Here is a 908,220-nt window from a genome sequence, read left to right on the forward strand (position 1 = left end):
CCGCCGAGCGCGAGGAGGTCGAGTACGAGCAGAAGGCACTCGACCTGCTCTACGAGAAGTCCGGCGGCTATCCCTATTTCGTCCAGGCGTACGGCAAGGCGACCTGGGATCACGCCCCGCGCTCGCCGATCACCGCCGCCGACGTACGGGTCGCCGCGCCCGAGGCGGAGGCCGAGCTGGCGGTCGGGTTCTTCGGCTCCCGGTTCGAACGGGCCACCCCCGCCGAACGCGAGTACATGCGGGCGATGGCCACGATGTCCGCGGTCGAGGGCGAGTCCGGAGCGGTGGTCCGCGACGACATGGATGCGGCAGTGCCCACCGCCGAGATCGCCCGGGCCCTCGGTCGCAAGCCCGCCAGCCTCTCGCCGGCGCGGGACGCGCTGATCAAGAAGGGGCTCATCTACTCCGGTGAGCGGGGCACTGTCGCCTTCACGGTGCCGCACTTCGGCAGGTACCTGCGCACCCAACCGGCCTGACCGCCGACCGGGACGACGGGGTCAGACCTTCGACCAGGGCGTCGGAAAGAGCACCTCGCCGCGGGGCGGGGGGCCCTCCTCGCTGGTGGACGGCGGCAGCACCAACGCCTGCCAGGGCTCACCGAGACCAGCCCACGGGCCCGTCAGGCCCAGCTCCGTTGCCGGGCTGAAGCCGAACCGGCGGTAGAAGGCCGGGTCACCGAGGACCACGACCAGCCGCTCGCCCAGCTCGGTGGAGGCGTCCAGTGCGGCCTGCACGACCGCTGTGCCGTGCCCGACGCGCTGCCGGTGCGGTGCGACCGCCACCGGGCCGAGGGCCAGCACGGGCACGTCCGAGCCTCGCTCGGGCCGCACACGCACCCGGGTGAGCAGCGCGTACCCGACCACCTCGCCGCCGTACTCGGCGACCATGGCCAGCTGCGGCAGCCAGGCGGGGGTGCCGCGCAACTCGTCGACCAGGATCACCTCCGGCGGCGTTGCCACGTCGGGGCGGGCGAAGGCGGCGGCCAGCACGCGGCGTACCGGGCCGGCGTCGGCCGGGTCCTCGGGGCGTAGCCGCAGCGTGGTCACCCGCGCGACGTTACCCTCCGCAGCCGGTCCATCCGTGACGGTCGCTCGAATCGGCGTGGCGCACGTGTACGAGCACCGATCCGATCCGGCCGTTGGCGGGGTAGCAAACGTCGCGAAGGGGTATGACTGATCCATGACGCCCGTACGCTCCCTCGCCCGAGTCATGCTGAGCGGCATTTTTGTGGTCAGCGGTTACCGCAACCTCCGTTCCCCGGAGCGGCTGGCCAAGAAGGCCGCGCCAGTGACCGACCGGGTTGCCCCGACACTGCAGAAGTTGAACCCCCGCATCCCCACCGACACCGTGCAGCTGATCCGGCTCAACTCGGCGGTGCAGCTCGGCGCCGGGCTGATGCTCGCCACCGGACGGCTCACCCGGCCCGCCGCACTGGTCCTCGCCGGCACGATTGTGCCGACGACCATCGCCGGGCATCCCTTCTGGAACGACGACGACCCGGTCACCCGTGACACGAACAAGGTCCACTTCCTGAAGAACCTCGGTCTCCTCGGGGGTCTGCTGCTGGCCGCGGCCGACACCGAGGGCAAGCCGGGTCTGCGTTGGCGCACCGGCCACCGCATCGGCCATTCTCGACGTTCCATGCAGCGCGCCGTCCGTACGGCCCGGCGCGAGGCCCGGATCGCCGTCCGATCCGCCTCCACCGCACGTCGCCTCCCCGGCTGACCTGCGTCGATCCGTCTCCGTGCCACCCCCACCCCCGCTAAGGCCGCGAATTACCTGAACCACCCGGTAGGCGTTAACGCGGTGGAAATGTCAAAAACATGTGTGGGATCGGACACGGTCGCATAACGCGGGAGGCACTGACGTGAGGCGCCGTTCTAGGCTCCGTGCAGGACCTGGACGGGTAGGACGACCTTGGTATGGGGGTGGCCACGCCATGCCGACGGCTGTCGGTAGACGGGCGGACCGCCTCGCCCCAATCCAACGCGTGACGCGTGGGATCGATCGCAGGAACGTCGTACGGGGTGCAATCGTGGCCGCCGTCGCCTACGCCGCATGGCTTGCCATCGGCACCTTCGGGCGGCCGTACAACTTCTTCGACATGAAGATCTATCACGGTGCCGTGGTGTGGTGGGCGAGCGGTCATGAGCTCTATGAGTTCATCGCGCCCGGAACCACACTCGGTTTCACCTACCCGCCCTTCGCCGGCCTGGTCATGCTGCCGATGGCGCAGCTCCCGATCGGCATTGCCGGCATGGTCAACGCCGCCGCCAGCATCGCCGCGTTGGCGCTGGTGCTGGCCGGGTTGCTCCGCCCCATCGTGGATCGGCTGGCGTGGCCACTGTGGTTCGTCGTGGCCCTGGCGGTGCCGCTCGCGGTCGCCATCGAGCCGGCCCGGGAGACCCTCGGCTACGGCCAGGTCAACATCCTGCTGTTCGCGTTGATCATGGCGGACCTGATCGGCCTGCGCTGGCGCTCCCGCCGGGGCACCCACTACGCCGCGACCGACGGTCCCCTGCTGCGCTTCCTCTACGGCGGCGCCTGGGCTGGCGCGGGCATCGGCCTGGCCACCGCGGTCAAGCTCACCCCGGCACTGTTCATCGCCTACCTGCTGATCACCCGCCAGTGGCGGGTGGCAGCCACCGCCATCGGCACCACGATCGGCGTGACGGTGGCGAGCTTCGCGATCGTTGGCGACGAGTCGCGGGCGTACTTCGGCAGTGTGCTCTGGCAGACCGAACGGGTCGGCGCGGCGGACATGACACCCAACCAGTCCCTCGCCGGTCTGCTCGCCCGGCTGTACGACTCGATCGAAACCCCCGGGCTGCTCTGGTTCGCCTTCTCGGTGCTGATCCTGGCGCTGGGCCTGTCCCGGGCGGCGAGTTCCCGTGCCGACGGTGACGAGCTGACCGCGTTCACGCTGGTCGGCCTGACCGCGAACGTGATCAGCCCGATCTCCTGGACCCACCACCTGGTCTGGGTGATCCCGGCGATCATCGTGCTGGCCGACGCCGCCGTGCGCCGCCGGGAGGCCAGTCGGGGGATGCCACAGCGCACCGGCCAGGGGACGGTGTTCGGCGGGCTGCCCGGGGTCAACGGGCTCCGCCCACCGATCTGGTATCCCACTCTGACCGGGCTCCGTCACGGGGTCGCCGCGATCGGGCTCTATCTGCTCTTCCTGATCTCCCCGATCTGGCCGTACGAGCACCAGCTACCGGAGATGTCGCACTACCAGGACGGTCTCTTCGGAGCGCTGATGGAAAACTCGCTCGCGGTCGCGCTGATCGTGCTCGTCGCCGCGCTGCCCTGGCGGCCCGGTGCGGAGCCGGCGTTCTACGGCGACCGGATCACCAGGGCCGCGCTGGTCAACGGCCGCCGCTGAACGGTCAGGGGCAGTTGACCCATTCATCGGTGCCATCGGTGAAGACCTGCCGCTTCCAGATCGGCAGGCGCGCCTTGACCTCGTCGACCAGCCGGGCGCAGGCCGCGAAGGCCGCCGCCCGGTGGGCGGTGCTCACCGCGGCGACCAGTGCCACGTCACCGATCGCCAGCGGGCCGACCCGGTGCGAGACCGCCACCGCGTAGACGTCGGGCTCCGCGGCGATCTCGGCGGCCACCTCGCGCAACACCTGCGCGGCGCTCGGGTGCCCCTCGTACTCCAGGCTCGTGACCTGACGCCCATGGTCGTGGTCGCGGACCACGCCCTGGAAGGAGACCACGGCTCCGGCCCGACGGTCGGCGACCGCCGCCTCGTGGGTGGCCAGGTCGAGCGGCTGGTCGGTGACCTCGCCGAAGGTGATCGCCGGTGCGGTCATGAAACACGCTCCCCAGGAAGCAACGGCAGTGGCACGATGGGCACCCGGTCACCCGGCTCGCCGCTGGTGCCGGGCCTGATGACGGCGAACCCGTCCGCGCCGGCCAGGCCACGCAGCATCGCCGAACCGACGTGTCGCACCGGAGTCGCGGTGCCGGCGGCCCGATTCAGTCGGACCAGCGCCAGGTGGGTGTGGTCACCGCGACCGGGCACCGCCTCGGCCAGGGTGACCTGCGGCAACACCGGCATCGAACGGCCCTGCAGACCGGCGAGCAGCGGCGCCACCAGCGACACCAGCGCGACGATGGCGGACTGCGGGTTGCCCGGCAGCCCCGCCACGAAGCGGATCCGCCCGTCGTGCCCGGCCAGCCGGGCCAGGAGCATCGGGAAACCCGGCCGGACCGCGACCGTGTTGACCACGTAATCGGCGCCCAGCGCCTCCAGGGTCGGGTGCAGGTGGTCGACCGGGCCGTTCATCGTGCCCCCGGTGGTGCACACCAGGTCGGCGCCGGCCAACGCCGAGCGCAGGGCCGCCACGTGCGCGGGCAGCGTGTCCGCCACCGGGCCGACCACGTCGGACGGGCGGATCTGGCAGCCGTACCGCCGCAGCCACCCGGGCACCGCCGGGCCCAGCGCGTCCCGGACACGACCGGCTGCCGGCGGGCCTGCGGTCAGCAGCTCGTCACCGAAGACGAGCAGCGCGGCGCGCGGCGCTCGTCGGACCCGCAGTGTGTCGTGCCCACAGGAGGCCGCCAGGCCGATCACCGCCGGGTCGACCGGCGTGCCGACCGGCAACAGCTCCTCGTCGGCGTACGCCTCCTCGCCGGGTTGCCGCCACTCGGGCGTCTCCCGGGGAGTGCCGCGGACCAGACCGTCGACGGTCGTGGACTCCTCCACGCGCAGCACGGCGCTGGCACCCTCGGGCACCATGGCGCCGGTAGCGATCTCGACGGTCGTGCCGTCCTCGGTGAGCGGCGCGGGGGTGCTGCCCGCCAGCACCCGGCCGACGACCCGCCACGGGCCGGTGCCGCGCACCGCCCAGCCGTCCACGCTGGAGGTCGGGAAGGCGGGCAGGTCGGTGCGGGTGGTCAACGGCTCAGCAAGGGTGGACCCGTCGATGTCGGCCAACGGTCGGGCGACGGCGGGCAGCGCGGCGGCCAGACCGACCGCGTAGACCCGCGACCGCGCTTCCTCCCAGCCGGCTGGTGGAGGTGCGACGACCCGATCCGCGGTGGGTGCGGTTTCCGTGCTCACCAACCGAGCCTATCGGCACGGACCGACACCCGTCGGGGCCTGGCGTGGACCGGTCGGTGGGCGCAGCCGCGAACCTCAGTGGTCGCCGCCGCGCAACTGGTCGACGGTGTGCCCGAGGATCGGCCCGAGCACGGCCAGGCCGTCCCGGGCGCCGCCGGTCGAGCCGGGCAGGTTGACCACGAGCATCCGACCAGCCACCCCCGCCAGACCCCGGGACAGCACCGACGTGGGCACCCGGTCGCGGCTGTGCGCGCGGATCGCCTCGGCGATGCCGGGGATCTCGTAGTCGAGTAGACCCCGGGTCACATCCGGTGTGCGATCCGACGGGGTCACCCCGGTGCCACCACTGGTCACCACCACGTCGACACCGTCGGCGCGGGCGGCCTGCAAGGCGGCACCAACCGGCTCACCGTCGGGCACCACCACCGGCTCGTCGACCTCGCACCCCAGCTCGCGCAGGCCGGCGACGAGCAGTGGACCGCTGGTGTCGGCGTAGACACCGGCCGCGGCCCGGTTGGACGCGACGATCACCCGCGCCCGGATCACGGCCGGTCCTCCGGCCGGACCCACTCGCCGGTCTTGCCGCCCTCCTTGCGCAGCACCCGAACAGCCTCCACCGAGGCCGCCGGGTCGACCGCCTTGACCATGTCGATCAGAGCGAGGCCGGCGACGGCAACCGCCGTCAGCGCCTCCATCTCCACCCCCGTGCGGTCCGCCGTGCGGGCGGTGGCCGTGATCTCCACGGTGTCGGCTGTCAACCGCAGGTCGACAGTGACGCCGTGCAGGGCGATCGGGTGGCACAGCGGGATCAGATCGGGAGTGCGTTTCGCCCCCATGATCCCGGCCAGCCGACCGACCGCCAACGCGTCACCCTTGGGCAACCCGTCACGATGCAGCAGGTCGATGACCTCAGGCGTGGTCCGCAGACGGCCGGCGGCCACGGCCAGCCGGCCCGTAACCGCCTTGGCGGAGACATCGACCATGCGGGCCGCGCCAGCACGATCGACGTGGCTGAGCTGTGCGGGTTCGGTCACGGTCGTGAGCCTATCGGTGCGGTACGACGGCGTTCGGAAGGCGAGGACGGGCCCGGCGGGACGCGGCGAGCATCGGACCCCGCCACCGAACCAGGGCGCGCTCCAGCAGCTCGCGAGTACGGTCCGGGCGACCGGCCACCAGTGCTTCCCGACCCGCTTCCGTTCCAGCTCGAAGCAAAAGACATCGACCCGTTCCGGGTCCACAACGAGTCGATAGCCGTTGCGTTGGCGTTCGATGGCGTTCGATGGCACCGTAACCGTCCGGGACAGCCTCGAAAGTCCGGCGCAGATTGGCCGCATTGGTCCGCACATTAGCCATAGCTGATTGCGGTGGGCAATCGACCCATAACTCGTCGACGAGGTCGTCCAATGTCACCAGCCGACCGGGTTGCACTGCGAGTATCGCGAAGATGCCTGCTGTTTGGGCGTACCGAGGCGCACCATGCAGGTAGAGAGTTGCACCGAAAGACCGCCCAGAACCTGAATCTCCACCGGCGCCCCGTTCGAGCCGTGCCGAGTATTCAGTCGATCACGCAGCGAAGTCTGCGCCCTCGCTTCGGTGACGTGCTGCTCACGGGGCGAAGCAGGATGGCCGTCGGTGACCTCGGGATTACCGCGAGGAAGGTCAGTCCATTGCCTTCCGCAACCGCACCATGTCGGCAGCAAGTTGCATCGGCACCAACCGTTCCACGTCGCCGCCCTCGATCCCCTCGAAGGCTGACGCCTTTACCCCTCCTGCCTGGAACCTCGGACGCGTCAACTCTGCCCGAGTCGCGTTGATGCCTCTCCAAACTCCGGATGAGGCAACTCCTGGGGTGCCGCAGACTTAGCGAATAACGCGACCATTACCTCGTCGGATACCGTCTGCAGTTGCCAGCCGTCTCACGAATCCAGCAAGGGCGAGTTCGACCGCACTCCGTTCAGCAGCCATGGACAGAACGTCACAAACAACCGCCAACTTGGCTAATGTTGCGCATACCGACATTTAATTCTTCTAACCTGCCGATCCTTCTCTTAAGCTGCCATTCCAAGGAAGACCTCCACTTTGGGTAGGTCCTCGAATTGGCTCAGCGAGAAGGGGGCAACGCGATGCGCGGCACCGACTGGAACTGACAAGTTCGACACAGGACTTCTGAGGGCCCGGGCAGTAGGCTGCGAGAACGCGCAGGCAGTCCTTCGGGAGCGGCATGACCCTTCCTCAGCGACGAGAGATTGAGACCGATCGGCGGCTGTTGCTGCTCGTCGGTCTCGTCGTCGTTGTTGCCGCGGTCATCGTCGCCACGTCACTTCCGACCGCATGGCGTTCGGCGAAGCTGGAGAAGGTGAGCGACGCCGCAGTCCTGGTCATGCTCACGCTCATGATCGCGTTGGGCACGCTGGTCAAGGCTCGCGTGCGGATCCGGTCGACGACTCAGTCGATCAGCTGGAACGAGACAGCGATCATCGTCGGTGCGGCCATCGCTCCGACTTCGGTGATCGTGCTCTGCACCGCGGTCGGGATCGCCCTCGCCTCGCTTCGCCTCACACCGATGAAGCTGGCCTTCGGTATCGGCAAGAACGTCATCGTTGCCTGGGGCGCTGGCACGGCACTCGCGATGACGACCTGGACCTGGCCGCCCACGGGTATGGCCCCCCTGATGCTGCTGGGGCCGTTGGCGCTCGCCTACCTGGTCGCGGCGCTCTTGGACGATCTGCTCGCCATTCCGGTCATCGCGCTCGCCTCCCAGACCAGGATCGCGAAGCACTTCCGCAGCAATCTCGACCTTCGGCTCGCTGGCTTCGCCGTGCGGTTCGCCGTTGCGGCCTGCACGCTGCTGATCATCCGGATGGACCCCCGGCTACTGCTCGCCGTCCCACCCCTGGTCCTGAGCCTGCACCTCGCCTACTCCGCACGCATTCGAGGCCGCACCGAACAGCAGGCGTGGCAGCGACTCGCCCGCACCACCGACGCGCTCAACGTGGTCGACCTGGACACCGTCCTCACCACCGCCGTCACCCAGGCCGCCGAGTTGTTCTCCGCCGACGAGGTCGAGATCGAGCTGCGCAACGGCGGCCGCACCGTCCGCGGTGGCACCGGCGGCATCACCTTCGACGGCCCGATCGGCACGCCCGCCGACGTGGACGGCACCATCGTCCCCGCACCGCTGGAAGGACACGACCGCACCGTCGACGTAGGCATACTTCGACTGCGCTTCCGCGGCCCGGTGCAACTCTCTGAGCGGGAGCAGTACACCCTGCACACCTTCGCCTCCGCGCTCTGCACCGCCGTTCGCAACGCCCAGGCGTACGCCGAGCTGGCCAGGGTGGCCGACGAACACGCGTACGCCGCCGCGCACGACGCGCTGACCGGCCTGGCCAACCGCCGACACCTCCTCGACGAGGGCACCGAGCAGTTGAGCACCCGGCACGCCGACGGCGTGACCGCGCTGGTGCTGATCGACCTCAACCACTTCAAGGAGGTCAACGACACGCTGGGGCACGCCGCCGGCGACCAGGTGCTGGTGCAGGTCGCCGACCGGTTGCGCGGTGCGGCCCAGGCGAGTGACCTGGTGGCCCGCCTCGGCGGCGACGAGTTCGCCGTACTCCTGCGCGGGCTGCCGGCCCCGGCGGTCGCCGCACACCGGGCCGAGTCCCTGCTCGCCGCCCTGCACGAGCCGTTCGAGCTGGACGGCATGCGCATCAGCGTCGAGGCCAGCGGCGGAATCTCCGTCGCCCCGTCCAGCGGTGGCATGGCCGAGCTGCTGCGCCGCGCCGACGTCGCCATGTACCAGGCCAAGCGGGCCGGGCAGCGGATCGCCACGTACGCACCGACCCGGGACACCGCCGACCTTGGCCGCCTCACCCTCGGTGGCGACCTGCCCCGGGCGGTCGCCGACCACGAATTCGTCGTCAACTTCCAACCGATCGTCGACTTGGGCACCGGCGAGGTGACCAGCGCCGAAGCGCTGGCCCGCTGGCACCACCCCACCCACGGCATGATCGACCCACTACGATTCCTGGAGGCCGTGGAGCGTTCGGGCCTGCTGCCGGCCTTCGCCGAGGCGATCCTCGACCAGGCGCTGATCGCGGCGGCCAACTGGCGCGACGCCGGCTTCGACGTCCCCGTCGCGGTCAACGTGTCCCCGCGCAGCCTGCTCGACGCGCGGTTCCCGGGCTCGGTGCTGGCCCGCCTGCGCGCCCACGACCTGGCACCGGACCGGCTGGTGCTGGAGCTGACCGAGACGCTGACCCTCAGCCAGCTCGACGTCGTCGACCGGGTGCTCAGCCGGCTCCGCGACGAGGGTGTCCGGCTGGCGCTGGACGACTTCGGCACCGGCTACTCGTCACTCTCGCTGCTCTCCCGCATCCCCGTGCACGAGCTGAAGATCGACCGGAGCTTCGTGACGACGATGGAGAGCTCGGCGGAGGCCGCCGCCGTCATCCGCTCCACCCTCGACCTGGGCCGCAGCCTCAACCTGGACGTCGTAGCCGAGGGCGTGGAGAGCGAACCGCAGCGGCGGGCCCTGTGGGAGTTGGGCTGCGTCGCCGGCCAGGGCCACCTGTTCGCCCGGCCGATGCCGGCCGGCACCCTGCTCGCGGCGATGCAGCGCGGTTCGGGCGGCCGACCCGGCACCCTGGCCGCGCCACTGCACGACGCCGGCGCGGTGATCCGGCTGAGCCAGAACCGCCGCCAGGCCGGCCGTTCCCGCCCCGACCGCCTCCCGCACCTGCCCGCCTGACCCAGCATCGGCCAGGTGCCGACGCAGGCCGGTCTGCCAGACTGGCGCCGTGATCGCCGACGACCCGACCGCCCGCCGCCGTCGCTGGCACTGGCGAACGCTCGACGCCGCTGGCGGCGGACTCGCCCTCGACCTGGGCCTCTACGCCGCCTCGGCCGCCTTCGCCGCGATCACCGCGGTCACGTCGACCCTGCTGCCGCACCGGGCGTGGGGCGCCGTCGCCGCCGTCGGATACCTGGTCGCAACGCTGGTGGCGCTCGTCCAGCTCCTGCTGCGTCGGCGCTCCCCAACCTCACCCCTGGTCGGGCTGCCGGCCCGCTGGGCGGTCACCGGTCTCGCCTGGGCGGGCACCGCACTGCTGCCCCTGCTCTGGCAGAGCATCGACCGGGCCGGCGGACGCACCGACCGGGCCCAGGAGGAGGTGCTGGTCGTGGAACAGGCCGGCACCCGCCTCCTGGAGCACGGCACGCCGTATCTCGGGCCCGACGCGATAGCCGCCCTGCCACCCGGCGAACAACTCATGGGCTACACCCCGTACCAGCCCGGCATGGCGATGTTCGGCCTGCCCAGAGCCCTGGCCGACACCTGGTGGACCGACTCCCGGGTCTGGTTCGCGGTGGGCACCGCACTCGCGCTCGCCCTGGCCGTGGCCGCCCTGCGCAGAACACCGACCGCCACCCACCAGGTCGACACACGCCACCGCCGGGACGCCGCGTTGCTGCGCGGCGTGCAGGCCGCCACCGTACTGCCGATCTGCGCCCTCACCCTCGCCACCGGCGGCGACGACCTGCCCGTACTCGCGCTCTGCCTGCTGGCCCTCGCACTCGCCGCCACCGACCGACCCGGCCGGGCCGGCCTCGCGGTCGGCCTGGCCGGCGCACTGAAGCTGTTCGCCTGGCCGGTCGCCCTGGTCCTGATCGTCTGGGGTCTGACCCGGCGCGCCGGCACCCGGGTCGCCGCCGGCGCGATCGGCCTGCCCGTCGCCGCCCTCCTGCCCGCCATGCTGGTCGACCGGGACGCGCTGACCGAGAACGTGCTGCGCTTCCCCCTCGGCCACGGCCTGGTCACCAGCCCCGCACAGTCCCCGTTCCCCGGCTACCTGATCGCCACCGCACTGCCCGCCGGCCGGCTGATCGCCGCCGCACTGCTGGTCGCGGCGGGAGTGGCCATCGCCGTCCGACTCGCCCGCCGCCCGCCCCGCACCGCCGTCGCCGCCGCGCTCATCTGCGGGTACGGGCTGCTCGTCGCCATCGCCCTGATGCCCTCGACCCGCTTCGGCTACCTGCTCTACCCGCTCGCCCTGCTCACCTGGGCACCTGCCCTGCACCGCCCGGTCGACACACCGCCGACCCCGGTCCCCGACCACCTGCCCGGTCGGGCCACTTCCGCGTAACTGGCGGGCGGAACGACGCGTCAGGGCGTAGACCTGAAGACATGACGACGTACCGCGACCGGGCCGACGCCGGCCGGGTGCTCTCCGACCGGCTCACCGCGCTCATCGGCGAACCCGACGTCGTCGTCCTCGGCCTCGTCCGCGGCGGCGTGCCCGTCGCCCGGGTCGTCGCCGAACGACTCGGCGCACCACTGGACGTGCTGGTCGTCCGCAAGCTCGGCATGCCGTGGGCCCGGGAGGTCGCCTTCGGCGCACTCGGGCCGGGAGGCGTCCAGGTGCTCAACGACGCGGTCGCCAGCCGACTCAGCAGCGACGACATCGCCGAGGTCAGCCGTCGAGAACAGGCCGAACTCGAACGCCGGGAACGCCTCTACCGGGGCGGTCGCGCGCAATTGGACCTCACCGGGCGTACCGCGGTGATCGTCGACGACGGCCTGGCCACCGGCGCGACCGCCCGCGCCGCCGTGGAGGTCGTCCGCCAACTCGGGGCACACCGCGTCGTGGTCGCGGTCCCGGTCGGCGCGCAGGAAGCCTACGAACTACTCGCCGCCGAGGCAGACCAGGTCATCTGCGCCCAACGCCCAGCGGATTTCGGCGCGGTGAGCGTCTACTACGACGACTTCCACGAGGTGTCCGACGAGGAAGTCATCGAGGCGCTCACAGCAACTGCCTACGTCCACCAGGTACCGTCGGGCGATGAGTAGTCTCACCTGTCCCAAGTGTCACGGAGAAATGCGCCAATACGAGCGCAGCGGTGTCGTCATCGACCAGTGCGGGGAGTGCCGAGGCATCTTCCTGGACCGCGGCGAGCTGGAGAAGCTGTTCGAGGCGGAGGCCAACTGGAGCCGCCAACAGAGCGCCGGTGCGCCGCCGCAGCCTGCCCAGCAGCCGGCCGGCTACCCGCCCCCGCCGCCCCCGCCCGGTTACGGTGCCGTGCCGCCGCCCCCGCCCGCCCACGGCTATCCGCCGCAGCCGGCGTACGGCCACCAGCAGCAACAGCACCACGGCTACCACGGGCACTACCGGCAGAAGAAGCGCAAGGGCTTCCTCGACGACATGTTCGGCTGAGCCCAGAGCCGACATTCCGCCCGGGTCGATCGACGTGTCGGCCCGGGCACACCGCCCACCCCATCGATGGTTGGCGGGGCGCGATCGTCCATGCCAGGGTGATTCGCATGACGGTGATCCGACCGGACGAGGCGCTGGCCCAGGCGTACGACGGGATCACCGCTGCCGTCGACGGCCTGGACGACGCCGGCCTGCAACGAACCACCCGCTGCCAGGGTTGGCTCATCGCCGACCTGCTGCTGCACGTGCTCGGCGACGCCCAACGGGCACTGGTCGCACTGGCCAGCCCCGTCGACGGCCCCGCCGACGTCGACGACGTGAGCTACTGGCGCGACTTTCCCGGCGGTGATGACAACGCCACCCGGCACGCCTGGTGGGTCCGCCGATCGGCCGCCGCCTTCGACCGTCCCACCGGGATCGTCCGGCTCTGGCAGGAGACCGCCCCGGCGGCGGTCCGCGCCGCCGCGTCAGCCGACCCCGAGGGGTACGTGACCACGCAGGGGCATGTGCTGCGCGTACCGGATTTCCTCGCGACCCTGACCACCGAGGCCGTCGTGCATCACCTGGACCTGACCGTGGACCTGCCCGGCGCGCCCTCGCCCGGCCCACTGGCGGTACGAGTCGCGGTGGCGACCATGGACGGTCTGCTCAGTGACGACACCGTCCGCCCCACCGCCTGGGACGACCACGACTTCCTGCTGAAGGCCACCGGGCGCGTGCCCCTCACCGAACGGGACCGGCTGGAGTTGGGCGAGTCGGCGGGCTGGTTTCCGCTGCTCGGCTGACCGACGATGTGACAACTTCCGCCTGCTTGTGAAGGTCGGTCGACCGACTTGTCCGAGATGCTGCGAGGGATCAGTCGGACGGACCGCTGCTCAGAATTTTCTCTGCGGTTTTCGCCTTGCGCGACAATGCAACTGGCGCTTCCGCGTACAGCAAGCTGATTATTTTCTCGGCAGGTCCACATGTCGTTCCGATCGTGTAGATCGATTTGTGGGGCCGAACGGAAAGACCGCAAATGCCGTGATTTCTGAGGAAGGCAGCGAACGCGCCCAAGAGGCGTTGACTTCTCACCAACCTGAATTGCGCGAATTCCGACAGCCGAGGACCCGGCCGGCGATAAGTTCCAAGCGAACCGTCTCCATCGACGACACCACGCCAGAAGTCACGCGACTCGTCCAGTCGTTCGCCGAGCGGGCCTTCGTATCTCCCGAGAGCGATCATGCGCTCGGCCAAGCGGGTCGAGCGCACCGAGAACCGGCACGACCCCTGTGTGGGGTTAGGTGCTGAGATGCTGCTGCTCGAACCTAGGAACGTACGAAGCAAGACCAGGTGGTCGCGGTCCCGTTGGGCGAGCCCAACGGAGATCTGCGGGAGATGACCCGCGCGGTACGTGACGCACCCGTCCGCGAAGAGAAACCCGAGCCAGTAGCACGCTTCCGGCGTCAACAGGTCAAACGCGTCGTGCCGAAGCGTGTGTACGACCCTCCGAATCACTACACCGCGCCGTACCAACAAACCCCGCATCCCCGGAGCCGTGAGTCCGAAATTCTTGGCGACCTCCGTCAGCGACAGGCCCTCGTTATAGAGCCTGACCGCCTCCACGCACTCCGAGTCGGTCAGCTTGGAAACTGACCGTGCCGGCACCCCTCGCCGGCGCAATAGACCACGGATCGCCTGCCGGCTGACGCCGTACGAGTATGCGATTCGAGTGAGGCTCTCGCCCTTTGCCGCACGCTGCACGGCCTCCTCGATTTGCGAGGGCGTAAGACGAAAACCCGTGCTTCTCATCCGATGGCCATGTCCACGAACCGCGACAGGTGCAACTGCGCAGCGACGGTTACCGTGTCGGTTGGCCCATTTCGATGCTTGGCAATTATGAAATCCGCCTCGCCCGCTCGCGGCGACTCCTTGTCGTAGTAGTCGTCACGGTGCAAAAGGATTACAACGTCGGCATCCTGCTCGATCGAGCCACTTTCCCGCAAATCGGACAGCTGAGGTCGCTTGTCCGTGCGCTGCTCGGGGCCACGGTTCAGCTGACTGACCGCGATGACCGGGCACTCGACCTCCTTGGCCAACAGCTTCAGGCCACGGGAGAGATCCGCGACCTCCTGCTGGCGACTCTCGGTGCGCTTCGGCGACGTCATCAGCTGGAGATAGTCGACCACGATCATCTTGAGGTCGTGCCGCTGCTTGAGCCGCCGAGCCTTGGCCCGGATCTCCATCAGGTTCATGCTCGGCGTGTCGTCGACGAAGAGCGGCGCCTCGCTGATCTCACCCATGCATCGGGCCAGCTTGGTCCAGTCGTCGTCGGAGAGCTGCCCGCTGCGCAACACGTGCAGCGGCACCCGCGCCTCGGCGGAGAGCAGTCGCATGACGATCTCGACCTTGCTCATTTCCAGCGAGAAGATCGCGGCGGCCTGGTTGGCACGAATCGCGGCATTTCGGGCAAAGTCCATACTAGCGGTCGATTTGCCCAAACCCGGCCTGCCTGCCACGATGATCAATTGGCCGGCGTGCAGGCCGTTGAGCAGTCGATCCAGGTCGCTGAAGCCGGTCGGCACGCCGGTCATCATGCCGCCGGTCGCCCCCACCGCCTCGATCTCGTCCAGCGTGGGCTGCAACATGTCGGCCAGGATCGCGAAGTCCTCGCTGACCCGGCGTTCGGTGACGTCGTAGACGGCCTGCTGGGCGAGGTCCACGACGTCGTCCACGTCGCGGCTGCCGCCGCTGGCGGTGCCGTAGCCCAACTGCACGATCTTGGTGCCGGCCTCGACCAGGCGGCGCAGCACCGCCCGTTCGCTGACGATCCGCGCGTAGTAGGCCGCGTTCGCGGCGGTCGGCACGCTGGCGATGAGGGTGTGCAGGTAGGGCGCGCCACCGATGCGGACGAGATCGCCGGAGTCGGCGAGCGCCGCCGCGACGGTGATCGAGTCGGCCGGCTCACCCCGGCCGTAGATGTCCAGGATGATGTCGAAGATGGTGGCGTGCACCGGCCGGTAGAAGTCGTTGGTCTTGAGGATCTCGACGACGTCGGCGATGGCGTCCTTGGAGAGCAGCATGCCGCCGAGGACGCACTGCTCGGCGGCAACGTCCTGGGGCGGAGTCTTGTCGAAATGGCCGTCCCGCGGCGCAGGTGGCTGGCCTCCGCCGGAGCGTGACTCTGCCCGCATGTCGTCGGTGACCGACACGGGTCCCCCCTCCACTGCGCCGGATCTGATTCCAGCTCTACCGCTGGGGTGCGACACTTCCGTCCGACCGGGCCGGTCGATCGGGGGCCATCGCGCCGGCGGTCGAGGGCCAACCATACGGACCCCGAGGTCAGAGACTCAACAACGCCGGTGGACGAGCCTTGGGACAACCTGTGGATGCCGGGGGACAGCATGTGCGCGGCGTGTGCACAGCCTGTGGAAAACTGTTGGGGAATTCTTCGCCATAACTCGTTGACCTGCGGAAACGTGCTCCCCAGCCTGTGGAGGAAGATATTTCGGTCGGGCCTGTGACACGATCGTCCCGTACTATCTCCAGCGAACGGCTACACCTGGACAGCGGATTCCGCTTTCGGTTCAGAAGGGTCACACTCCGGCCGTGAGTTACCGGGACTGGGGACGCGGGGATGGCAGCCCGCGCGAGCGCCAGCCGACCGCCTCGTGGGGCGAACGCGCGGCGTCCGTTCCGGTCGACCCGTACGACGAGGATGGGCGATACCGCACCTCCAGTCGGCGGCGTGCACTGGACCGGGGCCAGGACGAGCCCGTCGACGCCTACCTGCCTCGGTGGGCGTTGGAGTCGGGTGTCCGGCACGCTGACGGCGGCGGGCGTCACGCGGCACCGGACGAGGACGAACGCGAGCGGCCCACCTCCGGTCCTGGCCGACGCTCTGCCGAGGCGCCGAGCGGCCGAGGTCGGCGCAGCGAGGCGGGTTGGCGCGAACAGGCGGCGATCGGTGCCGGCCCGGACTCCGACCACACGCGGGAATGGACGCTCGACCGCCCGCAGGACCAGGGGTACGCCGGCCGTCGACGCGCCGACGCCGGGGAGGACGAGCCGGTCTCCGGTGCGATCCAGGACCGTCGCCCCCGCCGCGCCCCCGCCGGCCATCCTCAGGTGATCTGGTCGGGCGGGGATCTGGAGTCCGCCCCGAGCGAGCCCGCGCCTGAACCGGACGTGAGCCGCCCCACCCGGCGTAGCCGCCGTGCGGCGGAGGAGTCCTGGTCCCGTCCGGCGGCCGACCCGTGGGTGCGCGGATCCGACCGGGTGGCTGAGCCCGAGCCGTCGTACCCGCCCGCTGTGGATCCATGGGATGCCTCGGGTGTGCACGCGTGGCCGCCGGCCGCCGGGGCGGACGGGACGGATCTGAGCGGGCAGTGGTCGGCCGTGGAGAGCGTCGGTGGCTGGGAGCGGTCCGACCGCACCGGCCAGTGGGAGCGGTCCGCGATCGAGGACGACCAGTGGGACCGTACGCTGCCGCCGCGCTCGGACCGGTCCGTGGCCGCGGAGGGTTGGCCGGCACGGGATGACGGGTTCTGGCCCGGCACGCGGCTGGCCGATGACGACCCCCGGTGGATGGATCCGGCGACGTCGGCGCCCAGGTCGCCTGTGGTGGGTTACACCGCTCCGCGACCGCGCAGTGCGCCGGTGCCGCGTGGCGGAGCGCCACGGCGTCGGCCGGACCGGCCTGCGGTCGGGGCGGCGTCGGTGCGTCAGCGGGTCGAGTCGGCGGCCAGCGGTGCCTTCTCGCGGCGCCTGGAGGACGATCTGCTCGACCCTGATCCGGGCGGGCCCTTCCGGCCATTGCTGTTAACTGCGGCTTGTTACCTGGTGCCGGCGATGCTGATCTTCGGTTGGTTGTTGACGTTGGACAGCCAGGCGCCGGCTGGTTGTGTGACCGACATCAGCGGGGGTGGCTGCGAATCGGCCCGGTCGCGCGCGTTGGAGTCGCTGCTCGCGGGCTCGCCGCGCTTCGGTCTGGCGCTGTTGAGCAGTCTGGTGGTGGCAGCGCTGCTGCGTCGGGTGGGTACGACGTGGCGCTCGGCGACCATCGCGCTCGCCGCGGCGGTGGTGGGTGGCGGCCTCTCCACGGTGTTGATCAGCGCGGTGACCGGCCAGCCGATCGGGTGACCTGCCCTGCGAGGGAGGGCGGCACCGACCGGGCGTCCGCCCGACCTGCCCGGCAGGTCAGGGGGCACCGACCGGGGCCTGGTCGGGTTCAGATGACGTACGCACGAAGGCCCGCACCGATCGCTCGGTGCGGGCCTTCGTGGTGGTGTTTCGGACGTCAGCCCTGAACGACGTTCAGGTTGAACGACGCGGTCACCTCGGGGTGCAGCTTGATCTTCACCGGGTAGGTGCCGGTCGACTTGATGTGACCGGGCACCTCCAGCCGACGCCGGTCGAGGACCGGGCCGCTGGCCGCCTTGACGGCGTCGACGATCTCGGCCGGAGTGACCGAGCCGAAGAGCCGTCCGCCGTCGCCGGCGCGGACCTTCATGTTGACCTTGAGACCCTCGAGCTGAGCCTTGACCTCGTTGGCGTGGTCGAGGTCGCGGATCTCGCGGGCCCCACGGGCCCGCTTGATGACCGTGACCTGCTTTTCCGCGCCCTTGGTCCAGGCGATCGCGAAGCCCTGCGGCAGCAGGTAGTTACGGCCGAAGCCGTCCTTGACCTCGACGATGTCGCCCGGGGCACCGAGGCCGGACACTTCCTGAGTCAGGATGATCTTCATATCGGTGCCTCCTCTCAGCGGGTGGTGGCCGTGTATGGCAGGAGCGCCATCTCACGGGCGTTCTTGACCGCACGGGCGATCTGCCGCTGCTGCTGCGAGGTCACGCCGGTCACCCGACGAGCGCGGATCTTGCCGCGATCGGAGATGAACTTGCGCAGCAGCGCGGTGTCCTTGTAATCGATGTAGGCGATCCCGTCCTTGTCGAGCGGGTTCACCTTCTTCTTGGGCTTGCGCAGTGCCGCAGCCTTGGCCGTTGCACGTGCTCCTGGTTTGCGATCGCGAGCGCTAGGCGCCATTAGAACGGTGGCTCCTCGTCAAAATTGGTGCCCGAACCGGCACGCGCGGGAGAGGGAGAGGGAGCAGCCGAAGCCCAGGGGTCGTCGAAGTTGCCTCCGCCGCCACCCTGGTTGCCACCGCCACCGCCACCGCCGCCACCGAAGCCGCCGCCACCGCCGCCGGAGCGGGACATCTTCTGCACCTTCGCCGTGGCGTAGCGCAGCGACGGGCCGATCTCGTCGACCTCAAGCTCGATGACAGTGCGCTTCTCACCCTCGCGGGTCTCGTACGACCGCTGACGCAGCCGGCCCGACACGATCACCCGAGCGCCGCGCTGCAGCGACTCGGCGACGTGCTCGGCGGCCTGCCGCCAGACGGTGCATGCGAGGAACAGCGGCTCGCCGTCCTTCCACTCGTTCGACGCCTTGTCCATGAAACGGGGCGTCGAAGCGACTCGGAACTTGGCGACCGCAGCCCCGGAGGGGGTGAACCGCAACTCGGGGTCATCGGTCAGATTGCCGATGACCGTGATGGTGGTGTCTCCTGCCATGACCATCTCCTCGCGCACTCAGCGTCTCGTCGTACAGGCTCGCAGAGCCGTACGACAGAGTCGCGGAGGCTGATCCGGACGAACCGGGGTTGGATGCTCTAGCGCATTTCCGGTCGGATGACCTTGGTGCGCAGCACGGACTCGTTGAGCCGGAGCTGACGGTCCAGCTCGGCCACCGCAGCAGGCGTGGCCTGCAGGTCGATGACGGCGTAGATGCCTTCGGCCTTTTTGTTGATCTCGTACGCGAGGCGCCGGCGGCCCCACACGTCGGTCTTCTCAACCGAGCCACCCGCGGTCCGAATCACGTTCAGGTACGTGTCGAGCGACGGTGCGACGGTGCGCTCCTCGAGGCTGGAGTCGAGGATGACCATTAGTTCGTAGTGACGCAAGACGTGCTCACCTCCTGTGGGCTAAGCGGCCACGGTCCTTCCGTGGCAGGAGGTCTTGTGTCGCTGCCCGCACATGCCAGGGGAACCCGACCGGACGCGGACAACCTGACCAGGATACCCGGTCCGAACGATCATGCCCGGGGTGGTCGGGTCAGCGCCCGGACAGGCCGACGGGGGCCCCCATTCGACCGTCATCCGGCCGATGGTGGACCCCCGTCTACGAGGCCGCGGGGCGTCTGGTCCGCATTCCTTGGGTGGGACCTGGGGAGGAACGACCACACCGATGAGGTTGGACCGAAGACGCCCCGCGGAGCTTTATCGTGTTGTTACCTGACGATACAACGGCACTCGTACCTTGTCGGAGGAAAAAGCACAAATTTCCGAGATTCTTCATCGGTGGGCGATCGCTGTGCGAGGGGTCCCCTCCGCCACGCCGGGCCGCACGGCGGAGGTGACCTCGCTGTCGGCCGTCGACCTCCGGTCGCCATCCGCGGGCTTGCGTCGCTGGCGGCACCGGGTGCTGGTCGCCGGTTCAATTCCATCAACGATCGTCGGTCCGTCCGGTGACGCGACCGCACGCGACACCGCCCCGGCCGTCACCCCGCCAGTCGGGGTCGCGACGTAGGCTCGCTCGCATGCGTATCGGAGCCCACGTCGATTCGACCGACCCGCTGGCGGAGGCGGCCGCCCGGTCCGCCGACACCGTGCAGTTCTTCCTCGCCGACCCACAGGGATGGAAGGCACCCAAGCCCCGGGAGGACGCCGAGCAGCTGCGCACGGCCGAGGTTGACCTGTACGTGCACGCGCCGTACGTCATCAACGTGGCCACCCTCAACAACCGCATCCGGATTCCCAGCCGAAAGCTGCTGCTCGGGCACGCCAACGCGGCCACCGCCATCGGCGCCAAGGGTCTGATCGTCCACGGTGGACACGTCAACGCCGGGGACGATCTGGCCGTCGGCTTCGACAACTGGCGCAAGACCTTCGCGTACGCGGCCGACTCCGGCGGCTTCGGCGTGCCGGTCCTGATCGAGAACACGGCCGGCGGCGACAACGCGTGCGCCCGGCGACTCGACGCGCTCGCCCGACTCTGGGACGCCATCGGCGACTACGAGGTCGGCTTCTGCCTGGACACCTGCCACGCGTACGCGGGCGGCGAGGATCTGCTCGGCCTCGTCGACCGGGTCAAGGCGATCACCGGAAGGATCGACCTGGTGCACGCCAACAACTCCAAGGGCGCGTTCAACTCGGGTCAGGACCGCCACGACAACCTGGGCGGGGGCACGATCGACCCGGAGCTGGTCGTCGCGGTGATCCGGGCCGCCGGGGCCCCGGTGGTCGTCGAGACACCGGGCGGCGTGGAGGGCCAGACAGCGGACATCGGTTTCCTCCGCCAGCAGCTCGGGACGGCGAGCCCGGCAGCATGACGACCGGACAGCCCGGGACCGGGAAGGCCCAGCCCACCCCCACCGGCACGGACGCCGAGACCCGATCCGCCTCCGCCTCGGGCACCCCGGCACAGCCGGATCGCACCTCCGACGCCGTCTCCGGCAAGACTTCCGCGCCGACCGCCGAGACCCCTGCGCCGAACGCGGGGGCCGTCACCGACCAGCCGCGGTCGAGCGACGGCGGCACGACCGGAGCCACCACGAGCGGCGACCCGCAGCCCTCGAAGGGTGGCGGCGCCAAGGAGGAACCCGCTGGGGACGCCGCCACCGGTGAGGGCGACGGCCGGAAGGGCAGCGCGGCCACGGGCGGCACCGAGGGTGGCACCGCAACCAGCGACAGCACCGCCAAGGACGGCGCCGCCAAGGCCGACAGCGCGACCAACGCGGGCAAGGACGGCGCCCCGGCCAAGGACGGCACGGACGGCGGCTCGGAAGACGTCCCGGTCAAGGGCACAGGAGCGGGCAAGGGCAGGTGGTGGAGCAGGGGCAGGCGAGCGGGCAGGACCGACGGTCAGGCAAAGCCCGACGGTGACACCAAGACCGATGAGGCCAAGCCGGACGACCCCGATCGTTGGGAGGCGTTCGCCTCCGCTCCGGAGCCGCGGCCCTCCATCGTCACCCGGGCGGGCGGAGCCGTCGGCCGGTTCCTGATCCACGAGTGGACCCTGGCCACCCTCGGCGCGTTGGCACTGGCTGTGCTGATGACGTGGCCGACGTTGCGCTATCCCCGCTACACGCTCCCGCAGGACTACTGGGACCCGAGCCTGCAGGCCTGGCAGATGGCCTGGTCCGGGCACATCCTGCTGGCTGAACCGGCGCGCCTGTGGCAGTCCAACACGTTCTTCCCCGAGCTGTGGAGCTTCGCGTTCTCCGACACCCTGCTCGGGTACGCCCCCGCCGGGATGCTCGGCAGCGGCCCCGAGGACGCGGTGCTGCGCTACAACATCATGTTCGTGCTGGCGCACGCGCTCGCCACGCTCGGGGCGTACGCGCTGGCCCGGCAGCTCGGGGCTGGCCGAATCGGCGCCGCCGTCGCCGGCGTCAGTTACGCGTACGCCCCGTGGCTGCTGGCCCAGGCCGGGCACCTGCACGTGCTCTCCAACGGCGGGATCCCGTTGGCGCTGGCGATGTTGGCGCGCGGGCACGGCTGGTCACTGCGGCACGGTTACCGGCCCGAGCGCCGACACGACGGATGGGTCTACGCCGGTTGGCTGGTGGCGGCCTGGCAGCTGAGCCTCGGTTTCGGTATCGGGTTGCCGTTCGCGTACTTCCTGGCCTGCGCGGTCATCGTCACCGCCGTCCTCTACTACGCGCGGCGGCTGCGCACCGGCCAGGCCGTGCCCTTCGGTCGCCGGTTGTTCCTCGCGGACCTGCTCGGCGGGTTGTTCTTCGCCGGTGTGGGTCTGCTGATGGCGTTCCCTTTCTTCAAGGTGACCGAGCTGCACCCGTACGCTGAGCGGACCATCGACGACATCAGCATCTTCTCGCCGCCGGCGTCGGGTTTCGTGACGGCACCGGCCGAGTCGCGGATCTGGGGTGGGTTGCACGAGGGGGCACGCGCAGCGCTGCCGTGGCACCCGGAGATGACCCTGCTGCCCGGGTTCGTGCTCTACGCGCTGGCCGCGGGTGGGCTGTTCTTCTCGGTCTGGCGGCTGCGGCACCGACTGCTGCTGCTCGCCGGAGTGCTGGTGACGATGGCCTTCGCGATGGGCACCCGCTTCTTCGACGGCACCTTCACCTACGTGCCGCTCTTCGAGCACCTGCCGGGCTGGAACGGACTGCGTACCCCCGGTCGGTTGATGTTGTGGACCACGCTGCTGCTGGGTCTGCTCGCGGCGGGCGCGGTCACCGCGCTCACCGACCGGGTCCGTGAGTTGACCGCGCAGCGGATCCCGTCGTGGCCGGGGCCGTGGCTGCGGACGGCCACCCTGCTGCCGCTGCTGCTGGTCGCCGTCGAGGGCCTGAACACCACGCCGCATCCGGTGGTGCCGACCCAACCGGCAGCGATGCGTTCCACCGAGGGGCCCCTGCTGGTGCTGCCGAGCAACCAGAGCCTGGACCAGCACGTGATGCTGTGGTCGACGAGCGGTTTCCCCGACGTGGTCAATGGCGGCAGCGGCTTCACTCCGCGCCAGCTCGATGACGTCCGTCGGGTGAGCCAGTCGTTCCCCGACCAGACCAGCGTCGACTACCTGCGCACGCTCGGGGTCCGCTCCGTGGTGTTGCTGCGCGGGCAGGTGGTGGGCACTCCGTGGGAGATCACCATCGACGCGCCGGTGGAATCGCTGGGCATCAGCCGGCAGGACGTGGGCGACGCTGTCGTCTACCGCCTGTGAAGGTCTAGGGCGGTTTGCGGGGGAGCCCACCCGGCTCCGGGCGGTCAGGCTTGATCCCTGCGCCGGGCGGGCTCCCCCGCAAACCCTGACGTGGCCCGGGCCGCGTTCGCGCTGGTGTCAGGTGGCGGCGATGGGTTCGGGGTGGGGTTCGCTGGTCTCTTTGCGGCGCCAGCGGTCTACCCAGGGGGCATCTCGTGCGCCGTCGAGCACGCCACCGTCCGGGTCGTCCGGATAGGTCGCCCGGACCGCGTCCCGCTCGGGGTGCAGGATCTCCTTGACGACCAGCACGCAGAGCACCACCACGGTGGTCAGCCGGAACGTCGAGGCCAGCACGAACACCCCCTCCGGGAAGACGGGACGGCTGGTCGCCGCCCCGAGCAGCTCTCCGTAGAAGGCGACGAAGTAGCAGACCTCGGCGATCTGCCAGGCCAGGAAGGCGCCCCACTTGGGTCGGGCCAGCACCACCAGCGGCAGCAGCCACAGCACGAACTGCTGAGACCAGACCTTGCTGAAGATGAGGAACGCGGCGACCACCAGGAAAGCGACCTGCGCCAGCCGCGGGCGACGCGGTGCCCGCAGCGTCAGCGCGGCCACGCCGAGACAGGCCAACCCGAACAGCGCGTACGAGATGGTGTTGAGGGCGGGGATGTTGGCGTTCAGCCACTCGAACGGCCCGAGTTGGGCGGGGTCGTTGCCGACCTTGCCGTCCAGGTAGCGGCCGATGTACCAGAGCGTGCCCCAGTCGATGGGCCGGGTGGTGTTCAGCTCGAAGAACCGGTCCCAGTTCTCCGGGTATGCCCGGGCGGCCGGCAGGTTCACCAGCACCAACGCGGCGATCGCCGTGCCGGTGGCGATGAGCGCGGCGCGGATCCGGTCGGCCCGCAGCGCCAGGACGAGGAGCGGCCCGAGCAGGAACAGCGGCCACAGCTTCGCCGCACCGGCGAGCCCGAGCAGCACGCCGGCCACCGCTGGTCGTTTCCGAGCCCAGGCCAGCAGACCGAAGGCGGCCAGCCCGATGGCGAGCAGGTCCCAGTTGACGGTGGCCGTGAGCAGCAGCGCCGGGGCCAGCGCGAACAACGCGGCGTCCCAGGGTCGTCGGCGGCGCAGGGCCAGGATCACCGCCACGGTGGCCACCGCGAGGGCGCCCAGCACCAACGCGTTGAGGTTGTAGAACCACTGGGCCTGGTTGATGCTCGGGTCGCCCTCGCCGATGGCGTGTACCGGCAGGCCCAGCGCCCCCATGAAGTAGCCGGTCAGCACCGGGTACTCGACCGGGTGGTCACGGTAGGGCACCTTGCCCTCGTTGAGCCCCTCGGCGTAGTAGAGGGCGAGGACGTCGGTGTAGCAGAACCGGGTGTACTGGACGTTGTTCTGCCAGGCGCCGTCCTGGCAGGGGGACTTCTGCACCCAGTGCAGCGCGAGCGTGAGACACGCCAGCGCCAGCACGATCCGGACCGCGGTCCAGAAGCGACGTTCCTGGCCTGCCGGCCGGTCCAGTGCGGTCGCGTGGTCGCCCAGCGGGCCGCCGATCGCGCTGGACATGCCGCGGACGAACCCGTCGGAGCGGGACGGGTGGTCGGTGGTACCGGCGTCGTCGATGCCGGGCGTCGACTGGGTGCTCATGAAGAGGCATCCTGCCGTACGACGGGGGTGTCCGTCCCGTCCCGGCGCGGAGATCCGGGTATGAAAACGCCGCCGCCGGCCGGGACAGGTCGTCCGGCCGGCGGCGGCGTCATGAAGCGGTGCGGGTCAGTTTCGCTCGGGTGGTAGGCCGGGCAGCAGTCCGCCACCGCCGCCTCCGCCGCCTCCGCCGCCTCCGGGGTTGCCGCCCGGGTTGCCTCCGGGGTTGCCGCCCGGGTTACCCCCGGGGTTGCCGCCCGGGGTGCCGCCGACACGCGGGCAGAACGGGTCGGTCAGCGGATCACAGGTCGGGCCGCCCGGCAGAGCCGGGATGGTCGGCGGCGGCGGCTCCTTGCCGTTGCCCTTGGTGACGTCACCCTCGCCGGTGACGCTGGGCAGGGGGATCTCCTCCAGGCCCTTTAGTGCGACGTTCATGAACTTCTCCCAGATCGGGCCGGGGAGCGTCGAACCACCAATGTCCTTGCCGCCGGTGAGCCGGATCTCCGGCTTCCTCGGGTCCCGACTGCCCACCCACACCGCTGTGGCGTTCTGCGGGGTGTAGCCGACCGTCCAGGCGTGCGAGTTGTCGTCCTTGTCGTACTCCCAGGTGCCGGTCTTGGCGGCAGCCTGGCGGCCGTTTTCCAGCGAGATGTTGTTGGGGCGCGGGATCTGCTTCAGAACAGCGGTCACTTCGTCAGCGACCTTCTTGGGAATCCGCTGCTCCGGCTTGATCCGCTCGCTGCCGACGACCTTCCACTTGCCGCTGTCCTTGTCCTGCTGCTCCACCTTCACGACGAAGTGGGCCTTGATGTACTTGCCGTCGTTGGCGAAGGTTGCCAGGGCGTTGGCGTGGTCGAACACGGTGATCGGGTACTTGCCGAAACCGGTGTAGTTGTCGAACGGGTTCGGCCCCTTCTTCGACAGGTCGAAGGCCTGCGGCGGGTCGACGCCCCACATGGTGGTCACGCCGGCCTTCCGGGCCATGTCGACCACCTTGGCGGCGCCGAGCTCCTTGGTGACCCAGTAGAAGGGCACGTTGTACGACTGGATCGTCGACTCTTCGAGGGTGCAGTATTTGCCGCACTTGAGGTTGGTACGGCCGGCGTTGCCGATCGCCACATCGGAGCCCTCGGGCTTGTACGGCGTGGGGTCCCAGTGCGACTTGACCGAGATGCCCGCCTCGATCGCGGCGGCCAGGGTGTAGACCTTCATCGACGAGCCCGGCTGGTGTCCACCAGTCAGGTCACCGTTCTTGTCGGTGTTCTTGCCGGCGTAGTCGAAGTCGGCGCCGCTGTCACCGCCGTAGTAGGCGAGCACACGACCCTTCGACGGGTCGATCGACACCACCGCCGCCATGAGGTTCTTCGGCTGGTCGTTGAGCTCGGAACCCTTCTTGGACTGCATGGCGGTGTTCTCGGCGGCGGTCTGCAGCTTCGGGTCGATGGTGGTGGTGATCCGGTAGCCGCCGTCGCGCAGCGCGTCCACGCAGCTCGTCTTGCCCTCCGCGCCGTTGTCGGAGCAGAGGCCCATCGCGTCCATCTCCTGGCGGACGTAGTTGATGACGTTGCCTTTCGGGCTGTCGACACCGAACCCGTTCCCGCCCTTCTTCGGCGGCGGCACCTTCGGATACTCGGTGGGCGAAGCGGGCTGCCCGGGCGCGTCCACCCAGCCTTCCTTCTTCATGCCGGCGATCACGTAGTCCCACCGTGACCTGGCGTCGGTCGGGTTGACCGCAGGGTCGAACCCCTGGTGGGTCTCGCTCGGCACCGGCTGCTTGATGACCGCCGCGAGCACCGCACCCTCGCCCACGGACAGGTCCTTCGCCGCCTTGTTGAAGTACGTCTGCGCCGCGGCCTCGATGCCATAGGCACCGCGCCCGAAGTAGATCACGTTGAGGTAGTGCTGCATGATCTCCGGCTTGTCGTACTGCTCGCTCAGCTTGGAGGCGAGGATTGCCTCCTTCACCTTGCGGCCGTACGAGTCGTCCTGGAGGTTCTCGAACGCGTTGCGCGCGTACTGCTGGGTGATCGTCGAGGCGCCCTGCTTGTCACCGCCGGAGACGTTGTTCCACGCGGCTCGGACGATGCCCTTGTAGTCGACGCCGGAGTGCCGGTAGAAGTTGCGGTCCTCGGCTGCCGCCACCGCGTGCTGCACGTGCAACGGGATCTGGTTGATGGTGACGAAGCTGCGGTTCTCGCTGCCCAGCTTGGCCAACTGGGTCCTGCCGTCCTTGGCGTACACAGTGGTGGACAGCGGCAGCGGCAACTCGTTGGGCATGACCACGTTGGTCGAGTAGTAGGTGAACCCGACCACGCCGACACCCGCGAGCATGATGAAGACCGCGACACCGGCGATCAGCAGGTTCATCCGCTTGCGCTTCTTCGCCCGTCGGGCGGCGCCCGGGTCACCCGCACCACGGCCGCCCCGGCCCGGCCCGTTCGGTCCACCTGGACCACCGGGACCGCCCGGCCCACCGGAGACCGGCGAGACGCTCGCCCGGGCGACGGCGGCGCGGCCACCCACCGACGCGGAGCCGACACTGGCCCGGCCCGCCGGGGCGGCACCGACGGCGGCGGCGCCGACCACGGCTCGGCCTGCCGGTGCGCCCGGCGCCGGGGACACGGGCACCGAGGCCCGGCCCGCACCGGCGCGTCCGGCGGCCACACCCGGTGCCGGCGACACCGGCACCGACGCCCGCCCTGCGCGGCCGGGGGTTGCCGAGCCCACCGAGGCGGAACCGGCCGCAGCAGCGCCGCGCGGCGGCACCGAGGCCGATCCGCCCACCGTGGCCCGCCCACCGGCGGCCCGTGGGGTCACCGAAGCGCGGCCCGGGGTCGCCGTGCCAGCCTCCGGAGCCGACCAGCCATTCCCGCGGGAGTCACCGCCGGGGCGGCGGTATGCGTCGTCCGCGACCGGCCCGGGGTCGCCCTCGGGGCCCGAGTGCTGGGCCCGTCCACGCGCAGAACTGGGATCGCCGTACGAGTTCATTCCTCACACCCTGCCGGTCGCGGTGGGGCGCGACTGCGCCGCCACCGGGTTGCCGTGAGTTGCTTCACCCGGGAGACCGGCACGGGGGTGCCGTTTCACCGGGGGACTTGCCGTATTAATAGGGCTAATCGGACCAACGAGCGGTTGACCGTCCCGGGTTTCGTCTACGGCCCCGGGGCCGGTCCAACCAGCTGTGATCACCGTTGCGCCTCTCGCCTCCGCCGACCCGCACCTTCGGCGGCCGCCACGTCCTGCTCGCCGGTGCCGTCACTGTCGCCGGCCAGACCGTCCCGACCGAGCAGGTACTGCTCGACCAGATGGTTCCAGTCACAACCGAGGCACACCTCCACCACGAAGACCTGGAACTCACGCAGCGTCATCGCCAGGACAGGCAACTCGGTCAGTGTCCGGGCCTGCCCGGCGGACTGCTTGAGCTCGTCGCCATAAATGTAGTGGACGAGAGTCAAGTTCTCGCTGCGACAGATCGGGCAGCGTCGGTCGGTCGGCTCACCGTGGAACCGGGCGGCGTTCTTCAGGTACGGCGATGCGTCGCACACGTCGTACGTGCCGACCCGGCCGGCCAGGAGCTCACGCAGCACTGCTCGCTTCTGAAGCGAGTAGTCGACGACCTGGCGCTGCGTACGCATGCGAAGAAGGGTACGCGGTCCGGCCCGAGCAGGCGACCACGCTCACAATCCGTGACGGCACCGTCTCGGAACGGGGGTTTGCCCTGGCACGCGCGACCCGCTAACGTGCGATGTATCGGTCCGATACATCGCGGCGGTTACCGCTCCACGCCGGAGGGTAAAGAGAGGGTGGCCAGTGCTTGAGTTCGCCATCCTCGGCCTCCTGCAGGAGTCTCCGATGCACGGCTATGAGCTGCGCAAGGAGCTGACCGCCAAACTCGGCGCGATCCGGGCGGCGATCAGCTACGGCTCGCTCTATCCCACGCTACGCAGGCTGCAGGCGGCGGGATGGATCACCGAAGCTGATGAGACGCCTGCCACTGCCGAGGAGGTCCCCGCGCTGACCAGCCGACGAGGTCGGGTGGTCTACAAAATCACCGCGGAGGGCAAGGAACGCTTCGCCCAGCTGATCGCACAGGCCGGGCCCGAGACGTACGACGACACGGGCTTCGGGGTGCACTTCGCGTTCTTCGCCCGGACCGACCAGGCGACCCGCCTGCGCATTCTGGAGGGTCGCCGCCGCAAGATCGAGGAGCGTCGCGAAGGGCTTCGCGACGTGCTGGGCCGGGCGGCCGAGCGCCTCGACGCTTACACGCTGGAACTGCAGCGCCACGGCCTTGATGCCTGTGAGCGCGAGGTCCGCTGGCTGGAGGAGCTCATCGCCAACGAGCGCTCCGGCCGAGCCCCGACGGTCCCGAACATCGGGACAGCCGGCGGCCGACGAGAAGACAACAGCCCGCCTCCGCCTGGAGAGACCAGGAATGAGCGGCCGTGACAGAAAAGAAGGAGGCAGACGCTATGGGCTCCGTCCGCGTCGCCATCGTCGGTGTGGGTAACTGCGCCTCGTCCCTGGTTCAGGGCGTCGAGTACTACCGGAACGCCAACCCGAACGACCGCGTCCCGGGTCTCATGCACGTCGCCTTCGGCGACTACCACGTCAACTCCGTGGAGTTCGTCGCGGCGTTCGACGTGGACGCCAAGAAGGTGGGCATGGACCTCGCGGAGGCGATCGTCGCCAGCGAGAACAACACCATCAAGCTCTGCGACGTGCCGCCGACCGGCGTCAGCGTGCAGCGCGGTCCGACCTTCGACGGTCTGGGCGAGTACTACCGCGAGATCGTCGAGGAGTCCGACGCCGCCCCCGTCGACGTGGCGCAGGCGCTGCGTGACGCGCAGGTCGACGTCGTCGTCTGCTACCTCCCGGTCGGCTCCGAGCAGGCCGCCAAGTTCTACGCCCAGGCCGCGATCGACGCCGGCTGCGCGTTCGTCAACGCCCTGCCGGTCTTCATCGCCTCCGACCCGGAGTGGGCCCAGAAGTTCACCGACGCTGGCCTGCCGATCGTCGGTGACGACATCAAGAGCCAGGTCGGCGCCACCATCGTGCACCGCGCACTCGCGAAGCTCTTCGAGGACCGCGGCGTCGAGCTGCTGCGCACGTACCAGCTCAACTTCGGCGGCAACATGGACTTCATGAACATGCTGGAGCGCAAGCGGCTGGTCTCGAAGAAGATCTCGAAGACCCAGTCGGTCACCTCGCAGATCCCGCACGAGATGAGCAAGAGCGACGTGCACATCGGCCCGTCGGACCACGTGCCGTGGCTGGACGACCGCAAGTGGGCGTACATCCGCCTGGAGGGTCGCTCGTTCGGTGACACCCCGCTCAACGCCGAGCTCAAGCTCGAGGTGTGGGACTCTCCGAACTCGGCCGGCGTCATCATCGACGCCGTCCGGGCCGCGAAGATCGCGCTGGACCGGAAGATCGGCGGCCCGATCCTGTCGGCCTCGTCGTACTTCATGAAGTCCCCGCCGGTGCAGTACGCCGACCACGACGCCCACCAGGCCGTCGAGGAGTTCATCGCCGGCGAGGTCGCGCGCTGACCCGCTGAAACAGCAAGCACCGGCGAGGGCCGGGTCCGAAACGGACCCGGCCCTCGCCGCGTTCAGCTCGACATCTCCAGGTACGGCGACAGCCGCAGCGCCAACTCGTCAACCGAGTCGACCTCGCCGCTGACCAGCGCGTCGGTCAACGCCATCCGCTCCTTCGCGGGCCTGTCGAGAACGAAGCCGGCCCGGGCCAGGAACACCCGCATCGCCGCCCAGCCAAGTCCGGCGTTCCAGACGTCGAGTGGTCGCCACATCATCAGGCCATGCAGGAGCGCTGCCGACTTGTCGAGCACGGTCGGATAGACCTGGCGATCCAGGTAGGCCTGAATCGCCACCTCCACGGTCTTGTGCATCGACCGCTGCTCAGCCTCGGCAAGCTCCTTGAGGCGCTGTTCGACTTCGGGCTTGAGGGTCAGGGTGAAGGCCATACCGAAGTTGTATAACTGGTTGACCGGCGTCAACCTCCCGACCATGTGTGTCGTAGGGCGACACCGGCCTCCAGCTCCAGCAGCTTGACCTTGCGAGGCAGGCCCCCGCCAAAACCGACCAGCTTGCCGCCCGCGCCGACGATCCGGTGACACGGCACGATCACCGGGACCGGGTTGCGGTTGCAGGCCACTCCCACCGCCCGTGCCGCTCCGGGATCGCCGACCAGACGCGCCACATCGCCGTACGTCAGCGTCTCCCCGTACGGGATGCGTGTCATCTCCCGCCACACGGCCCGTTCGAAGTCGGAGCCGCGCGGCATCGACACCGGCACGGTGAACGCGGTCAGCTCGCCGGCGAAGTACGCCCGCAGCTCGGCGACGGCCTGCCGGGACACCTCGTGGTCAGGATCGTCCGCCGCCGCCTCGACCCGCCCGAAATGGGCGCCGCAGACGCTCGTGCCGTCGGTGGCGACGGAGAACTCGCCGATCGGTGAGTCGAGCACGGTCCAGCGCATCCACCCATTCTCCCTGTCTCGGACTTCCTGGCCCGCCCGGCTACCAGCGGCGGGCCGAACGCCACTCCTCGGCAGCCCGGATCGCCTCCGCCAGCGGCCCGTTCGGCGCGGGTCCGATCGCGGTCCCGGAAGCCCAGGTAGAGCTTGCGACCGGCGAAGAACGGGAGAAGCAGAGCCGCGTAGAAGACCGTGATGTGTCCGCCGCCGCCGGTGCTCAGCGGGAAGTAGGCGTAGTTAGCTCACCAAGATCCGTCAGCACTGCCCCTGTTTGGTCAGCACCGACGACCCACCTCGGTAGATCATCTTGTGTCCGCAGGGCTGTCAGAGCTTGCGCGGCATCGATACCGTGCAGGTCGTGGCAATGGGGACGCTCATCTTTCTGATCATCGGCGGGGCGGGCATCGGTGTGCTCGCGCTCGCCCTGCTCGGCACCGAGCTGTTCCAGTTCGGGCACGCAGACGTCGACGGGCCGATCTCGGTCGAGACGGTCGCCGGCTTCGCCGGCGCGTTCGGCTTCGGCGCGGCCATCGTCAACGAACTGCTCGGTGCGCGTACCCCTGGCATGGTCGTCGGCGCGGCGGTCGGCGGCGTGCTCGCGGCCGTGCCCACCGCCTGGTTGGCGTCCCGACTCAGCCGGGCGGCGCGGAACATGCGCACCGACGCCACCCCCACCCGCGACGACCTGGTCGGTGCGCTCGGCCTGGTCGTCACCCCGGTGCCGGTTGACGGCTACGGCGAGGTACGGATTCGTCTCGCCGGTCAACCGGTCAAGCTCAGCGCCCGTGCTGACCAGCCGATACCGGTCGGCGCCCAGGTCTTCGTGGTGCAGGCGCTCAGCGAGACCAGCGTGCAGGTCGAAACCTACTGACTTCCCCTCGTAGACAGGACTCCTTTATATGGCCCTGCTAATCGCCATCGGTGGCGCGGTCCTCCTCGTGCTCATCCTGGTGCTCTTCGTGCTCTCCCGGATCAAGGTGGCCGGACCGAACGAGGCGTTCATCGTCACCGGCCGCAAGGGTCGCACCACCCAGACCGCCGACGGCGGGCGCTCGACCGACAACTCCGGGCAGAAGGTCGTGCTCGGTGCCTCGGTCTTCGTGCTGCCGGTGGTGCAGAAGCTCCAGTCGCTCGACCTGTCCAGCCGACGGATCGACGTCGGCATCCGGGGGGCGGTGAGCAAGCAGGGCATCCGCGCCGACCTGCACGGCGTGGCGATCGTCAAGGTCGGCGGCACCGAGGACGCGATCCGGGCCGCTGCCCAGCGGTTCCTGCACCAACAGGACGAGATCGACAACTTCACCCGGGAGGTGCTCGCCGGAGCGCTGCGCTCGATCGTCGGCCGGCTCACCGTCGAGGAGGTCATCCGGGACCGGGCGGCGTTCGCCAGCGCGGTGGCCGAGGAGGCCGAGCACTCGATGACCAACCAGGGTCTCGTGCTGGACACCTTCCAACTCCAGGACATCCTCGCCGAAGGGTCCTACCTGCAGGACCTGGGCCGGCCCGAGGCCGCCCGGGTGCTCAAGGACGCGGCCATCGCCGAGGCACGGGCCCGGCAGCAGGCCGAGCAGGAGCGGCTGCTCGCCGAAGAGGCCATCGCGGAGGCGAACCGGAACCTGTCTCTCAAGCAGGCCGGCATCCAGGCCGAGATCGACGCGGCGAAGGCGAAGTCCGCCGCCGCCGGGCCGCTGGCCCAGGCCGAACGGGACCAGGCGATCCTCTCCGAACAGCAGAAGGTCGCCGAGCGCAACGCCGAACTCAAGCAGCGCCAACTGGACACCGAGGTGCGCAAGCCCGCCGACGCGGCCCGGTACAAGGTGGAGCAGGAGGCCGAGGCGTCCCGCGCCGCGGCGGTGCTGCACGCGGACGCACAGCGGCAGTCGGTCATCGCGGCCGCGCAGGCCTCCGCCGAACAGGCGCGGCTCACCGGTGAGGGCGAGCGGGCCCGGCGTGCCGCGCTCGCCGAGGCGAACGCGATCGAGGGCGCCAAGGAAGGTGAGGCCGAGCAGCGTCGGCGCTCCGCCATCGCCGAGGCGGTGGAGCGGGAGGGTCAGGCCGAGGCCGCGGCCATCCTGGCCAAGGGTGAGGCCGAGGCGGACGCGATGGCGCGCAAGGCCGAGGCGTTCGCCGCCTACGGCGAGGCGGCGGTGCTGGACCTGCTGGTCAAGGTGCTGCCGCAGGTGGTCGAGGCGGCGAGCGCGCCGATCGGGGCGATCGACAAGATGACCGTCATCTCCACCGACGGCGCGTCGTCGCTGACGAAGTCTGTGGCCGGCAACGTGGCCCAGGGGCTCCAGCTCGGCAGCGACCTGACCGGGATCGACCTGGCCGGTCTGCTGTCCCGGCTCGGCTCAGCGTCCGCGGCCGGCAACGGCACCCCCACCGGCAAGAGCGCCCCGGCCGTGGACGGGACCGCCGTCGAGACCCGCTGACGACGTACGCAGACGGGCGCCGCTCCCGGTTCGGGGCGGCGCCCGTCAGTTCCACTCGGGTTCGGTGCGAGGGCTACTCGACGAGGCCCTCGGCGCGGGCCCAGCGCAGCAGCTCGACCTCCGCGGCGTCACGGTCCAGAGGGCCGTGCTCAAGGCGCTGTTCCTTGAGGTGCTTCCAGGCCCGCCCGACCACCGGCCCCGGCGGTACGCCGAGCAACTCCATGATCGCGTTGCCGTCCAGGTCGGGACGGACCCGGGCCAGGTCCTCCTCGGCCGCGATCCGGGCGATCCGATCCTCCAGCGCGTCGTAGTCGGCGGCGAGCTGGGCCGCCTTGCGCCGGTTGCGAGTCGTGCAGTCCGAGCGGGTCAGCTTGTGCAGCCGGGGCAGCAGGTCACCGGCGTCGGCGACATACCGGCGCACCGCCGAGTCCGTCCACTCGCCCCGCCCGTACCCGTAGAAGCGCAGGTGCAGCGCGACCAGCGCGGTCACCTTGGCGATGACCTCCTTCGGGTAGCGCATCGCCTTCATCCGGGCCTTGGTCAGCCGTGCGCCGACCACCTCGTGATGGTGGAAGCTGACCCGACCGTCGGGGGCCGCAGCCTTCGTCGCCGGCTTGCCCACGTCATGCATGAGGGCGGCCATCCGCAGGATGAAGTCGCAGCCCTCCTCCTCGTAGGAGACCGCGTTCTCGACGACCGTCAGGGTGTGCTCGTAGACGTCCTTGTGCTGCGCGTGCTCGTCGATCTCCAGCTTCAACCCGGTCAGCTCCGGCAGGAACCGTTCGGCCAGCCCGGTGTCGACCAGCAGCCGCAGCCCGGTGATCGGGTCAGCACCGCAGAGCAGCTTCGTGAACTCGTCGCGGATCCGCTCGGCGGTGATCCGGTCCAGGTCGGCGGACATCTCGCTCATCGCCCGGTGCACGTCCGGGTGCACGGCGAAACGCAACTGGGCGGCGAACCGGGCGGCCCGCAGCATCCGCAACGGGTCGTCGCCGAACGACTCCCCGGGGGTGCTCGGGGTACGGATCATCCTGGCCGAGATGTCGTCCAACCCGCCGTGCGGGTCGGTGAACCGGTGCTCCGGCAGGCTGACCGCCATCGCGTTGATGGTGAAGTCGCGCCGCTTCAGGTCCTCGTCGAGGCTGGTGCCGTAGACCACCACCGGGTTGCGGCTGACCTGGTCGTACGACTCCGCGCGGAACGTGGTGATCTCCAGCCGGAGGCCGTCGCGCTGGGCGCCGATGGTGCCGAACTCCCGACCGGTCTCCCAGATCGACTCGGCCCAGCCCTTGAGGACCCGCAGCGTCTCGTCGGGGTGCGCGTCGGTGCAGAAGTCGAGGTCGTCCCCGAGTCGGCCGAGCAGGGCATCCCGCACCGAACCACCCACCAGGTGCAACTCGTGACCGGCGCGGACGAAGCGGCGGCCCAACTCGTCGGCGACCGGGGAAACCCGGAGCAGTTCGGCGACGGCGTTGCGCTGCGCGGCGGTGAGTTCGCGGCGGTCGGCGGCGTGAGGAGCGGAAGCTTCGGACATGGGATCGCCAGCTTATCGGGCCAGGGTGTGATCCGATCCGCCGGGCGCGGGTAACGGGTGGGGGTTGACTATGGTCTGTGGCGTGCGGGTCGGTGTCCGGCTCGACGTACCCCTGGGAGGCTGGAGATGAGCGGCGGGCTCTACCGCAGCGCCAACGCCACGCCGGACGGTAACGTGCCGCCGGCTGACGGGGCGATCTTCATCTCCGCGGAGCCGCTGAACCAGCCCGGGGTGGAGGCTACGGCGCCCCCACCCGAGGTCGTCGGCGAAACCAGCGCCGCCGCCAACAGCGCGGTCATGGCGGTCGGCAGCCTCGTCAGCCGGGGCACCGGCTTCATCCGGAACCTGATGATCGGTGCCGCCCTCGGCAACCTGATCGGCAACGCCTACACGACCGCAATCTTCCTCCCCAATCAGGTGTACGAGTTCCTGCTCGGCGGGGTGCTGACCAGCGTGCTCATCCCGGTGCTGGTCCGTCGACGCAAGAGCGACGCGGACCGGGGCGAGGCGTACGCCCAACGGCTGCTCAGCCTCGCGGTGCTGGCGCTGGCCGCGGCGGCCCTGATCGCCGTGGTGTCGGCGCCGGTGCTGACCACCATCTACGCCAGCGGCAAGGACAAGGCCTACACCGAGCTGATCACGCACCTGTCGTGGCTGATCCTGCCGATGCTGTTCTTCACCGGCGTCAGCGCGCTGATCGCCGCGGTGCTGAACACCCGGGGCCACTTCGCCGCGCCCATGTGGGCGCCCATCCTCAACAACCTGGTGGTGATCGGCGTCTTCGGTCTCTACATCCTGGTGTACGGGGCGAAGGGGCTACAGCCGTCGGAGATGGACGCCGGCCGGGTCCTGCTGGTCGGTGGCGGCACCCTGCTCGGCGTGGCGGTACAGACCGCCGGGCTGTTGCCGGCGCTGCGCAAGGTCGGCTTCCGCTGGAAGTGGCGGTTCGACTTCCGCGAGCTGGGGCTGCGTGAACTGGCCCGGCTCGGGGCCTGGATGTTCTGTTACGTGGCCGTCAACCAGCTCGGCCTCTTCGTGGTGGTCAATCTCCTCACCCGAGCGGCGGGCGAGGACCAGGCCGGCATCCTCATCTACAACAACGTCTTCCTGCTGCTGATGATGGCGCACGGCATCATCGCCGTCTCGATCATCACCGCGCTGATGCCCCGGATGGCAGCCGCCGCAGCTGACGGGCGGTTCCACGACGTCACCGCCGACCTCTCCCGTGGTGTCCGGATGGTCACGGCGGTGCTCGCGCCGATCGCGGTCTGCTACGCCGTGCTGTCCACCCCCATCTCGGTGGTGGTTTTCAGGTATGGCGCGTTCAGCGCGGAGAACGCGACGGCCACGTCCACCGTGCTGCTGGCCGCCGCAATCGCCCTGGTGCCGTTCGCCATCAGCCAGCTCTTCACCTTTGCCTTCTACGCGCTGCCGGACACCCGCACCCCGGCTCTGATCAACATCCCGGTGGTGGCGCTGCGGGTCGGCGTACAGATCGTGCTGTTCGCCGCGTTCGCCGCACACTTCGCGGCGGCCGGGATGATGATCGGCAACGCGGTCTCCTACCTGGCGGCGGCGGTGGCCTCCGCCTGGTTGCTCCGGCCCCGGGTCGGCCGGATCGGTCTGGGTGCCATCATGCGAACCATCGGCCGGGTCGTGGTCGCCGCGCTCGGCGCGGCGCTGATCGGATGGTTGGTGATCGCCGTTCTCCCCGGCAACGACACACCCAGTTGGACCGAGGCGGCGATCCAGTTGGTGGTTGGTGGGGCGGTCATCGGCGGGACCTACCTGGGTCTGGCCATGCTGCTGCGGATCAGTGAGATCACCGAGGTGGTCGGCATGGTCCGCCGTCGCCTGGGTCGCTGACCGTCAGCACCCGATCACAAAAAGTTTCTGCACACACGGACCGTGACCGCGGATCACCAGGCTGGGGACGCACCTGTGGATAACTCCGCGATTCGCCGGTCAACCACCGCATCGGCCTGTGGATAACCAACCGTACGGCTGAGCGTGCCGGGCCAATCGGTGGGAAGATGCCAGTTGTAGGGAGGGGTCGCGTCAGCCCAGCCCCGGCGTCGGGCACTTGCGGTGAAGCCGTAGATTAGCTAGTACATGTGCCAGCAACGTGGCTGACAACGGTCGTAACCGGACGAGCTCTTCGACTGCCGGGAACCCGCCGGGTACGGCGGGAAGATGACATGTCGGGGAGACGGGCAACCCAGGTAAGGTCGCTCTCGACGGGTACGGCAGGGGCCGACGCTGCGCGTCGACACCGGTCGGCCGGTTCCTTCAACGGCAGAGCGGGAAGCCACATGCCCAGCAGTGCGGGTCCATCGATCGACACGATCACCGAGGGAGGACGGGTGACCCAGGTCGGCGAGGGTCAGGAGGCGGACGAAAGCGCTCCTCCGGTCATGACCTTCGGTGCTCCCACGGCCGGTGAAGTCCTCGCCGAGCGGTACGAGCTGGTTGAGCACATCAACAACGACAGCGCGGGTCGGCTGGTCTGGCGCGGGGTCGACGTCATCCTGCGTCGTCCCGTCGCGGTGGTGCTGCGCTACCCGGGCGGCGACTCCGCCACCGAAATGCTTCAGGCGGCCGTCGCGGCCAGCCGGGTCATCCATCCCAACCTGGTCGGCGTCTACGACGCGATCGACGAGGCCGACCGCGCGTACGTGGTGCGCGAGTGGGTCGACGGGCAGTCCCTGCGGGACCTTGCGGCCGACGGTCCACTGGACCCGGCCCGGGCCACCGCGATCGGCAACGCCGTCGCGAGCGCTCTCGCCGCAGTGCACGCTACCGGCATGGTGCACGGCAACGTCCACCCTGGCACCGTCATGATCAGTGACGAGGGCCGCGTGGTCCTGGCGGACGCCCGCACCGATGGCGACGACAGCCAGGAGAACGACATCCGGGCGGTCGGCGGTGTCCTCTACTTTGCCCTGACCGGTTACTGGCCGCACGCCGAGGCACCGCTGCGTGGCGCCACCGCCGGCCACGGCCGGGCCGCCATCCCGGACGCCGTTCGCGACGCCGGGGGCGCCATCGCGGCACCTCGCCAGGTCCGGGCGGGTGTTCCCGCGTACCTGGACGACCTGACCATGGATCTGCTCGACGCCGAGATCGCGCCGCCGTCGTCCGATGTGCTCGCCGCCGAGCTTGCCCGACTGGACGTGCCGGCCGAGGAGGAGCACTACCTCGACAACAGTGGGCCGCTGCGGTTCGCCGCCGACACCGAGGAAGAGCCGTCGCCACTGGCCGCTGCCGGTGGTCGCAAGGTCGCCGTGGGCATCGCCGGCCTGCTGGCCGTCGCCCTGGTCGGTCTGCTGATCGGGATCAGCACGCTGGGCGACGGCGACAAGGACCCGCAGGCCAACCAGCCTCCCGCTCCCACCTCCAGCGCCCCGGCCGGCGATGCCACCCCGGCCGCCACCGCGGTCCGCAAGCTGGCCGTCAAGGGCGTCCGGATCATCGACCCGTACAGCAAGAACCGTAGTGAGGTCGACGGCGCCGAGAAGGTCATCGACGGTGACGAGGACGAGGGCTGGGAGACCGAGACCTACCGGGACCGGCCCAACTTCGGCAACCTGAAGAAGGGCATGGGCGTCTGGATCGACCTCGGCGAGCCGCACACCGTCAAGTCGGTGCAGGCAATCCTGTCGGCCACCGGCGCGTCCGCCCAACTCCTCGCCGGCACGACCAACCCGCCGTCCAGCTCCAGCGGTGACAAGCAGTTGGAGCTGGACTACAAGACCGCCATCGGCCAGCCGTTCGAGGACCACGACGGCACCACCATGACGTTCAACGGCTTCGACGCCGACCAGAAATACCAGTACCTGTTGTTCTGGATCACCGAGTTGGCTCCGGCCGAGGGTGGCTTCAAGCTTGGGGTGCAGGAGATTACGGTCCAGGGGTCGTGAGCCGGGCGCCACGATCCGGGCATCGCATTCGCTGGACGCGGTGATGGGCGGGCGTGTCGCCGCAACGGACCTGGAGCTGCTGCGCGCGCACGTCGCCGGGGACCGGGACGCCTTCGCCGAACTGTTCCGCCGGCACCGCGACCGGTTGTGGGCGGTGGCGCTGCGGACGCTCGGCGACCGCGAGGAGGCAGCCGACGCACTCCAGGACGCCCTGCTGTCGGCGCATCGGGCGGCGGGCCGGTTCCGCGGCGACTCCGCCGTCACCACCTGGCTGCACCGGATCGTGGTCAACGCCTGCCTGGACCGGATCAGACGCCGACAGGCGCACCCCACAGTGCCGCTGCCGGACGGCAACCGGGCCGAGGACGGCACCGGCGGGCTGGAGCCGGCGGCACCGGCCACGGACCACGACACGGTGCTGGTGGTCCGCGAGGCACTCGCCGCGCTGCCCCTTGAGCAACGCGCCGCCCTGGTGCTGGTCGACGTACAGGGCTATCCGGTCGCCGAGGTCGCCCGCATCCTCGGCGTCGCCGAGGGCACTGTGAAGAGTCGGTGCGCCCGGGGCCGGGCCCGTCTGGCGGTGCTGCTCGGGCATCTCCGCCCTGCCGTGGCCGCAACGCCCTCGGCACGATCGGACCCAGCCAAGATGGTCGGTGACGTGCCCGGCGTCACGCCGGGGAACCCAGGCCCGGCCGAGGGCGTCGGATCGGGGTCGAGCCGATACCGGCGGGACGCCAACCAGGAGGACACGTGACGACCGAGGGGTTCCGGGAGGTCGACGACGACCTCCTCGCTGACTACCTCGGCGGGGCGTTGGACGGCACCCCGCAGCAGGAGGAGGTCGCCCAGCTGGTGTCCGCGGACCCGGCCTGGGCCGAGGCGTACGCACTGCTGGCTCCCGCGTTGACGGAGGTCAGTTCGAGCCTGACCCGCTTGGCTGAGCCGTCACCGGAGATGCCGCAGGCGATCGTCGACCGCCTCTCCGCCGCGCTGGCCGCCGCGGAGCCGACGTCGGACGACCCCTCCGCCGAGCAGACCGCGCCCGGGGTCGACCCGGCCGCCGACACCGGGTCGCCGCTGGTCGTACCGGTGCAGGGCGGGGCCGGTCGCCGGCCCACCACCCCCGCCTCGTCCAGGTCGGGACGCCGGGCATCCACCGTCCCTGGTCGCCGCTGGCGTGAATGGGCCCGCCGTGGCGCACCGGTGGCCGCCGCCACGGTCGCCGTCGTCGCAGTCGCGCTGGGCCTCAACCAGTTGGCGACGGGCGTCTCGGACGACACCAGTGCCACCAGCGCCCAGGACCGGCCGGCCAGAGCACCCGCGGACGCCGCGGCGGCCGGCGCGGTCCGCACCACAGGGCCCGCACTGCGCAGCGGTACGGACTACACCCCGCAGAGCCTCGGCAACGAGCCGGATGTCGGCACGCTGAGCACAGCGACTCCCAGCCGAGTGACCGGCAACACCCCCGGCACCCAGCCGGAGGTGGACGACGAGGAAGGCCGGCGTCCCGCCGGCGACGGGCTGACCCAGTTGGCCCGGCTGACCGACGAGGCCGCGCTGGCGACCTGCCTGGCTGACGTGGCGGCCGAGCACGGCAACGCTCCACTGACGGTCGAGGTGCTCGACTACGCGCGGTTCCAGGGCGAGCAGGCCCTGGTCATCCGCTTCACCGACGCGACCGGAGCTCGTTGGGCCTGGGTGAGCGGCCCGGAGTGCGGAGTGCCCGGGTCCGCCTCGGACAGCCGGTATTCGGCGCGGGTAGGGTGAATCCACGGTCAACGGCACAAAGACCGGCCACGTGACCTGACCCACCGGATGCCCGGCTCGGGAATCCCCGGTTCGTACGATGACGTTCTGGAAGTCAGCTGCCGGCCCCACCCAGGCGTCGGCAACTCGGATCGGCATCGGTGCTCGCGCCGACGCCGAACACACACAACTCGGGAGACGGCAGTGGACGAGGTCCGCAACCTGATCATCATCGGCTCCGGGCCGGCCGGCTACACGGCGGCGGTCTACGCCGCCCGCGCCAACCTGAAGCCGCTGATCATTGAGGGCGTGCAGTCGGGTGGTGCGCTGATGACCACGACCGAGGTGGAAAACTTCCCCGGCTTCGCTGACGGCATCCTCGGCCCCGAGCTGATGGACAACATGCGCAAGCAGGCCGAGCGGTTCGGCGCCGAGTTCCTCACCGACGACGTGACCCGTGTCGAGCTGGTGGACACCGGCGACGCCGGCTCCGGCGCGGTGAGCACCGTCTGGGTCGGCGAGACCGCCTACCGGGCCCGCTCCATCATCCTCTCCACCGGTTCGGCGTGGCGGCCGCTGGGCGTGCCCGGCGAGCAGGAATACCTGGGCCACGGCGTCTCCTCCTGTGCCACCTGCGACGGCTTCTTCTTCCGCAACCAGCACATCGTGGTCGTCGGCGGCGGCGACTCGGCGATGGAGGAGGCCAGCTTCCTCACCCGCTTCGCCGAGTCGGTCACCATCATCCACCGGCGTGACTCGTTCCGGGCCAGCAAGATCATGGCCGACCGGGCGCTGAGCAACGAGAAGATCAAGGTCGAGTGGAACAGCACCGTCGAGGAGATCCTCGGCGACGACGGCAAGGTCACCGGCGTACGGGTCCGCAACGTGCACACCGGCGAGACCAAGGTGCTGGACGTGACCGGCGTGTTCGTGGCCATCGGCCACGACCCCCGCAGCGAGCTCTTCCGTGGTCAGGTCGAGATGGACGACGAGGGCTACGTCAAGGTCCAGGCCCCCGGCACCCGCACCAACGTGCCGGGTGTCTTCGCCGCCGGCGACCTCGTCGACCACACCTACCGCCAGGCGATCACCGCGGCCGGCACCGGCTGTGCCGCCGCGCTCGACGCCGAGCGGTTCATCGCGACGCTCAGCTGAAGCAACCGAACACATCTGAGGAGGGGCCATAGTGGGAAAGACCAAGGCGGTCACGGACGCCAGTTTCGTCGCCGACGTGCTGCAGGCTGACAAGCCGGTTCTGGTGGACTTCTGGGCCGAGTGGTGCGGCCCCTGCCGCAAGGTTTCGCCGCTGCTCGAGGAGATCGCCGGCGAGATGGGTGACCAGGTCACCATCGTCAAGCTCAACATCGACGAGAACCCGGAGACCGCGCGGGCCTACCGCGTGATGTCGGTGCCGACGCTCACCGTCTTCAAGAACGGCCAGCCGGTGCAGTCGATCGCGGGCGCCAAGCCGAAGGGTGAGCTGGTCAAGCTCATCGAATCGGCCCTCTGACCAGCAGGAACACCAACCGGACCCCGTACCCGCTCGCCGGGTGCGGGGTTTCGTTGTCTCCCGGGCCGCACCGGCGACGTTTTTCCTGGCCCCAGCCACCTCACCGCCCCGGAACGCATAGCCTCAAGCCTGGGCCGCCCGGCCAGCCAGCGTCGTGCAGAGGGGGTCGTGCGTGCGTCCGATCCGACCCGGTGACCGGGGACCCGCGGTCACGGAGATTCGTACCATCCTGATCGGCCTCGACCTGCTCGCCGCAGCCGGGCCGCACGCCGACGAGTTCGACCTGGACACCGAGCGGGCCGTCCGGGCGTTCCAGCAGTCCCGAGGGCTCAGCGTGGACGGCCGGGTCGGGGCGGAGACCTGGCGCGCCCTGGACGCCGCCCGCTGGCGGCTCGGCGCCCGCACCCTCTACCACGCGGTCCCCGAGGCGCTCACCGGCGAGGACGTCCGGTCACTGCAGGAGCGACTGCTGGAGATGGGGTACGACGTGGGCCGCGCGGACGCCATCTACGGCGTCCGGACGTCCCGCGCTGTGGCCCAGTTCCAGCGCGAGGTCGGTCTCACCCCCGACGGCTCCTGCGGCCCACACACCATGAACGCGCTGCGCCGGATCGGCCGCAAGGTGGTCGGTGGCCGCCCGCAGTGGCTACGCGAGTCTGACGCGATCCGGCAGTCCGGGCCGGCGCTGGTCGGCAAGACGGTGGTCATCGACCCGGGTCACGGTGGCACCGACCCCGGGATGGTGGTGCCCGACGGGCCGCTGCGCTGGACGGAGGCCGACCTGGTGCACGACCTCGCCAGCCGGTTGGAGGGGCGGCTCGCCGCGTCCGGGGTGCGGGTGCAGCTCACCCGGGGGCCGTCGCCCGACCGTTGTCTGCCGGACACCGACCGGGCCGAGCTGGCCAATTCACTCGGCGCCGACGTGTTCATCTCGCTGCACCTGGACGGCCACGCCAACCCGGATGCGGAGGGCGTCGCGACCTACCACTACGGCACCGACAACGGGGTGACCTCGGCGACCGGTGAGCGTCTGGCCGGGCTCGTGCAGCGGGAGATCGTCGCCCGGGCCGGCCTGCGGGACTGCCGCACCCACGCCAAGACGTGGGACCTGCTGCGACTGACCCGGATGCCCGCCGTCCGGGTCGAGGTCGGCTACCTCACCTCGCCCACGGACCGCGCCCAACTGGTCGACCCCCGGTTCCGGGACCGTGTGGTGGAGGCGATCGTGGCTGCCGTGCAGCGGATGTACTACCCGATCGAACGGGACGTTCCGACCGGCTCGCTGGACGTCAGCGAACTGCGGGCCGTCGTGGCCGCCGGCACCGTGGTCGACTGACCCTCCGCCTGAGTGCGGTCGCCGCGCGCGAGCCCGGCGGTCAACCGTTGGTGGAACGGGTGGCCGGGGCGGGACGGACCGGGCGGAGCAACGTCTCCGGGCTCATCGAGCCGAGCAACTTCTCCAGCGCGTACTCGACGTCGGACTTCCAGCTCAGCGCCGTACGCAGCTCAAGGCGCAGCCGGGGGAAACGCGGATGCGGACGTACGGTCTTGAACCCCACCGAGAGGAAGAAGTCGACCGGCGCCACGCAGCCACCCGAGGGGTCGTCCGCGTCGCCGAACTTGGCGTCGCCGAACGCCTCGATTGCCTTGATCCCCCGCTTGGTCAGGTCCCGGGCGACGCCCTGCACCAACATCCGGCCCAGGCCGCCACCGGCGAACGCGGCGACCACGTTGGCCGTCATCAGCAGTGCCGCGTCGGCGGAGACCGGCGAGGTCGGGAACGCCATCGAGCGGGGCACGTAGGCGGGTGGGGCGTACATCACGAAGCCGGCCGGCATGCCGTCGACGTACGCGAGCTTGCCGCAGGAGCCCCACTCCAGCAGCGTCTGGGAGACCCACGCCTCCTTCTCCAGGCCCGGATCGCCAGCGGCGCAGGCGCGCTCCGCGGAGACCGGATCGAGCTCCCAGTAGACGCACTGCCGGCACGGGCGCGGGAGGTCTTCCAACGTGTCGAGGGTCAGGCTGACCAGACGTCGCGACATATGGAGCATCCCCACAATAGGCTCGGTGGTGAGACCGGCATGGAACGACAGCGCCGCCTTCCTGCCCCCGACGAGCGATCGTACGCCGACGATCGGAGATGCGGGAGGGGACGCGCAGATGCCCACCCCACCGGGGACGCCGGACACGGTCCGCCATGTGGTCGATCCGTCTCGGCACGGTCGCGGGGCGGCTTCGGCGGACTAGGATCGACAATCGGTGTCCCGCCGCCATGGTCAGCGGCTTGTGGGGTACCCGGGGCGGGAGCCACCCGAGCAGCGATCGAGGTGAGGTCATGACCGGCACGACACTCGACGACTACACCGACCGGTACGCCCGGCGGGTACGCGGGATGACCGCCTCGGAGATCCGAGCACTGTTCGCGGTCGCCAGCCGTCCGGAGGTCGTCTCGCTCGCTGGTGGCGCACCGTACATCGCCGCCCTTCCGCTGGACGCTGTCGGTGAGATGCTCGGCCGGCTCGGCTCGGAGCACGGCGTGACCACCCTCCAGTACGGCATCGGCCAGGGCACCCTTGAGCTGCGCGAGCGCATCTGCGAGGTGATGTCGCTCTCCGGGATCGACGCCGCGTGCGGCGCCTCTCCCGAGGACGTCGTCGTCACCGTGGGCGGGCAGCAGGCCCTGGACCTGGTGGCCCGGCTCTTCCTCGACCCCGGTGACGTGGTGCTGGCCGAGGGTCCGACGTACGTCGGTGCGCTCGGCGTCTTCCAGGCCGCCCAGGCGCAGGTCGTGCACGTACCGATGGATGAGGACGGGCTCGTCCCGGAGGCGCTGGAGGCGGCCATCGCCGACCTCGCCCGTGCCGGGCGTCGGGTGAAGTTCCTCTACACGATCCCCACCTACCAGAACCCGACCGGTGTGACACTCAGCGAGGAACGCCGGGAACGGGTCCTCGACATCTGTGAGCGCGCCGGCCTGCTCGTCGTCGAGGACGACCCGTACGGTCAGTTGGGTTTCGAGGGTGAGGCCCCCGCGCCCCTGCGGGCCCGCCGCCGGGACGGGGTCTTCTACCTCAGCACCTTCTCCAAGACCTTCGCGCCCGGGCTGCGGGTCGGTTGGATCCTGGCACCGCACGCGGTCCGCGACAAGCTGGTCATCGCCAGCGAGGCCCAGATCCTCTGCCCCAGCGGTTTCGCCCAGGCCGCCGTCTCCACCTACCTGGGTACGATGCCCTGGCGGCAGCAGCTCAAGGTCTACCGCGAGGTCTACCGGGAGCGCCGGGACGCCCTGCTCGACGCGATGACCGACCTGATGCCCGAGGGCACCAGCTGGACCACGCCGGCCGGCGGTCTCTTCGTGTGGGCCACCCTGCCCGAGGGGCTCGACTCCAAGGCCATGATGCCGCGAGCGGTCGCCGCCCGGGTCGCCTACGTGCCCGGCACCGGCTTCTACGCCGACGGCACCGGCACCGGCGCGATGCGGCTCAACTTCAGCTTCCCGCCGCCGGAACGGATCCGCGAGGGCGTCCGCCGGCTGTCCGGTGTGATGGAGCAGGAGATCGCGATGCGCCGCGTCTTCGGTGCCGTGGGCGGTGCCGCCGGCCGACGCGGCCAGGCCGGCTCCGACGTGCCAGGGCCCGACTTGGCATGATGCCGGCATGGGTACGACCGCCGTTGAGCGCCTCCTCGTGACCGATTCCGTCGCCTCGCCCGACCTACGCGTCGTGGTGCTCGCGGGTGGGCTCTCCTACGAGCGGGACGTGTCACTGCGCTCCGGTCGCCGGGTGCTCGACGCGCTGCGCGCCGTGGGGGTGGAGGCCGAGCTGCGCGACGCCGACGTTGCGCTGCTCCCGGCGCTGGCCGCCGACCCACCGGACGCGGTGGTGATCGCACTGCACGGCGCCACCGGCGAGGACGGCTCGCTGCGCGGGGTACTGGACCTGTGCGACATCCCGTACGTCGGCTGCGATGCCCGCGCCTCCCGGGTCGCCTGGGACAAGCCCTCGGCCAAGGCCGTGCTTCGCGAGGCCGGCATTCCCACCCCGGACTGGGTGGCCCTGCCGCACGACCGCTTCTCCGAGCTGGGCGCGGTCGCCGTACTGGACCGGATCGTCGACCGGCTGGGCCTGCCCCTGATGGTCAAGCCCGCCCAGGGCGGGTCGGGGCTGGGTGGCGCGGTGGTCCGCGACGCGGCGGCGCTGCCCGCGGCGATGGTCGGCTGCTTCGCGTACGACTCCACGGCGCTCGTCGAGCGGTACGTGCCCGGCATGGACGTGGCGGTCTCCGTTGTCGACCTCGGCGACGGACCGCAGGCGTTGCCGCCGGTGGAGATCGTGCCGCGCAACGGCGTCTACGACTACGCCGCCCGCTACACGGCCGGCCGGACCACCTGGCACGCGCCGGCCCGGCTGGACCCGGAGGTGGCCGCCACGGTCGCCGACGTGGCCCTCGCCGCGCACACCGCACTCGGCCTGCGGGACCTCTCCCGCGTCGACGTGATCGTGGACGCCTCGGGCCAGCCGCACGTGCTGGAGGTCAACGTCTCGCCGGGGATGACCGAGACGTCACTGCTGCCGCTCGCCGTGCAGGCGGCGGGGTTGGACTTCGGCCGACTCCTCGGCACGCTGGTCACCCGGGCAGCGGCTCGCCTCACCACTTCCTGATCTGCTCACCTCAGGCACCCCCTGTCGAGGCGTTCGCGTGGGTCATCGAATCGCCTGGCCGACGCGGGGTGCGATGAACCGCCGCAGCGGCAGGGCGATGAGCAGTGCGACCGTAACCAGGAGGCCGCTGACCCACGCCGGGCCAAGGTCGTTGGCGTTGGCCCCGAGCGTCGCTGCGGCAACGGCAGGGCCGCCAGCGGCACCGATGTTGAGCGCCGCGGTCGCATACGAACCACCCATGGTGGGAGCGCCTGCTGCCTCATAGAGGACCCTGGCGATCAGGGTGCTGCCCAACGCGAAGGAAAGCGTGCCCTGCACGAACACGAGGAGCAGAAGCGCCACCGGCTGGGCAGCCAGGGTCGCCAACGCGAACCAGCCGAGCAACAGCAACGGGCCACCGACTGCGATCACGAGGCCGGGACGCTGATCGGAGAGCCGTCCCGCGAGGGTGACGCCGAGGAAGGACCCAACACCAAAGAGCACCAGCACGACCGAGACCCACAGCTCGCCCAAGCCGGCCGTGTCAGTCACGATCGGTGCCAGGAAGGTGAATGTGGCGAAGGTGGCCGCGTTGACGAGGGCACCGAGCAACATGACCAGGACCAGCCTGGGCATCGCGAGCTGGGCGATCTCGTTCCAAAGAGACGAGCCAGCCGGAGTGTCCCGAGAGGTCTTTCCGACACGGGCCGGGATGCCCTTCATGACACCGAAGGCAGCGGGAAGGCAGAGCAGTGCGATCGCCCAGAAGGTTGCCCGCCAGCTGAGCACCGTGCCGAGGATTGCGCCGCCGGGAACTCCAGCGATGGTGGCCACCGTCGTACCCGAGAGCAGCACCGCCAGCGCACGCCCTTTCTGGTCAGATGCGACGAGCGTGGCCGCCGCGCTCAGTGCCACAGCAAGGAAGCCCGCGTTGGCCAGGGCGGCGATCACCCGGGTGATCAGCAGAACCGCGAAGCTCGTCGTGAGAGCGCCTACGACGTGGGCGACGGCAAAAACCAGCACGAAGCACAGCAGGCTGGCCCGGACAGGCCACCACCGCGCAAGCGCCGCCATCAGTGGCGCGCCGAAGATCATCCCGAGAGCGAACGCCGAAGTCAGAAGCCCGGCAGCCCCGACCGACACGTCGAGGCTTGCGGCGATGTCCGGCACCAGGCCGGCAAGCATGAACTCCGAGGTGCCCATGGCGAAGACCGCCACGGCAAGCAGGTACAGCGGCAGAGGCATCAAGAACTCCGAGGTGAGAGAGAACGAGGAGACGTCTCGTCACCGCGGCCAGCGCCCAAGGGTGCGCGCAAATCCCCATGCAGCGAAGGCTGCTGGGAAGCGGACTATGAACTCAGTGGTTCAGGGGGCTGACGGCGTGACCGAAAACCCCCACCTTGGATGCCTCAGGGCTCGACATGGCGCAAACACTACTCAAAACCGCCGGTCACCAAGCAACCGGTTTCCGCCCGGCGCGCGTGTCGTCAACCTTGCGCCCCGGGGCACCGACGCTCTAGGCGTCGCTGTTCGGAGCGGCCCTGCGGGGTGCCTCATCCAGCGCGCCGGCGGTGGCCTTGTCAGCAGCCTCGCCCTCCGGATCGTTCCGGACCGCGGCTCCCCGGAGAATCGCGGGTCCGTTGGCGGGCACCGCGCCGGCGACGCCGGACGTTAGTGTGCCGGACTCCGAGACGCCAGATGGTGTCGTGCCGGACGTTGAGGCGCCGGACGATGTCGTGCCGGCGGGCGCGCTGCTCGCCGCGTTGCCGGCTCGTGCCGGGCTGGCGGTTTCGCTCGTCTGAGCGGTGTCGGCGACCGTGGACCCGGCGTCGGCGTCCCCGTCCACAGGATCCGCTGAGGGTGCCGTGTCGCCGTCGGTCGGATCGACGCCGGAAGTGGAGCCCGCTGGTTCGGGGATCTCCTCCGCCGCCTCGATGACCGAGGCAGCAGCAGCCGCCGCTGCGGCATCGGCGGCAGCGGCATCCGCAGCTTCGGACTGAGCCAGGAGGCTGGACGGTGCCTGCCACTGGATGCGGGGCGGCTCGGCGAGTGGGCGACCGCCAAACTCGGCGAGCCAGGCGGCGACGAGCGCCAGGTTCTCCCGCCACTGCGCCTCGGAGATCGGCGGCAGGATCGAGTCCCACAGTGACAGGAAGGTGCCCCGCAGCTGGAGGCGACCGTACGGCCGAGCGAGGAACCACATGTGCAGGTGGGCCGAGCCGTCGCCCCACCGGTTGACGTGGACTCGCGCCACCCCGTCGAGGGACCGGATTGCCCGCTCCAGACGAACGGTCATCACGCCCAGCTCGGCGGCGAGCAGGTTCGGCAGATCGCCGAGGTCGAGGTGTGTCCGCGATTCCAGGATGAGCACCATGGGCAGCCCGGTGGGCCGGTCCATGGCGCGTACCCGCCAGCGCTCTCCCACCCAGATGTAGGCATCGTCGGGTGCGTTGCAGGCGGTGCATTCCCGGAGACCCTCGCCCTTCCGGGGCGGTTCGACCGGGACCGGATCATCGAGTTGCTTCACGTGGAGATCGCCCTCGAAGGGGAACGACGGCCACTGGGTGAAGTCCGGGACTGAGGGAGGGGTGTCGTGCACGACGCTGACCCTAACCGAGTCTGGCACCGCTGTCCCTACCTGAATGATCGGTCCGGGCCTGCGGAATCAGTGCCTGTCGTCGACCGGGTACACGGTGTCACCGCTGCGCCGTGAAGCGATATCCACAGGCTGCCGAGATCCTCAACACAGGCCGTCATCCACAGGCTCGCACCCGCTCCCACGCGCTGTTTCACGTGAAACAGGGGGTGCCTGTGGACAAAGGGTGTGGATAACTTTTCGGGCCGTCGGTCGTTGTCCGCGAACTGCCTGCGGGGGCGTTGGCGAGGGTTCGCAGACGCATCGGGGCGTTGCCGTTCGACTCGGTTGCGCTGGAGCTTCGGATTCCGTTCCCAACGGGAGAAGGTCGCCCTGCCGGGGTGCCGAAGCGGTCCTGGATCGAACCGCTGCCTCAGCCGCGTGGAGTTCCACCGGGCTCAGCCCCTGAGAGGTTTCCCCAGGGGCACTGCCTCCCACTCCGGGCCGAGCGACGCCGTCCACCCCGCTCAAGGCGCAGCCAGGTGACGTGCACCGTGGGACGAGAACAGGCGGCGGAAGGCCGCCTGTCGAGGTGCCAGCCGAGCGGGACGGTCGCACCGCAAGGCCCCCAACGGTGCAGGGTCGACGGACAACGCGAGGGCGGGCAGCACGACGAGGGCGCGGGCAACGACGAGGGCGGACAGCGCGACGAGGGGCGCGGTCAGCACGACCAAGGGCGGGGCGTTGCGAGGTGGCCAGGCCGGGACAGGCGCAGACCGAGGCCGCGATACGAGGGGCGACGGGCGACGGCAGGCGGGTGGGCTGCCGCTTTTGCTGCGGGCTCCCGCCATCGCTGCCGGCCGGTGCGGACAGGTCGTAACGCACCGCCGCCGACCACCGCCTCCTGATGCTCACGTGCCCTGAGAAGAGCGTCCGGCGCTCCGGTCGATCACAACCACCCTCTGCGGCACACGACGCGGCAGCGAGCAACTGAGCGGCGCGCAGGGCACTCCATGAGCATCTACTAGCGGGCCGGGTGAGGACTGGCGTCCAATTCCGCATCACCCTGCATCTCGGCGGCCGAGCCGCGCTCGCAATGGATCAGGTGCAGTCGGGGCGTCAACCATCTGCGGCCCCCTCCGTTTCACGTGAAACAGAGCCTCAAGCCTTCGCCCACCGACCGACGTCGACTGGCGCAGGGGTTCGGTGGTGCGCCGCCGCGCCGCTCGGGCTGAGCGAGCCGTAGGCGATCGAGTCGCGCTGGCGGGGGCCGCCAATCGGTAGGGCGTGAAACGGCAGCCGTTTCACGTGAAACGTGGCGAGCGGGATACGGAACGGCCGCACACCCCTGAGGGGTAGCGCGGCCGTTGACGCGGAGGGAGGACTCAGCCCTCGCTCTCCTCCTGCTGCACTCCGATGATCCCGACGATCCGCTCCAGGTCGTCCACGGTCGCGAACTCGATCGTGATCTTGCCCTTGCTCCGCCCGATGTCGACCTTCACCCGGGTGTCGAACCGGTCGGACAGTCGGTCGGCGAGATCGGTCAGGGCCGGCGCGTGCGCCTTCGGTCGGCGCTTCGCGGCCTGCCCCTTCGCCGGCCCGTCGTTCAGCGTGAGGGCCACGATCTCCTCGGTCGCCCTGACCGACAGGCCCTCGGCCACGATCCGCAACGCCAACTGTTCCTGTGCCTCTGCACCGTCGAGGCTCAGCAGGGCACGGGCGTGACCGGCCGACAGGATCCCTGCGGCCACTCGGCGCTGCACCTGCGCCGGCAGGTTCAACAGTCGGATCGTGTTGGAGATCTGCGGACGACTCCGGCCGATCCGGCGTGCCAGCTCCTCGTGGGTGGCACCGAACTCCTCCAGCAGTTGCTGGTAGGCGGCGGCCTCTTCCAGAGGGTTCAGGTTGGCCCGGTGGATGTTCTCCAGCAGGGCGTCGCGGAGCATGGCGTCGTCTCGGGTGTCCCGGACAATTGCCGGGATGTTCTCCCGCCCGACTGCCTGAGCGGCGCGCCAGCGTCGCTCGCCCATGACCAGCTCGTACTTTTCGTCGTCGAGCTGCCGGACGACGATCGGCTGGAGGAAGCCGACCTCCAGGATCGAGGTCTTGAGCTCCTCCAGAGCCTCCTCGTCGAAGACCTGGCGGGGCTGCTTCGGGTTGGGCAGGATCGCGTCGACCGGGATCTCGGCGAACCGTGCGCCCGGCACCGGACTGAGCACGGGCTCCGGCTCTCGGACCGGCGCCCCGACGGGCGCCGTGGCGACGGCCTCGGTGCCCGTGTCGTCCACGTACTCGTTCTCCGGTTCGGCCGTCGCGGTGCCAGCGGCAGCCGGCGCCGGCCCGGTCGGGATCAGTGCCCCCAGGCCCCTACCCAGACCGCCCCGAGGACGGTTCTTCATGCCACGCCTCCCAGCGACTCATCCGCACTACGCATTCCGGCCCACCGGCTCCTTGACGCCTCGTTCCGCGATCTCCTGGGCGGCTTCGAAGTAGCTCGTCGCTCCCCGCGAACCGGGATCGTAGGTCATCACCGACTGGCCGTAGCTCGGTGCCTCCGAGACGCGGACGTTGCGGGGGATGACCGCCTGGAGGACCTTGTCGCCGAAGTGGTTCCGTACGTCCTGCTCGACGGCGTCGGCCAGCCGGGTACGGCGGTCGTACATGGTCAGCAGGATGGTCGAGACGTCGAGTTTCGGGTTGAGGTGCTGGCGTACCAGGTTGATGTTGTTGATCAGCTGGTTGAGCCCTTCCAGTGCGTAGTACTCGCACTGGATCGGAATCAGCACCTCCTGCGCGGCCACCAGAGCATTGACCGTCAGCAGACCGAGCGAGGGCGGGCAGTCGATGAAGACGTAGTCGAACTCGCCCGGGTAGGCGGCGATCGCGCGGTCCAGCCGCGACTCCCGAGCGACCACGGAGACCAGCTCGATCTCCGCGCCGGCAAGGTCGATGGTCGCGGGGACGCACCAGAGGTTGGGGATGCCCTCGACCGCCTGCGCCACCTCGGCCAGCGGAACGCTGTTGATCAGGCAGTCGTAGACGTCCGGGATGCCGGTGTGGTGCGGGACGTTGAGCCCGGTCGAGGCATTGCCCTGCGGGTCGAGGTCCACCACGAGCACCCGGTTGCCGTGCAGGGCGAGCGCCACCGCAAGGTTGACGGTGGTGGTGGTCTTACCCACACCGCCCTTCTGGTTGGCGACGCACATGACCCGGGTCCGGTCCGGTCGAGGCATGGTCACCTCGCCACTGGGATTCAGGATCTGCACGGCGCGCATCGCCTCCATAGCCAACGGTGGGTCATCCTCTTCGGGCGTCGGGGTTTCACGTGAAACGTACGTGGGGTCGGCCGCCACGGCGGCCAACGACTCGGTCGAAGCCACCGGTGCTTCGGCAACCGCAGGTGCGGCATCCCGAACGACTGCGGCGGTGGGCTGGTGCGGAACCGCGGGCTCGAAACGAACCGCCGCGGCGGTGTTGCGGCGACCCGAGGTCGACCGCACCTCAGCGGCGTTGACCGGTCGGCTCAACCCCTCCGGCGTACGACGAACACTCGCCGGATCCGGGACGGCCGCGCCCTCCGGTTGCCCCGAGCCCGGGGGCTGCTCGGATGCTGCCGGCGCATCGCCGTCCGCTGGACCGGTCGGTGACCCGGTCGCGCCGGGCGACCAGCTCGGGTAGTCGGTTTCACGTGAAACGGGATCGCTGGTTGACCCGGTCACGCGTGGATCGTCGTACCTGCCGTCGTCATGCACCTGTCATCCCTGCCCGCTTCGGATGGTCGGTCCGCGCCCCGGTCAACTTTGGCCACACCACGCTCGCATCCCGGAGCGTACGGCCCTCGGGAGCGATCGGAGACCCGCGACGTCCACCGCTCGCTCCACACTATCGACGCGCGGTCAGCCTACGGCGGACGGGCGCGACCGGTCCACGTCGGGTTGTCATCTCCTCGTCCATCCGTACCGGTACAACGAGGCAACCCGCCAGCCGGAAGCCCGATGGCGCGAAGTGTCAGCGTCGGCGGGAGCGACCGGCCCGCGAGCGCTTGCTGGCCGCCGGGCGAGCCGGGCCGACCATTCGCTCGCGCACGATCTCCACCACGGTGGTCGGCGGATCGATGACCCCGACGCCGCACAGCTGCACGGTCGGCTCTCCACCACCGAGTCGCGCCACCACCTCGGCGTGCTCTTCGATCTCCGCTGCGGCGGACGACCCCTTGAGCGCCAACAGTCGGCCGCCCCGAACCGCCAGGGGAAGGCTCCAGCCCGCCAGCCGGTCCAGTGGCGCGACCGCGCGGGCGGTCACCACGTCCCCGCTGATCGGGTCCCGCCCACTCGATCCGCTGGCCGCCTCGTCCGCCCGACCCCGGAAGACCCGCACCGACTTCGCCAGGCCGAGTCGCTCGACGACCTCGATCAGGAACGAGGTACGTCGGGCGAGCGGTTCGATCAGGGTGACAGTGAGGTCGGGACGGGCGATGGCGAGGACCAGACCCGGCAGGCCGGCGCCGGAGCCCACGTCGAGCACTGTCGCGCCGGACGGGATCCGCTCGGCGACCGCCGCGCAGTTGAGCATGTGCCGATCCCAGATCCGGGGCGCCTCCCGGGGGCCGATCAGACCGCGGACGACGCCGTCGGTGGCCAACAGTTCGGCGTACGCGGCGGCCAGGTCGAGACGGTCCCCGAAGAGGGTCAGTGCGGCCGGTGCCAGCTCGGGCGGCAGAGCCGCGTCCGCTGGCGACGGGGCGGTGTCGGGTCGGGTCGATTCAGCGTCTGCGGGCTGGACAGCGGACGGCCCGGGCGGCGTGCCGCCCGGGCCGGTCACGGTGTCGGCCGTGATGTCGTCGTGGGTCACCCGTTCAGTCCGCCGGCCGTACGACGATGCGCCGGTTCGGCTCCACACCCTCGGACTCGCTCGCCACGCCGGACATGGCGTTGACCACGTCGTGCACGCACTTGCGCTCGAACGCGGACATCGCGTCCAGCCGGACCGGCTCGCCGTACTCCTTGACCTTCTCGACGGCGTTCTTGGCGACCGCGGCGAGTTCCTTGCGACGGTTCGCCCGGTAGCCGCCGACGTCGAGCAGCAGGCGGCTCGGCGTCCCGGTCTGCCGGAAGACGGCGAGGCGGGTGAGCTCCTGGAGGGCCTCCAGGGTCGCCCCGCGCTGGCCGACCAGATTTTGCAGCCGCTCGCCCACCACCTCGACCATGGGGCGGCCCGCAGCGACCAACTCGTCGATGTCGCCGTCGTAGTCGAGGATGTCGAGCAGCCCCTCGACGTAGTCGGCGGCGATCTCGCTCTGCCGGAACAGGTCGCCCTCGCCGACGGCCTTCTTGGTCCGACCGCCGGTGGCGGCGGTGTCGGTGTCGTCGTCCGCCTCGGTCTCGTCGTCCTCGGTGTCGTCGTCCTCGGTGTCGTCGCCGTTCACCGCGAGCGTTGCGGTCTCCTCCTCGTCCAGGGACTGCTCGGCGCGGGGGATGCTGGTCTCGGTCACGGTCTCATCTCCGTACTCGCTCGGCCGGACCGTCGGGTCCGACTGGTTTCCCGGGGCCGGCGGGAGGTCGCCGGTGCCCACAGGCACGTCTGTACGGGCAGTGTCGCCCGTGGCCGCGCGGTGCGCGGTCGGTTCCGCCCGGCGCCGGCCTCACGGCGGCTGCACAGTGCGGAACGGGCCGCCACCAGTCACCTGGCGGCGGCCCGCAGAGGTCAGCCCTGCCGCTTGGCGGGGCGGTTCTTCTTCGGGTTGTTCGTCGGCTTGGCACCCGGCTTCGGCCCGGCCACCTTGGGCGCGGTGGCCTTGACCGGCGCCGGCGGAGCCGACTTGCCACGGCCGAACAGGCCGCCGGTCTTGGCGGGCTGCACCGGGTTACGGCTGGCAGCGGGGGCCACGGCCTTCTTGGCGGTCACCGGCGGCGGGAACTTCCGCAGCACCCACTGCTGCTGGCCGAGGGTGAAGAGGTTGTTGGTGACCCAGTAGATGATCACGCCGATCGGGAAGATCGCGCCGGAGATCAGCAGTGACGCGGGGATGCCGTAGAGCATCAGGCGCTGGATCATCCGCTGCTGCGGGTCCTCAGCCCAGCCGGTCTTGAGGATCATCTGACGGCTGGTCAGGTAGGTGGTCGCGATCATGACCAGGACCAGGACACCAGCAATGATCTTCACGGTGGTGCCGTTGGCGCCGAGGCTGGCCAGCTCGTCCGCGCTGGAGCCGAACTTGCCGGCGATCGGGGCGGTGAAGAGCTTCGCCTCCGAGGCGCTCTGGAACTGGTCGACGGTCCAGCCGTAGAGGGTCTTGCTCTGCTTGTCCGGGTCGAGGCGGCGCAGCACGTGGAAGAGGCCGAGGAAGACCGGGATCTGAAGGAACATCGGAAGGCAACCCATCAGCGGGTTGGCCTTCTCCTTCTTGTACAGCTCCATCATTTCTTTCTGGAGCGTCTCCCGGTCACCCTTGTGCTTCTCCTGAAGCTCCTTGACCTTGGGCTGGAGCGCCTGCATCGCCCGCTGCGACTTGATCTGCTTGACGAAGACGGGGAACAGGATCACCCGGACGGTGACCACCAGGAAGACGATGGACAGGATCCAGGCGAAGTTGGTGCCGATGACCGCGCCGACCGGCACCCCGATGGCGTCCCAGGCAGAGTGCCAGGTCAGCAGGATCCACGAAATCGCATAGTAGATCCAGTCAAGACTGAACAATTCTCAGGCTCCAGTCACATCGGCGCGGCGGCGACCGCCCGGCTCCGGCACCGGGTCATGTCCACCAGGGTGGAAGGGGTGGCAGCGCAACAGCCGCCGGACCGCGAGCGCGGCTCCCCGGAGGGCACCGTGCCGGGCCACCGCCTCCTGGGCGTACGCACTGCACGACGGGTAGAACCGACAGCGGGCCGGCAGTGCCGGACTTATCCACCGACGGTACGCGATGATGGGTGCGATCAGCACCCTGGCACCGGTTGACGTGGGGCGCGGGGTGGTCGGGTCGGCACTCATCGGGACCGCCGCTCTCGGGACGACCGGGCAACCGCGAGGGCGGCGTCCAGGTCGGTGGCGAGTCGGGGGTACGACGCCTCGGCCGCGGCGGGCAACGCTCGGACGACCAGGGTGCTGCCCTCGGGCAGAGCGGCGAGCCGCTCTCGGACCAGCTCCCGTAGTCGGCGCTGGACCTTGTTGCGGGTCACCGCGTTGCCGACGGCCTTGGACACGACGAAGCCGGCGCGGGACGGCGCGGAGGGCTGCTCCGCACTGTTGTCCCGCACCGGCTGCGACGAGGTCGGTGTGCTCGGGTCGGCGCTCACCGGCATGGTCAGGTGGACCACGACGGCGCCACGTCCGGCGCGCCGGCCACCACGGACCGCTGCGGCGAAGTCAGTGCTGCGCCGCAGTCGCTGCGCGGCGGCCAGCACGACTGCCCACGTTCCCTGGACCGGCCCGGTCGGCTCAGGCCGACAGGGTGGTGCGACCCTTGGCGCGACGGCTCGAGAGGATGGCACGGCCGGCACGGGTGCGCATGCGCAGCCGGAAGCCGTGGGTCTTCGCGCGCCGGCGGTTGTTCGGCTGGTAGGTGCGCTTGCTCACGTCAGGCTCTCCGTTTTCGTACGCGCCCCGTGCGACGGGATCGCCGGGGTCGTGTGGTGGTCCAGGCCACCTCGACGGTGGCCCACGATCGGTGCTGTCCGGCGGAGCGGAACCTCGGCGGTGCGGGGATGCGACCGCGGACAGCAAGCACCCATCACCCTAGCAGAGGGCGAGAAAGCAACCGTTCCAGCCTACGCAGGGGTGCAATGACCGTCAAACACCCCGAGGAGCGGCCAACGGGACGCGCCCGGGCCGAAGGGCGGTTTTCGCTGATGCCGAGAAGGGTGTCGCCGCGTCGCCGGTTGATGGCGCAGGGACAACGCTGTTACCGTGCCCGATTGCGGTGAGCGTCGGAAGCTCCGGTCGTCGCACAGGCAAGACCGGACAAGGCAGTGAATCGTTCGGCACGGTGAACCCGCTTCAGCGCCCGTTCAGGCAGGGGCAGGTCCCACCCGCGTCCGGCGGGCGGCCACAATCGGTCGGTACACAGGCTGTGGATAACTTGTGGATGACCACCGGTCGACCGTCAGGTGGGTGTTGTTCCACCCGCGAACGCGGCGGGCCCGGGACGGCCGGCTGGCAGACAGCGGCGGCCGGGAGCAGAGGCGAGGGGGTGGCACGACGGTGGCCGGTACGACCGACCTTGCCGCAGTGTGGTTAGCGGCGACCGACGAGCTGGCCGACGAGATCATCTCCGCGCAGCAGCGTGCCTATCTCCGGCTGACCCGGCTGCGGGCGATCGTCGAGGACACCGCGCTGCTCTCCGTCCCGGACGCGTTCACCCGCGACGTGATCGAGTCCCGGCTGCGCCCGGCGATCACCGAGGCGCTGACCCGCCGGCTCGGCCGGCCGATCCAGGTGGCGGTCACCGTTCGGGTCGCGGAGGACGCCACGGGCCGACCCGCCGGCACTGTCTACCGCAGCGCTCCGGAAGCCAGCCCGTTCGACGTCGAGGGTCAGGCTGCCGCATCCTTCGACGACGACCAGGGCGCTCGGACGCATGCCGATGCCCTGATCCCTGAGCAGTCACACGCGCCGCGTACGCCCGAGCCGGCCGCGCCACCCGCGCCCGCGGGTCCGCCGCTCGCGCCGAGCGTCGAGGCGCATCGTCCCGGGATGATCCCCGCCAGCAGGGACGGGCAGGAGGCGCTGTTCAGTGCCTCCTTCGCGGAGCCGATGCGGTCGCCCCGACCTGGAGCGGACCGGCGCGGCTACGACGAGCAGACCGGTCGCCTGGATCAGCCGGGCCCGGACACCCGGCCCTACGAGCCCCGCTACCGGGAAGACTCCGCGTCGCCGCGCGACCAGCACGTGATCCGCGCGCTGCCTCGGGACAGCGGAACGGACAGCGGCCCGGGCCGCAGCGGTGTGGACCATCGCGCGGGTGGCCGAGACGACCGCCGGCTGCCCGGCGCCGACACCGGCGGCAACCGGCTCAACCCGAAGTACATGTTCGAGACGTTCGTCATCGGCTCGTCCAACCGGTTCGCGCACGCGGCGAGCGTGGCGGTGGCGGAGTCGCCTGCGAAGGCGTACAACCCGCTGTTCATCTACGGTCACTCCGGCCTGGGCAAGACCCACCTGCTGCATGCCATCGGGCACTACGCCACGACGCTCGGCAACGCCCGCTCGGTCCGGTACGTCTCGACCGAGGAGTTCACCAACGACTTCATCAACTCGCTCCGGGACGACAAGACCAGTGCGTTCCAGCGGCGCTACCGCGACGTCGACATCCTGCTGATCGACGACATCCAGTTCCTGGAGAACCGCGAGCGCACCCAGGAGGAGTTCTTCCACACCTTCAACACCCTGCACAACGCCAACAAGCAGATCGTGATCACCTCCGACCGGTCGCCGCGGCAGCTCGCCACCCTCGAGGACCGGATGCGAACCCGGTTCGAGTGGGGTCTGCTGGCCGACATCCAGCCGCCGGACCTGGAGACGCGGATCGCGATCCTGCAGAAGAAGGCGGCGCAGGAGCGGATGTACGCCCCGCCGGACGTGTTGGAGTTCATCGCGTCCCGGGTGTCGAACTCGATCCGGGAACTGGAGGGGGCGCTGATCCGGGTGACGGCGTTCGCCAGCCTGACCCGGTCGACCGTCGAGCTGTCCCTGGCCGAGGAGGTGCTTCGGGACTTCATGCCCGACGGCGCCGGGCCGGAGATCAACGCCGACCAGATCATGGCCTCGACCGCTGACTACTTCGGGGTGAGCCTGGAGGACCTGCGCGGTCAGTCCCGGTCGCGGGTGCTCGTCAACGCCCGCCAGGTGGCCATGTACCTGTGTCGGGAGCTGACCGAGCTGTCACTGCCCCGGATCGGGCAGGCCTTCGGTGGCCGGGACCACACCACTGTCATGCACGCCGACCGGAAGATCCGTCAGCAGATGGCGGAGCGCCGCTCGCTCTACAACCAGATCGCCGAGCTGACCAACCGCATCAAGCAGAACAGCTGAGGCGTACGCCAGCCGTCGCGACGGCACTCAGTTCGGGACACGCCCGGCCGGAATCTCCGGCCGGGCGGTCTTTTTTTCGTCCTCGGCTGGACTCTCGACATGGTGGAGACCACAGCATCGAGGCCGTGACCGCCTCGATGCCCACTCGTTGTCCACAGCTCGTCATCCACCGTCGGTGGATAACTACGGTCCGTCTTTCGCCGGTTACCCACAGGCTGTGGAGAAACCCTGTGTACGGAGCTGTGGACGCCTGGGGACAACGGTCACGTTATCCACCGATGACGGTCCATCTGTGCATGAGCTGTTGAAGGTTCTGGGGATGAAGGCAATGGTGATCTTCACCGTGATCCACAGGCTTGGGGAGAAAGTCGGTGGATTACCGGTGGACAACCGGTGGACAACGGTGGACAACCGGCCGGCCGGAGCGGGCTGTGGACACGCGAGCCAGTTGTACCCCCGGTTCTCCACAGCTAAATCACCTGTGGATACCCTCTCTGAGCTGCGCAGACCCGGGTTGTCCACAGTTTGCACAGGTGCGATGAAGACGATGAGTTATCTCTTCTAAGAGAACAAAAACCAATCATCACCGTTGGGCTTTCTGTGGATCGGGCCGAACGCTGCCGGATCAGCCGGTCAGCACCGACACGATCCATGGGGTCGGGCGCACAGCCGATGCCTACGCGCCCTAAGGTGCGATGGGTACCCGCACGGTTGGGCGGGACGGTAGGCAGCGGTCGGCATGAGAGAGTTGTCGCTGACGTCGACGCGGAGGCATTGATGAAGTTCCGAGTAGAGCGTGACGCGCTCGCTGAGGCCGTGGCCTGGACCGCGAAGAGCCTGCCCAACCGGCCATCCGTACCGGTGCTGGCCGGGGTGATGCTCCGCGTCACCGACGGCAACCTGCGGGTCTCCGGGTTCGACTACGAGGTTTCCAGCCAGGTCACCGTCGAGGTGCAGGGTGACGCCGACGGCGCCGCTCTCGTCTCCGGTCGCCTGCTCGCCGAGATCACCAAGGCGCTGCCGGCCAAGCCGGTCGACATCGCCGCGGTCGGCGCCCACCTCGAGCTGGTCTGCGGCAGCGCCCGGTTCACCCTGCCCACCATGCCGGTGGAGGACTACCCCGCGCTGCCCGAGATGCCGCAGAGCGCCGGCACTGTCGACGCCGCCGCGTTCGCCACGGCGGTCTCCCAGGTGGCCATCGCGGCCGGCCGGGACGAGACCCTGCCGATGATGACCGGCGTCCGCGTCGAGCTGTCCGGCAACACGCTGTCGATGCTCGCCACCGACCGTTACCGGCTGGCGCTGCGCGAGATCCAGTGGCGGCCGGACGACCCCGACGTGAGCATCAACGCCCTGGTGCCCGCCCGCACCCTGAACGACACCGCCAAGGCTCTCGGCCCGCTGGGCGGCGAGGTCACCCTTGCCCTCGCCCAGGGCGCTGCCGGCGAGGGCATGGTCGGTCTGGCCGGCGGCACCCGACGCACCACCAGCCGCCTGCTCGACGGCGCCAACTACCCGCCGGTGCGTTCGCTCTTCCCGGCCACCCACAACGCCGCGGCCCGGGTGCCGGTCAGCACCCTGATCGAGGTCGTCAAGCGGGTCGCGCTTGTTGCCGAGCGCACGACCCCGGTGCTGCTCAGCTTCAGCGCCGACGGCCTGGTGGTCGAAGCCGGCGGTTCCGAAGAGGCCCGGGCCAGCGAGGCGATGGAGGCCACCTTCACCGGTGACGCGCTGACCATCGGGTTCAACCCGCAGTACCTCATCGACGGCCTGGCCAACCTGGGCTCCCAGACCGCCGTTCTCTCGTTCGTCGACGCCTTCAAGCCCGCGGTGATCTCTCCCGCCGACGAGGATGGCGAGGTAATTCCGGGGTACCGGTACCTCATCATGCCGATCCGCGTCTCCCGCTGATCGCGCCCAGCAACACCCAGATCCACGGAGGTAGAAACACATGCAGCTCGGCCTTGTAGGACTCGGCCGTATGGGCGGCAACATGCGGGAGCGGCTGCGCGCCGCTGGTCACGACGTTGTCGGTTTCGACCACAACGCGCAGATCAGCGACGTGACGACCCTCGCGGGCCTGGCAGAGAAGCTTGAGTCGCCCCGCGCGGTCTGGGTCATGGTGCCCGCCGGTGTCACCGACGCGACGATCGACGAACTGGCCGAGGTGCTTGGCGAGGGCGACATCATCATCGACGGCGGCAACTCGCGGTTCAGCGACGACGCGCCCCGGGCAGAGCGGCTCAACGAGCGGGGCATCGGCTACCTCGACGTCGGCGTCTCCGGCGGCGTCTGGGGCCGGCAGAACGGCTACGGGCTGATGGTCGGCGGCGCCCAGGAGCACGTCGACCGGCTGATGCCGATCTTCGGCGCTCTCAAGCCGGAGGGCGAGTTCGGCTTCGTGCATGCCGGCCCCGTCGGTGCCGGGCACTACTCGAAGATGGTGCACAACGGCATCGAGTACGGCCTGATGCACGCCTACGCCGAGGGCTACGAGCTGATGGCCGCCTCCGAGCTGGTGACCAACGTGCCGGGCGTGATCAAGTCCTGGCGGGAGGGCACCGTCGTCCGTTCCTGGCTGCTCGACCTGCTGGACCGGGCACTGGACGAGGACCCGGAGCTGGCCGAGTTGAGCGGCTACACCGAGGACACCGGCGAGGGTCGGTGGACGGTCGACGAGGCGGTCCGGCTGGCCGTGCCGCTGAACGTCATCACCGCTTCGCTCTTCGCCCGGTTCGCGTCGCGGCAGGACGACTCGCCCGCCATGAAGGCCGTCTCCGCGCTGCGTCAGCAGTTCGGTGGCCACGCCGTCCACAAGCGCTGAGCGGTATCCACACCCTGTGTACGTCCAACGGTTGGAACTGGTCGACTTTCGCTCGTACGAGCGGGTGGCCGTCGACCTCCAGCCGGGGGCGAACGTCCTGATCGGCGCCAACGGCGTCGGCAAGACCAATCTCGTCGAGGCGCTGGGCTACGTGGCGACCCTGGATTCACACCGGGTCGCCACCGACGCGCCGCTGGTCCGGATGGGCGCCGCGTCGGCGGTGATCCGCTGCGCGGTGGTCCACGACGGGCGGGAACTCCTGGTCGAGTTGGAGATCGTGCCCGGCAAGGCCAACCGGGCCCGGCTGGGCCGGTCACCGGCACGGCGGGCCCGGGACGTGCTCGGCGCGCTGCGACTCGTGCTCTTCGCCCCGGAGGACCTTGAGCTGGTCCGGGGTGACCCGTCCGAGCGCCGCCGTTACCTGGACGACCTGCTGGTCAATCGCCAACCCAGGTACGCGGGCGTGCGGGCCGACTACGAGCGGGTGGTCAAGCAGCGCAACGCCCTGCTGCGCACCGCGTACCTGGCTCGCAAGACCGGTGGGTCCCGGGGCGGTGACCTCGGCACCCTCGCCGTCTGGGACACGCACCTTGCCCAGCACGGCGCGGAGCTGCTCGCCGGTCGGCTGGAGCTCGTCGCCGCGCTCACCCCGCACGTCGCCAAGGCGTACGACGCGGTGGCCGCCGGTCGGGGCGCGGCGAGCATCGCCTACCGGCCCTCGATCGAGCTGGCCGAGCCGACCACCGACCGGGCCGCGTTGGCGGAGGCACTGACCGCCGCCCTGGCCGCGTCCCGCTCCGCCGAGATCGAACGGGGCACCACCCTGGTCGGCCCGCACCGCGACGAACTGGCGCTGACGCTGGGGCCACTGCCCGCCAAGGGGTACGCCAGCCACGGCGAGTCGTGGTCGTTCGCGCTCGCGCTGCGGCTGGCCGGCTACGACCTGCTGCGCGCCGACGGCATCGAGCCGGTGCTGGTGCTCGACGACGTGTTCGCCGAGTTGGACACCGGCCGCCGGGAGCGGCTGGCAGAGCTGGTCGGTGGGGCGAGTCAGCTGCTCGTCACCTGCGCGGTGGACGACGACGTGCCGGCCGCTCTGCGGGGCACCCGCTATCAGGTTGGCGAAGGGGCGGTACGCCGTGTCGGATGAGCCACGCACCAACAGTCCCGAGGCCGGAAAGGGCGAGGCTGCGCGTACCCCCGGGGGAAAGTCGACGGGCGGTGAGCCGGCGGCGGCCGCCAGCGGGCCGGAGCTGGCCCGGGCGGTGCTCGACGCTGCGCTGTCCCGGCGGCAGCAGGCGGCGCGCGCCCGACGTGCCCCCGGCGGCGGCGGCGACGCTGCCGGCAGCTCGGGGCGGCGGTTGCGGGGCTACTCCGGCCCGGGCCCCGACCCGCGCGATCCCCAGCCGCTCAGCGCGGTGCTGAACCGGTTGGTGAAGGCGCGTGGTTGGCAGCAGCCGGCGGCCGAGGCCACAGTGTTCGGCGCCTGGGAGCGGGTCGTCGGCGCGGAGGTCGCCCAGAACAGTCGCCCGGTCAAGCTGGAGAACGGTGAGCTGACAGTGGAGGCGCGCTCGACGGCCTGGGCCACCCAGCTGCGGCTGCTCGCCGGCTCGTTGCTCAAGCAGATCGCCAGCGAGGTCGGCCACAACGTGGTGCGCAAGCTGCACATCCACGGCCCGGCCGCGCCCTCCTGGGCGAAGGGGCCGCGCCGGGTACGCGGGCGGGGCCCACGCGACACGTACGGCTGAGGGCGCCTCAGCTCCGCCGCTGGGCCTCGCGGTCGGCCCGCTTGCGTTCGCGCTGTTCCCGGGTGAAGCGCTTGCGCTCGGCCAGGTCGCGCTTCCACGCGTCGCGGGCCTCGGCCGAGCCGCCCTGCACCGCGCCCTTCACACCCTCGGCGGGGCCGGCGAGGTGCCGGAAGGCCCAGCTCAGGAGTCGGCCGCCCTCGCCCGGGGCCTTGGTGACCGCGCCGTCCTCGCTCATCTGCCGCACTCTCCCGCGTCGTGGTCCCGCAATTGTTGGCCTACCAATGGTTGGTACACCAATGATTGGTACGATAGCTATCGTGCATCAGGAGGGCAACCGATGAGCGAGAGACCGGAAGGCGTCGACCCGCTGGCGCTGGAGCAGCAGGTCTGTTTCGCCCTCTCGGTGGCCGCGCGCAGTGTGGTGGCGGTCTACCGCCCACTCCTGGAGCCGATGGGGCTGACCCACCCGCAATACCTGGTCATGTTGGCGCTCTGGCAGCACGCACCGTTGTCCGGCCGCGACCTCAGCCGCCTGTTGCAGCTCGATCCGGGCACCCTGTCACCCCTGCTCAAGCGGCTCGAAGCAGCCGGCTACCTGCGCCGGGAGCGCGACCCCAGCGACGAGCGCAGCCTCGCCGTCACCCTCACCGACAGCGGCGCCGCACTGCGAAGCCGGGCCGAGCTGATCCCGGCCGCGATCGTGCAGCGACTCGGGCTGCCCGTCGAGGACCTGCAACACCTGCACGCGGTGCTCACGCAGGTGATCGCGGCGGCCAACCGACCGGGCGGCGACCCGACCTCGCCGGGGGCCGGCGCGGCGGTTCAGGCGTCGGCGTAGACGGCGAAACCGCGTTCGGCGCAGCGCCGGTAGAACGCGGCCAGCACGCCCAGCTCCGCGCAGGTGAAGTTCCACTGCGGCGGGTCGCCGCGCTCGTCGCGCAGCGCGTCGAGCCGGGTCTCCAACCACCGCAGCTGCTGCTCGGCCAGCCTGCCGTCGCCGAGCAGAGAACGCAGCACCGTGCTCACCGACTCGAAGGTGACCACCTCACCGTAGGGACGGTGCCCGGCCACGAATCTCTCGATGCCGCTGGCGATCCAGGAGCAGCCGTCCGGATCGATCACCGGGTCCTCGTCCTCGGCGGCGGCGTCTGTGGCGTACAACACACCTTCCAGGCCGAGGAGCAGATCCACCAGTTCGGTGTACGCGGTCGCCCGGATGGTGCCGGTCTTGGCGATCAGCTCGGCCAGGGCGGCCGTCGGCGCGGAGATTCGCGGCAGGTCGACGATCTCGCCGAAGTCGACGAACTCGGCCGGTGCGACCGGATCGTAGAAGCGGCCGGTCCGCGGCCAGTGCACCGCGACGTTGTCCAGCCCCATCTGTCACCTCTTAAAGAGCACGTGTCGGGTCGATCGGGTCGATCGTCCCGGTTCCGGCCGGTAAAGATCAAGGCTGGTTCCGGGGCGCCGCAAACGTACGGCACGGATGCTTCGGCCGCGACCCCCGACCCGCCCGGGCGCGGGTCAACCCGTTCGGGGACGGCGCGTGCGATCGGACCCTGGCGTGTGGGGGGAGTCGCGGGCAGCGGGGTTCTGCCGGCTACGGACATCTCAGCCGCCTCTCTGAGGGTGCCGAGTGGTGGTTCTGTCCCCCGCGCACAGTAGGATTGACAGCGAGACGAAGACCCGGAGTGGGAGAGGGACGGGGCCGGTGGCCCCAGATTCATTCTCCACGTCGGGTCGAGCCGATCGCGATCCGCGGGCAACCGCGGCGACCGGCGCGTTCGACCCGCTGTCCGGAGGTCTCCGGCACCGGTCCGCGCGCCGACGTCGCGTCCTGTCCGCCGAACCCGCGCCCGACGCGCCCTACCGGCGTGGCTGACGCGAGAAAGTGGCCGAGGGTGGCAGCGCAGGACAAGCAGGAGTACGGCGCAGAGTCGATCACCGTTCTTGAGGGTCTGGAGGCGGTCCGCAAGCGGCCCGGTATGTACATCGGGTCCACCGGCGAGCGCGGTCTGCACCACCTCGTCTGGGAGGTTGTGGACAACGCTGTCGACGAGGCGCTCGCCGGATACTGCGACACCATCGACGTGGTGCTGCTCGCCGACGGCGGCGTGCGGGTCACCGACAACGGCCGTGGTTTCCCGGTCGACCTCCACCCGAAGCTCAAGAAGCCGGGTGTCGAGGTCGCGCTGACGATCCTGCACGCGGGTGGCAAGTTCGACGGCAAGGCGTACGCGGTCTCCGGCGGTCTGCACGGCGTCGGTGTCTCCGTGGTGAACGCGCTCTCCACCAAGATGTTCGTCGAGATCCACAAGTCCGGCGCCGTGTGGCGGCAGCACTACACCCACTCCAAGCCGGGCCCGCTGGAGAAGGGCGAGGCCACCGACCGCACCGGCTCGGCGGTCTCCTTCTGGCCGGACCCCGACGTGTTCGAGACCGTCGACTTCGACTTCCAGACCATCTACCGACGCCTTCAGGAGATGGCCTTCCTCAACCGCGCCCTGCGCATCCACCTGCTCGACGAGCGGGTGGCCGAGGAGGAGGACGGCCGGCAGCGCGAGGTGACCTTCTACTACGAGGGTGGCATCGCCGACTTCGTCCGACACCTCAACGCCTCGAAGAGCCCGATCCACAAGACCGTGGTCGAGTTCGAGGCCGAGGAGGAGGGCATGTCACTCGAGATCGCCATGCAGTGGAACGAGTCGTACGGCGAGTCGGTCTACACCTTCGCCAACACGATCAACACGCACGAGGGCGGCACCCACGAGGAGGGCTTCCGGTCCGCGCTGACGAGCGTGGTCAACCGGTACGGCACCGACAAGAAGCTGCTCAAGGGCGACGAGAAGCTCTCCGGCGAGGACATCCGCGAAGGGCTCGCGGCGATCATCTCGGTCAAGCTGGCCAACCCGCAGTTCGAGGGTCAGACCAAGACCAAGCTGGGCAACACCCCGGTGAAGAGCTTCGTGCAGCGGGTCTGCAACGACCGGCTGGTCGACTGGTTCGACCGCAACCCGGCCGAGGCCAAGATGATCATCACGAAGGCCTCCCAGGCGGCGCGGGCCCGGATCGCCGCACAGCAGGCGCGCAAGCTGGCCCGGCGCAAGTCGCTGCTGGAGTCCGGCTCGATGCCGGGCAAGCTGGCCGACTGCCAGTCCACCGACCCGCGCGAGTCCGAGGTGTTCATCGTCGAGGGCGACTCGGCCGGTGGCTCCGCCAAGCAGGGCCGCGACCCGCGGACGCAGGCGATCCTGCCGATCCGCGGCAAGATCCTCAACGTGGAGAAGGCCCGGATCGACCGGGTGCTCAAGAACAACGAGGTCCAGGCGCTGATCACCGCGCTGGGCACCGGCATCCACGACGACTTCGACATGGAAAAGCTGCGGTACCACAAGGTGGTGCTGATGGCCGACGCGGACGTCGACGGCCAGCACATCCAGACGCTGCTGCTCACCCTGCTGTTCCGTTTCATGCGTCCGCTGGTGGAGATGGGCAACGTCTACCTGGCCGCCCCGCCGCTCTACAAGATCAAGTGGAACAAGAAGGGCGACGACGCCCAGTACGCGTACTCCGACCGCGAGCGGGACGGTCTGATCGCGCTGCGCCAGCAGAAGAAGCCGAACGCCAAGCCGGACGACATCCAGCGCTTCAAGGGCCTCGGCGAGATGAACTATCCCGAGCTGTGGGAAACCACGATGAACCCGGCGACGCGTACCCTGCGTCAGGTCACTCTCGACGACGCGGCGACCGCCGACGAGTTGTTCAGTGTGCTGATGGGTGAGGACGTCGAGGCGCGCCGGTCGTTCATCCAGCGCAACGCCAAGGACGTGCGGTTCCTGGACATCTGACGGATCGCGGTGGATCGGCCGGGTGCTGCCCGGTCGATCCACCGATCCACAGAGTTATCCACAGCTTGGCCGCTATCCACAGCGGTTATCCACAGCACGAAAACGACTCTGAGTCTGATAAGGGTATACAGTGACCGATTCTCCCGAGTCCACACCGAACGAGCCCGAGGTCCCCGCCGAGGCCATCGCCGCGGTGGTCGCGCACGACCGGATCGAACCGGTCGGGCTCGAGGTGGAGATGCAGCGCTCCTACCTCGACTACGCGATGAGCGTCATCGTCGGTCGCGCGCTGCCGGACGTCCGGGACGGCCTCAAGCCGGTCCACCGCAAGATCCTCTACGCGATGTTCGACTCCGGCTACCGCCCCGACCGCGGCTACGTGAAGTGCTCCCGCGTCGTCGGTGACGTGATGGGTCAGTTCCACCCGCACGGCGACTCGGCGATCTACGACGCGCTGGTCCGGATGGCGCAGTCCTGGTCGCTGCGCTACCCGCTGGTCGACGGCAACGGCAACTTCGGCTCGCCGGGTAATGATCCGGCTGCGGCCATGCGATACACCGAGTGCAAGCTCGACCCCCTTGCCATGGAGATGCTGCGGGACATCGACGAGGACACCGTCGACCTGCAGGACAACTACGACGGCCGGGCCAAGGAGCCCACCATCCTGCCGTCGCGGATCCCCAACCTCCTGGTGAACGGTTCCGAGGGCATCGCGGTCGGCATGGCCACCAAGATCCCGCCGCACAACCTGCGGGAGATCGGCGCGGCGGTGCAGTGGTGCCTGGAGCACCCGGAGGAGGACGAGGAGACCACCCTCGAAGCCCTGCTCGGCATCGTCAAGGGTCCGGACTTCCCGACCCACGGCCTGATCGTCGGCACCACCGCGATCCAGGACGCCTACCGCACCGGTCGCGGCTCGATCCGGATGCGCGCCGTGGTGGAGGTCGAGGAGGACAAGCGGGGCCGCCCCTGCCTGGTCGTCAGCGAGCTGCCCTACCAGGTCAACCCGGACAACCTCGCCGAGCGGATCGCCGAGCTGATCAAGGAGGGCAAGCTCGCCGGGATCGCCGACATCCGCGACGAGTCCTCCGGTCGTACCGGTATGCGGATCGTCCTGGTGCTCAAGCGCGACGCGGTCGCGAAGGTCGTGCTGAACAACCTCTACAAGCACACCCAGCTCCAGGAGACCTTCGGCGCCAACATGCTGGCACTGGTCGACGGGGTGCCGCGCACGCTCAACCTGGCCCAGTTCCTCCGCTACTACGTCGAGCACCAGATCGACGTGATCCGCCGGCGGACCGCGTTCCGGCTGCGCAAGGCCGAGGAGCGGGCACACATCCTGCGCGGCCTGGGCAAGGCGCTGGACGCACTGGACGAGGTGATCGCCCTCATCCGGCGCTCTCCGACCGTGGACGACGCCCGGCAGGGCCTGATCCGGCTGCTGGAGATCGACGAGATCCAGGCGACCGCGATCCTGGACATGCAGCTGCGCCGGCTCGCCGCCCTGGAGCGGCAGCGGATCGTGGACGACCTGGCCAAGCTCGAGATCGAGATCGCCGACCTCAAGGACATCCTCGCCAAGCCGGAGCGGCAGCGGAAGATCGTCTCGGAGGAGCTGGGCGAGATCGTCGCCAAGTGGGGCGACGAGCGGCGGACGAAGATCATCCCGTTCGACGGCGAGGTCTCGATGGAGGACCTCATCGCCCGCGAGGATGTGGTCGTCACGATCACCCGCACCGGCTACGCCAAGCGCACCAAGGTCGATCTCTACCGCTCGCAGCGGCGCGGCGGTAAGGGCGTCAGCGGCGCCACGCTGCGGCAGGACGACATCGTCAGCCACTTCTTCGTCTGTTCGACCCACGACTGGATCCTGTTCCTGACGAACAAGGGACGCGTATACCGGGCCAAGGCATACGAGTTGCCGGAGGCCAGTAGGGTAGCCAAGGGCCAACACGTGGCCAACCTGCTCGCCTTCCTACCCGACGAGCAGATAGCGCAGATCATTGAGATCCCGAACTACCAGGTAGCCCCCTATCTGGTACTGGCCACGAAGAACGGCCTGGTGAAGAAGACGCGGCTCGAGGAGTTCGACTCCAACCGTTCCGGCGGCATCATCGCGATCAACCTGCGCGATGAGGACGAGCTGGTCGGTGCTGCTCTGGTTGCGCCGGAGAACGACCTGCTGCTGGTCTCCAAGAAGGCACAGGCGATCCGGTTCAACGCCTCCGACGAGGCGTTGCGGCCGATGGGCCGGGCCACCTCGGGTGTGATCGGCATGCGCTTCACGGACGACGATGTCCTGCTCGCCATGGAGGTCGTCCGGGACGGCCTGGACGTTCTGGTGGCCACGAACGGGGGATACGCGAAGCGGACCCCGATCGAGGAATACCCGGTGCAGGGCCGGGGAGGTAAGGGCGTGTTGACTGCGAAGATCACCGAGCGGCGCGGTGGTCTGGTCGGCGCGGTGGTGATCGATCCGGACGACGAGCTGTTCGCGATCACCAGCAATGGTGGTGTCATTCGGACTCCGGTGAAGCCTGTACGCCGTACGCGTGACCGGAACACAATGGGGGTCAAGCTGATGGACCTCCCGGACGGCGTGACTATCGTGGCGATTGCTCGCAATGCCGACGAGCCTGACGAACAGGACTAGTTGAATGACGGAGACACAGGCGAAGTCGGGGAACACGGGGACCTCGGCCAACCCGGTCGACGAGGAGGCCGCCAAGGGCGGCACACCAGCGACCGGCCGCGCGGCCGTGGGCCGGGCTACGGTCCCCGCCGATGCGCCTGCCCCGAAATTCACGAGGGCTCCGGGCATGACACCCCCGCCGGAGCCGGCCGGTGAGGACGCTGGGGCCGCCGACAGGACCGAGAAGACGTCCGGTGCCGAGGCACCGACGTCGGCAGCCGCCACACCTTCGGGTGCGGCGGCGCCACCCTCGGCCCGTCCGGCGACCACCCAGCCGATCAACGTCCGGCCCGGCCAGGCGGCGTCTGCCGGGTCCACCGGCACCCAGCCGCGGATCACACCGGGCATGACCCAGCCGCAGTCGGACGGGTCGCGCACGGCCGCTGCTGGCCGTCCGGCCAGCGGCGGTGGCCTGCCGCCCGGCATCGGCAACGCGTCCGCCGTCGGGGCAGCCCGCGTTGGCGATGCGGTACGCGCGGCGCGTACCTCGGTCAGCTCGGCCGCTTCCCGCGGACCGCGCCGGGCCCGGCTGAACCTGAAGCGGATCGACCCGTGGTCGGTGATGAAGTTCGCGTTCGCCGTCTCGGTGGTGCTCTTCATCGTCGTGGTGGTCGCCACCTCGGTGCTGTACCTGGCGTTGGACGCGATGGGTGTGTTCCAGAGCGTCAACGACAGCCTGAGTGACCTGGTCAACGCCGGTGGTGGAGAGAGCACCAGCGGGTTCCAGATCACCGCCAAGGGCGTGATCCTCAGCTCGGCGCTCATCGGCCTGGTCAACGTGGTGCTGTTCACCGCGCTGGCCACGCTGGGGGCGTTCGTCTACAACGTCTGCGCCGACCTGGTCGGCGGGATCGAGCTGACCCTCGCCGAGCGCGACTGAGTGACCGGGACGCCGGGGCACCGCGGAATGCGGTCGCTCCGGCGTCCCGTACTCGGGTAGGTTTTGCAGGCGACGGCGGCCCGGCTCGCAGGGTCGGACCCCGATTTGGGGCCGGCAGAGTGGATGGGTTAATCTTGCTCGTCGCAACGCGGGGCTATAGCTCAGTCGGTTAGAGCGCAGAGCTGATAACTCTGAGGTCGATGGTTCGATTCCATCTAGCCCCACCGCATTGTCGTCCGACGCTAGTCGAGCGCGAGGGGTCGCCCCATGTTCAAGAAGCTGCTGATCCTGGCCGGCGTCGTCGGCGTGGCTGCCGTCGTCTTCAACAAGGTCAAGGCCGCCAACGACGAGCGTGCCCTGTGGCACGAGGCGACCACCGCACCCGACCTGCGCTGACGTCCGGCCCGGCGACGAGCGATCGACGCCACGGCCACTCACGGGGCCCTAGCTCAACTGGCAGAGCACTGCCTTTGCAAGGCAGGGGTTAGGGGTTCGAGTCCCCTGGGCTCCACCAGCACTTTCCCCGGTTGATCTCCTTCCGAGTCAGCCATTCGTACGGCCAAGTCCTCACGCTGTCCCCTCCTCGCCCTGGTCCGGCAGGAACGTGGCGAAGGCAGTCCGGTTGCCAGCGTCAGGACGAACAGCGATTCCAGCCGGTCCGGGTCAGCACCGACAGCAGCGTCTTGGCTTCCTCCAGAGTCAGAGCACACCGCTCGGTTCTGCCGAGGGCCGGAGGCTTGGCCGTCTTGGCGACGTTGCGCGGCACCAGGTCCATCCGCTCAGCATCGGCCAGGGGCGACGCGCAGCGCGGCGTGCACCTTGATGATGCTGGCCGGCGCGAGCTACAGCGCAGGAGCGGATCGAAGCGCGAGCAACCCGGCGACACCAGCGACCGAATCCGGGCACGGGACGAGACGCCACTGCTACCCGGCGCGGACCTGTCAATCGACACCGCAGAGATCGCACCTGCCGAAGCGGCTCGTCTGATCCGAGAGCGGCTAGCGCGCGTTGGGGCGCGTGTCTCGTCCCACCAGATGCCTGACACATTCGTCCCCCAGCTGATGCACGACGGTTGACCTAGGTTCTATGGGCGGGTGGGGGCATGGTCGTTGGGTTCGGAGGGCACGGGAGGCGGGGCGATGGACTATCGGGAGCTGTTCGACAAGCTCCATCGGCGGCCGGGCATGTTCGGGCTAGACGGCTCGTTTGGGCAGTTCACAGCGTTCCTGCAGGGCTACTGGATGGCTGACGCTCCACTGTTAGACGGGTGGCGCGAGTGGCTGGTCATCCAGTTCGACGCCGGTAACAACCTGATGTGGCAGGCACTCGCCAGACGGCTCGCTACTCCCGAGGAGTACTCACCGCTCCTGCCGCTCGATCACGTTCAGAACCGTGCCGCAAGCGACGCCCTGTTCAGACTGTTGGATCGCTTCCTGACGGAGCGCGAAAGCAGCGGAGGAGCTTCGGCGATCAAGGCCGCTCACCAGGCGTGGATGGAGTGTTAGAGCTGGTACCGGCCCGAGGGGCTGCCCACCTCCACCGTGAGTCCGGGCTAGCGTTCCACGATGGGCGCACTCACGGCGGAGATGGGCTTTGAGGCAGAGGAGCGGTACGTGCCAGACGTGGTGTTCCCCAGCGATCTTTCCGGCCACTTCTGGGCAACAGTGGAACGCCGGCCGGAAATCGATCGATGGCGCTTCGAGATCCTCGACTATCAGAACAACGTCCTGCTCAGCGGCTTGGCCTGTAGCGAGCGGCAGGCCGCAGCCATTGTCAACGCGTGGGACCAGGTGATCACAACGTCGCCCGACGAAGAGGACCCCAGCATAGATTGAGTCGATGACTCGGAATGACGGGTAGACCACCGCCCCAGGAACGCGCGGTCCCTAAAGCATCGCGATCTGGCCGGGCAGTTCGGGCGGACCGGACAGCACTGCGCGGAGCTTGTTGATCTGCGGGAACTCGCTCGCTCCCGCCTCGCCCCATAGGCTCCGCCACTCCGAGTCGTCACCGAGGACCCGGTCAAGTGCTTCAACCGCCAGCTGTGGCAGGTCGTCGTCCAAGTCAAGGGACTCACCAGCAAGCAGGAAGTCCGGCGCGTACGGCGAGGCTATCGGGTCTCCGCCGGGCATCTGAGACGCCACGATGGCCGCTGCGGCGATGGCCGAGGCGGCGTCGTCATGGTCGAGGTACCCGGTGTTGAGTGCTGCCGTTGTCAGAGCAGCACGAACCATTGCCGGCCGGGCAGGCGGATCGGCATCGTGGAGGTCACCGCACCAGTCGGCGGCGCTGTCGTTGTCGAACGGGCCGTCATCCCAAGTGCCCATGTACTCCTCCTTCACGTTCCCGGTGAGCGGATCATGAAGCCAAGCGGGGACGGACGCAAGGCGCGAGAGCGCTTGGCGGTACAGCCATCGGTACAGCCAAGCTGGCCGACGGACGTGGGTCACGAGCGGCGGCAGCCGGCAAGCCGAGCAGGTCAGCTACGGTCACCGACGCCGGCCGACAGCAGTTTTGATCTTTGCAAGGCAGGAGTTAGGGGTTCGAGTCCCCTGGGCTCCACCAGCACTTTCCTTGGTGATCTCGGGTCCGAGTGCAGCCAAGCGGTCATGCCTTCCCTCCTCGCCCAGCAAACGATCGATGGCTGAGGCAGCCTGACGAGCCCGTGCCGGTAGGCCATGGCCGTAGGTATCGGCCGTCATCCGGATCGTGGAGTGCCGGCTGAGCGCGCTCTTCCAAACTGACGGTGCTCTAGGGTTCGGCCATGCCTGAGGACCACAAGGACGCCCAGCTCTGGCAGCTTCGTCACGGTGGGGAGGTGGTCGCCCAGATTCGCGTGCACGGTGCCGATCAGCCATGGTTCGCAGGGCAGTTTGAGCCAGAACCGAGCTTTGTTGAGCTAGCGCCGCTTTTTCAGCGCGAGGTCGAGTTGGTGGATTCGGCCGGCGATCTCGACGGTGATGCGTGGGAGGCGGTGCAGTCTCAGATCTGCCAGACGGTTGCTCTGGTCAAGCCGGACGGCCAGGAGGTTGCCGACTTCGTCCTTCACATTCGTGGCGGTGAGGCGTCGTTCCGGTGGAGTGGTGAACCGCTCGACGAGTAGGACCCCGCTGATGGCTGTACACGCTGCGATGGCAGAGGCAGCCCGACGACGGTGACCCGTTCGATCGGCTAGGTCGCGGCGACGATCTCTTCCCCCTCGCCACGTGGCTCCTCCGAGACGGCTGCGATCCAATCCAGCGTTTCAGGCGTGATGATGCCGGACGCGGCATCGTCATTTCGGATGGCGAGGCGCCGCCTCAGTTCGGCCTGATCGACGCGGAAGTGCAGCAGACGCCAGCCAGCACCGAGTGATTCGACAAGCTGCTTGTAGTCGTCGCGCTCGCGGCGTTGCCCGAGGCCGTGATCGAGAACGACCGAGCGGCCGCTCCGGATCAGTTCGATGAGCTGCCTCCGCACATCTTCGACGACAGGACCCAGCAGGGAGACGTGGCGTTCGGCTGGGTAGTCCTTCCCAAGTCGACCGTGTCGTGCCTGCAGAACGTCATCGACCGACAGTCGAACCACCCCGGTGAGTTCCAGCGCCCGGGCGTAGGTCGATTTCCCTGAGCCCGGTAGCCCCACGAGGAGAAACACCACCGGTCTTGACTGGTCCACGTGGGCACCCTATCGATGCGTTGACAGGCCACAAGCCGAGGTCACCAGAGGTTGCTCAGGTGGTTGGGTCGATGTGATGGTCGAGCTTGTCGCGTAGCGTGCCGGCGAATTCCTCGGCCATGGCGAGTTGGTCATGAAGTGCGGTCACCCGCGTGGTGGCGGCGTGGTGGAACATGCCGAGCCGGTCCAGCAGCTCGGCCCGTTCGGCCCCGGTGGCGGTGTCGAGTGCGTCGAGGACGGCGAGGAGGTCCCGCATCTCGTCGAGGGTGAACCCGAGGGGCTTCATCCGTTTGACCACGGCGAGGCGGTCGAGGTCGGGCTCTGTGTAGAGGCGGAAGCCGCCCTCGCTGCGGGCGGAGGGGACGATCAGGCCGGCTTCCTCGTAGTGGCGGATGGTGCGGATACTCAGCCCGACCCGCTCGGCGGCCTCTCCGATCTGCATCAAGCGCTCTGGGGGCGGGCCGGAATCGTGTCCCGACCCAGCACCGCGGCTGGCGGCGGCGGTCATCAGTGGCCGACGCCGAGCTGGCCGGCGAGGGTGTCGTGGATGCGGGCGCTGGGCTTGTTCAGCTCGATGATCTCGACGTTCTTTCCCCGGGTGGCGTACTTGGTGGTGATGGCGTCCAGGGCGGCGACTGACGAGGCGTCCCAGACGTGCGCGTGGGTCATGTCGATCACCACGTTCTCGGGGTCGTTCGCGTAGTCGAACTGACCGACGAGATCGTTGCTGGAGGCGAAGAACAGCTCACCATGCACGGAGTAGATCCGGGTGGTGCCGTCCGGGTCAAGCACGCTGGTGACCTCGACCAGGCGGGCGACCCGGCGAGCGAAGATCACCATGGCGGTGAGCACGCCGACGACTACGCCGATGGCCAGGTTGTGGGTGGCCAGGGTGGTGGCGACGGTGGCGAGCATGACGATCGTTTCCCCGTACGGCATCCGCTTGAGCGTCTTCGGCGCCACGGAGTGCCAGTCGAATGTCGACACGGCCACGATGATCATCACGGCGACCAGGGCGGCCATCGGGATGACTGCGACCACGTCACCGAGCGCGACGACCAGGATGAGCAGGAACACGCCGGACAGGAAGGTCGACAGTCGGGTACGAGCACCCGATGCCTTTACGTTGATCATCGTCTGACCGATCATCGCGCAGCCGCCCATGCCACCGAAGAAACCGGTGACGATGTTGGCGACGCCTTGCCCCCAGGACTCGCGGGTCTTGTTGGAGTGGGTGTCGGTGATGTCGTCGACGAGCTTGGCGGTCATCAGCGACTCCATCAGCCCGACCAACGCCACGCCGAGGGCGTAGGGGGCGAGCACGGCGAGAGTGTCGAGAGTCCAGGGGATCTGCGGCAGACCGAGGGTGGGCAGGCTGTCCGGCAGCGCGCCCTCGTCGCCGACGGTTGGCACAGCCACGCTGGCGACCACCGTGACGACGGTCAGCACGACGATCGCGACCAGCGGCGCGGGGATCGCCCGGGTGAGCCGGGGCATTCCGACCATGATCGCCAGGGCGGCGGCCACCAACGGGTAGACCAGCCACGGCACGCCGATCAGATGAGGAATCTGTGCTGCGAAGATCAGGATGGCGAGGGCGTTGACGAAGCCGACCATGACACTGCGGGGAATGAACCGCATCAGCTTCGCCACGCCGAGCACCGCGAGCAGGACCTGGATCGCGCCGCCGAGGATCACTGCCGCGATGAGGTAGTCCAGGCCGTGTGCCTTCACCAGGGGCGCGACGACCAGGGCGATCGCTCCGGTCGCGGCGGAGATCATCGCCGGTCGACCGCCGCAGAATGCGATCACCACGGCCATGGTGAACGAGGCGAACAGGCCGACGCGGGGATCGACGCCGGCCAGGATGGAGAAGGAAATCGCCTCGGGAATCAACGCGAGCGCGACCACCAGGCCGGCGAGAACCTCGGTGCGGAACACCTTCGGCGACAGCCAGGACGGGCGGGACAGACGCGGTCGGAGCGTCGCGGACAGCACGGAAGACATACGGCCATTTCCAGTCAGGCGCACCCGGGGTAGGCGCACAGCAGCAGCCGTCCCTCGTGGGGGACGGACGGTTCAAGAACGGTCGGGCGTGGCTCCAGAGCTCAGGGCGCTCTGCCCACGAGGTGAGAGGGCTGCCGCCACACCTCGATGCCCCTCACAGAACCTACCCTTCCGTCAGGGGAGAGTTGGGGAAGCGTGGTGACCATCACCGGGGGTCCAATCTGAGACCTCCCAGCTCACGCGAAAGCCGGACGAGCGGCCAGAGCGGAGCGGACAGATCACGCGAAATTCTTCTGGCAAAGTGTCGAATCCGAGGCGAGTCGTTCGTAGAGCAGACGAGAGGTGGCCGGAGGAGGCCGCCTGGACAAGGGGGTCATGAGGATGACGCAGTACCTGATCTCGTTCAATGACGGCGCGATGGACCACATCCCCGCCGAAGAGATGCCCGACGTGGGCAAGGCCTCGCACACGGTGGTCCAGGAGGCCGTGAACGCCGGCGTGTGGGTGTACGGCGGCGGACTCGAAAGGCAGCGGGCGAGCGTCGTGGCCACCGACGGGACGGTCACCGATGGCCCCTACCCGGAGACCAGGGAGGTCATCGGAGGGTTCTCGGTCGTCGACGTGGCCACGCGCGAGGAGGCGCTGGCGTGGGCTGCGAAGATGGCCGCCGCCTGCCGCTGCGCCCAGGACGTCCGGGAGCTCATGCCCGACCCCGAGACGGACGCCATGATCCGTGAGGCCGCGATTCGGGGGTGACTCCCGACGAGGTCTGCTCGAAGGGACCTGCCACTTTCGAGCCGCCCTTGTCATGATCGGTGGGTGCGGCCGACATCGACTGGTCCACAGAGGAGGACGACCTGGAGGCGGCGGTCGAGGAGCTTCGATCGGACCTCGCCGCCTCCGTGTCGGACCTGGTGGACATCAGCCACCTTGTCGAAGGGATCCCGGGGGTGGAGTTTCGCGGTGGCCTCTGCTGGACCGAGCAGGGCCGGGCTCGGGACCCGTCCCGCTCGGACGAGCAGTGAGGGCTGGGACGCGCGGTGACGGCGCGGGCACGTGGTGACAAAAGGTGGGCGGCATGGCCGTGCCCGACCGGGGTAGGAGAAACGGCAACAACCCCCCGGAAGCGAGGTGTCTTACCAATGCCTACGGCACGCGAGATCATGACGAACGACGTGACCTGTGTCCGCGAGCAGGACGACCTGAAGTCGGCCGCGAAGCAGATGGCGGAGCTGGGGGTCGGTTCACTGCCGATCTGCGGTGACGACAACCGGCTCAAGGGCATGCTGACCGACCGCGACATCGTGGTGAAGGTGCTGGCCGAGGGCCGCGACCCGGCCAACGTGACGGCCGGGGAACTGGCCCAGGGCGAGGTGGTGACCATCGGCGCGGACGACGACGCGGCCGAGATCCTGCGGACCATGGGCCAGCACAAGGTACGCCGGCTGCCGGTGATCGACGGGCATGAGCTGGTCGGCATCGTGGCTGTCGCCGACGTGGCCCGTTCCCTGCCGGAGCGCCCGGTGGGCGACCTCATCGAGGCCATCTCCGAGCGCAGCTGACCGTCGCACCCTTCCTCGATCGCCGCCCCGGGTGGGCGGCGATCGCCGTGTCGGGGCTCTGCCCGAACGGCGGTCAGGAGGACGAGCCCGAACGGCGGTCGGGAGGACCGGAGCGACGGAGGCGGTCAGGAGGGCGGGGTGAGCGGGGCGGTCTCGCCGCGGGCGATGGTGCGTACCTGCTTCACCCAGCCGCGGCGGCGGGCCTCGTCGACGAAGTGCGCCAGCGGCGAGCGGAACACCGGGTAGTCGTCGTAGTGGATCGGCACGGTCAGCTTCGGGCGGACCAGTTCCACCAGGTCGGCGCCCTGCCGGGCGTCCATGGTGAGCAGGATCCCGGCGACCTTGGTGCCGCCGAGATGGATGAGCATCGCGTCGATGTCCGGGTAGCGCTCGGGGATGGCGGTGAGCAGCGGCCGGTTGAGCGTGTCGCCGGTGACGTAGAGCCGGAACTCGCGCCGCCCGGAGCGCTCCACGTCGATCATCGTGCCCATGACGTCGGGCATCAGCCGGTCCAGAGCACCCGGTCCGTGCTGTCCGGGCATCGAGGTCAGCCGCAGCGTCGTACCGTCGCGGTGCAGTTCCCGGGACGACCAGGTCGGCAGGCCCTGGGCGGCCTGGAAGCCCCAGCGACGCAGCCTGCGTTCCGCCGCCGGCGTCGTGACGATGGGCAGGTCGCGGTCCAGTTCCCGGCGGGCCACCCGGTCGAAGTGGTCGCCGTGCAGGTGGGAGAGGACCACCGCGTCCAGCTCCGGGAGCTGGGCGATGCGCAGCGCCGGGTCCGTGCGTCGGCGCGACCACAAACCCTTGCCCAGGTACGCCCGTTGACCCCGGTGCAGAAAGTTCGGGTCGGTCAACAGGGTGAACCCGCCGATCCGCAGCACCGTCGTCGCGGTACCGATGAACGTCACCTGTGGTTGCTCCGCCATCCTGCCCACCTCCTCCGGCTGCGGTACCCCGGCGAGCCCTGAGCATGCGGGTTGGTTCGGTGCTCAGCCTTTGGAGCCGCTGGCGCCGTTCCTGTCCGGTCGGGCCTGCGGCACGTGTTCCATCAGCTTGGTGAGCGCGCCGTTGGCGAAGGTGGCGCCGAGCGCCGACCCGGCCCCGATGGTCCAGCCGACCGGGCCGAGCGGGGTGCAGCCGAAGAACTGGCTCACCCCCGGCGTCTGCACCACGACGACAAGCACGCCCAGCGACGCCGCCGTGGACGCCAGCACGGCCGGGCTGGTGCCGCCGGCCAGGATGGTCTGGCCGAGCTGGGTGCCGACCAGGGAGACCAGGGCGACCGTTCCGGCTCGCTGACGGCGCCCGGTGTAGCGGGCCAACGTCCAGCCGGCGGTCGCGCCCAGCGTGGTGGCTGCCGCCCGCAGGCCGATCTCCCGGGTCAGGCTCTCGCCGAGCGCCGTGTCCGGGCCCTCCCGCAGCAGCGCGTCGGTGCGGTCCGACGCTGGTGGCCGGACGGCGATGGCCAGAGCGGGCGCCAGATCGGTGAGCAGGTTGACCAGCAGCAGTTGTCGTCCGGTGAGCGCGGAGCGGCCGGTCGCCGCGGCGGTGAGCACACTGAACGCGATCTCGCCGAGGTTGCCGCCGACCAGGATGCTGAGGGCGTGCCGCACCGACGACCACATCGCACGTCCCTCGATCAGGGTCGCGATGATGGTCTCCAACCGGTCGTCGGTGACCACCAGGTCCGCTGCGGCGCGAGCAGCCGGGGTGCCCCGTTGGCCAAGGGCGATGCCGACGTCGGCCAGCCGGATCGCCGGGGCGTCGTTGGCGCCGTCGCCCGTCATCGCCACGGTCCGCCCGCACTTCTGCAACGCCTGGATGATCCGCACCTTGTGTGCCGGGGTGCAGCGGGCCACCACGTCGGTGTTGGCCAACCGCTCGGCGAGCGCGTCGTCGTCCAGTTGGTCGAGTTCGCCGGCGGTGACGACCCGCTGTTCGTCGTGCTCGCTGATGGTGGCGGCGATCGCCTCGGCGGTGGCGGGGTGATCGCCGGTGATCATGATGGTGTGCACGCCGGCCTGCCGGATCCGGCGTACCGCCGGGGCGGCACTCTCCCGAACCCCGTCCGCGAGGGCCAGGAAACCCACGAAGGTCAGCCCGCGAACACTGGCGTCGGTCACCTTCGGGTCGTCGACGGTGCACTCGGCGACGGCCAGGATCCGGTTGCCCGCCCCGGCCCGGTCGGCGAGCATCCGCTCCAACTCCGCGCGGCCGGCATCGTCCAGCGGCTCCTGAGTGCCGTCCGTGCGCCGCGCCGAACAGCGCGGCAGCACTGTCTCCGGAGCACCCTTGACGCTCAACAACAGGCGGCCGCCGGTCTTCCCGACGCTCGCGTGGTAGCCGCGGGACGGCTCGAACGGCAGCCCACCGGCGGCCTGCCAACCGGGGGCACCGGTCTGCTCCACCACCCCAGCCTCGCCGGCACCCCGCCAGACGGCCCGGTCGGTCTGCAACGCCAACTCCTCCGGCTTCGTCGCGGCGGGAGTGGCCCGCAGCGCCGCAGCCAGCGTCAACTGGAGGCGGTCGTCCAGTCGGTCCACTGGCGCGTACCGGTCACCGGTGCTGTCGCCGACCCCGGCGAGCAGCAACTGGCCCTCGGTGAGGGTGCCGGTCTTGTCGAAGCAGAGCACGTCCACCCGGCCCAGCGCCTCGATGGTGCGCGGGTTGCGAACCAGGGCGCCGTGCTCGGCCAGCCGCCGGGCGGCGGCCAACTGCGCCGCGCTGACCAGGAACGGCAACCCCTCCGGCACGGACGCCACGGCGAGGTTCGCGGCGGTCGCCGCCGTCTCGGCCAGGGGTACGCCCCGAAGCAGGCCCGCGCCGGCCACCGCCACCGCCGAACCGGCGGCCAACGGGATGGCAGCCCGGGTCAACGAGCCGAGCCGGGCTTCCACCCCACTGGCGGGCGGGGCCTGCTTGACCAGGGCCAGGCTGCGCCCGGATTCGGTGTCCGGCCCGGTCGCCACCACCACGGCAGTGCCATGCCCGGCGGCGACGGTGGTGCCCTCGTACAACATGGAGTGCCGGTCGGCGATCGCGGCGGCCACCACCGGTCGGTTGGACTTGGCGACCGGCAACGACTCACCGGTCAATGACGATTCGTCCGCCTCCAGACCCACGGCCTCCAGGACGCGACAGTCGGCGGGCACCGAGTCACCCGGCTCAAGGGCGATGACGTCTCCGAGGACCAGGTCCTCGGCGGCGAGAACCTGCTCGGTGCCGTCGCGGCGGACCCGCGCGGTCACCGCCGAACGGGACAGGAGTTCGGCCAGTGACCGTTCGGTGTTGCGTTCGTGCACCGCGCCGATCAGGGCGGACCCACCGACGACGCTGCCCACCAGCGCGGCGTCGACCAGCGACCCGAACGAAGCGGAGAGCACCGCCCCGGCCACCAGCACCGGGGTGAGCGGGTTGGACAACTCATCCACGAAGGCGCGCAGCAGACCTCCGCTGCCCGGTCCGGTATCGCCGTTTCCGCCAGCGCCGTGGTGGCGGCGCTGCGCCTCCACGCCGGCCAGACCGTCCGGCGTGGTGTGCAGGTGGTTGAGCACGGTGCCGACGGGCATCAGGTGCCAGGGAGTCGTGACCGGCGCCGGCGTGTCCGACTGGTCGTGCAACCGGCGGGCCTGCCAGATCCCGTTCGCGAAGGCCAGCCCGGCCGCGCCGTTCACCGCGACGAGTGACCGGCCGGGCAGGTCGGTCGGCGGTGCCGTGAACGCGCCCAGCGCCCCGAGGCCGGTGCCGGCCATGGCCAGCCGGATGTTCTGCTGGGCCGTACGCCGGGCCACCCCGGTAGCCTCGATCACCAGGGCCACCACCCGCAGGTCGGCACCGACCAGCAGGTGCGCGCCCCACGGCGGCAGGTCCTCCGGCGGTGCGAACCCGAGACCGCAGTCGGACGCGCCGAGCGCCCTGCGGTCAGCGGAAACCAGCATCACCATCGCGCCGTCGCGCTGCAACGCGCGTACCGACTCGGCCAGCTGGTCCCCGCCGGGCAGCATCGCATCGGCGAAGCCGTACCGCTGCTCGTCACCGCCCGCCACGACGAGCCGCAGGCCGGCGTGCCGGGCGGCGGCCGGCAGCCCGTCGACGCCGGGTGCGGGTTCCGGCTCGACCCGCAACAGGGCGGCGAGTCGGTCACCGTGGGCGAGGCCGAGCAGTTGGCCGCCGGCCGAGCGCAGCCGATCGCCGTCCGGGACGTTGCCGGGGTCGTGAGCGGGCATCTGGTCCAGCGGCCCGAGCCGCCAGCCGTCCGCCGTCCGGGAGGCGGCCGGATCGTCGGGGTCGAACAGCGCGAAGGCCCGCTCCGCCACCTGGTCGACGTCCGCACCGGGCACGGGCGCCAGATCGGCCAGTACGCCCCGGTCCGAGCCGAGCACCGCGGCGTCCAGCACGAGCGTGTCGATCCGGTCCAACTCCCGCAGCACACTGCGGTCCATCGCGATCACCCCGCGCCGGGCCAGCATCCGGCCGAGCTGGGCGCCGTATCCCTCGCGTCCGCTGCCGGGCGCCTTCGGCAGAGCGGACAGGCCCAGCGCGGCGGCCCGTTTGCGCCCGGCGAAGGGCACCGCCGCCGCGCCGGCCGCCGTACCGGCGGCGAGGGCCCGATTGATGTACCGCTCGACCGGGCCGTGCGGCTTGGGTCGGGGACGGTCGCCTATCGGCCACCGCGCGACGGCACGCTCGGGGTCGCCGGTCAACCGCGGTTCGGCGCTCTCCCAGGCGGAGAACTGGGCCCGGTCCTCGCCCCACTCCACGAGCCGTTGGGCGCTGTCGACGACGATGCCGGTCCAGCGGCCGGTCAGGCCCTGCACGACGGCCTCGGCCAGGGGAAAGAGGATCTCCCCGCGCGGGTCGGAGCGCAACGCCCTGCCGAGGAACGCGTGCAGCTTCGGTTGCAGGTCGACAGCCGACAGCACGCCGGCCACCTCACCGGGCAACGGTGCGAACGGCAGGATCCGGGTGGCCGCCCAGAGGGTCAGACCCAGCGCGTCCGAGGCGAGCGCGCCGAGGGTGCGCGGGTTGTGTGGGCCCTCCTCCGGCGGGTGGGGGGGCGGAATCTCCGGGTCCGGCTCGTGGTCGCAGGTCCGCTCGACCCGGCTGATCGTGGCGATGAGGTCACCCAGAGCCGGTTCGGGGGCCTGCACGGCCACCACCACCCGCCCGGATGGTGCGTTCACCCTGGCCCACGCCACCCCGGGCATCCGCTCCAGCGCGCCCTCCACCTGCCGGGCGAGCTGGTCGCCGCCCTCCTGGCACACGCCGTGCACCTCGATGTGGTGGCGACCGGGACGGGACCAGACCCGACGCCGGGCGAGCCCGACCGACCGGGCCAGCCGGGTCGCGGCCGACCCGACGGTCCGGGACGCCTCGCCGACCAGGTGCGGCACGCCGAAGGACGGCAGGATGCGGCCGGCAGCGCGGCCTACCGCCGTCATCGAGGCGTACGGCTGGACGGGCGCCGGCCCGACTCCCTGTTGCTGCTGGTCCTGACCTTGGCCATCTCGTCCTCCCACCGCCTCACGTCCGGCGGCCTGGCTTCCCGACCTGCCGTCCGTTATGCCCTTCGAGTGGTGGAACTTTCCGCCCTCGCCGAAGCATGGACGGGTTGGGCGGTGGAATCCGACGACCATCACCGGACACGGGGAGGCCGGAATGAGCATGCTGACGCGACACCTCAACGGTTCGCAGGAGAACGTGCAGATGTACAGCCGGCGGATGGACCTACCGATGCTGGGCGAGGTGGCCCTGCCGCCACCCGACAAGGTCATCTACTACGCCGGGATCGGCGTGCTCGCCGCGCTGCAGGTCATCGAGTGGCCGATCGCTCTGGTGGTCACCGCCGGTCACCTGCTGGCAGACCAGCATTTTTCCGGACTGGCGCGCGGGGTCGGGAGGGCACTGCAGGACGCCTGACGAGAGCCGGGTCACCGGCGATTGACATGAATCCGGGTTGAGGTCCCATGCTCGGTCCATGCCGAGCACAGTCGCCCCCGCCATACCCGCCGCAGCGGGACTGTTCGCACCCCGGCTGCGAGCGATGACGGTGGGCAGCGTCGCGTTGATCTCGTTGCTCGCCTTCGAGGCGCTGGCGGTCGGTACCGCGATGCCGACCGTCGCCCGCAGCCTGGACGGGCTCGCGCTGTACGGGATCGCGTTCGGTGGCCCGTTCGCCACGGGTGTGCTGGCCATGGTGGTTTCGGGCATCTGGTGCGACGCCCGAGGGCCTCGGGGACCGATGTGGCACGGCGTCGCGTGGTTCGTCGTCGGGCTGCTGATCGCCGGGACCGCGCCCGTGATGAGTGCGCTGGTCGTCGGGCGGGCGGTGCAGGGTTTCGGCTCAGGGTTGCTCTCGGTGGCGCTCTACGTGATCGTCGGGCAGGCGTACCCGCAGGATCTGCACCGGCGGATCTTCGCGGCGTTCGCGGCGGCGTGGGTCGTACCGTCGCTGGTCGGGCCGGCGATCGCTGGTCTGATCGTGCAGTACCTGGGCTGGCGTTGGGTCTTCCTGGCGGTCCCGGCGGTGGCCGTGCCGGCGGTGTTGCTGATCCATCCGGGCCTGCGATCGCTGGGCCGGAGTGTGGCGAGCAGCCCGGCGGCCGGTGCGGCGGCACGGATCGGTTGGGCGTGCGGGGCGGCGGTGAGCGCCGCACTGCTGCACATCGGGGGTCAGCAGCGTGGCGTCACCGCCCTGGTGCTGATCGCGGTCGCCGTGGTCGGCCTGCTGGTCTGCGCTCCCCGCCTGCTGCCGGCCGGATTCCTCCGGGCGGCCCGAGGGCTGCCCACCGTCGTCGGGCTGCGCGGGCTGGCGTCGGCGGCGTTCGTCGGCGCCGAGGTCGTCATCCCGTTGATGCTCTCCCGGGAGCGGGGCCTCTCGCCGACCGCGGCCGGGCTGGTCCTGACGGTCGGCGCACTGGCGTGGTCGGTGGGCTCCTGGTTGCAGGGCCGGATCCCGGTGCCGGCCTCCCGGGCCAGCCTGCCGCGTGCCGGGCTGACCTGCATCACGGTCGGCACCGCCACGGTGGCGCTGGCCGTCCTACCCGAGTTGCCGATCATGGTCGCCGTGCTCGGCTGGGCGGTCGCCGGCCTTGGCATGGGGCTGCTCTACCCGTCGTTGTCGGTGCTCACCCTGGAGCTGTCCGCCCCCGGTGAGCAGGGCCGCAACAGCTCGTCGCTGCAACTGGGCGACAACCTCTTCGCGGCGACCGTGCTGGCGCTCACCGGGGCGGTGCTGGCGGCGGGAAGCGCACCTGGCCCGGCCAGTTACACGCTGACCCTGGTGGTGGCCTCCGGCCTGGGGCTGCTCGGGGCGCTGCTGGCCGGCCGTGTCGTGACGGGCGGGAGCGTACGGCCGGTCGGGTGATCGGGATTCCGCAGCATCCGAGCCGGTTGGCCGGGGAGGATGGCGGCGATGAACTTCCTGACCGTCCTGCCGCTCGCCGTGGTGATGGTCGCCGGGACCCAACTGGTCGTTGCGGTCTTCCTCGCCTCGTCGGACCGGCCCCGGGCGGCGTCGCTGGGCTTCCTCTCCGGTGCCGGGCTGGTGGTCGCGGCCGGAGTGACAGTGGGCTGGCTGCTGACCCGTTGGGTGGGCGGACTGGTCGCCGACGCCAGTGCCGTGGCCGGCAGGGTCGATCGCGGTCCCGTCATTGATCTGGTGGTCCTGGCCCTGCTGGTCAGTCTGGCCGTGCTGGTGTGGGTACGGCGGAACCGGGCCGGGCCACCGAGATGGCTGGGGAGCATCGAGCGTGCCGACCCGCGTCGGGCCCTGCGGCTGGGCGCGTTGCTCTTCGTGGTGACGCCCACCGACGACCTCACCATGGCCGCCGTCGGGGCGAGCGTGGCCCGGCACGACCTGCCGTGGTGGCATCTGGTGCCGTTCGTGCTGCTCACCGTGCTTCTGCTCGCCCTGCCCCTGCTGGCGTTGCTGCTGCTCGGGGACAAGGCGGCGCGGGCGCTGACCCGGATGCGCGAATGGGCCGAGCGGCACGCCTGGATCGTCAACGAGATCGTGATCGCGTTCTTCGCGCTGCTGACCGTGCTGGACCTGATCCGTTCGGGATGAGTCACAACCCGTCATCAATCGCCGTCCAGCACCGGCCGACCACCTCTCTGACACGTACGGGGGAACCCGGCGGAGATGAGAGCAACAACGGTTCACGTTCGTCTTACGGTGACGCCATGTTCGCTGTCGTCACCACGGTGATCCTCTACGTCTTCGGCTTCGTCTTCCTCTACGGCGTGATCCGGCTGGGTGTCCGCCACGCGTTGGAGGACCTGGAGTTGCAACGGGCCAAGGCCCACCGCGAGGAGGAGTTGGCGGCCGCTCGCGACCGCTCCTTCATGCGCGACAACGCCTTCCTCTCCGGCAGTTGAGCACCGGTTCGGTCCGGCCCAGGCCGGCGGTGTCCCGGGACGGCCCGGGAGCCGTCGGGCGGTTCGGCATGCCGGATGCGAGGATCGCACCCGTGATGGGAACGCTGAAGACCGAACCGGCCCGCGCCCGCCTCGACCTGCTCGCCCCGCCGGTGGCGGAGGCCATCGCGCAGTGGCCCGCCGACGCGCCCGTGGACGTCAACGATGTGCTGGTCGCGCCGATCGACGCCGAACTCGCCGACACCGCAGCGTTCTGCGCGGCGTACGAGGTGGGGTTGGACGTGTCGGCCAACTGCGTCGTGGTGGCTGGCAAGCGTGAGGGTGTGGTGCGCTACGCGGCCTGCATCGTCCTGGCGACCACCCGGGCCGACGTCAACGGGGTGGTCCGCCGCACGTTGGACGTGCGCAAGGCGAGCTTCGCACCGATGGACGACGCGGTCGAGCTGACCGGCATGGAGTACGGCGGCATAACCCCGATCGGGCTGCCGGCGCAGTGGCCCATTCTGGTGGACGCGCGGGTGATCGCCACGCCGCATGTGATCATCGGGTCCGGCGTACGGCACAGCAAGATCGCACTGCCGGGGCCGGCGTTGGGTGCACTGCCCGGTGCGCAGGTGGTGGAAGGGCTGGCCAGGCCGGCCTGAGCAGGCATCGGCATCGATGTTGTTGCACGTGAAACATCGTGATCATCAATACCGGGTGCCCTGGTGGCTCAGTGTGCCGCGGCCTCGCGCTGCTCGACCTCGCTGAGCGCGGCGAGCAGTGTCTGCACGTCCTGCGCGCCGGAGACCGCGTACTTCCCGGCCAGGACGAAGGTCGGCACGCTGGTGATGCCGAGGTCCTGAGCTGCGGCCAACTCGGCGGCGATGTCGGTGACGCGCTCGTCGGAGTCGAGGAAGCGGCGGACGTCGGCCGCGTCCAGGCCGATCCCACCGGCCACCGCGGCCAGCGCCTCCCGGGAGCCGACGTCGACACCCTCGTTGAAGTGCGCCTGGTAGAGCGCCTCCACCATCTCGGCCGCCCGACCGTGGTCGGTGGCGTAGGAGACCAGCCGGTGCGCGTCGAAGGTGTTGGCGATCACCGCGCGGTCGTAGTCCAGCCGGAGCCCGTCAGCCGCAGCGACCTGGGTCACGTGCGCGACCATCTGCCGGGCGCGCTCCGGGCCGCCGAACTTGCCGGCCAGCGCCTGCACCAGCGGGAGCGGCTGGGGCACCGGTGACGGGTCGAGCTGGAACGGTCGGTAACGGACCGTCACCTCGCCCTCGTAACGGGCGAGGGCCTCATCCAGGCGGCGCTTGCCGATGTAGCACCACGGGCAGATGACGTCCGCGTAGATCTCGATCTCCATGATCGGTGGCAACCTCGCGGTCAGCCGAGTTGTTCCCGCACCTGACGCTTGAGTCGGCTCAGGATCGCCGTGCCGCCGCGGATCCGCAGCGGGCTGATCGCCTGCGCCAGGCCCATCCGCTGGTAGAGGTCGTCCGGCACGTCCAGCACCTGCTCGGCGCTCGCGCCCGCCAGCCCTTCGGCGAGGATCCCCGCGAACGCCCGGGTGGTCGGCGCCTCCGGCGGGCAGTCGAAGACCGTCTCCACGGTGCCCTCCGGGGTCACCCTGGCGCGCAGGAAGAACGACGTCTGACACTCCGGCACCTGCTCCATGCCCTCGCGTGCGGCGGCGCCCTCCGGCAGCACCGGAATGACGTCGGCGTACTCCAGGAGCATCTCCAGAACCAGGTCGCGCGGCGCGGCAGCGAACTCGTCGACGATCTCGGCCAGTCGGGCCGGCATGTCAGCCATGCGTCGAGGCTACCGCCGGTCAGTTGCGAACAGGCCGGCGGCGCATTGCTGCGCCTGGCCGGCCTGTTCGTCACACCGTTGGGGACTGCTCGCTGATCTCGCTGAGAGCGCTGGTGGGGTCGAGTTGCATGGCCAGGTCGCCGAGCGAGACGATCCCGACCAGCTTGCGATCACTGTCACAGACCAGCACGCGCCGAATGCCCCGGTCGCGCATGAGCGCGGCCGCCTCACCCGCCGTGCAGTGCTGCTCGATCATGACCACCTCGCGGGTGACGATCGAGCCGATGGTGGTGGCCGCAGGGGAGCTGTTCTCCGCCACTGCCCGCACCACGATGTCCCGGTCGGTGAGCATGCCGGCGAGGCTGGCGCCATCGGTGACCACCACGTCGCCGATGTCCGCCTCCTTCATCACCCTGGCTGCTTCGTCCAGTGTGGTTTCGGCCGGCAGGTACACGACCTGTCTGGTCATCACGTCACTGACCCGGTAACCGGTCATGAGAGCCCTCCGAAGACGTATCCACCCGATCCGACTGCACTACCCCGTGACGCGACAGCTACACCAGGCTCGCACGTTCCTGGCGTACCTCGTGGACGAGCTGCTCCACCAGACCGCCCAGCGGCAGCTCGGTGCGCCCGTCGCCGGCCCGCTCGCGCAGCTCGACGTACCCGTCGGCGAGTCGGCGACCGACCACGACGGCCCGGGGGATGCCGATCAGCTCGGCGTCGGTGAACTTCACCCCGGCCGAGACGTGCGTGCGGTCGTCGACCAGCACCCGCAGGCCGGCTGCGGCGAGGCGCTCGCCGAGCGCCAGCGCCGCGTCGAGCTGAGGGCCCTTGCCCGCAACCACCAGGTGTACGTCGCACGGCGCGATCGCCGCCGGCCAGACCAGCCCTCGGTCGTCGTGGTGCTGCTCGGCGATCGCCGCGACCGCCCGGGAGACCCCGATGCCGTAGCAGCCCATGGTCGGCCGGACCGGTTTGCCGGCCGGACCGAGCACGTCGACCGCGAAGGCGTCGGTGAAGCGGCGGCCGAGCTGGAAGATGTGCCCGATCTCGATGCCCCGCCGGATGGTCAGCTCGCCCGCCTCGCACTCCGGGCAGGGGTCGCCGGCGCGGACGTCGGCCGCCTCGATGGTGCCGTCGGGGGTGAAGTCCCGACCGCACACCACGTCGGTCGCGTGTCGGCCCGGCTCGTTCGCCCCGGTCAGCCAGGCAGACCCGGTCACCACCCGAGGGTCGACCAGGTAGCGGATGCCCAGCTTGTCGAGCAGTTGCGGCCCGATGTATCCGCGTACCAGCTCGGGATGGTCGGCCCACTCCTCGAAGACGGCCACCTGTGCCGGGTGCAGGGCGGCACCGACCCGCTTGAGGTCGACCTCCCGGTCACCCGGCAACCCGATCACCAGAGGTTCGGAGCGCTCTGCGCCCGGCTGGCGGACGGAGAGCACGACGTTCTTCAGTGTGTCGGCGGCGATCCAGTCGTCCCGACCGCCCAACCTGCGGGTGTTGGCCAGCTCCACGAGGCTGGCGATCGTCGGGGTCTCCGGCGTGTCGTGTACCTCGACGGCCGGCCGCGCGCCCGGGTCGCCGGTGGCCGGTGCCCGGGTCACCACCGCCTCGGTGTTGGCCGCGTAGTCGCAGGCGGTGCAACCGACGTAGGTGTCCTCGCCGACCGGCGTCGCCGCCAGGAACTCCTCCGACGCGGAGCCGCCCATCGCCCCGGACATCGCGTGCACCACCGTGTAGTCCAGGCCCAACCGGTCGAAGATCCGCCGGTACGCCGCGCGATGCCGTCCGTACGCCTCCCGCAGCCCCGCATCGTCCAGGTCGAAGGAGTACGCGTCCTTCATCAGGAACTCCCGGCCGCGCAACAGACCGGCCCGGGGCCGGGCCTCGTCGCGGAACTTCGTCTGCACCTGGAAAAGCGTCACCGGGAAGTCCCGGTACGAGGTGAACAGGTCCTTGACCAGCAGCGCCGCCATCTCCTCGTGGGTGGGCGCCAACAGGTGCTCGGCACCGCGCCGGTCGGCGAGGGTGAAGATGTCGTCGCCGTACTCCGCCCAGCGGCCGCTCGTCCGATAGGGATCGGCCGGCAGCAACGCCGGGAAGTGCACCTCCTGGTCGCCGATCGCGAACAACTCGCCACGCACCACGTCGGTGATCCGATCCAGCACCAGCTTGCCCAACGGCAGCCAGGTGTAGCCGCCCGGTGCGGCGCGACGGATGTAACCGGCGCGCAGGAGGAGCCGGTGGCTCGGCACCTCCGCGTCGGCCGGATCCTCGCGCAGGGTCCGCAGCAACAGGGTCGACATGCGTAGCAGCATGCGCGCAGCGTAGAGCCGTGCCGAGCGCCCGAGCGACCCAATTCGTCCGGTGCGCCGCAGGCCCACGACCCAAAGGAGCGGCCCGTGGACCCTCTGCTGAGTCTCGGGTCAGACCGCAGGGATTGGCCGACGGAGGTGTCGCGTTGCTGTCCATGACCTCCGCCACGTCGCCCGTTCGGGGCACTTGCCGCCGCGCCTCCGGTGACAGACTGGTCGCCGCAGGCAACGAACGGCGTAAGGGGAACGCGGGTGGGCTGGCGCAGTTTTGTCGCGGTCGGGGACAGCTTCACCGAGGGTATGGACGACGCGTACCCGGACGGCACCTACCGGGGTTGGGCGGACCTGGTGGCGACCCGGCTCGCCGCCGACGCGGGGCCCGACTTCCGGTACGCGAACCTGGCCATCCGTGGCCGGCTCTTCCCCAGCGTGGTCGCCGAGCAGGTCCCCTCAGCGGTGGCGATGAAGCCGGATCTGATCAGCTTCGCGGCCGGCGGCAACGACGTGCTGCGCCGCAGCTTCGACCCGCACACGCTGGTGGCCCGCTTCGACGAGGTGGTCCGGCAACTGCGTTCCGGCGGCGCGGACGTGCTGCTCTTCCGGTTCGCCGACGTGATGGCCCGACTGCCCGGCCAGCGCCTCGTCGCCCCCCGGGTGCAGTTGCTCAACCAGGCGGTCGGCGAGACCGCCGAGCGGCACGGCGCGATCATGGTCGACCTGTACGCCGACGACACCTTCCTCAACCCGATGCTCTGGAGCACCGACCGGTTGCACCTCTCCCCGGCCGGCCACCGGCGAGTCGCCGGGCAGGTGTTGAACGCGCTCGGGGTCGGTTGCGACGAGGAGTGGCTGATGGTCCCGCCGCACCCGGCCCCGTCGCCGTGGCTGGCAGCCCGCGCCGCCGACCTGCGGTGGGCCGGACGGCACCTCGCCCCCTGGGTGAAGCGGCGGTTGACCGGTCGGTCGTCCGGTGACACGGTGACGGCGAAGCGCCCGCTGCTCGGGCCGATCGTCGACTGAGCGTGCTCACCCTTCACACCGCGCCGCTGCTGTGGCGCGACCGGGTCGGTGAGGCGGAGCCGGAGCACGCGGTCCTGGTGGGCGGCGACCGGATCGAGGCCGTCGGACCGTTGGCCGAGTTGAGTGGGGCGTACCCGGGTGTTCGGGTCCGCCGATGGCCCGGCACCCTGGGGCCGGGTCTGCTGCACGACGGCCCGCTGCCGGCGGCACCCACCCCACGCGAGCGGGTGCACGCGCTGCTGCGCAACGGAGTGACGGCGGTGTTGGCCGAGCACCTGACCGACCCGCTGCTGCGGGCTGCCGTCGACAGGAGTGACCTGCTGGTGCTGCCCGCCGCGGTGTCGGCGGTGCTGCTTCCGGGCGGACGCGCCGACCTTGCGGTCCACGGTGTAGACGGTGTCTGCCTGGTGACCGTGGTCGCCGGGCGAATCGTCCACCGCCGCGCCTGAACGGCACTGTCAACGTTCCCCGCACCACATCTGTGCCCCCCGATCCTCGATGGCGGGCCGTCCGGTCGTGTCGCGGCGTAGTTTGGGGATCATGTCTGTGCCGAGCGATCCTGATCCCCGCCTCCAGTCGTACGCGGACCCGCAACGGCTGGTCACCACCGAGTGGCTGGCCGAGCACCTGGACGACGAGGGCCTCGTCGTTGTCGAGTCCGACGAGGACGTGCTGCTCTACGAATCCGGCCACATCCCCGGTGCCGTGAAGGTCGACTGGCACCTGGAGCTGAACGACCAGGTGACCCGGGACTACCTGGACGCGAAGAGCTTCGCCGAGCTGTGCGCCGCGAAGGGCATCGGCCGGGGCGACACCGTCGTCTTCTACGGCGACAACTTCAACTGGTGGGCCGCGTACGCCCTCTGGGTGTTCTCGCTCTTCGGCCACGCCGACGTGCGACTGCTCGACGGCGGCCGGCAGAAGTGGATCGCCGAGGGCCGCGACGTGACCCGCGACAAGCCGGCGCGCCCCCGCGCCGACTACCCGGTGCCGCAGCGGGACGACGCGCCGCTTCGCGCCTACCGTGAGCAGGTCATGGCGCACATCGCCGCCGGCCGGCCGCTGGTTGACGTCCGGTCGCCGAGTGAATACACCGGCGAGACGCTGCACATGCCGGACTACCCGCAGGAGGGCGCGCTGCGTGGCGGGCACATCCCGGGTGCGGTCAGCAAGCCGTGGAAGTCCGCCGCCAACGAGGACGGCACCTTCAAGTCCGCCGACGAGCTGCGGGCGATCTACGCGGACCAGCTCGGGCTCAGCCCCGACGACGACGTGATCGCGTACTGCCGGATCGGTGAGCGGTCCAGCCACACCTGGTTCGTCCTGCGGCACCTCCTGGGCTATCCGCAGGTGCGCAACTACGACGGCTCGTGGACCGAGTGGGGCAACCTGGTCCGGGCGCCTGTCGTCAAGGGCGATCAGCCCGGCGGCCTCGCCGCCTGACCAAGCTGGCCAGCCCTGTCCCCGCGCGACCACCCGGCCGCGCGGGGATGAGGGCTCAGCCGGCCAGTGCCACCATGCCGGTCAGGTCGCGGACCACGCCGGTGACCTCGCCGGTCTCCGGGTGCCAGCGCACCAGGCCGCCCGGTTGCAAACGGAGCAGGACGGCACCCCGGTTGTCCCAGCCCAACACCTCGCAGCAACCCTTCCACCGGTCGCGGCCGAGGTCGAGCACGTGGGCCACCGCACCGGTCCGGGCATCCAGCACGGCCACCCCCTCGGCACCGTCGATCTCGCTGTTGGTGATCCACGCCGAGCGCGCCAGGCGTTCGCCGTGCAGCCAGCCCCGGCCGTAGAACTCGTTGACCTGGTACGGCACCGGTAGCGGGCCGCCGGTGACCTTCTGTTCGGAACGAACCGTGCCCTCACGGGCGGTACGGCTGCGCAGGGTCAGGTTGTCCCGCATGCCGCTCACCTCGACGAGCGCCGCCTCGCGACCGGCCGCCGGGTCGGGCGCGACCAGGTCCCAGAGCGAGACGTCGAGCTGGCTGGCCGCGCCGGAGGCCCGGTCCACCGCGTACGTCCGGCCGTCGCCGCCGACCAGCACCCGGTCGCCCGCCCAGACCACCATTTCCAGGTAGCCCTCGAGGGGGATGCGGCGCACGGTCGCCGCGGTGAGGTCGACCATGATCAGCTCATTGGTCTGCGCGAACGCGGCCGACCGGCCGTCCGGCGAGAGCACTCCCGCCTTCAGGGCGGGTGCCTGGTTGCCGCCCGAGTCCCGGGTGGGGGCCGGGGTCACCACGTCGAGACTGCGCACCACACCGTCGTCCCCGAGCACCCGGACGGGACCGTCCGCACGGTATTCCTCGCTGTCCAACGGCTGGAACAGCGCCAGCGCCCGCTGGACCGGTCGGGCGGAGAGGGGCACTGTCGCCGGGTCACCGAGTCGGGCCAGCGGATCAGGCGGGAAGGTCAGCTCGGCGGGGGCGCGCACCACCGGCCCGGCGTGGTTGGGCGCGACGGTCGGCGCCACCGAGTGGTCCGGCGGTGGGTTGGCGGGCGGTCGCAGGGCAGCGACAGTGCCGCCACCGATCAGCACCACGGCCACTGCCACCGCGCCGACGGCCCGGCGGGTACGCCGAGTGCGCCGGGCCCGTTCCCAGCCGGTGACCGCGGGGTGGCTGGGCCGGACGTCCTCGACGCTGACGGTCAGCAGTTGACGCAGGTCCTGCTCGTTCACGGGTTCACCTCCAGGCCGTTGGCCAGGTCGGCGGGGCGCTGGCTCGGTCGGGCATCCCGGGCCAGGTCCGGAGCGACCTCGCGGAGTCGGCGCAGCGCCGCGTGACACTGGCTCTTCACCGTGCCGACGGTCACCCCGAGCGCTTCGGCGGTGGCGACCTCGGTCAGATCCTCGTAGTAGCGCAGCACCAGCACGGCCCGCTGCCGTGGTGGCAGCAGGCCCAACGCGTCGTGCAGCGTCAGCCGCAACGCGCCGTCCCGGTCGTGGGCCACCTGCTCGGGAGGTGTGGCGCTGAGCCATTCCCGCCGTCGGCGACGCCACCACGACACCGCGTCCCGGTAGAGGATGGCCCGCACGTACGCGGAGGGGTCGCCGTCACGGACCGAGGACCAGCGCAGCGCGAGCTTCAGCAGGGCGTCCTGGAGCAGGTCTTCGGCCTGGTGCCGGTTGCCGCAGATCAGGTAGGCCGCGCGCAGCAGCCGGTGTTGGTGGCTCTCCACGAAGGCGAGGTAGCCGTCGCGTCCGTCGCTTCTCGTGGCTGCCATCCGCCCCCCTTCCGGCCGTCGCGATGCGCGTCACCTGGCAGACGCACGGGAAGGGGGAAAAGGTTGGGTCAGCTCTCCGGCGTTCCGGTCAGATAGCGCTGGAGGGTCGGCGCGACCCAGGAGACCAGGTCCTGCGGTGTCGTGTCCACCATGGGCGGCAGGCGGACGACGTACCGGGTGTAGGCGAGGCCGAGGATCTGACTGGCCACCAGGCCGGCGCGCCGGGCGGTAGTGGTCGGGTCGGTGCCGAACGTGGCCACGGCCGCGGTGAGCTGGTCGGCGAAGATGCCGCGCATCCGTTCGGCGGCACCGGGGTTGGTGCTGGCGGCCCGCAGCAGCGCCACGAGCGTCTCGTCGCCTTCCCAGCGGGTGAGGAAGTGCCGGACCAGCGTCTCACCGAGCTGCTCGGGTGGCACCGCAGCCAGGTCGGGCAGTCGGAGGTCGAACTCGGCCGCCGCGGCGAAGAGCCCCTCCTTGCTGCCGTAGTAGCGCATGACCATCGACGGGTCGATCTGGGCGTCGGCGGCGATGGCCCTGATCGTGGCCCGCTCGTAGCCGTCCGCCGCGAACCGTTCCCGGGCCGCGCGCAGGATCGCCGCCCGGGTGGCGTCCGAGCGGCGGGGAGAGGTCGGTTGGGCCGGCGCTGTCATGTCAACGACCGTAGGCCAACACCTGTTGACATGCAATCGACTGGCCTCTAGCGTCGCCAACAAGTGTTTGCCAACAGATGTTGGCAACGGTCTTCTGGAGGTGGCCATGCTGCCCACGAGCACCGACGTCCTGGTGGTGGGCGCAGGGCCCACCGGCCTCGCCGCCGCGCTGACGCTGGCCCGGCGCGGGATCGAGGTGACAGTGCTGGACCAACTGGCCGAACCGCCGATCACCTCCCGCGCGGCCGTCGTGCACGCGTACACCCTGGAGGTGCTGGACCGGATCGGCGCTGCGGCGCCGCTGGACGCCCAGGGGGTGCGGACGCCGCGCTTCACAGTGCGCGACCGGGACCGCGTGCTGCTGTCGGTGCCGTTCCACAAGCTGCCGTCCCGGTTCCCCTACGCGCTGCTGGTCTCCCAGTCGGTCACCGAGGCGGTGCTCGCCGGGCAGTTGGCCGAACTCGGCGTCCAGGTGCGACGGCCCTGCCGGCTGACCGGGTTGACCACCACCGGTGACGGGGTGCTCGCGCAGGTCGACGGAAAGACGCTGCGCGCCCGGTTCGTCGTCGGCGCGGACGGCTTGCACAGCACCGTCCGGCAGTTGGTCGGCATCGGCTTCACCGGCCCCAGCGACGAGGAGTCCTTCGTGCTCGCCGACGTACGGGTCCGAAGCGTTCTGCCCCGAGACGAGGCGGCGCTCTTCCTCGCCCGCTCCGGGCCGCTGATCTGGGCCCCGCTCCCGGACGGGGTGGTCCGACTGGTCGCCGCCGTGGCGACGGCCCCGGCCGAGCCGGACGAGGCGTACCTCCAGGCGCTGCTGGACGAGCGTGGTCCGGCGCGACGACCCGACCGGGTGACCGAGGTGCTCTGGGGCTCCCGGTTCCGGGTGCATCACCGGATCGCCGACACGTTCCGAGCCGGGCCGGTGCTGTTGGCCGGAGACGCCGGACACGTGCACAGCCCGGCCGGCGGGCAGGGCATGAACCTCGGCATCTGCGACGCGGTCGCCCTCGGCACCGCGCTGGCGGACGTGCTCGACGGTGGTCCGGACGCGCTGCTCGACGACTACACCGCCCGGCAGCGGCCGATGGCCGAGGACGTGCTGAGCTTCGCCGCCGGGCTGACCCGGCTGGCCACCGTCTCCCCGGCCCGCCGGCCGGCCCGTGACGTGCTGCTGCGGCTGCTCGGTGCCGTGCCACCGTGGCGCCGACGGATCGCGCTGCGACTGTCCGGGCTGTCCCACCGGGAACGCACGCCAGGCTAGGAGATCAGGTCTCGCGCGACCGGCACCGGCTGGGCACCCGCGGGCGGGTCGACCGGCCGCAGTGTCCGCCACGCGGCCAGTGTGACCAGTGCGAAGATGCCGGCCGCCGCACCCGCCACCGGCGCCGTCCCGTACGCGGCGGCGGCCAGCCCGGCGAGCGCCGCACCGATCGGCGCGGTGAGCAGGCCGACCATCCGCTGGGCCGATCCGACCCGGCCGAGCAGCCCGGCCGGCACGTTCCGCTGCCCGTACGACGCCCACAGGCTATTCCACACCACGGTGCCGGCGGCGAAGACGGCCAACGCGAAGCCGCCCGGCACCGGATGCCGGGCCAGGGCAAACCCGGTCAGCGCCACGGTCTCCGCGGCGAGCACCACGCACAGCGCCGGCACCGTGCCGAGCCGGGCGGCGAGCCGACCGGACCCGAGCGCCCCCGCCAGGCCCCCGACGATCGCGGCGGCGGCGAACAACCCGTAGCCGGCTGGCGGCACCCGCAGCACGTCCAGCGCATAGAGCACCAGCACCGCCATGATCCCGCTGATCGCCAGGTTGCTCGCGGCGGTGAGCAGAGTGACCCGCCACAGGGTCCGGTGCGCACGCAGCCAGCGCAAACCTTCGACGATCTCGCCCCACACCGACCCGCGCCGAGTGCCGGGCCGCGCTGGCACGCTCGCGACGGGAGTGGGGGCGAGGGCCAGCACGAGCAGCGCCGCCGCGGCGAAGGTGACGGCGTCGAGGGCGAAGGGGAGGGCCGGGGCGACGGCGAAGAGGACACCGGCGGCCGGCGCCCCGAGGAAACCGCCGGCAACCGCCGACCCCGCCTGGAGTCGACCGTTCGCCCGGGGCAGCGCGTCCGGTGGCACCAGCGCGGGGAGCAGCGCGAACGAGGCCGAGTCGAAGAGCGTCCCCAGTGTGGCGAGCAGGAACGCCGCGACCAGCAGCACCAGGACACCGACGCGGTCGAGTGCGACCGTCACGGCCAGTGCCGCCACCACGACGGCACGGATACCGTCGACCAGGGCCATCGTCCGACGACGGTCCCAGCGGTCCGCGTACACGCCGCCGAGCAGACCGAAGATCAACGGCGGCAACTGACCGGCCACGGTGACCGCCGCGATGACCCGCGGGTCGCGGGTCACTGTCGCCGCCAGCAGGGCCAGTGCCGGCGTACGCAGCGCGTCCCCGAACCGCGACGAGACGGCGGCGGACCAGAGCAGCCGGAAGTCCCGGCCCAGAGCTGAGGAGGTCATCCGGTGACCGTGCGGGTTCGACCGGGTCGAGGGTCAAGCCGCCGGGCGAAAGGGGGACGCGCGTGTCGGTGATCATCGGTACGGTGGGCGCCGGCATTTCGGGACCGGGGGAGAAGACACGCGTGGACCACACCTTCCAGGTCGACCTTCGTGGCGTGGTCGACCTGCTCAGCCATCACCTCTACGGCAGCCCGCGGGTCTACGTCCGAGAGCTGCTGCAGAACGCGGTGGACGCGATCACCGCGCGACGCTCGACCGAGCCGGACGCGCCAGCCCTGGTCCGCATCGAAACTCCCGAGATCACCGGCGACGGCACGCTGCGGGTGCACGACACCGGGATCGGCCTGACCGAGGCGCAGGTGCATGAGCTGCTGGCCACCATCGGTCGCAGCTCCAAGAGGGACGATCTCGGCTTCTCCCGGCACGAGTTCCTCGGCCAGTTCGGCATCGGCCTGCTCTCCTGCTTCCTGGTCGCCGACGAGATCCAGGTGCTCACCCGCAACGGCGAACACCCCACGGTCCGCTGGACCGGCTACGCCGACGGCCGGTACGCGGTGAGCCTGGCACCACCGGAGGCCGCCCGCGCCGAACCAGGCACCACCGTCACGCTGGTGCCCCGCCGCGACGCCGACCAGTGGTTCACCACACCGACCGTCACCGACCTGGCCCGCCTCTTCGGTTCGCTGCTGCCGGTCACCGTCCGGGTCGGCGACGTGGTCACCACCACCGGTGAGCCGCCCTGGCCGACCGCGCCGGGCGCGCCGGTCGACCGGGCGGCGCTGATCGCGTACGCCCGGGAGACGCTCGGCGTCGACCCGTTCGACGTGCTGCCGTTGACCGTGCCGGAAGCCGGGTTGACCGGTGTCGCCGTCATCCTGCCCACCCCGGTGAACCCGGCGGCCCGTGCGGGGCACCGGGTCTACCTCAAGCGGATGCTGCTCACCGAGCACGCCGACGGGTTGCTGCCGGACTGGGCGTTCTTCGCGCACTGCGTCGTGGACGCCACCGAGCTGCGCCCGACCGCCAGCCGGGAAGCCCTCTACGAGGACACCCTGCTGACCGCGACCCGGGAGGCGCTCGGCGACCAGATACGCGGCTGGCTGGTCCGGCTGGCGCGGCACGACCCGCACCGGCTGGCCGAGTTCCTCCAGGTGCACCACCTGGGTGTGAAGGCGCTGGCGCTGCACGACGACGAGATGCTCCAGCTGGTCGACCGGTGGTGGCCGATGGACACCAACGTCGGCACGCTCACCCTCGCCGAGTTCCGGGAGCGCTACGGCGTGCTCCGCTACGCGGCGAGCCTGGACGAGTTCCGCCAGCTCGCCGCGGTGGCTGCCGCACAGGATCTGGCGGTGGTCAACGGCGGCTACACGTACGACACCGAGCTGATCGAGCGGCTGCCGGCGGTGGACCGCTCGGTGCTGATCGAGCGTCTGGAACCGAGCGATCTCACGACCCGCTTCGACAGCCTCGACCCGCACGTGGAGCTGGCGCTGCGGCCGTTCCTCACCGCCGCGCAGCGGGCCGTCGAACGTTCCGGCTGCGAGGTGGTGATCCGGGCGTACGACCCGGTGTCGCTGCCCGCGCTCTACCTGGTCAGCAGGTCGGCGGCGTTCAACGACCAGCTCGCGGCCAGCCGGGACCGGGCCGACGAACTGTGGGGCGGGGTCCTCGACGCGCTCGCCTCCACCGCACCACCGGACCGCCCGCAGTTGGTGCTCAACCACCGCAACCCTCTGGTCCGCCGCGTCACCGCGCTGGCCGACCCGGAGCTGGTGGGGCTCGCCGTCGAGGCGCTCTACGGGCAGGCGCTGCTGCTCGGGCACCATCCGATCCGCGCGGCCGACGTGGCCCTGCTGAACGATTCCTTCCTCGGCCTGCTCGGCCGGGCCGTGCCGGGACAGGAGTGAACGTGAGCGACGAGGATCTGTGGCGGGTGCTGCGCGGCATCGCCGACATGCCGTACGGGGCGGGGCAGATCGCCGCGCTGGAGCAGCTGTTGCGTCGGGTCGACGCAACCGACGACCGACACCTTGCCTTCGTCACCCGGATGCAGGCCACCACCGGCTACATCTACGGCGGCGAGCCGGCGAAGTCCTTCGTGACCTTCTCCTGGTGCCTGTCCGAGTTCGACCAGGATCCGCAGCCCTACCACCAGCGGCACCTGCACAACCTGCTCTGGCACTTCAAGTACATGGTCAACGGGCTGCTGAACTTCCCAGAGGTGCCACTCGACCGCACGTACGCCGTGCTGGACGACATGGAACGCCGCTACCGGGCCGGTGGGCACAGCCTGCAGACCGTCCACAAGCATCGGTTCCGGGTCGCCAACCACGTGGGCGACGCCGAGGCGGCCGCGCACTGGTACCGGCTCTGGCAGACCACCCCACGCGACGCCCTCTCCGACTGCGCCGGCTGTGACCCGACGAGCCAGGTGAACTACCTCGCCGACACCGGGCGGGACGCGGAGGCGGTGGCGTTGTCCGAGCCGGTGCTCGCCGGCCGGCTCACGTGCAACGAGCAGCCGCAGGCGATCCTCACCGCGCTGCTCCTGCCGTACCTGCGGACCGGGCGGGCCGAGTCGGCGCGGGACGCGCACCGGGAGGCGTACCGCCGGTTGCGCGGCAACCTCGCCGACCTGTGGGACATCGGCGACCACGTCGAGTTCTGCACGTTGACCGGGAACGAGGCGCGGGCGGTGGAGTTGGTCGAACGGCACCTGGACTGGCTGGACCGGGCACCGTCGCCGGCCGCCGCGATGCACTTCGCTGCGACGGCCGCCGCAGCGCTGCGCCAGGCCGGTCAGAGCGGTGAGGCGACCCTGTACCGACGGGCTGCCGAGGGCCGACCGGCCGGCGAGGTGTCGGCGTTGGTGCTCGCCGACGAGCTGACACGGACCGCGACCGGGCTGGCGGAGCGCTTCGACGCCCGCAACGGAACCACCCACCAGTCGGAGTGGATCGCCCGCCGGCTCGCTGTGCGGCCGCGCGGCGAGCACCTGCCGCTGTCCGCGAGCGTCCGCCGTCGCCCGCCACGCCCGACCGAGGGCGAGCCGACCACTCCCACGAGCAGGGCCTCTGCGGCGACCGACGACGTGGTGCGCTCCGGAATGGCCGTGCCGGCCGCCGTGCCGGTGCCCGCCGACGCCGGGCCGGATGAGCTGCTGAACCTCGCCGAGCAGAGCTGGGGTCGGCACGACCCGGCCACGTTCCGAGCGGTGCTGGCCGCCTACGACGAGCGGTTCGGTTCGGCCGACCTGCCCCCGCGTACGCTCGCCCACCGGTTGGCGTTGCGGGCGGCCGAGCGCGGCGACGAGGACGACATCCCGGGCGCGATCGAGATGAGCCGAGCGGCACTGGAGGCGTACCGGACGGCGGGCGAGGAGTTGTCCGCCCAGGTGATCGCCGGGCGGCTCGGCGTGCTGCTGACCCGGTCCGACGACGACGCCGACGAGGGGTTGGCGTTGGTCCAGAAGGCAGCCGAGGTGCTGGACCGGGACGGCGACGCCCGGCAGCGGGCCGCCGCCCACGACCGGGTGGCGTTGGCGCTGCTGCACCGGGAACGCTGGGCCGACGCGCTCGCGGCGCTGGACCGGGTGCCGCCCGACGCGGGTGGCGATCCATACCTGGCGGCCCGGGTCGCACTGCACCGGGCGCACCTGCTGGAGCAGGCGGACCGTGTCGAGGAGGCACGCGCCGCCGCCGACGAGTCCCGTCGGATCGGCCGTGAACTGGGCGTCGGTGAGCTGGTCACGGCGGCCTGCCTGGCGTACGCCCGAACGGTGGACGACCCGGCCGAGGCGGTGGCCGCCTGCGACGAGGCACTGCCGCTTGCACCTGCGGACGCGGAGTTGCCGGTTCGCGTCGCCCGCGCCCGCGCGTTGCTCGCCGCAGGCCGGGCCGCCGACGCGGTGGACGACCTCGTCGAGGCGGTGACGCTCTGCGTGGAGCGGGGCGCCGAGGGAGACGCGTTCCTGCGGTGGGAGCTGGCGAACGCGTACCGGATGGTGGGGCGGCTCGGCGAGGCGGCCGAGGTCGCCGAGGAGGCCGTCCTCGGTCTCGACCGGCTTGGCGCCCAGGCCGAGGCGGACCGTTGCCGGCACCTGCTGGCCGGCGTGTACGCCGGTCTCGGCGAGATCGATCCGGCGCTGACCCTGCTGGAGCAGTTGGCCGACAACCTGAATGGTCCCGACAACCTCCCGTATCGGGCGCAGGTGCTGGAGGAGGCCGGCGACATCCTCTACGACGCGGACCGGGACGCGGCCGGCGCAGAGCGGTTCGCCTCAGCCGCCACGGCGTACCGGCTCGGCGGCATGCCGCTGGACGAGCTGCGGGCGCGTCGGCGCGAGGCGTACGCCTGGTTCTGGGCCGACGACCGGCCGGCGGCGATCCGTGCCGTCGAGCAGGTGGACGCGTTGGCGGCGACGCTGGCCGGACAGGCCGAGCCACCGGTGACGTACGAGCTGGCGATGGCGGCCGAGGCCGGGGCGCGGGTGCTGACGGCCGACGGCCGGCTGGACGAGGCGCTGGCGCGACTCACCGGGGTGCCCGACCAGCTGCGGTCGATCGAGGCATTCGGTGAGGCCGCCCAGGTGGAGGGTCTCACCGGCGAGTTGCTGCTTCGACTGGATCGGCCGGCCGAGGCGGAGCCGCTGCTGCGGCGTGTCCTCGGTGGGCTGCCGGCCGACTCGCGGCCGGTCCGCCAGACTGCCTGGCTGCTGGCCCGTGCCCTGGATCTGCTGGACCGGCCCGCCGAGGCCGCCGCGCTGCGGACGGAGCACGACCTCGATCCGGACGATGACTGAGCGCGCCGAGGTGTGCCCAATCGCTGGGTAACCAGCGGCCCCCCGTGGTCAGGTCGCGGTCTACGCTTGCCCGGTGACGGTGGAGCAGCAGGCACGGGGTGCGGCGGGCGCGGGCCGGCGCAGGTCCCGCAAGGACGAGATCCTGGAGATCGCGGTCGGTCTGTTCGCCGCCCGTGGCTACCACGGTGTGTCGATGGACGACATCGGTGCGGCGGCGGGGGTCACGGGTCCGGCGCTCTACCACCACTTCGCCGGCAAGGAGGCCATGCTGGCCGCCGCGCTGATCCCGGTCAGCGACGGGTTGCTGGCCGGTGGGCGGGAACGTGCCGCCGGCCGCCCGGACGACCCGCGCGTTGTGCTGGAGTCGCTGATCGACTTCCACGTCGAGTTCGCGCTGGCCAACCCGGCGGTGATCGCGTTGCACCTGCACGAGTTGGATCGCCTGCCGGAGGAGCCGCGACGGCAGATCCGTCGCCTGCAACGGCTCTACGTCGAGGAGTGGGTGACAGTGCTCACCGCGCTGCACCCGGGCATGCCCGACGGTGAGGCTCGGGTGCTCGCGCACGCCGCGTTCGGTCTGATGAACTCGACCCCGTTCCTCGGTGGCGAGGTGGACCGCCGACGCCGTGCCGAGCTGCTGCGCGGCGCGACCCTGGCCGCACTGCTCGCCTGAGGCCGACTCGCTCGCCTGAACCCGACTCGTCAGAAGCCCGTCGGTCATGATTCCCTGACTACCGTCCCACCATCCGGACGCCGGGAGGAAACATGATCGAGTCACTGCTGGTCGCCAATCGGGGCGAGATCGCCCGCCGGATCATCCGGACCGCCAAGCGGCTCGGCATCCGCGCGATCGCTGTGTACTCGGAGGCCGATGCCGACCTCCCGTTCGTGGCCGAGGCGGACGAGGCCGTTCTCATCGGCCCGCCGAACCCGGCGCAGAGCTACCGCAACGCCGAGGCGATCCTCGCCGCCGCGAAGGCGACAGGTGCGCAGGCCATCCACCCCGGTTACGGCTTCCTGTCGGAGAACGCCGAGTTCGCCCGTACCGTCGAGTCGAGCGGCCTGATCTGGGTCGGGCCCGACGCGGACGCGATCACCGCGATGGGCGACAAGATCAATGCCCGGAACCTGATGGCGGCCGCCGGCGTTCCGGTCGCGCCCGGCACCACCGACCCGGCCGCCGACCTGGACGCGGCGGTGACCGCCGCCGCCGGGATCGGCTACCCGGTGATGGTCAAGGCCGCGGCCGGTGGCGGCGGCATGGGCATGGGCGTCGCCGTCGACGAGGCCGCGCTGCGCACCGAGTACGACAAGGTGCGCGCGTTCGCCGAGCGGATGTTCGGCGACGGCTCGGTGCTGATCGAGCGGTACTTCCCCCGGGTGCGGCACGTCGAGGTGCAGATTCTCGGCCTGGCCGACGGCCGGGTGGTGGCGCTCGGCGAGCGGGAGTGCTCGGTGCAGCGACGCAACCAGAAGCTGGTCGAGGAGTCGCCGTCCCCGGCGGTGTCGCCGGAACTGCGATCCCGGCTGCTGGCGGCGGCGGTGCGTGCGGGTGAGGCGGTCAGCTACCGCAACGCGGGCACCGTGGAGTGTTTGCTCGATCCGGAGACGAACGAGTTCTTCTTCCTGGAGATGAACACGCGCCTTCAGGTGGAGCACCCGGTGACCGAGTACGTCTACGGCGTCGACCTGGTCGAGGAGCAGTTGCGGGTGGCGTCCGGGCTGGCGCCGACCTTCGACCCGGACGCGTTGGCGCCGAGCGGTCACGCCATCGAGCTGCGGATCAACGCCGAGGACCCGAAGCGCTTCCTGCCCGGCCCCGGCGTGATCAGGACCTGGGTGGAGCCCACCGGCGAGGGTGTGCGGGTCGACTCCGGTTACACCGAGGGCAACACGGTCACGCCGTTCTACGACAGCCTGCTGGCCAAGCTCATCATCAGCGGCGCCACCCGTGACGAGGTGCTGGAGCGGGCGAAGACCGCGGTCGCCGCCTTCCAGATCGAGGGCCCGAAGAACAACGTCCCCTTCTTCGCCGAGCTCCTGACCAACGAAGAGTTCCTCTCCGGCGCCTACGACACGGGCATCGTCTCCCGAATGCGCTGACCGGCCAGGCCGTCGCCCCTGCGGGGAGGCAGGACTGGTTCGTTCGCCCTTTGCTCTGCTTACCTATAGGCGACAGCGGTTGTCCTGATGACGGACAGTAGCCGTCGCACATAGGGCAGCAGAGCAAAGGGGCCGACATGCTGTCCCGATCCGACGTCACAGCGAGGTGACCGATGAGTCAACTACCAGATTCCGTCTCCATCCGTGAGGTCGGGCCGCGGGACGGGTTGCAGAACGAGGACCCGATCCCGACCGACGCCAAGGTGCGGCTTCTCGACGCCCTCTCCGGCACCGGCGTACGCCGGATCGAGGCGGTGTCGTTCGTGCACCCCAGGGCGATCCCGCAGATGGCCGACGCCGACGAGGTGTGGCAGCGGGCGGTCAAGGCAGACGGGGTGCGGTACTCGGCGCTGGTGCCGAACACCCGGGGCGCCCAGCGGGCCCTCGCCGCCGGCTTCACCGAGATCGAAGTGGTGGTCTCCGCCAGCGACACGCACAACCGGCGCAACGTCAACCGGTCGACCGACGAGTCGCTGGACGACATCGCCGAGCTGATCGACCTGCTGCACGGCGCGTCCGCGCAGGTCGAGGTGATTGTGGCGACCAGCTTCGGCTGCCCGTACGAGGGTGACATCGACCCGGCGCGGGTGGCCGGCATCGTCGACCGGGTGGTCCGCGACGGCGCGGACCGGGTCGCGTTCGGCGACACCACCGGCATGGGCACCCCACGCCGGGTCCGCGAGCTGCTGACCGCGGTACGCGACCGCAACGCGCACGTGCCGGTGCTGCTGCACTTCCACAACACCCGGGGTACGGCGCTGGCCAACCTGTTGACCGCGCTGGAGCTGGGGGTGACCGAGTTCGACGCCAGCGTCGGTGGCCTGGGCGGCTGCCCGTACGCGCCGGGAGCAAGCGGCAACCTGGCCACCGAGGAGGCCGTGCACATGCTGCACGACATGGGCATCGACACGGGCATCGACCTGGCGGCCCTGATCGAGGCGGCGGAGCTGGCCGAGGAGTTGCTCGGCAAGAAGCTCCCGTCCGGCGTGCTGCGGGCGGGCCCGCGTACCCGCCTGACGCCGATGCCGAGCTGAGCGGTTCGGACGCGACGAAGGGGCCGGCGCACGCGCGCCGGCCCCTTCCACGTGCCAGGTCGATCAGCTCACGGAGGTGAGCGCGCTCGGCCAGCTGTCGCGGAAGATGTCCGCGCTGCGGTCGGTGGCGCTGAACGTGCCGGCGAAGAGGTTGCTCACCCGGCTCGCCTCGGCGGAGCTGGGGTAGGCGTTGGTGCAGCTGGTGCCGGCGCTGCCGCCGGACATCAGCAGCGCGCAGTTCCCGTTGTAGTTGTCCGGCAGGCCGAGGATGTGCCCGATCTCGTGGGTCATGATCCGCAGCACGCTGTACTGGGCGGCCTGCTGGGTGTCGATGTAGACCCGGCCGTTGCCGAGGCTGGTCCGCTGAGCGTACGAGCCGCCGCCGGTGATCCGGTAGATCCGGAGGTTGGAGCCGCAGTTCGCCGAGAGGGTCAGGTTCACTGTGGCGTTGTTCCAGATCGATGCGGCCTGGTTGGCGACGCTGGCGTAGCTGCCCGCCTGGCTGGTGTTGTAGCAGATGGTCATGGCGGCGGACGCGGGCGACGGGTTGGCGACCGTGACGCCGAGGGTGGCGAGTGCCGTCGCGAGGAACGCGACCGCGAGCCGATTGAGTCGTGAGGTCATCGCTGACTCCGATCTGGGAGGGGGGTGTCAGGAGCCTAGCGATAAGCATTCATCTTTTTCAATGTCTTGCGTCAAGCTTCGCCGTCTGATTCGCCCGTGGGTCGCCGACGGTCGTGCCGATGCGCTAGCCTAACGATCGTTCAGGTCGTTATGGCGAGGGAGTCGGCGTGACGCTCGACGGTGAGGCACTGGAGCAGCTGCGCAAGCGGGCCCGGTCCGGCGGCGCGGACAAGTACCACGCGGCCAACGCGGCCAAGGGCAAGCTGTTCGCGCGAGAGCGGGTCGCGCTCCTGGTCGACGAGGGCTCCTTCGTCGAGGACGGCCTCTATGCCAACACGATGGCCGAGGGGCTGCCCGCCGACGGGGTGGTCACCGGCACCGCCACGATCGACGGCCGACAGGTCTGCCTGATGGCCAACGACTCCACCGTCAAGGCCGGCAGCTGGGGCGCCCGCACCGTCGAGAAGATCATTCGGATCATCGAGCGGGCGTACGGCGCCGGTGTGCCGATGGTCTACCTGGTCGACTCGGCCGGCGCCCGGATCACCGACCAGGTCGACCTGTTCCCCGGCCGCCGTGGCGCCGGCAAGATCTTCTGGAACCAGGTGCGCGCCTCCGGCTCGATCCCGCAGGTGTGCGCGCTGTTCGGCCCGAGCGCTGCCGGAGGGGCGTACATTCCGGCGTTCTGCGACGTGGTCGCCCTGGTCGACGGCAACGCGAGCATGTATCTGGGCTCGGACCGGATGGTCGAGATGGTCACCGGCGAGAAGACCACCCTGGAGGCGATGGGCGGGGCCAAGGTGCACACCGCCGAATCCGGCGTCGGGCACTTCCTCTGCAAGACCGAGGCCGACGCGCTCGACGTGGTGAAGACCTACCTGTCGTACCTCCCGGCGAACTGGACGCAGGCGCCGCCGACCGCCCCGGCCGTCGCCGCCCCGGCCAAGGCCGACCTGGCCGCGCTCGTGCCGGCCAGCGAGCGGCAGGCGTTCGACATGCGGCGCTACGTCAAGGGTCTGCTCGACGAGGGTTCCTTCTTCGAGATCCAGGCCCTCTGGGCCAAGGAGCTGACCATCGGCTTCGGCCGACTCGACGGCCAGGTCGTCGGTGTCATCGGCAACAACTCGATGTTCAAGGGCGGCGTGCTCTTCGTCGACTCGGCCGACAAGGCGACCCGGTTCGTGCAGCTCTGCGACGCGTTCAACGTGCCGCTGCTGTTCCTCAGCGACGTACCCGGCTTCATGGTCGGCAGCGTGGTGGAGAAGCAGGGCATCATCCGGCACGGCGCGAAGATGATCACCGCGATCTCCGAGGCGACGGTGCCGAAGATCTGCGTGGTGGTCCGCAAGGCGTACGGCGCCGGCCTCTACGCGATGGCCGGTCCCGGGTTCGAGCCGGACGCCACGATCGCACTGCCGACCGCGAAGATCGCGGTGATGGGGGCCGAGGCCGCTGTGAACGCGGTCTACGCCAACAAGATCGCCGCCATCGCGGACGAGAACGAGCGGGCCGCCTTCGTCGCCGCGAAGCGGGCCGAGTACGAGCAGGACATCGACGTCGTCCGCCTCGCCAGTGAGCTGGTGGTGGACGCCATCGTCGAGCCGCAGGACCTGCGCACCGAGCTGGTCCGTCGGTTCGCGGCGGCGCGTACGAAGGACCGGCACTTCTCCCGCCGTCGGCACGGCGTCACCCCGGTCTGATCCTCGATCCGGGCCCCCCACAGCGACCCGCCCCGGCGTCACGAGCGCCGGGTGGGACCGTCCTTACAGGAGGATGAGATGGACTTCCGGCTCACCGACGAACAAACGGCGCTGCGGGACAGCGTGCGGGACTTCGCGCGCGAGGTGGTCGCCCCGGTCATCGCCGAGCACTACGAGCAGCACACCTTCCCGTACGAGGTGATCCGGCAGATGGGCAAGATGGGCCTGTTCGGCCTGCCCTTCGGCGAGGAGCACGGCGGCATGGGCGGCGACTACTTCGCCCTCTGCCTGGCCCTGGAGGAGATCGCCCGGGTCGACTCCAGCGTGGCCATCACGCTGGAGGCGGCGGTGTCGTTGGGCGCGATGCCGATCTACCGCTTCGGCACCGAGGAGCAGAAGGCGACCTGGCTGCCCAAGCTGCTCAGCGGCGAGGCGCTGGCCGGTTTCGGTCTCACCGAGCCGGGCACCGGCTCCGACGCCGCCGGCACGCAGACGCGGGCGGTGCTGGACGGCGACGAGTGGGTGATCAACGGCTCGAAGGCGTTCATCACCAACTCGGGCACCGACATCACGGCCATGGTGACAGTCACCGCGGTGACCGGCACGAACCCGGACGGTTCCAAGGAACTGTCGACCATCATCGTGCCGACCGGCACGCCCGGGTTCACAGTGGCGCCGGGCTACTCCAAGGTGGGATGGACCGCCTCGGACACCCACGAGCTGACCTTCGACGACTGTCGCGTGCCGGCCGCCAACCTGCTCGGTGCACGTGGCCGGGGTTTCGCCCAGTTCCTGCGCATCCTCGACGAGGGCCGGATCGCCATCGCCGCGCTGGCCGTCGGCCTCGCCCAGGGCTGCGTCGACGAGTCGATCAAGTACGCGAAGGAGCGGCACGCCTTCGGCCGGCCGATCGGCGCCAACCAGGCGATCCAGTTCAAGATCGCCGACATGGAGCTGAAGGCGCACACCGCCCGGCTGGCCTACTACGACGCCGCCGCCCGGATGCTGGCTGGCGAGCCGTTCAAGCGGCAGGCCGCCATCGCCAAGCTGCACGCCAGCACGATCGCCGTGGACAACGCCCGGGAGGCCACCCAGATCCATGGCGGGTACGGCTTCATGAACGAGTACCCGGTGGCCCGGTTCTGGCGGGACTCCAAGATCCTGGAGATCGGCGAGGGCACCAGTGAGGTGCAGCGCATGATCATCGCTCGCGATCTGGGCCTCTGAGAGATCCAGTCGGACACCCGCACCGGGTGGACCGCCAGTACGGCTGTCGGGTTTCGGCGGGTGGGCGTCAATAGCCCGACGTTCGACTGCCGAGCGTCGGAGTCGATCCGTACTCTTCGTGCCCATGACTCCGGATCATGATCGGTCGCGGAGCCCGGCTGGTCGTACCGCCCTGTCGGAGCTGCTTCGCGAGCATCGACGCGCCGCCGGCCTGACCCAGGCCGAGCTGGCGTCCCGGGCCGGGGTGGGTGTGCGGACGGTGCGTGACCTGGAGCGCGGTCGGGCGGTCCGGCCGCAGCGCACCACAGTGGACCTGCTGGCCACGGCGCTGGCGTTGACCGACACCGGCCGGGCGGCGTTCCTGGCCGCGGCCCGCGGCTCCGCCGGTGAGCTGGTCCGCCCGGCCACCACCTCTCCGGCGCTCGCGGTCAGCGGCAGAGCCACGTCCGCCGACCGGCCGGTCAACCTCCCACCACCGGTGACGCTGATCGGCCGGGACCGCGACATCACCGAGCTGACCGGAATGCTGACGGCGGAGCGCGGGCCCCGGCTGGTGAGCCTGGTCGGGTTGGCCGGGGTCGGCAAGACCGCCCTGGCGACGTCGATGGCGCACGTGGTGGCCTCGGCCCATCCGGCCGGCGTGACCGGGGTGCTGATCGGCGAGGGCTCGGACGGGCCGGACGTGCTCGCCGCCTCGATGTCGGTGCTCGGCGCGGCACGGCTGCCGGACCTGGTGGCCCGGCTCGCCGGGCAGCCGGCGCTGCTGGTGATGGACGCGGTGGAACGCGCCCCGGGGCCGGTGGCCGCGACGCTGCACCGGCTGCTCGCGGCCCTGCCCTCGCTGCGGGTGCTGGTCACCGGACGGCACCCGGTTGGCCTACCCGGCGAGCGGGTCTGGCCGGTCTCCCCGCTCGACGTGCCGCCACCGGACGCCGAACGCTCCGGGCTGGCCACGCTCGAATCGTGGCCGGCGGTCGCGTTGTTCACCGCCCGGCTCGCTCAGGTCCGCCGGGAGACACCCACACCCGACGAGCTGCCAGCCCTTGCCGCGCTGGTTCGTCGCCTGGGCGGGCTGCCGCTGGCCATCGAGCTGATGGCCGCCCGGGGCCGGCTCCTCGACCTCACCGAGCTCCTCGACCGGTACGGCGACCGGGTGCTCGACCTCGCCACTCCCGCCGATCCCCCCGTCCACCCCGGTTGGGACGCGTTGGACGCGTTCACGGCGGGGTCGAGCCGCCCGGAGACCACCCCGGCGGTGGCCACGGTCACCCTGCGCGACGCGGTGGCGAGGAGCTACCGACTGCTGGCGCCGGACGAGCGGGCGGCGCTGCGGCAGCTCGCCGTGTTCGGCAACCGCTGGTCGGTGGAGTTGGCCGAGGAGATGCTCGCCGACGAGGCCGACCGGGACGGCACGGTGGCGATCGATCCTGTTCCGCTGTTGGACCGGCTCGTCGAGCTGGGGCTGCTGGGCGTACGCGGCACCGGGTCGTTCCGGTTCCGGCTGCTCGACGCTGTCCGTGACTATGCCGTGGAGCAGGCGGCCGGCGAGGGTGAGCTGACCTGCATCCGGCGGCGGCACGCGGAGGTGATCGCGCGGTTGGTGGCACGGACCGCGATCGACCTGATCGGCCCGCGAATGTCCGACGCGGTGCACCGGCTGGACGAGATGAGCAGTGACATCAGCTCGTCGCTGTCCCACGCGGCCACCGACGACCCGTTGACCGCGCTGCGGCTGGCGGCCTGTCTGACCCGCTGGTGGCGATTCCGTGGGCGCGACGTCGTCGGACGACAGTGGCTGCACCGGCTGCTGGCCGACCCGCGTACCGCCGACGTCGATCCGGTCCTGCGTGGCTGGGCCGCGCTCGGGGTTGCCCGGCTCGCGGCCGAGCACGGCGCGAGCGCCGAGGAACTGCCGACGGCGCGCGCGGCGTTGGACACCTTCCTGGAGGCCGGCGACGTCACCGGGGAGTTGGAGGCGCGCACCGTGCTCGGCAACCTGTTGATCTCCGTCGGCCGGCACGACGAGTCTCGCGAGCAGGCCGAGGTGGTGCTGCGGCTGGCCGCCCGCAATGGGCGGACCCGCGACCTGGCGGTGGCCCAGAACAGCCTGGCCTGGCACGAGATCCGGGTCGGTGACCTGCCTGCGGCCCGACGGCGGCTCGCCGCGGTGGACCGGCTCGCCGGCGAGAGTGGGGAACAGCGGCTGCGGGTGCTGGCCTGGGCCAATCGCGCCGAGGTCGCCCGCCTGGAGGGCTGGTACGCGGACGCCGTCGACCATGGTCGGCGGGCGATGGCGGGGTTCTCCGAGCTGGGCGATCCCGGGCACCGCCGCCGGGTGCTGGGAACGGTCGGGTTGGCGCTCGCCCAGGACGGGCGTGCTGCCGAGGCGACCGAGGTGCTCACCGAGCTGCGTACCGGGGTGACCGAGGCTGCGGCGGCCGGGTCGGGTCGGGTCCTGCCGCGACCGCGCTCCGGTGACGCGGCACTGCCCTGGGGTGGACCGGACGCCGGGCTCTGCGCGCTGATCGAGGGGAATCTCGCGCTGCACCGGGGTGACCGGGAGTTGGCTGCCGAGTGGTTCGCCGCCGCCGCCGACGAGGCGGGCCAGGATCGCCGGGACGTGGTGGAAGCGCTGGTGGGGCTGGCCGCGAGCACTGCCGATCCGGCAGTGCTCGACCGGCTCGCCCGAACCTGCCAGGAGAGCGGCATCCAGCTGCTGCCGCAGGAGACCGGACTGCTCTACGCGTTGACCACCGCCCGGGAAGGGCCGGCGGCCCGGTAACCCGGACCGTGTCGGCCGCCTCGGGCGCGGCCGAGGACGACCGGGGGCGAGAGAGTGGCGCGGGCGAAGAGCCCCCTTGGTGCTACCCCTCGCTGATCGCCCGCGCCGTCACCCCCCGGTGATCCCCGGTGCACGAAGCCTGCCACCGCTGCGACGGCAGAAAGCCGGCTTCGCCCGGATCATCCAGCTTGGCTCAGCCAGTTCTGCCGGTCTTTCTGCCGGTGCTGTCACCCCGCCCACCCTCGGGTGTGCTCAGGACCGGGCGGCGTCGGTCTGCTGCTCGAAGCTGGTGTCGTCGCTGCCGGCGGTGGCGCACGGATGCGCGGCGTCGCGGACCCGGCGCAGCCCGTCGAGAAGGGCCGCCAGTGCCTCGGGGTCGAGTTGGCCGGTGAACCACTGCTCGATCATCTGCAGGTGCCCGGGCAGCGTCTCGTTCAGTCGCTGCATGCCGGCGGCGGTGACCACCGCGTACGAGCTGCGCCGGTCGCTCGGACAGGCGCGTCGGGTGAGCAACCCGTCACGTTCCATCCGGTCCACCACACGGGTCACTCCGCTGGTCGACAGGGAGGTCTGCGCGGCGAGGTCGGTCATGCGTAGCTGGTTGCCCGGTGAGCGGGCCAGACGGGTGATGACCTCGAACTCGACCGCGGAGAGGCCGTGCTCTTCGAGTTGGGCGTTGAACCGGGCTGAGAGCCCGGCGTGTGCCTCGAAGAGCAGGCCGACGGCGGTGATCCGGGGATCGTCGAAGACGTTGGTCACCGGTTCATCGTAGCAGTACTTGACACGGGGAATATTGCAGTGGTTATAGTTGCTCAGGCAGTCGTTGGGCTACTAAACAATCTCCTGGAGGACAGCAGCATGACCAGCAGCATCGATGCGGTTACCCGCGACTGGGACGGCCTCACCATCCCGGCGGCCGGCACCTACGCGCTGGACGTGGCGCACAAGCGGGTTGGCTTCGTTGCCCGGCACATGATGGTGAGCAAGGTTCGCGGTGAGTTCAACGAGGCGACCGCCACCATCACCATCGCCGAGGACCCGCTGCAGTCGTCGGTCGTCGCGACCATTCAGGCGGCCAGCATCGACACCACGCAGGCCGACCGGGACGCACACCTGCGCAGCCCCGAGTTCCTGGACTCCGAGAAGTTCCCGACGCTCGAGTTCCGCAGCACCGGGGTCAAGTCCCGTCGTGGCAACGAGTTCGTGCTCACCGGTGAGCTGAGCATCAAGGACGTCACCCGCCCGGTCGAGCTGGAGGTGGAGTTCGAGGGTGTCGGCCGCAGCCCCTTCGGCCAGGACATCTTCGGTTTCTCGGCGAGCACCGAGATCGACCGCGAGGAGTTCGGCCTGACCTGGAACGTCGCCCTGGAGACCGGGGGCGTGCTGGTCAGCCGCAAGATCAAGATTGAGATCGAGGGCGAGGCCGTCCGTCAGGCCTGATCCCCTCCGGATCAACCACGCAGGGCCCGCGCCGCACGTCGGCGCGGGCCCTGCGTCGTCTCTGACATCCGATGCCGAGGTCGTGGTAATTGTCACGAGTTGTTCTCACCGCCATCGGGTCCTGACGGCTGGCGGCGGGGTACAGATGGCGCCACGAGCAGCGTCCGCTCGGGTCGATGTCGGATCACCGCCATTGGCCTCTGGCCCCGGTCAGGTGGGCGCTCTTACCGTGATGGTTCACAATGCGCTTCCGGGACGGCAGGATCCCGACCGCGCCGGTTGTCGGGAGGACACCACATGGGCAGGGACGTCTCGCAGGGCGCCTTCACCCGGGATGATCGCGTCCGGTACCGGCAGAAGGTGCGGCGGTGCCTCGACGTCTTCGCCCTGATGCTGGACGACTTCGGGTTCGACGCCGACCGACCGATGACCGGCCTGGAGATCGAACTCAACCTGGTCGACTCGGCGGCCGAGCCGGCGATGCGCAACGAGGAGATCCTCGCCGACATCGCCGACCCGCTCTTCCAGACCGAGCTGGGGCAGTTCAACCTCGAACTCAACGCCGAGCCCCGGCTGATCGAGGGCGCCGGTTTCGCCGAATACGAGCACGACCTGCGCGGCAGCCTCTCCCGGGCCGACGAGCGAGCGGCCAGGTCCGACGCCAAGATCGTCCTGGTCGGCATCCTGCCCACCCTCACCGAGGGGCACCTGGTCGAGGACAATCTCTCCACCAACGAGCGCTACCGGGTGCTCAACGACCAGATCGTCGGCGCTCGGGGCGAGGACATCGAGCTGGACATCCGTGGCGTCGAACAGCTCCGCACGCACACCGACTCGATCGCCCCCGAGGCCGCCTGCACCAGCCTCCAGTTCCACCTCCAGGTGGCACCGGACAGCTTCGCCGACTACTGGAACGCGTCCCAGGCCATCGCCGGTGTGCAGGTGGCGGTCGGCGCGAACAGCCCCTTCCTGTACGGCCGCCAACTCTGGGCCGAGACCCGGATCGCCCTTTTCCAGCAGGCCACCGACACTCGTCCGGATGAACTGAAGGCCCAGGGCGTACGGCCCAGGGTGTGGTTCGGCGAGCGGTGGATCACCTCGATCTTCGACCTGTTCGAGGAGAACGTCCGGTATTTCCCGCCGCTGCTGCCGATCTGCGAGGACGAGGACCCGGTGGAGGTGCTGCACGCCGGCGGTGTGCCGCAGCTCGGGGAGTTGAGGTTGCACAACGGCACGGTCTACCGGTGGAACCGCCCGGTCTACGACATCATGAACGGCCGTCCGCACCTGCGGGTGGAGAACCGGGTGCTCCCGGCCGGTCCGACGGTGGTGGACATGCTCGCCAACGCGGCCTTCTACTTCGGGCTGGCCCGCGGTCTGGCCGAGTCGGACCGCCCCATCTGGAGTCAGCTCACCTTCAGCTCCGCCGAGGAGAACTTCCACGCCGCCGCCCGGCGTGGCCTCGACGCCGTGCTGCACTGGCCCGGGCTCGGTGAAGTGCCGGTCACCAAGCTGGTGCTGGAGCAGTTGCTGCCCACCGCCGCCGTCGGCCTGGACGGGTTCGGTGTCGCCCCGGCCGAGCGGGACCGGCTGCTCGGCATCATCGAGCAGCGCTGCCGGACCGGCCGCAACGGGGCTGTCTGGCAGACCGAGGCGGTCTGGGCGGCGGAGCGGCAGCTCGGCATGGACCGGAAGGACGCGCTGCACCACATGGTCCAGCGCTACCTGGAACTCCAGCGCACCAACAACCCCGTCCACACCTGGCCAGTCCCCTAACCCCACACCCGCGCCCCACCCCCACCCGCGTCGATCATGAAGTTGTTGCCACGACACGCGCGTGGGATGGCAACAACTTCATGGTCAACAGAGCAGGGCAGTCCTCAGTCCGTCGTGGGGCGGGTGGCGCGGCGGGTTGAGCGGGTGCGCTGGGCGCTTGACGTCGGATCCTCGGTGGTGGATGGGGCGACAACCGGGACGTCCGGGTTCACGCGTGGTGCGGGCACCCTGGGTGTCGGACCCTCGTTCGGCGGGGAGGCCGCCTCAGTTGCCTGCGGTGCGGTGTCGGCCCTGCTGCGCCGACCTGTGGTGCGGGTCGACGAGTCGGGGGCCGGTGGCGCGGGATCGGCTTCGGCGACCGCAGTGGGCGTGACCCGGGCGGTCGGAGTCGGCCCGCCGTCGGTAGCCGGGGTCAGTTCGGGCTCAACGGTCGAGGTCGGGCCGCTGGTCGTACCCGGCGAGGCCGCGCCGCGGTGCGCCGCCCGGTGCCGGTCGGCCCGCTCGGCGAGGACGGCGGCCAGCACCGAGCCGCCGACCCCGGCGATCACCGCGTACGGGGCGATCAGTTGGGTGGACAACTGTGCGGGGCCCAGCGTCGACCAGTGCGGCAGTGTGGTCAGGTAGGCGAGCGCGACGAGCACCGGGCCGGCAGCGCCGGAGGCTGCCGCGCCGACGCGGTGCCCGGCCGGGCGGGCGGCCCGCCGGGCCGCCAGCAGACCGATCAGCAGCGCGGGTACGAGTGCCAGCAGCGCGCCGGGCCAGTAGAGCTGGTCACCGATCCAGTACCGCGAGTGGTCCGGGTCGAGCTGCCAGGTGCCCAGTTGAGCACCGGTCAGCCCTCGCCCGACGCGTACCCCGTCAATGACCGAGACCACCGCGAGCAGCCAGAGCCAGGCGGCCGTCGCGGTCACGTTGACCGCGGCTGCCCGGGAGCGGAGCGCCCAGATCGCGACGAGCACGCCCAGCAGGATGCCGAGCGTCGCCTGGACGGCGGCGGTCCGTTGCGGTGCGCCGGTGTCCGCGCCGGTCGCGACCCGCGCGGGCACGGCGATCAGCAGCACCGTCACCAGGCCGCCGATCCCGGCGCCGAGCGCGAGGGCGACCCGGCGCAGCAGACCGCCACGGTCGTCGGGCGCGGCCACCTTGCTCGCCTGGTGGTCGGCGGCACCGGCGGCAGGTGGAACTCCGCCACTCTGGGACGCCTGATCCAGCACGGTGGCGCGCTCGGTCACCTGCGGCTCGGCCGTTGTCGGTGTGGTGCGTTGGTGCAGTCGCTGCGCGCAGACCGCGCCGAGGACCGTTGAGCTGGCAGCGAGCCAGGTCGCCCAGGCGAGGCCATCCGCCCAGGCGGTGTCGGTGGCTCCGGCATCGGTGGGCGTCCAGGTGATGACGCCCAACCCGTAGCCGAAGCCCAGTTGGGCGGCGCCCGCGCCGGCAGCGACCCCGATCGCCGTGGCGATCGACACTCCCCAGCCCTGTCTGGCCATGCCGGGCAGCGTAACGTCCCGTCGTCGGCGCGGCGAGTCGCACGACCCGCCGGTATGAACGGCCCGGCGCAACAGGTTGGGCGACGGGCGGTACGGTCGCCGGTGATGAGGCGGTGGGCGGTATGACGGACACGAACACGGGCCGACAGGATGCCGTCGGTGGTCAGGACGGCGGCGGCGCCGGCCGGGCCAGCGTGCTGCTGGGCGGTGGGCTGGCCGCTGTGCTGCTCGCCGCGGTCGGCGCGACGGGCGGTTGGCTGCTGGCCGGCGAGGACGGCGCATCCTCGGGGGATCCGTTGGCTGTCGCGACGACCGGTTCGCCGACCAGCCGGGCCACCGCTTCACGGCCGAGCACCGGCCGGGCCACACCGTCGACCGTCCGGACCTCCGCCACCGCGACCAAGGGCGCGGGTCTGACCGTGCCACCGGTGATCGGCACCGACTTCGTGCAGGCCCGGGACGCGTTGCGCAAGCAGCGGCTGGGCTGGCGGTTGGTCTTCGGAGGCGGCACCGGCCGTACGGTCGAGAGCACCTCACCCGCCGTGGGCACCGCGGTCACCCGGGGTACGACTGTGCAACTTCAGGTGTCCGGGCCGGCGCCAGCGGCCGAGGTGCCGGACGTGATCGGGGACAACTGCGACAAGGCCGTCAACGAGTTGATCGACGAGGGCCTCTACCCGCGTTACGTCAGTGGACGCAGCGGAAAGGTCACCCGGCAGGAGCCGGCCGAGGATGGCCCTGCCCGCTGGAACGACGAGGTCAGCATCTGGTGTGGGGCGGACGCCCCCGAACAGCCGACCACGAAACCCACGCCCTGACCTCGGTGGGAGCTGATTCTCGGCGGCGGCTTGCGCGGCCCCGCCGCGGATCGGTAGGCCGCGACCGGCGCGACTCGACACGCTGATCCCCACCGAGGGCGCTACGGCCAGCTAGGTTGACGGTCCGAGGGCCATGACGCCCGTCCGGTCCGGGAAGGGACGAGCGATGAGCGACGACCGCCAGGAGCCTCCCGCCGGCGAGCACGACGACGACCGGACCCGCCCTCTGCCACCGGCCGACCGGCCGGAACCACCGCAACCGGCTCGACCTGCCCCCGCGCCGGATGAGACCGCACCGGTCACTCGGCCCGCGGCTCCGGATGAGACCACGCCGATCGACCGCACCGAGCCGGCTGGACCCGCCCTGTCGCCGGACCAGACCATGCCGATCGACCGTTCCGCCGGTACGCCGTCGGGCCCGCCGAGCGACCAGACTAGGCGGATCCCCGCCGAGCCGCCGAGCCCGCCGCCGACCCCGCCGTCGTGGTCTGGACGGGCCGAGGTGCGGCCGCCCCGGTCGGCGGAACCCACCGGGGAGTGGTACGTGGAGGAACAGGGCGGTCGGCGATGGTGGCTGCCGATCCTCTGGGGTGTGCTCGCGTTGCTGCTCGTCGCCCTGCTCGGGGGCGCCCTCTGGCTGGTGCTCTCCAGCCGGGAGAACGATCGGGACGACCCGGGGTCCACCCCGTCGCTCCCGTCCGCCAGCGCGACCAGCGCCGCGCCGACCAGCGCGTCCCCGACCTCGGCGGCGCCGACCAGCGAGACGCCGAGCAGTTCGGCGACCACCACGGCACCGGAGGAGGTGCCGGTGCCGCCACTCACCGGCCTGCCGCAGGCCACCGCCGAGGGGTTGCTGGACCGGCTCGGCCTGGCCCACCGGGTGGTGTACCGGCCGTCGGAACTGCCGCCGGGGATCGTGGTGGGCACCGAGCCGGAGGCGGGCACGTCGGTGTCGACCGACGACGAGGTGTTGTTGGTGATCTCCCAGGCCCGACCCTCGACCGGGGCGAGCCCGACCACGGCGCGCCCCACGGTGACGAACACGCCGTGACCGGTGGTCACCACATCCGACGGCGGGTGCCGACCAGGCCGAGGCCGGCCAGCGAGATGGTGAGGCCGAAGATCCCGGACCAGAACAGGGAGCGGCGGACGTCCGTCGCGGTGTGCCCGGCCGGGGCTGCTTCGGTGAGTTCCTGACGCCCGTCGGACTGGCCGCCGGCACCGTGGCCGGCCGCCGGGGTGGTCGGGTCGGCAACTCCGGCGTGGCTGCTCCGAGCGTCGGCGCCGATCCAGCCGGGGTCGTCGCCCACCGATGGATCTGCGTCGGACGGAGGGTCGACGTCGACCACGGTGATCTCCGGTGCGGGCACCGGCGCGGTCAGCCGGGTGGACGACATCGCTGGGTCGCGGACGAGGACCAGCAGTGTGGCCATCGCCCCGAGGAGGGCGAGTAGTCTGAATGCGTAGGCGATACGGGAGCGGTGGTGCCGCCGCAGGGCGGGCTGATTGACCATGACCATCCCAGGGTCAGGGTCCTGGACGTACGGGTGGAACGGTGCCGGGGTGGGCGTACCGATTCTATGGCGACGGCACGCCCACCGGCGGCGGATCGGGTCGGTCAGCCCACCCGGAGTGGGGTACGGGCGACCGGCCGCCGGGCCCGCACGGTGTGCGGACGGGGCTCGGGGGCGGCCTGCAGTTGCTCCAGCCCGGCCCGCTGGACGAAGATCGAGCGTCGGTTGACCGCGTCGCCCGCGGCGTTCAACTCGTAGCCGTCGAGCCAGAGCCAGCCGTCATAGGTGGGCCAGTCGAGCACCCGGATCACCCGGAACTTGATAGGCCTGAGGAACTGGACACTCGCCGCGCGAGTCACGTGCAGTACGTCACCGGTGCGGGGAAGCACATGGGCTCCTGGGGAGGATCGGCCGGCCGTGGTGCCGGCGGTGCCTGAACGGGGGACGTCTCGGCCGGCGACGGGGTCGTGCCTCGTGAACCGGTGGTGCGGATGGTGGTGGTCGGGCCGTACTCCGCTGGTGACGTGCCGCCACCCGACCACCACCCGACTGCTTCCGGGAACCGCGCCCGCCGCCGCAGCTTGCCGGCTTGCAGCGGCGGGGTCATCACCCCGGAGCAGGTCTGGGTATCGTCGGCCGGGTCCGCGTCGTGTCCGGCTTCCCCGGCTCGGTGGGGTCACCACTCCGAGGGACCGGACGGAGACGCTGAGTGATCCGTGCCATACGGACAGACTGCATCAGGGACGTGCTTCATGCAAGTTGCACGTCGACTTTTGCCGATACGTGAGCGTGTCGCGCGAATGGCCTATTGAAGCCATCCGCGTCCGGACGGCACACTGAGGGCCGGTATCGCCCGTCGCGGCCGGCCGAGGACCGGCACCACCCCCTTCGTCGCGAACGCTCGCCGGTCGACGGTCGCGCCCCCGGCGGGTGTCACCCAGTGGCGCGTGACCGGAGGTAGCCCGAGTGGGGTCGAGCAGCCAGCGGCGGGGACCAGTGGCGCACGGGTTGCGCCATGAGTGAGAGGCGCAGTCCCACCATCAGACGGCGACGGCTCGGTGCCGAGCTACGCCGCCAGCGGGAGTCCGCCGGAATCACCATCGAGGTGGTCGCCGAGCAGTTGGAGTGCTCCGCCTCGAAGGTCTCCCGGATCGAGACCGGCCACACCACGGCCACCCCTCGCGACGTGCGGGACATGCTGCGGATCTACGGGGTGGTCGGCGCCGAGAGCGACGAACTCGTGCAGATCGCCCGGGAGGCGCGCCAGAAGGGTTGGTGGCACCCGTACAGCACGGTGCTCGTCGGCGCGTACGTCGGGCTGGAGGCGGCGGCGAGTTCGATCCGGGCATACGAGCAGCAGGTCGTGCCGGGTCTGCTGGAGACCGAGGAGTACGCCAGCGCCATGATCCGCGCCGCTCGGCCGGACTTCACCCCCGACCAGGTGCACCAGAGAGTGCGTGTCCGTCTGGGCCGTCAGTCGTTATTGACCCAGGACGATCCGGTCGATCTGTGGGTGGTGCTCGATGAGGCGGTGGTAAGTCGGCCGGTGGGTGGGGACGAGGTGATGCGCGGCCAGCTCAAGCGGTTGGTCGAGGTGGCCGAGTTGCCGAACGTGACGCTGCAGATCCTGCCGTTCGAGGTTGGTGCGCATGCCGGCATGGACGGCACTTTCACGATCCTCAGCTTCCCTGAGCCCGGTGATCCGGATGTTGTGTACGCGGAGAACGCCACGGGTGGGCTTTTCCTCGAGAAGAGCGACGAACTACAGAAGTACAGCTTCATCTTCGATCACATCCGCGCTGCGGCCATACGTCCGGAGGAGTCCGTCGCACACATCGCAAAACTGGCAGAGGAGCCGTTGTGGAAATGGCGACCAAGGGGTTCCCCGTGAACCTGGCGCAGGCAGCATGGTTCAAGAGCTCGAAGAGCGGGCCGAACTGTGACAACTGCGTGGAGGTGGCATACGTGACGGGGGCGGTCGGAGTGCGGGACTCGAAGGACAAGGCGGGCCCAGCCCTGGTCTTCGCGCCGGGTGACTGGCACGCCTTCGTCGCCGGCACCCGGGGCGGTGCGTTCGGCGTGGCCTGACCGAGTGGTCAACAAAGTCCCCGTCCGGTCCTCCGGACGGGGACTTTGCCACGGCCGGGGAAAAGCCCTGGTGGGAGGCCGGTTCGTGACGGTGGTGGGTGAGGTTCCGTGGGCGATCCCGTCGCCACAACGCGCCCGTCTCGTTGAACCGGTCGGTACGGCGATGGCCAACGGTCTGCCGCACCGACCCGCAACCGAGCGAGTAGGCGAGACGGATGACGACGATCGGTTCAGACAATCTCACCAACGGTCCGGCCAAGCCGGAACGATTCGGTGGCAAGTACCGCGGCGCCCGTCGGGACACCGTTCTGACCGAGGTGGTTTCGACGGACCAGGAGTTGAGCGGGCGGGAGGGCTCCTCCGAGTCGACGGACTCGCCGCTCTCGCTGCCCTCGCTGGACCCGAATCCGCTGATCGAGCCGTCGTTTCCGCCGACTGGCTGGCCGATGGAGTCCACCGAGTCCCTTGCCGACCATCCGTTGCTGCGTGGCCTCCTGATGGAGTTGCCGCCGAAGGGCAGTGCGCCGCCGCAGGAGTGGCTGGACCGTTGGTTCGAAGCGACCAGGGCAATCCTGGAGCTGCTATACGTGCAGGGGGTTGGTCGCCCGCGTTGACCGTGGCACGTCGGGCTGGGCCCGCTCGGCGAGACGGCTGTGGCGTAGCGCGTGCCGGACCGCGATGGCGGCCACCGCGAGCGCGCCCACGGTGATCGCCGGCCCGGTGACACTCGGATCGGCGCCGAGGTCGGTGCCGGTCGCCGCGATCACCGCAGGCACCGTGGCCAGGGCGGTCACCTGCAGTGGCAGCCCGAGCAGCGGGTGGGCCGCGGCGGCGCGCAGCCCGTGCGGCGCAGGTGTCGCGGGCGCGCTGGCGAAGGCGCCCGCGCCGGCCCACAGCCGGCGGACCCGGCGTACCGACCAGAGCGCGGCCACGAGCGCCGGCCCGGCCGCCAGGCCGAGCCCGGCGGCGGCCCGGTCGACCGGCGTGGTGCCGGCGCTGAGCAGGCCGCCGCCGAGCACGGCCGCGGTGAGCGCCACCCCGGTGAGGGTCAACACCAGCAACCATCCGGTACGCCGGCGCAGCACGCGGGTGTTGTGCAGCCGAGGGAGGCCGTCGGCAACGACGCCGGCGGCCAACCAGAGGGCGGCGACCGGAAGCAGGATGGTGAGCTGACTCTCCATGTTCGAGAGTCTTTCCCGGATCGACGCGAGGCGAATCCGGGCCGGTCCCCCGTTCGTCCCGGACGTCGTGCCCGTAGGGGGGCATCCTCCTGGAGTTATGGACGTTTCGACATATCCAACCGCCGGTGCCCTGATCTACCCTCAGCTGGATCGGCAATGGTCGATTGATTCAGGGGACCGGCGGTCGCGTTCCGCCGCCGGTCGGAGGGAGGTAGGAAATGGGTCTTCCACGAAGGTCCGTGCTGGTCGGGGTGGCCGCAGCGACCATGCTGGCCGTCGGCGCCCCAGCGCTGGCAGCCGAACCCACCGGGGCGGTCCGGGCCGCGGGCGGTGCCACCGCCGTGCCGGACAGCTACATCGTCGTACTCAAGGACAGCGCGGTGGCCCGGGACCGGGTCGGTGACACCGCGAAGCGGCTCTCCGGCCGCCACGGTGGCACGGTGGCCCGCACCTACGGCGCGGCGCTGCGCGGCTTCGAGGTCAAGGTCAGCGCGAGCGCGGCGGCGCGGATCGCGGCCGACCCGGCGGTGGCGTACGTCGAGCAGAACCACACCGTGTCGATCTCCGGAACGCAGGCCAACCCGCCCTCCTGGGGCCTGGACCGGATCGATCAGCGCAACCTGCCGCTGGACAGGTCCTACACCTACCCGAACACGGCGAGCAACGTGCACGCCTACATCATCGACACCGGCATCAAGTTCTCCCACAACGACTTCGGTGGCCGGGCGACCTCCGGCTACGACGCGGTGGACGGCGGCTCGGCCGACGACTGCAACGGGCACGGCACGCACGTCGCCGGCACCGTCGGCGGTTCCTCGTACGGGGTGGCCAAGGCCGTCCAGCTCGTCGGCGTACGAGTGCTGAACTGCTCCGGCAGCGGCACCAACGCCGGGGTGATCGGCGGCGTCGACTGGGTCACCGCGAACGCGATCAAGCCGGCCGTGGCCAACATGAGCCTCGGCGGCGGCGCGAACACCTCACTGGACAACGCCGTTCGCAACTCCATCGCCTCGGGTGTGACGTACGGCCTGGCGGCCGGCAACGACAGCGGTGCGAACGCCTGCAACACCTCGCCGGCGCGCACCACGGAAGCCATCACGGTCGGCTCGACGACCAACACGGACGCCCGGTCGTCGTTCTCCAACATCGGTACCTGCCTGGACATCTTCGCGCCCGGCTCGTCGATCACCTCGGCCTGGTACACGAGCAACACCGCCACCAACACGATCAGCGGCACCTCGATGGCCACGCCCCACGTGGTCGGAGCGGCGGCCCTGGTGGCCAGCGCCAACCCGGGCTGGACCCCGGCGCAGGTCCGCAACCAACTGGTGGCCAACGCGACCCCCAACGTGGTCTCCAACCCCGGCTCGGGTTCGCCGAACCTGTTGCTCAACGTGGGCACCGGCACCACCCCGCCGCCGCCCACCGGCTGCACCGGCACCAACGGCTCCGACGTGTCGATCCCGGACGCCGGCGCCGCGGTCACCAGCTCGATCACCATCTCCGGCTGTGGACGCAACGCCTCGTCGACCTCCACCGTCGCGGTGAACATCGTGCACACCTACCGCGGTGACCTGGTCATGGACCTGCTCGCGCCGGACGGCAGCGCGTACCGGTTGAAGAACAGCAGCACCTCGGACAGCGCCGACAACGTGAACGCCACGTACACGGTCAACGTGTCCGGTGAGGCCGCCGACGGCATCTGGCGGCTCCAGGTGCGGGACACCTACTCGGCCGACACCGGCTACATCAACACCTGGACCCTGACCGTCTGACCGGTCTCCCACGGCCGAGGCCCCACCGGAAGACCGGTGGGGCCTCGTGCCGTACGGATCGGGTCAGACCGAGAAGGTGGCCGGCATTTCGGTGGCCGGCGCCGGCGGGCGGGCCTTCCACAGGCCGGTCTTCTGGGCGGCGAGCCGGCTCAGGTAGGCCGGGTTGAGGATGACGTAGCGGCGCCAGAGCCTCTTCGGCTCCAGACCCAGACGCCAGAACCACTCCAGGCCGACGCGCTGCATCCATGACGGGGGCTGGCGGAGCAGCCCGGCGTGGTAGTCGAAGGCCGCGCCGACCGCCATCAGCGGCATGTCGAGCAGCGGTCGCATGGCGTACGCGAAGACCTCCTGGCGCGGGCAGCCGAGCCCCACCAGGACCAGCCGGGCACCGCTGGAACGGATCCGGTCGGCGATCTCGGCATCCTCACCGGGCTGGGCGGCACGGAACTTCGACGGCTCCACCCCGGCGATCTTCAGCGCCGGGAACATCCGCTCCAGGGCCGGGATCAACCTGGCGAGGGTCTCTTCGGTCGAGCCGTACAGGTAGACCGGAAGGCCCTCGTCGGCGAAGCGCGACAGCACGTGCAGCGTCAGCGTCGGCCCGTAGACCCGGTCGGTGAGCCCGGCGTGGTGCAGCAGGTTGAGCGCCCAGCGCACCGGCTGCCCGTCCGGAGTGACCACGTCGAAGGAGTTGAGCCGTGCGTTGTGCGCCGGGTCCAGCACTCCGGTCATCACGCCGTGCACGGCCAGCGCGGTCAGCGCGAGCGGGCGCCGCTCGTGCGCCGCGGTCACCACCGCATCGGTCGCCGTGGCGTAGTCGGTGGCATCGACCAGGACACCGAGGACGTTGCGCTTGGTCCGTGGCGTGGTCATGACTGGGGCACCCATTTGCCGACGTTGGCCTCGTAGATCTCGCGCAGGATCATCGGCACGTCGTATGTGATCTTCCAGTCCGGGTACTGCTCCTCGAACCGGGCCATGCTGCTGACGTACCACTGGTGGTCACCGGTGCGGTTCTGCTCGACGTAGTTGATCCGTGCCTCGCGGCCGGTGATCTCCTCGGCGATCCGGAACGCCTCGATGTGGGAGGTGTTGGAGTGCCGGCCGCCGCCGAGGTTGTAGACCTCGGCGGAGCGCGGAGCCCGGAAGAACGCCTCGAACGCGGTCAGCACGTCACGCGAGTGGATCGCGTCGCGGACCATCTTGCCCTTGTAGCCGTACAGGTTGTATGTGCGGCCCTCCATGACGCAGCGCATCAGGTAGGCCAGGAACCCGTGCAGCTCGGCCGCGGAGTGGGCCGGGCCGGTCAGCGTGCCGCCCCGGAAGCAGGCGGTCTTCATGTCGAAGTAGCGCCCGTACTCCTGGACCATCACGTCCGCGGCGACCTTGGAGGCGCCGAAGACCGAGTGCAGCGAGTGGTCGATCGACATCTCTTCGGTGATGCCCTGGTGCCAGCGGTGGTCCTCGGGCAGCTCGTACCGTGTCTCCAGCTCGACCAGCGGCAGGCTGTTGGGCCGGTCGCCATAGACCTTGTTGGTCGAGCAGTGGATGAACGGCGCGTCGATCGCGTGCTGCCGGGTGTTCTCCAGGATGTTGAGCGTGCCGCCGGCGTTCACGTCGAAGTCCGTGTACGGCTCCTTGGCGGCCCAGTCGTGGCTCGGCTGCGCGGCGCTGTGAATCACCACTGCGATGTCCGAGCCGTACTTCTTGAAGACCTGCCCCAGGCCGTCCCGGTCCCGGATGTCCACCGCGAAATGGGTGTACGAGCTGCCCAGGTCACGGCCGAGCCGCTCCAGGCTCCACGAGGTGGAGCCGTCCTCGCCGAAGAAATACCGGCGCATGTCGTTGTCGATGCCGACGACGTCCAGGCCGAGGCCGGCGAAGTGCCGGACCGCCTCGGAGCCGATCAGGCCACCCGACCCTGTCACCAACGCGACACTCACACGCCACTCCTGGTCCATCGGAGGCAGAATCCAACGCAGCATAGCGTGACGCCCGGCATGCCCCGATATGACGGAAGGGCCCCGCATCAAGCGGAGCCCTCGTCGGTGGTGGGGATGGGGGGAGTTGAACCCCCACGCCCTTTCGGGCACACGGACCTGAACCGTGCGCGTCTGCCATTCCGCCACATCCCCGTGGCACGACCCGGAACACTGTAGCCGCCCCGGTCCCCCTGTCTCCAGTGGGCCTCGGGAATACTACGCTGTCCCTGGCGCTCGCCACGAGCGGTTACCGTTCGTGGCGGACGAAAGATTAGCACGACAGTCCCGGCCCTTCCGAACGGGTCGAGAGCAGCCGGCCGAGCGGCGTGTGAGCTGCGCGCGCGCCGGCCGGATACCATCATGTCCTCGGGACCCGAGGAGGAGCCGGTGAGCGTGCTGCAACGCTTCGAGAAGCGTCTGGAAGGCCTGGTCGAAGGGGCCTTTGCCAAGGTCTTCAAAGGGGTGGTCCACCCCGTGGAGATCCTCAACGCCATGCAGCGGGAGGCCGAGGCGCACAAGGCGATCCTGGCCGGTGGGCGCACGTTGGTGCCCAACCGCTACGTGATCGATCTCTCGCCGTTCGACCACAGTCGGCTGGCGCCGTACGCCGCTGCGCTGGCCCAGGAACTGGCCCAGTCGCAGGCGGAGTTCATCGGCGAGCAGGCCTGGACTGTCTACGGCGACGTGATCGTCGAGATCGAGCGAGGCGAGGGCCTGGACACGGGCATGTTCCGTGTCACGGCCGAGGTCTACACCGGCGGCGAGGTCGCCCCGGTGTCGGCACCCGGCTACGACGCCGGCCCGCCCGCCTACCCCGCGTACGACCAGGGCGGTGGCTACGGCCCCCCGCCTGGGCACGGTGGCGGTCGCAACGTGCGGCTGGTCTCCGGCGACGGTCGCACCTACCCCCTCCAGATGGGGTCGACGGTGATCGGTCGCGGCGACCAGGCCAACCTGCGCCTGCCCGACGTCGGCATCTCCCGGCGACACGCCCGGCTGGATTTCGACGGGGGCCAGGTCGTGCTGACCGATCTGGGGTCGACCAACGGCACCATGGTCAACGGGCAGCGGGTCTCCGCCGTCGCTCTGAACCCCGGTGACATGGTCCAGCTCGGCACCACGACGCTGACCTTCCGCGTGGACGGCTGACCCGCCTTGCCGGAACTGGTCATCACGGTTGCCCGGTTCGGGTTCCTGATCCTGCTGTGGATCTTCGTGTTCACGGTGGTCGGCGTGATCCGGCGGGATCTCTTCGCGGGCGCCCGGTCCGGTCGTCTGGTCGCCGCACCACGCGCGGTGGGAGCCTCGACCGGGCAGGGGGCGAAGCCGGCGAAGGTGAAACGGGGCAGGGCGGCGCACCAGATGGTGGTGACGGCCGGGCAACTGGCCGGCACCAGGATCACTCTGGGTGAAGCGCAGATCACCATTGGTCGGGCCGAGGACTCCACCCTGGTCATCACCGACGACTACGCCTCCGCGCGACACGCCCGGCTCGTGCCACGTGACGGGCAGTGGTACGTCGAGGACCTTGGCTCGACTAACGGCACGTACCTCGATCGCGCTAAGGTCACCGGACCAACCCCCGTCCCCCTCGGCGTGCCGATCCGGATCGGCCGCACTTCCCTCGAATTACGGCCATGACTCTGACCCTGCGCTATGCGGCCCACAGCGACCGCGGTCTGATCCGAGACGGCAATCAAGACTCCGTCTACGCCGGGCCGCGGCTACTCGCCGTTGCCGACGGCATGGGCGGTATGGCCGCCGGTGACGTCGCCAGCAACATCGTCATCGGTGCCATGGCGCCGCTCGACGAGGACGTCCCGGGGGACGCCCTCGTCGATGCGTTGCGTTCGGCCGTCGGCACCGCCAACCAACAACTCCGCGACACGGTGGACGCCAACCCGCAGTTGGAGGGGATGGGCACCACACTGACGGCGACCCTCTTCACCGGCAGCAAGCTGGGAATGGTCCACATCGGTGACTCGCGGGCCTACCTGCTGCGTAACGGCGAGTTCGCGCAGATCACCAAGGACGACACCTACGTCCAGATGCTCGTCGACGAAGGCCGGATCAGCGCCGAGGAGGCGAGCAGCCACCCACAGCGGTCGCTGCTCACCCGAGCGCTGGACGGCCGGGACATCGACCCGGAGTACTCGGTGCGCCAGGTTCTGCCCGGCGACCGGTACCTGATCTGCTCCGACGGCCTCTCGGGTGTGGTCAGCGCCGAAACCATCGGCGAGACCCTGCGGGAATACGTCGACCCGCAGAAGTGCGTCGAGCGGCTGGTGCAGCTCGCGCTGCGCGGCGGCGGTCCGGACAACATCACGGTGATCATCGCCGACGCGACGGATCAGGACATCGTGGAGGCGACCCCCATCGTCGGCGGCGCCGCCGCCCGCGACCGGGGAATGGCGACCTCCGCGGACGACTCGACCCCGGCGGCACGGGCATCGGCGCTCTCCGCGCCGCGCCCGCCCGCGCCGGAGGAGCCGGCAGCATCGGACGACGAATCGGACCGGCCGAAGCGACGCCCGGTGCGGACCGCAGCCATGGCCCTGGCCCTGCTGATCATCGTGGGCGGAGCAGCCTTCGGCGGCTGGACGTACACCCAGCGGCAGTACTACGTGGGAGCCACCGACGAGGGCCAGGTCGCCGTCTTCCGTGGCGTCCAGGGTCAGATCGCCGGGATGGACCTCTCCACCGTGCACCAGCGCAGCGGCACCCGACTGGACGACCTCACGGTCGCCGCGCAGGACACCGTCAAGGTCGGCATCCGGGCCAAGAACGAGCCGGACGCCGAGCGTCAGCTCGCCGAGCTGACCAGCGACACCCCGAGCAACCCCAACCTGAAGCCGCTCTGTCCCCTCGACCCGACCGGCACGGTGGGCGGCACTCCGACGCCCCCGCCGACCGGCACGACGCCGACCCCGAACGGCAGCCCGAGCGCCGATGCGTCGGTGACCCCCAACGGGGTTGTCAGCGCAAGCCCGACCGTCGGTGCCACCGACGCCGTCGGTGCGACCGGCCCGACCACCACACCCGACGTCACGCCCTCCGATTCGGCCACACCGGCGCTCGACCCGGCCGGTTGCCGGTCTCCTGAGTGAGCGTCGGCTGAGATCCAGAGGACTCCACCCGTGACCGTAGCGGCCACACCGGCACCCTCGCCCGCCACCGCGGGCGAGCAGTCCGGCGTACGCCTGGCGCGGTCGCGCCGCAACGCCGAGCTGTCCCTGCTGCTGCTCGCGATGGTGCTGGTGGCCGCGTACGGGGCGACCGTCGAAGCGAACCTGCTGGACACGGTCACCCCGGATTTCTGGATGCCCGCAGCCGCGCTCGGTGCGGTCTTCCTCGGGTTGCACCTGGTCATCCGGTTCCTCGCCCCGTTCGCCGACCCGGCCCTGCTGCCGGCGGTGGCCCTGCTCAACGGGCTCGGGGTGGGCTTCCTGCGTCGGATCGACCTCGGCGACGCCCCCGTGCCCGAGCGCGAGAGCCTGGCCATCTTCGCCGGGATCGGGGGCCGGCAGCTCGCCTGGACGCTCGCCTCGGTGATCCTCGCCGCCGGGCTGCTCGCCCTGATGCGCGACCACCGGTCGATCTCCCGGTACGCGTACACCCTGGGGTTGGCCGGCATCGTGCTGGTGATGCTCCCGGCGGTGCTGCCGTCGAGCATCTCCGAGATCAACGGTGCGAAGCTGTGGGTCCGGGTGGGCGGTTTCTCCATCCAGCCGGGTGAGTTCGCCAAGCTGGCGCTGCTGGTGTTCTTCGCCTACTACCTGGTCCGCAAGCGCGAGGTGCTCTCGCTGGCCAGTCGACGCTTCCTCGGCATCGACTTCCCCCGTGGACGCGACCTCGGCCCGGTGGTCGGCGTCTGGTTGGTCAGCCTCCTCGTCCTGATCTTCGAGAAGGACCTGGGCACCTCGCTGCTCTACTTCGGCATGTTCGTGGTGACGCTCTACATCGCCACCGAACGGGTCAGCTGGCTGCTGATCGGCCTGGTCCTCTTCTTCGGCGGCGCCTATCTCGCCTACGTCCTCGGTTCGACGGTCGGCGGGCCGTTCGCCAACTTCTACGTGCGTGCCGAGATCTGGCTGGACCCGTTCGCCGACCCGACCGACAAGGGCTACCAACTCGTCCAGGGGCTGCTCGCCCTTGGTACGGGCGGGCTCTTCGGTACGGGGCCGGGCGGCGGTCAGCCGGAGATCCTGCCCGAGGTGCAGAACGACTTCATCTTCGCCGGCCTCGGCGAGGAACTCGGGCTCTTCGGTCTCTCCGCGCTGCTGGTCGTCTACCTGCTGATCGTGGAGCGAGGGCTGCGTGCCGCGCTCGCGGTCCGGGACTCGTTCGGCAAGCTGCTCGCCGGCGGTCTGGCGTTCACCCTCGGCCTCCAGGTCTTCGTGATCGTCGGTGGGATCAGCAAGCTCATCCCGCTGACCGGTCAGACCACCCCGTTCCTGTCCGCCGGTGGCTCGTCGTTGATGGCCAACTGGTTGCTCATCGCGGTGCTGCTACGGGTCTCCGACGGAGCCCGCCGGCCGGTGGGCGGGAGCACCAGCAAGGCTGCCCGACCCGCCGGTGGCCCGCCCGAGCAGCTGCACGGTGCTCCCACGGAGGTGATCAAGCCGTGAACGCACCACTGCGCCGCGTCGGCGTTGTCGTCATGGTCCTGTTCGGCCTGCTCTTCGCGAACCTCAACTGGGTTCAGTTCCAGAAGGCCGACGAATACCGCACCAGCGACTACAACGGTCGGGTCCAGGTCGCCGACTACAAGAGCAAGCGCGGCAACATCGAGGCTGGTGGCACCGCGCTGGCCACCAGCAAGGAGACCACCGGCAAGCTGAAGTTCCAGCGCACCTACCCGGGCGGCGCAAAGTACGCACACGTGCTCGGCTACAAGCCGGTCAACCTCGCCGAAACCGGCATCGAGCGCGTGGAGAACGACTTCCTGGCGGGCACCAGCGACAATTTGATCGGCGACCGGTTCAAGGACATGTTCACCGGCGACGACACCGGTGGCGGCAACGTGCTGCTCACGCTCTCCAAGCGGGCTCAGGACGTGGCGTACGACCAGCTGGGCAACAACCAGGTGGGGGCGAAGAAGGGCGCGGTGATCGCCATCGACCCGCGTACCGGCGCCGTTCAGGCGCTGGTTTCCATGCCCAGCTTCGACCCGAACCCGCTGGCCAGCCACGACGGTGCCGAGGCAACTGCGGCGTTCAACAAGCTGGAAAAGGACCCGGACGGCCCGCTGAAGAACCGCGCGCTCTCCGAGACGCTGCCGCCGGGTTCCACCTTCAAGATCGTGGTCGCCGCGGCGGCGCTGGAGAACGGGATCAGCAAGACGACCCAGATCCCGGCCGGCTCCAGCTGGACCCCGCCCACCTCGGGCAGCCCGATCCGCAACGCCGCTGCGTCGATCTGCCCGGAGCCGAAGGTGACCCTGATGGAGGCGGTCACCGAGTCGTGCAACACCGGCTTCGCCCAGCTCGGTGTGCGGCTCGGTGCCGAGACCCTCAAGGAGAAGGCCCGGCAGTTCGGTTTCGAGCAGGAGGACCTCACCGTCGGTCAGCTCGGCGAGGGAGGCCTGCGTACGGAGGCCAGCCGGACCGGGGACATGCAGAACCCCGACGGCAGCACCGACCCGGCCGCGCTGGCCCAGTCCTCGATCGGCCAGAACAACGTCCGGATGACCCCGCTCGAAGGCGCCATGATCGCCGGTGCGGTCGCCAACAACGGCAGTCAGATGCGGCCGTACCTGGTGCGGCAGTTGCTCGCTCCGGACCGGACCACCAGCTACTACACCGCCAAGGCCCGTGAGCTGCGCCAGCCGGTCGACGCGCAGGTCGCTACCGACCTGCGCGAGATGATGGTCAGCGTGGTCGAGAACGGCACCGGGCGGAAGGCCGCGATCAACGGCTACACGGTCGGTGGCAAGACCGGCACCGCGCAGTCCGCTCCGGACCGGCCCGACCACGGTTGGTTCATCGGCTTCGCGCTGGACAAGAACGGCACGCCGGTCTCCGCGGTCTGCGTGATGTTGGAGCAGGCCGGCTCCGGCGGCAGCGCCGAGGCGGCCCGGATCGCCGGGCAGGTCATGAAGGCTGCCATCGCCGACCCCGGGGGTCGCTGATGCTGAGCCCCGGCGTTCAGCTCGGCAACCGCTACCGTCTCGACGAGCGGATCGCCAGCGGCGGCATGGGCGACGTCTGGCGCGGCACCGACCAGGTGCTCGGCCGGACGGTCGCGGTCAAGAGCCTGCTGCCCGCGCTGCTCGACGACCCGGACTTCGCCGAGCGGTTCCGCGGTGAGGCCCGCACCATGGCCACCATCAACCACCCCGGCGTGGTCGACGTCTACGACTTCGGCAACGACCAGCAGATCGCGTTCCTGGTCATGGAGTACGTCGAGGGCGACGCCCTGTCGTCCACGCTGAGCCGGGTCGGCCGGCTCACTCCGGCCCGGACGATGGCCCTCGTCGCGCAGGCCGCGGACGCGTTGCACGCGGCGCACGAGAAGGGCATCGTGCACCGCGACGTGAAGCCGGGCAACCTGCTGGTTCGGCCGAACGGCACGCTGGTGCTGACCGACTTCGGCATCGCCCGCTCCGACATGGTCGGCCAGCTCACCGCCGCCGGTTCGGTGCTCGGCACCGCCTCGTACATCTCGCCTGAGCAGGCCACCGGCGGCGTGGCGACTCCGGCATCCGATGTGTACGCGCTCGGGGTTGTCGCCTACCAGTGCCTGGCCGGTCGGCGCCCGTTCGAGGGTGACAACCCGCTCGACATCGCGATGCAGCACGTGCGGGAGAAGCCCCGGCCGTTGCCCGCCGACATCCCGCCGCAGGTGCGCCAGGTGGTGGAACGGGCGCTGGCCAAGGACCCGGCCGCCCGGTGGCCGAGCGCCGCCGCACTCGCCGGGGTCGCCCGCCAGCTCAAGGTCACGCTCTCCCAGCAGGCCAGAGCCGGTGGCAACTCGGGGCCGGTCTCCGTGGCGCCGTCTTCGCCCGCCGCGCCCGGCCGGGCCCAGGTGCCGCAGGCACACCAGATGCGCCCGCCAAGCGCCCGCCCACCGGCCGCCGGGCCGAGGCCGACAGCGGTCGCGCCAGCCCAGCAGCAGCCGCGCCCCACCGCCGTCGCGCCGGCAGTCCAGCCCGCCCGGCCGCCGATGGCACCGAACGGGTATCCGCGCGGCGCCGCCTCGGTGCCGTCGGCACCGCCCCGCCAGGAACACCCACCGGCGTACGTCCGGCAGGCCGGCCCGTCGGTGCCGTCGCCCGGTCCCCGCCGGTCCCGGCCCGGGATGGTCCTTCTGGCCATCCTGCTGGCCGTGCTGGTCCTACTCTGCTCCGGCGTGATTTCCTACAACCTGCGGAAGCAGTCGCAGGCCGGTGAACACGCCGGGATGACTCCACGTGCCGTTACGTCCGGCGCGCTACGACTCGACGGGCGCGACGATCCGACCCGAACGTCGTACCGTCGGGAGGTACGACTCCAGCCGGGCAACGGCGGGACGACGACGAGCGAAGGACGACAGACGCGATGACAGCGCAGGCCCGCCTGCTCGGTGGCAGGTACCAGGTCGGCGAGCTGCTCGGCTACGGCGGCATGGCCGAGGTGCACCGCGGTCGCGACCTCCGGCTCGGTCGGGACGTCGCGATCAAGATGCTCCGTACCGACCTGGCCCGGGACGCGACGTTCCAGATGCGATTCCGTCGGGAGGCGCAGAACGCCGCCTCGCTCAACCACCCGGCGATCGTGGCGGTCTACGACACCGGCGAGGAGACCGCGCCGACCGGCGAGACACTGCCGTTCATCGTGATGGAGTTCGTCAACGGGCGGACCTTGAAGGAGGTCCTCGGCGCTGAGGGGCGGTTGCAGCCGCGCCGGGCGTTGGAGATCTGCGCCGACATGTGCGCGGCCCTGGAGTTCAGCCACCGGCACGGCATCATCCACCGCGACATCAAGCCGGGCAACGTGATGCTCACCCAGACCGGCCAGGTCAAGGTGATGGACTTCGGCATCGCCCGCGCGCTCGCCAGCGGTGCGACCACCATGACGCAGACCAGCGCGGTGATCGGCACGGCGCAGTACCTGTCCCCGGAGCAGGCGCGCGGCGAGGCCGTCGACGCCCGCTCCGACGTGTACGCGGCCGGCTGTGTGCTCTTCGAGCTGGTCTGCGGGCACCCGCCGTTCGTCGGGGACAGCCCGGTCAGCGTCGCCTACCAGCACGTACGGGAGACGCCGCCGACGCCGAGCGACATCAACCCGGATGTCACCCCGGCCATCGACGCGATCGTCCTGAAGGCGCTGTCGAAGAACCCGCTCAACCGCTACCAGAGTGCTGGCGAGATGCGGGCCGACCTGCTCCGTGCCGCCGCCGGCCGGCCCGTGCTGGCCACCCCGGTCATGACCGAGGCGGAGACGGTGGCGATGGCGCCGGCCGCGGGCCGGGGCGGCTACCCGGCTCCCGCCGGTGGGCCGCAGACCGGGCAGATGGCCCGGGTGGGCGATCCGCGCCAGCGCAAGGCGTCCTCCTGGCTGATCGCGACGTTCAGCGCGGTCGGCGTGCTGGCGGTGATCGCTCTGGTCGCGGCCCTGCTCTGGAGTCAGCAGCAGGACAAGGCCAACAAGTCGGTGCCGACCCTGGTCGGCAAGGACCAGGCCGCAGCGGTCGCCGCGATCAGCGGCGCCGACCTCCAACCGCGGGTGGGCGAGTCGGTCTTCACCAACGACTGCACGAAGAACACCGTCGCCAAGCAGGACCCTCCGCCGGGCACTCGGCTGAAGCAGGCCAGCACGGTGACCATCCAGCTCTGCGGTGGCAAGCCCGACGTGAAGATTCCCCCTGGTCTGATCAACTCCCAGTACGAGAACATCAAGCCTCAACTTGAGGACCAAGGGCTGGTGGTCCAGGACAAGCAGGTGGACAACCCCGCCGCCAAGGGCACCGTCCTCAAGGTGACCCCTCCGTCGGGGACCACCGTCGCGCAGGGCAGCACGGTGACCGTCGAGGTTTCCAGGGGCAACGTCAACAAGGTTCCCAACGTGGTCAACTCCACCCGGGACGAGGCCGCCCAGGAACTTCGCGAGGCGGGCTACAAGGTCGAGTTCCGGGACGGCGACGAGGTGCCGGCCAGCCAGGCCGGCCGGGTGCAGAAGCAGAGCCCCAACGCCGGCACGTCGCTGGCGAAGGACAGGACCGTGACCATCGAGATCGGCATCCCGGAGAAGGTCGTCGACCCGACGCCTACCGTGACGCCGTCCGGTACGCCGTCTGCCACGCCGACCACTCCCGGCAACGGGGGCGGCATAGGTCTGCCGTTCCCGTCCCCGCCGACCCGGCTCCCCGAGGACTAGCCCGACGCCCTCGGGCTCGGCCATCGGTATGACGGACGTCGAAGCCTCCGGGCCGGTGAGCGGGCGGTTTCGTCGCCTCCGCCGGGTGGTCGTCCTGGGCATCGCCGTGCTGATCCTCATCAGCCTTCCGTGGCTGTGGACGACCTTTGCCGCGCGCGGCCACGTGCACGACGAAGCGGATGCGCCGTCCGCCGACGTGGTGATCGTCCTCGGCACGGCGGTGTCGGCCGATCGGCAGCGACCAGGTGATCGGCTCGCCGGTCGCCTGGATACCGCCGCAGCACTGGTGACCAGCGGACGGGCCACTGTCGTCCTCGTCTCGGGCGACGGTGGCGGCACATCGGGTGACGAGCCGGCCGTGATGACGTCGTACCTCACCGAGCGAGGTGTCGACCCGCGACGCGTCGTGGCCGACCCGTTCGGTCTGGACACCTACGACAGTTGCGCCCGCGCGCGTGAGGTGTACGGCGTCGAGCGGGCACTGATCGTGACCCAGTCCTACCACCTGTCCCGGGCGGTGACGCTGTGTCGCCATCTTGGCCTCGACGTCGACGGAGTGGTCGCCCGGTGCGACGGTTGCGGCCCCGCCCTGCTGGCCGAGAAGTCGGTCCGGGACTACTTCGCCAGTGGCAAGGCGGCGTGGGATGCGCTCCGGGGACGAGCTCCGGCGGTCCGCTCGCCCGCTGACCCGGCGGTCCAGAACGCGCTACGGAGCTGACCCGGGCCCGGGTGGCGGAGCCTCAGCTGGTGGCGAATGCGGCCAGTCGGCGGGCGTCGACCTCGGCGGCGAGCGCGGGTGCCCGCTCCAGCGCCTCCTGGTGACCGCAACCGGCCAGCCAGTTGGCCAGCATCAGGTGGCCGCCCTCGGTGAGCACCGACTCCGGGTGGAACTGGACGCCCTCGATGGGCAGCGTGCGGTGCCGCATCGCCATCACCACGCCGGAGCCGGTCCAGCCGGTCACCTCCAGCTCGTCGGGGAGCGTCTCGGGGAGCACGGCGAGTGAGTGGTACCGGGTGGCGGTGAACGGGTCGGGCAGGCCGGCGAGGACACCCACCGAGTTGTGCCGGACCTCGGAGGTCTTGCCGTGCAGCAGCTCGGGGGCGCGGGTCACGGTCGCCCCGAACGCCTCACCGATCGCCTGGTGGCCGAGGCAGACGCCGAAGATCGGCAGCTCGCCCGCGTACTCCCGGATGACGTCCAGGCAGATGCCGGCGCGGTCGGGGCTGCCCGGCCCCGGTGAGAGCAGGATGCCGTCCGCGCCCACCCTGCCCACCTCCGCGACGTCGATCTCGTCGTTGCGGCGGACCTCGCAGTCCACGCCGAGCTGGCCCAGGTATTGCACGAGGTTGAAGACGAACGAGTCGTAGTTGTCGATCACCAGAACCCGCATGGTCACCTGCTCGGGGAGGACGGAACGGGATTGTTCTGGTCGGTGTCGTACGGCAGCTCGTGCTCGTCGCCAGCCGGGGTGTCACCGGTCACCGGGGCGTTGTCGCCCGACTCCGCAGGAACGCCGGACTCGACCTGGACGTCGTCGAAGGGCAGCAGGGGCTCGGCCCAAGGGAAGGCGACATACCAGAGCAGGGCCACTGTGGCGGCCACCAGGAGCACCGAGCCGGTCAGCTTTCCGACCAGGCCGAAGGGCAGCTTGCGCCAGATGAACGCGTACATCGGATCAGCCTCCCAGCTCCGCCGGGCGGCCCGCTGACTTGGGTTGGGTACGGTCCAGTTCGGCGTGGATGATCAGGCGCTGGTAGTTGTCGAACTTCGGGTTGCACGTGGTCAGGGTGAGCATCCGCTTGGTCGGCTTCTTGTCCGGATCGCCGGGCACCGGTGCCACCACTTCCACCTGTGTCGGTCGGACGATCCGCGACTGCGACACCCGGTAGACGTACCAGTCGGTCTTGCTCTCGACGACGATCGCGTCGCCGTCGTTGAGCTCGTCCAGTCGCCAGAAGGTGGCCCGGTTGCGGTGGCCGGCGACGGAGAAGTTGCCCACCTGGCCGGGTAGCGCACTGGCCGGGTAGTGGCCCGGGGCGTAGCGGATGTCCTGTTGGGTGACGCCCTCGACGACGACCCAGTTCTTGTCGAGCTTGGGGATGTAGAGGCCCGCGAGCGGCTTGCCGCGTACCGGTGGCGACGGCTTGACGCTCGGGCCGACCGATGGAGCCACTGTCGGGTCGTCGGTCGGGCCCCACTCCTGCGCGAGTTGGCTGTTGAGGTCGTTCTGGTGGGCGTCGACGATGGCCGACTTGCCCCAGACCTCGTAGCCGGCGAAGAGCAGCACGACCAGCCCGAAGGTGATCAGGACCTCGCCGGTGACGCGGATGCCGGTGCGGATCCGGGAGCCGAGCGACGGCCGGGTCAGCTCGGAGTAGACGCTCTTGTAGCCCTCGCCGGTCTGGTGTGGCCGGAGTTGGATGACCCGTTCACCGCGCCGGGGTCGAGGAGGCTCGGCGGGGTTGTCGCCGCCACCGGTCTGATCGTCGGGGACCGAGGCGCGGGGCACGGCACCCATCAGCGCCGTCGAGTCCATGGCTGGCGGCCGGGCTGCGGGGGTGGCGGGCACGGTCGGAATCAACGCCGTGGCACCAGGGTCGACGGCGCGATCGGGCGCGGCCGGAGGGACCCGACCCGGCGCGGCCGGAGGGACACGGCCCGGGCCGGCCGGAGGGACCCGACCCGGCGCGGCCGGAGGGACACGGCCCGGGCCGGCCGGGAAGAAGTTGCCCTGCCCGGCTGCCGACACGCGGTCGGGGGCGGCCGGTGAGATCGGCGCGGCCGGGGAGCCGGTGGGGCGTGCGGGTCGGGCGGGGACCTGGGGTATGAACGCGGTCGGCGAGTCGGCAACCGGCGGGGTCGAGGGGCCGGACGGGGCAGGCCGGCCCGGCGTGCCCGAGGTCGGGTGGGTCGGCATCCCGCCGGCAGCGCCCGGGCTGGTCGGGACCGCACCCGGCCGGTCGCCGGTCGCCGGTGGCGGAGTCGAGGCGGCTCCGGCCGGTCGCGTGGACGAGGCACTGGGCCAGGAAGGTCGGGGCGGGACGTTGCCAGGGGCAGCTGGTCGAACGGGGCCCTGGTTGGTCGGGGTCGGCGGTGGGCCGGGGGGCACCGAAGGGGGCAGGCCGGCTGCACCGTGCGGGCTCGGCCTGTGCGCCGTGTTGCCCGGCCAGGGCGGAGGCGCTTCGACACCTGGGCGACCCGGGGCCGGGTCGGGTCGGCTGGCGCCCGGTCGTCCCGGATGGTCGACACGTCCGGGATTGTCGGTGCGGCCAGGCGGGGGCACAGCAGGCCGGTCGTCCCGAGGAGGCTCGGCGGCGCGCAGCGGCTCCGGGGTGCGGGGAGGCTCTGGAGTGCGGGGAGGTTCGGTGACGCGGGGAGGTTCGGTGACGCGGGGTGGCTCGGTGGCGCGGGGAGCGTCGGGGTTGGTCAGCGGGCGCGGCGCAGCGGGTCTGCTCGGCAGCACCGGCTCGGGCCAGTTGCCGGCCGAGGTCGGCCGGGGTGCCGGCTCGGGACGGTCGACCTTGGGAAGGAAATCGGTCGGCTCGTCGGTCTGATTCCGGTGTCGCCCGTCGCGACGCTCGTCCGGCCCACTCATTTGGGCACCGTAGCCGAGCGCAGGGCGGTTGAGTCCTCAAATGCCGGGACCCGCACCGTGGAGGTCGTTTCCTTGTAACCGAGCTGGTAGTCGTCGACCGCGCCCTTGAACAACCGGACTCCCTCAGAGCTGGCGAGGGCCTGCTGGAGGGCAGCGGGATCGCCGATCGCCACGATCTTGAACGGTGGGGAGTACACCCGGCCATGGAGCAGCAGGGTGTTACCGACGCAGCGTACCGCGCTGGTCGTGAGCACGCGGACATTCATGATTGACATGGCCTCCGCTCCGCCGGCCCAGAGCGCGTTGACCACCGCCTGTACGTCAGACTGGTGCACCACCAGGTCGTCGTTGCTGGCGTCCGACTGGGTCTGGTCGAGCTGCGGCGCGTCGTTCAGCTCCACTGTCACCCCGGTGCCGGCGAGGGCGGTGAACCCGGCGGCCTGGAGGCTGCCCTGGGCGCGATTCTGCTGACCCTTGATCGGGGTGTCCGAGCCGGCGAGCGTGTTGGTGCGTTGCTCGACCTCGCCGCGCAGGGTGGCGGCCCGTCGCTCGCTTGCCGCCACCTGCTCGCGCCGCTCCTCGATGAGCTGGTTGAGCTGGGGTCGCCGGTCCTCGCGCAGGGCGGTGCCGTCGGCTGTGGTCGCGGAAGTGGTGAAGAGCAGCCCCGCCGCGGCGGCGATCAGGGGCACCCCGATCGACCAGCCCGGACGCCGTTGACGCGGTCGCCGGGGCAGCAGCCCGGCGGCGGCCCGGCGCAGGACCTTCTGCCAGGAGGTTGCGCCGGATGTGTACTCCACCGAGCGTTCCTTCCGCGTATCAGGGATCGGTCCGCTCCGGCCGGGCCGGTGATGCGAACAGTCCCGCCTCTTTCGGTCACTCCGTGCACCGGCCTGACCCCATTCGTGGTCCGGGCGGGCAATCGGGACTACGCTAGCTCTCGAACATTATTGGCCATGGACCGTCGCCCCGGCGCCCGGTTGTCAGGCCGGACGAGGTCGTCACCCCTCTGGAGAGCGCCGTGCCCAAGTCTCAGGTCCGTAAGAAGAAGGTGTACACCCCGCCGACGGACGTCCGTCCGACGACGACGGCGTCGTCGCGCAAGCCTAGCCCGGTGTGGTTGCCGGTCACCGCGGTCGCCTTGATCGTCGCCGGGATCGGCTGGCTGGTCGTCTACTACCTGTCTGAGCAGGAGTACCCGGTCATGGCGTGGGGTTACTGGAACCTCGCGGTCGGCTTCGGCGCGATGGTCGCCTCGCTGGCGCTGCTCTCCCGCTGGCGCTGAGCCGGCTCGGCGTCGCCGCACCGGCGGTTTCGCATCACCTCATCGAGCCCCTGCCCGGCAGGATCGGGTGGGGCACCCTATGGTGTCCGCAGGCAGCGTGGCCTACTGCGAGATGACTCACGTTACTGCTGGGTAACCTTCGCGTAGGCTGCACTGCATGACCGAGCGCAGCGAGGTCATCAGGTAGCAGACCGGGGAGGCCAACTCGATGGGCAGCGTCCAGATCGTCACTACGATCCTCGCGGCCGCCATCACCGCTGTGGCGGTGTGGCTTGCGGTGCGTGCGGTCCTGAAGATGACGGCAGTCATCCGGCTCGGGCAGCCCGCGCCGGAGCGGTTCACGGACAAGGGCGCCCGCACGAAGACGATGCTGGTGGAGACCGCCGGCCACACGCGGATGCTCAAGTGGGGCGTGGTGGGTGCCGCCCACTGGTTCGTGATGGTCGGCTTCATCGTGCTGTCGCTGCTGGTGCTCGAGGCGTACTTCGAGGTGGTCACCCCGACCGGCGGGCTGCCGATCATCGGGCACTGGACGATCTTCGGCCTGGCCACCGAGGTCATCACCGTGCTGGGCCTGGTCGGCATCCTGGTGCTGATGGCGATCCGGCTGCGCAACCGGCCGAACCGGCCGGGCGGTCGCTCCCGGTTCACCGGCTCGACGATGTGGCAGGGCTACTTCGTCGAGTGGATCGTGCTGCTGGTCCTGATCTTCGGCTTGCTGATCCGCGGTTTCAAGGTCGCCACCGACCACTTCGAGTACCCGTTCTGGGCCACTCCGGTCAGCCACGCCGTCGGCGCGGTGCTGCCCGACTGGCAGGACGGTACGAGCGTCGCCGCTGTCATCAAGATCATTATCTCGATGACCTGGCTGATCGTCATCTCGCTGAACGTCACCATGGGTGTCGCCTGGCACCGTTTCCTGGCGTTCCCCAACATCTTCTTCAAGCGCGAGCCGGCCCGGCCGGCCGGCTCCGGCCTCGGGGCGCTGCGCCCGATGACGAGCCAGGGCAAGCCGCTCGACTTCGAGGAGGCAGACCCCGAGAAGGACCAGTTCGGCGTCGCCCACGTCGAGCAGTTCAGCTGGAAGGGTCTGCTGGACTTCAGCACCTGCACCGAGTGCGGTCGATGCCAGTCGCAGTGCCCGGCCTGGAACACCGGCAAGCCCCTGTCGCCCAAGCTGCTCGTGCTGAGCCTGCGCGACCACGCCTACGCCAAGGCGCCCTACCTGCTGGCCGGTGGCGGCAAGGACCTGACCGGCGAGGAGAAGGCCACCCAGGCGCAGCTCGCGCACCTGGACGTGCTGGCCCTGGCCGAGGCCGACAAGCCGTTGATCGGCACCGCCGAGGAGGGCGGTGTCATCGATCCGGACGTCCTCTGGTCCTGCACCACCTGCGGCGCCTGCGTCGAGCAGTGCCCGGTGGACATCGAGCACGTCGACCACATCGTCGACATGCGCCGTTACCAGGTGCTGATCGAGTCGAGCTTCCCATCCGAGGCCGGCGTGATGCTGCGCAACCTGGAGAACAAGGGCAACCCGTGGGGCGCCCCGCAGAACACCCGCGAGGACTGGACCAAGGGCCTGGACTTCGAGGTGCCCCGGGTCGGCGAGGTGGACGACTTCGAGTACCTGTTCTGGGTCGGCTGCGCCGGCGCGTTCGAGGACCGGGCCAAGAAGACCACCCGGGCCGTGGCCACCCTGCTCAACGAGGCGGGGGTGAAGTTCGCGATCCTGGGCGAGGGCGAGACCTGCTCCGGTGACCCGGCGCGGCGGATCGGCAACGAGTTCGTCTTCCAGATGCTCGCCCAGCAGAACGTCGAGACGCTGAACGAGGCGTTCGAGGGTCGGGAGAAGGCCAAGCGCAAGATCGTGGCGACCTGCCCGCACTGCTTCAACACCCTGGGCAACGAGTACGGCCAGCTCGGCGGCGAGTTCGAGGTGGTCCACCACACCCAGTTGCTGGCCCACCTGGTGTCCACCGGCAAGCTCACCCCGGTGCAGCCGGTCGACGGTGGGGTCACCTACCACGACCCCTGCTATCTGGGCCGGCACAACCGGGTCTTCGCGGCCCCCCGCGAGGTGCTCGGAGACGCCATCGAGGGCGACCTCACCGAGATGCCGCGCAACAGCGAGCGTTCCTTCTGCTGCGGCGCCGGCGGTGCCCGGATGTGGATGGAAGAGAAGATCGGCAAGCGGATCAACGTGGACCGGGTCGAGGAGGCCATGGCCACCGGCGCGAAGACGGTCGCCGTCGGCTGCCCGTTCTGCTCGACGATGCTCAACGACGGCGTCAACGGCAAGGGCGCCGGCGAGCAGGTCGAGGTGATCGACGTGGCGAGCGTGCTGCTCCGCTCGGTCAAGCCGGAGCAGCCGCAGGGCGGCAAGGAGACGGCGCCGGTCGGCTGAGGCGCGTACATCTGGGATCTGAACATCGACGGCGGCGGCCCCCCGAGGGGCCGCCGTTGTCGTGCAAGAATCTCGCCGAGGTGAGGCGACATCGACGGCCTACTCTTGACGACGCTGCTGCCCCTGGTCGGGTTCGTTGCCCTGACCGCGGGCAACGCGTTCTTCGTCGCGGCCGAGTTCGCCCTGGTCACGGTCGACCGCGCGGAGATCGACCGGCGGGCCGCCGCGGGCGACCAGGCCGCCCTGACGGTACGCGCTGCGCTGCGTGAACTCTCCTTTCAGCTCTCCGGCGCACAGCTCGGCATCACCATCACCGCGCTGCTCACCGGCTACCTGGCCGAACCGGCCCTGGCCCGGCTCTTCACCCCCCTGCTGCGCCCGCTGGTCGGGGAGAACACCGGGCGCTACACCCCGTTCCTCGCGTTGGCCCTGGCGACGCTGATCTCCATGCTCTTCGGTGAGTTGGTGCCGAAGAACGCGGCGCTGGCCCGACCCATGCCGGCGGCGCTGGCCACGGCCGGGCCGATGCACACCTTCTCCCGGACGTTCGGCTGGCTGATCCGGGGGCTGAACGGCTCGGCGAACGGACTGGTCCGGGCGCTCGGTGTCGAGCCGCAGGAGGAGCTGGCCAGCGCCCGCTCACCGGAGGAGCTGGGCCTGCTGGCGGCCATCTCGGCCCGGGCCGGCGCGTTGCCGACGGACACCGCCATGCTGCTGCGCCGCACGATCCGGTTCGGCGACAAGCGGGCCGCCGAGGCGATGACCCCCCGGGTGGACGTGGTCGCGCTGCGCGTCACGGCCACCGTGGCCGAGCTGCTTGAGGAGTCCCGGCGGACCGGACGGACCCGCTTCCCGGTGTACGAGGAGACGCTGGACCTGGTGACCGGCGTAGCCGGGGTGCCCGACGCGCTGGGCGTGCCGCTGGCCGCGCGTGCGTCGACCATGGTCGGGTCGGTGGCCCGCGAGCCGGTGTACGTGCCGGAGAGCCTCGACCTGGACGGTGTCCTGGCCGCGTTGAAGGCGGCAGGCGCCGATCTGGCCATCGTGGTCGACGAGTACGGCGGGACGGACGGCGTGGTGACGATCGAGGACCTCGTCGAGGAGTTGGTCGGGGAGATCGCCGACGAGTTCGACCCGGCCAGCGTGGACGACGCTGACGCGGGCGAGCTGACCGTGCCCGGCGGTGAGCGCACCGTGCTGGTCGACGGGGTGCTCCGCTCCGACGAGGTGGCCGAGCAGACCGGCTTCCGGCTGCCCGAGGGCCCGTACGAGACGTTGGCCGGGTTCCTGATGGCTCGGCTCGGGCACATCCCGCTGGCCGGCGAGACGGTCGAGGCGGACGGCTGGGAGTTCACAGTGGTGGAGGTGGAGCGGCACCGGATCGAGCAGGTCCGGGTGTTGCGCCCGGCGGAGCCGGACGACGATGACTGAGCTGTTGGTGACAGTGCTGCTGCTGCTCGGCAACGGGTTCTTCGTGGGCAGTGAGTTCGCGCTCATCGCGTCCCGCCGGACGGTGATCGAGCCGCTGGCCGCCGGATCGAAACGGGCCCGCTGGGCGTTGTCCGCGATGAATCAGATCCCGCTGATGATCGCGGGCGCGCAGCTCGGCATCACGGTCTGCTCGCTGGGTCTGGGCGCGATCGCCGAGCCGGCGCTGGCCCACCTGCTGGAGCCTCCGTTCCACGCGGCCGGGCTGCCCGAGCGGGCGGTGCACCCGGTGGCGTTCGTGCTGGCACTGGGCGTGGTGGTCTTCCTGCACACCGTCGTCGGCGAGATGGTGCCGAAGAACATCACGCTGGCCGGTCCGGAGGTCTCGGCACTGTGGCTCGGCCCGGCGATGCTGGCGTTCTGTGTGGCCACCAAGCCGCTGCTGCTCGCGATGAAGTGGGCGGCCCGCCGCGTCCTCGCGTTCTGGCGCATCGAGGCGTCCGAGGCGGTGAAGACGGTGTTCACCGCCGAGGAACTGGCCGGGCTCGTCTCCCAGGCGCGTACGGAGGGCCTGCTCGACGAGGAGCAGCACGCCCGGATCACCGGCGCCCTGGCCCTGCACAGCCGCACTGCGGCGGACGCGCTGCAGCCGTGGTCGACGGTGGTCACGGTGGCCGAGGACGTCTCACCGGCGTCGCTGGAGGTGTTGGCGACCCGGACCGGCCGGTCCCGGTTCCCGGTGGTGCAGCGGTCGACCCGTCGGGTGCTCGGCTTCGTGCACGTCAAGGACGTGCTCGGGTACGCCGGGCAGGGTCGCCGGTCGCCGGTGCCCGCCCGGGTCTACCGACCGCTGGCGGTGGTGCCGCCGGAGCGTACGCTGGCCGATCTGCTGCTGGCCATGCGCCGCGAGCGGCGGCACATGGTGCTGGTCAGCGACGGCCGGCGCCCTCTCGGTGTGGTCACACTCGACGATGTATTGACCGCAATCGTTGGGTAATCGGCGAATACCCTTGGTGTGCAAGCGGTTGCACGACAGTGATGGTTACTGCGCTCACCTTGATAACCGCTCCGAGCTTCCCTAATGTGAGGCACCGACCGCTGTGGGTCGTCTGCCTCGGCCCTTCCCTCACGCGAGGCGCCCGGCGGTCGGTTGCAAAGGAGTCGATGCCGGTGGCAACCATGCCCCCTCATCGTCACGGCCTGAACACGTCTGCTCGGCCAGGTGGCCTGCGCCGCGGCGTCCACCGTCTGCTCGTCCTGGTCGCCGCCGCCGCAGTTGGCGCCGGTCTGCTCGCCGCACCGGCTCACGCCGATCCGACGGTCGACGAGATCGAGGCGCAGATCGACAAGAAGTGGGAGCAGCTGGAGCCCACCATCGAGCAGTACAACAAGGTCCGGGCGCAGCTGAAGGTCAATCGACAGAAGTCGGCGGGCCTGCAGAAGAAGATCGAGCCGCTGGCGCTCCAGAGCGAGCTGGCGCTCAACCGGGTCGGCGACCTCGCCTCCCGCTACTACATCTCCGGGCCGTCGCACGACATCGGCTCGCTGCTGGTCAGCGTCAAGCCGGACACGCTCGCCGAGCAGCTCACCGTGCTCGATCGGCTGGCCGCGCAGGAGCGCAAGGAGGTCGAGGGCGTGCTGGCCGTGCGGGCCAAGTACGACGGCGAGAAGCAGAAGCTGGACGAGCTGATCGTCACCCAGACCAAGCAGCAGAACGACCTGGCGGCCAAGAAGAAGCAGATCGACGCCGAGATCAAGCAGCTCGAGGCGTCGATGCCCAAGACCACGGTAAAGACCGCGGCCTGCCCGACCATCAACGGAGTGGTCAGCGAGGCCGCCCGCACCGCGATCAAGACCGCCTGCGGCAAGGTCGGCAAGCCGTACGTCTGGGGTGCCACCGGCCCGAACTCGTTCGACTGCTCGGGGCTGACCCAGTACGCCTACAAGGCGGCCGGGATCTCCCTGACCCACCACACCGGTGACCAGTGGAACGAGGGCAAGGCCGTTGCGCGAGCTGATGCTCGCCCCGGTGACCTGGTCTTCTTCTTCTCCGGGCTGAGTCACGTCGGGCTCTATCTGGGTAACAACCAGATGGTGCACGCGCCACGTGCCGGCAAACCGGTGCAGGTGTCCAGCATCAACACCATGCCGGTCGCCGGGTTCCGCAGACCTGGCTGATCCAGATCACGCACACTGACGGCCCCCGGTCACCGACCGGGGGCCGTCGTGGTTCGTCAGCGGGGCGCGCCCACCGGGGAGGGCAGCAACTGCACGTCAGCGAGATCGACGTACATGATGCGGTGGCCGAACTGGATCTGCGCGTAGCGGTTCTTGCCGCGGATCACCGTCCAGTCGCCCGGCGACGAGCCGTCGAACGTGCTGGCCCGGTAGTACTCGCCGGCCAGCACCGCGCCGACTGCGTACCGCTGTCCGGCGGCCAGGGTGTACTGCAACGGCGAGATCGTCTGGTAGGGCACCCCGTCCGGGTACGCCGCCTCCTCCGGGTACGCCCGTCCGTACACGGGGATGGTCGTCCGACCGGGCTTCGGCGTGGCCACGACGCCGACGGTCCAACTGGCGGTCGGCGCGGACGCCGGGTTGTGGAACCAGGCCCGCTGCCCGAGGTACCAGATGGCGGTCCAGTCGCCCTGCCGTCCGGCGAGCGCGTACGTCTGCCCGGCGGATGCCCGGGCCCCGTGGTCCGACACGGCCATCGTGTTCGGGGTGCCGTCCGGTCGGAGCGCGATGTCGTTGACCAGCGGCGCGTCTGCGGACGGTGCGCTCCGCAGCACCACCGACGAGGAGCCGCGCGGCGCGCACGGGACGCCCACGGTGACGCAACCGGTGAACGCCGGCTGGTTGGTGGCGTAGTCCGGGTCGATCCGGACCAGCCCGGTGGCCGGGGTGCCGGTGTCCAGCCGAGGCGCGTGCAGCAGGTCGAAGTAGTGCGTCCAGTCCCAGTACGGGCCCGGATCCCAGTGCATCCCCCGCACGGTCGACGCGATGGTGCCGGGCACGTTGTCGTGGCCGATGATGTGCTGGCGGTCCAGCGGGATGCCCAACCGCAGCGCCAGGTGCCGCACCAGTTTCGCCGAGGTCCGGTACATCGCCTCCGTGTACCAGGTGCCCTGCGCGGCGAAGCCCTCGTGTTCGAGACCGATCGACTTGGCGTTGACGTACCAGTTGCCCGCGTGCCAGCCGACGTCCTTGGTCTTCACGTGCTGGGCGATGTGCCCGTCCACCGAGCGCAGCGAGTAGTGCCAGCTCACGTACGTCGGGTCCTGGACGAGTTTCAGGGTCGTTGCCCAGCTCGCCTCGGTGTCGTGGATGACGATGTACTCGATCTTCTGCCGGGCGGGCCGGTCGGAGAGGTCGTGGTTGCCGTAGTCCCCGTCGCCGAACGCCTCGTAGGGCGCCGGGATCCACTCGCAGGAGATGGTGCGCGGGCACTCCAGCCCGTCCGGGCGGGCCAACCGGCGCAGGCCCAGCCGGTCCAACCAGGAGCGCTCGGGCTGTACCGCGCGCGCCGGCAGGGTGATCCGCTGGCCGTCGTCGGTCATCCGGGACTCGCCCGCGGCGATGGTGGTGAAGACCTCGTCGGCGAAGGCCGCAGCGGCGTCGGCGCTGTCCGCACCGGCGTAGCGGGCCACCGCCCCGTACCAGGCCGCCGGGTCGGTGTCCGCTCCGACCGGCGCACCCAACTCCCGCTGGTACGCGCTGAGCAACGCGGCCCCACCCCGGATGTTGACCGCCGCGTCGGTGCGCAGCGCCTCGGGGGTGGCACCGGTCAGTGCGGCCGCCGCGTCCACGGTCTGCAACGCGGCGGCGGTCGGCGCGGGGGCCTCGACGGGTCGGGGCGCGGGCACCCGGGAGGGCCGGGAGTCGTCACCGCGTGGGTCCTCGGCGCCGGCGTCGTGGTGGCCGCGCCCGGGTAGAGCGGCAACGTGGCGGGCATCGGTCAGGTGCATCGGGCCGTAGCCGCCGCTCGTGCTCGGTGTGCCGGCGTTGCTGTCCCAGCGGGACTCCAGATAGGAGACACCGAGCAGCACGCCCGTCGGCACGCTGTACTCGGTCGCCGCGGCGGCGTACTGCTGCTGGCGATCGGCGGTGGGTGCGGCGGTGGCGGCCGTGGAGAGTGGCACCGCGCTCGCGGCGGCGACGACGGTCGTGGCGAGCAGCGCGCGCCAGCCGGCCGACACTGTTGGATGGTGCATCGAACCCCCTAAATTCTCGCGGGTAGAGGTCAGGTCACCATCGCGCCGCTGGAGAGTCCGCGTCAATACCTTTCCATCTATCGACATGTCGAGAAAGAATTCTTCACACACGATCGGTGACCCCCACCCGATCGGTACGGAGTGTCACGGCCGTACGGGTTGCGGATCGGTAACGGGCGTCTCTACTCTGGTCATTTGTCGGCCCGACAGCAGCTCCGCCCATCCCGGGCGGTAACGGACCGACACCGCCGAGTCGTTTCCGAGCGAACCGGGGACCCACGTCCCTCGGGGTGAATCCGCAGCCACTGCGGTAGGGCGCCGACTTCCCGCCCGAACCCGTCAGCTAACCCGGTAGGCGGTCAGGAAGAAGGAGTACGGAACCCCGGTGGCACTCCATGCCCCGCGGCCGTCGTCCGAGCGGTCGGCATTCGCCGTCCCGACGTCGATCGTGCCGCGCCCACGCTGGTCCCGCTTCACCACCGCTCTCGCCGCACTGGTCGGCGTCGCCGTCGTCCTGACGGGCAGCGCCACGGCCGCCCACGCCGACCCGTCCGTCGCCGAGATCGAGCGCCAGATCGACGCCGACTGGAACACACTCGAACCGATCATCGAACGGCACAACGCCACCCGGGCCGACCTCGCCGTCAAGCGCAAGCAGGCGGACGCGTTGGCCGCCCGCATCGCCCCGCTCGAGCGGCAGGTCGACGCCGCGATGGACAAGGTCAGCGCGCTGGCCGTGCGCGCGTACAAGGGCGAGACCGTCTCGACCGTCAACGCGATGCTCGGCAGCCGGTCACCCAGCGAGGTGGTCAGCCAGCTCGAAATGCTCGACCGGTTCGCGCACAACCAGCAGCAGGACGTACGCGAGGTCGCCGACCTGCGCGACGAGCTGGCCGCGCAGAAGGCGCCGCTGGACGAGATGGTGGCCCAGCTGGCCCGCACCGAGGCCCAGTTGGCGGCCAAGAAGAAGCAGATCAACGAGGAGATCGACCGGCTGCAGAAGCTGCGCCTCAAGGTGTACGGCAACGGGGGCGGCGGTCCGCTGCGTCCGGCGCCCTGCCCCGGCAGCTATCCCGGCGGCGCTGCGGGCACGGCGGTCAAGTTCGCCTGCGCGCAGATCGGCAAGCCCTACGTGTGGGGTGCCGAGGGCCCGAACTCGTACGACTGCTCGGGGCTGATGCTGGCCGCATGGGCGAAGGCCGGGGTGTCGTTGCCGCACAACGCCGCTCAGCAGAGCCGCGTCACCAAGGACGTCAGCAAGGCCGACCTGCGCCCCGGCGACCTGGTCTTCTACTACAGCGACATCCACCACGTCGGCATGTACGTCGGCAACGGCTGGGTGGTGCACGCCTCGCAGGCCGGCCAACCGGTCAAGATGAAGAAGGTCGACGACGGCCCGATCCACAGCTACGGTCGCCCAGGCTGATCCTGGGTGACCAGGAGGGCCCGTCGCGATCGGTCGCGGCGGGCCCTCGTCGTCTGACCGTGGTGCCTCAGCCCGTCAACGGGTGGGCCAGGTGCGCCAGTGCTGCCAGGCGCGGCTGGGCGTCGGACCCCGCTGGCCCTGGTAGCGCGAGCCGTAGACCGCCGAGCCGTACGGGTGCTCGGCCGGCGAGGAGAGCCGGAAGATGCAGAGCTGCCCGATCTTCATGCCCGGCCAGAGGGTGATCGGCAGGTTCGCCACGTTGGAGAGCTCCAGCGTCACGTGACCGGAGAACCCCGGGTCGATGAAGCCGGCGGTGGAGTGCGTGAGCAGCCCGAGCCGGCCCAGGGAGCTCTTGCCCTCCAGTCGGCCGGCGAGCTGGTCGCCCAGCGAGATGACCTCCAGCGTCGAGGCCAGCACGAACTCGCCCGGGTGCAGCACGAACGGCTCCCCGTCGGGGACCTCGACCGAAGAGGTCAGGTCGTCCTGCTGCATCGCCGGATCGATGTGCGTGTAGAGGTGGTTGTTGAAGACCCTGAACAGCCGGTCGAGTCGGACGTCGATGCTGGAGGGTTGGACCAGGGTGGGCTCGAACGGCTCCAGGCCCAGCGTGCCGGCCTTGATCTCGGAGACCAGGTCGCGGTCGGAGAGCAGCATCGGACCACCATAGCCGCGTTGTCGAAACTGCCAGGATTCGGTGCCGATGACCAGCGCGTCGAGGTCGCTGCTCGTACATTTGTTCGATAGAATGCCCACATGGCTTCCTGGTCCGAATTCGCCGCCGACGAGCCCCGACTCGCCGACGGGATCCGCGTTCTCCTCCAGCAGTACGGGCCAGGCTTCGGCTACCTGGCCACGGTCCGCGCCGACGGCGGGCCCCGGGTCCATCCGGTCTCCCCGGTCATCACCGACGAGGGCTTGTTCTGCTTCATCGTCGACTCTCCGAAGCGCCGCGATCTCGAACGCGACGGCCGTTACGCGCTGCACTCGTTTCCGCCGGAGGAGAGCGACGACGAGGCGTACGTGGCGGGTCGCGCCCGTCCGGTGACCGATCCGCTCCGGGTCGCACGGTTGGCGCAGGGCGCCCGGGCGGAGCCACAGGTCGACTGGCGGTTGTTCGAGTTCACCGTCGACGTGGCGATGTTGGCCCGCCGGGAGCAGCACGGCCTCGGTGTCGCCGTCGGCGGGCCGGAGGTGCAGGTGTGGCTCGACCCACTGGCCCCGGCCGCACCTTCAGCCGTACCGCAGGCTCGCCCGGCCCGCCGCAGCCGCAACGTCCAGTGTTCGGCCGCCTGACCTGGTCCTGGGGAGAAACACCCCGGTGCCGGCCCCGTCGTGACGGGGCCGGCACCGGTCGTACGCAGGGAAGTTATGCCGCCCGGTACGCGTTCCACGCGGTCAGCATCCGGCTGGCCTGCCCGGGGGTGAACTGGTACATGCACGAGTCGTAGGTGTAGTCCATGAAGTTGGTGATCGGGTCCAGCCCGGTCGCCGAGCAGGTGTTGCGCCCGGTCGGGCACTGGTAGGCCGGCGACGCCTCGGCCGGGGTGTCGCTGACGCTGTCACCCGAGCCGCCACACCCGCCCTGGAAGGTGTGGTAGAGGTTCAGCCAGTGGCCCACCTCGTGGGTGCCCGTGTCGCCCTGGTTGTAGTTGGTGGCGGTGCCGCCCGGCAGCGACTCGCTCAGCGCGACCACGCCGTCCATGCTGCTCAATTTGCGCTGCGGGAAGGTCGCCCAGCCCAGCAGGTCGTTGCTCAGCTCACCGAGGTAGATGTTGAGGGTGTTCTTGCCGCCCACCCGCAACGAGGACTTCATCGACCGCTCCGCCGACGAGCCCTGCACGATCGGGTACCACGACGGGTTCGTCACCCGGTTGATCTTGTCGAGTCGGAAGGCGAACGCGGTGACCGCTCCGCCGGTCGCACCGGCGTAGGCCTGGTTGAGCACGGTGATCTGCGAGGTGATCATCGAGTCGGGGATGTTGCCGCCGGCCCGGGTGCTGTTCTCCTGGATCACGTGCACCACCACCGGGATGGTGACCGTGGCCAGTGCCGTCGCGCCGGCGCCGGTGCGGAAGTTGGCGCGCTCGCGCAACGCAGCGGCCAGGTCCGCGTCCCGCTCGCGGACCTGCTGCGCGGTCAGCTCGTTCGGGTCGTGCTTGGCCGCCGCACCGGGCTTGATCCGGGCGTTGGAGTGGCCGTCGGCTGGCTCCACGCAGGCGCCGCCGGGCGCCGCGGAGAAGGCCGAAGCGGCCGGAACGACGCCCACCGCAGCGGTGCTGAGCAGCAGCGCGAGGGTCGTCGACGCGACACCGGCGGCACGCCGGGTCAGCAGGTTGGGACGGGGTCCCATGGGCCCACCTCTTTCTGGCGGCGCGGCAGGGGGTGTGTCACGCCGTGGCTGGCAACGTTTGGCAGACGTTACAACGCATCGACGCATTTGAGAACGGCCATATGTTGCCGTCCGGAAACTTCTTCCTGGGTGCCTGGGGTGGCGGGCTCGCGGGGGTGCCTGGGTGCACCGGATCGACCACTCGGGTACAGTGGTGCCGCCTGCGGGTGTAGTTCAATGGCAGAACATCAGCTTCCCAAGCTGACAGTGCGGGTTCGATTCCCGTCACCCGCTCCACTGCGAAGGCCCTGGCCAGGACGACAGTCCCGGTCAGGGCCTTCGATGTTCCGAGGTCAGCCGTCATGCCGTGTGCCATTAGCGTGCCATTAGCCACGGTCATCCCCGGCCCCGTCCCGGTCCGCTGACCCCTTCTTACCCTTCTTGCTGCCGGACTTCTTGCCCGGCTTGCCTTGGTCTTGCTCGCGCTGCCTACCGGCTTACCGGGCCCATTCCGGTCCACCCGCAACGCCTGGTGCAGCGCCTGGGCAATGGCACGGTCCGCTTCGGCCGTGGCGTGCTGATAGATCAACGCGGCCTGCGATGAGTCATGCCCCATCCGGGCCATCAGGTCACGGGTGCTCGCCCCGGTCTGAGCGGCGAGGGTGTTCCCGCTGTGCCGGAGGTCGTGGAAGTAACGGCCCGGATGCCCACCACAGCCCGCCGGCGGGCCGCGTTCGCCGCGCCGCCTCGGCGAAAACGCTCTACACCACCAAAACCAGCGCCCCGCCGTCCCAAAAGGTCACATGATCATGTCGCCCTTGTCGCCATCTGAGGATGCCCGGTCGATCGGCGGAGCGGGGTGGAATCCCGTCGGAGGGGGCGGCCATGCTCCCTCCCGGCGCGGCGAGGTGTCGCGCCAGACGGGGAGTACCCATGCTTCACAGCTCACCATCCGCCCGTACCCGAGCCGCACTGCCGCGCCGGATCGCCGGCGCGACCGCCACGGCGGCCCTGGCCGCCGCCGCTGCGGTCGGCGTCGCGGCACCGGCCGCCGCCGCGGACACCAGCACCCTCCTGGAGGGCGTCACCAGCGCCCGCGACGTCGCCGCGGGCGACGGCCGGGTCTTCGTCGCCGCGGTCGACCGGGTCGTCGTCGCCGACGCCACCGGCGCGGTGACCGACACCCTGGAGGGGATGGCCGGCGCGGTCGGCCTCGCCATCGACACCGATCGCGACCGCCTCTACGTCGCGCTGAGCGACAGCGGTGAACTGGCCGAGGTCGACACCGCCACCCTGCAGGTCGTCCGGAAGATTTCCCTGGAGGGGTACCGCTGCCCGACGAACCTCGCCCTGTCCGGAAGCCGGGTCTGGGTCGGCTACGGCTGCGGGTTCGAGTCGACCGGCGGCGTGCTGACGCTCGACGTCGCGGCGGCCGATCCCACGGTCGTCGGCATCACCAACTACATGTACCAGGCGCCACGGGTCGCGGTGGCCGGCAACGTGCTGGCCACCGGCTCTCCCGGCCTCAGCCCCGCGATGGTCGAGGTCTACTCCGTGGACGGCGCGCAGGCGACGCGGCGCGGCACGATCATGAACAGCATCGTGGCCAACCTTCGCGAGCTGGTCGTCACCCCGGACGGCAGCCAGGTGATCGGGGCCTACGGCAGCTCGGCCACCCACATCGGCTACGACACCACCACCCTGGCCGAGGTACGCCACTACGGCGCCGGCCCCGGCCGGCCGGACGCGGTCACGATCAGCCCCGACGGCCGCTACCTCGCCGGCGGGCGCGACGGCAGTCCGGAGCTGATCGTGCACACCCTCGCCAGTGGCGCACCGGTCAACCAGGCCGACAGCCTGGACGGTGCGGTGGTGGAGGGCAGCCTGGCATTCCTCGGCACCGACGTCTTCGGCCTGGTGTACGACCGGGACAGCGAGCGCTACCACCTCTGGCGGGCGGTCGACGTGACCCTGCCCAAGTCGGCGATCTCGCTGACCGGGCCGGAGTCCGCCACCGCCCTCGACCCGATGACCGTCACCGGCCGGCTCGCCCTGGCCGACGGAGCGGCCCCGGGCGTGCAGCGGCTCGACGTCACCCGGATCCTGCCGGACGACAGCCGCACCGCGCTCTCGGCCACCACCGCGGCGGACGGCACCTTCACGATCACCGACACCCCGCCGGTCAGCGGGGAGATCCGCTACGAGGTCTCCTGGGCCCGGACCCCGAACTACCAGGGCAGCGACGCCTCGCTGACAGTGCCGGTGGCCGGGCGCGCCCCGACGCTCACCCTCACCGGCGCGGCGGCCGGCGAGGACGGCAAGCGCCTGCAGCTCTCCGGCACGCTGGGCTTCGACGGCAAGGTGCCCACAGATCCCCAGCAGATCGGAGTTACCAGGACCATCTGGAACAACCGCGTGGACGGGGTGACCGAGCAGCTTCCGACCGTCACCACCGACAGCGCTGGCGGCTTCGCGATCCTCGACACGCCGGCGCAGGGCGGCCGGTACGTCTACACGGTCAGCTGGGACGCCGGCTCGCCGGTGTACGCGCCGGCGTCGGCCACCCGGGAGGTCACCGTCTCGTCCAAGGACTCCCAGATCAGCGGCACGGTGGCGGACCCGGCGTACGTCGGGGAGAAGTTCCGGGTCACCGGAGCGATCTCCCAGGACGTTGGGGCCTGCCAGGGCCCGGCCACGGTCCACGTGAGCCGGAGCGTCAACGGCGGTAACGAGAAGAAGCTGCCGGACCTGACCACCGACGCGTCGTGCGCCTTCGGCTTCGACGACAGCGTCACGGTCACGGGGCAGGTCACCTACAAGCTGGCCTGGGACGGCAACTCGACCCACCGGCGGTCGTCCGGCACCGTCGACGTGACCGTGCAGAAGCAGCCGTCGTCCATCGAGGTCACGTCCCCGGACCGCACCCTGGTCAACGGCCAGCAGGCGGTCATCGACGGCAAGGTCACCGGCACCCGTACCGGGTCGATCGGCGCAAGCGTGACGCTGACCGTCAACCGGGTCGGCCCGGACGGCACCTCGGTCCCGCTCCCGAACGTCACCACCGCGGCGGACGGCGCCTTCTCGCTGCGGGACTCGCTGCCGACCGTGGACGCCAAGACCTACCCGCAGTTCCTGTACGAGTTCTCCTGGTCCGGCAACGCCGGGTACGAGGGCAGCAACACCAACATCGCCTTCTACGTCGTCCCGCCCGACTGCACCTGCTGACGCGGTCGTGATCGCCGCCCGTCCGGGTCACCGGGCGGGCGGCGTCGTTTTCCGCCTTCGGATGCCGCCTGCTTCGGTAGCCGGTCGCGCAGACTACCGGCCCTGAACTGGCCGTGAGCTGTACCCAGCCGACCGGATCCGGGTCGGACGCTGGCGACAGCCCGCGGCCGACTAAGGGACGCCTGACGCTATTGGGGATCGACGAGGACGTCCCTTAGGACCACGACTTCAAGGAGCGGCTCAGTCCGCAGGCGACGGCCGAGCTCGGCGGATCACGGCCTGGTCGAGTCGTCAGGGTCGGTTGTGCACGAACCACGCCTCACCGGCGGGCAAGGCAACAGCGACCTCCCACCGGCTCAGGTCGAGGTTCGGTGCCAGCGCCTTGAGCTGGCCGGCCGCGGTCCACGCCTCGTCACCCGGTGCCGGGCGACGACCCACCTGGAACTGCAGCATGGTGCCACCCCAAGACGCGACCAGGCAGGCGTCCCACCGGTGACGCCACTGCGTCAACGCCTCGGCCAGCATCCACCGGTACCCCCGGGCGGGCGCACCGAAGAAGTCGACCCAGTACCCCGAGCTGCGGACATCGCTGGTGGGCAGCAACATGAGCAGGACGCTGTTAGGCGTGAACCAGTAATCGGTCTGCGTCACGAACCGCACCCTGCCAAGCACCCGGGCGTACAGGTCGGCGTCGGCGAGCAGCCGATCGTACAGCGCCCGCTCCAGCTCCTGGAGCGGAGTCGGCAGCGCCACATCCGACACCAGGGCCGTCAGGTCCAGGTCTGCGCCAACCCTGCCACGCGTGTAGTACTCGACCTCGCCCTCGTCGACGTCGTCGTCCGCGCGGTAGTGGCGGTAGACCAGCCAGGGGTCGGAAGATTCGGCCGCCTCGGCGAATGCGCGCAGCTCCGACTCCGACGGACCGGGCTCGGGCTCGGGCCGGATCCTCGGCGTGTCGCCGAAGTCGTCGGTGACCATGACGGGCAGGCGTCCGGTGACCGACACCAGTGCGTCGGCAACCTGCCAAGCCTCTTGCATGCGATTGGGGTCGATGTCGGCGACGAGGATAGTGCCCGACGGGCCGTGCCCGATCGGCAGGCCGGCCAGTGGCGTGCCGACGAACGCCGCTTCGATCTGGTCGAGGTCGTTTCGCACGGTAAAAGTGTCTCCGATCATCGACGCGACCTGCCCATCCTGTGCATCGCGAGCCATCCCGCCGCAAGAGAAAGCACCACCGCTCCCTGTTGGGGCGCGATCAGCCAGAACCACTCTTCGTCGCGGTAGAACAGGGCCAGGTGCGCCGTCGACAGCAGAGCAAGGCCGGCAGCGCCGAAGTAGCCAGCGAAGACAGTTCGGGGCAGGTTGGCCGCCCGCCCCCATGCCCGTTCGCTGGCGCGTTGGCCTTTCACCCCGACCAGGATCACGGCGTAGGCGAAGACAAACGCCCCCGCGCACCCGATGGCGGTGATGACGGCCCCGAGGATTGCTCTAACCAGCACTCGGCGAGACTCCCACGGCCGTCAAGTGACCCCAGGCGGCGCCCCATTCGTTCCGGTCGATTCTCGCCTTCGCGCGCCGATCACCCCGGAAGACGACTGCAACAGGTTCGGCCCGACCGGCGATAGTCAGGTGTGACGAGCCAGATACAACCGTCCGACCAAGATCTGTGGTCGGCCATCGCAGCCAGTGACGAGGTCGCGTTCGGCCGGCTCTTCGACCGGTACGCCCGGGCGGTCTACAACCACGCGTTCCGGCTCACCGGCTCGTGGACGCTCGCCGAGGACGTGACGCAGTCGACCTTCCTGGTCGCGTGGCGCAGGCGTGGCGAAGCGGCGGTCCTGGTCGACGGGTTGGCGTTGCCATGGCTGCTGGTGGTAGCCACCAACACGACCCGCACCGAGTGGCGCTCGGCCCGGCGGTGGTTGGCAGCCCTGCGGAGGTTGCCGCCGGGACGTGGGGTGGAGGCGGACCCGGCGGACGACGTAGTCGCTCGGCTCGATGACGAACGGCAGATGGCCGACGTCCTGGCGGTCGTACGCCGATTACCTCGCGCCGAGCGCGAGGCGGTTGCCCTGTGTCTCTGGTCGGGCGTGCCGTACGCCGAGGCGGCTGCGGTTCTCGGCATCAACGAAGGTGCGCTCCGATCACGTGTCAGTCGCGCACGGGCCCGACTGGCACGGATGGTCGTCGACGGAACCAAGCAGGAGGATGAGCGATGAAGGGCATTTTCGAAACGCCTGTCGAGCGGGATCTGCCGCCCGGCGCGGCGGCGCGGATGCGTTCGGATCTGATGGCCTCTGTCCATCGTCCGCGATCCCGCCGGGCGCTACGGCTCGGAGTGGCCACCTTGGCGACGGCTGCGGCCATGGTCGCCGGTGTGGCGATGGTGCCGAGTGGCGACGATGTGCGGCATCTGGCGATGGGTCCGAGCGAACTGTCACCGACGCTGCGCCGATCAATGGAGCAGTGCCTGTCGTGGAACGAGGAGATGGAGCGGCTTCCGGTGTCGATGGACCAGTTGGCCGTGGCCGCCGAGCAGGACCACCGGGCCGTGGCACTTTTCATATCGGAGACCGGGTACTTCACCTGTGAAGTCTCCACGGCGCCACATCAGGAGATCAGCGGGGCCGCCAGCAGTGAACGGGACTGGCCACAACGGAACTGGTTGCCCGGCCCGGTCCAGCGACTCCTGCTCGTGTCCAGCAGAGTCAACGGCGGCGACGTCGCGGCGACTGGCCGGGTCAGCGCTCGGGTGCACCGGCTGGTGCTCGAACACGGGGATGGGCAGACGACCACCGCGCGGTTGGCCAACGGTGTGTTCGGCCTGATCACCGAGGATGCCAACGCCAACGAGGGCGCCGAGTTGGTCAGTTACGACGACACCGGTGCCGAAATCGACCGCCGTCCACTCTTTCGTCCGTCGGACGAGTTCGACCACTGCTATGGGGACCCGTCGGGCACTGTCGTCTACGGCTCGCCCGGCACCAACTGCCTACCCGCGGAGCGTTGGAGCCGGTAGGCAGCGCGGTGGTGCCAGCGACCGAAGGGCTTCCGCGTCGGACGCGCCGCTTTGGTGCTGTCAGTTCTCAGGCCTGATGCCTGCTCGCTGAATTGCGCACCGGCGTTCCTCGATGCAGTCCCATAGGCTGCGGATGTGAACCGCCCTCGCCGCTACGGTCCTGCTGCCGGTGTCGTGCTTGTGGGCGCAGGCCTGATTCTGGCGACCATCGCCTGGAGGTGGGGTCACCTCACCTACGGAATCGGCGTCACCGCCGTGGTGGTCGGTGTCGTCTGGGTCATCGCACTGCTGACGCGTGGCACCGCGTGGAGGATCGTGCTGAGTGCAGCGGCGGTCCTCGTCATCGTCGCAAGCGCTGTCGCAGCCGTCACCGGCTTCCCACAGTCGCCGCCACGCTGGAACATCCCCAGCGGTGCACAGCTGCCGAACGAATGGTCAGCCCGGGCGGGCGATCTGATCATCATGGGCGGAACCGCCCGGGCCATTGAGACCGGGAAGATTGCCTGGGCGCACGCAGGACCTGATGCGACGCCGATGCTCGTCGATGACGGTCTGGTCGTCATCGACATGGGTGACAGCTCGATTGGCGTCGATCCATCAACGGGTCGTGAGATCTGGCGATCAACGGTGACCGGCCGTGGCATCGTGCATGACGGGAAGACTCTGGTCGTCGCGGACACCCGGGACGGAACCGAGGCCGTGGCCCTCAACCTCGCCACGGGAGCGACACTCTGGCGGCAGAACGGCCGGCCTGTGATGGAGTGCGACTACGGCCCCACCGACCGCTTCTCGCCGGCACGTGAGCAGTCGTACGTGCTTCTCGTTCGGAATGAAGGGCGCAAAGGGGGCGCTGAGCTGCTCGGCCTGACCGAGGGGCGCACGACCGTCGGCGACGTGGACTGCTCCGTGATGGCTCGGATCGTCGGTGACGTGCTGCTGCAGGCGGACGGTAGGACGCTCGCCGGACGCTCGCCAACCGACGGTCAGCGTTTGTGGTCGACGCCGGCAGAGCAACCCTGGGATGTCTACGGCAGCGGCTCGATGGTCTTCACTCCTACTGCCGATCGCCGCGATCTCATCGGTATCGACGTCACGACAGGGCGGAGCAGCCGGCTCGCACCTCCTCCAGGCACGCGGAAGGTGCAGCTGGCCAGCGCCGAGCAACGGACACCCGAAGTGTGGGCACTGCTCGAGCGCGCCTCTGGAGCCTTGCTGTGGAATCCCGGAACCGGTCAGATCGCCGAGATCCCCGACGCCGTCACGATCCGTGTCGAAGGCGTCGACGTGTCCTCCGGCTGGATACGACTCGAGGGCACGACGCGCGACCTCACCGGCGCGAAGACCGACCAGTGTTGGGCATTCTCCCCGGAGGGACGGCTGTCCGACCCGTTCCCAGGCCGGAATTGCTTGGTCGACGACGGGCTACTCAAGATCCAGGATGACGTGCACCCCATCCTCTAGATCCTCCAGAGGGAGCTCGCGGCGGCCATCGTCCCAGCAACGGCCTTCCAATTTCCGGGGAGGATCAGGAGCGGGGCCTTGCGTTGCGCAGCCTGATGCCACTGAAGCCGACCGAGCTGTTGGTCACTACGTCCCAGAAGGACCAGAGGTTGTTCAGCACGCGAAGCTGGATGCCCGCCTCGGCGTGACACCGCAGCAGATCGCCCACCGGCTCGGGAGGACCGAGGGGTGTGACGGGCTCGATTGCCACGAGCGCGTGTGGTTCGGGAGTGCCGAAGAGTTGGAAGCGATCAGCTGGTAGCCGGTACACGAACAGTCGCACCCTCTGCATCGCCTCCAGCCAGCCGTACTCGATCGCATGGACTCGCTCGCCGCAGCCCGCTCCGACGACGCGATCACGATCCGCCCGAGAGGTGGTCGGCAGCACCCAGGCCATCGCCCGGGGGCACTGGCGCGGGAACCAGTAATCGGGAGCCCGATCCTGGTCGACGGCCCACACGTATGCGTCCGGTTGCTGAGCTGTCGCGGCGACATGCGGAACGAACCGCGTGATCGTCGGGTCTTCCGAGAAATGCAGCACCTGCCCAGGCTCTGGTCGCATTTGGTCGTTCCTACCTGGGAGAGGTGCTCAGCTCAACTACATTCGGGCAGCCTCCGGTCGCGCTCCTAACTCAGCGGCCACCGGAATGCCGGCACTCGAACAACCGCTCTTCGACGGGGGTGCATCCCAAACGGTTGCTCCCGATCACACAGGGCGTCCGTTAGTGTCCGCTCTGGAGGTGGTCTGTGTTCACCGAAGCTTTTCCGATCGTGACGACACCTGACCTGCCACGACTGATCGGGTTCTACCGGGATGTGGTCGGCTTCGAGCTGACCTACCGGTTCCCGGACGAGGGTGTTCCGGAGTTCGTCGCACTCCGACTGGGCAACAGCGAGCTGGGCCTGGCCGCCAATCCGGAGGCCGGCGGGCCGGCCGAGTCGCACCGCTGGGAACTGTGCGTCTACGCCGACGACTGCGACGCCGCCGTGCACGCCCTGCGCTCGGGCGGTGCCACGGTCACCGAGGAACCGGTCGACCAGCCGTGGGGGGAGCGGTCCGCCAGGGTCACGGATCCCGACGGCAACCGCATGCTGGTGCTGTCCCGCCTCGCTTAGGCCTGCACAGATCTTGGACAGTTTCCGTTCAGGCGTAACGGAAACTGTCCAAGATCGCGGGTCAGCGTCGCCAGAACAGGAGATGGGTGACTCCGCTGGCGCTGGGCACCGACTCCAGGTGGAAGCGGTCGAGAAGTTCGTCGGGGCTGTCCCACAGGCGCTCACCCCGGTCGAGGTCGACGGGCGCGACGGCGATGTGCATCGTGTCGACCAGGTCGGCATCGAGGAACTCGCGGATGGTGGCGACCCCGCCGCCGAGGCGTACGTCCCGACCGTCGGCCGCCTGCTTCGCCCGCGCCAGCGCCTCGGCCGGGCTGGCGTCGAGGAAGTGGAACGTGGTGTCGGACAGCGTGAACGACGGGCGTTCGTGGTGGGTGAGCACGAAGACCGGCGTGTGGAACGGCGGGTTGTCCCCCCACCAGCCCTGCCAGTCGTGGTTCTCCCAGGGCCCGCGCTGAGGGCCGAACTTGTTGCGACCCATGATCTCCGCGCCGATGTTGCACTCGGCGTCGCGGGTCAGATAGTCGTCGAGGCCGCGACTACCGCCGGGCTCGGTGCGATACACGAAGCTGGCGGTGGCGGCCCGCCAGGAGAACAGCGGGGCGGGGTCCGCGTGGCCGAAGGGCCGTTCCAGGCTCTGCCCCTCGCCGGTGCCGAACCCGTCGCGCGACACGTTGAAGCACTGCACCCGCAGCAGTTGCGGCATGGCATCTCCTCTTGAGGTGGCGGGTCGGGTGACTCAGTTCGTGGTCGTCGTCGGGCCGCCGCCCCTGCCCCGATCGTCGAGCACGAGTGGGGCGCGACCGTTCACGTCGTACCGGATGTGGGTGACCTGCGGGGTGTGCAGGACGCGGGTCGGCGTCAGTTCGATCGCCTCCTTGTCGCCGAGGTCGAGATCCGCGTCGAACAGTCGCAGGCCGGTGCCGAGCACGACCGGTACGACGTGCAGCTCCAACTCGTCGAGCAGCCCCGCCTTGATGACCTGCCGCACCAGGCTGCCGCCTCCGGCCACGGCGACGTTCTTGCCGCCGGCCACGGCGCCCGCCTGCTCGACGGCGCTGGCCACACCATCGGTGACGTAGGTGAAGCTGGTGCCTCCGCCCCGCAGGAGAGTCTGGCGGGGGCGGTGCGTGACGACGAAGACCGGCGCGCGGAACGGCGGCTCCTCGCCCCAGGGCGCCTCACCGCCGTCGGCCATCCGGCGCCCCATCACGTACGCGCCGGCGGCCCCGAACGACTCGGCGATGACCTCGGAGTTGGTGTCCTGCTCACCACCGGCGAAGCCCTGTCGTTCACGCCACGCAGACGCCTCCGTCGCCCAGCGGGTGACCCGGAAGAACCCGGCGCTCTCCGCCGAGTCCATCCAGTTGCCGTCGCCCTCGAACCGTGGGCCGGCGTAGAAGCCGTCCACCGACACCGACAGCTGTGCGGTCACCTTGGTCATCGCGCTGGTCCTCTCCTCGGTCACACCCCGGGACGGGGTGCGGCTCGCCAAGGGGTCGGAGCCGAACGGGAGACCCCTACCCGAGAGCAGTGTGACGTGCGTCACTCGAAGGCTCGGTCAGGTACCAGGTTCCGGCGTGTTCCGGGTCGCGGGACCAGCGCATCCGGGGCAACTCCTCGGGGCGGGGCCGCCAGTCCCGGTAGGGCGCGAGGGCCACCCGCCGAGCGATCACCGCGAAGACGTAGATGCCCGGGCCCGCCAGCCAGAGCAGGGCGTCACGTCGCCGATAGGAGGCGTACGGCGCCAGCCACGCGGTCGCCGCCATCGGAAGTGCGATCGCACTGAGGTCGGCCATCGGCCCGCGACCTAACCGGGACTCGATCAGCTCGCGGAGGAGGAAGGACGGGACAACCACCGCGAGCGTCATGGTCACCGTGCGGATCGTGCGCCAGCGGCGATCCCGGCGTACGCGGGCAGCAGACGCTTCGGCGGGCATGCCCGGAGGGTACGGGCCGATCGCAACGCGGATCGACAACCGGCGGCGGTGCTGTCCCCGGCTAGGCTGGCGATCATGCGGATTGGCATCGTCATCCTGCCCGACCAGCGGTGGGCGGAGGCACAGCGTCGGTGGCGGCAGGTGGACGAGTGGGGCTTCGACCACGCCTGGACCTACGACCACCTGGGTTGGCGTGACCTGGTCGACGGCCCGTGGTTCGACTCGATGGCCACGCTGACCGCCGCCGCGACGGTGACCTCCCGGATCCGGCTGGGCACCCTGGTGGCGTCGCCGAACTTCCGGCACCCGGCGGCGTTCGCCCGGCAGATCACCACCGTGGACGACGTCTCGGACGGTCGGCTGCTGCTCGGCCTGGGCGCGGGCGGCATCGGTTTCGACTCGGCCGTGCTGGGCGGTGAGACCCTGCCGCCGCGTCAGCGGGTGGACCGGTTCGCCGAGTTCACCGAGCTGCTGGATCTCGTTCTGCGCGAGGACGGCACCACCTGGCGTGGTGAGTGGTTCGCCGCGGTGGACGCCCGCAACAACCCCGGCTGCGTGCAGCAGCCCCGGGTTCCCTTCGTGGTGGCCGCCAACGGGCCGCGATCGATGCGGCTGGTGGCCCGGTTCGGCCAGGGCTGGGTGACCACCGGCACCGATGCCGACGACGTGTCGGGCTGGTGGGACACCGTGTCGGCGCTGTCCGCGCGGATGGATCGCACGCTGGAGGAGGCCGGCCGCGATCCGGCCACTCTGGACCGTTACCTCTCGCTGGACGCGGCGCCGGTGTTCTCGCTCAGCAGCGCGCAGTTCTTCGCCGACCAGGTCGGCCGGGCCGCGGACCTGGGCTTCACCGACGTGGTGACGCACTGGCCGCGCGCCAGCAGCTGGTACGCCGGCGACGAGGCCATCCTCGCGGACGTGGCGACGCGGTTGCTGCCCGAGCTGCGCGGCTGACGTGGCCGCGTCAGGTGCCGAGGTCGCCGCTGGCCACTCCGCCCTCGCCGCCGGAGACCAGTCGCAGGCGTAGGCAGACGATCGAGGTGTCGCCGTCGACCGGGGTGCCGAGGCCCGACCAGTAGGCCGCGTGCCCGGCCCGCCACTCCTCGATCGAGCGGTCCCCCTCACCCTCGGCGCGGGCGAAGTCCCATGGCACGTCCGCGAAGCGGACCACCTCGACTCCGGTGATCTCCACGACGCCGGCCAGCGCGTCGTCGTCGTCGACCAGGGCCAGCCGTTCCCCGACCTGCTCCAGTTCCTCGCCCTCTTCCGCGTACTCGGCGAGCCGGCCGGCCGTCGCGGTCTTCACGCCGGCCAGCACGAGGGTGTTGAGGGTCGCCCGCAGCTCGCCGGGGGTGCCGAGGGCAAGGGTGCGCAGTTCACCGATCCGAGGCCACATCCTGCCGAGGCTAGGCCAGCGCGAGCCGTACCGCCGCCGCATTGCGCCGGGGCCTGCTCAGATCAGTTGACCGGCGTAGCCGGCGGCGGTGAGCAGCCGGTCGTCGCCAGTGGCCGCGTGCGCGTCGAGCACCGCGTCGGCGAGCTTGACCACGTGCTCGTCGCCGTGCCGAGCCGCCCGGGCGAAGACCTCCGCCGGGGTCACGGCGGTCACGGTCGGTGGCGCGATGCCGTCGGCTGGGGCGTACACCGAGGTCAGGGCCGCCGTCGCGGCCCAGGCCGCGGCGAGGCTCGGCGCCCACAGCGCCCGGTCCAGGGCCGGCAGGGTACGCAGCACCGCGGTCGGCGCGGTGACCGCGTGCACCAGCATGACCGGCGCGGCGTGGCCGAAGCGCAGGTAGTCCAGGCCGGCGCGGTGCACCAACGTGGTGAGCCCGCGCTTCGCCTCGTCCGGGCTCCGCGCGGGGCTCAGCGCCGCGAGCGCCGGCTCCCACCGGGGTACGCCCGGCAGTTGGCCCAACCGATCCCGGACGCCGCCGGTCTGGTCGTCGATCCGGGGCAGCCCGGCCAGCGCGGCGTCCACGTCCAGCTGCTCGCGGCCGGCCCGGTGGCCGTCGAGAACACGGTCGGTGCCGGGGACCGGCTGCCAGCGGGCCGCCCAGTAGCCGAGGGCCTGGGCCAGTTCGGTGAGCCGAGGTGGGTTCACGTCGTCCGTTTCGAGGACGCGTACGGCGTGCCCGACCCGGATCACGCCGTGGGTGGCGCCGGCGGCGATGCCCGGCAGCAGGCGGGGCCACCAGGTGCCGAGCACGTCACGCCACGGGTGGTCGCGCAGTTGCCGGTCGAAGTACGCCAGCCAGTCACCGGCCCGCTTCGGATCGCCCAGCGCCGCTCGCCAGTCGTCGATCGGGTGCAACCCCCGGGGCAGTTCGTCGAGTCGGCCGAGGTAGTCGTCGAGCCAACGGTGCACCTGTCCCTGGTGCCCGTGTCGGGCCAGTGCCTCGACGGCCATCGGTCCGTGGTTGGAGAGCCACCCCTCGTATTCGGGGCCGGTGCGATGCAGTCGTTCGTACGCCTCGTCGAGAATGCCGTCACTCATGCATCGATCGTCGGACGTGAACCGAGGTTCAGGTCAAGCGTGCAGATCGGCGGCGTCGATCAGGCCGGTGATCCGCAGGTCGGCCGCGACCTCGGGCGGGCAGTCGACGGCCACCACGGCGGTGCCCAGCACCTCGGCGCCACGCGCCGCGCAGATGTCGTAGAGGGCGTGGAGCTGCGCGCCCGTACGCACCCAGTCGTCCACCACCAGCACCCGGTCGTCGGGGCCGAGGTGCCGGTCGCGTACCGCCAGGTCGACCCGTCGTCCCCGGTAGTCCGGTGGGCTCTGCGCCCAGGTGAGCGGCCCGGCCGGCAGCCGGCCGTCGGCGGGTTTGTGTGCGGCCACGAAGCCGACCCCGAGGGCGGTGGCGGCAAGCGGTCCGAGCAGCAGCCCGGTGACCGCCGGGGCGAGCACCACCGTCGGTCGGGCGGCCCGGTACGGCGCCACCAGGGCCGGTCCCAGTTCGGCCAGGACCGTCGGGTCGCGCCACCAACCGGAGATGTCGCTGACCAGGTGACTGGTGCCCGGACCGGGGTCGATCCAATGGAACAGGGCGGCCAGGCGTTCGGTCAGCTCAGCGGGCATCCGCTCATCCTGCGCCACGGCCGGTCGACGTGCCGACACCCGGGCCGGCCGGCCCACTCCGCCTCGGATGATCGGCTACACGTACCAGTGCAAATGCGGGCATACCACTATGATCACGTTGACTTCGGAAGTGCTTCTCTCGTTACGGTCCGACCCGGTTTGTTCAGTCGACGAAAGGACCGGGCCGGTGGCAGGTAAGCACTCCCGTACCCGCATCTTCTCCTCCCCGGCGGGCATCGTGGCCACCGCGGCGGTCGGCGTCGCCCTCGCCGTCGGGGGCACGTTCGGTGCCGTGCAGCTGACCTCCGGCTCCGCTCAGTCGGGCCAGACGACTCTCGACCTCACCCCGACCACCGCCGCCAGCAGCCTCGCCCCCAGCTCCCCGGCCGCCTCCGCGTCCCCGAGTGCCAGCGTCTCCCCGAGCGCGTCCGCCAGCCCCTCGGCCACCCGGTCGCAGCAGGCCGCCTCGCGAGGCAAGGAGCGCACCGCGTCGCCGAAGCCGAAGCCGACCGCCAAGAAGACCACCGCCGCCCCGAAGGTGCTGGACAGCGGCTCGTGCGGCGCCTCGTTCTACTCCGACGGGCAGCTCACCGCCAACGGTGAGTCGTTCAACCCGAGTGCGCTGACCGCCGCACACAAGACGCTGCCGTTCAACACCAAGGTCCGGGTGACCAACCCGGCCAACGGAAAGTCGGTAGTGGTGCGGATCAACGATCGCGGCCCGTTCATCGACGGCCGCTGCCTGGACCTCTCCCGCGCCGCGTTCGCCACCATCGCCTCGGTCGACGTGGGCGCGCTCACCGTCCGCTACGAGGTACTCGGCTGAGCGGGGCAAGCGACGTCGATTCGGCCGGTCGATCGGACCGGCCGGTCAGAACCTCCTCGGACGACGGGTCAGGTTCATTCACCGTTTCACGCGGATCAGGCAAACTGTCTCTCGTACCCACGCGACTCCTTCAGCCGGTCCGTCGCCCGCTGAGCCCCGGATCCCGCGCCGGCCTCGGCGCGGCCCTCGTTCTGCTCGCGATCGTGTCGGCGGTGGAGGCGGCGGACGGGCGTTCGGCGAACTACATCGCACTGTTGGCTGGCGCACCGATCCTGGCCGCCGCACTGGCGGCCTGGCCGGTGGTGCTGGGGGTGGGTGTCGCCGCGACAGTGATCGGGGTCGCCTTCGCGCTGCTCGATCCGGAGATGTTACTGGTCACCTCGGTCAACGTGGTCTGGGTCGCGCTCGCCACCGGGCTGGCCGTGGCGGTGACGTCGGTCCGCCAGAAGCAGGCGGACCGGATCGTCGAGTTGACCAAGCTCGCCTCGGTGGCCCAGCAGGCTGTGCTGCGCCCACTCGGCCCGCAGGTCGGCACGCTCTCGGTCGCCGGTCGCTACATCTCCTCCACCGCCACGGCCGAGATCGGCGGTGACCTGTACGAGGCGATCGACACGCCCTACGGCGTACGCATGATCATCGGTGATGTGCGCGGCAAGGGCCTGGACGCGGTCCGGCTGGCGAGCATCGTCCTCGGTTCCTATCGCCACGTGGCCTACGAGCGGGCCGACCTGCGGGCCGTCGTCGCCGACCTGGACCGCGCGGTCGCCCGCAACGTGGGCGACGAGGACTTCGTCACCGCGGCACTGGTTGAGGAGCGCGGCGGCACGCTCACGATCGTCAACTGCGGACATCCGCCGCCGCTGCTGCTGCGTCGGGGCGCGGTGATCCCGCTGGAGCCGCCGGCGCCGGCCCCTCCGCTCGGGTTCATGCCGGTGGTCCGCCCCCGGGTCGAACGCCTGGAGCCCGGCGACCGGCTGCTGCTGTTCACCGACGGGCTCGGCGAGGCGCGGCGTGACGGGGAGTTCTTCCCGACCGCCGACCGGGCCTGGCGACTGCTCGGCCACGGCACGGTCGCCAACGGGCTGGCCTCACTGGAGACGGCGCTGATCGAGTGGGTCCATGGTCGTCTCGACGACGACATCGCTCTGGTCCTCATGGAGTACGTCGGTGCCCGCACCGCCGTGACCGCAGCGGTCCCGAGCTGGGAGGTCGGCGCCGCCGAGAGCTGATTCGGTCAGCGCGGCCCGGAGGTGTGTAATCGCCGTCACTTGGGTGATCCGCTTGTCGCTGGCTACCCGCGAGTAATACAGTGTGGGTTACTGATCGGTAACACCTGTCCGGAAGCGGGGCCAGCGAGCATGACCCACTACAAGAGCAACCTGCGGGACCTTGAGTTCAACCTGTTCGAGGTCTTCGGGGCGGACCAGGCGTTCGGCCAGGAGCCCTATTCGGAACTCGACGTCGACACCGCCCGCACGTTCCTCGCCGAGCTCGACCGCCTCGCCCGCGGCGATCTGGCCGCCAGCTACACGGACAGCGACCGCAACCCGCCGGTGTTTGACCCGGCCACGCACACCGCGCCGCTGCCGGCGTCGTTCAAGAAGTCGTACCAGGCGTTCATGGACTCCGAGTTCTGGCGCCTGGACCTGCCGCCGCACCTGGGCGGCACCAACGCGCCGCGCGCCCTCTGGTGGGCCCTCGCCGAACTGGTCCTCGGCTCGAACGCCCCCATCTGGATGTACGCCTCCGGCCCCTCCTTCGCGCACGTCCTGGAGGTCGAGGGCAACGAGCAGCAGAAGCGGTGGGCCAAGCTCTTCATCGACAAGCAGTGGGGCTCCACGATGGTGCTCACCGAGCCGGACGCCGGCTCGGACGTCGGTGCCGGCCGTGCCCGCGCGATCCAGCAGCCCGACGGTTCCTGGCACATCGAGGGCGTGAAGCGCTTCATCACCTCGGGTGAGCACGACCTGAGCGACAACATCGTGCACTACGTGCTGGCCCGCCCGGTCGGCGTCGAGGGCGTCGGTGGCCCCGGCACCAAGGGCCTGTCGCTCTTCGTGGTGCCGAAGTTCCACTTCGACGAGACCACCGGCGAGCTGGGTGAGCGCAACGGCGTCTACACCACGAACGTCGAGCACAAGATGGGCCTGAAGGTATCCAACACCTGCGAGCTGACCTTCGGCGAGCACGGCGTACCGGCCAAGGGCTGGCTGCTCGGCGACAAGCACGACGGCATCCGGCAGATGTTCATGATCATCGAGTACGCCCGGATGCTGGTCGGCACCAAGGCCATCGCCACCCTCTCCACCGGCTACCTCAACGCCTTGGAATACGCGAAGAGCCGGGTGCAGGGTGCCGACCTGATCCAGCAGGCCGACAAGACCGCCCCGCGGGTCACCATCACCCACCACCCGGATGTGCGTCGCTCGCTGCTGCTGCAGAAGTCGTACGCCGAGGGTCTTCGTGCCCTGGTTCTCTACACCGCCTCCTGGCAGGACAAGGTCGCCATCGCCGAGGCCGCCGGCGACGAGAAGGCCACCAAGCTGGCCAAGCGGGTCAACGACCTGCTGCTGCCGCTGGTCAAGGGCGTCGGGTCGGAGCGGGCCTACGAGATGCTCGGGCACGAGTCCCTGCAGACCTTCGGTGGTTCCGGGTTCCTCCAGGACTACCCGCTGGAGCAGTACGTCCGCGACGCGAAGATCGACACCCTGTACGAGGGCACCACCGCCATCCAGAGCCTGGACCTGATCTTCCGCAAGATCGTCCGGGACAACGGCAAGGCGCTGATGGCGGTCGCCGGCGAGATCCAGGAGTTCATCTCCTCCGAGGCGGGCAACGGCCAGCTCAAGGAGGAGCGGCAGGCGCTCGGCAAGGCGCTGGCCGAGGTGCAGAACATCCTCGGCGTGATGACCGGCTGGCTGGGCGAGGCGCAGGGTGGAGAAACCCGCGCGCTCTACAAGGTCGGGCTGAGCAGCCGGCGGTTCCTGCTGGCGATCGGCGACCTGGTTGTTGCCTGGCTGCTCCAGCGGCAGGCCGAGGTGGCGCTGAAGGCACTGACCGGCGAGGTCTCCGCCAGCGACAAGGCGTTCTACACCGGCAAGGTGGCCGCTGCCCGCTTCTTCGCCCGCGAGGTGCTGCCCCGCATCGGTGCCGACCGGCGGATCATCGAGAACACCGACCTCGACATCATGGACCTCCCGGAGGAGGCCTTCTGACCGTGCCACGGCACGGTTGACCGGTCCCGGGTCGCACCACCTGGGACCGACACCGACGGCCGGTGGGGCAGCTGCCCCACCGGCCGTTGCCGCGTCCGAGGGGTCAGCGACGCCTCTGCTTCCGGCCCCGACGTCCCAATCCGCAGCAAGGAACACCGGTCGGTCCCTCCTCGGGCCGGGTATTGGGCGAGCCTGGCCGGGTATGCCGGCGGCGTGGCGGGTAACCGTCGCGTGACCTCGAAAGGGAACGCCCAGAGCCACCGCACGGGGGAGTGCAGCGCATATGGGTGTCGGAAGCGGCATTTTTCTCATCGCGATCGGCGCGATCCTGACCTTCGCGCTGAGAGCCAACGTCTGGTGGATCGACGTACGGGCGGTCGGCTGGGTCTTCATCCTGGCCGGGCTGGCCGTACTGCTGACCACGCTCTGGTTCTGGCAGGACCGGCGCAAGCGGGCCCGGACCCTCATCGTGGAGGAGAACCGGCTCTCTCATCCGACCGCGATGATGCCGCCGCCGCCGGACCCGCCGCCACCAACCGCGCCGCCGTCCTGAGCCGGACCTGGGCGCGTACCTCTGAGCCACCCGTCGAGAAGCGGCGGGTGGCTCAGTCGCGTGCGGTGTGCCGCTCGATGATCGGAGCGCTCGACCGACCCAGTTCCGCCCAGCCAAGTGGGCCACGGTGCACCGCCAGTTCCGCGGTGCGTAACCCTTCGTCGGCCGCGCCCTCCGGGTCGAGGAGCGCGGAGAGCAGTGAGACGCCCGGATTGTGGGCGATCAGCAGCGCCGTGCGAGCCGTGGGGTCGATCGTGCGGACCAGCGCCAGCAACTCCTCGGGGTGCGCGTCGTACGCGCCGGGCTCGTAACGGACGGTCGGCCGTGGCCCGGTCGGGCCACCCTCCGGCGGCGAACCGGTCATCCCCATCGCCACCCCGTGCCAGGTCTGGCGGGTGCGTCTGGCCGTCGAGCAGATCACCACGTCGGGTAGCAACCCGTGGCGCGCCAGCCAGGCGCCGGCCGCTGCGGCGTCTGCGGTCCCGCGTGCGCTGAGAGGCCGTTCGGCGTCGTCCGCCGCGTCGCTACCCTGCTCGGCCTTCGCGTGCCGCAACAACACCAGCGTCCGGGTCTCGGGGTCGGCGTCCGTCATGCTCCCAGCTTGCCCGATTGGCGATCTCCGTGCCTGGGTAAGTCGATGGATGCCGCACCCCTACCGACGGCCGCGGCGCGTCGTACGCCAGGTTTTGAGCCGAGGAGCGAGACATGGGCATTGGTGGCAGCATCTTCTTGATCGCGCTCGGCGCGATCCTCGCATTCGCCGTGGAGGCCGACCTGGGCTGGCTGGACCTGTCCGTGGTCGGCTGGGTGCTGATGCTGGCCGGGGTCGCCGGCCTGATCACGACCCTCTACTTCTGGAACAGCCGCCGCCGCACTGTGGTCGCCGCGCCGGTGCGCGAGCAGCGCGTCGTGGCGGACCGGGTGGTGCCGGTCCAGGACGACCAGGTCGTCCAGGAATACCGCGAGGTGCGTCGGCCGGGCCGACCGGTCTGAACCTCGCTCGCGAAACTCCGGGGTCCCGCAGCGTCGCGGGGCCCCGGCTCGCGTCTCTACCCGGAGGGACCACCACCCCGGCCACCCCTGGCAAGATCCGCGCACTTTCCGGGAACCTGCTGCCTGAAAGCCCGTGGAGGCAGCAGTTTCCCCGAAGTTGCGCGGATCTTGCGGTGCGGGCGCGCCTGCGTCCTCGCCTCGGTGCTCAGGCGAACAGTGCGAAGTAGATCGCGATGTGGTGGCAGAGCGCCGCCAGCAGCGTGCAGGCGTGGAAGAACTCGTGGTGACCGAAGACGGTCGGCCACGGATTGGGCCGCCGCAAGGCGTAGAAGACAGCGCCGACGCTGTAGATCGCGCCGCCGACGACCAGCAGCACCAGTGCGGTGACGCCGCCGCCGTTCAGGATCTCCGGCAACATGGCCACCGCCACCCAGCCCAGCGCCAGGTAGAGCGGCGCGGACACCCAGCGCGGCGCGTGCGGCCAGACCACCTTGAGCGCCACGCCGGCCAGTGCGCCACCCCAGACCAGGGACAGCATCACGGTGGCCGGGCGGGGTGCGAGCAGCATCACGCAGAGCGGCGTGTACGTGCCGGCGATGAACACGAAGATCATCGAGTGGTCCATCCGGCGCATCAGCTGGTAGCCGCGCTCCGACCACACCCGACGGTGGTAGAGCGCGCTCGTGCCGAAGAGCCCACAGACCGTCAGGCTGTAGATGAGGCAGCTGACCAGGGGCGCCCAGCCGGGTCGGGTGGCGGCGATCGAGCAGAGCACGATGCCGCACACCACCGCGACGAAGAAGGCGTACGTGTGCAGCCAGCCGCGCATCCGGGGCTTACCGATGTCGACCGGCTTCAGGCGAAGCGGGGCGGAGGTGGTCACCTCCTCAGGTTACGGCACCGTAGGTTACTTGCAAGTAGTCACGGCGGTGACACCCGGCACCGTCGCCGTGAACACCGCGACCGCCGGCCATCGGCGAAGATGAGCCGATGCGGATCCGACCCGTCGGGGCGCACGCCCTGCTCCTCGACTGCACCAACCCCGACGGCGTGCCCGAGGTCGACCTGGTCGACGCATGGCGAGCCGAGCTGTGGCGGCGTCGGGAGCAGGGTGACCTGGCCGCCGCCGAGATCGTGCCGGCGGCCAGCACCGTCCTGCTCGACGGCCTGCCGGACGCGGCTGCCACGGCCGAGCAGTTGACCCGGTGGGCGCCGGCCATTGTGACCGCCGCCACCGCCCGTCGCGGCGCGGACGAGCACGACGACGGCACGGAGACCGTCGTTCCGGTCGACTTTGACGGACCCGACCTGCCGGCGGTGGCCGAGCACTGGGGCGTCGACGTGCCCGCCGTGCTGTCCCGGCTGACCGGCACCCGGTTCCGGGTCGCGTTCTGCGGCTTCGCCCCCGGCTTCCCGTACCTGACCGGGCTGCCTGCCGAGCTGGCGCTGCCCAGGCTGGCCACGCCCCGCCCCCGGGTGCCACCCGGTTCGGTCGCCCTGGCCGGCCCGTACGCCGGCATCTACCCGGGCGCGTCACCCGGCGGCTGGCAGCTGGTCGGCCGCACCGACCTGGTCCTCTTCGACGTCCACGCCGACCCGCCGGCCCGACTCGGCCCGGGCACCCCGGTCCGGATGGCCGCGGCATGACCCGCCCGCCCGCCATCGAGGTGCTCCGCGCCGGTGCGCTCACCACCGTGCAGGACCTGGGTCGGCCCGGCTGGGCGCACCTGGGGGTTCCCCGGTCCGGTGCCCTCGACCCGGCGGCCCTGCGGCTGGCCAACCGCCTGGTCGGCAACCCGGAGCACACCGCCGGCCTGGAGATCACCCTGACCGGCTGCACGGTGCGGCTGACCCGGGCCACCACGGTGGCGGTCACCGGCGCCGAGGTGACCGTCCACGCGGGCGATCGGCCCGGCGACACCGGGCGCCCGCTCACCGTGCCGGCCGGGACGGTGCTGCGGATCGGCCCAGCCCGTCGGGGCGTACGGAGTTGGCTGGCGGTGGCGGGCGGCATCGACGTGTCGCCGGTGCTCGGCAGCCGGGCCACCGACACCCTCTCCGGGCTCGGTCCGCCTCGGCTGGGCGACGGCGACCGGCTGCCGCTCGGCGAGCCGCTCGACGCACCCGCGCCGGTGGACCTGACCGTCTGCTCCGCGCCCCCACCGGAGCTGCACCTGATGCTCAGCCTCGGCCCTCGCGACGACTGGTTCACACCAGCCGCACTCGACCTGCTGTTCGGCACCGCGTACACCGTCAGCCCGGTGAGCAACCGGGTCGGCGCGCGACTCGCCGGCGCGCCGCTGCCCCGCGCGGTCGCCGGCGAGCTGCCCAGCGAGGGCATCGTGCTCGGCGCGGTGCAGGTGCCGGCCGACGGACAACCCCTGATCTTCCTGGCCGACCACCCGACCACCGGCGGATACCCCGTCATCGGGGTGGTCACCGACGTGACCCCGCTCGCGCAGGCCCGCCCAGGGACTACCGTCAGATTCCATGGACCTCAACGCTGACCTGGGCGAGGGCTTCGGCATCTGGCGACTCGGCGACGACGAGGCGCTGCTGGGCCTCGTCACCTCCGCCAACGTCGCCTGCGGCTTCCACGGCGGCGACCCGTCCACCATGCGGCGGGTCTGCGAGGGCGCCGCACGGCGCGGGGTCGCGGTGGGCGCGCAGGTCGGCTACCGGGACCTGGCCGGCTTCGGTCGACGGCACATCGCGTACGACTTCGCCGAGCTGCGCGACGAGGTGACCTACCAGCTCGGGGCGCTGAACGCGTTCTGCCGGCTGTTCGGCACCCGGGTCCGTTACCTCAAGCCGCACGGCGCGCTCTACCACGCGGCGAGCACCGACGAGTCCCAGGCGGCGGCGGTGGTCGCGGCGGTCACCGGGTACGACCCCGAGCTGCCCGTGCTCTGCCTACCCGGCTCGACGCTCGCTCAGCTCGCCGTCGGCGCGGGCCTGCCGGTCGTCGCCGAGGCCTTCGCCGACCGTGCCTACCTGCCCAACGGGGCGTTGATGCCGCGCGGCACCCCCGGCGCGGTGATCACCGACCCGGAGCAGGTGGCCGAACGGGCGGTGCGCATGGCCGTCGAGCGGAGCGTGGTGGCGGTGGACGGCACCGTCATCCCCTGCTCGGTCGACTCGATCTGCCTGCACGGCGACACCCCGGGCGCGGTCTCCGCCGCCGAGCTGGTCCGCGCCACCCTGATCGACGCCGACATCCCGCTGGCCCCGTTCGCCTGACCGGAGGGGCCCGAAGGCCCCTCCGGAACGTCAGGCGTCCAGGCCGCGGAGCACCAGAGGCAGCCGGGTCACGGCACCGTCGACCACCCGGACCGGTACGCCCCAGTCCTGCCGGGTCAGGTGGCACGCCGCGTGTTCGACGTCCGCGTCGCAGGTCGCCGCCTGGGCGGTCACCTGCAACACCCCGGCGGTGACCTCGCCGTTGAGCACCAGCCGACGGGACAGCTCGGTGCCCGTGCCGGCACCGTCCACCAGCAGCTCCGGCGGAGACGCGGAGACCACCAACCGGGTCGACGGCCCGTACGTCTCGTCCAGCTTCTGCCCCGGCGCCGGGGTGAAGACGATGTCCAGGGTGACCTCACCGGCCGCGACGTCGGTCGGCTTGCGCTCGGTGCGGTGCCGGGGCCCGTCCACCGTGCTGGCACCCGCCGCCGACAGGGCACCCGGGGCGAGCCGGGTCAACCGGTGCGCGGCGGACTCCACCACCAGCACCTCACCGGCCGGGGTGAGCACCAGATCGCTCGGCTCCGCCAACCCGTCGGCGACAGTGGAGACCTGGTTGCTGGCCGGGTCGAAGCGGCGCACCGCGCCGTTGTACGTGTCAGCGATCAGCACCGAGCCGTCCGGCAGCGCGCACACGCCCAGCGGGTGCTGGAGCAGCGCCGTCTCCGCCGGGCCGTCCACGTGCCCGAAGTCGAACAGGCCCTGCCCGACGGCGGTGCCCAGCACGCCGTTCTCCACGTACCGGATGGCGCTGGTCTCGCTGTCGGCGACCCAGAGCCGAGTGCCGTCGGCCGAGACCGAGAGCCCCGACGGCTGCGCCATCCACGCCTCGGCCAACGGGCCGTCGCGCAGCGCCTCGACGGTGGTGCCGGCGTACATGCCCGTGGTCCGCTTGATCGGGTCGAACCACCAGAGCTGGTGGATGCCGGCCATCGCGATGATCAGCTTGTCGTCGTACCAGGCCAGGTCCCACGGGGAGGAAAGGTCGACGGCGAACGCGTCGTGGGCGTGGTCGTCGACCGAGGCGCGCCACTGCCGCCCACTGCCGGCGACTGTGACCACCTCGCCGGACTCCAGCCGTACGCCGCGCAGCAGGTGGTTGACCGTGTCGGCCACCACCAGGTCGTAGCCGGCGACCTCGGCGACATGCGTGGGCAGCAGGCACACGCCCTGCGGCTCGGAGAATGTCGCCGCGGCGGCCCGCCCGTCGGCCCGGCCCCGCTCGCCCGAGCCGATCCGGCGCACCGGCGTCTCGCCGTCCGGGGCAACCTCGACCAGGGAGTGCCGGGCCGAGTCTGAGACCAGCAGGTTGCCGTTCGGCAGCTGCACAGCCTTACCGGGGAAACGCAGCGCGGTCTCCGGCGCCGGCGGCGGGACGTACGGACCGTCGCCCCGGTGCAGGGTGCCCTTGGCCTCGTGGGTGGCGATCAGCTCGTCGATCAGCCGGGCCAGCCCTTCGGCGTGCCCCTCGCCGGCCATGGTGGCCACCACGTACCCCTCGGGGTCGATCACCGACAGGGTCGGCCAGGCCCGCGCGGCGTACTGCTGCCACATCTCCATCTCAGGATCGTCGAGCACGGGGTGGTGCACCCCGTACCGCTCGACGGCGGCGGCGAGCGCGTCGGCGTCCTTCTCGTGCTCGAACTTCGGCGAGTGCACACCGATCACGACGAGCACGTCACCGTACTTCTCCTCCAACGGGCGCAGCTCGTCGAGAACGTGCAGGCAGTTGATACAGCAGAACGTCCAGAAATCCGCCAAAACGATCTTGCCGCGAAGGTCGGCGAGCTTGAGATCGCGTCCACCGGTGTTCAGCCAACCCCGGCCGTGCAGCTCTGGAGCCCGTACTCGTGCAGTCGTTCCCATGCTGTCAGCCTGCCACGGCGAGGCTTCTCCGTATCGGTCGTCGTGACCCGGACGACAGTCAACATTTCGATCGGCGGCAGCTCAGCAGTGGCGGCAGCTCAGCAGTGCGTTGCTCGGCGTGTCGAGTTGCTCAGCTGCCAACGATCAACGGGACGAGGCAGGAAGGCCCAGGGGGTACGACGGCGGCGGGGTCACGGTCGCCCGTGAACCCCGCCGCCGGTCGAGCTACTTCGTGGCCGGTTTGAGGCAGAGCACCCGGTTGGTGCCGTCACCGGGCAGCACCACGTGCGGCTGCGTCGTGTCGGTGCACTTCTCCTTGACGTCCACCTTCGAGACGATCGTGAAAGCGTCCGCCTCGCCGCAGTCCGCCGCCGTGGCGCCACCCTGACCGGACTGCTTCACGCAGGTGCCGACCGCCGGGTCGAACGACGGACCGTCGTCGCCGCCGAACTTGCCGAGCAGCATCAGCAGGCCGAGCGGCACCGCCAGGATCAACACCGCAGCGATCAGCACCGCGGCCAGCACCCGGCCGTTGCGGACCTTCGGCGTGGGCGGCTCCGCCTTCGGCTCGTCGGCGTCCGGCTTGAACGCGTCGAACCGGCCCTGGTCCGACTGGCCGGCCTCCTGGCCCCAGGACGACGTGGGCTGCTGCGCGGGCGGGAACGACGGCGGGAAGTTTCCGCCCGGCACCGGCTCGGTTGCCGGCCCGGCACCGAAGCCCGACCCGCCGGACCCTGGCCCACCGAAGTTCGACCCTCCGAAGGCCGACGCCCCGTTCACCGCGGCGGCGCCGGAGGCAGGTGACCCGGGGCCGCCGAACTGGTCGGCCGGTCGTTCGGCACCGGCGTGCGGCCGGGTGCCGTTCATCGGCCGGTTGTTGCCGGGCGTGTCGACGAAGGACGGCACACCGGGCGGGAACGCCGGCGGCGCCGACGGGGCCTCACCGAACGCGTTCGGTGCGGGCTGCCGGTCGTCGAAGCGGGGATCGGCCGCCGACTCGCCGCCCCAACCGGGACCGGCCTGGCGCTGCGACTCGTTTGGCCACTCGGGTGCGGCCTGGCGCTGCGACTCGTTCGGCCATTCCGGTGCGGCCTGGCGGTGGGAGTCGTTCTGCCATTCCGGGGCGGCCTGCCGGTCGGCTCCCGGGTCGCCCTGGAACGCCTCCGGCTCCGGCTCGTTCTCCGGCTCGGGTCGAGCCGGGCGGCCGTACACCCGGGGTTGTGGTGTCGCCGTGCCGGTCGGCCGGATGGCCTGGTCGGTCGGTGGCATCACCCGGCTGGCCAGCGGCACCGAAGCGCTCGCAGTGGCGCGGGCGGCTGCGCCGTCCGCCGAGTCGGCCTCCGACGCCGGCACGACCGCGCGGCCCGCTCCTGACTCCGGAGAGGTACGCGGGGCAGGCACCATGGCGCCGCCGCTCGCGGGAGCGTCGCCGGCGCGGCCCCAACCGGCCGGCTCCGCTTCGTACTGCCCGGCGGCGTCCGGGGCCTCCCGCTCGGCGTACGCGGGCTGCTCGGGGATCGGGGCGAACTGGGCCTGGGGCGGCGCGTAGTCGGCCGGCGGGGCGGCGGCCAGGCTGGCGCCCGGCACACGCTGCTCCTGTGGGGGCAGCGGCACCGCGTTCGCGGGCGAGATGCCCGGCGCGGGCCCGGGCTGGTAGGCAGGTGCCTCGTCGCCCCGGTCCGCCTCCCAGCCACCGCGGGACTGGGCGGAGGCCTCCGCTTCGGCGCGTCCCCACACCTCACCGGGTGCCCACGGCTCGACCGCCGGCACACTGGGGCTGGCCTGTGCGGCGTTGTCCTGGTTGGCGGCCCAGCCGGGCACGCCGTCGTTGCTGGGCACACTGACGCTGGCACGCGCGGGCGGGCCACTCTGCTCCGGCGGATTCCACACTGCCGGCTCCGGCCGTTCGGCCGGCTGGTCCTGGGGTGCGAGCACCCAGTCGGGCTGCTGCGGACGGCTCTCGGCCCCGCCCCAGGCAGCCGGCTGCTCGGCCTGGTCCTGCCGCGCGTCGCCGCCGTCATTCCAGGCTGCGGGTTGTGCCTGCTGCTGTGCGGCCCATCCACCGGAGTGGGCCGGGTCGTCCTGGCTGGGCCAGTTCGCCGCCGGTGCCGGCACCTGGGCCGCGCCACGGGCGGCGCCGGGCTGGGCGGCCTGTCCCCACTCAGGGGCGGGCTGCTCGGTCGGTTCGGCAGGTTGGCCCCAGGCCGGCGGCGACTGCTCAGCCGGCGTCCACACCGGCTGGTCGTCGCGCGCGGCGGCGTTGCTGGCGGGCCAACCGCCGTTGCCGGCCGCGTCGTCCTGCTGAGCGCCGCCGGACCAACCACCGGCCTGCGGCATCTCGGGCTGCTGCGACTCGGCGCCGTGCCAGTCACCGGCGGGCGGGTTGGGTTGCTGCGCCCCACCCCAGCCTCCGGCTCGGGCCGGGTCTTCCTGGGCAGGCCAGGCAGCGGTGGCCGGAGGCACCTGCGCGGCGCCTCGCGCGGCCGGCTGGGCCTGCACCCACTCGGGCTGCTCAGCGGCGTTCGGAGTCCAGTTTGGTGCGGGTGCGCTCTGCTCGGCCGGCGTCCAGCCCTGCTGCTGCGCCGCCCAGGGGGCAGGCTGCGCGGGGGCCGGCGTGCCGTCGTTGCCGGGCCAGGTGCCGGGCTGCTGCGGCGGCTCGCTCGTGCCGCCGGCCGCCCAGGCAGGCTGCGCCGGATCGCTGGGCTGCGGGGCAGCGGCGGCACCCCAGGCAGGGGCCGGTGGCTGCTCGGACTGGGTCGCCCATGCTGGCGTCGACGGGTTGGGCCGCGTCGGCGGCGGGGGCGCCCAGCCCAGGTCGGGGCCGGCGGCGTTGTGGCTGTTGTCCGGCTGCGCCGGGCGGTCGCCGTACGGCGCCGGTCCGCCGGCGCCCGGTGACACCTCGTCCGGCTCTTGGCCGGGGCGGTGCGGGCCCTCGGACGTCATGGGTGCGCCTCCTCCATCACATGTCGGCTCGCCGGTGCCGATCGGTCTCCTCGGCATGGCTGCCGGCGTCACCGGCGTACCGCTGTGCCGGCTCCCCGCACGGTATCGGGTGGTGGCACGGCCCGTCCAAGGAGCACCGGTCGTCACTTTGCGTGGCCGGTCGGTGTCGAGCAGCTTCTGTCAGCTCGGCCCCTGCCGGGTCGGCGGGCGGCGACCGAAGCCCACCGTACCGGGCGCTGCGGCAGGGCGGAATCCCGGTGGCCGATGGCCGGAGACGCCGATGGCCCACCCGGCGGACCGGGTGGGCCATCGATCTGGAGGAGGTGGGAATGTCGAGGAGCGTCAGCTCATGTGACGCTGGGCGATGACGAGGATTTCCTCGCGAACCGCCGGCGAGTTCGCCGAGCGCAGCGCGTGCTCGATGGCACGGGCGCGGCGGGTCGCGTCGCGGTGGTTGCGGATTCGCTCGATCATGCTCATTGGTGGGTCCCCCTAGCTATTCGGTTGTCAGCCCCTGATGGGTCTATTTAACCGCAGAACCCGGCCAACTTCCATCGATTGTTAGGTGAGCTGAGACACCTGCCTAACAATCAAAGGTCAACAGTCGATCTGGCTGACGTTTCCGTCGCCCAAACGACACGGCCGGTGTGCCGGGCGTTAACCCGTGGCACACCGGCCGTGGCTGGCGTCGCGAACGATCAGGTCCAGGCGAGCAGCGCCGCCTCCGGATCGGTGAGGAAGTCGCCGATGTCGCGCAGGAACTTCGAACCCAGCTCACCGTCGATGATCCGGTGGTCGAAGCTCAGCCCCAGCGTGGTGACCTGACGCGCCTTGACCTTGCCCTTGTGCACCCAGGGCATCTCCCGCACGGCACCGAAGGCCAGGATCGCGGACTCGCCCGGCGGCAGGATCGGCGTGCCGGTGTCCACTCCGAACACCCCGACGTTGGTGATGGTCAGGGTGCCACCGGACATGTCGGCTGGCGAGGTACGGCCGGACTTGGCCGTCTGCACCAGGCCGTTCAGTGCGTCCGCCAACTCCCGCAGCGAGAGCCGGCCGGCGTCCTTGACGTTCGGCACGATCAGGCCACGCTCGGTGGCCGCCGCGATACCGAGGTTGACGTAGTCCTTGACCATGATCTCGTCGCCGGCCCAGGTCGAGTTGACCATCGGGTGACGCTGCACCGCCAGCAGCACGGCCTTCGCCACCAGCAGCAGCGGCGAGACCCGTACGTCGCGCCACTCCCGTCGACCGCGCAGTCGGTCCAGAGCCTTCATCGCCCGGGTTACGTCGACGGTCAGGAACTCCGTCACGTGCGGGGCGGTGAACGCCGAGCGGGACATGTTCTCGGCGGTGAGCTTGCGAACCCCCTTGACCGGGATGCGCTGCTCGCGGTCCGTGCCGAAGCTCGCGGCGCTCGTCGTCACCGACGGGGTCGCGATCGGCTCGGCCACGGCACCGCTCGCCGCCTGCTGCACGTCCTCCCGGGTGATCGAACCCAACGGGCCCGACCCGGTCACCGTGCCGAGGTCGACCCCGAGGTCCTTGGCGAGCTTGCGCACCGGAGGCTTGGCCAGAACCAGCCCTCCCGCCTGCGCCCCAACCCCGCTCGCGAGGCCCGTCCCGCCCTCGCGGTTGCGTCGATCATGGACTTGTGGTGCCGGAATCGTGGGGGTTGTGGCTGGTTTGTCAACCACCACAACTCCATGATCGACCCCGGCGGGGGTGGCACCCTTGCGCGGGCGACGCTTCGCGGCCGTCGTACGCGGGCCGTAACCGACCAGCACCGCCGTCCGCCCACCCGGGGCCGCCCCGCCGATCAGGCCGGGCTCGATCATGCCCTCGGCCGGCGCCACCTCCACCGCCGCCAGCGAGGCCGCCGACGGGGTGGGCAGGTCACTGCTGGGCGTGGCCGTGGTCGACGGCGCCTCCAACGGGCCGGCACCCGGATCGGTGTCGATCGCGATGATCGGCGTACCGACCTCGACGGTGGTGCCCTCCGGGTGGTGGATCGCCTGCACCTGCCCGGCCCACTTCGCCGGGATCTCCACCGCCGCCTTGGCGGTCTCGACCTCGACGATCGGCTGGTTCAGCTCGATGGTGTCGCCGACCTTGACCAGCCAGGCCAGGATCTCGCCCTCGGTCAGCCCCTCGCCCAGGTCGGGCAGGTTGAACGTCTTGATCCGGGACATGTCGATCACCAGCCGAAGGTGCGGTCGACGGCGTCGAGCACCCGGTCGAGGTCGGGCAGGTATTCCTCTTCCACCCGGGAGGCCGGGTAGGGGGTGTCGAAGCCGGTGACCCGCAGCACGGGCGACTCCAGGGAGTAGAAGCACTCCTCGGTGATCCGGGCGGCCAACTCGGCGCCGAGACCGATGTTGGACGGTGCCTCGTGCACCACGACCGCGCGGCCGGTGCGCTTCACCGACTCGTACGCGGCGCCCAGGTCCAGCGGGGAGAGCGAGCGCAGGTCGATGACCTCCAGCTCCCGGCCGTCCTCCGCGGCGGCGGTCGCCGCCTCGAGGCAGGTCCGCACCATCGGCCCATAGGCCAGCACCGTGACGTCGGTGCCGGGCCGCACGACCCGGGCCGAGTGCAGGGGGTACGCCTCGGACAGCGGCGCGTCCAGGTCGACCTGACCCTTCTCCCAGTAGCGCCGCTTGGGCTCCAGGAAGACGATCGGGTCATCCGAGGCGATGGCCTGCTGGATCATCACGTACGCGTCCTGCGGGTTGGAGCAGGTCACGACCTTCAGACCGGCGGTGTGCGCGAAGTACGCCTCCGGCGACTCGGAGTGGTGCTCGACGGCGCCGATGCCACCGCCGAACGGAATCCGGATCACCATGGGGATGCTGAGCTTGCCGCCCGAGCGGTAGTGCATCTTCGCCACCTGCGACACGATCTGGTCGTACGCGGGGTAGACGAAACCGTCGAACTGGATCTCGCAGATCGGCCGGTAGCCGCGGATGGCCAGACCGACCGCCGTGCCGATGATGCCGGACTCGGCCAGCGGGGTGTCGATGACCCGTTGGTCGCCGAAGTCCTTCTGGAGCCCGTCGGTGATCCGGAAGACGCCGCCGAGCTTGCCGACGTCCTCGCCCATGATGATGACCTTGGGGTCGGTCTCCAGGGCGCGGCGCAGGCCGGTGTTGAGGGCCTTGCCGAGGGTGAGCGTCTCCGTGGCCATCAGTGGGCGCTCCCTTCGAAGGACTCCATGTAGCGGTTGAACTTCGCGCGCTGCTCGTCGAGCAGCGGAGAGCCGTTGGGGTAGACGTGGTCGAACATCGTCACCGGCTCCGGGTTGGGCATGTTGAGCACCCGCTCGCGCAGGTGCACCGACTCGCGGCGGGCCTGCTCGTCGACCTCGGCGAAGAAGGTCGCGTCGGCGATCTGCTGCTTCTCCAGGAAGGCCTTGACCCGGATGATCGGGTCCTTGGCCTGCCACGACTCGACCTCGCTGGCGATCCGGTAGCGGGTCGGGTCGTCGGAGGTGGTGTGCGCGCCCATCCGGTAGGTGTACGCCTCGATCAGGCTCGGGCCCTGCCCGTGCCGGGCGTTGTCCAGCGCCGTGCGGGTCACCGCGTACGAGGCCAGCACGTCGTTGCCGTCCACCCGTACGCCGGGGAAGCCGAAGCCGGCGGCCCGCTGGTAGAGCGGGACCCGGGTCTGGCGCTCCAGCGGCTCGGAGATCGCGTACTGGTTGTTCTGGCAGAAGAAGACCAGCGGCGCGTTGAAGACACTGGCCCAGACGAACGCCTCGTTCACGTCGCCCTGGCTGGTGGCCCCGTCGCCGAAGTAGGCGATCGCGGCCTCGCCGTCGTCGTTGCCGATCTTGCCGTCCATGGTGATGCCCATGGCGTAGCCGGTGGCGTGCAGGGTCTGCGCACCGATGACGATCGTGTACATGTTGAACTTGAACTCGTTCGGGTCCCAGCCGCCCTGGTCGACACCGCGGAACAGGCCCAGCGGCATGATCGGGTCGATGCCCCGGCAGTAGAGGACGCCGTGCTCCCGGTAGGTCGGGAATGCCATGTCCTGCGATCGCAGCGCCCGCCCGGAGCCGACCTGGGCGGCCTCCTGGCCGAGCAGGCTGGCCCAGAGGCCCAGCTCGCCCTGGCGCTGGAGGGCGGTCGCCTCGGCATCCAGCTTGCGGACCATCACCAGATCGCGGTAGAGCCCGCGGTATTCCTCGTCGGTGAAGTCCACGCGGTACACGGTGCCGTCCGGCCCGGTGGCGCTGTCGATGCGCTCGCCGTCGGGGGTGAGCAGCTGCACCAGCTCCGGATTACCGGCCGCGCCCTTCTTGGAGCGGGGTGCAGGCCGCCTGCTGCGGGTGGTGCCCCCGGGGTCGCCCTTTGCCATCGGTCTCTCCCTGTCGTGTCTGCGTCGGCACCGGGGGGTCACCCGGCCGCGCAACTCGTGCGCCTGCCCGGCTGCTGCCGGGCCGGTTCCTGGCGGCCGCGCCTAGCCCCGGTGGGGGTTGCCGCACGGCGTGATCCGGGTTCTGGCCGAACCCGGATCGGGAGTGCCGGCGCTCAACCGCGCCTGCCGCGAGGGTGCGCGGAGGTCACGGCTGCGTTGCCGTCGTGCTCCATATTCGCAGAGCAGGTGAGCGCGCCCACAGTACGCCTGCCCCGCATTCCGACCGCCCATGCTTTGCCATCGTTTGTCGCCATCATGCTGGCCTGCGTTTCGAGGGCGATCCGGCGATGATTCGTCACCGTTCGGTCAGCACCGCGTGTCGACACGCGGTGGGGGTTGGACGACGGAGCGTGACTACGTAAGGCTGATTACCGCAGGATCGCGCCTATCGAGTTATTTGCCGGCTTCAGCGCCGGCGGCGTCCATCCATGTCCTCCGACGGCCGACGACAAGGGGTGTGCGGTGCACGAGCCAGGTGATGGTCCCGGCACACCAGCCCTCGGCCGGCACCGGTCCGCAGGCGGTTACCGCAGGGTGGTCGGCGTGCACCGTGCTCCCGGCGCGGGCGGCCCCACCCGGGGTTACCTGCTCACCGTCGCGCTGCTGGCCGGCACCGCGTCGATGCCGATCCTCGCCGCGATCAGCGCCGGCTCGGCCACCCCGGGCAGCACCGCGCTGCCGGACAGCAGCATCCCGTTCATCCCGACCCCGTCGGTCGGGCCGGTGCTGATTCCGCTGCCGATGACCAGCCAGCCGTCAGTCCCACCGCCCGGCTCACCCAGCGTCGGCCCCACCAGCGGCTGGCTGCCTGCCGCTCCCCGGCGTACCCGGGAAGGGCCTGGGCCGGGGCCCACAGTGACCGACCTGGGGCCCGCCCCGCGGGCGCCGCACCCGCCGGTGGCGCCGAAGCCGCCCCGGGGCACCTCACCGGCCGTCCCCCCGTCGTCGCCGACCGGTTCGCCGACCGACCCCGGTCCGACCGACCCGGACCCGACCGACTCGCCGGGCCCCGATCCGACGCCGACTCCCAGCCCGACTCCGACTCCGACCCCGACCCCGACGTTGACGCTGGACCCGACGCCCACGCTGACTCCGACCTCCACGCTGGAGCCAACCCCCACGCCGACGGACGCCTCGACCGCCACCGCCGTCCCGACCTGCACCCGGTCGGTGCCCGCCACCAGGCCCGCGCCGACCAGCACCCGGTCCGTGCCGGCCACCAGGCCCGCGCCGCCCGTCACCCCCGCCGTGCCGACCAGCCGGCCCAGCCCGTCGGTCGCGTCGTCTCCGACAGATCTCCCGACGTTCGCGGCCGGCCTGGCATCGCTGGCCGGACCGCCGCACCCGACGGTGTCCCCGGCGGTACGGTGACGAACAGGCGCGGCCCATCCGGTGCCGGCGGTGGTCGGCGGTAGGCGCATACCGGAGGGGGTGACGTGGGCGGCGGTACCGAACTCCGCCCGGTCACCAGCCGACCCGGCCCGGGGCGGCGGATCGCCCGGCTGGTCACCGAGGTGACCGCACCGGCCGTCCTCGTGTCTTTGCTGATCATCACGGTGAGCTGGCACAGCGCGCGCCGTCCGGGTCAGGGCCTCGTCTGGGGTCTGCTCGCCACGATCTTCGTCACCGGCATCCCGTTCGCCTACATCGTCGGCGGCGTACGCCGTGGCCGGCTCACCGACCACCACATCGGCCGTCGGGAGCAGCGCCGGGTGCCACTGCTGGTCGGCCTGGGTTCGGTCGCGGGAGGGCTCGCCCTGCTCGCCGTGCTCGGCGCGCCCCGCCCGTTGCTGGCGCTGGCGGTGGCCGGGCTCGTCGGCCTCGTGGTCGCCGTGTCGGTCAGCCACTGGTGGAAGATGTCGATCCACTCGGCGGTGTCCGCCGGCACCCTGGTCATCCTGGCCCTGACGTTCGGAACGCGCGTGCTCGTCGCCGCCCCGCTGCTGGCGGTGGTGGGCTGGTCCAGGGTGCGACTGAGGGACCACACGGTGCCGCAGGTGCTCGCCGGTGGTGTGCTCGGCGCGCTGATCGCCGCGGCGGTCTTCGGCCCACTGCGCTGAGACCCGCCGCAGGCACCGGCCGGGCCGAGGCGGGCGGCGCTATATGCCGCCCGGCCTCGGGTGTCGTCAGGCCCCGTCGTCGGCCAGGCGGTGCCGGTTCGCCTCGATCCAGGCGTCCAGGGCGGCCGGGTCGTCCGGGTCCACACCGTCGGCCATCAGCTGTGCCACCGCGGCGGTGGCGGCGCTGCGTCGTTCACCAGTGGAGTACAGGCGCGCGAACTCCGGCACCATCTCCTCGATCGCCTCGTCGGTGCGCGTGGTCGCCGCCTCGGGCAGACCGCGCTGCCGGGACGCGTACCGCGCCCAGGCACGCAGCACCCGGGGCAGCATCGCGGCGTCGTCCATGTCCAGCACGGCACGGCGGTGCACCCAGTCGAGCAGGAAGAGCCCGGACACCGCCGGGCTCCAGCGCATCGGGTCGGCGTCCGGGAAGGTCGCCGAGTGGTCCAGCAGCAGGCTCAGGCAGAAGTGCAGCGAGGCCAGCTCCGGGCCGTCGACGGAATCCAGCCCGAAGCGGGTGGCCTCCGGCGCGGCGAGGAACCGCCGGACCAGGTCGGTGCGCTCGGCGGCGGAGAGTGGCTCGACCTCCGCCGGGCCGGTCGGGTCGGCCGCGGTGGGCAGCAGCGCCAGCCGGGCACCGACCAGCGCCCGGTCGGTGGCGAGGGAACCCTCGCCGGGCAACTCGCTCAGCTCGTCGGTCACCGCGAGATGGCGGGCCACCTCGCCACGGAGCTGGGCCGGATTCTCGGTGCGGAACCAGGTCAGCTCGTCGTCCGCGCACATCTGGCGGACCTGGTCCAGGATCCGTTCCGCCGGCCCGCCGACGAAGATGTCCTTGGTGATCCCGATGTTGTGGTCCACCAGGGCCACCAGCGCGTGCTCCGAGCCGCCGGACGCGTCGTCGTAGGCGAAGGTGGCGAGGTAGGACGTCTGGTCGCCGTAGACGTCGCCGTACGCCCACGTGCCGGTGAGGTGCACCCGGCCGAGCTGACCGGCCCAGGTGGGTGCCTGGCTGCCCGGACGCACCCGATCGGTGCCCTCGGCGTCCGGGACGAGCGTGGCGAAGACCTGCCGGATGGTGGTCGCGGCCGCGACCCGGCGACGGGCGGTGGCGGCGAGAAACCCGGTGACGAACTCCCGTACGGCGGTGTCGCGGTCGGTCTCCGCGATCGCGTAGACACTGCCCAGCAGCGCGCTGCCGAGCATCTCGGCGTCGAGGGCGGACTCCAGCTTGGTCACGTCGCGTGCGGCGTGCAGCACCGCGTCGTAGGGGGTCTGAGGCGTGGCCATGCTCCGACCCTACGCCGCCCGGGGCGTACGCAGAGCGGTAGCGAGCCGTGCGGAGCGTCAGCGGCGGGCGGCGTCCCTCAGCGCGTCGCGTGCCTGTGCGTACGAGCCGAGCACGACCCGCACGGGTGTGAGCACGTACTCCTCGCCCACCCGGGCCACCTTCGCGGTCAGGCGTTGCTCGGCGCGGGCCCGGGCACGCCGCGCGGCCCAGCGCACCACGGGTCGGGTCAGCGCCGCGAGCAGCAGCCCGGCCAGCAGACCGCCGAGCAGCAGCAGGGTCGGCAGTGGCACCTGCCCGACCATCGGGTTGTCCAGCGCGGGCAGGCCGAGTGCCCGCAGCGCGTAGCCGAGCACCAGCCAGCCCAGACCGACCACGGCGGCCAGGGTGACCAGCCACTGCAAACCGCCGACGACCCGCCACCACAGCGGTCGACGGCCGAGGCCGAGGTCGGTGCCGGCGATCGTGCGGTCCAGCGCGTCCGGCAGGTCGCCGAGGCGGGACCGGGCGGCGGCGGTGACCGCGCCGGGCCAGGCGGCGGGCAGGTCGGCGGCGGCCCGGTCGGCCACCGCGCGGATCGCCAGACCCAGTGCGGAGCGTTGGGCGGCCGTCGGATCCGGCACGGAGGTGGCCGCGACCAGGCTCTCCGCCGCGTCGGCCCCCGCGTCGGCCGGGCCGGGCAGGTGCAGCCGGCGCAGCGGGTCGGGTCGCAACCGGCGCCAGCCGCGGACCAGGGGCCAGCCGGTGGCCGCGACGGCCCGGTGCCGGTACGCCTGCTGCACCGCCTCGGTCACCGCGGGCACGCCGGCAGCTCCGGCCAGCGCCCGGTTCAAGCCGTCGACTGTCGAGTCGTCCGGCCCACCGGCCGGTCGGGCCGAGCCGACCAGCTCGTCCAGCCCGGCGACGACCGTGTCGACGTCACCGGCGAGCCGGCGCAGCGCGGCCTGCCGCTCGGCGACGGTCCGCTCCAGGGCACCGCGCAGCCCGACCATCCCGGCCGGGTCGATGGCGGTGGTGGACAGCAGCGGCACACCGGTCAGCCCGTCCGTGTCGAGCAGTCGGCGCAGGTCGTCCAGGACCCGGGGCACCTCCGCCGGGGGCAGCCGGTCGGCCTGGTTGAGCACGACCAGTGTGACGTCGCGGTGCCGGTGGAACTCGCGCAGGTAGCTGTCGTGGATGACCCGGTCGGCGTACTTCTGTGGGTCGACCACCCAGACCACCTGGTCGACCAGGCCGAGCAGTCGGTCCACCTCGAGCCGGTGGGACCGCTGGACCGAGTCGAAGTCGGGCAGGTCGAGCAGGATCAGCCCGTGCAGCGCCGTCTCGTCGTCCGCGTCCAGGGCGCTCTCCCGGACGAAACGGTGTCGGGGCAGCACGCCGATCCAGTCGAGCAGCCGGTTGGCGCCCTCCAGTGGGCCCCACACGCAGGCGTGGGTGACGCCGGTGGTCGGCCGACGGACCCCGACCGGCGACAGCTCCAGCTGGGCCAGCGCGTTGAAGAGGCTGGACTTGCCGCTGCCCGTGGCACCGGCCAGGGCAACCACGGTGTGGTCCCGGGAGAGCGCAAGTCGGGTGCCGGCCCGCTCGACCAGGGTGTGCGCGGGCACCAGCTCCGCGTCCGGCAGCAGGCCGTCGACCGCGGTCAGGAACCGGCGTACCGCGTCCAGTCGGGCGATCAGCACGTCGGCGTCGACCCGCTGGTCTCCGCGGAACGCCTCGCGTACCCGGCCGGTGATGTTCGTCACCGGAAACCCTCCTCGTCGGCGGCCGGCTGCGTGTTGCCGGCGGCGGACAGGCCGCTGCGGTGCCGGGCCAGCTCGACCCGGCCCGCGGCCCGGCGCAGGCCGTCGCCGGCGTCCGCGGCGGGGCGGGCGTCCGCGGTGCGGCGCAGGAACCGGTCGGCCTCCGCGTCGAGCAGCGTCCGCACCCGCTCCAGCAGGTCGGTGCGGGCCTTGGCGGCGAGGGTACGCACCGCCTGGTCGCCGAAGATCGCCTGGAGTACGGCCTGCGCGGCGACGGTGGTGCCAGCCCCGGTGGCCAGCTCCAGCCCGGTCGGGATGAACGCGGTGGAGGCGAACACGGCGATCATCACGGCCAGCCCGGTGGCGTTGACGGCGTACGCGGCGGTGCGGGCCACGAACCGCTTGTCCCCGCCCTCGACCCGGACCAGCTCCAGCACCCCGCGCTGCCAGTCCCGGACCATCCGTTCGGCGCGTTCGGGCAGGTCGGCGCTCGGGTGGGCGAGCGCCGGTTCGAGCAGGTCGGCGCCCGCAGGGTGTGCCTTCCAGCCGGTGTACGCGGATTCTGCGGCCTCCGAGGCCACCCCGCGCAGCAGTGTCACCAGCTGCGACTCGATGGCGTTGCGGAGTTCGACGGAGGGCGCCGGCCGGCCGGTGACGGCGGCCACCACCCGGTCCCGCAGGCGGCCGATCCGTGCCTCCAGGGTGCGGAACAGCTCGCCGGTGCCGACGAACTCCTGCCAGCGGGCGAGCACCTCGCCCCGGAGCAGCCGACCGTCCTGGAGCCCTTGCTCGACGGTGCGCTCGGCACCCCGGTACGCGGCCCGGACCCGTTCGTCCAGCCCGTCGGCGGCGGCGAGCTGCTCGTCGGCGGCGTCGGCCAGCTCCTCGACGGCGGGGTGCAGGGCGGCCAGCGCCCCGTCCAGCGTCTGACGGACCACCGCCGCCCGGGCGTCCGCGTCGCCGGCCAGCCGGGCGAACCAGTCGGCCAGCGATGCGGTGACCCCCTCGGGCAGCAACCCCTGCCCGTCGACCCAGGTCTCCGGCAGCACGAACAGCGGTGCCCGGCCGAGGTCCTGTTCGGCGAGCATCTCGCTCAGGTGCGCGGCGATCTCGTCGGTGGCCTCGGCGGGCACCCGGTCCAGCACCATGGCGATCACCGCGCCTCGCGACCGGGCGCTGCGCAGCAGCTCCCAGGGCACCGCGTCGGCGTACCGCGCGGCGGTGGTGACGAAGAGCCAGAGATCGGCGGCGGCGAGCAGTTGGGTGGCGAGCGCCCGGTTGGCGTCCACCACCGAGTCGATGTCGGGCGCGTCGAGGAAGGCCAGCCCGGCGGGCAGGGCCGGCGCGGTGACGAGGTGCAGCGCGCGCGGATCTTCGCTCGGCTCGGTGGTGCGGGTCAGCCCGGGCAGCAGGTCACCCTGCCGGAACCAGGCTGCGTCGGACGGGTTGCAGACCAGCACCGGCGAGCGGGTGGTCGGCCGGAGCACGCCGGCGGCGCTGACCCGGGCCTTGACCAGGCTGTTGACCAGGGTCGACTTGCCCGCGCCGGTGGAGCCGCCGACCACCACGAGCAGTGGGGCGTCCAGCCGGGCGAGCCGGGGCAGCAGATAGTCGTCGAGCTGGTCGGTGAGGGCGGTGGCGTTGTGCCGGGCGGACCCGGCGGTGGGCAGCGCGAGGGGGTACCGGGTCGCACCGATCGCCTCCCGGAGGCCCGACAGTGCGCCGGGGAGGCTGTCGTCCCCGGTGGTGGCGGGCGGCTCCTCCGCGGCGTCCGGCGGGCCGGTGCGGGATGCGACGGCGGGCGCGCCGGAACGGGTGGCGGAATCGCCGTGCGTCGTCACCGCTAAAGCGTGCCCGACCGATGCAAGAGAAGACAACCGGACGGTAATAACGGGTGGGTTGCGTCGGGTTGACTCAACTCAACTTGACGATTCGCCAACGCGTGGCACTATTGAGTCAAGTTCACTCAACTTGTGGTGGGGCCCGCTGCGGGCGGTGCTCGCCAGGCAGCCGCGGGCAGTGCCCGTCACCTGCACAACCTTACGAAGCGAGGAAGCGAACATGGCACGTGCGGTCGGTATCGACCTCGGCACGACGAACTCCTGCGTCAGCGTTCTCGAGGGCGGTGAGCCCACCGTCATCGCCAACGCTGAGGGGTCGCGGACGACTCCGTCGATCGTCGCGTTCGCCCGCAACGGCGAGGTGCTCGTCGGCGAGGTCGCCAAGCGTCAGGCAGTGACCAACCCGGATCGGACGATCCGGTCGGTCAAGCGCGAGGTCGGCACGAACTGGTCCGTCGACATCGACGGCAAGAAGTACACCCCGCAGGAGATCTCGGCCCGGACGCTGATGAAGCTCAAGCGGGACGCCGAGGCGTACCTGGGTGAGCAGATCACCGACGCGGTGATCACCGTTCCGGCCTACTTCAACGACAGCCAGCGCCAGGCCACCAAGGAGGCCGGTGAGATCGCTGGCTTCAACGTGCTGCGGATCGTCAACGAGCCGACCGCGGCCGCCCTGGCGTACGGGCTGGACAAGGGTTCCAAGGAGCAGACCGTCCTGGTCTTCGACCTCGGCGGCGGCACGTTCGACGTGTCGCTGCTGGAGCTGGCCGAGGGTGTCGTGGAGGTCAAGTCGACCAGCGGTGACAACCAGCTCGGTGGCGACGACTGGGACCAGCGGATCATCGACCACCTGGTCAAGACGTTCCGTGGTGAGCACGGCATCGACCTCGGTCAGGACAAGATGGCCCTCCAGCGCCTCCGTGAGGCTGCCGAGAAGGCCAAGATCGAGCTGTCCGCCGCCACCACGACCAACATCAACCTGCCGTACATCACCGCCGGCGCGGCCGGCCCGCTGCACCTCGACGTGACGCTGAGCCGCGCCGAGTTCCAGCGGATGACGCAGGACCTGCTGGACCGTTGCAAGGGCCCGTTCGAGCAGGCCGTGAAGGACGCCGGGATCAAGATCTCCGACGTCGAGCACGTCATCCTGGTCGGCGGTTCGACCCGGATGCCCGCCGTGACCGACCTGGTCAAGCAGCTCACCGGTCGCGACCCCAACAAGGGCGTCAACCCGGACGAGGTCGTCGCCGTCGGCGCCGCCCTCCAGGCCGGTGTGCTCAAGGGTGAGGTCAAGGACGTCCTGCTGCTCGACGTGACCCCGCTGAGCCTGGGCATCGAGACCAAGGGCGGCATCTTCACCAAGCTGATCGAGCGCAACACCACCATCCCGACCAAACGCTCCGAGGTCTTCACCACGGCGGACGACAACCAGCCGTCGGTGCTGATCCAGGTCTTCCAGGGTGAGCGTGAGATCGCGGCCTACAACAAGAAGCTCGGCACCTTCGAGCTGACCGGCCTCCCGCCGGCGCCGCGCGGCGTGCCGCAGATCGAGGTCGCCTTCGACATCGACGCCAACGGCATCGTCAACGTGCACGCCAAGGACCTGGGCACCGGCAAGGAACAGAAGATGACGATCACCGGCGGCTCCTCGCTGCCGAAGGACGACATCGAGCGGATGCGCCGGGACGCCGAGGAGCACGCGGAGGAGGACAAGCGCCGCCGCGACGACGCCGAGACCCGCAACGTGGCCGAGGCGCTCCAGTGGCAGACCGAGAAGTTCCTCGCCGAGAGCGGCGACAAGCTGCCCACCGAAAACCGGGAGCAGCTCAACGAGGCGCTCGGCGAGCTGCGTGGTGCCCTCGGCGGCCAGGACATCGAGAAGATCAAGTCCGCGCACGAGCGGCTGGCGCAGGTCTCCCAGCAGGCCGGTTCGCTGCTCTACTCGCAGCAGGCCGAGCAGGGCCAGCAGCCGGGCGGCGAGCCCGGCCCGGGTGCGGCCGGCGCGACCGGTGCGACCGGCACGACCGGTGCGCAGGCCGGTGGGGCCGACGACGTGGTCGACGCGGAGATCGTGGACGAGGACGGCAAGAAGTGACCACCGGCCTCGGACGCGCATCCACGGCGAAGGGGATGAGGTAGCCGCATGACGCAGAAGCCACGAGCCGCCGACCCGGCCGACACCGGGTCGACGCCGGGTGGCTCCGCGCCCACGGAGCCGACCACCGGCGACAAGGAGCGGGTCGTCATCCGCAACAACCGCAAGCTCATCGACACGTCGGAGCCTGAGGGCACCGCGGCCGACGCCGAGACCGGCGTACCGGCCGAGGGCCTGGTCGAGGACGCCGAGGTGGTGGTCGACGAGATCGAGGTCGAGGTCAACGCCACCGACGGTCCGGAACCATCCGGCCCGGCGGTGGTGGACGCCCCGGCGCAGCCGGTCGACGGCGGCGGCACGGGCACCTCGCTCGGCGCCGAGCTGGAGGCGCTCCGGGCCGAGCTGGACGAGCGCACCAGGGATCTGCAGCGGGTGTCGGCGGAGTACGCCAACTACCGCAAGCGGGTCGACCGGGACCGCAGCCTGGTGCAGGAGCAGGCGACCGGCTCGGTTCTGGCCGCGCTGTTGCCGATCCTGGACGACCTGGACCGGGCCCGGGAACACGGCGACCTGGTCGGGCCGTTCGGCACGGTGGCGGAACAGCTCACCACCGCGTTGGGCAAGTTCGGCCTGAACGCCTTCGGCGAGCAGGGCGACCCGTTCGACCCGACCCGGCACGAGGCGGTCGCGCACCAGACCTCGGCCGACGTCAGCGAGCCGACCTGCGTCCAGGTCATGCGGCGCGGCTACCAGCTCGGTGAGCGGCTGCTGCGCCCCGCGCTGGTCGCGGTCGCGGATCCGGAATAGTGCGAGACAGTGACCGGGCCGTCCCGCCCACCGCGCAGCGGTGGGCGGGACGGCCGGGCCGCGAGGGTCGAGAGGGGGTGGACCGGTGAGTTCGAAGGACTGGATCGAGAAGGACTTCTACGCCGTGCTCGGCGTGGACAAGGCCGCCTCCGCGGATGACATCAAGAAGGCGTACCGCAAGGTGGCCCGGGAGTCGCACCCGGACCACAACCCGGGCGACCCGAAGGCCGAGGAGCGGTTCAAGGCCGCGTCCGAGGCCTACAACGTCCTGTCGGACACGGGTCGCCGTCGCGAGTACGACGAGATGCGCTCGCTGTTCGGCTCGGGGGCGTTCCGGCGCAGCGCCCGGGGCGGAGGCCAGCCGGGCGGCATGCCGTTCGACGTCTCCGACATGTTCGGCGGCGGTGGAGGCGGCGACCGTCGCTTCGGCGGAGCCGGCTTCCAGGACCTGTTCAGTTCGATCTTCACCGGTGGCCAGGCCGGTGGGCAGGCCGCACCGCGCGGTCCGGCCCGTGGTCGGGACGTCGAGACCGAGGTGGCACTGGACTTCGGTGACGCGGTACGCGGGGTGACGCTGCCCCTGACGCTGCGGGCCCCCGGAGTCTGCGAGACCTGCCACGGCAACGGGGCCAAGCCCGGCACCCAGCCGCGTACCTGCACGGTCTGCCACGGCGCCGGGGTGACGACCCGCGACCAGGGTGCGTTCAGCTTCTCCGAGCCGTGCCGCAACTGCCAGGGCGTCGGCACCGTGGTCGAGGAGAAGTGCCCGGAGTGCCAGGGCAGCGGCGGGGTCACCAAGACCCGCACCATGAACGTGCGGTTCCCGGCCGGGGTGGCCGACGGTCAGCGCATCCGGCTCGCCGGGCGCGGTGAGGCAGGCGAGCGCGGCGGCCCCGCTGGTGACCTCTTCGTGCAGGTCAAGGTTCGGCCGGACGAGCTGTTCGGGCGTACCGGCGACGACCTGACGCTGTCCGTGCCGGTCACCTTCGCGGAGGCCGTGCTCGGCACGGACCTGCGGGTGCCCACGCTCGACGGCGCGGTGACCCTGCGGGTTCCGCCGGGGACGCCGAGCGGGCGGGTGCTGCGGGCCCGCGGCAAGGGTGTGGTCCGCCGCGACGGGCAGGCCGGTGACCTGCTGGTCACGTTGGACGTGGTGGTCCCGGCCCGACTGTCGGACGAGGCGCGCACGGCACTGGAGGCGTTCGCCGAGCAGAGCCCGCCGGCGGCCCGGGAACATCTCGACGCTCGGGTGCGTCGGGTCAGTTAGTCCGATGGAGTGGACGCGGAGGTGAGCGGCATGTCGGGCGGATTCCTCGGTTCGGGTGACCCTGCCTACGAGGCCAAGGTTCTGATGATCTCGGTTGCGGCCCGGATGGCGGGCATGCACCCACAGACCCTGCGCCAGTACGACCGGCTGGGGCTGGTGCAGCCCGGCCGGGCCGCTGGTGGCGGACGTCGGTACAGCGTGCGCGACGTTGTGCTGCTGCGCGAGGTCCAGCGGCTCAGTCAGGACGACGGGATCAACCTGGCCGGCGTCAAGCGGATCATCGGGCTGGAGCGGCTGCTGGAGCAGGCGCAGCAGCGGGTGGCCCGGCTGGAGGCGGAGCTGGACGCCGCGTACCGCCGGGTGGCCGAGCTGGAGTCGCTGGCCCGCTTCCCGGGTCGGGACCTGGTGCCGACCAACCGCACGTCCACCGCGCTGGTCGTCTGGCGACCCCGCCGCATGCCCGATCGCTGACCAACCGCTCACCCGGCGCTGTCTTTCGGCCCGGACCGTACCGGATTTCCCGGCGCGGTCCGGGCCGCTTCGGTTAGCCTGTCGATACGGTCCAATCGGCTCAATACGGACCTACCGGCATGGCGAGGGGGAGCGATGGCGGAGCCGGCGAAGAAGGTCGCCCAGCAGGCGGAAGACCGGTTGGAAGAACTGGCCGAGACCGTCCGCAAGAAGTTCGACAAGGTGACCGAGGGAACCTACCGGGACCGGGTCGTCGGAGGTCGGTTCGCCGGCCGGGACGACCACGGCGGCGAGAAGAACCGAGCCGAGACGGAACGGCAGCAGGACTGACCGGTGACCGACGTGCGGGCCGGGACCCACGGGGGGTCCCGGCCCGTTCGCTGTCGCTGAGTGCGGGCCGGGACGCAGGCGATGCCAGGGCGGGGGTCCCGGCCCGTTCGCCGTTATCGACTGCGGACCGGTGAGGCCGCCTCCTGGCGGCAGGCCGACGCGCAGGCCCTTTCGAGCTGAATCGTTTACGACATCACGTCACACCGCTGCTTCGACCGACCTCGACCGATCCTGGCCGGGCGGACCGATCCTGGCCCGGCCGGGCGTGAATCGTTTGCGACATCAGCTCCAAAGGGCCGCGAACAGCAACGCCCTCGCAGCCGCTGGCGAGGGAGCCGGCTGAACCGACCTCAGCCGAGGCGGCGGTTCTCGCGGACCAGGCCGCCCTCGCACCAGTCCCGGTAGACGAAGAGATCCGGTCGGGCCAGCAGCACCCGGCCGTTGTGCGCCCAGATCTTCATCAGCTCGTCGCCCTCACGCTCGGCCTGTTCGACGAGCTTGCGGAAGCGACGCTTCGGGTGGGCACGGAAGTTCGTCCGGATGCCGTCGGCCGCGTAGATGTAGAGGCAGTGCAACGCGAACCGCCGCGCCGGGCAGGACGGGTCCATCGCCAGCTCGAAGAGCGTCAACACCAGTCGATCGCCGGAGACCAGCAGGTCCCAGTCGGGCGGCATCGAAGCCAACGGCACAGAATCCGGCTGGTACGCCCAAGCTCGCAACTCCGCCGGACTCGGATCGACGGGGTTGGCGAAGCCGTGGAACGTCGATTCCTGCACGCTCACCGGCCAACCTCCCGCTCTCGCCCGCGTTTGGCTGCGCTGCCTGCGGACCCTGGCTGCTGGGGCGAAACGGTAACCTGCCGTCGAGTGCTGCGGTAGTCCCCGTGGGGAGCAATTCGGCAACCGTTGGGGTCGGGGCTGCGCGGTCAGTCGTGGATCGGGACCGGTGCCGCCCGCTGGGCCGCCGCGCGGGTGCGCAGCCACCGCTTGAACCACGGGAAGTCCGGCAGTCGGGCGAGGATCGGCCCGGTCACCACGGTGATCAGGACGTACGTCGCGGCCAGCGCCGCCAACTGCGGCTCGACGCTCCCGGCGGCCACCGCGAGCCCGGCGATGACGATGGAGAACTCACCTCGGGGTACGAGTGCGAGGCCGGCCCGCCATCGGCCGGGTTCCGCGATGCCCACCCGACGCGCCGCGAGGTAGCCGGTGAGCGTCTTCGTCGCCATGGTGACCACGGCCAACGCGAGCGCCGGCAACAGCACCGGCGGGATGTCCCGTGGGTCGGTGACCAGGCCGAAGAAGACGAAGAACACAGCGGCGAACAGGTCCCGCAGGGGGGAGAGCAACTCGGTCGCGTGGTGCGCCACCGGGCCGGAGAGCGCGATGCCGACGAGGAACGCGCCGACCGCCGCCGACACCTGCAGCTTCGCCGCGAGCCCGGCGATCAGCAGGGTCAGACCGAGTACGCCGAGCAGCAGCGCCTCCGGGTCCTTCGCGGACAGGGCGGACGAGATGAGGTGGCCGTACCGGATGGCGACCACCAGTACCAGCAGCACCGTGCCCACGGCGACGGCGAGTGCGATGCCGCCGCCGAGCAGACCGGTGCCCGCCAGTACGGCGGTGACCAGCGGCAGGTAGAGCGCCATCGCCAGGTCCTCGATCACCAGGACCGAGAGGATCACCGGGGTTTCCCGGTTACCGAGTCGTCCCAGGTCGGCGAGGACCTTGGCGATCACGCCGGAAGAGGAGACCCAGGTGATGCCGCCGAGCACCAGGGCGGCCACCCAGTCCCAACCGAGCAGCAGGGCGAACGCCGCGCCGGGCAGTGCGTTGAAGACGCCGTCTATCAGCCCGGCCGGGGCCGCCGATCGGAGGTTGCCGACCAGCTCGTTGGCCGAATATTCCAGGCCGAGCATCACCAGCAGCAGGATGACGCCGATCTCGGCGCCGACCGCGAAGAACTCCTCGCTGGCGGCGAGCGGAAGCAGCCCGCCGTGCCCGAACGCCAGCCCGGCGAACAGGTATAGAGGGATGGGGGACAGGCCTACCCGGCGGCTGAGCCGACCGAGGACGCCAAGCAGCAGCAGCAGCGCGCCGACTTCGACGAGCAGAGTGGTGGAATCGTGCATCCGCCTCAGCCGTCCGGGTCACTGTCGGCGAGGATGGCGGACACGCCGTCGAGACCCCGTCGGGTCCCGACAACGACCACCACGTCGCCGGCCGCGAAGCGGAAGGAGGGAAGTGGCGAGACGATGACTTCGCCTTCGCGAAGCACCGCCACGATGGAGGCGCTCGTGCGGGTACGCGCCTTGGTGTCGCCGAGCTTCCGGTTGACGTACGGCGATCCGGCCGTGATGGCGATCTGCTCGGTGAGCAGACCGGCGGCCTGCTCGCGGAGCCCGGAGAGTTGACCGAGCATCAGCGACGCGCCGAGGATGTCGGCCAGGGCCTCAGCCTCGTCGTCGGTCAGCGGAATGTCCGATTGGCAGGCGTCGGGATCGTCGGGGTCGTAGAGAACGAGATCACGGCGGCCATTGCGGTGGGAGACGACGCCCAAACGGCGTCCTGACTCCGTCACCAGATCGTGGCGTACCCCGATCCCGGGTAAGGCGGTCTGCTCGACACGTACTCGCACCCACCAAGGCTACCGCTTCGTGAACAGAACGCAGATCTTGGAAGCCCTCGGCCCTCCGAGCAGCCCCGGCATGTCCAGCAGCCATGATCGACTCGGGTTTCATGAAGTAGCGGTGTCCTGGCGGTCCGGATGCCCCGACTTCCTGAAAGCCGAGTGGATCAACCGAGCCGGGGCGGGACGCGGCGGTGCCCGCCCCCCGGTGGAGCGGGCGCGGGCACCGGGTTCGTCGTGGTCAGCGGAGGCTGGCGAAGAACTCGCGGATGTCGGCGACCAGAACCTCGGTGGCCTGGTGGGCGGCGTAGTGACCGCCGACGTCACCGCGGCCGTCGACGTCGTTGTCGTACGCGGTCCACCGGACGATGTTCGCGTGGTCCCGATCGGCGAAGCGGCGGATGGACTGGAAGTCGCCGGGGAACATGGCCAGCGCGGTCGGCGCGGTGGTCGGCCCGGTCGGTGACTCCTCGGCGTGCGCGTCCTCCCAGTAGAACCGGATCGCCGACGCGGCCGTGCCGGTGAACCAGTAGAGCGCCACGTTGGCCAGGATGAAGTCCGCGTCCAGGCTCTCGTCGAAGAGTTGCGCGTTCCAGGCGAGCAGCCCGACCGGGGAGTCGGCCAGCGCGAACGCCAGGGTCTGTGGCTGCTGGCTGTGCACCTGGTTGAAGGAGAACTTGTTCTCGTAGAACCACTGGAGGTGCTGGAGCGCCGCCTGATCCGCCTCGGACAGCCCGGCGAACTCGGCCGGGTCGCCGGAGGGGAACGAGAAGAGCTGGGTGACGTGGACGCCGAGCACGTGGTCCCGGTCGATCCGGCCCAGCTCCGGCGCGACCATCGAGCCGGCGTCGTTGCCGACCGCGCCGTAGCTGGCGTACCCCAGGCGGTTCATCAGCTCGGCCCAGGCGCGGGCCGTGCGGTGCCGGTTCCACCCGGTGCTGCGGGTCGGGCCGGAGAGGCCGAAGCCGGGCAGCGATGGGATGACCACGTGGAAGGCCGGCGCGTCCGGGTCGGTCGGCTCGGTGAGCGGGGCGATCACGTCGAGGTATTCCAGCACCGAGCCTGGCCAGCCGTGGGTGAGCACCAGCGGGGTGGCGTCCGGCCGGGCCGACCGGACGTGCAGGAAGTGGATCTGCTCGCCGTCGATCTCGGTGACGAACTGCGGGTGGGCGTTCAGGTGGGCCTCGACGGCGCGCCAGTCGAAGCCGTCCCGCCACCGGTCGGCGAGGGCGCGGACCCGGTCGCTGCTCATCCCGTACGAGTCGCCGGTGCCGGGCAGGTCGGCGGGCCAGATGGTGCGGCCCAGCCGGTCGGCCAGGTCGTCGAGGGCGGTCTGCGGGATCTCGACGCGGAACGGGCGGATCGCGGTGCCGGTCATCTGAAGCTCCTTCGGAACGGAATGTTTCGTTCTGCAATCAGAGTAGCAGACCGGAATGATCCGTTCCACTGATAGTCTGAGGTCATGCCGAATCCCCCCGGAAAGACGCTGGCCGGCCGGCGCGCCCAGGCCGCCCGCAACGACGAGGTCATCCTCGATGCCGCCCGCGCGGTCTTCCTGGACGACCCGAAGGCACCGATCGCCGCCGTCGCCGAACGCGCGGGGGTCGGCATCAGTGCCCTCTACCGGAGGTACGCGGGCAAGGAGGACCTGCTGCGCCAGCTCTGCCACGACGGGTTGCGCCGGTACGTCGCCGCGGCCGAGGCCGCCCTCGCCGAGCCGGACGACTGGACCGCGTTCAGCGCCTTCCTGACCCAGGTGGTCGACGCCGACGTGCACTCGCTCACCGTCCACCTGGCGGGCATGTTCACTCCGACCGAGGAGATGGGTCGGGACGCGATGCGCGCCAACGAGTTGGCCACCGCCCTGTTCGAGCGGGCCCGCGCCAGCGGGCGGCTGCGGCCGGACGCGGTCGTGCAGGATCTGGGGTTGCTGCTGGAGGCCTGCGCCGCGGTGCGCGTACCCGATTCGGAGCGCACCGGGCAGTTGCGCCGACGCCAACTCGCGGTGCTGCTGGCGGGTCTGTCCACCGGGCCGGCCACAGACCCGCTCCCCGGCCCGGCGCCCGCCGCGGGAGAGTTCGACTGGCGGTGGCGGGGACGGGAGTGATGGGCGTCACGCGCTAAGGTTGAGCGGAATACGCTCAACTCTGGTTGTGTCCAACTCAGTGGACAACGCCGATCCGGGGGAGCCCATGAACACCGAAAAACTCACCACCAAGAGCCGCGAAACCATCACGGGCGCCGTCGCGCTGGCCAACCAGCGTGGCCACGCCACAGTGGAGCCCTGGCACCTGCTGCTGGCACTGCTGGACACCGACGGCTCGACCGCCACCGGTCTGCTGCGCGCCGTCGGGGCCGACCCGACCGAGCTGCGCCGGGCCGCCCAGCGCGCGGTCGACGGCCTTCCCGCCGCCCGCGGCTCCAGCATCGCCGAGCCGACCCTGGCTCGGGAGTTCGTCAACGCCATCGGCGCCGCCGAGCAGATCGCCCGACCGTTGGGCGACGAGTACACCTCCACCGAGCACCTGCTCGCCGGGCTGGCCCGGGTGGGCGGCGCGGTGTCGGGTGCGCTGAAGACGGCCGGTGCCACCGAGGAAGCCCTGGTCGCGGCCTTCCCGACCGTGCGGGGTGGCGACCGACGGGTCACCACCGCTGACCCGGAGCAGACCTATCAGGCCCTGACCAAGTACGGCGTCGACCTCACCGCCAGCGCCCGGGACGGCAAGATCGATCCGGTCATCGGCCGTGACTCCGAGATCCGCCGGGTCATCCAGGTGCTCTCCCGGCGTACGAAGAACAACCCGGTGCTGATCGGTGAGCCCGGCGTCGGCAAGACCGCGATCGTCGAGGGGCTGGCCCAGCGGATCGTCACCGGTGACGTGCCCGAGTCGCTGCGCGACAAGAAGCTGATCTCGCTCGACCTTGGCGCGATGGTCGCCGGTGCGCAGTACCGGGGGCAGTTCGAGGAGCGGCTCAAGTCCGTCCTGGAGGAGATCAAGAACTCCAACGGGCAGGTCATCACCTTCCTCGACGAGCTGCACACCGTGGTCGGCGCCGGCAAGGGCGAGGGCTCGATGGACGCCGGCAACATGCTCAAGCCGATGCTGGCCCGTGGTGAGCTGCGGATGGTGGGCGCCACCACGCTGGACGAGTACCGCGAGCACGTCGAGAAGGACCCGGCTCTGGAGCGCCGTTTCCAGCCGGTGCTGGTCGGCGAGCCGACGATCGAGGACACCATCGGCATCCTGCGGGGGCTCAAGGAGCGCTACGAGGTGCACCACGGCGTACGGATCACCGACGCCGCGCTGGTCGCCGCCGCGACACTGTCGGACCGCTACATCACCGACCGGTTCCTGCCGGACAAGGCGATCGACCTGGTCGACGAGTCCGCGTCCCGGCTCCGGATGGAGATCGACTCCCGGCCGGTCGAGGTGGACGAGATCGAGCGGGCGGTCCGCCGGTTGGAGATCGAGGAGATGGCGCTGGCCAAGGAGCCGGACGCCGCCTCCGCCGAGCGGCTGGAGCGGCTGCGCAAGGAGCTGGCCGACAAGCGCGAGCAGCTCACGGTGCTCTCCGAGCGCTGGCAGACGGAGAAGAGCCACATCACCAAGCTCTCCACCGCGAAGGAGGAGCTGGAGCGCCTCGGCGGTGAGGCCGAGCGGGCCGAGCGCGACGGCGAGCTGGAGCGCGCCGCCGAGCTGCGCTACGGCCGCATCCCCGCCCTCAAGGTCGAGCTGAAGCAGGCCGCGGAGGAGCTGGCCCAGCTCCAGGCCGACGGCGCCATGCTCAAGGAGGAGGTCGGCGCGGACGACATCGCCGCGGTGGTCGCCTCCTGGACCGGCATCCCCGCCGGCCGCCTGCTCGAAGGCGAGACGGCCAAGCTGCTGCGGATGGAGGAGTCACTGGGCGGCCGGGTGGTCGGCCAGGCCGAGGCGGTCGGCGCGGTCTCCGACGCGGTACGCCGTGCCCGGGCCGGAATCGCCGACCCGGATCGCCCAACCGGCAGCTTCCTCTTCCTCGGCCCCACGGGTGTCGGCAAGACGGAGCTGGCCAAGGCCCTCGCCGAGTTCCTCTTCGACGACGAGCGGGCGATGGTCCGCATCGACATGAGCGAGTACGGCGAGAAGCACTCGGTCGCCCGCCTGGTGGGCGCCCCGCCCGGCTACGTCGGCTACACCGAGGGCGGCCAGCTCACCGAGGCGGTGCGCCGCAGGCCGTACTCGGTGATCCTGCTGGACGAGGTGGAGAAGGCCCACCCGGACGTCTTCGACGTGCTGCTCCAGGTGCTCGACGACGGTCGGCTCACCGACGGCCAGGGCCGCACTGTGGACTTCCGCAACGCCATCCTCGTCCTCACGTCCAACCTCGGGTCGTCGGTGATCAGCGACCTGACCCTGGCCGAGGAGCAGCGCCGGGAGGGTGTCCTCGCCGTGGTGCGGTCGCACTTCAAACCGGAGTTCCTCAACCGGCTGGACGACATCGTGGTCTTCGCCTCGCTGCTGGGTGACGATCTGCGTTCGATTGTCGACATCCAGTTGGACCGGATGCGGCGGCGGTTGGCCGACCGCAGGCTCGGCCTGGAGATCACCGATGCCGCTCGGGACTGGCTCGCCGAGCACGGCTACGACCCGATCTATGGCGCTCGCCCGCTGCGTCGCCTGATCCAGACGGCAATCGGCGACCAGCTTGCCAAGGCGCTCCTGTCCGGCCAGATCCGCGACGGCGAAACGGTGAAGGTGGACCGCGCCACCGAAACCAACACCCTCTCCGTAACCGCCGCCTGATCCGTCGCACCCGGGCCGATCCCGCCTCCGAAGGCGGGGTCGGCCCGACACGTTCTCCGCCCCCACCCACACTCCACCGGGACCCTGAGTAGCTACCGCATCACCAGAAGATGATTTGTTTCTCCAGGTGCGCGGGGTTGTTACCGTTCCCGCCGACGCACTTGGGGAGGTGGTCGGCATGAATGGTCCTGTGGCGTACCTGGTGACGACGCTGGGGTGTCTGATCGGAGTCGCCGGGGTCGTGGTGGCGGTGGTGGCGGTACGCAAGGGCCGTAAGGCCGCCCGGCCGGCGGCACCCGCCGACCCGTTCCGGGACACCGACAGCGACGCGCTCCGCGGCGACCCGCGCAGGCTCAAGCCCGGCGACATCGTCGAGATCCGCCGGGTGTCGTACGCGGTCCGGGGCTCGGTGCATGTGAATGAGGGTGGCTGGAGCTGGGCCGAGCACCTGCTGGACACCGTCGAGGGCGACAAGCGCTGGCTCTCCGTGGAGGAGGACCCGGACCTGGAGCTGGTGCTCTGGACCGCCGAGCCGGCCGCCACGATCACCCCGGGTGCATCCACCCTCGACTTTGCCGGCCGCCGCTACGCCTCGGAGGAGTCCGGTCAGGCCCGCTTCACGGCCACCGGCAGCACCGGCCTCGACCCCAGTGGCACCCTTCGATACCACGACTATCGGGCCCAGGGCGGCGAACGGCTTTCCTTCGAGGCGTACGGCCAGGCCGGCTGGGAGGTGGCCCGGGGCGAGCAGTTGCACCGCGCCGACGTGATGGTGTACCCGCAGGCCGGACCGGAGGCCAGCTGACGTGTTGGTGAGCCTCCACACCCCGTACGTCGACACCTGCGCCGCCGACTTGAGCCTGGCACGCGGTGGGCCGGAGCGGCCCGCGTTGCACGTCCACGACCTCACGCTGCCCGGGGAGGTCCGGCTGCGGCTGCGCCTGCTCGGCGCGTCCCACCAGGTCGTACTGGCCGAACCCGGTGGTGCGGCCGGACTCACCGAGACGGTCGCCTGCCTGCCTGGTCAGCCGCCGCACCTGCCCGGCGCCCTGCATGACGAGGCGGGCGGCTACCGCTTCACCGCCAGCGTGCTGCGCCCGGCCGACGGCGAGTTGCACACCCGGATCGCCGGGCTCCGCGCCGACCTGGCCGACGACCCGTACGCCCTGGTCGGAGTCTTTCCCGGTGACCCGGACGCGGTCACCGCGCTGGCCGTACGCACCGACCTGCCGCACGGGTCGGTCGGCTGGCGTACCTGGCACGCGTACCCCCAGACCAATGAGCTGGTCCTGACCGAGACGGTGGTGGCACTGCGATGACGTACCGACGCTGGTTCGTGGTGGGCGCGGCGGTGGCCGTGGCCGGCGTGCTGGTCGCGGCCTTCGCGCTCGTCAACGGCACCTTCTCCCCGCGCGCCTACGTGCAGGACAGGTACTCGCGAACGGCCAGCCGGGACATCGGCCGGGAAGCAACCGCGTACACCTCGTCCAAGTCACCGACCACTGTCGCCAAGGAACTGACCGACGCGTGGAAGCCGTCCGACCGGTACGCCGACAGCAGCGGCGTCTACCTGCGCTACGACGACGACTCGGTGGTGATCCTGCCGATCGCCGCCGGCTCGGTGATCCTGCTCGAGGACATGGACACCGCTCACTCCCGCTACCACTCGACCGTCGGGTCGTACTGGGGCTGGGGACGCGGCAGCAGCGTTCGGGGCGGCGGCCCCGGCACCGGCAAGTAGCCCGACACCCGACCCCTTCACCTGGAGCCCCTCCGTGCAGAACCTCGTCACCGATCTGCTGGCCACCCTCGCCTTCGGCGCGGTCGGCGTCGTCCTCATGGGCGTCGGCTACGCGCTGGTCGACCTGACCACTCCTGGGAAGCTCCACGAACTGATCTGGACCGAGCGCAACCGCAACGCGGCGCTGCTGCTCGCGTCCAACCTGCTCGGCGTCGGCACCATCGTGGTCGCGGCGATCGTCGCCAGCGACGACGACTTCGCCCTGGGGCTGGTCGGCGCGGCGGCGTACGGGATCGTCGGCCTGGTCATCATGGCCGCCGCGTTCCTGCTGCTCGACGCGGTGACCCCCGGCCGGCTCGGCGAGCTGCTGGTCGACCCGGAGCCGCACCCCGCCGTGTGGGTGTCGGCCGTGGTGCACCTGGCCACCGGCGCGATCATCGCCGCCGCGATCCTCTGATGGCCGGGGGTCCGCGACCGGGCGGTGCCGGCCGGCCGTACCCGGGGCGGTCATGAGCACCGGGGCACCGCCGGTGGTCGACGGCGGCACCGAGGCTCGACCGCACTGGCGGCTGGCCCGCGCGGCGGTGCTGCTCGCGGTCTTCGTCTGCGCCGCCTGCGGGCTGGTCTACGAGCTGGCCCTGGTCGCGCTCGGCAGCTACCTGATCGGCGACACCGTCGGGCAGGCGTCGATCGTGCTCGGCGTGATGGTCTTCGCGATGGGGGTCGGCGCGCTGGTCGCGAAGCCGTTGCAACCCCGGGCCGCCGCCGCGTTCGCGGTGATCGAACTGACGCTGGCCCTGCTCGGTGGTCTGTCCGTGCTCGGCCTCTACGCCGCCTTCGCCTGGCTCGACCTGTACGGCCCGGCGCTGGTCGGCACCGCCTTCGTGCTGGGTCTGCTGATCGGCGCGGAGATTCCACTGCTGATGGTGATGCTGCAGCGCATCCGCGAGCAGGCCGCCGGCAGTGCGGTGGCCGACCTGTTCGCCGCCGACTACGTCGGCGCGCTGCTCGGCGGGCTCGCCTTCCCGTTCCTGTTGATCCCCGTCTTCGGCCAGCTCAAGGGTGCCCTGGTGGTCGGCGCGGTGAACGCGGTGGCCGGTCTCGCCCTGGTCTGCACGGTGTTCCGGAGGGAGCTGAGCCGCCGGGCCCGGCTCGTCCTCGGCGCCGGCTCTGTCGTGGTCGCGCTCTGCCTGGGGTACGCCTGGGTGACCGCCGCCGACTTCGAGGTGACCGCCCGGCAGCAGCTCTACCGGGACCCCGTGGTGTACGCCGAACGCTCCCGTTACCAGGAGATCGTGCTGACCCGGTCGGTGCGGGAGGTTGGCCACGCCGACACCGACCTGCGGTTGTTCCTCAACGGTGATCTCCAGTTCAGCTCGGTCGACGAGTACCGCTACCACGAGGCGCTGGTGCATCCGGCGATGCGCGGCCCGCGCGGTGACGTCCTGGTTCTCGGTGCTGGCGACGGCCTCGCCGTCCGGGAGATCCTGCGGTACCCGGACGTCCGCCGGGTGACAGTGGTCGACCTCGACCCGGCGGTGGTGGCCCTGGCCAGCACCGTGCCGCAGCTGCGGGCGCTCAACGGCGGCTCGCTCGACGACCCCCGCGTACGGGTGCTGAACACTGACGCGTTCGGCTGGCTGCGTACCGCCGCCGAGCGCTTCGACGTGGTGGTCGCCGACCTGCCCGACCCGGACGAGACGGCCACCGCCAAGCTCTACACCGTCGAGTTCTACGAGTTGATCAGGTCGGTGCTCGCCGAGCAGGGACGGCTGGTGGTGCAGTCCGGCTCGCCATACTTCGCGCCCCGCTCATACTGGTCGATCGATGCGTCGGTGCGGGAAGCCGGCTTCGCCACCGCGCCGTACCACGTCGACGTGCCGTCCTTCGGCGACTGGGGGTTCCTGCTGGCCACGGCGGGAACCGTCCCGCCGGTGCTGGAACTGCCGGCCGACGCGCTCCGGCTGCGTTTCCTCGACCCGGGCGTGCTGCGGGCGGCGGCGGTCTTTCCCGCCGACCGCGCTCGCCTGAACGTGCCCCCCAGCACCCTCCTCCAACCGAGGGTCCTCGAATACGCCCGCACGGAGTGGCGCGGCTACTGACCCCATCATCTGGCGCCTGAACACGGTGGCTGTGTCAGGAGAGAGTCCGCTCATGGCGCAAACCTCTTGACTAACGGGGTGGAGTGGGTGCGAACGGGGAAAGGGTGGAGGCATGTTTGGGATGCGCAAGGCTTGGGAGCGCGAATTGGGCGCGGCCGTCAACGAGTTGGTGGCGGCTGACACGCTCGCCTTCGGTGGGGTGGGAATCGCGGGCAAGCTGTTGCCGGTGACCGAGGCGTACCACCGGGTAGAGGCCGCCATCGACGACCACCCCGAGGAGGTACGCCGGCAGCTCGACCGCGTGCTCGCCGACGGCACACCCGCCGGCCGGGCGTACGCGGCGACGCTGCTGGAGCGGATCGACCCGGCGGCGGCCCGAGCGGCCTGGACGTCGCTGCGCGACGACCCGAGCGAGTTCACCACATTCGTCGGCTGCGTGATGGACCGCGAAACCATCGGGAACTACGCCACCCAGCGCCTCGCTGCGGCGTGAGTCATCCGCCATCAACGTGCGAGGGTGCACACCGGGCGACACCACGGGTGCCGTCGGTAGCTGAGCTGTCCGTCACGGTACGGGTCCGGATCGTGCCTGCGGTTGTTACCGTCTGCGCCGACGTACCTGGGGAGGTGGTCGGGTGAGCGGGTCAGCGGTGTACCTGGTGGTGGCCCTTGCCGTACTCGTGGCGGTCGTGGTTGTGATCATCCTGCGGGCCCGGCTGCGAGCCGCGGCCCGGCCCGACGGCACGCTGCCACCCGGCCGTGCGGCGGGGACGCCGGACGACGGACCGCTCCGCCTGACCCTGGGCGACCGGGTGCGGATCCAGGACCGGGAGTACGTGGTGAGTGGCACGGTCCGCCTGGTCGAGGGGGACTGGAGCTGGGTGCAGCACCTGCTCGACGACGACTCCGGCACCCGGCACCGGCTCTCCGTGGAGGACGGCCCGGAACTGGAGCTGGTGCTCTGGACGGCCGAGCCGGGCGCGACAGTCACCCCGGGGGCCCCGACCATCGACCTCGGCGGCCGGCGCTACACGTGGGCCGAGACAGGGCAGGCCCGCTACACCGCCACCGCGGAGACCGGGCTGTCGTCGGCCGGGACGATGCGCTACCACGACTACCAGTCGGGTGGCGCCGCGCGGCTCTCCTTCGAGGCGTACGGCGAAGAGGGTTGGCGGGTCGCCCGAGGTGACCTCCTCGACCCCGCCGACCTGACGATCCATCCCACGTCCGAGGAGCACTGAGTTGAACCGGGCGGGACGCGCGGGGTCGACACGGCATGCCGAACTGGCTTGTTGTCGATACGGTGTGGGCGCGATCTTAGGGAAGGAGAATCGTGGTCGATTCCCAGAGCACGCCGGCCCGTCAGCGGCCATCCATTGTGTCGATTTCCAGCTACCTGCTCTTCCTGTTCCTGGCGTGCCAGGTGATCAGTCTGATCATCACGCTCAGCACCATCGGTAAGACGCGCGACGCCCTTCGTGACGCGTACGCGGGCAGCAACGTCGAGAACGCCGATCAGGTGGGTGACGTCTTCTACGCCATCGGCCTCGGCAGCGCCATTCTGGTGCTGTTGCTCGCGGTCGTGCTGGGCGTTCTGGCCCTCTTCAACAACCAGGGCCGCAACGGTGCCCGGATCACCACCTGGATCGTCGGCGGCATCATGGTCTGCTGCGTGGGTGGTGGCCTGCTCAGCAACGCGGCCGGTGGTTTCACCGCCGGTGGAGAGACCGGCGCCAACGGGCCGAGCAGTGAAGAGGTCCAGCGCCGGTTGGAGGAGGCCCTGCCCTCCTGGGCCACCGCGGTGAGCCTGCTGCTCGGCGTGATCAGCCTGATCTCGCTGCTCGCGGCGCTGATCCTGCTGGCGATGCCGAAGGCGAACGCGTTCTTCCGCAAGCCGACCGCGGCGTGGGAGCCGCCGACCCCGGGCGCCAGCTACCCGCAGGCCCCGGGTCAGCCCGGTTACCCGCAGGCCCCGGGTCAGCCCGGTTACCCGCAGTCGTCCGGTGAGCCGGGCTACCCGCAGTCGAGTGGGGAGCCGAGCTACCCGCCGCCGCCGGGCACGAACCGGCCGGACGACACTCCGCCCGCGGACCGTCCGGGGTCAACCCCGCCGTCGACGAGTTGATCGACAGATAAGCACGACGCCGACGATCCCTCCGAGTAGGTTGCAACCCGACGCCTACCGGAGGGATTCGTCGTGTCGTACCCGGAATCGGCACCCGCCCGCCGGCCCGCCGTCGTCCTGATGGCTGCGGGCGTGCTGCTGGTGATGGCGGTCGCCGCGCTCGCGTACGCCGTGGTCGACCTGGTGGTGCTGGGCGGGACGGTCGACGCGTTCCGCACCGCCGCCCGGGACACCTCGGCCAGCCCGGAGCAGATCGACGACGTGGTGACCCTGCTCCGCGCGTCCGCGGTGCTGTCTGCGGTGGTGGCCGCCCTCTCCGCGCCGGTGCTCGCCGGCCTGGCCCTGGGGCTGCTGGCCGGTCGCAACGGCGTACGGGTTGCCACCTGGGTGGTCAGTGGGCTTGGCCTGCTCGCCGGCTGTTGCAGCGTGGCGGTGCTGATCGGCGAACGAGCCGCACCACTGCAACTCGGCTCCGGTGAGCAGGCTGTCGCCGAGTTGCTGGGGTTGATCGGCGACGCGTACCCGTCGTGGTGGATTCCGCTCAACGCCGGGCTTTCCGTCGCGCAGGGCCTCGGTTACCTTGTAGTAGCTACGCTGCTGGCCCTGCCGGCGGCGAACGCCTGGTTCGGTCGCCACCGCTCGACCGCGCCGACCGTCCCAGCCGCACCACCGGCGTTTCCGCACGCCCCGCACCAGCCGCCGCCCGCACCCCCGTACCCGCCCAGGTGAGGACCACCCCGTGACGCTCGACCCCACGACTGCCGAGCGCCGGGCCCTGATCACGGGGGCCACCGCAGGCATCGGCGCGGCGTTCACCCGGCGGCTGGCCGCCGACGGCTGGCATCTGGTGCTGGTCGCCCGTGACGCGGCCCGGCTGACCGAGCTGGCCACCGAGTTGGGTAACACCTACGGCCGCCCCGTGGAGACGATCCCGGCGGATCTGTCCACCGACGACGGCTGCGCGGTCGTGGAGCGGCGAATCGCCGACGGCAGCCCCGTGCACCTGCTCGTCAACAACGCCGGCATCAGCCTCAACAAACCGTTCCTGCGCTCCACGGCAGAGGACGAGGCGCGGCTGTTGCGGCTCAACGTGCACGCGGTCATGCGGCTGACCCTGTCGGCGTTGCGACCGATGACCGAACGGCGGAATGGGGCAGTGATAAATGTCTCTTCGGTCGCCGGTTTCGGCACGGCGATGCCCGGCTCGACCTACTCGGCCAGCAAGGCGTGGGTCACCAACTTCAGCGAGTCCGTAGGCCTTTCGGCGCGCCCGTTCGGCGTCCGGGTGATGGCCCTCTGCCCCGGCTACACCCGCACCGAGTTCCACCAACGAGCCGGCATCAACATGTCCAAGACGCCCGAGTGGCTGTGGCTCCGCGCCGAGGATGTGGTCGACGAAGCCCTGCGTGACCTGCGCAAAGGCAAGATGGTCAGCGTCCCGGCATGGAAATACAAGATGGTCGTCGCCGGTATGCGGCACGCCCCCCGCCGACTGCTCCAGGCCGTCGCGCGGGACACCCGCGGCCGGATCGGTCGCGACGAGCACTGAGCCTCGACCGGCGCACCAGGCCCCGTAGGTCGTTGGGGCGGTGCTGGCGCGCCGCTATCGGGCCGGTTGCTGAGCGTAGTCGAACATCGCCAACCATCGGTTCCCCGCCGGGCTGATCAGGGTGGACCCCACACACGGCGTTCAGACTTGCGCAGTAACCTCTATCGCCATGGGGGACCACGACGACCTGCGTAAATTCATTACCGACCTGGCTGTGGTCCACGGACGGGTCGTGCTCTCCTCGGGGCGCGAGGCAGACTGGTACGTGGATCTGCGGCGCGTCACGCTCCATCACCAGGCCGCTCCTCTGGTCGGCCGGGTGTTGCTCGACCTCACCGCCGACTGGGAGTACGACGCCGTTGGCGGCCTCACTCTGGGCGCGGATCCTGTCGCGCTCTCGATGCTGCATGCCGCCGCTCCGACCGGTCGGGCCCTGGACGCCTTTGTGGTGCGCAAGGCGGGCAAGGCCCACGGTCTGCAACGGCGGATCGAAGGACCGGAGGTGGCCGGCCGTCGGGTGTTGGCGGTGGAGGATACGTCCACGACAGGCGGAAGTGTGTTGACCGCTGTCGAGGCACTTCGTGAGGCCGGGGCGGAAGTTGTAGGCGTGGCGGTTATTGTTGATCGAGGCGCCGGCGACGCGGTGCGAGCCGCCGGATTGCCATACCGGGCGGCCTATACGTTGGCTGACCTCGGCCTTGTGGCGTAAAAGTTTGCCGATTCGGATCTGCTGATATGCAGGCGGATCGATGCTGCTGGTGGAAGGATGGAATACGTGGGAACTGCGTTGGCCGAAATGACTATGCCTCAGATCTCGCCGCTTAACGGCGAGCCGATCGAACGTGCCGATGCCGAGCGTCTTGCCGGGGTCCTCAAGGCCCTTGCTGATCCTGCTCGGTTGCGGCTGCTCAGCCTGATCCAGTCGGCCCCCGAGGGCGAGGCGTGCGTCTGTGACCTGACGGCGCCGCTCGGCCTCTCTCAGCCGACGGTCAGTCATCACCTGCGCATCCTCACCGAGGCTGGCTTGCTGCAGCGGGAGAAGCGCGGTGTCTGGGCGTACTACAGCCTGGTCCCGAGTGCGATCGCGACGATCGCCGACCTGCTGACCCCGCCGCGTAAGCGGGCCACCAAGAAGGCCCGCTGACGTAGGCACTGCACGCCGTCCCGCGCCGGGACGGCGTCCGGTGGCGAGCCAGGGGTGGCGCCATCGGTGAGTAACACCTGCTCGTCCCCGGCCGCACCGCCGGAGGCCGGGCCCGACATGCCGACGGCCGACCCCCGCACCAGGGGGCCGGCCGTCGTCGTCGTACCGATCGTCCGGTGCCATCCCCCACCGGGGACGGCACCGGCCGGCCGGGCCGGCCACGACAGGTCAGTACTTGCCGTAGTTCTCGCGAGTCTCCCGAATGGCTTCCTCTGCTGCGGCGCGCTCCGCCGCGGTGGTGCCGCGCTTGGCCGCCATGCGGGCCCGGAGCAACTCGACCGCGATCGGCACCACCGAGATCGCCACGATCGCGATCAGAATCAGCTCGATGTTCGCCTTGACGAACGGGAGTTGGCCGAGGAAATAGCCGAGCACCGTCACGCCGGTGCCCCAGAGCACCCCGCCGATGATGTTGTAGGTCACGAAGGTGCGGTAGTTCATCCGGCTGACGCCGGCCACGATCGGCGTGAACGTCCGCACGATCGGCACGAAGCGGGCCAGCACGATGGAGCGCGCGCCGTACTTCTCGAAGAACTCGTGCGCCTTGATCACGTTCTCCTGCTTGAACAGCCGGGAGTTCGGACGGCGGAACAACGACGGGCCGACCTTCCGGCCGAACGCGTATCCCACCTGGTCCCCGGCGATCGCCGCGAGCGTGATCAGCAGGCAGACCAGCCAGAGTGGGTAGGTGATGTACTTCCCGTCGGCGGTCAGCAGACCGGCTGTGAAGAGCAGCGAGTCGCCCGGCAGGAAGAAGCCGATCAGCAGGCCGGACTCGGCGAAGACGATGACCAGAATGCCGAGTAGCCCGAACGACGAGATCAACACCTCCGGATCGAGCCAGTCCGGGCCCAGGGCCAGGGTGGTGATGGGCGTCGACACGAGGCGACCTCCGAAGTGTCTACCGGGTGGGGTGTGGTTAGTCGCCCTTGGCGACGGCACGACCGTAGTCTAGGTGTCCCGCCGATCCGCCCGGTGCTTGACGTCACGGTACGGGCGGGCCCGGAGCCGCCATTGGCAGCCAAGGTTCCGATAGGACGGCGCCCCGCCAACCAGGAGGTTGACGGGGCACCGGTGGTGCGGGGTGGGTCAGGCGACGAAGCGGGTCCGGCGGCGCTTGGCCACCGGGTAGCCGCCGACGCCCATGGCGAGCAGCAGCGCGCCGAGGCCGGCGATCAGGCCGGTGGACTGACCGGTGACCGGCAGACCGCCACCGTCGCCGTCACCGTTACCTTCACCGCTGCCTTGGCCACCGCCACCGCCCCTGATTTCGACAGCGGCGACAGCCGGGGTGGCGGAGGCGGCGACCAACGCGCCTGCGGCGCCGAGCCCTGCCAGGAAGCGGAGCGAATGCTTGAGCACGCAGGTCTGACGCAACGGGCAGCCGACCCTGCGACGAGGTCAGCGGTAGTCGTCCTCGTCAGCGGTGACCACCCGGGCCTGCTCCATCGCGTCCCAGTCGTCGACCTCGAGGCCGCGCTGGGGCTCGCCGTCGGCGTCGGCGGGGCCGACCACCGTGGCCTGCTCGACCGCGTCGGCCGAATCGGCCTCGGGGTCGCGCTCATCCGGGGCGAGGTGGTCGCCGGGAATGAAGTCCTCGTCGGGCTGACCCATCGTCCCTCCCGGGGTTTCGGGGCACGGTTCCCACCCACCGTACGGGTTGCGTCGGCGCCGCGCCCGGAAGCGGAGTAGGCGGAATCAGCCCTCGACGACGCGACCCGATGCCAGGATGGTGCCGTGGGCTTCCTCATTCGACTGGCGATCACCGCGGTCGCTCTGTGGATAACCACCCTGATCGTGCCCGGTGTCGACGTGCACGGTCGTTCGGGTGGCAACACCGCGCTCACCCTGATCGTGGTGGCGCTGATCTTCGGCGTGATCAACGCCGTGCTGAAGCCGTTGATCAAGGTCGTCGGCTGCGTGTTCTACCTGCTGACCCTGGGCCTGTTCGCGCTCGTGGTCAACGCCCTGCTGTTCCTGCTCACCGACCGGATCGCCCGCGGGCTCGACCTGCCGTTCCAGGTGGACGGTTTCTGGGCCGCGTTCTGGGGAGCCATCGTGATGACAGTGGTCACCTGGCTGATCAGCGTCATCGTGCCGGACAACCTGGACCGCCGGTGAACGGCTGACACCCGGGTCGGTTGTTCCGGCGCACCTCACCTACGGGATACTGCCGGGCGGAGGACAGCGCGGTCCGGCGCACAAATGAACAACAGCGGCCAGCACGGCCGAGAGTGGTAAGTAAGGAGCGTCAACATGCCCATCGCTTCCCCCGAGGCTTACGCGGAGATGCTGGACCGCGCCAAGGCTGGCCGGTACGCGTACCCCGCGATCAACGTGACCTCCTCCCAGACGCTGAACGCAGCGCTCAAGGGCTTCGCCGACGCGGAGAGCGACGGCATCATCCAGGTCTCCACCGGTGGCGCCGAATACCTCTCCGGCCCGTCGATCAAGGACATGGTCACCGGCGCGGTGGCGTTCGCCGCGTACGCGCACGAGGTCGCCAAGAAGTACTCGGTGAACATCGCCCTGCACACCGACCACTGCCCGAAGGACAAGCTGGACGGGTTCGTGCGTCCGCTGATGGGCATCTCGCAGGAGCGGGTGAAGCGCGGCGAGGAGCCGCTGTACCAGTCGCACATGTGGGACGGTTCGGCCGTGCCGGTCGCGGAGAACCTGGAGATCGCCGCCCAGCTCCTCGACGAGGCCGCCAAGGCCAAGATCGTCCTTGAGATCGAGGTCGGTGTCGTCGGTGGCGAGGAGGATGGCGTCGAGAACGCCATCAACGACAAGCTCTACACCACCACCGATGACGGCCTGGCCATGGTCGAGGCGCTCGGCCTGGGCGAGAAGGGCCGCTACATGGCGGCGCTGACCTTCGGCAACGTGCACGGCGTCTACAAGCCGGGCAACGTCAAGCTGCGTCCGGAGATCCTCAAGCAGATCCAGGACGCCGTCGGCGCCAAGTACGGCAAGGACAAGCCGCTCAGCCTGGTCTTCCACGGCGGCTCGGGGTCCCTGCTGAGCGAGATCCGCGAGGCCCTGGACTACGGCGTGGTGAAGATGAACATCGACACCGACACCCAGTACGCCTTCACCCGGCCCGTCGTGGACCACATGCTGCGCAACTACGACGGCGTGCTGAAGATCGACGGCGAGGTCGGCAACAAGAAGCAGTACGACCCGCGTGCCTGGGGCAAGGCCGCCGAGGCTGGCCTGGCCGCCCGGGTCGTCGAGGCGTGCGAGCACCTTCGCTCCACCGGCACCACGATGACCAGGTAACGACGTACCACCGACGGCCGGCTCCCCCTCGCGGGGAGCCGGCCGTCGTCGTTCAGGCGGTGAGCAGGCGGACGGCCTCGCGGACGTCGTCGGTGAGGTGGATTGTCGCCGACAGGTCACCGAACGGGGACGCGGCCAGCAGCGGACGCAACAGCGCCTCCACCGGCAACTCCACTGTCCAGTACGCGCGGTCAAGGAAGATGTACGCGCCGCTGGCCCCGTCGGTGCCGTAGTAGGTCTTGGTGGCCGCCTGGAACACCTCCTGCACCGTGCCCGCCCGCCCCGGCGCGAAGACGATGCCGCCCCGGGCAAGTCGCAGGATGGTGTCCTCTCGGATCGCGTTGGAGAAGTACTTGGCGATCCGCCCGGCGAACAGGTTCGCCGGCTCGTGCCCGTACAGCCAGGTCGGGATGGCCAGTCCACCGGCTCGCGCCCAGCCCAGGTCGTCGCCACGCTGACGGGGAACGCCCCCGTACCGCTGCCGGACCGTCAAAGCGGTGGCCGTGTACAGGTGGTGGTCGGTGAAGTCCGGTGCGGTGGCCAGCAGGTCGATCGCCGCCGTCACGTCGGTCGCCGGCCGGTCCGCCAGGTAGGCGCCGAGGTTCGCCGCCTCCATCACCCCGGGACCGCCGCCGGTCACCACCAGGCGGTCGGCCCGCGCCAGCTCCCAACCCAGCACTGCCGCCATCCGGTACGCGGGACTGCCGCGCCGCACCGCGTGCCCACCCATGATGCCCACCACCGACTGCGGCCCGTGCCCGACCAGCCAGGCGCGGGTGGCGTCGGCCAACGCGTTGTCCACGCCGTGGTCGTGCAGCCGCTGACCCAGCGCCTCCTTGACGTCCGGCAGCGCGCCGCCGTGCGCCCGGTAGTGGTCGTACACCCGGGTGTCGTACATCCCGGTGAATCCACCCTCGGCGAACCCCTCGGCCAGTTCCTCCGGGGTGTAGAGGTGTGTCGGCTGGGTCGGGTACGGCAGCCCCGAGAACGGCGGCACCACGTTGGCGCCGCGTCGGACCAGGTCGGCGCCGACATCCCGGGACGCGAAGCGGCAGCCCACGAAGAGGGTGCCGGCGACGTCGACGCCGGTCAGGTCGGGCACCGGTGCGAGGTCGAGACGCAGGCCCTGCACGGTCAGCCCGCTCAGTCGGCCGGCGGCCAGTTGGCGGTCGAACTCGTCCCGGGTCTGGATCTCGCCCGCGTGCAGGTGCGGCTCGATGACGTCCGCAGGAGGTGGGGTCGGCACCCGGCCATCCTGCCCCTGCGGCGGGTGCGGCCAAACCTCGGGCTCGGGGTGAAACGACAGGAGCCCGGTGGTCGTGGCCACCGGGCTCCTGCGTTACCGGTTCCTGGGGAGGCTCCGGACCATTAGTTGTAGTGGAAAACACCTGACAGCGGCATAGGCCGCAGGCGTGACCAACTCCTCAGCCGTTCAGCGGGACGTGTCGGCCGACCCGCTCGCGTGTCGCCCTGTCCAGCGGGTTGAATGGGGCGATGCAGAACCTTTTGCCAGAGCCACCGGCCACCCGCCTGCCCGCGAACAACGAGGCCGACGCCGCCCTGGCTGCCGCCGAGGAGGCCGGCACCGATGAGGCGTTCGCCAGCGTGGCGGCCGGCTTTCCCACCTACAGCGCGGCCTGGGCGGAGCTCGCGGCCCGGTCCTTCGCGCAGGGCCAGGTCGTGACCGCGTACGCCTACGCGCGCACCGGCTACCACCGGGGCCTCGACCAGCTGCGCCGCAGCGGGTGGAAGGGGCACGGCCCGGTGCCGTGGTCGAACGAGCCCAACCGGGGCTTCCTCCGCTGCCTCTACGTGCTGTCCCGAGCTGCGGACGAGATCGGCGAGGCCGACGAGGCAGCCCGCTGCGCCCAGTTCCTGCGTGACTGCGACCCGGCGGCGGCGGACGCGCTCGCGAGCAACTGACCCTGATCCGACGGCCGGCCCGACATCGGGCCGGCCGTTGGAGGCTCACAGCCCTTCGGCAACCGCGGCGGCGATCTTCAGCCAGGCGTCCCGGGTGGCCGAGGAGAGCCCGCCGTACCGGATCGGCTCACCCGTGTCGATGAGCCGCTCGTACGGGGCCAGCAGCACCGCCCGGGTGCGGGCCGCGAAGTGCTCCTGGATGGCCGGCAGGTCGATCTCCTTGCGGGACGGCGGCATCGACACCACAGTCACCGCCTGGCGGACCAGCCGTTGCCGGCCGCTCTGCTCCAGGTGGTCGAGCATCCGGGCGGCAGTCTCCGCCGAGTCGTTACGGGCCGACATGGTGACCACCAACTGGTCGGTGGCGTCCATCGAGGCCTGCCAGTTCTGCGCCCGCACGTTGTTGCCGGTGTCCACGAAGATCAGTTTGTAGAACCGGCTGACCACCTCGCGGATCTCGGCGAACGCGGCCGCGGTCAACATCTCGCCGCCCGTGGCCGACTCGTCCGAGGCCAGGACGTCGAACATCCCCTCGCCCTGCGAGCGCACGTACTGCGACAGGTCGCCGACCCGCCCGTGCGCGCCCTGGAACTGACCGAGGTCACGCAGCATGTCCCGCACAGTGCGGGAGTGGAAGTCCTGCTGGGCGCGCATCCCCAGGGTGCCCTGGGTCTCGTTGTTGTCCCACGCCAGCACGTAGCCACCGCGCTTTTGACCGAACGTCATCGCGAGCAGCAGGATGGCCACCGTCTTACCGGCGCCGCCCTTCGGGTTGACCACGGTCACCTGCCGCAGCCCGCCGAAGTTGCGGCGCACCATCTCGATGTCCCGCTTGAGCTCCTGCTCGTGCCGCCCGGGAGAGAGCCGGAGCAGCCCCATCTTGTTGACCACCGCGCGTACGCCCATGGTCGCCACCGGGTCGGCGGGCCGGACCTGTCGACGCTTGCTGAAGTCCTCGGCGGTCGGCACCGCCGTGGACTCCGGCGTCCAGCTCGCGTCCGGGTATCCGGTGGTCGGCACCTGGGCCACCCCCTCGGCCTCCTGGTAAGGCTGACCAGGAGGTACGCCGGGCGGGCCCTGCTGCCACGGCGGGGGGTACCAGCCAGGGGACGGCGGGAACGGCCCGGGCGGTGCGGCCTGCTGGGGAACCTGCGGCGGCAGGTTGCTGAACTGCGTCAGGTCGGGTGGAGGCGGGATCGGCGTCGGGCCGGCCTGACCGGGAATCGCCGGGTCGAACGCCTGGCCGACCTGACCGGACTGACCGGCCTGCCCTGGGCCGGCCTGCGGGACGCCGGAGTGCGGCTGCGGCGGGGCCGGGATCGGGGGCGTCGCGGTGGGGCCCTCGTCGTGGGTCGGTGCGGCTGCGCCGGCCGGCCGTTGCGGCGGATACGCCCACGGCGACTCGCTGGCCGGCCGTGCCGCTCCACCAGCGGGCCCGTCCTCGCCGGTCCCGCCAGCCTGCGGCGCTGGTCCGGCCGTCGCGGACTCCGGCGTCGCAGGAGCTGCCGGGGCGGGGCCCGCAGCAGTGGGCTCTGCCGCGGCGGTGCGGCCGGTGGGCTCTGGCACGGTGGGCCCTGGCACGGTGGCGCGGCCGGTGGGCGGGGCACCTGCGGTGGGGTTGTCCAGGGTGAACGGCAGGTCCAGGTCGACACCGCCCGGGTTGACCGGCGGGGCGGGGACGGCGGCCGTACCGCGGTCACCTGGCTGCGCCTGCGTCGCGCCGGCTGCGGTGCTCGCCCTCTCGGCTCGGCTGTCCGTCGTCCCGAAGGCTGTGTTCGGTGCCGGAGGAACCCCGGTGCCGCCCGGGACGCCGTTGCTCGCCGGAGCGTTGCCCACCGGCGGCGTGCCCGTTGCCGGTGGCGTGCCCGTCGCCGGTGGCGTGCCCGTCGCCGGTGGACCGGGCGGCGTCGTCGCGGCGGTCGGAGCGGCCGCTGGTGGCCAACTCGGCTGCGGCGGCCCCCAGCCCGACCCTCCGCCGGCCGGGCCGCCAGCGCCCCAACCCCCGGGTGCCGGAACGGCACCGCTCAGCGACGGGTAGTCGGACGGCGAGGGTGGCGGCAGCGGGGCAGCTCCGGGCTGTCCGGGGACCGGCGGCCGGTTGATCGGCGGGGCCGCCACCGGCGGCGTAACCGGCCCGGGGGCGGCCGACGACGGCGCGCCCCGCTGCTCGGCGACCGCCGCCCAGGGCGGTACGACGGTCCCCGCGCCCCGGTCGGTCGGATCCGGTGGCCAGAGTGGTTCGATGTCCCGCTCCGGCACCGGCTGCTGGCCGTGCACCTGCGCCCGGTCGGCGTTCTCGTCCATTAGGGCCCTCCCCAGTCCTCCTGCGAGGATAGGCGCATCCGCCCCCGAGGGGCGGGCGGCGCAGCCGAGGTCGGTCGCTTCGCGCCGTCGAGGTCAGATCGACCAGACCGCCCAGGCGCCCGGCTCGACCCACCAGGAACGCTTCCGGGTCAGCTCGCCCTCGACACCATCGTCGAGGTACGGCACCTTCCCCTCCCTGGGCAGCACCGAAACCGCCCGGCCACGGGCCCGCCGAACTTCGAGACGTACCCGTTTGCGGCCGAACGCCGAGCGGACGACCACCGGCACGGCAACCGCGACCTCGACCTGGCCGTCGGCCGGGTCCGGTGCGGTCAGCAGCGTGACGTCGTCGAGCGTCGCGTAGCCGCCGGCGTTGGCGACCGCGCAGGCCAGCAGGGGCTCGTCACCGTCGGTGAGGATGGCGTCGTCGACCTCCACCCGAGCCCGCCAGTGCAGCGGCCGCCCGGCGTCGTCGGCGGCACCGAGCAACGCACCGTCCAGCGTCACCGAACCACCGTCGTTGCGCAGCAGGTCCAGTCGGCGCGGCGTGCCGTCCAACACCGCGGCGGCCACCACCGCCGGGTCACGGGGCAGCCCGAGCTGCGCGGCCAGGTCGCGGTGGGTGCCGCCACGGGCCGGGTCGAGCGGGAGTACGCCCACCGGCGGCAGGTCGGGCAGAGTCCGGTTGCCGGGCAGATCCGCGGGGCGCTTGCTCGGCGCCGGGGCGTACCGCCGGACCAGCCGGCGCAGCACGGCGCGCAACTGCCCGTCGTTGGCCGTCGCGACGACCAGCCGGGTCTTGCCGTCCGGGTCCGGCCAGGTGAGCCCGTCCGGGCGGACCGGCCCGTCGAGCCGCGCCAGCACCGCGTCGATCTCCGCGTCCGAGCGGGCGGTGACCATCTCCACCCGGGCGCCTCGGGCGTTCAGGGCGTCGGCGCAGGCCAGCACCGGCACCCGTGGCCGCTCGGTGGCGCACCGCTCGGTGTCACCGCCGGCCTCAGCCCGGGGTGCCTGACTGGCGTCGGCCTGGTTGGTGTCGGCCTGGCCGGTCTCGGTCTGGCTCGTCGAGCTGGTGTCGGTCTGGCCGTTGTCGGTCTGGCTCGTCGGGTCGGTGGCGGTCTCGGCCGCACCGCCGCAGCAGGCCCCGCCGCTGCCACAGCCCCCGGGAGCGTCCCGCTCCGAACCGAGGGTGAGCAGCACCACGTCGTACACGGAAGGAGCCTCCTGCCTCTCGACGCGACCCCTGCCGGCCGCGCCGTCATTACTTGTTAACCTGACACCCCGGGCTCGCCAACCGGTCGCCACCTGGCACCCGAGCCTTCTGGAGGCGGAAAAGATGCCAGCGATCGTGCTCCTCGGCGCTCAGTGGGGCGACGAGGGCAAGGGCAAGGTTACCGACCTGCTGGGTGAGCGGGTCGACTACGTCGTGCGCTACTCCGGCGGCAACAACGCCGGCCACACGGTGATCACCCCGGACGGCCAGAAGTACGCGCTGCACCTGATGCCGTCCGGAGCGCTCTCGCCGAACGCGATGATCGTCATCGGCAACGGTGTGGTGGTCGACCCGAAGGTGCTGCTCGCCGAGATCGACGGCCTGGCCGAGCGCGGCGTCGACGTGTCCCGACTGCGGATCTCCGGTGACGCGCACCTGATCATGCCGCACCACCGGGCGCTGGACCGGGTGATCGAGCGCTACCTCGGCTCGTCCCGGATCGGCACCACAGGCCGGGGCATCGGCCCGGCGTACGGCGACAAGGTCGCCCGGATCGGCATCCGCCTGCAGGACCTGCTCGACCCGGGCATCCTGCGCAAGAAGCTGGAACTCGCGCTGCGCGAGAAGAACCAGATCCTGTTCAAGGTCTACAACCGCAAGGCGATCGACCTTGAGGCGACCGTCGAGGAGTACCTGGCGTACGCGGAGCGGCTCAAGCCGTACATCGCGGAGACCCGGGCGATGCTCTGGGACGCGCTGGACCGGGACGAGACGGTCCTGCTGGAGGGTGCCCAGGCCACCATGCTCGACATGGACCACGGCACGTACCCCTTCGTGACCTCGTCGAACCCGACCGCCGGTGGTGCCTGCGTGGGTGCCGGCATCCCGCCGACCGCGATCAGCAAGGTCATCGCGGTGAGCAAGGCGTACACCACCCGGGTCGGCGCGGGGCCGTTCCCGACCGAGTTGTTCGACGCCAACGGTGACCACCTGCGCAAGATCGGCGCGGAGTACGGCACGACCACCGGGCGGGAGCGCCGGTGCGGGTGGTTCGACGCGGTCGTCGCCCGGTATGCCTGCCGCCTCAACGGTGTCACCGACCTGGTCATCACCAAGCTGGACGTGCTCACCGGCATGCCCAAGGTGCCGATCTGCGTCGGCTACGAGATCAACGGCGTCCGGGTCGACGACATGCCGATGAGCCAGACGGACTTCCACCACGCCAAGCCCGTCTACGAGGAGCTCGACGGCTGGTGGGAAGACATCACCAAGGCGCGGACGGCCGCCGATCTGCCGGAGAATGCCCGCCGCTACATCGCCCGGGTAGAGGAACTCTGCAACGCCAAGGTGAGCGTCGTAGGCGTAGGCCCAGGCCGAGACGAAAACGTGGTCCTCCACCCCCTCCTCCCCTAACCGCGGACCCTGCTTCGCACCCCTCGACCCCGGTGATCAAGAAGTTTGCGTCAGGAATCCGTGTGAAATTGACGGAAACCTCTTGATCACCTGGGCTGATCGAGGGTTATCCACAGGAGTGCGAGGGTTATCCACAAGGGCTTCGGTCGGATGGGGTGGGTGGGCAGGGTGTGGGGGTGGGACCACACCAGCTTCTTCGTCATATCGCGGCCAGGCAGGACGGGATGATCACCCTGGGCCAGGCGTTGCGCGCCGGCCTTACCAGGGACCAGGTCCGACAGCTGCACCGTTCCGGCAGGTGGCGACGGATTCTGCGCGGCTGCTTCGTGCCGGACGCCGAGCTGAGTGAATCGACACGGCGTAGCGCGCGGATCCGCGCCGCAGTCGTCAGCCTCGGCCCAGGTGCCTTCGCTGTTCTGGACACTGCGCTGGAGTTGCACGGGATCGCAGGCCTCTGGCGGGCCCCGCAGGTCCACGTCTCGGTGCCGGCCGGCCGGCACCGGCCCCAGCGCGCTCTGGCGCCATGGCTGAACGTGCATCAAATGACCGTCGGTCCTGACGACATCGGTGAGGTTGCTGGCATCCGGGCGACATCTCCACTCCGCACCGTCTCGGATGTCGTTCTGCGGGTTGGTCGGTATCCCGCGGTCTCGGTCCTCGATTCGGCGCTGAACCAGCGTCGTATCGATCCAGCGGAACTGGCGGCGGTCCAGAGACTCATCCGGGGGCGGCGAGGTGCGGTTGCGGCCCGCTCCTACCTGACCGAAGCGGACGGACGTGCGCAGTCGCCGCTGGAGACGCGTAGCCGACTCCGATGCATTGACGGGCGCGTTCCGCCAGACACCCTCCAGCTGGAAGTACGCGACGAAGACGGATACCTGCTCGGCATTGGCGATCTGGGTTGGCGCGGCCCCAGAGTGATCGCCGAAGCGGATGGTCGCGACGCGCACGGCACTTTGGCGGCGGCCTTTGCCGATCGTCGTCGCCAGAATCGCCTGGTCAATGCTGGCTGGACCATCCTCCGCTTCACCTGGCAGGACACCCTGCACCCCACCTACATACCCCATACGGTCCGCCAAGCGATTGCCGCCGGCGGTGGGGGGTGGCGGTGGTGGGGTGGGGCGCATGACGGCGGTCGACCGGGGTTCGGGTGGGGGACAGTAGGATCTCGGTCGTGCGGGTTCTGTTGGTTGGTGGTGGTGGGCGGGAGCATGCGCTCGCCCTCGGGTTGGTGGCGGATCCGGCTGTTTCCGCGGTTGTTGCCGCGCCTGGTAATCCCGGGATCGCCTCGGTGGCTGAGCTGCGGACGGTGAACGCTTCCGATCCGGACGCCGTGGCGGCGCTGGCCGTGGAGACTGCCGCTGACCTGGTGGTGATCGGGCCGGAGGCGCCGCTGGTCGCCGGGGTTGCCGATGCTGTCCGCGCCAAGGGGATCGCCGTCTTCGGTCCATCCGGTGCTGCCGCGCAGCTGGAGGGCTCCAAGGCGTTCGCCAAGGACGTGATGACCGCTGCCGGCGTACCGACCGCTCAGGCGTACGTCTGCACGGACGAGGAGAGCACCGCTCGGGCGCTGGACGAGTTCGGTGCCCCGTACGTGGTGAAGGACGACGGACTCGCCGCAGGCAAGGGCGTGGTGGTGACCGACGACCGGTCCGCCGCGCTGGCCCACGCGAACGAGTGTGGACGGGTCGTGGTCGAGGAGTTCCTCGACGGCCCGGAGGTCAGCCTCTTCGTGGTGACCGACGGTGAGGCGGCGCTGCCGCTGCTGCCGGCTCAGGACTTCAAGCGCCTCGGCGACGGCGACACGGGGCCGAACACCGGTGGCATGGGGGCGTACGCGCCGCTGGCATGGGCACCTCCCGGCCTGGTCGACGACGTCATGCGCGACGTGGTCCACCCGACGCTCGCGGAGATGCGCCGCCGGGGCACCCCGTTCGCTGGTCTGCTCTACGTCGGGCTCGCGATCACCGCCGCCGGCCCCCGGGTGATCGAGTTCAACGCGCGCTTCGGTGACCCCGAGACCCAGGTGGTGCTCGCGTTGCTGGGGACCCCGCTGGGCGGGCTGCTGCACGCGTCGGCCACCGGCACGCTGGCCGAGCATCCGCCGCTGCGATGGCGGGACGGCAGCGCTGTCACCGTGGTGCTCGCCTCCGCTGGCTATCCGGCCTCGCCGCGTACCGGCGACGTCATCACCGGCGCGGACCGGCCGGGCATCATCCACGCGGGCACCGCCCGCCGGGCCGGCGACGGCGCGTTGCTCTCCGCCGGCGGCAGGGTCCTCTGCGGTACGGCCACCGGCTCCGACCTGGCCGCCGCGCGGGACGCCGCGTACGCGCTGGTGGACGGGGTGGAGTTGGCCGGCTCGCAGCACCGCACCGACATCGCCGCCGCCGCCATCGACGGCCGGATCACGATTCCGGGCTGAGCAGCCGCCGGGCCGACGGCTGGGCGGCACCTCAGCCGAAGTAGCGGCGCAGTTCGCGGGTGAGCACCTTGCCGGTGGCGTTTCGGGGCAGGTATTTCACGAAGATCACGTCCCGGGGGACGCTGAAGCGCGCGAGATAGCGCCGGACGTACTCGCGTACCGCATCGGGATCGAGCGTCTCGTCGGGGTGCAGGGCGAGGAACGCGGACAGGCGCTGGCCGTACTCGGGGTCGGGTACGCCGATCACGGCCACTTCGCGGACCTGCGGCAGTTGGGCGAGCAGATCCTCCACTTCGGAGGGGAAGACGTTCTCACCACCGGAGACGATCATGTCGTCGGCCCGTCCGTCGACGAAGAGCAGCCCGTCGGCGTTGAGCCGGCCGAGGTCGCCGGTGTCGAGCAGACCGTCGCGGGTTTCCCGGCTGGTACCGGAGGTGTAGCCCTCGAAGAGCATCTCGTTGCCGACGAAGATCCGCCCGACCCGTCCGGTCGGCACCGGCCGGCCGTCGTCGTCGAGCATTTCCAGCCGGGTGCCGTGCGGCGGCCGACCGGCGGTGGTGGGTGCCTGGCGCAGGTCCTGCGGGCCGGCGATGGACGCCCAGGAGACCTCGGTGGAGCCGTAGAGGTTGTACAGGACGTCGCCATAGGCATCCATGAACTTCGGCGCCAGCCCGCCGGGCAGGGCGGAGCCGCTGACGGCGACGACCTTGAGCGGGGGGCGCGGGTCCGGCGGGGGCACCTCCATCAGTCGCTGCACCATCACGGGCACGGCGAACAGCGCGTCGCAGCGGTTGGCGGTCAGGGCGGCGAGTGTGGCGGCCGGGTCGAAGCGTCGGTGCAGCACGATGGTGGCCCGCAGGGCCAGGCAGACCTGGAGGGCGGCGAATCCCCAGGTGTGGAAGATCGGTGCGGCGATCATCACCCGGGTCCTGGTGTGCAGCGGGATGCGGCCGATGATGGAGACCAGTGGGCCGAAGCCTTTCGGCGTGCGACGACGGGCGCCCTTGGGCGTACCGGTGGTGCCGGATGTGAGCACGATGATCCGGCCGTCCTGCTCCGGCGGGCGCAGGTCGCCCGGCAGCGCGCCGGCCACCAGCTCCTCGCGGGCGCGTTCGTCGAGCCGGGGCAGCTCGGCGGGGAGTCCGAGGACCCGCTCGGCGAACTCGTCGTCGTGCACCAGCAGCCGCAGCTGTTGCTCCTCGGCGATGGTGCCGAGCTGGGCCGCGGAGAGCCCGGTGTTGACCAGCACCGCGTCGACGCCGAGCAGGGTGGCGGCGACGATCGTCTCGATCAGCCCGTGGTGGTTGCGGCAGAGCACGCCGATCCGGTCGCCGGCCTGCACGCCGTGCCCGGCCCGCATCGACCTGGCCATCCGTTCGGCCCGGTCGAGCAGGTCGTGGTAGGTCAGCTCGACGCCGTCCTCGTCGATGACCGCCGTCCGGCCGGGATCCCGGGCGGCCGCCTGGCGCAATTCGCCAGCCAGGCTCCACCCCCAGGTACGCAGGGCGTTGAGTTGCGCGGCGACTCGGACCGGGTTGCCGGGGGTGAGCAGTCCGCGACGGGTCAGGGTGGCGACGGTGAACGGCAGGTCCATGCCGCAGACCTCCTAGGGGTGGTGCGCGGACGGGGCAGTGGCCTGCCCGTCCATCAGGGCTTCTTCCTTGATCATGCACTGGGGGCGGCTGAAGGCCCAGTTGGCGTCGGCGCGGGGTGACGAAGACGGCACAGATCGTGGAGTCCGGGCCACCGTCGGCCCGACCCCCCTTGAAGAGGCGCCGGGCCGGCGGCGGTCAGCGGATCTGCATCCCGGAGATGGCTCGGGAGATCACCAGTCGTTGGATTTCCGAGGTGCCCTCGAAGATGGTGTAGATCTTGGCGTCCCGGTACCAGCGCTCGACCGGGTGGTCGCGCAGGAAGCCGGCCCCGCCGAGCAACTGCACCGCCTTCTCGGTGACCGACACCGCCACCTCGCCGGCCTTGAGCTTGGACATCGAGCCCTCGCCCGCGGTGAACGGGCGGTTGTTGCGGCCCATCCACGAGGCGCGCCAGACGAGCAGCCGTGCCGCGTCGATTTCCATCCGCATGTCGGCCAGCGCGAACGCGACCGCCTGGTTCTCGATGATGGGCCGTCCGAACTGGACCCGGTCCTTCGCGTAGTCCAGGGCGTACTCGTAGGCGGCCCGGGCCACGCCGAGCGCCTGCGCGCCCACCGTGGGTCGCGACAGCTCGAACGTCCGCATCGCGGCCTGTCCGCTGGCCCGCTGCCCGGAGCGGGCCCGGTCGAGGCGTTCCAGCAGGGCGTCCCGCCCACCGAGCAGGCAGCGGCCGGGCACGCGTACGTCGTCGAGGAAGACGTCGGCGGTGTGTGACGCGCGGAGGCCGAGTTTGCGCAGCTTGCGGGTGGCGGCCAGGCCGGGGGTGCCCGGCGGTACGACGAACGCCGCCTGGCCTCGGGAGCCGAGGGTGGGGTCGACGGAGGCGGTGACCACGTGCACGCCGGCGATCCCGCCGTTGGTGGCGTACGCCTTCTGGCCGTTGAGCACCCACTCGTCGGTGGCCTCGTCGTAGACGGCCCGGGTGCGCATCGCGCCGACGTCGGAGCCGGCCTCGGGTTCGCTGGTGCAGAACGCGGCGACGGCCGGTGAGTCGACGTCGCCGAAGCACTGTGGCACCCACTCGACCATCTGGTCGGGGGTGCCGGCGCCGTAGATGGCGGCGACGGCGAGTGAGGTGCCGAAGATGGAGAGGCCGATGCCGGCGTCACCCCAGAAGAGTTCCTCGCTGGCGATCGGCAGGGAGAGCCCGGTCGGGTCGGCCCAGCAGGTGGCGAGGAACTCGAAGCCGTAGAGGCCGACCTTGGCGGCTTCCTGGATCACCGGCCACGGGGTGTCCTCGCGCTCGTCCCACTCGGCGGCGGCCGGGCGCACGACCTCGGCGGCGAAGCCGTGCACCCAGTCGCGTAGATCCCGCTGTTCCTCATTCAGGTCAAGCGAGAACTCAGCCATGTCAGGCCTTGGGGATGTCGAACAGGTTGGCGATGTTGGCGGCGAGGCCGAGGTCGCCCTTCGCCTTCAGCTTGCCGGTCATGAACATCATCACCGGGTTGGCGCCACCGGAGACGATCTTCAGGAACTCGACCGGCCCCATGGTGAGGCTCAGCTTCGGGTCGTGCTGCGGAGTCTCGTTCACGACGCACGCGCCGTCGGCGATGACCACCTCGTAGGTGTCGCTGCCGCCGTCGGGGCGACCGGTGATGACCCAGTGGATGACCGCGTTGGTCGAGCCGGCCCGGTCCGCGCGGAACAGCGACGGCATGCGGCCGAACACCTCGCCCAGGACCTTGTCGCGCATGTCACCGGACATCACCTGAGCGATCTTGTCGTCCGGGGTGGACTTGACCAGCTGGGCGAACTCCTTGGGGCCGACGTTGGCGAAGGTGGCCGGGTCGAAGTCAGTCATCAGGTGTGCCTTCCGGAAGATTTGGCTACTCGTGCGTAACCCTACGCACGAGTAGGTATGCTCGCAAGGTGTCCACCGTCCCCGCCTTCAAGCGCCTGCCACGCGCCGTCCGCGAGCAGCAGATGCTCGACGCGGCCGTGAAGGTCTTCTCCCGTCGCGGGTTCCACGCCGCCAGCATGGACGAGATCGCGGAGGACGCCGGCATCTCCAAGCCCATGGTGTACGCGTACCTCGGCACCAAGGAGGAGCTCTTCGTCGCCTGCCTGCACCGGGAGGGCACCCGGATGATGCAGGCCATCGCGGGAGCCGCCGCCCCCGACCTGCCGGCCGACGAGCGGCTCTGGCGTGGGTTACGGGCGTTCTTCGGCTTCGTGGGCGCATACCGGGACGGCTGGGCGGTGCTCTACCGGCAGGCCCGGGGCGAGCAGCCGTTCGCCGGGGAGCTGGCCGCGATGCGGGCTCGGCTCGTCGAGGTGGTCGCCGGGATGCTCGACCACGCGCTGCGAGCCGAGGGCCGTGAGATCACCGCCGTCGACCTGGAAGTCGTCGCGTACGCCCTGGTCGGCGCGACCGAGTCGCTGGCCGACTGGCTCGCGGACCACCCGGACGCCGACCCGGAGAAGACGGCCACCCGGATGATGAACGTGGCCTGGCTCGGCGCCGCCCAGCTCCTGCACGGAGCGACCTGGCGCCCACCGGTCGACTGACCGGTCACCGCACCGGGGTCCGACCCAGCGGCGCGGTCACCGGTGCCGGCCGCGCGGATCGGCGGCGGTTGCGCAGCCAACGGACCACCTCGACGATCAGCGTCACCGTCAGTGCGAGGCCCAGGCCGAGCAGGAGTCCGCGCAACGGGTCCTGTTCGAAGGCCAGCCCGCCCACGTAGCCGACCAGCGCCGAGTAGAGCCCCCACGAGCCGGCGGCCAGCGCGTCGAAGGCCAGGAAGCGTCGGCGGGGATAGTGCACCGCCCCCATGGTGAGGGTGACAGCGGTCCGGCCGCCCGGCACATAGCGGGCCACGGTGAGGATCAGCCCGCCGCGCGTCGCGATTCCCCGCCGGGCCCAGTCGATGGCGGCCCGGCGTCGACCGTCGGGCGGCAGCCGGTCGAGCAGCCGCGCGCCACCGCCCCGCCCGATGGCGTACGAGACGTGGTCACCCACCAGCGCTCCGGCGGCAGCCACCAGGATCACGGCCGGCAGGTACGGCGCGCCGGAGGCTGCGAAGACTCCAGCGGTGATCACCGCCGTCTCGCTCGGCACCACCGGGAAGAAGCCGTCGAGCACCGCGATCGCGAAGATCGCCAGGTACACCCAGGGCGAGGACATCGTCTCGTGCAGCAGGTCGAGTAGATCCATGATCCTGATGCTGGTGTGGGCGGCGGCTCCCGCCATCGGCCAGTGGTCAGACGGGCACCACTACTTAGGTCGCATCCGGCCCCGACGGCGGCTAGGGGTCATCCCTCACCCCACCCCGGTCTGGCTGCGCGGAACGGCTCGGGCCGTCCGCTGAGCCCTAAGCTCGCTGCGTGGCCTCCAGCGCCGTCGCCGTCCGGCGGGCCGTCCAGCGGTACGCCTCCGTGCTGCTCGCCGTCACCGTCGCGGCAGCCGTCTGGGCCAGCTCGACCGGTGACATCGGCGTCCGTTCGCCGCTGCCGGGCGTTGTCGCGCTGTTCCTCGCGGTGGCCTCGGGGTGGGCCGCCGGGACGATCCGCACGCGCCGTTGGCCGTTGTTCCTGGCTGCGGCGGTGGGCTGGCTGGTGCTCGCCGCCGCGGCGGCCGGGGTGGTCGCCTCGTACCAGGCGGGTCTGCGACTGCGTGGTCGACGGCTCGCCGGCTTCCTCGCCGGCGCGGCCCTGGTGCTCGCCGGTGGGGTGCTGGTCGGGCTGGAAGTGGGCGGCACACGCCGGATCACCACCGCCAGCACCGGCAACGTGCTGCTTCTCGCCGCCTGTCTGATCGGCCTCCCGTTGGTCTTCGGCCTCTGGGTGCGGGCGCGCCGGGACACTCTCGCCGCACTGCGGGACCGGGCCGAGCGACTGGAACGCGAGCAGGAGGCCCGCGCCGACCGGGCCCGTGCCGAGGAACGGACCAGGATCGCCCGGGAGATGCACGACGTGGTGGCGCACCGGGTCTCGTTGATGGTCGTGCATGCCGGGGCGCTGGAGGTGACCGCTGCGGACCCGGCGACCGTCGAGGCTGCCGCGCTGATCCGGACGACCGGTCGGCAGGCGCTCACCGACCTGCGCGAGGTGCTGGGCGTGCTGCGACAGGCTGACCCGGCCGTGGTGCCGGAGCGCGGGATCGACGCGCTGGACGAGCTGATCGGGGAGTCCCGCGCCGCCGGGCTACGGGTGTCCCGGCGAGACGAGGGCGTGCCGACGGCACTACCGGCGACCCTGGGGCGCACCGCGTACCGGGTGGTCCGGGAGGCGTTGACGAACGTGCGCAAGCACGCCGCCGACGCCGAGACGGTCGTCGGCCTGCACTACCTGCCCGACGGGCTTGAGGTGATGGTCCGCAACGGTCCGTCCGAGGGCGGGGCGGCGCTGCCCGGCGCCGGCCAGGGGTTGCTCGGGCTGCGCGAGCGGGTGGAGCTGGTCGGCGGCCGACTGGAGGCCAGGCCGGTGGACGGCGGGTTTCTGGTCCGGGCCCTGATCCCGGTGGCGGGCGCGGCGTGATCCGGGTGGTGGTGGTCGACGACGAGCAACTGGTTCGCGCCGGTCTGCGGCTGATCCTGGAGGCGGCGGAGGACATCACTGTCGTCGGTGAGGCGGCGGACGGTGCCGGCGCGCTGGAGCAGGCCCACCGGTTACGTCCCGACGTGGTGCTGCTCGACGTGCGGATGCCGGGCGTCGACGGGCTGACCGTCGCGCCCGAGGTCGTCTCCGCCGGACCGAAGGTGATCATGTTGACCACCTTCGACCTCGACGAGTACGTGCACCGGGCGCTCCGGGCCGGGGCGGTGGGATTCCTGCTCAAGGACACTCCGCCCCGCGAGCTGGCCGCCGCCGTCCGTACGGTGGCCGCCGGGAACGCGATGCTCGCCCCGACGGTGACCCGACGCCTGATCAGCTCGTTCGCCGAGCGTGGTCCGGCCCGTCGGGACGCGGCGCGGCAACGGCTCGCCCCACTCACCGCGCGCGAGCTGGAGATCGTCCGGGAGGTGGCGCGCGGGTTCGGCAACGCGGAGATCGCCCGACGGTTGACGATGAGCGAGGCCACCGTGAAGGCACACGTCAGTCGGGCGCTGGCGAAACTCCAGGCGGGCAACCGGGTGCAGCTGGCCATCCTGGTGCACGACGCTGACCTGCTGTGACGGGTGGCAGGCCGGTTTGACCCGGTCAGTGGCGGGCGGCCGCGCGGCGGTGCGCCCGGCGCCGCAGCCACCGGACGCCCTCGATGCCCAGCGTGACGATCACCGAGAGGCCGATCCCAGCGAGGACGCCCTTGACGGGGTGGCGTTCGAAGGCCAGCCCACCGAAGTAGCCGAGCAGCCCGCAGTACAGGGCCCAGGTGACCGTAGCGATCGCGTCGTAGAGAAGGAACGACCGGCGGGGATACCGCACCGCGCCCATGGTGAGGGTGACCGCGGTCCGGCCGCCCGGCAGGTAGCGGGAGGTGGTCAGGATCAGCCCGCCGCGCCGGTTCAGCGCGCGCCGGGCCCACTCGGAGCTGGCCTGTCGGCGGCTGCCGTCGGGAAACCCGGCGAGCCGGTTCGCGCCACCACCACGCCCGATGGCGTACGACACGTGGTCGCCGACGCACGCGCCCACGGCGGCGGCGACGATCACCGGCGCCAGGTTGGGGTTGCCGCTGGTGGAGAGCACGGCGGCGGTGATGACGGCCGCCTCGCCGGGTACGGCCGGGAAGAACGCGTCGACCGCCGTGAGCCCGAAGATCAGCAGGTACACCCATGGTGAGGTGACCAGCTGTCGGAGCAGGTCGAGCGCGGAGTCCATGCCCCCATGCTCGCCGGGTGCGACCGGCCCGGTGGCCGAGTCGGCGGATCACCTCCTCCGGTCCCGCGCGTCAGGCCGCGCCCACCAGGGCGGGCGGGGCGAGCAGCGGACCGCGCGGGGTCTTGTCGTCGGCGGTGGGGCCGTGCGAGGTCAGCGCCACCGGTGCGTCCAGCTCCGCGGACACCGCCTCCGTCCAGTCCGCTGGCGGGTCGTCGTAGAGCGGGCGGGAGCGCAGCAGGCGGGCGGTGAGCGCGGCCTGCCGGTCCAGGTCACCGGGTGGGCCCGGGGTGAGCCGGTCGGTGGTGTCGTAGCGGCGGCAGATCCGCAGCTCGGGGCCGGCGAGGTCGAGGTGGGTCAGGGCCAGGCCGTCAACCCCACCGGCAACGGCGAGGGCGTACCGGTGGGCGACCGCGTCGAAGTGGCCGAACCGGAACCGGCCCTGCCACGGGTTCGTCGGGTTGTGTGGATCGGCCAGCGGCAGGGTCGGGTCCTCGGTCACCAGCGGGCCCGCCCCGTGCCGGGTGGTGACCAGCCGGAGCACGCCGATCCGGGTCGCGCGGGGCTGGCCCGCCTCGGTGAGCAGGCCGTCGGCGTTGGCGAACGTGGTGGTGCTCCACGTCGTGTACGGGTGGAAGCCGTGCCACTCGTCGAGCAGCACCCCCTGCGCGCCCTCGAAGACGCAGGTCCCCGAGCGCAACGCCCCGGTGAGCCAGCTCCCGTCGACGATCGCGACCCGCCCGGCGAACCCGGTGAACGCGGGCAGGCAGTCCTCGACCGGTGGCGCGTCCAGTGGGCCGAGCTCGGCGGTCAGCCGCTCCCGCAGGGCGGTCAACCGGCGACGCAGCAGCGTTGGGCTGCGGCAGTCGGCGACCCGGGGCGCGTCGTCCGGGTGGGCGAGACCGTACGCGACGGTCTCGCCCACCCCCAGCCCGCAGGAGCCGTGCCGGTCGGCTCCCCGGGCGATCTCCCGGGCCTGGTTGGCGGCCCGGTGGTACGGGGTGGCGAGCAGCGCGTCGGAGTCGACGGTGAGTCGGTCGAGCGCGTCGGTCACCCCGACCGTGGCGAGATGGTCGGCCTCGGCGGCCAGCGCCAGCGGATCCACCACGACGTGCCGCGACAGGTGCGTGCGGACACCGGGATGGAACGTGCCGGCGCCGAACTGCGCGAACGTGTGGTGCCGCCCGTCGCGCAGCACGACGTTGTGCGCCGCCTGCGCGCCCCCGTTGAAGCGGACCACCGTGTGCACGGGCCGGGTGGCGCAGAGCCAGTCCACCACCGTGCCCTTGCCGGCGTCCCCGTAGCCGAGGTCGACCACCGCCACGTGCCTCACAGCCGGGTCACCCCACCGGTGGTGTCGGTGAACGCGGGCAGCGTCGACACCTCGGCCCGCCGTCCCCGGCCGAGGCGGGCCAGTGCCTTCGAGACGGTGCCGGTGGCGCTGGAACCGGCGTGGTCCAGGTGGCGCAGGCCCTCGTCCAGGTCGATGGCCTGCTCGCCGAGGCCGATGGTGAGCGCGATGGCCTCGCAGACGGCGTCGAGGTCGTCGAGCACCACGGCGTTCTGCCCGAGCAGGCTCCGCCAGAAGTCGAGCACCTTGGCGTTGCCGGCGTAGTGGCTGCCGGCGGGGAGCAGGAAGTAGGTGTCCCAGCGGCGGGTCACCTCGTCGAAGATCTGCCGCAGCGGCACGTCCTCGGTCAGGTCGTCGCCCATCAGACGGGCCACCTCCCGGGCCTTCACCTGCGGGTACGCCAGCTCGTCGCCGATGATGAACAGGTAGCCGCGCCGACCGCGCTTCTCCCAGTTGTCGGTGGCGGTGCGCCGGGCCATGAAGTACATGGCCAGCTCGTACGACTCGCTCATCTGCCCGCCGCCCCCGCCCTCGAGGACGATCCGGCCGAGGTCGTCGTCCATCCGGTTGTCCGACTCGAACTGGCCCACCTGCAACGGCACCCGGTCGCAGGTGGCGTCACCGATCGCGCCGAACATGATCTGCGGGTCGCTGGCGTACCCCTGCCGTTGCAGCAGCCCGAGCAGCTGCGGCAGCTTGGTCTGCAGGACACGCGGCACCTTGAGCATCGAGCCGGTCACGTCGAAGAGCACGGCGACCGGCGTCGACCGGGGGTGCTCGTCGGAGTCGCGGCTCTCGCGCATCCCGTCGCGGGGGTCGAGCGCGGTGTGCACCGTGCGCGCCCCGCTGTCGCTGTAGGAGAAGGCGCTCTTGCCGGTGGACCGGCGGTAGCGGTCGGCGGCGTCGTACACGTCGGTGGACCAGATTCCACTGCCCATGACAGCTCTCCTTAGGGGGTGAGGGTGAAGGGTCGGAAGGTGCGTGGCCCGTAGAGCCGGTCCAGCACCTGGTCGAATTCGCGCAGCAGGCGCCAGGCGTCGTCGGGCCGGTCGGAGAGGAAGCGGTGCCGGCAGCCCTGGGCGAAGGTGAGCAGCTCGCGCGGCGCGTGGCGGTTCAGCAGCGAGGTCATGCAGCGGGTGGCCATCCAGATGTCGCTGCCCGGCCCGCAGGGCCTCTTCCGGAAGACCTCGGGCGGATACCAGTCCTCCTGGCCGGGCACCATCGCCGGGATCGTGCCGCCGATCGGGGCGGAGAAGCACCAGTCGATGAGCACCACGCCGTGGGCGGCCGGCTCGATCAGCACGTGTCGCGGCAGAACCGCGCCGTGCACGATGCCGGCGCTGTGGGCCAGGCCGAGCGCCACCAGCAGCCGCCGCCACATCCAGGCCACGTCCCGGGCGTCCAACCCGTCCGGGTACGCGCGCCGCACCTCGTCGAGGTCGTGCAGGCCGGGCGCGGTGGCGAGCACGTTGATCCGCCGTTCGGCGCCGGTCGCGGGGTCGCGGTGCGGGAACTCGTCGACGAGCCGGGGCACGTACGGCAGGTAGCGCGGGTCGCCGCGCTCGGCGATGGTGTGCAGGGCGTGTGCCTCACGGGCCATCAGGTCGTTGTCGGCGGGCCGCCGGGGGAGCTTGAGCAGCCGATCGTCACCGACGTCGTAGAGGTCGGCCAGGTCACCCGAGTGGGCCGGCGCGCGGAGCCGGTAGTCGCCGAGGACGGTGACCTGCCGGGCCTGCCACCGGGTGGTGACGTGGATGAACGCGTCGACTGCCTCGGCGCGTACCACCGGGTCGGCCGGCAGGCGGTCGGGGTGCAGGGCCGCGACCAGCTCGCGGTAACGCCGGGCCGGCTGGTCCGTGCCGAACAGGTCGGCGTCGGTGCGGGCCGCCGCGACCAGGTCGATGGCCGCCGCCGTCCTCATCGCACCGTCTCCTCGCGGGCGGGGCGCAGCAGAGCCGGGTGCAGCAGTCGGGCGTCGCCGGCGCGGTAGAGCCGGGCGCGGGGGCCGCCGCGGGCGCCACCGCGCTCGGTGCTGGCGCCGGTGCTCTCCACGAAGCCCGGCACGGACAGAACCTTGCGGTGGAAGTTGCCGGCGTGCAGCGGGTGACCCCAGACCGTCTCGTAGACGGCGCGCAGCTCGCTGATCGTGAACTCGGCGGCGAGGAAGCGGGTGGCGAGCGGCGTGTATTCCAGCTTGGACCGGGCCCGTTCCAGCGCGTCGTCGATGATCCGGCCGTGGTCGAAGGCGAGCTGCCGGCTGGTCAGCGCGGTCACCGGCAGCCAGATCGCCTCGTCGGCGTCGGTGCCGGCGGCCGGGTCCGGCAGGTCGGGGGCGAACGCGAGGTGGGCGATCGAGACGATGCGCATCCGCGGGTCGCGGTCGGGAGCGCCGTAGCTGCCCAACTGCTCCAGGTGTACGCGGCGCAGCCCCTCGCCGCCGAGCCCGGTCTCCTCGGCCAGCTCGCGTCGGGCGCCAGCGGTCAGGTCCTCGTCGGGTTGGACGAACCCACCGGGCAGCGCCCAGTGCCCCTCGAAGGGTGCCTGGCCGCGCCGGATCAGCAGCAGGTGCAGCGCGTCGTCGCGGATGGTCAGCGCCACCACGTCGACGGTCACCGCGACCGACGGATAGGCCCGGGGGTCGTACGCGGCCAGGAACTCCTGCTCGTTCATCGCGTCTCTCTCATTCTGAGAACATCTCGCTGTGAGAACAACCTAGCGCATGCGAGCGCCCCTGCCAAGAGGGGTGCCCGTCAGCGCACCAGACCTGCGAGGTGCGGTCGGCCGCGCGAGTCGTGCAGGGCGAACCCGCCGTCCGGCAGGAGGGCGAAACTCACAGTGCTCGGAAGCGGGACGGGAAGCTTGAAGGCGACCTCGACGGTGTAGGCGTCCGGCAGCCGGTTCTCCAGTGCGGCCAGGCAGCGCGCCTTGCTCCACATGCCGTGCGCGATCGGCCGGTGGAAGCCGAAGAGCCGCGCCCCGAGCCGGGACGTGTGGATCGGGTTGTGGTCCCCGGACACCCGCGCGTACTCCGTGCCGACCCGGGGCTCCACCCGCCAGCGGGACGTGCCGGCCGGCGGCTCGGTGCGTCCACTCCGGTCGCCCCCGCCAGGCTTGCGCTCCCGACCCAGGTACGTCGAGACACCCTCCCAGACCTTCTCGCCGGCGACCGAGCCGACCAGCACCACGTCCACCTGCCGCCCCCGGTCGTGCGGGCGCAGGTTCTCCGCGTACGTCGTGAAGTCGAGGGTCTCGTCGGCGGTGATCGGGCGGTGCACGGTGATCCGGTTGCCGACGTGCACCAGGCCGATCAGTGGAAAGGGAAACTCCGTCGCGGTCATCAGCCGCAGGGTCAGCGGGAAGCCCATGACGTGCGGAAACGTGCCCGGCAGGCGATCGGTGAGCCGGAACCCGCAGACCCGGTCGTAGGCGGCCAGGTGCGCCCGGTCGACGCTCACCCCGCCCGCTGCCAACTCGACGCCCGGCACGCCGGGGCCGCGCCGCCCGCCGCCCAGGCCGGGCAGCGCGCCGAGCAACGCCCGACGGTAGAGCGCTCCGGCCGCCGGCATCCGAGGCAGTTCGACCCGGTCACGGCCGGCGGGCTCCGGCCGGAGTGCCGCGGCCCGCATCTCCGCCGACAGTGTCTCCGTCGGGCCGTCGATCAGCTCGTGCAGGGAGAGGTCGTCGTCCGGCTGCCTCCGAGTGCCCATCACGCCCCCAGCAGGCTCTGGCCGCAGACCCGGACCACGTTTCCGCTGACCGCACCGCTGGCCGGCCAGGCCAACCAGCCGATCGTCTCCGCCACGTCCACCGGAAGCCCGCCCTGGGCCAGGCTGTTCATCCGCCGGCCCGCCTCGCGGACCACCAGCGGGATACGCGCGGTCAGCCGGGTCTCGATGAAGCCCGGGGCCACCGCGTTGACGCTGATCCCCCGCTCCCGCAGAGCCGGGGCGAGCGAGTCGACCAGGCCGATCACGCCGGCCTTGCTGGTGGCGTAGTTGGTCTGCCCCCGGTTGCCGGCGATCCCGGCGATCGACGAGACCGAGACGAGCCGCCCGCCGGTCGGGATGAGCCCCCGCTCCAACAGCACGTCATTGATGCGCTCCTGGCTGGAGAGGTTGACGTCGATGACCTGATCCCACCGGTCGGCGTCCATCCGGCCGAGCGTCTTGTCCCGGGTGATGCCGGCGTTGTGCACCACCACGTCGACCCGGCCGTGTCGGCCGGCCAGGTGATCGGCGAGCCGGGTCGGTGCGTCCGGTGCGGTCAGGTCGAGTTGCACCGCCGTACCGCCGATGTCGTTCGCCACCGCGGCCAGCGCGTCACCGGCGGCCGGGATGTCCAGTGCCACCACCTGTGCGCCGTCGCGGGCGAGCACCCGGGCCAGCGCCGCGCCGATGCCCCGGGCGGCGCCGGTGACCAGCACGACCTGCCCGTCCAGTGGGCGGTCCCAGTCGGCCGGGGCGGTCGCCTCGCCGGCACCGACCCGGATCACCTGACCCGAGACGTACGCGGACCGCCCGGACAGCAGGAACCGGAGCGTCGACTCGAGGCTGGTGAGGACGCCGTTCTCGGCGCGGGTCACGTAGACGAGTTGGGCGGTGGTGCCCCGGCCGAACTCCTTGCCGATGCTGCGCACCAGACCTTCCAGGGCGCGCTGGGCGGTCGCCTCGCGGGGCGTCGGGCACTCCTGCGGTGGTGTGCCCAGCACGATCACCCGGCCGCCGGGCAGCACGGCCCGGGCCTGTGGGTGGAAGAAGTCGTAGAGCTGGCGCAGCTCGGTCGAATCGGTGATCCCGGTGGCGTCGAAGAGCAGTGCGCCGTACCGCCGCGGGTTGTCGCCGGGGGCGGTGTCGGCGGCCGGGTCGGCCACCTCGACCCCGGCGGCGGTCAGGATCCTGCCGACCGGCTCGGCGAGCCGGCCGCCGGTGGCCGCGCCGAGCAGGGCCGGCCCGGGCAGCAGCGGGTCGCCGGGAGAGTGCCGGCGCAGTCGGGGCGGGTCGGGCAGCCCGAGGCGCTTGACCAGCGTGCGGCCGGCAGCCGATTGGACGAAGCTCGCGTACCTGTCGGTCATGGGCGTAGCCTACTGGCGAGTAGGGTTCGAGCAACACATGTCGAGGAGGCGGATCGTGCAGAGCATCCGGAGGGTCGCGGTCATCGGGGGCAACCGCATCCCCTTCGCCCGTTCCAACTCGCGCTACGCGGACGCGTCGAACGCCGACCTGCTCGGCGCCGCGCTGGACGGACTGATCGCCCGGTACGGGCTGGCCGGGCAGCGCGTCGGTGAGGTGGTGACCGGCGCGGTGCTCAAGCACTCCCGCGACTTCAACCTCACCCGCGAAGTGGTCCTCGGCTCCCGACTCGACCCGCACACCCCGGCGTACGACATCCAGCAGGCCTGCGGCACCGGCCTGGAGGCGGCGATCCTCGTCGCCAACAAGATCGCCCTCGGTCAACTCGACGTGGGCATCGCCGGCGGCGTCGACACCACCTCCGACGCGCCGCTCGCGGTCAACGAGGAGATGCGCCGCACGCTGCTCAAGCTCAACTCGGCCCGCACGCTGGGCGAACGGCTCAAGGTCGCGGCGAAGCTGCGCCCAATCCAGCCGTTCAAGCCGGAGATCCCGCGCAACGCCGAACCCCGCACCGGCCTGTCCATGGGCGACCACGCTGCCCGCACCGCGGTGCGCTGGCAGATCGACAGGCGATCCCAGGACGAGCTGGCCCTGCGCTCGCACCAGCGGCTCGCCGCCGCGTACGACAGGGGTTTCTTCGACGACCTGATGACGCCGTACCTGGGGCTGACCCGCGACGCGAACCTGCGCCCGGACACCAGCGTGGAGAAGCTCGGCTCGCTCAAGCCGGTCTTCGGCACCCGCGGCCCGGACGCCGAGCAGGCCACCATGACCGCCGGCAACTCGTCACCGCTCACTGACGGGGCATCCACCGTGCTGCTCGCCAGCGAGGAGTGGGCGGCCGCGCACAACCTGCCGGTGCTGGCCTGGTTCAGCTGGTCGGAGACGGCCGCGGTGGACTTCGTGCACGGTGACGAGGGGCTGTTGATGGCCCCCGCGTACGCGGTGCCCCGGATGCTGGCCCGCGCCGGCCTGACGTTGCAGGATTTCGACTACTACGAGATCCACGAGGCGTTCGCGTCCCAGGTGCTGGCCACCCTCGCCGCCTGGGAGTCGCCGGAGTTCTGCAAGGACCGGCTCGGCCTCGACGCGCCGCTGGGCGCGATCGACACCGACCGGCTCAACGTCAACGGCTCGTCGCTGGCCGCCGGACACCCGTTCGCCGCCACCGGCGGGCGGATCGTGGCGACCCTGGCCAAGCTGCTGGCCGAGCGGGGCAGCGGACGCGGGCTGATCTCCATCTGCGCAGCCGGTGGTCAGGGTGTGACCGCCATCCTGGAGCGTTGAGGGCGGCAGCCCCGGACAGCCCGGCCCGGTCCAGGTGTCGACCGGTGGGTGCGGGACAATGAGGTACGTGACGACGATCCCCAACGTGCTGGCCAACCGGTACGCCTCGCCCGAATTGGTCGCCCTCTGGTCTCCGGAGGAGAAGGTCCGGATGGAGCGGCGGCTCTGGCTCGCCGTGCTGCGCGCCCAGCGGGATCTGGGCGTCGCCGTGCCGGACGGTGTGGTCGAGGCGTACGAGCGGGTGCTCGACCAGGTCGACCTCGCCTCGATCGCGGAGCGGGAGCGGGTCACCCGGCATGACGTGAAGGCCCGGATCGAGGAGTTCAGCGCGCTCGCCGGGCACGAGCACGTGCACAAGGGCATGACCTCGCGGGATCTCACCGAGAACGTCGAGCAGCTCCAGGTGCGCGCCTCGCTGGAGCTGATCCGGGACCGCGTCGTGGCCACCCTGGCCCGGCTCGCCTTCCTCGCGTACGAGCACACCGACCTGGTCATGACCGGCCGTTCCCACAACGTGGCCGCGCAGGCCACCACGCTGGGCAAGCGCTTCGCGTCGGCGGCGGAGGAGCTGCTGATCGCGTACGAGCGGCTGGAGGACCTGATCGCCCGCTACCCGCTGCGGGGGATCAAGGGCCCGGTCGGCACGGCCGCCGACCAGCTGGACCTCTTCGACGGCGACGCCGACAAGGTGGCCGAGCTGGAGCGGCGCGTCGCCGAGCACCTGGGCTTCTCCCGCGTACTGAACAGCGTCGGGCAGGTCTACCCGCGCTCACTGGACTTCGACGTGCTGGCCGCGCTGGCCCAGACCGCCGCAGCGCCGTCGTCGCTGGCCACCACGATCCGGCTGATGGTCGGTCAGGAGCTGGCGACCGAGGGCTTCAAGCCGGGCCAGGTCGGCTCCAGCGCGATGCCGCACAAGATGAACACCCGCTCGTCGGAGCGGGTGAACGGCTTCGCGGTGATCATCCGGGGTTACCTGTCGATGGTCGGCGAGCTGGCCGGCGACCAGTGGAACGAGGGCGACGTGTCGTGCTCGGTGGTCCGCCGGGTGGCCCTGCCGGACGCGTTCTTCGCCGCCGACGGGCTGTTCCAGACGTTCCTCACAGTGCTCGACGAGTTCGGTGCGTACCCGGCGGTGATCAACCGGGAACTGGAGCGGTTCCTGCCGTTCCTGGCCACCACGAAGATCCTGGTGGCGGCGGTCCGGCGTGGCGTCGGCCGCGAGGTCGCGCACGAGGTGATCAAGGAGCACGCGGTCGCTGTGGCCCTGGCGATGCGTGAGAAGGGCTCGCCGGAGAACGACCTGTTCGACCGCCTGGCGGCGGACGGCCGACTCGGCCTGTCCCGCGCCGACATCGACACCCTGGTCGCCGACCGCTCCGCCTTCGTCGGCGCCGCCGCCGCCCAGGTGGCAGCGGTAACCAGCCGCATCACCAAGGTGGTCGAGACCCACCCGGAAGCCGCCACCTACAGCCCGCCCCCCATCCTCTAACCCCCACCCCACCCCACCCCCCAACCCCACCCAGCCCCGGTGATCAAGAGGTTTGCGTCAACTTTGATCTCCTACTTGACGGAAATCTCTTGATCAACCGCATGGGGTGCGTGGGCGGCGTGGGTGGGGCCTGGGGTGGGGTTATTCGCCGGTTGGGGTTTCGGCGGCGGTTCTGAGGTTGGGTGCGCTGGCCGGTTCGGCGATGCCGCCGGGCGACCCCGTGAAGCCCGCGGGTTCGGCGGTCTCCGCGGCGACCACCGGCTGGTCGGCCGGCATGACCTCGGGCATCTTGGGCACGACGACCACGGCCGTCCCGTACGCGCAGATCTCCATCCACATCTCACCGCAGTCCCGGCTGTCGAACCGCATGCCGATCACCGCGTTCGCGCCGAGCCGCAGGGCCTCCTCGCCGAGCCGGGCCACCGAGTCGGTGCGCCACCGGGTCAGGTTGTCCGGAGCCATCGGGTCGTACGCGCCACCGCGCAGGTTCTTGACCCCCTCGCGGTACGGGTTGCGCGTCCTGGCCATCGATGACACCACCTCACCGAGAATCTGGCGGATCTCGTAGCCGGGCAGTTGCTCTGTCGTCACGACCAGCACGTTTCCGATGCTGTCAGGAGTGGCGTGACCCGATCGGGTGCATTGTTCACCTGATCGGATGCTGCAAAACGACGCAGCGCGGACGGCCGGCACGCCGCCGACCATCCGCACCGCACCGGGCGGCAACCGTCAGACACCGGCCACCGAGGTGATCCAGGCCCGGTTGTACGCAACGCTGCCGTAGTTCTGGATGCTCTGCCCGTCGGCGGTGGAGGCGACGCCGACCTGCCGGCCGTTGTAGAACTGCGGGCCACCCGAGTCGCCCCGCCACGCGTTGCCGCTGATCTCGGTGCTCCGGATCGCCTGCCCGCCGTACGCGTCGGTGACGCTGTTGCTGGTCACCCGCACGGTGGCGGTCTTCAGCTGGCTCGACGCGGAGCAGCCGCTGTAGCAGGTCATGCCCCAGCCGTAGATCGAGTTCGTCGAGTTGAGGGGCGGGTTGCTGCTGGCCAGGCTGACCGTCGAGGTGCTGACGGTGCTGGAGAGTCGCATGAGGGCGAGGTCGTTGCGGGTGTAGGTGGCGCTGACCGTACGGGTGACGCCGCCGGAGGAGCGGTACACGCTGCCGACCCGGACGGACATGGTGCCGCTGATGCAGTGCCGGGCGGTGAGCACCCATTGCGGGGAGATCACGCTGCCGGAGCAGGTGAACGAGCCGTTGCTCATGACCGCCGCCGCCCAGGGTGCGGACGAGACGGTGGTGCCGCCGATGATGGGTTGCGGGCCGGGCGGGGCGGCGGACGCGCCGGACGCGGTGCCGAGGGCGCCGACCAGCGCGATACTGAGTACGGCGAGCAGGGGGCGGATGTGCATCGGGTGGACTCCTTGGGCGGGGCGGACCCGGGGTCGCCGGGTGTGGATGGGCGACAGCGGGAGGTCCCCCCTGCCGCCTGAATCGACTTACGTCGATGTACAGTAGGGCCCGGACCGGCCGTTATCAAGGGCCTGATCGAGGATCGCCGATGTAACGATTCGGCGTCCCGTTGCGCCGTGTATGCCCTGCTGAGGCCACCTGCCCCGCCTGTGGAGCCGCTCAGAGCGCCAGTAATGTTGATCACTGCTTGAACTGCAGGCGGCCGGTGCGTCCGTGGCCGTATCTGCCAGGTACGCTGGCTGCGCTCGCCCGTTGTGGGTCGGCACCCAACTGCGTACACAGTCAGGAGTGCCCAGTGCCTCGCGTCGTCGTCGACGTCATGCTCAAGCCCGAGATCCTCGATCCGCAGGGCCAGGCCGTCGCAAACGCGCTGCCCCGGCTCGGCGTCGGTGACGTCGCCTCGGTTCGGATCGGCAGGCGGATCGAGATCGAGTTCACCGGTGAACCGGACCTGGACCGCGCTCGGGAGATTGCCGACAAGCTGCTCGCCAACCCGGTCATCGAGGACTTCACCGTCCGCCTGGTCGAGGCCGACGAGACCGCGGACGCCCGCTCGTGACCGCCCGGGTCGGTGTGGTCACCTTCCCCGGCTCGCTCGACGACGGGGATGCGGCCCGAGCGGTCCGGATCGCCGGCGCTGAGCCGGTCCGGCTCTGGCACGGCGACCCGCAGCTGCACGGCGTCGACGCGGTCGTTCTGCCCGGTGGCTTCTCCTACGGTGACTACCTGCGCTGCGGCGCCATCGCCCGGTTCGCCCCGGTGATGGAGACGATCGTGGACGCCGCTCAGGGCGGTCTACCGGTGCTCGGCATCTGCAACGGCTTCCAGATCCTGTGCGAGGCGCACCTGCTGCCCGGCGCGCTCACCCGTAACCAGCACCTGCACTTCCGTAACCGGGACCAGGTCCTGCGCATCGAGTCGGCCGGCACCGCGTGGACCAACGCGTTCCAGCCCGGCCAGGAGGTGCTCATCCCGGTCAAGAACGGCGAGGGCTGCTACGTCGCGGACACCGCGACGCTGGACCAGCTCGAAGCCGAGGGTCGGGTGGTTGCCCGTTACGTCGGCGGCAACCCCAACGGGTCGATGCGCGACATCGCCGCGATCACCAACGCCGCCGGCAACGTGGTGGGCATCATGCCGCACCCCGAGCACGCGGTGGAGGCGCTCACCGGTCCTTCGCTGGACGGCCTCGGGTTCTTCACGTCGGTCCTCAAGCACCTGGTGGGGGCGCCAGCGTGAGCGCGAGGAGTGAGCCGGGTCTGCGAGCCCCGCAGTCGCGAACGAAGACGGGGGCGGTGACCGGCGACACGATCATCGGTCTGCTCAACCGCCGGTCTGGCGGGCACGAGCGCAGCGAGGAGAGGTCATGACCACCCATCCGGACCCGGTACGCGACACACCGGAGGCGTACTCCGCTCCGTCGCAGCCGGCGGAGCCCAGCCTGGCGCAGCCCGTGGCACCGGCCACCGCCCCCGCCCAGCCGGCTCCCGCCGTCTGGACCGAGGGCGTGGACACCGTTCCGCGCGCCGATGGCACCCCGGGCGAGCTTCAGCCGTACACCGAGCTTGGTCTGCGCGACGACGAGTACGACCGGATCCGGCAGATCCTCGGCCGCCGGCCAACGCAGTCCGAGCTCGCGATGTACTCGATCATGTGGAGCGAGCACTGCTCCTACAAGTCGAGCAAGGTGCACCTGCGCCAGTTCGGCGAGAAGGCCCCGCCCAGCGACCGGATGCTCGCCGGCATCGGTGAGAACGCCGGTGTCGTGCAGATCTCCGACGAGCTGGCGGTGACCTTCAAGGTCGAGTCGCACAACCACCCCAGCTTCGTCGAGCCGTACCAGGGTGCGGCCACCGGCGTCGGCGGCATCGTCCGGGACATCCTCGCCATGGGCGCCCGCCCGATCGCGGTGATGGACCCGCTGCGCTTCGGTGCCGCGGACCACCCGGACACCGCCCGCGTGCTCACCGGTGTGGTTGCCGGCGTCGGCGGCTACGGCAACTGCCTCGGTCTGCCCAACATCGGTGGTGAGCTGGTCTTCGACCCCTCCTACCAGGGCAACCCGCTGCTCAACGCGCTCTGCCTGGGCGTGTTGCCGGTCGAGCGGCTGCAGAACAAGGCCGCCGCCGGCCCGGGCAACGTTGTCGTTCTGATGGGCGCCAAGACCGGCCGGGACGGCATCGGTGGCGTGTCGGTGCTGGCCAGCGCGACCTTCGACGAGGGCAGCGAGGCACGTCGACCCGCCGTGCAGGTCGGCGACCCGTTCATCGAGAAGCTGCTGATCGAGGCGTGCCTCGAGCTGTACGACGGCCAACTGGTCGTCGGCATTCAGGACCTCGGGGGCGCCGGCCTGACCTGCGCGCTCACCGAGACCGCCGCCGCGGCCGGCACCGGCATGCGGGTCTGGCTGGAGCGGGTGCCGCTGCGCGAGCCCTCGATGGACCCGCACGAGATCCTGGCCAGCGAGTCGCAGGAGCGGATGCTGCTGGTCGTCGAGCCGGAGAAGCTCGACGCGGTGCTCAAGACCTGCGAAAAGTGGGGCGTTCTCGCCACCGCGATCGGTGAGGTCACCGCACCAGAGCCGGACGGCAGCCCGGGTCGACTGCTGATCACCTGGCAGGACCACCTGGTCGTCGACGTGCCGCCGGGTTCGCTGGTCGACGACGGTCCGGTCTACGCCCGGCCGATGCGTGAGCCGGCCGACCTGATCCTGCTCCAGGCCGACCGGGCCGAGACGCTGCCCCGCCCGGCCGACCCGGAGGCGCTGCGGGAAACCGTTCTGCGCATGATCGCGTCGCCGAACCTCGCCGACAAGACCTGGGTCACCGAGCAGTACGACCGCTACGTGCTGGGCAACACCGTGCTCGCCCAGCCGGAGGACGGCGGCGTGATCCGGATCGACGAGCGGACCGGGTTGGGTGTGGCCCTGTCGGTTGACGGCAACGGCCGGTACGCCAGGCTCGACCCGTACAACGGCACCAAGCTGGCCCTGGCCGAGGCGTACCGGAACGTGGCGGTGACCGGCGCGAAGCCGATCGCCGTCACCGACTGCCTCAACTTCGGCTCCCCGGAGGACCCGGGCGTCATGTGGCAGTTCGCCGAGGCCGTCCGCGGCCTCGCGGACGGCTGCCTGGAGCTGGGCATCCCGGTGACCGGCGGCAACGTCAGCTTCTACAACCAGACCGGCGCGGCGGCCATCCACCCGACCCCGGTGGTCGGTGTCCTGGGCGTGCTGGACAACGTCGCCGACCGGGTGCCGATGGGCTTCGTGCCGCGCGCCGGTGGCGACCACGACCAGCTCTACCTGCTCGGCGAGACGAACGTGGAGCTGTCCGGCTCGGAGTGGGCCTGGGTGACGCACGAGCACCTCGGTGGCATCCCGCCGCAGGTCAACCTCGCCCGGGAGAAGGCGCTCGCCGAGCTGCTGGCCGAGGCGGCACGGGTCGGTCACCTGGCCTCCGCGCACGACCTCTCCGACGGTGGTCTCGCCCAGAGCCTGGTCGAGTCCTGCCTGCGGCGCGGCGTCGGTGCCCGGGTCGCGGTGCCGGAGCAGTTCACCGAGGGCTCGATGCCGTTCGTCTACCTGTTCAGTGAGTCCGCCACCCGGGCGCTGGTCTCGGTGCCACGCGGCCACGACAAGGCGTTCGCGGCGCTCTGCGCCGAGCGGGGTGTGCCGTTCGAGCTGATCGGCGTCACCGACCCGTCCGGTGGGGCGCTTGAGGTGCACGGCCAGTTCCGGATCGGCCTGGACGAGCTGCGCACCGCGCACACCGAGACGTTGCCGCGCCTCTTCGGGGGTGCCGCCGCCGTCGAGGTGCCCGCGCCGGCCGCCGACGTGGCGGGTGCGGTCGAGGGCGTCCCGCTGCCGGTCGCGGAGGCCGAGCCGGTCGATCCCGCGGAGGTGGTATCCGAGCCGATCGCCTCGTTCGGGCCGGTCCCGCAGACCGGTGCCGTCGAGCCGATCGAGTCGGAGCAGCCGGGCACCGCCGCCGAGTCTGACCCCGGTGTCGCCGAGCCGTCGCCTGACGAGCGCTGAGGCGTTGGCGGCCGCCGTCCACGGCCAACCTGGTTCCGGTGCCCGGTTCGACTGGGGGCTGACCGGGGCGGCCGAGCTCGGACGGGTCTGCGCCGCACTGGTGGTGGTGGACGTTCTGTCGTTCACCACCTCGGTGGAGGTGGCGGTCGCCCGTGGCATGCGGGTGCACCCGTTCCCCTGGGGTGAACAGGCCGCGGACTACGCGGTGCGGGTCGGCGCGACCGCTGCGGTGGGGCGGCGGCAGGTGAGCGCGGAGCATCCGTGGTCGCTGTCGCCCGCCGCACTGAGCACCGCGCCGGTGGTGGCGGACCTCGTGCTGCCCTCCCCGAACGGCTCGGCCATCAGCGCCGCCGCCAGCGCCACCGGTCTGCCGGTGGTCGCGGCGTGCCTGCGCAACGCTCGCGCCGTCGGGCATTGGCTGCGCCGCCGGGGGTACGGAACGCTGGACGCCCCGATCGGCGTGATCGCCTCAGGGGAGCGGTGGCCGGACGGGTCGCTGCGACCGTCGGTGGAGGACCAACTCGGCGCCGCCTCGGTGCTGGACGCCCTCTCCGGCGTGCCGGGTGGGCTGTCCGTGGAGGCGGCCATGGCGCTCGCCGCGCTGGCCAGCACTCCGGACGTGCCCGCCGCGGTACGCGGCAGCGTCTCCGGACGCGAGCTGACCGAGAGTGGTTTCGCCGAGGACGTGGACGTCGCCGTCCAGGTGGGTGTGTCGGCGGTGGTCCCGGTGCTGCGCCAGGGCGTCTTCTCCGCCGCCTGAGCGAGGCCCGCGATCGGCGGTGTCGACTCGGCGCTGGCGAGCACTCCGGATCTGCCCGCCGCGGTGCGCGGCAGCGTCTCCGGTCGGGAGTTGACCGAGAACGGCTTCGCCGCGGACGTCGACGTCGCCGTCCGCATCGGCGTGTCGGACGTCGTCCCCGTGCTCCACCAGGGCGTCTTCTCCGCCGCCTGACCGCGCCGGCCCGCGCCTGACCGCGCCGGCCCGCGCCTGACCGCGCCGGCCCGCGCCTGACCGCGCCGGCCCGCGCCTGACCGCGCCGGCCCGCGCCTTGTGATCAACTCGGTTTTCAGGAAGTCGCGGTGTCCAGGTCTTCGGGATGGCCCGACTTCACTGACCGCGAGTGGGTCTTGCAGCGAAACGGCCACCCGGATCTCCGGGTGGCCGTTTCCATGTGCTGTGGTGGGGTCAGTCGTCCAGCCAGTCGAGGCGGCGACCGCCGCGCTCGGTCGGCGCCGGGGTGTCCGGTCGGTTCCGCCCGGCGGGCTGGCCGTAGCCGCCCTGGTCGTAGCCCCGCTCGTCGTAGCCGCCGCGCTGCTGCTGGGGGGGCTCCTGGCCGTAGTTGCCGCCCTGGTCGTATCCGCCGCTGGCGGGCTGGCCGTAGCCGCCCTGGTCGTAACCCCGGTCGTCGTAGCCGCCGCGCTGCTGCTGCGGGGGCTCCTGGCCGTAGTTGCCGCCCTGGTTGTATCCGCCGGCCGGTTGACCGTAGCCACCCTGGTCGTACCCGCCAGCCTCCGGAGCGCCGTATCCCGCGGTCGGCTCGGCGGCGCGACCGCCGTACGGGGCGGCGTCGGGCTGGCCGTACCCCTGCCCCTGCTCCGGCTGGTAGACGCCGGTTGCGTACGGGTCGGCCGGAGCCGGGTACTGGGTGCTGTCGCCGGTGTACCGGCCGGTCGGCTCGTCGAACCGCTCGCCGTAGGCCGCTCCGCCAGCGGGAGCCGGCGGGTAGGCGGCGGTGCCGCCCGGGGCGTCGTAATCACGACCGCCGTAGCCGCCACCGGAGGCCGGAGCGTTCCCGTAGCCGGCACCGGAGGCCGGAGCATTGCCGTAACCGGCACCGGGCGCGGCACCGTAACCGTCACCGGCCGCACCGGTGCCGTACCCGCCCTCCGGGCCGGCCGGAGTGCCGTAGCCGCCACCGGAAGCGGGGGCGTTGCCGTAGCCGCCGGCACCGTACCCGGCGGACGCTGGCTCCTCGCCGTAGCCGGCGCCGCCCCAACCCTGCTGACCCGCGCCGCCGTACGCCTGGGCAGGCGCGCCGTACGGGTCTGGCGGAACGTCGTCGACCACCGGTCGGTGCATCATCGTCGGCGCCTCGCTCAGCGCCGCGCCGCCGACCATGGTCGGGTCCGCTCCACCGCCGGGACGACCGCCGACCACCCGGGTCTGGTCGTCGGGACCGTGGAACCCGCCGCGCGATGGCGGCACCACTCCGCCGCCGCCGGCAGCTGCCGGAGCGTCGTCGTCGTCGCCGTTCTCCCTGCGCTTCATCCAGAGCAGCACGATCGTGCCGACACCGGCGGCGACCAGGAGACCACCGAGCAGGATGATCAGGTACGAGCTGAAGCCGCCGCCGTCCTCGTTGTTGGCGGCATTCGCCGGAGCACCCTGGCTGGCCTCCTCGGTGGGCTCCTCCGCGGTGCCCTCCTCGGTCGCCTCGTCGGTGGGGGTGGCCTCGGGGGTGGCGGACGGGGTGGCGCTGGGCGTCGTCTCGGCCTTGAGCGCGAGGCTGAGCCGCTGCCCGGTGACCGCCTGCCCGGCGTTGGCGTTCAAAACCTTGAACGCCTTGATGTTGTCGAACGACGCGCCCAGGTCGATCCGTCCGGGCGCGATCGGGTTCTGGGTCGTACCGGTGAACCGGAAGTTGCCGCTGCCGTCGCTCGTGGCGTCGTAACGGTGACCGGCGGTGTCCTGGAGGACCACGAACGCGTTCGGCACGGCCTTGCCGTCGGCCTGCGAGACCACCTTGCCGGCGACCGACCGCACGGTCTGGTTCTGCGGCGGCGGCGGAGCGGCGGCTGCCTTGACGGTGACGCGGAGAGTACGGGAGTTGGAGTCTCCCGTTACGGTGATCCTCGCCTGAGTGCCGTTGGCTGCGGGCGCGTTGGCCGCTGCGGACAGGGTAAGGGTCAGGTTCTTCGGCGCGAGTGGTTGGTCGAAGGTGATCGGGCCGCACCCGCCGCAGGTGACGCCGTCAGGAAGACCATTCACGTCGATGTCTGCGGACTCTTCGCCGACGTCGGGTCTAACAACCACGCTGACTGTGCTGCTCTTGCCAGCATCAATCGTGACGGAGTTGTCAGCTGTGCTGATCTTCGCGGCCAGGGCTGGTGTGGCGGGGACGGCGAGCAGAGCGCCGGCAACCAGCGCTACGACCACACCGGCCCGCTGCTTCCAGGCACGTCGGTGTGTTGACACGTCCACCGCCTTCCGGGCTGACTTCCCTCTGACCGGCGGGGCGCCGGGCCGGGGATCATCACGGTTCAGATACGCCGTCGGCAACTATGCCTTGTCCGACCGGATCGGCGCGACCCAGGGCCAGCGTCAGGTAGTTGGCCTGCGGGTCGTATCGTCCCGTCGTGTCCTCTCCGCACAGTAAGTCCGCTGCCGTGACGGCGGCGTTGTTGGCGCTTGACGAGGGGCGTACGCCCGAACGGCCGGTGTTCCGAGAGGCGGTCCGGTCGTTGTTGGCCGTCCTCGCGGAGCGCGCCCCCGGCCGATCGGTGGAGGTGCGCGTCCCACCATACGGGGCGATCCAGTGCGTACCCGGACCTCGACACACCAGGGGAAACCCACCAAACGTCGTCGAGATGGCCCCCGACACCTGGTTGCGGTTGGCGACCGGGAGGATCGGCTGGGTCGAGGCGGTCGCCGAAGGTCGCGTCCAGATGAGTGGTGTCCGTGCGGATCTCTCGGCGTATCTGCCCCTCTAATTATCTCCGAGTCCCACTCACGGTGACAACCTGCGCAGGAATCGTGACTATCTGTATTGACGGCGATTCGCGTACACTGTCAGGCGAAGACAGTGGTCCCGGCAGAGAAGTGTGGATCCGCCCGTGATCCCGCCCGGCCGGTCCAGACCAGCATGAGGGAGCGGTAGGTGCCCCGAGGCGACGGCCGGCTGAGCCACGACCTTGACCCCCAACGACCTGGCCCCCAGGATGCCTGTGGCGTCTTCGGCGTCTGGGCCCCCGGCGAAGAGGTTGCCAATCTGACCTACTTCGGCCTCTACGCCCTGCAGCACCGCGGCCAGGAGGCGGCGGGCATCGCGGTGAGCGATGGCTCCGGCGTGGTGGTCTACAAGGACCTCGGGCTGGTGGCCCAGGTCTTCGACGAGCCCACCCTGGCGAGCCTGCGCGGCCATCTGGCCATCGGGCACGCCCGCTACTCCACCACCGGCGCGTCGAACTGGGAGAACGCCCAGCCGACGATCCGGTCGACCACCTCCGGCACGACCATCGCGCTGGCTCACAACGGCAACCTGGTCAACACCGCCGAGCTGGAGAAGGAGGTCGCCGAGCGCGGCCTCGTCGCGGACGGTTCGACCAACGACACCTCCCTGGTGACGATGCTGCTCGCCAGCCGACCGGATCTGTCGGTCGAGGCGGCCGCACTGGAGGTGCTGCCGCAGTTGCGTGGCGCGTTCAGCTTCGTCTTCATGGACGAGTCGACCCTCTACGCGGCCCGCGATCCGCACGGCGTCCGCCCGCTGGTGCTCGGCCGCCTGGAGCGCGGCTGGGTGGTGGCCAGTGAGACCGCCGCACTGGACATCGTCGGTGCCAGCGTGGTGCGCGAGGTCGAGCCGGGCGAGCTGATCGCGATCGACGAGAACGGCCTGCGCTCCACGCGGTTCGCCGCGCCGGAGCCGAAGGGCTGTCTCTTCGAGTACGTCTACATCGCCCGCCCGGACGCCACGATCGCCGGGCGCAACGTCCACTCGGCGCGGGTGCAGATCGGCCGGCAGTTGGCCAAGGAGCACCCGGTCGAGGCCGACCTGGTGATCCCGGTACCCGAGTCGGGCACCCCGGCCGCGATCGGCTACGCGGAGGCGTCCGGCATCACCTACGGCGCCGGCCTGATGAAGAACCCGTACGTGGGGCGCACCTTCATCCAGCCGTCGCAGACCCTGCGTCAGCTCGGCATCCGGCTCAAGCTCAACCCGCTGCGGGAGAACGTCCGGGGCAAGCGGCTGGTGGTCGTGGACGACTCGATCGTGCGCGGCAACACCCAGCGCGCCATCGTGCGGATGTTGCGTGAGGCGGGGGCACTGGAGGTGCACGTCCGGATCTCCTCGCCGCCGGTCAGCTGGCCGTGTTTCTACGGCATCGACTTCGCCACCCGGGCGGAACTGCTGGCCAACGGGTTGGACAACGACGGCATCCGGCGCTCCATCGGCGCCGACACGCTGGGTTACGTCTCGCTTCCTGGCCTGATCGCCGCGACCGAGCAGCCGAAGACCAGGCTGTGTCGGGCGTGTTTCGATGGGGAGTACCCGATCGAGCTGCCGGCCGGCAACCTGATCGGCAAGCACGTGCTCGAAGGGGTGGGCCGACGGGTCGCCAACTCGGCGCCGGAAGCCCCGCACACCAACGGCTCGTTCGTCGCCACTCCGGGTGGCGTTACCGCAAACCGCCCGTAGCACCAACCGGCGCGGCCCGGCCACCGCCGGCGCGGCACCGAGAACCAAAGGGGAGAACCGTGACGCACGTGTCCGAGCGCAACGGCGCAGGAAGCAGCCCGACCGGCGCCGGCGGCGACCGTCAGCCCTGGACGGGGGGCGCTGGCCGTCAGGCGCGCAAACGCTCGGTCTCGTACGCCGATGCCGGGGTCTCGATCGACGCGGGCGACCGCGCGGTGGAGTTGCTCAAGTCGAAGGTGCGCCAGACCCGCCGACCCGAGGTGATGGGTGACCTGGGCGGGTTCGCTGGTCTGTTCCGGCTGGACACGAAGAAGTACAAGAGCCCGATCCTGGCGTCCTCCACCGACGGGGTGGGCACCAAGCTGGTGATCGCTCAGCAGATGGACATCCACGACACGGTCGGCATCGACCTGGTGGCCATGGTCGTGGACGACCTGGTGGCCTGCGGCGCCGAGCCGCTGTTCCTGCTCGACTACATCGCCACCGGCGAGGTCGTTCCGGACAAGGTCGCCGAGATCGGGGCGGGCATCGCCGACGGTTGCCGTTACGCCGGCTGCGCGTTGCTGGGCGGGGAGACCGCCGAGCACCCCGGTGTGCTGCGCCCGGACGAGTACGACATCTCCGCGACCGGTGTCGGCGTGGTCGAGGAGGCGGACATCCTCAGCCCGGACCGGGTCGAGGTGGGCGACGTGGTGATCGCCATGCGCTCCTCCGGTCTACATTCCAACGGCTACTCGCTGGTCCGGCACGTGCTGCTCGGCGCGGCCCGGATGCGCCTGGACATCGTGATCGACGACTTCGGTCGGCAGCGGACCCTCGGTGAGGAGCTGCTCACCCCGACCAAGATCTACGCCAAGGACTGCCTCAAGCTGATCGCCGAGGCGGAGGTGCGGGCGCTGTCCCACATCACCGGTGGCGGCATCCCCGGCAACCTGGTCCGGGTGCTGCCCGAGCACGTCGACGCTGTGGTCAACCGCTCCACCTGGAAGCCGCAGCCGATCTTCGACCTGATCCAGTCGAAGGGTCGGATCGACGACCAGGACATGGAGTCGACCTTCAACATGGGCGTCGGCATGTTCGCGATCGTGTCGGCCGAGGACGCCGACCGGGCGCTGGCCACGCTGACCGGCCGTGGGGTCGAGGCCTGGCAGGCCGGCGAGATCATCGAGGGCACCGGCAACGTTCAGATGGTTGGTCAGCACACCCGAGGATGATCACGTTCCGGTGATCGTACGGGCACCTGATCAGGGCTTCACCCGAGTGGCCTATGCCGCCTAGCCTGAAGGGCTCAGGCTTGGCGGAGGAGGGCGATGGCTGCTCGGGGACAGTCGTTCAGCGGGATGCGGGGTCTTTCCACCGTCCCGTCGTACGTCGTCATGCAGCCCACCACCCTCTGCAACCTCGACTGCGCGTACTGCTACCTGCCGTTTCGTGCCACCGACCAGCGGATGTCGGTGGCGGTGGCCGAGGCGGTGGCGGCGGCGGTCAACCCGTGGGCGGCGGCCGGCCGGTTCTCCGTGGTGTGGCACGGCGGCGAGCCGTTGGCGGCCGGCCGGGAGCACCTGGCCGACCTGATGGCGCCGTTCGACCCCGAGGTCGAGCATCACGTGCAGACCAACGCCACGCTGATCGACGACGACTGGTGTGACTTCTTCGCCCGGCACGAGATGCGGGTGAGCGTGAGCGTGGACGGCCCGCGGGCCCGCAATGGCGACCGGGTCAACCGGGGCGGCCAGCCGGCTTACGACCGCATCCTGCGCGGCGTCGCGGCGCTGCGCCGTCATGGTCTGCCCTTCTCCGCCCTGGCTGTGGTGTCCCAGCCGGGCCCGGGGCTCGCCACCGAGCTGTACGACTACTTCCTCGAGCTGGGCTGCGATGTGCTGGGCATCAACATCGAGGAGACCGAGGGGGTCAACACCCGGGACAACCGCCACGACTCCTCGGCGGTGACCGCGTTCTGGGCGGAGCTGGTCGCGGCGTGGCGCCGTGACCCCCGGATCCACCTCCGCGAGGTCGAGTGGACGTTGCGCTACGCCGCGGCGGTGCTCGACAACTCGGCTGACGGGGTGCTGCCCCGCCAACTGGACCCGATCCCGACCATCGGTCACGACGGCTCGGTGACCGTGCTGTCCCCGGAGTTGGCGGGCTTCACCGACCCGCGCTACGGCGATTTCAGCAGCGGCAACGTCCTGCACGCTCCGCTGGCGGAGATTCTCGGCGGAGCGGCGGCGACCCCGTGGGTGGGGGAGTTCCTGGCCGGGGTGGAGGCCTGTCGGGTGTCCTGCCCCTACTTCGGCTTCTGTGGCGGTGGCCACGCGGCCAACCGCTACTTCGAGCTGGGGCGTTTTGACGGTACGGAGACCGAGCACTGCCGAAACAGCAAGATCCGCCTATTGGATGGAGTGTTGGAGCATGCCCGAGAGCACCAGTAACCGGCGGCCTGAGCGCGAGGCGGATGACGGAGTCAACGAGCGGGTGCGGGAGGCGGCCCCTGCGCTCGTCGCGCTGCTACAGGAGGCTGAGGACGCCAGGCGGCTGCGCTCGGAGGTGTCGGGCGGCGATGGTGCCAGCGCGGTCTGCGCCTGGAACCACTTCGAGAACATCCCGACCTTCTACAACTGGAACAACCGCCCGCGCTGACGAGAGCCGTGAACAGGGGCCTGTCGAGCGGCCGGAATACTCCGGTCGGGTCAGGCCCCTGATCGTCGGCAGCTGAACCTGCACGGGACGTGCGTGAGCACGCGGGTATCACCGCGTGCTCAGCTGCGTCGAGAGGTCAGCGGGCCGGACGGACCCAGGGATCCGGATCGTCGTCCGCGTGATCCTCATCATCGTCGTCGACGAACTCTTTAGAGTCGTCGTCGAAGTGGTGCTCAGACTTACCAGCACCCGCCAGTTCGCGCTGCAAGGCGGTGAGGTCGGTGTTCGGGGAGTGGTACTTCAACTCCCGGGCCACCTTTGTCTGCTTGGCCTTAGCACGGCCGCGCCCCATGGCTCGACCCCCTCGCACAGAATGCGGGGCAGCCCGAAGGCGGGCCCCGATGACGTCAGGCATCTCTCGTGGCTCTTACGGTACATGGGGATGCCACCGTTCGGCACCTCGGGTTACCGTCAGCCGGCTCTGCGCGTCGCGTCGATCCGGCCGTCACCCAGTGTACCGGGTAAGGAGCGGAACGGTTAGCGCCCGTGACACCGGACAAACCGCATCAAAATCGATCCGGCCCTCAGCCTACCGAGCCGCGCCGGCACAGGGGGCCCGGAGGCGGATCCCGTCGATCCGCCTCCGGGGAATGCTCAGCGCAGGTGGATCGACCGCAGGCGGCCGACCTCCGCCATCCGGCGCTCGGCCAGCCGATCCGCGGCGACCGCTGGCGGCACGCCCTCGGCGTCGGCCAGGCCCAGGATCTCGCGGGTGGTGTCGTAGATCCGGGTTGCCCGCAGCTTCGCCCGGTCGAAGTTGAAGCCCTCGATCTCGTCGGCGACCTGGATCACACCGCCGGCGTTGACCACGTAGTCCGGCGTGTAGAGGATGCCCCGGTCGGCCAGCAGCTTCTCGATGCCCGGGTGGGCGAGCTGGTTGTTCGCCGCACCGGTCACCACCTTGGCGCGCAGCGCCGGCACGGTGTCGTCGTTCAGCGCGCCGCCCAGCGCGCACGGCGCGTACACGTCGATGTCCGCGGCGACCAGCGCGCTGGCGTCGTCCATCAGGGTGACCTGCGGGTGGTTGCTGCGAACCCAGGCCAGCGCCTTCGGGTTGACGTCGGTGGCGACCACCTCGGCGCCGTCCTCCAGCAGGTGGCCGGTGAGGTATTTGCCGACCTTGCCCAGGCCGGCGACGCCGACCCGGCGGCCACGCAGGCTCGGAGTGCCCCAGACGTGCTCGGAGGCGGCCCGCATGCCCTGGAAGACACCCCAGGCGGTGAGGATCGACGAGTCGCCGGCGCCGCCGTGCTCCACGCTGCGCCCGGTCACGTAGCGGGTCTCCCGTGCCACGACGTCCATGTCCGCCACGTAGGTGCCGACGTCGCACGCGGTGTAGTAGCGACCGCCCAGCGACTCCACGAAGCGACCGTACGCGCGCAGCAGCGCCTCGCTCTTGATCTGCTCGGGGTCACCCCAGATGACGGCCTTGCCACCGCCCAGGTCCAGCCCGGCGAGCGCGTTCTTGTACGCCATCCCACGGGACAGGTCGAGCACATCGGCGAGCGCGTCGTCCTCGCTGGCGTACGGGTAGAAGCGGGTGCCGCCGAGCGCCGGCCCCAGCGCGGTGGAGTAGATCCCGATGATCGCCTTCAGGCCGCTCTGCTTGTCCTGGCAGAAGACGACCTGTTCGTGACCGGTCGATACCGGATCGTCGGTGCTCGCGAATACGCCCATGGTTGGCTCCTGGAGTGGTGTGCGTCCTTGTGGGACGCGGACCTGGTGGACCCCGGCGGGGATGCTGCCGGTGAGATCGAGCCTAGTATCGGCCGCCCTGGGGACGCTCGACGCGCCGCCGCCGTCCCACGTTGCGGCGCGCGTGGTCCGGCCGCTGACCTCATACGGCTGTGGTTCGTGGGAGGATCGCGCCGTGCCGTCGCTCTTCGCTTCTTACCTGCGCGTGTACGAACCGTTGACCGCCTTCGACCGGGACCGGCAGAGCTACTGGCGCCGCTACGTGTCCGAGGGGCGGGCGGTGGCCCCGGTCGAGGGGCCCGGCCGACAGCGGACGGCGGTGATCGAGGCGCTGGGCGCGGGCTGGACCCGGCTGCCGGACCTGCCGGAGGAGGCGTACGTCCTGGAGACGGACGACAGCCTGCTGGTCTGCCCATGGAACCTGCGGATCCGGGTCGCTGAGGCGGCGCTCAGCGCTCGGGACGGGGTGCCCTCGGTGCTCGCCGACGCCTTCGTGCCGCCGGTGCTCGCTGGCCAGGCCAGGGCGGTCGTCGACGACTGGCGCAGCGGCGCCCGGGTGTTGGAGCACGGGGTGCCCCGGGTGCACGAGCAGATCGCCACCTGGGGGGTGCCTCTGCGGTGGTTCGTGCTCTTCGAGCCGGCCGAGCGGGACCTGGTCACCCAGCCGGGCCTGCGGGCGCTGCGCTACCGGACCGAGATCTCCAAGGCCCGTCGCCGGTCCTCACGGGCGCTGTCGGTGCTGCGCAAGTCGGTGGGCGAGGCGCCGATCACCGAGGCGGTGGAGGAGGCGGCGCGCTGGCTGGAGGAGTTCCATCCGCGCTCGGTGGTCGAGTTGGACTACGGCGGCCTGGTCGACCTGCTCTCCGACGAGACCCTCACCGCGGACGACTCGCCAGAGTTGGTCGCCACCGGCCTCGCGGGGCTGTCGCGCGGTGAGGCCGAGGAGGCGTCCGCCGCGTACGACACGTTGGTGGCTCGGTGGCGTGCCGTGCAGCTGCTGGAGCGGTGCAACTAGGGGCATATCGCCCGAGGAGCGCTCCCAAGGTGAGGTGTGCTCGTAGTTGACGCATCACGAACCGTGATCATGAGTCCGAATAAGGTACTTTCTGCCGTGTAAAAGTCGTAAAAATCGGGCATGGTTCATCCGTCCGTCTAGGGACCTTCATCCGTTCGGCCCATGTCGGACATCGGGGACTAGCCGGACCATGGGAGACGCGTCGGCCGGCGGGACCCCGGCCGATGTCTATACATGTGGAGGAGTGACCGATGGCATCGCGAACGCACGAACCAGAGCCGCTACTCACACCGGCCGAGGTGGCGTCGATGTTCCGTGTCGACCCGAAGACGGTGACCCGGTGGGCAAAGGCTGGCAAGCTCAGTGCCATCCGCACCCTGGGTGGCCACCGTCGATACCGCGAGTCGGAGGTCAGGGCGCTGTTGCAGGGTCAGATCCCGCAGCAGCGGCAGGGCGACTGAAGCGGCAATAGTTTTCCGGTCAGGGGCGGTGGATCTCGATCCGCCGCCCCTTTCCATGTCCTGAGTGGCCGCCGTCGCTGCGTCTCAGCGCCGCGTCTCGGCCAGCGTCACCCGGATGCCGACCGTGCCGCCCTCGCCGCGCCGCAGCCGGCTGCCGAGCAGGCTGAGTCGACCGATCAGGCGGTACTTGTGCTTGAGTAGGTCCCGTACCCGACCGGTGTCGCCGTTGCCGTAGATCGTCGCGTGGGCCGGCACCTCCGCCCCGTGTGGCCGCCCCCGCACGTCGCACGGGGCCACAGTCACCTCACCGTTGTGGCGGATCCGCTTCACCTTGCCCGAGTCGGCCCGGGTCCAGACCGCCAACGCCTCACCATCTCGTACCGCCCAGACGGGGGTCGGCACCGCCCGACCGTCCTTGCGGAAGGTCGTGAGCAGGATGTACTTCTCGGCCGACAGCCGGTCCAGCATGGTCACGCCGCCAGGATACGGCCGCTACCGGCCGCTGAGTGGACAGATAGCGTGAACGTCGTGACGGTTGAGCCTCGAATCGGTGACGTGGTCGGCGAACTGCTGCGGGACACGTTCGCGGTGGCCAGCGGGGTGGGCCCTCGACCCCTGGTCGGTGGGCGCCTGCCCCGGCCGGTCATCGAGATCATCGAGCGGGATGACGGTCTGATCAACGGCGCGCCGGCGGCCCACTATCTGGACGGTCCACAGGACTGGCAGCCGTACGACCACCGCGCGGTGGACCGGGCCCGCGGCGAAACGCTGGACGTCGGCACCGGCGCCGGCCGGATCGCCCTGCTGCTCCAGGAGCGCGGCGTACCGGTCACCGGGCTGGACACCTCCGCGGGCGCGCTGGCCGTGAGTCGACGCCGCGGTGTCCGGCAGCTGGTGCACGGCACCGTCGACACGCACGTCGCGGACGGGCAGCGTTACGACACATTCCTGCTGCTCGGCAACAACCTCGGGCTGTTCGAGGGGCGGGAGCGTGCCCCCGTGTTCCTGGCCGCGCTCGCCGCGCTGGCCCGACCGGGGGCGCAGATCATCGCGCACGGCACCGACCCGTACGGCACCCGTGACCCGGTGCACACGAGTTACCACGAGCGCAACCGCAGTCGGGGTCGGCTCGGCGGTCAGCTCCGGCTCCGGTTGCGCTACCGGGAGCTGAGCACCGAATGGTTCGACTATCTGGTCTGCTCGGCGGAGGAGTTCGCCTCGCTGGTGCACGGCACCGGCTGGCGGTTGACCGATGTGGACGACCGCGACAAGCCGTACTACCTGGCCACCCTGCGGCTCGCCGACCGAGCGACGGCCCCCGCGCTCCGCATCGCGGAGGACAGGGGCCGTCGTACGGCTCAGACCTGGACGGTCGGGGGCAGCTGCTCGGGCGGCAGACCGCCGTCGCCGTCGACCACCTCGTCCGGCTGCCCGTCCTCGTCGATGTCGACCATGGTGATGTCCACCTTGCCGTCACCGTTGGTGTCGAACTGGAACAGGTCGGCCTTGCCGTCGCCGTCGGTGTCCACCACCCACACGTCGGTCTTGCCGTCGTTGTTGGTGTCGGCGCGCAGCAGCTCGACCCGCTCGTCGCCCCGGGTCTCCACGATCTGCCCGTCGGTGACGCTCTCCGGTGCCTGGCTCATCTCGGTGGTCCTTCCCTCGGTTGACGGGCCGTCAGTACCCGATCCCGCGCTCCCCCACGCATGAGCCGGGTCGTCGGGCTGTCTAGGGTCGCACCATGAGCGAGCGGAGCGGGCGGAACACCCCGGTCGGCGTGGCGGGGACCCCGTGCGCCGACGGGCGGGACAGGGAGGCGTGATGAGCGATCGTTTCGTGGTCGTCGGTGCCGGCACGATGGGGCTCGGCATCGCGTACGTGGCGGCCGGGGCCGGTCACGCCGTGGAGTTGGTCGAGGTGGATCCCGAGCGGGGCGCCTCCGCGCTGAACCGGCTCGCCGACCTGTGGGAGCGGGCGGTGCAGCGAGGGAAGCTGAGCGCCGACGAGGCCGCCGCGAACCGGCAACGGGTCACGCTGCGTCCCACGCTCGCCGACGTTGCTCCCGCCCCTGAGGTGATCGTGGAGGCGGTGCCGGAGCGGCTCGACCTGAAGCGGGCAGTGCTGCGGGACGCCGCCGCGCTGGACCCCGCGCTGCTGGGCAGCAACACCTCCAGCATCGCCATCGGTGAGCTGGCCGCCGGGCTGGACGCCCCCGAGCGTTTCCTCGGCCTGCACTTCTTCAACCCGGTCTGGGCGATGGCCCTGCTGGAGATCGTGGTCGGCCCGGCCACCGCCGAGGAGACCACGGCCGCGGCCGTCGCGCTCGCCGGCCGGTTGGGCAAGGACCCCGTCGTCGTACGCGACCTGCCCGGCTTCGCCACCTCACGGCTCGGGGTCACCCTCGGGCTGGAGGCGATCCGGATGGTCGCCGACGGGGTGGCCAGCCCTGCCGACATCGACAAGGCGATGGTGCTGGGCTACCGGCACCCGATCGGGCCGTTGGAACTCACCGACCTGGTCGGCCTCGACGTGCGGCTGGACATCGCCCGCACCCTCCAGGCCGCGTACGGCGACCGCTTCGCACCGCCGCCCCTGCTCGTGGAGATGGTGGCCGACGGGCGGCTGGGCAAGAAGTCGGGGCAGGGCTTCTACCAGTGGAAAGCCGGGGTCAAGCAGTGAGCGCGAGGAGTGAGCTTGCGAGCCCCGCAGTCGCGAACGGAAGGTGGGCGCAGTGAGCGCGGTGGGCGCAGTGAGCGGGCTGCGGATCGAGGAGCGACCGGACCGGCTGGTGGTCACCCTGGATCGGCCGGAGAAGCGCAACGCCATCGACGCTGAGCTGATCGCCGAGCTGCACCAGGTCTGCGCCGAGCTGGAAGCCCGTCCCAGACTGCTGCTGCTCACCGGTGGCGCGGCGGGCATCTTCGCCGGTGGCGCCGACATCGGCCAACTGCGTGAACGGGGCCGCACCGATGCCCTCGCCGCGATCAACTCCGCTGCCTTCGCCCGGATCAGGGCGTTGCCGATGCCCACCGTCGCCGCCGTCGACGGCCCGGCGTTGGGCGGTGGCGCGGAGCTGGCGTACGCCTGCGATCTGCGGGTGTGCACGGCGCGGGCGGTCTTCGGTCAGCCGGAGGTGCGGTTGGGCATCCTGGCCGGCGCTGGCGCGACCCACCGGCTGCCCGCGTTGGTCGGTGAGGGCCGGGCCAAGGAGCTGCTCTTCACTGGCCGGCGGGTGGACGCCGCGGAGGCGCTGCGGATCGGCCTGGTGAACCGGGTGGTGGACGAGCCCGACGAGTTGCTGACGGTGGCGCACGCGCTGCTGGACGAGATCGCCCTGGGTTCGCCGCTGGCGCTGCGGCTGACCAAGCTTGCGGTCGATGCGCCCGCCGCCGCGCATCCGCAGCTCGACCTGGTCAGTCAGGCGGTGCTCTTCGAGGACGAGGAGAAGCACCGGCGGATGACCGAGTTCCTGGAGCGCCGCCGGCCGCGGTGACTCCTGGAGACGAAACGGCCGCACCGGCGAGCGCCGGTGCGGCCTTCGTGTGCCTGTGGTCGTGCTACTGCCGGATCTGCACCTCGGCGTCGGCCAGGCCGCGGATCACCTGGGCGGACTCGCCGAAGCCGATGATCAGCACGGCGTCCGCGCCGAAGTCCTTGATCTCCTTCGCACCCCGGCTGAAGTCGACGGGTGCCGCCTTGGCGTCGGCCGGCGGCTCGTACGTCAGCAGCTTGAGTCGATCGGCAGCGATACCGGCCTTCTCCAGCTCCTCACGGACGGTGCCCTGGAGGCCCTCACCGTAGGAGTCCTTGCGAGCCACGATGACGATCTTCTGCGAACCGTCGCGGAGGATGACGTCGGCCAACGCCCGGCCCTGGAGGCTGTCCGGTGGGGCGGTGCGGAAGTAGAGGCCCTGGTCGTCCACGTCGGTCAGGCTGCTGTCGGTGTTCGACGGAGAGAAGAGGATCTTCCCGGCCTGCACCACGTTCGGCAGCACGGCCCGGGAGATGCCCGAACCACCAGCGCCGATGATCACGCTGACGCCAGCCGTCGCGTGCCGGGCCACCGTCGCCTTGGCCACCTCCGGGTTGGTGCCGTCGTCGCCGTCCAGCCACGTCACCGGCTTGCCCAGTGCGCCGCCAGCGGCGTTGATCTCCTTGATCGCCAGCGCGGCGCCAGCGGCCATCGGCGGGTAGGCGATCGACAGGTCACCGGTCTTCGGCAGCAGACCGCCCAGGATCAACGGTTCCTGCTCGGGGTCGCCGCCCGGGCGCTGCTTCTTCGGCTTCGGCGGCGTCTTGGTGCTCGCCGCCGACTCGACGCCCGCGCCGACGAACTCGGTCTTGCCGTCGTTGATCTGCTGCCCGTCGAAGGTCAGCGTGGCGTAGCTCGCGGTGGCCGGCTCACCCTTGTCGGTGAAGCCCGCCCGGGTCAGCGAGACCCCGCGGTACTCGATGTCCTGCCCGTTGCGGGCCAGCGTGAGGCAGCTGCCCGGGTCCTCGCAGCGCTGCCCGTCGTTGGTCACCGCGACGATCTGCTTCGCGATGGCAGCCGGGTCGGTGCTTCCGGCCAGCTGCGCGGCGAGCACGGCGATCACCACCGCGTCGTACGTCTCGGCCGAGTACACGTAGTCCGTCAGCGCCGGATTGACGGCCCGTAGCCGGCCCTTGAAGTCCTCGGGTAGCGGAACGAGTGGCGTGGTGCCCTTCATCCCATCCACGAGACCTGCGCGTTCTTTCAACTCCGCGGGGTAGGTGTTGAGCATGTTGCCGTCCGTGCCGTAGAGGCGCACCTGTTGGGCGCTGGTCTCCTTGGCCTTGTCATCCCCGCAAGCGCTTGTGGCGAGCAGGATCGTCGCGCAGGCAGCCAGTGAGGCTACCCGCGAGCGGCGTGATACGAGCATGGTCGTCCTTCCTCCGGCGAAGGTCCGCTGCGCACATTAGCGTGCCGAGGCCGGCGGCGGGACCGTGGAGGTGGCGTAAAGCGCAGGTAGCTCGCCTTGAACACGGACAGTGACGGTTGTCGGGAGCCTTGACGACGCGTCCTACTGTGCGCTGGGTGACGGACCTACCACAGCAGACGTTCGACGACGCGGCCGCCGTGCTCCACTCGGCGCTGACCGGGGATGGAGAAGCGGTGGTGGGAGCGTTCGACGCGGTCGTCGACCGGGCCGGCCTGAGCGGCGCGTACGGGGTCGCGTGGTGCCTGGCCGCGACGATGCTCGGTGACGCTCCGGCGGCCAGCGGTGCGGCCCTGGACTTCCCGGGAATCGACCAGGCTGAGTACGACACCCGATGGGTGGCCCGCTTCGTCAGCGCGTACGCCAACCGGGACGAGCCGACCGGGGAGGCGCTGTTCGGTGCGGCGGCAGCCGACGGGCTGCTGCCCGACTGCCTGCTCACGCTCGCCGGCTCGACGATCGCCACCCTGCGCAGCCGTGCCGGGTGACCGGCCGCCGGTCGCGGCGTCCGTCGGGGGGCGGACGCCGCGACCGCGCGGACCACTCAGAACGCGTGGTACGCGATCAGCGGCTCGTACTCGTAGCGCAGGTTCTCGAAGCGGACCCGGAAGTTGACCCCGTCCCGGACGTCGGTCGCCACCGTGATCCAGCCCGAGTTGGCCGGCAGGTAGGTCCAGTAGTTGCAGGCACTCGTCTTGTCCACGAAGATCACGCACGCCTCGGTGGCGTACACGCTCGCGTTGCGGACGTTGATGTCGCGACAGCGGGTCGTGGTGCGGTACTGGCCGGCCGATCCGCCGTAGCGGCCCGTCTCGAAGTACGACCGGACCGCCCCGCCGTAACAGGTGGCGAGCGGGGCGAACGCGTTCGCCCCGGAGCTGACCGGTGCGGTCGGTGTTGTCGGCTCCGCCTGCGCGGGTGTGCCGGCGAAGAGCAGGGTGGTGGCCGTGGCGACGGCGAGCAGGCGAGCGGTCGGGGATGACATGCGTGCCTCCGAAAGGGGGTAACTGACCGTCCGTATTGGACTGATCATCCGACCGTGACGATGATACGTATCGATCAATGGCGGCGTGACCCCGTGATGTCCGGCCCGTGTGGTAGCTCTGTAGGCATGTCCGAGGCGATGCTCAGCAAGGTGCGCAAGCTGCTGGCCCAGGCCGAGGATCCGGCCTGTACGCCCGCCGAGGCCGCCGCGTTCACCGCCAAGGCGACCGAGTTGATCGCCCGCTACGGGGTGGACCGGGCGCTGCTCGCCGTCCGCGACCCGACCACCGACCCCGTCGGCGACCGGGTGCTGGACATCGTCGCCCCGTACGCCCGCGACAAGGTCGGCCTGCTCGCCGCGGTCGCCGAGCCACTGCGCTGCCGCTGCGTACGCCGCCGGCAGGGCAACGGCTTCGCGCTGCACCTCTTCGGCTTCGCCAGCGACCTGGAACGGGTCGACCTGCTCTTCACCTCACTGCTCGTGCAGGCGGCGCACGGCCTGGCCGCCACCGCCGTGCCGGCCGACGACCACCCCGCCGCGTTCCGCCGCTCCTGGCTCGCCGGTTTCGCGGAAGTGATCGGCGGTCGGCTCTGGGCGGCCGAGACGGCGGCGGCCAGCGAGTCGGGCACGCCGTCGGTGGCGCTGGTGCTGGCCGACCGGTCCGACCGGGTGCAGCGACGGCTCACCGAGGAATACCCGCGGCTGCGCACCGCACCGCCGCGCCGGCTCGGCGGCACCGGCTTCGGTTCGGGGGCGGAGGCCGGCCAACGCGCCAACCTGGGTGGTCGGGACCTCGGCGTCCGCTCCGCTGGCGACCGGCAGCTCGGTCGGTGACTCCGTGCGCCCGTCAGGCGGAAGTGCCGGGGCCGCGTGACACAGTGGCGACGTAGCGGGTGAGCAGCTCGTGCCAGCCGGCGGTGAGCGCCTTGCGATATCCCTCGGCGGCCTCGCCGTGCCGGTCGAAGTGCCGGTGCTCCAGCTCGACCCGGGTGCGCTCCGGCCCTTCGGGAAGGAACAGCACCTCGACCTCGCTGGCCCGGGCCGGGTCCGGCACCGGCGCCCGGTCGGGGCCGATCTGCCAGACGAAGACCAGCCGCCGCGGTGGATCCCAGGTGAGGACCCGACCCCAGTCGGCGCGGAAACCGTACGGGCCGATCTCGTAGAGCATCCCGCCGGCGCGCGGCTCCATGCCCAGCTCCGCGAGAGCGTCCGGGCCGGACCAGGTGTATTCGGTGACCCACCAGTCAGTCAGCTTGTCGGTGAACACCGCGAACGCGTGCTCGGCGGCGCCCGGGACGAGGAGACTGCACCGTAGGGAGAACCGGTCGACGTCCTGCCGGATGTCGGCCGGATCAGTCATTTCCTGTCCCATAGGCCCGGACCATACCGGCTGATGCCCGCGTGTGCAGCTTCGCGCGGTGCCCGGTTCCAGACAGAGGGTCGCCGACTCGTCACGGACGGGATGCCCCGCCGGAAAGCGGGTAAGCGCGCCGAACGCCCGGACGACCGGGACGGTGTGCAGGCGGGGCGGGAGATCATGAGCGAGAGCGCGCAACAGCGAGGGCCGGACCGGAACGTCGAGAGCGCGGACCCCGACGTCCTGCTCGACATCCCGAAGGTCTCCGTCGACTCGATCCGACTGGCCGTCGACGGCCTGGACGCCGACCTGTCGCTGCGGGCCCGGGTGGCCAACCTGCTCCAGGTCGACGCCGGCGTACGGGTGCACCTGAACGGCGGCGAGCTGGACGTCAACGGGGTGCACGCCGAGGCGCAGTTGCGGGTGCGGTTGGAGCAGCTGACCAGGATCCTGGGCCGGGCGCTCGACACACTCGACGCCAACCCGGAGATCATCGAGGCGCTCGCCCGGACGGCCGTCACCACCGTCGACGACGTGAACCGCAGCGCGCAGCAGCTGGCCCCGGGGTCGATGGGGGCCGCTGAGGTGCGGGGGTCGGCGCGGCGCTCCAACGGCGTACTCCAGGAGTTTGGTCAGCAGGTCGGTGCGGTCGGGGCCGTCGCCGACCGTGCCCAGCAAGGCCCCGGTCGGCCGGGGCCGGGTGCGGGTCAGCCGGGTGGGGGCCGGCCGGGTCCGGGTCAGCCGGGTCCGGGTGGGCCAGGGGCGGGGCCGGGTGGGCCAGGTTCGGGTGGGCCCGGGGCTGGTCCGGGTCGGCCTGGGGCGGGGCCCGGCGGCGCGGGGAAGGGTCCTGGGGGCCCTGGGCCCCATGCCGGAGGTCCGGGACCCAGTGCGGGCGGACCCGGGTCTCAAGCGGGTGGCCCCAGGCCGGGCCAGAAGTCGCAGCCGGAGTCCGGTGGGCCGCAGGGCGGCCGGGCCCCGGCAGGCCAGCCGCACGAGGAGCCACGCCACCCTGAGGGGCAGCCGCACGAGGAGCCACGCCACCCCGAGGGGCAGCGGGACGGGGAGCGGCACCACCCCGAGGGTCAGCGGGCCGCGGGCCCGGGTGACGGGAAACGGCCGGCCGGCGCGGACCGGGGCGCTGAGGGTCCGGCGGGGTCGTCTACCGGAGAGCGTGGGAACCGACCGGGCCAGTCGGCAGGCCCCGGGCCAAGCCCATCCGGCGATCGTGACGGCGGTGGTGGGTTGCTGGGCGGGGCGCAGAGCGCAGCGCAGCTCGCCGAACAGGCGGGGGAGACCCTGCGGCAGGCCGGGCGCAGCGTGTGGGAGGCGATCCAGAGCGGCGTGGCGCAGCACCGCCAGCAGGGGCGCCGAGACGAGTGACGCCGGGCAAGGCGGACCAGCGACGCCGCGCGACCGATCCGCGCAGCCGGTCCGCGCAGCCGGTCCGCGCAGCCGGTCCGCGCGACCGATCCGCTCGACCCAGGCATGATCGACTCGCTTTTCAGGAAAGCGCGGTATTGGGCACCTTCCGATGCCCCGATTTCCGGGAGGTCGAGTGGATCACACCCGTGGCGGGCCGGTCCGCAGCCGTAAACAGCAAGATCCCCACCTGCGTTTCCGCTGGTGGGGACCTCTGTAGCCCGGCGAAAGGCTATGTGGCCAGGGGCGGGGTCGAACCGCCGACCTTCCGATTTTCAGTCGGACGCTCGTACCAACTGAGCTACCTGGCCGTATCGCTGCTCGGCTCATGCTACCCGGCAACCGGACGAACCGGTGGCAGGGCGACCTGCTCCGATACGCAGAACGCCGCGCGAGGCGCGGCGTCAGCGCTGCGGTCCTGACGGGACTTGAACCCGCGACCTCCGCCTTGACAGGGCGGCGAGCACTCCAACTGCTCCACAGGACCTAGCTTGTGTTGCTCCGACTTGCGCCGGTCGTGCCCCCAACGGGATTCGAACCCGTGCTACCGCCTTGAAAGGGCGGCGTCCTGGGCCGCTAGACGATGAGGGCGGCCCCGCCATCATTGCACACTCGCAACTTCAAGCGGACTTGCTCCCATCCGGCCCCGCCGGAGGCTTGGAAAGCATACGTGATGCCCGGTCGGTCGACAAAATCGGTATCCGCAAGGGCTTCGGAAGAGACATAACCGCAGGTCAAAGCCGGTCTAGCGGAGTTTGGTGATGCCGAAGCGCTTCTTCAGGTCGGCGATCAGGTGGGGGCAGGCGGCGAGCGTCGCGGCCCGATCGCCACCCCCGTCGTGCAGCAGCACGATGGCGCCGGGGCGGGCGGCGGTGTGGATGCGCTTGCCGATCGTGGCGGCGTTCGGCTTGTCCCAGTCCTGTGGGTCGACCGACCAGTGCAGCGGGCGCATGCCGAGACCCTTCGCCACCGCCAGCACCTCCGGCGTCCACCGGCCGCCCGGCTGCCGATAGAAGGACACCTTGGCGCCGGGCGCCGCTGCCTGGATGGCCCTGTTCGTGCGTTTCAGGTCGGCCTTTATCTCGTTGACGGGCCGTCGGGCCAGGTCGAGGTCGTGCCGCCAGCTGTGGTTGCAGAGCTGATGCCCCTCGTGGACGATCCGCCGGACCAGCTCCGGATGGCGCTGCACCTCGCGACCGACCACGCAGAACGTGGCGGTCACCTTGGCTGCCCGCAGTTGGTCGAGAACCTTGGGAGTCCAGGTCGGGTTGGGCCCGTCGTCGAAGGTCAGGACCACCGGGCGTACGCCGCTGTTGCGCCGCAGGCCGGCCGGGAGCTTGGCCGGCAGCGGCCGCAGCGGAGGCTTGGGTGGCTTGGCGACCGTGGGATGCGGTGACGGCGTGGCAGTGGTGGACTCCACCGGCTGCGGCGCGCCGGCGGGCGCGATGGTCTTGTCCGGCCCCGCACAGCCGGACAGGACCAGCGCCACGGCGAGGACGGACGCCAGAAAGGCGCGGGCTCGCATCTGCTCGCTCCCGGAGGGTCGGGGTAGGCGGACCCGCCCGACGGTAGTTCACCCGATCACCGGGCAACAGTGCGATCAGTCACGCCTCGACTGGTCCAGGGAGTCACGGACCGCGACGGCGAGCGAGACCGCCTCGGCCAGGTCGACCGGCCGCACCACCCCGGCGGGCAGCGTGTCGGCGCGCCAGCCGGGGCCGGCGGCGAGCGCCAACAACGGGCGGCGGGGTGCGGCGAGCAACGCGCTGAGCTGGGACGGATCGGCGGTGGCCCGGGTGTGCGACCAGAGCACCACGGCGGCCGGACCGGTCCGGTTGACCGCCTCCACGAGAGCGGCCACCGGCACCCGGGCGCCGAGCATCCGGTAACTGACCCCGGCCTCCGCGAGCGCGGCGGCCAACGCCTCCAGTGGCAGCGTGTGCTGCTCCTCGTCGGCACAGGAGAGCAGGATCCGGGCCGGCCCGGTGGGAACCTTGGCCCGACTGGCCGCCGCGAGCGCCTCCGAGACGCAGCGGGACACCAGGTGTTCCACCTCGATCAGGCCGGTGGTGGCGGCGTGGCGTTCGCCGATGCCGGCTAGCACCGGGCGCAGCAGACCCTCCCAGGTGGCGACGACCCCGACGGTGGCGAGGGCGTGCGCGATCGTCTCGCTGATCGCCGCCGCGTCCAGCCGCATGGCGGCGCGGGCCAGACCACGGGCTGCCGGGCCGGCGCGGCCGACCGGGATGGTGCCACCGCCGTCGCGGCCGGACGGGGGGATCCGGACGGGGGTGACGGTGCCGTTGGGTGTCGGATCCGGTGCCTGGCGAGCCCAGCGAGCCGCCTCGGCGGGGCTCACCCCCTCGGCGGTGAGCCGTCGCATGATTTCGAGACGGGCCAGGTCGGTCGGGGTGTACCGGCGGTGGTGACCGGGGATGTGCTCACTGGGCCCGAGCCCGTAGCGCTGGTGCCACGTGCGGAGGGTCGTCACCGCGACCCCCAACCTGCGTGCGACCGCGCCCGCGCTCAGCGCCTCATCGACCACCCGACCGCTCCGCCGAGTCATCCGCCGACAGAGCAGGCGGGGTCACGACCAGGCCGGGTGCGCCGGACGTGGGGCCCGAGGGGTGCAGCAGCCGGTTCACCACCCCGCCCAGCCAGGGCGCGTACGACCGGGGGTCGAGATCCAGCTCGGCTTCCAGCGCGGTCGGATCGGCCCACCGCAGCTCGGCGACCTCGTCCGGGTCCGGCAGGAGCGGGGCCCCGGGCAGGAAATCGCCCCGCAGCACGTGGTCGTACTCGAATTCGACCCGACCGGTCGCCGGGTCCTCGGCGTAGTAGACGTAGACGCCGACCTCGGTCAGCTCGACCGGGCCCGCGCCCAACTCCTCGCGTAGCCGCCGGTTGGCCGCCTCGGCGAGGGACTCGCCGGGCTGGGGGTGGCCACAGCAGGCGTTGGCCCAGCGCAGCGGGAACCGGGTCTTGACGGCGGCGCGGCGCTGGAGCAGCACCTGGCCGTCCGAGTCGACCAGCAGCACCGAGAAGGCCCGGTGCAACTGCCCCGGAGTCTGGTGCGCGGCCGCGACGGTCGTCTCGCCGTGGGCCTCGCCGTTTTCGTCGACCAGCTCGACGAGGTGGTCCTCGCGGTTGCTCATCGGCCTTCCCCGGTGATCCGGCCGGCGGCCAGCTTGCCGGAGATGAGCACCATCGGTACGCCGACGCCGGGCTGGGTCCCGGAGCCGACGAAGACCACGTTCGACAGTTTGCGGTGCAGGTTCGACGGGCGGAACGGGCCGGTCTGGAAGAGGGTGTGGGCGGCGGCGAACGGCGTGCCCGCGGCCATGCCCTGGTCCTCCCACTCGGCCGGGGTGATCGCCCGCAGCACCTCGACGCCGGCACCGAAGCCGACGTAGCCGCGCTCCTCCAGGGTGCCGATCAGCTGGTCGCTGTAGCGCCGGGTCAGGTCGCCGCGCCACTCGAACGGGGCCCGGTGCAGGTTGGGCACGGGAGCCAGCACGTAGTAGGTGTGCCGATCGGGTGGGGCCACCGACGGGTCGGTCCGGCTCGGGTTGGTCACCAGCAGCGACGGGTCGGTCATCAGCTCACCCCGCCGGATGACCTCATCGAAGGTGCCCTTCCACGCTCGTCCGAAGTGGATGTTGTGATGGGCGATCTTTTCATATCCCTGTCGGGAGCCGACGTGCAGAACGACGCAGGACGGTGAGTAGGTGAGCCGGCGTTGCGGGGCGGCGGGGAGCAGGTCCCGGTAGGCGACCGGCAGGTCGGGGTTGAGCACCACCACGTCCGCCGGCACCAGTTCGCCGTCGGCGGTGATCACACCGGTGGCGCGGCCGTTCGCGGTCTCGACCCGGGTCACCGTGGTGCCGTACCGGATCTGCACGCCGTGCTTCTCGGCCGCGCCGGCCATCGCCTTGGAGACCGCGTGGATGCCGCCGCGCGGGAAGTAGACCCCGGCCACCGAGTCCAGGTACGCGATGACCGTGTAGATGGCCAGCGCGTCGTGCGGGGCGAGGCCCGCGTACATCGCCTGGAAGGAGAAGATCCGCTGGGTACGCGGGTCCCGGAAGAATTGGTTGATCTTCGTCTGGAGGCGCCGGAAGGCCCCGCTGGCAAGCAGCTTGAGGAGGTTGCCGGTGATCAGGTCGGTCGGCGCGTCCAGGTTGCGCTCGATGAAGTCGGCGCGCTCCAGGCGCCACAGCTCCCGCGCGTAGTCGACGAAACGCAGGTAGCCGTCGGCCTCGCGCGGCCCACAGACCCGGGAGATCTCCGCCGCCATCCTCGTGGTGTCGGTGAGCACGTCGAGGGTGGAACCGTCCGGGTAGTACGCCCGGTAGGCCGGGTCGACCGGGGTCAGGTCGAGCCAGTCGTCCAGCTCCTCACCGACCGCGCCGAGCGCCTCGGCGATCAGGTCGGGCATGGTGAGCACGGTCGGGCCGGTGTCGAACTCGTAGCCGTCGACCCCGAGACGGCCGGCTCGCCCACCCGGCACCGGCTCGCGTTCCAGCACTGTCACCTGCCGGCCGCTGCCGGCCAGGTGCAGCGCGCAGGCGAGCCCGCCCAACCCGGCCCCGACGACCACCACACGGTCCGTCCGTCCTGTCACCGTCCGCACGTGACCACCTCTTCCAGAAAGTCGCTCATCAGGCCCGCCGGCTGGTGGCGGCGGTGGCCAACCCGGTCAGCGCGGTCCGCGCCGTCCGGTCCACTGGTGCGGCGTCGAGCGCGGCCAGTGCGTCACTCACCCGCTCGGCGATCATCCGCTCCACCCGGGCCACCGCGCCGGTCTCGTCGACCAGCTCGGCGAGCCGGTCGACCGGCCCGTCGCCGGCCCGATCCATCGCCCGGAGCTGGGCCGGCGTGGCCAGCTCCCGGGCCAGCATGAGCAGCGTGGTCGGCTTGCCGGTGCGGAGGTCGTCGCCGGCCGGCTTGCCGGTGTCGGCGGGATCGCCGTAGACGCCGAGCAGGTCGTCGCGGAGCTGGAACGCCTCGCCGACGGCAAGGCCATAGCGGGTGTACGCGGAGACCAGCGCGTCGTCGACGGGCACCCCGGCCAGGCAGGCCCCGAAGAGCAGTGGTCGCTGGACGGTGTAGCTGGCGGTCTTGTAGCGGGCCACTCGCAGCGCCCGGTCGACCGACCAGCTCGCCGGGTCGTTCTCGCCGAGCACGTCGAGATATTGCCCGGCGACCGTCTCCACCCGCATCTGGTCATAGCAGCGCCGCACTTCGAACAGCCGGGCCGACGGCACTGTGGCCTGGGCCAGCAACCGGTCGGCCCAGACCATGCACAGGTCACCGATGAGCACGGCGACGGCTTCGCCGAATCGGCCGGGATCACCCCGGTGGCCTGCGGCGATGTGCTGTTCGGCGATCGCGACGTGTGCGGTTGGCCGGCCCCGGCGGGTGGTGGACGCGTCCATCACGTCGTCGTGCACCAGGGCGAAGGTGTGCAGCAGCTCCAGCGCGGCCAGCGCGGGCAGGACGGGTGGTAGCGCCTCGGTGCCGCCGACCGCCCCGCGCCACCCCCAGTAGGCGAACGTGGAGCGGATCCGCTTGCCGCCCACGAGGACTGCTTCCCTCGCGGTGGCGGCGAAGCGGCCCATCGAGATGTCGATCTCGGTGAGGGAGTCGACCTCGGCGGTGAGGAAGGTAGCCAGGGTCTCGTCGACCGCGGTGATCAGGTCATGGGTGTACGCGGCCAGAACGGCGCGGACCGGATCGTCACCGTCCCCCGGCCCCCGCTGCGCCACACGGGTCGCATTGCCCGCAACTGCGTCGTTGGCCATGCGACTGAGCGTACCCTAGGCTACGAGTTGCGTCGATTGGTGCGTCGATAAATTAAGGAGGGCCGGTGGACACTGATCTCACCGCTGCCTATGACCGGTGTCGTGAGCTGCACAAACGCCACGGCCGCACCTACTATCTCGCCACCCGGCTGCTCCCCGCTTGGAAACGACGACATGTCCATGCCCTCTATGGGTTCACGCGGTACGCCGACGAGATCGTCGACCGCACCGAGGACCTACCGCAGGTCGAGCGTGCCGCCCGCCTCGACGACTGGGCCAGCCGATTCGTGTCCGGCCTGCACGGTGCGTCGGTCGACGACCCGCTGCTGCCGGCCGTGCTGCACACCATCGCCGTCTTCGACCTCGACCGGGACGACTTTGCGTCGTTTCTGAAGAGCATGGCGATGGACCTGACCGTCACCTCGTACCCGACCTACGACCACCTGCTCGACTACATGGAGGGCTCGGCGGCGGTCATCGGCACCATGATGCTGCCGATCCTGGGCACCTCCGACCCGGTGGCGGCACGGGAGCCGGCACGGCAGCTCGGCTTCGCGTTCCAACTCACCAACTTCATCCGGGACGTCGCCGAGGACCTCGACCGGGGCCGCACCTACCTGCCGGACGAGGACCTGGCGAAGTTCGGCGTCACCCGCGAGGAGCTGGCCGAGGCCTGCGCCCGGGGGCGCGGCACGCCCCGGACCCGCGAGCTGATCGAGTACGAGGTGACCCGCGCCCAGGCGCACTACGCCGCCGCCGCGCCGGGCATCACCATGCTCGCGCCAGCCTCGCAGGCCTGCATGCGCACCGCGTACGCGTTGTATGGCGGCATCCTCGACGAGGTGGCCGCGCAGGACTACGACGTCTTCACCCGGCGGGCCCTGGTGCCGCAGCGGCGACGGATGGCGGTGGCCGCACGGGCTCTGCTCACCTCGACCGGTACGCCGGTCACCATCCCCGGGCCGACGGTCCACCCGCAGACCCGGTGACCGCAAGCACCGCGATCGTGCTCCTCACCCGCGACCTGCGGGTGCACGACCACCCGGCGCTGGCCACCACCTGCGCGGCCTTCGACCGGGTGGTTCCGCTGTACGTGCTCGACCCGGCGCTGGCCGGCCTGTCGGCCAACCGCACCCGGTTTCTGCACCAGGCGCTCGCCGAACTGCGGGCCGAGCTGCGCGAGCGCGGTGGTGACCTAAGGTTACGCCACGGCGACCCGGTGGCCGAGACGATCCGGTTGGCCGGCGAGGTCGACGCCAGCGCCGTCGCGCTCTCCGCCGACGTCAGCAACTACGCGCGGCGCCGCGAGCGACGACTGCGCGCGGAGTGTGAGCGGCACCGGCTGCACCTGCGACTGTTTCCCGGGCTGACAGTGGTCGAGCCGGGCGCGTTGCGGCCCGGTGGCGGGGGCGACCACTACCGGGTGTTCAGCCCCTACCACCGGGCCTGGGCGGCCAGTCAGTGGCGTGCGGAGTTGGCCGCGCCGCACCGGGTGGAGCTGCCGGGCGGGGTGAGCGTGGGCAGCCTGCCGAAGCCGCCGGCCGGGGACTCACCGGACGCGGCGGTCGGCGGCGAGCGGGTTGCCCGGCAGCGGCTCACCGACTGGCTGCCCGACCTGGACCGCTACGACGATCAGCACGACGACATGGCCGGCGACGACACGTCCCGGCTCAGTCCGTACCTGCGGTTCGGCTGCGTGTCCCCACTGGCGGTGGCCAACCGGGCCGGGGATCGGTCCGGGCCGTTCGTCCGGCAGATCTGCTGGCGGGACTTCTACTACCAGGTCACCGCCGCCTTCCCGGAGATCTCGACGTCGGCGTACCGGCGGGGCGCCACCGAACAGTGGCGCTACGACGACGACGCGTTGGCGGCCTGGGCCGAGGGTCGCACCGGCATGCCCATCGTCGACGCCGGGATGCGGCAGATGCGTACGCAGGGCTGGATGCACAACCGGGCACGGCTGATCACCGCCGGCTACCTGACCAAGCACCTCGGGCAGGACTGGCGGCCCGGGGTGGCCGTCTTCTTCCGCTGGCTGCTCGACGGGGACGTGGCCAACAACTCCGGCAACTGGCAGTGGGTCGCCGGCACCGGCAACGACACCAAGCCGTACCGGGGGTTCAACCCGGTCCGGCAGGCCGAACGGTACGACCCGGACGGCGACTACGTGCGCCGGTGGGTGCCGGAGCTGGCGAAGGTGCAGGGCAAGGCCGTGCACCAACCGTGGAAGCTGCCCGACGCGCTGCGCCGGACCCTCGACTATCCGCCGCCGCTCTCGGTGCCGGGCACCGACCCCGTCTGGCTGCGCTGATCAGAGGCAGGAGTGCAACACCTCGACCAACTCGTCCACCCGGTCGTGCTCGGCGAGGTGCGCCGTGGCGTACCCGAAGGTGTAACCGCGCTCCGGGTCGGCCCACGCGCTGCTGCCGCCGATGCCGCCCATGCCCCAACTGCCGTCCGGCTCCCACTGCATGCCCAGCGTCCAGTAGGCCGCGCGGTTCAGCACCAGGTCGGGCCCGTCGTACTGGACCCGGGTCGCCTCGGCCACCAGCTCCGAGCTGAACAGCCGAACCCCGTCCAGGACGCCGCCGGCCAGCAGGCCGGTATAGAGCCGGCCCAGGCCGCGTGCGGTGGCGTGCAGGTTGACCGCGGGCACCTCCGCAGCACGCCAGAGCGGGCTGTTCAGCACGGCCAGGTCCTGCCCACCGGCCGGGTTGCCCATCGCGCGCGCCCGCAGTGAGCCTGGCTCACCAAGCGCCCGGATTGGCCACCCGAGGTCGCCGTAGCGCAGGTCGGCGCAGCGCCGCTGATCCGCGTCGGCCAGCCCGAAGCCGAGGTCGAGCTGCCACCGGTCGGCGATCTCCTCGGCCAGGAACCGGCCCACCGACCGCCCGTCGACCCGACGCACCACCTCGCCCACCAGGTGCCCGTACGTCCAGGCGTGCTCCGCGGCCACCGAGCCCGGTGACCATTCGGGGTCGGCGGCGGCCAGGTCGCTGGTGAGGAGCGTCCAGTCGGCGATCGCGGTGGCCGGTCGGGGTACCGGAAAGGCCGGCAGCCCGGCGGTGTGCGACAACACCTGGCGCACGGTGGCGGGTGTGCGGAACTCCGGCCAGTACCGGTCGACGGGTGCGTCGAGGTCCACCTGCCCCCGGTCGACGAGCATCAGCAGGCAGAGCGCGGCCACTGGCTTGCCGACCGAGTAGACGTTGACGAGCGTGTCCGGCCGCCACGGCTCGCCGTCCGACCCGGCAGCGGTCCGGGTTCCGCCGATCAGGTCGACGACGGGCTGACCGTCGTACCAGATGACCAGGCTGGCACCGGTCTCCCGGCCGGAGGTGAGCAGGTCGTGGAAGCAGTCCCGGACCGGTGCGAAGCGTGCGTGCATCCCGCCACGGTAGGCGTCCCGGACCGGTGAGGGTGCCGACTTTTCTCCGACCCTGGTGGTCGGGCTGGTGTCGCTGGGGGATGCTGTCGGGGTGGCAGAGCCGGAGCTGGTGGATGTTGTCGTGGTCGGGCTCGGGGTCGGCGGCGAGGAGGTGGCCGAGCGGCTCGCCGAGGCCGGCCTGAGCGTCGTCGGCATCGAACGGGATCTGGTCGGCGGGGAGTGCCCCTACTGGGGCTGCATCCCGAGCAAGATGATGATCAGGGCGGCCAACGCCCTGGCCGAGGCGCGCCGGGTCGACGGGCTGGCCGGGACGGCGCAGGTCCAACCGGACTGGGCGCCGGTGGCCAAGCGCATCCGCGAGGAGGCCACCGACACCTGGGACGACACGGTTGCCGCCGACCGGTTCACGGGCCTGGGCGGCCGGCTCGTCAGGGGAAGTGGCCGCCTCGACGGCCCTGGCCGGGTCCGCGTCGGCGACCAGGTGTTCCAGGCTCGGCACGGGGTCGTGCTGGGCACCGGGACCCGTCCGTCGGTGCCACCGATCGACGGCCTGGCCGACACTCCGTACTGGACCAACCACCAGGCGATCGAGGTCGAGGAGCTGCCGGAGTCGCTGCTGGTGCTCGGCGGCGGCGCGATCGGTCTGGAACTGGCACAGGTCTTCGCCCGCTTCGGGGTCCGGGTCACGGTGGTGGAGGCGCTCGACCGGGTGCTGGCCGTCGAGGAACCGGAGGCGTCCGAGGTCGCCGCCGCGGCGCTGCGCGCCGACGGCGTGGAGATCCACACCGGGGTACGCGCCGAGCGGGTCGAGCACGACGGCACCCGGTTCACACTGCGCGGCAGCGGCGGTTCGGCGTTCACCGCCGACCGTCTGCTGGTGGTGACCGGGCGCAAGGCCCACCTGACCGAGCTGGGATTGGACACGATCGGCCTGGACGCCAGCCAGCGTTACCTGCCGGTCGACGACCGGTTGCACGTCACCGACCAGGTCTGGGCGGTCGGTGACATCACCGGCGAGGGCGCCTTCACGCACATCGCCATGTACCAGGCCGGGATCGTGATCGCCGACATCCTGGCCCGCGCCCGGCAGGCGAGTGCGGGTGCGGACGCCAGCGGGACCTCCAGCGTGGTCGGCGGTGCGATGGGCGCGTCCAGCTCGCTGGCCGCCAGCGGGTCGAGTGGGTCGGCCGGCACCGTCCCGCGAGCCGACTACCGTGCACTGCCCCGGGTGACCTTCACCGATCCCGAGGTCGGAGCGGTCGGGCTCACCGAGCAGCAGGCCCGCGAGCGTGGCATCAACGTGCAGGTCGGTTTCACCAAGCTGGGCAGCTCGACCCGGGGCTGGATCCACCGGGTCGGTGACGACGGCTTCATCAAGCTCGTCGCGGACGCCGACCAGGGCGTGCTGATTGGCGCGACCTCGGTCGGCCCGGCCGGTGGCGAGGTGCTCTCCGCACTGGTCGTGGCGGTGCACGCGGCAGTGCCACTGAGCCAGCTCCGGCACATGATCTACGCGTACCCGACCTTCCACCGGGCCATCGAGTCCGCGTTGCGCGACCTGTCCTGACGCCCGCCCCGGTGGTCGATGTCGGAAGAATCCGGCAGCAAGCCAGCAAACGACGGGCACATTGCTGTTCATTTCTTTCATCCTGGTGACGTACGATTGCGACCGTGACCAAGCGGTTGACTGAAGTTGCCAAGAAGGCGGGCGTCAGCGAGGCCACCGTCAGCCGGGTGCTCAACGGCCGCGACGGGGTTTCCGAGACGACCCGCACCGCCGTGCTGACCGCGCTGGACGTGCTCGGTTACGAGCGGCCGACCAAACTGCGCGGCGAGCGCGCCCGATTGGTCGGGCTGGTGCTGCCCGAGTTGCAGAACCCGATCTTCCCGGCGCTGGCCGAGGTCGTCACCGGGACACTCGCGCAGCGCGGCTACACCCCCGCCCTCTGTGCCCGCACCATCGGCGGTGTCTCCGAGATGGACTACGTGGAGATGCTGCTCGACCACCAGGTCTCCGGCGTGATCTTCGCGGGTGGTTCGTACGCGCTCGCCGACGCCCGACACGACCACTACCGTCGGCTGACCGATCGGGGTCTCCCGGTCGTTCTGGTCAACGCAGGCGTGGCCGAGCTGGGCTTCCCCCGGGTCTCCACTGACGACGCCGTGGCGGTGGAGCAGGCGTACGGGCACCTGCGCTCGCTCGGGCACGAACGGATCGGGATGGTGCTCGGCCCGGAGGGGCATGTGCCGTCCCGACGCAAACTGGACGCGATGATCCGGGCCGCCGGCTGGGACGAGGGTGACGCCGAGTGCGTCGAGCGTTCCAGCTTCTCCATGGAGGGCGCGCGGGTCGCCGCGACGAAACTGGTCGAGCGTGGCGTTACCGGCATCATCTGCGCCAGCGACGTGCTCGCGTTGGGCACGATCCGTGCGGCCCGGCGGCTGGGTCGCTCGGTGCCGGCCGACGTGTCGGTGGTGGGCTACGACGACTCCGCGTTCATGACCTGCACCGACCCGCCGTTGACCACGGTCCGGCAGCCGATCGAGACGATGGGGCAGGCCGCGGTGGATCTGCTGGTCACCCAGATCGAAGGCGCCGGCGTCCTGCACGACGAGTTGCTGTTCGAGCCCGAGCTGGTGGTGCGGGGTTCCACCGCGCCCGCCCCGGGTCGCTAGGCACCGCTCCAGACGACGCTCCGGCCGTCGACCGCTCCATGCGGTCGGCGGCCGTTTTCGTCGTTGCCCATCCGGAGCGGCATCGATCTCGCCGAATGGCCCGCCATAAGGGATCAAAAGCCTGCAAATCTGGCTGCTTTCAAGCGCTTGCCAACATCTGCCGTAATAACGTCGTGTCCTTTCGGAACAGGGTCGATACCTTGCCGAAATGAGTCCCCCTCGCTACAGTGACTCCACTCACACCTGGCTCCGACGCAGCTACTGGGCGTCAGGTCGCATCACCGCAGATCAGCGAAGGTCATTGGAGACACCCGTTCCCGAAGGGATGGACAGATGTCCGTACCGCAATACCGAAAGGCTGCGGCGGTTGCGCTCGTGGCCGGCCTGGGGCTCAGCCTCACGGCATGCTCCACGAAGAGTGACGACAAGGACGCGACCGCAGGCGGCAAGGTCACCATCACTGTCGACTGCCAGCCGGTCGGTGCGCAGAAAGAGCTGCTGAAGAACTGGAACGACGACGTCGCCGAGTTCCAGAAGCAGAACCCGGACATCGTCATCAAGAGCGTCAGCGTCGGTGAGCAGTGCAACAACCCGCCGGACTTCACCGCCCGCCTCGCCGGCGGCACCGTCACTGACGTGTTCTACGGATACATGACCGATCTCCAGCAGGTGCTCGACTCCGGTCAGGCCATGGACATCACCTCCCAGGTCAGCAAGGACACGATCCCCACCTGGGACAGCGTCGACCCGGCACTCAAGGGCGTCTTCACCGACGGCGGCAAGCTCTACGCCGTTCCGGTGAAGAACTACTCGATGGGTCTGGTCTACAACAAGGTCCTGTTCCAGCAGGCCGGGCTCGACGTCAACAACCCGCCGAAGACCTGGGCCGACGTCCGGGCCGCCGCCAAGAAGATCTCCGCACTCGGCAACGGCATCGCGGGCTACTCGGAGTACAGCGCCGGCAACACCGGCGGCTGGCACTTCACCTCCCTGCTCTACTCGCAGGGCGGCCAGGTGCTGACCCCGGACGGCAAGAAGGCCGACTTCAACAACGCCATGGGTAAGCAGGTCCTGCAGAACATCAAGGACATGCGGTACGGCGACAACAGCATGGGCGCCCGTCAGCTGCTCCAGTGGGGCGACCTGCTGACCAACGCCGGCGCGGGCAAGGTCGGCATGTTCATCGGCGCGCCGGACGCCACCCAGGCGATCGTCAGCCAGTTCCAGGGCAAGTTCCAGGACTGGGCGATGGCCCCGCTGCCCGGCCAGGACGGCAAGGCGTTGGGGACGCTCGGTGGCGGCGAGGGCTACTTCTTCAAGAAGGACCTCACCCCCGAGCAGGTCAAGGCCGGCCTGAAGTGGATCGCGTACCAGAAGCTCACCCCGGGCAAGGGTCAGTTCGACTACGTCCGGGCCAAGCCGCAGAACTACCCGGTGGGTCTGCCCCAGCCGCTGCTCTTCGCCAACGGCAGCGACGCGCAGAAGCAGGAGCTCGAGCTGCGCAAGGCGAACGCGAACGTCGACACCACCAACTTCGCTCTCTTCGAGGCGACCCCGGTGCCGATCAAGGGTGAGCCGCGCAACGCACAGGCGATCTACGCGGTGCTCGACGCCGCGATGTCCGGTGTGCTGACCAACCCGAACTCGAACATCGACGCCCTGCTCAAGACCGCCGAGGAGAAGGTCAACCAGCTCCTCACCGCGGAGAGCTGACCTGAGCGTGTGGGGGCCGGTACGCCGACCCGGCCCCCACACCACCCGCGCCGCATCGTCGACGTCACCGACTCACCCAGGAGTTGCCTTGGCGATCACCACCGTCCCGGAGACCCCCAGGAAACCGGGCCGCCCGCCGTCGCCGTACTCGGCGAGGCCGCAGCGTACGAGCCTCGGCCGCAAGGTACGGGACAACCTCACCGGGCACGCGTTCCTGATCGGCGCGGTGCTCTGCTTCGTCGTCTTCTCCTGGTACCCGATGGTCCGCGGCATCGTCATGAGCTTCCAGCGGACCCGGCGCGGCGAGACCACCTGGGTGGGTTGGGACAACTACTCCCGCATCATCGCCGACCCCAGCTTCTGGACGGCCTGGCAGAACACCTTCTACTTCACGGTGCTCGCGCTCGTCCTCGGGTACGCGGTGCCGTTCTTCGTGGCGATCCTGCTCAACGAGTTCCGCCACGCCAAGGGCTACCTGCGGATCCTGGTCTACCTGCCGGTGATGCTGCCGCCGGCCTCGGCGCTGTTCCTCTTCAAGTTCTACGCGTACGACCCCAGCGAGGCCGGGCTCTTCAACGCGATCCTCAAGGCGCTGCACCTGCCCACCTCGCAGTGGATGCAGTCGCCCGAGATGACGATGCCGGCGATGGTGGTCGCATCGACCTGGATGAACATGGGCGGCGCCGTGCTGATCTACCTGGCGTCGTTGCAGAACATCCCCGGCGAGTTGTACGAGGCGGCGGAGCTCGACGGCGCCGGGATCTGGCGCCGGATCCGGCACGTGACGATCCCGCAGACCCGGCTGATCCTCGCGCTCCTGGCGATGTTGCAGATCGTCGCCACGATGCAGCTCTTCATCGAGCCCCTGATCCTGGCCAACGGCGCGGGCGCGGAGGACTCGGCGACCTCGGTGGCGTACCTCATCTACCAGCACGGGTTCTTCCAGAACGACCTCAACGGCGCCGCCGCCCTGGGCGTGATCATGCTCGTGGTGCTGGCCGGCTTCTCCGCCGTGTACGTGCGGCTGACTGCGAAACAGGACTAGGACGGCGAGGAATGGCACAGGATTCCGGAACCCGGACCCTCATCTCCCACTCCCAGCTCAGCCGGGGGCGCGGCAAGGTCATCTACTGGACGCTGCTGATCGTCGTCGTGGCGGGGTTCACGCTCGTCTTCCTCGGGCCGCTCTACTGGATGGTCACCGGCGCGCTCAAGTCCGGCCAGGAGATCGCGCAGACCCCACCCTCGCTGTTCCCGAAGGATCCCCAGCCGCAGAACTACATCGACGCGTGGAACAACCTGGCCCTCGCCAAGCTGCTGTTCAACACGTTCTACTACGCCATCGGCGCGGTGCTGTTCCAACTGGTCTTCGACAGCGCGGCAGCGTACTCGCTGTCCAAGCTCCGACCGATCTTCGGCAACACGATCCTCGCCCTGATGCTGGGGACTCTGATGATCCCGGCGATGGTCCTCATCGTCCCGCAGTACGTGACAGTGCTGGACCTGCCGATCCTGCACATCAACCTGCTGGACTCACCGTTCGCGATCTGGCTGCCGATGGTCGCCAACGCGTTCAACATCTTCCTGCTGAAGCGGTTCTTCGACTCGATTCCCGAGGAGCTGATGGCGGCGGCCCTCATGGACGGGGCGTCGTCGCTGCGCACGCTCTGGTCGATCATCCTGCCGCTGTCACGCCCCATCCTCGGCGTCGTGTCGATCTTCGCGGTGACGGCGGTGTGGAAGGACTTCCTCTGGCCGAAGCTGGTCATGCCCTCGCCCGAGACCCGGACGGTCAGTGTCGGCATCTACACCTTCGCCGGCGGCACACCGATGAACGTGGTGATCGCCGCGTCGGTCATCGCCGCGATCCCGACTGTCATCATCTTCCTGATCTTCCAACGGAACATCATGTCCGGTCTGACCACGGGCAGCATCAAGGGATAGCCACCAGCGCAGCCTCCCGCGCGGCGAACAACGACCGTTCGCCCGACACATATCTAGGTCCGGCGAACACGCCGACGTACTGACGCAGAAAGCAGGTGCTCGTGTCCACAGCTGACAGAAGTCCGTGGTGGCGTGGAGCCGTGATCTACCAGGTGTATCCCCGGAGCTTCGCCGACGGTAGCGGCGACGGCATCGGTGACATCGCCGGCATCCGATCCCGGCTGAACCACCTGTCCGCGCTCGGCGTCGACGCGATCTGGTTCAGTCCCTGGTATCCCTCGCCGATGGCCGACGCCGGCTATGACGTGTCCGACTACCGCGACATCGACCCGGTCTTCGGCAGCCTGGCCGAGGCGGAGGCGCTGATCGCCGAAGCACACGCGCTGGGCATCCGGACCATCGTCGACGTGGTGCCGAACCACTGCTCCGACGCGCACCCCTGGTTCCAGGCGGCGCTCGCCGGCGGGCCCGGCGCGCCCGAGCGGGACCTGTTCTGGTTCCGGCCGGGCCGGGGCCCGAACGGCGACCAGCGGCCCACCGACTGGATCGGCGAGTTCGGCGGCGAGACCTGGACCCGCACCACCAACCCGGACGGCACCCCCGGTGACTGGTACCTGCACCTGTTCGCCCCGCAGCAGCCGGACTTCAACTGGGACCACCCCCGGGTACGCGCGGAATTCGAGGACATCCTGCGGTTCTGGTTCGACCGGGGCGTGGACGGCATCCGGATCGACTCGGCCGGGCTCCTGGTCAAGGACGGGGAGCTGCCCGAGGTCCGACCGGACCACCCGCACCCCTTCCACGACCTCGACGGGGTGCACGACATCTACCGGGGCTGGCGGCGGGTCGCCGACTCCTACCCCGGCGAGCGGGCCCTGATCGGTGAGGTGTGGCTGCCGGACCGGCAGCGGTTCGCCAACTACCTGCGCCCGGACGAGCTGCACGCCGCGTTCAACTTCGACTTCCTCGGCTGCGCCTGGGACGCCTCGGCGCTGCGGGAGAGCATCGATGGGACGCTGAGCGCGCACGCGCCGGTCGGCGCGCCGGCCACGTGGGTGCTCTCGAACCACGACGTCACCCGACACGTCACCCGCTACGGTCGGGCGGACACCCGGTTCAGCTTCGCCGCCAAGCGCGAGGGCACCCCCACCGACCTTGAGCTGGGCACCCGCCGGGCCCGCGCCGCCGCGCTGCTCTCGCTGTCGCTGCCCGGCGCCGCCTACGTCTACCAGGGCGAGGAACTGGGCCTCTACGAGGTCGAGGACATCCCGTACGCGTTGCGTCAGGACCCGATGTGGGAACGGTCCGGCCGGGTCGACCCGGGTCGGGACGGCTGCCGCGTGCCGCTGCCGTGGGCCGGGGACGAGCCGCCCTTCGAGTTCAGCCCCGCCGGTGCCGCAGCGCCCTGGCTGCCCCAACCGGCCGACTGGAAGGACCGGACGGCCAGCGCGCAGACCGGCGACTCCGCCTCGATGCTGGAGCTGTACCGGGCGGCGATCCAGGCTCGAAAGGCCGACCCGGCGCTCGGTGACGGTGAGCTGACCTGGCTGCCCGCCCCGGACGGCGTGCTCGCCTTCAGCCGTGGCGGTGGCTTCACCTGCCTCGTCAACCTGTCCGACACGCCGGTTCCGATGCCGGCCCAGGGGCGGTTGCTGCTGGCCAGCGGGCCACTCGACGACGGGTTGCTGCCGTCCGACACAGCCGTGTGGCTGCGTACCACCGAATCCACCGACGGGCCGCGCGGGGCGGACGGCCCGGCCTGACCTGACTCTGCTCGCCGTGGTGCCGGCGGCCCGTCCCGGCCGCCGGCACCACGCCACCAAAGGAAAGGAGAAACGAGGGGGAGACGCGCCACGCCGCACCGACACGGGGGGATCTGGCCTGCCTGACGAAAGGGAGAGCGCAGCTCATGGCCAACCACACCACCGGCACCCCGCACCACCGACACCCGACCCGGGCAGGGCTGGCCGCCATTGCCGCCACAGTGCTCGCCGCCACAACGGTGACCGCTCTCGCGGTCACCGGCACCGCAACGCCGGCCTCGGCAGCCGGACTGTCCCCCTTCGACATCCCCAATCGAGGCGCCACCGTCCCGTTCATCGAGCAGGAGGCGGAGGAGGCCGCCCACAACGGCTCGAAGATCGGCCCGGACCGGCGCTACGGAACGCTGCCGTCCGAGGCGTCCGGCCGGGAGGCGGTCACCCTCGACGCCGTCGGTGAGTACGTCGAGTTCACCCTCACCGCGCCGGCCAACGCGGTCACCTTCCGGTACAGCCTGCCCGACAGCCCGTCCGGCACCGGCAGGGACGCCACCATCGACCTGCGGGCCAACGGGTCGCTGCTGAAGTCGGTCCCGGTGACGTCGAGGTACGGCTGGTACTACGGCGGATACCCGTTCAACAACAACCCGGGTGACACCAACCCGCACCACTTCTACGACGAGACCCGGGCGATGTTCGGCAGCACCCAGCCGGCCGGCACGAAGATCCGCTTCCAGGTCTCCTCGACCGCCCAGTCGCCCACGTTCACCATCGACCTGGCCGACTTCGAGCTGGTCGCCCCCGCGATCACGAAGCCCGCCGGTGTGCTCGACGTGGTCACCGACTTCGGCGCCGACCCGAGCGGCGCGACCGACTCGACCGCCAGGTTCCAGGCGGCGGTCGACGCCGGCAAGGCCCAGGGCAGGGCCGTCTGGATCCCGACCGGGACCTTCACCCTCTGGGATCACGTGGTGGTCGACGGGGTGACACTGCGCGGCGCCGGGCCCTGGTATTCGGTGCTCGGTGGCCGGCACCCCACCGACCGGAACAGGTCCGTCGGCATCTACGGCAAGTACGTGCCCGGTGGCGGCTACACGGGACCGGTCCGCGCGCACGAGGCGAACGGGCCGAGCCGCAACGTCACGCTGCGGGACTTCGCCATCATCGGCGACATCCGCGAGCGGATCGACGACGACCAGGTCAACGCCCTGGGCGGGGCGATGACCAACTCGGTGGTCGACAACCTCTGGCTGGAGAACACCAAGGTCGGGGCGTGGATGGACGGCCCGATGGACAACTTCACTATCCGCAACAGCCGGATCCTGGACCAGACCGCGGACGGGGTGAACTTCCACACCGGCGTGACCAACTCGACGGTGACCAACACGTTCGTCCGCAACACCGGCGACGACGCGTTGGCGATGTGGGCGCAGAGCGTGCCGAACGTCAACAACTCCTTCACCCACAACACCATCGGTGTGACCCTGCTGGCGAACCACCTGGTCAGCTACGGCGGTCGGGACATCAAGATCACCGACAACGTGACGGCCGACTCGCTGACCAACGGCGGCGGCATCCACGTGGCCAACCGCTACCCGGGTGTGCAGGGCGACACCGCGGTCCGGGGCACCTGGACTATCGCCCGGAACACGTTGATCCGTAACGGCAACTCGGACTACAACTGGAACTTCGGCGTCGGGGCGATCTGGTTCTCCGCACTCAACGAGGCGTTCCAGCAGGCCACCATCAACATCACCGACACCGACATCCTGGACAGCTCGTACGCCGCGCTGCACTGGATCGAGGGCCAGACCAGCGGCATCAACCTGAGCAACGTGCGGATCGACGGCGCCGGCACGTACGCGCTCCAGGTGCAGGCACCCAGTCAGGTGTCGTTCACGAACGTGCGCGCCACCAACATCGCGCAGAGCAACCCGATGCACAACTGCGTGGGCGGTGGCTTCCAGATCACCCAGGGCAGCGGCAACTCCGGCTGGTACACGCCCACCCCGTACTGCGGTCCATGGCCGAACCCGCAGTGGGGCGGTGGACCCACCACCCCGCCCCCGACGACCCCGCCCCCGACCACCCCGCCTCCCACCAGCGGAAACCTCGCCCTGAACCGGCCGGCGACCGCGACCAGCACCAACCAGAGCTACACGGCGGGCAACGCGCTGGACGGCAACGCGGCCAGCTACTGGGAGAGCGCCAACAACGCGTTCCCACAGTCGGTCACCGTCGACCTGGGCTCGGCCCGATCCGTCGACCGGGTGGTGCTCAAGCTGCCCGCCGGCTGGGAACGCCGTGCCCAGACGGTGTCGGTCCTCGGCTCCACCGACGGATCGTCGTACGCCACGCTGGCGTCGTCGGCCGGTCGGGTCTTCGACCCGGGCACCGGCAACGCCGTGTCGATCGGGCTGCCCTCCGGCGACCGCCGCTACATCCGGCTGACCGTCACCGGCAACACCGGCTGGCCGGCCGCGCAACTCTCCGAGGTCGAGGTGTACGGCGGCACCCCCACCACGCCGCCGCCCACCACACCGCCCCCGACCACGCCACCCCCGACCACCCCGCCGCCCAGCGGCAACCTGGCGGCCGGGCGGCCGGTGACCGAGACCAGCCACTCCGACGTGTACGCCGCCGCCAACACTGTGGACGGCAACCCGAACACCTACTGGGAGAGCGCCAACAACGCCTTCCCGCAGTCGCTGACCGTGGACCTCGGCACCAACCGGACGGTGTCCCGGGTCGTGCTCAAGCTCCCACCGTCATCGGCCTGGCAGACGCGCACCCAGACACTGGCGGTGCTCGGCTCCACCAACGGCTCGACGTTCGCCACAGTGAAGGCGTCCGCCGGCTACACCTTCAACCCGGGCAGCGGCAACACGGTCACCGTGACCTTCACGGCGACCAGCCAGCGGTACCTGCGGCTGACCGTCACCGGCAACACCGGTTGGCCAGCAGGTCAGCTCAGCGAGTTCGAGGTCTATTCCAGCTAGGTCGGGTGCCCCCGCCCGCCCAGGGCGGGGCACCCGGTCCGGGCGGTCCGGCGCAACGCAGCGCCGGCCGCCCACCCCGTCCCCCAATCCGCACCGTCCCCCACCTGTCGCGGAACGACGGGCGTACCCCTGCACCCGTCGCCGGGCAACGCACCCACACCCACCCCCGAAAGAGGTGTAGCGACCCCATGTCCAGAAACGGCACCAGACGAGGCACGCCGCCGACCGGCGCGCCCACTCCCGTCCCCGGCACCACCCGCTCCGGCCGTCGGCGGCTGCTCTCCAGCGTGCTCGCCGGGATGCTCCTCGTCACCGCACCGGTCGTCACCCCCGCGGCGGCCAGCGCGGCACCAGTTTCCGACCCGGTCGCGGCCGCCGCCCGCGTCGCCATGCTCGCCGGGCTCTCCGCCACCATGACCGCCAGCAGCTACAACCAGAACTACGTGGCGAGCAACGCCAACGACGGCAACGCGTCGACCTACTGGGAGAGCGCCAACAACGCGTTCCCGCAGTGGATCCAGGCCGACCTGGGCGCCACGGTAAGCGTGGACCGGGTGGTGCTCAAGCTGCCGCCCGCGTCGGACTGGCAGACCCGCACCCAGACGCTCTCGGTGCTCGGCTCCACCAACGGCTCGTCCTTCACCACCCTGAAGGCGTCCGCCGGCTACACCTTCAACCCGGCCAGCGGCAACACCGCGACGGTCAGCTTCACCGCCGCCAGCACCCGCTACGTACGGGTGCAGGTCACCGGCAACACCGGATGGCCGGCCGCCCAGCTCTCCGAGGTCGAGGTCTACGGCGCTGCCGGCAACACCGACACCCAGGCGCCGAGCGTCCCCGGCAACCTGGCGTACACCCAACCGGCCAGTGGACAGATCCGGCTCACCTGGTCGGCGTCGACCGACAACGTCGGGGTGACCGGGTACGACGTCTACGCCAACGGCGCGTTGCGCGGCAGCGTCAACGGCTCGACGCTCACGTACACCGACAGCCAGTCGGCCAGCACCACGGTCTCGTACCACGTGCGGGCCAAGGACGCGGCCGGCAACCAGTCGGCGAACAGCAACACCGTGACCCGGACCGGCACCGGCAACCCACCGACCGGTTCCAACCTGGCGATCGGCAAGCCGATCACCGCCTCCGGGTACGTGCACACGTTCGTGGCCACCAACGCCAACGACAACAACGTGGCCACCTACTGGGAGGGCAACGGCAACCCGAGCACGCTGACCGTGCAGCTCGGCGCGAACGCCAGCCTCAGCCAGGTCGTGGTGAAGCTCAACCCGGACTCGGCGTGGGGTGCGCGTACGCAGAACATCACAGTGCTCGGCCGGGACCAGGGCTCGTCGAGCTTCACCACCCTCGTGGGCGCGGCGAACTACACCTTCAATCCGGGCAGCGGCAACACGGTGACCATCCCGGTCTCCGGTGCGGCGGCCGACGTACGGCTCTCGATCGCCTCGAACACCGGCGCCCCGGCCGGGCAGGTGGCCGAGTTCCAGGTCTTCGGCACCCCCGCGCCGAACCCGGACCTGACCGTGACAGGCATGTCCTTCAGCCCGTCCGCACCCGTGGAGACCAGCACCATCACGCTCTCCGCGACAGTGCGTAACGCGGGCTCGGCGGCCTCCGGCGCGACGAACGTCAACTTCTACCTGGGTGCCACCCGGGTCGGCACCGCGTCGGTCGGCGGCCTGGCGGCCGGCGCCTCGACCACGGTCAGCGCCAGCATCGGCACCCGTGACTCGGGCAGCTACCCGCTCAGCGCGAAGGTGGACGAGTCGAACACCGTCGTCGAGTCCGATGACACCAACAACAGCTACTCCAACCCCAGCCCGCTGGTGGTCAGCCCGGTCGCCACGTCGGACCTGGTCGCCTCGTCGGTGGCCTGGTCGCCGGGCAACCCGTCAGCCGGCAACACGGTCACCTTCTCGGTGTCGGTGCGCAACGCCGGCAGTGTGGCGTCCGCGTCCGGCGCGCACGGCATCACGCTCACCGTGCTCAACGAGTCCGGCACCGTGGTCCGTACGCTGACCGGCTCGTACTCCGGCGTGATCAACGCCGGTGCCACGGTCGGCCCGATCAACCTGGGCACCTGGACCGCCGCGAACGGTAAGTACACCGTCCGGGTGGTGCTCGCCGCCGACGGCAACGAGCTGCCGGTCAAGCAGGCCAACAACACCAGTGACCGCCCGCTCTTCGTCGGTCGCGGCGCCAACATGCCGTACGACATGTACGAGGCCGAGGACGGCGCGGTCGGCGGCGGCGCCAGCGTCGTCGGGCCGAACCGGGAGGTCGGAGACCTGGCCGGCGAGGCGTCCGGTCGGCGGGCGGTGACCCTCAACTCGACCGGCAGCTACGTCGAGTTCACCACCCGGGCCAGCACCAACACGCTGGTCACCCGCTTCTCCATCCCGGACGCCCCGGGCGGCGGGGGGATCAACTCCACGCTGAACGTCTACGTCAACGGCACGTTCCACAAGGCCATCGACCTGACGTCCCGGTACGCCTGGCTCTACGGCAACGAGACCAGCCCGGGCAACTCCCCGAGCGCCGGCGGGCCGCGGCACATCTACGACGAAGCCAACGTCATGCTCAACTCCACCGTCCCGGCCGGCAGCAAGATCCGCCTCCAGAAGGACCCGGCCAACACCACCACGTACGCCATCGACTTCATCAACACCGAGCAGGTGGCGCCGATCGCCAACCCGGACCCGGCGCGCTACACCACGCCGACCGGCTTCACCCACCAGGAGGTGCAGAACGCCCTGGACCGGGTGCGGATGGACACCACCGGCAACCTGATCGGGGTGTACCTGCCGGCCGGCAACTACTCCACCTCGTCGAAGTTCCAGGTGTACGGCAAGGCGGTGCAGGTGACCGGCGCCGGCCCCTGGTACACCCGGTTCAACGCTCCGTCGGGCCAGGACAACACCGACATCGGCTTCCGGGCCGAGAGCTCGGCGGCGAACTCGTCCTTCAAGAACTTCGCCTACTTCGGCAACTACACCTCGCGGATCGACGGTCCGGGCAAGGTGTTCGACTTCTCCAACGTGTCGAACATCGTGATCGACAACATCTGGAACGAGCACATGGTGTGCCTCTACTGGGGCGCGAACACCGACTACATGACGATCAAGAACTCCCGGATCCGCAACATGTTCGCCGACGGCATCAACATGACCAACGGCAGCACCAACAACCTGGTCAGCAACAACGACGCCCGGGCCACCGGCGACGACAGCTTCGCGCTGTTCTCGGCGATCGACGCGGGCGGCGCCGACATGAAGGACAACATCTACGAGAACCTGACCTCGACCCTGACCTGGCGGGCCGCCGGTGTGGCCGTCTACGGCGGCTACGGCAACACGTTCCGCAACATCTACATCGCGGACACCCTGGTCTACTCGGGCATCACCATCAGCTCGCTCGACTTCGGCTACCCGATGAACGGATTCGGTGCGAGCCCACCGACCCGGTTCGAGAACATCTCGATCGTGCGGGCCGGTGGGCACTTCTGGGGCTCGCAGACCTTCCCGGCGATCTGGGTCTTCTCCGCCTCGAAGGTGTTCCAGGGCATCCGGGTCAGCGACGTCGACATCGTCGATCCGACCTACAGCGGCATCATGTTCCAGACCAACTACGTCGGCGGGCAGCCGCAGAACCCGATCACCGACACGGTCTTCACGAACATCTCGATCAGCGGGGCCCGTAAGAGCGGTGACGCCTACGACGCGAAGTCCGGCTTCGCCATCTGGGCCAACCCGATGCCGGAGGCCGGGCAGGGGCCGGCCGTCGGGTCCGTCACCTTCAACAACCTGCGGCTGAGCAACAACGCCGTGGACATCCAGAACCCCACGTCAACCTTCACCATCAACCGCAACTGATTCAGCTCGCACCGGGTGCCGCCGGGAGGGGTCCCTCTCCCGGCGGCATCGTGCCGTGTCGGCCAGCGCCGGCCGCGAACCGGGCCGCGCCGGTCGCCGCGTCCGTGGCCAGCGAGTCCATCCCGTACGCCAACTCGATCGCCAGCGCCTCCGGCTCTCCTCGCCCGCTGCCGGCCAGCAGCGCGGCCCGGTCGTTGCGCAGACAGGTCTGCGGGTGCCGGGCGATCGCCGCCGCCAACTCCTCGGCTGCGGCCCGCGCCTGGCCGGGTGGCACCAACCGATTTACCAACCCCATCGCGTACGCCTCGTCGGCCGGCACCGGGCGGCCGGTGAGGACCAGGTCCATCGCCCGGCTCTCGCCGATCAACCGGGGCAGCCGGACCGTTCCGCCGTCGATCAGCGGCACGCCCCAGCGGCGGCAGAACACCCCGAGCGTCGCGTCGGACTCGGCGACACGCAGGTCGCACCAGAGCGCCAACTCCAGGCCGCCCGCCACCGCGTACCCGGAGATCGCCGCGATCACCGGTTTGCTGAGCGTCATCCGGGTCGGGCCCATCGGCCCGTCCCCTTCCGGCTCGACCCGATTGCCGCTCGGCGTGCCGATCGCCTTGAGGTCCGCGCCGGCGCAGAACGTGCCACCGGCGCCCCAGAGCACTGCCACCGCCGCGTCGGGGTCGGCCTCGAAGGCTCGGAAGGCGTCGGCCAGCGCCCGAGCCGTCGGCCCGTCGACGGCGTTGCGAGCCGCCACCCGATCCAGCACGACTGTCGTCACCGGCCCGGCATGCTCCACCCGTACACCCATCGACTCAGCATGCCCGTGCCGTCCCGCACCCACAATCCCTGTCGATCTTGCGGCCCGGCGGCCTGGTTCGGCCAGGTGTGGGCGGTTTCCCGGGGCAGCAACCGCAAGATCGCGCTCAGTGACGAATTTGTCGCCCGAGACCGGTTTGCGACCCCCTTCGCCGGGAAGTCGGTACGGGTGCGAGCACTTTTGACGAAAGTTGAGCAGGCATCCAGCCTCGACCGGACGGGTGACCGGTTGCAGCGAGTGGTCCTGAGCACGCTGCGTCCGCGGCGGCTGCGGGACCTGCTGCACGGGGTGACCCTCGGGCATCCACTGCACCCGGCGATGGTGCAGGTGCCGGTCGGCGCCTGGATCAGCGCCGCGGTGCTGGACCTGATGCCCGGGCAGCGCCGGCCCGCCACCGTGCTGGTCGGCCTGGGCACCGTCAGCGCGGTGCCGGCGGCGATCGCCGGGTTGAACGACTGGGCCGCCCTCGCCCGTGACCAGCGCCGGGTCGGCCTGGTGCACGCCGCGGCCAACACCGTCGGCTTGACGCTGTACGCCGGGTCACTGGCCGCGCGGCTGTCCGGCCGGCACGGCGTCGGCCGCGCTCTCGGTTTCCTCGGGCTCTCCACCGTCAGCCTGGGGGCTTACATCGGGGGCCACCTCGCGTACAAGCAGGGGGCGCAGGTCAACCAGAGCATCTCCGAGTTGCACCGGATGACCGACGGCTGGCACTCGCTGGCCGACATGGCGACGCTGCCGCAGCGCACCCTGATCACCCGAGAGGTGGACGACGACATCTCGGTGATCCTCTACCGGCACGGTGACGAGGTGACCGTGATGTTGGAGCGCTGCCCGCACCAGAGCGGCCCTCTCGGCGAGGGTGAGGTGCAGGAGATCGACGGCCACGCCTGCGTGGTCTGCCCGTGGCACGGCAGCGCGTTCCGGCTCAACGGCGGCGAGGTCGTGCAGGGGCCGTCCGGCAACGACCAGCAGATCCTGCCCACCCGGATCCAGGACGGCGTGCTCCAGACCCGCCTGCCCTGACCCAGCGGCACGGTGGCCGCGGTTCCCCGACCGCCACCAGCTCCGTGGGGTGTTACTCGGAGCCAATGCTCGCGTCGTCAAGCGGCGCCGCTTTGGATGCTGAAGTTCGCGCGGTCAAGGCGGTGCCGCTTCCGACACTGATGCCTGTGAGTCATCAAGATGACTCACAGGCATCACGCATTCTGGAGACCTGGTCCTCGGCGAGGAACGCTACCGACCAGACCCGCCTGCTGGCTGCTGTGGCCAGCCGGGCTGTGGCCAGCCGAGTTGTGGTCGGGCGAGTCGTAGCCGGGCCGTGCGAGTCGGTGCCAGCGAGCGGCCGGGCGGGCGAAGAGCCGCTCACGCCCGCCCGTGCGGATCAGGTGCGTCGGTGGCGGCCGACCGGAGGTCCGTCCGGTACGGAGTCCAAGCCGTGCCCGCCCCCGAACAACCCACCCTCAGCGCCATCGCCGGCCCAACTGTCGTCACCACCCCAGCCCGATGCGCCGGCCCCCGCCCCGCCGCCGGTACCTGTCGCACCACCGGAGAGAGCCATCCCACCACCCGGGAACGCCGTGCTACCGGGAGGAGCCATCCCACTGCCGGCGGGCCACACCCCGCCGTCGCGAGGTGTCGTCCCATCGCCGGTAGGTGTCATCCCGCCGCCGGTGGACGTCATCCCACCTCCGCGCGGTGTCATCCCGTCGCGGGGTGCGAAGACGTCGCCGCTGGGTGCCGTGCCGTTGGTCCGTGTTGCCGGGGCTTCGATGGCCGCGGCCGCTCGGCTGGCGGCCCATGCGGCACCGCTTCCGACCGCTCCTCCGCCAGTCCGCCGGTCCGCGCTGCTGGTTCGGTCCGCGCCGCTGGTCCGGCCCGCTCCGCTGGTTCGGCCCGCGCCACCGCTGCTTCGGGCCGCGCCTCCACGGGGCTTGCGGGAGGACGCGGCCAACCGGGGAGCCGCCCCGGCGGTCGCCGGGCGTCGGCGCAGGCCCAGCACCGCACCGATCTGCGCTCCGACGATGCTCGCCACGGCCAGGACGGCGGAGACCGCCAGCGGTCGATTCACCCGGTCGGCCGTGCCCGCTCGGGCTGCACCGACGGTCATGGCGGGTGGCTGGCCTGCTGACTGCGTACCGCTGGGGGGTGCCGGGTCCACCCGCTCCGGTGCGGCACGTTCGGGCGCCGGCAGGGGCGCGGGCGGTTTGGGCGCCGCCGGCCGGCCGACCAGGCGGCCGCTGGCGTGCTGCCGGGCCCCCTGGTCGGCGGCCTCGGTGGGGAGTCGGAGCAGTTGGCCGGGGCGGATCCGGTCCGGGTCGTCGAGCTTGTTCAGCTTGGCGAGCTGTCGGTAGTCGCCGAACTCGTCCAGGTAACGCTCGGCCACCTCACCGAGGTAGTCGCCCCGCGCCACCCGGTACACCGGCGCGGCCCCGTTGTTCGTCGCAGAGCCGCCGAATGCGGCCCGCTCTGTCCCGGCCAACCCGAGTGGCCCGCTGCGGGCCAGTGGAGCCGCCGTGTCGGGTGTCGCAGCCGCGCGGGCAGGAGCGGCCAGGGCACTGGCGCCTTGTGCGCCGGTGTACGCCGGCGCGCCGTAGACCGCGGCGGCGCTGGCGGCGGCCGGGCTGGCGACGAGGATCAGCGCGACCGAGCCGACCAGCGCAGCGGCGGCCTTCTGCTGGCGGCCCATCCCGGGCAACTTCGGCGCCGGTCGGCGCAGGCTCTGTGCCCCCAACTCGACGAGGACGGAGAAGGCGAACGTGGCCCAGCCGAACCAGCCGGCCACAGCCAGGGCGCGCAGGAAGAGTTGGCCGTCGTCCCGGCTGGTCAGCGCGGTGCCCACCTCGCTGATCGTGGGGAGGTGATCGGGCAGCGGGTTTCCGGCGAAGGCCAGCAGCGCGATCGGCGCGCCGACCAGCAGAGCGCACAGCACGGCCAGGGCGCCGATGCCGGTGAGGATCCGTCCGGTCCGTCGTACGACGGACCCACCCGATACGGGCATGGCTGCCTTCCTTCCTACGGTGTTGCGGTGATGGCTCGCGCGGTCGCCTCGCCGGTGACGGTGACGGTCTTCTCGGGAACGAACAGCCCGAGCATCGTGCGGTGATAGGTGATCGGGACGGTCACCCGGATCAGGGTCTCCCCGCCGACCACGGGGAAGCTCACGGTGTGGCCGGAGACGCCAGCGGCAGCCAGGTACCTGTCGACCGCCACGCGGGCCTCGGACTCCTTGATCCGCTTCGGTCCGCCCTCGATGGCGACGGCCCGGTCGATGGCCTGACCGCCGGTCCGGGCCGCCTCGGCAGCCAGGTTCTCGGCAGTCTGCAGGGTGCGTAGCTGCCCGGCGCCGTCGTAGGTGAGGCCGATGATGGCCAGTACGCCGATCATCGTCACCGCGAGGAAGATGCTCACCCGGCCGTGCTCACCGTGCGAGTCTGCCCGGGCCCGCTGCCCTGACCCGCCCAGAGTCCTGTCGGCGTTCATCAGGCGCCACCCGCACTCGCGTCCGGCGCGGAATCCACGCCCACCGCCCCGGGCCCGAGAGCCCTGCCGCGGTAACGGTCCAGCGGCGAGGTGAATTTCGACTTGATCTGCTTCCCGGATGTCATGCCGGGCAGGATGTCGAGCGAGATGTCCTTGAAGGACACCTCGCAGATGATCTCGACCGTCACGGTGGCGTTCTGACCGACCGCGCTTCTGAAGGCGACGTCGAAGGTGGTGGTCTCGCCGCCCACCGTGCCGCTGAACGTGGGTGCCAGCTCGTTGGTGCAGGCCAGGCCGTGCCAGTCCAGCTGCTGCCGGGCGGCTTCGAGCGCGGCGGTCTCGGCGGTGCTCGAGCTTCGCGAGATCGAGGCGGCGCGCGCGGCGTCGTGCGCGGCGGCATCGATGGCCTCCGCAGCCAGCGCGGTGCGCCCGACCACGCCGGCCAGCACCATCAGCGCGATGAAGGCGGGCGCGAGCACCGCCACCTCGATGGAGACCGAGCCACGCTCGGCGTTGCGGTTCATGGTGTGGTCACCCTCTCCACCGTCCCGTGGGCGGTCTGCTGCACGGCGAAGTCCACGCCCGGCACCACCGACAGGGATCGGCCACGCACCGTGCAGGTCACCTCGGTGTCGTCGTTGAGGACGACGCAGTTCGGGCCGGTCTTGTCCCAACCCACCAGCCAGCCGCCGGCGGCCTTCAGGAAGCGGGTGGCGCTGTCCACCCCGGCGCCGTCCCTGGCCTGGTACGTCCGCTGGGCGTTGACGCCGCTCTGCGCGGCGTTCAACGCTGTGGAGCGGGCGAGGAAGACGGCCGCGATCTGGATCGAGGCGAAGAGCAGCACCAGGATCAGCGGCATCATCACGGCCAGCTCCACCGGGTTGGCACCTCGCTCCCGGTCGCCGGCCGCGAGGTGGCGCCGGACGGCGGTGACCGCCCGGTGCCACCTCGGGAACGCGGCTCGGCGCATGCCGGTTACTGCGGGTTCTTGTTGTTCGGGATGGCGTTCATCCAGTTGTTGGCCTTGGCCAGGGCCAGGCCGGTGACGACCGTCGCAATGAAGACCAGACCGAAGATGATCACGGCGGTGGGGACCGGGCTGTCGCCGCGCTCGCCGTCGCGGCGCAGCTCGGCCAGGCGCGTCGTCAGCGCGACGTGCAGATAGCTGAGGATGGACATGGCGTTCTCCTTCAGGGGATGGGGTCAGACACGGGCGATGAACGGATAGACGACGAAGCCGAGCAGCACGAAGACGAGCAGTGCGCCCGGAATGTCGAGTTTGCTGGTCACTCCCTCGGCGCGAGCGAGGTTGTCGGTGCGGATCTGGTCGCGCAGCGAGTCGGCCCGGCTGCGCAGGGTCTCGTGCACCTGTGCGCCCTCGCTGCCAGAGGAGCGCATGATCGCGCCGACGTCCCCCAGCTCCGGAATGCCGATCTTGTCGGCAAGGTCGCGCAGCTCGTCCCAGGGCGCGTGCATCTGCATCTGGGCGATCCGCAGCGACTCCTGGAGGCGATCGAAGACCCAGCCGTCGCACACCGCCGCCGCGCGCTCCAGCGACTGCACCGGGCCGTGTGCGGCGGAGAGCTGCAACGCCACCAGATCGAGGTACGTGCAGACCGCCTGGCGGAACTCGTCCCGGGCGGCGTCGGCCTTGGTCACCACGGCACGGTGCGCCAGCAGCGCGCCCAGCAGTGTCAGGCCGAGACTGCCGAGCACCGGTATGACGATTGGGAACGAGACGCCGAGCACCAGCAGTGCCACCCCGAGCAGGGTCGGCGTGGCCAGCCCGATCAGCGCGGAGAGCAGCACCGACAGGGCGTACTGCTCGGGGGTCTGCCCGATCAGGGCGAGCTGCCGATGCGGCGGACGCAGCCAACGGGACAACCCGGTCAGCGAGTCCAGCCGGCGGGAGGCGGGAGTGGCGACCAGACCGCTGCCCGGCGGCTGGTGCAGTCGACGCAGCGCCGGCCCCAGCGCCGGGGTCGCCGGCACCAGCTCCCGGACCACCAGGAACACGCCCAGCCCGACCCCGGCGCCACCGCAAACCGCGATGGCCAACTGCCAGTTCACGATCACGGGACCCGCCCTTCGTTCGCGACTGCGGGGCTCCGCTGCGCTGCACTCCTCGCGCTCACGCAATCACCTCGCTCGGGTCGGGCGCCGGGAGGAACCGGGCCGGCCGCTGCGGCTGACTCATCGACCGCACCCAGGCCAGCAGGGCGATGAAGGCGGCACCGAGGACCGCCATCACCACCTGGCCGACCGGAGTGCCGTACGGCTTGATGTACTCGGTGTTGATCAGCCCGTACGCGAGGGTCGCCAGGGTCATTCCGGTGAGGAAGCGGACCGCGAACCGGGGCTGGGTGCGCTTGGCCTCGATCTCCCGGCGGGTGGCGACCTCGGCGGACGCCGCGCCGGCGATCGAACCGAGCACGTCACCCAGCCGTTCACCCCGGTCGGACAGGTGCAGGATCAGCGCCGCGACCACCTGGTCGCAGACCGGGTCGGCGATCTCGTCGGCGAACGCCAGCAGCGCCGTGCGGGCCACCCAGCCGGCCTGCAGACGGGCGGCGAGCAGTCGCACCTCGTCCTCGACGCCGGGTGGCACGCTGCCGATCGTGCCGATGATCGACTGCTGGAGACCCTGCCCGGTGTTGGACACGTCCTTGAGGCGTCGGGTCCACTCGCCGACCGCCTCGATCCGGGCGATCGCCCGCTGTTCGGCCTTACCCACCCCGAACAGCCACGGGGTGCCGGGCACCGCCACCGCCACCAGCAGACCCACCACCGGCAGCCCGGTCAGCAGGAACGCCAACGCGCCCGCGACCAGCGCGGCGATCAGCAGCGCCTGGTAGGACCGCTGCTCGGAGGGCGTGCTGCCGGGCCCACGCCACAGCCGATCGAGACCCGAACCGCCACCGGGGCGGGACCCGGGAGGCCGTCGGGTGCCGACCAGCGCCACCACGGCCAGCAGCAGTCCGGCCACGCAGGCGGCCCCGGAGACCACCGCGATCAACTCCAGGCTCAGCATCAGGTCACCGCCGGGCCAGTCGGGTCTGCCGGGGTCGCCGCCAGGCGCCGGCGCCGGCCTCGATCCACCGGGTCAGCAGCCGTACGTCGTAACCCACCCGCAGCAACTGGTCGCGCACCCGCTCCGGCAGGTGCCGGGGGACCGCACGACCGTCCGGCCCGGGCCCGAAGACCGTGGTGGTGGTGATCCGGCCGCCCTCGCCGGCGCCGATCACCTCCTCCACGTGGGAGACGAACCGGTGTTTACGCCCGCCGATCGCGGTCTCGTCCTCGACAGTGACGTAGACGATCAGGTCGAGGGCGTTGCCGGCCATCCGGCGGGCCTGGTCGACTGTCATCTCGCGGCCGTGCGCCAACGCCAGCTCGACGATCCGTTCACCCACGCCCGCCGCGGTGCGGGCGTGGATGGTGCACATCGAGCCCCGGCTGGTGGTCATCGCCTGGAGCATCGGCACGATCTCCCGGGACCGCACCTCACCCACGATGATCCGCAGTACGCCCATCCGCAGCGACAACGGGATCAGGTCGGCGATGGTCACCTCACCGGCCGGGCGGCCGTCGAAGCCGCGCTCCCCATGGCCCTCCCGGGCCTCGAAGCTCATCACCGCCCGGTGCCGTTCCCGACGGCGGGCCGGCAACAGCTCCCGGCTCTCCTCCAGCAGCACGTACGGCTCGTCCTGCGGGATCTCGTTCATCAACGCCCGGATGATCGTGGTCTTCCCGGCGCCGGCCAACCCGGCGACCATGATGTTCAGCCCGGCGCGCATGGCCGCGCGGAGGAAGTCGCGCAGGAGCGGGTCGATCATCTCGTCCAGGTCGCCCCGGGCGCCGGCCACGTCGTCAAGGCTCACGTCCAGGGTGTTGTGCTTGCGGATCACCGCGTACGGGCGGTGGCTGACCAGGAACACGGCGGCCAGCCGGCTGCCGTCGGGCAGTTGCAGGTCGAGGGTGGGCTTCACTGTGGACAGGGACCGCTCGGTCGCGCCCGCCCGGCGGGCCGCCGCCTGGAGGATCTCCACCAGCTCGGCGTCGCTGTCGGCGATCGGCTCGGCCCAGTCCACCCCGCCGCCGTGCCGGGTGATGCGCACCTGGTCGCAGCCGAGGATGTGCACCTCCTCGATGGTCTCGTCGACCAGCAGGGTCTGTAGCCGGCCGAGCCCGACCAACTCGGCGGTCACCTGGTCGAGCAGCAGGCGTTCCTCACCGGCGGCCATCGGCGTGCCGGCCCTGCGCACGGAGTCGGCGTACGCGGCGACCACCCCGACGGCGAGCCGCGCCCGTTCGGTGTCCTCCTCGTCGACGGTGAACTCCCGGCCGCGCTGCCACAGGGTGAGCCGTTCGGTGAGTTCCCGGCGCAGCTCCCGGACCACCTGGAAGTCCATTCGGGGCCGGGGTGCCGCCTCCGGCTGCGCCGTGGCCGTGGGCGGTGCCTGCGGCATCGGCCCGGCCTGCTGGTGTCGCCCGTTCGACGGGGTCAGTGGCGGCACGGTGGAGGTGACGCCCGGCGGCTGCTGACGCGGGTCGGTGGAGACCGGCTCAAACCGCATCCGGCACCCCCTGCTGCACGGGCCACGCGAGCCGGGCCCGTCGCCGTTCCAGCAACGCGCCGATCGGCACCTCCAGCGCGGCCGCCGCGCGCATCAGCGGCCGTCCGGCGCGGACGGTGCCGCCCAGGGCGAGCACCCCGGCGGTACGCGGGTCGTGCGGCAGCCGTGCGATCACCGGCAGTTTCAGGGCGCGGCTGATCTCGGTGCGCCCGTGCCCGTCGCCGACCAGCAGCAGCCGCAGGGTGCCTGGTGGCACCCGGTGCTCGGCGAAGTCCCGTTCGAGAGCGGTGACCACCGCCCGGGTGCCGGAGAGGTCCGGCAGCTGCGCCCCGGTCACCAGCAGCACCACCGACGCGGCCCGCAGCACCGGCCACGGTGGCCCGGTGACGTGCAGCCGGCCGCAGTCGACCAGGACGTCGTAGCCGGGGGTGCCACGGTCCAGCGCGTCGAAGTAGTCGGCGAAGCGCTGCCAGAGCGGGGTGACGCTGCCACCCTGGGCCGGGTCGACGAGCCCGGGCAGCAGCAGCCGTTCCCGCCGGGGCGCGTCCAGGTCGACGAGCTGGGACCAGAACGCGGTTTCCAGGTTGCCGTCGCGTAGCTCCCCGACGGCCAGCTCCCCGATGCCGCGCGGGCCGTCCAGCTGACCGCCGAGGTAGCCGGCGAGGATGGAGCCGCCGGCCGGATCGCATTCGGCGAGCACCAGTCGCCGGTGCCAGGCCAGCGCGCAGGCCAGCGCCGAGGTCGTGACGCCGGGCGAACCCTTCGCGGACACCAGCGCGATGATCGCCATGCTCAGGCCGCTTCGGTCAGCACGACGGCGAGCCGTTCCTGTGCGGCGAGCGCCACCACGGCCGGGACATCGCGGGTGAGCAGCGCCAGGTACAGGACCTTGTCGTCGTTCGCCGGGCTGACCATGTCGATCACGGTGGCCGTGAACCGGGTGCTCGCTGCGGCCGCGTCCCCGGTGGCGTTGCTGTCCGGCGTGCTGACCAGCAGGACCTTGTCACCGGGGTGCAGTTCGCGGGCCGGCACCTGGGCGGTCTTCAGACCGAGCGCGATCTGCTGTTGGCCGGGGCCGAGCAGCGGGTCGTCGGTGACCTGCCCCAGCGTGAGCAGGGTGCCCGGGACCAGCGCCACCGCGGCCCGTTTGCCGATCACCTCGTCGAGCCGGCCGGCCGGCACCGGGCGCAACCCCTGACCGCCGGCGACCTGCACGCTGACCAGGTCAGCGGCGCTGATCTCGCGGCCCACCTCCACCGGCCGGGCCACCGCGAGGTAGCTACCGGTGGCCCGGACCGAGGTGACCGCGAACGCCGCGCCCAACCCACCAAGGGCGATCAGGAGTACGGCGAGACCGAGCAACCCCGGGCGGACCCGGCGCTGCCGGACCACAGTCGGTGGGGTGACCGGCGCGTCGACCGACCCGGTTCCGTTGCGCGTCGCGAGGCTCACTGCGTCATCTCCGTTCGCGGGGCTCGCACACTGGGCTCACTCACCGGGTCACCACCTGAAGCTCGTTGATCTGGATCTGCACGACGCCGCTGCGGCGGGTCACCAGGATTTCTCCGGTCTGGCCACCGCCGCGCCAAGTCACCTTCCAGTGCGTGGTGGCGCTGATCCGGTACGTGCCGGCCTTCTGGTAGCCGTTGTCGTAGCCGCAGGTCGGGGAGGTGCCGCCCGCACGCTCGCCATCGCGCTTGTACTCGGTGCCCGCGCTGTAGCAGGTGACCGTCTCCTTGTTGCCCATGTCCCACACGGTCCGGTCGACCTTCGCGGTGATCTCGACGGTCACGTCCCGGTCGGTCGCCTTGGCGGTCAACGGGCCGAAGTAGTTCTCGCCCGGGTCCGCCCACATCCAGACCGGCAGACCGACCAGGCCGGGGCCGATGCCCTTGCGAGGTGCGACCTTCAGCGGTGCCGGCAGCAGCTTGATCGACGCAAGGGCGCGACGGGCGAGTTCCTCCGGGTTGGGCGGCGCGCCGTAACCGGGTGGCGGCTCGGCCCGCAGAACCATGTTCCGATTGCCCACGTCGGCGCCGCCGTTGCAGGTCTGCACGTACCACTGCTGGCCCTCGGGTGCCTCGTTCTGCGGCGAGGCCAGCTTGTAGTAGCAGCCGTCGCCGCTGTTGAACCAGCCTTTGAACTCGTCGTAGCAGGGGATGGTCCGCCCGTCCCACCGGCAGACGCCGCCGCCACCGCCCCCGCCGCCGTCGTCCTCACCGTCGTCACCGCCGCCGCCCGGGTCACCCGGGTTGCCGGGTTCGTCGTCCCACACGCTGCAGTCGGGCTGGTCGGGTGGGCAGCCGGCTCCCGGGTCGGCGCGGCCAGCGGCGGCGGCCGGTGGGGTCGCGCCGGCCACCAGCAGGAGCGCGAGGCCGATCCCGGCGAGCGCGCGCCAGGTGGCGCCAGTCCGACGCGTACGGGCCGGAGCGCCTCGTTCCTGCCACGTCAGCACGGCTGATCCCGGTGCGTCGCGCCGTAGTTGATCAGCCAGCGGCCGTCGGGATACCGGGTCGCGGTGGCGGTGGAGAGGTGCTTGCCGCCCCCGCTGCCCGGGACCACGCGCTTGTCCTTCGCGTAGACCAGTCGGTAGCCGGTCGTGTCCAGGCAGTCCTGGATCTCCACGGTCGCCGGCTTCGCGTCGAGGCTGACCGCTGTCACGGTCGGGTCGGACTTCACCGTCCCGGTACGCATAGCGCCGTGCTCCTTAGCGTCGCGAATGGACAATTGGACCCGACTGAGAAGTGGGTCGGCGAGATACCGGGCGAGTTCCGGCGCGCGTGGGTCACTGCGCCCACTCGCCGTTCGCGAGGCCGCGAGATAACCGGAGTACGCGTCGAGGGCCGCCTTTTCGGCAGCTCTCCGTTCTGCGTCGGGATCGGCCCGTTGTCCGTCTTCACGGGCTGCCGCCGGTCGTCCGACCGACTCCTGTCCGCTGGCGCAGGCGGTGACCGGCACCGCCGCTACGACCGCCAGCAGGCAGATTGCCGCTCGTCTGAGCTGCCGTCCGCGCACCGTCGAGCCTCCTCGTGGTCGCCCCGCGCGGTGTCGGTCCACCGCCGCCGGGCATGCGGAAGCGCGCCCGGATCAGCACATCCGGAGCCGTTCATTGCGCTTCTGCATTCACCGTTACGGATCTTCTACAAATGCAAGGTCCTGTGTCTTCCGGTTGTCGAGGTGAGGCTTGCGTCACACCCAAGGGGCGAGCATAGGCTGACGTTCGCCGATGCAACAGAGGTAATTCAAGTGAACACTCTCAGTGATGACAGGTGGTGGTGGCGGGTGTCCGCACTGCGCCCGAGGCAGTGGCCGAGCAAGGGTTCGTCGAAGATCGGGCGTCGTCGGGACGGACGGCGTCCGGTACGTCCCGTCGCCGGTCCCGGGAGTAGGACATCGCGCCCTCATCCCGGCATCCCAGCGGAGTTGCCGACCCGTCCGGGGGTCACCTCGTCCGACGGGATGCCCACTCGGAGGCCGGTCGAGAGCGCCGTCCGACCGTCGCTCGGCAAGGTCGCTTTCTGCGCCATTCGCTACACCACAGCGATCGTTCCGTCACGATGCGTGTTCACCCTCGCGGGGGACCACCCGGGCGTCACGGACGCGGCATGGCGCTGACCGGCCCCCCGGCAGCCGTTCCGGGGCGGGAAAACCCACCCGATCGGAGCCCGGCCTCCCCACCGACCGGCGACACGACGAACCCCGCTGACCGGGAAGCGACCCCTCCGGATCGTCGACCAGACGCGGAGCGCGTTCCTGCTGTGGCCCGCACCCGACTCGCGACAGTGCTCGCGATCCTCGCCATCGGTCCACTAATGCGGATGGCCGCGCTGCGCTACGCCGTACCCCCGGGCATGCCCAGCCGCACCGGCTGCGACGCGTGCGGCGCGCCGCTCGGCCTGACCCGGCCCTGGCCGGCGCTCGGCCCGGCGGCCCGGTGCGATCGCTGCCGGGCCCGGGTCGGGCCGCCACCGGGCACTGTCGAGTTGGCCCTGCTCGCCGCTGTGGTGCTGCTGGCCCTGGTCGGTCCCTCGGGCGGCGCGCTCCCGGCGCTGGCCTGGTGGCTCGGCTGGACGATCCCGGCGGTCTTCGTCGACCTGGCCGTGCACCGGCTGCCGGACCGGCTCACCCTGCCGGCGGCTGCCGGGACCTGGCTCCTGCTCGGCGTCGCCGCGCTCGACGCCGAGCCGGGGCACTGGCTGAGAGCCGTCATCGGCGGCGCGGGACTGGCGCTGTTCTTCGCCAGCACCACCTTGCTGCTCGGCCGTCGCGGCTTCGGGCTGGGCGACGCCAAGCTGGCGCTCAGTGTGGGAGCACTGCTCGGATGGTACGGCTGGCCGGTGCTGCTCCTCGGGTTGCTGCTCGCCTTCGGGCTGTCCGCCCTGGTGAGTCTGGCTCTGCTGGCCACGCGGCGTGCCCGCTGGAGCACGCACCTGCCGTTCGGCCCGTTCCTGCTCCTCGGCACGGTAGGTGCCCTCGCACTGGCACTCTGACCGGGTCAGGGGCGGGAGCGGCTCGCCAGTTTGGGGACCGGGCTGTCGGCGCGGTCGGCCCGGCGGCGCAGCACCTCGGCGGTGGGTCGGGCCAGCAGCGGGGTTGCCACCACGGCGACCAGGGCGCCGAACAGCACGCCCGCGACCACGTCGTGCGGGTAGTGCACTCCCACGAAGACCCGGGAGAAGGCGCCGAGCGCGGCCAGCGGCAGCGCGATCAGACCGAGCCGGCGGGAGAGCAGCAGCGTGGTGACCGCCAGCGCGCCGGCGACGGTGGCGTGGTTGCTGGGAAACGACCAGTCACCCGGGGGTGGGCAGGCGCCCGCGATGATTGCCCGCCCGATCGTCCGGCAGGGGCGGTCCTCGTCCACCACGGTCTTGAACCACTCGCTGCCCACGTATGCCAGGAGGGCCGGCACCGGCGCGATCAGCGCGAGTGCCCGGTCGTGCGGGCCGCCGCCGCGGCGGCTCAGCGCGGCCATCAGCAGCAGCACGCCGAGCAGCAGGATCACCCCCTCGGTGGCGTGTCCGACGAACCACTGCACCGGTTCTGGGCTGCGGGCGGCGGCGTCGACGACGTCGTCGTACCACTCAGCGCTGATCTCCGGAACGTCCATGCTGCCGTTGTGGACCATGCATCACCTCACTCCACGTTCATACCTTGTTCACCTGGGGGACACCCTAGGAACCGGCAGAGGGCATGGCAGCCGTCGAAGGTCAGGTCGGCTTCACGACCTTCGTCCAGGATTCGTTCAGCCGGCTCTGCTTGGCTGGTCAAGGACGTCGGCATCCACAGGAGGCTTCGTGCACACCAGTTCGGCCACCGACCAACCGCCGCCCGCTACCGGGGCGGTGGACGACCAGACCTGGCAGATTCGGCGTACGGAGGCCGATCTGGACCGGCTCGGCGAGACCGAATCGATCTTCGCGTTGGGTAATGGGTGGGTCGGTTGGCGTGGTGTGCTCGACGAGGGCGCGCCCTGCGGGATGCCGGGCAGTTACGTCAACGGCCTGCACGAGCGGCGGGAGCTGATCTACCCCGAGGAGGGGTACGCGTTTCCGCAGGCCAGCGACACAGTCATCAGTGCGCCGAACGCCGCGCTGATCCGGCTCTGGGTCGGCGACGAGCCGCTGGACATACGGACCGGGACGCTGCGCCGCCACGAACGGGTGCTCGACCTGCGCAACGGTGTGCTGCGCCGGGAAACCGAGTGGATCTCCCCGGCGGGGCGGGCGGTCCGCATCCGCAGCACCCGACTGGTGTCCCTGCCGCGCCGCCCGGCGGCCGCCGTCCGGTACGAGGTCGAACCACTGGGCGCCCCCGTCGAGCTGCGGGTCTGCTCGGACCTGCTGGCCAACGAGACGGTGCCGGAGCGTTCCGACGACCCTCGGGCCGCCTCGGTGCCCACCGACCCGCTGACCGCCGAGTCGTACAGCGCGACCGGCCTCGACGGGATGCTGGTGCACCGCACCGAGCGCAGCGGCCAGCGCGTCGCTGTCGCCGTCAGTCACCTGCTGGACGGTCCGGACACCGTCACCACCACCGGTGACTGCACCCCGGACCGGGTCCGGCTGACCGTGACGGGTCGCCTGCACCCGGGGGAGCGCCTGCGGCTGACGAAGTTCGCCGCGTACGAGTGGGCATCGGTCGACGGGACACCGGCCGACGAGTTGGCGGCCCTGGTCGTCGCCGAGGCGGACGCGGCCCGGGCGGACGGCTTCGACGCCCTGCTCACCGACCAGCGTGCCGCTCTGGACGCGGCCTGGCAGGTCGCCGACGTGCAGCTCGACGGCGACCAGGATCTCCAGCAGGCGGTCCGCTTCGGGATGTTCCACCTGATCCAGGCCGGCCGCCCGGACTCGGGCCGGACCATCTCGGCGAAGGGGTTGACCGGCAACGGCTACGACGGGCACGTCCTCTGGGACACCGAGAGCTACGTCCTGCCGGTGCTCACCTACCTGGCCCCGGCGGTGGCCCGCTCGGCGCTGACCTGGCGGCACGCCCACCTGCCGGAGGCTCGGGAACGGGCCCGCGAGCTGCGGCTGACCGGCGCAACCTTCCCGTGGCGCACCATCGGCGGCCGGGAATCATCCGGCTACTGGCCGGCGGGCACCGCGGCGCTGCACGTCAACGCCGACATCGCCGACGCGGTGCTGCGCTACCTGGCGGCCACCGACGACCAGCGGTTCCTCGCCGAGGCGGGGCTGGAGTTGCTGGTGGAGACCGCCCGGCTCTGGCACGGCTTCGGGCACTGGTCGGACGAGGGTGACTTCCACCTGCATGGCGTGACCGGCCCGGACGAGTACGCCGCGCTGGTCAACGACAACGTCTTCACCAACCTGATGGCCAAGCGCAACCTGCTGGGAGCGGCGGACGCCGCCGAGCGTCACCCCGACGTGGCCGGTCGGCTCGGCGTGGACCACGACGAGGTGACCGGCTGGCGGGCCGCCGCCGACGCCATGTTCATCCCGTACGACCACGAGCGCGGGGTGCACCAGCAGGCCGCCGGCTTCACTCAGCAGCCCGAGTGGGACTTCGCGAACACGAGCGAGGACGACTACCCGCTGCTGCTGCACTTCCCGTACCTGGAGTTGTACCGCAAGCAGGTGGTCAAGCAGGCCGATCTGGTGCTGGCCATGCAGCTCTGCCCCGGTGAGTTCACCGCCGCCGAGAAGGCCCGCAACCTGGCCTACTACGAGGCCCGCACGGTCCGCGACTCGTCGCTGTCGGCCGCCCCGCAGGCGGTGCTGGCCGCCGAGGTCGGGCACCTGGATCTGGCGTACGACCTGTTCGCCGAGTCGGTCCTGCAGGACCTGGCGGATCTGGGGGACAAGACCGCCGACGGGCTGCACCTGGCCTCGCTGGCCGGTGCGTGGCTGGCACTCGTGCAGGGTTTCGGCGGGCTGCGCGACGACCGGGCGGTGCTCTCCTTCGACCCCCGGCTGCCGCGTCGGATCGACCGGTTGGCCTTCAGCCTGCGTTGGCGCGGCCACCGGCTGCGGGTCACGCTGACCCCCACCGAGGCCCGCTACGAACTGCCCGACGCCGCCGCCGACACCGAGGTCGAGCTGTGGCACCACGGTGAGTCGGTGCGGGTCACCGGGGCGGAGCCGGTCACCCGGCCGATGCCCCCGGTGCCCGACCCGGGGCCGGAGCCGCCCTCCCCGCCCGGCCGCCGTCCCACCCGTCGCTCGGCCGGCTGAGCCGCCTCGACCGACTCCCGCATCAGCTCGGGACCGGCGGCCCGGGTCAGGTCGGCGGGAGGCCGCCGGCCATCCGTTCGCGGACGGCCTCCAACTCCTCGAAGGCGTACGCCCAGTTGTGGCACTTGAAGCTGCGCAGGCCGTCGATCGCGGTGTGGCAGTCGGCGCAGCGCACGCCGGCGATGGCGTCCGGGATCTCGGTGTTGACGTACTTGCGCTCGCCGAGGATGACGGTGGCGATCATGGCCTTGTCGTGCAGGCCGGAGAGCGCCGACGACACGATGTCGTACCAGGTGACCCGTCGGCCGCACTTCGGGCAGTCCGGTTCGTCGCCGCTGACCCAGAGCGGGGCGCCGATGCTGCGCGCCGGCATGCCGAGCAGCTTCTCCAGCCGCCGGACGTCCGACTCCGGGGTGGTCCAGCGGTGTCGGCCGGGCAGTGATGCGGGTGAGTCGTACACGGCGCGGAACAGGTCGTGATCGACCTGCACGGTCTCCCGCTGAGCGGTCATCGGCGTCCCTCCTCGTTGAGTCGGTGCCCCCACCGTGGTCAGCGACGACCATGGGCGCTGCCGGATCAACGACACGAGGGGTCAGCGGGTCGTCGCCAGGGGTGCTGAACATCGAGATCCGCCGGCGAGCAGGAGACCGTGGATTCCCACGGTCGGCGTCCGCCGCTGACCCGTTTCCACCTCCGGTGGCCACCTCGGGTGGTACGACGGACGCGGGGCGTGCGTGCCACCGGGGAGGAGCGCCGATGGCGAGCAGGCCCGAACGGCTGCTGCGGGGCAGTGACTCCCCGCTGAGCGCCTCGTTCCTGGAGCTCTTCTTCGACCTGGCGTTCGTGCTCGCCCTCAGTCAACTGGCGGGGCACCTGCTGCACGACCTCACCCTGGCCGGCGCGCTGCGTACCGCAGTGTTGTTGGCCGGGGTGTGGTGGATCTGGGTGACCACCACGTGGTTCGCCGACTGGTACGACCCGGAGAGCCCGTTGGTCCGGTGGCTGCTGGTCGTCGCCGCGCTGGGCAGCCTGCTGGCCGGGGTGGCGATCCCGCAGGCGTTGGACGGGCGCGGCCTGCTCTTCGCCGGCGCGTACGTCGCGGTCCACATCGCCCGGGGCACGGTGACCGCGTTCGCACTGCGCGGTCACCCCCGCCAGAAGAGGGCGGTGCGGATCCTCTGCTGGTTCGGTGTCTCTGCCGTACCGTGGCTGGTCGGTGGGTTCCTGCCGGAGTGGCGGGTGCCGCTCTGGGTGCTCGCCCTCGCCCTCGACTTCACCGGCCCACGAATCGGCTGGCCCACCCCATGGCTAGGACGGACGAGCGGGCAGGAGTTGCGCCTCGCCGGCGAGCACTTCGCCGAGCGGTACCAGCAGATCATGATCATTGCGCTGGGCGAACTCGTCCTGGTCGCCGGGCTCTCGTACGCCGGCACCCACCTCGAGCTCCCGCAGACCGCCGCCTTCCTGCTGGTCTTCGCCACCGCCGTGCTGACCGGTCTGCTCTACGTGACGCCCGCCGGCCAGCGGCTGGCGCCGGCCATCGATGACGCCGACCCGTCCCGGCTCGGCGTCATCACCGGATACCTGCACCTCGTGATGATCGCCGGGCTGGTGGTCACCGCCGTCGGGGCGGAGTTGAGCATCGCCCACCCCACCAGGGCAGCCGACATGACCGCGGCGGTCGTCATCCTGGGCGGTCCGATGCTGTTCCTCGTCGGGCGGATCCTCTTCTCGCTGTCGATCCACCGACGGCTCTCCTGGCCGCGGGTGGTGGCCCTGCTCGTGCTGGCTGTGGGCGCGGCCGTCCTGCGACTGCCGCTGCTGGCGGTCACCGCGGTCGCCACCGCGGTGGTGCTCACCGTGGTCGTCCTGGACCACGCCGGCATCCTCTCCTACCACCGCATCCGGAATCCTGACTAAAGTCAGGCTTATGGACTCCGCGCTCATCGCCGCCGTACGGCGGTTCAACCGGACGGTCACCCAACGGGTGGGTGCGCTCGACGACGAGTACATGGCCCAGGGGCGACCCCTCGGGCAGGCCCGCCTGCTCTGGGAGATCGGCCCCGCCGGCGCCGAGGTCGCCGCGCTGCGCGCCCGGCTCGGCCTGGACTCCGGATACCTCAGCCGGCTCCTGCGCGTCCTGGAGAACGACGGCCTGATCACCGTCGGGCCGGCCGACCAGGCCGGAGGCGACGGCCGGGTCCGCACCGCCGCGCTCACCGACGCCGGCCGTACGGCATGGACCGACCTCGACGAGCGGTCGGACAACCTCGCCGCCTCGATCCTCGAACCACTCAGCGAGCACCGCCGCGAACGACTCGTCGCCGCCATGGCCGAGGTCGAACGCCTCCTCGTCGGGTCGATGGTCGTCATCGAGCCGTGCCCACCGAGCGACCCGCGGGCCCGCGCCTGCCTGCGCGCGTACGCCCGGGACATCGCCAGTCGATTCGACGACGGGTTCGACCCGGCGCTGAGCAACCCCGTCCACGACGAGGCACTCGTCCCGCCCGCCGGCGTGCTCCTGCTCGCCACCCTCAACACCGAACCGATCGGCTGCGGCGCGGTCAAACTCCACCCCGACGCGCCCGCCGAGATCAAGCGCGTGTGGGTGGCCGACACCGTACGCGGGCTCGGCGTCGGGCGGCGGCTGCTGGGCGAGCTGGAACGGTACGCCGCCGAGCGCGGCGCGACGGCCGTCCGGCTGGACACCAACCGCAACCTCACCGAGGCGATCGCCATGTACCGGGCGGCGGGTTACCGGGAGATCGAGGCGTACAACACCGAGCGCTACGCCCACCACTGGTTCGAAAAACAGTTCGGGGAGTGAGGGCGTGCTGAGTCTCGACCAGGCATCGGAGCTTAAAGGAATTCGTTGGATTCACTCGACGCAGGCTGAGCTGGTGCGCTAACGCGCTCGCTCGCTGAGGTCGATCCCTTGACGGCTCATAGCCTGTGTCGCACATCCGACAACAAGGTGCGACAACCTGCAGCGTCGGCTCATCGTACTGCAAGGCGAGGGTGAATTGCGGCGAGGCGGAGGGTGTTGATCGAATGTGAAGCGCCCGACCACGTTTCCCTTAGCTATTGATCAACGACAGGCTGCGTCTGCCAAGCGAGTAACCTTTGTGAATCTTGCAACAGTCGCTATGCTGCCCCCCATGCCCCGAGAGACCGATCGCGACAACCTGCGGATCGAGCAGGCTGCGGTACGTGCCCGGCAAGCCGATCTCCGGGCTGATAAGGCTGAGCTGAGGACGAAAGAGATCAGCCTTGAGCTCGAGAAGCTCCGCGACAGGCACCTCCGCCGACGAGAGTACGAGAGGTTCCAGCTATGGAGCCGTGTGATCCAAGGGGCTACTTGGGCGTTGATCGTGGCAGCAACGTACTTTCCGCTCAGGGCGGTCGAGCAGATGTTAACGCATTTCGAGAAGGACGCGCCGGAACTCACTAATGCACTGCAGATATCGATATCATCCTCCTTTGCTTTACTCTTGGTCTTGGCGATCACCGGCGCGCAGAGCAGGCTGCGCAAGAGAAAGATCAAGGGGCAGCGCGTTCGCCTTAAAGCCCTAGAGCAGGAGTTGAAGAGCTACACCGAAGAGCAGGAGGGTGCTACGTCATGAGCGCAGGATCCACTCCATTTTTCTTCATGCTCCTCTTTCTTGCGCTTTCACCGTTCCTTATCGTATTTCAAGTGACGCACTTGGCCCATAGTTCGTACCGGAATAAGCTTTGGCAATTGCGTGATCGATTGATTGACGAGCTCCGCAGAGGCAGCATCTCCAAGAGTGCTGCGGCTCGCACCATGCAGATGTTGCTTGAGCAGCAAATTGAGGTCGCAGGTCGTCATACACTGAAGGACACCATACTGGCGATCTCAATATATAAGGTAGACGGGGATACCTCGGTCTTTGAAGAGATCCTCCGTAAGGGAACCCCTCCTGGCGACAGGGAACGGCTTTCGATGTATTTGAGAGAGCTGAGAGAGGCGACTATCCAGCACCTTACTTGGGGTTCTGTCGTCGGTTGGTTCGTAATACCCTTATTCAAGGTTGTCAACCGAATGCTTTTGGCCTTGCCTTCAGGTGCCCGTAGCAACGCTTCGGCAGCGGCAGGCACGGAGTCTCGTGTCCGTGCAAGGCAGCGCCAGGACGGCATAAAGCATGGCCAGGAAAGCAAGCGCCCTCGCATTTCTGCGACGGGTGGTGTTAACGTCCACCATCCTTTGCAGGAGAGGACGCTCGAACGGGCTGAAGAGATGAAGCAAAAGGTTGAGCGTGCCGAAGTGCAGATAATGCCCGAAGCGGCGCCCAACCGACGTGTGCGGCACGCAAAAGAGTTGCAGATGGCAGATCTCCATCGCGCCTAGCCTTCAACTTTCTATAGCCTGCTTCATCGCGATAACTGCAATGTTCTTTCGTCGTACTATTTCGTCGCCTTCTTCGCTCAAGCCGTCCCTTAGTATCGCCATCAGATAGCTCTCGGCGGTTTCGGCAACGTCAGTTGGGCCGAGTATGGTAATTTCTGCTATGGCCGCCATGGCTTCAGATCGCGCATCCCTCATGGCGACCACGCTCTCTTTGTCGCTCGTCACCTGGTTTGCAACGATTCTCGTCGCACAGTCTTCCATTTGGTGTGTTGCTTTCAGGAACTTTCCGTAGGCCGCTCGCCGGTCGGCCTTGAGTGCTCTGCCCTCCTGGAGCGCAAACTGCTTGTGCGCTAACCAAATCGTTGCAGATATGGTGACTGTGCCAACGATGCCGGTTACGGATGGTGCGACCCATTCCCATGCCATGGTTCAATTATGCGAATTAGTCGTGGGTTGTAAAGGCCGGGGAGCGCATGCCGTATCCATCTCGCTCGGCCGTCGTCTAGTTCCGAGGCACAGACGACCACCTTGAACGCCTTCGCGGAAAGGATCTTGACGGCAGGCTATTCGACGGAGTTGGGGTGACGCGCGCCGAACGATCGAACGAATGGGCGTCTCGTTGCCGATAGGGCTGATCACTCTCCCGTCGAGCCGGCGGGAGAGTCTGGCTATCCAGGTGGCGATGGCACCTCGGATGGACGTCCTCTCGCGCGGGCGGCGTCCGAGATGGCGACGCCGGCCAGGACCGCGGCGGCGGCGAGGGCGGCCACGATCGGCGGTACGAGGAACATCAACGGCGTCAGGGCGGCCAGGGCGAGCAGCCCGATCGGCCGATCCCGGGACACCCGGCTGAAGACCACGTACTCGAAGCGGGAGCGCCCGGCCAGGAACAGCGCCGGTCCGCCGAGGATGATCGCGATCCAGGCAGGTTCAGGATGCCCGGACGGATGGGCGATGACGAGTTCGGCGCCGACCGCCGCGACGACGACACCGGCCACCATGACCAGGTGGGCGTAGAACGCCGACAGTCCGAGGCGGGCCGGATCGCGGGAGCCGGCGATGGCTGACGCCGACAACTCCCCGGCACGGTAGATGTAGATGCGCCAGAGCAGGACCGTGGCGGCGATCGACACCAGGAACGCCGTGGTCCGGTCGGGTGCGAAGCCGCTGCCGCCCAGGGTCGACGCGGAGACCAGGATCATCTCGCCCAACGCGATGATGAAGAACTGTCGGTGGCGCTCGGCCAGGTGTTCGGCCGCGCTCGGCAACTCCGAGGGCGGCGAGCGGCCCAGGCCGGGTGTCAGGTAGCGGAGTTTTCCGGCCAGATAGTCGATGGCCACCGCCAGCACCCACAGTGCCTCCCGGACGGTGCCGTGCACCAGTGCCCCCGCGATCCACGGCACGGCGGACACGCAGAACCAGATGACCACCCGTAGGGCGCCGCGCTGCAGCTCGTGGCCCCGCAGGGCGATGAGAAGGCCGATGCTGCGACCGACCTGGACGGCGACGTACGCGCCCGCGAAGACCAGGCCCTGCGCTCCGAAGGCCTCCGGTAGCGCGACAGCCATCAGCAGACTGCCGACCAGGGTCGCGATGACCAGCAGTTGTATCGTCGGCCGCTGCGGGTCGAACCGGTCTGGCACCGTCGCCGTGCTGCACCAGACCCACCACACCGCCAGCAGCAGCACCAGCGTGTGGAAGGCCTTACGCCAGGTGAGGTTCTGGCTGAGCACCTGCCCGAGCTGGACGAGCACGTAGACGAACGCCAGATCGAAGAAGAGCTCCAGGAAGGTGGCCCGCTGCGGATCCCCGGGCTTCCGCAGCAGCTTGCCCGCCCTGCTCGTCGTCATCGGCTCGCCCGTTCTGTGGGTTATGCGCGCTCTGCGGCATTCGTACCACGTGGCAGGGGTGAGCCAGCCGGGCTACTCGATGGAGGTGAGGTGGCGTGCGGCGCTGGCGAACGACCGGATGAGTTCGGTCTCGTTGCCGGTACGCCAGATCAGCCCCCATTGGCCCGGCGGAGCGTCGTGGATGGGCACGTAGGCGAGGTCCGGCCGTGCGTAGTAGCGGGCGGCCTGCGCGTGGACCGGTGAGACGGCTTCGCCCGTGACGAGGATCGGGATCATCTCCTGGAAGTTGGAGACGGACGGGCCGATCGGGATCAACCGTCCGCTGGGTGTGCGTACGGGCACCAGGATCTCCCGCCAGTAGTCCGGCCGGGCCCCGCCCATGACCGTCTCGTCCGCCAGGTCCTCGTAGGAGACCGACTCGCGGCCGGCCAGTCGGTGGGTCGCCCCGACGGCCAGCACGATGGGTTCGGTGTAGATGACCGGGCCGACGGTGAGGTCCGGTTCCTTGACGGGCAGCCACACGATCTGCACGTCGATGTCGCCGGCGCGCAGTTGACCGAACGGGTCGCCGAAGTCGACATGCCGGAGTTGCACCTCGCACTCCGGGTGGTCCTTCGCGAACCCGTCGAACAGCTCGCGGAAATCGTGGAGGTTGACGGCGATCGACCCGACCCGCAGCACCCCGGTCCTGCCGCGGGCGGCGAGCCTGGCCCGGTCCATGCCCTCGTGCAGCCCTCGGTACATGGGCTGGATGTCGTCGAAGAGCCGTTGACCGATCGGTGTGAGTGCCACCTGCCGGTTGTTCCGCTCGAACAGCGCCGCGCCGATCCGACGTTCCTGCTTCCTGATCGCCTGGCTGACCCGGGCCTGGGTCACGTGCAGCCGCTCGGCGGTGCGGGTGAAGTGCAGTTCCTCCGCCAGGGTCAGAAAGATCTCGATGTCGCGGAGTTCCATCACTGTCCCCGATCCACTCATTAGCGAAGGGTTATGGCACGTTGCCAGATGTGATCTTGTAGCCCGGGGCCTCGCCGGGCAGGCTGAGGGACGTCGGAGCGGAACAGCATCAGGCACCTTAACGAGGAGATCGTCGTGCGCAAGCTCGTGTATTACATCGCCGCCACCCTGGACGGTTTCATCGCCGGTCCCGACGGCGCCGACCCCACCGGCCCCGACGGCTTCTGGCCCATCCCGGACGACTACCTGCGCCACCTCGTCGGCGAATATCCGGAGACCCTGCCCGGTCCGGCCCGGCAGGCGTTCGGCATCACCGACCAGGGCAGCCGGTTCGACACCGTGCTGGAAGGGCGCCACTCCTACGAGGTGGGCTTGAAGGCCGGGGTGACCGACGCGTACCCGCATCTGCGCCACCTGGTGTTCTCCCGCACGCTGGGCACCAGCCCGGACCCGGCCGTCGAGGTCATCGCCGAGGACCCCATTGCCACCGTACGAGAGCTGAAGCGCCACGACGGCAGGGACGTCTGGGTGATCGGCGGCGGCGCCCTGGCCGGTGCCCTCTACCCCGAGATCGACCAGCTGATCATCAAGCTTGCCCCGTTGACCATCGGCGCCGGCATCCCGCTGTTCGGTCGCGACGCCGTCTTCGCGCCAACCACCTGGCGCCTGACCGACCACACCGTTCTGGACAGTGGCGCTCTCTTCCTCACCTACACGCGCACACAGACCGGGAACGAGCCCGCATGAGCACACCCCCCCAGCGGCGTCACCATCCGTCCGATCACCGGGCCGGACGAGATCGCCCTGTTCAACCGCCTGCCGTACACCATCAACCACGACCTCGACGACGACCTCGCCGACAAGCGCCGCCGACCGGAGTGGATGTGGGTGGCCCTGCGCGGCGACCGCCTGCTCGCCAGGGTCGCCTGGTGGGGTCGCGGCGACGACAGCGCTCCGCTGCTGCTGGACATCCTCGACGTCGACGACGGTGCCGAAGACCTCACCGAGGTGGCGCAGGCGTTGTACGAGACCGCCGCGAAGCAGGTTCTGGCACCCGGCGCGGTCCCTCCCGAATACGGCCGCTTCCTCCCCGCCGACTGGCGCGAGGACCCGGACACGTACCGGGCGGTGCGGACCAGGATGGGCGTTCTCGAGAGCACCGGCGCACGCCTGACTGTCGAACGGCTACGCCTGGAGTGGCGCCCCGCGGCCGGCCTGCCCACGCCGGACCAGCGACTGGCCTTCCGCCCGGCCCTGGACACCGACGAGCTGGTCGCGCTGATGACCCGCGCCCTGGACGGGACCCTGGACGCACACAGCCGTACCGACCTTGCGCAGATGTCGCCCCACGAGGCCGCGCTCAAGCACTACGAGCAGGAACTCGCCACGTACTCCAGTCCTCGTGAGTGGTGGCGCATCGGCACGTTGGGCGAGAACGGCGACCCGGTCGGGTTCGTCATTCCGGCGCGCAACGCCTACCACCCGGTGATCGCCTATCTCGGCGTCGTCCCCGAGCACCGGGGCCACGGGTACGTAGACGGCCTCCTCGCCGAAGGCACCCGAACCCTCGCCGCCGAGGACGTCCCACGCATCCGCGCGGCCACCGACCTGGGCAACGTACCCATGGCAAAGGCCTTCGCCCGCGCCGGTTACGTCAACTTCGAGCGGGCCATCAACATGGCCTGGCACTGACCAGCGACCGCCGCGGTGAAGCCCATTTGCCGCGGTCACGGCCGGCCCGCGGCGGCTACAGCCGTTCGAAGCTCTCCATGCCGGCGAGTTTCAGCACCTCGGTCCGGGTTGCCGGGCATTCCTGTCGGGTCTGGTCGTCGATCTGCCGGCCGGTCGGCACGGGGCCCTGCTTCTCGTACCAGGAATAGAGGTTCACGGTGAGGTTGGCCATGACGCCCGTCTCGGACCCGATTCCCTTCAGGGTCGGCAACTGGCCGTCCAGGTAGGCGCACACCTCCTTCGCCGACACCTGCGTGGAGCCGCCGTCCGGAGTGGATCCGGCCGCGCTGGACGCGGCGGCGGTTGTGGTGGGGCTGTCCGGCGCCGCAGCCCCGGGCTCGGGCGCGTCGGTGCACGCCGTCGCAGCCAGCACGAGGCAGACGGCCGGCGCGAGCAGACGGATCGTTCTCATCGGGTTTCGTCCTGACGTGGTTGTTGGTGGGTGGCGGACGGGTTGTCAGCCCCGACGGAGGTTGCGGCGACGAGCCAGAGGCCGGTGGGCAGCCGGTAGCCGACGCCAGGCTCACGGAACCGGCCGAGCAGCCGGGCGACTCCCGCCCCGGGCCGAAGCCTGCCCAGCCGGCGGAGCCGCCCGGTACGCGGCACCGGCCGGGCCGACCTCGATAAGCCACTCGGCCACCGTGTCGGCGTCGTCCGGAGTCTCCACTGCGACATCGCACGGCGTGATCGTGACGGCGGTGAAGCCGGCGCTGGTGAGGATCCGGACGAGCCGGGCCGGATCGGCGAACGCGAACGGACCGGGCTCGTCACCGACCGGGAGCGGTGGTAGCGGTCCGAGGTGCGGTGCGGCACCGAGCATCGCCGCGGACAGCCACGGGTTGACGCCGCTGTCGCGAAAGACGGTCGCGGCGAGGCGCCCTCCCGGGCGCAGTGATCGCCGGATCGTGCGGCAGCCGGCAACCGGGTCCGCCAACAGCATCAGGGTCATTCGGGAGTACGCCGCGTCGAACGGGCCACCCGGCACGACATCGAGAGTCTCGATGTCGGCCACGTGGAACTGGATGCCCGGGTGCCCGTCGGTGGGGAACCGGCGCCGAGCGGCGGTCACCATCGCCTCGTCGAGGTCGACACCGATCGCCGCGCCGGTCTCGCCGACCGCGGCGGCGATCTCGGCCGTGGTGCCGCCGCAGCCGCAGCCCACATCGAGGACGCGTTCGGCGGGTCGTGCGGCCAGTCGATCCATGGCCGCTGCGCCCAGCGGTCGGCCGGTTCCGTCCTGCCGATCGGCGTGGCGAATCCAGCCAGCTGCCGCTCCCGCCCAGAAAGCGGCGCTGCGGGTCCGCAGGCTGGCGGTGTCGGCCATCAGAACGGCATCTCGGTGCCGTCGACGCTCATCGAGCGGAAGTGAGCCGCCTTCGTCGGGTCGAAGCCGTCCTCCTGTGCCGCCAGGCCAGCGGCCCGGACCAGCCGTTCGGACTGGAACCGGCGGAATGCCGCTTCGTCCTGCCAGATGTTTGATGATCCGCCAGCCGTCCTCTGTCGGCCCGGCGACATGGGCGAGGAGGCCCGGGGGCCGGTCCGGCCCGAGGTGTCGTTCCACCTGCCGGTATTCCGCCTCGCTGACGCCGGGCATCTCCTGCAACACACCGAACGGCATGGCCGCCGCCTCTCGATAGAGTGACACTCTATCCAATAGAGCACTACACTTGAGAGGTGGTTGTCAAGAGACGTTATGACTCTTCGCGCCGACAAGAGCAGGCCCGACAGACCCGGCGAGCGATCCTCGAAGCGGCTGGCCGGCTGTTCGTCGACCCTGGCTACGCGGCTACACCGCTGACCGCTGTCGCGGTGGAAGCCGGCGTCGCGGTCCAGACCCTGTACGCGGTGTTCGGCAGCAAGCGGCAACTGCTCTCCGAACTGGTCGACGTCACCCTGGCCGGCGACGACGAACCGGTGGCCCTGCCGGACCGGCCCTTCGTCGCGGAGATCCGCGCACTCGCCGATCCCCGCGCCAAGCTCACCCGCTACGCCCGCCATCTGGCCGAGGTCAACGCACGACAGGCTCAGGTGATGCTCGCGCTGGCCGGGGCTGCCACGGCCGATCCGGACGCCGCCGAGATCTGGCGCAAGAACGTCGACGACCGCCGCCGCGGCATGGCCATGTTCGCCGCGGAACTCGTCGGCACCGGGGGCCTCCGCCCCGACCTGGACGTCGAACAGGTGGCCGACATCCTCTGGTTGGCCCAGGACGTCCGCAACTTCGACTGGCTCGTCCGGCAACGCGGCTGGCGGCCGGAGCAGTACCAGCGCTGGTATGTGGACACCGTGAGCGGCGCCCTGGCCGTCAGCGCCGACTAGCGGACAGGCCCGGCCCACCACCGCATCTCGACCGAGCGGCACTGGTCGAGATGCGGTGGCGGCGGCGAACGCTCGGACGGGTCCGTCTCGTTGCCGGTGCGACCCTCGTTGGGGTCAGCCCTTCACCGCGCCCGCGGTGAGCCCTTCGGTCAGGAAGCGCTGCCCGAAGGCGTACATGACGACCACGGGGATGCTGACGAGCAGCGACGCCGCGGCGAGTTGTCCCTGGGGCACGACGTCTCCGGCGATCATCGACTGCATCCCCACCGGCAGCGTCTTGTACTCGTCCTTCGTGATGAACACGAAGGCGAAGAGGAACTCGTTCCAGGCGTTGGTCAGGGTGAAGAGCGCGACCGCCAGCAGCCCTGGCTTGGCGAGTGGCAGCACCACCTTCCCGAACGCCTGGACGCGGCTGCAGCCGTCGACCAGCGCGGCCTCCTCCAACTCGACGGGGATCGACGAGAAATACCCCACCAGCAGCCACGTGGCGAACGGAAGCGTGAAGGTCGGGTACGTCACCACCAGGGACCACAACGAGTCGGTGAGCCGTGCGCCGATGAGCATCTGGTACAGCGGGATGAACAGCAGCGCACCCGGCATCACGTAGGTGAGCAGCACCGTGACGGTGAAGCCCTGCGCACCGCGGAACCGCAGCCGGGCCAGCGCGTAACCGGCCAGGGCGGCGCAGACCAGTGCCACCGCCGTGGACGCCGCGGACACCAGCAGGGTGTTGAGGTACCAGCGGCCGAAGGGCTGGTTGTCGAACAGGGCACCGAACTGGTCCAGAGTCCACGGCGTCGGCCACAGGTCGTCGGTGCGCATGACCACCTGGCCCTCGGACTTGAAGGCCGTGACGAAGATCCAGTACAGCGGGCCCAGCACGAAGAAGAGCAACCCGGCCAGCGCGACCCAGGACCCCAGACCCGACACCGCTGACGACGACCGGCGACCGCCCCGGGACTGGAGGGTCGAGACCACCCGGCCGACCGCCACCGCGATCAGCAGAATCACTCCGAGGACCACCGCCGCCTTCCAGAAGATCTCTGGCGATGCCCAGAAGAGCAGACCGGTGACCACTGCGGTGACGAACCACGGCAGCGCTCTGCGCGCCGTCCCAGCCCACCGCCGCGCCCCGATCCGCCACGCCGCCTGGCGTCGCCGGGGCAGTCTGATGTTGGTGTCCTGACGCAACAACCGGACCAGGACGAACACCAGCCCACCGATGACCGGCAGCATGACGAGCGTGACCGCCGCCCCCGCGCCGTACTGCAACTGCAGGATCGCCTTCGAGTACGCGACGAGCACGTACGGCGCGGTCACGTCGCCCGGGCCGCCCTGGGTCAGCAACCAGACGAGGTCGAAGTTGTTGAACGTCCAGATCGACGACAGGGTCACCGTCACGGTGAGCACGTGGCGCAGCCCGGGCAGCGTCACGTTGGTGAACCGCTGCAACGACGAAGCGCCGTCGATTGTCGCCGCCTCGTAGAGGTCCGCCGGGATGGCCTTCAACCCGGCGAGGAAACACACGGTGAAGAACGGCACCCCCTTCCAGACGTTGACCAGGATCACCGACGGCATGGCCAGTGACGGGTCGGACAGCCAGCCCGCGGGCCAGCTGTCGACCAGGTGCGCGCTGGCCAGCAGCGGCCCGATTCCGGTAGCGGTGAGCAGCGTGTTGACGCTGCCGAAGATCGGGTCGAGTAGCGCGCGCCAGCTGAACGCCGTCACCACCGTCGGCACCACCCACGGCACGAGCAGCAACCCGGTCAGCAGGGCCCGGCCGCGACGCCGATGATGCAGTAGCAGGGCCGCGGACAACCCCAGCACAACCTTGAAGATCTCGGCGTACGCGGTGAAGACGAACGAGTTCACGACGCCGGTGTGGAACTGCTCGTCGCCGACGAGCGCGAGGTAGTTGTCCAGGCCGACGAACACGGTGTCCTGCCCGTGCCGTTCGGTGGTGCTGGTGACGATCGACCGGGCGATCGGCACGAGGACGAGACTGCCGACCAGCACGGCCATGGGCGCCAGGAACAGTGCCCCCAGCCGCCAGTCACGACCCAGCCGCCGCTGGGTTGCCGTGAGAGAGCCGGGTCCCGGCGGCGGGGACTTCCTCGCCGCCGGGACCCGCGCAGGACGGACCGAGCTCACTGCGGCAGCCCCTGCTGGTTGAAGATCTGCACCATCTTCGCGTGGGCGCTCGTCACGGCCTGCGCCGGCGCCGTGCCCTGCACGACCTGCTGCATCATGTCGGTGAGGACGTAGGCCGACCCGACCGCCTGCTGGCCCGCGCTGGCCTTCTGCGGGAAGGCCAGGCCGTTCTTCGTGTTCAGCGGCAGCTTCAGTTCAGTGATCTTGCGCAGCATGGGGAACGCCGGGTCGCCGCTGGTGAAGAACGGGTCGGCGTCCCAGACCTTCTCCCAGGCGGGCATCACCAGGCCGGGTGCTTCCTTCGCGACCCCGAGCAGCGCGGGCGCGCTGACCAGGTACTGGGCCAGGAGCTTGGCGAGCGCGGGGTTCTTAGCACCCTTGAAGACGACGAAGCCCTGCGACTGGCCGAGCAGCAGGGGGTTGTTGGTCGCGGGCCCGATGCAGTCGGAGAACACGTGGGTGTTCTCGTGCACCGGGTTCTTCTTCGTCCTGGAGTCGGCGTAGACGCTGAACTGGTTGCGGGTGTAGCCGAGGACCCCGGCGAGCCAGTTCTCGTTGTTGCTGGTGTCGGTCCAGCTCGCCACCCCGGGCGGCAGCATCGGCTTGTACCTGGGATTGGTGTAGATGTCGCCCAGGAAGGTCACCGCCTGCACCGTCTCCGGGGAGTTGAACGTGACCTTCCGGCCGTCGTTGGAGGCGATCGACCCGCCGTAGGCGTTGATCAGGGCCTCGATCATGCCGTTGCCGTCACCGGACCGGTTCACCGTCATGCCCCAGCCGAATCGGCGCTTGGCGGGATCGGAGATCTCCAGGCACAGATCCCGCAACTCCTCCCAGCTGTAGATGTCCTTGGGGGAGATGCCCTTGTCCTTCATCCAGTCCTTGCGCAGGAACGACCCGATACCGATGAAGTGGTACGGGATCGCGAACCACTTGCCGTCGAAGACGCAGAAGTTCTTGGCCTCAGCGCAGGGCTCGCCGTACTTGGCGGTCAGCGCCTGGACGACGTCCGTCACGTCCTCCAGGTCGCCCAGCGCCTGGAACTGCGCGACGAACCGTGAGTCGGTCATGAACGCCAGATCGCGCGCCACCCCGCCCTTGACCTCGGCGTCGATCTTGGCCACCACGTCACCCGCGTCGGCCTGGACCAGACTGTTCTCGATCTTCGTGCCGGTGGTGTCGGCGAACTTCTTGATCGAGCTGTCGAGGGCGTCGTTCGCGGCCGTCGAGTACAACTTTTGCGACAGCATCCCCATCGAGGAGCCCTTCATCGCCGCCGCGGCGTCGATCAGCTCCTGCGGAACCTCCGCCTGCACCTTGGAGGGCGAGTCGGATTCGCCGCCACAGGCGGCCAGGCTGGCTGCGCCGAGAACCCCCACCCCCATCCCCAGAAAGCCGCGCCGTGACCAGGCTGGATTGTTGTCCATGGACTTTCGCCTCCTTCAAGTCCCCGCAGCACAGCACGCCGAGGGCGTAGCTCGTGCTTCAGGTGTGTCTTCATGACGGCGACCACGGACGAGTCGCCCGCATCGATCAGTGCGTTGAGGCGATCGGGGGCCGGGCCGAGAAAGCAGCGTTGACGTACCAGTTCGGTCGGGCCACGGGACCACCACCGTTCGAGATTTCGAACTGAGTTCGAGATACCGTATCGAGTGGTCGCGACGCTAGAGCAGCGCTCTGAGCGATGTCAATGTTTCGATGAGGTTTCGAGCCGAAAGCGGGAAGTCGGCTATCGAGACAGAGCCCGGTAGCCCATCCGGGCCGACAGCGCCGCAGCGCCCTCGCGAACCAATCCGGTCCACTCCACGTGCGCCTCGGGGGTCCAGCGAATGATCGGCGCGGACAGGCTCATGGCGGCGATGGTGGTGCCCGAGTGGTCTCGGATCGACGCGGCGACGCAACGCATGGCGCTGTCAGACTCACCAATGTCGACAGCGACGTCGTCAGCCCGGACACGGTCGAGATGCTCGCGGAGCCGGTCCGGGTCCGTGATGCTGTCCGGCGTCATGCCCGGCAGGTCGCCCTTCGTCAGGACGTCGTCCAGGCTCGCCTCATCAAGGGCGGACAACAGGATCTTGCCGACCGCCGTGCAGTGAGCCGGCAGCCGCCGCCCGACCGCGGAGACCATCCGAACCGGATGCGTGCTGTCGAACTTCACCAGGTAGATGACATCGGCACCGTCGAGCACGGCCACGTGGACCGCCTCGTCGCAGGCGGCGGCCACGTCCCGCGCGACGCACTGCGCCTCGCGGACCAGGTCGAGCCGGCCGGCGAACGCCGCGCCAAGCTGGAACAGCGGCATGCCCAGCCGATACTGCACCGGCTGACCCGGAACGGAGATCAGGTACGAGCGAGCCTCGAGCGTGACAAGCAGTTCGTGGACGGTGGTACGGGGCAGGTCGAGCCGCTCCATCACCTGACGGGCCGACAGTTGGGGGCAGTCCAGGAACAGTTCGAGGACGTCGAGTGCGCGGATGACCGCCGGTACCACACGGGGCATGTCGATAGTCCCTTCGCAGTGCCGGACCCCGTGTCAACGATCTCCACGGGCCAGCACCTGAAGAGGATAACTGCGTCAGCCCTCGACGCCAGGTTCCGGACTCGTCATCGATTGGAGCGGTATCGATTCGGTCAGATCGTGCCGAGCTGGGCAATCTTCGGACACTTGCGATCCGGCCGCCGGTCAGACGTGGAGGGCGCACGGCTTGGCATCCGCTGCGGCACGTGTCGGGGTGCTTGCTGTGGTGGGCCGCCAGGGACTCGAACCCTGAACCTATGGATTAAAAGTCCACAGCTCTGCCATTGAGCTAGCGGCCCGCGCGCTCAGGTTACCCGACGGTGAGCGGCGGCGACTCTCGGCTTCCGGCCGACCGTCGATGCCTGCCGTCAGCCGGCGCTCGCCGTGCCTGATTGTCCCCGGGTCACCGACAGGCCCGGCGCGGTGAGGTTGATCAGGCGACGGCGGGGAACCGGGATGGGCATGAGGGCGAGCAGCATCCCGGCCGTGGCGGCCTCGGGCGAGGAGATCGGGCCGGACGGCGTACGGCAGCCGGGTGGCGAGGTGCATGCCTGGCGGCCCGGTCAGAACCAGACCGTGTGCGGCCTCGCTCTGAGCCGGACCCGGTTGCGTCGTTTCCCGCATGTGCGTTTCGACTACTCGGGCACCGACGTGCTCACGGAGGCTGACGCGGTGGGCTGGATCTGCCCACGTTGCCTGGCCGCTACCACCGGCCGGCGGGGGACGGAGAAGCACGGCTGGGTCCGCGACTCTCCTCGCCCTTGATCGACTCGGGTTTCCGAAAGTCGGGCTGTCGTGCCCGCCGGGATACCGCGACTTTCAGGAAGCCGAGTGGATCAAGCCCGCCACGCACGCCACGCACGCCACGCACGCCGGGCACGCCGGGCACGCCACCCGCGTGGGCGGGCGGTTGAGCTGCTGCTGGGCGGGTACGGGGTCGGGCATGCGGATCGTGGTGGTGGGGGCGAGCGGCAACGTCGGTACGGCGCTGCTGCGGCGGCTGCGCCGGGAGCGGGGCGTGGAGCTGGCCGGGGTCGTTCGACGGTTGCCCGGCCCTGATGCGGGCGAGCCGTACGACCAGGTGGAGTGGCACTCGTGCGACATCGGTGCGCCGGGCGCGGCGGGGCAGCTCGCCGAGGTGTTCGCCGGTGCGGACGCGGTGGTGCACCTGGCCTGGCAGATCCAGCCCAGCCACGACCAGCGGGTGCTGCGGAGGACCAACGTCGACGGCAGTTGGGCGGTGATCGACGCGGTGGTCCGGGCCGGTGTGCCGGCTTTGGTGTACGCGTCGTCGGTCGGCGTCTACGCGTCCGGCCCGAAGGACCACCCGATCAGCGAGCGGTGGCCGGCCACCGGTGTGCCCGGCTCGTCGTACAGCGAGCACAAGGCCGAGGTGGAGGCGCTGCTGGACGGGGTGGAGCGCGAACACCCGGCGTTGCGGGTGGTGCGGATGCGACCCGGGTTGATCTTCCAACGGGCCGCGGGCACGGAGATCACCCGCTACTTTCTCGGCCCGTTGGCGCCGGTGCGGCTACTGCGCTTCGGCCGGATCCCGCTGGTGCCGACGAACCGCCGGTTGCGGATGCAGGCGGTGCACGCCGATGACGTGGCCGATGCGTACGCCCGGGCGGTGTTGGGTGATGCGCGCGGCGCCTTCAACCTCGCCGCGGACCCGGTGCTGACCCCGGAGCTGGTGGCCCGGCACTTCCACGGTTGGACGGTGCCGGTCGCCGCGCCCGTGCTACGGGTGGCGGCGGCGCTGACCTGGCGCGCGCGGCTGCAGCCGGTCGACGCGGGCTGGGTGGAGCTGGGTCTGAACGCCCCGCTGATGTCCAGCGAGCGGGCGGAGACCGAGCTGGGCTGGCAGCCCACGATCAGCGCGCTCACGGCGCTCAAGGAACTCTTCGCGGGAATGGCCGACGGTGCCCACACGGGAAGCCCGCCGATGTCCGGCGCACGGGACCTGCCGGGCCGCCCCGCAGCCCTGCTCGAAGCCCGCCCCCCAGGCCAGGGAAACCCCTACTGACCCCAACCCGCCCGGCAGGCCCGGGTGATCAAGAGGTTTCGGTCAGGAAACGCGGCTCCGGTGACCGAAACCTCTTGATCACCGGGGCGGGCGCGGAGGCAGGCGCGCAGGCGCCGGATCCGCAGGCGCTGGGCTGCGGGCTGGGTCAGCTCAGTTTGGATGCCGTTACCGTGGGGTTCTGGGCACCCAGGAAGAAGATGCCGGGGAAGCCGCGGGTCTCGAACTTGCCGCTCGGGTTGCGGCGCAGGGTCGAATTTTCGATCTTCATGGTGCCGGTGCGGTTGTTGCTCACGAAGAAGACCGCACCACCGCCCTCGTTGGCCTTGTTGTTCTCGATGATCGTGCCGGCGATCCGTACGGTGAACTCGTTGCCGTCGCAGTAGATCGCGCCACCGCTGCCGCCACCCGGCGTGCCGGACTTGGCCGGGTTGGCGCCGCTGCCGATCGCCTCGTTGTGGCTGAGCACGCTGTTGAGCACCACCCAGGAAACGCCGATGCTGCTCAGCGCGCCCCCGTTGGAGCAGGAGCCGCCCTGGCCGGCGGTGCCGCCGAAGGTGCTGCCCACCACGTACACCGGCTTGTTCTCATGCTGGCTGAGCACCCGGATGGCCGCGCCGCCCAGGTCGGGGCCGGTGCGATCGCAGCGGTTGCGGACGAAGCGCGAGTTGACCACCTTGAACCGCCCACCGCGGACGAAGATCGCCCCACCGCCGCCGCCCTCGGCCTTGTCACCGGTGGAGTTGCCGTCGGCGAACGTCAGGTTCTGCACGGTGAGCTGCGGGTGGTCCTGGTTCTGGCAGTGCGAGGTGGTGAAGCCCTGGGCCTCGTCGCAGGTGTTCATGTAGAGGATGCGGCGCTGGCCCTGGCCGCTCAGCGTGACAGTGCCGCCGCCGTCCAGCACGACCTTCGGCCCGTTGGCGTTGCGGACCTTCGCGGTGGCGGTCATCTTGATCGTCACCGGGGCCGGCCCGCAGTTGAACGTGATGACACCGCCGGCCGCGACGGCCTTCACGACCGCGGCGGAGGTGCAGCTCGCCGGGGTGCCGGTGCCGACGGTCCGGGTCGGCTTCGAGGTGTCCACTGCCCGGGCCTCCGCCGGCACGCTGGCCCTGCCGTTCGGGTTGCCGGCCGCGAGGACCTTCTCGGCGGGCTTCGGGCTCGCGCTGGCCCCTGGGCCACCGAGGCCGTCGCGGGCGACCGGCGCTTCGCCCTGGCCGGCGGTCGGCAGGGCTGTCGGCGAAGCGGACGAGCCGGCCTCGAAGGCGGGGGCCGGATCGTTGGGCGCGCAGGCGGGCAGGGTCGCGGTGGCGACACCGAGGACGACCAGAGCGGCGAGCGACGTCATGCGCACCCCGTGATGCTAGGGCCTGTGTCCCGACGATCCGCAGTGCCGGTCTGATGGGCTGGCCTCAGAAGTCGGCGAAGAGATACGGCACCCGGCGGGGGAAGATGCCGCGCAGCTCCGCGGCGGCGTCCACCGGCACCTCACCCAGACCGCGCAACGGCAGCTCGGCCGGGTCCAGCACCCCGTACGCGAGGGCGGAGAGCCCGGCCGCGGTGAGGGTGGCGGTCGGCGTGCGGTCGGCGGTGTCACCGACCAGCTCCAGCGCGCCGGTCGTGCCGTCCAGCAGGTGCGTGCCGGCGAGCCATCGGTCCCCGGTCAGCTCGACGCGTACCCGGCCGGGGCCGGCGGGCAGCCCACGCAACGCGTCCAGCGACAGCAGGCGGGCCATCGGAGCCGACGCACCCGGCACTGCCGTCCGCGCCTCGACGTGCACGTCCAGGTCGGTCAGCCACAGCTCCGGCAACTCGTCGGGCGGGACCTGGACGGTGATCCGGTCGATCTGGTCGACGTGCCGGGCGAAGAACTGCAACAGCAGCGCCCGCGCGAGCGGGTCGGCGACCAGCAGCTCGTTGCCGTGCAGCGTGCCGCCGTGCTCGTCGATCCGGTACGTCACCGCGCCGGTGACCTCGCCGGCCACCCGGGCGGTGATCAGCCAGTATTCGTCCCGGTCGCGCATCCCGACCGCCCGGTAGTCCGGGAAGATCGAGAAGCCGTGTCGTTCCTGGAGGTTGCGCTCGGTGAAGGCCCGCCACGCCGGATAGCCGGCGGCGATGCGTTCCCAACTCACCTCGCCGGGCAGGTCCACCCGGAGCAGTGACCCCAGGTTGGCCGGGGTGAAGGTGACCCGGCGCGGCTTGGGCAGCCCCGTGTAGCCGAACCGGGCGTAGAAGCTGGGACGGAACGGGTAGAGCGCACTGAGCGAGTGCCCCTCGTCGCGCATCTCGTCGAGGAGTTGGTGCAGCAGCGTCCGGACGTGCCCCTGCCGGCGGGCCAGCGGGTGGGTCGCCACCCCGGCGACACCGGCCATCGGCAGCACCACCCCGCGCAGGTTCTGCCGCATCGGAATGGCCGACGCGGCGGCCAGCGTTGCGCCGCTCTCCTCGGCGATCAGCGTCCGGTTGCCCTCCTGGTAGGTCAGGTAGTCGCGGAACTCGTCGATCCGGGCCGCACTGAGCGGCGAGGACTCGAAGGCGTACGCGGCCAGCGGGAAGCTGGTGGTGAGACGGTCGTCGGCGGTCACCCGGCGGATGGTCATTCGCCCATCTCAGCCTGCCGTACAGGTCGCAGCAACCCGATTGGCGGGATCCGTGCCACGGGCACGGCGCTCGACGCCGGCCGGCACACCGGTCATCCGACCGGCAGGTGCCGCAGGTGCCGGCGGCGGCGCAGGCGGACGCTGACCACGGCGGCCACACCGATGACCAGCAGGACGGTCACGGCGAGCCCGTGCAGCACGCCACGCGACAGGTAGCCCTGGTCGGTGTGGTCCACCGCCCAGGTGGCGATCTCCCGGGTCGACCAGAACGGCGTCAACTTCGCCCCGGAACCGGCCGGGTCGATCAACATCTGCACCGTGACCACGGTGAGCAGCAGCAGCGTCCCCTCCATCTCGCGGGGCAGCAGCGCGCCGATCAGCATCCCGAACGGCGCCGCCACCGCGACGGAGCAGAGCAGCGCGGCGGCCAGGCCGCCGTACCGCAGGTCCGCGCCGTCGATCATGGGGAGCAGGAAGAACGGTACGGAGATGACCAGCCCCACCGTCCACAGGCCCAGCACCCGACCGAGGTAGAGGTGATGTGGACGGTAACCGGCCAGCCGCAGCCTCGGCTCCAACTCCCGAGCCGCTGTGGTGGCGAACAGCGCGGCGGTGCTCACCGCCCAACCCACGCCGAGGAGCAGCGACCGGACCGACTGCCCGAGGTAGGCGTCCCGCCGGATCAGGTAGAAGGTCAACGGCATCAACAACAACAGCAGGAGTACGCCCCGACGCCGCAGCAGCTCCCGCAGTGTCATCTCGGCGACGGTCAGGAGCCGGTTCACGGGTGGCCTCCCTGGACGCCGGGGGCGTGCCACCCGGCTTCCTGTTCAGGTGTCAGGTCGAGCACGATGTCCACCCGGTCGAGCTGGTTGAGCAGGTGGGTCACCACGACGATCGCCGCGCCGCCGTCGCGCAGTCGGCTGAGCTGGTCCCAGAAGTTGACGTAGGTGCCCTGGTCGAAGCCCTGGTACGGCTCGTCGAGCAGCAGCACGTCCGGGGCGCTGAGCGTGGACATGGTCAGGTTGAGTTTCTGCCGGGTGCCGCCGGACAGGTGGCGGGCCTGCACGTCCCCGCCCCCCTCCCAACCGAGCTGGCGTGCTGCCGACCGACCGGCCCGGCGGGCGGGACCCCGCGCCACGCCCTGACCGGCGCCGACCAGCACGAAGTGCTCGTCGGGGAGCAGGAAGTCGGCGGTGCCGCCGGACTGTGGGCAGTAGCCGAGCCGCCCGGAGACGGTCACCTCACCGGCGTCGGGTGAGATCAGTCCGGCGCAGATCCGCAGGAAGGTGCTCTTGCCACAGCCGTTCGCGCCGATGACGGCGGCGATCTGTCCGGCCCGGACGGTCAGCGTGGCGTCGTGCAGCACCGTTCGCCGCCCGTACCGCTTGGTGATGCCCGCCGCGTGCAGCCGCACCGGCCCGGGGCGCGGTCCGGGCGCGGTGCCGATGCTCTCCACGACGGCGCCCGCGTACTGCTGGGGTGGGCCGAAGACGACCCAGGGGTCGCCACCACCCTCGCGCAGGTGGGTGGCCGCCTCGGCGACCACGTGCCGGGCGGCGTCCGCCGCGACGCGGCGTTGGTGCAGCTCGGCCGTGAGCGTTCGCAGCCAATCGTCGGCGTTCACCGGGTGACCCCCTTCGTGACGATGTCGTTCACCGGCTGGACGAAGGTGAGCCAGGCGCTGCCGCCCGCGCGGAGTGCCGCGTACCCGTCGTCGGTGAGCCGGTAGTACTTACGGGCCGGCCCGGCGCTGCCCTCCCGCCACTGCGCGGTCACCAGGCCGGTCTTCTGTAGGCGCAGCAGCACGGGATAGAGCGTGCCGCCCTGGATGGGCCCGACGCCCGCGGCGTCGAGCGCCTGGGCGAGCTGGTAGCCGTAGGACTCGCCCTCGGACAGCAGGGCCAGCACGCAGATGTCGAGCACCCCCCGCAGCCACTGCCCGCGCCGGTCGGAATCCACGCGTCGGACAGTAGCGGCGCAACCTAGATGGCACAACTACCTACTGGGTCGACCGGATCCGGTCCGGCCGGTTCCGCGAAACCGTCGAACAGGGTCCGGCGAGGTCAGCGGGCGACGACGTCGGAGACGACGACTGTCACGTTGTCCGGTGCGCCGGCGTGGTGCGCGAGCTTCACCAGCTGCTCACCGCACTGCTGGCGGTCGGCGTACATGCCCAGCGCCGCCGCGATGGCCTCGTCCTCGACGTAGTCGGAGAGCCCGTCGCTGCACAGCAGCAGTCGGTCACCGGGGACCACGGTGAGCACCCCGATCGCCGGTGGGGTGTCGGCACCCTGCACGGCCCGGGTCACCAGGGACCGCTGCGGGTGGTGGCGGGCCTGGTCGGGGGAGAGCGTGCCCTGGTCGACCAGCGCCTGCACGAACGTGTCGTCCCGGGTGAGCTGGGTCAGCTCCGCGTCGCGCAGCAGGTAGCAGCGGGAGTCGCCGACCTGGGCCAGCACCAGCGTCTCCCCGGCCAGCAGTGCCGCGGTGAGCGTCGTGCCCATCCCGTCACGGGTCGGGTCGACGGTGATGGCGGCGTGGATGCGCTGGTTGGCGGTGCTGACCACGGCACGCAGGGCGTCGGCGGCGGCGTCGGGCTCGGTGGGCGGTGCCAGCTCGTCCAGGATCCGGATCACGATCTCGCTCGCCACCTCGCCCGCGGGCAGCCCGCCCATGCCGTCGGCGACGGCGATCAGGCGGTCACCGGCGAGGGCGGAGTCCTCGTTGTTGGTGCGCACCAAGCCGATGTCGTTGAGGATGACCGAGCGGAGGATCAGCGTCATGGGGTCAAGCTTGCCAAGAAGACCCTGCCTTCGTCTCTACGCACTACTGCGTAGGGTTGAGAAATGATGCCGGTGTCCATGGTCGGACGCGCCGGCGAGCTTGCCGAGCTCGACCGCGCGTGGTCCGTCGTGTCGGCGGCCGGCCGCTCGGCGCCGACCGTCGCGGTGATCACCGGCGCGGCGGGAGTGGGCAAGAGTCTGCTGGTCGCCGCCGCTGTGGACGCCCTCACGCCTCGTCCCGCGATGATCCTCTCCGGGGCCGCCCGGGTGCACGGCCCGGCCCCGTACGACTGGTTGGCCGCCGTGCTCACCGGGCGCGACACCGGTCGACTCGCCCTGCCGTCGGACGCGCTGGCGTGGTTGGCCCAGCAGCCCACCGCACCCCGGGAGCGGTACGCGCCCGGCACCCTGCTGCGACTCGCCGTGCGTACCGTCCAGTTGTTGGTCGGCGCCGGCCCGGCCGTTCTCGTGGTGGAGGACCTGCACGCGCTCGACCCGGCCAGCGTCAACCTGATCGGCGAGCTGGCCACCGTGGCCGAGCTGCCCGCCCTGCTGGTGGTGGCCAGCCGGCCGGCCGCCGACGCGGTGGCGCCGGAGCTGACCCGTCGTGCGCTCGCCCGGCTCAGTGGGGTCCGGGGAGCCGTCCGTCAGCACCTCGGCCCGCTGCGCCAGGCCGAGGTCGCCGAGATCCTCACCCAGGTGTATGAGGGCTGCGACCCGTCCGACCGGCTGGTCGCCTCGCTGTGGCGGTGCACCGGCGGCAACCCGTACGCGCTGACCGAGTTGCTGGCCGCACACGCCGGAGACGGGCCGGAGGCGTTGCTCCGGCGACTGCCCGAGCCGCGCTCACCGGTCGAACCGATGGCGGCGGTCGAACCGATGGCGGCGGTCGACCCGGAGTTGACCGCCCGGGAGGTCGAGGTGCTGGGCTGCCTGGTCGACGGGATGTCGAACAAGCAGGTCGCGAAGGCGCTCGGCATCTCGGTGCGCACGGTCACCGTGCACGTGTCGACCCTGCTGCGCAAGACCGGCTCGGCGTCGCGGACCGAGGTCGCGCTCTGGGCGGTACGCCGCCGGCCGCCGGTGCCCGCCCCTGTGGACTGAGGCGGTCAGCGGCGCGGATAGCGCAGCAGCAGGCTGGCGGCGACCTCCTCGTCACCCACCGCCGCGTACGTGTGTGGCACGTCCGACACCCAGCGGAGGTGACCGCCGGCCGAGGCGGTCAGCGGCGCGTCGGCCGGGCCTGCGCGCAACACCCCGGCGAAGACGGTGACGTGTTCGGTGACGCCCGCCTGGTGGGCGGGGGAGAGCTGCCCGGGCCCGGGTGCGACCCGCATCCGGTACAGCTCGTAGGTCGCGTCGGTGTCGGTGAAGACCTCCAGCAGCGTGGCGCTGACCGCGGTGCCGTGCACCGTGGGCTCGTCGGACGGCTCGGCCAGCACACCGGTCAGCGGTACGCCGAGTTGCACGGTGACCGCCCAGAGCGTCTCCAGGGTCGGGTTGCGGGTGCCGTGCTCCAGGCCGGAGAGGGTGGCCTTCCCGACGCCGGCGAGTCGGGCGAGTGCGGACAGCGAGATCCCCCGCTCCTCGCGCAGCGCGCGGACCCGGCGACCGACGACGGCGGGGTCGACATCGAGGTTCGGGCGGCGGGCTGGTGGTGGGTGCGGCACCCGGCTATCGTCCTACACGCTGTCGTTCCGTAAACGGAACGGCCGGGGGAGGGTGGGGATGGCCGGACGTGTGCAACCGGTGCTGGCCGGCGTGGTCACCGCGCTGGTCGGCTTCGCCAGCTCGTTCACCGTCGTGCTGGCCGGGCTCCGTGCGGCCGGCGCGTCGGACGCGCAGGCCGCCTCCGGGCTGCTGGCCCTCTGCGTGGCGTGCGGGCTCGCCGCCGCCTGGCTGGGCTGGCGACACCGGATACCGATGAGCGTGGCCTGGTCCACGCCGGGTGCCGCGCTGCTGGTCGCGACCGGGCCGCCCCCGGGCGGATGGCCGGTCGCGGTGGGCGCCTTCCTCGTCTCCGGTGCGCTGATCGTCGCGGCCGGGCTGTTCCCACCACTCGGCCGCGCGGTGGCCGCCATTCCCAAGCCGGTGGCCGGCGCGATGCTCGCCGGGGTGCTGTTGCCGCTGTGCACCGCCCCGGTCCGCGCGCTGGTCGAGCTGCCCCTGGTGGCCGGGCCGGTGGTGGTCGGCTGGCTGCTCCTGCACCGGTTCGCCCGCCGCTGGGCGGTGCCCGGCGCGCTGGTCGTGGCGGTGGCGGCGATCGCGCTGACCACCCCGCCGGCCGGTCTGACCGGTGCCGCGCTGGTCCCGTCGGTCACGCTGACCGCGCCGGCCTGGAACGTGTCCGCGCTGGTCGGGCTGGCCCTCCCGCTGTTCCTGGTCACCATGGCCGCGCAGAACGTACCCGGCATGGCCGTGCTGGTCGGCTACGGCTACCGGCCGCCTTTCGGCGCCGCGCTGCGGGCCACCGGCCTGGCCAGCCTGCTCGCCGCCCCGGCCGGTGGGCACGCCGTGAACCTCGCGGCGATCACCGCCGCGCTCGCCGCCGGCCCCGACGCGCACCCCGACCCGGAGCGCCGGTGGGTCGCCTCGGTCACCGCCGGCGTCGGGTTGGCCCTGCTCGGGTTGGGTGCCGGCGTGGCCACCGCGCTGGTCGCGGTCGCCCCACCCATCCTCATCGAGGCGGTCGCCGGGCTGGCCCTGCTGGGCGCCCTCGCGACCGCGCTCGCCTCGGCGGTGACCGACCCGGAGACCAGGGAGGCCGCAGTGGTCACCTTCGTGGTGACCGCCTCCGGGGTGACGCTGATCGGTGTGGGCGGCGCGTTCTGGGGCCTGGTCGCGGGCTGCCTGATGCTGCTGCTCTTCCGCCGCCGCCCGCCCGCCGCCGCCGGGCCGGAGCAGCCCGCCCCCGCTGCGCCGGACCAGCCCGCGCTCGCCGTGCCGGACCAGCCCGCGCTCGCCGTGCCGGAAAGATCCACTCGGGGTTCATGAAATCGGGGTGTCCTAAGGCTCCGGACGCCCCGATTTCCTTGAACCCGAGTCGATCAGGGTGGTGCGGCTACTCCTCTGGCGGCAGGTCGGCCACACCCACGGCGAGGAGGACCCGGCCGTCGGCCACCGACCCGATCCGGTCGGCCGGCACGTAGACCGCGCCCGTGCGGGTCAACTCGGTCGAGACCTTCAGGTAGCCGCTGTGCAGCAGCCGCGCCGCCAGGTCGGCCGGGACGTCCGGCTCCTCGACGGCGGTCGCCTCGATCAGCTCGTCCAGGCTGCTGCCCGGGTCCGCGGTCGATGTCTGGACGGTCACCGCGTTGGGGTCGCCCCGCTGGACGAGGTCCACGGTCCCGACCTCGGTGCCGGCTGAGTCGATCACCGGCATCCCGGTGGTGATCCGCGAGATGGTCGCCTGCTGCTCGTCCTGCTGGTCCATCCCACCGCGGTTCCCAGGGCGATACGCCGCTAAACGCCGTCACCGCCCGACCCGCCGCCCGGGCAGCGGAGGTCGCGGGCGGCGCATGAGGGTGATGGGCATGATCGCCACCGACCTGCGGGTGCCGGCGCGGCCCACCCTGGAGAGCGTGATGACTCTGCGGCATGAATATGCCTGTGAGTCATCACCGTCGAAAGCGGCACCGCCGCCAGGTCCTGCGGCGGTGGCGGGGGACGACGGACCGCGGCCGGTTGCTCAGCTGTTCGGGAGGGTCCAACTGCCCGGCGGGCGTGGAGACAGCTCCCGCCAGGTGTCCGGGCCGTCGAGAAGCGCTCGGACGGTGTCCTCGGCCTCGTCCGCACTGCCGTACTCGTAGAACCGGGAGATGCCCTCCGCGCCGCCGGCCCGCTGCTCGACGTGCCACCGGTCGGCGTCCACCCGCAGGAAGACGTCCCGCCGGGCCAGCCGCCCCCACTTCCCGTTCCACCAGTGCTTTCGCTGCTCCATGGCGGGACTCTATCGAACACACGTACGAGAAGATGCGGCCCCTGCGGGAATCCCGCAGGGGCCGATGTGCATCTCGTTCGGGTCAGCGCGGCGCCGGCGGTTCGGTCCGGCGGCCCAGCACGTCGTCGAGTGCCCCACGCTGCTGGCCCGGGGTGCTGTGACCGGCGGAGACCAGCGCGTCCCGGATCTCGGTGAGCAGCTTGACCTCCTCGCTCGGCGCCGCCGGCGGCGGCTCCTCGCCCCGCTGCCGACGCTCGGCCAGCTTGTTCATGGGGAACACCACGAAGAAGTAGAGCACTGCGGCGGTGAGCACGAACGTGATCAGGGCGTTGATGAAGGCCGCCCAGTCGAAGACCTGGTCGTTGAGCTTCCACGTCCCGGCCGACAGGCCGGTGCCCCCGCCGATCGCCTTGATCAGTGGTTCGAGGAACGACTTGGTGAGCTGGGTGACCACGCCCGTGAACGCGGCGCCGATGACGATGCCGACCGCCAGGTCGACGACGTTGCCGCGCATGATGAAGTCTTTGAAGCCCTTGAGCATTCGTACTCCTGAGGTGTCCGCTTTTCTGTCCGGCACAACCTATGCCCGTTCGGCGGGTTCCAGAAAAGCGCCGGCTTCGAGCGCGGCCCGGCTGGGATCGCCGGCCCGGATCGCCTCGACCAGTCGGGTGTGGTCGACGTAGCGCTCGGGGGTGAGCGCGCCTCCCATCGCCTCGGCGACCGTGCTGCGCAGGGCGGTGCCGACCGAGGCGTACAGCTCGGCGAGCATGGCGTTGTGCGCGGCGGCGACCACCGCCGTGTGCAGCGCCGCGTCGGCCTCGACGAACGCGTCGACCCGGCCACCGTGCCAGGCGGCCTCGCGCTCGGCGAGCGCGCCGTCGAGCGCCGCCAGGTCCTCCGGTGTACGCCTCAGCGCGGCGAGCCGAGCGGCCTCCACCTCGAAGGCCCGGCGCACCTCGATGACCTCGGTCATCCGGTCGTCGCCGAGGCGGCGGGCCACCACGGGTGCCAGCTCGTCGGTGGACACCACGTACGTGCCGGAGCCCTGCCGGCACTCCAGCACCCCGGCGTGCACCAGGGCTCGGACCGCCTCGCGGACCGTGTTGCGCCCCACGCCCAGCGCGGCGACGAGCTGCGGCTCGGTGGGGATGCGCCCGCCGACCGGCCACTCACCGCCCAGGATCCGGGCGCGGAGCTGCTCGGTCGTCTGCCGGACGCGGTGGCCGCGAGGCGGCACGGCGGGCTGGCCGGGCGGCACCGGCGGGGCGGAGGGGAAATCAACCGACGGTGGCACTGGTTACATCACCGGTCCCAAATTCATCCCATGATTGTAGGTTAGAGGCCATGACCCCGCCACCGACCGCCGCTCCGGCGCCGCCCGCTCCCGTCGCCGTCGATCCCCGCCCGACGCGGGACCCCGACACGGGTCGACGGACGCACCCGGCGACCGGTGGCGCGCTCGTGCTGGTCGGGATGCTGCTGGTCGCGCTCAACCTGCGGGCCGTGGTGACGAGCCTCGGCGCGCTGCTCGACGAGGTCCGCGACGGGCTGGGCCTCTCCGGCGCCACCGCCGGTCTGGTCACCACTCTGCCGACCATCGCGTTCGCCGGCCTCGGCGCGCTCACCCCGTGGCTGGTCCGCCGGGTGGCGCCGGCCCGGGTGCTGGTGGTCGCCATGCTCGCCCTCGCCGTCGGTCAGGTGCTCCGGGTCATCACCGACTCGACCTTGGTGTTCGTGCTCACCAGCGCGCTCGCGCTGTCCGGCATCGCGGTCGCCAACATCCTGCTGCCGATGCTCGTCAAGCAGCACTTCCCGCACCGCACCGGCCTGGTCACCGGCGCGTACACGATGGCGTTGACAGTGGGCACGACGGTGGCCGCCGCCTCCGCGGTGCCGATCGCGCACGCCTTCGGGTCGTGGCGGGCCGGGCTCGGCGTCTGGGCCGCGATGGCCGCGGTGGCCGTACTCCCGTGGGTGCCGCTGGCGCTGCGGACCCGGGCGGGCGCGCGGCGGGCGACCCCGACGGCGGTCGCCGCAGCGCCGGTGCGGGTTCGGCCGGCGCGCACCCGGCTCGGCTGGGCGATGGCCGTCTACTTCGGGGCACAGTCGCTCAGTGGGTACGCGATCATGGGCTGGCTGGCCCAGTTGTTCCGCGACGCGGGCTACCAGCCGGAGTCGGCTGGGCTGCTGCTCGCCGGGGTGACCGCGCTCGGCGTGCCGATCGCGCTGCTGATGCCCACCCTGGCCGGCCGGCTGGGGAGCCTGCGCCCGCTGGTGCTCGGGCTGACCACCGCGTCGACGCTGGCCTACCTGGGTCTGGCCCTCGCGCCGAACCGCGCCGCGCTGCTCTGGGTCGCCCTGCTGGCGATCGGGCAGGGCGCGTTCCCGATGATCCTGACCGCCATCGGTCTACGTGCCCGCACCGCCGAGGGCACCGTCGCGCTCTCCGCGTTCGCGCAGAGCACCGGGTACGTGATCGCCGCTCTCGGCCCGCTGATGGTCGGCATCCTCTACGAGGTGACCGGAGGCTGGACCGCGCCGATCGGGTTCCTGCTGGGCGCACTCGCCGTGCAGACCATGGCGGGCCTGGCGATCGCTCGTCCCCGCTATGTCGAGGACGAGTGAAACCGCAACGGTCAGGAGGAAGCCGACGTCGGTTCGCCGGCGACTGCCTCATCCACCGTGGGGTAGGTGTGCAGCACCTCGACCAGCCCGCTCACCTCGAGGATGCGCAGCACCCCGCGCTGTGGTGCGGCCAGCCGGACCACGCCGCCAGCCTCGTCGCAGCTGTTCTTGGCGCGGACGAAGACCGACAACCCGGTCGAGTCGCAGAACGAGACGTCCGCCAGGTCGAACACCAGCCGGCTACGGCCCTTGTCGAGCAGGTCGGTGATCTGGTCCTGAAGCTGCGGTGCGGTGGCCATGTCCAGCTCGCCCGCCACCGACACGACGACCACGTCGCCGCGCTGTTCCGTGTGCACCGTCAAGGACATTCGCCAGACCTCCTGTTATCGGGGGAACGGTATCCCACGACCGGGGTCGTACGCAGAACGGGAGGCAGGATCCGGTGGCCGTCGTCATTCCGTTGCTACGGGGCAAGTAGTTGATCAGGCCCCGGTGATAGAGTCCGCCCGGTCCAGGTCAAGGGGGTTCGAAATGGCGTTGAGCACCGAAGAAAGTGGTCGGCTCGCCGCGCTGCTCAGCGGGCAGTCCGAACGGGTCACGACTCGGTGGACCGAGATCGTCACCAGTTCGTTGCGAGGCCGGCTGAGCCAGGCCGAGTTGCGCCGTCAGGTCGAGGACCTGCACCGTGCTGTCGTCGCCACCGGTCGGCAGGGTGACATCGATCTGGCCAGCGAAAACGCGGCCGAGTTGCGGGCTGCGCTCTCCGAGCTGTCCCGTGGTCGGGCCCGTCAGGGCTTCTCGGCCACCGAGACCACGATCAGCATCTTCGCGCTCAAGGACGTGCTGGCCGAGCTGGTGCAGGAGGCCGGCGGGGCAACCGCGCTGCACGACTTCGTCGCCTTCTCCAAGCTGGTCGACGAGATGGGCCTGTTCACCTTCGAGAGCTTCGTCCGCACCCGGGAGAGCCTGATCGCCGACCAGGCCGAGCAGCTGCTCGAGCTCTCCACGCCGGTGGTCAAGCTCTGGGAAGGCGTGGTCGCCGTCCCGCTGGTCGGCACCCTGGACTCGGCCCGGGCCCAGGTGGTGATGGAGCGGCTGCTCCAGACCCTGGTCGACACCGGCTCCCCGTACGCGATCATCGACATCACCGGCGTCCCGGCGGTGGACACCCAGGTCGCCCAGCACATCCTGAAGACCGTTGTGGCCGCCCGGCTGATGGGTGCCGACTGCATCATCTCCGGCATCCGCCCGCAGATCGCGCAGACCATCGTCGCGCTCGGCATCGAGTTCGGCGACATCGCCACCAAGGCGAGCCTCGCCGACGCGCTGCGTCACGTGCTGCGGCTCAGCGGGGTGGAAACCGCCCGTCGCCAGCCGCGTCGGGGCGTCTGATGGAGCGCGTTCCGATCCTCAAGATCGGCGACATCCTGCTCGTCTCGATCCAACTGGACATGTCCGACCAGACGGCCGTCCAGCTCCAGGAGGATCTCGCCGAGCGGATCGTGGACACCGGCTGCCACGGCGTCATCATCGACATCACCGCGCTGGACATCGTCGACTCCTTCGTCGGGCGCATGCTCTCCACCATCGCCTCGATCTCCAAGGTGCTCGACGCGGAGACGGTGGTGGTCGGGATGCGCCCAGCCGTCGCCATCACCCTTGTCGAACTGGGGCTGTCGCTGAACGGCATCCGTACCGCGCTGAACGTCGAGCGCGGCATGGAACTGATCGCGGCCGCCCACTCCGACGAGCTCGATGACCAGCTCGACGACGATCCGGACGCCGAGACGGCTACGACGTGACCGCGGACATCGACCTGGGCCACCCGCAGGCGCAGGTGATCCAGAGCGATGAGGACGTGGTGCGCGTCCGGCAGTTGGTTCGCGCCGTTGCGGTGGCCGTCAAGCTGTCCCTCGTCGACCAGACCAAGGTGGTCACCGCGGCGAGCGAGTTGGCCCGCAACACCCTGGTGTACGGCGGTGGCGGCTCGGTCGAGGTGACGACCGTGGACAACGGCCGACGCAAGGGCGTCCGGATCGTCTTCGCCGACTCCGGGCCCGGCATCGCCGACCTGAATCTGGCCATGACCGACGGCTACACCAGCGGCGGAGGGCTCGGCCTCGGGCTGAGCGGGTCCCGCCGGCTGGTCGACGAGTTCGAGATCGAGACCTCTCCGGAAACCGGCACGCGGATCACGGTCACCAAGTGGTCCCGGTGAACGCCGAGGCGGTTACCGACAGTGGCATCTGGTTCCGGGTGGAGGCCAGCAGCGCGGCGAGCGCCGTCCGGCGCGCCGCCGAGCGCCTCGGTGCGCAGGTCGAAATGGGGGCGGCGCGCATCGCCGACCTGGCCATCGTCGCCGCCGAGCTGACCAGCAACCTGGTCAAGCACGCCGACGAGGGTGTCCTGCTGCTCCGGCCGGTGCGCCGTGCCGGGCAGGCCGGCGTGGAACTGATCGCCATCGACTCCGGGCCCGGCATGGCCGACCTGACCGTCTCGTCCCAGGACGGGCACTCCACCACCGGCACCCTCGGCATCGGCCTGGGTGCCATCGTGCGGCAGGCCAGCTGGTTCGACGGATATTCGCTGCCCGGCAAGGGCACCGTCCTCGCCGTGCAGGTCTGGCCGGCGGAGCCGGCCCGGCCGTCCTGGGCCGGCGCCCTCACCCGACCGCTGACCGGTGAGACGGTCAGCGGCGACGGGTACGCCGTCCGGATCGCCGACGGACGGCACCAGGTGCTGGTCAGCGACGGGTTGGGGCACGGCCCGCTGGCCGCTGCCGCCACCGAGGCGGCACTGGCCGCGTTCCGGGACGCCCCGGCCGGCCCACCGGCGGTGGTGGTCGGTCACCTGCACCGGAGCATGTCGCACACCCGTGGCGCGGCGCTCGCGGTCGCCGAGCTGGCACCGGCTGCCGGCGTGCTGCACTACGCCGGCCTGGGCAACATCGCCGGCGCGGTCGTCGAGGGCGACGGTCACCGGCGAGGGCTGGTGTCGCTGCCCGGCATCGCCGGTCACCAGCGGCCCACGATCCGGGAGTACGACTACCCACTCGCTCCGGGCGCCCGGCTGGTGATGCACAGCGACGGGGTGGTCGACCGTTGGCGGTTGGCCGACTACCCGGGCCTGGCGGAGCGATCCCCGCTGGTCATGGCGGCGGCCCTCCTGCGCGACGCGGGTGTGCGACGTGACGACGCCTGCGTACTGGTCGCGAGGTCCTGGACATGACCGGCGAGCCGGCTGCGCTGCCGCTGTTGCAGATGGCGCTGCGGGTCGAGCAGGACATCTTCGTGATCCGCCAGCGGGGCCGCGAGGTGGCCGCGGTGGTCGGTCTGGAACACCAGGACCAGGTTCGGATCGCCACCGCGCTCAGCGAGGTCGCCCGGGACCTGTTGCGGACGACCGGCGGTGCGGACATCTCCTTCCACATCGACGCGGGCATCGACGGCCGGTTCCACCTGCGCGCCGACCTGGCTCCGGTGGCTCCGCTCCCGGACGGCCGCTACCAGCCGCAGTCCGGCGCGGTGTCCCGACTGGTCGACACGTTGAGCGTGTCGACCGTCGGTGGGGTTACGGTCGTCAGGATGTCCCGACGAGTTCCGGCCAGCGCGCCGACGCCGACCCCGGAGCGGCTCGCCGAGTTCCGCGCCGAACTCGGTCGTACCGCGCCGGCCAGCGCGCTGGACGAGTTGACAGTGCAGAACGGGCAGCTCATCGCCGCCCTCGACGAGGTGCGCAGCCAGCGCGACGAGCTGGCCGTCCTCAACGAGGAGCTTGCCGAGACCAACCGGGGCGTGCTGGCGCTCTACAACCAGCTCACCGAGGAGTTGGAGGAGACCAACCGCGGTGTCGTCGCCCTCTACGCCGAACTGGACGAGAAGTCGGCCCAGCTCCGTGCGGCGAGCGAGTCGAAGAGCCGGTTCCTCGCCAACGTGAGCCACGAGCTGCGCGCCCCGGTCACCGCGATCATCGGGTTGGGGCGGCTGCTCACCGACTCCGCCTCCGACCCGCTCACCGACGAGCAGGGCCGCCAGATCGACCTGATCCGCTCGTCGGCGGCGGATCTGCTCAATCTGGTCAACGAGTTGCTGGATCTGGCCAAGGCGGAGTCCGGCCGGATCGAACCGGACCTGACGGACGTCGACCTGCGGTCGGTTCTCGGTCAACTGCGCGGCACGATGCGCGCGCTGGCCACCCGTCCGGAGGTCGCGCTGGTGGTGGAGGAGCCGACCGCGCCCACTCTGCTGCGCACCGACGAGGTGCTGCTCGGCCAGGTCCTGCGCAACCTGCTGCACAACGGGTTGAAGTTCACCCAGCGCGGTGAGGTGCGGCTGCGGGCCCGCCAGCACGGCGACCGGTGGACCTTCGAGGTCACCGACACCGGGCCCGGCATCGCTGCCGAGCTGCACGACCGGATCTTCGAGGAGTTCTACCAGGTGCCGGGCGCCACCCGGGTCGGCGGCACCGGCCTCGGCCTGCCGTACGCCCGGCGGTTGGTGACACTGCTCGGCGGGTCGCTGGAGCTGACCAGCGAGCCGGGCCGGGGCAGCACATTCACCGTCTCCCTGCCCACCGGCGGGGCGTGACAGCATGGACGGCATGCCGGCAACCATCCTGGTCGTCGACGACAGTCGTACCAAGCGTTACCTGCTGGTCAGCTGGCTGACCAGGGCCGGGTTCACAGTGCTGGAGGCGGAGAACGGCGCCGAGGCGCTGGCTCGGGTCGAGGTGGACCGGATCGACCTGGTCGTCCTCGACGTCCGATTGCCGGACCTGAGCGGGTTCGAGGTCTGCGAACAGATCAAGATCCGGCATCCGGCGATGCCGGTGATCCACGTGTCGGCGCACGCCGTGGACGTGGCCGACCGTGCCCAGGGGCTGACCCGGGGTGCCGACGCGTACCTGACCGAGCCGATCGAGCCGGAAGAGCTGATCGCCACCACCCGGGCGGTCCTGCGCTACTACCAGGCCCGGCAGCGCGCCGAGCTGCTCGCCGAGCGGCTGCTCGGGCTGGCCGACACGACAGTGGCGGTGCACGCCGCACCCACCTTCGCGCGTCTGCTGGAGGCCGCCGCCGAGGGCGCCGCGCAGATCTTCAAGAGCCCGGCGGCGGTGATTGCCGAGACCTTCGACGGTGACTGCCTCGCGGGGATCTGCACCGGCCCCGGCGCGGTGGCCACGGTGGTGCCGTGGGTCGTCGACGACACCGGGGTGCCGACCGGCGCCACGGTGCGGGTGCAGACCCCGGAGAGCTGGGCGCTGGTCGAGTGGCCGACGGACGACACGGTGACAGTCGCCGCTGCCCGGCTGCGCGAGGACCGGGCCCCGCTGTACGTGGTGGTCCCGACCGCCACCCAGACCGCTCGGACCCCGGTGCTCAAGCAGCTCGCTCAGGCGGTGGCGGCGGCCGTGGAGGGGCAGCGCTCGTTCGACGAGGAGCACCGGATCGCGGTCACCCTCCAACGCAGCCTGCTCCCGCGCGGGCTGCCCACCGTCGCCGGCCTGGACCTCGCGGTGCGCTACGAGCCGGCCAGCGCACGGACCGAGGTGGGCGGTGACTTCTACGAACTGGTGATGCTCGACGGGCACCTGCTGCTGGCGATCGGGGACGTGGCCGGCCACTCGTTGCACGCGGCGACTGTGATGGCCGAGCTACGGCACGCGGTGCGGGCGTACGCGGTCGAGGGGCACCAGCCCGGCGAGATCCTGCACCGGGTCAACGAGCTGATGCGGACCCTGCTGCCCAACGAGATCGCCACACTCTGCGTGCTGCTGCTGCACCCACCGACCGGACGGGTCCGGCTGGCCAGCGCCGGGCATCTTCCGCCGGTGCTCAGCATGGACGGCAAGGTCGAGTTCGTGCAGCACTCCGCGCCGCTGCTCGGCGTCCGCGCACCTCGCCCGGACGACCTGGAGTTCGTGGTGCCGGCCGGGGCCACGCTGGTGTTCTACACCGACGGGCTGATCGAGCGGCGGGACGCCACCATCGACGAGGGGCTGGCAGCGCTCGCCGGGGTCTGCGCCACCGTCGACGACGACCTGGACCGCTTCTGCGCCCGGCTGCTGGTGGAGTTGGCCCCACCGGAGATCCAGGACGACGTCGCCGTGGTCGTCCTGCGCCGCCGCTGAGCCGGTGCGGCCTCAGTGCACCGAGCGGGCGTACGCGGCGGGTGACACCCCGGCCACTGCGGTGAAGTCGCGAACCAGGTGGGCCTGGTCGCTGTAACCGAGGTCGGCGGCGAGGGCCGCCCATTTCAGTGGGCCACCGGCGGCCTGCTCGACAGCCTCCTGGAGCCGGTAGCGGCGGATCACCCACTTCGGCCCGACCCCCACGTACTCCAGGAAGAGTCGCTGCAACCGGCGGACCGGAAGGTCGTGCCGTGCCGCGAAGTCGTCGACCCGCAGCACCGTCCGGTCGGTGCGGATCGCCTCGGCCAGCCGGATGGCCTCGTCGGCCATCGGATCCGGCGTTGGGTCCCACGCGGTGAGCAGGGCGTCGAGGGCGCGGCAACGCTCGTCGTCGGATGCCGCGCACACCGGGAAGCCGGGGCGTGCCAACCGGCCCGTGGGAAGTGGCACCCGGCGGCCGGTCAGCTCGCTGATCGGCTGGCGCCAGAACGCGTGGAAGCCACCGGGACGGAACTGCACCCCGCCCACCCGGCCGGTGCCGGTCAGCGTGATCCGGAACAGGTCGCGGCCCACCCCGGCCACCTCGCCGGACTCGGGTCCGTCGCCGTCCCGCCGGAACACCACGTTCACCGCCGGGTGCGGCACGACCCGCTGCTCGAACGGTGTGCTCAACTCCCAGTCGATCAACCAGTAGTGCTCGACCCACCCGCGTAGCGGCTCCGCCGGCAGGTGCCGACGGAAGCGCACCTCGCGCAGCATCCGTCCGGGGTCGAGAATCCCCCGGCTGTCGCCACGCGGTCGCTGTCGCATTTATTCAAGACCACCCTCATACGCTGGCCCTATGACCACTCAGACTAGCGACCTGCTGGCGGCTGCCGCGCCGCGAACCGTCGACGTGGTGCGTGGCATCGCCGATGACCAGTTCGATCTGCCCACCCCGTGCCGCGACTACGTGGTCCGTGATCTGCTCAACCACCTCTTCGAGGTGGTGGTCAACTTTCAGGAGTTGGCAGTGAAGCGGTCGGTGGAGTGGGCCGAGAAGCCCGACCACCTGGGCGACGGCTGGCGGGACCGGTTCGAGGCGGAGACGGGTCGGCTCGTCGCCGCCTGGTCGGACCCGTCCACCCTGGAGGGTGTGTCACCGGGCATGGGCATGCCGCAGACCGTCATCGGCGGCATGGCCCTGCTGGACCTGACCGTGCACGGCTGGGACCTCGCCGTCGCCACCGGCCAGCCCTACCAGCCGGCCCCGGAGGCAGTCGCCGAGCTGCACGGGTTGGTCGAGCAGTTGGGCCCCACCGCCCGCAAGATGGGCGTGTTCGCCGACCCACTGCCCACCCCAACTCCCACCCCCGACCTGGCCCCGACGCCCGACCTGGCCCACCTCCTGACCCAGACCGGCCGCACCCCCACCTGGCCCCAAACCCCCTAACCAACCAACCGCCCACCCACCCCACCCCACCCACCCCACCCACCCCACCCCACCCCCCACCCCGCACCCCGCACCCCGCACCCCGCACCCCGCACCCCGCACCCCGCACCCCGCACCCCGCACCCCGCACCGCGCACCGCGCACCGCACCGCGTGCCCGCACCTCCGCTCTCGGTGATCAAGAGGTTCGCGTCAGATTTCGAGGCTCTGGTGACGCAAACCTCTTGATCAACGAGGTGGGGTGGGGTGGGCCGGGTGGGAGGGGGCGGGGTGGGTTGTTGACTTGGGTATTCGCTCGGTGAATAGTTGCGGGCGTGTCCACGTCGCATGTTCTGCTCGGGTTGTTGGCTACTGGCAGCCGGCACGGCTATGAGCTGAAGCGTGCGCACGACGAGCGGCTGCCCAGGGCTCGACCGCTGGCCTTCGGGCAGGTCTACGCCACCCTTGGCCGACTGGAACGTGACGGCCTGGTGGTCACCGCCGGGCAGGACCGCGCGGCCGGGCCGGATCGCACGGCGTACGCGCTGACCGATCAGGGGCGGGCCGCGCTCGACCAGTGGCTGACCACAGTGGAACCACCCATGCCGTACGTGGCCAGCGCACTCTTCGCCAAGGTCGTGGTGGCGCTCCTGGTCGCCGACGTCGACCGGGCCCGGTCGTACCTGATCGCCCAGCGCGCCGCGCACACCGCACGGCTGCGCGAGCTGACCGCGGTCAAGGCCGACCCGGCCGCCACCCTCAGCGACGTGGTCGCGGCCGACTTCGCGATCGCCCACCTCGACGCGGACCTGCGGTGGCTGCACGCCACTCTGGGCCGGGTCGCCGACTGGCACCGGGAGGTGCATCCGTGACGCAACTCCAGGCTCGCGGCGTGGTTCGGGCGTACGGCCCGACACCCGCGCTGCGCGGCGTGACACTCGACGTGGCCGAGGGTGAGATCGTCGCCGTCACCGGCCCGAGCGGCTGCGGCAAGTCGACCCTGCTGCACTGTCTGGCCGGGATCCTCCGGCCGGACGCCGGCGAGGTCACCTGGCGGGGGCAGCGCATCGACACCTGGTCGGAGGCGGCCAGATCCCGGTTGCGACGCACCGAGTTCGGGGTGCTGTTCCAGTTCGGCCAACTGGTCGCCGAGTTGACCGCGGCGGAGAACGTCGCACTGCCCCTGCTCCTCGCCGGCACGGGGCGGCGAGAGGCACGGACGGCGGCGCTCACCTGGCTGGACCGGTTCGGTGTGGGGGAGCTGGCCGACCTCCGACCGGGTGAGATGTCCGGTGGTCAGCAGCAGCGGTGCGCCACCGCGCGGGCGTTGGTGACCGAGCCGCGGGTGCTCTTCGCCGACGAGCCGACCGGTTCGCTGGACACGCTCGCGGGCGAGCAGGTGCTGACCCATCTGGTCCGGCTCGCCCGTGAGCAGCGCACCGCCGTCGTGCTGATCACCCACGAGCCGCGGATCGCCGCGTACGCCGATCGGGAGATCGTGTTGCGCGACGGCCTGGTGGATCACACGGGCCTGGGGCTCGACGTGCCGCTGGCCGGTGGCGCCCGGTGAGACCGGCGACGCTGGTCCGGCTCGCGCTCGCCGGCAGCCGCACCGACACCGCCCGGGTGGTGCTCACCGCGCTCAGCGCCCTGCTGGCGACCCTGGCGGGGCTCGCGGCGCTGACCGTGTTGGCCATCGAGAAGCCCGCAGGCGACGCCTGGGTGGAGTCCGAGCAGTACCGGAACGCGTTGCTGCGTGAGCCCGGGTTGCGCGGTGGGACGGCGTTCGCGCTGCTCATGCTGATGATTCCGGTGCTGGCGCTGGCCGGCCAGTGCGCGCGGCTCGGCGCGCCCGCACGGGATCGCCGGCTGGCGGCGATCCGGCTCGCTGGCGCCACCCCCGGCCAGGTCATCCGGTTGGCCGTGCTGGAGACCGGCATGGCCGCTCTGCTCGGCACGTTGGTCGGGCTGGGTGCCTACCTGGTCGGCCGCGAGGTGCTGCACCGACCGGACGCGCAAGGTCGACTGGCCCTGCCGACCGATGTGCTGCCGTCGTCCGCAGCGGTGGCCGCGGTGGTGCTCGGCCTGCCGGTCGTCGCGGCACTGGCCACCGCCCTGATGCTGCGTACGGTCACCATGAGCCCGCTCGGGGTGAGCCGCAAGGCCGCCCGCGAGCGCGGTCCGGGCCCGTGGGCCGGGCTCCTGATCGGGCTGGGTCTGGCTTCGTTCCTCGCGGTCCGTCCGGCCACCGACCAGCTCAAGGGCAGGGATGAGCTGCTCGGCTGGCTGGTGCCGCTGCTGTTCGCGGTGGGTGCGCTCGCGGCGATGATCGGGGTGGTGATCGGCACCGGCTGGATCTCGTACCACTGTGGGCGGTTGTTGCGTCGGCACGCCCGCCGGCCCGCGGCGCTGCTCGCGGCGGGCCGGCTGATGGCGGACCCGTGGGCGGGCAGCCGCACGTTCGCGGCGCTGCTCGCCGCCCTGATCTTCGGCGGGGGTGCGGCCGCCCAGCGCGCCTACTTCGCCACCGAGGACCAGCTCGACCGGGAGCAGAACCGGCTCGTCGGGGTGGACGCCGGCGCTGACCCCTTCTATCTGTCCACCATGGATCTGGTCGATGCCGCGGTCGCGGTGGCCGTCCTGATCGCGACGGGTGGGCTGATCGTCGCGCTGGTCGAGGGGATCGTCGCCCGCCGACGCGCCTACGCGGCGTTGGTCGCCACCGGGGTGCCCCGAGCGACGCTGAGCCGTTCGGTGGCCTGGCAGGCGCTGGCCCCGGCGGTGCCGGCGATCCTGCTCGCGCTCACCGTCGGCACGTTGCTCGGCCGGGGGCTCTTCCGGGAGGTGTCGACGGGCGTCTCGTCGACGGAGATCTGCGATGCCACGGCGGCGCTGTGTGACGACCCGGCCACCCGCGAGCAGTACACCCGGACCGTGTACACCCCCGAGATCCAGCGAGCCGTTGCCGTACCCCTGGAGCACCTGGCCTGGCTCGGTGCCGGCGCTCTGGCGGCAGTGCTGGTGACGGTCGGTGTCGGCCTGCTCTTCCTGCGCGCCAGCACGGCCCTGGACGAGCTGCGCATGACCTGAGCCACCGCGCGTGCAGCCCGGTCAGGCGGTGAGCAGCCCGGAGGAGAGTGCCACCAGCGTGCCGACCACCGCCGAGCAGCAGCAGACCAGGAGGCCGGCGACCACCGCGAGGATCAACCAGACCCGACGATCCCGCGCCACCGCCGCGACGCTCGGCCGGCGCACGTCCTCGGCGGCCCCGCCGTCACCATCCGTGGTCCCGGTCACCCCGGAAGTCTAGGCCCCGACATCGGCCCCGGACCGGGAACGCCGGACCACGCGAGCCACTCATGATCGCGCCCGATCGTGGAAGTGGCGGCCTCCCCGAGCCGCCGAGGGACCACTCCCACCATCGAGCGCGATCATGCCAACCCGACGGGTCAGGCGCGGCCGATCCGGTCCAGGATCCAGGCGTTGATGAACGCCTCCTCGCGCCACGCGTCATAGCGACCGCTCGGACCGCCGTGCCCGGCACCCATCTCGGTCTTGAGCAGGTAGTCGCCGCCTGGGGCGACCGCCCGCAGCCGAGCGATCCACTTCGCCGGCTCCGAGTAGAGCACCCGGGTGTCGTTGAGGCTGGTCACCGCGAGGATCGCCGGGTAGTCCACAGCGGTCACGTTCTCATACGGCGTGTAGGACTTCATGTACGCGTACACCTCGGGGTCCTCCAGTGGGTTGCCCCACTCCTCCCACTCGGTGACGGTCAGCGGCAGCGACGGGTCGAGGATCGAGGTGAGCGCGTCCACGAACGGCACCTGCGCGACGATCCCGGTGAAGGCGTCCGGCGCGAGGTTGGCGACCGCGCCCATCAGCAGGCCGCCGGCCGAGGCGCCCCGCGCGACCAGCCGGTCGCTGGCGGTCCAGCCGGCCTTGACCAGATGCCGGGCGCAGGCGACGAAGTCGGTGAAGGTGTTCTTCTTGGCCAGCATCTTGCCCTGGTCGTACCAGCGCCGGCCCAGCTCACCGCCGCCCCGGGTGTGCGCCACGGCGAAGACCACACCCCGGTCCAGCAGGGACAGTCGGGCCACCGAGAACCACGGGTCCATGCTGGCCTCGTACGAGCCGTAGCCGTACAGCTCGCAGGGCGCCGAGCCGTCCCGGGGTGTGCCCACGCGGCAGACCAGCGAGATCGGCACCCGGGTGCCGTCGTCGGCGAGTGCCCAGTCACGGTGCTGCTCGTACTCGGCCGGGTCGTACGGCCGCCCGTCCGGCCCGGGCAGCACCGGCTTCTGTTTGCGCAGCACCATCTGCCGCGTGACCAGGTCGTAGTCGTACACCGAGTCGGGGGTGACCAGCGACGAGTACCGCAGGCGGACCTGGCCGGTGCGGTATTCCGGGTTGGCGTCCAGACCGACGCTGTACAGCGGCTCGGGGAAGTCGATGTCGTACGAGTCGTCGCTGCCCACCGGCAACACCCGCAGCCCGGTGAGCCCGTCGGTGCGCAGCGACACGACCAGGTGGTTGGCGAAGGCGTCCACGGCCTCCAGCCGGGTGCCGGGGGTGTGCTCGATGACCGGCACCCAGTCGCCCGGCGCGTCCGCGGAGGTGAACGCGAGCGCGAAGTCCTCCGCACCGTCGTTGTGCAGAATCAGGAAACGGTGGCCGTGGTGCTCCACCGCGTATTCGACGCCCTGGCGGCGGGGTGCGATCACGGCCGGGGCGCCGGTCGGGTTGCCAGCGGGGATGACCAGGACCTCGCTGGTCACCTTGCTGTGGATGTCGATCAGGATGAACTTCTCCGACCGGGTCAGCTCCACGCCGACCCAGAACCGCTCGTCGTCTTCCTGGTGGACCACCACGTCGTCGGCAGCGGCCGAGCCGACGGTGTGCCGCCAGACCCGGTTCGGCCGCCAGGCGTCGTCCACTGTCACGTAGAACAGCACCGAGGCGTCGGTTGACCAGGCGGTGCCGTAGAAGGTGTCGGGCACCTCGTCGGGCAGCAACTCGCCGGTGGTCAGGTCCTTCACGCGCAGGGTGAACCGCTCGTCGCCGGAGAAGTCGGTGGAGTAGGCCAGCCAGCGACCGTCCGGGCTGACGTCGAACGCGCCCAGCGAGAAGAAGTCGTGCCCCTCGGCCAGGAGGTTGCCGTCGAGCAGCACCTCCTCGCCGTCGAGCGGGGCGCCGTCCGCGCTGACCGGCGGCTCGATCTCCCCGTCGCGGACCGCGCGGCGGCAGTGCACCCCGTACTGCTGGCCCTCGACCGTCCGGGTGTAGTACCAGTGCCCGCCCTTGCGGGTCGGCACGGACAGGTCGGTCTCCCTGGTGCGCTGGCGGGTCTCCTCGAACAGCGTCGTGCGCAGCTCGGCCAGGTGCGCCGTACGCGTGTCGGTGTACGCGTTCTCGGCGGTCAGGTAGGCGATCGTCTCCGGGTCGTCCTTGGCGGCGAGCCAGGCGTACTCGTCGACGACGGTGTCGCCGTGGTGGGTGCGCTCGCTGGGCACCCGCTTCGCCGCGGGCGGGGCAGTCTCGGTGGTCACGGCGGCCACGTTACCGGCCGGCACCCGCTGTACGCCGGACCAGCGGCATCCCGATAGCCCCTACCACGGCTTTCGAACACATGTACGATGAGCGCCATGGCGGCAGCAGCGAGTTCCCTCGGCCGGTCCGGAGCCCTCGAAATCACCCGGCGGTTGGCGGCGATCTGTGGCCCGCCGTTCTCCCGGCCGGGTGGGCCGGCCGACGAGGTGGCGGGGCGGCCGGCGCGGTGGGTGGCGGTGCCGGGCGGCCCGCACGCCGCTGCCGAGGTGCTGCGGCTGGCTGCCGCGCACGACCTGGCGGTCGTGCCCAGAGGCGCCGGCACGAAGATCGACTGGGGTGCCACGCCGGTGCAGGTCGACATCATGCTCGACACCGGCCGGCTGGCCGGCATCGGCCACGAGCCGGTCGGCGCGATGGTGGCCGAGGTGGGCGCCGGCACCCCACTGCGGGCGGTGCAGGCCACGCTGGAGCGCACCGGGCAGCGACTGGCGATGGATGCCCCTTCACCCGGCGCGACTCTCGGTGGGGTGCTCGCCGCGGGCGAGGCTGGCCCGCTGCGCCACCGTCACGGCAGCCCGTGCGACCAACTGCTCGGTGTCCGCTACCTCGCCGCCGACGGTGAGCTGGTGAGCGCCGGGGGTGGGGCGCCCGGGCTCGACCTGGCCCGGCTGCTCTGTGGCTCCCAGGGCGCGCTCGGTGTGCTGGTCTCGGCGACCCTGCGGGTGCAGCCGTTGCCGGCCAGCCGACTCTGGGTGTCCCGCCCGGTGTGGACACCGCTGGAGGTCCACGACCTGGTCCGGACGATCCTCGCCGCCCGGCTGGAGCCGTCGGCCATCGAGCTGGACCTGCCCGGAGGCACGCCACGGCCGCGCACCCCGTACCCGCCCGGTCACCCGGCGGCCACCGCCCGGGAGCGCCACCCGTCGATGTCCGGCCGGGCCGGTGCGCCGTCCCGGGCGGGCAGCCTGGTGGTGCTGTTGGAGGGCGGCCCCGCCGACGTCACCGAACGCGCCGAGCGCCTGGTCGGCCTGCTGCACGGGGAGGCGACGATCGCCCACTCCGCGCCGACGTGGTGGCGTCGCTACCCGTTCGCGCCCGGCGACACGGCGCTGCGCCTGGAGGTGCCGATCGGCGACCTGCACGCCGCCGTCTACGCGCTGCGTGACGCGGCCGGCGCACCGGTGCCGGTGCGTGGGTCCGCCGGGCTGGGCGTGGTGCACGCGGCACTGCCCGGCGCAATGGCCCCCGATCGGGTGGCGTCCATCCTGGCCGCCGTCCGAGGGGTGTTGTTGGCCCGGCAGGGTCGTTGCGTGGTGGTCTCCGCGCCGACGGCTGTCCGGAGGTCCGTCGACCTGTGGGGCGAGCTGGCCGGCCTGGCCCAACTGCGGGCCGCCAAGGAGCACCTCGATCCGGAACACCGCCTCGCCCCCGGCCGCCTCCCCGGCGGTCTGTGACAACGCCGCAGACGGCGGTCAGGTCGCGTCGTTGCGGAGCACCAGGATGGCGATGTCGTCCCGAGGTGGCTCGACCGAGAAGTTGATCGCGGCGGAGCGCAGCCGGGCGGCCACCACGTCGGCTGAATATCCGGCCAGGGGCGCGGCCGCGTCCCGCAGGCGGTCGGTGCCGAACAGCTCCCGGCCCCGCCGGCGCTCGGTGACGCCATCGGTGTAGAAGATCAGCGAGTCGCCCGGTGCGAGAGCGATCTTCGCGGTCGGCGAGGTGATCGTGTCGAGCAGGCCGAGTGCGGTGCCGCCGGTGCCGACGAACCCCGCGCCGCCCGCGCCGGCCAGCAGCACCGGCCGGTCATGTCCGGCCAGGTGCAGCGACACGTCCAGCTGGTCGCCCTCGCCCGGGCCGACCGCCGCCAGCGCCAACGTGCAGTACCGGCCGCCACCCCGCTCGACCAGCGTCTCGTTGAGCCGCGCCAATGCCTCCGGCAGCGGTTTGCCGTCGCCGACGAGGACCCGGATCACGTCCCGGACCAGTCCGGTCACCGCAGCGGCCTGGACACCCTTGCCCGAGACGTCGCCGATCACCACCAGCCAACGCCCGTCGGGCAGCGGCACCACGTCGTAGAAGTCGCCGCCGACCTCGGCGTCGTCGCCGGTCGGGACGTACTCGGCCGCGAAGCCGATCCCGTCCACCAGCGGCAGCACCGGTGGCAGCAGGGACTGCTGAAGCGTCTGCGCCACGCGGCGGCGCTCGGCGTGGATCCGGGCGTTCTCGATCGCCAGCGCGGCCCGGCGGGCCACGTCCTCCAACACGGCGACCTCGTCCGGGTCGTGCCGGTGTCGCTGGTGCCGCCCCACGGCCAGGGTGCCGAGCCGCTGCCCGCGGGCGATCAGCGGCACCGCGAAACCCTCCATCGGGCCGCCCAGGGGGATCTGCGCCGCGCTGCGGGACGCCTCGCGCAGGCGAGCCTGGATCGAGTCCGGCCCGGTCTCCGCCAGCACCTTGTGCAGTTGCGGAAGCATCGACTCGTCGGCGTGGCTGGCCGCTGCCAGCCGCAGCCGGCCCCACTCGTCGGTGGTGTGCACCGCACACCACTGGCCGAGCCGCGGCACCACCAACTGCGGCACCAGCGCCATGGTCAGGTCGACATCCAGCGACTGGGCGAGCAGCTCACTGGCCTCGGCCAGGAACGTCAGCCACACCTGCCGGCGGATGTCGGTCCTGCGCAGCCGGTCGTTCTCCAGGTGCAGCGACAGCCGCTCGGCGGTCAGCACCGCCAACGGCCGGGCGTACGCCGACGGCGCCGCGTCCAGCTCCAGCTCCCCGGCGTACGGGCGGTGCACCGTCAACGGCACCCGGAGCAGGTCGCTGCCGGGGCGGGGCGGCCGACCGAAGCGGGCCAACACCTGACGGCCCTGCCCGTCGCCCCGGTCGAGGCGGATCGAGCCCCCGGCCGCGCCCACCATCTCGGCGACGCGGCTGAGCAGGTTGGTGGCGAAGTCGGGCAGCGGGTCGTCCGCGTACAGGTCGGGGGCGGTCTGCATGAGTTCGCTCATCGCGCTGGCGCTCGGCGTGGACCCGTCCGCGCTGGTGGCAGGCCCGGCGCTGGCCGGGGTCGACCCGCCGGCCGCGGTGCCCTCGGCCGGCGGCTCGGTGCCGGGACGGTCCAGCCGGAACCAGACGCCCTTCCCGGTGGGCAGGTACGTCGTGCCCCAGCGGCTGGCGAAGTGGTCGACCAGCAGCAGGCCCCGGCCCCGCTCGGAGACCTCGTTGATCTCGGTGGAGTCGTTGCGGGCACCGACGGTCAGCTCGTCACCGGAGCCGGGCGCGAAGTCGGAGACGGTGACGGTCAGCCCGATCTCGTCGGCGACGACCTCGATGTCCAACTCGGTGCGCGCGTGCTCCACGGCGTTGGTGGTCAGCTCGGTGGTGAGCAGCAGGGCCTCGTTGGCCAGCTCGTCGAGGTGTGACTCGGTCAACACCGAGCGGACCACGGCGCGGGCGGCGGCCGGCGTACGACGGTCTGCGGGCAGGCGGACACGCCGGACCGCCCCGTCCCGGGCCCCGGCCGTCGCGGGCCCCGCCTCGGCTGACACCCCCGTATCCTCCACCGTCCCCCTGCCGGGTGCCAAGCTGATCACCTTGTCGCGCCTCCCTCCCTGGCGGAGGAAGCGCACGCACCGTATCAACGCTTCCAGTAGAGCAGGGGCCCCTTCCGGCCAGCGCACCCTTCACCGGTATGCGTCGGTCGGGCGGGTTCGGCACCGCTGCGAGGTCTGCGGCGGGCTGTGCCGGATCGGCCTCCGTCGAGCCGGTCCGGATGGCGATCCCGGCCACCTGGCGGGTCGCGCACCCTGGCACTACGGCTCCCGCGGGCACAATATGGGGTGCCGGTGTGTCCGCACGGACCGGCGCCCCCGAGTTGAGCGAGGAATGATGACCACGGCGAAGCAGTCGGTGGCGGATCCGTCCGCGCCCGACCACGAGGCGCTCCTCGGTGAGTTGACCGAGGCACTGCGACGGATCGGTCGCGGCGACCTGAAGGTCCGGCTTCCCCGCCGCGCCGGCAAGGCGGGTGAGGTGGCGGACGCCTTCAACGAGGTGGTCTCGCTCCAGGAGCGTCATCATCTGGACCTGCGGCGGATCAGCCGGATCGTCGGTCGCGACGGCCGGCTCACCGAGCGGCTGGACGACGAGGGGCTGGACGGCTCCTGGGCCGAGGGGCAGCGGGCGATCAACTCGCTGATCGACGACCTGGGCCGACCGACCACCGAGATCGCCCGGGTCATCGTGGCGGTAGCGGACGGCGACCTGTCCCAGCACATGGCGTTGGAGATCGACGGCCGGCCGCTGCGCGGTGAGTACCTGCGCATCGGGCGCACCGTGAACACGATGGTCGACCAGTTGTCCTCGTTCTCGAACGAGGTGACCCGGGTGGCCCGTGAGGTCGGCACCGAGGGCAAGTTGGGGGGCCAGGCCGACGTTCGGGGCGTCGCCGGCACCTGGAAGGACCTCACCGACTCGGTGAACACCATGGCGTCGAACCTCACCGGCCAGGTGCGGTCGATCTCGCAGGTGGCGACGGCGGTGGCCAAGGGCGACCTGTCGCAGAAGATCACGGTGGGCGCGCGCGGTGAGGTCGCCGAGTTGGCGGCCACGATGAACTACCTCACCGACACGCTGCGGCTCTTCGCCGAGCAGGTGACCCGGGTGGCCCGCGAGGTGGGCACCGAGGGCAAGCTGGGCGGCCAGGCCGAGGTGCCGAACGTGGCCGGCACGTGGAAGGACCTGACCGACAGCGTCAACTCGATGGCGTCGAACCTGACCGCCCAGGTCCGCAACATCGCCCAGGTGTCGACGGCGGTGGCGCGCGGTGACCTGTCGCAGAAGATCACGGTGGCGGCGCAGGGCGAGATCCTGGAGCTGAAGGACACCGTCAACACGATGGTGGACCAGTTGTCGTCGTTCGCCGACGAGGTGACCCGGGTGGCCCGTGAGGTGGGCATCGAGGGCAAGTTGGGCGGTCAGGCCCAGGTGCGGGGCGTCTCCGGCACCTGGCGGGACCTCACCGAGAACGTCAACCAGCTCGCCGGCAACCTGACCAGCCAGGTCCGCAACATCTCCCAGGTCTCCACCGCCGTGGCGAAGGGCGACCTGTCGCAGAAGATCACTGTCGACGCCCAGGGCGAGATTCTGGAGCTGAAGAACACGGTCAACACGATGGTCGACCAGTTGTCGTCGTTCGCCGACGAGGTGACCCGGGTGGCCCGTGAGGTGGGCACCGAGGGCAACCTGGGTGGTCAGGCGCAGGTGAAGGGCGTCAGTGGTACGTGGCGCGACCTCACGGACAACGTGAACTCGATGGCGTCGAACCTGACCAGCCAGGTCCGCAACATCGCCTCGGTGACCACCGCCGTGGCGAAGGGTGACCTGTCGCAGAAGATCACGGTGGACGCGCGGGGCGAGATCCTGGAGCTGAAGTCGACTGTCAACACGATGGTGGACCAGTTGTCGTCGTTCGCCGACGAGGTGACCCGGGTGGCCCGTGAGGTGGGCACCGAGGGCAAGCTCGGCGGCCAGGCCCAGGTGCGTGGCGTCGCCGGCACCTGGCGGGACCTGACCGACAACGTGAACTCGATGGCGTCGAACCTGACCGCCCAGGTCCGCAACATCGCCCAGGTCTCCACGGCGGTGGCGAAGGGTGACCTGTCGCAGAAGATCACGGTGGACGCGCGGGGCGAGATCTTGGAGCTGAAGTCGACTGTCAACACGATGGTGGACCAGTTGTCGTCGTTCGCCGACGAGGTGACCCGGGTGGCCCGTGAGGTGGGCACCGAGGGCAAGCTGGGCGGTCAGGCGCAGGTCAAGGGTGTCAGTGGCACCTGGCGGGACCTGACCGACAACGTGAACTCGATGGCCTCGAACCTGACCAGCCAGGTCCGCAACATCGCCTCGGTGACCACCGCCGTGGCAAAGGGCGACCTGTCGCAGAAGATCACCGTGGACGCCCAGGGCGAGATCCTGGAACTCAAGTCGACTGTCAACACGATGGTCGACCAGCTGTCGTCGTTCGCCGACGAGGTGACCCGGGTCGCCCGCGAGGTCGGCATCGAGGGCAAGCTGGGCGGTCAGGCGCAGGTGAAGGGTGTTTCCGGCACCTGGCGGGACCTCACCGAAAACGTCAACCAGCTCGCCTCGACGCTGACCACGCAGTTGCGGGCCATCGCCCAGGTGTCCACGTCGGTGACCAGGGGCGACCTGACCCAGCGGATCGCCGTCAAGGCGCAGGGCGAGGTCGCCGAGCTGAAGGACAACATCAACCAGATGATCGTCACCCTCCGGGAGACGACCAAGAAGAACGCCGAGCAGGGCTGGTTGGACTCCAACCTGGCCCGCATCGGCGGCCTCTTGCAGGGCCAGCGCGACCTCGGCGAGGTCTGCCGCATGATCATGACGGAGGTGACCCCGCTGGTCGAAGCCCAGCTTGGTGCCTTCTTCCTGGCCGACGACACCGACGGCAGCATGCGACTGCGGCTCACCTCCTCGTACGGGTACGTGGCGAGGGGCAACGACGTCACCTTCGGGCCGGGCGAGGGGCTGGTCGGGCAGACCGCGCTGTCCCGCCGCACGATCCGGGTCAGCGCCTCCCCGGACAGCCGGCTCACCCTGCGTTCGGGTCTGGCCGAAACGCCCCCGTCCGACCTGGTGGTGCTCCCCGTGCTCTTCGAGGGCGAGCTGCTCGGCGTGATCGAGTTCGCCAGCGTGTCGGCCTTCTCCGACCTGCACCTCGCGTTCCTGGAGCGGCTGGTGCTCACCATCGGCATCGCGGTGAACACCATCCAGGCCAACCGGCGTACGGAGGAGCTGCTGGCCCAGTCGCAGCGGCTGGCGCACGAGATGCAGGAACAGTCGGCGGAGTTGCAGCGCACCAACGCCGAGCTGGAGGAGAAGGCCACTCTGCTCTCCGAGCAGAAGGGCAACATCGAGACGAAGAACCGGGAGATCGAGCTGGCCCGGCTGGGCCTGGAGGAGAAGGCGCAGCAGTTGACCCGCGCCTCGGCCTACAAGTCCGAGTTCCTGGCGAACATGAGCCACGAGCTGCGTACGCCGCTCAACTCGTTGCTGCTGTTGGCCCGCCTGCTGGCGGAGAACTCGGAGCAGAACCTCAGCCCGAAGCAGATCGAGTTCGCCCGGACCATCCACGGGTCCGGCTCGGACCTGCTGCGCCTGATCGACGACATCCTCGACCTGTCCAAGATCGAGGCGGGCCGGATGGACGTCGAGCCGACCGAGATCCGCTTCGCCGAGCTGCGTGGCTACGTCGAGCAGGCGTTCGCGCCGCAGGCCGAGGAGAAGAACCTGGACTTCCAGGTACGCGTCAGCAAGGATCTGCCGCCGGCGTTGGTGACCGACGCGCAGCGGTTGCAGCAGATCCTGCGCAACCTGCTCTCCAACGCGGTGAAGTTCACCGACAACGGTGCGGTGACGCTGCGGATCGCCCCGGCGGCGGAGAACGCGGTCTTCGACGTGCCGGCGCTGACCAACGCCCAGCAGGTCATCGCGTTCACCGTGATCGACACCGGGATCGGCATCTCCGACGACAAGTTGTCGATCATCTTCGAGGCGTTCCAGCAGGCGGACGGCACGACCAGCCGCCGCTACGGCGGCACCGGCCTGGGCCTGTCGATCAGTCGCGACCTGGCCCGCCTGATCGGCGGCACCATCACCGTGTCGTCCGCGCCCGGTCAGGGTTCGACGTTCACCCTGTTCGTGCCGCAGGTGCTGGCTCCGGACGCGGTGGTCGCGCCCCAGGCTCCGTCTCCGCAGCGCGCCGGTCTGCCGTCGTCGCTGCTGATGCCGCCGCTGGACCTGTTGTCGGAGCGGCCGGAGGCACCGGCCACCCGCCAACTGGACGGCGCCACCGTGCTGATCGTGGATGACGACGTCCGCAACGTCTTCGCCTTGACCAGCGCGTTGGAACTGCACGGGATGACCGTGCTGTACTCGGACAACGGAGCGGACGGTGTCCGTCTGCTGGCCGAGCATCCGGAGGTGGACATCGTGCTGATGGACGCCATGATGCCCGACCAGGACGGTTACGAGACGACCCGCCAGATCCGCCGCAACCACCGCTTCGCCGACCTGCCGGTGGTGTTCCTGACCGCGAAGGCGATGCCGGGTGACCGGGAGTCGGCGCTCGCTGCCGGGGGCAGCGACTACATCACCAAGCCGGTCGACCTGGACGACCTGATCGAGTTGATGTCGTCCTGGATCAACGGCAGCCGGACCGAGGAGACTTCGTGACCCAGATGGCCAAGGCGCTGCTCGTGGACGACCGGCGGCAGAATCTGACGGCCCTGGAGGCGATCCTCCAGGGCCTGCCGGTCCAGTCCGTGGCGGTGGAGAGCGGTGAGGCGGCCCTCAAGCAGCTGTTGGTGGACGACTTCGCGGTGATCCTGCTGGACGCGCAGATGCCGGACATGGACGGCTTCGAGACGGCGAGCCACATCAAGCGCCGCGAGCGGACCAGGCACGTGCCGATCATCTTCCTGACGGCCGCCGACCGGGACGCCCAGCTCGCTCTCCGGGGCTACCAGGTGGGCGCGGTGGACTACCTGACGAAGCCGTTCGACCCGTGGGTGCTGCGCGCCAAGGTGTCGGTCTTCGTCGAGCTGTGGGTGAAGACCCGGCAGCTGGCCGCCCAGTCCGACCTGGTCCGGGAGCGCGACACGCAGTGGCGCAGGCTCACCGACGCGGTCGACGAGGCGACCACCCTGCTGCGGTCCGACGACGGAGAGGCCCGTGACCGGGCGGTGAGCATGTTGGAGCAGGCCCGCTGGGGCAACACCGCCTGACGCGGCAGGGCGGGTCAGCCGGTGGGCTGGTCGTTGCGGATCATCAGGGCGGTGCGGAGGCCCGTGATGTCCAGGACGCGGATGAGGAAGTCACCCACGTGGGTCAGCATCAGCAGGCTCTGCGCGTGGCTGGCCTTGCGGCTGAGCACGACCAGGGTGCCCAGGCCCTGCGAGTCGCAGAAGGTGACGCCGCCGAGGTCGAGGACGATCTTCGGCGGCGGGTCGGCCAGCACCTCGTTGACCACTGTCGAGAGCTGCGCGGCCGTGAGCATGTCGATCTCACCGGCCAGGCGAAGCACAGCTTCGTCACCCGTCCGGTGTAGCGTGATGGACAGCTCGGCACGATCCACCCGGTCAGCCTAGCGCGATCCAACCGGTCCGGCCTGTTGAGGCCGCGAGCCGTCGCCGTCCAGGCCGAGCCTCCCGCATGTCGACGCTGCTGGCGGGTGCCGGCTACAGGTGAGCCTGGTAACCCCACCGCGGGGTGGCTGCTGGTGGGCCGTTCGCCGCTGACACAATGGCGGCATCGTGACCGACATATTTCCAGCCGGATCAGGCCGCTACCCGGCCGAGGCGCCGGCCTCCGAGGCCCTGTTCGACCGCGCCCGCGCCATCGTGCCGGGCGGGGTGAACTCCCCCGTGCGCGCCTTCCAGGCGGTCGGCGGCACGCCGCGTTTCATGGTCCGTGGCGAGGGCCCGTGGCTGTACGACGCCGACGGCCGCCGCTACGTCGACCTGGTCTGCTCCTGGGGTCCGCTGATCCTCGGGCACGCCCACCCGGAGGTGGTGGAGGCCGTGCAGGCTGCCGCTGCCCGGGGCACCAGCTTCGGCACTCCCACCCCGGGTGAGGTGGAGCTGGCCGCCGAGCTGGTCGACCGCACCCCGATGGAGCAGGTTCGCCTGGTCAACTCGGGCACCGAGGCCACCATGTCGGCGATCCGGCTGGCTCGTGGCTTCACCGGTCGCTCCAAAATCATCAAGTTCGCTGGTTGCTACCACGGGCATGTCGACGCCCTGCTCGCCGCCGCCGGATCCGGCGTGGCCACCCTGGGCCTGCCCGACTCACCCGGCGTGACCGGTGCGGCGGCCAGCGAGACCATCGTGCTGCCCTACAACGACATCCGGGCCGTCGAGGAGGCGTTCGCCGCCGAGGGCCCGCACATCGCAGCGGTGATCACCGAGGCGGCAGCCGGCAACATGGGTGTGGTCGCCCCCCGCGACGGCTTCAACCAGCAGCTCGCCCGGATCGCGCACGCGCACGGCGCCCTGCTCGTGGTGGACGAGGTGATGACCGGGTTCCGGGTGTCCCGCGCCGGGTGGCACGGCCTCGACGCCTCCGACGCCGACCTGTGGACGTACGGCAAGGTCATGGGTGGCGGCCTGCCCGCCGCCGCCTTCGGCGGGCGTGCGGACATCATGGCGCGACTCGCCCCGGCCGGCCCGGTCTACCAGGCCGGCACGCTCTCCGGTAACCCGCTGGCCTGCGCCGCCGGCCTGGCCACGCTGCGACTCGCCGACGAGTCGCTCTACCGCAAGCTCGACGACACGGCCGCCGTCGTGGGCAAGCTGGCGTCCGACGCGCTGGGCGCCGCCGGGGTCCCACACCGACTGTCGTACGCGGGCAGCATGTTCTCGATCTTCTTCACGGACGCCGACGTGATCGACTACGACAGCGCCCGCACCCAGCAGGTGCCGGCGTTCAAGGCGTTCTTCCACGCGATGCTCGCCGCCGGCGTCTACCTGCCGCCGAGCGCGTTCGAGTCATGGTTCGTGTCGGCGGCGATCGACGACGTCGCTCTGGAGCACATCGCGGACGCGCTGCCGACGGCGGCGAACGCGGCGGCAGCGGCTGGCCACGGGGGGTAGTGAGCGGTGAGCAAGACGGTGGTCCACGTGCTCCGGCACGGCGAGGTGTACAACCCCGACCAGATTCTCTACGGTCGGCTGCCCGGTTTCCGCCTCTCTGAGCTGGGCGTGCAGATGGCCAAGGCCGCCGCGGAGGGCCTGGCCGAGCGAGAGATCGTGCACGTGGTGGCCAGTCCGCTGGAACGCGCGCAGCAGACCGCCGAGCCGATCGCGGCCCAGTTCGGGCTCCCGGTCGGGGTGGACGAGCGGCTGATCGAGAGCGCCAACTGGTTCGAGGGCAAGAAGGTGTCGCCGGGCGACGGGTCGTTCCGTGACCCGCGCAACTGGTGGGTGCTGCGCGACCCGATGACCCCGTCCTGGGGCGAGGCGTACCGGGTGATCGCCGAGCGGATGTTCGCCGCCGTGCAGGCCGCCCGGGTCGCCGCCGAGGGGCGCGAGGCGGTGCTGGTGTCGCACCAACTCCCCATCTGGACACTGCGCCGCTACGTCGAGCGCAAGCGGCTCTGGCACGACCCGCGCAAGCGGCAGTGTGGGCTGGCGAGCCTCACCTCGTTCCACTTCGACGACGCGAAGGTGGTGGGCATCGGCTACAGCGAGCCGGCCGCGCACCTGATCGCTCTCTCCGCGACCGCCCGGACGGCCAAGGGGGCCTGATGAACGCCCGGAGGTGGACCGCCGGTCTGCTCGCCGCCGTCGCCGCGGTGGCGCTGGTCGGCTGCACGTCGAAGGGGCAGGAGAAGACCTGCACGACCACCACCGACGGGATCTTCGAGTGCGCACCGGACCAGCGCTCCGCACCCCCGAAGGTCGCCGGTGAGCTGCTGCTCGGCGGCACCTACGACGTCAGCCAGGCTCGCGGGCAGGTGGTCGTGGTCAACTTCTGGGGTTCCTGGTGCGCGCCGTGCCGTGCCGAGGCGGACGACCTGGAAGCCGTCTACCAGGCCACCAAGGGTTCCGGGGTGAGCTTCCTCGGCATCAACGTCCAGGATTCGCGGGACAAGGCCAAGGCGTTCGAGAAAGGCCGGGTCACCTATCCGAGCCTGTTCGACCCGTCGAGCAAGACGGCACTCGCGCTGGACATTCCGCCGAACAGCGTGCCGGCGACGGTGGTGCTCGACCGGGACGGTCGGATCGCCGCGGTGATCCGGGCCGCCGTCAAGCAGGAGGGCCTGCAACCGATCGTCGAGCGGATCGCGGCTGAGAAACCGGCGCCCAACTGATGGGCGAGACCTTCCGGGAGCTGGCCCTGAGCGGGCCGCTGCTGCTCGCCATCGGCGCGGCGGCGCTCGCCGGCCTGGTCAGCTTCCTCTCCCCGTGCGTGCTCCCACTCGTTCCCGGCTACCTCTCCTACGTCACCGGCCTGGCCGGTTCCGACCTCGAAGGCCGTGCGCGCAACTCGATGCCGCTGGCAGCGGAAGCTGCCGAGGCCGGCGGAGGCGTCGCGGTCCGGGAGCGGATCGCGCGGGCCGGTGCCGTCAAGGGCCGGGTGCTCGCGGGCACGCTGCTCTTCATCGCCGGCTTCACCGCCGTCTTCGTCGCCACGGCGATCCTGTTCGCCGGCATCGGCCAGGTCTTCTTCGAGTACGAGCGGCAGCTCGAAATCGTCGTCGGCGCGTTGATCATCGTGCTCGGGTTCGGCTATCTCGGGATGATCCCCGCCCTGCAACGGGAGTTCCGGATCTCCCGACTGCCGTCGGCCGGGCTGCTCGGCGCACCTGTCTTCGGCGCGGTCTTCGCACTCAGCTGGGTGCCCTGCACGGGCCCCACCCTCGGCGCCGTGATGGGCATGGCCACCGCCTCCGGGCAGAGCGACCGTGCCGTGGTGCTCGCCGTGGCGTACTGCCTCGGGTTGGGGATACCGTTCATCGTCTTCGGGCTGGGCTTCCAACGCCTGCTCGGGGTCTTCCGCGCCGTTCGGCGCAACAGCCGCTGGGTCACCCGGGTCGGCGGCGCCCTGCTCATCCTGATCGGCCTCGCGCTGGTCACCGGCGGATGGCAGAGCTTCGTGATCTGGTTGCAGACCACCGTCGGGGTGGGCGAGGTGAGCATCTGATGACGGTCGTCGACGACCGGCCGGAGACCGTGGCGCCAGCGCCACGCCGTCGGCCGAACCGCCTCCTGGCGCTGCTGCGCAACTCGTGGCGGCAGTTGACCAGCATGCGTACGGCGCTGATCCTGCTCTTCCTGCTCGCGATCGCGGCCATCCCCGGCTCGGTGCTGCCGCAGCGCGGGATCAGCCCGGAGAAGGTCAACGAGTACTTCGTCGACCACCCGGACTGGGCCCCCCGACTGGACCGGATCGGCGCGTTCGAGGTCTTCGGCTCGGTCTGGTTCTCCGCGATCTACCTGCTGCTGTTCACCTCCCTGATCGGCTGCATCACGCCCCGACTGCGGGACCACATCCGGGCGTTGCGGTCCCGCCCGCCGGCCGCGCCGAAGCGGATGGCGCGGCTGCCGCAGCACACCGTGCTGCCCGCCCCGCCCGGCGGCGCGGCGGCGATCGCCGAGGTGCTGCGCAAGCGCCGCTGGCGGGTGGAGGTCCGTGGCGACGAGGTCTCCGCCGAGAAGGGCTACCTCAAGGAGACCGGCAACCTGCTGTTCCACACGTCGTTGATCGCGGTGCTGATCAGCGTCGCCCTCGGCTCGTGGTACGGCTGGAGCGGCAACCGACTGCTGGTGGCGGGCGCGGACAACGCGTTCTGCAACACCCGGCAGCAGTACGCCGAAGCGAAGCTCGGCCCCCAGGTGGACAGCGCCGACCTGCCCCGCTTCTGCCTGCGGCTGGACGACTTCGAGGCCCGCTTCCTGCCGTCCGGTCAGCCGGAGTTCTTCAATGCCACGGTCACCGTCGACGGCCCGGACGAGCCGACCCGCAGCGCCGACTTCTCGGTGAACTCGCCGCTGCGCCTCGCCGACGCGAGCGTCTACCTGCTCGGCCACGGGTACGCCCCGGTGATCCGTTACACCGACCGGTTCGGCAACAGTCAGATCAGCGACGAGCCGTTCCTCACCACCGGCGACATGGGGCTGACGAGTGAGGGGCTGGCCGCCTTCCCGGACGCGAACGTCGACCCGTCCACCGGCCAGCGCGCACCGGACGAGCAGATGGCGTTCACCGGCATCTACCTGCCCACCGCACCCGAGCAGGCGCCGTTCGTCCGCTCGGAATACCCGACCGAGCGCAACCCGGCGCTGAACCTGGTCGCCTACCGGGGCAACCTCGGCCTGGACGCCGGCATCCCCAGCTCGGTCTACCAACTCGACCAGCGGCAGGTGCGGACCGGCAAGGTCCAGGAGGTCGGCACCAAGCTGCTCCGCAAGGGCGAGACCTGGAAGCTGGACGACGGCACCACTGTCGAGTTCCTGGGCACCGAGCGGTACGTCACCCTCTCCATCCGACACGACCCCGGCGCGACGCCACTGCTGATCAGCTGCGGCTTCCTGCTGGTCGGCCTGATGGGCTCGCTGTTCGGGCGACGCCGCCGGGTGTTCTTCCGGGTGGTGCCGGCCGACCCGGCGGAAGGATCTCCGACGGGCGGTAGTAGCTTGATGGAGGCCGGTGGGTTGCCGCGCACCGACTATCCAGGGTTCGCCGACGAGTTCGCCCAGCTCATCGCCGAGGTCAACGGCGACGAACGGGCGGCTGAGCGGGCCAGCACGGGTGCTGACTCCAGTGACCGGGCCGGTGCGCGAGAAGGAGCCGAGTGATGTCCGCACTCTCCGACAATCTGGTGACCTTCGCCATCCTGGCGTACCTGATCGCGATGATCGGTCACGCCGTGGAGTACGCGTTGGGCAACGCGCGTACCCGGGTCGCCGCTGCGGCTCCGGCGCGTGAGCTGGTGGGTGCCGGCGGCGGCATCGTGCCGACGCCGCCCGCGCCCGTACCGTCGCAGCCCGGGGCCGACCGCTCCGCGCGGCGGGCCCGCCTCGCCGGCCTGATCGGGGTGGGCGCCACCGCGGTCGCCGCCGTGCTGCACCTGGCGGCGCTGGTCACCCGTGGCCTCGCGGCCGACCGGATGCCGTGGGGCAACATGTACGAGTTCGTGCTCACTGTGACGTTCATCGGGGTCGCGGCCTGGCTGGTGGTGCTCTGGAAGCGGCCGTCGCTGCGCAAGCTCGGGCTGTTCCTCACGCTGGTGATGGTGCTGCTGGTCGCTACCGCCGAGCTGGTGTTGTACGTGCCGATCGTGCCGCTGGTGCCGGCACTGAACTCGTACTGGTTCATCATCCACGTCTCGACCATCGTGTTCGCGTCCGGCATCTTCCTGCTCGGTGCGGTGCCGGCGGTCGGCTTCCTGATGCGCAGCGGGTACGAGAACGGCAAGCGGAGCTTCCCGTACACCCTGGCCAAGCGGCTGCCCGCCGCGGTCGGGCTGGAGCGGTTGACCTTCACGCTGCACGCCTTCGCCTTCCCGATCTTCACCTTCGCGGTGATCGCAGGTGCCATCTGGGCCGAGGCGGCCTGGGGTCGGCCCTGGGGCTGGGACCCGAAGGAGACCTGGGCGTTCATCTCCTGGGTGGTGTACGCCGGTTACCTGCACGCCCGGGCCACGCCCAGCGTCAAGCGCAACGTGGCCACCTGGCTCGCGGTGCTCGGCTTCCTCACCATGCTGATGAACCTGTTCGGCGTGAACATCTTCTTCACCGGCCTGCACTCGTACGGCGGGTTGGACTGACCTGGACAACGGTGTGCGGGCCGGTCACGGATTCGTCCGTGACCGGCCCGCGTCGTTGCGGTGTGCTGGGTCAGCTCACCGTGACCGGGGCGATGTCGTTGCCCGGGTTGTCGTCCACCCGCGGGTAGCGGCTCGCCGGCTGGACCTCCCCGGCGGACCCGCCGAGGCTGTCGATCCGTAGGTCGAAGGTGGCCGTCGTGCTGGTCCCGGCGGGGAACACGGCTCCAGGGCCGTTGCAGCGCCAGAACTTCGGGGTCGCTACGCCGTCCTCCTCCTCGCCGCCATACGACGCGCAGCCCGGCGGGTCGGCCAGCACGGTGACCCCGGCGGGTGGGGTGAAGTAGAACGCACCGACGGTGTCACCGGAGTTCGTGCCGTCCGGCACGCCCGGCCCCTCGTTACGGATGCCCACGGTGACCTGGACGGTCTCGCCGGCGGCACCGGTCACGGTCGCGCCCTGGGCGACGATGTCGAAGGCGCTCCGGACCTCCCACAGATAGGTCTGACCGCCGGCGCCGTTCACCTCGACCGGAATCACGCCGAGCGGCGACCCGACCGCCCGCAGCCGCAGCGCCTGGTCGGCGTCACGGCTCTTGAGCTTCACATCGGTCGGGAGCGGACCGGCGCTGGCCAGCGGCTCCACGAACTGGGTGATCCGCTTGTCCCCGAGAGTTGCCGGGCCGACATTGGTGGGAAACCCGCCCCGCAGCTCGTGTCGCTGGCCGGGCGCGAACGTGCCCCGCATGGTGCAGACGACAACGGTGGCGAGCACCTGGTCGGTGCCGTACCGGCAGTTGCGGTAGCTGGCCGGCACGAGGCCCACCGAGAAGCGCATGGTGAGCCGCAGGTCCACGGCCGGCTGGCCGCCGGCATTAACCACGGCCACCTTGAGGGGGAGCGTGTCGCCCACCTCGACACCGGAGACGTATTCGTCGACCATGTCGAGCAGGTCGGGCCCGGACCGCACGGTGACCGTCGCCTGCTGGGTGTACGCCTCGGTCTGCTCGCCGAACGCCGTGTAGTCGAAAGTGCCCGTCGCGCCGTCCACCGCGCCGGGAGCGGCCCGGAACACCACAGGCACGGTGCCGGTGAGCGTGCCGAACTCGTCGATGGCCGTCGGCGGCATCGGGCAGGTCACCGAAGTGCCCTGGTTGACGCAGAAGTCGGGGAAGCTGGCGGTGGCCACGCCAGCGAGGCTGGTCAGGTCGATGGTCACCCGAGGCTGGGTGGCTCCGGTGCTGGTCAGGGTCAACGGCACCGTGCGGCCGGGAGCGCCGGCCGCGCCGAGCGTCACGTCGCCCAGCCAGCCATTGACCCAACCCGGGTCGTCCTCGGCCGAGGCGGGCGTTGCCGCCGCGCCGATCATCGCCGTCGCGAGGACCAGCGTGGCCAGCCCGTGCACAAGCCTGCCACGCGTAACGCGCACAGATCTCATCGATCTCCTTGGTGGGGGATGAGCCGACCGGAAGAAGCCAGGTTTGCGGCACCCCGACCCGATCGGCATCCATGATCTTAGAGATCACCTGTGACAGTTCTCGATCGGTCGACCAGGTCACGATCTTCGTCGAAACCGGATTCGGTCGGTGCCCGCCGCGCCGGTCGCCAGGTCCGCAACGTCCGCTCGACCTGGACGGTGACCTGGTAGGACACCTCCGGTAGGTCGGCCAGCTCGATCCGGTCGCCGCGCATCGCCAGTTGGGCGTGCAGCTCCCGGGCGACAGCGTCACGAAGCTCGACCAGCAGGGGCGACAACCCGTCCGGGTCGCCGACGACATAGGCGTCCGACACGCCCACCACCCTGCACCCGGCTCCCGCCGTTCCGCCACCGTGACCGCCTCGTTGATCCACTCGGTTTCCGTGAAATCGGGCTGTCCCAGCGGCGGGAGGCCCCGACTTCCTGAAAGTCGAGTGGATCTAGGCCGCTCCGCCAAACCAGCCCGGCATGTCGAGGCGGAACCAGTTTGCCGAGGCCATCGTGCGGAGGTCGTCTTCCATGGCGGTGACCCGGTCCGGGCCGAGGGTTTCGGACCACTGTGCGCGCAGCCGGTCGAAGATCTGGGCCGAGCGGCGTAGCCCGTCGGCGCCGTGCGGTGTCACCCGGACCAGTCGGCGTCGGGCGTCGGAGGGATCGTCGGCCCGCTCCAGGTAGCCGACGGCGACCAGCCGGTCGATCGTCTTGCCGGCGGCCTGTTTGGAGATGCCCAGTCGCTGGCCCAGCTCCGTGGCGGTGGTGCCGTCCGCGCCGACGGCCTGGAGCACGAACCCGTGCAGCGGCCGCAGCTCCGGATGCCCCTCCCGGGCCAGTTCGGCGTGCAGGTCGTCGATCAGCGTCCGGAAGCCCGCCAGCAGCAGCAGTGGCAGGTGGAACCCGGGGCGCGCGGGATCAGCGGTTGCCATGTTCGACAACCACGTTTACTATTTCGTCAACCACGTTGACTATCCTACGGGATGCGGCACCGACCCTCCCGACCGACGCTGCCGAAAGCAGGTAACCATGCCCGTCTTCACCGCTCACACCGCCGAGACCGCACCCGCTGCCGCCCGCCGAGCCATCGAGGGCGTACGCGGCCGGTTCGGCTGGCTGCCCACCCCGGTGGCGCTGATGGCCGACTCGCCACAGTTGCTCACCGGCTTCCTTGCCACCAGCGCGGGCTTCGAGCAGACCGACCTCGCCCCGCTGGAGCGGGAGGTGGTCATCCTGACGGTCTCCACCACCAACGAGTGCCACTTCTGCGTCGCCCTGCACACCGGCAAGCTCATCCAGCTCGGAGCGACCACCGAGCTGATCACCGCACTGCGCGCCGGCTCGGCGCTGCCCGAGCCGCGGCTGGAGGCGCTGCGCCGGTTCACGCTGGCCGTGCTCGACCACCGGGGCGCGGTGCCCGACAACGAGTTGCACGAGTTCCTGACCGCTGGCTACCAGCCCCGGCACGCGCTGGACGTGGTGCTCGGCGTCGGCGCGTACACGATGTCCACCTTCGCCAACCGGCTCACCCAGGCACCGCTCGACCCACCGCTGGCCGCCCACGCCTGGACGCCCGCCGCCTGACCGGGGGCGCCTGCCAACCGCTGCTCAGGCCGCCCCGAGGAAGTCCCGCAGCAGGGCGAGCATCTCGTCCGGGCGCTCCTCGTAGAGCCAGTGCCCGCAGTCCTCGATCACCTCGCCGCGAACCGTGTCGGCGTACCGGCGAACCTGCTCGGCGACCTGCCCGCCGAGGCTGGCCGCCGCGCCGACGGCCAGCACCGGCATCGTCAGCTTCGTGTCCCGGTACGCCGCATTGTCGGCGATGTCCTGATCGAACGCCCGGAAGTAGGCGAAGCTGGCCCGCAGATGCGCCGGGTCGCGCAGGTGGCTCGCGAACTCCTCGATGTCGGGGGCGGCGATGCTGCCCTTGCGCACCATCAGGGCGTCGGTGAACCGGTCCACCCAGAGCGACTCCCGCCCACGCACCAACTCCTCCGGGAGCCCGTTGCCGATCGAGAAGTAGCCGAAGTTCCACACTCCCGGGCCGGCCGAGGTGAGCGCCGGGAACGTGTAGATGCTCTCGTCGGGGATCGGTGCCTCGGTGAGCACCAGTCGGCTCACCCGCTGCGGATGGGCGGCGGCGTACGCGTACGCCACCATGGTCCCCAGGTCGTGCCCGACCAACCGGAGGTCACTGACCAGGCCGAGCTGGTCGAGCAGCCCGTGCAGGTCGGCGGCGACGGTCTTCTTGTCGTACCCGCCGGCCGGGGCGTCGCTGCCCCCGAAGCCGCGCAGGTCAGGTGCGACCACGTCGAAGGATCGGCTCAACTCGGGCAGCAGGTTCCGCCACATGTGCCAACACTGCGGATACCCGTGCAGCAGGACCAGTGGCGGGCCACTGCCGCCACGGACGTAGTTCATGGAGATCTGGCCGACCCGCGCCCGTTGCTCGGTGAACCCCGCCGGAACCCGCTCCGCGCCCATCGCCGCCTCCGTCCGCCGGCTGTCCGCCGCCGGCTGCCCGGCTACCCGCTCGACCGCCCACCATGCCTGCGAGTTCTGCGCCCTGACCGTTGATCCACTCGCGTTTCAGGAAGTCGGGCCATCCCGGGCCAGTGGACACCCCGACTTCCGGAAACCGAGTGGATCAAGATGCGGGCCGAGCCTCCTGACCGGCAGCCGACCGGGTCATCGCGAGTGTCACAGCACCCGGCCTGGGCCGTTCGGCACCCCGTGCGGGAGACTGGCGACATGGCGGCTCGTGGCTTCCCGTACACCGATCTCAAGGACTTCCTCGCGGCGCTGGAGCGCGCGGGGGAGCTGCGCCGGGTCGACGTCCCGGTCGACCCCACCCTGGAGATCAGCGAGGTGGTCACCCGCACGGTGCGGGCCGGCGGCCCCGCGCTGCTCTTCGAGCGCCCGACCCGGGGCGACATGCCGGTGGCGATCAACCTGTTCGGCACCGAGAAGCGCATGGCGATGGCCCTCGGGGTGGAGAACCTCGACGAGATCGGCGCGCGCATCGGCGAGCTGCTCAAGCCGGAGCTGCCGCAGGGCTTCTCGGGCATGATGGGCGGGCTCGGCAAGGTCATGCAGCTCAAGTCGATGCCGCCGAAGAAGGTCAAGACGGCCCCCTGCCAGCAGGTGGTCTACCGCGGCGACGACGTCGACCTCAACCGGTTGCCGGGGCTGCAGATCTGGCCGGGTGACGGCGGCATCTTCCACAACTTCGGGCTGACCCACACCAAGCACCCGGAGACCGGTAAGCGCAACCTCGGGCTCTACCGGCTGCAACAGCACTCGCGCAACACCATCGGCATGCACTGGCAGATCCACAAGAACTCCACTGCACACCACGCGGTCGCTGAGCGGCTCGGGCAGCGCCTGCCGGTGGCGATCGCCATCGGCGCCGACCCCGCCGTCGCATACTCGGCCAGCGCGCCACTGCCGGCCGACATCGACGAATACCTGTTCGCCGGGTTCCTGAGCGGCGAGCGCGTCGAGATGGTCGACTGCCTGACCGTGCCGCTGCAGGTGCCGGCGCACGCACAGATCGTCCTCGAGGGCTACATCGAGCCGGGCGAGCGGCTGCCGGAGGGCCCGTTCGGCGACCACACCGGCTTCTACACCCCGGTGGAGCCGTTCCCGGTGATGCACATCGAGTGCATGACCATGCAGCGCGACCCGGTCTACCACTCGATCGTCACGTCGCAGCCGCCCCAGGAGGACCACGGTCTCGGCAAGGCCACCGAGCGGATCTTCGCGCCGCTGCTGCGCTTCCTGATCCCGGACATCGTCGACTACGACCTGCCCGCCGCCGGGGTGTTCCACAACTGCGCGATCGTGTCGATCCGCAAGCGGTACCCGAAGCACGCCCAGAAGGTGATGAACGCGATCTGGGGCGCGCACATGATGTCGCTGACCAAGCTCATCGTGATCGTCGACGAGGACTGCGACGTGCACGACTACAACGAGGTCGCCTTCCGCGCCTTCGGCAACGTCGACTACGGCCGCGACCTGCTGCTCACCGAAGGGCCCGTCGACCACCTCGACCACGCTTCGTACCAGCAGTTCTGGGGTGGCAAGGCCGGCGTCGACGCCACCCGCAAGCTGCCCACCGAGGGCTACACCCGCGGTTGGCCGGAGGAGATGCGGATGAGTCCGGAAGTCACCGCCCTGGTCGACAAGCGCTGGAAGGAGTACGGGCTCTGATGGCCGTCCTCGACGCACCGGCCGAGAAGCCGGGCCGGGTCAAGTCCTTCCTCAAGCTCGTCGCGATCGAGCACTCGGTGTTCGCGCTGCCCTTCGCGTATCTGTCGGCGCTGAGCGCCATGCAGGTCAACGGCGGACGGGTGCGCTGGTGGGACCTGCTGCTGATCACCGTGGCGATGGTCGGAGCGCGGACGTTCGCCATGGCCGCCAACCGGATCCTCGACCGGCGGATCGACGCGCGGAACCCGCGTACCGCCGGCCGGGAACTGGTCACCGGGGCCGTGAGCGTGCGGACGGCCTGGACCGGCGCGGCCGTCGCGCTGGTGGTCTTCCTCGCCGCCGCCGCCCTGCTCAACCCGCTCTGCCTGGTGCTCGCGCCGCTGGCCGTGGTGCCGCTGGTCGTCTATCCCTACGCCAAGCGGTTCACCAACTGGCCGCACGCCATCCTCGGGATCGCCCAGGCGGTCGGCCCGGTCGGCGCCTGGCTGGCCGTCACCGGCACCCTGGACGGCTCCTGGCCGGCCTGGCTGCTCGGCGTGGGGGTCGGGCTGTGGATCGGCGGCTTCGACCTGATCTACGCCTGCCAGGACTCCGAAATCGATCAGGAGATCGGCGTGCACAGCGTGCCGGCCCGTTACGGTCGGCGCTTCGCCCTGCACGCCTCCACTGTCGCGCACGTGGTGACCTTCGGGTTGTTCGTCTGGTTCGGCGCGCTGATCGGCTTCGGCTGGCTCTGGTGGATCGGGCTCGTGCTGACCGCTGTGGCGTTCGGCTACCAGCACCTGGTGGTCACGCCGACCGACCTGAGCAAGGTCAATCGGGCGTTCTTCACCGCCAACGGGTTCGTCGGCATCGCGCTGTTCGTGTTCGCCCTGCTCGATCTTGTGGTGCGGCTGGGGCTGCGCGCCTAGGGCCTGTGTCGTCATCGGCGGACCCTCTGACCCGGTAGCCCTCGGGGTCAGCTCCGGGATGCCGAATACCGGGCGCTCTCCATCGACCAGTCGATCGTCCCCCGCACCGAGCGGGCGACTCCCTCGACGTGCGCGGCCACCGCCCGGTCCAGCTCCGGGCCGAAGGACGGGACAGTGGCCCGCAGCTCCATGAATCGGCCCATCGTCGTGCGCCAGCGGGCCACCGCCGCCTCCACGGCCCGCTCGTCCGGCAGGCGCTGCTCCCGTGCGATGGCCAGCACCAGGTTGTGCCCGCCCGAGGTGGCCCTGTCCTTCTCCAACGACACCAGGTCGTTGAACCAGGAGAGCAGGTCGTTGCCGGTTGCCGCGAGCGCCCGTAGCGCCGGGTGGTGGTAGACGGGGTCTGGCAGCGCGTGACCGGTGACGAACTCGATCATGGTGTACGACACGTACGCCGCCGAGGTCGCCCGGCGCAGCTCAACGTATTCGGAGACGGCGGGGACGTGGCCCCTGGTCTTGTTCTCCGCCTCCGTCCGGTCGCCCGCCAGGTGGTGGGCGACCGCGTCAGCGAAGCGCTGCTGCCAGGGCGGGGGCATCCGGGCACGCGGCGCCTGCCACGCGTCCGCGAGCATCTGGCGCAGCGGTCCCCGGAACCCTGCCGTGCGGGCGCCGGGGCCGTGGCGCAGCACGTGGAGCACGCCGTCCCGCAAGGCAGCGACGTCCGCGCCGCTCGCACCGTGCGGTCCGTCGCAGGCGTCGTCGAGCAGGAAGAACCAGGTCCAGAGGGCGGCGACCGTATGCAGGTCGGCGGCGCTGGCGTCAGGGTAGAGCCGACCCGCGTACCAGGCGATGCGACCGGCATCCAGCCGACACAGCTCGTCGTCGTCCAGCGGCAGGTCGAAGCGGCGCACCCAGCCCGCCAGCCACTCCTGGGTCGCCTCGGCATGCGGCGAGCACCGCGAGGGAAGGGGACACTCGGCACGTAGTGCGCGGGCTGCCGCCACCGTCATCGGTCGTACCGTCCCTCCGGTTGCCGCACAGAGGTTTTCCCCCCCATCCGAGCATGTCAGAAATCGGCTGTCGATGATGTCCGTCGCGGTCCGGGAGGACGGCGGACGGGCGAGGGCGGGGGGCCACGGCACGGCGCCCGGCCGGACCAGGCAGGCTGGGGGCATGCGCGAACCATGGGTGGTCGGAGTCTCCGGCGCTTCCGGTACGCCGTACGCGGCGGCCGTCATCGGCGGACTTCTCGACGCGGGCGAGCCCGTGGACCTGATCGTGTCCCGCGCGGCACGACTCACCGTGCTCGACGAGACCGGCCGATCGTTCCGCGACGGGCACTGGGCCGAGGACCTCTCGGCCTGGCTCGACCGGGACCTGACCGGGGCGGATGTGCGGCACTGGCCGGCCGGCGACCTGGCCGCCGGGCCGAGCAGCGGCTCATACCGGGTACGCGGGATGGCCGTGGTCCCGGCCAGCACGGCAGCCTGCGCCGGGATCGCGATCGGGCTCTCCAAGGACCTGTTGCAGCGTGCCGCCGAGGTCAACCTCAAGGAACGCCGCCCGGTGGTGGTGGTCCCCCGGGAGACACCGGTGACCCGCAGCCACCTGGAGCACCTCGTCGCGCTGCACGACGCGGGCGCGGTGGTGCTGCCGGCCAGCCCTGGCTTCTACGGGGCTGGCGCGGCCGCCACCGCCCAGCAGTTGGTCGACTTCGTGGCCGGCAAGGTGCTCGACGCGCTCGGCGTCCCACACACCCTGTTCCGTCGGTGGTCCGGGCAGCTCGGCGCGACCCGGACCTGAGCCGGCCTGATCCTCAGTCCGCGCCGCCGTGCCGCCCGGCGGTCGTCGGTCGTAGCGGGACGCGGACCGGACTGGTGCCCGGTCCGCGTAGCGTTGTCCGCACCAGTTCAGTACATGCCAGCGTTGGCCGGACCCGGCCCCGTGGATGCGGCCGGCCCCACATTGCGTGGCTTTCCGACCTCATCCACCTCGTCCAGCATGCCCTCCCCCTCAAGCAGGGCTCGCACCTCGGATTCCCGAAACCGGCGATGCCCGCCTGGAGTCCGGATGCTTCCTATCCGGCCGGCCGCCGCCCATCTCGTCACAGTTTTCGGGTCTACCCGAAACAGCGCGGCGACCTCACCCGGTGTCAGCAGGCGATCTCCAGTGTCCACAGCCCCCTCCTCGCGTCGACGAAGCCCCCGGCTGAACACACTGCCCCCGGCTGGTGCGTAGCCCAGAGCCGTCATGAGGGACGTATGGCAATTACAGCACCAGGGACATGGCCTGTCCGCCCAAACGCGAAAAATGCACTGAGTGGGGAGTTAGTAATGGTACTGGTGCTACCTCTGCCTTGACCGGCGGTTTGCGAACAGTGACTCACCGCTCAGTCCAACGGATGCCGAACGCCTCGCGTTATGCCTCAGCGGTTAGGGTCACTCTCTGTGGACGCCATCGACCTGAACCTCGTCGACCTGCTTCGCGGCAACGCTCGCCTCTCGTACGCCGAGTTGGCCCGACAGGTGGGCCTCTCGGCCCCGGCCGTGCACGAACGGGTCGGCAAGCTGGAGAGCAGCGGCGTGGTCCGGGGCTACCGGGCGGACGTGGCCCCGGAGTCGATCGGGCTGGGCGTCACCGCGCTGATCGGCATCGTCGAGGACTCCGGCGCCGACAGCGACGACATGCTCGAGTCGCTGCGGGTGCTGCCCGAGATCGAGTCCTGCTACTTCATGGCCGGCGTGGAGTCCTTCCTGCTCAAGGCGCGGGTCGGCACGATCGCCGAGTTGGAGCAGTTGATCGTGCGGCTGAACCGCACCCCCGGGGTCGCCTCCACCCGCACCGCCATCGCCCTCTCCACGAAGTGGGAGAACCGCCCGCAGCCAGTCGGCCCGCCCACGCCCTGACCGCCGCGTACCCCTGGTGTCGCCCGGCCTGCCGGCGGTAGCGTGCGCCGATGACCCCGCCGGTACGTCCTGTGGCCGTGGTGACCGGCGCTGCCGGGGGCCTCGGCCGGGCCATCGCCACCGCGCTGCACGCCGACGGCTGGTCGGTGCTGCTCACCGACCTCGACCCGGCGGCGGTCGCCGCCGCCGCGGCACCCCTCGGCGGCTGGTCGGCGGCCCTGGACGTCCGGGACGAGGACGCCTGCGCCGCTGTCGCCGCGACCGCGGCGGGCCGGGGCGAGCTCGCACTCTGGGTCAACAACGCCGGAATCCTGGTCACCGGGCCGTCGTGGGAGCACGACGGCCCGACCCGTCAGCGGGTGTTCGACGTCAACGCCCTCGGCGCCATGAACGGCACCCTCGCCGCGCTGGCCGTGATGCGCGGGCAAGGTCACGGCCACGTGCTCAACGTCGTCTCGCTGGCCGGGCTGATCGCCGCGCCCGGCGAGACGGTGTACGCGGCCAGCAAGCACGCCCTGCTGGCGTTCAGCCTCGGCACCCTGTCCGACCTGCGGGTGGCCGGATACCGGCAGGTGCACGTCTCCTGCCTCTGCCCGGACGGCATCTGGACCCCGATGCTGCACGACCGGCTGGACGACCCGGGGGCGGTGGCCTCGTTCACCGGGTCGATGCTGACCGCGCAACGGGTGGCCGCCCGGGCGGTCCGGTTGGCCCGCCGACCCCGCCCTGTGGTCAGCCTGCCCCGCTGGCGGGGAGCGCAGGTGCGCCTGCTGGACGTCCTACCGGGGCTGGCCGTCGCACTGACCCCGATCGTCCAGGCCGCCGGCCGCGCAGGTCAGCGCCGCCAACACCGTCGGAGCACGCCGCCGGACCGGCGCTGACCACCGCTGGCCTGCTTGCTACGTTTCCGAGCGTGACTCATCTCGACCGCTGCGACGATGCCAGCCGGACCTGGGTGACGGAGGCGATCGCCGCCGTCGAGGCGGACGCGAACCGCTCGGCCGACACCCACCTGTTGCCGTTCCCGCTGCCCCGCGCCTGGGGGGTCGATCTCTACCTCAAGGACGAGTCGTCCCACCCCACCGGCTCGCTGAAGCACCGGTTGGCCCGCTCACTGTTCCTCTACGGCCTCTGCAACGGTTGGATCGGGCCGCAGACCACGATCGTCGAAGCGTCCTCGGGCTCCACGGCGGTCTCCGAGGCGTACTTCGCCCGGATGCTCGGGCTGCCGTTCATCGCGGTGATGCCGGCCTCCACCTCGCCCGAGAAGATCGCGCAGATCGAGTTCCAGGGCGGCCGGTGCCATCTGGTGGACGACCCCGCGAGCGTGGTGGTCGAGGCTCGGTGGCTGGCCGAGGACTCCGGCGGGCACTTCATGGACCAGTTCACCTACGCCGAGCGGGCGACCGACTGGCGGGGAAACAACAACATCGCCGAGTCGATCTACGCCCAGTTGGAGTTGGAGCGGCACCCGATCCCCACCTGGGTCGTGGTGGGCGCCGGCACCGGGGGCACCAGCGCGACCATCGGCCGGTACGCCCGGTACCGCCGGCTCGCCACCAAGCTCTGCGTGGTCGATCCGGAGAACTCGGCGTTCTACCCGGCCTGGTTGGCCGCCGACTGGTCGGTGCGCACCGGGAAGGGCTCCCGGATCGAGGGGATCGGCCGTCCCGCCGTGGAGGCGTCGTTCCTGCCCTCGGTGGTGGACCGGATGGTCCAGGTGCCGGACGCGGCGTCACTGGCAGCCATGCGGGCCGGCTCGGCGGTGCTGGGGCGCCGGGTGGGCGGCTCCACCGGCACCAACCTGTGGGGTGCCTTCGGCCTGATCGCCGCGATGCTCGCCGAGGGCCGGACCGGCTCGGTGGTCACCCTGATCTGCGACCCGGGCGACCGCTACGCCGACACGTACTACGCCGACGACTGGGTGGCCGCCCAGGGCCTCGACCTGACGCCGCACCTGGCCACGATCGAACGCTTCCTGACCAGCGGCACCTGGCCCGTCTGAGTCACGCGGGCGCGGTCAGCGCGGGTCGATCCGCTCGGCGAGCCCGGGGTAGCGCACCACGAAGCCGCTGTCGTCCAGATCGATGTCGGCGGTGAAGGTGCCGCTGGCGAAGCGCACCCGGCCCGGCCCGAGCCCGCTGTAGATCTGCTCCGCCGCCACCACCTCCAGACCGGGCAGCAGCACCCAGGCGACGGTGATCCGGTGTGCCAGGTCGGCCGGCTCGGCGGCCAACCCCAGCCGGTGGACCGGCAGGGAGTTGAACAGCGGTGAGCCGCTCAGGTCGACGTCGAGCGCGTCGGCCAGCCGGTCCGGGTCGTCGGTGCCCGGCAGGCCGGCCCGGTGGTGACCGGCCGCGACCAGTGCCGCGTCCAGGTCGCCCTGCTCGGCGGTGGTCACCCGCCACCGGTCCGCGGCTCGCTCCAGCTTCACCCTGCGCAGCCAGCCCAGCCCTTCGGCCTCGACCTCGACCCGGGTGGTGGTCCAGTCCGGCGCGGTGGTCAGCTGGTAACGGGCGGTCCAGGGGATCGGGTCCACGGCGAGCAGGGTGCCCCGAGCCGTCAACCCGCGACCGTCGTCAAGCAGCACCTGCTCGCTGCCGGCGGTGTCCGTCCGGGACCAGAAGATCGTCTTCGGCATGGTCGGCATGAGCCGGACGTTACGCGACCAGGAGGACATCGGCAGGGGGCATGCGCGAACGCCGCCGCGAAGCCTGGGCTCCGCGACGGCGTTCGGTGGATCAGTGAATCAGTGGGTACGCGCTGGCGGTCGCCCGCCGAACCCGCGCCGGTCGTCACGCGGACGGTCCTCACGGGGCCGGTCGTCGCGGGGACGGTCGTCGCGGGGACGGTCGTCCCGAACACGGCTCTCCGGGCGGAAACCACCCCGAGTGTCGCGGTCGCCGAAGCGCCGGTCACCGGTCGGCCGGTCGCCCCGGCCGTCCCGGTCGCCGAACTGCGGGCGGTCACCGAACCGGCGCTCACCCTGCGGCCGGTCGCCGTAACCCCGGGTGTCCCGGTCGGCGTAACGCCGCTCGCCGGTCGGCCGGTCGCCGAAGCCCCGCTCGCCGGTGGGCCGGTCGCCGTAACGTCGCTCGCCCTGGGGCCGGTCGCCGTACTGGCGGTCACCCTGCGGCCGGTCGCTGTAGCGACGCTCACCGGTCGGGCGGTCGCCGTACTGGCGGTCACCCTGCGGCCGGTCGCTGTAGCGACGCTCACCGGTCGGGCGGTCGCCCTGGGGCCGGTCGCCGTAGCGACGCTCGCCGGTGGGCCGATCGCCGTAGCGGCGCTCGCCGCCCGTGCGGTCACCGAACCGACGCGGACCGCCGGAACGGTCGTCGAACCGACGCGAGCCGCCGGAGCGATCGCCGTAGCCCCGGGGCTCCGCCTCGAGGCGAACCGGGACGCCGCTGGGCTCCCGGGCGCCGACCAGCTCGGCCAACGCCTGGTCGCCGACCCGGACCCGGGTCTCGGCCGGCGCGACGCCGGCCTTCTCCATCATCGCCAGGGTGGTGCGGCGCTGCTTGGGCAGCACCAACGTGGCGACCGCGCCGGACTCGCCGGCCCGCGCGGTGCGCCCTGCGCGGTGCAGGTAGTCCTTGGGGTCCTTCGGCGGGTCGACGTGCAGCACCAGGGTGACACCGTCGACGTGGATGCCCCGAGCCGCCACGTCCGTGGCGACCAGCACGTTCATCCGGCCCTCACGGAACTCGGCCAGCGTCTTGGTGCGCATCCGCTGGGTCTTGCCGCCGTGCAGCCCACCGGCGCGTACGCCGACCGCCGCGAGCTGCTCGACCAGCCGGTCCACGCCGAGCTGGGTGCGGGCGAAGACCATGGTCCGACCGTCCCGAGCGGCGATCGAGGCCGCCACCGGGAACTTCTCGTGCGGCGGGATCAACAGCATGTGGTGGTCCATGGTGGACACCGAGGCGGTCGACGGCGCGGTGGAGTGGGTCACCGGGTCGGTCATGAACCGCCGGACCAACGCGTCGACGTCGCCGTCCAGGGTCGCCGAGAAGAGCAGCCGTTGACCGTTCGCGGGCGTCTTCGCCAGCAGCTGGGTCACCTCGGGCAGGAAGCCCATGTCGGCCATCTGGTCGGCCTCGTCGAGCACCGTGACCTCGACGTCGTCGAGCTGGCAGATGCCCCGCTCGATCAGGTCGCCGAGCCGGCCGGGGGTGGCCACGATGATCTCCACGCCGCGCCGCAGCGCGTCGATCTGACGGTCGTACGGAACACCGCCGACAGCGGTCTTGAGGAAGATGCCGACGGCCTTGCCCAGCGGCAACAGAGCGTCGTTGACCTGCATGGCCAACTCCCGGGTCGGAACCAGGATGAGCGCGCGGGGGCGCATCGGCCGGGCCCGGTTGCGGGTGGCCAGCCGGGCGATCAGCGGCAGACCGAAGGCGAGCGTCTTGCCCGAACCGGTCTGCCCACGGCCCAGCACGTCACGGCCGGCGAGCGCGTCCGGCACGGTGGCCCGCTGGATCTCGAACGGGCTGGTGATGCCCTGCTGTGCCAGCGCGCGGACCAGCGGCTCGGGCAGGCCGAGGGAGGCGAAGTCGACCGGTGCGGCGGACTCGGCCGGCGCGGACTTGGCCGGCTGTGCGGCGGTCGCCTCCGCGGTGCCGGCCTCGCTCAGAGCGGCGTCGAGCGGCTCCGAGGCGGGGTCGGTCGCCGGGGTTGAGTGGAAAACGGACGTAACGGTGCTGGGGTCAGCAGAGGTGGTCAACAAATGCCTTTCGAGCGGGGCGCATCTTCGCGATGGCCTGCCGCGGCTGTGCCGCCGGATCGCCCGCAAGACCGCCCATGGGCGCACACCACGCGCGCCGGGTCAGTGATCTATGCCAGTGTACGGCGGTCCGACGAAGCCGCCAGTCGGTTGTCCGGCGGTAGTGGGCGGACTCACCATCACGCCCGCCCGATGACTCATCCGTTGAGCGCGCCGCCGACCAGACCGTCCAGGGCGTCGCCGGCAAGCAGAACGATCATGACACTGATCGCGACCAACAGCCCCAGAGCGGCGGCCAGGACGATCATGACCTTGGCGTTGCTGCGCCGCTCGGACGGCGTGTCGGCCCAGCCCTGGGCCAGGATGTGCCCGGTCAGCGAGCCAGAATTCTCCACCGCGTTGGCGGGCATCGCGATCGTGGTGAAACCCGGCCCGTCGCCGCTGCCGTAGACGGTTCCGGCCAGGTCGGTGCCGCCGCTGTGTCGCCCACCACGAGCACCGGTCGTGCCCTGTCCGGAGCTGAACGAAGGGCCGGCGGTCCCTCCGGTGAACCGGGAGTTTCTGCCGACGCTGCCCGTGGACGGGGGAGTGCCGACGCTGGACGGCGGCCAGCTCGGCAGCGCTGGCGCGGGCACCACCGGCGGTGCGGAGACGGGTGCCTCGGCCCAGCCGCCGCCCGCTGCGGGGCGGGCCGCCTGGGCGGTGGACTGCCATCCGGCCGGCGGTGCGGAAACCGATGCGCTCGCTCGTACGCCGGGCGTGTCGGTCATCGCCGGCGGAGGCGGAAACGGCGGTGCCGGCATCGGGCCCGGCGGACCCGGTGGCGCGGGCACCGGCGGACCGGGCGGCGGCACGGGCGGGCCCGGGATGGGCGGCGAGGGCGGGCCCGGCATGGGCGGCACCGGCGAGGGCGGCGGCACGGGTGGACCCGGGACGGGCGGAACCGGACCGGGCGGCGGCGTGGGTCGGGGCCCTGGCGTCGGCATGGGGCCGGGCGGGTACGGCCCCGGATCCGGCGCGGGCTCCGGCTCGGGCGGTGACGGCTGGGTCGGCCCGGGGCCGGGTGGGGTGGGTGACGGCTCCGGTTCCGGAGTCAATGGCTCCGGTGGCTGGGCCGGCTCCGGTGGCTGCGCCGGCTCGGGCGGCTCGGGGTTCACCGGCCCGGCTCCGTAGACGGTGGGCGTGCTCCCCCGGGAGGCCAGGGTGCCGATGGCACCGGCCGCCACCCGGCTGCTGCCGGGAACCGTGGCGCTGGCCCGGGCCGGTGCGGTCGAGTCGTTCCGCTGCCCGGGCAACGAGACGTCAGCCGGACTGGCCGAGCCGGTCGCACGGTAGGTGGTGGCGGTGACCGGGGCGCTGACCGGCAGGTCACTGCGGAGAGCCCCGGCGGTGGCGACGCTGGCGCTGGCCCGTACCGGCGCGGCGGGTTGGTCCGGGCGGGCGTCTGCGGGCGCCACCTGCCCGGGGCCGACGACGGGATCGTCCGTGTCGACGCCGCTGCCGACGGAAGCGGCGTCGGCCCCGTCGGCGTCGGCGGGCGTGGTGTCGGCCGCGTCGGCGTCGGCTGAGTCGTCACGGGGGGACGGGGTGTCGTCAGTGGCGGCCGAGGCCGTGCCGGTGGCGGCCCGCGCTGTGTCGCTGGCGGCCGAAGCTGTGCCGGTGGCGGCCGGGGCCGTGTCGCTGGCAGCCGGGTCAGCGGGAGGGCCGACCGGGGCGGCCTCGGTGGGAGACACCGGGTCGCCGGTGCCGAGCCCTGGCGGGTCGGCTTGGTCGACCACAGGGTCGACAGTCTCCGCCGGATCTTTCTGCTCGGCCATCTCCGCCCTCCGCGCCATGCTCGCACCCGGACTCGTGACGTCGAGTCGGATGTGCCTGGTTGTCACGGTGCCACAGATCGCCCCGACCGGACAGCCGGAGCCGGTCGTGGCGGATCAACCAGCGGTGCTGGGGCTGCCCGACGGGCTGTCGCCGCCCGACGCGCTCGTGGTGGCCTTCGGGGTCGCCGGTGATGAGCTGCTCGGGGCGTTGGTCGGTGGCGGGGGCAGGGTCGTCGGCGTGTTGCTCGGGGTGGCTGGCGAGCTCGGCGAGGTGGTCCCGGTCGGCGTGGGCGTCGGCGTCGCGCTGCCGGTCGGCTTCGGCGTGGCCGAACCCGTCGGCGTCGGGGTGGCCGACTTCGTCGGGGTCGGGGTGGCCGACTTCGTCGGGGTGGGCGTCGGCTTCACGGGCGGCTTGCTGGGTGTCGTGACCGGCGGGGTCGGGATCGACACGATCGGTCCCGGCACCGCGCCGATGACCCGGGTCGCCGCGTACAGGCGGGACCAGCTGACGACCGAGATCTTGACGACGTCGCCGGTGGTGGGCGCCTGCACCATCTTGCCGTTGCCGATGTACATGCCGACGTGGTGGATCGTCGTCCAACTGCTGCCGGAGGCGAAGAAGAGCAGGTCGCCGGGGAGCAGCGCGCTCTGCGGCACCGTCCGGGCCCGGGTGGCGGCGTACTGGTCGCGGGAGACCCGGGGCAGGTCGAAGTAGTCGGCGCCGGGAGACCGGTACGCCGCCCACATCAGACCCGAGCAGTCGAACTGGTTCGGCCCCTCCTCGGACCACTTGTACGGGTCGCCGAGCTGGGCGAGCGCGTACCGGACCGCGGCAAGTGCCCGCGGGTGGGCGGCCATGCCGCTGATGTTCTGGTTGGAGACGTAGCCGGCGCCGATCTGCTGCTCGGCGGCCTCCTGCTGACGCTCGATCTCGATCAGCTGGGTCGCGTTGTCGCGGCGCAACTTGAGCAGGCTCGCCTCGGCCGTGCGGAGCGACGCCTCGCCGGCGGTGAACTCCGCCTCGACGGAGTCGACGCGGGCCTTGGCGGCGGCGTGCGCCTGGTAGGCGAGCTGCTCGTTGCTGCGGGCCCGGGACAGCTCCCCGGCCACGCCGGTGGTGCCGCCGTCGACCTTCTGGCCCCGGGTGATCTGCTGGAGGCGGTTCAGCTCGCGGATGTCCTGGGCGAGGTCGCTGTCCGGCAGCGCGGCAGCTGCCTTTACGGCGTCGGCGGCGGCCGCGTCGGCCGCCTGCTGGGCCCGGAGCAGGGCGTCCTGCGCGGTTGCCAGTGTCTTGCCGGCCGCGTCGAGCTGCGCCTTGGCGTCGACGCGTTTCTGCTTGGTCAGCAACAGCGTCTCGCCGAGCGCGCCGACCTGGGCCTCGCCGGCGGAGATGGCGGCGGCCAGCGGACCCGTGCCCACGTTGACCACCGGCGGGACCGGGACACCGGCGACGGGAGCGCCACCGGGCAGTTGAAGCGCACCGGTCACCGCGGGGCGGGAACCGGTGTCCGGCACGGTGGTCGGCAATCCGGGCTCGGCGTACGCGGGGGTGGACAGCACGGCCGCGGCGATCGCGCCGAGCAGGGCGGCCCAGAGCTTCGGACGCAGCACCGGCGAGATCACCGGGCTCCGTCGTCGCTGCCGTCGCCCGCGCCCGCTGTCGACCATTCCGCTCCCCGTCCCGCAGTCCGTCACCGCGCTTGGTGGGCGCGGCGGTCGGGACGGTACCAGTGTGTGGTTCCGCCCCGTTCTGTCTTACCGCACGACGGCAGTGATGTCGATGCATCTCCGGGTTACAGGAGGCTGAGAGTCTGGTGAAGTGGATCGCTGCCGGCGACCGTGCCGCCGTGGCTGTCGGCGTCCCGACGTACGCTCGACGAGGACCGCAGGTGGAAGGGACGTGCCATGGACGCCGGACTCAAGCGTGAGCTCGAAGCGAAGGTGTACGCCGGTGAGCGGCTGACCCGGGAGGACGGGGTCGCCCTCTACGACAGCGACGACCTGACGTGGCTGGGCCGGTTGGCGCACCACAAGCGCACCGAGCTCAACGGTGACCGGGTGATGTTCAACGTCAACCGGCACCTCAACCTGACCAACGTCTGCTCGGCGTCCTGTGCGTACTGCTCGTTCCAGCGCAAGCCGGGCGAGAAGGACGCATACACGATGCGCATCGACGAGGCGGTCCGCAAGGCCAAGGAGATGGAGGATGAGCAGCTCACCGAGCTGCACATCGTCAACGGCCTGCACCCGACCCTGCCCTGGCGCTACTACCCCAAGGTGTTGCGCGAGCTGAAGGCGGCGCTGCCGAACGTCAAGCTCAAGTGCTTCACGGCGACCGAGGTGCAGTGGTTCGAGAAGATCAGCGGTCTGAGCGCCGACGAGATCCTCGACGAGCTGATGGACGCCGGCCTGGAGTCGCTGACCGGCGGTGGCGCGGAGATCTTCGACTGGGAGGTCCGGCAGCACATCGTCGACCACGCCTGCCACTGGGAAGACTGGTCGCGCATCCACGCCCTGGCGCACCGCAAGGGCATGAAGACCCCGGCGACGATGTTGTACGGCCACATCGAGGAGCCCCGGCACCGGGTGGACCACGTGCTGCGGCTGCGTGAGCTTCAGGACGAGACCGGGGGCTTCGCGGTCTTCATTCCGCTGCGCTACCAGCACGACTTCGTGGACTCGGCGGACGGCAAGATCCGTAACCGGATCCAGGCGCGCACCACGATGGCCTCGCCGGCCGAGTCGCTGAAGACGTTCGCGGTCTCCCGGCTGCTCTTCGACAACGTGCCGCACGTCAAGAACTTCTGGGTGATGCACGGGCTGTCGGTGGCCCAACTCTCGCTGAACTTCGGCGTGGACGACCTGGACGGCTCCGTCGTCGAATACAAGATCACGCACGATGCCGACTCGTACGGCACCCCGAACACGATGCACCGCGAGGACCTGCTGCACCTGATCTGGGACGCCGGGTTCCAGCCGGTCGAGCGGGACACCCGCTACAACGTGGTCCGGGAGTACGACAAGGCCCCGTCGCTGGCCGAGCGGCGCGCCGAGCCGCAACAGGTCTGGGCCTGAGCCACCACGTACCCTCGCAGTCGATGACCGAGCAACGCGAACCTGAGCAGCAGAGTGGGTTTCCCCGCCGGGACGCCGAGGGGCGCATCCGTACCCTCGGCGATCTGCTCGGGGTGTGCCTGGCCGGCCTGGTCATCGGCGTGCTTGCGTTGGTGTTGTTCGACTGGGCGTTCGCCTTGATCGGCGCCGGTGATTTCGGGCACACCAACGGCTGGCTGGCGGTGATCCTGCCGGCGTGGCTGTTCTGGGACGACTTCCGGGCCTGGGAGTTCGGCGCGGCCCGGGTGGTGGCGGCGCTGGTCGCCGCCGCCGTCGGGGTGTTCGTCGGGCTGCTGATCGCCGGTCTGGGCTCCGGGTTGCCACCGTTGCTCTCCGGCGCGTTGGCGGCGGCGGCGTTCACCGTGGCGTACGCGGCCCTCTGGTTCCCGGGCGTCCGCTGGCTGGCCCGCCGAACCGGCTGACCGCGACCGCCCGCCGGGCGGATCGACCCTCCCGCCGACATCGGCGGGCGACGGAGAGAACGGAGTGGTACGGGTGAGCGCCGCGCTCAAGTACACGCTGGGCCGGATCGGGCTGTTCGTCGCCGTGCTGGCGGGCCTCTGGCTGATCGACATGAACGTGTTCCTGAAGCTGATGTTGGCGCTGGCCTTCTCCGCCGCGCTCTCCTTCTTCCTGCTGCGCGGTTGGCGGGACGAGATGGCCGAGGAGATGGGCACCGCCGCCGAGCGCAGGCGCACCGAGAAGGAGCGCCTCCGCACCGCCCTGGCCGGCGAAGACAACCCGAACCCCAACCCCACCCGCCCGGCCGAAGGCCCGGACGCTCCGCGTTGACCATGAAGTTATTGCCCGATCGCTCGGCGTGTCGGAGCAATAACTTCATGATCAACGGCGCGCCCCTGGCCCTGGGTGAGTTGGGTGGGGTGGTGGGGTGGGTTACCAGTTGGTGGAGCCGGGGACCTTGGGCCAGGGCTTCGAGGTGGGCTTGATCAGGTACGCGATGCCGCCGGAGCCGCCGGAGACGCCGCCGCTGGCGTTGGTGCGCTTGGTCCGCAGCCAGATCTGCTCGAACTGCGCGCGCTTGTAGACGTTGCGCACCACGTCGTTGCTGGATGAGGCGGGGTCGTTGACGATCACGTCGCCGTCGGCGGTGAAGCCGACCACCACGAACAGGTGCCCGGAGGTGCCGTAGTTCGCCCCGTCCAGCTCACTGGCGAGGAAGGACTGGCTGGTCACGACGGGGATGCCGGCGGCGATGAAACGCTCCAGCTCGTCCAGCGAGTGCAGTCGGGTCACCCGACCCTCCAGGCCCGGGAAGCTGGCCGCGTACGCGGTGTTGAACGGCCAGTTGCCGGCGCCGTCGTACGCGTAGTCGTAGGTCATCCGGGCCGCGTGGTTGACCGTCGGGTCGGGGTAGGTCGGGTCCACCCAGGAGGTGTCGGCCTCCGATGGCTTGCGACCCCAGTACTCGACCACCATCTCGGTGGAGGTGGGTGAGCACCAGGCCTCGCCGCCGCCGTCGTACTCGGGGTAGTGCCCGGAGTGCACGTTCTGCGAGTAGCGCGGCACCGGCAGCTCGACGCCCCAGGCGATGTGCCCGGCGCTCGGGGTCACGGTGAACCGGTCCGGCACTGTGGAACTCATCGCGCCGAGCATCCGCACCACCGGTGCGGCGGTCTGCCCGGGTGCCCGGTAGAGGGTCAGCCGCAGCTGGTACGACCGCAGCAGCACCCCGGCGGTGGCGTCGTCGATGCTGAAGGTGTCGGTCCAGATCGTCGACCAGGGGTCACCCTGCCGGTTGACGCTGGTCCGCTTGATGTCGGTGTCGCCGGAGGCCCAGCGACCCATGACGTACCACGGGGTCTGGTCGCCGCTGGTGTAGCTGCCCTGCATCTCCACCTGGATCCAGGTGCCGGCGGGGGTTTCCGCGTTCCAGGAGGCGATCAGCTCGCTGGCGTCGAACCCGACCCGGGTCACCGGTGAGGTCCAGGTGCCGTACTCCCAGGTGCGGGTGGTGCCGGTGTGCGGGTCGGCATACTCGGTGGTGCCGGCCGGACGGGCCAGGGTGAGGCCCGCTCGGGCGCCGGGCACCACGCGGGTGCCGGACCGGCTGCCCCGGTGCCAGTCGGCGGGCCCGGACCAGTCCTGGAAGGTGATCTGCTCGTCGTGGGTGGCGGCGGGCGGGCGGGCCGCCGTCGCTGGCGCGCTGGTGGCGAGCAGGGTGAGCGCGGTGACGCCGGCGAGGGCGGCCGCGTGCAGGCGGGATCTGGCCATGGGTGCTCCGCGGTGTCGAGAGGGGCATCGTCGCTGGTCAGTTTCCCGCTTGGAGGGAAGTTTCGCCAGATGTTCCCGAGTGGAAAATCATTGCCGCCGGGATGATCGGCTCGGGATGGACAAGGCAGCGAAGGATATTGATATGACCATGTGACAGGTGGTGAAGTGTGCTTCACCGAGCGGGATCTCCCGCCCATCAAGGAGGTAGTTGATGGCCCTCCGCACGCCCATCCCTCTCCGCCGCGTCCTGGTGCTCGCCGTCGTCACCGGGCTGGGCATCGTGACCGTCGCCGCCGGTCCGGTCGCCGCCCGACCCGCACCGGACCGGTCCACCGAGCCGGCCGCCGCCAGCTACCGGGTGCTCGGCCCCCGGACCCTCGCCGACCGCAACGCGGTGGCCCGCACCGGAGCCGCCATCGACTACTCCGAACACGGAGTCCTGCACATCTCGGCGACCGCGGGTGAGGCCGCAGAGATCGGCAAGCTCGGCTTCCGGCTGGAACCGCTGGCCCCGCCGCCCAACGCCGAGCGCGGCGCCGGCGAGATCGGCACGATGGCCTTCCCGCCCGCCGACTCCAACTACCACGACTACGCGGAACTGACCGCCGTCGTGAACCAGGTCGTCGCCGACCATCCGGCGATCGCCCGCAAGATCAGCATCGGTTCGTCGTACGAGGGCCGCGACCTCATGGCGGTGAAGATCTCCGACAACGTCGGCACCGACGAGAACGAGCCCGAGATCCTGTTCAACTCCCAACAGCACGCCCGTGAGCACCTGACCGTCGAGATGGCGATCTACCTGCTCAACCTGTTCACCGACAGCTACGGCTCCGACTCCCGGATCACCAACATCGTCAACGGCCGGGAGATCTGGATCGTGCCGACGGTCAACCCGGACGGCAGCGAGTACGACATCGCCACCGGGTCGTACCGGTCCTGGCGCAAGAACCGGCAGCCCAACAGTGGTTCGTCCAACGTCGGCACCGACCTGAACCGCAACTGGTCCTACAACTGGGGTTGCTGCGGCGGCTCGTCCGGCACCACCTCCTCGGAGACCTACCGGGGGCCGTCGGCGTTCTCCGCACCCGAGACGCAGGCGCTGCGCAACTTCGTCAACGGTCGGGTGGTCGGTGGCGTGCAGCAGATCAAGGCCAACATCGACTTCCACACGTACTCGCAGCTGGTGCTCTGGCCCTACGGCTACACCACTGCGAACACGGCGACGGGCATGAACGCGGACCAGTACAACACCTTCGCCACCATCGGCCAGCAGATGGCGGCCACCAACAACTACACCCCGGAACAGTCCAGCGACCTCTACATCACCGACGGGGACAGCATCGACTGGATGTGGGCCACCCACAACATCTGGGCGTACACCTTCGAGATGTACCCGGGCTCCTCCTCCGGCGGCGGCTTCTACCCGCCCGACGAGGTCATTCCAGCGCAGACCTCGCGCAACCGGGAGGCGGTGCTGCTGCTCAGCGAGTACGCCGACTGCCCGTACCGGGCCATCGGCAAGCAGGCGCAGTACTGCGGCAGCGGCGGTGGCGGCACCACGGTCTGGTCGGACACGTTCGAGACCGCCACCGGCTGGACCATCAACCCGTCCGGCACCGACACCGCCACCCTCGGCGCGTTCGAGCGGGGCGCCGCCCAGGCGACCACGTCCTCCGGCGCCAAGCAGCTCACCCCGTACGCCGGATCCAACGACCTGGTGACCGGCCGGCTCGCCGGCTCGGCAGCCGGTGACTACGACGTCGACGGCGGCGTGACCAGTGCCCGGTCCCCGGCGGTGACCCTGCCGTCGTCCGGCACGCTGACCCTCTCGCTGGCCTGGTATCTGGCGCACGGCTCGAACGCCTCGTCGGCGGACTACCTGCGGGTGAGCGTGGTGCACAACGGCGGCACCACCGCGCTGCTCACCCAGGCCGGCGCGGCGACCAACCGCAACGGGAGTTGGGCGGTGGCCAACCTCAACCTCACCCCGTACGCCGGGCAGTCGGTCCGCATCCTCGTTGAGGCGGCGGACGCCTCCGGCGCCAGCCTGGTAGAGGCGGCTGTGGACAACGTCACCATCACGTCCTCCTGATCAGGTGGGGCCCCGCTCCGCCCCGCGGGGCCCCACCACCCTCTTCCGAACACCACCAACTCGGACATACGCCCTCCGACGGTCACCGTGTGACGGTTCCGGGGGATCGACTCGCGGCGATCGGCGCGTGATCGATCCGGCACGTCCCGGCGGTGCGCTACCGTCTTACCGACCAGTCCGCAGCGAAGCCGGTGCGAAACCCGGCGCTGTCCCGCAACTGTGATGCCCCACCCGACGGTGGGGACGAGCCAGGTCGCCTGCGGATCGGTCGCGAAACGCGCTCTCGAGGAAGGGCGCCTCGTGGGCGGGCGTACGAAAGTCCTGTCGGCGAAGCACCACACTCCTCGACCGACAGGAGGCCCCATGTTCAGACGTACCCCTCGGCTCTTCGCCGCGACCCTCGCGGTCGCCGCGCTGGCCCTCGGCGCCTGCGCCGAGAAGGCCGACGACAAGCCGACCACCGGCACCGCGGCCGCCGCGTACCCGGTCACGGTCGGCACGCTCACCCTCGACAAGCGCCCCGAGAAGATCGTCGCGCTGTCGCCGACCGCCACCGAGATGCTCTTCGCGATCGGTGCCGGCCCGCAGGTGACCGCCGTCGACGACCAGTCCAACTACCCGGCCGACGCGCCCAAGAGCGACATCTCCGCCTTCCAGCCGAACGCCGAGGCGATCGCCGGCAAGAACCCCGACCTGGTGGTGCTCTCCGACGACCGCAACAAGATCGTCGAGCAGCTCGGCAAGCTGAAGATCCCGGTGTACCAGACCCCGGCGGCCACCACGCTCGACGACACGTACCGCCAGATCACCGAGCTGGGCACGCTGACCGGGCACGCCGACCAGGCCACCGACGTCGCCAGCCGGATGAAGGACGACATCGCCAAGCTGGTCAAGGACGTGCCGCAGCGCGCAGAGAAGCTCACCTACTACCACGAGCTGGGCCCCGAGCTGTACAGCGCGACCAGCAAGACCTTCATCGGCACGCTCTACAGCCAGATCGGTCTGACCAACATCGCCGACCCCGCCGACGCGGACGGTAAGAGCGCCGGCTACCCGCAGCTGTCCCAGGAGTTCATCGTCAAGGCCAACCCGGACTTCGTCTTCCTGGCCGACTCCAAGTGCTGCCAGCAGAACGCCGACTCGGTCAAGGCGCGCAGCGGCTGGTCCGGGCTCACCGCGGTGAAGAACAATCAGGTGGTCGCACTGGACGACGACGTCGCCTCCCGCTGGGGGCCGCGGGTCGTGGACCTGCTCCGGGTCATCATCGACGCGGTCGCCAAGGTGCCCGCGTGACCGTCGTCCGTCGGTGACCGGGCCGCTTCCCGCGGCCCGGTCCGCCGGACCGCCGTCCGCACCGCGCCCCGCCGGGCTGCCGTCAAGGGCCCGGCCCGCCGGGCTGCGCAAGCGGTGGCTGGTCGCCGGGGTGTTCGCGGTGCTCGTCGCGCTCGTCGCCGGGGTGTCGCTCGGCCCGGTCAGCCTGCCCGCAGGCAGCGTCGCGGCCGAGCTGCTCAACCTGATCCCGGGGGTGCACCTCGACAGCGGTCTCTCCGAGCGGGAGATCGCGATCGTCACCGAGCTGCGGTTGCCCCGGGTGGTGCTGGGCCTCCTGGTCGGCGGGCTGCTCGCCCTCGCCGGCGGCTGCTACCAGGGCGTCTTCCGCAACCCGCTCGCCGACCCGTACCTCCTGGGCGTGGCCGCCGGCGCAGGCCTCGCGGTCACCGCGGCGATCGCCCTCGGCGGCGCCGGGCGGCAAGGCGCTATCTCCGGGCTGCCGATGACCATCCCGTTGGCAGCCTTCGCCGGGTCACTGCTCGCCGTCACGATGACCTACGTGCTCGGCGCGGCCGGCGGGCGCGGCGGCTCACCGGCGATGCTGATCCTGGCCGGAGTGGCGGTCTCCGCGTTCCTCTCCGCCGGGCAGACCTACCTGCTGCAACGACACTCCGACAGCATCCAACCGGTCTACTCCTGGCTGCTCGGCCGGCTGGCCACCGCCGGCTGGCACGACGTGCTGCTGGTGCTGCCGTACGCCGCTCTGACCACTGTGGTGGTGCTGCTGCACCGCCGCGAGCTGGACGTCCTCGCGGTCGGTGACGACGAGGCGAGGAGTCTGGGCCTGCACCCGCAGCGCACCCGCTACCTGTTGATCGCCGCAGCCTCCCTGGGCACCGCTGCGGCGGTCTCCGCGACCGGCCTGATCGGCTTCGTCGGCATCATCGTGCCGCACACCGTCCGGCTGCTCGCCGGGTCGAGCTACCGGGCGATCCTGCCGCTGTCACTGCTGTTCGGCGGTGCGTTCCTGGCACTGACCGACGTGGTGGCCCGCACTGTCGCCGCTCCGTCCGAGGTGCCGATCGGGGTGGTGACCGCCCTGCTGGGCGGCCCGTTCTTCGTGATCGTGCTGCGGACCGCCCGACGGGTGCTCACGTGAGCCGCGATCCCACCGCCGGCCCGCCTGGCGGTCGCCCGCCTGGCAGCCTTCCGTCCGGCGGTCCTTCGTCCGGGGGTCTTTCGTCCGGGGGTCTTTCGTCCGGGGGTGGTGACGGCGGTGTGCCGGCCGTCGAGGTGCGCGGGCTGCACGTCGACCTTGGCGGCACACCGATCCTGACCGGCGTCGACCTCACCGTCGCCGTCGGCGAGTGGGTCACGGTGATCGGCCCGAACGGCGCCGGCAAGTCCACCCTGTTGCGCGCCGTCGGCGGCCTGCTGCCCGCGCCGGGGGCGATCACCCTGTTCGGTACGGCGAGCACCGCGCTGCGCCGCCGGGACCGCGCCCGGGTGGTGGCCACCGTGGCACAGTCGCCGGTGGTGCCGCCCGGCATGTCGGTGCTGGACTACGTGCTGCTCGGCCGCACCCCGTACATCCCCACGCTGGGCCGGGAGTCGACCGCCGACCTCGACGCCGTGCACGAGGTGCTCGGCCGGTTGGACCTCACCGGCTTCCACCGCCGTGAGCTGGCCACCCTCTCCGGAGGCGAACGGCAGCGGGTGTTCCTCGCCCGGGCGCTCGCCCAGGGCGCGACGCTGCTGCTGCTCGACGAGCCGACCAGCGCACTGGACATCGGGCACCAGCAGGAGGTGCTGGAACTGGTCGACCAGTTGCGCCGCGAGCACGGCCTGACCGTCCTCGCCACGATGCACGACCTCTCCCTGGCCGGCGAGTACGCCGACCGGATGGTGATGCTCGCCAGCGGTCAGGTGGTGGCCGCCGGAACCCCGTCCGAGGTGCTGACCGAGCACCTGCTGGCGACCCACTACCGGGCCAGCGTCCGGGTCGTCCCCGGCACCCACGGCCCACTGGTGGTCCCGGTCCGCCCCCGCGCACGTTCCGGGTCAGGGGCCGAGGTCGATGACGGAGAAGAGGGCGCCCTGGGGGTCGCGTAGGGCTGCGAACCGGCCCGCCGGGATGTCCCGGGGCGGGACCAGGATCGTTCCGCCCAGCTCGGCGGCGCGGGCCGCGGCGGCGTCCGCGTCGGTCACCGCGAAGTACACCGTCCAGTACGCGGGCAGGTCGGCCGGGAAGTCGTCGGCCAGCGGCGGCATCATCCCGGCGACGATCTGCGTCCCGAGCCGCCAGCCGGTGTACGTCATGGGACCCACCGCCTGGTCGTCCGGCTGCCAGCCGAACACCAGCTCGTAGAAGACCTTCGCGCCCTCGGGGTCGGGGGTGACCAGTTCGTTCCAGCTCATCGCGCCCGGCACGTTGAACACTTCGGCCCCGGCCATGGCCAGTGGCTGCCAGACGCTGAACGTGGCGCCGGCCGGGTCGGCGAAGACCGCCATCCAGCCCCGGTCGAAGACCTCGAACGGCGGCACGACGACCTGGCCGCCGGCCCGCTCGACCCGGCCGGCGACCAGTTCCGCGTCGTCGGTGGCCAGGTACGTCGACCAGATCGGCACCTGCTCCGGGATCGCCGGTGGTCCGGCCCCGGCCACCGGCCTGCCGTCGAGCAGGAAGACCGTGTAGCCGCCCGCCTCGGGCTCCGGTGTCACCCGGCCGGTCCAGCCGAACAACTCCGGGTAGAAGCGCCGCGCCTCGGTCAGGTCCGGGGTGGCCAGGTCGGCCCAGCAGGGCGTACCCGGCGGGACGGTGCTCACGTCAAGACCCCTCTCGGCCCGGGCGGTCACGGCGACCCCCTGCCGGAATCCTGGCACCGTCCCGCGGCGGCCCGGGGCGGAAACGGACGAATCGTCAGCTGAACCGGCGACCCTCGTCCCGTCGGTACGCCCAACCGGCGAGGGCCGCGAGCAGCACCACCCAGACGCCGAGCATGATCATCGCCAGCGGCTCGACGCGGTATTCGCCGACCGCCGACCACATCAGCTCGGCCGCGCCCCGGGTGGGCAGGTACGGCGCGATCGTCTCGATGAACCCGGGTGCCTCACCCGGCGCGGAGAGCAGGCCGCCGCCGAACGCGAGTGGCAGGAAGACGACCTGCGCCACGACGATCGCCGCCTTGCTGGGCAGCGAGTAGCCGATCGCGAGGCCCATCAGCGTGAACGGCACCGAGATGACGGCCACGGTGCCGATGGTCAGCAGTAGGGCCGCGGGGGTGATCTGGGCCGCGGTCAGCGTCGCGCCGATCACCACGACCGGGATCAGCGAGAGGTACGTGAGCGCCAGGCCGGCCAGCACCCGGCCCGCGAACCTGGGTGCGGGCCCGGCCGGCAAGGTCCGGGTGTACGGGTTCCAGGGCTGGTCGCGGTCCTCGGCGACGCCGACGCCGTACTGGAAGATGTTGGCGCTCATCACCGAGAAGGTGACCATCGAGGCGGTGGCGAAGGTGGCACCGGCCGCGTCGTCACCAGCGAACGGCACCACGAAGAAGATCATGGCGGCGGCCGGAAAGAAGGCGCTGCCGACGACGGCCACCGGAATCCGGATGATCTCCAGGAGTTGGTAGCGAGCGTGAACCAGGGCGAGCTGCACGGTGGCCTCCTCAGACTGTGGTGGGTTGGCCGCCAGCAGCGGCGGTGGTGGCTCGGCCTTCGGTGGCCGGCTGGTCCCCGGCGGGCGCGTCTCCGCTGGTGATGGCGAGGAACGCCTCCTCCAGCGAGGTCGGTCGTACCTCCAGGTCGGTGAAGGCCGTTCCGGCCGTGACCAGCGCTCGGACCAGTTCGTCGGCGTCGGTGGTGAGCAGGTGCAGCCGGCCGTCGACCCGTTCGATGCGGACGACGCCGGGCAGGTCGGGCAGTTGGTCGGCGACGAGGCTGACCCGGCGTACGCCGACGATGCCGCGCACGGCGTCCACCGTGTCGTCGGCGAGCACCCGGCCCTGCCCGATCACCACCACCCGGTGCGCCAGCGCCTCCACCTCCTCCAGATAGTGGCTGCTCAACAGCACGGTGCCGCCGTCGGCGTGGAACGCGCGGATCGCCTCCCACAGGGTGTGCCGGGCGGCGACGTCCAGACCGGTGGTCGGTTCGTCGAGCAGCACCAGCCGGGGTCGGCCGACGAATGCCAACGCCACCGCCAACCGGCGACGCTGCCCACCGGAGAGGCCTCCGGTCTGCCGTCGGGCGAGGTCGCCCAGGCCGAACTGGTCGAGCAACTCACCGCAGGGCACCGGGTCCGGGTAGTGCGCGGAGACGAAGTCGACGACCTCACCGACGCGCAGTGTGCCCGGCAGGCCGGTCTCCTGCGGGGTGACCCCGATCTGCCGCCGGTTCGCCGGGTCGCGGGGGTCGCCGCCGAACAGCTCGACCCGTCCCGAGCTGGGCCGGCGCAGGCCGACCAGCAGGTTCATCAGTGTGCTCTTGCCGGCGCCGTTCGGGCCGAGCAGGCCGACCAGCTCACCGGCCCGGACTTCCAGGTCCACACGGTCGAGGGCGAGGACGTCGCCGTACCGGCGACTGGCCTGGTCGGCGCGGGCGAGGGTCATGACTGCTCCTTCGACGGGGTGGGATCGAGCAGGGTGCGGATGGCTTCGGTGTACTCCTCGAACGCCAGCCGGCCCCGCCGGCTGAGCCGGACCAGGGTTGCCGGGGTGCGTCCACGGTGGGTCTTGCTGATCTCCACGTAGCCGGCCTCCTCGAGCTTGCGCAGGTGCACGGAGAGGTTGCCGGCGGTCATCGCGAGCAGTTCCTGCAACCGGGGGAAGGCGATCAGGTCGCCGTCGCCGAGAGCGGAGAGGCTGGCGACCACCCGGAGCCGAGCCTGCGCGTGGATGACCGGGTCCAGTTCGCGCATCGGCGGTGTCACTGTCGCCGTCGGGCGATCGCGCCAGCGACCAGGATCCCGCCGCCGCCGGCCACCGCAATGACCAGCGCGTGCCAGCCGGGCCCGGCGATCACACCGGCCAGATTGATCACGCTGATCCAGACGCCCAGCCGGAAAAGGTCCCGATCCAACCAGATCGCTCCACCGGCCATGTGCAGCGCGCCGGTCAGCCCGACGGCGGTCGCCGACCAGACCAGGCCCGCCAGATCGTCCGGTAGGTACTCGGAGATCCGGCCGAGCCCCGCGTAGATGCTCACGGAGCCGAGGGCCCACGTGCACCCATACCAACGCCCACGCTGGGCGGAGTCACCGATCACCTGGCCGTAGGCCCGTGTGCTGACCACTGCCTGGATCACTCCGGCTGCCACGAGCAGCGCGAAGAGAACAGTCAGCGGCAGCCAGCTCGGCAGCCGGAGCAGCTCCCGGCCGTCGGGGGAGAACCGCAGGAAGAACAGCCCGAAGCCGACCAGCCAGGCGACTCCCCAGGGCCAGTAGACCAGGCGGGCGTCGGGGTCGAGACGCCGTGCCGTCGCGGACCGCTGGTCCTGGATCAGCCGGAGCGCCGCTGCCGCGTCGGCGGGTGGAAGGTCATCGTCTAGGTCCACGCAAACTACTTTACGGGACAAAGTCGAGGCATGGTGACCCCGAGGTCGCGGGCGGGCCACCGATTGCGGCGGGCAGTGCTTATGGTGGGGAACCGTGGCGGCTGACCGGTCGCACAGGACACAGGGGAGGGTCAGTGTCGAGCCCGAGCAGAGACCTGGAGGTCCAGCCGGAGGCGCTGGCGGCGTTCGCCAAGACGTCCAACGACCGGGCGGCGCGCTTCCGCGAGCTGCACCGTTCATTTGGCGACGGGCACGTGCCCCGGCACGCGTTCGGTGTGATGCCGGCGTCGTTCGGCCTCGCCGCCGCGTACGCCGAGCAGTTCGAGGCGTGCCTCCAGGGGCTCGCCGACGGCGCCGAAATGATGGCGGACATCGCGGAGGGGGTCAGCGACACCGCCGGTGCCTACACCGGCACCGACGTGGCCAACACCGACATGTTCGTGCCCGGCCGCCCGCCAGCTCCCGACCTCATCGCTCCCGGCCCCTGGTCGGGTGGCACCGGCGCTCCGAGCGGGCCGGTGCCCGCGTGAGCACGGAGGCGTTGCACCGCAACAAGACCTACTTCGAGCAGATCGTGTCGGGCACTCCGGAGCCCTTCAAGCCGCTCTCCAACGCGGTGCTCTGGCCGTTCGAGCAACTGCTGGAACTGGTCGCCGGTGAACCGGACGACCTGATGCGGGCGGCGCAGGTCTGCCTGGACACCGGCGCGGCGGTCCGGGAGATCGCAGGCGACCAGATCGCCGACCGGGCCCGCTTGCGCGGCAACTGGAAGGGCGACGCCGCAGAGAGCTTCCATGCCTCGATGGAGTCGGTGGAAAAGGCGATCGAGGAGCTGGCCCGAGGGCTCGACGGCACCAAGGACGTGCTGGTCGAGGCGGCCAACGCGGCGGTCGACGCGTTCAACCTGCTGGTCGAGCTGATCCTCGAGTTCCTGCTCTGGTTCCTCACCGAGGTGATCATCGCGGCGGTGGCCGCGGCGTTGAGCGCCGGCGTCTCGCTGGCCGCCACTGTGGTCCGGGTGCTGGCCCGGCTGGCCACCACCGTGGGTCGGATGGTCAAGATCGTCGCCCGGTTCGCCGAAGTGCTCACCCGCCTCGCCAATCGGTTGGGCAAAGTCGCCGGGCAACTGCGCGAGTACGCCAACACCGTCATGGAGCTCAAGAAGCGGAAAAAGCAGTACAAGCTGCTTACCAAGGGTGGCTGGACGCCGGAGGGGCGTGCCTTCCAGATCGAGAAGTTCAAGACCCTCTTTCCCGGCAAGTTCGTCATCAACCAGGTCTCGCCGGTCAACATCCCCGGCTTCGGCGGCGCACTGCTGGACACCGGTATGGGCCTGCACGACATCTCCGACGGGCAGAAGGACCGCAATTACCTCGTGGACGGCACGTACAGCGATGACCTGGGCCCATACACCAAGAGTGTGCAGAATGTCTTCGACTCCATCGTGAACTGAGAGGCAGCCATGACCTTCCCCGCCCTGGACCGCATCGAGGCGCTGGCCCGCAACCTGGACGGTTGGCAGCGGCAGCTCGCCGACCGGATGGCGGAGCTGGAGCAGACCAGCGCCGAGGGGGTGAGCGACTCCGGCCTGGTGCGCGTCACCGCCGCCGCCGACGGGAAGATCGTTTCTGCGGAGCTGAACGCGCGGGCGATGCGACTGGACTCCTACAGCCTGGCCGAGGAGTTCACCGCAGCCGCCAACCGGGCGCAGGAGGCCGCTGCGGCCCAGGTCCGGGAGTTGGTCGGTGAGGTCATCGGCGAGCCAGGTGCCGGCCCGCGCCGGCCCGGCGACCACGAGGAGCGCCGATGACGGTCGACGGCAGTCAGGCGCGGTACGTCGAGGGAATCACCCGGCTGCTAGCGGCCGGAGAGCAGGTGCGTGCGGTGGCCCGGGTCCGAGCGGGGGGAGGGCTGACCCCGGCGGCGCCCCCGCAGCCGTCGGCGCCACCCGCCCCGGGTGGGCCGGGCTTCCTGGGTGCCCTGCTCAACGTGCTGTCGCCGAACATCACCTTCGGTCGGGCGGACGACGCCGTCGACTGGCTCTTCTTCGGCGTCGGAGGTCGAGGCGAACCAGGTTCGCAGGCTTCCCTGCTGCACCACGCCCTGACCGTGACGGCGAAGGGTTCCGGCGTCCGCGACATCGTGCTGGGGGTCACCGACCAGCGGTTGCTGGTCGGCGCGACAGCACCGGTCGGGTTGCTCTCCAGCTCAGCGGCGGACGAACGGGCGCAGGCCGACATCGAGCTGCTCGGGTCGGTGCCGCGCACGGCCGTGACCGCCCGGGTCGGCCGGTACCGGTTGAACTGGAAGCGGCTGCGGATCGACTTTGCCGACGGGTCGTGGTTGTCGTTCCACGTGCCACTGGCTGACTCCGGCCGCCCCCTGCGGGAGATCGCGGCGGCCCTGTCAGCCGGCTGACCCGCCGACGAGCGGCGCGGGCAGCGGCTCCTGGTGCAGCACCGCCAGCCGGGACACCGCTCGGGTGAGCACCACGTACAACCGGTGCAGCCCGCGCGGTTCGGCCGCGACGATCGCGGCCGGCTCGACCACCACCACATGGTCGTACTCCAGGCCCTTGACCAGTGTCGCGGGCACCAGGGTGACCCGCTCCGCGGCCGCCACGTCGTCGGCGGTCGCGGTCGCGACACCGGCGTCGGCCAGTGCGGCGCGCAACCCGTCGACCGCGTCGTCCGCGGCGATCACACCGACCGAGCCGTCGTGCGCGAGCGCCGAGCGCACCTCCGCCACCGTCGCCGAGGTCAGGTCGGTCACCGTACGCACGTCCAGGCCGCCGTCGTGCCGCAGCGACTCGGCCAGCGGTACGTCCACCGCGAGCGCCGGTAGGAGCAGGTTCGCGAACGCGACCACCGCGGCGGGCACCCGGAAACCGATCGTCAGCGGGACCACCACGGCGTCCGGCTTGCCCAGGTGGGCGAGGGACTCCTTCCAGTCCGTGGCCGCCCACGGCGCGGTGCCCTGGGCCAGATCACCGAGGAGGGTGATCGAGCCGTGCTCGCTGCGCCGGGCGATGGCCCGACACTGCATCGGGGAGAGGTCCTGCGCCTCGTCCACCACCACGTGCCCGAACCCGGAGGGTCGTTCCAGCAGCCCGGTCGCCTCGTCGATCAGCACCGCGTCGGCGGCGGTCCAGCGGGTCGCCTTGGGGGTGCGAGCCGGCTTCGCCCAGACGAGCAACGCCTGCTCCGCGTCGCTGAGCAGGCCGTCCGCCGCCGCGGCCAGCCGATCCGGGTCGGAGAGCAGGCTGTGCACCAGCCCTTCCGGGGTGAGTGCCGGCCAGACCGCGTCCAGGAAGTCGACCACCGGGCGGCAGCGGCTCATCCGACGCAGCCAGGCATCACCGGGCGACTCGGCCCGGCGGGCCTCGGCCTGCCGTTGAAGCAGGCTCACCACCCGCGCCCGGACACGCTCCCGGCCGGTGCCGTACGGCAGACCTTCCCGACGGGTCTCCTCGACGATCCGGTGCAACGGCTCCAGCCCGATCCGCCACCGGAACGAACCGTCCGACACGGTGATCGACTCGGTGGGCGCGTCGATCTGTGCCTGCACCGCGCGTTGCAGCACGCTCGCCATGCGTACGTCGTGCTTGAGCGTGGCGACCGTGGGCGCCTCGACCGCCCGAACCGGCACCCTGGAGATCAACTCCTCCACCGTGGCCTGCTCGACCTCGACCTCGCCGAGCGCCGGAAGCACCGCCGCGATGTACGACAGGAACGCCCGGTTGGGTCCGACGATCAGCACACCGGCCCGTCGCAGACGCTCCCGATGCAGGTACAGCAGGTACGCGGCCCGGTGCAGGCCGACAGCCGTCTTGCCGGTCCCCGGTGCTCCCTGCACACAGATCGAGTCGGCCAGGTCGGCCCGGACCAGCTCGTCCTGCTCCGGCTGAATGGTCGCGACGATGTCCCGCATCGGCCCGACGCGCGGTCGTTCGATCTCGGAGGTGAGGATCCGGCTGCTCGTACCGAGTTCCTCGCCCCGATCCAACCGCTCATCCTCGAAGCTGGTCAGCACGCCGTTGCTGAACCCGAACCGCCGCCGGACGGCCACCCCCTGCGGATCCCGCGCGCTGGCCCGGTAGAACGACCGGGAGACCGGTGCCCGCCAGTCCAGCACCAACGGCTCGCCAAGCTCGTCAGTGACGTGCCGCCGCCCCACGTGGTACCGCCGGCCTTCATGATCACCGCTGCCGCTGCCGCTGCCGCTGCCGCTGCCGCTGCCGCTGCCGCTGCCGCCCTGCGCCGGGCGGCCGTCGGTAGATCCGCTGCTGGTGGCCTTGCTGGCCGCGGTCGCGTTGTCGGTGGTTTCGTGGTCCGTGGTTCCGGTGAAGTCGAGGCGACCGAAGAAGAGCGGCGTGGTCGGGTCGTCCGCCAGCTCGGCCACCCGGCGGGCCAGGGTGCGACCCAGCGTCTCGGCCGCGTAGGCGTCGCCGGCAACCTGGTCGCCGGTCGAGAAGAGGGCTTCGGCCCGCTCCCGCATCCGGCGTAGCGCTGCCCGTGAGTTTGCGAGGTGCGTGCGTTCGGCGGCCAGATCCGTGTCGAGGTGGGTGTCGAGGTCAAGTGCGGGCATGCTGACGTCCCATCGTTCACATCTGCTGCGCGCTCGCGTGTCCGGGGGCGGATGGCCGGCCGCCCGGCGCGAAGACGTCCGTTCCGGTGCAGATCACCTCGGCCGTCAAGCGGGCTGCAACCCTACGCTCCCCAGCCTGTCCGTTCCACCGAATTACCCACGCGACCATCCGTACGAGAGGGCGTGTCGTCGGGCGCGGCGCACGAAAGTGGGCGTGTCGTCGGGTGGCAACACGCTGCCCCGACGTCAGCGGTCGGCCCGGGTGGTTGATCCCTGTCTCGGGTGGCGACGGCACGTCTGCCGGGTGTCAGCAGCGCCGGTGGTAGAGGTTGCGTCGTGGTGCGCGTAGCGGGTCGAGCCAGCTGGGCGGGAGGAATTCCGGCCGGCTGTCGGGCGCGATGCGGACCAGCCAGTCGCCGCGGTGGATGAGCCGGTGGTGGTGGCCGCAGAGCAGCACGGCATTGCCCAGCGCGGTGGCTCCGCCGTCTGCCCAGTGCCGAACGTGGTGACCGTCGCACCATCGGGATGGCCGATCACAACCAGGAAAGGCGCAACCGCCGTCGCGCAGCACGAGTGCTCGGCGCAGCGGGCCGTTGAAGAGCCGGCGCTGGCGCCCGACGTCCAGAACCTGACTGTCGCCGCCCAGCACCGCCGGCAGCACACCCGCATCGCAGGCGAGACGGCGGATCGCGCCCGGCGTGAGGGGTGGCCCGGTTTCCAGGGTGCCGGCGCGTACGCCGTTGACCAGCTCGTCCAGCGACACGGTCACGACGAGCTGCGGCCGGTCGCCGCCGTTGTCGGGCAGCTGGCCGGTGCGCAGCGCCAAACGACAGACCTCGCCCAGCGCGTCCGCTCGGCGCTGACCAGGACTGCGGTCGTCGTGCTCACCGGCCGGGGCGCAGAGCCTGTCGATCGCCTCCCGGTAGCAGGCTCGCGGTTTCGGTGTCGAGGTTGCCGCTGAGGCGTACCTGCCCGTCCTGCTGCTCGGAGAGCGTGACGTGCCGACGGGCCACGGCCCGCTCGGTGGCTTTTTCGAGGGCGGCCAGCTCGACCTGGTCGGCCAGATCCGGTGCGACGTGCGTGAGGACGCGTTCCCCGAGCCGGCTGAGGATGGTCGGATCGAAGCGGTCGGCCCAGGTGACCAGCAGTTGAGTGGCTTTGTCCGCCACGTCAGGGCCGGCCTCGGGCGGCAGGGCCGCGATCGTCTCTGCCACCACCCGACCCTGCTCGACGGTCATCGCGCCGCTGAGCGGTGCGTCACGCACCGCCTGCGGTGCGGCGTCGACGGTGGCGGCGGGCTGGACCAACTGGCGGGCGGAGCGACTGGAGAGCCTCAGCCGTTCCCGCAGCCAGACGGACGTGGACGAGGCACCCTGGGCGACCGCGAGGCCGCGAGAGTCGACCTCGCGCACCAGGCCGAGCTGGACGGCAGCCAACCGCTGCGCCAGCACGTGGGTCGCGTCGAGACACGCGAGCAGGTCGTCGTCGGAGAGCGCCCACAGCGAGGTGCCGGCACAGTCGTCGACGGCACCGCCCGCCTGCGCCAACGCCCTCAACATAGACAGAGACTAGAACAGGTGTACGACACTTTCGGTCCGTGTTGATCGACGCGGAAACCCCAATCCACCCGACATTGCCGGCTCGCTGACCCGAGCTGAGTCGGTCACCGAAGTGGCAGGCGTGGTCGGGGAGAGCGGGGGTGATGGCGGGTCGGGGAACCGCCCGGGATCATGGGCTCATGACCGAGGCCAGCCCCGATTCGCGTCGGATGACGATCAGTGACCCGCAGGTGATGCGGGCGATGGCTCATCCGGCCCGGATCGCGATCATGGAATACCTGAGTAGCCGGGAGAGCGGTGGGACCGCCACCGAGTGCGCGGAGATCGTCGGGCTGTCGCCGAGCGCGACCAGTTACCACCTGCGCGCGCTGGCGAAGTTCGGCCTGGTCGAGCAGGCGCCGAGTCGCGGGGACGCGCGCGAGCGGCTGTGGCGAGTGCCGAGTGTGAGTGTGTGGGTCGAGGCGGGTCGCGATGCCGGGCCCGAGGCGCGCGCGGCCGAGCAGGCGCTGGTGGAGGCGCATGCCGTTCGGGCCATGGAGCGGACCCGGGACTGGCTGCGGCGCGCCGGGGACGAGCCCGCCGAGTGGTACGACGCCGCGCTCTTCAACGACACGTTGTTGCTGCTCACCGCCGAGGAGTTGGCCGAGGTGAACCAGGCGGTGCTGACCATGCTGCAGCCGTACCGGGCTCGCCTGCGCCAGGCCGATCCTCCGGCGGGGGCGCGCACGGTCGCCGTGCAGTACCGGGCTGTGCCGCTGGCCTGACTGGATGGTCGCGGTCGCGGTGCGCCGAGCCGCACGCGGGTTGATCGCCGACCGGCCATTCGCCGTCGTGGCGGCGGCAGGGGGTTGTGCTGATCAGTTGTGAAGGATTATTTTCGAAGTATGTCCTTCACAACTGAGCCGTCGCGCTGGCCGGACGTCTGGCTCGCCGCCACCGCCCGTGGCACCACGATCTGCGGCGACTTTCTGGCCGCCACCGCGCTCGCGCTGGCGCTCCAGGGCTCCGGCGCCGGAGGGCTTGCCGTGTCGGGGCTGCTGCTCGCGGCCACCCTGCCCCTGGTGGTGCTCGCCCCGCTCACCGGACGGCTCGCCGACCGGGTGGACAGCCGCACACTGCTGGTCACCGTCGGTCTGGCGCAGGCTGTCATCTGCACGCTGCTCGCCGTCGCCGAGCACCCGGTCCTGGTCGTGGGCCTCGTCGCCCTGCTCGCCTGCGGGCTCGCGGTGACCCAGCCCTGCCTGGCGGCGCTGCTGCCGGCGATGGTCCGCCCGGCCGACCTGCCCCGTGCCAGCGCGATCAGTCAGAACGCCGTCTCCCTCGGCGCGCTCGGCGGGCCGGTGCTGGCCGGCCTGCTGGTGGGGCAGTTCGGCACTCGCGTACCCCTGCTTCTCGATGCCGTGACCTACCTGGCGCTGGTGGTCGCGGGCCTGCTGCTGCGGACCCGGCGGGGCGGCCGACGGCCCGCCACCGCCGCGGCCGGGCCGGCCGGCGGGGGAAGCCCTGCGAACCAGGCCGACCCGAGCGGTACGGGGATGGGCTGGCGGCTGCGCCGCGACCCGCTGATGCTGGTCATGGTGGCCAGCACCGCGGTGGTGATCGCGGCGATCGGCGGCATCAACGTGATCGAGGTCTTCTTCATCCGGGAGACGCTGCACGGTTCGGCGACCACGTACGGCCTGGTGGGAGCGGCATGGATGGCCGGCATGCTGCCCGGCAGTTGGATTGCCGCCCGACTGGCCCGCCGGTTCGACCACGACAGGGCGCTCATCCGTGGGGTGCTGGTGACGCTGGCCATGTGCAGCCTGCTGGTGCTGCTGGCCGCGACGGTGCCGACGGCCGGCCTGCTCGTGCCGCTCTGGCTGGTGGCCGGCGCGGCGAACGGCGGCGAGAACGTCTTCGCCAACCTGCTCACCAGCCGCCGGGTGCCGGAGGCGATGCGCGGCCGGGCGTACGCCAGCTACGGCGCTGCGGTGCAGGGTGGCTCGATGGCCGGCTATCTGATCGGCGGGGCGCTGCTCACGGTCGTCCCGCCCCGACCACTGATCGCCGCAGCGGGCGTGGCCGGACTCGTGGTGGTGTTGGCGTTCGTGCCGGTCGTCGCCCGGGCGGTACGACGGCCGGTGCCGGACGAGGCCCACCGACATCCCCAGGCCGCTGGCACGGATGCGGGGTTGGCCACTTCGGGCCGGCCCGCCGAGCCGGAGCCGGAGGCCGGGGATACGGTCGGGTCATGGCTGAGCGCATCGCACGCCCGCGGGTCGGGCACATCCAGTTCCTGAACTGCCTGCCGATCTACTGGGGTCTGATGCGCTCCGGCGCCCTGCTCGACGTCGACCTGCACAAGGATTCACCGGACCGGTTGAGCGCTGCACTGGTCGCCGGCGACCTCGACATCGGCCCGATCACCCTGTTGGAGTACCTGAAGCACGCCGACGAGCTTCTGCTCCTGCCGGACCTGGCGGTGGGCAGCGACGGGCCGGTGCTCTCGGTCAACATGGTCTCCACCCGACCCCTCGCCGAGCTGGACGGCGCCCGGGTGGCGCTCGGCTCGACGTCGCGGACCGGGGTCATGCTGGCTCAACTGCTGCTCACCGAGCAGTACAACGTGCGGCCCGACTACTTCCGTTGCCCGCCGGACCTGACCCAGATGCTGCTCGAGGCCGACGCCGCGGTGCTGATCGGTGACGTGGCGCTGCGGGCGTACTACGAAGCGCCCCAGCGGGGCCTGACCGTCACCGATCTCGGGCAGGCGTGGCGGGAGTGGACCGGCCTGCCGATGGTCTTCGCCGTCTGGGCGGTCCGCCGCGACTTCGCCGCCGCCCATCCGGGCATGGTCAAGGAGGTGCACGAGGCGTTCCTGCGCTCGCGGGACCTCTGCCTGGCCGAGTTGGACCAGGTCGCCGAGGCGGCGGCCCGGTGGGAGACGTTCGACGCGGAGACGCTGGCCACGTACTTCCGGACCCTGGACTTCTCCCTCGGCGACCGTCAGGTCGCCGGGCTGCGCGAGTGGGCCCGGCGGGCTACCGCCATCGGCGAGGCCCCGGCTCTGCCGGACGGCGGCCCGGAGTTCTTCGCGGGCTGAGCGGCGGGCACGGCCCCTGCCAGCCAGCCTGCGCGGGCCAGCTGAGCAGCCGGCCGGGGCCGGCGGGGCTCAGGCACCGGGGCGGAGCAGCGCCTCGGTGATCTTCTCGCAGTTCTTCATGCCGTAGTCGTAGCCCTTGTTGATCGGGTACTTCACCATCACGCCCATCGTCCAGGTGTCGCCGATGGCCAGGCAGTTGATGTGCATCTCCTGCTCCCTGGTCCGGTCGATCCACCCGTTCTTGATGGCGATCTGCTTCTGCTCGGCGGCCGGGAAGGCCTTGCGGATGCCGAAGTCACCGGCGCCGCGCACGAGCTTCATCTCGTTGAGCAGCCACTTGGTCCACTTTGGCCCGGCAGCGGTGCCGGTGGCGATGCAGTTGCCCAGGCGGGCGGTGTCCCGGGGGGAGAGAGCCGTGCGGCTCCAACCGCGGTCGGGGGCGACGCTGCTGTCGGTCAACTTGCACATCGAGATCAGCCGCTTGATCGAGGCGTCCCGGCCGACCTGGTTGTAGAACTGTTCGGCCCGGGTGTTGTCGCTGTCCCGGATGATCCGCGTCGCGTCGGCGAGCTTCGCGTCGCTCGGGGTCTGACCGGCGTCGGCTGCGCGACGCAGGTAGTCGGCGACGATCCACGACTTGATCATTGAGGCGGTGGTGCTGGTCTCGCCCATGTTCCTGGAGCCGATGATCTGCCCGGTCCGACGGTCCAGCACGCTCCAGGAATACCAGCCCTCGATGTCCAGGTCGAGGTCCTTGGCCGCGAACGGCAGCGGTGCCAGCGAGGGGCTGGGGCTTGGCGACGGCGGGGCCGGCTGGCGGGCGCTGCGGTCGGTGGGTTTGCCGGTGGACCGGTCGCTGGTCGTCGTGCCGGCGTTGCCCCACTTGGCGGCGGCGGACGACTCGAACGGCGACCCGGGCAGCAGCCGCAGCGACACCAGCACCAGGCCGATCAGGATGACCGCGATCGCGACCAGCCGCAGGGGGGACGCGTCAGCGCCCTCGCGCCGGGCGGCCCGACGGTTGCCGGCCATCAGAGTTTCCCGACCGGTTGCTGCGGCACCTTGAGCGCGGCACCCGGCTGCGGGGTGACCAGCTGGGTGGCCACGCTGGCACAGACCTTCGCGCCGTAGTCCAGACCGCTCCTCTGCGGGTAGCGCAGCATCACCGCGAGACTCCACTTGTCGTTGACGGCGAGGCAGTTGACGTGCCAGTTGCCGTCGTAGTTGATCGGGGTCCAGCCGTTCTTGATGCTGACCGGGCCCTGCGCGGTGATCGATTTGGGCAGACCATCGATGATCCCCCAGCGTCCACCGCCCGAGGTGGCCCTCTGGTCCTTCTTGGCGGTGGTGCCCGTGACCTTGCTCATCTGATCCAGCACCCATTTGGTCCACTTGGGGCCGGCGGCCTTGCCGTCGGCTATGCAGTCACCGAGCCGGACCGCGTCGCGAGGGGACATCCGGGTGAAGCTCCAGTAACCGGTGTACGGCTTGACGTTGCCGCGCTTGGTGTCGGTCAGCCCGCAGATCGTGATCGCCCGTTGGATCACCGCGTCGGGCGTGCTGCTGTTGGAGGGCTTGTACGAGCCGCCAGCAGCGGCGTGCACCTTGTTGGCAGCCCCGTCGTTGCTGTCGACGATGGCGACTCGAGCCATCTCCTTCATCGCTGCGGACGGCTCCTTGTTCTTGAGCTGCCGCAGATAGTCGGAGACGATCCACGCCTTGATCATCGACTCGGTGGAGCTGGTCGCGGTCATGTTCGGCGATCCGGAGATCGTGCCCGTCTGGCGGTCCAGCAGCGCCCACGAGAAGAACTCACCCTGGAAGCTCACCGACACGGGTCCGGCCGCCAACGTGGGCGGCGGCGGCGGGGTGGGCGCGGGCGCGGCGACGGTCGAGGCGGCACCGCCGCCTCCGCCTCCGCTGCTGTCGCCGTCGGAGAGGCGGGCGTACGCGGCGGGGACCAGTAGGACGCCGCCGAGCAGGACCGCCGTGATGGCGAGCACCATGGTCACGCGAGATCGCATGAGTGGGTGAGCTCCAGGTGTCAGGGCCGGGGGGACCGGCTTGTTGTCCGGACAAACCGGCTGATCGCCAAGGCCGGGGGAGGTGGCCTCTGTCGTACGGCGATCGTTTGAAGCCGATCGGTGTGACGGCGGAAAGTCTACGTCCGGTTGCCGGACCCGCCAGAGTCCGACACCAGGCACGCCGCCATAAAGACGCGATATGGGACCGGTATGCGGTTCTTGCGGGGATTCACCTTTGTTTCGTGGCCCAAGTCACTGCGACGTCCGGCGATCCAGGTGACGCAAAGCGCTCATTCCGTTACGGATGGGATCCTCGGATTCCTGTTACACCCCCTGGTGCAACGTGGCGCAAGCTGTAACACTTAGCGTCATGTATGGCAACGACTTCTCCGCCCCGAACGGCGCCCCGGACGACGCCCCCGGCAGCGGCCTGCTGGGTGAGGTCGAGGCCGCCGAGGCCGAGCTTCGCGCGGCGGCAGCGCGCGGACGGCGTGGCGGCCCAGCCCCGGACGAGGACCTGGCGGCGTACTTCGCCGAGGTCGTCGACGCCGAGCAGAAGATCGAGCCACGCGACTGGATGCCCGACGCATACCGCCGGACGTTGATCCGGCAGATCGCCCAGCACGCCCACTCCGAGATCATCGGCATGCAGCCGGAAGGCAACTGGATCAGCCGGGCGCCGTCACTCAAGCGCAAGGCGATCCTGCTGGCCAAGGTGCAGGACGAGGCGGGCCACGGCCTCTACCTCTACGCCGCCGCCGAGACCCTCGGCATCAGCCGCGACGAGCTGGTCCGGCTGCTGCTCGACGGGCGACAGAAATACAGCTCGATCTTCAACTACCCCACCCTGAGCTGGGCCGACGTGGGCGCGATCGGTTGGCTGGTGGACGGCGCGGCGATCGTCAACCAGGTGCCGCTGTGCCGCTGCTCCTACGGCCCGTACGCCCGGGCGATGATCCGGGTCTGCAAGGAGGAGTCGTTCCACCAGCGGCAGGGCTACGAGATCCTGCACACTCTGGCGCACGGCACCCCGGGGCAGCAGGCGATGGCTCAGGACGCGGTGGACCGCTGGTGGTACCCGTCGCTGGCCATGTTCGGCCCGCCGGACGGCGACTCCACGCACTCCGGTCAGTCGATGGCCTGGAAGATCAAGCGCTTCTCGAACGACGACCTGCGGCAGCGTTTCGTCGACATGTGCGTCCAGCAGGCCGAGATCCTCGGGCTGCGCATCCCGGATCCGGACCTGCGCTGGAACGAGGAACGGCAGGCTCACGACTACACCCAGCCGGACTACGACGAGCTGATGCGGGTCATCTCCGGCGACGGGCCGTGCAACCGGGAACGGATCGCCCACCGCCGGGCCGCACACGCCGACGGCGCATGGGTACGGGAGGCCGCCACGGCGTACGCCGCGAAGCGGGCAGAACAGCGGGAGAAGGTAGCGGCATGACGGATCACTCGCCTCTGTGGGAGGTCTTCGTGCGGGCGCGGCGCGGGCTGTCGCACACCCACGTCGGCAGCCTGCACGCCCCCGACGCCGAGCTGGCCCTGCGCAACGCCCGGGACCTCTACACCCGTCGCCAGGAGGGCGTGTCGATCTGGGTGGTGCCGGCCGGCGCGATCACCGCGTCCAGCCCGGACGAGAAGGACGCCTTCTTCGACCCGGCCGCCGACAAGGTCTACCGCCATCCCACGTTCTACGAGGTGCCGGACGGGGTGGCCCACCTGTGAACGGGCCCTTCGACTTCGCCCTCGGCCTCGGCGACGACGCGTTGATCGCCGCGCAGCGTCTGGCCGAGTGGACCACCCGCGCGCCGGAGATGGAAGAGGACGTGGCGCTGGCCAACATCGCCCTCGACCAGCTCGGCGCGGCCCGCCTGCTGCTGTCGTACGCGGGCGAGCTGGAGAGCGCGGGCCGGGACGAGGACGCGTTGGCGTACCTGCGCGACGACCGCGAGTTCCGTAACGCGCTACTGGTCGAGCTGCCCAACGGCGACTTCGCGGTGACGATGGCGAAGCTGTTCTTCCTGGCGGCGTACCAGTTGCCGCTGTACACGGCACTGGCCGGCTGTGCGGACGAGCGGTTGGCCGCGATCGGCGCGAAGGCGCGCAAGGAGTCGGCGTACCACCTCGACCACGGCGCGCTGTGGGTGAAGCGGCTCGGCGACGGCACCGAGGAGTCGCACCGCCGCATGCAGGCCGCCGTCGACCAGGTGTGGCCGTACACCCATGAGCTGTTCGCCGCGGACCCGGCGGCGCCGGTCGACCCGGCCACCCTGCGGCCGGCGTTCGACGAGACCGTCGGCGCGGTGCTGACCGAGGCGACGCTCACCCTGCCGGGAAGCGGCTGGGCGCCGGCCGGTGGACGAACCGGCGTGCACACCGAGCACCTGGCCTACCTGCTCGCCGAGATGCAGGTGCTGCACCGCGCCCACCCCGGAGCGCAGTGGTGAACCCCAGGGAGGCGGCCGCGTCGGTGGTGGACCCGGAGATCCGGGTGATCACCATCGACGAGCTGGGCATCCTGCGGGCGGTGGAGGAGGATCCGGCCAGTGGTCGGGTCACCGTCACCATCACCCCGACCTACACCGGCTGCCCGGCGATGGACGTGATCCGGGCCGACATCCGCCGCGCGCTCGCGGTCGCGGGCCACGCCGACGCCGAGGTGCGCACGGTCTTCAGCCCACCGTGGAGCACCGACTGGATCTCCGACGGTGGGCGGGCCAAGCTCGCCGCCGCCGGGATCGCACCGCCGGCCCCGGTGCCGGCCGCCGGCGTGGTGTCGTTGACCCTCGCGGTCCGCTGCCCGCAGTGCGGTTCGCCGGAGACCGAGCAGGTCAGCCGGTTCGGCTCCACCGCGTGCAAGGCGCTGTGGCGTTGCCGTTCCTGCTCCGAACCCTTCGACCACCTGAAGGCGCTGTGACTGTCACCATCACCCGCCCGGTCCGTCGCCGGCCGGCCTTCCACCCGTTGTCGGTCGCGGCCGTCGACAGGCTCACCGACGACTCCGTGGCTGTCACGTTCGCCGTACCGGAGGAGTTGCGGGACACGTTCGCGTTCCGGGCGGGTCAGCACCTCACGGTGCGGCGGGTGGCTGAGGACGGCTCGGACGTGCGCCGGTCGTACTCGATCTGCTCCACTCCCGACGACCTGACCCGGCACGGCCGGTTGCGGATCGGGGTGCGGGAGATCCCCGGCGGCGCGTTCTCGGCGTTCGCCTGCGGGGCGCTGCGCGGCGGCGACACGGTAGAGGTGCTGCCGCCGCTGGGCACCTTCACGACGGCCTTCGCGCCGGACCGGGTGCGCCACTACGGCGCGGTCGTCGCCGGCTCCGGCATCACACCGGTGCTCGGGCTGGTCGCGACCGCCCTGGCCGTCGAGCCGGCCAGCACGTTCACCCTGGTGTACGGCAACCGCACGGCGAACACTGTGATGTTCGCCGAGGAGCTGGCCGACCTGAAGGACCGCTATCCCACCCGGCTGCACCTGGTGCACGTCCTCTCCCGGGAGCAGGGCGAGTCACCACTGCTCTCCGGACGCATCGACGCCGAGAGGCTGGGCCGGTTGCTGGGCAGCATCGTGCCGGGCGACCTGGTCGAGGAATGGTTCCTCTGCGGTCCGTACGGCATGGTCGTCGACGTCCGGGACGTGCTGACCGCGCGCGGGCTTCCCGAGTCGGCGGTGCGTACCGAACTGTTCCACGTCGACGCGCCTCCGGAGCCGGTCCGCCGGCCCACCGACCAGGTGGGCGCCGGGGCCGAGGTGACCATCGTGCTGGACGGCCGCTCGTCGAACTTCACGATGGGTCGCGAGGAGCGGGTGCTGGACGCCGCGCTGAAGGTGCGCGGCGAGCTGCCGTACGCCTGCAAGGGTGGTGTCTGCTCGACCTGCAAGGCGAAGGTCGTGGACGGTGCCGTCACGATGGCCCGCAACTACGCCCTGGAGCCCGACGAGCTGGCCGCCGGCTACGTCCTGACCTGCCAGTCCAGCCCGACGACCGACAAGCTCACTGTCGACTACGACGCATGACGACGCCGAACGACCGGGAGTTCGTCGAGCGGTTTGCCGAGGTCACCGGGGGACGGCGACCGACCGGCTACGTGGAGGGGTGGGAGCAGCTCGTCGAGTTCTGTGAGGAGGGTTATCACGACAACCTCGACGAGTACTGGGGCGACCTCAGCATCCGGGACGCCATCGAGAGTGTGCTGACCGACGAACGGTTGTCGGGCTTTCCGCAGATGGGGTGGGTCCGGGAGCGGATCGAGGCGGCGGACGAGCGGTTCCGGGCGGTGCTCTCCGAGCAGGCGATGCCGGGGCACTCCGAGCGGTCGTGGTGGCAGGCGTACGTGCCGGCGTGGGCGGGGCCGGAGTTCGCGGCGGAGCTGCGGGACACCTACGGCGTACATGTCGAGGTACGCGAGAGCTGACTGCAGCTGTGGGACGTGCCGCACCCCGCCGGGGTCCGGCGGTCGAGTCGGGTGGGCCGACGTAGGCTCGGGGTGTGACGGTGAGCCGGGAGATCGACGACATCCTGCAGCGTGGCGCGGACGGCGGGCGGATCACGCCCGAGGAGGCGCTGCTGCTCTACACCGAGGCGCCCTTCCACGCGTTGGGCGAGGCGGCGGACGCGGTGCGCCGGCGGCGCTACCCCGACAACGTCGTCACGTACCTGATCGACCGCAACATCAACTACACGAACGTCTGCGTGACGGCGTGCAAGTTCTGCGCGTTCTACCGCGCTCCCAAGCACAAGGAAGGGTGGACCCACCCGACCGAGGAGATCCTGCGCCGGTGCGGCGAAGCGGTCGAGCTGGGTGCGACCCAGGTGATGCTCCAGGGCGGGCACCACCCGGACTATGGCGTGGAGTACTACGAGGAGCTGTTCTCCTCGGTCAAGCAGGCGTACCCGCAGCTGGTCATCCACTCGATCGGCCCCAGCGAGATCCTGCACATGGCGAAGGTCTCCGGTGTGAGCCTGGACGAGGCGATCGCCCGGATCAAGACCGCCGGTCTGGACTCGATCGCCGGTGCCGGCGCCGAGATGCTGCCGGAGCGGCCGCGGAAGGCCATCGCGCCGCTCAAGGAGTCGGGTGAGCGCTGGCTGGAGGTCATGGAGCTGGCCCACCGGCAGGGCATCGAGTCGACCGCCACCATGATGATGGGCACCGGTGAGACGCACGCCGAGCGGATCGAGCACCTGCGCATGATCCGGGACGTGCAGGACCGCACCGGCGGTTTCCGGTCCTTCATTCCGTGGACGTACCAGCCGGAGAACAACCACCTCAAGGGCCGCACCCAGGCGACCACGCTGGAATACCTGCGGCTGGTCGCGGTGGCCCGGCTCTTCTTCGAGACCGTGCCGCACCTCCAGGCGTCCTGGCTGACCACGGGCAAGGACGTCGGGCAGCTCTCGCTGCACATGGGCGTGGACGACCTCGGCTCGATCATGCTGGAGGAGAACGTCATCTCCTCCGCCGGTGCCCGGCACCGCTCCAACCTGCACGAGCTGATCGGCATGATCCGCTCGGCGGACCGGATCCCCGCGCAGCGGGACACCCTCTACAACCGGCTCGCCGTGCACCACACGCCGGCCGACGACCCGACCGACGAGCGGGTGGTCTCACACTTCTCCTCGATCGCGCTGCCCGGTGGCGGGGCGGGCAGATCCCTGCCGCTGGTCGAGGTCAACTGACGCGGCTCGACGTCCGGCCGTTCGGCTGACCGAGGCTCATGCTCCTGCCGGGTCGTGCCGGCGGTACGGGTGGTCCCCGTCGCCGCAGCGTCAGGCTGCCCGGTCAAGGGCTGGTGGAGATGATCGTCGACGGCTAGCGTCGCGCCTCGTATCCGTTGCCACAGTCGGTTGCCGAGAACGGGGCGACCGTGCTGGTGGCGGATGGTCTGATGGCCGTGGGCTGTCCTCCATCGGCCCGCTGAGGGTCGTTCATATAACGCACGGCGGTACGGGCGGGATGGGTGACCATCCCGCCCGTACCGTCTGCCCAGCTCGGGCCGGACGGATGAAAACACCCCCGCCCGCTGGCGTACGAGATCGACCTTCGATAGCGTCCGCTCCGTTCCGCAACCATTCTTCTTCCCTACCCCCGGGGGACTGATGACAGCGTTCCACCGCTCGACCCTGGCGCGCGCTGGCGTTGTGGCTCTGCTCGCGGCCGGTGGCCTGGCCACCGTGGCCGTCCCGGCGCAGGCCGCCGACCAGGCTGACCTGGCACTGGTGCCGCTCAGCTACGAGCTGGCCAAGGGCGTCAAGGCGGCCAAGGCCAAGCCGTTCAAGTTCCTGGTCGACAACACCCGGAGCACGGTCGCCGCCAAGGGCGTCAGCTACACCGTGGACACCAGCAACCTGCGCAAGGGCCGGGTCGGCGTCTTGGTGCCCGACGGTTGCCAGGTGAAGGGCAGGACCTTCACCTGCCAGCTCGGCGACGTGGCCGCCGGCACCAGCGAAGACTTCGGCATCCCGCTCTTCTCCACCGGTGGTCGCGGTGAGGCCGGCACGCTGGTGGTCACCATCAAATCGGCCACCGCCGACCCCAACCGCGAGGACAACACGGTCGAGCACGACATCACCGTCGCGAAGCCCGGCTACGACCTGACCAGCTGGGTGCAGGACGTCAACGCGAACGTGGTGGTGAACGGCGTCCAGGGCGACGACCCCGACCTCAGGCCGGTCCGGCGCGGCGAGACGGTGCCACTGGACTGGGCGGTCTACAACGACGGCAGCCGCAAGGCCACCGGCCTGTCCTACGTGCTCACGCTCCCGGCCGGGGTCACCTTCACCACCCTGCCGGACACCTGCGTCGCGCAGACCTTCGGCGGCGTCGCCCAGGCGCTCTGCCAGGACGACGGCGCGGTGATCAAGCCCGGTGAGTACTACACGGCGGACATCAAGGTGACGGTCGGCACGAACGTCACCGAGCCGGTGCTGCGCGTTGGTGAGCTGGTCGCGCATGGTCTGGACGCGGCGACGGGTCAGCCCGAGGAGGAGCCGGAGCCGGCGACCAGCGCCCAGCGGAAGGCCTTCACCGAGGTCGACGAGGGTGACAACCAGGCGATCTTCGACGTCTTCGTCGACCTGACCACTCAGCCGTCCCCGACCCCCACGCCGACGCCCACCGCGACCCCGACGCCCACCGCCACTCCGACGCCGGACGGCACGCCGAGCCCGAGCGGCACGACGACGCCCGGCACGACCACGTCGCCGGGTGCCGGTGGCGGTGGCTCCGACGGTGGTGGGTTGCCGGTGACCGGTGTGCAGGTCGGCCTGATCGGCGGCATCGGCGCGATCATCCTGCTCGTGGGCGGGGCGCTGCTGGTGCTCTCCCGTCGGCGCAAGGTCGTCCTGGTCGCTCCGGGCGACGAGAAGTCGACCGACTGATGACACCGCGCCGCTGACCCGAGGCGCTTCGACAGGAGGCGCAACGGCGGCGGATCTGGCACGACGCGAGGGCGGGGTGGGCGACCACCCCGCCCTTTCGCGTACCCGTGCGACGGCACCGCACCCAGCTGGCGGCGCTCGTCGGCCGGCTGGCAGAGTGGAGGGGTGAGCCGTACCCCGCAGGGCCAGCGAGCCAGTCTGGACAAGCAGCCGCACGAGGTCGCCGCGATGTTCGACGGCGTGGCGGAGCGTTACGACCTGACCAACACGGTGATCTCGCTGGGTCAGGATCGCTCGTGGCGTCGCTCCACCCGTGCGGCACTGGGGCTGCGGCCGGGTGAGCGGGTGCTGGACGTGGGCGCGGGCACCGGCGTCTCGACGCGGGAGCTGGCGCAGTCCGGGGCGTACGCGGTGGGCGCCGACCTGTCGTTGGGCATGCTGTACGCCGGCAAGCGGGCCCGCCCCGAGGTGCCGCTGCTGGCCGGCGACGCGCTGCGGTTGCCGTTCGCCGACGCCAGCTTCGACGCGGTGACCATCTCCTTCGCGCTGCGCAACGTCAACGAAACCGATGCGGCCCTGCGTGAGCTGGCCCGGGTCACCCGGCCGGGCGGGCGACTGGTGGTCTGCGAGTTCAGCACCCCGGTCAACCCGGCCTTCCGGACGGTCTACCTGTCGTACCTGATGCGGTCGCTGCCGGTGGTCGCCCGAGCGGTGTCGAGCAACCCCGAGGCGTACGTCTATCTCGCCGAGTCGGTCCGGGCCTGGCCGCCGCAGGCCGCGCTTGCCGGGCGGATCGCCGCGGCCGGGTGGGGACGAGTGGCGTGGCGCAACCTGACCGGTGGTGTGGTTGCCCTGCATCGGGGCATCCGCGAGTAGTCCGCGATCGACACGGGACGGCACGGACATTATTCAGGTTTCGTGAATATCGGTCTTTAGTCCACTTTGCCCCGTACGCTCGATCGCATGACCGGAGCAGACCCGGCGGACCCGGTGGCCGCCACCGACGACGACGCGGCCGAACTCATCGCGCAGTTGCGCGCGTTGGCCGGAGCCGACCCGGTGGAGGTTCGGCTGGTGGTCGCCGAGGTGTTGGCGGCACTGGACCGGGCGGCGGGTGGCGCGCTCCGTGAGCATCTGCCGGAGACAATCCGGGTCGATGCGGGGCTGGACGCCTCCAGCTCGGCCTGACACCTGACTGCTTTGGACGGTCAGGGACTGTCACATCGGCGAGTTAGGTACCCCTGATCCTGCGCTGGTATGACGCCGGTCATAGACTCGTCCCGTCTGGCTTGTGAAGCATTTCACGAGCGTGCGGGAGGAGGCGCGAATGACCCCGGTGGAACACGACGCCGACGTCATTGTCGTGGGCGCCGGTCCCGGTGGATCAGCTACTGCGTACCACCTGGCCCGGCACGGCGTACGGGTGCTGTTGTTGGAGAAGACCGAGTTCCCGCGGGAGAAGGTCTGCGGCGACGGGTTGACCCCGCGCGCCGTCCGTCAGCTCATCCGGATGGGTGTGGACACCTCGCCCGAGGCGGGCTGGCTGCACAACCGCGGCCTGCGCGTCATCGGTGGCGGGGTGCGCCTGGAACTGGACTGGCCGGAGCTGGCGAGCTTCCCCAACTACGGCCTGGTGCGTACGAGACTGGACTTCGACGACCTGCTCGCACGGCAGGCGGTGGCCGCCGGTGCCAAGCTGCGGACCAACGTCAACGTGCTGGGCCCGGTGCTCGACGGCGACGGCCGGGTCACCGGCGTCGAGGCGGAGGTCGGGCCGGGCAAGGAGCCGACCACCTTCCACGCCCCGCTGGTCGTCGCGGCGGACGGGGTCTCCGGCCGCTTCCCGCTCGCGCTCGGGCTGGCCAAGCGGGAGGACCGGCCGATCGGCGTGGCCGTCCGCCGCTACTACCGCTCGCCGGCCAAGCACGACGACAACTACCTGGAGTCCTGGCTGGAGTTGCGCAGCAAGGACAGCGGCGACAACCTGCTGCCCGGGTACGGCTGGATCTTCGGCCTGGGTGACGGTCGGGTCAACGTTGGTCTCGGCGTGCTCAACTCGTCCTCGGCGTTCGGCAAGACCAACTACCGCCGGCTGCTCACCGACTGGCTCGCCAACACCCCCGAGGACTGGGGGATGACCGACGAGACCAACGCCGACGGCCCGATCCTCGGCGCCGCGCTGCCGATGGGCTTCAACCGGGTGCCGCACTACACCCGTGGCGTGCTGCTGGTCGGTGACTCGGGCGGCATGGTCAACCCGTTCAACGGCGAAGGCATCGCGTACGCGATGGAGTCCGGCGAACTGGCCGCGGAGGCCATCGTCCAGGCCCTGGCCCGGCCGGCCGGCCCGGAGCGGGAGCGGGCGCTGATGGCGTACCCGAACGAGCTGAAGGCCCGACTCGGCGGTTACTACCGGTTGGGCGGCATCTTCGTGAAACTGATCGGCCGCCCGGAGATCATGCGGATCGCCACCAAACACGGCATGCCGCACCCGACGCTGATGCGTTTCGTCCTCAAGCTGTTGGCCAACCTGACCGACCCGCGTGGCGGGGATGCGATGGACCGGGTCATCAACGCGATGACGAAGGCAGCTCCAGCCGTATAAGTAGGACGGCGTCGGTGCTGGTCACAGCCCCGACGCCGACAAAGATCGACCCCCGCCGACTGCCACTGCGAGGGACGTGAATAGTGTGATTTTCGTCAAGCACCGAGGGCAGGGAAGGACGAGCAGGAGAAAACGATGTCGCTCTCGCCTTACGCACCGATCATCGGGCTGTTCGCCCTCGCCGCGGCGTTCTCGCTGTTTTCCGTCGGCGCCGCCCGCTTCGCGGGTCCCCGTCGCTACAACAAGGCCAAACTCGAGGCTTACGAGTGCGGCATCGAGCCCAGCCCGCAGCCGGTAGGCGGCGGCCGGTTCCCGATCAAGTTCTACCTGACGGCGATGCTCTTCATCGTCTTCGACATCGAGATCATCTTCCTCTACCCCTGGGCGGTCTCGTTCGACGCTCTGCCGATCTTCGGCTTCGTGGAGATGGTCCTGTTCATCGTCGCGGTCTTCGTTGCGTACGCCTACGTGTGGCGGCGCGGCGGCCTGGACTGGGACTGAGGAAGGAACGTCAGATGGGCATCGAGGAGAAGCTTCCCGCCGGCGTCCTGCTCACCTCGGTGGAGAAGCTGGTCAACTGGTCCCGGAAGTCGTCCGTGTGGGGCGCTACCTTCGGCCTGGCCTGCTGCGCCATCGAGATGATGGCAGCCGGTGGTCCCCACTACGACATGGGCCGCTGGGGCATGGAGGTCTTCCGGGCGTCGCCCCGGCAGGCCGACCTGATGATCGTGGCCGGCCGGGTGAGTCAGAAGATGGCCCCGGTTCTGCGCCAGATCTACGACCAGATGGCCGAGCCCCGCTGGGTGCTCTCGATGGGCGTCTGCGCCAGCAGCGGCGGCATGTTCAACAACTACGCGATCGTGCAGGGCGTCGACCACGTGGTGCCGGTCGACATGTACCTGCCGGGCTGCCCGCCCCGGCCGGAGATGCTCATCGACGCGATCCTCAAGCTCCGCGAGAAGATCATGTATGAGCCGCTGGGCCCGAACGGCCGCAAGATGCTGGCTGCCCGCCAGGAGCGCGGCGACGTTCCGGTCGTGCCCTACGGCTCCATGCCCTCCTCGTACCGCAGCGACAAGGCCCGGCGTGCCGAGTGGACCCGGGCGGTCCGCGAGGGCCGCGAGGAGCAGTTGCGGATCGAGAACTGGATGAACGCTCAGAACCACCTCCACCCGCAGGCAGGCCCCAAATGACCTCACCCACGGACAAGCCCAACGACGGCGGCGTACCGCTGCCGGTGGTGCCGGCCGGCGCCACCAGTGGTGCCCCCGCCGAGTTCCCGCCGGCCAGCCCGGCCGGGCGCGGGATGTTCGGCAACCAGGGCACCGGCGACGTGTCCGGCTACGGCGGCCTGGTCCGCCAGCGCCAGCCCATCGAGGAGGCGTCCCGTCCGTACGGGAGCTACTTCGACGAGGTCCGCGACGCGTTGGAGGAGGCGTACCCGGCCTTCGGCGACGCGATCGAGAAGGTCGTGGTCGACCGGGGTGAGCTGACGCTGCACATCCGCCCGGAACGGATCGCCGAGGTCTGCCAGGTGATGCGCGACGACCTGGCGCTGCGGTTCGAGCTGTGCTCGTCGGTGTCCGGCGCGGACTACCTGGGCGCCGACGAGCGACGGCTGCACGTGGTCTACCTGCTCACCTCGATGACGTACCGCCGGCGGGTCCGGCTGGAGGCCGCGGTCTCCGTCGAGGCCCCGCACCTGCCCAGCGTGACCGCCATCTACCCGACGGCGGACTGGCAGGAGCGCGAGGCGTACGACATGTTCGGCATCGTCTTCGACGGCCACCCCAACCTGACCAGGATCCTCATGCCGGACGACTGGGAGGGCCACCCGCAGCGCAAGGACTACCCGCTCGGCGGTGTGCCCGTCGAGTACAAGGGCGCGGAGATCCAGCCGCCGAACGAGCGGAGGTCGTACCAGTGACGACGTCGAACTACGCCAGCGAGCGCGAGACCGACGAGGGTCGGGTCTTCACCGTCACCGGTGGGGACTGGGACACCATCGTCTCGGGCACCGACCCGATCAACGACGAGCGGATCGTCGTCAACATGGGTCCGCAGCACCCGTCCACGCACGGGGTGCTGCGGCTGATCCTGGAGCTGGAGGGTGAGACGGTCCGCGAGGCCCGTTCCGTCGTCGGCTACCTGCACACGGGCATCGAGAAGAACCTCGAATACCGCAACTGGGTTCAGGGCTCGACGTTCGTGACCCGGATGGACTACCTCGCCCCGATCTTCAACGAGACGGCGTACGCCCTCGCCGTCGAGAAGCTGCTCGGCATCACCGACGACATCACCGAGCGGGCCACCACCATCCGCGTGCTGATGATGGAGCTCAACCGGATCTCGTCGCACCTGGTCTGGCTGGCCACCACCGGCATGGAGCTGGGCGCGATCTCGATCATGCTGTACGGCTTCCGCGAGCGGGAGTACATCCTCGACATCTTCGAGACCATCACCGGTCTGCGGATGAACCACGCGTACGTCCGGCCGGGCGGTGTGGCGCAGGACGTGCCGGACGAGGCGATCGTCAAGATCCGCGAGTTCCTCAAGATGATGCCGAAGAAGCTCAAGGAGTACGAGGACCTGCTCTCCGGCCAGCCGATCTGGACCGAGCGGACGAAGAACGTCGCGGTGCTGGACGTGACCGGCTGCGTGGCCCTCGGCATCACCGGGCCGGTGCTGCGCTCCGCCGGTCTCGCCTGGGACCTGCGCAAGACCATGCCGTACTGCGGTTACGAGAACTACGAGTTCGACGTGCCGACCCACCCCGACGGTGACGTGTGGGGCCGCTACCAGGTGCGGCTCGCCGAGATCCGGGAGTCGATGAAGCTGGTCGAGCAGGCCCTGGACCGGCTCCGCCCGGGCCCGGTGATGGTCGCCGACCGCAAGATCGCCTGGCCGGCGCAGCTGGCCATCGGCGTGGACGGCATGGGCAACTCGCTGGAGCACGTCGCGAAGATCATGGGTCAGTCGATGGAGTCGCTGATCCACCACTTCAAGCTGGTGACCGAGGGCTTCCGGGTTCCGCCGGGCCAGGTGTACGTCGCCATCGAGTCTCCCCGGGGCGAGTTGGGCGTGCACGCGGTCTCCGACGGTGGCACCCGGCCGTACCGGGTGCACTACCGCGAGCCCAGCTTCGTCAACCTCCAGGCCCTCCCGGCGATGGCCGAGGGCGGTCTGATCGCCGACGTGATCGCCGGCGGCGCCTCGTTGGACCCGGTGATGGGTGGTTGTGACCGATGAGTGTTTTCACTGACGAGACCCGGGAGCGGGCGCGCGAGATCATCGCCCGCTACCCGGCGGACCGGTCCCGCTCGGCGTTGCTGCCGCTGCTGCACCTGGTGCAGGCCGAGGAGGGGTACGTCTCCCCGGCCGGGGTCACGTTCTGCGCCGAGGTCCTGGGGCTGAACAAGGCCCAGGTCGGCGCGGTGGCGACCTTCTACACGATGTACAAGCGCAAGCCGACCGGTGACTTCCTGGTCAGCGTCTGCACCAACACCATGTGCAACGTGCTCGGTGGCCAGGAGGTCTACGACACCCTGTCCGAGCACCTGGGCGTCGGGCACGACGAGACGACCGCCGACGGCACGATCACGCTGGAGCACGCCGAGTGCCTGGCGGCGTGCGACTACGGCCCGGTGATGACTGTCAACTACGACTTCTTCGACGGCGTGGACGCGTCCACAGCGGTCGGTGTCGTCGACGAGCTGCGGGCGGGCGGGCGGCCGATGCCGACCCGCGGTGCCCGGCTCTGCACCCTGAAGGAAATGGCGGTGCAGCTCGCCGGTTTCGCCGACGAACGCGAGGGCGCGGTCGCCGACGGTGGGCCGGGTGAGCCCACGCTGCGCGGGCTGCGGCTGGCGCAGGAGCACGGCGTCTCGGTGCCGGGCTTCGACCCGAACACCCCGATCCGCAGCAAGGCCGAGGCCGACAAGGCCGCCGCTGAGGCGAAGGCGAAGGCGGAGGCCGCCAAGCCGGCGCCCGTCGAGGCCAGCGCGGCACCGGTCAAGGGCGGCGACGGGGCGTCCGCCCCGACGGGGGCGGCCGGGGTCGGCGAGCCGGCGAAGCCGGCAGACGCCACCGGGCCGGCGAAGCCGGCGGAGGCCACCGGGCCGGCGAAGCCGGCAGACGCCAGTGGCAGCACCACGCGGGACGTCAAGGCACCGGACGACAAGTCGCCGCAGGTGCGTACCGCCGAGACCCGGCAGCCGGACGCAGGCACGGCGGCGCCGGACGCCCCTGGCACCAAGGTCCCGACTGACGACACCGGCACCGCGCCCGAGGCTGGCGACGCACGGTCGGCCGAGGCCGCAGGTGTGGCGGCCAACGCGCCGGCCGGTGACGGCAAGCCCGCCGGCGACGAGGCCGGGGCGCAGGAGCGCAACCTCACCGAAGCGAAGGCTGGCACGGACGCCGACGGCGCCGGACCGGCGGACGCGAACGAAACGGGGGCCCAGAAGTGACCACTCCCCGCCCGGAGACCGTGGCCAAGCTGACGCCGGTGCTGACCAAGCGCTGGCTGTCGCCGGACGCCTGGCGTATCGGCACGTACGAGCAACTGGACGGCTACGCCGCACTGCGCAAGGCGCTCAAGGCCCACCCGGACGACCTGATCCAGCTGATCAAGGACTCGGGGCTGCGCGGTCGGGGTGGCGCCGGCTTCCCCACCGGTCTCAAGTGGGGCTTCATCCCGCAGGGCGACGGCAAGCCGCACTACCTGGTGGTCAACGCCGACGAGGGCGAGCCGGGCACCTGCAAGGACCTGCCGCTGATGACCCACGACCCGCACGCGCTGGTCGAGGGCGTGATCATCGCGTCGTACGCGATCCGGGCCAACCGCGCCTACATCTACATCCGGGGCGAGGCGGTGCACGCCGCGCGTCGGCTGCGCAACGCGGTCCAGGAGGCGTACGACAAGGGCTACCTCGGCCGGAACATCCTGCGCAGCGGCTACGACCTGGAGCTGGTGGTGCACTCCGGCGCCGGAGCGTACATCTGCGGCGAGGAGACGGCGCTGCTGGACTCGCTGGAAGGCTTCCGGGGGCAGCCCCGGCTGCGCCCGCCGTTCCCGGCCACCCACGGCCTGTACGCGAGCCCGACGGTGGTGAACAACGTCGGCACCATCGCCAGCGTGCCGCCGATCGTGCTCGGTGGGGCCGACTGGTGGAAGAGCATGGGCACCGAGAAGTCCTCCGGGCCGATGATCTACTCGCTGTCCGGTCGGATCGTCAACCCGGGCCAGTACGAGTGCTCGATGGGTGTCACGCTGCGCGAGCTGCTGGAGCTGGCCGGTGGCATGCAGCCCGGGCACAACCTGCGGTTCTGGACCCCGGGCGGCTCGTCCACCCCGCTGCTCGCCGCCGAGCACCTGGACGTGCCACTGGACTTCGAGGGGGTGGCGGCGGCCGGCTCGATCCTGGGCACCACGGCCACCCAGATCTTCTCCGACCAGGACTGCCCGGTCTACGCGACGTACCGGTGGCTGGAGTTCTACCACCACGAGTCGTGCGGCAAGTGCACCCCGTGCCGCGAGGGCAACTACTGGATGGTTCGGGTCTACCGGCGGATCCTCGCCGGTCAGGGCACCCACGAAGACCTGGACACCCTGCTGGACACCTGCGACAACATCCTCGGCCGCTCGTTCTGCGGCCTGGGTGACGGCGCGACCAGCTCGGTGACCTCGTCACTGAAGTACTTCAAGCAGGACTACCTCGACTACATCGAGGGACGTACCGCGCCGAAGCTGTCGGACAAGCAGCTAGTTGGAGCTCACTGATGCGAGCGCGAGGAGTGAGCGGAGCGAGCCCCGCAGTCGCGAGCGAAAGGCAAGCACTGTGACCGACGTAGCAAAGCAGACCGAGACCGTCACGCTCACCATCGACGGCGTCGAGGTCACCGCTCCCAAGGGGACGTTGCTGATCCGGGTCGCCGAGCAGATGGGCACCGAGATCCCCCGGTTCTGCGACCACCCGCTGCTGGCCCCGGCCGGCGCGTGCCGGCAGTGTCTGGTCGAGGTGGAGGGCCAGCGCAAGCCGGTGGCCTCCTGCACCCAGACCGTCGCCGACGGCATGGTCGTGCGTACGCAGATCACCTCCCCGGTGGCCAAGAAGGCGCAGGAGGGGGTGATGGAGCTGCTGCTGCTCAACCACCCGCTGGACTGCCCGATGTGTGACAAGGGCGGTGAGTGCCCGCTCCAGAACCAGGCGATGTCCACCGGCCGCACCGACTCGCGCTTCCACGAGCACAAGCGGGAGTACGAGAAGCCGATGGCGATCAGCAGCCAGGTGCTGCTGGACCGCGAGCGGTGCGTGCTCTGTCAGCGGTGCACCCGGTTCTCCGAGGAGATCGCCGGCGACAAGTTCATCGACCTGATGGGCCGGTCGTCCGCCGAGGAGATCAACATCTACCGGGACGACGCGTACGGCGAAGAGGGCGACGCCGGTGACGTCCCGTTCAACTCCTACTTCTCCGGCAACACCGTGCAGATCTGCCCGGTGGGCGCGCTGACCGGTGCGCAGTACCGCTTCCGGGCCCGCCCGTTCGACCTGGTGTCCAGCCCGAGCGTCTGCGAGCACTGCTCGGCCGGCTGCGGGCAGCGCACCGACTGGCGGCGCGGCAAGGTGCTGCGCCGGCTGGCCGGCGACGAGCCGCAGGTCAACGAGGAGTGGAACTGCGACAAGGGCCGGTGGGGTTTCCAGTACACCCGGGCCGCCGACCGGTTGACCACCCCGCTGGTCCGCGACGAGCACACCGGTGAGCTGCGCGAGGCGTCCTGGAGCGAGGCGCTCACCGTGGCCGCCGAGGGCCTGCACACTGCTCGGGAGAGCGGGCAGGGCACGGCGGTGCTCACCGGCGGCCGGCTGACCGTCGAGGACGCGTACGCGTACGCGAAGTTCGCCCGGGTCGCCCTGAACACCAACGACATCGACTTCCGGGCCCGGCCGGTCTCCCGCGAGGAGGCCGACTTCCTGGCCAGCTCGGTCGCCGGGGTCACCGACGTCACCTACACCGACGTGGAGAACGCGCCGGCGGTGGTGCTGGTCGGCCTGGAGCCGGAGGAGGAGTGCCCGATCCTCTTCCTGCGGCTGCGCAAGGCGTACCTGAAGAAGACCCTGACGGTGTACGCGTTGGCGCCGTTCGCCACCCGCGGCCTGGAGAAGCTCGGTGCCAAGCTGGCCCGGGTCGTGCCGGGCGAGGAGGCCAGCGTGCTCGCCGAGCACGCCACGGTCGCCGAGGCGCTGAGCGCACCGGGCGCGATCCTGATCGTCGGCGAGCGACTGGCCACTGTGCCGGGCGGGCTCTCCGCAGCGGCGGACGTGGCGCGGCGTACCGGCGCGAAGCTGGTGTGGGTGCCGCGGCGCGCGGGTGACCGCGGCGCTGTCGACGCGGGCTGCCTGCCCAACCTGCTCCCCGGTGGACGCCTGGTCACCGAGCCGGCCGCCCGGGCGGAACTGGGTGAGGCGTGGGACATCCCGGCCGGGGTGATCCCGAGCCAGGCCGGCCGGGACACCGACGGCATCCTGACCGCGGCGGCCAACGGGCAGCTCGGCGCGCTTGTCGTCGGCGGCGTCGACCCGGCCGATCTGGCCGACCCGCGACTGGCCGAGTCCGCCCTGGACGCGGTGCCGTTCCTGGTCAGCCTCGAGCTGCGCGCCAGCGCGGTGACCCGGCGGGCGAACGTGGTCCTGCCGGTCGCCCCGGTGGCCGAGAAGGCCGGCAGCTTCCTGGACTGGGAGGGTCGGCTGCGCCCGTTCGAGGCGGTGCTGAACACCGCCGCGATGACCGACGGCCGGGTGCTCGACGCGCTGGCCGCGCTCCTCGACGTGCGGCTCGGCACGGCGGATGTGCCGAGCGTGCGTCGTGAGCTGGGCACGCTGCCGGCGACGCGTACGTCCCGGCCGTCCGCACCGTCGGTGGCGCCGGGCCGGGTGCCGCACCCGGCTGCCGGGGAGGCCGTGCTGGCCACCTGGCACCAACTGGTGGACCTCGGCAGCCTGACCGAAGGCGACGAGAACCTCGCGGGCACCGCCCGCCCGCCGGTGGTCCGGCTGGGTAAGGGCACCGCCGAGGCGCTCGGTGTCGCCGACGGCGACGCGGTCACGGTCGGCACCGACCGGGGGGCACTGACCCTGCCGGCGGAGCTCACCGAAATGCCGGACGGCGTGGTCTGGTTGCCGACCAACTCACCCGGCTCGACCGTGCGACGCAGCCTCGGGGCGACGTCCGGCACTGTCGTCCGGATCTCCGTTCCCGCACCGAGCACGGCCATCCCGGCCGGGCGCGTGGCGGCCGACGAGACCGGGCTCCCGGGTCCGCTCCTCAACTCCGGGGGTAACCAGTGACTTCGTCAATCCTGGCCCAGGATCCGACGCTTGCCGACTTCGGCCGGGATCCGTGGTGGCTGGTTCTCGGCAAGATCGTCTTCGCGTTCGCCTTCGGTCTGCTGGCCACCCTGCTCGGTGTCTGGTTCGAGCGGCGCGTGGTCGGTTACATGCAGGTGCGGCCCGGCCCCAACCAGGTCGGCCCGTTCGGCCTGCTGCAGACCCTCGCCGACGGCCTGAAGATGGCCTTCAAGGAGGACATCCTGCCGAAGGCGGCCGACAAGGTCGTCTACTTCTTCGCCCCGACCATCTCGGTGATCTGTGCGGTCACCGCGCTGTCGGTGGTGCCCTTCGGCCCGATGGTGAGCATCTTCGGCCACCACACGCCGTTGCAGGTCACCGACGTGCCGGTGGCGGTGCTGCTGCTGCTCGCCTGCTCGTCGATGGGCGTCTACGGCATCGTGCTGGGTGGTTGGGCCTCCGGCTCGACGTACCCGCTCCTCGGTGGTCTGCGGTCGACCGCCCAGATGATCTCCTACGAGGTCGCCATGGGCCTGAGCATCGTGGCGGTCTTCATGACCGCCGGCACGATGAGCACCAGCGGGATCGTCGCCGCTCAGGGCGACGCCACGCGGCTGACCATCTTCGGCACCGAGATCCCGGCGCCGGGCTGGTACGCGATCCTGCTGCTGCCCAGCTTCATCATCTTCTTCATCGCCACGGTGGGTGAGACCAACCGGGCGCCGTTCGACCTGCCCGAGGCCGAGTCCGAGCTGGTCGCCGGCTTCATGACGGAATACAGCTCGCTGAAGTTCGCGCTCTTCATGCTCAGCGAGTACGTCGCGATGGTGACCATGTCCGCGGTCACCACCACGCTGTTCCTGGGCGGTTGGCGGGCACCGTGGCCGATCACCATCTGGGAGGGCGCCAACTCCGGTTGGTGGCCGATGCTCTGGTTCTTCGGCAAGGTGATCGCGCTGGTCTTCGTCTTCGTCTGGCTGCGCGGCACGCTGCCCCGGCTGCGCTACGACCAGTTCATGCGCCTCGGTTGGAAGGTGCTGCTGCCGATCAACCTGGTCTGGATCCTGGTCCTGTCGGGCCTGCGTTCCATCGAGGACTGGGACACCCGCGGCAAGGTCATCGCGGTCGGCATCCCCGCCGGCCTGCTGCTGATCGCCACGCTGTTCTGGCCCAGCCGCCGGCCGCAGCCGAAGCCGACAACTCAGGAACAGGTCGACAACCGGCCGTACGGGAGCTTCCCGCTGCCACCGATGGATCTTCAGGTACCACCGAGCCCGCGCATCACGCGCGTGGTCGCCGAGCGGGAGCCGGCCAACATCGTTGCCGGCTCGGACTCCAGGGAGGTGTGACGTGGGCGCGATCACCGGAACGTTCAAGGGATTCGGTGTCACCTTCTCGCACATGTTCAGGAAGGTCGTCACGACCGACTACCCGTTCAAGCCGCCGGTGTCGGCGCCGCGCTACCACGGGCGGCACATCCTCAACCGGCACCCGGACGGCCTGGAAAAGTGCATCGGCTGCGAGCTGTGCGCCTGGGCCTGCCCGGCGGACGCGATCTACGTCGAGGGTGGCGACAACACCGACGAGCAGCGCTTCTCGCCGGGTGAGCGGTACGCCAGCGTCTACCAGATCAACTACGCCCGCTGCATCTTCTGCGGGCTGTGCATCGAGGCCTGCCCGACCCGTTCGCTCACCATGAGCAACGAGTACGAGCTGGCCCGGGACAACCGGCAGGACCTCATCTTCACCAAGGAGCAGTTGCTCGCGCCGTTGCTGGAGGGCATGGAGCAGCCTCCGCACCCGATGCGGCTGGGTGACAGCGAGAAGGACTACTACGTCGGCGCGCTGGACAACCCGGGCACCTCCGCCGGTGCGGAGACGTCCCCGATGGGTCCCGGCCGCTACCAGGTCGAGGAGCACCCCGGCGTGACGTTCCCGGGCGCCGAGCAGGCCGCCCAGCGTGCGGCTGCCGGCAAGGGAGAGGAAGCATGACCACGTCTACGGTGCTCGCCGCGGCGGGTTCGGTCTCCACCGGCGAGGCGGTCACCTTCTGGATCCTCGCCCCGCTCGCGCTGCTCGGCGGGATCGGGATGGTGGCCGCGCGCAACGCCGTGCACTCGGCGCTGTGGCTGGTGCTGACCATGCTCTGTCTGGGCGTGTTCTACGTCCTCCAGGCCGGTCCGTTCATCGGCATGGTGCAGATCATCGTCTACACCGGCGCGATCATGATGCTGTTCCTCTTCGTGCTGATGCTGGTCGGTCGGGACTCCACGGACTCCCTGATCGAGACGCTTCGCGGCCAGCGCGTCGCCGCGATCGTGCTCGGCCTGGGCTTCGCCGGCCTGGTCGGCACCGGCCTTTACCAGGCACTGGACCAGACCAACACGGTCGGCTTGGAGCAGGTCAACGCCGAGGGGAACGTGCAGGGCATCGCCCGGCTGCTGTTCACCAAGTACGTCTTCGCGTTCGAGCTGACCTCGGCGCTGCTGATCACCGCGGCGGTCGGTGCCATGGTGCTGGCTCACGTCGAGCGGCGTAAGCAGGACAAGGTCGACCAGGTGTCGACCATGAAGGCACGCTTCGCCCCGGGCAACTACCCCGGGCCGAAGCCGGGCCCCGGCGTCTTCGCGACCTCGTCCTCGGTGGCCACCCCGGCCCGGCTGCCCGACGGCCGCCTGACCGACCGCAGCACCCCGGCGATCCTTCCGCAGCGCGAGCTGACCGCCGAGGAGACCTCGCTGAAGGGGACGGACCGGTGAGCGCGAGGAGTGCAGCGGAGCGGAGCCCCGCAGTCGCGAACGGAAGGCAAACCAAGTAATGGGAACGTTCTTCTCGGTCGAGCCGACCTACTACCTCGTCCTCGCCGCAGTGCTCTTCACCATCGGCGCCGCCGGGGTGCTGATCCGGCGCAACGCGATCGTGCTGTTCATGTGCGTGGAGCTGATGCTCAACGCCGCCAACCTGACGCTGGTCACCTTCAGCCGGATCAACGGTGACCTCAACGGCCAGATCATGGCGTTCTTTGTGATGGTGGTGGCGGCGGCCGAGGTCGTGGTCGGGCTCGCGATCATCATGTCCATCTTCCGGACGCGACGCTCGGCGAGTGTCGACGACGCCAACCTGCTCAAGTACTAGAGGGGTCCACCGGTGGAAGAGACTGTGGAATACGCCCAGGCCACGGGGCTGCTCGGGGGCGTCTGGCTGCTGGTGGCGATCCCGCTGCTCAGCGCGGCCATCCTGCTGCTGCTCGGCCGGCGGGCCGACCGCTGGGGGCACTGGTTGGGTGTTGCCGCCATCGGCGCCGCCTTCGTGCTCGGCCTGTCCTTCTTCTTCCAGCTGCGTGGCCTGGAGAACAAGTCGGTCGAGCTGAGCCTCTGGGACTTCATCGCGGTCGGTGACCTGCGCGTCGACTTCGGCCTGCTGTTCGACCCGCTGGCCGCGGTCTTCGTGCTGCTGATCACCGGGGTGGGCTTCCTGATCCACCTGTACGCGGTCGAGTACATGGCGCACGACGCGGGTCGTCGGCGGTTCTTCGCGTACTTCAACCTGTTCGTCGCGGCGATGCTGCTGCTGGTGCTCGGCAACAACTACGTGATGCTCTACTTCGGCTGGGAGGGCGTCGGTCTGGCGTCGTACCTGCTGATCTCCTTCTGGACCGAGCGGCCGAGCGCGGCCACCGCCGGCAAGAAGGCGTTCCTGATGAACCGGGTCGGCGACGCCGGCCTGGCCATCGGCATCTTCATCATGTTCGCCACCCTGGGCACCACCCAGTACGACGAGGTGTTCAACGGCGTCGGCGCGCTGACCGGCACCACAGTGCTGGTCCTCGGCCTGTTGCTGCTGCTCGGTGCGGCCGGCAAGTCCGGTCAGTTCCCGCTGCAGGCGTGGTTGCCGGACGCGATGGAGGGCCCGACCCCGGTGTCGGCGCTCATCCACGCGGCCACCATGGTCACCGCGGGCGTCTACCTGATCGCCCGGTCCAACCCGATCTTCTCCGCCAACTCGACCCTCCAGCTCGTGGTGGTCAGCGTCGGCGCGCTCACGCTGCTGATCGGCTGCATCATCGGCGCGGCCAAGGACGACATCAAGCGGGTGCTCGCCTGGTCGACGGTGAGCCAGATCGGCTACATGTTCCTCGGCGTCGGCCTGGGCGGTGGCGCGTACGCGCTGGCCATCGTGCACCTGCTGGCGCACGGCTTCTTCAAGGCCAACATGTTCCTGGGCGCCGGCTCGGTGATGCACGGCATGAAGGACCAGGTCGACATCCGCCGCTTCGGTGGCCTCTCGAAGCACATGAAGATCACCTGGCTGACCTTCATGATGGGTTGGCTGGCCATCATTGGCATGTTCCCGTTCTCCGGCTTCTTCTCCAAGGAGCCGATCATCGTGGCCGCCTTCGAGCGGGAGGACTGGACCGCCTGGCTCTTCGGCGGTGCGGCGCTGCTCGGTGCCGGACTGACCGCGTTCTACATGACCCGGCTGTTCGTGCTCACGTTCCACGGGCCGCAGCGGTGGACCGAGGACATCCAGCACCCGCACGAGTCGCCGAAGCTGATGACGATCCCGCTGATCCTGCTGGCGGTCGGCTCGGTCGGTGCCGGCTTCCTGCTCTCCACGTCCGTTCCGGACTGGCTGACGGCCACCGCCGGCCTGGGCGGCGAGCACGGGGAGCACGAGGCGGTCCTCTCGCACGCCGTCATCACCACCCTGTCGCTGCTGGTCACCGTGCTCGGTGCCGGGCTCGCCTGGTTCCTGTTCCGGGCCGGCACGGCCACCGCGCCACAACCGGCCGGGGTGCTGGTCACCGCCGCCAGGCGCAACCTCTACACCGACGCGGTCAACGAGGCCGTCTTCGAGAAGCCGGGCATCTTCCTCACCCGGGCGCTGGTGTACCTCGACAACCGGGGCATCGACGGGCTGGTCAACGGGCTTGCCGCCGCGGTCGGCGGTGGCTCGGGTCGGCTCCGGCGGATGCAGACCGGCTTCGTCCGCTCGTACGCCACCTCGATCCTGGCCGGTGCGCTGCTGGTGATGGCGGCGTTCCTGGCGGTGCAGGCCGGGTGGTTGGCGTGATCGACCTGTTTCCGGCCGCCCCCGCCGGCGGACCACGCAGTGACGACGGAGGTAAGGCCGCATAATGTCCAACTTCCCGTTCCTCTCGGTGCTCACCGTGGCGCCGCTGGTGGGCGCCCTGGTGGTGGCCTTCCTGCCGCGCCACCGCCCGGAGCTGGCCAAGCAGGTGGCGTTCGCCTGGTCGCTGCTCGTGCTGGTGCTCTCGGTGGTGATGTGGGTCAGCTTCAACGCAGGCGGTGACCGGTTCCAGTTCCGCGAGTCGTACTCGTGGATCCCGAACTGGGGCGTCAGCTTCACCTTCGCCGCCGACGGCATCGCGTTGGTGATGCTGATGCTGATCGCGGTGCTGGTGCCGTTGGTGATCCTGGCCTCCTGGCACGACGCGGAGTCGTCGAAGCGGTCGGTGCCCGTCTACTTCGCGCTGCTGCTGGTCCTCGAGTGCACGATGATCGGTGTCTTCGCGGCCGCCGACGTCTTCCTGTTCTACGTGTTCTTCGAGGTCATGCTGGTCCCGATGTACTTCCTGATCGGCAGCTACGGCGGCCACCAGCGGCAGTACGCGGCGGTGAAGTTCTTCCTCTACTCGCTGGTCGGCGGTCTGTTCATGCTGGCCGCAGTGATCGGCCTGTGGGTGGTCGGCGGCAAGACCTTCGACTGGCAGGCGCTGTCCCAGGTCGACATCAGCACCGGCACCGAGCGGTGGCTGTTCCTCGGCTTCTTCCTCGCGTTCGCCATCAAGGCGCCGTTCTTCCCGTTCCACACCTGGCTGCCCGACGCCGGTGGTGCGGCCCCGGCGGGAGCGGCGGCCCTGCTGGTCGGTGTGCTGGACAAGGTCGGCACGTTCGGCATCCTGCGCTACTGCCTGCCGCTGTTCCCGGAGGCGTCGAAGTGGTTCGCGCCGTGGGCGCTGGCGCTGGGCGTGATCGGCATCGTCTACGCCGCGCTGCTGGCGGTCGGTCAGAACGACCTCAAGCGGCTGGTGTCGTACACCTCGATCGCGCACTTCGGCTTCATCGGGGTGGGCATCTTCGCCTTCACCACCCAGGCCGGCACCGGCGCGGTGCTCTACATGCTCAACCACGGGCTGGCCACCGGTCTGCTCTTCCTGGTGGTGGGCATGCTGATCAGCCGGCGTGGCTCGGCGTTGATCAGCGACTTCGGCGGCGCCGGCAAGCTGGTCCCGGTGCTCGCCGGTGTGCTCTTCTTCGCCGGTCTCGCCTCGCTCGCACTGCCCGGCACGGCACCGTTCATCTCGGAGTTCCTGGTGCTGATCGGCACCTTCACGGTGAACAAGCCGGTGGCGATCATCGCCACGCTCGGCATCATCCTGGCCGCCGCGTACGTGCTGTGGATGGTGCAGCGCACCACCCAGGGCACGCTCAACCCGGCTCTCACCGAGGTCGACGGGATGCGCAAGGACCTCAACCTGCGCGAGAAGGTCGTGGTCGCCCCACTGATCGCGCTGATCGTGCTGCTCGGCTTCTTCCCCAAGCCGGTCACTGACGTGATCAACCCGGCCGTCCAGGCGACCATGGACGACATCGGCAGAACCGACCCGGCGCCGTCCGTGGGCGGCACCGTCCAGGAGGCGGCAAAGTGACCGAGCTGAAACTGCCGTCGATCGACTACGCGGCGATCTCCCCGATCCTGATCATGCTGGGCACGGCGTTGCTCGGCGTGCTCGTCGAGGCGCTGGTGCCTCGTCGTTGGCGGCACGTGGTGCAGTTGACGCTGGCGCTGCTCGCGGTGCTCGCGGCGCTGACCATGGTGGTCCTCAGCGCTGATGAGCGGATCATCACCGCCGGCCAGGCGCTCGCGATCGACGGGCCGACGCTGTTCCTCCAGGGCGCGATCCTGGTGCTGGCCGCGATGGCGCTGCTGCTGATCGGCGACCGCTCGGTCGAGCGGGGCGGGGCGTTCGTCGCCCAGGCCGCGGTGACCGCCGAGTCGGCCGACGACCGGCGGCAGGCCGAGGGGCGCAACGGCCTCACCGAGGTCTACCCGCTCACCACGTTCGCGATCGGCGGCATGCTGATCTTCGTGGCGGCGAACGACCTGCTGACCATGTTCATCGCGCTGGAGGTCTTCTCCCTTCCGCTCTACCTGCTCTGCGCGCTGGCCCGTCGCCGGCGTCTGCTGAGCCAGGAAGCGGCGATGAAGTACTTCCTGCTCGGCGCGTACGCCTCCGCGTTCTTCCTGTTCGGCGTGGCCCTGATCTACGGCTTCACCTCGGGCATCCCTGGCCGGACGGCCGGCGTCGACTTCGCCACCATCCACGCGGCGGTGAGCGAGTCCCCGGCCAGCAAGGTGCTGCTCTTCGCCGGCATGGCACTGCTCTCGATCGGTCTGCTCTTCAAGGCCGCGGCGGCGCCGTTCCATGTCTGGACCCCGGACGTGTACCAGGGCGCGCCGACCCCGGTCACCGGCTTCATGGCGGCCTGCACCAAGGTCGCCGCGTTCGGTGCCCTGCTGCGGGTCTTCCACGTCGCGTTCACCGACGCCTCCTGGGACTTCACCCCGGTCCTCGGCGCGGTGGCGGTGCTGACCATGCTGATCGGTGCCGTGCTCGCGGTCACCCAGACCGACATCAAGCGGCTGCTCGCGTACTCCTCGATCGCCAACGCCGGCTACCTGCTGGTCGGCGTGCTGGCACCGAGCCGCGACGGGCTTTCCGGCACGATGTTCTACCTGGTCGCGTACGGCTTCTCGGTGCTGGCCGCGTTCGCGGTGGTGACCCTGGTGCGGGACGCCGACGGGGAGGCCACCCACCTGTCCCGCTGGGCCGGGCTGGGTCGGCGGTCGCCGTTCTTCGCCGGGCTGTTCACCTTCATCCTGCTGGCCTTCGCCGGTATTCCGCTGACCAGCGGCTTCACCAGCAAGTTCGCCATCTTCGGGCCGGCCCTGGAGGGTGGTCAGGCCTGGCTGGTGATCGCCGGTGTGCTGACCAGCATGGTGCTGGCGTTCCCGTACCTGCGGGTCGTGGTGATGATGTGGCTCTCCGAGCCGGGCGAGTCCACCCCGACCGTCATGGTGCCCGGCGGGCTCACCTCCGCCGCCCTGATGATCGGCGTGCTGGCCACGCTGGTGCTGGGCATCGCCCCGGCGCCGCTGCTCGATCTGGCCACCGGAGCTGCCGAATTCGTGCGATGACCGAAGGATCGACCACCGGGGGCCGGCGCGTGTTCACGTGCCGGCCCCCGGTGCGTATCCCCGACCCGGAGCAGGTCGAACGGGTGTGGCATGGTTGATGGTGTGGTGAATCCGGCGGGCGAGCGTTCAGGTGCCTCCGGCTCCGGCGGTCGGCGGGGTCGGGCGAGCACGAGTCAGTTCGGCGCGCTCGGCCTCAATCTCGCCGATCCCCGCGTCGAGGCGTCCGTGCTGGGTCTGCTGGAGACGGTCGAGGTCGAGCTGCGGGCCAGTGTGTCCAGCGCTGACCCGTTCGTCACCGAGGCCGCCCGGCACCTCCTGGAGGCCGGCGGCAAGCGTTTCCGGCCGCTGCTGGTGGCGCTCGGTGCCCAGTTCGGTGATCCCACCGGCGCGCAGGTGGTTCCGGCCGCCGTGGTGATGGAGCTCACTCACCTCGCCACCCTCTACCACGACGACGTGATGGACGAGGCCGCCGTTCGCCGGGGCGCGCCCAGCGCGAACTCCCGCTGGACCAACTCGGTCGCGATCCTGGTCGGCGACTATCTCTTCGCCCGTGCGGCGGACATCGCCGCCGACCTGGGCCCCGAGGCGGTCCGGTTGCAGGCGCGCACCTTCGCCCGGCTGGTGCACGGTCAGATCGCGGAGACGGTCGGGCCGCGCGCCGACGACGACCCGGTGACCCACTATCTCAACGTGATCGCCGACAAGACCGGCTCGCTGATCGCCACGTCGGCACGCTTCGGCGGCATGTTCGGTGGCGCAGCGGCCGAGCACGTGGAGGCCCTCGCCGGATATGGCGAGACGATCGGCGTCGCCTTCCAACTCTCCGACGACCTGCTCGACATCGCCTCCGAGTCGGTGCAGTCGGGCAAGACGCCCGGCACGGACCTGCGCGAGGGCGTCCCGACCCTGCCGGTGCTCTACGCCCGCGCGGCGGACGACTCCGACGCGTCCTCGGTGCGACTGCGGGAGATCCTGGCGACCGGCCCGCTGACCGACGACGCGCTGCACGCCGAGGCGTTGGGTCTGCTGCGCGAGAGCCCCGCGCTCAAGCGCGCCCGGGAGACCGTGCGCAGTTACGCCGAGGACGCCCGTGCGCGCCTCTCCCCGCTGCCCGAGGGCCCGTCCCGGCACGCCCTCGAATCGCTCTGCGACTACATCGCCGACCGCACCAGCTGATCGTCGCCCCGGCTCGCCGCACTGGCGACGCGGGTCAACAGGCGGCCACCGCAGAGCATGAGGACGGCCGCGAGCAGCATGGACACCGCCGAGGCGGTCCACATGGCCGGATAGCCGAGGTGGGCAGCCAGTGGGCCGAGGGTCAACGGGCCGAGGCAGCCGCCCGCGTACACCCCGGTCTGGGTGATTGAGGTGGCGGCGGCCGGTGACTGCGGGTGGAGTCGAACCACCGCGAACGTCATCAGGCCGGGCCAGGCCCAACCTAGGCCGAAGCCGAGCACCACGCCGGCCACCAGCGGCACCGGGCCGGTCAACGCGAGCAGGCCCAGCCCGGCCGCACCGACGACCAGCATCGCGGCGATGACGGCGACGTGACCGGTGACGCGGCGGTCGGCCAGCCAGCCGGCACCCACCCGCGCGGTCACGCAGATCGCACTGCCCAGCGTCAGGGTGAGGCCGGCGAGGCCCGGCGACATGCCCCGGGCCGCCGCGGAGTCCACCAGGAAGGTGCCCAGCGCGTTCGCTGCGGCCGCGGCCAACGTCGCCGCCGCACCGACCACCACCAACGCCGCAGTGGCCCGGCCAGCGCGCGTCGCGCCGGCCCGCCGCGCCCGCAGGGGCACCTGCCGGGGTACGGCGGCCAGCGTCATCGTCGCGACCACGGCCGCCGCCACGAACGCCCAGCGCCAGCCGACGGTCAGCGCGATGGTGGGCACCGCCGCCCCGGCCAGCAGTGTGGAGACCGGGATGGCGGCCTGCTTGACGCCGAACGACAGACCCTGCCGTCGGGCCGGCACGTGCTGGGCCAGCGCGGCGTTGCTGGCCAACTGGCCGAGCGCGTTCGCGGCGGCGCTGAGCGCCAGCAACCCGACCAGCACCGGGTACGAGCGGGCGAAGGCCGCCACGGCCAGCATCGACCCGGCGGCCAGCACGATGCCGCAGCGGGCCACCAGGGCCGCTCCGTACCGCTCGACGAGGCGGCCGGAGGGCACCGAGGCCAGCGCGCTGACCCCGAAGTAGACGGACACGGCCAGGCCGAGGCCGGCCGGGGAGAAGTCGAGGTCCCTGCCCATCTGCACGGCGAGACCACCGAGCAGAAAGACGGGGAGTACGCAGGCCACGGTAGTGGCCACTGCGCCGGCGCTCGCCCTGATCGGGTGGGAGGGGGCGACGGTCGGGTCGGGGGTGATGGCGTTGTTGGTCATCGTCCGGCAAACCTACGTGAGACTCGCTCAGGCCACTCCTGGTGACGGTCGGGGCACAACGAGTGGATGACGATCTGGCATCCTCGACCCGAACAGGCATTTCGCACCGGGCCTGTTTTTCATATGGTGTAAGTCCCCGGCGGCGGAGGTGGTTGTGCGCGACCCCTTGGCAGAACCTTCGGACCTGATCCGCAGCGTGTCCCGAGCGCTGCGGGTGCTGGAGTCGGTCGGTCGCGCCCCGAAAGGCCTGACCGTCAAGCAGATCGCTCGACGGTGCGAGCTGACCGTGGCCACGACCTACCACCTGGTCCGCACCCTGGCCTACGAGGGCTACGTGATCCGTCGCGAGGACGGCACGTACATCGTGGGGTTGGAGGTGGCCGACCGGTACCGGGAGCTGGTGACCGCGTTCCGGGGCCCGCCAGCGGTCGGTGAGACGCTGCGGCGGGCCGCACTGGACACCGGCTACAGCCACTACCTGGGTCGCTTCGTCGGCGGTCAGGTGGCCCTCACGGCGGTCGCCGAGGGGCACCGGTCGCCCTACCTGGAGGACCTGGTCCCCGGCTTCGACGAGGGGGCGCACGCGACGGCCCTGGGCAAGTCGCTGCTCGCCACCCTCACTGTCGACCAGCGCAACCGCTACCTGCGCGAATACGGCATGCGCCCGTTCACCACGGCCACGCTGACCACCACCGAGACGTTCGAGGCCGACCTCGCCGCCGGCGACCGGCGTGGCATGCAGTTGGAGATGGGCCAGTTCCGTCAGGGGGTGGCCTGCGCGGCGGTGCTCGTCGCGCCGGACAAGGACATGGAACGCCGCGTCGTGCTGGCCTGCGCGTTGCCCGCCAGCGAGATGATGACCTCCGCCCGGGTGGTACGGGCCAAGCTGCTCACCGTGGCCCGCAGCGTCGCCGACGGCATCGCCTCCGACAACTGACGCACCCACGCATGAGAGGCCCTCTCCCGGGCTGGGAGAGGGCCTCTCGCGGCGGTCCAGCGCCGGACCGCCTGAGCAACGTCAGCTGCCCACCGGGCCGCCGTCGAGACGCCAGGTGACCACCACGCCCGGCTTGGTTCCGCAGCGGTACAGACAGATCATGGCGTGGCGGGTGCCATGGCGGGTGCCGGTCCACAGGGGGAGCAGCCGGGGAGGTCGCTCATGGGAGAAGCCTCCATGAACACCTTCGCGGGCGGCAACCGGCACACAACCGGTCTGACCTCGCGCTGAACCGATCGGCGTGACGGCACGTATTCCCGAGCGAACGCACCGCCGGACGCGCGCCGGAAGCGAGGAGACCGCCATCAGCGACCACGACGCCCAACTGCTGCGCGCGCTGCACGACGAGCACGCGGAGGCGCTGTACGCCCATGCCCTGCGGCTGGTCAACGGGGACCGGCAGCGCGCCGAGGACCTGGTGCAGGAGACGCTGCTGCGGGCCTGGCGACATCCGGAATCCCTCGACCCGCAGCGCGGTTCGGTGCGGTCCTGGTTGTTCACCACCGCCCGTAACCTGGCCATCGACGCCTGGCGGCGGCGGTCCACCCGGGTCGGCGAGGTGTTCACCGACGATCTGCCCGAACCGCCGGGCGTGATCGACGAGGCCGAGCGGGCGGTGGAGGCGTGGACCGTCGCCGAGGCGCTGAACCGGCTCAGCCCGACCCACCGCGAGGTGCTGGTCGAGTGCTTCTACCAGGGGCGGTCGGTGGCCGAGGCGGCATCCCGGCTGGGCGTACCGCCGGGGACCGTGAAGTCCCGCACCCACTACGCGCTGCGGTCTCTACGGTTGGTGCTGGCCGAGATGGGGGTGACGGGATGACGCAGTGCGAGTTCGCGTACGACGATGGCGCGTACGTGCTGGGCGCCTTGGCCCCCGCCGAGCGGGCGGCCTACGAGCGGCACCTCTCCGGCTGTGCCTCCTGCCGGGAGGCGGTCGCCGAGATCGCCGTCCTGCCCGGGTTGCTGGGGCGTCTCGACCCGGCGGGGTTGGAGCAGATCCTGCCGCCGCCGGCCCCGCCCCGGGTGCCCGCGCTGATCGAGGAGGCTCGGCGTCGCCGCAGGAGGGACCGCTCCGCGGACCGCCGACGGTACGCGCTGACCACACTGGCCGCCGCCGGGCTGGCCCTGATGGTCGGTGTGGGCACTGCCGTGGTGCTGCCCCGACCCACCGGCCCGTCCGGACCTCCCGTGGCGCAGACCAGCGCCCCGGCCACGCAGGTGTCGATGGTCGCCATGCGACCGGTGGCCACCGCCGGGCCGGTGCACGCCGACATCGGGCTGTCCGGCACCAAGTGGGGCACGGCGGTGACCATGCGGTGCGGGTACGACGCGCGGACGAGCTATGGCAAGGCGTACCCGTTCCGGCTGGTGGCGCACGGCCCGAACGGCGCCAGTGAGCAGATCGGCTCCTGGCTGGCGGCCCCCGGCGACGCCCTCCAGTTCACCGGCGCCACCAGGTTCACCGACGCCGAACTGGTCAGCGTGGAGCTGCAACGAGCCGACGGCACACCACTGCTCACCTACGCGGTGCCCTGACCGGCCGTCTGGGCATGGGCGGTCAGGGGGTGGGAACGGGTTCCAGGATCCGGGCCTGGGCCCGGGTGCGGCGGGAGTTGCGGACGGCGTCGGCGGTGAAGACGATCAGGGCGAGCCAGACCAGCGCGAAGCCGGCGAGGCGGGCCGGTGGCATCGGCTCGTGGAAGATCAGCACGCCGCAGCCGAGCTGGAGGATCGGTGCCAGGTACTGGATCATGCCGAGGCTGCTCAGCGGCAGCCGGTTGGCCGCCCCGGCGAACATCAGCAGCGGGATCGCCGTGGCCGCACCGGCCAGCACCAGCAGCGCGGTGTGCCCGGCCGAGACGTGCCCAAACGTCGAGTCGGCTCTCGCCATCAGCCAGCCGAGATAACCCAGCGCCGGCAGCGCCAGCACCGCCGACTCGACGAAGAGCCCCTCCGCGGGCGGCAGCCCCAGCCGCTTCTTGACCAGGCCGTAGCCGGCGAAGCTGAACGCCAGGGTCAACGCCAGCCACGGCAACCGGCCGTAGTCCACGGCGAGCACCGCGACCGCCGACGCGCCGATCCCCAGCGCCACCCACTGCGCCGGGCGTAGCCGCTCCCGCAGCACCGTCACGCCGAGCAGCACCACGACCAGCGGGTTGATGAAGTAGCCGAGCGCCGTCTCCACCACCCGGTCGGAATTGACGCCGTAGATGTAGGTGCCCCAGTTGACAGCGATCAGCGCGGCGGCGGCGACCATCCCGGCCATCGCCCAGGGGCGACGCAGCAGCGCCCGCAGGAAGCCGATGTTGCGCAGAGCGGCCAGCAGCAGGGCCACGAACACCACCGACCAGACGATCCGGTGGGCCAGGATCTCCAGTGGGCCGGCCGGCCGCAGCAGCTTGAGGTAGAGCGGGAAGAAACCCCAGAGCAGGTACGCGCCGAGGCCGTAGAGGTATCCCAGGCGGAGAGGCGTCACGCCTCCACCGTAAGGGGCGTACCGTCGCTTTGTTCCTTTCCGGTGACCGGGGTCACCGGGATCCGCCGGTCGAGGTTCATCCACCGCTCCGGCACGTCGAGCGGCGTGAAGCCCACCCGCGCGTACACCTGGTGTGCGTCGTTCGTGGCCAGCAGGATCCGGCGTACGCCCAGCTCGTCCAGGTGGTCGCGGGCCGCGCTGGCCAACCACCCGCCCAAACCGCGACCACGGGCGGCGCGGTCGACGTACACGTCGCAGAGCCAGGCGAAGGTCGCCCGGTCGGTGACCACCCGGGCCACCGCGACCTGGCGGCCGTCCTCAGGCCGGTAGACGCCGAACGGCAGGGAACCGGCGAACGCCCGGTCGACGGTGGCCCGGTCACGTCCGAGTGCCCAGTACGCGTCGGTGGACAACCAGTGGTGCACCAGGCCCAGGTCGAGCAGAGCCGGGTCGGTGCTGAGCAGATAGCCGTCGTTGCGGGTCAGCGTGAACACGATGCGACGCTAACCGCCCAGGTGGGGACTCGTGCCGGCCAATTCCCGAACTCTGGTCACCGGCCTGCCCGGGCCCCGGCCGGAGCCCGGGGCGGGCCGGTGCGGTCGGCGGTCAGTCCCGGTCGAGGACGGCGCCCAGGATCCAGGTCACGATGCTCACGAAGAGGGCACCGAGCACGGCGGCCGGCCAGAAACCGTCCACGGTGAACGGCAGCCCGGCCTGGTCGGCGATCCAGCTGGTGAGCAGGAACAGCAGCCCGTTCACCACCAGCGCGATGAGACCGAGGGTCAGCAGGTAGAAGCCGCAGCCGACCGTCTTGATGAGCGGCTGGAGAACCGCGTTGACCACGCCGAAGATCACCGCCACCAGGAGCAGCGTGGTCACCGTCTCGCCAGCGGAGTTCGACTCCAGAGAGATGCCCGGAATGAGGAGTGTGGCCAGCCAGAACGCCAGCGCTGTGCTGGCCAGCCGAATCAGCAGACCTTTCAGAAAACCCATGGCGGGGATCGTGCCACGGACCACGCACCGACGTAACCCGCCAGTTGACGACCACGGTGGATCAGCCGCGAGCCGGACGCCCGATCAGTTGCGACTCGATGGGCGTGGGGGAGAGCAGTGCCCAGCGCAGCGCCCGTCGGTTGACCACGGCCACCATGTCGTCCCGGATCCGGGTCAACCACTCGGCCGACCCACCCAGCCCCAGCGCGGTGCCGGCCAGCGCGGCCTCGGTGACGCTCAGCGGTTGCAGCAGCGCCAGGTCGGCCCGGCTCAACGCGTCCACGTCCGCCGGGGTCAGCTCGTCGCGTACCACCAGAGTGGCGCGCCACGGCGGGCCCGGCTCGGCGTCGGCCGGCACCGGCCCGGCGTCGACGACCAGCAGCAACGGGCGCAGCGCGCTGCCCACCCCGTCGGCCACCGGTCGACCGGGTGGGATCAACGGGATCGTCCCACCCGGTGCGCCCACTCCCCGGACGAACGGCTCCCAGACGCGCGGTCGGGAGGTCTGCACGACCACCAGGGCGCCGAGCGCCAGGGCGCGCAGGGCCACCAACTGGGCGGCGCGCACCCCGCCGACCAGCAGCACCCGGGTGCTCTCCGGCCGGAACAGTCGGACGGTGACCGCCCCGCCGTGCCGGTTCGTGCCGACCATCATTCCGGCATCGCCCAGAGTGAGATCCCAGTCGTTCAGTGCGGGGCGGGGCTGAGCTTCCCGGGTGGTCAGCGCCAACGGCAGCGTGGCGGCAAGCCCGCCCAGGTGTGCGCCGTCGAGCCGCCGCAGCTCCCCGCCCAGGTCGTTCACCAGGCGCTCCAGGGCCTCGGTGGCCGCGGTCAGCTCGGTCGCCGTCTGAGCGGCCAGGCGCACGGTCAGCTCGGTCGGCACCCCGGCGGCGGAGGTGACCGGTGCCGGCCCTGCGGAGATCGACACCGTCGTCGCGGTTGCCGGGAGCGCGAGCAGCCGGGGCACCAGCCGCCGTGCACCTGTGCCTTCCGGCCACCGGATCAGCCGGAAGGTGGCCTGGACCAGGGTGCCGGACCGGAGCGCCGGCCAGGACTCCCGGACCCGGTCGCCGTCGTGATGGGCCAGCTCGCCCAGGACGCGCAGCGCTGCCGGCACGCCGAGTGGCCGCGCGGTCAGCGACCCGAGCCGGCGGACGATCCGGCGTACGGTGCCGGCGAGCACCCGGCGAAGGTCCTCCTCGGACCAACCGTCGACGCGCAGCACTCGCACCGCCAGCACCGCTCGTTCCCGCCCGGCGAGCCGCCCGTCGGTGAGTTGCCGGTACGACGTCCCGACGGTGCCACCCGCGGCCGGCACCGGCGCCGGTGCTCCACTGAACAGCAGTTGCACCCGCAGCGAGGGCGCGTCCGGCCCGGTCTGGGGCAGCAACGCGGAAGGCGCCGGGATGGCCCGGGACGCGTCGCCGAGCAGATCGCCCGGGTCCCCGAGTTCCAGGAGCACCACCACGCCCTCGGTGTCCTCCAGCACTGCCGCAGGCCCGCCGGTCAGCTCGGTCGAGTGGACGACGGTGCCCGGCGCGACGAGATCGAGCAGGTCGGCCGCTCCGGCCGGCGCGGTCAGCTCCCGACGACGGGTCAGATGCCCGGCGGCGGTGCCCAGCCACTCGAAGAGCCACCGGCCCCGGACCCGGAGCACGGCGACGGCCACCAGCAGCACGGCGACCAGTGCGGCGGCCGCGGTGACCGGTGCGGGTCGGCCCGGGGCGGTGAGGACGAGCGCCGCCGCGACCTGCGCGGCGACAAGTTGACCGGCCCGCACCCCTGTGCCGGTGCCCGGAGTGGGCGACGCCCAGCGGCCGAACGGCGAGCGGCGACGCGGTGCGCGCTGATCGGCCGGGCCCGGGCTGCGGTAGGCGGGTTGGCCCGACCCGATCGCCCGGGGGACGGCGCCCGGCCCCGGCCCGACCGGTGTCGCCGGGTGCGGCCCTCCGGTGGTGATCGCCGGCACCGCGCCTCCTCGACCAGTCGGGACCGCGTCGGGCGGTCGGCCGCCCTCGGACGGTCCGTCACGCGCCGCGACGTGGTTGCAGCACATCGTAAGTGACCGATGGCTGCCGTGGTTGTCCACAGGGGAGAGGCGGGGGGTAGCAGAACTGCTACGGGATCGCTACCGTCAGCCACGAAGTTCGTCGCTGACCCGTGTCTCAGTGCTCGATGACCGGGCCAAGCGAACGACGCGCCCCCAGGGCGGGCGCGTTCGAGGGCCACGCGCGATCAGAGAGACGAGGTGACATCGGGGTGTCCCAGACGCAGGCAGAAGCCGCGGTGATGCAGCAGACCGCCGCGAAGTTCGAGCAGGTGGACCAGTCGTTGCAGTCCATGCTGACCGGCCTGCTGGCCGAGCTGGAGGTGTTGCAGCAGGCCTGGCGTGGCGCAGGCGGCCGATCGTTCGAGCAGGTCAAGCAGCAGTGGTCACAGGACCAGGCAGCATTGCACCGGGCGCTGCGGGAGACCGCCGGCGCGATCCGCACCGCCGGCCGGCAGTACGACGCCTCCGACGACGAGGTGGCCAGCCGGGTAGCCGGCACCAACCGCGGCGGCATCCAGCTGCCGCTCTGATCCCGCCCGGGAAGGAAATCCGATGGACCATGGTGTGCTGGTCGTCAACTTCGCCGCGCTTCAGCAGGCCGGCGCCGACATCCACAAGGCCCTGAACAGGCTCGACTCGCAACTCGGCCAGCTTGAGCGGGATGCCGCTCCGCTGGTGGCGAGCTGGACGGGCGAGGCCCGCGAGGCCTACGAGCAGCGGCAGGCGCGGTGGCGCTCCGCCTCTCAGGACCTCCAGGCGATGCTGCGTGACATCAAGCTGGCGGTGGGCGACTCCGCCAACGACTATCTGGACACCGAGAAGAAGAACACCGGGCTGTTCCAGTGAGCGCGGTGGGCCGGGAGCGCTGACCATGTCCAGGTCGGTGCCCCGGCCGCCGCCGCGCTGCGGCCAGGGCGGTGGGCTGACCGGGTCAGGCCTGGCCGGCCGGGCGCCAGCGTCGGCGGGCACCACGGGGCAGCACCAGGGCGAGCAGCACCACGGTGGCCGCCGTCGTGCCGACCACCGCACCGACCAGCAGGGCCCGGTCCCGTGCCGTCGCCCGTCGGGCCCGGTGGGCCAGGACCGCCGGGTCGGGCCGGTCGTCGGCGAGCGCGGTGACCGGTCGAGGGTCGCCCGCACGGCTGGCGCTGGTCTCGGTGACCGCCCGGTACGGGTTCAGCACGCCGGCGCCGTACCCGCCGCCGTGGCCCGCGCCGGGAGCCGGATCGGCGGTGGCGATGATCCGCTCCGCCACCTGGGCCGCGGTCAGCTCCGGTCGATACTGGCGCAGCAACGCGGCGGTGGCGGCCACGAAGGGTGCCGCGTAGCTGGTGCCCTCGACCTGATGGTGGCCCGCGCCGGGGGCGGCGGTCAGCACCTCGCTGCCCGGCGCGACCAGGTCGACGTACGCGCCGGTCTGCGAGAACGTCGCCCGTCCACCGTCCGCCCCGATCGCCCCCACGCCGAGCACCCCGTCGTAGCCGGCAGGGAACGGTTGGGGGTCACCGCTGTCGTGCAGGTTGCCGGCTGCGGCCACCAGCACCACGTCCCGGTCGACCGCGTACCGCACGGCCGAGCGGACCTCCGGGTCGTCCGCATACAGCACCACGGACAGGTTCACCACGTCGGCGTCGTGGTCGACGGCCCAGCGGATGGCCTGCGCGAACTCGCCAGCGCTGACCGTTCGCCCCGATTCCCGCCCCTGCACCACCTGCTGCTCACTCACCCGCACCGGCAGGATCCGGGCATCCGGCGCGAGACCCTGGAAGGCGACCCCTGCGCGGGGTGTCGCCGCGATGATGCTCGCCACGCCGGTGCCGTGCCCGGCGCAGTCCCGACTGCCGTCCCCGCCGGGGTCGAGCAGGTCGGTGCCGGCCAGCACGCGGTCGGCCAGTTGGGGGTGCGCCCGGTCCACCCCGGAGTCGACCACCGCGACGGTCACCCCGGCGCCGGTGGCCAGGGGCGCGAGCCGGGCGGGGTCGTACCGTTGCTGTGGCCAGGGCGCGGCCGTGACCGGCCGGGCCGGGGCGAGCGGGGTCGCACAGGCCGGTGCCGCACGGAGCCCGGCGGTGGCGGGGACGGACGGGAGGGCCGGTACGGTCAACAGGCCGGCGGCCAGACCTGCGAGGACCGGGCGCGCGATCGATCGGGACATCGACAGCCTCCGTATCGTGTCGGCTCCGGAACGGGATGTTATCGCCTCATCCGCGCCCCGGCAGGCCGCCGACGGCCAGCCATCGTGATCTTGATACCACCTTGTAGGTTGTACGCGATACCTGTGGCCTGTTCTCGGAAGGGGAGGTGGCCGTGACCGCATGGGAGCCGGCCACGGAGGCCGAGGTGGCGATGCGCGACGCGCTGCGCGCCAATGACCAGGAGCTTTACTTCCGACTCCTGTCCCGCACCGATCTGCTGTTGCCGGTCGCCGCCCCGACGCAACCCGGCCAGCCAGCCCCAGGCTGGGGCACCTGGACCACCGGCGGCCGGACCCACGTCCTGGCCTTCACCTCCGCGGCCGCACTGCGGGCCTGCCTCGGCGATCACCCCGGCAGCAACCGACGTGTCCCCTTCACCGACCTCGCTGTCGGCTGGCCAAACCACGAGTGGTGGCTCGCCGTCAACCCCGGTCTGCCGGTCGAGGGCTACCTGCCGGCCTGGTTCGTGGCTCAACTCTCCCGGGGCGACGTGCGACTGCCCGGCCGCGCCATGGGTGCCCGCGCCCGCCTGGAGCGGGTCGAAACCCTCGCCCGCACCCGGACCGGCCCGCCCGGCCGGGACACCGCGCCAGCCGCTGGTCGGCCCTCCGGGGCGGGTACGTCGTCGCCCGGGTCCGAGCCGGTCCCGCCGGCCCCGGCCCCAGGTCGGCCTGCCCCGGTTCCACCTGCGCCGAGCCCGCTCGCCCCGAGCCCGCTCGCCGCCGTGCCGCCCGCTGCGGTCCCCTCTGCTTCGGTCTCCCCTCGGCGGCCCTCGCAGGGTGTGTCGCCTCGGGTCGCCGCCCCGGCGTCCGGGACGCCCGGCACCGCTGATCCGTCCCGCCGACCCGGCGAGGAGGACCTGCCGGCCGCCGGTCAGCGCCACCCGACCGAGCCGCCGCGACCCGGCCTGCCGGGCACCGGTGCCCTTCCCCGCTCCGCTCGGCCGTCCCGGTTCGCACCGTTGACGCCCGTCGAACGTCCCACCACCGACCAGTCGAGGTTCGGCGCGGGCTGGCCGGCGGCGGACCGGCCGGGCGACGACGGCCTGACCGGGGGCAACGGCAACGGCGGTCCCCAGGCCGCTCGACGTTCCTTCTTCGAACCGACCCCCGTCCGGGACCGGGCAGCCGACCCGAACGCGAGTGGGGGCCGCCCCGGGGACCGGGCGGCACCACCGACGCGCTTCGGGCTCGGCAGCCAGCCGTTCCCACGCCGCCGTCCGGCCGACGGGCCCGCCGACGAGACCGCGACCCGCGCCTTCCCGATGGCGGATCCGGACGCCAGCCGGCCACTTCGGCAGCCGGCGGGCGACCTCGGCACGTCCCGAGGGGTACGCGCACCGGCACCCGGTGAGGAAGTCACGCAGCCGCTGCCTCCCCGCCGGCCCGACCCGGCGGCGGAGGAGGTCACCCGCGCCTTCCGGACGACCGGTGAGTCCCCGCCGACCCGGTCATCGGCGCGGCCGAGCCCGCCGGCGGACGAGACCCAGGCGATCCCACGCGACCTGCCGAACCGGTTCGCCCCGGTGGAGGAGGTGTCGGCCGCGGAACCGGTCTCCGGTCCGCCCGCACCACGCCGCGGATTCACGCCCATCGTCATCGAGGGCACGATCATCGAGTCCCGCGACCTCACCGACCCGGTCGAGACCAGCGGCCCGGCCGCCCCTCCCCGCGGGCCCCGCCCCACCGAGACCGCCCCGCCACCGTTCGGCGCGACGCACGCCGGGCCGGGTCTGTTCGAGCCGTCGTCAGCCGGTCCCCACCCGTCCGGTCCGGCGTCGTTCGTCCCCGTGCAGCCCGCCACGAGCCCGTCCACCCCGCGCCCCACAGGTCCGGCGGAGGCCGGCGACGTGAGCGGTGTCCACGCCGACGCCCGCGCCGGCGATCCGGCCGGTGCCGAGCACGCCGACACCGACAGCCCGTCGGTCGGCGTGACCAGCGCGGATCCGACCAGCGAGAGCGCCACCACCGGCGACGGGCAGCGCCCGCCGGCCGACGAACCGGCGGTGGTCGAGTTCGACCCGGCCAACACGGTCGAGGAGGACCTGCTCGGCGCCGCCGGCTCCGGCAGCACCGACACGTTCCTTTCCACCCTGCTGCTGGCCCGGGTCCTACTGCCGGCGGCACCCGAATCGCTGCGGGGAAGCCGCCCCGGCGATGCGGGCTTCGTCTGGCGTACGGCACAACTCGACGGCGAGACGTACGTGGTGGTCTACACGTCGCCGGAGCGCCTCGCCGACCACTTCGAGGGCGACGTCGACACGGTCCGGGTGAAGTTCGCCCAACTGATCCGGCGCTGGCCGGACGAAGACTGGTCGTTCGCCGTCAACCCGGGCACCCCGGTCGGTGCCAAGTTGCCCGGGGAGCAGATCATCGCGTTGGCCAACTGGGCTGCCGAGGTCGGGCTCGGTGACGACCTGGAGGTGGACCAGGAGGAAGCGCCGGCCGTGGCGGAGCCCACCGCCCGCCCCCGGTACGCTCCGGCGGCCGTCGACCCGACCCGACCGACGGTCATGCAGAAGGCGATCGCGCCCAGCCAGCTCGCCTACTACCTGGATCGGGGCTACGACCGGGTCTCCGGCTTCGTGCACCGGGCCGGTGAGCTGGCGCACCTGACCACGCCGGCTCAGGTGCACGACGCGCTCGGCCTCAGCTACCCCGGATCCCCGTTCTCCCGGGACGCCGAGGAGATCTACGTGCTGCGCTGGCCGGCGCACCGGCCGAGCCTCTACCGGATTCCGTACGGCGGTCAGAACGAGGCGGCGATGCGGGCCATGGAGGGCTGGGTCATCGAGCGCCCGCCGTTCCGGGGCAACGGCTTCGCCCCGGGTGAGAGCAGCGACGTGGTGGCCGAGTTCAAGGTGGACAGCGCGCGCCTCCCGCACGGCGCGCAGCTGTGGCGGGTCGCTGCGGACGGCACCGAGCGGGTCATCGCAGAGCTCGACACCGACGCGGTGGTCTGGCGACGGGTCGGGGAGGCGTGATGCGCGACGGTTACGTGGCCCGTTGGCAGGGTCGGGAATACCAGGCCAGCCCGGACGGCGACAACATCCGCCTCTACCAGCCCGAGCCGGGCGAGGGCTTCGAGGAGGTCCGCGCGGGCCGGTACGTCCGGGTGCTGGCGGCGAGCGAGATCGAGGATCTGGCGTACGTGCGCACCACCTGCACGTGGCAGGGGCAGCCGTTCATCGTGCTCGGGGAGCACGACGCCTGGCTGCGGGTCGAATACACCGGTGGCCGCTGGCCGGTGGCGGAGGCCATGCGGCTGGAGGTCTTCGACTTCGGCGTCTACCAGGGCTGGGCGCCGGCCGCCGAGGTCACCGACCTGCGGGAGCAGCGGGTCTGACCGGTCAGGTCTTGGCCCAGCGCAGGATTTCGCCGAGCACCAGCTCCGGTGCCTCCAGGTGCGGGAAGTGCCCCACCCCGTCGAGCAGCCGCCACTCGTACGGGGCGACGACGTAGCGGCCGGAGCCCAGGGCGGTGCGCGGCAGGGAGGCGACGTCCAGCGCGCCGTGCAGTTGCAGGGTCGGAGTGGACAGCGGCTTCTGCATGAGGCGGACGAACCGGTAGCCGTGCAGCCGCAGCAGCGAGCGGAACGCCCAGCGGTACCCCTCCAGGGCACAGAACGCGGCCTGCGGGATGCACATCGCCTCCCGACACCGCTCGGCGTACGCCTCGAACTCCGACCCGGCCACCCAGCGCGGCCCGCCCCAGCGCTGCAGGATCTCCCCGATGGCCGCAGCGCCGTCCCGGGTCAGCACGTGCTCGTAGCGGGGTAGCTGGAACTTCAGCGCCAGGGTGGAGGCGGCGAACTGCCCGCGCGGGTCGGCGAAGGTGGCGGTGCGCAGCCGCAGCGGGTGCGGTGCCCCCAGCACCACGAGCCGGCGGACCAGGGACGGGTGGAACGAGGCCACCGTCCAGGCCACCATGCCGCCGAGGCCGCTGCCGACGATCGTCGCCGACCGTTCACCGAGCGCCCGGATCAATCCGGCGATGTCGGCGGCGAGGGTGTACCCGTCGTACCCCCGGGGTGGTTTGTCGCTGGCGCCGTAACCGCGCAGGTCGACGGCGACCGCCCGGAAGCCGGCGTCGGCGATCGCCGGGAGCATCTGGTGCCACGCCCACCAGTGCTCCGGAAAGCCGTGCAGGAAGAGCACCATCGGGCCGGTGCCGGCCTCGACCACATGGAACCGGCTGCCGTTGGCGCCGACGAAGCGGTGCGTCCACGGCCCCTCGGTGAGGACACAGGACTCGTCGACGGCTCCGCCGCGCTGGTCGGTCATGGCAGACAGCCTAGGACCCGGTTGCCGCTGACGGCCCCGGTGGTCGCGTTGAACAGGGAGAAGCCCGGGTTGTCCCCTACCGGCGGTAGGTGCCGGGTCGCTGTGTCACGGCGCGACGATGCTGACGCGGATGCCCGGGCCGCAGTCGATGTCGGACGACCGGGAGACGATGCGGAGGGTGACGAAGCTGCCCTCGGTCAGGTTGCCGGCACCCGGGCCGTGCAGGGCGTACGCGCGGCCGTCCTCGGCGACGAGCCCGTAGCAGGGCCCGCCGCCTCCCCGGGTGATGTGGCCCGTGATCAGGCCGTTGTCCCGTAGATCGGTCGGCGGTGTCGGCTTTGGTGGCTTTGGCGGAATGCCGATGGGCGGCCGGAGTGTGCGCGACAGCGGCGGTGTGAAGGCCGGTGAGGGCGTCGCTGCGGGTTGGGCGGGCCTGAATGGGCGCGAGGTGGGCGCGTCCGGCGTCGGGGTGTCGGAGGCCGAGGGAGCAGCCAGGGGGCCGGCACCCTCCGGGTCGGCGCACGCGGTCAGGGGCAGCAGGAGGAGCACGGCGAGGAGGGTCACGCGTGAGGCGAGGTGCACGGTGATGGGACGTTCCAGCAGGTCGCCGGGTTCCACCTGTCGGTGGGACAAGAGGCGGTGGGACAAAGGGCGGCGCCCGGGCAGATGATCCGCCCGGGCGCCGCTGGGTGTTGCTGAATCAGTGGTCAGCTGATCCGGATCTTCATCGAGGTGCCATTCTGCTCCTTGACCTCGATCTTGACACCGGCTGCGGGGAGCTTGACGCCGTGGTTCGGCAGCTCCTCGTAGAAGTACTTCTTGGTGTCGTTGAACACGGGCTCAGCGGCCTGACCGCGGATGTACTGCGGCTGGCTGTTGAGGTGCAGCGTGAACGAGTCAGCCTTCTTGAGGCTGAACGGTGCGTCGTACACCTGGACGCGGGCGCGCCACGGAGCACCGGTCAGGTTGTAGATCGGGCGCGGGTGCGCGTCGATGTACAGGTTGCGACCCTCGCCCGGGTGACCACCCGGGTTGGTGGGCGAAACCGGAGCGGTGTTGTTGTCGGAGAACCGCGTGTTCCAGTACGAGATGAGCAGACCCTCCTGGTACGCGTAGTGGTCCACCCAGTCTGGGCGAGTGTTCGCGTAGCCGAAGAAGTACGGGCCCGTCTTCAGGTACTTGTCGTACGAGACGTACGACCGGTTGCCGGCGATGTAGTAGTTGTCGAACAGCCGGGTGTAGGTCGCCCCGACCACCTCGAACTTCTCCAGTGCCCAACCCGCGTCGGTCTCGGCACCGTCGCTGAGCACGGTCTGACCGTCGGCGGTCACGGTGATCGCGTCACCGAAGAAGCCGCCCTCGGAGACACCACCGTCGGTGACGTAGTGCAGGCGAACCTGAGCGACCTTCCCGGCGACCGAGGTCAGCGGGATGTTGATGTCAGCCCAGGCACCGTTGCTGCTGCCGGCGAGGGCCGGGCGACCCGCACCGTCGACGCCGATCGGCTTGCCGCCGACAGTGCCGTCCAGGTCGGTCCAGGTCTGACCGCCGTCGGTCGACGCCTCGAAGTAGAGGTAGTCGTAGCCGGCCTCGATGCTGTACTTGCCCTTGAGCGACATCGCCGCTGCGGACTTGCCGGTGAGGTCGAACGTCCTCGTCATCTTGCTGTCGAGGTCGTCCTCGTTACCGGAGAAGTACTGCTTGGCGCCCTCGAACGGCGCGCCGTAGTTGAACGTGTATTCCCGCTGGGGAAGCACCACCACGGCGGCCTGTGCCTTCTCCGAGTTGTACTCCTGCGGGCCGAGGTCCAGCGTGCGCTTCTGCCCCGCCACGACCACCTCGTAGTCGAGCCAGCCGAGCTGGAGCTTGTTCCATGCGCCGAGGTCGCCGCCACGGTCACCGATGGCCGGGTCGTTCTTCGCACCGAGCCGGCTCTGGGCCATCAGGGTCCAGTGCTCGTTGCTGTTGTCCGCCGGGCCGTAGTCGTCCGGCAGGCCCAGGTCGTGGCCGTACTCGTGGTAGAAGACGCTACGGCCGCCGTTTTCCGGCTGGATCGTGTAGTCGCGGATCCAGACGCCGGTGTTGCCGATCTGGGTGCCACCGATCGGGAAGTTCGGCGGGCCCACGGGCGAGCTGTTGAACGCCGACCAACGGTGGCTCCAGATGGCGTCCTCACCCTGCTGCGGGTCACCGTCGGCCTGGTCGCCGCCGGAGTGGACGATCTGGAAGTGGTCGATGTAGCCGTCCGACTCGTTGAAGTCGCCGTCACCGTCGAAGTCGAAGCGGTCCCACTGGTCGAAGGACTTCATCTCCTCGGCGATCTGCGCGTCCGTCCGGCCCTTGGCCTTCTGGTCGGCGACCCACTGGTTCGCGGCGTCGCGGATCAGGGCCCAGGTGTTCGAGCAGACGTTGTCGCCGCAGACGGCGGGGTCGCCGGTCGGGTCGTCGTCGGCCTTCGGGTCGTCGGAACGACCGTAGCGGGCCTCGTTGTACCGGACCTTGACCCAGTCGGTCACCTCACCCTCGACGGTGTAGCGACCCGAGGACTGAGCCTCGTAGTACTGCTTGAGCGACTCGTCGCCCGGGTTGGTGCCGAAGTAGACCTGGCGGAAGTGCTCCGGGCTGAAGTCCGGCTGCCAGATGGTGGAGTTGTCGACCGCCCGGTTCGGCTCCGGGATCTTGTTGTGCAGCGGACCCTCGAACGTCGCCGGTCCGGCGATGTTCGGGTCCATGTCCTTGTCCGGGTAGGACGGGTGCCGCTCGTCACCGAACTCGGCCAGGATCACGAAGATCTTGTCGGTCCGCTCCCGCTGGAGCTCGACGTACTGATCCTGGGTCGGCTGGGCGCCGGCTGCGGAGCGGGCGTTGGCGTTGGTGCCCGTCTTGCCGACCTGACCGACCTTGACGACAGTGCTTCCGTTGCGCTGAATCGGCTTGCTGCGACCGCTCAGTACGTCGCTGAGACCCTGCTGACGCAATGCGCGGCGCTTGTCCTCGAGCTTGTCGGGGAGTTCGTCCTGCAACGCCTGCGGTTCGGCAGCGGCTGGTGCTGCTACCGGCAGTTTGGGCTGAGGCGCCGCCGAGGCGGACGGGCCGAAAGCCAGGCCTGTCGCCGTCAGTGAGAGCCCGAGCAGACCCACTGCGACTTTGCGCACGTGGTACCTCCGGTGTGAGGGAACCGGCCCAACGGGGGTACAGGCCGGTGGGAGATCGATCCCACAAGTGGGACCAATGGTGAACATAGACACTGCTGCGACGGGTGGGAAGACGCACGCGTCGATTTGTTGCAAGATTTTGTTGGGAATGCTTTTCACCGTCACATACCGGGGCTTCATCAGCCACGCTGACCAGCGAGGACGGCGCGCGACGCCAAATATAGCGACTCCTTTCGATCAACATGATCGATGTACGACAGTGGGGCCGACGGCGTCTCCGCCACCGGCCCCACTGTCAGTTGTTGATCCGCGAAACCGTTACTTCCTCGCCGGGGTGACGAAGATCGTGGCGGACGAGTTGTCCCGTGCCGCCTTCTTGATGGTGAGCGAGACGCCGTAGTTCACGCCCTGGTCGCCGGGGTTACCGGTGCCCAGCACGATCGCGCCACCGCCGAGGGTCGTGCCGTAGAACTCCGGTGCCGGGCTGCCGTCCGGGTGGGTGACCCGGGTGGTGTACGGCGCGTTGTTCCGCGACGGCACCACCACCGAGGCGTCGTTGTCCCGCGCGTACGCAGCCCCGTCGCGCATCTCGATGCCCGGGTACCAGGTCTTGGCGTCCGTGAAGCCCTTCACCGGCGCCTGCGCCTTGAACTTCGTGCAGTACGCGCTGTACGGCTCGTCCGCCGCCTCCAGGCACTCCGTGAAGGGGTACGTCTTGTTCAGCGAGAAGGCCGCGTTGGCCGACTGCGGACGGCTGGGCAGGTTGTCCGTCACCGACGGGTCCTTCACCGCCGCCTCACCGGTACGCCGGTACGGGTCGAAGTGCGAGTCGACGATGAGCAACCCACCCTTCGCGCCGTAGCTGGGCAGTGCGGTCATCTGCCCGGTGACGTGGTTGACGTCGCCGAGAGCGCTGTCCCGGTACCAGACCAGCATGCCCGGCGCGTTGTAGGAGATCCGGTCGACCTTCCACGCGTCGTGCGAGTAGATGGTGTCGTAGGCGTACTTCAGGCCCTTGTCGAAGCCGTCGAAGTTGCGCCACTCCGCCAGGTAGAACTGGGCGTGGACCTCGGTGCCGCTGGAGACCTTCCAGCCCCCGCCGGTGGTGTCCACGAAGGTGCCGCCGGTGGCCGTCCAGCCGTTGGCGCCGCCCTCGACGTCGTCACTCCACGTGGTGGCGCCGCCGCCGGTGACCGAGAAGTCGTCGACGAACCAGTTGCGCTCCTCGAACGCCTCGTCGGTGGCCTGGCGCAACCGCAGCTGCACCGTCGTGCCCGCGTACGCCGACAGGTCGACGTAGTCGTGGCGCCAGCCGTTCGTGCTGCCCGTCAGGCCGTACTTCTTGCCGCCGAAGTCGTTCATCCGGCCGTTCGGGTCCGGGTAGCCGTCCGGCGTGGTGACCACCGTGCCGCCCTCGTCGTACACCTTCTGTTCGGTCCAGGTCGTACCGCCGTCCGTCGAGAGCTCGACGAAGCCGTAGTCCCAGTCCTCCTCGATGATGTAGTTGTTCCACATCCAGAACTTCGAGTCCGCTGCCGCCGGCACGTCGACCGAGCGGCTGAGTTTGACGTCGGCCCACTCCTGGTCGTTGTTGCTGTGCCACATCTTGGTGCCGCTGTGCGGCGTGGCCAGCGTCGTCACCTTGTCCGGCAGGTCGACCTTGATGCCGTCCTCGGAGTCGATCGGGGTACGCGAGGTCTGGCCGAGCTTCACCTCGCGCGGGTTCGACCCGGGGCGGATGGTCAGCGGGTCGGCCCAGCCGAGCACCCACTTGTCCCAGATGCCCATGTGCGTGGGCAGCGCCTGGAAGATCTCACCGGAGTGCGAGCCCGAGGCCATCAGGTCCCAGAAGTCCACGTCGGAGTCGGCGTTGCCGGACGTGTCGTAGAGGTCCGGCAGGCCCAGGTCGTGGCCGAACTCGTGGGCGAAGACGCCGACACCGGCGTCCTCGGGCTGCACGATGTAGTTCGACGCCTTGAGGTTGGTGCCCGGGATGGTGTAACCACCGGCGACAGTGGAGGAGTGCGCCCACACGGCGTACACGCCCTCGGCGCCGCCGCCGCGCGACTTGCCCTGACCGGCGTGCACCAGCACGAGGTGGTCGATCACGCCGTCCGGCTCGTAGACGTTGCCGTCACCGTCGCGGTCGGCCTGGTCCTCGATGTCGTAGTCGGCCCACGGGAAGCTCGGGTCCTTCGCGACGAGCGCGTCGATCGCGTCCGTCGCCAGGCGGCCCGCGCCGGCCGGGTTGTCCGGGTGGCCGTTCATCGACTGCTCACGGCCGGGGACCCAGGCGCCGGTCTCGTCCTGGAAGCAGCGGTTGGCGGCGTACCAGCCCTCCGAGTGCGGCACGGTGATCCACGGGCTGGCCTGCCCGTCCACCGTGTACGCGTTCTTGGACATCTCCAGGTACATGTTGTGCATGGTGCGGCCGGAGAGGTCGACACCCTTCCTGCCGTCCGGGCCCCGCAGGTCGGTGCGGACCCGCTCGGTGATGCCCTTCTTGCTGTAGAGCATCTTGTTGTAGTGCGACGGCGAGAAGTCCGGCACCCACATCGAGTTGTTGTCCTCGTGGGGCAGGGTCGCCGGGTTCGGGATGTTGTTGTGCTTCGGGCCGTTCTGCACGGTGCCGGGGACACAGGTCCGGTCCTCGAACACCGTCTTCGGGACCATCACGCCGGTGAAGTCGTCGTTGGCCTTGTCGTTGAACTCCACCAGCAACGTGAGCAGCTTCGCCGTCTGGGTGGTCGGCGACTTCTTGAACTGCCGGGGGTTCTTGCCCGTCTTGAGCGACCGGGCTTCGTCCTTGGCGAGCTGCCGCGCGGTCACCGGGTTGCCCCGGGCGTGCTTCTGGTCGAACTCGCGCGCGGACTCCACGGCCGGGGTGTAGACGCCACCCTTGCCCTTGACCTCACGGCCGGTGGTGTCCGGCTGCACCTCGGGCTCGGCGTAGTTGATGTAGTGCTCGTCGGCCCCGATCACCGCCCGGGGGGTGGGGGAGGACGACTGGGCCGCCGCACTGCCGGTCACGGTCAGTGACGTGGCCGCGAGGGCGATGGCGGGTAGCGCGCCGAGTAGTCGTCGGCGCGCCCCGGACTGCGGTTTGTGGTTCATGCCGCTCCATTTCTCGGGCATGGGGAGGAGGACGTTGGCGTGGCCGACCATCGATGTGATGTGCGTCGAACTCTGCCAACCTGCGTGAACCTAAGTCACAACCGGCCGAAAGGACAGGGGTGGTCCGCCTCGTGTGTCCGTTCAGCTCTCCCGGATCCACCGACCGACCGATGTGACACTGGTCAGGCCGTGTGTGCCGTACCCGTAAGAAAATGACGGAGGGTGGCGGTCCGCACGGACCGCCACCCTCCGATGTGTACGCCTGCCGTCAGTCCTCGTCGGACTTGGTGCCGCTCATCCCCGAGGAGATCAGGTCCATCACCGACGAGTCCTGCAGGGTGGTGACGTCGCCCAGCGACCGGTTCTCCGCCACGTCCCGCAGCAACCGGCGCATGATCTTGCCGGAGCGGGTCTTCGGCAGCTCCGCCACCAGCATGATCTGCCGGGGCTTGGCGATCGGGCCGAGCGTCTTCGACACGTGGTTGCGCAGGTCGGCGATGAGCTGCTCACCCGCCTCGCCGGCGATGTCCGTGCTGCCGCGCGGGATGGCGAACGCGACGATCGCCTGGCCGGTCGTCGGGTCGGTCGCTCCGACCACCGCCGCCTCGGCCACCGACGGGTGCGACACCAACGCCGACTCCACCTCGGTGGTCGAGATGTTGTGCCCGGACACCAGCATCACGTCGTCGACCCGGCCGAGCAGCCAGATGTGCCCGTCGTCGTCCTTCTTGGCCCCGTCACCGGCGAAGTACATGCCCTGGAACCGCGACCAGTACGTGTCGATGAACCGGTCGTCATCACCCCAGATGGTGCGCAGCATCGACGGCCACGGCTCGCGCAGCACCAGGTAGCCGCCGCCACCGTTCGGCACCGACTGGCCCTGGTCGTCCACCACGTCGGCCACGATGCCCGGCAGCGGGGTCATCGCCGAACCCGGCTTGGCAGCGGTCACACCCGGCAGCGGGGAGATCATCATGGCGCCGGTCTCGGTCTGCCACCAGGTGTCCACCACGGGCAGCTCGCCCCGGCCGACGAACTGCCTGTACCACATCCAGGCCTCGGGGTTGATCGGCTCACCGACGCTGCCCAGCAGGCGCAGCGAGGACAGGTCGAAGCCGGCGGGGATGTCCTCGCCCCACTTCATCATCGTGCGGATCAGGGTGGGCGCGGTGTACAGGATGCTCACCCGGTACTTGTCGACGATCTCCCAGAACCGACCCTTGTGCGGGGTGTCCGGGGTGCCCTCGTACATGACCTGGGTGGCGCCGTTGGAGAGCGGCCCGTACACGATGTAGGAGTGCCCGGTGACCCAGCCGATGTCCGCCGTGCACCAGTAGACGTCCGTCTCCGGCTTCAGGTCGAAGACCGCGTGCGTCGTGTACGACGCCTGGGTGAGGTAGCCGCCGGTGGTGTGCAGGATGCCCTTCGGCCGAGCCGTGGTGCCGCTGGTGTAGAGGATGAACAGCGGGTGCTCGGAGTCGAACGGCTGAGCGGTGTGCTCGGGCGACGCGGTCTCCACCGTCTCGTGCCACCAGTGGTCCTTCTCCGTCCACGCAACGTCCTCGCCGGTGCGGCGGACCACCAGCACGTGCTCCACCGACGGGCTGTTGGCTACCGCCTCGTCCACTGTGGGCTTCAGCGCCGACGGCTTGCCCCGCCGGTAACCACCATCCGCGGTGATCACCACCTTGGCGCTGGCGTCCTGGATGCGGTTGCTCAGCGAGTCGGCCGAGAAGCCGCCGAAGACCACGCTGTGCGCCGCGCCGACCCGGGCGCACGCCAACATGGCCACCGCCGCCTCCGGGATCATCGGCAGGTAGATCGCCACCCGGTCGCCGGCGGTCACCCCCAGGTCGGTGAGCGCGTTGGCCGCCCGGCAGGTCAGCTCGTGCAGATCGGCGTACGTGAGGGTGCGGGTGTCGCCCGGCTCGCCCTCCCAGTGGATCGCGACCTTGTCGCCGAGCCCCGCCTCGACGTGCCGGTCGAGGCAGTTGTACGCCACGTTGAGCTGCCCGCCCACGAACCACTTGGCGAACGGCGGGTTCGACCAGTCGAGCACCTCGTCCCACTTCTTCGACCAGGCCAGACGGTCGGCCTGCTTCGCCCAGAAGGCGAGCCGGTCGGTCTCGGCCTCGGCGTACGCGTCGACGGTGACGTTGGCGTGCGCGGCGAGTTCGGCCGGCGGGGGGAACTGGCGCGTCTCGTTCAGCAGATTTGCCAATGCCTCGCTCATGCCGTGACTCCTCGTCCTCGGGGTGACCTGGTCCTCGGGGTGACCTGCGTTGGCACGAGGGTAGTCGCGGGACCCTCGACGGGCGACCGCTGCCCGCCACGTCGCGCCGAGCGGCCGTCACCACGCGCCCGACGGCCCGCCCCGGTGTGCGGGCTCGGTGTGCTGGCTCGGTGTGCGGGCTCGGTTGGCGGGAGTCGGTAGGTCGGCCTTGATCAACACGGGTTCATTGAAATCGCGGTGTCGGAGCCGATGGGATGCCCCGAATTCACCAAACTCGTGTTGATCAAGCGAGACGTCCGGCTCGGGTGGGGGTCAGGGCTGGGCGCCAGGGCTGGGCGCCGGGTCGGGTGGGCGCCCGGGTTGGGTGGTCCGGGTCGCGTTGCGGCCGGGTGCGGCCCGACCGACCGGGCCCGGTCGCTAGCGTGACGGGGGTGACCACCGATCCGCTCGCCCCGCTGCTCGCGCTCGCCGACATCGCCACTGCCGTCGAGCAGGCCCGCGAACGGTTCGACCAGGCGCTCGGGCACCGCGCGCTGCGCCGGCACGGTGGCCAGGTCGCGGCCGAGGTCAGCCTGCGCTCCGCAGTGGCCAGCGCCGCCCTCGAAGGGGCCGTGCACGAACGCGAGGCGGTCCGCGCCGGCACGGTCACCGACCCGCTGCTCCAGGGGGCGCTGCGGGTCGCCGGGGCGCTGCCCGGCCTGAGTGAACTCTGGCCGAAGGCCCCCCGGCAGGCTCTCGCGAAGCTGCACGTCCTCGCCGCCCGGGAGCTGGTGCCGGAATCCGAGCTGGGCCGCCCGGTGGCCGACCCCGTGGTCGCCACGCGGCTGGACGGGCTGGCCGGGCTGGTCGCCGGTGGCACGAAGGTGTCGCCACTGGTGCTGGCTGCCGTCGTACACGGGGAGTTGTTGAACCTGCGTCCGTTCGCCGGGCCGTCCGGCGTGGTGGCCCGGGGGGCCGCCCGGCTGGTGCTGCTCGCCAGTGGCCTCGACCCGCGCGGGCTGCTCGCCGTCGACGTCGGGCACCGGGAGCGGGAGCCGGAGTATGTCGGCTCGGCCGGCGCCTTCGCCACCGGCACCCCGGACGGGCTGCGTTCCTGGTTGCGCCACTACATGGCAGCCGTCGAGGTCGGCGCCGACCAGCTCACCGTCATCGGCGACGAGATCCTCGCCGCCGCCTGAGCCGCAATCAGTCCCGTCGGGTCGCCCGGTTGACCTTGGCCTGGAGCGCCCGGCGGGCGATCGGGCCGAGGTCGTCGACGATCTCCATGAGGAGCGCGAGCTGGTCGAGCGCGGCCATCGCCTGGTCGGCGCCCGCCGGGTCCACCCCGTCGTAGAGTTCCAGCCCGATGAACGCGGCCGAGACCGCGCGGGCCAGGCCGGGCACGTCGGCGACCTCGGCGAACGGGGACCCGGCGAGCAGCCTCCGCAGCACGGCCTCGATCTCGTCCACCCACAGTTGGAGCGCCCCGGCGGTGGGGGCCGCCATCCGTTGGTCCGCCTGCGCACCCGCCAACATCTGGGCCAGGAAGGTGACGTTGCCGAGCTGGCGTTCCTCCTCGTGCAACGCCCGCCCGACGGCGAGCAGTTCGCGCAGCGAACCGGCCGAGGCCAGCCGCGCGGACCAGTGCTCGACCCGCTCGGCCGTGCTGACCCGGCAGGCCGCCGAGAGCAGGTCGTCGACAGTGCCGAAGTGGTAGAAGACGAGCGCCTGGTTCACCCCGGCGGCGGCACCGATGGTGCGGGCCGAGACGCCGGCGATGCCGTGCTCGCGGATGGCGGCGATGGCGCCGTCGAGGAGACGCTGCTTGGTGTCGGACATGGCTCTCCTTCCGGACGGGCCGGGTGCGGCGCTGCGATCATCGCATCGGTGACCAGTTGGGCGAGCCAGGTGGCCCCGGGCAGTCGCAGGGTCCAGCCGACCAACGCCCAGCCGAGGTGGACATGTTCGAGCCCGCGGGCGACGGCGGCCACCCCCCGTTCCGTGTGACCGTCGCCGCCCACGTACTCCGCCCGCCACAGCACCTGCTCGTGTTGGCGGGCGGGTCGGATCCGCAGCCCCACCGGATGCCGCCGGGCCAACATCCGCCAGGTGGCCGCGCAGGGCCCGCAGTCGTCGTCCAGCCAGAGCACCGCTGGTGGCCCGGAGGAGTACGGCCGCCATCGAGGCCACCAGTCGCGCACCTGCCGCCGGTAGGACCGCCAGGAGACGCCGTAGCGCACCCGTAGGTCGTGCTGCTCGTGCGGCCCGGCCACCGCTGCTCCGAACGCACACGCCGACACCGCGGCGAGGACCAGGGCGACGCTCCGGGTGACCGCCGCAGTGAACAGCAGCAACACCACGGCGGAGACCTGCATCGGGTTGGCCAGATAGGCGTAGGGGCCGGTGGTGACCAGACGACGCGGCGGGTCCCACGGGTACGGGGTGCCGCCGCCCCGGACGGCGAACTCCGCGACGGCAGCCAGCGCAGGCGTGGCCACCAGCAGGGCGAGCTGCGCGACGACCAGCATCCCGGTGCGGTCCAACTCGGTCAGTTCCGCCCACGACCCGTCGCCGAACTCGAAGGCCAGCGTGGGGACGAACCAGAGCAGCAGGGCGCTGAAGACGCCCACCTGCAGGAACGTACGCGCGCCGAGGTGCCGGCCGTCGGCGCAGAACCGACCGAGCAGTTGGGCGGGCAGAGCCACCGTGAGCAGCCCGACCACCTCCCCGACGAGCCAGTGTGGGCCGAGGCTGACCAGCGGGTGCAGTGCCGGCATGGCCACCGCGTCGACCCAGAGCAGCAGACCCAGCGCGACCGGCAGCGGCAGCACCCGGCGCAGCAGCACCGGCAGCGGACCCCAGAGGGCGGCCCAGCCGATCCACAGGTCCACAGGCATCCCCCGGTACGACCCGTCGACCGGCGCGAAGGCGTACCAGTCGGCCAGGGCGGCGACCTCGTGCAGCGCGGCGATGCCGATCCCGGCGGTCAGGAACGCCAGCAGCGCCGCAGCGCGGACGGCCCGGTCCCGTTCCCGGGCGCCGACGGCGAGCACGGCGAGAAGCGGCAGCGCCAGGCTCAGCCAGCGGGCGACCGTCACCGCAGAGCCAACATGTCGAGCAGGTGCCGCATGCCGGCGCCGAGCAGCACCTGCTGCACCGGGCCGAAATACCAGGAGGGGTCCAGTCCCCGCGTGTAGTCGACCCGGACATGGACCTCGGTGTGCCCCGGGTCGAGCGCCCGCCAGGTCAGCTCCGCGTGCTGCCAGGTGAACCAGCGTGCGGTGATGGAGGTGTCCTCGACGAAGCGGAAGCCCACCCGCCCCGGCGCGACGGTCTCCACCTCGGCGAGCAGGTGGCCGCCCGGGCCGTGCGCGCTGCCGTGGTAGCCGAACATCCACCGGTCGCCGACCTCGAGCCCGTCGCCACTGACCTGCCCGGGCGTGGGCACTCCCAGGAGTCGCAGCGGCGCGGACCGGACGGCGGTCGGGCGGGGGCCGGTGGAGAGCCGCTCGGCCACCCGGTCGACCGAGAGCTCGACGACCCGGGCCACCTCGACCGTCTGCTCCGGGTCGACCCGGGGAGCGATGCCGCTGCCCTCCAGGCCGGGCAGGAGCAGCAGCGGAACGGCGATGATCGCGTACGGCCGGTTGGCCTCCCGCAGGGCGCGAATCAGCGCTGTGGTGCCGTGTGCCACCCCGTAGACCAGTGGGGCGGCCAGGATGACGCAGACCGCTCCCTCGTGCAGTGCCACCGCCGCCAGCAGCAGGGTCACCGTGGTGGCCGCGAAGACCTGGCCGTGGGCCGTCCGGCGGGGGGTGAGCGCGAGCCCGGCCGCCAGGAGCACCGGCAACGCCACGAAGAGCACAGCGCTGTCGGCGCGTCCCTGGCGCACCACCCCGACGAAGAGGACCAGCCCGAAGAGCGCGATCAGGCCGGCCAGGATCCAGTGCGCACTCGTCCGCTGCGGTGTCGACTCATCGTCATTCTCCATCCGAAACCCCCCGTGTTGAGCACTCGCTTAAACGGAGGGTACGGCTATTTGAGCGACCGCTCAATCCCGCACTCAGGCGGTAGCGAGGACGCTGGTGGCGATGTGGTTCTGGGCGGCCCGGGCTTCGAGTGCTGCTGCCGGCCTGGTCGGGCTCAGGCGGTGGTGGCGGCGGCGCGGGTGCGACGGTGCCGGCCGTACCAGGCGATGCCGATGGCCACACCGACCCCGACGCCGAGCGCGGCCGCGGCCACCGGGACGGCGGGTCGCTCCCGCAGACGACGGCCCAGCGGGATCGGGTGCCGGAACTCCAGCACCGGCCACGCGTTCTCCGAGGCCAGCTTGCGCAGCTGCCGGTCCGGGTTGACCACGCTCGGGTGGCCGACGCACTCCAGCAGCGGGCGATCGCTGTACGAGTCGGAGTAGGCGTACGAGTCGGCCAGGTCGTAGTCGCGGGCGGCGGCCAACTCGTTGACCGCCTCGACCTTGCTCGGGCCAGCCGCGTAGAACTCGACCTCGCCGCTGTACCGACCGTCGCGCACCGTCATCCGGGTGGCGATCACGTCGGTCACCCCGAGCAGCTCGCCGATCGGCCGGACCATCTCCTCGCCCGACGCCGACACCAGGACCACGTCCCGCCCCGCCGCCTGGTGCTCCGCGATCAGGACGGCGGCTTCGGCGTACACATAAGGGTTGATCAGCTCGTGCAGTGTCTCCGCGACGATCTGGCGGACCTGCTCCACCTGCCAGCCCTTGCAGAGCGCGGCCAGGTAGTCCCGTGTTCGGGCCATGGTCTGCTCGTCGGTGCCGCCCAGCCGGAACATCAGCTGCGCGTACGCCGACTTGACCACGTCACGTCGAGTGATCAGCCCGTCCCGGTAGAACGGCCGACCGAACGCCAGGGCGCTCGACTTGGCGATGACGGTCTTGTCCAGATCGAAGAAAGCGGCACTTCGGCCCACGGCGCGAAAGTCTAGCCGGATGGTCTATCGTCGGCGGGTGCCCGGGGTCAGGCCACCCCTCAGACCTGCGGGCAGGCACCACCACCTCCGCTCCGCGTGACCGTGCTCACACTCTGCGAGGAGATTTTCGCACTGAGTGGAGGCGGCACCACTCGACGTGACGGGCCCGCTCAGGCAGACTTGTCCGTACGACGAGTTTTCACATCTTCGAAAACAGACAAGACCCTCAGCGGTTGCACCCCCCGTGACCGCTGAGTGGTTCGGCTCGACCCCCCCGGAGCCGAACCTTTCGACGACCCCCGTCTCCCCCCGACGGGGGTCGTCCCTTTCTGCTGGAAACGCTCCACCGCTGGTCGCAGGCCGTCCCCGGCCGGTCCGGGCGTTTGCGGACGGCGTTTCTGCGGTTGGAAAGCAGCACCGAGGCAGCGAAGTCAGCGGGTGCCTACGGGATGCGGCGGCGGTCGTTCAGGTGTCGCTCAGCTGTGCGCCGAGACGGTCGATGAGCAGACCCGAGACTGGATCTGCTCATCGACCGGTGCACCTGACCCGACTTCACCACGGATGCGCCGGCTCCTGGACCGTTGTGACCACCGGTCCGCCAGGGGCCGGGTCCCGGGCGGGGAATGGATCAGGGCCGCCGAAGCTACAAGTTCGACCGGGACGTGCGTGGCGGCCGGTCGGTGTGACTACGCGCCACCTACGCCCGTGACCCGGGAGTGCGACACGGGATCGCCGCGCCGGACCTGGCCACCGGCAAGCTGTACCACCGCACTCGCGACCGTGGACGGCGGGGCGGTTTTCTCATTGCGAAGCGCTAGCAGGAACCGTGCCAATTTACCTTGGTCACGATTACCTGAAGGTAGAAGATGTTGCCGCGCGGGGTGGCGCAGTGCGTGATGACCGTGGAGTCGTCCTGCCACGTGTGGTGGTATTCCAATTCGACGTTCGCGGTCGTGTAGTTGTAGAAGGTTTTCGTCGGGGCGCTGCCGGTCCACGGGCCGGTGGTCACCAGGGACGGGGTCTCCGTGGGGCCGGAATTCACGGGAGCCCAGTTCGGCCAGGCGCAGAAAGTGCCCTGCTGACAGTTGCCGGGCGGCCACGGCTCCTCGTTCGGCCACGGGCCGTCGGCTGACGCCGGCGCGGCGGGGATGGCGGCCAGCAGGCCTGCGGTGGACAGGGCGATGGCGAGGGATTTCAGTCGCACGTTTCTCTCTTTCCCAGAGGAATCGGTCGATGAAAGTTACCACCGGGAAAGTTGAGAGCGCAAGCATCTAATTTATTGCCGTCAAAGCTTGGAACTTTCTGTGACCTCCCTGAAATTGCTGGCCAGTGGCGGTTTCCGTGATTGCCTTTCGGCGTTGTGGCTGGTCAGGCGGTTCTGGTGAGAGAGCCTGTTGGGCGTCTCAGTGGGTCCACCAAAGAAGCGGGACGAGGACTGGTTCACCAGCCGGTACGCCGCCGAGTACGCGCACACTTGCGGGATCGCTTCTTCCGGGAGCGGCCCCGCTGTTTTCCGGGCAGCGGCCGGAGCTGCGGAGTTGCCCGCACCCGTAGCAGATCAACTGTCTCGACGGGCGTTGTCCACAGCCCACGAAGTTGTCCACAGGCGACGCGGTCAGGGCGGCTCGCGGAGCGGTTTCCGAGCAGGGTCGGCGGCATACCAGAGCCCGACCGCTGGAGGCCGCGATGCCACCCCGTACCTCCGTTCCGCCGATCCGTCGGCTTCCGCTGGTCGTCACCGGCGACGACGATCTGCTCGATGATGTGCTCCGGCTCGCCGCAGCAGGCGGGACGGAGGTGGACCTCGCCCGCGATCCGGCGGCCGCCCGCACCCGGTGGCTTCCTGCGCCGCTGGTGTTGCTCGGCGCCGATCAGGCGCAGTCGTGTCTGCGCGCCCGGTTGCCGCAGCGCTCCCGGCTGGTGCTGGTCGGCCGGGCCGGTCAGCTCGATCCGGGCTGGCAGATCGCTGAGCTGATCGGGGCCGAACACGTCGCGATGCTGCCCGACGCGGAGCCGTGGCTGGTGGACCGGTTCGCCGAGCAGGGACCCGGCCGTCCGGACGGTGTCGGTGCTCGAATCGTCGCGGTCTTCGGCGGTCGGGGCGGTGCCGGCGCGAGTGTGCTGGCCGGTGGTCTCGCCGTGACCGCAGCCCGGGCCCGGCTGCGCACTCTGCTGGTCGACGCTGATCCGCTCGGTGGTGGCCTCGACCTCGTGCTGGGCTGGGAGCAGTTGGAAGGGCTGCGGTGGCCGTCCCTCACCGGTGCCGACGGGCGGGTGGATGCCCCGGCGCTCGTGCAGGCTCTGCCCAGCCGAGGTGACCTGGTGGTGCTCTCCTGGGACCGCGGCGAAATGCTGCCGCTGCCGGTGGCAGCGATGGCGGCGACCGTGGATGCCGCCCGTCGTGGGCGGGACTTTGTGGTGGTCGACCTGCCCCGACAGTTGGACGACGCGGCCGTGGTGGCGTTGCAGGCGGCCGACCAGGCGTTCGTTGTCGTCCCGGCCGAGCTGCGCGCCACCGCTGCGGCCGCTCGGGTCGTTGCCGCCGCCGCCCCGCACTGCGCCGCGCTCTCGGTGGTGGTGCGCGGTCCCGCCCCGGGCCGGCTGCGCGCGACCGAGGTGGCACGGGCTCTTGGGCTCCCACTGGCTGGCACGCTGCGCCCCGAACCGGGGCTCTGCCGCGGGCTGGAACGGGGCGAGGCACCAGCCGCCGCAGGCAAGGGCCCATTGGCCGTGCTCTGCCAACGGATCGTCGCCGACCTCACCGGTGCGCCGGCGACGGGTGCGGCATGACCGGCCGGCCGGAGGACAGCGGCATCGCCGCCCGGGTGCGCCAGCGCATCGCCTCCGCCACCACCCCGGTCACACCGGCGGCGATCGTCTCGGCGGTACGGGCCGAACCGACCGCCGCGGTGCTCGGCGACACCGCCGTGCTGCGGATCGCCGACCGGGTGCATGACGACCTCGTCGGCGCGGGGCCGCTGGCCCCGCTGCTCGCCGACCCCGAAGTGACCGACGTCCTGGTCAACGGGACCCGAGTGTGGGTCGACCGTGGTTCGGGGCTGCAACAGGTCGCGGTCCCGGTGGGCTCGGTGGAGGATGTCCGCCGGTTGGCGCAGCGAATGATCTCCAGCGCCGGTCGGCGGCTTGACGACGGGTCCCCGTACGCGGATGCCCGACTCCCCGACGGCACTCGACTGCACGCCGTGCTGCCACCGGTGGCGACCGAGGGTCCCTACCTGTCCCTGCGGACCTTCCGGCACCGGCCGTTCACGCTCGACGAGCTGGTGCGCCAGGGCACCGTGCCGCGACCGGTGGCACCGCTGCTCGCCGCCGTCGTCGCGGCCAGGCTGGCGTACCTGGTGACCGGCGGAACCGGGTCAGGCAAGACCACACTGCTCAACACGTTGCTGGGGATGGTGCCGGCCACCGAGCGGATCGTGCTGGTGGAGGACGCCGCCGAGCTGCGTCCGGGGCATCCGCACGTGGTGGGGCTTCAGGCGCGTACCGCCAATGTGGAGGGATCGGGGGTCGTCAGCCTCGGAGACCTGGTCCGGCAGGCGCTGCGGATGCGCCCGGACCGGCTGGTGGTCGGGGAGTGCCGGGGCGGTGAGGTGGTCGACCTGCTGGCCGCGCTCAACACCGGCCACGACGGGGGCGCTGGCACGCTGCACGCCAACACCCCGTCCGACGTGCCGGCCCGACTGGAGGCGCTGGGCATGCTGGGAGGGCTACCCCGCGCCGCGCTGCACGCCCAGGTCGCCGCCGCGTTGCAGGTGCTGTTCCAGGTGCGACGAGGCGACCAGGGGCGCGTCCTGGAGTCGGTCTGCCTGCTGCTGCCCGAGGGGCCCGATCGGTTGGTGACAGTGGTGCCCGCCTGGGTGCGCGGCGGCGGGCTCGGGCTGGCCGCCCGTGCACTCGGAGCGCTGCTGCGGGCGCGCGGGGTGGCGGTGCCGCCGATTCTGAGCGAGCCGTGGCCCGGATCGGCAGGCCCGGCATGACCGGCGGGGCGCTGCTGGTGGCAGCGCTGCTCCTTGCCGCCGCCGCCCTGGTGGCGTGGCCCGTGCAGACCATCCGGTCCCGCCGGCGTCGCGTGTTGACGCCCGGACAGGGGAGCGCCGGTCCCGATCCGGACGACGCACTGGTGGAGTGGATCCGGGAACTCGGTCGTACGTTGGACGGGCCGGTCGACGAGGCCGGCGACTCGCTGACCTCGGGTCGTCCGGTCGGCATGGCGTACCAGCCGCAACCCGGCGGGGGTTCCGGCGCGAGACGGACGGCGCTCGGCTGGCCCGCCCGGGACATCACCGGGAGACCGAGCTGGCCCGGAGCGTCGGGCGGGTCGGTGGGGTCGAAGGGTCCGGCGGGCCCGACGCGTCCGCCGATCCGTCGGGATCCTCGGCGTCCGTCCGGCACCGCAGTGCCGGAGGTCACGACCACCGACGCGGGACGTGGGGGCGGCACGTCGGTGGCCGCGATCGCGATCGATGGCGTAGGGGCGGCAGCGGACCGGTGGGTCGACGCCCCACGCGCTGCGGCGATCGGTGATCGCACCAAAGGCGAGGCGGACAGTCGAGGCGACGTGTTCGGCGCCGAGGGGCGCGGCGACGTCGACCGCCGTGACCATGGCGACCCGGCGGAGGTGACGGTCGCCGACCTGGCCGACATGACGGCCGTTGGCCCGATTGCCGTCGCGGCGGCGCCTGCCGTGCGATCGAGGGCACGCGTGTTACCGCTGGTCAGCCTCCTGGGAGGCGGTGTCGGTGCGGTGGTCGGCGGTCCGGTGGCCGCGGTCGCGTTGGCCAGCTACGGCACGCTGGCCGTACGGGGTGTGTTGCGCTGGCGGGCGAACCGGCGCACCGAGCGCGTCCGACGACGTGGGCTGGACCAACTCTGTGGTCTCGCGGCGGATCTTCGGGCCGGCCTGCCCGTCCCGCACACGCTTGAGGCCGCCGCCGGTGGTCCCGGGCAGTCGGACCGGCTGCGCCAGCTGACCTCAGCTGCGGTGCGACTGGCGGACCGGACCGGCGCGCCGCTCGCCGAACTCGTGGAGCGGATCGAGGCGGACGCCCGGGCGACCGACCGAGGTCTGGCCGCCGCAGCGGCACAGGCGGCCGGTGCCCGGGCCACGGCCTGGTTGCTGGCGGCGCTGCCGATCGGCGGGATCGCCCTCGGGTACGGGATAGGTGTCGACCCGGTGGCAGTGCTCCTGCACAGCAGGGTCGGCGGAGCCTGTGCCGTTCTCGCGGTCGCACTCCAGGTCGGGGGTCTCCTCTGGGCGGAACGGCTCGGCTCGGCACCGGGACGGGCCGGATGACCTCCCGGGTCCCGGCGACTCGACGCGGCCCGGTCAGCGGCCGACGGCCGGACGCCGTCCGGCTCGCCGCGGCGCTGTGCGGGCTCGCCGTAGCCGTGGTCGTCGGGGGGTGGCTGGGGCTGCTCGGTGCGGTCCCGACCGCATTCCTGCTGGACTTTCTCCTACGCCGGATCGAGCCGCCGGCTGTGCGCAAGCGGCGGGTCCAGGAGGCCGGCGACCTGCCGCTGGCCGCTGATCTGCTGGCTGCGGCGATGCGGGCGGGGGCCCCGGTGGATCGCTCGGTGCTGGCCGTCGCCGAGGCGCTCGACGGACCGCTCGCCGGCCGGTTGGCCCGGGTCGGCCGCACGCTGCTGCTCGGCGGTGGCCCGCCGGAGGCGTGGTCGGCGTTGGACGGGATCCCTGGCGCGGAGCGGCTGACCGCGGCGGCCCTGCGCTCAGCCAACAGTGGTGCCGCCCTGGCCGGCGCGTTGACCCGGCTCGCCGACGACCTGCGCGCCGACCGTGCCACCGCCGCCGAGGCGTCGGCACGCCGGGCCGGCGTGCTCATCGTCCTGCCGCTGGGGCTCTGCTTCCTGCCGGCGTTCATTCTCGCCGGCCTGGTGCCGGTGATCGTCGCCGTTCTCGGCGACGTGCTCTGACCCCATCGAGAAAGGGAACAGTCATGCGCAAACTGATCGCCCGCCTGCGCGGCGACGCCGGGATGAACACGGCCGAGTACGCGGTCGGCACGCTTGCGGCGGTCGCCTTCGCCGGAATCCTGTTGAAGGTGCTGACCTCCGGCAACGTCCAGTCGGCGTTGACCGCCGTCATCGACCGGGCACTGAAGTGACCGGGCGCCGGCAGGCCGGTCGCGGTCCAAGGTTGGGCACCCCAGGGCGGGCAGGTGAGGGCGAGCGGAGAGCCCGCTTCGTCGAACACGCCGCTGGTGGGGACCGTGGGTCGTTCACCGCCGAACTGGCGGCCGGCCTGCCGGCGCTGCTCCTGCTCCTGTTGGCTGGCCTGACCGCGGTCAACGCCGTCACCGCGCAGGCTGGCTGCCTGCACGCGGCCCGGGAGGCGGCGCTGGCCGCCGCCCGTGGCGGGGACGGGAGCGCGGCGGCCGGACGTGCGGCACCGCCGGGGGCGTCGGTGACGGTGTCCGTCGACGGCAACCGGGTGCAGGCGACGGTACGTGCGCCCGTCCGCGCGCTGGGCGGCCGGCTACCACGGGTCACCGTGGTCGCGACCGCCGTCGCAGCCGTGGAACCAGGCGCCGCCGAGGGAGTTTGGTGATGGGTTGTCGAACCCGCCTCGGCCACGGACCGGACGCTGAGCGACTCGATGACGGGCTGCCGGACGCGCAGCGCGGTGGTGCAACAGTCCTGCTGCTGGCGATCGGGCTGGTCTTCGTGCTGTTCGGGATGTCCGGCGCTGCCATCGCCGCCGCCGGCATGGCCGGTCAACGGGCGGCGGTGGCGGCCGATCTGGGCGCGCTGGCCGGAGCTGCCCAGGCGCTCGACGGCGACGCGGTGGCCTGCGCATCGGCCGCCGACATCGTCGGCCGCAACGCTGGTCGGCTGGTCGGCTGTCGCATCGACGGACTCGACGTGCTGGTGACCGTCGAGGTGGCCTTCACGCCACTTCCCGGGCTGACTCGCGCCGTCACCTCGACGGCCCGCGCCGGCCCAGCGCGCGGTTGACGGGATGAGGCTGGGCGGTGCGTCGACAAGCGTGTGGAGCTGACGGTTCACGACATCTGCCGACGACCTGCTGGCCGGGATCGGGGCTGAGAGCCGCGTCCCGGCCAGCGGCCGAGGAATGGGTGGCCGGGCGGGCCGGGTGGGTCAGCGGGCCTGGAGCGCGTCGAGGGCGACGGCCATCGCGATGACCAGGCGACGGTCGATCTGCGGGTGCTGCACCTCGACGATGTACTTGTCGCGCAGGCCCCACTTCTTGACCACGGTGAAGACCGGCTGGCCGCCCGCGGTGAAGTCGAAGTGGTACGGCAACCAGGACAGCGAGTCGACGAACCGGCGCAGCAGCGCCACCGGCATGCTGCGCTCCTGGCCCGTCACCTGCGGCAGGCCGTTCTGCTCGACGTGCCAGGTGGAGCGCAGCAGCGACTGGGCGAAGTCCTTGCGGAACAGGCCGATCGGGTTCCCGGCCGCGTCCGTGACGTCGTACGTGGCGCCGAGGTCGATGCGCTGGCGGGCCTTGAAGCCGAGCAGAGGCTGCTGCTTCGAGTCGTCCGTGTAGATCGTCACCTGCTCCTTGAAGGCGAGCCGCTTCTGCTGCGCGAACGCCAGCAGTTCGCCTTCGGTGCCGTCCGGGGAGACTGCCCGGACCTCGTACTGGTTGACCATCATGCGCAGTCGCTGGCGGATGTGGAACTGGTGCTGACCTTGCAAGTTGTCAAGCTGCATCTGATCTCCTCAGGGGGTTCGTGCGCCGGAGTCTCGCACAGCCCGACAACCGCCGCGTTCCCCGCCATCGAGGTTCACAGGATGCGGGGCGGCCAGGCGACCGCCCCGCATCCCCGTGCCCGTGCCGACCGGGAATGGAGGATCAGCGGCCGTCGCCGGTGGTCGCGGCGCGCAGCGCCCACGTGTTGAGCACCTGGTGGATCACGCGCAGCCGTTCGTTGATCTGCTCCAGCCGTTCCGCCTGAGCCAGGGCGGCCAGCGCGGTTCCGAGCGCGATCTGCTGGTCGAGAGTGAGTTTGTCCTGGTCGATGGTGTAGAGCAGGTCGACGGTCTCAGCGATGGTGTCGGCCACGGCTTCTCCTCGGGCACGGGGGGCGATCAGCAACAAAGGCATCGATGGAAGCGCTCCCACACATTGTGCCCCGCGTCGAGTCGATTCATGCAACCTGCTCACTCGGGCAGGTGCGCCAACACCACGTCGAGCACCCGGATGGCGTCCGGCTTGGAGAGCGGGTTGTTGCCGTTGCCGCACTTCGGCGACTGCACGCAGGACGGGCAGCCGCTCTCGCAGCCGCACTCCGCGATCGCGTCCCGGGTGGCCCGCAGCCATGCCGACGCCGTCCCGTACGCCCGCTCGGCGAACCCGGCGCCACCCGGGTGCCCGTCGTAGACGAAGACGGTCGGCGCCTCGGTGTCCTGGTGCACGGCGGTGGAAAGCCCGCCAATGTCCCACCTGTCGCAGGTGGCCATCAGCGGCAGCAGGCCGATCGCGGCGTGTTCGGCGGCGTGTAACGCACCGGGCACGTCGGCTGGCTGGACCCCGGCAAGAGTCAACGACTGCGGCGACAGGGTGAACCACACCGCCACCGTGCGCAGCTCCCGGGCGGGCAGGTCCAGCGGCCGGGTGTCGATCACCTCGCCGGTGGCGATCCGCCGCCGCTGGTACGACACGACCTGACTGGTCACGTCCACCTCGCCGAGGAACATGCCGACCGGCCCGGCGTCCACGTAGGAGCGCACCGACACCACGGACAGGTCGGTGACGTCCCGGGCGTGGGTGGACCAGTCCGGCTCCTCGGCGTGCACCAGCGCACAACCGTCGACGAGGTCGAGATCGTCGACCACGTACGAGACGCCCTGGTGCAGATAGACCGCACCGGAGTGCAGGAGGAAGTGTGAGGAACCACCGTCGACCGTGCCGAGCAGCCGGCCGGTCGACGACTCCACCACGCAGGCCGGGGCGCCGCCCTCCCCGCGCAGGTCCACCTCGGGCCGCTCCCGATGCCGCCAGTACCAGCCGGTGGGCCGCTGCCGCAGCGCCCCGGCAGCCACCAGTTGGTCGACGGCCTCCTTCGCCCCGTCACCGAAGAGCGCCAGGTCAGCCGGGGTGAGCGGAGCCTCGAACGCGGCGCAGGCTAGCTGCGGTGCCAGCACGTACGGGTTGGCCGGGTCGAGCACCGTCGCCTCCACCGGCGCGCCGAAGATCGCCTCCGGGTGGTGCACCAGGTAGGTGTCCAGTGGGTCGTCCCGGGCCACCAGCACGGCGAGGGCCTCCTGGCCGGAACGCCCGGCGCGGCCCGCCTGCTGCCACAGTGACGCCCGGGTGCCCGGGTAGCCGCAGATCAGCACCGCGTCGAGCCCGATCAGGTCCACGCCCAGCTCCAGCGCGTTGGTCGAGGCCAGGCCGAGCAGGTCGCCGTGCAGCAGCGCCCGTTCCAGTTCGCGCCGCTCCTCGCGCAGGTAACCGCCCCGGTAGGCGGCGACCCGGTCGCCGAGCCCCGGGACCGCGTCGTCCAGCGCCCGGCGCGCGTTGGCCGCCACCACCTCGGCGCCCTTGCGGGAACGGACGAACGCGAGTGTGCGTACCCCCTCGGCGACCGTGTCGGCGAGCAGGTCCGCGGTTTCGCGCAGCGCCGACCGGCGGATCTGTTGAAGGTCGTCGTGGTCGCCGGTCGACTGCGGTGGCACCGGGGTGGAGGGGCCCGAGTCGGGTGGCAGCAGCGGCGGCTCCCAGAGCGCGAAGGTCACCCCGCCGCGCGGCGACGCGTCCTCGGTGACCGCCGTCACCGGCAGGCCGGTCAGCCGTCCGGCCGCGGTCGACGGGTCACCGGAGGTCGCCGAGGCGAGGACGAAGACCGGGGTGGACCCGAACCGGGCGCACTGCCGCCGCAGCCGACGCAGCACGTGCGCCACGTGCGAGCCGAATACCCCCCGGTAGGTGTGGCACTCGTCGATCACCACGTACGCGAGCCGGCGCAGGAAACCGGACCACTGGGCGTGCCCGGGCAGGACGCCGTGGTGCAGCATGTCGGGGTTGGTCAGCACGAACCGGGAGTGCCGGCGGATCCACTCCCGCTCGGCGCGCGGAGTGTCCCCGTCGTAGCAGGCGGGGCGTACCCCCTCCAGTTCCAGCGCGGCGACGGCCCGCAGCTGGTCGGCGGCGAGCGCCTTGGTCGGCGCGAGGTAGAGCACGGTGGCCCGGGGGTCGGCGAGCAGGGTGGCCAGCGCCGGGAGCTGGTACGCCAGCGACTTGCCGGACGCGGTGCCGGTGGCGACCACGACGTGTTCACCCTCGTACGCCAGGGTGGCTGCCTGGGCCTGGTGCTGCCAGGGCGCGACCACGCCGCGCCGGGCGAACGCGGCGCGCAGCTCCGGCGGGGCCCACGACGGCCACGGCGCGGGCACCCCGGGGCGGGCCGGGACCCGTTCGACGTGGGTGACCGGGTCGGCGGCACCCCGGGCCCGGAGCCGGCGCAGCAGGTCGGCCGGCGTTGGCCCGGGGCTGGGACCAGCGGATACGGTGGCCGCGGACGACGACTCCAGCTCAGGGCGCGACGCGGGATGCGCCGTGCTGAAGTCGTTGGAGGTCACGCCCTGCACTCTCGCACTGGTGTTCGGAGATGAAAAGTCGGACACCGGGGTAAGGGGAAGCCTCCACTGGCGTCCGCAGGCCGCGCAGGCGGTAGTGGTTAGATGCCCACGAGAGTTTACGGCTCTGGCGAGGAGGACCGATGGAGCTGTCGCTGGCGACGCACACCGTGGGCGAGCACACGGTGCTTGAGGTCGGTGGTGAGGTGGACGTCTACACCGCGCCCCGGCTCCGCGAACGACTCCTCGAACTGATCGACGGTGGCGCCCGTCACGTGGTGGTCGACCTCGGTCGGGTGGACTTCCTCGACTCCACCGGGTTGGGCGTGCTGGTCGGCGCGCTCAAGCGGCTGCGCTCGGCCGGCGGTTCGTTCGCCCTGGTCTGCGACAAGGAGCCACTGCTCAAGATCTTCCGCATCACCGCGCTGGACCAGGTCTTCCCGCTGCACCCGACGGTCGACGCGGCGATCAGCGCCGACTCGGCGGGCGCCGGCGCGTGATGGCGACAGTCAAGCTCTCGTTCTCGCCCGCCCCGGTGCACGTGCGCACCGCTCGCCTGGTCGGCGTCGCCGTGGCCCGCCGTGCCGGAGTCCGGGAGGACCTGCTCGACGAGGTGCGCCTGGCCATCGGCGAGGCGTGCACCCGGGCGGTGGCCCTGCACCGGCAGTACGGCCTGGCCGACCCGGTGCTGGTGGAGATGTCCGACGGCGGCTCGTACGCGGTGCGGGTGGTGGACCGGGCGCCGATCGAGGCTGGCATCGGTCTGACCGCGCTGCCGCCGGACGAGCTGGCCAACGAGTCGCTCACCGACGAGGCGCTGACCACCGGCGTGGGCTTTGCGCTGCTCGCCGGCTTCGTGGAGGACCTGCAGGTGCGCCCGGTCGACGAGGGCATCGGCACCGAGGTGCGGATGGTGTGGCCGGTCGGCCACTGACCCGTTCCCGTTCGTAGGCCGCATCCCCAGCAGGGGGTGCGGCCTTCTTGCATGGACCGGGCCCTATATCAGATTTCGTTTCATAACACAGCGACGAAGATCATCGCGACACTGTGGCACCTGCGTGTGACCTCCAACACTGTGGAGGGCTACAGTACCCGGGTTGTCAGCAAGTGACCTATCCCGCAGCCAGCGGCTATGGGTGTTCATCGCTGGTCCGCTGGTGGGTTGGCGCGCGCTTGCGAGTCCGCAATCAGGCGTCGGTCAGTGCGTCTCCACTCACCGGCGCGAGTGTTCGGTAACAGGAGGACACAGATGTCCGAGACCTTGGCCGCCGACGGCGGCGGGCTTTCCCTTACCGGAAGCAATGTCACCTACGTCGTCATCGCCGCGGTAGTCGCGCTGGTGGCGCTCGGTTTCGCTGCCGCCCTGACAAAAACGGTGCTGGCCGCCGGCAAGGGCACCGAGAAGATGCAGGAGATCTCGGGGGCCGTCCAGGAGGGCGCCTCCGCCTACCTGCTCCGCCAGTTCCGCACCCTGGCGATCTTCGTTGTCGTCGCCGTGGTGCTGCTCTTCCTGCTGCCGGTGCACGACACCGACGGCAGCGAGCTGGCGGTGAAGATCGGTCGTTCGGTCTTCTTCGTGGTGGGTGCCCTGTTCAGCGCATTCATCGGTGGCGCCGGCATGTGGCTGGCCACCCGCGCCAACCTGCGCGTGGCCGCGGCCGCCAGAGAGCGGGAAGGTGGCCGCGAAGCGGCCATGAAGATCGCCTTCCGGACCGGTGGTGTCGTCGGCTTCCTCACCGTCGGCCTCGGCCTCTTCGGTGCCGCGCTGGTCGTGATCGTCTACCGGGGTGACGCGCCGACCGTGCTGGAGGGCTTCGGCTTCGGTGCCGCGCTGCTCGCGATGTTCATGCGGGTCGGCGGCGGCATCTTCACCAAGGCCGCCGACGTCGGCGCCGACCTGGTCGGCAAGGTCGAGCAGGGCATCCCCGAGGATGACCCGCGCAACGCCGCCACCATCGCCGACAACGTGGGCGACAACGTCGGTGACTGCGCCGGCATGGCCGCCGACCTGTTCGAGTCGTACGCGGTGACGCTGGTCGCCGCGCTGATCCTCGGCCGCGCCGCGTTCGGCGAGGAGGGCCTGGTCTTTCCGCTGATCATCTCCACCATCGGCGTGCTGGTCGCGATCTTCGGAGTCTTCATCACCCGGCTGCGCGCGTCCGACCGCAACGCTCTGACCGCGATCAACCGAGCCTTCTACATCTCGGCGGTGCTCTCCGCGGTGCTGGTGGCGATCGCCGCGTACGCGTACCTGCCGGCGACCTTCGGCGAGTTCGACGACGGCCTCACCGACGCCACCGGCAACCCGCGGCTCGTGGCCATCGGCGCGGTGGTGATCGGTATCGTGCTGGCCGCCGCGATCCAGGCGCTGACCGGCTACTTCACCGAAACCAACCGGCGCCCGGTGCAGGACATCGGCAAGAGCTCGCAGACCGGTGCGGCCACCGTCATCCTGGCCGGCATCAGCATCGGCCTGGAGTCGGCGGTCTACTCGGCGCTGCTGATCGGCGCCGGTGTCTTCGGCGCGTTCCTGCTCGGCGGCAGCTCCATCACGCTGTCGCTGTTCGCGGTGGCACTGGCCGGCACCGGCCTGCTCACGACGGTCGGCGTGATCGTCGCGATGGACACCTTCGGCCCGATCTCCGACAACGCCCAGGGCATCGCCGAGATGTCCGGTGACATCGACGAGCACGGCGCCAAGACGCTCACCGAGTTGGACGCGGTCGGCAACACCACCAAGGCGATCACCAAGGGCATCGCGATCGCCACTGCGGTGCTCGCCGCGACCGCGCTGTTCGGCTCGTACACCGACTCGCTCACCAGCGCCTACGCGACGGCTGGCGTGAACGACGTCGGCAACGAGATCCTCAACGCGCTGAACGTGGCGAACCCGCGCAACCTGGTCGGCCTGATCATCGGGGCGGCGGTGGTCTTCCTCTTCTCCGGGCTGGCCATCAACGCGGTGTCCCGCTCGGCCGGCGCCGTGGTCATGGAGGTCCGCCGGCAGTTCCGTGAACTGCCCGGCATCATGGACGGCACCCAGCGCCCGGAGTACGGCAAGGTCGTCGACATCTGCACCCGGGACGCGCAGCGTGAGCTGCTGACCCCCGGCCTGCTCGCCATCCTGGCGCCGATCGCGGTCGGCTTCGGCCTCGGGCCCGGCGCGCTCGCGGCGTACCTGGCCGGTGCGATCGGTGCCGGCACCCTGATGGCGGTGTTCCTGTCCAACTCCGGTGGGGCCTGGGACAACGCCAAGAAGCTGGTCGAGGACGGCGCGTACGGCGGCAAGGGCTCCGAGTCGCACGCCGCCACGGTCATCGGCGACACCGTCGGTGACCCGTTCAAGGACACCGCCGGTCCGGCGATCAACCCGCTGATCAAGGTGATGAACCTGGTCTCGCTGCTGATCGCTCCCGCCGTGGTGGCGTGGAGCGTCGGCGATGAGCGCAACGTCGGCCTGCGGGTCGGCATCGCCCTGGTCGCGACGCTGATCATCGTGGCGTCGGTGGTGTTCAGCAAGCGCAAGGGCGTTGCGATGTCCGACTCCGACGCCGACGGCAACACCGGCGCCGGCAGCACCGACCACCGCCCGGAGACGGTCAACGCCTGACCCGTCAACGGCCCAGGGTCCCCGGTCGACGTCCGCGTCGGCCGGGGACCCCGGCCGTCCGGACCGGTGCCACACCTGGCCAAAGGCCGTACGCTGCAACGCATGCGTACGTGCCGGGCGTCTGCCGCCGGAAAGCTCACGGTGGTCCTGGCCACGATCGTCGTCGTGCTCGCCGGTTGCGGCGGGGGTCCCAGCCCGCGGGCCTGGGCGGCCTCGGTCTGCGGCGCGCTCACCCCGTGGCGTTCCGAGATCAGCAAGTTGACCAGCAGCACCGACGAGCAGATGACCGCGCAGACCACGCCGGCGCAGGCCAAGGAGAACCTGGTGCGGCTCTTCGGTGGGGCCGAGAAGGCCAGCGAGACCGCCCGCCGCAAGGTCGAGCAGGCGGGCGTCCCGGAGACCGACAACGGCGAGGCGATCTCCGCCGGTTTCCGCAGCTCACTGGGGAAGATGCGGGACGCCTACGGCCGTGCCCGGGACACCATCGACGGGTTGGGCACCGGCGAGCCGACCGCCTTCTACGACGGAGTGCGGGCCGCGGTGGAGACCCTCAACAAGGAGTACGACGCCAGCGCGCTGGACACCAGCAAGCTCAACTCCGAGGAGTTGAAACAAGCCTTCGACGAGGTGCCGGAGTGTCGCTGAGCGGGCTCGGTGACACCGGGAAGGCAGAGCCGCCCCCGGCGCTGTTTCCCGCGCCCGAGTCGGACGCGCCCGCACCCGCGCGGCGGCGCGGCGGCCAGCCCCAGAACGGTCCACCCCGCAACGGCTCGGTTCAGGGTGACGACGCGGGGCGGCAACTTGTCTTCTTCGGCGCGGAGGCGGCCGAGCCGACGGTCGCCGACCTGGCCGGGTTGCTCGCCGGACCGGGCGAGGTGGTCCGGATGGGGGGCACCGCCCGTCTCTCGGTGCAGGTGGACGCCGCGTGGCGGGTGCACGTGCTCGTCGCCGAACTGGCGGCGCGCGGGCTCGCGGCGAGTTGGGAGCCGACCGAGGGCGAGCGACACGCCGTCCGTACGTCGTACACCCGGGTGTTGAAACCGCTCGCGGCTGCGTGGCTGCACAGTTCGGCGAAACGCCCGCCGGCCACCTTCCATCTGACCGGCCGGCGGCTGCGGCTGTGGCTCGCCGCCGCCGGGACGCCGGAGCCTCCGGATGCCTGTCTGCTGCGGCTCGGCGCGAACGACCAGGAGTGCTGGGAGCCGATCGGGGTGGCGCTCGCCGCCGCCGGGCTCGCCGGCACGCTCCTGAGCCCGAACGAGGGTGGCCCCGCCTACCGGATCACCGGCCGCCGCCGGCTCGCCCGGCTGGCCGAGCTGGTCGGCGAGCCCCCCAAAGCGGCACCGCCAGAAGCCTGGCCGTCCTAACCCCGTCCAGCCTCGATCTCGACCCGCCCCACCCCACCCCGTCGATCTTGGGGTTGTGGTGGTGGACGTACTTCTCGTCCGGGGTTAAAACGCCCAGCACAAGTCCATGATCGACGGGGGCGGGGTGTGCACTTCCGGTGTCCGGTCCCGGACAGCTGGCGGGTTGATCCAGGCGGAAAACGGGCGGGTCGGACCTCCGCCGTCAGTCCGCCATCGTCACAGTGACCCGCTTCGAGCCCTACCCACGGTGTACGGTGGCGCCGTCCGGCAGTGCCGAACGCGGCGAGGCGGCGTCCACCGCCGCGTTGAAGCGGATTGCGGCCCGCGAAACCCGAAACGCGGGCGGCGCGTTACGTTGGACATCCGGACCGCCGGTGCGACGGCGGGGGTCGAAAGCGGTCGCTGTCCGGGCGCCGGAAGGCCACGAGCAGGAGTGAGGTCGGGGAGAGACGTGCCAAGCGAAGCTGGAACCACCCGTCTGGTCATCGTCGAGTCACCGGCGAAGGCCAAGACGATCTCGGGCTACCTTGGCCCGGGGTACGTCGTGGAGGCCAGCTTCGGTCACGTCCGCGACCTGCCGCGCAACGCCGCCGATGTGCCGGCCAAATACAAGAAGGAGCCCTGGGCCCGTCTCGGGGTGGACGTGGACAACGGCTTCCAGGCGCTCTACGTCGTCTCCGCCGACCGCAGGCAGCAGATCAGCAAGCTGGTGAAGCTGGCCAAGGAAGTCGACGAGATCTTCCTGGCGACGGATGAGGACCGCGAGGGCGAGGCGATCGCCTGGCACCTGGTGGAGACGCTCAAGCCCAAGGTCCCGGTCAAGCGGATGGTCTTCCACGAGATCACCAAGCCGGCGATCCAGGCGGCCGTGGCCAACCCCCGGGAGATCGACCGCGACCTGGTCGACGCCCAGGAGGCCCGGCGGATCCTCGACCGGCTCTACGGCTACGAGGTCTCCCCGGTGCTGTGGAAGAAGGTCATGCCGAGGCTCTCGGCCGGCCGGGTGCAGTCCGTGGCGACCCGCATCGTGGTCGAGCGGGAGCGGCAGCGGATGGCTTTCCGCACCGCCGAATACTGGGACATCCTGGCCACCCTCGCCGTGGCCAACGCCGGCGAGGGCCCGCGCGCCTTCAACGCCACCCTGATCGCGTTGAACGGCGACCGGATCGCCACCGGTAAGGACTTCGAGCCGACCACCGGTCGGGTCCGGGCCGGCGCCGGGGTGGTCCACCTCGACGAGAGTGGTGCCCGGGGTCTCGCGGCCCGACTCGACGGACGGCCGTTCACCGTCACCCGGGTCGAGGAGAAGCCCTACCGTCGCCGCCCGTACGCGCCGTTCATCACCTCGACCCTCCAGCAGGAGGCGGCCCGCAAGCTGCGCCTGTCCTCGCAGCAGACGATGCGCACCGCGCAGCGGCTGTACGAGAACGGCTACATCACCTATATGCGTACCGACTCGGTGAACCTGTCGGAGACCGCCATCTCGGCGGCCCGCCGGCAGATCGTCGAGCTGTACGGCGAGCGCAGTGTGCCGCCGGAGCCGCGTCGCTACACCGGCAAGGTGAAGAACGCGCAGGAGGCACACGAGGCGATCCGCCCGGCGGGGGACAACTTCCGCACCCCGGGTGAGGTGGCCAAGGAGCTGTCGACCGAGGAGTTCAAGCTCTACGAGCTGATCTGGCGGCGGACGATCGCCTCGCAGATGACCGACGCGGTCGGCTCCAGCGTCTCGGTGCGGATCCGGGCGGTCTCCACCTCCCAGGAGGAAGCCGACTTCGGCGCGACCGGCAAGACGATCACGGACCCGGGCTTCCTGCGCGCGTACGTCGAGTCCAGCGACGACGAGAACGCCGAGGCCGAGGACGCCGAGCGCCGGCTGCCGACCCTGGTCAAGGACCAGCCGCTGACCGCCGACGAGCTGGCCGCGCAGGGCCACCACACCCAGCCGCCGTCGCGCTACACCGAAGCGTCGCTGGTCAAGGCCCTGGAAGAGCTGGGCATCGGCCGCCCGTCGACCTACGCGTCGATCATGCAGACGATCCAGGACCGGGGGTACGTCACCAAGCGCGGCCAGGCGATGATCCCGACCTTCCTGGCCTTCGCGGTGATCGGGCTGATGGAGCGGCACTACCCCCGCCTCATCGACTACGACTTCACCGCCACCATGGAAAACGAGCTGGACGAGATCGCCGGCGGTGACCACGCCGCTGTCGACTTCCTCACCGCGTTCTACTTCGGCAGCTCCAACGGTGCCGGCGACCAGGACATCGCCCGCTCCGGTGGGCTCAAGAAGCTGGTCACCGAGAACCTCAGCGACATCGACGCCCGCAGCGTCAACTCCATCCCGCTCTTCACCGACGACGACGGCCGCGAGGTCGTGGTGCGCGTCGGCCGGTACGGGCCGTACCTGCAACGGGAACTGCCCGGCGGCGAGCAGCCGGCACCGGCTGCCGAGGGCGAGGAGGGCGGCTCCCAGGGTGACCGGGCGCCGATCCCGGAGGGCCTGGCCCCGGACGAGCTGACGCCGGAGAAGGTGCACGAGCTGTTCCTCGGCGGCAGTGGGGAGCGCAAGCTCGGCGACGACCCGGCGACCGGCGAGCCGATCGTGCTCAAGTCCGGCCGGTTCGGCCCGTACGTGTCCAGCGGTGAGCGGAAGTCGTCGCTCCTGCGGACGCAGACGCCGGACTCGCTGACCCTGGAGGAGGCGCTCAAGCTGCTCAGCCTTCCCCGGCTGATCGGTGTCGCGCCGGACGGCGTCGAGGTCTTCGCCAACAACGGCCGCTACGGCCCGTACGTCAAGCAGGGTGAGGAGTTCCGTTCGCTGGACTCCGAGGACAAGATGTTCACCGTCACGCTGGACGAGGCGCTGGCTCTGCTGGCCGCCCCGAAGGCACGTGGACGGCGGGCGGCGGCACCGCCACTGCGCGAGATGGGCGTGGACCCGGCGACCGAGAAGCCGATGGTGATCAAGGACGGTCGGTTCGGCCCGTACGTCACCGACGGGGAGTTCAACGCGTCGCTGCGGCGCGGGCAGACTCCCGAGGCGCTGACCATCGAGGAAGCATCCGAGATGCTGGCCGAGAAGCGGGCGAAGGGCCCGGCGCCGAAGAAGAAGGCGGCGGCGAAGAAGGCCCCCGCCAAGAAGGCCACGGCGACGAAGAAGACGGCCGCTGCCAGCAAGTCCACGGCCGCGAAGAAGACCACGACGGCCAAGGCGACGACCACCAAGGCGGCGGCCAAGAAGGCTCCGGCGAAGAAGGCCGCCCCGCGCAAGGCGACCACCAGCACGGAGTGACCCCGCGCCACGAGATCGGGTGAAACGGCTCCCCGGGAGGGGGGCCGTTTTCCTTTTCCGCTCGACGCCGACGGCCGCCGGGGCAGCCCTGCCCGGTGATCGTCACGGTTTCCGGGAGTATCCCGCCCTCGCTGACAGCCCCGGTTGCAGGGATCTGGAGTTGACCTCCAACCCCGACCGGCGCGGTGCTTCGCATCACAAGCCGAGGTCGCGGCTACTCATTGAACCGGTACCGTCGTACCGTACAACCATGCCGATCACCCGCAGGAGGCGCGCGGGCGGAGAGAAACGGACCGCCGTTCTCGACGCCGTGGCAGCCGTGCTCGCTGCCCGTGGATACGAGAACACGCGGTTCGCGGACGTGTCGGCGGCCGGCGGGGTCGCGATCAGCACCCTTCAGACCTACTTCGGTTCCCGCGAGGACATGGTCATCGAGGCCATGCAGGTGTTCACCGACCGGGAGGTGGATGCCCTGCAGGCGGTGTCCGACGCCGAAGCCGACCCGTGGCGACGGCTGGTCGCGCTGGTGGACCGGAGTCTGCACAACTCGGAGAGCACCAGACAGGTTCTGGTCGAATTCTGGCGATCCGCGATGCGCGACGACGAACTCCGCGCCTACAGCGCCGAAGTGCAGGCGCGTTACCGGGCGCCTTTCCTTGCCGCCGTGCGCGAGGGCGCCGAGCGGGGTGCGTTCACGCTGACCCACGATGCCGAGGCGGTGACGGATCTCCTGCTATCGGCGCTGGCCGGTCTGATCATCTTTCGCGTCCAGCGTGATCCCACGCCGCCACCCGCGGAATTCCGCGACGTCCTGCTGACCCAGCTCGGGCTGATGCTGGGCGTCCAGGCCTCCACAGAGCCCCACAGTCGAACGGATTGAGGAACGATGACCACCGTCGAGATCACCCGCTTCCGGGCGCCCGCTGAGCGCGCCGACGCGCTGCTGGCCGCGCGGCCGGCGATGCTGCGCGACTTCGAGACCGACCGTGCCGGCTTCCTCGGCGCGCGACTGATCCGGCTGACGAACGACGAGTGGCTGGACATCGTCTTCTGGGCATCGCCCGAAGACTTCGCCGAGTCCCGGCGTCGTGGTGGGGACCGGCCCGGCATCCAGGCGTTCTTCGCGCTGATCGACGCGGTGATCAGCACCGAGGAGGGCACCACGACCGACGCGGTGGGCGGGTGATGCAACGGTGCGAGCGGTGGATGGAACGACCATGATCTGGACAGCCGGCTTCCGTACCGCGGTGATCAGCCCTCACGAACAGCTCCAGTTCAGCGAACCCCGTGGCTTCGCCGACCAGACCGTTCGTCAGGTGCTGCACCTGGCCGGCGGCGGAGCAGCGGTCCGCGTACGGCTGACGAACCGCTTCGGTCACACCCCGATGACGGTCGGAGCGGCGGCGGTGGCCGTCGGTCACCGGCAGGCCGCGCTCACCTTCGGCGGCGCCGAGCGCTGCGTCATCCCCGCGGGCGAAGAGGTCGCCTCGGACCCGGTCGACCTCCCCGTCACGGCCGGCGCGGATCTGGTCCTGAGCCTCTACTTCCCCGAGAAGACCGGGCTGGTCACCCACTCCCACAAACCAGCGGAAGTCGCTCGCATCGCCGACGGCAACCGGGTCACCTCTACCGGGCTCGCCTGGACCGGGCAGGTCGAGGCCAGGTTCGCGGTCACCGGTGTCGACGTGCTCACCGCACCGGACACCACTGTCGCGGTGGCCTTCGGCGACTCCTGGTTCGAGGGGGTCGGCACCACGACCAGCGCCAACCATCGCTCTGTCGACTTTCTCAACCGGCGGCTCAAGCGCGGCTGGGTCGTCAACCAGGGCATCGCCGGGAACCGCCTGCTGCGTGACGGTGTGGGCGAACACGCGCTGGCACGCTTCGACCGGGACGTCCTCTCGATACCGGCGCTGACCCACGTCCTGGTCCACTTCGGAATCAACGACCTGGGTCTTCCCGGCATGTTGGGCGAACCTCCCGTCATCGCCGACGACCTGGTCGAGGGCTTCCGCGCTCTGGCCGACCGTGCCCACAGCGCCGGCCTGAGGATTCTCGCCGCCACCATCGGTCCGTTCGCGGGTGCCGGCCCCGAGATCAGCACGCCGCAGGGTCTCGCCGTCCGACGCGAGGTGAACGAGTGGATCCGCACGACGGGCACCTTCGACGCCGTCTTCGACGTGGCGCGTGCCGTCGCGGACCCGGACGCCCCCGACCACATCCACCCCGCACTGGACAGCGGCGACGGCATGCACCTGAACGACAAGGGCGCCGAGGCCATGGCCGCTGCCGTCAACCTGGACGACCTCGCGCTCTAGCGTCCACCGGGTCCGTCAGACTCCGAGGACGTGGGTCAGGTGCGGGTTGGTGAAGACCCGGTGCGGGTCCAGCCGGTCGCGGACGGCCTGGAAGTCCGCGAAGCGGGGGTACGCGTCGGCCAGCGAGGCGGCGTCGCGGTAGTGCAGCTTGCCCCAGTGCGGACGACCGCCCAGCTCGGCGGCCACCTTCTCGAAGGCCTGGAAGTACGGCTCGTACGGCATGCCGACGTACTGGTGCACGGCGATGTAGGCGTTGTCCCGCCCGTAGCCGTGGGAGAGCCAGATGTCGTCGGCGGCGGTGAATCGCACCTCCACCGGGAAGAGCACCTTGAACGGCAGCCCGTCCACGATCCGCCGGAGGGCGGCGAGCGCCTCGGGCAGCGCCTCGCGGGGCAGGCCGTACTCCATCTCCACGAAGCGGACCCGGCGCGGGGTGCAGAACACCCGGTCGGAGCGGCCGGTGTAGTGGCGTTCGGTGAGCGCGCGGGCGGAGACCGCGCTGATTCCCGGTGCCAGCGCGGGCACGGCCCGGCCGAGTCGGCAGGCGCCCGCGAAGACGGTGTTGGACAGGAAGTCGTCGTCCAACCAGCCGCGCCAGCGGGGCAGTGGCCGGTCGTTGGCGGGGACCCGGTTGTTGGTCTTGACCTGCACCCGGGAGGTGTAGGGGAACCAGTAGAACTCGACGTGGTCGTGCCCGCCGATCAGGGTGGGCAGGTCGCCGAGCACGTCGGCCATCTCGGCCGGGCGTTCGTGGGCGTGCAGGACGAAGGCGTCCACGCAGCGCAGGGTGACCTCGACCAGGACGCCGAGCGCGCCGAGTGACACCCGTGCGGCGGCGAGGACGTCGGGGTTCTCGTCGGCGGAGCAGCGCAGCACCTCGCCGGTGCCGGTGACCAGGGTGATCGCCTCGACGAAGGTGGACAGGCACCCGTAGTCGGCGCCGGTGCCGTGGGTGCCCGTGGAGATCGCCCCGGCGACGGTCTGGGCGTCGATGTCCCCGAGGTTGGGCAGCGCGAGGCCGTGCCGAGCGAGCAGGCCGTTGAGCGCGTGCAGAGTCATTCCGGCCGGTACGGTGACCAGTCGGTGGGCGACGTCGACGCTGACGGTGCTGTCCAGCTCGGACAGTTCCATCCGGCGGTCGTCGGCGAGCGCCACCGCGGTGAAGGAGTGGCCGCTGCCGGTGACCCGGATCCGACCGCCGTCGGCCGCGACCGATCGGACAGCTTCCGCGACCTCCGTCGGCGAGCCGGGGCGCAGGATGGCGGTGGCGCTGCCACGCTGGTTGCCGGCCCAGTTGGACCATTTGGCGGTGAGCGGTGCGGTGCCTACCATGCGCGCTCCTCATTCATGAATATGAACTGACTTCATATCAGGAACGTTCTAGCTGGTAAATACCGCAATTGCGATCCGCTCGTTGTACCGGTAGTCACGGACTCGTGACGTGGAGATATGTTCATCCGTCGAAGGGGGGTGGCGCCGAGTGTCCACACCAGCCGCCACGACCGGGCCGCTGCGCCGCGTACCGGTGCAGGGTCGAAGTGTCGCGCGGGTACAGCGCATGTTGGATGCCTGCGCCGAACTCGTCGACGAGGTGGGGTACGAGGGGCTGACCACGACCCTGCTCGCCGAACGAGCCGAAGTGGCGATCGGGTCGGTTTACCAGTTCTTTCCGGACAAACGGGCGATCGTGCAGGCGTTGACCCTGCGCACCATGGAGTCCTACCTCCAGCGCCTCGACGAGCGGTTCGCCTCCGACGAGATGACCCACTGGTGGGACGGCGTCGACGCGGGGATCGACGAGTACATCACGATGCACCGCACCGTGCCCGGCTTCCGTACCCTGCACTTCGGCGACGTGGTCGACCTGCACCTGCTCGACGAGCAGCGGGACAACAACGGCGTGATCGCCGACCAGTTGGCCCGGGTGCTCACCGAACGTTTCGGGCTCACCGACGTACCGAAGCTGCGCTTCGTCCTGGAGATCGCGGTCGAGGCGGCGGACGCCCTGATCAAGCTCGCGTTCCGGCGCAGGTCCGACGGCGACGAGCGGGTGCTGCTCGAGGCGAAGGCCCTGATCCGGGAGTACCTGCATCGCCAGGTCGACGGCCCGGACAGCGGTCGGGTCGCCGTCGAGCAACCGGTCGAGGTGGCCCAGCCCGCCTGACCCGTGTCGGCCGGCCCGGGGCGGGCGGCAGGTCAGAGGAACGCCTGCCCCTCACCCCGGTAGGTCGGGACGGTCGCCACCACCGCGTCCCCCTCGACCAGGTGCAGCTCGTTGACCCGTTCACACAGCTCACCAGCCTTGGCGTGCCGGAACCACACCCGGTCGCCGACCTGGAGGGTGGCCGCGGCCGCACCGGACAACGGGGTCTGCACCTCGCCGGCGCCCTCGCTGCCGACCAGCTTGAGCCCGGCCGGCAGCCACGGTCGGGGCAACCGGCTGTCGGCGGCCGGGCCGGAGGCGATCCAGCCGCCGCCGAGCACCGTCGCCAACTCCGGCGTCGGCCGGCGGACCACCGCGCAGGCGAAGAACGCCGCCGGGGTGGGCCGCCAGGCGCGGTACGCGTCGAACAGCGTCGGCCCGTACAGGCCCGATCCCGCGGTGACCTCGGTGACCGCGGGATCGGCGCTGGTCGCCGCCACGCTGCCGGTGCCGCCGCCGTTGACGAACTCCAGGTCGGCGTGCTCGCGTACCGCGGCCACCGCCGCACCCCGGCGGGCCAGCAACTCGCGGTACGACCCGCGCTGGGCCAGCCTGATCGCGCCCGCCAGCAGCGTCTGCCCCGGTGGCGCGTCACCCAGGCCGGCGATCTGCGCCTCGTACGACATGAGCCCGACCAGCCGGAAGCCCGGCCGCCCGGCGACGGTGGCGGCGAGCGCGGCGGCAGCCCGCGCGCTGTGCACCGGTGAGCGGCGGACGCCGACGTGCACCCGCCCGCGCATCGGCCGCCAGGAGGCGTCCAGATCCAGGCAGAGCCGCAGCTCGGCGCGCTGCCCGGGGGCGCGCACGTCGTCGATCAGGTCGAGCTGCCCGGTGCCGTCGATCATCAGGGTGATCGCGGCGGCCAGAGCCGGGTCGGCGGCCAGCTCGGCGAGTGCCGCGCGGTCCACGCTCGGGTATGCGACCAGCACGTCGTCGCTGACACCGGCACGGACCAGCCAGATCGCCTCGGGCAGGGTGAACGCCATCACTCCCCGCCAGCCGGGCCGGGCGAGCGCCCGGTTGATCAGCTCCCGGGAGCGGACCGACTTGCTCGCCAGCCGGACCGGTTTGCCGGCGGCGCGGTCGGCCAGGGCGGCCGAGTTGGCGTCGAAGGCAGTGAGATCGACCACCGCGTACGGCGGGTCGAGGTGTGCGGTCGCCCGATCCAGGCGCTCGCGAAGTTTGTCGCTTTCGATGGCCACGTATGCACGCTAACTGTCCGACGGAGAATGCGAAATACCCTCGCGTACGTCCGGGCTGCGGCCGGTAGCTCCGGCGGCCTAGGCTCAGCGAGCAGGAGAATGTCGCCCGTGGGGTGGCCCCCCACCGGGTCTAGAGTGTTCCACCGGAGGTGCCCAGCGATGGGCCGGCACGTGGAGGTACGGCCATCGAAAGCCAGAACAGCGGCGAGTCGCCCGGCGTGTCGCGCTCGGGCGAGCAGTCGGGCAACGCCGCCAAGCAGCCCAACGGCGGTCAGGTTGATCCGTCCGGTTATGCCGCGATCCGCTCCGTGCTGCGCATCCGGCCGTTCCGGCGGCTCTGGATCGTGCTCGGCGCGGCCTCCTTCGGTGACTGGCTCGGCCTGCTGGCCACCGCCCTCTTCGCCGCCTCGCAGGTGCAGGGCAGCACCGCCCAGGGCGCCGCGTTCGGCGGGGTCACCGCGATCCGGCTGCTGCCCGCGCTGGTGCTCGGCCCGGTGGCCGGCGTCTTCGCCGACCGGTTCGACCGGCGCTGGACGATGGTCATCTGTGACCTGCTGCGCTTCGTGCTCTTCGCCTCCATTCCGCTCTACGCCCTCTCCGGTGCCGCAGGCGGCCTGGTGGTCGGCTGGGCGCTGATCGCCACCTTCCTGATCGAGTCGCTCACCCTGCTCTGGATTCCGGCCAAGGAGGCCGCGGTCCCCAACCTGATCCCGCGGGCCCGGCTGGAGGCGGCCAACCAGCTCACCCTGATCACCACGTACGGCCTCACCCCGATCGCCGCCGCCGTCGGCCTGGCTGTGCTCGACCGTGGCGTTCGTGGTGCCGTCGGCGGCGACCTGCCCTCCTGGGCCGAGCCGGCACAGCTCGCGCTCTGGATCAACTCCTTCTCCCGGCTCGCCACCGCACTGGTGGTGGCGTTCGGGATCAAGGAGATCAGCGAGGCCCAGCGCGGTGAGGCCGAGCGTGCCGAGCAGAGCATGTTCCGGCAGTTCTCCGAGGGCTGGAAGTACATCGGCGAGACCCCGCTCGTCCGTGGCCTGGTGCTGGGCATCTTCGGCGCGTTCGCCGGTGGCGGCATCGTGGTTGGCACTGCCAAGTTCTTCGCCAACTCGCTGGGCGCCGGCGACGCCGCGTTCTCGCTGCTCTTCGGCGCTATCTTCTTCGGTCTGGCGCTCGGCATCGGGCTCGGCCCGATGGTCGTCAAGGAGATGTCCCGGCGCCGCTGGTTCGGCATGAGCATCGTGCTGGCCAGCGCCGCGGTGATGACCCTCGCCTTCGCCATCCACCTGTCCATGGCGATCGTCGGCGCGGTGCTGGTCGGCGCCGGCGCCGGCATGGCCTTCCTGGCCGGCACCACGCTGCTGGGCGGCGAGGTGGCCGACGAGGTGCGCGGCCGGGTCTTCGCGGTGGTGCAGATCGGCACCCGGCTGGTGCTGATCCTGGCCATCGGGTTGAGCAGCGTGCTGGTCGGCGTCGGCGGCTCCCGCAAGCTGACCATCGCCGACCTCGGCATCTCCGTGTCCTCCACCCGACTGCTGCTGCTCGCCGCCGGTGCCGCCGGCATCTTCGCCGGGATCAGCGCATTCGGCCAGATGGACGACAAGAAGGGCGTGCCGGTCCTCGCCGACCTCTGGGGATCCATCCGGGGCCGTCCGCTGATGCCGGCCGAGCCGTTCGTCTCCGCCGGGCTCTTCGTGGTCTTCGAGGGTGGCGAGGGCGCGGGCAAGTCCACCCAGCTCACCGCGCTCGCCGAGCGGCTGCGCGGCCACGGACGCGAGGTCGTGGTCACCCGCGAGCCGGGTGCGACCGGCGTCGGCCGACGGATCCGGTCTCTCGTGCTGGACACCTCCGGCGACGACGCGCCGTCACCGCGCGCCGAGGCGCTGCTCTACGCCGCCGACCGGGCGCACCACGTTGCCACCGTCGTCCGGCCCGCGCTGGTCCGGGGCGGCGTGGTGATCAGCGACCGGTACGTCGACTCGTCCCTGGCGTACCAGGGCGCGGGGCGGACACTCCCGGTCGACGAGGTGTCCTGGCTGTCCTCGTGGGCCACCGGCGGGCTCAAGCCCGACCTGGTGGTTCTGCTCGACGTCGAGCCGAAGACCGGCCTGTCCCGGGTGGCCTCACGCAACACCGGCACCGACCGGCTGGAGGCCGAGTCGGTCGCCTTCCACGAGCGGGTCCGGTACGCGTTCCTGGACCTCGCCGCCGCCGACCCGAAGCGTTATCTGGTGCTCGACGCGTCCCGGTCGGTCGAGGAGATCAACCGGCAGGTGGTCCGCCGTGTCGAGGAGATGCTCGGCAAGCCGGGCGGCATCGTGCACCCCCGGCCGGCGCAGGGCCCGGACACGTCGGTGCAGCCTGAGTTATCCGACGCGGAGCTGGTGACGATGGAGCACAAGACCTGATGCCGGACGTTTTCGCCGACCTGGTTGGCCAGGACGAGGCGGTCACCGAGCTGCGCCGGGCCGCCGCCGCGGCGGCCGCCGTGCTGCGCGCGGGTGCGGTCGACCGGGCACCGGCGCTGGTCGCCGCAGGCCCGGCCAGCGCTGCCGAGCCCGCGAGCGCGCCCGCCGGGGTGGACCCGTCCACCGGGATGACGCATGCCTGGATCTTCACCGGCCCGCCCGGCTCCGGTCGCTCGGTCGCCGCGCGGGCGTTCGCCGCCGCACTCCAGTGTGTGCACGGCACCGGCTGCGGCGAGTGCCCCGGCTGCCGCACCACGATGGGCGGCACGCACGCCGACGTCCGACTGGTGGTGCCGGAGGGGCTCTCCATCGGCGTCGGTGAGATGCGCGCGCTGGTGCTCCGCGCGGCCAGCACCCCGTCCGGCGGGCGCTGGCAGGTGGTGGTCATCGAGGACGCCGACCGGCTCACCGAGGCCGCCGGCAACGCGCTGCTCAAGGCGATCGAGGAGCCTCCGCCGCGTACGGTCTTCCTGCTCTGCGCCCCGTCCACCCACCCGGACGACATCTCGGTGACCATCCGGTCGCGCTGTCGGGTCGTACCCCTGCGGCAGCCGCCGGCCACCGCGGTGGCCGAGGTGCTGGTCCGTCGGGACGGCATCGCGCCCGACGTGGCGCAGTGGGCGGCGGCGGCCGCGCAGGGGCACGTGGGCCGGGCCCGCCGCCTGGCCCGCGACCCGGAGGCCCGCAAGCGGCGCGAGGCGGTGCTCGCGGTGCCGCGCCGGCTGACCGGTGTCGGCGCGGCGTTCGACGCGGCGTCCGCGCTGATCGAGGCGGCAGAGGCGGAGGCCGAGGCGTCGGTCACCGAATCCGACACGACCGAGCGGGCGGCGCTGGAGACCGCGCTCGGCGCGGGCGGCACCGGGCGGGGCGCGTCCGGCGCGATCCGGGGCGCCGCCGGCCAGCTCAAGGAGCTGGAGAAGCGGCAGAAGTCGCGGGCCACCCGGGCCCAGCGGGACGCCCTGGACCGGGCGCTGGTCGACCTGGCGGGCTTCTACCGGGACGCGCTCACCATGGCGCTGCGCGCGCCCGTCGCCCCGGTGCACACCGACACCGCCGCGCTGGCCGGCGCTGGCGCTCAGAAGTGGGACGCCGAGGGGTCGCTGCGGCGGTTGGAGGCCGTGCTCGCCTGCCGAGCGGCGATCGAGGCGAACGTCAAACCGCGGATCGCGGTCGAGGCGATGATGCTCGCCCTCTGGAAGGGCTGACCCGCACCCTCGGAGGCCCTGGTCCCGCTCGCCGGACTGGTCATCCACAGGCATCGACACACGCAATTGCTGTGCGGTACGGTCCGGTGTGCCGTGGTGACGGTGGCAGCACGCTGAGTGAGGGATCACCGGGAGGAGTCGGCCGATGCCGCGGGGGGAGATCGACGAAGCCTGGATCGAGGAGGCGGTGCGGCGCTACCGCCGGATCGAGTCGCTCCAGGCCGAGTTCGACCAGGCGGTGTCCACCGTCGAGGTGACCGTCCGGTCGCCGGACGGTCTGGTCGAGGTGGTGGTCACCGCTGGTGGGCGGATCACCGACGTCCGCTTCCTCGGGCCGCTGCACACCCGCAGCCCTCGGGATGTGGCCGGCTCCGTGCAGGCCGCGGTCACCGCGGCGGCCGATGCCGCCGAGTGGGCCCGGGAAAAGCTGCACAACGAGACGTTCGCCGCCTACCGACCGCTCGCGGGAGCCTGAGATGGACACACTGCGCGCGCTCTCCGCCCGGCTGGACGAGGCGAGCGCCACGCTCACCGCTGTTTCGCACACCGTCACCGCCACCGACCCGGCCCAGGCCGCGTTCGGCACCGACGCCCCGGGTCGCCCCGGCGAGATCGGTCGTGCGCTGCACCGGCAGTGGACCACCGCCACCGACGACCGGGCCCGCGAGGCCCGCGCCGCCGCCGGTCGACTGTCCGCCGCCGCCGCGGCGGTGCGGGAGGCCGCCGACCGCTATGCCGAAGTCGACCGGGCGGCCCGCCGCCGGCTCGTCGGGGAGCCCTGATGGACGCGCTGGACCGGCTCGCCGAGCCCGGCCTCGACCTGCTGCGCCGGGTGGACGCGCTGATCGCCGCGGGTGTCCCCGAGGGGCACCGGGTCTGGCCGCTGCTGCGCCGGATGCAGGTGCTGCCGGGCGACGCCGTCCGCGGCTTCCTCGACCTTCACCCCGCGCCGCTCGCCGGCGCCGGGCACGCGGTGCGCCGGCTGATCCGGGGGTACGACGACGTCTCCGCCGCGCTCACCGACGGGCTGCTCTGGTCCGGTCCGGCCGCCACCGCGTACGGGCAGCAGCGGGCGGCACTGCTGCGTCACCTCGACGAGGGGCCGGACAGCCTGGTCGGGCGACTCGAGTCCACGGCCGGCTACGCCGACGCGCTAGCCGACTGGGTGGAGGGCAGCCGTCTCGCGCTGGCCCGGACGCTGGCCGACGTGCTCCGCTCGGCCGAGGCGGTCGCCGTGGTCTCCGCCACCGCCGCCGGTGTGTCGACGCGCCCCGGGCCGATCGGGCCCGGTGTGGCCGACGCTGCCGAGATCGGCGCGCGGGTGCTGGCGGTGCTGTGCGTCGCGTACGACGGTGCGGAGACGCTGCTGCGTCAGTGGGCGCCGAGCCTCGCCGAGGCGGCGTGGCGACCGCCGGTGGACGGGCGACCCCGTTACGACCAGCCCACCCGGGTCGGCTGGTAGCCAGATCCCCCGGACGGGGCCACCGGGTCCCGGACAGGCCACGGCGTCGCTCGCGGGCGCCTGACCTGAGCCGGCCCCACGGCGACGCCGTGGTCTTCCCCCTGCACCCCCCGCAGGTATGCCTCCACTCAACGCCTCCGGGGTGCGTCTTGTCTCGTGCCCGGGCCCGGAATCAACCGTCCGGTCGAGGAGCAACGGCACGACGGGCCGCCCGGCAATAGGTCAAGTCGACGGTCGTGAATGGCAGCGGGGCGTAGTCGTCCGGCGACGGCCGACGTGCCCCTCGGCCCGGGACCGTCGTAGGGTGGGGGTATGGGCATGCTCTGCGCGGTCAGCTTCAACCGGTACGGGCGCCTCTACTACCTCGACCCGGGCGAGTTGCGCCCACAGGTGGGCGACAAGGTGCTGGTGCCCACCGACGATGGGCCCGAGGTGGCGGAGTGCGTGTGGGCCGCCCAGTGGGTCACCGAGGAGACCGACGGCTTCCCCCGCCTGGTGGGCCTGGCCGTCGACGACGACCTGCGCCGGGACGAGGCGCTGCGTCGCCGCAAGGCCGAGGCCAAGGTCGCCGCGAAACGGCTGATCCGCTCGCACGGCCTGCCGATGAAGGTGGTGGCCGTCGACCACGTGCTCGGCTCCGCCGAGGGTGGCGGCGAGCGCAGCACCGTCTACTTCACCGCGCCGCACCGGGTGGACTTCCGCTCCCTGGTCCGTGACCTCGGCGCCACCCTGCACTGTCGGGTCGAGCTGCGTCAGCTCTCCGCCCGCGACTCGGCGCGGGTGCAGGGCGGCATCGGCTCCTGCGGTCGGGACCTGTGCTGCGCCACGTTCCTCACCGACTTCGAGCCGGTGACCATCCGGATGGCGAAGGACCAGGACCTGCCGCTGAACCCGCTGCGCATCTCCGGGGCGTGCGGCCGGTTGATGTGCTGCCTGAAGTACGAACATCCGCTGTATGCCAGATTTGCCGAGTCTGCGCCGGCCATCGGCGCCCGCGTTGCCACGCCGGAAGGAGAGGGCCGTGTGGTCGGCCACAGCGTCCCGAGAGACGCGGTGACCGTCCGCCTGGACGCTGACGGCTCGCGTTCGATGTGCTCCCGCGCGGACGTCTGCGGTTCCCGCCGCGCCTACGAAAGCAGTGACCAGTTGGGCCCGGAGGGTGCGGCGCGATGATCGGGGTTCCTCCTCGCTCACGGTCGCAAATCCTTGCGATGACCGAGCGGCCAGGAGGGACAGCATTCGTCTCACCTCGCTGGTTGGCATCCGGCGATGGGCCTGAGGAACTACCTGATCGAAGGCGTCTCCGGCACCGGCAAGACCTCGGTCTGCAAAGAACTGCAGCGGCGCGGCTACGACGCCGTCAATGGTGACCGAGAACTGGCTTACCAAGGCGACCCGGAGACTGTGAGCCGCTGGACGGGCGCGGGCACGAGCACCACATCTGGCGCGTGGACGACGTAAGGGCTCTGATCGCCAACCACGACGAGCCAGCGAACCTTCTTCTGCGGGGGTTCCCGGAACTTCCCGACGTTCGTCGACTTGTTCGATGGAGTCTTCATCCTTGAAGTCGACTGGGACATCGTGAATCGGCGGCTTGACGGGCGACCGGAAGACGAGTGGGGCGGAAGACCGGCCGAACGCGAGCTCATCAGGCATTGCATCGAACCAGGGAAGGCATCCCGAAAAGCGGCACCATAATCGACGCCGCCGGGCCTCGCGCGAGCGTCGTCGACACAATCCTTCGTCAGGTAATGCTGTCTCCGGCCAAGTGAGAGCTTCCCCTATATCAGACTTTTCAGGCATCTGCTCCGGCTGTCGGCTCCCGGGTGACGACACCTGAGGGGGATAGCCGAGTGGTCGCGCACAGCGTTCCCAAGGATTCCGTGGTTGTCCGCCTGGACGCCGACGGCTCCCGGTGCTCCTGCTCGCGCGCTTCGGTTTGCGGGCCGAGGCAGGCGCACGACGAGCGATACACCGAGAGCTGATTTGAACACGCGACACGGGGCGGGGTGCGTTACCGCAACCCGCCCCGCGCCAGATCAGAGTTCCCGGTAAAAGACGGCTACTGGCAGTGCGGTGCAACCGAGCGTTTTGTAGAGAGCTCGGGCGGGCGCGTGGAATCCGTCGCCACCCGTGCCGATCGTGACTACCTCAGCCCCGAGTCCGCGCATCGCGCTGAACGCGTGTTCGCACAGCCTGGTACCCGCCCCCTGCTGGCGGTGCCTTGCGGACACGGCGAGGATCGTGATGCTGGCATTTCTCCGCAACGGCTCCACCGACCAGGCCACGTAGCCGGCGATGGTGTCGTCGAACTCAGCGACCGCGATGTATCGGTGCTGATCGGGGTCGTGCAGCTTGGCGACTTGCTGGACATAGTCCTCGCGCCAGGAACCGTGCTGGTTGGCGAAGACCAACTCGCCGACAAGAGGTCGGAAAGAGTCTTCGTAAAACGGCCCGAACGTCTCGATGGTCAATTCGGTGAGCTGGGCAAGGTCATGCTGAAGAAATGAGCGGATACGCATATCTGAGGTGCCTCTCAAGCTGAAGTGCTGAAGCCGACAAATCGGGCATCAGGCGGGTCAGCTGGCGGCCGGGAACGGCGGCGAGCCGACCCTCAGCGGCGGGTGCGCCAAGCAGCAAAGCAACTCATGGGCAGAATCCTAACGGGCACCGCAACCGCATTTGTTTGTGCAGTGCGGCGGGATGGCAGGGTTAGTAATGCTTCCCGCGAAGTGAGAGCATCCGCTCTACCAGCGCTTCCAGGAGACCGCTCCGGCAGTCGGCAGCCGGGTCTCCACACCCGAGGGCGACGGCCGGGTGGTCGGCCACAGCGTTCCCCGCGACGCGGTGACGGTCAGGCTCGACGCCGACGGCTCCCGCTGCTCCTGCTCCCGCGCCTCCGTCTGCGCCCCCCGCCAGGCCCACGACCAGCACTACACCCCCTGACCCTGTCTCCACCCACCCCTGTCCCCGTTGATCATGAAGTTATTGCCAACCAGACCGGCGTGTCGGGGCAACAACTTCATGGTCAACGGAAGGAGAGGGGAGGGGTGCGGTGGGGTTAGTGCAGGACTGTGGGGGGTTCCGGTAGGCGGGGGATCAGGCGGGTTTTCGGGGTCAGCCAGCTCTGGGTGGGGGACTGGTCGGGGTTCACCTGCCAGTCACGGGAGACCCGGTCCACCGCGATCGGATAGATCGTCAGCGTGCCGTCCGGGTCGATGCGCATCCGCAGGAACACCTTGGAGTCCTCGATGCCCTGCCCGGCGAAGAGTTCGTTGACGTTCACCCCGAACGACCCAGCCACCAACAGGTACGCCGCCACCAGCTGACTGGCCACCAGGCCGATCACCGGGCCGTAGAGAACTGCCGCGGCGACCGCCGGCAGCGGCCACGGCCAGTCGTAGAACGGCAGCGCCAACCACGCCCAGGTGCCGGCCGCCGCCAGGGCCACATGCGCCACGCCGTGGCTGACGCCGAGGATGCCGTGCCGTGCGTGGCGTTTGCCGCTCGCGCTGGGCGGCTTGGCGAACAGAATCGCCGCCAGCACCGTCACGAGCACCATCAACACCAGCGGAACGCTGAACAGCCGCTGATTGGTGCTGTCGGCCCAGTTCGCGGTGGCACCCGCCATGGCCAGCATGAGCAGAGTGTGCAAGGTCCCGAGCAGAGTGGTGAAGCCGGGATTGCGGAACGGCAGCCGGGTGAAGATGCCCCAGCCGTAGCGCCGGGAGCGGGCCGCGTCCGGGTAGCGGGCCACCAGGTCGTACGGCTGGGCAGAGCTGGCCCGGCGGGCCAGCGTGTCCCGCGGTGGGACCTCGATGCGCTCGGGCAGCTTGTGCGTGGGGTAGAGATACGCCCCGCCGCCGCCGCACGTGATCAGTTGCCGGTCCGGCCCGGAATAGCGGGCGTAGTGGTGCAGGTCGCCGGAGAGCAGCAGCCGCACCCGTGCCCCGGTCGGGTCGATGATCGTCCGGATGAAGTAGTCGATCGAATCGTACGCCGTGGGGTTGTCGGCCGCCTTGACCCAGGTCGGCGCCGGCGCCGCGATGATCACCTTCGACTCCGGGCCGAGCTGCCTGGCGACCTCGTCGAAGTAGGCCAACTGCGGGTCGTCGAGGTACGAGCCGGACTGGTCGTCCACGCCGAGAAGCCACCAGCCGGCGGGCAACTCCACCGCGAAGTACGACCGTGACTGCCCGGTGCGCCACCCGGCGAAGTTCCGGTCCCGGGAGCGCACGAACAGCCGCAGGAACGCGGTCAGTCCGTCGTACCAGTCGTGGTTGCCCGGCACCGCGAAGAGCGTGGGCTTCTCGGGCGGTGCCACCGGCAGTGCGGCCTGGTACGGGCCCTTGCACCGGTCCTCGTACGAGGCGTAGGCGGCCGACGGGTACACCTGGTCGCCACCCATCACCAGGGTCTGCGCCCGGGCCAGCCGGTGCCCGTCCACCGTCAGCTCCGGCTGCGCCAGCAGGTACGCCACCGAGTACGTGGCGTTGAAGCCGTCGCCCAGGTCGGCCACATAGTCCAGCCACAGCCCGCCGTCCGGCCCGACCTGGCGGAAGACGTCGTCGCCGAACGCGTTCTGCAACTCGCGTTTGTCCAGGTACGCCCCGAAGAGCACGGCCAGCAGCGTACGGATGCCGGTGCTGATCAGCAGGAACGGCGCCAGCCACGGCACCGGTTTGCGCGGTGTGAAGCCCAGCTCCAGCGGGTCGGTGCTACGCGGACGGTGGGCGGCGCGTTCGCCACCCGGGGGGCGGGCAGGACGCTCCTGGTGGGGGGAATCGTCGCGTTCGTCGCTCACCCGCCGCAGCGTAGTCCCGCATTCGATCACTCGCTGTCCGGTAAACGGCTAGATGGCGGCCGATGTCCGGTTGGCGACGGCGGGACTGCCAGGGGTATCCCGTTCGAGCGGAGGGCGGGTGGTGCCGTACACTTGCTGATCGTTGCCGCCTTAGCTCAGTCGGCTAGAGCGACGCACTCGTAATGCGTAGGTCGACGGTTCGATTCCGTCAGGCGGCTCGGTACAGAAGCCCAGGTCATTGGCCTGGGCTTCGCCGTTTTCCGAGGTCTGTCACGCCGCCGTCTGTGGTGCCGGTCCGCAGGTGGTCCTTCTCCGCAGGGACCGCCTCGTCCGGGCGGTTGGTGACAGCGTCCAGGTCGTGTGGATCTCTTTCCAGCCGTCGGGCCAAGGTGGTCTTGCCACTGCCCTGGATATCTCACGTGAGGTAGAGAGCGGAGAGCATTATCAGACGATTTCGTCTGCTCGCCGGCTCTCCGTTGCGAGTATCTGCAGAAGGGTCAGGTCGGCGCGGTCGATGTCGCGTGGCTCGTACCCGCTGTGGAACAGCAGTTGCTGCTCCACCGAGATGCAGTTGACCGGGCGGCCGGCGATGGTTCCGGTGGTGAAGCACTCCTTCGGCCAGCGGAAGTTACCGCCATCGAGGCTGGCCTGGTGGCCGTGGCCGGCCTCGTCGAACTTGAGCGGGTGAACGTCTACTCGGCCTCGTCCTTCGGCCACGACCTCAACGCGTACCGGGCGCCAGTCAGTCTCGATGACATAGCCCAGCCGGCCGAGAGCCAGCAGGGCCGCTGCTTCGTGCTCTGCGGCGATTGCCAGGTCCAAGTCGTGGTGCGGACGAGTCTGCTTTCCGAACAACGCGTCCACACCCCACCCGCCGCTGATCCATGCGTTGCAGCCGGCGGCAGCGAGAGTGTCCAGAACCGTCTGGACCTCGCCGGCATTCATGTCAGCAGTGTCGATCATGTCCATCTTTCCAACGCGGCTGGCAAGCCAGGGTCAGCCGAGAAGATCTTCCGCAATGCAGGTCACGATGCCTTCAACGGCACGGATTGCCGCCGGCTCGTCGGACATGCATTGCGGCTTGCTCCCGAAGCTGGCACACGCCTTCGGGCCGGACAAACCTCTTCAGAACAGCGCCGATGGCGCCCGGCCCGATGAAGCATCGAGCCGGGCGCCATCGGGTGGTTATGCCACGAAGCTGGAACGGCGTCGGCGTCCGATCAGGTAGCCCGCGCCGCCGAGGAGCAGAAGCGCACCGCCAATGCCGGCCACGGTCGCGGTGTTGGCACCGGTCACGGGCAGCCCACCGCCCTCACCGTTCTCGCCGCCGGGAGCGCCCAGGCTGGCGGAGGAAGTGGGGGTCGGTGCGACGGTCGTCGTGGCGCTGGGGGAGGCGCTCGGCGTGGCACTGGCGCTCGGCGTCGGTGTGGGCGTAGACGCGCAGTCAAGCGCACGTGCGACGTACACGCCGTCGTTCAGGTAAGCCAGGTAGGCGTCGACGGCCGCCTCGTCGAGCACCTTCTGCGCGGCGGCGTCCACGTTGTCACCAGCGTCCACCATCGTCCGGCCCACCGAGACTCGCAGATCCGTCAGCCAGGCCTTCTGCACGTCCGCCTTGAGGTAGGCGCGGAGCTCGTCCGGGGTGCCCGCCAGCCACTTCTTTAGAGCATCAGGCAGGACGGGAAACTTGTTGGCTTGCGCCTCGTCGAGGATCCGGTAGGCCACCAGCCGCAACTGCCCATCATCGGCGGTGTCCAGGTCGGAGGTGAGCTTGCGGATGTCCTGGTACACGTCGCGCTTGACCGTTTGGCAGGCTGCGTTCAGCCCGGTCGATGGGGTCTGAGCCATCGCCGGCGCGGCCGGAATCAGAAAGGCCAGCGCTATGAGGGCGCCAGCCGGGGTCTTCCATCGCATGTGGTCTTCCTCCCCGTTACACGTCAGAACACGGGGATATTACCGTCAGTGGACGGATAGGCAAGAAGAGATCGACGGCCTGAACCGCGCAACGAGCAACCCGCTGCGTAAGAATCGCCGCCCGAACCCCTCCACAACGGATGGAAAAGCCATTACTGAGATCATTCTGTTCAGAAGTTCCCAGCGAGCTGGGCGGACTTGGATGGGTCGAGGCACCGCGTGGCTCGCTCTGCCCTGGTCGGGCGGGCGGGCGTCGAGTCACCGGACCACAGCGCCCCTTCCAGCCGTGCCGCAGCTTCCCGCGTGGCCTCGTGGGCCACGTGTGCGTAGATGTTGAGAGTGACGCTGATCTGAGAGTGACCGAGGATCTCCATCACCACACGGTCGGGTACGCCCTGGGTGAGAAGGACGCTGGCCGCCGTGTGCCGCAGGTCGTGAAGACGAACCTGCCGTAGGCCGGCACCAACTGAGTGACGATCGGTACGCGCGCAGACGGACGGACTCGGACGAGGGCGGGTTGGCGCAGCAGGTCGGCAGGGGGCAGAGGCAGCTCGCCGCCCGCCGGTCATTCGTTCACACCGAACGAGTCATCCGGCGAGTTCTCGCAGGAGGCTTGTTCCGTCGTCGCTCCACAGTTCGATCGAGTAGCGCAGGCCCAAACCCGCGAGGACGGCACCGAGTTCGTCGACGCGGGACGGATCAACGACGTCGCTGAAAAGGCGTTCATCAGGTGACGGCTCGACCAGTTCGATGCACACCCACTCGTGCTCGACCTCATACGCGGTCCACGAGCTTGCACGGGCACGCCAGCCTGCACGCACGAACATCTCGGCCAAGACTTTCACCCTTGGGGCATGGGGGAGACGGCCATAGACGTTGTTGCCGCGAACGGCTAGACGGTCGGCAAGACGCGGCCCGGGGTGCCGCCAGAAGTGATTTCCATGTTCCCTCCCAACGTTCTTCGTGCCCGTTCCTTTGCCCGACGCAACGGTCAACACCAGGTATCAGCAGTAGCCGCGCTGCACGCGGTATCAACGCTCTGCGCTGTCCCCCGTTGATGTCGGTCGCTGTCCGTGGAGATCAACCTGATTTCCAAGCTGAGGTTAGGCACCTGGGCTTCCTGCGGTAGCTCGGAGAACGATCTGCACGGCGGCTTGCGCGGGAGTCAGGTGCGTGGTGTCGACGACCTCGGCCTCGGCATGCAGCCACGTGCGGGCCGCCTCGGCGTAGGGCTCGAGGTACTTGAGGCGGAACGGCGACGGGACGGGGTGTTCCCCCTCGATACGCCTGCGGAGGGTGTCTTCGTCAGCGTGGAGGACGAAGTGCCTTACTGGGATCGCATGTTCGCCGAGACCCGTACTGATTTCGCGCCAGTACTGCTCGACCAGGACAGTCATGGGCATCACCAGAGTGCCGCCGGTGTAGTCGAGCACGTGGCGGGCGGTATCGACGACGAGCTGCCGCCACGGCGGCCAGTGCTGGAAGTTGTCAGTCTCGGGCAGCCCCGGCGTGATGTCCATGAGCGTCTCGCCGACCTTCTCGGCGTCGAATACCCGTGAATCGGGAATCAGTTGCTGCACGAGCGCGCTGGTCGTCGTCTTGCCCGCGCCGTGGGTGCCGTTGAGCCATACGATCACGGGACACATTAACGCGCGTGGGCATCCGGACGACCTGTACAGGACTTGTAAGCGAGGCGTCAGGGCACCGCCGAGCAGCCAAACCGGCGAGCATGAGCGGACGATCGCGGAGGAGCTGCGGCAGCGCGGTTGTCAAGCGTTGCCACCAGACCCGAGTAGCAAGCTGACCTGAGCCAACGTGCCTGGCGACATAACCCCAGGGCGCCGGAACGCGTGCCTGGTCTCGCTGATCCGCCCGTCCGGGGTCAGAGTCCAGTGCTGCGGACCCCAGCAGCCCTGCTCGTCAAGGAGTATGCGGGCCAGCGCCCCGGTCTCTCCAATGGCGCCGCAGGCGGTCAACATCGTAGCGAGGACGTCGTCCGCGTCTGAGGGGAGTTCCGCGTCGCTCATGATCGGCAGCAGCAGGAGGAAGGTGTTGGGGTCAAGGCGCGGAGCCGATCCGGCTTCGGCCGCCGTATGCGCGACAGCGAGCAACTCCGGCCAGCACAGCCCAGGTCCTCTGAAGCAACCTTCGACAGTTGCCAAGGGCACCGTCGCCTTCCATGCAGGATGGTGCAGCAGGTAGTCGAACCCGTGTTCTCCGGGAAGGTTGCGGTAGACGACATGGAGCAGGTGCCCTGCCGAGAGTGGGACTGACAGCACTGGCCACTGGCGCTCATCGCTGACCCGTTCAAAAAGCTGCAACAGGTCGGCCTCGCTGACCCCGAATCCCGCACACAACGGCTCTTCGACGCCGTTGGTGCATTGCAACAGGTGGCTCGCCCAGAACAGTGGCTCGTCTACCAGGTACGCCCCATTTACCAGCGGGTCGTCCTCATAGCCTGGGATCTTGGGCATCGGCCGATTCTGGCAGAGATCTCCAACCCCAGCGTGACCCCAGCACGACACCAACAAGCCGTCATCAAATGAGCGCCCGCCACGAGCTGGTAGGGAGGCGAGCCGGGTGTGGGCGGGTGCGGGAGCTCCTACGCCTTCGGGTCGGATGAACCTCGCCGGAACAGCGCGATCGCGCCCGGCCCGATGGAAGTATCGAACCGGGCGCGAACGGGTGGTTATGCCACGAAGCTGGAACGGCGTCGGCGTCCGATCAGGTAGCTCGCGCCGCCGAGGAGCAGAAGCGCACCGCCAATGCCGGCCACAGTCGCGGTGTTGGCACCGGTCACGGGCAGCCCGTCGCCCTCACCGTTCTCGCCGCCCGGGGCGCCCATGCCTTTGCGATCAACGGTGTTGCTCTGGGTGTACTAAGCCGAAGGTCCGTCATCCTCAGCGGCATCGCGGCCTTCGTCGCCCATCAGCAGCAGGCCCATCCGGTCCGTGGCCTCGCGAGAGCTGTGCAGTGCGCCGACGGCCGTCAGCCCCGTCCCGGCGAGCGGGATCATCGTCTCCACGCCCGACGACACCTGGAGGGAGTCTTCCGCCGCTGTGCTCACCGCCATTCCCAATTCCAGGAAGGCGTCCTGGTCAGGATTGGCCATCTCCCACCAGCCCGACCATGTCCCGGCGAGATCCGAGTGCGCGTTGGCTGCTCCGAGTGACAGGAGGAACAGCCCCACCGGTAGCAGCCAACGCCGGTCGGCCCGCCACCCGGACAGCGCGAGTGCCCCCATGGCCACCAGGGCAGCGAGCAGCGTGGGCCACACCGTCGGAAGCAGGTCCGACAGCGGATAGTGGACGAATTCCCGGGTGGAGGCCAGCCCGAAACAGGCGAGCAGCAGCAGCGCGAGGGCTGTCGTCGCCGCACCCCGCCGCCTGCCGCGGGACGGTAGTGCCAACACGCCCGCCACGAGACAGGCAACGCCGAGTGCCAGACCCAGCGCGGCGAGCTGTTGCCGGTCGATCGAGTCCCGCCATGGCCCCAATATGGACGCCTCCGCTGCCGGTCCGTACGACACCCAGCCCACTTCGACGACCTGCTCCTGATACCAGAACAGTCTCATCGCCGCCACCATGGCAAGGAGTCCGATGCCGCCGGCGACGGCCCACCGTACGCGGCGCGCACTGCGATCCAGCAGGACGTAGGCGAGCAGTGCAAGCAGCATGACCAGGCCGAACTGCATCGACGCGCCTGGCATGGCGAGCACCGCCGCCGCAGCCGAGAGCAGACCGCCCGCGACGGACGCGACGAGGAGGCCGATCGGAAGACGCATGGCGGAGATCGTGACACGTGAGTCGGAAGTGCGTAGCCCTAGCATCGGCTACTGACCCGGCCCGGCCTACGAGTTGCTGGCGATCTGTGCTCCCACGACGGCGCCGGAACTCGTGCCGATGAGCACTGCCTCCGGGGTCACGGTCACGTCCTCGTCCGCGAGTCCGGTGAGGACGCCCACCTCCCAGGCGATGCCGGTCACTCCGCCGCCATCGAGCACCCAGACGGGCCGCGTGTCGTCCGTCATCAGTTCCTCATTCAGGCCAGCAAAACCGCTAACAGCGTTAGCAGTTCCAGGCTAACGGGGGTCCCGGAGGGCTGACAACGATGATCAGGGCTCTCGTCGTCCGAAGATGATGCCGCCGAGCCTGCTCTCCGGTGAGGTGAGAGTCGTCTGCGACTCGACCCGGAATCCGCTGTCGTGCAGCCAGGCCGCCACCTGGGCCGGCTGGCGGCGATGGACGTGCACCTTCATCGGGTGGCCGCCGTACCCCTCCGTCTTGAGCGTCGTCTCGTCGCCCACGTGGAAGCCGAGCAGCAGCGGACCGCCGGGACGCACCACCCGCCGGAAGTGCGCGAACACCGCGCCGAGCTGGTCGTCGGGGATGTGGATGAGCGAGTACCAGGCGATCAGGCCGGCGACCGCCCCGTCGGCCAGGTCGAGATCCGTCATCGAGCCCACCTCGAACCTCAGGCCGGGATGATCGCGGCGGGCCACGGCGATCATCCCGGGTGAGAGGTCGATCCCGAAGGCGTCGACGCCGAGCGTGTGCAGGTGGGCGGCGATGCGCCCCGTCCCGCAGCCCACATCCGCGACCGGCCCGCCACCGAAGGCGTCCACGAGCTCGGCGAACAGCCTCAGCGCCGCCCGTTCGTGCGGTGCCTCCGCCAGCAGGCCGCTCACCAGGTGTGCGTAGCTGACCGCGACGGTGTCGTAGGAGGTGCGGGTGTCTGCCAACCAACCGTCAACGTCCACCTCGGAGACGCTAGATCAGAGGGGAAAGTCGCGACGCTTGAGCTTCGCCATCCGGCCATCCGGGTGATGCCAGACGACACCCTCCCAGTCCGGGTGAGCCAGGAGCCATGCGCGCAGCCCGTCGTGGTCCAGCGGTGCCTTCTCCAACTCGTCGTCGTCGCCAGACGTGCAGAAGCCGTGGCGGATGAGCTGGTGGCCCGCGACCTGCTCCGGATTGCCGTTCACCTTTGGCCCGACCAGCTCGTAGGTCGCGCCGAGCTGTGGGCCGGCGAACCGATCCGCATCGACGATCGCGTCCAGAGCCTCGGCGTGGAACGTGGCGAAGGACGACTGCTCGACCGGCTCCCAGCCGACGGTCTTGCCGGTCACCTCATCTGTCATGACCGGCTGGTACCCCGCTGGTGTGGCCCTGCCCGGCTTCACCTCGCGCCGGGCCCACCAGCGCTCGCCGTCGTACATCACGCAGGTGCCGTCGTACTTCCGGGTGGCGGTCCCCTCGCCGTCGAGCACCCACTGGCAGTCCGGGTGGACATCCGACGTCACCTGGCGCATGTCGTCCGGGTCGCGGAGGAACAGGGTCGGGATCTTGCGCACGCTCGGCGTCCTCTCCTGTCCGGCAGTCGTTGCTCGCCGGCTCCGCACAGCATGAAGGAGCGGCGATATCGGCCGCCACGTCTTATCGTGACCTCGCGAACCGGGTCCGGAGCGGTCATGCTGCGACGGTGCCCGTCCGAGGAATCTGGAGGCGTCCGCCCATGACCTTCGTACCGATGACCGTCAGCCTGCCCATCGCCGACCGCGCCACCTCGTACCACTTCTATCGCGACGGTCTCGGCCTCGACGCCGTCGGCGAGCTGGCCGACGACGGCCTCCCGGAGCCGTTGCAGTTCGTGGTCAACGACGGTCTGCGGCTGATGCTGGTCCCGACCGGGGGCTTCGGATGGGTGATCGGCCGGCACGAGGTCGCCGCGCGGGGGCAGAGCGAGTGCGTGCTCAGCCTCGGCGTCGCCTCGTCCTCCGAGGCGGACGCGATCGTCGAGCGGGCGCGCTCCGCCGGCGGCGAGGTGGTCACCGAGCCGCAAGCCCAACCCTGGGGGTACGCGGCTGTGTTCGCCGATCCGGACGGTCACCTGTGGATGGTGTCGACCGCCCCGGAGTGAGCATGCCGCCAGGCGACCGGAAGTGTCGGTGGTGGTCGATACGGTCCGGCGGTGACCGTGACCACCGATGCCCCGCCGACCATGCCCACCTCCGCCGACGAGGCCCGACTGTGGGCGCTCATCGAGTCGGCGTGGGCCGAGCTGGGCCCCGAGCCCCTGGCGCTGCGGCGGGCCCTCATCGAGCGCGACCCCGCCGACGATGACGGCGACGACGGCCCGTCCTACGCGATCGGCGACTGGCTGGACCGGTTCCTGGACCGGCTCGGCCACCTGAGTGCCGAGCTGACCGGGCCGGAGTTGACGGACCTCGACCGGGTGGTGGAGCGCAAGCTGCACGACATCGATCGGGAGGACGTCCACGAGGTGACCGACGGGTCAGACGATGGCTTCCTCTACAGCCGGGGCTTCATCGTCGCGCTCGGCCGGGGGTTCTACGAGGCGGTTCGCGCCGATCCCGCCATGGCCCTGCCGGACGCCGAGTGCGAGAGCTTGTGTTACTTCTTCGCCCATCTGCACAACGACCGGTTCGGTTCATGGCCGGAGACCGGCTCTGGCATCTCCCGGGAGTCGTTCGGCAACCCCGCCGGTTGGTCGGCCTGATCTGGCCCGCGATCAGACGTAGATCTTGGTGGCGTACTCCGGGCCGTAGTGCCGTTCCAGGTCTTCGAGGCTCTCCACCGGCGCCTCGACCTCCTTGATCAGGCGTGCTCGGGACGGCAGCGCGTCGGGCTGCCAGGTCTCCGGCTTCCACAGCGCGGACCGCAGGAACGCCTTCGCGCAGTGGTAGAAGATCTGCTCGATCTCCACCACCACGGCGAGCACCGGCCGGTGCCCCTTGACCACCATGTCGTCGAACCAGGGCGCGTCGCTCACCAGGCGGGCGCGCCCGTTGATCCGCAGGGTGTCGGTCCGCCCCGGGATGAGGAAGAGCAACCCGACGTGCGGGTTGTCGAGGATGTTGCGGTAGCCGTCGGCCCGCTTGTTGCCCGGTCGCTCGGGCAACGCGACGGTCGTGTCGTCCAGCACCAGGGCGAACCCGGCCGGGTCGCCCTTGGGGGAGACGTCGCAACTGCCGTCCGCGCCGGCCGTGGCCACCAGGCAGAACGGCGAGGCGGCGAGCCATTCGCGGTCCCGCTCGTGCAGGCGGCTGCGTTCCTTGTTGGCGGCCCGCGCGGTCGGCACACCGAGCAGCTCGCGTAACTCCTCGTGCGAAGTGATCTCCACCGTCACGTTGATCCTCCCTCAGGCGTTGACCCGTTGGCGGGCACCACCATTTGTCAGCCTAGGCCGCCGTGACCAGCGCGAGGTTTGTGCCCGGTTGCCGGGGGTACGGCCTCATCCGACGCGCCCGCCGCAACGAGACCGTTCGCAGGACGCCGACCAGTGGAGGCCGGGAGATGGAGAGCCGACTCAAGGTGCTGGGGCACCCAGTCCACCCGATGCTGGTCATGTTCCCGGTCGCGCTGCTGGCCACGGCGGTGCTGTTCGACGTGGTGGACACCGTCGGCGGGCCGGACCTGCTCGGCGAGGTCGCGTACTGGAACATCACTGTCGGCCTGATCGGCGGCCTGCTGGCCGCGGTTGCCGGTTCATTCGACCTGCTGGCCATCCCGACGGGCACCCGCGCCAAGCGGGTGGGCCTGCTGCACGCCGGGGCCAACCTCGCGGTGATCCTGCTCTTCGCCGCGATCTGGGTGGTCCGGCTCAACGCCGACTCCCGCGCCGCTGGCGGCGCGTTGCTCGTCGTCGAGATTGTCGCGCTGGCCATCCTCGGCATCAGCGCCTGGCTCGGCGGCGAGCTGGTCGACCGGCTCGGTGTGGGCGTCGACCGCGATGCCGGCCTGGACGCGCCCAGCTCCCTACGGCCGCCCGCGGCCGCTCAGCGGATCGGAGATATGTGATGAGCGAGCAGCAGTCCGGGGGCTTCGGCCGGGGTTGGCGGGGCGGGCGGCAGCAGGGCTGGGACCCGATGGGTGAGCTGCAGTCACTGCGCTCCGAGCTGAGTCGCCTGGTCGGCGGCCGGGCCGGCGCGTCCGACGTCGAGTTGACCGAGACCGCCGACGGCTGGGAGGTCGTCGTCCGGCTGCCCGGGGTGGCACCGGAGGAGGTGGCGGTCGAGTTGGACGACCTCGAATTGTGCGTGCGCGCCCGCTCCGAGGCGGAGGTCAACGCCGACCAGGGCATCCCCGGCGGGTTCGAGACCCGGGGCTTCGAATACCGCATCAACCTGCCGTCGCGGGTCGACCCGGACGCCATCGACGCGGTCATGGACCATGGCCTGCTCCGGGTCCGCCTGCCCCGGGCGACCCGGCCCGCGCCGCGCACCATCACCGTCGGTCGCACCGGGCCGCGCTCCAGCGACTTCTCCACTGGTACGCCGATGCCCGCCGATCCCGCAGCGGACCGGGAGTTGCACCGCCCGGACACCGAGATCGACCGGCCGTAGCGGCCTGCGTGGTCACCCCGGCGCTGCTCGGCCCGACCGCCGAGCGCCTTCCCGACGTGCGGCGGATCGCCGTGCTGCGCGCCAACGCACTTGGCGACTTCGTGTTCGCGTTGCCGGCGCTGGAGGCGTTGCGTGCCGCGTACCCGTCGGCGGAGATCGTGCTGCTCGGCGCGCCGTGGCACGCGAAGCTCTGGCGCGACCGGCCCGGCCCGGTGGACCGCGTGCTGGTCGTGCCGCCGGCACCCGGCATCCGTGCGCCCGACCCGGGCGAGGCGGAGTCGTCGATGGACGACTTCCTGGCCGCTGCGACGGGTGAGGGTTTCGACCTGGCGGTGCAGATCCACGGTGGCGGCGCGAACTCCAACCCGATGATGGGTCGCCTCGGCGCCCGGCTGACGGTCGGTCTGCGCGCCGACGACGCGCCGCCGCTGGACCGGTGGCTGCGTTACGTCTACTACCAGCACGAGGTGATCCGCTACCTGGAGGTGGTGGCGCTGGTGGGAGCACCGGCGAACACCATCGTGCCGACGTTGGCGGTGACCGACGCCGACCGGGCCGAGGCGGCCCAGGTGCTCGGCCCGAAGAGCCGACCCCGGGTGGCGCTGCACCCGGGGGCAAGCGACACCCGCCGACGCTGGCCCGCCGAACGCTTCGCCGAGGTGGCCCGTGAGCTGCACGGCGACGGCTACGAGGTGCTGGTCACCGGCACACCCTCCGAGCAGGAGGTGGTGGACCGCGTCGTCGCCGCGGCCGGGGTGCCGGTGCGGCCGCAGGTGGGCACGCTCAGCCTCGGCGGGCTGCTGGGTTGCTACGCCGACTGCGCGTTGGTCGTCTCCAACGACACCGGCCCGCTGCACGTGGCCGCCGCGGTGGGCGCGCCCACGGTGGGCATCTTCTGGGTCGGCAACCTGATCAACACGGCGAATCCGTTGCGCGGCCGGCACAGGTCGATCTGCTCCTGGATGGTGCACTGCCCGGTCTGCGGGGTGGACTGCACACCCGGCATCTACCCGCACCGGCCCGGCGACGGCGAGTGCCCACACCAGGATTCCTTCGTGGCGGACGTCCCGGTGATCGAGGTGCTGGAAGCTGCCCGGGAGCTGCTCAACCCGTAGTTCAGGCCGGCTGCGGGCTGTCCTCGTCGGCCAGGACGACCTCCCATGCCTCCACGTCCCGGTCGGTGACAGTGGTGGGGGACTCCAGGTGGTACGCGCCGCTGGGCAGGATGCCCGCCCCGCCGTACCGGGCCAGCACCGAGAGCTGCGCGGCCACGTCCTCACCCTGGTGCTTCTCCTGCACCCGACGCCAGAAGTCGAAGCCACCGGCGTCAACGAGCTTGGCCCGGTCGTAGAGCACGCACCCGCCGATCCAGGAGACCTTGTACGCCCGCCACGCCCCCGGCGGCAGCGCCAGGTGCTGGGTGATGTGCAGCAGGTTGGCCGCCGAGTGGATCCGGGCGCGGTTCCACTCCGGGGTGTCCGGGCGGATCCGCTCCGGCGTCGGGGGGCCGATCCACTCCTCGTAGTGCCCGTGCGACTCCGGCCGCACGTCGTCGGCGTACGAGAGCCCGTGCACGCCGTTGCCCACGAACCCGCAGCCCAGCTCGCCGATCGCCGTCACCAGCCGGTGCACCGCCCCCGGTTCCAACCAGATGTCGTCGTCGAGGCTGAGGACGTAACGGGCGGCCGAGGCGGCGAGCAGGTACGCCCGGTGTTCGGCCAACCCCCGTCGGGGCAGCCGACGGGTCAGCAGCACCGGGTGACCCCGGTGACGCAGCGCCCGGACCATGGTGGCGGCGGCGGGATGCGCGTACGCCGGATCTCCGTCGGACTGGTCGCTGACCACCACCCCGAAACCGGGTACGCCGTCCTGGGCGGCGAGCCCGCCCAGGGTGACCGCCAGCTCGGCGGGTCGGTTCCGGGTCGGAATCAGCACGTCGAGCAGCCGGTCGGCGCGGAACTCCTCCGGCGTGCCGAGGACGAGGGGGCGGTTCACGACGCCTGGGTGCGGGTGCTCAGCGACGGGCCGGGTTCCCGGTCGACGGGGTGTGCCGACGGGTCCTGGCTGTGTGACCGGATCCGCTCGATGATCGCGGAGGTGGACCGGTCCGGCACGTACCCCAGGGTGCGCACCTGGCCGCCCAGCCGGCGCACCAGCGGTGCCTCCGGCACCAGTTCCGGTGGGTAGTCCCCGCCCTTGACGTACACGTCCGGCCGGACCGCCTCGATCAGCGTGGCGGGCGAGTCCTCCTCAAAGACCACGACGTGGTCCACGCAGGCGAGCGCGGCGAGCAGGGCAGCCCGGTCCTCGACCGGGTTCACCGGACGGTCGGCGCCCTTCAGCCGTCGTACGCTGCCGTCCGAGTTGACCGCCACGATGAGCAGGTCGCCCAGCGCGCGGGCCTGCTCCAGGTAGCGCACGTGCCCTCGGTGCAGCACGTCGAAGCAGCCGTTGGTGAACACCACCGACCGTCCCGCCTCGCGGTACTCGGCGACGATCGCGTCCAACTCGTCGGTGTCGACGAGCGCGGCATGGCCCGTGGTCTCGGTCGGCTGGTCGAGCGCGGTGAGCAGGTCCTCCCGCCGGCACACGCAGGTGCCGGTGTCGGAGACGGTGATGGTGGCCGCCAACTGGGCGAGCTGGGCGGCGGTGGGCAGCGGCGCGTCGGCGGCCAGCGCCAACGTCATCGCCGCCAGGTACGCGTCGCCGGCGCCCACGGCGTGGCTCGCCGGGACCGGCGTGCTGTGGCTGCGTCGCGGCGCCCCGTCGGCGCCACCGACCACCGCGCCCTCGGTGTCCAGGGTCACCGCGACCACGTCGGCACCGGTGTGCGCGCGCAACTCGGCCAGCCGCGACTCGGCCAGGACGGCCCGGTCGACGCCCTCCCCTGCCTGGGTGTTCACGGTGACGCCGGTGCCGGTGACGCTGAGCCCGTCGCCGGTGAGGGCCACCCGACCCTCACCTGGGACGGGCTCACCGACTGGCCCGGGGCGATCGGGCGGCGACGGCTCCGGGGTCGGGTCGGCGGTGCTGTCGTCGGCGCGTACCCCACCGGGTGCGGCGCCGACGGTCAGTTCGGACGGTCCGTCGGCCGGGTCGCCGTCGGGGTGTTCCAGGTGCAGTTCGGTTCCCGTGGTCGTCCGGCTGGTGCCGCCGGCCCGAGCCAGCAGCCGGGTCGCCTCGGCGAAGCTGGGGGTGACGACGGTCGGCGCGAGCCCCCGCCAGTCGGCGAGGTCGTGGGCGTCCAGCGCGACAGTGGCGTACCGCTCGCGTTGCTCGACCAGCCACGCGCGGACCTGCGCGGGCAGCGCACCCAGACCGTAGTCGCAGACCACCAGGGTCGGCGCCTCCCCACCGGCGGCGGCGCGCAACTCCTCGGTGGCGCAGCTCAGGGCGGTGAGCAGCCGGGTCACGCCCTCCGGGTCGAGTGCGTCGTCCGGGTCGCCGGAGTCCTCGCGCAGCAGGATCTGGTTGCCAGCGAGCATCCGCCGCTTCACGGGGGTGGGCCGTCCCGGCTGGTTGACCGTCCGGTCCCAGACGCCCGCGCGGTCCAGGCAGTCGTGCAGTTCGTCGCCGGCCACGTCGGCGCCGACCGGTGCCACCAGCACCGCCCGGCCACCCAGGGCGGCGACGTTGACCGCGGTGTTCGCGGCGCCACCGGCGGCGGAGATCCGCCTGCGCAGGGTGAGGACCGGAGCTGGTGCCTCTCGGCAGAGCCGGTCGGAGTCGGCGAAGCGCCATTCGTCCAACATGGCGTCACCGACGATCAGGACTGGGCGCCCGAGCCAGCTCTCCACGACGGTGGCGAGCCGGCGCTGTTCCGCTGCTGCTCCTGCCATGCCTCCCCGGGTCCCCACCGCCCTCCGGGCCAAACCTGACCCGCGCCTGACCTGCGGGTCATGTCACCACCGTGCCCTTACCGCCCGGCTGGGCCGTTTCGGACGTCCGGAGGCGGGAAGGGAACTGAGGTAACCCCGGAAAGGAGATGTACCGAGATGGCAGCGCAACTGCAGGGCAAGCGGATCGCCTTCCTGGCCGCCGACGGCGTCGAGGAGGTCGAGTACGTCCAGCCGCGCGAGGCGGTCGAGAACGCCGGCGCGACGGTCGAGCTGGTCTCGCTCAAGCCCGGCTCCATCCAGTCCTTCAACCATCTGGACCAGTCGAAGACGTACGACGTTGACGTGACAGCGGACAAGGCGGACGCCGCCGGCTACGACGCTCTGGTGCTGCCCGGTGGGGTGGCGAACCCGGACTTCCTGCGTGGCGACCCGGACGCGGTGCGGTTCGTGAAGGCGTTCTTCGACGCGGGCAAGCCCGTCGGGGTGATCTGCCACGGCCCGTGGACGCTGATCGAGGCGGACGTGGTGCGGGGCCGACGGATCACTTCCTGGCCCACCCTGCGTACCGACCTGACCAACGCCGGCGCGACCTGGGTCGACGAGGAGTGCGTAACCGACGGCAACCTGACCAGCAGCCGGAAGCCCGACGACCTCCCGGCCTTCTGCCAGAAGATCACCGAAGTCTTCGCCGCCTAACCACCCACCCCAACCCGTCCCGTCCGCGTTGATCATGAAGTTAGCGTCCTCAGGCTCGGCGTGTCGTGGCGATAACTTCATGATCAACGGTCCGGATCGGGTCCGGGTGGGGTGGGTTTTTTGTGGCTGGGCGCATGTTCCGTGCTGTCCGGGATAGAAGGCCACATGACCACCGAAGCCTCCGGCGCGCCGGTGCTGAATCGTCAGCAGATTCGGCTGCTCATGTTCGGTCTGATGACCGGCATGCTGTTGGCCGCGCTCGACCAGACCATCGTGGGTACGGCCCTGCCGACCATCGTCGGCGAGCTGGGCGGGATCAACCACTACTCGTGGGTGGTCACCGCGTACCTGCTCGCCTCGACCGCGTCCACGCCGCTGTACGGCAAGATGGCCGACCTGTACGGGCGCAGACCGGTCTTCCTCTTCTCGATCGGCACGTTCCTGGTCGGGTCGCTGCTGGCCGGGCTGTCCCAGAACATGACCCAGCTGATCGTCACGCGGGGCATCCAGGGTCTCGGAGCCGGTGGTCTGCTGACCCTCGCGTTCACCATCATCTCGGACGTGGTGTCACCCCGGGAGCGTGGTCGCTACCAGGGTCTTTTCGGCGCCGTCTTCGGGATCTCGTCGGTGGCGGGGCCACTGGTCGGTGGTTACTTCGCGGAGACCGACTGGCGGTGGATCTTCTACATCAACGTGCCGCTGGCGATCCTGGCCATCGTGGTCTGTTACCACGTGATGCGGTTGATCCCCTTCGAACGCCGGGACCACTCGATCGACTGGCTCGGCGCCGGCCTGCTGGTCGCCGGGGTGAGTTCGCTGCTGCTCGCGCTGAGTTGGGGCGGCAACGAGTACGCCTGGGGCTCCGGCGTGATCATCGGGCTCTTCGTCGTCGGTGCGGTGCTGGGGGTGCTCTTCGTCCTCCAGGAGGCCCGGGTCGCCGAGCCGATCCTGCCGCTGCGGCTGTTCCGGAGCGCCACCTTCGCGCTGGGCAACTCGGCACTGCTCATCATCGGTCTGGTGATGTTCGGTTCGATCATCTTCATCCCGCTGTACCTGCAGATCGTCAAGGGCGCCTCGCCGACCCGCAGCGGTCTGCTGATGCTGCCGATGATGGCCGGCATCATCATCACCTCGATCCTGACCGGCCGGGCGATGACCCGGATCGGCCGGTACAAGTGGTTCCCGGTGGCCGGCTCGGTGACCCTGCTGGTCGGCATGTTCCTGTTCACCCAACTGGAGGTGGCCACCTCCCTCTGGGTGGCGTTCGGGTTCATGGTGGTGATCGGGGTCGGGCTGGGTCTGTGTATGCAGTCGCTGATCCTGGCGGTGCAGAACGCGGTCTCCGTACGCGACCTGGGGGCCGGCACCTCCTCGGCGACCTTCTTCCGGTCACTGGGCGGTTCGTTCGGGGTGGCGATCCTCGGCACGGTGCTGTCGTCCCGGCTGGCCAGCGGGCTGTCCGACCGGCTGCCGGGTGCCATCGCGCAGCTTCCGCCGCAGGAGCAGGCCGCGGTGGCGGCGAGTGGTGGCACCAACATCTCGATCAACGACCCGGCGACCATCCTGGCCCTGCCGGGGCCGGTCCGCGCGGCCATCCAGGGTGCCTTCGTCGACGCACTGGACATGGTCTTCCTGACCGCCGGTCTGATCGCCATCGTGGCGGTGGTGGTCACCCTGACGCTGCCCAACACGCAACTGCGGGGCGCCGGCCCGCAGGGCGCGACCGGCGGCGCGGACCCGCTCGGCGGTGAGGCCCCGGCACCGGGCGGCAAGCCGCTGACCCGCGAGTCCAAGGAAGAGGCCGCCGCCGACATGGAGGCCAAGTCCCAGACGATGATCTGAGCGAGGTCGGTGTCGGTCCGGGCGGTCAGGCGGGGCGGCGGTAGACGCCGTACCACCAGGTCGCGGCCAACTCTCTCGCAGCTGACGCGTCGGTGTCGGGGTCGGCCGAGGTGGCGCTGACGTGATCGGCGAGGAAGCGGTCGCCGCCGATCACGATCAGCCGGCTCGCGGTCACCGGGTCGATGCCCGCGGGGGTGCGCCCGGCCTCCTGTTCGGCGCGGAGCACCTGCACGGTGCGCGCCACGAACTGTTCCAGGCCTGCGGCCCAGTACTCCCGGACCACCTCGTCGTACGCGGCGACCTCGCTGACCGCCGCAAGCACCGGGGCGTACGTCCGGTATATCCGGATCACGTCGGCGAAGATCTCGGTCAGCGACGCGAGCGGATCGCCCGGCCCGGCGGGGTTCCACTCGCCGGTGCGGCCGAAGGAGCTCTCCCGCATGGTGCCGGCGAGACGCATGAGCAGTTCGCTCTTGTCCCGGAAGTGGGTGTAGAAGGTCGACCGCGCCACCCCGGCCTCGGCGGCGATGCGCTGCACGCCGAGGTCGGTGAAGCGAATCCCCTCCTGGAGGAGTCGCTCGGTGGCCGCCAGCACCCGCGCTTCGACGGCGGCCCGCCCATCGGGGTTGCGTGGGCGACGGCGGGTGATCGAAGGCATAGCCGGAATCCTAGGTGGGCGGGTGCGGGGTGGGCGACGTACGCTCGTTGCCGGACACACTGTCCGACACTATGACCAGGGAGCGCCCGACCGTGGCCTCCGACCCCCGCACCGCGAGGAGCGACACGTGAAGTACCGACTGTTGGGCACCACCGGGGTGTACGTCTCGGAGATCTCGCTCGGCGCGATGACCTTCGGTGGCAGCGGACACCCCCTCTGGGGCACCCTCGGCGGGCTGGCGCTGCCCGACGTCCAGCGGATGGTGGACACCGCGCTGGACGCCGGGGTCAACTTCATCGACACCGCAGACGGCTACAGCGACGGCGAGAGCGAGGAGCTGCTCGGCCAGGCGCTCGGCAAGCGGCGCCGCGACGTGGTGCTGGCCACCAAGGTGCACTCCCGGACCGGGCCCGGCCCGAACGACGTCGGCACCTCCCGGCTGCACATCATGCAGAACCTGGAGGACAGCCTGCGCCGGCTGGGCACCGATCACATCGACCTGTACCAGATCCACAACTTCGACCAGGTCACCCCGATGGAGGAGATGCTGCGGGCGCTGGACGACGCGGTCCGGCAGGGCAAGGTCCGCTACATCGGCGCCGCCAACTTCGCCGCCTGGCAGATGTCCAAGGCGCTGGGCATCTCCGCCCGGGAGAAGCTGGCCGGCTTCGTCTCGGTGCAGGAGTACTACTCCCTGCTGGGCCGCGACGTGGAGCGCGACGTGGTGCCGATGGCGCTCGACGCGGGCGTCGGGCTGACCGTGTGGAGCCCGCTCGCCGGTGGTTTCCTCTCCGGCAAGATCAGCCGGGACGGTGCCGTCGCGGACAGCGGCGCGCGCAGCGCCCAGCCCGGTTACGCCAGCTTCACCCCGTTCGACCCGGAGCACGCCTTCGCCGTGGTCGACGTGCTCAAGGGTGTCGCCGAGCGGCACGAGGTGAGCCCGGCCCGGGTGGCGGTCGCCTGGCTGTTGTCCCGACCGGCCGTGACCAGCGTGATCGTCGGTGCGCGCAAGCAGGAGCAGTTGGTGGACAACATCGCCGCCTCGGATCTCACCCTGACCGAGCAGGACCTCACCGAGCTGGACGAGGCCACCAAGCTGCCGGTCGCGTACCCGAACTGGATCCAGGAGGGGTTCTTCGCGGGGCTCCGCCACCCGCAGTGAGGCCACGGCCCCGGGGTCGGTGGCTCCGGGGCCGCCCTACTTCAGGATGAGCCGGTTGGTCTGCTCGAAGACGTCCAGATCTGCCAGCGTCTCGGTGACCGAGGCGGAGAGCGGGGCGGGGAACCGGTCCCGGGGGAAGAAGCCGGCGTCGGTGGTCTCGTCGGTGACCCGGGCGAGCTGCCCGTCCCACTCCTCCACCTTGAACGCCGTCGTGAAGACCTGGTACGTGTGCCCGTACATGTTGGTGCTCGTCCGGTCCGGGCCGGTGTAGAGGGCGAACGCGCAGACCCGCAGCGCGCGCAACCCGGTCTCCTCGCGGACCTCGCGGACCGCGCAGTCGGCGATCGACTCGCCCAACTCCATCGCACCGGCCGGCATGGCCCACTGCCCGTTGTCCGAGCGCTGGATCAGCAGGATCCGCCCGGCGTTGTCGCTGACCACGGCACGGGCGCCGACGAACATCAGCGTCCGGTCCCCGGCGATCGCGCGTAACTGCCCTACGTATGAGTCGGCCCAGGAGATGCTCACCTGCGACAACTTACGGGGGTTCCCAACGTGTGACCGCCGACACTAGCTTGTTACCCATGCGTAGCACGATGATGGACGCCCCCCTTCAGGTCTCCCGGATCCTCGACCACGGCGCTGGCGTACACGGCACGGCCGAGGTGGTGACCTGGACCGGCGCCGAGCCCCGCCGAATGACGTACGCCGAGGTGGGTCGCACCGCGGCCCGGCTGGCACACGCGCTGCGCGACGAGTGCGGGGTGACCGGTGACGAGCGGGTCGCCACCTTCATGTGGAACAACAACGAGCACCTGGTCGCCTACTTCGCGGTGCCGAGCATGGGTGCGGTGCTGCACACGCTCAACATCCGGCTCTTTCCCGACCAGGTCGTCTACATCGCCAACCACGCCGAGGACCGGGTGGTGCTGGTCGACAGCACGCTCATCCCGCTGCTGGCCCGGGTGATCGGCGAGTTGGGCACTGTGCGGCACGTGGTGGTGGTCGGCGGTGGCGACCCGGCGCCCCTGGTGGCGGCGGCCGGGGACCGGATCACCGTGCACCACTGGGACGCGCTGCTCGCCGACCGGCCCGAGGCGTACGACTGGCCCGAGGTGGACGAGCGTGACGCCGCGGCCCTCTGCTACACCTCGGGCACCACCGGCAACCCGAAGGGCGTGGCCTACTCGCACCGGTCCATCTACCTGCACTCGTTGCAGGTCTGCATGCCGGAGGGCTTCGGTCTCGGGCCGACCGACCGGGAGCTGGCCATCGTGCCGATGTTCCACGCGATGTCCTGGGGCCTGCCGTACGCGGCCTTCCTCTCCGGCGCGTCGCTGATCATGCCGGACCGGTTCCTCCAGGCCGCGCCGATCGCCGAGATGATCGCGGCCGAGCGGCCCACCCTGGCCGGGGCGGTGCCGACCATCTGGACCGATCTGCTCGCCTACCTGGACAGCCATGACGTCGACACGTCCTCGATCACCGAGGTGATCGTCGGTGGCTCGGCCTGCCCGCCGGCGCTGATGCACGCGTTCGACGAGCGCTTCGGAATCGACGTGATCCACGCCTGGGGGATGACCGAGATGTCCCCGCTGGGGTCGGTCTCACGCCCGCCCGCCGGTGCGACCGGGGAGCAGGCGTGGCGTTACCGCTACACCCAGGGGCGGGTGCCGGCGGGTGTGCAGGCGCGGATCGTCGGCCCGTCGGCCGAGCCGTTGCCCGCCGACGGCAGGGCCGTGGGCGAGTTGGAGGTCCGTGGGCCGTGGGTGACCGCCCGGTACGTCGGTGACGACGCCCCGGACGAGGAGAAGTTCCGCGACGGCTGGCTACGCACCGGCGACGTGGGCACCCTCTCGCCGGACGGCTACATCACGCTGACCGACCGCGCCAAGGACGTGATCAAGTCCGGCGGTGAGTGGATTTCCTCGGTCGAGCTGGAAAACGCGCTGATGGGCCACCCGGCGGTGCTGGAGGCATGCGTCGTGGGTGTGCCGGACGAGCGGTGGGACGAACGACCGCTGGCCACCGTGGTGGTCCGGGAGGGCGCCTCGGTGACCGCCGAGGAGCTGCGGGACTTCCTGGCCGGCTCAGTGGCGCGCTGGCAGCTGCCCGAGCGCTGGGCGTTCATCGACGCAGTGCCGAAGACCAGCGTGGGCAAGTTCGACAAGAAGGTCGTCCGTTCGCAGTACGCCGGGGGTGAGCTGACTGTCCGGGAGCTGACAGCCCCGTAACGTTTTCCCAGGCACTGTCGCCTGTTGGGGCAGGGGTAACTCCTGGAAGATCCCTCCCCAGGGGGCGGCCCCGGCGTTCGCACCGCGCCGGGGCCGCCCGTTCCACGCGGGGTTACCCCCGCACCGTCATTGTTGCGAAACTTGTTCGCCTCTGTCCTGATGACGGGGAAATCGGGTGGTCAGCGACCCGATCAGGCGTCGCTGGTGGTGATGAGCACCTTGCCCACCGCCGAGTCCTCCACCGCCTGGTGCGCCGCAGCCGTCTCGGCCAGGGCGTAGGAGTGCAGAGGCAGACCGGCGTCCGCACCGACCCGGATTCCACCCTGGCTGGCCGCCGCCGCCACGTCCTTCACGCCCTGCGCCTTGGCCGCCTTCGGCTCCGTGTAGACCAGCACGAACTGCCACCGGGCGTTCGGCACCATCATCGCCCGGATCGGGATGCTCACCTCGTCGCCACCGTTGTCGGCGTACATGCAGACCGCGCCGCCGTGCCGCAGTACCTGCACGTCGACCGAGGCGTTGCGGGCGGGGGAGACCTCCACGATCGTGTGGACCCCGTCGGGGGCGATCTTGTGGACCTCCTCGACCACGTCCTGTTCCCGGTAGTTGATGACATAGGAGGCGCCGGCCGCCGCCGCGAGCTGCGCCTTCTCCGCGCTGCTCACCGTGGCGATCACCGTGGCGTCGGCCCAACGGGCCAGCTGGATCGCGGCGTTGCCCACCGCGCCGGCCCCGCCCTGCACCAGCACGGTGTGGTCCGCCAGCGCACCGGCGCGCAGCGTGTCCGGCATGAACTCGCCGGCCGTCAGACAGCGGTGCGCGGTGAGGAACGGAATGCCCAGGGCAGCTCCCAGCTCGAACGGGGCGTCACCGAGGCGTACCGCCTGCCGGACCGGCACCAGCGTGTATTCCGCCGACGTGCCCCACGGCCGCTGCCAGGCGGCCTCCCAGATCCAGACGCGCTCACCGATCAGGTCCGGGTCGACCCCCTCGCCGACCGCCTCCACCACTCCCGCGCCGTCCTGCCCGGGAATCTGCCAACCGTTCGGCGGGGAGCTGCGGCGGGACTTCCAGTCCGTCGGGTTCACCCCCGCGACCGCCATCCGCACCAGAACCTCGCCCGCAGTCGGCTCCGGCACCGGCCGGTCGACCAGCTCCAGCACCGAAGGGTCGCCGGTGCGCTCGTACACGATGGCTTTCATCCGTGATCTCCTCACCATGCGCGGCATCCGCGCCGAGCACCGCCGGCTGCGGTACCCCGCTCAGCCTCGATCAACCCAGGTCGTCCACCAGCTCCGGGGTCAGCTCACCGATCGCTCCCAGCGTCACCACGGCCAGCCGGGCGGCGTCCGGGTCGAGCGGGTACGAACCGTGCGGCACCGCCACCACCCGCATACCCGCCGCGGCCGCTGAGCGCACCCCGTTGGACGAGTCCTCCACCGCGACGCAGCGGGCCGGGTCGACGCCGAGGCGCTGCGCGACGCTCAGATACACGTCCGGTGCGGGCTTGCCCCGCTCGGTCTGCTCGGTGGAGAGGGTCGCGCCGAACGCGTCGGTCAGACCGGTGGCCGCCAGCGCCGCCTCGATCAGCCGGGTCGGCGACGAGCTGGCCAGCCCCAGCGGCCAGCGCGCGGCGAGCCGACGCACGACCTGATCGGCGCCGTCGATGAGGGGTACGTGGTCCCGGTAGCGCCGGGTCATCTCCTCGACGACCTCGCTGGCGACCTGCTCGGCCGTGCGGTCGACGCCCAACTCGCCGCTGAGGTAGTGGGCCCACTCGCCGGTGCTCATCCCCATCAGGCGATGTTGCGTGTCCGGTTGCCACGTCCCGCCGTGCGCCGCCACGTACGCCCGGCGGACCTCCTCCCACACCGGCTCGGAATCCACGATCACGCCGTCCAGGTCGAAGACCACCGCATCAGCCACGGCCCCATCCTGCCCGACGGGCGGGCGCCCGGTCAGCCGGGCAGTGCGGGCAGCCCGATCGGGCTGCCGGCCGGGATCAACGCATGGCAGGACCGGGCCGTCGGCTCCAGCAGCTCCCGGAGCCGGTCCGTGTCGTCTCGGCCCAGTGCCTGCCACGGGTGCGCGGCGGCCCGGTCGGTGGCGTCCTCGACCGCCTGGAACTCGGCCCGGCCGTGGTCGGTGGCCGTGCCGTCCCCGGTCAGCCAGCCCCGCTGCGCCAACCGCTCGCGGGCGGCGTGCCACTGCTCCTCGGACCAGCCCCGGCCCAGGAGATTCAGCGGCGACGAGCCGTCCATCGCGATCCGCCACGCCAGCGTCTCCACCGGGTCCAGCCCGGCGGCCACCAGCGCCGCCACGTGCCCGTCGCCGCGGTGCTCCCGCAGCGTGGTGGCGGCCTGCCAGAGCCGGGCCAGCGGGTACTCCCCGACCGGCAGCGCGGCGTTGACCGCGCCGAGCACCCGGCCGGCGGTCTGCGACGCCGAGGCGGCCCGCTCCAGCAGGTCGGCGGCCTCCGCCAGGTGTGTCTCCGGCAGCTCGTACGTCAGCTCGGCGAGGGCCTGCACCGCACCGGTCAGCCGGGCACGCAGCGCCTCCTGCGGGGTGGCCAACCGCCACACCGCCGGCAGCGCCCGGGCAACCATCGGTGGTGCGAAGCTGAAGAACGCGGCGATCACCGGGGCCGCCTCGGTGGCGCCCAGCGGCGCGGCCCGGCCGGCGAAGTAACCCCGCCAGTAGCCGCGTAGCCCGACCGCCTCGTACGCGGCACGAGCCCGGGGGTGGAAGTAGGTGACCGCGTGCACCGGCTCGAAGTGCGTCCACATCAACCGAGCGGTCCGTCCAGGATCGTCCAGCGCTGTCACGTGCACCTCCGCGTCCCGGTCCCCGATGCTCACCCCGGGCGGCGAACCGCCCGGGGTGACGCCGAACCTACTGCCGTTGGGTAACGGGTCGGAAGCCCCATGTGAACAACTCCATCGCGACCGGGGGACAACCGGGGCGATTCGGGCAGGTCACTGAGCGGCGAGCACGTCCACCACGAAGCGCAGCGGGCCGGTCGGGCGTCCACCTGCGGCAGCCTCGTCGTTGCCGTACGCCAGCTCGCCCGGAATGTCGAGCTGCACCCGGCTGCCCACTGTCACGCCGACCAGGCCCTGGTCCCAGCCGGGGATGACCTGGCCGACGCCGATCGGGAAGGTGGCCGGCTGCCCGGCCTTCCAGGAGGAGTCGAACTCCTTGCCGTCCTTGAAGAACACCCCCACGTAGTTGGTGGTGATCGTCTGACCCTTCTGCACGGCAGCGCCCTTGCCCTTGATCAGCGGGGTGACGGCGAGCTTCTTGAGGTCGCCAGTGCCCTTTGCCACCGTCGGCTTGCTGCCCAGCGCCGGGTCGGAGCCCTCGGGCAGCTGCGGCGCGGGAGGTGCGGCGGCATCGGGGGCCGGGGCCGAGGCGGACGGGGTCGCGCCGGCCTGGTTGGCGGGCTTGTCGTCGCTCCGGTTCCGGTCGATCCACACGAAACCGCCGATCAGCAGCGCCATCACTGCGACGCCGGCGAGCCCGCCCGCCCACGCCTGGCGGCGGCGCTTCGCGTCGGCAGCCTTCTTCGCCGCCAGCTGGGCCGCCAGCCGGCGGCCCGACTTGGTCGCCGGGCTCTGGTCGCCCGCCGACCGGTTCTGCTGCGTCCGCTCGCTCACGTCGTCGACTCCCTGCTGCGAAGGTGTGGCCGGCACCCAGTGCCGGGGGGAAAGCCGACGCACACGGTACCCGCATCGCGGCCCACCGTGCCCGCCGCGGACGCCTCGGATCGCCCAGCGAGGCAGTTGCGGGGCCTTCGCGGGCGGTTATTCCGGGACGACCATGAAGTCGGTCACGAACGATGTCACGCGGCCATCGGCGGCGCGACCGATCCAGGTGCCGTAGCAACCGTCTCCCCAACCGGTGGCCACGGTGACGACGTTGGCGCCGGTGGCCTCGTCCAGAACGGCGGTGACCAGCCCCGGGACCGGCGACGCGGGCAGCTCGGTCGGGATGAAGACCTCCTCGACCCGGTCCTCGTCCCACTCCTCCAGAACGGCCAGCGCCGTCGGGTCGGCGAGGGTGCCGGCGCCGGCGTCGACCCCGTACCCGAAGTAGTCGTCCGCGCCGAGCGTCGCGACGTCCTGGTCGCCCGCGACGGCCAGTTCCCAACGGGTGGTCGGCTCGTCCGAGACGACCAGCTCCAGGGCGGCCACCCGCCGGTCCACCTCGGCGTCCTCCCGCAGCACCACCGCCACCCAGGCGCGGGCGGGATGCCGACCGGGCGGCACGGTCACCGTGAACGGCTCGGCCTCCGGGCAGACCAGCGGGTCACACCCGACCACCTGACCCGTCGGCAACACGACGTCGCCCACCGGGTGGACCTCGATCAGGTATCCGCCGTGCTGGTCGGTGAAGCGGGCACCGGGCGTCAGCAACCGGTCCAGATCAGGGGTGTACGGCATGGGGGCTCCTCCGGTGGCCAGCGGCCGGCGGAGCGTACCCGGCCCGGCGGACACCGCCGCCGCTGCCGTACGGTCAGGCGCTCTTGCGGGGTGCGGTCTTCTTGGCGGTGGTCTTCTTCGCCGGCTCCGCCTTCTTCGCGGCGGTCTTCTTGGCGGCGGTCTTCTTCGCCGGCTCGGCCGCCTTCTTCTCGGCGGTCTTCTTCGCTGTGGTCTTCTTCGCCGGTGCCTTGGCCGCCTTCTTCTCGGCCGCCTTCTGCGCAGACCGGGCCGACGAGATGGGCGTCGGCTCACCGCCGCCGCCACCGCCACGCGCGGGTTGCTCGCCGCGAGCGGCCTTGGCCCGTTCCACGGACGCCTTCAGTGCGGCCATCAGGTCCACCGCGGCGGCCGGCGCCTCCTCGACCTCCTCCGGCTGCACGACCTCCCGACCCTCCACCTTGGCGTCGATGACCTCCTGCAACGCCGCCCGGTAGTCGTCGGTGAAGACGTCCGGCTCGAACTCACCGGTCATCGAGTCGATCAGGGAACTGGCCATCGCCAGCTCCGGCGGGCGCACCTTGAGGTCCTCGTCGAGGAAACCGAAATCCGGGGTACGGATCTCGTCCGGCCAGAGCATGGTGTTGAGCAGCAGCACACCCTCACGGACCCGCAGCGTGGCGAGCTGCTCCCGCTGACGCAGCGCCACCTTGACGATGGCCACCCGTTCCGAGTCGATCAGCGCGTCGCGCAGCAGCACGTACGGCTTGGTCGCCGCGCCTTCCGGCTCCAGAAAGTACGCCTTGTTGTAGAGGATCGGGTCGACCTGCTCCGCCGGCACGAACTCCAGCACGTCGATGGCCCTTGAGCTGGTCAGCGGCAGGTCGGCGAAGTCCTCGTCGGTGAGGATCACCATCTCGCCACCACCGATGTCGTAGCCCTTGGCGATGTCGTCGTAGGTGACTTCCTCGCCGCAGACCGAGCAGGTGCGCTTGTAGCGGATCCGACCGCCATCCTCGCGGTGCACCTGGTGGAACCGAATGTCCTTCTCCTCGGTCGCGGAGTAGAGCCTCACCCCGATCGAGACGAGCCCGAACGACACGGCTCCCTTCCAGATGGCACGCATCCTGCGCTCCCTTCCCCGGTATTGACCATGCTCGCATCCGAAAGAACCGGACGCGAGCTGTTCGGCCTGCTACTACAGTCGGGTCGTGCCTGGCGCGCCGCTCAAGCCGATGCTCGCGATGACCGGGCCGCTCCCGGCCGGTGACGGCTGGGCGTACGAGTTCAAGTGGGACGGGGTCCGCGCGCTCGCCGACATCTCCGGTGGTGGTCAGCACCTGTATGCCCGCTCCGGCGTGGAGATCACCGCCGCGTACCCGGAATTGGCCACCCTGCCCGAGCAGGTCGACGACGCGCTGCTCGACGGCGAGGTGGTGCTGCTCGGCGAGAGCGGGCAACCGTCGTTCACCGCGCTGGCCGAGCGGATGCACGTGCGGGACCGGAACAAGGCGGCCCGGTTGGCGGCGGTCATGCCGGTGACGTACATGATCTTCGACCTGCTCCGGTGGAACGGCGACGACCTGACCGGCTGGCCCTACGAGCGCCGCCGGGAGGCCCTGGAGGCCCTCGCGCTCGGAGGCGCCCGGTGGGCGGTGCCCCCAACGTTCGCCGACGGGCCGGCCACCTACGAGGCGGCCGGTGAGCACGGTCTGGAGGGGGTGATGGCCAAGCGGATCGGTGCCGTCTACCGCCCGGGGGTGCGCTCAGCGGACTGGGTGAAGGTCAAGCTTGAGGTGACCGGCGACTTCGTCATCGGTGGCTGGCGGCCGGGCGCGCGCCGGATCGGCGGGCTGCTGGTCGGGGTGCCCGGCCCGGACGGTCGGCTGATCTACCGGGGCCGGGTCGGCGGTGGGATCGGCGCCGCCATCGAACGGCAGCTCCTCGCCGAGTTGGAACCGCTGCGGTCCGGCGCGTCACCGTTCGCGCCGGGTGTGCCGCGCGAGGATGCCCGAGGGGCCATCTGGGTAGAACCCCGGGTGGTGGTGGAGGTGAAGTACGGCCAGCGCACCCCGGACGGTCGACTGCGCTTCCCCCGGGTGCTGCGGTTGCGCCCGGACAAACCCGCGGAGGAGGTCGACGATGCCGGCTGATCGGCTACGGGTGGACGTCGAGGGCCGCGCGCTGGAATTGTCCAACCTGGACAAGGTGCTCTACCCGGCGGCCGGCTTCACCAAGGGTGAGGTGATCGACTACTACACCCGGATCTCCCCGGTGCTGCTGCCGCACCTGCGGGACCGACCGGTCACCCGGATCCGCTATCCCAACGGGGTGGACGACAAGTCGTTCTTCGAGAAGAACACGCCGGCCGCGACCCCGGACTGGGTGCGGGTGGAGAACCTCCCGGCGCCCGGCTCGACGAAGGGCCGGGAGACCATCGACTACGTGGTCGCCGACGACCTGCCCACCCTCGTGTGGCTGGCCAACCTGGCCGCGTTGGAGCTGCACACGCCGCAGTGGAAGGTCGGCGAGCACCCGGACATGATGGTCGTCGACCTGGACCCTGGGCCGCCGGCCGGGCTCGCCGAGTGTTGTCCGGTGGCGGTGCTGATGCGCGACCGGCTCGCCGAGGACGGGATCGAGTCTTACCCGAAGACCTCCGGCAAGAAGGGCATGCAGCTCTGCTGCCCGATCGCGGGCACCCAGTCGTCGGATCTCGTCTCCGACTACGCCCGACGGATCGCTCAGGAGTTGGAGAAGGCCCACCCGAAGCTGATCGTGTCGAAGATGGCGAAGAACCTTCGCCCGGGCAAGGTCTTCATCGACTGGAGTCAGAACAACGCGGCGAAGACGACCGTCGCGCCGTACTCGCTGCGGGCCCAGTCGGTGCCGTCGGTGTCGACGCCGCTGACCTGGGACGAGGTCGAGGCTGGCGCACGCGGCCGCAAGCCGGCCGTCCGCCAGTTCACCGCCGCCGAGGTCCTGGCGCGGGTCGAGGAGTACGACGACCTGCTCGCCCCCCTGCTCGACGGCGGCCCGGAACTGCCCCTCTGAGCTGATGGCGCGGCGGGCTGCCCGTGACTGAGCGCGACAAGCGCCAGTGCCTAACCCAGCCCCCTCAACCCCCTTTGCTTTGCCTACCTATACGCAACACCACGATGAGCTGCGGATTTCTTTCTGGTCTCCGATGGTGCGGCCGAACCTGTGCTCGCAGAGCGTTAGCGTTGCGTATAGGTATGCAGAGCAAAGGGCCTGGGGTGGGGGTGGTGGCTGCGCCTGGCATCACCTTGTGTCACCGGCCCTGCGTCCATGTGCGGTGACTGCCGGGCCGGGAGGTAGGCGGCCTTGGTGACGCTGTAGAGCTGGTCCCGCATCAGGTTGCGGCGACGCGAACAGCGGGCGAAGCACGCAGCCGCCACCAGGCGCCACCGATCAGGGCGAGCGTGACGACGGTGACCGCGACGTCGCCGGCCAGGGCCGCCGCCGGGGAGGCCGGAGAGTACGGCGGCACCAGGTACGCGAACGCGGCGGCGGTGAGCAGGCTCGCCGAGCCGGCGGCGAGCACGTGCCGCTGTCCCCAACCGTTGCGCGACGACCAGCACACGATCAGCGCTCCGACGGCGGCGGCGAGCGCCAGCGCGATGACCACCCCCGCCCAGCCGGGCGTGAGGTCGGTGCCGAAGCGGACCAGGACGACCAGCAGGCCCACCCAGAGTGGGTGCGGCACCCGACGGACCCGACGCGGACGCGGGCGGCGCCAGCGCGGCAGCAGCGCCGTCGCGACGAGGGCGAGGACCAGCACCGTGGCGAAGGTCAGCTGGAGCGGACTGGCCAGGAAGTCCTTCCGGCCGCTGCTGTCCGAGAAGATCAGCAGACTGCCGAGCAGGTAGATCACACCGACCACGACGAGCCCGGGCCGGCCCAGCCACGGCCGCAGCCGGCGGTCCGCCCCGAGGAACGACTCGATGAGCACGATCGGCGCGCAGATGGTCAGCACGATGTGGTTGCCCACGTAGTCGAAGGCCTGCCGGAGGCTGAACTCCATCCCGGGCACCAGCGTCGCCTCCGCGGCGGCACGGGTGTCGGCGTACTGGGTGTCGTCGAGGAAGTCGGGGTTGAACAGCGACTGGTCGACCAGGCCCGCCTGGAGTACGCCGAACGCGGCGGCGAGCAGCACGATCGTCGGCCAACCCGCGCCGAGATGCCGGGCGGTCTCCCGGACCAGGATCGCCGCCCCGCCGTACATCGGGCCCAGGAAGACCAGCACCGGAAGGAAGTCGTCGATCGCGAAGCCACCCCACGAGCACTCGGCCGCCCAGGGCGCGAGCAGCAGCAACGCGACCACCGGCAGCAGCCGCCGACGCAGCGGAAGACGCCCGACCGTGGCGGGGCCGTCAGTGGCGGTGGGGTGGGGCTCGGCCGTCATGGGCGCTCCTCGGCGGCGGTGGGGTGTCACCCCGTACCGTGCTCGGGCCACCCGACCAGCCGCTACGGCCATCGGCCGACGACGGGCGCGACGAAAGTCGTTGAGTAGGGTGGTGCCGACGTCGACCCGGGGAGCGTGGAGATGCAGCCAACCGTCACGGCCGACCTGACGGCCCGACCCGCCGACGCCGAACACCCGCTGCTCAGCTACCGCGACGAGGCGACCGGCGAGCGCGTCGACCTGACCGCACAGCAGGTCGGCACCTGGGCGGCGCGCAGCGCGAGCCTCCTGCGCGACGGCTGCGGGCTCGGCCCCGGCAGCCGCGTAGCGGTCCTGCTGCCGCCGCACTGGCGTACCGCCGCGGTGTTGCTGGGCGCCTGGGCCTCCGGCCTGGCGGTGTCGTTCCGACCGCGCGCCACGGCGGGCCTGCCGGTCCTTGAGCCCGGCGGTGACCGGCCGTTCGACGCGGTCTTCGTGACGCCGGAGCGGCAGGACGACTGGCTGGAGGAGGTGCCGGACGCGGCGCACCGCTATCTCGTCGGCACCGGGCCGGGGCGGCTGGACGACGTGCCGTTGGGCTGGTTGGACTGGTCCGCAGAGGTGCTTCGGTACGGCGACGGCGCGCCCGACCACACCGCCATCCACCCGTCGGATCCGGCCACAGCGGACGGCACCACCTACGGCCAGTGGGGTGCGCTCGCCCAGGAGTTCGCCACGATGCTGGACCTGCGCGCCGGCGACCGACTGCTGGTCGACGCCGCCGAGACCGAGCAGCCGCTGAAGTGGTTGCTCGCGCCGCTCTCGGCCGGCGCGTCAGTGGTGATCAGCGCCAACCTCGACCCGGCGCGGCGGGACGCGATCGTCGCCGCCGAGCGGGTGACCCGGGTCCTCTGATCGGGCCGCACCGGCCCAAACAGCGCCGGCCGGCCCTGTTCCGTTACATCGGCATCTGCCCTGCTCAGAGGGTCTTTTGTCGATGCCGTTGGCATGTTCTCATACCGGAACAACGACGTCATCGACCACGCACCGCCTCCCTCACTGAAAGGTGCACCGATGCGCAGAAGATCGACCTTCCGACTGGCAGTCCTCACCGCCACCGCCGCGACGTTCCTGGCGTCCGGCGGCGCCTCCGGGGCGCTGGCCACGGCCGGCCCCGCGACCGCCTCCCCAGGTGTCGTGGCTTGCGACCCGGGCACCGAGGCGCACAGCGCAGCCCGGGTCGCCCAGGGCGCCACCGCCCAGGAGCCGGAGCTGCATTCCAAGAACGAGGCGAACGCCTACGGCGTGATCAAGGACGCGCCACGTCTGCCCAACGGCAGTGTCACGGTGCCGACCGTCTTCCACATGGTCTCCGACCACCCCCTCAGCGCCGCCGAGACGACCAGGTGGAACACCCTGATCGCCGCGCAGATGACGGTGCTCAACGACTCGTTCGCGGGCCGTACGGCGGGAGACGCCTCCAACACCCCGTTCCGGTTCTCGCTCGTGGACACGACGTGGACGGTGAACAGCGCCTGGTACACGGTCGTGCCAGGCAAGAACGAGCGGGACATGAAGAAGGCCCTCCACACCGGTGACTCCCGCACCCTGAACGTGTACGCGGCCAACATCGGCGGTGGGCTGCTCGGCTGGGCGTACTTCCCGAAGGGCTACAACAACGGCCGCGACTACATCGACGGCGTGGTGATGCTCGACGAGTCGATGCCGGGCGGCACGGCCGGCAAGTACGCCCTGGGTGACACGCTGACGCACGAGGTCGGGCACTGGCTGATGCTGGAGCACACCTTCGCGCACGGCTGCTCGGCGGCCGGCGACTTCGTCGCGGACACCCCGCGCGAGGCGGCCCCGCAGTTCGACTGCCCGGTGGGTGCGGACACCTGCACCGCGCCCGGGTTGGACCCGATCCACAACTTCATGGACTACACGCAGGACTCCTGCATGAACATGTTCACGCCGGGTCAGGCCGACCGGATGAGCGACGCCTGGGTGGCGTTCCGCGCCGGCGGCGCCGGGTAGCCCTCTGGAAGTCGGTGCCGGCGGGTCTCTCTGCGGCGACCCGCCGGCCCGTCTGCTTCACCCTTCCGGTGGAGCCCGGCCCTTCCCTCGATCCTCACGTTGCCCACCCCCGACGTCGTGGCCGGTCAGCCCGGAACGGGTCGGCCCGACGATCTGTGCGCGGGTCAGCTGGCGAACAGCAGGGCGGGATCAAGGAGGACGACGAGGGCGGTGGGGAAGTGGTTGCCGAACGCGACGGCTCTCGTCCCGCCGTTGCGCAGCACGACGACTGTGTCGCCAAGCGGGTTGAGCGCGACGATCAACATGAACCAGGCCACGGCATCGGCGGTGGCGAAGGCGATCAGGCCAGGCCGATCAGCCCGTAGCTGAGATCGCGCAGGCCCTTGACCGTCAGGTAGGCGGGCTCCCCGTCCGGCCGGGCCGGCACCCCGTACCCGGCTGCCGCCGCCCGGGCTGCCAGCCGAACCGCGCGCCGATGAAGGCGCGACCCACCTGGCCCGGGGATTCGTCGAACTGGCCGAGACGGTGCGCTCGGTCGCTGGGGACGACGACCTCGAGACGTTGACCGAGACCTTCTGGGCTGGCCTGCACGGGCTGGTCACACTGATGCGCAGCGGCCGGCTCCGCCGCGCCGACCACGAGCGGCGGCTCGCGGTCCTGGTGGACCGCTTCTCGCGGTAAGAACCGCCGGTTAGGACTGTCGCGGCCGTCCCGCGCGCCGTCAGCCGACCGAGAGCAGGGTCCATGCCCGTGGATCTGAACCGGCACGCCGGTCGGCCAGGGGGTCTGACACACCACCGTGCGGAAGCAATGCCCGTCGGGAGACCTGCCGTGAGTGGGCGATTTCTAGGGTTTCGAGTGCAAAGTTACATTTGCCCTTTATTGGCTGCTACCGCCGATACTGTGACTTTTGCGCGTCGTGGGAGGGGCTCGCGATGTGTCGACCCGTTCCGTGGAGGGGACATGAGGGAAAAGACGGAACGTAAGCCGCTGGCGAGTCCCAGGCACGTCAAGGCCGCGTCGGGTTTGGGCTCCGTGCTGATCATTGCCGGGATGACCACCGGCGTCACCCCCGCTCAGGCGGCCGAGGTGGTCCACAAGGCCCGCGCCGAGCGTAGCTACCAGGGCACGCCCGGACCGTTCGGGCAGGCGCAGGCGTGGCAGCCCGGCGCAACTCTCGTGCGGGACGGCGGCCCCGACGGATGGTCCGATCCGCAGGGTTGGCAGTGGCAGGACCAAGGGCCGGGTCGGCGCCGCCATGATGGCGGCAAGGTGGGTCCGCAGGGTCCGCAGGGCGAACGCGGCCCGCGTGGCCCACGTGGCTTCCAGGGTGCTACCGGCGCGCAGGGTTTCCAGGGTGCGCAGGGCGAGGTCGGTCCGCAGGGTCCGCAGGGCGCGCAGGGCGGGGCCGGTCCGCAGGGCGAGGCCGGTCCGCAGGGTGCGCAGGGTGCGCAGGGCGGGGCCGGTCCGCAGGGTGCGCAGGGTTTCCAGGGTGCGCAGGGCGAGGTCGGTCCGCAGGGCTCGCAGGGCGAGGCCGGTCCGCAGGGTGCGCAGGGCGCGCAGGGTTTCCAGGGTGCGCAGGGCGGGGCCGGTCCGCAGGGTGCCCAGGGTGCGCCGGGTGCGCAGGGTTTCCAGGGTGCGCAGGGCGAGGCCGGTCCGCAGGGCGCGCAGGGCGAGGCCGGTCCGCAGGGCGAGGCCGGTCCGCAGGGCGCGCAGGGCGCGCAGGGCGGGGCCGGTCCGCAGGGCGAGGCCGGTCCGCAAGGTGCGCAGGGCGAGCCGGGTGCGCAGGGCGCGCAGGGTTTCCAGGGTGCGCAGGGCGAGGCCGGTCCGCAAGGTGCGCAGGGTTTCCAGGGTGCCCACGGTGCGGAGGGCGAGGCCGGTCCGCAGGGTGCGCAGGGCGCGCAGGGCTCGCAGGGCGAGGCCGGTCCGCAAGGTGCCCAGGGTGCGCAGGGCGAGCCGGGTGCGCAGGGTTTCCAGGGTGCGCAGGGTGCGCAGGGCGAGGCCGGTCCGCAGGGTGCGCAGGGCGCGCAGGGCTCGCAGGGCGAGGCCGGTCCGCAAGGTGCCCAGGGTGCGCAGGGCGAGCCGGGTGCGCAGGGTTTCCAGGGTGCGCAGGGTGCGCAGGGCGAGGCCGGTCCGCAAGGTGCGCAGGGTTTCCAGGGTGCGCAGGGCGAGCCGGGTGCGCAGGGCGCGCAGGGTTTCCAGGGTGCGCAGGGCGAGGCCGGTCCGCAAGGTGCGCAGGGTTTCCAGGGTGCGCAGGGTGCGCAGGGTGCGCAGGGCGAGCCGGGTGCGCAGGGCGCGCAGGGTTTCCAGGGTGCGCAGGGCGAGGCCGGTCCGCAAGGTGCGCAGGGTTTCCAGGGTGCGCAGGGTGCGCAGGGTGCGCAGGGCGAGGCCGGTCCGCAGGGCGAGGCCGGTCCGCAGGGCTCGCAGGGTTTCCAGGGCCCACAAGGCGCCCAGGGTGTCCTGGCGGGCGTTCATGTCGAATCTTCTGATCTGGCTACCGGCCTCATAACCGTCCGCTGCCCCACCGGCGAAGTGGCGTCGGGCGGCGGCTACACCAGCAACGGAATCGTGACCGTGAATAGCCCGATCGTAGAAGGAGAGACTCCGGTCGGATGGCAGGCCAGCATCCTGGGGGGAGAAATCGGCCAGGTCTACGTCATCTGCGCGCCCGGCACATCCTGATCGGCACCCAGAATGATCGGCAGGAAGAGGAAGACAGTGAGAATGCGACAGGTATTCGGCACGCTTGCCTGCGGCTCTGTGCTACTGGCTGGAGCGGGTGCGTGCAGTGACGACAAGACACCCGTGGCGAAGGAATCCGGCGGGACCGTCGCTCCAGGGGCCGGGCAGGGGGACCCGAAGGTCCTGCTCCAGCAGGGTATCGAGCAGGGTCAGGCCGGCAAGTCCGACGAGGCGAAGGCAACCTTTGAGAAGGTGGTCGCGCTTCAGGGGGGCAACAAGTTCGCCTGGTTCAACCTCGGCTACCTCGCCCAGTCGCGTAACGCAACCGACGAAGCGGTGGCGGCCTACGACAAAGCGCTGCAGATCGACGACTCCTACCGGCCCGCCCTCTACAACAAGGCAATGCTGTTGGAGGAGGCGAAGCCGGACGAGGCGGTCGCGCTGTATCGCAAGATCGTCGATGCCGATGAGGGCGCTTCCACGGCGTACCTGCGGCTGGGGTTGATGCTCGTCAGGCAGCACGACCAGACGGGCGCCCGGGCGGCGTTCGCGTCGGCGATCGATGCAGACCCGAAGCTGGCGTCGGCGGTCCCCGAGGACTTCCGCCCGCAGAAGACAAAGAAGTGATCGCGTGGTGAAGGCACCACACGTCACGGTTTTCACGGGTAGCAACCGAACCCGCTTCCTGGACGATTGTCTGCAGTCCCTGCTGGCGCAGACGTACGCGGACTGGGAATGGGTGGTGATTCTCAACCAGGGCACCCGGTGGCGCCCCGAGGCGAACGATCCACGGATCCGCCTCCTGGTGCGGGACGGGCTGTCCGGTGTCGGTGCTGTGAAGCGACAGGCCTGCGCCGAGGCGTACGGGGACATCCTCGTCGAACTCGACGACGACGACCTGCTCAGCAGCGACTGCCTGGCGGAGGTCGTGGCCGCCTTCGGCGCGAACCCCGGGGCGGGCTTCGTCTACAGCGACACGGCCCAGATCAGCGAGGACGACGGCCGGGACGACTCGCGGTTCGCCGCCGCGCACGGGTGGCGCTACCGCGACGAGCGGGTCGACGGGCGTGAGGTGTTGGCCTGCTACTCGCTGGAGCCGACGCCGCACAACGTCAGCTACATCTGGTACGCCCCGAACCACGTCCGGGCGTTCCGACGGGATCTGTACGAGAAGGTGGGCGGCTACAACGAGGAACTCGACGTGGCCGACGACCTCGACCTGATGTGCCGGCTGTACCAGGCGGCCGAGTTCCACCAGATCCCCAAGTGCCTTTACCTGCAACGGATGCACACCCGAAACACTCAGCGCGACCCTGAGGTCAACGCGCGCATCCAGCGGCGGTCCGTGGAGATCTACGACCGCAACATCCAGTTCAACGCGTTGGCCTGGGCGAAACGGCGGGACCTGCTGGCCCTGGATATGGGAGCGGCATACAACAAGCCGGAGGGGTTCCTCGGGCTGGATCGCCGTGCCGGGGACGGCGTGGACATCGTCTGTGACGTCACGAAGGGGATCGACCTGCCGGACAACAGCGTCGGGGTGATCCGGGCGGTCGACTTCCTGGAGCACATCCCGGACAAGATCGGGATCTTCAACGAGTTGTACCGGGTCCTCGCCCCGAACGGGTTGCTGCTGTCCCTGACGCCCAGTTCGGACGGACGGGGCGCGTACCAGGACCCGACGCACGTCGCGTTCTACAACGAGAACTCGTTCTGGTATTTCACCAACGACCAGTACGCACGCTTCGTGCCGGAAATCCGCTGCCGATTCCAGGTGTCTCGCCTGGGCACGTACTTCCCGAGCGATTTCCACCAGGCGAACAACATCCCGTACGTAGTGGCGAACCTGATCGCGGTGAAGGACGAGACCCGCAACGGAGGTCTGTTGACGATCTGAGCCGACGGCCGTGACACGGACCTGCGGCCTCCGGCTAGGGCAGGAGGCCCCAGGGCAAGAGGAACGATGCGCAACGGCCGGCTCCGCCGCGCCGACCACGACCGGCGGCTCGCGGTCCTGGTCGACCGCTTCTGCCGGGGAGCGCCGCCGGTCAGGGCCTACGGGGTCGTCGCGCGCACGGCGCGACGTGGTCGACCGGCAGGGCACACCGCGCGCCGCCAGGCAGAGGCCGGTCACAGAAGACCCAATGACGTACGCCCTGCTGGTCCTCCGCCGAGACGGTCACCCCGCCCGGCTCGACCCGCGCGCTGAGCCGGACCAGCACCCGAGCGGCGGTACGCGCGAAGAAGCGCTGACGCTTGCTGACTGCCTGAGGGGTCTGGAGCGCGGTGCACGAGGCGTGACTGCCCGGCGTTGCCCGCGGCCGAGGTCCACGCCGGACGGCTGATTCGTCTACGACATCAGCTCGATAGCGAGCGTGAGAGACACGCCGTCTCCGCCCCGCACCCGCGCCCACCGCGCTGATCGACTCGGGTTTCAGGAAACCGGGGCATCAGAGCGCCCCGGACACCGCGACTTCCTGAAAACCGAGTCGATCAAGGCTGGAAAACCGAGTCGATCAAGGCCGTGCGGGTCAGTCGACGGTCGGCAACTTCGGGCCGAGGACGTCGTCGGCATCCACGATCGTGTACGCGTACCCCTGCTCAGCGAGGAAGCGTTGCCGGTGTGCGGCGTACTCGGTGTCGATCGTGTCCCGGGACACCACCGTGTAGAAGTGCGCCTGCCGGCCGTCGGCCTTCGGCCGAAGCACCCGACCCAGCCGCTGCGCCTCCTCCTGGCGCGACCCGAACGTGCCCGACACCTGGATCGCCACCGCCGCCTCGGGCAGGTCGATCGAGAAGTTGCCGACCTTCGAGATCACCAGCGTGCGGATCTCACCGGTGCGGAACGCGTCGAACAGCCGCTCCCGCTCCTTGTTCGTGGTCGAACCCTGGATGATCGGCGCGTCGAGATATTCGCCAAGCTGGTGCAGCTGGTCGATGTACGCGCCGATCACCAGCACCTGGTCGTCCGGGTGCCGGTCCACCAGTGCCTTGACCACCGGCAGCTTCGTGCGGGCGGTCGCCGCCATCCGGTACCGCTCCTCGGCCTCCGCCGTCGCGTACGACATGCGCTCCGCGTCGGTCAGGGTCACCCGGACCTCGGTGCACTCGGCCGGGGCGATCCAGCCCTGCGACTCGATGTCCTTCCACGGCGCGTCGTACCGCTTCGGGCCGATCAGGCTGAACACGTCACCCTCGCGGCCGTCCTCGCGTACCAGAGTCGCGGTGAGGCCCAGCCGACGGCGGGCCTGGAGGTCCGCGGTGAACCGGAAGATCGGCGCGGGCAGCAGGTGCACCTCGTCGTAGACGACCAGGCCCCAGTCGCGGGCCCCGAACAGGTCCAGGTGGGTGAACGCGCCGCCGCGCCGCGAGGTGAGCACCTGGTACGTGGCGATGGTGACCGGGCGGATCTCCTTGCGCTCGCCCGAGTACTCGCCGATCTCCTCCTCGGTCAGCGACGTGCGGGCGATCAGCTCCCGCTTCCACTGCCGGCCGGCGACCGTGTTGGTGACCAGGATCAGAGTGGTCGCCTTCGCCTCGGCCATCGCCGCCGCGCCGACCAGGGTCTTGCCGGCGCCGCAGGGCAGCACCACCACACCCGACCCGCCGGCCCAGAACGCCTCGACGGCCTCCCGCTGGTACGACCGCAGCGTCCACGGCTTGCGCCCGTCCTTGCCGGCCTCGGCCAGCTCGATGGGGTGCGCCTCACCGTCGACGTACCCGGCCAGGTCCTCCGCGGGCCAGCCCAGCTTGAGCAGCGCCTGCTTGAGCCGGCCACGCTCGGACGGGTGCACCCGGATGGTGTCGTCGTCGATCTTGTCGCCGAGCATCCCGGCGAGCTTCTTGCTCTTGGCCACCTCGATCAGCACCAGGCGGTCCAGCGCGCGCAGCACCAGCCCGTACGCCGGGTCGTTGGCGAGCTGGAGTCGGCCGTAGCGGTCCATCGTGTCGGCCACGTCGACCAGCAGCGCGTGCGGCACCGGGTAGCGGGAGTACTTGAGCAGCGAGTCGACCACACCCTCCGCGTCGTGCCCAGCGGCCCGGGCGTTCCACAGGCCCAGCGGGGTCAGCCGGTAGGTGTGCACGTGCTCCGGCGAGCGCTCCAACTCGGCGAACGGTGCGATCGCCATCCGGCACGCCTGCGCGTCGGGGTGGTCGATCTCCAGCAGCAGGGTCTTGTCCGACTGCACGATCAGTGGTCCACCGCTCACGCGAGCGTCCTCTCCTCGGTTGGCCGTCCGGCCCGGGCGGGTCGCATACCCGCTGCTGGCCGACCATCCAGTGTTGCACGGTGCCTGCTGTCGGAAGAAAGATGCTCACCAGGTGCAACCGGGACGGCACTGACGAACGTCTAGCAAAGGGACGACTGTCAGGGGGAGCTGCCATGAAGCATGTTCGGAGCACCTCCCGGCTGGTCGCCCTGCTGATGGTCGTGCTGGTCGGTGCTGGTGCGTGCACGTTCGATCCGCAGTCCGGTGGGAGTGGTGGCGGGGGAGCCGCCCCAGCCGGTGCGGCGGACCAGGCAACGGGGGCGAGCGACACGCCCGGCCCGGACCAGCGCGGCCGGCCCACGCCGGCCGCGCCCAGCCCCACGTCGAAGGCAACCCGGTCCTCGACGCCGAAACCCACACGCAGCGCAACGCCGAAGCCGAAACCCAGCACCGGCACGCCGACCGTCGCCGGCTGCCCGCAGGGCCAGCACCAGCGCGAGGTGGAGACCTACCTGGCCCGGTTGGGCGGGTTCGGGTCGGTGACCGTGGACGGCCGGCAGTCCGCCGCCGACTGCGCGGCGATCAAGAAGTTCCAGAAGAGGTACGGCATTCGCCCCGTCGAGGGTCGCGCCGGACCGACCACGTACGACGTGGCCCAACGCCTCGCCACCACCGACCCGGCCGATTGCAAGGCCGGCACGGGCACCACGTTCTGCGTGGACCTGACCCGGCAGACCGTCTGGGCGATGCGCGGCGGCAAGGTGATCATGGAGCCGACGGTGACCCGCACCGGCATGTCCGGCTACCGAACCCCGGCCGGCACGTTCACCGTCAACTACCGCAACCCCAGGGAGTGGTCCGACCCGTACGAGGTGTGGCTGCCCTACTGGCAGCACTTCACCCAGGGCATGGGCTTCCACGAGACCACCACCTACCTGCACGACAAGCCGATCGGCTCGCACGGTTGCGTCAACCTCCTGCACGCCGACGCGGTCCGGATGTGGGAGATGGGGAAGGTCGGCACCCGGGTGGTGCTGATCGGCCGCCGCCCCGGCACCTGAGCGACACGCGGCGAATCGCGGGGGATAACCCCCTGTCCGACCGGTCCAACGAGTGTCACGCTGGGAGTCCAGGGCCGGACCGGGCGGGGAGGCTTGGCATGACGGTCGACCGTGACGTGATCGCGGAGCATGAGCAGGCGGCACCGCCCGACGAGGTGTCACGCGCGACCGTGATCGCGTACGCCGTCGCGGCGACGCTCCTTGTCGGGTGGTTCCTCTTCGGCTGGCTGGTGCTGCGACAGGGCTTCATTGACTCGGTCGGGGAGTCCGCAGGCGCCGGTTTCGCGCTGCTCCTGATCATCTCGGTGGTTGGCACGGTTCGCCGCAGCCGCCGCTGACCGTCAGCGCCCGCGTCGGTGCCGTCGGCCGACCCGACCCGGTCAGTCCGCCAGCACCGCCGCGGTGACCCGGTGCAGCGCGAACGTGTGCAGCATCTCGGTCCGTTCGTCCTCGGCGCGCAGATAGCCAGCACCGATCGAGACCGGCTTGACCAGGCGGGACGCGGTCGCCCCGTGCGCGTCGACGTAACCGACCCAGACCAGCGCCTTGTCCCGTACCGCCTGCTGGAGCACCGCCAGGGCTTCGCTGTGCGTGTGCGCCGGCACCGGGCCACCGCCCAGCCCTGCCGCACCGCCACGCACCACCGCCGGCGCTCGTCGGGCCGCCCGCGCCGCCGCGTCACCGCGCCGGATGTGCTCCACCACCCCGAGCAGCCGGGGCATGGGCAGCTTCGGGGCGGCCAACGGATCGAGTGTCCGGGTGGTCACCGAGACCCGAGGCGGGGCCCGTCGGATTCGTGGCCGGGTCAGCACGGTGCTGCCGGTGCCGTCCTCCTGCACCGGGGCGTACCCGGCGTCGCGCAGCGCACCCAGCAGGCGACCGACCTGGTACTGCGTGCACAGCACCGTCGGCGCGAGCCGGCGCAGCGCCAACGACTCCAGCCGCCGGTCCGCCAGCACCTCGCTGATCAGCGTCTCGTCGTCGCTGCGCAGGTACGCCCCGGCCAGGCCGACCCGCAGCCCACCGTGCTTACGGGCCACGTCGTCCACCAGGTAGGTGAGGCCCTGCGGAATCGGAGTACGCGATCGTCGCCGGAACACGTCGTGCAGGTCGTCGGCCGTGTAGCCGGAGTCGAGTGCTCGCCGGACGCTGGCCGTGGTGACCCGGTGGACGCTGGCCCCACCGGCCGACTCAAGCTCGGTCATCGCCTCCAACTCGACGCCGAGCGCCGGCTCGGGCGGGCCGGGCACCACCACTGTCAGGTCGGCCTGCACCAGGAAGTGGTCGACCGGGGCGGGCAGCAGTGCGTCCAACGCCCGGGCGGCAGCGGACGGGTCACCGCTCTCGACGTCCGCGTGCACGCCCAGCGGGTCGCCTCCCCGCTCGTCGGTCGACGTCAGGTCACCCAGCAGCAGCCGACCGTACGAGGTGAGCGCCCCCAGCCCGGTGACGCCCAACTGTGCGGCCTCGGCCAGCACCTCCCGGTGGGCGGCATCCCGGCCCCGGCTGCGGCGCGGAGCCCGCCAGTCCAGCAGGTCCTGCACCTCCTCGGGTGTGGGCGCGGTCGCCGGTTCCAGATCGGCGAGCACGCCGAGCACCGCCCGCCGGGTGGCCGGCACACCCGCCCGTTCGGCCTCCGCGGAGAGGGCGGTGATCGGGCGGTCCCGGTCGTCCCGGCGGCCGACCAACCCCACCTGCCGGGTCATGCTCAGCCAGGCTCGGGCCAACTGCTCCCACCGTTGGGCCAGCGAGGCTGCCCGCCACACCTCGTACCCGCCGGTCGGCAGCACCTGCTGATCCGCCCCGTACCGGCTGGTGGTCGCACCCGGCATCTCCAACTCGCCGGCGAGCCCCGCCGCGTACGCCACCTCCAGCAGCAGCGCGGTCGTCGGCTCGTCCAGCCCGGCGGTACGCGCCAGCCTCCGCAGGTCGCGTACGCCGATGCCACCGGAGCGCAGCACCGGCGCCGGCTCGTCGGCGAGTTGCTCCAGCAGCCCTTCGGTGTGCCGGACCACCTCCATCGTCTGCCCGGCGCCAGCCGAGTCGACCGCCTTCGGCTCGCGGGGGGCGGCAGCCACCGGCGGTGGGCTCGTGCGCAGCGGCCCGAGGGGGCCGCTGTCCCGGCGCAGCAGCAGACCGACCTCGCGGGGCAGCTCCACAGTGCCGGCGGCCGTCGACGACCCGGTCGTCACGGGGACCAGCAGCCGGTTGTCGACGAGCCACCGCACCGGGGAGCCGGCCGGGGCGCCACCGTTGGTCGGGTCGGAGAGCACCGGGTCCTCCGCGCCCAGCGGCGGTGCCTGCAACGCGCCCGGGGGCACGCTGCCCACCGGCGGGCCGGCCGCCAACCGATCCAGGATCGCCCGAGCCGAGGGCGGGGCGGCGAGCAGCGTTCGCCGCAGCTTCGCCGGGTCCGCGCAGAGCTCGGCCGTGCGCGGGTCCAGCTCCGCGGCCGGTCGACCGAGCCCGGCGGGGTACGGGGCGACTTCGTCGACGGCTGGCAGCACCTGCAGTGCGTGCTCCGGGCCGTACAGCAGGAACAGCGCGCGTAGCCGGCCCACGGCGGCCCGGACAGCGGTCGGGGCCGGCGGTTGCGGCCCTGCGGTCGCCATGGCGAGCACGGTGTCGGTGGTGGTGGTGCCGTCGTCCGGGTTCCGGGTGAGGCGGGCGGCGTCGAGGATCTGGAGGGTGAACTGGTCCAGCCCGTCCAGCGCACGAGCGACCGAGACCCGGGACTGGGCCCGGATGGCCAGGGCGGAGACGTCGGCCGGCACGGGCACGACGAGGTCCGGCCGCAGCTGGAGGAGCGCGGCCAGTGACTCGTCGGGCAGCGACCGCAGGTGGTCGGCGAGTGAGGTGGTCATCGTCTTTCCACGCTAGCCCGGCACCGGGCTTCCGCGCCCCTCGGACGTTCGGCTGGGCAGGTGTCGCCGGGTACGTTTCTCGGCATGCCCGCACTGACCGTCGGTTTCGATCTCGACATGACCCTGGTCGACTCCCGCCCCGGCATCGCCGCGACCTTCGAGGCGCTGACCGCGCGGACGGGCGTGCCGGTGGACGCCGACCTGGCGGTGTCCCGGCTCGGGCCGCCGCTGCGCAGCGAGCTGGCGTACTGGTTCCCGCCGGGAGAGGTCGAGTCGGCCGTTCGCGCGTACCGCGAGCTGTACCCGGCGTATGCGATCACCCCGACGGTCCCGCTGCCGGGCGCGCGGGAGGCCATCGACGCCATCCGGGCCCGGGGCGGCCGTGTGCTGGTCGTCACAGCGAAGATGGGCCGGCTGGCCCGGCTGCACCTGGACCACCTCGGTCTCACCGTCGACGAGTTGGCCGGTGATCTGTTCGCCGAGCAGAAGGCGACCGCCCTGCGGGAGCACGACGCGACCCACTACGTCGGCGACCATGTGGCGGACATGGTGGCGGCGGGGGCGGCCGGGGTGCCGGGGATCGCCGTGGCGACCGGCCCGTGCTCTCCGGACGAGCTGCGCGCGGCAGGCGCGGAAGTCGTGTTGAACGACCTCACCCAATTCCCGGCGGCGCTCGACGACATGATCCAGCTAGCCTTGGAGCAGTAGCGGCTCAAGTGAAGCAGGGGTTTTCAGGTGCCTACGGGTCGAGTGAAGTGGTACGACACGGCCAAGGGATACGGCTTCGTCACGAGTGACGAGGGCGGCGACGTGTTCCTGTCCAAGGCGGCGCTGCCGGCGGGTGTCACCGACCTCAAGGGTGGCCAGCGGGTCGACTTCAGCGTGGTGGACAGCCGCCGGGGCGCACAGGCCATGGGCGTCAAACTGCTGGACGCGCCGCCGTCGATGGCCGAGTTGCGCCGTCGACCGGCCGAGGAACTGCACGGCCTCGTCGAGGACATGATCAAGCTTCTGGAGGCGAAGGTCCAGCCGGACCTGCGTCGGGGCCGGTACCCGGACAAGAAGACCGCGCAGAAGATCGCTCAGCTGGTCCACGCGGTGGCGAACGAGCTGGAGGTCTGAGGCACCAGCCCGGCGGTGGCGGCCCGGTCGAGCAGTGCCGCCACCGCGGCGAAACCGGCCTCGCCCAGGTCTGCGGTGAACTCGTTGACATAGAGGCCGATGTGCCGGTCCACCACGTCGAGTTCCATCTCCTGGGCGTGCGCCAGCACGTACTCCCGGCTGGCCGCCGGGTCCGCCCAGGCCTGCCGGACGGACTCGCGGACCCAGCCGGCCGCGGCCTCCGGGTCCACCGCGCCGCGGCGGGCGAGAATCGCGCCGAGCGGAATGGGCAGGCCGGTGTCGGCCTCCCACCACTCGCCGAGGTCGACCAGCGCGCTGAGGCCGTGCCGGTGGTAGGTGAACCGGGCCTCGTGGATGACCAGCCCAGCGTCGTAGCGGCCGGCCGCGACGCCCGGCATGATCTCGTGGAACGGAACCACCTCGATCCGGGCCGGAGGTCGTCCGGCCGACCAGAGCCGGAACAGCAGGTACGCGGTCGTCCGGTCACCCGGCACCGCCACCGTGGCGCCGGTCAGGTCGGTGCGGTCCGGCCCGCCGTCGCGGTCGCCCCGGGTGAGCACCAGCGGGCCGCAGCCACGACCGAGCGCGCCACCGCAGGGCAGCAGGTGGTAGTCGTCGAGCAGCCAGGGCAGCGCCGCGAAGCTCACCTTCACCAGGTCGAAGGCGCCCTGCTCGGCCGCCGTGTTGGTGACGTCCACGTCGGCGTACGTCACCTCGACCGGCGGCGCGCCGGGCACCCGCCCGTGCACGAGCGCGTGGAAGACGAACGTGTCGTTGGGGCAGGGCGAGATCGCCAGAGAGAGCGCCACGCCCTTCACGTTAGCCCCGCCCCTGCCACACCGTCCGCGCCCACCCCGCCCACTGTGATCCGCACCGTCAGCGAGCAGCATTGAACTGCGGCGGGCGCTCGCAGGCACATGCTCGGTGGCGTGGGTGATGGCCATGTCTGGCGGACCGGGCATCTACTTGTCACTCCCTTTGGAGCTGATGTCGCAAACGAGTCAGGCTCAGCCCCGGGCCGTGCTTTCGCAGGGCTGGGCTGGTTCAGACCGGAACGATGTCGCAAACGATTCAGCTCCAAAGGGCCTGCGGAGTGGGTCATCCACCGGCCGGAGTGGTTGTCCACAGGGTTATCCACAGCCCTCGGTGGGGGTGTTGATAGCTCCCTGACCGGCGGGGAGCATCGGCCTGTGACCGAGGCGACCGACCGCACCGACGCCACTGGTGCCGCTGCCGCCGCTGATCTTGGCGGCGTGCTCCGCGCTCTGCGTCGTCAGGCCGACCTGAGCCAGCGAGAGTTGGCCGAGAGAGCCGGAGTGCCGCAGCCCACGCTGGCCCGGATCGAGTCGGGGCGAGCGGCCGATCCCCGGTTCCGGACGGTGGAGCGGCTCGTGCGGGCTGCGGGCGGGGAGGTTGGCATAGGCGTGCCCGAGGCGGCTCCCACCAGCCCCACACCGCCGCCGGTTCCGCACGACGACATGCGGGACGAGGCAGGGCGCCGGTACCCGGCTCACCTGGACGTCTGGCCGGTCCATGAGCCTCGGGACTGGCCGGGCGCCTGGTGGGCGGAGTGGTACCGGTTGCCGCCCGAGCGTTATCCGCTTCCACTGCCACCAGCGGCGTACGAGCTGAATCGGCGGTACCGGGACAACCGGCGCTGGGCCGCGGAGGTGCGCCGGACGGCCCGGGTGCGACGGTTCACCACGGGTGGCCTGCCGGACACCTGCTGGCGGTTCGTCGCCGAGCTCCCGGACGGTGAGCTGGTCGGTGAGCTGCGCGCGCATGAGCGGAGTCCGCACCTGGAGTATGGGGGGTGGTACGCGGGCATGCCGGAGCGGGAGATGGTGCTCGACGGAGTGCTCGTCGCTGCCCCGTATCGACGACTGGGGCTTGGTCGTCGGCTAGTGACGGCGTTGATCACCGAGATGCGGGCGGCGGGAATCGACGGCGCGGCTGCGCTCGCCGAAGGTTTCGGGATCGAGCTGCTGCTCGCCTGCGGCTTCGAGATCGAGGCCAGCCGGCCCGCTGCGCTACGGCTGAATCCCCCGCGGCGGCGCTACGGCTGAGCCACAGGGCTGCGGCTGAGGCTGGGTGGTCAGCGCTGGGGCCGCAGCGGTCAGGGCGGTGAGGGCCTCGCGCAGTCGCCAGGCGTCCCGGTCGCGGGGGCCGATCGGGTTCGAGATGGTGCGCAGCTCGGCGAAGGGCACCCCGGCCTGGGCGGCGGCGACCGCCACCCCGTACCCCTCCATGGCCTCGGCGACCGCCTCCGGATGCCTCCGGCGCAGCTCCTCGGTGCTGGCGGTGGTGCCGGTGACCGTGCTGACGGTGAGCACCGGCCCGGTCGTGGCCGCTGGGAGGGCGGCCCGCAGTGCCGCCAGCAGACCCGGGTCGGTCGGCACCACGCCGCCGACACCCAGCATCGCGAGCGGCATGCCCAACTCGTCGACGGGGATGAAACCGTCCGGTGATTCGGCGCCCAGGTCGGCGGCGATGCTGGCGGTGCCGAGCACGGTGTCGCCGACCTCGGCCCGCCCGATGAAGCCGCCGGCGACGCCGGCGCTGACCACGGCACGGTACGGGCGGCCGGCGGCCTCGGCCAGCGCCAGCAGCCGGGCGGTGGCGGCACCGGCGACGGCCGGGCCCACGCCAACCGGGGTGACGGTCACGGTGGGATCGGGCAGACCGGCGCGGACGGCTTCCGCCTCGGCTGGTACCGCGGTCACCACCAGCAGACCGCTCACGAGACTGAGCCGGGGGACTCACGGCGGGTCTCGTCGTCCGCTCCGCCGCCCGGGCCGCCAACCGCTGAGGACGGGCGGTAGATGTGGTAGCCGGGAGGGGCCAGGCTGGGATCGTCGTACTGCGGGGAGCTGGCCTGGGCCGGTGCCGGCGAGGTGGGCGCGGCGTCTCCAGGCTCGTCGGCCGGCTCGTCCTCGGTCAGCTCGTCGTCGCCGAGCGGCCGGCCGGCCAGCTTCTCGCCGCGCAGCCGGGCGGCGACCAGCACACCCCGGATCGCGGCCAGGACGCCCACCCCGGCGGCCACGGCGATGCCCATCCGGCCGTCGAACGGGACCAGCCCCAACCCTCCACCGGCGACGAAGGCGAGCATCAGCACCGTCTCCGAATGGGCGAAGGAACTCGCGCGCAGCCGCTCCGGGATGCGCTCCTGGATCGAGGCGTCCACGGCCAGCTTCGATATCCCGCTGACCAGCGCGGCGACCAGGCAGAGCAGGGCGACCATCACCAGCGAGAACTGGATGACGGCGAGCACCGCCACCCCGGCCACGATGATCATGCTGCTGGACTGGATGGCGGTCGGCCGGTGGATGCGCAGTCGGGTGCCGATGGCGGTGGCCAGGAAGGTGCCGACCGCGAGCGCCCCGCCGACCAGACCCAACGCCCACTCGGCGCCCAGATCCCGGCCGAACGCGACAGTGGTCAGGTCGCCCTTCTTGATCGCGAATGCGAGGAAGAGCAGCAGGAAGCCGTACACCGCGCGGAGCGTCGCGGCGCCGATCAGCGACGCGATCACCAGGCGGCCGGCGGGTCGGCCTCGGCCCAGCGGCCGATCGCCACGGCGGCGGCCCAACGCGCGCAGTGGCCGGGGGACCCGCTCCGGTGGCTCCGAATCGGCCTTCGGTGGCAGACGCAGGGAGATCACCATGCCGACCAGGAAGATCACCGACGCGACGCGCAGCGGCCACTGCGGCCCGAACCAGAACGCGGCCAACCCGATCGGCGCGACCAGCGCACCCGCGACCGTGCCGTAGACGCTGGCCCGGGCGCCCACCTGGGACAGGCCGAGTCCTTCCGGCAACAACCGGGGCACGGCCGCGGACCGGGCCACGCCGTACGCCCGGGACAGCGCGAGCACCCCGAACGCGGCCGGATAGAGCCCGAAGCCGTGGATGTAGTCGGAGATCAACCAGGCCAGGAAGGCACGGCCCAGCATCGTCGCGGCCAGCGCGTACCGCCGGCCGTGCCGGAAGTGGTCCAGCAGTGGGCCCACCACGGGGGCGAGCATGGCGAACGGCACCATGGTCACCAGCAGGTAGAGGGCGACCTTGCTGCGGGCCTCGCCCAGCGGCACGTTGAAGAAGATCGTGCCGGCCAGGCCGATGGCGATCAGGGTGTCACCGGCGCAGGAGAGCGCGTGCAGGTCGAACAGGCGGACCATGCCGACCTCGCCACCGGCGCCCCGGGCCCGGGCGCTGCCGGCCCGACGGGTCACCCAGCGGCCGCTGCCCAGCGAACCACGCAGCAGCAGACGAACGGCGCGAATGCCGGTGCCGACGGTCCGCCCGAGGACGGATCGCTCGGAGCGGGAGTACGACGGCATGTCCACCATCCTCGCCCATCTGATCCGGGTACGCCGCACCACTGCGGGGAAAGGTTCCCCGGGAGTCCCTGTCACCCCTGCGAGGCGCATAGGGAACAATGGTTAGGTGACCAGGCCTGTCTCCACCCGCGCCGCCCGTCTCGACCAGGTCTGCGCCGCCGCCGTCGAGGTGGCCCGCGCTGGCATCACCGAGGTCGACGCCGACGATGTCGGCGATCACCTGCAGGTTGTGGCCGAGGGTGAACGGCTGGTCACCCACTACTTCGAATGCCTCCTCGCCGGCTACCGCGGTTGGCGGTGGGCGGTCACCGTCACCCGGGTGTCGCGCAGCAAGACCGTGACCATCTGCGAGACGGTGCTGCTGCCCGGTTCCGACGCGCTGCTCGCGCCCGGCTGGCTGCCCTGGCAGGAGCGGCTCAAGCCGGGCGACCTGGGTCCGGGCGATCTGCTGCCGACCTCACCGGATGACGACCGGCTGGTCCCCGGCTACCTGCTCTCCGACGACCCGGCGGTCGAGGAGACGGCATGGGAGCTGGGCCTCGGGCGGGCGCGCGTGCTCTCCCTCGAGGGCCGCATGGAGGCGGCGCAGCGCTGGTATGACGGCGACCACGGCCCCGCCGCGCCCATCTCCGCTGCCGCGCCGGCCGCCGCCCGCTGTGGCACCTGCGGTTTCTACCTGCCGCTGGCCGGTGCGATGCGGCAGGCGTTCGGGGCGTGCGGCAACTTCTACGCCCCCGACGACGGCCGGGTGGTGAGCGCCGACCACGGTTGCGGTGCCCACTCCGAGACGCTGATCGAGGCGGCCGAGACCGCGGTCGAAGAGCTACCCACGGTGTACGACGACAGCGCGGTGGAGGCCATGTCGGTCAGCCGCGCCCCGGGCTCGGTGGAAGCCGCCGAGCCGGCGGAGCCGTACGGGCACTCCTGATCGTTCGCACCGGGGGTGGCCCGGTGCGTGGCCGGGTCAGCGCGCGCGGCGACGTCGTCGGTTGGCGTCGTGCCGCATCATCACGGCGAGGCCCGGGAAGCCCCACAGGAACCCGGCGAGGCAGGTCCAGAGCCAGTTCTGGTGACCGTGGTCGGTCAGCCAACCCCGAAAGAAGATCAGCAGGACCAGCCCGGCAATCGCCCAGGCGGCCAGCCCGGCGAGGGCGAACGGCACCATCGGCGGGTCCAGTGGTGCGGGCCGCGGTGGCTGCTCGTTCGGCATTCGGCAAGCGTACGCGACCTACTTCCCCTGCCCGTCGGTGATCTGGGACGATGCGCGCGACAACCGGAAGATCACCTGCGAGGACCTGATGGCAGTAGCGCCGCCCGAGAACGGCACCCCTCCCAACCCCGCTCACCCGCGTAACGGATTCGACCGGTTCTTCGAGATTTCCGCCCGGGGCTCGACGATGAGCCGCGAGGTACGCGGTGGCCTGGCGACCTTCTTCACGATGGCGTACATCGTGGTGCTCAACCCGCTGATCCTGGGTGGTGCCGTCGACGGTGACGGCAAGACCCTCCCCATTCCCGCGCTGGCGGCCGGGACCGCGCTGGTCGCCGGCCTGATGACCATCCTGATGGGCGTGGTGGGTCGGTTCCCACTGGCGCTCGCCGCCGGTCTGGGTGTCAACGCGCTGGTGGCGTACGAGATCGCCCCCGAGATGACCTGGGCCGACGCGATGGGCCTGGTGGTGATCGAGGGTGTGATCATCGCTGTGCTGGTGTTGACCGGTCTGCGGACCGCTGTGTTCCGCGCGGTGCCGACCCAGATGAAGACCGCGATCGGGGTCGGGATCGGTCTGTTCCTGACCATCATCGGTCTGGTGGACGCCGGTTTCGTCCGACGGATCCCGGACGACGCCAACACCACAGTCCCGGTCGGTCTGGGCATCGGTGGCAAGCTGGTGAGCTGGCCGATGCTGGTCTTCGTGGTGGGCCTCCTGATCACCCTCGTGCTGGTGGTCCGCCGGGTACGGGGTGCGATCCTGATCGGCATCCTCGCCTCGACCGTGCTGGCGGTGATCGTGGAGGCGATCGGCAACATCGGCCCGTCGTTCGTCAACGGTCAGCCCAACCCCAAGGGTTGGTCGCTGAACGTGCCGGAGCTGCCGAAGACGGTGGTGGACCTGCCGGACCTGTCGCTGCTCGGCAAGTTCAACGTGCTCGACTCGTGGGGTCGGGCCGGTTGGCTGGTCGTGCTGATGTTCGTCTTCACGCTGCTGATCACGGACTTCTTCGACACCATGGGCACGATGGTGGCGGTCGGCCAGGAGGGCGACCTGCTCGATGAGCAGGGCACCCCGCCACGGGCCAAGGAGATCCTGCTGGTCGACTCGATCGCCGCGGCGGCCGGTGGTGCGGCCAGCACCTCCAGCAACACGTCGTACATCGAGAGTGCCGCCGGTGTCGGGGAGGGTGCCCGGACCGGCGTGGCCAGCCTGGTCACCGGCGTGCTCTTCCTGCTGGCGATGTTCCTGGCGCCGCTGGTGGTGATCGTGCCGTTCGAGGCGGCCTCGACGGCCCTGGTGGTGGTCGGTTTCCTGATGATGACAGCGGTGCGGACGATCGACTGGTCCGACTACGAGATCGCCATCCCGGCGTTCCTCACGATCGTGCTGATGCCGTTCACCTATTCGATCTCGAACGGGATCGGCGCTGGCCTGATCACCTTCGTGGTGGTGAAGCTGGCCCGGGGTAAGGCCCGGGAGGTCCACCCGTTGCTGTACGGGGTGGCCGTGCTGTTCGTGCTGTACTTCCTGCGCGGGCCGATCGAGTCCCTGGTGCTCTGACGTACGTTCCGGGCGGGGAATCGAACGGGATTCCCCGCCCGGAACAGCACCAACGTCCTCGTGAGCCTGGTCATAACGGATGTCGTTAGCCAGGCTCATTAGTTAAGCTAACTAACGTGATGGAGCGGACGGTGACGGCGGAACGCGTGCCACCGGCGCAACTGGCTCCCCAGTTGCGTGATGCGATCACCCGACTCAACCGGCGGGTCCGCCAGGCCCGACCGGTCGGCGACCTCACGGTCACCCAGGTTTCCGCGCTCACCAGCCTGCGGCTGGCCGGCGCGCTGACGCCCAGGGAGCTGGCCGACGTGGAGCGGGTGCAGCCGCCGACGATGACCAAGATCATCGGGAAGTTGGAGGACCGCGGCCTCGTGCGGCGGACACCCCACCCGACCGACGGCCGGCAGGTCATCCTCGCGGCGACCGAAGGAGGGCAGGCCGTGCTCGACCAGTTCGAGCGAGCCCGCGACGAGTGGCTGGCCCACCGGCTGGCCGCACTCGACGAGGACGAACGGGAGACCCTGCAGAGGGCTGCCCAGATTCTTCAGCAGCTCGCTCGCGCCTGAGCCGCGCCCGCGCCACCGGGTCCGTGCCGTCACCTGTCGATGACGCGTACGTTCTTAAGGAGGCGCACGAAGAGTGCAGGCCAAGTTGAGCACGATGTTCCAGTCCCTGCAGGTCCGTAACTACCGCCTCTTCGCATCCGGGCAGCTGATCAAGTTGATCGGCGTCTGGATGATGTTCATCGCCCAGGACTGGCTCGTCCTTGAGCTCTCCAACAACTCGGCCACCGCGCTCGGCGTGGTCACCGCCTGCCAGTTCACGCCGGTGCTCCTGCTCACCCTGCTCTCCGGCCGACTTGCCGACCGGTACGACAAGCGGGTGCTGCTCTTCGTCGCCAACGCCTTCTGGACCGTGCTGGCGCTCGGCATGTCGGTGCTGGTCCTCACCGACCTGGTGCAGCTGTGGCACGTCTTCGCCTTCGCCGCGCTGCTCGGCACGGCCAACGCCGTGGAGACCCCGGTCCGTCAGGCGTTCGTCTCCGAACTCGTCGGCACTCCGCTGCTGCCCAACGCCTTGTCGCTGAACGCCGCCGTGTTCAACTCGGCGCGGATCGTCGGCCCGGCCGTCGCCGGCCTGGCGATCGCCGCCTTCGACGTCGGCCCGGTCTTCCTCTTCACCGCCCTCAGCTCCGTCGCGCCCCTGGTCAACGTGGTCCGGATGCGTACGGCCGACCTGCACCGCGACGCCCTGCTGCCGCGCGACGAGCGGGCGTCCGCACGGGTCATCGACGGGCTGCGGTACGTGTCGCGCCGCCCCGACCTGCTGCTGCCGATGGCGGTCATGTCGGTGATCGGCATGTCGCTGTTCAACTTCCAGCTGACCCTGGCCGCGCTGGCGAAGACGGTCTTCCACACCGGTGCCGCCTCCTTCGGCCTGTTCAGCACGGCGCTGGCCGTGGGCGCGCTCGGCGGTGCGCTCAGCGGCACCGGTCGGCGGAGCCGGCCGTCGGTCTGGCTGGTGCTCGGCGCGGCGATCGCCTGCGCCAGCTTCGGCACCCTGGTCGGTCTCGCCTCGACGTACTGGCTGGTCGTGGCACTGCTGGTGCCGACCGGCTTCTTCATGGTCTTCTTCGCCCAGGCCGCCAACCAGCGGGTCCAGTTGGGCGTGGACGCGGCCTTCCGGGGCCGGGTGATGGCGCTGTGGGTGTTGGTCTTCCTGGGTACCAACCCGGTCGGCGCGCCACTGATCGGCTGGGTCGCGGAGCGCTTCGGTGCCGGTGCCAGCATCTGGATGGGCGGGCTGATCTCGCTGGCCGCCGCGTTGATCGCCCTCACCTGGCAGCTGCGGCACTCCGGCGCCCGGCTGCGCTTCCGGGTGCTGCCGATGCCCCGCTTCTACGTCACGTCCACCGACTGCTGAGCTGTCCGGAAGGGCCCCCTCGTCATCGGACTTCGCATGACAAGGGGCCCTTCCGGGCACTGCCGCATCCGCGGTCCGATCCGCACGCGCCGTCTTGAGCGGATGACGCGGATGCGGGCAAACCGCTGGCGGGGCGGCACGATGGGGCTTAGCGTCGATACGTGGGAGTCGGACGCGCGCTGATGCTGGCCCTGGCGTTCCTCGCCGTGGCCAGTCTTCCGGCGGCACTCGCTCTGCTCTTCTGCTATGACGAGATCCTCGACCGGGTGGTCTGCGGCTGGTCCGAGTGGCGTGATCGCCGACGGGCGAAACGGACGATCGCGCGTCTCGACCGGGCCATCGAGGCAGACGCGCTGACCAGGGACATCGACCTCAGCGAGTTCGACCGCACCGACCGTCGGCCCCTGGAGCAACTCGCCGCCGACCTGCGCCGCCTCGGCGGTCAGCGGCTCGGCGGCACCGGCCGGTCGATGGTCTGGCACGGCGCGCTGCTCCAGGCGTACGACGATCGGCTTCGCCTCGCCTGCCGCGCCCTCGGCATCACCGAGCACCTTGGTGAGTTGGAGGGCGTCGACCAGGAGATCGAGCGGGTCCGGGTGGAGGGTGTGCTGCACGCCGCCGGGCTGACCCTGCCAGCGGCTCGGGCCGGCCACCGGCAACGGCACCGCTGAGCGACGGTTGCGGCTCTTCGTCGCGGTCTACCCGCCCCCCGAATCGGTCGGCCACCTCGGCGCGCAGGTCGCGCGACTACGGGTCGGCGCAGCGGCTGCCGGCGGCACCAACGTCCGGCTCGCCGATCCGGCCCATCTGCACGTCACCCTGGCCTTCCTCGGCGACGTCGAGGCGGCCCGGCTGGTCGAGGTGGAGAGCGCGCTCGGGCTGGCCGCCGAGGGGTTCCACGACGGCCGGAACGCCCCGCCCCGGTTCAGCCTCGGTGGCGGTGGTCGGTTCGGTCAGGGCCGGTCCACTGTGCTCTGGGTGGGCCTGCGAGGTGAGGTCGAGACACTGCACGTGCTCGCCGGGCTGGTCCGGTCCCGGTTGCGGCAGGCCCGGCTGCCGTGCGACGACGCCAGGCCGTTCCGCCCGCACCTGACCGTGGCCCGGCCGGGCGAACGGATGGACCTGGCCGACATCGAGGCGGACCAGGCCGACCTGGACGACTACCAGGGCCCGGAGTGGCCGGCGACCGAGCTGCTGCTGATCCGCAGCCACTTCGACTCCCGACGATCGCGCTACGACCGGCTCGCCGCCTGGCCACTCTGACCCGGCACCCTCGTCAGGGCGACCCCCGGCTGATCCTGGTCCGGACTCGGCTGGGCAGTGGCCGCCTCCGGTCTGCTGCGGAGGACCTCGCGGGCCTGTTCGGCGAAGACCGTCGATGAGGCTCACGTGTTTCGCGTTGACGGGTGGCGAACCACCACCCGTCAACGCGAAGCGTCAGGAGGACTCGCGTGCGGCCGGGCCGCTGCCGAAGAGGACGTCGTCCCAGCTCGGCAGCCGCTTGCGCGGCTTGCCGTTGGCATCGGTGGACTCGCCGCCAGCGGCTGCCGCAGCACCCGTCCGGCGAGGGCGCAGCACCGCCAGCGACGGCACGGCCGGCACCTCCTTGGGCGCGTCCGAGTCGTCGTCGAAGGCCGACCCCTGGCCGCCGCCGAGCAACGCGGCGGCACCCCCGCCGACCGGCCGCTGCCGGGGCGCGTCCGAGCCGGCGAGAGCAGCCGGGGTACGCGGTTCCAGACCACGGCCCGACGAGGCGCCGAGTGGGCGGTCCAATGAGGCGAGCAACGCATCGCGGCCAGCGCGGATCGGATCCCGACCGGGACGCGGGTGCTCGGACGCCGCCGGCAACCCGTGCCCACCTCGGCTCGGCTCACCGCGCGACGGACCCGGCAGGGCATGCCCGCCCCGCTCCGGTGCGGGCTCCTGGCCGAGGATCGGCGTGGGCCGCTCGGCGCACAGATACTGCGCCATGTCGTCGTGCGGGGCGACCGACTGCCGGGTCTTGTCGAGATCCCAGATGGCCTGTGCGGTGGCCTTGCCGGACGGCCAGGTGGCGATGATCCGCCAGGTGCCGTCATCACGCCGGTATGCGTCCCAGGAAATCTTCTCGGTGTCGATGCCGTGCTGGCTCAGCCGACCGTTGACCACCTCGGCGAGCGGGGTGGGCTTCTCCGCTCCCTTGAGGCGGGTGCGGCGGGCATGCTGCGCGAGCATCGCCCGCTCCTGGAGGACCGGGCCGGCATAGCGCAGCACCCGGTCGACCGGCACACCGGCGATCCGGGCGACATCCTCGGCGGACTCACCGGAGCGGATGCGGGCCTGGATGTCCCGCGGGGACAGTGAGGGAATCGGATCGGCTGCGGTCGGCGCTGCCGCGAGCGGCGGCGAACCGGGCTCCGCGTGCAGCGCACCGGAGATCCGTTCGTCGATCGGCAGGGCGAGCAACCGCCCGACCTCGTCGGCGAGAACCAGAGCATGGCCGTCCTCGGAGAGGGCGACGAAGCGTACTGGGCGCATAGCGTTGCCTCCGTCCCGCTTCGCTGGCCGCACGCCACGAGTCGGCCACCCAGGCGTCTCGGACCACCGTACGCGCATCTGTCTCGGGGTGGGGGAAGCGACACCCCGCATGTCGTGACTGAGCTGCGGCAATGATCACGGTCGGTGTCGGTGGAGGCCTCCACCGACACCGACCGTGACGAACGTCAGAGTCGCTCGACCACGTAGTCGATGGACGCGGTCAGCGCCTCGACATCGGCCGGCTCGATGGCCGGGAACAGCGCCATCCGGAGCTGGTTGCGGCCGAGCTTGCGGTACGGCTCGGTGTCCACGATGCCGTTGGCGCGCAGCGCCTTGGCGATCGCGGTGGCGTCCACCTCGTCGGCAAAGTCGATCGTGGCGACCACGTTCGAGCGCAGTGCCGGGTCGCCGACGAACGGGGAGGCCACGCTGGAACGCTCCGCCCAGCCGTACACCGTGGCGGCGCTCTCGGCGGTGCGCTTGGCCGCCCAGGCCAGGCCACCCTGCGCGTTCATCCAGTCGGTCTGCTCGGCGGCCAGGAAGATGGTGGCCAGCGCCGGAGTGTTGTAGGTCTGCTCCAGCCGCGAGTTGTCGATCGCGGTGACCAGGTCGAGGAAGGCGGGGATGTAGCGCCCGGACGCCTTGATCTCGGCGGCCCGGTCCAGCGCGGCCGGTGACATCAGGGCCAGCCAGAGGCCGCCGTCGGAGCCGAAGCACTTCTGCGGGGCGAAGTAGTAGACGTCGGTCTCGCCGACGTTGACCTCCAGGCCACCCGCGCCGGAGGTCGCGTCGACCAGCAGCAACGCGCCCTCGTCCGCGCCGGCCACCCGGCTGATCGGGACCGCCACACCGGTCGAGGTCTCGTTCTGCGGCGTCGCGTACGCGTCCACGCCGGACTCGGCGACCAGCGTCGGCGCGCTGCCCGCATCGGCCTTGCGGACGGTCGGCTCGCCCAGGAACGGCGCGTCCTTGACCGACTTGGCGAACTTGGCGCCGAACTCGCCGAAGCTGGCGAACTGGGCGCGGTCGCGAATCAGGCCGAAGGTGGCGACCTCCCAGAACGCGGTGGTGCCACCGTTGCCGATCACGACCTCGTAGCCCTCAGGCAGCGAGAAGAACTCGGCGATGCCGGAGCGCAGTCGCGCCACCTGGTCGCGGACCGTCTTCTGCCGGTGCGAGGTGCCCAGGTAGCTCGTCGCGACCTCGGCAAGTGCGGACACCGCCGCTGGGCGGACCTTGGACGGGCCACAGCCGAAACGTCCGTCGGCAGGCTTGATGTCATCGGGAATCCGGATGGTCGGTGCGTCAGCCACGGTCTTGAAGATCCTTCCGCAAGGGCGAGGGCGGGCCCGGCGACACTGCCGGCCCTCATCCTCGCACCCGGACCCATCGGTGGAAGCCGGGCCCCCGAGGACAGGTCTGAGGCCTTCGCCACACCCGGCGTCCTCAGCGCGCCCAGAGGTACGAAAGGGGCCCCTCCTCGACGGCAGGCGTCGAGAAGGCGCCCCTTTCGTGTCAAATCAGACGCCGTGCGGGATGGCGGCCCAGCCCTCGACGTCGGACGGCTTGCGGGTCTCCGGGCCGACGTAGCGGGCGGACGGGCGCACCAGCCGCTGAAGGCGCTTCTGCTCCAGGATGTGCGCGCTCCAGCCACCCATCCGTGCGCAGGTGAACATCGAGGTGAACATGTGCGCCGGCACCTCGGCGAAGTCCAGCACCACGGCCGACCAGAACTCGACGTTGGTGGCCAGCACCCGGTCCGGGCGGCGGGCCTGCAACTCGGCGAGGGCAGCCTTCTCCAGTGCCTCGGCGATCTCGAAGCGCGGCGCGCCCAGCTCCTTGGCCGTGCGCCGCAGCACGCGGGCGCGCGGGTCCTCGGCCCGGTAGACGCGGTGGCCGAAGCCCATCAACCGCTCACCGCGATCTAGGACGCCCTTGACGTAACCCTCGGCGTCGCCGCTGCGCTCCACCGCCTCCAGCATGCTGAGAACGCGGGACGGCGCGCCGCCGTGCAGCGGGCCGGAGAGGGCGCCGATGCCCGACGAGATGCAGGCCGCCGCGTCCGCCCCGGTGGAGGCGACGATGCGGGCGGTGAAGGTGGACGCGTTCAGGCCGTGCTCGGCGGCCGAGATGAAGTACGCGTCGACGGCCTTGACGTGCCGCGGGTCGGGTTCGCCGCGCCAACGCTTCATGAACCGCTCGACGATGGTCTGCGCCTTGTCGATCTCCTTCTGCGGCACCGCCGGCAGGCCGAGGCCCCGGGCGGACTGGGCGACGAAGGAGAGCGCGGTCACCGACACCCGGGCGAGGTCTTCGCGGGCCTGCTCGTCGGAGATGTCCAGCAGTTGGTTGAGCCCCCAGTACGGGGCCAGCATGGCGACCGCGGACTGCACGTCGACGCGGATGTCGCCGGAGTGCACCGGCACCGGGAACGGCTCCGCCGGCGGCAGGCCCGGCCCGAAGCGGCCGTCCACCAGCAGCGCCCAGACGTTTCCGAACGACACCTGCCCGATCAGATCCTCGATGTCGACCCCGCGATAGCGCAGCGCGCCGCCCTCACGGTCAGGTTCGGCGATCTCGGTCTCGAAGGCGACGACGCCCTCCAGCCCGGGTTTGAAATCAGCCATGTCGCTCTCCTGGATCTGGTCGGTGCGCCCGAACAGCTCATCCGGCCCGGTCGGCCGGGCGCCTTAGGCGACCCTCAGGGATGTGTTCGCAACATCTTGCCTGCTGAGTAAGGGATACGCGACCCGCTGCGACTGTGCTGCACGCGACATCCCCGGGCGCGCAATCTCCGCTGGACTCGGTGAGACTGGGCAGTGCGTGCTGGCCAGCGCGGGAGGGCGTTGGCGGGGCCGCCGAGAAGGAGTGGGCACGTGACGGGTGACACACCCGCCCCGGCTGCGATGCGTAACGAGTACGCCGCGGACCTGGGCCTGACCGAGGCTGACCTGGCCGCCGACTGGCACACCCAGTTCGGCAGCTGGTTCGCCGACGCGGTGGCCTTCGGGCTACCCGAACCGAACGCGATGGTGGTGGGCACCGCGGACCCGGCCGGTCGGCCGAGCGGTCGGACGGTGCTGCTGAAGGGGTACGACCCCGAGGGGTTCGTCTTCTTCACCAACCACCTGTCGCGCAAGGGCGTCGAGGCGACCGCCAACCCGTACGCCAGCCTGGTCTTTCCGTGGTTTCCCATGCAGCGTCAGGTGGTGGTCGCCGGGCGGGTCGCGCCGGTCGACCGCGCGACGAGCGAGGCGTACTTCACCAGCCGGCCGCGCGGCTCCCAGCTGGGCGCCTGGGCCAGCCCGCAGTCGCAGGTGGTGTCGGGCCGGGCCGAGCTGGAGGAGAGCTACCGGGAGGTGGCCGAGCGGTTCGCCGACGAGGACGTGATCCCGACGCCGTCGCACTGGGGCGGGTTGCGGGTCCACCCCGAGTCGGTGGAGTTCTGGCAGGGTCGGGCCGGCCGGTTGCACGATCGGCTCCGCTTCCGTCGTCTCGACGAGGGCGGTTGGATCGTCGAGCGGTTGGCGCCGTGACAGGTGTGCAGGAGGCTCGGCCGCGCGGAGCGCGCCGCTGGGCCCTCGACGTACGCCCGCTGCGCGTGCCCGCGTACCGACGGCTCTGGCTCGGCAACACCGTGGCGATGTTCGGCTTCCAGTTCACGGCCGTCGCGGTGCCGGTGGAGATGTACGCCCTGACCAGGGACTCCCTCTGGGTCGGCTTGCTGGGCGTGGCGGCCTTCGTACCGTTGCTGGTCTTCGGGCTCTGGGGCGGCGCGATCGCCGACGCCCGCGACCGCCGTGCGGTGCTGCTCGGCGGCTCATTGTTGCTCTGGGCATCCACCCTCGGGCTGCTGGTCCAGGCGCTGCTGAACGTGGGCAGCCCGGTGCTCCTGTTGGCGCTGATGGCGTTGCAGTCGGTGGCGTTCGCGATCAGCTCGCCGGCCCGCAGTGCCATGCTGCCCCGACTGGTCCCGGACGACCTCGTCCCAGCCGCCGCCACCCTGAACTACACGACCTTCACCGCCGCCTCGGTGGCCGGCCCGCTGGCCGCGGGCCTAATCCTCGCCGCGTCGCCGGACACCGCTGTGGTCCTGCCGATCGCGTACGGGGTGGACGCGCTGCTGTTCACCGCGATGCTCTGGGCGGCGCTGCGCCTGCCCTCGCTGCCGCCCGAGCCGAACGCCGACGGTCAGGTCCGACGAGCCGGCCTGGCCAGTGTCATCGACGGATTCCGCTACCTGGCCACCACACCCGTACTCCTGCTGTCCTTCGGGGTGGACCTGATCGCGATGATCCTCGCCATGCCGCGGGCGCTCTTCCCGGAGATCGCCCACGAACGGTTCGGCGGTGGTGGGTCCGTCGGCCTGCTCTACAGCGCCATCGCGATCGGCTCGATGATCGGTGGGCTGACCTCCGGCTGGATCGGCCGGCTCCGCCGGCAGGGGCTCGGCCTGGTGCTCGCGGTGGTGGGCTGGGGCCTGGCGATCGCCGCGGCCGGGTTGGCCCAGCAGCTCTGGCTGATGGTCGCGCTGCTCGCCGTTGCCGGGGCCGCCGACCTGATCAGCGCGGTGCTGCGCCAGTCGATGCTGCTGGTCTACGCACCGGACCGGATGCGCGGCCGGCTCCAGGGCGTCAACACGGTCGTGGTGGCGGGTGGCCCACGCCTGGGCGACCTCCGGGCCGGCACCATGGCCGCCGGGTTCGGCGGCGGGGTGGCCTGGGTGGCCGGCGGGCTCGCCTCGGCGGTGCTCGTGGTCGTGCTCGCGGTGGCGTTCCCGGCACTGCTGCGCTACCGGGCCACTACCGCGTCGAGCAACGACCGGGCCTGACCGGTTAGGGTCGCCGGCATGGAAAGCCCCGATCAGCGCCCCTTCTCCGGCGCCCAGTGGACCATCTCCGCCGCCGGTCACGAGGCCGTCATCGTGGAGGTGGGCGGTGGGCTCCGGACGTACCGGCACGACGGTGTCGACCTGGTCGACGGCTACCAGACCGACGAGGTGTGCCCCGGCTGCGCCGGGCAGGTGCTGGCACCCTGGCCGAACCGGATCCGCGATGGCCGCTACGCGTTCGGGGAGCGGGCGCTGCAGCTCCCGCTGACCGAGCCGGAGCGGCACGTGGCCATCCACGGGCTGGTCAACTGGGTGCCGTGGCGTCTGCTGGAGCAGTCGGAGGCCGCGGTGACCCTCGGCTACGACCTGCCGCCGCAGCCCGGCTACCCGTGGCCGTTGCGGCTGCTCAGCCGGTGGAGCGTCGGCGCGGACGGGCTGCGCGCCGAGCACGAGGTGACCAACATCGGCGGGGAGGCCGCGCCGTTCGGCTTCTCCGTGCACCCCTACCTGCAGCTGCCGGGCGTCGCGGTCGACGACCTGGTCATGCGGCTCCCGACCCGTACCCGGTTGTTGGTGGACGGTCGGCTGCTGCCGGTCGGCGCGACCCCGGTGGCCGGGACCGAGTACGACTGGACCAGCCCGCGCCGGATCGGCGCCGTCGAACTGGATCTCTGCTTCGGCGAGGTGATCCGCGACGCTGACGGCGGCTCGTCGGTGAGCCTGTCCGCGCCGGACGGTTCGGCGGGGGTGAGCATCTGGGCGGACGCGGAGTTCGGCTGGTGGCAGGTGTTCACCGGGGACGCGCTCACCGGTGACCGGCACCGCCGCTCGGTGGCGATCGAGCCGATGACCTGCCCGCCGGACGCGTTCCGCTCGGGCCGGGACGTGCTCACGCTCAAGCCTGCTACGACCTGGCGGGGTGCCTGGGGCATCCGGCCCGGGGCCTGATGGAGTTCGCCGAGGTCGTCCGGCGTCGGCGGATGGTGCGCAACTACGACCCGGACCGCCCCGTCCCGCCCGACGTGGTGGACCGGCTGCTCGACCACGCGGTCCGCGCACCGTCGGCCGGGTTCGCTCAGGGCTGGGGTTTCCTGGTCCTGGAGGAGCCGGCCGACCGGGAGCGGTTCTGGGCGGCCACCACACCGGACGGCGGTGGGCGGGAGCGCTGGCTGGCCGGGATGCGCCGGGCACCCCTGATCGTGGTGCCGCACGCCAACGAGTCGGCCTACCTGCGGCGGTACGCGGAGCCGGACAAGGGGTGGACGGACCGGTCCACCGACCGCTGGCCGGTGCCGTACTGGCACGTGGACACCGGCTTCGCGGCCCTGCTGATGTTGCTCACCGCCGTGGACGAAGGGCTGGGGGCCTGTTTCTTCGGCATTCCGCCGCAGCAACTCGCCCCCTACCGCGACGCGTTCGGCGTGCCGGAGGAATACCAGCCCGTCGGTGCCGTCACAATCGGTTACCGAGCGGCAGACCATCGGTCACCGTCGCTGCGCCGGGGGCGTCGTCCGATGGACGAGGTGGTGCGGCGCGGTCGGTGGAGTTGAGCAACCCGTCCCGTTTGTCCGCTTGAGGATCGGACGACCGGTAGCGAAACTGACATCAGGGAGCGAAACGCGTCGTGCGCTGGGCGGCTAGGCTGGCACGGTCATCGGTGCCGCGCCGCGCGGTGCCCGCCGCGGCCCGGCTCGGCGCCGTCGGTCGGCCCGGCCACGGGGAGGGGAGCGTGCCGTCGTGATCTTCAGAGCGGTCCGGGACGGGCGTCCCTATCCGGAACACAATCTGACGCTCAAGCAGTGGGCGGAGATTCCGCCCCGGCCACTGCGCCTGGACCAGATGATCACCACCAAGCGTGAGCTGGCGCTCGACAAGCTGCTCGCCGAGGACTCCACCTTCTACGGTGACCTCTTCCCGCACGTCGTGCAGTGGAACGGTGGGCTCTACCTCGAGGACGGGCTGCACCGCGCGTTGCGGGCCGCCCTGCAGCAGCGCAACCAGATCCACGCCCGGGTGCTGGTGCTCTCCGAGCCGATCGAGTGACGAGCCCTTCTGTCGCTCGCTGAACCTTCGTTAGGGTGGCGTCCATGACCGCTGCGCTGGACCTGCTCGATCTGGACCCGTCGCTCACCGACGAAGAGCGACAGATCCGCGACGTCGTCCGCCAACTCGTCGACGACCGGGTGCGCCCGCACGTCGCCGACTGGTACGAACAGGGCCAGGTGCCGGCCCGCGAGCTGGCCCGGGAGTTCGGCAAGCTCGGCCTGCTCGGCATGCACCTCACCGGCTACGGCTGCGCTGGCGCCTCCGCCGTCGCGTACGGCCTGGCCTGCCAGGAGCTGGAGGCCGGCGACTCCGGCCTCCGATCCCTGGTCTCGGTGCAGGGCTCGCTCGCCATGTACGCCATCTGGCGCTACGGCAGCGAGGAGCAGAAACAACGCTGGCTGCCGTCGATGGCCACCGGCGAGGCGATCGGCTGCTTCGGCCTGACCGAGCCGGACCACGGCTCCGACCCCGCCTCGATGACCACCCGCGCCCGCCGGGACGGCGACGACTGGGTGCTCACCGGCGCCAAGATGTGGATCACCAACGCGCCGATCGCCGACGCCGCGGTGATCTGGGCGCGCACCGACGAGGGCGTGCGGGGTTTCCTCGTACCCATGGACACGCCCGGTGTCACGGCCCGGGAGATCCGCCGCAAGATGTCGCTGCGCGCGTCGGTGACCGGCGAGATCGCGCTCGACGACGTCCGGCTCCCGGCGGACGCCCAACTGCCCGAGGCGATCGGGCTCAAGGCGCCGCTGAGCTGCCTCACCGAGGCCCGGTACGGCATCGTCTGGGGCGCGGTGGGCGCTGCCCGTGACTGCCTGGAAACCACCCTCGCGTACGCCACCACCCGCACCCAGTTCGGTCGCCCGCTGGCCGGCTTTCAGCTCACCCAGGCGAAACTCGCCGACATGGCCGTCGAGCTGGTGAAGGGGCAACTGCTCGCGCTGCACCTGGGCCGGCTCGCCGACGCCCACCGGCTGCGACCCGAACAGGTCAGCGTGGGCAAGCTGAACAACGTGCGGGAGGCCCTGGCCATCGCCCGGCAGTGCCGCACCATCCTCGGCGCCAACGGTGTCTCCGGCGAATACCCGATCATGCGGCACGCCAACAACCTGGAGAGCGTGCTGACGTACGAGGGCACCTCCGAAATCCACCAGCTGGTCGTCGGGCAGCGACTCACCGGGATCTCCGCGTTCGCATGACGCGCGCGTGACCTGCCCGGGTTGACCTGCCCGGGTTGACCTGCCCGGGTTGACCTGCCCGCGTGCTGACCTGCGCGCGCGTGACCTGCCCGCGCGTGACCTACCCGTTTGTGCTTTTCGGCCGCTCGACGCGCGGCTGTCGTACGGGGGCCGTACCGTCATTGACAGACGACGTGTCTGACGAGGACGGTGAGCGTGATGGCCCGCGACGCTGGCATCAACGAGCCCACGAGGGAGTTTCCCGGTTACCCGACCGGTGACGATCTCAAGGAGCGGTCGGCCGCGACACCCGAGCCGACCATGGACACACCGGGTGGCCCCGGTGGCCCGACGGGCGGCCCCGGTGGCCCGATGGGTGGCCCCGGTGGCCCGATGGGTGGCAGCGGTGGCCCGACGGGTGGTGGTGGCGCGGCCCGTGGCCTGCTCCTGCTGCTCGGCGCCGCCGCGCTGGCCGTGGTCGTGCTGCTCGGCATCCAGGCGACCGGCATCCTGCCGGATTTCCGCAACCCGTTCGCCAAGGAGCAGACCGACCGCAGCCAGCCACCACTGCTGAAGTCGATCCAGGACCTCAGCCGCTACGTGGCGGCCGAAGGCAACTTCCAGGTCGTGGTCGACACCCAGAACGACCGGCGCAACGTTCCCGACTTCCTGCTCAACGAGCGCACCCTGTTCGTCGGTGCCGGCAGCATCGAGGCGTACGTCGACTTCACCAAGATCGGTGAGGGTGCTGTCGTCCAGTCCGCCGACGGCAAGTCCGTCGAGATCAAACTGCCCGCCCCGCAGCTCGGCGAGACCAACCTCGACATGGAGAAGAGCTACGTCTTCGCGGAGCAGCGCGGTCTGCTCAACCGGCTCGGTGACCTGGTCGGCAACGACCCCAACCGGCAGCAGCAGGTCTACCAGCTCGCCGAGGAGCGGATCACCGCCGCCGCCCGCGACAGCGGTCTCTCCGCCCGAGCCGAGGAGAACACCCGCAAGATGCTGGAGGGGCTGCTGCGTTCCCTCGGCTACCAACAGATCACGGTCACCTACACGGCTCCCTGACCGGCGACAACCCAACCGCGGAAGCGCCCGCCCCGACGTCCGTCGGAGCGGGCGCTTCTCCATCGGGACCGCTGGCATTCGCGGCTGGTAGCCCGCGCTCTGCCGAGCGGCGTGTGCGCTCCTTGATCCACTCGGGTATCGCCGGCACCTGGACACCGCGGAATCAGCAAACCCGAGTGGATCAACGGCGAGGTGGGCAGCAACTTCGGGGAAGTTGGTGCCTCGGGCGCTGCTGAGGCAGCAACATCGGTGAAGTTGCTGCCCGGGCTGAGGCGGGGGCGGGGGGTGGGGGCGGGGCGGGGTGGGGTGGGGCTTTGGTTCGAGCGGCGGTTTCGGATGGAGTTGGCGAGGGCTTCTGCCCGCAAGTTCCTGGAAATGGGGGCCCTGGACGTGCGGGAGGCCACTACAACAGGGTTGTAGTGGCCTCCCGGACGCGATGTCGCCTCGACGTCGGCGCCGCTGGCACGGCGCGCTTGAGGGGTGGGGGTCAGTGCTGGGTGGAGGCCAGGTAGCGATCCTCGTTCGGCATGAGAACCCAGAGGACCAGGTAGACGATCACCTGGGTGCCGGGCAGCAGCAGGGACAGCAGGAACAGCAGCCGGACCATCCCGGCGGACATGCCGAACCGCCGACCGAGGCCGGCGCAGACACCGGCGAGCATGCGCCCCTCGCGGGGCCGGACCAGTTTGCGACTCATCGTCGTACTCCCACTCTGCGGCAGTGCGCCGCGTCTGCAATCCACGGTAGAAGGGGGTGGCCACCTCGCCCTCGGTCCCGAGGATGAGCGGTGACCCGTGGACCCGTAGGTGCTTTACCCGGGCAGCCCCTCGCTGATGCCTCCCCGCGACCCGCCCAAGCCCGAGCGGGCCCGAACCCGAGCCACCCGCGCCCGCGCTCTCGTGATCTTGCAATGGCCGCGAGACGGCGGTCAGGTGCTCGCCTCCCGGTGGCCGGGTGGGCTTTGAGCTGGGCCGGGTAGGCTGGCAGATCGGCCACCCACACCCCGGGTGACCGGCACCCATACCCCGGGCGGTCACGAGCGGGGCCGTCAGACCGGCGGTCACGACCCGGCCGGGTCCCGTACGCCGGGACGACGGCGAGGAAGCGCGGCCATGATCAGTGTTTTCGACCTCTTCAGCGTTGGTATCGGGCCGTCCAGCTCGCACACCGTGGGGCCGATGCGGGCCGCGCGTACGTTCGTTGGCGGGCTCAAGGCCGACGGGCTGCTCAGCGACGTCGCACGGGTGCAGGCTGAGCTGTTCGGCTCGCTGGGTGCCACGGGGCACGGGCACGGCAGTGGCCCGGCGGTGCTGCTGGGGTTGTCCGGTGAGTCGCCGGAGACTGTCGACACGGACACCGTCGGCCCTCGGGTCGAACGGATCCGGGGCGAGCGGCGGATCAACATTCTGGCCGCCCACGAGATCGACTTTGACCCGGACCGGGATCTGACGCTGCACCGTCGCCGATCGCTGCCGTACCACCCGAACGGGATGACCTTCGCGGCGTACGACGGGGCCGGTGCCGAGCTGCGCAGTCGCACCTACTACTCCGTCGGTGGTGGGTTCGTGGTGGACGAGGCCGCGGCCGGCGCGGACCGGATCAAGCCGGACAGCACAGTGGTGCGGTACCCGTTCCTGACCGGGGCGCAACTGTTGGAGGTCACCACCCGCACCGGGCTGTCGATCAGCGAGGTGATGCTGGCCAACGAGCGTTCCTGGCGCAGCGAGGCGGACATCCGGGCGGGCCTGCTGGAGATCTGGCGGGTGATGCGGGAGTGCGTGGAGCGCGGCTGTGAGCGCGACGGCGTACTCCCTGGGGGGTTGAAGGTCCGGCGGCGCGCGGCGGAGCTGCGGCGCGGCCTGGAGGCGGACGCCGGGACGCCCGACCCGCTGCACGCGATGGACTGGGTGACGCTGTTCGCCCTGGCGGTCAACGAGGAGAACGCCGCCGGTGGCCGGGTGGTCACCGCGCCGACCAACGGGGCGGCCGGGATCATTCCGGCGGTGCTGCACTACTACGCCCGGTTCGTGCCGGGGGCGTCCGACGACGGTGTGGTGCGGTTCCTGCTGACGGCCGGCGCGATCGGGGTGTTGTTCAAGGAGAATGCCTCGATCTCCGGTGCGGAGGTGGGCTGCCAGGGTGAGGTCGGTTCGGCGTGCTCGATGGCGGCGGCGGGGCTGGCCGAGGTGCTCGGTGGCACCCCGGAGCAGGTGGAGAACGCGGCCGAGATCGGGATGGAGCACAACCTCGGGTTGACCTGCGACCCGGTGGGTGGCCTGGTGCAGATCCCCTGCATCGAGCGGAACGCGGTGGCTAGCATCAAGGCGATCACGGCCGCCCGGCTGGCGCTGCGCGGCGACGGTGTGCACAAGGTGTCGCTGGACAAGGTCATCAAGACCATGCGGGAGACGGGCGCCGACATGAAGGTCAAGTACAAGGAGACGGCGCGTGGCGGTCTGGCCGTCAATGTGATCGAGTGCTGAGTCCGGTCGATTCGGGGCATTCGTTCACCGACTGCTAACCTGTCGTCCGTTTCAGGAGGCGGGAGGCTCGCGGTGACCTCTGGCGTCGCGGCGTTGTGGTCGCACCGCAACTCGCTGCGCATCCTGGTCAGGCGGGACCTGGCGGTCAAGTACCAGCAGTCGGTGCTGGGCTACTTCTGGTCGTTGATCGAGCCGCTCGGCATGGGCGCCATCTACTGGTTCGTGTTCGGGGTGCTCTACTCCCGCGACACCGGCCGGCATCTCGGCGAGGCGGCGGGGTCGTACCCGTTGTTCCTGATCACCGGCATCTTCGCCTGGATGTGGGCCAGCTCGGCCCTGAGCGAGGCCACGAACGCGCTGACCGGCCAGTCCCGGTTGATCACCACGATGAACGTGCCGCGTCAGATCTTCCCGATCGGCCGGGTCACCGGCCGGTTCGCCGAGTACGCGGCCGGCCTGCCGATCCTGATCGCCATCGCGGTGATCTACGCGGTGCACGGTCGGATCCACCCCGGCTGGTCGCTGCTCTCCCTGCCGCTCGCGGTGGCCGTCCAGGCCGTCCTGTTGACCGGGCTCGCCCTGCTGCTGTCCGCCTGGAACGTGCTGATGCGCGACGTGGAACGCTTGATGCGGCTGATCATCCGGGTGCTCTTCTACGCCACGCCGATCATCTATCCGCTCAGCCTGGTCCGCGAGTCCGGCCTGCCCGGCTGGCTGAAGGTGGTGTACGAGCTGAACCCCCTGGTCGGGATCTTCCAGATGCATCACGCGATCTGGTACCCGGACGAGTTCCCGGACGCCCGGCTGCTCGCCACCACCGTCGTCGGCAGCCTGCTGGTGCTGGCCGCCGGCTGGTGGTCGTTCCGCCGGTTGGAACCCGCAGTGCTCAAGGAACTCTGACGTGGCCACCCCGATCATCGAGGCCGACGGCCTGGGCATCCGGTTCGTGCGGAACCGTCGCCGTCAGCTGCGCCTGCGGGAGCTGTTCATCCACCGGGGTGCACGCGGTGCCCTGCCCGGCCAGTTCTGGCCGTTGCGGGACGTGTCGTTCACCATCGAACCCGGCGAGACGGTCGGCGTGATCGGCCGCAACGGCACCGGCAAGAGCACCCTGCTGCGGCTGATCGCCGGGGTGCTCATCCCCGACGAGGGCGACATCCGGGTGCACGGCGCGGTGGCACCGCTGCTGGAGTTGTCCGCCGGTTTCTCCAACGACCTGACCGGGCGGGAGAACCTGCACCTGGTCGGTGGCCTGCACGGGCTGTCGACGGGCTACCTGAAGCGGCACTTCGACGAGATCGTCGAGTTCGCCGGTGAGCAGGTGGAGCGGGCCATCGACACGTCGGTCCGGCACTACTCGTCGGGTATGAAGGTGCGACTCGGCTTCGCGATCATCTCGCACCTGCCGCACCCGATCCTGCTGATGGACGAGGTGACCGCGGTCGGGGACGCGGAGTTCCGTAAGAAGTGTTACGCGACGATTGATCGTCTGCTCGGGGAGGGGCGCACGCTGGTGTTGGTGTCACACAACGAAAAGGACCTGACCCGGTTCTGTCGTCGGGGGTTGCACCTCGACGCGGGCCGGTTGACGCTCGATGGCACGATCGCCGAGGCGCTCGACGCGTACCACGCCGCGGTCCCGCGGTGACGCTCGCGATCGTGCTCGCCGCCGGGTCGCCGGCAGCGGGCCTGACCACCGCGACCGGTGAGCCGCTGGCCGACCGCCTGGCCGCCCAGTTGCGCCGGGCCGGTGCCGACGAGGTGCGCTTCGCCGCCACCCTCGACGAGTTGACCGCGCTGGTCGCCACCGCCACCGCCCCCGTGCTGGTAACCGGCACCGACCTGGTGGCGCACACCGCCGTGCTGCGGCACCTGGCCACCAGCCCGGTGGGGCCCACGGTGGCGCTGGTGCTGGGCGACCCGCCGGTGCCCGGGCGCACTGCCGTGCGGGAGGAACGCGGCCAGGTGGTCGACGCTGGCGCCCTGGACGCCCTCGACGGGGCCGCCACCGGCGTGTTCGGCGGCGCGCTGCGGGTCGGCGTGGACGACCTGCCGACCCTCGCCGCAGCCGCCCGCGCCGCTGCGGGTGGCGCCGGGTCCGCCGTGGACCGGCTCTTCGCGGGTCTCGCGGCGCTCGGCACGCTGATCTTCGCTCAGCGGGTACGCCTGCTCGTCGCCCGCCGGGTCGAGGACGAGGACGAGCTGACCGCTGCCGAGGCGGCGGTGACCGCTGTCGACGAGGACCGGGCCGAGTTGCGGCTGTCGGTGAAGGAGAAGGACGACTTCTTCTCCACCTACTTCGTCAGCACCTGGTCCCCGTACGTGGTCCGGTGGGCGGCCCGGCTGCGGCTCACCCCGACCGGGGTGACGGCGATCTCGGTGCTGTTCGCGCTGGCTGCGGCGGTGCTGTTCGGGGTCGGTGGGCGACCCGCGCTGGTCGGCGGCGCGGTGCTGCTCTACCTCGGCTTCGTGCTCGACTGCGTGGACGGCCAGTTGGCCCGCTACACCCGGCACTTCAGCGCCTGGGGTGGCTGGCTGGACACAATGGCGGACCGGGCGAAGGAATACCTGGTCTACGCCGGGCTGGGCTTCGGGGTGAGCCACGCCGGGCTGGGCAACGGCTGGGCGCTCGCGATCGCCGCGATGACGTTGCAGACCGTCCGGCACATGACCGACACCTGGTACGGGGTGCTGCACGACGAGGCGGCCCGTCGACCGAGAGCTGCGGCGGGTGCCAGCGGCGGGATCGGTGACCGGCTCAACGCGGCGTCGACCCGTGTGCAGGCGGACACCGGTTCGCTGTCGTACTGGCTGAAGCGGACCGTCGTCTTCCCCATCGGCGAGCGGTGGGCGCTGATCGCGCTGACCGTTGCGCTGTTCAACCCGCTGGTCAGCCTGATCGCGGTGCTGGTCTGGGGTGTGCTGGCGTTCGCGTACACCGGGGCGCTGCGGACGTTGCGGGCCCGCTGGATGCGGGTGCCGGTGCTGGACACGGTCGACGCCACCCTGCACCGCGACGACGGCCCGCTGGCCCGCTGGCTGCCGGTGGTCCGCCCGATGGGGCCGCTGACCCTGGCGGTGATCGCCGCGCTCGGCCCGGCGGTGCTGCTGGTCGCGGCGCTGTGGGGCGACTCGCCGGACGGGCTGCGCTGGGCGGTGCCGGTGGCGCTGCTGGTGCTGCTGGTCGGCGGCCTGGGCGCGGGGGCCGCGCACAACGGTCCGCTGGACTGGCTGGTGCCCGCGGCGTTGCGCGCCGCCGAGTACCTGTTCGCCATCGCGGTCGGGGTGGTCGGTGAGGCGCCGGGTTGGCTGATCTTCGGGTACGTCTTCGTGCTCACCGTGCACCACTACGACCTGACGGCCCGGCTGGAGAAGCGGCAGGCGGCACCGCCGCTGCACGCGTTCACGCTGGGCTGGGAGGGGCGCTCGGCGCTGCTGGCCCTCGCGGCGATTGCCGGCATCGTGGGTATCGGGCTGGCTACACTCGGTGCGTACCTTCTCGTGGTTTTCGTGGTGAGCGTCGTCCTGGCCTGGTTCGTGCGACCGGCCCGTAGCGCGCGGGCGTCGGTGGCGCCGGTGGGCGCTGGAGGTGCCGCGCCGCACTGACGGAGGGACGGCCGGATGACCCTGATCAGCTTCGTGGTGCCGGCCTTCCGTGTGCAGGGATACCTGCGTGAATGTCTGGATTCCGTTCTCGGTCAGCCGGAGACCGACATCGAGGTGATCGCCGTCGACGACTGCTCGCCGGACGCCAGCGGCGAGATCATCGACGAGTACGCGGCCCGCGACCAGCGGGTCCGCTCGGTTCGGCTGTCGGAGAACGTCGGCCTCGGTCCAGCCCGCAACATCGGGTTGGACCGGGCCGTCGGCGAGTACGTGTGGTTCCTCGACGGCGACGACTGGCTGGCGCCGGAGTGCCTGACCGAGGTCGCCGAGCGGTTGCGGGCGACCCGCCCCGACGTGCTGCTGGTCGACCACGTCCGCACCCACTGGAACGACACAGCGACCCGCAGCGCGATGGCCGAGGTGTTCCCGGAGTCGCCCGGCGCGGACACCTTCCGCTTGCGGGACCGGCCGGAGGCGATGCACCTGCTGCACACCGCGTGGAACCGGCTGGTCCGCCGGGAGTTCCTGGCCGGCCTGGGGCTGCGCTTCGCGCCGGGCTGGTACGAGGACGTCTCGTTCAGCTATCCGGTGCTGATGGCGGCGCAGCGGATCGGCGTACTCGATCGGGTGTGCGTCAACTACCGGCAACGCCGCGCCGGCGCGATCACCCGGACCCGGGGTGACCGGCACTTCGAGGTCTTCCCACAGTGGCACCGGGTCTTCCACCTGATGGACGCGTGGGGCTCGGCGACGGACGCCCTGCGGCCGGCGGTCTTCGAGCGGATGATCTGGCACTACCTGACGGTGCTGGGCAACGGCCAGCGGATCGCCCCGGAGCTGCGACCGGCGTTCTTCGCGCAGATCACCGCCGACTACGAGCGCTGGCTGCCGGCCGGCGGTTATCCGGTGCCGGACGGGGTGGAGGGGATCAAACACCGGCTCGTCGCGTCCGGCCGCTGGCGCACCTTCAGCGCGTTGCGGGCCGCCAGCCGGGCCCGCGACGCCGCCCGTCGGCAGACCCGCACCGCCCGGCGTCGGGTCGGCCCGGTGGCGCGCCGCGGTGCCCGGCTGACCCGCGACGGGTTGCTGCGCGAGTACTACCGGGCCGAGTTGCGTCGGCCGGTCGACCCGACGCTCGCGGTGTACGCCGCCTACTGGTTCCGGGGCTACTCCTGCAACCCGGCGGCGATCTACGAGGCTGCCCGGACGTTGGCGCCGGGGGTGCGCGGGGTGTGGATCGTGCGCCGGGACCGGGTGGACAGCGTGCCGGCCGGGGTGGAATACGTGGTCGCCGGCACGCCGGCGTACTACCGGGTCCTCGCCCGCGCCCGGTGGCTGGTCAACAACGTCAACTTTCCGGACTTCGTCCGCAAGCGGCCGGAGCAGGTGCACCTGCAGACCCACCACGGCACCCCGGTCAAGGTGATGGGGCTGGACCAGCAGCGCTACCCGATCGGCGCGGGTCGGATGGACTTCGCCGGGCTGCTGCGCCGGGTGGACCGTTGGGACTACAGCGTCAGCGCGAACAGCTTCTCCACCCAGATGTGGGACCGGGCGTACCCGGCCACGTACACGACTCTGGAGGTGGGTTACCCGCGCAACGACCGCCTGGTGACGGCCGGTCCGGACGAGGTGCGTCGGCTGCGCGCGGAGTTCGGCGTCGGCCCCGACGAGCAGGTCGTGCTGTACGCCCCGACACACCGGGAGCACCTTCCCGGCTACCGGCCACCGTTCGACCCGGACCGGTTCCTGCGGGTGCTGGGTGACTCGGGCCGGCTGCTGATGCGCAGCCACTATTTCCACGACCGTGACCGTCGCCCCGGTCGGCCGGCGGACTGGGAACGGGTTCGCGATGTGAGTGGCCACCAACGGGTGGAGGATCTCTACCTGATCGCCGACGTGTTGATCACCGACTATTCGTCGGCGATGTTCGACTATGCGGTGCTGGACCGGCCGATCGTGCTCTATACCCCGGACTGGGAGGCGTACCGGCTGGCCCGAGGGGTCTACTTCGACGTCACGGCCGAACCGCCGGGCGCGGTGGCCACCACCTTCGCCGACCTGGTCGACCTGTTCCGCTCCGACGCGGTGCGCTCCGACGCGGCGACCAAGGCCCGTGAGCATTTTCGGGGCCGGTTCTGCACATTGGACGACGGGCACGCGGCGGAACGGGTGGTGCGTGAGGTTTTCCTGGGGGAGCCCAGCGGGCGATCTTCGCGCTGCTGACCGCGCTGTCCGTCTCTTTGTCGTGTAATTGCGGCGTCATCCGTCGAACATGAGACGTTTACCCGATGTGCGGATCCAATGATCCTGGTCACAGTCTTGTGGGGTTCGGCAGACGAGCTGGGGGGGACGACGGTGAGCACCGTCACGCTCAAGGACGTGAGCAAGGTCTTCAGGGACGGCACGCTGGCAGTCGACAGCATCAATCTTGATGTGAACGACGGCGAGTTCATGGTGCTTCTGGGGCCGTCCGGCTGCGGCAAGTCGACGGTGCTGCGGATGATCGCCGGGTTGGAGGATCCGACCCAGGGCGCGGTGCTGCTCGACGGGGAGTTGGCGAACGACCTGCCTCCGCGCGACCGCAAGATCGCAATGGTCTTCCAGGACTTCGCGCTCTACCCGCACATGAGCGTCGGCGACAACATCGCCTTTCCACTGCGCCTCGCGGGAATCGAGCAGGAGCCGCGGGACGAGCGGGTCAGCGACGTGGCCAGCGCGCTGGGCATCGGCGACGTGCTGGCCCGTAAGCCGGGCCAGCTCTCCGGCGGCCAGCGGCAGCGGGTGGCGATGGGTCGGGCGATCGTCCGGCGGCCCGGCCTGTTCCTGATGGACGAGCCGCTCTCGAATCTGGACAGCGGCCTGCGCGCCGAGCTGCGCGCGGAGATCTCCGGCCTGACCCGGGAGCTGGGGGTCACCACCGTCTACGTCACCCACGACCAGGCCGAGGCGCTCACCATGGCCGACCGGGTCGCCATCATGCGCCGCGGCGTGCTCCAGGACGTCGGCACACCCACCCAGGTGTACGGCCGGCCGGCGACGCTCTACGTGGCCGCCTTCCTGGGCAGCCCACGGATGAACCTGCTGGAGGCGTCGGTCTACGTCCACCTCGACCGGTACGTCACGCTGAACCTCGGTGACCAGTCGCTCTACCTGCCCTGGAACGACATTCGCAGTCGGGCGGTGGCGCACTACCACGGTGAGCGGATCGTGGTCGGCATGCGGGCCGAGGCACTCACCCCGGTCGCCCCGGACAGCCCCGGCGACGTGCTGCGGGGGCGGATCCGCTACCTGGAGCACCACGGGCACGAGTCGCTGGCGTTCCTCGACATCGGTGCGACAGCGGTCGTGGTCGACGAGATGGGTGCGCCGGTCGAATCGCCGCCGGTCGGTCAGCGCGGCCTGCGTCGGTTCGGCTCGGTGATGCAGCGCCTCACCGGCAAGCCGGTGGAGCCGCAGGAGGCCTCGAGTGGCGGCGGCACCCAGACCAGCGTGCTTCCCGACCCGGGCCGGCACCACCGCCGCCCGGCGGAGCTGGCGGTGCGGCTGGCGCCGTACCCGGCGGTCAGCGCCGGTCATCCGCTCGCCGTCTCGGTCCGGATGGACGCGCTGCACTTCTTCGACGAGCGTGGCGCCCGGATCGACGTGGGTTGGCGCTGACGACTCGCCGGAGCGGGGTGGCGGGCCCACCGTCCGGTGTCCTACCGTCTGCGCACCCAGTCCACAGTGAAAGACCTCCGAGAGGGGTGCACCCGTGTCGGGTGACCGTCCCAGCCCGCTCGTCATCGAGCGCATCCTGCGCGATCGCGGGAGCATCTGGCAGCAGATCGTGGCCGAGCGTGACCTCAACGCGCTGACCGTTCGCATGCTGAGCAGTTCCGCCATCGCGTTGGCCTGTTACGGCGCGGTGCTGGGCGCCTTCCACAGCCCGCTGATGGCGCTGACCTCCGCGTTGAAGCTGCCGCTGCTGTTCCTGGTCACGCTGGCCATCTGCCTGCCCACGCTCTACCTGTTCAACCTGGTCTTCGGTGCCCGGCTGTCGGTGCGTCAGTCGTTGGCGCTGGTGATGGTGGCGATCACGGTCACCTCGATGCTCGCCGTGGCGTTCGCGCCGATCAGCCTCTTCTTCCTGATCACCGCGCCCGACTACGGGTTCTTCAAGCTGCTCAACGTGGCGATCCTGACCCTGTCGGCAGTGGTCGGGTTGCGCTTCCTGACCGGTGGGATGCAGGTGCTCAACGACCACGGCCTGCTTGCGCCGGAGGCCGCCAACGCCCAGGCGAACGCGCCGGTCGCGGTCCAGGCCGCCCCGGCCCCGGTCCAGGCTGTGCCGGCCGCCGTGCCCGCCGGAGCGACCCCGGCCGCCGGTCAGGGCGCCGAGCCGGTGGCCGTGCCGGTCGGGGCCGCGGTTGCCGAGTCGACGTCGAACGGCGCCGCGACCGCCGCGCCGGTTCCGGCGCACGTGCCGGCTCAGTGGGCCGGCCAGCCGGCGGGCGTCTCGTTCCCTCCGGGCGCCCCGGTGGCGCAACGCCCGTGGGGCAGCCCGCCCGTCCGGCGCGGCGACCCGTCGCAGCGGCCGGCCAGCATGACCCTGCTCTACATCTGGATCCTGCTCTTCGGTTTCGTCGGCACCCAGTTGGCGTGGACGCTGCGCCCGTTCTTCGGTGACCCGGGCCAGGATTTCGCCTTCTTCCGCAGCATCGACGGCAACTTCTACGCGGAGATCCTGCGGACGATCGCCAACCTCTGAGCACCGGTCGAGTGGGGAAAGACCCTGGTTGCCGGCCTGGTTACCGGCTAGTAACGTCAGGACATGACCATCGACTCCCGCCAAGTGGCGGCCGGCATCCTGGAAGCGGTGCCCTTCGCTCGTACGCTCGGCATCGAATTCGTCGAGGTGGCACCCGAGGCAAAGGGCGGGGTGCGGGCGGTCGTCCGGCTGCCCGACTCGCCGGCCACCCACAACCACATCGGCGGCCCGCACGCCGGTGCCATGTTCACCCTCGGCGAGACGGCCTCCGGCGCGGTCGTGCTGGCCGCCTTCGGGCAGCTGTTCGACCGGGCCGTGCCGCTCGCCGTCCGGGCCGACATCGCCTACCGCAAGCTCGCCATGGGCCCGATGCTGGCCACCGCGCGGCTCGGGCGGCCGGCGCTCGAGGTGATCGAGGAGCTGGAGTCCGGTCAGCGGCCGGAGTTCCCGGTCGAGGTGGAGATCGCGACCGAGGAGGGCAAGCCGACCTCGGCGATGACCGTGATCTGGACGCTGCGGCCGAACTGAGGCGCGCCGGGGCGGCGGAAACGGGTTTGCGGGCCCAGTGGGGTGGATAGATTCGTACCGTGCTGGGCCTACCTGCTCATGTGACCGCCTGTCTCTTCGACCTGGACGGTGTGCTGACGCAGACCGCCCGCGTGCACAACGCTGCCTGGAAGCAGACCTTCGACGAGTTCCTCCGGCAGCGAGCCACCGTCTCCGGCGAGCCCTTCCAACCGTTCGACCCGGGCCCGGACTACAACCGCTACGTCGACGGGCGACCCCGCGCCGACGGCGTCCGCTCGTTCCTCGCCTCCCGCGGCATAGTCCTCCCCGAGGGCATCCCGGACGACCCGCCGGACGCCGACACCGTCAACGGCGTGGGCAACCGCAAGAACGTCCTGCTGCTGGAACGCCTCCGCACCGCCGGCGTCGAGGTCTACCCGGGCTCGGTGCACTACCTGGAGGCGGCGAGGGCCGCCGGGCTGCGCCGGGCCGTGGTGACGGCCAGCGCCAACGGTGGCGAGGTGGTCGCCGCCGCCGGGCTGGAACCGCTGCTGGAGGCCCGGGTCGACGGCCTGGTCGCCCGCGCCCAGGGGCTGCGTGGCAAACCGCACCCCGACACCTTCCTCGCCGGGGCCACACTGCTCGGCGTCGACCCGACACGGGCCGCCGTCTTCGAGGACGCGCTCTCCGGGGTGGCCGCCGGCCGTGCCGGTGGCTTCGGCTACGTGGTCGGCGTCGACCGGGTCGGGCAGGCCGACGAGTTGCTCGCGCACGGCGCCGACATCGTGGTGCAGGACCTCGCCGAGCTGCTCGCCGTCGCCGACCCGCCGGCGCCGGGCCGTGCCGCCACCGCCCACCCCGCCGATAGACGAGGCTCCGCGTGATCCGGGAGCGGGCCTATCCGGTCGAGCCGTGGCACGTCCGGGAGACCCGGCTCGACATGGACGTCCTGGCCCAGTCGGAGTCGGTCTTCGCGCTCTCCAACGGACACGTCGGCCTGCGCGGCAACCTCGACGAGGGTGAGCCGCACGGCCTGCCCGGCACCTACCTCAACTCGTTCTACGAGCTGCGACCACTGCCGTACGCGGAGGCGGGCTACGGCTTCCCCGAGTCCGGGCAGACCATCGTCAACGTCACCAACGGCAAACTGATCCGACTGCTCGTCGACGACGAGCCGCTCGACGTGCGCTACGGGGAACTGCTGGCCCACGAGCGGATCCTCGACCTGCGAGCCGGCACCCTGCACCGGGAGCTGCACTGGCGCTCGCCGGCCGGCCGGGAGGTCAAGGTCCGCAGCACCCGACTGGTCTCCTTCACCCAGCGGTCGGTCGCCGCCATCAGCTACGAGGTGGAGGCCGTCGACGGTCCGCTGCGGCTGATCGTGCAGTCCGAGTTGGTGGCCAACGAGTCGCTGCCCGCGCAGAGCAAGGACCCCCGGGTGGCGGCGGTGCTGGAGTCACCCCTGCAGGCCGAGGAGGAGCTGACCACCCCGGACGGTGGGCAGCTGATCCACCGCACCAAGGTCTCCGGGCTGCGGGTCGCCGCCGCCATGGAGCACGAGGTCCACGGCCCGGACCACACCACCATCGAGTCCGAGGGCTACCAGGACTGGGTCCGTACCACCATCGCCTGCGTGCTCAAGCCCGGCGAGAAGCTGCGGGTGGTCAAGTACCTGACGTACAGCTGGTCGAGCCGGCGGTCGCTGCCCGCACTGCGCGACCAGGTCGGCGCGGCGCTGGCCGGGGCCCGGCTGGACGGCTGGGACGGCCTGCACCGCGAGCAGCGCAACTACCTCGACGCGTTCTGGGACGCGTCCGACGTGCTGGTCGAGGGCGACCCGGAGGTGCAGCAGGCGGTCCGGTTCGGTCTCTTCCACGTGCTCCAGGCCGGCGCCCGCGCCGAGCAGCGGCCGATCTCGGCGAAGGGGCTGACCGGCCCCGGTTACGACGGGCACGCGTTCTGGGACACGGAGATGTTCGTCCTGCCGGTGCTCACGTACACCCAGCCCAGCGCGGTGCGTAGCGCTCTCCAGTGGCGGCACAGCACGTTGGATTCGGCGAGGGAGCGTGCCGAGACGCTCAACCTCAGGGGTGCCGCCTTCCCCTGGCGGACCATTGAGGGGCCGGAATCGTCGGGGTACTGGCCGGCCGGCACGGCGGCCTTCCACATCGCCGCCGACATCGCCGATGCCATGCGCCGCTACGTGATGGTCACCGGTGACACCCAGATGGAACGGGAGATCGGGCTGGAACTCCTGGTCGAGACCGCCCGGTTGTGGCGCTCGATCGGCCACCACGACCGGCACGGGCAGTTCCACATCGACGGCGTCACCGGCCCGGACGAATACACGGCAGTGAAGAACGACAACGTCTACACCAACCTGATGGCGCAGCGGAACCTGCTCGCCGCCGCCGAGGTGGTGATGCGCTACCGGGACGACGCGTTCCACCTCGGAGTCACCGACGAGGAGGCCGCCAGCTGGCGGGACGCGGCCACCTCGATGCACGTCCCGTATGACGAGGAGCTTGGGGTCCACCAGCAGGTGGAGGGCTTCACCCGGCTCCAGGAATGGGACTTCACCCACACGCCGGCGGAGAAATATCCGCTGCTGTTGCACTACCCGTACTTCGAGCTGTACCGAAAGCAGGTGATCAAGCAGGCCGACCTGGTCCTCGCGATGCACTGGCGGGGGGACGCGTTCACCCCCGAGCAGAAGGTACGCAACTTCCTCTACTGCGAGCGCCGCACCGTACGCGACTCGTCGTTGTCGGCCTGCACCCAGGCGGTGCTCGCCGCCGAGGTGGGCCACCCGGAGCTGGCGCACACCTACCTGCGCGAAGCCGCGTTGATGGACCTGCACGACCTCAACGAGAACACCCGCGACGGCGTACACATGGCGTCGCTGGCCGGCGCGTGGCTCGCCCTGGTCAGCGGGTTCGGCGGCCTGCGCGACCACCACGGCGAGCTGTCCTTCGCCCCCCGGCTCTCCAGCCGACTCAGCCGGTTGGAATTCTCCCTGCAGTGGCGAGGGCTGTCGCTGCGGGTGGATGTCCGACCACACCAGACGACCTACTCGCTCCGCCACGGCGGCCCGGATGACGTTGTGGAACTACGCCACCACGACCAGGTGCTACGGGTCACCTGCGACGAGCCGGTGACGGTGCCGGTGCCCCCGGCGGAGCCGTCCGGCCCCGCGCCCGAGCAGCCACCGGGCCGGTCACCGCTGCTGCGGCTGCCCGAGCGCGAGCAGTGACGGTCGGGGCGGGAGTCGCTCCCGCCCCGACCGCCTCGCACCAGTAGTCAGACCGGCTCGCCGGTCAGCACCTGCGTCAGACCGGCTCGCCGGTTGACGGGCGTCCGATCGCGTCCCGGGGCGCAGCCGCCTTGGGATCGTCGGGCAGCCGGGCCGAAGCGGCCTGGTCCCCGAAGTCCTGGTTGCGCTCGGCGTCCTGTTCACGCTGGGCCCGCTCGGTCATCTGCTGCTGCTCGGAAATCTGCTGCTTGGCCATGGCGATCCTCGCGATCCGTCGGGGCGCGGCTGCGCCGACACGGTCTGCGGTCACTCGTCGCGTACCCGGCGCCCCTTTGGGCAAACGCGGCCCGCCGGCGCGGCCGTCGGCGTGCGTGCGGCGCGGCCGGCGGGGTACCCGGCCCGTAGGCGAACTCACGGAGGTGGGGCATGGACGAGCAACGCAGCACGGTGGCCATTCCGGTTGGCGACGCCCAACTCCCCGCTGACCTGATGCTGCCCGCTCAACCCGTCGGTGTCGTGCTGTTCGCGCACGGCAGCGGCAGCTCCCGGCACAGCCCGCGCAACGTGGCGGTGGCCCGTGCGCTGAACGGTCGGGGGCTCGGCACGGTCCTGGTGGACCTGCTCACGCCGACCGAGGACGAGGTGGACGCGCGCACCGCCGAACTCCGGTTCGACATCGGGCTGCTGGCCAGTCGACTGGCCGGGATCGTCGACTGGTTGGCGGTGCAACGCCCCGCCGGTGACGTGCCGATCGGGCTGTTCGGCGCCAGCACCGGGGCCGCCGCCGCACTCGTCGCGGCGTCGTCCCGGGCGGATCGGGTGGGTGCCGTGGTCAGCCGGGGCGGCCGGCCGGACCTGGCCGAGGAAGCACTGGCGCAGGTGCGTACGCCCACGTTGCTCCTGGTCGGCGGCCTGGACGAGGAAGTGATCACGCTCAACGAGCGGGCGCTGGCCGAGTTGGGGGAGGTCGGCGAGCTGCGGGTGATCCCCGGTGCCACCCACCTCTTCGAGGAGCCCGGCACCCTGGAACAGGTCGCCGACCAGGCTGGCACCTGGTTCACCACACATCTCAGCCGGTGATCACTCCGCCGGCACGAGAGCCGAGGTCGCGCGGCGCTGTTGGACGGTGTCGATGACGCGCCAGAGGACGGCGGTGATCGGAACACTGACGAAGGCGCCCGCGATCCCGGCGATCAGCGTGCCGGCCGTGACCGCCACCAGGATCACCGCCGGGTGCAGCCGTACCTGCCGTTTCATCACCAGCGGCTCCAGCAGGTTGCCCTCGATCTGCTGCACCGCGATCACCGCGGCGAGGGTGAGCAGAGCGGTGGTGGGGCCGTTCGCGGCCAGCGCCACCAGCACCGCCACCGCACCGGCCACCGTCGCCCCGATGATCGGCACGAACCCGCCGAGGAAGGTGATCAGCGCCAGCGGCAGGGCCAGCGGCACCCGCAGCACCACCAGAGCCAGCCCGATGCCGAGCGCGTCGATCGCGGCGATCAACATGGTGCCCCGGCTGTACGCACCAAGGGTCTGCCACCCGGCCCGGCCGGCCTCGGCCATCACGGGCTGGGTCGCGCCGGACATCCGGGACACCAGCCAGTGCCACATCGACCGGCCATCCTTGAGCAGGAAGAAGAGCAGCACCAGGGCGAGCAGTGCGGAACCGAACACTTCGGTGGCCGTCCGGGCGCCCGCCACCGGGTCCGGCGAGCTGCCGCTGAGCCCCTGCCGGGCCTGGTCCACCAGCCGGTCCAGCTGCGCCTCGGTCACCGGCAGCGTCGACGTCACGAAGTCCCGACTGCGCTCGACGCCCTGCGTCAACTCCTGACTGAGCTGGTCGAACTGACTGGCGGTCAGGTTCCACACCAACGCGCCGACGCCGACCAGGATGCCGAGCAGCAGAAGTACGGTGCACAGCGCGGCCAGTGCCGCCGGAAGACGCAGCCGACGCAGCAGGAGCAGCACCGGGTCGAGCAACGCGGTGAGGAAGATGGTGGCGGCCAGCGCGATGGCCAGCGGCGCCAGCAGGACGGCAATCTTGCCCAGCAGGTAGAGCCCGGCGACGATCACCACCAGGCAGGCGCTCCACAACACCGCGGTTCGGACCAGCCAGGGCAGCGCCGCCCACGACTGGCGCGGTCCGGCGCCGCTCGTTGTCGCTCCGGGATCCGTTGTCGCTCCGGGATCCTCTGCCGCCATGTCGGCCTCCTCGATCTCGGCGAGTCGGTACCCAGCCGGTCCTTCGCCGACACCCGTATCGCTCCAACTGCGCGCTGGCCGCTGCCCGCGCGGATCGTACGCCGCTCGGGGCGCCCCGGGTGGATGTTCGCCAACCGCGTCCGGGACGACGGCGTTTGCGCTGTCCGCCCAAGGGAACGCAATCAGGAGCAACCGGACCGGAGGAGGAGCACCGTGGGTGATTTCATGGACAAGGCCAAGGACTTCGCGGACAAGCACGACAAGCAGGTCGACCAGGGCATGGAGAAGGCCGGCGACATGGCCGACAAGCGCACCGGCGGCAAGTACGACGACAAGATCGACAAGGGTGTCGACCAGGCCCAGGCGCGCACCGGTGAGGGCGACCAGGTCCGTTGATTCGCCAGACGCCTCCCGGGTTGCCGCGCCGTCGGCGACCCGGGAGTGTTCTGTGTGGATGCTCCGGTCAGCGCTGCTGCTCCTCGCGTAACTCGTCCGTCGAGGTGGGCCGGCCACTCAACGCGTCGCGCAGCCGGTCCACCAGACCGATGCCCGGTGCGAGCAGCTTGTTCGCTGGCGGGTGGTGCGGCTTTCCCGGGTGCGGGCGGGTCGGGCCGATCTCCTTGACCGCCGTCACCTTGTCGGCGACCTCGATCAGCTCCTCCCGGGCGGTCGCCGCGCGCAGCCGGGGAAAGAGTTCGTTCTCCTCCTCGCGTACGTGGTCGCGGATTGTGCTCACCAGGTGGGCGAGCAACTCGTCGAAGCGCGGGTCGGACGGGTCGACGGACTCCAGCTCCTTCATGGTCCGTTCGGCGTCGGTGTGCTCCGCTATCTCGCGGTCGGCGATCTCATTGCCGTCGGGCAGCGCCTTACGGGCGATCGGATAGACGTACGCCTCCTCGGCGACCGAGTGGCGGACGAGTTCGGCGATCACGACGTCGACGAGTTGGCGGCGGTGTTCGAGGGTGCCCTGTCCGGTCTCCAACTCGACGAAGAGGGCCTCGACCTCACGATGGTCGGCGACCAGGATGTCGACGACGTCATGGTCGTCGTCGTTCTGCGGGTTGCTCATGTCACGGCCCCTTACCGGTTGCGGATCGGTGGGAGGTGTGAGGCCCAGGTACCCCCACGGGGCTGCACAAACCCATGGACGACGATGCGTTGCATGATCCAGGTGGGGCCTGTGGTGGGGGTGATGCCGGATCGGCACGACTGCCCCGCCGTGGCCGGGGTAAGCGCCGCCATGGCCGACGACCGCCCACCCGCCGACCGCGCCCGGTCGCGGTTCGACGAGGCTGCCGAGCGGAGCGGTCAGGCCGTCCAGCGGGCACGACACCGGGGTGGACAGGCCAGCAGGATCCGCGCCCGCCAGTGGGAGGTCACCCTGGTGATCTCCATCCAGGCGGGGCTGGCCGCAGCGATCGCCGCCCTGCTCGCCCAGAAGCTGCTCGGGCAGGGATCGCACGTCTTCGCACCCGCAGCCGCCGTCGGTACGATCGCCACCGCCATCGGCCAGCGGGCCCGACGCACGTTCGAGCTGCTGGGTGGCGTGGCCCTGGGCATCATCATCGGCGACACGCTGCGTTTCCTGCTCGGCAACGGTCCGTGGCAGACCGGTGTGGTGGTCGCCCTGGCCATCGCCGTCGCGTTGCTGGTGGCCGGGAGGGGCGGTCCGCTGGTGGGTCAGGCCGGCGGTACCGCCGTGCTGATCGCCACGCTGGCCCCGATGGAACGTGGCCTGGAGCTACCCCGGATCTTCGACGCGCTCGTCGGCGGGGCGGTCGGGCTGGTGGTGGTCGCGCTGTTGCTGCCGGTGAACCCGATGCGGGTCCTGGACCGCGCCGCAGCGCCGATCTTCGCGGTTCTCTGCGAGCAGCTCGCCGAGCTGGCGCAGGGGTTGCGGGACCGCGACGGGGACCGGACGCTGCGCGTCCTCGATCGGCTGCGGGGCACCGAGGACGACGTCAGCAGGCTGCACGACGCGTTGAGCGGGGCGGAGGAGGTGGTGACGCTCGCCCCGGTCCGCTGGCACCGCCGCGAGCAGTACCACCGGTACGCCCGCAGCGCGGATCACCTCGAACGGCTGCTGCTGGACACCCGCGCCCTGGCCCGCTGGTCGTCGACCGCCCTCCAGTACGACGAGCCGATCCCGCCGCAGCTGCCGGACGCGATGACCCGGTTGGGTCAGGCGGTGGCGGAGATGCGTACGGAGTGCCGGGTCGGCGACGACCCACGACGCACTCTCCGGTTGATCGAGGAGTGTGCCGAGTTGGCCGGGCACGCTGCTGCGAGCGGGGTCAAGTCGTTCGGCGAGTCCCTGGTCACCGGGCTGCGTACCGCGGCCAGCGACCTGCTCCGGGCGTGCGGTTGTGAACCCGACGACGCCAACCGGATCGTGCGGCGGGCCGCCGGCGCCGGTGAGGCGGCAGTGCACCCGCTGGTCCGGCGACAACTGCACCGCGTCCGGCCGACGCGGGCCCTGCGAGCTCGTCGGCGCGCGCACCTGGCCGCCCGGATGCGGATGGCGAACGGGCCGGCCTCCCCGCAGGGGAGACCGGCCCGGTGACACCGTCAGATCAGGAGGAGTAACCGCGCTCGGCGATCCAGTTGGCGACCTTCGGCAGGCTCATCCAGTACTCGCCCAGCGTCGGGTCGGCCGGGTCGGCGACCCGGATGCTGTCCCCACCGTCGCGGTAGCCGACGAGCGTCAGGTAGTGGCCACCCTCGTACGAGTGCGGGTTGCCGTCGGTGTCGACGGTCGTGCCCTTGATGTTGGCCACCACCGGCCGGCCGGCGTCCACCGCGGCCAGTACGTCCCGGCGCAACTGCTCGACCTGGTCGGGCCGGGCCACGGAGTCACGAATCTCGGTGGTCCGGTACTTGCCACCGGTCAGTTCGTTCAGCACCCGGGTGGTGTCCAGGGCCGAGGGGGTGCCGGCCTCGGTGGTGCCGAGCAGCTTGGCCACCTCGTCCTGGGAGAGCGCCTTGCCCTGCGCGGACAACGCGATCCGGGTCGCGGCCGGGCCGCAGTAGTAGAAGTTGGGCTGGGCCTGGTAGTCGATGCCGAGGACCCGCTCGGCGGAGCGCTGCGTCTGGCTCGACGAGGTCGACGCGGAAGGCGCCGGGGCGGCCTGGGCGGCTACCGCGGGGCCGAGGGCGCAACCGCCGGCGACGAGCAGGCCGACGACGGACAGACCGCTCTTCTGGACGATCGGGTTCATGGTCGAGTCTCCGTTCGGGGGTTGACGCCTCCGACAGGCGGAGGGCGCAGCACCGGGAATGGCGCTCGGCTCATCACGGGGGCGACGACCAGCGGCGGTCTGGGCCACTGGCGTACCGGGGACGTAACAGCCCTGCTCCGGCCGGCATTCCGCCGACCGCGGCTGCGGGCGTCGCGATCAGGTGCAACGGCTGCCGGCCGGGAGGGATTCCGGCGAATCGGGCTGCGCTGACCGTGACCCGTCCGGACGACCCGTCACACGGTCGGGGTCAGAGGCTCCCCAGGAGCCGGGTCACGGTGATCTCGATGACGACCCGCTCCGGATTCGGACGGGGGGTCCGATACCGCTCGGCATAGCGACGCTCAGCCTCCGCCACGGAGGCGGGATCCGACCGCAGGACCGCGCGGCCCTCGATGGTCAGCCAGCGGCGGCCATCCACGTGGCACACGGCCACTGCCGCGCCCGCCGGGCCCGCAGCGGCCACCTGACGGGCCTTGTGGGACGCGCCGGAGGTGATCACCCGGGCCAGCCCGGCCGCCGGGTCGAGGGTGACCCCTACCGGTACGACGTGCGGGGTGCCGTCGGCGCGCAGGGTGGTCAGCGTCGCGAGGTGCCGTTCCGCGCAGAAGGCGACAACCCGCTCATCGCGCACATCCAGTCGATGATCGCCCGCCATGCCCGTCCCCTGTCCGCCGAACCGACCCCGATCATGGCACGCGACGGTGGGCGTGGTCCCGATCCGGCAGGGCGTCCGGCTGACCGGGCAGTTGTCGACCGGCCGCCCGTCGTTGGTGCACCAGCCGGGTGAGGTAGATCAGCGCGGCGGCCAGGACACCCATGTCATCCAGGTAGATCGGGTCCGGGAGCACGTCGACCGGGAAGATCGTGTAGATCAGCGCCCCGTAGAAGGCGAACTTGCCGCCCGCGCCGAGCCCGGTCAACATTCGTCGCGTACGCACCACCCGCACCGCCAGCACCACGGCACCGACCAGTGTGGCGATCGCCAGGATGCCGGCGACCACCACGAGCACCCACGCCTGTCGGGACATGCCGTCACGCTAACCCACCCGACGCCGTACGGCTCAGAACGCGGGCACCGTCGCACGACCGCGAGCGATCACCTTGTTTTCCCGGGTCTGGTCGACTGCCGGCCGGACAACTTCGCTGAGCGGCAACACCGACGCCGACTCCGCGACCCGCCGTCCGGTCGCGGCGTGGGCCTCCTCGCGCAGACTGCGGGCCGCCGCCACTGCCAACTCGGCCGCCCGCCAGGCAACCTGCTCCTGCTCACGGGCGGCGGCGTGCCGGGCCGCCAGGTTGTCGCGGATCGCCCGTTGCAGCACCAGCTCCTGCTCGACCGGGTGCAACCGCGGGTCCCAGCCGTCCCGGTGCGCGAAGACCTCACTGAGCTGCTCCACCGACAACTCCCGCCGCCAGTACGCATCGAGGGCGGCACGGTGCAGGTAGCGCTCACGGTCCACGTACTCCGCCGGGGTCCGGGCGGTGTGCGGCAGCGGCATCGCGGCCGCGGCGGCGAGCCGTCGCACGGCTGCCTCGGCCGCCTCGTACGTCTGCCAGGCTCCCTCCACCGCCTCCTGCGCGGCCACCCACTCCGCCCGGCGGCGCTGCGCGGTGGTGGTGGCCCGCTCCGCGGCCACCGCGACCTCCTGCGCGTAGCGGCTCTGCTCCCGTTCCTCCTGCGCGTGTTCGAGTTGGCTCGGCATGGCCGCGCGACGGATCCGGGCGACCGGGTCGAGGCGAAGTCGACCGGGCCGCAGCAGGAGAGCGGCGACAGCGACAGCGACCACCCCGAGCAGGCTCAGCCAGATGACGGCGGCTCGGGACAGGTCGGGCAGGACGGCGGAAAGGACGGTTTGCATGATCAGCACCTCGCGCTCGAAGGCGGGTATCGACGGGTGTCAGGAGGAGCCAGACGGCGCCGGTCGGCCGGGAGGTGGGATCGTGCCGTCAGCGGCGACTCAGGTGCCGCGACGGATCACCCGCAACCGGGCCCCGGGGACAGCCGGGCCTGGATCAGCGGGTGGGTGGACCGCGCCGCGCCGGGGTGCCACGGCCGGGATCGATGGCCGGCGCGTGCCCCGGGACCGCAGTGACCGGACCGGGTGCAGCGATGGTGTCGACCGCGCCGGCGGGCGGGGCGGCGGGCTGGCCCGCGCGCTCGGCGGCCGGCACGGCATCGGGGCGGACGGTGGCCACCCGGCTGCTCACGGCACTCGGCCGCGCAGACGTCGGGGCGGGCGGTGAGGTCGCAGCGAGAGCGCCACCGAGGCCGACCGCGAGCACCAGCGTGGTGATCGCCAGTCGGGTCATCTCGCGCAGTGACCGCAGCACAGCCCACTGGGCTGGGCGGACAAAGGCTGCGGACGACACCCGACCAACCTATCGCCCGACCCGGCGCGCCGCAGCACGGCGAGCGCCGGTTCTGCCGTGACCGCCACCACCATGCGCACTGTGGACGCCGAATATCAAGACCCGGGGAAGGCGGCGCCCCCGGCCGGAGCTGGTCCGGTCGGGGGCACCCTGTGTCGTTCGTCCGGCAGCGCCGGGGGCGCCTGCTCGCCAGTGGCGGATAACGGTCAGTCGCTGGCGCCGAGCACGGGCGGCGCTGCGTTGTCGCCGTCGCGCCACACCATCTCGTCCTCGGTCAACCAGGTCAGCCGCTCATCGGAGTCGTCCTCCTGAGGCCGACCCCGTCCTCCGAGCACGCCGGAACCGCTGCCGCCTGCCCCGCGGCCGCTGCCGGTCGCGCCTGCACGACCGCCCCGCTGGCCGTCGATGCTGCGCCCGATCCCGCTGGCGGAGCGACTGTCAGCCGGCGCGGCCGCACCGGTCGGACGAGCCGACGTGGTGGGCGTGCTGCCCGAACTGGCGAGCGTGGCGGTGCGGAGGACCCCACCGGCCGGTGCCCCACCCTGTCCGCCGTAGAGCAGACCTGGGCCGGTGCCGGCACCAGCGGTCACCGTGGTCGGCCCGGACAGGCCAGCCAGCCCGGCGGCACCACCAGCGACCAACGCGCCGCCGACCAGCGGGTCCGCCCCGGCGAGTGAGGTGCTGCGGACATCGACATCGCTGCCGACGCCGATCGTGCCGCTGCCGATGGTCGGCGCCCCACCGGTGCCGGGGACGCTCTGCTCGGGGAACGAGCCACCGCCGGTGACCGGCGGCGCGGCGACGCGGTCGGGCCTCGCGATGGTCGCGTCGCCGGTGCGCGCGGTCATGTTGGTGCTGCTGGGCCCGGCGGTCGCCGTGGCGATGCTCGGAACGCCCCGCGGGGACGTCGGGTCCTTGCTGACCGTGTCGGGAGTGTCCGGTTTCGGCAGGGGCGGGTCGACCACGCGGTCGTAGGCGGAGATCTCGTAACCGTCGGCCAGTTTGGCCACGAGGTTCACCATCCGCTGGTGGGCCTTCTCCTGCTCTTCCTTGTCCTGCTGGTGACCCGCGAGGCCCATGACCACGGCACCCGGCAGACCGAAGGTGATGGCACCCTTGGCCGCACCGGACAACGCCTTGTCGTTGTCGTCGGTCTCCTCCGGGCTCTCGGCCTGCTTGCGGGCCGTGCGCAGATGGTCGGCCATCATGGTCAGCCCCTGCTTGACGCCGGACATCCCGTCGCTCAGCGCGTCGGAGTGGGCGACGATCAGGCTGAGTCGCCGGTGGAACTCACGACCGGCCGAGCCCGTCCAGGTGTTGCCGAGCTTCTCCAGGTCGCCGCTCAGCTCCCGGCTGAGACCGTCCAGGATTCCCTTGAGCTCGGCCCACTGGGCGGCCACACCCTCGATCTGCTCCGGCTGGCCGGCCATCACGCCGTCATAGAGCTCCTGGTGGCTGCTGCCCTCGTAGCGGTGGGTGGAGTCAGACACGCCCGTCCTCCTTCGGCTGCAACGCCTGGTCGACCCCGGTCAGCGCGGCGGTGACATCGGTGGCGTTGGCCGCGTTTCGTGCCTCGGCGGTGCGGTAGTTGCTCAGGATCGTGCTCGTCGCCTGCTGTGCCGCCAGCACCGCCCGCCGTACGCGCTCAGCCTGGTCGACATAGGACTGGTGAACCTCGCTGTAGCGGCGCGCCTTGTCGGTGGCGTCGAAGAACGAACCCAACGCGGGTGGGCGGCACTGCATCTCGGTGTTGAGCTTGCGCAGCACCGACTCCACCTGACTCAACCGCGATGCCAGATGCAGGTGGAAGTCCTCAAGGGACAGCAGGTCGACTTCCGTACGCCCGGTCATGGCAAACATCCCCGTCGTTCTGGTTGACAACCGTCAGCGACACTCAGGTTAGTCCACCACTGCGACACGGGGCGACCCGTCACGGCTGCTCAGCCGTCGGCTCCCGTCGATCCCGAGGCCGTCGGCGTCGCGCCGACCGCCCCACCGGTCGGCGACGCAGTGCTCTTTGTCGGAGGAGACGGCGCCGGTCCGGCCGGAGATGCCGCCGCCGACCCGTCGGGCGAGAAGACCGAGAGCGCGTCCTCACGCTTCAGGGTGGGCCCGGTCGGGATCAGCGCGAGCAGCGAACCGGGCACCGCGAGCGGAGTGACCCCGCCGTAACCGAGCACCCCCAGCGTCGCCGCCGAGCCGAGCGGGTATCGGATGCCCTGCGGGCTGATCAGGTAGATCGTCGAACCGGCGGCACCGGAACCGCTGGTCCCGGCACCCGGCGAGGCCTGCGCGATGACGCCCTTGCCGCCGGGCAGCAGGACCGCCTCGGCGGTGCGTACGGCGTCCCGTCTGGTCTGTGGCACCGGCACCGCGCCCGGATCGGTCGCGGTCAGCTCGTTCGGCACCCGGTCGAAGACCTCCAGGGTCGTGGTGGGAGGGCCGCCGGAACTGCTCGCCCGGTACGTCGCGCAGAGGGCGGTCCGACCCGACGTGGCCGGGTGGAAGGCGGGCATCGTCTCCGGCAGCCCCTCCTCCTCGACCCGCTGCTCGACATACAGCTCGCCCGCCTGATTGGGGGTGATGTCGGTGATCTGACCGCCGCCGCCGACCATCAGCAGGGCGGTGATCTCACTGATCGACGCGAGGCCCTCCCGGGTGAGCACGTAGTGCCGCCCGGCCGCGCTGAACACCTGACCGATCTTGGCCGGTCGGCCGGCCACCGTCCGGGTGCTGGACTCGCCCTCGCCGGCCAGCGACGGCTTGCGCAGCGGTGGCCCGGCCGGTACGGCGTTGAGCAGTTGCTGCCCGACCCGCAACTGCGCGGCGCCGGGCAACTTCAACGCCGTGATCGTCCGGTCACCGCCGAGCACCTGGAATCGGATGTTGTTGGTGACCAGGTACTTCTGATCATCCACCACGACCAGCACCGCCCGGTCGCCCAGCGGCACACCGCCGGGCAGCGCCCGGTCGATCACCACCCGGGTGCGGGAGCGCTGCGGGTCGACCGGATCGGGCACGTCGCAGACCGACCAGGGCAGACCGGTCAGCGACTTGCGGTCCGGCAGAGCGTCCGGCGCCCCGACGATGCCGAGGGTCAACCCCCGTGGACGATCCCGCAGTGCCGCCTGGGACATCGTCCGCACCTCGGCGTCGGGCTTGTCGAGGATCAGGCGGGCCGACGCGTAGTTGAGCGTCGGATGCAGCTGCCCGCTCATGAAGACGTACGTCGCGCCGGTTTCCCGTTCGATGACCAGGGTCTGGTCGTTCAGCGGCGCGGTGTTCCCGGTCAGCTGACCGTAGGCGCCGACGCCACCGAGCACGACGGCCGCGGTGATGACACTGCCGAAGACGGCCATCCCGAGCCGCCGCATCGGCAGGTTGGTGGTCTCCGGATCGCCCGACAGCAACGCGGAGACGATCCGGCGGGTGACGAAGCGGTACGCCTGCACCTGATCGCGGCGGGTCCGCATGACTTACCTCCGGCGGGGTGGATCCGCGACGATCAGGTCGGGGTGCCGTCGCGGGCTTCCCTACGATAAGGGGCCGACCGGGGTTCCTCGGGACCACCGTTCGTGGCCGGCACCGGACCGACCCGGCGCAGAGTCGTACGTGCAGGAGGGACAGTCAGCGATGACGCAGGTTCAGGCACGACCCGCCCGAGCGGCCACGGACCCGTCCACCGTTGCGACGCGGTCGACGCCGCCGACCGACCGGCCCGGCCGTGGACGGGTCGGCCCGGTGCTGGTCGGGCAGCTCGTGTTGTTGGAGTTGTGCGTGGTCGGCGTCTGGGCCGCGTCGGCCGGGCCCGGTTGGGTGCTCCCCGTGGCGGGCGGCGCGGCGGTGCTGGTCGTCCTGGCGACCTTCGCACGCAGGGGTGGCCGCTGGTGGTTCGAGGACCTGCTGCTGCGCCGGCGGATGCGACGTCGCGGTGAGCGCGCGTCGGCGACGCTGGCCGGCGGCACGGCCACCGACCCGCGGTTGGTCGCCCTCGCCCCAGAGTTGAGTTTCATCGAGTTGACCGACCGGGGCACCCGGCTCGGCATCGGGCAGGACGCTCAGGGGTGGTTCGCCGCTGTCGCCTTGCAGTCGGCCAGCGGTACGACGGTCGGCTCGGCACACGCCTCCACAGTGGATCGGGCTTTGGGCGTGCTCACGGACTTCAGTGCCCCCGTGTCCCGGGCCCAGGTCGTCGCACACACCCTGGTCTGGTACCCGGCGCCCGGTGCGCCGCCAGCGGCTCACCGGACCGTCTGGGTGGCGCTGCGGCTCACCGTCAGCGACGCGCGGGTCGAGGCGGTGAGCAGGGGTGGCGGGCTGCCCGGCGTACACCGGACCGTGGCCGCCGGGATCGGTCGGCTCGGCAAGGCGCTGACCAGCGCGGGTCTGGCGCATCGGCCGCTGGGTCGCGAGGAGCTGCGCGCGGCCGTCGTCTCGGCCGCCGGTCTGGATCTGGGCCCGGAGGCGCCGACGGAGACCTGGCGAGGGCTGCGCGGCGGCGGTTGGACCCACCGGTGCATGACCCTGGGTCGTTCGGACGCGCCACTCGGTCCGCTCGTCGACGCGATCACCGCGACCTCGGCGCCGTCGCACACGGTTGCCGCGACGGTGTCGGTGGACGGCCGGGTGGCGGCGCCGCTGCTGCGGGTCGCCGCGATGGACAACCACGTCGAGGCGCTGGTCAAGGTGGTACGTGACGTCGCCCATCGGACGGGCATGTCCGCCCGACCCCTGGACGGTCAGCACGGTCCGGGCGTCTACGCCACCGCGCCGGCCGCGTCCGCGCTGGGGGTCTCCACCCGCCCGCAAGCGTAGGGACCGGCGCGGGCGGTCAGGGCCGGAGGTTGACGATCCAGCCGTAGAAGCCGCACACCCAGAAGGCGAGCGGGACCAGCGCGATGATCAGCAGGATCTCGGCGATGTCGAGGAGGCGGCCCCAGACCGGCGAGATGCGCTTGCCGGCGACGCTCAGACCGTAGATCAGGCTGACCACGGCGGCCAGCACCAGCCCGCCGAGGATCAGACCGAGCCGGACCGACAGCGACCCGTCGGCGAAGGTGGCCACAGCGGCCAGACCCAGCCCGACGGTGCCCGCCAGCAGCACCGGGGTGCGCTGCGCGCGGCCCAGGAGCGGTCGGGCCCGCAGCAGCGACAGCAGGGCCAGCACCAGGCACAGCAGCACCGCCGGCAGGCGTCCGTCGAGGGCCAGCACGAACTGAGCGCCCAGCACCAGCAGCGACACCGTCCACAGCAGACCGGTCATGAACTGGTCGGCGCGTTCGCTGCGCTGCAGCACCTGCCGGCCGTCCACCGACTCGGTGTCGGTCTTCAGGTCCTCCGGGCCGGTCGGGATCGACGGCACCGGCAGTCTCGCCAGCCGGTAGGCCATCATCGGCAGCGCCGGCACGACGCCGAACGCCACAGCGGCCACCACCGCCGCGGCCGCCGGCGTGTCCAGGCCGAAGACCAGGCAGAGCAGTGCGCCCAGGCCGGTCGCGGCCCCCACCCCGATCGCGGCGAAGAAGAGGGGGTACCGGTCACCGACCGCCATCACGGCCACCGCCCCGGCGACCACCGCGGCGGTCGCCGCCAGCAGCACGTGCGGGCTGGCCAGCTCGGTCAGCGGCCGATCACCGGCGAGCAGCAGCAGACCGCCGGTGGCGGCGTGCACCAGGCCGACGATGGCCAGAACCGCGCCGGTCTGACTGTCGCCGACGGCCCTGGACAGCACCGCCGCACCCACCAGCAACGCCACCGCGACCAGCAGGGCGGCCACCGCGCCGGGCAGGTGCGGCGGGCCGGCGAAGAGCGCGGCCAACGCGCCGGCGCCGAGCGCCGCCGCGGCGAAGACCACCGCGAAGGATCGGGTCGCACCGACCTGCCAGGCGCCGGGGCGCTGGTTGGTCGCGGTGGCGACCGCATCCACCACGTCGTCGAAGACGATCTCCGGAGCGGCCGCGGACCGCGGATTGAAGTAGAGCACCTCACCGTCACGGACACTGAGCTGCGCAGCCGTACGCCCACCGTCCAGCGGCGCACCGCCCAGTCTGGACAGTGCCCAGCCACCGTGCCGCGCGCCCTCGTCGGCCATGTCCTCACCCGCGTAGCGCAGCAGGGTGGGAAGCAGGTCCGCCATCGGGACGTCTGACGGCAGCGCCAGGTCCATCCGGGTACGCGGAGCCACGATGGTGATCCGGCTCAGACCACCGGTCGCCGTGTTCGTCGCCACAGTGGCCTCCAGGTGTGCGTCTGTGATCGGCTGGCCGCGATGCTGCGTCCGGGTCCACCGCGCCCACGGCAGATTACCTACGATGGCGGGCACGTACGATGCCCACCCGCGGGCTCCGGTCCGCGGCGGCACGTCATCAGGGCCGCTTCTGGGGAGGAGACAGCCGTGAGCACTGTCGTGTTCCGCAGGCTCCCGCGTCAGCCGGGGCCCGCCCTACCGCGCGGCGAGGTGCTGCTGGAGTCGCCTCCCGAGCTGCCGGAGCCGACGCCCCGCGGCATGGGGCAGCTGCTCATGATCCTGCCGATGTTCTGCGGGGTCGGTGCGATGGCCTTCCTCTACGCCGGCAAGGGCGGCGGCATGATGACGTACGTCGCCGGTGGTCTCTTCGGCGTCTCGATGCTTGGCATGGCGATCGGTTCACTCGCCAACAGCGGTGGCAAGGACAAGGCCGAGTTGAACGCCGACCGCCGCGACTACATGCGTTACCTGGCCCAGATGCGCAAGCGCACCCGGCGGGCCGCTGAGCAGCAGCGGGCCGCGATGGCCTGGCGGCACCCGGAGCCCGACGCGCTCTGGTCGATCGCGGCGTCCCGCCGCCTCTGGGAGCGGCGGATCACCGAGGACGACTTCGGCGAGACGCGCATCGCCCTCGGCCCGCAGCGGCTGGCCGTGGAGATCGTCCCGCCGGAGACGAAGCCGGTGGAGGACCTGGAGCCGATGAGCGCCATCGCGCTCCGCCGGTTCGTCCGCGCGCACTCCACAGTGCCCGAGCTGCCGACCGCCCTGTCGGTGCGCGCGTTCAGTCGAGTGGCGCTGCGTGGCGACCGCGAGCCCGTGCTCAACCTGACCCGGGCGGCTCTCGGGCAGCTGGCCACCTTCCACGCACCGGACGACCTGGTGGTCGCGGTGGTCGCCGCTCCGGACCGACAGTCGTCCTGGGGCTGGGTCAAATGGCTGCCACACGCCCACCACAGCGCTCGTACGGACGCCGCCGGCGCGCGCCGGTTGGTCTTCGCCAGCCTGGCCGAGGCCGAGGCCGCGCTCGCCGGTGAGCTGGCGGGGCGACCCCGGTTCGCCCCCGAGGCCAAGCCGCTGACCACCGCCGCGCACCTGGTCGTGGTCATCGACGGCGGGGAGGTCTCACCGACCTGCCAACTGGTGGGGCCAGGGTTGCTCGGCACCACCGTGATCGACCTTTCCGGGACGGTGCCGCGCGACGCGGGCCGCTGGCTGCTCTGCCTCGACGTGGCTGACGGAAGCTCGCTCGACCTGGTCCGGGGCAGCTCGTCGTCGCCGCTGGGTCGACCTGACCAGCTCAGCGCCGAGGCCGCCGAGGGGCTGGCCCGGCAGATCGCCCCGTACCGGCTCTCCCAGCAGCAGACCAGCAGCGACGAGCCGCTGGCCCGCAGCATGGAGCTGCCGGACCTGCTCGGCGTGGGTGACGCCGCGACGGTGGACGTCCAGAACACCTGGCGACCGCGGGGTCACCGGGACCGGCTGCGCATCCCGCTCGGTGTCGGCCCGGACGGCAACGTGGTCGAGCTGGACTTCAAGGAGTCGGCGCACGAGGGCATGGGCCCGCACGGTCTGGTGATCGGTGCGACCGGGTCGGGCAAGAGCGAGCTGCTCCGGACGGTGGTGGCCGCGTTGGCGGTGACCCACTCGTCGGAGGAGCTGAACTTCGTCCTGGTGGACTTCAAGGGCGGCGCGACGTTCGCCTCGTTGGAGGCGCTGCCGCACACCAGCGCGGTCATCACCAACCTGGCCGACGAGCTGCCGCTGGTCGACCGGATGCGCGACGCGCTCGCCGGTGAGATGGTGCGACGGCAGGAGCTGCTGCGGGCGGCCGGCAACTACGTCTCCCGCTTCGAGTACGAGAAGGCCCGCTCGGCCGGCGAGCCGCTCGCCCCGATGCCCAGCCTGTTGATCATCTGTGACGAGTTCAGCGAGCTGCTCGCCGCCAAGCCCGACTTCATCGACCTGTTCGTGATGATCGGCCGACTGGGCCGGTCGCTCGGCGTGCATCTGCTGCTGGCCAGCCAGCGGCTCGAAGAGGGCAAGCTCCGCGGTCTGGACACACACCTGTCGTACCGGATCGGTCTGCGTACCTTCTCCGCTGTGGAGAGCCGGATCGTGCTCGGTGTCCCGGACGCGTACGAGCTGCCGAACGCGCCCGGTCACGGTTACCTGAAGACCGACACCAGCACGATGCTGCGGTTCCGGGCCGCGTACGTGTCGGGGGCGTACCGGGCGCCGGGGCAGCAGGCCTCCGCGTCGCAGGCGTTGGTGCAGCGGCGGATCGTGCCGTACGGCCTCGACTTCGTTCCGGCCCAGGTCCCGCAGGTGCCGGTGGCCACCACGCCCGAGCCGGAGCAACCGGCCGACGGCAAGGCCGTGGCGATGCTCGACGTGCTGATCGACCAGCTCAAGGGTCGAGGGCGTCCTGCCCATCAGGTGTGGCTGCCGCCGCTGGCCGATCCGCCGGGCCTCGGCGAGCTGCTCGGCGCGCTGGCTGTCGACCCGACCTACGGGCTGTGCACGGCGTCCTGGCCCGGGCGGGGGCGGCTGACCGTACCGGTCGGGGTGGTGGACCGCCCGTACGAGCAGCGCCGTGACCCGATGATGGTCGAGCTGGCCGGCGCCGGCGGCAACGTGGTCATCGTCGGCCGCTCGCTGAGTGGCAAGAGCACCATGCTGCGTACGCTGCTCGCCTCGTTGGCACTCACCCACACGCCGCGTGAGGTGCAGTTCTTCTGCCTGGACTTCGGTGGGGGCGCGCTGCGCAGTCTCGACCGGTTGCCGCACATGGCGGGGGTGGCCGGTCGTCGGGACGTCGAGGCGGTCCGCCGGACGGTGGCCGAGGTGGTGGCCGTCCTGGACGACCGGGAGACGCGTTTCGCCCAGCACGGCATCGACTCGGTGGCCAGCTACCGTCGTCGCCGGGCCGCCGGTGAGTTCGCGGACGACCCGTTCGGCGATGTGTTCCTGGTGGTGGACGGCTGGAACACGCTGCGCCAGGAGTACGAGGAGCTGGAGCAGACGATCACCACGCTGGCCAACCGGGGGCTCGGTTTCGGCGTTCACGTGGTGCTCACGGCGGTGCGTTGGGCTGAGATCCGGATCAACATGCGGGATCTGCTCGGCACCAAGTTGGAGCTGCGCCTCGGTGACGCGTCGGAGTCCGAGATCGATCGTCGGGCGGCGACGAACGTGCCGGAGAAGTCGCCCGGTCGCGGTCTGACGCGCGACAAGCTGCACTTCCTCACGGCCATCTCGCGCATCGACGGTCGTCGGGACATCGACGACCTGAGTGAGGCGTCGCTGTCCCTGGCGGGGCACGTGGCGGCCAACTGGCCGGGGCGTCCGGCGCCGAAGGTGCGGCTGCTGCCGCGCAGGCTTCCGGTGACCGAGCTGGCCCGGCTCATCGACCGGTCGGCACCCGGCCTGCCGATCGGTGTCAACGAGTCGGCGCTTGCGCCGGTCTACCTGGACCTGGTCAACGAGCCGCACCTGACGGTCTTCGGCGACGCGGAGTGCGGCAAGACCAACCTGCTGCGGTTGATCGCCCGGGGCATCACCGAGCGGTACACGCCGGCGCAGGCCCGCCTGGTGATCGCCGACTACCGGCGTGGTCTGCTGGGTGCGGTCGAGGGTGATCACCTGCTGGACTACGCCCCGTCGAACCAGGCGTTCGCGCAGGGTCTCGGCTCGATCCGCAGCGCGTTGTCCAACCGGCTGCCCGGCCCGGACGTGACCACCGCCCAGCTGCGCGACCGCAGTTGGTGGAAGGGCCCCGACCTGTACATCCTGGTGGACGACTACGACCTGGTCGCCTCCGGTGGCAGCAATCCGCTCAGCGCCCTGCAGGAGCTGCTGCCGCAGGCACGCGACATCGGTCTGCACCTGGTCATCACGCGTCGGGTCGGCGGGGTGTCCCGGGCGCTCTACGAGCCGGTGCTGCAACGGTTGCGCGAACTGGACTCACCGGGCCTGCTGATGTCCGGCAACCGGGAGGAGGGCGCGGTCTTCGGGACGTTGCGGCCGAGCCCGCAGCCGCCTGGTCGCGGCACCCTCGTCCGACGGCGTGATGGTCAGCAGCTGATCCAGACCGCCTGGGCGGAGCCGTCCTGACCGGTGTCCGCCGTCCGGTGCGAGGTGATCGGCCGCTCAGGTCCGATTCACCACCATCCATCGGACGTCGCCGGTCAGGGCTGCGAGGGCTGGTCCGCTTCCGCTACGGTCTTCACTGGAGTGTCCGTCGGTGGGGTGTTGCTGCCTTGCCGCGGGGGAGGGGTGCGGCGAATCCGCCACCACAACATGACGGAAGGGTGTGAGGCATGGCGTTCGAGGTCGAAGCAGCGACTCTGCATACCGCCGCGAGTGACGTGCGGTCCACGCGCAGCGAGGTTGACGGCGAGCTGAAGAAGCTCTGGAACGTGGTCGACGACCTGGCGATGGCATGGAAGGGCCAGGCGTCCACGGGCTTCCAGTCGCTGATGACGCGCTGGAGCGAAGACACGAGCAAGCTGCTGACGGCGATGGACAACATCGCCGATCTGCTCGACAAGTCGGGTACGACGCACCAGGTCAACGACGAAGAGCAGCAGCAGATGCTGGACAAGTTCCACTCTGCTCTCAACCCGTGATCCGCAGCCAGCAGAGGAGGAAATCGTGACGATCAAAGTTGACTATGCGGTCCTCGAGAGCAGCAACCAGCAGATGCAGGCCATCTCGAAGACCCTCGAGGAAAAGCTCGACACGCTGCGGTCGATGCTGACCAAGCTCCACTGGGACGGCGAGGACCGGGTTGCCTACGAGCAGCACCAGGCCAAGTGGGACGCGGCGGTCCAGGACATCAACCGCATCCTGAACGAGATCGGCGGCGCCGTCGGCATCGCCCGGGAAAACTACCTCACCACCGAGATGAGCAACTCGAAGGTGTGGGGCTGAGGCATTCGGCGGGGTGGCTCCGGTCCGGTTGATCCGGGCCGGAGCCGCACTGTGTCTGGCCTTGGTGCGGCGGCGCCCGGTCAGCCGGCAGCCGCTGAGTCGGTGCGCCGGCCCGGGCGCCAGCCCCGTCGGCGACCACGGGTGACGATCGGTCGCGCGATCAGCAGCAGCACGGTGAGCAGGCCACCGACCGCCGCCGCCCAGATCGCGGCGGGGCGTTGCCAGCCCAGCGGGTCGTCCTGCGCCGGGGGCATCGGGAGGGCGCCGGCGGGCGGGTTCGTCCGGGTGCCCAGCAGGCTCGACACCGCACGGTATGGATTCACCATGCCGTAGCCGATGTCGGCGTTGTGGCCTTCCGGTGGGTTGTCGGCCGTGCGTTCCAGCCGTTCGGCGATCTGTTGTGGACTGAGGTCCGGGTAGGCGGCCCGGACCAGCGCGGCCGCCCCCGAGACGTACGCGGCGGCGTAGCTGGTGCCGCCGTTCGGCTCGCCGCGGTAGCCGGCTCCCTGCGGTGCCGGCCCGATGATGTTCAACCCCGGTGCGGCGATGTCGACGTAGTCGCCGCTGATCGAGCTGCCCACGTGACCGCCCTGCTCGTCGACCCCACCGACGGCGATCACCCCGGGGTACGCGGCCGGGTAACCCGGTCTGTCCTGCTGGCCCTCCTGCCGGTTGCCGGCGGCGGCGACCAGCACCACCCGCTTGGCCAGGGCGCGCTCGACGGCGGCTGTCAGCTCCGGGCCGGGAACGGTGGTCAGGGACAGGTTGATGACGTCGGCGCCCTGCTCGACCGCCCAGTCGATGGCCGCGGCGATCTGCCCGGGGAGGTCGGGGTCGTTGGTGTCCTTGAGGTCCGGCAGGACCCGGACGGGGAGGATGCGGGCAGCCGGGGCGATGCCGCTGAACGGGACGCCCGTGCCCTCCCGGCCGGCGATGATGCCGGCGATCATCGTGCCGTGCCCGACCAGGTCGCACTGGCCCTGGTTGGCCGGCAGATCATTGAAGTCGCGGCCTTCGAGCACCTGACCATTGAGCAGCGGATGGGTCGCGGAGACCCCGGAGTCGATCACCGCCACCGTGACGCCGGCGCCCCGGGACAGTGGCCACGCCGAGGACGGCTCAAGTCGGCGCAACGCCCATGGCGTCTCCGTCAGGCTCTCCTCGCTGGCTGGGCCGCAGGAGGGCGCTGCCGCGGCTGCCGGGGTGGGTGCCACCAGGCCGGCGCCGAGCAGAGCCGCCAGCGCTCCACTGAGGACCACTGTGACGGGACGACGGGACAGGGTGGTCGCGCTCAACGGCGGGCATTCGCGCACCCGCAGAGATTACCGCTGTGCCCGGTCGTGCAGCGGCCCGGCGACCGATGCTCAGGCCTGGGGGCCGACCTCCGCGGTGGACGGATCGGCGAACAGCGCGAGCAGGGCACCGACCTGGCGGTCGGCCTCGGCGGGATGACGGAACCGACCGGACGGGTTGAGGGTGTACTCATTGCGCCGCCCGACGCGGGTGCGGTGCAGGTATCCGCCCGCCTCCAGGTCGGCGACGATCGCCTGCGCGGCACGTTCGGTCACGCCGACCTCGGCGGCGACATCCCGCAGCCGGGCGGTGGGGTCGCGGGCGATGGCCAGCAGAACGTGCCCGTGGTTGGTGAGGAACGTCCAGTTCCGCCCACCACCGGTGTCGCCCGCCGCCGTCTTCGTCATCGTGTGACCGCCTCTCCGGATGCCGACCCTGCCCTCGAGGAGTCTCGTCGGCCCTGCCCGAGGTGCGTTACCCAGGGGCGAGCTGAGGTCAACGTATGAAATCCATATCACGTATACCTTGACGCATCTTACGGTGCGTGTGACCGTAAAAGCCGAGCCAGCGCCCGCCGCCGGCCCGGCTCAAGAGCCGGTTGACCAGGTCAGATGCGTCGAGACGAGGTGCGGGGATGAGTCATTCCGGAACGCCCGGCGGACAGCCGGGCCCGCAGCGGACCACCGACCGCGCCCCGGCGCTGAGCGAGCCGGCCCGCGCGTACGCCGAGTTGGTCGCCGGCAACCGGCGCTTCGTCGGCGGCGCCCCCCGCCACCCCAACCAGGACGCCGGGCACCGGGCCGCTGTGGCCGACGGGCAGCACCCGTTCGCGGTGATCGTGGGCTGCTCCGACTCCCGCCTGGCCGCTGAGATCATCTTCGACCGCGGGCTGGGCGACCTGTTCGTGGTCCGCACCGCCGGCCACACCGCCGGCCCCGAGGTGCTCGGCAGCGTGGAGTACGCGGTGACCGTGCTGGGCACCCCGCTGGTGGTGGTGCTCGGGCACGACTCGTGCGGTGCGGTGCAGGCGGCCCGGGAGGTCGCCACGACCGGCACCCAACCTCAGGGGCACCTGCGGGCGGTGGTCGACGCGGTGCTGCCCAGCCTGCGCCGGGCCGAGACCGAGGGTGTGCAGGACATCGACGGCATCGTCGACATCCACATCGCACAGACCGTCGAGACGCTGCTCGGACAGTCGCCGGTGCTGGCCGACGAGGTGGCGCAGGGGCGGTGCGCGGTGGTCGGTGTGTCGTACCGGCTCGCCGCCGGAGCGGTCCGCCCGGTGGCCGCCGTGCCGGCCGGCTTCGCGACGCTCGGCGAGGAGGCCGGGCCCCTCGACCCGGCCGCGCCCGCCGCCGCCTGACGCGACGAGGGCCGCTCCGCGCGACGCGGAACGGCCCTCGGCGAGGGTTCAGCGGGTCAGAGCAGCGACATGTGGACGTGGTCGGTGTGGTTCGACGGCCCGCTGTACGAACTCCAGCCGGTCGCCGGGAACCAGATCTGCCGGTTCCAGATCACGTAGTAGATGCCCAGCCGGTCGGCGTTACGGATGAGGAAGGCGGCGACGTTGTTGCCGTACCTCCGGGTGTCATCGTTGTGCCACGGGGCGAAGCCACTCTTCTGCAGCGACCAGTCGCAGGCACGGCCCTTCGGGTGCTCCCACGGCCCACCGGAGCGGTAGCAGCCGACGAACCGGTTGTAGCCGGCCGCCTTGACCTCCTTGTACGCGTGCAGGGTGCGGGGCGTGACGCAACCGGACGTGGTCGGGTCATTCTCGCTGCACGACTGCGGCTTCCAGTCACCGTCGGCGGTGCGACCCGGGCCGATCTTGGCCACCTTCGAGGTGGCGTCCACCAGGCCGCCGGTGAAGCCCTTGCCGCCGACGAGGGAGAGCGCCTTGTCCGCCTCGCTCTTCCGCTTCGCCATCAGGGCGGTCTGCTTCTGCTGCTCGCGGACCTCCGCGTCGAGGGCCAGCTTGGCCTGCTCGGCGCGGGCCTTCACCGTGTTGACCTCGGCGAGCTTCTTCTCATTGACCATGTTCATCTCGTCGAGCACCGCGGCGCGCTGGACGAAGGCGTCGGGAGCCTTGCTCTCCAGCAGCATCGCGAGCGCGCCGATCCGGCCGGTCCGGTACGACTGGGCGGCGATCAGCCCGACCTGTGGGGTCAACGCGTCCAGGTCGGCCTTGGCCCGGTCGACCTCCCGGGCCAGCTCCAACTGCCGCTTCTTGGATTTGTCCAGTTGGGACTTGGCGGCGGAGTAGTCGCGGTTGGCCTGCTCGATGACGTCGGTGAGCAGTTTCGGCTCGCCGTCCTCCTCGTGCCCGGACGGTGTGGGGGTCGTCGGGGCGGCGTGGGCCGGGAGGGGCCCGGCGAGCACGGTCAATGCGGCGATCACGGCCACCACGGGTGTCAACCAGCGGCGTAGGGGTGCCGTCACAATGTTCCCTTCCGTCGACCGCCGACCGGGTTAGCTGACGGGTTCGGGGCGGAAGTGGCCCCTACCGCTGACGCGGATTCACCCCACGTACCTGGGTCCCCGATTCGCCGGTTGGCGATTGGGCGGTGGCACCGCAGGCGCCGCTTCGCGCCTTCATCGGTAACCGGCAGCGAGGTTACCCGAGAGTCGGCCGGGTGAGCTACGCCTGGATGCCGACCAAAAGCGTCATTTCGCCATAGCGTTGAGTGACCAGTGACGTGGTTCTCAGGGTGGACGCCCGATCTGGTCACGCTGAGGAGTGTCACCATGCCGTATCCGTGCTCCTGTTCGGCTCCGGCCACCCGTCGGTGGCGGTGGATGGGGGTGGGGTCCGCGTCGGTTCCGGGTCGTCGGGGCGACCCGCTCGCGGTGAGATGAGTGCGGCCAGTGCCTCCGACCGGTCCGGCTGAGGTCGCGGGGCGGAAGCGTCGGTGGACGGTGTGGCGTCCGCACGCCCGGCCGCGGTCACCACTGCGGCCAGCCCGGTGGTCAGTGGCACGGCGGCGATCAGGCCGAGGGTGGCGACCGCGCTGCGGACGATCTCCTGCGCGAGGAACTCGCTGGTGAGGATCTGCCCGATCGGCCGCGCGTCGGCGGTGAGCAGGAGCAGCAGGGGCAGCGACGCGCCCGCGTATGCCAGCACGATGGTGTTGACAGTGGAGGCGATGTGCGCGCGGCCGACCCGGGTCGCGGCCCGGTAGAGCTGCAACCGGGTCAGGCCGGGGTTGGCGTGCGCCAACTCGGTGACGGTGGCCGCCTGGGTGACCGTCACGTCGTCGAGCACCCCGAGCGAGCCGATGATGATCCCGGCGAGCAGCAGACCGTGCAGGTCCACGTCGCCCTGGAACATCGACAGCGTGGTGGCATCCTCGCTGCCGAAGCCGGTGAGGTGGGTTGCCGCCGTCGCGATCGTGGCGAGCACGCCGGTCAGCACCAGGCTGCCCAGGGTGCCGAGCACCGCGACCGAGGTCTGTGCGGTGACCCCGTGCGTCAGGTAGAGCACCACGAACATGATCAGGGCGGCACCCACCACCGCCATCAGCAGGGGTGACTTGCCGGCGCCGATGCCCGGCAGCACGAAGGTGAGCAGGATGGCGAAGCTGGCCGCCAACCCGGCGAGCGCGGCCAGACCCCGCCACCTACCGAACGCGACGATCGCCGCGGCGAAGACCACCGCCAACCACAGCATCGGGGTGCCACGCTGGTGCTCGGAGATGTTCCAGTTGCTGGTGGTGGGATCGGTGGGATCGGTCAGCTCGACCAGGATGACCTCGTCGCCGACCGCGACCCGGGGTGCGCCGGGCCCGTCGGGCACCGGTGTCTGCACCTGCTGGCCGGCGGACGGCCCGTCGTCCACCCGGACGTCGACAGTGCCGCACGGCCCGCCGCCGACGCGTGGTGTGCCCTCCGGGCTCGACGGCGTCGGCGGGCATGGTTCGGTCACCACCCGGGTCACCGTGCCGGGGAAGCGCGGCACATCCGCCCCGCCGTCGGTCTCCGGTGCCCCACCGCGCGGCCAGAGCAGCAGTGCTGCGAGCACGGTGGCGACGAAGAGGGGCACCACCGTCATGATGAGGATCCGCCGGACCCGGGGCGGGGCGGACGGAGCGGGGCGGGTGTGGTCGGAACCCAAGGCGAGACTCCCAACGATCCGGTGCGGGGTACGTGTCAGTGGACCGGTCGGTTCATCCGCACTGCGGAATCGCGGCGGGAGACGCGGCGGATCGCTGACCGGCGACCACCCGATCACGGATGGTCAGTGCCCGGCCCGGGCGGCCAGGAGCGACGCCACCGGGTGGCGGCGCCGGTGCCCGTTCGTGCAGCGGCATGCGGGGGGTCATCGTGGGGAATGCTAACCAGCCCGGCCCGGGGACGCAGGTCGTGACGGAGTGTCGCCGCCGAACCGCTCGCGTGCCGGTCCCCGGCCAGGCATGTTGGACACATGCCCGCTCAATTACCGCCCGATCCCGGCCATGAGCGGCACGCCACCCCGGCCAGGCCGCCGGAGAGAGCCGGGCACGACAAGCACGCCGGGCGCGACAAGCACGCCGGGCACGACAAGCACGCCGGGCACGACAAGCACGCCGGGCACGATCCGGCGATGTTCCGTCGTCGCTTCTGGGTCTGCCTGGCGCTCACCATCCCGGTGGTCCTGGCCAGCCACCTGGTCTGGGACCAGCTGGGTCTGAGCTGGGACGTTCCCGGCCGCTCCTGGGTGGGTCCGGTGCTCGGCTCGGCGGTGTTCTGGTGGGGCGGCTGGCCGTTCCTGGTCGGTGCGGTCCGGGAGGTGCGGGACCGGGCGCCCGGGATGATGCTGCTGGTCGCGATGGCGATCACCGTGGCGTACACCGCGTCCCTGGCGACCAGCGTGGGCGTCTTCGACCTGGACTTCTGGTGGGAGTTGGCCGCGCTGGTCACCATCATGCTGCTCGGGCACTGGCAGGAGATGAAGGCCATCGGGCAGGCCCGGGGAGCGCTCGTGGCGCTGGCCGCGCTGCTACCGGACGAGGCCGAGCGGGTGGCGGCGGATGGCCGGGTCGAGGCGGTGCCGGTGACCGGTCTGCGGGTCGGTGACGTGGTGCTGGTCCGCCCGGGCGGGCGGGTGCCGGCCGACGGGCGGATCATCGATGGCGGCGCCGAACTGGATGAGTCGATGATCACCGGGGAGTCGCGGCCGGTCGCCCGGTCGACGGGTGATCGGGTGGTGGCCGGCACCGTCGCCACCGACTCGGCGATCCGGGTCGGTGTGGAGGCGCTGGGTGAGCAGACCGCACTCGCCGGCATCCAGCGCATGGTCGCGCAGGCCCAGGCTTCCGGTGGGCGGACCCAACTGCTGGCCGACCGTTTCGCCGCGGCGCTGTTCTACGTGGCCACCGGCACCGCCGTGCTGACCGTGCTGGTCTGGACCGCGCTCGGTCAGCCCGACGAGGCGGTGGTGCGTGCGGTCACCGTCCTGGTGATCGCCTGCCCGCACGCGCTGGGTCTGGCCATCCCCCTGGTCGTCGCGCTCTCCACCGCGTTGGCCGCGCGGTCCGGAATCCTGGTCAAGGACCGGTTGGCGTTGGAGCGGATGCGGACGGTCGGCGCGGTTCTCTTCGACAAGACCGGCACGCTGACCCGGGGCGAGCACGCGGTCACCGACGTGGTGACGGTGCCGGGCATCGGGCGGGACGAGGTGCTGCGGATCGCGGCGGGTGTCGAGTCGGACAGTGAACATCCGTTGGCCCGGGCGATCGTGGCGGCGGCCGGACACGCAGGCCCGGCCCCGGCCGCCGGTTTCCGGTCGCTGCCGGGCCGCGGTGTGCAGGCGACGATCGACGGTACGGAGTACGCGGTGGGCGGGCCGGCGCTGCTGCGGGAACTGGGCCTGTCGCTCCCGACGGAACTGGTGACGGCGAACGAGCGGTGGTCGGCGCGGGGTGCGGCGGTGCTGCATCTGGTGCGGCTGCCGGACACCGTGCTCGGCGCGTTCGCGTTGACCGACGAGGTGCGTCCGGAGGCCCGGCGGGCCGTCGACGAGCTGCGTGCCGAGGGCGTCCGAACCATCGCCATGATCACGGGTGACGCCCGCCCGGTCGCCGAGGCGGTCGCGGCCGAGGTCGGTTTCCGGCCCGGTGTCGACGAGGTCTTCGCCGAGGTGCTGCCGGGGGAGAAGGACGACCGGGTGGCGGAGCTCCAGCGGCGAGGGTTGATCGTGGCGATGGTCGGTGACGGGGTGAACGACGCTCCGGCGTTGGCCCGAGCGGACGTCGGTATCGCGATCGGCGCGGGCACCGATGTGGCGATCGAGTCCGCCGGGGTGGTGCTGGCGTCCTCGGACCCGCGCGGGGTGGGTGCCGTGGTCCGGTTGTCCCGGGGCTCGTACCGGAAAATGCGACAGAATCTGGCCTGGGCGGCGGGCTACAACGTGGTGGCGCTGCCGCTGGCGGCGGGTGTGCTGGCCTGGGCCGGCGTGGCGTTGAGCCCGGCGGTGGCAGCGGTGCTGATGTCCGCTTCCACCATCGTGGTGGCGCTCAACGCGCAGTTGCTGCGCCGCGTCCGTCTCGACCCGGCGCCGGACTGAGGGGCGTCAGCCGCGCTTCATCAGCCGGCCGACCGCCGCCATCATCTCGGTGGCCATCTCGTCGGCCCGGCCCTCGGCCGCCCCCTCGTGCATGCAGTGCCGGGCATGCCCGTCGAGCAGCCCCAGCGCCACCTTGTCGAGTGCGGCCTGGATGGCGGAGATCTGGGTGAGCACGTCGATGCAGTAGCGGTCGTCGTCGACCATCTTCTCGATGCCGCGGACCTGCCCCTCGACGCGGCGGAGCCGCGTGAGCAGCTGGTCCTTGCTGGCGGTGTACCCGCGGATCGGGGTGGGTGTGGTCATGCGAACCAGGATAGCGTACCCCTGGGGGGTATGGTACGGTCGTCTTCGGGTGGGATACCCCCACCGGGTACGGGTAATCCGTTCAGGGAGGCGTTCCAATGGTCAACACGACGTACCAGGTGCAGGGCATGACCTGTGGGCACTGCGTCAGCGCGGTGAGCGCCGAGGTCGGCGCGATCCCAGGCGTGCAGGACGTCCAGGTCGACCTCGCGGCCGGCCGGGTCACCGTCAGCAGTGACCAGCCCCTCGACCCGGCAGTTGTCCGGGCTGCCGTCGACGAGGCCGGCTACGACCTCGTCGACGCGTGATCGGAGGACGGGCATGCGCACCGTGACGAGACTGGCCGGGTTCGCCGTGGGCCTCGCGGCGGTCTTCGGCACGACGTACGGGATCGGCCGGGTCGTCGACCGCGCCCCGGTGGTCGAGGGCCGGCACGACGGCGACGGCGCCCATGCGACGGGCGAGCACGACGACACGACCGACCGGCTCCCCGGCGGCCTGCTCGTCTCCGACCGGGGCTACACCCTCGAACCGGTCGACACCCAGGCGGACGAGTTCGCCTTCCGGATCGCCGGGCCGGACGGTCAACCGGTGACCCGGTACGACGTGGCGCACGACAAGCAGATGCACCTGATCGTCGCCCGGCGGGACCTCTCCGGCTTCCGTCACGTGCACCCCGAGCTGGCAGCGGACGGCACCTGGCGGGTTGACACCCCGCTGGCCGGTGCCGGGCTTTGGCGGGCGTTCGCCGACTTCACCCCGACCGGAGGCGAGGCGCTGACCCTCGGGGTGGACGTGACCGTCCCCGGTGAGCTGACCGAACGGCCGCTGCCCGCCCCCTCGACCAGCACCACCGTCGACGGCTACACCGTCACCCTGGCCGGCTCGCCGCAGCCTGGCCGCACCTCACCGCTGACCCTGACGGTGAGTCGGGGCGGGCAGCCGGTCGCCGACCTGGAGCCCTACCTGGGCGCGTACGGGCACCTGGTGGCTCTGCGCCGGGGTGACCTGGCGTACCTGCACGTGCACCCGGACGGGACTCCCGGCGACGGGCGGACCCGGCCCGGCCCCGCGGTCACCTTCCTCGCCGAGGTGCCGTCGGCTGGCAGCTACCGGCTCTACCTCGACTTCCGGCACGGCGGGGCGGTGCACACCGCCGAGTTCACCGTCGTCGCCGGCACCCCAGCGGCCGGCACTCCAGCGGCCGACGCCCCATCCACCGGGGGCGACCCGAGCGGACCCGCACCGACCGGGGGCGCCGACCACGGCACCCCCGGGCACGGGCACAACTGACGGGACCAGACGATGACCACCACCAGCAGCAGACCACTGCCCGAGGCGCCGAACCGGATCGAGTTGGCGATCGGCGGGATGACGTGCGCAGCCTGCGCCGCCCGGATCGAGAAGAAGCTCAACCGGATGGACGGCGTGAGTGCCACAGTCAACTACGCCACCGAGAAGGCGACCGTCCGGTACGCCGACGCCGTCACACCGGACGACCTGATCGAGACCGTGCAGAAGACCGGCTACACGGCCGCACTGCCCAGCGCGCCGACGGAAGAGCAGTCGGTGGACCCGCTGAAGGGCCCGCGTACCCGGCTCTGGGTGTCGGTGGCGCTGAGCGTGCCGGTGGTCCTGCTGGCGATGGTCCCGGCCTGGCAGTTCGACTACTGGCAGTGGCTGTCGTTGACCCTGGCCGCCCCGGTGGTGGTCTGGGGTGGGCTGCCGTTCCACCGGGCCGCCTGGACCAATCTGCGGCACGGCGCGGCGACCATGGACACGCTGGTGTCGCTTGGCACCCTGGCGGCGTTCGGCTGGTCGCTCTGGGCGCTCTTCCTCGGCGACGCCGGCATGCCGGGGATGACGCACCCGTTCCGCTTCGACATCACCCGCACCGACGGTGCCGGCAACATCTACCTGGAGGCGGCCGCCGGGGTGACGGTGTTCATCCTGGCCGGTCGCTATTTCGAGGCCCGTTCCAAGCGGACCGCCGGTGCCGCCCTGCGCGCCCTGCTCGAACTCGGGGCCAGGGAGGTGGCGGTGCTGCGGGACGGGGTGGAGACCCTGATTCCGGTGGACCGGCTCGTCGTCGGTGACCGGTTCGTGGTCCGTCCCGGGGAGAAGATCGCCACCGACGGGGTGGTCGACGAGGGCACCTCCGCCGTGGACGCCAGCATGCTCACCGGTGAGTCGGTGCCGGTCGAGGTCGGCCCCGGCGACGGCGTGGTCGGCGCCACCATCAACGCGGGCGGCCGACTGGTGGTCACCGCGACCCGGGTCGGCGCGGACACCCAGCTCGCCCGGATGGCCGATCTGGTCGAGCAGGCGCAGAGCGGCAAGGCGGCCGTGCAGCGGCTGGCGGACCGGATCTCCGGCGTCTTCGTGCCGATCGTCATCACGCTGGCCGTCGGCACTCTCGGCTGGTGGCTCGGCACCGGAGCCGGCCCGACCGCAGCGTTCACCGCCGCCGTGGCCGTCCTGATCATCGCCTGCCCGTGCGCGCTGGGCCTGGCCACGCCGACCGCGCTGCTGGTCGGCACCGGCCGGGGCGCGCAGCTCGGTGTGCTCATCAAGGGGCCGGAGGTCCTGGAGTCGACCCGCCGGGTGGACACCGTGGTGCTGGACAAGACGGGCACCGTCACGACCGGCCGGATGACGCTGGTGGACGTGGTGCCGGCGAGCGGGGAGGACCGCGCCGAGCTGCTCCGGCTCGCCGGCGCGGTGGAGGCCGCCTCGGAGCACCCGATCGCCCGTGCCGTCGCCGCGGGTGCCGCCGAGGCCGGCGCACTGCCCCCGGTGACCGGCTTCCGCAACCTCGAAGGGCTGGGCGTGACCGGCACTGTCGACGGAACTGTCGTGCTGGTCGGTCGGGCCCGGCTGCTGCGGGAGCACGACATCGACGTACCGCCGGAGGTCGAGTGGGCCGTGCGTGACGCGGAGGCCGCCGGTCGTACGGCGATCGTCGCCGGCTGGGACGGGCAGGCCCGGGGCGTGCTCGCGGTCGCCGACGTGGTGCGGCCGACCAGTCGGGCGGCGGTGGCCCGGTTGCGCGCGCTGGGGCTCACTCCGGTCCTGCTGACCGGGGACAACACCACAGTGGCCCGGGCGGTCGCCGCCGAGGTGGGCATCGACGAGGTGATCGCCGAGGTGCTGCCGGCCGGGAAGGTCGACGTGGTCAAGCGGCTCCAGGCCGAGGGGCGGTCGGTGGCGATGGTCGGCGACGGGGTCAACGACGCCCCGGCGCTGGCCCAGGCCGACCTCGGGCTGGCCATGGGCACCGGCACCGACGTGGCGATCGAGGCGTCCGACCTCACTCTCGTCCGGGGTGACCTGGACGCCGCGGTGGACGCCATCCGGTTGTCCCGACGCACGCTCGGCATCATCCGGGGCAACCTGTTCTGGGCCTTCGGCTACAACGTGGCGGCCCTGCCGTTGGCCGCCGCCGGGCTGCTCAACCCGATGATCGCCGGTGCCACGATGGCGCTGTCCTCGGTCTTCGTGGTGGCCAACAGTCTGCGGCTGCGACGGTTCCGCTCGGCCACCGCCGATCGCGGACTGTGACGAGGGGAATGGTTGGACCCGTGATGACCGGGGTATTGCTGGTGTTGTAGCGACGCTTGCAATGGAGGTTGGCAATGGGTATGGATGACAAGATCAACAATGCCACCGAGGACGCGACCGGCAAGCTGAAGGAAGGCGCCGGTCGGGCCACCGACAACGAGCAGCTCGAGGCCGAGGGTCGTACTGACCAGTCGACGGCCAAGCTCAAGCAGGCCGGCGAGAAGATCAAGGACGCCTTCAAGAGCTGACGTACGACGCACATTGCACGCCGGGCCGGTGATCATCACCGGCCCGGCGTTCTGTCTGTCCGGCGCTTTCCGTGACCCTGAGATCCCCCTGATTCCGCTTCCGGCACCCACAGCCGCACGCCTCTACCTGCTAACTTCCATTGGCACGTGCGAGGGAAGGTTATGAGCAGCTGGCGGCGGCCGGTTTGGTCACCGCCAACCTGGAGTTGTCGAGGGACGGGAAGGCCATGAACTACTACGAGGTGAAGCCGTTCGCGTTCACACTCACCCCCGAGGTCATCGCGGCGGCGGTCGAGACGCTGACCGTGCCCCGCTCGGCCGAGCAGCCGGGAGCGGGCCGATGAGCGAGCACGACTGGACCGAGGTGGTCGGCGCGATCGGCATCTTCGCCCTGATCATCAGCGTGTTCACGGTGACCGTCGTCCAGTTGGCCAAGACCCGCCGGGCCCGGCTCGAACTGGCCCGCGCGGACGACTACCGCCGGCTGGCCGAGACGGCAGCCCAGGCCCAGGCCGAGAACGCCCGACTGCTCGCGGCGATGGACGGGCGGCTGGGCGGGATGGAAACCCGGATGACCACGCTCGAGCGCGTCCTGCTCGAGGTCGAGTGACCCGCTGAGAGCAGGAGGCCCCGGGCCGTCGAGCGGCTACTCGACGGCCCGGGTGGAAGCAGCATCACCTCGCCCAGTGGGCGAGCTTCACCGGTAACGCTCCTTCGAGGAGAGGACAGCACCTCATGCTGCGCGTACGCAAATCCGCCGTGGGCTGGGCGGTCGCACTGGCCCTCACGGCCACCGGCCTGACCCCAGCGAGCCCCGCCGCCGCTCGACCACAGCCCGGTCCGACGATCGACTGGCGGCCCTGCGCCACCGACCCGGATGCCGAGTGCGGCACCCTGTCGCTGCCGGTGGACTGGAACCAGCCCCGAGGCGAGCGCTTCGACCTGGCGTTGGCTCGCCGGACCGCCGACAAGACCACCCGCAAGGGTGCGCTGGTCTTCGGCCCCGGTGGGCCGGGCGACAGCGGGGTCGACCGGGTGGTGAACGGCAGCTCCCGGTTCAGTGCCGACCTGCGCCGCCGGTTCGACATCGTCAGCTTCGACCCGCGCGGCACCGGCGGCAGCCACCCGGTGATCTGCGCACGGGACCTGCTCGCCCGGCAGCCGCAGCTGATCGCCGACCAGGCCCAGTTCGACGCGACAGTGGCCAACAACGCGCTGCTGCGCGCCGACTGCCGGGCCCGCACCGGGGCGCTCTACGACCACGTCGACACGACCAGCGCCGCCCGGGACCTGGACGCGGTCCGCGCCGCGCTCGGTGAGCGTCAGCTGACCTTCCACGGCAGCTCGTACGGCACGCTGCTCGGGCAGCGGTACGCGGAGCTGTACCCGAACCGGGTCCGGGCCGTCGTGCTGGAGGCCGCGATGGACCACAGCCTCGGCACCCGCGCCTTCCTCGACAGCCAGGCGGTCACCGCGGAGAACGCGTTCGACGAGTTCGTCGCCTGGTGTGACCGGTCCACCGCCTGTGGGCTCAACGGACGGGACGTACGGGCGATCTGGGCGGGGCTGCGCGCCCGGGCCGAGAGCGGCACGCTGACCGACCCGGACCGGGCCGGCGTGGTGCTGACCCCGTTCGAGTTGGCCCGGCTCACCCACAAGAGGTTCTACGACACGTGGCGGTGGTCCGGGCTGGCCGACTGGCTCGGCAGGATGGACGCGGCCGCCTCGCCGACCACCGCGCCCCCGGCCGACGCCACGACGACGGTCGACGCCGTCGCGCCGTACCCCTTCGCGGTCTTCTGCCAGGACTGGAGCCTGCCCGTCCGCGACTACCGTGAGTACGACGCACACGTGCGCCGGGCGGCCCTGCTGGCACCGGACCTGCGGTATCCGCCGGCCCTGTTTGCGCTGGTCACCTGCCTGGGCACTCCGTCGCCGGTCGCCAACCCGCAGCACCGCCTGCGGGTCCGCACCGACGTGCCACTGCTGCTCGCCGCCACGGTGCACGACCCGGCGAGCGGGTACGACTGGGCCCGCACTGTGGCCCGGCAGTTGGGCAAGCATGGCGCTCTGCTGACCTACCAGGGGTGGGGGCACGGCAGTTACAGCAGCAGCCCCTGCGTGCAACGAGCCGTCGACGCCTATCTGATCGATCAGGTGGTGCCCGCCCGTGGTGCCAGCTGCCCGGCCGTCGACCCCGACGTGTGAGCGTGCCGCCGGCCGTCGGGTGGTCAGGTTCGCCCGACGGCCGGCAGCGGCGGGTTCAGTGGCGTCGGGTGGCGCGGACGACCACGTCGTGCAGCGGGACTTCCCGGCCGGGCATCGAGCGGCGGTGCTCCTCGGCGGTGACCACCTCCCAGGTGGCGCTGTCCAGGCCGGCGGTGATGTCCGCGAGGGTGACCGATGCCTCCTCGGGTGGGTGGTGGCCGTGCCCGGTGGCTTCCGAGGTGTGCAGGTGCCCGACGATCAGCAGGCTGCCACCCGGCGCCACCCACCCGGCGATGCGGTCGTAGAAGGCCAGGTGCGACATCGCCGGGTGCGCGTAGTGCGTCGTCACCAGATCGAACTGCGTCCCCGGCTCCCAGGTCGTCAGGTCCGCCTCCACCCACCGCACGCGCTCGGGCACCCCGGCGTCCGCCGCGCGTCCGGCGGCGAGAGCGAGGGCGGCGGATGCGATGTCGACAGCGGTGACCTGCCAGCCGTGCGAAGCGAGCCAGATCGCCTCCGTGCCGGTGCCGCAGCCGGCGTCCAACACCGTGCCGGGCGTCAGGCCGGCGGTCTCACGGGCCAGGTACGGGTGCGGGGGAGCCGCGCCGACGACACCCGGATGATCATGGTGCACCTGGTGCCAGTGTCGATCCCAGTAGCCCTTGTCGAACTCGTGCTGCTCGGTCATCTACCTGCTCCTTCGCGTCTCGGTAGCGACTGTGACCGGCTCACCCACCGATCCGCAAAACTTCTTGCCGAATGGCAAAATTGGCGACATGGACGAGCCGGACCGCACCCTGGACGCTGTCGGAGGAAGACTGAAGCACCTTCGGCTCCGCCGCGACATCACGCTCACCGACCTCGCCGCGGAGACCGGCATCTCCGCCAGCACCCTGTCCAGGCTCGAAGCCGGCCTGCGTCGCCCCACGCTTGAGCAACTCCTCCCGCTCGCCCGCGTCCACGGCGTGACGCTCGACGAGCTCGTCGGCGCGCCTCCGACCGGCGATCCCCGCATCAACCTGCGCCCCATCACGTGCAGCGACGGATCGGTCATCCTGCCGCTGACCCGGCGACCCGGGGGCATCCAGGCCTACAAGTACGTGCTCCCGGCCAGCGCCGACGACCGCGAACCCGACCTGCGCACCCACGAGGGACACGACTGGGTCTACGTCCTCAACGGCACGCTGCGACTGGTCCTCGGCGAGCACAATCTCGTCCTCACGCCCGGGGAGGCCGCCGAGTTCGACACCCGCACCCCGCACTGGTTCGGGGCCACCAGCTCCGGCCCCGTCGAGTTCCTCAGCCTGATCGGGAAACAGGGCGAACGCGCGCACGTACGCGCCGCCCCGAAGCCCGATTGACCCAGGTCATCGCTGCCCAGTCAGTCGGCTGGCCTTCAGCTCCAGATACCGCTGCTCGGGCAGGCTCGTGGTGCCGCGTGCCGCGGCCAGGTACGCCACCCGCGCCGCCTCGGCGTCCCCGGCCATCTCCAACAGGTGCGCCCGGACAGCGGCGAGCCGGTGGTGCCCGGCCGTGCGCTCGTCGGCGATCAGCGGTGTGAGCAGCGCGAGCCCGGCCCCTGGCCCGTCCACCATCGCCACCGCCACCGACTGGTTGAGGGTGATCATCGGGTTCGGCGCGATCCGGGCCAGCAGTCGGTAGAGCGCGACGATCTGCCGCCAGTCCGTCTCCGCCGCCGTCGACGCCTCGGCGTGCACGGCGGCGATCGCCGCCTGGAGCTGGTACGGGCCTGGCGGCGACCAGGTCAACGCCTCGGTGATCAGCGCGATCCCCTCCGCGATGGCGGCCGAGTCCCACCGGGTGCGGTCCTGCTCGGCGAGGGGCACCAGTTCCCCGTCCGGGCCGAGCCGGGCCGCCCGGTGCGCGTCGGTGAGCAGCATGAGCGCCAGCAGCCCGGCCACCTCGCCGTCGTCGGGCAGCAGCCCGCGCAGGATGCGGGCCAGCCGGATCGCCTCGCCGGTCAGCTCGGCCCGGTGCAGGTCCGGGCCACTCGACGCGGTGTACCCCTCGTTGAAGATCAGATAGAGCACCCGGAGCACCGACCGCAACCGCTCGTCCCGCTCGGCCGGCTCAGGCATCGTGAACCGGGCCCCGGCGGCCTCGATCCGCTGCTTGGCCCGGCGGATCCGTTGACTCATCGTCGCCTCCGGCACCAGGTGCGCCCGGGCGATCTGGGCGGTGCTGAGACCGCCGACCGCGCGCAGGGTGAGCGTCACCTGCGCCGATCCGGTCAGCGCCGGGTGGCAGCAGAGGAACAGCAGCGTCAGGGTGTCGTCCGCGGCCGGGGCCGCCGGCTCCGCGTCGGCCGCCGGCGCCACCTGGGCGTACGCCGGCTCGCGCAGCGCCACCGCCACCTCGCGGTCCCGGCGAGCGCTCTCGCTGCGCCACTCGTCGGTGAGCCGGCGGGTGGCCACGGTGAGCAGCCAGGCGCGGGGACTGTCCGGTACGCCCTGCCCGGGCCACTGTGTCGCGGCGGCCAGCAGCGCCTCCTGGACCGCGTCCTCGCACCGGTCGAACTGGCCGTGCCGGCGGACCAGCAGGCCGAGGACCTGCGGCGCGAGGGTGCGCAGCAGGTCCTCGACCGTCCGGTCCTCGGTCACATCTCCGTCCCGGCCTGCTCCATCACCGGGCGGACCTCCATCGCGCCGCCGTAACGGACGTCCGGCCAGCGGGCCGCGATCTCGGCGGCCCGCTGCGGGCTGTCGCACTCGACGGTCAGGTAACCGGCGAACTGCTCCTTGCTCTCCATGAACGGCCCGTCGACGATCTCGGTGCTGCCGTCGACCTGCCGGACCGTCAGCGTCTGCGACGGGTTGGCGAGCGCCTGGCCGTCGACCAGCTCGCCGGTCTCGGTCAGCTCCTTCATGATCTCGTCGACCTCGCCGAAGAGAGTGGTGCGGTCCTGCTCGGTCAGCTCCTCGGTGAAGCCGGGCCGGTTCCAGATCAGCAGCATGTACTTCACGGCGGTGCTCCTCAGCTCTGGTCGCACCCCCGGTCGGGGCGCGGCTCACCGGAGGGTCGGAGCCGACAACCCGTTCCCTACGGCGTACCGAAGAAAATCGCAGATAACTACGCCGGTGGTGGTCCCACGCCGGTCGGGTCAGCGGCGATCGGGCCGGCCGGGCACCTGTCGGGGCTGCTTGCGCCCGCCACCGACGTCCAAGGAGGCGCGGTCGGCGGCCGACGTGCCGGAGGACCAGCCCTCGGCGTCCCGGACGCTGAGCCGGTGCCGGGTCACGCCGGGGAAGAGGGTGTCCAGTCGTTCCCGGACGGCCTCGCCCCGGGCAGCGAGAACCGGCAACAGTCGCTCCGCCCCGGCCGTCTCGGCCGACGCCTGGTCCGCCGCTTCGGTCGCCGCCTCGGTGGCCGTACGCAGCCGCTCGCCGATCCGCAGCGCGAACGCGTTGAGGAAGGACTCGTCCCACACCTTCGTGCGCCGCCCCGACCCCGACCGGCGCTCAGCGCGCCCGCGCAGCATCGCGGCCGTGGCCTGGACCAGCAGCGACGTGTAGAGCAGCTCCACCGCCACCAGATCGGCCGGCCAGCCCAGCACGGTGGCGAAGCCGAGATCGTCGGACCAGACCGCCTCGCACCTGTTCGCCGCCGCCACCTCCTGCACCAGCAGCGCCTTCGCGCCCGCGTACGGAGTGTCGGTGCTCAGGCGCACCCCGCCGGGCAGGTCGCCGCGCTCCGACCCGGCCGCCAGCAGCGCCTCGTCGATGCTGTGCCGGGCGATCAGCTCCTGCGCCTTACCGGTCAACGCCTCCGCCTCGGCCGGGAAGGTGGTCGACTCGGCCTTCGCCAGCAGCGCCCGGACCCGGTCCAGCATCGGCGACCCGCTGCGCGTCGTGCCCGCCGACCGGGAGGTGAGCGCACCGGTGGTGCCCGGCGGTGGGCGCAGCACCGCGATCGGCGGCAGGCTCTCCACCAGCGCGAGAGTGTCCACGGCCGCGCGGAGCGCGTCCGCCCGGTCCAGCCCCTCCGCGGCGGTCCAGGCAGCCAGCACGTCATGGCCGTCGTCCCGGACGTCGGCGGTCAACTCGCGTAGCTGGTCGTCCCACCAGGCCGGGATCGGTTCGGCCTGCTCACGCCGTTGGGCGGCCATCGCCTCGCGGACCAGCCGCGCCGAGCGGGGGTCGAGCCGCCGGCTGGTGATCCGGTCCACGTCGACCGGCTGCCAGCCACGCGGCCAGAGCCGGCCCAGCGCGCGGACCAGGCGACGCAGCAGGGCCGCGTCCACCGCCGTGGTGCCGTCCGCCGCGCCGGTGCCGACCATCAGTTGGTCCAGCTGCCGTTCGGCCTGCCGTACGTCGGTGCCGCGCACCGCCGCGAGTGCGTTGGCGACGAGTTCGTCCGCGTCCGGCACGGGCACCTCCTTCTCGGGCTCTGGTTGCTCGGCTCGGTGTTCGCTGCCCCTTCAGGCTGCATGATCATGCCGCTAGTGGTGTGCGAGTCGTGAAACGGGGATGGCCTGCGGCGGCGCTGACTGGGCATGTTTCGACATGTTCGGGGTAGTTTCCGACCTGACCCCCGAGGTGGATGCGAGGTGTGTGGTGTCCGATTCGAGCCTGCCGAGTGCACGCACCGCCGACGTACGTTCCTCCACGCTCGTCGGCGTCCTGATCGGCATCGCCATCATGGCTGCGGTGGACGAGATCGTCTTCCACCAGTTGCTGGCGTGGCACCACTTCTACGACCGGTCCACCCCGTCGGTGGCGCTGCTCTCCGACGGGCTGCTGCACGCCGCCGAGGTGATCATCCTGGTCGGTGGGTTCTTCTGGTTCGCCGACCTGCGTCGACGACGTGCCCTGTCGACCCGGCTGGCCTGGGGCGGATTCCTGCTCGGCGCCGGAGGGTTCCAGGTCTTCGACGGGGTGGTCGACCACAAGGTGCTCCGGCTGCACCAGATCCGCTACGGCGTACACCTGCTGCCGTACGACGTGGTGTGGATCGCGTCCGGTGCTGTGCTGCTGCTGGCCGGCGTCGCCGTGGTCTGGTGGGCCCGGTCCCGGCGGCCGGGCGACGGCCGTCGGGGACGGTGACCGTGCCGCCCGCGTTCGCGCACGGCGGGCACGTGGCGGAGGGCCCGAGCTGGTTCCCGCTGCTCCCGGTCGTGCTGCTGGCCGTCGGCTACCTGCTGGCGGCCGTACGCGACCCGCGGGGTTGGGACCACCGCCGCACCGCCGCCTGGCTGGTCGGCTGCGCACTGCTGGCGGTCGCCGTCGGGCCGATTGCCCCGCTCCCCGACGACCCGCGCGGGCACATGGCGCAGCACCTGCTGCTCGGCATGCTGGCCCCGCTCGGGCTGGTGCTCGGCGCCCCGGTGACGTTGCTGCTGCGGGTCGCCCCGCCGCCCGTACGCCGGGTGGTGGGCCGGCTGCTGCGCGCCCGTCCGCTGCACCTGATCGCGCACCCGGTCACCGCCGCGCTGCTCAGCACGGGTGGGCTGGCGCTGGTGCTGCTCACCCCGCTGTACGCGGCGGCCGAACGTCACTCTGCGCTGCACCACGCCCTGCACCTGCACTATGTCGCCGCCGGCTATCTCTTCGCCTGGTCCCTGGCCGGCCCGGACCCGGCGCCGCGTCGACCCGGCCTGGCGGTACGGGTGGGCGCGCTGCTGGGGGCGGCGGCCGGTCACGCCGTGCTGGCCAAGTACCTGTACGCGAACGCCGAGACCCTGCCACCCGGCCTCAGCGACCGGGACCCGGCGGCGTTCCAGTCGGCCGCCCAACTCATGTACTACGGCGGCGACCTGGCGGAGCTGCTCCTGGCGGTGGCCCTCTTCGCTACCTGGTACAACCGCCCCGACCGTCTGCGCCCACCCCGCTCAACCCGGTTGATCAAGAAGTTTGCGTCACCAGGGAACGGTTCCCTGACGAAAACCTCTTGATCAACTAGGCGGGGCGGGTGCCGCCAGCGCGGTCACTGCCACCCGGTGAGGATCTCCTCTACCGGCAGGACGTCCCGTTCCGGGTCCGGCGCGGGGGCCGGTCGGTCAGCCGGCGTCCGGTCGAAGCGTGGCGCTGGAGCCGGCTGGATCTCGCCGCCAACCTCGACGAACGTGCCCCGGGCGGCGTTGTGCGGATGCTGGTGCGCCTCACCGGGGGCGAGCACGGGCGCGACGCAGGCATCCCGGTCGGCGAAGACCGCCGTCCACTCGTCCCGGGTCCGCTCGGCGAACCGCTCGGTGAACCGTCGCCGCAGCTCGTCCCAGCCGCTCGGGTCGTACTGCGGGGGCAGGTCCGGGTCGTCGGCGAGGTCGAGGCCCGCGAGCAGTACGGCGTAGAAGGCCGGTTCCATCGCGCCGACGGCCATGAAACCACCGTCCGAGGTGACGTACGTGTCGTAGAACGGCGCACCGCCGTCGAACATGTTGCGCCCGCGCGGCGAAGCCCACAGGCCGGTGCCGAGCAGCCCGTGCAGGAACGACGTGAGCAGAGCCGAACCGTCCACCATCGCCGCGTCGACCACCTGGCCGGCACCGGAGCGTTCCCGTTCCAGCAGCGCGGCCAGCACGCCAATGGCTAGCAGCATGCCGCCGCCGCCGAAGTCGCCGAGCAGGTTCATCGGCGCGTACGGGCGCTCGCCGGCCCGGCCCAACGGCTCCAACGCCCCGGCGACAGCGATGTAGTCGATGTCGTGCCCGGCGCGGGCCGCCAGCGGGCCGTCCTGACCCCAGCCGGTCATCCGCGCGTACACCAGTCTGGGGTTGCGGGCCTGGCACACCTCCGGGCCGAAGCCGAGCCGCTCAGCGACCCCCGGCCGGTACGCCTCGACCAGCACGTCCGCCCGTTCGGTCAGGCGCAGCAGGTCCGCCACGCCGGCCGGGGACTTCAGGTCCAGCGTGGTGACCCGCCGGCCGCGCTGCAACGGCCCGCCGGTCGGCGCGGCCAGACGCCCCGCACCCGGAGCGCCCGGCCGGTCCACCCGCACCACGTCCGCGCCGAGGTCCGCGAGCACCATGCACCCGAATGGCGCCGGGGCGAGGCTCGCGAGTTCGACCACCCGCACCCCGGCGAGCGGCCCGCCCCGCGCCGCCGTCACGCGACGCCGGCCGTTTCGGCGGGACGGGCGGCCAGCCGGTCGACCAGGTCGGCGGGGGGTGTGAACCGGTCTCCGTAGCGGTCGGCCAGTTCGGTGGCGCGGGCCGCGAAGCCGGCCGGGCCGCCCGCGTACTGCCGGACGTAGCGGATCACCCCTCCGGTCCAGGCCGGGAAGCCGATGCCGAAGATCGAGCCGATGTTGGCGTCGGTCTCGGTACGCAGCACGCCCTCGTCGAGGCAGCGCAGCGCGTCCAGCGCCTCGGCGAAGAGCATCCGCTCCTGGAGGTCGGTGAACGGCACCGCCCGACCAGCGTCGGTGGCCAGGTCGGCAAGGCCGGGCCAGAGCCGGCCGCGGGTGCCCTCGTCGTACGAGTAGAAGCCGCGCCCGGCGGCACGCCCCGGCCGGTCGTACGCGTCGACCAGCTCGTCGACGAGCCGGTGCGCCGGCAGCGGCAGGAACTCCTCGCTGGCCGCCTCGAACTGGCGGCGAATCCGCTGGATCAGCGTGAGGCTGACCTCGTCGGCCAGCGCGAGCGGCCCGGTCGGATAGCCGGCCTGAAGGGCGGCCTGCTCCACCGAGGCGGCGGGAACACCCTCGGCGACCATGCCGACCGCCTCGTCGATGAACCGGCCGATCACCCGGCTGGTGAAGAAACCCCGGCCGTCGTTGACCACGATCGGGGTCTTGCCGATCCGCCGACCCAGGTCGAACGCCCGCGCCAGCGCGGCGTCACCGGTCCGTTCGCCGACCACGATCTCCAGCAGGGGCATCCGGTCCACCGGGGAGAAGAAGTGCATGCCGATGAAGTCGGCCGGGCGGTCCACCCCGGCGGCGAGCCCGGTGATCGGCAGAGTGGAGGTGTTGGAGGCGATCAGCGCGTCGGGCGCCAGCACCGGCAGCACCTCGGCGAACACGGCCTGCTTCAGCGCCGGGTCCTCGAAGACCGCCTCGATGACCGCGTCGCATCCAGCGAGGGCGTCCACCTGGTCGGTGGTGGTGATCCGGTCCAGCACCGCGCGGGCCTCCGCCTCCGTGGCGCGGCCCTTACGGACCTTGCGGGCCAGCAGCCGTTCGGCGTGCTCCCGGGCCCGCCCGGCGGCCTCGGGCGAGACGTCCCTGACCACGACGTCCAGGCCGGCGCTGGCGCAGACGTACGCGATGCCCGCGCCCATCATGCCGGCGCCGAGCACCGCCACCCGCCGCACCGGCGGAACGTCGACGGACGGTCGGGCGGCACCACCGTTGACGGCCTTCAGATCGAAGAAGAAGGCCCCGATCATGTTCTTGGCGACCTGCCCGGTGAGCAGACCGATCAGGTGCCGGGTCTCCACGGTCAGGGCGGTCTCCAGGTCGACCTGTGCGCCTTCGACGGCGGTGGCCAGGATCGCCTCGGGTGCGGGCAGCCGGGCACCCTTGAGCTGTTTGCGCAGGGTGGCCGGGAAGGCTGGCAGCTGGGCGGCCAGCGAACGGCTGGCCGGGGTGCCACCGGGCATCCGGTAGTCCGGTCGGTCCCACGGCTGTTTGGGATGTGGGTTCGCGGCGATCCAGGCCCGCGCGCGGTCCAGTAGCTCCGCCTCGGTGGCGACCACCTCGTCCACGATGCCGGCGGCCAGGGCATCGGACGGGCGCATCCGCCGGCCGGTGAGCAGCACAGTGGTCAGCGCACCCGCCAGGCCGAGCATCCGTACCGTCCGGGTGACACCGCCGGCCCCGGGCAGCAGGCCCAGGGTCACCTCGGGCAGCCCGAGCCGGCTGTCCGGCGCGTCCAGCGCGACCCGGTGGTGGCAGGCGAGCGCGATCTCCAGCCCGCCGCCGAGCGCGGAGCCGTTGACGGCCGCGACCACCGGCCGGCCCAGTGTCTCCAGGCGGCGCAGGTCCCGTTTGATGGTGCCGAGCAGCTCCGCCAGCGCGGGCGCGTCCTCGCGGGTGGCCCGGATCATCTCAGGCAGGTCACCGCCAGCGAAGAACGTCGACTTCGCGCTGGTCACGATGACACCGGTCACGTCGTCGCGTTCGGCCTCCAGCCGGTCGAGGATCGCGCTCATCGAGGCGGCGTACGCCCGGTTCATGGTGTTGGCGGACTGGTCGGGGTCGTCCAGGGTGAGCGTGACGATGCCGTCGGCGCCGCGGTCGTACCGGATGGTGGTGGTCATGGTCGTCCTCCGGGTCAGCAGCGCTCGAGAACGGTGGCGACGCCCATGCCGCCACCGATGCAGAGGGTCACCACGGCGCGGCGCAGGTCGCGGCGCTCCAACTCGTCCAACGCGGTGCCGAGCAGCATCGCTCCGGTCGCGCCGAGCGGATGGCCGAGAGCGATCGCGCCGCCGTTGACGTTCACCCGGTCCGGGTCGAGGCCCAGGTCGCGGACGTACTTGAGCACCACCGCGGCGAACGCCTCGTTGATCTCGAACAGGTCGATGTCGTCGAGGGTGAGTCCGGCGACGGCGAGCGCCTTGTGGGTGGCCGGGATCGGGCCGGTCAACATCAGCGTCGGGTCCGCGCCGGTGACCGCCGCGCCGGCGATCCGGGCGCGCGGGGTGAGGCCGAGATCCCGACCCAGCTGCTCCGAACCGATCAGCACCAGCGCCGCGCCGTCCACGATGCCGGACGAGTTGCCGGCGTGGTGGACGTGCTCGATGGCCTCCAGCCAGTGGAACTTCTGCAACGCGACCGCGTCGAAGCCCGCCGCCTCACCCATCGTCGCGAAGGACGGGGTGAGCCGGGCCAGCGCCTCCCGGGTGGTCTCCGGGCGCGGGTGCTCGTCGACGGTGAGGATGTCCAGCCCGTTGCCGTCACGGACCGGCACCACCGAGCGGGCGAAGTACCCGCCGGCCATCGCCTTGGCGGCCCGCTCCTGCGACCGCAGCGCGTAGCCGTCCACGTCGTCGCGGGTGAAGCCCTCCAAGGTCGCGATCAGGTCGGCGCTGACGCCCTGCGGCACGAACGACGTGGCCAGGGCGGTCTGCGGGTCGGTGGCCCAGGCCGCGCCGTCGGAGCCCATCGGCACCCGGGACATCGACTCCACCCCGCCGGCGAGCAGCAGGTGCTCCCAGCCTGAGCGGATCCGCGCGGCGGCGGAGTTGACCGCCTCCAACCCGGAGGCGCAGAACCGGTTGAGCTGCACCCCAGCAACCTCGTCGGGCAGCCCGGCCAGCAGCGCGGCGGCCCGTGCCAGGTCGCCACCCTGCTCGCCGACCGGAGTCACGATGCCCAGCAGCAGATCCTCCAGCCGACCGACGTCCAGGCCGGGATTGCGCTCACGCAACGCGTCGATCAGGCCGACCACCAGGGAGATCGGCTTGACCCCGTGCAGCGCGCCGGTGTCCCGGCCGCGTCCGCGCGGGGTGCGGACCGCGTCATAGACGTACGCCTCAGAGGGCACGGGCGATCAGCTCCTTCATGATCTCGTTGGTGCCGCCGTAGATCTTCTGGACGCGGGCGTCGGCGTACATCCGGGCGATCGGGTATGCCGTCGTGTAGCCGTAGCCGCCGAACAGTTGCAGGCACCGGTCGATGACCTCGCACTGCCCGTCGGTGAGCCACGACTTCGCCATCGCCGCGGTCGCCACGTCCAGGTCGCCGCGGCTGTGCCGGACGATGCAGTCGTCCAGGAAGACCCGGCTGACCCGGGTACGCGTCGCGCACTCGGCGAGCACCATCCGGGTGTTCTGGTGGCCCATCAGGGTCTTACCGAAGGCGGTGCGCTCCTTGGCGTACGCGACGGTCAGCGCGACGGCCCGTTCCATGGCCGCGACCGCGCCGACGCCGATCACCAGCCGTTCCTGCGGGAGCTGCTGCATGAGCTGGATGAAGCCCAGCCCTTCGGCGCCGCCGAGCAGGTTGGCCGCCGGCACCCGGAACTCGTCGAAGAACAGCTCTGCGGTGTCGTTGGCGTGCAGCCCGATCTTGGACAGCAGTCGGCCGCGGCGGAAGCCCTCCGGGTCGCCGCCCACCTCGCAGATCAGCAGCGAGACGCCGGCCGCCCGCTGCTCGGGGTCGGTCTTCACGGCCACGATGATCAGATCGGCCAGACCGCCGTTGGTGATGAACGTCTTCGCGCCGGTGACCAGATAGTCGTCGCCGTCACGGACCGCCCTGGTCCGCATCGCCTGAAGATCGGAGCCGCCGTCCGGCTCGGTCATCGCGATCGCGCCGACCAGCTCGCCGCTGCACAGGCCGGGCAGCCAGCGTCGCTTCTGCTCCTCGCTGCCGTACGCGACCAGGTAACCGGTGACGATGCCACTGTGGACGGCCAGCCCGAGGCTGCTCTCCCCGGTGTACGCCTGCTCGTGCAGCATCACGGCCTCGTGGGTGAACCCACCGCCCCCGCCGCCGTACTCCTCCGGGACGGACAGGCCGAGCAACCCCAGCTCACCGGCGCGCCGGTAGTGCTCACGGTCCGGGTGGCCCTGCTCCTGAAGGCGGTCGGCGTGCGGCAGGACCTCCTTGGTGAAGAAGGTGCGGGCCAGGTCGGCCAGGTCGTCGTGCTCCGGCTCGCGCCAGGGCGAGAGGGGACCGTCGAGTGAGGGCGTCGGCATGTGCACCACCCTCGCGCGCTGTTGGCGGCATGTCAATAAGTCGAGATCCACGGGCGGGTGCGGGTTTCTGGGTCGTCTGCGGAGGGCGGGCGACCACGCGGCCTGGCGGCGGTGGGCCGACTGCCGGGTCCTGTAGAGCTGCCCCGCGAGTGGGGCGACGTCGGCGGGTTCCCGTCAACCCGGTCCCGCTCGAGCCTGGTCGCAACCCGCTCGGGCCTGGCTCAGCGTTGATCGACTCCGTTTCCTGGAAGTCGGGGTGTCCCCTGGCGCGGGACACCCCGAGTTCAAGGAAACGGAGTCGATCAAGCGGCTGACCTGTGAGCTGCCGATAGGGTCGGGCAGATGAGTGTCGAGACGGCTCCGCGCCGCCGCCGTTTGGAGCCGGACGCCCGGCGGGGGCAGATCCTGGCGTGTGCGGTCCGGCTGTTCGGCGAACGCCCGTACGCGGACGTGTCGACCACCGACATCGCCCGGGAGGCCGGTGTCGCTCGCGGCCTGGTCAACCACTACTTCGGTGCCAAGAAGGGCCTCTACCTCGAGGTCGTCCGGGTCATGGTGACCATCCCGGAGGTCGCCGTGGAGCGCCTGCCCAAGGGGGACCTGCGGACCCGGGTCGACGCCAGCGTCACCTGGTTCCTCGACGTGGTGTCCCGGCACAGCACCTCCTGGCTCGCCGCCGTCACCGCCCGGGGGATGGGCGGCGACGCCGACGTCGAGCGGGTGCTCGCCGAGGCCGAGGAGGTCGCCGCGGACCGGATGCTCGTCGCCGTCGGTCTGGCTGGCCAGGCCGCGCACCACGAGGAGCTTCGCGGCATGGTGCGGGCGTACTGCGGGTTGGCGACGTCGACCGCCCGGGAGTGGCTGCAGCGTGGCGCGCTGACCCGCGCACAGGTGCACCTGCTGCTCACCACCACCCTGCTGACCATCGTCGAACAGGTCATCCCGCAGGTCATCGCCGATGACGGTCCGACCCGGTCGGCGGTGCCTTCCGGCTAGGACCTGACCCGGGTGGGTGACGCAGGCCATGGAAGCAATGGCGCGGGTGAAATAGGCATACGAGCTATGGTTATTTCACTGACCCAGGGGTACGCCAGTGCTTGCGGCACCTGGTTCGTCACATCACCGAGGGGGACGCATGAACCCATCCGCCCTGTCCTACGAGGTTTTCGTCTCGGATGGTCCGATTCGAGCGGGTGACCAGCGCATGCCGGACGGCTCGCGGATCCACTGGAACCCGATCTCGTCCACGCTGATCTTCGGGACCGAGGAGGCGCTCCTCGTGGATCCCCCGTTCACTCACCAGCAGATCGCGACGGTGGGTGACTGGATCGCACAGTCGGGTAAACGGCTGACCTACATCTATGCCACTCACGGGCACGGCGACCACTGGTTCGGCGCCGGTGAGCTGGTCAAGCGTTTCCCCGGGGCCGTCACCTACGCGACGCCCGGCACCATCGACGTCATGCGCCAGCAGGCCACCGTCGGGCGGAGCCAGCTGTTCGACCAGGTCTTCCCCGGCCTGATTCCGGAAACACCGGTGGACGCCGTGCCCGTGCCTGCCGAAGGATTCCTGCTCGAGGGCAACCTCATCCAGCCGGTCGAGACCGGGCACACCGACACTGACCAGACGACAGTCCTGCACGTCCCGTCGATCGGCCTCGTGGTGGCCGGTGACGTCGTCTACAACGGGGTTCACCAGTACATCGTGGAGACAGTCGACGGTGGCCTGCGGGAATGGCTCAAGGCTCTCGACCGCGTCGAGGCGCTCGCGCCCCGCGCGGTCGTCGCCGGCCACAAGAACCGGGACCGCCCGGACGACCCGGCCAGCATCGATCAGACCCGGAACTACCTGCTGAACGTGGAGCGGCTGCTGGCCGAGAAGCCGACCGCCCGAGAGTTCTTCGACGAGATGGTGCGGCTCTACCCAGACTGGGTGAATCCGGGACCGGCGTGGTACGGGGCACTCGCCCTGCTCGGTGAGTGAGCTGATGGTGCCCTCGGTTCCCGAGCGCGCGGCAGGTGTGGTGGTCGCGGCGTGGATCGCCACCGCCAGATACGACCTGGACCAGGCCCCAGGCGGCCTCGGGCTCGTCCAGGATCTGCTCAACACGATCTCGGCCGGCGTGCCACGGCAGGCCGATCTCCTTGACGACCTGACCAGTGCTACCGAGTGGGCACAGCAGGCCGTCGTCCAGTGGTCGACGGCCAGCGGGCGGCCGGCACCCGACGTCACGCTTGACGCTGCGGGACTCCGGGCGCTGCGGATCTTCCGCGAGGAACTGCGGGACGAGATCGACGCCAGACTCCACGTCCCGGCGGAACCCGGGCAACCCGGCACCGGGGCGTCCGACCGTGCCCCGACCGGGTCTCGGACCAGCGGCGCCACCCTTCGGCTCGATCGGAACGGATCCGTCCACCTCGACCCCGCCGGGGTCGGAGCCGATCTGCTGATCTCGCTCGTTCTCGCCGCGCTGTTCGAGGCGCAACTCGCCGACGTCGGGCGGCGCGTCAAGACCTGCCGCAACCCCCGCTGCCGGGTGGCGTTCTACGACCGCTCGCGCAACAACAGCGGGGTGTGGCACTCCGTGCGTGTCTGCGGGCACCCGACCAACCTGCGCGCCCACCGCGCACGCCAGCGGCAAGCGGATTGACCTGGCCGGTCAGGCGGCGCGGCGTTCGTCGGCCTGGCCGCTGCGCGCGGGTCGGCCGGCACGCGCTGCCGGGGCGGCGTAACGGTCGGCGGCCTGCGCCGGGTACGACTCGGCGCGCACCACCCGCAGCGGCCGGTCCACCTCGTCGGCGCCGAACCGCCAGCGCGACGGCGTCGGTTGCCGCTGCGGCGCGGGCCCACCGGGGCGCAGACCGGGCCGGGACAACAGCACGGTGATCAGATAGCCGACCACCAGGAAGCCGTGGCTGACCAGCCGCTCACCGCCCACCGAGCCGGTGGCCAGGTCGTTGACCGAGAGCAGCAGCAAGGTGCCGACGAACGCGCTGAGCATCGGCAGCAGCCCGGCCGGCGGGCTGCGACGCGCCGCCACGAAGAGGAAGCCAGCGCCCACCGCGACGTTCCAGGCGGCTGACTCGTGCCACAGGTGCTGACCGGTGGGGTGCAGGTGATCGGCGGTGGCGCCCCGGCCCACCTGGGCCAGCCCGAGCACCAACTGCACCGCGCCGAGCAGCCCGAGCGCCGCGCGCAGCCCGGCGACCAGCTTGCCGCGCCCGAGCGCCGCGCGCAGCCCGCTGACCGGCCGACCGCCCGCGACCAACCCGCCTCGCCGCCACCACGGCCGGCGGGCCGGTTCCGCCGCGATGGCGGCCAGAATCGCCTCGGTCCGGTCGGGCACGTCGGTGACCAGACGGGTACGAACCCGACGGGTCACCGCAGCCGCCGCCGTGAACCAGGCCCGACAATCGGCACACCCGTCGAGGTGCCCCTGCACCGCCGTCAGTTCGGCGGCGGTCTCCTCCCCGTCCAACTGCGCGGACAGGACCTCCCGCCACTGCTCACACCCCATGTACCGGTAGTCGCTCCGGGGGCCGCTCCGGTTCCCGGCGACCGGGGCCTGTTGTGGAATACTCGCCCGATCATGACGCGTTACGGCCTGCTGATCCTGCCCGCCACCAACCGGGTGTACGCCCGCTCCGCCATCGACCTCACCCGGGCCGAGCTGGAGATCTTCGGTCTCTCGGCCCTCGACGGCCAGATCGGCGAGTTGGACACCGAGGTGGTCGGTGGGGCCTCCTACGTCACCTTCACCGGTGACGGGTTGACCGAGCGGGACCTGACCGTCCTGGGCAATCTCTCCGCCGGGTACGCGCTGTTCGAGATCGTCGGTGAGCTGCTGCGCCCGATCGAGTGGAGCCGGCTGGACCGCTACGACGACGACCTGCTCACCATCCAGAAGTACCCGGGCAAGACCAACGAGCAGTTCACCAAGCTGCTGCTCAACGTCACCCTGCTCGCCTCGGACTGGGCCACCGAGATGACCAGCCGGCGGTTCCGGGTGCTCGACCCGCTCTGCGGCCGAGGCACCACACTCAACCAGGCGCTGATGTACGGCTTCGACGCCGCCGGGATCGAGCGCGACCAGAAGGACGTCGAGGCGTACCGGGCGTTCATCACCACCTGGCTGAAGCAGAAGCGGGTCAAGCACCGGGTGCTGGAGTCCGGTCCGGTGCGGCGGGAGCGCAAGGTGGTCGGCCGGCGGGTGCGGATCGAGCTGGCTCCGACCCGCGAGGAGCACAAGGCCGGTCAGACCCAACTGCTGGACGTGGTCAACGCCGACACCGCCCGCTCGGCGGAGTTCTTCCGCCCGGAGACCGTCGACCTGGTCGTCGCCGACGCGCCCTACGGCGTGCAGCACGGCAGCCGTACGGCCGAGAAGGGCCTGACCCGTGATCCGCTGGCGTTGCTCGCGGACGCCGCGCCGGTCTGGGCGCGGTTGCTGCGTCCCGGCGGTGCGCTCGGAATCTCCTGGAACACCCACGTCGCCAGCCGCGAGGACGCGGCGGCGGCGTTGGCCGATGCCGGGCTGACCGTGGTCGACGCCGAGCCCTACCGCGCGCTGCGGCACCGGGTCGACCAGTCGATCATGCGCGACGTGCTGGTGGCCCGCCGCCCGGCCTGACCCGGCCCACTGCCCGCGCCACCCATCCGGGTCGCGCGTGGTCTCTCTCGTTTGTCCTTTGCTCTGCACCCGCGGAGGCGACACTCACGCTCTGTTGCTGGTGCCTCCGCAGGTGCAGAGCAAAGGGGGCGGACAACAGGCCTTGACCTCGCGGACGGTCCAGGGCCTGTGCCGCATTTCACCTGTTCAGTGCACGGGTGTGAAAACCACGTCAAGAAAAGGTTCGGCTCCGTCATGGTCGCGTTATGACCCCTGCCGACCGGTGGGTGGTGGGGCTTTGATTGCCCGGCGCGACCGGAAGGCGGTCGCGACGAACCTTTCCGGTATGAGGAGTCAGCGTGTCTGACGTGGTGTTCGTGGTCCTGACGGTGGTGCTGTTCGCAGTGCTCGCCCTGGTGGTCCGGGCGGTGGAGAAGCTGTGAACGCGGTCAACGCCGTCGGTCTGGTGCTCGCGATCGTCCTGGGCGCGTTCCTGGTGTTCGCCCTGCTGTTTCCGGAGCGCTTCTGATGACCATGACAACAGCGGGCGTCATCTTCATCGTGACGCTGGTGGCGGCCCTCGTCGCCGTCTACAAGCCGTTCGGTGACTACATGTTCCGGGCGGTCGCCGGGACGAAGCAGTCGCGGGTCGAGCGGAGCATCTTCCGGTTGGTCGGGGTCAACCCCGCCGCCGAGCAGACCTGGGGGGTGTACGCCCGCAGCGTGCTGGCGTTCTCCGCGGTCTCGATCCTGTTCCTGTACCTGTTCCAGCGGGTGCAGAACCACCTGTGGCTGTCCCTGGGCTTCGATCCGGTGGTGCCGCACGGCGCGTGGAACACAGCCGTGTCGTTCGTGACCAACACGAACTGGCAGTCGTACTCGGGTGAGTCGACCATGGGTCACCTGGTGCAGATGGCCGGCCTGGCGGTGCAGAACTTCACCTCCGCGGCGGTCGGTGTCGCGGTGGCGGTCGCCCTGGTACGCGGCTTCGCCCGTAGCCGGACCGGGCAGCTCGGCAACTTCTGGGTCGACCTGACCCGGATCGTGCTGCGGATCCTGCTGCCTATCGCCGTGCTCGGCGCCATCGCGCTGATGATCGGCGGCGTGGTGCAGAACCTCTCCGGCGGCACCGACGTGAGCACGCTGACCGGCGGCACCCAGACCATCACCGGTGGCCCGGTCGCCAGCCAGGAAGTGATCAAGGAGCTGGGCACCAACGGCGGTGGCTTCTACAACGTCAACAGCGCCCACCCGTTCGAGAACCCCACCAGTTGGACGAACTGGCTGGAGATCTTCCTGATCTTCCTGATCCCGTTCAGCCTGCCCCGGGTCTTCGGCCGGATGGTCGGGCAGAACCGGCAGGGCTACGCCATCGCCGCGGTGATGGGCATCCTGGCGGTCGCCAGCGTCGCCATCACCAACATCTTCGAGCTGACCGGCCACGGCACGGTGCCGCAGGCGGTCGGCGCTGCCCTGGAGGGCAAGGAGGTGCGGTTCGACGTCTCGAACTCGGCCACCTTCGCCGCCGCCACGACGCTGACCTCGACCGGTGCGGTCAACTCGTTCCACGACTCGTTCACCTCACTCGGCGGCATGATGACCATGGTCAACATGATGCTCGGCGAAGTTGCGCCAGGTGGTACCGGTTCCGGCCTGTACGGTCTGCTCATCCTCGCGGTGATCACGGTCTTCGTGGCTGGCCTGATGGTGGGTCGCACCCCGGAGTACCTGGGTAAGAAGATCGGGTCGCGGGAGATCAAGTTCGCCTCGCTCTACTTCCTGATCACGCCGATCCTGGTGTTGACCGGTACGGCGGCCGCGTTCGCCACCGGCAACAACTCCACGGCGCTCAACGTCGGCCCGCACGGCCTCTCCGAGGTGCTGTACGCGTTCACCTCGGCCAGCAACAACAACGGCTCAGCCTTCGGCGGCATCACTGTCAACACCACCTGGTGGGACACCGCGCTCGGGTTGTGCATGCTGCTGGGCCGGTTCCTGCCGATCATCTTCGTGCTCGCGTTGGCCGGCTCGCTGGCCCGCCAGGCACCCACCCCCGCGTCCGAGGGCACCCTGCCGACCCACCGACCGCTGTTCATCGGCATGGTCGTCGGCGTCACCGTGGTCCTCGTCGCGCTGACCTTCCTGCCCGCGCTGGCGCTCGGCCCGCTGGCAGAGGGGCTCTGACCATCATGAGGAACGAGGACATGTCCGTCACGTCCGCCCCAACAGAGCAACTCCCCGGCACGCCCGCCACGCAGGGCAACCGAATCGGCGGGGGCCTGCTCGACCCCAAGCAGCTCGTCCGGTCCCTCCCGGACGCGGTACGCAAGCTCAACCCGACCACGCTGTGGCGCAACCCGGTGATGCTGATCGTGGAGGTCGGCGCAGCCTTCACCACGGTCCTGGCGGTGATCGACCCGTCGGTGTTCGCCTGGGCGATCACCATCTGGCTCTGGCTGACCGTGGTGTTCGCCAACCTCGCCGAGGCGGTCGCCGAGGGCCGGGGCAAGGCCCAGGCCGCCGCGCTGCGGCAGGCCAAGCAGGACACCATCGCCACCCGGTTGATCGACTGGAAGCCCGGCGCGCGGGCCAACACCTACCGCGACGAGGCGGTGCCCGCGCCCGCGCTGCGTCAGGGCGACATCGTGCTCATCGAGGCGGGCGGCATCATCCCCGGCGACGGCGACATCGTCGAGGGCATCGCCAGCGTCGACGAGTCGGCAATCACCGGCGAGTCGGCCCCGGTCATCCGGGAGTCCGGTGGTGACCGCAGCGCGGTCACCGGTGGCACCAAGGTGCTCTCCGACCAGATCATCGTGAAGATCACCCAGAAGCCGGGGGAGAGCTTCATCGACCGGATGATCGCCCTGGTCGAGGGCGCCAACCGGCAGAAGACGCCGAACGAGATCGCGCTGAACATCCTGCTCGCCGCGCTCACGGTCATCTTCCTGCTGGCCGTTGTCACCCTCCAGCCGCTGGCGATCTTCTCCAAGGCGTACCAGGCGGCCGCGCCGGACAGCGGGGCGATCACCGGTTCCGGTGTCACCGGTGTCGTGCTGGTCTCGCTGCTGGTCTGCCTGATCCCGACCACCATCGGCGCCCTGCTCTCCGCCATCGGCATCGCCGGCATGGACCGGCTGGTGCAGCGCAACGTCCTCGCCATGAGCGGCCGGGCCGTCGAGGCGGCCGGTGACGTCAACACACTGCTGCTGGACAAGACCGGCACCATCACGCTGGGCAACCGGCAGGCCGCCGAGTTCGTACCAGTCGAGGACATCACGGCCGCGACCGTGGCCGACGCCGCGCAGCTGTCAAGCCTGGCCGACGAGACCCCGGAGGGGCGCTCGGTGGTCGTACTGGCGAAGAACGAGTTCGGGCTGCGCGAACGGGAGCCCGGCGTGATGCCGCACGCCACGTTCGTACCGTTCACCGCGCAGACCCGGATGAGCGGCGTCGACCTCACCCCGGACGCCAGCGTGGAGGGCGGCGCGGTGGGCACGGCCCGCCGGGTCCGCAAGGGTGCCGCCGCCGCCGTGATGAAGTGGGTACGGGAGAACGGCGGTCACCCGACCGAACAGGTCGGCGAGATCGTGGACGCGATCAGCGGCACCGGCGGCACCCCACTGGTGGTCGCCGAGCACATCGACGGTGAACCCGCCCGCGCCCTGGGCGTCATCCACCTCAAGGACGTCGTCAAGTCCGGCATGCGCGAGCGGTTCGACGAGATGCGCCGGATGGGCATCCGGACGGTGATGATCACCGGTGACAACCCGCGCACCGCGAAGGCCATCGCCGACGAGGCCGGGGTGGACGACTTCCTGGCCGAGGCGACGCCGGAGGACAAGCTCGCGCTGATCAAGCGGGAGCAGGAGGGCGGCCGGCTGGTCGCGATGACCGGTGACGGCACCAACGACGCGCCGGCGCTCGCCCAGGCCGACGTCGGGGTGGCCATGAACACCGGTACGTCGGCCGCCAAGGAGGCCGGCAACATGGTCGACCTCGACTCCGACCCGACCAAACTGATCGAGATCGTGGAGATCGGCAAGCAGTTGCTGATCACCCGTGGCGCGCTGACCACGTTCAGCATCGCCAACGACATCGCGAAGTACTTCGCGATCATCCCGGCCATGTTCGCCGGCCTCTACCCGAGCCTGGACGCGCTGAACATCATGCGGCTGTCCAGCCCGGAGTCGGCGATCCTGTCCGCGGTCATCTTCAACGCCCTGGTGATCATCGCGCTGATCCCACTCGCCCTGCGGGGCGTGCGGTACCGGCCGGCGGCCGCGTCGAAGCTGCTCAGCCGCAACCTGCTGGTCTACGGGCTGGGCGGCATCATCGTGCCGTTCATCGGGATCAAACTCATTGACCTGCTCATCCAGTTCATCCCGGGGATTTCGTGATGCGCCTACCGACCTGGATCGCCCAACACCTCGCCGCGCTGCGCGCCGTACTCGTCTTCACGGTGCTGCTCGGCCTGGTCTACCCGCTGGCCCTGGTGGCGCTCGGTCAGCTGCCCGGCCTCAACCACAAGGCCGACGGCTCGCTGATCACCGTGGGCGGGGACACCGTCGGCAGCGCGCTGATCGGCCAGTCCTTCACCGACGCGGACGGCAACCCCGTCGCCCGCTACTTCCAGTCCCGCCCGTCCGCCGCTGGCGACGGCTACGACCCGACCTCCACCTCGGCCAGCAACCTGGGGCCGGAGAGCGTGGTCGACACCATCGCCACCGACCCGGAGGAGTCCAGCGAGAGCCTGCTCACCCAGGTGTGCGGGCGCAGCAAGTCCGTCGGTGAACTCAACGGCGTCGACGGCCGGCGCCCCTACTGCACCGACGACGGGGTGGGCGCCGTGCTCGCGGTCTTCCGCGCCGACGGTCTGACCGGCCCGGTCACCCGGGTGGTCAGCGTCAACCAGGCCGCCCCGGCCACTCCGTTCGTCACCGAGTACGAGGGTGTCCTTGTGGAGCCGGCCCAGCCCGGCGAGGACTACGTGGCGGCCGGCGGGGTGGTCACCCCGATCCGCGGCGACGCGCCCGCCGAGCCTGCAGTGCCCGCCGACGCGGTCACCGCCAGCGGCAGCGGTCTCGACCCGCAGATCAGCCCGGCGTACGCCGAGTTGCAGGTGAACCGGGTCGCGCGCGAGCGCGGCGCGGACCCGGCGGCGGTCCGCAAGCTGGTCAAGGAGCACACCCACGGGCGCGGGCTCGGCTTCATGGGCGAGCCCGGGGTCAACGTGTTGGAGCTCAACATCGCCCTCGACAAGCAGTTCGCCGCACGCTGAGCACACTCTGGGCGGGGCCGTGCCAACCGGGCACGGCCCCGCACGCCGATCTGACCAGGGAGGATGATCCCCGTGCCACGCGGAGAACTGCGCATCTATCTCGGGGCCGCCCCCGGCGTCGGTAAGACGTACGCCATGTTGGAGGAAGCCCAGCGGCGGGCCGCGCGCGGCACCGACGTGGTGATCGGCTTCGTGGAAACCCACGGTCGCCAGCACACCGCCGCGATGCTCGCCGACCTGGAGCAGATGCCCCGCCGCACGATGGAGTACCGGGGCGTCGAGTTCACCGAGATGGACCTCGACGCGGTGCTGGCCCGCCGACCGGAGATCGCGGTGGTCGACGAGTTGGCGCACAGCAACGTGCCCGGTTCCCGGCACGACAAGCGCTGGCAGGACATCCAGGAGCTGCTCGACGCGGGGATCGACGTGCTGTCCACGGTCAACGTGCAGCACCTGGAGTCGGTCAACGACGTCGTCGCGCAGATCACCGGCACCACCCAGCGGGAGACCGTGCCGGACGAGATCGTCCGCGCCGCCGAACAGGTCGAGCTGGTCGACATGACCCCCGAGGCGCTGCGCCGGCGGATGGCGCACGGCAACATCTACCGACCCGACAAGATCGACGCCGCGCTGGGCAACTACTTCCGGGTCGGCAACCTCACCGCGTTGCGCGAACTGGCGCTGATCTGGCTGGCCGACAAGGTCGACGAGCAGCTCGACCGCTACCGCAGCCAACAGGGCATCGCCGCCACCTGGGAGGCCCGGGAACGGGTCGTGGTGGCACTGACCGGTGGCCCGGAGGGTGAGACGCTGATCCGGCGGGCGGCCCGGGTCGCGGCCCGCAGCAAGGGCGCCGACCTGCTAGCCGTGCATGTGGCCCGCAGCGACGGCCTGGCCGGCGCCGACCCGGCCCAACTGGCCCGTCAGCGGGTGCTCGTGGAGAGCCTGGGTGGCACCTACCACCAGGTGCTCGGCACCGACGTGCCGGCCGCTCTGCTGGACTTCGCCCAGGGCGTGAACGCCACCCAGTTGGTGCTCGGCGCCAGCCGACGGGGTCGCCTCGCGCAGATCTTCGCCCGGGGCGTCGGGGTGACCACCACAGCGCTCTCCGGATCGATCGACGTGCACCTGGTCACCCACAAGCAGGCCGGCAAGGGCCGTCGAGCCATGGCCGTGCCGGCGGCGCTGTCCCGGCGTCGACGGCTGCTCGGCTTCGGTCTGGCCGCGCTGGGGATGCCGCTGCTCACCCTGCTGCTGAGGACACTGCCCGACCTGACGCTGACCAACGACATCCTGCTGTTCCTCGCCGGGGTCGTCGGTGTCGCGCTGGTCGGTGGGGTGTGGCCGGCCCTGGTCGCCGCGCTCGGCGGCTCGCTGCTGCTCAACTGGTTCTTCACACCGCCCTACCGCACGTTGACCATCGCCGAGGCCGACAACCTGCTCGCCCTGGCCGTCTTCGTCGCCGTGGCGCTGGCGGTGAGCTGGGTCGTCGACGTGGCCGCCCGACGGACCCGGGAGGCCGCCCGCGCCGCCGCCGACGCGCAGACCCTCGCCGCCCTCGCCGGTGGCGTGCTGCGCGGCGAACGCCCACTTCCCGCACTGCTGGAACAGCTCCGGGAGACCTTCGGGCTGCGCGCCGTGAGCGTCCTGGAGCTGGCCGAGGACGCCAGCGGGCGCCCCGAACGGGCCCGCGAGGAGCACGCCTGGTGTGTCGTCGCCAGCGTCGGCGAGAGCCCGCCCTGCACACCCGAAGGCGGTGAGACGACGGTACCGGTCGACGAACGGATCACCGTCGTGCTCTGCGGCCGACGGCTGGAGGCCGCCGACCGGCGCATCGTCGAGGCGTTCGCCGCCCAGGCCGCCGTCGCGCTGCGCCAGGAGCGGCTCGCCGAGGAGGCCGCCACCGCCCGGCCGCTGGCCGCCGCGGACCGGATGCGCACCGCGCTGCTCGCCGCGGTCAGCCACGACCTGCGTACGCCGCTGGCGTCCGCGAAGGCGGCGGTGACCAGTCTGCGCAGCCACGACATCGAGTTCGACGAGTCCGACCGTGAGGAGTTGCTGGAGACCGCCGAGGAGTCACTGGACCGGCTCGCCCGGCTGGTCGGCAACCTGCTGGACATGAGCCGGCTCCAGGCCGGTGTCCTCGGCATCACGGCCACGGCGATCGGCCTGGAGGACGCCGTACCCCTGGCGTTGGACGAACTTGGCCCGGCGGCCGCGACGGTCGGCACGGACATCCCGGCCGACCTGCCGGCCGCCACCGCCGACCCGGGCCTGCTGGAACGGGTGCTGGTCAACATCGTCGCCAACGCGCTGCGTTACAGCCCGTCGGACCAGCCGCCCACGATCACCGCCAGCGCGCACGCCGGCCAGGTGGAGCTGCGGGTGATCGACCGGGGGCCGGGCATCCCGGAGGACCAGTGGGAGCACGTCTTCCTGCCGTTCCAACGCCTCGGCGACCGGGACAACCAGACCGGTGTCGGTCTCGGACTCGCCCTGTCCCGAGGGTTGGCCGAGGCGATGGGTGGCAGCATCACCCCGGAGACCACGCCCGGCGGTGGGCTCACCATGGTGCTGCGGTTGCCCGCCGCGCCGACCAGCTCGGAGGGGTCGCAGGAATGACGCGCATCCTGGTCGTCGACGACGAACCGCAGATCCTCCGCGCCCTGCGGATCAACCTGCGGGCCCGCCGGTACGACGTGGACGTCGCCGCGACCGGCGCCGCCGCGTTGAAGGCCGCCGCCAGCCACCCGCCCGACCTGGTGGTGCTGGATCTCGGTCTGCCCGACATCGACGGGGTGGAGGTGATCCGCGGCCTGCGCGGATGGACCGCCGTGCCGATCATCGTGCTCTCCGGCCGGGCCGGCAGCGAGGACAAGGTCGCGGCGCTCGACGCCGGCGCCGACGACTACGTCACGAAGCCGTTCGGGGTGGAGGAACTGCTGGCCCGCATCCGTGCCGTCACCCGTCGTCTCGGCGGGCCCAGCGAGGCGGTGCCGGCGTTGCGGATCGGCCAGCACACCGTCGACCTGGCCGACCACAGCGTGCGGCGCGACGACGGCACCGAGGTCAAGTTGACCCCGATCCAGTGGAGCGTGCTGGAGAAGCTGCTGCGTCACCCCGGCAAGCTGGTCAGTCAGCGTCAGCTCCTCCAGGACGTGTGGGGGCCGGAATACCAGAACGAGACCAACTACCTGCGGCAGTACCTGGCCCAGCTGCGGCGCAAGCTGGAGGACGACCCGGCCCGCCCCCGCCACCTCATCACCGAGCCGGGAATGGGCTACCGCTACCGCCCCTGACTCGTTGACACGCGCCTGTGGACATCGCGTACTCCGGCGGGGTGACCACCGGAGCGTCGATCGGACGGGCGGCGGTCTTCGGATCCAGCGGCGGTGCCACCAGCAGCGGGTCGACCTGGATCACGTCGATACCGAGAGGGCGCAGCATGCCGCGCAGCGCGGACTCGCACAACTCCTCCCACTGCTGGTCGGCACCCATTGCGGTGACCAGCAGCTCGGGTCGGGTGAAGGCGATGCCCACCCGTTGCCCCTGTGGCGAACGGCCGGTCCGCACCGTCCGCACCAGCCGCCCCGGCAGATCGCGCACCGGAACGGCGTAAATTATCGGGGCCTCGTCCATGATCGGGTTGGTCCTTTCCGAAAGGAAGCGGTCGTCGGCGGGGCGGCTCATGCGGCGGACACCGCCCACGCCGGGGCGTCCTTCCCGGTACGCGGGTCCGCGGGCGTGGTCAGGTCGAGCGCGCGGAGGATGTAGTTGGCCACGGCGACCTCCACCCCGGCGCGGCGGCGCAGGTCGGCCACGGCGCGGTGCAGCACCGTCATGCTGTCGGCGGAGAGCCGCACCACGGCGTCGACGTCGGCGGCGATCCACCACGCGTCGACGGCGCAGGGCTCGTGCCGCAGGTACTCCACCAGGTGACTGCCGGGCGCGGACGGGCCGAGCCGGACGCTGACCAGCGCCTCGTGCCGCCGTACCGGCTCTTCCGCGCTGGTCGCGGGCTCGCCGGGGCCGTTGTCTGTGTCGGTGCCGGCTGGCGATCCACCGCGTTCCCAGCGTGTCATCCGCCAAGGACTCATGGACCCATCGTCACCACCGGAAGGCGGTGCAGCGCCCGTCGATACGCGCTTTCGACGGGTCACCGCCAATTCTTGACGCCGCGTTCACGCGGCTGCCAGGCCGGCCCACAGACACGGGGAGTAGCGTTCCGGACGAACCAAGATCGGCGTACGAGGAGGCTCCTGTGCAGACGACGGTGGACATCCCGACGAGTGACGGAGTGGCGGACGCGTCCCTCATCCGGCCCGACGGGGACGGCCCGTTCCCGGCGGTCCTGCTCTTCATGGATGCCTTCGGGCCGCGTCCGCGCCTGGTGGAGATGGCGGAGCGGATCGCCGAGCGCGGTTACCTGGTGCTGACGCCCCACCTGTTCTACCGAGGCGGCCGGGCACCAATGTTCGACCTGTCCCGGCTCGGTGAGGCCGACCAGCGCGGTGCGCTCTTCGCGAAGATCGCGCCGCTGGCCCAGGCGCTGACCCCCGAGGCGATCAGCCGGGACACCGCCGCGTACCTCGACTTCCTGGCCGCCCGCGACGACGTCCGGCCGGGCCCGGTCGCGATCACCGGCTACTGCCTGGGCGGCACCAACGCGCTGCGGGCCATCGAGGCACACCCCGACCGCATCGCGGCCGTCGCCAGCTTCCACGGCGGGCACCTCGTCACCGACGCGCCGGACAGCCCGCACCGGGGCGTCGGCTCGATCACCGGCGAGGTGTACTTCGGGCACGCCGACGCCGACCAGTCGATGACGCCCGAGCAGATCGCCACGCTGGAGCAGGCGCTCGACGCCGCCGGCGTGCGCTACCGCTCCGAGGTGTACGAGGGCGCCCACCACGGCTTCACCATGGCCGACACCCCCATGTACGACGAGAAGGCCACCGAGCGTCACTGGGCCGCCCTGTTCGACGTCCTGGACCGCACCCTGCCTGCGAGCTGACGAGCCCGCCGGCCCGGATCAGCGGCGCAGCAGCACCGGGCCGGCGTCGATGCGGGTGCGGAACAGCGCGTACGGCTTGCGCCGGAGGTCCTGGCCCCGCTGGTACTGCGGCTGGCGGTGCAGTTGGTTTGCGGTGACGTAGAGGTACCCGTCGGTGGCCACCGACATGGTGTCCGGCCAGAGTAGCCGCGGATCGTGGACCAGCGTCTCGTACTCGCCGTCGGGCAGTCGACGCAGCACCGCGTTGTGCTCGTACGAGGTCAGGTAGAGCCGCCCCGCGTCGTCACTCTCCAACCCGTCCGAGGCGGTGCCCCGGTCGCCCTCGTCGACGACTGTCTCCGCGACCGCCTCCTGGGTGACGCCCGGGTCGGCCAGCGCCTCGGTGGACACGCTGTGCAGGCGCCGGGATGCCAACGGGCAGTAGTAGAGCCGGGTGCCGTCGGCGGAGATGGCGATGCCGTCGGAGCCCATGCTCACCGGCTTCGGTGGGCCGTCCGCCGGGCGTTCGAGGAACGGTCGGCCCTCGACCACCGGGCGGAACGACGTCAGCGGCTCCGCCTTGGTGGACGGGTGGTCGTGCAGCCGTCGCCAGGACGCACCGCTGGCCAGGTCCACCACGATGATCCCGTTCGGGCCGGAGTCCGCCGAGTCGGTGATGTACGCGATCCCAGCCTCGCCCCGCCGCAGGTCGAAGCGGACGTCGTTGAGGTACGTCGTCGGCAGCGCGACGTCCGTCGGGAAGGTGATCACCTGGGCCACCGTGTCGGTGTCCAGGTCGACGCGGACCAGCTTCGGGCCGCCCGGTTTCGTGGGCTGGAACATCGGGCTGCCGGTGTCCAGCACCCAGAGCCGGTCGGCCGGGTCGACCACGATGCTCTGCACCGACACGAACGCGCCCGCGTCGTCGTCGCCGGACGGGTCGTTCCACTGCTGGTCGGGGTAGGGCACCTCCTGGCCGTCGCGCAGCTCGACGACGGTGGCCGGCACCTCGTCGCCCCACTTGGGGAAGTTGACGAAGATCCGGCCCTGGTGCGAGACGCTCACGCCGGTCGGCATGGGGCCGGTGAAGGTGTGCACCAGCTCCAACTCGCCGACCGGCTCGTCGCCGACCGGCCCGTTCACGACTCCCGCCCCATGGTGCTCATCGTCCCGCCCCCTCCAGTCGGCCCGTTGTCCCGCTTCGGCGGGACTATTCCCGCCCCGGCGTCCGATATGCCTGCGGCCAGCTGCGCCTGCGGTCAGCTTGGGGGCGCGGTGGCGCCCGCAGCGGGCAGGCCGGGGACCTCGACGTCCACCGCGAGCAGCGCGCCGTCCGCCGGGCCGGCGGTGTCCAGCCCCACGCGGGCGGTGCCAACGAAGAGTCGGCGCAGGTCGGGGCCGCCCAGGCAGATGCCGGCCGGCTGCTTCGCCGGTAGCCGGATCTCCCGGTCGAGGGTGCCGTCGGGACGGTAGCGGCGTACCGCGGAACCGCCCCACAGCGCGATCCAGAGATGGCCGGCCGCGTCCACCGTCATACCGTCCGGGCCGCCGTCGGCGGAGGAGATCCGCAGGAACGGCTCCCGCCCGTGCAGGGCCCCGGTCTCCGGGTCGACGGTGAACCGGTCGACGGCGCCAAGCGGCGTGTCGGCCAGGTACATGGTGGTGCCGGCGGCGTCGAAGGCCGGCCCGTTCGGGATGGTCAGCCCGGTCACTGCGGGCACCGGCTCGGCGCCCGGGGTGAGACGGAACAACGTGCCTCCGCCGGGCACCGCGGCGTACGTCATGCTGCCAGCCCAGAAGCGGCCGTGCGGGTCGGCGACCGCGTCGTTCATCCGGGTGGGCTCGGGTGCGTCACCGACCAGGTCGGCGACGGGTCGGGGGTCGTCGGCGGCGGTGAGCAGGCTGATGCCGGTTCCGGCGGCGGCGAGCCAGTCGCCGGGTCGGCCAGCCACCGGGGCGACCGCGCCGAGCGGGACGTCGAGGCGGCGCAGCTCCCGCAGCGGGGTCGGGGCGTCGCCGTCGGTCTCCAGCAGTCGCCCGGCCAGCAGGTCGACCAGGACCAGCCGGTCGTCGACCCAGCGCAGCCCCTCGCCCAGCTCCAACCGGTCGGTGCTCCAGATGGTCGGCTCGGTCAGCTCCATGGTGGTCCTCCAAAGGATCGTCAGCGGACGGTACCGCCGGGGCCATGGTCGAGCAGCGCCAGCTCGGCCCGGTCGGGCAGGCCCTCCCAGTCGCCCCGGGTGGCCACCGCGAACGCCCCGGTGGTGACCGCCCGGTCCAGCCGGGCCGGGACGTCGGCGCCGTCGAGCCAGCCGGAGAGCAAGCCGGCCACGAAGGCGTCGCCCGCGCCGACGGTGTCCACCACGGGCACCGTCCGGGCTGGACGGTGCACGACGCCGGTCGCGCTGTGGCTGGTCGCTCCGCCAGCACCGTGCTTGACCACGACCTCGGTCACGCCGGCCGAGAGTAACGCCGATGCCGGGTCGGTCGCGCCGGTCAGCACGGCCAGCTCGTCGTCGGAGGCGACCACCAGATCGATCGAGGGCAGCAGCGGTCGCAGCGCGTCCGCCGCCTCGGCGACCGACCAGAGCCGCTGCCGGTGGTTGACGTCCAGGCAGACGGTGGTGCCGGCCGCGCGGGCGCGCCGGACGGCCTCCACCACCGCCTGGTACGGCTCGACGCCGAGCGCGCAGGTGATGCCGGTGACGTGCAGCAGCCGGGGTGGAGGCCCGGGCGCGTCGAAGGCCGGTGTCACGTCGACCGGGCCCAGCTGGGAGCCGGCGGAGCCGGTGCGGTGGTAGGTGACCCGGTTGATGTCGGCGACCCGGTTCTCGAAGAGGATCAGGCCGGTCGGAGCGGTCGGGTCGACCCGGGACCAGCGCAGGTCGACACCCTCGGCGCGCAGCGTACGGCGGACCAGTTCGCCGGGCTCGTCGGCGCCGGTGACCCCGATCCAGGCGGCCTGGTGGCCCAGCCGAGCCAACCCGATCGCCACCGTCGACTCGGAACCGGCGACGGAGATCCCGGCGGTGCCGCCCAGTCGCAGCGGCCCGGTGGTGCGGAAGGCCGCCATCGTCTCGCCGAGCGTGAGCAGGTCGGTCATCGCCGGACCGCCGCGAGGAAGGCCGCGGCGCGCTCGCGCAGCGCCGCCGGGTCGCCACCGCGAACGGCGTCACCGAGCAGCGGGGAGCCGACGCCGACCGCGACCGCACCCCGGTCCAGGTACTGTCGCGCGCCGTCCGCGTCGACCCCACCGACCGGTACGAACGCGGTGCCGGGGAACGGGTCACGCAGCGCGCCGAGGTAGTCGGGCCCACCCAGGGAGGCCGGGAAGAGCTTGATCGCGGTGGCCCCACCGCTGCTGGCCTGCACCACCTCGGTGGGGGTGAGCGCACCGGCGAGCACCGGCAACCCGAGCCGGCCACCTTCGGCGAGGCTGGCGGAGATCGCCGGGGTGACCAGGAAGGCGGCGCCCGCGTCGGCCGCCGCGCGGGCGTCCTCGGCGCTGAGCACGGTGCCCGCGCCCAGGGCGTAGTCAGGCCCGAGGGCGGCCCGGGCACGTCGGATGACGTCCAGCGCGTCGGGGCTGGTGAGCGAGACCTCGACCAGTGCGACGCCGCTCTCGGCCAGCGTGAGCACGGCGGCCAGCGCCGCCGCCGGGTCGGGGCCGCGCACGATCGCCAGCAGCCGGTGGGTACGCAACTCGTCGAGCAGGTTCATCGCGGATGTCCTCAGGGGTGCGGTGGGCGGAGATGGTGAGTCGCCAGGCGATTTCACCGGCGGCGGGAACCACTGCCGCGTCGGACGGGCCGGCGTCGGCCAGGTCGAAGGCGGCGCCGAGCATCGGTTCGACCCCGATGCTGCGGTAGGGGCTGTTGGCCGGCCAGCCGCCCAGGCCTCCTCGGGTCGTCGGCGCCTCAGCCGTCAGCTTCGCCGGATCAGACCCGGGCCGGCGGCGATGTCGATCTCGCCGTCGTCCACCTCGTGGCCGGCCGCGCAGCGGAGTACCGCGCGGACCGGCTCGCCGCAGTCGTGGTGGGTGGCGACGACGGACGGGCCGGCGTCGTCGGCGGCCCAGGTGTCGCCCCAGTTGCGCAGCGCGGTGATCACGGGCAGCAGTTCGTGGCCCTTGCGGGTGAGCTGGTATTCGTGGCGGGTGCGCTGACCCGGCTCCCGGTAGGGGATGCGTTCGAGCAGGTTGGCGGCGACCATTTCCTTGAGTCGGGCGGCCATGGCGGGCTCGCCGACGCCGACCCGGCGGACGAAGTCGTCGAAGCGGCGTGTGCCGAGCAGCGCCTCACGCATGATCAGGACCGTCGACCTGCTGCCGACGATGTCCATCGCCCGGGCTACCGAGCAGTTCTCGCTCGACCAGGAGTCGCGATCTTCTCGGAGGTCCTCCATGCCGTCCAGCGTACCTGACTTGCGTAAAAGCTAGCCAGGTGGTTCACTTGGCCGTCGCTGGCTTATGCGAACGCAAGTCAGCCCGACGAGCATCGAGGACGCCAGTGACCACCAACACCACGGCCCCGACCGCAGCCACACCCGGGCCGGCCACCGCCAGGTCCCTTCGCGGTTCCCGCCCGGTGACCCTGATCGCCATGTGCCTGGGCGCGATGATCACGTTCCTCCAGATCACCGCGACGGTCTCCGCCCTGACGACCATCCAGCGCGATCTTCGGGTCGACCCGACCACCGTGATCTGGATCCCCAGCGCCTACACCCTGGTCGTGGCCAGCGCGGTGCTGTCCGCCGCCACCCTCGGCAACCGCTACGGACGCAGGCGTATGTTCGGCGCCGGCATCCTCGCCATGATCGTGGGCGGTGCCGTGGTGGCCGGTGCCCCCACCGTGGCCTGGGTGATCGTGGGGCAGTTGGTCGCCGGCCTCGGCGGGGCCCTGATCCTGCCCAACAGCCTGGCGATCCTCGGCGCGACCTTCACCGACCCGCACCGCCGTACCGAGGTCATCACCGCGTGGGCGGCCGCCTCCGGCATCGGGCTCGCGATCGGCCCGCTCATCGCCGGCACCCTGCTGAAGCACTACGCGTGGCACAGCGTCTACCTGTCGACGATCGTGCTGGGCGTGGTCACCCTCGTCGTCGCCGCCATCGGAGTGGCCGAGTCCCGGCCGAGCGCAGGCCGACTCGACGTACCCGGCCTGCTGCTCGGCACCGTCGCCATCGCCGCGGCCGTCTACGCCCTGATCCAGGGCGGCAAGGACGGCTACACCAGCCCGGTGGTGACGGTGGCCTGGATCGCCGCGGCTGCCGCGCTTGTCGCGTTCGTCCTGGTCGAGCTGCGTTCCGATGCGCCGATGCTCGACATACGGCTGTTCCGGTCCGCGTCGTTCAGCGCCGTCATGGTCGTCGCCGCGGTGTCGCTGTTCGGCTTCACCGGCGTGGCGATCCTGCTGGTCCTCTTCCACGAACGTGTCCAGGCACTCAGCCCGCTGGACACCGGCTGGCGGATGCTGGTGCTCTTCGGCGCCTACGTGGTCGTCGCCTTCGGCGCCGGGCGGGCGATCCGTCGTACCGGCTTCAAAGCGCCGCTCACCCTCGGCCTGGTCCTCGGTGCGGTGGCGAGCTTCGGCCTGGCGGCTCAGGGTCCCACCGCGTCGTTCGGTCACCGGTGGGCGCTGTTCGCCTTGTTCGGTGCCGCAGGCGGCCTTGTGGTGGCTCCGGCGACCGCCGCCGCGTTGGCCAGCGTCGCGCCCGCGCAGGCCGGGATGGCCTCCGGCGCGGTCAACGCCGCCCGACAGGTCGGCTCCGTGCTGGGCACGTCCCTGCTGGGCACGCTGCTCACCACCACGATGCTGGCCGACCTGCCCGACCGGTTGGCCGCGCACCAGGTCGCCGAACCCACCCGTGGCGCCGTGCAGGCGGCGGTGGCCGCCGGTGTCACCGGCGACCAGCCGCTGCCCGACCCGGTCCGGGCGGCGATCGCCGAAGCCATGACCTCCGGCGTCCAGGCCGGGTTGCGGATCAACGGCATCGTCTTCCTCGTCACCGCCGTGCTCACGCTCGCCCTCGTCCGCAACCGGCCGCACCAGCACTGAGACCGGCCGCACCAGCACTGAGGCCAGCGCGCCGACTGCGCCGATCGCCACGAAGATCAGCCGATGCCGGTCAACCCGTGGTCACGGCCGCGGTGACCTCGACCTCCAGCACCGCGCCGTCGAGAAAGAGCCGGCTCACCTCGACGGTGGTGCTGGCGGGCCTGGTCTGCCCGAAGTAGCGGTTGCGGACGTCCGCATAGCCGGCCAGGTCGCCGAGGTCGGTCATGAACGTCCGGATGTGCAGCACGTCGGCGAAGGTGGCGCCGTGCGCCGCGAGCAGCGCGCCGATCAACTCGAAGATCCGTTCGGACTGCGTCCGCACGTCGCCGGGTGCGACCACCGCGCCGACGTCGTCCACACCGACCTGACCGGAGAGCATCAGCAGCGCGCCCCCTGGCAGGTCGAGGCGAGCGACGTGCGCGAACCGGTCGCCGAACGGCGCGGCGACGGTCGTCGGGTTGTCCAGGGTCAGGTTCACTGATTCTCCTCGGAAGCGGCGGCGTCGGTGAGACGGGCGATGTCGTCCTGCGGATGGCGCGCGGCCGCCAGCGCCGACGCGGCGGCGCGCAGCAGGGGCACCGGCGCGTCGCCGAGCACGTCGAGGGCGAGTCGGGCGTCCTTGGCGGCCAGGGCGGCGGCGAACGCGGCGTCCGTGGCGGTCGCCCGGGCGACCGCGCCGCCGAGCGGTCCGGTGCCAAGTGCATCGATCGCGGTACGTCGGTCGACGCCGACGGCGTCCGCGACGGTGAGCGTGTCCGCGACCGCGGTGACAGCGGTGATCAGCGCGGTGTTGAGCACCAGCTTCAACGCGGCGCCCCGGCCGGAGCCGCCGCAGCGACGGACGGTGCCCAACGTCCCCAGCAGCGGGGCGATCCGCTCGACGACCGCCTCTTGCCCGCCGGCCAGGACCACGAGTTGGCCCGTCTCGGCAGCCCCGGCACTGCCGGCGACCGGAGCGTCAACCAGCGGTACTCCCGCCGGCAGCAGGGTGGCCAGTTCGGCCACGGCCCGGGGACCGATGGTGGACATCTCGATCACGGGGGTGCCCGCCCGCAGCGCCAGTGCCGCACCGGAGTCGACCAACGTGTGCCGGACGGCCACCGCATCGGTGAGCATGGTGATCACCACGTCGGCGTCGCGGACCGCCTCGGCTGGGCTGCCGGCGGCTCGCGCCCCGGCGTCGATGAGCGGCGCCGTGCGGGCGGACGTGCGATTCCAGACGGTGAGCCGATGCCCGGTGGCCAGCAGCCGACGGCCGATCGCGGTGCCCATCGTGCCCGTACCCAAGAGGGCGATCTCGAACATGTCGCCAACGCTAGGGGGCGGAAAGTCATGCCACCAGCGACTGTTATGCATCGTTGCCATGCTGCGGGAGCATGGCACGATGCAGCTGAACGCGCTCCAGGTCTTCCGTGCCGTCGCCGAGCACGGCTCCATCACGGCTGCGGCCCGCAGCCTGCGCTACACCCAGTCGGCGGTGTCCCGACAGATCGCCGCACTGGAAGCCGAGACCGGGTCGCCGTTGCTGGACCGGTTGCCGCGCGGTGTCGCCCTGACCGAGCAGGGCCGTTGCCTGCTCGGCCACGCCGAGGCGGTGCTCGACCGGCTGGACACCGCCCGGCGGGACCTGGCGGCGCTGCGCGACCTGTCCGCCGGCCGGTTGCGGGTCGGCGCGTTCCCCACGGCGGTCGCCGCGCTTGTGCCACGTGCTCTGGCCAGCTTCAGGTCCGAGCATCCCGAGGTGGCCCTGTCGCTGGTCGAAGGGCTCACGCCCGGGCTGCTGGAGCGCCTGGTCGACGGCGACGCCGACGTCGCCGTGGTGAGCGCCGCGTCGGACAAGCCGCTCGACGGCGACCAGTTCGACCTGCACCACCTCGTCGACGAGACGCTTCTGGTGGCCGTTCCCCGGACGCATCGGCTGGCCCACCGGCGGACCATCCGCCTGCGCGACCTGGCCGACGAGTCGTTCATCGCCGGCTCGGCGACCGCCGAGGAGACCCTGCTGCGGGCGACCCTACCGGCGGGTTTTCGCCCGCGCATCGACATCGTCGCGGCCGAGTGGACCGGCAAGCTCGGCTGTGTCGCGGCAGGTCTGGGCGTCGCGCTGGTGCCGGCCCTGGCCGTACGCGCCGCTCCATCCGACCTGACCCTGCTCCGCCTGCACCCCGACGACGTCTCCGTCCGGCGGATCTTCGCCGCGACCGTCGCCGGGCGGAGCCGACCACCGGCGGTGCGGCGCTTCCTCACCCATCTGGACCGGGCGGCGGGCCTGAGTGAAGCGGGCGGGTGACGCGGACCGCCGCACGGCGGTCCGCGTCCCGGCGTCAGCCGCCGATGGTGTCGAGCTCTTCGATCGCGTCGGCCGGCAGCTTCAGGTCGGCAGCGGCGATGTTCTCCCGCAGGTGCGCCAGCGTCGAGGTGCCCGGGATCAGCACCGTGGTGGGGGAGCGCTGGAGCAGCCACGCCAGGGCGACCTGCTGCGGCGACGACCCCACCCGGGCGGCCACGTCGTTGAGTGTGTCGGACTGCAACGGCGTGAAACCGCCGAGCGGGAAGAACGCGGCGAACGCGATGTTCTCCGCCGCGCACCGGTCCACCAGGGCGTCGTCCTGCCGGTTGGCGAGGTTGTAAAGGTTCTGGACAGTGACCACCGGGGCGATGGCCTGGGCCTCGGTCAGCTGGTCGAGCGTGACGTTGCTGAGGCCGAGGTGACGGATCAGCCCCTCCTGCCGCAGTTCGGCGAGGGCGCCGAACTGCTCGGAGAGGGGATCGTCGCCGGTGCCCTCCGCCACACCGACCCGCAGGTTGACCACGTCGAGGACGTCCAGGCCGAGGTGCTGGAGGTTGTCCCGGACCTGCGCCTTCAGTTCGTCCGGCTCCAGCGCCGGGATCCAGGAGCGGTCGGCGCCGCGGCGCGCGCCGACCTTGGTGACCAGGTGCAGATCCTCGGGGTACGGGTGCAGCGCCTCGCGGATCAGCTCGTTCACCACCACCGGGCCGTAGAAGTCGCTGGTGTCGATGTGCCGGACACCGAGGTCGACGGCTTCGCGGAGCACGGCGATCGCCTGCTCGCGGTCGCGGGGCGGGCCGAAGACACCCGGGCCGGCCAACTGCATCGCCCCGTAGCCCATCCGGCTGAGGGTGAGGCCGTCAGCCAGGGTCAGGGACCCGCCGGGAAGGTTCTCGCTCATGTCGTCCTCTATCCGTGATCGGGGTGGGTATGCGTCGACTGTGCGTCGGGGGTCAGCCGGCCGGCAGGGCGAGCTGTTCCTGGTAGTGACACAGCCAGTCACCGGGCGGCCCGGCGATCTACCGTCGGTCTCATGGACGCAACGAACCCGCTCGGCGACTTTCTGCGTGCCCGCCGGGAGCAGACCCGGCCCGAGGACGTCGGGCTCGGCCCGGGAGTGGGCCTGCGCCGGGTGCCGGGGCTGCGGCGCGAGGAGGTGGCGATGCTGGCCGGGATCAGCGCCGACTACTACCTGCGGTTGGAGCAGGGCCGCGAGCGGCATCCGTCGGTGCAGGTCCTCGATGCCCTGGCCGGGGTGCTGGGGTTGGACCCGGAGGCGACCGCGTACATGATCGGGCTGAGCCGTGCGCGGTCGCGCCGGGCAGCCCGACCGGCCGTTGACCGGGTGCCGGCCAGCATCCTGCACCTGCTGCGGCAGCTCGACATGCCGGCCTTCGTGCAGAACCGCCACCTCGACATCCTGGCCTCGAACCCGATGGCGAGGGCACTGTCGCCGAATCTCGCCCCGGGCGCCAACCGACTCCGCGCGGTGTTTCTGGATGAGGCCGAGCGGGAGCTGTTCCGCGACTGGCGGCAGGCGATGCAGAGCGTGGTGGGGCAGATGCGCGCCGACTCGGGCGGGGCCACCGACGATCCCCGGTTGACGGCGTTGGTGGGGGAGCTGTCACTCAAGAGCGACTGCTTCCGCCGGTTGTGGGCGCGTCACGAGGTGCGTCGGCGGGAGGGCGTGGTCAGCCGGCTGCGTCATCCCGAGGTGGGTGACCTCGACCTGTACTGCGACAAGCTCGCGGTCGCGGGCGCCGACGGGCAGCTGCTGGTGATCTACCACGCCGAGCCGGGTACGGAGTCGGCACGCTCGTTGGCGCTGCTCGGCTCGATCGCCGCCAGCACCCGGGACGACACCCCGGACAGTCTCCGACCTGGTGACCCGGCCCGGCTCTACCCGTCGGAGTGAGCTGACTCGGTAGGGATGTGCTCGTAGCGCTTGCGCATGGCCTCGCTGGCGGCCGGGCCGGCGGCGAAGACGAAGTCGGCGTCGTCGAGCGGACGCCCGGTGCTGCGATCCACGATCACCGGGTCGGCCTCCACGCCGGTGTTCCGGTCGACCAGGATCATGCTGCGCTCGCTCGGGTCGAGGCGTGAGTTGCCCCAGGCGGCGAGGGCGACGACGACGGGCCGCAGGCTGCGACCGAGGTCGGTGAGGACATACTCGTAGCGGTCGGGCCTGGTCTGGTAGCGGCGTCGTTCGAGCAGCCCCTGCCCGGTCAGGGTCTTGAGTCGGCTGGTCAGGATGCTGGACGAGACGCCCAGGTTGGCCTGGAACTGATCGAAGCGGGTGTAGCCGTCGAAGGCGTCATGCAGGATCAGCAGCGTCCACCACTCGCCCACGTGGCCCAGTGCGCTGGACAGCGGGCATTCGCGGTCCTCCAGCCGGATCTTCCCTGCCACGGGTGTGCCCTTCTCCGAGTCGGTGCAGTCGGTGCTAGTGTCGAAGTCAGTAGGTGCTATTTCAGCAGTAACTATACGACGTCCTCACGACGTCGGCTTCCTGCTGCCCAGCCACGTCCGGGGAGGAACGCGACACCATGATTGCCACCCAGGCCGCACCGGCCATCATCCGCCGCTATTTCGAGCTGGCCGGCCAGCCCGACTCGGAGGACTACTTCGGTCTCTTCGCCGAGGACGCCGTGGTCGAGGACGAGTCGACCGAGTACCGGGGCATCGAGGCCATCCGCCGGTGGCGTCGAGCCGTGCCGCTGGTGTCGTACGAGATCACCGACATCGAGGAGACTCCCGCTGGCACGATCGTGACCGCGACGATCACCGGCGACTTTCCCGGCAGTCCCTTCGCCGGGCTCCGCTACCGCTTCAGTGACTACGACGAGAGCGCGATCCGGGCCCTGCGGATCGCGCCCTGACCGTCGAGGGTTGACGACACATGTTTGTGAGTGCACACTTACAAACATGCGATCGACCGCCGAGGCCCGCCGGGTCACCGTCCTGAGCGCCGCGGTGTCGGCCTTTGCGCGCACCGGCTTCCACGCCACCCCGGTCACCGCCGTGGCCGCCGCCGCCGGCATCTCCGAGGCGTACGTCTTCCGGCTCTTCTCCGGCAAGCTCGGGTTGTTCGTGGCGTCGGCCGCTGCGTGCTTCGACCGGATCGCCGCGGCGATCGAAGCGGGGGCAGAGCGCGCCACGGGCGACAGCCCGGAGGAGATCCTCGACGCGATGGGTGACGCCTACGCGGAGCTGATCGCCGATCGCAATCTCCTGCTCTTTCAGGTCCAGGCGCAGGCCGTCACGGACATCCCCGAGATCGCCGAGGCGGTGCGGGCCGGCTACCGGCAGGTCGCCACCCTCGTGCAGAGCCGGGCCGGCGCCAGCGACGCACAGGTGCAGCAGTTCTTCGCCTACGGCCAGCTCTGCCACCTGATCGTGACCGCCGGCCTGGAGCAGGTCTCCGAACCGTGGGCTCGCGCCCTGACCGCCGGCATCCGCCACCCCTGACCCGACGTACGACCCCAGGGCCGCACCCGCGGCCCACTTTTTCGCCTCGATAAGTGTGTGAGTGCACACTTACAAACAAGGGAGAGCCCGATGACGACCGATGCGATGATCACTGAAGTGGTGCTGCCCGGCGTGGTGGAGCCCGACGGCCTCCGGCTGCGCCGCCGTCCCATGCCCGCCCCGGCCCCGGGGCAGGCGCTCGTCCAGGTCGAGGCCACCGGCATCTCGTTCGCCGAGCAGCAGATGCGTCACGACCTCTACCCCGGCCAGCCGAAGTTCCCGTTCGTGCCCGGCTACGACCTCGTCGGCACCGTCCGGGCGGTCGGTCCCGGCGGCGACAACTCACTGGTCGGCACCCGGGTCGCGGCGGTCACCAAGACCGGCGGCTGGGCCTCGCACGCGCTGGCCGACATCGACGCCCTGGCCCCGGTACCCGCTGGTCTCGACCCCGCCGAGGCCGAGACCGTCGTCGTCAACGGGGTCACCGCCTGGCAGATGGTGCGGGGCGCCGACCTGCGCGCCGGGCAGACCATCCTCGTGCACGGCGCGAACGGCGGCGTCGGGACCGTGCTCGTCCAGCTTGGACGCCACCTCGGCCTGCGGGTCATCGGCACCGCCGCCGTACGGCACCATGCCGCGCTGCGCGAACTCGGCGTCGAACCGCTCGACTACCGCGACCCGAACATGGCCGCGCGCGTCCGCGAGCTGTCGCCGGGTGGCGTCGACGCCGTCTTCGACCCGGTCGCCGGCCCGGGCGTACGCACCTCGTACGACCTGCTCGCTCCGCGCGGCAAGCTGGTCGTCTACGGCAACGCCGCCGCCGTGGGCTCCGGCCAGTCGGTCGTGTGGGTCTTCGTGAAGCTGCTGGCCCGCCTCTACACCTGGAACGCGCTGCCGAACGGCCACCGGGCCGGTTTCTACAACTTCTGGGCCGGTCACCTCACCCGCCGCACCGCGTTCCGGCGCCGTCTGCGCACCGACCTCGGCATCGTGCTCGACCTGCTGCGGCAAGGAGTGATCGTGCCGCAGATCGCCGCCCGCTACCCGCTCAGCGAGGTTTCCGCCGCACTGGTGTTCGCCGAGACCCGCAGCCGGCCCGGCAAGGTGGTGCTGGAGCCCTGACCATCACACACGTGTCCGGCAGGCCTCGCCACCGGTGCGTATGCAGTCGAGGGCCCCGAGGGCGTACGGTGGACACGTCGCCCGGGATCCCGGTGGCCGCCAGACGCCGTCGCCACCAGCCCATCAGGGGCGTTACCGATCGTCATCCCCGTCGCCGCGACTCTTTGGCCGTGTCGGCCGATCGCCGAGCACGTGCCGGCTGTCGGGTTCCGCCGTCATCGCGGTCGGAACAGTTGGTGGTCCGGATCCGACGCACGCATGCACACCACTGTCCGTGCGAATGATCATTTTGAACACCCAACCAGGGGGAGCACCAGATGAGGATCGCCAGGGACAGGATCGTCACCGCACTTCGCGACCGGGGCCAGCAGGCCCGGGCCGACTGGGTCGAGCGCGAGCTGCCGGAGCGCGTGGACCCGGCGAAGCACTCCGGGCTGCTCGCCACCCTGCACCTCAACCCAGCTGATCTCGTCGACGCGTCCTCCCCTTGAGGGTTGCGCTGCTCGGACCGGTCGCCTGGCGTACGCCCCCGCACCACTACGGGCCGTGGGAGCAGGTGACCGGCCTGCTCGCCGAGGGGCTGGTCAGCCGCGGCGTGGACGTGACGCTCTTCGCGACACTGGACTCCGTCACCTCCGCCCAGCTCGACGGAGTCTGCCCACGGGGGTACGCGGACGACCCCGACCTGGACGGTCGGGTGTGGGAGGCGATGCACGTCTCCCACGCGATGGCCCGCTCGGCGCAGTTCGACGTGGTGCACAGCCACCTGGACTGGCTGCCGCTGGCCTTCGCGGAACACTGCCGGGCACCGCTGCTGACCACGGTGCACGGCTTCTCCGGCGCGGGGATCCTGCCCGCCTACGGCCGAGCCCGATCGTCGTACGTGTCGATCTCCGACGCCGACCGGGCACCGGAGCTCGACTACGTTGCCACGGTCTACCACGGCGTCGACGTCGGCGGTCTGCCGTTCACCGACAAGGCCGGCCCTGGGCTGGCCGCCTTCGGCCGGATCCACCCGGACAAGGGCACCCACACCGCTATCGAGATCGCCCGCCGCGCCGGCCGGCCGCTGACCATCTGCGGGATCGTGCAGGACGAGCGGTACTTCGCCGAAGAGGTGGCACCGCACATCGACGGTGACCAGGTCGTCTTCCTCGGGTCGGTGGGCCCGCAACGGCGTGCCGAGGTGCTGGGCGAGAGCACCGCGCTGCTGCACCCGATCGCCTTCGACGAGCCGTTCGGGCTGTCGGTCGTGGAATCGATGGTCTGCGGCACCCCGGTCGTCGCCTATCGGCGGGGGTCCATGCCCGAGGTGGTCGACGAAGGGGTGACGGGCCTCCTCGTCCACACCGTCGACCAGGCCGTCGAGGCGATCACCCGGGCCGCCGACCTCGATCGGGCGGAATGTCGGGCGCAGGCTTTGAAGCGCTTCAGCGCCGACCGGATGGTCACCGACTATCTCGCGGTCTACGACCAGCTCGTTCGTAACTGACTGAGCCGCACACCTCTTCGTTCCGCCGGTCACACACGCCGACCGGCGTGCGCCGTTCCCGCGTGAGGCTCACCGCGTACTCCTGTGGTGGGCCGACAACCGGAAGGCACCACGTCCATGCCCAGCTACGGATTCCTCAGCACCCACCCACCGACCCGGTGCGGCCTGGCCACGTTCAACGCCGCCCTCGCCGCCCAGCTCACCGCCGACGGCACCCACGGCGGCATCGTCCGGGTCACCGATCACGGCGACGACCAACGGCCCGCGCCCGGGGTCGTGCACACCTGGTCGGCGCGGGACCCGGCCGGCTGGCGGGAGGCGGCGGCGGCCCTCAACGCGTACGACGTGGCGATCGTCCAGCACGAGTACGGCATCTACCCCGGCACCGACGGCGAGGAGGTCCTGCCGTTGCTGCGGCGCCTCAGCGTGCCGAGCATCGTGGTCCTGCACACCGTCCTCAGCCAGCCCTCCCCCCGGCAGAAATCCCTGCTGGAGCAGATCGTGGCCACCGCTGGGGCGGTCGTCACGATGACCGACACCGCCCGGGACCGGCTGCTCGTCGGGTACGCAGTGCCAGCGGGCAAGGTGACGGTCATCCCGCACGGCGCCGCCGAGCTTGCCGGTGTGCCCGTCGACCGGCGTGCCCGCCCGCACCTGCTGACCTGGGGACTGATCGGCCCGGGCAAGGGCATCGAGTGGTCGTTGCGGGCCCTCGCGCGGTTGCAGGATCTGGAACCGACTCCGACCTACACGGTCGCCGGACGGACCCACCCGAAGGTGATCGAGCACCACGGTGAGGCGTACCGGGCCGGGTTGCACCAGCTCGGTGCCCAGTTGGGTGTCGCGCACGCCGTCGACTATCAGGACATCTACCACGACCAGGAGGCACTGGGTCGGCTGATCCGCTCCGCCGACGTGGTCGTCCTGCCCTACGACTCCCGAGAACAGGTCACCTCCGGCGTCCTCATCGAAGCGGTGGCCGCCGGGGTGCCCGTCGTGGCGACGGCGTTCCCGCACGCCGTCGAGCTGCTGACCGGTGGGCCCGGTCTGGTCGTACCCCATCAGAACCCGGCGGCGCTGGCCAAGGCGATCCGGCGGGTCCTGACCGAGCCGGGCCTGGCCGCCCGGTTGGCCGGGCGGGTCCGCCCGCTGGCCGCGGACCTGCGCTGGCCGGCGGTGGCGGCCCGCTACGGCACCCTCGCCGAAGAGCTCCTGGCCGCCCGCTCGCCCACCGTCAGCCCCGTGCCGGCGTGACGGCGACCACCGGACACCCCCGGACCGCGACGGGTGAGCGCTGGGTGACGGCGCCCGCGCCGAGCTTCGCGCACCTGGCTCGGCTGAGTGACGACACCGGTCTGTTCGAGCATGCCCGGCACGCCATCGTCCGCCGCGAGCACGGCTACTGCACCGACGACGTGGCTCGCGGCCTGGTGGTCGTCAGCCGCGAGCCGGAGCCGAGCGACGAGCTGCTCCGGCTCGCGGAGCGCTACCTGGCGTTCCTGACCCACGCGCAGGACACCGACGGCGCGTTCCACAACCGACTCGGGCACGACCGGCGCTGGGCCGACGAACCAGGGCTCGGCGACTGGTGGGGTCGGGCGCTGTGGGGCCTGGGCACTGCCGTCGCCCGCAGCCCCGCGCCCTGGGTACGGGAGGAGGCGCTGGTGGCGTTCAGCCGGGGTGCCACCCGGCGCGCCAAGGCACCGCACGCGATGGCGTTCGCCGGTCTGGGCGCGGCCGAGGTGCTCCGCCGTCACCCGGGTCACGTCGCCGCGGCATCCCTGCTCGCGGACGCGGCCAGCACTGTCGGCCCGGCAGGGTCCGACCCGCGGTGGCCGTGGCCACGGCAGGAGCTGACCTACGCGAACGCGGCCCTCGCAGAGGTGGTCATCGCCGCCAGCCAGCTTCGCGAGGGTGGTCCACCTCTCCACGACGGCCTGCGGATGCTGACCTGGCTGCACCAGGCCCAGCTCCGCGACGGGCGGTTGTCGGTCGTACCCGCAGGGGGGTGGCGCCGCGGCGCCGTACGACTGCACCACGACCAGCAGCCGATCGAGGTCGCCGCCTTCGCGGACGCCTGCGCCACGGCTGCCACTGTCACCGGGGACCCCGGGTGGGACGCCGGCGTGCGGCAGTCGGTCGGGTGGTTCCTCGGTGAGAACGACCTCGGCACGCCGATGTGGGATCCGGCGACCGGCGGTGGCTACGACGGGCTGACCGCGCACGGGCCCAACCTCAACCAGGGCGCCGAGTCCACCCTCGCGCTCATCTCCACCCTGCAGCACGCCCGGCGGTGGTCGTGACCCGGAGCCTGGCCGTCCGTCAGGACGTCACCCTCACCCCGGACCCACGCCGGGTCATCATCAAGCTCTTCGTCCCGGGTGAGGACGCCGCGGTGGTACGCACCCGCGCGCGGGCACTCATCGACCGGGTTGCGCGCCTCGGCGACGAGGAGACCGGCCGGCTGCTGCGGGACACCTTCGACCGCTTCGGCGCCCGGCACCGCGACCTGGCCGGCACGTTCCACCACCACTACGACCTGGTCCGGCACCGGGCCGCGCGGGCCCCGGACCTCTCGCCGACCAGCCGGCTGCTGGTCGGCGCCTACTTCAGCCACGAGTACGCCGTCGAGGCCGCCGCCCTCTGCAACCCGTCGATGGTGGCCCACCCGGACCAGACCGAACTCGGCACCGGGCAACTTCGCGTCGCCGTCAGCCTGCGCCAGGTCGGGGAGGGGCACGTGTCCTCCATCGGGTTCGCCACCGCGGTCATCGGACCAGGGCGGCAGCTCACGGTCGCCGACCGGTCCGGCCCGTTGGCCGTCGGGCAGCGGGTGGGCGTACGGCACCGTCGGGACCTGCTCGTCGCCGGCCTGGCGGAGGAGGACTGCGACAACGAGGTCGCCGCCACGGTGCTCGACGCCCTGCCCGAGTGGTACGACGAGGCCACCTTCGAGCGGGTGCTCGCCAGCCTGCCACCCGATCTGCTCTCTCGCAGCACCGGCTTGGGCACCCTCGAACAACTGCGTCGCACCAACGCCGGCAGCTACGCCACGGCCTTTCCCGCCGACACGGCCCTGCACCAACGGGTGCTCTGGCCGGCCACCCCGGCAGAGAGCAACGGCATGGAGGATGCGCGGTTCGTCCGGTTCGTCGACGAGTCCGGGCCGGTGTACCGGGCCACCTACACCGCCTACGACGGCCGGAGCATCGCCACCCGTGCGCTGGTCAGCAGTGACCTGCGCCGCTTCGAGATGACCCCGATGCGCGGGCCGGGTGCCCGGAACAAGGGGATCGCGCTGTTTCCGCGTACCGTCGGCGGCCGGCACCTGGCGTTGTGCCGTGCCGATGGCGAGACCATCGGTCTGACCACTCTGGACAGCGACAACCGCTGGCAGGCTCCGGCCCCGTTGCACGCCCCGGGCGAGAGTTGGGAGCTGATCCAGGTCGGCAACTGCGGATCTCCCATTGAGACCGGCGCGGGTTGGCTCGTCCTCACTCACGGCGTCGGGCCGATGCGCCGGTACGCGATCGGCGCGCTCCTGCTCGACCTGCACAGACCGGAGCGGGTCGTCGCGCACCTGCCCGGCGTGCTCCTGGCACCCGACGAGAACGACCGGGACGGGTACGTTCCCAACGTCGTCTACTCCTGTGGGGCACTCGTGCACGACGGTGAGCTGTGGGTGCCGTACGGGGCAAGTGACGCCCGGGTTGGTTTCGCCACCGTGTCGGTGCCCGCGCTGCTCAGCGCGATGGTGCAGGCCCCACCGCCGGCGACCGCGACTGATGAACGGGGTGGGGCAGGGTAGCCTCACGCTGGCACTACGTGCTCCCGCGGTCGGGGAGGACTCGGGGGGAGGTGGAGCGTGGGCGACGTCGGTGAGGTGGTGCGTTGGCTGCAGCTCAACGCGCCCCGTGGCGGGCCGGACGAGCTGTCTCAGCTGATCGCCGAGGCGGCCCCCGCTCTCGACGCCAGCGAGATGGTGCTCTATCTGGCCGACTACACGCAGTCCCTGCTCGTGCCCCTGCTCGGCGTGGGCCTCGACCGGGACGAGCTGCCGATCGAGACGACCCTCGCCGGCCGGGCCTTCACCAACCTCACGATCCAGCGCGCGCCCGACAACCCGGACCGGGTCTGGGTGCCGCTGCTGCTCGGGTGCGAGCGGATGGGTGTGCTGGAGATCGTCGCGCCGACGGCCGCCGACGAGGCGATGGATGGGCCGGCCTGGGAGGTGGCGGTCACCATCGCCCAGATCCTGGTCAACCGCCGGCTCTACGGCGACGTGGTCGAGCGGATGCGTCGCCGGCTCCCGATGCAGGTCGCGGCCGAGATCGTGTGGGGTCTGCTGCCACCGTTGACCTTCGCCACCGATGACCTGGTGATCACCGCCATCCTCGAACCGTGCTACGACGTCGGCGGCGACATCTTCGACTACGCGCTCAACGACGACGTGCTCAGCGTCGGGCTCTTCGACACCTGCGGGCACGGCATCAAGGCGAGCACCCTGGCCTCGCTGGTCGTCAGCGCGTACCGCAACGCCCGCCGGTGTGGCCTCGACCTGGTCGACACGGCGATCAGCATCGACCGGTGGGTGCGATCCGAGCACCCGAACTTCTTCGCGACCGGGCTGCTCCTCGAACTCGATCGCCGGACTGGCCGGCTGAGCGCGATCAACGCAGGTCATCCCGGTGCGATGTTGCTGCGCGACGGCAAGGCCATCCGTGAGTTGCCAGGGCCGACCGCGTTGCCGCTCGGCCTGGGTCATCTGACCCCACACCGCCCCGAGGTGCACGTCGAGGATCTGCACCCGGGCGACCGGATCCTCGCCTACACCGACGGCATCACCGATGCGCGCAGCGCCGAGGGTGAGCACTTCGGGCTGGACCGGCTGGTCGACTTCGTCAACCGGGCCCTCAACGACGGGTTGCCCAGCCCGGAGACGATGCGTCGCCTGGTGCGCGCCGTCGTCGGCTACCAGGACGACCAGCTTCAGGACGACGCGACGGCGCTCTTCGTGGAGTGGCGGCCGCCGCACCTGCCGCTCGCGCACCTGCGTGACCTCGCGGCGAACCGCCACTGACCGCAGCAGTGGGATTTTGCACTCGCAGTGCACTTGTCTCCGGTTGTGGCGCTGTCTAGCGTCACCTCATGGCTGACTCATGGACCTTCGCCGTGGCGCGTGACGACCTCAGGCGGAGCACGCTCGTCGATGGCGCCACGCCCGAGGTGGCCGATGGTGAGGCGCTGCTGCGGGTGGACCGCGTCGGCCTCACCGCCAACAACGTGACCTACGCGGTGCTCGGCGACGCGATGCGCTACTGGGAGTTCTTTCCGCCGGCGGCCCGTGGGCTCGGGCCGCAGTGGGGCCTCCCGCCGCTCTGGGGTTTCGCCGAGGTGGTCGCCTCGACGGTTGCCGGTGTCGAGGTGGGGCAGCGGGTCTACGGTTACCTGCCTCCCGCCGGGCACCTCGTGGTGCGGCCGGACCGGGTGGACGCGTCCGGGTTCCGCGACGCGAGCCCGCACCGGGCCGAGTTGCCGTCGCCGTACAACGCGTACCGGTCGACCATCGGCGACCCGGCGTACCAGGCCGACCAGGAGGACCTGCTGATCCTGTTCCGGCCGCTGTTCTTCACCTCGTTCATGCTGGCCGACCAGGTCGTCGACAACGGCTTCTACGGTGCCGAGGCGCTGCTGGTGTCGTCGGCGTCGAGCAAGACCGCGTACGCCGCCGCGTTCGAGCTGCGCGGTCGCGGACCGCGCCTGGTCGGGCTCACCTCACCCGGCAACCTGGCCTTCACCCGGTCACTCGGCTGCTATGACGAGGTCGTCCCGTACGACGACATCAGCGCCCTCGACGCGGTCCCGACCGTCTACCTCGACCTGTCCGGCGCGCCCTCGACCCGTGCCGCCCTGCGCCAGCACCTCGGCGACCGGCTCGTCCGGGACATCGCGGTCGGGCTCACCAACCAGACACCGAACGCCGCCGCCGCGGAGGAGGTGTTCTTCGCGCCGGTCCAGATGCGCAAGCGCGGCCAGGACTGGGGCCGCGAAGGGCTCGACCAACGGTTCACCGAGGCCTGGCAGCGCTTCACCGCAGTGGTCAGCGGGTGGCTCGACGTCCAGGTGGGTGTCGGGCCGGAGGCCCTGCAACGGGCCTGGGCCGACGTCCTCGCGGGTCGTACGCCGCCGAGGGTGGGTCACGTCGTCCAACTCTGAGCGGTCGACGACGCCGACGGTCAGAACGAGTTGTCGCCGGAGAGGTGGCGACGCAGCGTGGCCAACGACCGGTTGATCAGCCGGGAGACGTGCATCTGCGAGACACCGACCCGGTCGGCGATCTGGGACTGGGTCAGGTTGCCGTGGAAGCGCAGGCTCAGGATCTCGCGCTCGCGCTCCGGCAGCGTGGCGAGGGCCGGACCGAGGGCGACCCTGATCTCCACGACGTCGAACTCGTGGTCGTCGCCGCCGAGGGTGTCGCCGAGCTCCCGGCTGCCCTCGCCACCGATCGGCGTGGACAGCGACGTGGCCCGGTAGGCGCGTGCGCCCTCCAGCCCTTCCAGCACCGTCTCCTCGGTCACGGCCAGGTAGGACGCGATGTCGGCCACTGTCGGCGACCGACCGAGGGTCTGGGTCAGGACGCTGTTGGCCGCGCTGATCGACAGGCGTAGCTCCTGGAGGCGGCGGGGCACCCGGATCGCCCAGGTGCGGTCCCGGAAGTAGCGCTTGATCTCGCCGATGATGGTGGGGATGGCGTAACCGGCGAAGTCGACGCCTCGACTGTGGTCGAAGTTGTCCACAGCCTTGATCAGACCGACCGAGGCGATCTGGACCAGGTCGTCGTCCGGCGCGCCGCGACCGCCGTAGCGGCGGGCCAGGTGCCGGGCGAGCGGCAGCCACGCCTCGATGGTGCGGTCCCGCAGGGCTGGGCGGCGAGGGTCGTCGGCCGGTGCCGCCGCCAGGGCGGCCAGGAGGTCTTCCGGGCTCTGCTCACTGCGCCGCTGGTCGATGCTGGTGCTGGTCGCGGTGTCGACGATGATGGCCATGGGAGTGGTCCTTCCCGCACTGCCCGTCGATCGAGTCGACCGGAAGGGGTCTCCGAACCGGCTGACGCCGGGGCGCACGTACGGGCGAAGGTGCGCTGTCGCAAGGCCACGAGCACGGGCCTCGCCGCCGCGTCATGTCGTTCACTTGATGACCCGGACACTACCCGAAATACTGAATGTTTACTAGCCGAAAGTATGAGCCGGCGCAGGTGGATGGTGCTCGAAACGGGTGAGAACGGCCCCGATCAGCCCTGCGGGTCCGGCTCGTCGCCGGCGATCGGGGCCTGCTGGGCCGGCTTCACCGCGAACGGATGGCGCAGCCGCAGCATGGCCTCCTCGCTGCCGTCGAAGGTCGCCATTGACCCGTCGAGCACGTCGGAGTTCGACGTGGCGAGGAACAGGGCCGGTCGACCATTGTCGTTCGATGTCATGCAGGATTCCTGTCTTCCATTGAGGAGTGCGTCCGGGCCCCGGCTCTCGCCGTGCGACCTCGTGACATGCGGCGCTCACACTGGCGCCCGATCAGGTGCCTCGTGCACGGGCGAACGCCCGGCGACACCGACACCCCGCACCATACCCGCCCTCGGCACCCCTCATGCGCCGCTGAGGCCCCGGGATCGCATCCGCACCGCCAGCAGCCGAGAATTCTGTAATCCGACCCGGTGCTGCCAGTCTCCGATCCTGAGGGCGGTCAACGCGCAGCGCGGGTGCCGCGCGGACGAGCACACAAGGAGTGACACCCATGTCGTCAGCCGGTCGAGCACTACCCGATGCCGGGTTGGTCGTCGCGGCCCGGCAGGGCGACCAGCGGGCCCTCGATGACGTCGTCGCGGCCTCGCTCCCGCTGGTCTACAACATCGTCGGGCGTGCGCTGCGCGGTCACGCAGACGTCGACGACGTGGTCCAGGAGACGTTGGTACGGGTGATCCGGTACCTGCCCGCGCTCAACGACCCGGCGGCGTACCGCTCGTGGCTGGTGGCGATCGCCATCCGTCAGGTGCGTGACTGGGAACAGCGCCGACGGCTCGCGCTCAACCGCGACGCGGGGCTCGACGCGATCCACAACGTGCCCGACCCGGCCTCCGACTTCGCGGGGATGACCATCCTCCGGCTCGGCCTCACCGACCAGCGACGCGAGGTCGCCGAGGCGACCCGCTGGCTCGACCCGGACGACCAGGAGCTGCTGTCGCTGTGGTGGCTGGAGGAGACCGGCGAGATCACCCGCGCCGAGGTCGCCGACGCGCTGGGGCTGTCACCCGGGCACGTCGCCGTGCGGATCCACCGGATGAAGGAGCAGATCCAGAGCGCCCGGGGCGTCGTACGCGCGCTCGGCGCCCGCCCCGGTTGCCCGGACCTGCGCGCCGTGAGCGGCGAGTGGGACGGCACTCCCAGCCCGCTGTGGCGCAAGAGGCTGGCCCGACACGTCCGCGACTGCGCGTTCTGTGGGCGACTGGGCTCCACGCTCCTACCGATCGACCGGCTGCTCGCCGGTCTGCCGATGCTGCCGTTGCCGGCGGGTCTGAGCGCCCACTTTCCGAGCGCGGTCGCACCCCCGGCTGCCGCGCAGGCCGTCGGGTATCACCCCCCGGGCCCGACGGCCGGGCACACCGCCGGGACGACCCCGCCCGGCGGTGTGCCCTCCGACGGCGGCGGTGGCCCGAGCATCGTCGACCTCGCGGTGAACCGCCCCCGTGGCCTGGTCCCGTCCCTCGCCGCCGGGGTCGCAGCGGCAGTTCTCGCCATCACCATGGCGGTGGTGATCCTGCCGGAGGACCCACCAGCGCCCTCGTGGGCTGCCCCGCCGTCCGCCGCGCCCACCGCCGTGGCCAGCCCGAGCGTCGCACCGTCACCGAGCGCACGCCCCTCGTCGAAGGCTCCGGTCGTCCCGGCGGTCAGCTCCGCCCGCAAGGGCGTCGGAGTGTGGAACTTCGCCGGAGCCAGTCAGGCGTTGGCAAACTCGAAGGCCGGCTGGTACTACACCTGGGGCACCCAGCACCCGGGAATCAGCACGCCGCGCGGTGTGACGTTCGTGCCCATGATCCGCAGTGCGGAGAACGTCACCGCCACGGAGCTGGCCCGCGCCAGCGCGGCGGGGCCCGATCTGCTCACCTTCAACGAGCCGGACATGCCCGAGCAGGCGAACATGACGGTCGAGCAGGCGCTGGACCTGTGGCCGCAACTGATGGCGACGGGCAGCAGGCTGGGCAGCCCGGCGGTCGCCTGGGGCGGGCCGGACCCGCAGGGTTGGCTGGACAGGTTCATGACCGGCGCCCAGGCCCGCGGCCACCGCGTGGACTTCATCACCCTGCACTGGTTCGGTGCCGACTTCACGACCAGCACCGCGGTCGACCAGCTCCGGCAGTATCTCCAGGCGGTCCACCAGCGGTACCGCAAACCGATCTGGCTGACCGAGTTCGCACTGATCCGCTTCGACAGCGGCGGCGCACAGTTCCCCGGTCAGGAGCAGCAGGCGGCGTTCCTCACCGCAGCCACCACCATGCTCGGGCAACTGTCCTACGTGCAGCGGTACGCGTGGTTCGGCCTGCCCGCCACGGACAAGGACCGCTCCGGGTTGTTCAGCAACGGCACCGAGGCGACAGTGGTTGGTCGTGCGTTCCAGGCCGCCCGTTGAGCGGCGATGCGCCGGTGGACCAGCAGCCGACCACGACCAGACGCCAGGCGTTCGGTGGCCGCACCGGGCGGATCGTCGGCGTCGTCGCGACAGTGGTCGTGACGACGGTGGCGGTCGGGCTCAGTCAGGGCTGGGGCCGCGCCGACCAGATCGCATCCCCGCCGGCCGCAGCCCCGCCGGCCGGTCCGGCGCCGACCGCGTCGGTGGTGCTCAACAGCACCGATGACGCCTTCATCCAACTGCTCATCCCGATGAACGAGGGTGCGCTCGCGCTGATCGACCACGTCGACAGCCGGTCGGCGGGGGCGGATCCGTCGCTGCGGGCACTGCTCAACGACCTCCGGGCTGCTCACCAGGCCGAGTTGCGGGACCTGCGCGGGCTGCTGGCCGCGGGCAACGTCGCGGAGCAGAACATCCACGAGGGGCACCAGATGCCCGGCATGGTCACCGACGCCAGCCTCGCCGAGCTGCGCGCCGCCCCCGACACCGAGGTGCCGTCCCGGGCCGCCGCGTTGGTGCGGGCGCACCTCGCGCAGACCGTGGTGCTGTGCCGGGGCGAGCAGACCGCCGGGGGCAGCCCGGAGCTGAAGGCGCTCGCCGGCCGGATCCAGCAGGCCCGGGCCGCCGAGTTGAGCGCACTGGACGGTCGGCCCGGCGCGACCGGAACCCCGCAGGCCGACTGAGCATGCCGCGCAGAAGACCTACCGACGTCGCGGCGCCGCTGCTCAGGCCGGCGTCGGGTGATTCGCGTCGAACCGGTCGCGCGTCAGGAACGCCAGTTGGGCCCGCTTGTCCGGCATGTCGATCTCCGAATCGAAGGTGAACCCCTCGATCTCCAGTCGGCGCAGCGCGAGGTGGTTGCGGATGTCCGGCTCGACCACGATCCGCTGGGCGGCCGGGTCGCGGAACAGGAAGCGGGCGAGGGCCGGGCCGACGACGTTGGTGAGGCCGCGGGCGAGGCGCCGGTCGGGACTGAGCAGCAGGTGCATCCCGATGTCACCGGGCTGCACGCGGTAGCGCTCACCGACCGGGTCTGCCTCGGGCTGGTAGGTCTGGAAGAGGCCGACCGGCTCCGCGTCGACCATGATCAGGTACGCGTGGTGCGTCGGCAGACTGTCCACGAAGGCGTAGATCTCGCGTACCTGTTCCAGGGTGTGCGAACCCATACCCCAGAACGAGTTTCGAGGTTGGGTGACCCAGCCGTGCAGGAGGGCGGCGTGCCGGTCGGGGTCGACGGTCACCAATGACAACTCACCGAGACCGGCGATCTTCTCCAGGTACGTCATCGGGCGCTGTCCTCTGTTCCATCCGGGGCGCGACTTAGGTTAACCTCTCCTAACCAAGGATGACCTTACCTGGAGGGGTGCGTGAAACGGAACTGGGAGGCCCTGGTCCTCAAGGCCATGGGAGGCCGGGACTTTCGGTTGACCGTGCTGGGCACCGAGTCGATCGACGGCCACTATCAGCGGCTCCTCCTGGATGGCGGCGGCCTGCTGGAGGCGTGCGGGGTGCACCCCACGATGTGGATCCGGCTCTGGTTCGACAACGACGGTCGGGCACACCAGCGCGCGTACACCCTGGTGGACCCCGACCCGTCCACCGGCCGGTTCACCCTCGAATTCGCCATCCACGACGGCTGCGCCGCTCGCTGGGCCACCACCGCCCAGGTCGGCGACACCATCAGCGCGACCGTCCAGGGCAGCGCCTTCGACCTGCCCGACCCGGCGCCCGAGCACCTCTACCTCGTCGGCGACGCGGCCTCCCTGCCCGCGGTGAACAGCCTGCTCGACGCCAGCGCCGACATCCCGGCGACGGTGTGGCTGGAGTACGCCCACGAGGGCGAGAAGGCTCTCGCGTTGCGGGCCCGGGCACACCACGACGTCACCTGGGTGCCTCGGCGCGACGACGGTCAACACCTCGTCGACACGGTCTGCTCGGCCCTGCCGACCAGCGGTGCGGGGCACTACTGGGTGGCCTGCGAGGCGGCCACCACCCGTGGCATCACCCGACACATCCGACGAACGCTGGGTGTCGACAAGGACCGGGTGACCTCCCTCGGCTACTGGAAAGCCGCATGAAGGGTCGGCTCGGCACCCTGACCGCGCTGTACGTCACGCAGTACCTCGGCGTCGGCTTCATCACCGTCGGGCTGACCGCCATCCTGCGCGACGGCGGCACCTCGCTGGACACGCTGGCCCTGTTGCAGATCGTCGGCCTGATCTGGCCCATCAAGTTCCTCTGGGCGCCGATCCTCGACCGGTACGGCTCGCGGCACCGCGGCCACTACCGATCCTGGTTGCTCGTGCTCCAGACCGCCCTGGTGCTCGCTCTGCTGGCGCTGCTGCCGTTCACCGACCCGGCCGACGCGCTCGGCCCGATCGTTGCGATCTGCGCCGCGTACGTCTTCTTCTCCGCCACGCAGGACATCGCCGTGGACGCCGTGGCGGTCCGGATGCTGGCCGAGTCGAGCCGGGGGACCGGTAACGGGATCCAGGTCGCCGCGAGTTACCTCGGCAACCTGCTCGGCGGCGGCGCGTGCGTCCTGGTCTACGACCAGTTCGGCTGGGCGGCGGCGATCGGTCTGCTGGCCGCGATGACGGCGGTCGGGTTGGTGGTCGTGTGGCGGTTCCGGGAACCTCCACGTACCGACCGGGTGGCCAAGATCGGCACGGCGTACCGGGCGCTGCTGTCGGTGTTCGGCCAGCCGGGCTGCCGGTGGTGGACGTTCGGCGTGGTGCCGCTGGTCTACGTCGGGGCGGGGATGGCGTACGCACTGGTGACGCCGGCCCTGGTCGACGCTGGGTGGTCGTTGGGCCGCATCGGCGTCGTCACCGGAGTGGTGACCAGCGTCCCGGCCATCGTGGCGGGCCTGGTCGCCGGGCTCGGCATCGGCCGGTTCGGGCGCGGCGGCGTGCTCGTGGTCGGCGGCGTGGCACTCACGGTGTCGACGTTGCTGCTGCTGCCGTTGATGAACGGTCGCGCCCCACTGGGCGGGACGGTCGCCGCGCTCTGCTGCTTCATGGTGGCCTACACCATCGCCAACGTGGTGCTCTACACCGTCAACATGGACTATTCGCGCCCCGACACCGGTGGCACCGACTTCACCGTCCTGTCGTCGTTCGGCCTGGTCTGCTCGTTCGTGGCCGCGTCCATCGGTCTCGCGGCCGCCGACGGGGTCGGCTACCCGCCGGTCGCGATCGCGGCCATCGTGCTGGTGGCCGCGGGTGTCGTCCTCGGGCTCGCTCACCAGCGGCGATTCCCCCGCAGGCCTGGTCCCGTCGGCTCGACGGCGGAGCACCCGACGGTGGATGGCGTGAAGGCCGTGGCGTGACCACAGTTCAGCCGGCCAGCGACACCACTCAGGCGGCCGGCGGTGCCGCGGCCTCGGCGCGACTGCCGCAGCGATGGCTGATCCTGGCCGTGCTCTGCGTCGCGCAGCTCGTGGTGGTGCTGGACAACACGGTGCTGACCGTGGCGGTGCCGGTGCTCACCACCGAGCTGGGCGCCAGCACCGCCGACGTGCAATGGATGATCAACGCGTACGCGTTGGTGCTGTCCGGGTTGCTGCTGACCGCCGGCAGCGCCGCCGACCGGTACGGGCGTCGTCGGATGCTGCTCACGGGGCTCGTCCTGTTCGGTCTCGGCTCGCTGGCCGCCGGGCTGTCCAGCACCAGCGGGCAACTGATCGCGGCCCGGGCCGGCATGGGTGTCGGTGGCGCGTTGCTGATCACCTCGACGCTCGCGGTCGCGATGCAGGTCTTCGACGCCACCGAGCGGTCCCGAGCGATCGGCATCTGGGCGGCCACCAGCGCGCTGGGCTTCGCCGTCGGGCCACCGATCGGCGGCACGATCCTCGCGCATCTGCCGTGGGGCGCGATCTTCCTGGTCAACGTGCCCATCGTGCTGGTCTGCCTGTTCGTGGCTCGCGCGCTGATACCCGAGTCCCGTGACCCTGCCGGTGGCCGCCTGGACGTGGTGGGCGCGGCGCTCTCCACCGCCGGCCTGACCGCGGTCGTCTGGGCGATCATCTCCGGGCCGGAGCACGGGTGGACGTCGGCTGAGGTGCTCGGGGCGGCGGCTGTCGGCGTACTCCTGCTCGGGTTCTTCGTCCGCTGGGAGCGGCGGATCCCGCACCCCATGCTGGACATGCACTTCTTCCAGGACCGGCGGTTCGTGGGCGCGATCTCCGGAGTCGTGCTGATCACGTTCGGCGCCACCGGTGCGTTGTTCCTGCTCACCCAGCATCTGCAGTTCGTCCGCGGCTATCCCGCCTGGGAAGCCGGTCTGCGGATGGCACCCTTCGCGCTGTCCATTGTGCTGCTCAACGTCAGCGGTGCGGTCGCGGTCGTGATCCGTCGGCTCGGCCTGGCCGCCGCCATCGCCATCGGTATGACGCTGCTCGCGGGCGGTCTCGCGCTGATCACCCTCTTCCCGTCCGACGGATACGGGGTGCTGCCGGCCGGGCTGCTCGTGATGGGTGTCGGGTGTGCGTTGGCCAACCCGGCCATCGTCGAGGCCGTGATGAGCGCCATCCCGGCGCAGAAGGCCGGCGCGGGCGCGGGTGTCGACGGCACCATGACCGAGGTCGGCAGCAGTCTGGGCATCGCGGTGCTGGGTGCCGTGCTGAACGCCCGGTTCGCCGCCCTGCTGCCGGCGGCCCTGGCCGGCGCCGGATCGTTTCCCGCCGCCCTCGCCGCCGCCCGCGACGGAGCCGAGCGGGAGGCCGTCACTGTCGCCTTCGCCTCGGCGCTGGAGACGGGACAGTTGGCGGGCGCTGCCGCGGTGCTGATCGGTGGGCTGGTCGCCGCCGGGCTGCTCTACCGGGCAGACCGCCCCAAAACCGCCCAATAAGGGTAGGCTACCCTAATCACGACATCGTCGTAGTCGACGGAGGCGGTATGCGGCTGTACCTGACCGCGCTCAACCCCACCGACGCCGTGCTGGAGGGGTTCCTCCCCGCGGCGGCGTCGCTCGGGCTGTCGGTCACCGTGTTGACCGACCGGCCGGCGGAGTGGCCGGCGGGCGTGCCGGTGGCGCGATGCGCGGTCCGGGACGCGGCCGCTGTGGTCGCGGCGACGGCACCGACCCGACCGGTGGCGCTACTGTCCAACAGCGACCATCTTCAGGAGGCCACCGCGATCGCCGCACGGAAGCTCGGTCTGCCCGGCAAGGATCCCGACGCCGCCCGTCTCTGCAAGGACAAGGCCGCGGCCCGCCGGGTGATCGCGGCTGCTGGCCTCGATCTGGTACGCACCGTCACGGTCGATCCCGGTGCCGTACCGCAGGTGCCGGACGGGACGTTCCCAGCCGTGGTCAAGCCCCGCGAGGGAGTGGCCAGCGAGGACGCGTACCTGGTGGCCGACCACGCCGAGCTGGTTGCCCGGATCGCCGAGATCCGTGGCCGTCGGCCGGACGTGGCCCTGGTGGTGGAGGAATACCTCCCCGGCGAGCTGCGGACCTTCGAGACCCTCGGCGACGGCACGGCGCTGGCCTCCCTCGGCGGCTGGCGTACCGGCCTCGGGCCGCCACCGACCTTCACCGAGGAGAGCCTCGCCTGGTCGCCTCCGGCGGAGCCGGAGACAACCCAGCTTCGGGCGCGGCTCGCCGCGCTCGGGGTCGGCTTCGGCGCCTGCCACACCGAGTACGTCATCGCCGACGGCAGGGTCCGACTGATCGAGGTGAACTACCGGCTCATCGGCGACCGGATGGACCTGATCCTCTCCGACCTGCTCGGTGTGCCGCTGTTCGAACACGTCATCCGGCTGCACCTCGGCGAGCCCCTGGCCGCCCTCGACCTGCCCGCCACGGTCGACCGGTACGCCCAGGTCGAGTACGTCTGCGCGGATCGTTCCGGCCGCCTGGTCGCCGCGCCGGGCCGACTGGACACCGTCCACGATGATGTCCGGCTGGGCTGCCATCCGCTGCGCGAGGTGGGTCGCACCGCCGAGCACACCGGCACGAACCGCGACTACCTCGCCGTGCTGCACGGAATCGGCCCCGACGAGGGCACGGTCCGGCAGTCGCTGGCCACCTTCCGCAGCGACCTCCAGTGGACCATCGTCGAGTGAGCGACGACTGCGAGCGAGAGGTGTTCACCCGGGTCCTCGACGCCCTGCTGCGCGAGGATCACCTCGGTCTGCTCAGCACCGGCCGACCGGACGGGCCCGACTGGTGGCACGCACCGCACCCCGCCGGCCTGCTGCGGATCCCGGTCCGGGCGGACGGGTTCCAGCAGGCCCTGCGCAGCGCCGCACCGATGGTGCTGCTGCTCGACAGCGGCGGCGACGCCCACCGCACGGACACGGTGGAAGGCCTGCTCAGGTTGCTCACCCCGCAGGGCAACGCCGAAGCCGAGGCCGGCTGGCGGGACTTCGGCGTCGAGTGCCGCGCCGACCTGCGCGCCCGGCGGCTCGCGGCCCGACACCGCTCGCGGGTGCTCGCCGAGGTGGCCGCCGAACGCGCCAGCACCCCCACGGGACTGCCGGCGGCGCTCCTGGACGACGTACTCGCCGCCCACCACGGCCACCCGGTCTACCCAACCGACCGGTGCCGGCACGGTCTCGGAGACGACGACCTCCTCCGGTACGCCCCGGAGCACGCCCCGCGTTTCGCGCTGCGCTGGTACACCGTCCCCGCCGAGGACGTCCAGCTCACCGGCGAACTCCCGTCCTGGTGGCCACGGGCACGACGACCGGACCAGCTGTTGCTGCCGGCGCACCCGATCACCGCTGAGCGCGACGCGTTACCGGTGGCGGACCTGTCGGCGATCACCGTCCGGCCCACTCTCTCCATGCGGACGGTGGCGCTCGACGATCACCCGTACCTGCACCTCAAGCTGCCGCTGCCGACCGCGAGCCTCGGCACCCGCAACCGGCGCACGCTGCACCCCGGCTCGCTCGCCGACGGCGCGGCCGTCGCCGCGCTGCTCGACCGGGTCGCCAACGCCGAACCCACCTTCGCCGGGCGGATCCGGCACGTCGACGAGAGCACCTGGGCGCACGTCGGCGGCGACGAGCGGCGCAGCTTCCTGCTACGCCGATTCCCGGGTGATCTGGCCGGCGTCCACGTGGTGCCGGTCGCGGCCCTGGCCGCACCCGACCCGGTCGCGGCAACGGTCCTCGAACGGATCAGCCCCGAGCGGCCCGGGGCGCTGCTGGAGTCCTATCTGGACCTGCTGCTCGACTGGCACGTCTTCCTCTGGCTCCGCCACGGGATCGCGCTGGAGGCGCACCCGCAGAACATCCACCTGCTGGTGCATCCCGACGGCACTGTCGGCCTGCTCTACAAGGACAACGACGGGGCCCGCCTCGACCCGCGGCACGGCGGCCCGGGTGGGCTCACCCTCGACGACGACCGGATGTGGGCGCGCGACCCGCACGAGCTGGCCGACGTGTTCATCACCATCACCCTGCACCTGGCCGCCGCCGCACCCCTGGTCGCGCTGGCCGCCCGAGGGCTGCCCGTGCCGTCACCCGCCGAGGCGCTGGCACCCCGGCTCGCCGCCGCCCGCGACCGGTGGGGTGACGGGCCAGCGGCGCGAACCTTCACCGACCGGGTCCTGCGGGCCGGCCACCTGCCCATCAAGGCGATGCTCACCGCCGGCACCCTGCTGCCCAAACAGCGGCTGGGCTGCACCGACATCAACAAGTACTACCTGCGTACCGGCCCGAACTACCTCCGGGAGACACGATGACGAGCGCCCAGTTGCGCTCCCGCCCGGCCACCGAGACCGGTCAGCTCGCCGACCTGGCCACCGCCCACGCCGTCTTCGGTTGCCTGGTCCGCGAACTCACCCCGCCGGACAGCGGCCCGAGCGTGGTCGACGGTGCCGGGCAGCTGCTGCTGCGGCACCTCGGCGTCACGGTGCGCTGCGGGGTCGCGCGACACTCGCCGCTCGGGGCGCACCGCTACACCGGGCCGGTGCAGCGGCGAACCGACAACGGACGGTGGGTCGACCTGGACGCGGACGGGCTCGCCAGCCTGGTCGCGGCCGAACTCACCACCCGCACCGGCCTGGCCAACGACGAGTTCGTCGAGCAGGTCCAGGCCAGCCGGGACACCGTGGCCCGGTTGCTGACCGACCGGCCGACCGAGAACCCGGAGCCCACCGGCGAACCGGCCATCGACGCGTACGTCGACTCCGAACAGTCACTGGTCTTCGGCCACCCGCACCACCCCACTCCGAAGTGGCGCAGCGGTGACCCGGAGAGCTGGCGGGCGTACGCCCCGGAGCTGCGCACGTCGTTCCGGCTGCACTGGCTCGCCGTACCCGATGACCTGGTCGCCGGCGCCGGGCCGTTCGACGCGCTCGTGGCTGCCCTCGACCCGCCCCGGCCCCCGCGCGGGCACCGCGTCCTGCCGGTGCATCCCTGGCAGCTGTCACTGATCCCGCCGACGCACCCCCGCTTGCGGGACCTGGGGGAGGCCGGCGTGCCGGTGCGGCCCACGGCGAGCGTCCGTACCCTCTACGCCCCGGCGGCCGACCTGTTCGTCAAGACCAGCCTGCACGTACGGATCACCAACTGTCTGCGCAAGAACGCCCGCTACGAGCTCACCGGCGCGGTGGCCCTGACCGACCTGCTGGCGCGGGTGCCGATGCCGGACGGGGTCGGGCTGCTCACCGAACCCGCCTACCGCACTGTCGACGTTCCCGGCCCGGACGAGGCGTACGGGACGATCCTGCGCAGCGGCCTGCGCCCGCACCTGCGCCCGGGGGACACCCCGATGCTGGCGGCGGCGCTGGCCGCCACGCCACTGGTGACACCCGACCCGGTGGCCTGGTGGCGGGCGTACGTCGGGCTGCTGGTGCCGGCGGTGCTGCGCTGCTGGCTCAGCCACGGCGTCGTGCACGAGGCACACCTGCAGAACGTGGTCGTCGTGCTCGACCGCGACCGCCGCCCGGTACGCATGCTGCTGCGCGACCTGGAGGGGGTGAAACTCGACGTCGAGCGTTGGGCGACCTGGCCGGAGGGGGTCCCCGCGCAGGTCCGCTACGGCCCCCTGGACGCCCGGCGCCGGATCGTCTACTGCCTGTTCGTCAATCACCTCGGAGGCATCTGCGGGGCGCTTGCCGACGCGCGACCGGGAATCGAACGGCGGCTGTGGCAGGAGCTGCGGGCCGTCGTCGAGGCGGTCGCCGCCGACCTGGACGACCCACCCGAGCTGCGCGCGCTGCTGAACGGCGAGCCGTTGCTGGCCAAGGCGAACCTGCTGGTCCGGTGGCGACGCGACGCGGACCGCGCCGCGCCGTTCGTGCCGGTGCCCAACCCGCTGGGCGGATCACTGTGACGCGACCCGTCTACGTCCACGACCTCGACGCGCTGGCCACGCAGGCCCGGGCCATCCGGGCGGCGCTGCCCCAGCCGGTGGAGCTGCTCTACGCGGTCAAGGCCAACCCGGACCCCGGTGTGCTGCGCACCCTTGCCCCGGCCGTTGACGGGTTCGAGGCCGCGAGCCGTGGTGAGCTGCGCAGACTGGCCGAGGTGCTGCCGGGGCGGCCCCCCGCCGCGTACGCCGGGCCGGGCAAGACCGACGCGGACCTCGCCGCCGCCCTCGCCGCCGGGGTGCACCGCATCCACGTCGAATCGCCCGCCGAGCTTCGGCGACTCGGCGCGCTGGCCACCGCCTCGGGCACCTCGGCCCAGGTGCTGCTGCGGGTGAACCTGCCGGTCGAGGCGCCCGGCGCGAGCCTGGTCATGGGCGGCGGGCCCAGCCCGTTCGGCATGGACCCGGCGGACGCGGTCGAGTGCGCCCGCCGACCGCCCGACGGCATCGACGTACGCGGAATCCACGCCCACCTGGCCAGCGGGCTGGACGCCCCTCTCGCCGGCGCGGTCGCCGCCGCCGTGGTCGAGTGGGCGGTCACCGAGGTCGGTGCCGCCGAGGTCGACGTCGGCGGAGGCATGGCCGTCGACTACACCGACCCGGCGGCGCGATTCGACTGGGTCGGCTACGGCCGGGCACTCGCGGACGTCCTCGACGCCCACCCGGGGGTGCGGCTGCGCATCGAGCCGGGCCGGTCGGTCACCGCCTACTGCGGGGCGTACCTCACCGAGGTCATCGACGTGAAGCGCTCCTACGGCGAGTGGTTCGTGGTGGTGGCCGGGGGCACCCACCACCTGCGTACACCGGCGGCGAAGGGGCACGCGCAGCCGTTCCGCGTACACCGGCGGCGCGGCGTCGACGGCGTGCGTACCGACGGGGGACCGGTCACCGTGGTCGGCCAGCTCTGCACCCCCAAGGACGTGCTGTCCCGGTCGGCCACCGCCGGGCCGATCGGCGTGGGTGACGTGCTGGCCTTCGCCATGGCCGGGGCGTACGCCTGGAACATCAGCCACCGCGACTTCCTGCTGCACGAGCCCCCGCTGTTTATGAACGGTGACCCGCAGGAGGTGGCCGCCGAATGGGCGGCCCGACCATCCAGGACGTGATCCAGGCCCACGCGAACGAGCGATCGGCAGGGTTTTCTGGCACGGTGGGTCCAGTGCGGCGCAGTGTCGCCGAGCCACCAGCTGCACCATATCGAGAGGGCGTTACGTGGACTTCACGCTGTCGACGCGGCAGGGGCGGATCGGCACAGTGGTCGAGGTCGCCGGTGACGTGGACATGAGCACCGCACCGGAGTTGCGTGACCGGTTGAGTCAGGCGGTGGAGGACGACGCCCGGGTGGTGGTGGACCTGACCGACGTCGGGTTCATGGACTCCAGTGGCCTGGGGGTGCTGGTGGTCGCCCACAAGGACCTGCGTGCGCGGAACGGCTGGCTCGCCCTGGCGGGGGTCGGCCGCTCGGTGCGTACGGTGTTGTCGATCACCTCGGTGGACCGGGTCATTGGAATCTTCGACACCGTGCAGGATGCCGAGGAGGCGTCACCGGCGGCGTCATGACCGCCTCACCGCGGGTGGGGGCTGGCACGGGCGGTGTCAGCGCCAGCGGTGCTCGATCGCAGCCCGTGGCCGCCGTACCAGTCGATGATGAGCAGTGTGGCGTCGTCGGCCAGAACCGGCCCGGCGGCCGCCAGCACCGCGTCGGACAGCGCCCGGACCGCCTCGCGCGGATGCAGATGCGCGATGCCGAGCAGAGCGGCGGGCAGATCCAACGTGGCGGCGTTGCGTTCGCGCACTCCGTCGGTGACGACGACCAGCCGGTCACCGGGCAGCAGGGTGATCGTATCGCTGCGGTAGCCCTCGTCGGCGAACATGCCCAGTGGGAAGTTGGCGGGCAGTTCGAGCGTCTCAGCGCGGCCCTCGCGGACCAGTGTCGGTGGGACGTGCCCGGCGTTGAGCAGCTCACAGCGCCCGGTCGCCAGGTCGATGCGGCCGAGCACGGCGGTCACGTAGGCGCCGCGTACGTTGGCGTGCTCCGCGAGGGCCCGGTTGGCTTCCTCGGCCTGGGCGACGAGGTTGTCGCCGCGCCGGCGAGTGTTGCGCAGGCTGCCCACCCCGAGCGTGGCGGTCAGCGCGCTGGCCACGCCGTGGCCCATCGCGTCGGTGACGCCGAGGTGCAGCACGTCGCGGGCCACGCTGTAGTCGAAGGTGTCCCCGCCGACGCTCGCAGCGGGTTCCAGCCAGCCGGAGAGGGCGAACGCTCCGGCCTCGCAGGTGAACGAGGCCGGCAGCAGGCGGCGTTGGATCTCGGCGGAGAGGGTGAACGGGGTGCTGCGCTGCCCCCATTCGAACAGGTCGGTGTGCCGGCGGTTGGCGATGACCACGAACGCCAGCGCGTGCGCAGTGCGGGCGATCCTCGCGAGCACGCCCACGTCCGGCTCGTCCAGCAGGTCGATCTCCAGCAGGCCGATGGTCTCGCCGCGTTCGGTGACGGGTGCGAGCACCCTGCACCTTCCGTCGCCGTGGAGCAGCTGGACGGTCTGCTGGCGCAGCGCCTGCTCGTAGGGCCCGCCGTCGAAGGGGAGGACCTCGGCGGCCTCCTCGCCCTGATGGCGGTCGGGGTGGCCGGTGGCTGCCTGGTGGGTCAGCCGGACCAGCGCCCGGCCGCTGAGATCGGCGATGAGCAGCGAGACACTGAGCGCGTTCAACGACTTGGCGATGGTGCCGGTAACCGCTTGGACCGCCTCGACCGGTGCGGCTTCCTCGGCCGACTGCAACATCCCGGTCAGCACGGCCTCCTCGTTGTCCTCCACGGGTTGAGCATAGGCACCTATCGTCCCGGTGTTTCGGCGCGGACGGCTGGGCCTTCCCGGTGAGCAGGTAGTCGTAGCGCTGCGGAGCGGGCGGCCCGACCGCCTGGGTCGTGACCTGGAGAGGCGCGAACGCTTCAGGATGTTATCGATAACATGCTATCTTTCACCCGGGAGTGAAGGGCACGCTCCCGGTCACCGCAGCCAGTCGCGAAGACGTGCCGCCGCACGCCCTCTCCCGCCGGCCCCAGGTCGGTGACCCGTCCGGGCACCCCAGTCGATGCCAGGCGACCGCATTCCGTCGCCGGCCGACACGGCCCTACGGCAAGGAGCCCACGCAATGCTGAAACGTAGGTATCTCCTCCCATCCATCATGGCCGCGGCACTTCTCCTCGCGGCCACCGCCGGCGGCGCACTGAGCGGCGGCTTCGGTGCGACAGCGGTCGCCGCCACCAACGGCACCCTCGCGGCCACCGCCGGCTGCGGCAAGGCCCCCACGCTGACCAACGGAACGCGCACGATCCAGAGCAGCGGACAGAGCCGCACCTACAACCTGCGGATCCCGGACGGGTACGACCGGAACCACCCCTACCGACTGATCTTCGGGTTCCACTGGTTGAACGGCTCGGCCAACAACGTCACCTCGGCCGGTTACTACGGGCTTCAGCCGCTGTCGAACAACAGCACGATCTTCGTCGCGCCGCAGGGCCTCAACGCCGGCTGGGCCAACACCAACGGTCGGGACCTGACCCTCTTCGACGACATCTCCCGACAGATCGAAAACGACCTCTGCGTCGACACGACCCAGCGCTTCGCGCTGGGCTGGAGCTACGGCGGGGCCATGAGCTACGCGGTGGCCTGCGCCCGGCCCACCGTCATCCGCGCGGTCACCGTCCTGTCCGGCGCCAACCTCAGCGGATGCAACGGCGGCACCCAACCCGTCGCCTACTTCGGCATCCACGGCACCTTCGACAGCGTGCTGAACATCTCGCAGGGTCGGCAACTGCGCGACACGTTCGTCCGCAACAACGGCTGCACCGCGCAGAGCCCGCGCGAGCCGAGCCGAGGCAGCCTCACCCACATCACCACCGCGTACGCCGGATGTCGAGCCGGCTACCCGGTGCAGTGGGCGGCGTTCGACGGTGACCACACCCCCAGCCCCGTCGACGGGTCCGGCAGCCCGAACGACTCCCGGACGTGGACCTCGGGTGAGATCTGGCGGTTCTTCAGTCAGTTCGAGTCCACCACGCCACCCACGACTCCGCCACCCACCACTCCGCCGCCGACGACCCCGCCCCCGACCACTCCGCCGCCGACCGGCGAGCCGGGCACCTGCGCCGCCACCTACCGGGCGGTCAACAGTTGGCCCGGTGGCTTCCAGGGCGAGGTGACGGTGGCCAACCCCACGGCCACGACACTCAACGGCTGGACTGTGGGCCTGACCCTGGCCGGCGGCCAGGCCATCAGCAGCCTGTGGAGCGGCACCAACACGGGCACCACCGGTAGCGTCACCGTGCGGAACGCCGCCTACAACGGCACGTTGGGCGCGAACGCCTCGACCACGTTCGGGTTCACCGCCACCGGCGACGGCGCCACCCCACCGAGCAACGTCACCTGCACCAGTCCCTGAGCACGGCAGAAAGAGGGCCCGGAGCCAGCTGGCTCCGGGCCCTCGTGACGTCGGTCGTCAGCCGTTGTCGATCAGACTGGCGATCTCGTTGTAGATCAGGTGCGCCTTCGCGCCCTGGTTCGACGGGCAACCGCCGAGGTGGTGCAGGGCGATCACCCGGTGGCTGGCGTTCAGCACCGGCGAACCCGAGTTGCCGCCGGAGGTGTCACAGCTGTAGCTGATGTTGTAGGTGTTGTAGTTCGCGTTCCTCACCGTGCACGTCGCGCCGTTCTGGGTGTCCTCGTAGATGGACAATCGCTTCGGGTTGCCGTCGCCGTGGCCCGGGACGTACATCCGGGTGCCGGTGGTGGTGGCGGTCGTCGCCAGGTACAGGGTGCCGAACGACTGGATGTTGGCGAAGTTGTTCACCGAGTACAGGGTGTAGTCCAGCTGGCTGGAGCCGCCGCTGCTCACCTTGTAGAGGGTGGCGCCGCTGACCTTGGTGCCGGCGCCCGGGTTCGAGCCGCCACAGGTGGCGCACTGGTAGTTGAACTGCATCTCGCTGCCGCTGACGGCGGACTGCGTCGAGAAGCAGTGCTTGTTCGTCAGCATGCGGTTGGTGTTGCCGACCCGCCAGGTGGTGCACATCCCGCCACCGCTGATCAGCAGCCGCGCCACCGCCCTGCCCTTGGCGTACTCGTTGGGGTGGCTGCTCTGGTAGCAGACCACGTCGCGGCGGGCGTCCGTGCTGCAGACGGACTGCGTGGTGAAGTTGTGCTGCTTGATCTCGGTGGCGTCGTAGCCGCGCCAGAACCGGTCGATGGTCGCGGCGCTGGTGCGGGAGGAGCGGCTGCTGTGCACCGTCACCACGGCGGTGTCGCCGTCCACCGACATCGCCCAGAAGCCCGGTTGTCCGTCGGTGGTGTAGTCCGCGCCGGTCGCCCGGTTCAGGTGGCGGTCGTACCGGTAGCTCTCCCGACCGTCGGGGCTCGACACTGTCACGTACTCGCCGTCGGCCAGGCGCAGTGAGCTGAAGTGCACCTTGACGTACGACGCGCCGGGGTGCCGGATGATCTGCTTCCCGCCCTCCTGTGCGTGTGACAGCGAGCCGTCGATGGTTCGGAGTTCACCGACCGTGGTGACGCCCTCGGCCGAGAACTGGTCTGCTTCGGGTGCCCGCTGTGATTGCGGCGCGAGTGGTTGAACCGAGTACGCCTCGGCGGCCGGTACCGACAGCAAGCTCAGCCCGAGTGTGCCGGCGCCGAGCGCGACGGCCACCGTTCGTAGGCGGCGCAGGGCATGTTTCATCGTCGCTCCTCCCGAAGAACCAGCACCGAACGTGCTTGCAGCCTTCATACCGGATAGTGAGAAGACATGCAAGATTATCTATCTTTTGAGTGGCCTCGGGAGCGGAACCCAAACGAGGGCTCTGTCGTCACTGCTTCGAACCATCCGGTTTCGAGCTGGCCTTCCGGGGGACAAGCAACTCGATGTCTACAGAGGAGGTCATGATGGTCAACAGGTCCGGCCGGGGCGGCACCACCACCACCGGAAAGCACCCGGTACGCACGGCGGCGCAGGTCGTTGGCGTTGTCTTCCTGCTGGTCGGCGTGCTCGGGTTCATCCCCGGCATCACCAGCGATTTCGACACCATCCAGTTCGCCGGGCACGAGTCCGAGGCGAAGCTTCTCGGGTTGTTCCAGGTCTCGATCCTGCACAACCTGGTCCACCTCGCGTTCGGTGTCGCCGGGCTCGCACTGGCCCGGACGATCTCCGGAGCGCGCGGCTACCTGATCGGCGGCGGTGCCATCTATCTGGTTCTCTGGCTCTACGGTCTGGTCATCGACCACGAGAGCGGCGCCAACTTCGTGCCGCTCAACGGAGCGGACAACTGGCTGCACCTGTTCCTCGGGCTGGGCATGATCGGCCTCGGCGTGGCCCTGACCCGTCAGCCGGCCGATCGTCGCTGACCCACGAGCAGATCGACGTCGAAGCCGAGCCGCACCGCTGATCGCGCCAGATCAGCGGTGCGGCTCAGTTCCCGGCCAGGATCAGCCGCTGGTCAGGGGGTGGTGCCGCACGGGCGTCACCAGGTCGGCGGTCACCGGTCGCGGACGGGGCCGGTGTCCGTCGCCGCGGTTGAGCCGGAAGTCCCCGAGGGCACCGGACGTGGCGAGGAGGTAGGTGACGCACGGCGCGGGGTCGCGCAGGATGAACGCTGCTCCGGTCGTCACCGCGATGTGCTGAGCCTCCAGCAGCGCGCTCACGCCGTGCGCGCTGAAGAACCGCACCGCGGAGAGGTCCACCGTGATCACCGGCGCCGCGGGCGAGTGGCAGGCGCACGCCACCAACTCGGTGACCAGGTGCGCGTTGCTCATGTCGATCTCACCGGAGACGTGGATCAGCTTCGCCGAACCCACACAGGTCAGGGCCAACGACATGACCTGGTTACCGACCCGTTCCGGCCCTCGACCCGATCGACGGCCCGCGCGTTCACCAGATGTGCCGGTCTCCCACATGTCGCCTCCGCTCCCCAACGGCCACGCCGCCCGCAGCGACACGAGATGCCACGCGGGAGGCTGGAGGGCGCGTGTCTTGACCCGTGCGTGTTCCTACCCCGAGGAAGCCCACTCACGCCTGCCGGCAGTGTGAGGAGAACGGCTCCGGTCGAGCCGGCGCGGGTCAGTCGGCGACGACGAGCGCCTGGGGCGCCGCGGCCTTCATCCGGGTACGCAGCCACTTGAGCTGGATGGCGGTCTGCCCCTCGCAGCGCCGTACCACCGCGAGCAGATCCTGGTCGCGGACCCCGTACGCCGCCTGGCCGACGACGGTCCAGGCGATGTCGCACTCGGCGGCCATCAGGTAAAGGTCCTGTAGGTCACGCAGCAGGCCGATGCCGCCGGTGCGGGTGCCCGAGAAGAGCTGCGAGTGCAGCCGGTCGGGTTCGTCGGGCGCGTCCTCGGCGTAGCGGGCGGCGAACGGTTGGAGCTGTTCGGCGTACCCGTCGCAGCGCTTCGCCTGCTGCTGACACAGGTGGCGGATGTCCGGTTCCTCCGCGTGCGCGTCGCCGACCTGCCGGAAAGCGTCTGCCAGATTGACCTGCGCGCGGTGCAGCAGGCCGAGGTAGTGGGCGAGGTGCACGGCTCACTCCTTTCCGCTGGTGGCCTCGGCGGCCGGCCCGCCGACGGTGGACGGCACGTGGGCGTCCGACGGCGGCGCGCTGCCGCCGACCGTGGGTGCCGGCGAGGGTACGCCCCGGCCATCGGCGAGCTTCGCCACCGCCACGGCAGCGACCTTGAACAGAGGCTGCTTGGAGACCGGGTCCCACGCGGTGATCGTCAGCTCGTTCGCCGCGCGCGGTGTGCGGTCGTCCGGATTCTGGTCGAAGTAGCCGTAGTGGAACGGCACGAAGACGACACCCGGACGGATGCCGCAGAGCCGGGCGCGGGCCTGGATGGCGCCGCGCGGGGATGAGATGCCGACCAGGTCGCCCTCGGCGATATCGAGTCGGGCGGCGTCGTCCGGGTTGAGTTCCACCCACACGTCCGGGGCTGCCTGATTGAGCTGAGGGGCGCGGCCGGTCTTCGTCCGGGTGTGGAACTGGTAGACGGTGCGACCAGTGGTGAGCAGCATCGGGTGGTCGTCGTCGGGCACCTCGGGTGAGGGCTGGTAGTCGACGGTGAGCAGGAACGCCCGGCCACGCGGCTCCTTGGCGCGGTACTCCGGCTCGGTGAACTCGGCGCCGGTGGCCAGGTCGTTGCCGTACGTCTCGCAGTAGTCGGGGTCGGTGTTGAAGGTCCCGTCGGTGTAGAGGCGCTCGGTGCCGTCGGGATACTCCTCGGTGCAGGGCCACTGGATGCCGGAGCCGCCGCGAAGCTTCTCGTACGTGATGCCGGTGTAGTCGCAGGGCCGTCCGCGGCTGCACTCCTTCCACGCCTCGAACGCCTCCTCCGGCCCGGTCCACGGGATCAGCGGCTGGCCGTCACGGTCGCGGAAGTCCATCCGGCGGGCGTAGTCGAGGAAGATATCGAGGTCCGTGCGCGCCTCGCCGGGCGGGTCGACCGCCTTGTCGGAGATGTGCACCGTCCGGTCGACGCTGGTGAACGTGCCGGTCTTCTCCGCCCAGGTGGCGGCGGGCAGCACCACGTCCGCCAGTTCGGCGGTCTCGGTCAGGAAGAGATCCTGCACCACCACGAACAGGTCGGGCTTGGCCAGCATCCGCCGGATCCGGGCCAGGTCCGGCAACGAGACGGCCGGGTTGGTGGCGGTGATCCAGAGCAGCTTGATCGAGCCCTGCTCGGCGTACCGGAAGATCTGCATGGCGTGCGTCGGCGGCGCCCAGTGCGGGATCATGTCGACGTCGACGTTCCAGAGCCGGGCCAGTTCCTCGATGTGCGCGGTGTTGTCCCAGTTGCGCAGGCCGGGCAGGTCGCCGTCGGCGCCGGTCTCCCGGGTGTTCTGCGCGGTGGGCTGACCGTTCATCTGGTAGATGCCCGCCCCCGGCCGGCCGATCATGCCGCGGATCAGGTGCAGGTTGTTGACCGCGCAGGCGGCGGCGGTGGCCTGGTTCGACTGGTAGAAGCCCTGCAACACCGTCGACAGCAGCCGCTGCGACGAGCCGAGCAGCTCGGCGGCGCGCTCCACGTCGGCCGCGGGCACGTCGCAGATGTCGGCGACCCGGCGCGGGGGGTAACCGTCGATGATCCGGCACAGCTCGTCGAAGCCCACTGTGTGCGCGTCGACGTAGTCACGGTCGTACCAGCCCCGCCGAACGATCTCCCGCAGCAGGCCGTTCATCAGGGCCATGTTGGTGCCGTTGCGGACCGCGAGGTGCAGGTCGGCCTCCCGGGCGACCGGGGTGGCGCGCGGGTCCACCGCCAGCATCGCCGGTGGATTCGGCCCACGTCGACGGTCCAGCATCCGCATCCACAGCACCGTCTGCGTCTCCGCCACGTTGTGCCCCCACAGCGCGATCGCGTCGCAGTGGTCCACATCCGTGTACGAACCGGGCTGGCCGTCTGTGCCGAAGCTCGCCTTCATCGCCGCCGCGGCGGTGGCCGTGCAGAGCCGGGTGTTGCCGTCCATGTGCGGCGTCCCGAGGCCGGCCTTGCCGATCACGCCGAGGGTGTAGTACTCCTCAAGGAAGAGTTGGCCGCTGGTGTAGAAGCCGAAGTGCCCCCATCCCCCCGGCCCGTCGAGGAGTTCCTTAGACCGGGCCACGATCCGGCCCATCGCGGTGTCCCAGTCCGCCTCGACCAGGCTGTCACCGTCACGGACCAGCGGCCGGGTCAACCGGTCCGGGCTGTGGTTGGCCTGCCAGCCGTAAAGGTCCTTGGGGTCGAGCCGGCCCCGGTTGATCCGGTCCACGGCGCGGCCACGCACGCCCACGATCCGCCCGTCGGCGACCCCGATGTCCATGGCGTCGCCGTTGGAGTGCAGCACCGACGCGGACTGCACCCACCGGTCCACGTCGGCATCGCCCCGACCGTCGGCCAGATACCGGTCCACCCGTACCGGCCACTCCTGCCCCGGCCCGTACGGCGTTCGCTCACCCCACGGTTCGGCGATCCGGTCAACCACGACGCACTCCTCTCGACTACCGCTCGGGTGCCGCCCACAGCGGCATCGGTCGTCCGGACACCCGCCCGTACAACCAGTCAACGACCGTGACCAGCACCACCGCACCGGCCGCGATGAGCAACTGCGTCGGCGTACGCAGCAGACCCAGACTCACGATCAGCGTCGTCGCCCCGGCCGGGGCATGGGACGCCTTCAGCAGCATCAACAGCAACACGGTCACCGCCAGCGAGCCGGCCACCGCCACGATCCGCGGCCCACTCACCCCCTCCTGCAGCGCGGAGGGTTCATCGGCGAGCCCACAGACCATCAGGAACACGTACCCGGCCAGCAGGGCGACCGCGTGCCCGATGAACGTGTTACGCGGCGAAGCCTCAGGTGATCGTGGTTTCTCCACATGCAACATCACGGCCGGCCCCAGACTGGGAAACAGCCACGGCTGATGCGTGACGAGGGCGACCAGCCCGGCGATCACCACCGCCAGCGCGCTGCCCACGAAGGCGTGCGCCGACTGCCTGGCCAGTCCCATGCGCTTCCCCCTGGTCTCGTTCGCCGCCCGTCACCGGCTCGGCGATATGTCCCCCAGAACCCGAACGTGACACCTGCCCGCCGGTCACTGCGGGTCGTCGAAGCCCTCGCTGGCCCGCTCGCGGCGCAGGTGTGCCAGCGCCCGCCGACTCAGGTCGGTGTCCTCCCGGCCGAGCGCCTGGTACATGGTGGCGACCTTCTCGTACGGCTGCGCGGGCGGCAGCAACGGGATCGCGGGATCCACGATCGCCTCGATCAGCGTCGGACGGTCCGCCGACAGGGCCCGGTCCCAGGCGGCGTCGACCTCGGCGGGGGTGGTGACCCGGAAGCCCTGCAGCCCCAGCAGCTCGGCCCAACGGGCGTACGGGGCGTCCGGCAGTCGTTGCGAGTCGACGAAGCGAGGGTCACCCTCCATCTCCCGCTGCTCCCAGCTCACCTCCGCCAGGTCGCGGTTGTGCAGCACCAGCACCACGAAGCGCGGGTCCGCCCAGTCCCGCCAGCGGTGCGCCACGGTGAGCAGCTCGGCCAACCCGTTCATCTGCATGGCACCGTCACCGGCGAGGGCCACCACCGGTCGGTGCGGTGCGGCGAGTTTCGCGGCCAACCCGTACGGCAGTGCCGAGCCCATCGAGGCCAGGGTGCTCGACAGGTGCGCGTCGACACCGACGGGCAGCCGCAGGTGCCGCGCGTACCAGTAGGTCACCGACCCGACGTCCACCGACACCTGCGCGTCTCCGGGCAGCCGGTCGGTGAGCGCGTGCACTGCGTACTGCGGATTGAGCGGCTCGGCCTCGGCGGTGGCCCGCTGCCGGGCGATGTCCCGCCAGCGGGTCACCTCGGCCTCGACGCGCTGCCGCCAACTCCGGTCCGGTTGGGGCCTGAGCAGCGGCCGGAGGGCCCGGATCGTCTCGGCGGCGTCACCGAGCAGCGGCACCTCCACCGGGTAGCGCATGCCCAGACGCCGGCCGTCGATGTCGATCTGCACCGCCCGGGCCTGCCCCGGCGCGGGGTAGAACTCGGACCAGGGGTCGTTGCTGCCGACGATCAGCAGCGTGTCGCACTCGCTCATCAGGAAACTGCTGGCGGTGCTGCCCAGGTGACCCATCACGCCGGTGTGGAACGGCATCGCCTCGTCCAACACCGGCTTGCCGAGCAGCGACACTGTCACCCCCGCGCCGAGCGCCTCGGCCAGCTCGACCACCTCGTTGGCGGCGGCGCGGGCGCCCTGGCCCACCAGGACCGCCACGCGCTGTCCGGCGTTGAGCAGATCCGCGGCGGCCCGCAGATCATCGGCGCGGGGCCGCAGCTCAGGCACGGGCAACCCGGGGTTGGTCACCATGATCCCGTGCTGCTGAGCACCGAGGTCGGGAGCGGGCGCGGTCTGCACGTCGTGCGGCAGGATCACGCAGGTCGGGCTGCGGGTCGCCAGGGCCGTCCGGATCGCGCGGTCCAGCAGCATCGGCAACTGCTCCGCGGTGTACGCGGTCTGCACGAACTGTGCGCACACGTCGCCGAAGAGGCGTACCAGGTCGATCTCCTGCTGGTAACCGCTGCCCAGCACCGACGTCACCTGCTGGCCGACCAGGGCGAGCACCGGTTGGGAATCCAGCCGGGCGTCGTACAGACCGTTGAGCAGATGCACCGCACCCGGCCCCTGAGTGGACAGGCACACCCCCAGCCCGCCGGTGTACTTCGCGTGACCGCACGCCATGAACGCGGCCGTCTCCTCGTGTCGGGCCTGCACGAACTCGGGCTGCCCGGCCCGACGTAACGCCCCCATCACCCCGTCGATGCCGTCACCCGAATAGCCGAAGACCCGGTCCACACCCCAGTCCGTCAAGCGGGACACCACCAGGTCCGCCACCGTCGCGTCCGCCACCGCCGCCTCCCTCGCCTCGATCGCCTTCCACCAGGTGGCCGTACCCCGAGCTGCCACATCAAACCGGACAGAAAGAACCTGCATTGGGTGCATTGGCTGCCAAAGGTCGGCCGCACCGCTGCGCCCAGCTCAAGCGCACGAGGACCGAGGAGCGGAGTTGCCTGACCGGCCCCGCCGCTCCCCGGCTCGTCACCGGGGCTGCCAGCCTGCGTGCCGGGTGGCGCCGCGATACACCTCGTGCGGCGGGGTGACCCGGTCGTCCTCGTGCTGACTGGAGAGCACCACGCTGGATCGTACGTCGCCGTGTCGCCCCAGGCGTTCGAGCAGCCCTTCCAGGTGCTCAAGAGAGGTGGTGCGTACCTTCAACATCGAGCAGTGCCCACCGCTCAGCTTGTGGACCTCGACAATTTCCGGATGCTCGGCAGCCGAACTGGTGTTCAGCAGGCATTGCCCGCGCGCGCACCGAAGTTCCACGAACGCCAGTAGCGGATATCCGGCAAGTCGCGGGTTGATCCGCGCCTGGTATCCGGTGATGACACCGAAGTCCTCCAGCCGCCGGACCCGCTCGCCGACCGCCGGGGCCGACAGGTTGACCCGCCGACCGAGGGCGCGGATGGACAGCCGACCGTCCTGCTGAAGCTCCCGGATGATCTGCCAGTCGACGTCGTCGAGCGCCTTTTCCAGTTGAAAAGTCATCGCCTGTCCTCACCTGACAAACGGATCTCTGATCTCGCATCTGTGAAACGCATGAAATTCTATATCGACTACTGAATTTCTAGGCTGCAAGGATGGGGTTTCTACGACACGGAATTGCTCCACCCTCCCGGGCGCGAGCGATGACCTCGCTGTTCGTCGGCGTGGCCATGATGAATACGGCGACCGTGGCGGTCACCACCGTCAGCACCCTGATCGTCGCCGACACCGCGGGGGCCCGCCTGAGCGGCTTCGCCAACGCGGCGGGAGTGCTCGGGTCCGCGATCGGTGCGCTGGGTCTGGGCGCGGTGACGGCACGTCGGGGCGGGTCGTTCGCGCTGACCGTGGTGTATTCGTCGGCGGTCGCGGGAGCCGTCGCCGCCTTCGCGGGCGCGGCCGGCGCCGGCCTGGCAGCCCTGCTCGTCGGGCTGGTCCTGATCGGCGTCGGCAACGGTGGCGCCCAGGTGTCGCGCTATCTGGCGGCGGACATGTACCCCGAGGATCGCAAGGCGTCCGCGCTGTCCATCATCGTCTGGGCCGGCACCGTCGGCGCGCTGACCGGCCCCAACCTGGTCCCGCCCGCCGGCCGGCTAGCCGAAGCCATGCGCCTGCCGGCACTGTCCGGCACGGTGTTCGCCGCGGTCGTGCTCGTCATCGTGGCGCTGACCATCACCCGGGTGCTGCCACCGTCCGGCGAGCCACCGCGTGTGAATCCTCCGTCCGCGCTCTCCCTGTCCCGCGTTGGCGCGTTGGTGCGGCTCCCCGCCGTGGCCACCGCCCTGTGCGCGATGCTCGGTGCCCACCTCTCAATGGTCACCGTGATGACGATGACCCCGTTACAACTGCACGATCAGCACCACGGCCTGAACGTGGTCGGCATTGTGCTCAGCGCCCACATGATCGGCATGTTCGCCCTGGCCCCCTTGTCCGGTCGTCTGTCCGACCTCTGGGGTGGGCGCTGGACGGTGAGCGCCGGGGTCGTCCTCCTCGTCGCGGCCGCCCTGATCGTGGGGATCGCCCCAACCGGGCACACGACGACCCTCCCGGCGGGCCTGTTCCTCCTCGGATACGGCTGGAACCTCGTCTTCGTCGGCAGCAGCAGCATGCTCAGCGGGCAGTTGGACCCGGTGGAGCGCAGCGAGGTGCAGGGTGGCGTGGACGCGATCGTCTTCACCGCGTCGATCGTCGCCAGCCTGGCCGCCGGAGCCCTCTTTGCCGGGGGCGGGTTCGCCGCGGTGGCGGTGGCCGGCGGTCTCATGGCGCTCGTGCCGATCCCGTGGTTGCTCGCGTACCGGCAGTCCCGTTCGAAGCCGGAGCGGCATCCCGAGCTCGCGGCCGACCGCCGAGGCCGAGTAGGCCCGGCCTGAGAATCGGCCAGGCGGAGCCTCAGTAACGCGGCCGACGTTGGACCCCGCGGCCCTCCTGCCAGGACTCGACAATGAGGTGGTCACGGGTCTCGGCGACGTAGGTCAGCACCACCTCACGCACGTCGACGCGGAAGAACCGGGCACCCTCCACGGTGTTGTCGGCCGGCTCCGGTACCTCGACAGCTACACCGGCCAGCTTGGCGTCGCCGGGCCAGCCGTCCGACTGCTCCTCGGTCGGCTCGATGGTGGGGCAGTGGATGGCGATCCGGGCATCACGCAGCAGGTCGAGCAGCTTCATCGACCCGGGCATCATGCCCAGCTTCACCTCGCCGTCGCGGAACTCGACCTCACACGCGCTGATGCGGGGCCCGCCATCCTTGCGCAGCGTGGCGATCGTCTTGTTCGTCCCCATCGCGAAACGTTGTTTCACCCGGTCCGCGAGAGACCGATCCGCCGTTTCCACCTGCACCCAGCTCGCCACTGTCCGACTCGACCCACGCCCTGCGACTCGACTTCCAGACCGACACGCTCCGCATGGCGCCGTCACGACCGGCAGCATCGAGCCGAGCGGTCTGAGCTCCGACGCGCCAACACATTGGCGTAACGACCCCGTCGCAGAGAGCCGGGCCCAGGACGACGCGCCACCGTCGGTTCAGAGCTGCCCGGACTGGTATCGCACGCCGTACGCCAGGGCTCCGCACTCGGCCGCACCCATCGGCCCAGTCGGCGCGCGCCCGTTACGCCTGTGGCCGGGACCTGCTCATCGGATGCTCAACCTCGCAGTCGCGTGAGGCGGCTGGCAATGTCAGCGGGAAGGCCCCTCGTATCGCTGTGCGTCGTCAATACCATTCGGAGTGACCCGGCGTGCGTGACGACGCCGAGAATCCGTTCGTCGCGGACCTGCGTCGTCATCGTCGGTCCCCAGATCGCGACCGCGGACGACGTGCCGGGCTCGGACGTCCCCAGGTTGGTGATCTCCAGGTCGGCGGTGGTGGCCGCGAGCATCGCCGCCTCTGCCTCTGCGGCGTCGGTGGGTTTGAGCGAAGCCAGCATCAGCGCCGCGTCGCGGGCGCCGTCCCGTGCTGCTCGCAGTTGCACCGTCGCGTGCTGCGCAAGCGACCAGAGCGTGCTCTGTGCAGGTGCATGCAGCACCACGGTCGTCGCCGTGAAGCGGTTCACGACGTCGTCCTCGAGACCCAGCGCAGAGCGGAGGTCGATGGGAACGTTGATGCGGATGCTCTCGCCCCCGGTGAGCGCGGAGAGTGCCTGGGCGGCGGCGGCGCAGAGCGCACCCTGGACGGTCGACCCGTGGGCACGAGCGGTGGAGCGAAGGTGTTCGGTCGCCGCCTGGTCGAGTTCGGCGATCTCGATATTGGGTGCGGTGGCGTCGAACGGACGTATCGTGGCGACGGCCGGCTCCGGCGAAGGAACCGGGGTTTGATCGGCCGGCCGTTCCGCCTGGGGCAGGCCAGCGAGCAGGCTCTCCTGGTCGATGGGTGCCGGTCGGGCCGTAAGCGTCTGCCCGTCGAGGATCGCGAGGAGGTCGTGTGCCGCGCGGAGCGCGCCGCGTCCGTCGGTGATCTGGTGGGAGAACGTCAGGAGGACGGCCGTTCCCCGATCACCGGATTCGTCGCTTACGAGCGTCGCGCGCGCCAGCGGACTCCCGTCGGCATCGACGGGACGCGTCTGCTCCTGCGCCGCCGCTTCGCGCCAGTCGTCCCCGTGGACCTGTCGGACCGGGATGAGTTTGGTCGACTCGTGGAAGGCCGGCCGATCGCCGCTGCGGTCGATGGCGACGGCGAGCAGCGGGTGCGTCTGCTGCAGGTGCGCGAGCGCGCGTTCCAGCTGCTGCGCCGAGACGACCGAGACGAGTTCGATGACGAGTGAGAACTGTACGGGGTTGCGGCTGATGTAGAGGTCGATGATGTGCTCGAACGCCCCCAGCGGGCGCACGACCGGATGTGCTTGTGAGTGGGGCATGGTGTCCTCTGCGTCGATATGTCGATCGGTTGGGCCGCTTCAGTGCTCAGAGTGCTCGGCCCCGGTACGGTCACGCGTGGCGGCGTCCGACAAAGCCACGGGAACTCCCCGGAATCGATTCGTCCTACAAGTTGCGCCTTGGATGAGACACCCGGCCGTAACGGCATACTCAAGCCCGCGTCCACGTGATCCCCGTCTCGGAGGCCGGCGGCCCGGTGTTCGGTCCAGGCGGCCACGCCTCGATTTCGCCACGTCACCGCCCCGCGTCGCGTGGGCATTGCGCTCGTCTCAGGCCGTCCCGGACTGATGCTGGACAGGTGCCGCGCCGGTTCGTCCATGCGCCCCGGTATAGGTTCGGTGGGTGGATGTGGTCGCCGCCTGCCGTGCCTTTGTCGCGGTCAGCGGCCACGGCAGTTTCACCTCCGGCGCCGCCGCCGCGGGCATCCCCCAGTCCGTCGCCAGTCGCCGCATCGCCGCCCTGGAGGAACACTTCGGAGCCCGGCTGTTCGACCGGTCGTCCCGGGCGGTCCGGTTGACGTCGTTTGGGCAGGACATGCTGCCGGCGGCTCGGCGCCTGGTCGACCTCACCGACGCCATGGTCGACGACGCCGCGCGGGCCCGGTTACGTCCGCTGCGAGTCGCCGTACCTGAGATCTGCCCGCCGCGCCGCCTCGCTGATCTGGTGGTCGCGGCGCGACGGCAGCGGATCCACCTGGAGGTACGGCCGGCTGGTCCCGGGGAGCGTGCCCGGCTCTGTCAGACCCTGGAGGTCGGTGCCGGGATCGTGGCGGTTCCGGATGCGGCGGCGTCCTGGCGGGTGCCTCTCGGGCTGGCCGCCCGAACCCCGTTTCCGGCGCCGACGGTGTTCCTGGAGACGCTGCGCAGTGGCCGGGCCCGCACGCAGGCACGCCGGCGGATCCTGATCCAACCCGAGGACGACGTCGCGCACCTGCGGGACCCACTGGCCCGGGCCGGCCAGTCGGCCGGCCTGGCACCGGCCCAGGTGACTGTCGCGCCGTCCCTGGTCGACGCCGCCGCAGCGGCCCTCGGCTCCCCCGACCTGCTGCTCTGCTCCCGTCAACAGGCCGAGGAATTCGACCTGCACTGGCGACCCATCAGCGGTCCACGGCTCCTGCGAGGTTACGACATGGTCGCTGGCGTACGCGAGGATCTCGATCAGCTCAGCACCGTCCTGTACGCGGACATCGCACGATGCTTGGGCACTTCCGACGGCCACTCGAGGCCGACCGAGGGTTCCCCACCCGGCAATTCTTCGACCGGAGATCCAACGTGAGCGCCACCGCGGTCGTACGCAATGCCCGGGACCTGCTCGACGACGCGGGGCTGCACGGCGCCTTCCTCGTCCGCAACCTCGACACCGGCGCGGAGATCGGCTTCGACACGGAGACCCCGTACCCGGCGGCGTCGCTGGTGAAGGTGCCGCTGGCGGTCGCCGTGCTGGAACGGGTCGCGCGCGGGGAACTCGACCCGGCGGCGCCGGTAGACGTCCTGCCCGGTCGGATCACCACACCGGGCCCGACCGGGCTGAGCCGCTTCCGCCATCCGGCGCGGATCGCCGTGGACGATCTGCTCTACCTGAGCATCGCCGTCAGCGACGGGGTAGCCTCCGACGCCCTGTTCGACCTCACCCCGCCGGCCGCGGTCGCCGCCGAGCTGCAGCGACTGCGCGTCGACGGCATCGCAGTGCGGCACCGGGTCGGCGAGCTTGCCGACACGCCGGCGGAACGTCTCGGCCCCGACGACGTGCACCTGGCCCACTCCCTCGCCATCGGCTCGGCGACACCCGGACAGGGCCACCCCGTCGCCCAACTCGACGTCACCCGCGCCAATTCCGGGTCGGCCCGGGCCTTCGTCGACCTGCTGCACGCCCTCTGGCGACCCTCGACGATCCTGGCGACCACCGCCGAGCGGATACGCGTCTTGATGGCCGACAACCTGCACCGGCAGCGGCTCGCCCCCGACTTCACCTCCGACGCGTCCCGCTGGTCGTCGAAGACCGGTACCCTGCTGCACCTGCGCCACGAGGTGGGAGTGGTGGACCACGCCGACGGGCAGTCGTACGCAGTGGCCGCACTCACCGCCTCCCGGGTGCCCGCCGCCGCCCAACCCGGCAGCGAGGCAACGATGGCCCAGGTCGCCCGGAGCCTGCATGACTACCTGCGGACGGGCACCCTGCCCTGGTGGGGTTAGCCGGCGTGGCTCAACGGGTCAGTTCCGTCGGTGCCGGTGCAAAATCAATGCGTGGCTTGCCCCGCATCGCCGCCGCCAGGCTCTCGTAGACCGGCGGGTTGATGCCGTCGCGCTGCTGGTGCCGCATCTTCACGGTGGTCTGCGGCCAATCCGGGTCGGTCAGGATGCCGGCCACGGCGTACTGCTTGGTCATCGCGACCATTGAGGCGTAGTTCTCCGCGTCGGTGGTGCCGGTCTTGCCGGCGACCGGAGCGTCTACGGCGGCCTTCACCTGCGTGGCTGTGCGGCTGCCGCCGCACCGGCTGGTGGCGGAGTCGTCGCCGACGGGGCAGCGGGCGACGTCGACGGCGGCGCGGGCCACGTCGGTGCTCACCCGCTTCTCGCAGTGGGGCTGCGCGATGTCCAAGGTCCCGCCGTCCGGGCCGCGGATCTCCTGCACGGGAGTCGGCACACAGTACGTGCCGTCCGCTGCCAGGGTCGCGTACGCGTTGGCCAGCTCCAGCGGGGTCGTGGCGGAGACGCCCAGGGTGAACGCGCCCCAGTCGTGGGCGGCCTCCCGGTGGTCGGCCCACCGGTCCTCCCGGTCGACCCGGAACCGGATGCCGAGCCGCTTGGCCACGTCGACCACGTTCTCCGCGCCGATCTGCTGTTGCAGCGGCACGAAGTAGGTGTTGGTCGACCGGGCGAACGCGCTCCACATGTTCAACACGCCACCGGCCAACTTGTCGGAGTTCGTGGGGCAGTAGAGATTGGTTCCCGGGCACGCGGTGGGGCTGGCGCGGTCGATGACGTACTCCGACCGGAACCGTTGTGGCGCGTCGATGGTGTGGCTGAGCGGGATGCCCTTCTCCAGGGCGGCGACCACGGTGAATATCTTGAAGGTCGAGCCGGCCTGGTAACCGGTGATGCCGTCCCCGCCGGTGAGCAACGGGTTGACGGTGCGGGGATAGCTGCCCGGCCTTCCCTGTGATCGCTGCTCCGGGTCGCTGTGGGGCCCGTTGACCGGGTCCCTAGGGTCATCGAGCGCGAAGGTGCGGTTCACGGCCAGTGCCCGGACGCGGCCGGTGCCGGGTTCCACCACGGCGACCATGGCGGCCTCCTCCGCAGTCTCGCCCTTGGCCTTGCGGACCGCTCGGTCGGCACCGCGCTGCGCCTGGGCGTCGAGGGTCGTGACGACCCGGTAACCGCCGCCCTTGAGCCGCCGCTCCCGGTCGTAGGCGGTGGCGCCGAACTCCTCCTGCGACATCCACCAGCGGTAGAAGTAGTCGCAGAAGAAGCCCCAGCCCTTCTCACCGGCGGAGACGCAACCGTTCGCAGGGCGCCTGTCCTTCACGACCATCTTGGCGGCCTTGGCCGCGTCGGCCTGCTGCTGGTTGATCGCCCCGATGGTGACCATGCTCTGTAGGACGTAGCTGCGCCGGTCGAAGGCGAGGCCCCTGCCGCTGCGGGTGGTCGGGTCGTTGGTGGTCGGCGCCTTGACCATGCCGGCCAGCAGCGCTGCCTCCTCCAGCTTGAGCTTGCTGGGCGGCTTGCCGAAGTAGACCTGGCTGGCGGCGAAGATCCCGTACGCGCCGTTGCCGAAGGCCGCGATGTTGAGGTAGCGCTCCAGGATCTCGTCCTTGGAGAACTCCTTGTCGATCTGCAGCGCGTAGCGCACCTCGCGCAGCTTTCGGCCGCTGGTGTCCTCGGTCGCGGCGACCACGTCCGCCGGGTGGGTGGCCGAGTAGGCGATGGCCAGCCGGACGTACTGCATCGTCAGCGTCGAGGCGCCCTGCGGGGAGTTGGCGCCGGACTGGTTGTTGACGAATGCGCGGGCGATGCCGCTGAGATCGACCCCGTTGTGCCGGTAGAAGTCGTGATCCTCTGCGGCGATGATGGCCTGCTGCATGACCGGGGCGACGTCGGCGAGCTCCACGTCCCGCCGGTTCTCGTCGTACATCGTCGCCAGCGGGGTCTTGCCGTCCGAGGCGAGCAGGTAGCTGATCTGGGGCGCGCGGGCCACCGTCAGCTCGCTGGGGAGAGCGCCGAACGTCTCGGAGCCGGCCTTCGCGGCCAGTCCGGACATCGCAGCCGCGGGGAAGGCCGCCGCGGCGACCACCGCTCCGCCCAGAAGGCCACAGACCAGCAGCGATGCGGCGTTGGTGAAGACATTGTGGTCGCGTTTCCACATCTGGGTTCCTCGATCCATAGGGTGCAGGGCGGCAGCGGCCCACCAACCGGCGTTTCAAACCCCGGTCGGTTCTCCATCGCTGCCGCCCTGCGGGTTTCGACACGTCCGTACGGGCGCTCGGCCACGACTGGGTGCCGGTCAACCGGTCACCAGCTGGCCATCACCACCTTCGTCGCCTCGGCAATGAGTGCGTCGTCATAGTCGGCGTCCTTCTCGTCGCGGCTGGACAGCACCGCGAGGACGATCGGCGCACGGTTCGGCGGCCAGATCACCGCGATGTCGTTACGGGTGCCGTACCCGCCGGACCCGGTCTTGTCCCCGACGACCCAACCGTCGGGAACGCCGGCGCGGATCAGCGCACCGCCGGTGGTGTTCCCCCGCAGCCAACCGTTGAGGGTGTCGCGGTCCGAGGGTTCGAGGGCGTCACCGACGGTGTACGCCCGCAGGGACCCGGCCATGGCCTGCGGGGTGCTGGTGTCCCGCCGGTCACCCGGCCTGCCCTCGTTGAGCTCGGTTTCGTAACGCGCCGGATCGGTGACCTTGTCGCCGATCTTGCGAAGCTCCTTCTCGAACTTCTGCGGTCCGCCGAGGTGGCGCAACATCAGGTTGGCGGCGGTGTTGTCGCTGTACCGCACGGCCGCGTCCGCGATGGCCCGCATTGTCATGCCCTCGGCCACGTGCTGCTCCGTGATCGGCGAGTAGGTCACCAGGTCGTCGGCCGAGTAGCGCACCACCCGGTCCAGCTCGGCGTCCGTGGTCTCGTCGAGGATCTCGGCGGCGGCCAACGCCTTGAACGTCGAGGCGTACGCGAACCGCTCGTCGGCCCGGTACTGCACGGTCTGGCCAGTGCCGGTGTCGATCGCGTACACCCCCAGCCGCGCGTCGAACCTCTCCTCCAGTCGCCGGAACTCGTGGTCCCAGTCAGCGGCGGTGGACGGGTTCACCGTTGCCGCACGGTCCTGCTTCGGCTGCTCGGCGGCCTCGGCGGGGCCGCAGGCCGCCAGTGACATCACTGCCACTGCGGCTACCAGACGGCGTGTTGCAAGCACCATGGTCGCTCCTTGTCGGTGTCGTCCGGTCCGGCGCGGGCGGCGCCGGTCGGGCAGAACTCGACAGTGACAGGGAACCTGGATGCGGTCGAAGACGGAACTGGCGGTATTCATGCTGATCTGGCATCGCCTGTGGTCAGGGCCGGGCCAGATCAGGCCGGCGATCCGGGACGTCGTCCGAGGCCAAGTTCCCCGAGCAGCGGCAACGGCGGAACTCCGGAGCGATCGAGGTGGGGGCGGCCGGCCGGTGCTGACCGCCCCCACTGGTAGCCCCGGGTCGGTCAGGAGCTAGGTCCCGCGAAGGGGCCATCGGCGCTGAACACCCGCTTCGCGAAGCGTTCGGCGATGCGCCGGTGGGTGGCGGTGTCCGGGTGCAGCTGATCGGGCAGCGGCAGCTCGCCGAAGTCGGCCGCGCCGTAGAGGTCGAGGCCGTCGAGGTGGTGCAGGTTCGGGTCGTCGGCCGCCCGTTGAGCGGTGATCCGCGCCAGTTCCTCGCGGATGAGGCGGAGGGTGAGTTTCCCGCTCGCCCGCTCGGCCGGGTCGCCGGTGGCCCGGAAGCGCACCTGCCCGGTGGCGAGGGCGGCGAGGTCGAACGTGCCGGGGCCGGGGGTGTCCTCGTGGATGGGGCAGTAGATCGGGGAGACAACCAGCAACGGCGTGTGGGGATGGCCGTCCCGGATGGTGTCGAGGAAGCCGTGCACGGCCGGGGTGAAGGCGCGCAACCGCATCACGTCGGTGTTGACCAGGTTGATCCCGACCTTCACGCTGATCAGGTCTGCCGGCGTGTCCCGCACGATGCGGGCGGTGAACTGGTCGAGCAGCGCGCTGCCACCGAAGCCGAGGTTGACCAGGTCGACGCCGCCCAGGGACGCGGCGACGGCCGGCCAGGTGGCGGTGGGGTTGGTGGCGTTGGAGCCCTGACTGATGGAACTGCCGTGGTGCAGCCAGACCAGCCGCCCACGGTCGGGTACGGGTGCGACGGGAGCGTCGGTGCGCAGGGCGACGAGTTCGGTGGTCTCGTTGTGCGGCAGCCAGATCTCGAGGTCCTTCACCCGGTCGGACAGTCCGGTGAAGCGGATGGTGCCGGGCGAACCGGATCGGGGCTCGGCAGTCCCGCTGGCCATGTCGATGGTCACCGTGTCGCCGCCGGTGACGCTGGCCTGGTCGGCCAAGCGGCCGTCGACCAGCAGGTCATAGACGCCGTCGGGGCGCGACGGCAGGCCGGTGTAGGTGTGTCGGGTGGGCAGCGTGTCCAGCTCGACCGCTGTCGCGCGGGTGCGGAAGGCCAGCCGCACGCCGGCGGGCTGGGCCTCGACCATGGTGAGCTGGCCGTCGGTGTACTGGGCGCGGGCCCAGGCGGGCAGTCGGTGCGGCAGCACTCCCCGCGCGGTGCGCTGCACGTCGAGCGCACCGCGCAGGAGGTCGGTGCTGATCGGCGTGGTGATCCAGGTGGAGGTCATGCCCTCAATCCATCAATCGGCGTTCTGGAACGGCTGTCGGGTCGCTACAGCCAGTCGTGTTCTCGGCGCGCCCGCGCTGTCATGGGCGCATCTCCACCCACATCTGTCATAACGTCGAACGGCTGAACCTCACCTACGGCAACTTTCACGCCGTAGCCGGCGGGCCCTGTCGCCGGTCCGGCGCATCCTTCTGGGGTCGGCGCGTCGCGTCGGTCTCGGGCTAGGAGCGGGTGCACCGGATCCGGTAAGTCACCGAGGCCGGCCACGCCCGCCGACTCCAGGTCGATGACCGGAAGTGCTGTCAGAGTCGACAGCGCTGGTCATCCGCGGGGACCTTCAGATCGATGAGGTAGGTGGCGAAGGCGGCGTTGACGCAAGGGTTGACCCCATCCTGCGCGACGGTGTGCCGTGCACCCTCGACGGTGAGCACGGTGCCGTCGATCTCGTCGGCCAGGACCTTGCCGGCCGCGTAGGGGGTGGCCGGGTCGCCGGTGACGGAGATGATCAGGGTGTCGGGCAGGCCCTTGACGTCCTGGGCGTAGGGAATGCCGAGGCTGGGCTCGCCGGGCCAAGCTTCGCACGCATCCCGGGTGACTCCGTCCACCTTCTCGCCGCTTGCCACGTACGGGCTGGTCCTGTTGATGTCGGCGCGCAGTCGGGCTTCCTCCTCAGGGGTGCGGCGTACCTCGTCATTGCAGTTGATGGCGAGGTTGGCCTCGAGGAAGTTGGTCCACGCGCCGGAGGCCTCCCGGCCGCCGAACAGGTCGCCCACCTTCAGGATCTGCGTTCCGTCACCCTGCTTGAGCTCGGTGAGGCCCTTGATGAGCACGGGCCAGACCTCGGGTTGGTAGAGGCCGGCGGTGATGCCGCCGACGGCCTGGGTGAAGTTCAGCGTGCGCCCCTTGCCTGCTGCGACGGGCTTGTCGATCAGTGGCTGGACCAGCTTCTGGAAGACCGCCGTGGCCTGGGCCGGGTCCGTACCCAACGGGCAGTCCAAGCTGGCGGCGCAGGAGGCCGCCAGCTTCTCGAAGTTCTGCTGGAAGCCGGCCTGCTGGGTGATCCGCCGCTGCGGGTTCTTCAGGGTGGGGTCCGTCACCCCGTCCAGCGCCAGCGCCCGCACGTTCTTGCCGAACATCTCGGCGTAGACGGCGCCGAGTCGGGTGCCGTAGCTCTGCCCCGCGAAGGTCAACTTCTCGTCACCGAGGGCTGAGCGCAGGACGTCCAGGTCCCGGGCGGCGTTGCGGGTGCCGACCGCGGACAGAATCTCCGTCCCGCCCGAGCCCTTCGCGCAGCGCTCCGCCAGGCGCCGGGTGTCCTCCTCGCTCCACTGCCCCGAGGAGGCCAGCAGTGTGGTCTGGTCCTCGCCACGATCGCGTTCGGCGTCGGTGAAACAGTCGATCGCGGGCGTTGACGACCCGACCCCGCGCGGATCGAACCCCACCACATCGAACCGTTGCAGCAGCGGGCTCTTCGCATGCGCGGCACTGAAGCTCGTCGCCTGAGTCATGCCCGAGCCGCCCGGGCCACCCGGGTTGAGCACCAGTGATCCGATGCGCTGCCCGGGTTCCCCCTGCGCGGCGAGCCGGAGCACCGCGACCTGAATGGTCCTGCCCTTCGGGTCCTGGTAGTCCAGCGGCACCTTCAGCCGGGCGCACTCGAAGGGCTCGACGTAGAGCTTCTTCTGCGCCGGGGTGACGGTGTAATCCGCGCACGAGCCGAACGACAGCTTCTGCCCGTAGTAGGCCTCCAGCCCGGCTGGGGATGGCTGCGGCTCGGACTCCGCCGAGGTCGGGGTGCTGGTGCAGGCCGCCACCAACGCGAGCACCGCCGTCGCCGCGGCAGCAGCACCGACGCGGCGGGTGTTGTGCCGAGTAGCAGGTGGACAGGACCGGTCCACGGGCCGGCTGGGTCCGAACAAGACCATGGGAGCCTCCGAAATCGATTCGTGCAACAAAGTGCACGTTCCACGAGACACCCGGCCGTAGCGGCACACTCAACTCCATGGGGGTGTGATTTTGTCGCTGAATTCCGGAAATGCTCTGCGATCTCGCCCGGGACGTCTGTCGACAAAACGGCAACTCCGGATCTTCCACAGAAGACCTGCCCGCCCCATTTGACTGTGCCCCGAGGGCACAGGTTCGTATGGGTCCGAGCCCGCTTAGTGCGGGTCGGACAGGAGGCGAGAATGTTGCGAAGAACTGGAATGGCCCTGGTGGGGACGCTGGGACTGGTCGGCGCCCTGGTCGCGGTGATCCCGGCGACGGCCGGGGAATCTGCAGCGGGGAAGCCTGCGGCAGGGCTGACCTGGGCGGCGTGCCCGGACGACGTGGTGGTGCCGCCGACGGTGCAACTGCCGGTGCAGTGCGCGAAGGTGCCGGTTCCGTTGGACTACGACGACCCGGGCGGCACCCAGATCGAGATCATGGTGTCGCGGATCGCCAGCACGAAGCCGGAGAAGCGACGCGGCGTGCTGATGCTCAACCCGGGCGGGCCGGGTGGCACTGGGCTGGACCAGCCGGGGTTCCTGGTCTCGAAGGGGATGCCGACCGGCGTCACGGACGCCTACGACCTGATCGGCATGGACACCCGGGGCGTCGGGCACTCGACGCCGGTGAGCTGTGGTTTCACCGCCGACGACGCCTACTGGGCCAACATCCCGCCGTACGCGCCCGACGACGCGGCCGTTACCCGGCAGGCGGAGATCGCCAAGGACGTCGCCGAGCGGTGCGCGGCCAACGACACCGAGGGGCGGTTGCGCCACCTGAGCACCGCGAACATGGCCCGTGACCTGGACCGAATTCGCGCCGCGCTCGGCGAGAAGAAGGGCAACTACTACGGGGCGTCCTACGGCTCCGCACTGGGTGCCGCCTACACCTCGATGTTCCCGGCAACCACGGACCGGGTCGTGCTGGACAGCATCGTCGGCGACACCCACCTCGACCAGGCCGGACTGCGCCGGTTCGCGCTCGGCATGGAGGAGACGTTCCCCGACTTCGCCGAGTGGGCGGCGGCGCGGCACGAGTCCTACGGGTTGGGCCGCACCCCGCAGCAGGTGCGCCGGACCTACCTCGCCATCGCCGAACGGCTCGACAAGATGCCCACCCCCGACGGGCTCACCGGTCCACTCTTCCGGCAGATCACCTTCGGCTTTCTCTACAACGAGATCCAGTACCCGAGCCTCGCGCAGATCTGGCAGACCTACCTGAACCCAGGCGAGGCGCCGCGGGCGAAGGCAGCGACCGCACCCAACCCGCAGGACAACGCCCTCACCGTGTTCCTCGCCGTCACCTGCAACGACGTCGAGTGGCCCGAGGACGTGGACACCTACCGGCGGGCCGTCGCGCAGGACCGCAAGCGGTTCCCGCTGTTCGGCGCGGCCAGCGCCAACATCACCCCGTGCGCCTTCTGGAAGCAGGAGCCGACCGAGCCGCCCGTCGCAGTGAACGACAAGGGGCCGCGCAACGTGCTGATCCTGCAGAACCGGCACGACCCGGTCACGCCGCTCGCGGGTGGCAAGTTGCTGCGGGAGAAGTTCGAGAAGCGGTCCCGTCTGGTCACCGTCAACGAGAGCGGACACGGCGTCTACGTCCTCGGCGGTAACGCCTGCGCGTTGAACCTCACCACGTCGTACCTGGTCGACGGCAAGATGCCGGCCGGCGACCGGACCTGCCGGCGCGGCTGACGTTGACTGTGCCCCAGGGGCACGGTGTGCGATGGCGGCATGCGGAACAAGGGCGGCTGGAGCACGCGTGAGCTGGCCGAGATCGCCGGGACCACGCTGAGGACCGTCCGGCACTACCACCGGATCGGTTTGCTGGAGGAGCCCGGGCGGGCGGCCAACGGCTACAAGCAGTACCGGATTCGACACCTCATCCGACTGCTGCGGATCCGACGCCTGGTGGATCTGGGCGTGCCCCTGGCCGACATCGCCGCTATGGACAACTCGGCCGAGGGCGCGGAACGGACGTTCCGCGCCCTCGACGCCGAACTGGCGGCCAGTATCGAGCGTCAGCAGCGGATCCGCGAGGAACTGGCCGGGATCCTGCGGCACCCCGACCGCGTCGACCTGCCGCCAGGCTTCGGCCACCTCGCCGGCAACCTCTCCGAGGACGAACGGGCCTTCCTGCTCGTCTGCTCACGGGTCTTCGAGCCGTCGGTGCTGAACACACTGCGCAAGACGCGCACCGTGGCCCCCACCGCGGCCGAGAAGGACCTCGGCGCCCTGACCGAGGACGCGAGCGAGGGGACCCGGCAGCGCCTGGCCGAGCGGCTCGCCCCCGAAATCGACCGCAACCGGCAGAAATACCCACGGCTGCGGGAGTTGGCGGAGCAGAGTGCGGCGGGCCAGGAGCCACGCAACTGGTCGGTCTTCCTCCACGCGGTCGTCGAACTGTACGAGCCCGCGCAGATCGACGTCCTGCAACGCGCCAACGTCATCCTCGACCGGGACGATTTCGCTGAGTGAACCTGCCCGTCCACGAGGCGACCGGCTCGTAGACCCGTGAGGTCGACCACACCCGTGTCGTGCGGGCTTGAGTGTGCCGCTGGGGCATGGCTGCTAATTGTCCCGATGCTTACCGACGAGGAAGAACCGAGCGCGACGCCGGGGCGCCATCGCGGGTCCGCCCGCCCTGACGACGCTGAACAGGCCACCAGTTCCACCATCCTGAGCCAGACGGGCGGCGTTGCCGGGTTCGCCTACTCGACTGTTCCGGTGATCGTGTTCGTGACGGCGAACGCGTTCCTGCCGCTCCCTGTCGCCATCGGCGTCGCCGTCGCGACCGGGCTGGCGTTGTTCATCTTCCGGCTGCTGCGGGGAGAGCGCTTCGTTTCCGCGATCGGGAGCCTGCTCGGGGTGGCAGTGGCTGCCGGAATCGTCCTGTGGACCGGCTCCGCGCGGGACTTCTTCGTGATCGGCATCTGGGCGTCGCTGGCCGGCTTCGTCGTCACGCTCGCATCGGTGCTGGCCCGTCGGCCGTTGACCGGTGTCGTCTGGAACGCCGTACACGGTGGAACGCATGCGTGGCGGTCCGACCGCGCCGTGCGGGTGGCGCACGATGTCGCGACCCTCGCCGCGGCGTCGGTGTTCGGATCGCGGTTCGCGATCCAGCAGTGGCTCTACCTGACGGACAGCACCGGCGGGTTGGGCATCGCCCGGGTCGTCATGGGCACCCCGCTCACCGTGCTGGCCGCGCTGGTCATCGTGTGGGCCTTCCGCCGCAGCACGGGACGCCTCATCCGGACCAACCCATGACGGGATGCCCGCCCACCGGCGCCCGCCTTCGGCGGCACCGATGCGTCGCCTGGCGCGGCGACGAACGACCTGGAAAGGCATGAAGATGGCCCTCTACGAAATGGCGATGCAGGTGGTTCCCGTCCTGTTGATCGCACTGTTCATCGATACCCGCAGCACCGAACGGCAGACCAGCGGCGCGATGCGACGCTGGACGGACGTGCAGGACAGGGTCTACGCCGCGCTCGGCGTCGTCGCGTTCATGGCGTCGATGCTCGTCGTGGCGGACATCGTCGCCGCCGGACGCGTCCCGGCGGCGATCGTCATAGCCACTCTCAGCGGCTGCATGGCCATGCTGTACGTCCGGATCCTGCAACGCTTCGCCCGTGACCGCGGTCGGCAGCACGACCAGGTGTCGGGCCACCGGTGACTTCGCGGCACCGGCCGAGGTCACCCGCCACCAGCGGACCGGACAATCAGTGGTGCGGTTCGGTGAGCAGCCGGTTGGTGCGCCGGAGGACGTCCAGCTGTGCGGGGTTGTAGAGCTCCGCGAGGGCCTTGCCGACGGCCTGCTGGACGTAGCGCGCGCTGTACCGGGTGCCGGCGTTCGTGATCTTCGCTCCGGGGTGCTCCGCTTCCAGGGCGCGTACGTAGGGGGCCAGGTCCCGGGCCACGGCGGCGCGGGTCTGCTCGTCGGCGTCGGGGGGAAGCGTGTTGAACCGCTCGGCGACCGGGTCGGTGACGGGCTTGCGCAGCATGTCCGTCCAGGCCCGCATGGTTTCGACGCCCAAAACCCGGGTCAGCACGACGACGAACGACCGGTCGGCCTGCGGCATTTCTGCCACGACGTCGGCTGCGGCGAAGCCGGATGGTAGTTCCGCCGGTGTGGGCTGTCGCAGGATGACGCCGAGTTCGAGGCGGGCGCGTTGCAGGCGTTCGATGGTGGCCGCGAGTTCGGCGTCCAGGGCGCGCAGCGCCTCCTCCGGATGACCGTCGATGTCATCCATCGTCGCGATCTGAGACAGCGAGAACCCCAGGTCCGTCAAACGCCTGATGCGCAGGATCCGGACGAGGTGATCCACCCCGTACTGCTTGTAGCCGTTGGCGTGCCGGTGCGGTTCCGCCAGCAGGCCGATGTCGTGGTAGTGGCGCACCGCTCGCAGGGTGGTGCCGGCCAGTTGGGCGATCTCCCGAGTGCTCCAGCCCATTGCGTACCTCCGTTCGACGGCAGTTCCTCGGTGCCCTGGCACCGCCCGGCTCCGGTGGAGACCACGCCGGGGTGGCATGGTCCAGCCTGTTCCCGCATCGCCGAGGTCAGTCTGCTGTCGGGGCGGAAACCTGCCACAGGGCACTGACCGGCATGGCGCGGAGTCTGTCGCCGAACGGCAGCGTGGAGGTGCCGGTATAGAGGACGATGCCGGCGATGAAGTCGTCACCCAGGCGGTCGGCGAGTCGGCGTAGCCCGCGGAAGTCGTCGGGCCCGACAGTGGTGGCTGCTTTGACTTCGATCCCGACCACCTGGCCGGTTCTGTTCTCCAGCACCGCGTCGACTTCGTACCTGCTCTGGTCGCGGTAGTGGGACAGGTCGACGAACTGCTTGGACCAGGTGAGCTGCCGGGACAACTCGGACAGGACAAATGATTCGAGCAGCGGGCCGAACGGTGCGCCCGGCCGGAGCAGTGCCCGGGCGTCGGTCGCGATTTCGTTGGCGGCGATGCCTGAGTCGACGAAGATCAGTTTTGGCGCGGCGGTGGCGCGGGTGCCCAGGTTGCGGGACCAGCCGGGGATCCGTTTGATCAGGAAGATTTCTTCCAGGGCTTGGAGGTAGCGGGCGATCGTCGGCCGGCTTAGTCCGAGGGCGGATTCGAGGGAGTTTGCGGCGATGATGGTCGCGGATCTGGCCGAGAGGAGGCGTACCAGCCGGCGTAGCTCGCCTTTGTGCTGGATGTCGGACAGCTGCCGGACGTCGCGGTCGATGAGGGCCTGGACGTAGGCGTCGAGGAATCGTTGGCGGCGGCGCGGGTCGGTTCGGGTGGTGGCCTCGGGTAGGCCGCCGCGCACGATTCGGGCCGCGTAGTCGGCGCGGGTCACGTCCGACTCGTGTCGCAGGTCCGCGCCGAGCGTGAAGACGGCGTCGATGAATCCGTCCGGCGCTGCGTCGAGTTCGCCTTGGGAGAACGGCCAGAGTTCGACGGTCTCCATCCGGCCGGGCAGCGCGTCCGGCGCAGCCACCATGCCGAACAGCCGAGATGAGCCTGTGAGCAGGTACCGGCCAGGACGGGGATCCTCGTCAACGGCGGCCTTGATGGCCAACAGGAGCTCTGGAGCGCGCTGGATCTCGTCGATGACCAGGAGTTCGGAGGAGTCCACGAACCCGACCGGATCGGCGATCGCCGCCGCCCGGTCCTGAGCCCGATCAAGATCGCGGCGCTCGGCCAGAAGATCGCCGGCAACAAGGCGGACCAGGGTGCTCTTGCCTGCTTGGCGTGCGCCGCTGATCAAAACGACGCGGGTGTCTGCCAGAGCAGCGTTGACCTGTGCGGCGGCGCGGCGGGGGATCAGGTGCGAGGTGGGCACGGGGTTATGGTAGCGGCCGGGTTTTCGATTTGCGAGGACCTCCGCTTTCGATTTGCGGCAGCGGGCGCGTTCGGTACGCGGTCATCTGATGTTCGATCTGCGGGCCACGCGGGCGAGGCGGTTCGTGGAGGAGGTCCACGGCTACGTCGCGTTGCTGCGGGTTGCGGCGAGGTCGGGGAAGGCTTCCTCCCAGCGCTGGCGGAGCTGGGAGGAAGCCAGAGGGTGGGGCCAGAGCCGCCGGAGGAGGTCGGCATCGAGCCAGGTGTTCAGATCCTCGACCGTGGCGGCTTCGGTGAGCACCACTTGTACATGCTGGCCAGGCGCGCGGTCCGGTTCAGGTTGTACTCGGCGCGCCCGGACCAGTCGAGGTGACGCGAAGCGACACCGTGCCCTCGGTTGGGCCGTGCAGTTCGGCAAGCGTTCCGGCCGCCCACGTAGGGCCTCCGGCCACCGTAGGGCCGGTAGTCCGCCGACGGCTGGGGTGATGTCCGGCGCCGGCTGATGTTGGTCGCCCGCCGGACCTCTGGTCGAAGCGCCCGACGGATCGTCTCCCGGCTGTACCCGGTGACCCGCTGCAGATCCACCGGCCGCCAACCGGCCGCGTGAAACGCCCGGAGTTGCTCGTCCCGCTCGGTCAACGCGGCCGCGCGCGTCGCCTCATACCTGGAGACAACCCGTGCAACTCATCCTCGGCGAACCGGCCCATGCCCGTAGGCTCCTACGCTAGGCCAAGCATGCTTGGCCTCTTTGTCGAATCGCGGTCGACCGACCCGCCGCATGGCAGCGGGTCGACGAACTCATCGCCACGAAGAAACCCCGCGAGTACGACAGCGCCGTTCAACTCCTCGTTGACCTAAAAGCTCGGGCTGTGGCCCTGGGCTGGGAGAACGGCGGTCCGGGGAACGTGGGTGAACGTGGGCCACTCCCTGGCACCCCAGGTGAACCCCCAGGTCGCTAGACTAGGCCCTCGCGCCCCCGTAGCTCAGGGGATAGAGCATCGGTTTCCTAAACCGTGTGTCGCAGGTTCGAATCCTGCCGGGGGCACTTCAATACGCAGTCGAAACGCCACCTGAGCTGCGCATATAAATGCTGTTCAATTGGAACAGATGTGCAGCCGCAGGCCGCCGGAAGCCGCCGTTGTCGTAGGTCGCGGAACGGGAGCGGAATGACCTTGAAGGCATCCGACCAGGTCAGTCGACACAACCGAGGCAAGATCCGGAACGGCGACCGTCACACGGGCCATGCCATCCCGGTCAGAGCCTCAGAGATCCTGTCGTTGACGGTGGCCTCCGCGCCGTCGATGCACTTGGCGTAGACCTTCAGCAGTACGTCCACGGAGTGTCCGGCCCGGTCGGCTACCTCGGTTGCCGGTACACCAGTGTTGAGCCACAGCGACACGGCGGCGTGCCGCAGGTCGTACGGCCGACCAGCCAGCGGAGAGTCAACCTGGCGCGGCGTCAGAGCTAGCCGACGTGCCTCTTCCCACACGCGTGAGTAGGTTGAGGCCGCAACGACGTTGCCCCGCTCACTTTGGAATAGCCGGCCATCCTTGGTGACGCCAAATCGTCCGATGTGGGCGCGCAGGATCGCCACGAGCGCGGGTGGGATTGGCACGCCGCGCGGCTCGTCCTCGGCACGGTGCTTCAGCCCTCGGTCGTCATGGACCTGGCTGCTGTCGGTCCACCGCTTGCCCGCCTGGGGTCGACTCTTGGCCAGCGTCAGCCGACCCCATCCCGTCTCGGGAAGGTCGCAGTCCTGCTCTCGCAGCGCCAATGCCTCTGCCGGACGGAGCGCGGCGCGGCTTCCATCTGCAGCCCTGCGAATTTCTCATTGGATGCAACCTCCGGAGCCGGAACCTGCGTGACTATCCCCGACTGGGGAATCGGAGGCATCGGATGAGCGATCGTGACGCCGCATTCGCGGCGTACTTCGCGGCGCGATCAGACGCCATGCGCGGGACCGCCTACCTGTTGTGTGGCGACTGGCATCGGGCGGAGGACCTGGTCCAGTCCACGTTCACGAAGCTCTACATGGCCTGGAATCGCACATCTCGGCATGAAGTACTCGACGCGTACGTGCGGCAGATCCTGTTGCGGACCTTCCTCGATGAGCGGCGACGTGGCTGGTGGCGACAGGAACGCGTCACCAGCGAGGCAGTGGAACAGGCCGTGACTGCGGACTCGCCGGAAGAACGGCTTGTCTTGCTGCGGGCGCTAGCGGGCGTACCTCCTCGCCAGCGGGCCGTGTTGGTCCTGCGGTACTGGGAGGACCTGTCCGTCGAAGAGACCGCGTCGCTGCTGGGGTGCTCGCCTGGAACGGTGAAAAGCCAGGCTGCGCGGGGGCTAGAAACGCTGCGCCGGGTGCTGGCACCGACTTTGGCTACTAACAGGGAGGGAATCAATGAATGAGGACGAGTTTCGAGGAGCGCTACGCGACGTCATGGCGACCACGAGCCCTCCCCCACCGATGAGTGCAGCGGACACGCTCGTTGCTGGTCGCCGCGCCCGGTTCCGACGCCGTGTCGTCTCGTTCTGCGCCGGGTCGGCGACAGCGGTCGTGCTGGTCGCCGCCGTCGGGTTCACCGGCGTGCTGGGCAGCGGAAGTAGCTACCGTCCGGCGGGTACCGAGCCGCCCTCCAACAGCGCGGCGGATCCGAGGGCGACCACGCCGCCCGGTGCCGTGAGGTGCACACCGGCATCCTGTCCGCACCTGGGATCGCCGGACCTGCCGCAGGAGGAGTGGGACGCACGCAATAACCGGGCACGGGAGATGCTCAACAATCTCATTGCCGCCCTGCCCGCCGGGTACACCGTGGTGAGAGACGACCCGCTGAATCCGCTTGATCCGAAGGCGTTTTCGTTAGGGTTCTACCAGGCGTACTTCAACGTACGCCAAGGGAAGCAGACCGGGCTGGTGATGGTCGAGGTGCACACCCCGCAGTCTCCAATTGGAAACCGGTGGCAGGGTAACGGCTGCGACCTGGCGCTGGAGATCTGGCCCCACCCCCGCGGAACATGCCAGCTGGTGACCGCCAGCCAAGCGAAGGTAGGGGTGGCGCAAGCCCGCTGGAACGAGGACCCCCCGCGATTCGCCCAGTGGGCCGGGTACCGGCACCCGGACGGGGTACTGGTCAAGGTCGCCCAGATCTCGAGGCCCGACAGATACTGGACGGCACCGCCGGAGCTGAAGAAGCTGCCGTTCACCGCCCAGCAACTCGCCGACCTCGCCGTCAGCGACCGGTTCCACGTCGACGTCGATTGAAACCCCACACGACGGGTGGAGACGGATCTATGCATCCACCCGTCGTGTGGGGTTCCTGCCTAAAGCCGCGTTTGTGCGCCTTCCTCGTCGCGCTGCCGTCACCGTTATCCTTTACTCCAATTCGGCGAACTTGCTGGACGATTCGGCCACGATCGCCTGCGATGTCGGTATGTGCGTGCTGGCCGGCTTCGAGCCGCCGGCGGTGCGTAGGCACCGGATTACGACGACTCCGAGAGAGAAGCGGCCTGGATCACCAGCGAAAGGGCTGTCGACTGCAACGCCGCTGTAAGTCGGCACGCTGACAAGCCCCAGCACGGACGAAGTTCCGGCATGTAGCGGCTGTCCGACGGGTGCAGACGCGACGCGCGAAGCTTGTAATCAACTAGTCTGGCCGTGTAGCAAAATTCGGAACATGCGCGGAATCATCAGGCGCACCAGCCGGGAATCATTCCAAATACGTCCTGGTAGGACGCTAGGCAGCGCAGGCGGCGCTAGTTTCTTCCTAAACCGTGTGGCGCAGGTTCGAATCCTGCCGGGGGCACCTCGAAGATCCGCCGAAGACCATTGGCCGGATACGTCACCGCGCGAAGCCCCATCCGGCTCGGGCGGATCACCAGTGGTGGACGAGATTCAGGGCCAGCGCCGCCACCGAGGTGGAGAAGAACACCGCCCATCCCACGAGCTGGCGGGAACTTACCCGCAGGTGCGCGATGAGCGCGCCGACGAAGTACAACACGAGGCCGGCGGCGGCGAGTGTCCCCAGTAGTGGCACGGCGAACCCGGCCAGGAGCCCCAACGCACCGGCTGCCAACGCCGTGCCCAACCTCGGCATCCAGGCCCGTGGGAGGCGCTTCATGTCCATCTGGGCCTTCGGGTAGTCGTGGCCGATCAGGTAGGTGACGGCGGCGACGCCGGTGAAGACCGAGGCGAGGATGGTGACCGTGACATAAGCGGCGTACATGTGCCCTCCCTTGTGGTTTGTGCTGCCTCAAGGACGGGCTGGTCCAACGGATTGTTACCGGTGGCGCTGTGAGCTGGGGCACAGACAATGGCGGGTGGGCTGCGGGTATCCCGCAGCCCACCAGCCGACCGGTCAGAGGAACTTGTACATCTCCTCGGACGCCGCCTCGGTCTCGCTGGCGGGCGGCGCGTCCACCGTGACGGGCTTGCCGAAGTCGCTCATGCGCATCTCGGTGACGAGGTCACCCAGCTTCTTGGTGGCGATCGTGTAGGAGAGCGCGGTGAGGCGCCCGTCGGCGTCGAGAGTCGCCTCGAACGGGACCGCCTTCGGGTCCTTCGCCAGCTTGGCGGTCGACTCGAGGCCCTCCCGCATCCCGGCTTCGCTGCTGGCCGCCTCGGCGGCCTTCTCCAGGTCGGCGACGCCGGTGTACCGACCGCCGCCCACCTCCTGGGCGGACACGACGCCGCCGATGAGGCCGGTCTGCGACTTCAGGTCGAAGGACTGGCGCAAGGAGCTGTTCGGCCTGAGCTTGGTGAGGTCGATCTTCATCCACGGCTTCTCGCCGTCGAGCGAGTCCGACTTGAGGTAGGCGGCATCCCCGATCAGCCGCGCCTCGATCGGTTCCGGGGCCTTGCCGGTCAAGTGCAGCGTGCGGGCGGCAGGGTCCATCTTTCCGCTCATGGTGATCGACTGGTTGCCGGCCTTGACTGAGGCATCCATGGTGAGCGGGCCGGCGAGGCTGCGGTCCATGCCCTGCTTGACGGCGGCGGTCGGCTCGACCTTGGACGCTGCGGGCGCGGCGGAGGACGATGACGCCGCCGGGTCGCCGGAATTGGTGCCGCAGCCGCTGACGAGGGTCACGGCGAGGGCAATCGAGAGGGCTGGGATCAGTCGACGCATAGACGTGACCCTAACGGGCGAGCGCTACCGATATTGCCCGAGTGCCGCCGCCGAGACCAGGCCAGCGGGTGGCTCAGACCGCCGGTAGCTGCTCGGCTCGGGTGATCACCTGGTCGATGAGGCCGTACTCCCGGGCCTGCTCGGCGGTGAACCAGCGGTCCCGGTCCCAGTCGCGCTGGATCTCGTCCAGCGTCCGTCCGCTGTGCTGGGCGGTCAGCTCCTGCATCGTCCGCTTCACGTGCAGCATGTTCTCCGCCTGGATGGTGATGTCCGAGGCGGTCCCGCCCATTCCACCGGAGGGCTGGTGCATCATGATCCGCGAGTGCGGCAGCGCGTACCGCTTGCCGGCCGCCCCCGCGCACAGCAGGAACTGCCCCATCGAGCCGGCGAAGCCGAGCGCCAGGGTGGCCACATCGTTGCGGACGTAGCGCATCGTGTCGTAGACCGCCATTCCCGCGCTGACCGACCCGCCCGGCGAGTTGATGTAGAGGTAGATGTCCGATTTGGCGTCCTCGGCGGCGAGCAGCAGGATCTGCGCGCAGATCTGGTTGGCCGACTCCTCCGTCACCTCGGTGCCGAGGAAGACGATGCGTTCGCGCAGCAGCCGCTCGAACACCTGGTCACCGAAGGACGCCTGCGGGCCGTCCAGCATCCGTACGCCGTACTCGATCATGTGCCGCCGCCTCACGGTGCCGGCGGGCGATGGGACCGCCCGGGGGACCGGCGCCTTCAGCGTGCGCGCGGCGGCGGTGGCGAGCCCAGTGATTCTGCCGCCGGCAGATCCGCCGACGGCAGAACCCACGCGGCCTACGCGGCGGTCAGCCGCCGCAGGCCCAGCCGGGTCTGTGCGCTGTCAGCCAGGGCGGCGGTACGCGGACCGGGGCGCGAGCCACCAGCGGAGGCTTTTCCGGCGACGCTGAGGGCCGGCTCGCTCGCCACCGGCCCGTGGTGCAGGACGAACCCGCCGATACGTGGACCCACCAGCAGGGTGGCGTTGCCGATCTCGCGTCGGGTCGCATCGAACCGCTCCAGGTGGGTGAGCGCGGCGCGCGGCGCGGCCGGGAGGCGGGGCTCGACCCGACGCATATCGTCGCGGGCCTCGCCGAGCAGGTCGGCGAGGCTGATGCCGAGCGCTCGGCAGATCGCCGCCAGCACCTCCGACGAGGCCTCCTTCCGGCCCCGCTCGACCTCCGAGAGGTAGGGCACCGAGACGTCGGCCGATGCAGCCACCTCGCGCAGCGTGCGGCCCTGACGCTGCCGGTGGCGGCGTAGCACTCCGCCGATGACTCGTCGCAGCAACGACATGCCGGCCTCACTTTCGCGGTCGTCGTCGGGAACACCCTCATCATGCCCGTCCCGGGCCGTCCAGGTTGTCCGCGAGCGACCCGGACGTGCGAAGCGGGCCGTAACCGCTATGTTGTGGGCGTGCAGGCGACGGTGGCGGGGCAGGTTCGACGGTGATCCATTTCCCCGCGCAGCGCCGGGGCCCGCTGAGCGCGCTGAGCCTACGGCTCGCCGCCGCCCTGGGCCTGGTCTTCGCCGTGGTCGCTGCCGTCTACCTGGGCCGGGACGGCTACCGCGACGTCAACGGGGACGGCCTCACCCTGCTCGACTGCTTCTACTACGCGGTCGTGTCGCTCTCCACCACCGGCTACGGCGACATCGCCCCGGCTTCGCCGTCGGCCCGGCTGGTCAACGTCCTCTTCATCACCCCCGCCCGGGTGATTTTCCTTATCATCCTGGTCGGCACCACCCTGGAAGTTCTGACCGAGCAGTACCGGACCGGCCGTCGCCTGTCGCGGTGGAGGAGAAGCGTGAAGGACCACGTCATCATCTGCGGCTACGGCACCAAGGGGCGCAGCGCTGTCTCCGCCCTGATGGAGAACGGTCTGGACCGGTCGCGGATCGTGGTGGTGGAGCGCAGCGCCGCCGCCCTGCGGCAGGCCACCTCCGCCGGGCTGGTGGCGATCGAGGGCTCGGCGACCCGATCGTCAGTGCTGAACGAGGCGCACGTCAAGAACGCGAAGGCCGTGATCATCGCGACCGACAGCGACGACGCCTCGGTGCTGGTCGCGCTGACGGTACGGCAGCTCACCGCCGGGCAGGTCCGGATCATCGCGGCGGCGCGGGAGGCGGAGAACGCCCCGCTGCTCAAGCAGAGCGGCGCGCACCACGTGATCGTCTCCTCGGCCACCGCGGGCCGGCTGCTCGGTCTGTCCACCTCGGCCCCGCCGTTGATCGACGTGGTGGAGGATCTGCTCACCCCGGGTCAGGGCATGGCGTTGGCGATGCGCTCGGCCGAGCGGAGCGAGGTGGGTCGCTCGCCGCGCGAGCTGGAGTCACTGGTGATCGCCCTGGTGCGGCGGGGCAAGGTGGTCAGCCTGGCCGACCGGGCCGGTGCCGTTATCGAGACCGGCGACATGCTCGTGCACGTACGCGACGACCGCCCGCAGTCGGCGACGACCGCCTGATCCTCCGGCCGCCGCCGTCAGCAGTTGTCGACGTCGGCGCGGAGCGCTTCGGTGCAGATGACCGGTGTCGCGGAGACGGCCCGCCGGAGCAGCTCGTAGAGCGTCTCCCGTTCGGCGGGTCCCAGTGCGGTCAGCACCTCGTCCTCGGCGCCAGCTAGGGCGCATTCGGCCTCTTTGAGGTGTTTCGCACCGTCTTCGGTCAACTCGACGACGTGCCGTCGGCGGTCCTCCGGTGAGCGGCGACGCTCGACCAGGTGCTTCGCTTCCAGGTCGTTGAGCAGCCCGACGATGTTCGTGCTGTCCATTTCCAGGGTGCTGGCGAGCGCCTGCTGACTGCTGCCGCCGCCGTCCCGCAGCACGGTGAGCGCGACCAGGTGCCGTGGTCGCAGGCCCAGTGGCGCCAGCACCGACTCCGACCGCAGGCGCATCCGCCGGGCCAGGTGGTCTAGGAGCGCGCCCGAGCGGTGCTCCGAGGGATCTGGGGCCAGGGCGGACATGTGACCCAGTCTACCGAGCGATTGGAACATCTGCCTGCTATAAATAGTTGGCGCTACACAGACGATCCTTGGAGGGGGAATCATGCATCTTCTGCATATTGACTCGAGCATCCGCGGTGAGTGGTCGATCAGCCGGCGGCTCACCGCCCGCGCGGTCGCCGCATGGCGTGCGGCCCACCCGGACGGCACGGTGGACTACCGGGACCTGGGCGCCGAGCCGCTGCCGCACCTGGACGCGGACGGCGGGCTGGCTCGGATGACGCCGCCGGACCAGCACACCCCGGCCCAGCGCGAGTCCTGGGAGCTCAGCGGGCGGCTGGTCGACGAGGTGAAGCGGGCCGACGTGGTGCTGCTCGGCCTGCCGCTCTACAACTACGGCGCGCCCAGCAGCGTCAAGTCCTGGGTCGACCACCTGATCGTCGCCGGCCTCACTTACGACCCGACGACGCAGGAGGGCCTGCTCGGTGGACGCGAGTTCGTGGTGCTGGCCAGCCGGGGTGGCGGCTACGGCGAGGGCACCCCGCGCCACGGCTGGGACCACGCGGAGCAGTGGCTCCCGCACGGCCTGTCGATGACCGGCCTGGAGCCGCGCTTCATTCATGCCGAGCTGACCCTGGCGCCCTCGGTGCCGGCGATGGCCGAGCTGATCCCGCTGCACGAGGCGAGCCTCGCGGCGGCGGAGAAGCAGATCGACAACCTCTGGGTGCCGGCCTCCGCCCAGCGCTGAACAACCGGCGCCGAGCATGACGAACGGCCGCCCCCGAAACGGGGACGGCCGTTCGTCATGCCGTACGGGTCAGAGGATGGTCCATGTGTCGCCACTGCCCAGCAGGCTGGCGAGCTGCTGCTCGGGAGTTTCGGTGACAGTCGCCTTGGCGGCCGCGAGCTGACTCTGCACCACGCTGTCGTAGGACGGCCGGTCCACCGAGCGGAACACACCGATCGGGGTGTTGCGCAGGTCGAGACCGGGCAGCCGGGACAGCGCGAACGCGTACGCCGGGTCGGCCACCGTCGCGTCGTGCACGACGATCTCATCCGGGCGGACCGAGCTGGTCTCCCGGACCTCCAGGCCGAAGCCACCCGGCGGGTGCACCACGCAGAACTGCCCGTCGGCCCCGAAGGTGATCGGTTGGCCGTGCTCCAGGCGGATCAGGTAGTCGTCCCGCGTGGACGGGTCCTTGAGCTGCTCGAATGCCCCATCGTTGAAGATGTTGCAGTTCTGGTAGATCTCCACGAACGCCGAACCCTCGTGCTCGGCGGCGGCCCGCAGCACCGACTGGAGGTGCTTACGGTCCGAGTCGATGGTCCGGCCGACGAAGCTGGCCTCCGCGCCGAGCGCGAGCGAGAGCGGGTTGAACGGGGCGTCCGCCGAGCCGGCCGGGGTCGACTTGGTGACCTTGCCGACCTCGGAGGTGGGCGAATACTGACCCTTGGTCAGACCGTAGATCCGGTTGTTGAACAGCAGGATCTTGAGGTTGACGTTGCGCCGCAACGCGTGGATCAGGTGGTTGCCGCCGATGGAGAGCGCGTCGCCGTCGCCGGTGACCACCCAGACCGACAGGTCGGGCCGGGACACCGACAGGCCGGTCGCGATCGCCGGGGCGCGGCCGTGGATCGAGTGCATCCCGTACGTGTTCATGTAGTACGGGAAGCGCGACGAGCAGCCGATCCCGGAGACGAAGACCGTGCGCTCCCGGGGGATGTTCAGCTCCGGCATGAACTGCTGGATGGCCGCCAGGATCGCGTAGTCACCGCAGCCGGGGCACCAGCGCACCTCCTGGTCGGACTTGAAGTCCTTCGCGGTGAGCTTGAGGGCGACGGGCTCAGACATTCTTCAGCACCTCTTCCAGCGTCGTCTCCAGCTCGGCGGCCGTGAACGGCAGGCCGCGGACCTGGTTGTAGCTGATCGCGTCGACCAGGTAGCGCGCCCGGATGACGTGGGCGAGCTGACCCAGGTTCATCTCCGGGATGACCACCTTGTCGTACGAGCGCAGCACCTCACCGAGGTTGGCCGGCATCGGGGCGAGGTGCCGCAGGTGCGCCTGGGCGATGGACAGCCCACGCTGGCGCACCCCGCGGCAGGCCGCGCCGATCGGCCCGTACGTCGAGCCCCAGCCGAGGACCAGCACCCGGGCGTCGCCGTCCGGGTCCTCCACCTCGATGTCGGGCACCGGAATCGTCTCGATCCGGGCCGCCCGGGTCCGCACCATGAAGTCGTGGTTGGCCGGGTCGTACGAGATGTCGCCGGTCTTGTCGGCCTTTTCCAAGCCGCCGATCCGGTGCTCAAGCCCGGCGGTGCCGGGGATCGCCCACGGGCGGGCCAGGGTCTCCGGGTCGCGCAGGTAGGGCAGGAAGGTGGTGCCGTCGTCGCCGTTGGGCTTGGTGGCGAACTCGACCCGCAGGTCGGGCAGCGACTCCACGTCGGGCAGCAGCCACGGCTCCGAACCGTTGGCGACGTAGTTGTCGGACAGCAGGATCACCGGAGTGCGGTAGGTCAGCGCGATCCGGGCCGCCTCCAGCGCCGCGAAGAAGCAGTCCGACGGTGACCGGGGCGCGATCACCGCGACGGGCGCCTCGCCGTGCCGGCCGTAGAGCGCCATGTTGAGGTCGGCCTGCTCGGTCTTGGTCGGCATGCCGGTCGACGGGCCCGCGCGCTGCACGTCCACGATCACCAGCGGCAGCTCCAATGCCACCGCGAGCGAGATCGTCTCGCTCTTGAGCGCCACACCGGGGCCGCTGGTGGTGGTCACGCCGAGCGAGCCGCCGTACGACGCGCCCAGCGCTGCGCCGACCGCGGCGATCTCGTCCTCGGCCTGCACTGTGAGAACGCCGAAGCGCTTGTGCTTGCTCAGCTCGTGCAGGATGTCGGAGGCGGGCGTGATCGGGTATGCGCCGAGGAAGACCGGCAGCCCGGACCGGACCCCGGCGGCGACCAGCCCCAGCGAGAGCGCCGCGTTGCCGGTGATGTTGCGGTAGGTGCCCGGCTTCATCTTCGCCGGCTTGACCTCGTAGCGGACCGCGAAGTCCTCGGTCGTCTCGCCGAAGTTCCAGCCGGCCTTGAAGGCGGCGACGTTCGCCGCGACCAGCTCCGGACGGGCCGCGAACTTGCGCTCCAGGAAGCGCAGCGTCGACTCGAAGGGCCGGGAGTACATCCAGGAGAGCAGGCCGAGGGCGAACATGTTCTTCGACCGCTCGGCGTCCTTCTTGGACACCTGGTACGTGGCGAGCGCACCGACCGTCATCGAGGTCAGCGCCACCGGGTGCACGACGTAGCCGGCCAGCGAGTCGTCGTCCAGGGGGCTGGCCTGGTAGCCGACCTTGGCGAGGTTGCGCTTGGTGAACTCGTCGGTGTTGACGATGATGTCCGCGCCGCGCGGCAGGTCGGCCAGGTTGGCCTTGAGCGCCGCCGGGTTCATCGCCACCAGCACGTTGGGCGCGTCGCCCGGTGTGAGGATGTCGTAGTCGGCGAAGTGCACCTGGAAGCTCGACACACCGGGCAGGGTGCCGGCGGGAGCCCGGATCTCGGCGGGGAAGTTTGGCAGCGTGGAGATGTCGTTGCCGAGCTGCGCCGTCTCCGAGGTGAACCGGTCGCCGGTCAGCTGCATGCCGTCGCCGGAGTCACCGGCGAATCGGATGACCACCCGGTCGAGCTGACGGATCTGCTTGGTCACTGTGCCACCTTCGTTCGCGACTGCGGGGCTCGCAGAAACTCGCCATGCCCGGCCACGGAACCTCCTTGACGCAACGTGTCACCGCACCGCCCCAGGCTGGTCCGGCCGCTGTCGTACCTCACCTGAGAGCCTACGTCTAAGGGAGCCCTAACCATCCCCGGAGGTCCGCCGACTGGGACCCCTAACCGCTGCGGATTGCTCCGGTTTGCGGTGTTACGCCCCGCCCGCCGTAATTCAGATCACCACCGGATCACCACGGCGACCCCGACCGGGTCACCGTGGTGATCACTCGACCGGGTTGGGCGCGGGCCCGGGTGCCGGGCCGTTGAGGCGGCGGCGCAGCGAGACAGTGGCCAGGGTGAGGGCGAGCACCACCAGCAGCGTGGAGACAACGATCAGGATGATCGCGGTGCGCTGCACCGAGGTCAGCCCGCCGTCGCCGTTGGCAGCACCCCCGGGGAGTACGCCCTGGGAACCGGTCGGTGCGGGCGGTGAGACCACCGGCGTGGCCAGCGCGGCCGCAGCGGTGATCCGGAAGCTCATCTGGAGTTGCCGGGTCGCGCCGCTGCGTGGGTCGAGTTGACCGATCAGGGCACCGGACAGCGGTGCCGCCCGCTGGGCCTCCGGCGTCGCCTCCACCGGCAGCCGCAACTCGGCGGTCTTACCCGCCGCCACCAGGCCCGCGTCGCAGCGGGTCCGGGTCGGGTCGACCGCCACGCAGCCGGGCGGCGGAGTCGGAACGGTCACCCCGGGTGGCAGCACGACCTCGACCTGGCCGGTGGCGTCCACCGCGCCGGTGTTGCCCAGTCGGAGCGCGAGGGTGCTGGCGGTGCCGCTGATGTCGAAGGCCACCTCATCGGCGGCGAGAGCGATACCGGCCGCCGGCGGGCCGGGCGGGAAGAGCACCGCGAAGCCCTGGTCGTCCTTTGCTTCCCCGGGCACTCCCGGCGCGTCCGCGACGACCTGGACGGAGCCGGCGAGCGGCATCTGCTTCCACGCGCTGCCGTCGACCCGCAGGCGGAGCAGGGCGCTGAACCGTACGCCCGCCTCGGCTGTCCAGGCCCCACAGCGGTACGTGCTGTTACCGGCGGCGGTGCAGCCCTTCGTGCCGACGTCGGTCAGCCCGGCCGGCAGCGTGTACGAGAGCCGGATCCGCTGCGCGGTCGTGCCCGTGTTGTTGACGGTGACCTGCAAGGTGGTGGCCGTGCTGGCGGCGTTCCAGTAGGCCTCGGTGAGGGTGACGTCCTGGGTGGTGACCTGGACGCCCAACGGGCTCGGCGGTGGCGGCGCCGCCGAGCCCGGGGGAGGCGGGCGGACCGGCGGGACCGGGGGTGGCGGCGCGATCGGGGGCACCGCCGTCGGTGGTCCGCCGGGCGCGGGCGCGGTGGTGGTCGGTGCCGGAGGCACCTCCGGGGCGGTGGTCACCGGTGGCGGTGGCGTCGTCTCCGGCGCGGGTGCGGTGGTCTCCGGTGCCGGGTCGGTGGGCACCGGATCCGTTGGTTCCTCGGTCGGGGTCGGATCCTGCGACGCGGTGGTCTCCGGTTCGCTGACCGGGTCGGTCACCATCACAACCGGCTCGGGCTCCGGCGGCGCCGCGTTGGCTCCGGTCGGTCCCACGGCGAGCGCCGTGAGCAGGCCGAGCGCGAGCGCGGCCGCCAGCGAGGGCGCGGTACGTCGCACCTCCGCCCGGAGACCGGGCAATGCCTTCACGCGGGCCATCTGTCCTCCGTGCCGTGGGTGGGGGTCCAGTATTCGGTAACAGTTGCCCTGGTGCACTAGTCCCGTCCGGAAACAAATCCGTAACGTGTTTGGGACGACGCCGCCGGGCGGACGGTAGGCTCCCGAACTGTGACCGGATACCTGGGCTCGTACGCGACGCTCGGGCTCTTACTGCTCGCCAGCGTCCTGTTCTTCGTTACGGCGTTCTCGGCCAACCGGGTGTTACGTCCCGCGCGTCCGGCCGACCCGCCCGGCAAACGGACCAGCTACGAGTGCGGTCTCGACCCGGTCGGCGCGGACTGGGCGCAGATGCAGATCCGCTACTACGTGTACGCGTACCTGTACGTGCTGTTCGCGGTCGAGGCGGTGTTCCTCTTCCCCTGGGCGGTGGTCTTCGACCGGCCGGGCTTCGGCCTGGTGACGGTGGTGGAGATGGCGGTGTTCGTGGCGGTGCTCGCGCTCGGCATCCTCTATGCCTGGCGCAGGAACATCCTCCGCTGGACCTGAGCGTCGCGACCTCCGGCGATCGTCTCGGCCCGCCCGGCCGTTCCCGGTCGGTTACGGCGACGACCGGTCAGGCCAGTCCTCGACGGGTCGCTGCCGGCGGGCGGTCACCCCGGATCGAGGCCACCATGTCCAGCACCCGGCGGGTGGGGCCGACCTGGTGGGCCCGGAAGACCCGGGCGCCCAGCCAGGCCGACACCGCCGTCGCGGCCAGCGTTCCCTCCAGCCGTTCGGCCACCGGCAGGTCCAGCGTCTCGCCGACGAAGTCCTTGTTGGAGAGCGCCACCAGCACCGGCCAGCCGGTCGCGGTCAGCTCGTCCAGTCGGCGGGTGATCTCCAGGGAGTGCCGGGTGTTCTTGCCGAAGTCGTGTGCCGGGTCGATGAGGATGCCGTCGGGGCGTACCCCTGCCGCCACCGCGCGCTCGGCGAGACCGGTCACCGTCGTCACCACGTCGGCGATCACGTCGTCGAAGGCGGCCCGGTGTGGCCTGGTCCGGGGGACCAGGCCGCCGGCGTGCGAACAGACCAGGCCCGCGCCGGTCTGCGCGGCCACCCGGGCCAGCGCCGGGTCGGCACCCGACCAGGTGTCGTTGAGCAGGTCGGCGCCGGCCGCCACGGCCTCCGTCGCCACCTCGGCGCGCCAGGTGTCGATGGAGATGACCACCTCCGGGAACGCGGCCCGGACGGCGGCGATGGTGTCCACCGTGCGCCGGATCTCCTCGGCGGCGCCCACGTCCGCGCCGGGGCCGGCCTTGACCCCGCCGATGTCGATGATGGCCGCGCCCTCGGCCACCGCCCGCTCCACCGCGCGCAGGGCGCTGTCGGCGGCGAAGGTGGCCCCCCGGTCGAAGAACGAGTCCGGCGTGCGGTTGATGATCGCCATCACCATCAGCTCGCCGGGGGCGAACGTGCGCCCACCCAGCCGAAGCGCCCCCGCCATGCCGCCTCCTGAGAGTCCGCGCCGTCGCCGCCGCGTCGGCCCGTCCCGACGCTAGTCGGTCGACGGAGGAGAACCGTGGGCGGGAGTCCGCACCGATCATGATCGGAACGGGTGGCGGGGTCGCTCCTGGCCGGCTGCCATGCCACGATCAGTACATGGGTCATCTTCTGCTCCTTCTGGTCGTGGCATTGACCGTCGCGGCGGTGATATTCGGTGTGACGGTGCTGGTCAGCGGCCGTGATCCCGGCCTGGTGCCCACCGAACCGGACTCTCAGGCCGTGGCGTTGCCGGGCACCCGTCCGCTGCGCGAATCCGACGTGGGGGCGGTCCGTTTCGACACCGGGTTGCGCGGGTACCGGATGGCCCAGGTCGATCAGGCGATGCGCCGCGCCGCCTACGACATCGGCTACAAGTCCGAGCTGATCGGCGTACTGGAGGCGGAGGTCACCGCGTTGCGTGAAGGCCGCACCGACGACGCGGAGGCGCTGCGCCAGGCCCGTGAGCAGTCCGCCAGCAAGGCGACGAACGCGGACGTGGCCGACCCGGACGACAGCACGTCATCGACCGATGTCGTGGGTTCCGACGCCGGCCCGCTGCCCGCCGCCACGTCGTCTCCGGCGGATTCCGACGGTGTGGCCCCGCTCGACGGCGAGCCGACCGATCGTGAGCCGACCGACGGCGATCGTGAGCAGACCGACGGCGCCTCCGCCGACGGCACCGGGCAGCGCGACGTGGTGGTCCGGTCGGAGTCGGCGTGACCGACCCGGGAGGCGCTGACGATCTTCGGGAGGCAGCCCAACCCGGCGCCGGCGAGGTGACCGCCACGGTGATCGTCGATGCCCCGGCGGAGCAGGTCTTCGCCGCGCTGCTCGCCTGGGAGCGCCAGTCCGACTGGATCCCGTTCACCCGTGTCCGGGTGGTCGAAGGTGACGGGCGCGAGGGCAGCCGGATCGAGGCGGTGACCGCGGTCGGCCGGGCCACGCTGCGCGACGAGATGCGGGTGGTCCGGGTCGACGAACCGTACGAGATCGGCGTCGTGCACCACGGTCAGTTGCTGCGTGGGCCGGGCGTGCTGCGCTGCACCCAGCTGGGCCGGGCCCGCACCCAGGTCGTCTGGCACGAGTGGTTCCACCTGCCGGGCGGCCGGGCCGGTCGACTGGCCTGGCCGCTGCTCTGGCCCGGCTCCAAGCTCGGCCTCACCCAGGCGCTGAAGAGGTTCGCCCGTCTGGTCGAGCAGGGCCAACTGCCCTGACCGCGCCCGGTGCCGGCTGCCAGCCCGGCGCTCGGAAGAGGTGCCCGACCCGATGCCGCCAGGTCGCCGCGGCGCGGAGGTCCCGGGCGATCGAGGCGTACTCGTGGAAGGCCACCCGGACGGGGTTGTAGCTGCCGACGTTCTTGGTGAGGCCGTACACGCAGCGCTCCCGCTCGGCGGCGAAGGAGCCGAAGAGCCGGTCCCAGACGATCAGGATGCCGCCGAAGTTGCGGTCCAGGTAGCCGCCCTGGGAGGCGTGGTGCACCCGGTGGTGCGACGGGGTGTTGAACACCGCCTCGTACCAGCGCGGCATACGGTCGATGCGTTCGGTGTGGATCCAGAACTGGTAGAGCAGGTTGACCGAGCCGCAGAACGCGACCACCGCCGGGTGTACGCCGATGAGGATCAGCGGGATGTAGAAGACCCAACTGGTCAGCCCGGTCCACGGTTGGCGCAGCGCCGTGGAGAGGTTGAACCGCTGCGACGAGTGGTGCACCACGTGCGAGGCCCAGAGGATCCGGATCACGTGGTGGCCGCGATGGGACCAGTAGTAGAAGAAGTCCTGCGCGAGCAGGATCAGCGGCCAGGTCCACCAGACCTCGGCCACCCGCAGCGGGGTGAGCGCGTAGAGCAGCGCGTACGCGGCCGCGATCGGCACCTTCCAGAGCAGGTCGGTGAAGATGCTGCCCAGGCCCATCGCCAGGCTGGTCGCGGTGTCGGCGCCGCCGTAGCCGACCTCGTCGTCGTCTCGGTGCAGCAGGTAGGAGACCCGCTCCAGCACGATGAGCAGCACGAAGGCCGGGATCGACCAGGCGATGACGTCCGGGAATTCTTTCATCGCGCGGCCTCCGCTCGCCGTCGCCGGTCGGGGCACACCGCTGGGTGACCCCGAGCTACCGGTCGGTAACAAGCACCTTAGGCAGCCGAACGCCCGGTGGCAATGGGGTGTCGGTGCGATGCCCTAGCGTGTACGAGGTGACAGACCTGGTGATCGGCGCCGACGGCCTGGCGCGCTGCGCGTGGGGGTCGAGCACCCCGGACTACGCCGTCTACCACGACACCGAGTGGGGGCGGCCGCTGCGCGGCGACGACGCGCTCTACGAGCGGATGACGCTGGAGGCGTTCCAGTCAGGCCTGTCCTGGTTGACCATCCTGCGCAAGCGCCCGGCGTTCCGGCTGGCCTTCGACGAGTTCCACCTCCCGACCGTCGCCGGATACGGCGACGCCGACGTGACCCGGCTGCTGGCCGACGCGGGCATCGTCCGTAACCGGGCCAAGATCGAGGCGGCGATCGCCAACGCCCGCGCCGCACTGGAGCTGCCGGAGGGGCTGTCCGCGCTGCTCTGGTCCTTCGCTCCGGAGCGCCGGCCGGCCCGTCCCGCCTCGTTCGCCGAGCTGGCGCCGATCACCGGAGAGTCGACGGCGATGGCCAAGGCGCTCAAGAAGCGCGGCTTCCGGTTCGTGGGCCCGACCACCGCGTACGCGCTGATGCAGGCCACCGGCATGGTCGACGATCACATCGTCGGCTGTCACGTCACCCTCCCATCGGCGACATGATGAGATGGCAGACATGACGACCGAGACCGCGTACCGGGCCGGTGGCCCCGGCCGTGCCGACGGGGTGGGCACCTGGGCCGTGCTGCTGCCAGCCGAACGGTACGAAGCCGAGCGGCTCGTGCACCACGACACGTTGGAGCTGACCGGTCTGACCGACGTCGTCCGACCGGGCCCGGGAGACCAGGTGGCGGTGCTGGTCGACGCGCCGCCGCGGCTGGTGGCGCTCGGCCGGGTCACCGCGCCGGGTCAACGCCATCGCGAAGACCCGGACGACCCCCAGTCCCCGGTCGAGCCGGGGACGCTCGTCGTGGCGTACACCCGCAGGGCCTTCGACGAGCCGGCGCAGGCCGACCTGCTGACGCTCGACGGGCCGGTCACCGCGCTGGAGCCGGCGGCCTTCCGGGCGCTGGCCGACCAGCTCGGCCCGCCCCCGGCGCGGCGCACCTGGCTGGTCAGCCTCGACCTGCCCATCGAGGCCGCCACGCCGGCCGAGGCGGTCCGGCTGTTCTGGTCCTACGTGCAGGAGCTGGGCCCCCGCGAGCTGCCCGCCTTCGTGTCGCCGGCCGGTGACGAGCTGGCCATGCAGGCGTTCGTGCTGGGCGCAGAGGCCAATCAGGATCCGGAAGAGGACGACTAGGGCGTGTTTCGGGAGTGTCGGTCGAGCCGAGCTGGACTCGGCGCAGGCCGGCCAGCACTTCCGAAACACGCCCTAAAACAGCTTGTCCACTCGTCCCCGCCAGTCCGCGAGGATCGGGCCCGGGTCGGTGTCCAGCACCCGTTCCAGCAGGGTGGCGTAGACGTCCCGGAAGTCGGTGGTGAACTTCAGGTCGCCGTCGTCGAGGTCGGTGAGGCTCGGCGCCGCTCCGTGCCAACCGCCGCGTACGCCCCCGCCGAGCAGCAGCACGTCCGAGGCGGTGCCGTGGTCGGTGCCGTCCGAGGCGTTCGCCCGTACGCGCCGGCCGAACTCGGAGTAGACCGCCACCACCACCTTCCGACCCGCCTCGGTGCGGCTCATCCGGTCGGCGAATCCGGTCAACGCCCGGTCCAGTTGACCCAGCAGGACGGCCTGCAACTGCTTCTCGTCCGCGTGCGTGTCGAAGCCACCGAGCGACACCGAGAACGCCCGCGTGGACACTCCCGCCTCGACGCACTGCGCGACCAGGTCCAGCTGCGCGTCCAGCGGGGTGCGTGCCCCGCCCGTCGCCGTGGCGGGTGCCTGCTCGTCGTCCGGGTCCGCCGTGTCCGGGTCGGCGGCGTCGCGTACCTGGCGGATCATCTCGTCCACCGACCGCAGGTCGGCGAAGCAGGCGGCGGCCCGGCTCCGGGCCGCCGACTCACCGGCCTGGGCGGCGGCGAGGGCGGCCAGCGTCTCCGCGGACAGGCCCTTGGCGGCCTTCCGTTCGGTCACCGGCACGGCGGCGCCGGCACTCTGCGCCCCGGCCAGCAGCGGCGGCAGCGCCGGCTCGAAGGAGACCGCCAGCCGGGGGTCGCCGCCGGCGGAGTCCAGCCAACGGCCCAGCCACCCGGTGTTGCCCGGCCGGTCCGGCTGCGCGGTGTGCCAGATGTCCATCGACCGGAAGTGGCTGCGGTCCGGCTTCGGGTAGCCGACCCCGCGCACGATCGCCAGCCCGCCGCCGGACCAGCGCCGGTGCAGGCCGGCCAGCGCCGGGTTGAGACCGAAGCCGTCGTCCAACCGCAGCACCTCCCCGTCCGGGTACGCCAGCTCGGGGCGGGCCGCCCGGTAGGCCGGGTCGCCGTACGGGATGACCGTGTTGAGCCCGTCGTTGCCGCCGTAGAGGGTCACCAGCACCAGCGTGCGGGCCTGCGGATCGCGGTCCCCGCTGGTGTCCAACAGGTCCCGCAGGCTGTACGCGCCGGCTCCGGCGGCCAGCGCGCCCGCGCCGACCACCCCGCTGGTCAGCAGGAACCTGCGTCGGGTCAGGGTGTCCATGTCGACTCCTCCGCTCAGCTGACTGTGTATTCGGGGCTGACCAGGCCGGCGGCCAGCAACTTGCGGGGCTCGTCGGCCAGCGGTGTGAGGGCGGCACGGGTGCGCGCGCTCCAGTCGTCGACCACCAGCAGACGGGCCAGCGCGTCCGGTCGGCCGGCGGTGGGCGCGGCGGTCAGCCGGGCCAGCACCGCTGGTGCCGTTGCGGCGGCGAGCATCCCGGCGGTGCGCAGACGGGCATGCAACGACGAGGTGGTCAGCCAGGCCGCCCCGGCGGGCCAGCCACCCACGCTGGGCGGTCGCAGCGGCACCTGGTCCAGGGCGTTCAGACCGGCCAGCAGTTGTTTGCGTTGCTGCTCGGGCAGGGCGGAGGGTCGGATGCCGAGCTGGCGTAGCGCACCGACCAGCCACTCCACCGGCTGCTTGACCAGCATGCCCCGGGACTGGGCGAAGGCCGGCGTGGAGAAGAGCGCGCGCAGGGTCGCGGCGGTGTCCGCGCCGGCCAGGCCGTCGGGTGCCGGCACCTCGGTGCCGGCGTAGCGGAACCAGAGCCGCCCGGCCACGAAGGTCGCCGCCGCGGGTTGGGCGGCCAGCAGCCCGGCGTACGCCTCGGCGTCGAACCGGCCGCTCTGCCCGAGGATGGTCTTCTCGCCGGGGTCGTGCCGCCTGGCCTCGAACCGGGCGACACCGGTACGCCGGTCGACCACCCAGCCCGTCAGGGCGCGCGCGCCGGCCTTCACGTCCGCCTCGGTGTAGTTGCCGATGCCGAGCGTGAACAGCTCCATCAGCTCGCGGGCCAGGTTCTCGTTCGGTGCCTTGCGGGTGTTCTTCTGCCCGTCCAGCCAGATGATCAGGGCGGGGTCGCGCACCATCGCCGCGACCAGCGGGCCCAGCGGCCCCCGTCCGTGGCGGCGCAGCATCTCCAACTGACCCAGCATCGTCCGCGCGGACTTGACCTTCTGAGCGCTGGTCGCCCAGTGCCCGTGCCAGAAGAAGAGCAGCTTCTCGGTCAGCCCGTCCTCGGCGGCCACCATCCGGTCCAGCCACCACCCGGTGACCTGCTGGAGCTGCTCGCGGCGCTCCGCGTTGGCCTGCTGCCGCTGCTCCCGGGTGGATTCGCCGGTCAGCCGGGCGTACGGGTCCGCGGCCAGCGCCGGCGGTGGGGTGGCCGCCGCACCACGGTCGGCCCGACCGGGGGCGAGCAGCCGGTCCAGCGTCGCCGCCGGGCCGGCCCGCTCGGCCGCGTCCACCTCGTCGGCGGTCGGCCCGAAGGTGGCCCGGCGCAGCAGGTGCGCCACCGCTTCACGATCGCTCATACCGGCCGACGCTAGGTGGCCCGTGTTCGAGGACGGTAAGGGCGGCGTCCGAATCGCGTTCAGCGTCCCTCGAAGACCGGTTTCTGCTTGGCGACGAAGGCGAGCGTGGCCGCCCGGTGGTCGGCGGTGGCACCGCAGATCGACTGGGCCTGCGCCTCGGCCGCGAGGGCGTCGGCGAGGGTGCCGGCGTCGGCGATGGAGAGTTGCCGCTTGATCGCCCCGTACGCGACGGTGGGGCCGGCGGCGAGGCGGGCGGCCAACTCCTGTGCTGCCGGCAGCACCTGCTCGTCGTCGTCGGTCAGCCGGTTGAGCAGCCCCAGCCGGCAGGCCTCCTCGGCGCGGACCGGCTCGGCCAGCAGCAGCAGCTCCACCGCCTTGGCGTGGCCGACCAGTCGGGGCAGCGTCCAGGAGGCGCCGGTGTCGGCGGCGAGGCCGACCTTGGCGAAGGCCATCAGGAAACTGGTCGTCGGCCCGCCGATGCGGATGTCGGCGAGGAACGCCAACGACGCGCCTGCCCCGGCGGCCATCCCACGGACCGCGGCGACCACCGGCTTGGGCAGGTTGGCCAGCCGGGCGGCGATCGGGTTGTAGTGCGCCCGCACGGTGCCCAGCGGGTCACTGGCGGAGTTCTCCAGCGTCGACACGTGCTCGCGCAGGTCCTGACCGGCGCTGAACGATCCGCCCGCCCCGGCCAGCACGACCGCGCGGCAGGACCGGTCGGTCTCCAGCTCCGCCAGGGCGTCCCGCAGCGCCTCCTTGAGCGCCACGTCGAGCGCGTTCATCGCGTTCGGCCGGTTCAGCGTGAGGGTGACGACGGCGTCGGTCCGGTCGACCAGCAGCGGCTCGGTCACGTGTCTAACGACCCTTCTGTCGGACGAGGCGGTTGCCGGCGTCGAGGCACTGTTCGACGTACCGGTCGGCGGCCGGACGCAGACGTGCCGCGTGCCGGTCGAAGAAACTGGCCGCGGCGGTGCCGGGCCAGCGCTCGGGCAGCAGCGCCGGGGGCAGCTGCGGGTCCTGGAACAGGAACGTACGCCACGCGTGCACGAGCCGGAACCGGGTCGCGTACGCCTCCTCGTCGCTGCTGCGCACGGTGACCGCCGCGAGCAGCGGGCGCTGGTCCGCGACGAACCGCTCGTAGGCGTGACCGATCTCGGTGAGGTTCCACGCCCGCCGGACCACACCCATCGCGCCGGGGGTGCCGGCGAAGTGCGAGGCGGTGAACCGCTCGAACCGGATGCCGGCCTCGGCGAGGAGGAGGTCCACGTCCTCGGCGGGGCGGGTGGCGACCCAGGTCTGCTCGTCGAGGGTGCCGTAGCCGAGGAAGCTCAGGTTGGAGGCGAGCCGCTGCCGGTCCCGTCGGGAGCCGGGGGCCTCCAGCACCAGCAGATCGAACCGGCCGTCCCAGGTGACCCGGCCGGTCCGGTAGATCCGGGCCGCTGCCTCGTCGAGTCGTCGGGCTGCTTTCGGTGTGATCGAATATCCCGGTCCAGAGACCAGTCGGAGTGGCTCCAGCCAGCCCTGGCGCACCATCCGAGACACTGCGGTGCGAACGGCTGGCGGTGCGATTCCCAGCGGCGCCAGCAGCTTGACCAGGGCAGCAACGGGTGCACGGCCACCCCTCGGACGGAGGTGGTCGCCGTACAGGTCGAAGAGTGCCGACCGTGCCTGCATGACCGCACATTGTGACAGGCCTTCTCAAGATAAGCTAGATGCTGTTACATCAATGCTGCTCCGGTTTGGGTCCGGCGGTGTTCATCAGGGAAAATCGTTGGTCGACACCCCCGTGACCGTTGCGGGTGGTCGAGACGAAGTGGCTGTGGGGCAACCCACCGACCCTGGTGTAGGTCTGAGGGGAGACAACATGGCGGCGATGAAGCCGCGGACGGGCGACGGTCCGCTGGAAGTCACCAAGGAGGGGCGGGGCATCGTCATGCGGGTCCCGCTGGAGGGCGGTGGCCGGCTCGTCGTCGAGATGACTCCCGACGAGGCCAACGCGCTCGGTGACGCGTTGAAGGCAGCGGCCGGCTGAGTAAGGAGTGCTCCGGGCGGCTCACGCCGCCCGGAGCGTTCTTGCGACCCTGAGCCACCGGTAACGCCGGTGGCTCAGGGTCTTCATCAGCGCGGGCAGGCGGGCTCGGTTCCGCTCCGCGACACTTTCCTGGAGGTACGGTCCCGCGTGCTCGCCATCCGTCTGATCGCCGAGCCCGACCGGCTCGACGTGCTCGTCCTGCCTGTTCGCACCGCCGATGCGGCAGCGGGAGGTGACACCTCGGCCGAGCCCGTCTCGACCGCCGTGGCACCCCCGGACGGCACGGCCGACGAGGCCGCCGCGCTGGTGCCGGCGGCCCGACTGAGCGGACGGGCCGGTGAGATCCACACCCAGCTCCGCCCCGGGCGCACTCCCGGCCGGCTGCTGCTGCTCGGCATCGGTGACGGCGACGAAGCGGCCTGGCGGACGGCTGGCGCGGCCCTGGCCCGCTCCGCTGCGGATGAGATCCATATCACCATCGCGTTACCGGAGGGCGTGACTCCGGCCGCCGTCCGCGGGTTCACCGAGGGGCTGCTGCTCGCCCCGTACCGGTTCCGCATGACCGAGGCCGGCACCACACCGGCGCTCAGCAGCGTCGATCTGCTGCTGGCCGACCCGGGCGCGTTCGAGGCCATCGTCACCACGGCCCAGACCACCGCGGCGATGACCCACCTCGCCCGCGACCTGACCAACACCCCCAGCTCGCTGAAGAACCCGCAGTGGTTCGCCGAGCAGGTGGCCTCCGCCGCAGTCGACCTGCCGGACCTGCGGCTGCGGGTCCGTGGCCCGGACGAACTGGCCGCCGAGGGCTTCGGCGGCATCCTCGCCGTGGGCGGCGGCTCGGCCAGCGGCCCCCGACTCGTCGAACTGGACTGGCACCCCGCCGACGCACGTACGCACGTGGTGCTGATCGGCAAGGGCATCACCTTCGACACCGGCGGCATCTCGATCAAGCCGGTGCCGGCGATGAAGCTGATGCGCAAGGACATGGCCGGCGCCGCCGCCGTCGTGGCCGCCACAGTGGGCGCCGCCACGCTGCGGCTGCCGGTCCGGATCACCACGCTGGCCCCGCTCGCCGAGAACATGGTCAGCGGCTCCGCGTTCCGCCCCGGCGACGTCATCCGGCACTACGGCGGCACGACCAGCGAGACGACCAACTCCGACGCCGAGGGCCGGCTGGTCCTCGCCGACGCCCTCGCGTACGCGGTGCAGCAGCTCAAGCCGGACCTGCTGCTCGACCTGGCCACCCTCACCGGCGCCAACGCCGTCGCCCTGGGCAAGCGCACCGCCGCCCTGTACAGCGAGAACGACCAGCTGGCGGCCGACGTGCGGGCCGCGGCCGAGGCCGCCGGCGAGTCGGTGTGGCGGATGCCGCTGCACGGCGACTACGTCGAATACCTGGGCAGCGAGATCGCCGACCTCTACAGCGCGCCGGCGCAGGGTGCCGGCTCGGTGCTGGCCGCCCTCTACCTGCGTGAGTTCACCGGCGACCTACGCGACCGCTGGCTGCACCTGGACATGTCGGCCCCGTCCTGGGCGGACGGCGACCACGCCGAGGTCAGCAAAGGTGCCACCGGCTGGGGCGTCCGGTGGTTGCTGCGCTGGCTGGCCAGCGTCGACTGACCAGGTCAGCACTTCACCGCGGCGAGCACCCCGTGGCCGACCGGAAGCAGAGCGGGGATCCAGTGCTCCGACTCCCGGACCGCCTTGATCGTCTCGCGGACGGTCACCGTCTCCGCGTCCCGAGCAGCCGGGTCACCGATCCGGCCACCGGCCAGCACACCGTTGAGCGCGAGCACGCCCCCCGGGCGCAACAACCGCAGCGCCGCCTCCACGCAGGCGTGGAAGCCGGTCGCCTCCGCGTCCACGAAGACCAGGTCGTACGCGCCGTCGGCGAGCCGGGGCAGCACGTCCAACGCGCGACCGGTGATGATCCGTGTACGGCCGGCGGCGAAGCCCGCCTCGGCGAAGATCCGTCGCGCGATCCGCTGGTGCTCCACCTCCACGTCGATGGTGGTGAGCACGCCGTCGGCGCGCATGCCGCGGAGCAGCCAGACGCCGCTCACCCCGGTGCCGGTGCCGATCTCCACAACGGCGCGGGCGTTGCCGGCAGCGGCCAGCAGCCGCAGCGCCGCTCCCGCGCCGGGGGTGACCGCGTCGAGGCCCACCTCCCGGGCCAGGCTGCGGGCGGTGCGCAGAACGAGGTCCTCGGTGACGTACGACTCGGCGAACTGTTGAGCCTGTGCCGTCGAACTGCCGGAACCGGCGACCGTGGCGATGGGGCACCTCCGGGGGCGGTGCGTGGTGCGGGGGCGGGTTGGCACTGTGAGCGTAGAGGCGACCGTCATGAGGCGCAGCCGCGCCTCCGCCTGTTGCGATCACCGGGGCAAGCGGTGACTCCATCGCGGGCATCCGTGCAATCCTGGAGGCGGTATCCCGTCAGCCGCGACCGAACCGGCCCGTGGCCGGGCGACGCGGCGCGGGATCCGGGGACGGACTGGGAGGCACCGACGTGACCGACGGCTGGGACTGGCGCCGGGGCGGTGAGACCCCGGCGGGACCGCCCGGGGCAGGGACCCCTCCGGCGGGATCGCCGACCACGCCAGGGGCTGGCAACGTGCCCATCGTGCCGTCAGCCGGCGGCCCGGCACCAGGGCACCCGCCGACGACGCCCGGGGCCGCTGTGCCGCCTGTCGGGCCCTCGTCGAGCTGGCCCGCACCCGGCACGTACGGCCCGGCTGGGGCGCCGCCCTGGCCCGCAGCTGGCGCGTACGGCTCAGCCGGGGCGTCGCCCTGGCCGGCACCTGGCACCTACGGCCCGGCTGGGCCCTCGCCGAGCTGGCCGGCACCCGGCACGTCCGGCACGGCCGGTGCGTCGCCCTGGTGGTCGGACGCGCTTGCCGATCCATGGCGGGACCCGGCTGCGCCGACCGCGGTGGTGGTGCCCGGCGTGGTGGCGACCGGCACCGAGCCCGAGGCGGTCACCGACCCGGACGCGCCGGGCCGACCGACGCTGCGTCACCTGCTGCTCATCCCCGTACTCACCGCTCTGCTGGCCGGCACCCTCGGCGGCGCGCTCGGCTACGCGTTCGCGGTCCGCGGCGGGGCCGGTGAGGCGGTGCTCGGCGGTGCGCCGGCGGAGGCCCCGGCGCTGGCCCAGCGCAAGCCGGAGTCACTGGCCGGTGTCGCCGAGCGGGTCCTGCCCAGCGTGGTCACCGTGCGGGTGAGCAGTCTCGGCGGCACCAGTGAGGGCTCCGGCTTCATCGCCACCGCCGACGGTCATGTGATCACCAACGACCATGTGGTGGCCGGCGGCACCGGCAAGGCCTCGGTGGTCTTCAACGACGGCAGCACCGCGCCGGCGACCATCGTCGGTCAGGACCCGGAATCGGACATCGCCGTGATCAAGGTGAGTCGTCCCGGCCTGCGGGCGGTGGAGTTCGGGGACTCCGACGCGCTGGCCGTCGGCGACCCGGTGCTCGCCATGGGCTCACCGCTCTCGCTGGCCAACACGGTCACCGCCGGCATCGTGAGTGCCCTGGACCGGACGATGCAGGCCGGTGAGCCGGGCGGGCCGGTGCGCTACTACGCGGCGATCCAGACCGACGCCGCGGTCAACCACGGCAACTCCGGCGGGCCGTTGGTCGACGGCGCCGGGCGGGTGGTCGGGGTCAACTCCACCATCAAGTCACTGGTCGCCGAGGGGCAGGAGGCCGGCAACATCGGCCTCGCCTTCGCCATCCCGATCAACCAGGCCAAGCGGGTGACCCAGGACATCATCGGCACCGGCAAGGCCCGGCGTACGGTGATCGGCGCCCGCGTGGACGGCCCGACCGGAGCACTCGGGGGTGGCCTGCGGCTGGCGCAGGTGGAGCCGTCCGGCCCGGCGGCCGGCGCCGGGTTGAAGGTCGGCGACGTGATCCTCAAGATCAACGGCCGGCCGATGACCGAGCCGACGGACCTGACCGCGCTGGTACGCAAGTACGCGCCCGGATCGGTGGTGACCGTCGAATTCCGGCGGGGCTCCGACCGGCAGAACACCTCGGTAACTCTCGCCGCGGACGCGAAGTGAACAGCGGCTCACCCCTTGCCCGAACGCCTCCCGGCGTGCGTAGTCTTGCTGCTGACGCCGAGAGGAGGCCAGCGGGATGCTCGACAACCTGAACTGGTGGGAAATCGGAGCGCTGCTGCTCCTGGCGCTGCTGATCTTCGGTGACCGGCTGCCCGCAGTCATCACCGACGGCCTGCGGCTGGTGCGCAACCTGCGCAACATGGCCCGCAACGCCACCGGTGACCTGAGTCGCGAGCTGGGCACCGACATCCAGTTGGAGGACCTGCACCCGAAGGCGTTCATCCGCAAGCACCTCCTCAGCGAGGAGGACGAGGCGGCGATCCGTAAGCCGTTGCAGGGCGTCTACGACAACCTGCGCGCCGACGTCAGCAGCGTGCACGACGACCTCAAGGACGTGGCCAGCTCCGCCGACCTGAGGTCGGACGGCGCCCGGCCCGGCACGGCCACCACCAGCCCCTCGGCGCCGGCCCCCCGCGTCAGCTACGACGACGCGACCTGACCGACCCCGCGCCCTACTCAGTCTGGGCTCGGCTCGGCCCGCGCGGCCTGCCGTCGTGCTCGCGCGGCCTGCGCTCGCCTTGATCAGCTCGGGTTTCAGAAAGTCGGCCTTAAATCGGCGCGGAATGCCCCGACTTTTAGAAACCCGAGTTGACCATGCGCCGCGCGGCCGTGCCGACCACGCGGCCACGCGGACCGTGGCGGCCGTGCCGGCCACGCCTGGGCTGGACTGCGCACCCGCAGACACGACTCAGCCCGCCGGCCAACAGTGGCCGACGGGCTGGCGGTGTTCGTGGTGGTCAGCGACCGGCGGGCTTGAGGCCGAGCGGCTTCCCGAGCAGCGACTCACGGCGCATCGCGAGCCGGTCGGCAACGGAGTTGAGCGCCTGCGCGGCCGGGGACTCCGGCTCGGCCAGCACGATCGGGTTGCCCGCGTCGCCGGCCTCGCGGACCCGGGTGTCCAGCGGGATCTGCCCGAGCAGCGGCACCTGCGCGCCGATGGTCCGGCTCAGCGACTCGGCGACGGCCGTGCCACCCCCGGCACCGAAGATCTCCATCCGTGAGCCGTCCGGAAGCTCCAGCCAGGACATGTTCTCGATGACGCCAACCACCCGCTGGTGGGTCTGCAGGGCGATCGCACCGGCCCGCTCGGCCACCTCGGCGGCGGCGGTCTGTGGGGTGGTGACGATCAGGATCTCCGAGTTGGGGAGCAGTTGGGCCAGCGAGATGGCCACGTCACCAGTGCCCGGGGGCAGATCGAGCAGGAGCACGTCCAGGTCGCCCCAGTAGACGTCGGCCAGGAACTGCTGCAACGCCCGGTGCAGCATCGGGCCGCGCCACACCACTGCGGCGTTGCCGGAGGTGAACATGCCGATGGAGATCACCTTCACGCCGTGCGACTGCGGCGGCATGATCATGTCTTCGACGCGGGTGGGCCGGGCCTCCGTGCCGAGCATCCGGGGCACCGAGTGGCCGTAGATGTCCGCGTCGACCACGCCGACGGAGAGCCCGCGGGCGGCGAGGGCCGCTGCCAGGTTGACAGTCACGCTGGACTTGCCGACGCCACCCTTGCCGCTGGCAACCGCGTACACCCGGGTGCGTGAGCCGGGCTGGGCGAACGGGATGACGGGCTCCTCGGTGGCGCCGCCGCCGCGCAGCTGCGACTGCAACCCCTGCCGCTGCTCGGGGGTCATCACACCGAAGTCGATCTCCACGCCGGTGACGCCGGGCACCGCTGCGACGGCGGCGGTGATGTCGTTACGCAGCTTGTCCTTCAGGGGGCAGCCGGCGACGGTGAGCAGCAGCTCGACGCGTACGACGCCGCTGGCACCGATCGTGGCGGAGCGGACCATGCCCAGCTCGGTGATGGGCCGGCGGATCTCCGGGTCGTTGACGGTGGCCAGGGCGGCCTGGATCGCGTCCTCGACGGTGCTCACGGGTGCTGACATGCCCACAATGCTACGTCGCGGGGCATCCGCTGCCGCCGCTGGCCGGGGCGGTGTGAGCCAATCGATGACCCGTTGATCAGCTGTCCGCTGGGCGCGGCCCGGTGCCGTCCGGCCGGGCGTCCCGGGCGAAGTCGCCGTCCAGGTCGTCGCGTGGTTCGTCCAGGCCGACACCGTCGGTCGGTCGCCTGCCGCGCTTCTCCTGCCGGATGTCCTTGTCCTGCTGGCGGCGTTCCAGCCGTTGCCGGCGCTGCCCCGCCTCGTCCAGTTCCTCGGCCAGCCGGGTCAGCTCGGAGCGGAGGAAGTCGCGGGTGGCCACCTCACCCAACGCGATCCGCAGTGCGGCGATCTCCCGCGCCAGGTACTCGGTGTCCGCCTTCTGCGCGGTGGCTCGCCGCCGGTCCTCCTCCAGGGCCACGCGGTCCCGGTCGGCCTGCCGGTTCTGGGCCAGCAGGATCAGCGGCGCCGCGTAGCTGGCCTGCAACGACAGCACCAGGGTCAGGAACGTGAAGGTGTACGGGTCGAAGCGCAGGTCAACCGGCGCCAACGTGTTCCAGACGAACCAGATCGCGATGACCACCGTCATGACGACGATGAAGTTCGCGGTGCCCATGCCCCGGGCGATGCCCTCGGACCACCGGCCGAACGCCTCCGCGTCGAACCGGGGCAGCTTGATGCCCCGGGGCTCGCGTGGCTGGTCGAGCCGTCCGTTCCGCCGCTGCTCAGCCATCCGCGCCATCCAGCCCTGCGTCGGTGGCGCCCGAGCCGGTCAGGGTGTCGCGGTCCCGCCAGTCGCGGGGCAGCGAGTGGTCCAGCACGTCGTCCACTGTCACGGCGCCGACCAGCCGGTTGCTCCGGTCGATCACCGGCATGGCGACCAGGTCGTAGGTGGCCATCCGACGGGTGATCTCCGGTAACGGGGTGGTGGGGCGCAGCGGGTCGATGTCGTTGACCACCACCTTGCCCAGCAGGTCGGCCGGCGGCTCACGCAGCAGCGCCTGGAAGTGCACCATGCCCAGGTAGCGGCCGGTCGGGGTGTTCTGCGGCGCCCGGGTCACGAAGACCTGCGCGGCGACGGCGGGGGAGAGCTGTGGCTCCCGGATCCGGGCCAGCGCCTCGGCGACGGTGGCGTCCGGCGGCAGGATGACCGGCTCCGAGGTCATCACGCTGCCCGCCGTGCCGGGCGTGTACTTCAGGAGCTGACGCACCGGGTCGGCCTCGTCCGGCTCCATGAGGTCCAGCAGTACGTCCTGCTCGGGTGGGGGCAGCTCGTTGAGCAGGTCCGCGGCGTCGTCCGGGTCCATCTCCTCCAGTACGTCGGCGGCCCGCTCCCGGTCGAGTGCGGCGAGGATCTCCACCTGGTCGTGCTCGGGCAGCTCGCTGAGCACGTCGGCCAGCCGCTCGTCGTCCAGCGCGGCGGCGACCTCGTTGCGCCGGGCGTCGGGCAGGTCCTGCAGCGCGTTGGCCAGGTCGGCCGGGCGCATGTCCTCCAGGACGGCGAGCAGGTTGGCCGTACCCCGGTTGTCGGCGATGCCGCTGAGCCCGCGCACCCGGTCCCACTCGACCTGGTGCAGGTGGCCGCGGCGGCTGAGCCGACCGGTCTGCTCCCGTACGGCGACGCGGGTCAGCGACCACTCGCCGCCCCGGCTGCACTCCATCGCAACGTCCACGACGGCGCCGGGCTGGCCGCCCGGGTCGAGCTGTACCCGTCGGTCCAGCAGTTCCTGGAGCACCAGCAGCTCGTTCGGGCGCTTCTCGAACCGGCGCAGGTTGAGGGTGCCGGAGCCCAGCACGACGGCGTCCACGTCGATGGACGTGATCCGGTTGATGGACAGGAAGATCCGGCGGCGCATCGGCATCTCGGCGACGAGGCCCACCACCTCCGGGGGCCGTTTGGTCGCCCGCAGCCGTGCCACGGCGTCGCGAACCCGCCCCACCTGGTCACCGTTCGGGTCGAAGACGGCGACTCCGGCGAGACGGGCGATGTAGACCCGGGTCGGCGTGCTCACGGGCACCAGCCTAAGCGCCTAGTGTTTATCAACATGTCGACCTTGGCCTACGAGATCGTGGACGTCTTCACCGACCGCCCTTTCGCCGGCAACCCGCTGGCCGTGGTGTTTGGCGCGGAGGCGCTGGCCACCGAGCAGATGCAGGCGCTCGCGCTGGAGTTCAACCTGTCCGAGACGGTGTTCGTGCTGCCACCGACCCAGGTCGGCGTCACCTACCGGGCCCGGATCTTCACCCCGGTGGAGGAGTTGCCGTTCGCCGGGCACCCGAGCGTCGGCGCGGCGGTCACCGCCAGCCGGCGGGGCATGTTCGGTGTGGGGCAGGTCACCCAGGAGTGCGAGGCCGGGGTGCTGCCGATCGAGGTGACCGCGTCGGGGGCGACGCTGACCGGGGGCACGCCGACTCTCGGGCCGGAGTTGGACCCGGAGCCGTTGCTGGAGATCGCCGGGCTGGTCGCGGACGACCACATCGGGCCCGCTCCCCGCGTCGCCGGCTGCGGTTTGGAGTTCCCGTACCTCCCCGTGCGTCCGGAGTCGGTGGCCCGCGCGCGGGTGAACGCGACGGCGGCGCAGCGTTATGGGGTGTCGCACGTCAGCGTCTTCTCCTGGGACGCCCCCACGCAAACCGCGCACGCCCGGGTCTTCGTGCCGGGGATGGGTGTCCCGGAGGACCCGGCGACCGGCTCGGCGGCCCTCGGCCTCGGTGTCTGGCTGGTGGCGAGCGGTCTGCTGCCGGCCGAGGGGCTGTCCCGTTACGCGGTCCGTCAGGGTGTGGAGATCAACCGCCCGTCCTCGCTGGCCTGCACGGTCACGGCGGCGAACGGTGTGGCGGTCGGCGCGACCGTCGCCGGTCAGGTGATGCCGGTGGCACGCGGTGAGATCGCGGTGCCGCCGTTCGTGGGCTGATCGCACCAAAGCGCCGGCGGCCTACGCGTCAGGGGCCGAGGTGCGGCAGGATGCGAGGGTGACTGACGACGCGCGTGGGTCGACGCCGCTGGTCGACGAGGCGATGAAGAAGGCTGCAGTGGCCTGGGTCAGCGTTTCCGGTGGGCCGGCGCTCGCGCTCTGGTGCGCCCCACTGGAGGGCGCTCTCCTGGTGGTCAGCGGGCCGGGCGAGCAGGCAGCGCCGGGTCTGGCCGACGCCACCGAGGCGCAGGTCTCCCTGCGCGGCGACCACGGTGGTCGGATCGTCACCTGGTCGGCACAGGTGAGCCGGGTGCAGCCGGGCACGGAGGCGTGGGACACCACCGCGCCGCTTGTGGCGGCGAAGCGTCTCAACGCGCCCGGTCCGACCGCTGACCTGGTGGCCCGCTGGGCCGCCGACGGATGCGCGGTCAACCGGCTCACCCCGGCCGGAACGCCGCTGGCCGGCGCGGACCTGCCGGCCGATGCGCAGGCCGAGCCGCCTCGGCCCACCCCGGCCGTCCGGGCCACCCGCAAGCCGTTCCGCCTGCACCGGGTTCGTCGCCGCTGATCGGCGCGTCAACCCGCCCGGCCGCCGGCGCTCACCACCTCGGCGTTGACGTCGACCAGGGCGAGCACCTCGCGCAGGGTGCCGATTGTGGGGCCGCGCCAGTCCAGGTCGGCGTTGAACACCATGTGTGTGGCCAGGTCCGCCGCAGCGAGCCGGACCGCGGTCATCCCGGCCCGCTCGGCACCGGTCAACTCCTGGCTGCCGCCGTCACCGACGTACAGGCAGTTGCCCGGGGCGAGCCCGAGCCGCTGGCAGGCGGTCAGGTAGAGCGCCGGGTCCGGCTTGCACCGTCCAACCTGTACAGAGAAGACCCGCACGTCGAGCAGGCGGGCGACCGCGAGCTGTGGCAGGAAGGCCGGCAGTTCGTGCGTACAGTCGCTGATCACCCCGGTACGCAGGCCGCGCTGGCGTAGGGCCGCCAGCACCGGCACGGCGTCGGCCCGCAGCCAGGTGTCCGCGCGGACCGCCCGGTGCCGGGACGCCACGGCCGCTCGCACCGCGGTGTCGTTCGGGTGTACGCCAGCCTGGGCGCACACCCACCGAAGGGTCGCCTCCGCGTTGCCGAGTCGACCGGTGGCCCGCTCGTAGTACGTGCGGTCCAGCACCTCGGTCAACGTGTCGGTGTCACATCCGAGCAGCTCAGCGGTGTCGGTGTGCGCGACACCGCGCTGCACCGAACGGGTGAGGGTGCCGAAGAAATCGAACAGCACCGCCTGGTAGGTGGGCATGGGGGAGCGCCTCCGGGCGGTCGGGGGTTGGCGGCGCGGACCCGCGTGATCGTAACGGAGTGATGACGCTGCGTGTCGTCCGTCATACGTGTGAGGATTACGTCCCGTGTCCCCACCTTCACCCCGACCGTCCCTCGATCCGCTGACCACCGGCGCGGTCGGTCTGGCCGTGGTCGCCGTGTCGTCGTCCGCGCCACTGATCGCGTACGCCGCCGCACCCGCGCTCGCCATCGCGTTCTGGCGCAACCTGCTCGCGGTGGCAGTGCTGAGCCCTTTCGCGCTGGCCCGCCGTCGCGCCGAGTTCCGCAGGCTGACCACCGGCGTGGGCCGGCGGGAGGGACTGTTCTGCATCCTGTCCGGGGTCGCGCTGGCCGGTCACTTCGCGACGTGGGTGCCGAGCGCCCAGCTCACCTCGGTCGCCACGTCCACCGCCCTGGTCGCCACCCAGCCGGTCTGGCAGGGGCTGATCGCGCGCGCCCAGGGGCGTGGGCTGCCCCGGATCGTGTGGATCGGCATCGCGGTGGCGGTCGGCGGCGCCGCGATCGCCACCGGGGTGGACGTGGGGGTCTCCGGCAGGGCCGTCCTCGGCGACGTGCTGGCGTTGACCGGCGGCATGTTCGCCGCCGTCTACACCGCCTTCGGTGAGCGGGCGCGGACCAGCATCAGCACCACCACCTACACCACCATCTGTTACGGGATCTGCGCACTGCTCCTGCTGGTCATGTGCCTGATCGGCGGCGTACGGCTGACCGGGTTCGACGGGCGGACCTGGCTGGCCATCCTCGCCCTCGTGGTCGGCGCCCAACTGCTCGGGCACTCGATGTTCAACTACGCGCTGAAGAAGATCCCGGCGACCACGGTGAGCGTGCTGATCCTGCTGGAGGCGCCCGGCGCGGCCCTGCTCGGTTGGGCCTGGCTGGGTCAGGTTCCCCGCCCGTACGCGCTGCTCGGGATGGCGCTGCTGCTGGCCGGGGTGGCGGTGGTGGTGCTCGGCGGCGCCCGGGCCGGCCGCCGCGCCGCGCCACCCACCCCGTTGCCCGCTGACGCCGAACCGCTGAGGGATTGAGCGGACCTGCCTAGACCTCGTGGACCTCGATGACCCGGGTCGTCGGTGCGGCTTCGCCGAGCGCGGCGCGCAGCGCGGCCCGTTCCGGATCGACGAGGAACGACTCGTAGCCGGCGCGGGCGTCGAACCGGATCACGTGCACCTCGGTCCGCCCGTCGGTGCCACGCAGCCGCCGTTCCAGCTGGCCGCCGTGGCGCCCGAGAAGGGCAAGCACGGCGTCCTCGTAGCGTTGCCCGGCGGCCTCGGCCCCGGATGCGTACTCGACCAACGCGACGAGAGTGAGCATGGCGGCCACGCTACCCAGCGATGCCGACGGCCTTCGCGCTCGCCTCCCAGAGTCGGGCGGCGAGCCGCGGGTCGCTGGCCTTGCGGTACGGCCGACGCGGGCGACGGTCGGCGTAGAAGCCGCCGTTGGTCAGCCGGGACCGGTCCTGGTTGGCCAGCCACACCAGGGTCTCGGCGCCCTTCTCCGGGCTGCGGAAGGGCATGAACCGCATGCCGAACGCGACCAGCCTGCTGTCGTTGCCGAACCGGGTGCGCACCACCCCGGGGTGGAAGCAGTACGCGGACATCTCCGGCCAGCGTCGGGCCGCCTCGGCGGTGAACAGGATGTTCGCCTGCTTGCTGGTTCCGTACGCGCCGATCGGCCGGTACCCGCGCAGCGGCGCGTTCAGGTCGTCCGGGTCGAGCGCGCCGAAGCGGTGCGCACCGGAGGCGGTCACCACGATCCGGCCCACCCGGTCGGCGAGCAGGTTGGTCAGCAGGAACGGGGCCAGGTGGTTGGCCTGGATCGACATCTCGAAGCCGTCGACGGTGGTGAGTGGTTGCAGCGCGATGGCACCGGCGTTGTTGGCGAGCACGTCGATCCGGTCGTACGCGGCCCGCAACTGCTCGGCGAGCCGGCGCACGTCGTCCAGGACCGCGAAGTCGGCTCGGAACAACTCCGGACGCTCGCCCGAGTTCTCCCGTACCCGCTCCGCTGCGGCCTGGAGGCGTGCCGGGTCCCGCCCGACCAGCACAACCTGGTCACCGCGGCAGGCCAGCTGCACGGCGGCGGCCAACCCGATGCCGGAGCTTGCCCCGGTCACCACCACCAGCCGACGCCCAGTGAGATCTTCCACAGGTCCATTCACCCCGGTCATGGCGCGAGGTTACCGTGGCGTCACAACGCCCTTTGGGATCGTTAAGTTCTCAACTCTGTCGTCAGGTGGCGTCGGCATGCCCGCCGGACGCTGGAAGGAGCGCATCCATGGCCGCAGTCGGTCGCCCCCGCAGGTCCTGCCTCGCCGTGCCGGGTTCCAGTGTCAAGATGCTCGGCAAGGCCCAGGGCCTTCCGGCCGACCAGGTCTTCCTGGATCTGGAGGACGCCGTCGCCCCGCTGGCCAAGCCGGACGCGCGCAAGAACATCGTGGCCGCGCTCAACGAGGGGGACTGGGCCGGGAAGACCCGTGTGGTCCGCGTCAACGACCTGACCACCCCGTGGACCTACCGGGACGTCATCGACGTCGTCGAGGGCGCCGGCGCGAACCTGGACTGCATCATGCTGCCGAAGGTGCAGACGGCCGCCCAGGTGCAGTGGCTGGACCTGACGCTCACCCAGATCGAGAAGACGCTCGGCCTGGAGGTCGGCCGGATCGGCATCGAGGCGCAGATCGAGAACGCCGCCGGGCTGGTCAACGTGGACGCGATCGCCGCCGCCTCGCCGCGCGTGGAGACCATCATCTTCGGCCCGGCCGACTTCATGGCGTCGATCAACATGAAGTCCCTGGTGGTCGGCGCGCTGATCCCGGACTACCCGGGCGACCCGTACCACTACATCCTCATGCGGATCCTGATGGCCGCCCGGATGCACGACAAGCAGGCCATCGACGGCCCCTTCCTGCAGATCCGGGACGTCGACGGGTTCCGCGAGGTGGCCAAGCGCTCGGCGGCGCTGGGCTTCGACGGCAAGTGGGTGCTGCACCCGGGTCAGATCGACGCCGCCAACGAGGTCTACCAGCCGGCGCAGGCCGACTACGACCACGCCGAGCTGATCCTCGACGCGTACGAGCACTACACCTCGGAGGCCGGCGGCAAGCTGGGCGCCGTGATGCTCGGCGACGAGATGATCGATGAGGCGTCCCGCAAGATGGCGCTCGTGGTCGCCGCGAAGGGCCGGGCCGCCGGAATGAGCCGTACCTCGTCGTTCACCCCACCGGCCGAGTGAACCGCAGAGCCGCCCCCGGGTCGCACCCGGGGGCGGCTCGCCGAACTCAGTAGTTGCCGCTCTCGTAGCTGGACGGGTCCTGGTTCGCGGCCCAGACGATGAAGATCACGATGACGATGGTGGCCAGCACCGCCAGCGCGGTGGCGACCCAGCCGACGATGATGCCGGCGGTGGCGAAGCCCTCGCCGCCCTCGCCGCGCTCCCTGATCTGCTTACGGGACACGTGGCCGAGGATCGCGCCGATCGCGCCGATGTAGCCACCGAGGCCGTACGCGCAGAGGCCGAGGGCGCCGATGATCGAGACGACCATCGCGGCGATGGCCAGGCCGTTCTGCTTCGGTGCGGGCGGGTACCCGTAACCCGGGTAGCCAGGCGGCGGGTAACCGGGCGTGGCCGCGTACGGGCCGGGCTGGGTCGGTATCTGCGGCGCGCCGCCCGCGTACGGACTGGTCGGCGCGTACGGGTCGGTCGGCGCGTATGGGTTGACTGCGATCGGCTGGGTGGGTGCCGGTTGACTGCTCACCGGGAGGGTGGGGTCACCGGACTGCTGTCCCGACCACGCCGGGTCGTGCCAGCCGCCAGAGGGCGGGGGGTTGGTCATGCGATCTCTCCGTCAGGTCGGGTGCGCCGTCAGGGTAGCCAGGGGTGACCAAAACCGTTGACCCCGCTCCCGGGTGCCGCGTTGCTTCGGGCCGGTCGTAACGGGCAGGATCTCGACATGGCATTCGACGCGCGCGCCGCGGACCGCTCCGGCAGCCGACCCAGACGGGACGTCAGCCGCCCGGGCGGGGCCCGACGTGCCCGCGCGGCCGCGCCGGCAGGCGGCCCCGGCCCTGACGAGCCGGTCGCGCTGGCCGACCCGGTGACCATGCGGCTCGACGGGCGGGTCGCCCTGGTGACCGGCGCGGGCAGCCCGGACGGCATCGGGTACGCGACCGCGCGCCGACTCGCCGACCTGGGTGCCCGGGTGGCCATCGTCTCCACCACCCGGCGCATCCACGAACGCGCTGGCGAGCTGGGGGTGACCGGCTTCGTCGCGGACCTGACCGACGAGTCGGAGGTCGGCGCGCTGGCCGACGCGGTCGCCGAGCAGTTGGGCGACGTCGAGGTGCTGGTCAACAACGCCGGCCTGGCCAGCCGGGCCAGCCAGGGAGTGCTGCGGCCGGTCGCGCAGCTGACCTACGACGAGTGGCGCGGCGAGATCGACCGCAACCTGTCCACGGCGTTCCTGTGCAGTCGGGCGTTCATCGGGGGGATGGCCGAGCGGGGCTGGGGTCGGATCGTCAACCTGTCGGCCACCGCCGGCCCCGTCAACGCGCTGCCCACCGAGGCCGCGTACGCCGCGGCGAAGGCCGGCGTCGTCGGGCTGACCCGGGCGTTGGCGATGGAGATGATCGCCGACGGCGTGACCGTGAACGCGGTGGCACCGGGCACCATCTACACCGCCGCGTCCACGATGGCCGAGATCAAGCAAGGGCTGGGCACGCCGGTGGGTCGACCGGGCACTCCGGACGAGGTCGCCGCGGCGATCAGCTTCCTCTGCTCCCCGGCAGCCTCGTACATCACCGGCCAGATGCTGGTGGTGGACGGCGGCAACAGCGTCCGCGAGGCCCGGTTCCGCTGACCGGCGGCCTGAGTGCGGCCGGCGGTCAGTAGCCGCCGTTGTCGCCGGTGTTGCCCAGGGCCACGAGGGCCAGCCAGCCGCAGCACGCCAGCAGGGTGAGCCCGGTGAAGACGTAGCCGAGGATCAGCCCCCAGGTGGCGAGCTGGTCACCCTCCTCGCCGCTGGTGCGGATCTGCCGCTTGGCCACGTGGCCGAGGACGGCACCGGCCGGCGGAAAGGCGAAGGCGAACACCAGCGACAGGATCGCGAGCACGTTGGTGCCCCGACCCGGCCCGGAGGGCGGCGGGCCGTACTGGCCGTAGGGGCCCTGCGGGGGGTACGGCGGCTGCTGACTCCAGTGCCCCGACTGGTGCGGCCCCTGCTGCCCGTACGGCGACGGATCGTCCGCAGGCGGCCCGTACGGTGAGCGTTCCGCCGGCAGCTCGAACGCCGGCTGGTCTGGTTGTGGCGCGTGCGGCGGCTGGCCGGCCGGCGGCGGCGCATACGGCGACTGGTCCCGGGGCGGCTCGTAGGGTGACGGTGGCTGCTCGTCTGACGGTGGTCCCGACGGCGGTGGGTAGCTCACAGCTGTCCTCCTCCTGCCGGTGCCGGAAAAGTCCCTCTTGCCGGACGCTACCCGCAGCGGTGAACCTTTTCACAGCGGTTGTGTGGACTGGTCACCTTGGCCTCGTCGGCTCCGGAGACCGATACTGACCCAGCGTTCAGTTACCCATGAGTAGTGCGCGGATCCCCGGAGGCTGTGATGGCTCGACTCGCCCAGACGCCCGGCCTGACCGATGTGCAACAGTCGATCCTGGAGACCGTTCGGGACTTCGCCGACAAGGAGATCATTCCGCACGCCCAGCGGCTGGAGCACGCCGACGAGTACCCCACCGACATCCTCGACGGCATGCGTGAGATGGGCCTGTTCGGCCTCACCATCGACGAGGAGTTCGGCGGCCTCGGCGAGTCGCTGCTGACCTACGCGCTGGTGGTGGAGCAACTGTCCCGGGGCTGGATGTCGATCTCCGGCATCGTCAACACCCACTTCATCGTGGCGTACCTGATCTCCCAGCACGGCTCGGCCGAGCAGAAGGCCCGCCTCCTGCCGAAGATGGCCACCGGCGAGGTGCGCGGAGCGTTCTCCATGTCCGAGCCGGAGACCGGCTCCGACGTCTCGGCGATCAAGTCCCGGGCTGTCCGCGACGGCGACAACTACGTGCTCAACGGCCAGAAGATGTGGCTGACCAACGGGGCGTACTCCTCGGTGGTGGCCACCCTGGTCAAGACCGACACCGGCGCCGAGTCGGTCTACGGCAACATGAGCACCTTCCTGCTGGAGAAGGAGCCGGGCTTCGGCGAGACCGCCCCCGGCCTCACCATCCCCGGCAAGATCGAAAAGATGGGCTACAAGGGCGTCGAGACCACCGAGATGGTCCTCGACGGGGTGACAGTGCCCGACTCCGCGATCCTCGGCGGCGCCGACAAGGTGGGCCGAGGCTTCTACCAGATGATGGACGGCATCGAGGTGGGCCGGGTCAACGTGGCCGCCCGCGCCTGCGGCATCTCCATCCGCGCCTTCGAGCTGGCGGTCAGCTACGCCCAGCAGCGCAAGACGTTCGGCCAGCCGCTCGCCAAGCACCAGGCGATCGCCTTCAAGCTCGCCGAGATGGGTACGAAGATCGAGGCCGCGCACGCCCTCATGGTCAACGCCGCACGCCTCAAGGACGCCGGCCAGCGCAACGACGTCGAGGCCGGAATGGCCAAGCTGCTCGCCTCCGAATACTGCGCCGAGGTCGTCCAGGAGGCGTTCCGCATCCACGGCGGCTACGGCTACTCCAAGGAGTACGAGATCGAGCGGCTGATGCGGGAGGCCCCGTTCCTGCTCATCGGCGAGGGCACCTCGGAGATCCAGAAGACCATCATCTCCCGCGGCCTGCTCAAGGAGTACAAGCTCTGACCCGCGCCTGCTGATGCAGTTGCCCGTCGCTCGGTCGGTCTGTCCGTGCCTTCGGTCAAGAGCGTGATGACTGTGAGGCATCAATATGACTCAGAGGCATCATGCTCTCCGCCGAGGCCGTCCGCGCCGACGGACGCCTCGCTCTGCTGCTCGCCAGCTCTCTGGCCAGGCCCTGCGGACCGCCAGGGGCAACCCACGAAGCTGGCACCACAACTCCATGATCGCGGGAGCGGGGTGGGTCAGGCGAGGCGGGTGAGGCCGGCGGCGGCGCGTTCGACGATGAGGCAGCGGTCTTCCACGTAGTCCATGCCGGCCTCCTCGGCGATCCGCCGCGCCTCGGCCGAGACGATGCCCAGTTGCAGCCAGACCGCGGGGGCACCAATGGCCGCCGCGTCCCGGACCACCTGCACGGCGTCGGCCGCCGGCCGGAACACATCCACCAGGTCGACCGGGTGCGGGATGTCGGCCAGCGACTTGTACGCCCGCTCCCCGAACAGTTCGTCGACAGTCGGGTTGACCGGGATGATGCGCCAGCCGTGCTGCTGCATCTGCAACGGCACGCCGTGCGCGGCCTTCAACGGGTCGCGGGACGCACCCACGACGGCGATCACGGCGGAGTCGGCGAGGATCTGCGAAGCGGTACGCACCCGCCGACTGTAGCTCTGAGCCGACTAGAGCAGAGTCAACTGCTCCGCAGCCGGCGGTGGCGGCGGCTCGGGCAGGCTGCGGTTGTCGCCCCGCTCGCCGCGGTGCAGCCCGTGCCGGCGTGCCGCGATCCGCACCCGGGCGGTCAACTCCCGCTGGTACGCCTGCGGGGCGTACGCACCGGCCCGGTAGAGCTCGCGATAGCGGGGCACGAGGTGCGGGTGCTCCCGGGCGAGCCAGTGCGCGTACCACTCCCGAGCGCCGGAACGCAGGTGCAGGGGCAGGGCGGTCACGCTGGTAGCGCCGGCTGCGGCGATCGCTGACACGGTGGCGTCGATCGACTCGTCGCTGTCGCTGAGGCCAGGCAGGATCGGGGCCATCAGCACCCCGACGGAGAAGCCGGCGTCGGCGAGCGCCCGGACCGCGTCCAGCCGGCGGCGAGGATGCGGCGTGCCCGGCTCGACGGAACGCCAGAGCTGCTCGTCGACGAACCCCACCGAGAAGGAGATGCCCACTGTGGTGACCTCGGCGGCCTGACGCAGCAGGGGCAGGTCGCGAAGGATCAACGTGCCCTTGGTGAGGATCGAGAACGGGTTGGCGAAGTCCCGCAGGGCCGCGATGATCTGCGGCATCAGCCGGTAGCGGCCCTCGGCCCGCTGGTAGCAGTCGACGTTGGTGCCCATCGCCACGTGCGCGCCCCGCCACTTCGGCGCGGCCAACTCGCGCCGGACCAGCTCACCGGCGTTGACCTTGACGATCACCTTCCGGTCGAAGTCCGCACCGGCATCGAGATCGAGGTACGTGTGCGTGTTGCGGGCGAAGCAGTTGTGGCTCACCACCCCGTCGGCGATGAAGTCCCCGGTGCCAGTGGTGATGTCCCAGAGCGGCAGCTCCAGCCCGAGCGCCTGAATGTCGACAACCCTGAGGTCCGCCTTGCACTTCAGTGCGGCGCCCTCGATCGAGCGCTTCCTGGTGATGGCCGGGTCGGTCAGGTGGAAGAACCGAAGCCGGGCGGGAAGACCCCCGGTCAATCTGACCTGCCGCACCCGGTTTGGTCGACCGGGGTCTTCGAGCACGCAGGTGAACCCGAACCGGCGCAGCGCCTCCGTCGTCTGGTCGAGGATCGCGTCGTCGCTGTTGCTGATGCGCAGGATGCCCTTGCTGCAGCTGCCCTCGGCGTCGAAGATGCCTGCCAGGAAGCCGAGCCGCCAATCGTCGCTGGGACTGACCGGCCATTGGATCAACCCGGTGATCCTCTCGATGTCCCGCTGTTTGGAGGTGCGAATGGCAGACAGGGCTTGGCGGGTAGCGCTGGCCGGTGTGAACGAGAAGCGCTTCGTTTCGATGCCCTCCTGGGCAAGGTAACGCTCACTCCTGCTCAACGCCTCGTCGTCGACCAGTGCCAGACGGAACCGATGCACCACCCCGTAGGAGTACGAGAAGGTGCCGAGCTGCCCGTCACCGCGGACCATTCCGCAGAGGTAGCCCCGACGGTAGTCGGGTGACTCCTTCGGCCCGGCTGCGAAACGGCCCGTGCCGATCAGGCGATTGTTGGTGGTCAGGTAGGGGCGCTGACCGGCGCCCTGCATCGTCCCGGTGACGTACTTCCAGCCACGATCCGAGAGGAACCGGTGGTCACCGCTGGCGATGAGCGTGGTGCCGTCCGTCAAGGTGACCCGGTACGCAGGCTTCACGGTGGACCATTTGTCCAGCACGGTGGTGACGACGTATCGGCGGTATGCGCCGCGTCGCTCGGTCCCATAGATGCGGTCGCCGGGCTCCAGCTCGCTGATCGGCTTCGTGCGGCCGTCCGCCATCAGGATCGGGGTGTCACCGCCCAGGCAGTAAACACAAGCATGAGAACAGCCACGGTACGGGTTGATGGTCCACTCGAACGGGACGCGGGACTGCCCGGGCACGCGGTTGAGGATGGACTTGGCCTGCACCTCGTAGAAGGTCATCCCGGCGAACTCGGGGGTGTCGAAGGTGCGGGCAATGGCGCCGGGCAGCGCCAGCGGCAGGGGTGGCGTCGCTGGCGCTGCCCTCTCGGGGTCTCCCTCGACCGGGGGAGCGGTGAGGTTGTCCCAGCGCATGGCCACTATTCGAACACACGTACGAGTGGAGTGCAAGTGACCCGCCGTACACCGGTGGTCGTTCGGGTGGTCGGAGAGGGGAGGATGGACAGCATGGAGACGTCGACCTTCGTCTACGACGGGGACTGCGCGTTCTGCACGCAGTGTGCCGAGTTCATTGCGCGCCGGATCCCCACTGGTGCGCGGGTGGTGCCCTGGCAGTTCACCGACCTGGACGCGCTCGGTCTGACCGTGGCCGAGTGCGAGGAGGCCGTGCAGTGGGTCGGGGCGGACGGCGCACGTGCCGCCGGTCCGGATGCCATCGCAAAGCTGCTCGCCGACAGTGGCCCGGTCTGGCGGATCGCCGGGGCGGGCCTGCGGTTCCCGCCGGTGCGCGCCGGGGCCTGGCCGGTGTACCGCTGGGTGGCGCGCAACCGGCACCGCCTGCCGGGCGGCACGGCGGCCTGCGCACTGCCGCAGGAAGCCCGTGAACGGCTCTACGGCCCGGCGGGGCGCCCGACGACCGGGGCCTGATCGCCGAGCGGTGCTGGATCCGCGCTGCCGCCGACGGGATCCTGGTCCGGCAGTGTTTCGACGTCCGTCGAGGTCGGTGCGGGGCTGCCACGGCCGATGAGTCGGCGGGCCCAGACCAGAGGGCGGACCCGCTCCAGTGGCAGGAAGCTGGTCATCGCGGCCAGGTGTGGCGCGAACGAGATCGTGATGGTCGCGATGGTGACCACGTGGAACGAGTAGAAGAAGCCGACCATGGCGTGTCGCCAGCGGGGTGGCAGGAAGAAGACCACCGGGCTGAGCAGCTCGAACGCCACGATGCCGAACTGGGCGACGATCAGCAGGTACGGCACCTGGGCGATCAGGTCCGCCAGGTCCGTGCCGCGCCGGATGATCGCGCGGGCGAGGACCGAGCCGGTCAGCCAGTCCAGCCCGCCGAAGCGCAGCTTGGCGAAGGCGGCCAGGAAGTACGTGCAGATCACCGCGATCTGGGTGACGCGGAGGGCCCAGCCGCCAGCCTCGCTGCGGGTGGCGTCGCCGTGTCGGGCCCGGCCGGCGGTGGGCAGCACGGCCAGCGCGATGAGCAGCCCGAACCGGTCGTGGTCGACCTTCCCGTAGCTCATCGCGATGATCATCCACTCCAGGTACAGCGCGCAGACCGCCCAGCCGAGCAGGCGGGGTGCCCGGCCGGTCGCGGCGAGGAGTGCGAGCGCCAGCAACGACCAGAAGATCACCGTCACCAACGTCTCGGTTGGCGTCGGCAGGGGGAGCAGGCGGCCGATCAGGAGCGGCCGGTAGAGGTCGCCGGGCACGCTGACGCGGGTGCGCACCCAGGGGGTGAAGATCACCAGGTCGGCGGCGACGAAGAGGTAGATCACGGTCCGAAAGGCGGCCACCCGGCCCCGGGGCACGGCCTCGGTCAACCAGCGGGTCATCGGGTTGCCTGCCAGCGGACGACGGTCTGGTCGGTGTGCTGCCCGGTCGGTCGACCGGCGCGGATGCCGTGCCAGCGGATGACGATGCGGACCTCGACCAGCGCTGGGGCGTCGGGGTGGCGTTCGGCGTACGCGTCGGCGACCTCGGTGAGCAGCGTCGGGTCGGCGGCGTAGCGGGCCTGCTGACCCTCGATCTCGGCGCGACGGATGCCGGTCGCGTCCTGGTTGAGGTCGATAACGGCTCCGGAGCTGTTCACCCCCTCGACGCGGGTGTCCGGTGCGGGTGCGTTCGGCGGATTCGAGGTGGAGTACATCCGGAACGGGCCGAACGGGAAGTCGTCGTCGCTGCCCCAGAAGGTGCCGACGATCAGCAGGGCGAGGCCGAGTGCGGTCGCGCCCAGCCGGGTCACGCGTCCGCGGGTGGTCAGGGTCTCCATCGGGTCGTGACGATACGGGATGTACCGGCTGCCCCGGTTCCCACCGACGGTCACTCCGGCCTGCCCAGGAAGGTGATCGTGCGCGCGCCTCCGGGTACGACGAAGGCCGGGCCCGAACCGGGCCCGGCCTCGCGTGTCGCCGTGGGCGACTCAGTGGTTGTGCTCGGCCAGCTGCTTACGGACGTCGTCCATGTCCAGCGCCTCGACCTGCTCGATCAGGTTCTCGAGTGCGGACTCGGGAAGGGCGCCCGGCTGGGCGAAGACGATGACGCCGTCGCGGATCGCCATGATCGTCGGGATCGACCGGATGTCGAACTTGGCGCCCAGCTCCTGCTGGGCCTCCGTGTCGACCTTGCCGAACACGATGTTCTGGTGCTTTTCCGAGGAGCGCTCGTAGACCGGGGCGAACCGCTTGCACGGACCACACCAGTCGGCCCAGAAGTCGACCAGGACGATGCCGTCGTTGCCGGTCACCTCGTCGAAGTTCGCCGAGGTCAGCTCAACGGTTGCCATTGCACTCTCCGATCACCGCGGTTTGTCTACGTCCCGTAGAACCAGGGCTGACCGTATCGAATTCCCGGGCGGTCGGGCACGAAACGTCCTCCGTGCTGGCGGGGGCCCGAGGGTCATCGACCCACGTCTGTCTGTCCCGGCGTGCGGAACGCAAATGCATGACGCACTTGCGTGACCAGCGGTGATGGGAGCGTTTCCAGGGAGATCCACCCGATTGAGCAGTACGAATCGGTAACTTGAGCCTTGACAAGCAGGTATCCGGCCTGCGGAGATCGCTGATCAACCTCCGGATCGTCACCGAGAGTAGTGTTACAAAAAGATAAATGTGACGCCGATCTCTGTCGAACCTACGCTGTCGTAGGGCACACTTCTCGGCATCAGAGCGTGGGCGGCGGGTGCCGGGGAGGGCCCCGCCGCTCATTGCGTCTCCCCCCGTTTTGAGTGACCGGTGTGACTTTTCCGCCGCCGTTGCGCCCCGCCGGTCGCCTTAACCTTCGGTAAGGCATGCTGTGCCGAACTCCATCGCCACCCGTCGAAGGGGACCAGCATGCAGTTCGGCCGCTACTACGAGGAGTTCGAGGTCGGCGCGGTCTACCGGCACTGGCCGGGCAAGACCGTCACCGAGTACGACGATCACCTCTTCTGCCTGCTCACCATGAACCACCATCCGCTGCACATGGACGCGCACTACGCCGAGACGGCCAGCCAGTTCAAGCGCAACGTGGTGGTCGGCAACTACATCTACTCCCTGCTGCTCGGCATGTCGGTGCCCGACGTGAGTGGGAAGGCGATCGCCAACCTGGAGGTCGAGTCGTTGCGGCACGTCGCGCCGACCTTCCACGGCGACACGATCTACGGCGAGACCACGGTGCTGGACAAGCGTGAGTCGGGTTCCAAGCCCGACCGGGGCGTGGTGTCGGTGGAGACCCGCGGCTACAACCAGGACGGCACGATGGTCTGCGTCTTCCGGCGCAAGGTCATGGTCCCCAAACGGGAGTACGCCGCCAGCGCCGTGCCCGAGGGAGTGGATCCGGAGCGGCCCAGCTTCCCCGAGCCGCGCTGAGCGTCGCCGCGAGTCGGTCGCAGCCAGCCTCCGGGCTCCTTCCCCCGCAGCGGGTTCTGCCGGGGAAGGGGCCCTGTTCCCATTACGGGGCATATGCTGGCGATGGAGGTTTCGATGAGCCACTCCGTCGCCGGAGAGCCGCCCTCTGCCGGCCGCCCAGCCGCACCCTTGACCACAGCTGTCTATTCCGTCGCCGAGTGGGACCTGCTCACCGGTCTGCCCGGCCGGGTTCTCGTGGCCGCGGTGGCCCCGGGGCCGGGCCGCACGGAACGCGGTGTCCTGGCGGGACTGGCCGGCCTGGATGCCGTTGCCGCGGGCCGGGCCTCCGACAGCGATCTGGTCCGCGCGGTGGTCGCCGCGATCTACGCCCGTCACGACGGCGCCCCGCAGCCCGTCGAGCGGCTCACCGATCTGGTGGACCTGCTCGCGGCCTGCCGGGCGGCGAGCCGGGTGCTGGGGCGGCGCGCCGACCCCGCCGACTCGGCCGCGTACCGCCAGTGGGTGCAGTCGGTCGCGGCCCGCGTCTGCGGCGCGGTGCCCAGCCCCGGCGAACGCCGGGCGGAGCACCCGATCAGCCCAGCGGACCGGCGCTTCCTGGACCGGCTCGGCGCCGCGCTCGGACTGGGCTGACCGGCAGGTCGTCGCGCCCAGCGCAGACGTGGTCCGTACCCTCTGATGACCGTGACCGACGACCAGCTTGAGGTGGGTGTGGGCCCCTGGCCGGGAACCCCACCGGACGACCCCCGTTACGACCCGCAGTTGCTGGCGGAGGGGGACCGGCGCAACGTCGTCGACCGCTACCGCTACTGGCGCCACGAGGCGATCGTCGCCGACCTGGACGGGCGCCGGCACGGCTTCCACGTCGCGATCGAGAACTGGCAGCACGACTTCAACATCGGCACGGTGGTCCGCAACGCCAACGCGTTCAACGCCGCCGAGGTGCACATCGTCGGACGGCGACGGTGGAACCGGCGCGGTGCGATGGTGACCGATCGCTACCAGCACGTGCGCCATCACGAGACGATCGAGGAGTTCGTGGCCTGGGCGGGCGAGCGTCGGCTGCCGGTGTTCGGCATCGACAACCTGCCGGGCTCGCGCCCGTTGGAGACCGGCACCCTGCCCCAGGACTGCGTGCTGCTGTTCGGCCAGGAGGGCCCGGGGCTCTCCGCGCCGGCCCGCGCCGCGTGCGACCAGCTCTACTCCATCGCCCAGTACGGCTCGACCAGGTCGATCAACGCGGGCGTGGCCAGCGGTATCGCGATGCACGCCTGGATTCGTGCCCACGCCGGCCCGCCGCCGGACTGACCCGCGCCCGGGTGCCGAATCGGACGTTCCCGCTTGACGGGCCGGCGGTACCGGAGAACGGTGGGGATGTGAGTGTCGCGGTGAGTTGTCCGAGATGCGGGGGCCCGGTAAGGGCGCCGGATCTGATGCACACCGACTCGAGGTGTCTGCGCTGCGGCCCGGTGCCGCCCCTGCACGTGCCCGAGCACATCGGAGCGGAGATCGTGGCGAGCGTGGTGGAACGCATCACCGCGACCGCGGCTCCGCCGGGAACGCCGCTGTGGTGCCCGTGGCCGCTGCCGCCCGGCTGGACCCTCACCGGGGTGGCGTACGCCGGGGACGACCGGACGGGAGTGCGGGCGACAGCGGTCGCCTGCGCGGGCCCGGCGCCGCTCGGTGGTGGTCCGGCCGACCTGGTCTTCGTGGCCGAGGAGCCGGGTGTCGGCCTGGGCACGCGACTCGCCGGACTGGCCGGGCCGGACCCGGGACCGGAACTGGTGGACGCGTTGACCGACCCGGGGCCGGGTCACCCCGACCACGTTGGGCAGGCCAGGATCAGGGTCGCCGGGCATCCGACTCCACTGTGGTTGGTGAATTCACCAACGGATCGAAGCGCGTACGCCGGCGAAGCTCGGGGAATGTGGCTCCATGCGATAGCCTGGCCGGCGAGTGCGGGTCACCTGCTCGCGGAAGACGTCGTCCTACACGACCTGACCGAGTGGACTCCCCCCGAGCTCGTGTACGGCGCACCGTCCCCGCACTTACCTGGGAGAGCCTGACAAGTCTCCCGGTTTGACGGAGAACGGACGCAGATATTCACTGTACGACGCCACACTGATACTCTGGGTGCCGCTGCGGTAATGGGACCCGGCGCCGCGCGAGAGGATGGCCCGCCATGGTCAAGAAGGTCCTCACCTGGGCCGGAATCGCATTCTTGATCTTCTTCGTCGCCTACCGGCCAAACTCTGCGGCGGATGTGTTCAAGTCACTCGGCGGCGGCGTCATGGACATCGCCCAAGGGTTCGGCGACTTCTTCACCAGTCTCGTCGCCTAGCAGCCGATGGGCAGCCCCTCCGGTCCACCCTTCGACCCGGACGACCCCGACCGGGAACGCCGCGAGCGTGACACCGAGCCGATCCCGAGGATCGGGCCCGATGACGGCCCGGGCTACGGGGCCGGTCCCGGCCTGTCCGACGGTCCGTCCCTTTCGGACGACGTCGGCTATGGCGACGGGCCCGGCTATGCCGGCCAGGGCCGCTCCGGTCGAGGGTGGATCCGTGATCCGGAGGCGAGCTACCAGCCGCCGCAGATCTCCGAGGACGAGCTGGCCGGGTTGCGCGCCGACGCGACCGGTTCGACTCCCCGGCGGGTGCTGCCACTGGAAGACGAGCCCAGTTCGCTGGTGGCCCGCTACCTCTTCCCCACCGAGCGCTACCGGGGTGAGTGGAAGCGGCACTGGATCCACCTCACCAACCCGCTGTTGATCGGCGTCGCGGCGACCTTCGTGCTCGGCTACCTCTCCGGCTTCCTCGCCGGGCAGGACGTCGGTGCGCTGACCACCATCGCCGTGCTGCTCTGGTTCGCGGTGATGGGCTGGGTGGCGTGGAAGGTCGCCGACTGGTGGTATGACCGTTTCATCCTGACCAACAAACGGGTCATGGTGGTCAACGGCATCGTCACCCGCAAGGTGGCCATGATGCCGCTGGTCCGGGTCACCGACATGAAGTACGAGCAGACCCCCACCGGCCGAGCGCTCAACTACGGCACCTTCGTGCTGGAGTCCGCCGGCCAGGAGCAGGCGCTCCGCGAGATCAAGAACCTGCCCAACCCGAACGAGCTCTACCTGCGCGTCGTCGAGGAGATGTACGAGCCGCAGGCAGTCGAGGCGCGGCTCGGCAAGGAGGCCGACGAGGCCAAGGCCGACGACGGGGCGTGAAGGTTTTCGACCGAACATCGGAGTAAGTGCGCACCTTTCGTCATGGACCGGAACGCCTCTGACGTGGCACTCTGCCAGGACGGCTGGGGTGTGGAGGTGGGCGGTGGCGAGCAAGGACTCGTTGGAGGAGCAGTTCCGCGAGTTCGTCGCGGCCCGCTCCGCCGCGCTCCTACGCACCGCTTATCTGCTCACCGGAGACTGGGCCACTGCCGAGGACCTGCTCCAGACGGCACTGACCAAGACCTACCTCGCGTGGAAGCGGCTCGGTGGGATCGAGGCGGTCGAGCCGTACGCCCGCCGGGTGATGGTCAACACGTCGACGAGCTGGTGGCGGCGCCGCTGGCACGGCGAACGCCCGACCGAGGTGCTGCCCGAACGCGCCGGTGTCGACGAGATCGAGCAGCAGCTCGACCGTGACCTGCTGTGGCGGCACCTCAGGGAGTTGCCCAACAGGCAGCGGGCGGTGCTGGTGCTGCGCTACTACGAGGACATGTCGGAGGCGCAGACCGCCGCGATGCTGGACATCTCACCGGGCACGGTGAAGAGCCAGGCGTCGCGAGCCCTGGCCACGCTGCGCCGACGGTTGGGAGCCGACGCAGCGGAGCTCGCCGCCGCTGCCGGCATCGCCGGCCGGCCAGCACCACCGGCTGCCGACGGTCGTCCAGCCGCTGCCGGCGCCCCCCGACGTGGCGCCCCGGCAGGGCAGCACCCGACCACCGGTGCCGCCGCGCCGCGCCGACCCCGGCAGGCGGAAGGCCGAGCCGTTCCCCGCCCTGCCGCGCCCCGACCGGTCGCTCCGCGTCCGATCGGCCCGCCGGTCGTGCTGCCCACCGCCCCGGCGGCCGTGCCCGTCGGCACGGGCTCCGGGGAGCAGCAGTGAGCGGATTCCCGGGCCGGTCCGACAACCTGACGGACGGCCTGCGGCGTTCTAACCAGGTGCGGCCTGACGAGCTGGAAGGTGCGGTGCGGGAGACCCTCTCGCACCAGGTCGCCCTTGCCCGCCCCCTCGCAGCCGACCCGGCGGGTCAGGCGATCCGCCGCGCGAACCGGATCCGTCGTCGGCGTACCGCAACCGGCCTCGCCCTCGCGGCGGCCGTCACCGTGCTGCTGAGCGCCGGGATGGCCCAGCTCGGTGCCGAGACCAGGCGGGACGGCGCGCCCATCGTGGTGATCGGTGATCCGGACCCGTCCAGCCGGCCGATCCCGACGGTCAGCGCCCCGGGCCCCGGCCCCTCGCCGGGAACGTCCGCGTCCCTGCTGGTGAGCGAGACGCTGGTCAGCGCCGACGGGAAGCGGCTGGTGCTACCCGACGTCGGGCCGGCCGAACACGCCCAGCTCCTGCCCGGCGGTACCGGTTGGTTGGTGGTCGGCACGGCGAGCACCGCCGGCCGATCCCTCTGGGTGGTGCAGAACGACGGCCTGGTGCAGGTCCTGCTGGCCGGGGCAGGCCCCATCGTCCTGGCACCGGACAGCCGCCAGGTCGCCTGGCGTGACGGCAGCGACCTGCTGGTGGCGGGGGTGGTCGGCACCCAGCTCATCGGCGCGGTACGCACGCCCGCGCCCGCGGACGCCCAGCCCGTCCGGTTCGTCGGTGACAACGTGCTGGTCCGACTCGACCCCGCCAGCGCCGGCCACACCCTCTGGCGGCCCGGCGCCGGGCCGCTGCCCACGACCGTCGACCGACAGACCCTCCACGTCTACGGAGCGCTGCCCGACGGGCGGCTGGTCGGCCAGATCGCCGCAACCGACCCGGGCGGGACCTGCCTGGCCGTGCTCGACCCGACGCGCCACCTGACCCCGGTGGACTCCGGCTGCGGGCCGGACCTCAGCCAGGACGGCGTCGGCGGAATCTCCGCCGACGGACGGTGGCTGCTGGTGAACGGACGGGTGGGCAAGGCCGACCGTGCCCTCCTGGTCGACCTGCGGCAACTCGGGCCGGTCACGACCACCGTTCCGGCCGGACCGCCGATGACCGGCACGATCGTCTGGAACAACGACTCCCACGCCTCCTACCTCGACGAGGCCGGTGCACTGGTCCGGGTCGACCCCGCGCGGGTAGGGGCAGGAGAGCCCGCCAACCCCGAGCCGGTGCCCGGCCTGCCCGCCGGGGAGCGGCCGGTCCTGGTGAGCAGCTTCTGACGCCGTCGGGATGACCTTCGCGAGGCGGGCTCGGTTGTCCCTGGGTAGCGTCGTGCGGTGACCTCGCGTACCGGCGCCGCCCCGCGGATCGACCTGCACACCCACTCGACGGCCAGCGACGGCACGCTGACCCCGGCGGAGCTGGTCCGCGCGGCCGCCCAGGCCGGGCTGGACGTGCTGGCGATCACCGACCACGACACCACCGCCGGCTGGGCGCCGGCCGTCGGCGCGCTGCCGCCGGGACTACGCCTGGTCCGGGGGGCGGAGTTGTCCTGCCGCTGGTCCGGCACCGAGCCGGCGGTGCCGCTGCACCTGCTGGCGTACCTGTTCGACCCGGACCACCCGGAACTGGTCGCCGAGCTGGCCCGGGTGCGGGCCGCCCGGGAAGATCGCGGAGAACGGATCGTCGCGCTGTTGCGCGCCGACGGCATCGACGTGAGCTGGCCGGACATCCTGGCCGGAGCGGGCGGCGGCACTGTGGGCCGGCCGCACATCGCCCAGGCACTGATCCGGGTCGGCCTGGTCGGCAGCACCCGGGAGGCGTTCGGCCCGGACTGGCTGGGCGAGCGGTACCGGTTGCCCAAGGACGACATCGACGTGTTCCGGGCGATCCGGCTGGTGCGGTCGGCCGGCGGTGTGCCGGTCTTCGCCCATCCCCGGGCCACCCGACGCGGCCGGGTGGTGCCCGACGAGTTGATCGCCGAGCTGGCCGCCGCCGGGTTGGCCGGGCTCGAGGCCGACCACGAGGACCACAGCCCGGCCGAACGTGCGCACGTGCGGGCGCTCGCCGCCGACCTGGGCCTCTTCGTCACCGGCTCCTCGGATTTCCACGGCACGCACAAGACCGTCCAGCTCGGCGAGTTCAGCACCAGCGTCGAGGCGTACGAACGGATCGTCGCCGAAGGCGTGACCGAGGTCGCTTCCGGCTGATCCCCATTTTGGGGAATCTCGGCGCGGCTAGGTTGATCACGTGGATCTGAAGCTGTTTGGCGAGGTTTTCGTGACCCTGCTGGTGATCACCGACCCGCCGGGCATGATGCCGATCTTCCTGGCGTTGACCGGCCCGCTGCCCGCCCGCGACCGTAACCGGGCGGCCTGGCAGGCCGTCACGCTGGCGTTGGGCGTGATCGTGATCTTCGCGGTGGCGGGGCAGACCCTGCTGGACTACCTGCACGTGGACCTGCCGGCGTTGCAGGCGGCCGGTGGGCTGCTGCTCGTACTCGTCGCCCTGGAGTTGCTGACCGGCAAGACCGACGGCCCGAGCTCGGAAGCCACCTCCAACATCGCCCTGGTGCCGCTGGGCACCCCGCTGCTGGCCGGCCCCGGCGCCATCGTGGCCACCATGCTCTTCGTCCAGCAGGCCGACGGGCTGGCCGACTTCACCGCGATCGCCGTGGCGATCCTCGCCGTGATGCTCGCGGTCTGGATCGTCCTCCGCTTCTCCGGCGGCATCGTGAAGATCCTGCGTCCCGGCGGGATCGAGGTGCTGACCAGGATCGCCGGCCTGCTGCTGGCCGCGATCGCCGTGCAGCTCATCGCCGACGCGGTGTTCGCCTTCGTCACGCAGTACGTCAACATGACCTGACCGGCACACCAGCGGTGTCGGGGGTGGGTGGCAGGATCGCAGGCGTGCGACGATCCTCCTCAGCGGGACGGCCGGCGGCCGGCGGCCGGGCTCCCCAACAACGCGCCGGCGGTGCCGAGCAGCTCGGCTTCGAGGGCATGCCGGAGCGCCTGTTCGTGTGCACACCGAGCAAACTCGGCGCTTTCGCGGACTGCCCACGCCGCTACCGCTACTCCTATGTCGACCGGCCGACGCCACCCAAGGGTGCGCCGTGGGCGCACAACTCGCTCGGCGCCAGCGTGCACACCGCCTTGAAGAACTGGTATGCGTTGCCCGCCGACCGGCGTCGCCCCGAGGCGTTGGCCACCCTGCTCAAGGGCACCTGGGTCCGCGAGGGCTACCGCGACGACGAGCAGGAGCGGGCCGCCTACCGGCGGGCGTTGGGCTGGTTGGAGGCGTACGTCGAGACGCTGGAGGCCGACTCCGACCCGCTCGGCGTGGAGCGGGTGGTGGCGGTCAAGACCGCCGTGCTGGCGTTCAACGGTCGCGCCGACCGGATCGACTCCCGGCCCGGGCCAGAGGGGCCGGAGCTGGTCATCGTCGACTACAAGACCGGTCGCAGCGGGCTGGACAGCGACGACGCGCGCGGTTCGCAGGCGTTGGCGCTCTACGCGTACGCGGCCGAGCGGGTGTTCCGGCGGCCGTGCCGTCGGGTGGAGCTGCACCACCTGCCGACCGGCACGGTCGCCGGCCACGACCACACCGTCGAGTCGCTGGCCCGGCAGTTGACCCGCGCGGAGGAGACGGCCCGCGACATCATGACCGCCGAACGGGCGGTCGCGGACGGCGCCGACGCGGACGAGGCGTTCCCGGTGGCACCCGGCCCGCGCTGCGGCTGGTGTGACTTCCGGCGGCACTGCCCGACCGGCGCGCAGGTGCCCGGCAAGGAACCATGGGCGGCCGTGGACCGGCACACCGACAGCTGAATCCCGGCGGCGGACGCCGGGTCAGCCGGCCAACGTGGTGGCAGCGTGACGCGCGGCCCGCTCCTTGGCGGCCAGAATCAACGGCCCCTCCAGATAGCGACGGGGCACGGCAGCGAACGCGAGCCGCAGGGCGCGCACGGACAGGTCCGCCGACAGGGCGGTGGTGGGCAGGCCCAGCCCGCCGTACATCCGACGCGCCCATCCCGGCAGCAGTCCGAACGCGGTGCCGGCGATCCCCAGGTACGCCCACCGCGGCGGGCCGAGGTTGAGCCCCAACCGGGCCGGCAGGCTGAGCTTCCACGGAAACGGCGGGGCGGTCAGGAAGATCGCCGTCTCGGCGGCCTCCCGGGTCATCCGCAGCTCCGGCCGTACGGCGCTGTAGTACTCCGCGACCTCGGCCGCGGTGCCCGGGACGGTGGCCGGGTCCAGGCCGACCAGAGCGGCGGACCGGCGCTGCTCGGTGTAATAGCCGTCCACCTCCTCGTCGGTGAGCGGCAGTCCGGCCCGCCGGGCCGTGCTGAGGAACGACTCGACCTCGGTGACGTGCACCCAGCGCAGCAGGTCCGGCTCGTCGATCCGGAACTCCTCGCCGGTGAGCGGATCGGTGGCCCGCAGCCGGTCGTGCAGCCGGCGCAGCCGGGCCCCGGCCGTCTCCGCCTCGGCGGTGGTCCCGTAGACGGTGGTCTCGACGTAGGTGGCGGTGCGGGCCAGGCGACCCCAGGCGTCGGCGCGGTAGTTGCTGTTCTGCGCCACCCCGGCCATCGCCCGGGGATGCAACGCCTGGAGGTAGAGCGAGCGCAGGCCCGCGACGATCAGGATCGGCTCCTCGTGCACCTTCCACGTGACCGAACCCGGACCGAAGAGGCCGAGGTCATCGGAGTCCACCGTCCAAGAGTGCCACGGTCACCCCGACCTCGTCGGGCACGTCCCGTCGGTGCCGGCGGGTCGGACGTCGGCGGGTCAGACGTCGGCGGGTCGGACGTCGGCGGAGCGACGAGCCCGGCAGCCCGGGCAGAGACCCCAGAAGGTCACCTCCGCCTCGTCCACCTCGAACCCGTGCGACACGCTCGGCTCCAGACACGGCGCGCTGCCCACCGCGCAGTCGATGTCGGCGATCTCGCCGCAGCCCCGGCAGACGACGTGGTGGTGGTTGTCGCCGACGCGCGCCTCGTAACGCGCGGGACTGCCGGCCGGCTCGATCCGGCGGGACAACCCGGCCCGGGACAGGGCACCCAGCACGTCGTAGACCGCCTGGGTGGACACCGAGTCGAGGCGTTCACGGACCCGCCGGGTGATCTCGTCGACCTCCAGGTGACCGCCGCCGTCGAGCACGTCGAGCACCGCGAGGCGTGGCCGCGTGACACGCAGGCCCTTCGATCGCAGCAGCTCCTCGGCACCGGACATTGGCCAATGACAGCACGCGCGACCAGCATCGACAACCGTCGCCGGGCCCGGGTGGCCACGGACACAGCACGGCAAGATCGTGCTCACGACCCGGGACGGTGAACCCGATGGTCGCGTCGCACGTGTCTCCGGTCGAGAGCCTCGGGACGATCGGCGGACCGTACGCTGACCAACCCCTGACCGTGATCCACCTGGAGGATTCGATGTTCGAGGAGATCCTGGGTCTACCGGCACACGTCCTGGTGGTCCACGCGGTCGTCGTGTTCGTGCCGCTGCTGGCGGTGCTGGCCATCGCGTACGTCGGTCTGCCACGGTGGCGGCACCGGCTGGACTGGGCCCTGGGTCTCCTTGCCGTGGTCGCTCCGGTGACCGCATTCGTGGCCGTCAAGTCGGGAGAGGTGTTCACCGACGCGCTGGTCGCCCGGGGTTTCCAGGGGCAGATCCTCGACCAGATCTTCGAGCACTCCCGCTACGGCGACATCCTGTTCCGCATCGTCGTGCCGCTGGGAATCGGGGCCATCCTGCTGCTGGTCGTCACCAGCGGGCACCCCCGGGTGCCGCAACTGCCGGCGCTGGTCACCCCGGTGCTGGCGGTGGCGGTCGTGGCGCTGTCCATCGCCGCCCTGGTCTACGTCTACCTGACCGGGCACAGCGGCGCCGAGGCCGTCTGGGGCACCACCCTCTGACCTGCTCTGCCCGCCGCTCTAGAAGATGACCCGCGAGCAGAGCAGGCAGAACAGGACCACCAGCACCACAGCGGCCGCCGCGCCGAAACCGTAGGTGACCCGCTGCGAGCGCTGCTCGGCCGCGTCCAGGTCGGCCATGTCCTGCGGTGGCAGCCGCCGCGGCGGTGCCGGCTGAAGGTGTACGGGTGGACGCCAACCACTCGGCGGCGGCACGCTCGGCGGCGGCCCGGCGTACCCGCTCGGGGGTGGGCCGGTGGGCACGCTCGGGGCTGGATCGGCGTGTCCGCTCTGCGGTGGGTTGGTGGGGCCGCCCGGCGGTGTGGCGGGGGGATGGTTCGGCACCGCGTCGGCACCGGTGCCGGGCCGTCGCCAGTAGTCGTCCGGGGTGCTGCCACCGCTGGGGGTCGTCACGCCGTCCGACGCTACCAACGTCGGGAGCGGGCGGGTCGTTTCTCACCGGCGTGCCACCGTCGGCGACAGTGCCCAGGAGCAGAGGGTCAACGACGTGGGGGAGGCACCCGGTTGCGCTAGTCTTGCCGCTCGTGAGCACCGAGGACCCCGGCAAGCAGGGCGTACGCGACGACGACGACCGCACCGTCGACCTGAGCGAAGACTTCGTGGTGCTGCCCGAGCAGACCTCCGACGACACCGACCGTGGCTGGGGCGAGCGGTCGGGTGGCAACGACGACTGGCTGCTCGCCGAACGCCCTCCGCACTGGGAGTGACCCCGCTGGTGCGGTGAGCGCTCAACCGCGTACGACGATGGCGAATCGAGTGCCCTCGGGGAGCCCGACGGCGCGTTTCGCCTGGTCGGGGCGGAGCGCCAGGTAGAGCGCCGAGGACCCGTCGGTCGGGTCGGCGCCCAGCACGTCCAGCACCAGCACCGCGGGCGCGAGCAACGTCGCCTCGGTGCCCGCCCCACCCGGTGTCGCGGCGAGCAGGTCGACCCGGGTCCCCGGGCGGGCCACCGCCAGCGCGACCGGCTCGGCCAACCGGACCGGCACCCCGACAGCGCCACTGGGTAGCGGCAGCGGGCCGGTCCTCCCGCTCCCGGTGGTCGTGCCGTCCCGGCCAGTGCTGCCGTCCCGGCCAGTGCTGCCGTCCCGGCCAGTGCTGCCGTCCCGGCCAGTGCTGCCGTCTCCGGCGGTGCCGCTTCCGGTGGTCGAGCTGTCTCCGGCGGCTGCTCCGGTTGGCGGTGGCCCGGCCGTGTCGCTGTCGCCGGTGGACCCTGCCCCACCGGGGTCGGCCGGCCCGCCCTCGTCGAACCGCCCGGCCGTGCCGTCGGCCCCCGTCGGCGCACGGGATGGCTCGGCCGTCGGCGGGCAACTGGTCGGGGTGTGCAGAACGGCAGCGGCCAGGCCGAGCAGTATGGCGACCAGACCGGCCCGGAGCAGGGTGCGCCCGCCGGGCAGGGTGAGCCGGCGCAGCGGACGCAATGCCCGCGCTGAATCTGGATCGCCCATCGTTGCTGCCGCCTCCCGTCCGAGGACGTCGCAGCGACACCCTCGGCGGCAGGTTAGGCCGTTCCAACAGCTGTTGGTCGGCCCTCGGCCGGCACCTGTGGATAACCGGCCGGCCTGTGGACAACGCCCACCGGCCCGCCCGATTTGCTATGGCAGCGGCCTTGATCGACTCGACTTCAAGGAAGTCGGGGTGTCAGGGCAGCCGGGACAGGCCGGTTTCCGTAATCCCGAGTGGATCACGGGTCAGGCCGACGGGGTCAGGCGGCCGGACTCAGGCCGCCGGACTCAGGCCGCCAGGGTCAGGACGCGGAGCTGGCCGCCGGGGACTTGCCGCCGCTCGACCCACCCGACGACGAGCCGCCAGAGGACCCACCGGACGACGAACCCGAACCTGAAGACGACCCGGAACCCGAGGACGACCCCGAACCGGAAGACGACCCCGACGAGGAGGAACCGGACGACCCCGAGCCCTCGCCGGAGGACGACTCGGACTTGCCGGGCTTGGTGGCCGTGCCGCCGGCCGTCGTCTCGGAGCCGGACGCCCGCGAGTCGGTGCGGTAGAAGCCCGAGCCCTTGAAGACGATGCCGACCGAGTTGAAGACCTTGCGCAGCCGCCCCTGACACGCCGGGCACTCGGTCAGCGGCTCGTCAGAGAAGGACTGCACCGCCTCGAGCTGCTCACCGCACGTGGTGCAGGCGTACTGGTACGTGGGCACGTTCTCCTCCGGATCTGGGCTCAGCCAGTTGGCACTCGACCTATTCGAGTGCCAATGGTGCGTCATCCGGCCCGGGTTCGTCCAGCGGACGTGTGGGGCGCGACACCATGCGCCGCACCCGGGCCGCCGTCAAGCGTACGCACTCCGTCGGCGGGGGTGACGACCGCGCGGACAAGCCGGTCGTGTGCCTCCGCCGGCAGCGCCTCGACCAGTTCCCCGTCGTGCAGGGGCACCACGGTCAGCGTCGACCCGGGCACCCGGGCGAGCGCGCGGTCGTACGAGCCGCCGCCGCGTCCGAGTCGCCGGCCGTGGTGGTCGACGGCGAGAGCCGGTACGACCACCAGCTCCGCGTCCGCCACGGCGGCCACCCCGAGGCGGGCGCCGGTCGGCTCCCGCATACCCCGACCGGCGGCGACCAGGTCCTCGGGCCCGGTATATGCCGCCCAGTCCAGATCGAGGTCGTCGAGGAGCACGGGCAGCAGCAGTTGGGCGTCGGTGGGCAACGCCGCCCGCAGTGCGTCCGGCAGGTCTGCGCCGCCCGGTTCGGAGCCGACCGGCACGTACGCCGTCATCGTGCGCGGGCGCAGTCTGCGTACCAGGGCGACCAGCTCGGCCTGCACGCGCCCGGCGGCGGCGGCCCGGGCGGGGCCGGGCAGCGAGCGGCGGCGGGCGAGCAGGTCGGCGCGGGCTTCCCGCTTCGCGGTACGGGTCACTTCCGCTTCATAAGAAAATTCCGGCACGCAACACTCCTGACGCAACGCCTCTCCCACGGTTGCACTGTGTCAGCATCGCAAGCAACGGAGGCGGAACTTCCGGGGGGACCGAGTGACGCTACGCGGGCGGTTGACAGCAGCCTTCCTCGTGGTGGTGCTCGGGCCGGTCCTGCTCGGCGCGCTGTTCGTCGCCTCCACGCTCGCGGCCGTCGACCGCAGCCGCTCCACCGAGCGCCTGGCGGTGGCGGCGTCCACAGTGCGTACCTCGGTCGACGCGCTCTGCCAGCAGCTGCGCGCCACCGCCGACGCGGTGGCGCTCACCGCCGAGCCCGCCGTCGGCGCCGCCCAACTGGTCGGTCGAGGTCTGGCCGCCGCGGTGCTGATCACCGACCTGACCGGCGAGGTCAGCTACGTCTCGCCGGGCGCGCCGCCGACCCCGTGGCGGGACTGCTCCGGCTCGACCACCGCTTCGGCCAGCCCTGTCCGGGCGCTGGCCGCCCACGTCGACCTGCGCGACCGCGCCGGCACGCTGCGGGGCACTGTGACCGCCGCGCAACTGGTCGACCCGGCCTTCGTGGCCCGGCTGGCGGCGGTGACCGGGGTGGCGGTCACCCTGCTCGACAGCGGAGCGAGCGCCGCGCGGGTCACCCACACCACCGAGTCCCGGGAGGTACGCGACGCGGTGCTGGCAGCCGCCAGCACCGTCGAAGGCGAGCGGGTCACCGAAACCACCGAGGGCCGGTACGTGCGGAGGATCGGGCCGTCCGACGCGCAGCCGCTGCCACTGGTGCTCTCCGTGCCCAGTGAACGGCCGCCAGGGCTGCACGCCACGCTGGTGGGGGTGGTCGTGCTGGCCGGGCTGCTCGCCGTGCTGACCGCCTGGCGGCTGGCCCGGGTGACCACCCGGCCGCTGGTGGAGCTGGCCGGGGCGGTGGACCGGGTGGCCCAGGGTGACCTGACCGCCCGCGTGCCGGTCCGCAGCCGCGACGAGCTGGGTCGACTGGCCGCCGCGTTCAACCGGATGACCCGGGAGACCGGCTCCTACGTCGCGGCGTTGACCAGCAACCGCGACCAGCTCCGCGGGCACCTCGCCGTGCTCGGCGACACCCTGGCCAGCACGCACGACCTGCAACGCATCCTGCGGGTGATCCTGCACAGCGCCATCGGCGCGACCGGGGCGCGCGCCGGCGCGGTGCTGCTGGTGGAGGCGGGCGGGGTGCTTGTCGCACAGTGCACCGAGGGGCTGGACGGGCGGTGGCCGGAGGGCGACACGGACGGGTCGTCGACGCTTCGGGTGCCGGTGGGGGTCGGTGTGGTCGGTGCCGTCGCCGCCACCGGGGAACCACAGCGGGGGAGGATGGAGCCGACCGAGGTTCCGTCGGGGGAGCCGCGCTGCCGCACGTACGTCGCGGTCCCGTTCGCGACCCCGGGCGGAGGCGCCGCGCCCACCCTCAGCGGTTCCGGCGACGAGGCCGGAGCCGCGGCGGCACTCGGCGTGCTGGCCCTGTACGACCGGCTGGGCGCCGACGAGTTCGACGACGACGACCTGGTCACCCTGCGCACCTTCGCCGGCCACGCGGCCGTGGCGGTGGACAACGTGCGGGTGCACGAGGAAGCGCAGCGGCTCTCGCTCACCGACCCGCTCACCGGGCTGTGGAACTACCGCTACCTGCGCGAGTCGATCCGGCGGGAGGTGGAACGGGCCAGCCGGTTCGGGCGGATGCTCAGCATCCTCGCGATGGACCTCGACCGCTTCAAGGACGTCAACGACACGTACGGGCACGCTGCCGGGGACACCGTGCTGGCCGAGTTCGCCCGGCGGGTGCGCGGCGAGATCCGCGAGGTCGACCTGGCCTTCCGGCAGGGCGGTGAGGAGTTCGTGCTGCTGCTGCCGGAGACCGACGCGCGGGGCGCGGCGATCGTTGCCGAGCGACTCGGCGCGGCGGTTCGCGAGACGCCGATCGCCGTCGAGGCGTACGCCGGGCCGGTCCTGGTGACCGTGTCGGTGGGCATCGCCGTCTACCCGGACAACGGCAGCACCGGGCGGGAGGTGCTGGAGGCCGCCGACGACGCGCTCTACGCGGCCAAGGCGGCCGGCCGCGACACGTACCGGGTCGCCGAGGTGCGCCCGGACGTGCCGACGAGGGAGATACCGGTGCTCGCCTGCGCGGTCAGTCCACCCGACGGGCTGCCGCGCGCCGGTCAACCCGCGCAGGTCATCCGGGAGCCGGGCGGGCCCGCCCGGTCGGAGCCGGCTGTGGGCGTACCGGAATCATCTGCGGCGCACGCGCGGCCGGAACCGGCCGACGACGGCCCGGACAGCGCGACCGGCGGGGCGCGGGCCGGCCCGGACGCCGCGCGGCCGGGGCCGGGTGGCGGCGCGTCTTCTGGGCCACACCCGCCGCGACAGAGCCGTGGCCGATAGTCTCGCGGCATGTCGGAGCACTCAGCGAACCCCTCATCGACGGTCGCCGCAACTGGCCGTCCCCTGGCGGTCAAGGCCGTCATCCCGGCCGCCGGACTGGCCACCCGGTTCCTGCCAGCCACCAAGGCAGTGCCCAAGGAGCTGCTGCCGGTGGTGGATCGGCCGGTTCTGCAGTACATCGTCGAGGAGGCCACCCAGGCCGGCATCGGTGACGTGTTGCTGATCACCGGTCGGGGTAAGACGTCGATGGTGGACCACTTCGACCGTCGCCCAGACCTGGAGACCAGGCTGGAGGAGAAGGGTGACGCCGAGCGGCTGGCCGCGGTGCGTCGCCCCAGTGAGCTGGCCGAGATCTACACCGTCCGGCAGCCCGAGCAGCTCGGGCTCGGCCACGCCGTCGGGTACGCCGAGTCGCACGTCGGCGACCAGCCCTTCGCGGTGCTGCTCGGCGACGAGTTCGTCAAGCCGTCGGAGCCGCTGCTGCCGGCGATGCTGGAGCTTCAGGCCCGCACCGGCGGTGTGGTGCTCGCCTTCTTCGAGGTCGACCCGGCCGACACCAAGCGGTACGGCATCGCCTCCGTCGAACCCGCCGAGTCGGAGCTGACCGACATCGGTGAGGTCGTCAAGGTGACCGGGATGGTGGAGAAGCCGCAGCCGGAGGACGCGCCCAGCAACCTCGCGGTGCTCGGCCGCTACGTGTTGCCGGGCAAGATCTTCGACGCGATCCGGCGGACCAAGCCGGGCAGCGGCGGCGAGATCCAGCTGACCGACGCGATGGAGTTGCTGCGCACCGAGGGCACCCCCGTGCACGCGATCGTCTACCGGGGCACCCGTTACGACACCGGCATGCCGCTGGGCTACCTGCAGACGGTGGTGCAGATCGCCGCCGAACGCGAGGACCTGGGCAAAGAGTTCCGCTCGTGGCTGGCCGACTTCGTCAAGGCCGACGCGGCGGGCGGATCTGGTACATGACCGCGACGGCCGACGCCGAGGCGGCCGCGAACGAGTTGACGCCGCTCGCCGACTACCTGGGCAGCGTGCTGCGCAGGTTACGCGCGCTGCCGCCACTCGACCTCGACCTCACCCAGGCGCACGGCAACGTCCTCGCCGAGGACGTCGTCGCGCCGCACGCCTTCCCGGCCTTCGACCAGGCTGCCGTGGACGGCTACGCGGCCCGCTGGGAGGACATTTCCGGAGGGGGTCGGGGCCCGAGCTATGTCCCGGCCCCCTCCGGCACGCCCGGCGGCCGGACCATCCGGCTCAATGTGGTGGGGGATCTGGGTGCCGCGAGCTGGCGGCCGGTCCGGCTCACCCCGGGTTCGTGCTTCTCGGTGGCCGCCGGAGCGCCGCTGCCGGTCGCCGCGGACGTGGTGGTTCCGGTGGAGTGGACCGACCAGGGCATGGCCGCTGTGGAGATCTTCCGCACCCCCAAACGGGGGTACGGGGTACGCCGAGCCGGTGAGGAACTGCCCGTCGGCACTCTGCTCGCCCGCGCCGGCACGTACGTCTCGCCGGCCCTGGTCGCGGTCTTCGCCGCCACCGGTATCGGGCACGTGGTGGTCCGGCCCAGCCCACGGGTGGTCATCGTGGCCACCGGCGACGAACTGGTCGACGTGGGTCGGGGCAGTCAGCCCGGGCAGGTGGTGGACGCGAACTCGCACGCGTTAACCGCCGCCGCGGCCGAGGTGGGCGCACTGGCGTACCGGGTGGGGATCTGCGACGACGACCCGGAGGGGCTGCGCGGGCTGCTGGAGGACCAGACCCTGCGCGCCGACCTGATCATCACCACCGGGGGCACCGGCACCGGCCCCGGAGACATGGTGCGCCGGATCCTGTCCCGCCGCGAGGGCGGCCGGGCCGGGCCGGTCACGTTCACCGACGTGGCGCTCTATCCCGGCACCGCGCTCGGGTTCGGCACCGTCGGCGCCGAGGAGGTGCCGGTGGTCTGCCTGCCCGGCGACCCGGGCGCCGCGCTGATCGGTTTCGAGGTGCTGGCCCGCCCCGCCATCCAACTGCTCGCCGGCGCCGAGCCGGTGTTCCGACCCAGCGTGCGGGCGCACCTGCTGGAGACCGTGTCGTCGCCGACGGGGCTGCGCGAGTTCCGGCCGGCGCACGTCGCCGAGCGACGCGGCGGTGGATACACGGTCCAGCCTCTCAGCGGTGGGCCGTTCACGCTCTCCGGGCTGGCCGAGGCGAACGGCCTGCTGGTGCTCGGCGAGCGGGTCACCACGGCCGCCGCCGGTTCCACAGTGGACGTCCTGCTGTTGGACCGCCGCCGGTGACGGTGACCCGGTCGATCCGGCGGCTGGCCACTCGGGCGCCGCGCGGTCATCGGGTCCACGCGGTGGGTCCACTTGCGCGCGACACGGTCCCGCGCGGGAGACTGTGCGGGTGAGTCTCTTCGGACCCCCGCGGGCACCGGGCTGGCCGGTGGAGCTGGCGGACGGCCCGGTGTTGCTGCGGCCCTACCGGCGCTCCGACGCGGCGGCATGGTCGGAGATACGGCGGGCCAACCGGGCCTGGCTGGCACCCTGGGAATCATCGCTGCCCGGCGCCTGGGACGACCTCAACTCGCCGGCCGCGTTCCGCTGGGTGCACCGTGACCAGCGTCGTTCCGCCCGTGAGGGTGAGGGAATGCCGTTCGCGGTCTGTCTGCGCGAGGCCGACCGGGACCGGCTGGTCGGGCACATCAACGTGGGCAGCATCGTGCGGCGGGCGCTCTGCTCCGGCTACGTCGGTTACTGGGTGGACGCCCGGGTCGCCGGCCGAGGTGTGATCCCGACGGCGCTCGCGCTCGCCGTGGACCACGCGTTCGGCCCGGGCGGGCTGCACCGGGTGGAGGTCAACATCCGTCCGGAGAACCGGCCGTCCCGGCGGGTGGTGGAGAAACTGGGCTTCCGCGAGGAGTCGTACCACGTGCGCTACATGCACATCGACGGCGCTTGGCGTGACCACATCGGATACGCGATGACGAGCGAGGAGATCGCCGCCGAGGGCGGCCTGTTGGCCCGCTGGCACCGGGTACGCGCCGACGCCCGGTAGGGAGGATTTCCCCACTCCCGCAGCGCCGTCCCACAGACGGGATCGGCGCGGCGCGGTGGCATCCCGGTCGGCGCGCCGTAACCTCAAGTAACTGCAAGCTGCGGCAAGCGCTCCCCGGCCGGACGATCCACGCACCAAGGCGCGATCGGTGGAAGATCCTGCGGTCCGGTGGCGGTTGCGACGAATTCGGTGACGGGAGGGGTGAGGGTGCCGACCTCGGTGCTCCTCGCCGTCCTCGCCGCCGCCGGCCTGCTCGCCCTGGCCCCGGCGCTGGTCCGCCGGTACGACGCCACCGAGCGGCTGGTGGCGGAGCGGGCGCAGTCGACGGCGCGGGTGCTCCAGCGCCGCCGACGGCGCCGCACTGTGCCCGGACGGCAGCCCGTCCACCCACCGCGCTCGCTGGTCGTCACCCTCAGTGAGAACGCGACTACGGGGGTGTTGGGTGCGCCGGTCTCCGCGCCCCCGGCCGCCCGCCGCTCCGGTCGGCTGCGCGCCGTGCCACCTGCACCCAAGCGGTCCCGCCGCCGCCCGCCGCCGCGCCGACAGCACACCCCCGCCGTGTACCGGCGCAGGCGGGTGCTCGCCGCGCTGCTGCTCCTCAACGTCGTCGAACTCGTCGGCGTGCTGTTCGTCAGCCCCGGCTTCTGGATCGGCTTCTCGGTCACCTTCCTGCTCCTGGCCACGTACGTCGTCCACCTGCGCGGTCAGGCCCTCGCTGGGCGTCGCCGCCGCCGCGCCCGGGCCCGCGAGGCGGCCTGGCTGGCCGCCCGGCAGGCCGAGGTGCGCCGGGAACAGGCCCGCCGGGCGGCGGCCCGCCGGGAGGCGCAACGCCGCCTGGCCGCCCAACGCGAGGGGGTGCGCCGAGCCGCGATGGGCCTGGACCGCCCGGGAGACCTGCCGGCGGCAGTCAACGGCGGGTCGGTCTCGTACCGGCGCTCGGGCGGCCTACGCGGACGCCCCTACGAGGCCGGCCGAGGTGCCTGATCCGGCGACGGCCGGGCGTGGTCTGGCCTGGCCGGGCGTGGCGTGGCCGGGCGTGGCGTGGCCGGGCGTGGCGTGGCCGGGCGTGGCCTGGTCGGGCGTGGCGTGGCCGGGCGTGGCCTGGTCGGGCGTGGCGTGGCCTGGCGTGGCCTGGCCCGACTCGGCCTGGTTCGGTCGTGCTCCCGGCTTGATCGACTCGGGTTTCTGGAAGTCGGGGTGTCGTGGCGTCCCGGATACCACGTTTTTCAGGGAGGCGAGTGGATCAAGCCGGAGGGTTGGAGCGCCGCGCTGGGGGCGGATTCGCGGTGGGGACCGACGACCTGTTAGCCTTGCTGCCGGCCCGCCCGGTGTAAGCCGGGTGGGACCGAAGCCGGTTCGCCGGCGGGGGGCTGTGGCGCAGACTGGTAGCGCACCTCGTTCGCATCGAGGGGGTCAGGGGTTCAAATCCCCTCAGCTCCACCAAGAAACAGCAGGTCAAGGGCGGGTTCCCCAGTGACGGGGAACCCGCCCTTGATCATCTGACCGTCGTTTGACCGCCGGACAGAGCCCAGACCGCGGCACAGGGCGGCAGAACTCGAGTTGAACGGCTGAGTTCGACGGAGGCGGTGGCCCCAAGCATGAGGTTGCGCAGCGGTCGAGTGCCCCCACGATGTGCGTTACCGTGCGGCTCATAGCTCCCGCCCAACACTCTGTTGCGGGCACTCGTCGATGAAGACGTGCTTCGCTGAATGCTGAAGTAATTGCTAGCGACAGGGTGCGTCCCAGTTGTGAGAGAACTTGACCGCTAGCGCTCCTGGCGTTGGATCGCTGACGCCAGTACCGGTCCGCGGCGCATCGATCCACCGGCACGTAAAGAACCTCTGGCGGATTATCGAAGGTTTCTCGCCGATCAGTGTGCCGCCGCATATCGAACGCCACAGGCCCGCGAACCGAACATCGCCGAGCCCGCCAGCTCACCTGGTCGGAGCAATCTGCCGACCTCTCCCACTACCGCGACCAGAGTAGGTACGAGGTCGACGCGGTGCTCGAGAACAGATCCGGGCATGTGGTCGGGATCGAGGTCAAGGCAGCCACAACCGTCGGATCCGACGATTTCCGCGGATTACGCCGACTCGCCGACCGCCTCGGTGACGACTTCATCGCCGGCATAGTCCTCTACACCGGAACCTCGACACTGCCGTTCGGCGACAGGCTCCGCGCATTGCCGGTCAGTGCCTTGTGGCAGGTTGCCGGCGCACGAACAGGCTGACCGGGGCGCTCGCCGCCGGCGGCGACGGCGCCAGTGCGAGCATCCGCGCCGGGTCGAGGCCTGCCGTCCGCTTGTCCGTGGCGTCCCCGGTGCAGCCCGTCATCCGCTTCGGGCACCGAGCCCGGCTGGCGACCGGGTCACGGTTACTGGCCAGGGTGCAGAAGGACTTTGGTGTAGCCGTCCACGCGGCGGTCGAACTTGTCGTACGCGTCGGCAGCGGCGCTCAGGGGTAGCTCGTGGGAGACGATGAACGACGGCGTGGCACGCCCGCGGATGATGAGGTCACGCAGTTGCTGGTTGTACCGCTTGACGGGGCACTGGCCGGAGCCGATGGTGATGCCCTTGGTGAACGCCAGGCCGTAGTTGAAGCCGTAGCGGCCCTCCTTGGCGCCCTCGGTAGCAGCCTTGGGGTCTTCCTGCTCGTACACGCCGACCACGCCGATGCGACCCGTGGCGCGCACGACCTGCACGAGGTTGTCGAGCACCAGGTGGGGATGTTCCTGCCCGGACGGGTCGTGGGCCTGGAAACCGACGGCCTCGACACCGCAGTCGACGCCGAATCCATCTGTGCCGTCCATGATCGCCTGCACGGCGTCGGTCTTTGACACGTCCACGGGGATGGCGCCGATCTGCCCCGCGAGGGCGAGCCGGTCGGGTTGGAAATCGACGACGAACACCTGGGCGACGCCGCGCAGCATCGCGGAGTAGGCCGCCATCAACCCCACCGGTCCAGCGCCGAACACCGCTACCGTGTGGCCGGCTGACACACCGGCGAGCTCCGTGCCGTGGTACCCGGTGGGAAAGATGTCGGACAACATGGTGAAATCTGACTCGTGTTCGGTGCCTTCCGGCAGCTTCAGTAGGTTGAAGTCCGCCCACGGCACCCGGAGGTACTCAGCCTGCCCACCCCAGTACGGACCCATCTGGGGGTAGCCGAACCCCGCGCCCGGGCTGCCGGAGGGGTTGGCCCGCAGGCACGCCGATGTCCAGCCCTCGACACAGTTGCGGCAGGTGCCGCAGGCCAGGTTGAACGGCACCGACACTCGGTCCCCCACCGCGATGCGGTCGACGGCGTCGCCGATGTCGACCACCACGCCCATGTTCTCGTGACCGAGCACCATCCCGGCGTCCAGCTGGGCGCGGCCCTCGTAGGGGTGTAGGTCCGAGCCGCAGATGTTCGCCGTCGTGATCTTGATGATGGCGTCCTTCGGCGCCTCGATCCGCGGATCGTCGACGTCCTCCACGGACACCTGACGCGGACCGCGATACACCACAGCCTTCATGTCTACCTACCCCTGTCGTGGTGGCCACTGTCGCGGCCGGTCATCTCGGTGGTTCCGCTCACGCCAGGTGGAAGCTCACCCGATCGGTCAACCTCCGCCGATCACACGGCCCACAACCGCGCCACCACCGCGTGATCGTCAGCGACCAGGTGATCGATGTCCCGGCTGCGTCCCGTACGACGAACTCACGCTCGCTCGCCAAGCCGGACGTTACGCCAGACCTCGCAAAGTAGGATAATTTCGGCTCAAATACGCCTGTTGGTTGCCCTGGCCGTCGCCCTCAGCAGGAAGCTGCGGCATTTCGCGATGGTCGAGCGACCCCGCCCTGAACCCGGCCGATTGATGCCGAGAGTGCGGGAGCGCGTTTACGTCGACTCGAGAATCTGATCGAATGGGACCGGGAGCAAGCGGGCCGTCACCGACCGTGCGAACGTCACGTGACAGGAGTCCCTTCTCATGTTTCGAAGGTCAACCGTTCCCACCCTGTTCGCCACCCTTGCGGCCGCCTCCCTCGCCCTGCTGCTCGGTCTGGGCGCTACGGCGTCCGCCGAATCCTCGATCGCCGCGTCACAGGCGGCTACCGCGCCGGTATGGGTCATGCCGTTGGGCGACTCGATCACCGGCTCACCCGGCTGCTGGCGGTCCACCTTGTGGAACCGTCTCCAGACCACCGGCTACCCCGACGTCGATTTCGTCGGCACACTCGGCCCCCGGGGCTGCGGCCAGCCGTACGACGGGGACAACGAGGGCCACGGTGGCTACCTGGTGACGAATGTCGCCAACCAGAACCTGCTGCCTGGATGGCTCTCCGCCACCCGCCCCGACATCGTGCTCATGCATTTCGGCACCAACGACGTGTGGAGCAACATCGCGCCGCCGACCATTCTCGCCGCGTACTCCAAGCTGGTCGACCAGATGCGGGCCAGCAACCCGTCGATGCGGGTGATCGTTGCGAAGATCATTGCGATGGCACCGCCCACCTGTGGCGAATGCGGGCAACGCGTTGTAGCCCTGAACGCCGCGATCGGCGACTGGGCGTTGGGGAAGACCACGGCGCAGTCCCCGATAGTGGTCGTCGACCAGTGGACGGGCTTCAGCACCGCCGCTGACACGTACGACGGGGTGCACCCGAATGCCTCCGGAGACCAGAAGATGTCCGACCGCTGGTACCCGGCGTTGGCCGCCGCCCTCGCCAACGGCGTTCCGCCGACCTCGACGCCCACCGCGACCCCGACGACGAGCCCCACTCCGACGGCCACCCCCACCCAGACCTCGACCCCCGCTCCCGGAGCGAGCTGCGCGGCCAACTACCGGATTGTCGGGCAGTGGCAGGGAGGGTTCCAGGGCGAGGTGACCGTCCGCAACACCGGCGCTGTCCGAACCGCCGGCTGGACAGTCGGATACACCCTGGCCGGCGGCCAGCGGATCAGCCAGGCGTGGAACACCGAGGTCACCCAGGCCGGCGAGGCGATCACGGCGCGCAACGTGACCTGGAACGGGGCGCTCGCTCCGGGGGCGGAGGCCACCTTCGGCTTCCTTGGCAGCGTCACCGGCTCTCCCACCACTCCCACCATCAGCTGCACCGCGAGCTGAGGCGGCACGGTCCGCGGGGCTCCTCGGCGATTCACGCGAGGGGCCCCGACGGCCCGAGCGTCTCACCGCCAGTCCGGTTGGTGTCGCGCACCCCGCCAGTCCGGTTGGTGTCGCGCACCCCGCCGGCCTACGCCGGCTCGCGCACACCGCCGGCGTTGCCACCCTCGTCCGGCATCGGTTCGGGCGGGGCTTCTGGCAGTTCGTCTGGTGTGTCAGGCATAAGGACACCTACGTCGTCGGGCACCGGCTCGTGTGGATCGATGGGTGGGTACTTCTCGGGGTCGAGATCCGGTTCAGTCATCAGGCGAGTATCCGTCGTCTTCTGGTCTGCCGCTCGTCGGGCCGCAGGACGACCGGTTGTGTTGCAACGGATCGTGCCAGCCGGGGTTCCTTCTGACTCCCGTGGTCGTGTCCGGGGGCTTCCACTACGGCGCAGGCGAGCCGTCGCAGCGGCTTGATCCCGGCGAGTGGCTCCGGGTAGCCACGTCGAGACAGGCGGCGTTCGCGCCGACCAGCAGGGGCAGCGCGGCCAGGAACTCACGCAGCACATGCCGGGGGTCGTGCTCGCGAATGTCCGCCACCTCGGCCCGCGCGCCAGCGTCGGCGAAGACCTGGCAGACATCCCACAGGCTGGCGCCGACGCTGCTCCACTGCCAGACGTCGTGCACCAGCGCCGGCAGTCGCAGCACCGGGGCGGCACCGAAGAGGCCGATGCCATAGCGCAGCGGATCAGCCGGGGTGTTGCCCAGCGACACCATCAGCGGAAGCACCCGGTGTGCGCGAGCGAATTCCACCACGTCCGGCGCGGCCGGCGCGATCTCCACCAGCAGGCCATCCTCCAGGAACTCCACGATGATCCGGTCCGGGTCGGCCACGCCGCGTTGGCTGGCGGCTTCGGTCACCGCAGCCCGGTCCCAGGTCGCGTCGGGCCGGTCGATGGGGTGGTGTGCCGCGGCCCAGACCGCGAAGGACTGCGGGTCCTCCAGGGTCACCGAGAGCCCCCCGATACCCAGCGAGTAGTACCTCACCGGGGCGCCGACGGCCGGGTGGAACTCTCCGGTGTAGCGCCCCACCGGCAGGATCAGCGGATCGGTCACTGCGGGTTCTTCGTCGTGTCGGTCATGGCAGCGGCTCCAGGTAGACGACGCCGGCCGTGAGCAGCCGGTGGACGGTGCGGAGGAACGCGGCGAGCAACCGCTCCGGGTCGGCCAGGTCGGGTTCGGTGCCGCCGGCCTCCCGCTCCTCGTCGGCGAGCGCCTGGCAGACCACCCAGAGGCTCTCCCCGGATTGGCAGTGCTCCCACAGGTCGTAGACCGTGCGGGTGACGCGCACCACCGGGTGCTCGAAGAGGCCGATCGACCAGAGCCAGGGCTCCTCGGCACTGTTGCCCAACCCGAGCATCCGGGCGCCGACCCGGTGCCGGCGGGCGAACTCCACCGCCGCGCCGGGGGCGACCTCGACGGCGAGCCCTTCGGCCAGCAGTTCGTGCAGCAGCGACGCACTGTCGACGCCTGGCAGTTGGCTGGCCGCCGCGTCGCATGCCGCCGCGACGGTCCAGGGCTGCTCGGCGGGTCGGTCGCCGGTGCCGTGCGCCAGCGCCCACAGGGTGAAGCGCTGGTCGTCGAGCTCCCACACCTCGTCGCCGAGGCGGACCCGGTGGTATCGCTCGATCGAACCGGCCACCGGGTAGAAGGTGCCGAAGAACTGCCCAACCGGCAGCACCACGGCCTGCGCGGTCTGCGTCGTGGTCCTCGCTGTTGATGGTCGGGCAGGTCGCGGGGACAACCACGACTGGTCCTCGTGCTGGGAGTGGCCGGGCTCACCGGGCCGGATCAGTTTTGCCGGCGGCAGGTCGGGCAGCTCGATCGGGGTCAGCTTGCCCAGGAAATAGCCGATCGAGCGGGCAATCGGGATGAGGTGCCGCTCACGCCCGGCAGCACCCGCCGGACCTATCGGCCCGCCCAGGGCGGTGTCCGGCAGGAAGTAGACACCCTCCCGTTCCATGTCGCGCTCCCGCAGCGTGAGCACCAGGAGGCCGCCGGAGAGGTTCGCGATGACCAGCAGGTCCGGCGACAGCCAGGGATCCCGGTGTACGCGCTGCGCGTGCACCAGGTCCAACGGCGGGTGCTGCGGGTGGACGCCGAGCAGGGGGCGTTCCGGGATGAGCGCGAACAGTAGGCCGGGGACGTGATGCTCCACCTCGGGCTGCGCCCCGTTGGTCTGCGCCAGCCACCTTCGGTAGTTCGCTGGCAGCTGAGTGCCAAGCTCGGCCTCGGCCGCCAGCAACTGCGCCTCGTTCAGCTGACCGTAGGGCCGCAGCCGGGCGGACTTCCAGACGTGGCCGGTTGGTGGTGTCATCACCTCGTTCTCGTCGACCCGTCGGACGATCACCCGCCACTCGTCCGCGTTCTTCATGTGGACGTCCGCGAAGCGCCAGGTCTCGTCGCCCACCGGGAAGGTCTCGCCCATGGTGACCTCATAGTGGGGGGACTCCTCGTCCCAGTGGGGCATCACGATGATCTCCGCCCGGACCGGGGGGCCCTCGTCGATCCACCGAACGCCGAGCCGGGCCGGCCCGATGTCCGTCGGCACGTTGTTGCGGATGGACATGACGTCCGTGTAAGAGGGCAACCGCTCTCCTCCCCGCTCTCTTCTCGACACGGTCAACCGTGCAGTGTCGACTCGTGGGGCAGCGCGAAGCCGAGCGCCTGCCGCGCGATCCGCTCGGCTTTCGGTCATCCGGCCAGCGGCGAGCCTTCGGAACTGGGGACGCACCGCAGGCCCTCCAGTGCAGGGCGTGTTGTCACCGTGCAGACGACGCCGACACGCCCGAGCCAGTCACCGTACGGCGGAATTGGCGGCTGCGCAGCCCCGGCCCTGCTGTTCGGGCGCACCGTTGTTGATCAGCGGTCCGTCTCCGTCAACTCCGCTCCCGCCGGCAGCGGAACAGCCGCGACGTGGACGGTCTCCCGTCCCGTCGTGACCCGGTCGACCGCTCGGGTGAGGTGTCGCTCCGGACCCGCGTACAGGATCACAGTGGCACGTCCGGCGGTCCGGCCAGCTCGTCCACCTCGTGGGCCAGCGCCCGTTCGATCACCGCGTCGGCCCCCCGGTCGCCCTGCACATTGGCGTTGGTGCCGACGTCCGGTGCGGTCGCGTCGGCGTCGGCGTCGGTCTTGGTGGAGGTCAGTCGGGCTGGACCAGCTTCGGCCACACCTGCCGGCCGGTGAAGCGGCCTTGCCGACGGGCGGCGCTGTATTCCTCTATGAGCAGCCGCACCGGCAGACTCATCTGTGCCGTGACAACCCCCGTCTGGTCGACGATGAAGCTCCCGTTTCCCACATGCAGCCCCGATCTCCCATCCTTAAGGGACAACTGCTCCTTTGCCAGCCAGCCGAATTCGAAGGGGTGCAGACTGATCTCGTTAGTTGTTCCCAACAGACGGTAGATCAGACCCATCGCTTCGTCCTCGGTCATCAGACGCCCCCTTCATCGGCGGAACGGCCGACCATAGCGCGTAGGCGATCCCGGCGTACCCGCTGAAGGTTCCGGCCAGGCCATGCCACGGTGCGGATCCCCCACCACACGGGTCCGTCGCACTCATGCGGGTGTGCACCACGACGAGTGCGTGGGAGGTCTCGATCTGGAGGTTCTCCTGCTCATCCAGAGACAGGTCACCCGTGTTCCGGTCCACCTTGAACTTACTCGGCCACCACCAGGGGCCGCGGTGCCTGGACCAGCTTCCGCAATGTGCTGATGCAGCTGCTCGTACTGCTGCTACGGCCACCATCCGCTCTGCGGGTGTGCCTGGCAGTCTCGCCGACCACCCTGCTGTTCGGGCCCGCCATTGTTGACCAGCTGTCCGTACGGGTGGACGGAAGGATCGGCGAGGTACACGAAATTCTCCAGCGTCCCCCGCTCCGATGTTCCGGTCTCCGGCAACCCGTAGTACGTCCCGGGCGAGACAGACGGGACACCGCTGTCCGCTAGGTCCTGCCGTTCCGACTCCGCGTCGATTCCGCCAGGCGGCAGATCTCCGTCAACTCCGCTTCCGTCGGCAGCGGAACAGTCGCGAAGTGGACCGTCTCCCGTTCCGTCGTGACCCGGTCGACCGCGCGGGTCAGATGTCGCTCCGGACTCGCGTACAGGACCGCCGTCGCCACGTCCGGCCGGAAGGTCCATGCGCTGGTCGGTCGATCCCAGATCACGGCCTGGGTCGGTCCGCTGCTCTGGAGCAGCGCGATCACGTTGACCGGCACTTCCGCATTCTCCGGGCGGAACAACAGGTGGTATCGGAAGGTCGGTTCGGCCATCTGCGCTCTCCCCGCGGCGTTCATCTGAATGAGTGATCCGGGACAGAGTCGGTGCCACCGGCCATTGCGGGGGCACCGAAGGCGCGACCGGTCGATGCGGCGAAATCACCTGGAGGTCGACATCGGTCGGTCCGGCTGGTCCTCTTTCGGCCACACCTGCCGGCCAGTGAAGCGGCCCTGTCGGCGAGCCTGCACGTACTGCTGAAGAATCAGCCGGGCTGGCAGGCTCGAATGCACCGTCACCACGCCCGTCCGGTCGACGATGAACCGCCCCTGACCCACGTGCCTCCCCGAGGCTCGTTCCTCCTCCGAGAGTTCCTCCCGGGCCACCCAGCCGAACTCGAACTCGCTCAGCCGGATTGGATTGCGCGTCCGCAGCAGACGAGTCATCAGTGCTCGTACCTCGTCCTCCGTCATTCGACTCACCTCCACTGGGCGCCATCGATGGTCACACCGCGTACGTTCCGGCACGTAGGGCGGATCGGTCGAGGACCTGATCGCGCCGCGACGGCATGGGATCCTCCCTGGCGTGCGGTCAGCACGGTAAGAGGCTCCGCTGTGCCTACCATAGGCACCGCTGTGACCACTGTGGTGCCGGCACCGGCCGCGACCGACGACCAGAGCCCGAGGGGTTTCGATGATCAATCGTGACGAGGCGCTCGCCAGCGCCCTGGAGTGGGCCGCCGCTGGCCACCCCGGCGGGACGCCGCAGGTCGATCTGTACGAGTTCGACCTCGGCTTCATCGCCTCCCGCCATGAACCCGAGCCCGAGGCAGCGAACGGGCCACCCCGGCCACCATCGGCCACCGGACAGCCCACTGTCGTCATCGACCGGGAGACTGGAGAGCTGTCCCAGTGTCCGGCGCTGCCCTCCCCGGCGATCGCCGAGTGGTACACGAAGCACCGCGCCGCCGAGGACCGCTTCCCTGCAGACGTGCGAGAGGTTCTGGAAAAGGCCGGCTGGTTCCCGGGACGCGACATGACCGCCGCCGTCAACCTGTGGCTGACCCGCTTCGCCGACGAACTCACCGGCCTTGAGTTCTTCCCCGCCGCGCGGGCCGCCCTGGTCGAGTTCGGCGGCCTTCGCCTCGCCCAGTTCGGCGGATACGGCGAACCAGGCGGCGGGTTCGGAAGCGCCATCCATCCGACTCGCGGCGGCGTACTCACCGAAGAATCCGAAGTCTTCGCCGAGGAATTTGACAACCCCGTCTTTCCACTCGGCAACAATGCCGACGGGCCTTCTGAACTCGTCATCGACGCCCAAGGGCGGGTCTTCCTGCTGCACTGGGCCGACGACTTCCTCGTCGGCCCCGATATCGATGCGGCGATCGTCAAGCTCGTGCGCGGTGGCGAGATGCCGGAGGCGAGCGACCTGAACTGGGATGAGCCAGTGCCGATGCCCAGATGGTATTCATCATCCAGCAAGCCCTGAGTTGTTTCGGGCTTGTGGCCTCAGACCTCGCTCCAGCGGTTGAGCTGTGGCGACCGGATGCGGTGGCTGCCCCGGAACGCCGAGGCCCCGACCCACGTCCGCCGAACCTACCGAGGGCGGCGGTGGCCCACGGGCTGGCCCGCACGCACGACGGCCTCAGAGCTGGAAACCCATTCCAGGTAGAGGCACGGCGGTTGCACTCCCTTCGGAGGCGCATCGCGCATCGACAATCGCAAAACCGACGGCCGCTCAGACCCCGCTCTTCCGTTGGCACAGATCGTCCACGCGAATACGTCGCCCAGATCACGACTGCGTACGTCGGCGCGGGTGGTGCGGGCCTGCCGTCCGACGAAGTCCGAACCGTCTTGATTCTGCTCGACCGCTGACGCTGCGGCCCGCTTGACTTCCCCTGCTGATGGATGATCCTGGCGCTATACCCGGAGGGGCTCGACGACGCCCTTACCGATTACCACAGTGGACAGACAGAACCATGGCTCCGGGCTATAGTGCGTGACGCAAGCAGGTGAGCGCCGGGGGCAGACGTGCGACGAGTGTGCGACGAGTGACTCGATGATGACTTGCCGTCGACATTCGACACCGGAAAACTCCGCGATGACCCACCCGGGGACGAGCTTGAGGCGAATGTCGGCCCAGGCTTCGAGTACGGCCTACGTCCCATGCTCGTTTCGGCGACGCGCTGAATGCCTGATGTCGACGCCATACCCGCTGGCCCTCACCCGGCGGCAGGGCATCCGAGCGGGCGGCGAGTGCCGCCGCACCGCGGACAGCCGACCCACTCCACCGACCTGACATGCGATAACGGCTGACGCCGGTCAAAAGTTGACGACCAACGGAGATGACATGTCGACCCTTCCCCCCGGTGCCGTCCCGCCATCCGGTGCCGCAACCCCGCCCCAGTCAGGAGCCCTACCTCCGCATGCGGAGGCGTCCGAACCGCCGCCACTGGTGGCCAGCAGGCGGCCACCGACGGTGGTAGCGGCGATCCTGCTGATGGTGCCCACAGCCCTCACCTGGCTCGTCGCGGGCATCGCGTTTTTCGTGGCGATGGCGAGAAGCGAAGAAGATGGCAGGATCTTCCTGATCATCATCCTCGGCCTACCGATCCTCGCACTCTGCCTGCTGCTGGCGGCCATGACGGTGGGCGGAATGGTCTTCGCCTGGCGCAGGGCGGGTGCCGCAGGGTTGCGGATGCCGGCCACGTTCACCTTCGGGCTCTTCGCCATCACCCTGCTCGCCCTCCTCGTCCTGGGCAAGCTCAGCTTCCAACCGACGATGGTCACACCGCTGGTCGTGGGTGGGCTCGCCGGGGTGACGCTCGTCCTGCTCAACAGCAGGTCGGCAAGGGACTGGCTCGGCGACGACTGAGGGTGACGTGTGCGCCGCGCGGCCCCGACGGCCCGCGCGCCTACCGTGCCTCCGCCCTTTGCTCTGCACGGCGAGGAATCTGCGAACGCTGCCTCGACAGCCACGACACCAGCCTGGTCATCGACAAGCACCCTGATCCGGGTACGCGGCAGGGTCAACTCAACAGGGCAGCTCCATCGGCAAGCCCGGCCTCTTTCGATCTTGCGCGGCATCGGTCGGCGGGTCGGGGCCATCCAGCTCGCCCGGTCAGGTCCACCTCAGCCTGGCGAGTTCTGCCCGGAACTCCTTCAGGCTGAAAGTCCCGCCCTCGGCGGGCCTCAGCCTCAGCGAGTACGTCACGCCCCCGACCTCCCACCGCACCTGCCAGGAGAGTTCCGGGCTGCCGGTGATGGTGCCCTCGCGTGAGCCGATGGAGACGGTGCCGACGGCTGCCGAGGATTCCCCTCCAACCGTGCGGCCCGCACCCGTGAACAGCGTCGAGCCGTTCGGGCCGTTGTAGCCCTGACACAAGCCCTCATCGCAGTGACTCGAATGTGGACTCCACCTTTTGTCGGAGGCCAGGTCCGGCAGCTCGCGTTCGGAGAAGGTCGGTGGTGGCAGCGCACTGGCGGCGTCGCGGAGGACCCGATCGCCGAGGGGCTTCTGAAGCGACACGACGAGGGGCATCCGGATGCCGCTGGTCGAGCAGTCGTTGGCGTCGATGATGCGACCGTTCACCCCGACGACGACCTGGGTGTCCGTCTGCTCGGTGACCGTGGCCTGTGGTTGCACGACATCCTTGCAGCGCATGTCGGCGAGGCTGGCGTACACGGTGATGGTGGTGTCGTCGCGGGCGACCAGCGCCGCATTCCAGCCGATGGCCGACGTCACTGGCGGCGCTGCGGCCGGCGCCGTGTTCGCGGCCGGGGGTTGGGTCGTGGCCTGGTCGGGCACGCGGCGGCTGAGGAGGATGCCGCCAACGAGCGCGAGGGCGACGGTGACGCCCACCGCCGTGCCAACGACCCTCCGGTGACGGCCGACGTGATCCTCGCTGCCATTGCTCTTGGCGGGCCGTTCGTCGGTCTGCACAGCTTCCGTCCCCCCTGCCGCGACACGCGGAAACGGATCGTACGTGAGCATCCGCTGCTCCCGGGTCCCCTCGGATCGGCAGGTGGTAGGCCAACCCTACTGTCGGGCCGCGCGCAACGGGTCGATGGTCATCAGCACAACCGTAGCGAAGAAGGTGGCCCCGAAACGGTTAGCATCCGGACCTCTACGTGAGGAGCCCAGATGACTTCGGTGGCCCAGACCCGGTTCGGCATCGTCGGCAGTGGCTGGCGGGGTGAGTTCTTCCTGCGACTGGCTCGACTGCTGCCCGATCGGATGCGGGTGACCGGGGTGGTGACGCGTACCGAATCGCGTGGTGCCGAGGTGGCGGCCGAGTGGGGCGTACGGACCTTCCGCACGACGGCCGACCTGCTGGCCAACGAGCGACCGGACTTCGTCATCGTGTCGGTGCCCTGGCCGGTGACGCCCGACGTGACCCGCGAGTTGGTCGCGGCCGGCGTACCGGTGCTCGCCGAGACGCCGCCAGCCCCCGACCTGGCCGGGCTGCGCTCACTCTGGGCGGACGTCGGCCGCAGCGGTCTGGTGCAGGTCGCCGAGCAGTACCTGCTGATGCCGGGGCACGCGGCCCGCCTGGCGGTGGTCCGTGCCGGGGTGCTCGGCGAGCCGACGTCGGTGCAGATCTCCTCCACCCACCTGTACCACGCGGTGTCGCTGATCCGTGGCCTGCTCGGGGTTGGTCACGAGAGCGCCGAGGTCAGCGCGCGCGCCTTCGTCGCGCCGCTGGCCAACCCGCTGTCGCCGGCCGGCTGGAGCGGTGACGACACCCCGCAGCAGCTCTCCACGACCCTCGCGACAATCGACTTCGGCGGGCGGATGGGTTTGTACGACTTCACCGACAACCAGTGGTGGAACCCGCTGCGGACCCGCCGGTTGGTGGTGCGGGGTACGCGCGGTGAGCTGGTGGACGACCGGGTCGTCCGCCTGGTCGACCCCACCACGCCGGTGGAGTCGTCGCTGAGCCGACGCCAGACCGGTCTCGACCTGAACCTCGAAGGGCTCGACCTGAAGCACATCAGCTTCGACGGCGACGTGGTCTACCGCAACCCGTTCGTCGGCAGTGGAATGTCCGACGACGACATCGCGGTGGCCGACATCGTGGCCCGCACCGGTGCGTGGGCGCGGGAGGAGGGCCCGGCCCCGTATCCCCTCGCCGAAGCCTGCCAGGACCACCTGATCAGTCTCGCCATCGAAGAATCCGTACGCACCGGCCGGCCGGTCGTCACCGACGCCGAGGTGTGGGCGGGGTAGACGCGCATCTGTCCCGTCCCCGACACACCGCCACCGTGAAGCCCATCCAGCTGTGCAACCGGTATCAGTCACCGCCCGGAAGCGCCCGGGCCCCTCACGGGAGCAAGGATGAATCGAAGCACTCGACGCAGGATGCTCGCAGCCACCGCCACCGGTCTGCTGGCCACTTCTCTCGGCGTCCGCAACATCCTCGCCGACCGGGTGACCCCGGTGCGCTGGACCGGCTGCTGACCCACCGACTCGCGACAGCGTGAGGCCGGCCCGTCGGGGCCGGCCTCACGTCGTGTCAGCGCGTCACGGCTTCCAGGAGCCGGCGGTCTCGAACCTGTGCTGGTACTCCAGCACGCCCGAGGTGTCGGGTACGTCGAACACCACGCTGCCGGTGCGCCTGGTGCCGGCGGTCAGGTCGTCGGCGGGGGGCATCGGCTTGCCGCACCCGGAGAAGGCCCCGGCGATCGCGTTGGCCTCGGTGCCGTCGGCGGCCACCCACTCGAAGAAGAGCGGGTTCGCCGAAGCGGTGCCCTTGGTGACGGTCAGTGTCACGTCGGCGATCACGTACATGCCCTCGTCGGGCTTGAGGCCGTAGGGAGCGCACGGCTTGGTGGCGGTGCTGAACTTCGTCACGGTGATCTCGATGGTGCCGCCGTCACCATCGATGACCAGGGTGTCTCCAGGTGCCATGTTGCGAGTGTCGCCGCTGGCCGTCGACGAGGGGGCTTTGGCCGACGGCTGCGCGGTGGCCCGGTTCACCGCGGGGGTGGGACGTGCCTCAGTCACCTTGTCCGCGGCCCGGTTGGTGCCGATGACGACCGCCACGATGCCGCCGGCGCAGCTGAGGAGGGTGAGGACGGCCGCGGTGATGGCGACGGCCACGACTGTCCTCTTGGAGCGCTGCGTCGGCGCCGCTGGCGGTGCGAGGAGTGGATGACCCGGCCCACCGGTTGCCGGGTGACCTCCGCCAGCGCCGACGTACCCACCGCCGGCCGTCGGGTACGCGGTGCCCGAGAACGGCGGCTGCGACGCGCTCCCCGCCGCAGACCACGGGCTGGGCGGCAGTGGTGTCTGCGAAACCGTCGACTCAACAGTGGACTGCGGTTGTGTCGCGGGGGACGGCTGCGTCGGTGGCTCCGGGTTCGGGTGCTGGGGGTCCTGCGGCCCGGCGGGGGGCTGGGGGTGGGTCACCGTACTCCTTGACGCCTCGGTACGTGCGGTTCGGGAACCCGCCGACGCTACCGTGCGTGGCCGATCGCCCGGTCGCCGCGCCGGATTCCGTCCCACCGTCGGCGGCGACTCTCGTTTCGTCCGGTCAGCCTGGACGGTGCCCGGGAATCAGCCCAGCGGGAGCACTGCGGCGGTGCGGACCAGCCCGCCGGCGACCACGAACCGGCCGACGATGGTCGTCGGCGGAGCCTCGACCGCCGCAGCGTCCACCCGGGCCGGTGCGATGCGGGCCGTGAACGTGCCGGCGTCCGGGTCGACGTCGAGCTGGGCGTCACGGAAGCCGAGCCACGTCCCGACCACCGGGTACCACACCTTGTAGACAGTCTCCTTGGCGCTGAACAGGACGACCGGCCAGGAGATGTCGCCGGGCAGCCGTGCGCAGAGGGCCTCCTCCTCGGGCAGCAGCACCATTCTGCGTACTCCCGGATCGACCTCGTGGTGCTGCTCGGCGTCCATTCCGACGGATCGGACATCGGTGGTGAGCGCCGCCGCGGCGGCGCAGTAGCCGGTGGTGTGGGTGATGGTGCCGACCACCCCGGCCGGCCAGACGGGCGCGCGGTCGGGGGCGGCCGGCACGGCGGTCGGTGGCAGGCCGAGACCGGTCATGGCCCGACGGGCGCAGGCCCTCCCAGCGGCGAAGTCCCGCCGACGGGTCTGCACGGCCCGCTCGCTGAGGCACGCCTGCTCGGCGGGGAGCAGTTCGCCGACCCAGTCGTCCGGCCCGGCCACGGCCACGGCGACTGTCGACGGCAGCAGGTCACGCATCGCGGCAGCCTACTGGTCGGTGGGAGCAGCGGCTCCTGTCAACCGTCAGATTTCCGACTCCCACGACGGGAGAAGGTACCGCAAAGATGTAACACCGGAGGGACGTGCAGCGCGCCCTCCCTGATGGCTCCGGGGGGACCACCATCAAGAACTGGTCGGGCAGGGCAGCCGCCAGTCCCGTGGACATCTGGAAGGACGTGCGATGACCGATGGTGCGGAACGGTCGGGGGTGCGGGTGGACGATCACGCCCCGAAGACCCCCTGCTGGAGTTGCGGCTCCTGCGGCGACGAGTGGCCGTGCGCGACGAAGCGCAGCCGGCTGCTGGCGGAGTACGGGAGTGACCGCGCGATGCTCAGCGTCTATCTGGGCTCCTGTCTCGCCGCCGCCACGGAGGATCTGCGCGCCGCGCCGGTGATGTCGCTCCAGAATCGGTTCATCGGCTGGTTGCCACGCGGCTCCCGCCGGGGTTGAGCCGCTGGTGGCCCCACCTTCGGGCAGGGCCACCAGCGGGGCGGTTCAGCGACGCCGGGGCCGCCTGGTCACCGCGAAGCCGACGACGCCGGCCACCGCGGCGAGCACGCCGCCGATGGCGGTCCAGACCCACCGCGAGCCGAGATTCGGCAACCAGTCCGCCGGCGAGTCACCGTCGTCGCCAGCTTCCGGGTCCGCCACGGGTACGGCGTTGAGCACCGTGCCCGCCTTGGTGTTCGGCACCAGCGGCGCTGCCAACTCACCGTCGTCGGCCGAGGCGCCCTGGTCGGCGACCGTGCCGACCAGCAGGTCCACGTCGATCGGTGCGCCCAGATCCGGCTCGGGCAGATCGATCACGGAGAGCCTGATGACGTACGTGCCGGGCAGTGGATCGGCCGACCAGGGCTCCGCCCACGGTCGTACCTCGCGCAACGTGCAGCCCAGCGCCACGCTCGACGCCTTCGCGTCCACCGTCGGGGTCTGCGCCCCGGCGGTGCACGCCTGCCGCCGGCGCAGCCCGTCGAACACGTCGACCGTCCAGGTGGAGGCGCCGCTGCGCCCCTTCGGGAAGGTGACGGTGGCGGTGATCTCGTGCACCTGGCCGGCTTTCGCCGGGAACGCCCAGTAGAGGTGGTCGCCGATCGACGCGTCCACCCGTACCGGTTGCCCCGCGGCGATCGGGGTGGCGCTGAGGAACGACGTGCCGGCCCGGTTCACCGGCGTGGCGCCCGGGGAGGGGCTCGGGGCGGCGACGGCCGAGGCGGGGAGCAGCGCGGCCCCGCCGGCGGCGAGCAGCGCCGCCAGCGATCGGAACAGGGCGGTACGCATCAGTTCTCCCTCCAGGTGGCGACCCACCAGCGGGTGAGCAGCCCGGCGATCAGGCCGGTGAGCAGCCCGGCGACGGTGAGCAGGGCGAGCAGCACCCAGCCTCGACCGAGGTCCGGGCCGTCCGGTGCCGGTGCTGCGGCGACCACGTCGATGGTCAACTCCACAGGCATGCCCGGGGTGGCCGCGGTGCCGGGGCGCGGGGCGAACGAGTTGCTCACCACCAGGCAGACGGTGGTGGGTTCGACGACCGGCGCGGAACTCTCCTCGGCCTTCGCGGCATCCTCGTCGTCGGCGCTGGCCGACCAGCGCAGCCCGGCGGAGAGCACATCGGCCCGCCCGCTGCCGGCGTCCGCGCCGCGAACCAGTTCCCGGCCGTCCGCTGCGGTGGCCCTCAGCAGGACCCCGTAGTCCCGGTTCACTCCTCGGTCCAGCGCCATGCTCACCGACGCGCGCAGCTCCTGCCCGGGGCGTACCGGCACCCGGTAGTAGCGGTGCTCGGAGAAGGCCTCCCGGTCGGCGTAGACGCCGGGGGCGAGCAGCGGCGCCGAGTCGCAGACGTTCGTGCCGCCGACCACCGTCGGGGCGGGGGTGTTCGTGTCGCCGGCCCGCTCGACGAGCTGTTTGATCCGTCCGGTCAGCTCCTCGGCGCTCTGTGCGGCGGTGTAGGTGCCGCCGGTCGCGCTGGCGATGCAGAGCAGCTGCTTTCGGACCTTCTCGTCGGGGGCCAGACCGAGGGTGTCGACGACCAGGCTGGTGCCCTGGGCGGCCAGCTCCCGGGCCACCTCGCACGGGTCCGGCGGGGCGCAGGTGTCCTCGCCGTCGGTGATCAGCACGATCCGTCGGGTGGTGGCCCCTCGGCCCAGGTCCTCCGCGGCGGAACGCAGTGCGAGGCCGACCGGTGTGAACCCGGTCGGCCGCAGTGTCGCCACCGCAGCCTTGGCCGCGGACCGGTCCACCGGGCCGACCGGCACGATCTGCTGAGTGTCCTGGCAGCCGACCTTCTTGTCCTTGCCGCGGTAGGTCGCGCCGAGCACCCGGATGCCGAGCTGGGTCTCCGCCGGCAGCGCGTCGACGACCTCGTTGAAGGCCTGCTGGGCAACGGATATCCGGCTGCGCCCGTCGATGTCGGCGGCGCGCATCGAGCCACTGACGTCGAGCACCAGCTCGACCCGGGGCGGCTCGGGCACCGGCTCCTCGTCGGCCTGCGCCGGGGCGGGCCCGGCCAGTGCGGTGGTCGCCAGCAGCCCGAGAAGGACCGCCGTCGATCGTCTGAAGTTGATCACGGCCCGCAGTGTAGTGAGATCCACTTTGGATGATCGTCTGGGTGGGCGTGGATCGGACCTCGGTGCCTCCGGCCAGGTCGATGACCGCCTCCGACCTTGCGTTTCCGCGCTCTGGGTCCACGCCAGGTCACCCTCGGTCAACTGCAGGCGGGTGCGAGTCGGCCCGGCCACCATCCGTCGGAAATCTGACCCAAGTTGACCCGTTGTGCCGGTGGTGCGCGGTGGTTAAGCTCTTCATGCGCGCCCCAATCGCCCGCTTCCCCCGTGGCAGGCGATCGGGGCGCGCGTCTTTGTCGAAAGGCCCCGCACGGTCACAGTGCCCGCAGGGTCACAGAAGGGCCCGCACGCTTCGGCGTGCGGGCCCTTCTTCGTCGCGCTGTGCGGCGCGTCGCCTGTCGGTGCTTATATCCACCGACCGTCGAGCCACATCCGGGACAGCCAGTCCGAGTACGGAATCACCTTGCCGACGAAGATCGGATAGAAGTACGCGAAGCAGAGCCCCACCAGCAGCACGTACGCCCCGGCCGCGATGCTGCCCACCAGTCGACGTTCGTAGCTCGGGTCGCCGGGCACCAGCGGCGCCACCTCACCCACGTCACCCCCGGCGGGCGCGATCAGCGCGCCGAGCACGTACACCACGGCAAGCACCAGGAACGGCAGTGCCGGCGCGGCGTAGAACGAGAACATCGTGCGGCCGTCGAGGGCGAACCAGAACCAGGGCAGCAGCCCGGCCGCCACGGTCAGCAGGATCGCGCCGGCCCGCCAGTCGCGGCGGGCCAGACCCAGCCAGGCCAGCGCCGCCAGGGCGGGCAGGAACGACCACCAGAGCAGTGGGGTGCCGAGCAGCAGGATCTCGGAGGCGCAGGTCGGTGCGCCGCAGGCGCCGTCACCGGACCAGTGGAACGCCACCGGCCTGCCGAGCAGCAGCCACTGCCACGGCCACGACTGGTATTTGTGCGCGTCGTCGAGCTGGGCGTGGAAGCCGTACGCCGCGCGATGGTATTCGAAGAGGTTGATCAGCGGCCCGATCACCGGGCGGTCGCTGAGCGGGGCGCTCGGGTAGGCCGACGCGAGCCGGTAGTAGCCGTCGTCGGTGAGCAGCCAGCCCGACCAGGTGGCGACATAGGTGGCCAGCATGAGCACACCGGCGAGGACCAGCCAGGGCAGCTCGTCTAGCACTGTGTCCCGCCAGGGCCGGCGGACCCCCGCCGAGCGGCGGACGCCGACCTCCCAGAGGATCACCAGCAGCGCGAAGACCGGTACGAAATACAGAGCGCTCCACTTGACCGCGCAGGCGCAGCCGATCAACACCCCGGCTGCCAGCCGCCACCACGGCCAGGTGCGCCAACCAGTCGGCGGCCGGCCGGCACGGCCCGGTTGGCTCGGGTCGAGCCCGTCGTCCAGGGCCCGCGCCCAGCGCCTGCGGCGGGCGTCCCGATCGAGCACCAACGCGCCGAACGCGGCCAGCACGAAGAAGAGCAGGAAGATGTCGAGCAGCGCAGCGCGGGACAGCACCAGGTGGAAACCGTCCAGGGCGAGCAGCAGGCCGGCCGCGCAGCCGAGCACCGTCGAGCGGAACATCCGCCGACCGATGCGGACCAGCAGCAACACCGACAGGGTGCCGATCACGGCCGCCGAGAACCGCCAGCCGAACTCCGGCGTGGTGGTCATCAGGTGCCCGGGCACGGAGATCTTCGAATCCGCGTCCTGGTAGCCGAAGGCCCACTCGCCGAGGCCGATCAGCCACTTGCCCAGCGGTGGGTGCACGACGTACGACGGGACGTTGTCCTTGTAGTTCCACTCGACGCCGCGGGAGATCAGCCCGTAGCCGTCCTTGGCGTAGTAGGTCTCGTCGAAGATCTTGGTCTTGATGCTGGACAGCCCGACGAAGCGCAGGATCGCCGCGATGGCCACCACCACCGCCGTGGCCAGCCAGGAGAACCGGTCCACCTGGCTGTCGACGGTGGCGAACCTCCGCCGGAGCGCGGCGGACGCGCCACCGCCACCGCCACCGGCACTCGGTGCCGCCGGCTCCTGGTTGGGGCTGGGCTCGCCCGTCACCTCGACCATCTTGGCAGGCTCGGCGCTCGGGCTCTGCGCTGTCGACGCACTCGTCACCCGGCGATCGTAGGCTGCCAAGGTGTCCTGTGGCGCCCGTCGTCCCTGATACCGGTATTCGCTGTCGATGAAGGAGACGAATTCGTGGGTGAAAAGTCCGAAGCTGGGCGCCTGATCCTGCTCGGTGCCCCGCTCGGCAACCCCGCCGACGCCTCGGCCCGGCTCCGGGAGGTGCTGAGCACCGCCGACGTGGTCGCGGCCGAGGACACTCGCCGGCTGACCCGGCTGGCCCGCGACCTCGACATCACGGTCGGCGGCCGGATCGTCTCCTACTTCGAGGGCAACGAGGAGCGGCGCACCCCCGAGCTGGTCGAGGTCATCCTGAGCGGGTACGTGGTGGCACTGGTCACCGACGGGGGGATGCCGAGCGTCTCCGACCCCGGCTACCGGCTGGTCCGGGCCGCACTGGACGTCGGGGCGCCGGTCACCGTCGCCCCCGGGCCCAGCGCGGTCACCACCGCGCTGGCGGTCTCCGGGTTGCCCTGTGACCGGTTCTGCTTCGAGGGCTTCCTGCCCCGCACCCCCGGCGCCCGGCGAACCCGCCTGCGCGCGCTCGCCGCCGAGGAACGGACGCTGGTCTTCTTCGAGGCCCCGCACCGGATCGGTGCGGCTCTCACCGACCTCGCCGACACGTTCGGCGCGGACCGGCCAGCCGCACTCTGCCGGGAGCTCACCAAGACCTACGAGGAGGTGCTCCGCCGTCCCCTCGGCGAGCTGGCCCGGTGGGCCGCCGAGGGAGACCCGCGCGGCGAGATCACTCTGGTGGTGGCCGGTGCGCCGGTGATCGCCCCGGAACGCCCCGACGACGACACCCTGCGCGCGGCCGTCGCCGAGCGGGAGGCCGCCGGCCGGTCCCGCCGGGACGCCATCACCGACGTCGCCACCGAGTACGCGCTGCGCCGGCGCGACGTCTACACCATCGTGCACAGCTGACCCGGGCGCCCGGCCGTGCCGGGGTTCACCGGGCGACGCGCTCACCAGGCGAAGGCCAGGAAGCCGACGGTGATCAGCACGGGGCCGGCGATGGCCGCTGTCACGGCCCAGCGACGGTGCCGACGGCCGGGCAGCCGGGCCGACCCGGTCCACCGGACGATGCCGGCCGTGCAGGCCAGCACCACCAGCAGACCGGGCAGCCAGAGCAGGTGCCGGCCCACGCCGGTGTCCGCGTACGCGGTGCCGGCGTCCGGCCCCGTCATCCGTGCCGGCACCGGTGTACCGCTCGCCTTCTCCCCGGCGGGTACGCCGCTGACCCGTACGCCGTGCGCGATGAACCGCCCGTCGTCGGCCGTGAACGTCCCCCGACACCGTTGGGTGAGCCCGTCACCGGTGCAGCCGTCGAGCATCACAGTGCCCACCCGGGCGTGCCCGACGGCGAGCCAGAACGGGCCGGCGCTGACCCAGGCGAAGAAGGCTGCCACCAGGCTCAGCGTCACCAGCGCGGCCAGCCCGGGCAGCGGATCGGGCGGTGGGGCCGTACGGCTCGGTGCCCGGCGGCCCACCGGGCGGAAGCCGCGGTCCCCCGACGGCGCCGGGTCCTCCCGCACCGGGGTGCCGTCCCAGTGCACCTCCTCGATCGGCGCCCAGAAGGCAGCGACGTCGTCCGGCGTGTCACCGTCGGACCGGCCCTCCCGTTGCAGGCGGCTCTGCTGGCGGACGGGCACTCGACGCGGCACCGCGTCCACCGGCGCGCCGGTGGTGGGTTCCATCTCGACGGCCTCCGTGGCGGCGGGTGCCGAGCCGACCGGGGGGCCTGGTGGGCCGGGTCGGGCCGGGCTCGGTGCGGGTGCCGCCGGGGTCGGCCGGGCCGGCGTGGGTACCGGCGCGCCCGGCGTGGGCCGGGCCGGTGTGGGCCGGGCCGGGGTGGCGGTGCGCTCCGCAGCCTCCTCCCGCCCCGATGTGACCGCCTGCCCCGACGGCGTGGCCTGCTGCTCCTCGGGCCGGTCGGCCCCGGGCCGCGGGGCGGGGCTCGGTCGCGGGCTGGGACTTGGGCGCGACGCGGAACCCGCGTCGGCTCCGGGCACCAACCGGGGCTGGGGTGCTACCCCGGCACTCCGGGGCGAGGCGGGGTCGGGGCCAGGGTCGTCGCCGACCGTCGGGCCGGTGCGAGGGTCCTCGTGGTCCCGTGCCGCTCGTCTGCCAGTCACGACGTTCATTGCACACCGGTCCGGGAGGCGGAACGGGCAGCTCGACCGCGTGTCGGCGACAAATCGGACCAATGGTGGAGGTGGTCCGGCCGGTCCGCCGGCCCGGCACCCCCCATTGGTTCGCGGTCGCCCCTGGCGGGTCACTAGGCTTGCTGCTCATGAGTCACGTTCTCGCGGCAGTGGCCTGGCCGTACGCCAACGGCCCCCGCCACATCGGCCACGTCTCCGGTTTCGGCGTTCCCTCCGACGTCTTCGCCCGGTACATGCGGATGGCCGGCCACGACGTGCTCATGGTCTCCGGCACCGACGAGCACGGCACCCCGATCCAGGTGCAGGCCGACGCCGACGGGGTGACCCCGCGCGAGCTGGCCGACCGGTACAACAGGGTGATCGTCGAGGACCTGCACGGCCTGGGTCTCTCCTACGACCTGTTCACCCGCACCACCACCCGCAACCACTACGCGGTGGTGCAGGAGTTGTTCGAGGGGATGTACCGCAACGGCTACATCGTGCCGAAGACCACCATGGGCGCGATCTCCCCGTCCACAGGCCGCACCCTGCCCGACCGTTACATCGAGGGCACCTGCCCGATTTGCGGGTACGACAGCGCCCGGGGCGACCAGTGCGACAACTGCGGCAACCAGCTCGACCCGATCGACCTGATCGACCCGAAGTCACGGATCAACGGGGAGACCCCGAAGTTCGTCGAGACCGAGCACTTCTTCCTGGACCTGCCCGCGCTGGCCGAGGTGCTGCGGCAGTGGCTGGACACCCGGGAGGGGTGGCGGCCCAACGTGCTGCGGTTCTCCCGCAACCTGCTCGACGACCTCCAGCCCCGGGCGATCACCCGTGACCTGGAGTGGGGCGTGCCGATCCCGCTGGACGGCTGGCGGGACCGGCCGGACAAGCGGATCTACGTCTGGTTCGACGCGGTGATCGGCTACCTGTCCGCCTCGATCGAGTGGGCCCGCCGCTCCGGCGACCCGGAGGCGTGGCGGCAGTACTGGTCCGCCGACGGTGCCGGTAAGGACTCCCAGTCCTACTACTTCATGGGCAAGGACAACATCGTCTTCCACTCGGTCATCTGGCCGGCGCTGCTCTCCGGATACTCCGGCGAGGGCTCCCGCGACGGTGCGCCGGGCGAGCTGGGTCGGCTCAACCTGCCCACCGAGGTGGTGTCGAGCGAATACCTGACCATGGAGGGGCGCAAGTTCTCCTCGTCGCGCAAGGTGGTCATCTACGTTCGTGACTTCCTGGAGCGCTACGACGCCGACGCGCTGCGATACTTCATCGCCGCCGCCGGCCCGGAGAGCAACGACACCGACTTCACCTGGGCCGAGTTCCTGCGCCGCAACAACGACGAGCTGGTCGCCGGCTGGGGCAACCTGGTCAACCGGTGCGTCTCGATGGCGGCGAAGAACTTCGGCGAGATCCCGCCGGTCGACCCGGCCGGGCTCACCGAGGCCGACGAGGCGCTGCTCGCGACCTCTCGGGCCGGCTTCGCCACAGTGGGCGACCTGATCGGCCGGCACCGGCAGAAGCAGGCCATCGGTGAGGCCATGAGGGTGGTCGCCGAGGCCAACAGATACCTCTCCGAGCAGGCCCCGTGGAAGCTCAAGGGTGAGGCGGACAAGCCCCGGATGGGCACCATCCTGCACGTCGCCCTCCAGGTGATCAGCGACGCGAACACGCTGCTCACCCCGTTCCTGCCGCACTCGGCTCAGCAGGTGCACGAGCTGCTCGGCGGCACCGGTGTGCACGCCCCGATGCCCGTCATCGAGCAGGTCGACGACCTGGACGGCGGGCCGTCGTACCCGGTGCTCACCGGGGACTACACCGTCGGCGCGCGCTGGGAGTCGGTGTCGATCGAGGCGGGCCGGCCGCTGGCAGCGCCGAAGCCGGTGTTCCGCAAGCTCGACCCGTCGATCGTCGACGAGGAGCTGGCCCGACTGGCCGACTGAACGCACGACGCCCTCGGCGGCAGGGCATCCGGCCGCCGGGGGACGTCACATCACGTACCGGGTGTCCATCACCTGGTCGTCGCTCACCTCGGCGCCCGGTGCCCAGGTCTCGTAGATGCCGCGGTCGTGACACTGCGCGCCGGTGGCGACCACGGTGTCCGGGTCCGGGAAGCGCAGCCGCAGCCGCAGCCAGCCGGCCTCCTCGCGCAGCACCAGGCACGGCACGCCCCGCCACTGGGCGAACCGGAGCCGTCGGGCCACCGCGTCCACCGGGTAGCGGGCCGCCCGGGTCATCGCCAACACCCGGAACCCGCCGGGCAGGTCGGCCACCGCCTCGTACTCGGTGTCGCCGTAGAGGCCCACCAACTGGGTGGAGCGCAGAGCGTCGCCGGTCGGCACGTACTCCTGGTCGGGGGAGAGGCCCGGCACCGCGGCGAGCAGGTGCCGCCACTGCGGACCCACCATCCGCAGCCAACCGCGCTGCTCCGCCTGGTACGTGTAGAGCACGACCTCCACCCCCTCGGCGGGGTAGGCGAGCAGGGTGGCGTTCGCCGGCATCGGCAGGTCGGCGAAGTCCCGGGTGATGAACTCGGGGATGAGCTGACCGTTGCTCGGCACGAAGCCGGTGCCCAGCACCGGTGGGCCCAGCCGGTCCCGGGCAGCCAGCGCGGTCAGACCGCGGTGCGTCTCGCCCACCGGCACGTCGTAGTCGCCCGGGTCCGCGGCCCGCCAACGCAGCGCGTACGCGACGTCCGAGCCTTCCCGCCCGGCGTCACCGTCGGTGCGCAGCACCGTGGTCGCGGTCGGCGTACGCAGGTGCGCCACGTCGTGCTCGCGGAAGCAGAAGCCGTGCGGCAGCCAGCCCCGCACGTACCCGGCGAGCTGCCGGGCGGAGAGCACCTTCACCATCCGGGTGCCCCTCCGCACCACCGCCGACGCACGCACCGCGGTCAGGACGGGGTCGCCCGCCGCGGACGGCTGCTGGCTGAGCTGGTGTACGTGCGCCCAACCGCGTTCCCGGTGCGCCGGCATCATCAGCGGCGTCTCCGGCTCCTCGGCCGGCTCGACCGCCCCGTGCACCGCGCTCGCCTCGGTGACGTGCACGAACCGGCGCCACGGCAGGGCGCCGCCCGGCCGGGGCGCCCGCTCGAAGCCGGCCACCTCCTCGGCGCTGAACAGCTCGTACGCGGCGCCCCGGGCGATCTCCTCGGCCGGGTACACGCCGCCGCCGAACGCCACGCGCAGCCCGCTACGTTCGCCGGCCGCGCCGCTCGCGTGAGGTGTGACGCTCACGCCACGGCCAAGCTGCTGTGCCTCAGGGTTCGCTCGCTGCGCTCGCTCACGTCGCCGCCTCGCTGCGCTCGGCAGCGGCGTGAGACGCCTCGCTGCTGTGCCTCAGGGTTCGCTCGCTGCGCTCGCTCACGTCGCCGCCTCGCTGCGCTCGGCAGCGGCGTGAGACGCCTCGCTGCTGTGCCTCAGGGTTCGCTCGCTGCGCTCGCTCACCTGGCGACGGTAGAGTCGCGCGGCGTAGTCGAGGTGAACGTCGGGTGGCGGGCAGATGGCCAGGCCCGGTGTGTGATGCTGTCGCTGATGAGCGAGCCCACTGAATCCCGCCGAGAGCGTGCCGCCCGGCGGGCCGGAGAGTTTCCGGCCGCCCCCGAGCCGCTGCCCCGGCCGGTGCTGGACAGCCACACCCACCTGGACATCACCGTCAGCGAGGCCGGCGTGCCCGGCGGCGGGCCATCCGACGACCCGGTGGGCACGGCGATCGCGCTGGCCACCAAGGTCGGCGTGGACCGGCTGGTCCAGGTGGGCGTGGACGTCGCCTCGTCACGGTGGGGCGCGGACGCCGCCGACCGGTACCCCGCGGTGCTGGCCACCGTCGCGCTGCACCCCAACGAGGCGCCCCGCCTCACCGACCTCGACGAGGCGCTGCGGCAGATCGAGTCGCTGGCCGCCCGCGACCGGGTCCGGGGGATCGGCGAGACCGGGATGGACTTCTTCCGGACCGGCGACGACGGGCGTGCCGCGCAGGAGCACAGCTTCCGGGCGCACATCGCCATCGCCAAGCGGTACGGCAAGGCGCTGGTCATCCACGACCGGGACGCGCACGCGGACGTGCTGCGGATCCTCGACGACGAGGGCGCTCCCGACCGGGTGGTGCTGCACTGCTTCTCCGGTGACGCCGACTTCGCCCGCGAGTGCGTCCGCCGGGGCTACCTGCTCAGCTTCGCCGGCACCGTCACCTTCGGCAGCGCCACCGCGCTGCGTGAGGCCGCAGCACTCACCCCGGTCGACCAGATCCTGGTGGAGACCGACGCCCCCTACCTCACCCCGACGCCGCACCGCGGCCGGCCGAACGCCTCGTACCTGATCCCGCTGACCGTCCGCGCGCTCGCCGCGACCACCGGCAGTGACCTGGACGAGCTGTGCGCGGCCATCTCCGCCACCGGCGACCGTGCCTTCGGGCCGTGGTGAGCCCGGGCCGGCGGTCGGCCCCGACGTCGCCGCTACGCTGCCAGGCATGACCGGTCTCCTCGGCCCGGCGGAGATCCGGGAACTCGCCGCCCGGCTGGGCGTCGCGCCCACCAAGAAGCTGGGCCAGAACTTCGTGCACGACCCGAACACCGTGCGCCGGATCGTCACCGCCGCCGGGCTGACCCCCGACGACGTGGCCCTGGAGGTGGGCCCCGGCCTCGGTTCGCTGACCCTGGGGCTGCTGCCGGTCGCCGGTCACGTGCACGCCGTGGAGATCGACCCGGTGCTCGCCGGGGCGCTGCCGGAGACCGCCGCGCGGCACGCCGGGGCGGACGCCGACCGGCTCACCGTGCACCGCGCGGACGCCCTGCGCATCCACGCCGCCGAGCTGGCCGATCCACCGCCGACCGCGCTGGTCGCGAACCTGCCCTACAACGTGGCAGTGCCCGTGGTGCTGCACCTGCTCGCCGTGCTGCCCACCCTGCGGCACGGCCTGGTCATGGTGCAGAAGGAGGTCGCCGACCGGCTGGTCGCCGGTCCCGGCTCCAAGGTGTACGGCATTCCGTCGGTCAAGCTCGCCTGGTACGCCCACGCCCGGGGCGCCGGCAAGGTGCCTCCGAACGTGTTCTGGCCGGTGCCCAACGTCGACTCCGGTCTGGTCGCCTTCACCTGCCACGAACCGCCCCGAACCGACGTACCCCGGGAACGGGTCTTCGCCGTGGTCGACGCGGCGTTCGCGCAGCGGCGCAAGACGCTGCGCGCCGCGCTCGCCGGGTGGGCCGGTAGCGCGGACCGTGCCGCCGCCGCGCTCACGGCGGCCGGCGTCGACCCCGGCGCCCGGGGGGAGTCACTGACCGTCGAGCAGTTCGCCGCCATCGCCGCGTCGGCTCCGGTCGGTACGCCGGCCGCGAAGTAGGCTGACGCCCGTGCCCGCCGAGGACGCCGAGGAGCAGATTGTGGCCAACCCCTTCGACATCCGCCTGCGCGTACGGGACCTCACCCCGTGACCGAGGCCTGGCGACCGGACGGCGAGGACGAGCGACGCGGGTCCGTCGGGCCGGTGAAGGTCCGGGTGCCCGCGAAGGTCAATCTGCACCTCGGGGTGGGCCCGTTGCGCCGCGACGGCTACCACGAGCTGAACACGATCTACCACGCCATCTCGATCTACGACGAGCTGACGGCCCGTCGGGGGGACACCCTCGCCCTGACCATGGAGGGTGAGGGCACCGGCGAGCTGGCCCTGGGCGACACCAACCTGGTGATCCGCGCGGCGCACGCCCTCGCCGGGTACGCGGGCGTGCTGCCACACGCCCGGCTGCACCTGCGCAAGCAGATCCCGCTCGCCGGTGGGCTGGCCGGCGGCAGCGCCGACGCCGCCGCCGCTCTGGTGGCCTGCGACGCCCTCTGGGGCACCGGGCTGTCCCGCGACGAGCTGGCCGGGATCGCCGCCGACCTCGGCTCCGACGTGCCATTCCTGATCTACGGTGGCACCGCGCTGGGCACCGGCCGGGGCGAGGCGATCAGCCCCGTGCTGGCCCGCCCGACCTCCTGGCACTGGGTGGTGGCGATCGCCGACGGGGGCCTCTCCACTCCGGCCGCGTACCGCGAGTTGGACCGGCTGCGCGACTCCGGCGCCGCCGGCACCCCGCTGGGCTCCACCGACGCGTTGCTGGGCGCGCTGCGTCAGCGCGACCCGCGGGTGCTCGCCCGGACGCTCGGCAACGATCTTCAGGACGCCGCGCTGGCCATGCGCCCGGCCCTGGCCGACACCCTCAAGGCCGGCGAGGCGGCCGGCGCGCTCACCGGGATCGTCTCCGGTTCCGGCCCGACCTGTGTGTTCCTCACCGCCGACGCGGCCGACGCGGAGCGGATCGCCGCCGAGTTGAACGCCGCTGGTGTGTGCCGGGAGGCGCGAGTCGCGCACGGCCCGGTCGTCGGCGCCCGCGTCGGCTGACGGGTCGTCCCACCCGGCCTGCGGGCGCGCGGCGCGGGTGTCCGGGGCGTCCGCGTACCCTTGAGGCAGGCGTCCAGGTGCCCGCCGGCACCGGGACGCCTTGATCATGAAGGGTGGAACGTGGCGAACATCGTCAATCTGGACCGGGTGTCCAAGGGGTACGGCGCCGCCGGGCGGCTGCTCACGGACGTCTCGCTCGGTCTGGACGACGCCGACCGGATCGGCGTGGTCGGCCTCAACGGCGCCGGCAAGTCCACCCTGCTGCGGCTGCTCACCAAGCAGGAGGATCCCGACGACGGCCGGGTGACCCACCGCCGCGACCTGCGCGCGCTCTGGCTGCCGCAGCAGCTCACGCTCGCCCCCGACGCCACCGTCCGGGACGTCGTGCTCGGCACCGCCTGGCTCAACGAGGGCATGGGCGCCGAGCACGAGTGGGCCGGCGACGCCGGCGTCCGCGGCATCCTCGACGGCCTCGGCATGCCGCACCTCGGCCTCGACCAGCCGGTCGGCCCGATGTCCGGTGGCGAACGCCGCCGGGTGGCACTCGCCGCGCTGCTCGTCCGCGACTCCGACCTGCTGATCCTCGACGAGCCCACCAACCACCTCGACGTCGGCGGTGTCGACTGGCTGGCCCGGCACCTGGTCGGCCGCAAGGGCGCCCTGGTCGTGGTCACCCACGACCGGTGGTTCCTGGACGCGGTCTGCACCACCACCTGGGAGGTCGCCGACCAGACCGTTCGCGCCTACGAGGGTGGATTCGCCGCCTGGACCCTCGCCCGCGCCGAGCGCGAGCGCGTCGCCGCCGCCACCGAGGCCCGCCGGCAGAACCTGCTCCGCAAGGAGATCGCCTGGCTGCGCCGTGGCCCGCCGGCCCGGACGTCCAAGCCCCAGTTCCGCATCGACGCCGCGAACGCGTTGATCGCCGACGTGCCGCCGGCGCGGGACACCATGTCCCTGCAGCGCATGGCCACCTCGCGGCTCGGCAAGCAGGTGTACGACCTGGAGAACGTCGAGCTGCACGCCGGCCCCAAGGAGATCCTGCGCGACGTCACCTGGCTGGTCGGCCCCGGTGACCGGATCGCCATCCTCGGTGCCAACGGCGCCGGCAAGACCACCCTGTTGCGGATGCTCGCCGGCATCACCCGTCCCGACGGTGGCCGCCTCGGCACCGGCTCCACCGTGCGGCCCGCGTTCCTCTCCCAGGAGCTCACCGAGCTGCCCGGGCACCTGCGGGTGCTGGAAGCCGTCGAGGAGGTCGCCCGCCGGGTCCAACTCGGTGACCGGGAGGTCTCCGCCGCGCAGCTCGCCGAGGTGTTCGGCTTCGACGACCGCCGACTCTGGACCCCGGTCAGTGACCTCTCCGGTGGGGAACGCCGCCGGTTGCAGATGCTGCGGCTGCTCGCCGGCGAGCCCAACGTGCTGCTCTTCGACGAGCCCACCAACGACCTCGACACCGACACCCTCGCCTCGCTGGAGGACCTGCTCGACTCGTGGCCCGGCACGATCATCGTGGCGAGCCACGACCGCTACCTGATCGAGCGGGTCACCGACACGGCGTACGGGATGTTCGGCGACGGTCGCCTGGTGCACCTGCCGGGCGGGGTGGACGAGTACCTTGCCCGGACGGCCGAGCGGGCCGGCTCCGCCCCCCGGGTCGGCGTGAACCCGACCGCCGCGCCCACCGGCCCGAGCGCGGGTGGCATGTCCGCTGCCGAGGTCCGCCAGGCCCGCAAGGAGCTGAGCCGGCTGGAACGGCAGCTCGGCAAACTCGACCAGCGCGAGACGACGCTGCTCGGTCAGCTCGCGGCGGACGCCACCGACTATGCCCGGGTGGCCGAGTTGGACACCCAGCTCAAGGATCTGCGCGCCGAGCGGGAGCGGATCGAGGAGAGCTGGATGACCCTCGCCGAGGACCTGCCGGAGAGCTGACCGGGCCGGGCACGCCGGGCGAGGACCGTGTGCGGCGTCACACCGCCACATGCGAGACAATCGTCGGTGACACCTACCCCACGGCGTTGGAGACACAGACATGGCACACACCCCCGTCAACCACCCCGCGCGGCCGATCTACCGGGCGATCGGCGGGCTGACCGGTCTGTACCTGGTGGTCTTCGGTGTGCTCGGCATCATCGCGAGCATGGGCGACGAGATCCTCGCCCAGGACGACACCCGGGTCCTCGGTCAGGGCACCAACCTCGGCTTCTCGCTGCTCAGCGTGCTGCTCGGGATCATCGTGCTGGTCGGCACGGCGCTCGGCCGCAACATCGACGTGGCGATCAACCAGTGGCTGGCGTACGCCCTGATGGTGATCGGCCTGGCCGGCCTCGCGTTCATCCGGACCGACGCCAACATCTTCAACTTCAGCATCACCACCGTGGTCGTGGTGCTGTCGGCGTCCCTGGTGCTGCTGATGGTCGGCATGTACGGCAAGGTCGGGTCCGAGGATGAGGCGGAGGCGTTCCAGAAGGCTCGTCTCGTTCTCTGAGCTGCTTGGTTGGTTGCGGTGGTGGTTTTCGCCGGAGCCCGAGCTGCTCCGGGCGGTCAGGCTTGATCCCTGCGCAGCTCGGGCTCCGGCGAAAACCTGACCTGGTCCTGCCTGTCGGCGGACCTCCGCCATTGCGGTTTTCCGGACAGTCGGCTCCGCCTGGGCGACAATCCTCCTGAACGGTTGATTCAGGGGGTCTCGGTATGCCGCACTTTCCGGTGAACCATCCGGCACGGCCGCTCTACCGGGTCCTGTCCGGTCTGATCGGCGTCTACATCCTGGTCTTCGGCGTCTGGGGCGTCGCCGAGACGATCGGTGACCCGCTCTTCGCCCGGAACAGCACCTGGGCCCTCGGACTCCGGACCAACCTGGCCTTCTCGCTCGCCTCGGTGATCTTCGGTGTCGTTCTGATCATCGGGGCGTCGCGGCGCAGCAACCTCGGCCACTACATGAACCTCATCGCCGGTGTCGTGTTCCTGGTGACCAGCATCCTGATGATGTCCGTGCTCCAGACCGAGGCGAACTTCCTCAACTTCTCGATGTCGACAGTGGTGGTGTCGATGCTGTTCGGCCTGATCCTGCTCGGCACCGGCCTGTACGACAAGATCGGCCCACCGGAGCACGCGGAGGCGGAGCTGGAGCGCCGCAAACACCCGGTGGCCGACGCGCACCGCCGCTGATCGGGCTCAGCGGCGCCGGCCGTTCATCGGCTCAGCGGCGCCGGCCGTTCATCGGGCTGAGGGGCGCCGGCTGGTGATCAGCGTCGGCTTCGCCTCCAGGTGCGACAACCCGTTCCAGGCCAGGTTGACCAGGTGCGCCGCCACCGTCTCCTTGCGCGGCTTGCGGACCTCCAGCCACCAGCGCCCGGTCAGTGCCACCATGCCGACCAGCGCCTGCGAGTACAGCTCGGCGAGCTTCGGGTCGTACCCCCGGCTCTTGAACTCGGCGCCCAGGATGTGCTCGACCTGGTGGGCCACGTCGTTCATCACGCTGCTGAAGTTGGCAGTGCCGGCCATCAGCGGCGACTCGCGGACCAGCACCCGGAAGCCGCTGGCGTCCTCCTCGATGTAGCCCAGCAGGGCCAACGCCGCCTGCTCCAGGAGCTCTCGGGGGTGCCCGGCGGTCAACGCCGTGGTGATCCGGTCCAGCAGGGCGCGGACCTCGCGGTCCACCACCACCGCGTACAGGCCTTCCTTGCCGCCGAAGTGCTCGTACACGACCGGCTTGGAGACCTTGGCGCGGGCCGCCACCTCCTCGATCGAAGTGGCGTCGAACCCGCGCTCGGCGAAGAGCTGCCGGCCGGTCGCGATCAACTGCTCCCGCCGTTGGGCCGCCGACATGCGGACCCGGGAGGCGGGTTTGGCCTTGGGTGCCGCGGCCGGGGCCGGCGGCGTCACCCGTCGGCCGCCGGCACCGGCAGCATCGCCGTCACTGACCTCGGGCATGTCGCCGCCTCGCTGGCGCTCGGTGACGCCCTGCCGTGGAATGGTGCCTCCGCTGTGCCCGTTCACGTCGTCGCCTCACTGTCGGGCGGTGCGACCGCCCTGCCGCGCCGTCCGACCGTACCCGGATCGGGCCCGGCTCCCCGTCTGCCGAGCCGTCCGGTCCCCCCGCGTGGCTCGGTCACCCGGCCATCCTGCCAGGCGGCATCTCGGAGCACCGCCCGGTTTTAGTGGGGTGCGACCGGCTTCACCAGCTTCGCGGCGAGGCGCTCCGGCTTTGGCCAGCGCACCTGCGTCGCGGCGCCGACCTTCTCGAACAGCCAGATCACCCGGGCGGAGATGTCCACCTGACCCCGCAGGACACCGTGCCGGGCGCTGGTCGGGTCGGCGTGGTGCAGGTTGTGCCAGCTCTCGCCGAAAGACAGGATCGCCAGCGGCCAGAAGTTGGATGCGCGGTCGCCCTGGCGCATCGCGAACGGGCGCTCGCCGTAGACGTGGCAGACCGAGTTGATCGCCCACGTGACGTGGTGCAGCAGACCGATGCGGACCAGCCCGGCCCAGAAGAACGCGGTCAGCGCGCCCTGCCACGACCAGGTCACCAGGCCGCCGATCAGCGCGGGGCCGAGCAGCGAGACGGCCACCAGCGCAGGGAAGAGCTTGTCGACCCGGCTGATGTCGCGGTCGGCGATGAGGTCCGGAGCGAAGCGCGCACGGTTGGACAGCTCCCGGCGGAACAACCAGCCCACGTGTGCGTGGAACAGGCCTCGGGTCAGCGCCCAGAAGCTGGTGCCGAAGCGCCACGGCGAGTGCGGGTCGCCCTCCATGTCGGAGAACGCGTGGTGTCGGCGGTGGTCGGCGACCCACTGGATGATCTCGCCCTGCACCGCCAGGGAACCGGCGACCGCCAGCGACACCCGCAGCCACCGCTTGGCCTTGAACGAGCCGTGGGTGAAGTAGCGGTGGAAGCCGACGGTGATGCCGAGCCCGGAGACGACATACCAGACCAGGCCGATGACCACGTCGGTCCAGCCCAGCCAGCCGCCCCAGGCCACCGGCACGGCGACCAGCAGGGCGACGAAGGGGATGACCACGAAAGCCCAGAGGGCGGCCAGGATGCCGGAGGACTGGCTGCCGTCGGTGAGTGGTTTGGGGCCGGGTCCGGCGGTGTTGGGATCGAGCAGAGCAGTGGACATGGGACCTCGCAGGGGGATGGTTACGATCACGAAGCTACGCCTACGTCACCGTAACTTACGGCACCGTAGATCGCACGAGGAAGTTCGAAAGCTCCTCACGTGCCCGTCGAAAGCCGCAGGTCAGGTGCCGTCGGCGCAACTGGGGGCGGCGTCGTCCACTGACGCGACTCGCGTGCGCTGCCCTGGCACCCGCGAATCCCCGACACATCGGGGGAACCGGGTTGATCAGCGGGCCCGCGTGGCAGGCTCTCGCCCCGCGCTCCCGCGTCGCTCCCGCTCTGCGGCGGGATGAGCGATGGCGTCGGACGGCAGGGACGCTAAGGTGTAGCGGCGGGATGTTCATCCCCCTGATGCGACGTGCTCGCGTCGCTGATCGGCCGTGGTGTAATTGGCAACACCCGGGTCTTTGGTACCCGTATTTCAGGTTCGAACCCTGGCGGCCGAGCTGCCCATCTACGTCCTGTTTAAGGGTCGGTGGGGGTAAGAGGAAGACAGGCCGGGCCTCGCGGTTAGCATGACCGCGAGAGTGTCCGCCGTCCCGACGGGAGCCACGTCGTGCCCCAGCCCCACCTTCGTACCGTCGTCGTTCTCGCCGCCGGTGAGGGCAAGCGGATGAAGTCGACACTGCCCAAGGTGCTGCACCCGCTGCTCGGACGGACGCTGCTCGGTCACGTGCTGAGCGCCGCCGCGCCGCTGGCCGCGGACCGCACAGTCGTCGTGGTGGGGCACGGCGCCGACCAGGTCCGGGCCCACCTGGGCGAGGTCGCCCCGGACGCCACGCCGGTGCTCCAGGCCGAGCAACTCGGCACCGGGCACGCCGTGCGGATCGCCCTGGACGCCGTCCCGGACGGCGCCGGCACCGTCGTGGTGATCAACGGGGACGTGCCACTGCTGCGACCCGAGACGGTGGGCGCGCTGGTGACCGCGCACGAGCAGGCCGCCGCGGCAGCCACAGTGCTGGCCGCCGAGGTGCCCGACCCGACCGGGCTCGGTCGGATCGTCCGGGACGCCGACGGCCGCCTGGAGCAGATCGTCGAGGAGCGCGACGCCGACGCGACGCAGCGTGCGATCCGGGAGATCAACGCCGGGATCTACGCGTTCGACGCGGCACGGCTGCGCGAGGCGCTGAGCAAGCTCTCCACCGACAACGACCAGGGCGAGGAATACCTGACCGACGTCTTCGGCCTGCTCCGCTCGGCCGGTGAGCCGGTCGCGGTGCACATGGCCGACGACCACGTCGAGACGTTGGGCTGCAACGACCGGGTGGAGTTGGCGACGCTGCGCCGGCTGCTGCGCGACCGGGTCAACGAGGCGTGGATGCGTACCGGGGTGAGCCTGCTCGACCCCGCGACCACCTGGATCGACGTGACGGTGGCTCTGGACCGCGACGCGGTGGTCGACCAGAACACCCAACTGCGCGGCGGCACCGTGGTCGGCGAGGGCGCAATGATCGGGCCGGACGTCACGCTGGTCGACACGATCGTGGGCCCCGACGCGTCGGTGGTCCGCAGCCACGCCGTCGGCGCCGAGATCGGCGCGGGCGCGAGCGTCGGGCCGTACGCGTACCTGCGGCCGGCGGCCCGGCTGGCCGAGAAGGCGAAGGTCGGCACGTTCGTCGAGGTGAAGAACTCGCAGATCGGCGCCGGCTCGAAGGTGCCGCACCTGACCTACGTGGGCGACGCGACGATCGGCGAGCAGACCAACATCGGCGCCGCGTCGGTCTTCGTGAACTACGACGGCGTCAACAAGTACCGGACCGTGATCGGCAGCCACGCGCGCACCGGTGCGGACAACATGTTCGTGGCGCCGGTCGAGGTCGGTGACGGGGCGTACACCGCCGCTGGCTCGGTGATCGTCGACGACGTCCCGGCGGGCGCGATGGGTGTGGCGCGCGCACGTCAGCGCAACATCGAGGGCTGGGTCGTGAAGCGTCGCGCCGGCACGGCTGCGGCGGAGGCGGCGCAGCGGGCCCAGGACGCGAAGGGTGCGCAGCCGAACGGTGACGCGAAGGGTGCGTCGTGACACCCGGCACCGCAAGCGACAGTGAGGCAATCCACGGGGTGACCGAGACGGTGGGCGGCGCATCCGGCACGGGAGATACTGCAACCGAATAGTCCCCGACCCACCACCACCGGGTCGGGTACCGCCGACAAAACGGGAGCAGACGGGCCCATGGGCAGCATCGTCGCCGAAAACCGCAAAAGCCTGATGCTCTTTTCCGGACGTGGCTTTCCGGAGTTGGCCAAGGAGATCGGCGAGGTGCTCGGCGTCGCGCCGACCCCGGCCGACGCGTACGAGTTCGCCAACGGCGAGATCTTCGTACGGTTCAAGGACTCGGTGCGTGGTTCGGACGCCTTCGTGGTGCAGTCCGTCACGCACGGGGTGAACACCTGGGTCATGGAAACCCTGATCATGGTGGACGCGCTGAAGCGGGGGTCGGCCAAGCGGATCACCGTGGTGCTGCCGTTCTACCCGTACGCGCGGCAGGACAAGAAGCACCGGGGTCGGGAGCCGATCTCGGCCCGGCTGGTGGCGGACCTGCTGAAGACCGCGGGCGCGAACCGAATCCTCACCGTCGACCTGCACACCGCGCAGATCCAGGGCTTCTTCGACGGCCCGGTGGACCACCTCTTCGCCATGGACATCCTTGCCGAGTACGTGGAGCACAAGTACGCCGGCCGGCCAATGACCGTGGTGGCCCCGGACTCGGGCCGGGTGCGGGTGGCCGAGCGCTGGACCGACCGGTTGGGCGGCTGCCCGCTGGCGTTCATCCACAAGACCCGTGACCCGATGAAGCCGAACCAGGTCGTTGCGAACCGGGTGGTCGGCGAGGTCGAGGGCCGGGTCTGCCTGATCGTCGACGACATGATCGACACCGGTGGCACGATCGCCAAGGCCGCCGACATCCTGAAGGAGTCGGGGGCGGCGGAGATCGTGGTCGCGTCCACCCACGCGCTGCTGTCCGACCCGGCCACGGAGCGGCTGAAGAACAGCTCGATCAGCGAGATCGTGGTGACCAACACCCTGCCGCTTCCGCCGGAGAAGCAGTTGGACAAGCTGACCGTGCTGTCGATCGCGCCCCTGCTGGCGCGGGCGATCCGGGAGGTCTTCGACGACGGCTCGGTGACGACCCTCTTCGGCGGCCTGAGCTGAGCATCGCGCGTCGGTGAGCCCCGTTTCCGCCACTCGCCGCGCCGGTGGGAGCGGGGCTGTCAAACTGGTGGAAACGGGGCCGGCGCGCTGGTGGGAGCACCACCAGCGCGCCGGTCTGGAGCCGTGAACGGGGACTGCCGGAAACCCTGGAAACAGCTCGGGTAGACTGGTGCGGTTGCCACGGCGAGGGTGCCCGGCGGGCCGCTGAAAAGCGCCGCACGGAGGCACCGTCATCGACGCGGTGCTCCGGGCAGTCGTTCATGACGCATGAGCCCCAGCGAGCCCCTCGCCCCAGCACCGCAAGACGACAAGCCGCCGCAGCGAAAAGCATCAGGAGTTTCCCCGTGTCCGAGGTAAAGATCAGCGCCGAGCCCCGCACTGAGTTCGGCAAGGGTGGTGCCCGCCGTACCCGCCGGGCCGGCAAGGTGCCCGCCGTGCTGTACGGCCACGGCGAGAAGCCACAGCACATCTCGCTGCCGTCCCGGGAGTTCGCCGCCGCGATCCGCAAGGGCGGTGCCAACCAGCTCTTCGCGATCGACATCACCGACGGCACCCAGGTGCTCGCGCTGCCGAAGGCGATCCAGCGGGACCCGATCCGCGACACCTTCGAGCACGTCGACCTGATCCTGGTTCGTCGGGGCGAGCAGGTCACCGTCGACGTTCCGGTTCAGCTGACCGGCGAGGCCGCACGGGACACCCTGATCGTGCACGACCACGACACTCTCTCGGTGACCGCCGACGCCACCAAGGTTCCGGACCACCTCGAGGCCTCGATCGACGGCTTGGAGGCGGGCACTCTGGTGACCGCCGGTGACGTCAAGCTGCCGGCCGGCGTCGAGCTGGCCGTCGACTCGGACCTGACCGTCGCGTCGATCACCGCCGCCCCCACCGCCGAGCAGCTCGAGGCGACGCTGCCCGAGGTCGAGGTTGCCACCGACGAGGCCGAGGCCGAGGTCGGCGAGACCACCGAGGGCTCCGAGGGCGCGGACACCGCTGCCGAGACCACCGAGGCGCGTACCGAGGCCTGATCGGTTCGTACTGTGCGACAGGCGTCCCCGGATCTTCGGGGGCGCCTGTCGGCGTATCGGGAGTCGGTGGGATGGACGTCGGGAGGGACAGGGTCGTGACGGACGAGGCGTGGCCGTGGTTGGTGGTCGGCCTGGGCAACCCCGGTCGGGAGTACGCCGGGAACCGGCACAACGTCGGGTTCATGGTGGCTGACCTGCTGGCCGGGCGGGTCGGCGCGCGGTTCGGGCGGCACAAGCGGGCGGTGGCCGAGGTGGCCGAGGCGCGGCTGGGGTTCGGTGGACCGAAGCTGGTGCTGGTCAAGCCACTTACGTACATGAACCTGTCGGGTGGGCCGGTGGCGGCTCTGGCCCAGTTCTACAAGGTGCCGACGACGCAGGTGATCGCGGTGCACGACGAGCTGGACATCGAGTTCGGTCAGGTGCGGATCAAGTTCGGCGGCGGTGAGGGCGGGCACAACGGCCTGCGTTCGATGTCGAAGTCGTTGGGCACGAAGGATTACGTCCGTGTGCGGTTCGGCGTCGGCCGACCGCCGGGGCGGCAGGATCCGGCGGATTACGTACTGTCGGATTTCGGCGCGGCAGAGCGCAAGGAAGTGGATTTCCTGGTGGACCGGGCCGCCGACGTGGTGGAGTCGGTGATCGTCAAGGGCGTGGAGCCGACGCAGAACCTCTACCACGGCAGTTAGAGACTTCCCGACAGTCTCTGGCCGGGCGGGGCGTACCGGATCGGAAACGGCGGGCCGGTAGTCTGCGCCTTTCGGCGTGCCGCGACCGGCGACGCGGGTCGCGGCGAATCGGTCCGTGCGGGCACGGGTCGCGGCGAGGCGACGGGAGCGGACAGATGACGAGTCCTCCGATGATCGATGGAGCGTTCGCCCGATGGTTGGCGTCCCGGGCCGGGCAGGCATTGCTCGACCTGCGGACGGAGATGGGTTTCGCCGACGCCGGCGCGCTGAAGTCGGCCGGGGACAAGGTGTCGCACGACCTGATCCGCACGGAGCTGGCGAAGTGGCGGCCGGGTGACGCGGTGCTCTCCGAGGAGGACGAAGGTTCGCGGTTGGCCTGGGCGGCGGAGGTGAACACCGGAGCGGTGTCGCGGTTGACCGCGGACCGGGTGTGGATCATCGACCCGTTGGACGGCACCCGGGAGTTCTCCGAGGAGGGCCGCTCGGACTGGGCGGTGCACGTGGCGCTCTGGGCGCGTCGCGCGCCGAGCCCGCACGGGCTGGTCGCCGGTGCCGTGGGGCTGCCGGCGCAGCACCGGGTGCTGGGCACTGACTACCCGCCGGCGTACCCGCCGATGACGGTGGAGGCGGCGACGGCCGGCGAGCGGAAGATCCGCCTCGCGGCGAGCCGGAGCCGGCCGCCGGTCTTCCTCACCGACCTGGCCGAGGATGTCGGGGCGCACCTGGTGCCGATGGGCTCGGCCGGAGCGAAGATCGCCGCCGTCGTCACCGGCGAGGTGGACGCGTACATCCACGCCGGTGGGCAGTACGAGTGGGACTCGGCTGCCCCGGTGGCTGTGGCGACGGCCACCGGACTGCACGCTTCCCGGATCGACGGATCTGCGCTGAGATACAACGAGGCGGATCCGCGCCTGCCGGACCTCCTGGTCTGCCGTAAGGATCTCGCCACCCGGTTGCTTGCAGCGCTGCAGAGACATTCCGGGTAGCCTGAGCGCACTTTCTTGACATGTCCGACCGGAAAGGTCTGGAAATCGGATGAGCGAGCGAATCGAGCCGGAGTCATGACCACCCCCGCGGCGTACCGGGTCTCCCACCTGGACGCCCTGGAGGCGGAGAGCATCTTCGTGATGCGCGAGGTCGTGGCCGAGATGGAACGCCCGGTGCTGCTCTTCTCCGGCGGCAAGGACTCGATCGTCATGCTGCGCTTGGCGCAGAAGGCGTTCGCCCCGGCCAACATCCCCTTCCCCGTCATGCACGTCGACACCGGGCACAACTTCCCCGAGGTCCTCGAATACCGCGACCAGCGGGTCGCCGAGCTGGGGTTGCAGCTCGTAATTGCGAGCGTGCCGGAGGCCCTGGCGAGCGGCATGGTCCGCGAGTCCGGCGACGGCATGCGCAACCGGATCCAGACACCGGTGCTGCTCGACGCGGTGGAGAAGCACCGCTTCGACGCCCTGTTCGGTGGCGCCCGCCGCGACGAGGAGAAGGCCCGGGCGAAGGAGCGGGTCTTCAGCTTCCGCGACGAGTTCGGCCAGTGGGACCCGAAGAACCAGCGACCGGAGTTGTGGTCGCTGTACAACGGCCGCCACCACCCCGGCGAGTCGATCCGGATCTTCCCGCTGTCCAACTGGACCGAGCTGGACGTCTGGCACTACATCGCCCGGGAACGCATCCCACTGCCCTCGATCTACTACGCGCACGAGCGTGAGGTGATCGAGCGGGACGGCATGTTCTACGCGGTCAACGAGTTCTTCCGGCCCCGGGCGGGCGAGGAGCGGTTCAAGGCGCAGGTGCGCTATCGCACCGTGGGCGACGCCTCCTGCACCGCCGCGGTCCGATCCGACGCGGACACCGTGGAGAAGGTCATCGAGGAGGTGGCGGCCACTCGGATCACCGAGCGCGGCGCGACCCGTGGTGACGACCGGGTCAGCGAGGCCGCCATGGAGGACCGCAAGCGGGAGGGCTACTTCTGATGAGCACCGAGATCGTGGCGTCCGCGAATGCGGAGGCCCGGGCAGTTACCGGGGCCGGGCCGGAGGCCCGGGCTATGGACCTGCTGCGGTTCGCCACCGCAGGCAGCGTGGACGACGGGAAGTCGACCCTGATCGGCCGGCTCCTCTACGACACGAAGTCGCTCTTCACCGACCAGTTGGCGGCGGTCGAGGCGGTCAGCGCGGCCCGTGGCGACGAATACACCAACCTGGCCCTGCTCACCGACGGTCTGCGCGCCGAGCGGGAGCAGGGCATCACGATCGACGTGGCATACCGGTACTTCGCCACCCCGCGCCGCAAGTTCATCATCGCCGACACCCCGGGGCACATCCAGTACACCCGCAACATGGTCACCGGGGCGTCCACCGCAGACCTGGCGTTGATCCTGGTGGACGCGCGCAAGGGCCTGGTCGAGCAGTCCCGCCGGCACGCGTTCCTGTGCTCGCTGCTGCGGGTGCCGCACCTGGTCCTCTGTGTCAACAAGATGGACCTGGTGGACTGGTCGCAGGAGGTCTACGAGCGGATCGCCGACGAGTTCACCGCGTTCGCCGCGAAGCTCGACGTGCCGGATCTGACGGTGGTGCCGATCTCCGCGTTGCGCGGCGACAACATCGTCGCCCGCTCGGAGAACATGCCCTGGTACGAAGGCCCGTCGCTGCTGCACCACCTGGAGCGGGTGCACATCGCGAGCGACCGCAACCTGGTCGACGTCCGGTTCCCCGTGCAGTACGTGATCCGCCCGCAGTCGACAACTGTCACCGACTACCGCGGTTACGCCGGTCAGGTCGCCTCCGGCGTGCTCAAGCCGGGTGACGAGGTGATGGTGCTGCCGTCCGGCTTCACCAGCCGGATCGCCGCGGTGGAGACCGCCGACGGGCCGGTCGCGGAGGCCTTCCCGCCGATGTCGGTGACGGTACGACTGGCCGACGAGATCGACATCTCGCGGGGTGACCTGATCTGCCGCCCGAACAACGCGCCGGCGGTGGCCCAGGACATCGAGGCGATGGTCTGCTGGATGGACGAGACGACACCGCTGCGGGTCGGCGCCCGGTACGCGATCAAGCACACCACCCGGTCGGCGCGGGCCATCGTGCGCGGGCTGCACTACCGGTTGGACATCAACTCGCTGCACCGTGACGAGTCGGCCGAGGAGCTGCGGCTCAACGAGATCGGCCGGGTGCGGCTGCGGACGACGGTGCCGCTGCTGGCCGACGAATACCGGCGTAACCGCACCACCGGGGGCTTCGTCATCATCGACGAGACCACCAACCGCACGGTGGGCGCCGCCATGATCGTCGAAGCCAGCTAACCGAACCCCGGCCCGACCCACCCCACCCCCTGTCCAGCCCGTCCGGTGATCAAGAGGTTTGCGTCAGTCCGAGCCCGGATTCTGACGCAAACCTCTTGATCAACCCCGGCGGGGTGGGTGGGGTGGGGTGGGGTGGGGGGTTAGGGGAGGCGGGTTGCGCCGGGGGCGGGGACGACCGTCAGGGTGCCGGGGGCGGTGAAACCGCGCTCGGCGTACGCGGCCGTGACGGCTGCGGCGACCTCGTCGGCTCGGTCGGCCTCGACCAGGGCGAGAACGCAGCCGCCGAAGCCGCCGCCGGTCATCCGGGCACCCAACGCGCCGGCCGCCAACGCCGCCTCGACCGCGGTGTCGATCTCCGGCACGGTGATCTCGAAGTCGTCGCGCATCGAGACGTGCGATGCCGTGAGCAGCGGGCCGATGTCGCGGACCCGGGCGGCGCGGAGCAGCGCCACCGTGTCCAGTACGCGCTGGTCCTCGGTGACCACGTGTCGGACCCGCCGTCGGGTCTCCTCGTCGTCGAGTTGGGCCAGCGCGGTGTCGAGCTGGTCGACACCCACGTCCCGCAGCGCGGTGACCCCGAGTGCGCTGGCCCCCGCCTCGCAGGAGCGGCGGCGGGCAGCGTACTCACCGTCGGCGTGCCGGTGCGGCGCTCGACTGTCGATGACCAGCACCGCCAGCCCGGCCGCGTCCAGGTCGAAGGGGATCTGCTCGACCGACTCGTCGCGGCAGTCCAGGAAGAGGGCGTGCCCGGCGCGGCAGCGGATCACCGCAGACTGGTCCATGATGCCGGTCGGCGCGCCCACGTAGACGTTCTCCGCCCGCTGCGCCAGCCGGGGTTGCAGCTCGGGGGAGAGCTCCAGCCCGCCGAGGTCGAGCAGCGCGGCCAGCACGGCCGACTCCAGTGCCGCCGAGGAGGAGAGACCGGAGCCCAGCGGCACGTCCGAGGCGATCGCGAGCCGGGCACCCGGCACCGGGTGGCCGGCCTCGCGGAGCGCCCAGACCACCCCGGCGACGTACGCGCCCCAGCCGGTCACCCGACCCGGCTCGGCGATGTCGTCCGCGCCGAAGGTGATCGTCTCGCCGGACAGCTCGGACCAGACCGTCCACTGGTCGCCGTCCTGTCGGTCGGCGGCGACCACCGTCCGCAGCGGCAGCGCGAAGGGCAGCACGAACCCTTCGTTGTAGTCGGTGTGCTCGCCGATCAGGTTGACCCGGCCGGGAGCCGCCCAGTGGCCGGTGGCCTTGCCGCCGTACTGCTTGGTGAAACCCTCGGCGGCCCGCTCGGCGACGTCGCCGGTGGGGTTGGTCATGACTGCTCCAGGACGTGCGCGCGGTAGAACGCCCAGGCGTCGCCGACCATGTCGTGCAGGGTCGGCTTCTCGGGCACCCAGCCCAGCTCGTCGCGGGCCAGCGCGGAGGAGGCGACCAGCTCGGCGGGGTCGCCCTCGCGGCGCGGCGCGACCTCGACCGGCACGGGTTGCCCGGTGACCTCGCGGACCACGTCGACCACCTGGCGGTTGCTGAAGCCGTTGCCGTTGCCGAGGTTGTAGATGCGGTGCTGGCTCGCGGTGGCGGCGCCCAACGCCAGCAGGTGTGCCCGGGCGAGGTCGGCGACGTGGATGTAGTCGCGGACGCAGGTGCCGTCGACGGTGGGGTAGTCGTCGCCGAAGAGCTGGAGCTTCTCCCGCCGGCCGGCGGCGACCTCCAACGCGATCGGAATGAGGTGTGTCTCCGGGTCGTGCCGCTCGCCGAGCGAGACGTCACCGTCGAGGTGGGCGCCGGCCACGTTGAAGTAGCGCAGCGAGACGGCGGCCAGCCCGTGTGCGACGGCCTCCGAGGTGAGCGCCATGTCGGCGGCGAGCTTGGTGGCGCCGTACGTGTTGGTGGGCGCCTTGACCGCGGTCTCGCCGATGGGCAGCTCGGTGGGGTTGCCGTAGACGGCGGCGGTGGAGGAGAAGACCATGCGGGGCACCCCGGCGGCCCGGACCGCGTCGATCAGGGCGAGCGTGCCGACGGTGTTGTTCTGCCAGTACAGCTCCGGCTTGACCATCGACTCCCCGGCGGCGATCAGGGCGGCGAAGTGCAGCACCCCGTCGAAGCCGGCGTCCGGGGTGACGATGCGGGCGGCGTCGTGGATGGACGCCTGCACGTGGGTAGCGTCCGGCGCGAGCGCCTCGCGGTAACCGGTGCGCAGGTCGTCCAGGACGACGACCTGGTGGCCCGCGTCGAGCAGCATCCGGGTCACCACGCTGCCGATGAAGCCGGCGCCCCCGGTGACGAGCAGTTTCACGTCGTTGCCTCCTGCCTGGCCCGCCCGGGACGTGGCCCTTCGTGATCACCCTAAGACGACTGCCGGCACCGTCGCCGACGCCGTCGTCATCCCCATCCCATCATAATCTCTCACGATTAAACAGAGCCGAACATCTGTGGTCCGCGCCGCGTGATCCCCCGGTGCGACGGGCCAACGGTGTCTACCATCTCTGTCATGCGGGAAGCGGCCCGTACCGGGCTCCGGCGACGCGTGCGGGTGCCGCCCCGCCGCGACCCCGGGCCGCTCGCCCGGGCCGTCGCCCGGGTGCTGGTCCGCGCCGCCGATGGTGCCACCCGACTCGTCACCGATCTGCTCGGGGCGGGCCCGGCAGCCGGCCGGGAGCGCATCTCCGAAGCCGAACTGCGGGACCTGGTCGCTGCGAACACGGTGCTCGACCCGGACGAGCGGCACATCATCGACGAGGTCCTGGTCGCCGGTGCCAGCCTGATCCGCGAGGTGATGATGCCGCGCACCGAAGTGGTCTTCCTCCCGGCGCGGCTGACCATCGCCGAGGCCGCCCGGTTGGTCCGCGCCGAGACGCACACCCGTTACCCGGTCACCGACGGCACCCACGACGACGTGGTCGGCTTCGTGCACCTCCGTGACGTGCTGCTGCGCCCGGACACCGACCCGTGCGTCACCGTAGGTCAGCTGGCCCGGGAGGTGAAGCGCCTCCCCGGCAGCAAGCGGGTGCTGCCCGCACTGACCGAGATGCGTCGAGAGGGCCAGCACCTGGCCGTGGTGGTTGACGAGTACGGCGGCACCGCCGGGATCGTCACCCTGGAGGACCTCATCGAGGAGCTGATCGGCGAGATCCACGACGAGTACGACGCCACGCCGGACCCGGTGCGCGCCGGCCTGCCCGCCGTGGTGGACGGCCGTCTCAACCTCGCCGACTTCGCCGAACGGACCGGGGTGGCACTGCCCGCCGGCCCGTACGAGACGGTTGGTGGGTTCGTGATGGCCGCGTTGGGCCGGCTTCCGGTGGACGGCGACGAGGTCCCGGTGCCCGGTGAACCCGACGAGGGCGACGTGCCCGACGCGGTTGGCACGACGGGCGGCTGCCTGCTGCGGGTGCTCGCGTTGGACGGCCGCAGGGTGGCCCGGCTCGCGGTCTCCGCCGTCCACCCAGCCGAGCAAGGCCAAGAGCCCGACAGCGGGCAACGCCACCAGACGGACGCCGGGCAGCGCCACGAGCCGGACAGCGTGGCGGCTCGGGGCGGCGGCTCCGGGCCGGCGCGGGAGGCCGTGGGCGGACAGCAGCGCCGGGTCGCGGTCGGGCCGACGCGCCGGGTCGGCGCGGGCGAACCACGCGAGGTCAGCAGCCCGACATCGGCGGGCCGCGGCCGACCCGCCGGCCCGTCATGACGGACCCGGTTGGTTGCTGACAGAATTATCGCCATGTCCGACGTTCCCGCCCGCCCCCGCGTCTTCTCCGGTATCCAGCCGACGGCCGACTCGTTCCACCTCGGCAACTACCTGGGCGCGGTACGGCACTGGGTGGCTCTCCAGGAGACCCACGACGCGTTCTACTGCGTGGTGGACCTGCACGCCATCACCGCGGGGCACGACCCGGCGCTGCTGCGCCAACGGACCCGGGTGGCCGCCGCCCAGCTCTTCGCGGTCGGGCTCGACCCGGATCGCAGCACCCTGTTCGTGCAGTCGCAGGTGCCCGAGCACCCGCAGCTGGCCTGGGTGCTCGGCTGCATCACCGGCTTCGGTGAGGCCAGCCGGATGACCCAGTTCAAGGACAAGTCGCAGAAGCACGGCAACGACAGGTCCAGCGTCGGGCTGTTCACCTACCCGATCCTGCAGGCCGCCGACATCCTGCTCTACCAGGCCAACGCGGTGCCGGTCGGTGAGGACCAGCGGCAGCACCTGGAGCTTTCCAGGGACCTTGCCCAGCGGTTCAACTCGTTGTTCGGCCAGACGTTCACGATCCCGGCGCCGCACATCGTGAAGGACACCGCCAAGATCACCGACCTTCAGGACCCGACGGCGAAGATGTCCAAGTCGTCGTCCTCGCCGGCCGGCATCATCGACCTCCTGGAAGACCCGGCCCGATCCGCCAAGAAGATCAAGTCGGCGGTCACCGACACCGGTCGCGAGATCGTCTTCGACACCGAGACCAAGCCGGGTGTGTCCAACCTGCTGACCATCCACTCGGCGCTGAGCGGTCGGAGCATCGACGAGCTGGTGGCCGCCTTCGCGGGCCGCGGCTACGGCGACCTGAAGAAGGAGTTGGCCGAGGTCGTCACCGACTTCGTCCGCCCCATCCAGGAGCGCACCCGCGGCTACCTCGACGACCCGGCGCAGCTGGACAAGCTGCTCGCCAGCGGCGCGGAGAAGGCCCGCGCGGTGGCCGCGACGACCCTGCGGTCCGCGTACGAGCGGGTGGGGTTCTTCCCGCCCGTTCGTGGCGAGTAGCTCGCGGGACAGGTGGACGGGTCGGTGGCCGGAGGGGCGGCGCGAAGCGTGGATCGCAGTGGCGGGGTTTCGCCGACCGGCGACACCATCCAGATCGGCATCGCGGTGGACATTCCCGAGCCGTGGGGTGCCCAGCTCACCCGGCGGCGCGTCGAGGCCGGCGACCCGCTCGCGGTGCCCGCGCACGTGACGTTGCTCGGGCCCACCGAGATCCAGACGGCCAACCTGCCCGCTGTCGAGCGGCACCTGGCCGCCGTCGCCGCCGGGCACCTGCCGTTCGCGCTGCACCTGCGGGGCACCGGCACGTTCCGTCCGGTCACCCAGGTGGTGTTCGTCGCGGTGGCCGCCGGGATCAGCGAGTGTGAACTGCTGGCCGCCGCGATCGCCGCGGCACCAGGTCTACAACGGCAGGCGCGCTTCCCGTACCATCCGCACGTCACCGTGGCGCAGGACGTGCCGCCGGAGGCCCTGGACAAGGTGTACGAGGACCTGGCCGACTTCTCCGCGATGTTCGAGGTCGACGCGTTCACCCTCTTCTCGCACAGCGGGGAGGCCCGGTGGCAGCCGCGTCGGGACTTCCGCCTCGGCGACTGAGCCGTCGGCGACGCGCCGATCGGTGAGCTTCGGGAGCCGGTTGCCACGACGGCGGTGGGAGATCGGCGAGGATGATCGCGTGAACGTGATCGGCCGCATCGAGGCGGGCATCGACCGCTGGGTGAGCGCCGCGCGCCGCCGGTCGGGCCTCTTCGACCACGTCTGGCGGGCCGGCGCCCTGTACGCCGACGTGCTGGCCGGGCGGTTGGCCGCAGCGATCGCCTACTACGGCTTCTTCGCGGTGTTCGCTCTCGCCCTGGTCGCGTACTCCATCTTCGGCGCGATCCTTGAGGACAACGACGAGGTCAGCGCGGCGGCGGCCGACTTCCTCAAGGAGAATCTGCCGTTCCTGGACGCCGAGCAGATCGCCAACTCCAGCGGCACTGTCGGTGTGGTCGGCCTGGTCATCCTGGTCTTCACCGGGATCGGCTGGGTGGAGGCGATCCGGTCCTCGCAGCGGTTGATGTACTCACTCAACCAGCAGCCGGGCAACCTGGTGATCCGGCGGCTGGTCGACCTGGGCGTGATGATCGGCATCTTCGTGCTGCTCGGCGTCTCGGTCGCGGCGGTGGACGCGTTGGAGTCGGTGCTGCGGTTCCTGTTGCGCAGCACCGGGTCGGTCGGTCTGACCACGATCAGCGCGGTGCTCAGCGTGCTGGTCAACGCGGTGCTCGCCACCGCGTTGCTCCTCGCGGTGCCCCGGCTGCGGATGAGCCGGTCCCGGCTTCGTCCGGTGGTGCTGCTGGTGGCGATCGGCATCACGCTGTTGAACACCGTCGGGCGCTACTACGTGGTGCGTACCGAGCGGAATCCGGCGTACACCGTTGTGGCTGGCGCCGTTGGTCTGCTGCTCTACCTCTACCTGCTCAATCAGCTGGTGTTGTTCGGCGCGGCGCTGCTCGCGACCAGTTCGAACGGGCGGGTGGTGGACCTGGCGGAGGCCGCCGCTCCGCCCAAACCGGCCGACGAGGACACCGACCCCGGTACGCCGGGCGGTGGGGGCTGATGACGGAAGGTGCCCACGTGCTGATCTCGGTCGACCCGGACTCGTCGGTGCCCCCGTACGAGCAGGTGCGCGGGCAGCTTGCCGAGATGATCGGCGACGGCCGGTTGCCGGTCGGCAGCCGCCTGCCCACCGTCCGGCAGCTCGCCGCCGACCTGAGGCTGGCCGCGAACACGGTGGCCCGGGCGTACCGGGAGTTGGAGGTGGCCGGGCTGCTGGAGACCCGGGGGCGCAACGGCACCTTCGTCGCCCCTGGCCGGGACGACGCTGTCGACCGGTTGCAGCGGGCGGCGGCCGGGTACGCGGCCGAGGCGGCTCGGCTCGGCGTGGCGCCGGCCACCGCGCTCGCTCTGGTCCGTGCCGCCCTGGATGCCGCCCGCCCCGGCTGACCGGCCGCTGATCGACCGCCGGACGGGCGGTAACTGAGCCGAAAGGCTTCGTGGCTCGCGTTTGCGGACCATGATGAGCCGGTGGGCGCACTCATGACACTGGACCTGCCGGCGGACTCACCGCTTCTCGGCCTGCCGTGGATCATCACCTTCGGTCCGCTCGGTGACCTCGACGAGTGGGAGCCGGTGGTCTGCGGGCCGTACGAGCGGCCGCACGCGTTGGCGCTGGCCGAGGCGGTGGTGGCCGAGGAGCAGTTGATGGCCGTGGTGGAGCCGCTGCTGCCGGCGCTGTCGGCCGACGAGATCCGCAGTGAGATAGCCGCTGCGCAGGTCGCCGCCGAGGACGAGGCCCGCCAGGTGGAGGGGGCCGACCTCTACGGTGACTTCGAGGACGTGATCGACGAGGAGTTGGACGCCGCCGCCGACGAGGCGGGGCACGGCGAACCCGTGGAGCCGCCGGACGAGGCCGAGGTGCGCGCCGGCTTCACCCGGATCGCGGCGCTGCTCACCGCGAAGTGATCCCGGGAACGGTCAGCGGGTCGCGGCGACTCCCGGGAGACGGTCAGCGGGTCGGTGCCGAGTCCAGCACGCAGAACTCGTTGCCCTCGGGGTCGGCGAGCACCGTGAACTGTTCGGATCCGGTCTGACCGATGTCGACATGGCGTGCGCCGAGGTCGATCAGGCGCCGTACCTCAGTCTGCGGGTCGGTGTCGGCGACCAGGTCGAGGTGCAGACGGTTCTTGCCCCGCTTGCCGGTGCCGGACCCCTGCAACCAGAGGGTGGGCGCCGTGGCGGACGGGCCGCCCGGGGGCAACAGCTTGGCGCTGCCGTCGTCGCCCTGCTCGGTGTCGTAGCCGAGGGCCGCCGACCAGAACGACACCATCAGGTCAATGTCCTCGACGTCTAGTGTGCACTGCGCAATCCGTACGCCCATGGGTTTCCGGTACCCACGGCGGCGGCGGTAAACACGCCGGGCCCGGACGGACACCGGCGCCACGCGGAACGGACTCCGCGTGGCGCCAGCGCCACCTCACCCCCCACCACAAGGGGTTGGTAGCCCAGTCGCCCGTTGGCGCGGGGCACGACGGACGACCAGGTCGAAAACGAGTTACCCGCTCAGCGCCGTTCCAACCAGGCTGCCGCGTCGACCGGCAGCAGGTGACCGGAGCCCTGCTCGGTGAGCGTGTCGCTGGCGACGAGCGGCTGACCGTACCCGTCGATCAGGACCGGCGCGCCGCTGAGGTTGACCACGCAGGTCAGCACGGTTTCGCCGGCGGTGCGGGAGAAGGCGAGCACGTCCGGCCCGCTCTCCAGCCAGGTGACCCCGCCGGCGTCGACAGCCAGCGCCGGGTGGTCGCGGCGGATTCGCAGCGCGGCCCGGTACAGCTCCAGCGTCGAGCCGGGTACGCCGCTCTGCGCGTCGACGGAGAGGGCCCGCCAGGTGGCGGGGGTGGGCAGCCAGCTCGCCTCGCTGCCGGCTGGTCCGAAGCCGTACGGGGCCAGGTCGCCGCTCCACGGGAGTGGCACCCGGCAACCGTCGCGGCTCTCGCCGGTGCGCAGGAACGCCGGGTCCTGGCGCAGCTCGTCGGGAAGGTCGAGGACCTCGGGCAGGCCCAGTTCCTCACCCTGGTAGAGGTAGGCGCTGCCGGGCAGGGCGAGCATCAGCAGGCTGGCGGCGCGGGCTCGGCGCAACCCCTCGACGCCGTCGCCGTAGCGGGTGACGTGTCGCTGCTTGTCGTGGTTGGAGAGCACCCAGGTGGTCGGTGCGCCGACCACCGTCGACTCGGTCAACGCGGTGTCGATCACCTTGCGGAACGAGTCGGCCGTCCAGGTGGCGTCGAGGAAGTCGAAGCTGAACGCCTGGTGCAGCTCGTCCGGGCCGACGTAGCGGGCGAGCCGTTGCGGGGTCTCGGCCCACGCCTCAGCGACCGCCATCCGACCGCCGGGGTAGCTGTCCAGGATGGGCCGCCAGGCACGGTAGATCTCGTGCACCTCGTCCTGGTCGAAGTAGGGCAGCCGGCCCTTTCCGAGCAGTTCGACCTGGCGCTGGCCGGTGGTCATCGTGCTGAAGCCGACGTCCGGCAGCCCGTCCGCCTTGATCATGCCGTGTGCCACGTCGACGCGGAACCCGTCCACGCCCCGGTCCAGCCAGAACCGCAGCACGTCCTCGAACTCGGCGCGGACCTCCGGGTGGCGCCAGTTCAGGTCCGGTTGGGCCGGGTCGAACAGGTGCAGGTACCACTGACCGTCGGCGGTCCGGGTCCAGGCCGCGCCGCCGAAGATGCTCTCCCAGTCGTTCGGGGGCAGCTCGCCGTGCGGGCCCTGGCCGTCGGCGAAGAGGTAGCGGGCCCGCTCCGGCGAGCCGGGGCCGGCGGCGAGGGCGGCGGTGAACCAGCGGTGCGAGCTGGAGGTGTGGTTGGGCACCAGGTCGACGATGATCCGCAGGTCGAGGGCGTGCGCGTCGGTGATCATCGCGTCGAAGTCGGCGAGGGTGCCGAACATCGGGTCGACGTCGCGGTAGTCGGCGACGTCGTACCCGCCGTCGATCATCGGGGAGGTGTAGAACGGGGTCAGCCAGAGCGCGTCCACCCCGAGGTCGCGCAGGTACGGCAGGCGTTGCCGGATGCCCTGAAGGTCACCGACGCCGTCGCCGTCACTGTCGGCGAAGCTGCGGACGTACACCTGGTAGACGACCGCGGAGCGCCACCAGTCGTCCTCGGTGGCGTGCGGCGGGGTGGTGGTGCTGATCATCCGAGCAATATGCCGGCCCGCCGCTGCAAGAGTCAAGCAGATCTTGCGTAAGACAGCCGCGCGGAACTCGGAACGACTGCGGTGGAGCCACGCACCACCAGCTCCGGCCGGAACAGGTACTCCGAGTGCGGGGCGCCGTGCCCGTTGATCTCGTCGACCAGGGCCCGGACGGCGGCGACCGCCATCGCGATGACCGGCTGCCGCATGGTGGTCAGCGGCGGGTCGGTGAAGGCCATCAGCGGTGAGTCGTCGTAGCCGACCACGGAGAGATCGCCGGGCACGCTGAGGCCACGTTGGCGGGCCGCCCGGACCGCTCCGAGAGCCATCAGGTCGGAGCCGCAGACGACGCCGGTGACACCACGGTCGAGCAGTCGACCGGCCGCCGCCTCGCCACCCTCCACACCGAACAACGACAGCTCGGCCAGGGGGCCCAGATCCGATTCGGCTACACCGGCCAGGCGCGTCATCGCCGAGCGCCAACCGGCCACCTTGCGCTGCACGGGAACGAACCGGTCCGGGCCGGTGATCAGGCCGATCCGCCGGTGCCCGAGCGCGACCAGGTGGGCGACGGCCAGCTCGGCCGCCTCCCGGTCGTCGCAGGAGACGAAGGGCGCGCCGATGCCCGGTACGTACCCGTTGATCATCACGACCGGCAAGGGTCGGGCGAGCAGTGCCCGGTAGCGGTCGTGGTTTGCGGCGGTGTCGGCGTGCAGGCCGGAGACGAAGGCGATCCCGGAGACCTGCCGGTCCAGCAGCATCTCCACGTACTCGTCCTCGGTCACCCCGCCGGCGCTCTGGGTGCAGAGCACCGGCGTGAAACCGCTCTGTGCCAGGGTCGACTCGATGACCTGGGCGAAGGCGGGGAAGATCGGGTTGTCCAGCTCCGGCACCACCAGGCCGACCAGCCCGGCGCTGCGTTTGCGCAGTCGGGCCGGGCGCTCGTAGCCGAGCACGTCGAGGGCGGTCAGGACGGCCTGCCGGGTCTCCGGGGCCACGCCGGGGCGGTCGTTGAGCACCCGCGACACCGTGGCCTCGCTCACTTCGGCCTGCTGGGCGATGTCGGACAGTCGAGCGCGCATGGCGGCACTTTAGCCCACCGGCAAGTTCTTGCGGGGTCCTTTGCAAGCGCTTCCATTACTTGCAACCTCTTGCTAACGTGCCCGCAACATGCGAGAGCAGCGGCGCAGCATCCCTGCGCCGGATGGCAAGAACTTCCAGAGGTTCCCACTGGCGGGCCGCCCTTCCCCCGGCGGACCCGCCATGACGACAGGAGTACCGATGCGCATCCGTACCGCGGGTGTGGTCGCCCTCTTCGCCCTGGCGCTCGCCGCCTCCGGCTGTGGCGGCGACAGCGACGAGCCGGCCGCGAAGGAAACCCCCAAGGCCGCCGGCGGCAAACTGGTGATCTGGGCGGACGACAAGCGCACCGCCGCCCTCAAGCCGTTCGCCGAGAAGTTCGGTCAGGAGAACGGCGTCACCGTCGAGGTCCAGGCCGTCAGCAAGGACCTGCAGACCAACTTCGTCACCGCCTCCCAGCAGGGCAGTGGCCCGGACGTGGTGGTTGGCGCGCACGACTGGATCGGCAACCTCGTGCAGAACGGCGCCATCGACCCCGTGCAGCTCGCCGCCGAGCAGAAGAGCGCGTTCAACGAGACCGCCGTCAAGGCCGTCACCTTCAACGGGCAGCTCTACGGCGTGCCGTACGCGCAGGAGAACCTGGCGCTGATCCGCAACACCGAGCTGGCCCCCGAGGCGCCGAAGACCATCGAGGACCTGGTCGCCTCCGGCAAGAAGCTCAAGGCGGCGAAGAAGGCCACCGAGACGCTCTGCCTCCAGGTCGGCCAGAACGGCGACGCGTACCACATCTACCCGCTCTACAGCTCCGCCGGCGGTTACCTCTTCGGCACCGCAGCCAACGGGGACTACGACCCGAAGGACCTGGGCGTGGGCAAGCCCGAGTCAATCGAGGCCTTCAAGAAGATCGGCGCGCTGGGCGAGAAGGGCGAGGGTGTGCTCAAGCGCTCCATCTCGGACACCAACTCGATCGCCACGTTCACCGGCAAGAAGTGCGCGTACCTGGTCTCCGGCCCGTGGGCGGTGGCCGACGTCAAGAAGGCCAACATTTCCTACGACATCTCGGCCATCCCCGGCTTCGCCGGCGGCAAGGAGGCCCAGCCGTTCGTGGGTGTGCAGGCGTTCTACGTCGCCGCCAAGGGCAAGAACAAGGCGCTGGCCCAGGAGTTCGTGGCCAACTACACCACCACGCCCGAGCTGGCCGTCGCGCTCTACAACGCCGAGCCCCGGCCGCCGGCGCTGACCGCCGCCCTCGACCAGGTCAAGGGCAACGACCCGGATCTGGCCAAGTTCCAGGAGGCCGGTAAGAACGGTCAGGTCCTCCCGGCCATCCCGGCGATGGCCGCGATCTGGGACCCGTTCGGCAAGGCTCAGGCCGCCGTCATCGGCGGGGCCGACCCGACCAGCACCATCACCACCGCCGGCAAGACCATTTCCGGCCAGATCAAGTAATGAGTACGCCGCTGTCCGGCCCGGAGTCCGCCACGCGGACTCCGGGCCGGGAGCCCGCCGGCTCCCCACCCCCGCGCCCACGTGCCTCGCGCTCGCGCGACGACGCCCCGATCACAGTGGCCGGGCTCGCCGGCAAGGTGCTCCTTCTCGGTCTGACCGCCGGCATCGCGGTCTGGGCGGCCTTCCCGCTCATCGCCGCCGAGATGTGGACCGGCCTCGCCCTGCTGGCGGCGTCCACGGTCGGGCTGTTCTACCTGTACCTCACCCGCCGGCACGTCCCGGCCAAGTACCTGGTCCCGGGCACCCTGTTCCTGATCGCCTTCCAGGTCTTCCCGGTGCTCTACACCGCCAGCACCGCCTTCACGAACTTCGGGGACGGGCACCGGGGCAGCAAGGACGACGCGGTCGTCGCGATCCAGACCTCGTCGGTCACCCAGGTGCCGGGGTCCGCCGAATACGCCCTGTCGATCGCCACCAAGGGCGACCCGGCCACCGGTCCGCTGGTCTTCCTGGTCACCGACCCCGGCACCGGCGCGGTCTCCGTCGGCGACACCGGAGGGCTCCGCCAACTCGACGCCGCCGACGTCACGGTCGCCACGGGCGGCAAGGTCACCGCCGCCGACGGCTACACAGTGCTGACCTTCGGCCAGGCCAGCGCCCGCAGCAAGGAGATCACCGACCTGGTGGTCCCGACCGCCGGTGGCGCGGTGCGCTCCAGCGGCCTGTCCCGGGCGTACGAGGGCAAGGCGGTGCGGGCGTACGAGGCTGGCTGCGACTGCGTACGGGACACCGAGACCGGGCGGACCTGGACCGCCGACGAGGAGGCGGGCGCCTTCGTCGCCGCCGACGGCGAGCGGCTGGCCCAGGGCTGGAAGGTCAACGTCGGGCTGAACAACTTCACCCGGGTGCTCACCGACGAGAACATCTCCGGGCCGTTCCTCGGCACCCTGGTCTGGAACTTCGCCTTCGCCATCGGCTCCACCGGTGGGACGTTCCTGCTCGGCACGCTGATCGCGCTCGTCCTGCACTCGCCCCGGATGCGCGGCACCAACTTCTACCGGGTGCTGCTGGTCCTGCCGTACGCCATGCCGTCGTTCGCGATGCTGCTCGCCTGGCGGGACATGTTCAACGCCGACTTCGGCCTGATCAACAGTCTGTTCGGCCTGGACGTTGACTGGTTCGGTCAGGAGTGGACTGCCCGCTTCGCCGTCATCCTCGTGCAGCTCTGGCTCGGCTACCCGTACATGTTCCTGGTCGCCACCGGTGCCTTGCAGGCCATCCCGCGTGAGCTCACCGAGGCCACCTCGGTCGACGGGGCGTCGCCCTGGCAGTCCTTCCGCGCGGTCACCCTGCCGCTGCTCCTGGTCGCGCTGTCGCCGCTGCTGATCTCGTCGTTCGCGTTCAACTTCAACAACTTCAACGCGATCTACCTGACCACCGAGGGTGCGCCCTTCCCGGCCGACAACCCTGCCAACGGCGCGACCGACCTGCTGATCACGTACACCTACCGGCTCGCCTTCGGCGGGCAGGGCGCGCAGTTCGGCTTCGCCGCCGCGATCTCGCTGTTCATCTTCGCCATCGTCGCGGTGGTCTCCGCGATCAGCTTCCGCCGGACCCGCAAGCAGGAGGAGGTGTACGGGTGACAACGGTCAACCACATCCGAACCGGTCGGCGGCGTGGCCGCTGGTTGGCCGAGGTCGGCTGGCGGCACGTCGTCGCCGTGCTCGCCGTGCTGTTCAGCCTGTTCCCGATCCTGTTCGTGCTGTCCGCCGCGCTCAACCCGCTCGGCACGCTGTCCACCACCGAGCTGGTGCCCACCGGCGGGGTGTCGCTGGACAACTTCGGCGGGCTGTTCGATCGCACCGCCTTCGGACGGTGGTTCCTCAACTCGTTGCTGATCGCCGGGGTGGCGTCGTTCGCGTCGGTGTTCCTGTCCGCGCTGGCCGCGTACGCCTTCTCGCGGATGCGGTTCCGCGGCCGCCGGGTCGGGCTGCTCTCACTACTGCTGATCCAGATGTTCCCGCAGTTCCTGGCGATCGTGGCGATCTACCTGATCTTCGGCACGATCACCGACCTGTGGCCGTCGATCGGCTTCAACACCCCGTGGGGCCTGCTGCTGCTCTACCTGGGTGGGGCGCTCGGGGTGAACACCTGGCTGATGAAGGGCTTCTTCGACACGCTGCCGCGCGAGCTGGACGAGTCGGCGACCATGGACGGCGCGTCGCACGCCCAGGTCTTCTTCCGGATCATGCTGCCGCTGGTGGCGCCGATCCTGGCGGTGGCCGGGCTGTTGGCCTTCATCGGCACCATCAACGAGTTTCTGATGGCCAACGTGTTCCTCACCAGCAGCGACTCCAAGACCCTCGCAGTCGGGATGTACGGCCTGGTGCAGGGCAACCAGAGCAACAACAACTTCGGGATCTTCGCGGCCGGCACCCTGCTCACCGCCATCCCCACCGTGCTGGTCTTCCAGCTTCTCCAGCGCTACATCGTCTCCGGCCTGACCGCCGGCGCGGTCAAGGGCTGACCGTGCCGCGGCCGGAGTCGACGCGCCGACCGCCAGACCCCCTACTACAAACCGTCGTTGATAAGAGAGGATGGGCGGCGTGGAAGCGCTGCGACTAATCCTCCTCTACGTCCATCTGATCGGCTTCGCCCTGCTGCTCGGCGGATCGATCGCCCAATACATCAGCGGAAGGCTGCGGATCAACCCGGCCATGCTCTGGGGGGCGGTGATCCAGTTGTTGACCGGGCTCGGCCTGTCCGCCCCGCTACGCGACGGGGACGAGCCGGCGCCCGCGAAGCTTGTGACAAAGTTGGTGATCGCGCTGCTGATCTTTGTCATGGTCTTCTTCTCCCGGAAGCGGGACGCGGTGAACCGGGGTCATTTCCTGGCGATCGTCGGCCTGACCCTGGTCAACGCGGCGGTCGCGGTCTTTTGGCGGTAACGTCCGGGGAGGGGGCCGCCCCCGGGAAAACGGACGTTTCGGACGGCACGTCGCTTGCTTACCAGCACGAAGAGTGACGTGCCCCACGCAAGGGTTACACCCGGGTAACAGGCGCTCAACAGTCGTGCACGATTGTCGGCCGGTGGGTGGGCGCGGGCGTACGCTCCCGTCCGTAACGTGGGACAGCCGGCGGCACACCGCAGGTCGGCTGATGGGCTGCCACCGCACTAGGCGCGGTGTGCAATGGGAAGGAGACGTCTTGCGCTCGGTGCGTGGGATGCGGATCGCCTCGATCGTCGCGGCAGGTGGGCTCGTGCTCACCGCCGCCGCTTGTGGCGAGGCCCCCGATGATGACAACAACGCCGGCAGTGGCGGCAAGAAGTTCAGCGCCTGCATGGTGACCGACGTCGGTGGCATCGACGACAAGTCGTTCAACACCTCGGCCTGGAAGGGTCTCGAGGAGGCCAAGGCCGCCAACAGCAACATCGAGACCAAGTTCGTGGCGTCGAAGGCCGAGGCCGACTACGAGCCGAACCTGACGCAGTACGTCAACCAGAAGTGCGACTTCATCCTGGCGGTCGGTGGTCTGATGGCCAACGCCACCTCGAAGATCGCCAAGGCCAACCCGAACCAGGCGTTCGGCATCGTCGACGCCAACCCGGGTGACGCCAACGTCTACCCGATGCAGTTCGACACCGCGCAGGCCGCGTTCCAGGCCGGTTACCTGGCCGCCGGGATGAGCAAGTCCGGCAAGGTGGGCGCGTACGGCGGCCTGCCGATCCCGCCGGTGACCATCTTCATGGATGGCTTCGTCGACGGCGTGGCGTACTACAACAAGACCAAGGGCAAGAACGTCCAGGCGCTGGGTTGGAACAAGGAGACCCAGAAGGGCTCCTTCACCAACGACTTCGCCAAGCAGGACGAGGGCAAGAAGGTCTCCGACGCGCTGGTCGCCCAGGGTGCGGACATCATCATGCCGGTCGCCGGTGGCGCAGGCCTCGGCACCACCGCCGCGGCCAAGGCCTCGGGTGGCAAGTACAGCACCATCTGGGTGGACGTCGACGGCTGCGAGAGCACCCCGGACTGCTCGGCCATCATCACCACGGTGGTCAAGAACATCCCGGAGGCCGTCAAGGAGGCCGTGCTCAAGGCCGCCGGTGGCGAGAAGCTGCAGGCCAACCCGGGCTTCGTGGGCACCCTGGCCAACACCGGCGTCTCGATCGCCCCGTACCACGACTTCGACAGCAAGGTTCCGGCCGAGCTGAAGGCCGAGGTCGACAAGATCAAGGCGGACATCGCCGCCGGCACCATCACCGTCACCTCGAAGGCCCAGCCGACCAAGTGACAACCGCCCGGCTCCTCCGGTGAGATCATCGGGGAGGTAGGCGGGGGACAGGTACGACCGATCGGCCGCTTCGGCCCTGCGGGTGACCGTGGGGTCGGAGCGGCCGATCGCGCACCACGTCAACCGGGCCGCTCCGGCCAGGTTGACGGCAGCTAGGCTGCACCATCGCTCGCACTCCAGGAGGTTGCGCTGAGACTCGAACTGCGCGGCATCACCAAGCGGTTCGGTGATCTGGTCGCCAACGACCACATCGACCTGACGGTGGAGCCTGGAGAGATTCATGCCCTGCTCGGCGAGAACGGCGCGGGCAAGTCGACCCTGATGAACGTGCTCTACGGGCTCTACCAGCCCGACGAGGGCGAGATCCTGGTCGACGGCAAGCCGTTGAAGCTGAAGGGCCCGTCCGACGCGATCGGTGCCGGGATCGGCATGGTGCACCAGCACTTCATGCTGGTGCCGGTCTTCACCGTCGCCGAAAACATCATGCTCGGCGCCGAACAGGTCCGGGGCGGCATCGCCGGTTTCCTGGACCGCCGACGTGCCCGGCGCGAGGTCACCGAGGTGTCCGAGCGCTACAACCTGCGGGTCGACCCGGACGCGGTGGTCGAGGACCTGCCGGTCGGCATCCAGCAGCGAGTCGAGATCGTCAAGGCGCTCACGCGCGACGTCGACCTGCTCATCCTGGACGAGCCGACCGCCGTGCTCACCCCGCAGGAGACCGAGGAACTGCTGACGGTCATGCGGTCGCTCAAGGCGGCCGGCAAGTCGATCGTCTTCATCACCCACAAACTGGGCGAGGTCAAGGCCATCGCCGACCGGATCACGGTGATCCGACGCGGCAAGACCGTGGGCACCGCCTCGCCGGACGCCAGTCGGGACGAGCTGGCCGCGATGATGGTCGGGCGCAACGTCCGACTCACCGTGGACAAGGGCCCGGCCACTCCCGGTGAGCCGGTGCTGGAGGTGACCGGGCTGGTCGTCGACGACGACCGGCAGATCCGCGCGGTGGACGGGGTTGACCTGACCGTGCGCGCGGGCGAGGTGCTCGGCGTGGCGGGCGTACAGGGCAACGGTCAGACCGAGCTGATCGAGGCGATCATGGGCCTGCGGCCGGTGCTCGCCGGCACGGTCAGCCTGGTCGGCGACCGGATCGACGGCTGGAAGCCCAAGAAGGTGCTCCGCGCGGGCGTCGGCTACGTGCCCGAGGACCGCAGCGTGGACGGCCTGGTCAAGGAGTTCAGCGTCGCGGAGAACCTGGTGCTGGACATCTACGACCGGCCGCCGTTCGCTGCCGGGCTCGCGCTCAAGCCGGACGCGATAGCGGCGTCGGCGAAGGAGCGGATCGAGCAGTTCGACGTCCGCACGTCATCGGCCGACGCGTCGGTGGGCACCCTCTCCGGCGGCAACCAGCAGAAGGTGATCGTCGCCCGGGAGCTGTCCCGGCCACTGAAGCTCTTCATCGCGGCCCAGCCGACCCGTGGCGTCGACGTCGGGTCGATCGAGTTCATCCACAGCCAGATCATCCGCGAGCGGGACGTCGGCACCGCCGTCATGGTGGTCTCCAGCGAGCTCGACGAGGTGATCGGGCTGGCCGACCGGATCGCGGTCATGTACCGCGGTCGCATCATCGGCATCGTCGGCCCGGACACCCCGCGTGAGGAGATCGGCCTGCTGATGGCCGGCATCAGCCCGGACGCGGCACACGAGCGCAACACGGACGCCGTGCCCAGCGACGGGCCGGCCACCGACGGGAGCCCGGCGAGCGGCCCGGGTTCCGCGAGCGAGGACGAGGCATGACCAACCCCCCAACCCCGCAGTCCGGCTCGCCGGACAAGGAGCCGGCGAGCGAGGCGCAGGCCGCGCAGAACGCGCTCGGCAACACCGAACGGGCCGAGGTGGCGACCGAGCCGGGCGGCCCGGCGTCCAAGCCGGAGCCGGAGCAGAAGCCGAGTCTGGGCCGGTTGTTCATGGACAACCTCTGGGCGGCCAACACCTTCACGGTGACCCTGCTGTCGCTGGTGCTGGCGATCGTGGTCGGCGCGGTGCTGATGATCGTTTCTGATCCGGCGGTGCTGTCCACGTACTCGTACATCACCTCCCGCCCGTCCGACGCGATCAACTCCAGCTGGACGCTGGTCAGCGAGGCGTACGCGAACCTGTTCAAGGGCTCGGTCTTCGACCCCGAGGCGTTCTCCGGCTGGGTGAACGGCACCGGTAGCTGGCAGGCCGTTCTCGCGCCGATCTCCGAGACGCTCACCTACGCCGCGCCGCTGGTCTTCACCGGTCTGTCGGTGGCGCTGGCCTTCCGCGGCGGCCTGTTCAACATCGGCGCCCAGGGTCAGGCCACCATCGGCGTGATCATGGCGGCCCTGGCCGGCTTCCTGCTGCCCCTGCCGCCCGGCCTGCACCTGCTGGTGGCGGTGCTCGCCGGCGCGCTGGGCGGAGCGATCTGGGGTTTCATCCCCGGCATCCTCAAGGCCCGGGCCGGCGCGCACGAGGTGATCAACACGATCATGCTCAACTACGTCGCCACGTACTTCCTCACCTGGTTGATCGTGCAGAACGGTGTGCAGGACCCGAACCGCACCGACGCGATCAGCAAGGCGGTGGACACCTCCGCCCAACTGCCCCGACTGCTCGGCGACAACCTGCGGGTGCACGCCGGCATCCTGCTCGCCGTGCTGGCCACCTGGGCGGTCGCCTGGCTGCTCAACCGTTCGACGCTCGGCTTCGAGCTGCGGGCGGTCGGCGCCAACCCGGACGCCGCCCGTACCGCCGGCATCAGCGTCACGCGGACGTACATCCTGATCATGGTTTTCGCCGGCATCCTGGCGGGCCTCGGTGGCTCGAACATGGTGCTGGGCTCGACCGCCAGCGCGTTGACCCCGCTGGTGGTCGCGCAGATCGGCTTCGACGGCATCCTGGTCGCGCTGCTCGGGCGGGTGAAGCCCTGGGGAGTGCTGCTGGCCGCGTTGCTGTTCGGGGCGTTGCAGGCCGGCGGCAACCGGATGCAGTCGTACTCCGGGATCTCGCTGGAGCTGGTGACCGTGCTCCAGGCGCTGATCGTCATCTTCATCGCCGCGCCGGCCCTGGTGAAGGCGATCTTCCAGCTCCGGGCCGCGCGCGCCGCCCGGTTGCAGACGAGCCTGGCGAAGGGCTGGTAACTCATGTCCACCATGGCTGTCCCCGACATCGCGGTCGCCCCGGTCGACGAGGGCTTCTGGACCCGTAGCCGCAAGGTCGGCCTCACGCTGCTGGGGCTCGGCCTGCTGGCCGCGGTGCTCTTCGGCGCGCTCGCCACCAACCAGCAGGCCCGGTTCACGCTCAGCGACGACGCGGCCGGTGCCGCGCTGAAGATCAACGGCACGATCGGGGCGATCCTGTTCGGGATCATCGCGATCGCCGCCGGCGCGGCGCTGCTCGCCGGGGTGCCGAAGCGGTGGTTCATCACCGTGCTCGGCATCGGGCTGGTGGGCTTCGTGCTCTCGTTCCTCTGCTGGCAGGTCTCCGCCGCGCCAGCCGGGCAGAACTTCATGCCCCTGGTCAACATCATCCGCGGCACGTTCATCCTGGCCCTGCCGCTGATCTTCGGCGCGCTCGCCGGGGTGCTCTGCGAACGCTCCGGTGTGGTCAACGTGGCCATCGAGGGCCAGCTGCTGATGGGTGCCTTCAGCGGCGCGCTCTTCGGCAGCATCTCCGGCAGCGTCTGGGTGGGTCTGGTCGCCGCAGCCCTCGGCGGCGCGTTCATCTCGCTGCTGCTGGCCGTCTTCGCCATCCGCTACCTGGTCGACCAGGTCGTCATGGGCATCGTGCTGAACCTGCTGGCGGTCGGCGTCACCGGCTTCCTCTACGAGCGGCTGATGCAGACCGACGCGGCGAAATACAACAGCGCGCCCCGCTTCAGCAACTGGGAGATCCCGCTGCTCAAGGACATCCCGGTGCTCGGGCCGGCGCTGTTCCGCGGCAACATCTTCCTCTACCTCGGGCTGCTGCTGGTGCTCGTGATCCACATCGGGCTCTTCCGCACCCGGTGGGGTCTGCGTACCCGCTCGGTCGGTGAGCACCCCATCGCCGCCGACACGCTCGGCGTCAAGGTGCTGCGGGTCCGCTACCGCAACGTGCTGCTGGCCGGCGTCGTCGCCGGCATCGGCGGCGCGTCCTACACGCTGGCGCTCTACTCGTTCACCAAGAACATGATCGGCGGCAAGGGCTTCATCGCACTGGCCGCGCTGATCTTCGGCCGATGGAACCCGACCGGTGCGCTGCTCGCCGCGCTCTTCTTCGGTTTCGCCGACCAGCTCGCCACCTACCTGGGCGCGATCAGCAGCTCGATCCCCAGTCAGTTCCTGGCCATGCTGCCCTACCTGGCCACCATCCTGGCGGTCGCCGGGCTGGTCGGCCGGGTCCGCGCACCGGCCGCCGACGGCAAGCCGTACATCAAGGGCTGACACCCGAGCTGTGCCCGGCGGGACTCCCGTCGGGCACAGCGAGGTCCGCGCCAGTCATCTCACGGGTGCCGTCTCGACACTGAACGCGGGGTACCGTGCCGCGATTGCCGCGAACTCGGACAGGGGCGCATGCCGGTCGACGGGAAGGTGCGGCCGGGCTCCGGGGACCGTCGCCAGATACCGCTTGAGAATCGGCGCACGCTCGTCGACCGGCACCTCGACCAGGCGGCAGACCCGGGCGCGCCCGTGCCGAAGGGTCACCAGGCCGTCAGCCGCACGCACGTTCCGGACCCAGTTGCAGTTCTCGCCCAGCATCGGCACCAGATACCAGTCGCCCTGCCAGTCGGCCATTCCCAGCGGAAACCGGGTGATCTGGCCGGTGCGGCGTCCCACGACCTCCAGTGTCACCCACCGCCTCGGGTGCAGGCCGGCGGCGTACACGGCCGCCCACAGCCGGGCGAACCGGCGGGCCGCAGCATTACCGCGGCCCCCCGCGTACATCCGACGAAGAGTCTCCGCGGACAACGGCCAGCTTCCCAACTTCGCCATCACAGGTCCTCTCGGTCGCACGTGTCCGTCCTCGGCTTCAGGGTTGGCTGCCCCGAGCGGGAGATGCAGGGCCGAACGTCCCTTTCACCCCGAGCCGTCATCCTCGGCAACGCCTCCGACTCTGGTGAGGGTTGACCACTGCTGGTGGCACGGCCGATGAGTCGGACTCATGCCCGGCACGGCTGCGCCTGCCCGTAGACCCGGCCCTGCCCGCTTCTGACCTGGGCCGCTTGGGCAGAATGGCGGCATGACCGACATTGACTGGGCACGGTTGCGCGCTGCCGCCATCGAGGCGATGCGGCACGCGTACGCGCCGTACTCGACGTTCCCGGTCGGCGCGGCCGCGCTGGTCGACGACGGCCGCATCGTGGTCGGTTGCAACGTGGAGAACGCCGCGTACGGGGTGACGCTCTGCGCCGAGTGCGGCGTGGTCTCCAGCCTGCACGCCACCGGCGGCGGGCGACTCGTCGCGCTCTCCTGCGTCGACGCCACCGGTGAGCCGCTGATGCCGTGCGGGCGCTGTCGGCAACTGCTCTGGGAGCACGGCGGGCCGGAGTGCCTGATCGAGAGCAGGACCCGCCCGCTGCGGATGGCCGAGCTGCTGCCACACGCCTTCGGTGTGGAGGACCTGGAGGCCGTCACCGGGGAGACGCCGGTGCCGGTGGTCCCGGAGCGACTGGCCGCCTGGCGCGGGCGCGGCACCGTCTTCGTGCACCCGGACATGTCCGCCGGCCAGCAGGTCTGGACGGCGTACTGGGAGCGGTCGGCTGGCGACGACGCGGGCGCCGAGACCGGGGTGCTGGAGGAGGCGCCGAGCTGGGACGACCCGGCCGAGGCGATCACCTGGGGCCTGGCCCGGACGCCCCGGGTGGTGGTGGTGGACGCCACCGGGACGATCTTCTGGGCTGGTGAGGGTGAGCCGCCTGCGGAGATTCCGGTTCGCTGGTCTTGATTTCTGGTTGCGCTTAGGGCCGGGGCCCACCGTGCCCGGCTCCGGGCGGTCAGGCTTGATCCCTCCGCCGGGCACGGTCGGCCCAATCCCTCGGTGCGTGCGGTCCGCGGGTCGGTTTCACCATTCGACTAGGAAAGATTTTTCTTGATGAGTGCTTTTGCTGCTGTTGACGTCATTCGGGTCAAGCGGGATGGCGGGGTGCTGTCGGACGCGCAGATCGACTGGGTGGTCGACGCGTACACCCGGGGGGTTGTCGCCGACGAGCAGATGTCCGCGCTGGCGATGGCGATCCTGCTCAACGGCATGACCGGGCCGGAGATCGCCCGGTGGACCGCCGCGATGATCGCCAGCGGTGAGCGGCTGGACCTCTCGGCGGTACGCCGACCGACTGTCGACAAGCACTCCACCGGCGGCGTCGGCGACAAGATCACTCTGCCGCTCACCCCGCTGGTGGCGGCGTGCGGCGCTGCCGTACCGCAGTTGAGCGGCCGAGGTCTCGGGCACACCGGCGGCACGCTGGACAAGCTGGAGTCCATCCCGGGCTGGCGGGCCACTGTGAGCAACGACGAGTTCATCACCCAGTTGGACGAGGTCGGCGCGGTCATCTGCGCGGCCGGCACCGGGCTCGCTCCCGCGGACCGCAAGCTGTACGCGCTGCGCGACGTGACCGGCACCGTGGAGGCCATCCCGCTGATCGCCAGCTCGATCATGAGCAAGAAGATCGCCGAGGGCACCGGCGCGCTGGTCCTCGACGTCAAGGTCGGCTCGGGCGCTTTCATGAAGTCCGTCGACCAGGCCCGCGAGCTGGCGCGCACCATGGTCGAGTTGGGCGGTGCGCACGGCGTCCGGACGGTCGCCCTGCTCACCGACATGTCCACACCGCTCGGACTGGCGATCGGCAACGCCGTCGAGGTGACCGAGTCGGTCGAGGTGCTGGCCGGTGGCGGCCCGGCCGACGTGGTGGAGCTGACCCTCGCCCTGGCCCGGGAGATGCTCGACGCCGCGGGCCTGCCGGACGCCGACCCGGCGGCGGCGTTGCGCGACGGCCGGGCGATGGACTCCTGGCGGGCGATGATCCGGGCGCAGGGCGGCGACCCGGACGCGCCGATGCCCGAGGCCCGCGAGGTCGAGGTCGTCCGCGCCGAGCGGGACGGGCACGTGGCGGCCGTCGACGCGTACGCCATGGGGGTTGCGGCGTGGCGGCTCGGCGCGGGCCGGGCCCGCAAGGAGGACCCGGTCAGCGTGCCGGCCGGTGTGGTCCTGCACAAGCGGCCGGGTGACGCGGTGCGGGCCGGTGACGCGCTCTACGAGTTGCGCGCCGAGGACGCGACGCGGATCCCGGCGGCGTTGGCCGAGGCCGCCGACGCGGTACGGATCGCGCCGACCGCCCCCGCGACGACGCCGCTGGTCATCGAGCGCATCGGCTGATCGAGCGCGGGTCGGGGCGGCGTGGTGCCGGTCACCTGGGAGCGCTATTGTCGCAGGCCAAGGGGGACAACCGGCCTTGCGCCGGCGCGAGCAGACAGGAAGATCCGCCGTGACCGTTGCTGCCCCGGACCCACGTGAGGTGCGCGAGGCGAGTCTGGACGAGTTGTCCCGGCTCGGCCTGCCGTTGCCGCCGGCCCAGTTTCCCCTCGTCTGGGAGCCGGGCGACCGGATCGAGCTGCGCCCCACGGCGGAGATCGAGGCGCGGATCGCGGTGCTGCACCTGATCCTGGCCCGCTGCTTCGGGATGCCCCCGCAGGCGGCGATGAGCTGGCTGCTCGGCTCACACCTGGTCGAGATGGTCACCCCGCCGGAATGGCAGTTCGTGATGGGCGGCAAGGGTGACCACCGTTCTTTCGTGCTGCACCACGACGCGCTGTTCGCGCTGGCCTGGGTGCTCGGGCTGAGCAAGCAGCTCGACCCCACCCTGGCGGTGGACGAGCGGCTGGTCGAGCGGCTGCCGCACATCGCCGAGGGGGAGACCTTCCCGCACTGGCGCTCCCGGATCCTCACGGCGCCGCAGCACCCGGCCGACGCGGCCGCCCTGCTCGACCTGCACTACTGCCTGGACTGGGCGTACCTGGAGACCGAGCGCGACGGTCGGAGGGCACCGGGCCTGGTCGACGCGAACGCGATCGGGCAGCGGCGCTGGGCCCTGGAGTGGGCGGTGATCCTGCGCGGGCCGTACCACGACGAGCCCCCCGGCTGGGAAGAGGTCGACCTCTCCACCTGAGGTCAGCGGGGTCGGTACGCGTCCACCCGGACCGCGACGGTCACCCGGACCGGCTCGGGCAGGGCGGCCAGCCGGTCGGCGAGGGCACCCGGGTCGGTGTGCCAGGCGCTCGGGCCCATCCCGACCAGGCTGGCGGCCTCCCGGCGGGTCAGGGCCAGCTCCGCCCGGTGCACCGCCGAACTGACCGGAATGAAGTGCCCGCCCAGGCTGCCGGTCACCCGGTCCGCCTTGTCCGGGTCCACCCGCAGCAGGTCGAGGGCATCCACCAACTCGGCGAGATGGTCGATGTCGGGCGTGACCACCAGCAGCGTCCCGGCCGGGTGGAGCACCCGGTGGAACTCCGCGCCGTTGCGCGGGGCGAAGACGTTCAGCAGCACGGCCGTCGAGGCGTCCGCCACGGGCAGCCGCTGCCAGGTGTCGGCGAGAGCCGCGGCGGCCCGGGGATGCGCGCGGGCCGCGCGGCGCAGCGCCGGCTTGGACACGTCCAGGGCCAGACCCACGGCGTCCGGAAGCGCCGCCAGCACCGCGCCGAGGTACCGGCCGGTGCCGGCGCCGGCATCCACCACCAGGGGGTACGCCCCGACGCCGGGCGCCGGCGGTTCGAGCCGGGCCACGGCCTCCGTCGCGGCGGCGGCGAGAGCGGCCGAGATGACGTCGTAGTGCCCGGCGGCCTGGAAGTCCGCGCGGGCCGCGACCATTTCGGGGGTGTCACCGACGTGCGGTGCACGACCGGTGAGCAGGTTGACGTAGCCCTGGCGCGCGATGTCGAAGCTGTGCCGGCGTGGGCAGCGCAGCGCGCTCGTGTCGGTGGCCTGCCCCAGAGGCTCGCCGCAGACCGGGCAGCGCAGCCGGTCGAGGACGCGGGGGTCCACGTCAGGCGCACTCCATCCGCTCAGTTTAGACGTGCACCGGATCGGAGGCCGTGACACCCGGGCGGCCCTGTCCCGGTCCGCCCGGGACGCTGACTAGGGTCTGAGCATGGTCGCAACTATCCGGTACGAGGACATCGTCAAGGTTCCGAAGGCCCTGCTGCACGACCACCTCGACGGCGGGCTGCGGCCGGCGACGATCGTCGACCTGGCCGCGGAGGTGGGCCACGAGTTGCCCGCCACCGATCCCGACGCGCTCGGACGCTGGTTCGCGGCCGCGGCCGACTCCGGCTCCCTGGAGCGCTACCTCGAAACGTTCGCGCACACCGTCGCGGTCATGCAGACCGCGCCGGCGCTGCGGCGGGTCGCCCGCGAATGTGCGCTGGACCTGGCCGCCGACGGGGTGGTCTACGCCGAGGTGCGCTTCGCCCCCGAGCAGCACCTGGAGCAGGATCTCAGCCTGGACGAGGTGGTCGAGGCGGTGCTGGCCGGGTTCGCCGAGGGCACCGCCCAGGCCGTCGAGGCGGGCCTGAGCATCCGGGTGGGCACCCTGCTCACGGCGATGCGGCACGCCGCCCGCTCCCAGGAGATCGCCGAGCTGGCCGTGCGCCACCGGGACGCCGGGGTGGTCGGCTTCGACATCGCCGGCGCCGAGGCGGGCTTCCCGCCCACCCGCCACCTGGACGCCTTCGAGTACCTGCAACGGGAAAACTTCCACTTCACCATCCACGCCGGTGAGGCGTTCGGTCTGCCGTCGATCTGGCAGGCGATCCAGTGGTGCGGAGCGGACCGGCTCGGCCACGGGGTGCGGATCGTCGACGACATCGGCCCGGACGGCACGCTGGGCCGGCTGGCCGCGTACGTCAGGGACAAGCGGATCCCCCTGGAGCTGTGCCCCTCGTCGAACGTGCAGACCGGCGCGGTGGCCTCCATCGCGGACCACCCGATCGGTCTGCTGCGCGACCTGCGCTTCCGCGCCACAGTCAACACCGACAACCGGCTGATGAGCGGCACCTCCATGTCACGGGAGATGTCGCTGCTGGTGGAGACGTTCGGCTACGGCTGGAAAGAGCTGCAGTGGTTCACCATCAACGCGATGAAGAGCGCCTTCATCCCGTTCGACGAGCGACTGCGGATCATCGACGAGGTGATCAAGCCGGCGTACGCCAAGCTGATGGCCTGACGGTCAACCGTGCTGACCTGACCATCAACCGTGCAGGTGGCCGGCGAGCAGGCCGGCCACCCGGCGCAGCACCTCCCTGGCGCGGGCCGCCTCCGCACCCAATCCGGTCTGCCGACGCAGGATCGCGGGCTCGGCCCGGAGCAGCGCCACGCCGCGCCGGACCAGCACCCGGGGGGCCTTACGCTGCTCGGACAGGTCCCGGGCGAGGCGGCGCAGGAAGGTCGCCCCGCGCGGACGGCGCAGCGCGTACGCCCCAGCGAGCAGCCCACGGCGACGGCATTCCTCGACGATCTCGGCGGCGAAGATCCCTTCGGCCACGAAAAGTGGCGATCCGGCGACATCAAATGTCCGGGTGGCCACCCGTCGGTCTGCGCCGATCGCATAAACCGGCACATCGGCGCGGCCTTCCCGAGCAAGTCGGGCAATGATTTCCACAGCGGTGGGGGCATCCCAGGACTGCGGCGATTCCCAATCCACCTGGCCGTTTCGTCGCGGCAACGTAGGGTCATCGCCGTCTTTGTAGAAGTCGTCCAGACAGAGCACCGGTAAACCGGTTTGCTGCGCTATGTACGACTTTCCGGAGCCGGAAGGACCGGCGAGCAGGACAACGCGGTGCGGATGTTTCATTACCTTCAGTTACTCCGGCCAGACGGACTGCTATCAAATCGCATCAACATCTCATCACACCTCCGGCCGGTGACAACCTGGGCTTTCTTCTTGTCGACCGGCGTGATGGAATCTCGGGGGTCCGACCCGCCGGGTCGGTCGCTGGGCGTTGCCCGGGGCAACGCGTTGAAGCTGTAATCGCGAGGGCGGTGTTGTGAGCAAACGGCCAAAGACGGCGGGCTCCTTCCTGTCGCGGCTGCGCCGGCCGGCCAGCCGGCTCCGGGACATGCCGATCTGGTCCAAGCTCGGTCTCATCATGATCGTGCCGACCATCGCCACGGTCGTGGTGGGCACCAGTGGTCTTGTCGACCACGTGGAGACGCTCAACAATGCCAACCGAGCCGGCGACCTGGCCAACCTGTCGAGCTATTCAGGCAGCCTGGTCGACAGTCTGCAGGATGAGCGGACCGCCGCCGTGCTGCTGCTGGGGGCGGACGGGACGCAGCCGACGGCGCAGTACCAGGAGGCCTACAACCGGGTGACCTCCCGGGTGGACCGTGAGACGTCCCCCTACCGGCAGCAGCGTGCCGAGATCGAGGACCTGCCGGGCAGCCTGGAAGGTCTGCTCGACGGCATCGACCAGAACCTGCAGGACCTGTCGGGCATCCGCAGCCAGGTGTTCAACGGCAAGCTCGCGCTCACCGAGACCGTGCAGGCGTACGAGGGTCTGATCAGCGACCTGCTCGCCATCCGCGACTCGGCCACGCAGCTCGCCGGCAACAACGAACTGAGCGACCGGATGCGCGCCGCCGCGGCGGTCGCCCGCGAGAAGGAGTTCCTCGCCGCACGCCGGGTCGTGGTGCACCGCGCGCTGGGTGTGAAGGGCGGCAAGAAACTCACTCCGGCGCTGCGCACCGACTACATCGCCAGTGGCACCGGCCAGCAGCAGGCGCTGCAGAGCTTCAAGGCCGTCGCCACCCCGGACGACGCGAAGTTCCACGACCAGACGGTCGCGGGCGGCGACCGCCGGGAGGCACAGAACTACACCGGCTGGATCGACGGCAACACCACCGGCGACATGCGCAACGCGCCGTTCGGGCCGGACCAGTGGGAAGCCGCCATGACGGCCAACGCCAAGCTGATCCGCAACGTCGAGACCAAGCTCGACGGCGAAGTGGTCGACGAGGCCAACAGTCTCCGCTCGGACGTGCAGCGCCAGGTCTTCCTGGAGACCGGCCTGCTGCTCAGCATGCTGTTGCTGGCCATCCTCTTCGCGTACCTGGTCGCCCGCTCCATGGCCCGTTCACTTCGTGAGCTGCGGCAGGGTGCGCTCTCCGTCGCCCAGTACGGCCTACCCCAGGCGGTTGCCCGACTGCGTGACCCGCAGGTCGTCGGGCAGCTCTCCCCGGTGCAGCTGGCCAACCAGATCGCCGAGCCACTACCGGTCCGCAGCCGGGACGAGTTCGGCCAGGTGACCGAGGCGTTCAACGCCGTCCACCTGGAAGCTGTCCGTACGGCCGCCGAGCAGGCGGCACTGCGCGCCTCCGTCGCGACCATGTTCGTCAACCTGGCCCGCCGTTCACAGATCCTGGTCGACCGCCTCATCGGGCACCTCGACCGGCTGGAGCGCGGCGAGGAGGACCCGGACCGGCTGGCCGAGCTGTTCCAGCTCGACCACCTGGCCACCCGGATGCGCCGCAACGACGAGAACCTGCTGGTGCTCGCCGGTGCCGACTCCACCCGTGTGCAACGTGAGCCGGCCGCGCTCATCGACGTGCTGCGGGCCGCGCAGTCCGAGGTCGAGCACTACACCCGGATCGAGTTCGGCGTCATCGACCGCGACATCGAGGTCGCCGCGCACGCGGTCAACGACCTGGTGCACCTCGTCGCCGAGCTGTTCGACAACGCCACCGCGTTCTCTCCGCCCGACTCGCAGGTGATGGTCGAGGCCCGTCGGGTCGGCGACCGCTCCTCGCTCTACGTCGAGGACCGCGGCATCGGCATCAGCGCCGAGCAGTTGCACGACCTCAACGAGCGGCTCGCGACGCCGCCGCAGGTGGACGTCGCCGTCTCCCGGATGATGGGCCTGGTCGTGGTCGCCCGACTGGCGTCCCGGCACGGCGTCCGGGTGGAGCTGCGCCCCGGCTCCGACCGTGGCACCGTCGCGGACGTGACCCTGCCCACCTCGGTGCTGGTGCCCCGGGCGCTCTCCGGTCGGGTGCAGCAGCCCCCGGCCCTGCCCGCAGCCGGTGGCCCCCAGCACAACGGGCCCGCACCGGCCTTCGGCGCCCTGCCGGCGCTGGGCAACGGCCCTCGTCCGAGCGAGTCCGGCAACCAGGTCACCCTCGGCGGGCGGCCGTTCGAGCCCGCCTCGCGCAACGGTGCCGGCACCCCCGCCAACTCCGGTGGCTACCGCTCGATGCCGGCCTGGTCCGACCTGACCGGCGCTGCCGGGACGAACGGCGTCAACGGTGGTGACGGGTTCACCCCGCGGACCGCCAACGGCCAGCCGATCGACCCGCTGCCGCAGCGTCGCGCCGGGGACGACAGCCCGACCTCCGGCCAGCAGCCGTCGATTCCACGGCAGCTGCCGAGCAGCCCCGAGGCACACCCGTACTCGGCGCCGCCGGTCTCCGCGCAGCCCTACTCCGGCGCGCCGGTCTCCGCCTCGCCGGCCTCCGGCCAGCCGTACTCCGGGCAGCCCTACTCGGGTGCCCCGTACGGCGGCCCGCCTGTCTCTGCGGCCCCGGCCTCCGGGCAGCCGTACGCCGGTCCGCCGGTGTCCGCGTCGCCCGTGTCGGCGTCGCCGGCGTCCGGCCAGCCGTATTCGGGTCAGCCCTACTCGGTGCCGCCCGCCTCCAGCCAGTCGTTCGCCGGGTTCGCACCCCGGTCGGCCCCGCCCGCGCAGGCGCCCAGCACCCCCGCGCCGCCGGCCTGGCCGCCGGTGCCGGGTGCCGACCGCGACGCTTCGGCGCCGCCGGTGCCCGAGCGGCTCGCCGCTGCCCTGGACATGACGACGGAGCTGCCGCGGGTGCCGCGACCCGGCGAACAGCCGGCCGCAGCAGCCCAGCCTCCGACTCGGCCCTCGGCTCCAGCTCCGGCTCCGGCCCCGCAGAATCGGCCGGCACCGCAGAATCGGCCGGCACCGCAGCAACCGCAGGCGCAGAACCGCCAGCGCTACGCGGACGAGACGATGGAGCTGCCGATCTTCCGGGAGCTCGAGTCGGCTTGGTTCCGTACCCGCCGTCCGGGTTCGGAGGAAGCGGGACCCGGCGCGCAGCCGGCGACGAACGGCGACTCCGCGACCCAGCAGTTCGCTACGGTCGAGGCCACCGGTCGGGCAGTCCACAAGACACCACCCGGGACGACAGGTAACACACCGATGGCAGACACTCCGACGGCCGGAGGAGCGCCGCGGGACAACGGCTCCACAGCGAACGAGGGCGGTCGCCCGAGCGTCGCTGAGAGCCTGCCGAACCGCCGGCCTCAACCGCAGACCAACGGCTGGCAGACCGCTGCCGACGACGGCTGGCGTGCTGCCTCGGCGGCGGCTGGCGCGGTGCCGGTGAGCGAGACCACCACGACCGGCCTGCCGAAGCGCAAGCCGATGGCGCAGTTGGTGCCGGGCGCGGTGGAGAAGCCCACCACCTCGGTCCAGCGGCGCTCCCCGGAGGCGGTCCGTGGCCTGCTCTCCGCCTACCACCGGGGCGTGCAGCGAGGGCGTAGCACCTCGGACAACCCGACCAGCCCGGAGGCGACTCCGGGAGGGCAATCCTCGCAGTCTGGCTCAGGCCCGGTGGCCGGGAGCGGGCAGAAGGAGCAAGAAGGATGACAACTACGCAGGATCTTGGTTGGCTGCTGGCCAACTTCGCCGACCGGGTGCCCGGTGTCGCTCATGCGGTCGCCGTCTCGGCCGACGGCCTTCTCCTGGCGTCGTCACGGGACCTGCCGCGCGACCGGGCCGACCAGCTCGCCGCGATCTCCTCGGGTCTGGTCAGCCTGACCCAGGGGGCAGCCCGCTGCTTCGAGGGAGGCGCGGTGTTGCAGACCGTCGTGGAGATGGACAATGGCTTCCTGTTCCTGATGTCCATCTCGGATGGGTCGTCCTTCGCCGTGCTGGCCGCCCGCAGCTCTGACGTGGGCCAGGTCGGCTACGAGATGGCGCTGCTGGTCGACCGGGTGGGCGACGCACTGACTCCGCAGCCGCGTGCGGCTGCGGGCATGCTGGGCTGACGCCTCGCCGCCGATCGTGAGATCGGCACCAACGCAACAACGACAACGACGGGCTTCACCGGTGGGAGCCGGTAACGGGTACGAAGGAGGTGAGCGGCGAGATGGCCGATCGTGACGAACCGACCGGAGCGTTGGTCCGTCCATACGCCGTGACCCGTGGCCGTACCCGTCCCCGGCTCGACATCGCGCTGGAGGCGCTCGTCGAGACGACGGTGCGCGGCCGCACCGCTGCCAGTGGCAACGGTGGTGGCCGCGAACACCAGTACATCGCCGCGCTGTGTGACGGACGCGTGCAATCGCTCGCGGAGATCGCGGCGCGGCTGCAGCTCCCGCTCGGTGTGGCCCGGGTGCTCATCGCCGACATGGCGACGGACGGCCTGGTCGCGGTCCACGAGCCGACCATCCTGGACGACTCCGACGACGCGGTGGGCACTGAACTGCTGGAGAGGGTGCTGAGTGGACTTCGCAGGCTCTGACATGTCGCACCGCCCGCCGAACCCGAGCGGCCGCGTGACGTCGGCGAAGATCGTTATCGCCGGTGGATTCGGCGTCGGTAAGACGACGCTGGTCGGCTCGGTCTCGGAGATCACGCCGCTGACCACCGAGGCCATCATGACCTCCGCTGGCGTGGGCGTCGACGATACCCGGCAGGTGCCGGGCAAGACGACGACCACGGTGGCCATGGACTTCGGCCGGATCTCGATCGACCGTGACCTGATCCTGTACCTGTTCGGTACGCCGGGTCAGACCCGATTCTGGTTCATGTGGGACGAACTGGTTCGGGGTGCGATCGGCGCGGTCGTGCTGGTGGACACTCGCCGGCTGGCCGACTGCTTCGCGGCGATCGACTTCTTCGAGCACCGACGCCTCCCGTACCTGGTGGCGATCAACTGCTTCGACGGGATGCAGTACCACGACCCGCAGGACGTTCGGGACGCCTTGGCGATCTCGAGCGACGTGCCGGTGGTGGCCTGCGACGCCCGTAACCGGGAGTCGACGAAGCACGTGCTGATCTCGCTGGTCGAGTACGTGCTCACCATGCGCCGTACGCGCGCCGTCGCCCCGGCCTGATCGGGACGCCGCACCCCGGTGGTGGCTCAGGCCGCCACCGGGAGCACCACCCTGCTCGCCGGCGCCCCTACGTCGGCGCGCGCCCTACGCCGTCTCCTGAGGCCCTGGAAGCCACCGGCCCCCGCACCCTGGGCCGTTGAGCTGCGGGCTTCGAGAGGCGGCGTTGCCGCGTCCAGGGGCACGTCTCCACACGCGACAGCGCCCTCAGTCAGCTGACTGAGGGCGCTGTCGCGTGTAACGAGGGTCAGGACTGGTAACCGGCGGAGCGGTACTCGTACTCCCGGTCGTCGTCGCGGTCGCCGTGGTCGCGGCTGAAGTCCCAGCCGCCGGCCGCCTCGCGGCCGGGTCGACCACCCACCGCGAAACCGCCGATCTCCTGGCCGCGACGCCAACCACGGAAGTAGCCGGTGGTGTTCTCCGCGAGGCTTGCCGCATCGCGCACTATCCGCAATGGACGCTCCTCGCGTAGCGGGGAACCGGGGACCAGGTTGGCCTGAGGCACGCGCTTCGGCAGCCCGGCGTTGGTCTCGGCGCCGACCGCGGGGCGGGCGGCCTGCTCTGCGGCCTGCCAGCCGGTGTCGGCCGTGGTCGACCAGTCCAGGTCGGACTCCTCGGCCTGGCCGACGAACCAGGCCGACTTGGCCTGCGCGAAGATCAGCAGGTCGCCGTCACCCTCGTCGGCGACCGGTGGCGGACGGTGCTCGACCGGCGGCGTCCGGCGCTCCAGCGGAGGGGTCCGGCGCTCCATCGGCGGCGTCCGCTGGTCCAGCGAGGGCGTGCGGGGCTCCAATGAGGGAGTGCGAGGCTCCAGCGAGGGCGTCCGGTGCTCCATCGGCGGCGGCGGACGGTGCTCGGCGGCACGGTCGGGTCGAGCGGCCGGTCGGCCGCCGCGAGCAGCCAGCTCCCGGTCGACCAACCGCAGCGGCGGGGTCTCCAGGTGCGCGTCCGCAGACGGGTTGAGCCCCTCGCGCAGCGCCCGGTCAGCCAGTGGCGGTGGCTCCACCAGTCGCAGCATGGGCGGCTCCTGCGGCAGGTCGTCCGCCAACCAGGGCGGGGTGACCCGACCGTCGGCCCGACCCGGGTCGGTCGGGGCCTCGATGCCGCGGCTGCCACCGTACGGGTAGGCCACCGGGTTGTCCGGCGAGCTGTCGGCCGGGTCCTCCGGGTTGTTGACCAGCGGCCAGTTGGCGCGGGAACCGGGGGGTGCGGCGGCCTCCTGGCCAGGACGGGGGATCGGCACCGGGATGCTGAGATCGGTGGCGCTGAACCCGCCCGTGGGTGGCTCGTCCACCGGGCGTTGCAGGTGGCTCGGCCGGGGCTCGCCGTTCGTCTTGGGGCGGGGAGGAATGACCGTCCGCTGCCGTTCGGCACGCGCGTTGTTGATCGCGGCGGTGGTCAGCGTCGGCCGGAACGGCTCGCCCGCCTCGGCCGGAGGCACCATGCCGCGTTGTGCCGGTGCGATCGGGGTGATCCCGGGCGGCGGGGGCGGCGGCGAGGAGACCGGTCGGTTGGTCGGACCGTCGATCCGGCTGGGCGCCGGCTCGGTGCGGCCGGGAAGTGTGGACGACGGCGGCTTGGCCATGGCGGCCGGGGCCATCGGCGCGGGCGCGACCGGCGGCGGCGTGACCGGAGCCGGGGCGACCGGGGGCGGCCCGAGTGGGCGGGGCGACGCGAGCGGCGCGTTACCGGGGATCGGCTCGGGGCGGCTGCGTCGCCCGACGGCGGGTGCGGGGTCGGCGGCCGGGGTGGGCCGGAGCGACCGTAGCCCGGCGCCGGTGCCGGCCAGCCCGGTCGGCTCACCGGCTGGCTCGCCACGGCGGGCGCCGTTGCCGGCCATCCCGGTCAGCTCGCCGACCGACTCGCCACGGCGGGCGGCGGCACGGCGGCCGGGTGCCTGGGCAGGGGCGGTCACCCGCGAGCCGAGCGCGCTGACCAGGGCCTCACAGCCTGCGTCGCAGGCCCGCACCGAAGCGACGGCCTGGCGGACCGTCTCGGCCACCGCGGAGGTGAGCGCCCGGTTGACCGCGGCGCGCCGCGGCGTTTCGGAGATGGCGACCCGCAGAGCGGTGACCGCCTCGTTGATCTCGTCGGCGTCGGCCACCCCGTCGGCGGCGAGGTGCGCGGCGATGGCGTCCGCCGCGACCGACACCTCGCGGCCCCGGGCGACGGTGCCGCCGAGCATGCCCGGCTCGGGCAGCGCGTCCAGCACCGCCAGCGAGACCGGCTCGGCCGGGTCCGGGTATGCACGCAGGGCCGCCGGGTAGAGCTCGCGCAGGACCTCGCGCAGCGCCACGGCGGCGGAGTGCCGGCCGGTGGCCAGCGCGGCGTGCGCGGCGAGCACCTGCTTGTAGCCGGCGAGATCCCGGGGTGCCGGCAGGGTGACCGCGGAGAGCGCGCCCGCCTGCAACGCGCGGGCCAGGCCGACGGCACGTCGTTCGGCCGGAGGCGACTGCATCTCCTCCAGGGAGTCGTCGTCGGCGAACCGCTCGGCGAAGTCGTCCACCGAGTCGTCGTCGGCGATCGCCAGGGGTCGACCCGCCGCGCTCAACAGCGAGATGACCGTGTGGTCGTCGTTGTCGGCGGCGATGGCCGCACCGCTCGGCCCGCCCGACCGCTCCACGAGCAGCGCGACGAGCTGGGCGTAGCCAGCGGCCTCGTCGCTGATCTCGCAGACATGCAGCAGACGGCCTGCGTCGTCGACCACAGCGGACGTCAGCGTCGAACCGGCGGAGGCCGGTCGGTCAGCCGGATCCGCCGAGGCCAGACCGCAGTAAACGCGCACGAGCGCCACGGCGTCGTCCTCCTCCCGGGACAGGTCTTTCCTCTGCCAGCAACTGATGCTCCCCGGTACGGGTCAGTCGCGCCAGTCCACCACCGCAGAGATCTTGCCGACAATGGTGCGCCAACCCAAACTCGCGGTCTGCGCACCGATCTTCTTCAGCCGCCGCCGACCCATGAAAGCGCCGATCCCGCCGTTGGCGGTGGCACGCAGCGCCTCGTCCAGGTCGTCGAGGCTGGAGCCGGCGGAGAGCATGTCGAGTACCGCAGGCAGCCGCAATGCGTACGAGAGGTCACGCGCGACCTCGCCGGCCTCGATCAGCAGGGTCGAATCCCAGGAGTCGTGCCCACCGCGCAGGTTCTCCACGACGAGGTCGAGCTCGTAGGTGTCCTCGTCGAGGGGCGCGATATCCGCGGGCTCCACCCGTTCGGACAATTCATTCCAGCTGTCCAGTTGGGACAGATCGTTTGGCGCACCGGACCGGATGAAACTGACCAACGACTCGGGGGTCTTGAACAGCAGCAGCTTGCCCTGGTTGCTGAGGAAGACCGGCACCTCCTCGTCGTCCGCCTCGTCCGTGGCGTCCTCGTCGGCCTCGTCGTCGTCCGCGTCGGTGTCGGTGGCGCCGTCGCGTCGGCGGCGCTTCGACTCGTCCTCGTCGTCGGCGAACTCCTCGGCCAGGTCCTCGTCGAGGATGACGACGGTCTCGTCGTCCTCTTCCTCCTCGATCACCTGACGTCGGGCGAGGAACGGGTCGTCCAGGTCGCGCTCGGTCACGTCGGTCGGGGTCAGCGAGCTGGCCGGCCGGTATGCCCGCAGCGTGAAGCCGGTGCCGGCGGGCAGGGCGATCTCCACCGGGTCGATGCGCAGCTCGTCCCAGAGTGCACGGTCGACCGAGGCCGAGGGGCCGTCGGTCTCATCTGGCTCGACCGCGCCGGTGGTGTCGTCGAGCTCGGGCTCGTCGGCGTCGGGCCGTTGGGGCGACTGGCGGGCCACGCTGACCTCCGTGTGCTTCGGGTTGCCCACCCGCCGGGGTCTCTGACCGGCGAGTGACTCTGGGCACATACCCTAGTCGGCGGCCCTGGGTGACCGATGCCCGCACCCCGGTGGCTGGCTGGCGCACGGATTCGACCTGCTCGTGGTGGGCGCTGGCGATCTGGCTGTTCGACAAGTAGCGTAGCTACGTATGAAGGCCCAGGCGTTGCACGGCCATCTCGACGCTCTGCTGCTCGCCGTTCTCGAACAGGGCGCGCTGCACGGCTACGCCATCATCGAGGCGTTGCGCGCGCGCAGCGACGGCACTCTGGATCTGCCCACCGGCACCATCTATCCGGCGTTGCGTCGGCTGGAACGCGCCGGGCACGTGGCGAGCACCTGGAGCACCGTCAACGGCAGGGAACGACGGACGTACGAGCTCACCGATTCCGGCCGGCGAGCGTTGGCCGGGGAGCGCGCGGGTTGGCGCGACTTCCAGCTGACCGTCGGCCGGTTCCTCGACCCCGGCAGCCCGCCCACCACCCCGGCCTGACCCCGGTCGAGCCGGCGACCACCGGCGGGACCGGGGCACCGGCGACGTGGCTCAGTGGGCCGGGCTGGCGAGCGACTCCGCTCGGCGGGCGGTGGCCTGCAGCCAGCCGCGCACCGCACGGGCCAGCGAGAAGTACGCCCCGCCCACCAGCACCGCACCGATGATCATTGGTGGCCAGCGCAGCGCGTCGTCCCAGAGAGTCATCGACCAGGCGAACAGGGCGCAGCCGGCGATCATGGCGAGAGCCAGCATGGCGGTCAGGCCGGCGCCCACCGCGCGTTGCACCAGGGCCAGACCCGGACGTGTCGAACGGGCGCTCGCCGCGACCACCAGCAGACCGGCCACTGCCAGCAGCAGCGAACCCATCCAGATCCAGTCGACCGAGCTGGCGAGCAGCTGGTAGCCGGCCGGTGGACGGGGGCCGCTGCTCCAGCTCGACCCCCGCCAGGTCAGATCCCCGGCGACCACCCCGACCCCGGCGATCGCCAGCATCCGCAGGGAGAGCCCGCGCAGAGCGCCCACCGCCAGCTCGGCCTGCCAGGAGGGAAGGACCTGCGCCGGTGAGCCGAACTCGACCACGGCCCGGCGCTGCGCCTCCGTGGACGGCACACCGCTCTCCCGGTACGCCTCCACGGCGTCCAGCAGCCCGTGCCGGGCCTCGGTGAGCAGGTCGGACTTGAGTCGCGCCGGCCCCTGCAACCGGGCGGCCAACTCACGCAGGTGCTCGTCGACCAACACGTCCTCACGGTGCGGCATGGCACCACCCTGCCACGGGTCAGGGAGCCCTGACGTCGGGGAGAACCCTGGTCCGTCCCCGAGCCCCGGTCAGGGGGCGAGGGCCAGGTAACCCCGCTCGGCCGCAGCCTGGAGCAGCCACTGGTCCCGGTACCAGCCCGGGGCGGCGACCAGGTCGGCGTGCCGGCCGCGCTGGATCACGCGGCCGCCGTCGAGGACGACGATCTCGTCCAGCTCGGCCAGCCCGCTGAGCCGGTGGCTGATCAGCAGCACCGAGTGCCCGGCGGGGGTGGCGGCGAGAGTGGACGCGAGCACCGCGTCGGCGGCGGCCGGATCAAGACCTTCGGTGGGCTCGTCGAGCACCAGCACCGGCGGCGCGGCGAGCAGAGCCCGGGCGAGCGCCAGCCGCTGCCGCTGGCCACCGGAGAGCTGCCCGCCCTCCTCGCCGACCAGCGTGTCCCAACCCGCCGGCTGGGCGCGTACCCAGTCCAGCAGGCCCGCGGCGGCGGTGGCGGCCGTCAGTGCCTCCTCGTCGGCCCCGGCCCGCCCGAGCAGCAGGTTCTCCCGCACCGTGGCGTGAAAGACGTACGCCTCGGCCAGCAGGCCGCCGACCGCCCGCGGCAGTGCCTCCTCGGCGTACGCCGAGAGGTCGTGACCGTCGAGGGTGACCCGCCCGGACATCGGTTGGACGGTGCCGGTCAGGACGGCGGCCAGGGTGCTCTTGCCGGCGCCGCTCGGGCCGACCACCGCGATCCTCCGCCCCGGCAGCAGGTCCAGGCTGACGCCGTCGAGGGCGGGTGCCGCACCGGCCCGGTACCGCACTGTCACGTCGACGAAGCGCAGTTCGTGGGGGCCGACCAGGTCCGTCATGCCGGTCGTAGGCGGGGAAGCCGGCGTGCCGGCGTCCAGCAGGTCGGCCACCCGGGCCAGACCGGGCCGCAACTGCGTCCACTGCCGGGCCGCCGTGACCAGTGCCAGCGTCACCTCGACGGCGGCCAGCGCGCCGACGGCCAGGACACCCACCAGCACCCCCGACACGTCGGCGGCCAGCGCTGCCAGCACCACCGCCGCGGCGGTCAGCCCGGCGGTCAGCACCCCGGCCGCGTCCACCGCGAACCCGGTGGCGGCCAGCCGACGTTCCAGGCGGGCCAGCCGGCGGGCCCGCTGCGCGGCCGCACGCAGTGTGACGTCGGTGGCCCCGAACGCGGCCAGGTCGGCTGCGCCGTGGGTGAGGTCGATCGCGTCGGTGGCCAGTGCGCCGCGCAGGGGGGCCACCTGGGACGCGCTGCGGCGGGTGACAGCGGTGGCCAGTGCGGGCAACGCCACCCCGGCGACCAGCAGCCCGACGGCGAGCGCACCGGCGGCAGGTGGTGAGATCAGCGCCGCCACGCCGACCGCCAGCACACCGACCAGGGCCGCCGCCGAGCCAGGGACCAGCACACGCAGCAGCAGGTCCTGGACGGCCTCGACGTCGGAGACCAGCCGGCTCAGCACGTCCCCCGACCGGTGGGCGGCGCCACGCCGGGCGGCGAGGGTGGCGAAGACCCGGGCCCGAACGTCGGTGATCATGCGGAGCACCGCGTCGTGCCCGGCGAGCCGTTCGGTGTAGCGGAACACGCCACGGCTGATCGCCAGCGCCCGGACAGCGACGATCGCCACTGTGAGCCGGTCCAGCGGAGGCTGGCCGGCGGCGCTCATCAACAGCCAGGTGGCGGTGGCCATCAGGGCGAGCCCGGCGAACTCGGTGGCGGCCGCGAGCAGCCCGGCACCGACCAGCCGACCCAGGTACGGGCGGGCCAGTCGCAGCACGGCGCGCTCGGCGGCGGTCCGCCGGCCCGATGCCACGCCGGCGACCGCCTCCGGCCCGTGTTCCGCGCTCATCGGGTCGCCTTCCCGGTCGGTTCGGGCGTCAGCTCGGTGACCCGACCGTCCTCGACCCGCAGGATCCGGTCGGCGTCGGCGAGCAGCGCCGGTCGGTGCGCGACCAGGAGCGCGGTGCGCCCGGCGACCAGGCGGCGGGTGGCGTCGAGCACCACCGCCTCGGCCGCGGTGTCCAGGCGGGCGGTGGGTTCGTCGAGCAGCACCACCGGCGCCGCCCGCAGAAACGCCCGGGCCAGCGCCACCCGCTGCCGTTGCCCGCTGGACAGCCCGTGGCCGCGTTCGCCGAGCAGGGTGTCCAGGCCGTCCGGCAGACCGGCCACCACGTCGTCCAGAGCGGCGTCGTGCACTGCCGCGGAGAGCGCGTCGGGCGTGGTGTCCGGTGCGCCGAGCCGGATGTTGTCGGCCAGCGAGGCGGCGAAGAGATGGGCCCGCTGCGGCACCCAGGCGAGTTGCCGACGCCAGGCGTCCGGGTCGGCGGTGGCGAGGTCGACCCCGTCCACTGTGATCCGGCCGCTGGTCGGGGTCACGAAGCCGAGCAGCAGGCCGAGCAACGTGCTCTTGCCGGCGCCGCTGGGCCCGATGATGGCGATCCGTTCGCCGGCTCGGATGGTCAGGGTCACGTCACGCAGGGCGGTGGTCCGCTCGTACGCCACGGTCACCCCCTCGAACCGGATGTCACGTCGCGCGTCCGGGACGGTGGCGCCCTCAGCGGCCCGGGGAGCGGTCGGCGCGGCCGAGATGGTCAGCGCCTCGTCCAGCGCGGCGAGCCCTTCCATGCTGGCGTGGAAGCGGCTGCCGGCGGCCCGCAGCGGCAGGTACGCCTCCGGGGTGAGCAGCAGCACCAGCAGCGCTGTCTGCAGGGCCAGCCCGCCGCCGAGCAACCGGATGCCGACCGGCACCGCGACCAGTGCCACCGAGAGGGTGGCGACCAGCTCCAGCACCAGCGCGGAGAGGAACGCGATCCGCAGCGTCTTCATGGTGGCGACGCGGTGCCCGTCGGCCATCCGACGCACCACCTCGGTCTGTGCCCGGGCCCGCCCGAACGCCCGCAGCGTGGGCAACCCGGCGACCATGTCCAGGAAGTGCCCGCCGAGCAGCGAGAGCCGCCGCCACTGCCGTTCGGTGGCGGCCTGGGCCTGCCAGCCGAGCAGCGCGCCGAAGACCGGGATCAGCGGCAGGGTCACCGCGATGATCACCGCCGAGCTCCAGTCGGCGAAGACGACCCGGGCGAGCACCGCCAGCGGCACGGTGACGCTGAGCACCAGTTGGGGCAGGTATCCGGTGAAGTAGGCGTCCAGCGCGTCCAGCCCGCGCCCGGCCAGGGTGGCGATCTGACCGGCCCGCTGCCCGGCCACCCAGCCGGGGCCGTGTCGGCCGACCGCGCCGAGCAGGTCGGCCCGCAGCGTCGCCTTGACCGTGGCGGCGACCCGCGCCGAGACCGTGCCCTGCGCCCAGACCAGCGCCGAGCGGGCAGCGACCGCGACCATGAAGGCGCCCAGCGCCGGCCGATCCAGTCGACCGTCGATCGCCGTGGCCAGCACCGCCGCTAGGGCGGTGGCCTGCGCCACGATCAACCCGGCGGCGAGCACACCGAGGAGCGCGAGCACGGCAAGATCGCGCCGGGCCGCAGGGACCCGGCGCAGCAGACGCGGGTCGAACGGACGGCGTTTCACCAGTACACCGGTGCCCTGCCGTCGGTCCGTCCTCGGAAAACCCACCAACACATCGCCTGGAAGCCTAGTAGGGCCGGAAGTAGCGGCAGCGCCACCCAGCCGAGGAGCCGCAGCGTCGGTGCGCTCGCAGCGGCGTCGGTCACTGTCAGCGAGGCGCCCGGGTCGGTCGTGGACACCAGCACATAGGGCCAGAGAGCCGCCCCGACCAGCACCACCGGCAGCGCCAGGGCCCCGCCGGTTGCGGCCAGAGCCCACCCCGGCCGCCGCCGCGCCAGCGCCGCGCGGGCCGCCAGCAGCGCCGCCGCGAGCAGCACCGGCAGGAGTACGGCCACCGCCGGCCGCTGGACGGCGTCGCGTACCCGGGAGGAGAGCAGGCCCACGACGGTGGCCAGGGCGACCGCGGTGAGCGCCACCGGCACCAGCCGGCGGGCCGTGCGGCCCACCACGGCGGCGGCGTCGGCCGACAGGCGCAGCGCGAGGAAGGTCGCTCCGTGCACCGCGACCAGTGCGACCATGGCCAGCCCGACGGTGGCTGCGAACGGTGTGGCCAGGTGCGACACCCCGGCGACGTGCCCGTCGGCCTGACGGGGCACGCCCTGGAGCAGCGCGGCGAGCACCACCCCCCAGCCCACTGCGGCGAGTGCGCTGCCGATCATCACGACGCGGTCCCAGCGCGCGCGGATCCGTTCGTCGGCGGGCCGGCTGCGCAGTTGCACCCCGACGGTGACCAGGATGACGCCGACCAGGGCACCGGCCACGGCCGGATAGCAGCCGGAGAGCAACTCGCCCTCCAGCACCGGGAACGCGCCGAAGAGGATGCCCACGGCGGCCACCAGCCAGACCTCGTTGCCGAGGAAGAACGGGCCGAGCGCGGTGAGCGTCTCCCTCCGCAGAGCGGGGCCGCCACCGCGGGCGAGCAGCAGCCCGACGCCGTAGTCGTAGCCGGCGAGCACCAGGTAGCCGGTGAAGAAGAGGCCGAGCAGGGCGTACCAGGCGAGGTCCACGGTGTTCTCCTCAGTTCCTCAGTGCCTCAGACGAGCGCGGGTTCGGGGTGGGTCGACTCACTCGGAGGCGCCGGTGGGCGGCCGAGTGCCGGATCGGCCGCGCCCCGCGCCGCGTGCCGGGCGAGCAGCACCCAGTTGGTGACGGCGAGGGTGCCGAGCAGCAGGCTGAACCCGATCAGCGAGGCGAGCATCACCGGTGCGCCGACCGGGGAGACGGCCTGCTCGGTGGGGAGCAGCCCGTACGCCACCCAGGGCTGGCGGCCGACCTCGCGGGCGATCCAGCCGAGGATCACCGCGACGAACGGCAGCGGCAGGGCGAGCAGGACCAGCCAGAGCGGGAAGCGCAGCCGGATGATCCAGTCCCGGAAGAGCAGGGGGAGCAGCAACCAGACGCAGCCGAGGGTGAAGCCGATCAGGATCATGAAGCCCAGCCCGACGCTGGCCAGCACCGGTGGCGTGTAGTCGCCGGGGCCGAACCGGGTGGTCCAGTCGGCGATCAGCGCCTGCGCCTCCGGGCTCTGGCCGCCGAACTTGGTCGGCTGCACGCCGCCGACCGGGCCGAACTGGGCGAAGCCGAAGCCCTGCACCAGGCTGATCGCCAGCGCCGAGGTGACCAGGCCGATCCGCAGTGAGGTGCGGAAGAGCACGAAGTCGGGAGTACGCCGGATCAGGTGCCAGGCGCTGACCGCCGCCATCAGCATCCCGCCGACCAGCAACGCGGCCGAGACCACGTGCCCGAACGCCATGCCGAGGCTGGGGTTGGAGAGCAGCGCGCCGAAGTCGGTGAGGTGGGCGATGCCGTCGCGTACCTCGTAACCGACCGGGTGTTGCAGCCAGGAGTTGGCCACCATGATCCAGAACGCCGAGGCATACGCGGTGATGGCCACGCCCCAGAGCAGCGCGAGATGGACACCCTTGCGGAGCCGGTGCCAGCCGAAGATCCACATCCCGAGGAACGTGGATTCGAGGAAGAACGCCACCAGCGTCTCGATGGCCAGCGGCGCGCCGAAGACGTTGCCGACGTAGCGCGACAGGCCGCTCCAGTTCAGCCCGAACTGAAACTCCATCACGATGCCGGTGGCGATGCCGAGCACGTAATTGATCACGTAGAGCTGACCCCAGTAGCGGGTCAGTCGCTCCCACTTCGGATTGCCGGTGAGCACCCAGGCGGTCTGCATCCCGACCAGCAGGGTGACCAGCCCGAGCGTGACGACCACGAAGAGGAAGTGGATCGAGGTGGTGGTGGCGAACTGCAGGCGGGCGAGGAGCAGGGTGTCCATGGCCGGCTCTCCGTAGTGTTGGCTCCCTTGTCGTAGCCACCCTACACGTAGTTTCTCTACACGTCCGTCTACTACATGACGTCGTAGAAGAGAGTACTACATCACGTAGTAGTCATGGGTTTGGAAGATCGCGCTCTTGCGGCGGGACACAGCGGCGCGGCACCCATGCGGGGGCGCGGCGTGTGACGTGCTGGGTCAGGTCAGGACAGGAAGAGGGTGATCGGGAGGGCGACCAGCGTGCTGGCCACCGCGAGGGCGGTGGCGCCGAGCACCCGGGGCGGCCGGTCGGTGACCAGGAGGCGCTGGACCCGTACGTCGAGATCTCGGTCGCCCATGCCCAGCGCGCCGGCCGGGGTGATCCGGTGACCGGCGGCGGCGAACCGGCGCAGCGCTCCGGCCAGCGGCGCTTCCGCGTGCAGCTCACGGGCCTTGTCGTCGGCGCGCATCTCGACCAGCAGGGCGACCCGTTCATGGGCGTCGCGGACCCAGCCGAACCACGGCAACGCCCGGCACAGCGCGGTGAACGGCAGCAGCACCAGATCGTGCCGCTCGTGCGCGTGCGCGCGCTCGTGGCTGAGCACCGCGGCCAGCTCGGCGCGGTCGAGCAGGCTCAGTGTGCCGGCGCTGACCACCACCTGCGGCTTCACCCCGGGCAGGCAGTATGCGGCGGCGCTCGGATGATCCAGCACCAGCGCGCCGGGGGCGGCCGGATCGTCCCGGGCGACCAGGGAGAGCAGGTCCCGGTGCCGGCGCTGGGCGCGTACGGTGCCGTGGATGCTGCGGACGGTCGTGGCGACCAGCACCGCGCCGATGCCGAAGCCCACCCCGACGCCGGCGAGGTGGAAGGTGTTCACCCCGATCGGCAGTGTGCCGTGGGCGAGGTCGTTGGCCAGGGCGAGCAGCGCGCTGCCGGTCGGCAGGTCGTACGCGCTCAGCCCGAGCGCCATGGGCAGGCCCATCGCCGAGAGACCCACCGCCAACCCGACGGCCTGCCAGCAGATGATCGCCACCCGGGGGCTGCGCCACGTCCAGGTGGAGCGGGCCAGCACCTGAGCCGTCAGGTAGCAGGCCAGCATGGTGGCGGCGAAGTGCACGGCGTACGCCATGGCGTGGGTCCTACCGCTCCGCTGCCTCGCCGGCGGTTCGCCGGCCCGTCGGCCCGTCCAGGCGGTCGGTCAGCTCGGTGTCGCCCGGGTCGCCGCTGGTGGAACCCGGACCGGTCAGGCCGGCCTCGCTCCCCAGGGCCGCCCGCAGCACCTCGGCCTCGGTGCCGGTCACCGAGCGGGCGAACCGCACGAGTGCGGCGTCCCGGCTGCCGCCCAGGTCGAGGGCGTCGAGCATGAGCTGGGCGATGTGCGCCTCACGGCTCGCCGCCGGCCGGTAGCGCCAGGCCCGACCCTCGCGCTCCCGCTGCACCATGCCCTTGCCGGCGAGCCGGTCCAGCACGGTCATCACCGTGGTGTACGCCAACTCGCGGCCGTCGAGCGCGTCGGCCACCTCGCGCACGGTCACACCGTCCGACGTGCCGGGGACCACGTCCCACAGCACGTCCATCACCGCACGCTCAAGATCGCCCAACCGAGTCACGAAGCAATCCTACCCCCGGTAGTAGACCCCCCACGCCCCCGAGCCCATCCCGCCCCGACCCCGACCAGGACCGCCGGACCGCCGGACCGCCCGAAGATCCGCACAAGAACAGGGATGTTGCTGCCTCCAAGGCGCTGGAGGCAGCAACATCCCCGAAGTTGCGCAGATCTTGACCGCGCTCACCCAACCCGAGGCAGGACCCGTGTGCTGACCCACCCGACGAACCCGGCCCACGTCAGGTTTTCCGGGGGAGCCCGCCCGCGCAGGGATCAAGCCTGACCGCCCGGAGTGGGCGGGCTCCCCCGGAAAACCCAAAGGCCGAGGAGGACTCACACCCCCTTGGGATGCCACACAGTCTTCGTCTCCAGCAGCGCGGTCATCCGAGCCAGACCCGGGTCGACGGACCAGTCGTGGTCGGCCGGGGCCGGTCGGAGCACCCGCTTGAGGTTCTCCGCCGCCCTGACCTCCAGGTCGGTGGCGAGCGCGGTGTCGGTCACCCCGGTCAGGTCGATCGCGTTGACGTCCATGTGCGCCGCCAACGCCGGCGCGGTCTCGGTGATCGCGCCGGTGAGGATGTTGACCACCCCGCCCGGCAGGTCGGAGGTGGCCAGCACCTCGGCCAGCGTCACCGCCGCCAGTGGCTCGGAGGGCGATGCCGCCACGACCACCGTGTTGCCGCTGACGATCGCCGGGGCGATCACGCTGACCAGGCCGAGCAGCGCCGGGCGCTCGGGGGCGACGACGGCGATCACGCCGGTCGGTTCGGGCGCGGAGATGTTGAAGTACGGGCCGGCGACCGGGTTGGCGCCGCCGTACACCTGGGCGAGCTTGTCGGCCCAGCCGGCGTACCAGACCCAGCGGTCGACGGCGGCGTCCACCTCGTCGCCGGGCACGCCCAGGGCGACGAACTGCTCGCGGCGGCCCTCCAGCATCTCGGCGGCCCGGTAGAGGATCTGACCCCGGTTGTACGCGGTCGCGCCGGCCCAGCCCTTCACGGCGGCGCGGGCGGCGACCACCGCGTCCCGGGCGTCCTTACGGGAGGCCAGTGACACATTCGAGGACTGCACGAGATACGACCGTCCCGACTCGCTGCGCGGGAACTTCCCGCCGATGAAGAGCTTGTACGTCTTACGTACCGCGACCCGCTCAGACATTGAGGTAGCCCTCCAGCCCGTGCCGGCCGCCCTCGCGACCGTAACCCGACTCCTTGTAGCCACCGAACGGCGAGGTGGGGTCGAACTTGTTGAACGTGTTGGCCCAGACGACGCCGGCGCGCAGCCGGTCGGCCATCCACAGGATCCGGGAACCCTTGTCGGTCCAGATCCCGGCCGACAGCCCGTACGGCGTGTTGTTGGCCTTTTCGACGGCCTCGGCCGGCGTGCGGAACGTGAGCACCGACAGCACCGGGCCGAAGATCTCCTCGCGGGCGATCCGGTGGGCCTGGGTGACCCCGGTGAAGATGGTGGGCGCGAACCAGAAGCCACGGTCGGGCAGCTCGCACGGCGGTGACCAGCGCTCGGCGCCCTCGGCGGACCCGGCGTCGGACAGCTCGCGAATCCGCTCCAACTGGGCGGCCGAGTTGATCGCGCCGACGTCGGTGTTCTTGTCCAGTGGGTCGCCGACCCGGAGCTGGGCCATCCGCCGCTTCAGCGACTCCAGCACGCGGTCGGCCACGTTCTCCTGCACCAGGAGTCGGGAGCCGGCGCAGCAGACGTGCCCCTGGTTGAAGAAGATGCCGTTGACGATGCCCTCGACGGCCTGGTCGATGGGCGCGTCGTCGAAGACGATGTTGGCGGCCTTGCCGCCCAGCTCCAGGGTGAGCTTCTTGCTGGTGCCGGCGACGGACCGGGCGATGGCCCGGCCGACCTCGGTGGAGCCGGTGAAGGCGACCTTGTCGACGCCTGCGTGCTCGACCAGTGAGCGGCCGGTGTCGCCGGCGCCGGTGACGATGTTGACCACACCGGCCGGCAGGTCGGCCTGCTGGCAGATCTCGGCGAAGAGCAGCGCGGTGAGCGGGGTGGTCTCGGCGGGCTTCAGCACCACCGTGTTGCCCGCGGCGAGCGCCGGTGCGATCTTCCAGGCCAGCATGAGCAGCGGGAAGTTCCACGGGATGACCTGCGCGGCCACGCCGATCGGCCGCGGGTTGGCACCGAAACCGGCGTGCGGAAGCTTGTCGGCCCAGCCGGCGTAGTAGAAGAAGTGCGCGGCGACCAGCGGCAGGTCGACGTCCCGGGACTCCCGGATCGGCTTGCCGTTGTCCAGGGATTCCAGGACGGCCAGCTCGCGGGAGCGCTCCTGGATGAGCCGGGCAATCCGGTACAGGTACTTCGCCCGGTCCCGGCCCGGCATCGGACCCCAGACCTTGTCGTACGCCTTGCGGGCGGCACGCACCGCGCGCTCCACGTCCTGAGCGCCGGCCTCGGCGATCTCGGCCAGCACCTCCTCGGAGGCGGGGTTGATCGACTTGAAGCTGCCACCGTCGGTCGGATCGACGAACGCGCCGTCGATGAACAGCCCGTACGAGGGTTTGAGGTCCACCACCGAGCGGGACTCGGGGGCGGGGGCGTATTCGAACATCGGCTATCAGTCCAGGGTGAAGTAGTCGGGACCGGAGTAGGTGCCGGTCGTCAGCTTGGTGCGCTGCATCAGCAGGTCGTTGAGCAGGCTGGACGCGCCGAAGCGGAACCAGTCCGGGTCGAGCCAGTCCGGGCCGACGGTCTCGTTGACCATCACCAGGTACTTGATCGCGTCCTTGGTGGTCTTGATGCCACCGGCGGGCTTCACGCCCACCTGCCGCCCGGTGGCCGCCCGGAAGTCACGGACAGCTTCCAGCATCACCAGGGTCACCGGCAGTGTCGCCGCGACCGGGACCTTGCCGGTGGAGGTCTTGATGAAGTCGCCGCCGGCCAGCATGGCCAACCAGGAGGCCCGCCGCACGTTGTCGTAGGTGGCCAGCTCGCCGGTCTCCAGGATCACCTTGAGGTGGGCGTCCCCGGAGGCCTCCTTGGTGGCCACGATCTCGTCGTAGACCTCCTTGTAGCGCCCGGCCAGGAACGCACCCCGGTTGATCACCATGTCGATCTCGTCGGCACCGGCCGCGACGGCGGCCCGGGTGTCGGCCAGCTTGATCTCCAACGGCGCCTGACCGGACGGGAACGCGGTCGCCACGCTGGCCAGGTGCACGCCACTTCCGCGCAGCACCTCGGCCACGTGCGGGACCATCGCCGGGTAGACGCAGACCGCGCCGACGTGCGGGCAGGACGGGTCGGCCGGGTCCGGGCGCAGTGCCTTCGCGGCGAGCGCGCGCACCTTGCCCGGGGTGTCCGCCCCCTCCAGGGTGGTCAGGTCGACCATCCGGATCGCCAGGTCGATCGCCTGGGCCTTGGCGGTGGTCTTGATGGATCGGGTGCCGAGCTGTGCCGCCCGCTGCTCCGCGCCGACCTGGTCCACGCCGGGAAGCCCGTGCAGGAAGGTCCGCAGAGCGGTCTCGGATCGTCCCAGCTCGGAGAGCTCCGACCGGGCCGACGTCGTTGTCGCCGTCATGCCGAGAAGTCTACGCACCGGACAGCTGAGTGATCTTGGTCACGGCAGGCTCGACGTGAGCGGCGTCGCTGGTCCGACCGCACCGACACCACCGCGCCGAACGGACCGGTAGGTTGAGCGATCGTGGACGTACACGTCATTGACCACCCGCTGGCCCAGTCTCGGCTGACCGCCATGCGGGACGCGCGCACCGATTCCTCGACGTTCCGGGCGGCGCTGCACGAACTGACCACCATGCTGGTGTACGAGGCGGCGCGCTCCTTCCCCGTCGAGCGGTACCAGGTGCAGACGCCGGTCACCGGCACCGAGGGCACCCGGCTGGCCAACCCGCCGCTGCTGGTGCCGGTGCTGCGGGCCGGCCTCGGCATGGCGGACGCCGCACTCGGCCTGCTGCCCGAGTCCTCGATGGGCTTCGTCGGCCTGGCCCGCGACGAGGAGACCTACGAGCCGCGCGCGTACATGGAGTCGCTGCCCCGCGACCTGTCCGGGCTGCCGGTGCTGGTGCTCGACCCGATGCTCGCGACCGGTGGCTCGCTGGAGCATTCCTGCCGGTTGCTCGCCGACCGTGGCTGCACCGACATCACAGTGCTCTGCGTCCTCGCCGCCCCGGTCGGCATCGAACGGCTGGAACGCTCCGGCCTGCCGTTGCGCCTGGTCACGGCCTCGATCGACCAGGGGCTCAACGACAGCATGTTCATCGTCCCCGGGCTCGGGGACGCCGGCGACCGCCAGTTCGGCGGCATGCCCCGGTTCTGAGTTCGACACCCGGTGGGTGCCGGGTCTGGCGGGTCCGTGCGCGAGGGTGCGCGGACCCGCTACCGTCTCGGGCCATGACTGGTGTTGCGCTCGCCGAGGAGTTGCTGCTCCTCGCCTACGACGACACGACCGGCAAGGCGACCATGCCGCGGATCAGCCTGGACCTCGGCATGGCCGCCGCGGTGCTGGTCGAGCTGGCCATCGCCGGCCGGATCGCGTACGCCGAAGGGTCGTTGACCGTGGCCGACCCGACGCCGACCGGCGAACCGGTCGCCGACGAGGTGCTGAGCCGGATCGCGGCCGACACACCGCACACCCCGGCCTCCTGGGTGCAGCGCCTTCGGCACGGCCTGCGGGACCGGATCCTCGGTGACCTGTGCAGCCAGGGTGTGGTCCGGGACGTCGACGAGACCGAGCTGGGCTTCATCCACGTGCACCGTTACCCGGTGGTCGACGCCTCCGTCGAGGCGGAGACCCGCCAGCGCCTGGCCGAGGCCCTGACCGGCGCTGCGGCTCCGGACGAGCGGACCGCCGCGCTGGCCACTCTGGTCGTGGTGCTGCGGATGGAGTCGGCGCTCGGCGTGAACGGTGAGACCGCCGCCGACGCGCGCCGCAGGCTGGAGGCGATCGCCACCGGCGCCGGCTTCTCCGGCGAGGTGAGCACCGACGACTCGGTGGTCCGCCCCTCGGTCGGTCTGGTCGTCGCGGCCCTGGGCCGCGCCGTCGACCAGGCCCTCGGCCCCCGCCGCTGACCGTCGGCCCCCGCCGCTGACTCTCGGGCCCCGCTCGACGGGCCCTTTGCTCTGCACCCACCCAGGCACCACGGTGCCGGCCCCCCGGCAGGAGTCGGGCGCGGAGGACTGCTGTTCATTCAATGGCGCTTCCGCGGGTGCAGAGCAAAGGGCGGACCTGTCATGGGTGGGCGCTGCGGGGTTCAGATGCCAAGGGCCGCGCTGACCTCAGCGCGGAGCGCGGCGACGGCCGACGCCGCCCTGCTGCGGGCCGTCCGGACGTCACCGTCCACGACCGGTTCCACCACCTCGAGGTACGCCTTGAGCTTCGGCTCGGTCCCGGAGGGCCGGATCACCACCCGGGCGGCCGCGGTACGCAGGATCACCACGTCCGACTCGGGCAGGAGGTCCCGGACGCTGTCCACCGGCTGCCCGAGCAGGGTCGTCGGGGTGTCCGCCCGGATCCTGGCCATCGCGTCGGTGATCACCCGCAGGTCGTCCACCCGGGCGGAGAGCTGGTCGGTGTGGTGCACGCCGAACTCGGCGGCCAACTCGTCGAGCCGGTCGGTCAGCGTCCGACCCTGTGTCTTCAGGCCGGCGGCCAGCTCGGCCACTGTCAGCGCCGCAGTGATGCCGTCCTTGTCCCGCACGTGCGCCGGTGCGACGCAGTAGCCGAGCGCCTCCTCGTAGCCGAAGACCAGGGGCGTGCTCCCGCCGCCGGCCCGCACGATCCACTTGAAGCCGGTCAGCGTCTCGTCGTAGGCCAGGCCCCGGGCCGCGCACATCGCGCGCAGCAGTGACGAGGACACGATGGTGGTCGCGTAGAGCCCGGTCACCCCGCGCCGCATCAGGTGGTCGGCGAGCAGCACCCCCACCTCGTCGCCGCGCAGCATCCGCCAGCCGTCGTGCCCGTCACGGACGACCACGGCGCAACGGTCTGCGTCCGGGTCGTTGGCGATGGCGAGGTCCGCGCCGGTGGAGTCGGCCAGGGCGATCAGCCGGTCCACCGCCCCCGGCTCCTCCGGGTTGGGGAACGACACGGTCGGAAACGCCGGGTCCGGCTCGGCCTGGTCGGGGACCACGCCGGGCACCGGGAAACCGGCGCGGGCGAAGGCGGCGGTGAGCACCGCCGCGCCCACCCCGTGCAGAGGGGTGTACGCCACCGTCAGGTCCCGTGGCCCGTCCGGGTCGATCACGGCGGTGGCCTGTTCGACGTACGAGGCGGTCAGGTCGTCGCCGAGCACCTGCCCGGGTGGGCCCAGCGGCACCTCAGTCAGTGGGCCGACCGATCGGATGGCGGCCTCGATGCCGGCGTCGGCGGGCGGCACGATCTGCGCGCCCCAGCCCAGTTCACCGCCCAGCTCCGCGCCGAGGTAGACCTTGTAGCCGTTGTCCTGGGGTGGGTTGTGGCTGGCCGTGACCATCACACCGGCGACTCCGCCGAGGTGGCGCACCGCGTACGCCAGCACCGGGGTGGGCAGCGGGCGGGGCAGCAGCAGCGCCGGTCGACCCGCCCCGGTGGCCACCTGGGCGGTGCGCTCGGCGAACTCCCGGGAGCCGTGCCGAGCGTCGTACCCGATCACCAGGGGGCCGGTCCCGCCCTGGGCCGCGAGCCAGCCGACCAGGCCGGCAGCGGCCTGGGTGACAACGGCGAGGTTCATTCCGTTCGGGCCGGCGCGCAGTGGGCCGCGCAGGCCCGCGGTGCCGAAGGTCAGCGGGCCGGCGAACCGGTCGGCCAGCTCCGGCGCGCTCGCCGGCAACCGGTCGAGCACCGCCGTCAGCTCGTCCCGGCTGGCCGGGTCGGGGTCGTCGGCCAGCCAGCGCCGGGCTTGCTCGCGAATGTCGTCGATGTCAGTCGTGTCCGCCGCCATGCCCCTTGATAGCACGGCGGCGGATCACCGCTGTCGGTTCCTCCGGCTCAGCCGTCTCCGGTGAGCTGGAACGTCCGCACCATCTCGTCGAAGATCGGCTTGCTCTCCGCGAACTTGGTGTCCGTCGAGGTCAGGTAGAACGAGTACGCCTTGCCGCCCTCGGCCACGCCACGCCAGACGCCGTGCCGCATGGCGTCCCCCTCGCCGCAGGTGTATTCGAACTCGGCGGCCGGCTTGCTGGCCAGCTCGGTCTCGGTGGCGCTGACCTGCTGGTATGGCTTGACGCAGGAGGTGCTCCTGGTCTTGAGGCCGTTCTCCGCCGTCTCCGCCCAGCGGTTGGAGTCGCTGGACCACTTCTCGGTGATGATGCGCACCTTGCGGCCGCTGTCCTCCGGGTCGATGTAGTCGGTGTAGGAACCGCCGGTCGCCTTCTTCCAGCCCTTCGGCACCATGAGCTGGATGCCGCGGGCGGCGTGTTCCTGCATCTCGACGGTCGGCGCCGCCGCGGTGGACGGGGTGGGCTGCGCCTGCGGAGTGCTCGGCGGGGCGTCGTCGCCGCCGGAGAGCGCCACCACGGTGAGCAGCAGCACGACGGCCAACCCGCCTGCCGCGGCGAACTGCACCTTGCGTGGCCAGCCCTTGACGGTGCTGACGAGCTGGCCACCGGTGGCGCGGACCTTACCCAGAGCGCCGCCGCCGCCACCGGCGGAAGCGGCAGGCGACGTGGCCCAGGGTTGGCCGGTGCCCGGCACCGACCACTGGTTGCCGCCGCCGTAGGTGCCGCCGATGCGCTGGGTGGCCTCCGGTGCGCCGCCGTAGCCGACTTGCTGGGTGGCACCGGCCGGGGTGCCGTAGGTGACCCGTTGGGTGGCGTCCGGGTGCGCGCCGGCGTCCACCCGCTGGGTGGCGTCCGCGTTGCGGCCGTAGGCGCGCCCAGCGGACTGTCGGCCGGGCGGGGGCATCGCGCCGGTGGGTGTGTGCAGCGGGCCGGCCAACGCGTCGGCGCTGGTCTCGTCGAGCCCGGTGGCGCCGGCAGTGCCGGTCGGCTCCGGGCGTTCGCCCCGGCTCAGCGCCGCCAGCCGGTCGGTCAGGGACTCACCGGGGGCCAGCATGGCGGGCCCGCCGATCTGGCTGTCCGGCTTCGGCTCCGGCTGGGGCGGCGGCAGGACGGGCACCGGGCGCTGCTGCACCGGCACCACGTTGTACGGGTCGGTGACCGAGTGCACGGCGGTCGCGGTGCTGCCCAACGGGCCGGCGAGCAGCTCGCGCAACATGGCCCGGGCGGTGTGCACGTCCAACCGGCGGGCCGGGTCCTTTTCCAGCAGACCCATCAGCACCCGGGTCAGCGGGCCGCTGCGCTGCGGTGGGGCGGGCGGGTCCTCGACCACGGCGTGCATGGTCTCGATCGGGTCGCCCTTGTCGAACGGGGGTCGTCCCTCGACCGCTGTGTAGAGCGTCACACCCAGCGAGAAGAGATCGCTCGGCGGCCCGAACTCCTGGCCCATTGCGCGCTCGGGCGAGATGAAGTGTGGTGAGCCGAGCACCATGCCGGGGGTGGTGAGCTGGACGTCGGTGGGCATCCGGGCGACCCCGAAGTCGGTCAGCACGCAGCGCCCGTCGGTGCAGATCAGCACGTTGGCGGGCTTCACGTCCCGGTGCAGCACACCGATCGCGTGTGCGACCTCCAACGCGCCGAGCAGCGCGATGCCGATCTTGGCGACGGCCCGGGGTGCCACCGGACCGTCCTCGATCACCATGTCGGCGAGGCTGCGGGCGTCCAGCAGCTCCATCACGATCCACGGCCGGCCGGCCTCGGTGACCACGTCGTACACCTGCACCACGGCGGGGTGCTGGATGGCGGCGGCGGCGCGGGCCTCGCGCAGGGTGCGTTCGTACATGGCGTCGCGGTCGCTGGGGGCCAGACCCGGAGGAAGGACGACCTCCTTCACCGCCACGTCACGGCGCAGCAGGGTGTCTGTGGCACGCCACACCGTGCCCATGCCGCCGTTGCCCACGGAGGACCGCAGCGAGTACCGGCCACCAATGGTGGTGCCGGGCGCCGCTCGTCCGTTGGCGGGACTAACTGGTCCGCCGCTCCACGTCGGGATCTGAGTCACAGAAAAGCCACCGGGGGAAATCGAGGGGGGCTGGGACACAACCCCCCTATCTTGCTGGTTCCGACGCCCGATGCGAAAGCCGACGCGGCGGACGTTTATCGAAGTCGACAGAACGTGCCCTGTCGTTCACCTGGTGTCGACCGGTCTGGACGCACTGTGCGGTATCCCTCACGCGAGGGTGTGGCCAGGCGTCCTACCATCCGGGGATGAGTGAACGGCGGTCAAGCGAGTCCGGTTTCCCGATCAACGGCGTCTACACCGAGGCCGACCTTCCGGAGGACCTGGACTCCCGGCTGGGCAGCCCCGGCGAGTTCCCGTACACCCGGGGGGTCTACCCCACGATGTACACCTCCCGTCCGTGGACCATGCGCCAGTATGCCGGCTTCGGCACCGCCACCGAGTCCAACGCGCGCTACCACCAGCTGTTGCGGGCCGGCACGATGGGCCTCTCGGTCGCCTTCGACCTGCCGACCCAGATGGGTTACGACTCCGACGAGCCGATCGCGCACGGCGAGGTCGGCAAGGTGGGCGTCGCCATCGACTCCATCGAGGACATGCGGCTGCTCTTCGCCGACATTCCGCTGGACAAGGTCTCCACCTCGATGACCATCAACGCACCCGGGTCGGTGCTGCTGCTGCTCTACCAGCTCGTCGCCGAGGAGAACGGGGTGCCCGGCACGGCGCTCAACGGCACGATCCAGAACGACATCCTCAAGGAGTACATCGCCCGGGGGACGTACATCTTCCCGCCGAAGCCGTCGCTGCGCCTGGTGGCCGACACGTTCGCGTACTGCCGCAAGGAGGTGCCCAAGTGGAACACCATCTCCATCTCCGGCTACCACATGGCGGAGGCCGGCGCGACGCCCGCGCAGGAGATCGCGTTCACCCTGGCCAACGGCGTGGAGTACGTGCGGGCGGCGCTGGCTGCCGGGCTCGCCGTGGACGACTTCGCGCCCCGGCTGTCGTTCTTCTTCGTGGCCCGCACCACACTGCTGGAGGAGGTGGCGAAGTTCCGCGCCGCCCGGCGGATCTGGGCCCGGCTGATGCGCGACGACTTCGGCGCCAAGGATCCGAAGTCGATGATGCTGCGCTTCCACACCCAGACCGCCGGCGTGCAGCTCACCGCGCAGCAGCCGGAGGTGAACCTGGTCCGGGTGGCGGTGCAGGGGTTGGGCGCGGTGCTCGGCGGCACCCAGTCGCTGCACACCAACAGCTTCGACGAGGCGATCGCTCTGCCCACCGAGAAGGCGGCCCGGCTCGCGCTGCGGACCCAGCAGGTGCTGGCGTACGAGACGGACCTGACCGCCACCGTCGACCCGTTCGCCGGCTCGTACGTGGTGGAGGCGATGACCGCCGAGATCGAGGCCGCCGCCGTCGAGTTGATGGAGCGGGTGGCCGACCACGGCTCGGCGGTGGACGCGATCGAGGCCGGGTTCCAGAAGCGGGAGATCGAGCAGTCCGCGTACCGGATCGCCCAGGAGATCGACTCGGGCGAGCGGGTGGTCGTCGGGCTCAACCGGTTCACCGTGGACGAGGAGGAGCCGTACGAGCCGCTGCGGGTCGACCCGACGATCGAGGCGGCCCAGGCTGACCGGCTGGCGCGGCTGCGCTCCGAGCGGGACGCCGACGAGGTGACCCGCACCCTCGCGGATCTGCGGGCCGCCGCCGAGGGCACCGACAACGTGCTCTACCCGATGAAGGCGGCGCTGCGGGCCCGGGCGACGGTGGGTGAGGTCTGCGGGACGTTGCGCGAGGTGTGGGGGTTGTACCGGCCCACCGATCGCTTCTGACCGTCGCCGGCCGCGACGGCGTGTGTCCGTCCGGTTCAGCGGGTACCCCTTCGACCACGGACGCACACAGTGTGCGCCCGTGGTCGACGCGTGCGTGTGAGCGTCCTTATCCGGTCGTCGCGGAGTGTGGTCGGCTAATTGTCGGAGTGTCAGTTCACCACCCCGACTAATGCGACAATTTGCAACAGGGCCCCTGAGTGGCCCCCGGAATCGCGACCGCACGGTTGGTTACGCGTTGTAGGAGGTGAGGGGCGCATGGCGGCATTCGAGCACGATCTACCTGCTGTCCCGCACATCTCCGAGCGCCCTCAGCAGGGCATACGTGACGCTACGCGGTCTGATCATCACCGTAACGAGGTTGCGCAGCGTCACCGCCGGAGGTCTAGGCTGTCTGCTGTCCCCGATGATCCATCCATCTCTAGTGATCGAGAATTCGACGTGACGAGTGCGTTGACGCTGCCCACTGGTGGCCAGCTGGCGTCGTCCTGGCCGGAGACGCCACCCGGGTCCCAGCCCCTTCCCCGCGACCTGGACCACCTCCTCGCCCTCCGGGTACCGGGGCTCATCGCCACGCGCCGTCACCTCCACTCGCACCCCGAGCTCTCCGGCACGGAGTTCGAGACGGCGGCCCTGATCGCCCGGGAGCTCTCGCTGGCCGGGCTGCACCCTCGGCTGCTGCCCAAGGGCAACGGCGTGATCTGCGACATCGACGGCCGCCCCGACGGCCCGGTCGTCGCGCTGCGCGCCGACATCGACGCCCTGCCGCTGGACGACATCAAGGACGTGCCGTACCGCTCCACCGTGGAGGGCGTCTGCCACGCCTGCGGCCACGACGTGCACACCACGATCATGCTCGGCGTCGGCATGCTGCTGGCCCAGCTCGCCGACCTCGGCGAGCTGGACGGTCGAGTCCGGCTGATCTTCCAGCCGGCCGAGGAGATCCTGCCCTGCGGCTCGTTGGAGGTCATCGAGGCGGGCGGCCTGGACGACGTGGTGCAGATCTTCGCGCTGCACTGCGACCCGAACCTGCCGGTGGGTCAGGTCGGCCTGCGGGTCGGCCCGATCACGGCGGCTGCCGACAACGTCACGGTCCGGCTCTCCGGGCCGGGCGGTCACACCGCCCGTCCGCACCTGACCGTCGACCTGGTCGACGCGCTCGGCCGGTTGATCACCGAAGTGCCCGCCCTGGTCAGCCGCCGGGTGCCGGCCAACAGTGGCCTGCTGCTGGTCTTCGGCCACGCCTCGGCCGGCACCCGTTACAACGTCATCCCCTCCGAGGCGAGCGCCTCCGGCACCCTGCGGGTGATGGACCGCGACACCTGGGAGCAGGCTCCCAAGATCGTCGCTCAGGTCGTCCGGGACGTGATCGCCCCGACCGGCGCGACGGTCGACCTGGAATACCTTCGCGGCCGGCCGCCGGTGAGCAACGACTCGCGGGCGATCCAGGTGCTCACCGCCGCCACCGGCGCCGCGCTCGGCCCGGAAGGGATCGCCGAGACACCGCAGAGCATGGGCGGCGAGGACTTCTCCTGGTATCTGGAGTACGTCCCCGGCGCCCTCGCCCGCCTCGGCGTGGGCCGCTCCGGCCCCAACGTCGACCTGCACCGGGCAAGCTTCGACGTGGACGAGCGGGCCATCCCGGCCGGCGTACGCGTCATGGTGCAGACCGCGCTGCGGGCACTGGCGGCGGCGCGCTGACCGGACCGACCAGAGCCGGGATCTTCCGTCGCCGGCGCAACACCACCAGCAGCACCCCCAGGGGTACGCCGAGCGCCACCAGCCACGGCAGCAGCGCGCCCAGCACGGTGAGCAGGACGGTCAACGAGGCGACGAACGCCTTCCAACCGCCCTTGAGCCCGACCAGGAAGCCGGTCTCGGCCTTCTCGTCGGCGGCCTTGGCGGCCGGCCCGGCCAGCGACACGGTGATCGTGGACAGGGCGGTCAGGTCGGCCAGGCGTCGCTTCTTGGCCTCCAGCGACGCCAGGTCGGCCTCCCGGCGACCCAGCTCGTTCTCCAACGACACCAGGTCGGTGATCGAGGTGGCGCGGGTCAGCAACCGGCGGGCGCTGTCCACCCGGGCCCGCTGACTGGTGATCCGGGCGTCCAGGTCGACGGTCTCCTCGGTGACGTCCTGGGTGTTGATTTCCCGGTTCTGCTGCCGACCCAGCTTCGCGACCTCCTCCACCACGCCGGCGAACTTCGGCGCCGGCACTCGCAACTGCAACTCCGCCACCGCGTCGGCGTCGGCGCTGCGCCGCTGGTCGCCCCCGATGAAGCCACCGGCCCGAGTGGCTATGGCGGTGGTCTCGCGGGCCGCCGCGTCCACATCGTCCACCTGCACGCGCATCGTTCCGGTGTAGATGATCGCCCGTTGGTCGACCCGCAGGTCCGCTGCGCCGGCTCCGGCCGCACCCGCCGCGTCCGCGGCGGTGTCCCTGTTCGCCTCGCCGGCCTTTGCTGGCGCCTCGGCCGCCGAGCCCGCGGAATCCTTCGACCCGCTGTCGTCGCCGGCGCCGCATCCCGTCAGCACCAGCGTCGCCGCCAGCGCCGTCGCCGCCAGCAGTGTGCCGTGGCGTCGTACCACCTTTGCGTCCATCCCCGCTCCCATCGTCGTCATCCGGTGTGGCGATAGCTCGGACGCTGCGCACGCGTCGGCTGGTTCCGGCAGACTGCGCTGAGGACGTCACGATTCGATAATCAAGGAGTCACGATGCGGCTCACCAAGTACGCCCACTCCTGCCTCCGCGTGGAGCACGACGGGGGAGTGCTCGTCATCGACCCCGGCATGTTCAGCGATCCAGCGGTGGCTCTGGACGGTGCGGACGCGGTGCTGATCACCCACGAGCACCCCGACCACCTCGACCTGGCGGCGGTGCGCCTGCAGCTCGACCGGCAACCGTTCCCGATCCACGGGCCCGCCTCGCTCGCCGAGGCCCTGGGCGACGCGGCCGAGGCACTGCACCCGGTCACCGCGGGTCAGTCGTTCACCGCCGCCGGGGTCGCCGTCCGCGCGTACGGAGGGCGGCACGCGGTGATCCACCCGGACATCCCGGTGGTGGACAACCTCGGTTACCTGATCAACGACGCGGTCTACCACCCGGGCGACTCACTGGTGGTGCCCGACGAGACACCCGTCGACACGCTCTTCGCGCCGATCCACGCCCCCTGGTCGAAGTTCTCCGAGGTGCTCGACTTCATTCGGGCTGTCGCGCCGCGGCGCGCGTACGCCCTGCACGACGCCCTGCTCAACGAGAACGGGCTGGGTGTGCTCAACCGGCAGTACACGGCGATGTCCGGCACCGAGTACCAGCGACTGGAGCCCGGTAGCCGGGTGGACGTCTGACCCGATGCCCGGCCCCTCGACGGAGCTGGTGCAGCAGCTCTACCGCACCCCACCGGACCGGTTCGTGGCCGCCCGGGACGCCGCCGTGGCCGACGCCCGCCGAGCCGGCGACCCGAGCACCGCGCGACAGTTGGCCCGGCTCCGTCGCCCGACGGTGGCCGCCTGGCTGGTGAACCTGCTCGCCATCAGGCGCCCCGAGCTGGTTGCCGACCTGGTCGAGCTCGCCGACGAGCTGCGCACCGCCCAGCGGGAGCTGCGTGGCCCCCGGCTGCGGGAGTTGTCCGCGCAGCGTCGGGCGGTGGTCGGTGCCCTGGTCGCCGAGGTCCGCAAGCTCGCCGCGGCGGAGCCGGACGCGCCACCGGCGGGTCGACTGCCGCTGGCCGAGGTGGAGGCGACCCTCAACGCGGCGTTCTCCGACGCCGAGGTCGCCGAGCAGGTCCGGGCCGGCCGCCTGCTCCGGGCGGCCAGCTACGCGGGTTTCGGCGAGGTGCCCCGCCCACAACTGCGGCTGGTCACCGGCGACGACGAGGAGCCGGAGGAGGAGGAGCGCCCGGCCCGCCGACCCGGTGCCCAGCGGGCGCGCTCCGAGCCGGCGACCCGCACGGACCGGGCAGCACCGGGCACGGACCGGGCCGCCTCCCGCAAGGACCGGGCAGCGGGGCGCGCCGAGCAGGCCGAGCGGGCTGCGCAGCGGGCGGCCCGCGCCGAGCGGGCCCGGCAGCGCCGTGCCCTGGACCGGGAGCTGGCCCTGGCCCAGGCCGACCAGAAGCGCGTCGAGGCCGAGCTGACCGAGGCGACCGGGCAGGAGCGGGACGGCGTTGCCGTACTCGACGGGATCGAGGCCGAGCTGGCCGAGCTGGAGCGGCGGCGGGCGGTCGCCGAGCAGGATCTCAGCCGCGCCAAGCTGGCTCGGCGGGCCGCGGAACGAGCGGTCACCGTGGCTCGGCGGCGCGCGGGTGAGGTGGAGGGGGCCATCGAGGCGCTGGCGGCCGAAGAGAGGGATGCGGACGGGGGCGCTGGCGCGGCAGACTGACCATCGATGGACGACTACGGGTGTGCGGACCGTCCACGGCGGGTGACCCCGGATCGGGGAGTCGTCGTGGGCGACGGATCGGGCTGGTCGACTGTGGTGCGCGAATGACACCGGAGCAGGCCGCCGCGGCCAGCAAGCCAGTCGTGCTCGACCTCGGCGACGCGTTCAGCCGGGACCCGGTCACGTTGCGCCGGGCCCGGTTGCTCGGCATCTCCGGCTGGGCCTTCTACATCGGTGGTCGGGCCGGTGCCCTCGGCGATGTGCGGGCCGAGACGGCCGCCGCCGCTCTCGGCTTCATCGCCCCGGACGCGGTCGCCGACGGTTGGGACGCCGCAGGTCGGGTCGTGCCCCCGTTCGAGGTGGCCGCCGCGAGCCTCGCCGAGTGCTGTCGGTGGGGGGCGCAGCAGCTCGGCGCTCTGCCCGGCACCGAGCGCCTGGCGACACTCGTCGAGCGGGCGGTGGTCGCCGCGGACGCCAGCGGGATGCCGCTCTTCGCCGCGTGGCGGGCCATGCCCCTGCCGGACCTCTCCGCGGGCGCCCGCACCGCAGCCGGGCTGCGGCTGCTCCGCGAACACTTCACCGGCGCCTACCTGTTGGCGGTGCGCGCCGCCGGGATGACCCCGCTGGAGGCCGTGCTGTCCGGGCCGGAGGGGGAGGCCGGGGCGGTGGCCTGCGGCTGGTCGCCTCCGTACCCGCCGATCGGGCCGCTGGTGCGTCGACGACTCTGGGCGGAGGCCGTGACCAACAGACTGGCCGCGCCGGCGTTCACGGCCCTCGGCCCCGCCGACGGCAACGAGTTGGTCGAGTTGCTGCACCGCACCCGGGCCCACCTCGCCTGAGCCTCCCGCCGGCGAAAAATGGGCGGCGCCCGACGAGGTCGGCTGCCAGGATGTTCTGCCGTGACTCTTCCCGCTGGTTGGACAACGCGCAGGCCCACCCTCGACGACGTGCCCGCGATCCTGGCGGTGGTGCACGCCGCCGACACCTTCGCCATCGGCCATCCCGACTTCGACGCCGAGGACGTCGCTGCGTCACTGACCGCCCCCTACTTCGACCCGGCCCGGGATTCCTGGCTGGCGGTCGACCCGGAGGGCGATGTGGTCGGCTGGGCGACTGTGGACAACCCCACCGGGGTCGGCCGGGAGTTCGTGGAGATCTACGTCGACCCGGTACGCGCCGCGACCGTCCGGGCGCCGCTGCTGGCCCGACAACTGGACCGGGTCGCCGAGCGCGCCGCCGAGCGAGGGCTGCCGTCGCTCACCGTCCGTTGCGCGGTCTTCGCGCCGGAACGTGACTGGGAACGGAGCCTGCGCGACGTCGGGTTCACCCTGGTCAAGAGGTACGTCCGGATGAGCGGGCCGCTGACCGGCCTGCCCGAGCAGCCCGCCGGGCCGTCCGGTGTGACGGTGCGGCAGGTACGCCCCGACGACGAGGCCGACCTGCGGGAGTTCCACCGCATCACCGAAACCGCCTTCGCCGACACCGCCGATCACGAGCCGGTGTCGTACGAGCGGTGGCGGGCCCGGATCGGTGACCTGAACGCCTGGGACGAGTGGTTCGTCGCCGAGGTGGACGGGGTGCCGGTCGGCGCGTTGCAGTCCTCGGACCAGGCGCTCGACCAGCAGCAGGGCTGGGTGAAGAGCCTGTCGGTGCTGTCCGCGTACCGTCGCAGGGGTGTGGGTGCGGCGCTGCTGCGCCGCGCCTTCGCCCGCTACGCCGAGAAGGGGCGGCAGTCCGTCGGACTGGGTGTGGACCTCACCAACCCGACCGCCCCGTTGTCGTTGTACGAGTCGGTGGGCCTGCGGGAAACCCTGTGGATCGACATGTACGAGCTTTCCGTCCCGGCCGTCGGTGTGTGATTGACGACCCCGGTCGGGCCCGACCGACGATCCGGTCGACGGCGGTAGCAGACTGGGAGCGTGCGATACGCGCTGCTACGCCGACGCGGTGCCGGTGGGGCGGGACCGCAGCTCGGTGACGTAGTCGTCCGGGGCGCCCGCCTTCTCGGCGGCGTTCGCGATCTCGGACAGATACCACGAGGTCGGAAGGCCGCCCTCGTACCCGTTGAAGACGTAGATCCACGCGGTCACGTCCCCGTCGAGGGTGGAGACCCGGACGTGCAGCTTGCGGTACGTACCGGCGGTCACCCCTTCGAGCTCGTCGAGCTGGCCCGCGTCGTAGGGGTGGATGTCGTAGAGCGCCACGAAGACCCGGTCACCGGGAGACTCGACCAGGGTGCTCACCGCGCCCTCCCAGCCGATCACGTCAGCCCCGGCGAAGGTCAGCCGCCAGCCTTCCAGCCAGCCGGTGCCCACCATCGGCGAATGCGGACAGTAGGCGCGCATCCGGGCGGGATCGAGATTTGAGCCGTAGGCGGCGTGATGACGCACGGCGATGACGATAGCCCGGCGGACGGGTGGGGGAGAATACGACAGTGCGTGTCGAATGCGCTCAGGAGAAGAAAGTCACTGTGAGCATGGACGAAGGGCGAACGCTGTGAGCCGGATCGTGATCATCGGTGGGGGGCCGGCCGGGTACGAGGCGGCCCTGGTCGCCGCCCAACTGGACGCCGATGTCACAGTGGTGGAGGCCGACGGTGCCGGTGGAGCATGTGTGCTCTCCGACTGTGTGCCGTCGAAGACCTTCATCGCCAGCTCGCAAGTGGTGACCGGTTACCGCGACACCGAGGAGTTCGGGGTGCACTCGGACGGCCTGGAGGCGGTCACCGTCGACGCCCGGGCGGTGCACGAGCGGGTCAAGCGGCTGGCGTTGGCGCAGTCCGCCGACATCCACGCCAAGCTGCTCAAGGCGGGCGTCACCTTCGTGGCCGGCACCGCGCGGCTCGGCGAGGATTCCCTCGGGCACACCCACCGGGTCGTCGTCACTCCCGCCGACGGGGGCGAGGAATACTCCATCGCCGCGTCGACAGTGCTGGTGGCCACCGGTTCGACACCCCGCCAGTTGCCCACCGCCGTACCGGACGGTGAGCGCATCCTGACCTGGCGCCAGGTGTACGACCTGCCGGAGCTGCCCGAGCACCTGATCGTGGTCGGCTCCGGTGTGACCGGCGCGGAGTTCGCCAGCGCGTACCTGGCGATGGGGGTCCAGGTCACCCTGGTCTCCAGCCGGGACCGGGTGATGCCGCACGAGGACGCCGACGCCGCGTCCGCCATCGAGCGGGTGTTCCGCAACCGGGGCATGGAGATCCTCAACAACTCCCGGGCCGACGCGGTCCGGCGTACCGCCGACGGTGTCGAGGTGGAGCTCTCCGACGGCCGCAAGGTGACCGGTTCGCACGCGCTGATCACGGTCGGGTCGATCCCGAACACGGCCAACCTGGGCCTCGCCGAGTACGGGGTGGAGCTGGGCCGGGGCGGCTACCTGACAGTCGACCGGGCCTCCCGGACCAACGTGCCCGGCATCTACGCCGCCGGCGACTGCACGGGCGTGCTGCTGCTGGCCAGTGTCGCCGCCATGCAGGGCCGGATCGCCATGTGGCACGCGCTCGGCGAGGCCGTTCGCCCGCTGCGGCTGCGTACCGTCGCGGCGAACGTCTTCACCGACCCGGAGCTGGCGACCGTGGGTGTCTCGCAGGACGAGGTGGACGCGGGCAAGGTGCCGGCCCGGCAGGTGATGCTGCCGCTGTCCGGCAACGCCCGGGCCAAGATGGACGACCTTTCGGACGGCTTCGTGAAGCTGTTCTGCCGGCCGGCGAGCGGTCAGGTGATCGGCGGTGTGGTGGTCGCCCCGAAGGCCAGCGAGCTGATCCTGCCCATCACCATGGCGGTGGAGAACAACCTGACGGTCAACGAGCTGGCCCAGACCATCACCATCTACCCGAGCCTCTCCGGCTCGATCACCGAAGCAGCACGCCAGCTGATGCTCCACGAGCTGGAGTGACCCGCCGGGTCTGGGTTACCGCCACCGTGGCCAGGACGGCTACCTCGGTGAGGATGAGGAGGCGTTCGGCCAGGCCGATGAGCATTCGGTCGCCGGGGTAGGCGGACCAGATCATCGCCGCCGCCAGGGCGAGGCTGAGCAGGACGAGGGTTCGTAGCGTCCGGGCGGCGGGGGTCAGGGCCGGCCGGCGGGCGAGCAGCCAACCGCTGACCGGGAGTGCCAGGAAGGCGACGACCGAGGCGTACCGGTGCAGGTAGGCGGCGGTGGTCATGGCGGTGCCCGGCTCGTTGGTCGGCACCACGGCGGCCAGCAGCAGTCCACCCACCCATGCGCCGAGCAGCAGCTCGGCCGTTCGAGCCGAGCGCGATCGGGGTGGGTCGGCGCGGCGCAGCCCGTACAGCAGCGCCACAGTGGCGAGCGCGAGCACCACCATGGCGACGTCGATGACGCCGCCTCGGTCGGAGACCGCGAAGTCGCTGATGGTCAACGCCCACGGGTTGAGGTCGTCGTTGACTTCGAGGTGGCCGATCACGGTGAGCAGCGCCGCCAGGGCGATCCCGCCCAGGGCCAGCAGGCCGGTACTCCGGGTAACAGGCATGCCTCAGCCTGTCGCCGCGGGCACCCCAGCCGAATCCGGGACAGCCACCGAAATCGTCCCCCGGGACCACCCCTAGAGGCAACGGCGTCATTGGTCCCGTGCGGCGGCAAGCTCCGAGCCCTGAGATGACCTACACCAGGTCAAGCGACGTTCAGGTGGATGTTCCCGATGCGGGCGACGATGTCGAGGTGACCGCCCAGGCCGGTGACGTAGGCGCGGAGGGTTTCCAGGCTGGTGTGCTCGCCATTCTCGATCTGGCTGATCCTCGCCTGGGACAACCCCGCCGCTTCAGCTAGTTGGGTCTGCGTCATCCCCAGCTGCTTGCGGATCTCTGCCAGCTGCGCGCCGCTGACCGATGCCAGCATCTGCCCTCGCTGCTGAGCCCGCCGGGCGGCCCGGTCCGGATGTTCCCAGGACGGATCGAGCTCCCGGGCCTTCGCCTTGACGTCCCGCCAGTCAGCTCCACCGGTCATCTTTGCGTTTCCTTCAGGCTGGAGAGGTGCTCCTGGAAGCGGTCATCCGCCAACGGCACCGCCGTCTTGTACCAACTCTGCCACTGACCTGACTTGTCGCCAGCGACCAGGAAGACAGCTTCTCGTACGGGATCGAATGCGAAGATCATGCGAACCTCCGTGGAACCAGCCGAGCCAGGTCGCAGCTCCTTCATGTGGTGAAACGCGCTGCCCTTGAGACGGTCGACCAGGGGACGCCCGAGTGCCGGCCCGTGTTCGGCGAGGAGGTCGATGGCCTCGCTGATGAGGTCGGCGCTGGCGGTATCCGTCCGACAGAGGTTGAGGAACCACTCCTCGACCTCAGGATGAAGTTTGACGTCCCACATACAGTCGATATAAGCACAGCTTATACCCGTCGGTCTGGCGACACTCAGTCGATGGGGACTTTGACGACTGCGGCGGCGGCGCGGGCGTGGCGGGCGCTGACCAGTGTCATCGCCCATCCGGCTGCGGCGAACCCGCCTGCGGCGGCGGTGGCGATGATGGCCAACCGCCAGGCCGACTCGGTGAGAGCGGTGCCTCCCAGGTGCCCGACCATCGCGCCGTAGGTGGCCCAACCCAGCGCGGCGACCGCCTCGTAGAGCACGAACAGGCGGTACGGGTAGCGGCTGCGCCCGGCCGAGAAGCAGGCCGCCATCCGGCCGCCGGGCACGAACCGGCAGAGCAGGATGACCAGCGGCCCGGGTTGTCGCAGCCCCTGGGTGACCCGATTGGCCACTCGGCGGGCGCGGCTCAGCTCGGCGTGCCGGGGTGGCCGCCGGTCCGGTGCGCTGCGCCCGAGCAGGTAGCAGGCCAGGTCGCCGGCGAACACGCCGAGCGCGCCGACGGCGATGGTGACCGGCAGGCTGAGCCCGCCGTAGACGGTGAGGGCGCCACTGGTGATCATGACGATCTGAGTGGGGATCACCGGCACGAAGGCGTCCGCAATCAGCAGAGCGAGCAGCACCAGGTACGCCCACGTCGGCGATGCGACGTCAGTCAGTAGTTCGGGCACGCCTGCCACCTCGCCGGATGCGGCCGATTGGGTGTCTTGAGCCTGACGGCGTGTCCGCCGTCACCGTGGACGGCCCTGGCCCGTCGTGACCGTCGACACGGCCAGGCCACCCAGGTACAACGAGGCGAACCGGCCTCGGGTGACGGGTCCGGTGGCCGTCCCAACCGTCCCGGAGCGGTCGGCGGATCGGCGTTCGTCGGCGTACCGTTGTCGGCGCGGCCACGCCCGTCGGGTCCCCCGTTCCTGACGTTTCGGGCCGCCAGGGCCGCCGGCGGGTCCCGCGCCGGCGGCCCACCCCCTGCCCGCTCTCCCACTGTCGTAATTCAGGTGCGTCCTGGACCGCCTGAGACGTAGCGTCGCGGCATGCGCAGTGCGGTAGTGGTGACCACGACGCCGGGTGTCCCCGGCGCGCCGCTCTGACGTAACCACCGTCGACCAGGCCCCGGGGCGATCCGCCCCGGATGGCCCCGCGGCGTTCGGTGTCCAGGTCGCCTCCGGGTCGTACCCGATCCAGGAGCCCGACATGATCGACCACCGCAGGCTCGGCCGTGAGCTGGACCTCTTCGTCTCCGATCCGCTGGCCGGCGCCGGCCTGCCGATCTGGCTGCCGGCCGGCGCCGCCGCCCGGCACGCCGTCGAGGAGTACGTCCGGGAGTTGGAGCGTCGCTCCGGCCACCAGCACGTCTACTCGCCGCCGCTGGGCAAACGCGAACTCTTCGAACTCTCCGGGCACCTCGGCTACTTCGCCGACGACATGTTCCCGCCGATGCGGCTCAGCGCCGACGACGAGTTCGTGCTCCGACCGGCGCTCTGCCCGCACCACGCGCTGGTGTTCCGGGCTCGGGGCCGCTCCTACCGGGAGTTGCCGCTGCGGATCGCGGAGCTGGGCGGGATGTACCGCTCGGAGCGCTCCGGGGTGCTCGGTGGGCTGTCCCGGGTACGTGCCATCTCGCTCAACGACGCGCACACCTTCTGCGCGCCCGAACAGGTGGGCGCGGAGGTCGCGGAGATCCTCGGGCTGATCCGTGCCGCGCACGCCGCGCTCGGCGTCCGACCGGCCGGGTTCCGGCTGTCGTTGCGCGGGCCGGGCGAGAAGTACGTCGGCGACGACGCGCAGTGGGCCCGTGCGGAGGACCTGCTCCGCGCCGCGCTGGCCGGGATGGCGTACGTCGAGGCGCCCGGGGAGGCCGCCTTCTACGGACCGAAGATCGACATTCAGATCGTGGACGCGGCCGGCCGGGAGTCGACCATCTCCACCATCCAACTCGACTTCGACAAACCGGAGCGGTTCGACCTGTCGTACACCGGTGCCGACGGCAGCCGGCATCGGCCGGTCATGCTGCACCGCAGCCTGGTCGGCAGCATGGAGCGGCTGTTCGCGTACCTCATCGAGGTGCACGAGGGCGCCTTCCCGGCCTGGTACGCGCCCGTCCAGCTGGTGTTGCTGCCGGTCGACGACGGTCAGGCGGACGCGGCGGCGGACCTGGCCCGGCGGGCCGCCGACGCCGGCCTGCGGGTCGAGGTCGACGCCGCAGGCTCGCTGGGTGCCCGGATCCGGGACGCGGCCCGCCGCCGCATCCCGTACCTCGGGGTGTTGGGTGCCCGGGAGGCCGCCGATGGTCGTCTCGCGCTGCGCCTGCGCGGCGGCCGCGCCCTGGACCCGATGCCCGCCGAAGCCGCGCTCGCCCTGATCGGCGGGCAGGTCGCCGCTCGCGCGACCGACCTGCTGCCGTCGGACTGACCCGCCCATCGATCGTCTCGCGCGCACGGCCGCCCGACCTCAGACCGACGCCGGTTGGGCGGCCGGTTCCTCGTCGACCACCGCACCGGTGAACTGGGAGCGGTAGAGCCGGTGGTACGCGCCATGGGCGGCGAGCAACTGCTCGTGGGTGCCCTGTTCGACGATCCGGCCGTTCTCCATCATCAGGATCAGGTCGGCGTCTCGGATGGTGGAGAGCCGGTGCGCGATGACGAAGCTGGTCCGGTCCGAACGCAGCGCGGCCATCGCCCGCTGGAGCAGCACCTCGGTGCGGGTGTCCACCGAGCTGGTGGCCTCGTCGAGGATCAGCAGGGACGGTTCGGCGAGGAACGCGCGGGCGATGGTGATGAGCTGCTTCTCGCCGGCGCTGACGTTGCTGCCCTCCTCGTCGATGACCGTGTCGTAGCCGTCGGGCAGGCTGCGCACGAACCGGTCCACGAAGGTGGCCCGGGCCGCCGCGAGGATCTGCTCCTCGGTGGCGTCCGGCCGCCCGTAGGCGATGTTGTCCCGGATGGTGCCGCCGAAGAGCCAGGTGTCCTGGAGCACCATGCCGATCCGGCCGCGCAGGTCGTCGCGGCGCATCGTCGTGATGTCCACCCCGTCGAGCGTGATCCGGCCGGCGTCCAGCTCGTAGAAGCGCATGACCAGGTTGACCAGCGTGGTCTTGCCGGCGCCGGTCGGGCCGACGATGGCCACCGTGTGCCCCGGCTCGGCGACCAGCGACAGGTCGTCGATCAGCGGCTTGTCCGCCTCGTAGCGGAACGAGACGTGCTCGAACTCGACCCGACCGTGCGGGTCGGCGACCCGGGCGGGTTCGACCGGGTCGGGCGTCTGCTCGTCGGCGTCGAGCACCGCGAACACCCGCTCGGCCGAGGCCACCCCGGACTGGAGCAGGTTGGCCATCGACGCGAGCTGGGTGAGTGGCTGGGTGAACTGGCGGGAGTACTGGATGAACGCCTGCACGTCGCCGAGGCTCATGGTCCCGGAGGCGACCCGCAGCCCGCCGACCACGGCGATCGCCACGTAGCTCAGGTTTCCGATGAACATCATCGACGGCATGATGATCCCGGAGACGAACTGCGCCCCGAAGCTGGCGCGGAACAACTCGTCGTTCTTCGCGTGGAACGCGGCCTCCACCTCACGCTGCCGGCCAAAGACCTTCACCAGCTCGTGACCGGTGTACGCCTCCTCGATCTGACCGTTCAGCTCACCGGTGTGCGTCCACTGGGCGATGAACTGCTTCTGCGAGCGCTTGGCGATGCGCTGGGTGACCAGCACCGACAGGGGCACCGCGACCAGGGCCACCAGGGCCAGCAGCGGCGAGATCCAGAACATCACGGCCAGCACGCCGACCACGGTCAGCAGCGAGGTGAGCAACTGGCTGAGGGTCTGCTGGAGGCTGGTGGAGATGTTGTCGATGTCGTTGGTGACCCGGCTCAGCAGCTCGCCGCGCGGCTGCCGGTCGAAGTAGGGCAGCGGCAGCCGGTTGAGCTTCTCCTCCACCTCGGCGCGCAGCCGCAGCACGGTGCGCTGGACCACACCGTTGAGCAGCCAGCCCTGCCACCAGGAGAGCAGGCTCGCGGCCAGGTAAAGCCCGAGGGCCAGCAGCAGCACCCGCTTCAGGGCGTTGAAGTCGATGCCCGTCCCGGGCACCACGTCCATCCGCGCCAGCATGTCGGCGAAGCTGTCGTTGCCGCTGGCCCGGGCCGCGGCAACGGCCTGGTCGGCGGTGGTGCCGGCGGGCAGTTGCCGGCCGATCACGCCCGTGAAGATCAGGTCGGTGGCGTGGCCGAGGATCTTCGGCCCGGCGACGCTGAACCCGACGCTCACCACCGCGAGCGTGATGATCGCGGCCAGGTGCAGCCGGTGTGAGCGCAGGCGGCCGAGCAACCGGCGGGCCGAGGGCCCGAAGTTCATCGACTTCTCGGCGGGCATCCCGGCGCTCATCCATCCCGGGCCACCGCGCTGACCGCCCGGTGGCAGCCGCTTCGGCGTCGCCGCGCCACCGCCGGTCTCCGGCGCGGTTTCCCCGCCGGGTTGCTGCGCGGGTCCCCCGCCGGGTTGCTGCGCGGTCTCATCCGGTGTCCGTCCGTCGCCGGCCGGCTTCTGACTGGGTACGGCCGGGGTACGCGTGTTGTCGGGCTCGCTCATGCCGCCACCTCCGCCGTCTGCTGGGAGGCCACGATCTCGGCGTACGTCGGGCAGGTCTCCAACAACTCGGTGTGTCGTCCCACTCCGACGACCCCTCCGTCCTCAAGAACGATGATCTGGTCGGCGTCGATGATCGTGGAGACCCGTTGGGCGACGATCACGACTGCGGACTGCGCGGTGACCTGACGCAGTGCCGCTCTCAGCCGCGCGTCGGTGCCCAGGTCGAGCGCGGAGAACGAGTCGTCGAAGAGGTAGATCTCCGGTTGCCGGACCAGCGCCCGCGCGATGGCCAGGCGCTGCCGCTGTCCACCGGAGACGGTGGTGCCGCCCTGGGCGATCGGTGCTTCCAGACCGCCCGGCATCTGGGCCACGAAGTCCCGGGCCTGGGCGATCTCCAACGCCGTCCAGAGCTCCTCGTCGGTGGCGTCGGGGTTGCCGTACCGCAGGTTGCTGGCGACCGTCCCGGTGAACAGGTACGGCCGCTGCGGCACCAGGCCGATGCGCCGCCACAGCTCGTCCGGTGCCAACTCCCGCACGTCCACCCCGTCGACCAGCACCGCGCCCCCGGTGACGTCGACCAGACGGGGAATCAACGACAGCAGCGTCGTCTTGCCGGCGCCGGTGCTGCCGATGATCGCCGTGGTGGTGCCCGGGGTCGCCCGGAAGGAGATGTCCCGAAGCACCGGGTCGACCGCGCCCGGATATTGGAAGCGCACCCCGCGCATCTCCAACTCGGCGCGGGTGGGCAGGTCGGTGACCGGCTCGGCGGCGGGGACCACCGAGGAGTCGGTGTCCAGCACCTCGGTGATCCGCTCGGCGCAGACCGCGGCCCGGGGCACCATCATCAGCATGAAGGTGGCCATCATCACGGCCATCAGGATCTGCATCAGGTATTGCAGGAACGCGGTGAGCGCGCCGACCTGGATGGCGCCGGAGTCCACGCGCTGTGCGCCGAACCAGAGCACCGCCACGCTGGAGACGTTCAGCACCAGCATGACGACCGGGAAGATCAACGCCATCAGCCGGCCGGTCCGCAGCGCGGTGGCGGTCAGGTCGGCGTTGGCGACGCCGAAGCGGTCCGTCTCGTACGGCTCGCGGACGAACGCGCGGACCACCCGGATGCCGGTGATCTGCTCGCGCAGCACCCGGTTGACCGTGTCGATCCGGGTCTGCATGAGCCGGAAGCCCGGCACCATCCGGCGGATGATCGCGCCGAGCGTGATGGCCAGCACCGGCACGCTGACCAGCATCAGCCAGGACAGCCCGATGTCCTCGCGCAGCGCCATGAACACGCCGCCGACACTCATGATCGGCGCCGCGACGAGCATCGTGCAGCTCATCAGCACGAGCATCTGCACCTGTTGCACGTCGTTGGTGTTGCGGGTGATCAGCGACGCCGCACCGAACCGGGCCACCTCGCGGGCGGAGAAGCGGTTGACGTGCCCGAACAGCCTGGCGCGTACGTCCCGGCCGAAGCCCATCGCGACCCGCGCGCCGAGGTAGACCGCGGCGATCGAGCAGACGATCTGGATGAGGCTGACCAGCAGCATCCACCCGCCGGTGCGCACGATGTAGTCGGTGTCGCCGCGCGCCACGCCCTGGTCGATGATGTCGGCGTTGAGGCTGGGCAGGTAGAGCGAGGCCATGGTGCCCACGAACTGGAGCAGCACCACCGCCAGCAACGGTCGTTGGTAGGTGCGCAGTTGGCTGCGCAACAGTCGGATCAGCACGCCGGATCCTTCGGTTCGGTAGGGCGTCCGGTCATCCGCGGGTCGTCCCCGCTGCCGATGACCTCCAACAGGAACTCGCGGATCACCTGGGCCTTCACCGGGTCGGCGTCGACCGAGGTGAGCGGGCGTCCGGAGTGCATCAGTGCGCTGAGCGCGGACACTCGCTCCCGCCCGGCGGGGGTGAGGGCGAGTCGGACGCTGCGTCGGTCGCTGTCGTCGCGTTGCCGCTCGACGAGCCCTTCCCGGGCCAGCGTGTCCACGATGCCGGTGAGGGTCGCCGGGCGCACGAAGCCTTTCTCGGCGACCTCCCGGTGGGGCAGCTCGCCGTGTCGGGCGAGTGTCATCAGGGTGACCATGCCGGCCTGGGTGAGGCCGTGCTCCTCGGCGAGGTAGCGGTTCCACCGCTGCCCGACCAGGTGCCCGGCCACCACCAGCAGCCGGCCGAGCGGCACGTCCTGGAGGGTCACGAGTTCCACGACGGGTAGGTTAGCTCCCTGATAGTCAGGGGCCAAACGAAATTGCCGCAGCGGTGGCGACGAACACGATCTGCAGGACCGTGCGCTGTGCGAGCGGGGTGACGGGACGCCCGGCGAGGGTGAGCCTCCGGTGGGCGGCCGAGACGTTGGCCGGGAACATCGCCAGCATGAGCAGGGCGAGCCCGGCCGCCGCCACCCGGGCGGTCGCCGGGATCAGCAGGCCGACCGCGCCGACCAGCTCCAGCACGCCGGTGAGCGTGACCAGCAGATCCGGGCGGGGCAGCCGTGGCGGGACCATCGCGATCAGGTCCGCCCGGCGCTGACCGACGAAGTGCGCGACGGCGGTCAGCGCGAACATCACGGCCAGCCCGACCCGTAGTGCGGGATGCCAACCATCCAGTGCGGAGATGCCAGCCAGGCCGGCGAGTCGGGCCAGCGCGGTGCCGACGACCAGAGCGATCAGGGGTGCCATCGAAAACCTCCTCGGTGAAACTTGTCAGTGACAAGATTGCGTGCCGGAGGAGCATCTTGTCAATGACAAGATAGGATTGGGGCATGACCGAGACGCGTGCGTACCATCACGGCGACCTGCGCCGCGCCCTGCTCGCCGCAGCTCTGGAGGCCATCGAGGAGGTCGGGCCCGCCGCGCTGAGTCTGCGCGACCTCGCCCGTCGGGCCGGTGTCTCGCACGCCGCGCCCGCGCACCACTTCGGCGACAAGGCGGGCCTGCTCACCGCGCTTGCCGCCCAGGGCTTCGACCTGCTGGCGCAGAAGCTCATCGACGCGGACGACGTGCTGGAGGCCGGCGTCGCGTACGTCGACTTCGCCGTCACGCACCGCGCGTACTTCGAGGTGATGTTCCGGCCCGAGCTCTACCGGGCCGACGACGCCGAGCTGATCGCGGCCCGGGAGCGCTCCGGCGCCGCGCTCCGTTCCGGGGTGGCCACCCTGCCCACCGGTGGCGCCCCCGGTGACACCGACCGGGACGCGCTCGCCGCCTGGTCGATCGCGCACGGCTTCGCCACCCTCTGGCTGGCCGGCGCGCTGCCCGAGCGGGTGGGCGACAACCCCCGCACTGCGGCCCGCGAAGTCCTACGCCGCCTGGCCACCTAGCCCCTACCAGCGTCGATCATGGAGTTGAGGTGGGCGTCGCCCGTCGCTGCCCGTTCTGTGAGGCACCACAACTCCATGATCGACCCGGGTGGCCGGGGGTTACCAGCTTGTGGGGAGGGGCATTCCTTCGGTGAAGCCGGCGGCGCTCTGCACGCCGACGATCGCCCGGTCGTGGAACTGCGTCAGGTCCCGTGCGCCGGCGTACGTGAACGCGCTGCGCACCCCGGCGATGATCTCGTCGATCAGGTCCTCGACGCCGGGTCGCGCCGGGTCCAGGTGCATCCGGGCCGAGGAGATGCCCTCCTCGAACACCGCCTTGCGGGCCCGGTCGTACGGGCTGTCGTCGGCGGTACGGGCACTGACCGCCCGGGCCGAGGCCATCCCGAAGCTCTCCTTGTACCGCCGGCCGTCCGCGTCGGTGTACAGGTCACCGGGGGACTCGTAGGTGCCGGCGAACCAGGAGCCGATCATCACGTTCGACGCCCCGGCAGCGAGCGCGAGCGCCACGTCCCGTGGGTGGCGCACCCCGCCGTCGGCCCAGACATGCCGGCCCAACTCGCGGGCGGCGGCGGCGCAGTCGAGCACGGCGGAGAACTGCGGCCGACCCACGCCGGTCATCATCCGGGTGGTGCACATGGCACCCGGCCCGACGCCGACCTTGATGATGTCCGCCCCGGCCTCGACCAGGTCGCGTACCCCCTCGGCGGTCACCACGTTGCCAGCCGCCACCGGCACCCCCGGGTCCAACTTGCGGACCGCCTGAAGCGCCGAGATCATCCGCGCCTGGTGGCCGTGCGCGGTGTCCACGACCAGCGTGTCCACCCCCGCCTCCAGCAGCGCGGCGGCCTTGCCGGTCACGTCACCGTTGATGCCGACCGCCGCGGCGATGCGAAGCCGACCGCGGTCGTCCACGGCCGGCGTGTAGAGGGTCGCGCGCAGCGCGCCCTGCCGGGTCAGCACCCCGACCAGCCGACCCTCGGCGTCCACCACCGGGGCGAGCCGGCGACGGCCCGCCGAGAGCAGGTCGAAACCGGTACGCGGGTCCGCGTCCGCCGGCACTGTGTGCAGCTCGGTGGACATCACGTGCCGCAGCTGAGCGAACCGGTCCACGCCCGTGGTGTCCGCCTCGGTCACCACGCCCATCGGCCGGCCGGCGTCGTCGACCACGATCACCGCGCCGTGCGAGCGCTTGGGCAGCAGGTGGATGGCGTCGCCCACGGTCTCGGTGGGCCCCAGGGTGATCGGCGTGTCGTAGACGAGGTGCCGCTGCTTGACCCAGGCGACGACATTCGCCACCACCTCGATCGGGATGTCCTGCGGGATCACCGCGATCGCGCCCCGGCGGGCCACCGTCTCGGCCATCCGCCGGCCGGCGACCGCTGTCATGTTCGACACGACCAGCGGGATGGTGGTGCCGGTGCCGTCGCTGGTGGAAAGGTCGACGTCGAGCCGGGAGCCCAGGTCGGAGCGGGCCGGCGCCATGAAGACGTCGGTATAGGTCAGGTCGTGCGCGGGAGCCGCGCCGTGTAGGAACCGCACTCGGCCCATCATCCCCGCTCGTGGAGCGTCCCGCCGCCGGTGGTCGTGGAAAACACTTCCGTCGACGCCGCGTCAGAGCTGGTCAGCCCACCAGGAGCGCCACGGCGAGCCCGGCCATCACGACGGCGATGACCGCGTCCAGCACCCGCCAGGCGCCGGCACGGGCGAGCAGCGGCGCGAGGCGCTGCGCGCCGACGCCGAGGGCGGTGAACCAGACCCCGCTGGCCAGGGCGGCTCCGGCGCCGAACACCCACCGGTGCGGGTGCTGCTGGGCCACCCCGCCGAGCAGCAACACGGTGTCCAGGTAGACGTGGGGGTTCAGGTAGGTGAAGGCGGCGCAGGCGAGCAGGGTCGCCCCCAGCGTGGCTGGCGGACGCTCGGTGGGCAACAGGGCGCCGGGACGCAGCGCGCGGCGGGCGGCGAGCAGCGCGTAGCAGAGGAGGAACGCCGCGCCGCCCCACCGGATCGCTGCCAGGAGGCCCGGCCGACCCGTCACCAGCGTGCCGACCCCGGCCACGCCCGCCATGATCAGCAGCGCGTCCGACGCGGCGCAGGTCAGCACCACGGGTACGACATGCTCGCGGCGCAGGCCCTGACGCAGGACGAAGGCGTTCTGCGCGCCGATGGCGACGATGAGGGCGATGGAGATCGAGAAGCCGGCGACGGCGGAGGTGAGCACGGTTCGACGCTAGGGCTCTCGACGTCCACCAGTCCAACTAAAGATTCTGACGCAACGTAAGCTCTGCTTATGGACGGTCTCGACTCGGCGCAGCTGCGCACGCTCGCCGCGGTGGTGTCGGAGGGCAGCTTCGACGCGGCGGCCCGGCTGCTGCACGTCACGCCGTCGGCGGTGAGTCAACGGATCAAGGCACTGGAGGAGACCGTCGGCCAGGTGCTGGTCCGCCGGGCCCGACCGTGCGTGGCGACCGATGCTGGCCGCCCGCTGCTGCGCCTGGCCGGCCAGCTCACGCTGCTCGAACGGGAGGCACTGGCCGACGCCCGCGGCCCGCTGGGCGGTGGTGGCCGCGTCCGGGTCGCCGTGGTGGTCAACGCGGACTCACTGGCCACCTGGTTCCCCGCCGCGCTGGCCCGGTTGCCGCAGGAGGCCGGGCTCTCCTTCGACCTGCGGCAGGATGACCAGGACCACACCGCCGAGCTGCTCCGGGACGGTTCGGTGACGGCGGCGGTCACCGCCCAGCGGGAGGCCGTGCAGGGCTGTCGTGTGCTGCGGCTCGGGGCCATGCGCTACCGCGCGCTGGCCACCCCGGAGTTCGCGTCGTCCCACTTCGCCGGGGGTTTAACCGCGTCCGCGCTGGCGGTCACGCCGCTGATCGTCTTCGACCGGAAGGACCGGGTGCAGCACCGCTTCATCCGTGCGGTGGCGGGCCGACCGCTCGACCCGCCGGTGCACTACGTGCCGTCGGTGCCGGCCATCAGCGAGGCCCTCCGGCTCGGGTTGGGCTGGAGCCTGGTGCCGGAGCAGATCGCCGAGGCCGACCTGGCCACCGGTCGCTGCGTCGACCTCGTGCCCGGCCGGCACCTGGACGTCCCGCTCCACTGGCAGCACTGGCGACTGGAGTCGGACGTGCTGAACGCCCTGACCGCCGCCGTCCGCGCGGTCGCCGCCGAGAGTCTGCGCTGACTCGTCCGCCCCGTCCCACCCGGCACGTCGGGCCGATCTCCCGCGGCAGCCGTCAGGGGCCTTCCGGACAGTCGCTCAGGCGATGGTGCAGATGGCAGCACCGGCGGTGATCACGGCACCGACCTCGGCCGCGAGCCCGCTGACCGTACCCGCCTTGTGGGCGTGCAACGGCTGCTCCATCTTCATCGCCTCCAACACCACCACCAGGTCGCCCTCGGCCACGGTGTCGCCGTCCGCCACTGCGATCTTGACGATGGTGCCCTGCATCGGTGAGGCGAGAGTGTCGCCGCCGACCGGAGCGCCGGCCTTGGCACCGCCACCGCGCCGGCCCGCCTTACGGGAGGCGGGTGCCGCGGTGGTCGTACTCCCGCCGAAGCTGGCGGGGAGGCTGACCTCGAGGCGCTTGCCACCCACCTCGACCACGACGGTCGCGCGTTCGGCCGGCGCCTCGACGGCGCCGGCGGCGGCGGTGAACGGCGGCACGGTGTTGTGGAACTCCGTCTCGATCCACCGGGTGTGCACGCTGAACGGCTCGGCGCTGAACGCCTTGTCCCGCACGACCAGCCGGTGGAACGGCAGCGCGGTGGCCATGCCGTCGAGGACCATCTCGTCCAGCGCGCGACGGGCGCGCTCCAGCGCCTCGGTCCGCGTCTCACCGGTGATGATCACCTTGGCGAGCAGCGAGTCGAAGTTGCCGCCGATCACGTCGCCGGCCGAGATGCCGGTGTCGACCCGCACGCCCGGGCCGGTGGGCAGCCGCAGTGCGGTGACCGTGCCCGGGGCCGGCAGGAAGTTGCGGCCCGGGTCCTCGCCGTTGATCCGGAACTCGATGGAGTGCCCACGCGGCGTCGGGTCCTCGGTGATCCGCAGCTTCTCACCGTCGGCGATCCGGAACTGCTCGCGGACCAGGTCGATGCCGGCGGTCTCCTCGGTGACCGGGTGCTCGACCTGGAGTCGGGTGTTGACCTCCAGGAAGGAGATGGTGCCGTCCACGCCGACCAGGTATTCGACAGTGCCGGCGCCGTGGTAACCGGCTTCGCGGCAGATCGCCTTGGCGCTGTCGTGGATCTGGGCCCGCTGGGCGTCGCTGAGGAACGGCGCGGGAGCCTCCTCCACGAGCTTCTGGTGCCGACGCTGCAACGAGCAGTCCCGGGTGCCGACCACGATCACGTTGCCGTGCTGGTCGGCGAGGACCTGCGCCTCGACGTGCCGGGGCTTGTCCAGGTAACGCTCGACGAAGCACTCGCCCCGGCCGAACGCCGCGACCGCCTCCCGGGTGGCCGACTCGAAGAGCTGCGGGATCTCCTCCATCGTCCGGGCGACCTTGAGGCCGCGTCCACCGCCACCGAAGGCGGCCTTGATGGCGACCGGCAGGCCGTGGTCGACGGCGAACGCCATCACCTCGTCCGGGTTGGCCACCGGGTCCGGGGTGCCCGGCACCAGCGGAGCGCCGGCGCGCTGGGCGATGTGCCGCGCGGTCACCTTATCGCCAAGGTCGCGGATCGCCTGCGGGGTGGGACCGATCCAGGTCAGCCCGGCGTCGATGACAGCCTGGGCGAAGTCGGCGTTCTCGGAGAGGAAGCCGTAGCCGGGGTGCACGGCGTCGGCGCCGGACCGGGCGGCGACGTCGAGCAGCTTGTCGATGCGCAGGTACGTCTCGGTCGCGCTGTCGCCGCCGAGCGCGTACGCCTCGTCCGCGAGGGTGGCGTGCAGGGCGTCACGGTCGGAGTCCGCGTACACGGCGACGCTGTCCAGACCGGCGTCGCGGCACGCACGAATCACCCGGACGGCGATCTCGCCGCGGTTGGCGATGAGTACCTTGCGCACCTTCGTGGCTCCTCCCGGGCAGGTTACTGACGGGGAGTGTATCGGCCACCCTGCTGGCCCTAACGATCGCTCAGTGTGGGATGCCGCACTGTGCCGCAACGCTCTAGTCAAACTTGTCTATTACGCTTGTGTGGTGTCTTCGACTCGATTGATGATCCTCGGTCTGGTGCGGTGGATGCAGCCCGTGCACGGCTACGACGTGCGCCGTGAGCTGCTGAGCTGGGGTGCCGACAAGTGGGCGAACGTGCAGCCCGGCTCGATCTATCACGCCCTGCACAAGCTCAGCGAGGAAGGGCTGCTCAGGGCCGTTGCCACCGAGCAGGTCGGTGCCCGTCCGGCGCGGACCACGTACGAGGTGACGTCGACGGGGGAGGACGAGTTCCAGACGCTGCTCCGTGGCTTCTGGTGGGGCCTGTCCGAGCCGCTGGACCCGTTCTCCGCGGCGTTCGGCTTCCTGCCGGCGCTGCCCCGCACCGAGGCGGCGGCGGCCCTACGGAACCGGGCCAACCTGCTGCGCGCCAGCGTCGCCTCGATGCGTGCCTCGTTGGAGTCCGACTGGATGCGCAAGAGCAAGCCGGTGCACGTCGGTTGGTTGTTCGAACTCTGGTCGGAGCGGGCGGAGGCTGAGCTGGGCTGGTGCGAGCGGATCGCGGAACGGATCGAATCCGGTGTGTCGTACCTGCCTGCTGAGCTGGAGAACGCCGAAGGTTGGTCGGGTTGGGGGAACGACGGGGACCCGCCGGGCTCAAACGCGAAATAATCAACGTTGACCATAGAAGCTATATCGCGTTAGCCTGCTGACGGCACAGCGGGGGAGTGCGCCGTCCGGCGTCGTCCCACTCGGAGGTCGGCCCGGCCGACCCGAACGACCAGGAGCAGAGATGATCGAGACCAGGGGGCTGCGGAAGTCCTTCCGCTCCCGCGCGGGTCGAGAGACGAAGACGGTGGACGCCGTGCGGGGCGTCGACCTCAAGGTCACCGAGGGCGAGATCTTCGGCTTTCTCGGCCCGAACGGCGCCGGCAAGACCACCACGCTGCGGATGCTCGCCACGCTGATCGAGCCGGACGGCGGCGATGCCACCATCGCCGGCGCCGACCTGCGCAAGGACCCGGCCGAGGTGCGCCGACGGATCGGCTACGTCCCGCAGGGCGGCAGCACCTGGGACGAGTCCACCGCCCGCGAGGAGCTGGTGCTGCACGCCCGCATGTACGGCATCGGCAAGGCCGACGCGCAGCGCCGCGCCGCCCGCGCGCTGGACGCCTTCCAGCTGACCGAGTACGCCGACCGCAAGTGCAAGACCTACTCCGGTGGTCAGCGCCGGCGGGTCGAGATCGCGCTCGGCATCATCCACGAGCCGAAGATCGTCTTCCTGGACGAGCCGACCACCGGCCTCGACCCGCAGAGCCGCGCGCACATGTGGGACGAGATCCGGAGGCTGCGCAACGACGGGATGACCGTCTTCATCACCACGCACTACCTGGACGAGGCCGACGCGCTCTGCGACCGGATTGCGATCATGGACAACGGCGAGATCGTGGCCGAGGGCACCCCCGCCGAGCTCAAGCGGGAGATCTCCGGTGACGTCGTGCTGGTCGGCCTCGACCTGGCCGCCACCCCGCAGGCCGCCCAGTCGCTCGACGGCGAGGCGTACGTCAACAAACTGGAAACCGTCGACGAGGGCGGCCTGCGCCTCTACGTCGACGAGGGCGCCACCGCCATCCCGCAGGTGCTACGCCGACTCGACCACGCAGGCCTGGAGCTGCGCTCGATCGAGCTGCACCGACCCAGCCTGGACGACGTCTTCCTCACCAAGACCGGCCGCTCGCTGCGCGAGTCCTGACCAGCAGCGGGCCGGGCTCTTCTACCGGCACCGCTCGCTGCGCGAGTCCTGACCACCGCTCGCTGCGCGAGTCCTGACCACCGCTCGCTGCGCGAGTCCTGATCACCCGGAGACCACTCATGAAATTCGCCCGTGACACGTGGCTGATCTTCCAGCGGCAGACCCAGTTGCTGCTGCGCAACCCGGTCTGGGTCTTCGTCGGCGTCTTCCAGCCGGTGATGTACCTGCTGCTGTTCGCCCCGCTGCTCAAGCCAGCCCTGAACGCACCCACCCAGGCCGCCGCCTACAAGATCTTCGTACCCGGTCTGCTCGTCCTGCTGGCCATCTTCGGTGGCCTGTTCCAGGGCTTCGGCCTCATCGCCGAGCTGCGAGCCGGGGTCATCGAACGCTCCCGGGTCACCCCGATCAGCCGGCTCGCCCTCCTGCTCGGCCGCTCGCTGCGCGACGTGGTCTCACTTCTCGTGCAGGCCGTCATCATCACCCTGTTGGCGCTCCTGTTCGACCTGCGGGTGTTCATCGGTGACCTGCTGCTGGCGTACCTGATGCTCGCCCTCATCGCCCTCATGACCTCGGCCGTCTCCTACGGCGTGGCGCTCAAGGTCAAGAGCGAGGACGCGCTGGCCCCCCTGATGAACACCGTGGCACAGCCGGTGCTGCTGCTGTCTGGCATCCTGCTGCCGCTGACGTTCGCGCCAGGTTGGTTGCAGGGCATCGCCGACTGGAACCCGTTCTCCTGGGCGGTCGACGGCACCCGCGCGTTGTTCGCCGGTGACCTGGGCAGCGACAAGGTCTGGCAGGGCCTGAGCATCACCGCGGTGCTCGCCGTGCTGGGCGTCTACTGGGCGGCACGCCAGTTCGCCCGCAGCGTCCGCTAAAAGCTGGCCGGCCTGCCTGCCTGGCGCTGGCCTGGCTCGCCTGGCGCTGGCCTGGCTGCCTGCTCGCCCTTGATCGACTCGGCTTCCTGGAAGTCGGGGTGTCCTACCGCGTGGGATGCCGCGACTTCCAGGAACTCGAGTGGATCACTGCGCTCAGCGCACCCGGGCGAGGGTGAGGCCGTCCGCGATCGGCAGCATCACCGGGTCCACCCGTACGTCGGCGAGCACCTCGTCGTTGAAGGCGGCGATGGCACGGTCGCCTTCGTTCTGCGGCGCGAGGATCCGCCCGCCGCGCAGGACGTTGTCGACCGCGATCACTCCACCGGGCCGCATCCGGGGCACCAACTCGGCCCAGTAGACCGGGTAGCCCGTCTTGTCGGCGTCGATGAACGCAAAGTCCAGGTAGCGCTCGTGCGGCAACTCCCGCAACGTCTCCCCGGCCGGGCCGATCCGCAGGTCGATCCGGTCCTGCACACCGGCACGCGCCCAGTAGCGCCGGGCGATGCCGGTGAACTCCTCGGAGACGTCGAAGCAGGTCAGTTGCCCATCGTCGGGTAACCCACGGGCGATCGCCAGCGACGACAGCCCGGTGAACGTGCCGACCTCGACGGCCTGCCGCACGTCGAGGAGCCGGGTCAGGAAGGTCAGGAAGGCCGCCTGCTCCGGTGCCACCTGCATGGAGGCGTGCTCCGGCAACACCGACCGGGTTTCCTCGGCCAGGTCCTGGATGATCTCGTCGGGCGGAGCGCCGTGTGCGACAAGGTACGCGTGCAGCTCATCGGTGAGCGGGATCGACTTGGTGGTCATGACCGGACGTTACCGAGTGGCTCGACAGATTGGCCGCCCGGCGCGACCTTCGTCCAGAGGTCGGTGATCCGCAGATCGAGTTCGGCGAGGAGGCGGCGCAGCAGCGGCATCGACAACCCGACCACCGTGCCCGGGTCACCCTCGATCCGCTCCACGAACGCCCCACCGAGCCCGTCGATCGTGAACGCGCCGGCCACGGCCAGCGGCTCGCCACTGGCCACGTACGCGGCGATCTCGTCGTCACTGATGTCGGCAAAGTGGACGGTTGTCGAGGCGACCGCCTCCGCGCGTCGCCCGGCGACGACGTCGATCAGGCAGTGCCCACTGTGCAGAACACCGCTGCGCCCCCGCATCCGCAGCCAACGTCGGGTCGCATCCGCCGGGTCCGCCGGCTTACCGAGGATCTCCCCGTCGAAGGCCAGCACTGAGTCACAGCCGATCACCAGCGTCCGTTGATCGGTGGCCGGGCTCAGCCGGGTCAGCACCGCCTGTGCCTTGAGCCGCGCCAACTCCAGGCACAACTCCTCGGCCCGGTCGGTCACGACCAGGGATTCGTCCACCCCGCTGACCAGCACGTCCGGCTCGATGCCGGCGGCCTGGAGGGACTTACGACGGGCAGGGCTCGCCGAAGCGAGCACGAGGCGGAGCGGCAAAGAGTCAGACACGAGCCCGACGTTACCGGCAAGCCCTCCACCACGACTCAAGACCAACCGTGACCAAGCTCGATCGCCCCTGATCCTTTCGGGCTCGCCCTTGATCTCCTGGGGCTCGCCCTTGATCGACTCGGGTTCCTTGAAATCGGGGTGTCCTCCTGGCCTGGATACCGCGACATCAAGAAGCCCGAGTCGATCAGCCTGCCGCAGACCGATCAGCGGCTAATTCGGGGCGGCGGATCATCACTGCGGCGCCGACGCCGCGCCACCACCGCCCAAGCGACCCCGGCAGCCACGATCACGCCCAGAGTGGCCAGGCCACGAGCCGTCGCGCCGCTGCCATCATCACCCGGCCGCTGCCCGGCCGCCGTCGTCGACGGGCCAGCACCGGCCGGCGCGCTCACAGACTCAAACCCAAGCGGCGGTACGTCTGCCGTCAGCGCCGCCACCAGGTCGATCACGCCATAGCCGTACTCGTCGTCACGCCCAGGCGGGCCCTTGTCTACGGCGGTCGCAGTGAGCCGGTGCGCTACCTCACGTGCGGGCAGATAGGGGTACTTCGACCTGATCAAGGCAGCCGCCCCTGCCACGATCGCCGTCGCGCTCGATGTGCCAGTGCCCTTTGAGTACTTTCCGTCGTAACTGGTGCTGTAGATATCGACCGCGGGAGCGACGATGTCGATCTCTGGCCCGGTCACCGAGATTGCCGCGTGTAGTCCAGCGCGATCAACGCCACCGACGGCTATTACACCGGCTTCGCTTGCCGGATATCCAACGGCCTGATCGCGAGGAAGATTACCAACGCCAGCTACAACGATAATGTCTGCGTCGAGGGCGCCTCGAATTGCTTGGCGCAATCTTGAACTGCTTGCACCGACAGACGAAATGCTGATTACATCCGCGCCGTTCGCGATGGCGTATTCGATACCTTTTGCCAAACTGTCCGCGTCGCCGGTGCCGTCAGGGGACGAGCTGTAAATTGGCAAAACCTCGGCTTCTGGAGCTATGCCTAGTGCTCCGAATTCTCCTTGTCCATGAGCAGCTATAAGCCCGGCCATTGACGTTCCGTGGCTGTCTAGGTCTCTGCGGCCGTCGCCATTGCCGCCGGCGATTATATCTGTTCCGCCAAGCAAGTTGTTGCTTAGGTCGGGGTGTGGGTCGACGCCGGTATCTGGCACGGCGACGACCACGCCGTTGCCGCGGCTTATGCTCTGCGCCTGGACTGTCCTCAGATAGTCGAGGTGCCATTGCTCTGCCCGAATTTGACTACTGGCGCCTGGTGGGTCGGTAGAAGCAGGCAAAACTATTGATGTCGCCAATAGCGCCATTAGTACCCAGGTAGGTCGCATTTTTAACGATTGAAGCCAATGGCCGGACCGGGATCGGTTGGTCCTTGCTCTTCAGCGGGACGGAGGACAGGATTAACCCCGTGGTCAGTCTCCCATGGATTGTCTGGGTCCCAACGGCGTGCCGTCGCGTCGTCGAATCCCTCAGCCTGGCGGTTCCGTCCAGGAAGCCCAGGACCCGTACCGCTGCCTAGCGAAGGCGCGCCGCCAATCGGAGTGAGGCCACCGTGCAGGGGGGTGGTTCGGCCGCTGCCTGGGCGAGATCCTGCGCCCCCGGCGGGGCCGGTGCCAGCGCCGCCACCGCCAATTACCCCGCCAATTGGATTAATTTTGCGGGGCTGGGCGGCGTTCGGCCCCGCCATGCCACCGCTCGTGCCAGGAACGCCGCCAATTATTCCGCCAAGAGGCGTTGATTTCAGCGGCGGCGTCGGTGGCTGGGCCGAAGGTCGATTGAGGCTTCCGCTTGGCGGTTGGCTTCGCGAACTCATTCCTGCTGCCGGGCGAGATGGGATAGGCGCACCGGGGGGCAACCCGCTTCCAGGATGCAAGGGGGAGGATGTTGGTGTAGCTGTGGCTCCTGTGTTTATCGCGGCAGGGGTGCTCGCTAGTCCAGTTCCCGCACCTCCGAGTACTGGTCCTACGCCTTGCGGCTGGCTAACAGGCGCTGCCGCGTCGGCTACCGGATATCGGGGTGCTGCGACGCCGCCGCTCGTCGGCATCGGAACTGGGACGATCGGTGGGATGGTTGGTGCCAAAGGCGTTGCGCTTAATGCATCGGGATCGCTGGATTGGATCGGGGATCGCACTGCTGGTGGTTTTTGGAGCGTCGCTTGGGCCTGCTGAAGTTCTCCGCTGAGGCTGAACATCATGGCCCGTGCCTGCGAGTTCAGCCGTTCCAGCTCGCCGTCCGTAACGGGCGCCTCGGTGACCCGGTTGCCCATCACGGCTTTCGGGTCGGCGGCCATCGAGTCGTACGCCTGCTTCTGCTGGAGCTTAGCCGCGTACTCCTCGTGGACCTTGCTGAGCGCGGCGCGGGTGGTGCCGATGGCCTGGGTGGCGGCGGACAGGGCGGTGTAGTTCGCGGCGGCGGCGTCGTGGGTGCGCCGCACCTTGTCGATCAGCTGGTCGAGTTCGGCGAGGTACGTGCTGGAGGCGGCGCTGGTCTCGGGTGGCCAGGCCTCGGCGAGCCCGCGCCGGTATTCCTGGAGGCGGCCGAGGTGGATCTGGGCCAGGTCGCAGACCTTGCGCCAGCCGGCGACCTGTTTCCAGTGGTTGGCGGTGTCGTGGTCGTGCAGGCAGGCCCACATGCTGTTGACGTCCATGAGCTGCCAGTCGGTGAGGCCGGAGGTGCGGCCGGTGCCCCGTTCGATCACGGCAGCACCACCGGTCCTTCGGCGTCGGGGCCGGTCGGGTCGGTCAGCATGGGCGTCGGGCGGGCGGGCAGGACGGTGCTCGGGTCGGCGAGGGCCCGTTGGACGTCGACGACGCGGGCGGCGGTGAAGGCGTCGCTGTCGGCGTAGTGGGTGGCGACCCGATCGGCGGCGGCGGCCAGGTGGCCGGTGGCGCCGCGGACGGCGTACACCATGTCGGCGGTGGCCTGCTGCGTCTCGTGGTGTGCGTGCAGGAACGTGACCAGCTCGACGAACGCGTCGCACGGGTTGGGCAGCTTGGCGGACATGTCCTCGGCGATGTACGACAGGTGCGGCGCGTAGTTGCTCTCGACCTCGGCGGCGAGCCGGTCGGCGAAGTCGCGGAGTTGGCTGATGTCGGCCTCGATGCCGCCGTAACCACGCAGCCAGGGCGCTGGCCGGCCCTCTTCGGGGATCATGGATCCTCCCTACCTGTGACGGCACCGCTTCCCTGAGTGAGGGTAACGGCTGGGCGTGCCCCTGGCAGCCCCCGCCCGGTCGGGTCGGGTCAGCGGGGCAGGCCGGCGGCGCGCCACCCGCGGGAGCTGGCCGGTCGGCCGCTGCGCGCCCAGGTGGACGTGGTCGCCGGTGCGAGGGCCGTGGCCGGGCGGGAGCGGACGACGATCGCCCCCACGAGGGCGGCCAGTTCCTCGGCGGTGGGTACGCCGCGGACGACCCGGATCAGCGGCTCTTCGGCAGACATGACGCCAGGGTACGCGGGGCGAAGTTGCGGGAAGCGGACAGTGGCGTGCCGGCGGTGTGAGCGTCGGCGGGTCCGGGTACCGTCTCACCGATGTCGAACGCGCTTCCCCAACTCGTCGCTGACCGATACCGGCTTCTGTCGCCGCTCGGCCAGGGCGGCATGGGCCGGGTGTGGAAGGCGCGCGACGAGGTGCTGCACCGGGACGTCGCCATCAAGGAGCTGGTGCCGCCGCCCGGTCTCACCGACGAGGAGCGCCGCGAGATGCGGGAGCGCTCGTTGCGGGAGGCCCGGGCCATCGCCCGGCTCAACCACGCCAATGTCGTCCGCATCTTCGACGTGCTGCGCACCGATGGCGATCCGTGGATCGTCATGGAGTACGTGGCGTCGAAGTCGTTGCAGGACACTCTCGCCGAAGACGGCCCGGTGTCGGTGGCCCAGACGGTGGAGATCGGCCTCGGTGTGCTGGGTGCCCTGAGCGCCGCACACAAGGCGGGCGTCATGCACCGCGACGTCAAGCCGGGCAACGTGTTGCTCGGTGACGACGGCCGGGTGGTGTTGACCGATTTCGGTCTCGCCACGATCCCGGGTGACCCCAATGTGACCCGCACCGGCATGGTTCTCGGCTCACCGGCGTACATCTCCCCGGAGCGTGCCCGTGACGGCACCGCCGGGCCGGAGGCCGACCTGTGGTCGCTGGGCGCGACGCTCTACGCGGCCGTCGAGGGCAAGTCTCCGTACGCTCGGCCGTCGGCGATCGGCACCCTGGCCGCGCTGGCCACCGAGCCGATCCCGCCGCCGAAGAACGCCGGCCCGCTCAAGGCCGTGCTCAACGGGCTGCTGCGCAAGGACCCGAACGAGCGGATCACCGCCGAGGTGGCGGAGCGGTTGCTGCGCCGCGCCGGGGGCAAGCGGGCGCGCGGGATTTCACTGCTCGATGGCGTACGCCGGCCGGGGCCGAACGGCCCGCGCCAGCCGCGCCTTCCGGTGGTGCCGGCACCGCGACCTGCCGAGAGCGCTGACCGGCCGGTGTCGCCGCCGCCGGCCGCCGCCGCGAGCACCTCCGCCGCGACCTCCGCTGCTGCCGCGACGTCCGCCGCCGACGCCACGCCCACGACCGTCGTTCCGTCCGGTGTGGACGACGCCGACCCGACCGCCGCGGTGCCGGCCGAGCCGACCGCCACGATCGACCGCCCGTCCGATGCCGAGCCGACCGCGAAAGTCGCGGCCGCTGGCGACACGACCGGCGACGGTACGACGAACACCGGCGACGGCACGACTACCCCGGACGACGAGCCGACGGTCGTCGACGGCCCACCGGTGGCTCCGGAGCAGCGCAAGCCGTCGACGCCGACGTCGCTCATGCCGCCGGTGAATCCGGCCGGGCGTGCGGCGGTCCCGCCGTCGGACGGCACGAAGCCGAACAACACCCGACGCAACGTGCTGATCGGGGCCCTGGTCGCGCTGCTGCTGGTCGGCCTCGTGGTGATCGTGCCGCTGCTCAGCAAGGGTGACGACAACGAGACCCCGCAGACCGGCCCGACGACCGGTGCGGCCGCGACGTCGGCGCCGGCGCAGTCCTCGGCTCCGGCGGCGCCTCCGCCCACCACGGGCGCACCGAGTGCGTCGCCCTCGGCCACGCCATCGATCGACCCGAACGCGCTGCCGGCGGGTTGGAAGCTGCACGAGGGGCCGACCTTCTCCATTCCGCTCCCACCCGGCTGGAGCGGCCGTCAGACCAGCTCGGACACGGTCGTCTTCAACCAGTCCGGCGGGCCTGGCAAGATGCTGGTCCAGTGGACCTCCAGCCCGAAGAAGGACGCGGTCGTCGACTGGAAGGGTCAGGAACCGTACCGCAAGGGCCTGGTCAACAACTATCAGTTGGTGGGCAGCATCAAATCCTGCGACTGGTATCGGACCTGCGCTGACTGGGAGTGGCTGGAGACCCGGAACGGCACCCGCATCCACGTGCGCAACCGGGGCTTCGTAACCGCCACCAACCGGGGTTACGCCATCCGGTGGGAGATCGCGGAGAAGGACTGGCAGGCCAACCTCGCCAACTTCGACCAGATCGTCAAGGGCTTCAAGCCCGATCGGGTCAACTGACAGGCGTTCCGCACCTGCGCGAACCTCTCTCGCATGTTCTTGCGTCGTTCGGGGTATCTGATCTCCAACGACGGAGGGAGGTGCGACATGGGTTACCGATACAGGAACGCCCGGCCCCGGCTGGCACTGTGGATGCTCGTCGCACTCGGCGATGTGGCACTGCTGCTGATCAGCGTTGGGCTTCCGGTACTCGTCGCGCTGTTCGGCGTCGTTGCCATCACCGTTGGTTCGGTGGGCGTCCGGCGGCTCGGCCGGCGGGACGCGCTGGTCCGCGAGGATGCTCCGGTGGTGGTGCCGGCGTTGAGCCGGCGGCGGGCCTGACCCGTAGCCCCGTGTGTGGCGGCAGCCGGACCGATTGTCGACCGTGTGGTGACCGTCGATCCCGCTGCCGCCAACGGCCCGGTCAGGTGTTGTTGGCCAAGGCGATCAGTCGACTCCGGTCGCCGTTCCAGTAGTTGCGGTCCACGTTGCCGCTGATTCCCGAGACGGCCCCGGTGCTGGTGTACTGCCAGAAGCTCCACACCGACGCGCCGGCCGGCAGGGCGCCCGGCGTGCTCGACCAGCGGGCCAGCCAGAGCGGGTGGTTCGCCCACGGGCCGGTCCAGCTGCCGGTGCACTGGTTCCACCAGCTCGTGGTGGTGTAGATGACCGCGTACCGGCCGGTGCGGGCGCGATAGGTGTTCAGGAAGTCCTGCACCCAGTTGCGCATTCCGGTCGTGCTGAGCCCGTAGCAGTAGCCGCCAGCGTACGGGTTGCCCTCGATGTCCAGGGCCGCCGGCAGCGTGCGGCTGTCCGCCGACCAGGCGCCACCGTTGGAGGCCAGGTAGTTGGCCTGGGTGGAGCCGGCGGAGATGTTCGGCCGGGCGAAGTGGTACGCCCCGCGGATCACCCCGGCGTTGTACGCGTTGACGTAGTTCGCGTTGAAGTTCGGGTCCTTGTAGCTGGTGCCCTCGGTCGCCTTGATGAAGGCGAACTGGATGCCCGCGTTGCGGACGCTGGTCCAGTTGATGCTGCCCTGGTAGCGGGACACGTCGACGCCGGGTGTGGTGGCGGCGGCCGCCGGTCCGGCGGTCGCGACCAGGGCCGCCGCCGCGGTGGCGAGGACGGTGAGGCCGGCCGCGAGTGCGCGGCGCAGCGATGATCGGGTACGGGCCATGAGTGCCTCCAAGGACGTAGCTCTATCGATAGCCATCTTTGGAGGTAAGTGCCCTAGATCACAAGGCGAGCAGAAAAAAGCTTCATCAGCGGGGCGTGAAGGCCCCGTGGTCGTGGAGAGGGTAGTGCTCACCGTCCAGCCGGAACAGCCGCAACGAGTGACCGTCCCCGTCCTGCTCGAGCAGCAGATACCAGGGGATTCGCGCAATGGCGTAGAGCTGCATCTTGACCAGCCGGTCAGCGGCGGCGTTGCCGGGCGAGGCGATCTCGCAGACGAGCACCACCTCGGCAGCCTCCACCGCCGTGCCCTCGTCGTCGGTGTCCGCGACAACCACATCGGGGATGACGATCCGATCCACCCCGAGTCGAACGTTGACCGCCTCGAAGACGAGGAGGGATTGTGGTCGCACCGCTCGACGCAGGTTGAAGACGAGTTCCCACGACACCAACTGGTGCCGCTTGCTCGGGGCAGGGCTGACGATCAGGCTCCCGTCGAGCAGCTCGATCCGGTCCGGGGTTTCACCCAGGGCGAAGTAGTCGGCCTCGGTCCAGAGCCCGACATGGTGTCCCAGGGGTTCGGCACTCATCGGCGCTCACCTCCCACTTCACTCGCGGCCCGATCAGTTTCACCGGATACGAGCCGGTGCCTCGGGAGCGACACGGAACGCCGCCGGTAGGCTCGCGCCCCATGATGTCGATCGACGGGCTGGGCGACCTGTGGGACACGCTGTTCGGTGCGCAGCCGGACCCGCCCCCGCTGCTGGTGCTGATCACCGCGGCCGTCGCGCTGGTGGTGGTGTCCACCCGACTGCCCTGGCGGATCGCCCGTAACGCCATCACCATCGCCCACGAGGGCGGACACGCGCTCGTCGCCCTGCTCACCGGCCGCAAGCTGCGCGGTATCCGGCTGCACTCGGACACCTCGGGGCTCACGCTCTCCGCCGGGCGCCCCACCGGTCCCGGCATGATCCTCACCCTGCTCGCCGGATACGTCGCCCCGCCCCTGGTCGGGTTGGCCGGTGCCTGGCTGCTCGGCGGCAACCGGATCACCCTGCTGCTCTGGGTCGCTGTGGCGCTGCTGCTCGCCATGCTCGTCATGATCCGCAACGCCTTCGGGGTGGTGTCGCTGCTGGTCACCGGCGCGCTGGTGTTCGCCGTCTCCTGGTACGCCACCCCGCAGGTGCAGGCCGCGTTCGCGTACGCCGGGGTGTGGTTTCTGCTGCTCGGCGGGGTGCGACCGGTGGTGGAGCTGCAACGGTTGCGGTCGCGCGGCCGGATGCCCGCCTCCGACGCCGACCAGCTCGCGGGGCTGACCCCGTTCCCGGCGTTCTTCTGGGTGACCGTCTTCGCCCTGGTCAACCTGGCCGCCCTGATCACAGGCGCCCTGCTCCTGACCGGCCCGATCCTCACCGATGCAGGCCTGACGCTCTGACCTGACACGGACGGGCGGGACGGTCGGCGGGCAGAATGAGTCCATGCGGTACGTGATCATTGGCGCGGGTGCGGTAGGCGGGACCATCGGCGTACGGCTCGCCGAGGCCGGCAGGGACGTGACACTGGTGGCCCGGGGCGCTCACCTGGACGCGATTCGTGCGCGGGGTCTGACCCTGCGGCAGCCCGACGGTGAGGTCACCGCCCGGCTCACCGCCGTGGACGGGCCCGACGAGCGGCCACTGCCGGCGGACACGGTGCTGGTGCTCACCGTCAAGTCGCAGGACACCGCCGGTGCGCTGGCCGCCTGGGTGGACGCCCCGGTGGTCGGCGGCGGTACGGCGGGCGAGCGGTTGCCGCTGGTGACCGCCCAGAACGGGGTGGCGAACGAGCGAGCGGCGCTACGCCTCTTCGCCGACGTGCACCCGGTCTGTGTCTGGCTGCCGGCCACCCATCTGGATCCGGGCGTGGTTGTCGCCAACGGCTACCCGCACCCCGGGATGCTCCACATCGGTCGCTACCCGGGCGGCGCCGACGACACCGACCGGGCGATCGCCGCGGATCTGGACGCCGCCGGTTTCGTCGCCCCGGTGCGCGCGGACGTGCTGCGCTGGAAGTACGGCAAGCTGCTCAGCAACCTCGGCAACGGCCTCCAGGCGCTGCTCGGGCAGGACATCCCGGACGCGCTGGCCGAGCGGGTACGCGCCGAAGGTGTCGCCGCGCTCGCCGCCGCCGGGATCGCGCACACCTCGCCGGAGGAGGAGAAGGCCGAACGCGGTGACCTGGTGGGGCAGCGCCCGGTCGACGGCGAGGCCCGCTCGGGTGGCTCCACCTGGCAGAGCCTGGCCCGGGGCACCGGCTCGACAGAGGTTGACCACCTCAACGGCGAGATCGCGCTGCTGGGCCGGCTGCACGGCGTGGCGACCCCGGTCAACGTCGCCGTCCAGCGGGCCGTACGCCGGGCGGTCCGGGAGCGGATCGCGGCTGGCGCGTTCCCGCTCGTCGAGCTGGAGAAGATGATCGCCTGATCGGGGCAACCGACGACCCTGCCCGGCGCGTGTTCCCTGCGAGCGACACGGGGAGGTGGCGAGTGCCGGACGTCGACGGGTTCGACGAGTTCTACCGGGGGAGCCGGCAACGGTTGCTCGGGTTCGTCTACGCCCTCACCGGCGACCGGGGCGAGGCACAGGACGCCGTGCAGGAGGCGTACGTCCGGGCGTGGCAGCGCTGGTCGACGGTCAGGGAGTACGACGAACCGGAGGCGTGGGTGCGGGTGGTGGCCAGCCGCATCGCGGTCAGCCGGTGGCGCAGCCTGCGCAGTCGTGCTCGCGCGTACCTGCGACACGGGGCCGTCGAGACCGTTCCCGGCCCGGGCACCGACACCGTCGAGGTGGTTGCGGCGCTGCGTCTGCTGCCCGAGGAGCAACGCGTCGCCATCGCCCTGTACTACCTGGTCGGCATGCCGGTCGCCGAGGTGGCGCGGGAGACCGCCGCACCCGTTGGCACGGTCAAGGCTCGACTCTCCCGGGGGCGCGCCGCGCTCGCCGGTCTGCTCGCCGTCTCTGACCTGGAGGAGGCCACCGATGCGTGACGAACCGACCTTCGTCGAACACGTCCGGCGGGACCTGCTCGACGTGCGCTGGCCGGAGCCGCAGGAGATCCGCGCCCGAGCCCGTCGCCGCAGCCAGCGCCGGATTGTGGTGGCCACCGTCGTGTTGGCTCTCACCGGTGCCTCCGCCGTGGCGGTCGCCGCCCCGGGAAAGTCCCCGGCGCCCGGTCTACCGGCGGCCGCGCCGGCCCGGCACGAGATTCCCCTCGACGCACTCCTGCAGCCGGCAGATCTCCGGCAGCAGGTCAACACGCAGCTCAGCCAGTCAGGGTTGGGTGAGCCGGTCCGGCTGAACGAAGCGCTCGGCTACTGCCGGACGAGCCAGGGACTGTCCGACGGGTGGCAGACGTCGAACGTGTCCCGCTCGCAGACCATCATGCGTAGGCACTCCTCGGACAACCTCGTGAAGGGTGATGTCCTGCTCATGCAGGATCTCTTCCGGCTGGCACCCGAGACGGCCAGACAACTCTTCGTCGACTTGGACGACGTGGTCGCCCCGTGCGCTCGGTGGCGGACCGTTGGGCAGGTAGAGGTGAACGGGACCACGCAAATGACAGAGGTGATCCACCGGTGGTCGGTGGCCCAGCGAGGTTTCGCCGGGGACGACGCGGCGATCCTGCGGGATTCGCCCACCGCCCACCGGGACCTGCAGGCCGGGCACGCGCTGAGCGACGAGCCGACGCCCCTCCTGCTGGCTGTCGTCCGGGTCGGCGACACCGTCTCGGTGCTTCGCCCCGGGTACAACGGCACCGAATCGAATCTCGTCCAGCTCGCGGAGGCGGCGGCGGCCCGAATGTGCGCCGCCTCCAACCCGGCCTGCTGACCCGGCCGCAGCGATGATCCGCACAACGTCGGGGATGTTGCTGCCTCCCGGTGCCGGGAGGCAGCACTTTCCCCGACGTTGCGCGGATCAAGCGAGCAGGGCGTCGTGGATCAGAGTGGGATGTTGCCGTGCTTCTTGGGAGGCAGGGTCTCCCGCTTGGTGCGCAGGACGCGCAGCGCCCGGACGATCTGGGTGCGCGTCTCGTGCGGGGGGATCACCGAGTCGATGTACCCGCGCTCGGCCGCCACGTACGGGTTGGCCAGGGTGTCCTCGTACTCGGCGATCTTCTCGGCCCGGACCGCCGCCGGGTCGTCGGCGCCGGCCAGTTCGGAGCGGTAGAGGATGTTCACCGCGCCCTGCGCGCCCATCACGGCGATCTGGGCGGTCGGCCACGCGAAGTTCAGGTCCGCGCCGAGGTGCTTGGAACCCATCACGTCGTACGCCCCGCCGTACGCCTTGCGGGTGATCACAGTGACCTTGGGGACGGTCGCCTCGGCGTACGCGTAGATGAGCTTGGCGCCCCGGCGGATGATGCCGTCCCACTCCTGGCCGGTGCCGGGCAGGAAGCCGGGCACGTCCACGAAGGTCAGCACCGGGATGTTGAACGCGTCGCAGGTGCGGACGAACCGGGCGGCCTTCTCCGAGGCGGCGATGTCCAGGGTGCCGGCGAAGTGCATCGGCTGGTTGGCCACCACGCCCACCGGCCGTCCCTCGACCCGGCCGTAGCCGACCACGATGTTCTGCGCGTAGAGCGGCTGGACCTCCAGGAACTCCCCGTCGTCGAGGACGTGCTCGATCACCGTGTGCATGTCGTACGGCTGGTTGGCCGAGTCCGGGATCAGGGTGTCCAGCGCCCGGTCCTCGTCGCTGACGGTCAGGTCGGCGGGAGCCTCGAGGACCACCGGCTCGTCGAGGTTGTTCGACGGCAGGTACGACAGCAGTGCCTTGACGTAGTCGACCGCGTCCTCCTCGTCGCTGGCGAGGTAGTGCGCGTTGCCGCTGCGGGAGTTGTGCGTGCGTGCCCCGCCCAGCTCCTCCATGCCGACGTCCTCGCCGGTCACCGTCTTGATCACGTCGGGGCCGGTGATGAACATGTGCGAGGTCTGGTCGACCATCACGGTGAAGTCGGTGACCGCCGGGGAGTAGACGGCGCCGCCGGCGCAGGGCCCCATCACCAGAGAGATCTGCGGGATGACGCCGGAGGCCCGCACGTTGCGGAAGAAGATCTCACCGTAGAGGCCGAGCGAGACCACGCCCTCCTGGATGCGCGCGCCACCGGAGTCGTTGATGCCGACCACCGGGCAGCCGATCTTCATGGCGAGATCCATCACCTTGACGATCTTCTGGCCGAAGACCTCGCCGAGCGAGCCGCCGAAGACAGTGAAGTCCTGGGCGAAGACGCACACCTGCCGGCCGTCCACCGTGCCGTACCCGGTGACCACACCGTCGCCGTACGGGCGGTTCTTCTCCAGCCCGAAGGCCGTGGACCGGTGCCGGGCCAACTCGTCGAGTTCGACGAAGGAGCCCTCGTCAAGGAGCATCTCGATCCGCTCGCGGGCGGTCTTCTTGCCGCGCGCGTGCTGCTTCTCGACCGCGCGGGCCGACCCGGCGTGCACCGCCTCGTCGACCCGGCGCTCCAGGTCCGCCAGCTTGCCGGCAGTGCTGTGGATGTTGGTCCCGGTCTCGGTAGTCACCCAGGGAATATAACGATGGTTCAGGTCGGTGCCGCTGTGCAGTACGCCTCAGTGCCGCCGTGGCGACCGTCGTAGGCTGGCGGAATGTCGGGCTCCCCGTACACCAATCTGGACCGCCCGCCGCTGTCGGCGGCCCGGCTGAGCCGCGCGTTGATCGCGCCGAACGGGCCGTGGGCCCGGCTGGAGCTGCGCGCCGAGACCGGCTCCACCAACGCCGACGTGGCCGAGGCCGCCCGGGCCGGCGAGCCCGAGGGCCTGGTCGTGGTCGCCGAGCAGCAGACCGCCGGGCGCGGCCGGCGCGGTCGGGTCTGGCAGTCGCCTGCGCGGGCCGGCATCGCCACCAGCGTGCTGCTACGACCCGGCGAGGCCGTGCCGGACCGCGGCTGGCTGCCGGTGACACCCACGGGGTACGGGTGGTTGCCGTTGTTGGCCGGGGTGGCGCTGGTGGAGGCGGTGGCCCGGTTGGCCGAGCTGGAGGCCTCCCTGAAGTGGCCCAACGACCTGCTGATCGACGGCGCGAAGTGTGCGGGCGTGTTGGCCGAGGTCGTGCCGGGTCGTTCGCCTGACGAACCGCCGGCCATCGTGCTCGGCATCGGGCTGAACGTGACGCTGCGCGCCGACGAGCTGCCGGTCAACCCCACCGGGTTGCCGGCCACCTCGCTACAGCTGGCCGGCGCGGTGGCAACCGACCGGGACCCGCTGCTGCGGGCCCTGCTGCGCGCGGTGGCCGAGTGGTACGACCGTTGGCGTTCGGCGGGCGGCGACGCGGTGGCCAGCGGCCTGCGTGACGCCTACCTGGCGGCGTGCGGAACTGTTGGTCGTGAGGTGCGCGTCCTGCTCCCCGACGGGGAGGTTCTGACCGGCACCGCCACCCGGGTGGACCGGGACGGCCAGCTTCAGGTGGCCACCCCGACGGCCACCCGCACCCTGGCCGCTGGCGATGTCCTCCACCTGCGCTGATCCACCCTCTCGCGATCTTGCGGTCGCCGCCCACGCGCGACGGGCGAGAGCCGCAGGGCACCGGCCCGACGTGCATGATCGGGAAGAGCGGGGTGGGGCCGCGTGGCGGATGTTGTGGTGGGCCCTGGGGGGTTTACCGTCTGCGCGTCGAGAAGAAGGCGTTGGAGGTTCCCCGTGGCGTTTCCAGAAGACGTGCTCACCAAGGACGAGCACGTCGTGCTGCACCTGCATCCGCACTGGAAGGCACTGATCCGGCCGATCGTGGTGCTGGTGCTGGCCATCGCCGCGGTGGTGGTCGGCGTGCTCCTGCTGCCCGAGAGCAGCGGCGGGTCGATCGCGATCGCCGTGATCGGGGTGATCGCCCTGGTCGCGGTGCTCTGGCTCGGTCTGTGGCCGTTCCTGGTCTGGCGGACCACCCACTACCTGTTCACCAACGAGCGCGTGCTGCTCCAGCAGGGTGTCTTCTCCCGGGACCGGCGGGACCTCCCACTCACCCGGATCAACGACCACTCGATGAACCAGCACTTCTTCGAGCGGCTGCTCGGCTGCGGCACGCTGACCATCGAGTCGGCCGGCGAGCGCGGCCAGTCGGTGCTCGCCGACGTGCCGGGGGTCGGTCGGGTGCAGACCACCCTGTACGAGCTGGTCGAGGCACAGCACGACAAGCACTCGCTGGGTGACGGGGAGATGCGCGACATCCTCGCCGACATGCGCGAGGGAAAGCCGCTGCGCGACACCACGACCTGATCGTCCGCGCCGACTGAGGCCCGCCCTGGCCGGAGTCGGGGCGGGTCAGTCGTGTGGTTCGGCCTTCGCCGGGCCGCCTTCGGGCTGTTCGGGCCCGTCCGGGCTGGTCTCGGCCGGCCTGGTCTCGGCTGGGTCGGTCTCGGCTGGGTCGCTCGCGGGCTGGTCGGCGCCGGTCGGGCCGTGGTCGGGCCGGTCAGCCTCGGGCAGATCCGCCTCGGGTGGGTCGGCCGTGCCCGCTGGTTCGGCCGGGCCGGCTGGTTCGGCTGGGCCGGCTGGTTCGGCTGGGCCGGCTGGTTCGGCTGGGCCGGCTTCGGTCGGTCGGGCGGCGAACCAGCCACGGAAGCGGGTCCGCAGCACCTCCTGCTCGGGCCGGTCGTCCGGGCCGAGGCGGAGCATGGTGCCGGTGAGGCTGACGGTGCCCAGCCCTGGGCGGGCGGTGGACGGCCGGGCGCCCATCACGTCGACCCGGACGGCGAGCCGGTCCCCGGCGCGCACCGGAGCGAGCCAGCGCAGCTCCTCCAGACCGGGGGAGGCGTCCGCGGCCGCCCGGGACAGCAGGTGGTCGACGTACGCGCGCATGAACAGGCTGACCGTGTAGAAGCCACTCGCGATCAACCCGCCGTGCCGGCTCTCCCCGGCCAGGTCGGTATCGACGTGGTACCACTGCGGGTCGAAGCGGCGGGCGAAGGCGACCATCTCGTCGCCGTCCACGGTGACCACGCCGAGATCGACGGTGAGCCCCGGGACGAGATCCTCGAAGAACAGCTCGGCGGGTTGCCCGGTGCCGGAGCGCGCGGCGGGTGTCGTCACCGGCGGGGCGAGCGGCGGGTGCCGACGTGCAGTTCCGCGGCGAGTTCCGCGTCCAGGTCGGCGGCGGGGCTGACGCCCAGCCGCGTGGCCCGACCCTGGGTGGGTGCGCCGGGCGGTAGGTCACGGCGTTGCACGGACTCCGCTTCCTCCAGCTCGGACACGGACTCGGCGAGCTCAGCGACCGGGTCCATCTCCGCCATGGTGTCCCACTCGTCGCGCGGGATGTCGTGCCAGGTGGAGTCGGGCTTCGTCTCCTCCTCGACCGGTGCGACGGGTTGGAAGACGAAGGTTCGGTAGGACCAGAACCGGAACAGCGTAGCCAGCAGGACACCGACGGTCTTGGCCACGTTCAGTGCCAGGAGGCCGTGTACGCCGAGGCCGTACTTGGCCGCGGCCACGGCACCAAGCTCAATGAGCAGGCCGGCACCGTTGAATAGGAAGAAAAGGAGGTATTCCCGGCGAAGTGCCGATTTCGGGCGATCCCGGTACGTCCAGTGCCGATTCATCAGGTACGACGTGATCGTGGCGACGATGGTCGCGATCACGGTCGCCTTCAACTGGCCATTGGCGAAAACAGTCAGTGCAAGGGCATTGAACACCGCGTAATTGATGACAGTGTTGATGCCGCCGACGATGCCGAACTTGAGCGCCTCGTGGATGAACTTCTGCCAGCGCTCAGGCAGCAGACGGACAAGACGCATGCGAAACACCTTAGGGCAGTCGGTGCGGCCGGTGATCACCGGCCGAACGAGGTGGGCGGCAGGTCACGCTCGGTGGTCACGCTCGGGCTTCACCTGCGGAAGAGTCGGGGTTCCCGCTTCGACGAAGACGAACCGCCGGTACGACCAGAATCGGAACAGCGTGCCGAGTCCCGTGCCGACGATGTAGCTGGCCACGTTGTCGGCCAGACGCGTCTGGAACACGGACGGCCAGATGCTGCCGAGCCCGTACCGGCTGAGCGCGAGGCAGGCCACCGCGATGCCGAGGCCGACCGCGTTGAACAGGAAGAACAGCGCGTACTCACGGGCCGGGTTGTTGCGTTGACGGTGTCGCCACGTCCAGAACCGGTTGCCGATGAAGGCGACGGAGGCCGCGATCACGGTGGAGATGGTCTTCGCCGTCAACTCCTCGACGCCGCGACTGCTCGTCAGGTAGTTGAAGAGCGCGAAGTCGATGATGAAGGCGATCCCGCCCACTGTGGCGAACTTGCTCATCTCGCGGACGAGGTGGCCGAAGCGGTCCAGCAGTTTGCCGACCAGACCCCGTCGGGTCTGCCGGGGTCCCGGTTGCTCCCCGGTCATCGTGGCGGCCACGGAGGGAGCCTACCGGCTGTCGACCAGTCAGAGGGGTAGCAACGGCGAGCAGGCGTGGTCGCTCGAAGGAGCCCATCACCCTGTGCGAAACCGTTGAACGCAGCGTAACCAATTGGGAGGACTGACGCGCCCCGGAACGGGAATCCACGCACCGGTCGGCGGGGCAGGTCACGGTCCGACCGCAACAAGCGTCGGCCGGGGTGCACAACAAGATTTGCGTGAAACTGCGCGGGAAAGCGGGTATCAGCTCGTGATGCCGCAGCGTCGCCGTACCTTGTGCAGTTCTTCACAACCAGTCCCACTGACTCGGAAGGCTGCCCGGTTTACGCTGAGGCCAATCCCAGGTTTCCACGAAGGCGACGCATCGCGCCGCTGAGTCTCGTGCATCCCATAGATCGGTCAGCGTCGACCACAAGGAGATGTGTCATGGTTGCTCCGGCTGTTGTGCGGGGTATTGATCAGGCCCCGACGTCCCATCCGAAACTGCTCGCCTGGGTCCGTGAGGTCGCGGAACTGACCACCCCCGATCGTGTGGTCTGGGTGGACGGGTCCGACGACGAGTGGCGCCGCCTCACCGACGAGCTGGTCGAGGCCGGAACGCTCATCCGGCTGAACCCGGAGA

General features: G+C 71.1%; 862 protein-coding genes, 12 tRNA genes, 14 pseudogenes and 3 riboswitches (2 of these 891 cut by a window edge). Of the genes and pseudogenes, 487 read left to right on the forward strand and 401 right to left on the reverse strand.

Features of this window, described 5'->3' with window-relative positions:
* On the forward strand, positions 1–476 hold the final stretch of the coding sequence (locus CLT68_RS06245) for an ATP-binding protein (protein ID WP_099849437.1). 766 nt of this gene lie to the left of the window's left edge; the window shows 476 of its 1,242 coding nt (coding positions 767–1,242); the start codon falls outside the window, past its left edge; it ends in the stop codon at positions 474–476.
* A 21-nt stretch (positions 477–497) separates the two neighbouring features.
* On the opposite strand, the gene CLT68_RS06250 is transcribed toward CLT68_RS06245, so the two are convergent.
* Positions 498–1,046: a GNAT family N-acetyltransferase gene (locus tag CLT68_RS06250; RefSeq protein ID WP_099849439.1), complete on the reverse strand. Its 549-nt coding sequence runs from the start codon at positions 1,044–1,046 to the stop codon at positions 498–500.
* 133 nt (positions 1,047–1,179) lie between these two features.
* Here CLT68_RS06250 and CLT68_RS06255 point away from each other — a divergent pair, with 133 nt between their 5' ends.
* Together CLT68_RS06255 and CLT68_RS06260 are read left to right on the forward strand one after the other, a co-directional pair.
* On the forward strand, positions 1,180–1,725 hold the full coding sequence (locus tag CLT68_RS06255) for a DoxX family protein (RefSeq protein ID WP_088950759.1): 546 nt from the start codon (positions 1,180–1,182) through the stop codon (positions 1,723–1,725).
* 214 nt (positions 1,726–1,939) lie between these two features.
* Positions 1,940–3,385, forward strand: coding sequence for a glycosyltransferase 87 family protein (locus tag CLT68_RS06260; RefSeq protein WP_099849441.1), 1,446 nt, complete (start codon positions 1,940–1,942; stop codon positions 3,383–3,385).
* A 4-nt stretch (positions 3,386–3,389) separates the two neighbouring features.
* On the opposite strand, the gene CLT68_RS06265 is transcribed toward CLT68_RS06260, so the two are convergent.
* The 5 genes from CLT68_RS06265 to CLT68_RS33670 form a co-directional block, all read right to left on the reverse strand.
* Positions 3,390–3,818, reverse strand: a complete 429-nt coding sequence (locus tag CLT68_RS06265) for a molybdenum cofactor biosynthesis protein MoaE (protein WP_088950761.1) — start codon at positions 3,816–3,818, stop codon at positions 3,390–3,392.
* On the reverse strand, positions 3,815–5,071 hold the full coding sequence (locus CLT68_RS06270; protein ID WP_099849443.1) for a molybdopterin molybdotransferase MoeA: 1,257 nt from the start codon (positions 5,069–5,071) through the stop codon (positions 3,815–3,817). The genes CLT68_RS06265 and CLT68_RS06270 overlap by 4 nt, the downstream gene beginning before the upstream one ends.
* A 75-nt stretch (positions 5,072–5,146) precedes the next feature.
* Complete coding sequence (locus tag CLT68_RS06275; RefSeq protein WP_088952101.1) at positions 5,147–5,617, reverse strand: MogA/MoaB family molybdenum cofactor biosynthesis protein; 471 nt, start codon at positions 5,615–5,617, stop codon at positions 5,147–5,149.
* Positions 5,614–6,105, reverse strand: coding sequence for a cyclic pyranopterin monophosphate synthase MoaC (gene moaC / locus CLT68_RS06280; RefSeq protein WP_099856846.1), 492 nt, complete (start codon positions 6,103–6,105; stop codon positions 5,614–5,616). Before moaC ends, CLT68_RS06275 begins: the two co-directional genes overlap by 4 nt.
* Before the next feature lie 10 nt (positions 6,106–6,115).
* Positions 6,116–6,424, reverse strand: a complete 309-nt coding sequence (locus CLT68_RS33670) for a BTAD domain-containing putative transcriptional regulator (protein ID WP_486482414.1) — start codon at positions 6,422–6,424, stop codon at positions 6,116–6,118.
* 868 nt (positions 6,425–7,292) lie between these two features.
* Between CLT68_RS33670 and CLT68_RS06285 the strand changes: the two genes are divergently transcribed.
* The 5 genes from CLT68_RS06285 to CLT68_RS06305 all read left to right on the forward strand — a co-directional run bounded on the left by CLT68_RS06285 (position 7,293) and on the right by CLT68_RS06305 (position 13,070).
* Positions 7,293–9,824 (forward strand): bifunctional diguanylate cyclase/phosphodiesterase, encoded by a 2,532-nt coding sequence (locus CLT68_RS06285; RefSeq protein ID WP_099849445.1) that lies wholly within the window; start codon positions 7,293–7,295, stop codon positions 9,822–9,824.
* 49 nt (positions 9,825–9,873) lie between these two features.
* Positions 9,874–11,217 carry a glycosyltransferase family 87 protein gene (locus CLT68_RS06290; protein WP_099849447.1) on the forward strand — a complete coding sequence of 448 codons (1,344 nt, stop codon included), beginning with the start codon at positions 9,874–9,876 and terminating at the stop codon, positions 11,215–11,217.
* A 41-nt stretch (positions 11,218–11,258) separates the two neighbouring features.
* Positions 11,259–11,921 (forward strand): phosphoribosyltransferase, encoded by a 663-nt coding sequence (locus CLT68_RS06295; RefSeq protein ID WP_099849448.1) that lies wholly within the window; start codon positions 11,259–11,261, stop codon positions 11,919–11,921.
* Positions 11,914–12,285, forward strand: coding sequence for a TFIIB-type zinc ribbon-containing protein (locus CLT68_RS06300; protein WP_088950768.1), 372 nt, complete (start codon positions 11,914–11,916; stop codon positions 12,283–12,285). Before CLT68_RS06295 ends, CLT68_RS06300 begins: the two co-directional genes overlap by 8 nt.
* Positions 12,286–12,392: 107 nt before the next feature.
* Complete coding sequence (locus tag CLT68_RS06305; RefSeq protein ID WP_099849450.1) at positions 12,393–13,070, forward strand: maleylpyruvate isomerase N-terminal domain-containing protein; 678 nt, start codon at positions 12,393–12,395, stop codon at positions 13,068–13,070.
* A gap of 70 nt (positions 13,071–13,140) precedes the next feature.
* On the opposite strand, the gene CLT68_RS32810 is transcribed toward CLT68_RS06305, so the two are convergent.
* Complete coding sequence (locus tag CLT68_RS32810) at positions 13,141–14,076, reverse strand: hypothetical protein (RefSeq protein WP_158240866.1); 936 nt, start codon at positions 14,074–14,076, stop codon at positions 13,141–13,143.
* Positions 14,073–15,476, reverse strand: a complete 1,404-nt coding sequence (gene dnaB / locus CLT68_RS06310; protein ID WP_099849451.1) for a replicative DNA helicase — start codon at positions 15,474–15,476, stop codon at positions 14,073–14,075. Before dnaB ends, CLT68_RS32810 begins: the two co-directional genes overlap by 4 nt.
* Positions 15,477–15,873: 397 nt before the next feature.
* Between dnaB and CLT68_RS06315 the strand changes: the two genes are divergently transcribed.
* Positions 15,874–17,406: a hypothetical protein gene (locus tag CLT68_RS06315; RefSeq protein WP_099849453.1), complete on the forward strand. Its 1,533-nt coding sequence runs from the start codon at positions 15,874–15,876 to the stop codon at positions 17,404–17,406.
* A gap of 157 nt (positions 17,407–17,563) precedes the next feature.
* Here CLT68_RS06315 and rplI read toward each other — a convergent pair whose 3' ends face one another.
* From rplI to rpsF, 4 genes are all read right to left on the reverse strand, one after another.
* A complete protein-coding gene (gene rplI / locus CLT68_RS06320) occupies positions 17,564–18,010 on the reverse strand; it encodes a 50S ribosomal protein L9 (protein WP_088950772.1) in 447 nt (148 codons plus the stop codon).
* A gap of 14 nt (positions 18,011–18,024) precedes the next feature.
* On the reverse strand, positions 18,025–18,306 hold the full coding sequence (rpsR, locus tag CLT68_RS06325) for a 30S ribosomal protein S18 (RefSeq protein ID WP_051723758.1): 282 nt from the start codon (positions 18,304–18,306) through the stop codon (positions 18,025–18,027).
* On the reverse strand, positions 18,306–18,854 hold the full coding sequence (locus tag CLT68_RS06330) for a single-stranded DNA-binding protein (protein WP_199176997.1): 549 nt from the start codon (positions 18,852–18,854) through the stop codon (positions 18,306–18,308). The genes rpsR and CLT68_RS06330 overlap by 1 nt, the downstream gene beginning before the upstream one ends.
* Before the next feature lie 80 nt (positions 18,855–18,934).
* The gene (gene rpsF / locus CLT68_RS06335) at positions 18,935–19,225 is read right to left on the reverse strand and encodes a 30S ribosomal protein S6 (protein ID WP_036391391.1); all 291 of its coding nucleotides are present in this window, start codon (positions 19,223–19,225) and stop codon (positions 18,935–18,937) included.
* A 635-nt stretch (positions 19,226–19,860) separates the two neighbouring features.
* Here rpsF and CLT68_RS06340 point away from each other — a divergent pair.
* On the forward strand, positions 19,861–20,652 hold the full coding sequence (locus tag CLT68_RS06340; protein ID WP_099849454.1) for a deoxyribonuclease IV: 792 nt from the start codon (positions 19,861–19,863) through the stop codon (positions 20,650–20,652).
* Entirely contained in the window at positions 20,649–23,009 is a 2,361-nt protein-coding gene (locus CLT68_RS06345) for a hypothetical protein (protein WP_099849456.1), read from the forward strand. The genes CLT68_RS06340 and CLT68_RS06345 overlap by 4 nt, the downstream gene beginning before the upstream one ends.
* A 117-nt stretch (positions 23,010–23,126) precedes the next feature.
* Here the strand turns inward: CLT68_RS06345 and CLT68_RS06350 are convergent, their stop codons facing one another.
* The 3 genes from CLT68_RS06350 to CLT68_RS06360 form a co-directional block, all read right to left on the reverse strand.
* Entirely contained in the window at positions 23,127–24,632 is a 1,506-nt protein-coding gene (locus CLT68_RS06350) for a glycosyltransferase family 87 protein (RefSeq protein WP_099849458.1), read from the reverse strand.
* 126 nt (positions 24,633–24,758) lie between these two features.
* On the reverse strand, positions 24,759–27,617 hold the full coding sequence (locus CLT68_RS06355; protein WP_099849460.1) for a transglycosylase domain-containing protein: 2,859 nt from the start codon (positions 27,615–27,617) through the stop codon (positions 24,759–24,761).
* Between the two features lie 197 nt (positions 27,618–27,814).
* Complete coding sequence (locus CLT68_RS06360; protein WP_088950777.1) at positions 27,815–28,264, reverse strand: DUF5318 domain-containing protein; 450 nt, start codon at positions 28,262–28,264, stop codon at positions 27,815–27,817.
* A gap of 175 nt (positions 28,265–28,439) precedes the next feature.
* Here CLT68_RS06360 and CLT68_RS06365 point away from each other — a divergent pair, with 175 nt between their 5' ends.
* A complete protein-coding gene (locus tag CLT68_RS06365; protein WP_088950778.1) occupies positions 28,440–29,078 on the forward strand; it encodes a PadR family transcriptional regulator in 639 nt (212 codons plus the stop codon).
* Between the two features lie 23 nt (positions 29,079–29,101).
* Complete coding sequence (locus tag CLT68_RS06370) at positions 29,102–30,181, forward strand: inositol-3-phosphate synthase (RefSeq protein ID WP_099849462.1); 1,080 nt, start codon at positions 29,102–29,104, stop codon at positions 30,179–30,181.
* A 62-nt stretch (positions 30,182–30,243) separates the two neighbouring features.
* Here the strand turns inward: CLT68_RS06370 and CLT68_RS06375 are convergent, their stop codons facing one another.
* Positions 30,244–30,615, reverse strand: a complete 372-nt coding sequence (locus CLT68_RS06375; RefSeq protein ID WP_099849463.1) for a ribbon-helix-helix protein, CopG family — start codon at positions 30,613–30,615, stop codon at positions 30,244–30,246.
* A gap of 29 nt (positions 30,616–30,644) precedes the next feature.
* A complete protein-coding gene (locus CLT68_RS06380) occupies positions 30,645–31,130 on the reverse strand; it encodes a methylated-DNA--[protein]-cysteine S-methyltransferase (RefSeq protein ID WP_088950781.1) in 486 nt (161 codons plus the stop codon).
* Between the two features lie 361 nt (positions 31,131–31,491).
* On the opposite strand from CLT68_RS06380, the gene CLT68_RS06385 reads away from it, so the two are divergent.
* Together CLT68_RS06385 and CLT68_RS06390 are read left to right on the forward strand one after the other, a co-directional pair.
* Positions 31,492–31,998 carry an NfeD family protein gene (locus CLT68_RS06385; protein WP_099849465.1) on the forward strand — a complete coding sequence of 169 codons (507 nt, stop codon included), beginning with the start codon at positions 31,492–31,494 and terminating at the stop codon, positions 31,996–31,998.
* 28 nt (positions 31,999–32,026) lie between these two features.
* On the forward strand, positions 32,027–33,559 hold the full coding sequence (locus CLT68_RS06390) for a flotillin family protein (RefSeq protein ID WP_088950784.1): 1,533 nt from the start codon (positions 32,027–32,029) through the stop codon (positions 33,557–33,559).
* Positions 33,560–33,632: 73 nt separating this feature from the next.
* Here the strand turns inward: CLT68_RS06390 and CLT68_RS06395 are convergent, their stop codons facing one another.
* A complete protein-coding gene (locus tag CLT68_RS06395) occupies positions 33,633–35,093 on the reverse strand; it encodes a CCA tRNA nucleotidyltransferase (protein ID WP_088950785.1) in 1,461 nt (486 codons plus the stop codon).
* 126 nt (positions 35,094–35,219) lie between these two features.
* On the opposite strand from CLT68_RS06395, the gene murJ reads away from it, so the two are divergent.
* The 7 genes from murJ (at position 35,220) to CLT68_RS06430 (ending at position 43,605) form a co-directional block, all read left to right on the forward strand.
* A complete protein-coding gene (murJ, locus tag CLT68_RS06400) occupies positions 35,220–36,959 on the forward strand; it encodes a murein biosynthesis integral membrane protein MurJ (protein ID WP_099849467.1) in 1,740 nt (579 codons plus the stop codon).
* A gap of 446 nt (positions 36,960–37,405) precedes the next feature.
* Complete coding sequence (locus CLT68_RS06405; RefSeq protein ID WP_099849469.1) at positions 37,406–39,013, forward strand: protein kinase family protein; 1,608 nt, start codon at positions 37,406–37,408, stop codon at positions 39,011–39,013.
* Between the two features lie 43 nt (positions 39,014–39,056).
* Complete coding sequence (gene sigM, locus CLT68_RS06410) at positions 39,057–39,767, forward strand: RNA polymerase sigma factor SigM (protein ID WP_099849471.1); 711 nt, start codon at positions 39,057–39,059, stop codon at positions 39,765–39,767.
* Positions 39,764–40,780, forward strand: coding sequence for a hypothetical protein (locus CLT68_RS06415; protein ID WP_099849473.1), 1,017 nt, complete (start codon positions 39,764–39,766; stop codon positions 40,778–40,780). Before sigM ends, CLT68_RS06415 begins: the two co-directional genes overlap by 4 nt.
* A 183-nt stretch (positions 40,781–40,963) precedes the next feature.
* A complete protein-coding gene (gene trxB, locus CLT68_RS06420) occupies positions 40,964–41,914 on the forward strand; it encodes a thioredoxin-disulfide reductase (RefSeq protein WP_099849474.1) in 951 nt (316 codons plus the stop codon).
* A 31-nt stretch (positions 41,915–41,945) separates the two neighbouring features.
* A complete protein-coding gene (trxA, locus tag CLT68_RS06425) occupies positions 41,946–42,269 on the forward strand; it encodes a thioredoxin (protein ID WP_088950790.1) in 324 nt (107 codons plus the stop codon).
* Positions 42,270–42,441: 172 nt separating this feature from the next.
* On the forward strand, positions 42,442–43,605 hold the full coding sequence (locus tag CLT68_RS06430; RefSeq protein ID WP_099849476.1) for an N-acetylmuramoyl-L-alanine amidase: 1,164 nt from the start codon (positions 42,442–42,444) through the stop codon (positions 43,603–43,605).
* Positions 43,606–43,645: 40 nt separating this feature from the next.
* On the opposite strand, the gene CLT68_RS06435 is transcribed toward CLT68_RS06430, so the two are convergent.
* The gene (locus CLT68_RS06435; protein WP_088950792.1) at positions 43,646–44,311 is read right to left on the reverse strand and encodes a GNAT family N-acetyltransferase; all 666 of its coding nucleotides are present in this window, start codon (positions 44,309–44,311) and stop codon (positions 43,646–43,648) included.
* 293 nt (positions 44,312–44,604) lie between these two features.
* Here CLT68_RS06435 and CLT68_RS06440 point away from each other — a divergent pair, with 293 nt between their 5' ends.
* Positions 44,605–45,918 carry an aminotransferase-like domain-containing protein gene (locus tag CLT68_RS06440; protein ID WP_088950793.1) on the forward strand — a complete coding sequence of 438 codons (1,314 nt, stop codon included), beginning with the start codon at positions 44,605–44,607 and terminating at the stop codon, positions 45,916–45,918.
* 7 nt (positions 45,919–45,925) lie between these two features.
* Positions 45,926–46,930: a D-alanine--D-alanine ligase family protein gene (locus CLT68_RS06445; RefSeq protein WP_099849477.1), complete on the forward strand. Its 1,005-nt coding sequence runs from the start codon at positions 45,926–45,928 to the stop codon at positions 46,928–46,930.
* Between the two features lie 42 nt (positions 46,931–46,972).
* On the opposite strand, the gene CLT68_RS06450 is transcribed toward CLT68_RS06445, so the two are convergent.
* The 10 genes from CLT68_RS06450 to rpmH all read right to left on the reverse strand — a co-directional run bounded on the left by CLT68_RS06450 (position 46,973) and on the right by rpmH (position 57,056).
* On the reverse strand, positions 46,973–48,154 hold the full coding sequence (locus CLT68_RS06450; protein ID WP_099849479.1) for a Cmx/CmrA family chloramphenicol efflux MFS transporter: 1,182 nt from the start codon (positions 48,152–48,154) through the stop codon (positions 46,973–46,975).
* A gap of 271 nt (positions 48,155–48,425) precedes the next feature.
* Positions 48,426–49,508, reverse strand: a complete 1,083-nt coding sequence (locus CLT68_RS06455; protein ID WP_099849481.1) for a hypothetical protein — start codon at positions 49,506–49,508, stop codon at positions 48,426–48,428.
* A gap of 1,361 nt (positions 49,509–50,869) precedes the next feature.
* Positions 50,870–51,883 carry a ParB/RepB/Spo0J family partition protein gene (locus CLT68_RS06460; protein ID WP_099849482.1) on the reverse strand — a complete coding sequence of 338 codons (1,014 nt, stop codon included), beginning with the start codon at positions 51,881–51,883 and terminating at the stop codon, positions 50,870–50,872.
* Positions 51,884–51,910: 27 nt separating this feature from the next.
* Positions 51,911–53,236, reverse strand: coding sequence for an AAA family ATPase (locus CLT68_RS33675; RefSeq protein WP_099849484.1), 1,326 nt, complete (start codon positions 53,234–53,236; stop codon positions 51,911–51,913).
* A 256-nt stretch (positions 53,237–53,492) separates the two neighbouring features.
* Positions 53,493–54,335: a 16S rRNA (guanine(527)-N(7))-methyltransferase RsmG gene (gene rsmG, locus CLT68_RS06470; protein ID WP_099849485.1), complete on the reverse strand. Its 843-nt coding sequence runs from the start codon at positions 54,333–54,335 to the stop codon at positions 53,493–53,495.
* 4 nt (positions 54,336–54,339) lie between these two features.
* Positions 54,340–54,975, reverse strand: a complete 636-nt coding sequence (locus CLT68_RS06475) for a R3H domain-containing nucleic acid-binding protein (protein WP_099856849.1) — start codon at positions 54,973–54,975, stop codon at positions 54,340–54,342.
* Positions 54,976–55,187: 212 nt separating this feature from the next.
* Complete coding sequence (gene yidC / locus CLT68_RS06480) at positions 55,188–56,180, reverse strand: membrane protein insertase YidC (RefSeq protein WP_099849487.1); 993 nt, start codon at positions 56,178–56,180, stop codon at positions 55,188–55,190.
* A 3-nt stretch (positions 56,181–56,183) separates the two neighbouring features.
* Positions 56,184–56,471 (reverse strand): membrane protein insertion efficiency factor YidD, encoded by a 288-nt coding sequence (gene yidD, locus CLT68_RS06485; RefSeq protein ID WP_088950801.1) that lies wholly within the window; start codon positions 56,469–56,471, stop codon positions 56,184–56,186.
* Positions 56,468–56,884, reverse strand: a complete 417-nt coding sequence (rnpA, locus tag CLT68_RS06490; protein ID WP_088950802.1) for a ribonuclease P protein component — start codon at positions 56,882–56,884, stop codon at positions 56,468–56,470. The genes yidD and rnpA overlap by 4 nt, the downstream gene beginning before the upstream one ends.
* A gap of 34 nt (positions 56,885–56,918) precedes the next feature.
* Positions 56,919–57,056, reverse strand: a complete 138-nt coding sequence (gene rpmH / locus CLT68_RS06495; RefSeq protein WP_007453904.1) for a 50S ribosomal protein L34 — start codon at positions 57,054–57,056, stop codon at positions 56,919–56,921.
* Positions 57,057–57,707: 651 nt separating this feature from the next.
* On the opposite strand from rpmH, the gene dnaA reads away from it, so the two are divergent.
* From dnaA to CLT68_RS06520, 5 genes are all read left to right on the forward strand, one after another.
* Positions 57,708–59,510: a chromosomal replication initiator protein DnaA gene (gene dnaA / locus CLT68_RS06500; protein WP_486482415.1), complete on the forward strand. Its 1,803-nt coding sequence runs from the start codon at positions 57,708–57,710 to the stop codon at positions 59,508–59,510.
* 777 nt (positions 59,511–60,287) lie between these two features.
* Positions 60,288–61,421, forward strand: a complete 1,134-nt coding sequence (gene dnaN / locus CLT68_RS06505; protein WP_088950803.1) for a DNA polymerase III subunit beta — start codon at positions 60,288–60,290, stop codon at positions 61,419–61,421.
* A gap of 40 nt (positions 61,422–61,461) precedes the next feature.
* Positions 61,462–62,334 carry a phosphogluconate dehydrogenase (NAD(+)-dependent, decarboxylating) gene (gnd, locus tag CLT68_RS06510; RefSeq protein ID WP_099849489.1) on the forward strand — a complete coding sequence of 291 codons (873 nt, stop codon included), beginning with the start codon at positions 61,462–61,464 and terminating at the stop codon, positions 62,332–62,334.
* A 16-nt stretch (positions 62,335–62,350) separates the two neighbouring features.
* A complete protein-coding gene (recF, locus tag CLT68_RS06515) occupies positions 62,351–63,484 on the forward strand; it encodes a DNA replication/repair protein RecF (RefSeq protein WP_099849491.1) in 1,134 nt (377 codons plus the stop codon).
* Positions 63,474–64,082, forward strand: a complete 609-nt coding sequence (locus CLT68_RS06520) for a DciA family protein (protein WP_099856852.1) — start codon at positions 63,474–63,476, stop codon at positions 64,080–64,082. Before recF ends, CLT68_RS06520 begins: the two co-directional genes overlap by 11 nt.
* 7 nt (positions 64,083–64,089) lie before the next feature.
* On the opposite strand, the gene CLT68_RS06525 is transcribed toward CLT68_RS06520, so the two are convergent.
* Positions 64,090–64,317, reverse strand: coding sequence for a hypothetical protein (locus CLT68_RS06525; protein WP_099856854.1), 228 nt, complete (start codon positions 64,315–64,317; stop codon positions 64,090–64,092).
* A gap of 102 nt (positions 64,318–64,419) precedes the next feature.
* Here CLT68_RS06525 and CLT68_RS06530 point away from each other — a divergent pair, with 102 nt between their 5' ends.
* Positions 64,420–64,920, forward strand: coding sequence for a MarR family transcriptional regulator (locus CLT68_RS06530; protein WP_099849493.1), 501 nt, complete (start codon positions 64,420–64,422; stop codon positions 64,918–64,920).
* Here the strand turns inward: CLT68_RS06530 and CLT68_RS06535 are convergent.
* Positions 64,905–65,459 carry a hypothetical protein gene (locus tag CLT68_RS06535; RefSeq protein ID WP_099849495.1) on the reverse strand — a complete coding sequence of 185 codons (555 nt, stop codon included), beginning with the start codon at positions 65,457–65,459 and terminating at the stop codon, positions 64,905–64,907. The genes CLT68_RS06530 and CLT68_RS06535 overlap by 16 nt on opposite strands.
* 521 nt (positions 65,460–65,980) lie before the next feature.
* Here CLT68_RS06535 and gyrB point away from each other — a divergent pair.
* From gyrB to CLT68_RS06560, 6 genes are all read left to right on the forward strand, one after another.
* Positions 65,981–67,927, forward strand: a complete 1,947-nt coding sequence (gyrB, locus tag CLT68_RS06540) for a DNA topoisomerase (ATP-hydrolyzing) subunit B (RefSeq protein ID WP_099849496.1) — start codon at positions 65,981–65,983, stop codon at positions 67,925–67,927.
* Between the two features lie 130 nt (positions 67,928–68,057).
* A complete protein-coding gene (gene gyrA / locus CLT68_RS06545) occupies positions 68,058–70,580 on the forward strand; it encodes a DNA gyrase subunit A (protein ID WP_099849498.1) in 2,523 nt (840 codons plus the stop codon).
* Positions 70,581–70,584: 4 nt separating this feature from the next.
* The gene (locus CLT68_RS06550; RefSeq protein WP_099849499.1) at positions 70,585–71,499 is read left to right on the forward strand and encodes a DUF3566 domain-containing protein; all 915 of its coding nucleotides are present in this window, start codon (positions 70,585–70,587) and stop codon (positions 71,497–71,499) included.
* 150 nt (positions 71,500–71,649) lie between these two features.
* Positions 71,650–71,723 (forward strand) — tRNA-Ile (locus CLT68_RS06555).
* 43 nt (positions 71,724–71,766) lie between these two features.
* Positions 71,767–71,895 carry a DLW-39 family protein gene (locus tag CLT68_RS33680; protein WP_007453934.1) on the forward strand — a complete coding sequence of 43 codons (129 nt, stop codon included), beginning with the start codon at positions 71,767–71,769 and terminating at the stop codon, positions 71,893–71,895.
* A gap of 42 nt (positions 71,896–71,937) precedes the next feature.
* Positions 71,938–72,013 (forward strand) — tRNA-Ala (locus CLT68_RS06560).
* A 117-nt stretch (positions 72,014–72,130) separates the two neighbouring features.
* On the opposite strand, the gene CLT68_RS06565 is transcribed toward CLT68_RS06560, so the two are convergent.
* Positions 72,131–72,274, reverse strand: coding sequence for a hypothetical protein (locus CLT68_RS06565; protein ID WP_199176998.1), 144 nt, complete (start codon positions 72,272–72,274; stop codon positions 72,131–72,133).
* A gap of 364 nt (positions 72,275–72,638) precedes the next feature.
* Here CLT68_RS06565 and CLT68_RS06570 point away from each other — a divergent pair, with 364 nt between their 5' ends.
* Together CLT68_RS06570 and CLT68_RS06575 are read left to right on the forward strand one after the other, a co-directional pair.
* Entirely contained in the window at positions 72,639–73,004 is a 366-nt protein-coding gene (locus CLT68_RS06570; RefSeq protein WP_099849501.1) for a hypothetical protein, read from the forward strand.
* Positions 73,005–73,064: 60 nt separating this feature from the next.
* Positions 73,065–73,334 carry a hypothetical protein gene (locus tag CLT68_RS06575; protein WP_099849503.1) on the forward strand — a complete coding sequence of 90 codons (270 nt, stop codon included), beginning with the start codon at positions 73,065–73,067 and terminating at the stop codon, positions 73,332–73,334.
* Between the two features lie 51 nt (positions 73,335–73,385).
* On the opposite strand, the gene CLT68_RS06580 is transcribed toward CLT68_RS06575, so the two are convergent.
* Positions 73,386–73,826 carry a DUF4259 domain-containing protein gene (locus CLT68_RS06580; RefSeq protein ID WP_099856855.1) on the reverse strand — a complete coding sequence of 147 codons (441 nt, stop codon included), beginning with the start codon at positions 73,824–73,826 and terminating at the stop codon, positions 73,386–73,388.
* A 437-nt stretch (positions 73,827–74,263) separates the two neighbouring features.
* On the opposite strand from CLT68_RS06580, the gene CLT68_RS32535 reads away from it, so the two are divergent.
* Positions 74,264–74,602: a hypothetical protein gene (locus CLT68_RS32535; RefSeq protein ID WP_158240867.1), complete on the forward strand. Its 339-nt coding sequence runs from the start codon at positions 74,264–74,266 to the stop codon at positions 74,600–74,602.
* 68 nt (positions 74,603–74,670) lie between these two features.
* On the opposite strand, the gene CLT68_RS06590 is transcribed toward CLT68_RS32535, so the two are convergent.
* The 3 genes from CLT68_RS06590 to CLT68_RS06600 are packed head-to-tail and all read right to left on the reverse strand — an operon-like array spanning position 74,671 to position 77,163.
* Entirely contained in the window at positions 74,671–75,156 is a 486-nt protein-coding gene (locus CLT68_RS06590) for a P-loop nucleotide/nucleoside kinase family protein (protein ID WP_199176999.1), read from the reverse strand.
* Positions 75,157–75,211: 55 nt separating this feature from the next.
* A complete protein-coding gene (locus CLT68_RS06595) occupies positions 75,212–75,664 on the reverse strand; it encodes a helix-turn-helix domain-containing protein (RefSeq protein ID WP_099849507.1) in 453 nt (150 codons plus the stop codon).
* Positions 75,664–77,163, reverse strand: coding sequence for a SulP family inorganic anion transporter (locus CLT68_RS06600; protein WP_099849508.1), 1,500 nt, complete (start codon positions 77,161–77,163; stop codon positions 75,664–75,666). The genes CLT68_RS06595 and CLT68_RS06600 overlap by 1 nt, the downstream gene beginning before the upstream one ends.
* Before the next feature lie 381 nt (positions 77,164–77,544).
* Here CLT68_RS06600 and CLT68_RS06605 point away from each other — a divergent pair, with 381 nt between their 5' ends.
* The 3 genes from CLT68_RS06605 to CLT68_RS06615 all read left to right on the forward strand — a co-directional run bounded on the left by CLT68_RS06605 (position 77,545) and on the right by CLT68_RS06615 (position 78,725).
* Positions 77,545–77,919 carry a YciI family protein gene (locus CLT68_RS06605; RefSeq protein WP_099856857.1) on the forward strand — a complete coding sequence of 125 codons (375 nt, stop codon included), beginning with the start codon at positions 77,545–77,547 and terminating at the stop codon, positions 77,917–77,919.
* Between the two features lie 59 nt (positions 77,920–77,978).
* Entirely contained in the window at positions 77,979–78,188 is a 210-nt protein-coding gene (locus CLT68_RS06610) for a hypothetical protein (RefSeq protein ID WP_099849510.1), read from the forward strand.
* A gap of 117 nt (positions 78,189–78,305) precedes the next feature.
* A complete protein-coding gene (locus tag CLT68_RS06615; protein ID WP_099849511.1) occupies positions 78,306–78,725 on the forward strand; it encodes a CBS domain-containing protein in 420 nt (139 codons plus the stop codon).
* A 125-nt stretch (positions 78,726–78,850) separates the two neighbouring features.
* Here the strand turns inward: CLT68_RS06615 and CLT68_RS06620 are convergent, their stop codons facing one another.
* A complete protein-coding gene (locus CLT68_RS06620) occupies positions 78,851–79,651 on the reverse strand; it encodes an MBL fold metallo-hydrolase (RefSeq protein ID WP_099849513.1) in 801 nt (266 codons plus the stop codon).
* Positions 79,652–79,714: 63 nt separating this feature from the next.
* Positions 79,715–84,166: a cation-translocating P-type ATPase gene (locus CLT68_RS06625; protein WP_099849514.1), complete on the reverse strand. Its 4,452-nt coding sequence runs from the start codon at positions 84,164–84,166 to the stop codon at positions 79,715–79,717.
* 217 nt (positions 84,167–84,383) lie between these two features.
* Here CLT68_RS06625 and CLT68_RS06630 point away from each other — a divergent pair, with 217 nt between their 5' ends.
* The 5 genes from CLT68_RS06630 (at position 84,384) to CLT68_RS06650 (ending at position 87,748) form a co-directional block, all read left to right on the forward strand.
* Entirely contained in the window at positions 84,384–84,644 is a 261-nt protein-coding gene (locus CLT68_RS06630; RefSeq protein ID WP_088950815.1) for a hypothetical protein, read from the forward strand.
* A 58-nt stretch (positions 84,645–84,702) separates the two neighbouring features.
* The gene (locus CLT68_RS06635) at positions 84,703–86,091 is read left to right on the forward strand and encodes an MFS transporter (RefSeq protein WP_099849516.1); all 1,389 of its coding nucleotides are present in this window, start codon (positions 84,703–84,705) and stop codon (positions 86,089–86,091) included.
* Between the two features lie 48 nt (positions 86,092–86,139).
* Positions 86,140–86,793 carry a GAP family protein gene (locus tag CLT68_RS06640; protein WP_099849518.1) on the forward strand — a complete coding sequence of 218 codons (654 nt, stop codon included), beginning with the start codon at positions 86,140–86,142 and terminating at the stop codon, positions 86,791–86,793.
* Between the two features lie 116 nt (positions 86,794–86,909).
* Positions 86,910–87,104 (forward strand): hypothetical protein, encoded by a 195-nt coding sequence (locus tag CLT68_RS06645; protein ID WP_088950818.1) that lies wholly within the window; start codon positions 86,910–86,912, stop codon positions 87,102–87,104.
* A 95-nt stretch (positions 87,105–87,199) separates the two neighbouring features.
* On the forward strand, positions 87,200–87,748 hold the full coding sequence (locus CLT68_RS06650) for a YbaK/EbsC family protein (RefSeq protein WP_099849520.1): 549 nt from the start codon (positions 87,200–87,202) through the stop codon (positions 87,746–87,748).
* A gap of 68 nt (positions 87,749–87,816) precedes the next feature.
* Here CLT68_RS06650 and CLT68_RS06655 read toward each other — a convergent pair whose 3' ends face one another.
* From CLT68_RS06655 to CLT68_RS06670, 4 genes are all read right to left on the reverse strand, one after another.
* Complete coding sequence (locus CLT68_RS06655; RefSeq protein WP_099849522.1) at positions 87,817–88,452, reverse strand: DsbA family oxidoreductase; 636 nt, start codon at positions 88,450–88,452, stop codon at positions 87,817–87,819.
* 20 nt (positions 88,453–88,472) lie between these two features.
* Positions 88,473–88,901, reverse strand: coding sequence for a SufE family protein (locus tag CLT68_RS06660; protein ID WP_099849524.1), 429 nt, complete (start codon positions 88,899–88,901; stop codon positions 88,473–88,475).
* Between the two features lie 70 nt (positions 88,902–88,971).
* Complete coding sequence (locus tag CLT68_RS06665) at positions 88,972–89,397, reverse strand: CBS domain-containing protein (protein WP_099849526.1); 426 nt, start codon at positions 89,395–89,397, stop codon at positions 88,972–88,974.
* A gap of 58 nt (positions 89,398–89,455) precedes the next feature.
* Entirely contained in the window at positions 89,456–91,225 is a 1,770-nt protein-coding gene (locus CLT68_RS06670) for a proline--tRNA ligase (protein WP_099849527.1), read from the reverse strand.
* 249 nt (positions 91,226–91,474) lie between these two features.
* Here CLT68_RS06670 and CLT68_RS06675 point away from each other — a divergent pair, with 249 nt between their 5' ends.
* The 3 genes from CLT68_RS06675 to CLT68_RS06685 all read left to right on the forward strand — a co-directional run bounded on the left by CLT68_RS06675 (position 91,475) and on the right by CLT68_RS06685 (position 93,685).
* Positions 91,475–92,242 carry an SGNH/GDSL hydrolase family protein gene (locus tag CLT68_RS06675; RefSeq protein ID WP_099849529.1) on the forward strand — a complete coding sequence of 256 codons (768 nt, stop codon included), beginning with the start codon at positions 91,475–91,477 and terminating at the stop codon, positions 92,240–92,242.
* A 2-nt stretch (positions 92,243–92,244) separates the two neighbouring features.
* Positions 92,245–92,691, forward strand: a complete 447-nt coding sequence (locus CLT68_RS06680) for an imidazolonepropionase-like domain-containing protein (protein ID WP_099849530.1) — start codon at positions 92,245–92,247, stop codon at positions 92,689–92,691.
* 91 nt (positions 92,692–92,782) lie between these two features.
* Positions 92,783–93,685: a sulfurtransferase gene (locus CLT68_RS06685; RefSeq protein WP_099849532.1), complete on the forward strand. Its 903-nt coding sequence runs from the start codon at positions 92,783–92,785 to the stop codon at positions 93,683–93,685.
* A 55-nt stretch (positions 93,686–93,740) separates the two neighbouring features.
* Here CLT68_RS06685 and CLT68_RS06690 read toward each other — a convergent pair whose 3' ends face one another.
* The 3 genes from CLT68_RS06690 to CLT68_RS06700 all read right to left on the reverse strand — a co-directional run bounded on the left by CLT68_RS06690 (position 93,741) and on the right by CLT68_RS06700 (position 96,120).
* Entirely contained in the window at positions 93,741–94,925 is a 1,185-nt protein-coding gene (locus tag CLT68_RS06690) for a hypothetical protein (protein WP_099849534.1), read from the reverse strand.
* Positions 94,922–95,470 (reverse strand): SigE family RNA polymerase sigma factor, encoded by a 549-nt coding sequence (locus CLT68_RS06695; protein ID WP_088950827.1) that lies wholly within the window; start codon positions 95,468–95,470, stop codon positions 94,922–94,924. The genes CLT68_RS06690 and CLT68_RS06695 overlap by 4 nt, the downstream gene beginning before the upstream one ends.
* Positions 95,471–95,538: 68 nt before the next feature.
* The gene (locus CLT68_RS06700; RefSeq protein ID WP_099849535.1) at positions 95,539–96,120 is read right to left on the reverse strand and encodes a TetR/AcrR family transcriptional regulator; all 582 of its coding nucleotides are present in this window, start codon (positions 96,118–96,120) and stop codon (positions 95,539–95,541) included.
* 106 nt (positions 96,121–96,226) lie between these two features.
* Here CLT68_RS06700 and CLT68_RS06705 point away from each other — a divergent pair, with 106 nt between their 5' ends.
* Positions 96,227–97,384 carry an FAD-dependent oxidoreductase gene (locus CLT68_RS06705; protein ID WP_099856858.1) on the forward strand — a complete coding sequence of 386 codons (1,158 nt, stop codon included), beginning with the start codon at positions 96,227–96,229 and terminating at the stop codon, positions 97,382–97,384.
* Here CLT68_RS06705 and CLT68_RS06710 read toward each other — a convergent pair.
* Positions 97,381–98,634, reverse strand: coding sequence for an MFS transporter (locus CLT68_RS06710; protein ID WP_099849537.1), 1,254 nt, complete (start codon positions 98,632–98,634; stop codon positions 97,381–97,383). The two genes, CLT68_RS06705 and CLT68_RS06710, sit on opposite strands and share 4 nt — an antisense overlap.
* Positions 98,635–98,756: 122 nt before the next feature.
* Here CLT68_RS06710 and CLT68_RS06715 point away from each other — a divergent pair, with 122 nt between their 5' ends.
* The 5 genes from CLT68_RS06715 (at position 98,757) to CLT68_RS06735 (ending at position 106,635) form a co-directional block, all read left to right on the forward strand.
* Positions 98,757–100,544 carry an HSP90 family protein gene (locus CLT68_RS06715; RefSeq protein ID WP_099856860.1) on the forward strand — a complete coding sequence of 596 codons (1,788 nt, stop codon included), beginning with the start codon at positions 98,757–98,759 and terminating at the stop codon, positions 100,542–100,544.
* A 2-nt stretch (positions 100,545–100,546) separates the two neighbouring features.
* Positions 100,547–103,438 (forward strand): hypothetical protein, encoded by a 2,892-nt coding sequence (locus CLT68_RS06720; protein WP_099849538.1) that lies wholly within the window; start codon positions 100,547–100,549, stop codon positions 103,436–103,438.
* 73 nt (positions 103,439–103,511) lie between these two features.
* Entirely contained in the window at positions 103,512–104,111 is a 600-nt protein-coding gene (locus CLT68_RS06725; protein ID WP_099849540.1) for a TetR/AcrR family transcriptional regulator, read from the forward strand.
* A 92-nt stretch (positions 104,112–104,203) separates the two neighbouring features.
* Positions 104,204–105,541, forward strand: a complete 1,338-nt coding sequence (locus CLT68_RS06730; protein WP_099849541.1) for an acetyl-CoA carboxylase biotin carboxylase subunit — start codon at positions 104,204–104,206, stop codon at positions 105,539–105,541.
* A gap of 173 nt (positions 105,542–105,714) precedes the next feature.
* Positions 105,715–106,635 carry a hydroxymethylglutaryl-CoA lyase gene (locus tag CLT68_RS06735; protein ID WP_099849542.1) on the forward strand — a complete coding sequence of 307 codons (921 nt, stop codon included), beginning with the start codon at positions 105,715–105,717 and terminating at the stop codon, positions 106,633–106,635.
* Positions 106,636–106,698: 63 nt separating this feature from the next.
* Here the strand turns inward: CLT68_RS06735 and CLT68_RS06740 are convergent, their stop codons facing one another.
* The gene (locus tag CLT68_RS06740; RefSeq protein WP_088950833.1) at positions 106,699–107,259 is read right to left on the reverse strand and encodes a snapalysin family zinc-dependent metalloprotease; all 561 of its coding nucleotides are present in this window, start codon (positions 107,257–107,259) and stop codon (positions 106,699–106,701) included.
* 167 nt (positions 107,260–107,426) lie between these two features.
* Here CLT68_RS06740 and CLT68_RS06745 point away from each other — a divergent pair, with 167 nt between their 5' ends.
* From CLT68_RS06745 to CLT68_RS06755, 3 genes are all read left to right on the forward strand, one after another.
* Positions 107,427–108,959: an acyl-CoA carboxylase subunit beta gene (locus CLT68_RS06745; RefSeq protein ID WP_088950834.1), complete on the forward strand. Its 1,533-nt coding sequence runs from the start codon at positions 107,427–107,429 to the stop codon at positions 108,957–108,959.
* Between the two features lie 78 nt (positions 108,960–109,037).
* Positions 109,038–110,186, forward strand: coding sequence for an acyl-CoA dehydrogenase family protein (locus tag CLT68_RS06750; RefSeq protein WP_088950835.1), 1,149 nt, complete (start codon positions 109,038–109,040; stop codon positions 110,184–110,186).
* A 124-nt stretch (positions 110,187–110,310) separates the two neighbouring features.
* Positions 110,311–112,968, forward strand: a complete 2,658-nt coding sequence (locus CLT68_RS06755) for a helix-turn-helix domain-containing protein (protein WP_099849544.1) — start codon at positions 110,311–110,313, stop codon at positions 112,966–112,968.
* A 252-nt stretch (positions 112,969–113,220) separates the two neighbouring features.
* Here CLT68_RS06755 and CLT68_RS06760 read toward each other — a convergent pair whose 3' ends face one another.
* The gene (locus tag CLT68_RS06760) at positions 113,221–113,727 is read right to left on the reverse strand and encodes a MarR family winged helix-turn-helix transcriptional regulator (RefSeq protein ID WP_099849546.1); all 507 of its coding nucleotides are present in this window, start codon (positions 113,725–113,727) and stop codon (positions 113,221–113,223) included.
* A gap of 99 nt (positions 113,728–113,826) precedes the next feature.
* Between CLT68_RS06760 and CLT68_RS06765 the strand changes: the two genes are divergently transcribed.
* Positions 113,827–114,408: a YceI family protein gene (locus CLT68_RS06765; protein WP_088950838.1), complete on the forward strand. Its 582-nt coding sequence runs from the start codon at positions 113,827–113,829 to the stop codon at positions 114,406–114,408.
* A 297-nt stretch (positions 114,409–114,705) separates the two neighbouring features.
* Positions 114,706–116,184 (forward strand): glutamate-cysteine ligase family protein, encoded by a 1,479-nt coding sequence (locus CLT68_RS06770; protein ID WP_099849547.1) that lies wholly within the window; start codon positions 114,706–114,708, stop codon positions 116,182–116,184.
* A 104-nt stretch (positions 116,185–116,288) separates the two neighbouring features.
* Here the strand turns inward: CLT68_RS06770 and CLT68_RS06775 are convergent, their stop codons facing one another.
* Complete coding sequence (locus tag CLT68_RS06775; protein ID WP_143743138.1) at positions 116,289–117,671, reverse strand: hypothetical protein; 1,383 nt, start codon at positions 117,669–117,671, stop codon at positions 116,289–116,291.
* 122 nt (positions 117,672–117,793) lie between these two features.
* Between CLT68_RS06775 and CLT68_RS06780 the strand changes: the two genes are divergently transcribed.
* Entirely contained in the window at positions 117,794–118,489 is a 696-nt protein-coding gene (locus tag CLT68_RS06780) for a PASTA domain-containing protein (protein WP_099849551.1), read from the forward strand.
* Between the two features lie 544 nt (positions 118,490–119,033).
* Complete coding sequence (locus CLT68_RS33685; RefSeq protein ID WP_486482091.1) at positions 119,034–119,540, forward strand: PASTA domain-containing protein; 507 nt, start codon at positions 119,034–119,036, stop codon at positions 119,538–119,540.
* Between the two features lie 7 nt (positions 119,541–119,547).
* Here the strand turns inward: CLT68_RS33685 and CLT68_RS06790 are convergent, their stop codons facing one another.
* Both CLT68_RS06790 and CLT68_RS06795 read right to left on the reverse strand, forming a co-directional pair.
* Positions 119,548–120,009 carry a hypothetical protein gene (locus CLT68_RS06790; protein WP_099849555.1) on the reverse strand — a complete coding sequence of 154 codons (462 nt, stop codon included), beginning with the start codon at positions 120,007–120,009 and terminating at the stop codon, positions 119,548–119,550.
* A gap of 98 nt (positions 120,010–120,107) precedes the next feature.
* Positions 120,108–120,392 (reverse strand): hypothetical protein, encoded by a 285-nt coding sequence (locus CLT68_RS06795; protein ID WP_088950844.1) that lies wholly within the window; start codon positions 120,390–120,392, stop codon positions 120,108–120,110.
* Between the two features lie 626 nt (positions 120,393–121,018).
* Between CLT68_RS06795 and CLT68_RS06800 the strand changes: the two genes are divergently transcribed.
* The 3 genes from CLT68_RS06800 to CLT68_RS06810 all read left to right on the forward strand — a co-directional run bounded on the left by CLT68_RS06800 (position 121,019) and on the right by CLT68_RS06810 (position 122,705).
* Positions 121,019–121,894, forward strand: a complete 876-nt coding sequence (locus tag CLT68_RS06800; RefSeq protein ID WP_088950845.1) for a helix-turn-helix domain-containing protein — start codon at positions 121,019–121,021, stop codon at positions 121,892–121,894.
* Positions 121,870–122,091, forward strand: a complete 222-nt coding sequence (locus tag CLT68_RS06805; protein WP_088950846.1) for a DUF397 domain-containing protein — start codon at positions 121,870–121,872, stop codon at positions 122,089–122,091. Before CLT68_RS06800 ends, CLT68_RS06805 begins: the two co-directional genes overlap by 25 nt.
* A gap of 215 nt (positions 122,092–122,306) precedes the next feature.
* Positions 122,307–122,705 (forward strand): hypothetical protein, encoded by a 399-nt coding sequence (locus CLT68_RS06810; protein WP_099849557.1) that lies wholly within the window; start codon positions 122,307–122,309, stop codon positions 122,703–122,705.
* On the opposite strand, the gene CLT68_RS06815 is transcribed toward CLT68_RS06810, so the two are convergent.
* Positions 122,673–123,272, reverse strand: a complete 600-nt coding sequence (locus CLT68_RS06815) for a hypothetical protein (protein WP_099849559.1) — start codon at positions 123,270–123,272, stop codon at positions 122,673–122,675. The two genes, CLT68_RS06810 and CLT68_RS06815, sit on opposite strands and share 33 nt — an antisense overlap.
* A gap of 218 nt (positions 123,273–123,490) precedes the next feature.
* On the opposite strand from CLT68_RS06815, the gene CLT68_RS06820 reads away from it, so the two are divergent.
* Positions 123,491–125,047, forward strand: a complete 1,557-nt coding sequence (locus CLT68_RS06820; protein WP_099849561.1) for a S8 family serine peptidase — start codon at positions 123,491–123,493, stop codon at positions 125,045–125,047.
* A 63-nt stretch (positions 125,048–125,110) separates the two neighbouring features.
* Here CLT68_RS06820 and CLT68_RS06825 read toward each other — a convergent pair whose 3' ends face one another.
* The 3 genes from CLT68_RS06825 to CLT68_RS06835 form a co-directional block, all read right to left on the reverse strand.
* The gene (locus tag CLT68_RS06825; protein ID WP_486482092.1) at positions 125,111–125,920 is read right to left on the reverse strand and encodes a WecB/TagA/CpsF family glycosyltransferase; all 810 of its coding nucleotides are present in this window, start codon (positions 125,918–125,920) and stop codon (positions 125,111–125,113) included.
* On the reverse strand, positions 125,917–127,032 hold the full coding sequence (locus CLT68_RS06830; RefSeq protein ID WP_199177000.1) for an NAD-dependent epimerase/dehydratase family protein: 1,116 nt from the start codon (positions 127,030–127,032) through the stop codon (positions 125,917–125,919). Before CLT68_RS06830 ends, CLT68_RS06825 begins: the two co-directional genes overlap by 4 nt.
* Positions 127,033–127,096: 64 nt before the next feature.
* Positions 127,097–127,182, reverse strand: a tRNA-Leu gene (locus tag CLT68_RS06835).
* A 207-nt stretch (positions 127,183–127,389) separates the two neighbouring features.
* Here CLT68_RS06835 and CLT68_RS06840 point away from each other — a divergent pair.
* From CLT68_RS06840 to CLT68_RS06875, 8 genes are read left to right on the forward strand one after another with little or no spacing between them, the layout of a single operon-like run.
* The gene (locus CLT68_RS06840; RefSeq protein ID WP_007454122.1) at positions 127,390–128,178 is read left to right on the forward strand and encodes an FHA domain-containing protein; all 789 of its coding nucleotides are present in this window, start codon (positions 127,390–127,392) and stop codon (positions 128,176–128,178) included.
* A gap of 6 nt (positions 128,179–128,184) precedes the next feature.
* A complete protein-coding gene (locus CLT68_RS06845) occupies positions 128,185–128,670 on the forward strand; it encodes an FHA domain-containing protein FhaB/FipA (RefSeq protein ID WP_088950851.1) in 486 nt (161 codons plus the stop codon).
* Positions 128,667–130,136 carry a protein phosphatase 2C domain-containing protein gene (locus CLT68_RS06850; protein ID WP_099849565.1) on the forward strand — a complete coding sequence of 490 codons (1,470 nt, stop codon included), beginning with the start codon at positions 128,667–128,669 and terminating at the stop codon, positions 130,134–130,136. Before CLT68_RS06845 ends, CLT68_RS06850 begins: the two co-directional genes overlap by 4 nt.
* Positions 130,137–130,166: 30 nt before the next feature.
* Positions 130,167–131,657 carry an FtsW/RodA/SpoVE family cell cycle protein gene (locus CLT68_RS06855; protein ID WP_099849567.1) on the forward strand — a complete coding sequence of 497 codons (1,491 nt, stop codon included), beginning with the start codon at positions 130,167–130,169 and terminating at the stop codon, positions 131,655–131,657.
* On the forward strand, positions 131,654–133,159 hold the full coding sequence (locus tag CLT68_RS06860) for a penicillin-binding transpeptidase domain-containing protein (RefSeq protein WP_099849569.1): 1,506 nt from the start codon (positions 131,654–131,656) through the stop codon (positions 133,157–133,159). The genes CLT68_RS06855 and CLT68_RS06860 overlap by 4 nt, the downstream gene beginning before the upstream one ends.
* The gene (locus CLT68_RS06865; RefSeq protein WP_099849571.1) at positions 133,159–134,571 is read left to right on the forward strand and encodes a serine/threonine-protein kinase; all 1,413 of its coding nucleotides are present in this window, start codon (positions 133,159–133,161) and stop codon (positions 134,569–134,571) included. The genes CLT68_RS06860 and CLT68_RS06865 overlap by 1 nt, the downstream gene beginning before the upstream one ends.
* Positions 134,568–136,385, forward strand: a complete 1,818-nt coding sequence (pknB, locus tag CLT68_RS06870; RefSeq protein ID WP_099849573.1) for a Stk1 family PASTA domain-containing Ser/Thr kinase — start codon at positions 134,568–134,570, stop codon at positions 136,383–136,385. The genes CLT68_RS06865 and pknB overlap by 4 nt, the downstream gene beginning before the upstream one ends.
* Before the next feature lie 55 nt (positions 136,386–136,440).
* Entirely contained in the window at positions 136,441–137,103 is a 663-nt protein-coding gene (locus CLT68_RS06875) for a SanA/YdcF family protein (RefSeq protein ID WP_486482093.1), read from the forward strand.
* Between the two features lie 22 nt (positions 137,104–137,125).
* On the opposite strand, the gene CLT68_RS06880 is transcribed toward CLT68_RS06875, so the two are convergent.
* The 4 genes from CLT68_RS06880 to CLT68_RS06895 all read right to left on the reverse strand — a co-directional run bounded on the left by CLT68_RS06880 (position 137,126) and on the right by CLT68_RS06895 (position 140,778).
* On the reverse strand, positions 137,126–137,776 hold the full coding sequence (locus CLT68_RS06880; protein WP_099856863.1) for an aminodeoxychorismate/anthranilate synthase component II: 651 nt from the start codon (positions 137,774–137,776) through the stop codon (positions 137,126–137,128).
* 2 nt (positions 137,777–137,778) lie between these two features.
* Positions 137,779–138,057 carry a hypothetical protein gene (locus tag CLT68_RS06885; protein ID WP_088950858.1) on the reverse strand — a complete coding sequence of 93 codons (279 nt, stop codon included), beginning with the start codon at positions 138,055–138,057 and terminating at the stop codon, positions 137,779–137,781.
* Positions 138,058–138,061: 4 nt separating this feature from the next.
* Positions 138,062–139,708 carry a class E sortase gene (locus CLT68_RS33090; protein WP_486482416.1) on the reverse strand — a complete coding sequence of 549 codons (1,647 nt, stop codon included), beginning with the start codon at positions 139,706–139,708 and terminating at the stop codon, positions 138,062–138,064.
* A 269-nt stretch (positions 139,709–139,977) separates the two neighbouring features.
* The gene (locus CLT68_RS06895) at positions 139,978–140,778 is read right to left on the reverse strand and encodes a DUF881 domain-containing protein (RefSeq protein ID WP_099849578.1); all 801 of its coding nucleotides are present in this window, start codon (positions 140,776–140,778) and stop codon (positions 139,978–139,980) included.
* A 221-nt stretch (positions 140,779–140,999) separates the two neighbouring features.
* Here CLT68_RS06895 and CLT68_RS06900 point away from each other — a divergent pair, with 221 nt between their 5' ends.
* The 5 genes from CLT68_RS06900 to CLT68_RS06920 all read left to right on the forward strand — a co-directional run bounded on the left by CLT68_RS06900 (position 141,000) and on the right by CLT68_RS06920 (position 147,273).
* Positions 141,000–141,263, forward strand: a complete 264-nt coding sequence (locus tag CLT68_RS06900) for a cell division protein CrgA (protein ID WP_088950861.1) — start codon at positions 141,000–141,002, stop codon at positions 141,261–141,263.
* Between the two features lie 208 nt (positions 141,264–141,471).
* A complete protein-coding gene (locus CLT68_RS06905) occupies positions 141,472–143,667 on the forward strand; it encodes a (Fe-S)-binding protein (RefSeq protein ID WP_088950862.1) in 2,196 nt (731 codons plus the stop codon).
* Between the two features lie 105 nt (positions 143,668–143,772).
* Complete coding sequence (locus tag CLT68_RS06910; RefSeq protein ID WP_486482094.1) at positions 143,773–145,098, forward strand: hemolysin family protein; 1,326 nt, start codon at positions 143,773–143,775, stop codon at positions 145,096–145,098.
* On the forward strand, positions 145,091–146,092 hold the full coding sequence (locus tag CLT68_RS06915; RefSeq protein WP_088950863.1) for a hemolysin family protein: 1,002 nt from the start codon (positions 145,091–145,093) through the stop codon (positions 146,090–146,092). Before CLT68_RS06910 ends, CLT68_RS06915 begins: the two co-directional genes overlap by 8 nt.
* 167 nt (positions 146,093–146,259) lie before the next feature.
* Complete coding sequence (locus CLT68_RS06920; RefSeq protein ID WP_099849580.1) at positions 146,260–147,273, forward strand: C40 family peptidase; 1,014 nt, start codon at positions 146,260–146,262, stop codon at positions 147,271–147,273.
* Positions 147,274–147,329: 56 nt separating this feature from the next.
* Here the strand turns inward: CLT68_RS06920 and CLT68_RS06925 are convergent, their stop codons facing one another.
* Entirely contained in the window at positions 147,330–149,309 is a 1,980-nt protein-coding gene (locus CLT68_RS06925) for a peptidoglycan recognition protein family protein (protein ID WP_099849582.1), read from the reverse strand.
* Positions 149,310–149,545: 236 nt separating this feature from the next.
* A riboswitch (cyclic di-AMP (ydaO/yuaA leader) is annotated at positions 149,546–149,681 on the forward strand.
* 13 nt (positions 149,682–149,694) lie between these two features.
* Between CLT68_RS06925 and CLT68_RS06930 the strand changes: the two genes are divergently transcribed.
* Positions 149,695–150,735, forward strand: a complete 1,041-nt coding sequence (locus CLT68_RS06930) for a C40 family peptidase (protein ID WP_099849584.1) — start codon at positions 149,695–149,697, stop codon at positions 150,733–150,735.
* A 75-nt stretch (positions 150,736–150,810) separates the two neighbouring features.
* On the opposite strand, the gene dcd is transcribed toward CLT68_RS06930, so the two are convergent.
* On the reverse strand, positions 150,811–151,389 hold the full coding sequence (gene dcd / locus CLT68_RS06935) for a dCTP deaminase (RefSeq protein WP_099856866.1): 579 nt from the start codon (positions 151,387–151,389) through the stop codon (positions 150,811–150,813).
* A 99-nt stretch (positions 151,390–151,488) separates the two neighbouring features.
* Between dcd and CLT68_RS06940 the strand changes: the two genes are divergently transcribed.
* Positions 151,489–152,028 (forward strand): pyridoxamine 5'-phosphate oxidase family protein, encoded by a 540-nt coding sequence (locus CLT68_RS06940; protein WP_088950868.1) that lies wholly within the window; start codon positions 151,489–151,491, stop codon positions 152,026–152,028.
* Positions 152,029–152,101: 73 nt separating this feature from the next.
* Here the strand turns inward: CLT68_RS06940 and CLT68_RS06945 are convergent, their stop codons facing one another.
* Positions 152,102–153,085 carry a zinc metalloprotease gene (locus CLT68_RS06945; protein ID WP_099849585.1) on the reverse strand — a complete coding sequence of 328 codons (984 nt, stop codon included), beginning with the start codon at positions 153,083–153,085 and terminating at the stop codon, positions 152,102–152,104.
* Positions 153,086–153,287: 202 nt separating this feature from the next.
* Between CLT68_RS06945 and CLT68_RS06950 the strand changes: the two genes are divergently transcribed.
* A tRNA-Gly gene (locus CLT68_RS06950) sits at positions 153,288–153,361 on the forward strand.
* A 636-nt stretch (positions 153,362–153,997) separates the two neighbouring features.
* On the forward strand, positions 153,998–156,289 hold the full coding sequence (locus tag CLT68_RS06955) for a hypothetical protein (RefSeq protein ID WP_099849587.1): 2,292 nt from the start codon (positions 153,998–154,000) through the stop codon (positions 156,287–156,289).
* Between the two features lie 291 nt (positions 156,290–156,580).
* Here the strand turns inward: CLT68_RS06955 and CLT68_RS06960 are convergent, their stop codons facing one another.
* The gene (locus CLT68_RS06960; protein ID WP_099849589.1) at positions 156,581–157,444 is read right to left on the reverse strand and encodes a hypothetical protein; all 864 of its coding nucleotides are present in this window, start codon (positions 157,442–157,444) and stop codon (positions 156,581–156,583) included.
* Positions 157,445–157,461: 17 nt separating this feature from the next.
* Positions 157,462–157,788, reverse strand: coding sequence for a hypothetical protein (locus CLT68_RS06965; RefSeq protein WP_099849590.1), 327 nt, complete (start codon positions 157,786–157,788; stop codon positions 157,462–157,464).
* A 132-nt stretch (positions 157,789–157,920) separates the two neighbouring features.
* Between CLT68_RS06965 and CLT68_RS06970 the strand changes: the two genes are divergently transcribed.
* The 3 genes from CLT68_RS06970 to CLT68_RS06980 all read left to right on the forward strand — a co-directional run bounded on the left by CLT68_RS06970 (position 157,921) and on the right by CLT68_RS06980 (position 160,769).
* Positions 157,921–158,508, forward strand: a complete 588-nt coding sequence (locus CLT68_RS06970) for an RNA polymerase sigma factor (protein WP_099849592.1) — start codon at positions 157,921–157,923, stop codon at positions 158,506–158,508.
* Positions 158,505–159,308 (forward strand): hypothetical protein, encoded by an 804-nt coding sequence (locus CLT68_RS06975; protein ID WP_099849594.1) that lies wholly within the window; start codon positions 158,505–158,507, stop codon positions 159,306–159,308. The genes CLT68_RS06970 and CLT68_RS06975 overlap by 4 nt, the downstream gene beginning before the upstream one ends.
* A 135-nt stretch (positions 159,309–159,443) precedes the next feature.
* Positions 159,444–160,769 carry an outer membrane protein assembly factor BamB family protein gene (locus CLT68_RS06980; protein WP_143743139.1) on the forward strand — a complete coding sequence of 442 codons (1,326 nt, stop codon included), beginning with the start codon at positions 159,444–159,446 and terminating at the stop codon, positions 160,767–160,769.
* A gap of 64 nt (positions 160,770–160,833) precedes the next feature.
* On the opposite strand, the gene CLT68_RS06985 is transcribed toward CLT68_RS06980, so the two are convergent.
* Positions 160,834–161,349: a DUF6886 family protein gene (locus tag CLT68_RS06985; RefSeq protein WP_486482095.1), complete on the reverse strand. Its 516-nt coding sequence runs from the start codon at positions 161,347–161,349 to the stop codon at positions 160,834–160,836.
* A gap of 230 nt (positions 161,350–161,579) precedes the next feature.
* On the opposite strand from CLT68_RS06985, the gene CLT68_RS06990 reads away from it, so the two are divergent.
* Positions 161,580–161,924, forward strand: coding sequence for a VOC family protein (locus CLT68_RS06990; RefSeq protein WP_231927181.1), 345 nt, complete (start codon positions 161,580–161,582; stop codon positions 161,922–161,924).
* A 61-nt stretch (positions 161,925–161,985) separates the two neighbouring features.
* Here CLT68_RS06990 and CLT68_RS06995 read toward each other — a convergent pair whose 3' ends face one another.
* The 3 genes from CLT68_RS06995 to CLT68_RS07005 all read right to left on the reverse strand — a co-directional run bounded on the left by CLT68_RS06995 (position 161,986) and on the right by CLT68_RS07005 (position 163,864).
* A complete protein-coding gene (locus CLT68_RS06995) occupies positions 161,986–162,630 on the reverse strand; it encodes a dihydrofolate reductase family protein (RefSeq protein WP_099849599.1) in 645 nt (214 codons plus the stop codon).
* Positions 162,631–162,663: 33 nt separating this feature from the next.
* Entirely contained in the window at positions 162,664–163,368 is a 705-nt protein-coding gene (locus CLT68_RS07000) for a dihydrofolate reductase family protein (protein ID WP_099849601.1), read from the reverse strand.
* 76 nt (positions 163,369–163,444) lie between these two features.
* Positions 163,445–163,864, reverse strand: a complete 420-nt coding sequence (locus tag CLT68_RS07005; protein ID WP_143743140.1) for a hypothetical protein — start codon at positions 163,862–163,864, stop codon at positions 163,445–163,447.
* 75 nt (positions 163,865–163,939) lie between these two features.
* Here CLT68_RS07005 and CLT68_RS07010 point away from each other — a divergent pair, with 75 nt between their 5' ends.
* The gene (locus CLT68_RS07010; protein WP_099849604.1) at positions 163,940–164,818 is read left to right on the forward strand and encodes an LLM class flavin-dependent oxidoreductase; all 879 of its coding nucleotides are present in this window, start codon (positions 163,940–163,942) and stop codon (positions 164,816–164,818) included.
* Positions 164,819–164,828: 10 nt separating this feature from the next.
* On the opposite strand, the gene CLT68_RS07015 is transcribed toward CLT68_RS07010, so the two are convergent.
* Genes CLT68_RS07015 through CLT68_RS07025 form a run of 3 tightly spaced genes read right to left on the reverse strand, consistent with a single transcriptional unit; the run spans position 164,829 to position 166,943 of the window.
* Positions 164,829–165,260, reverse strand: a complete 432-nt coding sequence (locus CLT68_RS07015) for an ASCH domain-containing protein (RefSeq protein ID WP_099849606.1) — start codon at positions 165,258–165,260, stop codon at positions 164,829–164,831.
* A gap of 57 nt (positions 165,261–165,317) precedes the next feature.
* Complete coding sequence (locus CLT68_RS07020; protein WP_099849608.1) at positions 165,318–166,358, reverse strand: questin oxidase family protein; 1,041 nt, start codon at positions 166,356–166,358, stop codon at positions 165,318–165,320.
* Positions 166,359–166,391: 33 nt separating this feature from the next.
* Positions 166,392–166,943 carry a phosphoribosyltransferase family protein gene (locus CLT68_RS07025; RefSeq protein WP_099856868.1) on the reverse strand — a complete coding sequence of 184 codons (552 nt, stop codon included), beginning with the start codon at positions 166,941–166,943 and terminating at the stop codon, positions 166,392–166,394.
* 187 nt (positions 166,944–167,130) lie between these two features.
* On the opposite strand from CLT68_RS07025, the gene CLT68_RS07030 reads away from it, so the two are divergent.
* The 4 genes from CLT68_RS07030 to CLT68_RS07045 all read left to right on the forward strand — a co-directional run bounded on the left by CLT68_RS07030 (position 167,131) and on the right by CLT68_RS07045 (position 171,537).
* Positions 167,131–167,769, forward strand: a complete 639-nt coding sequence (locus CLT68_RS07030; protein ID WP_172862136.1) for a septal ring lytic transglycosylase RlpA family protein — start codon at positions 167,131–167,133, stop codon at positions 167,767–167,769.
* Positions 167,770–167,873: 104 nt separating this feature from the next.
* Entirely contained in the window at positions 167,874–168,998 is a 1,125-nt protein-coding gene (locus CLT68_RS07035; RefSeq protein ID WP_099849610.1) for a PP2C family protein-serine/threonine phosphatase, read from the forward strand.
* Between the two features lie 129 nt (positions 168,999–169,127).
* Positions 169,128–170,984: an acyl-CoA dehydrogenase gene (locus tag CLT68_RS07040; RefSeq protein WP_099849612.1), complete on the forward strand. Its 1,857-nt coding sequence runs from the start codon at positions 169,128–169,130 to the stop codon at positions 170,982–170,984.
* 283 nt (positions 170,985–171,267) lie between these two features.
* Positions 171,268–171,537 carry a DUF6458 family protein gene (locus CLT68_RS07045; protein ID WP_030332052.1) on the forward strand — a complete coding sequence of 90 codons (270 nt, stop codon included), beginning with the start codon at positions 171,268–171,270 and terminating at the stop codon, positions 171,535–171,537.
* 52 nt (positions 171,538–171,589) lie between these two features.
* Here the strand turns inward: CLT68_RS07045 and CLT68_RS07050 are convergent, their stop codons facing one another.
* Complete coding sequence (locus CLT68_RS07050) at positions 171,590–172,129, reverse strand: histidine phosphatase family protein (protein WP_099849614.1); 540 nt, start codon at positions 172,127–172,129, stop codon at positions 171,590–171,592.
* A 113-nt stretch (positions 172,130–172,242) separates the two neighbouring features.
* On the opposite strand from CLT68_RS07050, the gene CLT68_RS07055 reads away from it, so the two are divergent.
* Positions 172,243–172,530 carry a DUF6458 family protein gene (locus CLT68_RS07055; protein WP_088950887.1) on the forward strand — a complete coding sequence of 96 codons (288 nt, stop codon included), beginning with the start codon at positions 172,243–172,245 and terminating at the stop codon, positions 172,528–172,530.
* Positions 172,531–172,735: 205 nt separating this feature from the next.
* On the opposite strand, the gene trhA is transcribed toward CLT68_RS07055, so the two are convergent.
* Positions 172,736–173,413, reverse strand: a complete 678-nt coding sequence (gene trhA, locus CLT68_RS07060) for a PAQR family membrane homeostasis protein TrhA (RefSeq protein WP_088950888.1) — start codon at positions 173,411–173,413, stop codon at positions 172,736–172,738.
* Positions 173,414–173,520: 107 nt separating this feature from the next.
* Here trhA and CLT68_RS07065 point away from each other — a divergent pair, with 107 nt between their 5' ends.
* The 3 genes from CLT68_RS07065 to CLT68_RS07075 are packed head-to-tail and all read left to right on the forward strand — an operon-like array spanning position 173,521 to position 175,770.
* On the forward strand, positions 173,521–174,177 hold the full coding sequence (locus CLT68_RS07065; RefSeq protein WP_099849616.1) for a 5-oxoprolinase subunit B family protein: 657 nt from the start codon (positions 173,521–173,523) through the stop codon (positions 174,175–174,177).
* Positions 174,174–175,037 carry a 5-oxoprolinase subunit C family protein gene (locus CLT68_RS07070; RefSeq protein WP_099849618.1) on the forward strand — a complete coding sequence of 288 codons (864 nt, stop codon included), beginning with the start codon at positions 174,174–174,176 and terminating at the stop codon, positions 175,035–175,037. Before CLT68_RS07065 ends, CLT68_RS07070 begins: the two co-directional genes overlap by 4 nt.
* On the forward strand, positions 175,021–175,770 hold the full coding sequence (locus tag CLT68_RS07075) for a LamB/YcsF family protein (RefSeq protein ID WP_099849620.1): 750 nt from the start codon (positions 175,021–175,023) through the stop codon (positions 175,768–175,770). Before CLT68_RS07070 ends, CLT68_RS07075 begins: the two co-directional genes overlap by 17 nt.
* Before the next feature lie 30 nt (positions 175,771–175,800).
* Here CLT68_RS07075 and CLT68_RS07080 read toward each other — a convergent pair whose 3' ends face one another.
* The 6 genes from CLT68_RS07080 to pdhA form a co-directional block, all read right to left on the reverse strand.
* On the reverse strand, positions 175,801–177,639 hold the full coding sequence (locus tag CLT68_RS07080; protein WP_099849622.1) for an NHL domain-containing thioredoxin family protein: 1,839 nt from the start codon (positions 177,637–177,639) through the stop codon (positions 175,801–175,803).
* A gap of 225 nt (positions 177,640–177,864) precedes the next feature.
* Complete coding sequence (locus CLT68_RS07085) at positions 177,865–180,582, reverse strand: LppU/SCO3897 family protein (RefSeq protein WP_099849624.1); 2,718 nt, start codon at positions 180,580–180,582, stop codon at positions 177,865–177,867.
* Between the two features lie 342 nt (positions 180,583–180,924).
* Positions 180,925–181,062: a hypothetical protein gene (locus CLT68_RS33095; protein ID WP_165435866.1), complete on the reverse strand. Its 138-nt coding sequence runs from the start codon at positions 181,060–181,062 to the stop codon at positions 180,925–180,927.
* 218 nt (positions 181,063–181,280) lie between these two features.
* On the reverse strand, positions 181,281–182,783 hold the full coding sequence (locus CLT68_RS07090) for a dihydrolipoamide acetyltransferase family protein (RefSeq protein ID WP_199177001.1): 1,503 nt from the start codon (positions 182,781–182,783) through the stop codon (positions 181,281–181,283).
* Positions 182,780–183,769 carry an alpha-ketoacid dehydrogenase subunit beta gene (locus CLT68_RS07095; RefSeq protein WP_099849626.1) on the reverse strand — a complete coding sequence of 330 codons (990 nt, stop codon included), beginning with the start codon at positions 183,767–183,769 and terminating at the stop codon, positions 182,780–182,782. The genes CLT68_RS07090 and CLT68_RS07095 overlap by 4 nt, the downstream gene beginning before the upstream one ends.
* Entirely contained in the window at positions 183,769–184,944 is a 1,176-nt protein-coding gene (gene pdhA, locus CLT68_RS07100) for a pyruvate dehydrogenase (acetyl-transferring) E1 component subunit alpha (RefSeq protein WP_099849628.1), read from the reverse strand. The genes CLT68_RS07095 and pdhA overlap by 1 nt, the downstream gene beginning before the upstream one ends.
* A 603-nt stretch (positions 184,945–185,547) precedes the next feature.
* Here pdhA and CLT68_RS32815 point away from each other — a divergent pair.
* Positions 185,548–186,375, forward strand: a complete 828-nt coding sequence (locus tag CLT68_RS32815) for a hypothetical protein (protein WP_158240868.1) — start codon at positions 185,548–185,550, stop codon at positions 186,373–186,375.
* A 65-nt stretch (positions 186,376–186,440) separates the two neighbouring features.
* Positions 186,441–187,064, forward strand: coding sequence for a phosphatase PAP2 family protein (locus CLT68_RS07115; RefSeq protein ID WP_099849630.1), 624 nt, complete (start codon positions 186,441–186,443; stop codon positions 187,062–187,064).
* Positions 187,065–187,130: 66 nt separating this feature from the next.
* Here the strand turns inward: CLT68_RS07115 and CLT68_RS07120 are convergent, their stop codons facing one another.
* The 3 genes from CLT68_RS07120 to CLT68_RS07130 are packed head-to-tail and all read right to left on the reverse strand — an operon-like array spanning position 187,131 to position 191,935.
* Positions 187,131–188,354, reverse strand: a complete 1,224-nt coding sequence (locus CLT68_RS07120) for a hypothetical protein (RefSeq protein ID WP_088950897.1) — start codon at positions 188,352–188,354, stop codon at positions 187,131–187,133.
* Positions 188,355–188,411: 57 nt separating this feature from the next.
* Positions 188,412–190,097 carry a GTPase gene (locus CLT68_RS07125; protein ID WP_088950898.1) on the reverse strand — a complete coding sequence of 562 codons (1,686 nt, stop codon included), beginning with the start codon at positions 190,095–190,097 and terminating at the stop codon, positions 188,412–188,414.
* Positions 190,094–191,935, reverse strand: coding sequence for an ABC transporter (locus tag CLT68_RS07130; protein ID WP_099849632.1), 1,842 nt, complete (start codon positions 191,933–191,935; stop codon positions 190,094–190,096). The genes CLT68_RS07125 and CLT68_RS07130 overlap by 4 nt, the downstream gene beginning before the upstream one ends.
* 220 nt (positions 191,936–192,155) lie before the next feature.
* On the opposite strand from CLT68_RS07130, the gene dnaK reads away from it, so the two are divergent.
* From dnaK to CLT68_RS07155, 5 genes are all read left to right on the forward strand, one after another.
* Positions 192,156–194,033, forward strand: coding sequence for a molecular chaperone DnaK (gene dnaK / locus CLT68_RS07135; RefSeq protein WP_099849634.1), 1,878 nt, complete (start codon positions 192,156–192,158; stop codon positions 194,031–194,033).
* 48 nt (positions 194,034–194,081) lie between these two features.
* Positions 194,082–194,840 carry a nucleotide exchange factor GrpE gene (grpE, locus tag CLT68_RS07140; RefSeq protein ID WP_088950901.1) on the forward strand — a complete coding sequence of 253 codons (759 nt, stop codon included), beginning with the start codon at positions 194,082–194,084 and terminating at the stop codon, positions 194,838–194,840.
* A gap of 85 nt (positions 194,841–194,925) precedes the next feature.
* Positions 194,926–196,107, forward strand: coding sequence for a molecular chaperone DnaJ (gene dnaJ, locus CLT68_RS07145; RefSeq protein ID WP_088950902.1), 1,182 nt, complete (start codon positions 194,926–194,928; stop codon positions 196,105–196,107).
* Positions 196,108–196,137: 30 nt separating this feature from the next.
* Positions 196,138–196,578 (forward strand): heat shock protein transcriptional repressor HspR, encoded by a 441-nt coding sequence (locus CLT68_RS07150; RefSeq protein WP_099856871.1) that lies wholly within the window; start codon positions 196,138–196,140, stop codon positions 196,576–196,578.
* 135 nt (positions 196,579–196,713) lie between these two features.
* On the forward strand, positions 196,714–196,908 hold the full coding sequence (locus CLT68_RS07155) for a hypothetical protein (protein WP_099849636.1): 195 nt from the start codon (positions 196,714–196,716) through the stop codon (positions 196,906–196,908).
* Positions 196,909–197,258: 350 nt separating this feature from the next.
* On the opposite strand, the gene CLT68_RS07160 is transcribed toward CLT68_RS07155, so the two are convergent.
* From CLT68_RS07160 to CLT68_RS07175, 4 genes are all read right to left on the reverse strand, one after another.
* Positions 197,259–197,690 (reverse strand): hypothetical protein, encoded by a 432-nt coding sequence (locus CLT68_RS07160; RefSeq protein WP_088950904.1) that lies wholly within the window; start codon positions 197,688–197,690, stop codon positions 197,259–197,261.
* 143 nt (positions 197,691–197,833) lie between these two features.
* Positions 197,834–199,039 (reverse strand): cation:proton antiporter, encoded by a 1,206-nt coding sequence (locus CLT68_RS07165; RefSeq protein WP_099849638.1) that lies wholly within the window; start codon positions 199,037–199,039, stop codon positions 197,834–197,836.
* Between the two features lie 5 nt (positions 199,040–199,044).
* Positions 199,045–199,545, reverse strand: a complete 501-nt coding sequence (locus CLT68_RS07170) for a cation:proton antiporter regulatory subunit (RefSeq protein WP_030332098.1) — start codon at positions 199,543–199,545, stop codon at positions 199,045–199,047.
* Between the two features lie 232 nt (positions 199,546–199,777).
* A complete protein-coding gene (locus tag CLT68_RS07175) occupies positions 199,778–200,914 on the reverse strand; it encodes an epoxide hydrolase family protein (protein WP_099849640.1) in 1,137 nt (378 codons plus the stop codon).
* Between the two features lie 84 nt (positions 200,915–200,998).
* Between CLT68_RS07175 and CLT68_RS07180 the strand changes: the two genes are divergently transcribed.
* From CLT68_RS07180 to CLT68_RS07245, 14 genes are all read left to right on the forward strand, one after another.
* A complete protein-coding gene (locus tag CLT68_RS07180; RefSeq protein ID WP_099849642.1) occupies positions 200,999–201,643 on the forward strand; it encodes a TetR/AcrR family transcriptional regulator in 645 nt (214 codons plus the stop codon).
* A gap of 85 nt (positions 201,644–201,728) precedes the next feature.
* Complete coding sequence (gene clpB / locus CLT68_RS07185) at positions 201,729–204,320, forward strand: ATP-dependent chaperone ClpB (protein WP_099849644.1); 2,592 nt, start codon at positions 201,729–201,731, stop codon at positions 204,318–204,320.
* A 178-nt stretch (positions 204,321–204,498) separates the two neighbouring features.
* Positions 204,499–205,125, forward strand: coding sequence for a DUF4178 domain-containing protein (locus CLT68_RS07190; RefSeq protein ID WP_099856872.1), 627 nt, complete (start codon positions 204,499–204,501; stop codon positions 205,123–205,125).
* Between the two features lies 1 nt (position 205,126).
* Positions 205,127–205,639 carry a DUF2617 family protein gene (locus CLT68_RS07195; RefSeq protein ID WP_099849646.1) on the forward strand — a complete coding sequence of 171 codons (513 nt, stop codon included), beginning with the start codon at positions 205,127–205,129 and terminating at the stop codon, positions 205,637–205,639.
* Entirely contained in the window at positions 205,636–206,061 is a 426-nt protein-coding gene (locus CLT68_RS07200) for a DUF4247 domain-containing protein (RefSeq protein ID WP_099849648.1), read from the forward strand. The genes CLT68_RS07195 and CLT68_RS07200 overlap by 4 nt, the downstream gene beginning before the upstream one ends.
* A 34-nt stretch (positions 206,062–206,095) precedes the next feature.
* Positions 206,096–206,518: a DUF350 domain-containing protein gene (locus CLT68_RS07205; RefSeq protein WP_088950911.1), complete on the forward strand. Its 423-nt coding sequence runs from the start codon at positions 206,096–206,098 to the stop codon at positions 206,516–206,518.
* Between the two features lie 52 nt (positions 206,519–206,570).
* On the forward strand, positions 206,571–208,163 hold the full coding sequence (locus CLT68_RS07210; protein WP_099849650.1) for a polyamine aminopropyltransferase: 1,593 nt from the start codon (positions 206,571–206,573) through the stop codon (positions 208,161–208,163).
* 112 nt (positions 208,164–208,275) lie between these two features.
* Positions 208,276–208,656 carry a hypothetical protein gene (locus CLT68_RS07215; protein ID WP_099849652.1) on the forward strand — a complete coding sequence of 127 codons (381 nt, stop codon included), beginning with the start codon at positions 208,276–208,278 and terminating at the stop codon, positions 208,654–208,656.
* 142 nt (positions 208,657–208,798) lie between these two features.
* The gene (locus CLT68_RS07220) at positions 208,799–209,404 is read left to right on the forward strand and encodes a DUF4178 domain-containing protein (RefSeq protein WP_099849654.1); all 606 of its coding nucleotides are present in this window, start codon (positions 208,799–208,801) and stop codon (positions 209,402–209,404) included.
* Positions 209,405–209,496: 92 nt separating this feature from the next.
* The gene (locus tag CLT68_RS07225; protein ID WP_099849656.1) at positions 209,497–210,288 is read left to right on the forward strand and encodes a hypothetical protein; all 792 of its coding nucleotides are present in this window, start codon (positions 209,497–209,499) and stop codon (positions 210,286–210,288) included.
* A 72-nt stretch (positions 210,289–210,360) separates the two neighbouring features.
* Positions 210,361–211,017 (forward strand): hypothetical protein, encoded by a 657-nt coding sequence (locus CLT68_RS07230; RefSeq protein ID WP_099849658.1) that lies wholly within the window; start codon positions 210,361–210,363, stop codon positions 211,015–211,017.
* Between the two features lie 10 nt (positions 211,018–211,027).
* Positions 211,028–211,837 (forward strand): SDR family NAD(P)-dependent oxidoreductase, encoded by an 810-nt coding sequence (locus tag CLT68_RS07235; RefSeq protein ID WP_099849660.1) that lies wholly within the window; start codon positions 211,028–211,030, stop codon positions 211,835–211,837.
* Between the two features lie 169 nt (positions 211,838–212,006).
* Positions 212,007–212,546, forward strand: a complete 540-nt coding sequence (pyrE, locus tag CLT68_RS07240; RefSeq protein ID WP_088950918.1) for an orotate phosphoribosyltransferase — start codon at positions 212,007–212,009, stop codon at positions 212,544–212,546.
* Positions 212,547–212,603: 57 nt separating this feature from the next.
* Positions 212,604–212,981: an ArsR/SmtB family transcription factor gene (locus tag CLT68_RS07245; protein ID WP_030332125.1), complete on the forward strand. Its 378-nt coding sequence runs from the start codon at positions 212,604–212,606 to the stop codon at positions 212,979–212,981.
* Between the two features lie 228 nt (positions 212,982–213,209).
* Here the strand turns inward: CLT68_RS07245 and CLT68_RS07250 are convergent, their stop codons facing one another.
* The 3 genes from CLT68_RS07250 to CLT68_RS07260 all read right to left on the reverse strand — a co-directional run bounded on the left by CLT68_RS07250 (position 213,210) and on the right by CLT68_RS07260 (position 214,655).
* The gene (locus tag CLT68_RS07250) at positions 213,210–213,923 is read right to left on the reverse strand and encodes a VTT domain-containing protein (RefSeq protein ID WP_099849662.1); all 714 of its coding nucleotides are present in this window, start codon (positions 213,921–213,923) and stop codon (positions 213,210–213,212) included.
* Positions 213,924–214,130: 207 nt separating this feature from the next.
* Positions 214,131–214,403: a hypothetical protein gene (locus CLT68_RS33100; protein ID WP_199177002.1), complete on the reverse strand. Its 273-nt coding sequence runs from the start codon at positions 214,401–214,403 to the stop codon at positions 214,131–214,133.
* A 39-nt stretch (positions 214,404–214,442) separates the two neighbouring features.
* Complete coding sequence (locus CLT68_RS07260; protein ID WP_099849664.1) at positions 214,443–214,655, reverse strand: hypothetical protein; 213 nt, start codon at positions 214,653–214,655, stop codon at positions 214,443–214,445.
* A gap of 123 nt (positions 214,656–214,778) precedes the next feature.
* On the opposite strand from CLT68_RS07260, the gene CLT68_RS07265 reads away from it, so the two are divergent.
* Positions 214,779–215,162, forward strand: coding sequence for a phage holin family protein (locus CLT68_RS07265; protein WP_088950923.1), 384 nt, complete (start codon positions 214,779–214,781; stop codon positions 215,160–215,162).
* A 135-nt stretch (positions 215,163–215,297) separates the two neighbouring features.
* Positions 215,298–216,323, forward strand: a complete 1,026-nt coding sequence (gene fbaA, locus CLT68_RS07270; RefSeq protein WP_099849666.1) for a class II fructose-bisphosphate aldolase — start codon at positions 215,298–215,300, stop codon at positions 216,321–216,323.
* Between the two features lie 52 nt (positions 216,324–216,375).
* On the opposite strand, the gene CLT68_RS07275 is transcribed toward fbaA, so the two are convergent.
* Positions 216,376–217,569, reverse strand: a complete 1,194-nt coding sequence (locus CLT68_RS07275; RefSeq protein WP_199177003.1) for an SLOG cluster 4 domain-containing protein — start codon at positions 217,567–217,569, stop codon at positions 216,376–216,378.
* A gap of 248 nt (positions 217,570–217,817) precedes the next feature.
* Between CLT68_RS07275 and CLT68_RS07280 the strand changes: the two genes are divergently transcribed.
* On the forward strand, positions 217,818–218,246 hold the full coding sequence (locus tag CLT68_RS07280) for a DUF3151 domain-containing protein (protein ID WP_088950926.1): 429 nt from the start codon (positions 217,818–217,820) through the stop codon (positions 218,244–218,246).
* 45 nt (positions 218,247–218,291) lie between these two features.
* Here CLT68_RS07280 and CLT68_RS07285 read toward each other — a convergent pair whose 3' ends face one another.
* Both CLT68_RS07285 and CLT68_RS07290 read right to left on the reverse strand, forming a co-directional pair.
* Positions 218,292–220,550 carry a chromosome partitioning protein gene (locus CLT68_RS07285; RefSeq protein WP_099849668.1) on the reverse strand — a complete coding sequence of 753 codons (2,259 nt, stop codon included), beginning with the start codon at positions 220,548–220,550 and terminating at the stop codon, positions 218,292–218,294.
* 93 nt (positions 220,551–220,643) lie between these two features.
* A complete protein-coding gene (locus tag CLT68_RS07290; RefSeq protein WP_099849670.1) occupies positions 220,644–221,762 on the reverse strand; it encodes a hypothetical protein in 1,119 nt (372 codons plus the stop codon).
* A gap of 124 nt (positions 221,763–221,886) precedes the next feature.
* On the opposite strand from CLT68_RS07290, the gene CLT68_RS07295 reads away from it, so the two are divergent.
* Positions 221,887–223,176, forward strand: a complete 1,290-nt coding sequence (locus CLT68_RS07295; RefSeq protein ID WP_088950929.1) for an adenylosuccinate synthase — start codon at positions 221,887–221,889, stop codon at positions 223,174–223,176.
* Between the two features lie 1,174 nt (positions 223,177–224,350).
* Positions 224,351–225,601, forward strand: coding sequence for a phosphoribosylamine--glycine ligase (gene purD, locus CLT68_RS07305; protein WP_099849673.1), 1,251 nt, complete (start codon positions 224,351–224,353; stop codon positions 225,599–225,601).
* A gap of 31 nt (positions 225,602–225,632) precedes the next feature.
* Here the strand turns inward: purD and CLT68_RS07310 are convergent, their stop codons facing one another.
* The 3 genes from CLT68_RS07310 to CLT68_RS07320 all read right to left on the reverse strand — a co-directional run bounded on the left by CLT68_RS07310 (position 225,633) and on the right by CLT68_RS07320 (position 229,060).
* Positions 225,633–227,195 carry an AMP-binding protein gene (locus CLT68_RS07310; RefSeq protein ID WP_099849675.1) on the reverse strand — a complete coding sequence of 521 codons (1,563 nt, stop codon included), beginning with the start codon at positions 227,193–227,195 and terminating at the stop codon, positions 225,633–225,635.
* Positions 227,196–227,391: 196 nt separating this feature from the next.
* On the reverse strand, positions 227,392–228,606 hold the full coding sequence (locus CLT68_RS07315) for an acyl-CoA dehydrogenase family protein (RefSeq protein ID WP_088950932.1): 1,215 nt from the start codon (positions 228,604–228,606) through the stop codon (positions 227,392–227,394).
* 1 nt (position 228,607) lies between these two features.
* Positions 228,608–229,060, reverse strand: coding sequence for an SCP2 sterol-binding domain-containing protein (locus tag CLT68_RS07320; protein ID WP_088950933.1), 453 nt, complete (start codon positions 229,058–229,060; stop codon positions 228,608–228,610).
* Positions 229,061–229,128: 68 nt separating this feature from the next.
* Between CLT68_RS07320 and CLT68_RS07325 the strand changes: the two genes are divergently transcribed.
* Positions 229,129–229,767 (forward strand): TetR/AcrR family transcriptional regulator, encoded by a 639-nt coding sequence (locus CLT68_RS07325; protein ID WP_088950934.1) that lies wholly within the window; start codon positions 229,129–229,131, stop codon positions 229,765–229,767.
* A gap of 4 nt (positions 229,768–229,771) precedes the next feature.
* Here CLT68_RS07325 and CLT68_RS07330 read toward each other — a convergent pair whose 3' ends face one another.
* On the reverse strand, positions 229,772–230,416 hold the full coding sequence (locus CLT68_RS07330) for a DedA family protein (protein ID WP_486482096.1): 645 nt from the start codon (positions 230,414–230,416) through the stop codon (positions 229,772–229,774).
* 170 nt (positions 230,417–230,586) lie between these two features.
* On the opposite strand from CLT68_RS07330, the gene CLT68_RS07335 reads away from it, so the two are divergent.
* Together CLT68_RS07335 and CLT68_RS07340 are read left to right on the forward strand one after the other, a co-directional pair.
* On the forward strand, positions 230,587–231,738 hold the full coding sequence (locus tag CLT68_RS07335) for a histidine kinase (RefSeq protein WP_099849677.1): 1,152 nt from the start codon (positions 230,587–230,589) through the stop codon (positions 231,736–231,738).
* The gene (locus CLT68_RS07340; RefSeq protein WP_099849679.1) at positions 231,735–232,376 is read left to right on the forward strand and encodes a response regulator transcription factor; all 642 of its coding nucleotides are present in this window, start codon (positions 231,735–231,737) and stop codon (positions 232,374–232,376) included. The genes CLT68_RS07335 and CLT68_RS07340 overlap by 4 nt, the downstream gene beginning before the upstream one ends.
* A 25-nt stretch (positions 232,377–232,401) precedes the next feature.
* Here the strand turns inward: CLT68_RS07340 and CLT68_RS07345 are convergent, their stop codons facing one another.
* The 7 genes from CLT68_RS07345 to CLT68_RS07375 form a co-directional block, all read right to left on the reverse strand.
* On the reverse strand, positions 232,402–233,019 hold the full coding sequence (locus CLT68_RS07345) for a DedA family protein (RefSeq protein WP_099849681.1): 618 nt from the start codon (positions 233,017–233,019) through the stop codon (positions 232,402–232,404).
* A 70-nt stretch (positions 233,020–233,089) separates the two neighbouring features.
* Positions 233,090–234,349 carry an adenylosuccinate synthetase gene (locus CLT68_RS07350; RefSeq protein WP_099849683.1) on the reverse strand — a complete coding sequence of 420 codons (1,260 nt, stop codon included), beginning with the start codon at positions 234,347–234,349 and terminating at the stop codon, positions 233,090–233,092.
* Positions 234,346–235,305 (reverse strand): hypothetical protein, encoded by a 960-nt coding sequence (locus tag CLT68_RS07355; protein ID WP_099849685.1) that lies wholly within the window; start codon positions 235,303–235,305, stop codon positions 234,346–234,348. Before CLT68_RS07355 ends, CLT68_RS07350 begins: the two co-directional genes overlap by 4 nt.
* Positions 235,306–235,316: 11 nt before the next feature.
* Complete coding sequence (locus CLT68_RS07360) at positions 235,317–236,288, reverse strand: serine/threonine protein kinase (protein ID WP_099849687.1); 972 nt, start codon at positions 236,286–236,288, stop codon at positions 235,317–235,319.
* Positions 236,285–237,037, reverse strand: coding sequence for an NUDIX hydrolase (locus tag CLT68_RS07365; protein ID WP_099849689.1), 753 nt, complete (start codon positions 237,035–237,037; stop codon positions 236,285–236,287). The genes CLT68_RS07360 and CLT68_RS07365 overlap by 4 nt, the downstream gene beginning before the upstream one ends.
* 80 nt (positions 237,038–237,117) lie before the next feature.
* Complete coding sequence (locus tag CLT68_RS07370; RefSeq protein WP_099856877.1) at positions 237,118–237,993, reverse strand: MaoC/PaaZ C-terminal domain-containing protein; 876 nt, start codon at positions 237,991–237,993, stop codon at positions 237,118–237,120.
* Positions 237,994–238,073: 80 nt separating this feature from the next.
* Positions 238,074–239,438, reverse strand: coding sequence for a 3-oxoacyl-ACP reductase (locus CLT68_RS07375; RefSeq protein ID WP_099849691.1), 1,365 nt, complete (start codon positions 239,436–239,438; stop codon positions 238,074–238,076).
* A 55-nt stretch (positions 239,439–239,493) separates the two neighbouring features.
* On the opposite strand from CLT68_RS07375, the gene CLT68_RS07380 reads away from it, so the two are divergent.
* A complete protein-coding gene (locus CLT68_RS07380) occupies positions 239,494–240,786 on the forward strand; it encodes an acetyl-CoA C-acetyltransferase (RefSeq protein ID WP_099849693.1) in 1,293 nt (430 codons plus the stop codon).
* A gap of 67 nt (positions 240,787–240,853) precedes the next feature.
* Positions 240,854–242,278: an adenylosuccinate lyase gene (gene purB / locus CLT68_RS07385; RefSeq protein WP_088952121.1), complete on the forward strand. Its 1,425-nt coding sequence runs from the start codon at positions 240,854–240,856 to the stop codon at positions 242,276–242,278.
* A gap of 141 nt (positions 242,279–242,419) precedes the next feature.
* On the opposite strand, the gene CLT68_RS07390 is transcribed toward purB, so the two are convergent.
* Together CLT68_RS07390 and CLT68_RS07395 are read right to left on the reverse strand one after the other, a co-directional pair.
* Positions 242,420–242,983, reverse strand: a complete 564-nt coding sequence (locus tag CLT68_RS07390) for a YbjQ family protein (protein ID WP_099849694.1) — start codon at positions 242,981–242,983, stop codon at positions 242,420–242,422.
* 24 nt (positions 242,984–243,007) lie between these two features.
* Positions 243,008–243,691, reverse strand: a complete 684-nt coding sequence (locus tag CLT68_RS07395; protein WP_099849696.1) for a trypsin-like serine protease — start codon at positions 243,689–243,691, stop codon at positions 243,008–243,010.
* 356 nt (positions 243,692–244,047) lie between these two features.
* On the opposite strand from CLT68_RS07395, the gene purS reads away from it, so the two are divergent.
* The 5 genes from purS to CLT68_RS33690 all read left to right on the forward strand — a co-directional run bounded on the left by purS (position 244,048) and on the right by CLT68_RS33690 (position 248,740).
* Positions 244,048–244,311, forward strand: coding sequence for a phosphoribosylformylglycinamidine synthase subunit PurS (gene purS / locus CLT68_RS07400; RefSeq protein WP_030491392.1), 264 nt, complete (start codon positions 244,048–244,050; stop codon positions 244,309–244,311).
* On the forward strand, positions 244,308–244,991 hold the full coding sequence (gene purQ, locus CLT68_RS07405) for a phosphoribosylformylglycinamidine synthase subunit PurQ (protein WP_088950944.1): 684 nt from the start codon (positions 244,308–244,310) through the stop codon (positions 244,989–244,991). Before purS ends, purQ begins: the two co-directional genes overlap by 4 nt.
* A 127-nt stretch (positions 244,992–245,118) precedes the next feature.
* Complete coding sequence (purL, locus tag CLT68_RS07410) at positions 245,119–247,788, forward strand: phosphoribosylformylglycinamidine synthase subunit PurL (RefSeq protein ID WP_099849698.1); 2,670 nt, start codon at positions 245,119–245,121, stop codon at positions 247,786–247,788.
* Between the two features lie 4 nt (positions 247,789–247,792).
* Positions 247,793–248,548 carry a 2-phosphosulfolactate phosphatase gene (locus tag CLT68_RS07415; RefSeq protein WP_099856878.1) on the forward strand — a complete coding sequence of 252 codons (756 nt, stop codon included), beginning with the start codon at positions 247,793–247,795 and terminating at the stop codon, positions 248,546–248,548.
* Positions 248,549–248,611: 63 nt separating this feature from the next.
* Positions 248,612–248,740: a hypothetical protein gene (locus CLT68_RS33690; protein WP_486482097.1), complete on the forward strand. Its 129-nt coding sequence runs from the start codon at positions 248,612–248,614 to the stop codon at positions 248,738–248,740.
* A gap of 234 nt (positions 248,741–248,974) precedes the next feature.
* Here CLT68_RS33690 and CLT68_RS07420 read toward each other — a convergent pair whose 3' ends face one another.
* Positions 248,975–250,984, reverse strand: coding sequence for a hypothetical protein (locus tag CLT68_RS07420; RefSeq protein ID WP_143743141.1), 2,010 nt, complete (start codon positions 250,982–250,984; stop codon positions 248,975–248,977).
* Between the two features lie 191 nt (positions 250,985–251,175).
* On the opposite strand from CLT68_RS07420, the gene CLT68_RS07425 reads away from it, so the two are divergent.
* The 5 genes from CLT68_RS07425 to amcA all read left to right on the forward strand — a co-directional run bounded on the left by CLT68_RS07425 (position 251,176) and on the right by amcA (position 255,845).
* Positions 251,176–251,499 (forward strand): sterol carrier family protein, encoded by a 324-nt coding sequence (locus tag CLT68_RS07425; protein WP_099849700.1) that lies wholly within the window; start codon positions 251,176–251,178, stop codon positions 251,497–251,499.
* A gap of 167 nt (positions 251,500–251,666) precedes the next feature.
* Entirely contained in the window at positions 251,667–253,205 is a 1,539-nt protein-coding gene (gene purF, locus CLT68_RS07430; RefSeq protein ID WP_088950947.1) for an amidophosphoribosyltransferase, read from the forward strand.
* Positions 253,206–253,264: 59 nt separating this feature from the next.
* A complete protein-coding gene (gene purM / locus CLT68_RS07435) occupies positions 253,265–254,419 on the forward strand; it encodes a phosphoribosylformylglycinamidine cyclo-ligase (RefSeq protein WP_099849702.1) in 1,155 nt (384 codons plus the stop codon).
* A gap of 126 nt (positions 254,420–254,545) precedes the next feature.
* Complete coding sequence (gene amcB, locus CLT68_RS07440) at positions 254,546–255,637, forward strand: cyclophane-forming radical SAM peptide maturase AmcB (protein WP_354982226.1); 1,092 nt, start codon at positions 254,546–254,548, stop codon at positions 255,635–255,637.
* The gene (amcA, locus tag CLT68_RS07445) at positions 255,618–255,845 is read left to right on the forward strand and encodes a multiple cyclophane-containing RiPP AmcA (protein ID WP_088950950.1); all 228 of its coding nucleotides are present in this window, start codon (positions 255,618–255,620) and stop codon (positions 255,843–255,845) included. Before amcB ends, amcA begins: the two co-directional genes overlap by 20 nt.
* A 136-nt stretch (positions 255,846–255,981) precedes the next feature.
* Here amcA and CLT68_RS07450 read toward each other — a convergent pair whose 3' ends face one another.
* Entirely contained in the window at positions 255,982–256,197 is a 216-nt protein-coding gene (locus CLT68_RS07450; protein WP_088950951.1) for a DUF3073 domain-containing protein, read from the reverse strand.
* Positions 256,198–256,499: 302 nt separating this feature from the next.
* Entirely contained in the window at positions 256,500–257,582 is a 1,083-nt protein-coding gene (locus CLT68_RS07455) for a Leu/Phe/Val dehydrogenase (RefSeq protein ID WP_088950952.1), read from the reverse strand.
* A 193-nt stretch (positions 257,583–257,775) separates the two neighbouring features.
* Between CLT68_RS07455 and CLT68_RS07460 the strand changes: the two genes are divergently transcribed.
* A complete protein-coding gene (locus tag CLT68_RS07460) occupies positions 257,776–258,615 on the forward strand; it encodes a DUF8083 family protein (protein ID WP_099849706.1) in 840 nt (279 codons plus the stop codon).
* Positions 258,616–258,866: 251 nt separating this feature from the next.
* A complete protein-coding gene (locus CLT68_RS07465) occupies positions 258,867–259,076 on the forward strand; it encodes a BldC family transcriptional regulator (protein WP_007073996.1) in 210 nt (69 codons plus the stop codon).
* A gap of 84 nt (positions 259,077–259,160) precedes the next feature.
* On the opposite strand, the gene CLT68_RS07470 is transcribed toward CLT68_RS07465, so the two are convergent.
* Positions 259,161–259,550, reverse strand: coding sequence for a PPOX class F420-dependent oxidoreductase (locus CLT68_RS07470; RefSeq protein ID WP_088950953.1), 390 nt, complete (start codon positions 259,548–259,550; stop codon positions 259,161–259,163).
* Between the two features lie 54 nt (positions 259,551–259,604).
* Here CLT68_RS07470 and CLT68_RS07475 point away from each other — a divergent pair.
* Positions 259,605–260,375 (forward strand): annotated as a pseudogene (locus tag CLT68_RS07475) (class I SAM-dependent methyltransferase); the annotation flags it as partial.
* A 59-nt stretch (positions 260,376–260,434) separates the two neighbouring features.
* Here CLT68_RS07475 and CLT68_RS33695 read toward each other — a convergent pair.
* Positions 260,435–260,722, reverse strand: a complete 288-nt coding sequence (locus CLT68_RS33695; RefSeq protein WP_099856881.1) for a hypothetical protein — start codon at positions 260,720–260,722, stop codon at positions 260,435–260,437.
* A 175-nt stretch (positions 260,723–260,897) separates the two neighbouring features.
* On the opposite strand from CLT68_RS33695, the gene CLT68_RS07485 reads away from it, so the two are divergent.
* Together CLT68_RS07485 and CLT68_RS07490 are read left to right on the forward strand one after the other, a co-directional pair.
* On the forward strand, positions 260,898–261,755 hold the full coding sequence (locus CLT68_RS07485) for a 3-hydroxyacyl-CoA dehydrogenase family protein (protein WP_099849708.1): 858 nt from the start codon (positions 260,898–260,900) through the stop codon (positions 261,753–261,755).
* A 70-nt stretch (positions 261,756–261,825) separates the two neighbouring features.
* Positions 261,826–262,569 carry an enoyl-CoA hydratase/isomerase family protein gene (locus CLT68_RS07490; protein ID WP_088952126.1) on the forward strand — a complete coding sequence of 248 codons (744 nt, stop codon included), beginning with the start codon at positions 261,826–261,828 and terminating at the stop codon, positions 262,567–262,569.
* Between the two features lie 64 nt (positions 262,570–262,633).
* Here CLT68_RS07490 and CLT68_RS07495 read toward each other — a convergent pair whose 3' ends face one another.
* Entirely contained in the window at positions 262,634–263,977 is a 1,344-nt protein-coding gene (locus CLT68_RS07495) for an ABC transporter substrate-binding protein (RefSeq protein WP_099849710.1), read from the reverse strand.
* A gap of 155 nt (positions 263,978–264,132) precedes the next feature.
* Between CLT68_RS07495 and CLT68_RS07500 the strand changes: the two genes are divergently transcribed.
* The gene (locus CLT68_RS07500) at positions 264,133–264,522 is read left to right on the forward strand and encodes a hypothetical protein (RefSeq protein ID WP_088952127.1); all 390 of its coding nucleotides are present in this window, start codon (positions 264,133–264,135) and stop codon (positions 264,520–264,522) included.
* Positions 264,523–264,578: 56 nt separating this feature from the next.
* Here CLT68_RS07500 and CLT68_RS07505 read toward each other — a convergent pair whose 3' ends face one another.
* Positions 264,579–265,019: a hypothetical protein gene (locus CLT68_RS07505; RefSeq protein ID WP_099849712.1), complete on the reverse strand. Its 441-nt coding sequence runs from the start codon at positions 265,017–265,019 to the stop codon at positions 264,579–264,581.
* Between the two features lie 126 nt (positions 265,020–265,145).
* Between CLT68_RS07505 and CLT68_RS07510 the strand changes: the two genes are divergently transcribed.
* Positions 265,146–265,853 (forward strand): DUF2786 domain-containing protein, encoded by a 708-nt coding sequence (locus CLT68_RS07510; RefSeq protein WP_099849714.1) that lies wholly within the window; start codon positions 265,146–265,148, stop codon positions 265,851–265,853.
* Between the two features lie 13 nt (positions 265,854–265,866).
* On the opposite strand, the gene CLT68_RS07515 is transcribed toward CLT68_RS07510, so the two are convergent.
* A complete protein-coding gene (locus tag CLT68_RS07515; RefSeq protein WP_099849716.1) occupies positions 265,867–266,391 on the reverse strand; it encodes an SRPBCC family protein in 525 nt (174 codons plus the stop codon).
* Between the two features lie 165 nt (positions 266,392–266,556).
* On the opposite strand from CLT68_RS07515, the gene CLT68_RS07520 reads away from it, so the two are divergent.
* The gene (locus CLT68_RS07520) at positions 266,557–267,756 is read left to right on the forward strand and encodes a hypothetical protein (RefSeq protein ID WP_143743142.1); all 1,200 of its coding nucleotides are present in this window, start codon (positions 266,557–266,559) and stop codon (positions 267,754–267,756) included.
* Positions 267,757–268,032: 276 nt separating this feature from the next.
* On the opposite strand, the gene CLT68_RS07525 is transcribed toward CLT68_RS07520, so the two are convergent.
* The 8 genes from CLT68_RS07525 to CLT68_RS07560 all read right to left on the reverse strand — a co-directional run bounded on the left by CLT68_RS07525 (position 268,033) and on the right by CLT68_RS07560 (position 273,599).
* Positions 268,033–268,106, reverse strand: a tRNA-Phe gene (locus CLT68_RS07525).
* 102 nt (positions 268,107–268,208) lie between these two features.
* A tRNA-Asp gene (locus tag CLT68_RS07530) sits at positions 268,209–268,282 on the reverse strand.
* Between the two features lie 31 nt (positions 268,283–268,313).
* Positions 268,314–268,386 (reverse strand) — tRNA-Glu (locus tag CLT68_RS07535).
* Positions 268,387–268,540: 154 nt separating this feature from the next.
* Complete coding sequence (locus tag CLT68_RS07540; RefSeq protein WP_099849721.1) at positions 268,541–269,320, reverse strand: polysaccharide deacetylase family protein; 780 nt, start codon at positions 269,318–269,320, stop codon at positions 268,541–268,543.
* 75 nt (positions 269,321–269,395) lie between these two features.
* Positions 269,396–270,340: a MerR family transcriptional regulator gene (locus CLT68_RS07545; protein WP_088950962.1), complete on the reverse strand. Its 945-nt coding sequence runs from the start codon at positions 270,338–270,340 to the stop codon at positions 269,396–269,398.
* Complete coding sequence (idi, locus tag CLT68_RS07550; protein WP_099849723.1) at positions 270,330–270,950, reverse strand: isopentenyl-diphosphate Delta-isomerase; 621 nt, start codon at positions 270,948–270,950, stop codon at positions 270,330–270,332. The genes CLT68_RS07545 and idi overlap by 11 nt, the downstream gene beginning before the upstream one ends.
* Positions 270,947–272,428, reverse strand: a complete 1,482-nt coding sequence (gene crtI, locus CLT68_RS07555; RefSeq protein ID WP_088950964.1) for a phytoene desaturase family protein — start codon at positions 272,426–272,428, stop codon at positions 270,947–270,949. Before crtI ends, idi begins: the two co-directional genes overlap by 4 nt.
* Positions 272,429–272,456: 28 nt before the next feature.
* Entirely contained in the window at positions 272,457–273,599 is a 1,143-nt protein-coding gene (locus CLT68_RS07560; RefSeq protein WP_099849725.1) for a polyprenyl synthetase family protein, read from the reverse strand.
* Positions 273,600–273,664: 65 nt separating this feature from the next.
* On the opposite strand from CLT68_RS07560, the gene CLT68_RS07565 reads away from it, so the two are divergent.
* Both CLT68_RS07565 and CLT68_RS07570 read left to right on the forward strand, forming a co-directional pair.
* Positions 273,665–274,588 (forward strand): phytoene/squalene synthase family protein, encoded by a 924-nt coding sequence (locus tag CLT68_RS07565; protein WP_088950966.1) that lies wholly within the window; start codon positions 273,665–273,667, stop codon positions 274,586–274,588.
* Positions 274,585–275,910, forward strand: a complete 1,326-nt coding sequence (locus CLT68_RS07570) for a cryptochrome/photolyase family protein (RefSeq protein ID WP_099849726.1) — start codon at positions 274,585–274,587, stop codon at positions 275,908–275,910. The genes CLT68_RS07565 and CLT68_RS07570 overlap by 4 nt, the downstream gene beginning before the upstream one ends.
* Here CLT68_RS07570 and CLT68_RS07575 read toward each other — a convergent pair whose 3' ends face one another.
* Complete coding sequence (locus CLT68_RS07575; protein WP_099849728.1) at positions 275,911–276,987, reverse strand: serine hydrolase domain-containing protein; 1,077 nt, start codon at positions 276,985–276,987, stop codon at positions 275,911–275,913.
* Between the two features lie 91 nt (positions 276,988–277,078).
* Here CLT68_RS07575 and CLT68_RS07580 point away from each other — a divergent pair, with 91 nt between their 5' ends.
* The 8 genes from CLT68_RS07580 to CLT68_RS07615 all read left to right on the forward strand — a co-directional run bounded on the left by CLT68_RS07580 (position 277,079) and on the right by CLT68_RS07615 (position 291,966).
* Complete coding sequence (locus CLT68_RS07580) at positions 277,079–278,554, forward strand: FAD-dependent oxidoreductase (RefSeq protein WP_099856883.1); 1,476 nt, start codon at positions 277,079–277,081, stop codon at positions 278,552–278,554.
* 104 nt (positions 278,555–278,658) lie between these two features.
* Positions 278,659–279,663, forward strand: coding sequence for a LacI family DNA-binding transcriptional regulator (locus CLT68_RS07585; protein WP_088950969.1), 1,005 nt, complete (start codon positions 278,659–278,661; stop codon positions 279,661–279,663).
* Between the two features lie 333 nt (positions 279,664–279,996).
* On the forward strand, positions 279,997–281,376 hold the full coding sequence (locus CLT68_RS07590) for an ABC transporter substrate-binding protein (protein WP_099849730.1): 1,380 nt from the start codon (positions 279,997–279,999) through the stop codon (positions 281,374–281,376).
* Positions 281,377–281,464: 88 nt separating this feature from the next.
* Positions 281,465–282,421, forward strand: a complete 957-nt coding sequence (locus CLT68_RS07595; protein ID WP_088950971.1) for a carbohydrate ABC transporter permease — start codon at positions 281,465–281,467, stop codon at positions 282,419–282,421.
* 11 nt (positions 282,422–282,432) lie between these two features.
* The gene (locus CLT68_RS07600; RefSeq protein ID WP_088950972.1) at positions 282,433–283,320 is read left to right on the forward strand and encodes a carbohydrate ABC transporter permease; all 888 of its coding nucleotides are present in this window, start codon (positions 282,433–282,435) and stop codon (positions 283,318–283,320) included.
* Positions 283,321–283,460: 140 nt separating this feature from the next.
* Positions 283,461–285,083 carry a glycoside hydrolase family 13 protein gene (locus tag CLT68_RS07605; RefSeq protein ID WP_486482098.1) on the forward strand — a complete coding sequence of 541 codons (1,623 nt, stop codon included), beginning with the start codon at positions 283,461–283,463 and terminating at the stop codon, positions 285,081–285,083.
* 146 nt (positions 285,084–285,229) lie between these two features.
* Complete coding sequence (locus CLT68_RS07610) at positions 285,230–288,079, forward strand: discoidin domain-containing protein (protein WP_099849732.1); 2,850 nt, start codon at positions 285,230–285,232, stop codon at positions 288,077–288,079.
* Positions 288,080–288,267: 188 nt separating this feature from the next.
* Positions 288,268–291,966 (forward strand): discoidin domain-containing protein, encoded by a 3,699-nt coding sequence (locus CLT68_RS07615; protein WP_099849734.1) that lies wholly within the window; start codon positions 288,268–288,270, stop codon positions 291,964–291,966.
* A 1-nt stretch (position 291,967) separates the two neighbouring features.
* Here the strand turns inward: CLT68_RS07615 and CLT68_RS07620 are convergent, their stop codons facing one another.
* The gene (locus CLT68_RS07620) at positions 291,968–292,768 is read right to left on the reverse strand and encodes a crotonase/enoyl-CoA hydratase family protein (protein WP_099849736.1); all 801 of its coding nucleotides are present in this window, start codon (positions 292,766–292,768) and stop codon (positions 291,968–291,970) included.
* A gap of 177 nt (positions 292,769–292,945) precedes the next feature.
* Between CLT68_RS07620 and CLT68_RS07625 the strand changes: the two genes are divergently transcribed.
* Complete coding sequence (locus CLT68_RS07625) at positions 292,946–293,800, forward strand: Rieske (2Fe-2S) protein (protein ID WP_099856886.1); 855 nt, start codon at positions 292,946–292,948, stop codon at positions 293,798–293,800.
* A gap of 883 nt (positions 293,801–294,683) precedes the next feature.
* Here CLT68_RS07625 and CLT68_RS07630 read toward each other — a convergent pair.
* The 12 genes and pseudogenes from CLT68_RS07630 to CLT68_RS07685 all read right to left on the reverse strand — a co-directional run.
* Positions 294,684–295,775: pseudogene (locus CLT68_RS07630) on the reverse strand (LysM peptidoglycan-binding domain-containing protein); the annotation flags it as partial.
* 14 nt (positions 295,776–295,789) lie between these two features.
* Positions 295,790–296,161 carry a hypothetical protein gene (locus CLT68_RS07635; RefSeq protein WP_328376535.1) on the reverse strand — a complete coding sequence of 124 codons (372 nt, stop codon included), beginning with the start codon at positions 296,159–296,161 and terminating at the stop codon, positions 295,790–295,792.
* A gap of 95 nt (positions 296,162–296,256) precedes the next feature.
* Positions 296,257–296,781, reverse strand: a complete 525-nt coding sequence (locus tag CLT68_RS07640; protein ID WP_099849742.1) for a TadE/TadG family type IV pilus assembly protein — start codon at positions 296,779–296,781, stop codon at positions 296,257–296,259.
* Complete coding sequence (locus CLT68_RS07645) at positions 296,778–297,227, reverse strand: TadE/TadG family type IV pilus assembly protein (protein WP_088950979.1); 450 nt, start codon at positions 297,225–297,227, stop codon at positions 296,778–296,780. The genes CLT68_RS07640 and CLT68_RS07645 overlap by 4 nt, the downstream gene beginning before the upstream one ends.
* A 5-nt stretch (positions 297,228–297,232) precedes the next feature.
* Complete coding sequence (locus CLT68_RS07650) at positions 297,233–297,436, reverse strand: hypothetical protein (protein ID WP_088950980.1); 204 nt, start codon at positions 297,434–297,436, stop codon at positions 297,233–297,235.
* Between the two features lie 24 nt (positions 297,437–297,460).
* The gene (locus CLT68_RS07655) at positions 297,461–298,330 is read right to left on the reverse strand and encodes a type II secretion system F family protein (protein WP_099856887.1); all 870 of its coding nucleotides are present in this window, start codon (positions 298,328–298,330) and stop codon (positions 297,461–297,463) included.
* 58 nt (positions 298,331–298,388) lie between these two features.
* Positions 298,389–299,332, reverse strand: a pseudogene (locus CLT68_RS07660) (type II secretion system F family protein).
* Positions 299,293–300,834 (reverse strand): ATPase, T2SS/T4P/T4SS family, encoded by a 1,542-nt coding sequence (locus tag CLT68_RS07665; protein WP_099849746.1) that lies wholly within the window; start codon positions 300,832–300,834, stop codon positions 299,293–299,295. The pseudogene CLT68_RS07660 and the gene CLT68_RS07665 overlap by 40 nt, the downstream one beginning before the upstream one ends.
* A complete protein-coding gene (locus CLT68_RS07670) occupies positions 300,824–301,624 on the reverse strand; it encodes a hypothetical protein (protein ID WP_099849748.1) in 801 nt (266 codons plus the stop codon). Before CLT68_RS07670 ends, CLT68_RS07665 begins: the two co-directional genes overlap by 11 nt.
* 2 nt (positions 301,625–301,626) lie before the next feature.
* On the reverse strand, positions 301,627–302,286 hold the full coding sequence (locus tag CLT68_RS07675; protein ID WP_088950984.1) for an SAF domain-containing protein: 660 nt from the start codon (positions 302,284–302,286) through the stop codon (positions 301,627–301,629).
* A gap of 40 nt (positions 302,287–302,326) precedes the next feature.
* Positions 302,327–303,289, reverse strand: a complete 963-nt coding sequence (locus CLT68_RS07680) for a hypothetical protein (RefSeq protein WP_486482099.1) — start codon at positions 303,287–303,289, stop codon at positions 302,327–302,329.
* Positions 303,283–303,849, reverse strand: coding sequence for a hypothetical protein (locus CLT68_RS07685; RefSeq protein WP_088950986.1), 567 nt, complete (start codon positions 303,847–303,849; stop codon positions 303,283–303,285). The genes CLT68_RS07680 and CLT68_RS07685 overlap by 7 nt, the downstream gene beginning before the upstream one ends.
* Positions 303,850–304,646: 797 nt before the next feature.
* Between CLT68_RS07685 and CLT68_RS07690 the strand changes: the two genes are divergently transcribed.
* Positions 304,647–305,324 carry an A24 family peptidase gene (locus CLT68_RS07690; protein WP_099856890.1) on the forward strand — a complete coding sequence of 226 codons (678 nt, stop codon included), beginning with the start codon at positions 304,647–304,649 and terminating at the stop codon, positions 305,322–305,324.
* Positions 305,325–305,329: 5 nt separating this feature from the next.
* Here CLT68_RS07690 and CLT68_RS07695 read toward each other — a convergent pair whose 3' ends face one another.
* A complete protein-coding gene (locus CLT68_RS07695) occupies positions 305,330–305,941 on the reverse strand; it encodes a phosphatase PAP2 family protein (RefSeq protein WP_486482100.1) in 612 nt (203 codons plus the stop codon).
* Positions 305,942–306,128: 187 nt separating this feature from the next.
* On the opposite strand from CLT68_RS07695, the gene CLT68_RS07700 reads away from it, so the two are divergent.
* Positions 306,129–308,528 carry a glycosyl hydrolase family 65 domain-containing protein gene (locus CLT68_RS07700; protein ID WP_099849752.1) on the forward strand — a complete coding sequence of 800 codons (2,400 nt, stop codon included), beginning with the start codon at positions 306,129–306,131 and terminating at the stop codon, positions 308,526–308,528.
* A 46-nt stretch (positions 308,529–308,574) separates the two neighbouring features.
* On the opposite strand, the gene CLT68_RS07705 is transcribed toward CLT68_RS07700, so the two are convergent.
* Complete coding sequence (locus CLT68_RS07705) at positions 308,575–309,039, reverse strand: hypothetical protein (RefSeq protein ID WP_099856892.1); 465 nt, start codon at positions 309,037–309,039, stop codon at positions 308,575–308,577.
* Between the two features lie 245 nt (positions 309,040–309,284).
* Between CLT68_RS07705 and CLT68_RS07710 the strand changes: the two genes are divergently transcribed.
* The 4 genes from CLT68_RS07710 to CLT68_RS32550 all read left to right on the forward strand — a co-directional run bounded on the left by CLT68_RS07710 (position 309,285) and on the right by CLT68_RS32550 (position 312,897).
* Positions 309,285–310,448, forward strand: a complete 1,164-nt coding sequence (locus CLT68_RS07710) for a low temperature requirement protein A (RefSeq protein ID WP_158240869.1) — start codon at positions 309,285–309,287, stop codon at positions 310,446–310,448.
* A 10-nt stretch (positions 310,449–310,458) separates the two neighbouring features.
* Positions 310,459–311,355, forward strand: coding sequence for a helix-turn-helix domain-containing GNAT family N-acetyltransferase (locus tag CLT68_RS07715; protein WP_099849757.1), 897 nt, complete (start codon positions 310,459–310,461; stop codon positions 311,353–311,355).
* A 331-nt stretch (positions 311,356–311,686) separates the two neighbouring features.
* The gene (locus CLT68_RS07720; RefSeq protein WP_143743143.1) at positions 311,687–312,151 is read left to right on the forward strand and encodes a hypothetical protein; all 465 of its coding nucleotides are present in this window, start codon (positions 311,687–311,689) and stop codon (positions 312,149–312,151) included.
* The gene (locus tag CLT68_RS32550; RefSeq protein WP_143743144.1) at positions 312,148–312,897 is read left to right on the forward strand and encodes a hypothetical protein; all 750 of its coding nucleotides are present in this window, start codon (positions 312,148–312,150) and stop codon (positions 312,895–312,897) included. Before CLT68_RS07720 ends, CLT68_RS32550 begins: the two co-directional genes overlap by 4 nt.
* Before the next feature lie 3 nt (positions 312,898–312,900).
* Here CLT68_RS32550 and CLT68_RS32555 read toward each other — a convergent pair whose 3' ends face one another.
* From CLT68_RS32555 to CLT68_RS07735, 3 genes are all read right to left on the reverse strand, one after another.
* Entirely contained in the window at positions 312,901–313,323 is a 423-nt protein-coding gene (locus CLT68_RS32555) for a hypothetical protein (RefSeq protein ID WP_143743145.1), read from the reverse strand.
* Positions 313,324–313,565: 242 nt separating this feature from the next.
* Positions 313,566–314,747, reverse strand: a complete 1,182-nt coding sequence (locus CLT68_RS07730; protein ID WP_099849763.1) for a low temperature requirement protein A — start codon at positions 314,745–314,747, stop codon at positions 313,566–313,568.
* Between the two features lie 72 nt (positions 314,748–314,819).
* Positions 314,820–315,722 (reverse strand): LysR family transcriptional regulator, encoded by a 903-nt coding sequence (locus CLT68_RS07735; protein ID WP_486482101.1) that lies wholly within the window; start codon positions 315,720–315,722, stop codon positions 314,820–314,822.
* 114 nt (positions 315,723–315,836) lie between these two features.
* Between CLT68_RS07735 and CLT68_RS07740 the strand changes: the two genes are divergently transcribed.
* Positions 315,837–316,448 carry a dihydrofolate reductase family protein gene (locus CLT68_RS07740; RefSeq protein ID WP_099849767.1) on the forward strand — a complete coding sequence of 204 codons (612 nt, stop codon included), beginning with the start codon at positions 315,837–315,839 and terminating at the stop codon, positions 316,446–316,448.
* A gap of 135 nt (positions 316,449–316,583) precedes the next feature.
* Entirely contained in the window at positions 316,584–317,393 is an 810-nt protein-coding gene (locus CLT68_RS07745; protein WP_486482102.1) for a GNAT family N-acetyltransferase, read from the forward strand.
* 55 nt (positions 317,394–317,448) lie between these two features.
* Here CLT68_RS07745 and CLT68_RS07750 read toward each other — a convergent pair whose 3' ends face one another.
* From CLT68_RS07750 to CLT68_RS32820, 3 genes are all read right to left on the reverse strand, one after another.
* Entirely contained in the window at positions 317,449–317,844 is a 396-nt protein-coding gene (locus CLT68_RS07750; RefSeq protein WP_099849771.1) for a hypothetical protein, read from the reverse strand.
* Positions 317,845–317,955: 111 nt separating this feature from the next.
* Positions 317,956–318,756, reverse strand: coding sequence for a methyltransferase domain-containing protein (locus CLT68_RS07755; RefSeq protein WP_158240870.1), 801 nt, complete (start codon positions 318,754–318,756; stop codon positions 317,956–317,958).
* Complete coding sequence (locus tag CLT68_RS32820) at positions 318,756–318,947, reverse strand: hypothetical protein (protein WP_158240871.1); 192 nt, start codon at positions 318,945–318,947, stop codon at positions 318,756–318,758. Before CLT68_RS32820 ends, CLT68_RS07755 begins: the two co-directional genes overlap by 1 nt.
* Before the next feature lie 159 nt (positions 318,948–319,106).
* Here CLT68_RS32820 and CLT68_RS07760 point away from each other — a divergent pair, with 159 nt between their 5' ends.
* Positions 319,107–319,751, forward strand: a complete 645-nt coding sequence (locus CLT68_RS07760; protein ID WP_307871518.1) for a TetR/AcrR family transcriptional regulator — start codon at positions 319,107–319,109, stop codon at positions 319,749–319,751.
* A gap of 114 nt (positions 319,752–319,865) precedes the next feature.
* Here CLT68_RS07760 and CLT68_RS07765 read toward each other — a convergent pair whose 3' ends face one another.
* The 4 genes from CLT68_RS07765 to CLT68_RS07780 form a co-directional block, all read right to left on the reverse strand.
* On the reverse strand, positions 319,866–321,773 hold the full coding sequence (locus tag CLT68_RS07765; RefSeq protein WP_486482103.1) for an ABC transporter permease: 1,908 nt from the start codon (positions 321,771–321,773) through the stop codon (positions 319,866–319,868).
* A 125-nt stretch (positions 321,774–321,898) separates the two neighbouring features.
* Positions 321,899–323,329, reverse strand: a complete 1,431-nt coding sequence (locus CLT68_RS07770; protein WP_099849777.1) for an extracellular solute-binding protein — start codon at positions 323,327–323,329, stop codon at positions 321,899–321,901.
* Between the two features lie 302 nt (positions 323,330–323,631).
* Entirely contained in the window at positions 323,632–324,402 is a 771-nt protein-coding gene (locus tag CLT68_RS07775; RefSeq protein WP_088951000.1) for an IclR family transcriptional regulator, read from the reverse strand.
* 242 nt (positions 324,403–324,644) lie between these two features.
* A tRNA-Lys gene (locus tag CLT68_RS07780) sits at positions 324,645–324,719 on the reverse strand.
* A 163-nt stretch (positions 324,720–324,882) separates the two neighbouring features.
* Between CLT68_RS07780 and CLT68_RS07785 the strand changes: the two genes are divergently transcribed.
* Both CLT68_RS07785 and CLT68_RS07790 read left to right on the forward strand, forming a co-directional pair.
* Entirely contained in the window at positions 324,883–325,185 is a 303-nt protein-coding gene (locus CLT68_RS07785; RefSeq protein WP_099856895.1) for a hypothetical protein, read from the forward strand.
* Positions 325,186–325,363: 178 nt separating this feature from the next.
* Positions 325,364–326,446: an NAD-dependent epimerase/dehydratase family protein gene (locus tag CLT68_RS07790; protein ID WP_099849779.1), complete on the forward strand. Its 1,083-nt coding sequence runs from the start codon at positions 325,364–325,366 to the stop codon at positions 326,444–326,446.
* Between the two features lie 145 nt (positions 326,447–326,591).
* Here CLT68_RS07790 and CLT68_RS07795 read toward each other — a convergent pair whose 3' ends face one another.
* From CLT68_RS07795 to CLT68_RS07820, 6 genes are all read right to left on the reverse strand, one after another.
* A complete protein-coding gene (locus CLT68_RS07795) occupies positions 326,592–327,791 on the reverse strand; it encodes a hypothetical protein (RefSeq protein ID WP_099849781.1) in 1,200 nt (399 codons plus the stop codon).
* Positions 327,792–327,855: 64 nt separating this feature from the next.
* Entirely contained in the window at positions 327,856–329,046 is a 1,191-nt protein-coding gene (locus tag CLT68_RS07800; RefSeq protein ID WP_099849784.1) for a GNAT family N-acetyltransferase, read from the reverse strand.
* A 92-nt stretch (positions 329,047–329,138) separates the two neighbouring features.
* Entirely contained in the window at positions 329,139–329,831 is a 693-nt protein-coding gene (locus tag CLT68_RS07805; RefSeq protein WP_099849786.1) for a hypothetical protein, read from the reverse strand.
* Positions 329,828–330,673: an ABC transporter ATP-binding protein gene (locus CLT68_RS07810; RefSeq protein ID WP_099849788.1), complete on the reverse strand. Its 846-nt coding sequence runs from the start codon at positions 330,671–330,673 to the stop codon at positions 329,828–329,830. Before CLT68_RS07810 ends, CLT68_RS07805 begins: the two co-directional genes overlap by 4 nt.
* Positions 330,670–331,008: a PadR family transcriptional regulator gene (locus CLT68_RS07815; protein ID WP_099849791.1), complete on the reverse strand. Its 339-nt coding sequence runs from the start codon at positions 331,006–331,008 to the stop codon at positions 330,670–330,672. Before CLT68_RS07815 ends, CLT68_RS07810 begins: the two co-directional genes overlap by 4 nt.
* Before the next feature lie 104 nt (positions 331,009–331,112).
* Positions 331,113–331,832, reverse strand: a complete 720-nt coding sequence (locus tag CLT68_RS07820) for a PP2C family protein-serine/threonine phosphatase (protein WP_099849794.1) — start codon at positions 331,830–331,832, stop codon at positions 331,113–331,115.
* A gap of 63 nt (positions 331,833–331,895) precedes the next feature.
* Here CLT68_RS07820 and CLT68_RS07825 point away from each other — a divergent pair, with 63 nt between their 5' ends.
* A complete protein-coding gene (locus CLT68_RS07825; protein WP_099849796.1) occupies positions 331,896–332,936 on the forward strand; it encodes a LuxR family transcriptional regulator in 1,041 nt (346 codons plus the stop codon).
* Between the two features lie 5 nt (positions 332,937–332,941).
* On the opposite strand, the gene CLT68_RS07830 is transcribed toward CLT68_RS07825, so the two are convergent.
* On the reverse strand, positions 332,942–333,502 hold the full coding sequence (locus tag CLT68_RS07830; protein ID WP_088951048.1) for an XRE family transcriptional regulator: 561 nt from the start codon (positions 333,500–333,502) through the stop codon (positions 332,942–332,944).
* Positions 333,503–333,560: 58 nt separating this feature from the next.
* Here CLT68_RS07830 and CLT68_RS07835 point away from each other — a divergent pair, with 58 nt between their 5' ends.
* Positions 333,561–334,826 (forward strand): benzoate/H(+) symporter BenE family transporter, encoded by a 1,266-nt coding sequence (locus CLT68_RS07835; protein ID WP_099849798.1) that lies wholly within the window; start codon positions 333,561–333,563, stop codon positions 334,824–334,826.
* Positions 334,827–334,893: 67 nt separating this feature from the next.
* Here CLT68_RS07835 and CLT68_RS07840 read toward each other — a convergent pair whose 3' ends face one another.
* The 4 genes from CLT68_RS07840 to CLT68_RS07855 form a co-directional block, all read right to left on the reverse strand.
* The gene (locus tag CLT68_RS07840) at positions 334,894–335,265 is read right to left on the reverse strand and encodes a hypothetical protein (RefSeq protein ID WP_088951050.1); all 372 of its coding nucleotides are present in this window, start codon (positions 335,263–335,265) and stop codon (positions 334,894–334,896) included.
* A gap of 255 nt (positions 335,266–335,520) precedes the next feature.
* Positions 335,521–335,772, reverse strand: coding sequence for a hypothetical protein (locus CLT68_RS07845; RefSeq protein WP_088951051.1), 252 nt, complete (start codon positions 335,770–335,772; stop codon positions 335,521–335,523).
* Positions 335,773–335,854: 82 nt separating this feature from the next.
* A complete protein-coding gene (mscL, locus tag CLT68_RS07850) occupies positions 335,855–336,313 on the reverse strand; it encodes a large conductance mechanosensitive channel protein MscL (RefSeq protein WP_099849800.1) in 459 nt (152 codons plus the stop codon).
* A gap of 39 nt (positions 336,314–336,352) precedes the next feature.
* Positions 336,353–337,066 (reverse strand): FadR/GntR family transcriptional regulator, encoded by a 714-nt coding sequence (locus CLT68_RS07855; protein WP_486482104.1) that lies wholly within the window; start codon positions 337,064–337,066, stop codon positions 336,353–336,355.
* A 50-nt stretch (positions 337,067–337,116) separates the two neighbouring features.
* Between CLT68_RS07855 and CLT68_RS07860 the strand changes: the two genes are divergently transcribed.
* Positions 337,117–338,397, forward strand: a complete 1,281-nt coding sequence (locus tag CLT68_RS07860) for an MFS transporter (protein ID WP_396677657.1) — start codon at positions 337,117–337,119, stop codon at positions 338,395–338,397.
* An 11-nt stretch (positions 338,398–338,408) separates the two neighbouring features.
* Here CLT68_RS07860 and CLT68_RS07865 read toward each other — a convergent pair whose 3' ends face one another.
* A complete protein-coding gene (locus tag CLT68_RS07865) occupies positions 338,409–338,765 on the reverse strand; it encodes an STAS domain-containing protein (protein WP_099849804.1) in 357 nt (118 codons plus the stop codon).
* A gap of 163 nt (positions 338,766–338,928) precedes the next feature.
* Between CLT68_RS07865 and CLT68_RS07870 the strand changes: the two genes are divergently transcribed.
* The 6 genes from CLT68_RS07870 to CLT68_RS07895 are packed head-to-tail and all read left to right on the forward strand — an operon-like array spanning position 338,929 to position 344,526.
* A complete protein-coding gene (locus CLT68_RS07870; RefSeq protein WP_099849806.1) occupies positions 338,929–339,789 on the forward strand; it encodes an STAS domain-containing protein in 861 nt (286 codons plus the stop codon).
* Positions 339,789–340,199: an STAS domain-containing protein gene (locus CLT68_RS07875; RefSeq protein WP_099849808.1), complete on the forward strand. Its 411-nt coding sequence runs from the start codon at positions 339,789–339,791 to the stop codon at positions 340,197–340,199. Before CLT68_RS07870 ends, CLT68_RS07875 begins: the two co-directional genes overlap by 1 nt.
* Positions 340,196–340,615 (forward strand): anti-sigma regulatory factor, encoded by a 420-nt coding sequence (locus CLT68_RS07880; protein WP_099849810.1) that lies wholly within the window; start codon positions 340,196–340,198, stop codon positions 340,613–340,615. Before CLT68_RS07875 ends, CLT68_RS07880 begins: the two co-directional genes overlap by 4 nt.
* Entirely contained in the window at positions 340,603–341,625 is a 1,023-nt protein-coding gene (locus CLT68_RS07885) for a SpoIIE family protein phosphatase (protein WP_486482105.1), read from the forward strand. Before CLT68_RS07880 ends, CLT68_RS07885 begins: the two co-directional genes overlap by 13 nt.
* Positions 341,622–342,983, forward strand: a complete 1,362-nt coding sequence (locus tag CLT68_RS07890) for an ATP-binding protein (RefSeq protein WP_099849812.1) — start codon at positions 341,622–341,624, stop codon at positions 342,981–342,983. The genes CLT68_RS07885 and CLT68_RS07890 overlap by 4 nt, the downstream gene beginning before the upstream one ends.
* Before the next feature lie 4 nt (positions 342,984–342,987).
* Positions 342,988–344,526 (forward strand): SpoIIE family protein phosphatase, encoded by a 1,539-nt coding sequence (locus tag CLT68_RS07895; RefSeq protein WP_099849814.1) that lies wholly within the window; start codon positions 342,988–342,990, stop codon positions 344,524–344,526.
* A gap of 12 nt (positions 344,527–344,538) precedes the next feature.
* On the opposite strand, the gene CLT68_RS07900 is transcribed toward CLT68_RS07895, so the two are convergent.
* Positions 344,539–345,336, reverse strand: a complete 798-nt coding sequence (locus CLT68_RS07900) for a DUF6597 domain-containing transcriptional factor (protein ID WP_099849816.1) — start codon at positions 345,334–345,336, stop codon at positions 344,539–344,541.
* A 31-nt stretch (positions 345,337–345,367) separates the two neighbouring features.
* Between CLT68_RS07900 and CLT68_RS07905 the strand changes: the two genes are divergently transcribed.
* The 4 genes from CLT68_RS07905 to CLT68_RS07920 all read left to right on the forward strand — a co-directional run bounded on the left by CLT68_RS07905 (position 345,368) and on the right by CLT68_RS07920 (position 349,026).
* Positions 345,368–345,958, forward strand: coding sequence for a TIGR03086 family metal-binding protein (locus CLT68_RS07905; RefSeq protein ID WP_099849818.1), 591 nt, complete (start codon positions 345,368–345,370; stop codon positions 345,956–345,958).
* Positions 345,959–346,271: 313 nt separating this feature from the next.
* On the forward strand, positions 346,272–346,808 hold the full coding sequence (locus tag CLT68_RS07910; RefSeq protein ID WP_099849820.1) for a PadR family transcriptional regulator: 537 nt from the start codon (positions 346,272–346,274) through the stop codon (positions 346,806–346,808).
* Positions 346,805–347,506: an ABC transporter ATP-binding protein gene (locus CLT68_RS07915; RefSeq protein WP_088951063.1), complete on the forward strand. Its 702-nt coding sequence runs from the start codon at positions 346,805–346,807 to the stop codon at positions 347,504–347,506. The genes CLT68_RS07910 and CLT68_RS07915 overlap by 4 nt, the downstream gene beginning before the upstream one ends.
* A complete protein-coding gene (locus tag CLT68_RS07920; protein WP_099849822.1) occupies positions 347,503–349,026 on the forward strand; it encodes an FtsX-like permease family protein in 1,524 nt (507 codons plus the stop codon). Before CLT68_RS07915 ends, CLT68_RS07920 begins: the two co-directional genes overlap by 4 nt.
* A gap of 21 nt (positions 349,027–349,047) precedes the next feature.
* Here CLT68_RS07920 and CLT68_RS07925 read toward each other — a convergent pair whose 3' ends face one another.
* Positions 349,048–349,233: a hypothetical protein gene (locus tag CLT68_RS07925; RefSeq protein WP_088951065.1), complete on the reverse strand. Its 186-nt coding sequence runs from the start codon at positions 349,231–349,233 to the stop codon at positions 349,048–349,050.
* 152 nt (positions 349,234–349,385) lie between these two features.
* Positions 349,386–351,482, reverse strand: coding sequence for a S9 family peptidase (locus CLT68_RS07930; protein WP_099856900.1), 2,097 nt, complete (start codon positions 351,480–351,482; stop codon positions 349,386–349,388).
* Positions 351,483–351,578: 96 nt separating this feature from the next.
* Between CLT68_RS07930 and CLT68_RS07935 the strand changes: the two genes are divergently transcribed.
* Complete coding sequence (locus tag CLT68_RS07935) at positions 351,579–352,937, forward strand: FAD-binding oxidoreductase (protein ID WP_099849824.1); 1,359 nt, start codon at positions 351,579–351,581, stop codon at positions 352,935–352,937.
* Between the two features lie 18 nt (positions 352,938–352,955).
* Here CLT68_RS07935 and CLT68_RS07940 read toward each other — a convergent pair whose 3' ends face one another.
* The gene (locus CLT68_RS07940) at positions 352,956–355,031 is read right to left on the reverse strand and encodes a SpoIIE family protein phosphatase (protein WP_099849827.1); all 2,076 of its coding nucleotides are present in this window, start codon (positions 355,029–355,031) and stop codon (positions 352,956–352,958) included.
* A 340-nt stretch (positions 355,032–355,371) separates the two neighbouring features.
* Here CLT68_RS07940 and CLT68_RS07945 point away from each other — a divergent pair, with 340 nt between their 5' ends.
* Complete coding sequence (locus CLT68_RS07945) at positions 355,372–359,739, forward strand: HAMP domain-containing protein (protein ID WP_099856902.1); 4,368 nt, start codon at positions 355,372–355,374, stop codon at positions 359,737–359,739.
* Positions 359,736–360,290 (forward strand): response regulator, encoded by a 555-nt coding sequence (locus CLT68_RS07950; RefSeq protein WP_099849829.1) that lies wholly within the window; start codon positions 359,736–359,738, stop codon positions 360,288–360,290. The genes CLT68_RS07945 and CLT68_RS07950 overlap by 4 nt, the downstream gene beginning before the upstream one ends.
* A 14-nt stretch (positions 360,291–360,304) precedes the next feature.
* Here the strand turns inward: CLT68_RS07950 and CLT68_RS07955 are convergent, their stop codons facing one another.
* The gene (locus CLT68_RS07955; protein WP_099849831.1) at positions 360,305–360,640 is read right to left on the reverse strand and encodes an STAS domain-containing protein; all 336 of its coding nucleotides are present in this window, start codon (positions 360,638–360,640) and stop codon (positions 360,305–360,307) included.
* Positions 360,641–360,818: 178 nt separating this feature from the next.
* On the opposite strand from CLT68_RS07955, the gene hemL reads away from it, so the two are divergent.
* Genes hemL through ccsB form a run of 6 tightly spaced genes read left to right on the forward strand, consistent with a single transcriptional unit; the run spans position 360,819 to position 366,835 of the window.
* The gene (gene hemL, locus CLT68_RS07960) at positions 360,819–362,156 is read left to right on the forward strand and encodes a glutamate-1-semialdehyde 2,1-aminomutase (RefSeq protein WP_099849833.1); all 1,338 of its coding nucleotides are present in this window, start codon (positions 360,819–360,821) and stop codon (positions 362,154–362,156) included.
* A 6-nt stretch (positions 362,157–362,162) separates the two neighbouring features.
* On the forward strand, positions 362,163–362,810 hold the full coding sequence (locus CLT68_RS07965; RefSeq protein ID WP_099849835.1) for a histidine phosphatase family protein: 648 nt from the start codon (positions 362,163–362,165) through the stop codon (positions 362,808–362,810).
* Positions 362,810–363,376, forward strand: coding sequence for a TlpA family protein disulfide reductase (locus tag CLT68_RS07970; protein ID WP_088951073.1), 567 nt, complete (start codon positions 362,810–362,812; stop codon positions 363,374–363,376). Before CLT68_RS07965 ends, CLT68_RS07970 begins: the two co-directional genes overlap by 1 nt.
* On the forward strand, positions 363,376–364,209 hold the full coding sequence (locus CLT68_RS07975; protein WP_099849837.1) for a cytochrome c biogenesis protein CcdA: 834 nt from the start codon (positions 363,376–363,378) through the stop codon (positions 364,207–364,209). The genes CLT68_RS07970 and CLT68_RS07975 overlap by 1 nt, the downstream gene beginning before the upstream one ends.
* Positions 364,209–365,864, forward strand: coding sequence for a cytochrome c biogenesis protein ResB (gene resB, locus CLT68_RS07980; RefSeq protein ID WP_099849838.1), 1,656 nt, complete (start codon positions 364,209–364,211; stop codon positions 365,862–365,864). The genes CLT68_RS07975 and resB overlap by 1 nt, the downstream gene beginning before the upstream one ends.
* Positions 365,864–366,835, forward strand: coding sequence for a c-type cytochrome biogenesis protein CcsB (gene ccsB / locus CLT68_RS07985; RefSeq protein ID WP_099849840.1), 972 nt, complete (start codon positions 365,864–365,866; stop codon positions 366,833–366,835). Before resB ends, ccsB begins: the two co-directional genes overlap by 1 nt.
* Positions 366,836–366,905: 70 nt before the next feature.
* On the opposite strand, the gene CLT68_RS07990 is transcribed toward ccsB, so the two are convergent.
* The 3 genes from CLT68_RS07990 to CLT68_RS08000 all read right to left on the reverse strand — a co-directional run bounded on the left by CLT68_RS07990 (position 366,906) and on the right by CLT68_RS08000 (position 369,232).
* Positions 366,906–368,270 carry a hypothetical protein gene (locus CLT68_RS07990; RefSeq protein ID WP_143743147.1) on the reverse strand — a complete coding sequence of 455 codons (1,365 nt, stop codon included), beginning with the start codon at positions 368,268–368,270 and terminating at the stop codon, positions 366,906–366,908.
* A 77-nt stretch (positions 368,271–368,347) separates the two neighbouring features.
* Positions 368,348–368,623, reverse strand: a complete 276-nt coding sequence (locus CLT68_RS07995) for a hypothetical protein (RefSeq protein WP_099856904.1) — start codon at positions 368,621–368,623, stop codon at positions 368,348–368,350.
* Positions 368,624–368,749: 126 nt separating this feature from the next.
* Positions 368,750–369,232, reverse strand: a complete 483-nt coding sequence (locus tag CLT68_RS08000; protein WP_099849845.1) for a MarR family winged helix-turn-helix transcriptional regulator — start codon at positions 369,230–369,232, stop codon at positions 368,750–368,752.
* Positions 369,233–369,329: 97 nt separating this feature from the next.
* Here CLT68_RS08000 and CLT68_RS08005 point away from each other — a divergent pair, with 97 nt between their 5' ends.
* Positions 369,330–369,884 carry a carboxymuconolactone decarboxylase family protein gene (locus tag CLT68_RS08005; RefSeq protein WP_099849847.1) on the forward strand — a complete coding sequence of 185 codons (555 nt, stop codon included), beginning with the start codon at positions 369,330–369,332 and terminating at the stop codon, positions 369,882–369,884.
* A gap of 24 nt (positions 369,885–369,908) precedes the next feature.
* Here CLT68_RS08005 and CLT68_RS08010 read toward each other — a convergent pair whose 3' ends face one another.
* A complete protein-coding gene (locus CLT68_RS08010; RefSeq protein WP_099849849.1) occupies positions 369,909–370,784 on the reverse strand; it encodes an alpha/beta fold hydrolase in 876 nt (291 codons plus the stop codon).
* A gap of 267 nt (positions 370,785–371,051) precedes the next feature.
* Here CLT68_RS08010 and CLT68_RS08015 point away from each other — a divergent pair, with 267 nt between their 5' ends.
* Together CLT68_RS08015 and mqnP are read left to right on the forward strand one after the other, a co-directional pair.
* On the forward strand, positions 371,052–372,512 hold the full coding sequence (locus CLT68_RS08015; RefSeq protein WP_099849851.1) for a menaquinone biosynthesis decarboxylase: 1,461 nt from the start codon (positions 371,052–371,054) through the stop codon (positions 372,510–372,512).
* Entirely contained in the window at positions 372,512–373,423 is a 912-nt protein-coding gene (mqnP, locus tag CLT68_RS08020; protein ID WP_099849853.1) for a menaquinone biosynthesis prenyltransferase MqnP, read from the forward strand. Before CLT68_RS08015 ends, mqnP begins: the two co-directional genes overlap by 1 nt.
* Positions 373,424–373,470: 47 nt before the next feature.
* Here the strand turns inward: mqnP and CLT68_RS08025 are convergent, their stop codons facing one another.
* On the reverse strand, positions 373,471–374,433 hold the full coding sequence (locus CLT68_RS08025; protein ID WP_099849855.1) for a terpene synthase family protein: 963 nt from the start codon (positions 374,431–374,433) through the stop codon (positions 373,471–373,473).
* 163 nt (positions 374,434–374,596) lie between these two features.
* Between CLT68_RS08025 and CLT68_RS08030 the strand changes: the two genes are divergently transcribed.
* Positions 374,597–375,226, forward strand: coding sequence for a UbiX family flavin prenyltransferase (locus tag CLT68_RS08030; protein ID WP_099849857.1), 630 nt, complete (start codon positions 374,597–374,599; stop codon positions 375,224–375,226).
* A gap of 107 nt (positions 375,227–375,333) precedes the next feature.
* Here CLT68_RS08030 and CLT68_RS08035 read toward each other — a convergent pair whose 3' ends face one another.
* On the reverse strand, positions 375,334–375,600 hold the full coding sequence (locus tag CLT68_RS08035; protein ID WP_007454516.1) for a BldC family transcriptional regulator: 267 nt from the start codon (positions 375,598–375,600) through the stop codon (positions 375,334–375,336).
* Positions 375,601–375,870: 270 nt separating this feature from the next.
* Here CLT68_RS08035 and CLT68_RS08040 point away from each other — a divergent pair, with 270 nt between their 5' ends.
* The 3 genes from CLT68_RS08040 to cds1 are packed head-to-tail and all read left to right on the forward strand — an operon-like array spanning position 375,871 to position 378,334.
* Positions 375,871–376,329 (forward strand): Lrp/AsnC family transcriptional regulator, encoded by a 459-nt coding sequence (locus tag CLT68_RS08040; RefSeq protein ID WP_099849859.1) that lies wholly within the window; start codon positions 375,871–375,873, stop codon positions 376,327–376,329.
* Positions 376,330–376,379: 50 nt separating this feature from the next.
* The gene (locus tag CLT68_RS08045) at positions 376,380–377,210 is read left to right on the forward strand and encodes an SDR family oxidoreductase (RefSeq protein ID WP_099849861.1); all 831 of its coding nucleotides are present in this window, start codon (positions 376,380–376,382) and stop codon (positions 377,208–377,210) included.
* Between the two features lie 32 nt (positions 377,211–377,242).
* The gene (gene cds1 / locus CLT68_RS08050) at positions 377,243–378,334 is read left to right on the forward strand and encodes an L-cysteine desulfhydrase Cds1 (protein ID WP_099849863.1); all 1,092 of its coding nucleotides are present in this window, start codon (positions 377,243–377,245) and stop codon (positions 378,332–378,334) included.
* A 15-nt stretch (positions 378,335–378,349) separates the two neighbouring features.
* On the opposite strand, the gene CLT68_RS08055 is transcribed toward cds1, so the two are convergent.
* The 4 genes from CLT68_RS08055 to CLT68_RS08070 all read right to left on the reverse strand — a co-directional run bounded on the left by CLT68_RS08055 (position 378,350) and on the right by CLT68_RS08070 (position 384,546).
* A complete protein-coding gene (locus tag CLT68_RS08055) occupies positions 378,350–378,970 on the reverse strand; it encodes a putative glycolipid-binding domain-containing protein (RefSeq protein ID WP_099856906.1) in 621 nt (206 codons plus the stop codon).
* A 108-nt stretch (positions 378,971–379,078) separates the two neighbouring features.
* Positions 379,079–381,061: a DEAD/DEAH box helicase gene (locus tag CLT68_RS08060; protein ID WP_099856908.1), complete on the reverse strand. Its 1,983-nt coding sequence runs from the start codon at positions 381,059–381,061 to the stop codon at positions 379,079–379,081.
* Positions 381,062–381,258: 197 nt separating this feature from the next.
* Entirely contained in the window at positions 381,259–382,878 is a 1,620-nt protein-coding gene (locus CLT68_RS33700; RefSeq protein ID WP_099849865.1) for a hypothetical protein, read from the reverse strand.
* 114 nt (positions 382,879–382,992) lie between these two features.
* Complete coding sequence (locus CLT68_RS08070; RefSeq protein WP_099849867.1) at positions 382,993–384,546, reverse strand: C40 family peptidase; 1,554 nt, start codon at positions 384,544–384,546, stop codon at positions 382,993–382,995.
* Between the two features lie 237 nt (positions 384,547–384,783).
* Here CLT68_RS08070 and mqnE point away from each other — a divergent pair, with 237 nt between their 5' ends.
* The 3 genes from mqnE (at position 384,784) to CLT68_RS08085 (ending at position 386,784) form a co-directional block, all read left to right on the forward strand.
* Complete coding sequence (gene mqnE / locus CLT68_RS08075) at positions 384,784–385,953, forward strand: aminofutalosine synthase MqnE (protein ID WP_088951092.1); 1,170 nt, start codon at positions 384,784–384,786, stop codon at positions 385,951–385,953.
* A 23-nt stretch (positions 385,954–385,976) separates the two neighbouring features.
* On the forward strand, positions 385,977–386,414 hold the full coding sequence (locus tag CLT68_RS08080; protein WP_099849869.1) for a hypothetical protein: 438 nt from the start codon (positions 385,977–385,979) through the stop codon (positions 386,412–386,414).
* Positions 386,415–386,487: 73 nt separating this feature from the next.
* A complete protein-coding gene (locus CLT68_RS08085) occupies positions 386,488–386,784 on the forward strand; it encodes a DUF4229 domain-containing protein (RefSeq protein ID WP_099856910.1) in 297 nt (98 codons plus the stop codon).
* A gap of 102 nt (positions 386,785–386,886) precedes the next feature.
* On the opposite strand, the gene CLT68_RS08090 is transcribed toward CLT68_RS08085, so the two are convergent.
* Positions 386,887–388,224, reverse strand: coding sequence for a C39 family peptidase (locus CLT68_RS08090; protein ID WP_088951094.1), 1,338 nt, complete (start codon positions 388,222–388,224; stop codon positions 386,887–386,889).
* Between the two features lie 211 nt (positions 388,225–388,435).
* Between CLT68_RS08090 and CLT68_RS08095 the strand changes: the two genes are divergently transcribed.
* The 4 genes from CLT68_RS08095 to CLT68_RS08110 all read left to right on the forward strand — a co-directional run bounded on the left by CLT68_RS08095 (position 388,436) and on the right by CLT68_RS08110 (position 393,700).
* A complete protein-coding gene (locus tag CLT68_RS08095; RefSeq protein WP_099849871.1) occupies positions 388,436–390,316 on the forward strand; it encodes a M14 family metallopeptidase in 1,881 nt (626 codons plus the stop codon).
* A 156-nt stretch (positions 390,317–390,472) separates the two neighbouring features.
* Positions 390,473–390,595: riboswitch (cobalamin riboswitch) on the forward strand.
* An 84-nt stretch (positions 390,596–390,679) separates the two neighbouring features.
* Complete coding sequence (locus CLT68_RS08100) at positions 390,680–391,609, forward strand: ABC transporter substrate-binding protein (RefSeq protein ID WP_099849873.1); 930 nt, start codon at positions 390,680–390,682, stop codon at positions 391,607–391,609.
* Between the two features lie 76 nt (positions 391,610–391,685).
* A complete protein-coding gene (locus tag CLT68_RS08105) occupies positions 391,686–392,747 on the forward strand; it encodes a FecCD family ABC transporter permease (protein ID WP_172862255.1) in 1,062 nt (353 codons plus the stop codon).
* A gap of 119 nt (positions 392,748–392,866) precedes the next feature.
* Positions 392,867–393,700, forward strand: a complete 834-nt coding sequence (locus CLT68_RS08110; RefSeq protein WP_099849877.1) for an ABC transporter ATP-binding protein — start codon at positions 392,867–392,869, stop codon at positions 393,698–393,700.
* Here the strand turns inward: CLT68_RS08110 and CLT68_RS08115 are convergent.
* The 5 genes from CLT68_RS08115 to CLT68_RS08135 all read right to left on the reverse strand — a co-directional run bounded on the left by CLT68_RS08115 (position 393,650) and on the right by CLT68_RS08135 (position 397,141).
* Positions 393,650–394,414, reverse strand: coding sequence for a VOC family protein (locus CLT68_RS08115; RefSeq protein WP_099856912.1), 765 nt, complete (start codon positions 394,412–394,414; stop codon positions 393,650–393,652). The genes CLT68_RS08110 and CLT68_RS08115 overlap by 51 nt on opposite strands.
* A 94-nt stretch (positions 394,415–394,508) precedes the next feature.
* Entirely contained in the window at positions 394,509–395,246 is a 738-nt protein-coding gene (locus tag CLT68_RS08120; RefSeq protein ID WP_088951100.1) for an ABC transporter permease, read from the reverse strand.
* A 10-nt stretch (positions 395,247–395,256) separates the two neighbouring features.
* Complete coding sequence (locus tag CLT68_RS08125; RefSeq protein ID WP_099849879.1) at positions 395,257–396,198, reverse strand: ABC transporter ATP-binding protein; 942 nt, start codon at positions 396,196–396,198, stop codon at positions 395,257–395,259.
* Positions 396,195–396,506: a transcriptional regulator gene (locus CLT68_RS08130; protein ID WP_099849881.1), complete on the reverse strand. Its 312-nt coding sequence runs from the start codon at positions 396,504–396,506 to the stop codon at positions 396,195–396,197. Before CLT68_RS08130 ends, CLT68_RS08125 begins: the two co-directional genes overlap by 4 nt.
* An 8-nt stretch (positions 396,507–396,514) precedes the next feature.
* Positions 396,515–397,141 (reverse strand): transporter, encoded by a 627-nt coding sequence (locus CLT68_RS08135; RefSeq protein ID WP_099849883.1) that lies wholly within the window; start codon positions 397,139–397,141, stop codon positions 396,515–396,517.
* Between the two features lie 134 nt (positions 397,142–397,275).
* On the opposite strand from CLT68_RS08135, the gene CLT68_RS08140 reads away from it, so the two are divergent.
* Genes CLT68_RS08140 through CLT68_RS08155 form a run of 4 tightly spaced genes read left to right on the forward strand, consistent with a single transcriptional unit; the run spans position 397,276 to position 399,559 of the window.
* On the forward strand, positions 397,276–397,671 hold the full coding sequence (locus CLT68_RS08140; RefSeq protein WP_143743148.1) for a WXG100 family type VII secretion target: 396 nt from the start codon (positions 397,276–397,278) through the stop codon (positions 397,669–397,671).
* Entirely contained in the window at positions 397,668–398,594 is a 927-nt protein-coding gene (locus CLT68_RS08145; protein ID WP_099849885.1) for a WXG100 family type VII secretion target, read from the forward strand. The genes CLT68_RS08140 and CLT68_RS08145 overlap by 4 nt, the downstream gene beginning before the upstream one ends.
* 9 nt (positions 398,595–398,603) lie before the next feature.
* Positions 398,604–398,951, forward strand: a complete 348-nt coding sequence (locus tag CLT68_RS08150) for a YbaB/EbfC family nucleoid-associated protein (protein WP_099849887.1) — start codon at positions 398,604–398,606, stop codon at positions 398,949–398,951.
* Positions 398,948–399,559, forward strand: coding sequence for a hypothetical protein (locus CLT68_RS08155; RefSeq protein ID WP_088951106.1), 612 nt, complete (start codon positions 398,948–398,950; stop codon positions 399,557–399,559). Before CLT68_RS08150 ends, CLT68_RS08155 begins: the two co-directional genes overlap by 4 nt.
* Here CLT68_RS08155 and CLT68_RS08160 read toward each other — a convergent pair.
* From CLT68_RS08160 to CLT68_RS33710, 3 genes are all read right to left on the reverse strand, one after another.
* Positions 399,548–401,728 carry a HelD family protein gene (locus tag CLT68_RS08160; RefSeq protein ID WP_486482106.1) on the reverse strand — a complete coding sequence of 727 codons (2,181 nt, stop codon included), beginning with the start codon at positions 401,726–401,728 and terminating at the stop codon, positions 399,548–399,550. The two genes, CLT68_RS08155 and CLT68_RS08160, sit on opposite strands and share 12 nt — an antisense overlap.
* Positions 401,729–402,035: 307 nt before the next feature.
* Positions 402,036–402,641, reverse strand: coding sequence for an HNH endonuclease signature motif containing protein (locus CLT68_RS33705; RefSeq protein WP_486482417.1), 606 nt, complete (start codon positions 402,639–402,641; stop codon positions 402,036–402,038).
* Complete coding sequence (locus tag CLT68_RS33710) at positions 402,613–403,287, reverse strand: DUF222 domain-containing protein (RefSeq protein WP_486482107.1); 675 nt, start codon at positions 403,285–403,287, stop codon at positions 402,613–402,615. Before CLT68_RS33710 ends, CLT68_RS33705 begins: the two co-directional genes overlap by 29 nt.
* Positions 403,288–403,466: 179 nt before the next feature.
* Here CLT68_RS33710 and CLT68_RS08180 point away from each other — a divergent pair, with 179 nt between their 5' ends.
* From CLT68_RS08180 to CLT68_RS08190, 3 genes are all read left to right on the forward strand, one after another.
* Complete coding sequence (locus CLT68_RS08180; RefSeq protein ID WP_099849889.1) at positions 403,467–404,051, forward strand: ArsR/SmtB family transcription factor; 585 nt, start codon at positions 403,467–403,469, stop codon at positions 404,049–404,051.
* A 120-nt stretch (positions 404,052–404,171) separates the two neighbouring features.
* A complete protein-coding gene (locus CLT68_RS08185) occupies positions 404,172–405,569 on the forward strand; it encodes an MFS transporter (RefSeq protein ID WP_099849891.1) in 1,398 nt (465 codons plus the stop codon).
* Positions 405,521–406,372, forward strand: a complete 852-nt coding sequence (locus CLT68_RS08190) for a menaquinone biosynthetic enzyme MqnA/MqnD family protein (RefSeq protein ID WP_088951111.1) — start codon at positions 405,521–405,523, stop codon at positions 406,370–406,372. The genes CLT68_RS08185 and CLT68_RS08190 overlap by 49 nt, the downstream gene beginning before the upstream one ends.
* 69 nt (positions 406,373–406,441) lie before the next feature.
* On the opposite strand, the gene CLT68_RS08195 is transcribed toward CLT68_RS08190, so the two are convergent.
* Positions 406,442–407,404, reverse strand: a complete 963-nt coding sequence (locus CLT68_RS08195; protein WP_088951112.1) for a serine hydrolase — start codon at positions 407,402–407,404, stop codon at positions 406,442–406,444.
* Positions 407,404–408,396: a hypothetical protein gene (locus tag CLT68_RS08200; RefSeq protein WP_099849893.1), complete on the reverse strand. Its 993-nt coding sequence runs from the start codon at positions 408,394–408,396 to the stop codon at positions 407,404–407,406. The genes CLT68_RS08195 and CLT68_RS08200 overlap by 1 nt, the downstream gene beginning before the upstream one ends.
* Before the next feature lie 370 nt (positions 408,397–408,766).
* Between CLT68_RS08200 and paaA the strand changes: the two genes are divergently transcribed.
* The 26 genes from paaA to CLT68_RS08330 all read left to right on the forward strand — a co-directional run bounded on the left by paaA (position 408,767) and on the right by CLT68_RS08330 (position 436,141).
* On the forward strand, positions 408,767–409,846 hold the full coding sequence (gene paaA / locus CLT68_RS08205) for a 1,2-phenylacetyl-CoA epoxidase subunit PaaA (protein WP_099849894.1): 1,080 nt from the start codon (positions 408,767–408,769) through the stop codon (positions 409,844–409,846).
* Positions 409,843–410,127 (forward strand): 1,2-phenylacetyl-CoA epoxidase subunit PaaB, encoded by a 285-nt coding sequence (paaB, locus tag CLT68_RS08210; RefSeq protein WP_088951115.1) that lies wholly within the window; start codon positions 409,843–409,845, stop codon positions 410,125–410,127. Before paaA ends, paaB begins: the two co-directional genes overlap by 4 nt.
* Positions 410,124–410,849 (forward strand): 1,2-phenylacetyl-CoA epoxidase subunit PaaC, encoded by a 726-nt coding sequence (paaC, locus tag CLT68_RS08215; RefSeq protein WP_099849896.1) that lies wholly within the window; start codon positions 410,124–410,126, stop codon positions 410,847–410,849. The genes paaB and paaC overlap by 4 nt, the downstream gene beginning before the upstream one ends.
* The gene (gene paaD, locus CLT68_RS08220) at positions 410,843–411,319 is read left to right on the forward strand and encodes a 1,2-phenylacetyl-CoA epoxidase subunit PaaD (protein ID WP_088951117.1); all 477 of its coding nucleotides are present in this window, start codon (positions 410,843–410,845) and stop codon (positions 411,317–411,319) included. The genes paaC and paaD overlap by 7 nt, the downstream gene beginning before the upstream one ends.
* Entirely contained in the window at positions 411,316–412,425 is a 1,110-nt protein-coding gene (gene paaE / locus CLT68_RS08225) for a 1,2-phenylacetyl-CoA epoxidase subunit PaaE (RefSeq protein ID WP_088951118.1), read from the forward strand. Before paaD ends, paaE begins: the two co-directional genes overlap by 4 nt.
* Complete coding sequence (locus tag CLT68_RS08230; protein WP_099849898.1) at positions 412,422–412,823, forward strand: hypothetical protein; 402 nt, start codon at positions 412,422–412,424, stop codon at positions 412,821–412,823. The genes paaE and CLT68_RS08230 overlap by 4 nt, the downstream gene beginning before the upstream one ends.
* Before the next feature lie 74 nt (positions 412,824–412,897).
* Complete coding sequence (gene mqnC / locus CLT68_RS08235; protein ID WP_099849900.1) at positions 412,898–414,088, forward strand: cyclic dehypoxanthinyl futalosine synthase; 1,191 nt, start codon at positions 412,898–412,900, stop codon at positions 414,086–414,088.
* Between the two features lie 420 nt (positions 414,089–414,508).
* Positions 414,509–415,789 (forward strand): cell wall anchor protein, encoded by a 1,281-nt coding sequence (locus CLT68_RS08240; protein ID WP_099849902.1) that lies wholly within the window; start codon positions 414,509–414,511, stop codon positions 415,787–415,789.
* Between the two features lie 165 nt (positions 415,790–415,954).
* A complete protein-coding gene (locus tag CLT68_RS08245; RefSeq protein ID WP_099849904.1) occupies positions 415,955–416,665 on the forward strand; it encodes a demethylmenaquinone methyltransferase in 711 nt (236 codons plus the stop codon).
* 87 nt (positions 416,666–416,752) lie between these two features.
* Positions 416,753–416,977: a hypothetical protein gene (locus tag CLT68_RS08250; protein WP_088951124.1), complete on the forward strand. Its 225-nt coding sequence runs from the start codon at positions 416,753–416,755 to the stop codon at positions 416,975–416,977.
* Between the two features lie 139 nt (positions 416,978–417,116).
* A complete protein-coding gene (locus tag CLT68_RS08255) occupies positions 417,117–418,394 on the forward strand; it encodes a geranylgeranyl reductase family protein (RefSeq protein WP_088951125.1) in 1,278 nt (425 codons plus the stop codon).
* Positions 418,395–418,529: 135 nt separating this feature from the next.
* Positions 418,530–418,895 carry an NADH-quinone oxidoreductase subunit A gene (locus CLT68_RS08260; protein WP_007454588.1) on the forward strand — a complete coding sequence of 122 codons (366 nt, stop codon included), beginning with the start codon at positions 418,530–418,532 and terminating at the stop codon, positions 418,893–418,895.
* Between the two features lie 14 nt (positions 418,896–418,909).
* Positions 418,910–419,587 carry a NuoB/complex I 20 kDa subunit family protein gene (locus CLT68_RS08265; RefSeq protein ID WP_030486262.1) on the forward strand — a complete coding sequence of 226 codons (678 nt, stop codon included), beginning with the start codon at positions 418,910–418,912 and terminating at the stop codon, positions 419,585–419,587.
* Positions 419,584–420,321: an NADH-quinone oxidoreductase subunit C gene (locus CLT68_RS08270; RefSeq protein WP_099849906.1), complete on the forward strand. Its 738-nt coding sequence runs from the start codon at positions 419,584–419,586 to the stop codon at positions 420,319–420,321. Before CLT68_RS08265 ends, CLT68_RS08270 begins: the two co-directional genes overlap by 4 nt.
* Positions 420,318–421,643: an NADH-quinone oxidoreductase subunit D gene (locus CLT68_RS08275; protein ID WP_099849907.1), complete on the forward strand. Its 1,326-nt coding sequence runs from the start codon at positions 420,318–420,320 to the stop codon at positions 421,641–421,643. The genes CLT68_RS08270 and CLT68_RS08275 overlap by 4 nt, the downstream gene beginning before the upstream one ends.
* Complete coding sequence (gene nuoE / locus CLT68_RS08280) at positions 421,640–422,863, forward strand: NADH-quinone oxidoreductase subunit NuoE (protein ID WP_099849909.1); 1,224 nt, start codon at positions 421,640–421,642, stop codon at positions 422,861–422,863. Before CLT68_RS08275 ends, nuoE begins: the two co-directional genes overlap by 4 nt.
* Positions 422,860–424,176 carry an NADH-quinone oxidoreductase subunit NuoF gene (nuoF, locus tag CLT68_RS08285; RefSeq protein WP_099849910.1) on the forward strand — a complete coding sequence of 439 codons (1,317 nt, stop codon included), beginning with the start codon at positions 422,860–422,862 and terminating at the stop codon, positions 424,174–424,176. Before nuoE ends, nuoF begins: the two co-directional genes overlap by 4 nt.
* Before the next feature lie 58 nt (positions 424,177–424,234).
* Positions 424,235–426,742, forward strand: coding sequence for an NADH-quinone oxidoreductase subunit G (locus tag CLT68_RS08290; protein ID WP_099849912.1), 2,508 nt, complete (start codon positions 424,235–424,237; stop codon positions 426,740–426,742).
* Positions 426,739–428,091: an NADH-quinone oxidoreductase subunit NuoH gene (gene nuoH, locus CLT68_RS08295; protein WP_099849914.1), complete on the forward strand. Its 1,353-nt coding sequence runs from the start codon at positions 426,739–426,741 to the stop codon at positions 428,089–428,091. The genes CLT68_RS08290 and nuoH overlap by 4 nt, the downstream gene beginning before the upstream one ends.
* A gap of 1 nt (position 428,092) precedes the next feature.
* Positions 428,093–428,734 carry an NADH-quinone oxidoreductase subunit NuoI gene (gene nuoI, locus CLT68_RS08300; protein ID WP_099849916.1) on the forward strand — a complete coding sequence of 214 codons (642 nt, stop codon included), beginning with the start codon at positions 428,093–428,095 and terminating at the stop codon, positions 428,732–428,734.
* Entirely contained in the window at positions 428,731–429,501 is a 771-nt protein-coding gene (locus tag CLT68_RS08305) for an NADH-quinone oxidoreductase subunit J (protein WP_099849918.1), read from the forward strand. Before nuoI ends, CLT68_RS08305 begins: the two co-directional genes overlap by 4 nt.
* Positions 429,502–429,559: 58 nt before the next feature.
* Complete coding sequence (nuoK, locus tag CLT68_RS08310; protein ID WP_088951135.1) at positions 429,560–429,877, forward strand: NADH-quinone oxidoreductase subunit NuoK; 318 nt, start codon at positions 429,560–429,562, stop codon at positions 429,875–429,877.
* A gap of 12 nt (positions 429,878–429,889) precedes the next feature.
* The gene (gene nuoL / locus CLT68_RS08315) at positions 429,890–431,815 is read left to right on the forward strand and encodes an NADH-quinone oxidoreductase subunit L (RefSeq protein ID WP_099849920.1); all 1,926 of its coding nucleotides are present in this window, start codon (positions 429,890–429,892) and stop codon (positions 431,813–431,815) included.
* A gap of 64 nt (positions 431,816–431,879) precedes the next feature.
* The gene (locus CLT68_RS08320) at positions 431,880–433,415 is read left to right on the forward strand and encodes an NADH-quinone oxidoreductase subunit M (protein WP_088951137.1); all 1,536 of its coding nucleotides are present in this window, start codon (positions 431,880–431,882) and stop codon (positions 433,413–433,415) included.
* Positions 433,412–434,965, forward strand: coding sequence for an NADH-quinone oxidoreductase subunit NuoN (gene nuoN / locus CLT68_RS08325; protein ID WP_088951138.1), 1,554 nt, complete (start codon positions 433,412–433,414; stop codon positions 434,963–434,965). The genes CLT68_RS08320 and nuoN overlap by 4 nt, the downstream gene beginning before the upstream one ends.
* 90 nt (positions 434,966–435,055) lie before the next feature.
* Entirely contained in the window at positions 435,056–436,141 is a 1,086-nt protein-coding gene (locus CLT68_RS08330) for a polyprenyl synthetase family protein (RefSeq protein WP_099849921.1), read from the forward strand.
* Here the strand turns inward: CLT68_RS08330 and CLT68_RS08335 are convergent.
* A complete protein-coding gene (locus CLT68_RS08335) occupies positions 436,117–437,346 on the reverse strand; it encodes an MFS transporter (RefSeq protein ID WP_099849923.1) in 1,230 nt (409 codons plus the stop codon). The genes CLT68_RS08330 and CLT68_RS08335 overlap by 25 nt on opposite strands.
* A 154-nt stretch (positions 437,347–437,500) precedes the next feature.
* Here CLT68_RS08335 and CLT68_RS08340 point away from each other — a divergent pair, with 154 nt between their 5' ends.
* The 3 genes from CLT68_RS08340 (at position 437,501) to CLT68_RS08350 (ending at position 439,879) form a co-directional block, all read left to right on the forward strand.
* A complete protein-coding gene (locus CLT68_RS08340) occupies positions 437,501–438,283 on the forward strand; it encodes an IclR family transcriptional regulator (RefSeq protein WP_088951141.1) in 783 nt (260 codons plus the stop codon).
* A 364-nt stretch (positions 438,284–438,647) separates the two neighbouring features.
* The gene (locus tag CLT68_RS08345; RefSeq protein WP_099856917.1) at positions 438,648–439,163 is read left to right on the forward strand and encodes a sigma-70 family RNA polymerase sigma factor; all 516 of its coding nucleotides are present in this window, start codon (positions 438,648–438,650) and stop codon (positions 439,161–439,163) included.
* A complete protein-coding gene (locus CLT68_RS08350) occupies positions 439,160–439,879 on the forward strand; it encodes an anti-sigma factor family protein (protein WP_099849925.1) in 720 nt (239 codons plus the stop codon). The genes CLT68_RS08345 and CLT68_RS08350 overlap by 4 nt, the downstream gene beginning before the upstream one ends.
* A gap of 22 nt (positions 439,880–439,901) precedes the next feature.
* Here CLT68_RS08350 and rarD read toward each other — a convergent pair whose 3' ends face one another.
* The 4 genes from rarD to eccE form a co-directional block, all read right to left on the reverse strand.
* Positions 439,902–440,819 (reverse strand): EamA family transporter RarD, encoded by a 918-nt coding sequence (gene rarD, locus CLT68_RS08355; protein WP_099849926.1) that lies wholly within the window; start codon positions 440,817–440,819, stop codon positions 439,902–439,904.
* On the reverse strand, positions 440,816–441,313 hold the full coding sequence (locus tag CLT68_RS08360) for a GNAT family N-acetyltransferase (RefSeq protein ID WP_099849928.1): 498 nt from the start codon (positions 441,311–441,313) through the stop codon (positions 440,816–440,818). Before CLT68_RS08360 ends, rarD begins: the two co-directional genes overlap by 4 nt.
* A 112-nt stretch (positions 441,314–441,425) precedes the next feature.
* A complete protein-coding gene (locus tag CLT68_RS08365; protein ID WP_088951145.1) occupies positions 441,426–441,812 on the reverse strand; it encodes a phage holin family protein in 387 nt (128 codons plus the stop codon).
* A gap of 61 nt (positions 441,813–441,873) precedes the next feature.
* Positions 441,874–443,868, reverse strand: a complete 1,995-nt coding sequence (gene eccE, locus CLT68_RS08370; protein WP_099849930.1) for a type VII secretion protein EccE — start codon at positions 443,866–443,868, stop codon at positions 441,874–441,876.
* A gap of 203 nt (positions 443,869–444,071) precedes the next feature.
* On the opposite strand from eccE, the gene CLT68_RS08375 reads away from it, so the two are divergent.
* Positions 444,072–444,392, forward strand: a complete 321-nt coding sequence (locus CLT68_RS08375) for a WXG100 family type VII secretion target (RefSeq protein ID WP_088951147.1) — start codon at positions 444,072–444,074, stop codon at positions 444,390–444,392.
* Positions 444,393–444,414: 22 nt separating this feature from the next.
* Positions 444,415–444,708: a WXG100 family type VII secretion target gene (locus tag CLT68_RS08380; RefSeq protein ID WP_088951148.1), complete on the forward strand. Its 294-nt coding sequence runs from the start codon at positions 444,415–444,417 to the stop codon at positions 444,706–444,708.
* Positions 444,709–444,793: 85 nt separating this feature from the next.
* Here the strand turns inward: CLT68_RS08380 and mycP (CLT68_RS08385) are convergent, their stop codons facing one another.
* Positions 444,794–446,017, reverse strand: coding sequence for a type VII secretion-associated serine protease mycosin (mycP, locus tag CLT68_RS08385; RefSeq protein ID WP_099849932.1), 1,224 nt, complete (start codon positions 446,015–446,017; stop codon positions 444,794–444,796).
* 152 nt (positions 446,018–446,169) lie between these two features.
* Here mycP (CLT68_RS08385) and CLT68_RS08390 point away from each other — a divergent pair, with 152 nt between their 5' ends.
* Together CLT68_RS08390 and CLT68_RS08395 are read left to right on the forward strand one after the other, a co-directional pair.
* A complete protein-coding gene (locus CLT68_RS08390; RefSeq protein WP_143743149.1) occupies positions 446,170–449,040 on the forward strand; it encodes an SseB family protein in 2,871 nt (956 codons plus the stop codon).
* On the forward strand, positions 449,037–449,402 hold the full coding sequence (locus tag CLT68_RS08395; RefSeq protein WP_099849934.1) for a hypothetical protein: 366 nt from the start codon (positions 449,037–449,039) through the stop codon (positions 449,400–449,402). The genes CLT68_RS08390 and CLT68_RS08395 overlap by 4 nt, the downstream gene beginning before the upstream one ends.
* A 4-nt stretch (positions 449,403–449,406) precedes the next feature.
* Here the strand turns inward: CLT68_RS08395 and CLT68_RS08400 are convergent, their stop codons facing one another.
* The 5 genes from CLT68_RS08400 to acs all read right to left on the reverse strand — a co-directional run bounded on the left by CLT68_RS08400 (position 449,407) and on the right by acs (position 458,841).
* A complete protein-coding gene (locus CLT68_RS08400; protein ID WP_099849936.1) occupies positions 449,407–450,339 on the reverse strand; it encodes an alpha/beta fold hydrolase in 933 nt (310 codons plus the stop codon).
* Between the two features lie 105 nt (positions 450,340–450,444).
* A complete protein-coding gene (locus CLT68_RS08405; RefSeq protein WP_099849938.1) occupies positions 450,445–450,957 on the reverse strand; it encodes a hypothetical protein in 513 nt (170 codons plus the stop codon).
* Between the two features lie 89 nt (positions 450,958–451,046).
* The gene (locus tag CLT68_RS08410; RefSeq protein WP_099849940.1) at positions 451,047–453,479 is read right to left on the reverse strand and encodes an immune inhibitor A domain-containing protein; all 2,433 of its coding nucleotides are present in this window, start codon (positions 453,477–453,479) and stop codon (positions 451,047–451,049) included.
* Between the two features lie 333 nt (positions 453,480–453,812).
* Positions 453,813–456,608, reverse strand: coding sequence for an immune inhibitor A domain-containing protein (locus CLT68_RS08415; RefSeq protein WP_099856921.1), 2,796 nt, complete (start codon positions 456,606–456,608; stop codon positions 453,813–453,815).
* A 268-nt stretch (positions 456,609–456,876) separates the two neighbouring features.
* The gene (gene acs, locus CLT68_RS08420; RefSeq protein WP_099849942.1) at positions 456,877–458,841 is read right to left on the reverse strand and encodes an acetate--CoA ligase; all 1,965 of its coding nucleotides are present in this window, start codon (positions 458,839–458,841) and stop codon (positions 456,877–456,879) included.
* Between the two features lie 431 nt (positions 458,842–459,272).
* On the opposite strand from acs, the gene CLT68_RS08425 reads away from it, so the two are divergent.
* A complete protein-coding gene (locus tag CLT68_RS08425; RefSeq protein ID WP_088951157.1) occupies positions 459,273–460,019 on the forward strand; it encodes a Fic family protein in 747 nt (248 codons plus the stop codon).
* A gap of 7 nt (positions 460,020–460,026) precedes the next feature.
* On the opposite strand, the gene CLT68_RS08430 is transcribed toward CLT68_RS08425, so the two are convergent.
* The 5 genes from CLT68_RS08430 to CLT68_RS08455 form a co-directional block, all read right to left on the reverse strand.
* Entirely contained in the window at positions 460,027–460,659 is a 633-nt protein-coding gene (locus CLT68_RS08430) for a TetR/AcrR family transcriptional regulator (protein ID WP_099849945.1), read from the reverse strand.
* On the reverse strand, positions 460,554–461,918 hold the full coding sequence (locus tag CLT68_RS08435; protein ID WP_099849946.1) for a methyltransferase: 1,365 nt from the start codon (positions 461,916–461,918) through the stop codon (positions 460,554–460,556). Before CLT68_RS08435 ends, CLT68_RS08430 begins: the two co-directional genes overlap by 106 nt.
* Complete coding sequence (locus tag CLT68_RS08440; protein WP_099849948.1) at positions 461,915–462,811, reverse strand: hypothetical protein; 897 nt, start codon at positions 462,809–462,811, stop codon at positions 461,915–461,917. Before CLT68_RS08440 ends, CLT68_RS08435 begins: the two co-directional genes overlap by 4 nt.
* A 152-nt stretch (positions 462,812–462,963) precedes the next feature.
* Positions 462,964–463,770: an HAD family hydrolase gene (locus CLT68_RS08445; protein ID WP_088951161.1), complete on the reverse strand. Its 807-nt coding sequence runs from the start codon at positions 463,768–463,770 to the stop codon at positions 462,964–462,966.
* A gap of 814 nt (positions 463,771–464,584) precedes the next feature.
* A complete protein-coding gene (locus CLT68_RS08455) occupies positions 464,585–464,974 on the reverse strand; it encodes a hypothetical protein (protein WP_099849950.1) in 390 nt (129 codons plus the stop codon).
* A gap of 482 nt (positions 464,975–465,456) precedes the next feature.
* Between CLT68_RS08455 and ssd the strand changes: the two genes are divergently transcribed.
* The 7 genes and pseudogenes from ssd (at position 465,457) to CLT68_RS08495 (ending at position 470,763) form a co-directional block, all read left to right on the forward strand.
* Positions 465,457–466,560 carry a septum site-determining protein Ssd gene (gene ssd, locus CLT68_RS08465; protein WP_099849952.1) on the forward strand — a complete coding sequence of 368 codons (1,104 nt, stop codon included), beginning with the start codon at positions 465,457–465,459 and terminating at the stop codon, positions 466,558–466,560.
* Positions 466,557–467,768, forward strand: coding sequence for a TadA family conjugal transfer-associated ATPase (locus CLT68_RS08470; RefSeq protein WP_099849954.1), 1,212 nt, complete (start codon positions 466,557–466,559; stop codon positions 467,766–467,768). Before ssd ends, CLT68_RS08470 begins: the two co-directional genes overlap by 4 nt.
* A gap of 614 nt (positions 467,769–468,382) precedes the next feature.
* Positions 468,383–469,084 (forward strand): annotated as a pseudogene (locus CLT68_RS08475) (type II secretion system F family protein); the annotation flags it as partial.
* The gene (locus CLT68_RS08480) at positions 469,081–469,722 is read left to right on the forward strand and encodes a type II secretion system F family protein (RefSeq protein WP_099849956.1); all 642 of its coding nucleotides are present in this window, start codon (positions 469,081–469,083) and stop codon (positions 469,720–469,722) included. The pseudogene CLT68_RS08475 and the gene CLT68_RS08480, both read left to right, overlap by 4 nt.
* 23 nt (positions 469,723–469,745) lie before the next feature.
* Positions 469,746–469,913: a DUF4244 domain-containing protein gene (locus CLT68_RS08485; protein ID WP_081883916.1), complete on the forward strand. Its 168-nt coding sequence runs from the start codon at positions 469,746–469,748 to the stop codon at positions 469,911–469,913.
* A 32-nt stretch (positions 469,914–469,945) separates the two neighbouring features.
* Positions 469,946–470,356 (forward strand): TadE family type IV pilus minor pilin, encoded by a 411-nt coding sequence (locus tag CLT68_RS08490; RefSeq protein ID WP_099856925.1) that lies wholly within the window; start codon positions 469,946–469,948, stop codon positions 470,354–470,356.
* Positions 470,356–470,763 (forward strand): Rv3654c family TadE-like protein, encoded by a 408-nt coding sequence (locus tag CLT68_RS08495; protein ID WP_099849958.1) that lies wholly within the window; start codon positions 470,356–470,358, stop codon positions 470,761–470,763. Before CLT68_RS08490 ends, CLT68_RS08495 begins: the two co-directional genes overlap by 1 nt.
* Before the next feature lie 144 nt (positions 470,764–470,907).
* Here CLT68_RS08495 and CLT68_RS08500 read toward each other — a convergent pair whose 3' ends face one another.
* The 3 genes from CLT68_RS08500 to CLT68_RS08510 all read right to left on the reverse strand — a co-directional run bounded on the left by CLT68_RS08500 (position 470,908) and on the right by CLT68_RS08510 (position 474,309).
* Complete coding sequence (locus tag CLT68_RS08500; protein ID WP_088951167.1) at positions 470,908–471,486, reverse strand: LURP-one-related family protein; 579 nt, start codon at positions 471,484–471,486, stop codon at positions 470,908–470,910.
* Positions 471,487–471,628: 142 nt separating this feature from the next.
* On the reverse strand, positions 471,629–471,838 hold the full coding sequence (locus tag CLT68_RS08505; protein ID WP_099849960.1) for a hypothetical protein: 210 nt from the start codon (positions 471,836–471,838) through the stop codon (positions 471,629–471,631).
* Between the two features lie 98 nt (positions 471,839–471,936).
* Positions 471,937–474,309 (reverse strand): DEAD/DEAH box helicase, encoded by a 2,373-nt coding sequence (locus CLT68_RS08510; protein ID WP_486482418.1) that lies wholly within the window; start codon positions 474,307–474,309, stop codon positions 471,937–471,939.
* Positions 474,310–474,497: 188 nt separating this feature from the next.
* On the opposite strand from CLT68_RS08510, the gene CLT68_RS08515 reads away from it, so the two are divergent.
* The 9 genes from CLT68_RS08515 (at position 474,498) to CLT68_RS08555 (ending at position 484,944) form a co-directional block, all read left to right on the forward strand.
* Positions 474,498–474,854 carry an STAS domain-containing protein gene (locus CLT68_RS08515; RefSeq protein WP_088951170.1) on the forward strand — a complete coding sequence of 119 codons (357 nt, stop codon included), beginning with the start codon at positions 474,498–474,500 and terminating at the stop codon, positions 474,852–474,854.
* Positions 474,854–475,288: an ATP-binding protein gene (locus CLT68_RS08520; RefSeq protein WP_172862142.1), complete on the forward strand. Its 435-nt coding sequence runs from the start codon at positions 474,854–474,856 to the stop codon at positions 475,286–475,288. Before CLT68_RS08515 ends, CLT68_RS08520 begins: the two co-directional genes overlap by 1 nt.
* A 315-nt stretch (positions 475,289–475,603) precedes the next feature.
* Positions 475,604–477,964, forward strand: a complete 2,361-nt coding sequence (locus CLT68_RS08525; protein WP_099849963.1) for a sodium-translocating pyrophosphatase — start codon at positions 475,604–475,606, stop codon at positions 477,962–477,964.
* A gap of 102 nt (positions 477,965–478,066) precedes the next feature.
* Positions 478,067–478,609: a hypothetical protein gene (locus tag CLT68_RS08530; protein ID WP_088951173.1), complete on the forward strand. Its 543-nt coding sequence runs from the start codon at positions 478,067–478,069 to the stop codon at positions 478,607–478,609.
* On the forward strand, positions 478,600–479,331 hold the full coding sequence (locus tag CLT68_RS08535) for a hypothetical protein (RefSeq protein ID WP_099849965.1): 732 nt from the start codon (positions 478,600–478,602) through the stop codon (positions 479,329–479,331). The genes CLT68_RS08530 and CLT68_RS08535 overlap by 10 nt, the downstream gene beginning before the upstream one ends.
* Before the next feature lie 451 nt (positions 479,332–479,782).
* A complete protein-coding gene (topA, locus tag CLT68_RS08540; RefSeq protein WP_099849967.1) occupies positions 479,783–482,626 on the forward strand; it encodes a type I DNA topoisomerase in 2,844 nt (947 codons plus the stop codon).
* 250 nt (positions 482,627–482,876) lie between these two features.
* Positions 482,877–483,506, forward strand: a complete 630-nt coding sequence (locus CLT68_RS08545; RefSeq protein WP_099849969.1) for a TetR/AcrR family transcriptional regulator — start codon at positions 482,877–482,879, stop codon at positions 483,504–483,506.
* 6 nt (positions 483,507–483,512) lie between these two features.
* The gene (locus CLT68_RS08550) at positions 483,513–483,812 is read left to right on the forward strand and encodes a hypothetical protein (RefSeq protein ID WP_099849971.1); all 300 of its coding nucleotides are present in this window, start codon (positions 483,513–483,515) and stop codon (positions 483,810–483,812) included.
* 31 nt (positions 483,813–483,843) lie between these two features.
* A complete protein-coding gene (locus CLT68_RS08555; RefSeq protein ID WP_099849973.1) occupies positions 483,844–484,944 on the forward strand; it encodes an SGNH/GDSL hydrolase family protein in 1,101 nt (366 codons plus the stop codon).
* Positions 484,945–484,959: 15 nt separating this feature from the next.
* On the opposite strand, the gene CLT68_RS08560 is transcribed toward CLT68_RS08555, so the two are convergent.
* Positions 484,960–486,276: a D-arabinono-1,4-lactone oxidase gene (locus tag CLT68_RS08560; RefSeq protein WP_099849975.1), complete on the reverse strand. Its 1,317-nt coding sequence runs from the start codon at positions 486,274–486,276 to the stop codon at positions 484,960–484,962.
* Between the two features lie 226 nt (positions 486,277–486,502).
* Here CLT68_RS08560 and CLT68_RS08565 point away from each other — a divergent pair, with 226 nt between their 5' ends.
* Positions 486,503–487,108, forward strand: coding sequence for a TetR family transcriptional regulator (locus CLT68_RS08565; RefSeq protein WP_099849977.1), 606 nt, complete (start codon positions 486,503–486,505; stop codon positions 487,106–487,108).
* Between the two features lie 32 nt (positions 487,109–487,140).
* Here CLT68_RS08565 and CLT68_RS08570 read toward each other — a convergent pair whose 3' ends face one another.
* The gene (locus CLT68_RS08570) at positions 487,141–488,349 is read right to left on the reverse strand and encodes an amino acid deaminase/aldolase (protein ID WP_099849979.1); all 1,209 of its coding nucleotides are present in this window, start codon (positions 488,347–488,349) and stop codon (positions 487,141–487,143) included.
* 308 nt (positions 488,350–488,657) lie between these two features.
* On the opposite strand from CLT68_RS08570, the gene tmk reads away from it, so the two are divergent.
* The 8 genes and pseudogenes from tmk to CLT68_RS33715 form a co-directional block, all read left to right on the forward strand.
* Positions 488,658–490,757 (forward strand): dTMP kinase, encoded by a 2,100-nt coding sequence (tmk, locus tag CLT68_RS08575; RefSeq protein WP_099856927.1) that lies wholly within the window; start codon positions 488,658–488,660, stop codon positions 490,755–490,757.
* A complete protein-coding gene (locus tag CLT68_RS08580) occupies positions 490,757–492,022 on the forward strand; it encodes a DNA polymerase III subunit delta' (RefSeq protein ID WP_099849981.1) in 1,266 nt (421 codons plus the stop codon). Before tmk ends, CLT68_RS08580 begins: the two co-directional genes overlap by 1 nt.
* 145 nt (positions 492,023–492,167) lie before the next feature.
* Positions 492,168–492,497: a YbaB/EbfC family nucleoid-associated protein gene (locus tag CLT68_RS08585; RefSeq protein ID WP_007454690.1), complete on the forward strand. Its 330-nt coding sequence runs from the start codon at positions 492,168–492,170 to the stop codon at positions 492,495–492,497.
* Position 492,498: 1 nt separating this feature from the next.
* Positions 492,499–492,804 carry a type VII secretion target gene (locus CLT68_RS08590; protein ID WP_088951180.1) on the forward strand — a complete coding sequence of 102 codons (306 nt, stop codon included), beginning with the start codon at positions 492,499–492,501 and terminating at the stop codon, positions 492,802–492,804.
* The gene (locus tag CLT68_RS08595; protein ID WP_099849983.1) at positions 492,804–493,484 is read left to right on the forward strand and encodes a hypothetical protein; all 681 of its coding nucleotides are present in this window, start codon (positions 492,804–492,806) and stop codon (positions 493,482–493,484) included. Before CLT68_RS08590 ends, CLT68_RS08595 begins: the two co-directional genes overlap by 1 nt.
* 312 nt (positions 493,485–493,796) lie before the next feature.
* A complete protein-coding gene (locus tag CLT68_RS08600) occupies positions 493,797–494,657 on the forward strand; it encodes a PSP1 domain-containing protein (RefSeq protein ID WP_099849985.1) in 861 nt (286 codons plus the stop codon).
* A gap of 96 nt (positions 494,658–494,753) precedes the next feature.
* Positions 494,754–494,945 carry a GTPase domain-containing protein gene (locus tag CLT68_RS33110; RefSeq protein WP_199177006.1) on the forward strand — a complete coding sequence of 64 codons (192 nt, stop codon included), beginning with the start codon at positions 494,754–494,756 and terminating at the stop codon, positions 494,943–494,945.
* Positions 494,946–495,256: 311 nt separating this feature from the next.
* Positions 495,257–495,469, forward strand: a pseudogene (locus CLT68_RS33715) (regulatory iron-sulfur-containing complex subunit RicT); the annotation flags it as partial.
* 54 nt (positions 495,470–495,523) lie between these two features.
* Here CLT68_RS33715 and CLT68_RS08615 read toward each other — a convergent pair.
* Positions 495,524–496,006 carry a GNAT family N-acetyltransferase gene (locus CLT68_RS08615; protein ID WP_099849987.1) on the reverse strand — a complete coding sequence of 161 codons (483 nt, stop codon included), beginning with the start codon at positions 496,004–496,006 and terminating at the stop codon, positions 495,524–495,526.
* Between the two features lie 214 nt (positions 496,007–496,220).
* Between CLT68_RS08615 and CLT68_RS33720 the strand changes: the two are divergent.
* Positions 496,221–496,430, forward strand: a pseudogene (locus tag CLT68_RS33720) (regulatory iron-sulfur-containing complex subunit RicT); the annotation flags it as partial.
* Between the two features lie 115 nt (positions 496,431–496,545).
* Here CLT68_RS33720 and CLT68_RS08625 read toward each other — a convergent pair.
* Positions 496,546–498,288, reverse strand: coding sequence for a metallophosphoesterase family protein (locus CLT68_RS08625; RefSeq protein WP_099849989.1), 1,743 nt, complete (start codon positions 498,286–498,288; stop codon positions 496,546–496,548).
* Positions 498,289–498,432: 144 nt separating this feature from the next.
* Here CLT68_RS08625 and CLT68_RS08630 point away from each other — a divergent pair.
* Positions 498,433–498,506, forward strand: a tRNA-Thr gene (locus CLT68_RS08630).
* 226 nt (positions 498,507–498,732) lie between these two features.
* Here CLT68_RS08630 and CLT68_RS08635 read toward each other — a convergent pair.
* The 11 genes and pseudogenes from CLT68_RS08635 to CLT68_RS08685 form a co-directional block, all read right to left on the reverse strand.
* Positions 498,733–499,257, reverse strand: coding sequence for a nucleotidyltransferase domain-containing protein (locus tag CLT68_RS08635; protein ID WP_199177007.1), 525 nt, complete (start codon positions 499,255–499,257; stop codon positions 498,733–498,735).
* Positions 499,258–499,473: 216 nt separating this feature from the next.
* Positions 499,474–500,202, reverse strand: coding sequence for an LPXTG cell wall anchor domain-containing protein (locus CLT68_RS08640; protein ID WP_099849991.1), 729 nt, complete (start codon positions 500,200–500,202; stop codon positions 499,474–499,476).
* A gap of 170 nt (positions 500,203–500,372) precedes the next feature.
* Positions 500,373–500,771: a tyrosine-type recombinase/integrase gene (locus CLT68_RS08645; RefSeq protein WP_099849993.1), complete on the reverse strand. Its 399-nt coding sequence runs from the start codon at positions 500,769–500,771 to the stop codon at positions 500,373–500,375.
* Positions 500,772–500,789: 18 nt separating this feature from the next.
* On the reverse strand, positions 500,790–501,038 hold the full coding sequence (locus CLT68_RS08650; RefSeq protein WP_143743150.1) for a hypothetical protein: 249 nt from the start codon (positions 501,036–501,038) through the stop codon (positions 500,790–500,792).
* A gap of 267 nt (positions 501,039–501,305) precedes the next feature.
* Positions 501,306–501,839, reverse strand: a complete 534-nt coding sequence (locus tag CLT68_RS08655) for an AAA family ATPase (protein WP_088951187.1) — start codon at positions 501,837–501,839, stop codon at positions 501,306–501,308.
* A 132-nt stretch (positions 501,840–501,971) separates the two neighbouring features.
* Positions 501,972–502,676 (reverse strand): hypothetical protein, encoded by a 705-nt coding sequence (locus tag CLT68_RS08660; RefSeq protein WP_099849997.1) that lies wholly within the window; start codon positions 502,674–502,676, stop codon positions 501,972–501,974.
* Between the two features lie 215 nt (positions 502,677–502,891).
* Positions 502,892–503,035 (reverse strand): annotated as a pseudogene (locus CLT68_RS08665) (LPXTG cell wall anchor domain-containing protein); the annotation flags it as partial.
* Positions 503,036–503,080: 45 nt separating this feature from the next.
* Complete coding sequence (locus CLT68_RS08670; protein WP_099849999.1) at positions 503,081–503,986, reverse strand: aminopeptidase; 906 nt, start codon at positions 503,984–503,986, stop codon at positions 503,081–503,083.
* 66 nt (positions 503,987–504,052) lie between these two features.
* Complete coding sequence (locus CLT68_RS08675; protein ID WP_099850001.1) at positions 504,053–504,232, reverse strand: patatin-like phospholipase family protein; 180 nt, start codon at positions 504,230–504,232, stop codon at positions 504,053–504,055.
* Between the two features lie 84 nt (positions 504,233–504,316).
* Positions 504,317–504,961: a class I SAM-dependent methyltransferase gene (locus CLT68_RS08680; protein WP_099850003.1), complete on the reverse strand. Its 645-nt coding sequence runs from the start codon at positions 504,959–504,961 to the stop codon at positions 504,317–504,319.
* 15 nt (positions 504,962–504,976) lie between these two features.
* Positions 504,977–505,555, reverse strand: coding sequence for an RNA ligase 1 family protein (locus CLT68_RS08685; RefSeq protein ID WP_099850005.1), 579 nt, complete (start codon positions 505,553–505,555; stop codon positions 504,977–504,979).
* A gap of 161 nt (positions 505,556–505,716) precedes the next feature.
* Between CLT68_RS08685 and CLT68_RS08690 the strand changes: the two genes are divergently transcribed.
* Together CLT68_RS08690 and CLT68_RS08695 are read left to right on the forward strand one after the other, a co-directional pair.
* Positions 505,717–506,121 (forward strand): VOC family protein, encoded by a 405-nt coding sequence (locus tag CLT68_RS08690; RefSeq protein ID WP_099850007.1) that lies wholly within the window; start codon positions 505,717–505,719, stop codon positions 506,119–506,121.
* A 51-nt stretch (positions 506,122–506,172) separates the two neighbouring features.
* Entirely contained in the window at positions 506,173–506,721 is a 549-nt protein-coding gene (locus tag CLT68_RS08695) for a DUF4240 domain-containing protein (protein ID WP_486482108.1), read from the forward strand.
* A gap of 12 nt (positions 506,722–506,733) precedes the next feature.
* On the opposite strand, the gene CLT68_RS08700 is transcribed toward CLT68_RS08695, so the two are convergent.
* Positions 506,734–507,351: a pyridoxamine 5'-phosphate oxidase family protein gene (locus CLT68_RS08700; RefSeq protein ID WP_099850009.1), complete on the reverse strand. Its 618-nt coding sequence runs from the start codon at positions 507,349–507,351 to the stop codon at positions 506,734–506,736.
* Positions 507,352–507,518: 167 nt separating this feature from the next.
* Here CLT68_RS08700 and CLT68_RS08705 point away from each other — a divergent pair, with 167 nt between their 5' ends.
* Genes CLT68_RS08705 through CLT68_RS08715 form a run of 3 tightly spaced genes read left to right on the forward strand, consistent with a single transcriptional unit; the run spans position 507,519 to position 509,682 of the window.
* Positions 507,519–508,022, forward strand: coding sequence for a DUF2231 domain-containing protein (locus tag CLT68_RS08705; RefSeq protein ID WP_099850011.1), 504 nt, complete (start codon positions 507,519–507,521; stop codon positions 508,020–508,022).
* The gene (locus CLT68_RS08710; protein WP_099850014.1) at positions 508,022–508,567 is read left to right on the forward strand and encodes an Hsp20/alpha crystallin family protein; all 546 of its coding nucleotides are present in this window, start codon (positions 508,022–508,024) and stop codon (positions 508,565–508,567) included. The genes CLT68_RS08705 and CLT68_RS08710 overlap by 1 nt, the downstream gene beginning before the upstream one ends.
* An 8-nt stretch (positions 508,568–508,575) precedes the next feature.
* Entirely contained in the window at positions 508,576–509,682 is a 1,107-nt protein-coding gene (locus tag CLT68_RS08715; RefSeq protein WP_099850016.1) for a glycosyltransferase family 9 protein, read from the forward strand.
* Between the two features lies 1 nt (position 509,683).
* On the opposite strand, the gene CLT68_RS08720 is transcribed toward CLT68_RS08715, so the two are convergent.
* Both CLT68_RS08720 and rfaE2 read right to left on the reverse strand, forming a co-directional pair.
* Positions 509,684–510,562, reverse strand: coding sequence for a glycosyltransferase family 2 protein (locus CLT68_RS08720; protein WP_099850018.1), 879 nt, complete (start codon positions 510,560–510,562; stop codon positions 509,684–509,686).
* Complete coding sequence (gene rfaE2, locus CLT68_RS08725; RefSeq protein WP_099850020.1) at positions 510,559–512,406, reverse strand: D-glycero-beta-D-manno-heptose 1-phosphate adenylyltransferase; 1,848 nt, start codon at positions 512,404–512,406, stop codon at positions 510,559–510,561. The genes CLT68_RS08720 and rfaE2 overlap by 4 nt, the downstream gene beginning before the upstream one ends.
* 156 nt (positions 512,407–512,562) lie before the next feature.
* Here rfaE2 and CLT68_RS08730 point away from each other — a divergent pair, with 156 nt between their 5' ends.
* Positions 512,563–513,102, forward strand: coding sequence for a type 1 glutamine amidotransferase domain-containing protein (locus CLT68_RS08730; protein ID WP_088951201.1), 540 nt, complete (start codon positions 512,563–512,565; stop codon positions 513,100–513,102).
* A gap of 165 nt (positions 513,103–513,267) precedes the next feature.
* Positions 513,268–514,944: an MDR family MFS transporter gene (locus CLT68_RS08735; protein WP_099850021.1), complete on the forward strand. Its 1,677-nt coding sequence runs from the start codon at positions 513,268–513,270 to the stop codon at positions 514,942–514,944.
* A 25-nt stretch (positions 514,945–514,969) separates the two neighbouring features.
* Here CLT68_RS08735 and CLT68_RS08740 read toward each other — a convergent pair whose 3' ends face one another.
* Positions 514,970–515,602 carry a TetR/AcrR family transcriptional regulator gene (locus CLT68_RS08740; RefSeq protein ID WP_099850023.1) on the reverse strand — a complete coding sequence of 211 codons (633 nt, stop codon included), beginning with the start codon at positions 515,600–515,602 and terminating at the stop codon, positions 514,970–514,972.
* Positions 515,603–515,729: 127 nt separating this feature from the next.
* On the opposite strand from CLT68_RS08740, the gene CLT68_RS08745 reads away from it, so the two are divergent.
* On the forward strand, positions 515,730–516,764 hold the full coding sequence (locus CLT68_RS08745; protein ID WP_099850025.1) for an aldo/keto reductase: 1,035 nt from the start codon (positions 515,730–515,732) through the stop codon (positions 516,762–516,764).
* A gap of 36 nt (positions 516,765–516,800) precedes the next feature.
* Here the strand turns inward: CLT68_RS08745 and CLT68_RS08750 are convergent, their stop codons facing one another.
* Positions 516,801–517,292: an NUDIX domain-containing protein gene (locus tag CLT68_RS08750; protein WP_099850027.1), complete on the reverse strand. Its 492-nt coding sequence runs from the start codon at positions 517,290–517,292 to the stop codon at positions 516,801–516,803.
* A gap of 56 nt (positions 517,293–517,348) precedes the next feature.
* Here CLT68_RS08750 and CLT68_RS08755 point away from each other — a divergent pair, with 56 nt between their 5' ends.
* On the forward strand, positions 517,349–518,998 hold the full coding sequence (locus CLT68_RS08755) for a fatty acid--CoA ligase (protein ID WP_099850029.1): 1,650 nt from the start codon (positions 517,349–517,351) through the stop codon (positions 518,996–518,998).
* 191 nt (positions 518,999–519,189) lie between these two features.
* Here the strand turns inward: CLT68_RS08755 and CLT68_RS08760 are convergent, their stop codons facing one another.
* The 6 genes from CLT68_RS08760 to ku form a co-directional block, all read right to left on the reverse strand.
* Entirely contained in the window at positions 519,190–520,200 is a 1,011-nt protein-coding gene (locus CLT68_RS08760; RefSeq protein ID WP_088951207.1) for an NADPH:quinone reductase, read from the reverse strand.
* Positions 520,201–520,270: 70 nt separating this feature from the next.
* A complete protein-coding gene (locus tag CLT68_RS08765) occupies positions 520,271–520,924 on the reverse strand; it encodes an HAD family hydrolase (protein ID WP_099850031.1) in 654 nt (217 codons plus the stop codon).
* A 32-nt stretch (positions 520,925–520,956) separates the two neighbouring features.
* Positions 520,957–521,784 carry an SCO6745 family protein gene (locus CLT68_RS08770; protein WP_099856933.1) on the reverse strand — a complete coding sequence of 276 codons (828 nt, stop codon included), beginning with the start codon at positions 521,782–521,784 and terminating at the stop codon, positions 520,957–520,959.
* 189 nt (positions 521,785–521,973) lie between these two features.
* The gene (locus tag CLT68_RS08775; RefSeq protein WP_088951209.1) at positions 521,974–522,690 is read right to left on the reverse strand and encodes an FKBP-type peptidyl-prolyl cis-trans isomerase; all 717 of its coding nucleotides are present in this window, start codon (positions 522,688–522,690) and stop codon (positions 521,974–521,976) included.
* 111 nt (positions 522,691–522,801) lie between these two features.
* On the reverse strand, positions 522,802–523,440 hold the full coding sequence (locus CLT68_RS08780; protein ID WP_099850033.1) for a DUF4241 domain-containing protein: 639 nt from the start codon (positions 523,438–523,440) through the stop codon (positions 522,802–522,804).
* A 73-nt stretch (positions 523,441–523,513) separates the two neighbouring features.
* On the reverse strand, positions 523,514–524,542 hold the full coding sequence (gene ku, locus CLT68_RS08785; protein WP_099850035.1) for a non-homologous end joining protein Ku: 1,029 nt from the start codon (positions 524,540–524,542) through the stop codon (positions 523,514–523,516).
* An 85-nt stretch (positions 524,543–524,627) separates the two neighbouring features.
* Here ku and ligD (CLT68_RS08790) point away from each other — a divergent pair, with 85 nt between their 5' ends.
* Positions 524,628–525,569 carry a non-homologous end-joining DNA ligase gene (gene ligD / locus CLT68_RS08790; protein ID WP_099850037.1) on the forward strand — a complete coding sequence of 314 codons (942 nt, stop codon included), beginning with the start codon at positions 524,628–524,630 and terminating at the stop codon, positions 525,567–525,569.
* Entirely contained in the window at positions 525,559–526,470 is a 912-nt protein-coding gene (gene ligD, locus CLT68_RS08795; protein WP_099850039.1) for a non-homologous end-joining DNA ligase, read from the forward strand. The genes ligD (CLT68_RS08790) and ligD (CLT68_RS08795) overlap by 11 nt, the downstream gene beginning before the upstream one ends.
* A gap of 319 nt (positions 526,471–526,789) precedes the next feature.
* Here the strand turns inward: ligD (CLT68_RS08795) and CLT68_RS08800 are convergent, their stop codons facing one another.
* Positions 526,790–527,842 carry a hypothetical protein gene (locus CLT68_RS08800; protein WP_099850041.1) on the reverse strand — a complete coding sequence of 351 codons (1,053 nt, stop codon included), beginning with the start codon at positions 527,840–527,842 and terminating at the stop codon, positions 526,790–526,792.
* A gap of 141 nt (positions 527,843–527,983) precedes the next feature.
* Between CLT68_RS08800 and CLT68_RS08805 the strand changes: the two genes are divergently transcribed.
* The gene (locus tag CLT68_RS08805; protein WP_099856935.1) at positions 527,984–528,736 is read left to right on the forward strand and encodes a TIGR03089 family protein; all 753 of its coding nucleotides are present in this window, start codon (positions 527,984–527,986) and stop codon (positions 528,734–528,736) included.
* 159 nt (positions 528,737–528,895) lie between these two features.
* A complete protein-coding gene (locus tag CLT68_RS08810) occupies positions 528,896–529,858 on the forward strand; it encodes a zinc metalloprotease (RefSeq protein ID WP_099856937.1) in 963 nt (320 codons plus the stop codon).
* Between the two features lie 164 nt (positions 529,859–530,022).
* Here CLT68_RS08810 and CLT68_RS33725 read toward each other — a convergent pair whose 3' ends face one another.
* Positions 530,023–530,175 (reverse strand): DUF4267 domain-containing protein, encoded by a 153-nt coding sequence (locus CLT68_RS33725; protein ID WP_486482109.1) that lies wholly within the window; start codon positions 530,173–530,175, stop codon positions 530,023–530,025.
* 175 nt (positions 530,176–530,350) lie between these two features.
* On the opposite strand from CLT68_RS33725, the gene CLT68_RS08820 reads away from it, so the two are divergent.
* A complete protein-coding gene (locus CLT68_RS08820) occupies positions 530,351–530,539 on the forward strand; it encodes a TetR-like C-terminal domain-containing protein (RefSeq protein ID WP_486482419.1) in 189 nt (62 codons plus the stop codon).
* 198 nt (positions 530,540–530,737) lie between these two features.
* On the opposite strand, the gene CLT68_RS33730 is transcribed toward CLT68_RS08820, so the two are convergent.
* Positions 530,738–532,333 carry a hypothetical protein gene (locus CLT68_RS33730; RefSeq protein WP_486482110.1) on the reverse strand — a complete coding sequence of 532 codons (1,596 nt, stop codon included), beginning with the start codon at positions 532,331–532,333 and terminating at the stop codon, positions 530,738–530,740.
* A gap of 330 nt (positions 532,334–532,663) precedes the next feature.
* Here CLT68_RS33730 and CLT68_RS08830 point away from each other — a divergent pair, with 330 nt between their 5' ends.
* Together CLT68_RS08830 and CLT68_RS08835 are read left to right on the forward strand one after the other, a co-directional pair.
* Complete coding sequence (locus CLT68_RS08830) at positions 532,664–533,167, forward strand: tetratricopeptide repeat protein (protein WP_158240872.1); 504 nt, start codon at positions 532,664–532,666, stop codon at positions 533,165–533,167.
* Positions 533,168–533,171: 4 nt separating this feature from the next.
* Positions 533,172–534,437, forward strand: coding sequence for a glycosyltransferase (locus CLT68_RS08835; RefSeq protein ID WP_486482111.1), 1,266 nt, complete (start codon positions 533,172–533,174; stop codon positions 534,435–534,437).
* 151 nt (positions 534,438–534,588) lie between these two features.
* Here CLT68_RS08835 and CLT68_RS08845 read toward each other — a convergent pair.
* A pseudogene (locus CLT68_RS08845) lies at positions 534,589–534,795 on the reverse strand (hypothetical protein); the annotation flags it as partial.
* Positions 534,796–535,071: 276 nt separating this feature from the next.
* Entirely contained in the window at positions 535,072–536,751 is a 1,680-nt protein-coding gene (locus tag CLT68_RS08850; protein ID WP_088951217.1) for a DNA repair helicase XPB, read from the reverse strand.
* A gap of 173 nt (positions 536,752–536,924) precedes the next feature.
* On the opposite strand from CLT68_RS08850, the gene CLT68_RS08855 reads away from it, so the two are divergent.
* Together CLT68_RS08855 and CLT68_RS08860 are read left to right on the forward strand one after the other, a co-directional pair.
* Positions 536,925–537,812 (forward strand): L,D-transpeptidase family protein, encoded by an 888-nt coding sequence (locus CLT68_RS08855; RefSeq protein WP_099850045.1) that lies wholly within the window; start codon positions 536,925–536,927, stop codon positions 537,810–537,812.
* A 98-nt stretch (positions 537,813–537,910) separates the two neighbouring features.
* Positions 537,911–538,150 (forward strand): hypothetical protein, encoded by a 240-nt coding sequence (locus tag CLT68_RS08860; RefSeq protein WP_099850047.1) that lies wholly within the window; start codon positions 537,911–537,913, stop codon positions 538,148–538,150.
* A gap of 42 nt (positions 538,151–538,192) precedes the next feature.
* Here CLT68_RS08860 and CLT68_RS08865 read toward each other — a convergent pair whose 3' ends face one another.
* Complete coding sequence (locus tag CLT68_RS08865) at positions 538,193–540,676, reverse strand: helicase-associated domain-containing protein (RefSeq protein ID WP_099850050.1); 2,484 nt, start codon at positions 540,674–540,676, stop codon at positions 538,193–538,195.
* A gap of 84 nt (positions 540,677–540,760) precedes the next feature.
* Here CLT68_RS08865 and CLT68_RS08870 point away from each other — a divergent pair, with 84 nt between their 5' ends.
* A complete protein-coding gene (locus tag CLT68_RS08870) occupies positions 540,761–541,384 on the forward strand; it encodes an HAD hydrolase-like protein (protein ID WP_099850052.1) in 624 nt (207 codons plus the stop codon).
* A gap of 27 nt (positions 541,385–541,411) precedes the next feature.
* Complete coding sequence (locus CLT68_RS08875; protein WP_088951221.1) at positions 541,412–541,798, forward strand: cold-shock protein; 387 nt, start codon at positions 541,412–541,414, stop codon at positions 541,796–541,798.
* Here CLT68_RS08875 and CLT68_RS08880 read toward each other — a convergent pair.
* The gene (locus CLT68_RS08880) at positions 541,759–542,607 is read right to left on the reverse strand and encodes a 1,4-dihydroxy-6-naphtoate synthase (protein WP_088952159.1); all 849 of its coding nucleotides are present in this window, start codon (positions 542,605–542,607) and stop codon (positions 541,759–541,761) included. The genes CLT68_RS08875 and CLT68_RS08880 overlap by 40 nt on opposite strands.
* Before the next feature lie 381 nt (positions 542,608–542,988).
* Here CLT68_RS08880 and CLT68_RS08885 point away from each other — a divergent pair, with 381 nt between their 5' ends.
* Complete coding sequence (locus CLT68_RS08885) at positions 542,989–543,864, forward strand: GNAT family N-acetyltransferase (RefSeq protein ID WP_486482112.1); 876 nt, start codon at positions 542,989–542,991, stop codon at positions 543,862–543,864.
* Positions 543,865–543,894: 30 nt separating this feature from the next.
* On the opposite strand, the pseudogene CLT68_RS08890 reads toward CLT68_RS08885, so the two are convergent.
* Both CLT68_RS08890 and CLT68_RS08895 read right to left on the reverse strand, forming a co-directional pair.
* Positions 543,895–544,539: pseudogene (locus CLT68_RS08890) on the reverse strand (futalosine hydrolase); the annotation flags it as partial.
* Positions 544,536–546,137: an MFS transporter gene (locus CLT68_RS08895; RefSeq protein ID WP_099856943.1), complete on the reverse strand. Its 1,602-nt coding sequence runs from the start codon at positions 546,135–546,137 to the stop codon at positions 544,536–544,538. The pseudogene CLT68_RS08890 and the gene CLT68_RS08895, both read right to left, overlap by 4 nt.
* Before the next feature lie 106 nt (positions 546,138–546,243).
* Here CLT68_RS08895 and CLT68_RS08900 point away from each other — a divergent pair, with 106 nt between their 5' ends.
* The gene (locus tag CLT68_RS08900; protein WP_088951223.1) at positions 546,244–547,065 is read left to right on the forward strand and encodes a DUF3027 domain-containing protein; all 822 of its coding nucleotides are present in this window, start codon (positions 546,244–546,246) and stop codon (positions 547,063–547,065) included.
* 36 nt (positions 547,066–547,101) lie between these two features.
* Here CLT68_RS08900 and CLT68_RS08905 read toward each other — a convergent pair whose 3' ends face one another.
* On the reverse strand, positions 547,102–547,347 hold the full coding sequence (locus CLT68_RS08905; protein ID WP_088951224.1) for a DUF2530 domain-containing protein: 246 nt from the start codon (positions 547,345–547,347) through the stop codon (positions 547,102–547,104).
* Positions 547,348–547,435: 88 nt separating this feature from the next.
* Between CLT68_RS08905 and CLT68_RS08910 the strand changes: the two genes are divergently transcribed.
* From CLT68_RS08910 to thpR, 5 genes are all read left to right on the forward strand, one after another.
* Positions 547,436–548,914, forward strand: a complete 1,479-nt coding sequence (locus CLT68_RS08910) for an NCS2 family permease (RefSeq protein WP_088952161.1) — start codon at positions 547,436–547,438, stop codon at positions 548,912–548,914.
* Between the two features lie 116 nt (positions 548,915–549,030).
* On the forward strand, positions 549,031–549,480 hold the full coding sequence (locus CLT68_RS08915; RefSeq protein ID WP_199177009.1) for a MarR family winged helix-turn-helix transcriptional regulator: 450 nt from the start codon (positions 549,031–549,033) through the stop codon (positions 549,478–549,480).
* A gap of 73 nt (positions 549,481–549,553) precedes the next feature.
* Entirely contained in the window at positions 549,554–550,837 is a 1,284-nt protein-coding gene (locus tag CLT68_RS08920; RefSeq protein ID WP_088951225.1) for an MFS transporter, read from the forward strand.
* A gap of 161 nt (positions 550,838–550,998) precedes the next feature.
* On the forward strand, positions 550,999–551,508 hold the full coding sequence (locus CLT68_RS08925; RefSeq protein WP_099850058.1) for a hypothetical protein: 510 nt from the start codon (positions 550,999–551,001) through the stop codon (positions 551,506–551,508).
* A gap of 7 nt (positions 551,509–551,515) precedes the next feature.
* Entirely contained in the window at positions 551,516–552,100 is a 585-nt protein-coding gene (gene thpR, locus CLT68_RS08930; protein ID WP_099850060.1) for an RNA 2',3'-cyclic phosphodiesterase, read from the forward strand.
* A gap of 174 nt (positions 552,101–552,274) precedes the next feature.
* On the opposite strand, the gene sepH is transcribed toward thpR, so the two are convergent.
* The 3 genes from sepH to CLT68_RS08945 all read right to left on the reverse strand — a co-directional run bounded on the left by sepH (position 552,275) and on the right by CLT68_RS08945 (position 555,981).
* A complete protein-coding gene (gene sepH, locus CLT68_RS08935) occupies positions 552,275–553,354 on the reverse strand; it encodes a septation protein SepH (protein ID WP_088951230.1) in 1,080 nt (359 codons plus the stop codon).
* A 185-nt stretch (positions 553,355–553,539) separates the two neighbouring features.
* Positions 553,540–554,667, reverse strand: coding sequence for a phosphoserine transaminase (gene serC / locus CLT68_RS08940; RefSeq protein ID WP_088951231.1), 1,128 nt, complete (start codon positions 554,665–554,667; stop codon positions 553,540–553,542).
* 207 nt (positions 554,668–554,874) lie between these two features.
* On the reverse strand, positions 554,875–555,981 hold the full coding sequence (locus tag CLT68_RS08945) for a citrate synthase 2 (RefSeq protein ID WP_030329620.1): 1,107 nt from the start codon (positions 555,979–555,981) through the stop codon (positions 554,875–554,877).
* A 279-nt stretch (positions 555,982–556,260) separates the two neighbouring features.
* Here CLT68_RS08945 and pdxH point away from each other — a divergent pair, with 279 nt between their 5' ends.
* The 7 genes from pdxH to CLT68_RS08980 all read left to right on the forward strand — a co-directional run bounded on the left by pdxH (position 556,261) and on the right by CLT68_RS08980 (position 562,480).
* Positions 556,261–556,890, forward strand: a complete 630-nt coding sequence (gene pdxH, locus CLT68_RS08950; protein ID WP_099856947.1) for a pyridoxamine 5'-phosphate oxidase — start codon at positions 556,261–556,263, stop codon at positions 556,888–556,890.
* Positions 556,887–558,185: an MFS transporter gene (locus CLT68_RS08955; protein ID WP_099850062.1), complete on the forward strand. Its 1,299-nt coding sequence runs from the start codon at positions 556,887–556,889 to the stop codon at positions 558,183–558,185. The genes pdxH and CLT68_RS08955 overlap by 4 nt, the downstream gene beginning before the upstream one ends.
* Before the next feature lie 18 nt (positions 558,186–558,203).
* Positions 558,204–559,133, forward strand: a complete 930-nt coding sequence (locus CLT68_RS08960) for an aldose 1-epimerase family protein (RefSeq protein ID WP_099850064.1) — start codon at positions 558,204–558,206, stop codon at positions 559,131–559,133.
* The gene (locus CLT68_RS08965) at positions 559,133–559,735 is read left to right on the forward strand and encodes a nitroreductase family protein (protein ID WP_099850066.1); all 603 of its coding nucleotides are present in this window, start codon (positions 559,133–559,135) and stop codon (positions 559,733–559,735) included. Before CLT68_RS08960 ends, CLT68_RS08965 begins: the two co-directional genes overlap by 1 nt.
* A gap of 187 nt (positions 559,736–559,922) precedes the next feature.
* Positions 559,923–560,228, forward strand: a complete 306-nt coding sequence (locus CLT68_RS08970) for a type II toxin-antitoxin system VapB family antitoxin (protein WP_030329612.1) — start codon at positions 559,923–559,925, stop codon at positions 560,226–560,228.
* A 44-nt stretch (positions 560,229–560,272) separates the two neighbouring features.
* Positions 560,273–561,436, forward strand: a complete 1,164-nt coding sequence (locus CLT68_RS08975; RefSeq protein ID WP_099856949.1) for an acyl-CoA dehydrogenase family protein — start codon at positions 560,273–560,275, stop codon at positions 561,434–561,436.
* Positions 561,437–561,634: 198 nt separating this feature from the next.
* The gene (locus tag CLT68_RS08980; protein WP_099850068.1) at positions 561,635–562,480 is read left to right on the forward strand and encodes a DUF4230 domain-containing protein; all 846 of its coding nucleotides are present in this window, start codon (positions 561,635–561,637) and stop codon (positions 562,478–562,480) included.
* A gap of 487 nt (positions 562,481–562,967) precedes the next feature.
* On the opposite strand, the gene CLT68_RS08985 is transcribed toward CLT68_RS08980, so the two are convergent.
* Complete coding sequence (locus CLT68_RS08985) at positions 562,968–563,177, reverse strand: PspC domain-containing protein (protein ID WP_088951236.1); 210 nt, start codon at positions 563,175–563,177, stop codon at positions 562,968–562,970.
* Between the two features lie 415 nt (positions 563,178–563,592).
* Here CLT68_RS08985 and CLT68_RS08990 point away from each other — a divergent pair, with 415 nt between their 5' ends.
* The 10 genes and pseudogenes from CLT68_RS08990 (at position 563,593) to CLT68_RS09035 (ending at position 577,079) form a co-directional block, all read left to right on the forward strand.
* Complete coding sequence (locus CLT68_RS08990) at positions 563,593–564,963, forward strand: L-serine ammonia-lyase (protein WP_099850070.1); 1,371 nt, start codon at positions 563,593–563,595, stop codon at positions 564,961–564,963.
* Between the two features lie 72 nt (positions 564,964–565,035).
* Positions 565,036–565,863, forward strand: a complete 828-nt coding sequence (locus tag CLT68_RS08995) for an ABC transporter permease (RefSeq protein ID WP_099850072.1) — start codon at positions 565,036–565,038, stop codon at positions 565,861–565,863.
* Between the two features lie 142 nt (positions 565,864–566,005).
* Positions 566,006–566,611, forward strand: a pseudogene (locus CLT68_RS09000) (ABC transporter ATP-binding protein); the annotation flags it as partial.
* Entirely contained in the window at positions 566,608–568,569 is a 1,962-nt protein-coding gene (locus CLT68_RS09005) for a CDP-alcohol phosphatidyltransferase family protein (protein WP_099850076.1), read from the forward strand. The pseudogene CLT68_RS09000 and the gene CLT68_RS09005, both read left to right, overlap by 4 nt.
* A gap of 15 nt (positions 568,570–568,584) precedes the next feature.
* Positions 568,585–570,795, forward strand: coding sequence for a bifunctional glycosyltransferase family 2 protein/CDP-glycerol:glycerophosphate glycerophosphotransferase (locus CLT68_RS09010; protein ID WP_099850078.1), 2,211 nt, complete (start codon positions 568,585–568,587; stop codon positions 570,793–570,795).
* Positions 570,796–570,927: 132 nt separating this feature from the next.
* Positions 570,928–572,229 carry an ABC transporter ATP-binding protein gene (locus CLT68_RS09015; RefSeq protein WP_088952167.1) on the forward strand — a complete coding sequence of 434 codons (1,302 nt, stop codon included), beginning with the start codon at positions 570,928–570,930 and terminating at the stop codon, positions 572,227–572,229.
* A 94-nt stretch (positions 572,230–572,323) separates the two neighbouring features.
* Entirely contained in the window at positions 572,324–573,319 is a 996-nt protein-coding gene (locus tag CLT68_RS09020; protein WP_099850080.1) for a hypothetical protein, read from the forward strand.
* 63 nt (positions 573,320–573,382) lie between these two features.
* Positions 573,383–573,847, forward strand: a complete 465-nt coding sequence (locus CLT68_RS09025) for a DUF4442 domain-containing protein (RefSeq protein ID WP_099850082.1) — start codon at positions 573,383–573,385, stop codon at positions 573,845–573,847.
* 59 nt (positions 573,848–573,906) lie between these two features.
* On the forward strand, positions 573,907–574,710 hold the full coding sequence (locus CLT68_RS09030) for a beta-phosphoglucomutase family hydrolase (RefSeq protein ID WP_099850084.1): 804 nt from the start codon (positions 573,907–573,909) through the stop codon (positions 574,708–574,710).
* Complete coding sequence (locus CLT68_RS09035; RefSeq protein ID WP_099850086.1) at positions 574,707–577,079, forward strand: glycoside hydrolase family 65 protein; 2,373 nt, start codon at positions 574,707–574,709, stop codon at positions 577,077–577,079. Before CLT68_RS09030 ends, CLT68_RS09035 begins: the two co-directional genes overlap by 4 nt.
* A gap of 76 nt (positions 577,080–577,155) precedes the next feature.
* Here the strand turns inward: CLT68_RS09035 and CLT68_RS09040 are convergent, their stop codons facing one another.
* On the reverse strand, positions 577,156–577,335 hold the full coding sequence (locus CLT68_RS09040; protein WP_088951245.1) for a hypothetical protein: 180 nt from the start codon (positions 577,333–577,335) through the stop codon (positions 577,156–577,158).
* Positions 577,336–577,505: 170 nt separating this feature from the next.
* On the opposite strand from CLT68_RS09040, the gene CLT68_RS09045 reads away from it, so the two are divergent.
* Positions 577,506–578,159 (forward strand): dienelactone hydrolase family protein, encoded by a 654-nt coding sequence (locus tag CLT68_RS09045; RefSeq protein WP_099850088.1) that lies wholly within the window; start codon positions 577,506–577,508, stop codon positions 578,157–578,159.
* On the opposite strand, the gene CLT68_RS09050 is transcribed toward CLT68_RS09045, so the two are convergent.
* On the reverse strand, positions 578,160–579,281 hold the full coding sequence (locus tag CLT68_RS09050; RefSeq protein WP_099850090.1) for an AI-2E family transporter: 1,122 nt from the start codon (positions 579,279–579,281) through the stop codon (positions 578,160–578,162). It abuts the gene before it with no gap.
* Positions 579,282–579,506: 225 nt separating this feature from the next.
* Between CLT68_RS09050 and CLT68_RS09055 the strand changes: the two genes are divergently transcribed.
* Positions 579,507–579,677, forward strand: a complete 171-nt coding sequence (locus tag CLT68_RS09055; protein WP_218908168.1) for an antitoxin — start codon at positions 579,507–579,509, stop codon at positions 579,675–579,677.
* Between the two features lie 67 nt (positions 579,678–579,744).
* Here the strand turns inward: CLT68_RS09055 and CLT68_RS09060 are convergent, their stop codons facing one another.
* Entirely contained in the window at positions 579,745–580,350 is a 606-nt protein-coding gene (locus tag CLT68_RS09060) for a hemerythrin domain-containing protein (RefSeq protein WP_099850092.1), read from the reverse strand.
* A 93-nt stretch (positions 580,351–580,443) separates the two neighbouring features.
* Between CLT68_RS09060 and CLT68_RS09065 the strand changes: the two genes are divergently transcribed.
* Positions 580,444–581,844: an FUSC family protein gene (locus CLT68_RS09065; RefSeq protein WP_486482113.1), complete on the forward strand. Its 1,401-nt coding sequence runs from the start codon at positions 580,444–580,446 to the stop codon at positions 581,842–581,844.
* Positions 581,845–581,854: 10 nt separating this feature from the next.
* Here the strand turns inward: CLT68_RS09065 and CLT68_RS09070 are convergent, their stop codons facing one another.
* From CLT68_RS09070 to eccB, 8 genes are all read right to left on the reverse strand, one after another.
* Entirely contained in the window at positions 581,855–582,499 is a 645-nt protein-coding gene (locus tag CLT68_RS09070; protein WP_099850094.1) for a C39 family peptidase, read from the reverse strand.
* A 268-nt stretch (positions 582,500–582,767) separates the two neighbouring features.
* Positions 582,768–583,175, reverse strand: a complete 408-nt coding sequence (locus CLT68_RS09075) for a TIGR03618 family F420-dependent PPOX class oxidoreductase (protein ID WP_099850096.1) — start codon at positions 583,173–583,175, stop codon at positions 582,768–582,770.
* A 31-nt stretch (positions 583,176–583,206) separates the two neighbouring features.
* Complete coding sequence (locus tag CLT68_RS09080) at positions 583,207–583,548, reverse strand: YkvA family protein (protein WP_088951252.1); 342 nt, start codon at positions 583,546–583,548, stop codon at positions 583,207–583,209.
* A gap of 33 nt (positions 583,549–583,581) precedes the next feature.
* Complete coding sequence (locus tag CLT68_RS09085) at positions 583,582–584,379, reverse strand: hypothetical protein (RefSeq protein WP_099856953.1); 798 nt, start codon at positions 584,377–584,379, stop codon at positions 583,582–583,584.
* Between the two features lie 154 nt (positions 584,380–584,533).
* Entirely contained in the window at positions 584,534–584,890 is a 357-nt protein-coding gene (locus tag CLT68_RS09090; protein WP_143743151.1) for a hypothetical protein, read from the reverse strand.
* Positions 584,891–585,096: 206 nt separating this feature from the next.
* Positions 585,097–586,380 carry a WXG100 family type VII secretion target gene (locus tag CLT68_RS09095; RefSeq protein ID WP_099850101.1) on the reverse strand — a complete coding sequence of 428 codons (1,284 nt, stop codon included), beginning with the start codon at positions 586,378–586,380 and terminating at the stop codon, positions 585,097–585,099.
* Positions 586,373–586,741, reverse strand: coding sequence for a hypothetical protein (locus CLT68_RS09100; protein WP_088951255.1), 369 nt, complete (start codon positions 586,739–586,741; stop codon positions 586,373–586,375). Before CLT68_RS09100 ends, CLT68_RS09095 begins: the two co-directional genes overlap by 8 nt.
* A gap of 89 nt (positions 586,742–586,830) precedes the next feature.
* Complete coding sequence (gene eccB, locus CLT68_RS09105) at positions 586,831–588,363, reverse strand: type VII secretion protein EccB (protein WP_099850103.1); 1,533 nt, start codon at positions 588,361–588,363, stop codon at positions 586,831–586,833.
* A 160-nt stretch (positions 588,364–588,523) separates the two neighbouring features.
* Here eccB and CLT68_RS09110 point away from each other — a divergent pair, with 160 nt between their 5' ends.
* The gene (locus CLT68_RS09110) at positions 588,524–589,705 is read left to right on the forward strand and encodes a type VII secretion protein EccE (protein ID WP_099850105.1); all 1,182 of its coding nucleotides are present in this window, start codon (positions 588,524–588,526) and stop codon (positions 589,703–589,705) included.
* A 16-nt stretch (positions 589,706–589,721) separates the two neighbouring features.
* Here the strand turns inward: CLT68_RS09110 and eccD are convergent, their stop codons facing one another.
* The gene (eccD, locus tag CLT68_RS09115) at positions 589,722–591,119 is read right to left on the reverse strand and encodes a type VII secretion integral membrane protein EccD (RefSeq protein WP_099850107.1); all 1,398 of its coding nucleotides are present in this window, start codon (positions 591,117–591,119) and stop codon (positions 589,722–589,724) included.
* Between the two features lie 165 nt (positions 591,120–591,284).
* Here eccD and eccCa point away from each other — a divergent pair, with 165 nt between their 5' ends.
* From eccCa to CLT68_RS09130, 3 genes are all read left to right on the forward strand, one after another.
* Positions 591,285–595,250, forward strand: coding sequence for a type VII secretion protein EccCa (gene eccCa / locus CLT68_RS09120; RefSeq protein ID WP_099850109.1), 3,966 nt, complete (start codon positions 591,285–591,287; stop codon positions 595,248–595,250).
* 206 nt (positions 595,251–595,456) lie between these two features.
* Positions 595,457–595,765: a WXG100 family type VII secretion target gene (locus CLT68_RS09125; RefSeq protein WP_088951260.1), complete on the forward strand. Its 309-nt coding sequence runs from the start codon at positions 595,457–595,459 to the stop codon at positions 595,763–595,765.
* A gap of 25 nt (positions 595,766–595,790) precedes the next feature.
* The gene (locus CLT68_RS09130) at positions 595,791–596,069 is read left to right on the forward strand and encodes a WXG100 family type VII secretion target (RefSeq protein ID WP_088951261.1); all 279 of its coding nucleotides are present in this window, start codon (positions 595,791–595,793) and stop codon (positions 596,067–596,069) included.
* 80 nt (positions 596,070–596,149) lie between these two features.
* On the opposite strand, the gene mycP (CLT68_RS09135) is transcribed toward CLT68_RS09130, so the two are convergent.
* Both mycP (CLT68_RS09135) and CLT68_RS09140 read right to left on the reverse strand, forming a co-directional pair.
* Entirely contained in the window at positions 596,150–597,382 is a 1,233-nt protein-coding gene (mycP, locus tag CLT68_RS09135) for a type VII secretion-associated serine protease mycosin (RefSeq protein WP_486482114.1), read from the reverse strand.
* Positions 597,383–597,433: 51 nt separating this feature from the next.
* Positions 597,434–597,769, reverse strand: coding sequence for a helix-turn-helix transcriptional regulator (locus tag CLT68_RS09140; RefSeq protein WP_088951263.1), 336 nt, complete (start codon positions 597,767–597,769; stop codon positions 597,434–597,436).
* Positions 597,770–597,996: 227 nt separating this feature from the next.
* Between CLT68_RS09140 and CLT68_RS09145 the strand changes: the two genes are divergently transcribed.
* Positions 597,997–598,725 carry a carbonic anhydrase gene (locus tag CLT68_RS09145; RefSeq protein ID WP_099850111.1) on the forward strand — a complete coding sequence of 243 codons (729 nt, stop codon included), beginning with the start codon at positions 597,997–597,999 and terminating at the stop codon, positions 598,723–598,725.
* 56 nt (positions 598,726–598,781) lie between these two features.
* Here the strand turns inward: CLT68_RS09145 and CLT68_RS09150 are convergent, their stop codons facing one another.
* Together CLT68_RS09150 and CLT68_RS09155 are read right to left on the reverse strand one after the other, a co-directional pair.
* Positions 598,782–599,801 carry a VldE C-terminal domain-containing protein gene (locus tag CLT68_RS09150; RefSeq protein ID WP_099850113.1) on the reverse strand — a complete coding sequence of 340 codons (1,020 nt, stop codon included), beginning with the start codon at positions 599,799–599,801 and terminating at the stop codon, positions 598,782–598,784.
* A gap of 4 nt (positions 599,802–599,805) precedes the next feature.
* Positions 599,806–599,936: riboswitch (cyclic di-AMP (ydaO/yuaA leader) on the reverse strand.
* A gap of 166 nt (positions 599,937–600,102) precedes the next feature.
* On the reverse strand, positions 600,103–601,473 hold the full coding sequence (locus CLT68_RS09155; protein WP_099850114.1) for a YibE/F family protein: 1,371 nt from the start codon (positions 601,471–601,473) through the stop codon (positions 600,103–600,105).
* A 309-nt stretch (positions 601,474–601,782) separates the two neighbouring features.
* Between CLT68_RS09155 and CLT68_RS09160 the strand changes: the two genes are divergently transcribed.
* Positions 601,783–603,903, forward strand: coding sequence for a heavy metal translocating P-type ATPase (locus CLT68_RS09160; protein WP_099850116.1), 2,121 nt, complete (start codon positions 601,783–601,785; stop codon positions 603,901–603,903).
* 6 nt (positions 603,904–603,909) lie between these two features.
* Here the strand turns inward: CLT68_RS09160 and CLT68_RS09165 are convergent, their stop codons facing one another.
* Complete coding sequence (locus CLT68_RS09165) at positions 603,910–604,206, reverse strand: metal-sensitive transcriptional regulator (RefSeq protein WP_099850118.1); 297 nt, start codon at positions 604,204–604,206, stop codon at positions 603,910–603,912.
* 98 nt (positions 604,207–604,304) lie between these two features.
* Between CLT68_RS09165 and CLT68_RS09170 the strand changes: the two genes are divergently transcribed.
* From CLT68_RS09170 to CLT68_RS09200, 6 genes are all read left to right on the forward strand, one after another.
* The gene (locus CLT68_RS09170; protein ID WP_088951269.1) at positions 604,305–604,514 is read left to right on the forward strand and encodes a heavy-metal-associated domain-containing protein; all 210 of its coding nucleotides are present in this window, start codon (positions 604,305–604,307) and stop codon (positions 604,512–604,514) included.
* Between the two features lie 13 nt (positions 604,515–604,527).
* Entirely contained in the window at positions 604,528–605,499 is a 972-nt protein-coding gene (locus tag CLT68_RS09175) for a hypothetical protein (RefSeq protein WP_099850120.1), read from the forward strand.
* 12 nt (positions 605,500–605,511) lie between these two features.
* Positions 605,512–607,767: a heavy metal translocating P-type ATPase gene (locus CLT68_RS09180; RefSeq protein ID WP_099850122.1), complete on the forward strand. Its 2,256-nt coding sequence runs from the start codon at positions 605,512–605,514 to the stop codon at positions 607,765–607,767.
* Positions 607,768–607,841: 74 nt separating this feature from the next.
* Complete coding sequence (locus CLT68_RS09185; protein WP_099850124.1) at positions 607,842–608,015, forward strand: CsbD family protein; 174 nt, start codon at positions 607,842–607,844, stop codon at positions 608,013–608,015.
* 340 nt (positions 608,016–608,355) lie between these two features.
* Positions 608,356–608,625, forward strand: coding sequence for a hypothetical protein (locus tag CLT68_RS09195; RefSeq protein WP_088951273.1), 270 nt, complete (start codon positions 608,356–608,358; stop codon positions 608,623–608,625).
* Positions 608,626–608,750: 125 nt separating this feature from the next.
* Positions 608,751–610,223 (forward strand): alpha/beta hydrolase, encoded by a 1,473-nt coding sequence (locus CLT68_RS09200; protein ID WP_099850127.1) that lies wholly within the window; start codon positions 608,751–608,753, stop codon positions 610,221–610,223.
* A 55-nt stretch (positions 610,224–610,278) separates the two neighbouring features.
* On the opposite strand, the gene CLT68_RS09205 is transcribed toward CLT68_RS09200, so the two are convergent.
* Complete coding sequence (locus CLT68_RS09205; protein ID WP_099850130.1) at positions 610,279–610,911, reverse strand: class I SAM-dependent methyltransferase; 633 nt, start codon at positions 610,909–610,911, stop codon at positions 610,279–610,281.
* An 88-nt stretch (positions 610,912–610,999) separates the two neighbouring features.
* Here CLT68_RS09205 and CLT68_RS09210 point away from each other — a divergent pair, with 88 nt between their 5' ends.
* Positions 611,000–611,584: a helix-turn-helix domain-containing protein gene (locus tag CLT68_RS09210; protein WP_088951276.1), complete on the forward strand. Its 585-nt coding sequence runs from the start codon at positions 611,000–611,002 to the stop codon at positions 611,582–611,584.
* Positions 611,585–611,590: 6 nt separating this feature from the next.
* Here CLT68_RS09210 and CLT68_RS09215 read toward each other — a convergent pair whose 3' ends face one another.
* The 3 genes from CLT68_RS09215 to CLT68_RS09225 form a co-directional block, all read right to left on the reverse strand.
* Positions 611,591–612,844, reverse strand: coding sequence for a DUF6596 domain-containing protein (locus CLT68_RS09215; RefSeq protein ID WP_099850132.1), 1,254 nt, complete (start codon positions 612,842–612,844; stop codon positions 611,591–611,593).
* Entirely contained in the window at positions 612,841–613,197 is a 357-nt protein-coding gene (locus CLT68_RS09220) for a YciI family protein (protein WP_486482420.1), read from the reverse strand. Before CLT68_RS09220 ends, CLT68_RS09215 begins: the two co-directional genes overlap by 4 nt.
* Positions 613,198–613,344: 147 nt before the next feature.
* Positions 613,345–614,610: a DUF2786 domain-containing protein gene (locus CLT68_RS09225; RefSeq protein ID WP_099850136.1), complete on the reverse strand. Its 1,266-nt coding sequence runs from the start codon at positions 614,608–614,610 to the stop codon at positions 613,345–613,347.
* Between the two features lie 187 nt (positions 614,611–614,797).
* On the opposite strand from CLT68_RS09225, the gene CLT68_RS09230 reads away from it, so the two are divergent.
* Both CLT68_RS09230 and CLT68_RS09235 read left to right on the forward strand, forming a co-directional pair.
* A complete protein-coding gene (locus tag CLT68_RS09230; protein ID WP_199177010.1) occupies positions 614,798–615,286 on the forward strand; it encodes a DUF2243 domain-containing protein in 489 nt (162 codons plus the stop codon).
* Positions 615,287–615,288: 2 nt separating this feature from the next.
* Positions 615,289–616,134: a cytochrome c oxidase assembly protein gene (locus tag CLT68_RS09235; protein ID WP_486482115.1), complete on the forward strand. Its 846-nt coding sequence runs from the start codon at positions 615,289–615,291 to the stop codon at positions 616,132–616,134.
* Between the two features lie 32 nt (positions 616,135–616,166).
* Here CLT68_RS09235 and CLT68_RS09240 read toward each other — a convergent pair whose 3' ends face one another.
* From CLT68_RS09240 to CLT68_RS09255, 4 genes are read right to left on the reverse strand one after another with little or no spacing between them, the layout of a single operon-like run.
* Positions 616,167–617,288: a CaiB/BaiF CoA transferase family protein gene (locus CLT68_RS09240; protein WP_099850140.1), complete on the reverse strand. Its 1,122-nt coding sequence runs from the start codon at positions 617,286–617,288 to the stop codon at positions 616,167–616,169.
* Positions 617,285–619,441, reverse strand: coding sequence for a 3-hydroxyacyl-CoA dehydrogenase NAD-binding domain-containing protein (locus CLT68_RS09245; RefSeq protein ID WP_099850142.1), 2,157 nt, complete (start codon positions 619,439–619,441; stop codon positions 617,285–617,287). Before CLT68_RS09245 ends, CLT68_RS09240 begins: the two co-directional genes overlap by 4 nt.
* 14 nt (positions 619,442–619,455) lie before the next feature.
* Entirely contained in the window at positions 619,456–620,670 is a 1,215-nt protein-coding gene (locus tag CLT68_RS09250) for an acetyl-CoA C-acetyltransferase (protein WP_099850144.1), read from the reverse strand.
* On the reverse strand, positions 620,660–621,826 hold the full coding sequence (locus CLT68_RS09255; RefSeq protein WP_099856959.1) for an acyl-CoA dehydrogenase family protein: 1,167 nt from the start codon (positions 621,824–621,826) through the stop codon (positions 620,660–620,662). Before CLT68_RS09255 ends, CLT68_RS09250 begins: the two co-directional genes overlap by 11 nt.
* Positions 621,827–622,168: 342 nt before the next feature.
* Between CLT68_RS09255 and CLT68_RS09260 the strand changes: the two genes are divergently transcribed.
* From CLT68_RS09260 to CLT68_RS09270, 3 genes are all read left to right on the forward strand, one after another.
* On the forward strand, positions 622,169–622,822 hold the full coding sequence (locus tag CLT68_RS09260; RefSeq protein WP_099850146.1) for a TetR/AcrR family transcriptional regulator: 654 nt from the start codon (positions 622,169–622,171) through the stop codon (positions 622,820–622,822).
* A gap of 139 nt (positions 622,823–622,961) precedes the next feature.
* A complete protein-coding gene (locus CLT68_RS09265) occupies positions 622,962–623,810 on the forward strand; it encodes an MBL fold metallo-hydrolase (RefSeq protein WP_099850148.1) in 849 nt (282 codons plus the stop codon).
* Positions 623,803–624,477, forward strand: a complete 675-nt coding sequence (locus CLT68_RS09270; RefSeq protein ID WP_486482116.1) for a CGNR zinc finger domain-containing protein — start codon at positions 623,803–623,805, stop codon at positions 624,475–624,477. Before CLT68_RS09265 ends, CLT68_RS09270 begins: the two co-directional genes overlap by 8 nt.
* A gap of 9 nt (positions 624,478–624,486) precedes the next feature.
* Here CLT68_RS09270 and CLT68_RS09275 read toward each other — a convergent pair whose 3' ends face one another.
* Positions 624,487–625,344: a zf-HC2 domain-containing protein gene (locus CLT68_RS09275; RefSeq protein WP_099850150.1), complete on the reverse strand. Its 858-nt coding sequence runs from the start codon at positions 625,342–625,344 to the stop codon at positions 624,487–624,489.
* A gap of 72 nt (positions 625,345–625,416) precedes the next feature.
* Between CLT68_RS09275 and CLT68_RS09280 the strand changes: the two genes are divergently transcribed.
* The 7 genes from CLT68_RS09280 (at position 625,417) to CLT68_RS09315 (ending at position 635,016) form a co-directional block, all read left to right on the forward strand.
* Positions 625,417–626,457, forward strand: a complete 1,041-nt coding sequence (locus CLT68_RS09280) for a TRM11 family SAM-dependent methyltransferase (RefSeq protein ID WP_088951294.1) — start codon at positions 625,417–625,419, stop codon at positions 626,455–626,457.
* Between the two features lie 418 nt (positions 626,458–626,875).
* A complete protein-coding gene (gene kdpF / locus CLT68_RS09290) occupies positions 626,876–626,965 on the forward strand; it encodes a K(+)-transporting ATPase subunit F (RefSeq protein ID WP_036390805.1) in 90 nt (29 codons plus the stop codon).
* Positions 626,965–628,620: a potassium-transporting ATPase subunit KdpA gene (gene kdpA, locus CLT68_RS09295; RefSeq protein ID WP_099850154.1), complete on the forward strand. Its 1,656-nt coding sequence runs from the start codon at positions 626,965–626,967 to the stop codon at positions 628,618–628,620. Before kdpF ends, kdpA begins: the two co-directional genes overlap by 1 nt.
* Positions 628,621–628,640: 20 nt before the next feature.
* Entirely contained in the window at positions 628,641–630,836 is a 2,196-nt protein-coding gene (gene kdpB, locus CLT68_RS09300) for a potassium-transporting ATPase subunit KdpB (RefSeq protein WP_099850156.1), read from the forward strand.
* Positions 630,836–631,717: a potassium-transporting ATPase subunit C gene (locus CLT68_RS09305; RefSeq protein ID WP_099850159.1), complete on the forward strand. Its 882-nt coding sequence runs from the start codon at positions 630,836–630,838 to the stop codon at positions 631,715–631,717. Before kdpB ends, CLT68_RS09305 begins: the two co-directional genes overlap by 1 nt.
* 72 nt (positions 631,718–631,789) lie before the next feature.
* A complete protein-coding gene (locus CLT68_RS09310) occupies positions 631,790–634,339 on the forward strand; it encodes a DUF4118 domain-containing protein (protein ID WP_099850161.1) in 2,550 nt (849 codons plus the stop codon).
* Entirely contained in the window at positions 634,336–635,016 is a 681-nt protein-coding gene (locus CLT68_RS09315; RefSeq protein WP_088951300.1) for a response regulator, read from the forward strand. The genes CLT68_RS09310 and CLT68_RS09315 overlap by 4 nt, the downstream gene beginning before the upstream one ends.
* On the opposite strand, the gene CLT68_RS09320 is transcribed toward CLT68_RS09315, so the two are convergent.
* Together CLT68_RS09320 and CLT68_RS09325 are read right to left on the reverse strand one after the other, a co-directional pair.
* On the reverse strand, positions 634,979–635,356 hold the full coding sequence (locus CLT68_RS09320; RefSeq protein WP_199177011.1) for an SAV_915 family protein: 378 nt from the start codon (positions 635,354–635,356) through the stop codon (positions 634,979–634,981). The genes CLT68_RS09315 and CLT68_RS09320 overlap by 38 nt on opposite strands.
* Positions 635,357–635,403: 47 nt before the next feature.
* Positions 635,404–635,814, reverse strand: a complete 411-nt coding sequence (locus CLT68_RS09325; protein WP_143743152.1) for a hypothetical protein — start codon at positions 635,812–635,814, stop codon at positions 635,404–635,406.
* A gap of 164 nt (positions 635,815–635,978) precedes the next feature.
* On the opposite strand from CLT68_RS09325, the gene CLT68_RS09330 reads away from it, so the two are divergent.
* Positions 635,979–636,731, forward strand: a complete 753-nt coding sequence (locus CLT68_RS09330) for a dienelactone hydrolase family protein (protein WP_099850163.1) — start codon at positions 635,979–635,981, stop codon at positions 636,729–636,731.
* Between the two features lie 18 nt (positions 636,732–636,749).
* On the opposite strand, the gene CLT68_RS09335 is transcribed toward CLT68_RS09330, so the two are convergent.
* The 5 genes from CLT68_RS09335 to CLT68_RS09355 all read right to left on the reverse strand — a co-directional run bounded on the left by CLT68_RS09335 (position 636,750) and on the right by CLT68_RS09355 (position 641,114).
* Positions 636,750–637,853, reverse strand: coding sequence for an L-dopachrome tautomerase-related protein (locus CLT68_RS09335; protein WP_088951304.1), 1,104 nt, complete (start codon positions 637,851–637,853; stop codon positions 636,750–636,752).
* Positions 637,854–637,969: 116 nt separating this feature from the next.
* Positions 637,970–638,851: an SMP-30/gluconolactonase/LRE family protein gene (locus CLT68_RS09340; RefSeq protein WP_099850165.1), complete on the reverse strand. Its 882-nt coding sequence runs from the start codon at positions 638,849–638,851 to the stop codon at positions 637,970–637,972.
* A 20-nt stretch (positions 638,852–638,871) separates the two neighbouring features.
* Complete coding sequence (locus CLT68_RS09345; RefSeq protein ID WP_099850167.1) at positions 638,872–639,813, reverse strand: sugar kinase; 942 nt, start codon at positions 639,811–639,813, stop codon at positions 638,872–638,874.
* Entirely contained in the window at positions 639,810–640,430 is a 621-nt protein-coding gene (locus tag CLT68_RS09350; RefSeq protein WP_099850169.1) for a bifunctional 4-hydroxy-2-oxoglutarate aldolase/2-dehydro-3-deoxy-phosphogluconate aldolase, read from the reverse strand. Before CLT68_RS09350 ends, CLT68_RS09345 begins: the two co-directional genes overlap by 4 nt.
* A gap of 204 nt (positions 640,431–640,634) precedes the next feature.
* On the reverse strand, positions 640,635–641,114 hold the full coding sequence (locus CLT68_RS09355) for a winged helix-turn-helix transcriptional regulator (RefSeq protein ID WP_099850171.1): 480 nt from the start codon (positions 641,112–641,114) through the stop codon (positions 640,635–640,637).
* A 104-nt stretch (positions 641,115–641,218) separates the two neighbouring features.
* On the opposite strand from CLT68_RS09355, the gene CLT68_RS09360 reads away from it, so the two are divergent.
* Complete coding sequence (locus CLT68_RS09360) at positions 641,219–642,766, forward strand: MFS transporter (RefSeq protein ID WP_486482117.1); 1,548 nt, start codon at positions 641,219–641,221, stop codon at positions 642,764–642,766.
* A gap of 70 nt (positions 642,767–642,836) precedes the next feature.
* Here CLT68_RS09360 and CLT68_RS09365 read toward each other — a convergent pair whose 3' ends face one another.
* Positions 642,837–643,244 carry a RidA family protein gene (locus CLT68_RS09365; protein ID WP_199177012.1) on the reverse strand — a complete coding sequence of 136 codons (408 nt, stop codon included), beginning with the start codon at positions 643,242–643,244 and terminating at the stop codon, positions 642,837–642,839.
* Complete coding sequence (locus tag CLT68_RS09370) at positions 643,241–644,203, reverse strand: NAD(P)-dependent oxidoreductase (RefSeq protein WP_486482118.1); 963 nt, start codon at positions 644,201–644,203, stop codon at positions 643,241–643,243. Before CLT68_RS09370 ends, CLT68_RS09365 begins: the two co-directional genes overlap by 4 nt.
* Between CLT68_RS09370 and CLT68_RS09375 the strand changes: the two genes are divergently transcribed.
* Positions 644,151–645,056 (forward strand): LysR family transcriptional regulator, encoded by a 906-nt coding sequence (locus CLT68_RS09375; protein ID WP_099856965.1) that lies wholly within the window; start codon positions 644,151–644,153, stop codon positions 645,054–645,056. The genes CLT68_RS09370 and CLT68_RS09375 overlap by 53 nt on opposite strands.
* Positions 645,057–645,090: 34 nt before the next feature.
* Here the strand turns inward: CLT68_RS09375 and CLT68_RS09380 are convergent, their stop codons facing one another.
* The gene (locus CLT68_RS09380) at positions 645,091–645,957 is read right to left on the reverse strand and encodes an oxidoreductase (RefSeq protein ID WP_099850174.1); all 867 of its coding nucleotides are present in this window, start codon (positions 645,955–645,957) and stop codon (positions 645,091–645,093) included.
* Positions 645,958–646,089: 132 nt separating this feature from the next.
* Between CLT68_RS09380 and CLT68_RS09385 the strand changes: the two genes are divergently transcribed.
* Positions 646,090–646,971 (forward strand): MmyB family transcriptional regulator, encoded by an 882-nt coding sequence (locus CLT68_RS09385; protein ID WP_099850176.1) that lies wholly within the window; start codon positions 646,090–646,092, stop codon positions 646,969–646,971.
* Here CLT68_RS09385 and CLT68_RS09390 read toward each other — a convergent pair.
* A complete protein-coding gene (locus CLT68_RS09390; protein ID WP_088951322.1) occupies positions 646,956–647,465 on the reverse strand; it encodes a winged helix-turn-helix transcriptional regulator in 510 nt (169 codons plus the stop codon). The two genes, CLT68_RS09385 and CLT68_RS09390, sit on opposite strands and share 16 nt — an antisense overlap.
* 137 nt (positions 647,466–647,602) lie before the next feature.
* On the opposite strand from CLT68_RS09390, the gene CLT68_RS09395 reads away from it, so the two are divergent.
* The 10 genes from CLT68_RS09395 (at position 647,603) to CLT68_RS09435 (ending at position 657,354) form a co-directional block, all read left to right on the forward strand.
* Complete coding sequence (locus tag CLT68_RS09395; RefSeq protein ID WP_099850178.1) at positions 647,603–647,935, forward strand: nuclear transport factor 2 family protein; 333 nt, start codon at positions 647,603–647,605, stop codon at positions 647,933–647,935.
* A 46-nt stretch (positions 647,936–647,981) separates the two neighbouring features.
* Positions 647,982–648,524, forward strand: a complete 543-nt coding sequence (locus tag CLT68_RS09400) for a TetR/AcrR family transcriptional regulator (protein WP_099850179.1) — start codon at positions 647,982–647,984, stop codon at positions 648,522–648,524.
* Between the two features lie 90 nt (positions 648,525–648,614).
* Complete coding sequence (locus CLT68_RS09405) at positions 648,615–649,646, forward strand: medium chain dehydrogenase/reductase family protein (protein WP_099850181.1); 1,032 nt, start codon at positions 648,615–648,617, stop codon at positions 649,644–649,646.
* Between the two features lie 317 nt (positions 649,647–649,963).
* Positions 649,964–650,137, forward strand: a complete 174-nt coding sequence (locus tag CLT68_RS33115; protein ID WP_172862148.1) for a hypothetical protein — start codon at positions 649,964–649,966, stop codon at positions 650,135–650,137.
* Complete coding sequence (locus CLT68_RS09410) at positions 650,134–651,138, forward strand: glycosyltransferase family 4 protein (RefSeq protein WP_088951324.1); 1,005 nt, start codon at positions 650,134–650,136, stop codon at positions 651,136–651,138. The genes CLT68_RS33115 and CLT68_RS09410 overlap by 4 nt, the downstream gene beginning before the upstream one ends.
* Before the next feature lie 117 nt (positions 651,139–651,255).
* The gene (locus CLT68_RS09415) at positions 651,256–652,392 is read left to right on the forward strand and encodes a glycosyltransferase (RefSeq protein ID WP_099850182.1); all 1,137 of its coding nucleotides are present in this window, start codon (positions 651,256–651,258) and stop codon (positions 652,390–652,392) included.
* Positions 652,389–653,441, forward strand: coding sequence for a glycosyltransferase (locus CLT68_RS09420; RefSeq protein ID WP_099850184.1), 1,053 nt, complete (start codon positions 652,389–652,391; stop codon positions 653,439–653,441). The genes CLT68_RS09415 and CLT68_RS09420 overlap by 4 nt, the downstream gene beginning before the upstream one ends.
* On the forward strand, positions 653,438–654,946 hold the full coding sequence (locus CLT68_RS09425; protein ID WP_099850186.1) for a glycoside hydrolase family 130 protein: 1,509 nt from the start codon (positions 653,438–653,440) through the stop codon (positions 654,944–654,946). The genes CLT68_RS09420 and CLT68_RS09425 overlap by 4 nt, the downstream gene beginning before the upstream one ends.
* A gap of 57 nt (positions 654,947–655,003) precedes the next feature.
* Positions 655,004–656,218, forward strand: a complete 1,215-nt coding sequence (locus CLT68_RS09430; protein WP_486482119.1) for a PP2C family protein-serine/threonine phosphatase — start codon at positions 655,004–655,006, stop codon at positions 656,216–656,218.
* Positions 656,219–656,286: 68 nt separating this feature from the next.
* Entirely contained in the window at positions 656,287–657,354 is a 1,068-nt protein-coding gene (locus tag CLT68_RS09435; RefSeq protein WP_099850188.1) for a DUF2855 family protein, read from the forward strand.
* A gap of 20 nt (positions 657,355–657,374) precedes the next feature.
* Here CLT68_RS09435 and CLT68_RS09440 read toward each other — a convergent pair whose 3' ends face one another.
* The gene (locus CLT68_RS09440) at positions 657,375–658,181 is read right to left on the reverse strand and encodes an RNA polymerase sigma factor SigF (protein WP_099850191.1); all 807 of its coding nucleotides are present in this window, start codon (positions 658,179–658,181) and stop codon (positions 657,375–657,377) included.
* A 245-nt stretch (positions 658,182–658,426) separates the two neighbouring features.
* Entirely contained in the window at positions 658,427–658,612 is a 186-nt protein-coding gene (locus tag CLT68_RS09445) for a hypothetical protein (protein WP_099850193.1), read from the reverse strand.
* Between the two features lie 311 nt (positions 658,613–658,923).
* On the opposite strand from CLT68_RS09445, the gene CLT68_RS09450 reads away from it, so the two are divergent.
* Positions 658,924–660,813: a sigma-70 family RNA polymerase sigma factor gene (locus CLT68_RS09450; protein WP_099850194.1), complete on the forward strand. Its 1,890-nt coding sequence runs from the start codon at positions 658,924–658,926 to the stop codon at positions 660,811–660,813.
* A gap of 14 nt (positions 660,814–660,827) precedes the next feature.
* Positions 660,828–661,496 carry a DUF305 domain-containing protein gene (locus CLT68_RS09455; protein WP_099850196.1) on the forward strand — a complete coding sequence of 223 codons (669 nt, stop codon included), beginning with the start codon at positions 660,828–660,830 and terminating at the stop codon, positions 661,494–661,496.
* 42 nt (positions 661,497–661,538) lie between these two features.
* Here the strand turns inward: CLT68_RS09455 and CLT68_RS09460 are convergent, their stop codons facing one another.
* The gene (locus CLT68_RS09460; RefSeq protein WP_099850198.1) at positions 661,539–662,099 is read right to left on the reverse strand and encodes a GNAT family N-acetyltransferase; all 561 of its coding nucleotides are present in this window, start codon (positions 662,097–662,099) and stop codon (positions 661,539–661,541) included.
* 81 nt (positions 662,100–662,180) lie between these two features.
* Between CLT68_RS09460 and CLT68_RS09465 the strand changes: the two genes are divergently transcribed.
* The 8 genes from CLT68_RS09465 (at position 662,181) to CLT68_RS09500 (ending at position 671,697) form a co-directional block, all read left to right on the forward strand.
* Positions 662,181–662,891, forward strand: a complete 711-nt coding sequence (locus CLT68_RS09465) for a siderophore-interacting protein (RefSeq protein ID WP_099850200.1) — start codon at positions 662,181–662,183, stop codon at positions 662,889–662,891.
* Positions 662,888–664,144: an MFS transporter gene (locus tag CLT68_RS09470; protein WP_099850202.1), complete on the forward strand. Its 1,257-nt coding sequence runs from the start codon at positions 662,888–662,890 to the stop codon at positions 664,142–664,144. Before CLT68_RS09465 ends, CLT68_RS09470 begins: the two co-directional genes overlap by 4 nt.
* A complete protein-coding gene (locus tag CLT68_RS09475) occupies positions 664,141–665,664 on the forward strand; it encodes an MFS transporter (RefSeq protein ID WP_099850204.1) in 1,524 nt (507 codons plus the stop codon). The genes CLT68_RS09470 and CLT68_RS09475 overlap by 4 nt, the downstream gene beginning before the upstream one ends.
* Positions 665,665–665,711: 47 nt before the next feature.
* The gene (locus tag CLT68_RS09480) at positions 665,712–666,881 is read left to right on the forward strand and encodes a siderophore biosynthesis protein (RefSeq protein ID WP_099850206.1); all 1,170 of its coding nucleotides are present in this window, start codon (positions 665,712–665,714) and stop codon (positions 666,879–666,881) included.
* The gene (locus CLT68_RS09485; protein WP_099850208.1) at positions 666,878–668,506 is read left to right on the forward strand and encodes an IucA/IucC family siderophore biosynthesis protein; all 1,629 of its coding nucleotides are present in this window, start codon (positions 666,878–666,880) and stop codon (positions 668,504–668,506) included. Before CLT68_RS09480 ends, CLT68_RS09485 begins: the two co-directional genes overlap by 4 nt.
* Positions 668,503–670,101 carry an IucA/IucC family protein gene (locus tag CLT68_RS09490; protein ID WP_099850210.1) on the forward strand — a complete coding sequence of 533 codons (1,599 nt, stop codon included), beginning with the start codon at positions 668,503–668,505 and terminating at the stop codon, positions 670,099–670,101. Before CLT68_RS09485 ends, CLT68_RS09490 begins: the two co-directional genes overlap by 4 nt.
* Positions 670,098–671,243 (forward strand): alanine racemase, encoded by a 1,146-nt coding sequence (locus CLT68_RS09495; RefSeq protein WP_099850212.1) that lies wholly within the window; start codon positions 670,098–670,100, stop codon positions 671,241–671,243. Before CLT68_RS09490 ends, CLT68_RS09495 begins: the two co-directional genes overlap by 4 nt.
* Before the next feature lie 106 nt (positions 671,244–671,349).
* Complete coding sequence (locus CLT68_RS09500; protein ID WP_088951341.1) at positions 671,350–671,697, forward strand: STAS domain-containing protein; 348 nt, start codon at positions 671,350–671,352, stop codon at positions 671,695–671,697.
* A 5-nt stretch (positions 671,698–671,702) separates the two neighbouring features.
* Here CLT68_RS09500 and CLT68_RS09505 read toward each other — a convergent pair whose 3' ends face one another.
* Positions 671,703–672,950, reverse strand: coding sequence for a PP2C family protein-serine/threonine phosphatase (locus tag CLT68_RS09505; RefSeq protein WP_099850214.1), 1,248 nt, complete (start codon positions 672,948–672,950; stop codon positions 671,703–671,705).
* Positions 672,951–673,287: 337 nt separating this feature from the next.
* Between CLT68_RS09505 and CLT68_RS09510 the strand changes: the two genes are divergently transcribed.
* Entirely contained in the window at positions 673,288–674,577 is a 1,290-nt protein-coding gene (locus CLT68_RS09510) for a cellulose binding domain-containing protein (RefSeq protein WP_099850216.1), read from the forward strand.
* 57 nt (positions 674,578–674,634) lie between these two features.
* Here CLT68_RS09510 and CLT68_RS09515 read toward each other — a convergent pair whose 3' ends face one another.
* Positions 674,635–675,864, reverse strand: coding sequence for a trypsin-like peptidase domain-containing protein (locus CLT68_RS09515; RefSeq protein WP_099850218.1), 1,230 nt, complete (start codon positions 675,862–675,864; stop codon positions 674,635–674,637).
* Between the two features lie 182 nt (positions 675,865–676,046).
* On the opposite strand from CLT68_RS09515, the gene CLT68_RS09520 reads away from it, so the two are divergent.
* Positions 676,047–676,526, forward strand: a complete 480-nt coding sequence (locus tag CLT68_RS09520; RefSeq protein WP_486482120.1) for a DUF4383 domain-containing protein — start codon at positions 676,047–676,049, stop codon at positions 676,524–676,526.
* A gap of 81 nt (positions 676,527–676,607) precedes the next feature.
* Here CLT68_RS09520 and CLT68_RS09525 read toward each other — a convergent pair whose 3' ends face one another.
* The 6 genes from CLT68_RS09525 to CLT68_RS09550 form a co-directional block, all read right to left on the reverse strand.
* Positions 676,608–676,997, reverse strand: a complete 390-nt coding sequence (locus CLT68_RS09525; protein ID WP_158240873.1) for an STAS domain-containing protein — start codon at positions 676,995–676,997, stop codon at positions 676,608–676,610.
* Between the two features lie 241 nt (positions 676,998–677,238).
* Positions 677,239–677,697, reverse strand: a complete 459-nt coding sequence (locus CLT68_RS09530; protein WP_099850222.1) for a hypothetical protein — start codon at positions 677,695–677,697, stop codon at positions 677,239–677,241.
* 3 nt (positions 677,698–677,700) lie between these two features.
* Positions 677,701–680,136, reverse strand: a complete 2,436-nt coding sequence (locus CLT68_RS09535) for a nitrate reductase (RefSeq protein ID WP_099850224.1) — start codon at positions 680,134–680,136, stop codon at positions 677,701–677,703.
* Between the two features lie 16 nt (positions 680,137–680,152).
* A complete protein-coding gene (locus CLT68_RS09540; RefSeq protein ID WP_099850226.1) occupies positions 680,153–680,662 on the reverse strand; it encodes an HPP family protein in 510 nt (169 codons plus the stop codon).
* An 84-nt stretch (positions 680,663–680,746) separates the two neighbouring features.
* The gene (locus CLT68_RS09545; protein ID WP_099856971.1) at positions 680,747–682,540 is read right to left on the reverse strand and encodes a thiamine pyrophosphate-requiring protein; all 1,794 of its coding nucleotides are present in this window, start codon (positions 682,538–682,540) and stop codon (positions 680,747–680,749) included.
* Positions 682,541–682,729: 189 nt separating this feature from the next.
* Positions 682,730–683,236, reverse strand: coding sequence for an Lrp/AsnC family transcriptional regulator (locus tag CLT68_RS09550; RefSeq protein WP_099850228.1), 507 nt, complete (start codon positions 683,234–683,236; stop codon positions 682,730–682,732).
* Positions 683,237–683,376: 140 nt separating this feature from the next.
* Between CLT68_RS09550 and CLT68_RS09555 the strand changes: the two genes are divergently transcribed.
* A complete protein-coding gene (locus CLT68_RS09555) occupies positions 683,377–684,600 on the forward strand; it encodes an MFS transporter (RefSeq protein WP_486482121.1) in 1,224 nt (407 codons plus the stop codon).
* A 19-nt stretch (positions 684,601–684,619) separates the two neighbouring features.
* On the opposite strand, the gene CLT68_RS09560 is transcribed toward CLT68_RS09555, so the two are convergent.
* The gene (locus CLT68_RS09560) at positions 684,620–685,012 is read right to left on the reverse strand and encodes a pyridoxamine 5'-phosphate oxidase family protein (RefSeq protein WP_247672413.1); all 393 of its coding nucleotides are present in this window, start codon (positions 685,010–685,012) and stop codon (positions 684,620–684,622) included.
* A gap of 359 nt (positions 685,013–685,371) precedes the next feature.
* Positions 685,372–686,553 (reverse strand): phthiocerol/phthiodiolone dimycocerosyl transferase family protein, encoded by a 1,182-nt coding sequence (locus tag CLT68_RS09565; RefSeq protein ID WP_099850234.1) that lies wholly within the window; start codon positions 686,551–686,553, stop codon positions 685,372–685,374.
* Positions 686,554–686,941: 388 nt separating this feature from the next.
* On the opposite strand from CLT68_RS09565, the gene CLT68_RS09570 reads away from it, so the two are divergent.
* Together CLT68_RS09570 and CLT68_RS09575 are read left to right on the forward strand one after the other, a co-directional pair.
* Entirely contained in the window at positions 686,942–687,874 is a 933-nt protein-coding gene (locus CLT68_RS09570) for a LysR family transcriptional regulator (protein ID WP_099850235.1), read from the forward strand.
* Positions 687,871–688,791: a serine hydrolase gene (locus CLT68_RS09575; RefSeq protein WP_099850237.1), complete on the forward strand. Its 921-nt coding sequence runs from the start codon at positions 687,871–687,873 to the stop codon at positions 688,789–688,791. The genes CLT68_RS09570 and CLT68_RS09575 overlap by 4 nt, the downstream gene beginning before the upstream one ends.
* A gap of 19 nt (positions 688,792–688,810) precedes the next feature.
* Here CLT68_RS09575 and CLT68_RS09580 read toward each other — a convergent pair.
* The 4 genes and pseudogenes from CLT68_RS09580 to CLT68_RS09595 form a co-directional block, all read right to left on the reverse strand.
* A pseudogene (locus CLT68_RS09580) lies at positions 688,811–690,961 on the reverse strand (transglycosylase domain-containing protein); the annotation flags it as partial.
* Between the two features lie 146 nt (positions 690,962–691,107).
* Positions 691,108–692,013 (reverse strand): class A beta-lactamase, encoded by a 906-nt coding sequence (gene bla, locus CLT68_RS09585; RefSeq protein ID WP_099850241.1) that lies wholly within the window; start codon positions 692,011–692,013, stop codon positions 691,108–691,110.
* A 278-nt stretch (positions 692,014–692,291) separates the two neighbouring features.
* A complete protein-coding gene (locus tag CLT68_RS09590; protein ID WP_099850243.1) occupies positions 692,292–693,470 on the reverse strand; it encodes a GDSL-type esterase/lipase family protein in 1,179 nt (392 codons plus the stop codon).
* A 301-nt stretch (positions 693,471–693,771) separates the two neighbouring features.
* Complete coding sequence (locus CLT68_RS09595) at positions 693,772–695,394, reverse strand: alpha/beta hydrolase (RefSeq protein ID WP_099850245.1); 1,623 nt, start codon at positions 695,392–695,394, stop codon at positions 693,772–693,774.
* Positions 695,395–695,655: 261 nt separating this feature from the next.
* On the opposite strand from CLT68_RS09595, the gene CLT68_RS09600 reads away from it, so the two are divergent.
* The 4 genes from CLT68_RS09600 (at position 695,656) to CLT68_RS09615 (ending at position 699,133) form a co-directional block, all read left to right on the forward strand.
* A complete protein-coding gene (locus CLT68_RS09600; RefSeq protein ID WP_199177013.1) occupies positions 695,656–697,152 on the forward strand; it encodes an alpha/beta hydrolase in 1,497 nt (498 codons plus the stop codon).
* 39 nt (positions 697,153–697,191) lie between these two features.
* Positions 697,192–697,935, forward strand: coding sequence for a MerR family transcriptional regulator (locus CLT68_RS09605; protein WP_099850247.1), 744 nt, complete (start codon positions 697,192–697,194; stop codon positions 697,933–697,935).
* 105 nt (positions 697,936–698,040) lie between these two features.
* Positions 698,041–698,724 (forward strand): DUF3159 domain-containing protein, encoded by a 684-nt coding sequence (locus CLT68_RS09610; RefSeq protein ID WP_099850249.1) that lies wholly within the window; start codon positions 698,041–698,043, stop codon positions 698,722–698,724.
* A gap of 40 nt (positions 698,725–698,764) precedes the next feature.
* Positions 698,765–699,133 carry a type 1 periplasmic-binding domain-containing protein gene (locus tag CLT68_RS09615; RefSeq protein ID WP_143743154.1) on the forward strand — a complete coding sequence of 123 codons (369 nt, stop codon included), beginning with the start codon at positions 698,765–698,767 and terminating at the stop codon, positions 699,131–699,133.
* A gap of 46 nt (positions 699,134–699,179) precedes the next feature.
* On the opposite strand, the gene CLT68_RS09620 is transcribed toward CLT68_RS09615, so the two are convergent.
* From CLT68_RS09620 to CLT68_RS33735, 3 genes are all read right to left on the reverse strand, one after another.
* On the reverse strand, positions 699,180–699,911 hold the full coding sequence (locus CLT68_RS09620; RefSeq protein ID WP_099850253.1) for a MerR family transcriptional regulator: 732 nt from the start codon (positions 699,909–699,911) through the stop codon (positions 699,180–699,182).
* Positions 699,912–700,017: 106 nt separating this feature from the next.
* Positions 700,018–701,280, reverse strand: coding sequence for an ATP-binding protein (locus CLT68_RS09625; RefSeq protein ID WP_099850255.1), 1,263 nt, complete (start codon positions 701,278–701,280; stop codon positions 700,018–700,020).
* A 141-nt stretch (positions 701,281–701,421) separates the two neighbouring features.
* Complete coding sequence (locus CLT68_RS33735) at positions 701,422–701,583, reverse strand: hypothetical protein (protein ID WP_486482122.1); 162 nt, start codon at positions 701,581–701,583, stop codon at positions 701,422–701,424.
* 668 nt (positions 701,584–702,251) lie between these two features.
* Here CLT68_RS33735 and CLT68_RS09635 point away from each other — a divergent pair.
* A tRNA-Arg gene (locus CLT68_RS09635) sits at positions 702,252–702,324 on the forward strand.
* A gap of 186 nt (positions 702,325–702,510) precedes the next feature.
* Here CLT68_RS09635 and CLT68_RS09640 read toward each other — a convergent pair.
* A complete protein-coding gene (locus CLT68_RS09640) occupies positions 702,511–703,053 on the reverse strand; it encodes a hypothetical protein (protein WP_486482123.1) in 543 nt (180 codons plus the stop codon).
* A 122-nt stretch (positions 703,054–703,175) separates the two neighbouring features.
* Between CLT68_RS09640 and CLT68_RS09645 the strand changes: the two genes are divergently transcribed.
* Together CLT68_RS09645 and CLT68_RS09650 are read left to right on the forward strand one after the other, a co-directional pair.
* On the forward strand, positions 703,176–703,688 hold the full coding sequence (locus CLT68_RS09645; RefSeq protein ID WP_099850257.1) for a SigE family RNA polymerase sigma factor: 513 nt from the start codon (positions 703,176–703,178) through the stop codon (positions 703,686–703,688).
* A gap of 148 nt (positions 703,689–703,836) precedes the next feature.
* Complete coding sequence (locus tag CLT68_RS09650; RefSeq protein WP_143743155.1) at positions 703,837–704,541, forward strand: hypothetical protein; 705 nt, start codon at positions 703,837–703,839, stop codon at positions 704,539–704,541.
* A gap of 610 nt (positions 704,542–705,151) precedes the next feature.
* Here the strand turns inward: CLT68_RS09650 and CLT68_RS09655 are convergent.
* The 4 genes from CLT68_RS09655 to CLT68_RS09670 all read right to left on the reverse strand — a co-directional run bounded on the left by CLT68_RS09655 (position 705,152) and on the right by CLT68_RS09670 (position 707,707).
* Positions 705,152–705,502, reverse strand: coding sequence for a DoxX family protein (locus CLT68_RS09655; protein WP_099850261.1), 351 nt, complete (start codon positions 705,500–705,502; stop codon positions 705,152–705,154).
* A 132-nt stretch (positions 705,503–705,634) separates the two neighbouring features.
* Positions 705,635–706,402 carry a hypothetical protein gene (locus CLT68_RS09660; RefSeq protein ID WP_143743156.1) on the reverse strand — a complete coding sequence of 256 codons (768 nt, stop codon included), beginning with the start codon at positions 706,400–706,402 and terminating at the stop codon, positions 705,635–705,637.
* Positions 706,403–706,475: 73 nt separating this feature from the next.
* Positions 706,476–707,075, reverse strand: a complete 600-nt coding sequence (locus tag CLT68_RS09665; RefSeq protein ID WP_088951348.1) for a ClpP family protease — start codon at positions 707,073–707,075, stop codon at positions 706,476–706,478.
* Between the two features lie 134 nt (positions 707,076–707,209).
* Positions 707,210–707,707 (reverse strand): helix-turn-helix domain-containing protein, encoded by a 498-nt coding sequence (locus CLT68_RS09670; protein ID WP_099850265.1) that lies wholly within the window; start codon positions 707,705–707,707, stop codon positions 707,210–707,212.
* Between the two features lie 152 nt (positions 707,708–707,859).
* Here CLT68_RS09670 and CLT68_RS09675 point away from each other — a divergent pair, with 152 nt between their 5' ends.
* Positions 707,860–708,873: a potassium channel family protein gene (locus CLT68_RS09675; protein ID WP_099850266.1), complete on the forward strand. Its 1,014-nt coding sequence runs from the start codon at positions 707,860–707,862 to the stop codon at positions 708,871–708,873.
* Positions 708,874–708,890: 17 nt separating this feature from the next.
* Here the strand turns inward: CLT68_RS09675 and CLT68_RS09680 are convergent, their stop codons facing one another.
* Positions 708,891–709,370 carry a MarR family winged helix-turn-helix transcriptional regulator gene (locus CLT68_RS09680; protein ID WP_185755183.1) on the reverse strand — a complete coding sequence of 160 codons (480 nt, stop codon included), beginning with the start codon at positions 709,368–709,370 and terminating at the stop codon, positions 708,891–708,893.
* An 82-nt stretch (positions 709,371–709,452) separates the two neighbouring features.
* Between CLT68_RS09680 and CLT68_RS09685 the strand changes: the two genes are divergently transcribed.
* Positions 709,453–710,097 (forward strand): FMN-dependent NADH-azoreductase, encoded by a 645-nt coding sequence (locus CLT68_RS09685; protein WP_486482124.1) that lies wholly within the window; start codon positions 709,453–709,455, stop codon positions 710,095–710,097.
* Positions 710,098–710,166: 69 nt separating this feature from the next.
* On the opposite strand, the gene CLT68_RS09690 is transcribed toward CLT68_RS09685, so the two are convergent.
* From CLT68_RS09690 to CLT68_RS09700, 3 genes are all read right to left on the reverse strand, one after another.
* Positions 710,167–711,201: a 2-oxoacid:ferredoxin oxidoreductase subunit beta gene (locus tag CLT68_RS09690; RefSeq protein ID WP_099850271.1), complete on the reverse strand. Its 1,035-nt coding sequence runs from the start codon at positions 711,199–711,201 to the stop codon at positions 710,167–710,169.
* The gene (locus tag CLT68_RS09695; RefSeq protein ID WP_099850273.1) at positions 711,194–713,041 is read right to left on the reverse strand and encodes a 2-oxoacid:acceptor oxidoreductase subunit alpha; all 1,848 of its coding nucleotides are present in this window, start codon (positions 713,039–713,041) and stop codon (positions 711,194–711,196) included. The genes CLT68_RS09690 and CLT68_RS09695 overlap by 8 nt, the downstream gene beginning before the upstream one ends.
* A gap of 285 nt (positions 713,042–713,326) precedes the next feature.
* On the reverse strand, positions 713,327–714,760 hold the full coding sequence (locus CLT68_RS09700; RefSeq protein ID WP_099850275.1) for a hypothetical protein: 1,434 nt from the start codon (positions 714,758–714,760) through the stop codon (positions 713,327–713,329).
* 129 nt (positions 714,761–714,889) lie between these two features.
* Between CLT68_RS09700 and ndhC the strand changes: the two genes are divergently transcribed.
* On the forward strand, positions 714,890–715,267 hold the full coding sequence (ndhC, locus tag CLT68_RS09705; protein ID WP_088951356.1) for an NADH-quinone oxidoreductase subunit A: 378 nt from the start codon (positions 714,890–714,892) through the stop codon (positions 715,265–715,267).
* A gap of 67 nt (positions 715,268–715,334) precedes the next feature.
* Here ndhC and folP read toward each other — a convergent pair whose 3' ends face one another.
* Complete coding sequence (gene folP / locus CLT68_RS09710; RefSeq protein WP_099850277.1) at positions 715,335–716,204, reverse strand: dihydropteroate synthase; 870 nt, start codon at positions 716,202–716,204, stop codon at positions 715,335–715,337.
* A gap of 155 nt (positions 716,205–716,359) precedes the next feature.
* Here folP and CLT68_RS09715 point away from each other — a divergent pair, with 155 nt between their 5' ends.
* Positions 716,360–716,962, forward strand: coding sequence for a DivIVA domain-containing protein (locus CLT68_RS09715; RefSeq protein ID WP_099850279.1), 603 nt, complete (start codon positions 716,360–716,362; stop codon positions 716,960–716,962).
* Positions 716,959–717,456 (forward strand): SRPBCC family protein, encoded by a 498-nt coding sequence (locus tag CLT68_RS09720; RefSeq protein WP_099850281.1) that lies wholly within the window; start codon positions 716,959–716,961, stop codon positions 717,454–717,456. The genes CLT68_RS09715 and CLT68_RS09720 overlap by 4 nt, the downstream gene beginning before the upstream one ends.
* Here the strand turns inward: CLT68_RS09720 and CLT68_RS09725 are convergent.
* Positions 717,401–718,294: a sterol desaturase family protein gene (locus CLT68_RS09725; protein WP_099850283.1), complete on the reverse strand. Its 894-nt coding sequence runs from the start codon at positions 718,292–718,294 to the stop codon at positions 717,401–717,403. The two genes, CLT68_RS09720 and CLT68_RS09725, sit on opposite strands and share 56 nt — an antisense overlap.
* Positions 718,295–718,431: 137 nt before the next feature.
* On the opposite strand from CLT68_RS09725, the gene CLT68_RS09730 reads away from it, so the two are divergent.
* Together CLT68_RS09730 and CLT68_RS09735 are read left to right on the forward strand one after the other, a co-directional pair.
* On the forward strand, positions 718,432–719,013 hold the full coding sequence (locus tag CLT68_RS09730; RefSeq protein ID WP_099856976.1) for a DNA-3-methyladenine glycosylase I: 582 nt from the start codon (positions 718,432–718,434) through the stop codon (positions 719,011–719,013).
* A gap of 13 nt (positions 719,014–719,026) precedes the next feature.
* Positions 719,027–719,650: a hypothetical protein gene (locus CLT68_RS09735; RefSeq protein ID WP_099850285.1), complete on the forward strand. Its 624-nt coding sequence runs from the start codon at positions 719,027–719,029 to the stop codon at positions 719,648–719,650.
* A gap of 72 nt (positions 719,651–719,722) precedes the next feature.
* On the opposite strand, the gene CLT68_RS09740 is transcribed toward CLT68_RS09735, so the two are convergent.
* Genes CLT68_RS09740 through CLT68_RS09755 form a run of 4 tightly spaced genes read right to left on the reverse strand, consistent with a single transcriptional unit; the run spans position 719,723 to position 723,951 of the window.
* On the reverse strand, positions 719,723–720,964 hold the full coding sequence (locus CLT68_RS09740) for a DUF1501 domain-containing protein (RefSeq protein WP_099850287.1): 1,242 nt from the start codon (positions 720,962–720,964) through the stop codon (positions 719,723–719,725).
* Between the two features lie 14 nt (positions 720,965–720,978).
* The gene (locus CLT68_RS09745; protein ID WP_099850288.1) at positions 720,979–722,277 is read right to left on the reverse strand and encodes a DUF1800 domain-containing protein; all 1,299 of its coding nucleotides are present in this window, start codon (positions 722,275–722,277) and stop codon (positions 720,979–720,981) included.
* Positions 722,278–722,336: 59 nt separating this feature from the next.
* Positions 722,337–723,128, reverse strand: coding sequence for an enoyl-CoA hydratase-related protein (locus tag CLT68_RS09750; protein WP_099850290.1), 792 nt, complete (start codon positions 723,126–723,128; stop codon positions 722,337–722,339).
* A 4-nt stretch (positions 723,129–723,132) separates the two neighbouring features.
* Positions 723,133–723,951 (reverse strand): PaaX family transcriptional regulator, encoded by an 819-nt coding sequence (locus tag CLT68_RS09755; protein ID WP_088951363.1) that lies wholly within the window; start codon positions 723,949–723,951, stop codon positions 723,133–723,135.
* A gap of 190 nt (positions 723,952–724,141) precedes the next feature.
* Between CLT68_RS09755 and CLT68_RS09760 the strand changes: the two genes are divergently transcribed.
* Both CLT68_RS09760 and CLT68_RS09765 read left to right on the forward strand, forming a co-directional pair.
* Positions 724,142–724,309: a DUF3117 domain-containing protein gene (locus tag CLT68_RS09760; protein WP_007455245.1), complete on the forward strand. Its 168-nt coding sequence runs from the start codon at positions 724,142–724,144 to the stop codon at positions 724,307–724,309.
* A gap of 147 nt (positions 724,310–724,456) precedes the next feature.
* A complete protein-coding gene (locus tag CLT68_RS09765; RefSeq protein WP_099850292.1) occupies positions 724,457–725,932 on the forward strand; it encodes a M17 family metallopeptidase in 1,476 nt (491 codons plus the stop codon).
* A 5-nt stretch (positions 725,933–725,937) separates the two neighbouring features.
* On the opposite strand, the gene CLT68_RS09770 is transcribed toward CLT68_RS09765, so the two are convergent.
* Positions 725,938–726,507, reverse strand: coding sequence for an O-methyltransferase (locus CLT68_RS09770; RefSeq protein WP_088952177.1), 570 nt, complete (start codon positions 726,505–726,507; stop codon positions 725,938–725,940).
* A gap of 419 nt (positions 726,508–726,926) precedes the next feature.
* Here CLT68_RS09770 and CLT68_RS09775 point away from each other — a divergent pair, with 419 nt between their 5' ends.
* Positions 726,927–728,381, forward strand: a complete 1,455-nt coding sequence (locus CLT68_RS09775) for a S1C family serine protease (protein WP_486482125.1) — start codon at positions 726,927–726,929, stop codon at positions 728,379–728,381.
* A gap of 76 nt (positions 728,382–728,457) precedes the next feature.
* On the forward strand, positions 728,458–728,880 hold the full coding sequence (locus CLT68_RS09780) for a twin-arginine translocase TatA/TatE family subunit (RefSeq protein WP_088951365.1): 423 nt from the start codon (positions 728,458–728,460) through the stop codon (positions 728,878–728,880).
* 298 nt (positions 728,881–729,178) lie between these two features.
* Here the strand turns inward: CLT68_RS09780 and CLT68_RS09785 are convergent, their stop codons facing one another.
* The 3 genes from CLT68_RS09785 to CLT68_RS09795 form a co-directional block, all read right to left on the reverse strand.
* Positions 729,179–730,327, reverse strand: a complete 1,149-nt coding sequence (locus CLT68_RS09785; protein WP_099850294.1) for an Mrp/NBP35 family ATP-binding protein — start codon at positions 730,325–730,327, stop codon at positions 729,179–729,181.
* A gap of 76 nt (positions 730,328–730,403) precedes the next feature.
* Entirely contained in the window at positions 730,404–731,054 is a 651-nt protein-coding gene (locus tag CLT68_RS09790) for a DUF1003 domain-containing protein (protein ID WP_099856980.1), read from the reverse strand.
* Positions 731,047–732,333 (reverse strand): magnesium transporter MgtE N-terminal domain-containing protein, encoded by a 1,287-nt coding sequence (locus tag CLT68_RS09795; RefSeq protein WP_099850296.1) that lies wholly within the window; start codon positions 732,331–732,333, stop codon positions 731,047–731,049. Before CLT68_RS09795 ends, CLT68_RS09790 begins: the two co-directional genes overlap by 8 nt.
* A 33-nt stretch (positions 732,334–732,366) precedes the next feature.
* Here CLT68_RS09795 and CLT68_RS09800 point away from each other — a divergent pair, with 33 nt between their 5' ends.
* Together CLT68_RS09800 and CLT68_RS09805 are read left to right on the forward strand one after the other, a co-directional pair.
* Positions 732,367–733,236 (forward strand): PhzF family phenazine biosynthesis protein, encoded by an 870-nt coding sequence (locus tag CLT68_RS09800; RefSeq protein WP_099850298.1) that lies wholly within the window; start codon positions 732,367–732,369, stop codon positions 733,234–733,236.
* Between the two features lie 58 nt (positions 733,237–733,294).
* Entirely contained in the window at positions 733,295–733,804 is a 510-nt protein-coding gene (locus CLT68_RS09805) for a hypothetical protein (protein WP_088951370.1), read from the forward strand.
* Between the two features lie 8 nt (positions 733,805–733,812).
* Here CLT68_RS09805 and CLT68_RS09810 read toward each other — a convergent pair whose 3' ends face one another.
* Positions 733,813–734,532, reverse strand: a complete 720-nt coding sequence (locus CLT68_RS09810) for an HAD family hydrolase (RefSeq protein ID WP_099850300.1) — start codon at positions 734,530–734,532, stop codon at positions 733,813–733,815.
* Between the two features lie 106 nt (positions 734,533–734,638).
* On the opposite strand from CLT68_RS09810, the gene CLT68_RS09815 reads away from it, so the two are divergent.
* The gene (locus tag CLT68_RS09815; RefSeq protein WP_099850302.1) at positions 734,639–735,598 is read left to right on the forward strand and encodes a DMT family transporter; all 960 of its coding nucleotides are present in this window, start codon (positions 734,639–734,641) and stop codon (positions 735,596–735,598) included.
* Between the two features lie 10 nt (positions 735,599–735,608).
* Here the strand turns inward: CLT68_RS09815 and CLT68_RS09820 are convergent, their stop codons facing one another.
* Both CLT68_RS09820 and CLT68_RS09825 read right to left on the reverse strand, forming a co-directional pair.
* Entirely contained in the window at positions 735,609–735,884 is a 276-nt protein-coding gene (locus CLT68_RS09820) for a hypothetical protein (protein WP_486482126.1), read from the reverse strand.
* Between the two features lie 10 nt (positions 735,885–735,894).
* A complete protein-coding gene (locus CLT68_RS09825; protein WP_088951375.1) occupies positions 735,895–736,719 on the reverse strand; it encodes an SDR family NAD(P)-dependent oxidoreductase in 825 nt (274 codons plus the stop codon).
* Positions 736,720–736,847: 128 nt separating this feature from the next.
* On the opposite strand from CLT68_RS09825, the gene CLT68_RS09830 reads away from it, so the two are divergent.
* Complete coding sequence (locus tag CLT68_RS09830) at positions 736,848–737,804, forward strand: HpcH/HpaI aldolase/citrate lyase family protein (protein WP_088951376.1); 957 nt, start codon at positions 736,848–736,850, stop codon at positions 737,802–737,804.
* A 46-nt stretch (positions 737,805–737,850) separates the two neighbouring features.
* Here CLT68_RS09830 and CLT68_RS09835 read toward each other — a convergent pair whose 3' ends face one another.
* On the reverse strand, positions 737,851–738,405 hold the full coding sequence (locus CLT68_RS09835; protein WP_099850306.1) for a DUF4190 domain-containing protein: 555 nt from the start codon (positions 738,403–738,405) through the stop codon (positions 737,851–737,853).
* A 117-nt stretch (positions 738,406–738,522) separates the two neighbouring features.
* Here CLT68_RS09835 and CLT68_RS09840 point away from each other — a divergent pair, with 117 nt between their 5' ends.
* Positions 738,523–739,428: an SDR family NAD(P)-dependent oxidoreductase gene (locus CLT68_RS09840; protein WP_088951378.1), complete on the forward strand. Its 906-nt coding sequence runs from the start codon at positions 738,523–738,525 to the stop codon at positions 739,426–739,428.
* A gap of 25 nt (positions 739,429–739,453) precedes the next feature.
* On the opposite strand, the gene CLT68_RS09845 is transcribed toward CLT68_RS09840, so the two are convergent.
* On the reverse strand, positions 739,454–739,993 hold the full coding sequence (locus CLT68_RS09845; protein WP_199177015.1) for a DUF4190 domain-containing protein: 540 nt from the start codon (positions 739,991–739,993) through the stop codon (positions 739,454–739,456).
* 177 nt (positions 739,994–740,170) lie between these two features.
* On the opposite strand from CLT68_RS09845, the gene CLT68_RS09850 reads away from it, so the two are divergent.
* Positions 740,171–741,367, forward strand: coding sequence for an acyl-CoA dehydrogenase family protein (locus CLT68_RS09850; RefSeq protein WP_099850308.1), 1,197 nt, complete (start codon positions 740,171–740,173; stop codon positions 741,365–741,367).
* A gap of 239 nt (positions 741,368–741,606) precedes the next feature.
* Here CLT68_RS09850 and CLT68_RS09855 read toward each other — a convergent pair whose 3' ends face one another.
* Together CLT68_RS09855 and CLT68_RS09860 are read right to left on the reverse strand one after the other, a co-directional pair.
* Positions 741,607–742,014, reverse strand: coding sequence for a CoA-binding protein (locus CLT68_RS09855; protein WP_099850310.1), 408 nt, complete (start codon positions 742,012–742,014; stop codon positions 741,607–741,609).
* Between the two features lie 24 nt (positions 742,015–742,038).
* Positions 742,039–744,105, reverse strand: coding sequence for an intein-containing Rv2578c family radical SAM protein (locus CLT68_RS09860; RefSeq protein ID WP_099850311.1), 2,067 nt, complete (start codon positions 744,103–744,105; stop codon positions 742,039–742,041).
* 93 nt (positions 744,106–744,198) lie between these two features.
* Here CLT68_RS09860 and CLT68_RS09865 point away from each other — a divergent pair, with 93 nt between their 5' ends.
* Entirely contained in the window at positions 744,199–744,618 is a 420-nt protein-coding gene (locus tag CLT68_RS09865; RefSeq protein WP_099850313.1) for a thiol-disulfide oxidoreductase DCC family protein, read from the forward strand.
* Here the strand turns inward: CLT68_RS09865 and CLT68_RS09870 are convergent.
* From CLT68_RS09870 to trxA (CLT68_RS09880), 3 genes are all read right to left on the reverse strand, one after another.
* On the reverse strand, positions 744,582–745,529 hold the full coding sequence (locus CLT68_RS09870; protein WP_099850315.1) for an HTTM domain-containing protein: 948 nt from the start codon (positions 745,527–745,529) through the stop codon (positions 744,582–744,584). The genes CLT68_RS09865 and CLT68_RS09870 overlap by 37 nt on opposite strands.
* Positions 745,526–745,966 carry a hypothetical protein gene (locus tag CLT68_RS09875; RefSeq protein WP_099856984.1) on the reverse strand — a complete coding sequence of 147 codons (441 nt, stop codon included), beginning with the start codon at positions 745,964–745,966 and terminating at the stop codon, positions 745,526–745,528. The genes CLT68_RS09870 and CLT68_RS09875 overlap by 4 nt, the downstream gene beginning before the upstream one ends.
* 150 nt (positions 745,967–746,116) lie before the next feature.
* Positions 746,117–746,479 carry a thioredoxin gene (gene trxA, locus CLT68_RS09880; protein WP_030329190.1) on the reverse strand — a complete coding sequence of 121 codons (363 nt, stop codon included), beginning with the start codon at positions 746,477–746,479 and terminating at the stop codon, positions 746,117–746,119.
* Between the two features lie 547 nt (positions 746,480–747,026).
* Between trxA (CLT68_RS09880) and CLT68_RS09885 the strand changes: the two genes are divergently transcribed.
* The 11 genes from CLT68_RS09885 to CLT68_RS09935 all read left to right on the forward strand — a co-directional run bounded on the left by CLT68_RS09885 (position 747,027) and on the right by CLT68_RS09935 (position 755,451).
* A complete protein-coding gene (locus CLT68_RS09885; RefSeq protein WP_088951384.1) occupies positions 747,027–747,542 on the forward strand; it encodes a MaoC family dehydratase in 516 nt (171 codons plus the stop codon).
* Positions 747,543–747,635: 93 nt separating this feature from the next.
* On the forward strand, positions 747,636–748,172 hold the full coding sequence (locus CLT68_RS09895) for a hypothetical protein (RefSeq protein WP_199177016.1): 537 nt from the start codon (positions 747,636–747,638) through the stop codon (positions 748,170–748,172).
* Positions 748,173–748,223: 51 nt separating this feature from the next.
* Positions 748,224–748,847 carry a TrmH family RNA methyltransferase gene (locus CLT68_RS09900; protein WP_099856988.1) on the forward strand — a complete coding sequence of 208 codons (624 nt, stop codon included), beginning with the start codon at positions 748,224–748,226 and terminating at the stop codon, positions 748,845–748,847.
* A gap of 80 nt (positions 748,848–748,927) precedes the next feature.
* The gene (locus CLT68_RS09905; protein ID WP_327650505.1) at positions 748,928–749,605 is read left to right on the forward strand and encodes a DUF6758 family protein; all 678 of its coding nucleotides are present in this window, start codon (positions 748,928–748,930) and stop codon (positions 749,603–749,605) included.
* 116 nt (positions 749,606–749,721) lie between these two features.
* Positions 749,722–749,880, forward strand: coding sequence for a hypothetical protein (locus CLT68_RS33125; protein ID WP_172862153.1), 159 nt, complete (start codon positions 749,722–749,724; stop codon positions 749,878–749,880).
* Between the two features lie 6 nt (positions 749,881–749,886).
* A complete protein-coding gene (locus CLT68_RS09910; RefSeq protein ID WP_088951386.1) occupies positions 749,887–750,762 on the forward strand; it encodes a PH domain-containing protein in 876 nt (291 codons plus the stop codon).
* A 103-nt stretch (positions 750,763–750,865) separates the two neighbouring features.
* Positions 750,866–751,642 (forward strand): SigE family RNA polymerase sigma factor, encoded by a 777-nt coding sequence (locus CLT68_RS09915; protein WP_088951387.1) that lies wholly within the window; start codon positions 750,866–750,868, stop codon positions 751,640–751,642.
* A gap of 83 nt (positions 751,643–751,725) precedes the next feature.
* Positions 751,726–752,901 (forward strand): hypothetical protein, encoded by a 1,176-nt coding sequence (locus tag CLT68_RS09920; RefSeq protein ID WP_143743157.1) that lies wholly within the window; start codon positions 751,726–751,728, stop codon positions 752,899–752,901.
* Positions 752,902–752,958: 57 nt separating this feature from the next.
* Positions 752,959–753,831 (forward strand): PHP domain-containing protein, encoded by an 873-nt coding sequence (locus CLT68_RS09925; RefSeq protein ID WP_088951389.1) that lies wholly within the window; start codon positions 752,959–752,961, stop codon positions 753,829–753,831.
* 40 nt (positions 753,832–753,871) lie between these two features.
* Positions 753,872–754,486 carry a MarC family protein gene (locus tag CLT68_RS09930; RefSeq protein ID WP_099850319.1) on the forward strand — a complete coding sequence of 205 codons (615 nt, stop codon included), beginning with the start codon at positions 753,872–753,874 and terminating at the stop codon, positions 754,484–754,486.
* Between the two features lie 44 nt (positions 754,487–754,530).
* The gene (locus CLT68_RS09935) at positions 754,531–755,451 is read left to right on the forward strand and encodes a PD-(D/E)XK nuclease family protein (protein ID WP_099850321.1); all 921 of its coding nucleotides are present in this window, start codon (positions 754,531–754,533) and stop codon (positions 755,449–755,451) included.
* 21 nt (positions 755,452–755,472) lie between these two features.
* Here the strand turns inward: CLT68_RS09935 and CLT68_RS09940 are convergent, their stop codons facing one another.
* Positions 755,473–756,336, reverse strand: coding sequence for an oxygenase MpaB family protein (locus tag CLT68_RS09940; protein ID WP_088951392.1), 864 nt, complete (start codon positions 756,334–756,336; stop codon positions 755,473–755,475).
* Between the two features lie 75 nt (positions 756,337–756,411).
* On the reverse strand, positions 756,412–756,855 hold the full coding sequence (locus tag CLT68_RS09945; RefSeq protein WP_099850323.1) for a Fur family transcriptional regulator: 444 nt from the start codon (positions 756,853–756,855) through the stop codon (positions 756,412–756,414).
* Between the two features lie 203 nt (positions 756,856–757,058).
* On the opposite strand from CLT68_RS09945, the gene CLT68_RS09950 reads away from it, so the two are divergent.
* Positions 757,059–757,541 carry a DUF2231 domain-containing protein gene (locus tag CLT68_RS09950; protein ID WP_088952183.1) on the forward strand — a complete coding sequence of 161 codons (483 nt, stop codon included), beginning with the start codon at positions 757,059–757,061 and terminating at the stop codon, positions 757,539–757,541.
* Between the two features lie 18 nt (positions 757,542–757,559).
* Here CLT68_RS09950 and CLT68_RS09955 read toward each other — a convergent pair whose 3' ends face one another.
* Positions 757,560–757,952 carry a hypothetical protein gene (locus CLT68_RS09955; RefSeq protein WP_099850325.1) on the reverse strand — a complete coding sequence of 131 codons (393 nt, stop codon included), beginning with the start codon at positions 757,950–757,952 and terminating at the stop codon, positions 757,560–757,562.
* Between the two features lie 131 nt (positions 757,953–758,083).
* On the opposite strand from CLT68_RS09955, the gene CLT68_RS09960 reads away from it, so the two are divergent.
* Positions 758,084–758,266: a hypothetical protein gene (locus CLT68_RS09960; protein WP_088952184.1), complete on the forward strand. Its 183-nt coding sequence runs from the start codon at positions 758,084–758,086 to the stop codon at positions 758,264–758,266.
* A 21-nt stretch (positions 758,267–758,287) separates the two neighbouring features.
* Here the strand turns inward: CLT68_RS09960 and CLT68_RS33740 are convergent, their stop codons facing one another.
* From CLT68_RS33740 to CLT68_RS09985, 3 genes are all read right to left on the reverse strand, one after another.
* Positions 758,288–759,004 (reverse strand): hypothetical protein, encoded by a 717-nt coding sequence (locus CLT68_RS33740; protein WP_486482127.1) that lies wholly within the window; start codon positions 759,002–759,004, stop codon positions 758,288–758,290.
* Between the two features lie 299 nt (positions 759,005–759,303).
* Positions 759,304–759,720 (reverse strand): FmdB family zinc ribbon protein, encoded by a 417-nt coding sequence (locus tag CLT68_RS09980; protein WP_099850327.1) that lies wholly within the window; start codon positions 759,718–759,720, stop codon positions 759,304–759,306.
* 62 nt (positions 759,721–759,782) lie between these two features.
* Positions 759,783–760,433, reverse strand: coding sequence for a 5-formyltetrahydrofolate cyclo-ligase (locus tag CLT68_RS09985; protein ID WP_486482128.1), 651 nt, complete (start codon positions 760,431–760,433; stop codon positions 759,783–759,785).
* A gap of 112 nt (positions 760,434–760,545) precedes the next feature.
* Between CLT68_RS09985 and CLT68_RS09990 the strand changes: the two genes are divergently transcribed.
* From CLT68_RS09990 to CLT68_RS10025, 7 genes and pseudogenes are all read left to right on the forward strand, one after another.
* A complete protein-coding gene (locus CLT68_RS09990) occupies positions 760,546–762,858 on the forward strand; it encodes a diguanylate cyclase (protein ID WP_199177017.1) in 2,313 nt (770 codons plus the stop codon).
* A 9-nt stretch (positions 762,859–762,867) separates the two neighbouring features.
* Positions 762,868–763,830, forward strand: a complete 963-nt coding sequence (locus CLT68_RS09995; RefSeq protein ID WP_099850331.1) for a UTP--glucose-1-phosphate uridylyltransferase — start codon at positions 762,868–762,870, stop codon at positions 763,828–763,830.
* Positions 763,827–765,140, forward strand: coding sequence for a molybdopterin molybdotransferase MoeA (locus tag CLT68_RS10000; RefSeq protein WP_088951399.1), 1,314 nt, complete (start codon positions 763,827–763,829; stop codon positions 765,138–765,140). Before CLT68_RS09995 ends, CLT68_RS10000 begins: the two co-directional genes overlap by 4 nt.
* A gap of 109 nt (positions 765,141–765,249) precedes the next feature.
* Entirely contained in the window at positions 765,250–765,900 is a 651-nt protein-coding gene (locus CLT68_RS10005) for a GNAT family N-acetyltransferase (RefSeq protein WP_099850333.1), read from the forward strand.
* 201 nt (positions 765,901–766,101) lie between these two features.
* Positions 766,102–766,884 carry a divisome protein SepX/GlpR gene (gene sepX, locus CLT68_RS10010; RefSeq protein ID WP_185755188.1) on the forward strand — a complete coding sequence of 261 codons (783 nt, stop codon included), beginning with the start codon at positions 766,102–766,104 and terminating at the stop codon, positions 766,882–766,884.
* A gap of 382 nt (positions 766,885–767,266) precedes the next feature.
* Positions 767,267–767,343 (forward strand) — tRNA-Ala (locus CLT68_RS10020).
* 481 nt (positions 767,344–767,824) lie between these two features.
* Positions 767,825–768,130: pseudogene (locus tag CLT68_RS10025) on the forward strand (DUF4143 domain-containing protein); the annotation flags it as partial.
* A gap of 143 nt (positions 768,131–768,273) precedes the next feature.
* Here CLT68_RS10025 and CLT68_RS10030 read toward each other — a convergent pair.
* Complete coding sequence (locus CLT68_RS10030; RefSeq protein WP_099850339.1) at positions 768,274–769,413, reverse strand: glutathione-independent formaldehyde dehydrogenase; 1,140 nt, start codon at positions 769,411–769,413, stop codon at positions 768,274–768,276.
* A 456-nt stretch (positions 769,414–769,869) separates the two neighbouring features.
* Here CLT68_RS10030 and CLT68_RS10035 point away from each other — a divergent pair, with 456 nt between their 5' ends.
* The gene (locus CLT68_RS10035; protein WP_099850341.1) at positions 769,870–771,006 is read left to right on the forward strand and encodes a cellulose binding domain-containing protein; all 1,137 of its coding nucleotides are present in this window, start codon (positions 769,870–769,872) and stop codon (positions 771,004–771,006) included.
* 127 nt (positions 771,007–771,133) lie between these two features.
* Here the strand turns inward: CLT68_RS10035 and CLT68_RS33130 are convergent, their stop codons facing one another.
* The 7 genes from CLT68_RS33130 to CLT68_RS10065 all read right to left on the reverse strand — a co-directional run bounded on the left by CLT68_RS33130 (position 771,134) and on the right by CLT68_RS10065 (position 775,736).
* Entirely contained in the window at positions 771,134–771,307 is a 174-nt protein-coding gene (locus CLT68_RS33130; RefSeq protein WP_199177018.1) for a hypothetical protein, read from the reverse strand.
* A 124-nt stretch (positions 771,308–771,431) separates the two neighbouring features.
* Positions 771,432–772,103 (reverse strand): hypothetical protein, encoded by a 672-nt coding sequence (locus CLT68_RS10040; protein WP_099850343.1) that lies wholly within the window; start codon positions 772,101–772,103, stop codon positions 771,432–771,434.
* Between the two features lie 22 nt (positions 772,104–772,125).
* On the reverse strand, positions 772,126–773,616 hold the full coding sequence (locus tag CLT68_RS10045) for an SMI1/KNR4 family protein (protein WP_099850345.1): 1,491 nt from the start codon (positions 773,614–773,616) through the stop codon (positions 772,126–772,128).
* A gap of 421 nt (positions 773,617–774,037) precedes the next feature.
* Positions 774,038–774,220, reverse strand: coding sequence for a hypothetical protein (locus tag CLT68_RS10050; protein ID WP_099850347.1), 183 nt, complete (start codon positions 774,218–774,220; stop codon positions 774,038–774,040).
* Complete coding sequence (locus CLT68_RS10055; protein ID WP_099850349.1) at positions 774,193–774,483, reverse strand: hypothetical protein; 291 nt, start codon at positions 774,481–774,483, stop codon at positions 774,193–774,195. The genes CLT68_RS10050 and CLT68_RS10055 overlap by 28 nt, the downstream gene beginning before the upstream one ends.
* A gap of 509 nt (positions 774,484–774,992) precedes the next feature.
* Positions 774,993–775,319 (reverse strand): hypothetical protein, encoded by a 327-nt coding sequence (locus tag CLT68_RS10060; RefSeq protein ID WP_099850351.1) that lies wholly within the window; start codon positions 775,317–775,319, stop codon positions 774,993–774,995.
* A gap of 105 nt (positions 775,320–775,424) precedes the next feature.
* Positions 775,425–775,736, reverse strand: coding sequence for a hypothetical protein (locus CLT68_RS10065; RefSeq protein ID WP_099850353.1), 312 nt, complete (start codon positions 775,734–775,736; stop codon positions 775,425–775,427).
* 220 nt (positions 775,737–775,956) lie between these two features.
* On the opposite strand from CLT68_RS10065, the gene CLT68_RS10070 reads away from it, so the two are divergent.
* Both CLT68_RS10070 and CLT68_RS10075 read left to right on the forward strand, forming a co-directional pair.
* On the forward strand, positions 775,957–776,751 hold the full coding sequence (locus CLT68_RS10070; protein ID WP_099850355.1) for an SUKH-3 domain-containing protein: 795 nt from the start codon (positions 775,957–775,959) through the stop codon (positions 776,749–776,751).
* Between the two features lie 966 nt (positions 776,752–777,717).
* Entirely contained in the window at positions 777,718–778,137 is a 420-nt protein-coding gene (locus CLT68_RS10075; RefSeq protein WP_143743158.1) for a hypothetical protein, read from the forward strand.
* Between the two features lie 246 nt (positions 778,138–778,383).
* On the opposite strand, the gene CLT68_RS10080 is transcribed toward CLT68_RS10075, so the two are convergent.
* Positions 778,384–779,256: a hypothetical protein gene (locus CLT68_RS10080; RefSeq protein WP_143743159.1), complete on the reverse strand. Its 873-nt coding sequence runs from the start codon at positions 779,254–779,256 to the stop codon at positions 778,384–778,386.
* A 150-nt stretch (positions 779,257–779,406) separates the two neighbouring features.
* Between CLT68_RS10080 and CLT68_RS10085 the strand changes: the two genes are divergently transcribed.
* Both CLT68_RS10085 and CLT68_RS33745 read left to right on the forward strand, forming a co-directional pair.
* Entirely contained in the window at positions 779,407–780,492 is a 1,086-nt protein-coding gene (locus CLT68_RS10085; RefSeq protein WP_099850361.1) for a Gfo/Idh/MocA family protein, read from the forward strand.
* A gap of 108 nt (positions 780,493–780,600) precedes the next feature.
* A complete protein-coding gene (locus tag CLT68_RS33745) occupies positions 780,601–780,723 on the forward strand; it encodes a hypothetical protein (RefSeq protein ID WP_486482129.1) in 123 nt (40 codons plus the stop codon).
* A 63-nt stretch (positions 780,724–780,786) separates the two neighbouring features.
* On the opposite strand, the gene CLT68_RS10090 is transcribed toward CLT68_RS33745, so the two are convergent.
* Positions 780,787–781,365 (reverse strand): DUF4352 domain-containing protein, encoded by a 579-nt coding sequence (locus tag CLT68_RS10090; protein WP_099850363.1) that lies wholly within the window; start codon positions 781,363–781,365, stop codon positions 780,787–780,789.
* A 456-nt stretch (positions 781,366–781,821) separates the two neighbouring features.
* Positions 781,822–782,478 (reverse strand): 4'-phosphopantetheinyl transferase family protein, encoded by a 657-nt coding sequence (locus CLT68_RS10095; protein WP_099850364.1) that lies wholly within the window; start codon positions 782,476–782,478, stop codon positions 781,822–781,824.
* Between the two features lie 202 nt (positions 782,479–782,680).
* On the opposite strand from CLT68_RS10095, the gene CLT68_RS10100 reads away from it, so the two are divergent.
* A complete protein-coding gene (locus tag CLT68_RS10100) occupies positions 782,681–782,950 on the forward strand; it encodes a hypothetical protein (protein ID WP_099850366.1) in 270 nt (89 codons plus the stop codon).
* 45 nt (positions 782,951–782,995) lie between these two features.
* Here the strand turns inward: CLT68_RS10100 and CLT68_RS10105 are convergent, their stop codons facing one another.
* The 3 genes from CLT68_RS10105 to CLT68_RS10115 form a co-directional block, all read right to left on the reverse strand.
* On the reverse strand, positions 782,996–783,778 hold the full coding sequence (locus tag CLT68_RS10105; RefSeq protein WP_099850368.1) for a peptidase: 783 nt from the start codon (positions 783,776–783,778) through the stop codon (positions 782,996–782,998).
* Positions 783,778–785,061: a VWA domain-containing protein gene (locus CLT68_RS10110; protein ID WP_099850370.1), complete on the reverse strand. Its 1,284-nt coding sequence runs from the start codon at positions 785,059–785,061 to the stop codon at positions 783,778–783,780. The genes CLT68_RS10105 and CLT68_RS10110 overlap by 1 nt, the downstream gene beginning before the upstream one ends.
* Before the next feature lie 402 nt (positions 785,062–785,463).
* Positions 785,464–787,131 (reverse strand): dolichyl-phosphate-mannose--protein mannosyltransferase, encoded by a 1,668-nt coding sequence (locus CLT68_RS10115; RefSeq protein ID WP_486482421.1) that lies wholly within the window; start codon positions 787,129–787,131, stop codon positions 785,464–785,466.
* A gap of 132 nt (positions 787,132–787,263) precedes the next feature.
* Here CLT68_RS10115 and rsmI point away from each other — a divergent pair, with 132 nt between their 5' ends.
* On the forward strand, positions 787,264–788,112 hold the full coding sequence (gene rsmI / locus CLT68_RS10120) for a 16S rRNA (cytidine(1402)-2'-O)-methyltransferase (RefSeq protein WP_088951415.1): 849 nt from the start codon (positions 787,264–787,266) through the stop codon (positions 788,110–788,112).
* A 41-nt stretch (positions 788,113–788,153) separates the two neighbouring features.
* On the opposite strand, the gene CLT68_RS10125 is transcribed toward rsmI, so the two are convergent.
* Positions 788,154–788,885 (reverse strand): hypothetical protein, encoded by a 732-nt coding sequence (locus tag CLT68_RS10125; RefSeq protein ID WP_099850372.1) that lies wholly within the window; start codon positions 788,883–788,885, stop codon positions 788,154–788,156.
* 596 nt (positions 788,886–789,481) lie between these two features.
* On the opposite strand from CLT68_RS10125, the gene metG reads away from it, so the two are divergent.
* Positions 789,482–791,284 (forward strand): methionine--tRNA ligase, encoded by a 1,803-nt coding sequence (gene metG, locus CLT68_RS10130; protein WP_099856996.1) that lies wholly within the window; start codon positions 789,482–789,484, stop codon positions 791,282–791,284.
* A gap of 45 nt (positions 791,285–791,329) precedes the next feature.
* Here the strand turns inward: metG and CLT68_RS10135 are convergent, their stop codons facing one another.
* Positions 791,330–792,577, reverse strand: coding sequence for a hypothetical protein (locus CLT68_RS10135; RefSeq protein WP_099850374.1), 1,248 nt, complete (start codon positions 792,575–792,577; stop codon positions 791,330–791,332).
* A gap of 285 nt (positions 792,578–792,862) precedes the next feature.
* Here CLT68_RS10135 and CLT68_RS10140 point away from each other — a divergent pair, with 285 nt between their 5' ends.
* The 6 genes from CLT68_RS10140 to CLT68_RS10165 all read left to right on the forward strand — a co-directional run bounded on the left by CLT68_RS10140 (position 792,863) and on the right by CLT68_RS10165 (position 798,881).
* Entirely contained in the window at positions 792,863–793,762 is a 900-nt protein-coding gene (locus CLT68_RS10140; protein ID WP_099850376.1) for a TatD family hydrolase, read from the forward strand.
* Positions 793,763–793,808: 46 nt separating this feature from the next.
* Positions 793,809–794,678, forward strand: a complete 870-nt coding sequence (gene rsmA / locus CLT68_RS10145) for a 16S rRNA (adenine(1518)-N(6)/adenine(1519)-N(6))-dimethyltransferase RsmA (RefSeq protein ID WP_099850378.1) — start codon at positions 793,809–793,811, stop codon at positions 794,676–794,678.
* 87 nt (positions 794,679–794,765) lie between these two features.
* Positions 794,766–795,716, forward strand: a complete 951-nt coding sequence (locus CLT68_RS10150; RefSeq protein ID WP_099850380.1) for a 4-(cytidine 5'-diphospho)-2-C-methyl-D-erythritol kinase — start codon at positions 794,766–794,768, stop codon at positions 795,714–795,716.
* A 120-nt stretch (positions 795,717–795,836) separates the two neighbouring features.
* Entirely contained in the window at positions 795,837–797,645 is a 1,809-nt protein-coding gene (locus CLT68_RS10155) for an ABC-F family ATP-binding cassette domain-containing protein (protein ID WP_088951421.1), read from the forward strand.
* A 100-nt stretch (positions 797,646–797,745) separates the two neighbouring features.
* Positions 797,746–798,201, forward strand: a complete 456-nt coding sequence (locus CLT68_RS10160) for a DUF4383 domain-containing protein (protein ID WP_099850382.1) — start codon at positions 797,746–797,748, stop codon at positions 798,199–798,201.
* Between the two features lie 203 nt (positions 798,202–798,404).
* Complete coding sequence (locus CLT68_RS10165; protein ID WP_099850384.1) at positions 798,405–798,881, forward strand: DUF4383 domain-containing protein; 477 nt, start codon at positions 798,405–798,407, stop codon at positions 798,879–798,881.
* A gap of 48 nt (positions 798,882–798,929) precedes the next feature.
* On the opposite strand, the gene CLT68_RS10170 is transcribed toward CLT68_RS10165, so the two are convergent.
* Together CLT68_RS10170 and CLT68_RS10175 are read right to left on the reverse strand one after the other, a co-directional pair.
* Positions 798,930–799,646, reverse strand: coding sequence for a TetR/AcrR family transcriptional regulator (locus tag CLT68_RS10170; RefSeq protein ID WP_099856998.1), 717 nt, complete (start codon positions 799,644–799,646; stop codon positions 798,930–798,932).
* A gap of 224 nt (positions 799,647–799,870) precedes the next feature.
* Positions 799,871–800,836, reverse strand: coding sequence for an acyl-CoA desaturase (locus tag CLT68_RS10175; protein ID WP_099850386.1), 966 nt, complete (start codon positions 800,834–800,836; stop codon positions 799,871–799,873).
* A gap of 373 nt (positions 800,837–801,209) precedes the next feature.
* Here CLT68_RS10175 and CLT68_RS10180 point away from each other — a divergent pair.
* The 8 genes and pseudogenes from CLT68_RS10180 (at position 801,210) to CLT68_RS10215 (ending at position 809,004) form a co-directional block, all read left to right on the forward strand.
* Positions 801,210–801,281 (forward strand) — tRNA-Gln (locus tag CLT68_RS10180).
* A 167-nt stretch (positions 801,282–801,448) separates the two neighbouring features.
* Positions 801,449–802,950 (forward strand): annotated as a pseudogene (gene glmU / locus CLT68_RS10185) (bifunctional UDP-N-acetylglucosamine diphosphorylase/glucosamine-1-phosphate N-acetyltransferase GlmU).
* A gap of 58 nt (positions 802,951–803,008) precedes the next feature.
* Complete coding sequence (locus CLT68_RS10190; protein WP_030329105.1) at positions 803,009–803,989, forward strand: ribose-phosphate diphosphokinase; 981 nt, start codon at positions 803,009–803,011, stop codon at positions 803,987–803,989.
* 344 nt (positions 803,990–804,333) lie between these two features.
* Entirely contained in the window at positions 804,334–805,017 is a 684-nt protein-coding gene (locus CLT68_RS10195) for a 50S ribosomal protein L25/general stress protein Ctc (protein WP_099850390.1), read from the forward strand.
* Positions 805,018–805,088: 71 nt separating this feature from the next.
* Complete coding sequence (gene pth, locus CLT68_RS10200; protein WP_371408316.1) at positions 805,089–805,703, forward strand: aminoacyl-tRNA hydrolase; 615 nt, start codon at positions 805,089–805,091, stop codon at positions 805,701–805,703.
* Positions 805,704–805,858: 155 nt separating this feature from the next.
* The gene (locus CLT68_RS10205) at positions 805,859–806,689 is read left to right on the forward strand and encodes an inositol monophosphatase family protein (protein WP_099850392.1); all 831 of its coding nucleotides are present in this window, start codon (positions 805,859–805,861) and stop codon (positions 806,687–806,689) included.
* Between the two features lie 75 nt (positions 806,690–806,764).
* Positions 806,765–807,676: a sulfate adenylyltransferase subunit CysD gene (gene cysD / locus CLT68_RS10210; protein WP_088951429.1), complete on the forward strand. Its 912-nt coding sequence runs from the start codon at positions 806,765–806,767 to the stop codon at positions 807,674–807,676.
* The gene (locus CLT68_RS10215; protein ID WP_099850394.1) at positions 807,676–809,004 is read left to right on the forward strand and encodes a GTP-binding protein; all 1,329 of its coding nucleotides are present in this window, start codon (positions 807,676–807,678) and stop codon (positions 809,002–809,004) included. The genes cysD and CLT68_RS10215 overlap by 1 nt, the downstream gene beginning before the upstream one ends.
* A gap of 140 nt (positions 809,005–809,144) precedes the next feature.
* On the opposite strand, the gene galK is transcribed toward CLT68_RS10215, so the two are convergent.
* On the reverse strand, positions 809,145–810,314 hold the full coding sequence (gene galK, locus CLT68_RS10220) for a galactokinase (RefSeq protein ID WP_099850396.1): 1,170 nt from the start codon (positions 810,312–810,314) through the stop codon (positions 809,145–809,147).
* Positions 810,311–811,240 carry a UDP-glucose 4-epimerase GalE gene (gene galE / locus CLT68_RS10225; RefSeq protein ID WP_231927529.1) on the reverse strand — a complete coding sequence of 310 codons (930 nt, stop codon included), beginning with the start codon at positions 811,238–811,240 and terminating at the stop codon, positions 810,311–810,313. Before galE ends, galK begins: the two co-directional genes overlap by 4 nt.
* Positions 811,241–811,489: 249 nt before the next feature.
* On the opposite strand from galE, the pseudogene CLT68_RS10230 reads away from it, so the two are divergent.
* The 6 genes and pseudogenes from CLT68_RS10230 to CLT68_RS10255 form a co-directional block, all read left to right on the forward strand.
* A pseudogene (locus CLT68_RS10230) lies at positions 811,490–812,464 on the forward strand (hemolysin family protein); the annotation flags it as partial.
* A gap of 252 nt (positions 812,465–812,716) precedes the next feature.
* Complete coding sequence (gene trpS / locus CLT68_RS10235) at positions 812,717–813,742, forward strand: tryptophan--tRNA ligase (protein ID WP_088951433.1); 1,026 nt, start codon at positions 812,717–812,719, stop codon at positions 813,740–813,742.
* A gap of 24 nt (positions 813,743–813,766) precedes the next feature.
* Positions 813,767–814,336, forward strand: a complete 570-nt coding sequence (locus tag CLT68_RS10240) for a 2'-5' RNA ligase family protein (RefSeq protein WP_172862155.1) — start codon at positions 813,767–813,769, stop codon at positions 814,334–814,336.
* 79 nt (positions 814,337–814,415) lie between these two features.
* Positions 814,416–815,342: a YhjD/YihY/BrkB family envelope integrity protein gene (locus CLT68_RS10245; protein WP_099850398.1), complete on the forward strand. Its 927-nt coding sequence runs from the start codon at positions 814,416–814,418 to the stop codon at positions 815,340–815,342.
* Positions 815,342–815,728 carry a GntR family transcriptional regulator gene (locus CLT68_RS10250; RefSeq protein WP_099850400.1) on the forward strand — a complete coding sequence of 129 codons (387 nt, stop codon included), beginning with the start codon at positions 815,342–815,344 and terminating at the stop codon, positions 815,726–815,728. The genes CLT68_RS10245 and CLT68_RS10250 overlap by 1 nt, the downstream gene beginning before the upstream one ends.
* Before the next feature lie 81 nt (positions 815,729–815,809).
* On the forward strand, positions 815,810–816,247 hold the full coding sequence (locus tag CLT68_RS10255; protein WP_030486628.1) for a hypothetical protein: 438 nt from the start codon (positions 815,810–815,812) through the stop codon (positions 816,245–816,247).
* 43 nt (positions 816,248–816,290) lie between these two features.
* On the opposite strand, the gene CLT68_RS10260 is transcribed toward CLT68_RS10255, so the two are convergent.
* The 3 genes from CLT68_RS10260 to CLT68_RS10270 all read right to left on the reverse strand — a co-directional run bounded on the left by CLT68_RS10260 (position 816,291) and on the right by CLT68_RS10270 (position 819,558).
* Positions 816,291–816,662 carry a VOC family protein gene (locus CLT68_RS10260; RefSeq protein WP_099850402.1) on the reverse strand — a complete coding sequence of 124 codons (372 nt, stop codon included), beginning with the start codon at positions 816,660–816,662 and terminating at the stop codon, positions 816,291–816,293.
* A gap of 182 nt (positions 816,663–816,844) precedes the next feature.
* Positions 816,845–818,479 (reverse strand): glycoside hydrolase family 13 protein, encoded by a 1,635-nt coding sequence (locus tag CLT68_RS10265; protein WP_099850404.1) that lies wholly within the window; start codon positions 818,477–818,479, stop codon positions 816,845–816,847.
* 32 nt (positions 818,480–818,511) lie between these two features.
* Positions 818,512–819,558, reverse strand: coding sequence for a LacI family DNA-binding transcriptional regulator (locus CLT68_RS10270; RefSeq protein ID WP_099850406.1), 1,047 nt, complete (start codon positions 819,556–819,558; stop codon positions 818,512–818,514).
* A 199-nt stretch (positions 819,559–819,757) separates the two neighbouring features.
* Between CLT68_RS10270 and CLT68_RS10275 the strand changes: the two genes are divergently transcribed.
* The 8 genes from CLT68_RS10275 (at position 819,758) to CLT68_RS10310 (ending at position 829,746) form a co-directional block, all read left to right on the forward strand.
* The gene (locus CLT68_RS10275) at positions 819,758–821,005 is read left to right on the forward strand and encodes a sugar ABC transporter substrate-binding protein (protein WP_099850408.1); all 1,248 of its coding nucleotides are present in this window, start codon (positions 819,758–819,760) and stop codon (positions 821,003–821,005) included.
* Positions 821,005–822,648, forward strand: a complete 1,644-nt coding sequence (locus tag CLT68_RS10280) for an ABC transporter permease subunit (RefSeq protein WP_099850410.1) — start codon at positions 821,005–821,007, stop codon at positions 822,646–822,648. The genes CLT68_RS10275 and CLT68_RS10280 overlap by 1 nt, the downstream gene beginning before the upstream one ends.
* Positions 822,645–823,532, forward strand: coding sequence for a sugar ABC transporter permease (locus CLT68_RS10285; RefSeq protein WP_099850412.1), 888 nt, complete (start codon positions 822,645–822,647; stop codon positions 823,530–823,532). Before CLT68_RS10280 ends, CLT68_RS10285 begins: the two co-directional genes overlap by 4 nt.
* Positions 823,533–823,611: 79 nt before the next feature.
* A complete protein-coding gene (locus CLT68_RS10290; protein WP_099857000.1) occupies positions 823,612–823,953 on the forward strand; it encodes a hypothetical protein in 342 nt (113 codons plus the stop codon).
* Positions 823,954–824,230: 277 nt separating this feature from the next.
* On the forward strand, positions 824,231–825,298 hold the full coding sequence (locus CLT68_RS10295; protein ID WP_088951443.1) for a BMP family lipoprotein: 1,068 nt from the start codon (positions 824,231–824,233) through the stop codon (positions 825,296–825,298).
* A gap of 249 nt (positions 825,299–825,547) precedes the next feature.
* Entirely contained in the window at positions 825,548–827,095 is a 1,548-nt protein-coding gene (locus CLT68_RS10300; protein ID WP_486482422.1) for an ABC transporter ATP-binding protein, read from the forward strand.
* Complete coding sequence (locus tag CLT68_RS10305; protein WP_088951444.1) at positions 827,092–828,462, forward strand: ABC transporter permease; 1,371 nt, start codon at positions 827,092–827,094, stop codon at positions 828,460–828,462. Before CLT68_RS10300 ends, CLT68_RS10305 begins: the two co-directional genes overlap by 4 nt.
* Before the next feature lie 3 nt (positions 828,463–828,465).
* A complete protein-coding gene (locus tag CLT68_RS10310) occupies positions 828,466–829,746 on the forward strand; it encodes an ABC transporter permease (protein ID WP_099850414.1) in 1,281 nt (426 codons plus the stop codon).
* Positions 829,747–829,800: 54 nt separating this feature from the next.
* Here the strand turns inward: CLT68_RS10310 and CLT68_RS10315 are convergent, their stop codons facing one another.
* On the reverse strand, positions 829,801–830,295 hold the full coding sequence (locus CLT68_RS10315) for a nitroreductase/quinone reductase family protein (RefSeq protein ID WP_486482130.1): 495 nt from the start codon (positions 830,293–830,295) through the stop codon (positions 829,801–829,803).
* 247 nt (positions 830,296–830,542) lie between these two features.
* On the opposite strand from CLT68_RS10315, the gene CLT68_RS10320 reads away from it, so the two are divergent.
* The 3 genes from CLT68_RS10320 (at position 830,543) to CLT68_RS10330 (ending at position 833,465) form a co-directional block, all read left to right on the forward strand.
* Positions 830,543–831,247 (forward strand): cytidine deaminase, encoded by a 705-nt coding sequence (locus CLT68_RS10320; protein ID WP_088951447.1) that lies wholly within the window; start codon positions 830,543–830,545, stop codon positions 831,245–831,247.
* Between the two features lie 147 nt (positions 831,248–831,394).
* Positions 831,395–832,675 carry a thymidine phosphorylase gene (locus CLT68_RS10325; protein WP_088951448.1) on the forward strand — a complete coding sequence of 427 codons (1,281 nt, stop codon included), beginning with the start codon at positions 831,395–831,397 and terminating at the stop codon, positions 832,673–832,675.
* A 109-nt stretch (positions 832,676–832,784) separates the two neighbouring features.
* The gene (locus CLT68_RS10330) at positions 832,785–833,465 is read left to right on the forward strand and encodes a DUF4272 domain-containing protein (RefSeq protein ID WP_099850418.1); all 681 of its coding nucleotides are present in this window, start codon (positions 832,785–832,787) and stop codon (positions 833,463–833,465) included.
* A gap of 2 nt (positions 833,466–833,467) precedes the next feature.
* Here the strand turns inward: CLT68_RS10330 and CLT68_RS10335 are convergent, their stop codons facing one another.
* Entirely contained in the window at positions 833,468–834,337 is an 870-nt protein-coding gene (locus tag CLT68_RS10335; protein ID WP_099850420.1) for a putative RNA methyltransferase, read from the reverse strand.
* Between the two features lie 106 nt (positions 834,338–834,443).
* On the opposite strand from CLT68_RS10335, the gene CLT68_RS10340 reads away from it, so the two are divergent.
* On the forward strand, positions 834,444–835,517 hold the full coding sequence (locus tag CLT68_RS10340; RefSeq protein ID WP_088951450.1) for an adenosine deaminase: 1,074 nt from the start codon (positions 834,444–834,446) through the stop codon (positions 835,515–835,517).
* A gap of 24 nt (positions 835,518–835,541) precedes the next feature.
* Here CLT68_RS10340 and CLT68_RS33750 read toward each other — a convergent pair whose 3' ends face one another.
* Positions 835,542–835,835: a hypothetical protein gene (locus CLT68_RS33750; RefSeq protein ID WP_486482131.1), complete on the reverse strand. Its 294-nt coding sequence runs from the start codon at positions 835,833–835,835 to the stop codon at positions 835,542–835,544.
* A 502-nt stretch (positions 835,836–836,337) separates the two neighbouring features.
* On the opposite strand from CLT68_RS33750, the gene CLT68_RS10350 reads away from it, so the two are divergent.
* The 4 genes from CLT68_RS10350 to CLT68_RS10365 all read left to right on the forward strand — a co-directional run bounded on the left by CLT68_RS10350 (position 836,338) and on the right by CLT68_RS10365 (position 841,427).
* Positions 836,338–839,955 carry a nitrate- and nitrite sensing domain-containing protein gene (locus CLT68_RS10350; protein ID WP_099850424.1) on the forward strand — a complete coding sequence of 1,206 codons (3,618 nt, stop codon included), beginning with the start codon at positions 836,338–836,340 and terminating at the stop codon, positions 839,953–839,955.
* On the forward strand, positions 839,952–840,356 hold the full coding sequence (locus tag CLT68_RS10355) for a roadblock/LC7 domain-containing protein (RefSeq protein WP_030329023.1): 405 nt from the start codon (positions 839,952–839,954) through the stop codon (positions 840,354–840,356). Before CLT68_RS10350 ends, CLT68_RS10355 begins: the two co-directional genes overlap by 4 nt.
* Positions 840,357–840,457: 101 nt before the next feature.
* Positions 840,458–840,832 (forward strand): DUF742 domain-containing protein, encoded by a 375-nt coding sequence (locus CLT68_RS10360; RefSeq protein ID WP_088952188.1) that lies wholly within the window; start codon positions 840,458–840,460, stop codon positions 840,830–840,832.
* A 1-nt stretch (position 840,833) separates the two neighbouring features.
* Positions 840,834–841,427, forward strand: a complete 594-nt coding sequence (locus tag CLT68_RS10365) for a GTP-binding protein (RefSeq protein ID WP_007455465.1) — start codon at positions 840,834–840,836, stop codon at positions 841,425–841,427.
* Between the two features lie 244 nt (positions 841,428–841,671).
* Here CLT68_RS10365 and CLT68_RS10370 read toward each other — a convergent pair whose 3' ends face one another.
* Together CLT68_RS10370 and CLT68_RS10375 are read right to left on the reverse strand one after the other, a co-directional pair.
* Positions 841,672–844,242, reverse strand: coding sequence for a transposase (locus CLT68_RS10370; RefSeq protein ID WP_099850426.1), 2,571 nt, complete (start codon positions 844,240–844,242; stop codon positions 841,672–841,674).
* A gap of 39 nt (positions 844,243–844,281) precedes the next feature.
* Positions 844,282–845,232: a DNA primase gene (locus CLT68_RS10375; protein WP_099850428.1), complete on the reverse strand. Its 951-nt coding sequence runs from the start codon at positions 845,230–845,232 to the stop codon at positions 844,282–844,284.
* A gap of 160 nt (positions 845,233–845,392) precedes the next feature.
* Here CLT68_RS10375 and CLT68_RS10380 point away from each other — a divergent pair, with 160 nt between their 5' ends.
* Complete coding sequence (locus CLT68_RS10380) at positions 845,393–845,734, forward strand: PadR family transcriptional regulator (RefSeq protein ID WP_099850430.1); 342 nt, start codon at positions 845,393–845,395, stop codon at positions 845,732–845,734.
* 51 nt (positions 845,735–845,785) lie between these two features.
* Here the strand turns inward: CLT68_RS10380 and CLT68_RS10385 are convergent, their stop codons facing one another.
* The 10 genes from CLT68_RS10385 to deoC all read right to left on the reverse strand — a co-directional run bounded on the left by CLT68_RS10385 (position 845,786) and on the right by deoC (position 857,437).
* Positions 845,786–846,490 (reverse strand): permease prefix domain 1-containing protein, encoded by a 705-nt coding sequence (locus CLT68_RS10385; protein ID WP_099850432.1) that lies wholly within the window; start codon positions 846,488–846,490, stop codon positions 845,786–845,788.
* A gap of 69 nt (positions 846,491–846,559) precedes the next feature.
* Positions 846,560–848,350: a thiol reductant ABC exporter subunit CydC gene (gene cydC / locus CLT68_RS10390; protein ID WP_099850434.1), complete on the reverse strand. Its 1,791-nt coding sequence runs from the start codon at positions 848,348–848,350 to the stop codon at positions 846,560–846,562.
* Positions 848,347–850,023, reverse strand: a complete 1,677-nt coding sequence (cydD, locus tag CLT68_RS10395; RefSeq protein WP_099850436.1) for a thiol reductant ABC exporter subunit CydD — start codon at positions 850,021–850,023, stop codon at positions 848,347–848,349. Before cydD ends, cydC begins: the two co-directional genes overlap by 4 nt.
* Positions 850,020–851,027 (reverse strand): cytochrome d ubiquinol oxidase subunit II, encoded by a 1,008-nt coding sequence (locus CLT68_RS10400; RefSeq protein WP_099850438.1) that lies wholly within the window; start codon positions 851,025–851,027, stop codon positions 850,020–850,022. The genes cydD and CLT68_RS10400 overlap by 4 nt, the downstream gene beginning before the upstream one ends.
* A 26-nt stretch (positions 851,028–851,053) precedes the next feature.
* A complete protein-coding gene (locus CLT68_RS10405; protein WP_099850440.1) occupies positions 851,054–852,307 on the reverse strand; it encodes a cytochrome ubiquinol oxidase subunit I in 1,254 nt (417 codons plus the stop codon).
* Positions 852,308–852,507: 200 nt separating this feature from the next.
* The gene (locus tag CLT68_RS10410; RefSeq protein ID WP_099850442.1) at positions 852,508–853,413 is read right to left on the reverse strand and encodes a M56 family metallopeptidase; all 906 of its coding nucleotides are present in this window, start codon (positions 853,411–853,413) and stop codon (positions 852,508–852,510) included.
* A gap of 10 nt (positions 853,414–853,423) precedes the next feature.
* Positions 853,424–853,894 (reverse strand): BlaI/MecI/CopY family transcriptional regulator, encoded by a 471-nt coding sequence (locus tag CLT68_RS10415; RefSeq protein WP_088946158.1) that lies wholly within the window; start codon positions 853,892–853,894, stop codon positions 853,424–853,426.
* Between the two features lie 329 nt (positions 853,895–854,223).
* Positions 854,224–855,048, reverse strand: a complete 825-nt coding sequence (locus CLT68_RS10420; RefSeq protein WP_088946159.1) for an aldehyde dehydrogenase family protein — start codon at positions 855,046–855,048, stop codon at positions 854,224–854,226.
* On the reverse strand, positions 855,041–856,471 hold the full coding sequence (locus CLT68_RS10425; protein WP_099850444.1) for an aldehyde dehydrogenase family protein: 1,431 nt from the start codon (positions 856,469–856,471) through the stop codon (positions 855,041–855,043). The genes CLT68_RS10420 and CLT68_RS10425 overlap by 8 nt, the downstream gene beginning before the upstream one ends.
* Before the next feature lie 6 nt (positions 856,472–856,477).
* Positions 856,478–857,437 (reverse strand): deoxyribose-phosphate aldolase, encoded by a 960-nt coding sequence (gene deoC / locus CLT68_RS10430; protein WP_088946161.1) that lies wholly within the window; start codon positions 857,435–857,437, stop codon positions 856,478–856,480.
* A gap of 123 nt (positions 857,438–857,560) precedes the next feature.
* On the opposite strand from deoC, the gene upp reads away from it, so the two are divergent.
* Together upp and CLT68_RS10440 are read left to right on the forward strand one after the other, a co-directional pair.
* Positions 857,561–858,193 carry a uracil phosphoribosyltransferase gene (gene upp / locus CLT68_RS10435; RefSeq protein ID WP_099850446.1) on the forward strand — a complete coding sequence of 211 codons (633 nt, stop codon included), beginning with the start codon at positions 857,561–857,563 and terminating at the stop codon, positions 858,191–858,193.
* A 74-nt stretch (positions 858,194–858,267) separates the two neighbouring features.
* Positions 858,268–858,945, forward strand: a complete 678-nt coding sequence (locus CLT68_RS10440; protein ID WP_099850448.1) for a GOLPH3/VPS74 family protein — start codon at positions 858,268–858,270, stop codon at positions 858,943–858,945.
* Between the two features lie 182 nt (positions 858,946–859,127).
* On the opposite strand, the gene CLT68_RS10445 is transcribed toward CLT68_RS10440, so the two are convergent.
* Positions 859,128–860,795 carry a phospho-sugar mutase gene (locus CLT68_RS10445; protein ID WP_099850450.1) on the reverse strand — a complete coding sequence of 556 codons (1,668 nt, stop codon included), beginning with the start codon at positions 860,793–860,795 and terminating at the stop codon, positions 859,128–859,130.
* Between the two features lie 47 nt (positions 860,796–860,842).
* Complete coding sequence (locus CLT68_RS10450; protein WP_099850453.1) at positions 860,843–862,912, reverse strand: serine/threonine-protein kinase; 2,070 nt, start codon at positions 862,910–862,912, stop codon at positions 860,843–860,845.
* 206 nt (positions 862,913–863,118) lie between these two features.
* On the opposite strand from CLT68_RS10450, the gene CLT68_RS10455 reads away from it, so the two are divergent.
* Both CLT68_RS10455 and CLT68_RS10460 read left to right on the forward strand, forming a co-directional pair.
* Positions 863,119–864,702: an acyl-CoA mutase large subunit family protein gene (locus CLT68_RS10455; protein WP_088946165.1), complete on the forward strand. Its 1,584-nt coding sequence runs from the start codon at positions 863,119–863,121 to the stop codon at positions 864,700–864,702.
* A 438-nt stretch (positions 864,703–865,140) separates the two neighbouring features.
* Positions 865,141–866,400 carry an amidohydrolase gene (locus tag CLT68_RS10460; protein WP_088946166.1) on the forward strand — a complete coding sequence of 420 codons (1,260 nt, stop codon included), beginning with the start codon at positions 865,141–865,143 and terminating at the stop codon, positions 866,398–866,400.
* Here the strand turns inward: CLT68_RS10460 and CLT68_RS10465 are convergent.
* Complete coding sequence (locus CLT68_RS10465; protein ID WP_099850455.1) at positions 866,357–867,319, reverse strand: DUF4349 domain-containing protein; 963 nt, start codon at positions 867,317–867,319, stop codon at positions 866,357–866,359. The two genes, CLT68_RS10460 and CLT68_RS10465, sit on opposite strands and share 44 nt — an antisense overlap.
* Positions 867,320–867,412: 93 nt before the next feature.
* Here CLT68_RS10465 and CLT68_RS10470 point away from each other — a divergent pair, with 93 nt between their 5' ends.
* The 4 genes from CLT68_RS10470 (at position 867,413) to CLT68_RS10485 (ending at position 870,937) form a co-directional block, all read left to right on the forward strand.
* Complete coding sequence (locus tag CLT68_RS10470; RefSeq protein ID WP_099850457.1) at positions 867,413–868,045, forward strand: MBL fold metallo-hydrolase; 633 nt, start codon at positions 867,413–867,415, stop codon at positions 868,043–868,045.
* A 4-nt stretch (positions 868,046–868,049) separates the two neighbouring features.
* Complete coding sequence (locus tag CLT68_RS10475; RefSeq protein ID WP_099850459.1) at positions 868,050–869,078, forward strand: hypothetical protein; 1,029 nt, start codon at positions 868,050–868,052, stop codon at positions 869,076–869,078.
* Positions 869,079–869,182: 104 nt separating this feature from the next.
* On the forward strand, positions 869,183–869,917 hold the full coding sequence (locus CLT68_RS10480) for an SCO6745 family protein (RefSeq protein ID WP_099850460.1): 735 nt from the start codon (positions 869,183–869,185) through the stop codon (positions 869,915–869,917).
* 60 nt (positions 869,918–869,977) lie between these two features.
* Entirely contained in the window at positions 869,978–870,937 is a 960-nt protein-coding gene (locus CLT68_RS10485; protein ID WP_099850462.1) for a GNAT family N-acetyltransferase, read from the forward strand.
* Between the two features lie 75 nt (positions 870,938–871,012).
* On the opposite strand, the gene CLT68_RS10490 is transcribed toward CLT68_RS10485, so the two are convergent.
* Complete coding sequence (locus CLT68_RS10490; protein ID WP_088946172.1) at positions 871,013–871,468, reverse strand: gamma-glutamylcyclotransferase family protein; 456 nt, start codon at positions 871,466–871,468, stop codon at positions 871,013–871,015.
* A 106-nt stretch (positions 871,469–871,574) separates the two neighbouring features.
* Between CLT68_RS10490 and CLT68_RS10495 the strand changes: the two genes are divergently transcribed.
* Complete coding sequence (locus CLT68_RS10495) at positions 871,575–872,978, forward strand: NAD(P)H-quinone dehydrogenase (protein WP_099850464.1); 1,404 nt, start codon at positions 871,575–871,577, stop codon at positions 872,976–872,978.
* On the opposite strand, the gene CLT68_RS10500 is transcribed toward CLT68_RS10495, so the two are convergent.
* The 4 genes from CLT68_RS10500 to CLT68_RS10515 form a co-directional block, all read right to left on the reverse strand.
* Positions 872,935–873,576 carry a DUF998 domain-containing protein gene (locus CLT68_RS10500; protein WP_088946174.1) on the reverse strand — a complete coding sequence of 214 codons (642 nt, stop codon included), beginning with the start codon at positions 873,574–873,576 and terminating at the stop codon, positions 872,935–872,937. The two genes, CLT68_RS10495 and CLT68_RS10500, sit on opposite strands and share 44 nt — an antisense overlap.
* Positions 873,577–873,716: 140 nt before the next feature.
* Complete coding sequence (locus tag CLT68_RS10505) at positions 873,717–874,049, reverse strand: helix-turn-helix domain-containing protein (protein WP_099850466.1); 333 nt, start codon at positions 874,047–874,049, stop codon at positions 873,717–873,719.
* Complete coding sequence (locus CLT68_RS10510) at positions 874,046–874,414, reverse strand: type II toxin-antitoxin system RelE/ParE family toxin (RefSeq protein WP_099850468.1); 369 nt, start codon at positions 874,412–874,414, stop codon at positions 874,046–874,048. Before CLT68_RS10510 ends, CLT68_RS10505 begins: the two co-directional genes overlap by 4 nt.
* A 44-nt stretch (positions 874,415–874,458) precedes the next feature.
* Entirely contained in the window at positions 874,459–875,082 is a 624-nt protein-coding gene (locus tag CLT68_RS10515) for a DedA family protein (RefSeq protein WP_099850471.1), read from the reverse strand.
* Positions 875,083–875,605: 523 nt separating this feature from the next.
* On the opposite strand from CLT68_RS10515, the gene thrS reads away from it, so the two are divergent.
* Positions 875,606–876,823, forward strand: coding sequence for a threonine--tRNA ligase (gene thrS, locus CLT68_RS10520; protein WP_099857002.1), 1,218 nt, complete (start codon positions 875,606–875,608; stop codon positions 876,821–876,823).
* A 39-nt stretch (positions 876,824–876,862) separates the two neighbouring features.
* Here thrS and CLT68_RS10525 read toward each other — a convergent pair whose 3' ends face one another.
* The 4 genes from CLT68_RS10525 to CLT68_RS10540 all read right to left on the reverse strand — a co-directional run bounded on the left by CLT68_RS10525 (position 876,863) and on the right by CLT68_RS10540 (position 881,670).
* Positions 876,863–878,788: an ABC transporter ATP-binding protein gene (locus CLT68_RS10525; RefSeq protein WP_412535434.1), complete on the reverse strand. Its 1,926-nt coding sequence runs from the start codon at positions 878,786–878,788 to the stop codon at positions 876,863–876,865.
* Positions 878,789–878,988: 200 nt separating this feature from the next.
* Positions 878,989–880,722 carry an ABC transporter ATP-binding protein gene (locus tag CLT68_RS10530; RefSeq protein ID WP_099850473.1) on the reverse strand — a complete coding sequence of 578 codons (1,734 nt, stop codon included), beginning with the start codon at positions 880,720–880,722 and terminating at the stop codon, positions 878,989–878,991.
* Complete coding sequence (locus CLT68_RS10535; RefSeq protein ID WP_088946177.1) at positions 880,716–881,198, reverse strand: MarR family winged helix-turn-helix transcriptional regulator; 483 nt, start codon at positions 881,196–881,198, stop codon at positions 880,716–880,718. The genes CLT68_RS10530 and CLT68_RS10535 overlap by 7 nt, the downstream gene beginning before the upstream one ends.
* 25 nt (positions 881,199–881,223) lie before the next feature.
* Complete coding sequence (locus tag CLT68_RS10540) at positions 881,224–881,670, reverse strand: DoxX family membrane protein (protein WP_099850475.1); 447 nt, start codon at positions 881,668–881,670, stop codon at positions 881,224–881,226.
* Positions 881,671–881,753: 83 nt separating this feature from the next.
* On the opposite strand from CLT68_RS10540, the gene CLT68_RS10545 reads away from it, so the two are divergent.
* Entirely contained in the window at positions 881,754–882,311 is a 558-nt protein-coding gene (locus CLT68_RS10545; RefSeq protein WP_099850477.1) for a TetR/AcrR family transcriptional regulator, read from the forward strand.
* Positions 882,312–882,410: 99 nt separating this feature from the next.
* Here CLT68_RS10545 and CLT68_RS10550 read toward each other — a convergent pair whose 3' ends face one another.
* A complete protein-coding gene (locus tag CLT68_RS10550; RefSeq protein ID WP_099850479.1) occupies positions 882,411–883,850 on the reverse strand; it encodes a GuaB1 family IMP dehydrogenase-related protein in 1,440 nt (479 codons plus the stop codon).
* 82 nt (positions 883,851–883,932) lie between these two features.
* Positions 883,933–884,529 carry a LysE/ArgO family amino acid transporter gene (locus tag CLT68_RS10555; protein ID WP_099850481.1) on the reverse strand — a complete coding sequence of 199 codons (597 nt, stop codon included), beginning with the start codon at positions 884,527–884,529 and terminating at the stop codon, positions 883,933–883,935.
* Between the two features lie 69 nt (positions 884,530–884,598).
* Between CLT68_RS10555 and CLT68_RS10560 the strand changes: the two genes are divergently transcribed.
* A complete protein-coding gene (locus CLT68_RS10560; RefSeq protein WP_099850483.1) occupies positions 884,599–885,492 on the forward strand; it encodes a LysR family transcriptional regulator ArgP in 894 nt (297 codons plus the stop codon).
* Between the two features lie 75 nt (positions 885,493–885,567).
* Here the strand turns inward: CLT68_RS10560 and CLT68_RS10565 are convergent, their stop codons facing one another.
* The gene (locus tag CLT68_RS10565) at positions 885,568–887,319 is read right to left on the reverse strand and encodes an ATP-binding protein (protein ID WP_099850485.1); all 1,752 of its coding nucleotides are present in this window, start codon (positions 887,317–887,319) and stop codon (positions 885,568–885,570) included.
* Between the two features lie 148 nt (positions 887,320–887,467).
* On the opposite strand from CLT68_RS10565, the gene CLT68_RS10570 reads away from it, so the two are divergent.
* The 3 genes from CLT68_RS10570 (at position 887,468) to CLT68_RS10580 (ending at position 890,035) form a co-directional block, all read left to right on the forward strand.
* The gene (locus CLT68_RS10570; protein WP_099850487.1) at positions 887,468–888,079 is read left to right on the forward strand and encodes a PadR family transcriptional regulator; all 612 of its coding nucleotides are present in this window, start codon (positions 887,468–887,470) and stop codon (positions 888,077–888,079) included.
* Between the two features lie 121 nt (positions 888,080–888,200).
* Positions 888,201–889,160 (forward strand): ATP-binding cassette domain-containing protein, encoded by a 960-nt coding sequence (locus CLT68_RS10575; RefSeq protein ID WP_088946185.1) that lies wholly within the window; start codon positions 888,201–888,203, stop codon positions 889,158–889,160.
* Positions 889,161–889,279: 119 nt separating this feature from the next.
* Positions 889,280–890,035 (forward strand): ABC transporter permease, encoded by a 756-nt coding sequence (locus CLT68_RS10580; RefSeq protein ID WP_088946186.1) that lies wholly within the window; start codon positions 889,280–889,282, stop codon positions 890,033–890,035.
* A 153-nt stretch (positions 890,036–890,188) separates the two neighbouring features.
* Here CLT68_RS10580 and CLT68_RS10585 read toward each other — a convergent pair whose 3' ends face one another.
* From CLT68_RS10585 to CLT68_RS10610, 6 genes are all read right to left on the reverse strand, one after another.
* A complete protein-coding gene (locus CLT68_RS10585) occupies positions 890,189–890,842 on the reverse strand; it encodes an O-methyltransferase (protein WP_099850489.1) in 654 nt (217 codons plus the stop codon).
* On the reverse strand, positions 890,839–891,507 hold the full coding sequence (locus CLT68_RS10590; protein ID WP_099850491.1) for a Maf family protein: 669 nt from the start codon (positions 891,505–891,507) through the stop codon (positions 890,839–890,841). The genes CLT68_RS10585 and CLT68_RS10590 overlap by 4 nt, the downstream gene beginning before the upstream one ends.
* Positions 891,508–891,710: 203 nt before the next feature.
* The gene (locus CLT68_RS10595) at positions 891,711–892,844 is read right to left on the reverse strand and encodes a S8 family serine peptidase (RefSeq protein WP_099850493.1); all 1,134 of its coding nucleotides are present in this window, start codon (positions 892,842–892,844) and stop codon (positions 891,711–891,713) included.
* Positions 892,845–892,846: 2 nt separating this feature from the next.
* On the reverse strand, positions 892,847–894,214 hold the full coding sequence (locus CLT68_RS10600; RefSeq protein WP_486482132.1) for a hypothetical protein: 1,368 nt from the start codon (positions 894,212–894,214) through the stop codon (positions 892,847–892,849).
* Positions 894,211–894,669, reverse strand: coding sequence for a hypothetical protein (locus tag CLT68_RS10605; protein WP_099850495.1), 459 nt, complete (start codon positions 894,667–894,669; stop codon positions 894,211–894,213). The genes CLT68_RS10600 and CLT68_RS10605 overlap by 4 nt, the downstream gene beginning before the upstream one ends.
* A gap of 89 nt (positions 894,670–894,758) precedes the next feature.
* Complete coding sequence (locus CLT68_RS10610; protein ID WP_099850497.1) at positions 894,759–894,953, reverse strand: acyl-CoA carboxylase subunit epsilon; 195 nt, start codon at positions 894,951–894,953, stop codon at positions 894,759–894,761.
* Between the two features lie 90 nt (positions 894,954–895,043).
* On the opposite strand from CLT68_RS10610, the gene CLT68_RS10615 reads away from it, so the two are divergent.
* Together CLT68_RS10615 and CLT68_RS10620 are read left to right on the forward strand one after the other, a co-directional pair.
* The gene (locus CLT68_RS10615) at positions 895,044–897,056 is read left to right on the forward strand and encodes a serine/threonine protein kinase (RefSeq protein ID WP_099850499.1); all 2,013 of its coding nucleotides are present in this window, start codon (positions 895,044–895,046) and stop codon (positions 897,054–897,056) included.
* Positions 897,057–897,143: 87 nt separating this feature from the next.
* Positions 897,144–897,377 (forward strand): hypothetical protein, encoded by a 234-nt coding sequence (locus CLT68_RS10620; RefSeq protein ID WP_099850501.1) that lies wholly within the window; start codon positions 897,144–897,146, stop codon positions 897,375–897,377.
* 82 nt (positions 897,378–897,459) lie between these two features.
* On the opposite strand, the gene CLT68_RS10625 is transcribed toward CLT68_RS10620, so the two are convergent.
* On the reverse strand, positions 897,460–898,212 hold the full coding sequence (locus tag CLT68_RS10625) for a GH25 family lysozyme (protein WP_099850502.1): 753 nt from the start codon (positions 898,210–898,212) through the stop codon (positions 897,460–897,462).
* Positions 898,213–898,297: 85 nt separating this feature from the next.
* Positions 898,298–898,798 (reverse strand): Uma2 family endonuclease, encoded by a 501-nt coding sequence (locus CLT68_RS10630; RefSeq protein WP_099850504.1) that lies wholly within the window; start codon positions 898,796–898,798, stop codon positions 898,298–898,300.
* 101 nt (positions 898,799–898,899) lie between these two features.
* On the opposite strand from CLT68_RS10630, the gene CLT68_RS10635 reads away from it, so the two are divergent.
* The 4 genes from CLT68_RS10635 (at position 898,900) to CLT68_RS10650 (ending at position 902,074) form a co-directional block, all read left to right on the forward strand.
* Positions 898,900–899,643, forward strand: coding sequence for a M50 family metallopeptidase (locus tag CLT68_RS10635; protein WP_099850507.1), 744 nt, complete (start codon positions 898,900–898,902; stop codon positions 899,641–899,643).
* 43 nt (positions 899,644–899,686) lie between these two features.
* Positions 899,687–900,670 (forward strand): 2-dehydropantoate 2-reductase N-terminal domain-containing protein, encoded by a 984-nt coding sequence (locus CLT68_RS10640; RefSeq protein ID WP_099850509.1) that lies wholly within the window; start codon positions 899,687–899,689, stop codon positions 900,668–900,670.
* A 62-nt stretch (positions 900,671–900,732) separates the two neighbouring features.
* Positions 900,733–901,233, forward strand: a complete 501-nt coding sequence (locus CLT68_RS10645; protein ID WP_099850511.1) for a SigE family RNA polymerase sigma factor — start codon at positions 900,733–900,735, stop codon at positions 901,231–901,233.
* Positions 901,226–902,074: a hypothetical protein gene (locus CLT68_RS10650; RefSeq protein ID WP_099850513.1), complete on the forward strand. Its 849-nt coding sequence runs from the start codon at positions 901,226–901,228 to the stop codon at positions 902,072–902,074. The genes CLT68_RS10645 and CLT68_RS10650 overlap by 8 nt, the downstream gene beginning before the upstream one ends.
* A gap of 110 nt (positions 902,075–902,184) precedes the next feature.
* On the opposite strand, the gene CLT68_RS10655 is transcribed toward CLT68_RS10650, so the two are convergent.
* Positions 902,185–903,768: an acyl-CoA carboxylase subunit beta gene (locus CLT68_RS10655; RefSeq protein WP_099850515.1), complete on the reverse strand. Its 1,584-nt coding sequence runs from the start codon at positions 903,766–903,768 to the stop codon at positions 902,185–902,187.
* Between the two features lie 84 nt (positions 903,769–903,852).
* Here CLT68_RS10655 and CLT68_RS10660 point away from each other — a divergent pair, with 84 nt between their 5' ends.
* Both CLT68_RS10660 and CLT68_RS10665 read left to right on the forward strand, forming a co-directional pair.
* Positions 903,853–904,728 carry a biotin--[acetyl-CoA-carboxylase] ligase gene (locus CLT68_RS10660; RefSeq protein WP_099850516.1) on the forward strand — a complete coding sequence of 292 codons (876 nt, stop codon included), beginning with the start codon at positions 903,853–903,855 and terminating at the stop codon, positions 904,726–904,728.
* A gap of 174 nt (positions 904,729–904,902) precedes the next feature.
* A complete protein-coding gene (locus tag CLT68_RS10665; RefSeq protein WP_088946200.1) occupies positions 904,903–905,475 on the forward strand; it encodes a PH domain-containing protein in 573 nt (190 codons plus the stop codon).
* Between the two features lie 45 nt (positions 905,476–905,520).
* Here CLT68_RS10665 and CLT68_RS10670 read toward each other — a convergent pair whose 3' ends face one another.
* The 3 genes from CLT68_RS10670 to CLT68_RS10680 form a co-directional block, all read right to left on the reverse strand.
* Positions 905,521–906,285: a MaoC/PaaZ C-terminal domain-containing protein gene (locus tag CLT68_RS10670; RefSeq protein WP_099850518.1), complete on the reverse strand. Its 765-nt coding sequence runs from the start codon at positions 906,283–906,285 to the stop codon at positions 905,521–905,523.
* Complete coding sequence (locus CLT68_RS10675) at positions 906,282–906,986, reverse strand: GtrA family protein (RefSeq protein WP_099857008.1); 705 nt, start codon at positions 906,984–906,986, stop codon at positions 906,282–906,284. Before CLT68_RS10675 ends, CLT68_RS10670 begins: the two co-directional genes overlap by 4 nt.
* A gap of 63 nt (positions 906,987–907,049) precedes the next feature.
* The gene (locus tag CLT68_RS10680; protein WP_099857010.1) at positions 907,050–907,586 is read right to left on the reverse strand and encodes a GtrA family protein; all 537 of its coding nucleotides are present in this window, start codon (positions 907,584–907,586) and stop codon (positions 907,050–907,052) included.
* 438 nt (positions 907,587–908,024) lie between these two features.
* Between CLT68_RS10680 and CLT68_RS10690 the strand changes: the two genes are divergently transcribed.
* Positions 908,025–908,220, forward strand: partial view of a phosphoenolpyruvate carboxykinase (GTP) gene (locus CLT68_RS10690; protein ID WP_099850521.1) — the beginning only. It continues 1,649 nt past the right edge of the window; only the first 196 of its 1,845 coding nucleotides appear in the window; it begins with the start codon at positions 908,025–908,027; the stop codon falls past the right edge of the window.

It is taken from the genome of Micromonospora sp. CNZ299, from assembly GCF_002754415.1.

What these genes read in the sequence shown, in the direction of transcription:
- CLT68_RS06255 (WP_088950759.1), top strand. Translation starts at nt 1,180, where the DNA reads ATGACGCCCGTACGCTCCCTCGCCCGAGTCATGCTGAGCGGCATTTTT.
- CLT68_RS06260 (WP_099849441.1), top strand. Translation starts at nt 1,940, where the DNA reads ATGCCGACGGCTGTCGGTAGACGGGCGGACCGCCTCGCCCCAATCCAA.
- CLT68_RS06265 (WP_088950761.1), bottom strand. Translation starts at nt 3,818, where the DNA reads ATGACCGCACCGGCGATCACCTTCGGCGAGGTCACCGACCAGCCGCTC.
- CLT68_RS33670 (WP_486482414.1), bottom strand. Translation starts at nt 6,424, where the DNA reads ATGGCTAATGTGCGGACCAATGCGGCCAATCTGCGCCGGACTTTCGAG.
- CLT68_RS06285 (WP_099849445.1), top strand. Translation starts at nt 7,293, where the DNA reads ATGACCCTTCCTCAGCGACGAGAGATTGAGACCGATCGGCGGCTGTTG.
- CLT68_RS06295 (WP_099849448.1), top strand. Translation starts at nt 11,259, where the DNA reads ATGACGACGTACCGCGACCGGGCCGACGCCGGCCGGGTGCTCTCCGAC.
- CLT68_RS06300 (WP_088950768.1), top strand. Translation starts at nt 11,914, where the DNA reads ATGAGTAGTCTCACCTGTCCCAAGTGTCACGGAGAAATGCGCCAATAC.
- CLT68_RS06305 (WP_099849450.1), top strand. Translation starts at nt 12,393, where the DNA reads ATGACGGTGATCCGACCGGACGAGGCGCTGGCCCAGGCGTACGACGGG.
- CLT68_RS32810 (WP_158240866.1), bottom strand. Translation starts at nt 14,076, where the DNA reads ATGAGAAGCACGGGTTTTCGTCTTACGCCCTCGCAAATCGAGGAGGCC.
- rplI (WP_088950772.1), bottom strand. Translation starts at nt 18,010, where the DNA reads ATGAAGATCATCCTGACTCAGGAAGTGTCCGGCCTCGGTGCCCCGGGC.
- rpsR (WP_051723758.1), bottom strand. Translation starts at nt 18,306, where the DNA reads ATGGCGCCTAGCGCTCGCGATCGCAAACCAGGAGCACGTGCAACGGCC.
- CLT68_RS06340 (WP_099849454.1), top strand. Translation starts at nt 19,861, where the DNA reads ATGCGTATCGGAGCCCACGTCGATTCGACCGACCCGCTGGCGGAGGCG.
- CLT68_RS06345 (WP_099849456.1), top strand. Translation starts at nt 20,649, where the DNA reads ATGACGACCGGACAGCCCGGGACCGGGAAGGCCCAGCCCACCCCCACC.
- CLT68_RS06350 (WP_099849458.1), bottom strand. Translation starts at nt 24,632, where the DNA reads ATGAGCACCCAGTCGACGCCCGGCATCGACGACGCCGGTACCACCGAC.
- CLT68_RS06355 (WP_099849460.1), bottom strand. Translation starts at nt 27,617, where the DNA reads ATGAACTCGTACGGCGATCCCAGTTCTGCGCGTGGACGGGCCCAGCAC.
- CLT68_RS06360 (WP_088950777.1), bottom strand. Translation starts at nt 28,264, where the DNA reads ATGCGTACGCAGCGCCAGGTCGTCGACTACTCGCTTCAGAAGCGAGCA.
- CLT68_RS06370 (WP_099849462.1), top strand. Translation starts at nt 29,102, where the DNA reads ATGGGCTCCGTCCGCGTCGCCATCGTCGGTGTGGGTAACTGCGCCTCG.
- CLT68_RS06375 (WP_099849463.1), bottom strand. Translation starts at nt 30,615, where the DNA reads ATGGCCTTCACCCTGACCCTCAAGCCCGAAGTCGAACAGCGCCTCAAG.
- CLT68_RS06380 (WP_088950781.1), bottom strand. Translation starts at nt 31,130, where the DNA reads ATGCGCTGGACCGTGCTCGACTCACCGATCGGCGAGTTCTCCGTCGCC.
- CLT68_RS06385 (WP_099849465.1), top strand. Translation starts at nt 31,492, where the DNA reads ATGGGGACGCTCATCTTTCTGATCATCGGCGGGGCGGGCATCGGTGTG.
- CLT68_RS06390 (WP_088950784.1), top strand. Translation starts at nt 32,027, where the DNA reads ATGGCCCTGCTAATCGCCATCGGTGGCGCGGTCCTCCTCGTGCTCATC.
- CLT68_RS06395 (WP_088950785.1), bottom strand. Translation starts at nt 35,093, where the DNA reads ATGTCCGAAGCTTCCGCTCCTCACGCCGCCGACCGCCGCGAACTCACC.
- murJ (WP_099849467.1), top strand. Translation starts at nt 35,220, where the DNA reads ATGAGCGGCGGGCTCTACCGCAGCGCCAACGCCACGCCGGACGGTAAC.
- CLT68_RS06405 (WP_099849469.1), top strand. Translation starts at nt 37,406, where the DNA reads ATGCCCAGCAGTGCGGGTCCATCGATCGACACGATCACCGAGGGAGGA.
- sigM (WP_099849471.1), top strand. Translation starts at nt 39,057, where the DNA reads ATGGGCGGGCGTGTCGCCGCAACGGACCTGGAGCTGCTGCGCGCGCAC.
- CLT68_RS06435 (WP_088950792.1), bottom strand. Translation starts at nt 44,311, where the DNA reads ATGTCGCGACGTCTGGTCAGCCTGACCCTCGACACGTTGGAAGACCTC.
- CLT68_RS06440 (WP_088950793.1), top strand. Translation starts at nt 44,605, where the DNA reads ATGACCGGCACGACACTCGACGACTACACCGACCGGTACGCCCGGCGG.
- CLT68_RS06445 (WP_099849477.1), top strand. Translation starts at nt 45,926, where the DNA reads ATGGGTACGACCGCCGTTGAGCGCCTCCTCGTGACCGATTCCGTCGCC.
- CLT68_RS06450 (WP_099849479.1), bottom strand. Translation starts at nt 48,154, where the DNA reads ATGCCTCTGCCGCTGTACCTGCTTGCCGTGGCGGTCTTCGCCATGGGC.
- CLT68_RS06460 (WP_099849482.1), bottom strand. Translation starts at nt 51,883, where the DNA reads ATGAAGAACCGTCCTCGGGGCGGTCTGGGTAGGGGCCTGGGGGCACTG.
- yidD (WP_088950801.1), bottom strand. Translation starts at nt 56,471, where the DNA reads ATGAGTGCCGACCCGACCACCCCGCGCCCCACGTCAACCGGTGCCAGG.
- dnaN (WP_088950803.1), top strand. Translation starts at nt 60,288, where the DNA reads ATGAAGTTCCGAGTAGAGCGTGACGCGCTCGCTGAGGCCGTGGCCTGG.
- gnd (WP_099849489.1), top strand. Translation starts at nt 61,462, where the DNA reads ATGCAGCTCGGCCTTGTAGGACTCGGCCGTATGGGCGGCAACATGCGG.
- CLT68_RS06525 (WP_099856854.1), bottom strand. Translation starts at nt 64,317, where the DNA reads ATGAGCGAGGACGGCGCGGTCACCAAGGCCCCGGGCGAGGGCGGCCGA.
- CLT68_RS06530 (WP_099849493.1), top strand. Translation starts at nt 64,420, where the DNA reads ATGAGCGAGAGACCGGAAGGCGTCGACCCGCTGGCGCTGGAGCAGCAG.
- CLT68_RS06535 (WP_099849495.1), bottom strand. Translation starts at nt 65,459, where the DNA reads ATGGGGCTGGACAACGTCGCGGTGCACTGGCCGCGGACCGGCCGCTTC.
- CLT68_RS06550 (WP_099849499.1), top strand. Translation starts at nt 70,585, where the DNA reads ATGACGGAGACACAGGCGAAGTCGGGGAACACGGGGACCTCGGCCAAC.
- CLT68_RS33680 (WP_007453934.1), top strand. Translation starts at nt 71,767, where the DNA reads ATGTTCAAGAAGCTGCTGATCCTGGCCGGCGTCGTCGGCGTGGCTGCC.
- CLT68_RS06565 (WP_199176998.1), bottom strand. Translation starts at nt 72,274, where the DNA reads ATGGACCTGGTGCCGCGCAACGTCGCCAAGACGGCCAAGCCTCCGGCC.
- CLT68_RS06570 (WP_099849501.1), top strand. Translation starts at nt 72,639, where the DNA reads ATGGACTATCGGGAGCTGTTCGACAAGCTCCATCGGCGGCCGGGCATG.
- CLT68_RS06575 (WP_099849503.1), top strand. Translation starts at nt 73,065, where the DNA reads ATGGGCGCACTCACGGCGGAGATGGGCTTTGAGGCAGAGGAGCGGTAC.
- CLT68_RS06580 (WP_099856855.1), bottom strand. Translation starts at nt 73,826, where the DNA reads ATGGGCACTTGGGATGACGGCCCGTTCGACAACGACAGCGCCGCCGAC.
- CLT68_RS32535 (WP_158240867.1), top strand. Translation starts at nt 74,264, where the DNA reads ATGCCTGAGGACCACAAGGACGCCCAGCTCTGGCAGCTTCGTCACGGT.
- CLT68_RS06595 (WP_099849507.1), bottom strand. Translation starts at nt 75,664, where the DNA reads ATGACCGCCGCCGCCAGCCGCGGTGCTGGGTCGGGACACGATTCCGGC.
- CLT68_RS06600 (WP_099849508.1), bottom strand. Translation starts at nt 77,163, where the DNA reads ATGTCTTCCGTGCTGTCCGCGACGCTCCGACCGCGTCTGTCCCGCCCG.
- CLT68_RS06605 (WP_099856857.1), top strand. Translation starts at nt 77,545, where the DNA reads ATGACGCAGTACCTGATCTCGTTCAATGACGGCGCGATGGACCACATC.
- CLT68_RS06615 (WP_099849511.1), top strand. Translation starts at nt 78,306, where the DNA reads ATGCCTACGGCACGCGAGATCATGACGAACGACGTGACCTGTGTCCGC.
- CLT68_RS06620 (WP_099849513.1), bottom strand. Translation starts at nt 79,651, where the DNA reads ATGGCGGAGCAACCACAGGTGACGTTCATCGGTACCGCGACGACGGTG.
- CLT68_RS06625 (WP_099849514.1), bottom strand. Translation starts at nt 84,166, where the DNA reads ATGACGGCGGTAGGCCGCGCTGCCGGCCGCATCCTGCCGTCCTTCGGC.
- CLT68_RS06630 (WP_088950815.1), top strand. Translation starts at nt 84,384, where the DNA reads ATGAGCATGCTGACGCGACACCTCAACGGTTCGCAGGAGAACGTGCAG.
- CLT68_RS06635 (WP_099849516.1), top strand. Translation starts at nt 84,703, where the DNA reads ATGCCGAGCACAGTCGCCCCCGCCATACCCGCCGCAGCGGGACTGTTC.
- CLT68_RS06640 (WP_099849518.1), top strand. Translation starts at nt 86,140, where the DNA reads ATGAACTTCCTGACCGTCCTGCCGCTCGCCGTGGTGATGGTCGCCGGG.
- CLT68_RS06645 (WP_088950818.1), top strand. Translation starts at nt 86,910, where the DNA reads ATGTTCGCTGTCGTCACCACGGTGATCCTCTACGTCTTCGGCTTCGTC.
- CLT68_RS06650 (WP_099849520.1), top strand. Translation starts at nt 87,200, where the DNA reads ATGGGAACGCTGAAGACCGAACCGGCCCGCGCCCGCCTCGACCTGCTC.
- CLT68_RS06655 (WP_099849522.1), bottom strand. Translation starts at nt 88,452, where the DNA reads ATGGAGATCGAGATCTACGCGGACGTCATCTGCCCGTGGTGCTACATC.
- CLT68_RS06660 (WP_099849524.1), bottom strand. Translation starts at nt 88,901, where the DNA reads ATGGCTGACATGCCGGCCCGACTGGCCGAGATCGTCGACGAGTTCGCT.
- CLT68_RS06665 (WP_099849526.1), bottom strand. Translation starts at nt 89,397, where the DNA reads ATGACCGGTTACCGGGTCAGTGACGTGATGACCAGACAGGTCGTGTAC.
- CLT68_RS06670 (WP_099849527.1), bottom strand. Translation starts at nt 91,225, where the DNA reads ATGCTGCTACGCATGTCGACCCTGTTGCTGCGGACCCTGCGCGAGGAT.
- CLT68_RS06685 (WP_099849532.1), top strand. Translation starts at nt 92,783, where the DNA reads ATGTCTGTGCCGAGCGATCCTGATCCCCGCCTCCAGTCGTACGCGGAC.
- CLT68_RS06695 (WP_088950827.1), bottom strand. Translation starts at nt 95,470, where the DNA reads ATGGCAGCCACGAGAAGCGACGGACGCGACGGCTACCTCGCCTTCGTG.
- CLT68_RS06700 (WP_099849535.1), bottom strand. Translation starts at nt 96,120, where the DNA reads ATGACAGCGCCGGCCCAACCGACCTCTCCCCGCCGCTCGGACGCCACC.
- CLT68_RS06705 (WP_099856858.1), top strand. Translation starts at nt 96,227, where the DNA reads ATGCTGCCCACGAGCACCGACGTCCTGGTGGTGGGCGCAGGGCCCACC.
- CLT68_RS06710 (WP_099849537.1), bottom strand. Translation starts at nt 98,634, where the DNA reads ATGACCTCCTCAGCTCTGGGCCGGGACTTCCGGCTGCTCTGGTCCGCC.
- CLT68_RS06730 (WP_099849541.1), top strand. Translation starts at nt 104,204, where the DNA reads ATGATCGAGTCACTGCTGGTCGCCAATCGGGGCGAGATCGCCCGCCGG.
- CLT68_RS06735 (WP_099849542.1), top strand. Translation starts at nt 105,715, where the DNA reads ATGAGTCAACTACCAGATTCCGTCTCCATCCGTGAGGTCGGGCCGCGG.
- CLT68_RS06740 (WP_088950833.1), bottom strand. Translation starts at nt 107,259, where the DNA reads ATGACCTCACGACTCAATCGGCTCGCGGTCGCGTTCCTCGCGACGGCA.
- CLT68_RS06750 (WP_088950835.1), top strand. Translation starts at nt 109,038, where the DNA reads ATGGACTTCCGGCTCACCGACGAACAAACGGCGCTGCGGGACAGCGTG.
- CLT68_RS06755 (WP_099849544.1), top strand. Translation starts at nt 110,311, where the DNA reads ATGACTCCGGATCATGATCGGTCGCGGAGCCCGGCTGGTCGTACCGCC.
- CLT68_RS06765 (WP_088950838.1), top strand. Translation starts at nt 113,827, where the DNA reads ATGACCAGCAGCATCGATGCGGTTACCCGCGACTGGGACGGCCTCACC.
- CLT68_RS06770 (WP_099849547.1), top strand. Translation starts at nt 114,706, where the DNA reads ATGGGCAGGGACGTCTCGCAGGGCGCCTTCACCCGGGATGATCGCGTC.
- CLT68_RS06775 (WP_143743138.1), bottom strand. Translation starts at nt 117,671, where the DNA reads ATGGCCAGACAGGGCTGGGGAGTGTCGATCGCCACGGCGATCGGGGTC.
- CLT68_RS06780 (WP_099849551.1), top strand. Translation starts at nt 117,794, where the DNA reads ATGACGGACACGAACACGGGCCGACAGGATGCCGTCGGTGGTCAGGAC.
- CLT68_RS06790 (WP_099849555.1), bottom strand. Translation starts at nt 120,009, where the DNA reads ATGGTCATGGTCAATCAGCCCGCCCTGCGGCGGCACCACCGCTCCCGT.
- CLT68_RS06800 (WP_088950845.1), top strand. Translation starts at nt 121,019, where the DNA reads ATGAGTGAGAGGCGCAGTCCCACCATCAGACGGCGACGGCTCGGTGCC.
- CLT68_RS06805 (WP_088950846.1), top strand. Translation starts at nt 121,870, where the DNA reads ATGGCGACCAAGGGGTTCCCCGTGAACCTGGCGCAGGCAGCATGGTTC.
- CLT68_RS06810 (WP_099849557.1), top strand. Translation starts at nt 122,307, where the DNA reads ATGACGACGATCGGTTCAGACAATCTCACCAACGGTCCGGCCAAGCCG.
- CLT68_RS06815 (WP_099849559.1), bottom strand. Translation starts at nt 123,272, where the DNA reads ATGGAGAGTCAGCTCACCATCCTGCTTCCGGTCGCCGCCCTCTGGTTG.
- CLT68_RS06820 (WP_099849561.1), top strand. Translation starts at nt 123,491, where the DNA reads ATGGGTCTTCCACGAAGGTCCGTGCTGGTCGGGGTGGCCGCAGCGACC.
- CLT68_RS06825 (WP_486482092.1), bottom strand. Translation starts at nt 125,920, where the DNA reads ATGACCACGCCACGGACCAAGCGCAACGTCCTCGGTGTCCTGGTCGAT.
- CLT68_RS06830 (WP_199177000.1), bottom strand. Translation starts at nt 127,032, where the DNA reads ATGCTGCGTTGGATTCTGCCTCCGATGGACCAGGAGTGGCGTGTGAGT.
- CLT68_RS06840 (WP_007454122.1), top strand. Translation starts at nt 127,390, where the DNA reads ATGTCCTCGGGACCCGAGGAGGAGCCGGTGAGCGTGCTGCAACGCTTC.
- CLT68_RS06850 (WP_099849565.1), top strand. Translation starts at nt 128,667, where the DNA reads ATGACTCTGACCCTGCGCTATGCGGCCCACAGCGACCGCGGTCTGATC.
- CLT68_RS06865 (WP_099849571.1), top strand. Translation starts at nt 133,159, where the DNA reads ATGCTGAGCCCCGGCGTTCAGCTCGGCAACCGCTACCGTCTCGACGAG.
- pknB (WP_099849573.1), top strand. Translation starts at nt 134,568, where the DNA reads ATGACAGCGCAGGCCCGCCTGCTCGGTGGCAGGTACCAGGTCGGCGAG.
- CLT68_RS06880 (WP_099856863.1), bottom strand. Translation starts at nt 137,776, where the DNA reads ATGCGGGTTCTGGTGATCGACAACTACGACTCGTTCGTCTTCAACCTC.
- CLT68_RS06885 (WP_088950858.1), bottom strand. Translation starts at nt 138,057, where the DNA reads ATGTACGCGTTCATCTGGCGCAAGCTGCCCTTCGGCCTGGTCGGAAAG.
- CLT68_RS06905 (WP_088950862.1), top strand. Translation starts at nt 141,472, where the DNA reads ATGGGCAGCGTCCAGATCGTCACTACGATCCTCGCGGCCGCCATCACC.
- CLT68_RS06915 (WP_088950863.1), top strand. Translation starts at nt 145,091, where the DNA reads ATGACTGAGCTGTTGGTGACAGTGCTGCTGCTGCTCGGCAACGGGTTC.
- CLT68_RS06920 (WP_099849580.1), top strand. Translation starts at nt 146,260, where the DNA reads ATGCCGGTGGCAACCATGCCCCCTCATCGTCACGGCCTGAACACGTCT.
- CLT68_RS06925 (WP_099849582.1), bottom strand. Translation starts at nt 149,309, where the DNA reads ATGCACCATCCAACAGTGTCGGCCGGCTGGCGCGCGCTGCTCGCCACG.
- dcd (WP_099856866.1), bottom strand. Translation starts at nt 151,389, where the DNA reads ATGCTGCTCTCCGACCGCGACCTGGTCTCCGAGATCAAGGCCGGCACG.
- CLT68_RS06940 (WP_088950868.1), top strand. Translation starts at nt 151,489, where the DNA reads ATGGCTTCCTGGTCCGAATTCGCCGCCGACGAGCCCCGACTCGCCGAC.
- CLT68_RS06945 (WP_099849585.1), bottom strand. Translation starts at nt 153,085, where the DNA reads ATGGGACCCCGTCCCAACCTGCTGACCCGGCGTGCCGCCGGTGTCGCG.
- CLT68_RS06955 (WP_099849587.1), top strand. Translation starts at nt 153,998, where the DNA reads ATGCTTCACAGCTCACCATCCGCCCGTACCCGAGCCGCACTGCCGCGC.
- CLT68_RS06975 (WP_099849594.1), top strand. Translation starts at nt 158,505, where the DNA reads ATGAAGGGCATTTTCGAAACGCCTGTCGAGCGGGATCTGCCGCCCGGC.
- CLT68_RS06995 (WP_099849599.1), bottom strand. Translation starts at nt 162,630, where the DNA reads ATGCCGCAACTGCTGCGGGTGCAGTGCTTCAACGTGTCGCGCGACGGG.
- CLT68_RS07000 (WP_099849601.1), bottom strand. Translation starts at nt 163,368, where the DNA reads ATGACCAAGGTGACCGCACAGCTGTCGGTGTCGGTGGACGGCTTCTAC.
- CLT68_RS07005 (WP_143743140.1), bottom strand. Translation starts at nt 163,864, where the DNA reads ATGCCCGCCGAAGCGTCTGCTGCCCGCGTACGCCGGGATCGCCGCTGG.
- CLT68_RS07010 (WP_099849604.1), top strand. Translation starts at nt 163,940, where the DNA reads ATGCGGATTGGCATCGTCATCCTGCCCGACCAGCGGTGGGCGGAGGCA.
- CLT68_RS07015 (WP_099849606.1), bottom strand. Translation starts at nt 165,260, where the DNA reads ATGTGGCCTCGGATCGGTGAACTGCGCACCCTTGCCCTCGGCACCCCC.
- CLT68_RS07020 (WP_099849608.1), bottom strand. Translation starts at nt 166,358, where the DNA reads ATGAGTGACGGCATTCTCGACGAGGCGTACGAACGACTGCATCGCACC.
- CLT68_RS07025 (WP_099856868.1), bottom strand. Translation starts at nt 166,943, where the DNA reads ATGCCCGCTGAGCTGACCGAACGCCTGGCCGCCCTGTTCCATTGGATC.
- CLT68_RS07040 (WP_099849612.1), top strand. Translation starts at nt 169,128, where the DNA reads ATGACCCACTACAAGAGCAACCTGCGGGACCTTGAGTTCAACCTGTTC.
- CLT68_RS07045 (WP_030332052.1), top strand. Translation starts at nt 171,268, where the DNA reads ATGGGTGTCGGAAGCGGCATTTTTCTCATCGCGATCGGCGCGATCCTG.
- CLT68_RS07050 (WP_099849614.1), bottom strand. Translation starts at nt 172,129, where the DNA reads ATGACGGACGCCGACCCCGAGACCCGGACGCTGGTGTTGTTGCGGCAC.
- CLT68_RS07055 (WP_088950887.1), top strand. Translation starts at nt 172,243, where the DNA reads ATGGGCATTGGTGGCAGCATCTTCTTGATCGCGCTCGGCGCGATCCTC.
- CLT68_RS07065 (WP_099849616.1), top strand. Translation starts at nt 173,521, where the DNA reads ATGCGGATCCGACCCGTCGGGGCGCACGCCCTGCTCCTCGACTGCACC.
- CLT68_RS07070 (WP_099849618.1), top strand. Translation starts at nt 174,174, where the DNA reads ATGACCCGCCCGCCCGCCATCGAGGTGCTCCGCGCCGGTGCGCTCACC.
- CLT68_RS07075 (WP_099849620.1), top strand. Translation starts at nt 175,021, where the DNA reads ATGGACCTCAACGCTGACCTGGGCGAGGGCTTCGGCATCTGGCGACTC.
- CLT68_RS07080 (WP_099849622.1), bottom strand. Translation starts at nt 177,639, where the DNA reads ATGGGAACGACTGCACGAGTACGGGCTCCAGAGCTGCACGGCCGGGGT.
- CLT68_RS07085 (WP_099849624.1), bottom strand. Translation starts at nt 180,582, where the DNA reads ATGACGTCCGAGGGCCCGCACCGCCCCGGCCAAGAGCCGGACGAGGTG.
- CLT68_RS33095 (WP_165435866.1), bottom strand. Translation starts at nt 181,062, where the DNA reads ATGAGCATGATCGAGCGAATCCGCAACCACCGCGACGCGACCCGCCGC.
- CLT68_RS07095 (WP_099849626.1), bottom strand. Translation starts at nt 183,769, where the DNA reads ATGGCCACGGAGACGCTCACCCTCGGCAAGGCCCTCAACACCGGCCTG.
- pdhA (WP_099849628.1), bottom strand. Translation starts at nt 184,944, where the DNA reads ATGGCAAAGGGCGACCCCGGGGGCACCACCCGCAGCAGGCGGCCTGCA.
- CLT68_RS07120 (WP_088950897.1), bottom strand. Translation starts at nt 188,354, where the DNA reads ATGGCCACGCCTCAGACCCCCTACGACGCGGTGCTGCACGCCGCACGC.
- dnaK (WP_099849634.1), top strand. Translation starts at nt 192,156, where the DNA reads ATGGCACGTGCGGTCGGTATCGACCTCGGCACGACGAACTCCTGCGTC.
- grpE (WP_088950901.1), top strand. Translation starts at nt 194,082, where the DNA reads ATGACGCAGAAGCCACGAGCCGCCGACCCGGCCGACACCGGGTCGACG.
- CLT68_RS07150 (WP_099856871.1), top strand. Translation starts at nt 196,138, where the DNA reads ATGTCGGGCGGATTCCTCGGTTCGGGTGACCCTGCCTACGAGGCCAAG.
- CLT68_RS07155 (WP_099849636.1), top strand. Translation starts at nt 196,714, where the DNA reads ATGGCGGAGCCGGCGAAGAAGGTCGCCCAGCAGGCGGAAGACCGGTTG.
- CLT68_RS07165 (WP_099849638.1), bottom strand. Translation starts at nt 199,039, where the DNA reads ATGCACGATTCCACCACTCTGCTCGTCGAAGTCGGCGCGCTGCTGCTG.
- CLT68_RS07175 (WP_099849640.1), bottom strand. Translation starts at nt 200,914, where the DNA reads ATGACCGGCACCGCGATCCGCCCGTTCCGCGTCGAGATCCCGCAGACC.
- CLT68_RS07180 (WP_099849642.1), top strand. Translation starts at nt 200,999, where the DNA reads ATGCCGAATCCCCCCGGAAAGACGCTGGCCGGCCGGCGCGCCCAGGCC.
- clpB (WP_099849644.1), top strand. Translation starts at nt 201,729, where the DNA reads ATGAACACCGAAAAACTCACCACCAAGAGCCGCGAAACCATCACGGGC.
- CLT68_RS07190 (WP_099856872.1), top strand. Translation starts at nt 204,499, where the DNA reads ATGAATGGTCCTGTGGCGTACCTGGTGACGACGCTGGGGTGTCTGATC.
- CLT68_RS07200 (WP_099849648.1), top strand. Translation starts at nt 205,636, where the DNA reads ATGACGTACCGACGCTGGTTCGTGGTGGGCGCGGCGGTGGCCGTGGCC.
- CLT68_RS07210 (WP_099849650.1), top strand. Translation starts at nt 206,571, where the DNA reads ATGAGCACCGGGGCACCGCCGGTGGTCGACGGCGGCACCGAGGCTCGA.
- CLT68_RS07215 (WP_099849652.1), top strand. Translation starts at nt 208,276, where the DNA reads ATGTTTGGGATGCGCAAGGCTTGGGAGCGCGAATTGGGCGCGGCCGTC.
- pyrE (WP_088950918.1), top strand. Translation starts at nt 212,007, where the DNA reads ATGGGGGACCACGACGACCTGCGTAAATTCATTACCGACCTGGCTGTG.
- CLT68_RS07245 (WP_030332125.1), top strand. Translation starts at nt 212,604, where the DNA reads ATGGAATACGTGGGAACTGCGTTGGCCGAAATGACTATGCCTCAGATC.
- CLT68_RS07260 (WP_099849664.1), bottom strand. Translation starts at nt 214,655, where the DNA reads ATGGGTCAGCCCGACGAGGACTTCATTCCCGGCGACCACCTCGCCCCG.
- fbaA (WP_099849666.1), top strand. Translation starts at nt 215,298, where the DNA reads ATGCCCATCGCTTCCCCCGAGGCTTACGCGGAGATGCTGGACCGCGCC.
- CLT68_RS07280 (WP_088950926.1), top strand. Translation starts at nt 217,818, where the DNA reads ATGCAGAACCTTTTGCCAGAGCCACCGGCCACCCGCCTGCCCGCGAAC.
- CLT68_RS07285 (WP_099849668.1), bottom strand. Translation starts at nt 220,550, where the DNA reads ATGGACGAGAACGCCGACCGGGCGCAGGTGCACGGCCAGCAGCCGGTG.
- CLT68_RS07295 (WP_088950929.1), top strand. Translation starts at nt 221,887, where the DNA reads ATGCCAGCGATCGTGCTCCTCGGCGCTCAGTGGGGCGACGAGGGCAAG.
- CLT68_RS07310 (WP_099849675.1), bottom strand. Translation starts at nt 227,195, where the DNA reads ATGGACCTGCCGTTCACCGTCGCCACCCTGACCCGTCGCGGACTGCTC.
- CLT68_RS07315 (WP_088950932.1), bottom strand. Translation starts at nt 228,606, where the DNA reads ATGGCTGAGTTCTCGCTTGACCTGAATGAGGAACAGCGGGATCTACGC.
- CLT68_RS07320 (WP_088950933.1), bottom strand. Translation starts at nt 229,060, where the DNA reads ATGACTGACTTCGACCCGGCCACCTTCGCCAACGTCGGCCCCAAGGAG.
- CLT68_RS07330 (WP_486482096.1), bottom strand. Translation starts at nt 230,416, where the DNA reads ATGGATCTACTCGACCTGCTGCACGAGACGATGTCCTCGCCCTGGGTG.
- CLT68_RS07345 (WP_099849681.1), bottom strand. Translation starts at nt 233,019, where the DNA reads ATGGACTCCGCGCTCGACCTGCTCCGACAGCTGGTCACCTCACCATGG.
- CLT68_RS07355 (WP_099849685.1), bottom strand. Translation starts at nt 235,305, where the DNA reads ATGGGCAGTGGAATCTGGTCCACCGACGTGTACGACGCCGCCGACCGC.
- CLT68_RS07360 (WP_099849687.1), bottom strand. Translation starts at nt 236,288, where the DNA reads ATGAGGACGGCGGCGGCCATCGACCTGGTCGCGGCGGCCCGCACCGAC.
- CLT68_RS07365 (WP_099849689.1), bottom strand. Translation starts at nt 237,037, where the DNA reads ATGAACGAGCAGGAGTTCCTGGCCGCGTACGACCCCCGGGCCTATCCG.
- CLT68_RS07370 (WP_099856877.1), bottom strand. Translation starts at nt 237,993, where the DNA reads ATGCGGGCCGCGGCACTCCGGCCGGAGCCCGCCGGCCGTGACCGGGTC.
- CLT68_RS07375 (WP_099849691.1), bottom strand. Translation starts at nt 239,438, where the DNA reads ATGACCGACAGGTACGCGAGCTTCGTCCAATCGGCTGCCGGCCGCACG.
- CLT68_RS07390 (WP_099849694.1), bottom strand. Translation starts at nt 242,983, where the DNA reads ATGGTCGGCGGCGTGCCGGCCGTCCGCGCTGCGTCGTTTTGCAGCATC.
- CLT68_RS07395 (WP_099849696.1), bottom strand. Translation starts at nt 243,691, where the DNA reads ATGCACATCCGCCCCCTGCTCGCCGTACTCAGTATCGCGCTGGTCGGC.
- purL (WP_099849698.1), top strand. Translation starts at nt 245,119, where the DNA reads ATGACCACCCATCCGGACCCGGTACGCGACACACCGGAGGCGTACTCC.
- amcB (WP_354982226.1), top strand. Translation starts at nt 254,546, where the DNA reads ATGCGGGGTCTTTCCACCGTCCCGTCGTACGTCGTCATGCAGCCCACC.
- amcA (WP_088950950.1), top strand. Translation starts at nt 255,618, where the DNA reads ATGCCCGAGAGCACCAGTAACCGGCGGCCTGAGCGCGAGGCGGATGAC.
- CLT68_RS07450 (WP_088950951.1), bottom strand. Translation starts at nt 256,197, where the DNA reads ATGGGGCGCGGCCGTGCTAAGGCCAAGCAGACAAAGGTGGCCCGGGAG.
- CLT68_RS07455 (WP_088950952.1), bottom strand. Translation starts at nt 257,582, where the DNA reads ATGGGCGTATTCGCGAGCACCGACGATCCGGTATCGACCGGTCACGAA.
- CLT68_RS07465 (WP_007073996.1), top strand. Translation starts at nt 258,867, where the DNA reads ATGGCATCGCGAACGCACGAACCAGAGCCGCTACTCACACCGGCCGAG.
- CLT68_RS33695 (WP_099856881.1), bottom strand. Translation starts at nt 260,722, where the DNA reads ATGAGCCAGGCACCGGAGAGCGTCACCGACGGGCAGATCGTGGAGACC.
- CLT68_RS07485 (WP_099849708.1), top strand. Translation starts at nt 260,898, where the DNA reads ATGAGCGATCGTTTCGTGGTCGTCGGTGCCGGCACGATGGGGCTCGGC.
- CLT68_RS07495 (WP_099849710.1), bottom strand. Translation starts at nt 263,977, where the DNA reads ATGCTCGTATCACGCCGCTCGCGGGTAGCCTCACTGGCTGCCTGCGCG.
- CLT68_RS07505 (WP_099849712.1), bottom strand. Translation starts at nt 265,019, where the DNA reads ATGTCATCCCCGACCGCTCGCCTGCTCGCCGTCGCCACGGCCACCACC.
- CLT68_RS07510 (WP_099849714.1), top strand. Translation starts at nt 265,146, where the DNA reads ATGTCCGAGGCGATGCTCAGCAAGGTGCGCAAGCTGCTGGCCCAGGCC.
- CLT68_RS07515 (WP_099849716.1), bottom strand. Translation starts at nt 266,391, where the DNA reads ATGGGACAGGAAATGACTGATCCGGCCGACATCCGGCAGGACGTCGAC.
- CLT68_RS07520 (WP_143743142.1), top strand. Translation starts at nt 266,557, where the DNA reads ATGAGCGAGAGCGCGCAACAGCGAGGGCCGGACCGGAACGTCGAGAGC.
- CLT68_RS07540 (WP_099849721.1), bottom strand. Translation starts at nt 269,320, where the DNA reads ATGCGAGCCCGCGCCTTTCTGGCGTCCGTCCTCGCCGTGGCGCTGGTC.
- idi (WP_099849723.1), bottom strand. Translation starts at nt 270,950, where the DNA reads ATGAGCAACCGCGAGGACCACCTCGTCGAGCTGGTCGACGAAAACGGC.
- CLT68_RS07560 (WP_099849725.1), bottom strand. Translation starts at nt 273,599, where the DNA reads ATGGCCAACGACGCAGTTGCGGGCAATGCGACCCGTGTGGCGCAGCGG.
- CLT68_RS07575 (WP_099849728.1), bottom strand. Translation starts at nt 276,987, where the DNA reads ATGCACGCACGCTTCGCACCGGTCCGGGACTGCTTCCACGACCTGCTC.
- CLT68_RS07590 (WP_099849730.1), top strand. Translation starts at nt 279,997, where the DNA reads ATGTCCGTACCGCAATACCGAAAGGCTGCGGCGGTTGCGCTCGTGGCC.
- CLT68_RS07600 (WP_088950972.1), top strand. Translation starts at nt 282,433, where the DNA reads ATGGCACAGGATTCCGGAACCCGGACCCTCATCTCCCACTCCCAGCTC.
- CLT68_RS07610 (WP_099849732.1), top strand. Translation starts at nt 285,230, where the DNA reads ATGGCCAACCACACCACCGGCACCCCGCACCACCGACACCCGACCCGG.
- CLT68_RS07615 (WP_099849734.1), top strand. Translation starts at nt 288,268, where the DNA reads ATGTCCAGAAACGGCACCAGACGAGGCACGCCGCCGACCGGCGCGCCC.
- CLT68_RS07620 (WP_099849736.1), bottom strand. Translation starts at nt 292,768, where the DNA reads ATGGGTGTACGGGTGGAGCATGCCGGGCCGGTGACGACAGTCGTGCTG.
- CLT68_RS07635 (WP_328376535.1), bottom strand. Translation starts at nt 296,161, where the DNA reads ATGATCGGCGTACTGGCCATCATCGGCCTCACCTACGACGGCGCCGGG.
- CLT68_RS07640 (WP_099849742.1), bottom strand. Translation starts at nt 296,781, where the DNA reads ATGAACCGCAACGCCGAGCGTGGCTCGGTCTCCATCGAGGTGGCGGTG.
- CLT68_RS07645 (WP_088950979.1), bottom strand. Translation starts at nt 297,227, where the DNA reads ATGCGCCGAGCCGCGTTCCCGAGGTGGCACCGGGCGGTCACCGCCGTC.
- CLT68_RS07650 (WP_088950980.1), bottom strand. Translation starts at nt 297,436, where the DNA reads ATGTCCATCCTCAGCTATCTGCACGTCGCGCTGACGACGCGCCTGGCC.
- CLT68_RS07665 (WP_099849746.1), bottom strand. Translation starts at nt 300,834, where the DNA reads ATGCGGTTTGAGCCGGTCTCCACCGACCCGCGTCAGCAGCCGCCGGGC.
- CLT68_RS07670 (WP_099849748.1), bottom strand. Translation starts at nt 301,624, where the DNA reads ATGGCGATCATCGCGCTGGTGTCCGCGAAGGGTTCGCCCGGCGTCACG.
- CLT68_RS07690 (WP_099856890.1), top strand. Translation starts at nt 304,647, where the DNA reads ATGCGGATGGCCGCGCTGCGCTACGCCGTACCCCCGGGCATGCCCAGC.
- CLT68_RS07695 (WP_486482100.1), bottom strand. Translation starts at nt 305,941, where the DNA reads ATGGACGTTCCGGAGATCAGCGCTGAGTGGTACGACGACGTCGTCGAC.
- CLT68_RS07705 (WP_099856892.1), bottom strand. Translation starts at nt 309,039, where the DNA reads ATGACCGCTCAGCGGGAGACCGTGCAGGTCGATCACGACCTGTTCCGC.
- CLT68_RS07710 (WP_158240869.1), top strand. Translation starts at nt 309,285, where the DNA reads ATGGCGAGCAGGCCCGAACGGCTGCTGCGGGGCAGTGACTCCCCGCTG.
- CLT68_RS07715 (WP_099849757.1), top strand. Translation starts at nt 310,459, where the DNA reads ATGGACTCCGCGCTCATCGCCGCCGTACGGCGGTTCAACCGGACGGTC.
- CLT68_RS07720 (WP_143743143.1), top strand. Translation starts at nt 311,687, where the DNA reads ATGCCCCGAGAGACCGATCGCGACAACCTGCGGATCGAGCAGGCTGCG.
- CLT68_RS32550 (WP_143743144.1), top strand. Translation starts at nt 312,148, where the DNA reads ATGAGCGCAGGATCCACTCCATTTTTCTTCATGCTCCTCTTTCTTGCG.
- CLT68_RS32555 (WP_143743145.1), bottom strand. Translation starts at nt 313,323, where the DNA reads ATGGCATGGGAATGGGTCGCACCATCCGTAACCGGCATCGTTGGCACA.
- CLT68_RS07730 (WP_099849763.1), bottom strand. Translation starts at nt 314,747, where the DNA reads ATGACGACGAGCAGGGCGGGCAAGCTGCTGCGGAAGCCCGGGGATCCG.
- CLT68_RS07735 (WP_486482101.1), bottom strand. Translation starts at nt 315,722, where the DNA reads ATGAGTGGATCGGGGACAGTGATGGAACTCCGCGACATCGAGATCTTT.
- CLT68_RS07745 (WP_486482102.1), top strand. Translation starts at nt 316,584, where the DNA reads ATGTGGGTGGCCCTGCGCGGCGACCGCCTGCTCGCCAGGGTCGCCTGG.
- CLT68_RS07750 (WP_099849771.1), bottom strand. Translation starts at nt 317,844, where the DNA reads ATGAGAACGATCCGTCTGCTCGCGCCGGCCGTCTGCCTCGTGCTGGCT.
- CLT68_RS07755 (WP_158240870.1), bottom strand. Translation starts at nt 318,756, where the DNA reads ATGGCCGACACCGCCAGCCTGCGGACCCGCAGCGCCGCTTTCTGGGCG.
- CLT68_RS32820 (WP_158240871.1), bottom strand. Translation starts at nt 318,947, where the DNA reads ATGTCGCCGGGCCGACAGAGGACGGCTGGCGGATCATCAAACATCTGG.
- CLT68_RS07765 (WP_486482103.1), bottom strand. Translation starts at nt 321,773, where the DNA reads ATGGCCGTGCTGGTCGGCAGTCTCGTCCTCGTGCCGATCGCCCGGTCG.
- CLT68_RS07770 (WP_099849777.1), bottom strand. Translation starts at nt 323,329, where the DNA reads ATGGACAACAATCCAGCCTGGTCACGGCGCGGCTTTCTGGGGATGGGG.
- CLT68_RS07775 (WP_088951000.1), bottom strand. Translation starts at nt 324,402, where the DNA reads ATGCCCCGTGTGGTACCGGCGGTCATCCGCGCACTCGACGTCCTCGAA.
- CLT68_RS07785 (WP_099856895.1), top strand. Translation starts at nt 324,883, where the DNA reads ATGAGGGCGAGCAGCATCCCGGCCGTGGCGGCCTCGGGCGAGGAGATC.
- CLT68_RS07790 (WP_099849779.1), top strand. Translation starts at nt 325,364, where the DNA reads ATGCGGATCGTGGTGGTGGGGGCGAGCGGCAACGTCGGTACGGCGCTG.
- CLT68_RS07795 (WP_099849781.1), bottom strand. Translation starts at nt 327,791, where the DNA reads ATGACGTCGCTCGCCGCTCTGGTCGTCCTCGGTGTCGCCACCGCGACC.
- CLT68_RS07800 (WP_099849784.1), bottom strand. Translation starts at nt 329,046, where the DNA reads ATGACCATCCGCCGGGTGACCGCCGACGACCGTCTCACCACCAGCTTC.
- CLT68_RS07820 (WP_099849794.1), bottom strand. Translation starts at nt 331,832, where the DNA reads ATGACGCTGATCCTCCGCTCGGTCATCCTCAACGACATCGGCTTGGTG.
- CLT68_RS07825 (WP_099849796.1), top strand. Translation starts at nt 331,896, where the DNA reads ATGATGCCGGTGTCCATGGTCGGACGCGCCGGCGAGCTTGCCGAGCTC.
- CLT68_RS07835 (WP_099849798.1), top strand. Translation starts at nt 333,561, where the DNA reads ATGGCCGGACGTGTGCAACCGGTGCTGGCCGGCGTGGTCACCGCGCTG.
- CLT68_RS07840 (WP_088951050.1), bottom strand. Translation starts at nt 335,265, where the DNA reads ATGGACCAGCAGGACGAGCAGCAGGCGACCATCTCGCGGATCACCACC.
- CLT68_RS07845 (WP_088951051.1), bottom strand. Translation starts at nt 335,772, where the DNA reads ATGGAGCAGCGAAAGCACTGGTGGAACGGGAAGTGGGGGCGGCTGGCC.
- mscL (WP_099849800.1), bottom strand. Translation starts at nt 336,313, where the DNA reads ATGCTCAAGGGCTTCAAAGACTTCATCATGCGCGGCAACGTCGTCGAC.
- CLT68_RS07860 (WP_396677657.1), top strand. Translation starts at nt 337,117, where the DNA reads ATGACCCCGCCACCGACCGCCGCTCCGGCGCCGCCCGCTCCCGTCGCC.
- CLT68_RS07865 (WP_099849804.1), bottom strand. Translation starts at nt 338,765, where the DNA reads ATGTCCTTGACGGTGCACACGGAACAGCGCGGCGACGTGGTCGTCGTG.
- CLT68_RS07870 (WP_099849806.1), top strand. Translation starts at nt 338,929, where the DNA reads ATGGCGTTGAGCACCGAAGAAAGTGGTCGGCTCGCCGCGCTGCTCAGC.
- CLT68_RS07875 (WP_099849808.1), top strand. Translation starts at nt 339,789, where the DNA reads ATGGAGCGCGTTCCGATCCTCAAGATCGGCGACATCCTGCTCGTCTCG.
- CLT68_RS07890 (WP_099849812.1), top strand. Translation starts at nt 341,622, where the DNA reads ATGACCGGCGAGCCGGCTGCGCTGCCGCTGTTGCAGATGGCGCTGCGG.
- CLT68_RS07895 (WP_099849814.1), top strand. Translation starts at nt 342,988, where the DNA reads ATGGACGGCATGCCGGCAACCATCCTGGTCGTCGACGACAGTCGTACC.
- CLT68_RS07900 (WP_099849816.1), bottom strand. Translation starts at nt 345,336, where the DNA reads ATGCGACAGCGACCGCGTGGCGACAGCCGGGGGATTCTCGACCCCGGA.
- CLT68_RS07905 (WP_099849818.1), top strand. Translation starts at nt 345,368, where the DNA reads ATGACCACTCAGACTAGCGACCTGCTGGCGGCTGCCGCGCCGCGAACC.
- CLT68_RS07935 (WP_099849824.1), top strand. Translation starts at nt 351,579, where the DNA reads ATGGCGGCAGCAGCGAGTTCCCTCGGCCGGTCCGGAGCCCTCGAAATC.
- CLT68_RS07945 (WP_099856902.1), top strand. Translation starts at nt 355,372, where the DNA reads ATGACCACGGCGAAGCAGTCGGTGGCGGATCCGTCCGCGCCCGACCAC.
- CLT68_RS07970 (WP_088951073.1), top strand. Translation starts at nt 362,810, where the DNA reads ATGAACGCCCGGAGGTGGACCGCCGGTCTGCTCGCCGCCGTCGCCGCG.
- CLT68_RS07975 (WP_099849837.1), top strand. Translation starts at nt 363,376, where the DNA reads ATGGGCGAGACCTTCCGGGAGCTGGCCCTGAGCGGGCCGCTGCTGCTC.
- resB (WP_099849838.1), top strand. Translation starts at nt 364,209, where the DNA reads ATGACGGTCGTCGACGACCGGCCGGAGACCGTGGCGCCAGCGCCACGC.
- ccsB (WP_099849840.1), top strand. Translation starts at nt 365,864, where the DNA reads ATGTCCGCACTCTCCGACAATCTGGTGACCTTCGCCATCCTGGCGTAC.
- CLT68_RS07990 (WP_143743147.1), bottom strand. Translation starts at nt 368,270, where the DNA reads ATGAGATCTGTGCGCGTTACGCGTGGCAGGCTTGTGCACGGGCTGGCC.
- CLT68_RS08000 (WP_099849845.1), bottom strand. Translation starts at nt 369,232, where the DNA reads ATGGCAACCGCTGATCCCGCGCGCCCCGGGTTCCACCTGCCACTGCTG.
- CLT68_RS08005 (WP_099849847.1), top strand. Translation starts at nt 369,330, where the DNA reads ATGCCCGTCTTCACCGCTCACACCGCCGAGACCGCACCCGCTGCCGCC.
- CLT68_RS08010 (WP_099849849.1), bottom strand. Translation starts at nt 370,784, where the DNA reads ATGGGCGCGGAGCGGGTTCCGGCGGGGTTCACCGAGCAACGGGCGCGG.
- CLT68_RS08015 (WP_099849851.1), top strand. Translation starts at nt 371,052, where the DNA reads ATGGCGGCTCGTGGCTTCCCGTACACCGATCTCAAGGACTTCCTCGCG.
- mqnP (WP_099849853.1), top strand. Translation starts at nt 372,512, where the DNA reads ATGGCCGTCCTCGACGCACCGGCCGAGAAGCCGGGCCGGGTCAAGTCC.
- CLT68_RS08025 (WP_099849855.1), bottom strand. Translation starts at nt 374,433, where the DNA reads ATGACGGTGGCGGCAGCCCGCGCACTACGTGCCGAGTGTCCCCTTCCC.
- CLT68_RS08030 (WP_099849857.1), top strand. Translation starts at nt 374,597, where the DNA reads ATGCGCGAACCATGGGTGGTCGGAGTCTCCGGCGCTTCCGGTACGCCG.
- CLT68_RS08045 (WP_099849861.1), top strand. Translation starts at nt 376,380, where the DNA reads ATGACCCCGCCGGTACGTCCTGTGGCCGTGGTGACCGGCGCTGCCGGG.
- CLT68_RS08055 (WP_099856906.1), bottom strand. Translation starts at nt 378,970, where the DNA reads ATGCCGAAGACGATCTTCTGGTCCCGGACGGACACCGCCGGCAGCGAG.
- CLT68_RS33700 (WP_099849865.1), bottom strand. Translation starts at nt 382,878, where the DNA reads ATGGCCGAGCAGAAAGATCCGGCGGAGACTGTCGACCCTGTGGTCGAC.
- CLT68_RS08070 (WP_099849867.1), bottom strand. Translation starts at nt 384,546, where the DNA reads ATGGTCGACAGCGGGCGCGGGCGACGGCAGCGACGACGGAGCCCGGTG.
- mqnE (WP_088951092.1), top strand. Translation starts at nt 384,784, where the DNA reads ATGGACGCCGGACTCAAGCGTGAGCTCGAAGCGAAGGTGTACGCCGGT.
- CLT68_RS08080 (WP_099849869.1), top strand. Translation starts at nt 385,977, where the DNA reads ATGACCGAGCAACGCGAACCTGAGCAGCAGAGTGGGTTTCCCCGCCGG.
- CLT68_RS08090 (WP_088951094.1), bottom strand. Translation starts at nt 388,224, where the DNA reads ATGGCCAGATCCCGCCTGCACGCGGCCGCCCTCGCCGGCGTCACCGCG.
- CLT68_RS08095 (WP_099849871.1), top strand. Translation starts at nt 388,436, where the DNA reads ATGGCCCTCCGCACGCCCATCCCTCTCCGCCGCGTCCTGGTGCTCGCC.
- CLT68_RS08100 (WP_099849873.1), top strand. Translation starts at nt 390,680, where the DNA reads ATGTTCAGACGTACCCCTCGGCTCTTCGCCGCGACCCTCGCGGTCGCC.
- CLT68_RS08125 (WP_099849879.1), bottom strand. Translation starts at nt 396,198, where the DNA reads ATGACCCTCGCCCGCGCCGACCAGGCCAGTCGCCGGTACGGCGACGTC.
- CLT68_RS08130 (WP_099849881.1), bottom strand. Translation starts at nt 396,506, where the DNA reads ATGCGCGAACTGGACCCGGTCATCCACGCGCAGGCTCGGCTCCGGGTG.
- CLT68_RS08150 (WP_099849887.1), top strand. Translation starts at nt 398,604, where the DNA reads ATGACCTTCCCCGCCCTGGACCGCATCGAGGCGCTGGCCCGCAACCTG.
- CLT68_RS08155 (WP_088951106.1), top strand. Translation starts at nt 398,948, where the DNA reads ATGACGGTCGACGGCAGTCAGGCGCGGTACGTCGAGGGAATCACCCGG.
- CLT68_RS08160 (WP_486482106.1), bottom strand. Translation starts at nt 401,728, where the DNA reads ATGCCCGCACTTGACCTCGACACCCACCTCGACACGGATCTGGCCGCC.
- CLT68_RS33710 (WP_486482107.1), bottom strand. Translation starts at nt 403,287, where the DNA reads ATGTTGAGGGCGTTGGCGCAGGCGGGCGGTGCCGTCGACGACTGTGCC.
- CLT68_RS08180 (WP_099849889.1), top strand. Translation starts at nt 403,467, where the DNA reads ATGACCGAGGCCAGCCCCGATTCGCGTCGGATGACGATCAGTGACCCG.
- CLT68_RS08185 (WP_099849891.1), top strand. Translation starts at nt 404,172, where the DNA reads ATGTCCTTCACAACTGAGCCGTCGCGCTGGCCGGACGTCTGGCTCGCC.
- CLT68_RS08190 (WP_088951111.1), top strand. Translation starts at nt 405,521, where the DNA reads ATGGCTGAGCGCATCGCACGCCCGCGGGTCGGGCACATCCAGTTCCTG.
- CLT68_RS08195 (WP_088951112.1), bottom strand. Translation starts at nt 407,404, where the DNA reads ATGGCCGGCAACCGTCGGGCCGCCCGGCGCGAGGGCGCTGACGCGTCC.
- CLT68_RS08200 (WP_099849893.1), bottom strand. Translation starts at nt 408,396, where the DNA reads ATGCGATCTCGCGTGACCATGGTGCTCGCCATCACGGCGGTCCTGCTC.
- paaA (WP_099849894.1), top strand. Translation starts at nt 408,767, where the DNA reads ATGTATGGCAACGACTTCTCCGCCCCGAACGGCGCCCCGGACGACGCC.
- paaB (WP_088951115.1), top strand. Translation starts at nt 409,843, where the DNA reads ATGACGGATCACTCGCCTCTGTGGGAGGTCTTCGTGCGGGCGCGGCGC.
- CLT68_RS08230 (WP_099849898.1), top strand. Translation starts at nt 412,422, where the DNA reads ATGACGACGCCGAACGACCGGGAGTTCGTCGAGCGGTTTGCCGAGGTC.
- CLT68_RS08240 (WP_099849902.1), top strand. Translation starts at nt 414,509, where the DNA reads ATGACAGCGTTCCACCGCTCGACCCTGGCGCGCGCTGGCGTTGTGGCT.
- CLT68_RS08250 (WP_088951124.1), top strand. Translation starts at nt 416,753, where the DNA reads ATGACCGGAGCAGACCCGGCGGACCCGGTGGCCGCCACCGACGACGAC.
- CLT68_RS08255 (WP_088951125.1), top strand. Translation starts at nt 417,117, where the DNA reads ATGACCCCGGTGGAACACGACGCCGACGTCATTGTCGTGGGCGCCGGT.
- CLT68_RS08260 (WP_007454588.1), top strand. Translation starts at nt 418,530, where the DNA reads ATGTCGCTCTCGCCTTACGCACCGATCATCGGGCTGTTCGCCCTCGCC.
- CLT68_RS08265 (WP_030486262.1), top strand. Translation starts at nt 418,910, where the DNA reads ATGGGCATCGAGGAGAAGCTTCCCGCCGGCGTCCTGCTCACCTCGGTG.
- CLT68_RS08270 (WP_099849906.1), top strand. Translation starts at nt 419,584, where the DNA reads ATGACCTCACCCACGGACAAGCCCAACGACGGCGGCGTACCGCTGCCG.
- nuoE (WP_099849909.1), top strand. Translation starts at nt 421,640, where the DNA reads ATGAGTGTTTTCACTGACGAGACCCGGGAGCGGGCGCGCGAGATCATC.
- CLT68_RS08305 (WP_099849918.1), top strand. Translation starts at nt 428,731, where the DNA reads ATGACCACGTCTACGGTGCTCGCCGCGGCGGGTTCGGTCTCCACCGGC.
- nuoK (WP_088951135.1), top strand. Translation starts at nt 429,560, where the DNA reads ATGGGAACGTTCTTCTCGGTCGAGCCGACCTACTACCTCGTCCTCGCC.
- CLT68_RS08320 (WP_088951137.1), top strand. Translation starts at nt 431,880, where the DNA reads ATGTCCAACTTCCCGTTCCTCTCGGTGCTCACCGTGGCGCCGCTGGTG.
- CLT68_RS08330 (WP_099849921.1), top strand. Translation starts at nt 435,056, where the DNA reads ATGGTTGATGGTGTGGTGAATCCGGCGGGCGAGCGTTCAGGTGCCTCC.
- CLT68_RS08335 (WP_099849923.1), bottom strand. Translation starts at nt 437,346, where the DNA reads ATGACCAACAACGCCATCACCCCCGACCCGACCGTCGCCCCCTCCCAC.
- CLT68_RS08350 (WP_099849925.1), top strand. Translation starts at nt 439,160, where the DNA reads ATGACGCAGTGCGAGTTCGCGTACGACGATGGCGCGTACGTGCTGGGC.
- CLT68_RS08365 (WP_088951145.1), bottom strand. Translation starts at nt 441,812, where the DNA reads ATGGGTTTTCTGAAAGGTCTGCTGATTCGGCTGGCCAGCACAGCGCTG.
- eccE (WP_099849930.1), bottom strand. Translation starts at nt 443,868, where the DNA reads ATGTGCTGCAACCACGTCGCGGCGCGTGACGGACCGTCCGAGGGCGGC.
- CLT68_RS08380 (WP_088951148.1), top strand. Translation starts at nt 444,415, where the DNA reads ATGGACCATGGTGTGCTGGTCGTCAACTTCGCCGCGCTTCAGCAGGCC.
- mycP (WP_099849932.1), bottom strand. Translation starts at nt 446,017, where the DNA reads ATGTCCCGATCGATCGCGCGCCCGGTCCTCGCAGGTCTGGCCGCCGGC.
- CLT68_RS08400 (WP_099849936.1), bottom strand. Translation starts at nt 450,339, where the DNA reads ATGACCGACCAGCGCGGCGGAGCCGTCGACGAGTCCTGTGTCCTCACC.
- CLT68_RS08415 (WP_099856921.1), bottom strand. Translation starts at nt 456,608, where the DNA reads ATGAACCACAAACCGCAGTCCGGGGCGCGCCGACGACTACTCGGCGCG.
- acs (WP_099849942.1), bottom strand. Translation starts at nt 458,841, where the DNA reads ATGAGCGAGGCATTGGCAAATCTGCTGAACGAGACGCGCCAGTTCCCC.
- CLT68_RS08430 (WP_099849945.1), bottom strand. Translation starts at nt 460,659, where the DNA reads ATGTCCGACACCAAGCAGCGTCTCCTCGACGGCGCCATCGCCGCCATC.
- CLT68_RS08440 (WP_099849948.1), bottom strand. Translation starts at nt 462,811, where the DNA reads ATGGAGAATGACGATGAGTCGACACCGCAGCGGACGAGTGCGCACTGG.
- ssd (WP_099849952.1), top strand. Translation starts at nt 465,457, where the DNA reads ATGCCACCCCGTACCTCCGTTCCGCCGATCCGTCGGCTTCCGCTGGTC.
- CLT68_RS08470 (WP_099849954.1), top strand. Translation starts at nt 466,557, where the DNA reads ATGACCGGCCGGCCGGAGGACAGCGGCATCGCCGCCCGGGTGCGCCAG.
- CLT68_RS08480 (WP_099849956.1), top strand. Translation starts at nt 469,081, where the DNA reads ATGACCTCCCGGGTCCCGGCGACTCGACGCGGCCCGGTCAGCGGCCGA.
- CLT68_RS08485 (WP_081883916.1), top strand. Translation starts at nt 469,746, where the DNA reads ATGCGCAAACTGATCGCCCGCCTGCGCGGCGACGCCGGGATGAACACG.
- CLT68_RS08495 (WP_099849958.1), top strand. Translation starts at nt 470,356, where the DNA reads ATGGGTTGTCGAACCCGCCTCGGCCACGGACCGGACGCTGAGCGACTC.
- CLT68_RS08500 (WP_088951167.1), bottom strand. Translation starts at nt 471,486, where the DNA reads ATGCAGCTTGACAACTTGCAAGGTCAGCACCAGTTCCACATCCGCCAG.
- CLT68_RS08515 (WP_088951170.1), top strand. Translation starts at nt 474,498, where the DNA reads ATGGAGCTGTCGCTGGCGACGCACACCGTGGGCGAGCACACGGTGCTT.
- CLT68_RS08520 (WP_172862142.1), top strand. Translation starts at nt 474,854, where the DNA reads ATGGCGACAGTCAAGCTCTCGTTCTCGCCCGCCCCGGTGCACGTGCGC.
- CLT68_RS08525 (WP_099849963.1), top strand. Translation starts at nt 475,604, where the DNA reads ATGTCCGAGACCTTGGCCGCCGACGGCGGCGGGCTTTCCCTTACCGGA.
- CLT68_RS08530 (WP_088951173.1), top strand. Translation starts at nt 478,067, where the DNA reads ATGCGTACGTGCCGGGCGTCTGCCGCCGGAAAGCTCACGGTGGTCCTG.
- CLT68_RS08545 (WP_099849969.1), top strand. Translation starts at nt 482,877, where the DNA reads ATGCCGATCACCCGCAGGAGGCGCGCGGGCGGAGAGAAACGGACCGCC.
- CLT68_RS08550 (WP_099849971.1), top strand. Translation starts at nt 483,513, where the DNA reads ATGACCACCGTCGAGATCACCCGCTTCCGGGCGCCCGCTGAGCGCGCC.
- CLT68_RS08555 (WP_099849973.1), top strand. Translation starts at nt 483,844, where the DNA reads ATGATCTGGACAGCCGGCTTCCGTACCGCGGTGATCAGCCCTCACGAA.
- CLT68_RS08560 (WP_099849975.1), bottom strand. Translation starts at nt 486,276, where the DNA reads ATGGTAGGCACCGCACCGCTCACCGCCAAATGGTCCAACTGGGCCGGC.
- CLT68_RS08565 (WP_099849977.1), top strand. Translation starts at nt 486,503, where the DNA reads ATGTTGGATGCCTGCGCCGAACTCGTCGACGAGGTGGGGTACGAGGGG.
- CLT68_RS08580 (WP_099849981.1), top strand. Translation starts at nt 490,757, where the DNA reads ATGCCGGACGTTTTCGCCGACCTGGTTGGCCAGGACGAGGCGGTCACC.
- CLT68_RS08585 (WP_007454690.1), top strand. Translation starts at nt 492,168, where the DNA reads ATGCCGCGGGGGGAGATCGACGAAGCCTGGATCGAGGAGGCGGTGCGG.
- CLT68_RS08590 (WP_088951180.1), top strand. Translation starts at nt 492,499, where the DNA reads ATGGACACACTGCGCGCGCTCTCCGCCCGGCTGGACGAGGCGAGCGCC.
- CLT68_RS08595 (WP_099849983.1), top strand. Translation starts at nt 492,804, where the DNA reads ATGGACGCGCTGGACCGGCTCGCCGAGCCCGGCCTCGACCTGCTGCGC.
- CLT68_RS08600 (WP_099849985.1), top strand. Translation starts at nt 493,797, where the DNA reads ATGGGCATGCTCTGCGCGGTCAGCTTCAACCGGTACGGGCGCCTCTAC.
- CLT68_RS33110 (WP_199177006.1), top strand. Translation starts at nt 494,754, where the DNA reads ATGGGCCTGAGGAACTACCTGATCGAAGGCGTCTCCGGCACCGGCAAG.
- CLT68_RS08615 (WP_099849987.1), bottom strand. Translation starts at nt 496,006, where the DNA reads ATGCGTATCCGCTCATTTCTTCAGCATGACCTTGCCCAGCTCACCGAA.
- CLT68_RS08635 (WP_199177007.1), bottom strand. Translation starts at nt 499,257, where the DNA reads ATGGACATGATCGACACTGCTGACATGAATGCCGGCGAGGTCCAGACG.
- CLT68_RS08640 (WP_099849991.1), bottom strand. Translation starts at nt 500,202, where the DNA reads ATGCGATGGAAGACCCCGGCTGGCGCCCTCATAGCGCTGGCCTTTCTG.
- CLT68_RS08645 (WP_099849993.1), bottom strand. Translation starts at nt 500,771, where the DNA reads ATGACCGGCGGGCGGCGAGCTGCCTCTGCCCCCTGCCGACCTGCTGCG.
- CLT68_RS08660 (WP_099849997.1), bottom strand. Translation starts at nt 502,676, where the DNA reads ATGCCCAAGATCCCAGGCTATGAGGACGACCCGCTGGTAAATGGGGCG.
- CLT68_RS08670 (WP_099849999.1), bottom strand. Translation starts at nt 503,986, where the DNA reads ATGCGTCTTCCGATCGGCCTCCTCGTCGCGTCCGTCGCGGGCGGTCTG.
- CLT68_RS08675 (WP_099850001.1), bottom strand. Translation starts at nt 504,232, where the DNA reads ATGACGGACGACACGCGGCCCGTCTGGGTGCTCGATGGCGGCGGAGTG.
- CLT68_RS08690 (WP_099850007.1), top strand. Translation starts at nt 505,717, where the DNA reads ATGACCTTCGTACCGATGACCGTCAGCCTGCCCATCGCCGACCGCGCC.
- CLT68_RS08705 (WP_099850011.1), top strand. Translation starts at nt 507,519, where the DNA reads ATGGAGAGCCGACTCAAGGTGCTGGGGCACCCAGTCCACCCGATGCTG.
- CLT68_RS08710 (WP_099850014.1), top strand. Translation starts at nt 508,022, where the DNA reads ATGAGCGAGCAGCAGTCCGGGGGCTTCGGCCGGGGTTGGCGGGGCGGG.
- rfaE2 (WP_099850020.1), bottom strand. Translation starts at nt 512,406, where the DNA reads ATGGCAGGAGCAGCAGCGGAACAGCGCCGGCTCGCCACCGTCGTGGAG.
- CLT68_RS08730 (WP_088951201.1), top strand. Translation starts at nt 512,563, where the DNA reads ATGGCAGCGCAACTGCAGGGCAAGCGGATCGCCTTCCTGGCCGCCGAC.
- CLT68_RS08735 (WP_099850021.1), top strand. Translation starts at nt 513,268, where the DNA reads ATGACCACCGAAGCCTCCGGCGCGCCGGTGCTGAATCGTCAGCAGATT.
- CLT68_RS08740 (WP_099850023.1), bottom strand. Translation starts at nt 515,602, where the DNA reads ATGCCTTCGATCACCCGCCGTCGCCCACGCAACCCCGATGGGCGGGCC.
- CLT68_RS08755 (WP_099850029.1), top strand. Translation starts at nt 517,349, where the DNA reads ATGCGTAGCACGATGATGGACGCCCCCCTTCAGGTCTCCCGGATCCTC.
- CLT68_RS08760 (WP_088951207.1), bottom strand. Translation starts at nt 520,200, where the DNA reads ATGAAAGCCATCGTGTACGAGCGCACCGGCGACCCTTCGGTGCTGGAG.
- CLT68_RS08770 (WP_099856933.1), bottom strand. Translation starts at nt 521,784, where the DNA reads ATGTGGACGCACTTCGAGCCGGTGCACGCGGTCACCTACTTCCACCCC.
- CLT68_RS08780 (WP_099850033.1), bottom strand. Translation starts at nt 523,440, where the DNA reads ATGCCGTACACCCCTGATCTGGACCGGTTGCTGACGCCCGGTGCCCGC.
- ku (WP_099850035.1), bottom strand. Translation starts at nt 524,542, where the DNA reads ATGCGTGCCATCTGGAAGGGAGCCGTGTCGTTCGGGCTCGTCTCGATC.
- ligD (WP_099850039.1), top strand. Translation starts at nt 525,559, where the DNA reads ATGCCGGCTGATCGGCTACGGGTGGACGTCGAGGGCCGCGCGCTGGAA.
- CLT68_RS08800 (WP_099850041.1), bottom strand. Translation starts at nt 527,842, where the DNA reads ATGACGGCCGAGCCCCACCCCACCGCCACTGACGGCCCCGCCACGGTC.
- CLT68_RS08805 (WP_099856935.1), top strand. Translation starts at nt 527,984, where the DNA reads ATGCAGCCAACCGTCACGGCCGACCTGACGGCCCGACCCGCCGACGCC.
- CLT68_RS08810 (WP_099856937.1), top strand. Translation starts at nt 528,896, where the DNA reads ATGCGCAGAAGATCGACCTTCCGACTGGCAGTCCTCACCGCCACCGCC.
- CLT68_RS33730 (WP_486482110.1), bottom strand. Translation starts at nt 532,333, where the DNA reads ATGAACGCCCGCCAGGACACCCTGGGCGCCTTGTGGGCCCTGGAAACC.
- CLT68_RS08855 (WP_099850045.1), top strand. Translation starts at nt 536,925, where the DNA reads ATGAAGCATGTTCGGAGCACCTCCCGGCTGGTCGCCCTGCTGATGGTC.
- CLT68_RS08860 (WP_099850047.1), top strand. Translation starts at nt 537,911, where the DNA reads ATGACGGTCGACCGTGACGTGATCGCGGAGCATGAGCAGGCGGCACCG.
- CLT68_RS08865 (WP_099850050.1), bottom strand. Translation starts at nt 540,676, where the DNA reads ATGACCACCTCACTCGCCGACCACCTGCGGTCGCTGCCCGACGAGTCA.
- CLT68_RS08870 (WP_099850052.1), top strand. Translation starts at nt 540,761, where the DNA reads ATGCCCGCACTGACCGTCGGTTTCGATCTCGACATGACCCTGGTCGAC.
- CLT68_RS08895 (WP_099856943.1), bottom strand. Translation starts at nt 546,137, where the DNA reads ATGCCGTCGTACTCCCGCTCCGAGCGATCCGTCCTCGGGCGGACCGTC.
- CLT68_RS08905 (WP_088951224.1), bottom strand. Translation starts at nt 547,347, where the DNA reads ATGCCGAACGAGCAGCCACCGCGGCCCGCACCACTGGACCCGCCGATG.
- CLT68_RS08910 (WP_088952161.1), top strand. Translation starts at nt 547,436, where the DNA reads ATGGCAGTAGCGCCGCCCGAGAACGGCACCCCTCCCAACCCCGCTCAC.
- sepH (WP_088951230.1), bottom strand. Translation starts at nt 553,354, where the DNA reads ATGCGCCCAGTACGCTTCGTCGCCCTCTCCGAGGACGGCCATGCTCTG.
- CLT68_RS08945 (WP_030329620.1), bottom strand. Translation starts at nt 555,981, where the DNA reads ATGGCTGATTTCAAACCCGGGCTGGAGGGCGTCGTCGCCTTCGAGACC.
- pdxH (WP_099856947.1), top strand. Translation starts at nt 556,261, where the DNA reads ATGCGTAACGAGTACGCCGCGGACCTGGGCCTGACCGAGGCTGACCTG.
- CLT68_RS08960 (WP_099850064.1), top strand. Translation starts at nt 558,204, where the DNA reads ATGGAAAGCCCCGATCAGCGCCCCTTCTCCGGCGCCCAGTGGACCATC.
- CLT68_RS08965 (WP_099850066.1), top strand. Translation starts at nt 559,133, where the DNA reads ATGGAGTTCGCCGAGGTCGTCCGGCGTCGGCGGATGGTGCGCAACTAC.
- CLT68_RS08975 (WP_099856949.1), top strand. Translation starts at nt 560,273, where the DNA reads ATGACCGCTGCGCTGGACCTGCTCGATCTGGACCCGTCGCTCACCGAC.
- CLT68_RS08980 (WP_099850068.1), top strand. Translation starts at nt 561,635, where the DNA reads ATGGCCCGCGACGCTGGCATCAACGAGCCCACGAGGGAGTTTCCCGGT.
- CLT68_RS08985 (WP_088951236.1), bottom strand. Translation starts at nt 563,177, where the DNA reads ATGAGTCGCAAACTGGTCCGGCCCCGCGAGGGGCGCATGCTCGCCGGT.
- CLT68_RS08990 (WP_099850070.1), top strand. Translation starts at nt 563,593, where the DNA reads ATGATCAGTGTTTTCGACCTCTTCAGCGTTGGTATCGGGCCGTCCAGC.
- CLT68_RS09010 (WP_099850078.1), top strand. Translation starts at nt 568,585, where the DNA reads ATGACCCTGATCAGCTTCGTGGTGCCGGCCTTCCGTGTGCAGGGATAC.
- CLT68_RS09025 (WP_099850082.1), top strand. Translation starts at nt 573,383, where the DNA reads ATGACCATCGACTCCCGCCAAGTGGCGGCCGGCATCCTGGAAGCGGTG.
- CLT68_RS09040 (WP_088951245.1), bottom strand. Translation starts at nt 577,335, where the DNA reads ATGGCCAAGCAGCAGATTTCCGAGCAGCAGCAGATGACCGAGCGGGCC.
- CLT68_RS09045 (WP_099850088.1), top strand. Translation starts at nt 577,506, where the DNA reads ATGGACGAGCAACGCAGCACGGTGGCCATTCCGGTTGGCGACGCCCAA.
- CLT68_RS09050 (WP_099850090.1), bottom strand. Translation starts at nt 579,281, where the DNA reads ATGGCGGCAGAGGATCCCGGAGCGACAACGGATCCCGGAGCGACAACG.
- CLT68_RS09055 (WP_218908168.1), top strand. Translation starts at nt 579,507, where the DNA reads ATGGACAAGGCCAAGGACTTCGCGGACAAGCACGACAAGCAGGTCGAC.
- CLT68_RS09060 (WP_099850092.1), bottom strand. Translation starts at nt 580,350, where the DNA reads ATGAGCAACCCGCAGAACGACGACGACCATGACGTCGTCGACATCCTG.
- CLT68_RS09065 (WP_486482113.1), top strand. Translation starts at nt 580,444, where the DNA reads ATGATCCAGGTGGGGCCTGTGGTGGGGGTGATGCCGGATCGGCACGAC.
- CLT68_RS09070 (WP_099850094.1), bottom strand. Translation starts at nt 582,499, where the DNA reads ATGAACCCGATCGTCCAGAAGAGCGGTCTGTCCGTCGTCGGCCTGCTC.
- CLT68_RS09075 (WP_099850096.1), bottom strand. Translation starts at nt 583,175, where the DNA reads ATGGCGGGCGATCATCGACTGGATGTGCGCGATGAGCGGGTTGTCGCC.
- CLT68_RS09080 (WP_088951252.1), bottom strand. Translation starts at nt 583,548, where the DNA reads ATGTCCCGACAGGCGTGGGTGCTCGTGGTGGTCGCCGGCATCCTGGCG.
- CLT68_RS09085 (WP_099856953.1), bottom strand. Translation starts at nt 584,379, where the DNA reads ATGCAAACCGTCCTTTCCGCCGTCCTGCCCGACCTGTCCCGAGCCGCC.
- CLT68_RS09100 (WP_088951255.1), bottom strand. Translation starts at nt 586,741, where the DNA reads ATGACCGGGCGTACGGAAGTCGACCTGCTGTCCCTTGAGGACTTCCAC.
- eccB (WP_099850103.1), bottom strand. Translation starts at nt 588,363, where the DNA reads ATGCGGACCCGCCGCGATCAGGTGCAGGCGTACCGCTTCGTCACCCGC.
- CLT68_RS09110 (WP_099850105.1), top strand. Translation starts at nt 588,524, where the DNA reads ATGACGCAGGTTCAGGCACGACCCGCCCGAGCGGCCACGGACCCGTCC.
- CLT68_RS09125 (WP_088951260.1), top strand. Translation starts at nt 595,457, where the DNA reads ATGGCGTTCGAGGTCGAAGCAGCGACTCTGCATACCGCCGCGAGTGAC.
- CLT68_RS09140 (WP_088951263.1), bottom strand. Translation starts at nt 597,769, where the DNA reads ATGACGAAGACGGCGGCGGGCGACACCGGTGGTGGGCGGAACTGGACG.
- CLT68_RS09145 (WP_099850111.1), top strand. Translation starts at nt 597,997, where the DNA reads ATGAGTCATTCCGGAACGCCCGGCGGACAGCCGGGCCCGCAGCGGACC.
- CLT68_RS09160 (WP_099850116.1), top strand. Translation starts at nt 601,783, where the DNA reads ATGCCCGCTCAATTACCGCCCGATCCCGGCCATGAGCGGCACGCCACC.
- CLT68_RS09165 (WP_099850118.1), bottom strand. Translation starts at nt 604,206, where the DNA reads ATGACCACACCCACCCCGATCCGCGGGTACACCGCCAGCAAGGACCAG.
- CLT68_RS09170 (WP_088951269.1), top strand. Translation starts at nt 604,305, where the DNA reads ATGGTCAACACGACGTACCAGGTGCAGGGCATGACCTGTGGGCACTGC.
- CLT68_RS09175 (WP_099850120.1), top strand. Translation starts at nt 604,528, where the DNA reads ATGCGCACCGTGACGAGACTGGCCGGGTTCGCCGTGGGCCTCGCGGCG.
- CLT68_RS09180 (WP_099850122.1), top strand. Translation starts at nt 605,512, where the DNA reads ATGACCACCACCAGCAGCAGACCACTGCCCGAGGCGCCGAACCGGATC.
- CLT68_RS09185 (WP_099850124.1), top strand. Translation starts at nt 607,842, where the DNA reads ATGGGTATGGATGACAAGATCAACAATGCCACCGAGGACGCGACCGGC.
- CLT68_RS09195 (WP_088951273.1), top strand. Translation starts at nt 608,356, where the DNA reads ATGAGCGAGCACGACTGGACCGAGGTGGTCGGCGCGATCGGCATCTTC.
- CLT68_RS09200 (WP_099850127.1), top strand. Translation starts at nt 608,751, where the DNA reads ATGCTGCGCGTACGCAAATCCGCCGTGGGCTGGGCGGTCGCACTGGCC.
- CLT68_RS09205 (WP_099850130.1), bottom strand. Translation starts at nt 610,911, where the DNA reads ATGACCGAGCAGCACGAGTTCGACAAGGGCTACTGGGATCGACACTGG.
- CLT68_RS09210 (WP_088951276.1), top strand. Translation starts at nt 611,000, where the DNA reads ATGGACGAGCCGGACCGCACCCTGGACGCTGTCGGAGGAAGACTGAAG.
- CLT68_RS09220 (WP_486482420.1), bottom strand. Translation starts at nt 613,197, where the DNA reads ATGCTGCTGATCTGGAACCGGCCCGGCTTCACCGAGGAGCTGACCGAG.
- CLT68_RS09245 (WP_099850142.1), bottom strand. Translation starts at nt 619,441, where the DNA reads ATGACCACCACCATCCGGTACGACCGCGGCGCCGACGGCATCGTCACG.
- CLT68_RS09255 (WP_099856959.1), bottom strand. Translation starts at nt 621,826, where the DNA reads ATGCCGACGCCCTCACTCGACGGTCCCCTCTCGCCCTGGCGCGAGCCG.
- CLT68_RS09260 (WP_099850146.1), top strand. Translation starts at nt 622,169, where the DNA reads ATGAGTGTCGAGACGGCTCCGCGCCGCCGCCGTTTGGAGCCGGACGCC.
- CLT68_RS09265 (WP_099850148.1), top strand. Translation starts at nt 622,962, where the DNA reads ATGAACCCATCCGCCCTGTCCTACGAGGTTTTCGTCTCGGATGGTCCG.
- CLT68_RS09275 (WP_099850150.1), bottom strand. Translation starts at nt 625,344, where the DNA reads ATGGGGTGTGAGCAGTGGCGGGAGGTCCTGTCCGCGCAGTTGGACGGG.
- CLT68_RS09280 (WP_088951294.1), top strand. Translation starts at nt 625,417, where the DNA reads ATGACGCGTTACGGCCTGCTGATCCTGCCCGCCACCAACCGGGTGTAC.
- kdpA (WP_099850154.1), top strand. Translation starts at nt 626,965, where the DNA reads ATGACCATGACAACAGCGGGCGTCATCTTCATCGTGACGCTGGTGGCG.
- kdpB (WP_099850156.1), top strand. Translation starts at nt 628,641, where the DNA reads ATGTCCGTCACGTCCGCCCCAACAGAGCAACTCCCCGGCACGCCCGCC.
- CLT68_RS09305 (WP_099850159.1), top strand. Translation starts at nt 630,836, where the DNA reads ATGCGCCTACCGACCTGGATCGCCCAACACCTCGCCGCGCTGCGCGCC.
- CLT68_RS09315 (WP_088951300.1), top strand. Translation starts at nt 634,336, where the DNA reads ATGACGCGCATCCTGGTCGTCGACGACGAACCGCAGATCCTCCGCGCC.
- CLT68_RS09320 (WP_199177011.1), bottom strand. Translation starts at nt 635,356, where the DNA reads ATGGACGAGGCCCCGATAATTTACGCCGTTCCGGTGCGCGATCTGCCG.
- CLT68_RS09325 (WP_143743152.1), bottom strand. Translation starts at nt 635,814, where the DNA reads ATGAGTCCTTGGCGGATGACACGCTGGGAACGCGGTGGATCGCCAGCC.
- CLT68_RS09340 (WP_099850165.1), bottom strand. Translation starts at nt 638,851, where the DNA reads ATGGAGCTGACCGAGCCGACCATCTGGAGCACCGACCGGTTGGAGCTG.
- CLT68_RS09345 (WP_099850167.1), bottom strand. Translation starts at nt 639,813, where the DNA reads ATGACCGACCTGCTCACGCTCGGCGAGACGATGGCGGCCTTCCGCACC.
- CLT68_RS09350 (WP_099850169.1), bottom strand. Translation starts at nt 640,430, where the DNA reads ATGAACCTGCTCGACGAGTTGCGTACCCACCGGCTGCTGGCGATCGTG.
- CLT68_RS09355 (WP_099850171.1), bottom strand. Translation starts at nt 641,114, where the DNA reads ATGGAGGACCTCCGAGAAGATCGCGACTCCTGGTCGAGCGAGAACTGC.
- CLT68_RS09375 (WP_099856965.1), top strand. Translation starts at nt 644,151, where the DNA reads ATGCAGCTGAACGCGCTCCAGGTCTTCCGTGCCGTCGCCGAGCACGGC.
- CLT68_RS09370 (WP_486482118.1), bottom strand. Translation starts at nt 644,203, where the DNA reads ATGGAGCCGTGCTCGGCGACGGCACGGAAGACCTGGAGCGCGTTCAGC.
- CLT68_RS09380 (WP_099850174.1), bottom strand. Translation starts at nt 645,957, where the DNA reads ATGAGCGAGAACCTTCCCGGCGGGTCCCTGACCCTGGCTGACGGCCTC.
- CLT68_RS09385 (WP_099850176.1), top strand. Translation starts at nt 646,090, where the DNA reads ATGGACGCAACGAACCCGCTCGGCGACTTTCTGCGTGCCCGCCGGGAG.
- CLT68_RS09395 (WP_099850178.1), top strand. Translation starts at nt 647,603, where the DNA reads ATGATTGCCACCCAGGCCGCACCGGCCATCATCCGCCGCTATTTCGAG.
- CLT68_RS09400 (WP_099850179.1), top strand. Translation starts at nt 647,982, where the DNA reads ATGCGATCGACCGCCGAGGCCCGCCGGGTCACCGTCCTGAGCGCCGCG.
- CLT68_RS09405 (WP_099850181.1), top strand. Translation starts at nt 648,615, where the DNA reads ATGACGACCGATGCGATGATCACTGAAGTGGTGCTGCCCGGCGTGGTG.
- CLT68_RS33115 (WP_172862148.1), top strand. Translation starts at nt 649,964, where the DNA reads ATGAGGATCGCCAGGGACAGGATCGTCACCGCACTTCGCGACCGGGGC.
- CLT68_RS09415 (WP_099850182.1), top strand. Translation starts at nt 651,256, where the DNA reads ATGCCCAGCTACGGATTCCTCAGCACCCACCCACCGACCCGGTGCGGC.
- CLT68_RS09435 (WP_099850188.1), top strand. Translation starts at nt 656,287, where the DNA reads ATGGCTGACTCATGGACCTTCGCCGTGGCGCGTGACGACCTCAGGCGG.
- CLT68_RS09440 (WP_099850191.1), bottom strand. Translation starts at nt 658,181, where the DNA reads ATGGCCATCATCGTCGACACCGCGACCAGCACCAGCATCGACCAGCGG.
- CLT68_RS09445 (WP_099850193.1), bottom strand. Translation starts at nt 658,612, where the DNA reads ATGACATCGAACGACAATGGTCGACCGGCCCTGTTCCTCGCCACGTCG.
- CLT68_RS09450 (WP_099850194.1), top strand. Translation starts at nt 658,924, where the DNA reads ATGTCGTCAGCCGGTCGAGCACTACCCGATGCCGGGTTGGTCGTCGCG.
- CLT68_RS09460 (WP_099850198.1), bottom strand. Translation starts at nt 662,099, where the DNA reads ATGACGTACCTGGAGAAGATCGCCGGTCTCGGTGAGTTGTCATTGGTG.
- CLT68_RS09470 (WP_099850202.1), top strand. Translation starts at nt 662,888, where the DNA reads ATGAAGGGTCGGCTCGGCACCCTGACCGCGCTGTACGTCACGCAGTAC.
- CLT68_RS09480 (WP_099850206.1), top strand. Translation starts at nt 665,712, where the DNA reads ATGCGGCTGTACCTGACCGCGCTCAACCCCACCGACGCCGTGCTGGAG.
- CLT68_RS09490 (WP_099850210.1), top strand. Translation starts at nt 668,503, where the DNA reads ATGACGAGCGCCCAGTTGCGCTCCCGCCCGGCCACCGAGACCGGTCAG.
- CLT68_RS09510 (WP_099850216.1), top strand. Translation starts at nt 673,288, where the DNA reads ATGCTGAAACGTAGGTATCTCCTCCCATCCATCATGGCCGCGGCACTT.
- CLT68_RS09515 (WP_099850218.1), bottom strand. Translation starts at nt 675,864, where the DNA reads ATGAAACATGCCCTGCGCCGCCTACGAACGGTGGCCGTCGCGCTCGGC.
- CLT68_RS09520 (WP_486482120.1), top strand. Translation starts at nt 676,047, where the DNA reads ATGTCTACAGAGGAGGTCATGATGGTCAACAGGTCCGGCCGGGGCGGC.
- CLT68_RS09525 (WP_158240873.1), bottom strand. Translation starts at nt 676,997, where the DNA reads ATGTCGTTGGCCCTGACCTGTGTGGGTTCGGCGAAGCTGATCCACGTC.
- CLT68_RS09540 (WP_099850226.1), bottom strand. Translation starts at nt 680,662, where the DNA reads ATGGGACTGGCCAGGCAGTCGGCGCACGCCTTCGTGGGCAGCGCGCTG.
- CLT68_RS09550 (WP_099850228.1), bottom strand. Translation starts at nt 683,236, where the DNA reads ATGACTTTTCAACTGGAAAAGGCGCTCGACGACGTCGACTGGCAGATC.
- CLT68_RS09555 (WP_486482121.1), top strand. Translation starts at nt 683,377, where the DNA reads ATGACCTCGCTGTTCGTCGGCGTGGCCATGATGAATACGGCGACCGTG.
- CLT68_RS09560 (WP_247672413.1), bottom strand. Translation starts at nt 685,012, where the DNA reads ATGGGGACGAACAAGACGATCGCCACGCTGCGCAAGGATGGCGGGCCC.
- bla (WP_099850241.1), bottom strand. Translation starts at nt 692,013, where the DNA reads ATGGTGCTTGCAACACGCCGTCTGGTAGCCGCAGTGGCAGTGATGTCA.
- CLT68_RS09590 (WP_099850243.1), bottom strand. Translation starts at nt 693,470, where the DNA reads ATGACCTCCACCTGGATCACCACGCCGATCAGCACCGACCTCCTGCGC.
- CLT68_RS09595 (WP_099850245.1), bottom strand. Translation starts at nt 695,394, where the DNA reads ATGGTCTTGTTCGGACCCAGCCGGCCCGTGGACCGGTCCTGTCCACCT.
- CLT68_RS09600 (WP_199177013.1), top strand. Translation starts at nt 695,656, where the DNA reads ATGTTGCGAAGAACTGGAATGGCCCTGGTGGGGACGCTGGGACTGGTC.
- CLT68_RS09605 (WP_099850247.1), top strand. Translation starts at nt 697,192, where the DNA reads ATGCGGAACAAGGGCGGCTGGAGCACGCGTGAGCTGGCCGAGATCGCC.
- CLT68_RS09610 (WP_099850249.1), top strand. Translation starts at nt 698,041, where the DNA reads ATGCTTACCGACGAGGAAGAACCGAGCGCGACGCCGGGGCGCCATCGC.
- CLT68_RS09615 (WP_143743154.1), top strand. Translation starts at nt 698,765, where the DNA reads ATGCGTCGCCTGGCGCGGCGACGAACGACCTGGAAAGGCATGAAGATG.
- CLT68_RS09620 (WP_099850253.1), bottom strand. Translation starts at nt 699,911, where the DNA reads ATGGGCTGGAGCACTCGGGAGATCGCCCAACTGGCCGGCACCACCCTG.
- CLT68_RS09645 (WP_099850257.1), top strand. Translation starts at nt 703,176, where the DNA reads ATGAGCGATCGTGACGCCGCATTCGCGGCGTACTTCGCGGCGCGATCA.
- CLT68_RS09655 (WP_099850261.1), bottom strand. Translation starts at nt 705,502, where the DNA reads ATGTACGCCGCTTATGTCACGGTCACCATCCTCGCCTCGGTCTTCACC.
- CLT68_RS09660 (WP_143743156.1), bottom strand. Translation starts at nt 706,402, where the DNA reads ATGCGTCGACTGATCCCAGCCCTCTCGATTGCCCTCGCCGTGACCCTC.
- CLT68_RS09665 (WP_088951348.1), bottom strand. Translation starts at nt 707,075, where the DNA reads ATGATCGAGTACGGCGTACGGATGCTGGACGGCCCGCAGGCGTCCTTC.
- CLT68_RS09670 (WP_099850265.1), bottom strand. Translation starts at nt 707,707, where the DNA reads ATGTCGTTGCTGCGACGAGTCATCGGCGGAGTGCTACGCCGCCACCGG.
- CLT68_RS09680 (WP_185755183.1), bottom strand. Translation starts at nt 709,370, where the DNA reads ATGTCCGCCCTGGCCCCAGATCCCTCGGAGCACCGCTCGGGCGCGCTC.
- CLT68_RS09685 (WP_486482124.1), top strand. Translation starts at nt 709,453, where the DNA reads ATGCATCTTCTGCATATTGACTCGAGCATCCGCGGTGAGTGGTCGATC.
- CLT68_RS09690 (WP_099850271.1), bottom strand. Translation starts at nt 711,201, where the DNA reads ATGTCTGAGCCCGTCGCCCTCAAGCTCACCGCGAAGGACTTCAAGTCC.
- CLT68_RS09700 (WP_099850275.1), bottom strand. Translation starts at nt 714,760, where the DNA reads ATGGCCCGCGTGAAGGCATTGCCCGGTCTCCGGGCGGAGGTGCGACGT.
- folP (WP_099850277.1), bottom strand. Translation starts at nt 716,204, where the DNA reads ATGGCGGGGGCGCTTCGGCTGGGTGGGCGCACGTTCGCCCCCGGCGAG.
- CLT68_RS09715 (WP_099850279.1), top strand. Translation starts at nt 716,360, where the DNA reads ATGGGTCATCTTCTGCTCCTTCTGGTCGTGGCATTGACCGTCGCGGCG.
- CLT68_RS09725 (WP_099850283.1), bottom strand. Translation starts at nt 718,294, where the DNA reads ATGAAAGAATTCCCGGACGTCATCGCCTGGTCGATCCCGGCCTTCGTG.
- CLT68_RS09735 (WP_099850285.1), top strand. Translation starts at nt 719,027, where the DNA reads ATGACGACCGAGACCGCGTACCGGGCCGGTGGCCCCGGCCGTGCCGAC.
- CLT68_RS09740 (WP_099850287.1), bottom strand. Translation starts at nt 720,964, where the DNA reads ATGGACACCCTGACCCGACGCAGGTTCCTGCTGACCAGCGGGGTGGTC.
- CLT68_RS09745 (WP_099850288.1), bottom strand. Translation starts at nt 722,277, where the DNA reads ATGAGCGATCGTGAAGCGGTGGCGCACCTGCTGCGCCGGGCCACCTTC.
- CLT68_RS09755 (WP_088951363.1), bottom strand. Translation starts at nt 723,951, where the DNA reads ATGCAGGCACGGTCGGCACTCTTCGACCTGTACGGCGACCACCTCCGT.
- CLT68_RS09760 (WP_007455245.1), top strand. Translation starts at nt 724,142, where the DNA reads ATGGCGGCGATGAAGCCGCGGACGGGCGACGGTCCGCTGGAAGTCACC.
- CLT68_RS09780 (WP_088951365.1), top strand. Translation starts at nt 728,458, where the DNA reads ATGCTCGACAACCTGAACTGGTGGGAAATCGGAGCGCTGCTGCTCCTG.
- CLT68_RS09785 (WP_099850294.1), bottom strand. Translation starts at nt 730,327, where the DNA reads ATGTCAGCACCCGTGAGCACCGTCGAGGACGCGATCCAGGCCGCCCTG.
- CLT68_RS09790 (WP_099856980.1), bottom strand. Translation starts at nt 731,054, where the DNA reads ATGGCTGAGCAGCGGCGGAACGGACGGCTCGACCAGCCACGCGAGCCC.
- CLT68_RS09800 (WP_099850298.1), top strand. Translation starts at nt 732,367, where the DNA reads ATGTCGACCTTGGCCTACGAGATCGTGGACGTCTTCACCGACCGCCCT.
- CLT68_RS09810 (WP_099850300.1), bottom strand. Translation starts at nt 734,532, where the DNA reads ATGCCCACCTACCAGGCGGTGCTGTTCGATTTCTTCGGCACCCTCACC.
- CLT68_RS09820 (WP_486482126.1), bottom strand. Translation starts at nt 735,884, where the DNA reads ATGCTCACTCTCGTCGCGTTGGTCGAGTACGCATCCGGGGCCGAGGCC.
- CLT68_RS09830 (WP_088951376.1), top strand. Translation starts at nt 736,848, where the DNA reads ATGGCCGCAGTCGGTCGCCCCCGCAGGTCCTGCCTCGCCGTGCCGGGT.
- CLT68_RS09835 (WP_099850306.1), bottom strand. Translation starts at nt 738,405, where the DNA reads ATGACCAACCCCCCGCCCTCTGGCGGCTGGCACGACCCGGCGTGGTCG.
- CLT68_RS09840 (WP_088951378.1), top strand. Translation starts at nt 738,523, where the DNA reads ATGGCATTCGACGCGCGCGCCGCGGACCGCTCCGGCAGCCGACCCAGA.
- CLT68_RS09850 (WP_099850308.1), top strand. Translation starts at nt 740,171, where the DNA reads ATGGCTCGACTCGCCCAGACGCCCGGCCTGACCGATGTGCAACAGTCG.
- CLT68_RS09860 (WP_099850311.1), bottom strand. Translation starts at nt 744,105, where the DNA reads ATGCGCTGGGACAACCTCACCGCTCCCCCGGTCGAGGGAGACCCCGAG.
- CLT68_RS09865 (WP_099850313.1), top strand. Translation starts at nt 744,199, where the DNA reads ATGGAGACGTCGACCTTCGTCTACGACGGGGACTGCGCGTTCTGCACG.
- CLT68_RS09870 (WP_099850315.1), bottom strand. Translation starts at nt 745,529, where the DNA reads ATGACCCGCTGGTTGACCGAGGCCGTGCCCCGGGGCCGGGTGGCCGCC.
- CLT68_RS09875 (WP_099856984.1), bottom strand. Translation starts at nt 745,966, where the DNA reads ATGGAGACCCTGACCACCCGCGGACGCGTGACCCGGCTGGGCGCGACC.
- trxA (WP_030329190.1), bottom strand. Translation starts at nt 746,479, where the DNA reads ATGGCAACCGTTGAGCTGACCTCGGCGAACTTCGACGAGGTGACCGGC.
- CLT68_RS09885 (WP_088951384.1), top strand. Translation starts at nt 747,027, where the DNA reads ATGCAGTTCGGCCGCTACTACGAGGAGTTCGAGGTCGGCGCGGTCTAC.
- CLT68_RS09895 (WP_199177016.1), top strand. Translation starts at nt 747,636, where the DNA reads ATGCTGGCGATGGAGGTTTCGATGAGCCACTCCGTCGCCGGAGAGCCG.
- CLT68_RS33125 (WP_172862153.1), top strand. Translation starts at nt 749,722, where the DNA reads ATGGTCAAGAAGGTCCTCACCTGGGCCGGAATCGCATTCTTGATCTTC.
- CLT68_RS09910 (WP_088951386.1), top strand. Translation starts at nt 749,887, where the DNA reads ATGGGCAGCCCCTCCGGTCCACCCTTCGACCCGGACGACCCCGACCGG.
- CLT68_RS09945 (WP_099850323.1), bottom strand. Translation starts at nt 756,855, where the DNA reads ATGTCCGGTGCCGAGGAGCTGCTGCGATCGAAGGGCCTGCGTGTCACG.
- CLT68_RS09950 (WP_088952183.1), top strand. Translation starts at nt 757,059, where the DNA reads ATGTTCGAGGAGATCCTGGGTCTACCGGCACACGTCCTGGTGGTCCAC.
- CLT68_RS33740 (WP_486482127.1), bottom strand. Translation starts at nt 759,004, where the DNA reads ATGGGCGATCCAGATTCAGCGCGGGCATTGCGTCCGCTGCGCCGGCTC.
- CLT68_RS09995 (WP_099850331.1), top strand. Translation starts at nt 762,868, where the DNA reads ATGTCGGAGCACTCAGCGAACCCCTCATCGACGGTCGCCGCAACTGGC.
- CLT68_RS10000 (WP_088951399.1), top strand. Translation starts at nt 763,827, where the DNA reads ATGACCGCGACGGCCGACGCCGAGGCGGCCGCGAACGAGTTGACGCCG.
- CLT68_RS10030 (WP_099850339.1), bottom strand. Translation starts at nt 769,413, where the DNA reads ATGAAGGCTGTGGTGTATCGCGGTCCGCGTCAGGTGTCCGTGGAGGAC.
- CLT68_RS10035 (WP_099850341.1), top strand. Translation starts at nt 769,870, where the DNA reads ATGTTTCGAAGGTCAACCGTTCCCACCCTGTTCGCCACCCTTGCGGCC.
- CLT68_RS33130 (WP_199177018.1), bottom strand. Translation starts at nt 771,307, where the DNA reads ATGACTGAACCGGATCTCGACCCCGAGAAGTACCCACCCATCGATCCA.
- CLT68_RS10045 (WP_099850345.1), bottom strand. Translation starts at nt 773,616, where the DNA reads ATGTCCATCCGCAACAACGTGCCGACGGACATCGGGCCGGCCCGGCTC.
- CLT68_RS10055 (WP_099850349.1), bottom strand. Translation starts at nt 774,483, where the DNA reads ATGACCGAGGACGAAGCGATGGGTCTGATCTACCGTCTGTTGGGAACA.
- CLT68_RS10060 (WP_099850351.1), bottom strand. Translation starts at nt 775,319, where the DNA reads ATGGCCGAACCGACCTTCCGATACCACCTGTTGTTCCGCCCGGAGAAT.
- CLT68_RS10065 (WP_099850353.1), bottom strand. Translation starts at nt 775,736, where the DNA reads ATGACGGAGGACGAGGTACGAGCACTGATGACTCGTCTGCTGCGGACG.
- CLT68_RS10070 (WP_099850355.1), top strand. Translation starts at nt 775,957, where the DNA reads ATGATCAATCGTGACGAGGCGCTCGCCAGCGCCCTGGAGTGGGCCGCC.
- CLT68_RS10080 (WP_143743159.1), bottom strand. Translation starts at nt 779,256, where the DNA reads ATGCTCACGTACGATCCGTTTCCGCGTGTCGCGGCAGGGGGGACGGAA.
- CLT68_RS10085 (WP_099850361.1), top strand. Translation starts at nt 779,407, where the DNA reads ATGACTTCGGTGGCCCAGACCCGGTTCGGCATCGTCGGCAGTGGCTGG.
- CLT68_RS33745 (WP_486482129.1), top strand. Translation starts at nt 780,601, where the DNA reads ATGAATCGAAGCACTCGACGCAGGATGCTCGCAGCCACCGCCACCGGT.
- CLT68_RS10095 (WP_099850364.1), bottom strand. Translation starts at nt 782,478, where the DNA reads ATGCGTGACCTGCTGCCGTCGACAGTCGCCGTGGCCGTGGCCGGGCCG.
- CLT68_RS10100 (WP_099850366.1), top strand. Translation starts at nt 782,681, where the DNA reads ATGACCGATGGTGCGGAACGGTCGGGGGTGCGGGTGGACGATCACGCC.
- CLT68_RS10105 (WP_099850368.1), bottom strand. Translation starts at nt 783,778, where the DNA reads ATGCGTACCGCCCTGTTCCGATCGCTGGCGGCGCTGCTCGCCGCCGGC.
- CLT68_RS10115 (WP_486482421.1), bottom strand. Translation starts at nt 787,131, where the DNA reads ATGGTCGAGGTGACGGGCGAGCCCAGCCCCAACCAGGAGCCGGCGGCA.
- CLT68_RS10125 (WP_099850372.1), bottom strand. Translation starts at nt 788,885, where the DNA reads ATGGAACCCACCACCGGCGCGCCGGTGGACGCGGTGCCGCGTCGAGTG.
- metG (WP_099856996.1), top strand. Translation starts at nt 789,482, where the DNA reads ATGAGTCACGTTCTCGCGGCAGTGGCCTGGCCGTACGCCAACGGCCCC.
- CLT68_RS10140 (WP_099850376.1), top strand. Translation starts at nt 792,863, where the DNA reads ATGCTGTCGCTGATGAGCGAGCCCACTGAATCCCGCCGAGAGCGTGCC.
- rsmA (WP_099850378.1), top strand. Translation starts at nt 793,809, where the DNA reads ATGACCGGTCTCCTCGGCCCGGCGGAGATCCGGGAACTCGCCGCCCGG.
- CLT68_RS10160 (WP_099850382.1), top strand. Translation starts at nt 797,746, where the DNA reads ATGGCACACACCCCCGTCAACCACCCCGCGCGGCCGATCTACCGGGCG.
- CLT68_RS10165 (WP_099850384.1), top strand. Translation starts at nt 798,405, where the DNA reads ATGCCGCACTTTCCGGTGAACCATCCGGCACGGCCGCTCTACCGGGTC.
- CLT68_RS10170 (WP_099856998.1), bottom strand. Translation starts at nt 799,646, where the DNA reads ATGCCCGAGGTCAGTGACGGCGATGCTGCCGGTGCCGGCGGCCGACGG.
- CLT68_RS10175 (WP_099850386.1), bottom strand. Translation starts at nt 800,836, where the DNA reads ATGTCCACTGCTCTGCTCGATCCCAACACCGCCGGACCCGGCCCCAAA.
- CLT68_RS10190 (WP_030329105.1), top strand. Translation starts at nt 803,009, where the DNA reads ATGGGCAGCATCGTCGCCGAAAACCGCAAAAGCCTGATGCTCTTTTCC.
- pth (WP_371408316.1), top strand. Translation starts at nt 805,089, where the DNA reads ATGGACGTCGGGAGGGACAGGGTCGTGACGGACGAGGCGTGGCCGTGG.
- CLT68_RS10205 (WP_099850392.1), top strand. Translation starts at nt 805,859, where the DNA reads ATGACGAGTCCTCCGATGATCGATGGAGCGTTCGCCCGATGGTTGGCG.
- cysD (WP_088951429.1), top strand. Translation starts at nt 806,765, where the DNA reads ATGACCACCCCCGCGGCGTACCGGGTCTCCCACCTGGACGCCCTGGAG.
- CLT68_RS10215 (WP_099850394.1), top strand. Translation starts at nt 807,676, where the DNA reads ATGAGCACCGAGATCGTGGCGTCCGCGAATGCGGAGGCCCGGGCAGTT.
- galK (WP_099850396.1), bottom strand. Translation starts at nt 810,314, where the DNA reads ATGACCAACCCCACCGGCGACGTCGCCGAGCGGGCCGCCGAGGGTTTC.
- galE (WP_231927529.1), bottom strand. Translation starts at nt 811,240, where the DNA reads ATGCTGCTCGACGCGGGCCACCAGGTCGTCGTCCTGGACGACCTGCGC.
- trpS (WP_088951433.1), top strand. Translation starts at nt 812,717, where the DNA reads ATGTCCGACGTTCCCGCCCGCCCCCGCGTCTTCTCCGGTATCCAGCCG.
- CLT68_RS10250 (WP_099850400.1), top strand. Translation starts at nt 815,342, where the DNA reads ATGACGGAAGGTGCCCACGTGCTGATCTCGGTCGACCCGGACTCGTCG.
- CLT68_RS10260 (WP_099850402.1), bottom strand. Translation starts at nt 816,662, where the DNA reads ATGGGCGTACGGATTGCGCAGTGCACACTAGACGTCGAGGACATTGAC.
- CLT68_RS10265 (WP_099850404.1), bottom strand. Translation starts at nt 818,479, where the DNA reads ATGATCAGCACCACCACCCCGCCGCACGCCACCGAGGACGACTGGTGG.
- CLT68_RS10270 (WP_099850406.1), bottom strand. Translation starts at nt 819,558, where the DNA reads ATGCGCGCTCGACTGTCCGACATCGCCCAGCAGGCCGAAGTGAGCGAG.
- CLT68_RS10275 (WP_099850408.1), top strand. Translation starts at nt 819,758, where the DNA reads ATGCGCATCCGTACCGCGGGTGTGGTCGCCCTCTTCGCCCTGGCGCTC.
- CLT68_RS10280 (WP_099850410.1), top strand. Translation starts at nt 821,005, where the DNA reads ATGAGTACGCCGCTGTCCGGCCCGGAGTCCGCCACGCGGACTCCGGGC.
- CLT68_RS10295 (WP_088951443.1), top strand. Translation starts at nt 824,231, where the DNA reads ATGCGGATCGCCTCGATCGTCGCGGCAGGTGGGCTCGTGCTCACCGCC.
- CLT68_RS10305 (WP_088951444.1), top strand. Translation starts at nt 827,092, where the DNA reads ATGACCAACCCCCCAACCCCGCAGTCCGGCTCGCCGGACAAGGAGCCG.
- CLT68_RS10310 (WP_099850414.1), top strand. Translation starts at nt 828,466, where the DNA reads ATGTCCACCATGGCTGTCCCCGACATCGCGGTCGCCCCGGTCGACGAG.
- CLT68_RS10315 (WP_486482130.1), bottom strand. Translation starts at nt 830,295, where the DNA reads ATGGCGAAGTTGGGAAGCTGGCCGTTGTCCGCGGAGACTCTTCGTCGG.
- CLT68_RS10320 (WP_088951447.1), top strand. Translation starts at nt 830,543, where the DNA reads ATGACCGACATTGACTGGGCACGGTTGCGCGCTGCCGCCATCGAGGCG.
- CLT68_RS10325 (WP_088951448.1), top strand. Translation starts at nt 831,395, where the DNA reads ATGAGTGCTTTTGCTGCTGTTGACGTCATTCGGGTCAAGCGGGATGGC.
- CLT68_RS10340 (WP_088951450.1), top strand. Translation starts at nt 834,444, where the DNA reads ATGGTCGCAACTATCCGGTACGAGGACATCGTCAAGGTTCCGAAGGCC.
- CLT68_RS10355 (WP_030329023.1), top strand. Translation starts at nt 839,952, where the DNA reads ATGACAACTACGCAGGATCTTGGTTGGCTGCTGGCCAACTTCGCCGAC.
- CLT68_RS10360 (WP_088952188.1), top strand. Translation starts at nt 840,458, where the DNA reads ATGGCCGATCGTGACGAACCGACCGGAGCGTTGGTCCGTCCATACGCC.
- CLT68_RS10365 (WP_007455465.1), top strand. Translation starts at nt 840,834, where the DNA reads ATGTCGCACCGCCCGCCGAACCCGAGCGGCCGCGTGACGTCGGCGAAG.
- CLT68_RS10380 (WP_099850430.1), top strand. Translation starts at nt 845,393, where the DNA reads ATGAAGGCCCAGGCGTTGCACGGCCATCTCGACGCTCTGCTGCTCGCC.
- CLT68_RS10385 (WP_099850432.1), bottom strand. Translation starts at nt 846,490, where the DNA reads ATGCCGCACCGTGAGGACGTGTTGGTCGACGAGCACCTGCGTGAGTTG.
- cydC (WP_099850434.1), bottom strand. Translation starts at nt 848,350, where the DNA reads ATGAGCGCGGAACACGGGCCGGAGGCGGTCGCCGGCGTGGCATCGGGC.
- CLT68_RS10405 (WP_099850440.1), bottom strand. Translation starts at nt 852,307, where the DNA reads ATGGACACCCTGCTCCTCGCCCGCCTGCAGTTCGCCACCACCACCTCG.
- CLT68_RS10410 (WP_099850442.1), bottom strand. Translation starts at nt 853,413, where the DNA reads ATGGCGTACGCCGTGCACTTCGCCGCCACCATGCTGGCCTGCTACCTG.
- CLT68_RS10420 (WP_088946159.1), bottom strand. Translation starts at nt 855,048, where the DNA reads ATGTCTGAGCGGGTCGCGGTACGTAAGACGTACAAGCTCTTCATCGGC.
- CLT68_RS10425 (WP_099850444.1), bottom strand. Translation starts at nt 856,471, where the DNA reads ATGTTCGAATACGCCCCCGCCCCCGAGTCCCGCTCGGTGGTGGACCTC.
- deoC (WP_088946161.1), bottom strand. Translation starts at nt 857,437, where the DNA reads ATGACGGCGACAACGACGTCGGCCCGGTCGGAGCTCTCCGAGCTGGGA.
- CLT68_RS10440 (WP_099850448.1), top strand. Translation starts at nt 858,268, where the DNA reads ATGACTGGTGTTGCGCTCGCCGAGGAGTTGCTGCTCCTCGCCTACGAC.
- CLT68_RS10445 (WP_099850450.1), bottom strand. Translation starts at nt 860,795, where the DNA reads ATGGCGGCGGACACGACTGACATCGACGACATTCGCGAGCAAGCCCGG.
- CLT68_RS10455 (WP_088946165.1), top strand. Translation starts at nt 863,119, where the DNA reads ATGAGTGAACGGCGGTCAAGCGAGTCCGGTTTCCCGATCAACGGCGTC.
- CLT68_RS10465 (WP_099850455.1), bottom strand. Translation starts at nt 867,319, where the DNA reads ATGACGACGATGGGAGCGGGGATGGACGCAAAGGTGGTACGACGCCAC.
- CLT68_RS10470 (WP_099850457.1), top strand. Translation starts at nt 867,413, where the DNA reads ATGCGGCTCACCAAGTACGCCCACTCCTGCCTCCGCGTGGAGCACGAC.
- CLT68_RS10475 (WP_099850459.1), top strand. Translation starts at nt 868,050, where the DNA reads ATGCCCGGCCCCTCGACGGAGCTGGTGCAGCAGCTCTACCGCACCCCA.
- CLT68_RS10480 (WP_099850460.1), top strand. Translation starts at nt 869,183, where the DNA reads ATGACACCGGAGCAGGCCGCCGCGGCCAGCAAGCCAGTCGTGCTCGAC.
- CLT68_RS10500 (WP_088946174.1), bottom strand. Translation starts at nt 873,576, where the DNA reads ATGCCTGTTACCCGGAGTACCGGCCTGCTGGCCCTGGGCGGGATCGCC.
- CLT68_RS10505 (WP_099850466.1), bottom strand. Translation starts at nt 874,049, where the DNA reads ATGACCGGTGGAGCTGACTGGCGGGACGTCAAGGCGAAGGCCCGGGAG.
- CLT68_RS10510 (WP_099850468.1), bottom strand. Translation starts at nt 874,414, where the DNA reads ATGTGGGACGTCAAACTTCATCCTGAGGTCGAGGAGTGGTTCCTCAAC.
- thrS (WP_099857002.1), top strand. Translation starts at nt 875,606, where the DNA reads ATGATCGACCACCGCAGGCTCGGCCGTGAGCTGGACCTCTTCGTCTCC.
- CLT68_RS10525 (WP_412535434.1), bottom strand. Translation starts at nt 878,788, where the DNA reads ATGAGCGCCGGGATGCCCGCCGAGAAGTCGATGAACTTCGGGCCCTCG.
- CLT68_RS10540 (WP_099850475.1), bottom strand. Translation starts at nt 881,670, where the DNA reads ATGGCACCCCTGATCGCTCTGGTCGTCGGCACCGCGCTGGCCCGACTC.
- CLT68_RS10545 (WP_099850477.1), top strand. Translation starts at nt 881,754, where the DNA reads ATGACCGAGACGCGTGCGTACCATCACGGCGACCTGCGCCGCGCCCTG.
- CLT68_RS10560 (WP_099850483.1), top strand. Translation starts at nt 884,599, where the DNA reads ATGGACGGTCTCGACTCGGCGCAGCTGCGCACGCTCGCCGCGGTGGTG.
- CLT68_RS10575 (WP_088946185.1), top strand. Translation starts at nt 888,201, where the DNA reads ATGATCGAGACCAGGGGGCTGCGGAAGTCCTTCCGCTCCCGCGCGGGT.
- CLT68_RS10580 (WP_088946186.1), top strand. Translation starts at nt 889,280, where the DNA reads ATGAAATTCGCCCGTGACACGTGGCTGATCTTCCAGCGGCAGACCCAG.
- CLT68_RS10585 (WP_099850489.1), bottom strand. Translation starts at nt 890,842, where the DNA reads ATGACCACCAAGTCGATCCCGCTCACCGATGAGCTGCACGCGTACCTT.
- CLT68_RS10595 (WP_099850493.1), bottom strand. Translation starts at nt 892,844, where the DNA reads ATGCGACCTACCTGGGTACTAATGGCGCTATTGGCGACATCAATAGTT.
- CLT68_RS10605 (WP_099850495.1), bottom strand. Translation starts at nt 894,669, where the DNA reads ATGATCCCCGAAGAGGGCCGGCCAGCGCCCTGGCTGCGTGGTTACGGC.
- CLT68_RS10610 (WP_099850497.1), bottom strand. Translation starts at nt 894,953, where the DNA reads ATGTCTGCCGAAGAGCCGCTGATCCGGGTCGTCCGCGGCGTACCCACC.
- CLT68_RS10615 (WP_099850499.1), top strand. Translation starts at nt 895,044, where the DNA reads ATGTCGAACGCGCTTCCCCAACTCGTCGCTGACCGATACCGGCTTCTG.
- CLT68_RS10620 (WP_099850501.1), top strand. Translation starts at nt 897,144, where the DNA reads ATGGGTTACCGATACAGGAACGCCCGGCCCCGGCTGGCACTGTGGATG.
- CLT68_RS10625 (WP_099850502.1), bottom strand. Translation starts at nt 898,212, where the DNA reads ATGGCCCGTACCCGATCATCGCTGCGCCGCGCACTCGCGGCCGGCCTC.
- CLT68_RS10630 (WP_099850504.1), bottom strand. Translation starts at nt 898,798, where the DNA reads ATGAGTGCCGAACCCCTGGGACACCATGTCGGGCTCTGGACCGAGGCC.
- CLT68_RS10635 (WP_099850507.1), top strand. Translation starts at nt 898,900, where the DNA reads ATGATGTCGATCGACGGGCTGGGCGACCTGTGGGACACGCTGTTCGGT.
- CLT68_RS10640 (WP_099850509.1), top strand. Translation starts at nt 899,687, where the DNA reads ATGCGGTACGTGATCATTGGCGCGGGTGCGGTAGGCGGGACCATCGGC.
- CLT68_RS10650 (WP_099850513.1), top strand. Translation starts at nt 901,226, where the DNA reads ATGCGTGACGAACCGACCTTCGTCGAACACGTCCGGCGGGACCTGCTC.
- CLT68_RS10660 (WP_099850516.1), top strand. Translation starts at nt 903,853, where the DNA reads ATGTCGGGCTCCCCGTACACCAATCTGGACCGCCCGCCGCTGTCGGCG.
- CLT68_RS10675 (WP_099857008.1), bottom strand. Translation starts at nt 906,986, where the DNA reads ATGCGTCTTGTCCGTCTGCTGCCTGAGCGCTGGCAGAAGTTCATCCAC.
- CLT68_RS10680 (WP_099857010.1), bottom strand. Translation starts at nt 907,586, where the DNA reads ATGACCGGGGAGCAACCGGGACCCCGGCAGACCCGACGGGGTCTGGTC.